The organism is Metabacillus sp. Hm71, from assembly GCF_051842955.2.
GTDB lineage: Bacteria > Bacillota > Bacilli > Bacillales > Bacillaceae > Metabacillus.
Genome location: NZ_CM200278.1, coordinates 3514263 through 4437008, shown reverse-complemented (window position 1 = coordinate 4437008; position 922746 = coordinate 3514263). Strand labels below are relative to the sequence as shown.

Below are 922746 nucleotides of genomic sequence, written 5' to 3'. Positions count from 1 at the left end.
CTTTTATCGCTTACTTTTTTCAACAATCCTTATTGCACCGCTATTTTTTTGGAAATGCATAAATGAGGTAAAAGGCATGGCTAAGAAGGATTGGGTATATTCGACGATAGCAGGCGTATTATTAGCATTCCATTTTATCTTATGGTTTGAATCCTTGAACTTTACTTCTGTTGCGAGTTCTGTTGTGCTTGTAACGCTACAGCCGTTATTTTCGTTTATTGGGACCTATTTGTTTTTTAAAGAAAAAGTTTCGGGAATTGCAGCAGTTAGCGGTATCATTGCCATTGCTGGGAGCGTTGTCATTAGCTGGGGTGACTTTCAAATCAGTGGTCTTGCATTGTTTGGTGATGTCTTAGCTCTTGCCGCATGTGCATTGATCACGGCGTATTTGCTATTTGGTCAAGGAATTAGAAAGCGCCATTCTTTAACCTTATATACCTTTATTGTTTATGGAATCAGCTCGCTAACATTGCTTATATATTGCTTGCTATTCCAATATCCATTAGCACCTTATCCGGTGACTGATTGGTATTATTTTTTAGTGCTTGCAATTGTCCCAACGCTATTAGGACATTCTCTTTTTAATTGGTCAATAAAATGGGTGAGTACAAATTTGGTTTCAGTCATGATCTTATTTGAGCCTGTTGGGGCTATTATCCTAGCCTATTATGTCCTTGGCGAAAATGTGATTCTATCACAAGTATTTGGCGGATCTATAATTATGGTCGGAATTACATTATTTTTGCTAGAAAATCGGCTTTCTAAAAAAGAATTAAAGCCTGTTAGCTAATTAGCTGCAGGCTCTTTAAAATTAGTCGATTGCTTTGCTTCTTCTAAATAATTCGTTTGTAAATCATCAATAGTGATCCCGGTTGCTCGAGTAAATCCCTTATGAAAATCGTTCGCCTCAGCTGTTTCAACAATAATCTTCTTAATCATTGCTTCTCCATATGTATTTGTTAAAAATTTTATTGCATAATAGCTTTGCAGGTAGACATCGTAATCTTTTAACCGGTATTTTTCCCACTCATCATGTGTTTCAAGCTTTTCAAAGGACGTTTCTTGAAATGGATAATAACGGTGTGTAACGTCATACATAGCAATGTATTCGGCAACACCTTCGTGAAACCATAATGGAATTCTATTAACAAAAAGGCCTTGCTCTTTTATAAATGCTTGTAAGTGGTAATGTGTGTACTCATGCATGATGGTACTCTGGAAGTAAAACGAGCCTGGCATACGATTAGCTAAAATCTCGTCTAAATCAGAAATGGCCACTCCGACAGTATTATTCGGATCATCAAAATAACCCATTGTCTCAATAAGAGAGGTTTTCTTATAAAGATCTTCTGAAGATGAGTGAAGGATTAGGTCAATCTTATTATCCTTAATACGACCAAATAAACTTGTCGTTATCGAATCGGCTTTTTCAAGAATACCTTCAATGATAGGCAAAAGCTCCCTTTCATGTGGTTGATAATAGATATTCACATTTCGATATGTTTTTATTAATTTATTTTCCTTCATTGCTAGATAATCGATTGGCGGGGTTTCGTTTTCTTGAAACGGCAGCATATAAAGTCCGACTTTTTCATCTATCGTAAGGTTTTTGCCAAGCTCTGTAGAAATCATGAAGTTGATGGAAAAGAAGAATACGCTCATTAACGTAAATACGATGGATAAGCAACAAAGGGAAATGAGCCCGCTAATTCCCTTTAGGAAAAGAAGATGAAAATCCTTTTTTATGCTGATAAATGCATATAGGCAATAACAAAAAAGCGTAAATGAAAGAAGTACTAAGATTATGCTAAAAATAAGGTTTATGTTTATGTTCATAAATAAAAATAAGCCTATTAAACTAACAAAAATCACGATAAATGAAATAATGGAGTAAACCAGGTTTTTTATAAAAGTGATAAATATCTTCAATTTGACCTCCTAAATACGATGTATCTTTACTCATATTTATGAGGCAACGTTGGAAAAAATCATGAAATTTGCTATTAAATTTTTGAAAGAAAAAAGACGTTATGCGTGATGCACAACGCCTTAAACTAGTAGGTATTAAACTTGCTGATAAAAAATCGATGATAAATAAGCAAAAGTAAAGCCGAGAGGCATGCAGACAATCACAGCCAATCCTTGAACAGGCCCCTCTTCATTACTAATCCGAATCGCTTCTTTATAACCGTAAGAGAAATGGAATAATGATAAGAAAAATGTTAGTAACATGAGTGCAAATGAAATATTCATCATCAAGTCCTCCGCTTTTTCGTTCTATTCTTTCTATTAATACATGCTAGAACATCGGAAAATATGATAACTTTATTAGGTTTTTTCCTAGAAAGGGTAAACTCTATTAATCGTAAATATGATTAGAGAGAAGGGGAAGGTAGAGAAGAAGGAAGGCAACCTGCTGCTACTATAATAAGGATGGGAGATGCCCTTTTAAGGCAGCTCCCCTTTCGATTTGTAATGTTGCTATGTCTTTTTTATAACAGCGATTCTGCTCCATCAATAAAAATTTCAGTTCCGGTAATGTGACTCGATTCGTCAGAGGCGAGGAAGGAAACGAGTTTGGCAACTTGCTCTGGTTTTCCTGGACCATGTTCCAATGGCTGGCTTCCCTTAGGGTATTCTACAGGTATTTCAATCTTATTAACCTCAGGTGTTTTCTTGGTATTTTTTCCAATATTCGTTTCGATTGCTCCAGGACAAATAACATTTACTCTAATTTTATATTGGGCCAACTCCAATGCTGCCATTTTTGCAAAAGCGATTTGTCCTGCTTTAGATGTACTATAGGCTGACATTCCGGAGGTTGAAAATACGCGGCTTCCGTTAATAGAGCTGGTAATAATAATGCTCCCGCCTTTTTCTTTCATTTTCGGAATAGCATATTTAACCGTTAGAAAAGTACCTTTTAAATTTGTGTGAATCGTTTTATCCCAGTCTTCTGGGTTTAAATCTTCAATTGGAGCAAGAACTCCATTTATTCCTGCGTTTGCAAACACTATATCTAATCCTCCCCAATTTTCTATCGCTTCTTCAATTCCCGCCTTTACCCGTTTTTGGTCGGATAGATCGACATCAGCAATGATTGCCTCTCCCTGAAATTCTTCGATTTCCTTCTTGACCTTTTCTGCATTCTCTTCTTTTATATCCATAAGACAAATCTTTGCTCCTTGTTTTGCCAAATGGATGGCAGCTGCTCGGCCTATTCCTGAGCTGCCGCCAGTTACTACTGCTACCTTATTCGCAAACTTTTTATGCTCAAAAGTAATCATATGGACCTCCAAAAAAATTATTTGTATACTAGTATCTCTAGAAAATTAACTTTTACTTAATAGAAAATTTGTAATTTAAAAACGCAAAAAAAGGCCTGTCACATAAGAGAGACAGACCCATTTGCATTATTGTCTTTTTGTAATTAAACGAGGTGCAGTTAATAATAAAAAACTAATAACGATGGCAGAAACGATAATGGTTGGAATCATATAGGATGCATTATACGCAATCGAATAAAGCAATACGGGCATTCCTTCTGGAGTAAGGGAAGCAAAAAAGAAAACTCCTGCTATGACATGAACAATAAGTCGGAGTACTCCTCCGAGAAAAGTGCCAAGAATTATGAACAATATTACCGATTTACGTTTTTTATTTAGTAAAGCTTGACGAACCTGCTTTAAGAAAATTCCGCCAAAACCAACAACTGTAAAAGCTAAATAGTAATCAAGAAACCCTTGGACTGGATGAATAATATATGGGTTTCCTAGGACAGCTTGCAGAAATCCTAATAAAAGCCCTGTTAATAGCCCTCCCTTTATTCCCCAGCGATAAGCCATAATAAAAACAGGAATCATACCTAAAGAAATCGAACCACCTTGTGGGAGTTTTCCGATTATCCCTGATAATAAATCCAAAAGGAAGGCCAATGCAGATAACATTGCTACCTCAATTAAAAATAATAATCGTTGATTCACTTGCAAACTAAAAACCTCTCTCCTTGCATAAAACCAATAGGCTGCCAAAGCTGTTACTAATATTAATAGAAGAAAAAATGACTACTTTTCGAATGGAAATACAAAAAAGCAATGATTGGAATTGGATTGATGGTACCATTCATTGCTTCTAATTTATAACCATCCACATCCCTACACTAGTGCTAACTAACAGGTTCAAAGGGTCAGAACAATTCCAAATTGTTCAATCTCAGCCACTGGCTCCCCTTGTGGTATATATGCATTTATTTTATTTTGATTTTTACTATACCTTAAACTATTTCGATTAAGCAAGCTTGAATTAATATTACTAAAAGTATGACTGAGAATCTAAAATACAAAGAAAATAATGAAAACAAAAAAGTACTTGATATATATTTTTTGCTGTGTTATATTAAAAAACGCCGCTGCTGAAGTGCGAATAAACAACATTACAATTTTTCATTTATAAAAAAAAGTTGACAAGCATTCAGTAAGATGATATATTGAGAAGGTCGCTTCTGGCGAGAAGATATAACAAATGATCTTTGAAAACTAAACAAAACCAAGCGTGCCAACGTTAATTTCGATTAACAAACAACGTACTAAAATAGTACATTATTATGAGCTATATCAACTCTTTATTGGAGAGTTTGATCCTGGCTCAGGACGAACGCTGGCGGCGTGCCTAATACATGCAAGTCGAGCGAATCTGAGGGAGCTTGCTCCCGATGATTAGCGGCGGACGGGTGAGTAACACGTGGGTAACCTGCCTGTAAGATTGGGATAACTCCGGGAAACCGGAGCTAATACCGGATAACATTTCGAACCGCATGGTTCGAAGTTGAAAGGTGGCTTTTGCTACCACTTACAGATGGACCCGCGGCGCATTAGCTAGTTGGTGAGGTAACGGCTCACCAAGGCAACGATGCGTAGCCGACCTGAGAGGGTGATCGGCCACACTGGGACTGAGACACGGCCCAGACTCCTACGGGAGGCAGCAGTAGGGAATCTTCCGCAATGGACGAAAGTCTGACGGAGCAACGCCGCGTGAGCGAAGAAGGCCTTCGGGTCGTAAAGCTCTGTTGTTAGGGAAGAACAAGTACCGTTCAAATAGGGCGGTACCTTGACGGTACCTAACCAGAAAGCCACGGCTAACTACGTGCCAGCAGCCGCGGTAATACGTAGGTGGCAAGCGTTGTCCGGAATTATTGGGCGTAAAGCGCGCGCAGGCGGTTTCTTAAGTCTGATGTGAAAGCCCACGGCTCAACCGTGGAGGGTCATTGGAAACTGGGGAACTTGAGTGCAGAAGAGGAGAGTGGAATTCCACGTGTAGCGGTGAAATGCGTAGAGATGTGGAGGAACACCAGTGGCGAAGGCGACTCTCTGGTCTGTAACTGACGCTGAGGCGCGAAAGCGTGGGGAGCGAACAGGATTAGATACCCTGGTAGTCCACGCCGTAAACGATGAGTGCTAAGTGTTAGAGGGTTTCCGCCCTTTAGTGCTGCAGCAAACGCATTAAGCACTCCGCCTGGGGAGTACGGTCGCAAGACTGAAACTCAAAGGAATTGACGGGGGCCCGCACAAGCGGTGGAGCATGTGGTTTAATTCGAAGCAACGCGAAGAACCTTACCAGGTCTTGACATCCTTCGCTACTTCTAGAGATAGAAGGTTCCCCTTCGGGGGACGAAGTGACAGGTGGTGCATGGTTGTCGTCAGCTCGTGTCGTGAGATGTTGGGTTAAGTCCCGCAACGAGCGCAACCCTTGATCTTAGTTGCCAGCATTCAGTTGGGCACTCTAAGGTGACTGCCGGTGACAAACCGGAGGAAGGTGGGGATGACGTCAAATCATCATGCCCCTTATGACCTGGGCTACACACGTGCTACAATGGATGGTACAAAGGGCTGCAAGACCGCGAGGTCAAGCCAATCCCATAAAACCATTCTCAGTTCGGATTGCAGGCTGCAACTCGCCTGCATGAAGCCGGAATCGCTAGTAATCGCGGATCAGCATGCCGCGGTGAATACGTTCCCGGGCCTTGTACACACCGCCCGTCACACCACGAGAGTTTGTAACACCCGAAGTCGGTGGGGTAACCGCAAGGAGCCAGCCGCCTAAGGTGGGACAGATGATTGGGGTGAAGTCGTAACAAGGTAGCCGTATCGGAAGGTGCGGCTGGATCACCTCCTTTCTAAGGAAAATGAGGCTCGCTTGGTTTTTGTTTAGTTTTGAGAGATCATCAAGATCTTTCATTATATGTAAAAAAGACATAGGAGTTTAAATGCTTATAGCATTTGTGCATCCTGTGCTTTATGTTCCTTGAAAACTAGATAACGATAATAACAATTCAAGTAATTCACTGAGTTTAAACGCTTAGTTTAGTGATTCTCTTAATTATGTTTAATCAGGACATTAAGTAAGCACTTATGTCTTGAGACAAAGGAGAAGCGAGAAGTTCGAGGCGACGAGTGGTCGAGGAGCGGAGTGTACGGTTTTGGTACATGAGCACCGCAGAACTCGAAGTCAACGAAGAAATTCGACGCTTATCGTTTGTCGAAGGTTAAGTTGTTAAGGGCGCACGGTGGATGCCTTGGCACTAGGAGCCGATGAAGGACGGTACTAACACCGATATGCTTCGGGGAGCTGTAAGTAAGCTTTGATCCGGAGATTTCCGAATGGGGAAACCCACTGTTCGTAATGGAACAGTATCTTTACCTGAATCCATAGGGTAATGAAGGCAGACCCGGGGAACTGAAACATCTAAGTACCCGGAGGAAGAGAAAGCAAACGCGATTTCCTGAGTAGCGGCGAGCGAAACGGAAGAAGCCCAAACCAAGAGGCTTGCCTCTTGGGGTTGTAGGACACTCTATTAGGAGTTACAAAGGAACGGGGTAAATGAAGCGGTCTGGAAAGGCCCGTCATAGAAGGTAACAACCCTGTAGTTGAAACTTCGTTCCCTCCAGAGTGGATCCTGAGTACGGCGGGACACGTGAAATCCCGTCGGAAGCAGGGAGGACCATCTCCCAAGGCTAAATACTCCCTAGTGACCGATAGTGAACCAGTACCGTGAGGGAAAGGTGAAAAGCACCCCGGAAGGGGAGTGAAAGAGATCCTGAAACCGTGTGCCTACAAGTAGTCAAAGCCCGTTAATGGGTAATGGCGTGCCTTTTGTAGAATGAACCGGCGAGTTACGATCCCGTGCAAGGTTAAGTTGAAGAGACGGAGCCGCAGCGAAAGCGAGTCTTAAATAGGGCGAATGAGTACGTGGTCGTAGACCCGAAACCAGGTGATCTACCCATGTCCAGGGTGAAGTTCAGGTAACACTGAATGGAGGCCCGAACCCACGCACGTTGAAAAGTGCGGGGATGAGGTGTGGGTAGCGGAGAAATTCCAATCGAACTTGGAGATAGCTGGTTCTCTCCGAAATAGCTTTAGGGCTAGCCTTGAATTAAGAGTCTTGGAGGTAGAGCACTGATTGGACTAGGGGCCCCCATCGGGTTACCGAATTCAGTCAAACTCCGAATGCCAAAGACTTATGTTCAGGAGTCAGACTGCGAGTGATAAGATCCGTAGTCAAGAGGGAAACAGCCCAGACCACCAGCTAAGGTCCCAAAGTATACGTTAAGTGGAAAAGGATGTGGAGTTGCTTAGACAACCAGGATGTTGGCTTAGAAGCAGCCACCATTTAAAGAGTGCGTAATAGCTCACTGGTCGAGTGACTCTGCGCCGAAAATGTACCGGGGCTAAACGTATCACCGAAGCTGTGGACTGTTCTTTTAGAACAGTGGTAGGAGAGCGTTCTAAGGGCTGTGAAGCTAGACCGTAAGGACTAGTGGAGCGCTTAGAAGTGAGAATGCCGGTATGAGTAGCGAAAGAGGGGTGAGAATCCCCTCCACCGAATGCCTAAGGTTTCCTGAGGAAGGCTCGTCCGCTCAGGGTTAGTCGGGACCTAAGCCGAGGCCGAAAGGCGTAGGCGATGGCCAACAGGTTGAAATTCCTGTACCACCTCCTCACCGTTTGAGCAATGGGGGGACGCAGAAGGATAGGGTAAGCGCGCTGTTGGATTAGCGCGTCCAAGCAGTTAGGCTGACAACGAGGCAAATCCCGTTGTCACATAAGCTGAGCTGTGATGGCGAGGGAACTATAGTACCGAAGTTCCTGATTCCACACTGCCAAGAAAAGCCTCTAGCGAGGTGTGAGGTGCCCGTACCGCAAACCGACACAGGTAGGCGAGGAGAGAATCCTAAGGTGAGCGAGAGAACTCTCGTTAAGGAACTCGGCAAAATGACCCCGTAACTTCGGGAGAAGGGGTGCTTTTTAGGGTGAATAGCCCGGAAAAGCCGCAGTGAATAGGCCCAGGCGACTGTTTAGCAAAAACACAGGTCTCTGCGAAGCCGCAAGGCGAAGTATAGGGGCTGACGCCTGCCCGGTGCTGGAAGGTTAAGGGGAGAGGTTAGCGCAAGCGAAGCTTTGAACTGAAGCCCCAGTAAACGGCGGCCGTAACTATAACGGTCCTAAGGTAGCGAAATTCCTTGTCGGGTAAGTTCCGACCCGCACGAAAGGCGTAACGATCTGGGCACTGTCTCAACGAGAGACTCGGTGAAATTATAGTACCTGTGAAGATGCAGGTTACCCGCGACAGGACGGAAAGACCCCGTGGAGCTTTACTGTAGCCTGATATTGAATTTTGGTACAGCTTGTACAGGATAGGTAGGAGCCTGAGAAGCCGGAGCGCCAGCTTCGGTGGAGGCGTCGGTGGGATACTACCCTGGCTGTATTGAAATTCTAACCCGCGGCCCTTATCGGGCCGGGAGACAGTGTCAGGTGGGCAGTTTGACTGGGGCGGTCGCCTCCTAAAATGTAACGGAGGCGCCCAAAGGTTCCCTCAGAATGGTTGGAAATCATTCGCAGAGTGTAAAGGCACAAGGGAGCTTGACTGCGAGACCTACAAGTCGAGCAGGGACGAAAGTCGGGCTTAGTGATCCGGTGGTTCCGCATGGAAGGGCCATCGCTCAACGGATAAAAGCTACCCCGGGGATAACAGGCTTATCTCCCCCAAGAGTCCACATCGACGGGGAGGTTTGGCACCTCGATGTCGGCTCATCGCATCCTGGGGCTGTAGTCGGTCCCAAGGGTTGGGCTGTTCGCCCATTAAAGCGGTACGCGAGCTGGGTTCAGAACGTCGTGAGACAGTTCGGTCCCTATCCGTCGTGGGCGCAGGAAATTTGAGAGGAGCTGTCCTTAGTACGAGAGGACCGGGATGGACGCACCGCTGGTGTACCAGTTGTCTTGCCAAAGGCATAGCTGGGTAGCTATGTGCGGAAGGGATAAGTGCTGAAAGCATCTAAGCATGAAGCCCCCCTCAAGATGAGATTTCCCTGTTACTTTGTAACGTAAGATCCCTGAAAGATGATCAGGTTGATAGGTCAGAGGTGGAAGCGCGGTGACGTGTGGAGCTGACTGATACTAATCGATCGAGGACTTAACCTATTAGAAAAGCTGAAGAAGTCCGCTAAAATCCATTGGGAACCCGCGCGACCCTCGCAGAAGTCGTACTTTGACTTCGCCCGAGAGAGTAAAATTACCGTAGGATTTGGCTTCTGTAGCTGGACAACGTAGAAAAGCGTAAGCTCAGTAATTGAATTGTAAAATCGTTATCTAGTTTTGAAGGAATATAAAGTTTTTATAAAAAACACTTGAAATATTCTTCTGAAATAGTATAATAATTCTTGTCGCTAATGTCTGGTGATGATGGCGAAGAGGTCACACCCGTTCCCATGCCGAACACGGAAGTTAAGCTCTTCAGCGCCGATGGTAGTTGGGGGTTTCCCCCTGTGAGAGTAGGACATTGCCAGGCAGTAACAAGATATTAAAACGCATACACTTTTGTATGTTTGATTTGGAGGATTAGCTCAGCTGGGAGAGCACCTGCCTTACAAGCAGGGGGTCGGCGGTTCGATCCCGTCATCCTCCACCATTTTGCCGGTGTAGCTCAATTGGTAGAGCACGATCGAACAAGCTTCGAAGCTGTGCTTCAGCACACAAATCGAGCTGCTTCTTGATTAATCTTCCTGAGATTTGGGTGACTGTTAGGTAAGAATGACTATATATTACACAATACTAAATACGCCGGTGTAGCTCAATTGGTAGAGCAACTGACTTGTAATCAGTAGGTTGGGGGTTCAAGTCCTCTCGCCGGCACCACTTATTGTTTCAAAAAAATAAGAGCCATTAGCTCAGTTGGTAGAGCACGAATGAATAAGCTGCGAAGCATTAACTTCAGCGCACAAATTGAGCCGCTTCTTGAATAAGCTTTCTGAAATTTGGGCGTCAAACCTATGAGTGTTTTGAAACAAGAGCCATTAGCTCAGTTGGTAGAGCATCTGACTTTTAATCAGAGGGTCGAAGGTTCGAGTCCTTCATGGCTCACCATTTTACACACCGTGCGGGTGTGGCGGAATTGGCAGACGCGCTAGACTTAGGATCTAGTGTCCTTGTGACGTGGGGGTTCAAGTCCCTTCACCCGCACCATCTAAATCATGCGGAAGTAGTTCAGTGGTAGAACACCACCTTGCCAAGGTGGGGGTCGCGGGTTCGAATCCCGTCTTCCGCTCTTTATAAGTGCCGGGGTGGCGGAACTGGCAGACGCACAGGACTTAAAATCCTGCGGTAGGTGACTACCGTACCGGTTCGATTCCGGTCCTCGGCACCAGTTAGACTTGCGCCCGTAGCTCAATTGGATAGAGCGTTTGACTACGGATCAAAAGGTTAGGGGTTCGACTCCTCTCGGGCGCGCCATTTCTAGAAGTGAGAAATCGGAAGTCAGAAGTTAGATTAAAGGCTTTGCTTCGAAGCAGTACTTAAAGATCTCTGACCTCTCACATCATACCTCTGATATCTAGTACGGGAAGTAGCTCAGCTTGGTAGAGCACTTGGTTTGGGACCAAGGGGTCGCAGGTTCGAATCCTGTCTTCCCGACCATCTCTTATAATTGTTTTTGGGGCCTTAGCTCAGCTGGGAGAGCGCCTGCTTTGCACGCAGGAGGTCAGCGGTTCGATCCCGCTAGGCTCCACCATAAATTCAACTTAAACTTCTATTTTGGCGGTGTAGCTCAGCTGGCTAGAGCGTACGGTTCATACCCGTGAGGTCGTGGGTTCGATTCCCTCCGCCGCTACCATTTTGGACCTTTAGCTCAGTTGGTTAGAGCAGACGGCTCATAACCGTCCGGTCGTAGGTTCGAGTCCTACAAGGTCCACCATTTTAAAAAAAGTATTACGGAGGAATACCCAAGTCCGGCTGAAGGGATCGGTCTTGAAAACCGACAGGGGTGTCAAAGCCCGCGGGGGTTCGAATCCCCCTTCCTCCTCCATATTATATTTAATATTATCGTCGCGGGGTGGAGCACGAACGAATATGCTTCACTGAATAATCATCAGCGTACCGATTGAGCTGCTTCTTGAATCAGCATCCTGAAATCGGGACGGTCTCTATTAGGCAATATCTAAGAGCATAGATAAACTTTAATTTATATTATCGTCGCGGGGTGGAGCAGTCTGGTAGCTCGTCGGGCTCATAACCCGAAGGTCGCAGGTTCAAATCCTGCCTCCGCAACCAAAATGGTCCGGTAGTTCAGTTGGTTAGAATGCCTGCCTGTCACGCAGGAGGTCGCGGGTTCGAGTCCCGTCCGGACCGCCATTTTAAAATTCCTAATCTAGAGTAAAAGGGTTTCAATAAGCGAGAAGGTCGAGGAAGCGACTGAGGGAGCACCGGAGCGTATGTTAATACGTGAGGATGTGAGCGATGGAGCTGACGAAGAGATTCGAAGCTTAGTGGAAGCCGTAAACTAAATGGCTCGGTAGCTCAGTCGGTAGAGCAATGGACTGAAAATCCATGTGTCGGCGGTTCGATTCCGTCCCGAGCCACCTTTTAAAAAGTTGATATATTTTATGTGGCGGCTGTGGCGAAGTGGTTAACGCATCGGATTGTGGTTCCGACATTCGTGGGTTCGATTCCCATCAGCCGCCCCATTTTACTTGCGGGTGTAGTTTAGTGGTAAAACCTCAGCCTTCCAAGCTGATGATGAGGGTTCGATTCCCTTCACCCGCTCCAGAAAGTGGGCCTATAGCTCAGCTGGTTAGAGCGCACGCCTGATAAGCGTGAGGTCGATGGTTCAAGTCCATTTAGGCCCACCATACATTTTATTCCGCAGTAGCTCAGTGGTAGAGCTATCGGCTGTTAACCGATCGGTCGCAGGTTCGAATCCTGCCTGCGGAGCCATATGGGGAAGTACTCAAGTGGCTGAAGAGGCGCCCCTGCTAAGGGTGTAGGTCGCGTAAGCGGCGCGAGGGTTCAAATCCCTCCTTCTCCGCCATATAACAAACATAATGGCCCGTTGGTCAAGCGGTTAAGACACCGCCCTTTCACGGCGGTAACACGGGTTCGAATCCCGTACGGGTCATCAAAAAAACACTGCATTCCTGCAGTGTTTTTTTCTATACATATTGATTTTGATCTTAACAAGTGGTAAAGCCACCATTAATGGAACCCTCACATTATTTAGGCAATGCTTATTTGTTGACGTTTGTCCTTAAAAAGGCTTATAGTTATTTTAATAAAAATAAATGAATTCCTTTTACTATGTTTTTGACATTTTCAATTCAGCTTTGTTTATTTATTCAACCAGCAAAGATCATCCTTCAATAGGATATTCATGAATCAATTTCCTTCTTTTTTTCTTCAAAAGAACTTTCAACAAATTCCTACAAAAAGTCGAATTTAATGTTTTATTACTATAATAAATAGTGGTTTGACTTGTCCATAATCCTAGTTATTTAAACGCTTTCATTAAATCAAATTATATTATTTCAATTTCAAAAACATCTTTTTAATTCTTAAGTATTTCTACGGTTTTAGGGCAGTTCCTTTCCTTTTTTCTTTCTTTTTCTTATATTTTAAAAGTATAACATTCACCCTCAACTTCAAAGGTTTTGTTGGATTATGTCGTAAAAAAGTAGCGGTTACATTGCAGGTATCTACTAGTAAGTCTTGAATGTTTAGCATAGAGATATTAAGAGAAAGGGTGACATATGTGACTCTCACTTGTCCAACAGACTATGATATTCATTTATTTCATGAGGGACAGTCATTTGAAAGCTATGGTTTTTTAGGTGCACATACACAAGAACTGAATGGGGTTATAGGTACAAATTTCTGTGTTTGGGCACCACATGCAAGACAGGTAAATGTTGTTGGTGATTTTAACGAGTGGAATGGTCAAAATCATCAAATGGAAAGGATTAATGAGGAGGGGATATGGGGCTTATTTATTCCGCAATTAGAAGCAGGGGAAATATATAAGTATGAAATTGTGACAGCTAATGGAGAGACTTTGTTAAAAGCAGATCCATACGCTTTTTTTTCAGAAGTAAGACCAAATACGGCATCTGTTGTTTATGATTTATCTGGCTATGTTTGGAAGGATCAAAAATGGAAGAAAAAGAAGCGACTTAAGCAGCCATATGATCGACCAATGGCGATTTACGAAGTTCATTTAGGTACATGGAAAGTAAAAGAAGATGGAGAGTTGTACAGCTACAAAGAATTAATAGAGGAACTAATACCATATGTAATAGATCATGGGTTTACTCATATTGAGTTGCTGCCAGTTATCGAACATCCATATGATCGTTCTTGGGGCTATCAGGGAACGGGCTATTTCTCTGCAACAAGTAGATTTGGGACACCTCACGAGCTAATGGAATTTATTGATGCATGCCATCAAGAAAATATCGGTGTCATTATTGATTGGGTGCCGGGACATTTTTGTAAGGACTCCCATGGACTTTATATGTTTGATGGTGAGCCTACATATGAATACAAAACTGAAAAAGATCGAGAAAATTGGGATTGGGGAACAGCAAACTTTGATCTTGGCAAACCAGAGGTTCAAAGCTTTTTGATTTCAAATGCGATATTTTGGATGGAACATTTTCACGTAGATGGATTCAGAGTTGATGCAGTTGCAAATATGCTTTACTGGCCAAATTCACATGAATTAGTGGAGAATCCTTACGCAGTTAGCTTTTTAAGAAAATTAAATGAAGCTGTTTTTGCAAAAGATCCTGATATTTTAATGATTGCTGAAGATTCAACTGATTGGCCGATGGTAACCGCTCCTACCTCGTCAGGTGGTCTAGGCTTTAACTACAAATGGAATATGGGCTGGATGAATGACATTCTTACCTATATGGAGACTTCTCCAGAACATAGGAATGAACTCCACCATAAAGTAACATTCTCCCTTTTATATGCTTTTTCGGAAAATTTCATTTTACCATTCTCTCATGATGAAGTTGTTCATGGGAAGAAATCCTTACTAAATAAAATGCCAGGTGACTACTGGCAAAAGTTTGCCCAATTAAGGCTGCTTTTTGGATATATGATGGCACACCCTGGAAAGAAGCTGCTTTTCATGGGTGGAGAATTTGGTCAATTTGATGAATGGAAGGACTTGGAACAGCTCGATTGGATGCTTGAAGATTATGAAATGCATAACAAAATGCGCGTATATTTTAAATATTTGATGAACATTTATCAAAAACAAAAGCCATTATATGAATTAGATCATTCAGAAGAGGGCTTTGAGTGGATTGATGTTGATAATAAAGATCAAAGCATTTTTTCGTTTATTCGTAAGAGTCAAAAAGAAAATGACTTCCTTGTTATTATTTGTAATTTTAAGCCTGACGTTTACCATGAATATAAGGTTGGAGTACCGGTTGATACGGAATATGTTGAAATTTTAAATAGTGATGCAGCTGAATTTGGCGGTTCAGATCAAATAAATCGAAAGAATCTCAAGGCAATTGAAGGCGAATACCATGGAAGACCATACCATGTTTCGATGACGATTCCACCATATGGTGCAGTTATTTTACGAGCAGTAAAAAAAAGAGGGGAGAATAAAAATGGGAAGAAAAAAGTGCGTCGCAATGTTATTAGCAGGAGGTAAAGGAAGTAGATTAAGCTCCCTTACAAAAAATTTAGCGAAACCAGCAGTACCATTTGGGGGGAAATACCGAATAATAGATTTCACCTTAAGCAATTGTACAAATTCTAGCATTGACACCGTAGGAGTTCTTACACAATATCAGCCGCTTGTGTTAAATTCATATATCGGCATAGGCAGTGTTTGGGATTTGGATCGTAAAAATGGGGGGGTAACTGTTCTGCCTCCTTATACAGAATCCTCTGAGATGAAATGGTATAAAGGAACAGCAAGTGCCATCTATCAAAATATTAATTATATAAAGCAATATGATCCAGAATATGTCCTTATCTTATCAGGAGATCATATTTACAAAATGGATTATTCAGAAATGCTAGACTACCATATTAAAAAGAATGCAGATGCTTCTATATCTGTTATTGAAGTACCGTGGGATGAAGCAAGTCGTTTTGGCATCATGAATACCAATGAAAAAATGCAGGTTGTTGAATTTGAAGAAAAACCTGCTAAGCCGAAAAATAACCTGGCCTCAATGGGCATCTACATCTTTAAATGGTCTGTTTTAAAGGAATATCTAGAAATGGATGAACGGAACGAACATTCAAGTCATGATTTCGGAAAAGATATTATTCCTTTATTACTAGATGAGAATTTAAATGTTGTTGCTTATCCATTTAAAGGTTATTGGAAAGATGTAGGTACAGTAAAAAGCCTTTGGGAAGCGAATATGGATCTCTTAAATGAAGACTCCAAATTAAATTTATTTGATCGAGATTGGAAAATTTACACGGTTAATTCAAACCATCCACCTCAATTTATTGCAGATAATGCGGTTGTAAAGGATTCCTTTGTCAATGATGGCTGTGTGATTATGGGCAATGTGGACCATTCCGTTTTATTTCAGGGTGTATCAGTAGGTAAGAATAGTGAAATCAAAAATTCCGTGTTAATGCCAGATGCAATAATTGGTGAAAATGTTTATATCGAAAATGCGATCGTCCCTAGTGGAATCGAAATTCCTAATGGTACAATTATTTGCCCTGATTCTGGAGAAATTCTACTTGTTACGGAAGAAATTATTACAGAACTTTCCACAATTGTTGATAGCAAAATAATCTAATAGAAAAAAATAAGAGAAAACACTTCAAGAATGGAAATATTACTATCACAGTTTGGAACTGGGACGGTGGAGACGCACTTGTTGTCTACCCTTATAGGTACTTAAATGATTTACAATCTAAATCGTTAGACATCATCGTTATCCATCAGTCCTTGTTCACAAAAGGGGAGATTGGAAATGAATCAAAAGATGCTAGGTATTATTGATGCGACAACTTATAAACCGGAAATTGAAGATTTAACATTACATCGTTCATTGGCTGCGGTCCCATTCGCTAGTCGTTATCGCTTAATCGATTTTGTCCTATCAAATATGGTGAATTCTGAGATTGAAAGTGTAGCGATTTTTCCAAAGTATCAATATCGGTCATTAATGGATCATCTTGGTTCGGGGAAACAATGGGACTTAAACCGTAAAAAAGATGGTTTATTCTTTTTCCCGTCTCCTCATTTACATAATGAGTATGATGAGTTTGGATCATTTCGTCAGTTTTCCGATCATATTGATTTCTTTTTAAGAAGCACACAGGAATATGCCGTTATTACGAATAGTTATACGGTGTGCAATATTGATTTTAAAAAGGTATTAGCCTACCATCTGGACAATGGCTGTGATATTACAGAAGTAAGAAAAGACGGCAATTCATTACAAATGTTTATCATGTCTACGAAGCTCCTTTTAGATCTTATTCATAATAAAGAACAAACTGGATTTAAGACGCTTGCTGATGTTATTAATAAAAACGAGAATCAGTTGACCATTTGTCATTATGAATTTTATGGTTATGCAGCTGTGATTGATTCGATCAGCAGTTATTATAAACATAGCATGGATATGCTTAAGCCAGAAGTTTGGAATGAAATATTCCTTAAAAACCGTCCAATATTAACAAAGGCAAAAGATGAGCCGCCTACGAAATATGGAAAAGATGCAGTTGTAAAGAATTCATTAATCGCAAATGGCTGTAAAATTGAGGGCTATGTTGAAAATAGTATTATTTTTAGAGCGGTTCATATTGGTAAAGATACAGTAGTTAAAAATAGTGTGATTATGCAAAAATCACAAATTGGTGAAGCGTGTTTATTAGACCATGTCATTGCAGATAAAGATGTAAAAGTAGAATCAGAGACAACAATAAAAGGTTCCGTCCTACTACCGTATATACTAAGAAAAAAAACAATTCAAGGAGCGCTGATGAACTCGTGAACGTATTATTTGCTGTTTCAGAATGTGTACCATTTGTTAAATCCGGCGGTTTGGCGGATGTAGCAGGGGCCTTGCCAAAAGAATTAAAAAAACTGGGAAATGATGTTCGTGTCATTCTTCCGAAATACAGTTTAATACCTGAAAGATTTAGAGATAAGATGGAAAAAATGAAAGAAATCACAGTGCCTGTTGGTTGGAGAAAGCAATATTGCGGCATTGAAATGCTTGAATATGAAGGAATCACGTATTACTTTCTTGACAATGAATATTATTTTTATCGTGACTCTTTATACGGTCACTACGATGATGGAGAACGATTCTCCTTCTTTTGCAGAGGCGTATTAGATGCTTTAAAAGCAATTGACTTTCAGCCTGATGTTATTCATTCACATGATTGGCATACGGGGATGATAAGTTTCTTACTGAAAGAGGAATATCAGCAACAATCTTTTTATAAACATATCAAGACTGTATTTACCATTCATAATCTGCAATTCCAAGGGATCTTCCCATTTGGTATTTTAAAGGATCTTCTTAATACGGAGGAAGAAAAGTGCGCCATGGTGGAATTCTACGGCCATGTGAACTTTATGAAAGGGGCAATTGTTGCTTCTGACATCATTACAACCGTTAGTCCAACATACATGGAAGAGATTCAAACCGCCTATTATGGAGAAAGATTAGATGGATTATTACGCTCAAAGGCTTCCTCACTGGTAGGGATCCTAAATGGAATAGATGATGAAGTCTATAATCCTGAAACAGATCCTGTCATTGATGAACAATACACAGTTGAATCGTTGGGCTTGAAAGGAAAAAATAAAGCTGCATTGCAAGCTTCCTTTGGGCTTCCAGTTGATGAAGATATTCCTTTGATTTCAATGGTGACAAGATTGACAAAGCAAAAAGGATTTGACTTAGTAAAGCGTGTACTCCATGAACTATTAGATCATGATATCCAAATGATCGTACTTGGAACAGGAGATACAGAGTTTGAAGATTTCTTTCGACATATGGAGTGGGCTCATCCGAATAAATTCAAAGCATACATAGGATTTGATGAAAAATTGGCACATCGCATCTATGCAGGCTCTGATCTTTTTCTTATGCCTTCTAAGTTTGAACCATGTGGATTAGGGCAGCTCATCGCATTACGATATGGGACACTCCCAATTGTTAGAGAAACAGGCGGCCTCAATGATACAGTAACCTCTTTCCGTGAGGATACAGAGGAGGGGAACGGGTTTTCATTCAGAAATTTCAATGCTCATGACATGCTGCATACCATTTATCGCGCTCTTGATTTTTATCATCAGAAGGATGTATGGCAGGTGATTGTTAAGAATGCGATGAAACAGGATTATAGTTGGACGCAATCTGCATTGAAATATAACCAGCTGTACGCTGATTTGATTATTAGGAGTGAAGAGCATGTTCTCCAACAAGGATCAGTTTAAGGAATGTTTTCTAATGAAATTAGAAAGTATGTGCGGCAAAGGCTTTGAAGAATCCACAAAGCGTGATCAATACCATACCCTTGGGAATATGGTTAGAGAATATATTAGTTCCAAATGGATTGAAACAAATGAGCTATACAGGTTTGAAAATAAAAAACAAGTGTATTATTTATCAATTGAATTTTTATTAGGACGTCTGCTTGGTCAAAATCTGTTGAATCTTGGAATAAAAGAAATTGTTGAGGAAGGATTGCGTGAGCTTAATATTCATTTAAGTGAAATTGAAGAATGTGAGCCAGATCCTGCATTAGGGAATGGCGGGCTTGGACGTCTTGCAGCATGCTTTTTAGATTCCTTGGCAACCTTAAATCTTCCTGGACATGGTTATGGAATTCGCTATAAGCACGGGTTGTTCGACCAAAAAATCGTTGATGGATATCAGGTTGAGCTTCCTGAGCAATGGTTGAGACATGGAAATGTTTGGGAGGTTCGGAAACCGGATGAAGCAGTAGAAATTTCCTTTTGGGGAAGAGTCGAAACAAGCTGTGAAAATAATGTTCTCGCCTTTCATCATGTGGGGGCTCAGAAGGTGCTTGCGGTTCCATATGATATGCCTGTCGTCGGGTATCATGTTGATACCGTGAACACGCTAAGGCTTTGGAATGCTGAACCAGCATCCTATGGACCGAATCAGGATATCTTGTCTTATAAGCGGGAAACAGAGGCGATTACGGACTTTTTATACCCGGATGATACCCATGATGAGGGGAAAATTTTACGACTAAAGCAGCAGTATTTTTTAGTATCTTCGAGCATTCAAAGCATCATTGCTTCATATAAAAAGGAAAATCAAGATATTAGAAAGATGCATCAATCGGTTGCAATCCATATTAATGACACACACCCTGCATTAGCTGTACCTGAATTAATGAGGATCCTAGTCGATGTGGAAGGATGTACATGGGAGGAGGCCTGGGAAGTTACGTGCAATACAGTCTCATACACGAACCATACGATCCTTTCTGAAGCGATGGAAAAATGGCCGATTCATTTATTTAAACCACTATTACCGAGAATATATATGATTATCGAGGAAATCAATGAGCGATTCTGTGCAGAGCTCTGGGATCGTTATCCTGGTGATTGGCAGCGAATTGAGCACATGGCGATTATTGCTCACGGTTTAGTTAAAATGGCACATCTAGCAATTGTAGGAAGCTCCAGTATAAATGGGGTGGCAAAAATCCACTCTGATATCTTAAAAAATCGTGAAATGAAATCATTTTATGAGCTCTACCCTTGGAAGTTTAATAACAAAACAAATGGTATCACACACCGGCGCTGGTTATTAAAAGCAAATCCAGAGCTTACCTCATTAATTAAAGATGTCATAGGTGATGAATGGGTAAAGCACCCCGAAAAATTATTAGATTTAAAGAGACATATTTATCATCCTGAACTAAAAGAGCGTTTTGCGGCTGTTAAACGGAAAAGAAAAGAAATTCTTGCTAAAAAAATCGCGGAGAAAAATGGCATCATTGTTGATATTGACTCTATTTTTGATGTACAGGTTAAGAGATTGCATGCTTATAAACGGCAATTATTAAATGTTTTACACATTCTGTATTTATATAATCGTATAAAAGAGGATGCCAATTACATTATTCAGCCTCGGACATTTATCTTTGGCGCCAAAGCATCACCAACATATTATTATGCAAAAAAAATCATTAAATTGATTCACTCTTTAGCAGATAAGGTGAATAATGACCCGCAAGTATCAAAGGTTATAAAAGTTGTTTTTATGGAAAATTACCGTGTTTCACTTGCCGAGGATATTTTCCCTGCGGCAGATGTTAGTGAACAAATTTCGACTGCAAGTAAAGAAGCGTCAGGTACAGGAAATATGAAGTTTATGATGAATGGAGCATTGACGGTTGGAACGTTAGATGGAGCAAATATTGAGATGATGGAGGAGATTGGCAGCGATAATATCTTTACTTTTGGATTAACAGCCCAAGAGGTTCTAAAATATGAAGAAAATGGCCGCTATCGCTCAATGGAATACTATCACCATGATTTAAGAGTCCGTCAAGTCGTCGATCAATTAACAAATGGCTTCTTTGCCGAAGATGAAGGAGAATTTGAATCAATTGCTGATTCTCTTCTTGTGCAAAATGATCAATACTTTGTACTGCGTGATTTTGCTTCTTATATTGATATTCAAGAAAAAGTTGGTGTTGCATATCAAAACACCGATAAATGGCTAGAGAAAGCATTAATAAATGTATCACATTCAGGTTTCTTTTCAAGTGATCGGACCATTATGCAATATGCGGACGACATTTGGAAAATTGGCCCTGTTGCTTTAAAAATGTAAAAAATGGTGCTGACCCAATTGGGTTAGCACCATTTTTTTATAAAAGAAACTTATTTTTCCTAATGGATCAATCTCCATCCAGTAATCTCCCTAATCCGCCAAGTAAGCTGCCCTCGCCGCGAGCTTCTCCGCCAGCAGCAGGCGCATTCGCCATCACTCGATCGGCCAATCGGCTAAACGGCAGTGTTTGAATCCAAACGGTTCCAGGTCCTTGCACTGTAGCAAAAAATAAGCCTTCGCCACCAAAGAATGCTGTCTTTACTTTTCCGACAAATTCAATATTGTAATCAACATTTTTTGTTAAGGCAACAAGACACCCTGTATCAATACGAAGCTTTTCTCCTGGCTGTAGATCTCTTCTTATAATCGTTCCACCTGCATGTAAAAATGCTAAGCCATCGCCTTCAAGCTTTTGCATGATAAAGCCTTCACCGCCAAAAAATCCTGTTCCAAGCTTGCGTTGGAAATCAATGCCCACTGAAACACCTTTTGCTGCACAAAGGAATGAATCTTTTTGACAGATTACTTTATTGCCAAGCTCACTTAAATCGACAGGAATGATTTTACCCGGATATGGAGCCGCAAAAGAAACTTTTTTCTTACCCGATCCTTTGTTAGTGAAAACGGTCATGAATAAACTTTCACCTGTCAGCACACGTTTCCCGGCACCAACAAGCTTGCCTAGAAAGCCCTTCTGGTTACTATCGCCATCACCAAAGATGGTTTCCATATCAATTCCATCTTCCATCATCATCATGCCGCCGGCTTCGGCAACAACACTTTCATTTGGATCTAATTCGATTTCTACACACTGCATATCATCTCCATGCAGTTCAAAATCAATTTCATGTGCGTTCAACACAATCCCCCCAATTATGTAGATAACAGTCTTTCTATCGATAACTGCATCAGTATATATTTTACAGGTTTTTAGGAGGTAATAGAAGCATGATTCGTTTGCTTTAGCGAATGTTTTTTGTACTTGAGCGAACAGTGTAATTACAGGGCTCTTTTCAAAAAAATAGGTTGGATTCAAACAAAATAAAAAACTCCCAGCAAGGGAGTTGGATTATCTTTCATCCTCTGTATAAGGATCTTTTTCATAACCTGGCAAATCACCAAACGCTGTCATAATGCCTTCTTCATCAAGCTCATCTTCATAACGTTGATGCTGGCTGGATGGATAAACTGTAATTTCTTTGCCTTCAATATCTGTGCCAATGAAATTTTCAAAATCTTCTACATAGCCATCAGGATCATTTGATTCCATTCTAACATCATTATAGTGATCCTGAGGATCAGCAAAATCAGAAGGTGTTTCAGAGGATCCATAGCTGTTGACAATTTGATAGGCATCCTCGGCATCAAAGGCGACATTTTCATCTTTTTCATCATAATCAAATTTTCCGAATGGAGGCATTAGAACGCCTTCTTCTATAGGCCGATTATGTGACACAACTTGTTCTGGCGCATGTTCTACACAGGTTGTAGCAGTAGGCATTGCATCAAGTCGTTCGAGGGGAATTTCTGCTCCGCAAACTTCACATTTCCCGTAGGTTCCGTTTTCAACTGCTTTTAGGGCACGGTCAATATCCAGTAGTTCTTCTTCTGTATGTTCATTTAGCGCGATGTCTTTTTCCCGCTCATATAATTCTGTTGCATCATCAGCAGGATGATTATCATAGCTAGAGAGCTCACCCATAGATTCATGGGAGTGCCCTTCCTCTAAACCAAAATGACCATTCATCTTAAAGCGCTGTTCAATTTCATTTTTCATCTGCAAAAGCTGTGAACGGAAGGTCTCTACTTGTTGTGAACTTAGCATGCCATTCACGCTCCTTCCTTAAATAGATTTCTACTATCTATTATGAGCAGTTCTTAGTAAATTCATGATTGTAAAAAATGGACATAAAAGGCGGGGGAAAATGTTCAGACTCAACAGGTTAATGCGTTGTGTCAATCATTTGCACCAATTTAGCTTATTATTACCATATATGCCTAAAAAATGATGATGGTTTTAGGTACCTTTTCATTTTAATCCTGAACAACAAGATATATAATAAGGATATAATACGTTGTTAAATACAGTCATCAGTTTCAATCTATTGACACACCTTTTTTTCAGGTGTATCTTTATATAAGCGATTTTTCGGTTTCGGGGGGATAAGTTTGATAACAACTTTGGATCATACAATTAAAGAATCGATACAACATGCATTGGAAGAGGCAAAGCAAACGAATCAATCGGTGATCGTTAGCCGAGTACAAGAAGTGGATGCAATTGACCCCCTCCATTTCTTTGCTTCCGGAGAAAATTTATATTTAGGAGAACGTTTCTTTTGGTCGACGCCAACTGCAGATATGACGATGGTTGGACTAGGAAATGAACTCGTGATTGATAACGAAAATCAAACATTTGAACGGTTTCAGAAAATTGAAAAAGAATGGAAACGCTTTAATAAACGGGTCGTTACTGAGAGTCAAAAACAAATTGGGACAGGCCCTTTACTTTTTGGCGGTTTTTCTTTTGATCCGAAAAAGGAAAAAGGTCTGCTTTGGGAAGAATTTTCTGAAGCGAAATTTGTGCTGCCAACCATTATGCTAACGAAATTTCAAAACAAAGCCTATTTGACAATAAATAAAGTGATCACTCCTTTAGATCAATTAGATACATGTATCAGGCATTTCGAACAGTCTTTAGAAAATGAACCACCTTTTATTTATCAAAAAGATTGTGAAAAAGGTAACGAATTCGCTTCGATTGAATTAAAAACAGCTGAGTGGGTAGAAGCGATTGAAAAGGCAACAGCTGATATTCGGGCAAATGAACTTGATAAGGTGGTGCTGGCGAGAGAAGTTCACCTTGAATTTATGAATAAGATTAATCCTTATCAAGTAATTGGAAATCTTCAAAAAGAACAGCCAACGAGTTTTATTTTTGGGTTTGAAAATGGGCTGCATCATTTTATTGGGGCAACTCCGGAAAGATTGGTTAAAAAGCATGAAAACGAAGTTCTTTCAACATGTCTTGCCGGTTCGATAAAAAGGGGAAAAACAAGTGATGATGATGAAATGCTTGGCCGCCAATTACTGCAAGATGAAAAGAACTTAGTTGAGCATGCTATTGTTGTTAAAATGATTAAAGATGCATTTGAAGAGTATTGCTATGAGGTAAAGGCACCTAACGAGCCAGCATTATTGAAAACAAAAAATATTCAACATCTATATACTCCGGTAAAGGGGTTAGCTAAGCAAGGTCATTCTTTGATCTCAATGGTTGAAAAATTACATCCGACTCCAGCATTAGGCGGTTACCCTAAAGAAAAAGCGATCGAAAAAATAAGAGAGCTTGAACCAATGCATAGAGGATGGTATGCCGCACCGATTGGCTGGTTTGATCATGAGGATAATGGTGAATTTGTGGTTGCGATTCGTTCCGGGTTAATTAAAGGGAATCGTGCCGCATTATTTGCTGGTTGTGGAATTGTTGAGGAGTCAAAACCAGAGTCCGAGTACTATGAAACAAAGATTAAATTAAAGCCGATGCTGTCAGCGTTAGGGGGCGCAGATCATGAATGCAATTGACACATTTACACGTTATGTTGCAAGTTTTGTTGATGAAATGGTCAGTTCTGGAGTTGAAATAGCTGTTATCAGCCCAGGATCCCGCTCAACTCCATTAGCGATTTTAATGGCAGAGCATCCGAAGCTCACCTGTTATATAAATATCGACGAAAGATCAGCAGGCTTTTTTGCACTTGGGATTGCCAAGTCTCAAAAAAAGCCTGTTGCCTTGTTATGTACATCAGGAACAGCTGCAGCCAATTACTACCCTGCGATCGTGGAGGCTCATTATGCGAGAGTCCCGCTTCTTGTATTAACGGCAGACAGGCCCCATGAATTAAGAGATGTAGGGGCTCCGCAGGCTATTGATCAGCTGCATATGTATGGCAATTATCCAAAGTGGTTTGTTGATCTTGCCTTACCAGAAGAAAAGCCTGGCATGTTTCGGTATGCTCGAACAGTTGCAGCAAGGGCTGTGGGCATAGCGGTAACAAGTCCTGCTGGAGTGGTCCATTTAAATTTTCCTTTTAGAGAGCCCCTGGTACCTAATATCAGCCTGCCCGACCTATGGAGTCAGCTGGATAATCGAGAAACATATTTACATATCCCTCACACAAGCTCTTATTTAGGTGAAAAAGAGATCGGCACCATTGCTTCAATTATCCAAGGTTCAACAGATGGATTAATTATTTGTGGTGAACATCATGATGACGCAATCATTAAGGAAATTGAAAGGCTGTCCGATCATTTGAAATTTCCTGTTTTGGCAGATCCGCTGTCGCATTTACGTGGTCGGTGCAAGAAGGCTCAGGGGATCATTAGCAGTTATGACTCTCTTTTAAAAGATCCAGTATTGGGAGGGAAGCTTAAACCAAAGGTTGTCATTCGCTTTGGAGCAATGCCTGTTTCTAAACCGCTAATGTTAATGCTTAAAAACAATCCGGAGATTATACAAATTGTAGTTGATCAAGCAGGAATATACAGGGATCCTACTTTAAATGCTTCCTATTTAGCAGCCTGTAATGAAACATTCTTTTGTGAAACCATTTTGAACATGGTTAACGAAAAGCCGGAATCCAGATTCTATCAGGCATGGATCAAAAGTGATAAAGTTTATTGGGACATGATAGACCATTCCATGGAGCAAACTCAAGAGATATTTGAAGGGAAAATTGTATGGGAGCTTCAAAAGCTTTTATCAGAGGGAAGTACACTATTTGTTGGGAATAGCATGCCAATTCGAGATGTCGATACCTTTTTTAAACAGGATCAAAAGGATATTACAATCCTAGCAAACCGCGGAGCAAGTGGAATTGATGGAATTGTGTCAACTGCACTTGGGGTAAGTGCAGGCATAAATCGGCAAACCTATTTACTAATCGGTGATTTATCGTTTTATCATGATTTAAATGGATTACTTGCCGCAACACGTAATCAGCTCGATTTAACGATTTTTCTGATTAATAATGATGGCGGCGGGATTTTTTCATTTTTACCGCAATCAAATGAGGAAAAGCATTTTGAAACGCTGTATGGAACAGCTACTGGTTTAGATTTCTCACATGCAGTAAAGATGTATAATGGAATATATCAAAAGATTGAAAACTGGGATGAATTGCATACGGCTTTTCATGCTATTCAAAAAAATAATGGTCTGAAGGTCATTGAAATTCCGACTGATCGTAAAACCCGTGTCAAATTTCACCGGGATTTGTTAGATCATGTTTCCCAGGAAATAAGAAAAGTGTTGATCCAATGAAAATTAGAGGGATCGAGTACAACGTCGAGGTAAAATCTAAAGGGCAACCGCTTGTGCTGCTGCATGGGTTTACAGGCTCTTCTAGTAATTGGACTTCCATTTTAAATAAAATAAGTGATACAAAATTTATTCTCATTGACATAATTGGTCACGGTCGAACCGAAAGCCCTGAAGATCCAGCAAGGTACAGGACTGAGGAAGCTGTTGAGGATCTCATATCAATTTTAAACAAATTAAATATTGAAAAGGCAAATTTTCTGGGATATTCAATGGGTGGAAGGTTGGCATTATCATTTACGGCAACCTATCCTAATCGTGTAAACAAATTGATTTTAGAGAGCAGTTCACCAGGAATAAAGGATATGAATGAACGAATAAAACGAAAAATATCGGATGAAAAGCTTGCTAGGAGTATAATCAAAAATGGCATGGTTTCCTTTGTCGATTATTGGGAGGACATTCCTCTCTTTTCAACGCAAAAGCGATTGCCTAAAGAGCAAAGAAAGCAAATCCGAGAAAAAAGACTGGAAAATTCCTCTCTCGGGCTGGCCAATAGCTTGATCGGGATGGGGACTGGTGTACAGCCTTCATGGTGGAAAATGCTGCCCTCAATAAAAAATCCAATTCTCCTTGTATGTGGTGAATTAGATCAAAAGTTTTGTGAAATAGCTAATAAGATGAATCAGATGTTCCCCAATTCGACCTTAAACGAAATAAAAGACGCTGGTCATGCAATTCATGTGGAACAACCGCGAATTTTTGGTAAAATAGTAAATGAGTTTTTACTTTCAGCTCGATAAAGATAACAGGAGGTTTACAATATGGCAATTGAATGGATTACAGAACGCCAGTATGATGAGATTATTTATCAAACATATAATGGTATTGCAAAGATCTCAATTAATCGTCCGCATGTACATAATGCATTTACACCTAAAACAGTCATGGAATTAATTGATGCTTTCGCCTATGCACGTGATGATGAAAACATTGGGGTTATTATCCTAACTGGAGAAGGCGGAAAAGCCTTTTGCTCAGGCGGAGACCAAAAGGTTAGAGGACATGGCGGTTATGTTGGAGAAGACCAGATTCCGCGTTTAAATGTTCTTGATTTGCAACGTTTAATCCGTGTTATTCCTAAGCCGGTTATTGCAATGGTTGCGGGATATGCGATTGGCGGCGGTCATGTTTTACATGTTGTATGTGATTTAACAATTGCTGCTGATAATGCAGTATTTGGACAAACCGGCCCTAAAGTCGGAAGCTTTGATGCAGGTTATGGCTCAGGTTATCTGGCAAGAATAGTCGGTCATAAAAAAGCGCGTGAAATTTGGTATCTATGCCGTCAATACAATGCACAAGAAGCATTGGATATGGGGTTAGTTAATACGGTTGTACCTCTTGACCAGTTAGAAGCAGAGACTGTGAAATGGTGTGAGGAAATCCTTGAGAAGAGCCCTACAGCGATTCGTTTCCTAAAAGCAGCCTTTAATGCGGATACGGATGGACTTGCAGGAATTCAACAATTTGCTGGAGATGCAACCTTGCTTTATTATACAACTGATGAAGCTAAAGAAGGCCGTGATGCATTTAAAGAGAAACGTTCTCCAGACTTTAAGCAATTCCCACGTTTCCCTTAATAACAATATGGTTAACAGCTTGATGATCCCCTTTCATCAGGCTGTTTTTATTAAATAGAGGTGAAAAAATGGAACAATACATGCCGAATTGGTTAAAACAGCGTGCTGAATTAACACCGGATCGACTAGCTATAAAAACAGGGAAAGAAGTACTTACATTTAAACAAATACATGAAAGAGTTACCCTTCGCGCACGGCAATTGTCATACATCGGTATGAAAAAGAATCAACATATCGGGATTTTAATGAAGAACAGTATAGATATGGTAGAAACAATCTATGCCGTTATGTCCATTGGTGCGGTTGCTGTTATGTTAAATACGCGACTTACGGAACAAGAATTAGCCTGGCAGGTGGATGATGTAGAGGCATCTTACCTAATTTGCGATCGTAATTTATATGACAAAGTTACCGCAATCCATCATATGAAAATCCTCATTAATGAAGAGCTTAAACAAGTAAATCCACAGGGACAAACTTTTGTTTCTTTTGATGAAGACTTTGCAACAAATCAAGTTGCCACCATTATGTATACCTCTGGGACAACCGGGAATCCAAAGGGAGTCATGCAAACGTATGGTAATCACTGGTCTAGTGCGATTGGCTCTGCATTAAATTTAGGATTGCATGCTGAAGATCGCTGGCTGTTAGCAGTCCCGCTTTTTCACATAAGCGGCTTATCGATTTTAATGCGCAGTGTGATATATGGAATGGGGATAGTGTTACTGGAGCGTTTTGATGCCAAAAATATGAATGATGCTATTATGCATGAGCATGTAACAATCGTTTCGGTTGTTACAACGATGCTTCAACAGATGCTGGAAAAACTGGACAAGCAGCAATATCCGCCATCATTTAGGTGTATGCTCGCCGGAGGTGGTCCGGTACCGAAAAGCATTCTTGAGGAATGTCAAACCCGCAGAATTCCTGTTTATCAAACATATGGAATGACTGAGACAGCTTCACAGATTGTTACATTATCACCAGAGTACAGTATGAAAAAACTTGGCTCAGCCGGAAAACCATTGTTTTCTTGCCAAATTAAAATCGTCAAGGACGGTAAAGAATGTGAAGCACATGAAGAAGGAGAAATCGTTGTAAAAGGCCCCAATATTACAAGAGGCTATTGGAAAAGAAAGGATGCAACGATAAAAGCGATTAAGGATGGCTGGCTGCATACAGGTGATCAAGGGTATATGGATGATGAGGGCTTTTTGTATGTACTAGATCGACGATCAGACCTTATCATTTCAGGTGGTGAAAATATCTATCCCGCTGAGATTGAAGCGATTCTGCTGTCACATCCAAAGGTAAAGGATGCAGGGGTTATTGGTGTTGAAAATCAAAAATGGGGGCAAACTCCATATGGCTTTGTTGCTTCATATGATGAAGCGCTCTCGATACAAGAGCTGCTTGATTACTGTAAAAGCCGCTTAGCACCATATAAAGTACCAACAGGTATCACCATTTTAAAAGAGCTTCCAAGAAATGCTTCAAATAAGCTGCTCCGTCGTAAATTAAAAGAACAAATAAACCAACAAGGAATAAAGCAATGATAATCATACAAACGGTGAAGCTGCACCATATTACGCAAAAGTTAAAATCCCCCTTTACCTCAAGCATTGGCTATGTAAGCGATCGGGAAAGCATTCTAGTGGAAGTAATAGATTCAGACGGAATAAGCGGATGGGGAGAGGTCGTAGCCTTTTCAACGCCTTGGTATACGGAAGAAACAATTAACACCGCTTTTCATTTATTAAAAGATATTTTAATTCCCTTAATCCTAAAACAACCACTCACACATCCTGAACAGCTTCAAGCTGTCTTTAACAAGGTGAAAAGAAACTATATGGCAAAGGCTTCACTTGAAGGAGCAATATGGGATTTATTTGCAAAAAAACAAGGGATTTCTTTAGCAACTGCATTGGGCGGTGAACGGAAAGAAATTGAATGCGGCGTTGTAATCGGCATATCCTCCATCTCTGCAATGACGGAGCAGATTAGTCAATATGTTGAAGAAGGCTATAAGCGATTTAAAGTAAAAATTTCTCCTAAACAGGATATAAAGCTGATTGAAGACATTCGCAAGCAATTTCCAGAATTACCATTAATGGCAGATGCAAATTCTGCTTATTCACTAGCGGATATTGATCGACTGAAAGAGCTGGACCAATTTGGCTTAATGATGATTGAACAACCGCTGGCAGCAGATGATATTATCGATCATGCCAAGCTCCAACAGAAGCTAGCTACGCCAATATGTTTAGACGAAAGCATTGTCACTAGCGAAGATGCGAGAAAAGCAATTGAACTTGGCAGCTGCAGGGTGATCAATATAAAACCAGGTCGAGTCGGCGGTTTGACGGAATCGAAAAAAATACATGATCTTTGTCAATCACACAAAATTCCGGTATGGTGTGGCGGTATGCTTGAAACAAGTATTTCACGAGCCCATAATATCGCACTTGCCTCTCTTGCTAATTTTTCAATTCCAGGTGATATCTCATCCTCTTCAAGGTATTGGGAAGAAGACATGGTGAACCCGGAAATTAAGGCTGTTCATGGCAAGATTGCAGTGCCTAAGGGGAACGGTATTGGTTTTCAGGTAAACAAGGAAATCATAAAAAAATACCGACATTCAAAAACGGTAATAAATAGCTCTTTTTGAGATCAAAAAATATAATTCTCAATTAGTAAAAGTTAAAGTATTTCGTATATGTAAGTATAGAAATTCATTTTTTTTTGTTGGAGTATTTTTTATCTGATCAGTATAATTTTGTTGAAAGAAGTCTTTTAAATAATGAATGAAAAGGTTTCCTTTCTGCTCACTCTTCAAATCCAGTCGTTTGGCTGGATTTTTTTGTTGATAAAAGATGATTGACAATTATGGATATGTACATTATTTTTGTATTAAGGAAACTTTTTTAACCCGATAAATAAAAAGTGCAATAATCTAAAAGAGTGTCATATACTAAAATATTATTAGCGTTAAAAAATTTTTATTTGAAAGTTGCCCTAAGGAAACATTTTTAAGGTTAATTGGAGGAGATAAAGATGAAAAAGTGGTTGGTAAGTATAGCAGCAATAACAGTTATGTGTTTTCTCACAGCTTGCGGAAATGATCAGGTTAATGGTGATGGAAAGGAGAAAATCCAGGTAACAACAACGACAGGTCAAGTTGCTGATGTTGTCAAAAACATTGGTAAAGACAAAGTAGAGGTTGTTTCGTTAATGGGACCTGGAGTTGATCCGCATCTTTATCAAGCTTCACAGGGAGACATCCAAAAATTAAATCAAGCCGATCTTATTTTTTATAATGGCCTTCATTTGGAAGGAAAAATGAATGAAATCTTTGAAAAAATGTCTAATGATAAACAAACGGTTGCAGTAGCTGATTCAATTCCTGAAACGATGTTATTGCGTACAAAAGATTCAAACGCACATGATCCCCATGTTTGGTTTGATATTCAAGCATGGATTCATACGATCGATTCTGTTGAAAAAGAGCTGACGAAGATATCACCAGAGAATGAGTCATTTTTTCAAGAAAATGCACTTGCCTATGAAAAAGAGCTCCAAGAATTGGATCAATATGCGAAAGAACAAATTGCAACCATTCCTGAAGAAAGCAGGGTTCTAGTAACAGCACATGATGCATTTGGCTATTTTGGCCATGCATATGGACTTGAGGTAATGGGCTTACAAGGATTAAGCACAGATTCTGAATATGGTCTAAAGGATGTTCAAGGTTTAGTAGATATATTGGTTGAAAGAAACATAAAAGCGGTCTTTATCGAAAGCAGTATCTCAGAAAAGTCAATTCAAGCCGTTGTCGAGGGAGCTAAAAAGCAAAAGCATGAAGTGGTGATAGGCGGTGAACTCTTCTCTGATGCAATGGGTGAGGAAGGAACCGAAGAAGGAACATATGCAGGCATGTTTAAGCACAATGTTGATACAATCGTTTCAGCGTTAAAATAAGGCTTTGTCTAAGTTTAAGAAAGCATTACTTTATGTACTTAGTTTTGGTGTCTAGCTCCAGCGCCTAGCCCCTCTAGGGTCTAGTCACTCATGAATTGAAGGCAAAGAACGCCTTCTATTCATGAGCGTCTTATTTGCCCAAGGCTGAACAAGGCGATTACGCTTTTCTTATAATAACTACTTAGTATGAACAAACTGCCAAAATAAAACAAGGTTGGTGTTAAAGAATGATTCCTGTTCAAGTTGAAAATTTAACCATTGCTTACCATCATAAGCCGGTGCTTCAAGAAGTAAGCTTTGAAGTGCCTGAAGGAAAACTAATTGGCATTATTGGTCCGAACGGTGCGGGAAAATCAACTCTAATTAAAGGAATTTTAGGGTTAATTACAACTGCATCAGGTGAAGTCCAAATTTTTGGTGAGCCATATAAAAAGCAGCGCAAGCGTGTTGGTTATGTTCCTCAACGCGGCTCTGTTGATTGGGATTTTCCAACAAATGCATTGGATGTTGTGTTAATGGGCAGATACGGCCATATTGGCTGGTTTAGGCGGCCACGTAAAAAGGATGTAGAGATGGCAAAGGAATGTCTCGATAAAGTGGGGATGCTTGAGTATGCAAACCGGCAAATCAGTGAGCTTTCTGGAGGGCAGCAGCAACGTGTTTTCCTGGCAAGAGCCCTTGCACAAGAAGCAGATGTCTATTTTATGGATGAACCCTTTGTTGGTGTTGATGCTGCAACAGAAAAAGCGATTATCGCCTTGCTTACTGAACTTAAAGCAAATGGTAAAACCGTGCTGGTTGTTCATCATGACTTACAAACGGTTGAGGAGTATTTTGATTGGGTGCTTCTATTAAACATGCGAAAAATCGCATATGGACCTACAAAGGAAACCTTTACGATTGAAAACTTACAAAAAACATATGGTGGAAAGCTAACTTTTTTGCAAGACCGATCTATGTTGGTTGTGGGGAAGGGAAAGGGGTGAAATGATATGCTTGAAGCGATACTTAACCAGCTTCAAAACCCTAATACACAATGGGTATTAATTGGCACAATGTTGCTTGGGATAGCAAGCGGTGTTGTCGGAAGCTTTACTTTGCTTAAAAAACAAAGCTTAATAGGGGATGCGATGGCCCATTCAGCATTACCAGGTGTTTGTATAGCGTTTCTTTTGTATGGGTCTAAGTCGTTAATTTGGTTTTTAGTAGGTGCTGCCATTGCCGGTTTAATTTCAGCCTTTTTTATTCAAGGAATTATTCAGCACTCACGTATCAAGGAAGACTCGGCTTTAGGAATTATTATTTCTGTCTTTTTTGGATTTGGAATTGTTCTTTTAACCTATATACAGCATAATGGCGCGGGAAACCAAAGCGGATTGGATGATTTCATTTTCGGCCAGGCAGCATCAATGGTTTCTTCAGATGTTCAGCTAATCGCAGTTATTGCACTGATTCTGCTTTTCATAACAGTGCTATTTTATAAGGAATTTAAAATATTGACCTTTGATCCCCAGTTTGCAAAAGGACTTGGGCTGCCTGTTCCATTTATTAATGGCTTGCTGCTTTTGCTTATTGTTTGCTCTGTCGTAATTGGCCTTCAGACAGTCGGGGTAGTTTTAATGGCAGCCATGCTTATCACTCCAGCTATAAGTGCAAGGTATTGGACCGATAAATTAAGCCATATGATGATCATTTCCGGAATTATTGGCGGTTTTTCGGGTGTGACTGGTACTATGTTAAGCACAATCACTGAAGGGATGGCAACTGGTCCGCTTATTATTATTGCAGCAACAGTATTGTTTCTCGTCTCACTCATCTTCGCACCGAAACGAGGGTTACTTTCAAAGGTGTTAAAACGAATCACTTTGCGGAAAAGAACAGCGATTGAACATTTGTTATTAAGTTTTTATGAAATTGCCGAAGAGGGAAATCTTGAAAGGATTACAGAAGGTGAGCTTCTAAAAAGAAGAAGAATATCAAAGCGGCTATTTCATTATGCAATACAGGTATTGAAAAGAAATGAACAGATTGCGCAAACAGGTGAACAATCATGGAAGCTAACTGATAAAGGAATTGAGAAGGGCTATGAGCTTGTCCTAAAACAAAGATTATATGACATGTATCTAATGCATGAGATGGAATTTGCATATTTAGAGCTCGAATCAAAGGATGATCTAAATCTTGCCAGAATTTCTTCAGAAGCAAGGACTCAGCTCTTGTCCTTATTACAAGTACATCAGCGTGTACCATTGCTGCTTCCGAAATCTGCAGCTTACAGTGACAAGGGGATGATAATGAGTGACATATGATATGTGGATTATCGTTACAGGTTCATTAGTTGGGATAACATGTGCAATGGTCGGCTGCTTTTTGGTTTTACGCAAGATGGCAATGTTGGCTGATGCGATTTCACATACTGTATTATTAGGAATTGTAGGAGGTTTTTTAGTAAGTCAGAGCTTGGATGGCCCCTCGTTACTGATTGGAGCTGTTGTTGTTGGTCTGTTAACGGCCCTGCTTGTGCAAGTGTTAAGCGGAAAGGGCGTACAGGCAGATGCTGCCATTGGGGTTGTTTTTACATCGCTTTTTGCCATTGGTGTCATTCTCTTATCGGTCTTTGCGGGAAATATCCACTTAGATGTAGATCATGCGTTAATGGGAGAAATCACCTTTATTCCTTGGGATACGGTTGTATGGAACGGAATGGAATTAGGTCCGAAGGCTGTCTGGCTTTTATCCTTTGTATTTCTGGTCAATCTGCTCATTATTTTCTTATTATATAAGGAGTTCAAAATTAGCACATTCGACCCTGCCTTAGCTGCAGCGATTGGAATTCCTGTTTTGTTTATCCATTATTTGCAAATGGGCATGCTTTCCATTACCACAGTAGCTTCTTTTGACAGTGTTGGTGCGATTTTAGTCGTTGCGATGCTGATTGTGCCGGCTTCGGCAGCTTATCTGTTAACAGATAAGCTGTTAGCAATGCTAATTATCAGTGCAGGCATTGGTGTATTCTCAGCGATTAGCGGTTATTACATGGCAACCTTGTTAAATGTCTCCATTTCAGGTGCAATGGCAACTTCAACAGGGATCGTGTTTGGGCTTGCATTTTTCTTTTCACCAAAGCATGGGCTGCTTGCAAAAAAACGAGCACAGCAAAAGCTTTCAATGAATGGAAGAGGCTGATCAAAAATCAGCCTCAATGGTTTTTTGTTTTGCTATTCCATTAACCCATACTCGATTGCGCGATCAGCTACAAGCTCATCCACATCATGTGGAAGGTTATCCAATGATCCAAACTCATAATCCCATAGGTTGGTAAAGGAATCAACGAACATTGGAAATGATTCAGCACTTGAGTTTTTCACCTCATTACGAAATGAATTAAGTAAGCTTTCCTTCAACATGATTACCCCCTTAGGATTTTCTCCTAGTAGTTTGTGAAAAATGAGAAAAAATATGTAACTTCATGAATAAAAATGAAAATCATTATCAATAATACAATTGAAAGGAACAAGCAGTTGCAGCTGCTTGTCCCGTTCTTGATCATCAATCTTAAAGGTCAGATGGTTTAAATGTTTTGCAATCTGTTTCTTCACTGTTGTCAGCTTTTTTACCAGCATGACTGACTACATAGATTGCATCAGCACTGCATTTATTTCCCTTTGCCCAGTATTGACAGTTGTTTACTTCACAAAGTACGTCTTGTGCCATTGTTATTGACCTCCTTCGTAATAATGAAACACATAAATAGTCTTCCATTTCTGACGTGTTTCATACCTGCTTCATCAATAAAAAGCCCAATGTTTGCGTTTTTAACATTAGTTTTGCCTTAAATATCGCTTGTCCTTCATAAACAGCTTCCAAAAGTAAATAAATCCCGGAAATAGAATGAGGAAACCAACAATATATGTGGCGAATAATGCCCGAAAAGCAGTTGGATGAGTGAAGCCGGATTCAATTGTGACATCAGGGTAAATCATATAGGGCAAATGTGCACGGCCATATGCATAGCTTGCTACTAAATATTGAATGGTTACAGCAATGACAGCCAACCTTGGACGGCCAACCCGCTGCTTGTGCTTTGCAGATGGTATAAATAAGGCTGAACCAGCAAGAAGAAATAACACAACAGAGCCGATAAGAAAGGGCAGATAGTCCAACATTCTTGTGTAAAGCCAATTTGCTTCAATTCTTAATGTTAACATGATGAAAAAAGCCATAAGCAGTGAAATCGGTCCTAAAATAAGGGCATCACGCCGGTAAATCCGATATGCATCTAATTCATCAGCAACATTTGAATAATCTGCAAGCAATAAGGATGATAAAAACAGTGTGCTGCTAATAGCGAATCCCATAAATGCATATATATTCGGGCTTGTAAAAAGAGCTGCAAAGTTGAGCTGATGCACACCATTAACAACTTCAATATAGCCGCCGTGTGTAATTGGGAGAACGAGCATTAATAACGCAGGAATAATAAAGCCGGAAATTCCAGACACATATGTGAGTGCCTTTTCATAATCCTTTGCGACATGTGAGAAAACTAAAAATCCGCTCCTTAAAGCAAGCAAAATTAAAATAAAACTTCCCGGCAATAGCAGCACAGTGCCGAGAATATATGTCGCTCCAGGGAAAAAGCTTACAAGGGCAATGACGATTGCAACGATAAACACATTTGTTACCTCCCATGTTGGTGAGAGATAGCGATTTGCGATATTGGTTGCATTAGTTTTTTCTTTCTTAATATAAATCATTGACCAAAAGCCTGCGCCAAAATCCATTGTCGCCATTACGGCATAGATAAACACAAATCCCCATAAAACAGTGATCGCAAGCAGTGAATCTGCTGTCATATTCGATCATCCTTTCTAAGCTTTAGTAGATGCTGATACTCCCTCCAGATGCTTCGGTCTCAAGCTCATTCTCAACGGGATGTCTTTTAAAGTAATATTTTAAAACGAGCAAGACAGCTACCGCCAAGATCACATAAATGAGTGTAAACAATATAAATAGAAGACCAATCTGAGATGATCCTGTTACAACCTCGGCAGTGGTCAATACGCGGTAAATCACCCAAGGCTGTCTTCCGGTACAAGCAAAGATCCAGCCAAATTCGATTGAAAGCAATGCTAATGGTCCGGCAATTACAAAGGCGTACATAAAAGGCTTAGGGAAATTCGGTTTTTTCAACAGCCTATTCCATACAAAGCCAGCCATGGATAAAAAAATCAGAAAGCTGCCGATTAAAACCATTCCATTAAAGAGGGTATGAACAAATAATGGCGGCCAATATTCTTCTGGAAAATCATTTAATCCGACAACAACGGTTTCAAAGCTATTTCCAGCTAGAAAGCTAAGGGCCCACGGAATTTCAATGGCGTATTTAATTTCCTGTGTTTCCTTATCTGTAAAACCGCCAATTGCAAGCGGTGCGTAATCCTGTGTTTCGAATAATCCTTCTGCGGCTGCAAGCTTTTCAGGTTGATATTCATGAAGCATTTGTGCGGATTCATGGCCATTTAATGCCGTTAGTAATGAGAAAATGCCTCCGATTGCGAGGCTTAACATAAGGGCCTTGCGGTGGAACCGAAGAACACGTTGATTTTTGCGGTGCTTAAGCATGTTAAAGGCGGATATGCTGCAGATCATAAAGGCTCCGGTCATATAGGCTGATACAGCAACATGTGCTGCCGAAATAAAGAAACTTGGATTAAAGAATGCGGCCCAAGGGTCAACATCTGCGATTTCACCATTTTCAATTCTAAACCCTGCTGGTGTTCCTTCAAAAGCATGAACATTCGTAATTAATACTGCTGAGGCACTTGCACCTAATAACACAAGGGATACACTTAAAATCCTCATTTTTGGAGAAATGCGATCTGCAGCATATACATAGATTGACATAAACAGAGCCTCGATAAAAAAAGCATAAATTTCAATTTGGAAGGGGAGGGCCATTACTTTTCCGATCACTTCCATAAACCCTGGCCATAAAAGTGCAAGCTGCACTCCGGCAATTGTTCCTGTAGGGATCGCTACTCCCAGTAGAACAGCTTGTCCCTTTGTCCAGCGCTTTGCCATAATGGCATAATCATGATCCTTTGTTTTTTGAAAAAGAAGTTCTGCACACAAGATCATTAATGGCAAGCCGACTCCCAATGTTGCAAAAATGATGTGAAAGCCCATTGTAGTCCCAAAAAGGGATCGAGCCAAAAGTAGATCATTCATCAACTTTCCGCCTTTCTTTTCCATACCTTTTTAATTCTTCCATAGTGTCCACAAATTTCTAGATAATATTCTAAGTTGGAGGATCGATCTAAAAATAAGAAAAGCGCAAAGCCTTGATCAGCCTTGGGCAAATAAGACGATTTAGAATAGAAGGCATTCTTTGCCTTCTATTCTAAATTTGCTAGACCCTAGAGGGGCTAGGCGCTGGAGCTAGACACAAAAACTAAGTACAAAAAGTTATACTTTCTTAAAATTTAAAGAAAACTCGCCGATTGGCGATCCTGTAAATGCGAAGCGTGATGCGTAGTTGCCCTGATACTTTATACTTAAAATTGATCACTACATCGAATAGTCTTTCACTCTGCCAATTTATATTTTTGTAACGCACAAAAAAAGTGAGAGAAAATTCCGCCCACTTTTTTACAGATCATTTAGCTGATAATGCTTTTTTTAATGTTTCTAGATTTTTGTTCATGATACTAAAATAATCTTCATTATTATTGATATCTTTTTCTGTAATTGTTTCCAGATTGCTCAAATATAAGGCTTCAGCTCCAATTTCTGATTGAACAATATCCGTGACATTGCTGCTTACATTCGCCTCAAAGATAATGTGGTGTATATCATGCTCTGTTGCAACGTCTATGATGTCTTTTAATTCTTTTTGTGAAGGCTCTTCAGTAGGAGAAAGGCCTAGGACACTGATTTGCTCAATACCGTATCGTTGTTGCCAATACCCATAGGCAGCATGTGAGACAAGTATTTCTTTTTTATCGGCTGCCTTAACTAAATCTTTAAATGATTGATCCAAGTCTTCTAATTGCGATTTTAATTTCTGAAAATTTTCTTCAAAAGTTTCTTTTCCTTCTGGATGTATGTCAATGAGGGATTGTTTAATATTTTCAGCTAATGTAATAGAAAGAACGGGATCAAGCCATACATGGGGATCTGTATCTCCATGATCATGCTCGTCATGAGCTGCTTCCTCTACATGAGTCTCGTCTTCGTGTTCATGGGCAGCTTCTTCACCGGTTTCCTCTGTTTCGTGGTCATGAGATTCCAATTCAATACCTTTTCCGGCATTAATAAATGCTACATCCTCTTTAGCTAAAGCCTCTTCGATTTGAGAAGCATAGCTTTCAATCCCTACTCCTGAGTAAATAAATCCATCAGATTCAGCAATATCCACCATAAGTTTTGAAGTAGGCTCATAAGTATGTGCATCACCTCCAGGAGGTAAAATGCTTTCTACATCTACTAAATCTCCGCCAATTTTTTTTGTGAAATCCTCTAAAGGAAAAATTGTAGTATAAATTTTTATCTTGTTAGATGCTGCAGAATCATTTGCTGTTGATTTGGAATTTTCCTCACTGCAAGCAACTAAAAAGGCAGCGACTAATAAAAGAAAACTTATTAGTAATGATCGTTTTTTCATGTTCTTGCTCCTTTCTAACGTACAAAACTTGAAATCATTTGGGTTCCTGCCCCTAACTAGAAATAAATCAGTATCATTACGATTAAGCCCTACTTATTATATCTTAATCATTTCGATTTGAGAACTTTTTTTCATAATGATTTTATTTTGAAATCACAGAAAAATAAGTGCAGCTTCTTGCAAAAGAGATAAATAGTAACAATTACGATTTATATATTATTACAGTAATAGAGAAAAAACAAGAAATATGTTATATTTAAATTAATTATTTTTTTGGTGGAGGTTATGGAAATGAGAATTATTGATGAAATATTATTACATAATGAGAAGTTTGTAGCGGAAAAAGAGTATGAAAAGTTTGAAACAACTAAATTTCCTGATAAGAAACTTGTTATCTTATCCTGTATGGACACAAGACTAGTAGAATTATTGCCAAAGGCCATGAATATTCAAAATGGTGATGTGAAAATCGTAAAAAGTGCTGGCGCTATTGTGGCTCATCCGTTTGGAAGTATTATGAGAAGTATTTTAGTTGCAGTATATGAACTAAAGGCAGATGAAATTTGTGTCATCGGCCATCATGATTGTGGAATGAGCAAACTAAAAGCAGATTCTTTCTTGGAAAAGGCAGTTGAGAGAGGAATCACAGAGGAAAAAATTGATACGTTAAGATACTCTGGAGTTGATTTAAACCAATGGCTCCAAGGCTTTGACAGTGTAGAGGATAGTGTGCGTGATAGTGTAGATAAAATTAAAAACCATCCGTTACTAGTAAAAGGCATCCCAGTGCATGGATTAGTCATTGACCCTGCAACAGGGAAATTAGATATCGTAGTAAATGGGTATGAAGAATAAACGATAATAAAACATGGAAAGCAGTGGGTTTGCAGGAAATCCACTGCTTTTGTTGCGCTATGCGATCATTTTTCATCATACACTTCAAATAAATAGTGATAGAAATCTTTCGTCCTGTTTGTAAAACGCTTTGGTCTATTCTTTTTATTGTATAAATCAATTGAGAATGATGCAAAAATGAGGATTATACTGCACATAAAGAATAGGCATAATAAACCGATTATGATTGACATTGATCATTCCTCCTTCTATTTTATAAACTTAGCTTAAAGTATGGAACGCGTTTCAGAGCAAGGAAAAGTTGTTAGTGAAAAGGTGAGTTAATGACAAATATTAAAGATATTGCTAAGATGGCCGGTGTATCCGTTACAACCGTTTCCCGGGTATTAAATGAACATCCATATGTAAGTGCCGACAAAAGGGAGGCGGTTCTGCGGGCAATTGAAAGGTGCAATTATCAACGTAATATTAATGCTGTACATTTAAGTAAGGGAAAAACCTTTTTAATTGGTGTTGTTGTGCCGTTTTCAAACCATCCCTATTTCGGATTGCTGCTTGAAGGGATTGCGAATGAAGCGTTAAAAAATAACTATAAATTAGTTTTGATTCAAACGAATTATGAAGAAATGCGAGAAATAGAAGCTCTCACGATGTTAAAGCATAAGCAAATTGATGCGTTGATTATTTGTTCAAGGATCTGTACATGGGAACTTATTGAGGAATATCGATCGTACGGACCAATTATTTTTTGTGAGGATACAAGGGGAAAGAAGATCTCCTCAACCTATGTTGATCATTATAAAAGCTTTTTAAAGGCTTTAGAGTATTTATACAGGAAAGGCCATAAAAAAATCGGTTATTGCATTGGGAGAAAATCAGGTGCCAATAGCAAACAGCGGGCAGCAGCTTATAAAGACTTCCTAAAAAAGGTTAACTTACCTTTTCATCAGGACTATATTTTTCATGAATGCTTTAATTTTGAAGATGGGGAAGGGGTTGTCCGGCGATTAAGGAAGATGAGAAGCCAGCCTTCAGCCCTATTGGTTACGAGCGATCAGGTCGCTGCAGGGATTTTAACCTGCTGCCATTCAGAAAATATAGCCGTACCAGATGAGCTTGCTATTATGGGATTTGATAACCAGCCCATTGCAAAATTGATGAAGATTACGACGTTGGAAATTCCGCTCATTGAGGTAGGAAGGAAGCTTTTTCATCAGGCAATTAACGATACAAACATTACGCATGAAGAAATCGTGGTTACATTAATTGAACGCCAAACTGTTTAATAGTTGTGTTCTTTTTTTTCTGGAACAGGGTCGAAACCGCCAGGATGATATGGATGGCATTTTAAAATCCGTTTTATTGTTAAATAGCTACCTTTAATAACTCCGAAACGTTTATAAGCTTCAAGCCCATAATGAGAGCAAGTAGGATAAAATCTGCAAGTTGGCGGGGTCAATGGCGATATGAATTTTTGATAAAATTTAATAAGTGTAATAAATATCGTTTTCATGCTTTCGTACCAAATCTCCTTATCTGTTTTCTTTTAGTATACGATGTTTTTAGGAAATTCCAAGTCTTAGAACTTGAGATAGAATTAAATCGGTGTTAGCTTAAGGCAGATGCTTCGAAATTAAAATTCTCCGTCATTTGCGTTATTATGGTACAATGAGAAAAGAAATTTTACTTTTGGGAGTGAAGAAAATGCCTTCAGTTGAAAGCTTTGAATTAGATCATACCGCTGTAAAAGCACCATATGTCCGTCATTGCGGGGTGCATAAAGTTGGCACCGATGGTGAAGTAAATAAATTTGATATTCGTTTTTGCCAGCCAAATAAGCAAGCAATGAAGCCAGATACTATTCATACACTTGAGCATTTATTGGCGTTCAATATCCGTGAGCATGCTGAAAAATACGATCACTTTGATATTATTGATATTTCCCCAATGGGATGTCAAACAGGCTATTACCTAGTTGTAAGCGGAAAGCCTTCAGTCACTGAGATTATCGATTTATTAGAGGATACATTGAAATCAGCAGTTGAGGTTACTGAAATTCCAGCAGCTAATGAAACACAATGCGGCCAAGCAAAGCTTCATGATCTAGAAGGAGCAAAACGCTTAATGCGTTATTGGCTTGAGCAGGATAAAGAAGAATTAGCAAAAGTATTTGGATAATAAGAAAAGCGCCTTGCGCTTTTCTTAATCCTTGCGATAACTCAAACGAGCGATGGCATCATGCAAATGAATAGACTCTTCGTTACGGCATTCAACCGTAAATGCTTGTACAAAATCCATTTCATATAAGTCAGCAGCAACAAGCCTTACCATATCCTCAACAAACCGCGGGTTTTCATATGCTGTTTCTGTTACCATCTTTTCGTCAGGACGTTTCAGAACAGGATGAATTCTTGCACTCGCATTTGACTCTGCTGCTTCAAGTAAAGCTGCCTTCCAATCCTTTTCCTCATGATAATCTTTTGTAAACTCAACATTCATTGTGACATACCCACGCTGATTATGGGCACTATATTCGCTAATTTCCTTTGAGCAAGGACAAAGCGTTGTCACTGCACACCCTAAAGAAGCTGAACTTGTAAATCCAGCACCTTCCGCATAAGAAACAGCTATCGTTGCTTCAGCATGATTTAGACCGATTAATTCAGAGCTTGGACCTTTACGTTCGTAAAACCATGGGAAGGTTACTTCAATACTGGCATCCTTTTGTTTCAGTCTCTCAGCAAGCTCTTTTGTAAAGTCATAAAGGTTTTTGATGGATAGAGTGAACCCTCCATTTTGCCGATATGTTTCAAGTTGTTCAGTAAACCTGCTCATGTTTGTTCCTTTAGCATCATGTGAGATCTTACTTGTCATTTTAAAACTAGCAATGGTTGTTTGCTGTTTAGGATTAAGTTCTGATTCTAGCAAAATTGGATGCTTCACATTGCTTATTCCAACTGCGTCTATTGTAAAAAGGAAGTCTTTTTTTGTATTTTGCAAATCTGGCATTTGTTCTTTCTCAGTAGGTTTTACCTTTAATCCTGGTTCAATTGAGCCAAATAGCTTATGACGTTCCTTTTTTGGCGGCAGGTTTATCTTTCTAGTCATCTTGATCCCCTCTCACTTACTAAGATATTGAGAGTATACTGTAAGTTGATAGAAAACATCAACGTTTATATCTAAAATTGTCGAAGGAAGCAGAAAAAATCATTTTGAATCATGATCTTTTGAAATAAGCTGTCATAATCTTTTCATAAAACTAGTATCCTATAACATACTAAATTAATAGGATAGGAGTTTAGAACATGAGTAAACCCATCTTCCCTTTGATAAGAGAGCTGTTTGCTCTAGGATTAATTGGATTATTTTTCTACTTATTTTTGTTTGTGGATTTTCAAAACATCTCTTTCAATATACCATCTGAGCTCGTAACAGTTAATACAATGTTTTTAAGTATTTTGCTAGAAGCGATTCCGTTTATATTATTGGGCGTTTTTGTATCAGCCTTGATTCAAACGTTTGTATCAGAGGAATTTATAAAGCGTGTGCTGCCAAGGAATGCGATTATTGCCCTTTTACCTGCCGCTTTATTAGGAGCTATTTTTCCGATCTGCGAATGTGCAATTGTTCCAATCGTAAGGCGATTATTGAAAAAAGGAATGCCCCTGCATCTTGGTGTAGTCTTCTTAGTCGGTGCTCCGATCTTAAATCCAGTCGTGTTTGCCTCCACTTTTTATGCCTTTGGATCACATCTTCAAATTGCTTATGCAAGAATGGGGCTAGCCTTTATTCTTTCTATTGTAATTGGTTTTTTGATCTATCTTCTCTTTAAAAATAAAGACCAATTGAAAATGACCCAGGAGCTGATTACCGGACATTCACATGGAAATCAACCTGTTGGGAAATTAAAAGCAACATTATTTCATGCCAGTGATGAGTTTTTTGAGATGGGGAAATTTTTAATTTTGGGAGCCTTCATTGCCAGCCTTTTCCAAACTTTTTTAGATCGTACTATCTTAACAGAGATTGGCACAAGCACGGTCATAGCACCTGCTGTCATGATGGCATTTGGCTATATCCTTTCCTTATGCTCTGAGGCGGATGCATTTGTGGCTGCTTCATTTGGAGACTCATTTACAACAGGATCTCTATTAGCATTTTTAGTATACGGACCAATGCTTGATTTAAAAAATACCATCATGCTGTTCGCATTTTTTAAGGCAAGATTTGTCGCTGTATTTATCGCTGTTGTCACAATAACTGTCTATCTTTCCATTCTGGTTTATCAGCTGATATTCCTGTAGAAGGAGGTTTTGATATGCATAACCATAACGAACATTCTCGTTTTCATATCTACTTAAGAGGCATCATTTTAATTGGTTTTACCTTGCTTATGATAAAGTTGGAGTTAACAGGGAATATAACTAATTTTATTGCACCGAAAATGATGCCTTTCGTTTACTTTGCCATGGTTGTTTTTTTATTGCTTGGTGTGATGCAAATTTGGCGGAGCGGGTCAAAGAAGGAAGCAGGGATTGATTGTGCTTGTGGAATGGAGCATTCCAGGTCTCTTACATCTTTCCGGTCTTTCTTTGTTTATCTTCTTTTTATTATTCCAATCATAACGGGATTTTTATTTCCGGAAGCTGTATTGGATAGTTCGGTTGCAGCAAAACGCGGGTTTAAATCGATGGCAGAAACCAAAGCTCAAGCAGATGGAACTGCTGAGCAAGAAGCCTATCTTGATCAATTGGACGAGGGTATTGGTGATAAGGTTGCACAATCGTCAAACATTCCAGATGTTCCACTTGAACACCCGGAAGGATTTGAACTGCAAGCACCTCCTGAAGATTATTATGCACAATTAGAAAAAGAAATGCTCGATATGGATATGATTTCACTCACTGAAAAAGATTATATTGCCATGACCTCGATACTCGATCAAAACCCAAAGAAATTTGTCGGGAAAAAGGTAGAGATGATGGGCTTTGTGTACCGGGAGGATGATTTTAAGGAAGATCAATTCGTCCTTGCTAGATTTGGTCTTTCCTGCTGTGTAGCGGATGCATCTGTGTATGGAACACTCGTGACAATACCTGATGCTAAACAATTTGGTGATGATCAGTGGCTAAAAATAGAGGGGACAGTAACGACGATCAACTATCACGATTTAACCCTTCCATATATTAAGGTGACGGCTGTTGAAGAAATAGAACAGCCTGATGAGCCATATGTGTATGAAAACTATAACTAAAATGATCAATAGAAAAAGCACGTTTACTCTCGCGATGTGCCTTTTCTATTTTATTCATTAAAGGCCTATTTTTCTTTTTCGCTCTCTGTTTCATTTCCCGGCAGATCATCAAGCTTTTTAACAGGATCAACTGTGTGTTTATATTGATACGCTTTGCTTGTCGTTAAAACACTTAATAACAGAACAATAATGACGATGACAACACAGATAATTAAGATGGTTTTCATTATGACTCCTTTCGCACTAAATAGAGGGTAAAAATAGATAAATTCAACAACTATCATTTTAACATGAAGAATCTTTTCGGTTAAATATGGATAATTAGATAAAATAAAATGTTTTGGAGAAAACTATTTAGGGTAAATAACTACTAGAATGAAAAGGAGGATTTTTTATGTCAGAAAAATTAATTAAAACCGTCAATAAACAAGTAGCAAACTGGACAGTGCTTTATGTCAAACTACATAATTACCATTGGTTTGTTAAAGGAGAAAATTTCTTCACACTTCACGAAAAGTTCGAGGAGTTTTACAATGAAGCAGCCGTTCATATTGATGAATTGGCAGAACGTCTTTTAGCGTTGGAGGGAGCTCCTGTTGCAACGATGAAGGAATGTTTAGAACTTTCATCAGTTAAAGAAGCTGAAGGAAAAGAAACAGCACAACAAATGGTTCAATCTATTTATGAAGATTTTTCTCAACTTGCAGAAGAATTAAAAGAAGGTATGGATCTTGCAGCAGAGGTCGGAGATGAAACAACCGGAGATATGCTATTAGCGATCCACCAAAGCTTGGAGAAACATAATTGGATGCTTAAATCGTTCTTAGGCAAATAAGAATAATAAGAAAGGGTTAGTCCACTAAAAAACGGGGACTGACCCTTTTCTTGTGATTAATACTCTTTCTCAGCCAATTCCTCTGTCAGCTTCTCAGTTAAATAAGGAGTGATTAAGGATTGTAAATCATGATCAGATAAATGGTGAATCCATGAAAGAATCTCTGGTTTATTTGTTTTGCTAATGATTGATTGTACATACGCTTTGACATCTTCTTCATCTGCCCGAAATTTTTCTATTTCAAGATGTTTAATCAAAACATGATCCATAGGGTTAATCCAACCTCCATCATAAACTCCATTTTAAGTTACTTTTAATTTCTCTCATCGTTAATAAACTATGCATAAACAGAAAGAATTGAATAAATTATCCATTGGGTACAAAAAATAATCTAAGGAAAAAGTGAAGGAGCTGTCATCGATGGAAAATTCGAAAAAAACGTATTATATTACCGTTGCCCAAGGCGAGATTTCTCAACTTAGCACTGCTTCTCCTTGGGACTTTAAGATTGAAGCAACAGATGATGAAATTATTAAACTGCGACAATATTTTGATGAAGTGTATTCAGCAGATATAAAAGGTTTTTATCGTGCTCATACTCCATATGTCCAGTATCATTATGATCGTGAAAACGATGAAATTGATGATACAAATCAAAAAATCTATCGCATGATCTATGAGCTTGGAGATGAGGAAGCGAAGGAGCATATACGCACACAAGGACTTATGTCGAGAATCGAAGAACAAGAATAAACCTTATACATGGATTATACATTGTGATAAGATTTAAAAAGGTATTGTTCACTGCAGATTGGTGGTCAATGTACGTGTTTGGTATATAAGGAGAAAATTGAGGGATTAACTATGTATCGGTTTTTTGATTATTATCACAATGAAGTTCATTTATCATTTGAGGATCACCCATTTTCAACAAACCCGAAGCATGTTTGGGTTATATGTCGATACGAAAATAAATGGCTGTTAACAAAACACTCAGATCGCGGCTATGAGTTTCCAGGCGGGAAGGTAGAAGCAAATGAAACAGCAGTAGCAGCAGCAATTCGAGAGGTTAAAGAAGAGACGGGCGGTATCGTTGAGACAATCAATTATATCGGTCAGTACAAAGTGGCTGGTAAAGAGCGAACGATCGTAAAAAATATTTATTACGCGATCATTAGTGAGTTAATTAAGCAGGAAGGTTATTTTGAGACATATGGTCCTATCTTATTGGATGAGATACCAGAAGGAGTTCAGAAGGACAGAAGGTATAGCTTCATTATGAAGGATGAAGTGCTGCAAAGAAGTCTGATGGAAATTAAGAAAAGGTTTTTATGAAAAAATAAGAGGTGACAACAACTTTCCCCTCAGGAGAAGTGTGAGGGACTATTGTATGTCAGCCTCTTTTTTCGTTTTTAATAAATTGCTTTTCTAAAAGATCAACACCTTGGTACATGATAGTGGCAAATACCGCAATGATAAGCAGACTTAAAAGCACTAACGTAAAATTGAAAACCTGAAAGCCATAAATAATCATATACCCAAGTCCTTTAGCTGAAACGAGAAATTCTCCGACAATAACGCCAACCCATGATAATCCAACATTCACTTTTAAAGTGGAAACGATGGTTGGAAAGGATGCTGGTAGAATAGCCTCTCTAAACAATTGAATTTTTGAAGCATCGAATGTTTTAAGAACTTTTAAGTAATTTGCATCGACCTCTTTAAATGAGGTATAGATGACAATGGTTGTGATAATGACGGAGATAATCGTTCCCATCGCAATAATGGAAACAAATCCGGGGCCTAATGCCACAATCAAAATCGGCCCGAGGGCTACCTTTGGCATGGCGTTTAGTATGACGAGATAAGGATCTAAAATCTTTGAGAGGCGATTAGACCACCATAAAATGGCAGCAAGTAAAGCGCCAAGGAATGTTCCCAAAATGAACCCGAAAACTGTTTCAAATAAAGTGACTCCGATATGAGGCAAAAGGGTTCCGTCATTTAACTTTGTTATAAATAATGCCCATATTTTTGAGGGATAGCTAAATAACAGCGGGTCAACCCATTCTCTTCTCCCTGCAATTTCCCATAATCCAAAGAAACAGATAAAAATGAGAATTTGATAAAATTGCACCCACTTTTTTTCCTTTTCAAGGCCGCGTTTGTAGCTTTTGTGAAGGTGTTCAATTGTTTCATTTGATTTCAAGCTGGTCCAACTCCTTCCATATTTGCTGAAATAGTGTTGAAAATGAAGGGTGTTGTCTAGCATCAAACGGCGTTAATTTTCTTAGTTCCTTTGGTACTAAATAGGTTCTGTTAATTCTTCCCGGCTTAGCTGAAAAAACGAAGATACGGTCACTCATCGCGATTGCTTCACCAATGTCATGAGTAACAAGCAGTGCTGTTTTCTGATAATCCTTTAACGTTTGCCAAACGAGATCCTCTAACCGTAACTTTGTTTGGTAATCCAATGCTGAAAAAGGCTCATCAAGCAAAAGAATTCTTGGGTTTGTCGCCAATGTTCTTACAAGAGCAGCTCTTTGCCTCATCCCTCCGGATAATTGACTTGGATACTGGTGCTCTACATTTTCTAGGCCCATTTCCTTTAAAAGGGATAAGGTGTTTTTTTTCGTTTCTTCTGTTTTTTGTCCGATAATTTTTAAACCTAATGTGACGTTTTCCTCAATGGTTTTCCAAGGAAAGAGATAATCCTGCTGCAGCATATAACCAATAATGGTCTCAGGCTTTGTAATGATTTTATTAGCAATTTTTACAGTACCCTCAACAGGTTTGATTAACCCAGCAATAATTGATAAAAGCGTGGTTTTTCCACAGCCGCTTGGGCCCAGGAAGGAGACAAACTCTCCTTCCTCAACGCTGAGCCTTATATCCTCAAGGGCAACAGTAGCTGATTCCTTTGTAAAATACACATGATGTACATGTTCTACTGTTAAAAATGACATGATCAACCCTCCTTGCTATTCGACTACTTCCTCAGCATATGTGTTGTTTACTAGTGGATCATGACTAATGCGGGCTGGAAGCTCTCCTGCTTCTTCCATAATATTTTGAAGATTTTCCCACTCTTCTTCATCTAGGATTGGATCTGTAGCGAAGGAGCCTTGTGTTTTATAGCGATCTACCACAGTTTCGATGAGCTCGAGTTCCGTATCTTCAAATTGCGGAGCGATTGATTTTGCAATTTCAGCAGCACTTTTTTCTTGAACCCATTGCTGTGCTTTATAGATCGCTGCAGTAAATTTTCTAGCAGCACTTTCATTTTCTTTAAGAAAGCTTTCTTTACTCATAAACGTTGTGTAAGGGACCTTTCCCGACTCAGTACCAAAGGAGGCAACGATGTGACCAGTTCCTTCTTTCTCAAAGATGCTTGCCGTCGGTTCAAATAATTGAACAAAATCGCCTGTACCTGAAGCAAAGGCGCTTGGAATATTGGCAAAGTCAATGTTTTGAATTAAGTTGAGATCTGTTTTTGGATCTATTTGATGCTGTTTTAACACATATTCACCGACCATTTGCGGCATGCCGCCTTTACGCTGCCCTAAAAACGAACTGCCCTTTAATTGATCCCAATCAAAATTGTCGATTTTTTCACGGCTTACAAGGAAGGTGCCATCAGTCTGTGTGAGCTGAGCAAAGTTTATAACAGAGTCATTTGAGCCTTGTGCATGAACATATATCGATGTTTCAGAGCCAACAAGAGCGATATCGGCACCATCTGAAAGCAACGTAGTCATCGTTTTATCTCCACCCCAGGTAGTCGTCAATTCGACATCAAGACCTTCCTCTTCAAAAAAGCCTTCTGCAATTGCGACATATAAAGGGGCATAAAAAATCGAATGTGTTACTTCAGCAAGCTTAATTTTCTCCGGGCTGTTTTGATTACATGCTGAAAGTGGTAAAACCAGGATAAGAGAAAGACATACCAACAGCAGCCATTTTTTCATGTTGCTAACCTCCTAGATGCAATGCATCAATAATTTTTAATAAAATAGAAACGGTGATGGGTGAAATAAGCAGAATATGAACTACTGATAATTTATGAAAGTTGAAAAAATGTGTGAATGCCTATTATTTATTTAGTAACGCTGCTGTTTTGGGTATGTTAGTAAAATAAGATTGATTTTAAAGATGGAAAGAGTGAAGAATTAGATGAACGGTGAAATCATTAGTAAAGTGAAATATCCCTCTCCAAATCCAGCTATTCAGCTTTGGTTGGTTACATATGTGTCCGATCATTTAAAAGTAAAGGGACTATTGGCAGAACCAATTGCATCAGGCTGCTATGATGGACTTCTCTATTTGCGAGGCGGTATTAAAAATGTAGGGATGGTTAGGATTGGACGAATTATTCAGTTCGCCTCAGAAGGCTTTGTTGTTATGGCACCATTTTATCGCGGCAATCAAGGCGGTGAAGGAAATGAAGATTTTGCTGGTGATGATCGGTATGATGCCATCTCTGCGATCGACCTTTTAAAAAGACATCCTAAGGTGAATCAAGACCGTATCCATTTATTTGGATTTTCAAGAGGTGGTGTGATGGCGTTATTAGCTGGAATACTAGCCGAAAACATCCGCTCAGTTGTCACATGGGGCGGTGTTTCCGATATGTTTTTAACTTATTCTGAGCGAGTGGATTTACGTAGAATGATGAAAAGAGTTATTGGCGGCACACCTGCAAAAGTTCCGGATCGATATATGTGGAGAACACCTTTGTATGAATTAGAAAAAATGACTGCACCTGTATTAATTATACACGGGGTGAAGGATAAAAATGTCTCTGTTGAGCATTCATACAGACTTGAAAAGCGATTAAAGGAATTAAATAAAAAAGTTGAAAGCTGGTACTTCAAGGAATTTACTCATTATTTTCCACCGAAAATTAATCGTGAGACATTACATAGGCTTTGCACATGGATGAAAAAACAATAATGTTTTTCAAGGCCTAGACAAGATGGTATGATAAGTATAAAAGGATTTGTGATAAAGAGGAGGTTTTCTCATGGGAATGCCTGTTGAATTTAATACAATGATTGTGACAAAAGGAAAAGAGCAACGTATAGAAGAAAATGTGTTTCAATTAACAAAAGAGGGATATCGAATTTATCCAATTGATATTCCTGTAGAAGTAAGAAAAACGAAGGATGGAGAAACGACTGGGGAAGCTATTGTAGAAAAGCTTCAGCTTCATGAAAAGAAAACAGTTGTGACGTATCGTTTAGTTGCGCTTAATTCAACAAATTAAAAGTAATACATCCAAAAACCCAGATAGACCTCTGGGTTTTTGGTTTGATTCTTCTTCAGGTTGGATGCATTCATATAAGGAGTACTATTTATTTCTTCTTTTGGTAAGACGAACTGAATTCTTCAATTATTTGATCGCCTCCTTGTTCTTTCCATTCTTCTACAGCAGCTTGGAATCCTTTTTTATCTATATCTCCTATAATATATTTGTATGTGGCATCATCAATGATTTTTTGCAGAGAAACGCTTTTTTCAATAAATGTAGGGGAGTCAAGTCCGATAGTCGGATCTTCAATTAGATACTGTTCATTGTCGGTAAATAATTCTTCAGCCTTTGCTTGTGGTTCATATGTGAAATAGCCTTTCAATCTTCCGTTCGTTTCTTCCTCGGCAATCTCTAATGTTTGTATTGGTAATACTTCCCGATCAAATAATTGTTGATCTTTAATTTGGGCCATCCCATCTTTAATTGTGTAATGTTCACCTTCAATCCCCCAATAAATTAAATTAGCCCCTTCAGGAGTCATGAGATAATCATAGAAAGCAAGGATCTTTTTTAACTCTTCCTCTGATTTAACAGATGATTTAGGGAATAAGATGGCATTTCCATATCCAGGTAATGACCATACTGTAAATTGACCATCTGGGCCTGCAACTTGGTTGTGTACATCTAACTCAACATTAGGGTTAATATTTGCTGCATCTGTGTAAAGAGATTGTACATCTCCCATAGAACCAACATATACGCCTGCCGTTCCATTTTTAAGCATCGCTTGCTGATCGGTTTTACTTGTTATTGGGAAATCTTTATTTATGTAGCCTTTTTTATGCAGGTCTCTAAAAAAGTCTAAGGTTTTCATATATTCCGGGAACATAAATTCCGGTTCTATTTTTCCATCTTTTACGCCAAAATTGTTGGGAGTATGAAACCAAGAGGCAACTGTTTTAAATGCTCCAAAAATTAATTCATTCCGGTCCGTTAATCCAATTGTATCGTCTTTTCCATTTCCGTCAGGGTCGTCTTCAGTAAATGCTCTTAACATTTCATAAAACTCATCTATATTGGTTGGAGCTGAAAGTCCAAGTTTATCCGCCCAATCTTTTCGATAAATCATACCTTGGCGGGATAAAGGTTTCCCTTCATAGATCATATAAATCTTGCCATCAACCTTTGTGTTTTCCAACACATCTTTCTTCATTTTGCTTAAATTTTCAAATTCATCTAAATAAGGTCCGATCTCCCAAAATTGACCATCTCGAATTGCTTCTTTGTATTGTATTAACATTTCTAAATCTAATACAACGGAGTCAGGAAATGATCCTGTGGCAAATAAGGTATTCACTTTTTCCGGATAGGTTGTTGCTGGCACGAATTGAATATCTAATTCCATGTTGGTTTCTTTCGCCAGGATGTCTAAAACCTTTTTATCAGGAACTTCTGGAGTGTGAAGTTTAACCATAGCTGAAAATTCAGTTGGTTCATTTGAACTTTTGTTTGAAGCGCTTTCATTGCTGCACGCTGTAAGAGAAGCAATACCTAAAGAAAGTGCACAAATGAAAGAAAAAGCCTTTCCTGATCTTATCATTTTTTCAACCCCCATAGCATGTGATATTTGATATTTGATATATCAGCAATTTCATTTTAAACGAAGGTTAATGATAAGTAAATGTCTTTTTAGAATTTTTATACTATTCAATTTATTTCACCTGACTTTCTTCGCCCAGAAATCTATTAATGGACTGAAAAATAGGATTAGACAAACAACTGAAATTTAATTTAGTTAATATATTTCTTATTGACATCGCTTTCAACATCGATTTAAATATAAAGAAATATAGGTTGTATTTTTCATATTTTGTAAAAAATGTTTTTTTTACACTTTTAATAAAGCTTGGAGGGGATGAAAGTTGGTTTATGAATTAGTGGGAAAGTTGAAAAAGCAATATATGAATGGCTGTGGTAAATGGTATTCACTAAGATGGCATTATATAGAAGGGTGTATTCTTAAAGCCTATTTAGATAGCTATCAATACTCAGATAATGAGGATGAGTATCTTTTTGTAAAGAATTTTATTGACAATCTTTTGAATGAGGATGGAGATGTTGATGAAATTAATATCAAGTATTACAATATTGACCAAATTCGAATGACAGCTATCTTATTTACACTTTTCAAGAAGGAAGGCAATACAAAATATAAAAGAATATTAGATTTAATTTATAATCAATTAAATACCTATCCAAGAACAAAATCGGGGAATTTCTGGCATAAAACAAATTATGAAAATCAAGTTTGGTTAGATGGTCTTTATATGGGGCAGCCATTCTATGTTCAATATATTAAAGAGTTTGTTGAGGATAAGGATTACACAGATATGCTTCAGCAATTTAGAAATGTGCGCAAGTTTCTATTTGATGAGCAAACTCAACTATATGTCCATGCATATGATGAAAGCCGCGACATGTTTTGGTGTGATAAGAAAACTGGCCGTTCACCACATGTTTGGGGGCGTGCTGTTGGTTGGTATGTGATGGCATTAGTTGACATACTAGAAATTTTAGAGGGTGAAAGAACTGAAAAAGAAGAATTAAAACTTCTTTTAAAAGAAACAGTAGAAGGGATGCTCAAATATCAGCAAGACAATGGTATGTGGTATCAGGTTGTCGATTACATTGGTAAAGAAGGAAATTACTTAGAAACAAGCGGAACATCAATGATGTCTTATGCAATCTTAAAAGGTGTTCGTCTTGGATACTTACCAGAAAGATATAAAAAAAACGGAATTACCGCTTTTGAAGGAACTGTAAAAAAGTATCTTCGTGAGGAAAATGGGGAAATCTTGCTGGGAGGAATATGCAAAAGTGCAGGTTTAGGGAAACATCCTGATACAGGGGTAGTTCGTGATGGCACTTATGAGTATTATGTATATGGTGAAAAAGTTGTAGAAAACAACGGACACGGTGTAGCCCCTTTGTTAATGGCTTATAATGAAATGTTACTGCTTCAATAGGTTTTGATAGGAAAAGAATATCCATTGAAACTTCGTTTCGTTTTAACAGAAAATTTGCTATTTACAGAAAAAAGAGACGTATGCTATGATGTGATATATCAGATATCAGAACAAAAATAAATATAAAACAGGTGAGTACAATGCGTGAACAATCGATAAACAGCGACTTATTTTCGTTGAAAACTGAACAAGTAAAATCACTAAGAGATATCGTCGTTGAATCCCTTCGAGAAGCAATAGTGACTGGGAGATTTCAGCCTGGTGAACATTTAAAAGAACGGGAGCTCTCAGAAATAATGGGAGTAAGTACCACTCCTATTAAAGAAGCCTTTCGTATGCTTGGTTATGAAGGGTTAGTCGAAACAGTCCCAAGAAAAGGTACATATGTTTCAGATTTAGCGGAGACGAGTATTCAAGAGGTGCAAATGCTAAGATCTGCGGTTGAAGGGGTGTGTGCAAAACTTGCTGCAATGAAATTAACTGAAAAAGACGAAATGGCATTGAAGCAGCAGATCGAAAAAATGGAACGTTTATTAAAGGAAAATAAAGTTGATCAATTGGTAGAGGAAAACACAAAGTTTCATCGTTTGATAAAAGAGGCAGCTAAAAGTCCTATGGTTTCACAAGTTTCAGATAATATATCGAGTTTTGACAAAGCCTTTCGGAAAAGAGCATTGATGGAACAAAGCGAATTACAATCAGGCTTTTCTGAACATAAAAAAATAGTTGAAGCAATTTTATCAAGAGATCCTGAGCTTGCTGAAAAAGTGATGAAACAGCATATTTTAAGAACAGCCCAGGATGTTTTAAATGGACCAAAAGAAAAGTAGATCATCTTTAAAGTACTTGTTCTTAAATAGGAAACTATTGTGGCTCATTTAGAGAATGAGAGGTTCTAGAACAAGTACTTTATTTTACAGCTGTTCATATGGTCATTTTTGAAAGCGTTAACTAAAATGTATTTCTTAACTAAATGATTGAGTATAAGCTGCGAAAGGTTTTAATCTTTCGATACTTTTTAGCTTATCATGAAGGAGGAAATGATGTATTACGCTGAATTTAGTAAAAAATTTGAAACGATATCCGGAATTACCATTACTCCATTTAAAAAGAATTCGAAAGAAATAGATTGGAGTGGAGTACAAGAGAATGTAGAATTTCTCATAAATAAAGGTGTAAAAGTCATTGTACCATGTGGGAACACAAGTGAATTCTATTCATTGACCATTGAAGAAGCAAAAGAAGAGATTAAAAGAGTTGTAGAATATGTTAATGGGCGGGCAACCGTTTTAGCAGGGATCGGCTACTCAGTTGATACAGCCATTGAAATGGGAAATTACGCTAAAGAAGTTGGCGCTGATAGTATCATGATTCATATGCCTATTCATCCTTATATTACGAATGAAGGTGCTTTCGATTACTTTCAGACGATTATTGAAGCAATCGATTTACCTTCTGTCATTTATTTTAAAGATCATCATTTAAGTGATGATATTCTTTTCAAATTAGCCCCCTTAGAAAAGCTTGTCGCAGTTAAATATGCTGTTAATGACCTCCCTAGATTTGCAAGCATCGTCCAATCAGTTTCTAACGAATATCATATTGCCTGGATATGCGGGACGGCTGAGAAATGGGCCCCATTTTTCCATCATGCAGGAGCAGTAGGTTTTACTTCAGGACTCGTCAATTTATATCCAGAAAAATCATTTCAAATGCTGAAAGCTCTTCAGTCAAATAATCAAGAAGAAACATGGAAAGTGTGGAGAGAAGTTGTCCCTTTCGAAAATTTGCGAGCTAAATATAATAATGGAAATAATGTCGTTGTTATAAAGGAAGCGATGGAGCAAATTGGATTAAACGCTGGTATTACTAGACAACCTGTTTCAAAGCTTAAGGAAAATGATCGAGAAGAATTACGAAGTATTTTGAATTCTTGGGGACTTACACAACTATCAGTCAAGTAAAGAAGTGTGATACAAATGACACATTATCGTCTAATATGAGACCTAGCTTCTTAAGCACAACTACCTATCAAACATGTATGAGAAAATATTAAATTGTTAGGATGATGAAAATGAAGATCACTGATATTAAATTAACAGTAGTTGGAGTTCCACGTCAAACTGGTTTTGTAAATAAACATATTATCGTTAAAATTTATTCGGATGAAGGGGTAATAGGGATCGGAGAAATGTCAGACTTTTCTCATCTGCCCCGTTATGCACCAGATGTTGAAGACTTAACAAATGTAATAAAGTCAGTCCTCGTTGGTGAAACTCCATTTGATATTATGAAACTAAACAAAGAACTCACGGGAAATTTCCCAGAGGCAATGTACTACTACGAAAAAGGAAGTTTTATCCGTAATGGAATCGATGCTGCCCTTTATGACCTTTGTGCAAAATATTTGGGAATTTCTGTTGCGGAACTGTTGGGTGGCAGAGTTAGAGAAAAAATAAAGGTATGTTATCCAATTTTTAGAATGAGGTTTATGGATGAAGTAGCAGCGAATATTGAAGTTGTTCGCGAGCGTTTAAATCAGGGATTTGATGTGTTTAGATTATATGTTGGAAAAAACATAGAGGCAGATGAAGCATTTTTAGACACTATACAACGTGAATTTGGTCAAAAAGTAAAAATAAAATCACTTGATTTTAGTCACTTACTTGATTGGAAAACAGCGCTACAAGCAGTTAAAAGATTAACGAAGTATGATTTGGGATTGGAAATGATTGAAAGTCCTGCACTTGCAAATGATCATGAAGGTTTTCACCACATAAGAATGAGAACAGATTATCCGATTAGTGAACATGTTTGGAGTACTAGACAGCAATATGAAATGATAAAGCATGATTCGGTTGATATCTTCAATATCTCGCCTGTCTTTATTGGCGGCTTAACCGCAGCGAAAAGAGCAGCAGCAGTCGCAGAAGTAGCTGGAAAAAGTGTCATACTAGGAACGACACAGGAATTATCAATTGGAACAGCAGCAATGGCGCATTTAGGGGCATCTATCACGAATTTAAATTATACTTCTGATCCAACTGGTCCAGAGTTATATATCGGTGACGTAGTAAAAAATAGAGTTCAATATAAAGATGGTTATCTCCACTTGCCGGATCGAAGTTTAACGGGTTTAGGTATTGAACTTGATGAAGAAATGATTGAAACTTATCAAGTAAAAGATTTGAGCTGGGGGGAGGTTTCTGTCCATCAGCTGCAAGACCGTACAGCACAAGTGAAGAATTAAGACTTAGACGGGGCTATTAATGAAAACGCTTTAATGAAAATAAAGGATTGAAAATAGCGATTGAACGTAAAAGGAATTAATTGTCTGTGCTTTGATGTTATGTAATAGGTTCTAAAAAGTATACTTCTTACGAAATGCTTCTGTGCATAATAGATGATTGACTGGAGATGAAAAGGCAGACCTTCCAGTATCCGATGTATTGCTGATCATCTGTTTTTTTCCAATAAGTCTTACTCTCCAGTCTACTCTAGGAAGGATGATAGAAATGAATAGTGAGGTAGTTATAAATAAAGAACCAATTGTTTTGAAAGATACACGACGGAAAGAACTTATTAGAAGGATTAAGAAAAATAAATGGATCTATTTCATGCTTTTACCAGGGATTTTGTATTTCATTATTTATAAATATGTCCCTATGTATGGGCTAATTATTGCGTTTCAAGATTATAAACCATACTTAGGAATTTCTGGAAGTGAATGGGTAGGATTTGAACATTTTGAAAGATTATTTTCAGAGCCTGATTTTTGGATGATCTTTGGAAACACACTTATTTTATTTGCGTTAAATTTAATTCTTTTCTTTCCGATACCGATTATTTTAGCCTTAATGCTTAATGAAGTAAGGTTTATGGCATTTAAGCGCACGGTTCAAACATTAATTTATATTCCACATTTTATGTCCTGGGTTATCATTGTTTCAATTGGATACGTCATGCTGACACTTGATGGTGGAATCGTTAATGGATTGTTGACTGCTGTTGGTTTCGAAAAAATAAATTTCCTTCTGAATCCTGATTGGTTCAGGCCGATGTATATAACCCAGGTAATTTGGCGTGAAGCAGGTTGGGGTACGATCATCTATCTTGCTGCAATTGCTGCGATTGATCCTCAATTATATGAAGCAGCGAGAATGGATGGAGCGAATCGACTCCAGCAAATGTGGCATATTACGTTGCCTGCCATAAAAGGAGTTATTATCATTTTGCTCATTTTAAAAATTGGGGATGTTCTTGAACTTGGATTTGAACATGTCTTCTTGTTATTAAATGCTGCAAATCGAGAGGTAGCTGAAATTTTTGATACGTATGTATATACGGCTGGATTAAAGCAAGGTCAATTTAGTTACAGTACAGCTGTTGGTTTCTTTAAAGGGATTGTTGGACTTATTCTTGTTATCTTTGCTAACTGGATAGCAAGAAAAAATGGAGAAGAAGGAATTTATTAAATTGTTGGGAGGAGATAAAATTGGTTGAAGACAAGTCTCTAGGAAGCCGAATATTTTCAATCATAAATATCTTTTTACTATCCATTATTGCATTGGTAACTGTACTTCCGTTTATCCACGTTATAGCGAGTTCTTTTACGACAAGCGCTGAATTAGCAGAAAAACAATTTGTTCTTTTCCCAACAGAATGGAGTTTAGCAGCCTATAAATACATTTTTTCTACGGATACAATATTTCGATCTCTATTAGTATCAATTGTTGTTACAGCAGGAGGGACATTGTGGAGCATGTTTCTTTCTGTCTTAACAGCATATGGACTTTCGAGAAAAGATTTAGTTGGGCGAAGATTTATTATGTTTTTTTTCGTATTCACCATGCTGTTTAATGGCGGGATGATCCCAACATTTTTAGCAGTAAAATATACAGGGTTGCTTGATTCTTTACTAGCCTTAGTCATCCCCGTTTCAATTAATGTATTTAATATGATTATCTTAAAAAGCTTTTTTCAGGGGTTACCTGACTCATTGGAAGATGCCGCAAAGATTGATGGATGCAATGACTTTGGAATACTATTTAGGATTATTATTCCTTGTTCAATGCCGGCCATTGCGACCATTTCCTTGTTTTATGCAGTAACATATTGGAACACCTATATGCATGCGATTTTGTATATTAATAATTCCGATTTATGGCCTATTCAGGTGTTATTGCGTCAAATTGTAGTTCTGGCAAGTGGGCTAAGCTATGATGGAGCAGAGTTTACAGATGTACCTCCACCAGAATTAACAGTTAAAATGGCTGTCATAGTAGTTGCAACAATACCGGTGTTATTGGTTTATCCTTTCCTGCAAAAGCATTTTACGAAAGGGGCTCTCTTAGGATCGATAAAAGAATAGTGTGTGAAAGAATCTTTTTGAGAAAAAAAGAAGATATTCGGATATCCACAAAACAAAAAGAACCGGGCAATTTGTCCGGTTTTTCTTACGTGATAGGAAAGTATAAAATTCTGTACTAAGTTGTACTAAGTTTCGGTGTCTAGCTCCAGCGCCTATCGCCTATCAAACTTCAGATCATCTCCCTACGATAAGTCAACATCGGCTCGCTTCGCTCACCGTGTTTCCTTTATCTCAGTCGATGCTCCTCCAGTTTGTACGGCGATGACCAAGGCGCTTGCGCATTTCTTATCCCACAGGTCCGCCCAATTCTTCAATTTCAGGTGAGACATGGGCAAATTTCTCAAAGTTTTTCTTAAACTTAGCGGCTAATTCCTTTGCTTTCGTGTAATAAGCCTCCTTGGAGCCCCAAGTAAGATGAGGCTGCAATTTATCATCTGGTACACCAGGAACGTGAATTGGAATATTTAATCCGAATACTTCATCCTTAATTGTTTCAATATGGTCAAGGTCTCCTTCAATTGCAGCCTGAACCATTGCTCTTGTATATTGAAGCTTGATTCTGCTTCCTACCCCGTACTCTCCACCGGTCCAGCCTGTATTCACTAAAAATACTTGAACTTCGTGTTCATCGATTTTTTGACCGAGCATGTTTGCATAACGTGTTGCTTGCAAAGGTAAGAAAGGTGAACCAAAGCATGTGGAGAACGTTGCTTCTGGAGCCGTTATCCCGCGCTCTGTACCTGCAAGCTTGCTCGTATAGCCACTTAAAAAATGGTACATTGCTTGTTCTCTAGTTAATTTGCTAATTGGAGGCAATACGCCAAATGCATCTGCCGTTAAAAATACAATCGTTTGTGGATGTCCTGCAATGCTTGGCATAATGACTTTATCGATCGCTTCTAACGAATAAGCTGCACGGGTGTTTTCAGTGAAAAAGGCATTATCATAATCAGCTTCACGGGTTTCACTATCGACAACAACATTTTCTAACACAGCACCATAACGAATCGCATTAAAAATTTGCGGCTCTTTTTCTTTAGACAAATTAATGCATTTTGCATAGCATCCGCCTTCAATATTAAAAACACCTGAGGTAGACCAGCCATGCTCATCATCGCCGATTAAGCGTCTGTTCGGATCTGCAGATAATGTTGTTTTTCCTGTTCCTGATAATCCGAAAAACAGCGCAACATCTCCTTCAAAGCCAACATTTGCCGAACAATGCATGGAAAGAATATTATTTTCCGGTAATAAGAAGTTCATAACGGAAAAGACAGACTTTTTCATTTCACCAGCATATTCCGTCCCGCCAATCAAAATGGTTCGTTTCTCAAAGGATACAATAATAAATGTTTCAGAATTGGTGCCATCGATATTTGGATCGGCTTTAAAATGTGGGGCATAAAGGATTGTAAACGGCTTTTCTTTTGTTTCAGATTCCTTGCTGCCTTTAATAAAAAGCTGTCTGGCAAATAAATTATGCCATGCATACTCAGTTATAACCTGAAGCGGCAATTGAAAGCGCGGGTCGGCACCAGCATACCCATCGAAAATGAACAACTCATCTCGTTCTTTTAAGTAAGTAATGACTTTGCTATATAGTTTATCAAAGGCTTCCTCTGAAATTGGCTGGTTAATCGTACCCCAATCAATTTTATGTTCGATTGAACGTTCCTTAACAATAAATTTATCTTTAGGAGATCGGCCAGTATAGGCCCCAGTAGTTGCTCGGATGGCACCTGTTGAAGTTAATATTCCTTCCTTGCGTTCAAGTACCTTTTCAACGAGTTGAGCAACTGATAAATTATGTCTGGCATTTTCCCCTTCTACAAGTAATGCTAACTCATTTGTTATATCCACACTATTCATCCCCATTACCATCCTTTTCACAAAAAATTTACCTGATAGTGATATAATACAGCATTCTGGCTTCGTTTTAAATAGTATAACACATTAATTTTATTAAAACATACTAATTATCAAAAATAAACGATTTTTAAAGCCCATTTTTATTTTTTTATAAAATAGAACTTTCCCTTCTATCTTGATTGAAGTAATCCCAAGCCTTAGGTAACATTAATAGATGATTTTATATTGGGTAAGACTAAAGATTAGAAGAAGATCAATTTCTTATTTTCATGCTTATTACCTTATGCTTAGGTAGAAAAAAAGAATTATGCAGGTAACTTGTTGATTTTGGTTGACAGTAGTAAATCAGTACGCTATGATATTTCCTTGAACGGATTCTCTTATCCCGAGCTGGTGGAGGGACAGGCCCTATGAAACCCAGCAACCTGCTATAAAAGGAAAATGGCGAACTGTGCGCCTATTTATAGAGATGCTATTTTTAGCAGTTTTTTTGCCTGATCTAAGAAAAACACGGCATGATGCAAAATACATTTTATTTTGCATTATATAGTGCTTTTCTTAGATCGAGAATGATGCAAAGCATCATTCAAGCAAGCGTAAGCTTGCTAAGGCAAAAACTCCTATCTAATACCTCTATTTACAATGCGCATACTAAAAACGGCATTTTTCGACGCAAAGGTGCTAACCTGATGCAAGGCGAAGACCTTGATCGATAAGAGCGAAAGGCTATGAACGATTACAAACCTTTCCTCATGAGGAAAGGTTTTTTTGATAACAGAAAAAAAGAGTATCTTCTTCATTAAAGTTTTTACTTGGAATGCATGTGGTAAAGGTACATACTACTTCTGTTCACAAAACATGCCAACGTGATTCTTTTTACTAGAAAACTAATGGCTGCTCCATATTAGGCGAGGCCAAGTTTTTCTAATTGTAATCAGACTTAGGGAAGAGTTCCGGATCAAATAGAATGTAAACGAATATGAGGAGGCAGCTTTAAATTATGACTAAAAAACGTCTTTTTACTTCTGAGTCTGTAACAGAAGGCCATCCAGATAAGATTTGTGACCAAATTTCAGATTCAATCCTTGATGCTATTATTGAAAAAGATCCAAATGCACGTGTAGCGTGTGAAACATCTGTTACAACAGGATTAGTACTAGTTGCTGGAGAAATTACAACAAGCACTTACGTAGATATTCCAAAAATTGTTCGTGAAACAATTAAAGGGATCGGCTATACTCGTGCTAAGTATGGATTTGATGCCGAAACATGTGCAGTTTTAACGTCAATCGATGAGCAATCCCCTGATATTGCAATGGGTGTGGACCAAGCTCTTGAGGCTCGTGAAGGGCAAATGACGGATGAAGAAATTGAAGCAATTGGAGCTGGAGACCAAGGATTAATGTTTGGTTTTGCTTGTAATGAAACGAAGGAGTTAATGCCCCTTCCAATTTCATTGGCACATAAATTATCTCGTCGTTTAACAGAGGTACGTAAGGAAGATATACTTCCATACTTACGTCCTGACGGTAAAACACAGGTAACTGTTGAATATGATGAAAATGATAAACCCGTTCGCATTGATACAATTGTTATCTCGACACAGCATCATCCGGAAATTTCTTTAGAGCAAATTCAACGAAACATTAAAGAGCATGTAATTAAGCCAGTTGTTCCTGCAGAATTAATTGATGAAAACACGAAATATTTCATTAATCCAACTGGACGTTTCGTTATTGGCGGACCTCAAGGTGATGCCGGTCTAACTGGGCGTAAAATCATCGTTGACACATACGGCGGTTACGCACGTCATGGTGGCGGTGCATTCTCTGGTAAGGACGCAACAAAGGTTGACCGTTCTGCTGCATATGCTGCACGCTATGTAGCGAAAAACATTGTTGCTTCTGGTTTAGCTGATAAATGTGAAGTTCAATTAGCTTACGCAATCGGTGTAGCACAGCCTGTTTCTATTTCAATTGATACATTTGGTACGGGCAAAGTATCAGAAGACGTATTAGTAGATGTTGTTCGCAACAACTTTGACCTACGTCCAGCAGGTATTATTAAAATGCTTGATCTTCGTCGTCCAATATACAAGCAGACTGCAGCATATGGACATTTTGGCCGTCATGATTTGGATCTTCCATGGGAAAGAACAGACAAAGCTGAAGTATTAAGCAAAGAAGCATTAAATAAATAATAACAGCATAATGCTGTCTGAAGTAGGGTCTGATAACTCAACAACAGGAATTATAGAGCTTTAATAATAGTTCTGTATTTCTGTGTTGTGGATCAGACCCTTTTGTTTTCAAATATATCTTCTTATCAAGAATTATAAATTTAGTGGGATACTTTGTCTTCGAAATGTGAATAAATGATGAAGTAGTAGACGTATCATCATCTTGAGGTTACATTTATGGTATATCTTAATAAAGAATACTTTGGAGGTCTATAAATTGAAAAATATCATTTTCGTTTTTGTCTGTCTGATCTTTAGTCTGATTATAAGCGGTTGCCAGGAGACAGAGACACATGGAGCCCACCAGCAAACAGCAGATGAGGAAGTGAAAGCGCCAAGAGTGGAAATTCAGGCAAAAGAGCATGTTAATAAAAATGAAACCGTACCGATTACAGCGAATGTTTATTATGGTGAAGATTTAGTTGATGATGCAAAGGTGACCTTTGAGATAAAACATGGAGATGCATCAGAAAAAGTTGAAGCAAAGCTGATTGATGCAGGTACATATAAAATCGATTATTTATTTAAAGAGGATGGAACCTATCAAGTGATTGCTCATACTGATGTAAAAGACTATCACACGATGCCTGTAAAAGAAATTCAGGTAGGGGAAGGTACTACAATAAAATCAACTGAGACTGAACATCAACAACATCAGGAAACAGAAAACGAGCATTATCATGATGATAAATAATGGATAGAGCTTAGCTAATATTATAATGGCTAAGCTCTTTTTCAAAAGTAATCAAGTATAAAAATTTCACATAGTTTTGTGCCTAGTTCCAACGCCTAGCCCCCCAGGTATTGAAGGCACAGAACGTCCTTCTATTCCTGAGCGTTTAATGCTAGTCGGATCTGATTTTAAAAAAATGTTGGTTGTTACCCTTAACATTTTCGTCGTTGAATCCGATGTAATACATATATATTTAATTGTGGGGGTTTCACAATGGAAAAAGAAATGAAGCTTTATAAAGCGATCTTGCTGAAAATACAAACAAGTCTTGTTATTGTAGCAGCTGTGATGATTGGTTTAATTGGATTGTTTATGTTTTATTTTGTTAGTAATGGACAAGCTCAGAATCAGGAATGGCAGTATGTTGCTTTGATGACTATCATTGTGACAGCAGCAATCATTATTAGTGGCCTTTCTATTTTTTATTTCATCATTCAAAGAAAACTAATAAGATTTAAAGAGATTCTCTCAGTTTTATTTGAACTTACTAGTAGACTGAAAGATAAACCGTTGGATAAAGAGCATGATGAATTTGACTCTTTAGAACAATCAATGAAGCAATTAAAGGAACATCTAAAAGCGATGCTAAACGACCTTGAAAATAAAAGCAAATCAATTTCCAGTTCTGCACATGAACTTTCAGCTCTGACAGAACAAACATTCACTACATGTGAGGAGATTGGGAATGCTTTAAGTGAAATATCAAAAGGTTCAGTTTTACAGGCAACAGATATTGAATCAACCAGCCATAAAGCAAATGATTTACAGGTCAACATTACAAACATGACCGAAGAAAGCAATGTCATGATCCAATTGACAGAGGAATGCGCTAAAGCAGTTCGTTCTGGTAAAGAAAGTGTGAATGGATTACAAGCTGCGAACAAAGAGAATGCAAACATGTTAGATCAAATTAGTCTTGGGATAACAACGCTTTATCAAAGTGTACATGAAATATCCGGAATCGTGACGACAATTGATAATATTTCTAAACAGACAAATCTTTTGGCACTAAATGCAAGCATTGAAGCAGCAAGAGCCGGGGAGCATGGAAAAGGGTTTGCAGTCGTGGCAGATGAGGTAAGAAAACTTGCAGAAGAAACGAATCAGGCAACCTCGCAAATTCAAAAGATGATTCAAAATATCGAAAAAGAAACGGAATCAACCGTTCTTGTCATGGCACAAACGACAGAAATTTCAAATGGATTAAATCAAAGTGTCTTGGCAACGGAGAATGAATTTAATCAAATTTCAGCGTCCATTTCCAACATAATTGCTGGTATATCCAAATTAAATACAGAGATTGAAATTGTTTCAGAACATAGTTACATTATTTTAGACTCAATTCAAAATATCTCGGCTGTTGCAGAAGAAACGACAGCATCTACTGAAGAGATTTCTGCATCTATTGATGAGCAGCTCCATGCGTTAGGAACAATAAATCAATCATCACAAAAACTAATTACATTAGGTGATGCTTTGCGTCAGTCAGTAAGAAAAATAAGTGATTAATGTCAAAAAAAGCGGCTTCTAAAGCGAGCCGCTTTTAAATTAAATAATGATTTCTCTCTAATTATAACCTCGTTCTCCATATGGCTGAAGACGCTCAATCCAATTTTGCTGAAGGTTCCCAAGCTCTTCCTTTTCGTTAAAATATTTTTGATCTTTCTTTTTAAGAATTTCTAATATATCAAAGGTAAAAAATTCATTCCCATAATGAGTCCAATCACTTTGTAATTCTTTGTTCATATGACCGCCGTTCTCAAGCGTGAATCTGATTCCGTTTAATGTTTTTAGATTTCTTGTACTGCCGATAAAAACTTTTTGATTTTTGTTGTTTTTAATTTGGTAAACTCCTGCTTCAATTGGCATTTCTTTATAAGATTGTTTCAGCTCTTTTTTCCGTTCCAATGTTTTTCCCTTCCTTCTACTCCTTATTTTCTTAACCAATATTGGCTTCCATCAGGTTTTCGTGTTAAAAATCCGTACTCGATTAAATATCTTCTAATCAGCACATAATCATCGTAAACAGCACTTAATACTTGGTTCAATTCCTTTTCATCATACGTTTTTTCGCCTTTTATACGTTTTGCAATTTCCCTTAGAATAATTAATCTTTGCTTTTCCTTAGGCGGAAATGCTTTTAAGCGTCCGCTTGAGCCTTCAGGGAAGTATTTCTTTACAATTTCCTGTTGTTCCTCCAAGGTAATATTGTAGCGATCATCAATCATTTTGGCGGTTCTATGCATAGGTAAGAAAGCAGGTGCATGTTTATCCTGTTCTTTCAGCAATTCCATTAATACCAAAAATGTTTTTGCTTGACGTTCCTTTTCCTTTAAAAGAAATCGATGGTTACGAATGGTAGAGGCACTTCCAATTTCCAGTTCCTTTTGAACCTCCTTATCGCTTTTCCCTTGGAAAAAGAGGCGAAGAAGCTGATTTTGATGATCGGTTAGGCCGGTAAGCTTCTTATCTAGTGCGATTAAATAATCAAATACAGATCGATGAGTGCTTTCGATATGTATCTGCATATATTTTTCTGCTTCATAAAGGGTACCTTCATAGGGATAAATAATTCCTTTTTGTATGTTCTCACCACAAAGGAGGCAAATATAGGAATCAGGATCTTCTACATATCCTCTTTTTAGTTCAGCGATCGATGCGTTCCAAAACACTTCCGAAATTTCCAAAATGAAAACCTTCTTTCCGAAAATAAACATTTTATTATTTTGTTTGTGTATTTATAGATATATTATAAAAATATCTATATACTGTCAATGTATTTAGAAAAGAAAAAGGTTTAGTCCCTTGATAGGAAGCTAAACCTTATAAAAACTATGCATAACGAATTTGGCTCTTTTCAATAAGTACATCTTCGTATTCTTTTAAGAGGCCCTCGAAGATTTGCTCCCATGTTTGTGACAATGCATAGGTACGTGCGGCGTCACCCATTTTTACGCGCAGAGCATGATGATTTAATAAATGAATAATAGCATGAATAAATTGATCTGCATCTTTGGGTTCACATAGATAGCCAGTTGCCTCATGGCGAATAATATTTTTTACTCCGCCTGAATTGGCTGCAATAACAGGTGTCCCCGCTGCTAAAGCCTCAAGAACCACATTTCCAAAAGTTTCTGTAGGGGAAGGAAAGATAAAAAGATCTGAGCTCGCATAAATTTTTGCAAGTCTTTCACCACTTAAGTACCCAGCAAAAGTCATATTTTTAGGTGCATTTTTTTCCATTTCTTCTTTAGAAGGACCATCTCCGACGATTAGCCAATGAACCTGATTTTTTACATGATCAGGAAGATGCTTAGAAATTGTCATCAAGGTTTCAATATCCTTTTCAGGAGCAAGGCGGCCAACGTATGATAAAATGAACTTTTCATTAATGCCATATTCATCAATGATTTGTTGTTTTGAATATCTTGGATGGAAAAGGCTGCAATCAACACCCCTCCCCCAAATGCGGATATTTGCAAATCCCTTTCGCTTCAATTGCTCCATCGTTTCTTTTGATGGAACAAATATTTTTCGAAGAGGTTTATGAAACCAATGCATATACTTCCATAAAAATTTAGAAAGAAATTGAAGGTCGTAGTATTCCAAATATTGATCAAAATCTGTATGATAAGAACCCACGATTGGTATGTTTAATTTTTTTGCATAGCGTAAGCCGCAAAGACCTATATTAAAAGGTGTTGCAACATGAATTAGGTCTGGCTTAAAACGTTGCAGCTCGGCCTTTACATGCAGCATATTTGGCAATGCCAATCGGCATTCGGGATATAAAAAGAATGGCAGACTTGTGAAACGATGAATATGACTGGAAAATAAGCTTTCATTTGTACTCTCAGGTGCAAACACTCTAAACTCAATTCCATTTTTCTCAAGGTAATCTGTGAATCGTTTTAATGTTCTTGCCACTCCATTAACATCAGGTGCATATGTGTCAGTGAAAATAGCTATTCTCATCAAATCCCCCCAATTACCAAAAAGTGAAAGGTGTCTACTTAACAATATGAAGACGACCGGATGATTAACCGTCTAAATATGTCGTTCAAAAAGGCTGAAAAAACTAGCCTATTTTGGCTAAAATCGCTTCACTTGCAAAAAAATAGCTTATAAATCCAGAAGAGCTTCCAAGTAAGCAGCCGGCTAATACATCAGACGGATAATGTAATCCTAAATACATTCTTGAAAGGCCGACGCTGATCGCAAGTGGAATTAAGACGATTGCAAGCTGCGGCGTAAATAAAATAAATGGGATAATGACAGAAAAAATAGCTGTTGTATGTCCTGATGGGAATGAATGATCCTTTAATGGATTATCAGCTACTTTTGTTTCTATAAGTGCTAGGTACGGCCGTTTACGAGGATATAGTTTTTTTACAATCGCAACGGGAAGGTGGCTGATGAGCAGTGAAACTGCACTTGCTATACTTGTTGCTTGAAACTGACCTCTCGTAAAAAAGATAAGAAATAGGCTTACAGCGATTGTCGCAACCGCACCTCCAAGATGGGTAATCGTGCGGAAATAAAAATTGAGGAATTTTTGATCGAAATGACGATTCACACTTCGAAAAAGCCTGCATTCAAAATCATACATGTTTGTCAAAAGCTTTGTTTTCATCTGTTAGAACGCTCCTTTATTTGCTCCTTTTCTATATTTTAAGTGAGAAATATTTAGTTAATAATAAGAAATTGTAAAAAATTCCTTCACGGAATTTTCAAATATTTAACGATTTCGATACAATTGACTATTGGCTGAGTGTTGTTTGCATATAATATGAATAATTGAAAAGATAATAATTGGATTTTTAGGTTATAAATCAGAAGTTTGCGGCATGTTTTATAGGTATTAAAGAGGAAGAGTTTGTGAGTAATTAGGAATCGACCTTTCGCCGATTCCAGCCTTTTAATATATATGCAAAAAAATGTGATGGAATTATCTCGAAGATGGATGTTGGATCGATTTATAATACTGCCCCTTCTCAACATATTCACGCCGGATTCTCTCCATGTCTTTTATATCTTCAGAAGTTAGTGTTCTTACGACTTTCGCAGGTCTGCCAAGAGCAAGAGAGTTAGGAGGGATTTTTTTTCCGGGAGGAACCAGACTTCCTGCACCAATAAATGCTCCTTCACCAATTTCTGCTCCATCTAAAATTATGGATCCCATCCCGATCAGCGCTTTTTTGCGAATAATTGAACTATGTAGGACCACACTATGTCCAACAGTAACTTCATCCTCTATGATCAGAGGGTTATTTGGACTTTGATGAAGACAGCAAAGGTCTTGAATATTGACCTTATTTCCAATGATCGTAGGCGCTACATCACCGCGAATAACTGTTTGGAACCATATACTTGATTCATCACCAATCACTACATCCCCGGTAATTGTCACATAATCGGCAATGAAAGCCGAATCTGCGATGTTTGGTGTTTTATCTTTGTATGGATAAATCATTTTTTTCAACCCTTTCTTATGGAAAGAATATGTATTTTCGTACTAATATTATAACAGAGATTTCTTTAATTGATGGAAAGGAGAGGCAGCAATCATGTGGAAATGGGAATCTGAGGTTGAACAACCTAAAGGCGTAATTGTAATTGTTCATGGAGCTGCTGAACATCATGGCCGTTATAAGTGGCTTGTAGAAATGTGGAAATTGGCCGGATATCATGTTGTGATGGGGGATTTGCCCGGGCAAGGAACAACGACAAGAAGAAGAGGACATATTGAATCATTTGATGAATATATAATTGAGGTGAACGCCTGGTTAAAAGAAGCGAAAAAATTTGGTTTGCCTTTATTTTTACTTGGGCATAGCATGGGAGGCCTTATTGTGATTCGGGCTCTTCAGGAGAAACATCATGAAGTGAAAGCTGTTATCCTTTCGTCACCTTGTTTAGGCATTTTATACAAACCGAACAAAGCGTTAGAGCTTGCTTCAAGAGGTCTTAATATAATTGCTCCGACTTTTAAGGTAGAATCTAAATTAAGCGTCTCAATTGCAACCCGAAACAAAGCTGTACAGGATACGGATGAAAATGATTCATTATATGTGACAAAGGTTTCGGTTAGATGGTATCGTGAATTAATAAAGGCAATGGAAGAAGCGCAAAACCAGGTGAAAAAATTTCAGGACATTCCTTTGCTCCTTATGCAAGGCGGAGAAGATAAAATCGTAGACAAATCATTGGTAAAGGAATGGTTTAATAAGGTTGACCTTATGGAAAAATCTTATAAGGAATGGAAAGGTTTTTATCATGAAATTTTTAGCGAGCCTGAGCGTGACGAAGTATTTGAAGCAGCAAAACGTTTTTTTGACGCACATTGTCCTAAAACAGTAGAAATCAGCTGAGATTGTTATTTACGCAGGATAAGGGAAAGATCTCTTATTTATGACCATCTTACTTTTAAAATAATTAGCAAGAGGTGACACCCCTTTGACAGTACCACAGCACCCAATTAGACTCATGGCAAAAGTATATCGAGAAGTTTTTCCAATTGTTCATTTTTATATTAAGTATTGGAGAGAGCAAGCGGAAAAAATCCCAAATAAGGAGCTAAGAAATCAAGCGATCGCAAGCATTGATAAAAAGGGGTTTCACTGTGAAGGCGGCGGGATTTTGTCAATGATATCCGGATCACATCAGCAACAATGCATTGAATTCATTGTGGCTTATCAAACGATAAGTGATTATTTGGATAATTTGTGTGACCGCAGTACATCATTAGACCCGGTTGATTTTAGAATGCTGCATCAATCGATGCTTGATGCCCTTACTTGTGGAGCTCGATGCAAGAATTATTATCAATTTCGTGAGGACCAAGATGATGGCGGCTACTTACATAAGCTTGTCCAAACTTGTCAAAATGTTCTTTCTGATTTAGAGCATTACCCGGTCATCTCAAAATACTTACTGGAATTATCAAGCTATTATTGTGACTTACAAGTACATAAGCATGTGAAAAAAGAAGAAAGAGTTCCAAGGCTTGAAGATTGGTTTGAACGTCATAAAGAAAATTTACCGGAAATGGAATGGTTTGAGTTTTCCGCATGCACAGGGTCAACTCTTGGGATTTTTTGTTTAGTAGCCTATGCCTTTCAAGAAGACTTTGAAGAAAAACAGGCCGTTCAAATAAGGGAAAGTTATTTCCCTTATGTACAAGGGTTGCATATTTTGCTTGATTATTTAATAGACCAGGAAGAAGACGAAATTGGAGGGGATTTAAATTTTTGCAGCTATTATGATTCAGAGTCGATGATGATGAATAGACTGGAGCATTTTGTCGAGAAGGCTGACCACCACTTATCAGGAATTCCTCATGAAAATTTTCACAAACTAATAAACCGCGGCTTATTAGGTGTATATTTATCTGATGATAAGGTCGCTTCACATAAAGAACTACATAAATTAGCAAAAAGGCTCATAAAATTAGGCGGAATGACCTCTTACTTTTTTTATGTGAATGGAAGAGCTTATCGTGCTTTTCAAAAGCTTCCTTGGAAGAAAAGTTCTTAAAGGCTCCTGTCCAAATGCTAAAATTTTTTTAAAAAGGCATCAATGTTTCCTCACATAGATGCCTTTTCCTATACACTAATAGTTAATGGTCATGAAAAAAGCACCTTCCCATATAAGAAGCTGCTCATTTCTGTCCGTCAATTTAGCATTTTTCAATAGCAATGATATATGGAGGATTGTTCTGTTTATTAATAAATTGATATTGTAACACATGGGCATCTGCAGGATTAATTGTTTTGACGAAATCCATCAAGGCATCTCGTTCAACTTTTCCCTCATCGTGGCCGTGATAAATCACGATGACAATCATCCCTTCTGGCTTTAACATATCCAAAAGCTGATCAATTGCTGAAATTGTTGTTTCTGGTACGGTGACAATCGAATGGTCACCGCCGGGAAGATAACCAAGATTAAAAATCGCACCTGCTATTTGTCCATGTAGTTCAGCGGGGAGCGTTGCTTTTAGATGCTGATGTCCATGATGAAAGAGGGTTACGTGCTTGTCTAATTGTTCTGCCTTAAGGCGATCGATTGTATTATTTATTGCTTCTGCTTGAATATCAAACCCATAGACATGTCCATTTTCTCCAACCAGCTTTGCTAAAAAAACGGTATCATGACCATTGCCGATTGTTGCATCAATGACCGTATCACCCTGCTTGACAGCAGTTTGCAAAAGCTGTTTTGCAAAGGGCAAAATTCGTTGTAGCTTCATAACGTATTGATCCCTTCTTTTGTATAAAATTTCCCTTGGTAACTATTTCTCACTTTTAATTCAGCATCAATGGAATTTAATACATTCCACTTATCAACACTCCACATTGGACCAATCATTAAATCAATAGGTCCATCACCTGTAATCCGATGAACAATCATCTCAGGTGGAAGAATTTCTAATTGGTCGCAAACTAGGTTGACATATTCCTCCTGTGAAAGGAATTCTAGCTTCCCTTTTTCATATTGTTTAACCATCGGGGTTCCTTTTAACAAATGCAAAAGATGGATTTTTATTCCTTGAACATCAAGGTTCGCAACTGTTTTAGCTGTTTCCATCATCATTTCGTTATTTTCTAAAGGCAGGCCGTTAATAATATGAGAACAAACTCGAATACCATGCTTGCGTAATTTGTTCACACCTTCAACATAACACTCAAAATTATGGGCGCGGTTAATCAGCAGAGCTGTTCGTTCATGAATGGTTTGCAAACCCATTTCAACCCATAAATAGGTTCGCTCATTAAGCTCGGCTAAATATTCAACAACATCGTCAGGTAGGCAATCAGGCCGTGTGGCGATGGATAATCCGATAACTCCATCCAATCCAAGTACAGCCTCATATTTTTCTTTTAACACCTCAACAGGTGCATGAGTATTTGTGTAAGCCTGGAAGTAGGCAAGATATTTTCCATCCTTCCATTTTTTATGCATCTTTGCTTTAATCTCATTGAATTGTGTAACGAGATCATCAGCTCGGTTACCGGCAAAATCACCAGAACCCGCTGCACTACAAAATGTGCATCCGCCATATGCAACAGTGCCATCACGGTTTGGACAATCAAAACCGCCATCTAATGCTACTTTAAAAACCTTATGACCAAAAGTTTGGCGTAAATGGTAATTCCACGTATGATAACGTTTATCGTCAGAGGCATACATAAATGGATTTAATTTGTTCAAAATGAAAATACCTCCTTATTTTGCTGATTTATCAATCTTCATCAGAAAAGTTTATCATGATCACTGGCTGAATAACAGTTTTCTTTCCTACTTACCAATTATTATTAGTTAAGTTTTTAGTTCAGCCTGCAAACAATAAAATTGATGAAGCTTCAATTGACTTCATATCGTTTGGAGGAGAGATACAGATGGCAACAAGACAATCCGTTAACGAATATTTGCAACGCTGCAACGAAGCAATGAAATATGCACGTGAACAATGTAAAACAGGTGCCCAGCAAGAGCATTATAATGAAACCGAATATACAAAAGCACTTCAAGGACTTGAAAACGCAGTAAATGATATTAATCATTTGTCCCTTAGTGCGAATGATCAGCAGCAGGATCAGCTTTACCGTATGCGTCTTCAGCTCCAAGCATTACAAAATGAAATGATTTTATTAAGACACTAGGGGGATCCATATGAAAAAGCGTTCAAAACAAAATAATCCCGAGCAAAAAACAAAAAATGGTGTAAACAATAATGATCTTGAGCTTGGCCAAGATCTAGATCCTGTCATTCAAACGAAAGCAAAGAATGCGAAAAAAGGGCAGCCGATAAAATCTAAGCAAAGAGTTGAAAGTAATTAAAATATAATAAGGACCGTTTTGGTCCTTTTTGAAAATTTAAGAATGCATACAAAGTAACAAATAATAAATTTCATTCAGCACTAAAAAAGAGACTATAGCTTAAAAAAATTGGCTGCAACCATTGCAGTCAATTTTTGTGTTATATGAGAAAATAATTTTTAGGAGGGATTACATAATGAAAATCGAAATTCGCTTATCAAAGAAAAGTGATTTTGAAAGGTTAATTGAAATTGATCGTCGCGTATGGAATTCAAAGACTACTCCTTCGACCATTACGTGGAAATCAGTTGATGAATATGAAAATCGAAATCCAGAAGGAAATCAGCTCATCGCACTTGTTAATGGCCAGGTAGTTGGATATTTAGGTTTTCATCCACCAACTCCGCTCAAAACCAACCAGCATGTAATGGAAATCGATCTGGCAGTTGATCCAGAGTATCAAGGAACAGGAATTGGTAGAAAACTTTTAGAAAACTATAAGCAGCGAGCTCGTAAAAAGGGCATAAGTAAATTATCCCTGCGGGTATTAGCAACAAATGAAGGGGCGATCCAATTCTATAAAAAATGCGGATTTATTGAACAAGGAAGGCTAATTAATGAATTTTTTCTAGATGGCAAATTTGTTGATGATCTCCTCATGTATATCCAATTAAATTAACAGATTTCCAATGATCGAAAAGTCGGTAAATTCTCATTATTAGAACTTTGCAGGATGTGGTTGATTTCTATTGCAAACCACATGATAATACGGTTAAAATTTCAGAGGAACAATCAATGAAATCTTCGCGGAAAGCGGATGTTTTTGCATCTTTGCTCTCCGTGATTTTTTTTAGAATGTTGAAATTAAAACAAGCATCTACGTTATTGCTGCTTGAAAATAATAATCTAGTTCATTTAAGGGGGGATTATGATGCCGCGTGCTTTATGGCTGCTTGTTATTGGTATGATGGCCAATGTGATGGGGTCATCCTTTTTATGGCCGCTGAATACAATTTATATTCATGAGCATTTAGGAAAATCATTAACCGTTGCTGGAGTTGTTCTCATGCTGAATTCAGCAGCTAGTGTCATTGGCAACCTTGTCGGCGGTGTATTATTTGATAGAATCGGCGGTTATAAATCCATCATGACAGGAATTATTATTACCTTAGTCGCTGTTGTGACCCTCATGTTTTTCCATGGTTGGCCGATCTATATTTATTTACTTATTTTAATTGGTTTCGGGTCTGGAATCGTTTTTCCTGCTACATATGCGCTCGCTGGAACGGTTTGGCCGGAAGGCGGAAGAAAGGCGTTTAATGCCATCTATGTAGCGCAAAATATTGGTGTTGCTGCTGGTGCATCGCTTGGCGGAATCGTCGCTTCCATCTCGTTTCAGTATATTTTTCTAGCCAATGCAGCCTTATATGCTGTTTTTTTCTTGATCGCATTCTTCGGATTCCGAAATATTAATGGGGTTCATGTAAACTCTATGTTTGATCAAACGGCTGCTGCGAAACATCCGCAAAAATTCACGGCACTTGTTACTTTATGTATTGGTTATTTATTGTGTTGGGTTGGATATGTACAATGGTCAACAACGATTTCTTCACACACACAAACACTGAATATACCGTTAAACCAATATAGTTTGTTATGGACGGTCAATGGGGTTCTGATTGTTTGTGCCCAGCCAGTTCTTTCGCAGTTCGTGAAACATGTTGCCAAAACAATAAAACAGCAAATGTTGATTGGATATATGATTTTTATTGTTTCATTCCTTGTTGCCGCAAACGCAGAACACTTTAAAGGCTTTTTAATCGCAATGATCATTTTAACGATTGGAGAAATGCTCGTCTGGCCTGCAGTGCCGACAATTGCAGATAGCCTGGCTCCTAAGGGAAGACAAGGCTTTTATCAAGGTTTTGTGAACAGTACTGCAACAGGTGGAAAAATGATCGGACCGCTTCTTGGCGGATTCATTGCAGACTACTATAATATCAATTTCCTATTCATGGTCATTATCAGTCTGTTAATTATTGGAATCTTTACTACTATTCTTTACGATAAAAAACTGAAACCAACAGTGGAAAATGCTGCAGCGAGAACATAATGGGATTAGATGGGGACGGTTCTTCACAAGGTTGTGGGGACTGTCCCCTATTTAAGTCCAATTCAATATGTTACGATGAAAATAAAAATATTTGCTAGGGGAAGGTAAAATGTTAAATCAACGTTTTCCGTATGCCAAGGAGATTATTGAGACGGTTATTGAGAACGCTTACGTTTGGATCGTTATTGTTGATGCCAATGGGGACATTATTTATATGAATGACAATTATTGCCGTTTTTGCCAGGTTACAAAAGAAGAGGTTATTGGGCGGCATGTAACAGAGGTTATTGAAAATACAAGAATGCATATTGTTGTCCAGACAGGGGTAGAGGAAATCGCAGATCTTCAATATATTCGAGGGAACTATATGATTGCAAACCGCATTCCCATTTTTGCTGATAAAAAAATAGTAGGTGCGTTTGGAACGGTTATGTTTCGAGATACAAAGGAATGGCATGAGATGAATTCCCATGTACGCCATCACTTATCGTCCATTCAATCGTTTATTGAGCAGCAAGAGCTAACAGGTGCTAAATATACATTAAATGATATTCAATCAAACTCCCGCGTCATGGCTGAATTAAAGGAAAAAGTAAAATCAATAGCTGCAACTGACAGCTCTGTTCTCATTAGGGGAGAAAGCGGTACAGGTAAAGAATTATTTGCCCACAGCATTCATTTGCTTAGCAACCGGAGTGAAAAACCATTTATAAAAGTGAATTGCGGGGCTATTCCTGAGCAGCTTTTGGAGTCTGAATTATTTGGTTATGAAGATGGTGCATTTACAGGGGCAAAAAAGGGAGGAAAGAAAGGGAAATTTCAGCAAGCGAATGGAGGAACTATTTTTCTCGATGAAATTGGCGATATGAGTTTACATATGCAAGTAAAGCTGCTTAGGGTCCTTCAAGAAAAAGAAGTGGAGCCAATAGGGTCAACAAAATCAATACCATTGGATGTCCGTGTCATTACGGCTACAAATCGTCCGCTTGAGCTGCTCATGCAAAATCATACCTTCCGCAGTGACCTTTATTATCGGATCAGTGTGATTCCTTTGTTTATTCCTCCCCTGCGTGAGCGAATGGAGGATTTAGAAATATTAGTCAGCTATTTTATAAAAAAGGTTTCATTACGTACGGGAAAGCGGATTTCCATGATCCACGAAGAGGTGATGAATACATTTCAGCACTATCACTGGCAAGGGAATATTCGTGAATTAGAAAATGTCATAGAAGCGGCAATCCATCTTGCAAAAACAGATGTCATAACGTTGGAAGCAATACCTGACTACATAAAAAAGCCAGCGGTCATTCATTCAAAAACGACTTCACTTAAGGAAATGCTAAATGAAACGGAAAAAAATATTCTCCTCTCAACCATTAAAAAATATGACGGAGATAAAAGAAAAGCAGCTAAAGCATTAGGTATAAGTAAATCAAGTATGTATGAAAAAGTTCAAAAATATGGGCTTGAATAACGGAGTCCAGAAAATCGGAAAGCAGTCCAGAAAGTTGGACTGTTCTTTTTTTGTTGGTGCTGCAATACTCATATGTATGGACAAGTTCTAACACAATAATAAATTTCCGTAAATTCGGAATGGCAGGTATGAACATATAAATCTATTCTCCGTTTTTTAGATCTCTTTTATGTTGGCATAGAACTTGCAAAATATAACAGTGAAAAAGAGAGGGGGAATTCGATTATAAATTTCAACAATATCTTAAACGTATTTTTTTGAAAGCGATTACTTATAAACGAATTTACTGTAGCACCCTGCTGTATTGACCTAACAAAAAAAGTGAGTCTTACAATCTGCAAAAAGCCAGCTTAATGGTTTTAAAGAATGTGAAACTTCTACCTGTACCATAAAGTTGGAACAAAGGGGGAAAAACATATGTTAAGTATGATCGGGTTAATTGGAGGTTTAGCACTTTTAATCTATTTAACGATGAAAGGCATGAATTTATTAGTAGCTGGCCCGCTATGTGCTCTATTTGTTGCTGTGTTCAGCGGTTTGCCGCTTTTCCCGCAGTTGGTTGGTGAAGGGGAAGCGAATTTAGTCGGTAATTATATGACTGGCTTTTCCGGTTTTATTGCATCATGGTACTTAATGTTTTTACTCGGCGCGATTTTTGGGAAGGTGATGGAGGATAGCGGTTCAGCAGATAGTGTTTCAAAATGGATTGTTGAAAAAATCGGGATGAAACGGGCTGTGTTGGCGATTGTCATTGCATGTGCGGTACTAACATACGGTGGAGTTAGCTTGTTTGTTGTCGCTTTCTCAGTTTATCCTATGGCGGTTAGCTTATTTAGACAGGCCGATTTGCCGCGGCGTTTTATTCCTGCAGCCCTAGCATTTGGATCTGTTACTTTTACAATGACATCTGCCGGCTCTCCGGAAATTCAAAACTGGATTCCGATTGAATATTTAGAAACATCTCCTTATGCAGGCTGGGAAGTTAGTTTAATTGTTGCGGTATTTATGATGATTTTCGGCTATTGGTGGCTTAGAAGAATGATTAGGAAGGCCGTAGCAAATGGAGAAAAATTTATTGCTCGTGCCAATGATCCTGTTAATGAAGATAAGGCACTTCCTCATCCAGTAACAGGGATGATTCCGCTTCTTGTTGTTCTAATTATTTCCTTTGTCTTCCACGATTCTTTACAGCAATCTGCCTTAATTATTGCCTTATTAGGTGGAGTTATTGCGGCGTATTTATTAAATCGAAAATATTTCACATCATTTTGGAATGCTGTTTCAGAAGGAACACTTGGTGCATTGATTGCACTTGGAAATACTGCGGCAGTAGTTGGATTTGGCGGAGTGGCTAAAGCTGTACCGGCATTCGAAGTTGCCGTTAATGCGATGACAAGTATTCCAGGCAGCCCACTTATTGGTGGAGCAATTGCAGTTAGTGTTATTGCAGGTATGACAGGTTCGGCGTCAGGAGGCCAGGCGATTGCACTGCCGCTGCTTGCTCCGCATTATATGGATATGGGAGTAAATCCTGAGGCCTTGCATCGCGTTGTCGCCATTTCTTCAGGTGCGCTGGATTCATTGCCACATAATGGGTATGTTGTGACAACCATTCGCGGTATTTGTGGAGAATCTCATCAGGATGCCTATTATCCAGTTGGGGCATTAACAGTCATTGTTCCAGCCTTAGGAGTGGTATTGGCAATTATTCTTTTCTCATTCGGACTAGGGATTTAAGAACGGAGGTTGATCGTTGTGGTTCAAGGACAGGTTGTACTACTAACTGGTGCTGCTCAAGGAATTGGCTTTGAGCTTGCGAAGGCTTTTGCCGTGGAAGGGGCAAAGGTAGTGTTAACAGACTTACATGAAAATCAAGTAGCTGAAAGTGCTCAAATCCTGAAAGAGTTGGGGATGGAAGCAATCGGATTGAAATGTGATGTTACGAAAGAACAAGAGATCATTGAGGTTGTGAAACAAACTGAGGCGGCTTTTGGACGAATCGATACATTAGTTAATAATGCAGGGCTGCAGCATGTTGCACATATAGAAGAGTTTCCAACTGAAAAGTTTGAATTGCTTATAAAAGTCATGCTCATTGCCCCATTTATCGCAACAAAGCATGTCTTTCCCATTATGAAAAAGCAGCAATTTGGAAGGATCCTTAATATCGCTTCCATCAATGGATTAATTGGCTTTGCCGGAAAAGCCGCTTACAATAGTGCAAAGCATGGGGTGATTGGCTTAACAAAGGTTGCGGCATTAGAAGGAGCAAAACACGGTATCACAGTAAATGCTTTATGTCCCGGTTATGTTGACACACCTCTTGTTCGAAACCAACTAGAGGACTTAGCAAAAACAAGGAAGGTGCCGCTCGAACATGTATTAGAAGAAGTTCTCTATCCCCTCATTCCGCAAAAACGCTTATTAACTGTAAAAGAAATCGCAGACTATGCCATCTTTCTGGCAAGTGAAAATGCCAAAGGCGTAACAGGCCAGGCAGTTGTCATTGATGGAGGATATACCGTTCAATAGGGAGTAAGGAAAGGTATCGGGCCAGTCCCAAAATTAAAATAAAGTGTTTGCTTGCATCTCGAGTCAAATTTATATAAAATAATCTTAAATCTATATACAACATGAACGGAGATAAGGAGTAGTAGTCTGCATGAATGAGTCCAGAGAGTTGACGGCTGGTGTGAGTCAATCGATTTTTGCTGATGAACTCGCCTTTGAGTACAAATGTGAACGCCTCGTTTGGTAAAGTAATGTTTGTCGTTTATCCACGTTACGGATGTCAAAGTGGGCATGTCGCTATGCCAAAGTTGGGTGGTACCGCGGGAATTAAAACCTCTCGTCCCTGTTTGGGATGGGGGGTTTTTTCGTTATTTTATTTTTTATATCCCCATTTTCAAATGGCATACATGCAAAGTGAACTTACTTTGATCCGTTCAAGCGGTTAACAATATATATCTTAGATCTAGCTTTTAAGGAGGAAAACAAATGAGCTTCAATCATCAAGAGATTGAAAAGAAATGGCAAGACTACTGGTTACAAAATAAAACATTCAAAACGACAGAGGATGCAGAGAAACCTAAGTTCTATGCGCTTGACATGTTCCCATATCCATCAGGAGCCGGTCTCCATGTAGGGCATCCAGAAGGATATACAGCAACAGATATTCTATCCCGAATGAAACGCATGCAGGGCTATAATGTACTGCACCCGATGGGATGGGATGCATTTGGGCTGCCAGCTGAACAATATGCACTTGATACCGGAAATGATCCTGCGGAATTTACTAAGCAAAACATTGATAACTTCCGAAGACAAATCCAAGCATTAGGCTTCTCCTATGATTGGGATCGCGAAGTAAACACAACTGATCCAGAGTACTACAAATGGACTCAATGGATCTTTTTACAGCTTTATAAAAAAGGTTTAGCTTATGTAGATGAAGTACCAGTTAACTGGTGTCCTGCATTAGGAACGGTTTTAGCAAATGAAGAGGTTATTGATGGAAAAAGTGAGCGTGGCGGACATCCTGTAGAACGCCGTCCAATGAAACAATGGATGTTAAAAATTACAGCATATGCTGATCGCTTGCTTGAAGACCTTGAAGAAGTGGATTGGCCGGAAAGCATTAAAGACATGCAGCGTAACTGGATCGGACGCTCTGAAGGTGCACATGTTATCTTTACTATCGATGGTTTTGATGAAACCTTCACAGTATTTACAACACGCCCTGATACATTATTTGGTGCAACCTATGCCGTTTTAGCACCAGAGCATTCATTAGTAGAAAAAATCACCACTGTTGAGCAAAAGGCTGAGGTTGAAGCTTATATTAATGAAATAAAACATAAAAGTGATTTAGAACGAACAGAACTTTCAAAAGAAAAAACAGGTGTATTTACAGGGGCATTTGCTATTAACCCGGTAAATGGCGAAAAAATGCCAATATGGATAGCAGACTATGTGCTTGCAACATATGGAACTGGTGCAATCATGGCTGTTCCTGCTCATGATGAGCGTGACTATGAATTTGCTCAAAAGTTCGACTTGCCCATAAAAGAAGTTGTTAGTGGCGGAGATATAACAAAAGAAGCGTATACCGGCGACGGTGAGCATGTTAACTCAGATTTCTTAAATGGTCTTGGTAAGCAAGAAGCAATTGAAAATATGATTGCTTGGCTTGAAACGAATAAAAAAGGAGAAAAGAAGGTTACTTATCGTCTGCGTGACTGGTTATTCAGCCGGCAACGCTACTGGGGTGAGCCGATTCCGATCATCCATTGGGAAGATGGAACAATGTCTGCAGTTCCTGAAGAAGAGCTTCCGCTTGTACTGCCAAAAACGACTGAAATTAAGCCATCTGGTACAGGAGAATCACCGCTCGCTAACATTGAAGATTTCGTCAATGTTGTCGATCCAGAAACAGGTAAGAGAGGCCGTCGTGAAACAAACACTATGCCGCAATGGGCGGGAAGCTGCTGGTATTATCTGCGCTATATCGATCCAAACAACAGTGAAGCACTTGCAGCTGATGAAAAATTAAAGCAATGGCTTCCAGTTGACATCTATATTGGCGGAGCAGAGCACGCAGTTCTTCACTTGCTTTATGCTCGTTTCTGGCATAAGTTTTTATATGATATCGGGGTTGTTCCAACAAAGGAGCCATTCCAAAAGCTATTTAACCAAGGGATGATTCTTGGGGAAAATAACGAAAAAATGAGTAAATCGAAAGGAAATGTTGTAAACCCTGATGAAATTGTGGAAACACATGGTGCTGATACACTTCGTTTATATGAAATGTTCATGGGACCTTTAGAAGCATCTATTGCATGGTCTACAACCGGTCTTGATGGAGCAAGACGTTTCCTGGATCGAATCTGGCGTTTATTTATAGAAGACAACGGTGAATTAAGTCCAAAGGTTGTGGATGAATCAAGTGAATCACTTGAGCGTATATACCATCAAACAGTGAAAAAGGTAACGGAAGACTTTGAAGGATTACGCTTTAACACAGCAATTTCCCAATTAATGGTTTTCATTAATGAAGCATATAAAGCAACCGTCCTCCCAAAAGAGTATGTAGAGGGCTTTGTAAAATTACTTTCTCCAATCGCACCTCATTTAGCTGAAGAGCTTTGGAACAAGCTTGGGCATGATACAACTATTTCGTATGAAGCATGGCCTGTCTTCGATGAAGCAAAGCTTGTTGAAAATGAAATTGAAATTGTCGTTCAAGTGAATGGAAAGGTTCGTGCTAAGCTGCTTGTTGCAAAAGATGTAACAAAGGATCAACTTGAGCAAATTGCCCTTGCCGATGATCGTGTGAATGAGCAAGTGAATGGAAAAACAATTCGCAAGGTAATTGCTGTTCCAGGTAAACTGGTTAATATTGTTGCCAATTAATTTTTAGACCGACTTAGCAAGTATCTTTTTACTTGCGGGTCGGTTTTTTTGGGGATATCTTGGAGGTGCCACCCAAGAACTATACTCAGACACGATATGCTCCCGAAACTGGAACCTGATATCTATAATTGATATAATGCAGGTATTAAAACTGAAAGGATGTTCGACATGTACGAAATTAAGGAAATTTCTCCTGAAGAAATACAGCATAAACTTGAAAAAGGTGAAAAACTTGAATTGATTGATGTGCGTGAGGATGAAGAGGTTGAACAAGGAATGATCCCTCAAGCACGTCACATTCGCATGAATGATATCCCAGAGCAACTTGATGCCATTGATAAAGAAAAGGAAACAATCTTTATTTGCCGCTCTGGTGCGCGCAGCGGAAATGTTTGTGCCTATTTACAAGAGAAGGGCTATAATGTAGTAAATATGGCTGGCGGCATGCTTGATTATAAAGGAGAAACAAAGCCGAAAAGCTCGCTCTAATCTTATCTATCATACATATAAGGGTCGGATTCACCCGAGGAACTCAATATATAGAACTTCTATGTATTGTGTAAGAGCGGGCTAACCCTTCTTTAATTTTATAACTTCATCCTTTTATTTTCTTCCCTCTTTTTTATAGCTTGTCATAATCCACTTCATCACTAAATAAAGTGAAAGTAAAAAGGATGTGTGAGAATGCTAAAGGTTGCAGTATTTGATGAAGAGCATGAAAAAGATTTAGAGGAAGAAATCAATCATTTTTTAGCAGAGCTGGATGATAATCAGGTAAAGGATATTAAATATAGTGTTACGTTAACGATTGATGATGACGGAGAACAGCTTTATTGTTATTCAGCATTAATTTTATATCGTATTTAGGTAATAAAAGATAAAATGCATCTTAAATAATGAATCGAAGGAAGGGGGACGATTGCTCCCTTCTTTTTGTGCTTCTAAAAGATTTTCAAAGAAAAATAGTGAGAATGATCGAACGTTTCCTATCTGAAAATTCTTTCTCATTACTACTTCTCTTTTTCATAAAATCCAAAAAAAAGACAGGAAATCTATAGAATTGTGAATTCTCATCATTAACAAATATATTCATAATATAGATAGATGTTAACCTGTTAGATATTCTTAAAAGTCTAGAACATCCTAAATTAATAGAAATAGTTTTTTATGCTACTTCATAATGTAAGGGTTTGCATGAAGGCTGTTTCCATATAAAAACAAACAAAGGGGAAGGTAGCATGAGGAAGGTTTCAACAATACTAATAGTGCTTTGCTTAAGTGTATCGGCTGTTTTAGTAGGGTGCAGCAACAAGGAAACCGTTCAAAAGACAGAAGACGGTAAAGTTGTCTTAACGGCGCTTATTACTAAACATCCATTAACACAAGAACTTAAAAAAATGGAATGGCTGCAAGAAGCTGAAGAACGTGCAGGTGTTGAAATTAAGTGGGAAGAGGTAACAGCAGATTGGCCGCAGAAAAAAGGAGCAATGCTTGCTGCAGGTGATATCCCAGATTTAATTGTTGGGCCAAATGCAATTACAGACGCAGAATTTGCAAAGTTCAATGGCTTGTTTCAAGATTTAACCGAATTGATTGAGCAGCATGGTCCTAATGTACAAAAAATGTTTGAAGAGAAGCCTGAATTAAAAGCGCTATCAACGCAAAAAGATGGGGAGATTTTCGGCTTGCCAAAATATCAGAGATTTTGGCCGGAAACAGCGACAAGGCAATTTATCAACCAAACATGGTTAGACAACTTAGGCTTGGAAATGCCTACTACGTGGGATGAATTGTTTGTCGTGTTAAAAGCATTTAAAGATGAGGATGCAAATGGAAATGGTGATCCTAATGATGAAATTCCAATGGATTTTGCCCCAACGGGTACAACAGGATTTGGTTATTTCCAGCCAACCGTTTTAATGGGGAGCTTGGGAATTACATTAACAGATGGCAGTGGAAACGGAGTTTTTGTTGAAGATGGTAAAGTAAAGAACTTTTTAATAGATGAACGTTATAAAGAAGTGGTTACATTCTTAAATAAATGCTGGGAAGCTGGACTAATTAATTCTGAAGTTTTTACTCAAGACTACACAAAATACCAATCAGTTGCCCGCGGTCAGGGTGAATATGCAAAAGTCGGTTATACCTTTGGATGGGAACTAACGGATAGATTCGGGAACACAGTTGCTCCGCAATATCAATCCATGGCTCCATTAAAGGCATCAGCTAACTCAACGGAACAGGTTTCCTGGAGCTATGACAATAACACATTAAACTATGGGGTTAACTTTATCCAAATGTCTGCACAAAGTGAAAATAAAGAAGCTGCGATGAAATTCATCAATGAATTGTATGATCCTGAAGTGAGTATGCAGGTTTTATTTGGTTCATTAGGTACTAATATTAAGGATAATGGCGATGGTTCCTATAGTGTGTTACCTCCAGAAGACAAAGAAATGGATCCTGGCACATGGAAATGGACTACAACCTGGGCAGATAACGGACCGATGTATATCCCAGATTCTTTAAAACTCACACTTGGTACAGATATGCAATCGGTTGGAGCACAAACAGAGCCGTTGAAGAAAGCCTTTGATTCGATTGATAAGGAAAAAGACGTATATCCTGGCATGTTTATTAAATATAGTGATGAGGACAACAACACGTTGAGTTTAATTAACACAGAAATGATGAATTTGGCAATGGCAAAATATTCTGAGTGGATCACTGAAGGCGGAATTGATTCCGAATGGGATGCTTATGTTGTAGAATTAGAGAAGATAGGTATAAACAAAACCCTTGAAATTAGACAAAAATACTACGATGAATATATGAGCAAGCAGCAATAAAAATGACCTACGGAGGTGCAAATTGTAAGCATTAAGCTTCTGCATCTCCTATAAATAAAGGAGAATGTTTTTATGGCCTTTATAAGCTCTCAAACAAACAAAGCAAATCGTGTTGCAAAAATAAATGTGGAAAAAAAGCCGACTGTCTTAAATACCTTTAAACGTGATTTTCAGCTTTGGCTGATGATCCTTCCGGCGATTATCATTATCTTTGTTTTCAACTATATTCCCATGTACGGAATTCAATTGGCATTTCGTGAGTTCGATTTCACAAAAGGGCTAACAGGTGGTGAATGGGTAGGATTAAAATACTTTCAACAATTCATAGAGAGTCATATGTTTACAGATTTATTGAAAAATACGATCTCAATTAGTTTAGCTACTATTATCGTAGGTTTCCCTGCACCAATTATTTTGGCCTTGTTAATCAATCAAATTAAGTGGAAAAGGGGAAAAAAGATCCTTCAAACAACCGTCTATTTGCCGCACTTTATATCGATCGTTGTATTGGTAGGATTACTAAATGTTTTATTATCACCTAACACAGGTATTGTTGGCCATTTAATGAGTGCTTTAGGGTTAGGAGATGTCAACCTGTTAGCCTCTACAAATACATTTATCCCTGTATATGTCCTATCTGATATTTGGCAGCATGTTGGCTGGAACAGCATTATTTATTTAGCTGCGCTTGCAAGCGTTGATCCGCAATTATATGACTCTGCAAAAATCGATGGGGCAAATAGGTGGCAAATCATTCGCAATGTTGAAATACCAGCGATCATTCCTACCATTATCATTCTGCTAATTCTTAATATGGGGTCGATCATTAGTACCGGCTTTGAGAAGATATTTTTAATGCAAAACCCATTAAATTTACCTGTTTCTGAGGTTATTGAAACCTATGTATACAAGATCGGGATTATTTCTAGTCAATTTAGTTATGCAGCAGCCATCGGGTTGTTTAATACCCTCATTAACTTCGCTCTGCTAGTCATGGTGAACTACATTGCTAAGAGATTATCTAATATTAGTTTATGGTAAAAGGAGGGGATGGCATGGCACTTCTAACGAAAAAGGGTAGAAATGTTTACGATCTGATATTTGATATATGTGTTTATATTATCTGTGCGTTGGTTTTTCTAATCATCGCCTACCCATTGTATTTTGTCATTATCGCATCAGTCAGCGACTCCACCTTAGTTTCAACTGGAAAAGTGCTGTTATTTCCAAAAGGATTCAGTTTATTTGGCTACCAGGAAATTTTCCAGGATTCAAGAATCTGGGTGGGCTATAAAAATACGATGATCTATTCATTGCTTGGAACATTGGTTAATTTATTGCTAACAATACCGGCAGCCTATGTTTTGTCAAGACAAGAGTTTCGCGCACGACGTTTTTTAATGTTTTTCTTCGTATTTACTATGTTTTTTAACGGGGGATTAATTCCTACTTATCTACTGATGAAAGATTTGCAATTAATTGATACGATGTGGGTATTTATTATTCCATTCTCAGTAAATGTGTTTAATTTAATTATTACACGGACATTTTTTGAAAGTAATATACCAAAGGAACTGTATGAGGCAGCACAAATCGATGGCTGCTCGCATTTCACATTCTTTATTAAAATTGTTCTTCCGCTTTCAAAGGCTGTCATTTCGGTCATCGGGCTATATTATTTAGTATGGCACTGGAATGATTTCTTCACTGGGCTAATTTATGTAAGAGATTATAGCTTGCAGCCGCTGCAAATTGTTTTAAGAGATATTCTGATCTCAAACCAAGTATTTGCAGAGGGCGCTGGAAGCGGGGGAGCGGCAGGAGGTTATGCTCAAAAATATGCGGACCAAATAAAATACGGTGTGATCATTGTCTCCACTTTACCGATTTTAATCGTCTATCCATTTATTCAAAAATACTTTGAAAAAGGTGTTATGATTGGTTCGGTGAAAGGTTAAAAGGAATATTAGAGAAAAGAGGCTGTCCCCTGTGAAGACAGTCCTCTTTCATGTCTTAATCGAAGACATTATTTTGCATAGAGCGCTGCATTTTTTCCCGCAAGCCTTCCGGTAACTAAGGCAGAAGTGATATTATATCCGCCTGTATAACCATGGATATCAAGAATTTCTCCGCAAAAGTATAGTCCTTCTTTACATTTAGGGGACATTTCCCGAGGATGAATTTCCTTTACAGAAACGCCTCCGCCGGTTACAAATGCCTTCTCAATGGAAAGTGTTCCATGAACTTCAAATTGGAATTGCTTACAATCTTTGACAAATGAACGAAGTTTCTCATTTGATAGATGGTCATAGGTCATTTGCGGATCAATTTCATTTTTCTCTAATAAATACAATAAATAACGTTCAGGTAATAGTCCTTTTAACACGTTTTTTACAGCTTTTTTTGCATCTTGTTTTAAGTCCTTTACGATCGAATGAAAAAGCTGCTCTTCATTTGTATCAGGAATAGCGTCAATACTCACGGTAATCGAATTTGTTTTAAATTTTTTCATTGCTTTTACAACATATTGGCTGCAGCGTAAGACAGCTGGTCCGGAAATGCCAAAATGGGTAAAGATCATGTCCATTTTGTGCGTGATAATCGGTTTTCCTTTTGGATTCAAGACACTTAACGCAACTTCCCGTAAGGAAAGGCCTTGTAATTTTTTTTCGCGAATAAATGCTTCATTTGAAGTGATAGGCACCTCTGTTGGGAACAATTCTGTTATCGTATGTCCCGCTTTTTCAGCCCAAGCGTAGCCATCTCCAGTACTGCCTGTATGTGGAACGCTTTTGCCGCCTACAGCGAGAACGATCGCTTTTGAAAAGATTCTTTCCCCGCTAACAAGCTCCACGCCCTGTACTTTTTCTTCATCATATAGCACATCTTTTACCGGCTCATTCGTCCGGATTTCTACCCTTATACGTTTCAATTCATTAATCAAGGCATCAACAACAGATTGTGCTTTATCGGTAACCGGGAACATACGGCCGTGATCCTCTTCTTTTAATTTGATTCCCAGATTCTCAAAAAACGAAATAATATCTTCGTTATTAAATTCGGAAAAGGCACTATATAAAAACCGTCCATTTCCTGGGATATGCTTTATTATTTCATCAATTGGCAAGCGGTTTGTCACATTGCAGCGGCCGCCTCCAGAAATCGCAAGCTTTCTGCCCAGTTTGTTGCCTTTATCAATTAATAGCACGCGGGCACCTTGCTCACCTGCTGCTATAGCTGCCATTAAGCCGGATGGACCACCGCCAATAACTAACACATCGTAGTTCATTTAATCTTTTCACAACCTTCACACCATATCATTGTCTACTCCTCCTATTATAGCTAAAGATGATAAAAAGCCAAAAAATGATGGATGTTCGACAAATATTCATTTTTGAAGTGGCATTACCTTGTCACAAACTGTGGTATAAGCACAGGATTGTGGTAAAATAGAAAAGTTGAATCTTCATAGAGAAGAATGGTGAATCAAAAATATGTCGAATAAATTAATAAGAGGCACGTTTGTTTTAACATTAGGTACATATCTTTCCCGAATCCTGGGGATGATTTATTTAATTCCATTTGCAGCAATGGTTCCTGAAGAAGGTGCTGCTTTATATCAAACCGGATATGCGCAATATACGATATTCTTAAGCATTGCCACTGCCGGGTTTCCTGCAGCCGTTTCTAAATTTGTTTCGAAATACAATGCTATCGGCGATTATCAAACGAGCAGGCGGATGTTTAAAGCTGGGATAATGGTTATGCTTTTAACAGGATTTCTTGCTTTCGCAATTCTATATATGTGTGCACCATTTTTTGCAAAAGGAGCACTTGCAGATAATGAAATCAGCAATATAACTGTCGATGATGCGATCCTGGTTATTAGAATGGTCAGCTTAGCACTAATCGTTGTCCCGTTAATGAGTTTAATTCGCGGGTTTTTCCAAGGACATCAATCGATGGGGCCAACTGCCGTATCTCAAGTTATTGAACAGATCGTCAGAATTGTTTTTTTACTTGCAGCAACGTTTCTAATTATAAACGTATTAAAAGGAAGCTTTGTTTTGGCTGTTGGTTACGCAACTTTTGCAGCTTTTGTTGGGGCAATTGGCGGATTGCTTGTGTTATTTTTTTATTGGATTCGCAGGAAGCATACGCTTTTAGCGATGAAGGCAAATAAAGTAGAAACGAAGGCATTGCCGCTTGGGGCAATGTTTAAAGAAGTGTTTCGATATGCAGGACCGTTTGTTTTTGTTGGCTTAGCGATTCCTATTTATAACTATATTGATACAAGCTCTTTTAATCGTGCGATGTTTGCAGCAGGAAAAGATGAGACGTATACGATTAATATGTTTGCCGTCTTGCTTTTGTATGTTCCAAAGCTTGTCATGATCCCTGTGTCATTGGCAACAGCTTTCGGTTTAACACTCATTCCTTCGATTACGGAATCTTTTACACAGAATAATCGGAGTTTGCTGCATAGGCAAATTGATCAAACTTTACAAATGATCATGCTTCTTGTTATCCCTGCAGTAGTGGGACTCTCTGTTTTAGCAGGACCTGCTTACAATGTGTTTTATGCAGGAAGTTCTGAAGAGATTGGAAAAACCATTTTAATGTGGTATGCTCCTGTGGCATTGCTCTTTTCACTTTTCACAGTTAACGCCGCTATTCTGCAGGGCTTGAACAAGCAAAAACTAGCAGTTATTAGCTTGGTTATCGGGATTATTGTAAAGCTTGCCCTTAATACAACACTCATCCAAATGTTTGAGGGAATCGGCTCAATTCTTGCAACGGCAGCGGGTTATATTGTTTCGTTAATTTACGGATTTGCCATGATTAAACGTCATTCCGGCATTTCATTTAGACTATTAGTAAAAAGAACGATCCTTATTTTGATTTTAAGTACGTTTATGGGGCTTGTCTTATCCGTCCTGCAATCATTGCTAGGTGTTATGATAAACTATCAGGATGGAAGGATGCAATCTGTCATTGTAGCTGTCATTGCAGTTGCAATCGGGGGATTTGTTTACCTATACTTAGCTTATCGCTCCCACTTGCTGGAGAAGATACTAGGAAACAGGCTGAACAGATTTTTTCGAAAACGCCGTGCAAATGGCTAAGTTTTGGTTTTATAAAGAAAACTCGCCGACTGGCGAGCCTGAAAGGGCGAAGACAGAGGCGTAGTTGCGCTTATACTTTACACTTAAAATTGGCCACTACGTCGAATTCCCTTCTTCGCTGCCAATTTATACTTTCTTAAAGTGTAAAAAACTCGGTACAATACCGGGTTTTTTTCATCAATAATTATATGATCGTGTGGTGCAAATAAATGAGAATAGACAAACTTTTAGCAAATGTCGGCTTTGGCAGCCGAAAAGATGTGAAAAAGTTATTAAAAACCGGTGTCGTAAAGGCTGATGGTGAAGTAATTAAAGATCCGAAAATACATGTTAATCCCGATGAACAGCATGTCACTGTTAATGGCGAAACCATTGACTATAAGGAATTTATTTATTTACTAATGAATAAGCCTGCAGGCTATATATCAGCAACGGAAGATGAAGTTCAAAAAACAGTCATTGACTTGCTTGAAATGGAGGATGCGGTTTATCAGCCGTTTCCTGTTGGAAGACTTGACAAGGATACTGAGGGATTATTGTTATTGACGAATGATGGTCAGCTTTCACATCAATTGCTGTCACCGAAAAAACATGTACCCAAGACCTATTTTGCTACGATTTTAGGAGAAGTCACAGAAGAAGATATAACAGCCTTTAAAAAGGGTGTTACATTGGATGACGGCTATGTTACAAAGCCTGCAAAGCTAGAGATTCTTACTTCTGGTAGCCAATCAACAATTCATATAACCATTACAGAAGGAAAATATCATCAAGTAAAGCGCATGTTCGAGGCGGTTGGAAAAAAGGTTACATACTTAAAAAGAATAGCGATGGGACCAATTATATTGGATGAAGAGGAATTAAAAGTTGGCGAATACCGTGAGTTAACTGAGGATGAGGTTGAAGAGTTAAGACAAGCACAGCCCATCAATTTGTAGAACCACATTAGCTGCAAAAAAGAGGAACCTTGTATAACAAGGTTCCTTCTATGTATATACATGATTATTTTTTAATTTCTTACGATGACATCTTAACTTTTTTCTTTGTAGTCGCCCATTTCCCTCTTGTTGGGCTGTGTACCAAATCGTTATATGCTAACACGTTTAAATCCCGTTGGATCGTTCTTGGTGTAATACCAAATTCGTCAACAAGTTGCTGTGTGGTCACAGTTCCCCGCTCATTAATAAACATGTAGACAGATTTGATTCTGGTTAGCATACGGTTTGTTGAAGGTTTCAAAAAACCACTCCTTATCGTTTGATCGCACTGGCAATGCCTACTACAACCTTTCGATGACTGCAACTTCAGATGTCACTTCATACATATTTAATTAAGTGGTAAAACGTTACAACAATATTTTACACGATTTCGACACCAATAATCCAGAAAAAAGATTAATTTTACATAATATTAACATATTTGTCATTCATAAGTTACAAGGCGCGCGCCATTAACAATAAAACTATATGACACTTATTCTGAATAGTATGACAATAAAATAGATCTTTTTCAACTAAAATGAATCTTTTTCCTGTATTTACCGTATGTAAGGAAATTAGTTTGTTAAATTTTATGAAAAAGTCTATCTTGTCCAAAGGTAAACACAAGTGTATCATTATTAATATATTTATTAACAATGGAGGATCATTTATGGAACTAGATATTTCAAAGCATTCCTTGCCTGTTTTTGAAGCGCTTGCAAGCAATGTGAGGCTTAATATCATTCAATTATTGGCTGAACAGCCAAGAAATATGAAAGAATTGGCGGAAGCATTAGGGTTAAGTAGTGCCATAATGAGCATGCATATTAAAAAGCTTGAAAAAGCAGGAATCATCCGTACGGATCGGGTACCGGGCAAAGGTGGAATCCAGAAGCTATGCGTCCTTTACGTTGAAAAAATGGAAATTACTTTTCCGAGAAAAGAGGAAAAGCAAAAGGTATTCCATCAAACAGAGGTTTCTGTTGGTCACTATACTGATTTACAGGTGGAACCAACCTGCGGGTTAGCAACAGCAGAAAAAATAATTGGTGAGTTCGATGATCCGCGATATTTCTTTGATGCTGATCGTGTGAATGCAAAAATATTATGGTTTTACAAAGGCTATATAGAGTATAAGATTCCGAATTACTTGCTTGCTAGCCAGCATCCAACTGAACTCGAGATCTCCCTCGAGCTTTCATCAGAAGCCCCTTTTACAAATAGCAATTGGCCATCTGATATTGATTTTTACTTTAATGATGTCCATTTAGGGACGTGGACAAGCCCGGGAGATTATGGTGATAGCCGCGGCAAATATACACCTTCCTGGTGGCCGAGTGTTGTCAATCAATATGGTCTTTTAAAAAAGCTAAGAATAGCAGATGACGGTACATATATGGATGGAAATAAACTATCTGATCTTACCATAAATGAAGTAAATATTAGGGAGAAGCAATGGACATTTCGAATTGCTGTTCATGAAGAAAGTGATAATGTAGGCGGAGTTACTCTATTTGGCAGCGGGTTTGGGAATTATAATCAGGATATCATCTTTCAGCTATATTATGAAAAAGAGAGTCTAGAAAAACTGGGAAAATAAAAAAAGGGTCAGATGACTACCTTTACTACATAAGTAGTATGGTTATTTGCACTTATATTTTTGTGTCTAGCTCCAGCGCCTAGCGACTAATGAACTTCACACTCCTCGCATGCGTAAGTCAACATCGAATCGCTATCGCTCTTCGTGTTTCCTTTATCTCATACGGAGTGCTCCAGTTCATACGTCGCTGGTCAAGGCGCTTCCACTTTTCTAATTAATGGTCCCCAATAAATGCCAACTGGATGAAAAATAATACCGCAAAAATATACACAAATAGATGTACCTCTTTCCATTTACCTTTGGCGATTTTCATCAATGGGTAAGAAATAAATCCCAATGCTATGCCAGTAGCAATACTTGAAGTTAATGGCATACTGAGAATAACTAGAAATGCAGGAAAGGCTTCATCAAGATCCTTCCAGTTTATTTCAGCCACAGCTCCCATCATTAAGCTTCCGACAATAATAAGAGCAGGTGCTGTAATAGCTGAGATACCCGAAACAGCACCAATTAATGGACTGAAGAGAAGCGTAAGTCCAAATAAAATCGAGACTGTTAAAGTCGTTAAACCCGTTCTGCCTCCTGCTGCGACACCTGCAGAGGACTCAATATAGGCACTGGTAGGACTTGTTCCAAACATAGCACCAACTGTAGTTGCTGCTGAATCTGCTATCAAAGCAGTACGCGCCTTTGGCAGTTCATTTCCTCTCATTAAACCGGCTTGTTGCGCAACACCAATCATTGTTCCAGTTGTATCGAAAATTGTTACCAATAAAAATGAAAAGACTACTGTATATAATCCGTGTGTGATGACATCACCAATAGCTGCGAACGGATTTGTGATCAGCAGCCCTTCTGGAAGACTCGGATAAGAAATAATCCCGTCCTTAAACTCAAGCTGTCCTGTAAAAAAGGCGATGACAGCTGTAATGACCATGCCAATGAATAAGGCGCCATGCACGTTCATGCTCATTAAAATTAATGTCACAGCAAGACCAATTAAAGCAAGTATGACAGATGGAGAATGTAAATCACCTAAGGCTACGAGATTATTTGGATCCGATGTAATAATGCCTGTTAATCGCAGACCGATAAAAGCAATGAAAAGTCCAATTCCGGCTGTAATTCCATTTTTTAAGTTGCTAGGAATTGCTTCAATTAGCTTTTTTCGAAATGGAGTTAATGATAAAAGGATAAAAATAATCCCTGCTACAAATACAGCTGAAAAGGCAGTCATATAAGAAATATTATCATTTGCTCCAACAACAGAATAAGCAAAATACGCATTTAATCCCATACCAGGAGCAATAGCGATAGGGTAGTTAGCAGATAAGGCCATCCATAATGTACCGATGATTGTTGCAATGATGGTAGCAGTAAATACTTGATCAAATGGTACGCCTGCGTCTGCTAATATAATTGGATTTACGACAACTATATAAACCATTGTTAAAAACGTTGTAAGTCCGGCAATGATTTCAGTTCTTACATTTGTCTTGTTTTCTGCTAATTTAAACATAGGAACCCCCGTTTTTTACGAACATTATTCAAAACCTTTATAATAATATTCGTTATTTATTTATTTTGCAATAGTTTTCTGCAATCTTTTTTTGGCTATACTCTTTCTAGTGGAATTTATAGAAGGCTAAATATTTTAGATGTGTGGCTTAATAAACAAAGAAAGAAGCATGTTTCTTATTTCTTTTCTCTTTTATCCTGCAATAGTGTTTGGTATGTTATGTAGAGAAGGTAATTAAAGGAGGCCTGGGAATGAATTGGAAAGAAGAAGTTGAAAAGAGAAAAGAAGAGATTGTCGAACAAACACAAGCATTTCTGAAAATAAAAAGTGTATTAGATGAAGCTTCTAGCAGTGAGGTAGCTCCATTTGGAGAAGGCATTCATGAAGCCTTGTTGCATTTGCTCCAGCTGGGAGAGGACGCTGGCTTTACAGTAAAAAATCTTGATGGCTATGCAGGGCATATTGAATTAAAAGGCAGCAGCGAAGATATTATCGGTATCCTCTGCCATATTGATGTTGTACCTGAAGGTGATGGCTGGACGAGTGATCCTTTTGGGGCGGAAATTCGAGATGGAAAAATATTTGCACGTGGTGCTCTCGATGATAAAGGGCCGACTATTGCTGCATTTTATGCAATGAAGATTATTAAAGACCTCAATCTGCCATTATCAAAACCTATTCGTATGATTATCGGGACAGATGAAGAAAGTGACTGGAGATGTGTGGAGCATTATTTTAAGCATGAGAAGATGCCAACAATGGGTTTTGCACCTGATGCAGATTTCCCGATTATTTTTGCTGAAAAGGGAATTATTGATGCTACACTTATACAAATAACCAACTCTGAAACAAAATCGAGCGATATAGTTCTTCAAGCCTTCCATTCCGGGAGAAGGTTTAATATGGTGCCGGATTTTGCAGAAGCAACATTAAGAATTAATCATGGTGACGTAGAATCTGTTATTGTTCCATTTAACAATTACATAGCTGAGCTGAACGTAAAAGGGACTAGTAAGGTTCAGGACAAAACGATTACAATTTCAATTGAAGGAATATCAGCACATGCGATGGAGCCGAATAATGGTGTAAATGCTGGACTTCTATTAGCTGTATTTTTAACAAAGCTTACTTTAGATTTAAAGGGCAGTTGCTTTATCGAGACAATTACGACTTTGTTTGAAGGTGATACGCGAGGAATTCATCTTCATATTGCTTATTCTGACGAGATCAGTGGTGATTTGACAGTCAATCTTGGGGTTATGTCTTATACAAATGAGTCTGGAGGACAGCTTGGGATCAATATCCGTTATCCTGTTACAGGAGATTCAGACCAAATTCGAAAAGCATTGTCAGAAGTAGCGGGTTTTGAACTGAAACGATTTAATGATTCTAAACCGCATCATGTTGATGAAAAGCATCCTTTGATCCAAACATTGCAGCATGTTTATGAAGAGCAAACCAGTGAGAAAGCAGAGTTAATTGCAATCGGTGGAGGAACTTATGCGAGATCATTAGCTGCAGGAGTCGCATTCGGACCGCTGTTTCCAGGAAGACCTGATGTAGCCCATCAAAAGGATGAGTATATATTAATAGAGGACCTTTTGAAAGCAACAGCGATATATGCCCAAGCTATTTATGAGCTGGCAAAATAACGATTATTTAATAGAATTCATGGGTTCAGTTTTTCTTATACTATCATCCATAAAATTTTTATACGCTTATAGTATAAAGAAGGAGAGGGTCAAAAGGCCCTTTCCTTTAATTAAAAATGAAACACATCACTTGACAAGTAACGCTCACCTGTATCTGCGATCATACAAAGAACAACATCATCAGATGTTAATCTTTTTGCGACTTCAATTGCACCATAGCATGCAGCACCAGAAGATGGACCAACTAAGATTCCTTCCTCGCTTGCAAGCCTTCTTGTCATATCATAGGCTTGGTCATCCTCGATTTTAAGAATTTCATCATATATCTTTTGATTTAATATTGAAGGAATAAAGCCAGGGCTTGTCCCAACTAATTTATGCATTCCCGGTTTACCGCCTGAAAGAACAGGAGAACCCGCTGGCTCAACAACATGTACTTTTAACTGCTTATAATGCTGCTTTAATGCTTCGCCTGTTCCGGTTATCGTTCCACCTGTACCTGCAGTGGCAATAAATGCTGATAACGGCTTACCAAGCTCAGCCATCGCCTCAATAATCTCCTTTGCCGTCGTCTTGCGATGTGCATCTGGATTTGCTTTATTATCAAACTGCATAGGCATAAAAGCATTTGGGATTTCTTTTGTTAGCTGCTCAGCTTTCCTGATTGAACCTGGCATCTTTTCGTCACCAGGTGTCAAGACAACCTCTGCACCATATGCTTTTAATAAGTTTATTCGTTCTTGAGTCATCGTATCAGGCATAACAAGAATCGCTCTATAACCGCGAGCTGCTGCATTCATGGCAATCCCAATTCCCGTGTTTCCACTTGTCGGTTCAATAATCGTTGAATTTGGCTTTAAGTACCCTAGCTTTTCTGCTTCAACAATCATATTATAGGCTGCACGGTCTTTTACACTGCCGCTAGGATTAAAATATTCAAGTTTTAAGTAAACGGCTGCACCATCTTTTGGTTGCAGACGATTTAATTTAACCAATGGAGTATTTCCAATAAGATCGGCTATATTGTTTACAACTTTCAATTCTGCTCACTTCCTTTTTAGCCTGGGAAAGGTGCTTTCTTCTTTGTACACCCTCTATTAGAATCATAGCATATCAAGATTGAAAATCCTATCTTATAAGTAGGATTTCGTCCTATCAAGAAATCAAACCATGGCAACCTCAGCACTATCTTATTTGATCTGTACAATAAAGAAAGGGTTTTACTGCAAGTTAATGTGGGATAGAATAATTAATAAAGCTTAACAGCTGCTGCATTCTGATTATTAGGGGGGATCTTATTGAACGCTCAAACACATTTCTTTATAGCTGTACCTATTGATAAAGAGCAAAAAAAACTGATTCACAATTGGGTAACCGAGAATAAGGACAATTTACCATTTAAATCATGGGTTCATCAAGAAGATTATCATATTACTTTAGCATTTTTAGGTCATGTTGATTCAAAAGATCAACTCATGCAGTTATTAGAACGTGTGAGAGAAAAAACGGCAGATATTCCGCCATTTACTCTTTCTTTGAAAGGGCTAAATACGTTTGGAAAAAAAGATTCTCCAAGAATTTTTTGGGCTGGAATTGAAGAATCTTCATCTCTTCATTATTTGCAAAAACAAGTATTTCAAGCTTGTAAGGATACTGGATTTAAGCTTGATTTAAAACCATTCCGTCCACACATCACACTTGCTAGACGTTGGAACTCTGAGACCCCATTTATAAAGCCTGAGGCTTTCGAATATACATTCCAGGATGACAATAATCCATTTATGGTGCAAATGATCCATTTATATCAGACACATCTCGATCGAGTTCCAAAGTATGAAACGATTGAACGATTTGCTCTTCAAGGTGAGCTGTGATGGAATTTGTAAAAATAGTATTTCAGATTTTAGGTTTATATACGATATATTTAATAGGGGTCTTTATAACAAAAGTTTTTGATTTGTTTGTTCCAGGGAGTATTATTGGGATGATTTTATTATTTGGAGCACTGCATTTTCGGTTAATTAAGAAAGAATGGTTTTCACTTGGAGGTTCGCTCCTATTAAACCATCTTCCTCTATTATTTATCCCGGCAACAGTTGGGATAATAGACTACCTCGATTTATTCAAGGGAAGCGGGTTTATCACGATTGGGATTGTGATTATCAGTACATTTATCGTAATGGCCACATCCTCGTTTATAAGTGATGGATTAGTGAAAAGGAGTCAGGTAGTTAATAAAGATAAGGGGTTACACCTATGAAGTTATTTTTGCCGATCTTATTTATTTTTATAACGTTATTAATCTATTTTGTTATGAAGCGTCTTTATCTTAGGATCAACCATCCATTACTTGTTCCAATTTTTACTTCAAGTCTCCTTGTTGCATGCTTTTTACTTTTGGCAAAAATACCATATGGCACATATATGGACGGTGCCAAATGGATCGATGAACTGCTTGGTCCTGCAGTTGTTGCACTAGCCATTCCACTATATGAACATCGGGAAACGATTAAGAGAAACATCCTTACCATTATATTAAGTGTTTTCAGCGGTTCTATTGTTGGAATGATCAGCGGTATTGCTTTAAGCATGATTACACATGTCAAGGACGAGCTGATTTATTCATTGGCTCCAAAATCTGTTACAACACCGATTGCAATGGAGATAAGTGAAATTGTGGGTGGAACACCTGCTCTTGCAGCTGTTTATGTCATGATTGCCGGTATTTCCGGTGCTATGTTCGGTCCCTTTTTAATGAAGGTATGCCGCATAAAGCACCCAATTTCAAGAGGTATAGGCTTTGGTACAGCATCACACGGAATTGGTACCGCGAGAGCGTTGGAAATAGGACATGCCGAGGGTGCCTTTAGTTCAATTGCTATGACATTAAGTGCTGTGGTCACTAGTTTTCTTTGTCCTGTTATTTTATCGATATTTTTATAATGAGAGTAAGCAAAAAGGAGCTGATAAATGGTTGGCACAATTAATTAAACTATACGATTATGTTTCACGCTATGAACTTGATGTTTACCGATATCCAAGTCAATTTATCCGATTAAAAAAACAACAATGGGATAATGTTTCATTAGCTTGGGAAAATAATTCTTTCCATTCGGTTATGAAAGTAAGTCAAGCCTCTGACTTTAAGGTCGAGGATGGGAATGAAAAAAGGTCCTTCTTAACGAGATTTAAAACTAAACGATTAAAAGTTGCAGAAGAAACAACCGATCAAAATCCGCTTGTGTATGAGGCTGCCATTGAAGACAAAGAATTGCAATTTCCCTTCACTACGATTCCAAAAACGATAGATGATCTCAAACATCTGTTTCTTGATTATATTTTTCGTTTTCAAATTCGTTGGGCAAGTTCAACACTAAGGGAGAAATCATCTGTTGATCCATCCGTTTTCCGGGACAGACTGCTGCGGTACTTCGTACAGCGTCTTCCTGATCATTATCTTTTGCTGTATCGGCCAGTATTTAAGCTGAAAAATGCTCCAGTTGAATTGGATATCATTCTTATCGGAACGACAGAAGTTTACTGTATGACATTTATTGAGGAACTGGATGAAACAGTATTTACAGGTTCAAAGGAAAAGTTTTGGGTTGCCCGAAGAGGGGATCATGAGAAAAAACTGCTTAATCCTGTTTTAAGCTTAAATCGCACCGGGACAGTTGTACAAAAGCTAATTTCAGCTGGTCAAATGGAGATTCCTGTTAGGAAGTTCATTATTAGCCGGAATGGTTATATTGATTATCCGTTTGCTCCTTACGATATAACCATACTTGATAAACGAACATTTGACGACTGGTTTCAGAGATTAAGAAATGCTTCTGCTCCCCTAAAGCATATTCAATTAAAAGCAGCTCAGGTTCTGCTTTCACATGGCTTAACTACTTCATATTCCCGTTCAGAATGGGAATCGGATGAGTAAGGACGAGACCTTGAGTCAGTCCTTTTTATTATTGCTGTTCATCTTCTTGAACACAATAGACACACGTACATAAACTAGTAGTGATAACGGAGCCTTAAGTATGAATTGTGAACGGTTTGAGTTCTTTTCAAAAAATTCAAATAGGTTTTATAAATACTGGAACTGGGAATTACTTTGCTAAGGGAAATCAACTCCCTTTTCAGTTGGTTAAGACAAACAGTTGCAGAATATCAACCAACCTCATTAAAAGTAAGCGTGAATGAAGAGTTTGCAACGTATAATAATGTATGGTTTATAACGATAACCCATGCATCTAAAATAGGGATTTGTAAAAGATGAGCCTGAATTGTACTGGAAATGAAGGATGTCTTGAGGTGACAATTGTTCATTCAATTAGTCGTTTTGAACTTGTTATGTATGCGCTGGCAGGAAGAAAAAAATTGATTCATACCTTTTCCTGTGAATTACTCAATATTGCTTCAAGCGACCCGATATCGATCCATGATGGAGAAATGGCGGGTGAACTACCAGTTACAGTTAAAAGTAGAAAATCTCCTGTTGCCCTTATAACAAAATATTATTTCTAAATAAAAGAAAAAGACATCCATATGGGGGTGGCTAGATTGCTTAAAATAAATAGGCAATTTGAAGCGTTTTTAGACCAAATTGATGAAATTGCTATTCTTTTTCCTAAATATTTGGATAAAGAGGATAAAGCGTTTTATATAGAAAGTGACAATGGTACTAAACAACTTAAAATAAAGCAAAAATTAAATATTGGCAGTCATATGAAATATGTTTGTCAGCTTACGAATGATATCGAGTTTGGTAAAACCTATACCATTTTAGATGAATCTGATACAAAAACAGATTTGCAAATTGGCTCAGTTATTCGTTCTAACTATTTTGATAAACAATTTGCTTATGATGGTTATGATCTCGGTGCCGCTTATTTTAAAGATCATACAGCTTTTAAAGTATGGGCGCCTACGGCAACGAGCGTCAAACTTAGATTATATCATCAAGATAAAACTGAATTTCAAACATTTACCATGTTAAGAGGAGATAGAGGAGTCTGGTCTATCTCAATAGAAGGTGATTTTGAAGGCTTATTTTATACCTATCTTGCATGTGTAAATTTAGTATGGCGTGAAGCTGTGGATCCTTATGCAACTGCGGTCTCTATAAATGGTGAGTATGGTGTCATTATTGATAAACAAAAAATAGCGGTTCCTCCAGTAAAGCTTCAGCCTTTTGAAAATAAAACAGATGCAGTCATATATGAAGCACATATCCGCGATTTTTCTATTCACGAAGATAGCGGCATGATTAATAAAGGGAAGTATGAAGCCTGGTTAGAAACAAATACGACCAATAAGCAGGGTGATTCAACCGGAATTACCTATCTAACGGAGCTTGGTGTAACACATATAGAGCTATTGCCTGTAAATGATTATGAAGAAGTGGATGAACGGAATCCATTTGGAGCCTACAATTGGGGCTATAATCCATTACACTTTTTTGCTCCTGAAGGAAGCTACTCTAAGCAGCCAACAGATCCTTATAAACGGATAATTGAATTAAAATCTGTAGTCCAATCCCTTCACAAACATGAATTAAGAGTGATTTTAGATGTTGTTTTTAATCATGTCTACTCAAAAGAGGATTCTTCCTTTGAAAAGCTTGTGCCAGGATATTATTTTAGATATGATGCAAATGGACTTCCATCGAATGGCACAGGAGTCGGGAACGATCTTGCCTCAGAGAGGTATATGGTAAGAAAATTTATTATCGATTGTGCAGCCTACTGGATAAATGAATTTGATGTGGATGGCTTCCGTTTTGACCTGATGGGAATACTTGATACCGATACAATGCAGCAAGTACAAGAAAGAATCCATTCTATTAAACCGGACGCGATTTTGTTAGGAGAGGGATGGAATTTAAATACTCCTTTACCATTTGAGAAGAAAGCGATTATTCAAAATGCACACAAGGTTTCTTCCATCGGATTTTTTAATGATCAATTTCGCGATATTATAAAAGGAAGTACGTTTAGTGTTCATGATTGCGGATTTGTTTACACGAATTTAGAAAAAAATGAACGTATGAAGCTGTTAATTAGCGGTTCACCACATATGTTTTCTGAGCCGCACCAATCGATTAACTATGTGGAATCACATGATAATCATACGATGTGGGATCGATTTTATTCTTTTTCTCCATATGAAGAGAATGAGATAAGAATGGCACGACACCGATTAGCGACTAGTATTGTCATTCTTTCACAAGGAATTCCGTTTCTCCATGCTGGGCAAGAGTTCTTTCGAACAAAAAATAATGTGGAAAACAGTTATAACTCTCCTGATGAAATAAACTGGATCGATTGGAGCAGGCGTTCAAGCTTCAAGGAAAATGTTGAATATGTAAAAGGATTAATTCATTTGAGAAAGCTGCATGCAGCCTTCCGCTTACCTACAGCTCAATTGATCCAAAAGCATGTCGTATTCAATGCGGATCATCCTCAATTGCTTACCTACAGATTAGAGGAGGTTGGTCATCTAGGTCCTTGGAGCACGATTTATGTTGTTCATAATAATCACTTCCATCAATGTTTTACACTTTTCTTACCTAAAGGAGAATGGAAGATGGTAGCGAACCCTGCAAAAATTATCGTGGAAGATCCAATATTTGTAAATGGTAATGTTGAAATTTCAAAAATAGGAACGTATGTTTTTGTGAGAAACTAGGTTTTTAGTTTTTCTTGACTAGTGTTATCATATGGGGATAAAATTTAGTAGGATGGCTATTGTGCAAGCTTCTATCATCACGAATAGCTATCCTTTTTATTTCAAAATAAAAATATTGATCATGAGACATCTAAATTTGGTCTATAGTCATTGCGTACTTTCCGCTATATTAGCGGGTTTAAAAAGCGTGACTTTTCTAAATACTTTTATGAAATGTTGGGTTGAAATTGAATGGGAACTGGTTGGAACAAGTATTAGGTAGTGAGTGGAAAATTACACCGGCTGGTGGAGCAACAGGTGATGCTTATTTCGCAGAGCGTGATGGACAGGAGCTTTTTCTAAAGCGAAACAGTTCACCGTTTTTAGCTGTGCTTTCGGCAGAAGGAATCGTTCCAAAGCTGGTTTGGACAAAGCGGATGGAAAATGGTGATGTGATTATTGCACAACACCGTTTAAACGGCAGGAAGTTAAAACCGATGGATATGAACGGTTCAAATGTGGCTCAGCTGTTGCAAAAAATTCATCGCTCTAAAGATCTATTGGATATGTTAAAAAGATTAGGAAAGCAACCGCTCACTCCTAACTCCATAATCGAAGATATTGAGCAAGTAGTTGCTTTAGAAAGAATTGAGCAGCCGGAAATAAATCAGGCAATTGCTGTATTGCTTAACCAGCTTCCAGATGTTCAATGTGATGAATTTGTTGTTTGTCATTGTGATGTTAACCATAATAATTGGCTTTTATCAGAAACTAATCAATTATATTTAATTGATTGGGACGGTGCGATGATTGCTGATCCAGCAATTGATATCGGAATTCTTTTATATTGGTATATAAATGAAACTGACTGGGAAGACTGGCTTGCATCATATGGCCTTAAGCTAGACGAGCATTTACTGACAAGAATTTACTGGTATGTGCTATTGCAGGCATTAACTTCATTTTTATGGTACCATGCAAAACAAAATGAAGAAGAAAAGCAGAACTGGCTTGAGCACATAAGAATGATGTTAGTTAGAATGAATGGTAATTAAGAAAAAGAATCAATATCCTGAATCCATTGTGACAATTGGTTCTGATGTGACTCGATATGCTGATCAAGCGATGCGGAGTTTATTCCAGCTTGACTATAGGAATAAATATTTTCAAGAATGCCCTTTACGTTTTGATCAATGTTTGTATTCACCATTAGCGATTTTATTAATCGTTCAAGCTGTTCACATTCTGCAACTGTTCCACAGCACTCACTTTGATGTTCAGATAAAATATCTTTTAATAAATTGACTTGATCATGGTATTGAATAGGCAAACTATGCACTTCCTTTCGTAAAGTAAAACGTATCCACGTTCTACAATGATAACAAGATTGGTGTAAACCATTTAACATTAACTTGTCTTTTATAAAGATGAATTATTCTAAGGCTGACATAAAAGGTAAAAATCCTTCTTGTCAGCCTTTTGTTTTCAATTTTCGGCTGTTTTTTCCATTTGATCTTCTGCATCATTTAAAGTCTTGCATGCTTGCTTATTTCATGATATCGTTTAGTTCGATATTAAATCGATAGAGGTGTCTTCATGCGTTTACGTCATAAACCTTGGGCAAAGGATTTTATTGCCGAGCATTCACAATATGTCATTGCTAACCCTGAGCAATATAAAGGAAAGTGGCATGAGGTATTTGGTAATGATCATCCCATTCATATAGAAGTTGGTACAGGGAAGGGACAATTTTTAGCAGGAATGTCCGTACAAAACCCTGGAATAAATTATATAGGAATTGAGCTTTTTGATAGCGTCATTGTCGCTGCATTACAAAAAATTGTCGACCAAAAGCTTCCAAATATGAAGCTTCTAAATGTAAATGCACAAAATTTAACCGATTATTTTGATGACAATGAAATTGAACGTGTATACTTAAACTTTTCAGATCCATGGCCAAAATCGCGTCATAGTAAAAGACGCCTTACCTACAAAAGCTTTTTAGAAATTTATGAAAAGATTTTAGTGAAAGGCGGAGAAGTCCATTTTAAAACAGATAACCAAGGGTTATTTGAATTTTCACTCATCAGCTTTTCTGAATATGGAATGCAGTTGAAATTCGTAAGTCTTGACCTTCATAATAGTGATTTCGAAGGAAATATCATGACAGAATATGAAGAGAAATTCTCTGAAAAGGGTCAAAGAATTTACCGGGTTGAAGCAAAGTTTATGAACGAAGAATAAACAATATAAATGATTGTTGTAAGAACGAATGAAAAAGGGAAAATGACGGTACAATGTCATTTTCTTTTTTTTTGAAAGATAAGTATAAATTTGTACTATGTTTTGGTGTCTAGCTCCAGCGCCTAGTCCCTCTAGGATCTAGCCAATTTAGAATTGAAGGTAAAGAACGCCTTCTATTCTAAATCGTCTTAATTGCCCTAGGCTGAACAAGGCGCTTGCGCTTTTCTAAAAGTTTAAGAAAATTTTGTACTTAGTTTTAGTGTCTAGCTCCAGGCGCCATCGGCTCTAGGGTCTAGTCAAATAGGAATTGAAGGTAAAGAACACCTTCTATTCATATTCGCCTTATGCTTGTCGCCGAATGCTAAGCGCCTTGCGCATTTCTTATTCTCCTTTGTCATTTGAGTTTATTCTTATGTTAAGATAATAGTAATGTGGGAGGGATGAGATTGGAAACACTTCAAATTGGTGGAACAAAAATTACTTGGTTAAATGGCGGGGTAACCCATTTAGATGGTGGAGCAATGTTTGGGGTTGTTCCAAAGCCGCTTTGGTCCAAAAAATATCCTGTTAACGAACAAAATCAAATTAAATTAAGGACAGATCCTATGCTTATTCAAAAAGACGGTTTTAATATTCTTGTTGAATCTGGTATAGGTTCTGGGAAATTAAATGAAAAACAGCTAAGAAATTTTGGAGTGACAGAAGAATCTGCTGTTGAACAATCATTGCAAGCGCTTGGACTATCAACAGAGGACATACATATTATCTTGATGACACATATGCATTTTGATCATGCATGCGGATTAACAAAATGGGAGGGGAATAAACTAATCTCTGTATTCCAAAACGCAAAAATTATTACCTCTTCTATTGAATGGGAAGAAATGAAGAACCCTAATATTCGCTCACGCAATACATATTGGAAAGACAATTGGGAAGCCATTGAGGAGCAAGTGTCAACATTTGAAAAATCACTGGAGGTTATCAATGGTCTTGAAATGCACCATACAGGCGGACATAGTAATGGCCACAGTATTGTCATCTTGCAAGATGGTGGAGAAATGGCTGTACATATGGCTGATTTAATGCCTACACATGCGCACAGAAATCCATTATGGGTGTTAGCTTATGATGATTATCCGGTGACATCTATTGAAAATAAGCTAAATTGGCTAAAAATTGGAGAAGCACATCATGCCTGGTTTATCTTTTATCATGATGCCTTTTATCGGGGAATAAAATGGAATGATCAAGGTGATATTGTAGAAAAGGTCGTACGGAAAAAGCGGGATGCTCGGTAAAAACAGCAAGACTTCAAACAGTAGGGGAAGAGGAAAACCCCTACTGATGGAAGTCTCGCTTTATGCAATTTTTTCAACATGGACAATGGCACCTGTCTTTGTGTCAATAAAGGCTTCATATTGTTCAAGCTGATCATTTACTGTACGAGAGATGCCAGTTTTAAAAACCTGATATGACAAATGCTCATTTGAAAAGGTTTCAGGTATCGTATAAATCCAGGAACCATCAATTGGGCCCTTCTCCTTAAATGCTTTCTTAACAAGTTCCAAAGCTTTATCAGAAGAGATTGACATCGGCTTTAATTGATTGCTTAGAAGGTAAGTTGAAGCAATACCTAGCCCTAAGCCGAGCAAGAAATATTTACCCTTCACATTGTCACCCCTTAGTCGAATAAGTCAAAATAAAGTTGATTTTCAGGTACATATTTTGTATCCAAAAACCATTATAGCATATTAAGCAGCCATACTTTTAGATGCTTCAATTTAATCATATTAATAAGTCAATAGAAAAAGACGCAGAGTGCGTGGAAATGAGGGAATGAGATGAACAACGAAACCTTAGAGTTATTTAAAACATTAACAGAACTACCTGGTGCCTCTGGAAATGAACATCAAGTAAGGGTGTTTATGAAAAGCCAGCTTGAACTATATTCCGATGAGTTGGTTCAGGATAAGCTGGGAAGTATTTTTGGAGTTCGTCGCGGAAAAGCTGAGGATCCAACAATTATGGTAGCTGGTCATATGGATGAAGTAGGTTTTATGGTTACCGCGATAACAGATAATGGGATGCTTCGTTTTCAACCACTAGGAGGCTGGTGGAGTCAAGTATTACTTGCACAAAGGGTTCAAATTATAACTGAGAAAGGCCCTATTATTGGTGTAATTGGCTCGATTCCTCCTCATTTATTAAGTGAGGCTCAACGTTCAAAACCAATGGACATAAAAAATATGTTAATTGATATTGGAGCAGATCATAAGGATGATGCAAAACAGCTAGGCATTAAACCAGGTCAGCAAATTGTACCGGTTTGTCCTTTTACACCTTTAGCAAATCCGAAGAAAATTCTTGCAAAGGCATGGGATAACCGTTATGGCTGCGGGCTTGCAATTGAACTGCTTAAGGAATTAAAAGATGAAGCGCTGCCAAATACGCTCTTTTCAGGTGCAACGGTTCAAGAGGAGGTTGGCTTACGTGGGGCACAAACAGCGGCTACCATGATTAATCCTGATCTTTTCTTTGCCTTAGATGCCGGCCCTGCCAATGATATGAGCGGTGATAAAAAAGAGTTCGGACAGCTTGGAAAAGGTGCAGTACTGCGAATTTATGACCGTTCAATGGTAACACACCGCGGCATGAGGGAATTTATTCTTGATATGGCTGAAACACATGATATCCCATACCAATATTTTGTTTCACAAGGCGGTACTGACGCAGGACGTGTTCATGTGTCAAACCAAGGGGTACCATCGGCTGTTATAGGGGTATGCTCACGTTATATCCACACATCTGGATCGATTATGCATGTTGATGATTATGCTGCGGCAAAAGAACTTTTAGTTCGTCTCGTGAAGGCGTGTGATGTCTCAACTGTTGAATCAATCAAAAGCAATTCGTAAAGGTTAGAGGAGAGTAGAAATGAAGATTGCTATTGGAACAAAAAATCCAACAAAGGTGAATGCAGTACAAGCAGCTTTTGCTTCCTACCTGCCAGGAGAATTTAGATCTATAGACGTCCCATCTCAAGTTTCTGCACAGCCTTTGACTGACGATGAAACCATGACAGGTGCAATAAATCGTGCAAAAAATGCCCTTGATGCAGTCGAGGCTGATATTGGGGTCGGCTTAGAAGGCGGATTAATCAAAACAAAGCATGGCTATTTTTTATGTAATTGGGGTGCACTAATTTGTAAGGAGCTTCAGCCGATTGTAGCTGGCGGTGCGAGAATCATTGTGCCTGAAGAAATAGGAAAAGAGGTTTTCAATGGAACCGAGCTAGGTGATGTGATGGATCAATATGTGAAAATACATAATGTCCGTCATCACCAAGGAGCAATTGGAATCTTTACAAATGGCATTGTTGATAGAACGGAAATGTTCACACAGCTTTCACAGCTCTTAGTTGGTCAATATCTTTATCAGAAGAATAAATAAAAAGCGGCGGAAACGCCGCTTTTTTCTTTATTCATATTTATAAAATTCCTCGTATTAACGATCATATCCCTCTATTTACCATTATTAACAATGATACCCTTTGATCTGATTTTTCTTGTCAACCAAAAAACAATAAGGTTATTATAAATTGAGTCTTCTATATCTAGTAAAAAATGAGGAGGATTGATATGAAGCAAGTTTCTTTCGTTCTAATTGTTTTGGTAACGCTTTTTTTAGCGGGCTGTACAATTTCAGATGAAGAATTAACGAAAACGACTATAGATGCAACAAAGCAGTCATTTGAAGGAAAATCGATAAATGCTAATGAAAAAACTGCGTTATTTTCATATTATCTGCCTGAAGGATTTTCAGTAAAGGAAACAAAAAAATATAATGTATTGCTTGAAAAAGGGAATCAAAGCTATATTTTATTTGTTAATCAAAATGAAGAAGCAACTAGCAATGTTTCATATGAGACTTTAACAAAACAATACAAAAATCCATTCATCTCTGAAACCTTTAAAGATTCTAAACGTTTCGGTTACCTATATGTTAATAAGCTTGAAAAAGGTATGTATGAGGTTACAGTTGGGATCGGTGGGACAAAATTAACAACTGAAGCAAAAGCAAATAATGTTGCTGAGGATGCAAAACATATGATGGACATTGTTGCTTCAGTTCAATAAAATCAGTATAAAGGTTGAAATCAAAGGGGAAGTGAATGGCTTTGATTTCAGCTTTTATTTGTTTTTTGGAAAGGATTTTAGCTGATATAGACTGGCAAAGTGGAAACCTGATACGGAATCATATAAACTAAATGTGGAAAACAGTAGAGACAAAGATGGAGGTATGATTTATGAAAAAGCTCAATTCTATTGATGAATATAAACAAATCATTCAAGAGGAAAATGTGATCCTCATGTTTTCAGCTGATTGGTGTCCGGATTGCCGTGTCATTGAGCCGGTTCTACCTGAGATCGAAAAAGAAAATAGCAAGTACACATTTTATTATGTAGATCGCGACGAATTTATTGATTTATGTGGTGAATTAAATGTGTTTGGAATCCCAAGCTTTGTTGCTTTTAACAAAGGGGAGGAAACTGGTCGATTCGTGAGCAAGGATCGGAAAACGCAGGAAGAAATACAAGACTTTATCAATCGTATTAAAAACTAATTAAGCTTTATTTTCACCCAGAAGGGAGGGGTATGATTATGAAAATGACTTCAAGAAAAATGGCAGAGCTATTAAAAGGAAAATTAACAGAGCCTGAGTGGCGCTTTGATTTTGATCGGGAAAAGGATTCACTTCGAATTGAGGATTCCGCTACTAAAAAAGGTGTAACACTGTCACTTCCAGGCATTATTGCAAAATGGGAGACCTCAAAGGAAAAGGCAGTTGATGAAGTAGTCTATTATGTAAAAGAAGCGCTAACTGTTATGAACAAAAAACAGGAGTTAACAGGGAAAGAGAAATTTATTTTTCCTGTTATCCGCTCTACTTCATTCCCTACTGAGAGCAAAGAAGGGATCACACTATGCTTTAGTGAGCACACTGCTGAAACAAGGATCTATTATGCACTAGATTTAGGCAAGACATATCGTCTTATTGATGAGAAAATGATGAAAAAAGAGGGATGGACTAGAGAGCAGTTAAAAGAAGTTTCATCTTTTAATATAAGATCATTAAAGACAAAAGTAAAAGAAGACAAGGTTGCGGGAAACCTTTTTTATTTCTTTAATGCAAATGACGGCTATGATGCAAGCAGAATATTGGATGAAAGTTTATTACATTCCTTTTCAGCAAAGATCGAAGGTAAAATGGCGATTGCTGTTCCACATCAGGATGTACTCATTATTGCCGATATTCGCAATAATACGGGCTATGATATTCTTGCGCAATTAACAATGAGTTTCTTCGCGAGCGGTACTGTACCAATTACCGCATTATCATTTTTATATGAAGATCATAAGCTTGAACCAATCTTTATATTGGGGAAAAATAAACCGGTAAAGTAATCTAGTAGTACTCTCTACTACCACATATCCCCATAAATCGATAAAAGGAACCGTACAGTTTAAGTGAAAATGAAAGAGGATGCTGATTTAATTTCCAATGAATCGGTTACCCTCTTTTTTATTTTTCAAGCATGATTAGCAATAGGGGCTCTTTCGAAGAAAATCTAGAAGAAATGCAGAAGATGGATGTTAAGATGTAAAACCTTTTACCTACTAGGTGGTATGTCATAATAAGGATTTGTATATGAGTCACATTGAAATTATCTACAAATCTAGACATTTATTGATACAATGGTGTAGTAAGAAATCTTTGAAATTTGAAAGAGTGATGAAAGATGAATTGGTTAACAAAATTAGTGTCCTTCCTTACAGGAGAAGAAGATAAGGAATATGAAAACAGCCAAAATCAACCGCAAGACGATCATATAGCCCGAAACGTTATGAGCACACCTTCAAGTCCTGAAGGACAAACCTATCGTAAACATATAGCAGAAGCAAGAGTTGCTTATCAGTATCCAAAAGGCAACTTCAGGTTTCCGATTATTCCTGATGAGAAACGAGCAAGCATTGATGATCGTCCTAGAAGCATAACACGTACAACACGTACATATGAACAAAAGAATCATAAGAATCATAAGAAAGAGTCAGTGAACACTCAAAAACAAAAACAACAAACCTATAAGCCAAGAGTAAAATCTCAGCAAACGGAAGAAGAAAAACCAAAACGTCCTTTCAGTCCGTCTGCTATCCCGTCACCTGTTTTTGGCTTTCAACCAAGGGAAGAAAGCATGCTGTATCATCGCAGATTAGAAAAAATCCAAACAGAAGAGATGGCAAATTCAAATACTAGCGAGATGAATTTATCCGATACAGCAGCAGAATTAACTCAAAAAGTTCAAAGGGTATCAGTTATTAGAAATAATCAGATTGAGATAGAGAAACAAGAACAACAACAAGCTAGTCTTTTAACGAATGACCATGTAGCAGGATCTCATTCTACTCAAATTCCGAAAATGAAGGTTGCGACAAATGAAAGACAACTTGATAAAGAAGTTAATCATTTGACCAGTATGCTTGAGGACGACAGGCCAATCGAGATGGCTAAAAATATAGCAGAAACGAAATGGACAATTGAGAAGCAAAACACGCTTGAGTTCTCTCGAAACGATCTATACGCTGAAAGCATAGAGGATGCTGAAGTGGTCTATAGCAGCCCCTCAAACGTTTGGCAGCAACCCTTAGCCTATGATCTCGATGAGATTCAACAACCTGTGACACATCATCAAGAAGAACAATCTATAATGGCAGAAAAACAATTTGAAGTTATAGGTCAAGTTGAACAAGTAAACGAAATGGAACAGGGATTAGATTTTCTTGAACAAGAGGAAGAAGGAGAAGAAGTAGAACATGAACTAGATTATCATAGTCAGGAAGAACAACATAAAGTAATAGACCAAGAACCAGATCGTTTTCCTCAAGAAGTCCAATTGAAAGAACCTGAACTAGAATCATCTCACATTGGTCATGAAGAGGAACAAATAGAAGTAGATCATGAACTAAGGCAGTTTAGTCAAGTAGAGCGAAACGAAATAGAACAAGAACCAGCTCTTCCAGGTCAAGATGACCAGGAAGAAAAACAAGAACAAGAGCTGCCTTACCTAGTTCAAGAGGAAGAACAGAAAGAAGTAGATCAAGAACTAAGTCATGTTAGTCAAGAGGAAGTACAAAATGAAATAAATCAAGAAACAATTGCTTTCGGTTATGAGGAACAGCGAATCGAACCAGAACAAAAACTAGGTCAAGAAGAACGAAAAGTAATAAAGCAAGAATTAGATGTTCAGAGTCAAGAGGAACTGCAAAAAGAGCAAGAACAAGAATCTGTTCATCTTGGTCAAGAGGAACAACGAAAAGAATCTGATCTTCCACAGCAAGAAAAACGTCCAACGGAAGTGAAACAACAAGTAAATAAAAAAGCAAATTCAGGCAACAAAACCCTGCCTTTCAATGTGATGATGCTTGGGCGTGATAAGCAGCGGATGAGAGCCAGAGAGACTAGCTATCAATTCCCATCACTTGCTTATTTGAATATACCAGAGAAGGAAGTTTCAGAGGATCATTCATGGTTAAATGATCAAAGAGAGCTCTTAGATGTAACGTTTAAAAACTTTAATGTTCGCGCTAGTGTCGTAAATGTAACACAAGGCCCTGCCGTTACAAGGTTTGAGGTTCATCCTGAGCCGGGTGTAAAAGTCAACAAGATTACAAATCTTAGCGATGATATTAAATTAAGCTTAGCAGCAAAGGATATTAGAATTGAAGCACCTATACCAGGCAAAAATACAATCGGAATAGAAGTGCCGAATAAGGTAAGTAAGATGGTTTATTTACGGGAAATTTTACGAAGTTCGGAATTCATAACAAATCGATCCCCTATGACGGCAGTTTTAGGGTTAGACATCTCTGGTCAGCCTGTTGTCACAGATCTAAAGAAAATGCCGCATGGACTTATTGCGGGTGCTACAGGTTCAGGGAAAAGTGTTTGCATTAACACGATTCTTGTAAGCTTGCTTTATAAAGCAGCGCCACAGGAAGTCAAGCTGATGCTAATTGACCCGAAAATGGTTGAGCTAGCTCCTTATAATAATATTCCGCATCTAGTAAGCCCTGTTATTACCGATGTAAAAGCGGCTACCGCGGCATTAAAATGGGCTGTAGAAGAAATGGAACGACGCTATGAATTATTTGCCCGTTCAGGAACAAGAGAAATTACGAGATATAATCAGCTTGTCAAAGAATATAAACAAGGTGAACATTTGCCATATTTAGTGATCGTAATCGATGAGTTAGCTGACTTAATGATGGTTGCACCGAATGATGTGGAAGAAGCAATCTGCCGTATTGCGCAAAAAGCGCGGGCATGCGGCATTCATTTAATTGTAGCAACACAGCGTCCATCTGTTGATGTTATTACAGGATTAATTAAAGCGAATATCCCGACAAGAATCGCCTTTTCGGTATCATCCCAAGTGGACTCAAGAACGATTATTGATGTAAGCGGGGCCGAGAAGCTGCTTGGTAAAGGGGATATGTTATTTTTAGAAAATGGTTCTTCGAAAGCTGTAAGGCTGCAAGGGACATTTGTTTCAGATGAAGAAATCGAACGAGTTGTCAAACATGTGAAGCTTCAAGCTAAGCCAAATTATTTATTCCATCAGGATGAATTGATGAAAAAAGCAACGATTCAAACCGAGGAAGATGAACTTTTTCTAGAAGCTTGTGAATTTGTGGTCAATCAAGGTGGAGCATCAACCTCCCTTCTTCAAAGACGTTTTCGAATCGGATATAACCGGGCAGCCAGATTGATTGATATGATGGAAGAGCAAGGGATTATATCTGAAAATCGTGGCAGTAAGCCAAGGGACATTTTAATATCTGAAGAAGAATTAGAAACGATTCATGGAGAATAGACAGAGAAAGTAGTATGATAGGATAAAAAAGAGGTAAATTTGGCAACCATGAATAATATTATTCATTTTCAAGAGCTGCGAAAGGAAAAAGAACATCAGCTTTCAAGCTTTATTTGTCAACATGCTGCTTCTCTCCATAACTATGTTGCCCGTGATGTCAACATTCGTGAGAAAGTAAAGGCTAAGCATATTTTTAGTGAAAAAGTCGGATGTATACCCACTGCCATTTTCTCTAAAATGGAAGAGCAGCTTTTTCTTGATTGGTTTGCTTATGACTATGTAACCATTCGAGGAACAACAATATATCAAACATTTGTAGAGCAATTAAGTAAGAAGGGACATCCTTTAGACAGGATCGTCCATGCGCTTTTTATGGCAAGTGCACTTGAACCATTTAAAGTAATAAAAAGTGATGAACATCATATACATGCAAAGAAATTACTTACTGGTGAAACATGCACAATAAAGAGTGAGGCCAATAAATATGCTGCACAAGAAGATATTATTTTTTTACGATCTATCCCAGTATTTGACCAGCTTTTATGTATAAGTGAACTGTATGTTCAGCGGAATACAAAATCAATTGCCAGTATGCTTCAGCATCTTGAAAAAAGTTCGGATAGCTGGCGTACATTTTTGAAGAAATTTGCCATAAACTATAGTTGGACTAGTGAACTGCTAAGCGGAAAATAAATATCTATTTACCGAAGGTTCCACTATTTTCATGGTCAATCTAAATGGCAAATGATATAATATACAACCGTAAGCTTATTACATATGTTTATGAAAAATAAGGAAGTATAAGTGTAAAACGAATATTTGCGTTCCCATAATGCAGGTGCACACATCGCAAAAACCTGATTCAATGCGGTTATTGGAGTCTCTCTCCAAAGCGAATCTTGATGCTTAGCACCGGGTAGGCAATTGTGCTTTTCTTATTCGATTCATATAGATGGGTTGCAAATCTAGATGAGCGTCATATACTGTCAATCAGATAGACGTTTGTTGGAGGTTCTAATTATGACTGTTTATCATTTTGTTGGAATTAAAGGGACTGGAATGAGTGCCCTTGCACAGATTTTACATGATATGAATTACGTCGTTCAGGGCTCGGATATTGAAAAGAAGGTTTTTACGCAAAAAGCTCTGGAAGCTCGTAATATAAAAATATTACCCTTTGCGAAGGAGAATATTAGAGAAGGTTTAACTGTTATTGCAGGTAACGCTTTTCCTGATACACATCCGGAAATTGAAGAAGCTCATAGCCTTGGACTGCCTGTCATCCGTTATCACCGTTTCTTAGGTGAATTTATGCAAATGTATACAAGCGTTGCGATAACTGGTGTTCATGGAAAAACATCTACAACCGGATTATTATCACATGTTATCCAAGGTGCTGAGCCAACTTCTTATTTAATTGGTGACGGAACGGGAAATGGGATTCCTAATAGTAAATATTTTGTTTTTGAGGCTTGTGAATATCGCAGACATTTCTTATCCTACAAACCAGATTATGCGATCATGACAAACATTGATTTTGATCATCCTGATTATTTTACCAATATTGAAGATGTGTTTAGCGCATTTCAGGAAATGGCCCTTCAAGTAAAGAAAGGGATTATTGCTTGTGGTGATGATGAGCAGCTTCAGCAAATACAAGCTAAGGTTCCTGTTGTTTATTATGGCTTTGGAGATGACAATGACTTTCAAGCAAGAAATGTTGTGAAATCAACGGATGGGACTTCATTTGATGTGTTTGTACGAAACACCTTCTATGCCTCTTTCAAAATTACGACATATGGCGATCACAGTGTATTAAATGCTCTATCTGTTATCGCACTTTGTCACTATGAAGGAATTGATGTTGAGATCATTCAACAAAGGCTGCAAACTTTTGAAGGTGTGAAACGACGCTTTAATGAAAAAAGAGTCGGAGATCAAATCATTATTGATGATTATGCCCACCATCCAACCGAGATTAGAGCAACAATTGATGCAGCAAGACAAAAGTTTCCTGACAGAGACATTGTCGCTGTGTTCCAACCGCATACCTTTACAAGAACTCAATCATTTCTAGATGAGTTTGCTGAAAGTTTGCAAAAAGCAGATTATATTTATTTATGTGATATTTTTGGCTCTGCCAGAGAGAATGTCGGAAAATTGACAATTAATAATCTGATTGAGAAAATTGACAATTCCCATCTCATTAATGAAGATGATACCTCTGTCCTAAAAGCACATGAACGTGCTGTTTTAGTCTTTATGGGAGCAGGGGATATTCAAAAATACCAGGAAGCATATGAAAAAGTTTTAGCGTAACAGTAAATAGCTGATTATTAAATAAGAACATATTAGTAGAGAATGTTTCTTATTTAAGTCAGCTTTTTATTATGTCTTTAAACAGTAGTCTTTTCCCCTACCGTTTCAAAAGCAGAGATTCTGTCAGTTTCTTTAGTAACCGATAGAAAAGGTTATCAAAAATAAATAATAGAGTCAGGTGAAAAGTATTTGTATGATAAACAATGAAATTGTATTAAAAGTAAATAATTTAAGTAAAAAGATAGGCAAAATACCCATTATCAATGATGTTAGCTTTGATCTAAAAAGGGGAGAAATACTTGGTTTACTTGGGCCAAATGGTTCAGGGAAAACAACGATTTTAAAAATGCTAGTCGGTCTCATTAAACCGACTCATGGGACGATTTACATCGAAAATATGAATTTGAATAAAGAGTTTGAAAAAGCGATTACCCATGTTGGAGCCATCATTGAAAATCCTGTCATGTATGATTATTTATCAGGGTATGATAATCTGCTACATTTTTTCAGAATGACAGATCACTTTTCATATGAACGTATGGATGAGGTCATTGAGCTTCTCAAGATGGAAGAATATATTTCTGATAAAGTGTTTACCTATTCATTAGGGATGAGGCAAAGACTGGGATTGGGTCAGGCCATACTTCATCAGCCGTCCATTCTATTTTTAGATGAACCGACAAATGGATTAGATCCTGAAGGAATCATCAGCTTAAGGGAAATATTAAAAAAGCTTTCAGCAGAAAGAGACGTTTCCATTATTATCTCAAGTCATTTATTAGCAGAAATAGAATTAATTTGTGATAGCGTACTGGTGATAAATGATGGAACATGTATCGAACGAGGATCATTACGTGATTTACAAAATGGGTCAACTAAAAAACAGACCTATTCTTTTAGAATATTAAATATCGGAAAAGCAAAATCCTTTTTAAAAGACCGTTCTGATTTAGACATCACGGAATTTCATTCCAGCGGTTTCTCCATCGCATTGGAGACACAGCATGTTGCGGAGTTAAATAGAATGCTTGTTGAAGCGGGTATCGATATCGTTGGAATCGAACGTCAAGGTAGTCCGCTTGAAGAGATGTTTCTACATAGATTGCGAGGTGAAGAATAATGGCGCCATTTCTTCACTTAATTAAAAATGAGCACATGAAGCTGTTCAAGCGCCCAAGAATCTGGATAATGATCGGCATAATGGGGATTATGAATCTCATTGTCAGCATCTTTTTTATGTTTTTATTTAAAGGAATTGAATTTTCATTTTGGGATTATATCCAAGTCAGCTCCTACTTATTGCTCGTGATTCAATTGATGTGTATCATTATTGCCGGTGATATGGTTTCAAGTGAATTTGAAAAGGGGACAATTAAGTTTTTGTTTACCCGGCCAGTCAAAAGGGTTAAAATCTTACTTTCAAAATATATAGTGGTGATCTACACGATTATATTACTTGTGTTATTACAACTATTCATGTCTATGCTTCTTGGGTTTGTTTTTTATATGGATACGGCTATTACTCTTGATCAAAGAGTTTTAGTTGGTTTAGGAGGATATCTTTTTCAATTAATAGAGATCATCGTGATGGGGACTTTAGCTTTTTGCTTTTCAGCTTTAACAAGAAGCAGTGTTTTTTCCATATCCGTTCCAATCTTTCTTGTCTTTACATCAGATGTAGTGATCACTCTATTAGAACATTATCAATATGAAGCAGGAAGGTATTTGTTATTTGCAAATACAAATCTCATGCCTTATTTCTTCGGAGAACCATTATTCGAGGAGATGACACTACCATATTCTATTATTAATGTTTTGGTCCATATGGTGTTCTTCCTTTTTTTATCTGCTTTATCATTCACGAAAAGAGATGTACACGTTTAATTAACCATACTAAAATGACGCTTGAAATCGAATGATCAAGCGTCATTTCTTTTATAAGCTTCGCTTTACTTTAAGTTTTCCGGATTCAACCCTTCCAGTTCAGGAATGACAAAACGGCCATCTTTTCGGATTAGCACATCATCAAAATAAATCTCTCCGCCGCCATATTCAGGACGCTGAATCATGACCATATCCCAATGGATGTTGGAGTTGTTTCCATTGTATGCATCGTCATAGGCCTGTCCTGGTGTAAAATGGAAGCTCCCATCAATTTTTTCGTCAAAAAGGATGTCTTGCATAGGATGGAGAATAAATGGATTGACGCCAATTGCGAATTCTCCAATATATCTTGCACCTTCATCGGTATCAAATATTTTGTTGATTCGTTCACTGTCATTTGCTGTTGCCTCAACAATTTTTCCATCTTTAAAGGTTAATTGGACATTTTCAAAGGTAAACCCATTATAAGGTGATGAAGTATTATAAGTAATTTGCCCATTAACTGAATCGCGAACAGGTGCCGTGTAAACTTCACCATCCGGAATATTCATTTGTCCGGAGCATTTAATTGCAGGGATGTTTTTTATGGAGAAGGTTAAATCTGTTCCCTTGCCAGTTAACCGAACTTTATCTGTACGATTCATTAATTCCACTAATGGATCCATTGCCTTGTCCATTTTGCTGTAATCCAAATTACATACATCGAAATAAAAGTCTTCAAATTGCTCTGTACTCATTTTTGCAAGCTGTGCCATTGATGTGGTTGGATAACGTAACACAACCCATTTTGTTTTTGGAACGCGTATTTCCCGATGGACCTTTTGACCGACTGTTTGTCCATGCAGCTTCATTTTGTCATCAGGTATGTCAGCAAATTCATTTATGTTATGACCAGATCTTAAGCCTATGTAAGCATCCATTTTCTTCATTACTTCTGCTTCAAAATCAGCGATCATATGATATTGTTCTTCTTGTCCACCCATCATTAAAGCACGATCAACCTGATGATCTTTTAACGAAACAAATGGGTAACCGCCTGCTGCATAGGCTTCCTTTACAAGTGCAATAACCAGCTCTCTTTGTAAGCCGAAATTTTCAATTAAAACCTTTTCTCCTTTTTGCAACCTGATTGAGTAGTTGATTAAATTCTTTGCCAGTGTTTCAATACGTGGATCCTTCAATCGAAATCCTCCTGTTCTAATTGTATTATTAATAATTCTATTGTACCCGAAGCCTATGAAGAAACGACATATTTTAACTGCATCAAATCGAAACTTTCTATTTTTTGCAAAAAATGACAAAGGGAATGTCAAATCGAATGGAGAATTTAGCTATAATGTAAATTTTATGTTTATAATAGAATATGATGGGTAAATGTACAGTATTGAAATAGGAGGTGTAAGACATGATTATTATTTTATACTTAAGTATTGCATTAATCGCAATCGCATTTACGATTTTAGTCGTATATGTGTCAAAAACATTAAAGGCTTTACAGGAAACATTAACCAACGTAGCAAGTACTTTATCAGGGCTTGAGAAGCAAATGACCGGAATTACATCGGAAACAACATTATTACTACATAAAACGAATGCACTTGCAGAAGATATTCAACATAAGTCAGAAAAATTAAATACGGTTGTCGAATCGGTAAAGGATGTAGGAACAACGATTCAACAGCTGAATCAATCTGTTAAAAAAGTGACAACTTCTGTTTCAACAAATTTGGAACAGAATCAAGATAAAGTAAATCAAGTTGTTCAATGGAGTAATGCCGCAATGGAAATCTGGGCAAAATGGAAGCAAAAGAATGAAAAAAAGACATCCATTTAAGCAAACGTCTATATTTACAGGAGGTAGATCAAAATGGCAAAAAATAATAAGGATTTTCTAATGGGTTCACTTATTGGAGGACTAGTAGGTGCAGCTGCAGCATTATTTTTAGCACCTAAATCAGGGAAGGAAATTCGCGAAAATCTTGGTCAACAAGCAAATGTGATGCGTGACCGTACAGGCAAATTTACCAGCCAAACGTTAGAAAAAGGCACAGGGCTGGCGAATGTTGCAAAAGAAAAAACAGCCTCTTTATCACAGGTGGTTACAGAACAGTCTTCACAAATCATGAATAAGGTTCGCGATATTACCAGCGCCTCAAAGGGGCAATCAGATGTCGTTCAAAAAGAAGTAGCAGAGGCTTTAGAGCAAGTTTCTGATGGAGCATCAACTCCTCAAGAGGATAGAAAAAAGAATGATGAAGGTATTTCAGCTGCAATTGCGGAAGCAGTTGATGCAATTGAACAAGATGAAAACAAAGACCAGTCCGAAGAAGAAGTGAAAACAACAATAAGAGACGAAGTAAAAACAAACTTATAACTTGTGCATTGAAGAGCAGGCAGTATTCTGGATGAAAAGGTGAAAAATTGTGAGCAAACAAACAATTGAAACAATTGAACAATTTGAGGAATTATTTAATAAGCACGAACAATTTCTTTTTGTGAAAAACAGCTTAACATGTCCGATCAGTCAGGCTGCATTTGAGGAATATCAGGAATTTGCAGAAACTCATCAGGACTTTCCGAGCTATCACTTGCATGTTCAGGATTCCAGACCGCTATCTAATTATATTGCAGAAACGTTTGGAATTAAACACGAATCTCCACAAGCGCTTTTGTTTAAGGGGCGTAATGTAGTATGGAATGCCTCACATTGGAAGATCACAAGCGAGGAGTTGGAAAAAGAGATCACACAGTAAATCAGGAGGTGTTTGAGCTTCACTTCACGAGGCCAAACACCTTTTCCTTTAAAATACATATTAAATAAAGGAGCTTTGTTTTTTTGTGTTTAAGGAGTATAATCACTTTAACACTTAAAAGCTTAAAAGCGTTTAAATGTTAAAGTTTTTGGTGACAAGAGCGATTTTATCGTTTATAATTACAACTAATTAAAGAAACTGCACCACACTTTCTTTGAATGATAAAGAATCTTCGTCTATTACAACAATAGAATTCTAACTTCTAAAGTTAGTAAACTGTCGTTATATACGATTTTAACTTTTTAGTTTATTCAATGTAATGTGGGTTAGTGATTTTCGATATTTTACTTCGGAAGGGATGAGAGAGATGAGTCATGCAGAATTGGAAGCATTGAGACAGAGAGCAGATGAGATTAATTTACAGATTTTAAAGCTGATTAATGAGCGTGGAAGACTAGTACAAGAAATTGGAAAAGCAAAGGAAGCACAAGGTGTTAATCGCTATGATCCTGTTCGCGAACGCAAAATGTTAAACAGCATTAAAGAATATAATGATGGTCCATTTTTAGATTCAACCTTGCAGCATATTTTTAAGGAAATTTTTAAAGCAGGCTTAGAATTGCAAGAAGATGACCACAGTAAGGCATTGCTTGTTTCCCGTAAGAAAAAGCCTGAGGATACAATTGTTGAAGTGAATGGTGTGAAAATTGGTGATGGCAGCCAATCATTTATTATTGGTCCTTGTGCGGTTGAAAGCTATGAGCAGGTTGCTGCTGTTGCTGAACAAGCGGTAAAACAAGGAATTAAAATTTTACGTGGCGGAGCCTTCAAACCACGTACAAGTCCATACGACTTCCAAGGCCTTGGTATTGAAGGTCTGAAAATTTTAAGAAAAGTTGGAGATGAGTACGGTTTAGCAATCATAAGTGAAATCGTAAATCCAGCTGATATCGAAGTTGCGTTAGATTATGTTGACATCATTCAAATTGGTGCCCGAAATATGCAGAACTTTGAACTATTAAAAGCTGCTGGAGCTGTTAGAAAGCCGGTTCTTCTAAAGCGCGGATTAGCGGCAACAATCGATGAGTTCGTAAATGCAGCTGAATACATTATCTCACAAGGAAATGACCAAATTATCCTTTGTGAGCGCGGTATTCGTACGTATGAGCGTGCAACTAGAAATACATTAGATATTTCTGCTGTACCTATTTTAAAACAAGAAACACACTTACCGGTATTTGTCGATGTTACACATTCAACAGGTAGAAGAGACTTATTAGTTCCAACAGCTAAGGCTGCTTTAGCTATTGGTGCAGATGGTGTAATGGCTGAAGTTCATCCTGATCCTGCTGTTGCCTTATCTGATTCAGCACAGCAAATGGACTTTGATCAATTTGACCAGTTTATAACCGAATTAAAACCTTTAGTGAAAGTAAACGTATAATTTATTTGATATCTACTTAAGGTTGGCTCACTGGATTTTCCTAAAAACTCATCTAAATGATGGAGGAGAATCTGGAAAATGGGTCAATCTTTTTATTTGTTTCTTTTTTTATAAATAAATGTTATATTTTATGGTAAAAATATTTCTATAACCTTTTTAAAGATTGGATTTATTCATTGAACTTTAAAAAGCGCTTGTGAAAAAATGAACAAAATGTGACAACAAAGCAAAAATCGAATGAAATTGATTGCAGACATTTTCAGAGTATCGTATGATAAGTTTACATAGTACGCGCTTAAATCTGGCTATTTGACAAGAGAAACAAATTTTCTACATATGATATAGCGAAATTTAAAGTGAAAATTTAAAATATACGTCTTGAAGTATTTGAAGGAGTGTTCATAATGACAAGTGTAACAATATATGATGTTGCCCGTGAGGCAAATGTATCGATGGCAACTGTTTCTCGAGTAGTAAACGGGAACCCAAATGTAAAGCCAACGACAAGAAAGAAAGTATTGGATGCCATTGAAAGATTAGGGTATCGTCCTAACGCAGTTGCAAGAGGATTAGCAAGTAAGAAAACAACAACTGTTGGGGTTATCATTCCCGATATTTCAAGTATCTTTTATTCAGAGCTTGCTCGAGGAATTGAAGATATTGCGACAATGTATAAATACAACATCATCCTAAGCAACTCAGATCAAAATAAAGACAAAGAGCTTCATTTGTTAAACACAATGCTCGGAAAACAGGTTGATGGTATTGTTTTCATGAGTGGAAATGTAACTGAAGAGCTTGTTGACCAATTTAAGCGTTCACCAGTTCCAATCGTGTTAGCTGCATCTGTTGATTTAACAGATACAACACCTTCTGTAAATATTAATTATGAACAAGCTGCATACGATGTGACATCAATGCTGATTGAAAAAGGCCATAAGAAGATCGCATATGTTGAAGGACCTGCTGAAGAGCCGGTAAATCGTTTGAAAAAGTCTGTAGGATATAGACGTGCGCTGGAAGATGCTGGTATTTCTTTTGATGAGGCATTGGTAGTTGAAGGTGATTATACGTATGATTCAGGAATTGAAGCATTTGAAAAAATTGATGAGCTGAATGAAAAACCAACAGCCATTTTCGTAGGAACAGATGAAATGGCATTAGGTGTCATCCACGCGGCGCAAGACAGAAATTACTCAATCCCATCTGATTTTGAAATTGTTGGCTTTGATAATACTCGACTTGCGACTATGGTGCGTCCAACCCTTACAACAGTTGTTCAGCCAACATATGATATTGGGGCTGTTGCGATGAGATTACTTACAAAATACATGAACAAAGAAGAAGTCGATAATCATATCGTTGAGCTTCCACATCGAATTGAGTATAGACAATCAACGAAATAATCGAAGTGAAAAATGAGCGAACATTAGTCTGAACCATTATGTCATTCAGACTAAATGTTCAGCTCGTTTTTTATTTATTTTTCTCTTGGTTTTGCCGAAGCGAATATAGTGCTTTTGAAACCGTTAATGCATTTTTTTCTTCTATTTCCGGCTTGCGGGGAATTGGTTTATATAAGTCAACTGGGTCATACCATTCTTCAGGAAGCTGAACTGGTGCTTTTGCTTGCCATTTATCAATCCAGGACTTCGGCAGTTTTTTTGTTGCTTTCATGTTGATCATTTCCAGCCAAATCAAGCTCCATGCTCTAGGAACCACCCGCCAAATGTCATAGCCTCCGCCGCCAACTGCAATCCATCGTCCATTACAATATTTGTGAGCGATTTCATGTATCAGCCGCGGGATTTCATGGTAAATCGCCATTGATGCTGATAAATGTGTTAATGGGTCATAATAATGGGCATCTGTCCCATGTTGCGTGAGAATGACATCAGGCTTGAAAAATGCAGCAACCTCTGTGACAGATGTACGGTACGCATGAAGCCATGATTCATCCTCTGTAAAAGCGTCCAATGGAATATTAAATGAATAGCCATATCCTCTCCCGGAGCCTCGTTCTGTAATATTCCCGGTCCCTGGAAATAAATATCGTCCTGTTTCATGAATGGAGAGTGTGCAGACAGTTGGATCATCATAAAATGTCCATTGAACCCCATCACCGTGATGGGCATCAGTATCAATATATAACACTCTTGCCCCATATTTTTTTTGTAAAAACTTAATGGCTACAGAGCAATCATTATAAATGCAAAATCCTGATGCTTTTCCGCGAAAACCGTGATGCAGGCCGCCACCGAAGTTGGCAGCATGCTTTGCTTTCCCTTCCATTACATAATCGACTGCCGTTAAGGTTCCGCCGACCAAAAGGGAGCTTGCCTCATGCATATTGGGAAAAATGGGTGTATCCTCTGTTCCAATTCCATAATTAAGTGCTTCTTCTTCATCTAATTGTCCTTGTCCAGCTCGTTTAATTGATTGAATATATCTTTTATCATGAACAAGTGCTAATTCATCCTCTGAAGCGGTCCTGGGTGTTATGATATCTTTATCCTGTATAGCATTCATTTGTTTTAATAAGTCAAAGGTAAGTTCAACTCGTAACTGATTAAATGGATGATTTTGATGAAACTTATAAGCTTGATATTGAGGAGAATAGATAAAAACAGTATCATTTACTGACATTTGCTGTTCCCCGCAATTTTTTGCCATATAGCTTTAACTCCTTTAGCTTGTAAGTTAGTCATCATCATCGAAACGGTTGTTGACTTCATGTTAGTACGCCTCCTCAACATTAGCGAATGTCTCTTATTGCGATAGGTAATAGTTGATAGATATTAGTACATAAATCGGTTTTGAAAGCGTAGACGATCGAATTGTTGAATAGATTTCGGTTTGACTCTTTTTCCGATTCTCGCCATTAAGCAATTGGCTGGATGTGAGCTGATTTCAGGATCATCAGTGGCATACCATTCCAAGCCGCCGGCATTCATCATTTTTTCCATTATTTTTCTGTATTCCCATACATTTAAGCCAGAACCCTTTAAATCCCAATGCCAATAATATTCAGTCGTAATGATGATGTAGTCTTCCATGGCATCATCCATCATGGAAACCTTTAGCAGATTTTTTCCTATCGAATAACCGCGGTATTTAGGTGCCACCTCTATGGCTCCTAATTCTATTAGCTCTTCCATATTTCCTTCAGACCATCGCTCTAATGGGTCTGGATACAGATAGGTAACATAGCCAACAATCACATCATGAACTCTTGCAATAATGATTCTACCCTCAGGCAGCCCCGCTATTTCAACTAATGCTTTATGTTGCTGTTTAGGCTGTCTAAATGCAACTAAGCCTTCATGAAAATCATAGCTAGCTAGTTTTTCTTGAGAGATCGGCCCCTCAATGAAAATACTTCCATTCTGTGTTTTGATTTCTTTAGCATTATATGTCTTAAGGTGTATCATTAGGTCACCGCCTTTATAAAGTAAGAAATATGTAGTAAATTTATCCCGATCTTCTCCATATCTGTTTAATATAATAATAGATCCATTGGAAGATAAACAACAGTAGGAAGGCCTATACCTTTATTATACTAGATTATTTACAAAATGAAGCGTTTACAATATGATTAAATTATATAAATTTCAAAAATTGAGAAAAATGAAGTATTGTAATATAATAGTGTTGTTAAGGACTTACATAAGGGGGAGTATATGATGAAATTGGAAGCGTTGCCATCTGTTAAGGGGAATTTTAATTTGCAAGATTATGATTCTGTCTATCATTCATTTGATTGGTCAGAGGTAGAAAAGAACTTTACTTGGTCTGAAACTGGCCGTGTGAACGCAGCCTATGAAGCTATTGATAAGCATGCAGAAACATTTCGGAAAAATAAAATCGCCCTCTATTATCGCGACCCAGAACGTGAAGAAAAATTTACGTTTAAAGAAATGAAGGAACTTTCAAATAAAGCGGCAAACGTGCTTAAAACAACTGCTGATGTTGAAAAGGGAGACCGCTTATTTGTTTTTATGCCGAGAACGCCTGAGTTGTATTTTGTCATTTTAGGTGCTGTCAAACTTGGGGCAATTGTTGGTCCTTTATTTGAAGCGTTTATGGAAGGTGCGGTAAAAGATCGTCTCTTAGACAGTGATGCAAAAGTTATTGTTACAACTCCTGAATTACTTGAAAGAATCCCTGTAAATGAATTACCTTCATTAAAGCATGTGGTTGTCGTCGGTGACTCTGTTGATACCTCACAGCATATTGACTTTTTCGCTGAAATGAAAACAGCAAGCAAGGAGCTTGAGATTGAATGGGTTGAGAAGACAGATGGATTGCTGTTGCACTATACATCTGGTTCAACTGGGAAACCAAAGGGAGTCTTGCATGTTCATCAGGCAATGGTTCAGCATTATCAAACTGCTCAATGGGTATTGGATTTACAGGAGGATGATGTATACTGGTGTACGGCTGACCCGGGCTGGGTAACCGGAACGGTCTATGGTATTTTCGGACCTTGGTTATCAGGTGCATCCAATGTGATCGTTGGCGGCCGCTTCAGTCCAGATCATTGGTATCAAACAATTGAGGATTTTGGTGTAACGGTATGGTATAGTGCACCAACAGCATTTAGAATGCTGATGGGTGCAGGGGATGAGCTTGTAAAACAATACGATACCAGCACCCTAAGACATGTTCTAAGTGTTGGCGAACCATTAAACCCTGAGGTTGTACGCTGGGGTGTAAAAGTATTTAATAAACGCATCCACGATACATGGTGGATGACTGAGACTGGTGCACAGCTTATTTGTAATTATCCATGTATGGAAATTAAACCAGGATCAATGGGAAAACCAATTCCTGGGGTGGAAGCAGCGATCGTTGATGATCAAGGTAATGAGCTGCCACCGTATCGAATGGGGAATTTAGCAATTAAAAAAGGCTGGCCATCAATGATGTACACTATTTGGAATAATCCAGAAAAATATGAATCGTATTTTATGCCGGGGGATTGGTATGTATCAGGTGATTCAGCATATATGGATGAAGATGGGTACTTCTGGTTCCAAGGCAGAATTGATGATGTCATTATGACATCTGGTGAGCGTGTCGGTCCATTTGAAGTTGAGAGCAAGCTTATCGAACATCCTGCAATCGCAGAAGCCGGGGTTATTGGTAAGCCAGATCCGGTAAGGGGAGAAATCATCAAAGCCTTTGTTGCTCTTCGTGAAGGATATGAGGCAACTGATGAGTTAAAAGAGGAAATTCGAACATTTGTGAAAAAAGGGTTAGCAGCTCATGCTGCACCACGTGAAATTGAGTTCCGTGATAAGCTTCCTAAAACAAGAAGCGGAAAAATTATGCGCCGTGTCTTAAAGGCATGGGAGCTTGACTTGCCGACAGGTGACCTTTCAACAATGGAAGATTGATATAATAGTAGTATAAATCAAAGGCCAAAGATGATTCACACCGTGAAAATCTTTGGCCTTTGATTATTTGGGGGGCAATTATAGATTGACTCAGTGGTTTGAAGGGCTGGTAAAGATCGTTTTATCTATACAATGGGGCTGTCCGATAAGTAACTTCAACCCAATCTTGAAAAAAAGAAAACCCAAGAATGCTGTCATATATCAACATTCTTGGGTTTTGAATTTTGAGTTATATTACGCTAAAATGGACTTTTTAGACAGCCACATTGTGTATTACTAAGTCGCACTTGGCGGCTTATTATCAGTAGAAGCAGGTTTTGTAACAGGCGTTTCTTTTTTTGGTGGTGGTGCAGGTGGTTTGTTTTCTTTTGTTTCTTTATTAGCAGCACCTGTTGTTGCTGGTGGTACAGAAACAGGTTTTTTCTCTGCATATGCCCCAATTTTGATAATGTTTGATGGTGCTGATTCGCGGCCTGCTACATCGACTGCTACAACATAATAAGCTGCTGGTGATTGACCGACTGAGACAGCCAAGGAACTAGAGCCTGGAACACTAGCGATTTTTTTATAACTTGTAGAGTAATTTGCTGCTGCATATACACGATAGCCAATAACATCATTATCAGGGTTAGCCTTCCAGCTTAGTTTCGTACCGCTGGCAGAAATCCCGCTTACCTTTGTTGGAGATGATCCATTATCAGCAATTTCATTTCCTTCGGTTATCACAAGGTTTCCTAATTTCGATGAATTCGGTAATAATCGTTGTAAGTCACTGACACTTGATATACCATGCTTCTTAAGAATTTCTTTCTTCAGCATAACACCTTGCTGAACAAATTCTGCCGGTGCTGATGAAGGGACCTTATATGCTCGATCTTTTACAACGACATATTTCCCGCTTGTTAAGCTATCATCAACTGTTCTCGGTACGTATTTAGCATTAAAGAGGTCTGTCGCAACTAATCCAGCTTTTTGGCAAAGATCTGACGGCAGTTCACCTGTTAATGTACAATATGATCTTGAAACTATTCCATCCGGTCTTTGGAAACGAGTTTTTGGTGCAATCAGTTCTGGGTTCGCTTCATAAGCAGCATTCATTAATTTAGCCCATAATAAGATGTTCCGCTTACTGTACGACATCCCCTTATAATTTTGCTCCAGCGGCTTTGGTGTATCATACCCAATCCATGTTCCAAATGTTACATTCGGATTTGTGGCAACGAACCATGCGTCTTGATAATCTTGACCAGTACCGGTTTTTCCTGCCCAGTCTGCACTGAATGATAGATAGCCATTTAAGGAAGCGGCTGTTCCGCTGCTAATGACATCACGCATCATATCGAGCGTTAAATAAGCTGTTTGCGCGGAAAATACATCTGCTTCTGTTTTCTCGTGCTGATAGATAACGTTTCCGTCACTTGTTTCGATCTTTTCAATCATATAAGCATCAATAAACTTACCTTTATTGGCGAAGGTTGTGTAAGCATTAACGTTTTCTTCAACCGTCACACCGATTGTCATTCCACCAAGACTTAAGGATGCGGCGCTATAATCTTTTTCGTGAAGAGTTGTAAAACCCATTTTTTCTAAATATGATAGCGGCTTTTGATCCATAATTGATAAGTATGTTTTAACAGCTGGAATGTTATAGGAATGCTTTAAGGCTGTCCTAGCACTTGTTAATCCATGGTAGCCGCCGCCGTAGTTTTGCGGTCTCCATGATCCTAATGAAAATGGAACATCTGCAATTACTGATCCGGGTTGTGATTTTCCTAATTCCATTGCAGGTGCATAGACAAGAAGTGGTTTCATTGTAGAACCATTAGGTCGTTCAGCACGTGTGGCATGATTTAGGTTTTCCCGGTTAAAATCACGTCCTCCTACGAAGCTGATGATCTTTCCGGTGCTATTTTCAATCAAAACTCCACCAGTTTCGACTGGTTCCTGGACCACTTTCGTTTCTCCTGTATCAGGATCTTTAATCGTTTCAGGCTTGGCACTGCCATAATATTTATAATTTGCCACAACTTTTTGCATCTTGTCGTATATGTTTTTATTGATTGTTGTGTGAATTCGGTATCCTTTATGTCGAATCCCTTGATCTGCTAATGCATAATATTGTTTTCTTAACCCTTCATCCTTACTCAGGTCATCCTCTGTATACCCATCCTTCTTCGCAAGCTGTACCATGATAATTTCCTTTGCACGAGCTTCAACTTCATATGTTAAAAAAGGATATTGATCAATTGCAGAAGGTTTTTTAGGTGTTAGATTGGCCCGTATGTCATATGTCAAAGCATCCTCATATTCAGCCTTTGTAATATACCCACCGGCATACATCCGCTTTAAAACAGTTTTCATTCGGTTAATACCTGGATCAAGGTTATCCTTCACAGTACCGCCATCATTTGAGAATGGCGTATAGCCGAACGGACTTTGCGGCAAGCCAGCAATAAATGCTGATTGAGGAATATTTAAATCCTTCGCATCAACACCAAAAATACCTTTTGCTGCTGCTTGGACTCCCGCAATATTTCGTCCGTTTGAATTACGTCCAAAATCTGTTACATTTAAATAAGCTTCAATAATTTCCTCTTTTTCAAAGAATTTTTCTAGACGTAATGCAAGGAGAATTTCTTTTGCTTTTCTGTCAAAAGATACTTCATTTGTTAAAATTTGATTTTTGATTAACTGCTGTGTAAGGGTGCTGCCGCCTGTTTGAACTTGTGCATTTGTAAACTCCTGAAACAGAGCTCGCATGATTGCTTTTGGTACAACACCATCATGCTCATAAAAAAGTTCGTCCTCTGTGGCAATGACAGCATCAACCAAATGTTGTGATACATCTTCTAATTTTACTTCTTCACGATCAATGTCTGCTCTTAATTTCCCAAGATAGACATTGTTTGCAAAATAAATCTGTGATGTTTCTTCATAATTGTATATATCGTTTTTCAATGCTTCATACGAACGAATCGGTTCATCCTTTACTAATGAAGCAAAATATCCAGCACCAACACCCCCGGCAAAGCAAACACCAATGAGCCCAATCACAAGGAATAATAAGAAAAGATTTCCGATAACGTTATAAGATATCCGAAAGTTTCTTGCTAAATCTTTGTTCGTGAAAGGTGAGAAGCGCCTAAGTATTTCATCCTTTTTTTTCATTATGCAATCCCCCCAAATCTTAAATATTATACCATAAGAAAACGCAAATTTTGTATGGTTTTGTCAAAAGGGATGGTCAAGGGCTCTGCTATGCCAAGAAGATATGGATTTTTTTGTCGATGATTTATTCCCGGTATTGACTTTCGGCCTAGATTATGGGTAAAATGCATGTAGTTAATTCAATATAAGAAATGGCTAAGATTGGTTTTAGTAGTGGAGATCTCCCTGTTATAGAGAGCTGATGGTTGGTGGAAATCAGCATATAGATTGTCCATGAATTACGTCCATGAGCTTCTTTTTTGAAAGGGAATCCCGAGTAGAAAAAGACGGTTTAACCGTTAAATGACCGAGTGAGGATCTAGTAATGACACAATCCTAAGTAGGGTGGTACCGCGAAACTTTCGCCCCTTCATTAATGAAGGGGCTTTTTGGCGTCCGTTCTAACAATAAAGGGTTGTAGACAAGAATATAATAAGTAAAGGAGAACCAAATAATGAGTGAATTATTAAATGATTTACAATTTAGAGGCTTGATCAACCAGGTAACAGATGAAGAGGGTCTTGCCAAATCATTAGAAGAAGGGAAACTAAAGCTTTACTCCGGCTTTGACCCAACCGCAGATAGCCTTCATATTGGACATTTACTTCCTGTTTTAACGCTAAGACGATTTCAACAGCATGGTCATCATCCAATCGCACTTGTCGGCGGTGCTACGGGATTGATTGGCGATCCAAGTGGAAAGAAAGCTGAGCGTACATTGAATACCGCTGATATTGTAAAGGAATGGTCAGATCGAATTAAAGGACAATTATCAAGATTCCTTGATTTCGAGGCAGAGTTAAATCCAGCTATTATTGTAAATAACTATGATTGGATTGGCAGTCTTGATGTTATTTCATTCTTACGAGATGTCGGGAAAAACTTTGGCATTAATTACATGCTTGCAAAAGATTCTGTTCAGACACGAATTGAATCAGGTATTTCCTATACAGAATTTAGCTACATGATTTTACAATCGTTTGATTTCTTAAAGCTATACCAAAACAATGACTGTAAGCTGCAAATTGGCGGAAGTGACCAGTGGGGAAATATTACTGCTGGATTGGAGCTAATCCGTAAATCAGAGGAAAATGCGAAGGCATTTGGATTAACAATCCCTTTAGTAACAAAGGCTGATGGTACAAAATTTGGTAAAACAGAAGGCGGAGCGATTTGGTTGGATCGTGAAAAAACATCGCCATATGAGTTTTACCAATTTTGGATTAATACAGATGACCGTGATGTGGTAAAATACTTAAAATACTTCACATTCCTTTCAAAACAAGAAATTGAGGAATTTGAACAAGAAGTAAAAAATGCACCAGAAAAACGCCTTGCGCAAAAAGCGCTAGCTGAAGAAGTAACCAAACTTGTCCATGGCGAAGAGGCATTAGAACAAGCCATTAAGATTTCTGCCGCATTATTCAGCGGGGATATTAAACAATTAACAGGCAATGAAATTTTAGAAGGATTTAAGGATGTACCATCTACAAACATTGAAGAAAAAGAAATTGGTTTGGTTGACCTACTGATCAAAGCGAAAATTTCACCTTCAAAGCGTCAAGCGCGAGAAGATATTACAAATGGTGCTATCTATATTAATGGTGAGCGAATTCAAGATCTGGCAAAGATTCTTTCAGAGGAAGATAAAATTGATGGACAGTTTACTGTCATCCGCAGAGGGAAGAAAAAGTATTTTCTCATTCGATATGTATAATGATCGTATTAAATAAAATGGAGGCTGTCTCAGGTAGGGACAGCTCTTTTTTCGAAAGGTAAAATTTTAACCTAGTTTTTGTGTCTAGCTCCTGCATCTCGCCCCTCTAGGGTCTAACCACTCAGAACGCCTTCTAATTATGAGCGTCTTATTTGCCTAAGCTGAGCAAGGCGCTTGTTCTTTTCTTAATAAAAAAATCCTGACCAAATGGCCAGGTTTTTTTTTTAACGAGAGTAGAACTCAACGATAAGAGCTTCGTTAATTTCAGCAGGTAATTCAGAACGTTCAGGTAAACGAGTGAATGTACCTTCTAATTTGTCTGCGTCGAATGTTAGGTAATCAGGTACGAAGTTGTTTACTTCGATTGCTTCCTTAACGATGTCAAGGTTGCGGGATTTTTCACGTAAAGTGATTGTTTGACCAGGTTTTACTTGGTAAGATGGGATATCTACACGTCCGCCATCTACAAGAATATGACCATGGTTAACGATTTGGCGTGCTTGACGGCGAGTACGAGCTAAACCTAAACGGTAAACAACGTTGTCAAGGCGTGATTCAAGAAGAATCATGAAGTTTTCACCATGTTTACCAGCTAATTTGCCAGCTTTATCGAATAGGTTACGGAATTGGCGCTCATTTACACCATACATATGACGAAGCTTTTGCTTCTCTTGTAATTGTAAACCATATTCAGAGATTTTTTTGCGTTGTCCTGGACCGTGTTGTCCTGGAGCATATGGACGCTTTTCTAATTCCTTACCTGTACCGCTTAAAGAAATACCTAAACGACGAGAGAGTTTCCAGCTTGAGCCTGTATAACGAGCCATGCTAACTCCTCCTTTATGTTTTTATTTTGCATAAAATAAAAACCAGACTGACTGCACAATTTTGCACATTTTGTTTTCATGTATCCTCGCTCCAGCAGCATAGAGTTACTCGATACACCTCCTTGATGAAAAGGGGAACAAAATGAAATCAAGATTGCTTCATCAATAGGCTGCATATTTTATACACAACGAACATTATATGATCTTCCAGGTATAAAGTCAAGAGCCTTTACATAAAGGGATAAAAGTATTAAATATTTATGGCTTTTTACAAACTAATTTTTGGAAAATGGGAAGTATGGAGGATGAAAAACTTTCCAACTTTATACAAATATATGAGCGGATTTTATGATATAATGAAATGGAAATTCTTTTATTTATAGTAAATAAGTCACGTTTTTGTGGCTTGATAGTGTGGGTGAGATATATGGGTGATTATGATCAAATTGTTGTAATGTCAATAAAAAGTGCATTTTTTGAATATGTAAGTAACAATCACCAACAGTATTCAGTAAATGAAATAATCGAAAAGTTAACATTTGTTATGAAAAAGGAACTATCTGTAGGACAAGCTGTATTCCTTCCGATACATGATATGTTAACTTACGTATCACCATATATGAAATCAAACTATGGTCCGATTCACTTTTTACCACACGATTTTATTGAGGGCGAATGTTATGTTAATGGAGAGCAAGTTTTCATTCCAGTATTTCATGATAATGTGCTGCATGGTTTAATAGAGTTGAATGAATTAGAAGCTAATCATTATTCTGACAAGGTATTGGACGAAATAGCAAAAGCCTGTTCATCCTTCTATAGCCATTGTTTTAATTCGGTTCAAAGGACACGAAATGAACATAAATTTGAGCAGTTGTATCATTTAATTGATAAATTGCACTCTATTATGAATAAAGATGATGTCCTTACGGAATTGATGACGATTTTACAAAAAAAGTTTTATGGATATCATTTCCATTTATTTTTATCACAGGATCATGAGAACCTTCGAAATATACCGATCAAAAACTTGGATTTTGACCATAAAACAGGTAATGAGCTGGCGATGGAGGCTTATGTCACAGGGAATGCACAGCTGATAAAGAAGAAAAAAAAGAATCAAACAAAGCTCTATACCCCATTAATTGGGAAACAAGGCGTATATGGTGTATTGCAAGTTATTGCAAATGAGAACCTGGAGCTTGGGGATCATAATGAAAGTTTTATCGCAATGCTAGCCAATGCAGCTGGTAAAGCGTTGGAAAATGCTCAATTGTATGAGCAATCCAAACGATTAATAAAAGACTTACAGCTGATTAATGAAACAACTCATCGTTTAAATAAGAATTTAAGGTTAGCAGATACAATGAATTATATGGTACAAAGTATTATGAATTCATTTGATGCCGATGAAGTTGGTTTTTTCTATCTTGCTCCCAATCATTCGGTCCACATTTTTCCCGGAAGTACGAGCTTTTTTCATAAAGACGAGGCTAAGGTTTATATTGAGTATGTTCAAGGAAAAATCGAAAAGGATTTGGAAGGATTATTCATCGGTGATATTACAAACTTCTTAAAAAATGCTTCATTTTCTTCGGTTATGGCTGTACCGATGGTTCAGAGCGAGAATTTTAAAGGATGTGCTCTAGTTCTTCATAAAACGCCTTATCATTTTTCGTTTGATATGTTTAAATTGCTGCAATCACTTATTCATCATTCAACTCTTGCACTGACAAATTCCTTGTTAAGAGAAGAATTGGAAACATTAGTTAAAACAGATCATTTGACCCAACTGTATTCACGTAAGTACTTTACTAGTTTTATTGAGAATTCTATGAAAATGGATCGTCAAGGAACGTTTGTTTTAATTGATATTGATAATTTTAAAATGATTAATGATACGTTTGGTCACCAAATTGGTGACGATATCCTTGTCCAAGTTGCCAATATCATAAAAAGTAATATACGCGAGAACGATATTGGCGCAAGATGGGGTGGTGAAGAACTTGCAATCTATCTTCCGCAAGTAGATTTGCATGTAGGAATAACGGTTGCGGACAGAATAGTGAAACGGGTAAAAGAGAATACAAATCCGACAATCACCATATCCTGCGGGGTATCTTATTGGAATACTGTGATGAAGGAAAGCTTTAAACAGCTTTTTAGCCGAGCAGATAAGGCATTGTACATGGCAAAAAATGAAGGGAAAAATCAAGTTATGGTACAGGTATGAAAAAAAAGTGAGCGGGCTGCTCACTTTTTTTGTTTCTAAATATAGTTAACTAAAGTCCTAACAAATTCCTCTAACGAAGCTTCGTCAACTTCATCAAATCGATTTTTGTTTGGACTATCAATGTCTAAAACGCCGATTAGTTCATTATTCTTTATAAGTGGAACAACAATTTCTGAATTGGAAGCAGCATCACAGGCGATATGGCCAGGAAATTGGTGAACATCGGCAACGCGTTCTGTTTTCTTGTTTACTGCTGCTGTACCGCATACACCTTTTCCTAATGGAATGCGCACACAAGCTGGCAATCCCTGAAAAGGTCCTAGTACAAGCTGATCTTCTTTTAAAAGATAAAAGCCTACCCAGTTTATATCATCTAAAAATTGATTTAATAATGCTGATGCATTCGATAAGTTTGCGATCAGGTCATCTTCACCGTCTAAAAGAGCTTTCAGCTGTTTAATCATTAATTGATATTGTTTTTCTTTACTGCCTGTATATTTTTCGACATGAAACATCGTCATTACCTACCTTTAGCTAAGAATTAACAAAGTCATCAGAACTTTGTCGAGCGAATGATAAAGGAATCTAGCGCTATTAATGGAATGTATAGTTATATGAGAACGGAGGTGATCCTAATGACAAAACAACCATCACGTGATACGAAGCAAAAGATTCTTAATGCAGCGATTTATTTATTTAATTCAAAAGGCTTTACAGGTACGTCTGTGAGGGAAATTGCCAATCGCGCAAATGTCAATGTTGCTCATATTTCCTATTATTTTAAAGGGAAGGGCGGTTTACTCGAATACCTTGTCTCTCAATATTATGAGGAGTATATTCGAGTAATTGAAGATAATTATGCCCAATTAAAATACGGAAATGCCCACATCGTCTTAAGTAAAACTATTTTAGATATATTAAATTATCAACACGAGAACCGTCAACTTTCAAGACTTGTATACCGTGAAGTGACAGTGGATTCTGTCCTTATTCGTGAAGTAATGACGACCTATTTAACGAAGGAAAAATATTACATCAAGGCTGTCATTGAACAAGGGATAGAGGAAGGATCTATTCGAAAAGGTTTTGTACCACATATGATTATCCAATTACGAAGCCTTTTGCATATGCCATATTTGCAGCCGCAATATATGAGTGAGGTTCTTCATATCCAACCGCACGAAGCCTATTTTGTTCATCAATATTATAAAGAATTAAAAATTTGGCTTAACTCATTGCTGGCAGAGAATCTAACTCTGGAAGGAAATTTAGCTGCCGTTCGTTAATTGATCATAATGCGAGTAATTCTTCCCAACATCCCTTGCACTGTGGGCATCTGAGCCATAGATAAGAGGGATTTTTTGTTTTTGTGCGAATTTAGCAATTGCTTCTCCTGGATACGTTTCCCCGCAAAATTCTTTTCTTAATCCAGCAACATTAAAATCAATCTCTAATCCATGATCCTTTATCGCTTTAAGCACCTTTGAAATAATAGATTCAGTCGGGAATGTAATCGGATAAAGCTTTTGGAACTTATGCACCAATGTTAGATGCCCAATGCGCTTAGGTTTATAGGGACCAAGATCACTTTTTATCGAATGTAATACCTCCTGATAATAGGCATAATGAAGATCTTGTAAGGAACCGGCAAATTCAACCATTTTACCAAATATCTTCTCGTCAAAATCCATACAGAAATATGTATCATTCAGCTTTAAGAAATGAACAGAAAGAATGCTATCATCGAGAAATTTACCGTATTGATTTAGAAACCGTTTTGTTTCGTGTTCATATTCCTTGATATAATCTACTTCTAACCCGATGTTGATCTTGATATGGTTTCGATACTTTTCTTTTAAAATTTTTAGATCTGAAAGATAAGAATCGATATCTTCTAATTTCATGGCACTGTCTTCATCAGGCGTAGGGTCTTTAAATTTGATTGGAAGTGGCGCATGCTCTGTGAAGGTTAAACAATCAAACCCTTCTTTTATTGCCTGCTCGATATATTCTTCTAGTCGATCAGCTGTCCCATGCGGACAATAGGGAGAATGAACATGTCCATCTTTTTTCATCTTCGTCATCATCCTTTCATAACAAATGGTTTAAAAATGAATATTGAAACCGTTTATTGCTTGATTATTAGTTAAATCCTTGCTTACGTGGCTAACTTGACAATCGAGTACAAATAATGTAAAAAAATTAAAATTTCTGGTCAAAAAATGTCGTTTACATGGTATCATAAATACATTGAAATAACATTAAAAATGTGATGCTTAAATGATAGGGACCTTTTTCAGTAGAAAAAGATGTTGAAGGTATCTTCTTTTTTTATTTGAAATTCAAACGTTATGAAATATGAATGTTTCATTTATACATAGATTTACGAAAAACGCTTATCAGCATGATGTTGTAAAACTTTCATCAGTGGGGAGTTTTTTTCCTGTCATGAGGATTTTGTGTAACAACGAGGGGGCTCATTATGGAAGTTATTATTGGATTAATTCTTTTAGTATGTATTCTCTTTGGGACAGGATACATGTTTAGAAGAAAAATTTATAAAGATGTTGATCGCTTAGAAGCATGGAAAATTGAAATCATGAATCGGTCTATAGTAGATGAATTATCTAAGGTGAAGGAATTAAAAATGGTCGGGCAGGCAGAAAAGCTGTTTGAGCAATGGAGAAGTGAATGGGATGAAATCGTTACTACGCAGCTTCCAGAAGTAGAGGAACTTCTTTTTGATGCTGAGGATTTATCTGATAAATATCGTTTTACGAAAGCTAAAAATGTTCTTCAGCATATTGAAACGGTACTAAAAACAATTGATGAAAATATCGATAAAATCATTGAAGAAATAAATGAGTTAGTCTTCAGTGAGGAAAAAAACAAGATTGAAAGTGAAGAAATCAAACAGCAATATAAAAAAATAAAAAAGACATTAATTGCTCACAGCCACCAATTTGGCAAGGCACATGTTAAATTAGAGGAGAAATTAACAGAAATCTCCGAGGAGTTAAAGAAGTTTGATTCGGAAACGAATGAAGGAAATTATTTATCTGCCAGGGATATTTTAGTGAAGCTAAAGCAAGAGCTTGACCTTCTCCAAGAAAAAATAAATGAAATCCCTAAGCTTTTAACCGAATGTAATATAACATTGCCTAATCTGTTAAGCGAATTAGCAGAAGGCTATAAGGAAATGAAAGCCAATGGCTATTATCTTGAACATATTCAGGTAGAAGCAGAGCTTGAAAAATTTAATAAACAATTGGAGTTATACCGGAAACAAATAGAAGATACAGACATTGAGGATATTGGAGAAAGTCTTCAAGCAACACAAGAATCAATCGATACCATTTATGATCTATTAGAAAATGAAGTAGAAGCCCATCATTTTGTAAAACAAACTAAAGATTCAATAAACCGTAAATTAATTGATTTTGCGAAACAAAAAGCAGCAACGATAGAAGAGACTGACCTTGTTAAGCAAAGCTATCAATTGTCTGAAACAGAGCTTGATAAGCAAAAGCTAATTGAAAAACAGCTTTCGCAAATTGAAAAGAAATTTACACATATTGAGCAAAATTTACAAACTGACCATGTTGCTCATTCAATTATCAAGGAAGAGTTGCAAGAAATAGAAACACAAATTAATAAGCTGTTTGAAGATCATAATGAATATAGGGAAATGCTTCAAATGTTAAGAAAGGATGAGCTTCAAGCACGTGAAAAATTGAATCATCTGAAAAAAGTGTTGCTTGAATCTAGCAGGGCAGTTCACCATAGCAACATACCTGGATTACCTGCTGATTTTGTTGAATTAATTGAAAAAGCTAAAAAAGAGGTTTCTAAGGTAACTTTAAAATTGGATGAACTTCCGTTAAATATGCTTGTTGTAAATCAATTGTTGGAAGAAGCGGTCCAATCCGTCGAAACGTTAAAGCATGTTGCGAATGAATTGATTGAACAGGTTTATCTGGTTGAACAAGTGATTCAATATGGCAATCGATATCGTAATCAAAATCCTGAGGTTGCAGCAAAATTTTTAGAGGCAGAAAAGCTCTTTAGAAAATATGAATACAACCAATCATTAGAAACGGCAGCCGCAGCTCTTGAGCAAGTTGAACCTGGCTCTTTACAAAAAATACAAAAATTGATTGATGAGGAAAAACTCAGTTAAGTTTTAAAAGACAGGGATGACTAATTGAAATGTACTATGATGAAGGCAATTAGGACTGCTTACATAGTCATTTCATTCGGCATTCCTGTTTTTTGTTTAGAGATAAAGCATAACTTAGCACTTAGTCTTTGTGTCTAGCTCTTGGCCTAGCTCTATATTTTTATTTCTGTTTTTGATATGGTATTATTACAACCTAAATATTAAAGATAACAAACTGTATAAAGTGAACTTATACTAGGAATTAATCAAATTCTAACTTACATATGGAGAGAGGAAACAAGATGTTGTATTTAGACAACAGTGCGACAACGATGCCTTATCAAGAGGTTATATCAGCATATTCAAAAGTAACAGAAGCTTATTTTGCCAATCCTTCTTCTTTACATAAGCTGGGTAGTGAGGCAGAGTCGCTGCTTATTCAGTCAAGAAAACAAGTCGCTCTACTATTAGGAGTGGAACAGCAAGAGGTTATTTTTACTTCTGGAGGTACTGAGGGAAATAATCTTGCAATAAAAGGAGCTGCACTAGCGAATCAACATAAAGGAAAACATTTAATCACATCAATGGTGGAGCATCCATCTGTTTTAGAAACGTTTCGGCAGCTTGAACAAGCCTTTGGTTTTAAGGTTACTTATCTCCCTGTTGATGGGGACGGTTTCGTCTCAATTGAACACATGAAAAAAGCATTACGTGACGATACTATTCTTGTTTCAATTATGCATGTAAATAATGAAGTAGGATCGATCCAGCCGATAATGGAGATTGGCCAAATGTTAAAACCTAATTCTAACGTCTTATTTCATGTTGACAATGTGCAAGGAATAACAAAGGTACCTTTAGATATAAAAAAAGCAAATATTGATTTGTGTACGATTTCAGGTCATAAATTTCATGGATTAAATGGAACGGGTGCTTTGTATGTAAGGGAGGGAGTTCAACTTCTTCCTCTTTTTTCGGGTGGTTCTCAAGAACGGCAGTTAAGGTCAGGAACGGAAAGTCTTGCAGGAATCGTTTCCTTAGCGAAAGCACTTAGAATGGCAACTGAAAATGCCGCACACCAGTATTTAACACTGAAACAAACTCGCGATAAACTTCTAACAGAATTATTGAATATAGATGGAGTCGTTGTCAATACACCACAAAAGAATGCCGCGCCACATATCATAAATTTTTCAGTGCCAGCAGTGAAGGCAGAGGTACTAATCCATTTTCTTGGGGAGCATAACATCTTTGTCTCAACAACATCTGCTTGTTCATCAAGAAGAAAAGCCATAAGTAATACCCTGCTAGCAATGAATAAGCAACAGGAGATTGCAAAAAGCGCAATACGGGTAAGTTTATCCCTTGAACAAAATGAAGAAATCATCCCTCCTTTTATTACGACATTATCAAAGGGGATCGAAAAATTAGCAAAGGTTATGAGGTAATAAAATGAAATTTGATCACATATTAATTCGATTTGGGGAAATATCTACTAAAGGACGTAATCGAAAAAAATTTGTTGACCGATTAAAACGAAATATTAGAGAGGTACTAGCAGATTATCCTAACTTAGGATATGAAAGTACACGCGATAGACTTTATCTTCATTTACATGACGAGGATCATGAAGTGATCGTTAAAAAGCTGAAATCCATTTTTGGTATCCAATCATTCAGTTTAGCGATTAAATGTGAAAGTGAGATAACGAAAATTAAAGAATCTGCATTAGAAGCAATCAAAAGTCTTTATCAGCCGAATGATACATTTAAAGTAACCGCTAAACGGGCAAACAAACAATTTCCGCTTGATACAAACGAATTAAATTACCAAATTGGAAGTCATATACTTAAAAATACAGACGATTTAACAGTTGATGTAAAAACCCCGACCATTAACCTTCGAGTTGAGGTCCGAAGTGAGGCTACATATTTAACCTGTTATGATTATAAAGGAGCAGGTGGTTTACCAGTAGGTTCCAGCGGCAAAGCCATGCTTTTATTATCAGGTGGAATCGATAGCCCTGTTGCTGGTTACTTATCATTAAAACGGGGAGTAGAATTAGAAGTTATCCACTTCTTTAGCCCACCTTATACTAGTGAACGTGCAAAGCAAAAGGTTATTGATTTAACACAGGAGTTGACCGCCTTCGGTGGAAGCATAAAACTGCATATTGTTCCATTTACAATAATACAAGAAAAAATTCAAGCGCAAGTCCCTGAAAATTATACGATGACCTCTACGCGCAGAATGATGCTGAAAATTGCGGATAAATTGCGGGAAAGCAGGCAGGCACTTGCATTAATAACAGGTGAAAGCCTTGGACAAGTGGCAAGTCAAACATTAGAAAGCATGGTTGCAATAAACGATGTGACCAGCACTCCTATTTTAAGACCGTTAATTACGATGGATAAAACAGAGATCATTGAAATTGCTAAAAAAATAGGTACTCATGATATATCAATTCGCCCTTTTGAAGATTGCTGTACAATTTTTACACCTGCAAACCCAAAAACGAAACCAAAGCTTCAGAAAGTTTCACGTTTTGAAAGTTTCGTTGATTTTGATGAACTCGTTGATGAAGCAATAAACAATGTTGAAACCATCACTGTCACGAAGGAACAAAAGGACGAATTCAGCAATCTTTTTTAAAAACAAGAGTTGCTAACAATTACCAAAAATAATGATGAATGAAGCCATGTGTATTTACACAATCTATACTCACAAGGAGGTGATACACATGGCACAAAACAGATCAAGCAACTCTAACCAATTACTAGTAGCTGGTGCACAACAAGCTATCGATCAAATGAAGTATGAAATCGCTACTGAGTTCGGTGTTAACTTAGGTGCTGAAACTACTTCACGCGCTAACGGTTCTGTTGGTGGTGAAATCACTAAACGTTTAGTATCTTTTGCTCAACAACAAATGAGCGGTTCTGTTCAACGTTAATAAATGAATAAATAATGGCTACTAAGGGCGGGGAGATCCCCGCTCTTTTCATTGTATCGTTGCAAAAGTTCACATTCTGTGGGTTTTGGTTGTAATACCAGAATTTATATATTTTCTTAACATAGCTTGCGTTTTTTGAATCTAGCTCCAGGCGCCATCGGCGAAGCACAGGACGTGCAAGTGCAGTTAAGAGATAAGGCCGCCCTAGTTTTTAACTGCCTCTAGGGTCTAGTCAAACAGGAATTGAAGGTAAAGAACACCTTCTATTCCTGTTCGCCTTATGCTTGTCGCCGAATGCATAGCGCCTTGCGCTTTTTTTATTATCGTGGAAAGAAAAGCTTTTTTACATAGTCTTGATTTCTAGCTCCAGCGCCTAGCCCCGCAAGTCTAGCAAATTTAGAATTGAAGGCAAAGAACGCCTTCTATTTATGAGCGTCTTATGCTTGTCGGGGCTGTTCGAGGCGCTTCCGCTTTTCTTAGTTAATATTTAAAATATTGACACTATTAGGTATAATATTATTGTACAAACATGAAGGAGGGGGAACAATGGTAAGGGAAGAACTACTTGCACCATTAAGCTATAACCTTGTAGAAGAATTTGAAAAGTATGCAGCAGATTCAACAAAAGTTGCATTGTTATGGGAAAGTGAACAAGGTGAAAAAAAGGAGATTACCTACCGGCAATTATTACATAAGGTAAATCAAATTGGAAACGCTTTAATTAATGTGGGATTAACATTAGGCGATAAAGTTCTTGTTGTCATTCCCAGGGTTATAGAAGCATATGCTGTTTATCTAGGTGCTTTAAAAGCAGGCTTAGTCGTAATTCCTAGCTCTGAAATGTTGCGAACAAAGGATTTACAATATCGAGTGTCCCATGGAGATGTTAAAGCTGTCATCAGCTACGGTTTATATACAAATGAGTTTAAGCAGATTAAAGAATATGATCAACTCATAAAGATAGTAGTGAATGGAAATGAGAAGGATTGGCTCTCTTTAGACGATCTTATGGCAAATCAAAGTACATCAATGGACATAACAAAGACAAAATCAGATAGTATGGCATTTTTATCCTACACATCTGGCACAACCGGGAATCCGAAAGGTGTCGTACATACACATGGGTGGGCATTTGCCCATTTACGAACAGCAGCAAAAAATTGGCTTAGTATAAATGAACAGGATACTGTCTGGGCAACGGCTGGACCGGGATGGCAAAAATGGATTTGGAGTCCGTTCTTATCTGTGTTGGGATCAGGTGCAACTGGCCTTGTTTATCATGGGAAATTTGAACCCGAGAAATATTTAAAGCTGTTAGATGAGTACAAAGTAAATGTATTATGCTGCACGCCGACCGAATATCGATTAATGGCAAAGGTTGAGAAACTGGAAAACTATTCTCTTGCAAATCTTCATAGTGCTGTATCTGCCGGTGAGCCTTTAAATCGTGAAGTAATTGATACGTTTCAGCGCTATTTTAATGTAAAGGTACGTGATGGCTATGGCCAAACAGAGAATACTCTTCTAGTTGGTGTTATGAAGGAAATGGAAATTAAGTCTGGATCAATGGGGAAACCAACACCAGGTAATGATGTCATCATTATTAATGATGATGGTCTGCCTTGTGGAATAAATGAAGTTGGAGATATTGCCGTCCATAAGGATACACCAGCTTTATTTAAAGAATATTACAAGGATTTTGAACGTACGGCGATGCAGTATCGAGGAGATTATTATATTACAGGAGACAGGGCAAAAATGGATGAAGACGGCTATTTTTGGTTTGAAGGCAGAAGTGACGATATTATCATTAGCTCCGGCTATACAATCGGTCCATTTGAGGTTGAGGATGCACTTGTCAAACATCCGTTAGTAAAAGAATGTGCGGTAGTAGCAAGCCCCGATGAAATAAGGGGAAATATTGTAAAAGCGTATATAGTGTTACGCGATCCTTCTCATAAAACCAATGCTGATCTTATTCAAACTTTACAGGAACATGTGAAAGAGTTGACCGCACCATATAAATATCCGCGGGAAATTGAATTTATTAATGAATTACCGAAAACAACCTCAGGCAAAATTCGCAGGATTGAGTTAAGGCAGCGTGAGCTTGAATTGAAACAAGCGTAACTCACACTTATGTATATATTTTTAACAAGATCAAAAAAACCAGGATATTGCCTGGTTTTTTTGATCTGTTATGCATTATGGTACCATGCTGATAGAAATAAATTTTTGGAGGAATGGTATTGGGTACATTATGGTTCGGTGGAAACATCTATACGTTAGAAAATGAAGGAGAAAAAGTTGAAGCAGTATATGTTCAAAATGGCTGTATTATTGAAACAGGAAGGTATCAAAAATTAGTAGAAAAATACAAAGAGGACCTTGAGGAGAAGTATGATTTAAATGGAAGGACGATGATCCCGGGCCTTGTCGATAGTCATCTTCATTTAATTGGACATGGTGAAAAGCTATTACGACTGGATCTTTCTAAAGTTACACACTCAAAGGAAATAATACACAGGATTAAACAGAGAGTCAAGGACTTGAAAAAAGGTATGTGGGTAATTGGAGAAGGCTGGAATGAAAATCAATTAGCTGACCAAAAAATTATTCATAAAACGGAATTGGATGAAGTTGCCCCGGATCATCCGGTAGTCCTGAAAAGAATTTGCCGACATGCGGTTATCGCTAATTCACAGGCTTTAAAGCTTGCTGGAATTACTGCTGATACGGCTAACCCGCAAGGAGGCGTTATTGTTAGAGATGAGAATAATGAACCGACTGGTTATTTACTGGATCAGGCTCAGGAGCTTATTTATCAAGTAACACCTTTTCCGACCCAGGAAGACTTGGAACTAACCCTTGAAATATCAATCCAAGATTGCCTGAAAAAGGGGCTTGTTGGTGCTCATTCTGAGGATTTATCTTATTATGGCAGTTTAGATAATACGTTAGGTGCTTTCGAGAATGTTTTAAGCAAAGGGATAAAATTTCGCACCCATCTTCTTGTCCATCATCAGGTTGTTGATGAATTCAAGGAAAAAGAAAGAACAATTGGACAGTATGGCGAATTTGGTGCTATGAAAATTTTTGCTGATGGGGCTTTAGGAGGAAGAACTGCGCTGTTAAGTTTTCCATATAAAGATGATCCCAGCACATCAGGAGTGGCAATTCATTCAAAGGCTGAATTAGCTAAACTCGTCAAAAAAGCAAGGTCTTACAAAATGGAAGTAGCGGTTCATGTCATCGGCGATTTAGCGTTTGATTGGATACTGGATGTTATTGAAGAGCATCCGCCGCTTAAGGGACAGCATGACCGTTTAATACATGCCCAAATTTTAAGAAAAGAGTTAATTGAAAAAGCAAAACAGCTTCCAATCATTTTAGATATTCAACCGCGATTTGTCGCAAGTGATTTTCCTTGGGTGATTGAGCGAATTGGACAAGAACATATGGATACATGCTATGCATGGAAAACCCTCCTCAAAGAAGGAATCCATTGTGCTGGCGGGTCTGATGCGCCGATAGAGCCGGTTGATCCTCTATTAGGTATTTATGCTGCAGTGACAAGAACGAGTCTGTATGAACAATCAGGGAAAAGTTATAATCCTGAACAAAAGCTTTCAGTTTACGAGGCGGTTGAACTTTTTACTAAAGGAAGTGCGTACGCTATTCATCATTCACATGATTTTGGAATGATCAAGCAAGGCTTTAAAGCAGATTTTACCGTATTAGATCAGGATATTTTTGAGGTGGCAGACAAGGATTTATTAACAACAAATGTCGTGATGACTGTGGTAGATAATGAAATTATGTATCAAACTGAAAGCAAAGAATAAGTAACAAGTAAAAAGGAAGCAGATCGCTGCTTCCTCTTGTTTTTTGCGGGATGAAGAGGTTTATAAGAACGTTCTTTTTACCTTTTCCCAATATGAATTATCTTTCAGCTTTACCGTTTTAATCGGGAACTCGCTTAACCCGAATTCCAGCTGCTTCACATTTTGGATGCTTAATGCTTCATTATCCATTCCAATGACCGGGTAGTCATTGCCATCCTGTACAATTTTTAATATTAATTTTCTTTTGTCACTTAAAATAAATGATGAGCCGAGTGTACGATATAGATTGTTATTTAAGGATGCCAGCTCACTCACCTGTAAACATGGCAGCATCGGATCGACAACTGCTCCATTTACAGATTTGTTATATGCTGTACTGCCTGTAGGAGTCGCAATCAGCATGCCGTCTCCTCTAAATGTTTCAAAATGAAGATCATCTATGTATACATCCATAACAAACGTTTTAATAATACTTGATTTAACGGAACATTCATTCAGGCATTTAAACATGGTCGTTTCATCTATCTTTACTTCTAAGACAGGATAGCGTCTTACCTCAATTGTTGATTCAGTCATTGCCTGAATCATTTTTTGTCTGTCATCAAGGTGGAAATCACAATACAAGCTCAATGTATCATCAATTCCAATTCCAACATACAAACAGTCTGATCGAAAGTTTGTTTTTCGAACAGCTTGTAAAAAGGCGCCGTCTCCGCCAATGCTTACAATAATATTAGCTTGTGCATGATCTTCAACTACGCGAAATTCATGTTCCCTTGCAAAATCAATTAGAGAATGAATTTTCTCTATTAGCTTATCCTCTTTTTTGTAGAAAAAATAAACATTACGACGATCTGACACAATGATTCCTCCTCAATATAGGTAAAATCTCCACTTTTTTCCTTGAAAGTGTTACAATACTCTATGTTATTTAGTTTACCACTTTTACATAATTAAATGTTAAAAGCTATGTAAATCATATCATATCAGTTCATGTATAAGGAGGAGACAAACTTAATGAATGGTAAACGCTGGGGAGCATTAGCAATAGCTGGTGTATTATTCGTCTTTTCGATTATTATCAGCTCAACTATGATGTTTTTTAACCAAAGTGAAATGTTTAAAGAAGCATTTGCAACAACCTCTGGCTTTTCAGAGGAAATTATTGATGAAGGATCTTCCTTTGATAAAATTCTCGTATTAGATGTAAGTGGTGTTATCCAAGATACGGGGGAAGATGTTACCTCTTTTTTTAGTACAGCAGGCTATCATCACCAAACCTTTTTAGATATGGTGGAGGCAGCTGGTGAGGATGAAAGTGTAAAAGGTGTCATTCTTAGAGTTAATTCACCAGGCGGCGGTGTAGTGGAAAGTGCGGAAATTCATAAAAAGCTTATGGAGCTAAAGGAAGAAAGTAAAAAACCGTTGTACGTATCTATGGGGACTCAGGCAGCATCAGGTGGTTATTACATATCTACTGCAGCAGATAAAATCTTCGCTGCTCCAGATACCCTTACAGGTTCACTAGGGGTCATCATGCAGTCGATTAATTATGGGGAATTAGCTGAAAAGTATGGGGTTAAATTTGAAACGATAAAGAGTGGTCCTTATAAGGATATTTTCTCACCAACACGCGAAATGACAGATGAGGAAAGACAAATTCTTCAAACAATGGTTGACAATGCCTATAATGGCTTTGTTCAAGTGATTAAAGAGGGAAGGCCGTTATCAGAGGAGGAAGTCCGTAAAGTGGCGGACGGACGTATCTATGATGGAAGACAAGCAAAGGAAAAGAAGCTAATTGATGAGCTTGGTTATTTTGATGATGTTGTAGCCGCAATGAAAAAGGACCTTGATTTAGAGGATCCACAAGTCGTTGAATATGGAACAGCACTAGGTCTTGAATCATTCCTATCAATGAGTGTTAGCAAGGTCTTTAAAGAAGATGCAGAACTATCAAGCTTATATCAGCTGCTGTCAAACTCAAACTCTCCAAGATTAATGTACCTATATTCTGAATAGGGAGGGATGAAAAAGTGGACGCTACTTATGAAGGAGCAAAGAATACAGAGTTGCCATATGAATCTGTTCATATAAAAAAGGTAAGTGATTACAATTATTTACAAGCGGGGTTTTGGATCCGTTTTTGGGCATATATAATCGACCTGCTTGTTATTGGAAGCGTAAATCGTATTATTATTTACCCGGTATTTCAGTTACTTGGTCTAGATACCAATACTTCATTTATGTTTTCTCCCGTTTCAATTGCAACAGCGGTGATTTTTTTCGCCTATTTTGTATTAATGACAAAAAATCTTAATCAAACATTAGGAAAAATGGTTTTTGGAATTAAAGTTATTTCTGCTAAAGATGAAACGTTAAATTGGGGGACAATTTTATTTCGGGAATTAATTGGCCGTTATATATCGAAAACGATATGGATCGGTTATCTCATTGTTGCGTTTACCCCAAAGAAACAAGGACTTCACGATATATTTGCAGATACACAAGTAATCCATGAGAAGTTATTTATAAAAAAGAGTGAAGATAAGCCTGCTGAATAATCAGCTGGCTTTTTTGATGTTTTTTAAATTTAATATTGAATACAACAGGTTTAATTTCGTTTTAGAGAGGTGATAATGGTAGATTGAAAGGGTGTGAAAACCGTGTTTTGGATCATGATCATTATACTTTTTGTCCTTTTGCTCTTTTTTCTTCTTATTTTTACAAAACTTACGATAACCTTAGACTTTAACCATACTGGAGATAATGATCAGTTTAAAATAAAAATTCGCGCATGGTTTGGATTAATACGCTATACCATTGATATACCGTTAGTGAAGATCGACGATGATGGACCAAATTTGGTTATTAAGCAAGATCAAAAAGCAGGAAGTGAAAATAAAGATAAAAAGGTGATGGAAAAAGAAGATAAAATATCTCCTGATGATATACTAACCAGCATGAGTGATATAAAGGAGATTGCTCAGCATATTATCGGAATGAATAGAATCATTCGAAGGTTTTTACGGAAAATTAAAATAAAAAAATTAGAATGGCATTCTCAATTCGGAATCGGAGATGCAGCACATACTGGTATATTAACAGGAGCAGCATGGACGATTAAAGGCGGTGTTATTGGATTAATCGGCCAATATATGAAGTTTAAAACAACTCCTATCGTTACAATTACTCCAGATTTTAACCGATTCTGTTCAAGAACGAAATTCCAATGTATTTTTCAGTTTCAAATCGGGCAAGCTATGTTCGCAGGTATTCAATTCATTAAATATTGGAAAGGCGGCCTTCCGAAGTTAAAATCAAAGCCATTTTCATTTTTTACAAACTAAACAAGCGGCTTGCCTTTTAAGTATGGAATGAGTACGACCGGTTAAATATTGTTATTAAGACAAGGAGGCTACATAACATGAGTGATCATCCTATTCAAGGACTTATGAAAACTGCAATGGAAAACCTAAAAGAAATGATTGATGTGAATACCATCATAGGTGATCCAGTAGAAACCCCAGACGGAAGTGTCATCTTAACAGTATCAAAAGTAGGATTTGGATTTGCGGCTGGCGGTAGTGAGTTCAATGGAAATGCCGGCGAAAACGGCGGTGACCAGAAAGCTTCGAAGCTTCCTTTTGGCGGAGGAAGCGGTGGCGGAGTATCGATAACTCCAATAGCATTTTTAATTGTTTCATCAACAGGTGTTAAAATGCTTCATTTAGACGAAAGCACACATTTATATGAAAAAATATTAGAAGCAGCACCGCAAACAGTTGAAAAAATACAGGGTATGTTCAAGAAAAATAAAGATAAAAGCAATAATGAAAATTCACAAGAACAACACCAGCAAAAACAAGATTTAGACTTTTAACTGCCACTGAGGCAGTTATTTTTTTGCATGATGTTAGGAAAGAAGTTCATAATTAATTGGTCAAAACATTTGATAAATCTTAAAAGCTAGGCTATATTTACACTGTACATAATTAAAAGGAGGAATTTGGTATGGCTTCAATTACGTTTAAGAATAATCCTGTTACGTTATTAGGGAATGAAGTAAAAGTTGGTGATACAGCACCTGATTTTACAGTATTAGCAAACGATTTATCTGAAGTTACCCTTTCAAATTCAAAAGGGAAGGTTCGTTTAATTTCTGTTGTCCCTTCAATTGATACTGGAGTTTGTGATGCACAAACACGTCGCTTTAATGAAGATGCGTCAAAGTTGGACAATGTTGAGGTTTTAACCATTAGTGTGGACTTACCATTTGCCCAAAAAAGATGGTGTGCTTCAAATGGCTTAGAAAATGTTCAAACACTTTCTGACCATCGTGATCTTTCTTTTGCTGAAGCATATGGCGTTCATATTAAAGAATTGCGTTTATTAGCTCGTGCTGTATTTGTTGTTGATGCAAATGACAAGGTAACATATGTAGAATATGTCAGTGAAGCAACAAACCATCCGAATTATGAAGCGGCAATTGAAGCTGCCAAAGCTGCCCAATAAAAAAGAAACAAGTTGTGTGTAAGACTGCCATTTCGGCAGTCTTATTTTTGTTTAGCGTAAATTATAAAATTTCGTGAACTGTGGATAAGCTCTCACGTATCAGCTCCAGCGCCTAGCCCCTCTAGGGTCTAGCCCCTCATGAATTGAAGGCAAAGAACGCCTTCTATTCATGAGCGTCTTATTTGCCCTAGGCTGTTCAAGGCGCTTGCGCTTTTCTTATACAATGTCTAAAATGGATAGAGTATTACGGCGAGGAGGATGAGGATGAAAACAGTTTCAAAAATAGAAAATTTGTTTGCAGTTATAAATGAAACAGCGGAGCTTATCGCAAAAGAATGTCAAATGACTTACATAGAGGCAGTTTCTGAAACGGGAGATAATCTGTTTCAAGGATCTATTTTGCAGGAAGGTCTTAGTGAGATCACACAAAAAAGCTTGAAACGGAAATATGAAGCAATTCAAATCAGTGCATTAAATAAAGAAGAAATTCGCAAGGCGTACCAGTTGGCGATCTTAAAAGGGTTAAAAGAAGCGGCACATCCTAACCATCAAATGACACCAGATACGATTGGGATCTTCCTCGGCTATTTGGTCAGCAAATTTGTAAGTAATCAAAAGAACATTTCCATTTTAGATCCTGCTGTTGGGACGGGTAATTTGCTTACAACGATCATAAATTATCTCTCAAATAAACAGGTTGATAGTTATGGAGTAGAAGTAGATGATTTGCTTATTAAATTAGCGTATATTAGTGCAAATCTTCAGGAACATCCCGTACAATTTTTTAATCAAGATAGCTTGGAACGGTTGTTGATTGACCCGGTTGATATCGTTGTATGCGACCTGCCTGTAGGGTATTATCCTAATGACGTGGAGGCTTTAAGGTATGAACTCAGGGCAGATGAAGGCCATTCCTATTCTCACCATTTATTCATTGAACAGAGCATAAACCATGTGAAAGAAGATGGCTACTTATTTTTTATTGTTCCTAATTCTCTATTTGATACAAAAGAAGCACCTAAGCTTAATCAATATTTAAGAAAGACTGCCATCATCCAAGGATTTATTCAGTTGCCTTTATCCTTATTTAAAGATGAAAAGCATGGAAAAAGCATCTTAATCGTCCAAAAGAAGGGTGAAACAAGTAAACCGCCCAAGCAGGCAATGTTAGTTGAATTACCTAAATTCTCTAATAAAGAAGCAATGAATTCGATTATGAAGCAAATTGACCAGTGGTTTAAGGAAAATAAATAGGAAGGAAATGAACGGATGGATAAGAGGCTATATAGGCCTCTTTTTTTTATGGGGATTTTTAGCTTTATTCGAAAGGGAAGCACGAAGAATTTGTTGTCTTCCAGATGGCAAAATTTTTAGAATAATAAGACTTTTGACTGTAAACGATAACAATTAAATCAAGTTCTTGAAATGTTGAAATGGCAGTGTTTAAATGGAAAAGGCAGATAATAATCGAAAGCTTTTTGCAAAGAATAATAGGTAATAAAAAAGCTAAATGTCTAGCTGTTAAATAATAAATATTGTATGACAATAACAATAAATAAAGGAAGAATCGCGTCTTACTGTTTTTATAAGCGACATTATGTATTTACAGTTGGAACGGACAAAAAGGAGAGTAACAGAATGGCAAAAATTATTGCAATTAATGCTGGTAGTTCATCATTGAAATTTCAACTTTTTGATATGCCTAGCGAAACAGTATTAACGAAAGGATTAGTAGAAAGAATCGGTCTAAAAGATTCGATATTTTCGATTTCAGTAAATGGGGAAAATCGAAAAGAAATTTCAGATATTCCTGATCACGCCGTGGCAGTAAAAATTCTTTTATCTAAATTAACCGATTTAGGTATTATTAAGTCTTTAGATGAGATTGAAGGAATTGGCCACAGGGTTGTACATGGTGGGGAAGTATTTAATGATTCAGCACTAATTACAGATGAAACCCTAAAACAGATTGAAGATCTATCTGAATTAGCGCCGCTTCATAATCCAGCTAACGTTGTTGGGATTAAAGCTTTTAAAGAGGTATTGCCAAATGTTGAAGCTGTTGCAGTATTTGATACAGCTTTCCACCAAACAATGCCAGAGCAATCATTCTTATATAGTCTTCCATATGAATACTATGAAAACTTTGGGATTCGTAAATATGGATTCCACGGAACTTCACATAAATATGTTTCAGAGCGGGCAGCAGAAATTTTGGGCAGACCAATTGAACATCTTCGTTTGATTTCTTGTCATTTAGGTAACGGTGCGAGTATCGCAGCAATCGAGGGCGGAAAATCAATTGACACTTCTATGGGCTTTACGCCGCTTGCAGGAGTTGCGATGGGGACCCGATCAGGAAACATTGACCCAGCACTCATTCCGTTTATCATGGAGAAAACAGGAAAGTCAGCAGATGAAGTACTTGATATCTTAAATAAAAAGAGTGGGATTTTAGGTGTATCAGGACTTTCAAGTGACCTTCGTGATATTACGCAAGCTGCAAATGAAGGTAATGAAAGAGCTAAAATTGCTCTTGAAGTATTTGCGAGCCGTATTCACAAATATATTGGTTCTTATGCAGCAAGAATGTCAGGTGTAGACGCGATTATCTTCACTGCAGGTATCGGTGAAAATAGTATAGAAATCCGTGAACGTGTATTAAAAGGCCTAGAGTTTATGGGGATTTATTGGGATCCAGCCCTTAATAAAGTACGTGGTGAGGAAGCCTATATCAGCTATCCGCATTCACCAGTAAAGGTATTAGTGATCCCTACAAATGAAGAGGTTATGATTGCGCGTGATGTTTTACGCATAGCAAAGTAATGCAGTGATTGGATTAAAAGACAGCCGGGAAGAAATCGGCTGTCTTTTTGTGTTATGATAAAGAGAGACTTTATTCAGAGGCATTATTATCCGTTAAGCTGGATCAACTTATCATAGAATAAAGGAGACGTTAGGATGATCGACTCAATACGAGAGAGAGCAATTTTAGATGAGATCATGTTGTGGGAAAGTGAGTTGCAGAATGATCTTCGAACGGATTTTCAACGCACATTTGATAGATGGATGAATTATAAACTTAATGAAATACCTGATTCGATGAAACGGTTATTTTTTAAGAAGTTGGATGCAAGTTTATTTCATCTCCACTCTTTTATTCAAAGCTCCTTTGTTCAACAGGATGCAAAAAAACAAATCCTGTTATCAGCAAAAGCATTGAATGAAGACATTATAGATTTTAGTGATTTACATAAGCTGCCAATTGATCAGCTTCATTATTTAGCTGACCTTCAAACATCAAAACACCGCCTTTATTCTTTATTGCAAGGTGGGATAACCGGTACCGGCGGTCTTCTTTTGACGGGTATTGATATACCGGTTCAAACAATTCTTAATTTACGATCGATTCAAATGGTGTCAATGTGTTACGGATATGAAATATCGAATCCTTATGAAATGATGACCTCCTTAAAGGTTTATCATGCATCATTAATGCCGAAGCATCTGCAATATAAAGCATGGCTTGATTTGAAGAAGGAGCTGACGTCAGATAATATGATGTCCTATTTTTATGAAGGGAATGATGACCTGGTTAACTCACAAAGCTTAGAATTTCTCTTAAAGCAAATTGCAAAGCTTTCCGTGATCTCTCTTTTTAAAAGAAGACTTGTCGCCGGACTTCCTCTCATTAGCATTATGATTGGTGCAGGTGCAAATTATCAGCTGACTCGTCAAGTAACGGATTTTGCTAATAAATTTTATCAGTACCGATTAATAAGCGAGAAAAATATTGCAGGAGGTCTTTATGATGAGTAGTATTGAACATAAGCTTGAAGCTCCTCATTCAGTGAAGTGTAAAGTCATCACGATCAGTGACACTCGAACGGAAGAAACAGATAAAAGCGGGAAGCTGATAATTAAATTGTTGGAGGAGCATGGACATCATGTGGCTGGTTATGAAATTGTAAAAGATGAAAAAATTTTGATTCGAAGCTCCGTCTTAAAAGGCTGTGAAGCCCGAGGCATCGATGTGGTACTTACAAATGGAGGAACAGGGATTGCCAAAAGAGATGTCACCATCGAAGCAGTTCAATCAATTATTGAAAAAGAAATACCGGGCTTCGGTGAAATTTTCCGTATACTGAGCTATACAGAGGATATTGGCTCTGCAGCCATTTTAAGTAGAGCGATCGCAGGTGTTTCAATGAATACAGCTGTTTTTGCTATGCCGGGTTCTTCAGGAGCTGTAAAACTAGCAATGGAAAAACTGATTATCCCTGAATTAGGACATGTCATAAGAGAAATAAGAAAAGACTTATAGATTTTATCAATAAAAAAATTGGTTATTTGCCGATTGCTTCCACTCTTCCTCTATTATATAACAAGTAAAACAGAAGGTCTGTGCCAAACATAATATTTTTAATTAGTTTTTGTGTCTAGCGCAAGCCCCCAGCCTTTCTAGGGTCCAAGCCGCTCATGAATAGTCAATTCATGAGCGGCTTATTTACTCTAGACAGGCGCTTGCACTTTTCTTAATTGTGAACTTTTTCAATTGATATATACTGTGTTGTCCTAAACCATATCCAAAGGTCGTTAATGATGGAGGCAAGTTCAGAGATTTCTTCATTTAATTTACAAGAATGAGGAAAATCCTCCTCAAGATTAAGTTCATTTTGTTTCCTATTAATTTCATGCTCTAGCTCAGCTATACGATCAGGTATTCCGCCGCGAATTTTTTCCCATTCGGTTAAAATGCTGTTTTGAATATATCCACTATACAATTCCCATGGCTTTGTTAATTTGGGAATCTTTATTTTTAGTCTAGAGTCATAGATAAAGTAATCGTTCATTTCATTTCCTCCCGAAACATGTTTTATTAGATTTTACAACATTCCATAGGTAAGAACTACCGCACTTTATAGCTTTTATGTGTTTGAATATTCACACAATATAACTGAATTTGGCTATTCATTCATATGCGTTAATTTTTATACAAAGATTCTGTGAAAATATGCATTTTTCTATTGACGAAATAGGGCGCAGTTGGTAAAGTGTTACCTATAAAGAAAATGTATTTTTATTAACATATATTCATGTTTATACAACCGAGGAGGAACAAATAGATGAAGAAAGTTGTGTTAGCTTATTCTGGAGGATTAGATACCTCTGTTGCAATTAAATGGTTACAAGAGAAAGGGTATGATGTTGTAGCAGCGTGCCTTGATGTAGGTGAAGGGAAAGATACAGCATTTGTTCAGCAAAAAGCTCTTCAAGTTGGAGCGATTGAATCATATATGATTGATGCGAAAGAAGAGTTTGCTAATGACTTTGCGTTAGTTGCTTTACAAGCTCATACATTATATGAAGGAAAATATCCGCTAGTTTCTGCATTATCTCGTCCGTTAATTGCAAAGAAACTTGTTGAGATTGCTGAAAAAGAAAATGCAGTAGCGATTGCGCACGGCTGTACTGGAAAAGGAAATGACCAAGTTCGTTTTGAAGTTTCAATTAAAGCATTAAATCCAGATCTTGAAGTGCTTGCTCCAGTAAGAGAATGGGGTTGGTCACGTGAAGAAGAAATCGAATATGCGGCAAAGCATGGTATTCCAATTCCAATCAACTTAGATAGCCCTTATTCAATTGATCAAAACCTATGGGGAAGAAGCAATGAGTGCGGTGTCCTTGAAGATCCATGGGCAGCTCCTCCAGAAGGTGCATATGATTTAACAGCACCATTGGAAAAAACGCCTGATCAAGCTGATATTATTGAAATTCATTTCGAAAAAGGTGTTCCTGTAAAAATCAATGATCAAGCATATCCGCTTCATGAATTGATCTTGAAGCTAAATGAAATCGCAGGAAAGCACGGTGTGGGACGTATTGATCATGTTGAAAATAGACTTGTGGGTATCAAATCTCGTGAAGTATATGAGTGCCCGGGTGCAATGACACTTATTAAAGCACATAAAGAGCTAGAAGACTTAACATTAGTAAAAGAAGTAGCTCATTTCAAACCGGTAATCGAGCAAAAACTTGCAGAGCTTATTTATAACGGACTTTGGTTCTCTCCTCTAAAGACTGCTTTACATGCTTTCTTAAAGGAAACTCAAACATATGTAACAGGAACAGTGCGTGTAAAACTATTTAAAGGGCATGCTATTGTAGAAGGAAGAAAATCTGAGTATTCTTTATATGATGAAAAACTTGCGACATATACTAAAGACGATGCATTTGATCACAATGCAGCAATCGGATTTATTGAATTATTTGGACTGCCAACAAAAGTAAACAGCATGGTAAAAAACAAGAAGGTGGAAGTATGAAAAAACTTTGGGGTGGACGCTTCCAAAAAACCCCTGAACAATGGGTGGATGAGTTCGGAGCATCCATCCATTTTGATCAGGAATTAGTTGAGGAAGACATCACAGGAAGTCTTGCACATGTCGATATGCTTGGCAAGTGCGGCATCATCAGCAAAGATGAAGCAGAACAAATTACAAAAGGCTTAACATCTCTTTTAGAAAAGGCCAAAAAGAATGAACTTACCTTTTCTGTTAACTATGAAGATATTCACCTAAATATCGAAAAAATGTTAATTGATGAAATTGGACCTGTTGGTGGAAAGCTACATACTGGAAGAAGTCGTAACGATCAGGTTGCTACTGATATGCATTTATATTTACGTAAACATGTAGCAATGGTAATTGAATTGATTGAAGGGCTCCAAAATGCTCTTATAGAACAGGCTGACAAGCATGTAGAAACGATTTTACCAGGTTATACCCATCTTCAACGGGCACAACCGATTTCATTTGCCCATCATTTAATGGCGTATTTCTGGATGCTGGATCGTGATAAACAGCGATTTCAGGAATCACTAAAGCGTATTAATCTTTCTCCCTTAGGCAGTGCTGCACTTGCGGGTACTACCTTTCCGATTGACCGTGAGTATACAGCTGAAAAGCTTGAGTTTGATGGAATTTACGAAAATAGCTTAGACGGTGTTAGTGATCGTGATTTTATCATTGAATTCCTTAGCAATAGTTCATTATTAATGATGCATTTATCACGTTTCTGTGAAGAGATTATTTTATGGTGCTCTCAAGAGTTTCAATTTATTGAGCTCGATGACACATATGCAACAGGAAGCAGCATCATGCCACAGAAAAAAAATCCCGATATGGCAGAGTTAATTAGAGGGAAAACAGGGAGAGTCTATGGGAATTTAATGTCTTTATTGACGATTCTAAAGGGACTTCCTTTGGCATATAATAAAGACCTTCAAGAAGATAAAGAGGGTATGTTTGATACGGTAAAAACGATTGAAGGAAGCCTCCAGATCTTTATCGGTATGATCAATACATTAAAAGTAAATAAGGATAAGATGGAAAAGGCAACCAAAGAAGATTTCTCAAATGCAACAGAATTAGCAGATTATCTTTCTACAAAAGGAATGCCATTCAGAGAAGCGCATGAGGTTGTTGGCACACTTGTCTACAAATGTATTCAATCAGGTATTTATTTAAAGGATTTACCTTTTGAACAGTATAAACAAGCTTCTGAGCTGTTTGAAGAAGATTTATATGAAGTCATCAATCCTTTTGAAGCAGTGAGAAAACGTATGAGCGCCGGCGGTACCGGATTTGATGTGGTTCGAAAAGCAATTGATAAGGCAAAAGCAACGTTTAAATAAACGTTCAAAATGGAATAAGCTTCTTAATTTCAGAAACACTAAACGCGAGCAAAAAAGAGATTAAGGAGCTGAACGTGTTGAATAAAAAAAGAGTAACAAGGCAGACTTACTACTACGATCATTTAGGCGAAGAGGAAACGATGAAGCAAATAACGGATGCCTATTCCAGCGGGGTAGTTGAACAGCAATATGAACAAAATTTCCTCCAAGAGCACTTCGAAATAAGGAATGGCTAACCGATTAGACCTCCAAACACCAATAATGTGTTTGGAGGTTTTTTGTTTTAAATATAGAAGAAATATGAAGGTTTCAAACAGATTATTGTAAAATGGATATGTTATTATCACAATAGAGACAAAAAATTGTTATTATCAGAATGTTAAAGATGAAAGGGATAGCTCTATACATAAGGACAAGTTATATGAGGAGGAAATGATCGTGCGACATGCCCTTATTACGGCAGGCTCAAAAGGCTTAGGTAAGAAGGTAACAGAGGAATTTTTGAAAAATGGTTTTTCTGTTACGGTGAGTTATCGAAAAGATACAAGTGCCGTCAAGGAATTTCAGGCTAAGTTCTCACATTATCAAAATCGTCTTCACTTTGTTCAAGCGGATGTAACAAAAAAAGAAGATCTTTCGAAGATGATTGATCAATCACTTGAACAATTCGGAAGAATAGATTGCTTAATTAATAATGCTGGCCCTTACATATTCGAAAGAAAAAAGTTGGCTGATTATACAGATGAAGAATGGTATCAAATGATCGAAGGAAATTTAAGCTCTGTTTTTCATTTGTTTAAAAAAGTTGTTCCGATTATGCGTAAGCAAAATTACGGAAGGATTATTACATACGGTTTTCAAGGAGCTGCAACATCACCTGGCTGGCTTCATCGATCCGCCTTTAGTGCCGCAAAGGTTGGATTAGTATCCTTAACAAAATCAATAAGCATAGAAGAAGCTGAACATGGGATCACCGCCAATATGATTTGTCCAGGAAATATTGTGGGAGAGATGAAGGAAGCAACTATTGAAGATTCCAGGGAAATGACCGATCCAAACACACCAATTGGACGTTCGGGAACAGGAGAAGATATTGCAAGAACCATTGCTTTTTTGTGCGAAGAAAATTCAGACATGATCACTGGTTCTATTATTGAAGTAACAGGCGGAGCAAATGTTATCCATCGTTTTCATGTTTGAGGATCTCATCTATGTCCACTCAATCTGAATTATTTTTTTAAACTCCCAGGACCTGTCTGTTTTCGTAATCATATGATAAATTACGGTAATACTGATAAGGACACAAGTTTGAAAAGATGATGAGTAAGGAGGACTTACTATGAAAATTGGTATTCCTGCAGAGATAAAAAATAATGAAAACCGTGTAGCGATGACCCCTGCAGGTGCTTTTCATCTCGTTAGTTCAGGACATGAGGTTTATATCGAAAAAAATGCAGGACTTGGTTCGGGGTTTACAGATGAAGAGTATATTGAGGCTGGTGCAAAAATCGTAGAAACAGCTCAGCAAGCGTGGGCGATGGATATGGTTATGAAGGTAAAAGAACCATTAAAAGAAGAATATGGCTATTTTCGGGAAGGACTTATTTTATTTACGTATTTACATTTAGCCCCAGAGCCTGAATTGACTGTAGCATTAATTGATCATAAAGTGATTGCCATTGCCTATGAAACCGTTCAGCTTGCAAATGGTTCCCTTCCGCTACTTACACCAATGAGTGAAGTTGCTGGCAGAATGGCCTCCCAAATAGGTGCGCAATTTTTAGAGAAGCCAAAAGGAGGCAAGGGAATTTTATTAGCTGGAGTACCAGGTACGAGAAGAGGCAAAGTTACTATTATCGGCGGGGGAGTTGCTGGAACAAATGCAGCAAAAATAGCGGTAGGATTAGGCGCAGAGGTAACAATTCTGGACGTCAATCCAGAGCGGTTAAGACAACTGGATGATATTTTTGGAAAAGACATTTCAACACTTATGTCAAATCCTCTCAACATTGCTGAATCTGTATCAGAATCTGATTTAGTGATTGGGGCAGTGTTAATTCCTGGGGCTAAAGCACCAAAGCTTGTATCTGAAGAGGTCGTCCGTTCAATGACCAACGGATCTGTCATCGTTGATATCGCGATTGACCAAGGCGGTATATTTGAAACAACGGATAAAATAACGACTCATGATAATCCGACATATGAAAAGCATGGAGTTTTACATTATGCAGTTGCGAATATGCCTGGTGCGGTTCCGCGAACTTCTACGTTTGCTTTAACAAATGTAACAGTTCCATATGCCGTTCAGATCGCCACGAAGGGTTATAAAAAAGCGTGCTTGGAAAATGAGGCATTATTAAAAGGAATTAACACATTGAATGGATACGTAACCTATGAAGCGGTAGCAGAGGCTCATGGCTTATCCTTTTCAGATGCACGAACTTTACTTCTTGGGGTATAGGCATAAGATTATTCAAAAGAATCTATAAAGGTCTGTCAATAATTCACCAGTCAGGCCTTTTTTGTTTTAAATAAATAAAAATTACGGTAAAATTTTCTATGAAAGGTTAAAAATTTAGGAGAGCAGGTGTAAATTTCAATGCAAGTTTCTTATCATGGTCATTCTGTTGTGAAAATTGTAACCGAAAATAAAAAGATTATCATTGACCCGTTTATTAATGGAAATGAACTAACTGATTTGAATGTTGGTGACCTTGAAGTTGATGTGATAATCTTAACACATGGTCATAATGATCATGTCGGGGACACGGTTGAGATTGCGAAGAAAAATAACGCATTAGTCATTGCTCCATACGAGTTAGCTGTATACATAGGGAAAAATGATATTAATATTCACCCAATGAATTTAGGCGGGGCTTACCAATTTGACTTTGGTAAAGTAAAGCTGACACAAGCGTTTCATGGGTCAAGCTATCAGGAACAAGATGGCACAGTGATCTATACCGGGATGCCTTCAGGAGTACTATTTACAGCAGAGGGAAAAACAATTTATCATGCTGGTGATACGGCGCTGTTTTCAGATATGAAGATGATTGGTGAGCGAAATGAAATTGATGTAGCCTTTTTACCGATTGGGGATAATCTAACAATGGGGCCGGAGGATGCAGTAGATGCTGCCTTATGGCTCAAAGCAAAAAAGGTTGTGCCGATCCATTACGATACATTTCCTGCAATAAAACAAGATCCTAAAGCGTTTGCAAATATGCTTCCAGAAGGTGTAGGTATTCCTTTAAAGGTAGGAGAAATACTGGAGCTAAAATAAGTCATAGATAGAAGTGGATGATTGTGGTCATTCGCTTCTTTTTTTTCTCGTACATGCATATGATATGGTAATAAATGAATTGAAAGGATGATTTCAGGTTGAAAAACTTACTGTATGCATTAATAGCCTTAGTAATGCTTTTTTGGGGATTACAGCAAATCACAATGTCAGGCGATCAAATGCAAACCGTGTTTTTAATGAGTTGGTTATGTTTAGCGATTTTTGTGATTGGAGGAAATTTCGCACATTACTTATATCAACCTAAAAAAGCAGTGGGTAAACAGCAACCGGTTTTTGATCGAAATCGTCAACGAAAAAGAGTACGCCAAACAGCGCGTTGATAAAAAAAAGCGCCACCCTTATAATTAAAAGTGGAAGAATAGGCAATTTATCATACTAAATACAGGCAGAAATTACGCCTGTAAAGGTTCGATAAATAAAGGCAACTAGCTTTGGAGAGCAGAATGCCTCTTAAGCTGGTAGTTTCATTTTATAAAAAGGGTGATGCGGCTTGGCTACAAAGCACGAGCAAATTTTACAATATATTAACTCACTTCCAGTTGGTGAAAAAATTTCCGTACGGCAAATTGCTAAGGAAATCAACGTGAGTGAAGGGACAGCGTATCGGGCGATTAAAGAAGCTGAAAGTAAAGGCTATGTTAGTACAATTGAGCGTGTAGGAACAATAAGAATTGAAACGAAGAAAAAGGAAAACTTTGAGAAATTAACATATGCTGAGGTTGTTAATATTGTTGATGGACAAGTATTAGGTGGACGAGCTGGCTTGCATAAGACGTTAAATAAATTTGTAATCGGTGCGATGAAGCTTGAGGCAATGATGCGATATACAGGAGCAGGCAACTTATTAATTGTCGGAAATCGGACAAACGCACATAAATATGCGTTAGAGGCTGGTGCAGCCGTTTTAATAACAGGAGGATTTGATACAGAAGATAATGTCAAGAAGCTTGCCGATGATCTAGAATTGCCAATTATCTCAACAAGCTATGACACGTTTACTGTAGGTACGATGATTAATCGCGCCATCTATGATCAATTGATAAAAAAGGAAATTGTCCAAGTTGAAGATATTTTAACACCGTTAGAAAAAACGATTACACTAAAGACAACAGATACGGTATCAACCTGGTATCAATATAATTATGAAACAGGTCATGGGCGATTTCCAGTTATCGATCAAAACATGAAAGTACAAGGAATTGTCACATCAAAGGATATTATGGGGCATGACCATTCAACATTGATCGAAAAAGTGATGACGAAAAGCCCTGTTACTGTGACCGGAAAAACATCTGTCGCCTCTTCTGCACAAATGATGGTTTGGGAAGGGATTGAGGTGCTTCCAGTCGTTGATCAACATAATCGTTTGCAAGGGATGATCAGCCGGCAAGATGTATTAAAGGCTTTGCAAATGATCCAGCGACAGCCGCAAATAGGTGAAAAGCTTGATGATATTATTACCAATCAGTTTATCACCATTGATGATGAACTAAAACGAGGAAGTGTTTTTCGCTGTGAAGTAAGCCCGCAAATGACAAACCATCTTGGGACAATTTCTTACGGTGTTTTTACAACACTTGTAACAGAAGCGGTAAATCGCTACTTAAGAGCGCAAAAAAAAGGGGATATTGTCGTAGAAAATATTACAATATACTTCATCAAGCCTGTACAAATGGAAAGTGTACTTGAACTGCATCCGAAAATACTAGAGGTAGGAAGAAAGTTTGGAAAAATTGATATTGAAGCATTTAGTGAAGGAGCAGTAGTAGGGAAAGCAATGATGATGGTTCAATTAATTGAAAGGTAAGAGAATAGAAGAGGCTATGCCTCTTCTTATTTTTGCGTCCCGGATTCGTTTATCACTTGTGGCAAATAATGCTTGTATGCACGGAACCCTGCCCAGCTGCTTCCAAGTCCAATTAGCAAAAAGATAATCCCCACGATTAACGAAATGCTTGATCGATATAAAAATAGCTGATTAAGACCAAAGGATGCAACAAAAATTCCTAAGGCAATACTGGACTTTGCAGAAATCCATTGTTTCTCAATCGGCTTTTGGGATCTATAAGCTTTTACTTTATAGTAAACGTAAAAAGCAAGGGAAATGATAATCATTACAACTAACACTGGCATATATCGAAACCTCCGCATTAAAATCAATAACGTTCGTTGTTTACCATGTCTTATTTTAACATGACCTAAACAAAATGTATTCATTTTCTGTTTGCTGATTATTCTTTCTTTTTAAATAGGATGTTTTATGATTTAATAACTTATATCGATGATTAAAGGAGATAGAAATGAAACAACAAATTTTAAAAGAAATACGTCAAAATGAAACGATTATTATCCACCGTCATGTTCGCCCAGATCCAGATGCATATGGTTCCCAATGTGGATTAGCTGAACTATTAAAAGCTTCCTATCCGGATAAAAAAATTCTCGTTGTAGGGGAAAGTGATCCATCCTTGGAGTTCCTATATAAAATGGATCTTGTTGAGGATGAAGTTTATCATGAAGCATTGGTTATTGTTTGTGATACTGCCAATCAAGCTCGGGTAAGTGACCAACGCTATAAAAATGGGAAAAAGCTCATTAAAATTGATCACCATCCAAATGAAGACAAATATGGTGACCTGCTTTGGGTTGATACAAGTGCGGCTGCAACAAGTGAAATGATTTATGAACTATATTTGGAAGGCAGGGAGCAAGGCCTTGTTCTTTCAAAAAAAGCGGCACAATTATTATATGCAGGTATTGTTGGCGATACTGGCCGTTTCCTTTTTCCAAGCACTACGGAAAAGACCTTCCGTTATGCAAGTGCATTAATTTCTGAAGGAATTGAGTTTGCACCTTTATATGACGAACTGTATAAAACAAAACGGAATGTTGCAAAGCTTAGCGGATATGTACTGCAAAACTTCAATTTAACATCTTCAGGAGCAGCTTCAATGAACATTTCGCAGGCAATTTTAGATGAATATGAGGTTTCACCTTCTGAAGCTTCCCAGCTGGTAGGCATTCTTGGGAATATTGAGGGTGTTACAGCATGGGTGTTTTTCGTTGAAGAAAAAGATCAAATAAGGGTTAGATTAAGATCTAAAGGGCCTGTAATTAACGGGCTAGCGAGAAAATACGATGGCGGAGGACATCCTTTAGCATCTGGTGCATCGATTTACAGCTGGGATGAGGCTGAAAACCTTTTTAAAGATTTAGTAGAGCTATGCCAAGAAGTTAACGGATAAAGGGGTATGTAAGTGGTTCGGAATTCGTCATAACGGTTCCGAACCTTTTTTCGATATTGGGGTAAAAATGTTAGCTATAAGCTTATATAGATATGTTGAGAAAAGCAAATAAGGAGATGGTAGTTTGAGAGGTTTTGGCAACGCTTACTAATCTTTGTTTGGGATAAACCAAAATCCAATGTCGGTAGCATCTTCGTAAACATCAAGTTTCAATAGTTGGATTTCCTTTTTTATTAAATGTGCAATCTCAGGTGATTCAACATATGCTGAAAAACCCTTTTTAATATGCTCAAGCTTTTCCTGTACAAATTTTTTTGAATTAATAATATACATTTAAATCTCCTCCAATTTGTTTTTTTTAGAATGTCACCCTTTCTGAATGTGACGAGTCTGACCTTTTCTGTATAGAATAGCCGGCTCAGTCAAACCATGATTAGTTTGGTGGTAATTCATAAGTGGATTTAGCAAGTTAAACAAAGATTCCATTTTTCATTAAAATAAATTTACGGTATACATGGCTTTAGGCAGTGAATACTGACGAGGTTATGTTTTATATTTATGAAGTTGGAAGGAAAAAGCTTACTATTCATGAGGCGAGGATGATGAGGCGGCTGCTGCAGTATTGTTCTTAAAGATGAAAAAGCTTTTCACTTGTTTGTTTTCCCTATTTTTATTTTATCGAAGATCACCTGAAAATGCGATTAATTTTTATCTACAAGTTTTTCTTTTAATGTGTACGCACGATTAAGCATCCGAACCGGGAGTCTTCTCTCTATGATGTATCAGTAGGAGGCTCCCAGTTGACTCGCTTTTCTAAACAGATGTCCCACTTATCGGTTGCATTCAACATACTGCTAATACGATGATACAAAACTTTATTTCAAAAATGATATTTCTACCTCAATATATATCGTTGTGGATAGAAAAAAATGGGTAATTTTAAGCTTATAATCCTTATCGTCTATTGGCAATGTTCTGTTCTCGATCGTTCGTTTTATTAACTTATGGTTGGAGATAACGCCCTCAAGCTCCTTTGCAATTAAATCTGATAAATCATCCTCAATCATTCGCTCAATATTTTTTATTCTAAAATCTTGAAAATGATATTTTTCACCATTTGTTAAATTGATTTCTATATCCTGTACTGTAAGTCTTTTTTGAGCTTCTTTATTTAATTTTGTGTATTCTTCCTGGTAAATCTCTTTACTCTTTTTTAGTTCGTCAATTACTACTTGTTGTTCAGCGATCTTGATGCTATGCTTTTCTTGAATCACACCAAATATAAATAAAAAAACACACCAGCTAATAACGGCTCCGATTGCTGCTCCTGCAAAAAAACGCTGCCATGTTGGTTGTTGGTAATGTGGTGGAATTCTCATGATATGTGCTCCTGTGTTAACCAAGTAATAATCAGCAATCCGGTTTGAGCACCGCCCATACCTGAGACAATGAGTAAGACTTGTTTGATGATATCTCTCGTTTCACCTTCGAAAATCCCTCGTTCAAAGCTGTAAAACGCATCAAATGTTCCGCCAATTGCGGCAACAAGCGCCCAAATCTTTAAACGATTTGCAAAGATAAACATTTTCGTTAAAGGTGGTTCACCAGCTAAAAAGGCTCCTATAGCACCTATGAGTGTTCCACCCAAAATAACACCAAGCGCAATAAAATAGCTGTGGATAAAAGCCGGAACAAAGGCTTCGTTTTCCATTACATCATCCTCCTATATTTATCCAAGCTTAACGGGTTGTTACCCCTGCTGATGGAAGTCTCACTTTATCCCATCTTAAGGGGCAGTAAAATCCCTTTTTAAAATTATGAAAAGCAATCAGCATTGGTGGGGATTACTGCCCCTAAAGATCCGATAAGTCTCGCTAACCATCAGTAAGGATAAAGTACATCCTTACTGATGGAAGTCTCACTTTATCCCATCTTAACTGGCAGTAAAATTTCTAATAACTGCCCTTAAAGATCCGATAAGTCTCGCTAACCACCAGTAAGGATAAAGTACATCCTTACTGATGGAAGTCTCACTTTATCCCATCTTAAGGGGCAGTAAAATCCCTTTTATAATTAAGAAAAGCAATCAGCATTGGTGGGGATTACTGCCCCTAAAGATCCGATAAGTTTCGCTAACCACCAGTAAGGATAAAGTACATCCTTACTGATGGAAGTCTCACTTTATCCCATCTTAAGGGGCAGTAAAATCCCTTTTATAATTAAGAAAAGCAATCAGCATTGGTGGGGATTACTGCCCCTAAAGATCCGATAAGTTTCGCTAACCACCAGTAAGGATAAAGTACATCCTTACTGATGGAAGTCTCACTTTATCCCATCTTAAGGGGCAGTAAAATCCCTTTTATAATTAAGAAAAGCAATCAGCATTGGTGGGGATTACTGCCCTAAAGATCCGATAAGTTTCACTAACCACCAGTAAGGATAAAGTACATCCTTACTGATGGAAGTCTCACTTTATGTATATGGACGACCTTTAGGAAGTATGTTCTATTTAGATGTAGATTATAGTTTTGTAGACAACCAAACTCTTGTACTTACTATTTGTCTCAATAAAAATCTAAGAATATAATGGATGATATAGTTAAGAAAGCACTATACAGATCAATAGCATTAAGAAAGGAGGGATTATTTTGCCTTTCGTTCACCTTCAAGTAAAAAGTGCTTACAGTCTCTTAACAAGTGCAGCAAAGCTGGACAGGCTGGTAAGTAAAGCAAAATCGCTTCATTTTCAAGCCCTTGCTTTAACAGATGACCATGTTATGTACGGAGCGATTGCATTTTATAAATTATGCAAGCAACATGATATTAAGCCAATTATTGGATTAACGATAAAAGTGATCGATGATCAAGAGGAAAGAGAAGCTGCTCCGCTTGTATTACTTGCTGAAAATAATAGCGGGTATCAAAATTTAATCAAGATCAGCAGTGCGTTGCAAACGAAAACTCCAGATGGGCTGCCTGTAAGATGGTTAAAGAGTTATAGCCATGGTTTAATTGCAATTACCCCCGGTTCGGATGGGGAAATTGAACAAATGCTTATGGAAGGTAATCGTGTGAAAGCAAAAGAGCTTTCAATGAAATATCAAGCGATTTTTGGACGGGAATCCTTTTATTTTGGCATTCAAAATCACTTCTTACATCAAGATAAACAGCTTATGGAAGAAATCATCTTATTAAGTGAAAAAACACAAATACCGATTGTTGCAACAAACAATGTTTCTTATATAGAGAAAGAAGATTTTTTTGCTCAAAAATGTTTAGTCGCAATTAAAAATGGTGAGAAGCTTTCAGATGAACATGTGGATCTGGAAACACCAAATGAATATTATTTAAAATCGCCGCAGGAGATGATTACATTATTTGATGATCATCCAGAAGCGTTGGAAAATTCATTAATAATAGCGAATCGTTGTAATGTGAATCTTGAACTGGGGGTTACTCACCTGCCCAAATTCCCAACACCCAATCAGGAAAGTGCGGATGATTATCTCGAAATGCTCTGCCGAAAAGCATTGCCTGTACGGATTAAGAAAATAGATAAGGTTTATCAAGATCGGCTAGCGTACGAATTAAGTGTCATCAAAAGAATGAATTTTAGTGATTATTTTCTCATTGTATGGGACTTTATGAAATATGCTCATGAAAATGGTATTCTTACTGGTCCCGGCCGGGGTTCTGCGGCAGGCTCGCTTGTATCCTATGTCTTAAAAATAACGGATGTTGATCCAATAAAGCATCGTCTATTGTTTGAACGGTTTTTAAATCCTGAGCGAATATCGATGCCTGATATCGATATTGACTTTCCAGATACAAGACGTGACGAGGTTATTGAATATGTTGCGAAGAAATATGGAAAAATCCATGTCGCACAAATTATTACATTCGGCACATTGGCAGCAAAGGCTGCAATCCGTGACGTCGGGAGAGTCATGGGAGCCTCGACAAAAGAAATGGATTACCTATCCAGACAAATTTCATCCCGACCTGGTGTCAGCCTTTCAAAAGCCATATCAGAATCTAAAAATTTACAAAAAGCGATACAAGAAAACAATTTATATAAAAGAATAATAGATACAGCGTTAAAAATTGAAGGACTTCCAAGGCACGCATCTACACATGCTGCAGGTGTTGTGCTAAGCGACCAGCCTCTTACAAACATTGTCCCCATACAAAATGGGGCACAGGATGTTTATTTAACTCAGTTTACAATGGATTATTTAGAGGATTTAGGCTTATTAAAAATGGATTTTTTAGGTCTAAGAAATTTATCCTTGATAGAAAATATAACAAAATTAATTCGGCGTGAAGAAGGAGTTTCAGTTAACTTAACGAACATTTCTTATCAAGATAAAAAAACATTTGCTCTTCTTTCAAGCGGAGATACAACTGGGATTTTTCAACTGGAATCGGAAGGAATGAGAAATGTATTAAAGCGTTTAAAGCCAACAAGTCTAGAAGATATTGTCGCGGTAAATGCCTTATATCGTCCGGGGCCAATGGAAAATATCCCTCTGTACATTGAAAGAAAGCATAACAAAAAACCAGTGCATTATTTGCATCCTGCTCTTGAACCCATTTTGCATTCAACTTATGGAGTTATTGTCTATCAAGAACAAATTATCGAAATTGCCTCAACGATTGCCGGCTTTACTTTAGGTGAAGCTGATTTATTAAGACGTGCAGTTGGTAAGAAAAAGAAGGAAGTCCTTGATGAGGAAAGAGAGCATTTCGTAAAAGGCTGTTTGGCAAATGGTTATGACCGAGAAGTAGCGATGAAAACTTATGATTTGATCGTCAAATTCGCTAATTACGGCTTCAATCGAAGCCATGCAGTTGCTTACAGTATGATTGCTTATCAGCTTGCTTTTCTGAAAGCAAATTATCCACTGTATTTTACAACAGCTTTATTAACAAGTGTCATTGGAAATGATGAGAAGGTCTCACAGTATATTCGTGAAGCCCAGCAAAAAGGAGTGACGATCTTACCTCCTTCAGTAAATAATAGCGCATATCCTTTTTTAGTTGAAAATGGTATGGTGCGCTTTAGTTTAATGGCGATAAAAAATGTTGGTATTACAGCGATAAAGGAAATTTTTCATGCTAGGCAAAAGAAACCATTCATCGACTTATTTGATTTTTGCATCCGGGTATCAATGAAAATTGTAAATCGGCGGACAATCGAACAATTAATCTTTTCAGGGGCAATGGATGATTTTGGGGTAGACCGTGCAACCTTGCTTGCCAGTTTAGATGTTGCCATTGAGCATGCGGAGCTGTTAAAACCGGCAGATGATCAGCAATTTGACTTATTTAATGAAGAGGAATTTACTCTAAAGCCTAAATACATCGAAGTTGAACCATTTAAAATAGAAGAAAAATTAAAGTTTGAAAAAGAGTCGCTCGGCTTTTATTTTTCAAGTCATCCTGCAGAATTGCATCGAAAGAAATTTGAGCTGGCCGGTGCAGACCTGATAGATGAAGTACAGGTCAAACTAAATAAACGAGCTTCAATTGGGATCATGGTTTCAAGTATCCGAACCATTCGCACCAAAAAAGGCGAGGTAATGGCATTTTTAAAAGTTGGCGATGAGACTGGTGAGATGGATGCGGTCATGTTCCCGCAATTCTATACAAAATTTAGCGAAAAAATGTCTTCTGGGAACATTTTTCTTTTAGAGGGGAAAGTAGAAAGACGTCAAGAAAAAGTTCAGTTTATCATCCAACAGGTCATATTACCAGAGGAGCTGCCTAGCCAAGACGGGTTTGGCAAGCTTTTTATAAAAATTAATCGGCAAATGGAATCAGAAAGACTCTTAAGTGTAAAAAAACTTCTTAAAGCTTTTCATGGCGATACACCGGTTTTTCTTTATTATGAAACGGATAAACGTACGGTACAGCTGGGTAAAGAGTATTTTATTTCGCCAACAGAAGAATGCTTGATTGAATTGATAAAATTATTGGGGAAAAGTAATGTGGTGTTAAAGAAATAATCATCTAATTAGTCAATAATAATCATTTCTTCTAAACCTATGTTAAAGGAAATAGAAGGACAGCTTTCCTAGATCATATGGGGCTTTTCTAAACGATTGGATATAAAACCTTCTTTACAAACAAATGAATTATGTTATCATTTAATAGGATTATAGGTGGTCAGACCACTTATGAGATAGGATAAAATTACGAGAAGTTCTTGAACAATAGTCTGTTCTTGCAACTTTACAAGGTACAAAGGGGATGTTCATGATGTCATTGAGAGAAGAAGCATTACATATTCACCGTGTAAACAAAGGAAAGCTTGAATCGAAGTCTAAAATACCTGTTAGAAATGCACATGACTTAAGTCTTGCTTATTCACCAGGAGTCGCGGAGCCTTGTAAAGATATTTATGATGATCAAAATAAAGTATATGACTATACCATGAAGGGGAATATGGTTGCTGTTGTATCAGATGGAACAGCAGTGCTGGGACTAGGGAATATTGGACCGGAGGCTGCTTTGCCTGTCATGGAGGGAAAAGCCGTATTATTTAAAAGCTTTGCGGGGGTAGATGCTTTTCCAATATGTCTAAATACTACAGATGTTGATGAAATCGTTAATACGGTTAAACTTCTTGAGCCAACCTTTGGCGGGGTCAATCTTGAAGATATCGCTGCACCAAACTGCTTTGTGATTGAAGAGCGTTTAAAAAAGGAAACGAATATTCCGATATTCCATGATGATCAGCACGGAACAGCAATCGTAACGGTTGCAGGTCTTGTAAATGCTTTGAAATTAGTTGATAAAAGCATGTCGAATATACGAGTAGTTGCAAATGGCGCCGGGGCAGCAGGGATTGCAATCATTAAACTTCTATATACTTATGGAGTTAGAGATATTATTATGTGTGATTCAAAAGGTGCTATTTATGAGAATCGTCCGACTGGGATGAATGAAGTAAAAGCGCAGGTGGCAAAATTTACGAACCGAGATCAAATTGCCGGATCCCTTGCTGATGTAATAAAAGATGCCGATGTCTTTATTGGTGTATCTGTTGAGGGTGCGTTAACAAAAGAAATGGTTCAATCAATGAGCGATCAGCCAATCATTTTTGCAATGGCAAACCCAGTTCCGGAAATTATGCCGGAGGATGCAAAAGCAGCTGGAGCTATGGTTATTGGTACGGGACGCTCTGATTTTCCAAACCAAGTCAACAATGTGCTGGCATTCCCGGGAATTTTTAGAGGTGCATTAGATGTTCGCGCTACCCATATTAATGAGAAAATGAAAATAGCAGCAGTTGAAGCTATTGCCTCACTTGTTACTGAAAATGAATTAAGGCCAGATTATGTTATTCCTGCTCCTTTTGATCCTCGCGTTGCTCCAGCAGTAGCTTCTGCCGTGGCAAAAACCGCGATGGAGACAGGGGTAGCGAGAATAAAAGTAGATCCAGAGGAAGTTGCTGAAAAAACAAGAAGGCTTGCGATTATTGAGTAGAAGTGAGTGATTTGTCTTTGACGACTGAACAATCAAAAGTTTATATAGGAATTCTTCGTCATATTAGAGCTTATATCGCTGAAAATCAGCTTTCTTATGGTGATAAGATCCCTTCTGAACGAGAATTTGCTGACAAGCTTAAGGTAGGTAGATCCTCTGTAAGGGAGGCATTACGTGCACTTGAGCTATTAGGGATGATTGAAACAAGAAGGGGAGAAGGAACATTTCTTAAAGACTTCAGGGAACATCATCTTATCGAATTGCTGGGAACATTCATTTTAGAAGATTCAAAAGTGGTTGATGATATTATAGAAATGAATGTTCTTCTGGAAAACAATGCACTTAATTTACTATTACAAAATAATTGTGAAAAAGAACTTATTCTTTTAATAGAAAAGCTTACAAACCATACAATGACAAGATATGAAGTAATGAAAGAACTTATGCAATTATCTAATAACCATCTCCTTTTTCGAATATGGTCTGTATTAAATGAGTATGTTACGTATGTCTGCAAACGGGATGTGGGGATGGTTTATCCGGATGAAAAATTAGAAATGCTTATAAAAGGCTTATTAAATAAAGAACGAGAAAAAGTTTTTGAAGCATATGAGGCCATATCACTTGAGGAAAATGTCGAATAGTTACTGACATACTTCAACAACATGCTTGTTCAACTTTCGTTAAAGTAATAACGAGGGTCATGTACTATTGCTTTCCTAACACAGCTATGATACCTATAGTAAACATTATGAGGTGCCACGTTAGTGAAAAAGATTTGTAGAGAAACGATGAAACAGCTTTAGAAAAGGGGAGGTACCGTTTTGTTAAAAGATTTATTTACGAAACCGAAACCGAAGAAAAAAAAATATGCGCAGGTTCCATCCGAGCAAACAAAACAAGATGTTCCAGAAGGAATAGTTAGCAAGTGTCCAAGCTGCAAAAAAATATTCTATTCAAAAGAACTAGTAAAAAACCATAAGATTTGTTTAAATTGCGGCTATCACTATCAAATGAATGCAAGAGAACGAATTCAGAGTTTATTTGATGAGAATAGCTTTGTTGAATATGATAAAGACATGATTTCAGAAAATCCATTGCAATTTCCAGGTTATGAGGAAAAGCTTGAAAAGGACCGTCAAAAAACGAAGCAAAATGAGGCGGTTGTTACAGGAGAAGGCACGATAAACGGTTATAAAACGACTGTTGCCATTATGGATGCCAGCTTCAGAATGGGAAGCATGGGTTCAGTGGTTGGAGAAAAGATTACTCGTGCAATTGAAAAAGCAAATGAAAAAGGCCTGCCTTTTATTATTTTAACTGCTTCTGGTGGTGCCAGAATGCAGGAAGGTGTCCTAAGCTTAATGCAAATGGCAAAAACGAGCTCTGCATTAAAGCTTTATAGCGATAATGGCGGTTTAATTATTTCTGTTATGACACATCCGACAACAGGCGGTGTATCTGCAAGCTTTGCTTCTCTTGGTGATTATAATTTTGCAGAGCCTGGCGCATTAATCGGATTTGCAGGAAGAAGAATTATTGAGCAAACGATAAGGGAAGAGCTTCCTGAAGATTTCCAAACTGCTGAATTTTTATTAAAGCATGGACAGCTTGACGCCGTTATTGATCGTCGAGAGTTAAAGGATACGCTTGAGAATATTCTAGATATCCATCAAGCAGGAGGTGAAATAACATGGTAGGCGAATTGGAATTTGAAAAGCCCGTTGTCGAGCTTAGGAAAAAAATCAGTGAACTGAAAGAATTTACTAGCCAATCAGATGTTGATTTAACCTCTGAAATTGAGAAGCTTGAAGCTAGATTGGAAAAACTCGAAAATGAGATTTATACGAATATTAAGCCTTGGGACAGAGTCCAAATTGCAAGGCATCCAAATAGACCGACAACATTAGATTATATCGAACATATTTTTACTAATTTCTTTGAATGTCATGGTGACCGCTATTTTGGCGACGATGAAGCCATTGTAAGCGGGATTGCTAAGTTTAAGGGGCTTCCTGTTACCGTTATTGGTCATCAACGTGGGAAGGATACGAAGGAAAATATCAGAAGGAATTTTGGTATGCCCCATCCTGAAGGGTATCGTAAAGCATTAAGATTAATGAAGCAAGCTGATAAATTTAACCGTCCTATTATTTGCTTTATTGATACAAAAGGTGCTTATCCAGGAAAAGCAGCGGAAGAGCGCGGTCAAAGCGAAGCAATTGCTAAAAACTTGTTTGAAATGGCTGGATTGTCTGTACCAGTTATTTGCGTTGTTATTGGTGAAGGCGGTAGTGGAGGTGCTTTAGCATTGGGTGTTGGCAACCACATTCATATGTTAGAAAACTCTACTTATTCTGTTATATCACCAGAAGGTGCTGCAGCTTTGCTATGGAAGGATTCCGGATTAGCTAAAAAGGCAGCAGAAACAATGAAGATAACAGCACCAGACCTAAAGGAACTGGGCGTTGTTGATGAAATTATCCCTGAAGTTAAAGGTGGAGCACATAAAGATATCACAAAACAAGCAGGGTATATAGAAGAAGTATTAGCAAGCTCTTTAAAGGCTCTTTCAGCAATGAATGGCGAAGAGTTGATTCAGCATCGATACGAAAAGTATAAAAGAATAGGGCAAGTATCATTTACAAATGAGTTACTTGGGGTAAAATAAAGAACGTGTGGCCATTGGTCCACGTTTCTTTTGAGTAATAGATATATTCATGGACGTTGGTGCAATCAACCAAGCATGCAAGCAAGGACAATAATTTAGCAAAATTACATAATTCATTAAACACAGAGATGAATTTATTGTATAATGAGATAGGCTCTTAAAAAGGTTATTCGACAAAAGCTGCATACAGCTTATGTTGTTTTTGACTTTCATTGCAAGTTAGTTTTTAATTAAATGAATAATGCTATATTATATAGTGGGGTGAAGAGTTTGAAGAAAATAGGTGTTTTAACGAGTGGAGGAGATTCTCCAGGTATGAATGCTGCTGTAAGGGCAGTTGTTCGTAAGGCAATTTATCATAATATTGAAGTATACGGTATTTATCACGGATATACCGGATTAATTGAAGGTCGTATTGAAAAATTAGAATTAGGTTCTGTTGGAGATATTATTCACCGCGGCGGTACAAAATTGTATTCTGCTAGATGTCCTGAATTTAAGACAATTGAAGGACAAAAAAAGGGTATTGAGCAGCTGAAAAAGCATGGTATTGAAGGATTAGTCGTTATAGGCGGAGATGGCTCATATATGGGAGCTAAAAAGCTTACTGAGCATGGATTCCCATGTGTTGGAGTACCTGGCACTATCGACAACGATATCCCTGGAACTGACTATACAATTGGTTTTGATACTGCACTAAATACGGTAATCGATGCAATTGATAAAATTCGTGATACAGCTACATCACATGAACGTACATATGTTATTGAAGTTATGGGAAGACATGCTGGGGATATTGCATTATGGTCTGGTTTAGCAGGAGGAGCCGAAACGATTTTGATTCCAGAAGCTGACTATGATATGGAAGATATTATAACTCGTTTAAAGCGCGGCCATGATCGTGGTAAAAAGCATAGTATTATCGTTGTAGCAGAAGGTGTTGGAAGCGGAGTGGAATTTGCAAAACAAATTGAAGCAGCTACTTCTTATGAAACACGCGTCTCTGTTTTAGGACATGTTCAACGCGGAGGATCACCAACTGCTTTTGACCGTGTATTAGCTAGCAGATTAGGAGCTTACGCTGTTGAATTACTACTTGAAGGTAAGGGCGGACGTTGTGTAGGTATCCAGAAGAATGAATTGGTCCATCATGATATTTTAGAAATACTGGATCAACCTCATACAATTGACAATGATATGTACCGTTTATCTAAAGAACTATCTATATAATAGATAAAGGGTGGGATCGTTTTCATAAAGATCCCGATTTAAAGAGCTTAAGTTAATTGCGGGGAAATCGAACAAATATATAAAACCATATTATAAGTGGAATTAGAGGTAATCTCTTCTTACATAGAGCTGCCTCCTTTCCACACAATTGGTAGGAGGAACATAAATGCGAAAAACTAAGATTGTATGTACAATCGGACCAGCTAGTGAATCGATTGAAAAATTAACAGAGTTAATGGAAGCAGGAATGAATGTTGCACGCTTAAACTTTTCTCATGGTGATTTTGAAGAACATGGAGCAAGAATTAAAAACATTAGAGAGGCTTCTGCAAAGCTAAATAAAACGGTTGCGATCTTATTGGATACAAAAGGTCCAGAAATTCGAACTCATACAATGGAAAATGGTGCAATTGAGCTTGAGGCTGGGAAAGAAATTATCATCTCTATGAATGAGGTTATCGGAACCACAGAAAAATTCTCTGTTACATATGAAGGTTTAATTGACGATGTACATATCGGCTCGACAATCCTTTTAGATGATGGTCTTATTGAACTTGAAGTTATTAGCTTAGATCAAGCTAACAATGAAATAAAAACACTTATTAAAAACAGCGGAACATTAAAAAACAAAAAAGGTGTAAATGTACCAGGTGTGAGTGTTAAGCTTCCAGGTATTACGGAAAAGGATGCAAAAGATATCGTATTTGGAATCGAGCAGGACGTTGACTTTATTGCAGCTTCATTTGTTCGTCGTGCTTCAGATGTACTTGAAATTAGAGAATTACTTGAAGAGCATAATGCAAGTCATATTCAAATCATTCCTAAAATAGAGAATCAAGAGGGCGTAGACAATATCGATGAAATCCTTGAAGTGTCTGATGGTCTTATGGTTGCCCGTGGCGACTTAGGTGTGGAAATACCTGCTGAAGAAGTACCATTGGTCCAAAAGGATTTAATTAGAAAGTGTAATGCATTAGGAAAACCTGTTATCACAGCAACACAAATGCTTGATAGCATGCAGCGTAATCCTAGACCTACTCGTGCAGAAGCAAGTGACGTAGCAAATGCTATTTTTGATGGTACAGATGCGATTATGCTTTCAGGTGAAACGGCAGCGGGATCATATCCAGTAGAAGCGGTTAAAACGATGCATAACATTGCTTCAAGAGCTGAACAAGCTTTAGACTATAAAGCCATTTTAACGAAACGCAGTGCTCAAGTTGGCACAACAATTACGGATGCAATTGGGCAATCAACTGCATATACAGCATTAAATCTTGGAGTGTCAGCAATTGTTACGCCAACAGAAAGCGGTCATACGGCTAGAATGATCTCAAAATATCGTCCTAAAGCACCAATTATCGCGGTAACGGTTTCTGACTCAATTTCTCGTAAGCTTGCGCTTGTATGGGGAGTATATCCAAGAAGCGGAAACCATTCAACAACTACAGATGAAATGCTTGATAACTCAGTTATTGAAGCAATAAACAGTGGTTTTGTTTCCCATGGTGACTTAATTGTGATTACTGCTGGTGTTCCAGTTGGAGAAGCCGGAACAACAAACTTAATGAAAGTACATGTAATCGGAGACGTTCTTGCAAAAGGTCAAGGGATTGGACGAAAATCAGCCTTCGGTAAGGTTGTTGTTGCAAGCACAGCAAAAGATGCTAAAGAAAAGATGACAAAAGGATCTATCCTTGTTGCCCAAAGTACAGATCGTGATATGATGGAGGCGCTTGAGAAAGCTTCTGCATTAATTACAGAAGAAGGCGGGTTAACAAGCCATGCTGCTGTTGTAGGGTTAAGCCTTGGAATTCCTGTCATTGTAGGAGTCGAAGATGCTACAACCTTACTAAAGGACGGACAGGATATAACAGTTGACGCTGTACGTGGCGTAATCTACCAAGGACATGCAAGTGTACTTTAAGAAATAGTTTTTGGTTAAAAGTAGGGGAATCGGTTTTTACCGGTTCCTTTTTCAATTGGACAGATCACTTCTCTTTTATTAAGAAAACGAATAGAATAGGAATATAAAAACGAATAAAAAGAGCTTGTCCTTAACCATGTCTCTTATTTAAGAGGTGAGAAGATGAGATTATTAATGCTATTCATCATTGTCATACCTGCTTTAGAAATAGGTTTTCTCCTTTTATCTGGTAAAACCATTGGGGTCATGCCAACAGTCCTCTTGATTATCCTCACGGGTGTCATAGGGGCTTGGCTTGCTAAAAAACAAGGAATCGAAGCGATAAGAAAAGTACAGCATCAAATGCAATATGGACAAATACCTAGTGATGCGATCATTGATGGATTATGTATATTAGTTGGAGGATTATTGCTTCTTACCCCTGGATTTATTACAGATATAGTAGGTTTTTTATTGTTATTTCCTTTAAGCAGGAAAAAAATAAAACCCTTCCTCATCACACTTATTCGTAAGTGGGTTGATCGAAATCGAATAACGATCATTCGTTAATAGAGAAAGGATGACAAAAAGTCATCCTTTTCATTATTTTCCTCTTCCTACAACAAATGCCCATAAATCCTCGTATATTCCGGCACTATGCAATGTCTTTAAAATGACTAAAGTAACCGGACCTGCTATAAGACCTAAAAACCCAATTAATTTATACCCAATGAAAAGAGAAACAAGTGTAGCAAGTGGATCTAATCCTATACTTGAGGAAAGAACTTTTGGTTCCATCACCTGACGTTGGATTAATACAATTAGATAAAGGATCCCGATTCCGATCGCAAGTGGGAGACTTCCACTAAAAGCCAGATAAATAATCCAAGGAACGAATACCAGCCCTGTACCTAAATATGGAAGGATATCAACTAACCCTATCAGCAAAGCGATCGTTATTGCATAATCAATCCGAAGGATAAGCAGTCCGATTAGTACGATTGTTGTTGTAATCGAGATAAGGGTTGCTTGGGCACGAATAAAACCGATCAATGCCTTTTTTAATTCTTCAAAAATAGTTCTGCCGCTTTTTCTGGCTTTAACCGGCAAGATCGTACTTAAGGTATGTTTAAACTTATACCAGTCCTTGCTGATGAAAAAAGTAGCCAGCAAAGAAAAAATGATGACAGTTGCTGCATTGGGAAGCCAGCTAATCATGGCAGGTATATTTTCTAAAAAGCTTTTGATGAAATTTCCAACGCTTGAGGACACCTGCTCACCTATGTTTTGGATATTTGCGATGATGGATTGCTGTTGATTGGACTCTAAATTATTAAAAAGGTAGGTTAACTGGTTGTATATTGGCATTAGCTTTTCAACAAAAAAGGTTTCAAGGTAAACGGTAAGCAGTTTTAAATGCCCGGGGATCACCTTTGCCAAATATGTAGTACCAGACACGATTTCAGCAACTAATAGGATAAGGATTCCCGCAATAATACAAATTAAAAGTAAGATTGCTGTAATAACCGCTATGCCTCTTGGGAATTTTCCCTTTTGCTCCAATAAATTTACGAGCGGATTTATAAGAAAAGCGATAAAAATAGCGATGATAAAAGGATAGGTTAAAGTTGATAAATAATAAAAAAAGGAAAGACCGATAACCAATATTCCAACAATTAATAAAAGTCTTAACGTGCTATATAGATAGTCCAAACTCAAGTTTGTTTCCTCCCGAATTTTCGCGTCTTATAGCATATTTATTACAAGGTGGACACGTTTATGTAAACAAAAGGAGATAATTAAAGGGAATATATGAAAAAGTGAGACTTTTATCAGATGGGTTTACTGTCTGTTAAGATTGGGATAAAGTTTAAAGTTGTTAGTAAAGTTTCTGTATGGAGGGTCCATCATGTTTAGTCAACCGATGTTATTTTTACTTATTTTGTTAGGGATCGGACTGCTGGCAAAAAATCAGTCATTAATTATTGCAGTATCTTTTTTAATGATTATAAAACTGTTTGGTTTAGACTCAAAAATACTCCCTGCCATCGGCTCAAAAGGAATCAATTGGGGAGTAACGGTGATTACAATTGCTGTCCTTGTGCCTATTGCAACAGGGGATATTGGTTTTAAACAACTTCTAGATGCAGTGAAATCTGCCTATGCATGGATAGCATTAGGAGCAGGTATTGCAGTAGCCTTAATTGCCAAAAATGGCTTAACACTTTTGGCTGAAGATCCGCATATAACGACAGCCTTGGTTTTTGGGACAATTTTAGCGGTTTCGCTATTTAATGGAGTGGCTGTAGGTCCATTAATTGGAGCTGGTATTGCCTACCTCGCCATGCAAATCGTAAAGCTTTTCAGCTCATAAAGTTCGGGTTGCTCCAATCGTTAATAAAGCAGGAAATTATTTAAGGCAAAATGTACACTAATATAACAAAATTATGGTATGGTTATATATGTGTAGTCGAATGAAGTGGCAAAATCCCTAAAATAAAATTTTTCTAACAAATTTTTTGACCTTATTGAATTGTTTTCATTCACAAAAGTCTGATAATTGTTTATAATAGGGTTAGGTTCATTTAAATGCCTACATAATAGAAAATCTTGCTTTTCCCGACTCTACTGGGTAAATGATTAAGTTTTCTAAATACTATCACCATTTGAATGAAATATAGATAGTATATAATGAGTCAAGAATGATCGTTTTGACTCTTTTATCACAAAAAATGTAAGCATTTTCTTTTTTGGGCTTGCATTTGAGCAAGCGCTCAATCGTCAAAAAGTTTAAAAGAAAGAGCATTTCGTATTTAATTGGTATAAAAGCATAAAATAAATTTGCTTATACTATAAAAAATATCTCTTACCACAGATATTTTTCTTACATATTCATTGATAGGAAAAATGAGATGGAAAACGGATTTTTGTGGGTAAAACTTTTAAACTTTAAAGATGAATCAAATGGGGAATAAAAGGTAAAGGAGAGGTTTAATATGACAGCAACACGCGGTCTTGAAGGAATCGTAGCGACTACTTCATCTGTTAGCTCGATCATTGATGACACACTAACATATGCGGGCTATAACATTGATGATTTAGCAGAAAACGCAAGCTTTGAAGAAGTGGTATATCTACTTTGGCACAGAAAGCTGCCAAATGCTGAGCAGCTGAATGAAATCAAAAAACAACTTGCGGAAAATGCAAAAATTCCACAGCAAGTCATCGAACACTTCAGAACATATCCTATCAATAGTGTGCACCCAATGGCAGCTCTTCGTACAGCTGTATCATTACTAGGCTTATTTGACGAGGAAGCTGATGTGATGGATACAGAAGCTAACTATAGAAAAGCAATCCGTTTACAAGCACAGCTTCCAATCGTTGTCACATCTTTTGCTCGCATCCGTAAAGGCTTAGAGCCAGTTGAGCCTAGAACAGACTTATCAATGGCTGCAAACTTCCTATATACACTAACCGGTGAGGAACCTAATGAAGTAGCAGTTGAGGCGTTTAATAAAGCACTTGTTTTACATGCCGACCATGAATTAAATGCGTCAACTTTTACTGCTCGCGTTTGTGTTGCAACATTATCAGACGTATATTCAGGTGTTACCTCAGCTATTGGAGCATTAAAAGGCCCATTACACGGTGGAGCAAATGAAGCAGTAATGAAGATGCTTACTGAAATTGGTGAAGTGGAAAATGTAGAAAGCTATATCAATGAAAAGCTGGATAATAAAGAAAAAATTATGGGCTTTGGTCATCGTGTATATCGTCAAGGAGACCCAAGAGCTAAACATTTAAAGAAAATGTCTGAGAAACTGACGAAATTAACTGGTGAACCGAAATGGTATGATATTTCAACAAAAGTTGAAGAAATTGTTAGATCCCGTAAACCATTGCCGCCAAACGTTGATTTCTATTCAGCATCTATGTACCACAGCTTAGGTATTGATCATGACTTGTTTACGCCAATTTTTGCGGTTAGCCGTGTTTCTGGCTGGTTAGCTCATATTTTAGAGCAATATGAAAACAATCGCTTAATTCGCCCGCGCGCTGAATATGTTGGTCCTGACAAGCAAGCTTATATACCATTAGAGCAGCGTGGTTAATAACCTGCTATTTAAATGGTAAGAATAGATTATGATTTCAAACACATCATCCTCCCTGTTTGATTGGGAGGATTGCTGTGTGAAATCATTATCTTCATAAAAATCAAAAAAATTATTTTAAATTCTCTGCAAAATTCTTTAAAAACTACTATACTAAAAAGTGTGCAAGCTATCCTTTGGATAATAGCTAAGATATAATACATAATCTGGGAGGTTATTTCTTTGACACAAGGTGAAAAAATTACAGTAACGAATGGCGTATTAAACGTACCAAACAATCCTATTATCCCATTTATTGAAGGTGACGGAATCGGTCCTGATATCTGGGCAGCTGCTTCACGTGTATTAGAAGCAGCGGTTGAAAAAGCGTACAATGGTGAAAAAGAAATCGTTTGGAAAGAAGTTCTTGCTGGTGAAAAGGCATTTAATCAAACTGGCGAATGGTTACCAAATGAAACACTTGAAGTTATTCGTGAGTACTTAATTGCGATTAAAGGACCTTTAACAACACCAATTGGTGGAGGAATCCGTTCTCTGAATGTAGCACTTCGTCAAGAATTAGATTTATTTGTTTGCTTGCGTCCTGTACGTTATTTCCAAGGTGTACCTTCACCAGTTAAGCGTCCAGAAGATACAGATATGGTTATTTTCCGTGAAAACACTGAAGATATCTATGCTGGTATTGAGTATGCAAAAGGTAGTGAAGAAGTTCAAAAGCTAATCGATTTCTTAAAAAATGAAATGGGCGTAAATAAAATCCGTTTCCCAGAAACTTCTGGTATCGGTATTAAACCTGTCTCCGAAGAAGGTACAAGCCGTCTGGTAAGAGCTGCAATCAATTATGCGATTGAGCATGGACGTAAATCTGTGACACTTGTTCATAAAGGAAACATTATGAAATTTACTGAAGGTGCCTTCAAAAACTGGGGATATGAGCTTGCTGAAAAAGAGTTCGGTGATAAAGTGTTTACTTGGGCAGAATATGACCGCATTGTTGAAAAAGAAGGGAAAGAAGCTGCAAATAAAGCACAAGCTGATGCTGAAGCTGCTGGAAAAATTATTGTAAAAGATGCAATTGCAGATATCTTCTTACAACAAATTTTAACTCGTCCTCGTGAGTTTGATGTTGTGGCAACAATGAACTTAAATGGTGATTACATTTCTGATGCATTAGCAGCACAAGTTGGTGGTATCGGTATTGCTCCAGGTGCAAACATCAACTATGAAACAGGACATGCGATCTTTGAAGCAACTCACGGAACAGCACCAAAATATGCTGGACTTGATAAAGTAAACCCATCTTCTGTTCTTCTTTCAGGTGTTTTAATGCTTGAACATTTAGGCTGGACAGAAGCAGCTGAATTAGTTATTAATTCAGTTGAAAAAACAATTGCTTCAAAAGTTGTAACATATGACTTTGCTCGTTTAATGGATGGAGCTACTGAAGTAAAATGCTCTGAATTTGCTGATGAGTTAATTAAAAACTTTGCTTAATAAATTGAGTATTATTTTATAAGGTAACTATACGGGCCAGCCTTTACAATAAGGTCGGCCCTGAATTACCTAACTTACATAATTAAAGGGGATGTTCAAATGGCAATCAAGCGTAAAAAGGTTTCTGTTATTGGCAGTGGTTTTACTGGTGCTACAACGGCATTTTTATTAGGCCAAAAAGAACTTGCAGATGTTGTATTAGTTGATATCCCACAAATGGAAAATCCGACAAAAGGAAAAGCTTTAGATATGCTGGAAGCAAGTCCTGTACAAGGATTTGACGCAAATATTATTGGTACATCAAATTACGAAGATACAGCTGACTCAGACATCGTTGTGATTACGGCTGGTATTGCGAGAAAACCTGGTATGAGCCGTGATGATCTTGTTTCGACAAATGCTGGCATTATGAAAAGTGTAACGAAGGAAGTTGTGAAATATTCACCAGAATGTACAATTATCGTTTTAACGAATCCTGTAGATGCCATGACATATACAGTATTTAAAGAATCAGGATTCCCGAAACACCGTGTCATTGGTCAATCAGGTGTATTGGATACGGCTCGTTTCCGTACATTTGTTGCACAAGAACTTAATCTTTCTGTCAAGGATGTAACAGGTTTTGTATTAGGCGGACATGGTGATGATATGGTACCTCTTGTACGTTATTCATATGCTGGAGGAATTCCATTGCAAACATTACTTCCAAAAGATCGTTTAGATGCGATCGTGGAAAGAACGCGTAAGGGTGGCGGAGAGATCGTTAATCTGCTTGGAAATGGAAGTGCTTACTATGCACCAGCTGCATCTTTAGTAGAAATGGTTGAAGCGATTTTAAAGGACCAACGTCGTATCCTTCCAACGATTGCTTATTTGGAAGGCGAATATGGGTTTGATGGTATTTATTTAGGTGTTCCAACTGTTCTCGGCGGAAATGGATTGGAAAAAATCATCGAACTTGAATTAACAGAAGAAGAAAAATCTGCATTAGAAAAATCCGCAGAATCTGTTAAAAATGTTATGAAAGTTTTATCTTAAGCTATTTTATTCTTTATCAAAAAAGAAAGTTGGGGTCATCCTCAATTTTCTTTTTTATCATAAGAATTTCATTTTAATCTCGTTAAATTGATGCGTTTTTTCTAATATAGTAAGGTGGTGCAAAGATGCTCCTTGGTAAAAAGCGAAAACTCGGAAGACATATTGAAGAGATAACAGTTGGAGAAAAATTATCATTAACAGAAAAAATTGAAGATAAAGATTTATTGCTTTATTTAGGCTTAACAAATGACGCCAATCCGCTCTATATACAGCATGATTATGCCTCGCAAACTCCATATGAAAAACCGCTCGTTCCAAGTTTAATGCTAACTGGAATTATTACTTCTGCCGTATCAAAATATTTACCTGGACCAGGTAGCCATATTGTTAAACAAGAATTAAACTTCCTTAAACCACTTTATCATTATAGTATTGTTCAATTCCTTTTTGAAGTCAGTGAAATCCATGCAGCAGAAAATCAAATAGTCGTTGAAGTTCAAGCTGTTAATGGCGATGAGGAGGTTATATTAGCAGGAAGCATTACCGTTTGTCCGCCTTGTAAAATAACACCTATTGAGGGAAAAGCTTTAGACAATTTCTAATTAAAAAAAACTGATCTAATAGGTCAGTTTTTTTATTACTATAATTCTTACCACTCCTTATTGATTAAGTGGGCAGCAAATCTGAGAGTAAGCATAAGTAAGAAAATAGATATAAATGTATGCAGCCAAGTCCAGGTTAAGTATTCAATTAAATCTGTATATTTTTCAAGCATAATTTCCGTCAGTGTTAAGGCGGCGGTATAGAGAAAGGCCTGCCTAATAATGCCCAAAAACTTGGAATGAAAGGTGGTTTGGTAAAAGTATATACAAACAACTGGAAAAAGGAGATATTCATAAAGAATGCTTGAAGAAAAATATTTATCAAAAAATTGCACCGGATATTTAAGCATTTTTTCTTCAACAACTAGAACACCAAGAAAAATGGAAAAATAAGAGGCCAATAAGTAAATAAGAATCCAATGCTTGATCGGGGGTTTTCTTAGACTATTAAGAAATAGGACAATCCCAATGATAAGGAGTATCCATAGTATAATCTTTTCCATAGTATAATCCTCCTGTTCAAGTTGGTAACATATTTCTATAGGTAGTCAAAAACAGATAAATAAAATACGGCAAAAAAGACAGAAAGTATTAATGCCAAAGGTTTATTAACGTGATGAAGTCTGACCATCGGGAACATGGTGATCACAAAAATAGCTGACCAGCCGAACGACCATCCATTGTCATAAAATAATAACCCGTATTTTTCTGCAATCCACTCAAATACTAAGAAGGAAACAACCCATTTTAGAAAATAGATAATTTGTTTTTTTGGTTTATTAGGATAAAGTGATAAAAAAACAAATGCTATTAAAGGATTTATAATCAGATTATGAACAAAATGAACATTCATTGGATTCAGTATGTGCATTTCTTTTAGTTCCCATAAATGAAAATTTGAATGTGAAATATACTCGTAAAGAAAAGAGGCCAAAGATATATATAGCATGGTTGGATAGTAGGTCTCCCAATTTTTCCAATCACCCTTTTTAAATGAAAGGTAAAGAACGAGGATGACAAATAGTAAGTGCATAATTCTTCTCCTAATCACATTATGTTTCCTATTATTACCATTAATGGTAAATAAATACCGAAATCATATGTGGTGATTTAGCCTTGTTCTTTTTACCAAGAATTCGCCAGGATAATTAAAAAACAAATAATGGAGCATGGTCCTCCTTAATTTTCTGTGATCATAATTGAAAAAATCCCCCCGCATATTGAAGTTTCCTATATAATAAAGGTAAAAAGAACTTGGCTATGATGGAGGGAAATACAATCCTTGGAGGCAGTTATGAGTAAGAAGATTCTTGTAGTAGATGATGAACAATCAATTTCAACTTTGTTAAAGTACAATTTAGAACAAGCTGGTTATAGTGTAACTACAGCGATGGATGGGGAAGAAGGGTTATATAGCTGTATAAATGAAGAACCAGATTTACTTGTTTTAGATTTAATGTTACCAAAAATGGACGGTATCGAAGTATGTAAGCAGCTTCGACAAAGAAAGATCATGGTACCGATTTTAATGTTAACAGCAAAAGATGATGAATTTGACAAAGTGTTAGGACTTGAACTTGGGGCTGACGATTATATGACAAAGCCATTCAGTCCAAGAGAGGTCGTTGCAAGAATAAAGGCTATTTTAAGACGAACACAATCACATCAAATTGAAACGGATTATAAAGAGACAGTCGATTCAGAACAGGTCATGATCGGTGATTTGAAGGTTCTTCCTGAACACTATGAGGCGTATTACGGCAAAGAACGGTTAGATTTAACTCCTAAAGAGTTTGAATTACTTGTGTATTTGGCTAAACATAAAGGCCGTGTCCTTACACGTGACCAACTGTTAAGTGCTGTTTGGAATTATGATTTTGCTGGTGATACGAGAATTGTCGATGTCCATATTAGTCATTTACGTGAAAAGATAGAAAGAAATACGAAAAAGCCTCTCTATATTAAAACTATCCGAGGACTTGGCTATAAGCTTGAGGAGCCCAAAATGAATGAATAAGTTTCGTTCACGGCTGTTATTTGCCTTAATTATTTTAGTTATTACGGTTTTAATTGGATTAGGGCTCTTGCTTGGACAAATTTTTAATAGCTATTATATGAATTCTTTTAAAGAAAGCTTGGAAAGAGAAGCAAAAATAACAAAAAAGCTTGTTTTTGAAAAAGGCTTAACCAATGAGGAGGCATATGATCTTGTTTATGAAATGGGCAGATCGTTTACTTCCCATTTTACGGTATTAAATGAAAAAGATCAGGTTCTTTATGAAGCGGGAGAATTAGCAAACGAGCATAATCATCAGCGCATGATTACTGATATTCTACCCTTAATGAAAAATAAACAAGATGGCTATTTTTTTATGGATCAAAAAGAAAAACAGGCTTATTATGGGATTCCGGTTATGGGAAAAGAGTCCTATAAAGGAATTGTTTTAGTAACGTCTTCGATAAATGAATTAGATAAAGCTAATAAACAAATGTGGGCCATTTTATTGATAAGTTTAGGATCAGCCTTTTTTATCATTTTATTTCTAGGATTTAAAATAACCTCCCGATATACTAAACCGATTGAATCTGCTACAACGGTAGCAATGGAGCTTGCAAAAGGAAATTATAAGGCTAGGACATATGAGGATCATCTAGATGAGACAGGGATGCTAAGTCAGTCTATTAATATTCTTGCTAGAAATCTCCAGGATATGACCCGGGCTCAGGAAATGCAGCAGGATCGTCTCCAAACCTTGATTGAAAACATGGGAAGCGGGCTCATCTTAATCGATGGACGCGGTTATATTAATTTAGTAAACCGTGCCTATAAAGAGCTATTTGAGGTAGATTCTGCTGAATTTCTCTATCAATTATATTATGATGCCTTTAATCATAAAGAAATCATTGAACTTGTTGAAGAAATCTTTATGACTGAGGTAAAGGTTAGAAAGCAGCTGCATATCCCGCTGAAAATAGAACGTAAGCATTTTGAGGTATATGGTGCACCAATAATCGGAACGAATGATGAATGGAAAGGGATTGTGCTGGTTTTTCATGATATTACAGAGCTTAAGAAATTGGAGCAAATGAGGAAAGACTTTGTCGCTAATGTTTCACATGAGTTAAAAACACCAATAACATCAATAAAAGGTTTTAGTGAAACTTTATTAGATGGTGCGCTTAATGATAAACAAACAGCTGAATATTTTTTATCGATTATTCTCAAGGAAAGTGACCGCTTGCAGTCGCTTATACAAGATCTCCTTGATTTATCAAAAATAGAACAGCAAGGCTTTCAATTATCGATACAGCCTTGTGATATAAGAGAGCTATTAGAAGATATTTATATCATTTTACAAGGGAAATCGCAGGAGAAAGAAGTAGATTTATCTCTTTCAATACCGGACGGCCTCCTTTATATAGAAGGGGATTTATATCGTTTAAAGCAAATCTTTATTAACTTAATGAACAATGCGTTAACCTATACACCAAAAGGCGGCTCTGTCCAGGTTAAGGTAGAAAAATACAATCACTATATCCTTATTAAAGTGAGCGATACAGGTATAGGGATAAAGGCGGAAGAGATTCCGAGGATTTTTGAACGTTTTTATCGAGTTGATCGGGCAAGAAGCCGTAATTCAGGTGGAACAGGGTTAGGATTGGCAATTGTTAAGCATTTAGTTGAAGCGCATAAGGGACAATTAAGTGTGACAAGCAAAATGGGAGAAGGGACAACGTTTACGGTGAAATTGTTTAAAAAGTATCAGGATGGCCAAAATTTATAAAAAATTTGCTGAAAAGATGATAATATTTACTATCCTTTACAATTAATTTACATCCAATTTATTCTATCTTAATATAAAGTTGGTAATATACTAAGTGAAAACCCCTTCATCCAAGGAGCCAATCTTTTGGACGAGAGCATTATGCTCCCGTCCCTTTTTTGTCTTTGAAGCTCTCAATAGAGGCTGATGATAAAACAAAAGAACCACAGTTTTCCTTTCTATTTGCAGTCATGATAGAATAGAAGGTGGAAAACCGTGGTTTTTTTCTGATTTACCCCAATCTGAACGGCTGGAGAATCCAGGTATTACAGGAGGTACGAAAAAGTGACAAAAAAGCTTGTCTTAATTGATGGAAATAGTATTGCTTATCGGGCGTTTTTTGCGCTTCCTTTATTGAATAACGATAAAGGGATCCATACAAATGCCATCTATGGCTTTACAATGATCTTAATGAAAATTTTAGAAGATGAGAAACCTTCACATATGCTTGTGGCCTTTGATGCAGGAAAAACAACATTTAGACATGAAACATTTCAAGAGTATAAAGGGGGACGTCAAAAAACTCCTCCAGAATTATCCGAACAGTTTCCGTTTATTCGAGAGCTTCTTGATGCTTATCAGGTACCTCGTTATGAGCTTGAGAATTACGAAGCTGATGATATCATTGGAACATTATCACGCCAAGCTGAAAAGGAAGGATATGAGGTAAAGGTAATTTCAGGGGACAAAGATTTAACACAGCTTGTAACAGACGGGATAACTGTTGATATCACTCGTAAAGGAATAACAGATGTCGATTCCTATACTCCAAGCTTCATACATGAAAAATACGGCTTAATACCAGAGCAAATCATTGATATGAAGGGCTTAATGGGTGATACATCAGATAATATACCCGGTGTGCCTGGAATTGGAGAAAAAACAGCGATTAAGCTTTTAAAAGAGTTTCAAACACTTGAAAATGTATTATCATCCATTGATAAAGTCAGCGGCAAAAAGCTGAAAGAAAAGCTTGAAGAAAACCGTGAGCAAGCACTAATGAGTAAAGAGCTTGCCACTATAAATTGTGAGGCTCCAATAGCGATAACGGTTGAAGATGTACAATATGAAGGCTTTGATGTTAAAAAGGTGACCGATATCTTCAAAGAGCTTGGCTTTAATTCCTTACTCGATAAGCTTGGAGAAGAGATTGAGCTTGAGGAAGAGACTGTAGAGGAAATCAAATTTGAAAAAGTAACAGATTTTTCAAATGAATTATTAGCTGATGAAGCTGCATTATATGCAGAAGTGCTTGATGAAAGTTATCATAACGCTGATATTATCGGATTCTCTCTTATAAACGAGAACGGGAACTACTACATACCAGCTGAAGCGGCGTTATCGTCAGAGGCTTTTAAAAAGTGGGCGGAAGATGAGACAAAGCGTAAAATTGTTTATGATGGGAAGAAAACAAGTGTTGCCCTTAACTGGAAAGGTGTTTCATTAAGAGGAATCGATTTTGATGTCTTGATTGCAGCCTATTTATTAAATCCTTCTGAAAATTTCGATGATGTTGCGGCTGTTGCCAAAACAAATGGACTGACGATTGTACAATCTGATGAACTCGTTTATGGAAAAGGAGCAAAGCGGGCAATTCCAGATGAAGAAAAGCTTAGTGAGCATCTTGTTCGTAAAGGACAAGCGATTTTTGCTTTAAAGGATAAGCTGGCAGATCAGCTTGAAAAAAATGATCAATCTTCCTTGTTTTATGATTTAGAGCTTCCTCTTTCCGTTATTCTTGCAGAAATGGAAGCAACAGGTGTGAAGGTGGATGTGGATCGGTTAAAGGATATGGGAACCAATTTAGCGGAGCAATTAACAGCGATAGAAGAAAGAATATATGAACTTGCCGGTGAAGCTTTTAATATTAATTCTCCCAAACAATTAGGTGTTATTTTATTTGAAAGGCTTGGCTTGCCGGTGATTAAAAAGACAAAGACTGGTTACTCAACTTCAGCAGACGTGTTAGAGAAGCTTGAAGAAAAACATGAAATTGTCAGAGAAATTCTCCATTATCGCCAGCTTGGAAAATTGCAATCAACTTATATTGAAGGTTTATTAAAGGTTGTTCACAAAGACACTTGTAAGATTCATACCAGGTTTAACCAAGTGTTAACAACAACAGGCCGCCTTAGCTCTATCGATCCCAACCTGCAAAATATCCCAATCAGACTTGAAGAAGGCCGGAAAATTCGCCAAGCCTTTGTTCCTTCGAAAAAGGATTGGGTCATTTTTGCAGCAGATTACTCGCAAATTGAATTAAGGGTATTGGCACATATTGCAAATGATAAAAATTTAGTTGAAGCATTCCGGAATGATTTAGATATTCATACTAAAACAGCAATGGATGTTTTTCATGTTGCCAAAGAGGATGTAACCTCAAATATGAGAAGACAAGCTAAAGCTGTAAATTTCGGTATTGTCTATGGTATTAGTGATTATGGTCTCTCACAAAGCCTTGGAATCACCCGTAAGGAAGCAGGAGAGTTTATTAAACGCTATTTGGAAACCTTTGTAGGTGTCCAGGAGTATATGGACGACATTGTCGCGGATGCTAGAGAAAAAGGCTATGTGAAAACACTGCTTCACAGAAGAAGATATATCCCTGAAATCACAAGCAGAAATTTTAATCTTCGGAGCTTTGCCGAAAGGACAGCGATGAATACTCCAATCCAAGGAAGTGCCGCAGATATTATAAAAAAGGCTATGATTGATATGGCGGCACGTTTGAAGCAGGAAAAGGTACAAGCAAAATTATTATTACAGGTACATGATGAATTAATCTTTGAATGCCCAAGAGAAGAAATTTCTATTCTTGAAAAAATTGTCCCTGATGTAATGGAAAATGCAGTTGAGTTAGCTGTTCCGTTAAAGGTGGATTATTCCTATGGCGACTCATGGTATGACGCAAAATGATGAGTAAACTTTAAAATGGCAAGGAAGTGATAGGATGCCAGAACTGCCTGAGGTCGAAACGGTTCGTCGAACATTGCTTCAGCTTGTAAAAGGGAAAACAATTAAACAGATTACTATTTATTGGCCAAAAATCATTAAAAAGCCAGATGACATCGACCAGTTTAGGGATGCATTGGTTGGACAAACCATTCATGATGTGAAGCGGAGAGGGAAGTTTTTAAAATTTATCCTCGATGACTATGTCTTAGTCTCTCATTTACGAATGGAGGGGCGTTACGGTTTATACAAACCTGATGAAGAGTATGATCATCATACACATGTATTTTTTTCTTTTGAGGATGGAACTCAGCTGCGCTATCGAGATGTCCGGAAATTTGGAACCATGCATTTATTTAAAATAGGGGAGGAAGAAAATGAACCTCCTCTTTCCCTACTTGGACCAGAACCTTTTTCTAAGGAATTTACTGAAGCATATCTTCAAGACCGTTTGAAGAAAACAACAAGAAAAATTAAAGCAGCATTATTGGATCAAACCGTTGTTGTCGGACTTGGCAACATCTATGTGGATGAAGCACTTTTCCGGGCGGGGATCCGCCCTGAACGGATTGCGAATCAGCTTACATCTGCAGAGTATAAACTCTTACATCGAGAAATCATCGCAACACTTGAAGAAGCAGTCGCCAAAGGAGGAAGTACGGTTCGCTCTTATGTTAATACACAAGGTGAAATCGGCATGTTCCAACTGCAATTATTTGTTTATGGGAGAACAAATGAGCCTTGTAAGCAATGCGGGACCATTTTAACAAAAACAGTTGTTGGCGGAAGAGGAACACATTATTGTGAAAACTGCCAAAAATAAAGAAAAAATTTGGATGTCTCAAAAGGCTCCCTTTTAATAAGCAAATGTGTTTTAGGGGAGGTGGCTCTTTTGCTTTAAGACATCCTTTTTTTTATCCCTTCTTTTAACACTATCTAGGCGATTATCATACACTATGTTAGCAATCAGAAGGAAGGGGCTAGGCTTATATGGTTCAGTTTGCATCACTTTTATTATTAGCATTCGCAGTAAGCTTAGATAGCTTTTCAGTGGGCTTTACTTATGGCATGCGCAAGATGAGAATTCCTTTTAAATCCATTTTAATCATTGCATGCTGTTCTGCAGGCACACTGCTACTTGCTATGATGGTAGGCGATCTTATGACAAGGATTTTTCCCGTTTATGTTACAGAAAAGCTTGGTGGATTTATTCTGCTTCTAATTGGTGCATGGGTATTGTACCAATTTTTTAGACCGGCAAAAGAAGGGCAGGAGAATGAATCAGAAACGGAAAAAACACTCATTAATTTTGAAATCAAAACCCTGGGAATTGTGATCAATATACTTAGAAAACCGATGTCTGCTGATATTGATAAGTCGGGTACAATAACAGGTGTGGAAGCTTTTCTGCTCGGTGCGGCATTATCACTTGATGCCTTTGGGGCTGGGATTGGTGCGGCTTTATTAGGCTATTCTCCTGCGATTATGAGTATTTTAGTAGCATGTATGAGTTCATTGTTTGTATCAATTGGAATAAAATCAGGCCATATTTTTTCGAAGTTCACTTGGATGGATAAATTTTCTTGCCTGCCGGGGATCATTCTAATTATGATAGGAATATGGAAATTATAAAGATGATGGGGGCAAGTCAATGTGACAATAGTAATTGGATTAACCGGTGGTATTGCAAGCGGGAAAAGCACAGTATCAAATATTTTTAAAAAAGCAGGAATTCGAGTAATAGATGCTGATAAAATTTCCAGAGAGGTAGTTGAAGTTGGCCAGCCCGCTTATAAACAAATCATTGAAACATTTGGCGAAGAAATTTTGCATGAAGACTTAACACTTCATCGTGAAAAGCTTGGCGCGCTGATTTTTTCAGATGAAACGAAACGCAAGCAATTAAATGAAATTGTTCATCCTGCTGTTCGTCAAGAAATGCTAAAGCAGACCCAGGAAGAAAAAGAACGTCAGGCAAAAGCGGTAATATTGGATATCCCGTTATTGTTTGAAAGCAGTTTGACCTATATGGTGGATAAAACAGTCTTAGTTTATGTCAATGAGGATACACAATTAAAACGGCTAATGGAGAGAAATGGTTTTAGCGAAGAAGAGGCGATGATGCGAATAAATTCCCAAATGCCTCTGAAGGATAAGGTTAAATTATCTGATGAAATAATTGATAATAATGGTTCGATCGAAGAAACCACCATACAAATAAATAAATTATTGATGAAATGGGGAATATGCGAAGACTAGGTCAAGTCTTCTTTTTTTTTTGAATAAAAATAGCCTAATTTTAAAAAAGACAATAATAAATATCGCTTTTTCTTTTATATGTGTTATACTATATTTATAAAAATGATAATTAGTATGACATATATGAGAGGGGAAATATGATGAGAGCCACAATTGCAATAAATGGTTTTGGTCGTATAGGAAGAATGGTATTCCGTAAAGCGATGAAAGAAAAAATGAATATTATAGCAATAAATGCAAGTTACCCAGCTGATACATTGGCACATTTAATTAAGTATGATACAAACCACGGTAGATTTGATGGCGATGTCATCGCAATGGATGACTACTTGCTTGTAAACGGTAACAAAATTCTGCTTATAAACGAGCGCGATCCGAAACATTTACCATGGAAAGCTTTAGGAATCGATATTGTAATCGAAGCAACAGGAAAATTTAATGCGAGAGAAAAAGCAATGCTGCATATTGAAGCCGGAGCGAAAAAGGTCATCTTAACTGCACCAGGAAAAAATGAAGATGTCACAATTGTGATGGGAGTAAATGAGCATCAATACGATCCAGAACATCACATGATTATTTCAAATGCCTCCTGTACAACCAATTGCCTTGCACCTGTCATAAAGGTGCTGGATGATTCATTTCAGATTGAAAATGGCTTAATGACAACTGTTCATGCCTATACAAATGACCAAAAGAACATTGATAATCCGCATAAGGATTTACGTAGAGCAAGAGCTTGCGCACAATCGATTATTCCGACAACGACTGGTGCAGCAAAGGCTCTTTCTCTGGTGCTTCCGCATCTAAAAGGTAAACTCCACGGAATGGCATTACGAGTTCCTACACCAAATGTCTCTTTAGTGGATTTAGTTGTTGATGTAAAAGGAAAGGTTACTGCTGAAGAAATAAATTCCGCATTTAAAGAAGCTGCGAGGGGACCGTTAAAAGGAATTCTTGATTATACCATTGAACCACTAGTCTCGATTGATTTTAATACAAATCCACATTCAGCCATTATTGATGGCTTATCGACGATGGTGATTGATTCCCATAAAATTAAGGTGTTAGCATGGTATGACAATGAATGGGGTTATTCATGCAGAGTGATTGATCTAGTGAAATTTGTTTCTGCGAAAATGGCAAATTTATTGGAGGTTTAATCTTTTTCATTTGAGCGCATAATCCTGACAGCATAAGGTATGATAACAAATGTGTCACCACCGTCATTCTTCACCCTTTAACTATTAACAAAGTTTTTTGTAAAAGTGTGTTGCAAAACATAACTAAACAAAGTATACTATTTTTCGTGAACTTCTTATAAAAGCCAAGGTATTAGGGCTACTTAAAGGGTTAGGACCTCTTTGGACTAACTTTCCCCCGTGGTAGTTTAACATATGCCATTATGCGAAGAATTCATGTGAAAAAATAGTTAGAGGGGGATCCATGAATATGGAAACAATGGGTAGACACGTAATCCAGGAATTATGGGGTTGCGATTTTGATAAGCTGAATGATATGGATTACATTGAAAAAACATTTGTAAATGCTGCGTTAAAATCTGGTGCAGAAATAAGAGAGGTTGCTTTTCACAAGTTTGCTCCGCAGGGAGTAAGCGGTGTTGTCATCATCTCTGAATCACATTTAACAATCCACAGTTTTCCTGAGCATGGATATGCGAGCATTGATGTATACACTTGCGGTGATTTAGACCCAAACATTGCTGCAGATTATATTGCAGAATCTCTAGGTGCTCAGACTCGAGAAAATATTGAAATTCCTAGAGGTATGGGACCTGTGCAAGTAAAACAAACTCAAGCAAAAGCTCTTTAATTTTAAAAGAAAATTCCCGAGGTGCTGATTATTTAATCTGCACCTCTTTTTATTCTCGAAAAATTTCAGTATGATAGAGTAAGAATAACTTTTGTACATTCCGAAAAAATATACAATAAAGGGGAAAAGAGCATGAGTTTTATGAATAAGCTAAAAGATTTCTTTAGCACACACCAAGAAACACGTGAAAATCATTATAATCCAGAATTAAAAAGCCATTATTATAAAACTACATATAAAAATGCGATGCAATCAGTAAAATCAATAATTGAGCAAACACCTGGGATGACGGTCACCTCGGTGTCAGAGGACCGTGGTGAAATGAGTGTTACGATTGACAGTCCCAGAAAAGCTTTTTTAATTGTAACGGTCGTTTCAGTCCGCCCGTTTGAAACAGCTGTTGATTTTACGGCAACAACGAATACATTTTTACCAACAGACTTTGGCTATAGCAAAAAGATTATTCTTCAGCTTTATAAAAAGCTTGATGCAAAAGAAAATTTTGTTGGAACAGGAAAAAGTAGCTAATTCATTAATTTTAGATGTTTGATTGGAGCTGGTTAAATGAAATGTCCTTCGTGTCAGCATAATGGTACAAGGGTTTTAGACTCAAGACCTGTAGATGAAGGCAGATCAATTAGACGCCGCCGAGAATGTGAAGAATGTCAATATCGTTTTACGACGTTTGAAAAGGTAGAGGAATTTCCTTTAATTGTTGTCAAAAAAGAAGGAACAAGGGAAGAATTTAGCCGAGATAAAATTTTGAGAGGGTTAATTAAGGCTTGTGAAAAAAGACCTGTACCTTTACAGCAGTTAGAGGATATTGTCCACGATATTGAAAAAGAGCTTAGAAACCAAGGTGTGTCGGAAGTAAACAGCGAGCTTGTCGGAGAAATGGTCATGGACAGGCTGGCAAGAATTGATGAGGTGGCCTATGTCCGTTTTGCTTCCGTTTACCGACAATTTAAAGATATTAATGTGTTTATTGAGGAATTGACAGATTTAATAAAAAAAGTAAGATAGAAGAGCTACTGAAGAATTTTTCTTCAAGCTCTTTTTTCAGTGTAGGAAAATAATTAGTCATGGAAGGTTGAAAAAGATGGATCAGCATTGGAAGGAATTGCTTGCAATTGATCGATATACGGTGAAAAGCAGCTCAGTCCTTCAGGACTTAGATAGAAAGATTTTAACTTTATTATATCAACCATTACTTGGTTCTAAGTGCTTTAGCCTTTATATGACATTGTGGGGTGAGCTGGAACAAAATCGATTATGGGGTGAAGAAATGACACACCATAGTCTAATGATGATCATGCAATCTAACTTGCGTGAGATTTACCGAGAACGTTTAAAGCTAGAAGGGCTTGGCTTATTGAAAACCTATGTGAGTGAAACATCTGAATTTAAACGCTATGTTTATGAGCTTCAGGCACCATTGCGACCAAATGATTTTTTTCAAGATGGCGTATTAAATATATATCTTTACAATCGGGTCGGGAAAAATAAATTTTCACAACTTAAACGCTTTTTTTCCGATCAGCAAATAGATCAAGGGATGAAGGATATTACCAGATCCTTTAATGAAATTTTTGATTCCAGTCAATCCGTTGATATGATTGCCCGAGTGAATGAGGAAACGCTGGCAGACCTGTCATTAGCCGAGAACCGGGAGTATATGCAAACAGCGAAGCATGCTGAAATGGATATATCTGATGATGTGTTTGATTTCGAATTGTTTTTCTCAGGACTTTCAGAGGCAATTATTCCCAAGAAGGCAATTACACCGGCTGTAAAGGATGTTATTAAAAAGCTCTCTTATTTGTATGGGATTAATGCAATTGATATGAAAAATGTGGTGATGAATAGCATTGATCAAGATGACATCATAGATATCGAACTGCTTAGAAAATCTGCCAGGGATTGGTATCAATTCCAATATGGTGATACTTTGCCAGGGCTGCTTGATAAAACACAGCCGCCTCATTTGCGAACAACGATTGAAAAGAAGCCTCGGACACAAGAAGAGGAAATGATTTATCAATTAGAAACGATCTCCCCACGACAGTTTTTAACCGATGTCTCTGGTGGTAGGCCGCCAGCTGTTGGAGATATGCAAATCATTGAAGAAGTTATGCTTCAACAAAGGCTTGAGCCAGGAGTTGTGAATGTTCTTATTTATTATGTTATGTTAAAAACAGATATGAAGCTTACAAAGGCGTATGTTCAGAAAATTGCAAGCCATTGGACGAGGAAACAAATTTCAACAGTCAGAGCTGCAATGGACCTTGCTAAACATGAACACAGACAGTATCAGCAGTGGGCAGAAGAAAAAGCGACAAAGAAATCAACATCTTCTAAAAAGGCTCCGATTCGTAAAGAGATGCTCCCTTCATGGTTAAAGGAAGATGACAACGCTGAGCAAGTAAACGATGAAGCCAAGGAGAAAAAAGAGCAATCACAGATTGACCGCGAACAATTTGAATTGGAAAAACGGAAATTATTTGATCGGATAAAAAAATATAAGGATAATAATAACAATGCGTAGTTAAGTTAACATGAAAGCGAGGTGGATAAAATGGATCATTTAAGCAAATCCATTAGAAATCTTACAAACAGACCGGATTTTAAAGATCGCTATAATAATATTAAAAAACAGGTATTAAATAACGCAGAGGTACAAGCCTTTCTATCCAAGCATTCATCTGAAATTGAGGAGGGGATGATTGACAGAAGTCTTGTTAAGCTGCTGGAATTTATAAATCAAAGCAAAAATTGCCAAGACTGTCCATCTTTATCAGAATGTAAAAATATATTAGAAGGCTATCATCCGCGATTGGTCATTCAAGGGAAAATCATTGATCTGCAATATGATAAGTGTCCAACGAAAGAAACATATGATGAACGAAAAAAACATGAATCCTTAATTAAAAGCATGTATATTCCTAGGGATATTTTAGGGGCTTCCTTTGAGCAAATCGAAGTAGAAATTGACGAGCCGAGCCGCTTTAAGGCGATTAGTCTTGCACAGGATTTTGTTGAACAATATAATAGCGGGATGAGCCCAAAGGGATTGTATTTATATGGTTCCTTCGGTGTTGGAAAAACCTATATTTTAGGGGCGCTTGCAAATGAGTTAGCTTCACATAAAGTCTCGTCCATGCTTGTCTATGTACCGGAATTTATGCGAGAACTAAAAGGATCCTTTCAGAATTCAACATCATTAGATGAAAAGTTAGATGCTGTAAAAAAGATCCCGGTTCTTATGCTTGATGACATTGGTGCAGAGTCAATGTCAAGCTGGGTGAGAGATGACATTCTTGGGACAATTCTACAATACAGGATGCTTGAAAATTTACCTACCTTCTTTTCGTCTAATTTTAATTTAAAACAGCTTCAGCACCACCTCGCTGTTTCTCAACGTGGTGAAGAAGAACCTGTTAAAGCAGCAAGGATTATGGAACGCATTAAGCATATGGCCATACCAATTGAATTATCAGGAAGGAATCGAAGGGATTAAAAAGCATTTGCCTTTGCATAGGCAAGTGCTTTTTTAATCTCTATTTTGAAGGGTTATTTTTATGCATCTTCAAATTCCTTGGTTTCTTTACTTCTAATTATTCCTATTCCCCCATATACATAGAATCAGGTGTTGGCAAATAGGGGGGACAAACATGCTTGAGATTTTATTTGGGTCTCCGAAAGAGGCGAATATTATATTTTCAATTTTTCGTACTTTATGCAAAGATTTTGAAACTGATCTGCAAATGATCAATCAACAATGCATAAAAATCACCCCAAAAACGTGGGAAAATTCACTTGAGAATCTAGTTATACCTGGACTAGTTCAATTCATTATTGACCATAAAGAACATCAAATGATGTTAACGATTCTAAAGGAACATTATTTTTTTCTCGAAGAAGAGGAGCAGCAGCAAATTATACATATTGCTCAGTCGATTATAGAAGGGGAACGTAAGGATATTCCAGGAGTTCAGTCTTTTTTTTCTCGTGATGTCATTTTGCGAGATTCCCTTCAAGAATTTTTGCGTCCTGATTTATATTTCTCCTTTTCCTCATTTCAAAAATTCCGCTTGCATGAATATACAGCTAGATTACGTGAATATGTTGAGGCAGCCATTGAGGAATATAAGCTTGAACAGGAGTACCAAAACTTTATCCAAAGCTTACGTGATTTTCTTGTTCATTGTGATAGCAAGCTGGAGTTTCTTTCAATTGTTCAAGATAAAGAATTTTTAGTTTATAATGCTGAAAATCTAAAGGTGACAGAAGATGAATTGCAAGCTTATATTGATCAAGCCTTTGTCTCTCAACATCCGATGTATATTGATTCAAAACTATTAGCTCCTATCGTTTCCATCGCACCAAAATGGATCTACTTATATACAAATGATCCTTTTGATGGAATGGTACAAACGATTCAAAATGTATTTCAAGAGAGAGTTACCATACATAGTTTAAGTGACTTTAAGCAGAAGTCTACAAATGAGAAAAATGTGTAAAACCTAACTTGATTTTAAGATAAAAACACATTATAATACGAGATAATTGCAATATGTAACAGTAATGATAAGGACATGAGTTTGTTTTTACGGTTCCCAGAGAGGGAAGGATATGCTGAAACCTTCCTAACACGAAGAACAAATTTACCACCTTTAAACTTCAGTTGTGAACGGAAAAACCTAGTAATGACTGACGGTCTTCCCGTTATCGATGTTTAAGCCATACACATATACACGCGTGATTCTATCTTTTGCGTGGATAGATGATGACTCATCGTCATAAAGGTATGGGAACAAGGGTGGAACCACGATCCATTGACAATGTTTTTTAACTCGTCCCTTTTTTGGGGGCGAGTTTTATTTTTTTGGAGCAACCAAAAATTATTGGCTGCGAACTTAGTGTTCGTGTCCAGCTGCAGTGCCTAGCCCCGAAGCACAGGACGTGCAAGGGCAGTCAATGCGGCAGGACGCCGCGTTTTGACTGCCTCGAGGTCATAAGCCACTATTGAATTGAAGATAAAGAACACCTTCTATTCAATAGTGTCTTATTTGCCCGAGGCTGTTCAAGGCACTTCCGCATTTCAAATAATAAGGAGTGAACAAGGATGTCAGACGTTATAAAAATTGCGTTTCCAGACGGAGCTGTGAAGGAGTTTGCAAAAGGTACGACAACTGAAGATATTGCGGCATCCATTAGCCCTGGATTAAAGAAGAAATCTCTTGCAGGAAAGCTTGATGGACAGTTGATTGATTTGCGTACACCAATCTTAGAGGATGGCGCGATTGAAATTGTAACCCAGGATAGTGGTGAAGCGCTAGAAATTATGCGTCATTCAACAGCGCATTTAATGGCACAAGCGATTAAGCGCCTATATAAAGATCAATCAGTTAAGCTTGGAATTGGTCCAGTTATTGAAAATGGGTTTTATTATGATATCGATATGGAGCAGGCGATTACACCGGAAGATTTACCACTGATTGAAAAAGAAATGAAGAAAATTGTTAATGAAAACCTTGAGATTATTCGTAAGGAAGTAAGCCGTGAAGAAGCGAAGAGAATCTATGAGGAAGTCCAAGATCCTTTAAAGCTTGAGCTTCTTGATGCTATTCCAGAAGGTGAAGCAGTATCCATTTATGAACAAGGTGAATTTTTTGATTTATGCCGAGGTGTTCATGTTCCATCAACAGGGAAAATCAAGGAATTTAAGCTGCTCAGTGTAGCAGGTGCATACTGGCGTGGAGACAGAAAAAATAAAATGCTGCAACGTATCTATGGAACGGCCTTCTTTAAGAAAAGTGATTTAGATGAGCATCTTCGTATACTTGAAGAAGCGAAGGAGCGTGACCACCGCAAGCTTGGGAAGGAACTAGGTTTATTTACTACTTCTCAAAAGGTTGGTCAAGGGCTTCCGCTATGGCTGCCAAAAGGTGCAACAATTAGACGTATTGTTGAGCGTTATATTGTTGATAAAGAAGAGCGTTTAGGCTATCAACACGTATATACTCCGGTTTTGGGAAGTGTTGAGCTCTATAAAACCTCTGGTCACTGGGAGCACTATCAAGAGGATATGTTCCCTAAAATGGAAATGGACAATGAAGATTTAGTGCTTCGTCCAATGAATTGTCCACACCATATGATGGTTTATAAAAACGATATTCACAGTTATCGTGAATTGCCTATTCGTATTGCAGAGCTTGGAACGATGCACCGTTATGAAATGTCAGGTGCTTTAACTGGACTGCAGCGTGTTCGTGGAATGACATTAAATGATGCCCATATTTTTGTTCGACCTGATCAAATTAAAGAAGAATTTATCCGCGTTGTCAGATTAATTGAAGCTGTATATAAAGACTTTGGCATTGATAAGTATTCGTTTAGATTGTCTTATCGTGACCCTGAAGATAAAGAAAAATACTTTGATGATGACAACATGTGGGAGAAGGCACAAAGCATGTTAAAGGATGCTATGGATGAATTAGGCCATGATTACTATGAAGCAGAAGGAGAAGCGGCGTTTTACGGTCCGAAGCTTGATGTACAAGTTAGAACAGCTCTTGGTAAGGATGAAACACTTTCAACTGTTCAGCTGGATTTCTTATTACCGGAACGTTTCGACTTAACATATGTTGGTGAAGACGGAAAGCAGCATCGCCCAGTTGTTATCCATCGCGGTGTTGTATCAACTATGGAACGTTTTGTAGCCTTCTTAATCGAAGAATATAAAGGAGCATTCCCAACTTGGCTTGCGCCGGTTCAAGTACAAGTCATTCCTGTATCCCCTGCTATTCATCTTGACTATGCAAAACAAGTACAAGAACAATTGCAAGAGACAGGATTACGTGTTGAATTAGATGCACGTGATGAAAAAATCGGATATAAAATTCGTGAGGCACAAATACAAAAAATTCCTTACATGCTTGTTGTAGGGGATAATGAGATTGCAGAAAAAGCAGTAAATGTCCGTAAATATGGTGAACAAAAATCAGAAACGGTTGCATTTGAACAATTTATAGAAGGTATTAAGATTGAAGTGAAAAGATAAGTTTATTTAGTTGGTAATGTAGTTTAGTGGAAGCGCCTTGTTCATAGCAGATCAAGGCGCATTCCGCTTTTCTTACTCGTTAGCCAGAAAGTATAACTTTTTGTACTTAGTTTTGGTGTCTAGCTCCAGCGCCTTAGCCCCTCTAGGGTCTAGCCAATTTGGAATTGAAGGCAAAGAACGCCTTCTATTCCAAATCGTCTTATGCTTGTCGGGGCTGTTCGAGGCGCTTCCTCTTTTCTTAATAAAAAACTATTGCAACATGTTAATCCATTTGGTAAAATAAAAAACGTTGTTAAAACATATAGTACTTACTTGCAAGATCTTTGTTATGGTGTTATAATGTTCAAGGTAATTGAATAGTCTTTCATATAACAAGTAGAAGCACCCGCTTCTCACCTGATTGACACATCTGTATGTAGTTGACAGGTTACGATGAACTTTTTATGTATACAATCGTAGTGTGGGTGTTTCATGCATCCACACTTTTTTATTTATTAAAATAAAAAAGTGCGGAGCTAAAAATTCGGATTTGAAAAACTACTATTCAGTTTGAGAAAACCTTGGAGGTGGCTAATTATTAGCAAAGATATGATGGTAAATGACGGAATTCGCGCACGTGAGGTTCGTCTGATCGGTGCCAATGGAGATCAGCTTGGAATTAAATCTCGTCAAGAGGCTTTAGAAATTGCTGCAAGAGCTAATCTTGATTTAGTTTTAGTAGCACCAAATGCAAAGCCTCCTGTATGCCGCATCATGGATTACGGAAAATTCCGTTTTGAACAGCAAAAGAAAGAAAAAGAGGCGCGTAAAAATCAAAAGATCATCAATTTAAAAGAGGTTCGTTTAAGCCCGACAATTGATGAGCATGACTTTAATACAAAGCTTCGAAATGCACGCAAGTTCTTAGAAAAAGGCGATAAAGTAAAAGCTTCTATCCGTTTCAAAGGACGTGCAATAACTCATAAAGGAATTGGTCAGAAGGTGCTTGATCGATTCTCTGCTGAATGTGCGGACTTAAGTACGATTGAATCACATCCTAAAATGGATGGACGTAGCATGTTCCTAGTTTTAGCACCGAAAAATGAAAAGCAATAATACTTAAGGAGGAATCCCTTATGCCAAAAATGAAAACTCACCGTGGAGCAGCAAAGCGTTTCAAAAAGACCGGTTCTGGTAAACTTAAACGTTCACATGCTTACACTAGCCACTTATTCGCTAACAAATCTACAAAAGCTAAACGTAAATTACGTAAATCAACTGTAGTAAGCAAAGGCGATTTCAAACGTATTCGTCATTTATTAGACAACATTAAATAATCGGAAACATCGTAATATAGGAGGGAATTTACATGCCAAGAGTAAAAGGCGGTATCGTTTCACGTAAACGTCGTAAAAAAGTATTAAAATTAGCTAAAGGTTATTTCGGTTCTAAACATAGATTATACAAAGTTGCAAACCAACAAGTAATGAAATCATTAATGTATGCTTACCGTGACCGTCGTCAGAAAAAACGCGACTTCCGTAAGCTTTGGATTACTCGTATCAATGCAGCTGCACGTGTAAATGGTCTTTCTTACAGCCGTTTAATGCATGGTTTAAAGCTTGCTGGTATCGAAGTTAACCGTAAAATGCTTGCTGATTTAGCTGTAGCAGATGAAAAAGCATTTGCTCAATTAGCAGACGCAGCTAAAGCGAAACTTAACCAATAATTGATTGAATGTTAAAGAGCTGACTCCGTAATGGTGCAGCTCTTTTTTCGTTTCCATATGGTATAGTAGGTAAAAAGAATGGAAGGGAAGATCGTACATAATGATTTACATCATTAGCTATTATTTGCTAATCAATCTTATAAATTATTTCTTAATGGGTGCAGATAAAAATAAGGCAAAGCGTGGGGAATGGAGAATAAAAGAATCAACATTATGGTGGATAGCCTTAGTTGGCGGTGCCTTAGGAGGACTTATCGGAATGAATAGATTCCGTCATAAAACAAAACATACCTCGTTTGTGATCGGGTTTCCGCTCATTACTATTTTACATGTGTTTCTTTTTATCTATTTAATCATTAAGTTAGCATAAAGATCATTTTGTTTCGTAAAATGGTATCGACACACTGCTGCATCAGGAATGACAACAAAGAAAGTGGTGATGACGATTGAACTAGCTGCATCGTCAATGTTAACGGCAATTGAAACGACTGGATTTTTTGCACCGTTAGTATTTATATTGTTGCATCTCATTAGGCAATTTCTGTTGATCCCTGTAGTTGTCGTCTGCATAGGCGGAGGGATCATATTTGGGGCTGAATTAGGTGCGATGTACTCGGTGATCGGCCTTACAGGTTCAAGTATTACTTTTTATATGATGGCCAAATTATTTCCAGCTCTAATGAGTCGTTTTATTAAAATGAAACAAAAATGGTTTGGAGAATATACTAAGCTATCGATTGGGCAAATTATGATTTTGCGGATGATTCCCTTTGTTAATTTTTCACTTATTTCGTTATGCATTATCGAAAGGGCAAAAACCTTTCAAAGTTACACAAAGCTTTCGTTAGTAACCCATATTCCATCTGTGCTTTGTTTTACATTTTTAGGTGCTTCGCTTCAAGCACTATCCCCAATCATGTTACTCGTTATTTTCGTCGTATTGGCTTTTCTTGTTTACTTTTTTAGAGAAAAACAGGTATTGATTAAATGGAGCGATTTCTTTGTAAAACAGAAAGCATAAGGGAAACATGAAGGGAACTTTTGAAAGGGTCTATCTCATAAGCTTTTTGGTTTTGAGATAGACCCTTCGTTTTCCGCTATAGATCCCGTTTCTTAATCAATTCTTCCTTAATCGGACTCTTCCATTCAATTTTAGCAACCGGATACTTTTCTTTTACTTGTTGTTCAATATAAGAAAGATCTTCCCGGGTTAATTCATGCAGCTTGTGGATAGAGTTCGTCCAAATCAAAATAGAAATGACCTCAAATGTATTTGGAGCTGTACCAACATATTTTTCCCCTTCAAAATATACTCCCTTATAGGTAATCAAAAAGTTTTTTCGAACATCTTTCTCATCTAACAAGAAAAATTGTTTTTGTTCATGTGCCAGTTTAAGCTTTCTCTTCGGATTAAAATAATATTTAAGCCCCGAATAAATAAGGAAACAAATGAAAGCTAGCAGCAATAATCGTAAGACAAGCACAATCATGTAAACCCCTCCTGAGGGCAATTTTCCCATATATACGTCTTAGTATAGAAAAAGGTTTCAAGTTTTTTTCAATTTGATATAATTTTTTTAGTACATAAGTAAAGGACGGAGGCATTAAACAATGAATTTTTTATCGCTATTCGACATGCAGCAAAAACTGGATACAAAAATTGAAACACAGCACAAGTTGGAAAATGAGTCACTGATTGAACGAAAAATACTGGCATTACTAGTAGAGGTAGGGGAACTTGCAAATGAGACGAGATGTTTTAAATTTTGGAGCTTAAAGGCGCCGGCACCGATTGATGTGATTTTGGAGGAATATGTTGATGGAATTCATTTTATTTTATCATTAGGATTAGAAATAAATGTCGACCCTTCACTCAAGCTTGAAGAAATCCATGCAGAGCGCAGTGTTACTGAACAATTTTTAAGCGTGTATCAAACAATTACGGTTTTTAAAGAACAGCAAACATTGCAGGTGTATAAAAAAATGTTTGAAGAATATTTGTGTTTGGGTCATCTTCTAGGCTTTACAAAGGAACAAATTGAACATGCCTATGTTTCTAAAAACGAGGTTAATCATGAAAGACAAAAACAAGGCTATTAATCATTTTTGATGTAGATTATTCGTTTAAAATAGCCAGTTTATTATATAATAGTAAAGATATGGTTAATTTAAGGAGGCTGCATAATGACAAAGCTTGATGAAACCTTAACGATGTTAAAGGACTTAACAGATGCTAAGGGCATACCTGGTAATGAACGAGAAGTTCGTGACGTCATGAAAAAATACATAACAAATTACGCTGATGAAGTGTTTACTGACAATCTAGGCAGCTTAGTCGCTAAAAAGGTTGGGAAGCATAACGGGCCAAAAATAATGGTTGCGGGACATTTAGATGAAGTCGGGTTTATGGTTACCCAAATTGATGACAAAGGTTTCCTGCGCTTTCAAACAGTTGGAGGCTGGTGGTCGCAGGTAATGCTTGCGCAACGTGTGACGATAGTAACAAAAAAAGGTGATGTAACAGGTATTATTGGCTCTAAACCGCCTCATATTCTTCCTCCAGAAGCGCGTAAAAAACCGGTAGAGATTAAGGATATGTTTATTGATATCGGGGCATCCAGTCGTGAAGAAGCAATGGAATTTGGGGTGATGCCAGGAGATCAAGTCGTTCCATATTTTGAATTCACTGTCATGCCAAATGAAAAAATGCTCCTTGCAAAAGCATGGGATAACAGAATTGGTTGTGCAATTGCGATTGATGTTCTCAAACATTTAAAAGATACAGATCATCCAAATGTCGTTTATGGAGTAGGTACTGTTCAAGAGGAAGTTGGATTACGCGGAGCTCGTACATCTGCTAACCTTATTGAGCCTGATATTGCTTTTGGTGTTGATGTAGGGATTGCCGGAGATACACCAGGTATTTCGGAGAAAGAGGCAGCGAGCAAAATGGGAGAAGGGCCGCAAATTGTCTTATATGATGCCTCAATGGTTTCTCATAAAGGCTTGCGCGACTTAGTAACCGATACGGCAGATGAATTAAATATTCCGTATCAATTCGAGTCATTACCAGGCGGCGGAACTGATTCTGGTGCGATTCACATTTCGGCAAATGGAGTGCCTGCGCTATCCATCACGATCGCAACACGCTATATTCACTCACATGCTGCAATGCTTCACCGTGACGATTATGAAAATGCAGTAAAATTAATAACAGAAGTTATCAAGCGATTGGACCGTGAAATGGTTGATAAAATTATGTATGAATAAAAAGAAATGCGCAAGGCGCTTAGCATTCGGCGACAAGCTAAGGCGAATAGGAATAGAAGGTGTTCTTTACCTTCAATTCCTATTTGACTAGACCCTAGAGCCGATGGCGCCTGGAGCTAGACACTAAAACTAAGTACAAAATTTTATACTTAAAACTTTAAAAAAGGGTCTGACTCCAATCAAACACACATATCCGGAACTTCCCGCTATGAAAGGTTCCATAAAAGTGTTTGGGGGTCTGACCCTCTTGTTTTTAAACAGCCCTCTTTATTGCTTTTTTAAGCCCTGTTCTAGGGTTGCCAGCATTTCGTCTTTATCTTGCTCGGTAGCATTTTGCCAGATGACCTCAAATAACACACCGAGGCCTGGCAGCATTTTTTCTTCCCCGCTTTGAATGGCGTCAACAATTGTATCTTCTAATTGATCCTGCGTATTTCCAGTTACATTTGCAATAACTGCATGGCGTAAATTTAAATTCATGTTGATTCACTCCTCATTTTATTCTTAATGCTAGGATTAGCGTTTGTTAAATGCATGAAAATTATGTATGATTGGAAAGGAGAAAATGGAATGTAAGTAAAAGGAGAAATACAGTGAACCGCATCGAGTCAGTTAAAAACCCAAAAGTAAAGCAATGGAAAAAACTTCATACAAAGAAGGAACGGGAAATGACAGGCACGTTTATCATTGAGGGCCAGCATTTGGTGGAAGAAGCATTAAAAAAGAAGGAAATCATCATAGATCTTATTGTTTCCGAGGAGACAAGACTTCCTTCTCATTGGAATGTCGATCAATTGAATATAACGATTGTTACAAAGGAAATAATGAAAGCTATTAGTGATACAGAAACCCCACAAGGAGTAGCAGCTATTTGTGAAGTTCATTCGCACAATACAGTCCATGAGTGGAAAAAGGTTCTCCTCGTTGACCGTGTACAAGACCCGGGGAATTTAGGAACAATTATTCGTACAGCAGATGCAGCAGGGATTGACGGAATCATATTAGCTGAAGGAACGGTCGACCATTACAATTCAAAAGTCATTCGCTCAAGTCAAGGTTCAATCTTTCATGTGCCGATTGTTAAGGGAAGTTTACTTGAATGGCTTGAAGTTTATCGTGAAAAGCAGATTCCAACATACGGCACCTCTTTACAAAATGGAGTAGGCTATCGTGAAGCATCGCCGTCTGAATCGTTTTGTCTTGTGATTGGCAATGAAGGCAGCGGTGTGGACAGTGAATTGCTGACTAAAACCGACAAAAACTTGTACATTCCTATCTATGGTGGAGCAGAATCATTAAATGTTGCCATTGCAGCAGGAATTCTTCTTTATCATTTACGGGCGTAGGTTGCAGGAACAATTTGTTTTGATTATAATAAGATAGAAATTACATATGAAAGAAACGATGACAGAGACTAGTAATTTACAATTTATCCAATCAGGGAAAAAGTGCCGTAGACTGAAAGCACTTTTTTGGACTAAAGTAAATGAATTCACCTCTCGAGTTGATACTTGGACCGTATTAGAGCTTTTTAGTGGGAAAGTTTTTTCAAACCTTTAACCTCTCACATCAAATCTCTAAAACGTAAAGGTATTCCGGTTTTTACCGTTATTTAAATGAAGTGAGCAGTGCGAAGAATAAGTTTGTGCACGGCTAACAAGGGTGGTAACGCGAATTCAACTCGTCCCTTTTTAGGGGCGGGTTTTTTATTTGCTAAAAAAAGCCAACCCTTTTGACTTTGTATTTAAGTTTAGCTGCAGCGCATAGAGCCTCAAGGTTATAAGCCACTAATGAGGGAGAAATACCTTTACTTCATGGCTGTCTTATTTTCCTTATAATGGTCAAGGCGCTTTTGCTTTTCAAATAAAGGAGGAAGAAACATGCAGGAGCAATTAAAACAGCTTCAACAAGAAGCGCTTGAAAAGGTTGAACAAGCGCAGGATTTAAAAGCATTGAATGACATACGAGTTGCTTATTTAGGCAAGAAAGGCCCAATCACAGAGGTTTTACGCGGCATGGGAAAACTTTCAGCTGAGGAACGTCCAGTAATGGGTGCCCTTGCTAATGAAGTGCGAGAAGCAATTGCGACATCGATTTCAAGCAAACAGGAGCATTTAGAACAATTAGCTGTAGAACAAAAGCTGGCACAGGAAACAATCGATGTGACGTTGCCAGGAAGACCTGTTAAAGTTGGAAATCACCATCCGTTAACAGCGGTACTTGAAGAAATTGAAGATTTATTCCTTGGAATGGGATACCAAATTGCTGAAGGCCCAGAAGTGGAAACAGATTACTTTAATTTTGAAGCGTTAAATCTTCCTAAAGGACATCCGGCACGTGACATGCAGGATTCATTCTATATTACTGAAGAGCTGCTATTACGGACACATACATCACCGGTACAGGCAAGAACAATGCAAAAGCATAAAGGTCAAGGTCCAGTGAAAATCATCTGCCCTGGAAAGGTGTACCGTCGAGATAACGATGATGCTACACATTCCCATCAATTTACACAAGTAGAAGGGCTAGTTGTTGATGAAAACATTAGCATGAGTGATTTAAAAGGAACTCTTGAAATATTTGCAAAGAAAATGTTCGGAGAAGAACGCGAAATTCGTTTACGTCCAAGCTTCTTCCCATTCACCGAGCCTTCTGTGGAGGTAGATGTATCTTGCTTCTCTTGTGGAGGAAAAGGCTGTAATATCTGTAAGAAAACAGGATGGATTGAAATGCTTGGAGCAGGAATGGTCCATCCGAACGTTCTTGAAATGGCTGGCTTTGACTCAAAGAAATACAGCGGATTTGCTTTTGGAATCGGTGGAGAACGTATCGCCATGTTAAAGTACGGAGTCGATGACATCCGTCATTTCTATACAGATGATGTCCGTTTCTTAAAACAATTTAAACGAGTTTAATTAGGAGGTTATGAACGTGTTTGTTTCATATAAATGGTTAGCCGAGTATGTCGATTTATCAGGGATTACACCTGATGAATTAGCTGAAAAAATTACCCGCAGCGGAATTGAAGTAGAAGGTGTTGACGTATTAAACGAAGGCATAAAGGGTGTCGTTATAGGTCATGTTCTCGAGAAGGAACAACATCCTAATGCTGATAAGCTGAATAAATGTCAAGTTGATCTAGGAAATGGGGAAGTTGTTCAGATTATTTGCGGTGCAAAGAATGTGGATAAAGGCCAAAAGGTTGCAGTTGCAACTGTTGGGGCTGTTCTACCAGGGAATTTTAAAATTAAAAAAGCAAAACTTCGCGGGGAAGCTTCAAACGGGATGATTTGTTCATTACAGGAGCTTGGAATTGAATCTAAGCTTGTAGCAAAGGAATATTCAGAAGGCATCTTTGTATTTCCTAGCGATGTTGTAGTAGGGGCTAATGCACTTGAGCAATTAAATCTTGATGATGCTGTTCTTGAGCTAGGCTTAACACCGAATCGTGCTGATGCACTAAGTATGCTAGGAGTTGCCCATGAAGTGGCAGCTATTTTAGATCGCAATGTGAAGTATCCTGAAATTTCATATGAGAGCATTGGTGAAAAAGCCTCGGATGCTGTGACAGTAAAAGTTGATGCAGCTGAAGATAATCCAATTTACACAGCAAAGGTGATTAAAAATGTAACCATTGCCCCATCTCCGTTATGGATGCAAACTCGCTTGATGGCAGCAGGGATTCGTCCGCATAATAATGTCGTTGATATTACCAACTTTGTTCTTTTAGAATATGGTCAGCCATTACATGCTTTTGATTATGATCGCTTCGGCTCAAAGGAAGTTGTTGTTCGCAGAGCAAAAGCTGGAGAAAAAATTGTAACGCTCGATGATCAAGAGCGTACGTTAACGACAGACCATTTAGTGATAACAAATGGTACAGAACCGGTTGCCTTAGCTGGTGTAATGGGTGGTGCAAATTCGGAAGTTCAATCAGACACGAAAACCATTCTCTTGGAATCCGCCTTCTTTAATGGACAAAGAATTCGTATTGCTTCAAAGGATCACGGGTTAAGAAGTGAAGCAAGTGCCCGTTATGAAAAAGGGGTTGATCCAAATCGTGTCAAAGCCGCAGCTGAGCGTGCAGCACAGTTAATCTCCTTATATGCAGGTGGAGAGGTGCTTGAAGGTACGGTAGAAGTTCAATCAGTCTCTTTTAAGCCAGTAGTCGTTCAAACAACGGTTGAAAAGATAAACCGTGTTCTTGGAATGAATATTTCAGCTGAAGAAATAAAGTCAATTTTTGACCGTCTCCAATTTGGAGTAGAGGTTGACAACTCAACAATTACTGTCACAGTTCCAACTCGGCGAGGTGATATTTCGATCGAAGAGGATTTGGTAGAAGAGGTTGCAAGGCTTTATGGTTATGACAATATTCCAACAACATTACCGGTTGGGCAGGCATTCCCAGGAAAGCTGACGGATTATCAACATAAACGCCGTAAAGTACGTCGCTACTTAGAAGGTACTGGTTTATATCAAGCAATCACGTATTCATTAACGAGCGAAGAGAAAGCGGCAAAATATGCTCTTGAACTCTCAGAATTAACGAAACTTGCGTTGCCGATGAGTGAAGAACGAAGTGTACTAAGATTGAGTCTGCTTCCAAATTTATTAGAAGCGCTAAAATACAATGTAGCAAGACAAATTGATCAAGTTGCTTTATATGAAATTGGCTCAGTCTTCCTTTCGCAAGGCAAGGATTTGCAGCCGCTTGAGAAAGAACGATTATCAGCAGCAGTAACGGGCTTATGGCATACACATTCTTGGCAAGGTGAGAAAAAGCCAGTTGATTTCTATGTTGTAAAAGGAATTATTGATGGATTAGCAGATCTTCTAGGTCTGACAAATCACATTCTATATAAGCAAGCAAAACGTGATGGCATGCACCCGGGGCGTACAGCGGAAATCTTCCTTGGTGATAAATTGGTTGGCTTCATCGGTCAAGTTCATCCATCTGTACAAAAACAGTTAGACCTATCAGAAACTTATGTATTCGAGCTTTCATTAGTTGATCTGTTAACAGTAGAGGTTGAGGAAACACGTTTTGAAGTGATTCCGCGTTATCCATCCATTACTAGAGACATTGCACTTGTTGTAGAACAGGATGTTGTAGCGGGAGATATTAAACAGATTATTACCCAAGCAGGTGGTAACATGCTAAAAGAAGTGGCTGTTTTCGATCTTTATGAGGGTGATCGTCTTGAAGAAGGAAAGAAATCAGTTGCTTTCTCACTTCGTTATTTTGACCCTGAGCGCACGTTAACAGATGAAGAAGTAACAAAAGCACATGAAAACGTGTTAAGGACAGTAGAAGAAAAAATTGGAGCTACCTTGCGTGGATAAACAATTAGGGCTGTTTTAAAACAGCCCTTTTCCTTATTTTTTCGCTAATCTCAACGCTTTGTCCGTGTTAGCGAAATGCTTTTTACTAATCGAGGCCAAAAATTGACTGCCTCTTTTTTGAATGATTTTTGCTGCAGCAATATCCACTTGTGCCCCAGCACCTTTTGGAAGTGTTACACCTGCTATCTCGGATAAACGTTCAAACTCTTTTACAAATGAGTATCTGGCAATAATCGAAGCAGCGGCAACTGCCAAATGAATTCCTTCAGCTTTTGTTGAAAAGTAAATGTTTTCTCTAACGACATTTTTTCCTTGCAAATGCTTAAAGTAAATAGCTGGATCAACAAATTGATCAATTAATAACCCGTCAGGCTTTTCTGGAGTTATTTTGCTAAGAAGATGGTTGATGGCTTGATTATGTAATAATGCCTTCATTTTCCCTTGGGACATTCCCTTATGCTGAAGTTCATTGTATTTCTCATTATGAAGCACAAGTAAGCTGTATGGTATGGTCTGAATTAAATCTTTAGCAATTTCGATAATTTGCGGATCTTTTAGATTTTTTGAGTCCCTTACCCCAAGCTCTTGCAGCAAAGGAATCTGCTCATTTTTTACATATGCTGCAACCACTGTCATTGGCCCAAAGAAATCGCCTGTGCCAACCTCATCAGACCCAATAATGGATAAGCTTGAAATATTTGCTGGCGGCTGGAAACCGATTGATGCTTTTTTCGTTGAGGCTATTACATGTTTTTTAGCTGGTTCACTGTGAGTTTCCCATTTTAACGCCTCCTCCTCTCCCCGGGTTCCTTGAAACAATACCTTTCCTGATTTGTAAGCTGTAATGGTACAACCATTCACTTTTGCTGAAAAAACAGCACCTTGAGGGGTTTTCGCTGTTTTAACAGAAGCATAGTGCGCTTCCATTTTTTCGATTGTATCAGTCGTTACCTTAATCACTGTGTTTGCCATCCTGACATCCTTTCATCTTCTAAAATAGTCGTGGAATCGTGCGAAATGAATCGAAATATCGATCTTCTTCCCATTTCCTAAAGCTTCATGTTATGATAAGGTGTAGGATTTGCAGGAAATGGAGGATTTATCGTTGTCAAATCGCCCTAAATCGAAAACGATAGTAGATATATATGGTCAACGATTCTCAATTGTAGGGGCAGAAAGCACCAGTCATATTCGTGCAGTTGCTTCAATTGTTGATGATAAAATGCGAGAGATTAATAGTAAAAACCCTTCTCTTGATATAAATAAGCTTGCTGTTTTAACAGCAGTAAATGTAGTTCACGAATATTTAAAGCTAAAAGAAGAGTATGAAAAACTAGAGAAGCAAATAATAGAAAAGGATTGAAGCTAAGAAATGCTAGATTTAGTACTATTTATTATTCTATTATTCGGAATCCTAGTCGGCTTAAAACGCGGTTTTATTCTCCAATTTGTGCATTTGACCGGGTTTATCGTTGCATATATTGTAGCATATCAGTATTTTGATGATCTTGCACCGAAATTAAAGCTGTGGGTTCCGTATCCTGTATCAAGTGATGGTCCGGCCGTTTTAACCTTACTAAATGGTGAAAATTTAGAAGGAGCTTATTACCGTGCTGTTGCTTTTGTTATATTATTTATAGGAACAAAGATTGTTATGCAAATCATTGGCACCATGCTGGATTTTGTTGCATTGCTGCCAATTTTAAAGCAGTTAAATAGATGGGCGGGCTCCATTTTAGGATTTTTAGAATCCTATCTCGTGCTATTTATTTTACTATTTATTGGTGCGCTCATTCCAATTGAACAGCTTCAACAAGCACTAGATCAATCATTGCTATCGAATTTGATCGTCAATCATACACCGTATTTTTCAGATAAGGTAAATGAACTCTGGATTCAGTACATGTCATAACTTCTCTTCACGCATAGAGAAGTTTTTTCTATTCGGTAAATGATGTTTGTAAAAATTGTACTTTTTCTAAAAATATTTGTATCATTTTGATTAATGAGGTAGAGGTGAAACCATGACTATTCATAAAAAGGATGTTATTCGTTTATTAGAAAAAATTGCGGTATTAATGGAGTTAAAGGGTGAAAACCCGTTTAAAATAGCAGCGTTTCGAAAAGCGGCAAATGCACTTGAAACAGATGATAGAAGCCTTGCTTTAATCGATGATTTTACTAAAATCCCGGGAATTGGCAAGGGAACCTCAGCCGTTATTAAAGAATATATAGAAACAGAGAAATCAGAAGTTCTGGAGCAATTGCAGGAAGAGGTTCCAGCGGGATTGCTGCCATTATTAAAGCTGCCAGGTTTAGGCGGCAAAAAAATTGCCAAGCTTTATAAAGAATTACAAATAGATAGTGTTGAAGCCTTAAAGCAGGCATGCGAGGAGAATAAAATTCAAGTGCTGGCAGGCTTCGGGGAAAAAACAGAAGAAAAAATATTAGCGGCGATCGAGGAAATGGGAAATCGTCCTGAACGTCTTCCGTTAGCATTTATGCTGCCCATTGCAGAGAAAATTGAAGCATATCTCAGGCAATGTGAAAGTATTAAAGGATTTTCAAAAGCAGGCTCTTTAAGACGTATGAGGGAAACGATCAAGGATTTAGATTTCATCATTTCAACAACTGAACCGGGGAAGGTTCGTGAACAGCTGTTAGCTATTCCTGCTTTATCTGCAATTATCGCTAATGGTGATACAAAGGTTTCTGTTCAATTAAGCTATGATTATGAAGTAAACGTAGATTTCCGCATCGTTAAGCCTGAGAAATTTGCCACTACTCTTCATCATTTTACAGGTTCAAAAGATCATAATGTGAGGATGAGGCAGCTTGCAAAAGAGCGTGGAGAAAAAATAAGTGAATATGGAGTAGAAAACATTGAAACAAATGAAATAAAAACCTTTGCTACAGAAAGTGAATTTTATGAATATTTTAATCTTCCGCATTTTTCACCGGAAATACGCGAGGATGGTACAGAGGTAGATTTTTTCACAAAAGAAATGAGGCTTATTCAATTAGAGGATATAAAAGGTGACCTGCATATGCACTCTACTTGGAGCGATGGTGCGTTTACGATAAGGGAAATGGTGGAGGCCTGCCGTAAAAAGGGCTACAGCTATATTGCCATTACTGATCACTCTCACTATTTAAAGGTTGCAAACGGGTTAACACCAGAACGTCTGCGAGCGCAACGAGAGGAAATTAAGGCCTTAAATGAGGAGTATGATGATATGACCATTCTTGCAGGTGTCGAAATGGACATTTTGCCTGATGGTACATTAGATTATGATGATGAACTATTAAGTGAGATGGATCTTGTGATTGCTTCCATTCATTCTAGTTTTTCACAGCCTCGTGAAATTATTATGAGCCGCTTAAAAAAAGCATTGGAGAACAAACATGTTGACATTATTGCTCATCCAACTGGCCGCCTTATCGGGAAACGAAACGGGTATGATGTGGATATTGATATGCTGATTCAACTAGCAAAGGAAACGGATACTGCGTTAGAATTAAATGCAAATCCTCATCGTCTTGATTTAAGTGCTGAACATGTAAGAAAGGCACAAGAAGCAGGGGTAAAACTTGTTATCAATACAGATGCACATAATACCGATATGCTCGAAGATATGAGAGTGGGAGTAGCGACTGCTAAAAAAGGCTGGATCATGAGTGATAATGTTATAAATACATGGGAGATCAATAAGCTGCGGACGTTTTTAAATAGACATCATAATAAATCTGGAAATAAGATTTTAAGTTAAAGACAATATCATAGAAAATTTCTTTTAAAGAGAAACGATCATGCAATTACTAGGAGGTTTACGGTTTTGCAGGAAAAAGTATTACATGTTTTAGAATTTGAAAAAGTAAAAGACCAGCTTGTTAACCATGCTTCATCCTCGTTAGGGAAAGAAAAAGCAAAAGCGTTAACTCCTTCAAGCCATTTTGAAGAAGTCCTAATTGCCCAGGAGCAAACGGATGAGGCTTCCAAAGTATTACGGTTAAAAGGGAATGTCCCCCTTGGCGGCTTAGTTGATGTCAGAGCCGCTGTTAAGCGCGCAAAAATTGGCGGAATGCTAAGTGCTTCTGAATTAATTGAAGTAGCCGGAACACTTTATGCAGGACGTAATATGAAGCGGTTTATAGATAAAATGGTTGAAGAGGAAATTGAATTGCATCACCTCCCAGTGCTTGCAGAGAAAATTATTCTCATGCAAGACCTTGAGAAAAACATTTCACAATGCATTGATGATAATGGCTATGTGCTTGACAGTGCGAGTGATACATTAAAAGGGATTCGTCAGCAGCTTCGGACAACAGAAGCAAGGGTAAGGGAAAAATTAGAATCGATGATTCGCTCGTCTTCTGCAACAAAAATGCTTTCCGATGCAATTATTACGATTAGAAATGATCGTTATGTCATCCCGGTTAAACAGGAATACCGGTCATCATATGGCGGAATCGTTCATGATCAATCAAGCTCAGGAGCAACTCTTTTTATTGAACCTCAAGTAGTTGTAGATTTAAATAATACCCTTCAACAAGCTAAGGTGAAGGAAAAAGTGGAAATCGAACGGATTTTAAGACTGCTTTCTGAGAAGGTTGCCGAAAATAGTCAGGACATTTTACAAAATGTTTATTGCTTAGCTGAAATGGATTTTATGTTTACAAAAGCGAGGTTTGCCAAGCAAATTAAAGGAACAAAGCCAAACGTCAATAATAAAGGTGTGATAAGGCTGTTTCAGGCGCGTCATCCACTTTTGCCTATAGATGAAGTGGTTCCAAATGATATCGAACTCGGAACAGACTTTACCACAATTGTGATAACGGGTCCAAATACAGGTGGTAAGACAGTAGCGTTAAAAACATTGGGCTTATGTACATTAATGGCACAGGCAGGATTGCAAATACCGGCCCTTGATGGCTCTGAAGTTGCTGTATTTGCCCATGTATTTGCTGATATTGGTGATGAACAATCGATTGAGCAAAGCTTGAGTACATTTTCTTCGCACATGGTTAATATTGTTGATATTCTTGAACAGGTTGATGAAAATAGTTTAGTGCTATTTGATGAGCTTGGAGCCGGTACAGATCCGCAGGAGGGTGCAGCACTGGCCATTTCTATTCTCGACGAAGTGTATAACAGAGGCGCACGAGTTGTAGCCACTACCCATTACCCTGAATTAAAGGCTTATGGTTACAATCGAAGCGGGGTTATAAATGCAAGTGTTGAATTTGATATTACAACATTAAGCCCAACATATAAGTTATTAATTGGTGTACCTGGTCGAAGTAATGCATTTGAAATTTCTAAGAGATTAGGTTTACAAGAACATGTGATAAACATGGCTAGAGCACAGATGAGCGATGAACGTACAGAAGTGGATACAATGATCGCTTCATTAGAAACAAGCAAAAAGACAGCTGAGCAAGAATGGAAGGAAGCAGAAAATATCCGCAAGGAAGCTGAAAAGCTTCATATAGAGTTGCAGCAGCAAATCATTGAATTTAATGAAAAGCGTGATGCTTTATATGAAAAAGCTGAACGAAAAGCAGAGGAAAAGATTGAAGAAGCAAGAAAAGAAGCGGAAAAAATTATTCACGATTTAAGACGAATGAGAAAGGAACAGCATGCACAAGTAAAAGAGCATGAGCTTATTGATGCAAGAAAACGTTTAGAAGATGCGGTTCCGGTCTTTAAGAAAAGTAAAAAAGTTGAAAAAAAGGATCCAGTCAAGCAAACGTTTACTCCCGGTGATGAAGTAAAGGTGATAAGCTTCGATCAAAAAGGTCACTTAATTGAAAGAGTGAATGATGATGAATGGCAGGTCCAAATGGGAATTTTAAAGATGAAGGTAAAGGAAAAGGACCTTCAATATATAAAAAGTCCAAAACAGGAAGTACAGGAGCGGCCGCTCGCAACAGTTAAAGGAAAGGATTATCATGTATCCGTTGAACTGGATCTACGTGGTGAACGCTACGAAAACGCTCTTCTTAAGGTCGAAAAATACTTAGATGATGCAGTTTTAGCAGGTTACCCAAGAGTTTCGATCATTCATGGGAAAGGTACTGGTGCCCTTCGTACAGGTGTAAAGGAATTGCTTAAAAACCATCGAAGTGTGAAGAACACCCGTTTTGGTGAAGCAGGTGAAGGTGGAACCGGGGTTACCATTGTTGAACTCAAATAGCGGGGAGAGGTATGATGAAAGGATTTTGGGAAAATGAATTAGTTCAAATTGCTGCCTACTACAGCGTTGTGGTTCTATGTATCATTGTGTTTTTAACAATCTTTGAGCTTGTGACGAAGTATAAAAATTGGGAAGAAATTCAAAAGGGGAATATGGCTGTTGCCATGGCAACAGGTGGTAAAATCTTTGGTATTGCCAATATTTTCAGATTTTCAATCAATCAGCATGAAAGCTTATTAGAAATGATGGGGTCCGGACTTTTCGGTTTTATCCTGCTGCTTTTAGGCTATTTCATTTATGAATTTATGACCCCAAAATTTAAAATTGATGAGGAAATCCAAAAGGATAACCGTGCTGTTGGCTTTATTTCACTCGTGATATCTGTCGGATTATCATTTGTTATTGGAGCTGGGATTTAAGGGAGAGTGGCAAATTGGAGACTTTGGCTAAAGTAATGTTTGGGCTGTGCGGCTTATTTATCCTAATAGGGATTATTTATTTAGTGTTTTTTTAGAATATCAATTGGTAGCAAACAATGTCGAATATTAGTCATTTTGCTCTACTTTCAGCCTGGCATTTAAAAGATGTCAGGCTTTATTAATTCTAAATATAGCAGCTTGGGGGACACCCTACCCTTGAAAAATCTTCTTTTATAGAATAGGAGCTTGTGTTAATACTATTTGAAAATATTTATATTTCTGAATATGAAAAAATCTGCTATACTTTTTTATAAGAAGGGAAGGGGAAGAGCGACGTCTGTTTACGACTATTAGTGTAGTTTTCATCTTACTAAACCAATACCAGCCTCCTCTCCGCAAAAAAACATAAAGATTGAATGGTAAAGTTTATCCATATAGCTTGTACTGTTAAAGAATAGCATTTGAGGAGGAGTAAAAGATGGAATGTCCGAAACCTTGGATACGTCATTATCCAAAAGAAATCCCTCACGAAATTCATTTTGAAGACACATCATTATATGAATATTTACTTCAAGCCGCAGCTGAATTCCCAACAAAAAAAGCTATTCATTTCCTAGGAAAAGAACTGACTTATGCAGAGCTTAGCAATCAGTCGTTAAAGCTGGCCAATTATTTACAATCACTTGGTTTACAAAAGGGTGACAGAGTTTCGATCATGCTGCCTAATTGTCCGCAAGCAGTTATTGCTTATTACGGAGTATTATTAGCAGGCGGTATTGTTGTCCAAACAAATCCGCTTTACATGGAAAGAGAGCTCGAATACCAGCTAAAAGATAGTGAGTCTATATACATTGTTACACTTGATTTATTATATCCAAGAGTATCAAAAATGAAAGCGTTAACAAATTTAAAGCATATTATTGTTACAGGAATAAAAGACTATTTGCCGTTCCCTAAGAATCTTCTATATCCGTTTGTTCAAAAAAAACAGAATCAACTCGTTGTAAATATTGAACACAAGGGTGATACACATTTATTTAAGAAGATCCTGTCCATAGCTGAGCCAAAAGCAGATTTGCCTGATATAAGGCCTTCAGAAGACATTGCGATTTTACAATATACTGGTGGGACAACAGGTTTTCCAAAGGGTGTAATGCTGACCCATACAAATATTGCGGCAAATACGCAAATGTGTGCTCACTGGATGTATAAATGTAAGCGAGGAGAAGAATCTGTCCTGGGTATTATCCCATTTTTCCATGTATATGGGATGACAACAGTGATGAATCTGTCTGTTATGCAGGCATTTAAAATGATTCTCCTTCCGAAATTTGATGCAACAGACACGTTAAAAACAATTGAAAAGCTAAAACCGACACTTTTTCCAGGTGCACCAACCATTTATATTGCTTTGCTGAACCATCCTAACATCCAAAACTACGATCTCTCTTCGATTAATTGCTGTATAAGCGGCTCAGCACCACTTCCTGTTGAGGTTCAAGAAAAGTTTGAGAAGATAACAGGAGGGCGTCTTGTTGAAGGGTATGGTTTATCAGAGGCTTCACCAGTCACACATGCAAACTTTTTTTGGGAGAAACGAAAAACAGGAAGCATCGGGGTTCCGTGGCCAAATACAGATTCAGCCATTCTGTCCTATGAAAAAGGTGGCTTTGCTGAACCAAATGAGCTTGGTGAAATCGTCATTCGTGGTCCTCAAGTAATGAAAGGATATTGGAATAAGCGTGAGGAAACAGAAGCTGTTCTCAAAGATGGCTGGCTGTTTACAGGAGATATCGGTTTTATGGATGAAGAAGGATATTTCTACATTGTTGACCGGAAAAAGGATATGATTATAGCTGGTGGATATAATATCTATCCACGTGAGATAGAAGAAGTTCTTTATGAGCATGAGAAGGTTCAGGAAGTGGTTGTTGCTGGGATACCAGATCCGTATCGAGGTGAGACGGTTAAGGCATATATCGTATTAAAGGATAATCAGACAGCGTCACCAGAGGAATTTAATGAATATGCCAGACAGCATTTAGCGGCATATAAAGTTCCACACATATATGAGTTTCGTAAAGAGTTGCCAAAAACTGCCGTCGGTAAAATATTAAGGCGTGTCCTAATAGATGAGGAAAAAGAAAAATTCAAAAACGCAAATTAAGGGTTTTAATACATGATTAAGTAAGGCTATATAGAGTGGACCCTTATTGGGTCCATTCTTGTGAATGGATTATATAAAAACGAATTGAGGCTTGACATTATGGGTAGGAAAATTTATCATGAAACATGAATGATGATTCATTCATTTCCAGAAGGAGAGTCGACCATTGAAACAGAAAAAACCGAAATATAAACAAATAATAGATGCTGCTGTAATCGTAATCGCTGAAAATGGGTATCACCAAGCACAAGTATCAAAGATTGCCAAACAAGCAGGTGTTGCTGATGGAACCATTTATTTGTATTTCAAGAACAAAGAAGACATCCTTGTGTCACTATTTCAAGAGAAAATGGGCATCTTTATCGAAAAAATCGAAGGTGAAATAAAGTCATCTGAAACAGCGGCAGAAAAGCTATTTACTCTTATTAAAACACATTTCTCATTGCTCGCTGATGATCATCATTTAGCGATCGTGACACAGCTTGAGCTTAGACAATCAAATAAAGAGCTGCGCTTAAGGATAAATGAGGTATTAAAGGGTTACTTCAATGTAGTGGATAAAATTATTACAGCCGGGAAGGAAACGGGAGAATTTAGAGAGGATCTGGATCTTCGATTAACAAGACAAATGATCTTTGGAACGATTGATGAAACTGTTACAACCTGGGTTATGAACGAGCAAAAATATGATTTACCAAAACAAGCAAAAAAGGTTCATGACTTAATTGTATATGGCTTTACGAAAAGATAGAGATAAACCGTATTTCAAATATGTATAGGAAAAACCTTAATCTAAATCGAAAGTACTTAATAAGTCAGAAACAAACATACATTAGAGTAAAAGCTGATAGGCGAGGGGGAAATGACATGGAATTTTTAAAGCTTGTAAAAGAAGATAAGGTTGCTGTTGTGACAATTGACCATTCACCAGCAAACGCACTATCCTCAAATGTATTGAGAGAACTTTCAATTTTGCTTGATGAAATGGAAACAGATGAGGAAGTACGGGCGATTGTCTTACATGGTGAAGGGAGATTTTTTTCGGCAGGAGCAGATATTAAAGAATTCCTTCAAGTGCCATCAGGTGAAGAATTTTCTAAAATGGCTGCGGCTGGGCAGGAATTATTTGAAAGAATTGAAACCTTTAAAAAACCGATTATTGCTGCGATACATGGCGCTGCCTTAGGCGGGGGGCTGGAACTAGCCATGTCATGTCATATTCGCCTAGTTACAGAAAATGCCAAGCTTGGCCTGCCGGAACTCCAGCTTGGCATTATTCCAGGCTTTGGCGGTACGCAAAGACTCCCAAAATATATTGGAACAGGCCGTGCATTAGAAATGATGCTAACAAGTGAACCGATTACAGGAGCCGAAGCTGTAAAGCTGGGACTTGCTAACCACTCCTTTCCAGAGGAAAGCCTTCTTGAAGAAGCGAAAAAGCTTGCAGCAAAATTCGCACAAAAAAGTCCTCTTTCTGTCAAGGCGGTGATTGAACTGCTTCATACCAGTAAAACATCAGTATACGAAGCAGGGATGAAACAAGAGGCTGAAAGCTTTGGTGAGATTTTTGAAAGTGCTGATGCGAAAGAGGGGATTTCAGCATTTATTGAAAAACGCAAACCAACTTTCAAGGGGAACTAGCATATAAGGAATTGCTTCAAAAATACTTAATGACACATGGGGGAATGGGAAATGAATATTTTTGTTTTGATGAAAAGAACATTTGACACTGAAGAGAAAATCGTCGTTTCTAATGGCCAAATTCAAGAGGATGGCGCCGAATTTATTATAAACCCGTATGATGAATATGCAATTGAAGAGGCAATACAGCTGCGAGATGCAAATGGCGGGGAAGTTACAGTTGTCACAATCGGCGGGGAAGAGTCTGAAAAACAACTGCGTACGGCTTTAGCGATGGGCTGTGATAAAGCGGTTTTAATTAATATAGAAGATGATGTAGAAGCCGGTGATCAATTTACAACTTCAAAAATTTTAGCAGAGTATCTTAAAGAGCAAGATTTTGATCTTATTCTCGGAGGGAATGTAGCTATTGATGGCGGATCGGGACAGGTTGGTCCACGATTAGCCGAATTATTAAACATCCCATATGTAACAACAATTACAAAGCTTGATATTGATGGGGAAGACGTGACGATTGTTCGTGATGTTGAAGGGGATTCTGAAGTTATCGAAACAACTTTGCCATTATTAGTAACAGCACAACAGGGACTAAATGAGCCGCGATACCCATCGTTGCCTGGTATTATGAAGGCAAAGAAAAAACCGCTTGATGAGCTTGAATTAGATGATCTTGATCTGGATGAAGATGATATTGAAGCAAAAACAAAAACAATTGAAATTTTCTTACCTCCAAAAAAAGAAGCAGGGAAGGTTTTACAAGGAGAGTTAGAAGATCAAGTAAAAGAACTGGTATCACTTCTTCGCAACGAAGCAAAGGTAATTTAACAGGGAGAATGAATCGGATCAAATGATCAGAACAGGGGGAAAAATAAATGGGTAGAAAAGTTCTTGTATTAAGTGAAGTTCGCGATCAAGCATTGCGTAATGTATCTTTTGAGGCGATTGCAGCAGGGAAAACCATTTCTGAAGGGGGAGAAGTGGTTGCCGTATTAATGGGGGAAAATGTTGCATCTTTATCAACAGAACTCATTCAATATGGTGCAGACCGGGTAGTAACGGTTGAAAATGATAAACTTCGAACGTATACACCTGATGGATATGCCCAAGCTCTTTTAGCTGTCATTCAAAATGAACATCCAGAAGGCATTGTATTCGGCCATACTGCGTTAGGGAAGGATTTATCACCAAAAATTGCAGCAAAATTAAACACAGGTTTGGTTTCTGATGCAACAGCTATCGAAGTGGCAGGAGGAAATGTCGTATTTACACGACCTATTTATTCAGGAAAAGCATTTGAAAAGAAAATTGTCACAGATGGCATCATATTTGCTACAATTCGTCCAAATAATATTGCTCCACTTCCAAAAGATGAAACGAGAAACGGAACATCCAGCTCCCTATCAGTAGATATTAAAGATTTACGAACCATTGTAAAAGAGGTTGTACGAAAAGCTTCTGAAGGGGTCGATTTATCAGAAGCAAAGGTAGTAATTGCTGGCGGACGCGGGGTCAAAAGTGAGGATGGCTTTAAGCCATTAAAGGAATTGGCCGAGGTGTTAGGTGGTGCTGTCGGAGCTTCGCGCGGAGCATGTGATGCTGATTACTGTGATTATTCATTGCAAATCGGGCAAACAGGTAAGGTCGTAACACCAGACTTATATATTGCTTGCGGTATCTCAGGAGCGATTCAGCATTTAGCTGGTATGTCAAATTCCAAAGTCATTGTAGCGATTAACAAGGATCCGGAAGCAAATATTTTTAAAGTTGCAGATTATGGAATCGTCGGTGATTTATTTGAAGTCGTTCCGCTCTTAACAGAGGAGTTTAAAAAACTTAAAATTCATACTTAATATGGGAGGCACGCAAATGCGTGCTTTTCGTATGATAAAAACAATGTTTCGATAGCGAAACATTGGGAAAAGTAATAGAGAAGCAAATTGTTAGCTTACTTCGATTGTGAGTGCTATACTTTAAACATATTTTACCCTACAAATTAGGAGGAATTACAATGGCAATAACAAATGTAACAGATCAAACATTTTCAAGTGAAACAAACGAAGGGGTCGTATTAGTAGACTTCTGGGCACCATGGTGCGGACCTTGTAAGATGATTGCTCCGGTTCTTGAAGAACTTGATTCAGATATGGGAGATAAAGTGAAAATCGTAAAAGTTGATGTCGACGAAAACCAAGAAACTGCAGGTAAATTCGGCGTAATGAGCATCCCGACTTTACTTGTCTTAAAAAACGGAGAAGTAGTTGACAAAGCCGTTGGCTACCAACCAAAAGAAGCATTAGCTGAAGTTTTAAACAAGCATGTATAAAAATGAGGATTGACTTTTGTCAGTCCTTTTTTTTATTCCTTAGGAAATCATTACTCGTAATTCGACTATTTAACATAGGACGAATGAGAGGAGACATGATAAAATAGTTGTAACAACAAATAGGCAGTAATCCGCCATGGTAAATTATCATTATACTGGGGGATTACTGCCTATTTAAGAGAAGTAAAAGTCTTAAACAAAATAGTTAGGAGAGTGTTTGCTAGTGAAGGAACAAATAAAGGAAAAGCTTGCACTTCTTCCTGATCAGCCAGGCTGCTATATCATGAAGGATCGCCAAGGAACCGTTATTTATGTCGGTAAGGCAAAAGTGCTTAAGAACCGGGTTCGTTCTTATTTTACAGGTTCCCATGATGGAAAAACACTGCGTTTAGTCAATGAAATTGTTGATTTTGAATATATTGTCACTTCCTCTAACTTAGAAGCCCTGATACTGGAGTTAAATCTCATTAAAAAATATGATCCAAAATATAATGTAATGTTGAAGGATGATAAAACATATCCGTTTATTCAAATTACAAATGAACGTCATCCGCGTTTACTTGTCACTAGAAAAGTAAAAAGAAATAAAGGGAAGTATTTCGGACCATATCCCAATGTACAATCTGCCCGTGAGACGATAAAATTGCTGGATCGACTGTACCCGTTAAGAAAATGCTCAACACTGCCTGATCGTGTTTGCCTTTATTATCATATGGGACAATGTCTTGCACCCTGTGTAAATGATGTATCAGAAGAAACAAACCGGCAAATGGTTGAGGAAATTACTAAGTTTTTAAATGGCGGATATAAAAAAATAAAAGAAGATTTAACTGAAAAAATGGTGAAGGCTTCTGAGGAATTAGAATTTGAGCGAGCAAAAGAATATCGGGACCAAATCCTGCATATAGAAGCAACAATGGAAAAGCAAAAAATGACGTTAAATGACCATGTGGACCGCGATGTATTCGGCTATGCTTATGATAAAGGCTGGATGTGTGTGCAAGTCTTTTTTATTCGTCAAGGTAAACTAATTGAACGTGATGTTTCCATGTTTCCGATTTATGACAGCCCAGAACAGGAGTTTTTAACCTTTTTAGGACAATTTTATTCAAAGGCCAATCATTTTGTGCCAAAGGAAATTTTACTGCCAGATAGTATTGAAGTGGATGTTGTTGAACAGCTATTGGATGTAAAAACACTCCAACCGAAGCGCGGCCAAAAGAAAGATTTAATTTTATTGGCACATAAGAATGCAAAAATAGCATTAAAAGAAAAGTTTCAGCTAATCGAAAGAGATGAGGAGAGAACGATTAAAGCTGTCGAAAATCTTGGGGATAAGCTGGGTATTCATACCCCCCACCGTATAGAAGCCTTTGATAACTCAAATATACAAGGAGCAGACCCTGTTTCAGCAATGGTTGTATTTGAAGATGGTAAGCCATCCAAAAAGCATTATCGTAAATATAAAATTAAAGGTGTTAAAGGCCCTGATGACTATGAATCGATGAGAGAGGTTGTAAGACGGCGTTATAGCCGTGTTCTAAAAGAAGAGCTTCCTTTACCAGATTTAGTGATTATTGATGGGGGGAAAGGACACTTAGCTGCGGCTCAAGATGTATTAGAAAACGAGCTGGGGATTGATATTCCCATTGCAGGTTTAGTGAAAGATGATAAGCATCGCACATCAGAGCTGATCATCGGCTCCCCGCCTGAAATGATTCAACTTGAAAGAAATAGTCAGGAATTTTATCTACTGCAAAGAATTCAAGATGAAGTCCATCGCTTTGCGATCACCTTTCATCGTCAGATACGTGGGAAAAATGCCTTCCATTCCGTTTTAGATGATATACCTGGTGTAGGGGAAAAAAGAAAGAAAGCACTGCTAAAGCATTTTGGTTCCTTAAAAAAAATGAAGGAAGCTGGCGTTGAAGAGTTTAGGGAAGCCGGTATGCCTGAAAGCATTGCTATGCAAATCATTGAAGCCTTAAAAGAGTAGGGAATGAATGATGCTTGCGTTTTTAAAAAAAGTTTGGTAATGTAATAAGTAATTTCATACTATGATCGTTAGTTTGTTAAATGATGGTAGAGGTGCGAACTTCAAGAGTAACCAGGTTGAGGAGGAATGGTCTCCAATGACAGCTGGTAAAAGGGGATGTTCGCCGAAGTGAGTAAGGCACCATTTGCTTTACTTGCTGGTTTTACATTTAATAGATGTAAAATTGTCAAGAAAGGGATTTCTTGGAGAGCTATCTCATTGTATAAAGACGAATTTTTTTCGTTTAGTTAGCAATGGGATGTTTTTGTCTCATTGCTTTTTTGTTTGTAAAAAATCATTTTATGGCTCTAACCTTCTAGCAGACATAATCCGATCATTGAAAAAAAACAGAAGGGTGAGGTAATTTTGGGTATTATTGTTCAAAAATTTGGTGGTACTTCTGTTGGCTCTGTTGAAAGAATTCTCAATGTAGCTAACCGTGTCATTCAAGAAAAAGAAAAAGGAAACGATGTAGTGGTTGTCGTCTCAGCGATGGGGAAATCTACAGATCAGCTTGTCGATCTGGCAAACCAAATTTCGGCAAAACCTAGTAAGCGGGAAATGGATATGCTACTCACTACAGGTGAACAAGTGACCATTTCTTTATTAGCAATGGCATTATTGGAAGAAGGATATGAGGCGATTTCTTTTACAGGATGGCAGGCAGGAATTGAAACAGAAGAACGCCATGGAAATGCAAGAATAACCAATATCAATCCAGATGTCATAAAAAAGGAATTGACTGCAGGGAAAATTGTAGTAGTGGCCGGCTTCCAAGGCGCATCAAATACTTTGCAAATTACCACTTTAGGCAGAGGCGGTTCTGATACAACAGCAGTAGCACTAGCAGCTGCTTTAAAAGCGGATCAATGCGATATATACACGGATGTAACAGGTGTATATACAACAGATCCACGATATGTAAAAGGTGCCAGAAAGCTTGACGCAATCTCATATGATGAAATGCTAGAGTTGGCAAATTTAGGTGCGGGAGTTTTACATCCGCGTGCGGTTGAGTTTGCGAAAAATTACAATATTCCATTAGAGGTTCGTTCAAGCATGGAAAATGAACGAGGAACGATCATAGAGGAGGAAGCAAAAATGGAGGAAAACCTAATTGTAAGAGGGATTGCGTTTGAGGATCAAGTAACAAGAGTGTCAGTTTTAGGACTGCCAAATGAATTAACAACACTATCTACGATTTTTTCAACATTAGCGAAGCATGGTTTGAATGTAGATATTATCATTCAGAATACGACAAGTGACAATAAAACAACGATTTCATTTTCGATTAAAACAGGCGATCTTGAGGATACGATTTCTATTCTTGAGCAACATAAGTCTGAGTTAAAATATGAACGAATTGAATCTGAATCAGGTCTTGCTAAAGTATCCATTGTCGGTTCAGGAATGGTTTCAAATCCTGGAGTTGCTGCTGAAATGTTCGCTGTCCTAGCTGAACAAGAAATTGAAGTGAAAATGGTTAGCACATCTGAGATTAAAGTATCTACAGTCATTTCCGGTGAGCATATGGTAACAGCGGTAGATATTCTTCACAGCGCCTTTGACCTTTCAAAAGTAACAGCAAGGGTATAACCAAATTAGGGCTGTCTCAAAATGGCATGACTCATTTTGAGACAGCATCATACTGCATTTAAAGTTTACGTTTGCTGCGTTTTCCGATGGTGACCTCATCAAGCAAATCTTTTTGGTCCCATTGTGCGATAAACATAACTTTGCCCGCACGTTTTTTGATTTGTTCATAGGTCTCAGTGATGTATTTGTTCATCAATTGCAACTGTTCGGCTATAAAACCAGCTTCCAGCTGAAACGTACAATCATCTGTTTTATTTAGTCTAATTGAAACGAGCTCTCCACTTAACTCAAATTCAACTTCATTTTTTTTATTATGTAGTAAAGTGAGATTTCCCCAACCTGCCGCTTCAAAAAAGTCTGCGAGCTCTTCGATTGATTGTACGGGATATTTACGAGCAATTCCTTTTCCAGCCCAATAGAGCATTTGCTGATGATCTTGTCCAAGAATATCTGGAAGCAGCACGTCTCTTAACAATTCCAAACTAAATGCTGGTACCTGAATTTCTTTTAATTCTTCCATTTTTACGAGTTCTAATTGTTTATTCACGGTATTCCCCTCTTTCTAAGCTTATTATATAACAAGTTCTGTACTGAAAAACATGTAATATTAAGTAAAATAGGTTTGTTTCAAATAAAAAAGCGGCAAAATCTATTTTTGATAGATTAAGTTTAGAAGGGGAGGGATAAATCAATTTTCGTTATCTCCTTACCGGGAGCCCAAACTTTATAATTTCTTGTATTTACATAGAGAATGTTGTTGGAGGACCACTATATTGATAAAATAAAATTAAATACGATAAGATTTGTCGAAAAATTAGAATTTATGAACACGTTTTCTTGACGCTCTTACTTTATGGGAGTAAAATGTATTTGTCACATTTAATCTGAATAGCTGGCAGAGGGTACATATATTGTCTGCCTGTTTACGCTCATTATTTTTTTCATATGGTCATTCGTATTTAAATTGATTAAAGTTTAACTTTATCAGGAAAAGATTAATGGGTGAACTTGAAGGCGTAGGTTTAAAAATTTGTAGGAGCATTATTGAAACTAGGGGGTAAGTTTAATGGCTGGAAACAGAGAGTTTGTGAATCGCAGACTGCACTCATTGCTAGGAGTAATTCCTGTAGGCCTCTTTTTAGTTCAGCACCTTGTTGTCAATCACTTTGCAACAAGAGGTGCAGAGGCATTTAACGAGGCAGCTCATTTTATGGAGATGCTTCCTTTTAGGTATCTGTTGGAAATTTTTGTTATTTTCCTTCCGCTTTTATACCATGCAATTTACGGAGTTTACATCGCTTTTACAGCTAAAAACAATGTAAGCAATTATGGTTTTCTGCGCAACTGGCTATTCATGCTTCAGCGTGTAACAGGTATTATTACCTTTATTTTTGTTGCATGGCATGTTTGGGAAACAAGAATAGCTGCTGCTTTTGGAGCGGAAGTAAACTATGATATGATGGCTTCCATTTTAAGCAGTCCTTTTATGCTAGCATTCTACTTAATTGGAGTTATTTCAACCATATTCCACTTTGCTAACGGATTATGGTCATTTGCTGTTAGCTGGGGAATTACTGTTACTCCTCGCTCACAAGTTATTTCCACTTATGTTACGCTGGCGATCTTTTTAGCGCTATCAATCGTGGGAGTTCGAGCAATATTTGCATTCGTGTAATTTTTAGCAATAGCTATTAAAAGGAGTGGGCTTAATGAGCAAAAGTAAAATAATCGTTGTCGGAGGCGGATTAGCCGGTTTAATGGCTACTATTAAGGCCGCTGAAGCCGGAGTTCAAGTAGATTTATTTTCATTAGTACCAGTTAAACGTTCTCACTCTGTGTGTGCACAGGGGGGAATAAACGGTGCAGTTAATACGAAGGGTGAAGGAGATTCACCTTGGGAGCATTTTGATGACACTGTATACGGTGGAGACTTTTTGGCGAACCAGCCGCCAGTTAAAGCGATGACCGAAGCTGCTCCTGCTATTATTCACCTATTAGACCGAATGGGTGTTATGTTTAATCGTACTCCTGAGGGATTACTAGATTTTAGACGTTTTGGCGGAACACAGCACCATCGTACAGCATTTGCTGGTGCAACAACTGGTCAACAGCTGCTTTATGCATTGGATGAACAGGTTAGACGTTATGAGGTTGCCGGTCTTGTAACCAAGTATGAAGGCTGGGAGTTTTTAGGTGCCGTCATTGATGATGAAGGCGTGTGCCGTGGAATTACCGCGCAAAATCTTACTTCAATGAAAATTGAATCATTCCGTTCAGATGCCGTTATTATGGCAACAGGTGGCCCTGGAATTATCTTTGGTAAATCAACAAACTCAGTCATTAATACAGGATCTGCTGCATCGATTGTATATCAGCAAGGTGTTTACTATGCGAATGGTGAGTTTATTCAAATCCATCCAACTGCTATCCCGGGAGATGATAAGCTTCGTCTAATGAGTGAGTCAGCACGTGGTGAAGGTGGACGAGTCTGGACGTATAAAGATGGTAAACCATGGTATTTCCTTGAAGAAAAATATCCTGCATATGGAAACCTTGTTCCTCGTGATATCGCTACACGTGAAATCTTTGATGTTTGTGTAGAACAGAAGCTTGGAATCAACGGCGAAAATATGGTGTACTTAGATTTATCGCATAAAGATCCTAAAGAACTTGATATTAAATTGGGCGGAATTATTGAAATCTATGAGAAATTCATGGGTGACGATCCACGTAAAGTACCAATGAAGATTTTCCCTGCGGTCCATTATTCAATGGGTGGATTATGGGTGGACTATGACCAAATGACAAATATTCCTGGTTTATTCGCTGCTGGTGAATGTGATTACTCTATGCATGGAGCGAATCGTTTAGGAGCGAACTCTTTATTATCTGCCATTTATGGCGGTATGGTTGCAGGTCCTAATGCTGTTAAGTATATTAATGGCATTGAAAAGAGTGCTGAGGATCTTTCGTCTACAGTGTTTGATGGTTATGTGAAACAGGAAGAGGAAAAATGGAATAGTATCATGAGCTTAGATGGCAGTGAAAATGCATACGTTCTTCATAAGGAATTAGGAGAATGGATGACAGATAACGTAACCGTTGTAAGACATAATGATAAACTTCTTAAAACAGATGAGAAAATTCAAGAACTTATTGAACGTTTTGATAACATCAATATTAACGATACGGCAAAATGGAGCAACCAAGGGGCAACATTTACCCGTCAATTGAAAAACATGCTTCAATTATCACGTGTCGTAACACTTGGTGCTTACAATCGTAATGAAAGTCGCGGAGCACATTACAAACCTGAATTCCCGGATCGCAATGATGAAGAATGGTTAAAAACAACAATGGCTAGCTACACAGGAGACCGTACAGCACCTGAGTTTAAATACGAAGATGTAGATGTATCACTCATCAAGCCACGTAAACGTGATTATTCTAAAAGTAAAAAGGGGGATAAATAATGAGTGAGAATAAGGTCGTTCAATTTATTATTACTCGTCAAGAATCACCTGATGCTGCCCCTTATCAAGAAAAATTTGAAATACCATATCGTCCGAATATGAACGTAATTTCAGCTTTAATGGAAATTCGCCGAAATCCCGTTAATGCGGAAGGGAAGAAAACAACACCTATTAACTGGGATATGAACTGCCTAGAAGAGGTATGTGGTGCTTGTTCAATGGTCATCAATGGGAAGCCGCGACAATCATGTACGGCTCTTGTTGATCAGCTTGAACAGCCGATCCGTCTTGAGCCAATGCGTACATTCCCTGTTGTACGTGATCTGCAAGTGGATCGTAAGCGTATGTTTGATTCACTTAAGAAGGTTAAAGCATGGATACCAATTGATGGTACGTATGATTTAGGTCCAGGACCACGAATGCCTGAGAAAAAACGTCAATGGGCTTATGAACTTTCAAAATGTATGACTTGTGGTGTGTGTTTAGAGGCATGTCCTAACGTAAATAGCAAATCTAATTTCATTGGACCTGCTCCATTATCACAAGTACGTTTGTTTAATGCCCATCCAACAGGTGAAATGAATAAATCAGAGCGTCTTGAAACCATTATGGGTGATGGCGGTTTAGCAAACTGCGGTAACTCACAAAACTGTGTTCAGTCATGTCCAAAAGGTATTCCTTTAACTACATCAATCGCAGCATTAAACCGTGATACAACTATTCAATCATTCCGTAATTTCTTTGGCAGTGACCAAGGTTAACAGTTTTAGGAAAGGGCTGACTTTTTTAAGTCAGTCTTTTTCTTTGTTGAAGTTTAAGAAAGTATAAAATTTTGTACTTAGTTTTAGTGTCTAGCTCCAGGCGCCATCGGCGAAGCACAGGATGTGCAAGTGCAGTCAAGAGATAAGGCCGCCCTAGTTTTTGACTGCCTCTAAGGTCTAGTCAAATAGGAATTGAAGATAAAGAACACCTTCTATTCCTATTCACCTTATGCTTGTTGCCGAATGCTAAGCACCTTGCGCTTTTCTTACTCGTTAAGAAAGAAACTTTTTGTACTTAGTTTTTGTGTCTAACTCCAGCGCCTAGCCCCTCTAGGGTCTAGCCGATTTGGAATTGAAGGCAAAGAACGCCTTCTATTCCAAATCATCTTATTTGCCCTAGGCTGAGCAAGGCGCTTGCGCTTTTCTTATTAATAAGTGGAAAGGACTGAACGTTTTGAAAAATATTTCATATATTGATCGGTTTGATGAATCTTATTTAACCAGCTTTTCCTTTTATCATAAGATAAAAATTAGATTTTCCGAAACAGATATGTTTGGACATATGAACAATACGGCTCCTTTTACATATTTTGAATTAGGTAGGATTGAATTCTTTAAAAAAATAGGCTTAATGCAGCAATGGTTGGATCCAAATGGAGGAAAGATACCGGTTGTGGCAGACTTGCAATGTGATTTCTTAAATCAAGCCTTTTTTGATGATGAAATCAAATTATACGTAAAAATAAACAAAATTGGTACATCATCAATTGACTTGCATTATTTAGGAATCAATCAAAATGGTGAGAGTCTTTTTGTCGGCCGAGGAACGATTGTCCAGATCTCGAAGCAGACAGGAAAAGCTATTCCATGGACTAAAGAGGATAAAAAACGAATGCAACAGGTGAAATTGGCAAATTTGTAAAAAATAGACGGTTTTTACCACCTTTTCCTTCATATTTCTGTCACAGTGACCTGAAGAAACACATAATATATGTTGACTAAATATATACCCATCCGTTTGATCAGCTCTCACCTTAGCAAGGAGGGTTACAATACTTGAAAGAGAAAGAGTTTCAATCAAAGCCATTACTCACGAAAAGAGAGAGAGAAGTATTCGAATTGTTAGTCCAAGATAAGACAACAAAGGAGATTGCTAGCGAGCTCTTCATAAGCGAAAAAACGGTTCGAAACCACATCTCGAATGCAATGCAAAAGCTTGGTGTTAAGGGACGTTCTCAAGCGGTTGTCGAGCTCCTTCGAATGGGTGAACTAGAGCTCTAACCAATACCGGCTAACCTTTTCAGTAAGGAAGCCGGTTATTATTTATATAATGATCGTTTTTTTATTATTGGGTTGATCTGATCGTCCTCATGCAGCTTGCATTTTTTGTGGAAAACATGGAAAATATGAAATGAGGATGACTTAGATTGCTATAAAATCTTGTGTAAGAGTCATCCTCACTATTTCATTAGTGAGGGTTTTGAATGTAATGACAAATCATGCAAGTGTGAATGAACAAACCGTAGCCGATTTAGAAAAAGCGCTGCGTCATATATCAGCTATTATTAAGCAAAAAGGCAGGGAAATATTAAGTGATTATGCTATTACACCCCCGCAATTTATTGCTTTACAATGGCTTTGGGAAAATGGGGACTTAACAATTGGCGAGCTATCTAATAAAATGTATTTGGCGTGTAGTACAACGACAGATTTAGTTGATCGTATGGAAAAAAATCAATTGGTTATTAGAGTGAAAGACCCAAAAGATCGTAGAGTTGTACGAATTCATCTATTAGAAGAAGGTGAACGAATTATCGAAGAAGTGATTCATAAACGTCAAAATTACTTAAAAGATATACTTGTTCATTTCAAGGAAGATGAAGTGATCTTACTAGAAAAATCGTTAATTAAATTGCAACAAGAAATGAGAGAAGAATGAGGCGATTGTTTGAAAAGTCCTATTGGTGTTATTGATTCGGGAGTCGGCGGATTAACAGTAGCAAAAGAAATTATGAGACAATTACCAAAAGAAGAAATCATTTACTTAGGTGATACAGCGCGTTGTCCATATGGCCCGAGACCAGCTGAAGAGGTACGTCGTTTTACATGGGAAATGACAAATTACTTATTAGAGAATCATCATATAAAAATGCTAGTCATTGCATGCAACACAGCAACAGCGATTGCCTTGCAGGAAATTCAGGAAAATGTTGATATACCTGTTATTGGCGTTATATTTCCCGGAGCTAGAACAGCTGTTAAAGTAACAAAAAATCATCATATCGGTGTTATTGGTACGGTGAATACCATTAAAAGTGCTGCCTATGAAACAGCGCTTAAAACATTAAATAGTAGATTAACAGTTGAAAGTTTAGCGTGTCCTAAATTTGTCCCACTTGTTGAGAGTGGTGAGTATGAAGGTGAAGAAGCGGATTTAATCGTTGAAGAAACTCTTGCACCACTTAAAGGTTCTCCTATAGATACGTTAATTCTCGGTTGTACACATTATCCAATTCTTCAGCCGCAAATTGAAAGATTCATGGGACAAGCAGTAAAAATCATTTGCTCTGGGGATGAAACTGCTAGAGAAGTTAGTACAATTCTGTCGTTTAAAAAGGCATTAAACCAATCCTCAGGTAAAAAACAGCATTTATTTTTAACAACTGGTCCAAGAGAATTGTTTGAAAAAATTGCAACAAAATGGTTTGAACATGAAATAGAGTGTGTCAAATCAATCAAATTGGATGTGCAACTGAAATCTTAATAGATACGAAGAGAGAGGCTGTCTCAATTGAGCAGCCTCTTTCCTTGTGTGCCCATACGGTACCCTCCAAGAATGCGAGTAGCTATTCATGAAAGTTTGTACAAAAAATCGGTCTAAAACAAATAATAGCTCGTATACATAGTAGTACAAACTGCCTTTGGAGGGATGAGAATGTCTAAATATAACAAACAGATAGCAATAACGGTTATTGCATCATCTATGTTACTTTCTGGTTGTGGTTTATTTAATGCTGAACAAGCTGCAAAAGAAATTGATCCACCACAAGATGTGACCCTTACAGATGACGCTGAACAGTTAAATTCAGAGGGAAATGTAGAGGGTGTATCAGATGAAGCATCAGAGGAAAGTGTGACAAGTCAATTATATTTAATCGATAAAAACGGATTGGTTGTCCCTTATTCAATGAACCTACCAAAAACGAAAAGTGTCGCAAAACAAGCATTAGAATACTTAGTAGAAGGCGGACCAATATCAAATATTCTTCCAAATGGTTTTCGAGCTGTACTACCGCAAGATACTCAAGTATTAGGGGTTGATATTAAAGACGGTGTAGCCATTGCAGATTTTTCTAAGGAATTCAATGATTATAAAAAAGAAGATGAAGCAAAAATTTTACAAGCAATTACATGGACATTAACACAGTTTGATAATGTGGAAAAGGTAAAGATTTGGGTGAATGGCCATGAGCAGAAGGAAATGCCTGTAAATGGAACACCAATTCAGGATGGTGTGAGTAGAGAAAGCGGTATTAATCATGATTCTACAGATGTTGTTGATATTACAAATACCCATCCGTTAACCGTTTATTACACGGCTGAAGCTGATGGGCAACAGTACTATGTTCCTGTTACAAAGCGGGTGAGTAATACGGAAACAGATCCAATCGCTGCTGCAGTAAAAGAGCTTATTGAGGGACCTTCACCTTCAACAGGTTTAATTAGCGGCTTCCAAAATGATGTTGAATTATTAAGCGCGCCTAAATATGAAGATGGAAAGGTAACCTTAGATTTTAATGAATCAATTTATGGAAGTTTTGATGAAGAACAAAAAATCATTTCATCAGAGGTTCTCCAATCACTGGTATTAACGTTAACTGAGCAAGAAGGGGTCGAAAGTGTTGCTGTAACAGTAAATGGAAAAGCAGAATTAGTGAGAGAGAATGGTGAAAAGTTGACCGAGCCTGTTACAAGACCTGCTAAAGTGAACACAGGTAGTTTTTAATAGCACGTTTTTGATATACTATAAAAAGGGTAAAAAGAGGTATGCTTATAACAAAGCTACCTCTTCTTTCTTGTACATAATTTTACAGAATTTAATGGACTTTCATTGGAGGGAATTAAAGAATGAGACATGATGGCCGTGCTAAGGATCAGTTGAGGAAAGTAGATATAGTAAAAGATTTTGTTATTCATCCAGAGGGCTCCGTCTTAATCTCCTTCGGTAATACAAAGGTAATTTGTAATGCCAGTATTGAGGATAGAGTGCCGCCGTTTATGCGAGGTGAAGGAAAAGGATGGATTACAGCTGAGTATTCCATGCTTCCAAGGGCAACAGAGCAGCGTACAATTCGAGAGTCCTCAAAAGGGAAAATCAGTGGTCGGACAATGGAGATTCAGCGCTTAATAGGTAGAGCATTACGAGCAGTTGTTGATCTAAAGGAATTAGGTGAACGCACTATTTGGATTGACTGTGATGTTATTCAAGCTGATGGTGGAACAAGGACAGCTTCAATCACAGGTGCATTTGTTGCTATGACGATTGCGCTTGGGAAATTGGTTGCTGATAGGAAAATAAAGGCGCTGCCAATTACAGATTACCTTGCTGCTGTATCAGTAGGGGTTGACAATGAGCATGGAGAAATCTTAGATTTAGATTATGTTGAAGATTCACGTGCAGAAGTCGATATGAATGTCATTATGACATCGCAAGGTCAATTTGTTGAATTGCAAGGTACTGGAGAAGAAGCAACATTTTCAAGACAGCAATTAAATTGTCTGCTTGATCTGGCTGAAGAAGGAATATTAGCTCTTATCGAACATCAAAAAGCGGCGCTTGGCGATCTTTCACTCATCGTGACAGAAAATATCAAAAAGCAGGTTGGTGCAAAGTGAAGGAAATCATTATTGCAACAAAAAATCCAGGGAAAGTAAAAGAATTTGAAGCATTATTATCTCCAATAGGCTTCCATGTTCAATCTCTATTAGATTACCCTGATTCAATTGATGTTGAAGAGACAGGGGTTACTTTTGAGGAAAATGCCATATTGAAAGCAGAAGCTATTTCGGAAGCCTATCAGCGCATGACAATTGCCGATGATTCTGGTTTAGCCATTGATTATTTAGGCGGCAGGCCGGGGATTTTTTCTGCTCGATATGCTGGACCTGCAAAAGATGATCAAGCGAATATCAGCCAAGTATTAGAAGAATTAACTGGTGTTAAAAGCATGGAGGACCGTTCTGCAAGATTTATTTGTGCGCTGGCCTTATCAATACCTGGACAGCAAACAAAAACGGTGGTGGGAACTTGTGAAGGGTATATCGCAATGAAGCAGCAAGGAGAAAATGGTTTTGGATATGACCCAATCTTTATTGTGAAAGGGTTAAATCAGACAATGGCAAGTATACCGAAAGAGGAAAAAAACCGGATAAGTCACCGGGCAGAGGCTATAAAAAAGATCTTGGAAGTTATTAAACAAATATAAAATGGGGCGCGTATTTATGAATGTTTTAATAATGAGTGATAGCCATGGCTTAACAGCAGAAATCGAGGACATAAAAAACCGCCATAAAACAGAAGTGGACTTTATGCTGCATTGTGGAGATTCTGAGCTCCCGGCAGACAGTAAAGAATTAAGTTCTTTTAAAGGTGTTAAAGGGAATTGTGATTTTGGCTCTGAATTGCCGAATGAGATCATAGTAGATGTAAATGGTTTCACCTTGTATATGACACATGGCCACCTATATAATGTAAAAGCTACATTAATGAATTTAAAATACCGTGCATTAGAGAAAAAGGCGAATATTGCATGTTTTGGACATTCACATATCGCCGGTGCTGAGATGATCGATGGCATATTATTTATAAATCCCGGAAGCATCAGACTTCCTGCGATGCGAAGACAAAAGACATATGCTATACTTACTATTGAAAAAAACACCGCAAAAGTTACGTTTTATGAAGTGAATGGACAGAAAGTTGAGGAACTTTCTCAGCAAGTAACCCTAAATTAAATATTTGAGAGGGAGAGATCTCCCTCTCCTTTAAAAAATTTAATAATAATATTGACTTTTAAATTAAATATCAATATAATGAAAAATGTCGCTAGTGATATTTGAAATTGAAATCTGTATCCTTAAAATAAGTCCCAGTAGCTCAGCTGGATAGAGCACGAACGAATATGCTGCCTTGAAATGGCATCAGCGTACCGATTGAGCTGCATCTTGAATCATCTTTTTGAAATCGGGACGACGACAAATTTAGTATTTAAAACCTTATATTTTTTATAAATTAAGTCCCAGTAGCTCAGCTGGATAGAGCAACGGCCTTCTAAGCCGTCGGTCGGGAGTTCGAATCTCTCCTGGGACGCCATCAAACAATACATATCAAACCCTTTCATCATATTATGAAGGGTTTTTTTATTTGAAAAGCTAACGTCTTATCTAAAAAATAGTGGGATATAACCTTACAAACTTGTGTATTTTCTTTCGAATTTCATGTAACATCATTTTTATCAAAGATCACTTTTTTACTTGTCAAGCTCTCCTGCTTAACATTCTTCTTCTATCCTACGATTTCCGCAGTTGCGGATTTTAAAAATTCTTCAAAATTTTTTTAAAAAAGTCATTCCAAGCATATCAACAATGAAAGCGGATACAACTAATCCGATAAATCTAAATTATCAAATAATTCATAAAACACTGTTGACACTTGCTTTTCTAGAGCGTAATATAAGTTCAAATAAAGTTACACGAACATTTAAAAAAGTGTAGAAAATTCTTAAATAAAATGAGAATTTCTCCTTTCATTCAGATGTTCTGATGCTAACTTTTTGAGATTTCTCTTTTAGTGGATTTTCACTCGCTAGAAGGGATATATTAAAAAATAAAACAAATTATGAGAACTGGGTGATCTTTCACCCTTGGATATTATAAGCACTTGAAGGATTATCGCCTTCAAACTGGCTAATAAACTGCATATAGGAAAACGGTGAAGAGGATAAGTAGTCTTTGGTAAAGAATCTACAGAGAACCGGGGTAGCTGGAAGCCGGTGATACTCCCAAATGATGAACTCGCCTCTGAGTGTTAATCTGAAACAACAGTAAGATTAACCGAGTCCCATTCTTCGGTACTCGTTATCAAAGTGAACAGTGGATCTGTTCGTAAGGTGGTCATTTTTGGCCATGAAGAAGGGTGGTACCGCGAAAAGTTTATTAACCTTTTTGCCCCTTTGGCACACAAATTGTTGTGGAGTCTTATGAGGGGTGGGAAGGTTTTTTATATGCTGTTTTTAGTCAAGCAAGAACAGAAAAACTAAAACAAAGGGCTAAAAGTAGCCTGCTAAGGGAGGAAAGAAAATGAGTACAAATGTACAGTTGAACAGCTCAACTGCCAAATGTACAAATACAATGTCGGGGTCTTTAATGCTAATTGAAGCACTTAAGCAGGAAAAAGTAGAAGTAATTTTCGGATATCCTGGCGGAGCAGTCTTACCAATTTATGATAGTCTATATAATTCTGGTATGTTCCATGTATTAACTCGACATGAACAAGGCGGTATACATGCAGCGGAAGGTTACGCTCGTGTCTCTGGAAAACCAGGTGTTGTCATTGCAACATCAGGCCCAGGTGCAACGAACTTAGTTACAGGTTTGACAGATGCGATGATTGACTCATTACCATTAGTAGTCTTTACAGGGCAGGTTGCTTCTAGTGTTATCGGATCAGATGCTTTCCAGGAAGCTGATATATTAGGAATTACAACTCCTATTACAAAGCATAATTATCAAGTTCGTGAAGTAAGCGAGCTTCCAAGAATTATTAAAGAAGCATTTCATATTGCAACAACTGGCAGACCAGGTCCTGTTTTAATTGACATTCCTAAAGACATTGCAACTGTTGAAGGGGATTTCAGCTATGATATGCCTGTCAACTTGCCAGGTTATCAACCAACTTGTGAACCGAATTATTTGCAGATTCGAAAATTAGTTGAAGCAGTAAGCCGCGCTAAAAAACCAGTGATTCTTGCAGGCGCAGGTGTTTTACATGCAAATGCTTCAAAAGAATTGACAGAATATGCTGAACAACAACAAATACCTGTTGCGAACACGCTGCTAGGCTTAGGCGGTTTTCCGGCTGATCATCCTCTATTCCTAGGAATGGCTGGAATGCATGGCACATATACCGCAAACATGGCACTTTATGACTGTGATTTATTAATCAGCGTTGGGGCAAGATTTGACGACCGGGTTACAGGCAACTTAGAGCATTTCGCTAAAAAAGCTACAGTAGCACATATTGATATTGATCCAGCTGAGATTGGAAAAAATGTTCCAACACAAATTCCGATCGTTGGTGATGCAAAGCTAGTATTAGAACAGCTAATTAAACAAGAAGGCAAACAAGGTGATCAAAAGGAATGGAATGACCAGCTTGCTAAAAATAAGCAAGAATATCCTCTTGTTTATAATGAGGAAGACACTGAGTTAAAACCACAAAAGGTTCTAGAGCTAATCCATGAATGGACGAATGGAGAAGCGATCGTAACAACCGATGTAGGTCAGCATCAAATGTGGGCGGCACAATATTATAATTTTAAAAATCCAAATAAATGGGTAACATCTGGCGGACTTGGTACAATGGGCTTCGGCTTGCCAGCTGCAATCGGCGCGCAATTAGCTGATAGAGATTCTACAGTTATTGCTGTTTTAGGTGATGGCGGCTTCCAAATGACGCTTCAAGAATTATCAGTTATCCATGAATTGAACTTACCAATTAAAGTTGTCATTTTAAACAATGTTGCTTTAGGAATGGTAAGACAATGGCAGCAATTATTCTATGAAGAACGCTATTCAGAATCAAAATTTGTTTCACAACCTGATTTTGTTAAATTATCAGAAGCTTATGGCATTAAAGGCGTTCGCATTGAAAGAACTGAAGGCTGGGAAGAGAAATTAAAGGAAGCCATTACTTCTGACGGTCCGGTCTTATTAGATATACGAGTAAGCAAAGATGAAAACGTCTATCCAATGGTAGCTTCAGGAAAAGGGTTGCATGAAATGGTAGGTGTAAAGCTTTGAAAAGGATAATTTCATTAACAGTACTAAATCAAACAGGTGTTTTAAATCGAATTACAGGATTATTTTCGAAAAGACATTTTAATATTGAAAGCATAACAGTAGGTCATGCGGAAACTGAAGGTGTTTCACGAATGACGCTTGTTGTAAATGTTCAAGAAGAAAAAGAAGTTGAGCAAATCACAAAGCAATTAAATAAACAAATTGATGTGATTAAGGTGGTTGATATTACCTCACAATCAATTGTAGCAAGAGAGCTTGCGTTAATAAAGGTGATGTCAACACCTGCTACAAGAATGGAGATTCAAGGACTCATTCAGCCATTCCGGGCAACGGTGATTGATGTCAGCCGTGAAAGTGTTGTCGTACAAGTAACGGGCGAGCCATCAAAAATCGAAGTATTAATTGATTTATTAAAGCCATATGGCATTAAAGAAATTGCCAGAACAGGAACAACTGCATTTACTCGCGGCACACAAAGAGCTGCCAAGGAAGTTCCTATTTCAATCGTTTAACAAAGGTAAAAATCTTGCCTGAAGCACAGGTTTTAAGATTTATATAAAAGCAAAAGATCTACTAATAAACTTACATTTTTTGAAGGAGAGATTATACATGACAAAAGTATATTATAACGGAGACGTAAACGAAGCAGCATTACAAGGTAAAAAGGTAGCAATCATTGGATATGGTTCTCAAGGTCATGCACATGCTCTTAACTTAAAAGAAAGCGGCGTTGACGTAGTAGTAGGTGTTCGCCAAGGCGGTTCTTTTAACAAAGCTGTTGAAGATGGTCACCATGTTGTATCAGTAGCTGAAGCTGCACAACTTGGAGATATCGTAATGGTACTACTTCCAGATGAGCAACAAGCAAAAGTATATGAAGAAGAAATCAAACCAGGTTTAGAAGCAGGTAATTCTTTAGTATTTGCACATGGCTTTAACGTACATTTCAGCCAAATCGTTCCTCCTGCAGATGTTGATGTATTCCTAGTTGCACCAAAAGGTCCTGGACACTTAGTAAGAAGAACATATGAAGAAGGTGCTGGTGTACCTGCATTATTCGCGATCTACCAAGATGTAACTGGTACAGCAAAAGAAAAAGCTTTAGCATATGCAAAAGGTGTTGGATCAGCTCGCGCTGGCGTATTAGAAACGACATTTAAAGAAGAAACTGAAACAGATTTATTCGGAGAACAAGCAGTGCTTTGCGGTGGTTTAACTTCATTAGTAAAAGCTGGTTTCGAAACATTAGTAGAAGCTGGATATCAGCCTGAAGTTGCTTACTTCGAATGTTTACATGAATTAAAATTAATCGTTGACTTAATGTATGAAGATGGTATGGCTGGAATGAGATATTCCATCTCTGATACTGCACAATGGGGTGACTTCGTTTCAGGACCACGTGTTGTAGATGGCCGTTCTAAAGAAGCAATGAAAGAAGTATTAAAAGATATTCAAACAGGTAAATTTGCGAAAGAGTGGATTTTAGAAAACCAAGCAAACCGCCCTCAATTCAACGCGATCAATAACAACGAAAATGAACATCAAATCGAAGTTGTAGGTAAGAAGCTTCGTGCAATGATGCCGTTCGTAAAATCTAAACAAAACAAGAAAGAAGCGGTGAGTGTGAGTGCGAAAAATTAACCTATTTGATACAACGCTCCGTGATGGCGAGCAATCTCCAGGCGTCAATCTTAATGTAAAAGAAAAGCTGGAGATTGCAAAACAGCTAGAAAGACTCGGAATGGACGTTATTGAAGCAGGATTTCCTGCTACATCAAAAGGTGATTTATTAGCAGTTCAAGAGATTGCGAAAACAATTAAAACTAGCTCTGTTACCGGACTTGCACGTTCTGTAAAAAACGATATCGATGCAGCGTGGGAAGCATTAAAATTTGCCGAAGAGCCAAGATTGCATGTATTCTTGGCAACTTCCCCGATTCATCGGGAGTATAAGCTGAAAAAGTCGAAAGAACAAGTGATTGCAACGGCTGTAGATGCTGTGAAATATGCTACTAAGTATTTCCCGATCATTCAATGGTCTGCAGAGGATGCCTGCCGTACAGAGCTTCCATATTTAGCTGAAATCGTTGAAAAAGTGATTGAAGCAGGCGCAAATGTTATCAACATTCCAGATACAGTCGGGTATATTACGCCGAAAGAGTATGGAGAAATTTTTACGTATCTACGTGAGAACGTAAAAGGTATTGATAAGATTATCCTATCCGCACACTGCCATGATGATTTAGGCATGGCAGTGGCGAACTCTCTATCAGCAATTGAACATGGTGCCGGCCAAATTGAAGGGACCATAAATGGAATTGGTGAAAGAGCAGGTAATGCTGCGCTAGAGGAAGTGGCAGTTGCCCTCCATATCCGCAGCGATTATTACAAAGCAAAAACAGGCTTGACTTTAAATGAAATTAAGCGATCTAGTGAGCTTATCAGCAATCTTACAGGAATGGTTGTTCCAGGAAATAAAGCTGTCGTTGGCCGAAATGCATTTGCCCATGAATCAGGCATTCATCAAGACGGCGTATTGAAGGAAAAAACAACGTATGAAATCATTTCACCTGAGCTTGTAGGTGTCTCAACAAATTCAATGGTGCTTGGTAAGCATTCAGGCCGACATGCATTTAAAAATAGATTACATGAATTAGGGTATGACATTTCAGATGAAGAGGTTAATAAATTATTCATGGCATTTAAAGAACTGACAGAGAAGAAAAAGGAAATCTCTGATGAGGATTTAAAAGCCCTTCTTATAGAAGAAAAGGTTGCGAGCAAAGAAGCTGCTTATGAGTTAAGTGCATTGCAGGTTCAATATGGGACATCTCAAGTTCCAACTGCGACAATAACGTTAATTAATCCCGAAAATGAGATCATTCAGGAAGCTGCAACAGGAGCAGGAAGTGTTGAAGCCATCTACAATACTTTAGAACGCTGTATTGGTACTTCGATTAATCTAATTGACTATCGCATTCAGTCTAATAGCGGCGGTCGAGATGCACTTGCCCAAGTGTATGTCAAAATTAAAATTGGCGAAACAGAAGCAAGCGGCAGAGGTATGGCACAGGATGTATTAGAGGCATCAGCTAAAGCTTATATCAATGCAGTTAACCGGATGACATTACTTTCTGAACTACCTAAACAAACTCTAGAAGCAAGTCTGCTAATTTAAAATCACTCGAAGGGGGAAGGGAATATGAAAAAAACAATTGCATTATTACCGGGTGATGGAATAGGTAAAGAAGTAGTTGATGTCACAGTTGATATCTTAAAAGCTATTGCAGAACATTTTCATCATCAATTTCAATTTAATTATGGACTTATTGGCGGAGACGCAATTGATCAAAAAGGCAATCCGCTGCCTGAGGAAACAATTCGTATTTGTAAGGAATCTGACGCTATCATTTTAGGTGCTGTCGGCGGTCCAAAATGGGATCAAAATCCTGTTGAATTAAGACCTGAGCGCGGACTATTAGCTTTACGTAAAGAACTGGACTTATATGCAAATCTGCGTCCGATTAAAACATTTGAAAGCTTGCTAGACTCTTCCCCTTTAAAGAAAGAGTATGTAAATGGAGTAGATTTTGTTATCGTTCGAGAGCTAACAGGCGGATTATATTTCGGGAAACCAAGTGAGCGGATTGTTCATGAAGGTGAGGATGCGGTTGTCGATACATTGCTTTATAAACGCTATGAAATCGAACGAATCCTAGTTTCAGCATTTGAAATAGCATCGAAACGCCGCAAGCACGTCACTTCAGTTGATAAAGCAAATGTTTTAGAATCAAGCCGTGTTTGGAGAGAAGTGGCAGAAGAGGTAGCAGCTAGATATCCAGACGTCACACTTGAACATATGCTGGTTGATAATGCAGCAATGCAAATCATCCGTTCACCTAGACAATTTGATGTGATTGTTACGGAAAATATGTTTGGTGACATTTTAAGTGATGAAGCATCCATGATCACTGGTTCACTTGGAATGCTATCCTCAGCAAGTTTATCTTCAGGAGGCTTGCATTTATATGAGCCTGTCCACGGTTCAGCACCAGATATTGCTGGGAAAAATATTGCAAATCCAGTAGCGACAATTCTTTCAGCTGCGATGATGCTTCGTCAATCTTTCGGTTTAGAAGAAGAAGCAAAAGCAATAGAAAAAGCTGTTGATAATGTATTAAATGCCGGGAACCGCACAGCTGATCTGGCTGAGGGCGGTAAGTTTCTAACTACTAAGGAAATTGGCGAAGAAATTAAGAATGCCCTTGCAGATGACCACGCTATTTTAAACATTATGGAAGCTTATTCTTAATCCGTAAAAAGGGAACTGACCAGTTTGGGGACAGTCGAATTTAATAAGACCAATATGTAATGACAAAGTTTTTTAGGACTTATTATTTATATTGAGTTTGAGGGGTCTGACATTCGCTTTCGTCAGCCCCTCATTTTTCCATCTATAAAGGAGGTTATGACTATGAAGCCAAGAACGATAATTGAAAAGATATATGATGAGCATATAGTCCAACAAGAGCAGGGGAAACCGGACTTATTATATATCGATTTACATTTAATCCATGAAGTTACATCACCGCAGGCTTTTGAAGGCTTACGCGAAAAAAACCGTAAAGTAAGAAGACCGGACAGAACGTTTGCGACGATGGATCATAACGTTCCAACGGTAAATCGATTTGTCATTAACGATGAGGTAGCAAAAAATCAGATTAGTGCTCTAGAACGAAACTGTAAGGAATTTGGCATTCGTTTAGCTGACCTTGAGAGTGAGGATCAAGGTATTGTCCATGTTATTGGTCCTGAATTAGGGTTGACCTTACCAGGAAAAACAATCGTTTGTGGAGATAGCCATACATCAACACATGGAGCATTCGGAGCAATTGCCTTTGGAATTGGGACAAGTGAGGTAGAGCACGTTCTCGCAACACAAACGATTTGGAGACAACGTCCTAAAACGTTAAATATCCATATTCCAGGTAAGCTTCAAAAAGGAGTAACAGCAAAGGATGTTATTTTAGCTGTCATTGGAAAGTATGGCGTTCGTTTTGGTACTGGTTATATTATTGAATATACAGGTGAAGTTATTGAAAGCTTATCAATGGATGAGCGTATGACCATCTGTAATATGTCAATTGAAGCTGGAGCAAGAGCAGGGCTTATTGCACCTGATGAAACAACATTCTCTTATATTAAAGGTAGAAAATATGCACCTAAAGGTGAAGAGTTCGAAAAAGCTGTTGAATATTGGAAAACGTTAAAAACTGACGAAGGTGCTGAGTATGACAAAGTCATCACATTACAAGGTGAGGACATTGCACCAATGGTAACATGGGGAACAAATCCAGGTATGGCTGTAGGTGTAGATGAAAAAACACCTGATTTAAATAGCTTCAATCATGAGGAAGAAATCGATGAAGCAAAGCGTGCATTTGACTATATGGGCTTACAGCCAAATATGAAAATTGAAGATATTACAATTGACCATGTCTTTATCGGATCATGTACGAATTCACGTTTAACAGACTTGAGACAGGCTGCAGAAGTTATTAAAAGTTTACAAGGACAAAAGGTTGCTCCTACTGTACGAGCAATTGTTGTACCGGGATCTCAAACTGTTAAAAAAGTTGCTGAAGAAGAAGGCTTGGATGAGATTTTTAAAGAAGCAGGCTTTGAATGGAGAGAATCTGGCTGCAGCATGTGCTTAAGCATGAACAACGACGTCGTTCCTGAAGGTGAACGCTGTGCTTCAACCTCTAATCGTAACTTTGAAGGAAGACAAGGAAAAGGAGCAAGAACACATTTAGTTAGCCCGGCCATGGCAGCGGCAGCAGCGATTCATGGCAGATTTGTAGATATACGCCATATTCAGGAGAAAATTCACGCTTAATAGGAGGGGCAAAATGAAACCTTTTACAACACATGAAGGAAAAGTAGCTGTTTTAAATAGAGCCAATGTTGATACAGACCAAATTATTCCAAAACAATTCCTTAAAAGAATCGAAAAAACAGGCTACGGCCGCTTCGCCTTTTTCGATTGGAGATATCTTCCTGATGGTTCTGAAAACCCTGAATTTGAATTAAATCAAGAGAAAAGCAAGGGAGCTACCATTTTATTGGCAGGTGAGAACTTTGGTTGCGGTTCTTCTCGCGAGCATGCTCCATGGGCGCTTTCCGATTATGGATTTAAAGTCATTTTAGCACCATCATACGCAGATATTTTTCATCAAAACTGTTTGAAAAATGGTTTACTGCCAATCACTTTAGATCAAGCTGTTTTAGATGTAATACGCCAAAAAGCAAATGCTGAAGGATATGAGCTGAAAGTCAATCTAGAAGAACAAAAGCTTACTGACAATGAAAATTTATCGGAGACATTTGCCGTAGACCCTTATTGGAAGGATATGCTTCTGCATGGGAAAGACGAAATAGACTTAACCTTAAATTATGATGAGAAAATCCAGAAATTTGAAGTAGAAAGAAGAGCTACATTTTTATAATGCAGCTCTTTTTTTCTACTTAGAAAGGAACTGCTTGTTTTCCAAGAGTTGGATTGATAAACTTGAAAACAAAGAAAGGTTGCTGGAGTTGACCAACATAATGGAAAAGAAAAAGCGCTCAAAAGTTATTCCCTTTCCTAATTTAAAGGACCGTTATATTGAAAAGGGAATGGATTTATTAAAAGAGAAAAAATATCATGAAGCTCTAAATATGTTTTCTGAAGCAAAAAAATTAAAAGAAGATAAGGCTGAGCTTCACTTAGGGATGGCCATATGTTTTATGGAACTGGGTGAGCTTGCAGAGGCAAAGGAAATATGCAAAAAAATGCTTCTGGAAGATATCGGCCACTACTTTACAGTTTTGCAAATTTATTTAACGATTTTGATTCAGCTTCGGGAATACAGAGAGGTTCAAACGACAATTGAAGCGGTGTTAGAGGAGAATCAACTTCCTGCAGAAAGTGCTGAGCATTTTTATAAATTGTTAGAATTTAGCCGGAAGATGACACAAAATGATGAGGATATTATGGAATCGGATGATGAGGAGCAGCCATTATATATTGAAGACATCTTAGAAAATACAAATAAGCAAATGGCTTATATCCAATCATTACGAGATCGGAATTTAAGCAAGCATTTTTCTTCGCTTAAGTTGCTATTAGAAAATCCGAATAGTCATCCTATGATTAAATCAATGATCCTGCACTTGATGATTGAAAATGAAGTTGAAAAGGAAGTAACGGTTTATAAATTCGGGGAAACAGTAACCGTTATACCTGCACAGCTTGATGATCTATCTGATTTGCCGTTTACAAAAAAAGTGCTAACGATTTTAGATGATACACTTGGTAATGAAAATCCAACCCTTTTTGAGGCGGTAAAGGAGCTTTGGATTCGTCATTTATATGTTCTTTTTCCTTTGCTTCCTAAGCCGACAGATGCTAATTTATGGGCAGCAGCATTGCATATGGTCGGGTATGAAATGCATGGAATCACACTGGATCCTGAAGAGATAAAGGACTTATATAACCTTTCAATGCCCTCATTACATGAAGCATGTAAAAAAATTTATCAAATAGAAGAAATTTCTTATATGCAAATATGAGGCTATATGTTGAAAGGAATCTTTTCTATGTTATAATAAAATGGTTGCAAAATAGTGATGATCGTAGTAAGGTCATTTTATTGTTGGCAAAATGAGCCTTCTTTTTTATCCCGTTCTAACCTGTCTAGCGAGTTAATGACAGTATGAACTGAGGTAAGTGAAACTAACAATGCCTGGGATGAGGAGATTCTCACGAGTGGAAGTTTCAATAATGCGAAATCCTTTAGCAAGGTTAGCAATCGGTTATTACTACCGTACATAAACAGGTATATCGATGTGGATGATTGTTAAAACTGGACAAGCAGCCACATCGATAAACTTATCACTTATTCGCACATCATTATAGATTTTTGGAGGGAACAACATATGTCAGTAAAATGGGAAAAATTAGAGGGGAACGATGGCGTTCTAACGGTTGAAGTTCCAGCTGAGGAATTCACTAAAGCACTTGATGAAGCATTTAAAAAGGTGGTTAAACAGGTTTCTATTCCTGGTTTCCGTAAAGGGAAGGTTCCACGCGGAATGTTCGAGCAGCGCTTTGGTGTTGAATCTCTATATCAAGATGCATTAGATATCATTCTTCCTACAGCATATCCAAATGCAGTTGACGAAGCTGGAATTGAGCCAGTTGATCGTCCTGAAATTGATGTTGAACAAATTGAAAAAGGTAAGAGTTTAATCTTCACTGCAAAAGTTACTGTTAAGCCTGAAGTAAAATTAGGTGAATATAAAGGTCTAGAAGTTGAAAAATTAGACGATACTGTTACAGATGAAGATGTTGAAAACGAACTAAAACAACTTCAAGAACGCCATGCTGAGCTTGTTGTAAAAGAAGAAGGTGCTATTGAAAACGGCGATACTGCTGTTATCGACTTCGATGGCTATGTTGATGGAGAAGCTTTTGAAGGCGGAGCTGCTGAAAACTATTCATTAGAAATTGGTTCAGGTTCTTTCATCCCAGGCTTTGAAGATCAGCTTATCGGTTTAGAAGCAGGAGCTGAAAAGGATGTTGAAGTGACATTCCCAGAAGAGTATCACGCAGAAAACCTTGCCGGTAAACCAGCTGTTTTCAAAGTGAAAGTTCATGAAATCAAATCTAAACAGCTTCCAGCTTTAGATGATGAATTTGCTAAAGATGTTAACGATGAAGTTGAAACACTTGAAGAGCTAAAAGCTCAAACAAGAACTCGTCTTGAAGAAGCAAAAAAGACTGAATCAGAAAATAAATTACGTGACACATTAGTTGAGAAAGCAGCAGAAGGTGTGGAAGTTGACATTCCTAATGCTTTAATTGAAAATGAAATTTCCCGCATGATGCAGGAATTTGAGCAACGTCTTCAAATGCAAGGTATGAATCTTGATCTTTACTTCCAATTCTCAGGTCAAGATGAAGAAGCATTAAAAGCTCAAATGAGTGAAGATGCAGAGAAGCGCGTAAAATACAACTTAACACTTGAAGCAATTGCTAAAGCTGAAAATATTCAAGTTTCTGATGAAGATGTTGAAGCAGAACTAACAAAAATGGCTGAAATGTACAACATGCCTGTTGAAAGCATTAAACAAGCATTAGGCGGATCAGCTGAAGGTCTAAAAGAAGACTTAAAAGTTCGTAAAGCGATCGATTTTCTTGTGGAAAATAGCAAAGTTGTTGCATAATAATAATTAAAGAACAAGGCGCGATTGGATCGTGCCTTGTTTTATACAATCATGTTTTATTTATATTCCTTTGGGAATGATATAAGAAAGCCAATACATACATACACATGAAGTAATAAAATGTTTTCAAAGCTATATGAAGGGTTAATTAGTTGGGGAATAGTTAGAATATATTCCATTAAATTTTATAACCTTTTTTAAAGTTGAAGTAGTATCATTACCTGTTAACCTATAACTTATGGTAAAATGCAATACATACACCTGTTTTTACAATTAATTTCTTTACATATGTGTAAGGAAGAACAACCTACCTGCAATGACCTGATTATACTTGAAATAGAAAGCTTTTTATTGGGGTGGGGCAGAATCATTAGAGTGAGATAAAGATACAAGGGGTGAAACAATGTTTAAATTTAACGACGAAAAAGGACAGTTAAAATGTTCATTTTGCGGTAAAACTCAAGATCAGGTTCGCAAGCTGGTTGCTGGACCTGGAGTTTATATATGTGATGAGTGTATTGAGCTTTGCACTGAGATTGTTGAGGAAGAACTTGGAACTGAAGAAGAAGTTGAATTTAAAGATGTTCCAAAACCAAGAGAAATTAATGAAATATTAGATGAGTATGTAATCGGTCAAGACCAGGCTAAGAAATCCTTAGCTGTTGCTGTATATAACCACTACAAGCGAATTAATTCAAACAGTAAGATTGATGATGTTGAGCTTTCTAAAAGTAATATTGCGATGATTGGTCCTACTGGAAGTGGTAAAACACTGCTTGCACAAACTTTGGCACGCATTTTAAATGTACCTTTTGCGATTGCTGATGCAACTTCATTAACAGAGGCTGGATATGTTGGGGAAGATGTTGAAAACATTTTATTAAAGCTTATTCAAGCTGCAGACTATGATGTTGAAAAAGCAGAAAAAGGAATTATCTATATTGATGAAATCGATAAGGTAGCTCGCAAATCTGAGAACCCATCCATTACACGTGATGTTTCAGGTGAAGGTGTTCAGCAAGCATTGCTAAAAATTCTTGAGGGTACGGTAGCAAGTGTTCCTCCACAGGGTGGAAGAAAGCATCCACATCAGGAATTTATCCAAATTGATACAACCAATATTCTTTTTATTTGCGGTGGTGCGTTTGACGGAATTGAACAAATTATCAAGCGCCGTCTTGGTAAAAAAGTGATTGGCTTTGGCTCAGAAAATAAAAATGCTGATCTCGATAAAAAAGCGTTGCTTTCACAGGTACTGCCCGAAGATTTATTGAAATTTGGTTTAATCCCAGAGTTTATTGGCCGTTTACCGGTTATTGCAAGCCTAGAACCACTTGATGAGGACGCCTTAGTTGAAATTTTAACAAAACCGAAAAACGCTCTGGTTAAACAATATCAAAAGATGTTAGATCTTGATGGCGTTGAACTTGAGTTTGAAGAAGGAGCCCTCATTGAAATTGCGAAAAAAGCAATTGAACGAAAAACTGGTGCTCGTGGCCTGCGTTCTATTATTGAAGGAATTATGCTCGATATGATGTTTGATCTTCCATCACGTGAAGATATTGTGAAAACAATCATTACTGCTGAAACAGTTACCGGCAATACCCCGCCAAAACTTATCTTAAATGATGGAACAGTTATTCAAGAAGATAAAAAAACATCTGCATAAAAAGTGTATCACACCAAAAAGGAAGCTGAGCTCAAATCAGCTTCCTTTTTATAAAGGTAAAGTATAAAATTTTATCTTAGTTGTCCAGCGCCTAGCCCCTCATGAATTGAAGGCAAAGAACGTTCTATTCATGAGTGTTTTATTTGCCCTAGGCTAAGGAAAGCACCTTGTGCTTTTCTTAATTTTAACATGTTTATTCCTGCTAAACCTCGGAGATACTAGCTATAAATAAACCGCTCCATACTATAAAGATCAATCGAATATTTTTGCCTGGATATTGGCAAGCAGAGGCTTGCCTTTTGTCAGCTTTAAGTGAGTAGAACCCGGTTAATTACATAACAATTTTGTTCATCTTTGAAAAACTCACTTACAAATGGACGAAAAAGGACGAGATAAGTATGACCGAAAAGTTTCTTGATTTAGAAATTCGGTTATTTTTGCACAACAAGTAGCGGTAATCAAGACACCTTAGCAGGAGGGACTACAATGAGTTGGACAAGTATCGCTTTGTTTATTCAGCTGTTTTTTGGAATTATCATCGGGATGTACTTTTGGAATTTGTTAAAAAGTCAAAGAACGCAAAAAATCTCAATAGATCGTGAATCAAAAAAAGAAATGGAACAATTAAGAAAAATGAGGGCGATTCGTTTAACAGAACCGTTAGCTGAAAAAGTAAGACCAAAGAGTTTCCAGGATATTGTGGGACAAGAAGATGGAATTCGCTCTTTGCGGGCAGCGCTTTGTGGTTCAAATCCTCAGCATGTCATTATTTATGGACCGCCTGGTGTCGGAAAAACAGCTGCTGCAAGACTTGTATTAGAGGAAGCAAAACGGAATGTGAGATCACCATTTAAGGATAATGCTGTTTTTGTTGAATTGGATGCAACAACGGCTAGGTTTGATGAAAGAGGAATTGCTGATCCTCTTATCGGCTCTGTACATGACCCCATTTATCAGGGAGCAGGGGCTATGGGGCAAGCAGGAATCCCTCAGCCGAAGCAAGGAGCGGTTTCCCATGCACATGGGGGAGTTCTGTTTATAGATGAAATTGGTGAACTTCATCCTATTCAAATGAATAAGCTATTAAAAGTGTTAGAGGATCGTAAAGTATTTTTGGAAAGCGCTTATTATAATGAAGAAAATACACAAATACCAAACCATATTCACGATATCTTTAAAAATGGTTTGCCGGCTGATTTTCGCTTAATTGGTGCAACAACGAGAACACCTAACGAGATTCCGCCAGCTATTCGCTCGAGATGTTTAGAAGTTTTCTTCAGGGAGCTTGAACAGGATGAACTTGCCATAGTTGCGAGAAAAGCAGCGGATAAGGTAAATATGATTGTAAATGATGAAGGAATAGATATGCTAACCTCATATGTCCGCAATGGCCGTGAGGTAGTCAATTTAATGCAAATCGCTACAGGGATGGCGATGTCAGAGGATCGAAATGAAATAACTGTTGAAGACATTGAATGGGTAATCCATTCAAGCCAATTAACACCAAGACATGAGAAAAAGATTAATAACAAGGCTATGGTAGGTTTAGTGAATGGATTAGCTGTATATGGCCCAAATACAGGAGCTCTATTAGAAATAGAAGTAACCGTTATTCCAGCAGAGAAAGATAAGGGTTCCATCAATATTACCGGAATTGTTGAAGAAGAAAGCATCGGGGATCGTTCAAAATCAATTAGAAGGAAAAGTATGGCAAAAGGTTCAATTGAAAATGTCATAACTGTTCTTAGGTCTATGGGAATTCATGCAGGTGATTATGATATCCATGTAAATTTCCCAGGCGGCACGCCAATTGATGGACCATCGGCAGGAATAGCGATGGCAACAGGAATCTTTTCTGCGATTCATAAAATCTCAATTGATCATACGGTTGCCATGACAGGAGAAATTAGTATCCACGGGTATGTCAAACCAATTGGAGGGGTCATTCCGAAAATCAAAGCGGCAAAAAAAGCTGGAGCAAAGACAGTGATCATTCCAAAAGAAAACATGCAATCAATTTTAAAAGATATTAATGACATAAACATTGTACCCGTAACACACTTACAAGAAGTCTTTGACATAGCTCTTGTCAATCCACCAACAGAAAGAACCAGCCCTTTGCTGCAAAAAAACACACAAGCATTTCCACATCAGGAATCGGTATGAAGCTTTAATACCGGGGTCAGTCCTCTAGAGAGTTTATTACTAAGTAATTAGTATAAAACTTTTTAGGGGACTGACCCCTTCTTTACGAAATAGGGGACAGATCTCGAATAATTTGCTCCTATTTCGACCAACTCTCACTTTTTATCTGTTAGTGAATGGGGTATACTACCTAAATGAGTGTAGTGGTTTCAAATAGACACTTAAAAGAGAATAGGATAGAATTGTACAAGAACTTATTATTATGTCATGGAGGTATAAGCGCATGGCGAAAGCAAATACTCAAATCGTCCCCCTCCTACCGCTGCGAGGCTTGTTAGTATATCCAACAATGGTACTACACCTTGATGTAGGGAGAGATAAATCTGTTCAGGCGTTAGAAAAAGCCATGATGGATGATCATATCATTTTTTTAACGACACAAAAAGAAGTTGCCATAGATGAGCCGCAAAAAGAAGATATTTATGAAATTGGTACATTAACTAAAATCAAGCAAATGTTAAAGTTACCGAATGGTACCATCCGGGTACTTGTAGAAGGAATCGAGCGTGGAGAAATTCAACGCTTTCTTGAAGAAGATGATTATTATTCTGTAGAAGTTGCTGTCTATAAGGATCCTGAGGAAAAAAGTGTTGAAGAAGAAGCGTTAATGAGAACGATGCTAGAATATTTTGAGCAATACATAAAGCTTGCAAAGAAAATTTCAGCTGAAACATATGCTACGGTAACAGATATTAATGAGCCTGGAAGAATGGCGGATATTATCGCTTCTCACTTGCCTTTAAAGCTCAAAGAAAAGCAAGAGGTACTTGAAACACTTGATGTAAAAGAAAGACTAAATAAAGTCATCTCGATTCTCCATAACGAGAAAGAAGTCCTGCAGCTTGAGAAAAAAATCGGACAACGTGTAAAGCGTTCGATGGAAAGAACTCAAAAGGAATATTATCTTCGTGAGCAAATGAAGGCTATTCAAAAAGAGCTTGGTGAAAAGGAAGGCAAGGGTGGGGAGGTATCTTCCATCTCTGAACGGATTGAAAAAGCAGGTATGCCTGAGAATATTAAAGTCGTTGCCTTAAAAGAATTGGACCGGTATGAAAAGGTTCCTTCAAGCTCAGCAGAAAGTGCTGTAATACGTAATTATATTGAATGGCTACTTTCATTACCATGGACAACAGCAACGGAAGACCGTTTAGATATTAACATAGCTGAAGAAATTCTTAATGAGGATCATTATGGTCTTGAGAAGGTAAAAGAGCGTGTTTTAGAGTACCTTGCAGTGCAACAACTAACCAACTCGTTAAAAGGACCGATCTTATGTTTAGCAGGCCCTCCAGGAGTGGGGAAAACATCACTGGCACGATCTGTAGCAAAATCATTAAACCGTCATTTCGTCCGCATCTCACTTGGCGGTGTTAGAGACGAATCTGAAATTCGCGGTCACCGCCGAACATATGTCGGAGCAATGCCTGGACGAATTATTCAAGGAATGAAAAAAGCTGGCACGATTAATCCAGTCTTTTTATTAGATGAAATTGATAAAATGTCCAGCGACTTTAGAGGCGACCCTTCAGCGGCATTGCTTGAAGTATTAGATCCCGAGCAAAACCATAGCTTCAGTGATCACTATATTGAAGAGACATATGATTTATCAAAGGTTATGTTTATTGCAACGGCAAACAATCTGGCTACCATTCCAGGCCCGCTGCGTGATCGTATGGAAATTATTAATATCGCCGGTTATACAGAACTGGAAAAGGTGCATATTGCAAAAGACCATTTATTGCCAAAGCAATTAAAAGAACATGGTCTTAAAAAATCACATTTACAAATACGTGACGACGGAATTCAAAGCATTATCCGTTATTATACGAGAGAAGCAGGTGTGCGTGGGCTAGAGCGTCAATTGGCTACTGTTTGTCGAAAAGCTGCAAAGCTTATTGTGAAAGAAGAGCGTAAAAAAATTATCATCACAGATAAAAATCTTGAAGATTATCTTGGTAAACATCGCTTTAGATATGGTCAAGCTGAATTTGAGGATCAAATCGGTGTTGCAACAGGATTAGCTTATACTACTGTTGGCGGAGATACGTTATCAATTGAGGTATCGGTTGCACCAGGAAAAGGAAAGCTGATTTTGACAGGAAAGCTTGGGGACGTGATGAAGGAATCTGCACAGGCAGCCTTTTCGTATATTCGCTCTAGGGCACAAGAGCTTCAGATTGATCAAGACTTTCATGAGAAGAATGATATTCATATTCACGTACCAGAAGGTGCTGTTCCAAAAGACGGTCCGTCAGCTGGAATTACAATGGCTACTGCATTAATCTCAGCATTAACTGGGAGACCAGTACGTAAAGAGGTTGGTATGACAGGTGAAATTACATTAAGGGGAAGAGTTTTGCCAATTGGCGGCTTAAAAGAAAAATCACTTAGTGCCCATCGTGCAGGCTTAACGAAAGTCATTGTACCTAAGGAAAATGAAAAGGACTTAGATGATATTCCTGAAAGTGTCCGTAAGGAGCTTAACTTTGTGCTTGTGTCACATCTTGATGAAGTTTTAAAACATGCATTAGCAGGGGAGAAGCAATGAAAGTAACTAGTTCTGAAATCGTTATAAGTGCAGTAAAGCCGGATCAATATCCCGAAGGAGATCTCCCAGAGATTGCTCTTGCAGGTCGATCAAATGTAGGAAAATCATCGTTTATCAATAAGATGCTTGCAAGAAAGAACCTTGCACGCACATCTTCAAAGCCTGGGAAGACACAAACTTTAAACTTTTATCTCATTAATGAGATTCTGCATTTTGTTGATGTACCAGGTTATGGATATGCAAAGGTTAGCAAAAAAGAACGTGAGGCTTGGGGAAGAATGATTGAGACGTATATCACCACCCGCAAGCAGCTTAGGGCAGTTGTATTGTTAATCGATGTGCGTCATCCTCCTACAAACGATGATGTGTTAATGTACGAATTTCTAAAGCACTATGAAATTCCGACCATGATTGTCGCTACAAAAGCGGACAAAATTCCTAAAAGCAAATGGCAGAAGCATGTAAAGGTTATTAAGGATACCTTAAATATGGAAAAATCAGATTCATTTGTATTATTTTCATCTGAAACCGGCCAAGGGAAAGAGGAAGCTTGGAAATTGATTGGAGATTATATCGCATAAAAGGGTCCCCAACAAACACGATTTTGTGTTTGTTAGGGACCCTTTTGCTTTAGAGAATTATTTTCTCCTTTTAACAAACAATAAGAGACTACCTATTAAAATCATTAAAAATGGCCAATAGCTCTCGATAAGCTCTGCCCCATTTTCAACAATAGAAAATGATTGGATAATGGTTTGAAAGAAGTGTAGAAATAATCCGATTGCTAGCAGCAGCATCCCGGTTGCATAGCCTGATTTTGTTCGCGCTGCTGTAAGCAGCATTCCAATCGATAAAATAAATAAAAATGCAGCTGGATGATCTGGCCATGTCGGCAGCTTTGGCTGATAAATAAAGTGAATTCCAAGACCAAATAAGAGGATGCCTGGAAGAATGGCCGTATTGTCCTTTTCGAAATGTCCGCTTATTAAGAATGCTGCACCTAAAAGAATGAGCAATCCTTGCCAACTTTGTTGATTTTCGAATAATTGAATATTTAATTTTTGGAGAGAATAAAAAATGCCTATCCCTAGTAAGATTATTCCAGGTAATAAAGATAGTTTTTTCAAAGGAACACCTCATAACATAATAATATCTTGTTAAATGCTTTAATGAAAAGAAAGTAAAGGGTTCTTTCAAACCGATAACTTGATTAGCAGCTTAATATTTGTTATTGTACAGAGTGGAGAGTATGTGAATCTTGTCAAATCGTGTAAAATCTATGTCAGATTTTATGACTGATAAATTTACAAGTCAACTGAAAAATTGTACAATTTATAAATCTTATTTATCATACCATAGAGTTTCAAAACTGTTCACATTTTATGAAACGAGATTGAAATTAGGGATGGTATACTATACTTAAAGGGAACTTTGCATGTGGGGGTGTAAAGGAAAAAATGCATATACTAGTTGTCGGCTTAAACTATAAAACAGCCCCTGTTGAAATTCGCGAAAAGCTTTCATTCCAACCGAACGAGCTTGAAGATGCGATGAAACAGTTAAAAGACCAAAAAAGCATACTGGAAAATGTCATTGTGTCTACATGTAATCGTACAGAGATCTATGCGGTAGTCGACCAGCTTCACACTGGACGCTATTATATTAAGGCGTTTCTTGCAGAATGGTTCGGCTTAGATAAAGAAGAGATTTCACCGTATTTAATGATCTATGAACATGATGGTGCATTAGAGCATTTATATAGAGTTGCGTGCGGATTAGATTCAATGATTCTAGGGGAAACGCAAATCTTAGGGCAGGTACGAACAAGCTTTTTGCTAGCTCAAGAACAGCAAACTATAGGCACAATCTTTAATCAGTTATTTAAACAGGTAATAACACTGGCAAAACGGTCCCACTCAGAAACAGATATCGGGGCTAATGCAGTATCAGTTAGTTATGCGGCTGTTGAATTAGCGAAGAAAATATTTGGCGACTTAAAACATAAGCATGTGCTTATTTTAGGGGCCGGGAAAATGGGCGAACTTGCCGTGCAAAATCTTCATGGAAGCGGTGTAGGGGAAGTCACGGTCATGAATAGAACGCTTAAAAAAGCACAAGAGCTCGCCAGTCGCTTTAATGGAAAAGCGAAAGCGATCAATGAATTGCAATGTGGCTTAGTTGAAGCGGATATTCTTATCAGTTCGACTGGTGCTAAGGATTTTGTGATTACAAAAGATATGATGGCTAATGTTGAAAGATTAAGAAAAGGCCGTCCATTATTCATGGTGGATATTGCAGTGCCTCGTGACTTGGATCCAAAGCTTGAAGAATTAGACGGTGTTTTCCTATATGATATTGATGATTTACAGGGAATTGTTGAGGCAAATCTGCAGGAACGAAAAATCGCTGCTGAGAAAATTGAACTAATGATTGAAGGGGAAATTGTTCAATTTAAACAATGGATTAATACCTTAGGAGTTGTTCCGGTTATTTCAGCTCTTCGTCAAAAAGCATTATCCATTCAAGCAGAAACGATGCAAAGCATTGAGCGGAAAATGCCTAATTTAACAGAGCGGGAAAGAAAGCTGCTTAGCAAGCATACGAAAAGCATCATCAATCAATTGTTAAGAGATCCTATTGTAAAAGTGAAAGAGCTTTCAGCTGAACCGAATGCTGAAGAATCGTTAGATCTATTTATGAAAATCTTTAACATTGAAGATGCTGTTGAAGATTTAGTGCAAAAAGAGAGAGCGGAAAAACGATCATTGCTTTCAAATGAGCAGCTTTCAGAATATCGTGCTTCACTTCAATCGTAAGTGAGAGGACCTTTATATATGGAGATGAGTTTAACTAGACTTAACGAAATAACGATTATCCTTTATGCATTTTGCGTGCTTTTATATTTTATAGATTTTCTTAACCATAACCGGAAGGCGAACCAAGTTGCCTTCTGGTTACTTTCTATTGTTTGGCTTTTACAAACAATTTTTTTATTTTCCCGGATGATTGAAACTGGAAGATTCCCGGTACTGAATGTATTTGAAGGCCTGTATTTTTACACATGGGTGTTGGTTACTCTCTCAGTAGTAATTAACAAATTTTTACGAGCAGAGTTTATCATTTTTTTTACAAATGTAATCGGCTTTATCATGATGGCTTTACATACTTTCGCACCGGCGCAATACGAGTCGGCAGCGGTTTCAAGTAAGCTTGTTTCTGAATTGTTATTGATTCATATCACAATGGCAATACTTTCTTATGGGGCTTTTTCCCTTTCCTTTGTTTTTTCAATTCTTTATTTGATTCAATATAATCTACTGAAAAAGAAAAAATGGGGAAGACGTCTTTTGCGATTAGAGGATTTAACTAAGCTTGATCATATGTCGTATGTACTAAATGTTATTGGTGTACCAATCTTGTTATTGAGCTTGATTTTAGGCATCATTTGGGCCTATATAAAAATTGAAAAATTTCATTGGTATGATGCGAAGGTGCTCGGCTCTTTCATGGTTTTATTGACGTATAGCATTTATTTATATAATCGCATTGTCAAAGAATTGCAAGGAAAGTCGGTCGCACTATTAAATGTTGCTTCATTCCTCGTATTATTAATTAATTTTTTTCTATTCGGCAGCTTATCAAGATTTCATTTTTGGGACTCTTAATGACACCATTAGATTGTACTAGGAGGATTATATGCGAAAAATTATTGTTGGTTCAAGGCGAAGCAAACTTGCATTAACCCAAACCAATTGGGTGATTAATCAGTTAAAATCATTTGGACTTCCCTTTGAGTTTGAGGTTAAAGAAATTGTGACAAAGGGAGATAAGATACTAGATGTTACCTTATCGAAAGTTGGCGGAAAGGGCTTGTTCGTCAAAGAAATTGAGCAGGCAATGCTCTCTGGCGAAATCGATATGGCGGTACATAGTATGAAAGATATGCCAGGTGTTCTGCCGGAGGGACTAACAGTCGGCTGTGTCCCAAAACGGGAGGACCATCGGGATGTGTTAATTTCAAAAGACCATAAAAAGTTGGCAGATCTGCCAAAGGGTTCGATCATTGGAACAAGCAGCTTAAGAAGAAGTGCACAATTGTTAATTGAACGTCCAGACTTAGAAATAAAATGGATAAGAGGAAATATTGATACACGCCTTGAAAAGCTTAAAACAGAAGAATATGATGCCATTATTCTAGCAGCAGCAGGGTTAGCAAGAATGGGCTGGAGCAAGGAAGTGGTTACAGAATTTTTAGAGCCGGATATTTGTTTGCCTGCAGTTGGACAAGGTGCTTTAGCTATTGAGTGCCGTGAAGATGATGATGAAATACTTGACCTGCTTGCAAACTTAACGGATAAAGCCACACGATTAGCTGTTACTGCAGAAAGAACATTTCTTGCGAAAATGGAGGGCGGCTGTCAGGTTCCAATCGCTGGTTTTGCATCAGTAAGTGAAGACGATGAAATTACGTTTACTGGTTTAATAGCTTCTCCGGATGGAAAGGAAATTTATAAACAGCAGGCAACTGGAGATGATCCTGTAAAAGTCGGCGAGAATGTTTCAGCTGCTTTAACAAAGCAGGGTGCAAAAGCGTTAATCGACAGGGTAAAAGAGGAGCTCGATCAGTAATGGCCGATCGCCTTCCATTGCAGGGGAAACGTGTACTAATTACACGTGCAAAAGCTCAAGTCCAAGAATTTATTGACAAAATTGAAGCGGCAGGCGGGATCGCAATACCTGCCCCGCTGCTGGAGATTAGAGCAAATGATAAGCAGGAGCAAATGATCAAAACGACCATTTTACATTTGAAAAACTACGATTGTATTGTGTTCACAAGTGCGAATGGCGTTTCTTTTTTTAAAAGCTATTTAGATAAATTCAATGTTTCATATTCGAACCTAAGTCATTTAATTGCCGCTTCAGTTGGCAGTAAAACGAGTAAACAAATGGAAAAACTAGGTTTGCGAGTTTCCATAATACCAGAAGAATTTGTTGCAGAAAAATTAGCGGAAAGTTTATCGGAAAACTTGCCGGAACATTCAAGAATTTTGGCAATCCGCGGGAATCTTGCCCGTCCAACACTTGTGACGGAATTAAAGCAAAAGGGTTTTTCTGTGACAGATCTCGTTGTTTATGAAACGATACATAAGATGGATGAAGCAGAAAAACTGATAAAATACCTTCAACAAGATGAACTAGATTTTATAACCTTTACCAGCTCCTCCACCGTTGACAGCTTTATGAAGGTTTTAAATCAAAAAGAACTGCAAGATAATTTAAGGAAAGTTGTATTTGTTTGTATAGGTCCAATTACAAATGATAAGTTAAATGATTATGGCTACAATGGGATTATGCCTCATTCTTATACAATTGATGCAATGGTAAAGCTCATGATTGAGCATGAAATGAGTAAGGAGGGTTTATAAATGAACATTCAATTTGCAAGACATCGCCGCCTGCGCTCAAGTGCAAATATGCGGGCGATGTTACGAGAAAACCATGTAAGAGTAGAGGATTTTATTTATCCGATTTTTGTGGTGGAAGGAGAAAATATAAAAAATGAAGTCCCTTCGATGCCAGGTGTTTTTCATTTATCATTAGATTTATTAAATCAAGAAATAGAAGAGGTTGTTTCGTTGGGCATTAAGTCGGTCATCTTATTTGGAGTACCTGAACAAGAACAGAAGGATGAGACAGGTACCCAGGCATATCATGACCACGGTATTGTTCAACGAGCAACAAGACAGGTGAAGGAAGCTTTCCCAGAGCTGCTTGTTGTTGCAGATACTTGTCTTTGTGAATATACCGACCATGGACACTGTGGAATTGTTGAAAATGGACAGATTCTGAATGATCCAACACTTGATTTATTGGCACGCACTGCTGTAAGTCAAGCTAAGGCTGGAGCAGATATCATAGCACCTTCAAATATGATGGACGGTTTTGTTGCCGCCATTCGTCATGGCTTGGATGAGGCTGGTTTTGAGCATATTCCGATTATGTCGTATGCAGTAAAATATGCCAGCGCATTTTATGGACCATTTCGTGATGCCGCACAAAGTACACCGCAATTCGGTGACCGTAAAACCTATCAAATGGACCCGGCAAATCGAGAGGAAGCCTTTAGAGAAGCCCAGTCAGATCTAGAAGAAGGGGCAGACTTTTTAATTGTAAAGCCTGCGCTTGCTTATTTAGACATTATCCGTGATATGAAAGATCATTTTAATGTACCTCTTGTTGCTTATAACGTTAGCGGTGAGTACTCAATGATTAAGGCAGCAGCACAAAACGGCTGGGTCGATGAAAAAGCAATTGTCATGGAAATGCTAGTTGGCATGAAGCGTGCGGGTGTGGATCTAGTGATTACTTACTTTGCAAAAGATGTTGCTCGCTGGTTAAAGGAAGATCAATAATATAAATACTGATTACTTCAATCGTCAGTGAGAAAGGGGAATAAAAATGAAAAGCTATGCAAAGAGCGAAAAGGCATTCGAAGAGGCATTAACATTAATGCCGGGAGGAGTTAACAGCCCTGTTCGTGCTTTTAAATCTGTAGGGATGAATCCGATTTTCATGGAACGCGGGAAAGGCTCGAAAATTTTCGATATTGATGGAAATGAATATATTGATTATGTCTTATCATGGGGACCTCTCATTCATGGTCATTCACATGACACAGTGGTCGAAGCCATTAAAAAGGTCGTTGAATCTGGGACAAGTTTTGGGGCGCCGACATTAATCGAAAATGAATTAGCCAAGCTTGTTATTGAACGAGTCCCTTCAATTGAAATTGTGAGAATGGTAAGCTCTGGCACTGAGGCAACGATGAGTGCCTTACGCTTAGCTCGCGGGTATACCGGCCGTAATAAAATTCTAAAATTTGAAGGCTGTTACCACGGCCATGGCGATTCTTTATTAATAAAAGCTGGGTCTGGAGTGGCAACATTAGGATTACCGGACAGTCCTGGTGTTCCCGAAGGCGTTGCGAAAAATACGATTACGGTTCCTTATAATGACCTTGATAGCGTTCGGTATGCATTCAAACAATTTGGAGAAGATATTGCTGGTGTGATCGTTGAGCCTGTTGCCGGAAACATGGGAGTTGTTCCGCCTCAGCCAGGATTTTTAGAGGGCTTGCGTGAAGTGACAGAGCAAGCAGGTGCTCTGCTTATTTTTGATGAAGTCATGACAGGCTTCCGTGTTGATTATGGCTGTGCACAGGACTATTTTGGTGTTACACCTGATTTAACATGTTTAGGAAAAGTAATAGGTGGAGGATTGCCAGTAGGAGCATACGGAGGTAAAGCCGAAATCATGCAGCAAATTGCACCGAGCGGTCCAATTTATCAAGCTGGTACCTTGTCAGGAAATCCTTTGGCTATGACGGCTGGATATGAAACATTAAAGCAGTTAACAAGAGATTCCTACAAAGAATTTAAACGAAAAGCAGACCGCCTTGAATCGGGATTATCCGAGGCTGCCAAAGAATATGAAATTCCTCATACGATCAATCGCGCCGGATCCATGATTGGTTTCTTCTTTACAAACGAACCTGTTACAAACTATGAAAAAGCAAAAACATCTAATCTTGAGCATTTTGCCAGCTATTATCGAAGCATGGCAAATGAGGGAGTATTCCTCCCGCCTTCACAGTTTGAAGGCTTATTCTTATCAACCGCACATAGTTATGAGGACATTGATTATACAATCGAGGCAGCTAAAAAAGCATTTGCTGCATTAAAATAAGATGAAAGAGGGTCTAGCACATTGTGTTAGGCCTTTTAATATAGAATTTAAAATAGAAGCTTAGGGAATGGCGAATGCTTGATCCTTTGGATAAGTCTGCAAAGAAACTTATCATATTTTCCTTCCTTTCCACATACATCTGTAATGTCATAGTAATTTGTTAGGCTATTTGAAAGGAGGAAATATCTTTGCCACAGGATCAAGAACAATTACGTTTTTCTGTAGAAGAATCAGTCTGGTTTCAAAAAGGACAGGAAGTATTTGAACTTTTAACAATTTCATTAGAGCCTGATATCACAATTCATGAGCATGATCAGTATATTTCCATTAGAGGTGCACTTCAACTTTCGGGTGAATACAAAATAGATAATGAAGCAAAGGTGGAAGACCAAAAAGACCAATATGAATATGCTAATGTACGTTATGTAAATGAAGTTTCTACACGTGAAGATGGTATAAGCATATTAAATCACCGTTTTCCGGTAGATATCACGATTCCAAGCAACAGAATTGAAAATTTAGATGAAGTATATGTGGCCATTGATTCATTTGATTATGAGCTTCCAGAGTTAAAATGTTTAAAATTAGTTGCTGACTTATCGATTGGCGGCATTACAAATGAGCAGTCCCAACAACAGGTTGCCGATGAAGTGGAAAGCAGGGAAGAAGAGGAATTAGAACCGCTTTACAGAGGGGAACAACAAGAAGAAACCTTTGAATATGACAGCCAACCTTCACCGCTGCCATTTGAGCAAAGACCTTCAAATCCTTTTTCATCATTATATCAGGAACATGAATCTGTTGAGAAAGACGTGGACAAATTGTCTTTGGATCAAGTAGAGCCGATAGGTCAATTGGAAACAGAGGATAAAGAGGAAGAAAAAGAAAGTATTGCCGCTTCCATTCCGAGACAAGAAGAGAGCGAAGAATTGTATAGCAGCCAGGCAGAAGATATTCAGGAAGAAGACATTTATAACCCATTCATTGTAGAGGTAAGGAAACAAGAAGAGATAGAAGAGGTAACAGAGGGACCGCCTGAGATTCAATATTCCTTGTTCTCTAAAACAGAAAATGTTGAAAACGAAGAAATTCAAGAGGAAGCTGAAGAAAAAAGAGAAGAAGAAAGCAATCCAAAGGATGCACATTATTTAACAAGTCTTTTTGCCCGCGAAGATGATGAGGATTTCTCACGAGTGAAAATGTGTATTGTTCAGCAGGGAGATACAATAGATCTGATCTGTGAACGATATGATATTACTGTTCAACAGCTTATGAGAGTTAATGATTTTCATGCGGATCAAGATGTTTATGAAGGACAAATTCTTTACATCCCTGCCTATTCAACAAGTAAATAATCGTAAGTGATTTAGATCTATTCCTTGTATTGATCCCTAATTGAATTGCAACTAAAGTTAGGAATTAAGGGATCCTGTAAAATACTTGAAGAAACAGCATGGGGCTACATTTACCTCAGCTGTTTTTTTCAATTTCTCATTAGAGGATTTGAGGTGTCAATCATTGGCTATACAAGTTCAAGAACTAAGGCCGCTTTTAATGAATTATGATATTCGTGCTGAATATATAGAAGATATAAGCCGTAAAACAATAAAGGTATATACAGATACAGGGACATATGTTTTGAAAAAGCTTCCAAAACAATTCAATCCTGCTTTTGTTGATTCTTTTAAAATCTTAAGCCAACAAGGTTATAAAAGTTATGTTCCAATTGTAAAGAATAGACAACAGCAGTTCATTACTCAAAATAACAAGGAATATTATTATATGATGCCTTGGTTGGCTAATGAACCAGAGGATGAGCTGGATGCACGACATCAATACTTATTTAAAGAAATCGCTAAAATGCATAGCCATACTGAAAGGGAAGTGCAACTAAATGGTCAAGAAGCAGCTAAACATTATGATGCATTATCGCAGCGCTGGGAAAGGATGAAACTTCTGTACGAAAAATATGTTGACCAATGTGAGCGAAGATTATATCTATCACCTTTTGAACTACAAGCTGTCACCTATTTTATTGAGGTAAGCCGTGCGATCGATTTCTCTAAAAAGAAGCTGCAAGAATGGTCGGAAGCGATGGAGGGAAAGGAAAAAGGAAGAATTGTATTAGTTCATGGGAAAATATCCTCTCACCATTTTTTATATGATGATCAAGGAACCGGCTATCTAACAAACTTTGAAAAGGCTAAATATGCTGCACCAATTGATGACTTCCTCTTATTCATGAATCGAACAGCCTCATCATATCCGACCCAATGTAATGATTGTGTAAACTGGTTTTATACGTATCAAAAAATTTACCCGTATAAAGAAGAGGAAATGCTATTATTTTTAAGTTATCTTGCCTTTCCCGATCGGATATGCCGTATCATTGAAAGCTTTGTCAATAGAGACAAAACCGAATCTGAGCTGGAAAAGAACAGACAATTAGTTAAAGCATATTGGCATTTTAAAAATATAGAATACATCGTCATGAACATATCAGAAGTAGAAGAGAAGAAGAAAATGCAAGCAGAGGCATCTGAGTAAAAAACGAATGAGGCGACAAAGTGTCAGCCTCATTTTTATTGTGGAAAAGTAGGAGCGTTTAGCATATTGTGTTATTCAAGGATATCATATCCAATCATAACGAAAAGCAATAGCTAAAAAGATTAAAAGAGCTAGTAATAATACATCAAAGGATGTTGGAAAGAATACAGTACGAATACCTTGGAAAATTGTTAATGGAATAATAATTTGGATGCCGACATCTCGTATTTGTCTTACCCATGGCGGAAGGGTGTAAGGGTTATACCTCCGCTTCATATCACAACTCCTCCTCCATTATCTGCCATAAAATAAACTATTCTTAAGCTGTGATCCTTCTCAACACATAAACAATGAGAAAGTATTTAGCTTCTGCTTGCAGGAATATTGACGTATTAACATCTTATGCAAAACACTAGTGATAGGTGCCCGTATATAAATACGGAAAATTGGCGAAGATATTGACGGAAAAAAGAATTTTTTAGTAATATAGAATAGATCAATTTCATAACAGGTGAAACGTTGATTGGGAAGAGTACAATTGCGATCTCTTTACAGAGAGAGAAATCATTTGCTGAAAGATTTCTTATGTAGATGCATTGGAAGGTCGCCCAGGAGTTGCTTCTTTGAATGGAGTAGGAGAAGCCGGTGCAGACCGTTATCATTTTTAAGTGCATAGACTAATGCTTTAGTTTGTGAAAAAAGGTGGTACCGCGAAATTATTCTCCTTTCGTCCTTTTAGTGGATGGAAGGAGTTTTTATTTTGTACATAAGTTTTTATATTGCTTATGAAATTTAGCAGGTAGATAAAGGAGGAAACTATTAAGATGGGAAAGATTGAACAACAGCGTGAATTACCAACAAAGTATGATCCAAATACAATTGAAAAAAACCGTTATTCCTTTTGGGTAGAAGGAAAATATTTCGAAGCAACAGGTGATGAATCAAAACAGCCTTATACGATTGTTATTCCGCCGCCAAACGTTACAGGTAAACTTCATTTAGGTCATGCGTGGGATACGACGCTGCAAGATATTCTTACGCGGATGAAAAGAATGCAGGGTTATGACGTACTATGGTTGCCTGGAATGGACCATGCCGGAATTGCAACCCAAGCGAAGGTTGAAGCAAAGCTTCGAGAAGAAGGCAAATCCCGTTATGATTTAGGTCGTGAAAAATTTGTTGAAGAAACATGGAAATGGAAAGAAGAGTATGCAGGTCATATTCGTGAGCAATGGGCTAAGATAGGCCTGGGATTAGATTATACACGCGAACGCTTTACACTTGATGAAGGTTTATCAAAAGCGGTAAGAGAGGTATTTGTTTCTCTTTATAATAAAGGCCTAATATACCGCGGTGAATATATTATTAACTGGGACCCGCAAACAAAAACAGCTTTATCTGATATAGAGGTTATTTATAAGGATGTTCAAGGTGCTTTCTACCATATGCGTTATCCATTAGCAGATGGCAGCGGATCAATTGAGGTGGCTACAACACGTCCTGAAACCATGCTGGGAGATACTGCTGTAGCTGTGCATCCTGAAGATGAGCGCTATAAGCATTTAATTGGGAAAAAAGTTGTCTTGCCAATTGTTGGCCGAGAAATTCCAATTGTCGGTGATGATTATGTGGATATGGAATTTGGTTCTGGAGCAGTGAAGATTACACCGGCACATGATCCTAATGACTTTGAACTTGGTAATCGTCATAACCTGGAACGTATTCTTGTTATGAATGAAGACGGTACAATGAATAAAAATGCTGGGAGCTACAATGGGCTAGATCGTTTTGAATGCAGAAAGCAAATCGTAAAAGATCTACAAGAACAAGGTGTGCTGTTTAAAATTGAAGAGCATTTGCATTCTGTTGGACATAGTGAAAGAAGCGGTGCAGTTGTAGAACCTTATTTATCCACACAATGGTTTGTTAAAATGCAGCCTTTAGCAGATGAAGCCGTTAAGCTTCAGGATAAGGCTGAAGAAAAAGTGAATTTTGTTCCTGATCGTTTTGAAAAAACTTACTTACGCTGGATGGAAAATATCCGTGATTGGTGCATTTCACGTCAGCTATGGTGGGGACATCGGATTCCAGCTTGGTACCATAAAGAAACCGGAGAAGTATATGTAAATCATGAACCGCCGGCCGATAGTGAAAATTGGGAGCAGGATAAGGATGTTCTAGATACATGGTTCAGTTCAGCGCTTTGGCCGTTTTCAACAATGGGATGGCCTGATACGGATTCAGCTGATTTTAAGCGCTACTATCCTACAGGTGCTCTTGTTACAGGTTATGATATTATTTTCTTCTGGGTTTCAAGAATGATTTTCCAAGGCCTGGAATTCACTGGTAAGCGTCCATTTAAAGATGTATTAATCCATGGACTTGTACGTGATGAGCAAGGACGTAAAATGAGTAAATCACTTGGCAATGGCGTTGATCCGATGGAAGTCATTGATCAATATGGTGCTGATTCACTGCGTTTCTTCTTATCAACAGGAAGCTCACCAGGACAGGATTTACGTTTCAGCTATGAAAAAGTTGAATCCACATGGAATTTTGCAAATAAAATCTGGAACGCTTCTCGTTTTGCTTTAATGAATATGGATGGTTTAACATATGAGGAAATTGATATAACTGGTGAAAAATCTGTAGCGGATAAATGGATTTTAACAAGATTAAATGAAACCATCGAAAATGTTACAAAGCTTGCTGATAAGTATGAGTTCGGAGAGGTTGGACGATTGCTTTACAATTTCATTTGGGATGATTTCTGTGATTGGTATATAGAAATGGCTAAGCTCCCATTATATGGAGAAGATGAAGCAGCGAAAAAGACTACACGTTCTATTCTTGGTTATGTCCTTGATAACACAATGAGATTATTACATCCGTTTATGCCATTTATTACAGAGGAAATTTGGCAATCACTTCCGCATGAAGGAGAGTCCATTACTGTAGCGGCTTGGCCAACTGTAAACAGCGAGCTGACCGATACAGCTGCATCAAATGAAATGAAGCTTTTAGTCGAAGTGATTCGAGCTGTCCGAAATATTCGCTCTGAAGTAAATACGCCAATGAGCAAGCAAATTCAGATGCAAATTAAAGCGAAAGATGAAGAGGTAATGACTCAGCTCGAAAACAATCGGGCATACATTGAACGCTTCTGCAACACAAGCTCATTAACAATCGCGACAGATTTTACCTCTTCTGAAAAATCAATGACAGCTGTAGTCACTGGTGCAGAAATAATTTTACCTCTTGAAGGATTAATTAATATTGAAGAGGAAATTAAACGGTTAGAAAAAGAGCGTGAAAAGCTTGATAAAGAAGTAGAACGCGTTCAGAAAAAATTAGGAAATGAAGGATTTTTAAAGAAAGCTCCAGAAAAAGTCATTGAGGAAGAGAAAGCGAAGGAAAAAGATTATCTTGAAAAACGTGAGATTGTAATAGCAAGAATTAATGAATTAAAAGGATAAGAAAAGGGGGAACTCGGGTGGCGCGGTTAGCTCACCCGAGTTTTTCAGATCATTTTCTAAAAGGAGGTTTGTTTTATGTTTACGCAATATTCCGATGTCCTTAACTGGATTCATGGACGCTTAAAATTTGGCATAAAGCCGGGTTTAAAAAGAATGGAATGGCTTTTAGCGGAACTAGGTCATCCAGAAAAGAATATTCCGACTATACATGTTGCAGGTACAAATGGCAAGGGATCGACTATTTCATATATGCTGCACATGCTTGTAGAAGGTAAATATAAGGTTGGGAGCTTTACATCGCCATACATCGAAACGTTTAATGAACGGATTAGTGTAAATGGCCAGCCGATATCTGATCAAGAAATGATTGAGCTTGCCAATGAAGTAAAGCCTTATGTTGAAAAAATTGAAAAAACAGAGTTAGGCGGTCCAACAGAATTTGAAATTATCACGACAATGATGTTTCTTTACTTTGGAAAATACAACAAGCCGGACTTTTTATTATTGGAAACTGGTCTAGGCGGCAGACTAGATTCCACAAACATCATTGAGCCGATTTTATCCGTTATTACAACGATCGGATATGACCATATGAATATATTAGGTGAAACGATCGCCGAAATTGCGGCAGAGAAAGCAGGAATTATTAAGCCTCGTGTTCCGGTTATGACGGCTGTCGAGAACGAGGAAGCAAAAACGGTAATTAGCGAAGTAGCCAAAACTATGCAGTCTGAGATTTATTTTTTAGGGAAAGAGCTAAACATTATTCCAAAACAGCTCTATCAGCTAGGAGAAATGTTTACGCTTCAGACATCGTATTCAACCTATAAAAATCTCGTCATCTCAATGAGGGGAGAGCATCAAATCAAAAATGCAGCTTTAGCTGTTTCAGTCATTGATTATATGATAAAGATGGACAAGTTGAAATTAAGTGAAGATCAGCTTCGCAAAGGGCTTAAAGGAGCCACTTGGAAAGGAAGATTTGAGCTAGTAAATAACAATCCAGAAGTCATTATTGATGGTGCCCATAATAAAGAAGGAATTGAGAGTTTGCTTGAAACATTAACACGACATTATCCTGATCGCAGCATTCACATTTTGTTTAGTGCATTGAAGGACAAAGATTATGCACAAATGATTGAGCGACTATCAACCATTGCCGCTTCCATGCATTTTACTACCTTTGATTTTCCAAGGGCTGCAACGGCATTTGAGCTTTATTCAGCTTGTCAGCTTAAAGAAAAATCCTACTCTGAATCATGGCAGCAAATGATGGACCAGCTAATAACTGAATATCGGGATCAAAAAGAAGATTTAGTCGTCATAACAGGTTCATTATATTTTATTTCACACATACGTGAATATTGTCGAAAAAGAAACGAGGAGAATGAGGAAAAAGTAAGAGAATAAAATGACAAAAATTTGAATATTTGCTAAAATAAGTCCTATCAACGACTATATGATGAGGGGGCTCTGCTTTGGGCAGGAAGATGCAAGCAGCATTATGGATCTGTTGGATTGTTTCAACACCCTTATTTTTCATGATTGCCTATCATACTTCACCGCCAATATATCAAGGGTTTCAGTGGGATATTACTGCGTTTCTTTTATTAATGTGTCTTGTTTCTGTTTGGCCGATCATCATAAATGATACACCTATTTTTTATGTACAGGGTGTTTCACTTGTTGTTTTTTTATTGTTTGGATTATTTATAGAACTTCTTTTAACCCAAATTGCAGTTATTGTTCTCTTATTAAAAGTTCGTGTTGGTTCAAAAGACCTTTATAGATATCCGTTGAATGCGCTATTGTTTTATTTTATCTCGATAGGGAGTGCTGCGATTTATTACCTAGCGGGAGGTACACATGGCCGTTTAACGATAAATGAAGATCTTTTAGCAATTTTTTTGTATGGACTCTCCATTTTTGTTATTAATCAATTCTTATTAAGCATCATCCAGGTTGTTATTTATAAAATGAGGTTTGCTTTTTTTACACGAAGCTTCCTCTGGGAATGCTTTACCTCATTGCTTGTTTTTCCGATGGGGATAGGCCTTTACTTTCTGTATCTTCAGGTAGGGATGAAAGCCATTTTCTTTGTAGGAACACCTTTTCTAGGATTATCTATTTTTCTGTCACTCTACTATAAAAGCCAAAGAATTAATCGTTATTTGCAGAAGGCAAGCGAAATTGGGCATCAGTTAACGGAGAAATTACATAAAAATGATGTCCTGGATATCTTCATGGAGAAGATCGTTGATATGATTCCAGTAGAAACGGCGTATTTAATCGATGTATTTGAAAAGGACAAGCTGAGAATCGTAAGAAGATATGAAAATGGGATCATTCATGCAAGCGGTGAAGAAGCAAAGTCTCCTGATCGCGGAATATCAGGCCATGTATATATTATGAGGGAGAGTTTTTTATTCCACAAAAGAAAGCAATGGAAGCATATTCAGCAATCCCAGCTGCCAAAAACAGTGGAAAGCCTTATCGCTGTGCCGGTTATGAGAAACCAAGTCTTAATCGGAATCGTTATTCTTGCTTCTAATAAAAAACACGCTTTTGATCGTGCACAGCTAATGATTATCGATTTATTGTCAGTCTACTTAGGGGTAGCAATAGAAAATGCTAAAAACTATGAAGAGACAAGAAGGCAAAGTGAACATTGTTCACTGACAGGCTTATATAATTATCGTTATTTTGAGCAAAAGCTAGAGCGTGATTTCCAACGGCTGCATCAACATGAACTAGCTGCCTTAACGCTGATACTATTAGATATCGACCATTTTAAAAACATAAATGATACATATGGGCATTACTCTGGTAATGAAGTCCTTATTCAACTATCACATCGTCTGCTGAATTATGTTAAAAAACAAGGAATTGGCACGGTTGCAAGATATGGAGGTGAAGAGTTTGTCATCCTCCTGCCGAATATGGATAAACAAAGCAGTATTGCATATGCTGAAGAAATTCGTCAATTAATTGCCAATCATCCTTTCGAGATTGATCACTCGTTACAGAATAGCCTAAGCAGATCGATTGCGGTCTTTTTAACAGCAAGTATCGGAGTCGCAACAGCACCATTGGATGCAGAGGATACTTTTTCTCTCATCCGGCATGCTGACCGCGCGATGTATATTGGAGCGAAAAAGGCTGGAAGGAATAAGGTCGCAGTTTATGTAAGTTAGTGAACATTTTTTTAACCTAGGCGAATAGATATTATTTCCCATGGAATAAAAAAGAGCTAGTTCACCATCGCATCAGGGCATTGATTAGCCCTGATGCTTCATTAGATTCCTAGTTTTCATTATCAAAACTCCAAACATCTTTTTCCTGCGTTTTTTCCCTCAGATTCTTTAGGGAGTGAAAAATTCTCCCTCTTCATGAACGTATCAATTTTTATAAAGGAGCCTTTCTATGATTGTTAGCACCGTTATTTTTATTTATATCTTTCTGCTGGGAGCAATACTTGGTTCGTTCTACAATGTAGTAGGTCTTCGTATACCAAAAAAGGAATCCATTTTATTACCAAGGTCCGCTTGCCCTGTTTGTCATAAAAAACTGAAAGCAGTCGAGATGATCCCGCTTCTATCATATATTTTGCAAAAAGGGAAATGTAAAACATGTAGAAATGCTATTTCACCTCTGTACCCTTTCATTGAATTTTTTACGGCGCTTCTCTTTGTGATTTCTCCTTTGCTGATGGGTTGGTCCAATGAAGTGATGATCTCGTGGTCACTTATTTCATTTATTATGATTGTTGTCGTTTCAGACATAAAGTATATGATAATACCTGATGCTGTTAATCTATTTTTTCTGCTGCTTTTTGCGATAGAAAGGATTTTGATCCCCCTTAATCCATGGTGGGACCCTATTGCAGGCTTAGTGGTAGGTGGTCTTGTGCCCCTAATCATCATTTTAATAAGCAAGGGAGGACTTGGCGGAGGAGATATGAAGTTTCTTGCAGTATTAGGTTTAATTCTAGGCTGGAAGCTTGTCTTACTCTGTTTTTTTCTTGCAACTCTTATTGGAACAGTTGCAGGCCTAATTGGCCTGTCTACCGGTCATATAAAGAAAAGTCGACCATTTCCGTTTGGCCCTTTTTTAGGTATTGGCGCATTAATTGCCTATTTTTTTGGGAAGGATTTAATCGATTTATATATTCACTTTCTTTTTTTGAATGGTCCTTTTCTATAAAGATATAAAAAGGCAATCGGTTATTTGCAGATTGTTTCAAATCTTACCTGTATAGTTAGTTTTAAAGACCTAACTTTGTCCAAATTGCAAACTAAGCTTATAAAAGAAATTTTTGAATAGGTCTATACACCTATTTTTTGTATAAATTGTTAATGTCTTTTCACATGTCAAATGAAAAATTTGACGAAAACTTTCAATGTTAAGACGACAAATGTCTTGTTATTTTTTTGATGCTTTCTGATAGCATGGTAAGCAAAATGACCGCACGTGTTTTGTAAAGAAGGGTGGTAGGCATATGGACAAGCACACATCAGACATGATCAAAATAAAAATTAATGGTAAGGAACGCCAGCTCTCACAAGAAGATACCGCCGAAGAACTTGCTGTTTCGAGTTGGGATGAAAAGCTGAAGGCAGAAAAAGAGGTTGCTTCAGCAAAGCAGCCAATAGAAGAGGAAGATGATTTTCCTTGGCTTCTACCTGAAGAGGATGATTCAATTTTTAAAGATGACCCGAAGGTTGTTACACCTTTAAAGAAAAAGATACGATTTTCAAATCAAACGGTCACACCTTATCAATATTCCAATAATAAAATTCGTAAAAAAATCAATGGGACATTTCCATTTAAAAAAATGATGACAATTATCGTTTTAGCGATTGTTTTAGGGTTTATGTTTGGCTTGATTGGTCTAAACTTTTTATCGAATGAAGACATGCCGACAATGGGATCTTCAGTTAATTTAACAAGCGAAGACAGTACAGCAACTGGGGAGTCGCCAAATCAGGAGAACAATAATGATGATAAAGATACAGCAGGAAATGAATCGGCAGCTTCGACAGCCACTCTAAATTTATATGCTGTTCAAGGTGGAATTTTTTCTGCAAAAACAGGAGCAGAAACGGTTGCCTCAAAGATTAAGGAGAAGGGATTTGCTGCAACTGTTATCGAAACAAATGGTTCCTATACAGTCTTTGCAGGCTTTGGAAAAGAGAGGACGGAAACCGGCTCACTTAGTGAAATGTATCAAAAGCAAAACTTTGCAGATATTGAATTTTGGGGTGGAAAAGAGCTGTCACTTACTATTTCAACTGTGAGTGCAGCACAGCAATGGGCTACTGCGATTCAGGAATTATCTTCATTAGCTGCCGCTGCAGCAAACGGAAACACTCCAAGTCAAGAAGCTGTTACAGAAATTGAAACGACCATTAAAAGCATCAAAGCAAATGGTGAGGAAGAAAAGACATTAATCGAAAATCTTTTAAAAGCAGCTGAAAGTATAAAAAATAATAGTGGTTGGGATGCACAGCAGTATGTGTTAGATGTAACTAGTAAAATAACGACAAATTAAAAGAATGGCAATAGGCTTACTGTGAAAAGAGTAAGTCTATTACTATTTTTTGTATGAGGCAAAAAATAGCTCTTTATTTTGTCATGATGTTATGCTTCTTAGAAAAATGATGTCCACTTTTGCTCTATAAAAATTTGTTTTTCAAAAATTGTTGTTTTTACCTCATTTTGGTACGATGGTCGTGTATCTTCTGATCTGAAACGTAGAAAGGATGTATGACATGGCGTCAAGTCTTATATTAGCATCAGCATCTCCTCGAAGAAAAGAGCTACTTGAGCTTCTTCAAATTCCATTTAAGATTATTGTAAGTGAAGTGGACGAAATATTAGACGAAAGTCTTCACCCAGCAGAAATGGTCCAGTCATTAGCTATGCAAAAGGCAGCAAGTGTTGCTAAACATAATAAGCATTCTTATGTAATCGGATCTGATACGCTTGTCGTATATGGAGAGCGGATGTTGGGAAAGCCATCTAGTAAAAGGGAAGCAATTGAGTTGCTTCAAATGCTTTCAGGGAAAACACATGAGGTTTATACAGGAGTCGCCATAATGTACGGTGAACAAATTCAATCTTTTTATGAAAAAGCAAGTGTCACCTTTTTTCCGCTTACTCAAAAAGAAATTAAGGAATATGTTTCAACAGGTGAGCCGATGGATAAAGCTGGAGCCTATGGAATTCAAGGCTATGGTGCATTACTAGTCGAAAAAATTCATGGAGATTATTATGCTATTGTCGGCTTGCCAATAGCTCGAACAAACCGCGAGTTGTTAAAAATGGGATTTAAGCGCTAAATGAAACTTATCAAACATTGCATAGGGGCAGGCTTTTTTTAGAAATAGATGTGTTCTTCGAATAAAACTGTAACATAGGTCCATGATAGAGAGAGAAATTTCTTAGTGAGCAGAAAGGGGAATGAAGGAGGCAATATGGAACGTTCAATACTTAAAATCCGTGATTTCCCTGAAGATGAAAGGCCTAGAGAACGCTTGTTAAATGAAGGCCCTGATAAGTTGTCAAATCAAGAATTATTCGCGATCCTGCTTAGGACCGGAACAAAAAAGGAATCTGTCCTTGAACTCTCGCAAAAGCTGCTTCATCATTTTGAAGGACTGAGAATGTTAAAGGATGCAACAGTAGAAGAAATCACAACAATATCTGGTATAGGAAAGGCAAAGGCAGTTCAAATATTGGCTGCTCTGGAACTTGGAAGAAGAATCAATCGTCTTACGTACGATGATCGTTTTGTCATTCGCTCACCACAAGATGGGGCCAACTATGTAATGGAAGAAATGCGTTTCTTAAGTCAGGAGCATTTTGTCTGCCTCTATTTAAACACAAAAAATCAAGTTTTGCATAAACAAACGGTGTTTATCGGCAGTCTGAATGCATCAATTGTCCACCCTCGTGAGGTGTTTAAAGAAGCGTTCAAACGCTCTGCCGCTTCAATCATTTGTATTCATAATCATCCTTCAGGCGACCCATCTCCGAGCAAGGAGGACATTGAAGTGACTAAGCGACTATCTGAATGTGGAAAGGTATTAGGAATAGAACTTTTGGACCATCTTATTATAGGAGAACAAAAATATGTCAGTTTAAAAGAAAAAGGCTATGTGTAATACTTTTTTTTTTGCGTAATTACGATATAATAAGGTTTATGAGTTTTTTTCTATTTTAGGAAAAAACTCATTTCGATGCAGGAAAGATGAAGAAGCAGTTTCGAAAATATAACCTCATTTGATGTAAAACATGCCTGAAGGTAGAAAAGCCTCAAAATGAAGAAAGTTGTTTTCGTCAATTTTCCTATTAATAAAAAGTAAATATTTCGTTTCAGAAAGGAAGATACACCCTATGTTTGGAATTGGTACAAGAGACCTTGGTATAGATTTAGGGACTGCAAACACACTTGTATTTGTGAAAGGGAAAGGGGTTGTCGTGAGAGAACCGTCTGTTGTCGCCTTACAAACAGATACAAAGCAAATTGTTGCAGTTGGTAATGATGCTAAAAATATGATTGGTCGTACACCGGGAAATGTTGTTGCCTTGCGCCCGATGAAAGATGGAGTTATAGCTGATTATGAAACAACAGCAACGATGATGAAATACTACATTAAGCAAGCAACAAAAACGAAAGGTGTTTTTGCAAGAAAGCCTTATGTTATGGTTTGTGTTCCATCAGGTATAACGGCAGTAGAAGAACGGGCTGTTATTGATGCAACCAGACAGGCAGGAGCAAGAGATGCTTATACCATTGAGGAGCCATTTGCTGCAGCAATTGGAGCGAATTTACCAGTTTGGGAACCGACTGGAAGTATGGTAGTTGATATTGGCGGCGGGACAACAGAGGTTGCGATTATCTCTCTCGGAGGTATTGTAACAAGCCAATCAATTCGTGTTGCTGGCGACGAAATGGACGAGGCGATTATTACATATATACGTAAAACGTATAACTTAATGATTGGTGACCGTACAGCTGAAGCCATTAAAATGGAGATTGGTTCAGCTGGCTCTCCTGACGGTGTTGAGAATATGGATATAAGAGGGAGAGACCTTCTAACAGGTTTGCCAAAAACAATTGAAATTACCGCAGCTGAAATTGCTGACGCTCTTAAAGATACTGTTTATACAATTGTTGATACAGTAAAAAACACTTTGGAAAAAACACCGCCGGAGCTTGCAGCAGATATTATGGATCGCGGCATTGTTTTAACAGGCGGCGGTGCATTACTTCGGAATTTAGATAAAGTCATTGGTGAAGAAACGAATATGCCGGTGTTAATTGCAGAAGATCCATTAGATTGTGTTGCGATTGGAACAGGTAAAGCTTTAGAGCATATCCATTTATTTAAAAATAAAGCTAGAGACAGCCGATAATACAAATAATTGAAAAGCCTTTGCTTATTGACATCATTTATTTGTCACATATAAGCAGAGGCTATGTTTTGAAACGGAAATTCGAGTTAAGAGGGTGTTCATCATGCCACAGTTTTTCCTGAATAAACGCCTTATCTTGTTGCTAGTTAGTATTATTGTTTTAGTGGCATTGATTGGTTTTTCTTTAAAGGAAGATCGAAAGTTAACTTGGCCTGAGCAATTTTTACAGGATACAGTAGGTGTTTTTCAGTCAATATTTCATAAACCTGCAATATATGTTTCTGATTTCTTTGAAAATGTGACGGATTTAAAAAATACCTATGAAGAAAATGAGCTGTTAAAGAGCAGACTTGATGAATATATGCAGCTTGAGGCGGATCTTCAAGAGTATAAAGAAGAAAATGAAAGATTGTTAGCTGAGCTAGGTAAGGTTGCTAACTTAAGAAAGTATAATCCGATTTTTGCCACTGTCATTGGGCGAAATCCTGACAGATGGTATGATTATGTTTCAATTGACAAAGGCGCACAAGATGGGATTCAGCCTGATATGGCCGTTGTAACGGCTGAAGGTTTGGTTGGAAAAGTGAAAACAATTTCACAATTTACTTCAACTGTGCAGCTATTAAGTGCAACAGATCTAAAAAACAAAATTTCAGCTGAAGTACAAGCATTACCGGAAAATGAAGCTGACAAAAACAATGCAAACAATACCCAAAAAGTAATGGGTTTAATAGAAGGCTATGACGAGGAAAAAGGTGCGCTTTTACTAAAACGCATAGAATCAGATGTTAAGCTGGTAGAGGGACAGAAAGTAATCACCTCAGGAAAAGGTGAAGTATTCCCTGAAGGCATCTTAATTGGTGAAATAATTGGAGTTGAACCGGATACATATGGATTAGAACAAATGGCCTATGTGAAACCGTCAGCAAATTTCTATGATATTGACCGGGTTTGGGTAGCAGAGCGTGTTGCACAATCAGAAGATCCAGTTGAAGCGGTAACTGAGGAGGAGGAGGAATCTTGAGGCGTTTCATTCTTCCTTTTCTGGTTCTGTTTATTTTTATAAGTGAGAGTATTTTCTCTCACCTGGTTCATTTACCATTTGCACTGGAAGATCAGCTTTATATCCCTCGATTTGTATTAATTACATGTCTATTTCTCACCGTATACTTGAATCGAACACATGGAATGATTTTCGGGTTAGTGTTCGGCTTGCTGTATGACATTGTATATATCGAGATAATAGGAATCTACCTATTTGCATATGCCATTTTGGCTTATCTAGTTTCAAAAGCGATGAAGATTTTACATGGAAATGCATTAATTGTATTATTCCTGACTATTTTATCAATCGCCATCCTTGAATTTTATGTGTATGGAATTAATTATTTAATTGGGTCGACGAAAATGACATTGTACCATTTTACAACATTACGATTATTGCCTACTCTTGCATTAAACTCTATCGTTGCCATTCTGTTAATCTACCCTATGAAAAAATTCCTTGCTAAAATAAAATTAGAAGAATCAGATGATTAGAAAAAGGATTTAATGCATTTCTGTCGAATAGATAAATCGTTGAGGTGAACGTGATGAAGGTCCAAAAACAACAATATGTTACCATTAAAGGCACAAAAGATGGCTTAACGTTACATCTCGATGATTCATGCTCTTTTGACCAATTGCTCCATGAACTCGAGGAAATGCTATCTTTAAAACAATATATTCACGGGTCTGGTCCAGTTATTGGTGTAAATGTCAAGGTCGGTAATCGGTTCGTTAATAAGCAGCAACATGAAAAGCTGGAATCATTGATTCAGCAAAAACGCAATTTAAAGGTTGAAGCAATTGAAAGCAATGTTATAACAAAGGATGAGGCGATTAGGCTAAAAAGAGAAACAGAAGTTGTCTCTGTTGCAAAAATTGTTCGCTCTGGTCAGGTTTTAAAGGTTGAAGGGGATCTCCTGCTTATTGGTGATGTCAATCCAGGCGGAACGGTGATTGCTGCCGGAAATATCTTTGTACTAGGGGCGTTAAGAGGAATTGCACATGCGGGAGCGGATGGTAACGGGCAGGCTGTTATTGCTGCCTCATTAATGAAACCGGCTCAGCTTCGAATTAGTGACATCATTAATCGTGCACCCGATCATATACCTAATGATGGAAATGAAATGGAATGTGCTTATATAAATGAAGATAACGAAATGATTATAGAGCGACTGCAGCTACTTACTCATTTACGACCTAATTTGACAAGGTTTGAAGGGGGAATCTAACATTGGGTGAAGCAATTGTCATTACCTCAGGTAAAGGTGGTGTTGGTAAAACAACAACATCAGCAAATTTAGGGACAGCTTTAGCTATATTAGGCAAACGTGTTTGTCTAGTAGATACAGACATCGGTCTTCGAAACCTGGATGTTGTAATGGGATTAGAAAATCGGATTATTTATGATCTAGTGGACGTTGTTGAAGGTCGCTGTAAAATGCATCAGGCGCTTGTTAAAGATAAACGGTTTGAAGATCTATTATATTTATTGCCAGCAGCGCAAACGAGTGATAAAACAGCCGTAAAACCAGAGCAAATGAAAAAGCTTGTAGATGAATTAAAACAAGATTATGATTATATTGTCATTGATTGCCCGGCTGGTATTGAACAAGGCTACAAAAATGCAGTTGCTGGTGCGGACAAAGCGATTGTTGTCACAACACCTGAGATATCCGCTGTTCGTGATGCAGACCGAATTATCGGCCTTCTAGAAAAGGAAGATATTGAACCACCGAAATTAATCATTAACCGCATTCGTAATCACCTTGTAAAAAATGGGGATATGCTGGACGTAGATGAAATTGTGACACATCTTTCCATTGATCTCATTGGTATTGTTGCTGATGATGATAATGTCATAAAAGCATCCAATAATGGAGAGCCAATTGCCATGGATCCGAATAATCGTGCAGCAATTGCTTATCGTAATATAGCACGGAGAATTCTTGGTGAATCGGTTCCTTTACAATCTTTAGAGGAGCAACATAAAGGCGTACTAACCAGATTGAAGAAATTCTTTGGTGTACGAGTTTAATCATCTTACATAGTGACTAGTGGGCAAAACCAACTTTTATTAAGAGTTGATTTAAACCACTAGTTTTTTTGTTTTTTTAAGCGATAAAATTTAATCATATCCTTTCAGGACAAGGCATAAACTTGTACAAACTGACTAAAAGGATTGATGGGGATGAGTCATCGAGCGGATGAAGTGAAAAAAAGAATTGCGAAAAGAAAACGTGAAAGAGGATTAGGAAATGATCCTGAAACAACAAAGCGAACTTCCTTGTTTTTAAGTGACGAGGAGAGATATGGCGTATATTCGCCGCCGACGTATGAAGGTGGGCCTGGCAATGGGAATGGCGGTCATCCGCTTTTCCGTGCAGAAGTATTCATGTTTAAAGTATTATTTTCAGCCGTGATCGTATTAGTGGCTGCAATCGCTTTTAAAAATGGAGCACCTCTTTTCCAAAAAGTACAATCAGCGGTCAGTTATTCACTTGAAGAAGAGTTTCAATTTGCTGCTGTATCTTCATGGTATAAGGAACAATTTGGCGAACCATTAGCCCTTTTTAATCCAACATCAGGTGATAATGAAAAGGAAAATCAAACTGAAACCGCTGATTTATCTGTACCAGCAACTGGGAAAGTCCTTGAAACCTTTGAAGACAACGGACAGGGGATTATGGTAGAGACAAATCGCCCTGCTGTAGAGGCAATTAATGAAGGAATTGTTGTTGAAGCGGGTGAAAAATCGGATAATGGTCTTACAATCGTCATCCAGCATGCTGATGGGACAGAATCATGGTATGGAAATTTAGAAAAAATTGATGTAGCTCTTTATGATTTTGTCGAAAAAGGAAAAGAGCTAGGAAAAACAAAATTAAATGAAAATCAAAAAGGCACCTATTATTTTGCTATAAAAAAGGGTGATGATTTTATTGACCCGAACAAGGTGATCCCATTTGAATAACTATTTAACTCTCTTATTAAAAATCCATATTCATCCATTGTTATGGGTCATGATTGGAATAAGTGTCATTACAGCAAACTTTAAAACGGTATTCGTTTTAATGCTGATTGTGTTTGTACATGAAATGGGCCATGCAATAAGTGCTCATTTTTTTTCTTGGCGTATTAAATCAATCATGCTCCTCCCGTTTGGAGGGGTTGCTGTGGTTGATGAGCATGGAAATCGTTCATTGAAACAAGAGTTAATTGTTGTATTATCAGGTCCGATTCAGCATATTTGGCTTCAGGGGGCAGCCTATCTGCTTTTGACAGCGAATATAATTAGTGCAGATGATTATCAATTGTTTACGTTTTATAATCTATCGATCTTATTCTTTAATTTGCTGCCTGTATGGCCTTTAGACGGCGGCAAGCTATTATTTATTCTTTTCTCAAATTATTGGCCATATAAAAGAGCACATTTATATATGATCGGAGTGTCACTCTTTTTCTTGTTCAATTACGTAGCAGTTGTTTTAGTATATTCACCGAATCATTTGAATGCATGGATTATTACCTCCTTCCTCATTTACAGTTTATATCAAGAGTATAAGAATCGAATGTATGGCTGTTTACGCTTTTTAATGGAACGCTACTATGGCAAACAAGAGACCATTTACCGTTTAAAGCCGATTGTTGTAGATGAGTCAGAGTTAATTTTCCATGTGTTGCTTCAATTTCAACGGGGATGCAAACACTTAATCATTGTGGAACGAGATGGTTCAAAAGTATCGGAAATGGATGAAAATGAATTGCTCCATGCCTATTTTGCAAATAAGCTTACCGATTCAAAGGTAGGAGATTTAGTCTACGCTTATTGATATTAGCCTGTACCTTCATTCGTAAACAGCTTCTATGATATAGTAATAGAGGTATCTATCTGGGAAGTGAAAGCTTAGCAAAAGCTTTTGTCCCTTTTCTTATAGAAAGAGGGTATAAGCAGTGCGGAAATTGTTTATTAATGAAAAAACAAACGAATTTCGTTGTGCTGTTGTTGAGGAGAATCAATTAACAGAAATTCATCAAACGAATTCTTATCAAGACGAGGTTGTTGGCAATATTTTTGTTGGAAGAGTGACAAAGGTTCTTCCCGGTATGCAGGCTGCTTTCGTTGATATCGGCTTAAAACAAAACGGATACTTACATCGCAATGATTTAATCTCGTTTCAGCATGAAGTGAACCATGGTTCTAAAACTTCAATCTCCCATTATGTAAGAGAGGGTGATCAGCTGCTCGTCCAGGTTGTCAAAGAGGGGACAGATCAAAAAGGACCGAAGCTAACAACAAATCTTGAATTTGGCGGTAAGTTTTTAGTATACATGCCATTTGGTGATTATCTTGCTGTTTCAAAAAAACTTACAGATGAGGCAGAAAGAAATAGATTATTAACAATTGCTGATGAGCTCCGCAAGGGAAAAGAGGGGCTTCTTTTTCGTACAGCGAGTTTACATAAAACAAAGGAGGAGCTTACTGAAGAATATATAAAGCTCAAAAAGCAGTTCACCTCTTTGTCTAGAAAAAATGCTAAAGTACCTGAATGTATATTTGAGGCAAGAAGCTTTGTTGACCGCATTGTAAATGAACTAGCACTTCATCCTAAAGACATGATAATTTGCGATCAAATTGAGACAGTACAGCATTTAAAACAGCAATATCCAAATGTCACGGTTATGTATCATGATCAAAAAGAAGGGATTTTCTCTACACATAAGATTGAACAAGAGATTGACAAACTCTTAAAACAAACTGTTTGGCTAAAGAACGGGGCATTTATTGTGATTGAACAAACGGAAGCAATGACAATTATTGACGTAAATACAGGGAAATTCTCTGGCAAATCTTCGATGAGGGACACGGTACTAAAAACAAATCAAGCAGCTGCAATTGAAATTGCCAAACAAATAAGATTGCGAAATCTTAGCGGAATTATCTTAATCGATTTCATCGATATGAGATATAAAGAAGACCAAGAAGTAATCGTCGATACGGTCACTCGCGAGATGAAGAGGGATCGTGTCCAGCATAAAATAATTGGCTTTACCGAACTGAATATTTTGCAAATAACAAGAAAAAAAGTACGGGGATCTATTCAGGAAAGTCTTACAAACCGATGTGAAGCCTGTCATGGAACAGGGCGAATTCCATCTGCCGAGAGTGTTACCTATAAGCTTGAGCGAGAACTGTGGGAGTATCAATTCATGGACGAGGAAGCGATCTGGGTTGAAGCGACTGATGATGTAATCCAACTGCTACAAGGTGAAAACAAGAACCATAAAAAGCAGCTTGAAGAAGCGTTACACTTTAAAATACTGTGTTCAACTTTAACAAGTCCCATACCTAATTATCGAATAAAACATATTGGCAGCTTGAGCTCAATCACAGAAAGGCTTAAACCTTGAAATAATGGTTGCATATTTCAAAGGTATTTGATATTATGGTTAATGTTATGACTTGTAGCGCACCCGTGCTACAACCGCTCAGAATAAGGTTTAAGCAATGTTTAGACATTCACCTGATTTTGGCGAGTCTGAGTTTATAGGAGGTGCAGAGAATGTACGCAATTATTGAAACTGGCGGAAAGCAACTAAAAGTTGAAGAAGGCCAAGTAATTTATGTTGAAAAGCTTGGTACTGAGCAAGGTGAAACTGTTACGTTTGACAAAGTTTTATTCGTAGGTGGAGACAATGTGAAGGTTGGCAGCCCAACTGTTGACGGAGCAACTGTTACAGGTAAAGTTGAAAAACACGGTCGTCAAAAGAAAATCACTGTCTTCAAATATAAAGCTAAGAAAAATCAACGTAAAAAGCAAGGTCACCGTCAGCCATACACAAAAGTTGTTATCGAAAAAATCAACGCGTAAGGCTGTTTGAATATGATAAATGCAAAAATTTATCGTTCAAATGAGGGACTTATCACATCGTTCATATTATCTGGACATGCTGAATTTGATGAGCATGGTAAAGATTTAGTTTGCGCTGGAGCTTCAGCTGTTACCTTTGGTGCTGTCAATGCAGTACTGTCATTAACAAATATTGAACCACAAATTGAGCAAGGCGAGGATGGCGGCTATTTACACGTGAAATTGCCTGCTGACCTTGACAAAGCAACAAATGATAAAGTTCAACTTTTGTTGGAAGGTATGCTGATTTCACTTCAAACGATTGAAAGAGAGTATGGACAATATATTTCTGTATCGAATATCAACTAAATAGGAGGTGAACTTCATGTTAAGATTAGATCTTCAATTCTTCGCATCTAAGAAAGGGGTAGGTTCGACTAAAAACGGTCGTGACTCTATCGCGAAACGTCTTGGTGCAAAGCGTGCTGATGGGCAATTCGTAACTGGTGGTTCAATTCTTTACCGTCAACGCGGTACAAAAATTTACCCAGGTGAAAATGTTGGCCGCGGCGGTGATGATACGCTATTTGCAAAAGTTGATGGTGTCGTTAAATTCGAACGTTTCGGACGCGATCGCAAAAAAGTTAGCGTATACCCTGTAGCACAAGAAGCATAAGTTTGTAATAAAGACTCTAACCTGAAAATTTGGGTTAGGGTTTTTTTGTTGTAATAAATGACGATTGTTACAATTTCCCTTATGTTCCAAATCAATGTTTGTTATAATTCATAGTACAGCCTAATCAAGACATGCCAAGTTTTCTAATAAGAACTAGGAGAATAAAATGAGTATGAAAAATAATTTAAACGAATGGAACATTGTCGATCTTTTAAGTCATTCTCGTCATGATTGGATGAATAAACTACAATTAATTAAAGGTAATCTATCCCTGCAAAAATATGAACGTGTCAACGATATAATAGAAGAAGTCATTATGGAAGCCCAACATGAATCAAAACTCTGTAATTTGAAAATGCCCGAATTTGCAAGTTATCTCCTCACATATAATTGGAACAAACATCATTTATTGCTTGAATATGAAATTTTAGGGGATGTACGGTCTTTGGAACCATTCGATGAGTCAGTGACCCAATGGAGCAGGAGTTTTTTGGATATACTAGAAAGTACGGTCGATAGATGCAGTGAAAACCATGTGAGCATTACGATCGATTTAGATTCTGATAAAGCTGGGGTTCGTTTCTTTTTTGATTTTAATGGCATAATAAATAAGACAGATCAAATCGAAAATTGGTTAAAAGCAGTTGATCATTCACGATTGGTTGTGAATGAATATCACGTTGATACATATGAGCTAACTACAGTTATTTCATTTGGGATTTAGAACGGAGGAAGACAAATGTTTGTCGATCAAGTCAAAATATATGTAAAAGGCGGCGATGGCGGAAACGGAATGGTAGCGTTCCGTCGTGAGAAATATGTGCCAAAAGGCGGCCCGGCTGGCGGTGATGGCGGAAACGGTGCTGACGTCGTTTTCGAAGTAGATGAGGGTTTAAGAACCTTAATGGATTTTCGATACAAACGTCACTTTAAAGCTCCTCGCGGTGAGCATGGTATGTCAAAAAACCAGCATGGCAAAAATGCACAGCCAATGATCGTAAAGGTTCCTCCTGGAACGGTTGTTACGGATGAAGAAACAGGACAAATTATTGCAGATTTAACTGAGCATGGACAACGTTCAGTCATTGCCAAAGGCGGCAGAGGGGGCCGTGGGAATACAAGATTTGCAACACCTGCAAATCCTGCCCCGGAGCTGTCGGAAAATGGTGAACCAGGTATCGAGCGAAATGTTATTTTGGAATTAAAGGTGTTGGCAGATGTAGGGTTAGTAGGCTTCCCGAGTGTAGGAAAGTCAACCTTATTATCAGTCGTTTCTTCTGCAAAGCCGAAAATTGCAGATTACCACTTTACAACCCTTGTTCCTAATTTAGGAATGGTTGAAACAGAAGACGGTAGAAGTTTTGTCATGGCAGATCTGCCTGGTTTAATTGAAGGTGCTCACCAAGGTGTCGGATTAGGTCACCAATTCTTAAGACATATCGAAAGAACACGTGTTATCGTTCATGTTATCGATATGTCTGGGTTAGAAGGCAGAGATCCTTATGACGATTATGTAACCATTAATGCAGAGTTAAAAGAATACAATCTTCGGTTAACAGAGCGTCCGCAAATTATTGTTGCCAATAAAATGGACATGCCAGATTCTGAAGATAATTTAATGGAGTTCAAGAAAAAGCTTGAGGATGATGTGAAAATCTTCCCGATCTCAGCGATTACTCGCGAGGGTGTTCGTGAACTGTTATTTGAAATAGCTGATACATTGGAGAGCACACCTGAATTTCCGTTATTTGAGGAAGAACCTGCCGAGCACCGGGTAGTATATGAATTTAAAAAGGAAGAGCCGAACTTTGCGATTACTCGCGACAGTGATGGATCATATGTCCTTTCTGGTGAAAAGATTGAGAAACTGTTTAAAATGACAGACTTTTCTCGAGAAGAATCAGTTCGCCGCTTTGCTAGACAGCTTCGTGGTTTAGGTGTTGATGAAGCTTTACGTGAACGAGGAGCACAAGACGGTGATATTGTAAAACTGCTTGATTACGAATTTGAGTTTGTTGAATAATGATTTAATATTGTGCCTGAGAGCTGATCATTTGGCTCTCTTTTTTGTACGAAGGTGAAAACTTTATGTCCTTCTCATCGTTTTAAAAAATAAATTAAGAAAAAAGAAGAAATTTAGCTAATATTGTGATAAATTATCTACATTAAGAAAAATGTTGGGAGGGAGAAAATGAAGGACGCTACGTTTTTTTTAGTTCGTGAAGATATTTTGCCGGAAGCGATGAAAAAAACTCTTGAAGTAAAGAAGTTAATAGAAAGAGGAAAAGTAGATTCTGTAGCCGAAGCTGTTCAGCGTGTGGATATGAGCCGCAGTGCTTTTTATAAATATCGTGATGCTGTATTCCCGTTCCATACAATGGTAAAAGAAAAGCTTATCACACTTTTTTTTCATCTTGAGGACCGCAGTGGTACATTATCCCAATTGTTATCGGTTGTTGCCACTGCTGGATGTAATGTGTTAACCATTCACCAAACCATTCCCATTCAAGGACGTGCAAATGTTACACTCTCTCTTAATACGAATGGAATGACAGAAGATATCAATCGCTTGATGGCTAAGCTCAGAAGATTGGAATTTGTTGAGAAAGTAGAGATACTTGGCCAGGGAGCATAAGGAGTTGAAGATAGTTGGCATTAAAAATAGGCTTTTTAGGGCCAAGAGCAACATTTACCCATTTAGCTGTGCAAGCATTTTTTGGAGAAGAGGTTGAGCAGGTAGGGTTTACCACGATTCCTCAGTGTATTGATGCTGTTGCGGATGGTGAAATTGATTTTGCTGTTGTTCCTACTGAGAATGCATTAGAAGGCTCTGTTAATTTAACATTTGACTATTTGATACATGAACGACCATTATACATAGTCGGAGAAATTGTTGCACCAATTGAACAGCATTTGATGGTTCATCCAGCAAGAGTAAAGGATTGGGAGAACGTAACTCGAGTTTATTCTCACTCACATGCGATTGCCCAGTGTCATAAGTTTTTGCACAATACCTTCAAAGGGATAATCTATGATTATGCAACATCAACAGGAGCGGCAGCAAGCTATGTTAGCCAGCATCCAGAAGAGCCTGTAGCGGCGATAGCAAATAGACTTGCAGCAAAAGAATATGGGTTAGAAATTGTAAAGGCGAATATCCATGATTATCACTATAACCATACGAGATTTGCCATTTTAAATCCTTTAAAAAATAAGGAATATTGTAGTCCGTATTTAAAGCCTGATAAAGAAAAAACGACACTGATGGTGACATTGCCTTCAGATCAGCCAGGGGCATTACATCAAGTGTTATCAGCATTTACATGGCGGAAGCTAAATTTATCAAAAATTGAATCAAGACCGATGAAAACAGGGTTAGGCAACTATTTTTTCATTATTGATCTTGATATGCTTGTCGACGAAATCCTTATACCAGGTGCAATTGCTGAGCTTGAAGCTTTAGGCTGCAGTGTAAAGCTGCTTGGGTCTTATGAAGGATACTCGATTAAACAAAATATCGAAAAAGAGGTTTAGTACCTTTTTTCAAGAAACCAGGTGAATCAAAAGTCACCTGGATCTTGAAATGTTGATCCTGCTGTTCTTTAGTCCTTAACTATAAATCCCTCTTTATCAAGTTCTTCACATGCACGATCTAGTTTTTCCAGTGAATCAGCTTGCAAGGTATGCAAATGAAGCCCTTCTGTTAATTGTGATAAATAAACAGAATTAGAGTGGTCTATTTTTTTGATGAATTCATTTACATCATTTCGATTACCTACCATAACAGAGGCTGTTAATTCGCCATATACTTGATGCTCAACAATGACATCCTTTACAAACACACCATGATCAACAAGGATGGTTAATTCTTCTCTTGTCCGTTCAGGGGCATGCTTACAGGCAATGATCCGTTCAAAAAGGTTAGAGTGGTCATTTTGCTTTGATAAAAACACATATCCCTGGCTTGTCGCCATAATGGGGTAATTTTTAGCTTTTAAAAGGGAAATATCCTGCACAATAACTTGTCTGCTGACATTTGCTTTTTTGGCTAATTCTCCGCCAGTAATCGGCTTGTCTGTATTAGAAAGCAATTCCAATAACATGGCTCGTCGCTCATCTCCTAAAATTTTTTCCGTCTTCACAAAGATCATCCTTTCAACAATTCGATTAATATATTAACTAATGACCGCTTTTTTCCCGATTAAAAGAAGCTGCCAGTCTCTTAAAAATGTTCGATGATGTTAATAAGAGTTCGTGTAAATGATTCCAGCTCTTTAGCCTTTGTTTGCTCCCCTAATGATATTCTAATATATTGCTTTGCTTTTTGCTCGTCAATTCCCAAGGCAAGAAGTGAGCGGGGAGGTGCTTGCATGCCGACTTGACAGGCACTTCCAGTTGAAATGGCAAAACCATATCGGTTGCATTCAAGCATCAAATATTGTCCTTCAATTCCATTGACAATCACAGGTAAAATATTCGGAAGGATATGCTCACTGTTTTCATTTAAAAGGATTAGTTTGTCTTTATATGGCTTGATTGCGTGTATGAATTGGCTTCTCAGCTCTAGATAATGTTTTGTATGTTCATTCATTTTATCTGAGATATCTTTTGCTGCAGCAGCGAACGCGGCAGCTGCGGGAACATCTACTGTCCCAGGACGGAAGCCTGACTCATGGGTCGTTCCGGGAATTACTGGCCTCCAGTATGCGGAAGAATCGATATAGGCAGCACCGATTCCCTTCGGTCCATAAATTTTATGGCTGGAGATAGAAATGGCATCAACATATCCCTTTTCCACATGGATTGGCAGTTTGCCAAAGGTTTGAACACAATCACTATGAAATAAAATTCCTTGCTTTTTTAAACATAGACCGATTTCTTCAATCTGCTGAATAACACCAAGTTCAGAGTTGCCATGCTGAATGGAAACCAATCCCGTATGATCTTTAATCTTGTTTATCACATCTTCAATTGAGATTTGTCCATGTTTATTTGGCTTCAAGAAGCTAACTTCGAAGCCCTCTGTTTGCAGTCTTTTAAAAAAAGTATAAAGTGATGAGTGTTCAATTTGGGTCGTAATAATATGATTTTTAGATGGATGAATTCCATTTAATAGTGATTGTATGGCCAAAATATTCGCTTCACTCCCGCTGCCTGTAAAGTAAAGCCGTTTTTCGTTCCCGCCAATCATATTTGCAATAAGCTTTTTCGAAGCCTGTAAAGTCCTTGCGGCTATATCGCCAATATCATGTAAACTGCTTGAGTTACCAAATGCATTTTTTGCTGCCTTCATATATATGTTTAACGAATGATCACTCATAGGAGTCGTCGCTGCGTAATCAAGATAGATCAATGGTTTCACCTCATGTTTTTCATAATCTATGAAATCTTATAATTAAAAAAATGGATTATTGTCATGTTCTGATGGGAAAGTCATCGTTTTTTTATACGTATCCTTAAGGAGTAAATTCTAATCTTATAAAAAAACTCTTGTCATTATTTTAAATATATGTAAATATAGGTGTCAAGACAGGTGTAAATTTACTGGGGGTGCCATGTATGCCTCAATCAGATGTCATTATCATTGGGAGTGGAATCGCAGCCCTTTCTGCTGCATACCACTTACGACATAAACAAGTAACACTTATTACGAAATCATCTTGGAAAAAGAGCAACTCAATGCTTGCCCAAGGTGGAATAGCCGCTGTGATTCATAAAAATGATTCCTGGAAAAATCATTTTGAAGATACGTTAGTGGCAGGGTGTTATCATAATAATCCAACAAATGTTGAGTATCTTGTCCAAGAAGGCCCGAATGAAATTTTGGAATGGTGCCAACGAGGCATGAGATTTGACTGTGATCAAAATGGTCAATTTCTTCTAGGGAAGGAAGGGGCACATAGCCATCATAGAATAATCCATGCCGGAGGAGATGCAACAGGAAGAGCCATTACCGAGTTTTTATATCAAGCAACAAAATCCTCGGTAAGAATCATAGAAAATGAAATGGCAACAGAATTAATTGTTGAGCAAGGTGTATGTTGCGGTGTTTTTACTAAGAGAATAGATGGAACGATTAAACGGTACTTGGCAAGTAACACGATTATAGCAAGCGGTGGATGTGGGGCTGTCTATGGCCATACATCAAACGCCGATGTGATCACAGGTGACGGGATTGCTATGGCGTATCGGGCAGGAGCGGAAATTGCTGATATGGAATTTATCCAATTCCATCCGACGATGCTTCAAATTAATGGGCAATGTGTTGGACTCATTTCAGAAGCTGTTCGCGGTGAAGGAGCTGTCTTGATTAATCAGCATGGAGAAGCGTTTATGGATAAGCTCCATCCACAAGCAGATTTAGCGCCTAGAGATGTCGTTTCAAGAGCGATTTTTTTCGAGATGAAAAAGGGGAATGAAGTATTCCTTGATATATCCATGCTTTCAAATTTTGCAACGAGATTCCCAACGATTTCACGGATGTGTAAACAACATGGTATTGATTTAAAACATGGGAGAATACCCGTAGCACCAGGTATGCATTTTCTAATGGGAGGAATTCGCACGGATGAGAATGGCGAAACAAATATTAGGAAATTATTTGCAATAGGTGAAGCTGCTTGTACGGGAGTTCATGGTGCAAATCGTTTAGCTAGCAACTCTTTATTAGAAGGACTTGTTTTCGGAAAAAGAGTCGCCGGCCATATATTATCCTTACCCTTTGATCAACCTGTAATGGCCGTTGATGATAGCATGGAATTTGCAAGTACAGATAGCTGTGAATTACCGACAAAGAAACAAATTCAAGGCATTATGACCCGATATGTTGGAATTCAGCGAACGGAAGCAGAGCTAACATATGCGGTAAATTGGTTTGAGAGTTATCAGAAGCAATGCTCTTTTTGGGAATTTAATGTGAAGGATTTCACAACTCAGCAAATTGAAATCATCAATATGATAACAATCGGCTGGCTAATTTCCACCTCGGCATTAAACAGAACGGAGAGCAGAGGCGGACATTTCAGAATTGATTTTCCTGACATGAATGATAAAGAATGGCAAAAAAAGCAGCTGATCCGAACAAAAAATGAAATGTACGTAGGGGTGTAGCGGATGAACGTGATTAAATTAAAAAAGAAACTTGAGGAATTTTTTCTAGAGGACTTAGGTGAATTGGATGTTTCAAGTCAAACGATATTTGGTCCTGAAGCAAGGGGAGAGGCTGTCATAATTGCTAAGGAAAATGGAATTTTAGCTGGAATTGATGTGATTCAAACAGGTTATTCCTTATTTCAGCAAAAGGTGGATGTAACCTTAAAAAAACGTGACGGCGACAAACTTACCAAGGGTGATATTATCGCGGAAATCGAGGGACCGGTCGGCACGATTTTGAGCGGGGAACGAGTGATATTAAATTTATTGCAGCGGATGAGCGGGGTTGCAACCTTAACAAATAAGGCAGTAAATCTCCTTCAATCAGATCATACAAGAATTTGCGATACAAGAAAAACATCTCCCGGTTTGCGAATGTTTGAAAAATATGCTGTCCGTTGCGGCGGTGGTTTTAATCATCGCTTTGGCCTTTATGATGGGGTCATGATTAAGGACAATCATATCGCCTTTGCAGGTTCGATTATAAATGCTGTAAAAGAGGTAAGGGAAAAAACAGGTCATATGGTGAAAATTGAAGTGGAAATTGAAACCGAAAAGCAGCTGCTAGAAGCAATTGAGGCTGAAGCAGATGTTATCATGTTTGACAACCGCTCACCAGAAGAGGTAGCAAAATTTGTTGAACTAACGCCAAAACATATTGTGACAGAAGCTTCTGGGGGAATTGGACTAAATAATTTAGCTGATTTCCGTCATACAAATGTCGATTATATATCCTTAGGTATATTAACACACTCATATAAATCGTTAGATATAAGCTTGAATGTTAAATAGGAGGTCAGAAAATGGAATTATTAGATATTCTTGAACATGAGAAAAGAGAAATGATGCCAGAATCCTATAAAACACGTACAACGGAGGAAATGGAACGTCGCGTACGCGAAATTAAAGAAAAATTCGGCACAAGGCTTTATATTCCGGGGCATCATTATCAAAAAGATGAGGTTGTGCAGTTTTCTGATGTAACAGGTGACTCCCTGCAGCTAGCACAAGCCGCTGCAGCCAATAAAGAAGCTGAATTTATTGTGTTTTGCGGTGTTCATTTCATGGCTGAAACGGCTGATATGTTAACTACTGAGAACCAAAAGGTGATTTTACCAGATATGAGAGCTGGCTGCTCAATGGCTGATATGGCTGATATTGAACAAACCGACCGGGCATGGGAGGAGCTCCAGCAATTGTTTGGTGATACGATTCTTCCTTTAACCTATGTAAACTCTACAGCTGCCATTAAGGCTTTTGTTGGAAAAAACGGCGGTGCAACAGTCACCTCTTCAAATGCCAAGAAAATGTTAGAGTGGGCATTTACTAAGAAGGAAAGAATTTTATTTTTACCAGATCAGCACTTAGGAAGAAATACAGCGTATGATTTAGGGATTTCGTTAGAAAAAATGGCGATCTGGAACCCAATTCATAACAAATTAGAATATGATGGGAATATTGAAGAGGTCGTTGTTATTCTTTGGAAAGGCCATTGCTCAGTCCATGAAAACTTCACAGTGAAAAATATTGAACATATTCGCAAAACAGAACCGGATATGAACATTATTGTCCACCCGGAATGCAGTCGTGAGGTTGTTGGCTTATCTGATTATGCAGGCTCAACAAAGTATATTATTGATATGATTGAAGCAGCAGAATCAGGTACAAAATGGGCGATCGGAACAGAAATGAACCTTGTAAACCGTTTAATTCAGCAAAACAAGGACAAGAAAATCGTATCATTAAATCCTTATATGTGCCCGTGTTTAACAATGAACCGGATTGATCTCCCACATCTCCTTTGGGCGCTTGAAGGCTTAGAAAAAGGAGAAATCACGAATCAAATTGTAGTGCCTGAGCAAATAACAAAGGATGCCGTTTTAGCACTTGACCGCATGCTTGCAAATGTTTAAATACAAAATTGGGTCAGTCCCTCTATACTGGAGAACTGACCCTTATGCTTTCAAAAACTCCTTATTTTACCTCAACAGGATTTGAATTTTTAGGGATTACAGCTTTAACTAAATGCCTGTCGGCAATCACCTTCCAATTGTTATCTGCCTTATAAACAACGTATTTTATCATGTTTACTTGTTTGCCATTTATGACGGAAATGTCAACAATCGATGCTGTATTTGTTAGAGTGGTTACATTATGTATGTTATATTCAAGCGCCGATATTCTATCACGATTATCTATTTGCTCATGATCTTTATTAAACTTTCTAGCATACTTCCTTAATGCAGCTTCATTCCCTGAATGAATGCTGCTAAAATAACCTTTAATTCCGTTAAGCATACCAATATTCATCGTTTTTTCCGCTGCTTGCTTTCGATATACACCTTTTACAATTCTCCATTTTCCTTCTTTTTTAATAACTGGGAATGTCTGAACAATGACTTGGTCTTCAAAATCTAAATGTACCGATGCTAAAGCAAGGTCACTAGAAACAACAGTAAGGTCCGTTATTTCTGCCTTTTGTAAAGGATTTTTCTTGCAAAATGTTTGATCTTAACTACTACGATCGACATTCTGAATGTCGATTGAATACTTCGACATTTTGTCCGTCTTGCAGTTTTTTTGAGCATTAAAAAATTGAATGGTTGCATTTAAAGCATTGTTACGCATTGCAATTGTAACTGATTCCTTTTCCGCTGCTTCTACATGAATTTCATTATTAGGTACAATCAAATTTATTAAAACAAATGTCATCACTATTTTAAGCATTTAACCAATCCTTTAAGTATGATTGTAGTATTTTTCCTCCTTCATTTTTATTTATGTATATAAATCATGAAAGTTTTGCGGTTAATAAAATGTCCTCATTAAGCATAAAAATGATAAAAGTGGATAGGTTTATCCAATTTTTAATACGAGTTTAATCATATTTTCTGTTTTTTCTTCATAAATTGTGATGAAGATTAATGACATCATGCTTATTGTTTATGAGGTGGAAAAACATCATCGATTTTATCATTAGTTCGATGAGTCAGAAGCCCATCAGTATAGAAAAAAGCTTTCTGATGGTTATTTATTTTTATGTTTAGGAGGGAAAGCGTTGAAAATTCATATTGTTCAAAAGGGCGATACTCTTTGGAAAATTGCAAAAAAATATGGGGTTGATTTCGAAGAGTTAAAAAGTATGAACACCCAATTAAGCAATCCTGATTTAATCATGCCTGGAATGAAAATTAAAGTACCTTCTGGTAATGTAGCATTAAAAAAGGAAGCACCAGTGAAAAAAGAAATGCCGATTAAAAAAGAAATGCCGATAAAAAAAGAAATGCCGATAAAAAAAGAAATGCCTAAGGTTGAACATCCTTTTGCAAAAGAAAAACCTAAAGAGGCAGTAGATGTAGAAGATACAGCACCAAAAGATGTAAAAACGGAAAAACCATCAAAACCTTATATACCGCCTGTACCTAATATTCAGCATCCGGTATATACTGGAATCGATATGAATAATTATTATACGGTGAATATGGCTATGATGCCGCAAATGCCAAATCCGCAATTGCCGCCAAAACCGGATAATGTATTACCAGATATAATGAAGGATGATGAAGACATCTATAAAGTCCCAGCTAAAGAGCTACCAAAAGATTTACCTAAAGAACAGCCTAAGGAGCAATTTAAGGAGCAGCCATATTACACATCACCATTACAACAAGAGGAGGATTCAAAAGATATGGCAAATATGCCGAATCTACCGAATATGCCTTACATGCCAATGCCAACAAATGTTGCACCAGCCATGTATCAGCCACATTGTGTAGCACCACAATATATGGTACCTGTTTCACCAGTATTATCTGGCAGTGGATTATGTCCACCAGGACCATATTTTCCAATGCCATATGGTTTCGGTCCGGCAATGCCGCAACAGCCATACCCAACCGCAGTTAGTCCTGCGGAATATGAAGACGATGTTGATGAACAAGGTCCTTATGCACCAAATATGCCATATCCGCAAGCTGTTGCGCCTGCTGCACATTACGGTCATGGGTTCCCAGTAAATCCATATGCAGGTGTACCGGTGTCTCCAGTATTACCAGGTCCGGGATTTCATCATCCTAGCCAAGTTTTAGGAGCATACGATGATCCGTATGATGACGATGATTATGAAAATGAAGCCCTTTCTCCAGCATATGACCAGAAGGATTGCGGGTGCGGCGGACCTGCTCCGCAGATGAGTCCATATCAACAAATGCCACAGTATGGCTATCCAATGCAGCAGCCATACGGAGGCTATCCAATGCAGCAGCCGTACGGAGGCTTTCCAATGATGCAGCCAGTTGGCTATCCAATGCAGCAACCATTTGGTGGTTTTCAAGGACAACAATTCATGGGTCCACAAGGGCAACAATTTATGGGTGACCAAGGACAGCAGTTTATGGGTGCTCAAGGGCAACAATTCATGAGTCCACAGGGGTTTTCCCCAGAGCAAATGGCACAGGGCGGGCAAATGTTTGAAATGCCTGATTATGACAGCAGGGAAGATAACGACGAAGATTAAACCGATTAAATTTGCAGAGGTAATGGAGATACCTCTGCTTTTTCCTGTCTCCAATATTACCGTTAACTAACAGATTGATTTCCCTGTAAAAGGTACAAGCTAGTTAATGAGCGCGATATTGTGCTCTTTGAAAGTACCTACAGGGGGGGAATCGTATTGATAAACAAGAAAAAAGCTTCAGCATTTACAGCTATCGCACTTCTTACATCGGGTTTAACAGCCTGTAATAATAATGAGGGTGCATTAGATACAAGGTATAATGATAACACTCAACCCATGGGTTACTATTCAAATGAAGATACCAATGTGGATAATGAAGGTCCAGTAACGGAAATGATGGATGGTATGAATAATGAAAACAATTATTTCCGTAGGGTTAATAATCGTAATAACAACCAAAATATGGACAATCCAACAGTTCCTTTAGGTGACCGGGATGATGGACTTGTTCGAGATAATCGATTTAGACGTACCGATACAAATTACCATGGCCATTTAAATCAACAAGGAAATAATGATCGTGAAGATAATGAAATCTCACGAAAAATAGGCGCTTCTGTTGAGAAAATGAACAATGTTGATGATGCACGTGTCTTGGTTACTGAAAATAGCATTTTAGTTGCAGTTAAAACAGATGCTGCTAATGAAAACAATTTAAAGAATAAAATCAAAAATAATGTTCGTAAAATGGCCGATGGTCGGGATGTTCAGGTTGTGACAGATCAAGGAACCTTTACCCGTGTTCGTAACATAGATAATAATATTCAAAATGGTGTTGACCGCACAAGAATTGATGATGATATAAACAATCTTATGAATGATCTTGGAAATGCAATGCAACGCCCATTCAATGGAGATAGAAACGAATAAAGGCAGCCTCAAAAGGGTCTGACTTCCTAAAAACCGATATGGAACTAAGTTCTTATATTGTGTTTGGGGTCGACCCTTTTTATTATGATAAAACGAACCATAAAATATGGTATGATATATGAAGTTTTTTTAAAATTTTATGTAGCAGGTGATCGAATGGAAGACAAAGAAATAAAACAAGAAACAAAAGGAATTGATACATCGATTGTATATGATTTTAAACAATACCCTGACGAGATCAGCGGCCGCTGTGATAATTGCGGGAATACTTTATTTAAAAGTTCTGTTAAGGATTTCATTTTTCTAAGGGAATGCAGGGCATGTGGGATGAAAAAGAGCATTTAACCTGAGTGTAAAGATTATGGAATTCCCAATAAAAAAGTCACTCAGTAAAGGGGAATTGGCTGTACCTGAGTGACTTTTAATTTTCTATATAAAACTAATTATTTGAAAATAAATATCTTATGCCTTTATAAATAAGAACCGCTGAGAAAACCAAAACCGTTAATACTCCAACAACTGTAGTAAATGGTGCAATACTAGCTAAAAATGTTCCTGCTAATGGCACCTTAATTAAAGCAAAGCCTGATAAAATTGCGGCTAAATATAAGAATATCCAACTATTCATTATAACCCCTCCTTTATTAACAATATATGAGCTTAAGTAAAGGAAGCGTAATGAAATAGCCTATGGAAGAAATGAATATTTAAAAGTGTTATTCTCTATTATTTCTAGAGTTTAAAGCTTATCAGATGTTGTGGAAGGTTTTGGATTGCGTAATTTAGATGATAAGTTGGTTAAAACTTCTATTATTGGTCACAATATAATTGAACAGAACCAGATTAGATTCAAATGATAGTAGGCTTTTGAAGAATTTAATGATCGAGGTGAGATTGATGAGAACGTTTCATCTAAGTCGCATCCTTACCGTTTGCAGTTTGATTTTTATGTTCGGATTGTATCCAAACGGTAACCAAGTAATAGCTTTCGAAAAAATAGGTGATGAGCCGTTAACGGTAAAAGTGGTTTTGCAACGGGTTTACTTAGATGGAGAATTAAGTGAAGAAGTAACAAATGAAACCATTCTCTCGATGGAAGATTTTTGGGCTGCATATGATAGCTGGCAGTTAATTGATCAAAGTAAAGAAAGGATTGTTCTTCAACGAAAGGTTGATGATATTTCGCCATTGTTAAAAACGAATGGATACTTTGGAATTGATGGGGATGGGGTATTATCAATATTTAATGGAAAGCCTGAAACAAAGGAAGTTATTCAATCTTTCTTTCAAATAGATGTTAAAAAGCTCGAAAGCCGCAAGCACGACGAATTAATCCAAGGTATTCGAATTCATTCTAAAGATCAATTTTTAGAAGTGTTAAAAACATATGAAGCCTATTCAAAAACGGAAAAGAAATAAGGAAAGCTAGCTTAAAGATGAATATCTTTTAAGTTAGCTTTTTTCAGTTATCTGAAAATTACCATCTAGAGGCTATTAGTGGTAAGATAGATATAGAACAATTGTACGGAATCTGTTTCAGTGTCATCAAAAATTCTTCTGATTAGCGGATTTTTTTGATACAATGGGGTACAGTCGCAGAAGAGGTGAATATGTTGATTGAATTTATTAAAGGGTATGTTGATCATATAACCCCTGAGTATATTGTCATTGATCATCATGGTTTAGGATATCAAATCCATACTCCAAATCCGTTTAGTTATCGAAAAAGCAGACAAGAAGAAATAATTATTTATACATATCAGCATGTACGTGAAGATGTATTGGCTTTATATGGTTTTCAAACAAGAGAAGAAAAAGCTCTGTTTATGAAGCTGCTTAATGTAACAGGAATAGGTCCAAAGGGTGCATTGGCAATCCTTGCCTCTGGTAATCCTTCCCAGGTTATTGAAGCAATAGAAAATGAAAATGATACATTTTTAGTAAAGTTCCCTGGTGTAGGGAAGAAAACTGCTCGGCAAATTATTTTAGATTTAAAAGGAAAGCTGGGAGATGTTGCTGCACTATATGCACCAGATTTATTTACACATGAAGTAATGGAAGTAAAACATGCAGCCAACCATGCAATAAATGAAGCGATTGAAGCATTAAAGGTTTTAGGCTATGCTGAACGTGAAATTAAAAAAGTTGTTCCGTCCTTACAGGAAGAGAATTTGACAACAGATCAATATGTAAAAAAAGCATTGCAAAAGCTATTGAAGTAAGGTGATAAACATGGAAGAACGCCTAGTTTCCAGTGAAGCAGATTCTGGAGAAACTTTTATAGAACAAAGCTTAAGGCCGCAGAATTTAGCGCAATACATTGGACAAGACAAGGTAAAAGAAAACTTAAAGGTGTTCATTGAAGCAGCTAAAATGCGCGGTGAAACATTGGATCATGTTCTTTTATATGGTCCCCCTGGATTGGGAAAAACCACATTAGCAACGATAATTGCCAATGAAATGGGAGTTAATATTCGAACAACATCAGGGCCGGCAATTGAAAGACCTGGTGATTTAGCCGCAGTTCTAACAGCGCTAGAGCCAGGAGATGTATTGTTTATTGATGAAATTCATCGTTTACATCGTTCGATCGAAGAAGTGCTGTATCCAGCAATGGAGGATTTTTGTCTTGATATTGTCATTGGGAAAGGTTCATCAGCTAGGTCTGTTCGTTTAGATCTTCCGCCTTTCACACTTATCGGGGCAACGACAAGGGTGGGTTTATTAACCGCTCCGCTTAGAGACCGCTTTGGCGTATTAAGCAGATTGGAATATTATAATGAAAAACAACTTGCACATATTATTGAACGGACAGCAGATATCTTAGGAATTGGTATTGAATATGATGGTGCGATAGAAATGGCAAGAAGATCTCGGGGCACCCCGCGGATCGCGAATCGTTTGTTAAGGAGAGTAAGGGATTTTGCTCAAGTAATAGGTAACGAGACGATCACAAACGAATTAGCAGTAGGGGCTTTGGAAAAGCTTCAAGTAGATAAATTGGGATTGGATCATATCGATCATAAGCTGCTTTTAGGGATCATTGAAAAATTCAGAGGCGGTCCGGTTGGAATTGATACAATTTCGGCAACAATAGGAGAAGAGTCACATACAATTGAAGATGTTTATGAGCCATATTTGCTGCAAATCGGATTTCTCCAACGAACTCCGCGAGGAAGAATTGTAACAGATCTGGTCTACCGTCATTTTCAAATGGAGGTTCCGAAAAATGACTGATTTTCCTAAATTAATGATGATAATTGGTGGTATTCTATTAGTTGTAGGTTTTTTTATGCAATTTATTGGAAAGCTTCCAGGAGATATCGTGTTTAAGAAGGGGAATACAACCTTCTTTTTCCCGATTGTTACATGTATTGTCATTAGTATTGTTTTATCATTGATATTTTCGTTTTTAGGTCGATTCAAATAATGTAAGTGATTATAGAAATTAGGTGAATGTGTTGAAAGTAGATTTATTTGATTTTTATCTGCCAGAAGATTTGATTGCACAAGTTCCTTTAAAGGAAAGGGATGCATCAAGGTTAATGGTTCTGCAAAAGGAAACAGGTGAAATTGAGCATCAAACGTTTAAGTCCATCATTGATTATTTTCATCCTGGTGATTGCTTAGTATTGAATAATACAAGAGTCATGCCGGCAAGACTTTTTGGTGTCAAAGAGGATACGGGCGCAAGCATTGAAATCTTATTGTTAAAGCAGCAAGAGGACGATGTTTGGGAAACGCTGGTTAAGCCGGCGAAAAGGGTAAAGGAAGGCACGGTGATCACATTTGGTTCAGGTAACTTAAAAGCTACTTGTGTGGGAACAAGTGACCATGGCGGCCGCTTGCTGCAATTCGACTATGAGGGGATCTTTTATGAGATTCTTGATTCTTTAGGGGAGATGCCGCTGCCTCCATACATAAAAGAACAATTAGATGATCGTGAAAGATACCAAACGGTGTTTTCTCGTGAAATTGGATCTGCTGCAGCCCCAACTGCAGGTCTGCACTTTACGGAAGAAATTCTTGAGCAGCTTAAGGATAAAGGCGTTCATATTGCATTTATTACACTTCATGTCGGCTTAGGTACGTTCCGTCCGGTAAGTGCGGACTCAGTTGAAGAGCATGAAATGCATGCCGAGTTCTATCAAGTAACAGACGGCACTGCAACTCTGTTAAATGAGGTCCGATCTAATGGCGGCAGAATCATTTCTGTTGGGACAACATCGACAAGAACACTTGAGACAATTGCGTCCAAGCATGATGGAAAGTTTGCTCCAGAAAGTGGCTGGACAAATATTTTTATTTATCCAGGCTATGAATTTAAAGGTATTGATGGAATGATCACAAATTTCCACCTTCCTAAATCTTCTTTAATTATGCTTGTCAGTGCTTTAGCATCAAGAGAATATGTCATGAATGCTTATGAAACAGCAGTAAAAGAAAAATATCGCTTCTTTAGCTTTGGCGATGCAATGCTTATTATTTAACGTTGGCTGAAATTTAGCTTTAGTATCGTTACTAGGAAGATTTCATAAGAAAAGAGTGTATATTGCATAATTGTACTTAGTTTTAGTGTTAGCTCCAGCGTCTAGCCACTCTTGAATTGAAGGCAAAGAACTCATTCAATTCATGACCGTATTATGCTTTTTAAGGGCTAATTAAGGCGCTAGTGCTTTTCGAATAAGGAGGAAATGTGGTGTCAAATTCACCGATTCGTTACGAATTAATTAAAACATGTAAACAGACAGGAGCAAGGCTTGGGATGGTGCATACACCACATGGAAGCTTTGAAACACCTGTGTTTATGCCAGTCGGCACACTAGCAACTGTAAAAACAATGTCTCCTGAAGAGTTAAAGCAAATGGGGGCGGGAATTATTTTAAGCAACACCTATCATTTATGGCTGCGTCCCGGTAATGAGATTGTAAAGGAAGCCGGGGGGCTGCATAAGTTTATGAACTGGGATCGGGCTATTTTAACTGACTCAGGCGGATTCCAAGTTTTTAGTTTAAGTGACTTTCGTAGAATAGAAGAAGAGGGAGTCCATTTCCGCAATCATTTAAATGGGGATAAGTTGTTTCTTTCTCCAGAAAAAGCCATGCAGATACAGAATGATCTAGGCTCTGACATTATGATGGCTTTTGATGAATGTCCGCCATATCCTGCTGAATATGACTATATGAAAAAGTCTGTGGAAAGAACAAGCCGATGGGCTGAACGTTGTTTAAAAGCTCATAGTAGGCCAGAAGAACAAGGATTATTTGGTATTATCCAAGGTGGAGAATATGAGGAATTACGCAAGCAAAGTGCTAATGATTTGGTTTCACTGGATTTTCCAGGATATGCTGTTGGCGGTTTATCTGTTGGAGAACCGAAGGATGTCATGAACCGTGTGCTTGAGTTTACCACACCGCTTATGCCGGCAAACAAGCCGCGTTATTTAATGGGAGTAGGTTCACCAGACTCGCTCATTGATGGAGCAATTCGAGGCATTGATATGTTTGACTGTGTGCTCCCGACCCGAATTGCCCGTAATGGAACATTAATGACGAGCGAAGGGCGATTGGTAGTGAAAAATGCCAAATTTGCTAGAGATTTCAGACCACTTGATGAACATTGTGATTGTTATACATGTCAAAATTATTCACGTGCCTACATACGTCATTTAATCAAGAGTGAAGAAACGCTAGGATTAAGATTAACATCTTATCATAATCTGTATTTTCTGGTAAACTTAATGGAGAAAGTAAGGCAAGCAATCCGTGAAGATCGTTTAGGCGATTTCCGCGATGAATTTTTTGAACAATACGGTTTTAATAAACCGAATGCGAAAAACTTTTAAGCTCACTTGAAAGGGGTGATATATAATGGAAATGCTAGGAACGATTTTACCATTGGTTCTAATGTTTGCGATTTTTTATTTCTTGCTTATCCGACCGCAGCAAAAACAGCAAAAAGCGGTTCGTGAAATGCAAAGCAGTCTGCAAAAAGGTGATAAAATCATTACAATTGGCGGACTTCACGGGATCTTAGATTCAATTGACGAAGATAAGATTGTTTTAAAAGTTGGTGATGGGACTCGTATGACCTTCGATCGTCGCTCAGTACGTGAAGTTGTAAAAGGTTAATAGGTACATAATCAAAAAAGGCTGTTCAAAAAGGGTATTTACCCTGGTTTTAGGACAGCCTTTTTCATTTCTAATAATAAAAAAGGGTGTTCAAATAAGAAACACTAAAAGCTTATTATTTCGCTCTCGAGGAAGTCATATTAACGCCAAACACCCCACCGATCATTGCAGCTAGTAAGAAACCGCCATGGTACATGAAGTCTTCCATATTGAAAATTAGGCCGTATCCCAAAAATTTAAAAAGAAAAATAATAAGGGAGTATAATAGGGCTGTTATGCCGCCAACCAGCCAGCCTTTCTCCTTTCCATTTCCCCCAGCTACAAAGCCGCCAATAAACAATGCTAAAACGGAAAGACCTACTAGCAGCCAGGTGATAGAAGATTCCTTAAGGCTTGTAAATTTTAATAACAAAGAAAAAACTAAGCTCGTTGCTAATGCGATGATAAAAATGGTGACAAGGCCATAAAGGACTGCTTTTCCCCATTTTTTTGTTTCCAATATAAATTCCCCCTTTCCTCCTATAAACAAGTTCAAGCTTGTTTCTGCTCGTCTTATTACAGAATATTCACTAGAGAAAAAAATAGAATATAAATATTTTATTGGATTTTTATCATATATGAAATTTGTTTATTTTTTTCAAAATAACTGTTTTTTCCTACATAAATCTAATGCTGACGTCCAAACTAGTAGAAAGCAATGCAGGTAAAAGGAGGCCATCAAATGGAAGTATATGTAACCATTGTGGCACGAACCATTCTTCTTTACTTTTTGATGGTGTTCATTTTTCGTGTAATGGGTAAGCGAGAAATTGGAGAATTAAGCATCTTTGATTTAGTTGTCTTCCTTATGATAGCGGAAATGGCAGTGACAGCGATTGAAAATCATCAAGATTCATTAATACATACAATTATGCCTATGCTACTTTTAATGATAATTCAAATTTTCTTGGCCTTTCTTTCACTAAAAAGCAGGAAAATTCGCCATCTTCTGGATGGAAAACCGACTATAATCATTGATCGCGGCAAGGTCGATGAACAAGCAATGAGATCTCAACGGTATAACTTTGATGATTTAATGACACATCTTCGTCAAAAAGACATTAATAATTTGGCAGATGTGGAATTTGCCATTTTAGAATCCTCTGGAAAACTGTCAGTGATAGAAAAAGAAAGCAATAAAAAAGAACAACCAGGGCTGCAGGTCCCCCTTATCATTGATGGCCGAATTCAAGAAGAGAATTTAGCAGCCATTAACAAAAATAATTTATGGCTTAGACAACAGCTTCGTCAATTAGGATATGATGACATAAAGAAAATTTCTTTTTGCTCTTTTGGAAAAGGAATCTTTTTTATTGATTTGAAGGATGAACAAAGATAAATATGTTGGAAGAAGGAAGAGATGTGGCGCTATGAACTGAATCTCCTCTTTTTTCTTTCACTGAGGAAGATAATTGGAGGTAGTGGCCAACTTTAAATGTAAAGTGAGGGTAGGCCTTTGTCTTCACCTTTTTAGGCTCGCTAGTCAGCTAGTTGCTTTATCAACTAAAAAAGGACTGCACTTTGATACAGTCCCTTCACACTTAATAAGTCGCATATGTTATTTCATTGGAATGGTAAGTAAAATCCCATTGATAGATGTCTCACTTTATTGGAATAATGTTCGACAAATACCCTCCGATATAAGGGATTCGATTCAGTTCCTCTTTTTTAACGAGATTAAACATCAAGAGTAAGAAACAGTAAATCATGCTGGTTACACCTATTGCAGTAATTAAGCGTATGACCATAGCGCTGTCTGCGACTAGATTTTCATAGAAGAAATAACCGACAATTCCCGAAATGACCATCGTTAACCCACTCTTTACATAATCTCTAATATAAATTGTAAATGGGACGACCTTTAATACTGTAGCAAAATGTAATAAAGTGACGAGCACCATCCCAATTACAATCGCCAAAGCAACTCCCATAATTCCAAGGGATGGTCTAGTTGCTAATAGAAAAATTAATGCTGTTTTAATTGCAGCACCTATTAAACTATTTATCATAGCGGCTTTGGCTAAATCCAATGCTTGCAACACAGCCTGCAGCGGACCTTGGAAATATTGGAAAATGAAAAACGGTGCCATCACTTGTACAAAGATGGCCGATCGACTATTGCCGTACATGACAACCATTAATGGTTCAGCAAAAACATATAAAACCACACTAGCCAATCCACCGCTTACAATTGATAAACGGATTGCCTGCTGAAGCCGGTGTTCAACAAGCTTTGGTTTATTTTGTGCCATTGCTTCGCTTATAGCAGGAACTAATGAGGTGGACAGGGAATATGTGATAAAAGAAGGCAGTGTCAACAATGGGAGGGCATACCCTGTCAGACCCCCATATTGTTTTGTTGCGACTACTGTAGCAACACCTGCAATGGCTAAGCTATTTGCAACAACAATTGGTTCAAAAAACCATGAAACATTACCAATTAATCTGCTTCCTGTAGTAGGTAAAGCAATTCCCATTAATTGTTGGAAGGTTTCCTTCCCATTTTGAACAGATTTGAAAAAATTTCGGCGTATTTTCATTTTCTTTTTTACCTTGAACATTGCTGCTAAATAGATTAAAGAAACAAGTTCTCCAATTACAGCGGAGATCATGGCTCCAGCAGCTGCATATTCAATCCCATATGGTAAAAATGCACTTGTGAACAGAGCGACTAAGGAGATTCTTACAACTTGCTCTAATACTTGAGAGGCTGCAGCTGGACGCATGTTTTGTTTGCCTTGAAAATAGCCCCGAATTACCGATGAGATTGCCACAATCGGTACAACAGGAGCAATGGCAAAAAGCGGCCATTTTGTGCGGTCATCGGTTAGTAATTCTTCAGCTAAAAAGGGCGCAAGGAAAACCATTGCCGGGGTAAAGAGAATACTTAACGTCCCTGTAATTGCCAAGGACACAACGAGAATTTTCTTAATTCTTTTTTGATCGCCCTGGGCCTCAGCTTCAGCAACAAGCTTTGAAATGGCAACAGGTAGGCCAAGTTGTGTAATTGTAATGACTAGAACAAGTGTCGGAACAGCCATCATATACAAGCCGACTCCTTCTTCACCGATAAAACGTGCTACGACAATTCGATTAATAAATCCTAGAACTCGTGTAATGAACCCTGCTAAAATTAAAATTAGCGTTCCGCGAAGAAACGTTTGCTTTGACATGTCTCTCCCTGCCTTCTCAAATAACGTGATATCATATACAATTACTATATGCTCAGCATTGGGCCAAGCATGACAAGTTCTCGTTAGATTGTTCCTAATTATGATGATTTACAATTTTTAACAAATTATAAATAAGGAAAACTTTTAAAAGATAAGGGAGAGGATTAAATGGACAAGCAGCCTATCGATCAGTTAAGAGACCATGTTAAACCTGCGATTGTAAGCAAGCTCGAAGAATTTACTCTACTAGGCTATGAAGATGTTTCAGAAGAAAAGCTTTGGGCATTCTTAAAAAATAAAAAATGGAAAAAATCCCCTGAGCTTTCAGTGCACGAGATTGTCAGAGATGTATTAGCATTAAAAATTGGAGATTTCATGAATTATGCAACAATAGAATCGTATAAATCAGGGAGCTGGTTTGAAAGTGAAGAAGGCAAAGATCTATTAAAAAATCTTATTTAGTATAATTTCTATACATAATTTTTATTAGATCTTAAGGAGGATACTTAATGGCCAAGCGCGGGCGCATAATTGCTTTTTTTCTACTTGTCCTTGTTGTGGGAAGTTTAATTGGTCTAAATACAAACAGGGTTACAAACAATATGATTTTAGGTTTGGATTTACAAGGCGGCTTCGAAGTATTATATGAGGTGAAGCCGGCAAATGAAGGGGATAAAATCACAAGAGATGTCCTTGTCAGTACGGTGAATGCACTTCAAAAACGTGCGAATGTTTTGGGAGTTAGTGAACCGAATATCCAAATTGAGGGCAATGACCGGATTCGTGTGCAGCTTGCCGGTGTAAATGACCAGAATAAAGCACGAGAAATTCTCTCTACTCAAGCGGAATTAACCTTTCGTGATTACCAAGACAAGGAAATGTTAAATGGTTCAGATCTAGTAGAGGGCGGGGCAAGTCAGTCCTTCGATGAAAATGGTAAGCCTAACGTTGCAATTAAGCTAAAGGACGCTTCAAAATTTAAAGAGGTAACAGAAGAAATCGTTCAAAATAAACCATATAATCAATTAGTCATATGGCTTGATTATGAAGAAGGCAATTCTTTTCAGGAGGAAGTGACAAAGGCTGATCCTAAATTTATCTCTGCGCCGAATGTCGAGCAAGTATTCAACCAAACTGACGTAACGATTACCGGAGATTTTACGATACAAGAAGCGAAGGATCTGGCTAATTTATTAAATGCCGGGTCGCTTCCAGTAAAATTAGATGAGCTTTATTCCACATCAGTTGGTGCCCAATTTGGTGAACAGGCGTTAGATCAAACAGTGCTTGCGGGAATAGTTGGAATATCCGTCATCTTCTTATTTATGCTAGTTTTTTATCGTTTGCCTGGACTCATTGCCGTTATAACCTTATCAGCTTATATATATCTCATTCTTCAGGTGTATGACTGGATGAATGGGGTGTTAACACTGCCTGGAATTGCAGCTCTTATTTTAGGAGTAGGTATGGCTGTAGATGCCAATATCATTACTTATGAACGAATTAAAGAAGAACTGAAGCTTGGACGAACAGTTCGCTCAGCGTTTAAAGCAGGCTCAAGACGGTCATTTGCCACCATTTTTGATGCGAATATTACAACCATTCTTGCAGGTGGAGTTCTATTTTTCTTCGGCACTAGTTCTGTAAAAGGATTTGCCACAATGTTAATTCTTAGTATTGTGGTAAGTTTTATAACAGCTGTTTTTTTATCAAGAATACTGCTTGGTCTCCTAGTGGAAAGCCGATGGCTTGATAAGAAAAAAAGCTATTTTGGCGTTAAGAAAGCGGATATCCTAAGTATCGAGAAAACGGATGATCATCCAACTGCTCCGACTAATTTCGATAACGTCAATTTCTTAAAACATCGTAAATTATTTTTCGTGTTTTCAACCCTTGCAGTCATAGTAGGAATCTTCTTTATATTAATATTTAGACTTAACCTAGGGATTGATTTTGCGAGTGGAACACGGATTGAAGTGCTTGCTGGTAAAACCTTAACATCAGAAGAAATGACAACTGAACTGGAAAAGCTTGATCTTGAATTCAATGATGTCGTACTATCAGGTGTGGAAAATGAGATTGGTGTTGCCCGATTAATTGGGGTTTTAGATGCAGAGCAGATCGCTGAGGTTAAAGGCCACTTTAAAGAAAAGTATGGTTCAGAACCGAATGTGAGTACTGTCTCTCCGACAGTCGGGAAAGAGCTTGCACAAAATGCCTTGCTCGGTGTTCTAATCTCATCATTAGGGATTATCGTTTATGTTGCTTTCCGATTCGAGTTTTATATGGGTCTTGCTTCGATTGTAGCCTTGCTCCATGATGCTTTCTTTATCATTGCATTCTTTAGCATTACTCGTTTAGAAGTTGATATCACATTTATTGCTGCGGTATTAACCATCGTCGGTTATTCAATAAACGATACAATTGTAACGTTTGACCGTATACGTGAACTGCAGAAAAAAGTAAAGGTAAAAACGATTAAGGACTTGGAGTTTATAGTAAATCGAAGTCTTCAACAAACCTTTACCCGATCGATTAATACAGTGCTGACCGTTGTAATTGCCGTAGTCGTCCTGTTGATTTATGGAAGCTCCTCCATTACAAACTTCTCGATTGCGCTTTTAGTCGGACTTATTTGTGGAACGTATTCATCCCTATTCATTGCTGCACAGCTCTGGCTGATATGGAAAGGCAAGCAGCTTAATAAGAAAAAAGAAGTTGCAGCAAATGTAAGTGAAGAACTGCAACTATAAAATAGAAACATAATAAGGGTCAGTCCCTCTTTGTAATTGCTTTATTCGTTACAGAGAGAGGGGCTGACCCTTATTTATTGTGAATAGTTGGATACACTAAGTTTATCTGAAAACGAGGTGAAAACATGACGGAAAAAGATCGCTTTAAGCAAGCGGAATTTGCTGCAATGGTAGGGATGGCTGGGAATATTATATTAGCCATCATAAAAGGAGTGATTGGTATCCTATCGGATAGTCGTGCTTTAATTGCAGATGCTGTTCACTCAGCTTCAGATGTTGCAGGGTCTTTAGCTGTGTTTGTCGGTGTTCGGGCAGCTAAACAGCCTCCTGATGAAGACCATCCTTATGGGCACGGGAAAGCGGAATCAATTGCGGCAATCATCGTCGCTGTTCTATTATTTTTAGTTGGATTTGAAATTGGGAAATCCTCTTTTGAGGCATTTTTTGCAGAGATTGTACCACCAAAGCTTTTTGCTATTTTTGCAATGTTAATAGCGATCATTGTAAAAGAATGGATGTTTCGCTATACCTTTAAGCTGGGTAAAAGAATAAAAAGTGATGCGATTATTGCAAATGCGCATGACCATCGATCAGATGTTTATTCTTCTATAGCTGCATTGGCAGGTATCGGTGCTGCGATTTTCGGACCTAGATTTGGACTTGATTGGCTGGTATATGCAGATCCTGTTGCCGGGTTATTTGTCTCGATTCTTGTTTTAAAACTGGCTTGGAAGCTCGGTGCAGAGTCAATTCATACAACGCTTGACCATGTATTGCATGAAGAAGATATAGTGGGGTTAAAAGAAACAGTCACCAACATCACCCAAATTAAAAAAATTGATCAACTCCATGCGAGGGAGCATGGTCACTATGTCATTGTTGACATAAAAATTTCAGTTGATCCCCACATCACGGTCGAAGAGGGACATAAGATCGGTAAATTAGTGAAACAAACATTAATGCGTGAGCATGACAATGTTCAAAATGTGTTCGTTCATGTAAACCCATATTCGCCATAAATGAAGGGGGTGAGTTGATGAAGCGTCAATGGAGCATCTTATTGGCTATTATTTTTGCGTTAATTGTTGCGCTTTTTGCTGTCATAAACGTTGACCCAGTTAAAGTTGATTATTTGTTTGGAACGGCTGAATGGCCGCTTGTTCTGATCATTCTTGGTTCTGTATTAATGGGAGGATTTATCATTGCCTCTACCGGCATAATTCGTATCTTAACACTTCAGCGGAAATTAAAGCTAGCTGAAAAAGAAAAGACCATATTAATGAATGAGCTTGAGGCATTAAAAGAAAAGGTGCAAGGTTTACCTGGAATCGAAGATGAGGAAGGGCGGCATGAAAAAGGACTGGCAGAACAATAATATATAGTTCATTAATAAGAATGAACTGCAATACGGGATAATCCATAAATTGAAACCCCTTGACCACTCTAGTATAATGGGATGGTTGAGGGGTGAAACTATGTTAAAGGCAAAAACGAGATGGGTTGTACAGCCATCTGATGAATCCTTGATCAAATTATTAACAGAAAGCTTATCAATCACACCACTTGTTGCATCACTTCTTGTTAACCGCGGGATCACTTCAATTGAACAAGCACGTGAATTTCTAAAAATAGAGCAACAGGCTTTTCATGATCCTTTTTTATTAAAAGATATGGAAAAAGCTGTTATTCGAATCAAGACAGCAATTGAAAACAATGAACACATATTAATCTATGGTGATTATGACGCGGATGGTGTTAGCAGCACGACAGTCTTATTAACTACTTTACGAAAATTAGGTGCACAAGTCGAATTTTATATTCCTAATCGCTTTACTGAAGGATACGGACCGAATGAAGCCGCTTTCAGACAAGCCCATATCAATGGCTTTTCACTTATTATTACAGTAGATACCGGGATAGCTGCTGTCCATGAAGCAGAGGTTGCCAAAGAGCTTGGGGTGGATCTGATTATTACAGATCATCATGAACCAGGTCCTGTTTTGCCGGATGCACTGGCTATCATCCATCCTAAACAGCCAGAATGCCCTTACCCATTTAAGGAATTGGCAGGTGTTGGAGTGGCGTTTAAACTGAGTCATGCCCTCCTAGGTGAAGTCCCTTCTGATTTATTAGAGATTGCAGCAATTGGTACAATTGCTGACTTAGTAACACTTCATGGTGAAAATCGATTAATATCCAAAACAGGTATTAAGCAACTGAAAACAACGAGTCGTACAGGATTAAAAGCTTTGTTAAAAGTTGCAAATGTGAATTGCGCTGAGATTAATGAAGAGACGATAGGTTTTGCCTTAGCGCCTAGAATTAATGCAGTAGGCCGTTTACAGGATGCCGACCCAGCCGTTCACTTATTAATGACAGAAGATGCTGAAGAAGCATTTGAAATTGCTAAAGAAATTGATTTATTAAATAAAGAACGGCAAAAGCTTGTAAATTTAATGACTGAAGAGGCAATTGATGAAGTTGAAACAAGGTTCCCAATTGCGGAAAACCCTGTTCTTGTCATTGCAAAGGAAGGCTGGAATCCGGGTGTTGTAGGAATTGTAGCATCAAGGCTTGTTGAGCACTATTATCGTCCGACAATTGTCTTGAGTGTTGATCAAGAAAAAGGAATAGCAAAAGGCTCGGCAAGAAGCATTGTTGGGTTTGATTTATTTGAAAGTCTCTCAACATGCCGAGATATTTTGCCCCATTTCGGAGGACATCCGATGGCTGCGGGGATGACGCTTGAGCTTGAAAATGTCGATGTGTTAAGAACAAGACTAATAAATATCGCTAAAACTCAATTAACCGAAGAGGATTTCACACCAATTAAAAAAGTAGATGTGTGTTGCAAATTAGAAGATATTTCAGTTAAGTCTATCGAAGAAATGCAGCTTCTTGCTCCATTTGGTATGGATAATCCTAAGCCGGTAATTCAAGTAGAAAATGTCATATTAGCAAATAGTCGAAAAATTGGGGCAGAGCAAAACCATTTGAAGCTTGTTTTTGAGCAAGAGGAACATCAACTTGCTAGTGTTGGCTTTGGACTCGGATATATTTATGATGAACTATCTCCAACTGTAACATTATCAGCAATTGGTGAACTTTCGATAAATGAGTGGAACAATATAAGAAAGCCTCAATTAATGCTCCACGATGTAAAAGTAAATTGTTGGCAGCTTTTTGATTTTCGAGGAACTCGTAATGTTGATAAACTATTAAAGACAGTATGTACAGTAGAAAACACCATAATTATAACCTATCAAGCATCACAATATGAGAAATTAAAGCAAAAAGGTTATGAAAAGAATATAGCCTATGTGGAATCGGCAGCACATGCACAGGAACTAAATGTTAATAATAAGCATCTTGTAATATTGGATATACCGTCGTCATTAGATCATCTTGATTTCCTCTTTACACAAGGAAAACCAGACCGTATCTATACTGTATTCCAACAGGAAGCAGACCACTTCTTTGCCACCATACCAACTAGAGAGCATTTTAAATGGTACTATGCCTTTTTAATGAAAAGAGGTACATTTAATGTTAAGGAATTGGGTGAAAAGCTTGCTCAGCATAAAGGCTGGTCAAAAGAAACAATTGAGTTTATGTCACAGGTGTTTTTTGAGCTAGAATTTGTTACAATAGAAAATGGTGTTATTTCGACAAATCCTGCATCTCAAAAAAGAGATTTAGCTGAGTCGGAAACATATGCAAAAAAACAAAGGCAAATTGAATTAGAAAAAACGTTATTATATACATCTTACAGTCAACTGAAACAATGGTTTGAAGATCGATTTCAATCATCAGAAGTTCTTGTAAATGTATAAGGAGGACAAAGAAAAAATGGATTTAAAGCAATTCGTAACAGTCGTACCTGATTATCCAAAACCAGGTATCCAATTTAAGGATATTACAACACTAATGGATAACGGTGAGGCGTATAAATATGCGACAGACCAAATCGTTCAATATGCTCGTGAAAAACAAATTGATATTGTAGTAGGCCCTGAAGCGCGCGGTTTCATTATTGGCTGTCCTGTTGCCTACTCATTAGGCTGCGGGTTTGCTCCGGTTCGTAAGGAAGGGAAATTACCACGAGAGGTTGTTCGCGTAGAATATGGCCTTGAATATGGGAAAGATGTATTAACGATCCATAAGGATGCAATTAAACCAGGCCAACGTGTATTAATAACAGATGACCTGCTTGCAACTGGAGGTACAATCGAAGCTACAATCAAGCTTGTTGAAGAGCTTGGCGGTGTTGTCGCAGGGATTGCTTTCTTAATTGAATTAACTTACTTAGATGGTCGTAAATTGCTTGATGGCTATGATGTGTTAACATTAATGCAATTTTAAAAAAGAAGCACTCGATTGGGTGCTTTTTTTACAAAATTTTTTTATCGTGTACAGATGAATGTCTTTATTCCACTTATAAATTCAATTACTCAACATGATACTTTCGCTTCTAGAATTTCCAAACACAGGATATGATGATCTTAATTTAAAACAAACCAGTAATTGACAGCTTAAAAAGAGTGAATCTTCTTTACATCTTTTCGTTTTTTATTGATAATAGTTACAATATAGTAAAACTTCTAATGATGGAAAGAATGATTGTTTATATAGATCGTAGTATTTTGATCCAATGCAAAAGACGAATAGTATTCGTTTTTTCTGGGTCCTATCAAAGTTTTCATTATAAAAAGGTGATTCCATGGCAAATGAACAAGTACTATCTTCAGAGCAAGTAATTGAAAAGGCACGGCGATATTTGTCAGCAGACGATACCGCTTTTATCCAACGTGCCTATAACTTTGCGGAAGAAGCCCATCGAGAACAATTTAGAAAATCAGGTGAACCCTATATTATCCACCCAATTCAAGTAGCGGGAATCTTGGTAGATTTGGAGATGGACCCATCTACCATTGCGGGTGGCTTCTTACATGATGTTGTGGAGGATACCGATGTAACCCTTGATGACCTTCGTGAAGCATTTAATGATGAAGTAGCCATGCTTGTTGATGGCGTAACAAAGCTCGGAAAAATTAAATATAAATCCAAGGAAGAGCAGCAGGCTGAAAACCATCGAAAAATGTTTGTTGCAATGGCTCAAGATATCCGGGTAATTTTAATTAAGCTCGCAGACCGTCTTCATAATATGAGAACCTTAAAGCACTTACCACAAGAGAAGCAAAGACGTATTTCCAATGAAACATTAGAAATTTTTGCACCGCTCGCACATCGGTTGGGGATCTCGAAAATCAAGTGGGAGTTAGAGGATACGTCATTACGCTATTTAAATCCGCAACAATATTATCGAATCGTAAATTTGATGAAAAAGAAGCGCCAGGAACGTCTGGAATACTTAGATCAAGTAATTGACGAGGTTCGCCATCGTGTCGATGAGGTTAATATTGAGGCGGAATTTTCCGGCAGACCGAAGCACATCTACAGTATTTACCGGAAAATGGTACTCCAAAATAAACAGTTTAATGAAATTTACGACCTGTTAGCGGTACGGATTGTCGTTAATAGTATTAAAGATTGCTATGCTGTATTAGGGATTATCCATACATGCTGGAAGCCGATGCCGGGCCGTTTTAAAGATTATATTGCAATGCCTAAGCCTAATATGTATCAATCGCTTCATACAACGGTTATTGGCCCAAAAGGTGATCCGTTAGAGGTACAAATTCGTACATTTGAAATGCATCAAATTGCAGAATACGGGATTGCCGCACACTGGGCATATAAGGAAGGCAAAGAGGTTGATGAAAAAACAACATTAGATAAAAAGCTTTCCTGGTTTAGAGAGATTTTAGAATTCCAAAATGAAGTAACAAATGCTGAGGAGTTTATGGAATCTCTAAAAATCGATCTCTTTTCAGATATGGTTTTTGTTTTCACACCTAAAGGAGATGTGATTGAATTACCTTCAGGCTCTGTTCCAATTGACTTTGCATATCGTATTCATTCCGAAATAGGAAATAAAACGATCGGTGCAAAAATTAATGGAAAAATGGTGACATTGGATTATAAGCTAAAAACAGGGGACATTATTGAGATTTTAACCTCAAAGCATTCCTATGGTCCAAGTCAGGATTGGTTGAAGCTGGCTCAAACTTCTCAAGCGAAAAATAAAATCCGCCAGTTTTTCAAGAAGCAGCGTCGTGAAGAAAATGTTGAAAAAGGCCGGGAAATGGTTGAGAAGGAAATTAAAAATCTTGATTTCGATGTGAAAGAAGTCATGACTGATGATAATTTACAAAGAGTGGCTGAAAAATTCAATTTTGCAAATGAAGAGGATATGTATGCAGCTGTTGGATATAATGGGGTTACAGCTTTACAGGTCGCAAATCGCTTAACAGAAAAATGGCGAAAAAAACGCGATCAGGAGGAACAGGAAAAAAATATTCAAGAGGTTATAAATGAAGCAAAACAAGTAAGATCATCAGCCTCAAGGAAAAAACGAGATGCTGGTGTGCAAGTTAAAGGAATTGATAATTTGCTCATCAGGTTATCAAAATGCTGTAATCCAGTACCTGGTGATGACATTGTCGGCTTTATTACAAAAGGTCGAGGAGTTTCTGTTCACCGCGCTGATTGTACAAATGTTCATACTGAGGATGCGAAAGAGCGCCTCATTGATGTTGAATGGGAAAACCAACCATCCTCAAGCAGAAAAGAATATAATGTTGAAATTGAAATATTAGGCTATGACCGTCGTGGTCTCCTTAATGAAGTACTACAGGCAGTGAATGAGACGAAAACAGATATCTCATCAGTGTCTGGAAAATCTGACCGAAACAAGGTTGCAACCATTAATATGGCAATTTCGATTTCAAACATTAATCATTTACAAAAAGTGGTCGAACGTATTAAGCAAATTTCTGATATTTATTCAGTACGAAGAATGATGAATTAAGGCAGGTTTAATTGTGAAAGTAGTTATTCAACGAGCAAAAGATGCAAAAGTAACAGTGGAAGATAACGTAGTTGGCCAAATTGATGAAGGTGTAATGGTGTTAGTTGGTATTACACATGATGATACCGAAAAAGATGCTGAGTACCTTGCAGAGAAAGTCGCGAATTTAAGAATTTTTGAAGATGCAGATGGGAAGATGAATCATTCTTTATTGGATCTAAATGGACAGGTCTTATCTGTATCTCAATTTACCTTGTATGGTGATTGCCGAAAGGGAAGACGTCCAAATTATATGAATGCGGCAAAACCAGATTTTGCAAATTACTTGTATGAAATGTTCAATTCTAAATTAAGAGAAAAAGGGCTGCAAGTGGAGACAGGAACATTCGGTGCCATGATGGATGTTCAATTTACCAATGTTGGACCTGTGACTTTGATCTTGGAGAGTAAATAAAAAAGGGCTGTCTTAAAGGGACTGCCCTCCAATAAACAATACGGAATTTTCTTGTTATAAGAATCCGGTTAAAGTGTTGAAGAGGGCTGATTCTTTTGTTTTAAGACAGGCCTTTTTTTGTTGAATTATTTGAAGTACAAAGCGAGACCATTAAAAATCCCCTGTGATATGCGTTCCTGATAATTTGATGTATTGATCGTTAATTCCTCAGTACGGTTACTTAAGAAGCCAAGCTCTACTAATGCTGCTGCGGCTTTATTTTCTCTTAGGACATGAAAATTTCCGAATTTAAGTCCGCGATCCCTTAAATTTGATTGTTGTGCGATACTACTATTCAAACGGGCTGCAAGTGGAGAATCTTTTAATGAATTGTAATAATAGGTTGTGGTTCCACTTGCACTCCTGTCAGAGGTGCTATCATAATGAAGACTTATAAATGCATCGGCATTGCGATAATGAGAAGTGCTGACTCGTGATTGTAAACTAATATATGTATCATTCGTACGAGTTAAAAATACATTTGCCCCGGCGGATCTTAGCTTGTTATAAACTAATTTAGCTGTTACTAATGTTATGTTTTTTTCTAAGGTGCCCCTTGTTCCAACTGCTCCGCTGTCTTGCCCGCCGTGTCCAGGGTCGATTACAATTGTTTTATTTTTTACATACAGTCCTGAGCCAGGTTTTGTAACAGGGGAGTTAATCCCGCTTGTTTCAACTACCCAGCCAGCAATATAGCCGATTTTATCATTTTCAAGGTTGATTTTATACCAGTTGCCAACGGTATCCAAAAGGGTATAAGTTTCCCCAGCATTTGCTCTCTTTACAATGGAATGGCCAGTGGATGCGCCAGAACGTATATTAGTGCCGTTATAGATAATTTTAACATGCTTACTATTAGTAGATGGATTAACTGTTGCGGCCGATGTATTTGTTGTTTTTGAGATATGCCATCCAGCAACCCATCCTGACTTGCCAGAGTAGGAAATTTTTATCCAACGACCACTTTTCTCAAGGTATTGAGCTGTTTTTCCCTTATCAAACACCCCAATCACGCTAAACGAAGTACCGGGGCCAGATCGGATTCGTAAGCTTGTTGCGTTTGATATAACATTTCCATTTGAAACCGACGAATTTGAAGACGTGCTGCTGCTTTTCTCCTTCACCAGCCATGAAGCAACCCAGCCTGTTTCATTCCTTGATAATTCGATTTTTATCCAATCATTCTTTTTTTCCACGACATCAAATGTTTGTCCTTTTTTCACCTTAGCAATAATGGATGATGTTAGCCCTGCTCCGCTCCGAACATTTACGTGATCGACATTTATGGTGACTTGTTCATTGGCAGCAGTTAATGTAACGGTCTTTGCAAATGAGGCAATAAATAGAAGTGTAAAACAGATGTACATGGTGCAGTATTTGCGAAACAAAAATGAAACCTCCTTTTTCTAGCTGCTATTAATCACTTCTCTACTAATATCGGCAATCCTTTTTAAAGTTGAAATAAATTCTGCAAAAAAGGAAAAGATAATAATACGTTCTAAGGGTAAAATCCCTTATCGGAGATTTTTTTAGAAAGGATGTAGAATGGTGAGAAATAGTGAAAAAGGAAATGTATGCCATGCACAGCGTGATGTTTTTGGTGTTGATTTTCATGATTTTATGGTAAAGGAACAAAACAATTCCTCAATTGAGTTAGCCTCAGAATTCGGAATTTCCTTACAAGAAGTTAGAAATCTAAAAAAACATTTAAATCGATCTTGACATTGAGTATTAAACATTCGTAGAATAAGATATAATTTGAAATCATACATAGTCCTTGAACCAGTGAGGGAGAACAGTAAATAAGATTACACATGAAAAGAGAGGAAATGCCCTAGGCTGAAAGCATTTCTACATGATGCCTTATTGAAAAACACTCCTTAGGTTTCTCTCTGAAAAACAGCTTGTCTAGTAGGGGAAGAACGTTGCAGGCGTTAACTGATTGAGTGGGAATAGTCTTCGCTATTTCAACTAGGGTGGAACCACGGGTATAACTCTCGTCCCTACATTTGTAGGGATGGGAGTTTTTTGTTTTGGTTTAAGAACGATTGAAGCTAAAGCGTCTTATTTGTCTGGAGCTGAACAAGGCGCTTCCGCTTTTAGAAGGAGGAGAACAATGTCATTTCAGATACCTAGAGGTACTCAGGATATATTACCTGGAGAAGTAGAAAAGTGGCAGTTTATTGAAAATACTGCGCGTGAACTATGCAGCAGATATCAGTACAAGGAAATCCGCACGCCCATTTTTGAGCATACAGAATTGTTTGCACGCGGCGTTGGCGAGAGTACGGATATTGTTCAAAAGGAAATGTATACCTTTGAAGATCGGAAAGGAAGGAGCATAACATTAAGACCTGAAGGCACAGCATCGACCGTACGTGCATTCGTGGAAAAAAAGCTTTATGCGAACCCATCTCAACCAACAAAGCTATATTATATTGGGCCAATGTTCCGATATGAGCGTCCGCAAACAGGCCGTTTTCGTCAATTTGTCCAATTTGGCATAGAGGCATTAGGGAGCCATGATCCAGCCATTGATGCTGAAGTGATCTCACTTGCCATGTCATTGTATCAATCACTTGGCTTAAAAAGCATCAAGCTTGTTATAAATAGCTTAGGTGATGGTGAGAGCCGTAAAGCTCATCGCGAAGCATTAATTGCACATTTTCAGCCAAGAATCGGAGAATTTTGTTCAGATTGTCAAAAGCGTTTAGAACAAAATCCGTTACGGATTTTAGATTGCAAGAAGGATCGTGACCATGAATTAATGGAGACTGCTCCATCTATTCTTGAGTTTTTAAACGAAGAGTCTAAACAATATTTTAATAAGGTGCAACAATACTTGACGTCAAATGGAATTCCTTTTGAAGTGGATCCGCGTCTTGTAAGAGGTTTAGACTATTATAACCATACTGCCTTTGAAATTATGAGCAATGCGGAAGGTTTTGGAGCCATTACAACTCTTTGCGGGGGAGGCCGCTATAATGGCCTGACACAGGAAATTGGCGGACCTGAAACACCTGGAATTGGGTTTGCCCTAAGTATTGAGCGACTATTAGCTGCGCTTGATGCAGAAGATGTTGCATTGCCGATTTCAAGTAATATTGATTGTTATATGGTAACGATGGGGGATCAAGCAAAGGACCGTGCAGTTTCATTGCTTTTTGACATGAGAAAAGCCGGTTTAAAAGCTGAAAAAGACTATGAAGATAAAAAAATAAAAGCTCAATTAAAGGCTGCAGATCGTCATAAAGCTAAATTTGTTGCCATTTTAGGTGATGACGAGCTTGAGCGAAATGTTGTAGCTGTTAAAAATATGGAAACAGGTGCACAGGAAGAGATTGCAATTGATGAGCTTATCACATATTTAAAACAATTTTGATTGAAATGAAAGGAGAGGATTCCATGTTTGGACGTACATATTATTGTGGTGAAGTACCGGAGTCTGCTATTGGAGAAAAAGTCGTATTAAAGGGTTGGGTTGCAAAAAGACGTGATTTAGGGGGCGTCATCTTTATCGATTTGCGCGATCGCACAGGTGTTGTTCAGATTGTGTTTAATCCTGAAATATCTGCTGAATCATTAGAGATCGCTGAGAAAGTGCGAAGTGAATATGTGCTGGATATTACCGGAACAATTGTTGAGCGTGATGAAGAGACAATCAATCCGAATATTCCTACAGGAAAAATTGAAGTGATTGTTGAGAAGGTTACAATTTTAAATAAAGCAAAAAACCCTCCATTTTTAATTGAAGATAAATCAGATGAGGTTTCAGAAGATGTTCGTTTAAAATATCGTTATTTGGATTTAAGAAGACCTGGATTATTAAATACGATTCAGATGCGTCATAATGTTACAAAATCAATGCGCAATTTCTTAGATGAAAATGGCTTCTTGGATATTGAAACACCAATTTTAACAAAGAGTACTCCAGAAGGAGCACGTGATTATTTAGTACCGAGCCGTGTTCACCCAGGTGAATTTTATGCATTGCCGCAATCACCGCAAATTTTCAAACAGTTATTGATGGTGTCAGGCTTTGATAAATACTACCAAATTGCACGCTGCTTCCGTGATGAAGATTTACGGGCAGATCGTCAGCCTGAATTTACGCAAATTGATATTGAAGCTTCATTTATGAGCCAAGATGATATTATGTCAATGACAGAGCAAATGCTCGCTAGAATAATGAAAGAAACAAAAGGAATTGATATTGACCTGCCAATTAAAAGAATGACGTATGATGAAGCAATGAGCCGTTTTGGATCTGATAAGCCGGATACACGCTTTGGGTTAGAGCTAGTTGATGTAGGAGAAATCGTAAAAGACTGCGGCTTAAAAGTATTTAGCAGTGTAATCGCAAATGGCGGACAAGTTAAATCAATCAACATCAAAGGTGCTGCCGATAAATACTCAAGAAAAGATATGGATGCTTTAGCCGAATTCGTTGCGCCATATGGAGCAAAAGGATTGGCTTGGCTGAAAATTGAAGCAGATGGCCTTAAAGGACCGATTATTAAATTTTTTACGGAGGAAGAACAAAAAGCATTAGTCGCAACCATGGAAGCCTCTGTCGGTGATATTCTTGTATTTGTTGCTGATAAAAAATCTGTTGTAGCAGATTCTTTAGGTGCCCTTCGTCTGAAACTTGGTAAGGATTTGCAATTAATTGATGAAAGCAAATTCAATTTCCTCTGGGTAGTTGATTGGCCATTGCTTGAATATGATGAGGCAACTAAACGTTATTATGCGGCACATCATCCATTCACAATGCCGGCCAGGGAAGACCTTCCTTTATTTGAAACAGACCCGGGAAGTATGAAAGCACAAGCTTATGACATCGTTCTTAATGGTTATGAACTTGGCGGAGGATCAATTCGTATCTTTGAAAAAGACATTCAGGAAAAAATGTTTAAGCTGTTAGGCTTCTCAGAAGAAGAGGCAAAAGAGCAGTTTGGTTTCTTATTAGATGCATTTGAATACGGTACACCTCCACATGGCGGCATTGCACTAGGGTTGGATCGACTTGTGATGCTATTAGCTGGTCGTTCAAACTTAAGGGATACAATTGCATTCCCTAAAACGGCAAGTGCAAGTGATTTATTAACAAATGCACCTGGTGCTGTAAGTGAAGCACAACTTGAAGAATTAAACCTGGAAGTGCTTGACTAAAAACATGAAATGCCTTTGTCAAGCACTTGAAAAGGCATTCTCAATATGATATTATTTTTAAAAATAACAGTTAAAAGTCCTGATGTGTACGTTGTACACCTAGTTTTGACCTAACATTTTTTCTACGGGAGCTTGTGTTTCTGGACAGCGTAAACGCCTCTAACTCGGATCCTTGAGGACTTACAAACCTCTGGAATAAAGCACCCACCTGCTAAGGGCGGGATCAAAACAAGGGAAACGGCAACGGCACGATTGGGACTGCTACATAAAAAACGTAAGGGTCTGACCCCTCAGTGAAAACTAATATATAGTGCGGATTGTACTGTCTATTAAGTTTGGGGGGTCCGGCCCTCTTTATTTGATAATATTCTCTTGCATTTCCAACAATGTATGGTATATTCTTTTTCAGGTAAAAATACTGTCATTATGATGGACAAGATAATTGGATTGTAAATGGAGTGAGTTAGTTGCTACATCAATTTTCACGTAATGAATTAGCGATAGGAAAAGAAGGACTCGATATATTAAAGAATAGTACGGTTGCTGTTTTAGGAATTGGCGGCGTTGGTTCATTTTCAGCAGAGGCTCTCGCAAGATCCGGAGTAGGGAAATTAATCCTTGTGGATAAGGATGACGTTGATATTACGAATGTAAACAGGCAACTTCATGCGCTTCTTTCGACAGTCGGCCAGCCGAAGGTCGATTTAATGGAGGCAAGAATAAAAGATATTAACCCTGATTGTGAAGTGATTTCTCTTAAGATGTTTTATACAGAAGAAACGTATGAGCAGTTTTTTGAGCATAAGATTGATTATGTTATTGATGCTTCGGATACGATTTCGTATAAAATTCATTTGATGAAGGAATGTTTAAAACGTAAAATTCCGATAATCTCAAGTATGGGTGCCGCAAATAAAATGGATCCAACAAGATTTCAAGTTGCAGACATTTCAAAAACACATACAGATCCAATTGCAAAGGTAATCCGGACGCGGCTACGAAAGGAAGGAATCTATAAGGGGATAAAGGTTGTTTTCTCTGATGAAAGTCCAATCGTTATTCGGGAGGAAGTGCGCAAAGAGGTAGGGAATGATGCTGCACCAATCCGCAAAGCTAAAATGCCTCCGTCATCAAATGCTTTTGTGCCATCTGTTGCCGGTTTAATCATGGGCGGACATGTAGTAACTGAATTATTAAAAGATATAAAAATCGTTCGGGTAAAAGACGAAAATAAATGAGAAAACTGAAAAAAGAGGCAATTCTGCCTCTTTTTTCAACGTTTAAGCAAGTATTACTTTTTGTACTTAGTTCATACCTAGAGCATGATATTATGCAACTTAGTTATTTTAATCAATAATAGCCCATTACTTCCTTTGTTGATTTAAGAGCTTTTCGTAAATTTGGCTTAATGCTAATTCAAATTTTCCTGTTTTTTTCGGATGATAATAAACGTTGTTTTTTAGCTTGTCTGGCAGGTATTGCTGTTTTACCCAGCCGTTTTCATAATCGTGAGGGTATAAATAGTCAACACCTCTTCCTAATGCCTTTGCACCTTTATAGTGTGCATCCTTTAAGTGAAGAGGAACATCACCGGTTTTCCCTGCTCTAATATCGGCAATAGCGCTGTCCAATGCTTGATAAGCACTATTTGATTTTGGGGATAAGCATAATTCAATGACAGCATTTGCAAGAGGAATCCTTGCTTCAGGAAATCCTAAACGCTCAGAAGCCTCAATGGCTGACAAGGTTCGACTTCCTGCCTGTGGATTAGCAAGTCCAATATCTTCATAGGCGATCACAAGCAGTCTCCTATTAATACTAACAAGATCACCTGCTTCAATGAGTCTCCCTAAATAATGTAAGGCTGCATTTACATCAGAGCCTCTAATGGATTTCTGAAAGGCTGAGAGAACGTCATAATGAGCATCCCCATCCTTATCATGGACAAAGCTTTTCTTTTGCAGGCATTCTTCAGCGATCTTAACAGTGATTTCAATGATTCCCTCTGAATTTGGTTCGGTAGATAGTACGGCTAATTCAAGTGCGTTTAGTGCAGAGCGAACATCTCCTCCACAGCTTCCGGCTAAATGGTGTAAGGCGTTTTCCTTTACGTCAATTTTTTGCTTGCCTAATCCGTTTTCTTTATCGTGAATTGCGCGAATAAGAGCTTTTTTAATCTCTTTTTCATCAAGAGAGTGCAGTTCAAAAATCTGACAACGGCTGCGAATTGCTGGATTAATTGCATGGTATGGATTACTTGTTGTCGCTCCAATCAAAATAATCTTCCCATTTTCAAGGTATGGCAGCAAAAAATCTTGCTTTGCTTTATCTAAACGATGGACTTCATCTAAAATTAAAATTACTTTTCCTGACATTTTTGCTTCTTCAGCGACAATCTCCATATCCTTTTTATTATTAACAACAGCGTTAAGTTTACGAAAGGCTGTCCCTGTACTGCCTGCAATTGCCGTAGCAATCGAGGTTTTTCCAATTCCAGGAGGACCATAAAGGATCATTGAGGACAAATGCTTCGCTTTTACCATGCGATGAATAATTTTTCCTTCAGCGACTAAATGTGATTGTCCAATAATGTCCTCTAATCTTTTTGGGCGCATTCTATATGCAAGTGGCTCCTTCAAATTAAACACTCCAAACGTATCAGTTAAATGTTAGGTTATCTTTATTTGAAATACATTTTATTTGAATAGCATAATGTCCAACCTGTATAGTTGGAGATAGTGCCTAATAAGATTATAATATGCTATAATGGCTAATGTTCAAAGTAAGAAGCTAATTATGAAACTAGTTCTTGCCGAACTTGAAATTTTATTTTTTAACATTTGTTGATGCTTGTGATAAAAAATATTATTTTAAGCAATTGAATAAATGATAATTAGTAGGATGACTCCACATTCACAAACAAATTTTTTGTCAAGGGATTGGCTTAAATAAATTTTAATATATAGGGGTGGTAGGATGAAAATATCAACAAAAGGCCGTTATGGTTTAACAATTATGATTGAATTAGCACGAAAGCATGGGGAAGGACCTACTTCTTTAAAAAGCATAGCACAAACTCATGATTTATCAGAGCATTATTTAGAGCAGCTGATAGCCCCGCTTAGAAATGCCCGACTTGTAAAAAGTATCCGCGGAGCTTACGGTGGATATATTTTAGGAGATGAACCGTCAAACATTACTTCAGGTGATATTATTCGCGTTCTTGAAGGTCCCATCAGTCCTGTCGAAGTTCTAGAGGATGAGGAGCCAGCTAAGAGACAGCTATGGATAAAAATCCGAGATGCTGTAGCAGACGTGCTTGATAATACAACATTGGAAGATCTGGCAAGCTATACAGACGGTAATCAAGAGCCGTATATGTTCTATATTTAAAAGCGGAAGCGCCTTGCCCGGAGACGTTTGGATATCAAGGCGCTTAACTTTATAACATCTATATTATGAAATAGAGGAAAGGGAGGGTTGCCATTTGAAACGTATCTACTTAGATCATGCCGCTACATCTCCATTGCACCCGGATGTCGCTGAAAAAATGTTGCCGATAATGACAGAAAACTTCGGTAACCCTTCAAGCATTCATTCATTTGGGAGAGATGCGCGGCGTATACTTGACGAATCAAGAAGAAATTTAGCTAATCATATAGGGGCAGCACCATCGGAAATTATCTTTACAAGCGGCGGTACTGAGGCTGATAATCTTGCTATTATAGGTGGAGCATTAGCCAATGCACATGCTGGAAAACATATCATTACAACGCAAATAGAGCATCATGCTGTACTTCATGCATGTAAACATCTTGAACGGGCAGGGTTTAACATTACCTATTTGCCTGTTAATCAACAAGGTGTCATTTCATTGGAAGATTTAAAGAAACATCTGACAGATGAAACAATTCTTGTATCGATCATGTTTGGGAATAATGAGGTTGGATCTATACAGCCCATCTCAGAAATTTCACAGCTACTAAAAGAGCATAAAGCCTTATTTCATACAGATGCTGTACAAGCTTTTGGGGTTGAAGAAATAAATGTGAAAAATTTAGGTGTTGACCTATTAACGGTTTCAGCCCATAAAATAAATGGTCCTAAAGGCGTGGGATTTCTTTATGCAAAATCAGGTGTCAAGCTACAGCCTTCCTTATATGGAGGAGAACAGGAACTAAAGCGCAGAGCGGGCACAGAAAATGTCCCAGGTATATTTGGCTTTAGCTGTGCAGCTGATCTTGCTTTAACTGCACAGCATCAAAAAAGAGAAAAATATAAGTCGTTTAAACAAGAAATGATGGCGATCTTTAGAGATCATCAGCTTCAGTTTGATATTAACGGTTCGTTAGATGGATTGCCTCATGTTTTAAATGTATATTTTCCTAAAACGCAAATTGAATCACTATTAGTTAATTTAGATTTAGCAGGAATTGCTGCTTCAAGCGGATCAGCATGTACGGCAGGCTCTGTTGATCCATCCCATGTATTAGTTGCCATGTTTGGAGAGGATTCAGACCGGATCGTATCATCGATTAGATTTAGCTTCGGTTATGGGACAAGTATAGAAGATATTCAACTTGCTGCAGAGAAAATCGCAAATATCGTTAAAAGAGTAACAGCATAGAGCTTATGGAGGTGAAAAGGATGAAAAAAGATCCAAAAGATACAAGAGTAGTCGTTGGGATGTCGGGCGGGGTGGATTCATCTGTTGCAGCGCTACGACTAAAAGAACAAGGCTACGATGTTATCGGTATTTTTATGAAAAACTGGGATGACACGGATGAAAATGGTGTGTGTACAGCCACAGAGGATTATAACGATGTCATAGAGGTATGTAATCAAATTGGCATCCCCTATTATGCAGTCAATTTTGAGAAACAATACTGGGACAAGGTATTTACGTATTTCCTAGATGAATACAAGGCGGGAAGAACGCCTAATCCTGATGTTATGTGTAATAAAGAAATTAAATTTAAAGCATTTTTAGACCATGCAATGTCACTTGGAGCTGACTATTTAGCTACAGGACATTATGCCCGTGTTGAATACCGTGATGGTGAATATAAAATGCTGCGTGGAATCGACGAAAACAAGGATCAAACCTATTTCCTCAACCAACTGGGTCAAGAGCAGCTTTCAAAGGTCCTATTTCCACTTGGAGATTTGGAGAAACCAATGGTTCGTGAAATGGCAAAAAAAGCAAACCTTGCTACAGCAACAAAAAAGGATAGTACAGGTATTTGCTTTATCGGGGAACGGAACTTTAAAGAATTTTTGAGCGGCTATTTACCAGCACAACCTGGTATTATGCAAACGTTAGATGGTGAAGTAAAAGGTAAACACGATGGATTGATGTATTATACAATCGGCCAACGGCATGGCCTGGGAATCGGGGGCAGCGGTGAACCGTGGTTTGCAATTGGCAAGGATTTAGAAAAAAATGTTTTATACGTTGATCAAGGTTTCCATAATGAGCTTTTATATTCCGATTCCATTATCGCAACAAATGTAAATTGGATGTCGGACAAACCTGTTAATGAATTGAGCTGTACCGCAAAATTCCGTTATCGTCAAGCAGACAATGAAGTGACAGTTAAAATGCTGGATGAAACGACTGCAAAGGTAACGTTTAAACAACCAATACGTGCAGTTACCCCTGGTCAAGCTGTCGTTTTTTATGATGGTGAAGTATGTCTTGGCGGCGGAACAATCGACGATGTGTTTAAAAATGGTGAAAAGCTATGGTACCTTGGATAAGGATACGCTAATATTGAAAATGGGGGTTGACTATATTTCTCTAAGTCATCCCCTTTTCATTGTAAAATATTTTAGGCTTTTGCAGAAAGAAGGAATGACAATGGATGCAAACCAACGGGGAATCGAAGCCATGCAGCAGGGGAAATTTGAGGAAGCTGCAACAAGTTTTTCTGAAGCAATTGAAGCGAACCCAAATGATCCAATAAACTATATTAATTTTGGAAATTTGCTTTCAGCTGTAAACGAACTTGAGAAAGCTTTGAAATTTTATGAAAAGGCAATTGAAATAGATCAAGAGGCTGCAACAGCTTATTATGGAGCAGGAAATGTTTATTTTAATCAAGAAAATTTTCATGAAGCCAAAAAAATGTATGAAAAGGCATTGAAAAATGGATTGGATGAAGCTGATGTCCATTTCATGCTTGGAATGTGCTTGCTTAATATTGGTCAAAACCGCCTTGCGCTTCCTTATTTTCAACGTGCTGTTGAATTAAATGAACATGATTGTGATGCAAGATTCCAATATGGTTTATGCTTGGCACAGCTTGACTTGGTGGAAGAAGCAATGGAGCAATTCAAGCAAGTTGTTGCACTTGATAAAGAACATGCGGACGCATTTTACAATCTAGGCGTCGCATATGCTTTTAAAGAGAATACGGAAAAAGCAATTGACATGCTGGAAAAAGCTTTAAATCTCCAGCCTGATCACTTACTAGCTGGACATGCACTAAAAATTATGATTGAAAATAAAGAATAAAGCTGCATTTTAGGTAGAAGGGAGAACAAATTCATGCAGGAAAGTGCTGATTTATTCGGTGAAAAAGAACGTTATGTAAAAGGGCTTGTGAAGGTTGTTATTTTTCACAATGAGCAAAACTTATATTCTGTGTTAAAGGTTAGAGTTCATGAAACAAGTGAAAAGATCGAAGATAAAGAGATAACCGTAACAGGTTACTTTCCTCTCCTGCATGAAGATGATACATATACTTTTTTTGGTTCTTTTACAAATCACCCAAAGTTCGGCCTGCAATTTCAGACAGAGCACTTCCGAAAGGAGATTCCGCAAACAAAGGAAGGAATCATTCAATATTTATCAAGTGATCTCTTTAAAGGGATCGGCAAAAAGACAGCCGAAGCGATTGTTGAAAAATTAGGAGAGTCAGCGATCTCTAAAATCCTGCAAAACCCTTCGATTTTAGATGATATTCCTAAAATTAATAAAGAAAAAGCGAAGCAGCTTGTTGAAGCATTAGTTTCACATCAAGGCCTTGAGCAAATTATGATTGCCCTGAATCAATTTGGTTTTGGCCCGCAGCTAGCGATGAAAATTTATCAAGCCTATCAAGATGAAACATTGTCCATCATTCAGGAAAATCCATATCAGTTGGTTCATGATGTGGAAGGAATCGGTTTTATACGAGCAGATGAACTTGGAAAACAGTTGGGTATATCAGGAAAAAACCCTGAACGAATCAAAGCGGCATGCCTGTATCTGGTCGAATACTTATCCCTTCAGGACGGGCATGTTTATCTAACAGTAGAGCAGCTCATGGAAAAAACAATGGAGCTCCTAAATCATTCAAAGCAAGAAACGATTTTAGAATTAGATATTGTCTCTGAGATTGAGGCACTAGCTGGGAAGAAAAAACTGATTGTAGAAGATGGAAGAGTATACTTGCCAAGTCTTTATTTTGCGGAACAAGGGTTGGTCAAAAATATTAAAGAAGTGCTGGGACAAACTGAATATGATGAGCTTTTTCCTGAGTCTGAATTTTTGCTCTCACTAGGAAAGCTTGAGGAAAGAATGAATGTTCAATACGCCCCGACGCAAAAGGATGCGATACAAAAGGCATTAATGTCGCCAATGCTGCTATTAACAGGAGGCCCAGGAACCGGGAAAACGACTGTTATTAAAGGGATTGTCGAGTTATATGCGGATTTGCATGGCTGCTCACTTGATCCAGCCGATTACAAAAAAGATGAACCATTTCCAATCTTGCTCGTAGCTCCGACTGGACGTGCTGCCAAGCGGATGAGTGAAGCGACTGGCATGCCCGCTGTAACGATTCACCGCTTATTAAAGTGGAATGGCGCTGATGGCTTTGAACATGATGAAGAAAATCCGGTCGCCGGGAAGCTGCTCATTGTCGACGAGGTGTCAATGGTTGATATCTGGATTGCCAATCAATTATTTAAAGCACTTCCGAAACAGATCCAGGTGATCATGGTAGGGGATGAAGATCAGCTTCCATCTGTTGGTCCCGGGCAAGTGCTTCGGGATTTGTTAGCATCCCAGCAAATTCCGACTGTACGACTAACTGATATTTACCGGCAAGCAGAAGGTTCCTCCATCATTGAGCTTGCACACGATATCAAACAGGGGAGATTGCCGCAAAATATTACAGCTCCAACTTCAGACCGTTCTTTTATCCAATGTTCTCAGTCACAAATGAAGGAGGTTGTTGAAAAGGTTATTAAAAGTGCAATTAAAAAAGGATATACATCAAAGGATATTCAAATATTAGCACCTATGTATAAAGGACCAGCTGGGATTGATCAATTAAACAAATTGCTTCAGGAGCTTTTTAACCCTAAAACACCTGGAAAAAGAGAAATGAAATTTGGTGATATTGTTTATCGGACGGGCGATAAAGTTCTTCAGCTTGTCAACCAACCGGAAAGCAATGTTTTCAACGGAGATATCGGTGAAATCGTAGCAATTTTTTACGCAAAGGAAAATACCGAAAAAGAAGACATGGTGGTCATATCCTTCGATGGCAATGAGGTAACGTATACAAAACAAGACTTTAACCAGTTTACCCACGCATTTTGCTGCTCAATCCATAAATCTCAGGGAAGTGAATTTCCGATTGTTGTGTTGCCGATTGTAAAGGGCTATTATCGTATGCTTAGACGTAACTTAATTTATACAGCGATAACAAGAAGCAAACGCTCGTTAGTGTTATGCGGGGAGAGAGAAGCGTTACAGTGGAGTGTTTCTAATAATGACAGCTCAGAAAGACAAACAACGCTCAAGCTTAAGTTAAATGGTTCTAATGAACTAGATGAATTACAAAAAGAGCTTCCATTTCCAATTGAAGATGCAAATATCGGAATGGAAAACGTTACACCGTATGACTTTATGGAATAGGGCACAATCTAAAAATGTTCGGAAAGGTGGAGATTTCTTTGCGGACATTTTCAAAGCTAAAAGGGCTTCCAGTTTATAGTAATAGTAGCGCAAACCTATTAGGTCATGTGACAGATTTATGCTTGTCAGCCAAAGGCTTTATTATCGGACTAATAATGGAAGGAAAAGGGTTGTTCAATCGTGACCGCTTTGTTCCAATTCAGTCAATCGATGCGCTTGGAGAAAATGGCGTAATGGTTGAGAGTGAAAACAAGCTGCTTTCGATTCAAGATATGAAAACGAATTACACATACAATACCTATGACGATCTTCGCTATAAATCAGTGCTGACAAAAGAAGGGGAGCGACTTGGTTTATTAGAGGACGTATATTTTTCCGAAAAAATGGGCACAATTGAGGCATACGAATTGACGGATGGATTTTTTGCTGACATTACTGAGGGAAAAAAAGTGATCAAGGCTTCAAGTGAACCACTTACGATCAGTAAAGATGCTATCGTCATCGATTTTTTAATGTAAGAAGAGGTGTGCCCATTTGTTTTCATGTCCGAATTGTAAAAGTAAAGACCTTGGGAAGATCGGCGTAAATCAATATTATTGCTGGAACTGCTTTATTGAACTTTCTGTTTCAAAGGGAAAAATATTAACTCATCAAGTTGAAGAGGATGGAACGTTAAGCTCACTTGATGATTTATTTTCTGAGGATGAACGATCAATAAGCATGTAAAGGGGAGATAGGTCTTGAATCGTACCGTAACCTCACTAGTTTCATTAGGACTTGGTGCTGCAGCATATTATGTTGCACGAAATACTAATATGACATCTAATCGTACGATGAGAAAAATGCGTAAGCGTGTTATGAAAATGTTTTAAGGATAGGAGCTGCTTGCCAGCTCCTTTATTATTTTGGACAGAGAATCCCTTCTCATGAATAATTTTCTAACATCCTTCCACAATATGAAAGAGAGGGAAGGTGAAGGAATGAGAGACCGTCAAATAAAATGGTTAGTGCGTATTACTATTTTATTGTTGGGGCTCCTTACAATTTATGTGTTTTTTCAGCTTCATAACCTGTGGGATCCCTTTTTTCTCATGTTTAAAGCAATCTTTATCCCGTTTTTAATAAGCGGCTTTATTACATATTTGCTTCATCCCGTCATTGAGAAACTTCACAAGACAGGTGTTCCTAGATCCATTTCCATTCTTGTCATTTATTTTTTATTTTTTGGAATAATCGGATATGGTTTCTATCGGGGAATTCCAGTTTTAGTTACTCAGCTTAGGGACCTTTCAGAAAATTTCCCGCAGTTTTCAACAACCTATAAAAATTGGATTGATTCCATTCATGTGCAAACAAATAGCTGGCCCGATGGAATTCACGATCGTATCGATTTAATGTTTCAGGAAACAGAAGAATGGCTGGCATCTATGATTGAAAACATTATAAATAGTCTAAAAGGTATTTTTGACTATCTCCTTTTACTTGCGATTATTCCATTTCTCGTATTTTATATGCTAAAAGACTATGAGCAGGTTAAAAAAGCGGCATGGTATTTAACGCCGCGAAAATGGAGAAAGGAAGCAATCCAATTTCTAAAAGAAATAGACCATTCATTAGGAAGTTATATTAGAGGCCAATTATTTGTCTGCTTTATTATTGGCAGCTTAGCTTTTTTGCTATTATGGTTTTTTAAGGTAAGATACCCGCTAATCTTAGGACTTTTAATTGGAATAACAAATATTATCCCATATTTCGGACCAGTCATTGGCGCGGTTCCAGCCTTAATTATTGCTGCGACCATGTCAACGGAAACGGTGTTATTTGTTATTGCCATTATTCTTTCACTTCAGTTTTTGGAAGGAAATATTCTAGGGCCATTTATTGTGGGGAAAACTCTTCATATGCACCCGATTATTATTATGCTTGCATTACTAGCGGGAGGAGAAATTGCAGGAGTTATTGGCTTAATGCTAGCCGTACCAATTGTTGTTATTTTACGCGTCATCCTTGTTCATATTGTACAACTTAGAAGGCAGCATTGACATTTACAAGCACCTTGTCTATAATTCACGATAGAATATTGCTAAAACATTGATGGAACGAAGTATGTTGGAACCGCTTTTTAGAGAGGAATTTCCTTGGCTGTAAGAAATTCTAAAGTAAGGACAACAGAAGCTAATCCTAAGTGCAGAAAAACCTGCCGTTAAAACCACGTTACGGTTCAATGAAGAGATGGACTATTGCTTATGATACGAGGATAAGTTTTTTGTAGTTAGCTTCGTGTCCAGCTTCAGGCGCCATCGGCTCGAGGTCATAAGCCAATCCGTCCAGAAGGTTAATAAACAACCTTCCAGACGGGTTGACTTATGCTTGTCGCCGAAAGATTAGCGCCTTACGCATTTCAATGTCCATAATCAGGGTGGTACCGCGAGTTAACTCTCGTCCCTGTGGAAAGAGTGATTCTTTACACAGAGGCTGAGGGTTTTTTGATTTTTACTAATATATCTGCCTTATTTCATGGCAGTAAAGCATTATTCAAAAGCCAAAAACTAGTTATTTTAAGGAGGATTCCAATGAAAAACCTGAAATCATCTGAAGTGCGTCAAATGTTTTTAGATTTTTTCAAAGAGAAAGGACATGCTGTTGAACCTAGTGCATCATTAGTTCCACATGAGGATCCAACTCTTTTATGGATCAATAGTGGTGTTGCAACATTAAAAAAATATTTTGATGGACGTGTGATACCTGCAAATCCAAGAATTTGTAATGCACAAAAATCGATTCGTACCAATGATATTGAAAATGTTGGGAAAACCGCTAGACATCATACGTTCTTTGAAATGCTTGGTAATTTTTCCATTGGCGATTATTTTAAGGTTGAAGCAATTGAATGGGCATGGGAATTTTTAACAAGCGCAAAATGGATTGGTTTTGATCCAGAAAGATTGTCTGTTACGATTCATCCTGAGGATCAAGAAGCATTTGAAATTTGGACAAATAAAATTGGTATTCCTGAGGAGCGTATTATCCGCTTGGAAGGAAACTTTTGGGATATAGGGGAAGGGCCAAGCGGACCTAATACAGAAATTTTTTATGATCGTGGTGAGGAATATGGCAACGATCCTAAAGACCCAGAACTTTATCCAGGCGGTGAAAACGAGCGTTATTTAGAGGTTTGGAATCTAGTGTTTTCACAATTCAATCATAATCCTGATGGTACATATACACCGCTTCCTAAGAAAAACATTGATACAGGCATGGGGCTTGAACGAATGGTTTCAGTCATTCAAAATGTTGAAACGAATTTTGATACCGATTTATTCTTACCAATAATCCGGGCAACGGAAGAAATTTCAAATGAAGCTTATCATGAAAATAAAGAAAAAGATGTTGCCTTTAAGGTGATCGCTGATCATGTTAGGACGGTAAGCTTCGCTATTAGTGACGGAGCACTTCCTTCAAATGAAGGAAGAGGCTATGTGCTGCGCCGCCTTTTAAGAAGAGCGGTTCGCTATGCGAAGCAAATTAACATACACCGCCCGTTCATGTATGAGCTTGTTCCTGTTGTAGCGGAAATCATGGTTGATTTTTATCCGGAAGTGAAAGCAAAAACAGAATTTATTCAAAAAGTCATTAAAAATGAAGAAGAGCGCTTCCACGAAACATTGAATGAGGGCTTAGCGATCCTTAGTGAGGTTATCAAAGCTCAAAAAACGAATGGCAGCGACATTATACCAGGCGAGGATGTCTTCCGTTTATATGATACATATGGCTTCCCGGTTGAATTAACGGAGGAATATGCAGAAGAGGAAGGCATGAAGGTCGATCATAATGGGTTTGAACAAGAAATGGAAAGACAGCGTGATCGTGCACGTTCTGCTATGCAAAAGGTAGACTCCATGCAAGTTCAGGGCGGTGTGCTAGGAGATATTAAGGCTGAAAGTGAGTTTGTTGGTTATAACCAATTAACAGTAGAAGCAGCTTCTGTCATCGTGATGGTGAAAGATGGAGAATTGATTAAAGAAGCTCATGAAGGTGACGAGGTCCAGCTTATTCTGGATAAAACTCCATTCTATGCAGAGAGCGGCGGACAAATTGCCGATGAAGGCTTTCTGACAAGTGAAAAAGTCCGCGTAAAAATAAAGGACGTTCAAAAGGCACCTAATGGACAAAATCTTCATCATGTTGTCATCGAAAGCGGCAGCCTGCAGCCAGGGGATGCTGTGACAGCTACAGTTTCTGAAAACAATCGCAGTGCCGTTGTGAAAAATCATACGGCTACACATTTATTACATCAAGCATTAAAAGATGTATTAGGATCCCATGTAAATCAAGCTGGATCTTTAGTAACAGCAGATCGTCTTCGCTTTGACTTCTCCCACTTCGGACAGGTAAGCGGGGATGAATTATCGCACATTGAACAAGCGGTAAATGAACAAATTTGGAAAAGTATTGATGTAACTATCGATTATAAATCCCTAAATGAAGCCAAGGAAATGGGAGCTATGGCACTTTTCGGTGAAAAATACGGAGAAATTGTCCGTGTCGTACAAGTAGGAGATTACAGCCTGGAGCTTTGTGGTGGCTGTCATGTCGACAATACCGCATCAATTGGCCTATTTAAAATTGTAACTGAAACAGGTATTGGTGCTGGAACAAGACGTATAGAAGCTGTTACAGGACAAGCAGCCTACCAATTAATTAATGAACAGCTGGAAAAGCTTCAAGAAGCTGCAGCGATTTTAAAAGCAAATCCTAAGGATTTAGTGACAAGAATAGATAGCTTATTACATGATTATCGTACACTTCAACGTGAAAACGAATCTTTAACAGCTAAGCTCGGCAATCTTGAAGCAAGCAGTATTGTGGATCAGACAATCAATGTAAATGGTGTGAAGGTGCTTGCGGCACAAGTTAATGCGAAAGATATGAATAGTCTTCGAGGCATGATGGATGACTTGAAAAGTAAACTCGGATCAGCTATTGTTGTTCTCGGAGCTGCAGAAGCAGGAAAAGTAAACCTTGTAGCAGGGGTAACAAAGGATTTAGTCGAAAAAGGCTATCATGCTGGGAAATTAATTAAGGAAGTTGCAGAACGCTGCGGAGGAAAAGGCGGCGGTCGTCCAGATATGGCACAAGCTGGTGCTAAAAGTCCTGAAAACTTGACATCGGCACTAAAATATGTCGAGGAATGGGTTGAATCCGTTTTATAATTAAGAAAAGTAGTGTAAAATGTAGGTAAGATTGGACAAACAGATTTTGTCAAGGATCTGAGAAAGAGGTGCGAATCGTGAGTTCATTTGATAAAACAATGAAATTTAATTTCTCTGATGAATCGGTTGAAACAAATGTGAATGAAGTTCTTTACACCGTTTACGATGCATTGCAAGAAAAAGGCTACAACCCAATTAATCAAATCGTTGGTTATTTACTTTCGGGTGACCCTGCCTATATTCCACGTCATCGTGACGCAAGAAACTTAATTCGCAAGCTTGAACGTGATGAATTGATTGAGGAGTTAGTAAAATCTTACTTACAAAAACGAGCATGATATCGCATTAGCAATGTAAGAAATGATTGGGATGGAATCGGCAGCCGAACAATTATGCTTGCCCCATCCCTTTTCCTTCAAAAAAAATTGAGAGGGACTATATGAAAATATTGGGATTGGACTTAGGCTCTAAAACCCTTGGGGTAGCTGTCAGTGATGAGCTGGGCTGGACGGCCCAAGGAATTGAAACGATTAAAATAAATGAAGAAAGCCGAGACTATAACATGAGCAGGCTTTCTGAAATTATGGAAGAGCATCGTGTCGAGAAAATAGTTCTCGGCATGCCGAAAAACATGAATGGAACCATTGGACCAAGAGCAGAAGCAAGCCAGAGATTTGCAGAGATCTTAAAAAAGAAGTTTAATGTTCCTGTCATTCTCTGGGATGAACGTTTAACAACGATGGCTGCAGAACGAATGCTGATTTCAGCTGATGTCAGCCGGAAAAAACGGAAACAAGTGATTGATAAGATGGCTGCCGTCATGATTTTGCAAGGGTATTTAGATAGTTTAAATTAAGGTTTAAATAAAATAATGAGGTGAATCACATGGAACATGGCGAAAAACAAATTACCGTTATAGATGAAGATGGAAACGAACAACTTTGTGAAGTACTATTTACTTTTGAATCAGAAGAATTTAATAAATCATATGTACTCTATTACCCAGTAGGTGCTGATGAAGACGACAGTGAAGAAATCGAAATTCATGCATCAAGCTTTAACCCCCACTCTAATGGGGAAGACGGAGAACTTGAGCCAATTGAAACAGATGAAGAATGGGATTTAATCGAAGAAATGTTAAACACATTCCTTGATGAAGAAGAACAAGCATAAGCTTTATGATTTAAAAAAATGATTTAGCAAAAGGGTCAGACCCCTTCAATAAACATAAATATATTGAATTTTATTTCAGTATATTACGTTTGAGGGGCTGACCCTTAGTTTTTTATATCTATGGTATTTCCCCTCCTCTTAAAGAGAATAATAAACCTTCAAATGATTCCATTAATATTCCCGCGATTTTCATGCTCATTCCATACTTTTCTGAAAAAATTGCCGAAACAAATAGAACATTGTAGTATAATATTGGGATGAGAGGAGGATATGAATGTCAGAAGGAGATTCGAAAAAGGATTTATTCCGAAAAAAGCTTCTAGAAAAACAAAATGAAGCAAAAGTTGTTAGAAAAGTTGTTCTAACAGTTTTTATCATTTTAATTATTGCGTTCTCAGGTATTATCGGAGGCGGATATCTATATATTAAATCTTCTTTACAACCTGTTGATCCAAGTGATCAAAGCAAAATTAATGTCACTGTACCAATTGGCTCATCAGTATCGACCATTTCGAACATTTTAGAAGAAAAAGAGATTATTAAAGATGCCCGTGTTTTTAAATATTATATTAAATTTAAGAACGAATCAGGCTTCCAAGCTGGTAATTATAAATTTACAAAGGCCATGACATTTGAAGAAATCATCGAAAGCTTAAAGCAAGGGAAGCTAATGAATGAAGTTGCCTTTAAAATTACCATACCTGAAGGAAGACAATTAACAGAGATTGCTTCCATTATTGCCAATAATACAGCATTTTCAGAACAAGAAGTACTAGAAAAACTAACAGATAAAACATTTATTGAGTCAATGAGAGCAAAATATCCAGACTTACTTACTGATGATATTTTTGGAAAAAACGTTAAATACGCCCTTGAAGGCTATTTGTATCCGGCAACCTATCCTTATTATAAAAAGGAACCGACAATTGAAGAAATAGTGGAGCCGATGATTAAGAAAATGAGTCAAGTTGTCGCTAAATACATTCCACAGCTGCAAGAGAAAAAGATGAGTGTTCATCGTTTTGTCACCATGGCATCGTTAATTGAGGAAGAAGCAACGGAAAAGGCGGATCGTGAAAAGATATCAAGTGTCTTTTATAATCGAATTGAACAGAATATGCCTCTTCAAACAGATCCAACTGTATTATATGCCTTAGGCGAACACAAGGATCGCGTATTATATAAGGATCTTGAAGTGGAATCTCCTTATAATACGTATCGAAACAAAGGTTTACCTCCAGGCCCAATTGCCAATGCGGGTGAGGTATCGTTTACAGCTGCTTTATCTCCTGAAGAGACTGATTTCCTCTATTTCTTAGCTACAAAAGAAGGGGACGTCATTTTTACGAAAACACTTGAAGAACATAATAAAGAAAAAAATAAACATATTACCAATGCGAACAACTAGAGTGGAAATCAACAGGCAAATTTAACTGTGCCTATTAAAAAAGGGAACGTGAATAATTATTCGCATTCCCTTTCTTATTGTGGTAAAATATATCGAGTTGTTATGAGATTTGTTACTTTTATTATTTAGTTACTAAGAGTTCCTTTTGGGGCTCTTATTTTTAGGTATATATGTAGTTTTATTATAGTATTCAAAATGCAGGAGGACAATGATGGTAAACGAGGAAGTGCTCGCATATCTTGAAAATTTGATACCTGATCGGCCTCAATATGTTGAGCAAATGGAGAATTTCGCTAAACAAAATGGTGTACCGATCATGGAGAAAACAGGTATTGAAGTATTACTGCTCCTTCTCTCTATGCAGCAGCCAAAAAAAATTTTAGAGATTGGTACAGCAATTGGTTATTCCGCAATTCGAATGGCACTTAAATTGCCAAATACCGAAATTATCACAATAGAGCTTGATGAAGAGCGTTTTCACCAAGCAAATCAACATATTAAAAAGATGGGCTTAGATAAGCGAATTCACACCGTATATGGTGATGCTCTGAATGCATCAGAGAACATAAAGAAGTTTGCACCATTTGATGCCCTTTTTATTGATGCAACAAAAGCAAAGTATGCAAAATTCTTTCAAATCTATGAACCGATGCTTTCTGAAAATGGGGTTATTTATACAGACAATGTCCTGTTTAAAGGTACAGTTGCTCGCGATCGGTCAGAGTTAACGACAAGAAGACAAAGAACCCTTGTAAGAAAGCTTGATGAGTTTAATCAATGGCTGTATACATTAGATTCTTATGAAACGACAATTATTCCTGTTGGCGACGGGATTGCAGTAACAAAACGAAAATGAGGTGTTGAAGATGCAAAAACCTGAATTATTAGTTACACCAAAAAAAATAGAGGACATAGTGCCTCTCATTGAAGCAGGTGCTGATGCTTTTATAATTGGTGAGCAAAAATTCGGTCTCCGTCTTGCCGGAGAATTTTCCAGGGACCAAGTAAGGGAGATAATTGCCATTGCGCATCAGCATCAAAAGAAAGTGTATGTGGCAATGAATGCAATCTTTCATAATGAAATGGTTGATGAATTAGGGGACTATCTGACGTTTCTTAAAGAGGCAAAGGCAGATGCAGTGGTGTTTGGGGATCCTGCTGTACTGATGTCAGCTAGAGAAATTGCTCCTGACCTTAAGCTCCATTGGAATACAGAAACAACGGCTACAAACTGGTATACGTGCAATTACTGGGGACGAAAAGGTGCAAAGCGTGCTGTACTTGCTCGTGAGTTAAGCATGGAGGCTATTGTTGAAATAAAGGAACATGCTGAAGTAGAAATTGAAGTTCAGGTCCATGGTATGACATGCATGTTCCAATCCAAACGGAAATTACTTGGAAACTATTTTGAATACCAAGGGAAAGCATTAAAAGTAGAAAATCGCAATGAAAATGACATGATGTTTTTATATGAACCTGAAAGGGATAATAAGTACCCAATATTTGAAGATGTAAATGGAACACATATTATGAGTCCAAATGATATGTGCATTATTGATGAACTTGGAGAAATGATTGATGCTGGAATCGACTCCTTTAAAATTGATGGGGTCCTTCAAACTTCAGAATATATCCTTGAGGTTACAAAAAGATACCGTAAAGCAATCGATCTTTACACTTCTAACAGTGAAGAATATGAAAAAATCAAAGATAATTTATTAGAAGAAATTGAAGGACTACAAGCGAAAAACCGTCCATTAGATACAGGCTTTTTCTTTAAAGAAACTGTTTATTAAAGAAAAAAGATTAACATAAGTCTTGAAAGAAGGAGTGAAAATCATGACTGCAGTAATTGATAAAATCTCACAGCTTATTGACGGAAAGCGTGTTATTACGAAAAAACCTGAGTTGTTAGCTCCGGCTGGGAATTTGGAAAAGTTAAAAATAGCCGTTCATTATGGAGCAGATGCTGTTTTTATTGGTGGACAAGAATATGGCCTCCGTTCCAATGCCGACAACTTTTCACTAGAAGAAATGGCAGAAGGGGTGAAATTTGCCAATCAATACGGAGCGAAAATTTATGTGACAACGAATATTTTCGCACATAATGAAAATATGGACGGACTTGAGGAGTATTTAATGGGAATCCAGGATGCTGGAGTAACAGGTATCATTGTGGCAGACCCTTTAATCATTGAAACATGCAGACGTGTTGCTCCAAAGCTTGAGGTGCATTTAAGTACACAGCAATCACTTTCAAACTGGAAAGCAGTGCAATTTTGGAAGGAAGAGGGCCTCGAACGCGTCGTTTTAGCACGTGAAACAAGTGCTGAAGAGATAAAGGAAATGAAGGAAAAAGTCGATATCGAAATTGAAGCCTTTATTCATGGTGCGATGTGTATTGCTTATTCGGGACGGTGTACATTAAGTAACCATATGACAGCACGAGATTCAAATCGTGGCGGCTGCTGTCAATCATGCCGCTGGGACTATGATTTATTTAAGCTTGAGAATAACGAAGAGGTTGCCCTTTTTGACGAAAAAAATGCGCCATTTGCTATGAGTCCAAAGGATTTGAATTTAATTGAATCCATCCCAAAAATGATTGAGCTTGGGATCGATAGCTTGAAGATCGAAGGCAGAATGAAATCCATTCATTATATCGCGACAGTTGTAAGTGTGTATCGTAAAGTGATTGATGCTTATTGTGCTGATCCTGACAATTTTAAGATTGACCCTGAATGGTTAAAGGAATTGGACAAGTGTGCGAACCGTGAAACAGCTTCTGCGTTTTTTGAAGGTGTTCCAGGGTATAAGCAGCAAATGTTCGGCAGCCATTCTAAAAAAACTCCTTATGATTTTGCAGGCCTTGTATTAGACTATAACGAGAAAACACAAATCGTAACCTTGCAGCAACGAAACTATTTTCAGCCTGGTGATACAGTTGAATTCTTTGGTCCTGAAATTGATAACTTCACTCAAACAATTGAAAAGATATGGGATGAAAAAGGAAATGAGCTCGATGCAGCCCGCCACCCGCTCCAAATCGTAAAATTTAAAGTGGGAAAACCAGTTTTTAGTAACAACATGATGCGAAAGGGGTTCTAAGTAAATGGGGAAGAGACCCGTTGTAATCGGAGTGGCCGGAGGCTCTGGTTCAGGTAAGACAAGTGTAACAAAATCAATTTACGAACACTTTAAAGGGCATTCAATCTTAATGCTTGAGCAAGATTTTTATTATAAAGATCAAAGTCATTTACCCTTTGAGCAAAGACTAAATACAAATTATGATCATCCTTTGGCATTTGATAATGATTTGTTGATCGACCATTTAAAAGCATTGCTCAATCACCAATCAATCGAAAAACCGGTATATGATTACAAATTGCATACAAGATCTGAAGATGTTATTGTTGTTGAGCCGAAAGATGTTATAATTTTAGAAGGTATTTTAATTTTAGAAGATGAGCGTCTACGTGATCTAATGGATATTAAACTATTTGTTGATACTGATGCAGATATCAGGATCATCAGGCGTATCCAAAGGGACATTAAAGAACGCGGCCGTTCCATTGATTCTGTTATTGATCAATACATTTCTGTTGTTAGACCAATGCATAATCAATTTATTGAACCGACAAAACGTTATGCAGATATCATTATACCCGAAGGCGGCCAAAATCACGTTGCCATTGATTTAATGGTGACAAAAATTCAAACAATTCTTGAACTAAATGCGATTTTGTAATAACATAGCATAGATAAAGAGTACTGTGATCATATTATGTATAAGATTAAATTTCTTAGGGCATGTCTAAAGTCAAAGCTAAGGGCAAACTATTGCCCTTGCTTTTTTCATACAATCTGCTTGAACCTTAAGCAAATCAACGCATTTCTTATCAATGGTCACAAATGAGAATAAGAGTATGTTTTATTATGCATACATTTTTCGATATGAGGCAATAAGCTTCATGTATACATACTTATAAAGTAATCTCTTATCAAGAAAAAGTACAACGCGACAAAATTGAAAAAAACGACGGGGAACAGTCTACTAGAAGGAGTGGAACAAACATGGCACAAGAAAAAGTTTTTCCTATGACAAAGGAAGGAAAAGAAAAGCTCGAGCAGGAGCTTGAATATTTGAAAACGGTTAAACGTAAAGAAGTGGTTGAAAGAATAAAAATTGCCCGCAGCTTCGGCGATCTCTCAGAGAACTCTGAGTACGATTCAGCTAAAGAAGAGCAAGCATTTGTTGAAGGTCGTATTACGACAATTGAAAATATGATTCGCAATGCAAAAATTATTGAAGGTGAAGCAGATACAAGCTCAGTATCATTAGGAAGAACGGTTACATTTACAGAACTTCCAGATGGTGATGAAGAAACCTATACAATTGTAGGAAGTGCTGAAGCAGATCCATTTGAAGGGAAGATTTCAAACGACTCTCCAATTGCCAAAAGCTTGCTTGGCCGTAAAGTAGGGGAAGAAGTTACCGTGCAAACTCCTGGTGGAGAAATGCTAGTGAAAATTGTGAAAATTAGCTAAAAACAGGTTTATATAGGAAACACCTCGTCGAAACTGATGACGAGGTGTTTTTTTTACTGCTTAGGAAATTTTAAAATTCTTGAACTGTGGATAAGCGCTTTGACAGCCAGCTCCGAAGCGCAGAATGTGCAAGTGCAGTCAGTGCAGCAGGATGCTGCGTTTTTGACTGCCAGCGCCTAGCCCCTCTAGGGTCTAGCCAATTTAGAATTGAAGGCAAAGAACGTCTTCTATTCCAAATCGTCTTATTTGCCCTAGGCTGAGCAAGGCGCTTGTGCTTTTGTTCTTTATCCCATTTTTAACGGTAGGAGGTTTCCATGAACTTAAAAAAAAGATTTCTTTTAGTTGGAACTTTTTCCCTCTTTTCCCTCTTTCTCATTCTTTTTCGATTAGCTGATCTTCAATTAATTCATACAGAATCATTTTCTAAAAAAGGGGTAAATCTGATCCAAGAAAGTGTGAATCAACGGACTCAAGAGGTTGTTATTGATGATGGACGAGGTCGCTTCGTAGATCGTAATGGGGATTCATTACGTAATCACGCTGAACCTTCCCTTGTTTTGTTTCCTTTTTTAAACGATATTACATGGCCTGCAGATAAGCTTGCAGAGGTCGTGAATATGTCAAGCAATGAGCTGGAAAAACGTTTACGCGATGCAAAAGAACCGCTTGTTCTTTCAAGTAAGGATGGATTATCCTTATCAAGCGCAGAGCTAGATAAAATAAACGATTTAAAGATTCCAGGCGTTTTTGGAATTTACAAGCAATCACCAATGGAAGAAACGATTGGAAAACATATTTTAGGAATTACAGGTGAAAATGCAGAGGCTTTGAGAAAAAAATATCCTGATCGCAAGGATTTATCTTATAAAACCAAAATTGGGCTAACAGGTCTCGAAGAGGCATATGATGAATTTCTTTTGCCTGATGAAGCAACAAAGCTCTTATATCATGTTGACGGAGATGGACATCCACTCTTTGGAATCAATGTAAAATACATTGCAGACTCGAATCCTTTTTATCCTGTTACGGTAAAGACGACATTAGATAAGAATATACAGGCAATGGCTGAAGATGTATTAACCAAACAAAAGATTGAAAACGGTGGACTTGTTTTACTTGATGTGAAGTCAAATGAAGTATTAGCAATGGTGAGCAAGCCTGATCTTAACCGCTCAAAGAGCAATACCCTGATCAATCATATGCTTCAGCCGATTTTTCCTGGTTCAGTATTCAAAACTGTCATTTCTGCCGCAACAATTGAATATGGTTTAGATGATGCCACAAGAGAGTTTAATTGCAACCTAAATTTATATGGGGAGCTTGATGGTGAACAGGATGATGGAATGCTGACCTTTGCAAGGAGCTTTGCCAAAAGCTGCAATTACACGTTTACGACTCTAGCGGAGGAGCTAATGGAAAAAGATCCTATGGTTATTGAGAATATGGCTGAGAAACTAGGATTGCTTGGACCCGTTGGTTGGAGTGGTACCGTGTTTCATTATCAAAATTTCAAACAGTTCCCTGATGAAAAGGCAGGACATGTTTGGGGCGATGAAAAGGATAAAAAAGTTGAGCGAGCGATCGCTCAAACCGCGATAGGTCAGAAGGATGTAAAAGTTACACCGCTGGGGGTTGCTAATATGATGGCGACAATAGCACGAGGCGGTCAAAAAGATCAGGTGAAAATCGTAGAAAATATATTATATAAAAATGGAACCAATATGTATTCTTTTACGTCTAATTCTTTAGAAGGGGAAAAGATATCACCATTAACAGCTTCTAAGCTGCAAGAGTTGCTCCGTTTAGTCGTAACTGACCCGGAAGGAACAGGAAGAAGGTTTCAAACTTCGCCATTTGAGGTATCAGGTAAATCAGGAACGGCTCAGACAGGTAAGAAGAATGAAAAGGGTGAAACACTTTATAACAAATGGTTTGCAGGCTATTTTCCATCAAGTAATCCAAAGTATGCTCTCGTTGTTGTAGAGATGGACACGACCAGTTCTAAAGCCGGAACAAATGCTGCATTTTACGATATAGTAAATGAATTAGCAAAGATGGACTAAATGGCAGGTGATCTTAGGAGAACATAAATGGGTAGGAATAAGACGATAGTCAAGTAAAGTTTGGGATATTTTTTTATTATTAACAAACTGTTATAAAAGATTAACAAATCGATAAAACAACTAGATAGAATGGCATTCTAGTGCTAGAATAAGACAGAAGGTATGAGGGACAAAGGAGTGTAGGACATTGAGTTATAATCATGTAAACTCTCGTTATGAAAAAAGAGATAAGCGTAGAAAAACGAACATCGTCTTGAATACATTAATAGGAATCGTTGCAGTTCTTATTCTTGTAATTGGATCTCAGCTCATCTTTGGCGGAAGTGGTGCTGAAAAAACTGCAAAATATAACGAACCGCCTGACATTAAATTAGCAAACCAAGAAAACAGTAACGAAGAAGCAACTGCAGATAAAGAGAAAGAACAGGAAAAAAGCGAACAATCAGCTGATGAAAAAGATAAAAAAACCGAAGATGAGGAAAATGCAGAAGAATCATCAGATCCTGCTGCTGAAAAAACTACACCAGAGGATCCATTTGAACAGGCAACTATTACACAAGGAGAGCCTGGCTCAGGTGTAGTGGAAACAATTGAAAACCCGGGATGGGAGCCGGTAGGAACGTCTCAATCTGGGCCGCATTCTGCTAATTATGATAAGGATTCACAAGATTGGGCTGAAATGACAAAGGCACTTAGCTATGCAACAGGGATTCCCGAATCAGAGATGATTATTTGGTTCCTTGGAAACAATGGGGGACCAAATGACGCTGTCGGTACGATCTCACCAAAGGATAAGTCTGCGAAATATAAAGTGTATATCACATTTGTTGAAAACAAAGGATGGAAGCCAACGAAAATTGAAAAGTTGAACTAAAAGCAGCGGCATTGTGGTCTGCACCCCAAAAGTTAGAGTGAAATCTAATTATTGGGGTGTTTTTTAGTGGCTAAATATAGTGAAGAATTTAAGTTAAAGCTTGTAAAAGATTATTTAGAAGGTAAATTGGGATATAGATTATTAGCACAAAAGTATAATATGAAAGACTCTACACGTATTTTGAGATGGGTAAAAGCTTACGAAAAATTTTGGGGAGAAAGGGTTAATGAGAAAGAAGAACAAGGAAACTTATTCTGTTCAATTTAAGCTAGATGTATTAAGCTTTATGAAAAGAACAGGTTCTTCAGAGACTGATACAGCCCTTCAATTTGGACTAACCAACCCTTCTATGATAGCTTCTTGGAAGAAAGCTTTTTTGGAGGGTGGTCCTGAGGCCCTGGATAGACCGAAAGGACGGCCATCCATGTCTGATTTTAATAAGAACAAAAGAAATAAAAAAGTTGCAGAAGAAAAGGAAATGACGTACGAACAAAAATTGGAGAGAGAAAACGAACTTCTGCGCTTAGAGGTAGAATACCTAAAAAAGTTGCGAGCTTTTCAGATGGATCCGGAAGGCTATCTCGAAAAGCACAAGCAGCGTTATCATTCGAACTCAAAGAAATCTTCAAATTAAAGGATGTTTTACGAATAGTCGGTATTCTGGAGTCTTCCTATCATTATCATATAAAAGTATTGAAGAAAAAAATCCAGATCACGTACTTGAGGAAACTGTTCAATCTATTTTTGATGAAAATAATGGCAATTATGGTTATCGTCGTATCAAGCTAGAATTGAAAAATCGCGGTTCAAAAGTGAATCATAAAAAGGTGCAACGCATCATGAATAAACTCGGACTCAAAGGAGATAAGTTCAAAAGAAAATCACGGAAGTACAGTTCTTACAGAGGGACTATTGGAACTGTTGCCAAGAACCGTATTAATCGCCGTTTCCACACAAATAGGTGTCATCAAAAATTAGCAACAGATATCACAGAATTTAAGTGTTCTGACGGTGTAAAACTGTATTTCATTCCCATTATGGATATGTTCAACGGTGAAATTCTTTCGTATGGGATAGGTATGCGTCCAACCTTAGAATTAGCCCTTAAACCTCTAGAGGAAGCCCTTGAAATAGTAAAAGTTTCAAAGTACAGGACTACTGTACATTCTGATCAAGGATGGCAATATCAACATAATAAATGGGTAAAAACACTTAAGGAATATAGGGTATACCAGAGTATGTCGCGAAAAGGAAACTGTTTAGATAACTCCCCGATGGAGAATTTTTTCGCGTTAGTCAAACAAGAAATGTATTATGGAGAAGCACTGTGCTCATTTGAGGTATTAAAAAAGAGAATTGAAGAATATATCGATTATTATAATAACAAGCGTATAAAGCAAAAATTGGCAGGTATGAGTCCGGTTCAATACCGCATCCATACCAGCCAATCAGCAGCTTAATACAAAACTCTAACTTTTGGGGGTCACATCATTGCCGCTGCTTTTTCGATATAGATGTTCCCGCGCTATTTGTTCTCACGTTTGCGCTTTAAAATGTACAACAGCACTATAAAATCTATTTCCTTCTTCTGTAACATGCATTTGATGGGAAACAGAATGAACAGTTAATAAGATGGCATTGTTATGGGTGATTTGCTCGTTTATTTTTTTCTCAAGCTCTTTAATGGATGGTGCTTCGAAAAATTCAATTTTGTCTTTAATAAGATCAAGTTGGAAACTCATTATTTACACCTCTTCATTACTTAATCATCATGATAAAATAGTAACAAAATATGATCGTGAAGAACAATCTAAAAAACGAAATAAAAATAGTGGTCTTGCGAATAATCGGTGAAATAGGTAAACTTCTAATGAGGATGACGATGCAGGGAAAAATTTGAAAGATACGATTTAAAAGGAAACCCTAAGTTGTCGAAAAGCTGAACCATAATGGAAAGGGAATGAAACAATGAAAATTGCAATAATTGGTGCAATGGAAGAGGAAGTAACAATCCTAAGAGAGAAACTGGAAAATCGTGAGCAAGCAGATATTGCGGGAAGCGAATTTACAAAAGGAACCTATAAAGGGATTGAGGTTGTATTATTAAAATCAGGTATTGGAAAAGTGAATGCTGCCATGAGTACAACGTTGCTTTTAGATCGCTATAAGCCTGATTATGTTATCAACACAGGATCTGCCGGTGGATTTCACCCGTCTCTAAATGTAGGTGATATTGTCATTTCTACAGAAGTTCGTCATAATGATGTGGATGTTACAGCATTCGGTTATGAATATGGACAAGTTCCAGGTTTGCCTGCAGCTTACATACCAGATGAAAAGCTTGTTGAAGTGGCTGTCAAAAAAGCCGAAGAGATCTCAAACATCCAAGTGGCAAAAGGATTAATTGTTACAGGAGATTCGTTCTTAAATGATCCTGTAAAAGTAGAATTTATCCGAAGCAAGTTTAACGACCTACATGCAGGGGAAATGGAAGCAGCTGCTATTGCTCAGGTTTGTCACCAATTTAATGTTCCATTTGTTGTGATAAGAGCTTTATCTGATATTGCTGGAAAAGAATCCAATATTTCCTTTGAGCAATTTTTAGAACAAGCTGCAAAACATTCAGCAGATTTAGTATTAAAAATCGTTGAAGCAGTATAAGCTTATCAAATCGAAGGGGTCGGTTATGAATCGATTCCTTTTTTGTTTCGCCTATTTGGAGAAATTTACTTGGTTAATAGTTTGTTAGACTATGTTATCGTGGTTACTATAACACTTCAAATAGGTGGGAGATAATATGAATAAAAAAGAAATTCAGTCGCTAATGGTTGATTTTAAGCAGTATGCGTTTATTCTGTTAGCTGTGAGTGTCTTTCTTTATATCGGCGTTGTCTTGCCCGATCAAGGCAAACCAGAAATATATGATATTGTGCTAATGATTACAACGGTTTTATTTATACTAGGAGCCTTTGTTTGCTTCAAAGCTTCCTTAAAATATAAAAAACAATTGGATAAGCTAGAAGAGTAACATAAGAATCAATGATAAACGCCTACTAAAGGGCGTTTTTTTTTGTCCTTATACTTTTAGTAGCAGACTGAGAAAGCGCGTTCAATTATCTGAAAATAAAAACAATACAAGAATGAGGAGAAAAACTATTTACAGAATTGGAAATCATGGATATAATTACCAAGGAATAGCAAATTAAAATTAAGGAGGTCGAAGAAGATGATGAAATGTTCACCATTAAAAACTGCAAAGCAAGACTTAAAATTAAACCATCTATTCGACCATATTGGTGTATCCTCCTTTTCGTTATGCGGAAATGAAGACTGATTAATAAAATTGCGCCATGGGTCAATTAGAACTGCATGTGGCGTTCTATATGTATAACGTTAACGTCACAGGCTGCCCTGTGGCGTTTTTTTATGCAAAGCACCTCTTAGTACGTATAATGAACAACTATCCTTTATTAAAAAGGGGAGTTAAACCTTTTAAGCTTGGCAGCCTAAATAAACATCAATGAGGTGCGAATTGCTTTAAAGGAGGTGATACACATGACAATCAATCTATTTTTTATTACCCTAACTTTTTCAGTGTCAAAAAGAAAACGTTCAAAAGAAGAAATGGAAACAAATCAAGAAGTGAAACAAAGAATGGAACATTCAAGAGTAAAAGTGTTCGACGAGTTTCACATGTAAATTAAAGGAACAATAATAATTGGAGGCGATAACTATGTTGAAAATCAAATTGCTTGTACATTTAACTGTAGAGAAGGATTCCACCTAGCTTAGAGCAAGCTAGAAATCATTCAAAGGCCGTTTTTAACGCACATTGGTAAATAAAAAAGAGAAGAGGTAAATTTTGCTCTTCTCTTTTGTCATTATTCTTTTTTGCGGTTTCTTTTTTCTTTTTCTGCTCGATAGAACTCATGGAACATTTTCATTAGAGCACGTTTTTCAATTCTGGAAACATAGCTCCTTGATATACCTAATTCCTTTGCGATTTCACGCTGTGTCTTTTCTTTTTTTAAATCCAAGCCAAACCTTCCAATAATAACTTCTTTTTCTCTTCCATCTAATATATCAATATATTCCTTAACTTTTTCAAGTTCCATATTCAGTTGGATTGTGTCGATGACATCTTCGTTTTCAGATTTTAATACGTCTATCAAGCTAATTTCATTTCCCTCTTTATCTTGACCAATTGGATCGTGTAAGGAAACATCTTTCTTTGTCTTTTTTAAAGCGCGTAAATGCATGAGTATTTCATTTTCAATACAACGAGCCGCATAAGTGGCTAATTTTGTCCCTTTCCCTTGTGAATAGCTTTCAATCGCTTTAATTAATCCGATTGTTCCAATTGAGATGAGATCTTCCGAGTCTTCCCCAGTGTTTTCAAATTTTTTTACGATATGAGCAACAAGCCGTAAGTTGTGTTCGATTAGAAGATTTCTTGCATACTCATCACCCTCTGCCATGAGTCGCAAATATTTCTTCTCGTCTGTTGCAGACAAAGGCTGTGGGAAGGCATTATTTTTTACATAAGATACTAAGAACACTAATTCTTTTACGAAAAAACCTAGTGCTGTTATGAGCCCTGTCATACCTCCACCTCCACTAATACGTTATGTAGGCAAATGCCTATAAGTCATGTTTATGTTCGTGGCAGGTAGTTCGTGCATGTACATTGAAAGAAGATATAAAAGGATTTAATATTTGCGGTTGAAAAAATGGACATCGTTAGGAAAATAGCCTAAACCTGGATGGGGGAATGTACATAGTTATATAGTAGTCAGGTTGAAAAGGAAGGTGGGGAGAAATTAATGTATTGTTATGATCGTTATGGTCCCGGGCCGTATCCATATTGTCCGACATTTACAGGTATCGGTTATGGCTACTGGTATGCGTTTATCGTTGTCTTGTTAATATTATTGCTGGTTATTGGCGGAGGCTACTATTATTATAATCATTTTTGTTAGAACAAAGTGAATGGTCTAAGCAAACATGAATAGACCATTCACTTCTTATTAGACCACTACATATTTTATAATAGTTGTAAATGCAAACAAATGTTATAATTACTTCACTAATTACATGATACATAAGGACATTTACGGAAATACTAAATCTGTCTATAGAGTTTTAAGGATAAAAAAAAGAGCCGTTAAACGGCGTGAAATGTTTATGAAGAAGCTTTTAAAACATGTCCTAAGGAACGGCGTTTTATTTCATTTGCAATTAGTTCGATAAAATCATCATGTAGTTTCATTTCAGTTGCTTTAAAATAGGATTCAATTAACAATTCGTCAGAAAGTTTACGCATGCATGATGGCCAATTGATTGGCACTACACCTCCTAACCTTGCTTATTTCTAATAGGGAATTACATAATCTGTTATATTTTGTTATTGATTTAAATCTAACATGAATAAAAAAATAGAACAACCGTTCTCTTATCCACAGATGTTAGTGGATAAACTGTGGGTATGTTGTTTATAAAAGGTGAAAAGTAAGGTATCACAGAGGGTATATTGTGTATAATATTATCCACAAGTGTTGTAGAAGATCGGAATTTGTCGAAAAGTTTTTATGATATTAGTAAGCTTTTTCTCATAAACTATAAGTTTCTTTTGAAAGTATGCGCTAAATTGGTTATGATGTAAGTTGGCAAAAAAATGAATAATGAGGTGTTTAAACTCATGCTACGATTATTCTTACCAGGTGACTATGTGAAAAGCGTATTTCATATTTCACCGCAAAAATTAAAAGAAAGTGGAATTAAAGGGATCATTACTGATTTAGATAATACTCTTGTCGAATGGGATCGACCTAATGCAACTCCCCAATTGCAAGAGTGGTTTAAAGAAGTAAAAGAGCATGGAATTGATATTACAATTGTTTCCAATAATAATGAAAAACGGGTAAAGGCATTTTCAGAGCCTCTTAATATTAAATTTATTCATAAGGCAAGAAAGCCGATGGGGAAAGCTTTTTTAAAAGCAGTGAAAATAATGAATTTGAAAAAAGAAGAAGTAGTTGTAATAGGTGATCAGTTATTAACAGATGTTCTTGGTGGCAATCGCAACGGATTTCAGACGATATTAGTCGTTCCGGTAGCATCAACAGATGGTTTCTTTACAAGGTTCAATCGTAAAATTGAGCGGAAAATTATGGCTAACTTAAAGCGAAAAGGGATGATTCAATGGGAGGAATAGAAACGTGTCAGAACAGCAATTTTCATGTATAGGGTGCGGAGTAATCATACAAACAGAGGATCCTAACAAACTGGGCTATGCACCGGAAAGTGCTCTTGCTAAGGACGATATCATTTGCCAACGCTGCTTTCGCTTAAAAAATTATAATGAAATACAGGATGTTTCATTAACAGATGATGATTTTCTAAAAATCCTCCATGGTATAGGAGAATCTAAGGGATTAATTGTTAAAATCGTAGATATTTTTGATTTTAATGGAAGCTGGCTGCAGGGCATTCAACGATTTGTCGGAGGCAACCCAATCTTGCTTATAGGAAATAAAAGCGATATTCTGCCGAAATCAGTTAAGCATCAAAAGCTGATCAATTGGATGAAACGAGAAGCGAAGGAATTAGGCTTGAAACCAATAGATGTTTGCTTAGTTAGCTCTGCGAGAGGTCATGGTATTAGAGAAGCTGCCGAGTTAATTGATTTATATCGTAATGGACAAGATGTGTATGTCGTTGGTGTAACAAATGTTGGGAAATCAACATTTATTAATCGCCTAATAAAAGAGGTTGCAGGTGTCAACGATGTGATCACAACATCACATTATCCAGGAACAACCTTGGATCTAATTGAAATCCCGCTTGAAAATGGGGCTGCACTTTATGATACTCCTGGAATTATAAATCATCATCAAATGGCTCATTTTGTCGATAAGCAGGATTTGAAGCTGTTAAGTCCTAAGAAAGAAATAAAGCCCAAGGTATTTCAATTAAATGAGGGGCAAACATTATACTTTGGCGGACTTGCACGAATGGATTATGTTTCAGGCGGAAGAGAATCTTTCGTTTGCTATATCCCAAATGAATTAAAGATCCACCGGACAAAAAGAGAAAACGCTGATGCTTTATATGAAAAGCATGTCGGGGAGCTTTTAACACCGCCAAGAAAGGAAGAGGTTGAATCATTTCCTAAGCTTGTGCCACATGAATTTATGATAAAAGAAGGCAAAACAGATGTTGTTTTTTCAGGCTTAGGCTGGGTAACGATCAATAATCCAGGGAAAAAGGTTATTGCTTATGCTCCTCAAGGTGTGAATGTATCACTAAGAAAATCGTTAATTTAATCAAGGAGAGGAAAAAATATGGGGAACTTATATGGCGTAATTGGATGTCCAATTAAACATTCGATGTCACCTGACATCCATAATGATGCCTTTAAGGAAAAACATCTCAATGGCTATTATCATGCCTTTCATGTAGAGCCAGAGAGGCTCAAGGAATCCGTTCAAGCTCTTAAGATATTGGGGGTAAAAGGGTTTAATGTAACAATCCCGCATAAAATTTCGATCATTCCGTATTTAGATGAGCTTGATGAAACCGCAAAGATTGCAGGTGCCGTTAACACGGTAATCAATGTAGAGGGACGGCTAATCGGTCACAATACAGATGGAAATGGGTATGTACGATCTCTAACAAAGATTTTACAAAAACCAATTCAGGAGCAAAAAATCTTAATTATTGGTGCAGGCGGTGCAGCAAGAGGCATTTATTTTACTTTAGCACATCAAGGATGCAGTGAGATTGATCTTTGCAACCGAACTGTATCAAAGGCAGAAAAATTAATTAACGAATGCCCTTTTGGACATACGAGTAAAGCATTATCCTTGGAACAAGCAGAACAACAATTAGAAAACTATGATGTAATTATTCATACAACTGCTGTTGGAATGCATCCAAACGTTGAACAAAAACCGCTATCTGTCAAACATGCCAAAAGGACAGCCGTTGTCAGTGATATCGTGTATAATCCAATCAAAACATCTTTGCTTCAAGAAGCGGAAGAACAAGGTTTAACAATACATAATGGTGTCGGTATGTTTGTTCATCAGGCAGCACTTGCCTTCACACTATGGACAGGTATAGAACCATCAATTGAAAGAATGACTGCAATTGTATATGACAAGCTGGGAGGAACATCATGTTAACAGGCAAACAAAAACGTTTTTTACGAAGTGAAGCACATCATTTGAATCCCATTTTTCAAGTTGGAAAAGGCGGGGTAAACGAGAATATGATTAAGCAAATTTCAGATGCATTAGAAGCTCGTGAACTTTTGAAGGTATCTGTATTGCAAAATTGTGAAGAGGATAAAGATTCTGTTGCCAATTCATTAGTAAAAGGAACAGGTGCAGAGCTTGTTCAAGTTATTGGCAATACCATTGTCTTATACAAAGAATCTAAGGAAAATAAGCAGCTTCGTTTACCTAATTAATAGGTTGGGAGGGGGATGAAATGTCAAAAAAAATCGGGCTATTAGGAGGTACATTTGATCCGCCTCATTTTGGCCATTTATTAATTGCGAGTGAGGTATTACATGCATTGCAATTAGCTGAAATATGGTTTATACCTAATCAAATACCTCCCCATAAGCAAACAGAGCAATTTACAAATAGCAAGCACAGAGTCAATATGCTGAAATTGGCGCTAACATCAAATGATCAATTTAAGATTGATACGATTGAATTAGAGCGAGAAGGACCTTCTTATACATATGATACGCTTTGTCTTTTATCTGAACAATACCCTGCCTATTCCTTTTATTTTATAATCGGTGCAGATATGATCGAGTATTTACCACACTGGTATAAGATTGAAGAGGTTGTTAAGCTTGTGACGTTTGTTGGGGTCAAACGCCCGGGCTATACAACGAGTACGGATTATCCGGTGAAAGAGGTTGAAATTCCGCAATTTGATGTGTCCTCAACAATGTTGCGTGAACGGATAAAAACTGGAGAAAATACCGCTTATCTTTTACCTGATGATGTGAAAAGATATATAGAGGAGAATCGTTTATATGGAACGTGAAGCTGCATTAAAGATTGTTGCAGAACAAATTACAGAACATCGCTACAATCATACATTAGGAGTTATGGAAACCGCTATTCAATTGTCACATCAATATGGTGCAGATGTTAAAAAAGCAGAAATAGCAGCGATTTTTCATGATTATGCTAAATTTCGTCCGAAAGATGAATTGAAGCAAATCATCATTGAACAGAGGATGCCACAGCAATTATTAGTACATAATAGTGAGCTCTGGCATGCACCTGTTGGAGCATTTCTGGTAGAGAAAGAAGTAGGGATAACTGACCAAGAAGTGTTGAGTGCAATAAAATATCATACATCGGGCCGCCCGGATATGACGTTATTGGAAAAAATCATTTATGTGGCAGATTATATTGAACCTGGAAGGCATTTTCCAGGAGTTGACGAAGTAAGAGCTCTGGCAAAATCAAATCTTGATCAAGCTTTACTACAATCACTACAAAATACAATCATGTTTTTATTAAAGAAAAATCAAGCGATTTATCCTGATACAATTCAAACCTATAATTCATTAGTGCTTAAAGGAGGAAGATCTAATTAATGAACGGAAGAGACATTTTAACAATAGTGGCAAAAGCTGCAGATAGCAAACGAGCTGAGGATATTATTGCACTTAATATGAAAGGCATTTCCTTAATCTCAGACTTTTTTCTTATTTGTCATGGTAATTCTGACAAGCAAGTTCAAGCGATTGCAAGGGAAATAAAAGAAAAAGCGTTAGAAATGGATATTCAAGTAAGACGTCTTGAAGGTTTTGAGGAAGCGCGTTGGATATTGATTGACCTTGGTGATGTTGTTGTACACGTTTTCCATAAAGATGAAAGAAGTTATTATAATCTTGAACGTTTATGGGGAGACGCGCCTGCAGAAGATTTAACAAGCGAGTTAAATCAATGATCTATCAAGGCTTTGCTTATATATATGATCAGCTAATGAAGGACGCTCCTTACGATGAGTGGGCAGCTTTTATTAACAAGGCCATTTCGGTATACAATTCTGATGCTAAAAGGTTGATCGATGTAGGTTGCGGCACGGGTGAAATTGCCATTCGCTTGGCGAAACAACAGCTTAACGTAACAGGTGTTGATCTAAGCGAGGATATGCTTTCAGTAGCTCAGGCAAAACTTGCTCAAAATAATGTAAATGTTTTTTTTCTACAACAAGATATGAGAGAGCTTGCAGGGTTCGAGGAAAAATTTGATGTCGTTACTATTTGTTGTGATTCGCTTAATTACTTAGAAACTGAGGATGATATCAAGGCAACATTTCGAGCTGTTTTTCAGTTGCTTGGAAGCAGAGGTTTACTTTTATTTGATGTTCATTCTCTATATAAAATTCATCATATTTTTGCTGGTGCAACATTTGCAGATCAAGACGAGGACATTAGCTTTATTTGGAGTTCATATGCTTCAGAAGAACCAAACAGTGTGGAACATGATATGACTTTTTTTGTAAAGCGCAATGAATGGTACGAGCGCTTTGATGAGTTACATTATCAACGCACCTATCCAATTGAAACTTATATTTCTTGGCTCGAGAATGCCTCTTTTGAAGTCGTAAAGGTTTGCGGCGATTTTGATTTTGAAAACCCGCCAACCTCAACAAGTGAACGGATCTTTTTTATTGCAAGAAAAAAGAATGAAGGTGAACTTTTATAGATCACCTTCTTTAAATTAAATATAAAAAACAGACGAGAAACCGTCTGTTAAAAAGTAAAAGATGTAAAAAGTGGAGGGATACATTCAAAAAAATGTTTATGTTTGCAGGATGATCATACACTGCTATCGAATTATTTATGCGGGATTTTATTAAATTGAACAGATACTTCTTCGATATCTTCGTAATACTTCTCATGTGTAACATGGTAGACCTTTTCAAACATATCGCCTATTTCTTCTTCAAGTACCTTGATCCCTAGTCCTGTCACTCCTCCCTTCACACAAACCTTTTCTTGTAATGTCGGTAATGTATATAGCTTTGTCTCAAGTAATTTCCCCATGCCAATGATCATTTCACTTGCCAGTTGTACAGCTTGCTCCTTTGTAATGGCTGTTTCAGCAACCGCTCCATCCACAAATTTTTGCAGTAAATAGCTGAAAAATGCTGGCCCACAGCTGACAATATCTGATGAAACTCTTGTTATATCATCCTCAATTTGTATAGGAGTAGAGATACGTTTAAACAGTTTTTCGATTTTTTTCCTCATGACTTTATGGCACGAGTTTCCATAGGTAAGCAGCGATACTCCGGCAAAAGCACGATTGGTAATGCTTGGTATTGCCCTAACAACTTGGCACTGTACAAGTGACTCCAGCTGTTCAACACTTATTGGGCTTGTAATAGAAACGATACATTGATTAGGCGATAAAACATGATTAAGGCTTTTTAAAAGGGGGTGAATATCTAATGGCTTAACACAAATAAAAAGGATTTCCGAGCATTTTGCCACCTCTTCTGCCGAATCCATTACAGTTGTTTCAGGATAATCATTTTTTATGTCTTCAGCCTTAGCTTTCGTTCGATTAGTCATATAAATGAATGAGGGTCTGGTTGCACCTGACTCAATAAAAGATTCTATTAAAATTCTACCCATATTTCCTGTTCCAATAAAACCTACATTCAAAGTATATCCCCTCCTTAGAATGCATATCTCTCATACACAATATGTTATTAACCAGGTAATTATGAATAGTAAAAAGGAGTGAAGATTATGCGATATCTTCAGAAATATAAAAATTGGATAATTGTGGTTTCCATTATATTCGGGATGACTGTTTTTTATTATCTGTTTATACAAGATTCATCTTCAGTCATAGAAACGAATAATCAAGGTGAGATAGACCCTCTTACAATAGCGGAGGAAGAGACAACAAAATCAGATCCAACCGAAAAGATAAAAGAGCCAACTGTTGTTGTAGTGGATGTAAAAGGAGCGATAAAGCATCCAGGAGTTTATGAATTACCGACTGGTACGAGAGTCCATCATCTAATCGATAAAGCTGGGGGAATGATTAAGGAAGCTGATGAGCTAGCGGTAAATCTTGCCGCACCTTTGGAGGATGGAATGGTACTATATGTCCCTAAAAAAGGAGAAGTGAAGGAAAATCAATTAACAGCCCCAATCAATTCGAGCGATATCAATGATAAGGTCAATATTAATTTGGCAACAAGTGAAGAGCTCCAAACACTGACAGGCATTGGACCGGCAAAGGCAGAAGCAATTATCACTTATCGTGAAGAAAATGGCCTATTTACGGCGCCTGAGGATCTCCTTAATGTTTCGGGCATCGGCGAGAAGTCTTTTGAAAAGCTAAAGGAGGAGATTACAGTCAAGTAGTGGATAATTCAGAAAATCCAAAAATAATAAATTGACGACCATTCAGTGTTCTAGATACACTTAAGGGAGAAAAATGTCGAGTGGAGGAGTTTTTGGTGAGTCGTATTTCGTGGGATCAATATTTTATGTCACAAAGCCATCTGTTGGCTTTAAGGAGTACTTGTACAAGATTAGCAGTTGGGGCAACAATTGTTCGTGATAAGCGAATTATTGCCGGGGGATATAATGGTTCAATTGCAGGTGGTGTTCATTGTTCTGACGAAGGGTGCTACGTGATCGATAATCATTGTGTAAGAACGATTCATGCAGAAATGAATGCCTTGCTTCAATGTGCAAAATTTGGCGTGCCGACTGATGGAGCAGAAATTTATGTGACACACTTTCCATGTCTGCAATGCTGTAAGGCACTTATTCAAGCCGGGATCAAGACGGTGTATTATGCTGTCGACTATAAAAATCATCCATATGCAATTGACCTTTTTAAGCAAGCGAATGTTAAGGTTGAGCAAGTCGTACTTGAAAAGTCATTATTGAATGAAAAAGATGATGAAAAACGTGAATTTATTACAAGCTTATTAGACAAGCTTGCAAAATCGGAAATAGACGAAAGTGAGTTGCTAGCTCTCTACAAGAAAGCCGATTTTCTATTTTCTTAATAATATCAGAATTTATATATTTTCTTAACATAGCTTGCGTTTCTGAATCTAGCTCCAGGCGCCATCGGCTCGAGATCATAAGTCAAACAGGAATTGAAGGTAAAGTACACCTTCTATTCCTGTTCGCCTTATGCTTGTCGCCGATAGGCAGGCGCCTTGCGCTTTTTTTAATATTTAAGGAGGCTGACTTACAGTCTCCTGTAAACTACCCAAGGCAGGTGTTTAATTTTTGCAAGGCAGGCTGTATTTTTTAGCTGTATCAGCAAGTTTGTCTCTAATAATTTGCCGTTTTCAATTTCATCCTGCAGCTATCGCTGCTACCATTTTTTTTCTCTTTTATCTCTATTACAGAAGACAGCATTTCCTCTTTTTCCTTTCTCTATTAACAGTCCTCTGCTTCATTATTGTTTTTTATTTCACAGAACATCATAATAAAACCGGATTAACAGAAGGTCGATATTCGGGAGAAGGGATTATTTCTTCCATTCCATACAGTGATGGAAATCAGTATAGAGGCTATGTTAAAACAAGACATGGCGAAAAACTTGTTTTTACCTATACGATTCAATCTTTTAAGGAAAAACAAGCTCTTAATCAGATAAATCCAGGAATGATATGCTCCTTTTCTGGGGAATTGAAAAGGCCAAAATTGCCAACGATGCCAAATGCTTTTAACTACCATCAATATCTGCATGATCATCATATTCACTGGCAATACCAGGTGGAGGAAATAGGTAAGTGTAAAGCAGAAAAATCAAATTGGTACTACACTTTGTTAAACCTAAGGAAAGATGGTTTGGCTTTTATTGAAGCGCATTTTCCATCTGAGTCTGTCGGAATAGTTCAAGCCTTGATATTTGGTGATCGACGGTTAATTGATTCAGATTTGGACAAAGCTTACCAAGAGCTTGGAATTGTCCATTTACTTGCCATTTCAGGGTCACATATTGCGTTATTGGCAGGTGCCATTTATTACTTCTTACTTTATTGTGGAATGACACATGAAAAGGCGAAAGCGGTGCTAATTGTCCTGCTGCCAGTTTATATGATTCTTACTGGTGCATCGCCCTCTGTTGTAAGAGCATCGTTTATGGTAGTACTTTACCTGCTAATTAAGCTATGTAAAAAACAAATTTCCTCATTAGATGTAATAAGCTTCACATATTTGGTTCTCCTTATCATCAATCCATATTATTTGTTTCAGGCAGGATTTCAGTTATCATATGCTGTAAGCTTCGGATTACTTCTTTCTTTAGGAATTGTTGAACATTTTAATAATGTTCTCGCAAAATTAACAGTTGTTTCTGCTATTGCCCAGCTATGTTCGATGCCAATTTTACTACATCATTTTTATGAAATTTCGCTCATTAGCTTGCCGATGAATATGTTGTTTGTTCCGCTTTATTCGTTCATTATTTTACCTCTCTCGATCCTGGCAACATCCATGGCCGCTATCTTTCCTCTAATTGGTGTACATATTATCCAGATTTTTAGTGAAATGCTTCTTGTTACTCATAAAATTGTTTTATTTGCATCCTCCCTATCAATCTCAACCTTTGTAACAGGGAGGCCGGCCCTTCCGATTACCTGTGCACTTGTTGTTGCGACTTTCTATCTCGTTTATCAGTTTGAAATATACAAACGTATAAAGCTGTTACTTAGACCGGCATTATTTTTAGCGCTTGTCCTCTTGATACAAGTTGGCCTGCCCTATCTTAATCCATATGGAAAGGTCATCATGATTGATGTCGGACAGGGGGATTCGATTTTTATTCAGCTCCCTTTTAAGAAAGGAACCTTTTTAATCGACACTGGTGGAAGAATAACATTTCCTAAAGAAAAATGGGAAGAAACAAGTGATCCATTTACAATTGCCGAGGATGTAACAATCCCGTATTTAAAATCAATCGGAATAACAAAGGTTGATGCCTTGTTTTTAACACACGGTGATACTGATCATATCGGTGAAGCAATACCTATAATGGAGGGAATAAAGGTAGAAGAACTAATTATACCTAAAGGCTTCGTAAGAGAAGAATTAGAGCAAAAGGTAATTGAGACAGCGGAAAACAAAAGGACGGAAATAAAAGCTGTGAAGGCGGGGGATACGATATCGTTTCATGATTTTTCTTTTTATGTTGTTGCACCGATTACTCTAACTGCTAGTAAAAATGATGATTCATTAGTGTTATGGACAGAGTTGGGAGGATTAAGCTGGCTTTTCACAGGTGATGCAGAAATGGGAAGTGAAGAGAAAATGATCAGTAAGTACCCGGGATTACGGGCAGATGTCTTAAAAGTAGGTCATCATGGTAGTAAAGGTTCAACATCAGATTCTTTTCTGGATTCAATTTTGCCTTCGATTGCTCTAGTCTCAGCAGGATATAATAACAGGTACCAGCACCCCCATTCAGAAGTAGTCGATAAACTATCCAGTCGCGGAATTCCTTTATTGCGAACAGACTTGGATGGAGCCATTTTATATAATTTTAAAGGAAAGACTGGAACCTTTTCCATACATCCTCCATACGATAAAGTAAAAGAATAAAACGAAAAAGAGACTGCTTTTAGCAGCAGTCTCTATGTAAGTATTTACCGGTTAATTATGCGCTTACTAATTTAATAACAGTTGCAATAATGAAAATTACCGCGAAAAACCCAAATGAAGCAACGAATCCAACTCCTGAATCTACTGCATCATTACGCTTGCTTTGTACACTCTTTTCAAATTCGTTCACTGTTACCCCTCCTATATCATACTTAGTATAAGCGATTACCATAAAAAAATCTACATCATCATACTATTGTTTTTTACATTCAAGGCTGTTATTCCCAGCTTTACTAGAAATGACAGCAAATATTCAACCTGCCATTGGCTAAACTAAAAATCAAATCGCTGTATCGTTTCGAATCAGGTTCCTAGGTCCTGAAACGGAACGTTCATATAGATGCTGGGAGCTGAATGGGTTATACCGTTTAGTTCCCTTTTCCCATTTAAAAGGCCCCTGCATTATTTAAGTATTCTCACTTGCCAAACCGCTGTTTTCATTTTACGATTAAATGAAGTGAAATGAACGAATGGAGAACAATTAACATGATTTTTGATGTGTGGAATGATATTAAAAAAGGAAAATTACAACCGATTTACTTACTAATAGGAAAAGAAGCATTCCTTATGCAAGAAACTGTACAGTTAATCGTCAATGCTGCATTATTGGAAGAGGAAAAAGACTTTAATTTCTCTGTTTATGATTTGGAGGAAACGGCAATCGATTTGGCGATTGAAGATGCTGAAACACTTCCGTTTATGGGGGAAAAGCGGGTAGTCATCATGAAGAATCCAGGCTTTTTAACAAGTGAAAAGAAAAAGGAAAAAATAGAACAGCAAATTGATCACCTTGAAAAATATTTACAATCACCAGCACCATATACCATCCTCATTATTCAAGCACCTTATGAAAAACTTGATGAACGTAAAAAAATAACGAAGCAGTTGAAAAAACAATCTCTTCTCATTGAAATGAAGCCTTTATCAGAGCAAGAATCAATAAAATGGACCTTAGGGATAGCTGAAAAAGAAGGTGTTGATCTATCGCAAGAAGCATTAAATGAGCTTATGATATTAACGGCTGGAGATTTAATGATCATGCATCAAGAATTAATTAAGCTCAGTACATATGTTGGGGAAGCCGGTTCAATCACACCTGAAATCGTTAAGCGTCTCGTCTCTAGGTCTTTGGAACAAAATATATTTGATTTAATCGATCATGTCATCCATCGAAGAAGTAAAGAGGCTTTACAGATTTTTTATGATTTGTTGAAAAATAATGAGGAACCGCTTAAAATACTATCCTTGCTAGTAAATCAATTTAGGCTGATTTTACAAGTGAAGGAGCTGGCAAATGCTGGTTACGGACAGCAGCAAATATCTACAATTGTTAAAGTCCATCCATTTCGTGTGAAATTAGCTCAGCAGCAAGCACGATTATTTAAGGCAGAGGAATTAGCTCATATTTTAATGGAACTGGCTGAGGCAGATTTTGAAATGAAAACAGGGAGAAAGGATAAACAGCTAGTATTAGAGCTGTTTTTACTAAAATTATTTAAGATAAAATAAAAAACGATCCGAATAGGGATCGTTTTTTCATTACGCAGATAATCCGTTAACACTTTTCGCTAAACGAGATTTATAACGTGCAGCAGCGTTCTTGTGAACTAAACCGCTTTGTGCAGCTTTATCAATTCGTTTGTTAGCTTCAGTAAGTGCAGCTTTTGCATTTTCAACATCATTGTTTAAAACGAAAGCATCTACTTTTTTAATAGCAGTACGCATTGCAGACTTAATCGTTGCGTTGTGTGCGTTACGCTCATTGCTTGTTTTTACGCGTTTAATTGCAGATTTAATATTTGGCATATCTTTCACCTCCTAAGAAGTAAATCGAGATCTATTTAACTCGATATATCCTTTACATGAACAAAAGATATTCTATCAAACGGCTGAGATTATTGCAATACTAATGTAAAGGAAAATACATTGAAACCTGCAAAATCCTATAATTATTTTTTAGTCTGGACTAATTCTTGCTTAAAAAGCATCTCCCTTCTTTTTATAAATCTTAAAGAATGTTTCCATCTATAAATGGCAAACATAGAGGATAGGAACGATTTGGGAGGTATTTTAATGGAAAAGCCATTAGACTTAAGTCAATATTCCGTACGTACAGATTTAGCAGTTGAAGCAAGAGCGATGGCGCTCGAACAAACAGGAAGACAAACAGCTGTTGATTCTAGCAATATTGCAGGCGTCATTATTAAGGAATGGGAAGAAGACGGGATTAATCTCTCATTTTTAGAAATTAAAGAAGAAGGGTCGAAAGCAGTTGGCAAAAAGCCTGGAAAGTATTTAACCATGCAAATGGAAGGTATTCGTCAAAAAGATTCAGAGCTGCAAGAAAAGGTTGTCGAAGCTTTCGCAAAGCATTTTAGCCAATTTTTGTCTGACTTGAACATTCCTAAGGATGCAAGCTGTTTAGTTGTAGGATTGGGCAATTGGAATGTAACACCAGATGCATTAGGCCCGCTAACAGTTGAAAATCTATTAATTACGAGACATCTATTTAAACTTCAACCAGAAAATGTAGAAGAGGGATTCCGCCCGGTTAGTGCAATTGCACCTGGTGTCATGGGGCTGACAGGTATTGAAACGAGTGACATTATTTCGGGAGTGATCGAACAATCAAAGCCAGACTTTGTTATTGCAATTGATGCATTAGCTGCCAGATCGATTGAACGAGTAAATACAACCATTCAAATTTCTGATACAGGAATTCATCCAGGCTCTGGTGTTGGGAATAAAAGAAAGGCTCTGAGCCAAGAAACGTTCGGTATTCCTGTTATCGCGATAGGCATTCCAACAGTCGTTGATGCTGTTTCGATTACGAGCGATACAATTGATTTTATTTTAAAGCATTTTGGCAGGGAATTAAAAGAAGGGGACAAACCTTCAAGGTCTTTAATTCCAGCTGGAATGAATTTTGGCGAGAAACGGGTTTTGACTGATGAAGACATGCCTGAAGAAGAACACCGGAAACAATTTTTAGGGATTGTCGGCGGACTAGAGGATGAAGAAAAACGCAAGCTTATTCACGAGGTTTTAGCACCGCTTGGCCATAACCTAATGGTTACCCCAAAAGAAGTGGATATGTTTATAGATGATATGGCAAATGTGATTGCGAGCGGTTTAAACACTGCTCTGCATCAACAGGTGGATCAAGGAAATTCTGGTGCTTATACACACTAGTAAATAATCATGTTTATCTCTTAACCTTCTTGCAAAAGTTCTACTTCCTTATACTTGCTCATACAAATTAATAGACAAGTATAAGGAGGATTCATATAAATGAAGCGAAATCGAACTAGTCGTAATATGATCGTTACGTTTGATGGGACAAGCATAAAAAAAGGAATCGTCATAAGCTTCATTATTCTACTGATGACATTTTTACTTTCAGGTGTGTTAACGTCACTTAAACCGGAATATCGGTTGACTTCGTCCTCAATCAATGATTTGACAAAAAATATTGATAGTGAGGCGTTTTTGCAATTATTAGGAGCGGAGAATCGATTTTTTATTTCTGCCTTACCTCAGGAAGCGGAACCTATAAAGCTGTCTTCAATTATGTTTAAAGTATTGACAAGCATTAACCCGGATGATCCGAGAAGTCTGCTAGGGCGGGAATTACCTGGTTTTTCACTTTATGATAGTGAAATTGTTGTTGCAGGTGATGGGACAAACTATACGAATATGCCTTACGAATCACCGCCGCCAACAGAGGTATTAGAGCAGGAGCGGGAAGCATCTATTAACAAAAATGATGTGGTGAATAACGATGAAAATGATGATTCAAAAGCTCCGCCAACTTTAACAACAGGTGATAAAAAAGTAGTTTATATTTATAACACCCATAATACCGAATCATATTTACCACTATTAGATGGGGAAACAGATATGAATCGGGCATTTCATTCGAAAGCCAATATAACCATTGTCAGCGAATTGCTTGGAAAAGCACTACAGGATAATGGTATTGGCAGCCAAATAGAACAGGCAAGTGTCCAAGAAAATCTTAAGCAAAAAGGCTGGAATTATTCGAAATCCTATTCTGCTTCACGTCCGCTTGTGGAGAGTGCGATGGCAAACAATCGAAATCTGGATTACATTATCGATATACATCGTGATACACAAAGAAAAGAAGTCACCACAATTAATATTAATAATAAATCATATGCAAAAGTTGCTTTTATCATTGGTGGGGAAAACCCTACCGCTGAAAAAAATGAAAAGCTTGCAACAGATCTTCATGCGTTATTACAAAAGAAATATCCTGGCTTAAGTCGCGGGATTTTTGAACAAGGCGGAAAAGGCTACAACGGCGTATATAATCAAGACTTATCAAATAACGCGATGTTAATTGAATTTGGCGGTGTCGATAATAATTTAACAGAACTAAAAAATACGGCTAACGCAATAGCTGACGTATTCAGCGAATATTATTGGCAAGCTGAAAAAGTAGATGGAACGACAGAAGCACAAGAAAAGTAATCTAATTGTGAGGGAAGCAAGATGGTAAAATTCATGTTTAAATGTTTTGTTCTATGCTCAGTCCTTTTATTCGGAGTTCTAATCGGAATGCAGCAAGCAAACCAAGGAATGATAAAAATGAGAGGTTATGATGATCCTGAGCTCCAGAGTGCCTTTCAAATCAATAATGAACAAAAAGGCGATATTGAAGCATCGATTCTTGGAAATAAGGTAACCGGTCAGGACCTGCAGGAAAAACAGGAACAGCTGGAAAAAATTGAAGCATTCAACTTCTTCTCTCAAATCGGAAAACAATTTGCAGCAGTCGTAAGTAACGGGGTATCTGCTCTTGTCGATAGCTTTGCTGAATGGATGAACAATCTTTTAAAATGATCATATGCTGACAGATTCATTATCTTACTCTTTTGTAGAGTTGATAAAATGATTCTGTCAGTATTTTTTTATCCGCTTTTCTATTATTGAATGTTAAATTATCAATTGATATAATGAAGAATAGTGTACTTGTAAGCTATGTAGGAGTGAAAACATATTATGAATAGAGAAGAAAAGTTAAAAAGACAATCGAGAATTAGGAACTTCTCGATTATTGCACATATTGACCACGGTAAATCAACGTTAGCAGACCGGATTTTAGAAAAAACGTCTGCCCTAACACAGCGAGAAATGAAAGATCAATTATTAGATTCAATGGATTTAGAAAGGGAACGCGGAATTACCATTAAGCTTAATGCAGTTCAATTAAAATACAAAGCAAAAGACGGAGAGGAATACACGTTTCATTTAATCGATACTCCAGGACATGTTGACTTTACCTATGAAGTTTCCCGAAGCCTTGCAGCTTGTGAGGGGGCGGTTTTAGTTGTTGATGCCGCCCAAGGAATTGAAGCACAAACACTAGCAAATGTTTATTTGGCACTTGATAATGATTTAGAAATCTTACCTGTTATCAATAAAATTGATCTGCCAAGTGCTGATCCAGAGCGGGTTCGTAATGAAATCGAAGAAGTAATCGGCCTTGATGCTTCTGAAGCCGTTTTAGCCTCAGCTAAAGCCGGGATCGGGATTGAAGAGATTCTTGAGCAAGTAGTAGAAAAAGTCCCTGCTCCTGAAGGTGATCCAGAAGGACCATTAAAAGCCCTAATATTTGACTCCTTATATGATGCTTACCGCGGTGTTGTTGCATACATCCGTGTTGTGGAAGGAACGGTTAAGGTTGGTCAAAAGATTAAAATGATGGCGACAGGTAAAGAATTTGAAGTAACAGAGGTAGGGGTATTCAATCCGAAGCCTGTTCAACTCAAGGAATTAAATGTGGGGGATGTTGGTTTCCTAACAGCTTCTATCAAAAACGTAGGGGACACTCGTGTTGGTGATACGATTACTGATGCGAAAAATGGTGCAACAGAACCTCTTCCTGGTTACAGAAAATTGAACCCAATGGTCTTCTGCGGTCTTTATCCGATCGATACGGCGAAATATAATGATTTACGAGAAGCATTAGAGAAGCTTGAGTTAAATGATTCATCCTTGCAATTTGAGCCTGAAACCTCACAAGCTCTTGGTTTTGGTTTTCGTTGCGGGTTTTTAGGATTATTGCATATGGAAATCATTCAAGAACGGATTGAGCGTGAATTTAAAATTGATCTCATTACAACCGCGCCTAGTGTAATTTATGAAGTGTATTTAACAGATGGGGAGTCACTAAAAGTTGATAATCCTTCAAATATGCCTGATCCACAAAAGATTGATCATATTGAAGAGCCTTATGTAAAAGCAGCAATTATGGTCCCGAATGACTATGTAGGTGCTGTCATGGAGCTTTGTCAGAAAAAACGCGGTATTTTCATTGATATGCAATATTTGGACGAAACTCGGGTAAGCATTAATTATGAAATCCCATTATCCGAAATTGTTTATGATTTCTTTGATCAGCTTAAGTCGAATACAAAAGGCTATGCCTCCTTTGATTATGAATTAATTGGGTATAAAACATCGACATTAGTGAAAATGGATATCCTTTTAAATGGGGAGAAAATCGATGCTCTTTCCTTTATTGTACATCGCGATTCTGCCTATGACCGTGGTAAGGTAATTGTTGAAAAATTAAAAGAACTGATCCCTCGTCAACAGTTCGAAGTGCCGATTCAAGCGGCAATTGGTCAAAAAATCGTTGCAAGATCAACCATTAAAGCCATGCGTAAAAATGTACTCGCGAAATGTTATGGCGGAGATATTTCCCGTAAACGTAAGCTGTTAGAAAAACAAAAAGAAGGAAAGAAACGAATGAAGCAGGTTGGCTCTGTAGAGGTGCCGCAGGAAGCATTCATGGCTGTATTACGAATGGATGAAAGCTAATATTTTTTTCCTTTCCATATAGAATGATATACTGAACTTACCATTCATTAAACAATTATTAAACATTGCCGCAGCTATGCTGCGGCTTCTTAATTAGAGGGTGAACTCATGATTCAATCAGCATATATTCATATCCCGTTTTGCCATCATATTTGTCATTACTGTGATTTTAATAAAGTGTTTTTTAAGCAGCAGCCTGTTGACGAATACATTGAAATGCTTATAAAAGAAATACATCATGCTGCACAAAAAAACGAACACCAATTAAAAACGATCTTTATTGGCGGAGGGACACCAACTGCCTTATCAGCTAGTCAGCTTAATCGGTTAATGGAGGGAATCAGATGCAATCTAATCTCTGTAAATGAACCTGTAGAATTTGCAGTTGAAGCAAATCCAGGGGAGCTGACATCAGAAAAGCTAGAGGTATTAAAAAACGCTGGTGTGAATCGATTAAGTATCGGTGTGCAAAGCTTCAATGATAAGCTTTTGCATCGGATTGGCCGGGTCCACCGCAAAGAAGATGTATTTCGAACAATCGAGCTGGCCGAGCAAATCGGTTTTGATAATATGAGTATTGACCTTATGTACGGATTGCCAGGCCAAACAATAGATGATTTTAAAGAATCATTAGAAACAGCTTTTTCATTAAATGTAAAACATTTTTCAGCATATTCATTAATTGTTGAACCAAAAACAGTGTTTTATAATTTAATGCAGAAAGGCAAATTAACCTTGCCGCAACAAGATGAAGAAGCGCAAATGTATGAGCTGGCAATGGAGCAAATGGAAAAACACGGATTCAATCAATATGAGATAAGTAACTATGCGAAAGCAGGCTATGAGAGCCAACATAATCTCACTTATTGGAATAACGATTATTATTTTGGCTTTGGAGCAGGAGCCCATGGGTATATGAATGGTGTACGGACCTCAAATATTGGTCCGATCAAAAAATATATCGAGCGAATCAAGCAAAAGGGCGAAGCATTCCATAGTCAAATCACTATAAGCAAAGAAGAAGCAATGGAGGAAGAAATGTTCCTCGGTCTCCGCAAAACAACTGGGATAAGCAAGGAGAAGTTTTATAAAAAGTTTGGTGTTCAAGTTGATCACATATTTTCCAGTCCAATTGACAAACTTGTAGATCTAGATTTAATCATAAATGATGAAAATGGGATAAGACTAACTCATAAAGGGAAACTTCTTGGCAATGAGGTGTTTCAGGAATTTATCGGCCTTTCTTAAATTTTCATCAGTAAGGAAGCGTAGATTCCTAAATTTTAGTATGATTTATTAATTGACAATTTATTTTGGTTTTGATACCTTTTTATATATATTTAGCACTCGCATTCCTAGAGTGCTAACAGAGGTGATAATAGTTGCTTACAGATCGCCAATTGTTGATTCTACAAGTAATTATTGATGATTTTATTCATTCTGCTCAGCCAGTTGGTTCGAGATCATTAGCGAAAAAAAGTGAAATTACGTTTAGCTCAGCTACGATTAGGAATGATATGGCTGACTTAGAGGACCTTGGATTTATTGAAAAAACACACAGTTCATCAGGGCGTGTTCCATCTGAAAAGGGATATCGTTATTATGTAGACCATCTTCTGTCACCACAGCGTTTGACAAAGACAGAAGTTGGCCAAATAAAATCAATATACGCTGAAAAGATCTTTGAACTAGAAAAGGTTGTTCAAAAATCTGCACAAATTTTATCTGAATTAACAAATTACACTTCAATTGTTCTTGGTCCGAAAGTGACTGAAAATCGCTTGAAGAGAATTCAAATTGTACCGATAAATGATGAAGCAGCTGTTGCGATTATCGTGACAAACACAGGTCATGTAGAAAATCGAACCATCACGTTCCCAGAGTCTATTGACCCGAGCGATATTGAAAAAATGGTGAATATCCTTAATGAGAGGCTAGCAGGTGTTCCGCTGGTAGATCTGCAGGATAAAATATTCAAGGAAGTTGCGACCGTTCTTAAGAAACATATTCAAAATTATGATATGCTGTTGAAGGTAATGGCAGGAACGTTGAAGCTAAATGAAAATGAAAAGATTTACTTCGGCGGGAAAACAAATATGCTAAGCCAACCAGAATTTGCTGATGTCGGAAGAATTAAATCATTACTAACAATGATTGAGCAAGAAAAAGAATTATATGGGTTATTACAAACAAATCATTCAGGAATTACTATTAAAATTGGTAAAGAAAATGATAATATAGCAATGGAGAATTGCAGTTTGATTACGGCTACCTATTCATTTGGTGAAAAACAGCTAGGAACAATTGCTGTTTTAGGACCGACAAGAATGGAATATTCACGTGTTGTTAGTTTAGTGAACAGAATGACCCGTGATTTGTCCAAAACACTGACTAATTTGTATTATGGTTCTTAAGCTTGGTTATATTGAAAATGGGATGGAATTAGATTAATTCCATCCGATTCCCATGTTTATAAAATACTGACATCTATCATTCTTTAATCTTTACAACATTCCTATTAAGGAGGTGAAACAGTGTGTCAAACGAAAAAAACGTTGCAGAACAAGAGGAAACAGTAGATACTGTACAAAATGAAAATGCTGACGCAGATGTTGAGGTTGTTGAAGCTGACGATGTCATCGTTGAAGATCGTACTGAAGCAAGTGATGAATATGAGCAAAAAATCGCCGAACTTCAAGCAAAGCTTGATGAAGCTGAAAACAAATTGCTTCGCTCTCAAGCAGACTTTGAAAACTACAAAAGACGAAGCCGCTTAGATTTGGAGGCAGCCCAAAAATATCGTGCACAAAGCTTAGTATCTGAAATTATACCTGCTCTTGATAATTTTGAAAGAGCGTTACAAATAGAAGCAGATAATGATCAAACAAAATCATTGCTACAAGGTATGAACATGGTCTATAACCAATTAGTTCAAGCGTTAAAAAATGAAGGCGTTGAAGCGATCAATGCTGTTGGTGAACAATTTGATCCTCATATTCACCAGGCTGTTATGCAGGTGGAGGATGAAAAGTATGAATCCAATACGGTTGTTGAAGAGCTACAAAAGGGCTATAAATTGAAGGATCGAGTTATTCGCCCTGCAATGGTAAAAGTAAATCAATAACTTTCAATTCTTACATAATTAACAGGAGGTTATAGTTAATGAGTAAAATTATCGGTATCGACTTAGGTACAACAAACTCATGTGTAGCAGTTTTAGAAGGCGGAGAACCGAAAGTGATCCCAAATCCAGAAGGAAACCGTACGACTCCTTCTGTAGTAGCCTTCAAAAACGGTGAACGACAAGTTGGTGAGGTTGCAAAGCGTCAAGCGATCACAAACCCAAATACAATCATTTCTATTAAACGTCATATGGGTACTGACTATAAGGTTGAAATTGAAGGTAAAAGCTATACTCCACAGGAGATTTCTGCGATTATCCTTCAACACTTAAAATCTTATGCAGAAGAATATTTAGGCGAGCCTGTTACAAAAGCAGTTATTACTGTGCCAGCTTATTTTAATGATGCTGAGCGTCAAGCAACAAAAGATGCTGGTAAGATTGCAGGTCTTGAAGTAGAGCGTATCATCAATGAACCAACTGCTGCTGCATTAGCATATGGTTTAGACAAAACGGATGAAGATCAAACGATCCTAGTTTATGACCTCGGCGGCGGTACATTTGATGTATCTGTTCTTGAGCTTGGAGACGGTGTATTTGAAGTTCGCTCAACTGCTGGTGACAACCGTTTGGGTGGAGACGACTTCGACCAAGTCATCATTGATTATTTAGTTGCTGAATTCAAAAAAGATAACGGCATTGATCTGTCTAAAGATAAAATGGCATTACAACGCTTAAAAGATGCAGCTGAAAAAGCGAAAAAAGATCTTTCAGGTGTAACATCAACACAAATTTCACTTCCATTTATCACAGCTGGAGAAGCGGGGCCGCTTCACTTAGAAGTAAGCTTAACACGTGCTAAATTTGATGAGCTATCAGCTGATTTAGTAGAAAGAACAATGGGACCTGTTCGCCAAGCATTAAGCGATGCTGGCCTTTCTGCAAGTGAGATTGACAAAGTGATTCTTGTTGGTGGTTCAACTCGTATTCCTGCTGTGCAAGAAGCGATTAAAAAAGCTCTAGGCAAAGAACCGCATAAAGGAGTTAATCCTGATGAGGTTGTTGCTCTAGGTGCGTCCATTCAAGGCGGCGTTATCACTGGCGATGTTAAAGATGTTGTACTACTTGACGTAACTCCGCTTTCATTAGGTATCGAAACAATGGGCGGTGTATTCACAAAGCTAATTGATCGTAATACAACGATTCCAACAAGTAAGTCACAAGTGTTCTCAACTGCAGCTGATAATCAAACAGCAGTAGATATTCACGTGCTGCAAGGTGAACGTCCAATGGCGGCTGATAATAAAACATTAGGTCGTTTCCAATTAACAGACATTCCGCCAGCACCACGAGGTGTACCTCAAATTGAAGTATCTTTTGATATCGACAAAAACGGTATCGTAAATGTTCGTGCAAAAGATCTTGGTACAAATAAAGAGCAAGCTATTACGATTAAATCTTCTACAGGCTTATCAGATGAAGAAATTGAACGTATGGTAAGAGAAGCAGAAGAAAATGCGGATGCTGATAAAAAACGTAAAGAAGAAGTTGAGCTTCGCAATGAAGCAGATCAATTAGTGTTCACAACTGAAAAAACATTAAAAGATCTTGAAGGTAAAGTTGATGAGGCAGAGGTAACGAAAGCAAACGAAGCAAAAGACGCTTTAAAGGCTGCGATTGAGAAAAACGATTTAGAAGAAATCAAAGCGAAAAAAGACGCACTTCAAAACATCGTTCAAGAGCTTTCTGTCAAACTTTACGAAGAGGCTGCAAAGCAAGCTCAGGCTCAGCAAGGCGGAGAAGCTGCTAGTGGCAAAGCTGCAGATGACGTTGTAGATGCTGAATTTGAAGAAGTAAAAGACGACGATAAATAATCCCCCTTTGGTGAAAAGTCAAAGTCAGGCTTGTCTTGACTTTGACTTTTTTTGGGGTAAAAGGCTAAAGTTCAACCATCTACTTTAATCACATAATCATTCATCATGATAGTAAAAAGCATATGATACAGCAACAAACTGGAGAACTATTTGTTGCTTTTCCTCTCTTTTGAGTGATACAATTTACTTTATGTGAGAAAATCGGGAGTGAGAAATTATGAGCAAGCGTGATTACTATGAAGTCCTTGGGTTAAGTAAGAACGCGACCAAAGATGAGATAAAAAAAGCTTATCGTAAGCTTTCGAAGCAATACCATCCTGATATTAATAAAGAAGCAGACGCAGCAGATAAATTTAAAGAAATCAAAGAAGCCTATGAAACCTTAAGTGATGATCAAAAGAAAGCACACTATGATCAGTTTGGTCATACAGATCCAAATCAAGGCTTTGGCGGTGGTGCTGGCTTCGGCGGGGATGGCTTTGGCTTTGAGGATATTTTTAGTTCAATCTTTGGCGGAGGAACAAGAAGACGTGATCCGAATGCACCAAGACAAGGTGCTGACCTGCAGTACACAATGACATTAGACTTTGAAGAAGCTGTTTTCGGGAAAGAAACAACGATTGAGATCCCAAGAGATGAAACATGTGAAACATGTAATGGTTCTGGTGCACAAAAAGGGACAAAGCCTGAAACTTGTACACATTGTGGCGGCAGCGGCCAATTAAACGTGGAGCAAAATACTCCATTTGGCAGAATCGTTAACCGTCGTGTATGCCATCATTGTGAAGGAACAGGTAAAATGATTAAGCATAAATGTGGAACATGCCGCGGAACTGGTAAGGTAAAGAAACGCAAAAAGATTCAAGTGAAAATTCCTGCAGGTGTTGACGATGGTCAGCAATTGCGTGTTTCAGGACAGGGTGAACCAGGAGTTAATGGAGGACCTCCTGGTGATTTATATGTCGTTTTCCATGTAAGAGAACATGAGTTTTTTGAAAGAGATGGCGATGACATCTATTGTGAAATGCCGTTAACATTTGCTCAGGCAGCGCTTGGAGACGAGATCGAGGTTCCAACACTTCATGGCAAAATAAAGCTAAAGGTTCCAGCAGGAACACAAACAGGTAAAAAATTCCGCTTGACTGGAAAAGGGGTTCCAAATGTTAGAGGTTATGGCCAAGGTGACCAATACGTCATCTTACGCGTATTAACCCCAATAAACTTAACTGAAAAACAAAAGGAATTATTACGCGAATTCGCGGAAATTAGCGGGGCAAAGCCCGATGAACATGAAGAAAGCTTTTTTGATAAGGTAAAGCGAGCGTTCAAAGGGGATTAAATAAAAAATTCATTAAGTAAAGATATTGTTAGAAGGATTGGAGTTGGTAGATATGAAGTGGTCAGAATTTAGTATTCATACAACACAAGAAGCGGTTGAACCCATTTCAAATATCCTGCATGAGGCTGGAGCAAGCGGAGTAGTTATTGAGGATATTGCTGATTTTGTTAAGGAAAGAAGTACAGCTTTAGGAGAAATCTACCAACTAGATCCGACAGATTACCCTGAAGAAGGGGTTGTTGTAAAAGCGTATTTACCAATCAATAGTTTTCTTGGTGAAACAGTTGACGGGATAAAAGCAGCTATCAACAATTTGCTTGTATATGATATTGATCTCGGGAAAAACCAGATCACGATTAGTGAAGTAAATGAAGAAGAATGGGCAACAGCTTGGAAAAAATATTATCATCCTGTGAAAATCTCTGACAAGTTTACGATTGTTCCAACATGGGAGATTTATGAGCCTGTCAGTTCAGATGAATTAATTATTGAGCTTGATCCAGGGATGGCATTTGGGACTGGTACACATCCAACAACTGTCCTTTGTATCCAGGCGTTAGAACGGACGGTTCAAGAAGGTGATCGCGTGGTCGATGTTGGTACAGGATCAGGGGTATTATCAATTGCAGCTGCTTTGCTTGGAGCTAAAGAAATTCATGCCCTTGATTTAGATCAAGTGGCAGTAGAAAGTGCACGAATCAATTGTAAGCTAAACAAAGTGCAAAATGTTGTTTCTGTTTCGCAAAACAATCTATTGGATGGAATTGAAGGTCCAACAGACCTCATTGTATCAAATATATTGGCGGAAATTATTGTTCGATTTATTGATAAGGCCTATGATGTCTTGAAACAAGGCGGAACATTCATTACATCAGGTATCATTCAAAATAAAAAGCAAGAAGTGAAGGATGCACTTCAAAAAGCTGGTTTTATAATAGAAGAAACAATGGTTATGGAAGATTGGGTTGCGTTTATTGCAAGGAAGCATTGAAGTGATTAGGGGCAGCAGACCCCTGTTTTTACAAAGTGTCAAACAATAATAGGGGTGGCTGCTATGCAACGGTATTTTATCGAAGAAGTAAAAGCTAATCTTGAATCAACTATCAACATTACCGGTGATGATGTCCATCATATTTCCCGTGTATTGCGCATGCAAGAAGGTAGTCGGCTTTTTTGCTGTACAAAGGATGGGTTTGAAGCGCTTTGTGAAATTGCTGAAATTACCAATGACCAAGTAAACTGTTTTATAATAAAATGGATGACGGTAAACCATGAGCTTCCGATAGAGGTCGTCATAGCGAGCGGGCTGCCTAAAGGGGATAAACTCGAATGGATTATTCAAAAGGGAACCGAATTAGGTGCTGCTTCCTTTATCCCTTTTAATGCTGCTCGTTCAATCGTTAAACTCGAACCTAAGAAGTTCGGAAAAAAACTTGATCGTTGGAGAAAAATTGCAAAAGAAGCAGCTGAGCAATCATATCGCAATAAAGTTCCATCTGTATTTGAACCTTGTCAGTTCGCAGATTTATTAAAGCATGCTGCAGATTACGATGTTAAGATTGTTGCCTATGAGGAATCGGCTAAGCAAGGTGAGAAAAAAAACCTCGCTAAGGCTTTCGCAAAATTAACAGAGGGCGGGTCATTATTTGTCGTTTTTGGCCCTGAAGGTGGATTAACAGAGCAAGAGGTGGCAAAGCTCGAAGGAGAAGGTTTTCTTACTTGCAGCTTTGGTCCAAGAATTTTAAGAACAGAAACAGCACCTTTATATGTATTATCAGCTGTTTCGTATTATTTCGAATTATCGAGGTGATGAATGATGGCTACAGTTGCCTTTCATACATTAGGTTGTAAAGTAAATCATTATGAAACAGAAGCCATTTGGCAATTATTTAAAGAGGCTGGCTATGAACGTACAGAGTACGAACAAATCGCAGATGTTTATGTTATCAATACATGTACAGTAACGAATACAGGGGATAAAAAAAGCCGTCAGGTTATTCGCCGTGCAATTCGTAAAAACCCTGATGCTGTTATTTGTGTGACAGGCTGCTATGCTCAAACCTCTCCGGCAGAAATTATGGCGATACCTGGTGTAGATATTGTTGTTGGAACACAAGATCGTGTGAAGATGCTGGACTATATTGAGCTATTTAAAAAAGAAAGACAACCAATTAATGGTGTGCGAAATATTATGAAAACCCGCGTATATGAAGAGCTTGATGTACCTTCATTTACCGATCGCACACGAGCTTCATTAAAAATTCAAGAAGGCTGTAATAATTTCTGTACGTTTTGTATTATCCCATGGGCGCGAGGCTTAATGCGATCACGTGATCCAAAAGAGGTTGTTGCCCAAGCACAGCAGCTTGTAAATGCTGGCTATAAGGAAATTGTTTTAACAGGTATTCATACAGGCGGATATGGTGAGGATTTAAAGGATTATAACCTTGCGATGCTTTTAAGCGACTTGGAAGAACAAGTAGAAGGCTTAAAACGCATTCGTATCTCATCGATTGAAGCAAGCCAAATTTCTGATGAAGTTATTGAGGTTTTGAAAAAATCAAAGAAGGTTGTTCGCCATCTGCACATTCCGATCCAATCCGGTTCAGATACAGTATTAAAACGTATGCGTCGAAAATATACGATGGAATTCTTTGCTGAAAGACTAGATCGTTTAAAAGAAGCTTTACCTGGTTTAGCGATTACGTCAGATGTTATTGTTGGATTCCCGGGAGAAACTGAAGAAGAATTTATGGAAACTTTTAACTTTATTAAAAAGTATTCGTTTTCAGAGCTGCACGTTTTCCCGTATTCGAAACGGACTGGCACACCTGCTGCTCGAATGGATAACCAAGTTGATGAGGACATTAAAAATGAACGTGTCCATCGCCTCATTGAATTATCTGACCAATTAGCAAAAGAATATGCCTCACAGTTTGAAAATGAGGTATTGGAAGTCATTCCAGAGGAACCATTTAAAGAAACGGATAACGAAGGCTTATATGTAGGCTATACTGATAATTACTTAAAGGTCGTTTTCCCTGCTTCGGAAGAAATGGTCGGTAAGATTGTAAAAGTAAAAATAATAAAGGCCGGCTATCCTTACAACGAAGGACAATTTGTAAGGGTAATTGACGAGCCAATCCAAACAGAAGAAAAGATTCGTCTTTCTTCTTAATACACTTCGAAAGGGTTGACATTTGTCAATCCTTTTTTTGATCGTTAGGAAAGTATAACTTTTTTGTACTTAGTTTTGGTGTTTAGCTCCAGGAGCCATCGGCGAAGCACAGGACGTGCAAGTGCAGTTAATGCGACAGGACGTCGCGTTTTTAACTGTCTCTAGGGTCTAGTCAAATCGAAATTGAAGGTAAAGAACTCCTTCTATTCCGATTCGCCTTATGCTTGTCGTCGAATGCTTAGCGCCATGCGCTTTTCTTACATCTTTGTAGTGTAAATTGTCTTAATTCGTACAAATTAAATTTGTACTCGTTTTTATTTCTCAATAATGATAAGATGTAAGAGGTCAGACAACTATATACATAAAGGAGCGATGGATCTTGTCGAATATAGCAAAAATGATCGATCACACAGCTTTAAAAGCGGATACTACAAAGGAAATAATTGAAAAGCTTTGTCATGAGGCCAAAGAATATAAATTTGCATCTGTATGTGTAAATCCAACCTGGATAGAAACCGCTGCACAGCTATTAGCAGGATCAGATGTAAAAGTATGTACGGTAATTGGTTTTCCTTTAGGTGCTAACACACCTGAAACAAAAGCGTTCGAAACAAGGGATGCGATTGAAAAGGGAGCAACTGAGGTTGATATGGTAATTAATATTGGTGCCCTTAAAGATAATAATGATGTACTTGTTGAACGAGATATAAAAGCAGTGGTTGAAGCTGCAAAAGGGAAAGCATTGACAAAGGTAATTATCGAAACCAGTCTTCTAACAGAAGAAGAAAAGGTAAGAGCATGTGAGCTTTCTGTAAAAGCTGGAGCAGACTTTGTAAAAACCTCAACTGGGTTTTCAACAGGCGGAGCAACTGTAGAAGATATTGAATTGATGAGAAAGACAGTTGGTCCTAATATTGGTGTTAAAGCATCTGGCGGAGTCCGTGATACTAAAGGTGCAGAAGCATTAATAAATGCCGGTGCAACTCGTATTGGAGCAAGCTCAGGAGTAGCAATTGTAAAAGGTGAAACATCGAATTCTGATTATTAATTTTTGTGAGCGCATTTTTTTCTATAATAGAACGAATATACAATCAGTCATTTAAAGCTAGCATAAAATAATCAAATCATTCAAAGAATATTTTATAAACGGACTTTTTATGATATGAGTTGACCTGCATTATTCGTTATATTATAATTGCAAAGTACATGTTTAGTCATACTATAGACATGTTTTATTTAAAGATGTCGATTGGTTGTATTCGGAGGGAGGGAAAGAGAATGTCAAAAACGGTCGTTCGTAAAAACGAGTCGCTTGAAGATGCTCTTCGTCGTTTCAAACGTACTGTATCAAAAAGTGGTACAATACAAGAAGCTAGAAAGCGCGAATTCTATGAAAAACCTAGCGTAAAGCGTAAGAAAAAGTCTGAAGCAGCTAGAAAGCGCAAATACTAAAAGAGGGTGTACTGATGAGTCTTCTTGAGCAATTTAATCAAGATATGAAACAAGCGATGAAAAACAAAGAAAAAGACAAATTAGCTGTCATTCGAATGGTGAAGGCTGCTTTGCAAAATGAAGCCATTAAGCTTGGCAATAGCGAATTGTCTGAAGAAGAAGAATTGACGGTTCTTTCTCGCGAATTAAAGCAACGTAAAGACTCCCTCCAGGAATTTAAAAATGCTAATCGTTTGGATTTAGTAGAAAAAACACAAGCTGAAATTGACGTTTTGGTCAATTATATGCCTGAACAGCTTTCTGAAGAAGAGGTCCTTGAAATTGTGAAACAAACCATTTCAGAGGTCAATGCTTCATCTAAAGCAGATATGGGGAAAGTAATGGGAGCACTCATGCCCAAGGTTAAAGGAAAAGCAGACGGCAGTCTTGTAAACAAGCTTGTTCAACAACAACTATCATAAATGATATTAAGACACCTTGCTATGCAAGGTGTCTTTTAATATTTGGATGTTTTCGCAAACCAGTTGTTCTTTAAGCTTAAAGTAAATTTGTATTACTCAGCTCACCTATATTAGAAAAAAGCTTTTAAAAAATAGTCTTTATTTTAATGAAAACTTAAAACGTACATAAAATTTATTGAGAAACAATGAAACTAATTGAAAGCGAAATCGTATTAAAAGTAGGGCTCACTTGAGAGGAGGGTTTAGACGATGAAAATGCGCTTTTTTCAGCTTATGATCGCTTTTGCTTTTATTTTATCCTTATTGACAGGTTTTAGTCAGGAGCTTCGAGCTGATTCACATCAAAAGGTATATGTTATTCCTCTTGAAGAAACAGTTGAGAAGGGTCTCGCTCAATATATTAAGCGAACGATCTCAGAAGCTAATGCTCAAGAAGTCGATCATATCATCTTAGAAATTAATACATTAGGCGGAGCTGTTGACGGTGCAATGGAAATTGCGGATACACTGCGGTCAAGTGAAATTCCAATTACAGCATACATTAACAGAAGAGCCATTTCTGCTGGGGCATATATAGCGTTGAATGCTGACAAAATCTATATGGCTCCAGGAAGTCAGATGGGATCTGCCGCTATTATAACCGGCGATGGGAATGCGGCAGACGATAAGGCACAATCACTTTGGCTGTCAGAATTAAAGGAAGCAGCAGAACGAAACGGACGTGATCCGAAATATGCGTTAGCTATGGCAGATAAGGAAGTTGATATCCCTGAATATGGTGCTGGAAAAGGGGATTTGCTGACTCTTGAGTCAAAGAGTGCCTTGGAGGTTGGCTATTCAGAAGGGACTGCAAAAGACCGCCAAGACTTATTAAACCAACTAAATCTTTCAAATGCTGAGATCATTAAAGCAAAAGAGAGCTTTGCTGAAAAAGTTGCACGATTTATTACACATCCGGTTGTTGTCCCTATTCTGTTATCAATTGGAAGCTTAGGATTAGTTGTTGAACTTTATTCACCAGGCTTCGGTCTTGCTGGGTTTGCAGGACTAACATCATTATTTCTATTTTTCTATGGTCACTTAGTGGCGGGATTAGCAGGAATGGAATCCGTTATTTTGTTTTTATTAGGTATTATATTTCTCATCGCAGAACTGTTTGTACCGGGTGCCATACTTGGTGTCTTGGGTATTGGCAGCATCATCGCAAGCTTATATATTGCTTCAGGTAATGTTGTCAATATGACGATTTCATTAGGAATTGCTCTTGCTGTTTCCATTACAGCATCCATTTTATTAGTAAAGGTGTTTGGAAAACGTATGAATCTATTTAAAAAATTAATCTTGCGTGACTCAACAAATACCGAAAGCGGTTATGTATCAAATAAATCGCGGACTGACTTATTAGGATTAGAAGGAGTTGCTATGACAACGTTAAGACCTTCAGGAACAGCTGTGATTGCCGAAGAACGTATAGATGTTGTAACAGAGGGTAGTTATATAGCAAAAGGACAGCGTGTAAAAGTTGTCAAAGTGGAAGGGGCAAGAATTGTTGTAAGAGAACTGAACTGAGAATATTGTTAATCTTAGCATGTAATATGACGATACTTATTACATTAATATGAAATATGAGGAGGAAAAACAATGGAAGCATCAGCGATACTGATCATTGGACTTGTCATTTTAGGTTTAATCTTTTTAGGCATTTTTTTTACATTTGTACCAATAGCTTTATGGATTTCTGCACTAGCAGCGGGTGTAAGAATAAGCATTTTTACTTTGATTGGAATGAGATTACGACGCGTTATTCCAAGCAGGGTTGTAAACCCGTTAATTAAAGCTCACAAAGCAGGACTAAGTGTCACGACAAATCAGCTAGAAAGCCATTATTTAGCTGGAGGAAATGTAGACCGTGTTGTTAATGCTTTAATTGCAGCAGAAAGAGCGAATATTGAATTAACCTTTGAACGATGTGCGGCAATTGACCTCGCAGGTCGTGACGTGTTAGAAGCCGTTCAAATGAGCGTTAACCCTAAAGTAATTGAAACGCCGTTTATCGCCGGTGTTGCGATGGATGGGATTGAAGTGAAGGCAAAAGCAAGAATTACTGTGCGGGCAAATATTGAACGCTTAGTCGGGGGTGCCGGTGAAGATACGATTATTGCTCGTGTTGGGGAAGGGATTGTAAGTACGATCGGTTCATCTGATAACCATAAAAAAGTGCTGGAAAATCCGGATCTAATCTCACAAACCGTTTTAGGGAAAGGACTGGATTCAGGTACGGCCTTTGAAATCCTTTCGATTGATATTGCAGATGTAGATATCGGTAAAAACATTGGTGCCGAATTACAAACAGAACAAGCAGAAGCAGACAAGAAAATTGCACAGGCTAAAGCGGAAGAAAGAAGAGCGATGGCTGTTGCTCAAGAACAAGAAATGCTTGCTCGCGTCCAGGAGATGAAGGCTAAGGTTGTGGAAGCAGAGGCAAAGGTACCTCTTGCTATGGCTGAAGCACTGCGCTCTGGCAACATCGGTGTAATGGATTATATGAATATTAAAAACATCTCCGCAGACACAGATATGAGAGATTCAATCGGAAAAATTAATCAAGACAATAGTGATAATGACCAATACTAATTAAGTTAAACCTATTTAATTCTTAAACTTGACACATATCCCATTCCTCATGTAAAGGAGGGAGCAACTTATGGAGCTGCTTACAGAAATCATTACAAATCCAATCGTTTGGGGGATCCTTGCTTGGGTGTTCACAAAAATTTTCACATCCAAGAAAGACGAAGCACCTAATGAACAACCTAAAAAGCAGGTGAATCAACCAAACGAAAGAAAAAACTCAAGACCATATCCTAAGCCCGTAAAAACGACGATTGAGCAAAAGCACCGGAAAGAGGCTACTCAGGTTGTCGAAACCGTACAGCAGGCATATGAAAAAATGAAAAATCTGCAACCTGCACACGCTTTAAATGATAACCAAGTAAGAAAACAACATAAGAAGGTTAATCGTCAGGTACCGCTTCCGAAAGGAAAAAGAACAATTAACCAAAACCGCCTTAGTATTAATAAACAAAAGGCGGTTCAAGGGATTATTTGGAGCGAAATTTTAGGTCCGCCAAGATCTCAAAACCCACATTACACTCGAAATAGAAGACATTCATAACTTCTAGCAATAATCGTGTTATAAGAACCCGCTTTCTCTCATACATATGAGATGAAAGGGGGTCTTTTTTTATGGCAAAAAAGTGGCGTCAGCAGCTAACAAAATGGATTACAAATACAATTGAACTACCGCCGGATGTCATGATGGATCTTCCTAGAATTACGATGGTTGGACAGCTTCATATTTACATAGAAAATCATCGAGGTCTCCTTACATTCACTGATACGGAGCTTCGTCTTCTATTAAAGCAAGGACAACTTTTAATTAAAGGAGAAGCCTTTGTCATAAAGACGATCTTACCAGAAGAAATCCTTCTTGAAGGGAAAATAAGTCAGGTTCTCTATCTTGATGGAACGTGACGAATAACTTTAATTCAATCATGATGGTAAGTCTGCTGTGTAGGGAAACTAAATTTTTACACAGCAGGCAAACAATGGACTAGTATAAGCTATATCTATGCTGTTTATATAGGGGGATGAGCATGAAAAATCAATGGACAAGTTTTTTGTTTGGGATTGTAAAAGTAAGTATTCAGGGAAGGGGAACCGAACGTTTTTTAAATGACTGCATTCGTGAAAAGATCGTTGTTTGGAATGTTAGCAGAAATCACAAGGAAGGAATGAATTTTTTCATTCGCCTTCAAGATGTACATGCCTTAAGGAGAGTCGTGAGGAAAAATGAATGCAAATGCCATTTTGAAAAAAGATTGGGTTTCCCATTTTTCCTAAGAAGATCTTGGCGAAACAGCGGTTTTGTATTAGGTCTGTTTGCATTTTTGCTTGTTATTTTCGCTTTATCAAATATGATTTGGGGTATAAAAGTTGAAGGTGCCTCTCCTGAAACAGAGCATTTAATTAAAAAAGAACTATCACGTATCGGGGTTAAAACAGGCAAATTTCAATTTTTTGTAGAAAATCCAGATGAAATTCAAAAAAGCTTAACAGATAATATTGAACAAATCACATGGGTGGGTGTAGAGCTAACGGGTACAACCTATCATTTAAAGGTAGTGGAAAAAAATCAACCTGAAGAAGAAAAGCTTGTAAGCCCAAGGCATATTGTCGCAAAGAAAAAAGCAACCATTACGAAAATGTTTGTTGAGCAAGGGCAGCCACTGACAACCTTACATGAAAATGTGCAAAAAGGGCAAATATTAGTCTCTGGTTTAATTGGAAAAGAGGATGAACAGAAAAAAGTGGCTGCGAAAGCAGAAATTTTCGGTGAGACATGGCATTTATCGACGATTACTCTTCCATTAAAGACGACTTTTCATGTATTAACTGGGGAAGATAAACATAAGCATTATCTTCAATTTGGTTCCTTTAAGCTTCCGATTTGGGGATTTAAAGATCCTGAATTTTCCTCTTATATTGTTGAAGATGATGTCAGGTATGTAAAATTTTTAAATTTTACCTTGCCGATCGCATATATAAAAGAAACGTATCGTGAGAATGAAAAAGTCACCAGAGAATATACGGAATTACAGGCAAAGGAAGCCGCATTAGATCGAGGCCGTAAAAATATTGAGGATAAACTGGGCGAAGGTGAAAAAGTAATTGGAGAAAAAGTTTTGCACGAGTCGATTGAGAATGGTAAAGTAAAATTAACCGTTCATTACCAAGTCATAGAAAATATCGTAAAAACTACACCAATTGTTCAGGGAGATTAAAGAATGCCAGAAGAATTAGTGACATTGAGTCAAGAATTAGAAAATCCAAATGAAGCCATCGCTTTATTTGGAAATCATGACGTTCATCTTAAACGAATCGAAGAAGAATTAAATGTATCGATTGTAACGAGAGGCGGAGCCGTTTTTGTTTCAGGTGACTCCGAACACGTTAAGCTGGTGGATGAACTGTTAAAATCACTGCTCGTTATTATCCGCAAAGGGATAAATATTAGCGAACGTGATGTGATCTATGGGATTACCATGGCTAAAGAACAACGATTAGATCAATTTGAACATCTGTATGTACAAGAAATCGCAAAAACTGCCAAAGGAAAATCCATCAGGGTTAAAACTTTGGGTCAGCGTCATTATATTGCTGCTATACAAAACAAGGATTTAGTTTTTGGGATAGGGCCAGCTGGAACGGGTAAAACATATTTAGCTGTTGTGATGGCTGTTAATGCTTTAAAAAACGGAAGTGTTAAACGAATTATTTTAACAAGACCAGCTGTTGAGGCCGGTGAAAGCTTAGGCTTTTTACCTGGAGATTTAAAAGAAAAGGTAGATCCTTACCTAAGACCTTTATATGATGGACTTCATGATGTTTTAGGAATGGAGCATACCGGAAGGCTTATTGAGAGAGGTACTATCGAAATCGCTCCTCTTGCCTATATGAGAGGCAGGACGTTAGATGATGCATTCGTTATTTTAGACGAAGCACAAAACACAACACCAGCACAAATGAAGATGTTTCTGACACGGCTGGGCTTCGGCTCTAAAATGGTTATCACAGGTGACCGTACACAGGTTGATTTGCCAAAGGGTGTTAAATCAGGTTTAACGGTTGCAAGAGATATCCTTGCAGAGGTTTCCGGCATTTCATTTGTAGAGCTGGAACAATCAGATGTAGTAAGACATCCGCTTGTTGCAAAAATTATTTCAGCATATGAAAGTGCCAATGAAGGTTAAGTGACCCGAGCCTGAATTCGGGTCACTTCTTTTTTAGGGGTGTTGAAAACAAAAGATTATTGTAAAATATAATCGGAAAAACCCTTGGAAAGGTGCTTTTTTTGTTATATTTTGTCTTAAAGGTTGAACATTTTTCGATAAAAAGAAATAATGAAAGAAGTGAACAGAAAAGTATTAAAAATTTTTGATTTATGTGCAGTAAAAGGTGGTGCCTTTTGTGAAGAAGAAAAAGACTGAGAAACAAAAACCAAATCAATTCATCGAAAAACTAAATAATTATAAGTTCCTCCATGTTTTTTTATATGCCATTTTAGCTGTTATTTTATTTGTATCACTTTATAGTAATGTGAAGCCAGAAACATTAGACATTGAGCTTTTTACTGTTTCCGATCAAACGATTTACTCGCCAACTACAGTTGAGGATAAAGTTGAAACGGATCGAAAAAAACAAGAGGCATATGATTCGGTTGAAGATCAATATGTGTTAAAGAAGGAAATTTCCGAAAAACAAGTTGATCTTATTTCGTCAATTTTCGATGCGATTATTGAAGTTCATCAGGAGGAAGAAGCAAATAAAAATGAGGAAAACACCTCAACAGCTATATTAACTCCTGAAGAAAAGGTAAAACGTTTACAAGATAAATTAACACCATCAATAAACAACAAAATTTCAAAGGAAACCTTTATTCCTTTGCTTACTACCACCAAAGATGAGCTAATCCTTGCTAAGGATGCAGTTGTAACAGCGGTCAATAATATTATGAGCAAGGAAATTCCAATTATTCAATTGACAGAAGCGAAAAAACAGGTTGTTGAGGAACTGCAATATACATCGCTGAAACCAGAAGTACTTCAAGCGGCTACAGAACTAGCTCGTTTTGCGATTACTCCAAATGTTGTTTTTGATCTGGATGCTACAGAGGAAAAAAGACAGCAAGCTGTTGATGCGGTGAAGGAATCTCAAATTAAACAAGGACAAATCCTTGTTGAAGAGAATGAACTGATCAACAGGGAAGTTTATCGCAAGCTAGGATTAGTAGGACTGCTGGACAATCAGCAATCATATAAACCGTTTTTAGGATTAGGACTATTAATTCTTTTAATTCTTATTGGGGTTATCTACTATTTCGAAAAGAAGGATGACCCTATTGCTAAGAAAAACAACTCTTTACTTTTGTATTGCTTAATTTTTGCCATTACCATTCTTTTGATGAAAATCGTTAGTCTGTTTCAAAAGATTGATTATACCCATATCGGTTATCTTGTTCCTGTAGCAATGGGTGCTATGCTTGTTAAACTGTTACTTAATGAACGGTTAGCGATTTTGACATGTATGATATTTGCAATTTGCGGAAGTGTTATATTTAATGAAGGTATAACAGGCAGTTTTAACTTTTCTGTAGGAATCTATTATTTATTTGGATGTCTTGCAGCGGTATTATTTTTTGGGGAGCATAATCTTAGATCGAAAATTTTACAAGCGGGATTATTTGTTGCCGGGATGAACGTACTCGTCATAACCGCAATTATGCTCATTCGAAACAGCAGCTATTCAAATGTTGAAATTGGCTCATATTTTATAATGGCCTGTGTATCAGGATTAGTTTCTTCCGTTTTAACTATTGGTTTTATGCCATTTTTTGAAACCGGATTTGGAATCCTATCAACGATGAAGCTAATTGAGCTCTCAAATCCAAATCATCCATTGCTTCGAAAGATTTTGACTGAAACTCCAGGGACTTATCATCACAGTGTAATGGTTGCGAATTTGTCGGAGTCTGCATGTGAAGCAATAGGGGCAAATGGGCTTTTGGCACGAGTAGGTGCCTATTATCATGATATTGGCAAAACGAAGCGTCCACAGTATTTTATTGAAAATCAAATGAATATTGAAAACCCACATAATAAACTATCTCCACAGCTAAGTAAAAATGTTATTATTTCACATGTAACAGATGGTGTGGAGATGTTAAAAAAGAATAAAATGCCAAAGGAATTTATAGATATTGCAGAACAGCACCATGGTACATCTTTATTAAAGTATTTTTATCATCAAGCAAAGGAAACAAATCCGTCCATTTATGAAGAGGAGTTCCGTTACCCTGGTCCAAAACCGCAAACAAAGGAAATTGCGATTATTTCAATCGCTGATAGTGTGGAAGCAGCTGTTCGTTCAATGGCAAACCCTACACCTGAAAAAATAGAAAAGCTTGTTCGGTCGATTATTTCGGATCGGCTGCAGGATCATCAATTAGATGAATGTGATTTGACCTTAAGAGAACTTGATATTATTGCAAAGTCTTTTTGTGAATCGCTAAAAGGGATTTTCCATTCTAGAATTGAGTACCCAGAATTAACTAAAAAACAGAAGGTGAAGCAAGCATGAGATTAATCATCGATTGTATTGACGAAACAAATGAATTAACAGAAGAAGAACAAACAAAAGTAGTGGATTTGCTGCAATTTGCAGCAGATGTCGAAAATGTAAAGCAAGATGCTGAGTTATCTGTTACGTTTGTAACAAACGAGCGTATCCAAGAGATAAATCGGGATTACCGTGATAAGAATCAACCTACAGATGTCATTTCTTTTGCTTTAGAAGAAATGGGGGAGGGGGAAATCGAAATTGTCGGATTGGAACAACCCCCTATGTTAGGTGATATTATCATTTCCATTCCTCGCGCAAGGGAACAGGCAATTGAATATGGCCATTCATTTATGAGAGAACTGGGATTTCTTGCTGTCCATGGTTTTCTGCATTTACTTGGGTATGACCATATGAATGATGAAGATGAAAAAAGAATGTTTACTAAGCAAAAGGAAATTTTAGATAGCTATGGGCTTAAAAGATCAGCCGATCTCTGAGTGGAGAAGGTTTTCTAAAAGCTTTATATTTGCGTGGAGTGGAATTATCCAAACGTTGAAAACAGAACGGAATTTTCAAATTCATGTGATAATTTCGATCTTGGTGTTTATCGTTGGTTTTTTCTTTGAATTCACATTAATGGAGTGGGTGATCATCCTGTTCTTAATCGGTGGAATGCTGGCTTTGGAATTAATGAATACGGCGATCGAGCATGTCGTTGATTTAGTTACTGATGAATTTAAGCCGTTGGCAAAGGCGGGAAAAGATGCTGCTGCGGGTGCCGTTTTGGTTTATGCAATTCTTTCGGTTATAATAGGAATTATCATTATGTTCAATCATATTTGATTTTTAATCGAAACTTGAACGTTTTAAATTTTTAAGGTTATATTTACATATTTTAAGTTTATTGCGAATGTATTCCGAAAATTCTTACATTTAAATTACAAAATCGTTGAAAACGTGAATTCACTGTGAAAATTAGGTAAAATAAAGGTAGGCAATGGAAATTGCCTTTAGGGAAGGAAGAAAGTTAGTGAACATTGAACAACTCATCAAAGAAGCTAAAGCAGCACGTGATATGGCCTATACTCCCTACTCAAAATTTAATGTAGGCGCCGCTTTGTTAACAAAAGATGGTAAAATATATAGAGGCTGTAATATTGAAAATGCTGCCTACAGCATGACCAATTGTGCTGAACGTACAGCCCTTTTTAAAGCTTTTTCTGAAGGTGACAAAGAGTATGCTGCAATAGCAGTTGTTGCTGATACGAAAAGACCAGTTCCGCCATGTGGAGCATGCCGTCAAGTCATTTCAGAACTTTGTCCAAAGGATATGAAAGTCATTTTAACAAACCTTCATGGTGATATTGAAGAATTAACCGTACAAGATTTACTACCAGGAGCATTTTCAGCGGAGGATTTACATGAGTAATAGTCAAGGATATAAATCAGGATTTGTTTCAATTATTGGAAGGCCAAATGTCGGAAAGTCAACGTTTATTAATCGGGTAATCGGTCAAAAAATTGCGATTATGAGTGATAAACCGCAAACAACTAGAAACAAAATCCAAGGTGTTTATACAACAAACAGTTCACAAACGATTTTTATCGATACACCGGGTATTCACAAGCCAAAGCATAAGCTCGGAGATTTTATGATGAAGGTAGCTCATAACACCTTAAAAGAAGTGGATCTCATTCTTTTTATGATTAACGCCGAAGAAGGCTATGGTCGAGGGGATGAGTTTATCATTGAACGATTAAAACAGACTAATACACCTGTTTTTTTGATCATTAACAAGATTGATCAAATTCATCCAGATGAGATTTTACCTTTAATCGAGCAATATAAAAATCTATATCCTTTTAGAGAAATTGTCCCGATCTCTGCTTTGCAAGGGAATAATGTAGAAAGGCTCTTGAAGCAAATTGAGGAAATCTTACCGGAAGGTCCTCAATACTATCCTGAGGATCAAGTAACAGATCATCCCGAGCGCTTTATCATTACGGAGTTGGTTCGTGAAAAAGTTCTTCACTTAACGAGGGAGGAAATCCCACACTCAGTTGCAGTTGTCATGGACACACTTGAAAGACGCGAAAATAATCAAGCTATTTTTGTAGGAGCTACAATCATTGTAGAGCGTGACTCTCAAAAAGGGATTATTATAGGAAAAAAAGGAAGCATGCTCAAAGAGATTGGTAAAAGGGCTCGTGCTGATATTGAGGCATTGCTAGGGTCTAAGGTCTTTTTAGAGTTATGGGTGAAGGTTCAGAAGGATTGGCGAAATAAAGCTTCACAGTTAAGAGATTATGGATTTAGGGAAGATGAATATTAATCCATTTCCTTTGCTCTGATCAGCCAATTAAATGTGCTTCATAACGATCTACTAAACAAATACTTTTCCTATTCATAAAATGTATTAGCAAAAATTGTTTAACATGAATCGGACTAAAGAAGGTCAAGATAACTATAAAGAAATTGGATATAAATTGCTTGCTAGTGTTAACAACTGAAAGGTGGGGTTTTTATGTTGGATTTTACCTGGAAGGTCTTTTCGCAAACAGGTAGCATTGATACGTATCTTCTTTTTAAAGAATTAGAAAAGGAGAATGATGACGGACCCGATTCTCAAGATGATGAACTAGCTGAAATGGATTTTCCAATTTCCTAAATCTTGCCTAAACCTTTGGAAGGTGAGGGAAATTTGCTTCAAAAATGTGAAGGAATTGTAATTCGAACAACGGATTACGGTGAAACAAACAAAATCATTACCATATATACCCGTGAAGCTGGAAAAGTTGGGGTAATGGCAAGGGGCGCGAAAAAAACAAATAGTCGCCTTACGTCCATTACCCAACTTTTTACGTATGGAACATTTTTATTTCAAAAAACAAGTGGTTTAGGCAGTCTTCAGCAAGGGGAGACGATTCGTTCTTTAAGGGGAATTCGCGAGGATATTTTCCTAACCGCATATGCTTCTTACATAGCTGAATTACTGGATAAAAGCACAGAAAATCATGAGCGTAATCCCTACTTATTTGAACTGTTAAAACAGACTTTTGAATATTTAGATGACGGAGTCGACCCGGATATCTTGGTTAATATTTTTGAAATGAAAATGTTGACCGTTTTAGGTCTTCACCCCCTGCTTGACGGTTGTGTTTTATGTGAAAGTAAGGATGGCACTTTTCATTTTTCAATCCGAGAAGGCGGATTTATCTGCCATAGATGCTTTGAGCATGATCCTTACAGGTTACAAATATCTCGAATAACGGTAAAATTATTACGGCTGTTTTATTATTTTGATTTAAGTCGACTAGGGAATATTTCAGTAAAGCCTGAAACGAAAAGTGAATTAAAATCGGTGATCCAAGCCTATTATCAAGAATATTCAGGTCTGATACTGAAGTCTAAACGATTTTTAGATCAAGTAGATTCCTTAAAAGGAAAACTATAGTATGTGCGCTGTTGACATCCGATCATTTTTCGATTAATATGCAAGTATAATTTAACATTTTGCGTTGAAGGAAAAGAGTACTTACGAATAACCCAATGAAAGCGACCTTAGGACGGTGAAAGCTAAGGATTGGTTCGTAACGAAAGGCATTCCGGAGCAGTATTTTTAAGTGGCTTATTATCTTTTTTAAAATGATAAGCAATTAGGGTGGAACCGCGGGTATGCTCTCGTCCCTATGTCATGAATGGTGGCATAAGGATGAGGGCTTTTTGTTTTTTTGTCATCATAAAAGAATGACAAAAGCATTATGCTTTTATTTATTATGGAGGTGTAAGGAATCAATGAATATTCAAGACATGATTTTAACGCTGCAAAAGCATTGGTCTGATCAAGGCTGTGTGCTGATGCAAGCCTATGATACTGAAAAAGGTGCGGGAACAATGAGTCCATATACATTTTTAAGAAGTATTGGACCAGAGCCATGGAAGGTCGCATATGTGGAACCATCAAGAAGACCTGCTGATGGAAGATATGGGGAAAATCCGAACAGACTTTATCAGCATCATCAGTTCCAAGTGATCATGAAGCCATCCCCGGATAATATTCAGGAATTATATTTGGATTCATTACGTGCTCTTGGAATTGACCCGTTAGAGCATGATATTCGCTTTGTTGAGGATAACTGGGAAAATCCTTCACTAGGCTGTGCCGGTTTGGGCTGGGAAGTGTGGCTTGATGGAATGGAAATCACACAATTTACATATTTTCAACAAGTCGGCGGTTTAGAATGTAAACCAGTATCTGCTGAAATTACGTATGGAATTGAGAGATTGGCATCATATATCCAAGATAAAGAAAATGTTTTTGATTTAGAGTGGACAGACGGCTTTACGATTCGGGATATTTTCTTAATGCCTGAATATGAGCATTCAAAATATACATTTGAAACATCTGACACTGACATGTTATTTCAATTGTTCTCAACCTATGAAAAAGAAGCAAATCGTCAAATGGACGAAGGGCTTGTCCACCCAGCATATGATTATGTTTTAAAATGCTCCCATACGTTTAACCTGCTTGATGCAAAAGGGGCTATTTCTGTCACAGAACGAACAGGTTATATCGGCCGGGTCCGTAATTTAGCACGTAAAGTAGCAAAAACCTTTTATGAAGAAAGGGAAAAACTTGGTTTCCCAATGTTAAATAAGGAAGGAGGAGCAAAGGATGAGTAAGCAGGATCTATTAATTGAAATTGGCTTAGAGGAAGTTCCGGCACATTATGTAACAGATGCAATGAATCAGTTCAGTGAAAAGGTAACAAATTGGTTAAAGGATCAGAAGCTTTCTTTTGGAACGGTAAAAGCCTATTCAACTCCTAGAAGATTAGCCGTATTAGTTAAGGATGTTGCAGATAAACAGCCAGATATTGAAGAGGAAGCAAAAGGTCCGGCGAAAAAAATCGCGCTTGATGAAAACGGCAATTGGTCCAAAGCGGCAATCGGCTTTACAAAAGGTCAAGGTGCTTCTGTAGACGATATTTATTTTAAAGAGATTAAAGGTGTCGAGTACGCCCATGTGCAGAAATTTATCGCGGGAAAAGAGACGAAAGAGCTATTGACGGAAATGCGTCAAATCATCACAGGCTTAACATTTCCTAAAAATATGCGCTGGGGAAGTCAGGAAATGCGGTATATTAGGCCGATCAAATGGCTTGTGGCTTTATTTGGCAAGGATGTCATCCCATTTGAAATCGCAGGTGTACACACAAATTCCTTTAGCTATGGACACCGTTTTTTAGGTGCTAAGGTTGAAATTGCTGCACCGTCATTATATGAAGCGGCTTTATTAGAGCAATTTGTCATCGCTGATCCTGTAAAAAGGAAAGAAGCGATTGTCAATCAATTAACTGATCTTGAGAAAGCACAGGATTGGGTCATTCCTGTAGATGAAGACTTGCTTGAAGAGGTCAATAATTTAGTTGAATACCCAACTGTATTATTCGGAAATTTTGAAAAGGAATATTTGGCTTTGCCTGATGAAGTTTTAGTTACAACGATGAAGGAGCATCAACGCTACTTCCCAGTAAGAAATCAAAGCGGCCAACTTCAACCGTTTTTTGTTACAGTTCGTAATGGTGATCATCATCACCTTGAAAATGTGGCGAGGGGAAATGAAAAAGTACTCCGGGCAAGACTTTCTGATGCAAACTTCTTCTATAAAGAAGACCAAAAGCTGAAAATTGAAGATGCGGTTCAGAAACTAAATAAAATTGTTTTTCATGAAGAGTTGGGAACGTTAGGAGAAAAGGTTAACCGTATTGTGATGCTTTCAGGCTTACTAGCAGAAAAACTAGGAGTCGGCAGTGAAGAAAAACAGGATATAAAACGCGCTGCATCTATTTGTAAGTTTGACCTAGTGACAAATATGGTTTATGAATTTCCTGAGCTTCAAGGGAAAATTGGTGAAAAATATGCTCGGATAAGTGGTGAAAAAGAAGCTGTTTCTATTGCTATTAATGAACATTACATGCCGCGTCATGCAGAGGATGAAGCACCTGCTTCAACAGTCGGAGCAGTTGTTGCTTTAGCAGATAAGCTTGATACCATCTCGGGATTCTTTGCAATCGGCAAAATTCCAACAGGTTCTCAAGACCCATATGCATTAAGAAGACAAGCGAGCGGAATCGTGCAAATCCTTCTTCATAAGAAATGGAAGCTTGAATTACCTGAATTGATTCAAATGGCCCTTACATTATTTGGGGATAAAGAAACAGTTGAAGCAAGCAAAGAGCTCCAAGCATTCTTTAAACTTCGCATAAAATATTTATTAGCAGAAGAAGAAATTCGTTATGACTTAGTTGAAGCTGTTTTAGACTCTTCTACATTTGAAGTGACGTCAATGGTAGAAAGGGCAAAGGTTCTTGAAGCAGCCTCAAGCGAAGAAGATTTTAAAGAAACAGTAGAGGCACTTGCACGCGTAATGAACATCGCGAAAAAAGGCGCTGATCAAGAAATAAATGTACAATTGTTCGATAGCGAATATGAGAGATCACTTTATGAGGCATATGTAGATGCAGCAGAAAGGATAAACACACAAAAAACTGCCGGTAATGAGCGAGAAGTTTATCATATTTTAGCAAGCTTAAAAAGTGTCATAAATGATTACTTTGAACATACGATGGTCATGTCAGAGGATGAAAACATCAAAGCAAACCGCTTAGCTCAAATGGTAAAGCTTTCAACGCTTATCGAATCGTTTGCAAAAATGAGTGTAATCCTTGTAAAATAATAAAGCTCTTGAAAATCAAATGGGGTTTGGCAGATATGTCAGACCTCTTTCTTTTATTCATAAACGGTTTAAAGAAAGATAAAACAAACTACTTTTCAAAATAATATTAAAGTATATAATAATTTTATATAGTATAACCTATTTGCTTATAAAGCAGTACGTATTCTTTTTATAATTGGTGACTTAAAAGGCGATGAAATAGATGAGGCAAGGGTGGTGAGTAAAATCGAACTTAATAAACGGCAAGAGCAAATTTTGGAAATTGTTAAGGAAAACGGCCCAATTACTGGGGAGCAAATTGCTGACCAGCTTCATCTAACAAGAGCAACCCTACGACCAGACTTAGCGATTTTAACTATGGCTGGATATTTGGAAGCAAGACCTCGAGTTGGTTATTATTATACAGGCAAAACAGATACACAACGTTTAACAGATGAGTTAAAAAAGCTTCGGGTAAAGGATTTTCAATCCATCCCTATTGTTGTAAGTGTGAAAATTTCCGTTTACGATGCGATCTGCACCATGTTTTTAGAGGATGTTGGAACATTATTTGTTGTTGATGATCAATCTCATTTGGTTGGAGTCCTTTCACGAAAAGATTTATTACGTACAAGTATAGGGAAACAGGAGCTCACATCGATACCGGTAAATATTATTATGACTAGAATGCCGAATATAACAGTTTGCAGGCCAGATGATCTTATCTTAGATGTGGCCAAGGCGCTAATTGAAAAACAAATAGATGCTTTACCTGTTGTAAAAGACACTGATGAAGGTCTCGAAGTAATAGGGAGAATAACGAAGACAAATATGACAAAAATCCTGGTTGGTTTTGCGCAGGAATTTTAGCTAAGAAAAAGGAAATGGGGAAAAACGATGAGCTACCGTATGATTTATGTTGTATCAGATTCAGTTGGTGAAACTGCTGAGCTTGTTGTAAAAGCAGCTGCAAGTCAATTTAATGGTGTATCTGCAAACACAAAAATTAAACGTATTCCATATGTGGAGGATAAAGGTACCATAACTGAGGTTATTGCGTTAGCAAAAAAAGACAAAGCGATTGTTTGTTTTACTCTCGTTATTCCTGAATTAAGGGAGTTTTTAATCCAAGAGGCTATAAAACAAGGGGTTATCTATTATGATATTATCGGCCCGTTAATTGATAAAATGGAAGCATCTTATGGTACTGCTGCTAAATATGAGCCTGGTCGAGTACGTAAACTTGATGATGATTACTTTAAAAAGGTTGAAGCAATAGAGTTTGCAGTTAAATATGATGATGGTCGTGACCCAAGAGGTATTTTAAAGGCTGATATTGTATTGATTGGCGTATCCAGAACATCCAAAACTCCTTTATCTCAATATCTTGCCCATAAACGCTTTAAAGTGGCCAATGTTCCAATTGTACCTGAGGTCGAACCTCCAGAGGAATTGTACAAAGTGTCGGCACAAAAATGCATCGGTTTGCGAATTAGTCCGGATAAGCTAAACAATATTCGCAGAGAACGTTTAAAATCATTAGGACTTAATGATGAAGCATTCTATGCCAATATTAACCGCATTAAAGAGGAATTAGAATACTTTGACAGTATTGTTGATAAGATTGGCTGCCAAGTAATTGATGTTTCAAATAAAGCAGTGGAGGAAACAGCTAATATTATCGCGAATTTTATGAACAAACAAAATGGATAACAGGTTATAAGCGATGAGGGTGGCTCCCAGAGATAGTATGAACATCGATAACTAGAGCCAAACCTCTTCGTTTTTAAATGAAGAATACTTATACATTTGTCTGCGCTTTGACATCCAGCTACGAGCACAGGACGTGCTAGTGCAGTCAGTGCGATTAACGTCGCGCTTTTGACTGCCAGCGCCTAGCCACTCTCTAGGGTCTAGCCAATTTAGAATTGAAGGCAAAGAACGCCTTCAATTCATGAGCGTCTTATTTGCCCTAGGCTGAGCAAGGCGCTTGCGCTTTTCTTAATGTTTAAGAAAGAAAATTTTGTATTTAGTTTTAGTGTCTAGCTCCAGGCCCCATCGGCGGAGCACAGGACGTGCAAGTGCAGTTAATGCGACAGGACGTCGCGTTTTTAACTGCCACTAAGGTCTAGTCAAATAGGAATTGAAGGTAAAGAACACCTTCTATTCCTATTCGCCTTATGCTAAACGCCTTGCGCTTTTCTTATAAAAAACAATAGATATTTAACTTTTTTTATATTATAATAAAAAATTGTGATAAAATATTTTTTTTAGGTTTAGAACTTGACATGTAGGAATAAACTATAAATTGTAAACTGTCAAGATTAAATGGTAAATATTTTTCGACAAAAGCTGTATTTGTGTTTGTCACAAATTTTTAGTTTTTAGCGAGTATTAAGAAGGATTCTGTCGGAGTGATGTAGAATAGAAATTTATGACGAAAAAACAATGAAAATTTACGTTGATGCCGATGCTTGCCCTGTAAAGCAGCAAATAATGGAGGTGGCTAATAAATACAATATAGAAGTCATTTTTGTTGCCTCCTACAATCATAACTCAGACAAAACATATGGCGGAAGCTGGGTCTTTGTTGATACAGGAAAGGAAGAGGCAGACTTATACATAGTCAACCATGTGCAAAAAAATGATCTTGTGATCACACAGGATATTGGATTGGCTGGTCTTTTACTTAGAAAGGACGTTCTTGTTGTTACTCCGAGAGGTAAGCAGTATACCGAAGAAAATATCGACACCGCTCTGCAGTTTCGTTATTTATCAGCAAAGGACAGACGCAGCGGTAAGTATACAAAAGGTCCCAAAAAATTCACAGACGAAGACATCTTAAATTTTATCACAGCATTAGAAAAAAATTTGTCGAAAGATGCAGGAGATTTTATTTGAATCTCGAATAACATTAACACGGAGTTGTTACCATGGGAAATCGAATTCCCGAAGAATTAATCGAAAAAATACAACGAACTTCTGACATTGTTGATGTGATAAGTGAATATGTTCAATTGAAGAAACAAGGTCGTAACTATTTTGGGTTATGTCCATTCCATGGAGAAAAGTCTCCATCATTCTCTGTCTCCGCCGATAAGCAAATTTTTCATTGTTTTGGTTGTGGTGCGGGAGGAAATGTTTTTTCTTTTCTCATGCAGCATGAGGGGTATTCCTTTATAGAAGCAGCACAACATCTTGCAGATAAAGCGAATATTGAATTACCGGCAATTGCTCCAGAACAAGGAAGAACTGTTTCAAAAGATGCTGAAAAAATGATTGAAGCACATGAGCTGCTAAAGAAATTTTACCACCATTTATTAGTTAATACAAAAGAGGGTCAGCCTGCTTTAGATTACTTATTAAATCGTGGATTCACAAAAGAAATTATTGATTCGTTTGAGATCGGCTATGCACTTGATTCATGGGATTTCATATCAAAGTTTTTAGTGAAGCGGGGCTTTAATCCTTCCTTGATGGAGGAAGCGGGGCTATTAATAAAGAAAAACAATGCTGATGAATATTTTGATCGGTTTCGCAATCGAATCATGTTCCCAATAACAGATCATCACGGTATGACAATTGCCTTTTCCGGCAGAGTTCTCGGCGACGAGAAACCAAAATATTTGAACAGCCCTGAAACGAAAGTCTTTAACAAAAGTAAATTGCTTTATAATTTTCACCGTGCAAGAGTACATATTCGTAAAAATCAACAAGTCGTTCTTTTTGAAGGCTTTGCAGATGTTATTTCATCGACCCGGGCTGGCGTCGAACATGCCATAGCTACGATGGGAACCTCCCTTACTGAGGATCAAGCAAAAATAATCCGTCGAAATGTATCAGAGGTTATCCTATGTTATGACTCAGATTCTGCCGGGATTGAAGCAACAATGAGGGCTTCAAAATTACTGAAGGAGTTTGGTTGTCAAATAAAAGTAGCCATGATTCCGGATGGATTAGACCCTGATGACTACATCAAAAAGCAAGGACCAGAAAAATTCAAAAACGATGTAATAGGGGCAAGCGTACCGTTAATGACATTTAAGATGAATTATTACCGCAGAGGGAAAAATCTTCATAATGAAGGTGAGAGGCTGCAGTATATCGATCATGTCATTTTAGAACTTAGCAAGCTTGAAAGTGCAGTTGAAAAAGAAATTTATCTAAAACAACTCTCGAAAGAGTTTGATCTTTCGATGGAGGTTCTAAAAGACCAGCTCCATCAAAAGGAACAGCAAACAAAACCACAGCAGGCACCGCAGCAAAAGCGGACTGAACAGCAGTTTAAAAGAGCTCCTATTCAATCAAAAAGGCTGTTGCCCGCGTTTCACACTGCTGAGCGAATGTTAATCGGCCATATGCTAAGGAGCAAGGACATTGCAGAAAAGGTGCTCGAACGACTTGGTCTTCAATTTAATATTGAAGAACATAAAGCAATCGTTACTTATTTATATGGATATTATGAAGAGGGAAATGAAGAAAATGTAAGTGCCTTTCTTTCAAGGCTGCCAAGTCCAGAGCTCCAACATATTGTTTCCAACATTGCGATGATCTCATTAAACACTGATGTAAGTGAACAAGAACTATCAGATTATATAAAACAGGTGTTGAATCATCAAAAAATGTTAATGATAAAAGAAAAAGAAGCTGAAAAAAATGAAGCTGAAAGAAATAAGCAGTTTAAAGAAGCAGCTCAAATTGCAATGGAAATCATTCAATTAAAACAAGCGCTCAAGACATAGTTAATAAGCTAAAGATTAACGTTTATAGTGGATTGTGTATAGTGTATCTACATAAACACATTCTTAATTTAAATAGGATTTTGCCGGTAAACAGTAATCCGATAGCTTATCTTAACATGTGATAAGTTTTGGAAGGAGGGGATCCAATGGCTGATAAACAAACCCATGAAACAGAAGTAACCTTTGAACAGGTGAAAGAACAATTAACTGAAATTGGGAAAAAACGTGGAGTTTTGACATATGAAGAAATAGCAGAACGCATGTCAAACTTTGAAATTGAATCAGACCAAATGGATGAGTATTATGAATTTCTTGGTGAACAAGGTGTTGAATTAATAGGAGAAGCTGGTGAAGGTGATGATGATCCGAATATTCAAGATCTTGCCAAAGAAGAAGAATTCGATCTAAATGATTTAAGTGTCCCGCCTGGAGTTAAAATAAACGATCCGGTAAGAATGTACTTAAAAGAAATCGGTCGTGTCGATCTCCTATCTGCAAATGAAGAGATTGATCTTGCTAAACGTATTGAAGAGGGCGACGAAGAAGCAAAAAGAAGGCTTGCCGAAGCTAACTTGCGTTTAGTTGTCAGTATTGCCAAACGATATGTCGGTCGAGGGATGTTATTTCTTGATCTTATACAAGAAGGTAATATGGGCTTAATGAAGGCCGTCGAAAAGTTTGACTATCAAAAAGGGTACAAATTTAGTACGTATGCAACTTGGTGGATCCGCCAAGCAATTACTCGTGCCATTGCCGATCAAGCACGTACGATCCGGATTCCTGTTCATATGGTTGAAACAATAAACAAGCTGATCAGGGTTCAACGTCAATTACTTCAAGACTTAGGTAGAGAACCGACTCCAGAAGAAATTGGGGAAGATATGGAATTAACCCCTGATAAAGTAAGAGAAATCTTAAAAATTGCACAAGAGCCTGTTTCGCTGGAAACACCAATTGGTGAAGAAGATGATTCACATTTAGGTGATTTTATTGAAGATCAGGACGCAACTTCACCATCTGAGCATGCAGCATATGAGCTTTTAAAAGAACAGCTGGAAGATGTGTTGGATACATTAACAGACCGTGAAGAAAATGTTTTGCGTCTCCGCTTCGGACTTGACGATGGCAGAACAAGAACGCTGGAAGAAGTTGGGAAAGTTTTCGGCGTTACGCGTGAACGTATTCGTCAAATTGAAGCGAAGGCACTTCGGAAATTGCGTCATCCTAGTCGCAGTAAACGTCTTAAAGACTTTCTTGAATAAAATGAGGCGGACATCACTTTGTCCGTCTTTTTATACTATCTTTTGTGCTCCAGGCGCCATCGGCGAAGCACAGGACGTTCAAGTGCAGTTAATGCGACAGGACGTCGCGTTTTTAACTGCCTCTAGGGTCTAGTCAAATAGAAATTGAAGGTAAAGAACACCTTCTATACCTATTCGCCTTATGCTTGTCGCCGAATGCTAAGCGCCTTGCGCTTTTCTAATGTATCGAACAATCGACTATGAAGGATAACCTATATGAATACAGAAAAAAGAGCGATTATCATTAATGAAATTTATCAATGGTAAAACAATAAATTGCTTCCCGAAACATATTGCGATTTTTTGTTAGCGCTTTATACAGAAGGAAACCAAAAAGACAAAGAAAGTCAATCACATAAAAAGCGTAATCTGCCTATTTCTATTTATTAGGTTTTATATGGCTTATTGTTTTCTTTCTTTAGCTTAATGCTTCTTATTGTTTATTTTACTGAATTGCCTTTCGTTTTGCAAATGACCATAGTAGGTTTTTCTCTATTATTTTCAATTGCTGTTACCCCTTACTTTAAAAGAGCATTTTTTCAAGTGCCATTGACCGTCTTGCTGATCCAATTATTAATCCTCTCACTTAATTTAACAGAGTTCTATACCTATGGAGATACTCGTTGGATTGGTGGAATGATTGTGGCAAATTGCTTGTTGTGGATTTTTATTGGGGCTGTGTATCGTTTGCTATGTCTATTTATTAGCGGCATCAGTGGATTCTTAATCTTTATGGCGAGTATTATATTTTGATAATATTAATAAGGCGAAATGTCAATGGATTTATGAAAAGAAATAAATCTCTTTTCGCAATTTTGTCTAAACTGTGAAAAACATGGGGATGTTAGAAGATAGGTCTTTTACTTATTGTAAAATTACAGTAAAATAGAGGTTGTTTACAAAAACAAGTACTTATAAAATTTATCCCGCAGTAACGGGCAGCAATCATTGAAAGCGTTAAATTAAAATTCTTATGTATGAACTGCCTGTAAAAGCTAGATAATTTAAACGACATTAGGTGGCAAAGCATGCCGGACTAATGAAGATTCACTTATTTACATAAGGGAGGTTACATGATGAATCGCAATCCACTTATACCATTTTTATTAATCGCCGTTTTAGGTATCGGCCTTATGTTCCTTTTATCATTTAAAGGTATTGGCGATCATGAAGAATTAGCAAAAGGTGATGAAGAGCCAAAAACAGATGATCTTGCAAACGCTAAACCTGAGGATATCTACCAACAAAGCTGTGTTTCCTGCCACGGTCAAAATTATGAAGGCGGAGCAGGTCCCGCGCTTACAGGTGTAGGGGAAAAGCTTAGTGCAGATGAAATTAAAGAAACCATTAAAAATGGTAGAGGAATCATGCCTGCTGGTCTAGTGCCTGATGAAAAGCTAGATGAAATGGCGGAATGGGTTTCTCAAATTAAATAACGGAACATTTGTTCTTGAATAGCTTTTTAAAATCTTGTGTATAAAAAAGTCCTTTGCATTTGTGAAGGACTTTTTTTATACTTAGTAGTGCTTATTAGAACGCAAAATACAAAAAAGTGGTGACAAAATGAATGAATTGAAGTTATCAAAAAGGCTTGAGACAGTTGCTGGCTACATTCCTAAAGGGGCCGTTTTTGCCGACATTGGCTCAGATCATGCCTATCTACCTTGTTACTCAATCTTAAAAGGCATTGCAAAAGGAGCAATTGCCGGAGAAATTACGGACGGACCTTTTTTATCTGCCAAAAGCCAAGTGCAGAAATGTGAATTAACAGATAAAATTTCTGTACGTCAAGGTGATGGTTTATCCGTTATTAATGAAGGAGATACCGTCGACTGCATTACGATTGCAGGGATGGGGGGAAGCCTAATAAAAAAAATATTAGAAGATGGCAGCTCGAAGTTAAATCAAGTGAAACGGCTTGTTTTACAACCGAATATCCATGCTATTTCCATTAGAAAATGGTTACTTGATAATGGTTGGGTGCTTATTAACGAAGAAATTATTGAAGAAGATCAAAAAATCTATGAAATACTAGTGGCCGAAATAGGTGACCCACTGCTTCCGTATCAAGCCTATTCACTAGAAGCGAACCTGCTGCTAGGTCCAATTTTAGCTAGAAAAAAATCTCCTGTGTTTGTGAAAAAATGGTCTCAAGAATACAACCATTGGAAAACAATCGTTCAAAAGCTTGAACAGGCAGGACATACATATGAAAATAACGAAAAGTATAGAGAATTAACGAATAAAATGAAGCTTGTTGAGGAGGTATTGCTATTATGAGCAAAATTCCAAATGGTTATGAAGTGATTCAGCTGTTTGAACAGTTCTCACCAAAATCATATGCAGTTGAAGGCGATAAAATTGGTCTTCAAATCGGCAATCTTAATAAGCAGGTCAACCAAGTAATGATTACATTGGATGTGATGGAATCAGTTATTGATGAGGCCGTCGAAAAGAAAGTTGATCTAATTATAGCCCATCATCCGCCAATTTTTCGTCCGATAAAGAAACTCACAACAGATAACACATATGGTCGAATGCTGGAAAAGTGTATTAAGCATGATATCGCTGTTTATGCTGCACATACAAACCTGGATGTTGCATATGGCGGTGTAAATGATATGCTAGCTGAAGCGCTAGCGTTATCAGATTTAGAGGTTCTTGTTCCTACATATGAAGATAAGTTAAAAAAACTAGTTGTGTTCGTACCAGAAGCTCATGAAAAGGAAATGAGAGATGCATTGGGAAATGCAGGTGCAGGTCATATTGGCAACTACAGTCATTGTTTCTTTTCGACGAGTGGGGAAGGCAGCTTTCTTCCGCTAAATGGGGCAGAACCATTTATAGGAGAAAAAGGACAACTCGAATTTGTAAAAGAAGCGAGAATCGAAACAATTTTCCCTGAGTCAATCCAAAAAAAGGTCGTCCAAACAATGCTTAAAACCCATCCATATGAAGAGGTTGCCTATGATATTTACCCATTAGAACAACCTGGTACCACGTTAGGTCTGGGAAGAATTGGAAAGTTGAATGCGGAGTTGAGCCTTCAAGATTTTGCCGAGCATGTTAAAACATCGCTTCAAGTTGAACATGTTAGAATGGTAGGAAACCCAAGCTCAAGAGTAAAAAAGGTTGCGGTTTTAGGTGGTGACGGGAATAAATATATTCAGCAAGCAAAATTTAAAGGTGCTGATGTCTATGTTACTGGCGATTTATATTTCCATGTTGCTCAGGACGCCTTAATGATGAATTTAAATGTGATCGACCCTGGTCATCATGTTGAGAAGGTAATGATCAAAGGAGTCTCTGCAAAATTAGGAGATATGTGTAAAGAAAAAAAATATGAGGTACAAGTATTTGGATCAAAGGTTAATACAGATCCATTTACATTTGTTTAAAAAATGGGCTGTCACTCAGCCCATTTTTTAATCGATAAGAAGTATAACTTTTTGTATAAACTTTTTGTATCTAGCTCAAGCGCCTAGCCCCTAGGCTAAGCAAGGCGCTTGCGCTTTTCTTTTATTTAACTTTAACTTTAGGAAGTATTTTCGCTAATGGAACTTGGTGATCCAAATTCCAGGTAGACTTGTCCTCAGGGTTGTATTGTTCAAGAAATTGTATGACTTTTTTTGTAATTGGCGTTGGTGTTGATGCACCTGCTGTAACCGCAACTTTTTTCACATCAATTAACCATTCAAGTTTTAGCTCACTTAAATCTGAAATACGGTATGCTTTTGTTCCTGCAATCTGTTCTGATACCTGAGCGAGACGATTTGAGTTATTGCTTTTCGGATCTCCTACTACAATGGTTAAATCTGCATCTTTTGCTTGCTCGGCAACAGCTTCTTGGCGTACTTGAGTGGCTAAGCAAATTTCGCGGTGAATTTCAACATGCGGGAATTTATCTTTAACCTTCTCCATAATATCAGCAACATCCCATTGACTCATTGTCGTTTGGTTTGTCACGATAATTTTCTCATTGTCAATTTCTAATTGCTCAACATCCTGAGTGGTCTCAACTAAATGAACAGCATGTGGTGCAACACCAACTGCACCCTCAGGCTCAGGATGTCCTTTCTTTCCAATATAGATGACATGATAGCCTTGTGCCTCTTTTTCACGAATAAGCTCATGTGTTTTTGTCACATCTGGGCAGGTTGCATCAATTGTCACAAGCCCTTTTTCTTTTGCAATCTTTCTTACTTCAGGTGAAACTCCATGTGCGGTAAATACAATGGTTCCTTGATCAACCTTCTCCAGGATTTCTAAGCGATTTTTACCATCAAGCGTGATAATTCCTTCTTCTTCAAAGGCATCTGTCACATGTTTATTATGAACAATCATACCTAAAATGTAGATTGGTCTTGGTAAGGATTTATCTAATGCAGCATTTTTGGCAATCACCATTGCGTCTACTACGCCGTAGCAATAACCACGTGGAGCGATTTTAATTACGTCCATTATTTTGCCTCCTTAAGAGATCAAAAAAGGTTAAACGGAGTATTAGTCCGTGGGCTTCGTCCCTTTTTCCTACTTAAAAAAGCCGAAAATCCGGCTTTTATACTCTTATAATCTCTTAATATTATAACGAACATTTGATAAGATTACAAAGAAGAAAATTAGATATACATTTTCGGCTTGGAACGTTTTGAAGCAGATGGAAGGCTCTTAGCTTCATTAGCAGGCTTTTCTTCTGCTGTGTCAGTCTCTGTATTTTGTGAGGTTGTGCGTTTTTTCTTCTGTCTTTGTTTTTCCTTTTCTGAATTTGACGATGGAGTTTCTATAGAGTCAGATTCTGTCTTTTCCAAAGTATTATCGTCTTCATTTTGAACATCATCGGTGGCGTCACTATTTTTTAATTCACGATATATTTTGATCATTGCCGGTAAATTTTTTACTAATGGACCGTATTGCTGAACCATTGGAGTAACCTGTTGGGCCACGCCTAAAGCCTTTTGGACATTGCCAAGCATTTTTGAGATATTAGCAGGGTTTGCTAACCCTTGAATAGCACCTGTAGCCCTTGTAGCCCCTGACGCACCTTGAATAAAACTTTGAGGGTTTGCAACACGAGCTGCCCCTTGACTTCCTGGCATGATACGGGAAAGTAAACCTTTTAATCCTCCGCCTCTAGCCTGCATTTGAGGAGTAAATGGTCTATTGCCCATGACAGGTCCTTGAAAAGGGTGGCGTCCTATCGGCATCCGGCCTTGCTGTGGAAAAAAACCTCTTGAATTCATTGGAGGCATTGGTCTTTGTGGAAACATATAAAATCCTCCTTCCGTAGTTGGTTTCCCTATCAATAGACTATGCATTAAGGAAGAGAATGGTTTATGAACATTTACCTTTGCACAATCCAATTTAAAAGCTTTTAGCTTACAAAATTTGAGTTTTCCCTTTCATTTGATATAATCTAATGATGGACTGATAAAAGAGCGCATATATAAAGCTTTTTCAAAAAGGAGATGATATGTATGGAACAAACAAAATTTGAGCGATTTTTGTTTAAACCATTTATAATAGAAGCAATAACAAAGGAATTAAAATTTTTTGAACCAACGGAAATTCAAGAAAGATTAATTCCATCGATCTTAAAAGGTGAAAGTGCAATTGGACAATCACAAACTGGAACGGGTAAGACACATGCTTACTTATTACCTTTATTAAACATGATAGAACCTGAACGTAAAGAGGTTCAAGTTGTCATAACAGCACCGACAAGAGAGTTAGCGACACAAATCTATAATGAGGCTGTCAATGTAATCTCATTTTCAAAAGAAGCAATTTCTGCTAAATGTTTTATCGGTGGAACTGATAAGCAACGCGCAATCGAAAAGCTTAAAACACAACCGCATATTGTTGTAGGAACCCCTGGTAGAATTAACGACTTAGTGAGAGAGCATGCATTAAACGTCGGAAAAGTACAAACGTTGGTTGTCGATGAAGCGGATCTCATGCTTGATATGGGCTTCATTAAAGAAGTTGATATGATAGCAGGTCAAATGCCTGAAGATTTGCAAATTCTTGTCTTTTCCGCAACGATTCCAGAAAAGCTAAAACCATTTCTAAAAAAATATTTAGAAAATCCGAAATTTACACATGTTGCACCAAAACAGGCAACCGCAGCAAAAATTGATCATGTTTTAGTACCAGTTAGGCACCGGGATCGAATAAAACTGGTACATGATATACTGGTTAATTTCAATCCCTTTTTAGCGATCGTCTTTACAAATACAAAAAAGGCTGCAGACGAAGTAGCTGATGCCTTGATTGAAAAAGGCTTAAAGATTGGCCGAATACACGGAGACTTGACTCCTCGTGATCGTAAAAAAATGATGAAGCAAATAAATGATCTCGAATTTCAATATGTCGTTGCCACAGATTTAGCGGCTCGAGGAATTGATATTAAAGGTGTTAGTCATGTTATTAACTATGAGCTTCCTACAACTGACTTGGATTTTTATATTCATCGTGTAGGTAGAACAGCGCGTGCCGGCAGTTCAGGTATTGCTGTTACGCTTTTTGAAGCTGCTGATGAAGATGCATTAAATAAATTGGAGAAGCTGGGTATTGAATTTATTAATCGTGACTTTGTTGGTGGAGAATGGAAGGATATTGATGACCGTAAACGACGACAAAAACGGAAAAAAACGGTTGATGAGGTTGATGCTCTGGCGAAAAGCATTGTCCAAAAGCCGAAAAAGGTTAAGCCTGGCTATAAAAAGAAAATGAGCCGTGAGATGGAACAAATTAAAAAGAGAAAAAGAAGATTATCAAGAAAAAGTAAATAGGGGGAAGAAAGATGCTAAAAATAGGTTCACATGTATCGATGAGCGGTAAAAAAATGCTCTTAGCAGCGAGTGAGGAGGCTGTTTCATACGGAGCATCAACATTTATGATCTATACCGGTGCACCGCAAAACACTAGACGAAAGAAAATCGAGGATTTAAATATTGAAGCAGGCAATGCTCATATGAAGGAACATGGTATTGATGAAATCGTTGTTCATGCACCGTATATTATTAATATTGGAAATTCAACAAATCCCGCTACGTTTGAGCTTGGTGTAAACTTCCTTCGTTCAGAAATCGAGAGAACGCAGGCGATCGGTGCAAAACAGATTGTTCTTCACCCTGGTGCACATGTGGGAGCGGGTGCAGAGGCAGGCATTAAGAAAATTATTGAAGGCTTAAATGAAGTGCTTGAGCAAAATCAAGAAGTACAAATTGCATTAGAGACAATGGCTGGTAAAGGTTCTGAATGCGGCCGCTCCTTTGATGAGTTAGCTAAAATCATTGATGGAGTTACGCATAACCAGCATCTATCCATCTGCTTTGACACATGCCATACACATGATGCAGGGTATGATATTGTAGGTAACTTCGATGGAGTTTTGAATGAGTTTGACTCAATCATAGGATTAGATCGTTTAAAGGTTTTGCATATAAATGATAGTAAAAATCCAGCAGGTGCCGCAAAAGACCGCCACGAGAATATCGGCTTAGGTCATATCGGTTTTCAAGCATTGAATAATATAGTGCATCATCCGTCACTAACAGAGATCCCCAAAATCCTTGAAACACCGTTTGTAGGGGAAGATAAAAAATATAAAAAGCCTCCGTATAAATTCGAGATTAATATGTTCAAGGAACAGACCTTTGATGAAGGATTATTAGAAAAGATTATAAATCAGTAATCTGTAGAGTTTGAAGAAATAAAAGGCTGTCTCATTCAGTTCAGTCCCCTTTTAAGAAAAGATAAAAATATGATTCCATCTGGTTGGGTCCTATTTTGAGTTTAGGGGTCTTACATGGGACAGCCTTCTTACATTAAGTACTGTTAGTTCGTAAACTTTTGAAAAATTTGATTAACCTGTTGAGCGGTTTCTAGAGATGTTATCTTGGCGATTTTCGCCAGTAGTTTCTTTCTTTCATTCTGATTAAAAATATTAATATTTTGGCCATTCATGGCTTTTACAACCTCAGCGGCTTGGGCCCGACCAATGGAAATATTAAATTGTTTCGCATACTGCATAAGCTCCTCGACGGATATATTGTTAAGTTTTTGATTGATAATTTTTTGAAATAAGATCATTTTCAAACCTCCTCTAACACAATGTATGGAGGTATTGATAAAATGTGCGATTTTTATCCCTTAATCCCTTTAATTTTAAACTTTACACGAAAGATATTATTCTGTATAATTTTTATGTTATAGATATATCGTTGTTTTACTTTTTGTAAATCGTAACGATTCTTAAATTTAGAAGGGTGAAGAAGATTAATGAACCAGCCTATAATCGAAATAAACGATTTAAACTTCACATATGAGAAGCAAAGAGTGTTAGAGAACATTAATATGACAGTTGAACAAGGAAGCTTTGTTGGACTTGTTGGTCCAAATGGTTCTGGGAAAACAACATTATTAAAATGCTTGCTAGGCTTATTAAAACCTCAGCAAGGTGAAATAAAGTTATTCGGACAACCGATACAAAAATTCAAAAACTGGCATGAAATTGGCTTTGTCTCACAGAAAGCAAATAGCTTTAATACAGGGTTTCCTGCATCGGTTTTTGAAGTGGTTTCGAGTGGCTTAACATCAAAGTTAGGTTTATTTAAATTTATGGGTCCTAATGACAGAAAAAATGTGACAGATGCCATTGAAGCGGTAGGATTAGCAAAATTTGCAAAGCGAAACATTGGTGAGCTTTCAGGGGGGCAGCAGCAGCGTGCATTTATTGCTCGAGCGATTGTATCAAACCCTAAACTATTAATTTTGGATGAACCGACAGTAGGGGTCGATGCGAAAACCGTTCAAAATTTTTATGAAATGCTGACACATTTAAACAAGGATTTAGGAATTACCTTAATTTTAGTTACTCATGATATCGGTACAATCACAGATAAAGTGTCGCACGTGGCATGCATTAATAAACATCTGCATTTTCATGGTAACTCTAAAGAATTTGAATTATTAAAGGATGATGAGATGTCCGAGTTCTATGGACATTCATTACATGTGTTAACACATGATCACTCCCATTAATGGAGGATGTAAACAATGTTAAGCAGTCTTTTTGCGTATGAGTTTTTACAAAATGCATTTTTATCTGGAATGCTAATCGGAATCATTGCGCCGCTTCTAGGGGTATTCGTCGTTGTAAGAAGGATGTCTCTTATTGCTGATGCCTTAAGTCATGTTACATTGGCTGGAATTGCTGCAAGCTTATTACTTGAAAAAAAAGTTGCTGCATTTGCAGGCCTTAACCCGATTTATTTAGGAATGGCTTTTTCGGTAACAGGCTCGCTTTTTATTGAGAAGCTGCGCACTGTTTATAAGCATTATCAGGAGCTTGCGATTCCTATTATTTTATCCAGCGGAGTAGGAATCAGTGTTATCTTTATCTCGTTAGCGGATGGATTTAATACAGACTTATTAAGCTATTTATTTGGTAGTATAAGTGCTGTTAGCAGGACAGACCTATATGTTATTATTGCGATTACAATCATCGTGATAGCAATCGTTTTTATCTTATACAAAGAATTATTCTTGCTTTCATTTGATGAAGAACATGCAACGGCATCAGGTATTCATGCAAAGTGGATTCATTTTATGTTTATTCTGATTGTCGCTTTAGTGATAGCCGGGTCCATAAGGATTGTCGGAATATTGCTTGTTTCATCCTTAATGACATTGCCTGTTGCTGCAAGCATTCGGATAGCAAAGGGCTTTAAGCAAACCATTTTCTTTTCTGTACTATTTGGTGAACTTTCTGTTATTATTGGATTATTCATAGCTTATTATTTGGATTTAGCGCCAGGTGGAACCATTGTAATATTATCAGTACTCATTCTTATTTTTACTATTTTATGGACAAAATTTACAAAGGGGAAAGTTTCATGAATGTTCAAGAAGCTCTCGACTTATTAAAAGAAAAAGGCTATAAATATACGAGTAAAAGAGAGGAAATGCTGCAATTATTTGCTGATCACGACAAATACCTGACGGCAAAAGATGTCTTAGAATCCCTAAAGGACGATTATCCTGGACTTAGTTTTGATACCATTTATCGAAATTTATCATTGTTTGCTGAATTAGGCATTTTTGAAATGACTGAATTGTCAGGGGAGAAGCATTTCCGATTCACCTGCAATGCAAATCATCACCATCATCATTTTATTTGTTTACAATGCGGAAAAACAAAGGAAATCCCTGGGTGTCCTATGGGAAATCTAGAAGAAAATTTAGCCGGTTATGATATAAGCGGTCATAAGTTTGAAGTTTATGGAACATGTCCGCAATGCCACTAAACAAAAGGCTGTCTCAACCAAAGCATTTATGAGACAGCCTTTACTGCTATTTAGATTACTTTTACTTCATACCATTGATTTACCCAGTCTCTCGCCTCAAGCCAATGATTTACCCGAACAACACCTTTAGGTACAGGGTCTTGATTATAAGGAGTGTTAAACAAAATAACGGGGATTTGGTGCTCCTCACTTATCATACAAGCATTATCATGCTTGTCCTCAAAAAAGATCGAAATTTCATTTCGTTTCACCGCTTCAAGCTTATCATGACTTCCAATTAATTCAATATGATGATAAAATACGTCCATTTCTTTAAACCAATTGTACGTTACATCAAGCAAATGTTTTCTTCTGGCGCTAATGAATAAGAGCTGATGGCGATCCTTCCAATCGTCTAGTACATGTTTAGCATGTAAGGAAAGTGGAGCTTCTTTATATATAATAGGTTCAAATTCATCCATCCAATTCCAAAAATCTTCCTCAGTAATGTTTAAGACCTTTGTTAAATCATATTCCTTTAAATCATTGTATGTCAATTGTGTCTGAAATGATTTGTTTAAATATGGAATGAATGTTTTAGGGTCTGTAATGGTACCATCTATATCAATTCCAAGACGCAACATTTTCTGCCAACTCCTTCGCTGATTGCCTAATAGTAGTGTACCATAATGAAATTTTAACGGACAGAAAAGTTTTACAGTAATAGTTCAACCTTCAATGTCTATACTATAAATGCTCCTTTATTTTAGAAAGGAAGGGATCTGAATGGCAGACGAAAATAAGTTCGATCAACAAGAACGAGATCGTTTAGACAACCCTAATTACAAGGGATTTACGCCACTAGATCAAGAAATTGACGATGACTATCAAACAGAAGCTGCGGCTGAAATAGCGGCGCCAGTAAATGTGGACAGAGACTATGCTGCAGATGAAAGAGTCGATGACCGCAATGAAGTAGTAGGCGAAGGCAGAGGAATGGGATATTTAGCTTTAGCACTTTCCATTATCTCGCTTTTTATCTTACCTGTTATTTTAGGAGCAGCAGGTATCATTGTTGGATTCATTGCCCGTAGAAGAGGAGCAAATGCATTAGGAGCATGGGCAATTGGTATTGGTGCTGTTTCCCTCGTTTTAGGAATATTTATTACACCATTTTTCTAAAACGACTAAAATATTGAGGTTGACTTAAAGGCAATGACCCCTCAATAAACACAATTTTGTGTTTGAGGGGTCTGTCTCTTTATTTTTAGAATGGTTCTTATTTGTAAGGGAGGAAAAGAATATGAATGAAAAGAATGCAAATATAAAGATTCAAAAATTATTAGGGGATAATGGCCCTGATCCTGAGAGACAGGCTAATGAGGCTGATTCAGCTAATTTTGCTATCAATAATCGTTTTTATGAAGAAAAAGAAGTGAAAGATGATATTGAAACCACTATATCTACGAGCAATAATATCGGTGCTGTTTTGCTACCAGTGAATAATGATCGTCGTTAGTAAGGACTTTTTAGAGGAAATAAGAAAGGGTCAGTCCCTGAAACGCAGTAAGCAGGTCAGACCCTTTTTTATAAAGGTTAAGCTTTTAATTTTTCAGCTTCTTGCTTGGCAAAGTATTCTTCGGCAATTTTATCAATTTCTTTTTTTAGTTCCTCAACCATTGTTTCTTCAGGAACTTTACGCACTATTTCTCCTTTGCGGAAAAGAAGTCCCTCCCCACGGGCACCTGCAATCCCAATGTCAGCTTCACGGGCTTCACCAGGTCCGTTAACAGCACAACCTAATACAGCTACTTTAATTGGTGCTTTAATTTTTGAAATATATTCTTCCACTTCATTTGCAATACTGATTAAATCAATCTCAATACGGCCGCATGTTGGGCATGAAATTAAAGTTGCCGCATTTGCCGCTAAACCAAATGATTTTAATAGCTCACGGGCCACTTTAACCTCTTCAACAGGATCTGCACTTAATGAGACACGGAGTGTATTTCCGATCCCTTTGTTTAAAATAACACCTAATCCTGCTGCACTTTTTACTGTGCCGGCAAAAAGGGTGCCTGACTCGGTAATCCCTAAATGAAGCGGGTAATCAAATGCCATTGCCGCTTTTTCATATGCTTCGATTGCCAGGTTAATATCGGAAGCCTTCATGGAAACGATAATATCGTGAAAATCCAAATCCTCTAAAATTTTAATGTGATGTAAGGCACTTTCCACCATGCCATCTGCTGTTGGATATCCGTATTTTTCAAGAATTCTCTTTTCAAGGGAACCGGCATTTACACCAATTCGAATTGGAATCTTTCGTTCTTTTGCCGCTTTTACAACAGCTTCAACCTTTTCTCTTCTCCCAATATTCCCCGGATTAATTCTGATTTTATCTGCTCCGCCTTCAATCGCTTTTAACGCTAGCTTATAATCAAAATGAATATCCACAACAAGTGGGATATTGATTCTTTTTTTTATTTCAGCAATTGCATTTGCCGCACGTTCATCAGGACAGGCAACACGTACGATCTGACAGCCTGCTTCCTCTAAACGTTTGATTTCGGCAACTGTTGCTTCTACATCATGTGTTTTTGTTGTAGTCATACTTTGAATAACAACTTCATTATTTCCGCCAATTGTTAAATTCCCAACTTTAACTGGTCGGGTTTTAGTACGATGTATGATTTCACTCACGTGTAAATCGCTCCTTAAGTTAAGTTTAATGCAAAAATTTTATCATTATAATGATACTTGACTTTGGCTATTTATTCTACTAATTGACCTTCCATCCCTCATTTTACAGGGAGGGCATATAAATGACAAGGACCATCTACTGTTCATAATTTGGAAAACGGTACGTTTCACCTAGTAAAATCTCTTCTGCTTTTACATCTGAATTTAATACTTCAAAATCTTTGATGATCTTCTCAATTGAGGCAGGAAGTCCGTTATGATGTCTTTCAATAATAGTTAATACAGTGTCGCCTTGTTTTATTTCAACTTCAAAATAGGGAATAGAAGCTGACTCTTCTTTTATTTTTAACGCTTTTTCTGATTCTGGAGGATTTTTACTTATACTAAGAGCTGGTAAAGTACCAATTTGAAAATCGTAATACACGATATAACAAAGAAAAATAACTAATAAGAAGAGAAAAAGTCGCTTCATTTTTTGTCCTCCATACCTAGTTTAATATTAGAATAAAAATAATTACTCCATTTACTCTTATACATATGGCTTGTCCAAGTGAAATATTCCAGTAGTAGGAAATAAAAAGAAAAAAGATTGGTACTGAAAATGAATCAGGACTTTTCGACTAAAAAATAATAAAAGTTTACATGTAATTTACACTTTCTTAATATTTCCCTGTCATAATTTTAGAGGAATTGGAAATAGGGGTGCTAACATGCAAAAAGGTAAAAAGGTAAAAAGGTAATGAAACTAAAACAAATCCCACAGCTAAAACTTTTTATTGTAAAGCTAAAAGCAAAATGGAAAACGGCAGAACAAGCAATTTTTTCAAAAATAACCCTGCAAACGAGATTAATGATTTTGGTTCTATCGTTATTATTAACATCAATTAGCATTGTTGGTTTTACCTCTTATAGTAAGTCTAAAGACACAACAATGGAGATTATCGAAGAAAGACTAAATAGAGAAGTAAATACCACCTCAGACATTGTTGAGAATCTTGCCTTTGCTTATATCGGTGATCAAGAGAAATTTTTGGAAAGAGTGAATGAGGTGGTTGTACCAGGACAAGCTTCGGCATTAATTCAGGATGGATTGCCTGCGCAATTTTTTCTAGTTACTGAGCAGCTTACAGAACCAATGCAAATCAATAAAAATGCAAATATTTCTCTATCAAATCAGCTCGTTAGCGAAATCCGTGAAAAAGATCATGGTGTTTTATATAAAAAGATAGCTGGAATTGACTACACGATGGCATTTAAAGAAATTCAAGAATTAAAAGGTTTTTATCTTATTGTTGTTCCAACTGATAAATATATGGAGCCAGTTAATGATCTTGCAGCATTTATTGGAATCATCGTAATAATAAGTGTGATTCTTACAACCATTATGCTTTTCCTGCTTGTAAGAAGCTTAACAAAGCCTTTAACTATATTACGAAACACAATGATTGAAATGAGAAATGGAGATTTATCAAATACGATAAAGCTAACAACAAACATTCCTGAAATACATTCCTTACATAATAGTTTTAACCAAATGGTGGATCAAATGAGAGAAATGATCTCACAAATTAATGGAACAACGACAGAGCTTTTTACAACAGGCAGCAATTTGAAAAAGGCATCAGAGGATGTCATGCAGCAAAACAGCCAATTAGTTGAGGCAATTAAGATTGTGAAACAAGGTGCAGCTCAAACAGCTGCAAGTTCTGACGAAAATGTTGTGACGTTTAAAGAAATGAAAAGAGAGATTAATCTAATATTACAAAATATGGAGTATGTTTTTAAAAGCGCAATCGAAATGAATCAATCAGCTGTCATAGGGGAAAGAAGCATCTCAGAAATGATACAGTCCATGTATGATGTGGCAGAAGATTTTTCAAATATGTCTGTTACAATCAAAGGGGTAAAGGACAATTCAGTCGTTATTACACATGTAGTAAGAATCATCCAATCAATAGCAGAACAAACAAAGCTGCTTGCACTTAATGCAACGATTGAAGCTGCACGGGCCGGAGAAGCAGGCAAAGGCTTTGCTGTAGTTGCAAATGAGGTTCGCAAACTTGCAAATCAATCCTCAAAAGCAACAGAGGAGATAACTCAATCCATCAAAATGATGGAAGATATTTCAGATAAAGCGAATAATGAATTTGAAACAATAGTAAGTAAAATCCACTCACATTTACATGTTGCTGGCCAATCAAAAAAAGCTTTTGATCTGTTAATGACTGAAATTTCAAACGTTAACCAAAAATTATCAGGAATGAAGGATCATTTGCATGAGCTTAATTTTACACTTCCAAAAATGGAAAAATCCTCAGAGAGTTTTGTATCGATTTCGCAAGAGACCTTAGCAAGTGCAGAGCAAATCCTTACCTCATCAGAAGCGCAAATTACACAAATTAAACGTACACATGAAATGGGCCTAATCCTTACTAACTTATCAAAAACATTATCTGATTATACAAAGCAGTATGTTATTAAATAAAAAACGCGGATCTACCGCGTTTTTTAAGCTGTTTTTAACGGTTTTTTAGTTGCCGGAACCTCTTTTATTACTAAGTATAGAACAATTAGATGTACAAACCAATTTAATAAAAATCCGCTTGGGACAACTACCTGTAAACTATCCATAATGAAGAAAAAGACAGTTGCGAGTGTTGTGGCGTATGCTGACAAGACCCAAACCTGTTTGAAATTCAATCTTCTTTGAAGGCTGTTTTTGAAGGCTAATCCAAAAAGCGCTAAAATCGTTACTTCAATAAATTTAATGAATGAACTAAATAAGTAGATGCCAGCAATTAAAATTGAGATAAAGATGGGGAGTAGCTGGTTAAATTGCTTTGAAATTTCGATTAGGTCTTGTTTAGATAAAGACATATTCAATAGGCTGTATTCATATGATTGGGCCTGTCCATTTGCTGCAAAAACAAATCGATCGTGCAAAATACCGATTGCATTTTCCTTTGTTTTAATTTCTTCTTCTCCATATGTAGCAGTATCATCCAAAATAATAATAAAATCTTCTTTTTTAATTTCAACTGGTTTGTCTGCTTCAGCTGAAAGCTTGCCGTCCTCAATTGAAAAGGAAGGTAATTCATCTTTCAGCGTTTGATCAAACCCTTTTAACCCTTCTGTTAGTCCACTAGATAAATAATAGGCAGCAGGAATTGTACTTAGTATTGATAAAATAAATACATAAAGTATTGTTTTACCGATCCCTTGAAATCGAAAAGTGGAAATGATCTTTGGGGAGTATAGACTACTAAGCAGCTGTTTTAATACATTCATTAGAAATGACACATCCTTCTTCATTTTACGACTATATTTTATATTTCCATAGAAAAGAATACAAGAAAGAATGTTAGGAATGAAATGAAACGATTTATGTAAACGATTTCTATTTCAGCTATAAATATTTTGTAAAGAATTGAAGGAAATACCTTTACAAAAAAACAATAAATCGTTAATAATTGTAAGGGTTGTAGATATTTGTCGACATGAGACGAACATAAATGAGGGGTTGAAAACGGTGGAACTCGATATCCAAAAGATGATATTTGAATTTTTGGGTGGCCTTGGGATCTTTTTATTTGGAATAAAATACATGGGTGACGGTCTTCAAAGGTCTGCTGGAGACAAATTAAGAGATATATTAGATAAGTTTACAACAAACCCATTTATGGGAGTATTAGCAGGTATCATTGTAACAGTGTTAATTCAATCAAGCAGCGGGACCACGGTTATTACTGTCGGGCTTGTTAGTGCAGGGTTTATGACATTAAGACAAGCCATCGGAGTTATTATGGGAGCTAATATCGGAACAACCGTTACCGCTTTTATAATTGGCATCGATGTTGCAGAGTATGCTTTACCAGTTATTTTTATTGGCGCAGTCATGTTATTCTTTTTTAAAAATAAGCAAGTACACAGTATCGGCCAAATTATTTTAGGTTTAGGTGCGTTATTCTATGGATTAGAGCTAATGGGCTCAGGAATGAAGCCATTAAGATCTTTACAGGAATTTCACGATTTAACCGTTAGTATGAGTGATAATCCTTTATTAGGAGTCGTTATTGGAACAGTTTTTACAGTAATCGTGCAAAGCTCAAGTGCAACAATTGGAATTCTTCAAGAATTATTTGGGCAAGGGCTTATTGATTTACAAGCAGCTTTGCCAGTCTTGTTTGGTGATAATATTGGTACAACAATTACCGCTGTTTTAGCATCAATTGGGGCAACGGTTGCAGCCAGAAGAGCTGCGCTGACACATGTTCTGTTTAATTTAGTTGGTACAACGATCTTTATGATTTTTCTTCCATTGTATTTTAATTATATCCAATATTTACAATTAGTAATGGGGTTAAATCCAGAAATGACGATTGCTTTTGCTCACGGGTCGTTTAATGTTATTAATACAATTATCCAATTTCCATTTATAGGAGCATTAGCTTGGATCGTTACAAAGATTATTCCAGGGGAAGATATGTTTATTGATTATAAACCTAAGCATTTAGATCCAATTTTTATTGAGCAATCGTCTTCTATTGCGTTAGGGCAAGCTAAAGAAGAGGTACTGCGAATGGGTAATTTTGCTGCACTCGGATTGGAAGAGGCGAATTCATATCAAAAAACCTATTCCCAAAAGCATGCTGATACTGCTTTACAATTGGAAGAGGCAATTAATAACTTAGATCGTAAAATTACTGATTATTTAATTTTAATTTCAAGAAGTCAAATGTCTAATACTGAATCTGAAGAACATAGCATGCTCCTTGATACAGTTCGTGATATTGAGCGGATCGGCGATCACTGTGAAAATGTTATTGAATTAGTTGGCCACCAGCTGACAAATAAAGTGAAATTAACGGAATCAGCAAAACAAGATTTAGAGGATATGTTCCAACTAACCATCCAAACATTTAAGGATGCAATCACATCTCTAGACGATAAAGACACTTCTTTAGCTGCAAAGGTGTTAAAATCTGAAGAACAAATCGATAAAATGGAGCGTACTCTTCGTAAAAAGCATATTATGAGGATTAATGAAGGTGAATGCTCCGGTTCAGCAGGAGTCGTATTTGTTGATATTATTAGTAATTTAGAACGAATCGGCGATCATTCTGTAAATATTGCTGAGGCAGTTTTAGGTTATAGAAACTAAAGCTTATGAAATGAAAACTATATTAGGTATAATAGATAGCAAGGGGACTCCCTTGCTTCTTTTTTATAGGAGGTTTTAAAATGGAATATTTATATTGGTCACTGATCGTATTAATGTTCATAATTGCATTTGTTGGTTTGGTATATCCTATAATTCCAAGTGTCGTTTTTATTGTTGCCGGATTTGTTTTATATGGGTTTTTATTTGATTTTTCAAAGCTTACGATTACCTTTTGGATCATTGAAGGGATGTTTGTGGCCATTTTGTTTGCAGCAGATTATCTGACAAATTTAGTTGGCGTAAAGAAATTTGGCGGGAGTAAAGCTGCAATTTGGGGAAGCACAATTGGCTTAATCATTGGCCCGTTCGTTATTCCAATTCTGGGAATTATCCTTGGACCGTTTATCGGTGCGGTCATTGCAGAATTGATTGTTCATAAGAAGGATTTCTCATCATCAATGAAAAGTGGTGTCGGTTCCCTTATTGGATTTATTTCTGGTGTTGTAGCAAAAGGTGTTTTGCAGCTTATCATGATTGGTTATTTTTTAATCGTCATTTTATAAGGACATTGCTGAAAAATATAGTACATAATTTTCAGATAAAAGCAAAAAATGATAGATGTCTTGCATGCTTTTCAATTGAAAGTAACGGCCAAATTTGGTAACCTTAGGTTGGAAAGCAAATCCAATGCTTTAGATTGTACATATTAAAGGAGGAAATAAAAAATGGCTTATGAATTACCTCAATTACCTTATGCATATGATGCACTAGAACCACATATTGACAAAGAAACGATGAATATTCATCACACAAAACATCACAACACTTATATCACTAACGTGAACGCAGCTTTAGAAGGTCACGCTGATCTTGCAAGCAAAAGTGTTGAAGAATTAGTATCTAATTTAGATGCTGTTCCTGAAGCAATTCGTACAGCTGTACGCAATAACGGTGGTGGACATGCTAACCATAGCTTATTCTGGACAATTCTTTCACCAAATGGCGGTGGAGCACCATCTGGAGAACTAGCTGATGCGATTAATGCCAAATTTGGCAGCTACGACAGTTTTAAAGAAGAGTTTGCAAAAGCTGCAACTACTCGCTTCGGTTCTGGCTGGGCTTGGTTAGTTGTTAATAATGGAGAATTAGAAGTAACAAGCACGCCAAACCAAGATTCTCCATTAATGGAAGGTAAAACACCTATTCTAGGATTGGATGTATGGGAGCATGCATACTACTTAAATTATCAAAATCGTCGCCCAGATTACATTGCATCATTCTGGAATGTCGTTAATTGGGATGAAGTAGCAAACCGTTATAACGCAGCAAAATAATTGTTGTTGATAGAAGAGCTGACCACTGTTGGCTCTTCTTTTTATTTTTTCAAAAGTTTGGGCAAACTCCGTCATGTATGACAACATACCTCTGGATTTGACTTCAATATAAGAACATTCCCTAAAACACATCAATTTTAATAAAAATACATATCTCCAAAGTGATAAGACAGACTATGTAGTAGAAGTTGAAGGGGAGTAGTTCTTATGTCAAAACTGCAAAAGATTATTGGTAATGTGCATGTCAGTAAAGATTTAGTTTTATTATTAGTTATTGGCGGTTTATATTCTTTAAGCATTGCTTTGTCCAATACATTCGTAAATGTGTATTTATGGAAGCAATCAGGTGAATTTGTTGATTTAGGCATTTACAACTTATCAATCGTTGTTATGCAGCCGCTGACGTTTATATTTGCTGGGAGGCTTGCTAAAAAGGTTGACCGTGTCGTTGTATTACGATTAGGCGTAATTTTTTTGGCGATTTTTTTCCTCACCGTGCTAATAATAGGTGGTTCAGCGGCAAAATATCTTATTTTATTAGGTGGAACTCTCGGTGTCGGCTACGGCTTTTATTGGTTAGCCTTTAATGTACTAACCTTTGAAATAACAGAACCTGATACAAGGGATTTTTTTAATGGCTTCATGGGGATTTTGAATTCAACTGCTGGAATGGTCGGGCCAATAGTAGCAGGCTATGTGATCTCAAGGTTAGAAAAATTTTCAGGATATACAATTATATTTTCCATATCACTATTGTTATTTTCAGGTGCGGTTGTACTTAGCTTTTTTTTAAAAAGAAGACCTGCAGAAGGGGAGTATATATTTAAACGCATCTTAGCGGAAAGAAAAAAGGATAAAAATTGGAGACTCATTCTTCATGCTCATTTTTTTCAGGGACTGCGTGAAGGGACATTTGCGTTTGTGATTGGCGTCTTTGTTTTTATTACGACCGGGAGTGAATTAGCGCTTGGTAAATTTGGTCTGGTAAACTCAAGTGCAGCGTTTCTGGCTTATTATTTAGCAACTAGAATTATTAAAAAATCAAAAAGAAAGATGTTCATATTAATGGGAGGGATTTTTCTTTATTTGTCCATCTTCGTTCTTCTTTTCGATTTAACCTACACCAAGTTGCTAATATATGCGGTATTAATTGCATTTGGATACCCGATGCTTTTAGTTCCCTACTCATCAATAACATATGATGTTATCGGCCGTGCATGGAATGCAGCGAAAGCAAGAATTGAATATATAGTTGTAAAAGAGATTTTTTTAAACTCAGGCCGTATTTTATCAATCCTTTGCTTCTTATTTGCTGTAATCTTTTTCAATGAAAAACAAAGCATCCCCATTTTATTGGCGATCATCGGAGCTGGTCATTTCATTATTTACTTTTTCGTCAGGAATGTAAAAGTTGAGGATAGTCCTGCACCTATTGAAGAAACAGACCAAAAGCCTATTCGTAAACCGCATCTTGCAGATGGAGATAGCGGTGGGTAATTTGTATTAAAAGTAATTATGAATAAAAAGTAGGAAGGAATAGGATGAAAGTTATTACTACTCCCTATTCTTTTTTACATTTATTAATGCATAAGAGGATTGTAAACGTAAAAGACTAATGAAAATGCTTCTAGAAATAACTGTTTTAACGCCTTATATCCCCAATTTTATACAAAATATGACAAACTGCATCACGAATTTACAAAACCTTTACATTCAGTTAAAACGTTATTAATACTCAAGCGTTATTCTAATAAACGTAGGACAAAACAACCAATATTCTAGGGGGAATTAAAGAATGAAAAGCTTTAAATTTCTAGCATTATCAATCATCCTTTCTTCACTTGTAGCATTTGCTGCAGCTTGTGGAAACGGTGATGATGCGGCTTCAGGTGAAACTGAAACTAATGAAACTGCAGGTGAAGATTCAGCTGCTCAATTAGAAGGTGAAATTGGTATTGATGGATCATCAACTGTTGCTCCAATCGGTGAAGCAATTTCTGAAGAATTTTCAATTGATAACCCAAATGTACAAGCTCCAATCGGTGTATCTGGAACTGGTGGCGGCTTTGAAAAGTTCACAGTAGGTGAAACAGATATTTCTCAAGCATCTCGTCCAATTAAAGAAGAAGAAAAACAAGCAGCTGCTGATAATGGAATTGAATTCACAGAATTTAAAGTTGCTTTCGATGGTCTTTCAATTGTTGTAAACAAAGAAAATGATTTTGTTGATCAATTAACAGTTGAAGACTTAAAGAAACTTTGGGTTGAAGATGGAAAAACAAAAAAATGGTCTGATATTAACCCTGAATGGCCAGCTGAAGAAGTGAAATTCTTCTCTCCTGGAGCTGACTCTGGTACTTACGATTATTTCAATGAAGTTATTCTAGAAGACGCACCGATTGTAAAAGCTGCAACATTATCAGAGGATGATAACACATTAGTTAAAGGTGTAACTGGTGATACAAATGCAATTGGATACTTTGGATATGCGTATTACTTAGAAAACAAAGATAACTTAAAGGTAGTTCCAATAGTAAATGAAGCTGGGGAAGCTGTTGAGCCGACAAATGAATCAGTTGAATCTGGTGAGTACAACCCACTTTCACGTCCATTATACATTTATGTGAACAATGCTTCTATTAAAGAAGATGGTCCTGTGTATGAATATGTGAAATTCTATCTTGAGAATGCTGGAGCATTAGCAGAAGAAGTTGGTTATGTTTCTCTTCCAGAAGAAGAATATACAAAACAACTTGAAACTCTAGAAGGTTTAAAATAATTACTAAATAATGTGGATGAGGAGCATTGCTTCTCATCTTTCTTCCTATGCTTGGAAAGGGGTATTTCAAATGGCTTTAACAAATCAGCAAAATATTAGTGTGCGAGAGTTAATCAGAGAGAAAAAATCAAAAAAAAGCACTAATCAAATCGTAGAGAAAATGGTTCCTGGAATTTTGTTTATCTTAGCACTAATATCTATTTTAACTACAATAGGTATAGTTTTAACATTAATATTTGAAACAGTTACCTTCTTCAGTAGAGTATCAGTTGTTGAATTCCTTACTGCAAAGGAATGGTATCCTTTCTTTGAAGAGAGTGCAACATATGGAATTGGTGCATTGGTATCAGGTACACTATTAATTACAGTAATCGCCATCATTGTAGCTGTTCCAATTGGATTAGCAGCTGCTATATTCTTGAGTGAATATGCATCAGATCGTACAAGACGAATCATTAAACCGATATTAGAAGTTTTAGCTGGTATACCAACAATTGTTTATGGATTTTTCGCTTTAACCTTCGTCACACCATTATTGCAAAAAATGGTTCCTGACTTGGGTTTATTCAATGCATTAAGTCCTGGAATTGTGGTTGGAATCATGATTATCCCAATGATTGCATCTCTTTCAGAAGATGCAATGAGCTCAGTTCCGAATTCCATGAGGGAAGGAGCTTTAGCTTTAGGATCTACTAAGTTCGAAGTAACGATGAAGGTAATTGTTCCAGCTGCAATGTCAGGTATTGTCGCATCATTCGTATTAGGTATTTCTCGTGCTATTGGTGAAACAATGATTGTTTCTTTAGCTGGCGGAGCTACTCCTAAACTAACTTTTGACCCGACTGAATCAATTCAGACAATGACGGCGTATATTGTTCAGGTTAGCGGAGGGGATGCTGGTTTTGGAACAACGGTTTATTACAGCATCTATGCTGTAGGGATGACATTATTCTTGTTTACACTCATTCTTAACCTTTTAGCACAATATATTTCTCGACGCTTTAGGGAGGAATACTAATATGAAATTAATAGATCAAAATATTGTAAAAAACAAAATGGGTGGACGCTTAGCGTTAAATCAGACGTTTAGATGGATTTTCTTTGCGGCTACTTTTATAGCATTAGTGGTTTTAGCGGTACTCTTATATCGGATATTCACTCAAGGATCTAGCTATTTTACACTTGAATTTTTCCAAAATTATGCATCAAGAAGACCAGAACGTTCCGGAATTAAAGCTGCTATTGTTGGCTCATTATGGGTAATGGCAGTTACCATTCCAATTGCATTGGTATTATCTGTTGGAACCGCCATTTATTTGGAAGAATATGCGAAGAAAAGTAAAATCAATACATTTATTCAAACAAATATTTCAAACCTTGCTGGTGTACCTTCTATTGTTTTTGGACTATTAGGTTTAACTGTGTTTGTTCGTTTCTTTGACTTTGGCCGAAGCATTTTAGCAGGTGGATTGACAATGGCCCTACTTGTACTTCCAGTAATTGTTGTAGCTTCACAGGAAGCTATTCGCTCGGTTCCAAAGGAACTTCGTGAAGCTTCCTACGGAATGGGTGCAACAAAATGGCAAACGATTATGAGGGTTGTGTTACCGGCAGCAATTCCTGGTATCATTACTGGAAGCATCTTAGCGTTCTCACGTGCAATAGGGGAGACAGCTCCATTATTAGTAGTTGGTGCATTTGCTTTCGTAAACTACCTGCCTGAAAACGTAATGAGCACATTTACAGTCATGCCGATTCAAATTTATAACTGGGCGGCGAGACCGCAGCCTGAATTCCAGGATGTTGCAGCTGCTGGTATTATTGTGCTATTCATTTTCTTAATTGTAATGAATTCTGTTGCCGTGTTAATTCGGAATAAGTTCCAAAAACGTTATTAAAAAGCTTTATCTGGAGGGGTTTTCATATGGAAAGTGTAAAAATTAAAAGAGAAACTACACAAAATGAACAAGTAAACCAAAATAAAAATGTTGTATATAAAACTGATAATTTAAATTTGTGGTATGGAAAAGATCAAGCCCTAAAAAATATTGACTTAGATATTTATGAAAATGATGTAACAGCTATTATTGGACCTTCAGGATGCGGAAAATCTACGTATATCAAAACACTTAACCGTATGGTTGAATTGATTCCAATTGTTCGTACATCTGGACAAATTCTTTATCGAGGGAAGAATATTTTTGATAAGTCTTATGGTGTAGAAGAGCTTAGAACACAGGTAGGTATGGTCTTTCAAAAACCAAATCCTTTTCCTAAATCAATTTATGACAATATCGCATACGGTCCTAGAATCCATGGAATTAAAGATAAAAAAATTATCGATGAAATTGTTGAGAGAAGTTTACGAGGTGCGGCGATTTGGGATGAAGTGAAAGACCGCTTAAAAGAAAATGCCTATGGTCTATCAGGTGGTCAACAGCAGCGTTTATGTATTGCACGTTGTCTTGCGATTGAACCTGACGTTATCCTAATGGACGAACCGACCTCTGCACTTGATCCAATCTCTACATTGAAAATAGAAGAATTGATTCAAGAATTAAAACAAAATTATAGTATTATTATCGTAACTCACAACATGCAACAAGCAGCTCGTATTTCAGATCGTACAGCATTCTTTTTGAATGGTGAGGTTGTTGAATATACGGATACAGATCGATTATTTTCAAATCCTTCTGATAAAAGAACGGAGGATTACATTACCGGTCGATTTGGTTAATGAAAAATTAAGTCGTGCTAATCCCAACTGGCACGGCTTTTTTACTAGCTTTCTATGTTATGAAATCTCATTTTTAGGGAATAAGATAATATAAGGAGGTATGAGAATGTCTGTAAGAGAAAGATTTGAATTTGATTTGAAAAACTTAAGAGATAAATTAATTGAAATTGGAAGTTTAACAGAGATCGCACTTAGCAAAGCAATAGATGCTCTGGAAAATCAACATATTGAACAAGCATTAGAAATTATTGATGATGACAATAGGGTGGACGAGCTAGATGAGGAGATTAATGATATTGCCATCCTGTTAATTGCTAAGCAACAGCCGGTAGCTGTTGATCTTCGGAGGATAATTGTTGCCATCAAAATATCAAGTGACATTGAAAGAATGGCAGATTTTGCGGTGAACATTGCAAAGTCAACAATTAGAATTGGTGATGAACCTTTGGTAAAGCCGATTCATAGTATAAAAAAGATGCATAAGATTGCATCTGAGATGCTTTCTCTCTCCATTAAAGCCTTTAATGAAGAGGATATTGTCCTAGCTAAAAAAGTAGCTGATATGGATGATCAAGTTGATGAGCTATATGGGGAAACAATCCGGGATATCTTAGATCTTATGGAAACAAAAAAAGAAAATTCACAACAACTTACCCAGCTATTGTTTATTTGCCGTTATATTGAACGAACAGCAGATCATGCAACAAACATATCAGAAAATATCATGTACTTAGTAAAAGGTCAACGATATGATTTAAATAGTTAAAAAAGTTAGTTTTTATATGTTGATTACAAATTAATAAAAAATATTAAAAACAGCCATTGAATTAAATGGCTGTTTTTAATATGCTCTATTGTTTACCTTGTTAAAACATCTGCTAACTGTTGGAAAGTCATCCCTTTTTGCACAGCGAAGGTTCCAAGCTGAATTCTTTGATGATATTTCCCTTTAATTAAAAACTGATCAAAATTAAAGGAATTCTCGATGATCCCATTTTGCTCTAATAAATCAGATATCTCACTAGTTGTCATACCTGATTTAACAACTAGATTATATTTTATAACCTCTCCTTTTGATTGTTCAGTCGTATTCTCTGTAGAAGTACTTTCTTTTTGTTGTGAATTATTATTTGCAGCAGGTTGTTGTACAGCTTTATCCTTTGCAGCTAATAATTCTTCATATTCTCCAGTTGTTATGGCGATTTTCCCATTACTTGTTAGGTATGATTCAACATCACTTTGGGACATTTCATTTTTCTCATCATCTGCTGATGCAGATTGGTTATCAGATAATAAATATGTTCCACCAAGGACAGATGTAGCTACAATCATGCCAGCTGCAAATGCTCGAAATCCTGTTTTACTCATGTTAAAACCCTCTCATTCTTTTCAACAATTGTACGGATTTCCTTAACGGAAGTACCTTCTGATAATGCAATTGCTTCAATAGACATACCTTGGCGATATTTAGCTAAAATACGTGATGTGTTAAGTTGATTGTCCTCTGAAGCTGATTTAGGATCTTCCTTAAGCGGCGTATCATTTTGTAAGAGCTCTTCTTCCAGGACTCTCATTTTCTTTTTAAGTTTGTAGATTTCCTGCATCGATGACATTTGTAAATGATCTAGCTCTTGTTCAAGTTCTTTTACATTGTCACGCTGGAAAAATGATATGCCGATAAGCGCAATGCTTATGATAAACAAGATAATAATCATGACTGTCATTTTATTCACCTTCTAATTGATTATTTCCCTTTACCTTTATATCATAAATTGCCAAATTAAAGAAGGGATTTTTCTAAAAATGTAGATTTTTGACGATTTTTCTTTGAAATGTGTTCACAATTTAAACCTAGCCTACATGATAAGATAAAGTGAGACTTCCATTGAATCTTAGAATATAATTATACTTCCTGTTAAGATGGGAAAAAGTTAAAGATAAGCATGTGAACAGAAGGAAGAGGGCTGCTATGAAAAGAAATGAAAACAGTCAGACCAATATTTATAATATTCGAGCACAGTCGACTATTTGTGAGGACCTCGTAAAAATTATTGCTTATCCTTTTTTTCTGCTTATTACTTGGAATATTGGAGATACAACGAAAATTTTACTAGAGAATATGTTAGGGGAAAAGTTTGATGATTTATATATAAGAATCATTCTTTATAAAAACTGTGAACAGAAGTATACAACAGATTTTCCAATTAGTGAGTCGAGCGGGGTTTTACGTTTGGAGCATCTTTCAACAGGTGTGTATGATAGTGAAGTGGTTGTTTCCAATTCACATAATGAAATGATTACTGTAAAACGATCTAATTTATTGCACTATATCCAATCTAAAGAAAACGGCCATCATCATTATCGATGGAAGCAAGTCATTCATGAAGATCCTGTTTGGCTAAAGGGCTATGCTGGATATACACTTTATGAATAAAGAAGGTGTCATCATGGGAGAAGAGTCTAATCCTACCGTGTTAATTCTTACAAGCGAGTATCGAGATAACATCATTGGCGGACTTGGCCGGCATGTGACTGATTTAACTTCAGTAGGCTCTAAGCAAGGAATGAACTTTATTGTTGTTACATCATCGAACACACATGAGGAATCCTATATGATTGAAAATGGAATTCATGTTTTCCGTCTGCTATCATGGCAAAGAAGACCGCATGACTTCGTTGATCACATTCGAAATATGAATTTCCGTTTTGTTCAATTTGTTATACAGGAATTGCCGTTATCCTTTGATCTTATCCATGTACATGATTGGTTAACAGGGCTCGCAGGAGAGCAAATAAAACAAATCCTTCATAAACCACTCATTGCAACAATTCATGCTACTGAAAGGGGAAGAAAGCAAGGGGTGGACAATTTTTTAACTAAACAAATCACTGATTATGAATCTAAGCTAATTCAGGTTTCTGATCGAGTTATCGTATGCAGCCAGTTTATGAGAACTGTCTTGCAAAAAGAATTTGCCTGTCCGATACACAAACTTGAAATCATTCCAAATGGGATCATCCCCGTAAACTATCTGGACATAATTAATAGAAAGGATGTATTTCCGTTTAAGCGATCTAAGTATTTTCTTGGCATGGGAAGACTTGTAAAAGAAAAAGGCTTTCAGCTTTTGATTCAGGCATTTGCTGATATTCATAAGGATTACCCAGAAATTAAACTTGTTATTGCAGGAGAGGGACCTTATGAAGATGAACTAAAGGAATTAACAAAAAACCTTCATATAGAAGAGAATGTTTATTTTACAGGTTTTGTTCAGGAGTTAGCACGTAATACATTAATAAAGAATTGTGAACTAGTAGTGGTTCCAAGTATTTATGAACCATTTGGCATTATCGCACTAGAAGGAATGATTGCTTCTAAGCCTGTTGTTGCATTTCAAATAGGGGGGTTAACTGAAATCCTTAAAGATGGCAGAGGCATATTAGTCCAAGAAACAACCTCTGTCAGCCTTATGGAGTGTCTTCGTGATTATTTGACAAATCCTAAACGATTTCAAATGATCGCACATAAAGGGTATATGGCAGCAAATACAACCTATAACTGGTCAAATTTGATCCATAGGGTTTTTGAATTTTATACAAAAACTGTGAAAATTGAAGGTTTTTCGAGTGAAAATAAAATATAATGAAAATGATGTGGAATTTGTTTTGTAAAAATGCTATTATATTAAAGTCTGATTTGTTTTATTTAGTTTTTTAAGTTTGGAGGGAAAGAAACATGCGTGTGAATATTACTTTAGCTTGCACTGATTGTGGCGAACGTAACTATATTTCTAAAAAGAATAAACGTAATAACCCAGATCGTCTTGAGCTTAAAAAATATTGCTCAAGAGAGAAAAAAATGACTTTACACCGTGAAACAAAGTAACAGTAGGAATGTTTATTCCTACTGTTTTTCTTTTATAATATCAGAATTTATATATTTTCTTAACATAGCTTGCGTTTCTGAATCTAGCTCCAGGCGCCATCGGCTCTAGGGTCTAGTCAAACAGAAATTGAAGGCAAAGAACGCCTTCTATTCATGAGCGTCTTATTTGCCCTAGGCTGATCAAGGCGCTTGCACTTTTCTTATGGTTAAACTTTACGTTGTACATATTGTGTAAAATCGGTGATATGCATTCACATTACCAGCTATAATGAAGGAGAGGAGGAAAATAAATGGAGAAGAAAGATCTGCGAAAGCTCATTAAAAATAAATTAGCTGAAATGACGGAAGATGAGTATTGGAATTTTTCAAAAGACATCCAGCAAAGATTATTTTGTTTGCCTGCTTGGAATAATGCACATACCATAGCAGTGACTATATCAACTGGGCAAGAGGTTGATACAAAAGGGATCATTGAAAAGGCGTGGGAAGAAAAGAAGCGTGTAGTTGTTCCCAAATGTGATCCTGCTGGAAAAACAATGGCTTTTCGACAAATTACCTCCTTTGACCAGCTTGAACCTGCCTTCTTTGGATTATTAGAGCCAAAAATAGAAGAGACGGTTGAAATGGGCCCAAGGCAAATAGATTTGATAATTGTACCGGGGATCTGCTTTGATCGTAAAAGATACCGAATTGGGTATGGTGGCGGGTATTATGACCGCTATTTAACAAAATATACGAATGATACATTATCACTGGCATTTTCTATGCAAATGGTTGAGAAGGTTCCAAGAGAGAAACATGATATCCCTGTATCAAAAATACTAACAGAATGTGAGGAAATAAGCTAAAATGCTCGATGCTCGTCACATACTGGCTGTACTATTTATCCTGGTGATCGCCTATGGCGGTTTGAAAGTGAAATCATTAACTGTCAGCGGTGCAGTTGGTGCTTCTATTGTTGGTTTTCTAGTTTATCTCGGTTTTTCCTTTCAGGGACTACTATTATTAGGGAGTTTCTTTGCAAGCTCAAGTTTGCTTAGTAAGTTTCAGCGTTCGAAAAAGTCATCCCTCGAAGACATGCTAGTAAAAGGGGATCGTAGAGATATCATTCAGGTTCTGGCAAATGGCGGTGTTCCAGCACTACTTGGCCTAATGCAATTTTCTGAACAATTTTCCTCAGAGCAAACGATATTATTAGGCTTTTGCAGCTCCATTGCTGCAGCAAATGCAGATACATGGGCTTCAGAAATTGGCACGCTAAGCAAACAAGAGCCAAGATTGCTGTTAACTTTGAAAAAGGTTGAAAGAGGTACATCAGGTGCCGTTTCATTACTTGGTACTAGTGCTGCTGTTGGGGGAGCTGCTTTTATCAGTGTTGCTGCTTGGATTATGTTTTCCCTGCCAATCTATTTTATCCTGCTGATCATCGTCTTTGGCTTTCTTGGGAATCTTTTGGATACACTTCTTGGGCAAACATTTCAACTTAAATATAAATGTATAGTGTGTGAAAAAGTAACTGAAAAGCAATATCACTGTGAAACACTTGGAATAAAACAGACGAAATTCAGTTTCCTAAATAATGATGCGGTTAACTTCTTATCTATAATATTGTCAACTTTAATGGCATTCATTTTTTTCTAAGCTTCAATAATGAACATACATAATAATAAGATCTAATGTTAATAACAATATTACGATTAAAAAAGGATAAAAATGCTCTTTCCTACTCATGATATGAATAGGAGGGATGTAAATGAGACGACTTATTATGCTAGCGGTAGGATCATTTGCTATATATCGGTATCGATATCGAATTGTAAATTTTGTATTAGGTCAACCGGAACTCCGCCGATTTTTTATTCAATTATCACTGCGAGTTCCATTTTTGAGAGATCGTTTTGTCAATCGCGCTTTCCATTAATTAAAAGTCTGAATAGAGGCTGCCTCATAGGTAAAGGTTCAAAAGCCCTTAGAGTATATAGGATCTAAAAAAACTGTAGTCCTATATAATCGTAGTTGATGGGGGCAGACCTTTTTGAGGCAGTCTCTTTTCTTTGAAATAGACTTAAGCAGGATTCTTCCTTTTCGTTTTAATCTCTTGATATAATGGAGAAAACAGATGGTCGGAGCGGATAATATGGTGTTAGAACAGGATTATTTATATTGGAGATTAATCGAACAGCTGGTTATTGAACAAAAGTATACCATTTTGGCTTTATCTCAGGATGGTCATGAGGTATTGCTTGAACCGTTTCGGCAAAAGCAATTTACACTTGTTCGGTTGAGAAGAATGGACATTGATTGGGGAAATACAATTGCACAAGATATTCAACAAGCAGGGGAAAAGTTTGAGCATCTGTTAAGAAACGGTGTTAGAGGCCCGATTCAGGTAATGAATATTTATGTAACGTCCTTGCCTCCTGTAGATGACTTACCAGAGATATTTGTAAAGGGATATAGCAGATCAAAAGGAAAGATAGACATTACCTCCTTTTTGCTGGTAAAGGATGAAGTGGAGGAAGGACTGACAGATTTATCAGAAGCTTTACATGTACCGATTAGAGTTGACTTTGAGAGGTTGCAAGAAACGATTGAAATGGAAGATATTCAGCAAATAAGGAATCACGTCATTTCTTATCATAATCAACAAATAGAAGAGGAACGAAAAGTTTTCCAATATGGTAAACCGTTTTGGACATATGTATTTCTTGGCTTGCAAATTATCATGTTTCTTGTTCTTGAACTATTTGGCGGAAGCACCAATACAGAATCATTAATTCGATTTGGAGCAAAATTTAATCCGCTTATTTATGAAGGTGAGTGGTGGCGGTTAGTGACGCCTATTGTTCTGCATATTGGGTTTCTTCATTTATTAATGAATAGTTTTGCGCTTTATTATATTGGTCCTGCAGTGGAACGGGCATATGGTTCATTAAGGTTTTTGTTTATTTATTTAGTTGCCGGCATTTCCGGTTCAGTTGTCAGCTTTGCGTTTAGTCCATTCCTTTCTGCAGGAGCTTCAGGAGCGATTTTTGGCTGCTTTGGTGCACTATTATACATCGGGGTGCAAAATCCTAAAGTATTTTTTAGAACGATGGGATCAAACCTTTTAGTGATCATTGCCATTAATATTGCAATCGGGTTTGCGATTCCAAATATTGATAATGCCGGACATATTGGCGGTTTAATCGGCGGATTTTTAGCGGCCCTTATTGTACAACTGCCTAAGACTAAAAAGATTTCCCTGCGACTTTTAGGAGCAATGGCAACTATTGCATTATTGGGAGGCATGATTCAATACGGTCTCAAAGATGCCAAAGACCAGCATTCGCAGTATATGGCTCTTCAGGGACAAGAGCTTATACAGGATGAAAAATATGATGAAGCTTATAGCTATTTAAGTGAGGCGGTCAAAACGAATAATGACTCAAATGATATCTTATTTCTGTTATCAGTTGCCGAAATTGAATTAAAAAAATATGATCAGGCGAAGGACCATTTAAAACAAATTGTTGCTAATGATGATACATACCACCAAGCACATTATAATCTAAGTGTGCTATATGCAAACGAAGGGAATATATCTTTAGCCTTGGAACAAGTAAACAAAGCATTGGAACTTGATCCATCAAATGAAAATTACCAGGCTTTTAAAGAAAAAATTAATCATTAAGCTGAATATTTTGCAACAGTTTAAAAGGCTGGCTATTTTCAGCTTGGATAAGAATGACAATATGTGAATAATCTTTAGCAAATAAGAGGAGAGGCATTGTGCTGCCAATTGGGGAGATCACCTTGCCTTCTTTTGTTTTCAGTCCAAGAAAATAATGCTTGTATAATCCCTCCCAAAGACTGCCAATCACTTCCTGTGTTTTAGCCATAGTTAGACCTAATATAGGCTTTGTATTGTATTTGGCAAGCTCGATTAACGGTACCGCTTCATAATCAGCTTGATTAATATCATAAAATTTAATTAATTGCTTCCAACTTACTTCAAGATGCTGTTCTGATACTTTATCAAGAATATCTTTCCACTCTTGTTCTTCTTCTGTATGCGGTTTTTTAAATGAAAACAGTTCTGTAAATTCAGAATCAATAACATATAAATGATCATATGTCATGTAATGTGTACTGCGAATAAGGTTATTTTCTAAATGGATCTCTCCATAATGCAAGCTGATGGCCTGATAATGGCTGCTGTCTTTTCCAGATACCTTTTTGAACTGTGAAAGCTTTTGGCTTTGATCCTCCCACTCAGAAAGAGTATCCAGCAATTTACCATCTGCAAATAACAATGAAATATCTTGTCTTAAAAAGATTTTTTTATTTGTAATTGAGGTAACTTCCCATTCAATGGTATATTCGTCAGCATCTTTTTTTCCAACAAATTGAAGTGAAGTAGAAGCTTTTTCGAAGTTTACTGAGTCATCGATTGGGAAAAAAATAATGCTCTCACGAACCGATTTCCCATGATAATAAGCATAAAGAAAACCTGAGGTTATAAAGGCTAATAAAAGAAGAAAGATCCATTTTAGCTGCATTTGCATCAACTCCAACGTAGGACAGGTTGATAAAATGTATGAGAAATCCATATAAAATATGATTAAACATTAATTTTTATCTTAACAAAAAGAACAAAACAAAATCGTTATTCAAGGTATGTTTTTCCATTTATTCGTCTAGGATGAGTAACAAATTGTGTTACGAAATGGAGAAATCTTATGACATATGAGGGAGAAAAGAAATACGTTTCAAAAGACTTTCAGGAAAATATCGATTATTTGTCTGAACGTTTAGGTGTTAAAAAAAGCTTTGATGTAATTCGCCTCGATCTTGAATATGCTGGACGAAAAATGGCATTATTCATGGTTGATGGCTTTGTGAAGGATGATATTCTACATTATTTAATGAAATATTTATCACGACTTGAGCCAGAGCAGCTTGAGGAAAACACACTTGATAAGCTTTTAAAAACATATATTCCATATGTTGAAATAGATAAAACAAATGATTTAAATTCAATTGTTCATACAGTCTTAGCAGGCCCAACCGCACTAGTTGTTGATGGGATTGACGAAGTCATCTTAATTGATGCCAGAACATATCCAGTCAGAGGTCCGGAAGAGCCTGATATGGAGCGGGTAGTACGCGGCTCCAGAGATGGTTATGTGGAAACAATCGTTTTTAACACTGCCTTAACAAGAAGAAGAATAAGAGACCGTTCCTTGCGAATGGAATACATGCAGGTTGGCAGACGTTCTAAGACTGATGTGGTTATTTGTTATTTAGAAGATATTGCTGATTTAGATCATGTCGAGGATCTAAAAAAATCGCTCAAAGCAATCGATACTGACGGCTTGCCAATGGGAGAGAAAACGATAGAAGAATTTATTGCTGGCAGGCATTTAAACCCTTATCCAATGGTTCGGTACACGGAAAGGCCTGATACCGCTGCAGCCCATTTGTACGAAGGGCATGTGATTATTTTTGTCGATGGTTCACCAAGCGCCATCATTACACCAACAACCTTTTGGCATCATCTTCAGCATGTTGAAGAATATCGAAATAAGCCAGTAGTTGGAGCTTACTTACGGATTGTACGTTTTATAGGCGTCTGGGCCTCGCTTTTTCTTTTGCCCCTATGGTATTTATTTGCGATAAATCCAGAGTTGTTACCACCAGGAACAGATTTTATCGGGGTTAATGATAAGAGACAAATTCCCCTTCTAATCCAATTTTTGCTCGTGGAGATTGGGATTGATGTGCTAAGGATGGCAGCAATCCATACACCGTCGTCATTAGCTACTGCTTTAGGATTAGTCGCCGCTTTAATGATTGGTCAGGTAGCAGTTGAGGTTGGTCTTTTAACATACGAGGTTGTCCTTTATTTATCGATCGCCGCAATTGGTACGTTTGCAACACCAAGCTATGAGCTTGGGCTCGCAAATCGGATGTTTCGAATCATTCTTTTGCTCTTTACAGCATGGCTAGGGGTTATTGGCTTTGTTGCTGGAATCACCTGCTGGCTGATTATGCTTGCACGGATGAAATCATTTAACGTACCATATCTTTATCCATTAATCCCATTTAATTATCGAGGAATGAGAGATGTTTTATTAAGAGCTCCAATGCCCTTAAAAAACAGACGTCCCCCATTTTTACATCCTAAGGATCCAGATAGATAAAAATAAAGTTAAAGCTGTTTCAAAAGGCTCTGACCTTTTTGAAACAGCTTTATTTGTTTTGTTTTAATTATCTTATTAGTGATGGGGAATTATCTCAATTGTGAAGTAATACATATAAACCTTGAATTAAAAAGTTTTAAAATAAAAAACGTTTTCTTGACGCAGGGTGCAATTCCTTTATACTTTAAAGAAGGAGCTACATTCTTTAGCGGAATGAAACGATTCCAAATTAATGCGAAATAGGAAAGACAAATGGAAGCAGGTGATTAGATGAAAACAGTTTACGATGTACAACAGCTTCTAAAAAAATTTGGAACGATCATTTATATTGGGGATCGAATCGCTGATTTAGAATTAATGGAAGAGGAATTACGGCAGCTATACCAATCAAATCTGATTGATCCAAAGGACTTTCAAATGGCCATTCTTTTGTTAAGACAGGAAGTTCAAAGACTAAAAGGTTAATTTAGTAAAAACGTAATCCGTTCGTCATTTGACATGACTAGGTACCTATCCTCATGATAAGGAATCCTACATTTTATATTAAAAAGATAGGTAAAAATAGCTCAAATGAAAACGGTTACGAAAAGCATATATAATAGTAGAAAAAGGTGATTTTGTTGAATGAAAAATGGTTAGTTGGTATTGATTTAGGTGGAACGACAATTAAAATGGCATTTATTAATTATTATGGAGAAATTGTAGAAAAGTGGGAGATTCCTACAGACAAAACTGGTAAAGAAATTACGACAGATATTGCAAAAGCAATTGATGCGAAGTTGGAAGAACTCGGGTACCCGAAATCAAAGCTTTCAGGCATTGGAATGGGTGCTCCTGGACCGGTTAACCTAGAAAGCGGACTTATTTATGAAACTGTAAACTTAGGTTGGAAAGATTATCCTTTAAGAGATCATCTCGAAATGGAAACAGGACTTCCTGCTGTTATTGATAATGATGCAAATATAGCAGCAATTGGTGAAATGTGGAAGGGTGCTGGAGATGGTGCAAAAGACTTAATCTGTGTCACACTTGGAACAGGTGTAGGTGGAGGTCTTATCGCAAATGGTGAGGTCATTCATGGTGTAAACGGCGCTGGTGGTGAAATTGGCCATATCACAGTTGTGCCAGAAGGAGGCGCACCATGCAATTGCGGAAAGAACGGTTGTATTGAGACGATTGCTTCGGCAACTGGAATTGTGAGAGTGGCTAAGGAAAAGTTAGCTTCAACTGACAAAGAAAGTGTTTTACATAAACTAAACCAATCTGAATTAACTTCAAAGGATGTTTTTGATGCACTTGGACAGGGTGATGAGGTAGCAGAGGAAATTATTGATTATGTTACATATCATCTAGGTTTAATGCTAGCGAATATATCGAATGGCTTAAATCCTGAAAAAATCGTTATTGGCGGTGGAGTATCGAAGGCAGGAGATCAATTAATAAACAAAGTGGAGCATTATTTTAAACGCTTTGCATTCCCAAGAGTAGGCGATGCTGCCACAATCGCAATTGCAACATTAGGGAATGATGCCGGGGTAATTGGTGGTGCATGGTTAGCAAAAACTAAGCTAACTGATAAATAAACAATGACTAATTCGGGATAATAAAAAGGAGCCTCTAACGAAAGGGTGCTCCTTTTGTTCATTGAAATATGAAATTCCCAAGTTCCAAAGGATGTTGTAGATGCACATAAATATCTCAATATGTCGATAATAGTTTTCTGAATTTTTTAACTTTAACACCAACGAAACTTTTTAAGGTTTCATACGTCTAATAGTAGGGTAAAAAGAATAAGCTAAACATTATAATTCTATCATGCTATTGTTGGGGTAATGTTAAAAATGATTGATTTTTTGTAAAAGAAGTATTAAGATATGATTTAGTTATTTGGTGCTGACTAATATATGGAAAAAATTACATTAGAGATATTAGAGAGTGTAAGTGCGATTGTTCCAAGGGATGAGGAGGTATTTGGATGCGTAAGAAATCTTTTTCGAAAATTTCATACTTGCTATTAGCAACGTTATTCATGTGGATCAAAACATATATTGTCTATAAAACTAGCTTCGATATTAAAATTGAAAACTTTACCCAAGAATTTATCTTATTCATTAACCCTATCAGCTTTCTGTTGTTAATTTTTGGGGTTGGGTTATTCATGAAAGAAAAGAACCGAAACAGGTATATATTCGGTGCCAGTATTTTTGTAACAGGTTTATTATTAGCAAACATGGTTTTCTATCGCTTCTTCAATGACTTCTTAACCATTCCTGTTTTATTTCAGACAAGCAATATGGGAGATTTAGGGAGCAGTATAAGCGGTTTATTTTTGCCGACAGACCTCCTAATGTTTGTTGACATTGCCGTATTATTCTGGTTATTAAAAAAGCCAACTTTTAAATCTTCATCACAACTAACAAGAAAAGAAAGATCGGCATACTTCTTATTAGTTGCAGCTGTCTTCTTCTTTAATCTTGGATTAGCCGAAACAGAGCGTCCACAATTGTTAACTCGTTCCTTTGACCGTGAAATGCTTGTAAAAAATATTAGTGTGTTCAACTTTCATATTTACGATGTCATTTTACAATCGAAAACTTCGGCTCAACGTGCTTTAGCCGATAGCAATAGCCTTACTGAGATTGAGAACTATGTCAATGCAAACCGTAAAGAACCTTCACAGGATTTGAACGGTATTGCTGAAGGAAGAAACGTTATTTTACTTTCATTAGAATCACTGCAAAACTTTGTGATCAATGAAAAATTAAATGGTCAAGAAATTACGCCGTTTTTAAATGATCTAATTAAAGAAAGTTATTATTTTGAAAATTTTTATCATCAAACCGGTCAAGGTAAAACGTCAGATTCCGAATTTATTGTTGATAACTCTCTTTATCCATTAGGTCGCGGTGCAGTTTATTTTACCAATAGCAGCAATGAGTACACAGCTAGCCCAGAGATTTTAAAGGATTATGGATATTACTCATCGATTTTCCATGCGAACAATAAAAGCTTCTGGAATCGCGACATTATGTATGAGACTTTAGGCTATGACCGTTTCTATGATGTGAATGATTATGAGGTTACTGAAGAAAATTCAGTCGGTTGGGGATTAAAAGATATTGATTTTATGGAGCAAACCGTTCAACATATCGATGAGCTTCCACAGCCATTTTATACAAGACTGATTACCTTAACAAACCACTTCCCATTTGAATTAGGTGAAGAGGATAAAATGATTGAAGAATTTGACTCGAATAGTAAAACATTAAATCAGTACATCCCAACAGTACGATATATGGATGAAGCTGTTAAACATTTCTTCGATAAATTAAAGCAAACAGATGTATATGAAAACTCAATAATCATTTTATATGGTGACCATTACGGAATCTCTGAGAACCATAATGTTGCAATGGAAAAATTCCTGGGGAAAGAAATTACGCCATTTGAAACCATTCAATTACAAAGGGTGCCATTTATTGTGCATATCCCTGGCGTGACAGATAAAAACCCGCAAACCTTCTCAAAGGTTGCTGGTCAAATCGATATTAGACCAACGATCATGAGCTTGCTTGGAATTGATACTAGTGAACAAATTCAATTCGGTACCGATGTATTCTCAGATGATAAACTTTCATTTACGGTACTAAGAGACGGAAGCTTTATTACAGAAAACAATGTCTATACTCGCGGAGTATGCTATGATAAGGCAACTGGTGAAGAAACAGATTTAGCTGTTTGCGATCCGTATATGGAGAAAGCAAAGCAAGAGCTTAATTATTCTGATGAAATCATTTATGGCGATCTGCTACGTTTCTATGGTAAAGAAGCCGAAGCTGAAGATGCTGAGCAAAAAACATCAACAACAGAATCAAATTAACCTTTAAAGTTGACTTGAAAGCAAGATGTTCTTCAAGTCAGCTTTTTTGTTGTTTATAAGGAGTTTATGAATGGCTCTAATCTGAGGATAAGCGCTTCGGCATCCACCTACAGCGTCTAACTCCTCGAGGTCGGGGCTGTTCAAGGTGTTAAGCTTTTGTTTTAACTTTTCATGATATCAACATTCCATCTCTTTCTACATAAACTAATCATAAATGGGCTATTAGGAGGGAGAAGTTATAATGATCATATGTACGAGGAAAGAACTCTCGCTTGAACGGCTTGCTAATCACTTAGGTATTGCTAAAGAACTAATTATAGATAGTAATGGAACAATAGAGCTTGAAACAGGTATAATTGAAGCAAATACACATATCAAGATCCCTTATCAATCTGGTTTGAAGCTTGAAAGAAGTGAATTTGTAGATCTTATGAACAAACCAGCGACAATGGTGCAGGATGACAGCGGGCATGATACAATTCTTAATACAAAGAAGCCTTATGATTCTAAAGGGCTATTCAAAGAGATTGACCGGCTTTTATTAATGTATCCATTTATGAAAAAGGAGATTATAGGGTATAGTGTATTAGGCAGCCCAATTATTGAGCTAACAATAGGCAGAGGGATAAAAAAAGTGCATATGAATGGTTCATTTCATGCGAATGAATGGATTACAACGAGTATTATGATGCACTGGCTGGGTGATTATTTACAAGCACTAGTCAGAGGGGAGAAATTTGAAGATCTTAATTGTTTATCCCTGTATCATGCTACAACCATTTCTTTTGTACCAATGGTAAATCCTGATGGTGTTGATTTAGTGCTGAATGGATTACCTGATCAATCGTCATTCCAAGCCTCTGTTCTTGAGATCAATAACAACAGCCGAGATTTCTCACAATGGAAAGCGAATATAAGGGGAATTGATTTAAATAATCAATATCCTGTTAATTGGGAAATTGAAAAAGAGCGAAAAATACCTAAATCACCAGCACCTCGTGATTACCCTGGAGATGCTCCTTTAACAGAGCCTGAAGCGATTGCCTTGGCAAACCTTGTTAGGAAGCGCCAGTTCGATCGTGTGCTTGCTTTTCATACCCAAGGTGAGGAAATTTATTGGGGCTATTTAAGAAGAGAACCTGAAGAGGCAGAGAACATTGTCAATGAATTTGAAAGGCTAAGCGGCTATAAGGCTGTTAGGGATATTGACAGTCATGCCGGTTTCAGGGATTGGTATGTAAATGACTGGAGAAAGCCAGGATATACAGTAGAATTGGGGTTTGGTGTTAATCCATTGCCGTTTTCCCAATTTGATGACATTTATCGTAAAAGCAAAGGGATCTTTTTAGCTGCTTTATATATGTAGACCATAAAAGGTGTTGGAATCACCCAATACCTTTTTGACTTGCTTTTTCCTAAAATATGAAACAAAACATTTTTTTTAACGTAAATATAGTAAAACGTATTTTTTCTATGAGATGAATAACTTTTAAATATAAAGAGAAACGGGGTGAAAGAGGAGTTGATGAGAGCAAGTAAAATTCTTTTCCTACTTATGTTCATTCTACTTCTTGGTGCAGGCTGTAATCCATCTCATCAACCAGAACAAAACAATGAGCTTTCACCTGAAAGGGAGCTTCCACAAACGTCAAAAAACCAATCCATAGAAAAAGAAGCCAAACTACCTATAGAATTAGATGAAAGCTTTTTTCATTCAGTTGCTGACTGGAAAGATGATGAAACGATTCTTTATATTACCAATCATTCTGGCGGTTCCACTGTACATACATATAATCTAATTACTGGTAAATCCTCCATTTTTTTTGAAACTGAGGCACCAATTGTCCAGCTTCAAGCAAACTCTGATCAAAGCCTGTTTCTTGTTCATACAAGTCCTACAAGCTATGAAGCTGAATTAATTGTGTTGGATTCACAGGCAAAGGTTAAATTTCAAACGAAAATAGAATCGTACGAATTGCAATATACGTGGAACCAAATGAATCACCAGGAGCTTTTTGTCTCAAGTTTTAATGAGGATTGGACATTTCAAACATATATCATGGATGTAAAGGAACAAAGCATCACAGCAAATCCAATTCAAATTCCATTTATACAATGGCTGAATAATCAAGAGATAACTTATCTCAAATGGGATCAGGAATCTCCGGCACTTACTGCCCCACTTTATGCATATAATTTCGAAACTGAAGAGAAGGCTCTTCTTTCAGAAAATGTAGTGGCAAATACGAATTTCGAAAATGAAATTTCGACCATTGAATTAGTTGATGACCAAGGTACGGCTGTTGTCCGGTTTTATGATATGGAGAATAAAAAGCAAGTAGCCGAAATGTCAACACGTTTGGTTGGGTTATACTCAGAATGGGCGATTCCCTATTACGACATGAATGCGAAAGAAGATATGTTTTATATGATTGAAGCTGATGAAACATTGACCTCATTTTCATTAGTAGCATTTGACCTGCAAACAGAGAAAAAGGAAACACTGATAGATAACTTGGAAAATTTTCCACTTATACTGTCTCCAAATGGTAAATACGCACTCTTTGGAGCAAGGTATGAACATATAATCGATATAAAGAACAAAGCAGTAAAAGAACTTATTAAACTGAAATAGGAAGGAAGATATGATGGCAATTGTAGATGTAACCGTGATTCCATTAGGAACAAATGATCCAAGCGTAAGTAAATATGTAGCAGATATTCAACATATTTTAAAGAAATACGAAAATGAGGGGAGAATTCAGTATCAATTAACCCCAATGAACACGATCATTGAAGGCGAGCTTTCTACATTATTTGAAGTCATTACAGCCATTCATGAAGCACCATTTGCTAAAGGGATTCAAAGAGTCGCTACAAATATCCGGATTGATGACCGCCGAGACAAAAAAACGACGATGGAAAGCAAACTTGAGAGTGTCCAAAGACATCTTAATGAGAAATAATGAAAAAAGGTTAAATGTAAAACCCCTTAGCATTTTTTCTAAGGGGTTTTTATCCTTCGTTTTTTTACGTTTGCACTAGAGCGCTTCAGTTTTTTTCGAATTAGTGTGCTGTTGGGAATCCATGATGAAGTACAGTCATAACTGAAAACCATCCGAATACAGCTAATGTTCCAAATGCAAAGAAAGCACCAAGAAGATTTTTGTCTCTTAGCGAACGAATAAATCCGAAAATGGCAAGAATGGTAACAAGTCCAAAAATAATAATTAAGCCCATTAAAAAAGCCTCCTTACGTATGTAGATCGTTTTCATTGTATCGCTTATGATATCAAGATACAAACAAGTCCTTCTAATATTTTAATCGGTTTCATGACGTTTGTCGAGTTTATTTTCCAATTAGATGGACACTGATCAACATCATTTGTGTATAGCATGACCATTTATAATAAAATTCAGTCATGTATGGAGATATCGTATAATAGAAGAATAGTGTAAAATAAAAGAGGATTGAATAAGTTGGAGGTAATAAAATGAAATGGAGACAACTGCCATTAGGCCCGCTGCAAACAAATTGTTATCTTTTCTCAAACGATAAGAATGAGTGCCTAGTGATCGACCCTGGCGGAGACGCACATAAGTTAACAAATATTTTACAGCAGCAACATTTAAAACCATTAGCAATCTTACTGACACATGCCCATTTTGATCATATTGGTGCTGTAGATGAGATTCGCAACGAATGGAAGGTCCCTGTTTATGTACATAAAAATGAGAAAGAGTGGCTGACAGCCCCTTCTTTAAATGGCTCGCAATATTTTATGGCAGGGGAAATAAGTGCTTCACCTGCTGATGAACTTATTAAAGGGGAAGGAACATTAAACATCGGCAGCTTTTCTTTAGAGGTTTTTGAAACACCCGGACATTCACCTGGAAGTGTATCCTATTATTCCTCTGAAGCAGGCTTGGTCTTTTCTGGCGACGCACTGTTTGCCGGCAGTATTGGCAGAACAGACCTACCAGGCGGAAATCATCAGCAATTAATCAAAAGCATTCATGATAAACTTCTCACGCTTCCAGAGGAAACTCTTGTGCTTTCTGGGCATGGTCCTGAAACAAGCATTGAACTAGAGATGGAAAGAAATCCGTTTTTAAATGGATTCTAAAAAAACAGGCAGCCTAGGCTGCCTGTTTTTTTGAATTAATGACCCGCAGTTTGTCCAGGAATCATCATGAATGTTGTCCAATACGTAAATCCGACAAAGAAAATTGTTAAATAAGCACCGAAAATATAAATGTACATGCGCTCTGATAATTTTAAGTAAGATAAAAAGACGAAAAACCCGGTTTGTCCGAAAAATAGTAAGGACGTGGTCTTCATGTCACCAAGATAAAACATAACAGCGAAGATTCCTGTCCAAAACCCTAATACTCGGAACATACGATCCATATGTATCCCTCCTTTGTTGGCTTTGCCCTAAGCTGTATTGTTGCCCTGTTGGATAACAGGTTCAAAACGTAATGATGGTTGATTGATACAACTTCATAATCATAGCTTTTGACAAATCATACTCTAACATACAAGTCCATTACTTTAATTATTATAATGTAACGCTAACATACTTGTAAATAGCGTTTACAGGATCGCAAAAAGAAAACAATTCAAAGGAGCCATTGATTAAAAATTAGATACGAAAAGAGGCAGAACAGCAATAAAAAAGTCGTCTGCCATGTATACAGACGACTTTAATTCGGAAATTTTAAAGTTCTTATAATATGAATAAGCGCACGGTAAAATTTTTACATAGTTTTTGTGTCTAGCTCCAGAGCCTAGCCCCTCTAGGGTCTAGCCAAATTGGAATTGAAGGCAAAAAGCACCTTCTATTTCAATTCGTCTTATTTGCTCAAAGCTGTTCAAGGCCCTTGCGCTTTTCTTATAACTGGGCTAGCTGGATTCGAACCAACGCATGACGGAGTCAAAGTCCGTTGCCTTACCGCTTGGCTATAGCCCATCGATGTAACTGCTCAAATATCCTTCCTGCTCCTTAATAACATTTAGTATTATATACTAATTTTTAGTTTTTATAACATATTTTTAATGATTATCTATCTTTTTTTGATTTTTTATTGTTAGAAAACATATTTTCCATCCTTTAAAATTCTCTTTCCTCAATGTGATATTCCGTTAGATATCTTGTAAAATGACCTTGTAGCAAGCAACAGAAAGGAGATGAGACCATGCAATCCATTGAACAACTTAGTGAACGGCTGATTGAAGAAGCATGTGCCCTACGAGCTTCAGATATTCACATCGTTCCTAAAGAAAAAGAAACACTTATTCATTTCCGGATTGATGACGATCTGATTGAAAAGCACAGCATGAAAAAAGAAATATGTGAGCGGATTATTTCGCATTTTAAATTTCTTGCCTCAATGGATATTGGAGAGAGGAGACGGCCGCAAAATGGCGCACTTTCCATCACAACAACAAATGTTAATGTTCATCTTCGTTTATCAACATTGCCAACCATCCATGAAGAAAGCCTTGTTATCCGGCTTTTGCCTCAAGAAAAAATTCCGCCAATTACACAGCTATCATTATTTCCTGCTACAACAAACAAGCTGCTCTCCATATTAAACCATTCTCACGGACTGATGATTTTTACTGGTCCGACTGGCTCAGGCAAAACAACAACTCTCTATTCGCTTATTCATTATGCTAAGCGTCATTTTAATCGAAATATTATTACCCTTGAGGACCCTGTAGAAACAAAAAGTGCAGAGGTGATGCAGGTTCAGGTAAATGAGAAAGCAGGTATTACTTATGCAGCTGGTTTAAAGGCGATCTTAAGACATGATCCTGATATCATAATGGTAGGTGAGATTCGTGACCGGGAGACGGCTCAAATCGCCATACGAGCAAGCCTAACAGGGCATTTGGTTTTATCTACCATGCATACAAGAGATGCAAAAGGAGCGATTTATAGGCTGTTGGAGTTTGATGTCAGTTTATCAGAGATTGAACAAACCTTAATTGCAGTTTCTGCTCAACGGCTTGTTCAGTTAAAATGCCCTTTTTGCGAAGGAGAATGTCCTCCTTACTGTAAAAAGCTCAGAAAAAAAAGACGCTTAAGTGTCTATGAATTACTTTTTGGTAAGAACCTGGCTGCTGTTGTAAAGGAAGCAAAGGGAGAAGTGGCAGCCTATTCCTATCCGATGCTGAAAGATGTCATTAAAAAGGGGATTGCTTTAGGTTATTTATACCCAAATTCATATGACCGTTGGGTGTTTCGATATGAAGATTAAAGATAAATGGAGCTTGGAGGAGCAAGCAGAAATTTTAAAAAGGTTAAGCAGTATGCTTGAAAAGGGCTATACCTTGAACGAAGCGTTAAGTTTTCTTTATGTCAATGAACAAGGCAGTAAAAAGAGGGACTTATTAATTTGTATAAACCAGCTTTCGTCAGGGCATTCATTTCGATCAGTTCTTTCCAAATTGCATTTTCACCGCGATGTATTGAGCTACCTTTATTTTGCAGAGCAGCATGGTGATTTGGAATTTGCATTAAAAGAAAGCAGCGAAATTCTTCACAAAAAAATGACTCATTTAGATAAACTTGCAAAAATCCTTCGCTATCCAATCTTTTTAATTATAACCGTCAGTATCATCCTTTCCATTGTACAATCGGTTATAAGTCCGCAATTTCAGCAGCTTTACAATTCAATGAATTTGGAACAATCTTTTTTCTCTATATTTCTATTAGTTCTTTTTGCATTGTTGAAGTGGTGTGGTATAGGTGGATTCATCATCACAATAATGATCATCCTCTATTATTTTTTTATTTTTAAGAAAAAGCCGATCAATGAACAAATGGAGATTATGATTAAAATCCCAACCGTTAAAAGAATTTTCTGTATGCTGCATAGCTATTTTTTTGCTCTTCAGCTTAGTAATTTATTAAGGGGAGGACTCTCTACGTTTGAAAGCCTAAAAATCTTTGAAAAGCAAAATATATTGCCATTTTATCGAACAGAAGCCAGCCGTTTTATTGAAAAATTAAAAGCAGGAGTACAGCTTCATCAAATAATTGAAGATAGCCATTTTTATGAAAAGGAGCTTGCACTTGTCATTTTACATGGACAAGCGAATGGACAGCTTGCCAGGGAGTTATTTATGTATAGTCAATTTGTGATCGAAAAGCTGGAGAATAAAATTATTAAGACGATGGCCATTATCCAACCAACCATTTACGCCTTTGTCGGAGTAGTTGTTCTGTTTGTCTATTTATCTATGCTATTGCCAATGTATAATATGATGGAAAATTTGTAGGAGGGAAAAATGAACAATCAAAAGGGTTTTACACTAATTGAAATGCTTATCGTCCTATTAGTGATCTCGGTTTTATTACTAATCACAATACCGAATGTAACGAAGCATAATTCTAGTATTCAAGAGAAAGGCTGCGAAGGTTTAATTAATATGGTGCAAGCACAAGTAACCGCATATGAAATTGAAAACAATGCCACGCCTACTGTGGATCAATTAGTGGATGCAGGTTACTTGAGAGAATCGCCGAAATGTCCAAATGGAAGCAGTGTGACGATATCTGCTAATGGTGAGGTAACTGAAGGTGCAGCAGCAACACAATAAAAATGGTTTTACTCTTATCGAATCACTGCTTGTTCTATCAATTGCAAGCATTATGAGTTTAACTGTAATAATGAACATTGTACCTATGTATCATAAAAAAATCATAGATACGTTTTTAGATCAATTTGAAAAGGATGTATTGCTTACCCAACAATTTGCATTAGTGAATGAATCAACCGTATATATTTTATTTCTAGTAGATCAGCATCAATACAAAGTGGTATCAGTTGATACGAATAAAACTTTACTTACAAGGAAATACCATGCTGATATAAAAATCGAAGGAGTTACACTTAAAAATCGGGTGACGTATAACGGCAATGGATCTATTCAAAAAAGTGGAACGTTACACATCACTTATCATGAAACAACCTATAAAGCTGTTTTTTATCTTGGAAAGGGGAGGATGAATATTGAAAAATTGTAAGGGATTTTCCTTTGCAGAAACAATCGCAGCATTCAGTATGTGGAGCTTGATTGTCACAATTCTCATTCCTCAGCTTGTTCTCTTAACGCAAGAAAGACTTAACGCCCAACAGTCATTACAAGCCTATAAGATACTGCACGAAAAAACACAACAGGTGTTTTATGATCAAGCTCCAAAGTTAAATGAACAGTTTGTAAAGGATAATGTACACTATACCTTAACATGGGAGGAGGAAAGAAATTATTCAAAGGCATGCTTATCTTGGAAAAATTCATTCGAAAAAACAAAATCAGTATGTTATCTGGTTACATAATGAAAAAGGATATACGTTTTTAAATTTAATTTTATCCTTCTTTATCTATTCGATTATTATCACATCGCTTTCCGTTATCCTCCATTTTTTACTTACACACTCTCAACATTCAGATGATTTAAAACCTTTTGAATGGGAACTCTTTGTTATTCAATTACAAAAAGAATTAAATGAGGCAAAGAATCTTTCTGTAAAAACAACGGAAATAACCTTTACAAATAATGAAGGGAAACTGGTTAGTGTTCATTACTATCCTAATATGATTCGCAGACAGGTGTATGGAACAGGACATGAACTGTTTTTACTAAAAGTAAAAACACTTGAATTTAAACAGGTGCCTTCTGGGATCCAGTTATCTTTGGTAAGTAAAGCTGGAAATGAATTTCAATATACCTTTCGATTTATGAGGGATAGGGCATGAGATATGAGGAATGAAAAAGGATTTATTTTTCCAACCACACTCGGTGTTATCCTCTTTTGTTTGTTTATCGTTGCTTATATTTCAAGTGTCCTGATTAGTGAAAAACAGTTTTATTCGGAAACAAAGCAATATTATATACTGGAAAATTTAATGCAACTCGCGGTAGATCAGTCACTTTTGGAAATCAAAAGCCAATCAGCCACACCTATCATGTCTTATCAATCAAATACAATAAATGGGAGCCTTTCTTATGAAATCAAGAAATTATCTCCAAGCATTTATGAAGTACACTTAACATGTAAAACAATAAGAAATAAAGTGAATAAAGCAAGATATCAATTTGATCTATCAAAAAATGAAATGATCTTATGGTCTGAATATTAGCTCTTGTGTTATTGTAGAAAGAAAACCGTGGAGGATTTATGCGTTGAAGGCAATTTATTTGACTGGGTTTATGGGCGCAGGAAAAACAACAATCGGAGAATATTTGGCTAGAGAGCTTGCTTTGCCAGTACTTGATACAGATCAACAAATTGAGAAAAAGCTGAATATGACGATAAAAGAGATATTTACGAACTATGGAGAGGAATTCTTTCGAAATGAGGAAACGACTATTCTTAAAGAGCTTCCTACGGATGATGTTATTATTACCACCGGCGGAGGAATCGTCATAAAAAAAGAAAACCGCCAATGGATGAAAAAGCATGGATATGTGATCTCATTGCATGCCGACTTAGACATTATTTACGATCGCATTCATACTGATACAAATCGACCGCTTGCCAGTAAGAAAACAAAAGCGCAACTTGCTGAATTATATCTTTCGCGTGAAGAGCACTATCAAGATTGCACGTTTCTGATCGAAACATCAAATAAAAGCATTGAAGAAATCGTAAATGAAATCGAAACACGACTAAAATAAATGGCTTTTGGCAATAAATAGAGGTGATAACAAAAGATTAGAGGTGTTTTTGCCTTGTCTGCTAATGACTATGTTAAATATGTAACACAACAAATCGTCAAATATATGGATACTCCTAAAGAAGCTAGAAAGCAGCTTCGTGAAGAACGAAAAAATGTTGAAACATCATCAACATTTTACAGCAATTGGTGGTTTGGCGTCCTTCCCTTTTCTCTAAAGCTGATGTTGAATAAACGAAAAAAATGAGGTTGAAAACGGTACAATTTATAGTGGAATTGTATCGTTTTTTATTAGCTTTTAAAAATTGTTTTCATTTTTTGAAAAACCTCCACACTGGATTTATGTTATCATGAAAGAAATCAAAAAGCTGACTCCTTTATTAAATAGAGCCAGCACTTATCGTTTTCTTATGCTTCAGGAATAACCTGAATCTTTTTGATTTCGCCAGTGGAAGAATCATAGGTAATGGTTGTATAGACCGCAAAGTCCTCCATACCTTCTCGTAATGTTAACCGATATTGCTTTACTGTGATATCCTTTTTTGAATTGTCCCAAATTTTCTGTGAAAACAGTACTTGTGATAACGGATATCGTTTTTTTGTTTCATTGACAGCAACTTCTTCCCAGGTTTTTTGGGAAACAGCCTGAGCGTCCGATAAAAATGAAACCGGAGAAAAAGTTAAACCGTATAGTAAAGTAAGAAAAAATATCCATTTTTTCATGTTGACACCACCCTTACTATGTATTTATTTCCAATTACATGAAAGCTATACATTTTCATAGATGGTAAGGGTTTGACAATTGAATACATGAAAGTAAAACGAAAAAGGAGAGGATAAAAGATGGAAGCCATTATTTCTACTCTTTTTTTCATTACATTGTTTTTTATGATCATAGCTGTAATCGTTAGTACGAAGAGCAAGAAAAACAAAAAATCGAGAAAACATAACTCAACCTTTATTCCACCAAATTTGATAGGTGATTCCGATCCTAAACATGAACAAGGACATAGTGATTCTTCTAATGATTCATTTAGCAGCTTTGGCGGTGATTCAGGAGGAGATGGCGGCGGTGGAGGCGGGGGAGATTAATATTTCTCTCCCTTAGTGATTAGCAATAATCGTGATGAAGAGAAAAGAAAACGAACAAGAAGGTCGTCAGATGACGGCCTTTTTGTTACATTTAAACCTTCCCATGCTGAAGAAACTGTTGAATTTCATCAAAGGACAATCCAAGCTTCTTTGCTTCTTTCATAAGTTCGATCCATTCTTTATCTAACTGCTCGGCATGAAGCTTTGTCTTTCCTTCATTCATTTGGCTTGTCCTCCTGGATAAGATTGGAATCTTGTTTTTTTCTTTCCTTCCATTTTTGAAACCTTAAATAATCTCTAAATTCTTTAAAATCCTTTTTACTCATACCTTCTTCAATTGCCTTATTTAACAATCGGCTCCATTCTTCATCAAACACAAAATTCTTTGATTGGTTTTCAGAAGCTGAGGGACCTAACAACACTTCAACATCTATGTCCAATGTTGACGCAATCTTTTTTAAAAATTGCAGCGAAGGATTTTTTTGTACATCGCGTTCAATATAGCTTAAGTAAGATTTTGAAACTCCGGCTAACTCAGCTAATTCACTTATTGAATATCCTTTCTCCAGCCTCAGCTCCCTTAAACGTTCTCCCACCATTTAGACGTTCTCCTTATCTTCATCACCTATTATAGTCTTTCATCATTCATTATATGAAACAATTTGTTCTTAATAAAATAACAAATAAATATGAAAATCAAAGAAAAATAGAGAAAAACTGGGATTTATGTTCTTTTTAACGAAAATTAGACGAAATTTGAAACTTTTATAAAATAGGTGAAATGGCATATATTGATCTTAGACAATATTGGTTATGATCATGAAGGAATCTTTTAAATGAACGGGAGATTAGATCATTTTGTCATAAATAGGATGCAAACAAAATATGATAGAGGAACAGTAAAGATAAAATTTAAATAAGACTATTTATTTACTTTTTGTAAAACTTTAAAAAATTAACGAAATAATGTTGACTTGTTCTTTATAGTGAACTATTCTAGTTTTATAGAAGAGGAAACATCTAAAACAGTAAAAAAATTTTTTGTTCTTTATTAAGAATGAAATCTTAATTAAGAAGGTGAAGAAGTAACATGTCCAGCTTTCCTGAGTTTGATGACAGACAACATGAATATAAACAAGCGAAAGAAATAAATTTAAAAGAGGTTCTTCAAGTATTAAAACGATATGTGTGGATTATTATTTTCCTAACAATTTTTACAACCTCTGCGGGTGCCTATTATTCATTTACAACCTATACCCCTATGTATCAGGCAACCTCACGCATCATCATTGGCGCTGATGCAAGTTTAATCACGACGTTAAAGGTTATTATTCAAGATACAACCGTCTTAGAAAAGGTAGTGAACAAGTTAGAATTATCTTACCCACCAGAAGTTTTAAGCAATAAGATAACGGTTGGCAGCATAGAAAATTCCCAGGTTGTTACCATTACCGTTCTTGATTCCAACCCTGAACAGGCAGCTACCCTTGCGAATGCAGTGGCTGAAACATATAAAGAAGAAATCCCTAAGATCATGGATTTTAAAGATGTGAAGCGGCTCTCTGATGCAAAGGTTAACCCTATACCAATTAATCAAGATCGAAACAAAACGGTCATAATTGGTTTTATCGGTGGGATTGTTATTGGTATAGGAATAGCCTTTCTATTAGATTCGTTAAATAACAGTGTAAGGAAGGAATATGAAGTTGAGGAGCTGCTTGGTATCCCAGTTTTAGGATCTGTATCGAAAATGAAAAAGAAAAATATGCAAAAAAAGAAAAAAAAGCAGGCGAGATTTGAGTATAGGAGTGAGACACTTGGTTCTTAATTTAAATAGAAAAAAATCGTTAAAAGAAATGACAAAGCGCCATTTTGTTTCACATACGAACCCTAACTCAAAAATTGCTGAACAATTTCGGACCATTAGGACAAATATTCAGTTTTCATCGATTGATCGCAAGCATAAAACGCTAATGATCACCTCGCCTTCAACAGGTGAGGGAAAAACAACATCTGCCATTAACTTAGCGATTTCTATGTCACAGCAAGGTGATAGAGTTTTGCTTGTTGATGCAAACCTTCGTAAACCGATCTTACATACATCCTTTAATTTAAAGGATTCCTATGGGTTAACAGATGTATTAATGGGGCGTACTTCATTAGAAGATGCCATCTTTCAAACGCAGATTGGCAGACTGGAGGTCTTAACAAGCGGGTTAATTCCTCCAAATCCTACGGAATTAATTGGCTCAAAGGCGATGAGTTACTTTATAAAAGATAGCAAAGAAGAATATGATGTGATTCTATTTGATAGTCCGCCAGTGCTTGAAACGACTGATACAAAGCTTCTAGCAGGACAGTGTGATGGTGTCGTTTTGGTTCTAAACAGCGGCAAATCAGATCGGGAAAAAGCCGCTGAGGCAAATCGGTTGTTAAATCTCGTTAGGGCAAAAGTGCTCGGTGTGATTTTGAACGAAAGGGAATAATTTTTTTGTTTATATGTTCTTTATTAAGAATAATATGTGCTTTATAAGGTGATATCTCCTCTCCTTTATCAATGGAGGTACTCGGCCATGCTGTGGGTTGAAAAAACCTTAGACGCAAGTCGTCAAGAGTGTGGTGTGAGGGCGGGTTAAATGCCCAACTTATTAAAATGGTTACGTATATGTCTCGGCTATGAGATATATAGGTAAGGATTTTAATAAAAGGAGCTGAAACCATGAAGGAGTTTGATCAATTTCCTAAGGTCATGAAAAAGCTCGTGCGCTACATAAAACAGGATGCATCACTTGACCAGCTTGAGCAATTTAAAAAAGTTCTCGATTATGCGATTGAAAAACGAATTATCATTCTTAAGAAAATGTCACAAGATTAAGCGGAAGGGAGTGAGAAAGCAATGTCTTATCATAGTCGCATATGGTTATTGATTCTTTTAGATTCATGTATTGTATTATCAACGATTTATTTTAGCCAATTGTTAATTAATCCATCTCTTCAAGCCTTAACAATCCAATTGTTTATCAGTTCCATCTCGTTATTGTTTGGTCATCATTTATTTTCATTTTTATATAAGCTTTATAAAAAAGCATGGGAATATGCTAGCATTGGGGAATTAATCAGCATTTTTAAGGTCATCACTTATACAATTATAGTGACAGGCATCGTTCAACAACTTGTCCAAAAACAGGTTGATTACCGGATCTTAACCATCACATGGATGATTCATTTGCTGTTGATCGGGGGTTCGCGCTTCTTTTGGAGAGTTTATCGAGATACGTACTTAAAACACCCTTTAAATAAAAAGAGAACACTGATTGTAGGAGCGGGTGCAGCCGGAACAATGGTCGCAAGACAGCTATTACACAACCATGATGCTGAGCTGCTTCCCGTTGCCTTTATTGATGATAATGTAAATAAGCAAAAGCTAGATATTTTAGGGATTCCTGTTATCGGCGGTGTCAAGCAAATTGAGCAGCTGGCAAACTCGTTACACATTTCAAATATTGTCATTGCGATTCCATCCTTAAATAAAAAACAGCTTAATGAAATATTTAAGGAGTGTGCGAAAACATCAGCAAAAACACAAATGATTCCTATGCTTGAAGATCTGATGACTGGGAAGGTCTCTGTTAACCAATTCCGTGATGTCCAGGTGGAAGATCTTCTCGGACGAGAAGCAGTCGAGCTTGACATGACAAGCATCTGTGATTATGTAACAGAAAAAGTGGTGCTTGTAACAGGTGCTGGCGGTTCCATTGGATCTGAGATCTGCAGGCAAATTTCAAAATTTAATCCGAGAGCACTAGTTTTACTTGGGCATGGAGAGAACAGTATTTATACGATAGAAATGGAGTTAAAGGAAGCTTTCAAAGACACTGGTATCGAATTCATTACCGAAATTGCGGATCTTCAGGATTACGATAAGCTTATGAACGTCATGACCATTTATCAACCTGATGTTGTCTACCATGCAGCGGCACATAAGCATGTTCCGTTAATGGAGCGAAGCCCTGAGGAAGCGGTTAAAAATAATATCATCGGGACAAAGAATATTGCCGAAGCCTCAAATTTACATGGTGTAGAAACATTTGTCATGATTTCAACGGATAAGGCTGTAAATCCGACAAGTGTGATGGGCTCCACTAAGCGTTTAGCTGAGATGATTATACAGCATTTTGACCAAATAAGCTCAACAAGATTTGTCGCAGTTCGCTTCGGGAATGTATTAGGAAGCAGAGGCAGTGTGATCCCGTTATTTAAAAAGCAAATTCAAAATGGCGGCCCCGTAACCGTGACACATCCTGATATGGTTCGTTACTTTATGACCATACCAGAAGCATCGCGATTAGTCATTCAAGCTGGTGCCTTAGCAAAGGGCGGAGAAATTTTTGTCCTTGATATGGGAGAACCAGTTAAAATCGTCGATCTTGCGAAAAATTTGATAAAGCTCTCAGGAAATAATATTGACGACATCGGCATTGAATTTACCGGGATGAGGCCAGGTGAAAAGCTTTTCGAAGAGCTGCTAAAGAAAGAGGAAGTTCACGAGGAGCAAATTTATCCGAAGATCTACATTGGAAAAACCTCTGAGTTATATATAGAAGAAATTGAGTATATTATCAATAACTTTAGATTACTAGAACGAAATCATTTAAGAAAAGTATTGGTCGATCTAGCAAATGAACGAATTGCCTATCAGAAGAAATTAGTGTCAGTATAATAGAGGAGAGTGTCGTCGGTGAAGGTAAGAAAAGCAATTATTCCAGCAGCAGGCTTAGGAACAAGATTTTTGCCTGCAACAAAAGCAATGCCGAAGGAAATGCTGCCAATCGTTGATAAACCTACGATTCAATACATTATTGAAGAGGCGGTTGAATCAGGCATAGAAGATATTATTATCGTGACCGGGAAAGGGAAACGTGCGATTGAAGATCACTTTGATCATTCCTTTGAACTTGAACACACGTTAATGGAAAAAGGAAAGCTGGAATTGCTGAGCGAAGTACAGAAAGCATCGAAATTAGTCGATATTCATTATATTCGCCAAAAGGAACCACGCGGTTTAGGCCATGCGATTTGGTGTGCCCGAAAGTTTATCGGCAATGAACCTTTTGCTGTTTTACTTGGAGATGATATCGTAAGAGCAGAAAAGCCTTGCCTCCAGCAAATGATTGAACAATACGAGCGCTACAACGCATCAATTATTGGTGTACAGCATGTAAAAGAAGAAGAAGTTTCGCGATACGGAATTGTTGATGCAGTAGAAATTGGCGAGCGTTTCTATAATGTTAGCAATCTAGTTGAAAAACCAAAGCAAGAGGAGTCACCCTCTACGCTGGCGATCATGGGTCGCTATATTTTAAATCCTAAAATATTTGACATGCTGGAGGAGCAAAGTCCAGGTGCTGGTGGTGAAATTCAACTGACAGATGCTATCGCATCACTTAACCGCTTTGAAGCCATTTATGCCTATAACTTTGAGGGCAAACGCTATGATGTTGGTGAGAAAATGGGCTTTATTCAAACAACCATTGAGCTCGCATTACAGCGAGAAGAACTAAAGTACGAACTATTGCAGTTTTTAAATACGGTAATCGAAAAAGAAATGACTGAAATATAACACCCATATGATATCAGGGTGTTTTTTTCATGCTCTTAAAAAGGGTGAAAAAACCATGCTAAATAAAGTGTTATTCTGTGCAACCGTTGACTATCATTTCAAAGCCTTTCATCTGCCAATCCTGAAATGGTTTAAAGAAAAAGGCTGGGAGGTTCATATTGCTGCAAACGGAGAAATCGAGCTTCCATATGTTGATCGGAAATATAATATTCCGATTCAACGCTCACCTTTTCACAAAATGAACATTGCAGCCTTTCAGCAACTAAAATCAATCATTCATGAAAATGACTTTAAGATCATCCATTGCCACACACCGATGGGAGGCGTTCTATCACGCTTGGCAGCAAAGCATGCCAGAAAAAGTGGAACAAAGGTTCTTTATACAGCACATGGTTTTCATTTTTGCAAAGGAGCTCCCATGATAAATTGGCTTCTTTATTATCCGATTGAGAAAGCATTAGCAAAATATACAGACTGTTTGATCACGATAAATGAGGAAGATTACAAACTGGCGATTTCCCACCGATTTAAGTCAGGTGAGGTGGAACATGTTCATGGGGTCGGGGTGGATACGGAACGATTCAAACCGATCAGCCATACAGAAAAAAACGAGCAAAGAAAGAAACTAGGTTACAAACGAGAAGATTTCCTGCTCTTCTACGCAGCCGAATTTAACAAAAATAAGAATCAGCAGCTTCTTATTAAAGCAATGTCTGAATTGAAGGAAACCTTACCGAAAGCAAAGCTTCTGTTAGCAGGGGAAGGTGTATTTCAGGATTCTTGCAGAAAATTAGCTTCTGAGCTTGGTGTTGATCATATGGTAGAGTTTTTAGGCTATCGCAACGACATTGTCAATCTCCTTCCAATCTGTGATGTGGCAGTCGCCTCCAGTTTGCGGGAAGGGTTGCCAGTTAATATTATGGAGGCGATGGCATGCGGATTGCCGGTGGTGGCGACGGAGAATCGGGGGCATTGTCAGTTAGTAAAGGATCAAGAAAATGGGTTTATTATTAAACATGGAGAATGCAAAATATTTTCTAATAGATTGCAAGATTTAGGGATTAATAAAGAGTTATATGAAGTTCTAGGAAAAAATAGTTTAAGAATGGTAAACAAATTTTCCTTAGGAACTGTAAAAAAAGAATTAGATCATATATATTCTCGGTATATGTTGAGGGAGACAGATGAAACCAAAAATAAGTATAATCGTGCCTATATATAATGTAGAAAAATATTTAGGCAGATGCTTAGATAGCTTATTAAAACAAGAGTTAAAGGGTTTTGAAATTATAGGCATTAATGATGGATCGACAGATTCTAGCTTAACTATTCTCAAGGAATACGCGGATAAAGATGATCGAATTGTTGTTATAGATAAGGAAAATGAAGGTGTTTCAGCTGCGAGAAATGATGGAGTAAAGAAAGCAAATGGAGAATATATCGGCTTTGTTGATCCAGATGACTGGATTAATCCTTTTATGTATAAACATATGTTGGAGATCGCTGAAAAGGATCAAATAGATATCGTCATGTGTAGTTATATTCGTGAATTCGGTACACATGCAAAAGAAAAAATATTTGATTTACCTAATTTAAGTTCCTTTCACAATGGAGATGTTCAAAAAAACTTCATGCGTCGTTTAGTTGGTCCATTAAATGAAGAGGTTGCAAATCCTGAGCTCCTTGATGCTTGGGGAACGGTTTGGTCAAAGCTATATCGAGCAGAATTAATAAAAAACAATAATATACATTTTGTAGAATTAAAGGAAATAGGCAGCAATGAAGACACACTTTTTAATATTTATGCTAGTTATTATGCGAAAAGCTTCGTATTTCTTAACAAACCTTATTATCATTATTGGCGTGCAAACAACACATCGATTACATCAAAACACAATCCAAATTTAGTCAGTCAGTTTGGTAAGCTTTATAATAGTATAGAAAACTTTTTGTATGAAAAAAATATGAGTGAGGAATTTCAAATAGCTCTTAGTAATCGCATTAGCTTAAGTACGTTAGGATTAGGGTTGAATACAATTAGTAAAGGGAATAGATACTCAATTCTTAAACAAGTGAGTGACTTGAAAAATGTTTTAAATAATTCTCGTATCAAACGTTCTCTCGATCAATTTGAATTGAAGCATTGTTCAATAATCTGGAAAACGTTTTTTTACTTTGCCAAAAAAAGATTAGCCTTCGGATTATACATCATGTTAATGTCAATCGAAGTTCTAAGGAAAACAATTAGATAGGGGGGATAAAATTGCAACCTATAAGGGTTTTACAAGTAGTAACGATCATGAATCGCGGCGGTCTTGAAACAATGTTAATGAATTATTACCGGCAAATTGACCGAATGAAAATTCAATTTGATTTTATGGTGCATCGTGAAGAAAGAGGTCATTATGATGATGAAATTGAGCGTTTAGGCGGTAAAATTTTTCGAATGCCACAGATTCGTCCTGGTAATTATCGAAAATATTTTAATCTGTTAAATGACTTTTTTGCTAAGCATAAAGAATTTAATGTTGTTCATGCACATAATAACGAAAATAGTAGTTTCGTCTTACGGGCAGCAAAGCGATTCGGGGTTCCATGCAGAATAACACACAGCCACTTAAGTGATTTAGGATTTGATATAAAACTTCCTTTTCGATTATATGCAAGAAATGTCATGAAGGATAATCCTACCGATTATTTTGCTTGCTCAAAGAACGCTGGAAAATGGTTATTTGGAGAACAGAAAGAGGTTACAGTACTTAATAATGCTGTAAACGTAGATGATTTTAAGTACAATGAACAACTACGAAGAGAAATAAGAAAGGAACTAAATATTAACGATCAATTAGTAATCGGCCATATTGGTAGATTTAATAAACAGAAAAATCATGAATTCCTTCTTGATATTTTTAAAGCTGTAGCAGATAAAAAAAAGGATGCACTGCTTCTATTAATAGGTGGTGGGCACCTTCGGACAGAAATGGAAAGTAAAGTGGAAAGGCTTGGGCTATCTTCTCAAGTTAAGTTTTTAGGTGTTAGAGAGGATATACCACAACTTATGCAAGTAATGGATCTTTTTCTATTTCCATCTTTATTTGAAGGATTACCTGTCGTATTGGTTGAAGCCCAAGCAGCTGGTTTAAATTGTATTGTTTCTGATTCTATCACGACAGAAGCGAATATTACTGGTAGAATACAATATTTAAGTTTAAAAGACACAGCAGACAAATGGGCTGAAAAGATAATAAACACGACAATTGAACATGCAGATACATCAAAAATACTACAAAGTAATGGATATGATACAAAGACGATGGCAAACTGGTTAACAGAATTTTACTTTGAAAATTCTTTAGAAAAGGTGGAGGTGTAAGAAATGCATCCAACATTAACGGTGTTTACGCCTACATTTAATCGTGCTTATACACTACACCTTTGTTACGAAAGTCTAAAAAGGCAAACAAGTAAGGATTTTGTCTGGCTAATTATCGATGACGGCTCAACTGATAATACAAAAGAACTTATTCAAATGTGGATCAATGAAAAGAAAGTACCGATTCGTTATCATTATCAGAAAAACCAAGGAATGCATGGAGCACATAATGCAGCTTATGAGTTAATTGAAACAGAACTAAATGTCTGCATCGATTCTGACGACTATATGGCAGACGACGCAGTAGAAAAAATTGTTGAATTTTGGCAGAGCCATGGCAGTGACCAATATGCAGGTATTGTCGGTCTTGATGCAACACAAGATGGAAAGGTAATAGGAACAAAAATGCCTGACCATCTAAAAGAATCTACTCTTTCACATCTTTATGGAAAGCATAAAGTAAAAGGGGATAAAAAGTTAGTTTATAGAACAGAACTTACGAAAAAAACGCCGCCTTATCCAGTCTTCCCAGGCGAAAAATACTGTCCATTAAGCTATAAATATATACTAATTGATCAAGAGTTTCCATTACTGGTAATGAACGAGATTCTTTGTTATGTCGAGTATTTACCGGATGGTTCAAGTATGAATATTATTAATCAATATAAGAAAAATCCTAATGGATTTGCTTTTTTTAGACAGGTAGCGATTCAATATGCACCAACATTTAAAGAAAGTCTTAGAGAGTCGATGCATTATGTGTCTAGTAGTTTGATGATAGGGAATAAGAAGTTTTTATTAGAATCACCTAAATTTTTTACAACTTTATTAGCGACACCATTTGGGGTATTACTTTATTTTTATATAACGAGAACAAGTAAAGCAACTGTGCTAAAAAGTGGTTAATAATTTAGATTGAAAGGATAGAAAAATGACAGTACTTTGGGCATTGCTCTTTACCGTGTTTATAATAGCTTTTTTATCTAGGTATGTACCAGCAAATAGTGCTTCACTTTCTCAAGTAAGTATAAGACCTAATAAATTTTTGATTATTTTAGCACTGGTTTGCATAGTACTTGTGTCTGGTTTAAGAAATAATATTGGTGATACTTATTTATACATGCACTCATATGAAATTCAAGATTTCACCTGGGAATATATAATAATGAATAAGGACCCAGGCTTTGGTGTCTTACAAATGATTTTAAAAAACATATCTAGCGATCCACAGCTTCTTATTTTCATAACAGCATTAATAACAAATGTTTTAATCGTTTTTACTTTATACCATTATACAAAAATGATTGAATTAAGTATGTATGTTTATATCACATCAGGTATTTTTACAGTATCAATGAATGGTATACGTCAATTTTTAGCTGCTTCCATTATATTTTGGGCAACTAAATATTTGATTGATGGGAATTTTAAACGCTATTTTTTTATTATCCTTTTGGCATCCACATTTCATGAAAGTGCACTAATATTAATTCCAATTTATTTTATTGTTAGAAGAAAGGCTTGGACTAAGGTTACATATTTATTATTAGGATTAGCGATCTTAATTGTTTTTGGTTTTAATGTATTTTCACAATTTTTATTTTCTGCAATTGAAGATACACAATATGGTCATTACAGTAATTTTGACGCTGGTGGAGCGAACATTATTAGGGTATTTGTCGATTTGGTACCTATAATAATTGCATATCTTGGAAGAGATAAATTAAGAAAACTATGGCCAAAAAGTGACATTATTGTAAATATGTCTGTAATAGGATTATTATTTATGATCATTGCAACTCAGAATTGGATTTTTGCGAGATTTAATATTTATTTTAGCTTATATAACTTAATCTTAATTTCTTGGATTATTTATTTATTTAAAAAGAGCAATAAGAAATTTGTGTATTATTGCTTATTAATATGTTATTTGATGTATTTTTATTATGAGCAAGTAATTTCATTAAATTTATATTATACTAGCGATTATATAAATTTATAAGAGGGAGCTATATGGAATTATCTGAACTAAGTTTTAAAGAAATTTTAGAAAATGTATATAAAATCAGCCAAGAAACAGAAAACATTAGTGTAATAGAACTAATTGAAGAAATTAAAAAAGAAATTCTGTTGTACACACTAAAATGAAAGAAGGGGGAAAATGAAACGTCCATTTGATTTAGTAGTTTCAGTCATTTTATTTATTCTGCTTTCCCCACTGATGATTTCCATTGCATTACTCGTAAAAATAAATTTAGGCTCACCAATCTTTTTCAGACAACAACGACCAGGCTTACACAGTAAGCCTTTTTATTTTTATAAATTTCGAACAATGACTAATGAAAAAGATGATAATGGTGAATGGTTATCTGATCATATGAGATTAACTTCTTTTGGTAAGTTCTTAAGGAAATCTAGTTTAGATGAGTTTCCGCAACTAATTAATGTGATAAAAGGTGATATCAGTTTAGTCGGTCCAAGACCATTATTAATGGAATATTTACCACTTTATACAGAAGAGCAGGCAAAACGACATCTTGTAAAACCTGGTATTACAGGTTGGGCTCAAATAAATGGTCGTAATAGTATTTCTTGGGAAGAAAAGTTTAAATTAGATGTTTGGTATGTTGAAAATCAAACTTTTTTTCTTGATTTAAAAATCTTATTTTTAACTGTAAATAAGGTAATAAAATCACAAGGAATTAATCAACCAGGTAACGCCACAATTGAAAAATTCAAAGGTAGCAGAGTAAAAGAGGGAAATGGATGAATATTGTTATAATCGGTCATGGTGGTCATAGTAAAATAATTATTGATATGCTTAATTTTAATAATTGTCATAAAATAATAGCATTCCTGGATTATAAGTATAAAGATATTGTGAGCAATGATGACATTTTTTATGGTCCAATCTCAGCTTACCAATTTCTTATAAGCCAATATGAAGATATTAAATTTATAGTGGCAATTGGAAATAATCAAATAAGAAAACATATTGTTGAGTCACTTAACCTGAAAGCTTTCGATTATATAACGATTATTCATCCCTCGGCTATAGTAAGCCCAAGTGTAAAGATAGGAAAAGGGACTGTGATAATGGCAAATGCTGTTGTTAATGCTGATTCAGAAATTGGAAATCACGTTATTATTAATACAGGGTCGATCATAGAACATGACAATAAGGTATATGATTTTTCTCATGTGTCACCAAATGCAACTTTAACGGGAAATGTAAATATAGGTAAAGGAGTACATATAGGTGCAGGAGCAACTCTTATCCCTAACGTTCATGTAGGTTCCTGGTCAGTGATTGGTGCTGGGGCAGTAGTAATAAATGAGATTCCCGAAAATAGCACGGCCGTAGGAGTTCCGGCTAAATTAATAAAAACTGTGGAAGGTGTTTAATGTGCAACCGAAAAGAATTTATCTTTCTTCCCCGCATATGAGCGGAAATGAATTGAAATATATAAAAGATGCATTTGATTCAAACTGGATTGCACCATTAGGACCAAATGTTGATGAGTTTGAAAAAGAAATAGCAAATTATGTAGGAGTCAGTGAAGCTGTTGCCGTAAGTTCAGGTACTGCAGCCATTCATCTGGCTCTTTCTTTATTAGAGGTAAAAAGAGGAGATAAAGTATTTTGTTCTACTTTGACGTTTGTAGCAAGTGCTAATCCAATCCTTTATCAGGGAGCGGAACCTGTTTTTATTGATTCAGAACCTGAGACATGGAATATGTCCCCTCAAGCTCTTAAACGTGCTTTAGATGAAGCATCAAATGACGGAAATCTACCCAAAGCGGTAATTGTAGTAAATCTATACGGTCAGAGTGCAAAAATGGATGAAATTGTTGCATTGTGTAATCAATATAATATTCCAATTATTGAAGATGCAGCCGAATCGCTTGGTTCCACATATAAAGGAAAAGCAAGTGGGACTTTTGGAAAGTTTGGAGTATTTTCATTCAATGGAAATAAAATTATAACGACATCAAGCGGCGGAATGCTAGTATCGGATGATAAGGAATTATTAGAGAAAGCAAGGTATTTAGCGACACAAGCAAAGGATCCTGCTCCTCATTATCAACATAGTACAGTGGGGTTTAATTATCGAATGAGTAATGTACTTGCTGGAATTGGCAGGGCCCAATTGGAAGTGTTAGAAGAGAGAGTAAAAGCAAGAAGGCTAATTTTTGAGCGTTATACCAAAGAGTTAGAATCTATTCCAGGTATAAAATTCATGCCCGAATTAAACAATTCACAATCTAATCGCTGGCTTACAGCTATTACTATTAATAAAGAAATCGTTGGATTTTCAAACCATTATTTATTAAATAGTTTGGCTGATGAAAATATAGAAGCACGTCCAGTTTGGAAACCACTTCACTTGCAACCCCTATTTAACGGAGCAAAATTTTATGTTCACAGGGAAGATTTGAGTGTCTCGGAACATTTATTTACCGCAGGATTATGTCTTCCTTCAGGATCGAACATAACTGAGGTTGAACAAAAAAGAATAATAAAGTGTGTAAAAGATTGTTTAAAAATTAGAGTTTAGTACATAAATCTATTGTTTTGAAGGGAGGTTGCAAAATGAACTCTATTACGATTCCTAAAATCATTCATTACTGCTGGTTCGGTGATAAAGAAAAACCTGAAATCGTTCAAAAATGTATTAAAAGTTGGAGACAGAATCTTTCTGATTATGAAATGATCGAATGGAATGAAAAAAACTTTGATTTTAAAAGTAATAAATATGTTAATGAGGCTTATCAATCAGGGAAATTTGCTTTCGTTAGTGATTATGTAAGAGTGTATGCTTTATATCATTTTGGTGGGATTTATTTAGACACGGATGTAGAAGTGTTTAAATCATTTGATGATTTATTAGGTCATGAATCTTTCTGGGGATTTGAACAAGAAAACTATATCGCTACAAGTACGATTGGTGCCAAAAAGGGGAATTTATTAATTAAATTATTTTTAGATTCATATCACGGAAAAAGGTTCATAAAAGAAGACGGTACGTTCGATGATTTAACTAATGTAGCGATTGTTACAAATATCTTAAAAAATAATGGATTAAAAACAAATGGGGAATATCAAAAGTTAGTTGGGAAGGGAGCTTTTTTTCCTCAAACCTATTTTTCTCCATACGATTATATAAACTGTAGAAAATTTATAACAGAAAATACTTATGCAATACATCATTTTTATAAGAGCTGGTTACCTCCTAAAGCTAGATTAAAAAGTAAAATCAAAACAATAGCAGCTAAGGTAATCGGTGGTGAAAATATTGCTAGATTAAGGAAATCTTTTAGATGAAAATATTCCTTAAGGAGAATTGTCGTGGCTTATACATTAACAAAAATTGTAAGAACTCTTGTTTCTGAAATTCGAGCTAGAGGAATTTACTATTCTTTTTTGATGAATTTATCACATTTAAATGGGATTATACGAGGAATGTTTTATAAATTACTCTATTTTAAAAACATTAAGTCTTCTATTTATTCTCTACAAACAAAAAGTAAAATAGAGATTTTTAACAAAAATTCAAAATTGAATATTGGGAAATTTGTATTTATCAGGAAAAATGCAAGTATTAGAATTGATTTTAATGGAGAATTATTTATAGATGATCATGTCTTTATAAATGATAATTGCAATATAAATTGTGTGAATAAGATTGTAATTGGAAAAAATTCAAAAATAGCTCCAAATGTTTGTATAAATGATCATGATCACAATTATAAAAGTACAGCAGGTGACCATCTTATTAGAGGTCAAGTAATAATTGGAGAAAATGTTTGGATAGGTTCAAATGTTGTAATTCTAAGAGATACGTTTATCGGAGATAACGTAGTAATAGCAGCAGGAAGTGTTGTAAAAGGTGAAGTACCTTCAAATAGTTTATTTATTAATAAAAGGGATAATATGATAAAAAATATCATAAAGAAAGACAATTACGTACCTAAAGCAAACTAAAAAATACTTTCTTTTTAGAGGGGAATATATGAAAAAGAATATTTTGATTTCAGTTTTTGATATGGAGATTGGCGGTATTGAACGAAGTTTAATCAATATGCTTGAAAGTTTTGATTATCATAATTTCAATGTAGATTTATTTATATGTGAACATAAAGGAGATTTATTGAGTCAAATACCCAATAAGGTAAATATTCTTCCTCAAATAAATAAGTATTCAGTTTTTAGAAAACCAGTGAAACAATGTTTAAAAGAAGGACAATATACAACATCTATCATAAGGATAGGCAGTAAATTTATTGCTGAAGCAAAAGCTAGATCAAGAGACTTAAAAGAAGGTTCAGGATATATTCAAATGCAGCTAGTCCAAAAATACTCTTCTTTCTTTTTGCCTCGATTTAAAAATAGATATGATGTTGCAATTAGCTATGCATGGCCACATGATATTGTCGCAAAAAACGTAAATGCTGATAAGAAAATTGCCTGGATTCATACGGATTATAGTAAGTTAGAAATAGATAATAGATTAGATTTAAATGTATGGATGCAATTCAATTATATAATATCTATTTCTAATGAATGTACCAATTCATTTTTAATGAAATACCCAAAACTTAAAGAAAAAGTATTAACAATGGAAAATATCACTTCACCGAGCTTTATCAATAATTTGGCACAAGATCATATACCTTTTACAGAGAATAATGGTGAAGGGAATTTTACCATTTTATCTGTCGGAAGATTATCCTATGTAAAGGGTTTTGATATGGCTGTGAAAGCTTTAAGATTGCTACACGATAAAGGTTTAACAAAAATTAAATGGTATGTTATTGGTTATGGTGGCTATGAAAAGGAATTAACTGAGTTGATATCTAGTCATAATCTTGAAGATAGTTTTATATTACTCGGAAAAAAGACAAATCCATATCCATACATGAAAGCTTGTGACCTATATGTCCAACCTTCAAGGTACGAAGGAAAAGCAGTCACGGTTACTGAAGCAAAAATATTAAAAAAACCTATCATTATTACGGATTATCCAACTGCTAAAAGTCAATTAATTGACGGAGTTGAAGGCATTATATGTGATTTAAGTGTTGAGGGGATATCTAAAGAAATTAAGAAATTGGTAGAAAATAAGTCACAACGCGATAGACTGATAGAAAATTTATATAAATTTGATTATAGCAATACTGAAGAATTAAGTAAATTATATCAATTGATTGGTTGATATAAATTTATTTATAAAAAGGAGTAAACTATGAGCGTTAATGTGAGTGTAATTATCCCTGTTTATAACGCAGAAAAATATGTTGCTCATTGTATTGAATCACTTTTAGCCCAAACATTAAAAGAGTGTGAATTTATTTTTATTAATGATGGTTCAAAGGATGAGAGTCTAAAAATAATTGAGCGTTATCGAAAATTAGATCATAGAATTAAAATAATTAATCAAAAAAATCAAGGTGTTAGTATTGCTAGAAATCGAGGATTGGAAATAGCAGCTGGGGAATATATTGGCTTTGTTGATTCAGATGATTATATTAAAAATAATATGTATGAAGTTCTTTATACTAGTGTAAAACAAGATGATTGTGATGCAATTATTTCTAATTTAGAATATGAAATGAATGGTAATAAGTTCGTTACAACCTACCCATTTTCAAATGATACAAAACTAGATAAAACGTATATAGAACAGCAACTATTACCATATTTTTTAAAAAACGATAATTTGAATACTGCAGTTAATAAACTTTATCGAAGGGAAATAATAAATAAAAACAAAATAATGTTCCCCGAAAAAGTAGCACTAGGAGAAGACGGATTGTTTAACATCCGTTTTTTTTGTTATGCAAACTCTTTTAAATATATTAATTATTCTGGTTATCACTATAGAGAAGTGATAGGCAGTGCAACGAGGAATATATCAAAAAAAGATTATTTTAATCGAGCTATAGAAGTATATAATTTAGAAATTCCTGAAATACAAGGGAAAATTGATGAAATGAAAATACAACAATTGAAATCGATAAAATTAATAAAAAATGTAATGTCTTACATACATGTTTATTTTACACCAACTAAAGAAATTAACTTTACTAATAGATATAAATACATATGTAATATGATTAATAACAAAGATGTAAGAAAGGCATTAAAAACATTTTATATTTCCAATTATAAAAGTTTAGGGAGATATGAGAGAGTTGTTATTAATTTAGTTAAATATAAATTTACCTTTGGTTTATATCTTACAGTGGGATACAGCAGATTTAGAAATAATTAAGGAAGGATGTTATTAATGAACATTTTAATGTTTGCCCACGGCGGTAGTCTTAATAAGGGCTGTGAAGCTATTGTTCGTTCTTCTACGAATATTATAAAAGAAAAAATAAATGGAGCAAAGGTTTATTTGGCATCAGGTAAACCAGAGACTGATCAAATCATAACAAAGCTTGATGGGATCTATGATAGTTCTGGTTATCAAATTAAAAAATTTTCTTACGATTGGTTTTTATCATCAATAAAATTAAAGTTATTTAATGATGAATCATATGGAATAAGGGTTACAGAAAATAATACGATAAAACATATAAAAAATTCTGATATCTGCCTGTCAATCGGTGGAGATAATTATTGTTATGGTGAACAACCTGGACTGTATGAGATTGATAAGGCGATTAAAAAGCAAGGGAAAAAGTTAGTTTTATGGGGATGTTCAATTGGGAAAGAAGACATGACTGATAGAACATTAAATGATTTAAAGCTATTTGATTTGATTTTAGCTCGTGAAACGTTGACATATAACATGTTGTTAGAAAAGGGATTAACAAATGTGAAACTCTGTGCAGATCCTGCATTTACAATGGAAAAAGAAGAACTTCCATTACCAAATGGATGGAAAGAAAACGGGACAGTTGGATTAAACTTTAGTCCCCTTGTGTGGAAAAGAAATAAGGATTCACAGTTCGCTGTAAAAGAATTAATTAATCATATTTTAAATACAACTGACTACACAATCGCACTTACACCACATGTGTTTTCAGAAGGGAACAATGATTATGAGGTTCTATATAAATATTTTCTGGAGTTCAAAGATACAAAAAGAGTCATCATTTTGCCAGATAATTTAAACGCCATACAGTACAAAGGGTATATAGCTAGGATGAGATTCTTTATTGGTGCAAGAACTCATGCAACTATTGCAGCCTATTCTAGTCATGTTCCTACCATGGTATTAGGATACAGTGTAAAGTCTAAAGGAATATCAAAAGATTTATTTGGAGAAGAAAGATTTGTCTTAAACTTAGTAGAATTATCTGATAGTGAAAAATTAAAAGCTACATTTGACCAGCTGTTAGACGAAGAAAGCGTAATTATTAATAAGTTAAAACAATCAATTCCTCATATTAAGAGAAAATCGTATAAAGCTGTAGAATATTTATACGAAATTGCGGAAGAAGGCTGAGGGATACATGAAAAAAAACTTATTATTTGTTATTCCGAGTTTAGCTGCTGGAGGCGGTGAAAAAAGCTTAGTTAACCTATTGTCTCAAATTGACTATGATCGATATAATGTAGATTTATTTTTATTTAATCATGAAGGATTATTCATGGAGTTTTTGCCTAACCAGGTACATGTATTACCTTTACCAAAAACATATCGTATTTTTACTCAACCATTGTTACATGCAATTATGAAACTATTAATAAAAGGAAAACCCATAATTGCTTTTAACAGAATAATGTTTTCCTATATTAATAAAAAAATAAAAGATACATCAATAAAAGAACAATACAGTTGGAGATATTTATCTAAATCTCTCAGTTGTTTAGAGAAAAAATATGATGTTACGATAGGCTTTTTAGAAAAATCGTCTACTTATTATAGTGTTGATAAAGTAAGTTCGTCAAAAAAAATTGGCTGGATTCATATTGATTACGATAAGCTTGGGATGGATCCTAATTTTGATGCTAATTATTTTAATAAATTAGATCACATAGTAACAGTATCAAAGGAATGTGCCACGGTTTTAAAACAAAGATTTCCCGCAGAAAAGGAAAAAGTAAAAGTAATCTATAACATCGTCTCACCTTCAATGATAAAATCAATGGCAAATCATAAAGAATATAATCTAGCTTCTAAGAAAAATGATGAAATTTTCATTCTAACAATTGGAAGATTACATTATCAAAAAGGATACGAGTTAGCAATTGAGGCTTGTAAAATTCTAGTTGAAAAAGGTTTGAATATAAGATGGAATGTAATAGGTGAGGGGGATGAGAGGGAGAAACTATCGAAATTAATTAAAAAATATAATATGGCTCAACATTTTAAGTTATTAGGACTTAAATCAAACCCTTATCCATATATACAACATGCAGATATTTATGCTCAAACATCTAGATTTGAGGGGAAATCTATAGCAATAGATGAGGCAAAGATATTATGTAAGCCAATTATTGTAACAAATTATAGTACAGCTAAAGATCAGATAACTAATTATGTAGATGGATTAATTGTGGAAATGGATCCAGTAAGCATTGCAGAAGGTATTGAAAAAATGATCATAAATCCTGATCTAAGGGAAAGGATAACTAATAATTTATCTAAACTAAACTTAAGTACGGAAGATGAGATAAGTAAGCTTTATAAGCTATTAGGTTGATAACAATTGATAATGGGAGGAATATATCAAGGATTATTGTATGAAACAATGCCAAGAATTGGGTTATGAGTTTGGGAAGTAAAATACCTAGGTTTTGTTTATAAAATGAAAGGATTTTTTAAAATGATATATGAAATTTTAAGTATTTTCCTTTTTTTTATTATTTTTATTGTTATTATGATCGATTTAAATCCACAAATTAAAAACTGGATTTTTAGAATTCACATTGGAAGGTATGAAGATAAAAATATATGGAATAATGCAATTACAAAAAAAGGTACTGATTGGCTATTACATACACCCAAAATAAAGGTTACTGATAACACAAGATTAGTAGTGATTGATATGTTAAAAGGTAATTATTCCAATAATACAATTCAACATTGGCAGGAAGCATCACTGCTCCTTGGTTTATCTGAGTATTTGAAAGAAAATACCGATAAAGAAATAGAAAATGCAATATTAAATTATTTAAATAAAAAATTTCATAAGAACGGAAAGTGGAGGGTTATCCCGAAATATATAGATGGTGCTATACTTGCTTACGCGATTATGAAATTAGACTTTATTAATAATGACGAGTACAAAGCAGCATTCGATGAAATATGGAATTTAATAAGTGACCATATTGGTGAAGATGGTACCGTTGAGTATCGAAAATTTATGAAAAGTTACCGATATGTTGATACAATAGGGTTCATTTGTCCTTTCTTAGTTAGTTATGGATTAAAATATAAAAAAGAAGAATGTATTCAATTAGCAATTAAACAAATAAGAGAATTTGAAACGTATGGAATGTTAAATAAGTATTTTATTCCTTGTCATGTTTATAAAATTGAAAATAAAATTCCACTTGGTTTATTTGGGTGGGGTAGAGGCCTTGGATGGTATGCTATAGGTCTTATAGATTCATGGAATCAATTAACGGAAGATTGCGAATATAAAAAAGAGCTGGAGAAAAGTGTTAAGAGGTTTGCTAGCGCTGCAATGAACTTTCAACAAGAGAATGGTAGTTGGAATTGGAGTGTTACTCGGAATGAAAGTAGATCAGATTCTTCAACAACAGCCACATTAGGATGGTTTATGTTAAATGCAGCAAAAATTCAAGATATTTCAGAATCTTGTTTGTCTAGTTCTAAATCTGCTATAAATTACCTAATGATGGTAACGAGAAGAAATGGAGCTGTTGATTTCTCTCAAGGAGATACAAAGGATATAGGTGTATATTCTACATTGTTCGATATTTTGCCTTTTACTCAAGGATTTTCTATTAGATGTATAAATTATTATTTAAGCAATTTTAAGCTTTCCAGTATTACTAAATATGAATTTGATGAAGATAAAGAAATATTTAAGAAATAAGTATAAGAAATTACCTGATATGAAAAGGAGTATAAAATGAAAATCACAGTGTTTACTCCAACCTATAATCGAGGATATACCATTGAAAAATTATATAGATCCTTACAGCAGCAGACTTTTACAGATTTTGAATGGTTAGTCATTGATGATGGATCTACAGATACAACGGAAGAATTGTTTGAAAAATGGTTTGAAGAGAAAAATTTATTTGTAATTAGATATTACAAGGTTGAAAACGGTGGTAAACATCGAGCCATAAACAAAGCAACTGATTTAGCTAAAGGTGAATTATTTTTTATTGTAGATTCTGATGATTATCTAGTTAATGATGCCTTACAGTCCATAATAACCTGGGAGCAAACCTTGGAAAATAACGAATCTTTCTGTGGTATTTCAGGAAATAGGGGGAAAAATAGTTCAGATTATATAGGAACCACTTTTGATGGAGATTACGTCGATGCTACTTCACTTGAACGAACCAAATTTAACATTACAGGTGATAAAGCAGAAGTCTTTTATACGAATATCCTAAAAAAATATAAATTTGATGAGATAGCGGGAGAAAAATTTATTACAGAAGCAACAGTATGGGATAGAATGGCTTATGATGGCTACAAAATCAGATGGTTTAATAAAACAATTTATATATGCGATTACTTAGAAGATGGGTTAACAAAAAATATGAGAGAAGTATTTTCTAAAAATCCTAAAGGAACAGCTGTTTATATTAAACAACAAATTAAGTACTATAAATGTAATTTAAAAGCTAGGTTTTCCTATTATCACTTATACTATGAATTTGTAAAGGGAAAATTAGGTTTAAATCAAGTGGCAAAAAATTTAGAGATTAATACATTAACACTTTTAACAGCTATATCTTTAGTTAAGTCTAAAAATCTTTTGTTGAAAAAAACTAATTTATAAAAAGCTCATAATCATAAATATGGTTATGGGTTTTTTGTATTGTATATGGAGAAAACGATGAGAGTTAAAAATTCTTTAATAAATGTTGGTGCTGGTTTAGCGAACCAAATGATAATTACCATATTAAGCTTTGTGTCAAGAACTGTATTTATTAATACATTAGGTATAGAATATCTAGGTGTCAATGGGTTATTTACCAATATATTGGCTATGCTTACAATTGCTGAAGCAGGATTAGGTACAAGTATTATATATAGTTTATATAAACCAGTGGCCGAAAAGGATTACCATAAAATCAGTGTATTAATGAAGTTTTACAGAAACACATATATGGTTATTGCATTAATTATTTTAGTCCTGGGACTTTCATTTATGCCATTCCTTGACTTCTTTATTAGAGATACAAATGTTGAAGACCTCCATTTAATTTATCTTATATTTTTGTTAAACACAGTAGCACCCTATTTATATGTGCATAAAAACTCATTTTTAAATATTTGTCAAAAAGGATATATAGTAACGGGTATTTACTCGGTTTCATCAATATTATCAGTTTTAATTAAAATAGGAGTTCTTCATTATACAAAAGATTATATTCTGTATTTAATTATTGATAGTGCTATTACCATTACTAACTCGATCATTTTGGCCATTATTGTTAATAAAATGTACCCATATTTAAAGAAAAAAGTGAAAGGCAAATTAGACAATGAAACAAGAAAAGGCATCACTAAAAATGTTAGAGCTATTGTTATTCAAAATATTGGGAATTACTTTATATTTGGAACAGATAATATTATCATTTCTTCATTTGTAAGTGTAGCGGCGGTCGGTCTTTATTCAAATTATAATATGTTAATTGAAATTTGTAGAACTTTTATCAATCAGATATTTAATAATATTTATCATAGTGTAGGAAATTTAGTAGCTAAAGAGTCTGCCGAAAAAGTATACAGTGTATATAAAACATATAGACTTGTGAATTTCTGGTTGTATTCATTTTTCACCATTTTCTTAACGATTATGTTAGAAGATTTTATTACTCTGTGGATTGGTTCCGAATTTCTCCTTGAGGAAGGCTTGCTATTAGTATTAATGATAATTTTTTATGAGAGAGGTATGAGGAATTCTATTTCTACAGTAAAAACTACTTCAGGTATTTTCCATGAAGATCGATTTGCACCTCTTTGTCAGGCAGCCATTAATTTAATTGTTTCAATTCTTTTAGTACAGGTAATGGGAATTACAGGTGTATTTATAGGTACTCTGGTAAGTTCGCTAGCTATTCCGTTTTGGACCACTCCTTATTTAGTATATAAAAAAGTTTTTTATCAACCTGTGAGTCAATATTTTCTAAAGTATACTTTTTTTACTACTATAGGGATTGGAACTTATATTTTAACTTATTTAGTTTGCAGTTTTATACAACCTGGAGATCTTTTTAGTCTAATAATAAGAGCTTTTGTTTGTTTAATAGTACCAAATTTTGTTTATATATGTATTTTTTATAAATTAGAAGAATTTAATTACTTGTTTAGTATTGTTAAGACAATTATGGATACATTCTACAGTAGTATAAAATTAAAGAAAAAAATTAGAAATGCCAGTTAATTAAGATGATAAAAACATAAACATTATTATAAATTATTGCCGTAATGCGGTCCTGAAAGTTTATAATTAGTAGGAAAGTTTTTGTTACCATATTAATTTCAAGATCGACAAGAACTTATTAAGTACTTCTTGTATAAAGTTACCTTAGTATTAGGAGGAAAATGAGGAAAGATGTGATGATATGAAAAAGAAAATTGCTTTTTATATCGAGTCAATGGTGGTTGGAGGAGCGGAGAAGGTATTAATAGACCTTGTAAATAACTTAAATCCTGATAAATATGAAGTTACAGTAATTACACTGTTTAAAAAAAGTGTATATTCTAATTATTATTTTCAATTTGAAGAGGAATTTAAATGTCATGTACAATATAAGTACTTAATTGATAATACCAATATGTTAGTATATCGACTTTTTAATTATTTATATGCACATATTCCAAAGAGTAAAATGTACCGTTATTTAATAAAAGATGAATACGATATAGAAATAGCCTTTTATGAAGGTTGGCCGACGGAATTTGTAAGCTTCTCACCCCAAAGTAGTTATAAAATAGCATGGTTACATACAAATCAGCAGCGGTTATACGAGAATTTAACTACAAACCAAATTGAAGAAAAGAAAAGAATTTATAAATCCTTTAATCAGATAGTCGGGGTTTCAAAGGCAGTATGCCAATCGTTTAATGTTATTTTTCCCAAAATTGAACCACATTGCGTATATAATCCGATTCAAAATGAATTGATTTATAATAAGGCCCAAAAAGAAGAAATTAAGCGGCAAAATGTAATTCAATTTGTAACAGTGGGACGCTTAATAGCTGTAAAGGGATACGAAAGATTGATTTCTGCTTTAGCAAAATGTAAAAGGGAGGGCTATTCGTTTAGTTTATGGATGATTGGAGATGGTGAAAACCGAGATCATCTAAAAGTATTGGTAGAAAGATATCATATGGAACAAGAAATTCAATTTTTAGGACAAAAAGCTAATCCATATCCGTATGTTAAAGCTGCTGATTATATGATTTGTTCTTCTTATGAGGAAGGTTTAAGCACAGTTGTAATTGAGGCAATAATACTGGGTAAACCTGTAATTACTACAGATTGTTCGGGCATGCAAGAAATATTTGGAACACTTGAATGTGGATTCATATGTGAAAATAGTGAAGATGGCTTGCGACAAGCTATAAAAAAAGTATTGGAAAAACCTCATGATTTGGAGTATTACCATAAACAGGCACAGCAACGTAAAGAATTCTTTTCTTTAATAAATAGAATGGCAGATGTAGAGACGTTATTAGACGGACCAACATTTAAACCTCGTTTTAATTAAAGTTACACTTAGTTAGACATAATTAATAAAGGTGGAGTAGTATGCAATAATACAGTTAGAAGTACTTAAGTGTTTTTGTTGATCTCTTAAATCTAGAATTTGTCGGTGATAGCACTGATACAAAAAAGATTTATTATTAATTTAATGATTCCATGACATAATAATTATATGAAGGAGACCTTGTAGTATCAATAGCAAGTGTCATAGTAATTATTGAAGGCCTTATTATTTTGCCTAAAACCTCTTATGGTTAAAACATGCATTATAGAGTTAATTAATAAAAACATAATAATAATATAATATAAAGGAGAGAAATCAAATTCCTCCTTTATATTCAACTAAAGGTTAAAGTAAAACAAATAAAATATTTTTTCTAAAAGCCATTTATGCACATATATGTGATAGTGGAACAAAAATTGTTATTAAACAACATTATTAAAAATTTCATGGACTTTATAGGAAGCCCCGGAATGATGAATACCTGTAGAGTAAGTCGCATTATTAGTGAAGATATTTCTAGCCAAAACAGAATCACCTTGCGTTTTAAAGTCATTTGTCAAGGAACCTTTTCCATTAAATACATTATTGAATATTCTGAAGTTCTGCGTTCTGCTCCATACCGTCATTGTCGATTGATTAAAAGTATTATTGAAAGCAGCTAAACTGCTGCCAGCGCTAAAAAGAACACCTATTCTTGAGTTAAAGGTATTTGTTTTTAAGACATCCCCAACCATATGCTCCCATCCATCTTCCCAGTCAATATCACAACCAGGCATTCTACCGCCATTATTAGAAAACGTATTCCCTTCTATAATCCAATTTTGCCCACCGCACATAGCAAGACCTGTACTAAAGTTGTCTTTAAACGTACAGTTTTTGATGTAACAGTTTCTTGGCATGCCAATTGTTCTCAGAAAAGCGACAGCACCATTAAAGTCACTGTCCCCTGATGAAGGAGGAGCTTCTTGGTAAATGACAATTTTAGCGTATTTAGCATTGGGAGGTTTTGGGTAATTATAGTATTGCAAATTGTACATTTGTGATTCTATATGAGTAAAGTTTTCGTTATAAAAATGAATAGAATATAATCTTGATCTTAAATGAGGATAACCATGGTATCCCTGAGTATATCCTAGCAAATAGTATTCGCCTAAACCAGATACATCCATGTACTGATTGTATCTATAATAATTTGTTGTCTTACTATTATCGATATTTCCGTTTTCATCTAGATTTCCTGCTTCAAAATTAAATCTGCTGACAGAAATACTTTGAGTGATTTTTCCCATATTTCTATTTGGGAGGGTTCCGGTAATTACATTAAATCCAGGTGACTTACTAAAAGTGCAGGATTCTAAGCCTGTGTTCATACAATCATCAATTAGAACACTTAAACAACCTTCCACGGAATTCTGAATCGTTGTAGAATCCCGTTCTCCATATACATTTGCTCTTATTAATTTAGTGTTTTTAACATTAGTAAAATAAAACATTTTGTAACCTGTAGCAGTTAATACACTAGGTTCAATATTAAGGATGGAATCACTAAAATCAATAATCATATCTGATGGTGGATAAATGGTCCTTACTGCGGGACTAATTAAATATGTTCCTTTTGGAAAAACAATTTTCTTATATCCATTAGCAGCGGCGTGATCTAAAGCATTTTGAATACCATTAGTTGTATTAGTAGAATCTGTGTTATCTAATTTTATCGAAAAATTATTAACATCAACATAATAGATTTCTGACTCCGTCAAAGGAGCTTCAATCTTATTAACAACGGTAATATCGAAGCTCTCAGAATAAGTTTTTGTTGCATCATAAGCAGTAAGTGTCGCAGTTCCTGGGGAAACACCTTCTACTACTCCATATTGGACTTTAGCTACACTTGGATCAGAGCTTTCCCAAATGACAATATTATCATGAAAAATATCATATAGAAGCCCACTGGACAAAGCAGTAGCCATGACAACGAAATTTTCTCCTACCTGAAGAGTATGAGTTTTTCGATTAATAGACATCCCAACTATGGTTCTATTAGATGAAGGAGGAGAGACAATCTGTCCACCTACCTTTACTTGTACAAATTCTGTAAAGGTTTGGTCTTTATAAGTAGCAGTAACTGATACATTTGTTTCCCCATCAGAAACCCCAGTTAGTAATCCATTTTGATCGACAATTACATATCCTTCATTGCCACTTTGAAATGTGATGCTTAATAGTTCTGTATACCGATTAGGTAACCCTTGTACGACAAGCCGTTGACTTTCCCCGGGGTTTAATTGCACATTAGCAGGATTCACTGATATACCTTCTAGCGGCTCCTCATTTCGAAAAAAAAGATAATTGTTTCTTACCTCATTATCTGTAAGCTCTCGATTATAAATGACAAAAGCAACCAATGTTTCAGGAGCTGTGTTATGTCCTACATAATTTCGTCTTAATTGAAGTGGTGATAAAGCCATAGAATTAATATAGGATACAAAGTCTTGTGGAACAGGTCTTCGTCCATTTGCATTAATAGCATCATTAATAAAAATGCTTGCTGTGTTATCTTCATTTATTCTTAATGTGAATACATTTACAGCATTGGACCCGATTGGATTTACCCACTCTTGGTAACTTTGCCTGTAGCCAGTGCTGTCATCAAACCAAAAGGAATCTATACTTCTAGATCCTTCACTACCATCTGTTTTTTTGTATTTTGTAAACGAACCAGACTTAGCGGAGTTAAACTTTAAATCCTCTGTTCTCCAGTGTGAACCATTCGTATCATAACTAATCATTTGTATTGTTAAACCGTCATTTAAATCGATTAATTGATTTAATGGACTTGTATTCGTAGGAATCTGTACATAATCCTGAACTTGCAATAATAATCCTTTATTATCTACGTATCCATCAGTTACACCATCGTGCGTAACCCCAACCAAAGTAGCCTGAACATTATTTACATTATCGGTAATCGTATTCGAGGTCGTTCCAGCTTTATTGGTAAAGTCATAGTGTAAGATAAGCCCTTCAGTAATGAGCCCGATTTTCGTATAGGTTACTGTTTGAATAGTACTTTCATTGCCTGCTGTATCTTTTGCGAAAGCCTTTATAGTGGATGTTTCTGATAAGGTTAATGGGGCCGAATAGACAAGACTTGAAGAAGTGGGTTCAGTTCCATCAGTTGTATAATAGATCGTTGCCGTTTCATCTGTTGTCATGGTGACGGTTTGGGTATCAGTAAAAGTTCCTCCGGACGTGATTGTAAGTACAGGAGGGGTAGTATCTTCAGCTGCTGTAGTAACAATAACTTCGGTCCCGCTTGACTCATTCCCAGAACTGTCTCTAGATACAACTCGAAATGTATACTGTGTTAATGGACTTAAGCCTGTCACTTCAATATTTGTATTTGTTACTGATGCTAGAAACGCTCCATCTTGATAAATATGATACTCTGTAACGTCACTTGATTTCGAGGGCGTCCAAGATAAAGTTAAGGAGGTAGCTGTTGCATTGGTTGCGGATAAATTTGTAACGTCTTCTGGAGGAGTGTTGTCGGGTTCTGTCCCATTGAGGGATGTTAATACGGTGGCACGATAAGGGACAGTTGTGTTAATAGCCACGCTTCTAAATGGAGCGAATTTCCCCTTGAACGTTTCTTTTGGTTTAACTGAAATGGTAATGCCATGGATTGTAAAAGTAAGGTCGGTAGAATTATGATCATTTGTAATTCTAAAACCCATCATATCCTCTTGATACGACTTTTTAATAGTAGAGTTACCTTCAAAATAATCCTTTATTACTAAAAACATTTTTCATCATCCTCGTTGAATCACATTTTAAGACTATCTTTGGAACCACCGTGTATAACACTTTCTTACTTAAGTTTTAAATCATTAATGTATATACTTGTCCGTTAGTGAAAAATGAATAATTCTCTATTACTAATACATCATATGTTTGAAACAGGAAGAACGGTTGGACACTTTTAATATATGAAAAAAATGCCCTGCATAATGATAGAGGTTAGTTTCCAATTAATAAAATCAATTAGATACATAGGTAGGCTACATTTATAAACTAGATTTTTTTAACAAGAGTGTTTCTCTTAATATGAATGTTTTAAGTAGCTTAGTGAAAGGTGAAAAATAAGGAGTGAGTTCTTTCCGAAGTAAAATGGAATTGGAGTTGTTTAGAAATTTCTTAAGCAATTATAGAGTGATTTATAGATTCAGGAGTAATGGTTATTGGAAAAGGAAATCTGTTTAATAGATTCAACATTTTTTATGAGGTGTCTAATTGACACCTCATAATATGGTTCTATATTTCTCTTTTAATTCTGAAATAATATTTAATAAAACTATCCCATTCACTCCAACAACTTCTTCAACAACTGCGTCCGATTACTAGCATTAAGCTTATCAAACATAGATTTAATATGTTTCTTCACCGTCACTTCACTCAAGAATAGTGTAGACGCAATTTCCGCATTCGTATATCCCTGCTCAATTAGCTTTGCCACTTCCTTTTCCCGAGGCGTAATGTCATTCCTGGCTAGGATCCGATCAGATGGAACCTGTTGTACTTGTGATGGTGATGCTTCTTGTAATTGTACAATGTATTCCTGACCTGTCATTTTGAGCATTCGATTGATATAGGTCACAACGTTTTCGCTCTGAAGATCAATCACAAAAGTCGGAGTTTTCGTTTTACCGTCATAATTGTAGTGCCAACCGTTAGGAACGATTTCATACCCCAAACTTAAATGTGATTCGATAAAATATGGAATCGGAGCAGGAGACTCAACAATTAATTCACCTGTAATAATCAAGGAGTAAAGTAAATGACCAATTGCTGCCTGTTGAGAAGAGTCTCCATAATCGAGCGTATCAACGGTTTCGATGAACCAGCCTGCACGGGTATTTGCCGGAACGGATAAACGTTTTTCCATGTTTGGTGATAAATGATTAAAATAAGTTGATGAACGAGGGGCCTTTTTTAGATAAGGTAAAGTTCTGCTATTGATTGGAATGATCACAGCAAACCCAATAATCTCACCAGCATTGTCCCTCATAATACGTACGACATCATATCCCAAAGAAAAAAGTGTATGGAAGTCAACTTGCTTTACTGTAAAACATGTTTCTTCAGCGGAAAGGAAAAAATCAAACCGCTTGTTCGAATAGGGATCGAACAGTTCAATTCTTGTGTCCTTGGCATGATTCAATCGCTTTTGGACATAGGCCTCTAATTCAGGTGAAGATTTGCTATCTACTGCTTCAAAATTCTTAGGGGCCAGGTCAATCCAGTTCATTAATGCCCGAATCAATGAATCACCAGTGTAATACATCACTTCAACAGCGTCACGTGTATTCGGTAATTGTTTGTTGTTTTTTGTAAGTAATTTGTAATAATACTGCAAGGCTCGATTTCTGATTTTTTCATACAGCTGGGGAGTTCTCGCCAATAGCTCCCGATTGACAGCATCCCTCATCAAATTATGTACGGTCCATCCACGATCCACTTTTCTTATAAACGAAAAGCGTATCAACTGATAAAACTCCGAGGCTGATATGTCTTGATCCATGACAAATGACAACATTTCCTGATTAAAGTGCCGAAGAATGCAAGAGGCCTCAATAAATGGACGCATATGTTCATCAGGAACTTCACGAATCCATTCATTCACCAAGAAAGGAAGGGATAGGTCATCTTCAATGGAGGAAGCCAATTCTTGAAAACCATCTTGCCCGTGGAGGAAAACGGTTAAAGATAGTGTTAAAGGATGACCATTTGAATAACGCCACAGTCTCTGAATGGTTTCTTCATCCATTACATCATTGTTTTTCGCATATTGAGCCACGGATTGATAATCCAGCTCAGATAATGGCATGCGAACAATGGATGATCTCCAGCTGGGCGAAACAAACCAAGCTTGTGATAAAGGATAACGGCCAGCGATGACTATGAGAACATTTTTGCTAAGATGCTTTAAAAAATAGTCTCGAAGCCATTGATCCAAACTTTCCATATACTCGTATGCATCAATAATTAATACGACTCGTTGAAGTGCAGCAACTTTGTTTAGTATGTGAACACATGTAAGAGGCATCTGTGATGGCTCTAACGAAGACTCTTCATTCTGAAGTTTGTCGAGAATATGTTCACAGAAAGCATGAGGCGTCTTCACAAAACCTTCGCTATCTATTGTAATGGTTACTGCGGAATATTCGCGTGACAGTCTTTCAAATTTGTCTAAAAGGAAGCTTTTACCGATTCCTGCAGTGCCATAGACACTAATGATGTTTTTGGATAGGATCGTCTCCTCCAATAGTTGAATGAACGTTTGAATCTCTTGTTTACGTCCAACTAATAAATTGTGATGGACTTCATCCAATTTTTCTTCTTTTAGCATTTTATCACCCGCTTGTTCCAATTTAGGGGAATTAAACCTTTATTTTCTATTTTACATATTTTCTGAAAATTGACTATATTTGTTTGTCGACAAGGTATCCTTTTGGATACCTATTTTATATCCGAAAGGATCATTATGTAAAAAATGCGATCGTGCTATTCTTAAAACAGAAAGCAGGAGGGCTGGTAATAAAGAACATCTGCTTTGAGTGTCTAAGCAATTTATCAAAATTTTCTTTTTCGCTTATTTAGAATGAAGACAATAAATGGGGGTACTAATGATGAACGGTAATGGGGAGCCAATAACAATAGATCCTGAATGGGAAGAGCTGATTTTATCTGCATTAAATGAAGGGATTAGTCTTGAAGAAATTCGAAGGTTTTTAGGAAACTATCACAATGTTGGTCTAAAAATAAAAAGTTGATTGTTCCAACTAAATGTTAGAAATGGTTGAAGCCTTTGAAAGGAGGTGAACAATAATGAAAATTAAAGCGAAAAAAGTAGAGAAAATTAAGCCGACGGCCGCTGCGGGGTGCTGCTGCTGCTGTGGTTGCTGCTAATTAGGCTAAAGCCAATATTCCTTTCGGTCAGAATGGAATATTGGCTTTAAAAATGAAAAATGAAGAGGAGGAACAGAGTTGCCACAAAAACCAATGATGAAACCCATTCATCTTTATTATAAGAAAAAGGAAGCTACGGTTAGGCTAGGAATGATGGAGGATGCGATCGATCTTGAGGATCCTAATGGAGCCATCTATCGATTAATGACCTTAATGGATGGTTCACGGACCTTCAATCAACTTTATCAAGAGTTAATTGTTGATTATCCTGAAATTCATTTTTTTGAAATGGTTGAAGCCATTGAAGAATTAAACAGCATGGGCTACCTTATCGATGCATCATATAAGGATAAAACATCGCTTACAGCGGTAGAACAAGAGCGATTCAAAGGAAATCTCAATTACTATTCCTACTATGCAAATCTTTCAAAAAGCCCATATGACATTCAGGAACAAGTAAAAAATGCAAAGGTGACGATTATTGGCATGGGCGCTTTTGGATGCAGTCTTTTGTTCAATTTAGCGGGACTTGGTGTCAAAAAGGTTAAGCTCATTGATTATGACACAGTGGAATTAAGTAATTTAAACCGTCAAATGCTGTTTAACGAGAAAAGTATCGGTCAGTCTAAAATTGAGGAAGCAAAGAACTTTATGTCTTCATTTTATTCTGCAATGGAAATTGAAACAGTTTCTACGATGATTAGTCATTCCAAAATGGTTGAAGATCTTATCCAAGGAAGTGATTTGGTTTTGCTTGCTGCCGACCAGCCGCCTTTTTTATTGCCGCACTGGGTAAATAAAGCCTGTGTGAAGTTAAACATTCCATTTATTGCAGGAAGGCTGAACATTTCTTCAGCAGATATTTATACAATTCTTCCTGGTAAAACAGGGTGTGTTGACTGTAATTTTATTCATCTCCATCGAGAAGACAATGAAGAAGATCATGAAGAATTCAAGATTATCGCTAATTTTGTACCGCCAAACTGGGCCACTGCACCAAATTTAATGATGATAACCGGCATGATTAGTCATGAAGCAAAAGTTTTGCTTGCTGGGTTAGGAGAACCGAGTTCTTCAGGGAAAATCCTCCATCTTGATTTCCGGACCTTTAAAAGTGAAGTTCGCTTTGAATGGCAACGTTTATCCGATGAGTGTCCTACTTGTGGCCATGGCCATTCTGACATGTTTAAGATTTTGGAAGATGTTAAGTTTCAAAACTGGTCTATGGTTAAAAGATAGGAGAGTGTTTTTGTGAAATTAACCAAAGACAGTGTTGTTCAGATGCATCATTTACAACAAAGACCTGAAAATGAAGAAGAAGTATTAATTGGAAGGCCAGATATTGGTCAATACATTATCCTGCCTTTGATTGCAATCGACATTATTGCGCTTCTAAATGAAGGAAGAACCATTGGTGAAGTGGAAAAAATTGCTTCCGACCGGATGGGTGAATTTGTTGATGTGTTGGATTTTACAAAAGACTTAGTTTCTGAATATCAATTAGTACACCAGATAGACGGGAAGGTAGTAAACGAAAAGTTGGAATTAAAGGGCCATTTTTCTTGGATTAGTCAAAGGACCAGCCAATTCTTTTTAAACCCATTAACCTTTGCTTTCTTGACCGCAGCTTTTGTTTTCGGACTCCTCGTTTGTATATGGAATTCCAAGTATATACCTGTTTACTCTGATTTTTTCCTCTCATCATCTTTAGTTTCATCGTTAGCTGCAGGAATGATTCTAAGCTGGGTCCTTTTATTCCTTCATGAATTAGCTCACTTGATGGCCAGCCGTTCAGTAGGTGTTCCGAGTCGAATCGGGATTAGCCACAGGCTCGTGTTTCTTGTGGCAGAAACAGATATGTCAAATATTATTCTTTTACCAGCCAAAAAGAGATATAAGCCGATTTTTGCAGGAATGGCAGTAGATGGCGGAATGTTTGGGATTGGGGTTTTGCTTTTATTGCTGCATGATGTTGGTTTTCTTGCATTACCATCTGCAGTGATTATGCTTATTAAATTTTGTAACTTAAACGCATTATTTTCACTGGCTTTCCAGCTAATGTTTTTTATGGAAACAGATGTTTATTACGCATTTACTACAAAGTTTAAGTGTAAGAATTTACTCCATAACAGCCGTTTATATATAAGAAAATGCCTTAATTTAATGAAGGAACATCAGCTGGAAGAATGGGAATATATTGATAAGGATGAAAAGAAAATAGTTAAAGGGTATTCATGGTTTTATCTAATCGGCGTTTGTTGGGCAATTGCTTTTTTTCTTTTTTATGTACTTCCTCTTACATTTACCTTTGTTTCTGATGCGATTGTTCAAACGTTCAATAGTGAAATGATCTCATGGAACTTTTTTGATGGCATCATTATTCTTCTTCTTTCTCTAATCGAATTCGCCTTATTGATCTGGTCCTGGATAAAAAAATATCAAAATAGTCGCTTCGAAAAGGGAAAATATGCGAAAAACACAGAAGTAGATGGATAGTTGAATCGTTTTTTATTTTGAATAGAAGGGTTTGATCGATATAAAACAGGGTTTGAGATTACTCATCATCATGCTTATTGGTTCTTTATTAACAATGTCTGGATTAAAACCTGCCTATGCTGAAAATAGTTCAAATGAAAAAATCTCTCTTACCGATGTGGCGTTTGAAACATGTGAGGAATCGGTCGCTTTTGAGGGAAATGTTCATTATATTCAAAATGTAACGGTTGACCAAGAAGGCGGTCACCATATCAAAATTCAATGGAACTATGCAAATGCCAAAGGAATTGGAATGGAGAGCGGTGTGAGGTATGTACTTACAGCAATGGATAACCTTGTCCTTAATGTGAAAACTGGTCAAACCCAGTCAGGGGTATTTCATTCGCATGTCATAGCACTTGGACAAATGGGCTCTGATTTTATGATACATGGCACGTTCCATGTTACGGTTGATGCTGATGGAAATGTGATTTCAGAAGTTACCAATCTTAATGCTAGTTGTTATGAGAATTGACTTCTTAAATAAAGTATTTCTGCACATATTATGCATTTTACCATTTAGATCATTTATGAAACGTTCCCACGAACAATGGCCATACTCCAAAAGGACATATCCACGTATAGATATGTCCTTTCCTCGTTCCATTAAAAAAGTTAAGCTTCTAAAACCTTTGTCATTTCACCTTTAAAATTTGAAAGAAATGTTTGATTAAAACAATGGAAGAGTGTAAAATGTAATTGTATTCTTTATAAAGAACATGATGGGCGTTTTTTATCACGGAAGCTCTAAGTTTAATGTTTTTTTGTATGTGAAATAGGAATTATATACTATTCATAGGCTAGTTCTATGAGTGTTTGTTCTTTATTGAGAAAATATTGATGATCATAATATTTTTTGGGGAGGTAATAGTCTATGGCAATCCTCATCACAGGCGGAGCGGGATACATCGGATCCCACACATGCGTAGAACTATTAAATGCAGGTTATGAAATTATTGTTCTCGATAATTTAGTAAACAGTAAGATACATACCCTTGATCGTATAAAAGAAATTACTGGAAGGAATTTTAGATTCTATAAAACTGACTTGTTGAATAAAGCTGAAATACAATCCATTTTCTTAGAAAATGATATTGAAGCAGTCATCCATTTCGCTGGGCTAAAGGCGGTTGGAGAATCAGTTGAGATACCGTTACGCTATTATCATAACAATATCACGGGTACATTAAACTTATGTGAAGTAATGAATGAATTCGATGTACATAACATGGTATTTAGTTCATCAGCAACTGTATATGGTTTGCAAGAGCAGGTTCCGCTTTTTGAAGAGCTGCCGCTTCAAGCGACTAATCCTTATGGAAGAACAAAACTAATGATAGAAGAAATATTAAGAGATGTATATGTATCAAATAAAAATTGGAGCATCGCGTTGTTACGCTATTTTAACCCGGTTGGCGCTCATCCAAGCGGACGTATCGGTGAAGATCCTAATGGGATACCGAACAATCTTGTACCATATATTACTCAAGTTGCTGTAGGGAAATTACCTGAACTTAAGGTGTTTGGTAATGATTATAATACACATGATGGAACGGGAATTCGTGATTATATTCATGTTGTAGATCTTGCAGCTGGTCATGTCAAGGCCCTTGAAAAAGTCATGTCATCTTCAGGAGTAATTGCTTATAATCTTGGAACAGGTACAGGATATAGTGTTTTGGAAATGATTGAGGCATTTAAAGAGGTGACAGGCCAGGCGATCCCTTATCAAATTATTGAACGAAGACCGGGAGATATCGGTATTAGCTATGCAGATCCTTCAAAGGCAAAAAAAGAATTAAACTGGGAAGCTCAAAAGGGGCTATATGAAATGTGCTCAGATTCATGGCGCTGGCAAATGAACAATCCAAGTGGATATGATGTAGAAGTAAAAGAGCAGGAAAATCTAAGTGTCACACCATTATAGTAATCGTTTATATATCGTATTTGTAGAAAAATTTTTATCGAGAACGTTAAAAAACAGTTGTGTTCGTTAAAAATATATAGTATCGTTCTTTATATAGAATGATTTTGGTTGAAATATATAAGATATCAATGAACCATTATTAAAAATGGAATTAGAAACGTGGTAATCTACATATATATTCTTTATTAAGAACATTAAGGTTAAACAATTATGGATGGATAATAAAGTACGAAGCTTTGTGCTGCCAGCAAAGGAGGGGAATCATTGTTTACCAAGCAATGTTCACGGTGCAAAAGTTCCTCATTCAGTAGTCATAACACATTTCAGTGGATATGCCCCTACTGTAAAAATGACCTTACAGAAACAAAGGCAAGGAGAGTAAATCATTCATTAAATGTAAAACGAATACAGCAAATCATAAATCATCAAAAAGGATTATCAACATATAGCCATATGCAGCGTTCTCTAAAGCATAATCTGTTAGAAAAATAAGGGACTTCATAACAATTTAAAATAATAGCTTTAGATTATCATTTAGTTCTTTAAAAAGAACAAAAAGATTTTTGTCAGCAGATTTCGGTTTTGAAATAGGAGTGGGAAAATGAGTGCAATCGCTGGAATTTATCATTTTAATAACGAACCAATAAATATCGAACAAGGCGAAGAGATCATGAAAGCTTTGCAAAAATTTCCCGCTGACGATGTTCAAATATGGCATAATGAGCGTATTTTCTTTGGCTGTCATTCTCAATGGATTACCCCTGAATCAGTTGGCGAGCAATTGCCTTATTACGATTATGAAAAACAATTGCTAATCACGGCAGACGCGATCATTGATAACCGGGATGAGCTTTTTGAGAGGTTACAAGTTACTCATTATAAAAGAAAAACCATTTCTGATAGTGAATTGATTTTACTTTCATATGAAAAATGGGGAGAAGATGCTCCAAAATTTTTAATCGGAGATTTCGCATTTATGATTTGGGACGAGAGAAAACAGAAGCTATTTGGAGCAAGAGATTTTTCAGGTAGCCGTACTCTTTATTATTACCTGGATCGACAGCGCTTAGCCTTTTGTACAATTATAGAGCCGTTGTTTACATTGCCCTATGTACTAAAGGAACTAAATGAACAATGGCTTGCTGAGTTTTTGGCTATTTCCAGTGTGATTGATACTGTAGATACCTCAATAACTGTTTATAAATCTATTGAACAATTGCCTCCTTCCCATAGTATTTCAGTGTCGGACGGTAAAGTAAAACTTTCGCGATACTGTGATTTATCTGCAGGAAAGCAATTAAAACTAACATCAAATGAAGAATATGTAGAGGCATTTTGTGATGTGTTTCAAACCGCAGTTACATCACGTTTGCGTACTCACCTTAATGTAGGATCTCATTTGAGCGGTGGCTTAGATTCAGGTACAGTCGTTAGCTTCGCTGCGAGAGCTTTAAGGTCTGAAAGAAAGAGATTACATACATTCAGCTATGTTCCGCCAAGTGATTTTATTGATTTTACACCTAAATATAGGCTCGCAGATGAGAGGGAGTTTATAGAATCGACAGTAAAGCATGTTGAGGGAATTACTGAACATTATTTAGATTTTTATGGGGAAAATCCACTTAATGAAGTAAATGACTTTCTTAATATTATGGAGATGCCGTATAAATTTTTTGAAAATTCCATTTGGTTAAAGGGAATCTATAAAAAGGCACATGAAGAAGGAATTGGTATCCTTTTAAATGGTGGAAGAGGTAATATGACGATTTCTTGGGGACCAGCATTGGAATATTACGCTATGTTATTAAAAAGGCTAAAGTGGATTCGACTTTCCAGAGAATTAAATCATTATAGTGAAAATATTGGAGTGAAAAAATCTCGTACTCTTACATATGTGGGAAAAATAGCATTTCCGTTAATAAACAGATTATCCCCATCAATCGTGCCTTATCAGTCTCGTGTGTTAATTAACCTAGAATTTGCTAATCAAACTGGAGTTTTCAATAAGCTCAAACATCATGGTATCAAGGAACAAGGACACTCTTTTCCAGATTTATATAAAGAAAAGGATAGACATTTTGAAGAACTATTTCATTGGAATGCAACGAATACTCTCGGAACTAAGTTGTCTTTACGTTATTCGCTGTGGAAACGTGATCCAACTAATGATTTGAGAGTCATCCGGTTTTGTTTGTCAGTTCCTGAAGAACAGTATGTCCAAAATGGATTAGATCGGGCACTAATCAGAAGATCAACTGAAGGCTTTCTCCCTGATAAAGTTCGATTAAACCAGCGATTCAGGGGAGTTCAAGGAGTAGATTGGGTTCATCGTATGTCTCCTTCATGGAATCTGTTTATTGAGGAGCTTGAACATCTCGAATTGGATTCAAGAATTTTTGAATATTTAAATCCAACTGTAGTTAAGTCAGCAATTTCGAAGATTAAGGAAGGACCTCGGCCTGAATTGGCTACTAATGCAGATTATAGAATCGCTATCCGAAGTTTAATTGTTTATCGATTCTTGAAAAACAACCTAAGTTGAAAGGAGGTGATATTATCATGAATCAAGAAAAAAAAGCGTGGAAACAACCATCCTTAGAAGTACTTGATACTAACATGACAATGGCAGCAGGCTATGAAGGTTATCATGACGAGGCTTATAATGGAGAACCTGTATATGGCCCACATCATGAGTCCTAATATATTTTAACTTGAATTATTTATTCTTGCCCTTGTACTAAAAAGGTATGAGGGCTTTCCATTAAGTTCTTTATAATTGTTCTTTTGGAGTGAAAAGGATGTTACATACTTCGAATAAAGTTTTATATAAAGCCTTCGGATTAACGATCATAAGCGAAATTCCTTTACCCGAATTACCTGTATTAAATGAACATGAAGTTACAATCGATCTTTACATTATGATTGGCGGTTTATCTAAAATGTGGAATGAATTAGCAAGTCATCCATACCAAGTGGTAGTTAAAGAAAATCTAGTTTTGTTTCAAATTCCTAATCTTGCTATCTTTTCCATAGAAGATGGAAACAAAATAATAGTTTCTCCCATTAATGGAGCGAATGAAGACCAGATACGTTTATATATTCTTGGTTCATGCATGGGGGCACTATTAATGCAACGAAAAATATTTCCTTTGCATGGCAGTGCAGTAGCAATTGGTGGAAAAGCATATGCTATTATTGGTGATTCAGGTGCTGGAAAATCAACTTTAGCGGCAACATTTTTAAAACACGGTTATAACCTTTTAAGTGATGATGTAATCGCAATCTCTTTAACAAAAGAAAATATTCCATTTGTTACCCCTGCTTATCCCCAGCAGAAGCTGTGGCAGGAGAGTCTAGCAGAGTTTGGGATAGAGTCGAATCTATACCGTTCGATAAAAGGAAGAGAAACGAAATTCTGCGTCCCTGTCCAAACGCAATATTTAACTGAACCGTTGCCTCTTGAAGGGATATTTGAACTGTCAAAATTCAAGTTTGAAAAAGTCGAGATGAATTCTATCCAAGGATTAGAAAGATTAAAGACTATTTTTAATCATACTTATCGAAATACATTTATTTCCGGCCTAGGGATAATGAACTGGCATTTTAGTACTTCAGCGAGTATCGTCAATCAAACGAAGATGTTTCAATTAAAACGACCAGAATCTGGCTTTACGGTTCACGAATTAATGTCTTTAATATTATCTGAAACATAAGGGGGATTAATAAATGATGATTAAACAAAAAGTTTCACTAAACCATATTGTCGTACAAGTAGAAGGAAATATTGTAAGTGACATGGATGGGGAGAAGGTGATGTTGAGTGTACAAAACGGAAAATATTACAATCTTGGTGAAGTTGGTGGCATCATATGGGACCATATGAAAGAACCGATAACTGTTTGTCAGCTTATAGCTATTTTAACCTCTGAATATGTAGTAGATCAATCACAATGTGAGGATCAGGTTTTATCTTTTTTGGATCACTTATTGAAGGAAAAATTAATTAGCGTCAATGAAAAATCTAAATCACTAGTAAAGTAATAATATTTTATTTAAGAGTAGGGAAATGATCATGGATATTTTCAGAAAGCTAAGAACATTATTTTCATTAGATTGGAAAACAATCCTTTTATTTTACGAGGCGATCGTTTTTTTAGGATGGGCTCGTATTCTTAAATTAATGCCATTTCCTAAGGTTGCTCCAAAATTAGGTGTTCATATGGAAGAAACATCCTTAGATGGAACCAAAATCAATAAAATAATAGTTAGAGATATTTCAGAAGCTATTCAAATCATGAGCCGTTATACACTTTGGGAAAGTCAATGTCTTGTTAAAGCGATAGCTGCAATGAAAATGTTAGAAAAACGGCAAATTGAAAGCACTCTTTATTTAGGCACAGCACGTGATCAGAATGGCGAACTTATTGCACATGCCTGGTTGCGCAGTGGTCCTTATTACATAACTGGCTTTGAAGAAATGCACAAGTTTACGGTTGTAGGGAAATTTGCTAAAAAACTTGGAGGAAACAGCGATGATTAAACAATCTGATCTTAATCTAGCAAATGTACCCAAGGAATTAAAGGTTATTCTTGAACTGCTAAAGAATAACAACCGTGAATGTATGACAAAAAATTTTTCAGAGCTATTTGCTGAAGTGAATTGGAATCTGTTTCTAAAGTTGGCACAACATCACCGGTTGTTTCCAGTTCTGTATTCAAAGTTAAAAGGAATAGGGGAAGGCCTTATCCCTCCATTTGTTATGCAAAAACTTGCCAACGATTATAAAAGAAATACAATTACGATGCTGCAATTAAGTGCAGAGATGGAGCAAGTGAGTAAGGTTTTTGCTGAGGATAAAATACGTGTTCTTTTCTTAAAGGGGCCTGTGATCGCTCATGACTTATATGGAGATATTTCTTTACGGACATCTAGTGATTTAGATTTTCTTATTCCAATAAAAGACCTTTCTAAAGCAGAGGAGATTTTGCGAAAACTTGGCTATGAAAAGGACGATTATATTAAATCTGTTTTGAACGACTGGAAATGGAGACATCATCATGTTGCATATTTCCATCCTGAAAAAAGAATAAAGCTTGAAATTCATTGGCGATTAAATCCTGGCCCAAGCTTTGAACCTAGGTTCGAAGCATTGTGGAAACGAAAAAGGAAGAGTCATCTTCTTACACATAGTTCGGTTTATTTGTTAGGAAAAGAAGACTTATTTTTATTCCTCGCTACACATGGTGCAAGGCACGGCTGGTCAAGGCTTCGTTGGTTGTTAGATGTACAAAAGATGATTGAAAAAGACATGGATTGGAAGAAGGCATACAACTTATTAAGAAAATACCATTTCCAACATATTGGGGCACAGGCTTTGCATTTAGCTGCCAAACTTTTAAATTCAAAGATTGCGGAAGAGATGAAGCCTATATTAGATAGTAAACATTCTTTTCAGCTGGCACAAGAAGCCATTTTTTATCTTGAACATATGGTTAATTTGCATACAAAACCTATTCCTGAAGAAGTATTTCAGTATCATATACGTCATTTAGTATCATTAATGTCAGTTAAACAAAAAGTTTTGTTTTATTTAAGTATGCTGCATCCATATTCCGAGGATGCCGAAACTTTGCCATTGCCTAAACAATTGCATTTCTTATATTTCCCTTTACGTCCTTTCTTATGGGTCTGGAGGCGAACGAGGAAGCATGCACTATCGTAAGGGAGGGGAGCTCTTGTCACATGTATTGTATTTTTTAAAGCAAATTCATTCTTATGCAGGGAACATACTATACCTTAATTTAATGGCAATGGTGTTGATTAGTCTATTAGATGGAGTAGGAATCTTACTATTAATTCCGATGATTAGTATGAGCGGAATCGTCAATATAGATGAAGGTAACTCACTCCCTTTTGACTTCTCTGGTTTTCTGCAAGATATCCCAAATACAATAGGTTTATCTATCATCCTAGCAATCTATGTCATAATCGTAATTGGCCAAAATCTGATCCAGCGTAATATTACGATTCGAAATACAAACATTCAACATGGCTTTTTTCGTTATTTACGTATCGAAACATATGAAGCTTTGCTGCATGCAAAATGGGATTTTTTTATCAAACACCGAAAATCAGATCTTATTAATTTATTAACGGTCGAAATTGCTCGTTCGAGCGCGGGAACTCATTCTTTTTTACAATTTATGTCCTCTCTTATTTTTACCTTTATACAAGTTGGATTAGCCTTTTTACTTTCGCCATATATCACGGTATTTGTATTGCTGTGTGGGTTAGTCCTTATTTTTTTCAATCGTAAGTTTCTAAAAAAATCCTTCGCATTAGGAAACAAAAATTATACGTTAGGTAAGGAATATCTAGCGGGAGTAACAGATCAAATAAATGGAATAAAAGATATAAAAAGTAACGCCTTAGAAGATTCAAGAATGGACTGGTTTCGTAAGGTAACCAAAGGGATGTTAGATGAACAAATCGAATATTCAAAGATGAAAACGACTTCTCAAATGTTCTATAAAATTGCTTCGGCTGTCTTAATAGCTGTGTTTATTTATCTTGCGGTAAATATCTTCCATGCTCAGGGCGGTCAGTTAATGCTTATCATCATTATCTTTTCAAGACTATGGCCGAGAGTTATTGGTATTCAAGGTTCATTGGAACAAATTGCTACAACTCTTCCTTCGTTTAAAGCGGTTAAGGCATTACAGGACGAATGCAAAGAGGCGCGAGAGTTTACTTTGAGTGATGACCTGGAATCACAGCCAGTTCAAGTTTTGCAGGAAATTGAGTGCCGTAATGTATGTTTCCGTTATCAGCAAAATGATTCATACGCTCTAGCGAATATAAATATAGTGATTCCCGCTAATAAAATGACAGCTTTTGTCGGAAGGTCCGGGGCTGGAAAAAGTACGCTAATTGACCTGTTGATGGGGTTAAATAAACCGCAAAAAGGGGAGTTATTAATAGATGGTACTCCTCTAACCAATGAAAAACTGATAGCCTTACGAAAGGCCATTAGTTATGTTCCGCAAGATCCTTTTCTCTTTAATACAACCATTAAAGAGAATTTGAAAATAGTTGCACCAGAAGCATCAGAAGAACAAATTTGGGAGGCATTGGATTTTTCTTCAGCTGCAGAATTTGTTAGGAAGCTTCCAAATGGTCTAGATACACTTATAGGTGATAGAGGTATCCGCCTTTCTGGAGGCGAACGTCAGCGGATCGTTCTTGCGCGGGCTATTTTGCGTAATCCTTCAATCCTTGTATTAGATGAGGCGACAAGTGCACTTGATACGGAAAATGAAGCAAAAATTCAACAAGCCATTGATCGATTAAAAGGAAGGATGACCATTGTTGTTATTGCTCACCGTTTATCTACGATACGTAACGCAGATCAAGTTGTGGTATTGGATAACGGCTCAATTATTCAAAAAGGGGAATTTGGTCAGCTTGCAGATGATAAACGAAGTATGTTCCGGGAACTGCTAAATCACCAAATAAAAGTCACTTTGTAGCACTCACTTAAATGGTGGGTGTTTTCGCCTTTAATTTTATGATGTAAATATAGAAATTGGAGAGATGTAAATGGGGAAAGCAGTTGGTAGAGTGATTATATGTCTGCTGCTAATGTTAATTATTTTAGTTAGTTATACGGTTTGGGATAATAATCGTATAATAGTAGTGAAACAAGATATAGAAATTGAAAATTTACCAACAGAATTTGAAAACTATAAAATACTCCAGATAACAGATCTCCATGAAAAAGAATTTGGTGATAATCAGTTAAAATTGATAGAGAAAATAAATGCGATTGATTATGATGCAATCCTCTTAACTGGTGATTTGTTATCTGACAAAATCAGTACAAATTATAAGCCAATATTTGAATTACTGGATGGAATCAACAACAAAAAGAACGCCCTTTTTGTCCCAGGTAATTCAGACCCTTGGACGTATGTGTATGATTTGGATCATAATATGATAAAACATGAGTTTATTGAAGGGGTAGAAAAGAGAGGAGTGAAGCTTCTCGAATCATTCCATTCAGTAAAAAAGGGACATTCTTATCTACACTTTGTTGACTTTGAGCTATCAACGCTTGATACAGGAAAGAGAGCAGCCATTCCAAAGGGAGAAAGATTAGCAAATCATGTCCGTCATCAAAATCAATTATTAGGTGAAATGTTAAAGTTTGATTCAGCTAATTCCTCTGATACACTTATCGCTTTAACTCATTATCCTGTTGTAGACGCCAAAATCGACCAACTGATCAACGATCCAACCCGTAAATTCAGAAACTACGACCTCATCATCGCAGGCCACTACCACGGTGGCCAAATCAGACTACCATTCATAGGCGCTTTATTTGTACCGGAACCATACTATGAAAATGGTGGACTATTTCCACCACAAGACAGGGTAAAGGGGCTTTGGGAGTACAGAGGAATAAAACAATATGTCAGTGCGGGGTTAGGGAGCAGCCAAACGATTTCTTTTTTGAAATTTCGTTTGTTTAATACGCCTGAAATAAATGTACTTACATTGAAGAAAAAAGACTAGTTTTTTATCAAGTAAAAAAGGTCATATGCTTATGACCTTTTTTAGTGTCTATGGAACTTTATCTATGTAATAAAAGCGATTTAATAAATCCGGAGCATCTTTTATGATATAACTTCAAATAATCAACAACATGAATCCTTTCATTTGTCTTTTGTTCAAAAGCAAGTTCAAAGGCAGATGGAAAAATCCATTCTCCTACTGCATGTAACTGATGTTTTAGCGTATCAAAACTGAAAAATAAATAATCAAAATAATCTAGATATACCTTTGTATTTCGAAAGCTTGTGTTTCGAATTGCCTCGTATTGCCACCATATACCTTTGTTAGTTTGAAAGGGAAAGGGGCATATTGTTTGAAATAAAGGGAAGGTTCTATAGACAATGGCTAATGTTCGTACCATCCTTTTTAATGTCTTATGCCTAACTGCATCTTTCATTAATTTGTCATAGTCTATCTGATCACCCAAAAACGATATACACTGGAGGATATCTAGGAAATGCTTCATTGAATCTAAATTATGTCTCCATGCATGAAGACAGATCATATAAAACGTGTGATGCTCAGATAGCTGCTTAATAAAAGTATATTGTTTTAACGGTACAGCTTCAGCCCAAAATTCTGTAATGTCAAATCGACTTGTCTTTTGCTTCAATATATCCCAATGAATTTCTACAGAAAGGGGAATGGGTGAGCCCGGAATCTCCTTGCTTAGACTGCAATGAAAGTGGACAGGAGCGCATTCCTCCTCCATTGTGAACCCCAGCTTTTTTACACAATCAATAACAATATTAAGATGGTCTGGAATTATCAATAGATCAATATCAGAAGTTGATCTCGCAGCAAAATGACCAAAAGCCTTTTCCGCAAACAAAATCCCCTTAAGAGGGATCGTTGGAATGGCTAATTCATCTAAAGACGTTAGAATCTTTTCCATTTGATTTTTTATAAATAAATTTTGGATAAGTCCTTGATTGTACATATTCTTTAAACGATTTTGGAAGAATGGAGGAGTCAGGTCTAGTCTATTTTGTTGTTTAAGATAAAAATAAACTTGAGGAGCAATAGAAAAGTATTCAATGTCCTCAATTAATTGGCGATAAACTTCAGATTCATTTGGCAATTCCGAGTTGCGATCATAGAGTGATTGTAGAAAGTTTATTAACATCATTTCTTCCCCTTTTAGCTAGATATGACAGACAGCTGACTATCATGATTGTTATCTATTAAAAACTGAGTTTTCGTTAGTTGACGATAAAGACCTTCTTGCCCCATAAGCTCATGATGGGTGCCTTGTTGAACGATTGCCCCTTGATCCATCACGACGATTAAATCCGCATGCTGGATCGTTGATAACCGATGGGCGATAACTAAGGTTGTTTTATTTTTCATTAATCGATCCAAAGCTTCTTTCACCTGATATTCTGATTCACTATCCAAAGCAGAAGTAGCTTCGTCAAGCAGCAAGATTGGTGCATCCTTTAATATTGCCCTGGCAATAGCCAGCCGTTGTTTCTGCCCTCCAGAAAGTCTTACCCCGCGTTCACCGATTTCTGTTTCATATTGATTGGGAAGAGACATGATGAAATCATGGATGTTAGCATGAATAGCCGCGTTGATCATTTCGTATTCGGTTATATTAGGCCGTGCTAGTAATAGATTGTCTTTTATCGTCCCGCCAAACAGAAAGGTTTCTTGTGCAACATAGGCAAAGGTACTCCTTAAAACTGATGGGGAGAGTTCATGAATCGATACATCATCCATAACAATTAGACCTGACTGTGGCTTATAAAAGCCCTGCAGTAGGTTAAATAAAGTCGTTTTTCCAGCGCCGCTAGGTCCGACAAATGCGACTACTTTACCCGTAGGAACCTCTAAATTTAAATTGTGAAAAAGGTTTGTTTCTGGCTCATAGGTAAAATGAACATCTTGGAATATCAACGTGTTGGGAAGATTGAGGATCTGTTTATAAGATGGTAGCTCCAAAGAATCTAGTTTTTTATCTAAAACATAAAAAATTCTTTCAACCGCTGAAGCGGAGCTTTGAAAGCTTCCCCATAAGCCGGCGATTCCTGTTAAAGGATTAATCAGACTTTGCATAAGGGTGACAAAGGTTAGCAAAGAGCCAACAGAGATTGTTCCTTTTGAAACAAAAAATGCCCCAAGACAGAGACTAACAATATAGGAAATGGATGATACGAAGCCTCCTGCTACATAAAAAGCGCCACGAAGCTTGGCATTTTTTATCTCTAATTTGAAGAAATCTTCGTTCTTTTGTTTAAAGCGATTAACAAATAATTTTTCAAGCAGAAAAGAACGGATAACAGAAATTCCTTGGAACATTTCCGTTAAATGGCTATTGATATTACCAGTCTGGTTATAAATCGTTCTGCTATTGTTCCGGATTAAAATGCCAAAAATCCCGCCAATAACAATGGCGATCGGTATAATGAATAGACTGAAAACAGATAATTGCCAATGAATTTGCAGCATATAGAAAAAAACAGCCATTGATACTAATGGCAGCTGGATAAGATAAATTAAATTGCTTCCGATCACACCATGAATACAATTAATATCATTTGTAAAATGTGTTAATAGCTCTCCTGAACGGATTTTAGCAAGTTGATGGGATGGTAACAGCATGATCTGTTTTAATACATCCTCTTTTAAGTCTTTCTTTATTTTGCTTGTGACATAGGATTCTAAGTAAATATTTAAGTAACTAACAAAGAGACTTATAAAAATTAAGATGATTGCAATAGGGATTAGTGATTGTAACATTTTAAATTGACTTTGGACAGCGGCGTCTGTGATCGTACCATAAAACCAAGCAAATCCTAACGTAAGGAAAACTTCAATTAGTAATATAAGAAGAAGGCCTAAATAAGACTTCCAGCTTTTTAATAGATAGGGTCCCAGTAATTTAAACGTCTTATGTATACCTGAAAAGTTAAATTCTTTCATCAGTAGTATTAGTTTATTTTTAATCATAATGGAACACCTGATCGTGTGCGATTTGGAGCCTTAAAAGAAAGATAGGCACTTAATACTTTAGACATTAAAGGAAAAGAAAGGATCAAGTTACTCCATAAAATCGCTGTATAGTCATCGTTGTAAATTTTCTTATTTAATCGATTGATGGTTACTAGTTTTCCAATGATTTGCTCCTGTCTCACTGGTTCATCTGAGCAAAGGTTTGTATCTCCTTTAAGAACATAATACGGTTGATTATTTATTTGTTTTTTTCTTAAAAAGCGATGGGCAATGAGTTGACCTGATTCAGAATGATAAAGCAGGACATCGCCTTTTTTTACGGTTTTTTCATTAAATTCTACAAAGCGGCATATGTTTCCCTTTTGAATAAATGGATACATACTCGTTCCGTAGGATGGGAGATCCATCCAACCATATTTTTGCATCGTTTTAATAAGTAGATCGACAGTGTCTTTGTTAAACTGCATGCTGCACCAATCCATATTTAATAAGTTCTGATAAAAAAGCTTCTATATCTTGATGTAATGATTCATTCTTGATATTATAGACATTTTTCAGAGATTGACTTAGAGATTGAAGCGTTTGTGGCTGGTCTAGCAAAGTCCAACATAAACCGCCAAGATCGTTTAGCTTTGTTACCGTAAAATTGTCAGTGTTCATTATGATCCATTCGTCATCAAGCTGAATTGTTTCATAATCACTTATTTTTATATACTGTTTCATTAAGAGATCATCTCCCAAAAGGTGTTGTTTTTTTGAAAGTGGAGGTCATAGACTGGAACCTGATTCACTAACAATTTAAGTAAATTAAATATTCTTCTAGTATCTTGTGGATCATCGGTCCAATAGAAAACTTTATCCATTATGGTTATAAGTCCGGATGATTTTGATAATTTTATCCGTTTATTATTTAATGACTGATGAAGCAGCTGTATGCTTTCTAAAATATGGGGCTGTGAATGACAACTTCCTTCAAGCTCACTTCTAAATGGAGAGTCATAGACCATTATTTTATTAGATGTAATTTTTATGATTGTTGCTTCATCAGATAAAAGTTCTCTAGGAAAAGACAATTTTGCAGCTGTTGATTTTCCTGCTCCTGATTGCCCTGAAAAAATATGCGCCGAACCCTTATCAAGTACACAAGAAGAATGTAGTAGAATTCCCCAATTAAGATGAACAATAAATGAACTGTAAAGGTTCATTAATGCGTGTTTTAATGCGAGTTCGCTATGTATATAAATAGTAGCTGATTTGTAATTTAGATCTACTTTTATATAGTAATCATCCCTTTTAAAGGAAATGTGATTTTCGGTATTTATTATAGATACATGATAATTAACGAATGGAACTCCGTACCCATCTTCAATATGTAGGAATAGATCTGGAATTAGATTATTATCTTCTGCTATATAAAAATTGCGATCAAACATGGATATGACGGTAATAGAATCACTTGTAACTAGAATAAGGTGTTCCCCAATCCTAATCTTTTTTTTATGCATTCCTAGGCTCCTTATTTATTTTTTAAAGAGGCCAAAACTAATGACCTCTAGACGTTGAATATTTTATTTATTTTTGCCGTTTCCCTTACCAGGAGCTCCTGCACCACCAGGGGTAGGATTGGGATTATTTGTCGGCCAATTGATCCCATCATTTCCTGTACCAGGATGATTTAAGTTACCTTTCCCTGGATTCCAGCTCTGAGCAGTCTCAAACCGAATCGCCTGATGCTCCAATACCAATGGCCGATTCTCATTATTTTTCCCTGTCATTTTATCACCTCCTCCGTTATTTTCTTTATAAAGAACAAACGGAGTGAAAAAATCTTGGAAACTTCTTTTTACTATTGATCATTGTTCTCTATAATATTATAAAGTGTAATAAAACGAATGAAAAGGGGAATATTTCGACATAACGAACAAAAAAACAACAAAATTCTCTAGGTAAGATGGTATGCTTGAGAGAAGTGTATTCAATAAAACGAACAACTCAAAACAAAAAGAGCACATCGGCGATCATCATCACCAACCGTGCTCATCCTCATTTATCATTATCATTCTGTAGCTTCCATTTGGTAAATTCCAAAAACTCGCGAAATTGTTCCTTGGAGACACCAGACTGCATGGCGTCTTGGACGAGCTTTTTCCATTCGTAGTCAAGTTCCTTTGGGTCTGTTTCACTTTGTTCATCGAGGAGGGTGTTAACGGACACGCCTAATACGGATGAAACTTTTTCTAAAAACTGAACTGAAGGATTTGACTGGAGATTGCGTTCGATCGAACTTAAATAGGATTTTGCAACTCCTGCTCTTTCAGCTAGCTCAGATAAAGATAAATTTTTTTGAGTTCGGTATTTTTTAATTCGTGGACCAATCACGTCAAAGATCACCTTCCTTGTTAGCACTAGTATAACATATAAAGAAGGCATTTGTTTTATATGAAGAACATCTTAGCAAAAAATTTACATGGTCTTACCTAACTTGACTTAGGGCAGGATTTCCTTTCTTAGCTAAAAACGCTTTAATTTCTTCTACGCTAATGCCGACTTCAAGTGCTTCTAAAATGAGCTCCACCCATTCCCGGTCAAGATGGCCATCCTTAGTTATTTGATCAATAATTTCAATATTCAACTTTTTACCCTCCTAAAATACTAGCCTGTATTTCAGGCAGCCCAGCCATCATAGTAGAACGTTAGATCTGTGACTTTGCGTCCCTATTTTTCAACAGGTTTGCCCTTTTACTGATATTGTATATTTATTCATTCAAAAGTCCTTTTTCTATATCTGACTTTCTAACTATTCTTATTATAAAAAGGTATTTTAAGGAAGTGTGCAGAACGGTGTCGATTGGGAAAAATTATTTTGATTGGGGTGAATTTAATATGTTTGTAACATGAGAAGGGCAAAAATACCTATTTTGAATAGTTTTTTGTAAATTATTTAAACTTTTCTTTAAGTTAATTTTAAGGAATCTTAAATTTATTATTAAATGACCGATGGGAAATTTGTCGAAAAGAGCTGCTAATAAAATAAAACGGCTGTCTCAACAGTTCTAAATATTGGTTTGAAACAGCCTCACAAGAGAATATTTACTAAAAAATAGCTTGTTGGGTTAAATAAAAAATCCCGCCATTCTGAATAGAGATATTGATTCTCGGTTCATAAAGTTCACGTAAAGCATCCTTTTCTAAATGATAACTTTCCGGTTTTTCGTCTAACTCTTCGTAAAAGTGGTCTAATAGTTTGAGATCCTCGTTCCATCTCTTTCTGGCAGAATCTGCCCAAGTGTGGTCTTGTTCGCTAATGCTTTGTTCAATAAATTGCCTGATTCTTCTTATTCCGCTCTGTGGTCTTATTAATGGTGTTAAATTAAAGCAGAGGTCCGGAATTTTTGGTGTTAGCTCAAGAGTTTCAAGTTTATCTTGAAAGTTTTCTATTAATGTACCGCTTATGAGATGTAAACCAATGGAATAAAGTTTGTCCTTTTTCATGTCGCATTGGTAGGAAACCATGATATTCATCCCAAGCCATGGGTGTAAGGGGGTGTTTCCATAAGTCGCATTGACTTTTTCAAATAAGCGGATATAGCTTCCCAATTTTGTGGTGGTTTGAAAAATTTGATGAAGGCGAGGTGCACCAAAATGCATGACCTCGCCCTTTAAATCTGCCGGTGCTTTTTGTTGGTCTGTGATCAATGTTAGCTTCATTGGGTTTGGAACTCCATTTGTTTTTTCGAGGTAATGCCAATAGAAGGGCCGATTCATTAATTCCTTGTCCATCTCGATTGTTAATTGGACGGTTAAATGACCTGGCTCGTTTTCGATAATTTCACAAGAATTGGCTGTGAAAAAGCTTTCCAAATAGCTGTGAATTTTTTCCTGCTGCATGACAATTCCACCTTTCCGCCATTGCGTTTATTGAACTCCTCCAGCTGCCTTTCTCTGCTCCTGAGAGGCACTGGCATAATCAAGAATTGACGTTAAGTTTTCCATTTTAATCTTCATCTCGCCATCACTTTTCGAATGGATCATAATGTCTTGGATATGCTCTTCGAAATTTTTAATTTCTAATTTTGTTAAAATTTCATCAAGATCACCAATGACTTTTTCAAATAAATTTATTTTTTCATAGAGCAGCTTTAAAATATGCTCTTCTACTGTGTTTTTTGTGGCCATATTGTAAATATGCACATCATGTTCTTGTCCTAAGCGGTGAATCCGGCCGATTCGTTGTTCAAGCCTCATCGGATTCCATGGCAGGTCATAGTTAATGATATGGTGACAGAATTGCAGATTGATCCCTTCGCCGCCTGCTTCTGTCGCGATGAGCACTTGTACTCGATTTTTAAAGAGCTCTTTCATCCAATCTTTTTTTCCACGTTTGAAGCCCCCGCGGAAGGGAACAGAGGTAATGCCATGTTGCTGTAAGAACCATTGCAGATAAAATTGTGTTGCCCGATATTCTGTAAAGATGATAACTTTGTCATCAATCTCTTTGATCAGTTCAACGACCTTTAGTGCCTTTGTATTTTGCGTGACGCCGTCTATAGCAATCATAATGTCCTTAATAACCTCATTAGGTAAGGCGGCTTCTTCCTCTTCAGGACGATCGAGCATTTTCTTTAATGTCATATATACGGCTTCACGGCTGCTGCATGCTTCACGTTGCAGAGTCATAATCGAAAATGCATTGGCAGCATATTTTGAAGAAGCCTTTAATGACGTGATCGTGTCATAAAGATTTTGTTCTGTTTCTGAAAACTCAATTGGTACGGTTTCTACATGACGTTTTGGCCAATCAATGCCAGTATCGCCGCGGCGATTCCGGATCATGACCTTATTAATCAGCTCACGCAGGTGTTCATGGTCCTCTAATGACCGTTCCTTTGCAGAAAATGCTTCTGAAAAATAGGATTCATTTCCTAAGTGGCCTGGCTTTAATAAAGAAACTAGGTTAAAAATTTCTTCCACTCTATTTTGTACAGGTGTTGCTGTTAACAAGAGGCAATATTTTTTCTTAAGGTTTTGGACAAATTCATAGTTTTTGGTTTTATTATTTTTTAGCTTATGAGCTTCATCAATAATGACTAAATCATAGTTTTGTTCATAAACGATTTCCCGATGCGGGCTTCGCTTCGCAGTATCGATGGAGGATACAACAACATCATAAGCTTCCCAAACATAGCTTTTCTTTTGTTCGACCGCAGGGATGTAAAATTTTTCATTTAACTCGCGGGCCCATTGGGAGACGAGAGAGGCGGGAACCAAAATCAACACCTTTTTTACTAAGCCGCGAATCATATATTCTTTTAGAATAAGCCCTGCTTCGATTGTCTTTCCTAACCCAACCTCATCAGCTAAAATAGCTTTTCCATTCATTTGTTCTACAACTCTTTGGGCTACCTCTAACTGATGGGGAAGCGGCGTAAAATGCGGAAGGTGCTTAGGCGCCTGTAAGCCTTCAAATGATGGAACGGCTGTGTGCTGTTGCACTTCATAGCAAAGCTTATAGAGTTCCCAGTTTGACCAAACCCCATCATTTTCTAGTCTTTCAAAAAAACCTTCCTCCCAAGAGGAATCAAAGTATGTCTTTACATTCATAAGAATGACAGTCCTTTCTTAATCAAAGCTGCAAGGGAATGTTCACGATTTCGTTAGAAAAAATGGCTTTAAAGCTAATAATATAAATGAATCATTAAAAACACGAACATTCTTATATAAAAAAACTTTAATGTTAAGGAAAAAATAGATTGCCGAAACCCTGCCCTCATGGTAGGATGTAAGTGAAGAAAGAAAGTTCTTAATTGTTACATTCTTCTTTACTAGAAATGTTTGAATGTCATCGTCATTTATTAAAGTAGTATAACCACTTTGAAAATGAAATATGTGCGGATGAGAATAAGGGGAGAGACTATAGCTAAGGTATATAGCGCCGAAGGAGCAAACAACTGTGAATCTCTCAGGCAAAAAGACTCTTATTTGACGCGGCTCTGGAGAGTGTTTGCAAAAGTCAGCAAACTACCAAAGGGGAAAGCCTTATGTGGCAAGTGTAAGCAGTTCTTTGCCGCTTATACATAAGGTAAACTTTCAGGTAAAAGGACAGAGACTTCTACTATAAGATAGTGGGAGTTCTATGTCCTTTTTTTGTTGTTTTCAATTAAATCTCACTTTATAAGTTTACCAAAAATTGAAGGGAGTCTACCCAATATGACAGAGTTAAAACGAACACCATTATATAACGTGTATAAAAGCTACGGTGCAAAAACAATTGATTTTGGCGGCTGGGATTTGCCGGTTCAATTTTCTTCTATTAAAGAAGAGCATGAAGCCGTTCGGACAAAAGCAGGTCTTTTTGATGTATCACATATGGGAGAAGTCGAGATCCGCGGGAAAGACAGCCTAGCTTTTTTACAAAAGATCGTGACCAACGATGTCGCTTTATTAAAGGATGGCGGCGCACAATATACAGCTATGTGTTATGAAAATGGTGGTACTGTTGACGATTTGCTTATTTATCGAAAAGCAGAGGATGACTTCCTGCTCGTGATTAATGCGTCAAATATTGAAAAGGATGTTGAATGGCTAACATCTCATTTATTTGGCGACGTAACGATTAAAAACATATCAGATGAGGTGGCTCTCTTAGCACTTCAGGGTCCAGTTGCGGAAAACGTGCTGCAATCACTTACCGATACGGATTTATCAGAAATAAAATTCTTTAAATTTAAAGATGGTGTTAACATCGCCGGGTCCAAGGTACTTGTTTCAAGAACAGGTTACACAGGTGAAGACGGCTTTGAAATTTATTGTGCTTCAGACGATGCTGTCGGTCTTTGGCAACGTATTTTAGAAGCGGGGAAGGAAGACGGTGTGATCCCTTGTGGATTAGGTGCTCGTGACACCCTTCGTTTTGAAGCAAATCTGCCGCTTTATGGACAGGAGCTATCAAAGGATATTACCCCAATCGAGGCAGGAATCGGGTTTGCGGTAAAACCGAATAAAGAAGTTGATTTTATAGGGAAAGCTGTATTAAAGGAACAAAAAGAAAACGGCCCGGCACGAAAATTGGTCGGTATTGAAGTGATTGACAAAGGCATTCCACGCCATGGGTATGAAGTATTTGCTGGTGATGAAGAAATTGGAATTGTTACGACTGGTACTCAATCTCCAACCTTAAAGAAAAACATTGGTTTGGCTTTATTAAAAGCCGAATTTACAAAGCTAGGAACAGAGGTAGAAGTTCAAATTCGTAAAAAGAGATTAAAAGCTGTTGTCGTAACGACACCTTTTTACAAACGCCCAAAGAAATAATAGTAAGAAAAAAACATCCAACTATGAGAGGGGTTCATAAGCAATGAATCATCGCTATTTACCAATGACCGAGCAGGATAAGCAGGAAATGCTACAAGCCATCGGTGTACAATCTGTTGATGAGCTGTTTCAAGATATACCAGAAAGTGTTCGTTTTAAAGGAGAATACAATATTAAAAAAGCGAAATCGGAAACAGAGCTTTTAAAAGAGCTTTCCCAATTAGCGGCTAAAAACAAAGATTTACGAAGCCATGCTTCATTTTTAGGTGCAGGGGTATATGATCATTACATGCCGGTCATCGTTGATCATGTGATTTCTCGTTCAGAATTTTATACTGCTTACACACCATATCAGCCAGAGATTTCTCAAGGTGAGCTGCAAGCCATTTTTGAATTTCAAACAATGATTTGTGAGTTAACCGGGATGGATGTTGCAAATTCTTCAATGTATGATGGCGGGACAGCATTAGCTGAAGCGGCAATGCTTGCTGCCGGTCAAACGAAAAAGAAAAAGGTCCTCGTGTCAAAAGCGGTACATCCTGAATCTCTTGATGTTATTAAAACTTATGCAAAGGGCCAATATATTGAGGTTGTTGAAGTGCCGATAAAAGATGGTGTAACTGATCTAGAGGCACTAAGACACGAAATGTCTGATGATGTTGCAGCAGTATTGGTTCAATATCCGAACTTCTTTGGCCATATTGAGCCTTTAAAAGAAATTGAACCGATCGCACATACTGGGAAAAGCATGTTTATCGTTTCAGCTAATCCACTAGCATTAGGAGCATTAACCCCTCCTGGCGCATTCGGTGCAGATATTGTTGCAGGTGATGCACAGCCATTCGGGATTCCAACAGCATTTGGCGGCCCGCACTGCGGATATTTTGCCGTTACGAATAAGCTGGTCAGAAAGGTTCCAGGACGTCTTGTTGGTCAAACAACTGATGAAAATGGAAAACGCGGCTTTGTTTTAACGCTCCAAGCACGTGAACAGCATATTCGCCGTGATAAAGCGACCTCCAATATTTGTTCAAACCAGGCATTAAATGCCCTTGCTGCTTCGGTTGCAATGACGGCACTTGGCAAGCAAGGGGTAAAAGAGATGGCGATTCAAAATATTCAAAAGGCCAATTATGCGAAAAATGCATGTTTAAGAGCAGGATTGGAAGTACCTTTCACACAGCCTATTTTTAATGAATTTGTTGTAAAGCTAACAAAACCAGTTCGTGAAGTAAATAAACAGCTATTAGAAAAAGGGATCATCGGCGGCTTTGATCTTGGAACAGTTTACCCTGAGCTTGAAAACCATATGCTTATCGCTGTAACAGAGCTGCGCACAAAAGAAGAAATTGACACACTTGTGAAGGAATTGGGGGATGGCAATGAATAATCAAGATCAAGCATTAATTTTTGAACTGAGCAAAAAAGGACGAGTAGGGTATAGTCTGCCTGAGCTTGAGGTTGAAGAATTGTCATTAGAAGAACTCATTCCTGCTGATTATCTTCGCAGTGAAGAGGCAGAGCTGCCTGAAGTATCTGAGCTCGATATTATGAGACATTATACGGCACTATCTAAACGCAATCATGGTGTTGATTCCGGTTTTTATCCATTAGGATCCTGTACGATGAAATACAATCCGAAAATCAATGAAAATGTAGCGCGGATGGCTGGTCTGGCGCATATTCACCCATTACAAGATGAATCTACAGTTCAAGGAGCAATGGAGCTTTTATTTGATCTTCAAGAGCACTTAAAGGAAATCACTGGCATGGATGAAGTGACGCTGCAACCAGCGGCAGGGGCTCATGGTGAATGGACTGGACTTATGATGATTCGTGCCTATCATGAAGCCAATAATGATTTGAAACGTACAAAAGTGATTGTTCCAGACTCGGCACACGGAACGAATCCAGCATCAGCAACTGTTGCAGGCTTTGAAACTGTGACGGTTAAATCAGATGAAAATGGATTGGTGGATTTAGAGGATTTAAGACGTGTTGTTGACGAGCAAACAGCTGCATTGATGCTAACTAACCCTAACACGCTCGGATTATTTGAAGCGCATATTTTAGAAATGGCGAAAATTGTCCATGATGCTGGCGGCAAGCTTTATTATGATGGAGCTAATTTAAATGCAGTATTGAGCAAAGCGCGTCCGGGAGATATGGGGTTTGATGTCGTTCATCTTAACCTTCATAAAACATTTACAGGACCGCATGGGGGCGGCGGCCCAGGCTCAGGTCCGGTTGGCGTAAAAGCAGATCTTATTCCGTTTTTACCAAAGCCTGTCTTAGTTAAGACGGAAGAAGGCTATCATTTTGATTATGATCGTCCGCAATCGATTGGCCGTGTAAAGCCATTCTATGGAAACTTCGGTATCAATGTTCGTGCTTATACGTATATTCGTACAATGGGGCCAGATGGATTAAAGGCTGTAACAGAATTTGCTGTCTTAAATGCAAATTATATGATGCGCCGTCTAGCGCCATATTATGATCTGCCATTTGATCAGCATTGCAAGCATGAATTTGTGTTATCCGGAAAGCGTCAAAAGAAGCTTGGCGTACGTACGCTTGACATTGCAAAACGTTTGCTTGACTTTGGCTATCATCCGCCAACGATCTATTTCCCTTTAAATGTTGAAGAGTGTATTATGATTGAGCCGACTGAAACGGAATCAAAAGAAACTCTCGATTCCTTTATTGATGCAATGATTCAGATCGCCAAGGAAGCGGAAGAGACACCTGAAATTGTTCAAGAAGCACCGCACACGACAGTTGTGAAACGACTAGATGAAACAACAGCTGCTCGTAAGCCAATTTTAAAATACCAACGTTAAGTCGAAAAAACTGATTTGCTGTAGGGATCCTCTTACTAGCAAGTCAGTTTTTTTGTGCTTCCTTGCCGAAAAGCAGGAGATTCACAAAGGTTATGACTAGTTTTTAGAACCTTTGTCGACATGAAGGAAAACGCTGCAGCCCTTGAAGAATAAATAGGTTAGCAAAAAATAAAAAGAGGGTTGGTGGATAGATTGGCAACAAAATATGTAACGATTTCAAAGGCGGCTTCATTAGTCGGAGAAAAGGCTTACTTATTGAAAAACTGGGAGGAAGAATTTCCAGAGTTTTTATCATTTAAACGAGATGACAAAAACACAAGGCTTCTTACGGTTGAGAACATTGAAATGCTTAGGAAAATCAAATCGTTTAAGGAAAGCAATTTAGATACACAAACGATTAAGCAATTATTGCAAAATCAAAATGGTTCATCATTGCAACAAGAAGCTCAATTTGATGAGCAGGATGTTTCGGAGCTAAAGCAGTCGCTTGCAAAACTTACTGCTTTTATCGAATCGAATGAAGTGCAGGGAATTCTAAAGCTAGATGAACGCTTAAAGCAGCTGGAGCAAAATGTTGTGCAGTCGGTAAACAACCAGATAGCAAGAACAGCTAAGCTGCAAACTGAGGTTGCCCGTATTGAGTTTTCCGATGTTCAGGAAATGATCAGCTCATTGTCCGAGGTGTCTGAATCCGAGCGTGAGCTTTATAAGGAAGAAATTCGCCGTGAACGGGAACTTGTTCAAAAGCAAACGGATGAACGTGAGGAGCGTTTCTTAGCATTTCTAAAGCAGCATCAGGACAGGCAAGAAAGAATTAAACATGAGCAAAGATCTGGCTTGGCCGTTATTAAACAAATAATGGGCTTTGCAAAATAATGAAAAAAAGCAGACGCAGTCACAGTCTTATCGTAATTGATAAAGAGCTATGTACTGAGTCTGCTTTATTTTATCCATTTTTTTTCTTTATTTTCCCTGTCCAGCCTTTAAATCCGCCTTTTAAACAATTTAAATCACTATATCCTTTGCGTTTCAGCATTTGTGCTGCACGGCCGCTGCGTACAGTGTTTTGGCAGTAAAGATAAACTGGCTGGTCCTGACGAATTTCTTTATAGCGTTGACGCAATTGAGATAACGGGATATTTCTAGCACCTAAAATATGACCGCCTTCGAATTCGTTTGGTTCACGAACATCAATTAATTGTGCTTTACGATAGCCCGTACGGAATTCTTCTTCTGTTAGGTGTTTCATGATTTTGCGTTGATAGAAAAAAGTAAAAGCAGAGTAACCGATTAGTGCTGCTGCTAAAATAATGAGTAACCATGTTGTTGTCAAAATGCTCGACCCCTTTTATGTATGTTTTTCTAATTGTAAGCTCTTAAGAACTCTAAAGTAAACCTCTCTTATTATATAAAAGCTCGTCTTAATTGTCATTAGCTAACATGCAATATTATTTCCTTCTTTCGAAAGTTTTGCTAGACTTAAATAGTAAAATTTTTAAAAAAGAAGGGTTACGTTATGACGAAGGAAGTTTGGCGATATATTGATTCGGGCAATTGTTCACCAGCGTTTAATATGGCTTTAGATGAAGCTTTATTAGATTGGCATAGTACAGGGAAAATACCGCCTACCATTCGATTTTATGGCTGGAATCCAGCTACTCTTTCGATCGGTTATTTTCAAAAGGTAGAAAAAGAGATAAATTTAGAGGCTGTTAAAAAATACGGATTAGGATTTGTTAGAAGGCCGACAGGCGGGCGCGGAGTTCTGCATGATAAGGAACTTACCTATAGCGTCATTGTTTCCGAGGGGCATCCAGATATGCCTAAAACGGTAACAGAAGCGTATCGCGTAATTTCAGAAGGGATTTTAGAAGGATTTAAAAACCTGGGCCTTGATGCGTATTTTGCGATTCCGCGTACGGAAGAGGAAAGGCAAGGGCTGAAGTCACCTCGTTCTGCTGTGTGCTTTGATGCCCCTTCGTGGTATGAGCTTGTGGTTGAAGGGCGGAAAGTCGCTGGGAGCGCGCAAACACGGCAAAAGGGTGTTATTCTTCAGCATGGCTCGATCCTGCTTGATTTAGATGAGGATCTGTTATTTGACCTATTTAAATATCCGAATGATCGAGTTAGAGAACGGATGCAACGTGCCTTTAAAAACAAAGCTGTTGCTACAAATACTCTTCGCGATAAGCCAGTAATAATAGAGGAAGCGAAGAAAGCTTTTAAAGAAGGCTTTGAAAAAGGCTTGAATATTGAATTAGAGCCATATACTCTTTCACATGAAGAGCTTGAAATTGTCGAAACTTTAGCAAAAAAGAAATATGAGAGCGATGAGTGGAATTTTAAAAGGTAAACGAGAAAATAAGTGCAGACGTGATCGCTTAGGTTGCGTCTTTTTTCTTTGAAAAAATAGCTAGTAAAACAAATGCAATTTATATAAAAATCTATTATAATAAAAGCTTGTTGTCAATTTGATAAAGGTGTACTCGGTTGAATACAAAAAGTAATTTTTTCGACACAAATTATGATAAATCCTTATAAATCAATCTTTTTTGACAACTTTCATCTTGCAAGTGACAAAATTCTTCAAAATCCATCCTTTTTAGAACAATATCTTATTCAATCGTACTTTTTCTTTGCTTTTTAATAAGTTTTTGATTTGACAAATTGGATGGATGTTGACCAAAAAACTATATATAGTATTGTTTGCAAAATTATAGACACTATATATTGAATAATGTGGTCGGATATGGTAAGTTTAATCAGAACATTAATAGAGAGATAGATAGAGGAGTTGTTACAATGACTGTTGGTACTGAGCAAATGATGGCCATTAATGTGGAGAAGCTTAACAAAGATATCGCAGCATTTCCGCAGGTTCATCCAATTACTGAGGATATGAAGTTAACTCATAAGGGTGTATCAAGACTCGTTATGCTTGACCGTTATACGTTTAAGGATACGGAGAAAATCACCCTTTCTGAAGGAGACTTTGTCGTTCTCACGATTAAAGAGGATCCTAAATTCCCGGCAAGAGGACTTGGATTCATTAAAGAAATTGATTGGCAAGCAAAAACGGCAAGCGTACTTGTTGAAGAGGAGTATCGTCATTCTTTAGACAAACCTGAGGAAGTGGAAACAGGTATCGTAAAACGCTCGTTAGACGTCATTGAGAAACCGCTTGAAATCTTTTACGAACAAATTGCAAAACGAAATGCAACGGGATTAGCATCGGTGGAAGCAACGGAAGAAAAACGTAAAGAATGGTTCGAAAAGTTTTATCAAGAGCTTGTTAATTTAAATTTTATTCCTGCAGGTCGTGTTCTTTATGGAGCAGGCGCAGGAACGGACGTAACATACTTTAACTGCTATGTCATGCCATTTGTTAAAGACTCACGTGAAGGCATTTCCGAGCATCGCAAGCAGGTAATGGAAATCATGAGCCGCGGCGGCGGTGTTGGAACAAACGGTTCAACCTTACGTCCGCGCAATACACTTGCACGCGGAGTAAATGGTAAATCATCTGGTTCTGTATCATGGTTAGATGATATTGCGAAGTTGACGCATCTTGTTGAGCAGGGCGGATCTCGCAGAGGAGCTCAAATGATTATGCTGGCAGATTGGCATCCTGATATCATTGAATTCATCATCTCAAAAATGCAGAATCCACGTATACTAAGATACTTAATCGAAAATACAAATGATGAAGCGATCAAAAAATACGCTCAAGATAAATTAAAATTCACGCCGCTAACACAACAGGAAATCGACATGTACCAAGGGATCGTTAACTACAAAAATATCCCTGGAACAGGCGGTTTCAGTGAAAAAATCATCAAAGATGCAGAGATAAAACTTCGCACTGGCGGTAATTACAGTGTTCATAATTCTGAATTCCTAACAGGTGCAAATATTTCTGTAACGTTAACAAAAGACTTTATGGATGCAGTTGAAAAGGACGCTGATTATGAACTGCGTTTCCCGGATGTAGAAAGCTACAATGAAGAAAACATGAAGGCGTACAATGAAAACTGGCATAAAGTCGGTGATGTACGCGAATGGGAAAAGCTCGGCTACAAGGTTCGCACATATCGTAAAATCAAAGCAAAAGAGCTTTGGAACCTAATTAATATTTGTGCAACCTATTCAGCAGAGCCAGGCATTTTCTTCATCGATAACGCAAACGACATGACAAATGCAAAAGCATATGGTCAACAAGTTGTTGCGACAAATCCATGTGGAGAGCAACCCCTTGCACCTTACAGTGTGTGTAATTTAGCTGCTGTCAATTTAGCAGAAATGGCCAATAAAGAAACAAAAACAGTCGACTTTGATAAATTAAGAAAAACCGTTGAAGTCGGTGTGAGAATGCAGGATAACGTCATCGATGCAACTCCATACTTCTTGCCGGAAAACAAACATCAAGCACTTGGTGAACGACGTGTTGGTCTTGGTGTAATGGGCTTGCACGACCTGCTTATTTATTGTGAGACAGAATATGGTTCAGAAGAAGGCAATGTCTTAATAGACAAGGTATTTGAAACGATTGCAACAACAGCATATCGTGCGTCCATCGAATTAGCGAAAGAAAAAGGCAGCTTTCCTTTCTTGGTTGGCGAAAATGAAGCAGAAACCAATCGTCTTCGGGAAGCATTTACGCAAACAGGCTTCATGAGTAAAATGCCTGCTGATATATTAGAAGGTGTGAAAGAGTTCGGTATTCGTAACTCACATCTATTAACTGTCGCACCTACGGGATCAACAGGGACAATGGTTGGTGTATCAACTGGACTTGAGCCTTACTTCTCATTCTCTTATTTCCGCAGCGGAAGATTAGGGAAATTCATTGAAGTAAAAGCTGATATTGTTCAAGAGTATTTAGATAGCCATCCGGAAGCAGATCCTAATAATCTGCCAGCATGGTTTGTTTCCGCAATGGAATTGGCTCCTGAGGCTCATGCAGATGTGCAATGTGTCATCCAGCGCTGGATTGATAGTTCAATCAGTAAAACGGTAAATGCTCCTAAAGGCTATACTGTGGAACAGGTAGAGAAAGTTTACGAGCGTTTATATAAAGGCGGTGCCAAAGGTGGTACAGTTTATGTAGACGGAAGCCGTGACACACAAGTATTAACATTAAAAGCAGAAGAAAACACGTTTGATGATACAGAGGACGTAGCAACAAAAGAAAAAGGAAAAGTCGTTCTTGTTGATACTATTAATGATCTGCGCTCAACAGATGTTACAATAGGAAATGAAGTCGGAAATACATGTCCTGTATGTCGTGAAGGTACAGTAGAAGATCTTGGCGGCTGTAATACATGTACGAGTTGCGGTGCGCAGCTTAAATGCGGATTGTAAAAAAGCATAACTGAAGTAGGGTCTGGCAAATGTCAGATCCTTTTTCGTGGTTAGGACCCAAATGGAAAAAATAGTGATAATAGCCCGAAGATTCCATATTTCTTGTAAAGAGGATTATTCTCATGTAAAATTGATATGATTTCGTTTAAAAAAGATCGGCAATTTGGAGGGAAACGCATGCCAACACCTAGCATGGAAGATTATATTGAGCAAATATATATACTGATAGAAGATAAAGGATATGCCCGTGTTTCTGACATAGCAGAAGCATTAGCTGTACATCCCTCCTCAGTCACAAAGATGGTTCAAAAGCTTGATAAAGATGAATACTTAATATATGAAAAATACCGTGGACTTGTCTTAACAAATAAAGGGAAAAAAATTGGCAAACGACTTGTATATCGCCATGAGCTGTTAGAACAGTTTCTAAAAATAATTGGTGTTGATGATGATAAGATTTACAATGATGTAGAAGGAATTGAACATCATTTAAGCTGGAATGCCATCGATCGCATCGGTGATCTTGTTCAATACTTCGAAGAAAATGAACAACGGATTGATACGTTAAGAAGTATTCAAAAAAATAATGAAGAACAATAGTTCAAAAAAAGCCCTATGAAGCAGGATTGAAACTCCTGCTTCATAGGGCTTTTTATTGCAAGTCGGAGTGTCCAAAATCTAATTGTCCATCATAAGTAGCTGAAAAGTCATCAAATGAAATATTGAACATCTATTTCAGGTGAAAATGACTGCATCTAACTAAAATTTTGTTACTATATTCTAAATTATTTCAATAAAATTTTATGAATAAGAACTCTAATTTTGACTCCTGCTTGAAAAAAGCAATAGTTTTTAGTTGTGTTAAGATGCAACGCTTTAAAAATAAGGTGCTTTAAAGGGATAAAAGAAAATAAAAACTGTCGAAAAGTTCTTGGACGTTTCCGACAAATTTTAGCAAGAGGCAAATAGGTTTTGTGTCATAATTGTCCATACTTGCATTTGTTATATTTTAATAGTTTTAAATTTTATAAAAATAAAGATGGCAGGTGATGATATGACTGAAAGACCGATTCTGCAAATTAAGGATTTAAAGGTATCTTTTCATACAGGCCAAAGTGCCATTACGGCAGTCGACGGAATTAGCTTTGAGTTATTGGAAGGAGAGATTTTGGGAATCGTTGGAGAATCAGGAAGCGGCAAGAGTGTAACATCTTTAGCAACAATGGGATTGATTCCAAGGCCTCCCGGAAAGATTGACCATGGTTCTATTGAGTTTGAAAACAGAGATCTAACAAAGCTAAAAGAACAAGAGTTGCGGAAAATCAGAGGGAATCAAATTGCGATGATTTTTCAGGAGCCAATGACATCTTTAAACCCGTTATTTACGATTGGTAACCAGATAAGTGAAGCACTTCGAATACATACAAGGCTTACAAAAAAAGAACGAAAAGCAAAAACGATAGAATTGCTGCATCTAGTCGGGATACCAAGGGCTAGTGAGGTAATAACCGAATATCCCCATCAGCTCTCAGGCGGCATGAGACAACGGGTTATGATTGCGATGGCAATGGCGTGCAACCCGCGTGTACTGATTGCGGACGAGCCGACTACAGCGCTTGATGTCACCATACAAGCTCAAATCCTCTCGCTTATGAAGAATTTAAATAGAAACATCAATACATCAATTATTCTTATTACACATGATTTAGGAGTCGTAGCTGAGATTTGTGATCGAGTGGTTGTGATGTACGCTGGAGAGATCGTTGAACAAGGGGATGTTAGGACGATTTTAAAAGCACCGCAGCATCCTTATACAATCGGTCTATTAAAGTCAGTTCCAGACCTGCGAGGGAACAGAGGCCGTTTATATAGTATACCTGGAACGATCCTTCGACCTGGTAGTACGCAGAAAGGATGTAAGTTTGCTGAAAGATGTGAAACGTCAAAGAGGCTTTGCTTTGAAGAGGCTCCGCCATTATATCAGCAGAATCTTCCTAACCATAAGGTTCGCTGCTTCTTGCATAAAGGGAAACAGGAGGCTGATAAAGATGTCAGAGTTACTTCTTAAAGTTGAAGGCCTGAAAAAGTACTATCCGATAACTGGCGGACCTTTTGGAAAGAAAAAAGGGGAAGTAAGAGCGGTGGATGACATCTCTTTCTCCTTGAAAAAGGGTGAGACATTAGGGATTGTTGGAGAAAGCGGCTGCGGAAAGTCCACCACAGCCCGATTGGTCATGAGATTAGTAGAGGCTAGTGATGGACAGATCCTCTTTGAAGATAAAGAGATAACCAAACTATCAAAAGCAGAATTACGCAAAACCCGTCGGAATATCCAAATGGTTTTCCAAGATCCATATGCTTCATTAAATCCAAGGCACTCGATTGAAAAAATCCTGGAGGAGCCCCTTATTGTTCACGGGATTGGTTCGAAAGCCGAAAGGAAAAAGCGAGTACAAGAAATGCTTGAAATCGTTGGATTAAGCAGTTATCACGCAAAAAGGTATCCGCATCAATTTAGCGGTGGTCAACGTCAACGAATTGGGATTGCGAGAGCCTTAATGACAAAGCCTAAATTAATTATTGCTGATGAACCAGTATCTGCTCTAGATGTCTCCATTCAAGCACAAATTCTTAATCTGCTTCAGGATATTCAGAAACAATTTCAGCTGACCTATCTATTTATTGCCCATGACCTTGGAGTTGTCAGACATATAAGTGACCGGGTTGGGGTGATGTATTTAGGAAGATTAATAGAATTAGCGAAAAGTGATGAGCTTTATGAACATCCGATGCATCCCTATACAAAAACACTTCTATCTGCTGTTCCTATACCCGATCCTGATTATAAAAGAGAAACAATCACCATTTCCGGAGAGTTTCCCAGTCCTTCAAACCCGCCGTCCGGCTGTGCGTTTCATACTAGATGTCCAGCTTGTATAGATCGTTGTAAAACGGTTAGACCTGAATATCGAAGCATTGATGGTCATTATGTTGCATGTCATTTAGTTAATTAATGGCTTACAGCTTGATGATAAAAAATAAAAACGGGGGTATGTAAGCAAATGAGTAGAAAAAAGGTAAAGTTGTTTTTAAGTTTGGTTTTGGCACTATGTTTAATTGCAGCAGGATGCAATAGCTCAAATCAAGAGGCTGGTACTGAAGGAAAACCATCAGATGATGCGAAAAAGAAGGACGCGCTTGTATTTGGCCGTGGCGGGGATTCGACCTCTTTGGATCCAATCACTACTACTGAAGGAGAGACGTTTAAGGTTACGGAAAATATTTTTGAAACATTGGTTTCGTACGGGGAGCAGGATACAACCTTGCATCCGGGTCTTGCAGAATCATGGACTGTATCAGAAGATGCTCTTACCTACACATTCAAGCTTCGCCAAGGTGTTACATTTCATGATGAGACAGATTTTAATGCAGAGGCAGTTGTCTTTAATTTTAATCGCTGGATGAATGGGAATGAGGACCAGTTTCCATATTACAGCATGTTTGGCGGCTATAAAGGGGATGAGAGTCATGTGATTAAAGAAGTGAAAGCAATTGATGAACATACTGTTCAATTTGTGCTAAATCGACCACAAGCGCCTTTCTTAAAAAATTTAGCGATGTCTCCATTTGGCATTGCGAGCCCGGCAGCTGTTGAAAAATATGGAGAAGATTTTAGAAAAAATCCAGTTGGTACAGGTCCGTTTAAGTTTGTAGAGTGGAAGCAAAATGATCGAATCGTGCTTGAAAAGAATGAAAACTATTGGTTAAAAGGCTATCCAAAATTAAATCAAGTTATCTTCCGTGTGATTCCAGAAAATACGGCGCGGTTAAACGCGTTGGTCAATGGCGAAATCGATTTAATGGACGGTGTGAATAATTCTGATGAAGAAACCATAACAGGAAATGATCAGCTTCAGTTAATCGAAAGACCTTCAATGAATGTTGGTTATATAGGTTTTACGACAAACCGTCCGCCATTTGATAACAAGCTTGTCCGTCAAGCCTTAAGCCATGCGATTGATAAACAAGCGATCATTGATGCGTTTTATGGCGGTAAGGCAGAACCGGCCAAAAATCCAATGCCGCCTTCAATAGAAGGCTATAATGATGAGATTAAAGATTATGAATATGACCAGGAAAAGGCGAAGCAATTGTTAGCTGAAGCCGGATACCCTGATGGATTTGAGATGGATTTATGGGCGATGCCTGTTGCACGTCCATATATGCCGGAGGGAATGAAGGTTGCAGAAGTCATTCAGGCATCTTTCGCTGAAATTGGCGTAAAAGCAAACATCCAGTCCGTCGATTGGGCGACTTATTTAGATAAAGCGGTTAAGGGTGAGTTCGATGCATACATGCTTGGCTGGACTGGTGATAATGGAGATCCAGATAACTTCTTATATACACTATTAGATAAGGATAGTATTGGAAGCAACAACTATTCTTACTACAGCAATGATAAGCTCCATGAAGTGTTGATTAAGGCACAGACGGAAACTAATCAAGAAACACGTAATGAGTTATACAAACAGGCACAAGAAATTATCCATGAGGATGCACCATGGGTTCCTTTAGTTCATTCAACACCTTTATTAGCAGGATCTAGTGATCTTGCAAACTATTTGCCGCATCCGACAGGATCAGAACCTTTAACAAAGGTAGATTTTAAATAAGGATAGGAGGGGGAGAGGACCTCCCCTTTTTACAAAGCCTAAATTATAGAGGTGAATCGATATGGTTGTTTATACTTTTCGGCGTGTATTTTCGTTAATTCCTGTTTTATTTGGAATGACCCTCATTGTTTTTGCCATTATTCATGCGATACCAGGTGACCCGGCACAGGTGATTCTTGGACAAAAGGCAACAAAGGAGGCCATTGCTACCTTAACAAGGGAATTAGGTCTTGATCGGCCATGGTATATCCAATATGTTGATTATCTAAAAGGTCTCCTCACCGGTGATTTAGGAATCTCTTTACGAACGAGAGGACCTATAAATGAAGAAATTTGGCCATATTTGGCTGCAACAATTGAATTAACCGTGGTTGCGATGGTCATCGCTGTTTTTGTTGGAGTGAATGCTGGAATCATTAGTGCCTGGTTTTCTCATTCATGGTTTGATTACCTTGCCATGATTTTTGCTTTAATCGGGGTCTCAATGCCGATATTTTGGCTTGGTCTGATGGAGCAATGGGCGTTTTCGATTGAATTGGGCTGGCTGCCTTCAACAGGAAGAGAAGATGTTAGGAACCCGGTAACGGCGATAACGAATCTTTTTTTACTAGATACCTTGATTCAAGGCAGTATGGATCAATTTGGACAAGTGATTCAGCATCTTATCCTGCCGAGCCTTGCGTTAGCAACGATTCCAATGGCCATTATTGCTAGAATGACACGTTCGACAATGCTTGAGGTGATTAAATCCGATTATATTCGTACGGCTAGAGCGAAAGGTGTAAGCATGTTTTGGGTCGTTTATAAGCACTCTTTGAAAAATGCCATCATTCCTGTCTTAACAGTTATCGGTCTACAAACAGGTCTATTGTTAGGAGGGGCGATTTTAACCGAGACGATTTTTGGGTGGCCGGGAATCGGCAGGTATCTTTATGATGCAATTGGTTATCGAGATTACCCTGTGATTCAATCAGGTATTTTATTGATTGCTGTTATCTTTGTCGTCATTAACCTAATCATCGATTTGTTATATGGATTAATTGATCCGCGAATTAACTACCATTCATAACCAAATAAAGGGGGGGAAATAAGTGGCAGAGCTTGCAAAACAACCATCCATTACAACCTCCGAGGTTAAGTTGGAGGGATTATCTCCATGGAAAGAAGCGGGGAAAGCTTTTTGCCGAAATAAATTAGCGTTAATTGGATTAGGGATAGTTCTCTTCTTTATTATTCTGGCCTTGCTTGCACCGGTTATTGCACCGTATGCCTTCAAAGATCAAGAATTATCCAAAAGGCTGCTAGCTCCTTCTAGTGAGCATTGGTTTGGAACAGATGACTTCGGCAGAGATATTTTTTCCCGAATTGTTTATGGAGCGAGAATCTCTTTATGGGTCGGTTTTTTCTCAGTGTTGGGGTCAGCAATTGTTGGGACAATCTTAGGGATTGTTGCCGGTTACTATGGTAAATGGGCAGACACGATCATTTCACGATGTTTTGATATCATGCTTGCTTTTCCGAGTATTTTGTTAGCGATTGCTGTTGTTGCTATTCTTGGACCATCATTGCAAAATGCGTTAATCGCGATTGCCATTATCAATATTCCCAACTTTGGGCGGCTTGTCAGGTCAAAGGTTTTAAGTGTCAAACAAGAAGAGTATATAATGGCTGCCAAAGCAATCGGGATGAAGGATAGGCGCATTTTATATATGCACATCCTTCCCAATTGTTTGACACCGATAATTGTTCAAGCAACACTTTCGATTGCTACAGCGATTATTGAAGCTGCTGCACTTGGATTTCTCGGTTTAGGGGCTCAAGCACCAGCACCTGAATGGGGAAAAATGCTCGCTGATTCAAAACAGTATTTAGTTCAGGCGCCATGGACACTATTTTTTCCTGGAGTTGCCATCATGTTAACTGTATTGGGATTTAATTTGATGGGTGACGGCTTACGCGATGTATTAGATCCTAAAATGAAGCAATGAAATTATGATACAAGCCCATAAAGGCGATAAGTCTTTAGGGCTTGTTGTAGTTTTGGTCATAAAGCAGTTATTCACTCAATTGGTCTATTTTCACTTTTAGCTTCTTACACTATAAAGTAGAGGCTAAAGGGAGGGAAGGACATGTATATTGATGGTGTTTTATCAGGCGGAGGGATTAAAGGCTTTGCCCTGATTGGTGCATATCAAGCGCTTGAGGAAAATGGCTATAAATTTAAGCGCTTAGCAGGGACGAGTGCTGGCTCTATTATCGCTGCCTTTATTATTGCCGGATATACTGCTGAGGAAATAGCAGAGATGATGGAAGAAGTTGACCTAACAATGTTTCTTGATGAACGAAAATCCTTTTTGCCGTTTGCTTTCATGAAATGGATATCTTTGTATTGGAATCTTGGACTATATAAAGGAGCTAAACTAGAAGAATGGATTATATCAAAGTTGAAAAAGAAAGGAATTACTACATTTGCCGATATTCCAAGCGGTTCACTTCGAATTGTTGCCTCTGATTTAACAAATGGCAGACTAATCGTGCTGCCTGATGATCTTCATAAATATGGAATAAATCCTGAATCGTTTTCTGTAGGAAGGGCAGTAAGAATGAGTTGCAGCTTACCTTATTTTTTTGAACCTGTAAGGCTTGCGAGCTCGACAGGAAGTAATATCATTGTTGATGGGGGAGTGTTAAGTAATTTTCCAATTTGGCTGTTTTATCAATCGAAAAAGTCGATTAAATCGAGGCCGGTCCTGGGGATCAAATTAAGTTCAAATGAAAAGGAGCGGCCTAAAAAAAAGATTCGTAATGCATTTGACATGTTTGGTGCATTATTTGAAACGATGAAAGATGCACACGACAGTCGGCACATTTCAAGCAAACATGAGAAAAATATTATTTTTTTACCTGTCGATCATCTTGTTTCAACGGAATGGAACTTAAATGAAGAAAAAAAACTAGCTCTCATTGAGCTAGGTAGAAGTCGAACAATCGAATTTCTTAAAAGTTGGACCTATTAGAAAAATGCACGGTTTTTCTTTTTGCCTTTTTTCCCTTCAATCACCGTTAAATGTGATGGTTGTCTTTTCTTTTTAATGGCAGAGGTTTTTGTTGATTTTTTAGCATGGGCTATGTTTCTGACATTTGAACCACGGCTGCTGCGGTCGTCGAAACGTCTTTTTGAACGCTTTGCTGCTCTGGCATAGGAGGAATACTCCTTACCTAATTTCCGTTTCATCACCATTCGATAGACGAGATAAATAATTCCAGCAATAGCAGCATAGATCGCAATTTGTTTTAATAGCCACAACGGATCAGATAGTAAAGTTGATATTAATCCAACTGCACCTAATAAAATAATTGCCAAAACGATTCCATTCACCACACGACGATTCATATAACCACCTCCGATAAAAGATACCAATCAATATGAATAAAACCAATTTTATGCTATACCTCACAGGGTAAATGAAGGAAACTGCTTTATATTTATAGAAGTGCTAACGGAACAACAAAAAACGAAATGTCTATATTTCTATTTATTCATTTTAAATTCGTGTCGTTCCGTCTTTTTTCCTTCAAAAAAGATGAGATTAAACGATTTGTTCTGATAATGCTGTTTCTGTTTCCTTTTCTTTACGCATAAGCTCATTAAAGCTTGCAATCGCGACTTCAACCTGGTCATCTGTTGGCTCTTTCGTAGTTAACAGCTGGAGCCAAAGTCCTGGATATCCTAAATATCGTAAGACAGGTACATCACGAAGCTTATTTGTAAGCTGTAATACTTCAAACGAAATCCCTAGAACGACTGGAATAAGTGCTAAACGGTTAACGATTCGCAGCCACAATGGATCCAAAGGTACAAGAGTATAAACGAAAATACCGACGATCACAGTAAACAAGATGAAACTGCTGCCGCATCGGTAATGCAGCCTTGACTGACTTTGTACATTTTCCACTGTAAGCGGCAAGTTGTTTTCATACGTATTGATGACTTTATGTTCAGCCCCGTGATACTGGAATACGCGTTTAATCAATGGTGTGAAGGATATAGCATATATATATGCTAAAAGCAGCACGAGTTTGAAAGCACCTTCTACTAGAATTTGCCCGAAATCTGATGGCACTAGCGGGCGCATAAAATGTGCAAGGAACACAGGAAGAAGGGTAAAAATTACTTTTCCGAAGAAAAATGAGATAACCCCTACAGCGGCAATCCCAAGCCACATCGCCATCTTTGATTCGTTTTGCTTCTTTTCTTCTGCCATTTTTTCATCATCTTTAGGGTCAACTTCAAAACGCTCTGTTGAAAAATTTAAATGCTTAGAGCCGTTGGCACTAGCCTCAATAATCGCTACAATCCCCCGTAAAAAAGGAATCTTTTTAAGCTTTGATAATACGGGTTGATTTTTTCTTTTTAAATGAAAGAAATCAATGGATTGATCCGTTCTGCGGATTGCCGTTACATAATGATGCTTGCCACCGAACATAACACCCTCAATTACAGCTTGCCCGCCATATGCAGGCTTTTTTTGATTTGACATGAGACACCAACCTATCTATTCTGTTTATCCATAATCTGTCTCAAAGGATCTAACACCTTTGGTTATAAGACAAACTTTGTTTAGTTATTATCTATATAATACAGAATTTAGAAGGAAACCTCTAGCGTGATATTTGCAGGTAAGCTCATTATGTCTTCGTTTGTGCTCTTTTTTTAAAAATAATCGTCCAAGGGAATTTTCTGCTGGAAATAATTCCTTTATTTACATTATACCCATGCTTCTATTTACTAGACATGTAATTTTCATTTAAGTAAAAAATAGGGAAAAAACATGACTTTTATAAAAATGGACATAGTAGTAAATGGAGGTGCAGTGAAATGGCAGATGATAAAAAGAAGACAGATGATGTAAAGGAAGAAGACAATCCTCGCTTTGAGCAAAACAAAAGGGAAAAGCCTGTATCACAAATAGGGAAGGTGATTTCAACAGGTTTTATAGGCGGTGTATTTTGGAGTTTACTGGCATACTTAGCTTCTATTTTGAACTATACCGAAATTAAACCGAGTCTTATCCTCCAGCCAATTGCTTTAGGTGATTGGAAAAATGGAACACTTGGCGAATTTATTAGCATAGTATTAATCGGAGTTATCTCTATTGGAGTTGCATTGGTTTATTACGCCGTATTAAAGCGGTTTACCTCAATGTGGATTGGAATCGCATATGGAGCAGCCTTATGGGGACTTGTTTTTTTTATTCTCAACCCGATGTTCCCGGACCTTAAGCGAATTTTTGAATTGCCAAGAGGGACAATTGTGACAACAGTCTGCCTTTATATTTTATATGGTCTTTTTGTCGGCTACTCGATTTCATTCGATTATAATGAGTTAAATACAAATAATGAGAATTAGATCATAGTGTGAAAGAGATGAGTTGTGATAGAATGTTCATTAGCTGAACATTCTTTTTTTTCGTAAAAAAGAAATTAATGATGAAAGATAATTTTCTTATGAAAAGGGGTGCAAGAATTGTCATGAAGATTTTAATTATAAATGGTCCAAATCTCAATAGACTTGGATTGCGTGAGCCTGCCATTTATGGTTCAGAAACGTTAACAGATTTAGAAAAGAAATTATTGTCGTTTGGTGAAAAAGAACAGATAGAAGTAACTTGTTTTCAATCAAATCATGAAGGAGATATCATCGATGCCATTCATGAAGCAGAAGGTCAGTTTGATGGGATTATTTTGAACCCAGGAGCATTTACACATTATAGTTATGCGATCCGTGATGCAATTGCAGGAGTAACACTCCCGGTTATTGAAGTACATATATCAAATGTTCACGCTAGAGAGGAATTTCGTCACACATCTGTAACAGCTCCAGTCACAATCGGACAAATCATCGGTCTGGGATTTAAAGGGTATGAACTGGGAATGCTGGCATTAAAGGAGAGAGCAGGAGGAGGTAACTAATGATTAAATTAGAAAAAATCCGCAATCGATTCAAAGATTTATCAATTGATGGACTATTAATTACAAGTAAATTTAATCGCAGATATATGACAGGGTTTACAGGTACTTCTGGTGTTGCCGTCATTTCTTTAGATAAAGCTGTATTTATAACTGATTTCCGTTATACAGAGCAAGCCGCAAAGGAAGTAGAAGGCTATGAGATTGTCAAGCATACCGGACCTATCATAGAAGAGGTTACAGCCGTTGTTAAACAATTAGGGATTAAAAGGCTTGGTTTTGAGCAGGATCATTTAACCTATCAAGCTTATGCATCCTATAAAAATGCATTAACAGATACAGAATTTTTACCAGTGTCAGGTGCGGTTGAAAAGTTACGCTTGATTAAGTCATCGGCAGAGATTAAGATATTAAAGGAAGCAGCTGAGATTGCTGACGCTGCATATAAGCATATTTTAACGTTTGTAAAACCTGGTTTAAAAGAAATTGAAGTTGCAAATGAACTTGAATTTTTTATGAGAAAAAATGGTGCTGAATCCTCATCCTTTGATATGATTGTTGCTTCAGGCTATCGTTCTGCTTTGCCGCATGGTGTAGCAAGTAACAAAGAAATTGAAAAAGGTGATTTTGTTACACTTGATTTTGGTGCATACTACAAAGGATACTGTTCAGATATCACGAGAACGTTTGCCGTAGGCCAGCCAAGTGATGAGCTGAAGAATATCTATGCGATTGTTCTTGAAGCACAAATGCGCGGCATGAATGGAATAAATCCAGGTATGTCAGGGAAAGAGGCAGATGCTCTTACCAGGGACTATATTACTGAACAAGGCTATGGTGAGTATTTCGGACATTCAACTGGCCACGGTTTAGGAATGGAAGTCCATGAAGGACCTGCTTTATCCTTTAGATCTGATACAATTCTTGAACCAGGCATGGTGGTAACTGTTGAACCTGGGATTTATATAGCTGGTCTAGGCGGCGTCAGAATTGAAGATGATACAGTAATTACAGAAAGCGGAAATGAGTCGCTTACTCATTCACCAAAAGATCTTATTATTTTGTAATAGGGAATACTTTTACATATAAAAATAGAGACTAACTTAACAAGTTTAAGGTAGAATCTTTACATCCCTTATTTAAGCTATTAGGAGGACTTTTTTCATGATTTCAGTTAACGATTTTCGTACAGGATTAACGATTGAGGTGGATAACGGCATTTGGCGCGTCATGGATTTCCAGCATGTTAAGCCAGGTAAAGGTGCTGCATTTGTTCGTTCAAAACTACGTAATTTACGCACAGGAGCTGTTCAAGAGAAAACGTTCCGTGCCGGTGAAAAAGTAGCAAGAGCTCAAATTGAAACACGCAGAATGCAATATCTTTATGCAAATGGCGATCAACATGCATTCATGGATACAGAAACATATGACCAAATTGAATTATCTTCAGCTCAAATTGAATATGAATTAAAATTCTTAAAAGAAAACATGGAAGTACAAATCATGATGTTTGGTACAGAGACATTAGGTGTTGAATTGCCAAACACAGTCGAGCTGGAGGTTGTAGAAACTGAGCCTGGCATTAAAGGTGATACTGCATCAGGCGGCTCTAAGCCAGCTAAGTTAGAAACTGGTTTATCTGTTCAAGTTCCATTCTTTATTAATGAAGGGGATCGTTTAATTATTAATACGGCTGAAGCTTCTTACGTTTCACGTGCATAGACAATAAAATTAAAGAAGAGGTGTCCATTTAGGGCGCCTCTTTTTTATATGTAACAAATAATTACACTCCCTGTATAATTCCTTTTTTATTTAAATATCAACCTTCTTTGTCTAAATCTCCGCCCTCTCGCATATGGTGTACAAACTATATTTTAGGAGGACCACATGAAACGATTTTTCTCTCATTTTGATTCAACGGTTTTAACGATGGCTGGTTTACGCTTTATGTCCGCTTCAATTGAATTAACCGCAGCTATCTTAATGTTAGTGTTCAATGATGTAAAAAAAGCGGTTACAATTAATTCGCTACTTGCCATTGTGGGTCCGGTTATTTTTATTGTCACAATGACAATTGGGATCTTTCATATTGCCGACCAATTGTCATATGCAAAATTGATTTTTATCGGCTTGGGTGTATTTTTTATTTTATTCGGCATTTATAAGTAGCGGTAAAAATCATCAGGACAATTAAGTCATGAATGTGGTCAAGCATGCATACATTGAAAGTAACGAATAGCCTTATAGGAGGAAGCTGTGTGAAAGAAATTATTGAGATGCTTCCGGATTCAATTAGTCATCAGATTAAGAAACTACATCCTGCTAGTATTGCTCGAATTGAAGAGATACGTATCCGTGTGATGAAAAGGGTGGAGGTTGTTATCATGGGTAAACCTGTTTTCCTATCGTCTATTACAACGTATGAAGATTCGATCAATCTTTTAAACGAGCTAAGCCAATATTCAATTTATACACTGGAAGAAGAGTTGAAAAAGGGATATATAACGGTTTGCGGAGGACATCGTGTCGGCCTTTCTGGACGAGTGATTACAGAAGGTGGACGAGTTAAAGCGATTCGGGATGTCACATCCTTTAATATCCGGATTGCAAAGGAAAAGCTTGGAGTTGCTGAAAGGTACATTCCTTATTTATATGATGGGAAATGGTTGAATACGCTCATCATTGGACCGCCGCAAGCAGGGAAAACGACTTTGCTCAGGGATCTTGCAAGAATTATAAGCAGTGGTTTTCATCAGATCGAATCAAACAAGGTAGGCATTGTTGATGAACGATCGGAAATTGCAGGATGTGTAAAGGGAGTTCCGCAGCATCAGCTTGGTGAACGGGTTGATGTGCTGGACGCGTGTCCAAAAGCTGAAGGCATGATGATGATGATTCGTTCCATGAGTCCTGATGTATTGATTGTAGATGAGATAGGAACGAAGGAAGATGCAGAGGCTGTTATGGAAGCCGTACATGCAGGTGTTCAGTTATTTGTAACTGTACATGGATACCATGCCGGTGACTTAATGAATCGCCCAACACTAAGGACGTTATTTGAAGCGAAAGTGTTTGATCGATACTTGGAGTTGTCTAGAAAAAACGGCCCTGGAACCGTTCAGCAAATTCTTAATCAGCATGGAGAACAGTTAAATTTAGAAAGAAGTGTGACCAAATGATTAAGTGGATGGGTGCAATCCTCATTATTCTTGCAACAACATGGGCAGGCTTCGAAATGGCAAAGCATTTTAGTGAAAGAACGAGGCAGCTCAGACAATTAAAGGTAGCCCTTCAATCATTAGAAGCAGAGATTATGTATGGGCATACGTCATTAATCGTTGCGGCTCAAAATATCTCAAAGCAATTACCTAAACCATTATCATTGTTTTTTGAACAATTCGCCAACAAGCTTGTCAAAGGCCATACGAGTGTAAAAGGGGCCTGGGAGGAAAGTCTTCAAAGCATTTGGAACATGACCGCATTAAAACAGGGTGAATATGAAGTATTGAAACAGTTTGGCGAAACACTTGGTCAGCATGATCGAATCTCACAGCAAAAACATATCAAGCTAGCGCTTTCACACTTACAGAGAGAAGAAGCTGATGCCATTGATCGGCAAAATCGCTATGAACGTATGATGAAAAGCTTAGGTGTTTTAGCAGGATTGCTCGTTGTAATATTACTGATGTAGAAGTGGAAGGGAGTCGTCGAAGGTGGGCGTAGATATTAATACGATCTTTCAAATTGCCGGGATAGGAATCGTCGTTGCATTCCTTCACACCATATTAGATCAAATGGGGAAAAAAGAATATGCACAATGGGTGACACTCATAGGCTTTATTTATATCTTGTTCATGGTTGCATCAATTGTAGATGATTTATTTAAAAAAATAAAATCGGTCTTTCTTTTCCAAGGGTAAGGAGGGGACAGTTATCGAAATCATTCAAATCGTCGGACTGGGCTTAATCGCCACCTTTTTAGCCCTAATCGTAAAAGAGCAAAAGCCTTCCTTCGCCTTTATGCTTGTTGTATTTGTTGGCTGTGTGATTTTTTTATTTTTAATTGATCAAGTGTATGAAATTATACGAATGGTTGAACGAATTGCGATAAATGCGAATGTCAATCTTATTTATGTTGAAACCATCTTAAAAATTATCGGGATTGCCTATATTGCTGAATTTGGGGCGCAAATCACAAAAGATGCGGGACAAGGTGCGATTGCTTCAAAGATTGAGCTTGGAGGAAAGATCCTGATCCTGACAATGGCAATTCCGATTTTAACCGTCATAATTGAAACTGTTCTTGGAATGATTCCAGGTTCATCTTAATGGTTTAGGATTAGTTGGAGGTGGATTCATGAAAACGGCGCTTTCCCTTATTTTTATTACTTTTTTTCTAATCATCCCAATAAATGTACAAGCCTCTGAGACACCCCAACAAACAGAACAGACGGAACAAGCTGAACTGCCTAATGCCAGCGTGCTGGTTGAGGAGCAGATAGAAAAGCTCGATGTGGAGGATATAAGAACCTATTGGGATAAAGTGATGACAGAATATGGCGGCTTTTTACCTGAAAGCCAAAAAGGAAGTTTGCTGCAATTTTTAAGCGGGGAAAAGGAACTATCCTTTCAGGAATGGATGAAAGCCTTTTTGCAATTTTTATTTCACGAGCTAATTGCCAATGGAAAATTATTAGGTACTTTAATTCTTTTAACGGTTTTCAGCATGCTTTTGCAGTTATTGCAAAATGCATTCAATCAAAGCACGGTAAGCAAGGTTGCCTACGCGCTAGTCTATATGGTTCTGATCATTATTGCGCTGAATAGCTTTCATGTTGCGATTCAATATACAAACGATGCCATTCACTCTATGACAAATTTTATTCTTGCGTTGATTCCGCTGTTATTAGCTTTAATGGCTTCTTCAGGTGGACTAGCCTCTGCTGCTTTTTTTCATCCGGTTATTATCTTTTTAATGAATACGAGCGGGTTGTTGATTAAGAATATTGTGCTGCCGCTGCTATTTCTTTCCGCCTTATTAAATATTGTTAGTACCTTAACAGATCAATACAAGGTTACACAGCTTGCAGGACTTCTTAGAAATATCAGCATTGGTCTGCTTGCATCGTTTTTAACCATTTTTCTCGGTGTTATTTCGGTCCAAGGGGCCTCTGCAGCGGTTACGGACGGCATAACGATTCGAACGGCAAAATTCATTACCGGAAATTTCATTCCTGTGCTCGGCAGGATGTTTACCGATGCAACGGATACGGTTATAAGTGCATCCATCTTGTTAAAGAATACGGTCGGGGTGATAGGGGTTGCGATCCTGTTATTTATTGCGGCATTTCCGGCGATTAAAGTGTTATCACTTGCGTTTATCTATAAACTAGCAGCCTCGATTCTCCAGCCACTTGGCGGTGGTCCTGTTATCACTTGCCTTGACATCATTAGTAAAAGTGTTATCTATATCTTTGCAGCTTTGGCTATTGTTTCACTCATGTTTTTTTTAAGCTTAACCGTCATCATCGCTGCAGGAAATTTAACGATTATGATGAGGTGAGGAGGAATCCGCTTTGGAGTTTTTAACAGATTGGATTACCAATATCATTGTCTTTATTTTACTAGCCGTAGTCATTGATTTACTTTTGCCAAATTCTTCTATGCAGAAATATGCAAAAATGGTGATCAGCTTATTATTGATTATCGTCATCATCAATCCAATCTTCACCTTATTTTCTGCTGATATGACAGAAATCCTCTCAGAATTTCAATCTGCTGGTCCATCGCAAGAAAATGAAGTAAAAAATTCAATAGAATTTCAGAAAAAAGAAATACAAGCCTCACAACGTGCATATATTTTAGAACAAATGGCTGTCCAAATGAAAACGATGGTAAAAGAGGAGCTGGTGAAAAACTATGATGTAACGATTGATAAAATCCTTCTTTCCGAATCCGCACAAGCAGATATCATAGATTCGCATAAGGATCTGCAGCATATTAAGGTCATCTTGGAACCGAATGTAGCAACGGAGGAAGCTAACAAAGATGGAGTAGAGGCGGTAGAAGAAGTTGAACCTGTTTCAATTAACCTATCAAAGGATGTTGAAACTGCTACAGAAACAAAGCTCAATTCCGATGACATTACAGCATTTCTAGCAAAAATATGGGAAGTACAAGAAGAAAAAATCTCACTCGAATTGGAAGGGGGGGAGGAGTCATTAAATGAGCAGTAAAGATAGCTTCATCCAAAAGCTAAAGTCGTTACTTGGCCAGTCAGATTCTAAGAAACCATCAAAATATCAATATTTTGTCCTTGTTTTTGTATTAGGGATTGCGTTTATGCTTATTAGCAATCTATTTACTGGTAATGACCAGGAAAATAATGCACTTCCAGTTTCTTCTACCTCGACTGAAGAAAGTACAGAAGTGTTTAAGCAAACAAAGGGAGAAAATACTCGCACTATATCTGATTATGAAGCAGAATATGAAAATCAATTAAAAGAGGTATTAGAAACGATTTCTGGTGTAGGGAATGTATCTGTAGTCGTAAATGTTGACTCGACAGGACGAAAGGTGGTTGAAAAAGACAGTGTCAATCAATCACAAGTCACTGAAGAAACCGATCCAGAAGGCGGTAAAAGAGTCGTAGAAGATAGTTCATCAGATAATAAGGTTGTCATTATTCAAGAGGGTGAAAAAGAGACTCCGATCATCGTAGAAACAAAAAAGCCTGAGATTCGCGGTGTTTTAATTGTCGCCCAGGGTGCTGACAACATTCATATAAAGCAAACCATAGTTGAGTCGGTTACGCGTGTTTTAGATGTACCTAGCCATCGTGTAGCCGTTGCTTCGAAAAAAATAAAGGAGGATGAATAGATGATGTTGAAAAAACAAACGGTGTGGTTGCTGACAATGTTAAGTTTAGTGGTGGTGCTATCTGTTTATTACGTGACATCTCCTGAAGGGGATCCTAGCAATGTCGTCATGACTGAAAACGAAAAAGAGGTTACTGAAGATACAACAGCGGAAGAAGAAGTAGCCGAAGAACAGCCTGCTGCAGAGGAAAAACAACCGGCAGAAGAAAAACAGCCAGCTGAAGAAAAACAACCGGCAGAGGAAAAGCAGCCAGCTGAGGAAAAACAACCGGCAGATGAAGGTAAAGATGGTGAAAAAGGCACATCTGAAGGGGAAGCAGAAGAAGAATCTACAGAAGGTGAAGTTCAAACAGAAGAACTTGAAGATGGTACAGTTATTTCCCAAGTGTCTAGTGATGAATTATTCGCAGAATTACGACTGGAGCTAGATGCCAATCGCAGCAAATTAGTCGAGGATTTAGAAGCAACTGTTGCAAGCAATGAAGCAACTCCTGAAGAAAAAAGCAAAGCAAAAGATGAAATGGAAGCATTAGCGGAAGCAGCCAAAAAAGAAGCAACACTTGAAACACTTATTAAATCACAAGGCTATGATGATGCTTTAGTACGTGCAGAAGGCGACGAAGTCAAAATTACTGTTAAAGCAAAAGATCATGACGCGTCCGCAGCTAACAAGATTTTAAAGCTTGTTAGAGATGAAATGGACAATACAGATGAAGTGATTGTAACATTTGAACAATAAATAAAAAGAACATAGTGATTAAAAAGGTCCTATAGAGTAGACACTTTAAATGTCTGCCCTATAGGTTTTTTGTTGTATTAGAATTTAAATCTTAAGAATGTTAGTATAAGAAAACGAAGTCTTTACTTTTATGACTTGGGGATTAGGAAGAAAATATAACTTTTTGTACTTAGTTTTTGTGTCTAGCTCCGAAGCACAGGACGTGCAGTGCAGGCAGTGCGACAGGACGTCGCGTATTTGACTGCCAGCACCTAACCCCTCTTGGGTCTAGCTATTCAGGAATAGAAGGTAAAAGAATACCTTCTATTCTTGAGAGTCTTATGATTGTCGCAGAATGCTCAGAGCCTTGCGTTTTCATATATATCATCACTAGAAACCTGAGGAAATGGGTACAATTATTGTTGAATTTCTCCCGTAATGTATCGTAAGATGTTAGTATGGGACTTAGTTTTAGTACTAGCCTATAAATTAGGAGATCATGTTTTTTGTACATGATTATAGAATTAAAGGGGTGCCTAAGCATGCTAAAAATACAAGAAATTAGAGAAATCATTAAATTAATCGATTGTTCCTCAATTAATGAATTTTCATTCGAACATGAAGGTTCAAAAATAAAAATGAAAAAGCAATCACAAGAGGTAGAAACAGTCGTACGTAATATTGCCACTTCACCTGCTGTTGAAACTGTACAAGCTCCACCAGTACAACCACAAGCAGCTGCAGTAGAGGCTCCAAAACAACAACAAGTAGAAGAGCCAAAAGCAGATACAGCAAATTTACATAAGATTACCTCCCCGATGGTAGGAACGTTTTATGCTGCTTCTTCACCTGAAGCCGGCAATTATGTTGAAGTAGGTTCTAAAGTAAATAAAGATACTGTTGTATGTATCGTAGAGGCAATGAAGCTCTTCAATGAAATTGAAGCAGAAGTGAAGGGTGAGATCGTCGAAATACTCGTTCAAAATGGACAGCTTGTCGAGTATGGTCAGCCTTTATTCCTTGTAAAGCCTGAGTAAGGAGTTTTGATGATGATAAAGAAGGTACTTATTGCGAATAGAGGAGAAATTGCTGTCCGAATTATTCGGGCATGTAAAGAATTGGAAATCGAAACAGTTGCTGTTTTTTCAGAAGCTGATCGTGATGCATTGCATGTACAGCTTGCTGATGAAGCATACTGTATTGGTCCAACTGCTTCGAAAGATAGCTACTTAAATTTTACAAATATCATTAGTGTTGCAAAATTGACAGGCAGTGATGCCATTCATCCAGGATACGGCTTTCTAGCAGAAAATGCTGATTTCGCAGAGCTGTGCAAAGAATGCAATATTATTTTTATCGGTCCTAGTGCAGAAGCCATTTCTAAAATGGGAACGAAAGATGTGGCAAGAGAAACAATGCGTGAGGCAGGTGTACCAATTGTCCCAGGCTCAAGAGGAATTATTGAGAATATCGATGAAGCAAAAATGCTGGCAAATGATATGGGATATCCTGTTATAATAAAAGCAACGGCAGGCGGAGGCGGAAAAGGTATTCGCGTTGCCCAAGATGAGCCGGCTCTTGTGAAAGGGATCGAAATTACCCAGCAGGAAGCGGCTACTGCATTTGGTAATCCTGGTGTTTATATTGAGAAATACATCGAGGATTTCCGTCATGTAGAAATTCAAGTATTGGCTGATTCACATGGTAATGTTATTCATCTTGGTGAACGTGACTGCTCAATTCAGCGCAGACTCCAAAAACTGCTAGAAGAAACGCCATCACCAGCCCTTGATGAAACCATTCGTGCACAAATGGGAGAGGCTGCTGTTAAGGCTGCTGCTGCTGTTGACTATACTGGCGCAGGAACAGTTGAGTTTATTTTTGATCACATTAACAAGAAGTTTTACTTTATGGAAATGAACACTCGTATTCAAGTCGAACATCCTGTAACGGAAATGGTAACAGGTATTGACTTAATTAAAGAACAAATTAAAGTTGCTTCGGGTGAAAAACTATCTGTCGCGCAAGAGGATGTTACTTTTAATGGTTGGGCGATTGAATGTCGTATCAATGCCGAAAATCCGGAAAAGAACTTTATGCCTTCTCCAGGGAAAATTGAGATGTACTTGCCCCCTGGTGGTCTAGGTGTTAGAGTAGATTCAGCGGTCTATCCGGGATACTCCATTCCACCGTTTTATGATTCAATGATCGCAAAGCTAATTACATATGGCGCGACAAGAGAAGAGGCTATTGCCCGAATGAAGCGTGCTTTAAGTGAGTTCGTTATCGAAGGGATTTCAACAACCATTCCATTCCATTTACGGCTTCTTGAACATGAAAAATTTGTTTCAGGTGATTTTAACACCAAGTTTTTAGAATTGTATAAGGTCATGGATTCGTAAAATCATTTGGAGGTGCTGAGGCTTGAAAGAAACTAATAACGTTTTAGAAATGAATCAAGAGTACAACGGCTTAGGCAAGGTAGAGATTGCTCCAGAGGTGATTGAAGTAATCGCCGGTATCGCAGCATCTGAAATTGAAGGTGTAGCCTCAATGAGAGGAAACTTTGCTGCAGGCGTCGTAGAGCGTTTAGGAAAGAAAAACCACGGCAAGGGTGTAAAGGTTGAGCTTGCTGAAGAAGGTATCATTATCGATGTATACTGTGTGATGATTTTCGGTGTATCTATTCCAACCGTTGCTCAGAAAATTCAAGACAACATCCGCCAAGCTTTACTTAACATGACTGCATTAGAGGTTAATGAAGTAAACATCCATGTTGTTGGCGTTCAATTTGAAGCAAAAACACAGGAAATAGAGGTAGATCAAGAGATGTAAAAAGTAAAACCAGAGGGAATTCCCCTTTGGTTTTCTTTTGTTTTTTAGAATGACACTTTCATTAGTTGATAGTAAAAATATTGCACGATTAATAGAATGTTTATAGCATGGTTATATTGTAAGTAGAAGAAAAAATAAATAACGAATATTTTTTTGAGGTTAAACCCTTTTCATTCGGAAATTACATAAAAACCTTCATTTTCGGCATGAATCTGATTGTTAGATGTGGTATGATCACATTATGACATTCGACATTTCTAATTAATTAAAGGAGCAAGAAGAATGAAACGAAGAACAGCAAGAGAAAAGGCACTACAGGCGCTATTTCAAGTGAATGTAAGCAAGATAGATCCAAACGAAGCCATTGAGCATGTACTAGACGACGCAGATCCGGATCAATTTATGAATAAGCTGGTTTTCGGAACAATTGAGCATCAAAAGGAACTCGATGAGCTAATTGCTCCACACCTTGTGAACTGGACAATTGATCGCTTAGCAAATATTGATAAAACCATTCTTCGTATGGCTGCTTATGAGCTGAAGTATGAGGAGGATATCCCGGCTAATGTAACCTTAGATGAAGCTGTGGAATTAGCTAAAGCGTTTGGTGATGATCATTCAAGTAAATTCGTCAACGGTGTTCTCTCTAAAATTAAACAAAATCTTTAAAGGTTTAAGGCAGAATGAGGAGGAAATAGAAATGGCAGCAACAATTATTGATGGAAAACAATTATCGCAAACAAAAAGAAGTGAGCTTGCTAAAGAGGTAGAGCAAATTAAAGCACAAGGATTATTACCAAAGCTTGTGGTTATTTTAGTAGGTGACAATCCTGCATCACTCTCCTATATTAGAGGAAAACAAAAGGCTGCTGAAGAAATCGGTGTAGGTTTTAAATTAGAGCACTTCCCTGAATCATTAACAGAAAAAGAATTACTTGATGTTATTGACCATTATAATAACAATAACGAATATCATGGGATCTTAGTCCAATTGCCGCTTCCTTCACATATTAATGAAACAGCGGTTGTTGAAAAAATTTCGCCTGAAAAGGATGTAGATGGTTTTCATCCGATCAATATTGGCCGTATGATGACGGGTCAAGATACATTTTTACCTTGTACACCAGCGGGAATTGTTGAAATGATTAAATCAGTTGGAGTTGAAATTACAGGCAAGAATGTTGTTGTAGTTGGAAGAAGTAATATTGTTGGGAAACCTGTTGGACAGCTCCTGCTAAATGAACATGCAACGGTTACTTACTGCCATTCAAAAACGAAAGATTTATCTTCGTATACAAAAGAGGCAGATATTTTAGTAGCTGCTGTTGGCCGAGCTAATTTCATTAAAGGTGCAGACATTAAATCAGGTGCGGTTGTTATTGATGTAGGTGTAAACAGGCTCGAAACCGGCAAATTATGCGGTGATGTTGTTTTTGACGAAGCAAAAGAGGTGGCAAGCTACCTGACACCAGTTCCAGGCGGAGTTGGGCCAATGACGATTACAATGCTGGCACATAATACAGTCCAATCTGCAAAACAGTTTCTTGAAAAAAAATAAGTATTTATAGAGGACGGAGATTCATATTTTTGCTCCGTCCTTATCCCTGCACGAAACGTTACTGTGCAGGTTAAGGGGAGTGTCCTATGAGTGAAATAAAATATGTAACCGTTACAGCCTTGACAAAGTATATTAAACGAAAATTTGATGTGGATCCTCATTTAGCAGACATTTGGATAAAGGGGGAGATTTCCAACTTTAATTTGCATAGCCGGGGACATATGTATTTTACCCTAAAAGATGAAAAGGCGAGAATTCAAGCTGTCATGTTTGCCGGTTCAAATAAAACGCTTAAATTCAAACCTGAGAACGGAATGAAGGTGCTGCTTCGCGGTGAAATTTCGGTTTATGAGCAAAGCGGAGGTTACCAGGTTTATGTCAAAGAAATGCAGCCGGATGGCATTGGCAGCCTTTATTTAGCCTATGAGGAATTAAAAAGGACATTACAGAAAGAAGGACTTTTTGATCAAGTTCATAAGAAGCCGATTCCAAAATATCCAAACCAGATTGGCGTTATTACCTCACCTACAGGTGCTGCAATCCGTGATATTTTAACGACGATCAATCGCCGTTATCCTCTAGCTAAGGTCATCCTTATCCCAGCTCTTGTGCAAGGGGTTCAAGCAGGTGCCTCTGTAGCAAAAGCAATCAAAATAGCCAACCAGTTGGGAACACTTGATGTATTAATCGTTGGACGTGGTGGAGGATCGATTGAAGAGCTATGGGCGTTTAATGAAGAAATTGTAGCTCGGGAAATTTTTGCTTCACAGATACCAATTATCTCTGCAGTCGGTCATGAAACAGACTACACGATTGCCGATTTTGTAGCAGATTTGCGTGCCCCTACGCCGACGGGTGCTGCCGAACTAGCTGTACCTCATTTTTCCGAGTTAATGGATCGGATAACAGATCGTCAAAATCGATTGAAGAGATCCATACGGGAAAAAATAACCTCAAAAAAAGACCGGTTAAACCATTTACAAACTTCTTATGCCTTCAGGTATCCAAAACAGCTTTATTTACAAAAGGAGCAGCAGCTGGATATGCTGGTAGAACATCTTCAAAAGGAAGGAAAAAGGGCTGTCAATCATAAGTTAGATGCATTCACCTATTTGAAAAACAGGCTTGCAAATGTACATCCCAAAGAGCAGATTAATCGCTCAAAAGACGCATATGAATCTTACATTAAAAAGCTTAAGCGTGAAATGAATTCACTATTAACCGTAAAACATTCGCAATTTAATGAAGCAATTGCTAAACTAAATGCACTGAGCCCATTAAAGGTAATGGACAGGGGCTACAGCCTTGTATATCATGAAAATAAGCTGATCAAAAGCATTGAGCATATTGAACAAGGTCAGACAATAAAAGTACAGTTAAAAGATGGACAATTGGATTGTCAAGTACAGGGAATAGAGGAGCGATCCATAAATGAGTAAAGAACAACCCAAAAAAGATGAAGTGTCTTTTGAAGCTGCCATGCAAAAATTAGAAGAAATTGTTGGCAAGCTTGAGGAGGGGGATGTCCCTCTGGAAATAGCAATTGATTATTTTCAAAAAGGAATGGAACTTTCCAAGCTTTGCCATGATAAACTTCAGCAAGTTGAAAAGCAAATGGACTATATTTTACGTGAAGATGGGCAATTAAAGCCATTTGAGCTGCAGGAGGAAGAAAAAGCGTGACCATACAGCTTAATCAATTTTTACATTCACGTAAACAGATAATTGAAAATGCCCTGCCGTCATATATTGAAAAGCTTCAAGCACCTCATTCATTAAAGGCAGCCATGAGATATTCATTAGAAGCAGGGGGGAAACGGCTTCGTCCAATTCTTGTGTTAGCCCTGCTTCATACATACAAACAATCAGAAGATTTAGGGATTGCTACAGCTTGTGCTGTTGAAATGATTCACACGTATTCACTTATTCATGATGATCTTCCTTGTATGGATGATGATGATTTAAGACGTGGAAAGCCAACGAACCATAAGGTTTTTGGGGAAGCATTGGCAGTTTTGGCAGGAGACGGATTATTAACTCAAAGCTTTTCATTAATTGTCAATGACCAACTACTGCCAGCTGACAAGAAGCTTAGAATTGTCTCAGAGCTTGTAAATGCAGCTGGTGCAGAGGGAATGGTTGGCGGACAAGTATCAGATATGGAAGGGGAAGTCAAAAAGCTAACACTTTCTGAGCTTCAATCCATTCATGAAAATAAGACCGCCAAGCTTTTAGGCTTTAGCATTATTTCTGGTGCCATTTTAGCAGGGGCTCCTGAAGAGGATATCGATAACTTGCGAAAGTTTGCTTACCACCTTGGTATTGCCTTCCAAATTCGCGATGATATTTTAGATATTGAAGGAAACCAAATGATTTTAGGAAAACCAGTTGGTTCTGATACAATAAATGAAAAGACAACTTATCCTTCTATTTTAACAATGCAAGGAGCAAAGGAAAAACTTAATGATCATATCGACTTTGCAAAAGAGATTCTCAACAATTTATCAGTTCGGTCTGAATTGCTTTATCAAATGTGTGACTTAATGGCAAATAGGGACCATTAATCAAGTATAGATTTTAAAACCGTTCCCGATTGGTAGCGGTTTTTATACTATTTTCATTCTGAAAGCAAGGTGCCCCTCACTTTAATCATTGTAATTACCGTTATTTTATGGTAAGTTTTTGCTTGCGCATAGTTATTCGATGTATAAATCTTATTTCATCCATTTTTAAATATAAGAAGTTTAAGTTAAAATATAAAGAAGAGAATATAATGTAAAAAAGTAAACAGTCATATAGAATCAAACTGAATCCGAAAGTGAGTGATCCATTTGGATCTTCTATCCATTAAAGACCCGCGCTTTTTAAAAAAGCTTTCCATTAATGAACTTGAAAAGCTAAGTGCGGAAATCAGGCAATTTTTAATTGAAAAGCTATCAGAAACAGGAGGGCATATTGGGCCGAATTTAGGTGTGGTTGAACTAACCATCGCCCTTCACAAAGTTTTTGAAAGTCCAAAGGATAAATTTATTTGGGATGTTGGCCATCAATCCTATGTTCATAAAATTTTGACAGGAAGAGCGAATGAATTTGATACGCTTCGTCAATACAAAGGCTTATGCGGCTTTCCGAAACGAAATGAGAGTGAGCATGATGTATGGGAAACCGGTCATAGTTCAACATCATTATCGGCTGCAATGGGAATGGTTATAGCTAGAGATTTAAAGAAAACAAAAGAGCATATCATTCCTATTATAGGTGATGGAGCTCTTACCGGCGGGATGGCTCTTGAAGCTCTTAATCATATTGGTCATGAGAAAAAAGATATTATCGTTGTTCTTAACGATAATGAAATGTCGATTGCTCCAAACGTTGGTGCACTTCATAATGTGCTTGGGCGCCTTAGAACAGCAGGCAAGTATCATTGGGTAAAAGATGAACTTGAATATTTATTAAAGAAAATACCTGCTGTAGGCGGAAAGCTTGCTTCAACTGCTGAAAGAGTGAAGGACAGCCTAAAATACATGCTTGTATCAGGAGTATTTTTTGAAGAATTAGGATTTACTTATTTAGGTCCGATCGATGGCCATAATTACGAAGATTTATTTGAAAATCTTCAATACGCTAAAAAGACATCAGGCCCCGTTCTTTTTCACGTGATTACGAAGAAAGGAAAAGGGTATCAACCAGCTGAAACAGATACCATCGGTACTTGGCATGGAACAGGACCCTATAAAATTGAAACGGGTGATTTCGTAAAGCCAAAAGTTGTCGGTCCTGCGTGGAGCAAGCTTGTTAGTGAAACCGTACGTAAACTCGCTCGAGAAGATGAGCGGATTGTCGCAATTACTCCAGCTATGCCGGTTGGTTCAAAGCTTGAAGCATTCGCAGAGGAGTTTCCGGATCGGATGTTCGATGTAGGAATTGCCGAGCAGCATGCTGCAACGATGGCAGCAGGGCTTGCCACGCAAAATATGAAACCATTTCTGGCCATCTATTCAACCTTCTTACAACGTGCATATGACCAGGTTGTTCATGATATTTGCCGCCAAAAATTAAATGTCTTCATCGGTATTGATCGTGCAGGACTAGTCGGTGCAGATGGGGAAACACATCAAGGTGTGTTTGATATTGCCTTTTTAAGACATTTGCCAAATATGGTCATTATGATGGCAAAGGATGAAAATGAAGGACAGCACTTAGTTAATACAGCTTTAAAATATAATGATGGCCCAATTGCTCTTCGCTATCCGCGCGGTAACGGTATCGGAGTGAAAATGGATGAAGAGCTAAAAGAAATCCCAATTGGTACTTGGGAAGTTCTTAGAGAAGGCAGCGATGCGGTGATACTTACCTTTGGTACGACGATTGAAATGGCAATGGATGCCGCAGAGATTATGGCTAAACAAGGTAAAGCGATAGGTGTTGTCAATGCACGATTTATTAAACCTTTAGATGACCAAATGCTTCATGAAATCTTTACAGAGCAAATACCAGTACTGACGATTGAGGAAGCTGTTTTGCAAGGAGGTTTTGGCAGTTCTATTTTAGAGTTTGCTCAAGAACATAATTATCATCAATCACTGATTTCAAGAATGGGTATTCCTGATCGTTTTATTGAGCATGGCAGTGTGTCGAAACTTCTTGAAGAAATCGGGATGACGAAAGAAGATGTTGTGGCACAATTAAGAGCGATGATGCCTGAAAAAGAGAAAAGGGTATTAAGATCATGAGTACGAAAAAAGAACGAGTAGATATTCTTCTTGTTGAAAACGGCTTGTTTGAAACAAGAGAAAAAGCGAAGCGTGCGATCATGGCAGGCCTCGTATATGGTAATGAAGAACGCTTAGACAAGCCAGGTGAAAAAGTTTCCCGTGATATCGTCTTAACAATAAAAGGGAACACACTTCCCTATGTTAGCCGCGGGGGACTAAAGCTTGAGAAAGCACTTAAAGAGTTTGACATTGATGTTAAGGATAAAATCATGATCGATATTGGCTCCTCAACCGGCGGCTTTACGGATTGTGCTCTGCAAAATGGTGCTAAGCTTTCATATGCGTTAGATGTTGGCTACAATCAATTAGCATGGAAGCTTAGGCAGGATGAGCGAGTTGTTGTCATGGAAAGAACCAATTTCCGGTATGCAACACCTGCTGATTTTCAGGAAGGGTTGCCGGAATTCGCTTCGATAGATGTTTCTTTTATTTCACTAAAGCTGATATTGCCTGTGCTAAAAACGATTTTAGTGGCTCATAGTGATATTGTCGCCTTAGTTAAACCGCAATTTGAAGCCGGAAGAGAGTTAGTAGGCAAAAAAGGGATCGTACGTGATCCAAAAGTTCATGAGCTTGTATTAGAGGAAATGATTGAGTTTTCGTTAAAAGAGGGGTTTGATGTCTATAACCTATCTTATTCACCGATAACAGGAGGAGATGGAAATATTGAATTTTTATTACATCTTCGTTATGAAGGTGTAAAAGAACAAGGAAAGAGCCACTTGGAGAAATCAGCCCCTGTCATTGTCGAGGCAGCTCATTCCACTTTAAAAGAAAATAAACAAAAAGCTAAGCAGGAAGAATAGCATATGCTATGATCCTGTTTTTTCAAGTTTTAAGGAAGTATAAATTGCCAGCGAAGAAGGGAATTCGACGTAGTGGCCAATTTTAAATATAAAGTATAAGCGCACTTACGCCTCTGTCTTCGCCTTTCAGGCTCGCTAGTCGACGAGTTTTCTTTATGGATTGTCATGAATTTCTATAGAATCGGAATGTTCTGGATATTCATGCAAAAAGTGAATGTGTGATTTTATTCTAAAATTATAATAATTCCCCCTTTACTCAGCTTTTTATGCAGTATTTCTAGACTTAATCTTTTTAAAACCTGTACATTTTAAGGTTTTTAATATAAGATGAAAAGTATAAACATGCAAAATTAAAAAGATATGCATCATTGCAAAAGGGGTGCTTTTATGAATAAAGGGCAAAGACATATTAAAATTCGAGAAATCATTTCAAATAATGATATTGAAACACAAGATGAATTAGTTGATTTATTAAAAGGAATGGGCTTTAATGTTACACAGGCAACGGTTTCTCGTGATATTAAAGAATTACATTTAGTAAAAGTGCCGATGCTTGATGGGCGTTATAAATACAGCCTGCCAGCAGATCAGCGCTTTAACCCATTACAAAAGCTAAAGCGTGCACTTATGGATGCCTTTGTTAAAATCGATTCTGCCGGACATATGCTTGTTATGAAGACTCTTCCTGGAAATGCCAATGCTATTGGTGCCTTAATTGATAATCTTGATTGGGATGAGGTACTAGGAACCATTTGCGGTGATGATACAATCTTAATCATCTGCAGAACTGCAAAGGATACTGAAACGATTTCTGAACGTTTCTTAGATATGCTGTAAATTTAAGGATTTTCATCCATTCAAAGGTTTCAGTTAAAGGCAGCTGATAAATCAAGTATGATAAAGAAATATGAATACATTTATCCAAAAGAGGTGTGATTCTGTTTGCTAGCGGAATTATCAATAAAAAACTTTGCCATAATTGAATCATTAACGATTTCCTTTGAAAAAGGATTAACAGTGTTAACAGGTGAAACTGGAGCGGGAAAATCGATTATAATTGATGCAATCCATTTACTTGCGGGGGCTAGAGGGTCCTCGGAATTTGTCCGATTTGGAGAAAAACGAGCTGAGCTTGAAGGGTTATTTCTCATCGATGATGAACAACATCCAGTTTATACAAAATGTGAAAACTTCGGAATCGATATTAGTGATGGAATGATTGTTTTACGCAGAGATGTAGCTTCCTCAGGTAAAAGTATTTGCCGAATAAATGGAAAGCTGGTTACAATTGCCATTCTAAGAGAAATCGGCCAGTATTTAGTTGATATTCATGGACAGCATGATAACCAGGAGCTTATGAATGAGGAAAATCATTTAACATTGCTTGATCAATATGGCGGAAAAAAAGTGAGACAAGCGATGGATGCTTATTTTCAAATATTTAAAAGCTTTGATAATTTACAGAAAAAAATCAAACAACTTTCCGAAAATGAACAGGAAATGGCTCACCGTCTTGATCTCCTTCAGTTTCAATTAGATGAAATTGAAAAAGCAGAATTACAGCCTAATGAAGATGAACTACTTCAGAAGGAAAAAAATCAAATTTCCAATTTTGAAAAAATCTATGAAGCCTTAAAAAACAGCTACAATTCCCTTCATGGTGAGCAAAAGGGATTAGACTGGGTCGGACATGCAATGAGCAATTTAGAAGATGTCTCCTCAATCAATGCAACATTAAAGGAATTATCGGAAACCATTTCAAATGCGTATTATTTACTTGAGGATCTTTCCTATCAAGTTCGAAATGAATTGGATTCATTGGAATTTGATCCGGAGCGTTTAAATTTTGTTGAGGGTCGATTAAATGAAATTACTCATTTAAAACGTAAATATGGGCAAACAGTAGAAGAGATTTTAACGTACTCGGCACGTATTGAAGAGGAAATCGATCAAATTCAAAATCGTGACAGTCACCTGCATAAATTAAAAAAAGAGCTTGATTCGATTCTTAAGGATTTGGCAATTGAAGCAAAAAACCTAACAAGTATTCGAAGAAGCTTCGCTGATATATTAACAGATGAAATTCATCGCGAGTTAAAAGAGCTATATATGGAAAAAACAACCTTTAACGTACATTTTGCAGAAAAAATGACCACATTTAACGAAGTGAAATTTACTCCAACCGGTGTGGATGATGTAGAGTTCTATTTATCGACTAATCCTGGTGAACCTTTAAAGCCATTAAGTAAAACAGCATCTGGAGGAGAGCTGTCACGAATTATGTTAGCAATGAAAAGCATTTTTTCCCAACACCAGGGGATTACATCGATCATATTTGATGAAGTGGATACAGGTGTAAGCGGACGTGTCGCACAAGCGATTGCAGAAAAAATTTATCGCGTTTCAAATGGCTCACAGGTCTTATGCATTACCCACCTTCCTCAAGTTGCTGCAATGGCAGATACCCATCTATATATTGCGAAAGAAACCAAATCAGGTCGAACAAAAACGAGTGTAAAGCCACTTAATGAAGAAGAAAAAATTAAAGAGATTGGTCGTATGATTGCTGGAGTAGAAGTGACCGAGCTTTCAAAGGAGCATGCGAAAGAGCTGCTTGCTTTAGCCCATACGTCTAAGAAATAACAATAAAAAGCAGCCTTTAGGCGGCTTTTTATTTGCTTAAGGATAAAAAAATTTCATTATGCTTAAAACTTACAACAAAACCTTCTTTTTTCTAATGATTGAAGTTATAAATAAGCGTTGAGAAGGCTAAATTAAAACTGTAGCCATATATAGTTGTGGTGTGGGTTAGGAGCGAGGAGAGTGAAAGTTATTGCAAATAGATAAAATGAGAAAAATAGTTGGTGTAATTCTCCTTGTTTCATTCATGTGTTTAGGATTTGTAAAAGAAGTAAAGGAATACGTTAAAATACCAACAAGTTTGTCGGTGTTTGAGTCACAGCAAGTGAGCGTGGAAAGTTCAATTCCTGTAACGGCTTCGCAACTAGATGTACAAGAGGCATTTACAGTTCAAAAGAATAGTGATGGTAAAACACTTGATGTTCATGGTAAAAAAGCGGGAGAAGGTGCAGTTGTATTTGATCTTGCAGGCTTTCCTGTTAAAAAGGTTGGCGTAAATGTTCTTCCAGATTTTAAAGTGATTCCAGGCGGACAATCAATTGGTGTAAAATTAAATACCCTTGGCGTTTTGGTGGTTGGACATCACCAAATCAATACAACTGAAGGAAAGAAATCTCCGGGTGAATTAGCTGGTGTTCAGGTCGGAGACATCATTACAAGCATCAATGGCACAAAAATTGAACAAATGAGTGATGTAACCCCGTTTATTCAAGAAGCTGGGAAAACAGGAAAACCTCTTGATTTAATTCTATCCAGAGAAGAAAAAGAAGTGAAAACAAAGCTTTATCCACTTAAAGATGAAAATGATCAATCTTATCGAATTGGTTTGTACATTCGTGATTCTGCGGCAGGAATCGGGACGATGACTTTTTATGATCCTAAGTCAAAAAAGTACGGTGCATTAGGACATGTTATCTCTGATATGGATACGAAAAAACCAATTGTTGTTGAGGATGGACAAATCGTGCGATCGACCGTAACATCGATTGAAAAAGGCAGCAACGGTAATCCTGGAGAAAAGCTTGCTCGCTTTTCTGGAGATCGTGAAGTCATTGGCAGCATTACACGTAACAGTCCATTTGGAATTTTTGGGGAGCTTAATCAAGATATTCGCAATGGGATAATGGATAAAGCCATACCGATCGCGCTTTCGAATGAAGTAAAAGAAGGTCCTGCAAAAATTTTAACAGTTGTTGAGGATGACAAAGTTGAACAGTTTGATGTAGAAGTAGTCAGCTCTGTTCCGCAAAAATTTCCTGCAACAAAAGGAATGGTCATAAAAATCACCGATGAAAAATTATTAGATAAAACAGGCGGGATCGTTCAAGGGATGAGCGGCAGCCCAATTATCCAAAATGGAAAGGTGATCGGTGCGGTCACACATGTTTTCGTAAATGATCCAACAAGCGGGTACGGTGTTCACATTGAATGGATGCTAAATGAAGCAGGAATTGATATTTATTCAAAACAAAAACAAAAGGTAAGTTAAGAAAAAAGTGGTAATACGCCAGGAAATTTCAATTTCTTGGCGTATTTTTCATTTTCTGCTTTTATTTTAATTGGGATTTATGTAAAATAAAGTTGAAAAGATTTTTCGACAAAACAACCTTAGTCTCAAAAAGTCAAATGGCGTTTTTAGTCGAAAAAAGGAGCAAATTGAAGGTAAATAATGATAAACTCTGCTTTTTAAAGTTTTTTTATAAAAATAAAGGAATTTTACTCACATTGTCGAATTTGTTTAGGTATAATCATGTATAGATATAAGACATAATGGCAAAACGAGACTGAGGAGGAAGATTTGTGAAAAAAATTAAGGTTTGTATTGTTGATGATAACCGTGAACTTGTTGGTTTATTAGAGGAATATCTCTCAAGTCAAGATGATATTGAAGTTCTAGGCGTTGCGTATAATGGCCAAGAATGTTTAAATATGTTAAAAGAAAAAGATCCTGATGTATTGGTATTAGATATTATTATGCCGCATTTAGATGGCCTAGGTGTGTTAGAAAGATTAAGACAAATGGACCGTCCGCAGCCTAATGTCATTATGCTTACAGCATTTGGACAAGAGGATGTTACGAAAAAAGCGGTAGACCTTGGAGCAGCATACTTTATTTTAAAACCTTTTGATATGGAAGGCTTAGCGAGTCATATCCGCCAAGTAAGCGGAAATGCGGCACCGCTAATAAAACGTGCCAGCTCCTCTGTTAGATCATCGAATGAATCCTCTCATGGCAAAGGAAAAAACCTTGATGCCAGCATCACGAGCATTATCCATGAAATCGGTGTGCCAGCACATATTAAAGGATATTTATATTTACGTGAAGCCATCTCTATGGTCTATAACGATATTGAATTACTTGGATCCATTACAAAGGTGTTATACCCGGACATCGCCAAAAAATACAACACAACTGCTTCCCGCGTTGAAAGGGCTATTCGGCATGCAATTGAAGTTGCATGGAGCAGAGGGAATATTGAATCAATCTCCTCTCTGTTCGGATATACAGTTAGTATGACGAAAGCAAAGCCGACAAATTCAGAATTCATCGCGATGGTTGCGGATAAGCTTCGTTTGGAGCATAAGGCAAGCTAATGGCGGTGAAAGCCAAGCTTATCAAGGGTTTATAGTTAAATTGTAATTATTGGAACACTGACATAAGTAACCAACTAATTTTTAATTAAATACCGGTTAATTTTAAACCTTCCTATTTATTGGGTCATACCAAGATTTAGGGAGGTTTTTTGTTTTGTCTGGGATTGAAGATCACTTAGATAATTTTATGCTTTACTGTGATTCAAAAAATTTATCTAGAAAAACATTAGCAAGTTATGAACAAACACTGAAACTATTCATTTTGTACTTAGAAAAAGAAATGAAAATTATTGACATCGACAAGGTGAAATCAGGCCACATTAGACAGTATATTTAGTACTTACGTGAAAGAGGTAAGTATACTATCGTTTCAAGTGAGAAGTCTAAGCAAATAAATCATCCTGATCATAGACATGACTTTAATAAACCAATCAGTGATACTACTGTTGCGAAATACTTAAGAAACATTAAAGTATTCTTCAATTTTTTAGAGTCTGAACGAGAAATTAAGATTAATCCAGTTGCCAATATTGAAAACATTAAGCAAAAAAAAACAAAAAGCATTACTTTCAGTCGATGAATTAAAGAAAGTTTTAAACACATTTGACTTAACAGTTTTTCATTCCTGCAGGTCATGGGTACAAACAAGGCTTATTCTTGATACGGGAATTCGTCCGGTGAAAGTTGTGATTTATGTCCTGAGAATATTGATTTCAAAAATAAATCTATCTTAATTGAAAACCCTAAGAATAATCAACAAAGGTACGTTTATTTCGGATATAAGATGTCTAATGAGTTGAAACGGTGGCTTCAATATAGGAATAGGTATTCAGATAGTTAGTGTTTATTTCCCACTATTTGAGGTACCAGGTTGGATGTTAGGAATTATGAAAGGATTTACGTGAGGCAGGTAAGAAAGTGGGAGTTAGTATTCATCCCCATCAGTTAAGGAATAACTTCGTTAATTATTACTTACTTGAAGGAAATGGAGACTTTGCAACTTTAAGTAGAATATTAGGTCACAGCTCTGTTGATGTAACCATGAAAGCATATTTGGATTTTACTGGTCAAGAAATAGGGCGTAAATATCAAAAGCATTCACCATTAAATAACCTAGGCATTTAAATGGAGGTATATATGACTAATCTAGATCCGGAATGGGTGGAATTAATTCAAGAGGCAATCCAACAAGGTCCAGACATCGAAGAAATAAAGTCATTTTTAGAAACTTATTCAACTACAAACAACTCAAACTGAGGAGGCTTTAACATGCAGGTTAAGATTGGAAGTGATAATGAACAACTTCAAAAAGAATTTATGAAATTACAATTGCAAAGTATTCAATTACAACTTTAACACACAAGTTGGTGAGAAGATTTGTTTCCATTATTGAAAAGGGTGTGAAAATTATTATATAGGGTGCAAGTAGTTTGCTAGTTGTAGGACAGTAAACTATTTCGGGGAAATAAGAAATATTCTTGCACCCCAAGTTATAATTATACTTAATTGTAAAATTTTATACAGTTACTAAGTTACTATTAATATTTTACTCCTTTAAATTTAATGAGTTTTGTTTGAGTCTTATCATCAGATTTCACTCTTCGTGTTACTTGTTTAAAAGCATCTGTCATTCCTTTGGCGTTAATAATAAGATCACGTTCCACGTTGTTGGTGTTGATAATAAAAACGTATTGTTTCAAATAATACACCCCTTCTGTATTTTTTAACTATATAATTTAGGTTTAAAAAATGCATTTTATTCCACATGGCTGATCTATTTAAAAATTAAATAATAATACCCAACACGATGGTCAGGTATTTATGATTATTGTTTAGCACAAGTCCAAGTTATTCATAAGAGGGCTTTATACACGCTTAAATTTCAAGGAGAGTTACTTGAGCCGCAGTTGATCTTATGGGGACAAAAAATAAAGAGTGAAATTAATCACTCTCAAGAAACTTTCCAATTATACAAGTCCTCTATAGTACAATTTAATTCTTTAGAAATAGTCATAGCGTTGTTAAGGCTCATAACTTTCTTATCTAAATAATCTTGAAGTAGTTCTTTTGGAATATTTGTGTTAGCAGCAAGAATGTCTAGATTAGTGTTGTTTTTTGCTAAAAGTGCATTTAAATTGCTTTTCTTAGCTTTATATGCGGTCAAATCGACACCTCTCTTCTGTCCTTAAGCATAACACATTATATGATAAAATTGGAAATTATTCATTAAAATAATGGTTTTATTTAAATTTTATAGTTGAAAATCGAAGCATACGGAAGAATGAGTGTGAAAATAAAAGTTCTGACAATTTGATAATTAGCAAAAAATAAATCTAAAAAATGCTCAATATGATGAGAATCTTCCGAATGGAAACGCCTAAACCATTGGGATCGTAAACGTGAAGGCACTTTTTAGATGCAATTAGTATATTTTTAGTGATGTCTTTGAGACAACAATGTACCAATCTAAAAACTATATTACTAGACGACCCAATTCAGAGTATGGATGATTTGAATATTTTCTCATTTATTGACATTTTAAGAGGATTGGCGAGTGAGGGAGTATTCGAGGATTTAAAGAAACAATTTATTTTATCAACTCATGATGAAAAAATTTATAGACTTATGAAAAGAAATTTAGGTTTATAAACAACAAGTCTATTTCATTTAATGAATATAATCAGTTCGGACCAAATTATATTATTAAATAAATTAAAAAATAGACAATTTTTTTTATTTCATAATCTATAGAGTATACATTGGACATAGTTTTCATGGTTGCTATAAGGTGTGGTTATTAAAAATAGTCGGTTTTATGGCAGAAATAAATTGGATATAAATAAAAGCAATTCAACTATTCATATTTAGAAATAAGGCAAGCTAAAAAGTTTTTAAAAACATAAAAAATGGAGGCTTTTTTACCGAAAATAAACATGTAATGACTTAAACATATTAAGAAGCCCAACGCAAAGCCCAACACAGGAAATGGTAATAAAAGAATAGATTAACTTTAAATCTCTTAATACAAAAATACCAGCAAGAATGATGAGCGAATCAATGATAAAGATTACGACTCCTGGGTTAATGCCTCTGGATTTAGAAATTAACAATGCCAATAAATCTACACCACCTGGACTGATGTGAAAGCGAAGCATAGTGCCGACACCAATTCCAATAATAACTCCACCTATAATCGCACTGGTTAAGATCGGCAAATGCACTAACCCGTTTAGTGGAATAAGCAAATCAATGATGGTTGAAGTAAATGCCAGACCTAATAGTGCGTTGATGAAATAAGTCTTATCATATTTCAGTGAAAGAAGATAGATTGGGGTATTAATCATGATCATGACATGTCCTATTTTAATTCCCCAAATATATTTGATGAGAAGACTAATGCCGAAAATCCTTCCATTTATAAGATGAATCGGGATAATGAACATATTTACACCGATCCCGATACAAACACTTGAAAAAAGCAAAACAGCAAACTTTTTCATAAAAAGCATTCCCCTTGTCCACTTCATTACCTTAAATATATGTGGTGTAGAAAGGTTTATTACGGTTTACCTAAGCGATTACCGCTCATTCTCATTTGTTTGCTGTGCAATTCTTAATATTTCTAAATCCAGTTGTGATGTTTTTTAATCCAGTTAAATATGGACTATATTTCCTCGGGAAATTCATCAATTGCTGCTAGTTTCCCATACACGTTAACTTAATCGCATTTTTTCGGCAGTTTGCTCTATTTGAAAAGCATGATTAACTAAGTATTTGTTCAAAACTCAAAATGGATTGAGGGATAAGGACATAAAGTACTATCCCCATTTGATAAGCTGGCCTGAACGGCTGAGCCCGCCCCCAAATCCGTAAAGTAAAAGATAATCTCCTTCCTTTATTTTTCCTTCTTTGATTCCTAAATCGACTGCTAACGGTATGGAAGCAGCAGAGGTATTCCCGTGATATTCTAAGCTTGTTAGCGTTTTTTCAATAGGATAACTGCTTTTTTCGCAAATGGATTCAATCATCCGCAAGTTTGCGCTATGAGGGATAAACCAATCAACATCTTGTAAAGAAAACTCAGCTTTGTCAACAACAGCTTTCATTCCTGATGGAACGGAAGTAACGGCCCATTTATATACTTCACGCCCATTTTGGACAAGCTGCCTCTTATGCTCCAGCTCATGGCCAAACATTTTGTCAGATAAATAAGTTCCGTATAAATTATGTGCCTTTTCACCTTCTGAAACAACATGTGAGGATAGAAAGCTTCCGTTCTGGTCGTATTCGACAAGCATAGCGCCGGCACCGTCGCCAAATAAAATGCATGTTGTACGATCGGTAAAATCCGTTATCTTGGATAATGTTTCAGCACCGATCACAAGGATTTTTTTATGAAGACCAGCAGTAATTAACCCATTTGCAAGATGCAGGCCATAGGTAAATCCTGCACAGGCTGCATTAATATCAATCGCTCCCGCTTGTTTTAGTCCTAACCTTCCTTGAATATAAGAGGCTGTACTAGGGGTTTGATATTCAGGTGATAGTGTGCACACAACAATCATATCAACATCATGAATACCCTTATCATAACGTTCCATTAGATTTTCAATCGCTTTAATACTTAGGTCGCTAGTGAATTCATTCTCTGATGCAAATCTTCGCTCTTTAATGCCTGTACGCCTGATAATCCATTCATCGTTTGTATCAACCATTTTTTCAAGATCGAAATTTGTTACAACGTTATCTGGAACATAAGAACCGATAGCGGTTATACGTGCTTTTGACATCATGTTAGATCACCTCATTTTTTATAAGTTAATCATAACACTAATTTCTAGTACCTGGTACTAAAAGTTTGTTTTTGTCAATTTTTATTTATACAAAGGATAAATCCGCATCATTATTGAATATAAAAATGACAACAAAAAAGAAAGACTTGTAATCGAGTCTTTCTTTGGACTTTGTGTATGTAGGTAACGTACGCCTTGTCAATTAATGATCTTTTTTTGAATCTTCTTTGCTGTTTAATTCTGCAAGTTTTGCTAATAGGATATGCTGTGGCATATGCATAATTTGTTCAAGCGGAACATTAAGTGACTTTGCGAGTTTTTGTGCTGTTTCAGCTGATATCTGTAATGGTTTCATAATTGGTTTCCCTCCTCCCATATATTTTACACGAAATGAAGGTGATAACAAGATGACATTAATCTTTGGCCATAGAGGTTCGGCAGGAAACTATCCTGAAAATACTATGTGTTCGTTCATTGCAGCAAGTACAGCTGGTGCTGATGGGATTGAATTGGATGTTCAAATGACAAAGGATGGGGAGCTAGTAGTCATCCATGACGAAACGGTTGATCGAACAACGAATGGCACAGGCTATGTAAAGGATTTAACTTATGAAGAGATTTCTCAGTTAGATGCAAGCTTCAAATTTACTCAATTTAAAGACTCCGCATCTGTTCCGATGCTGAATGAGGTGCTTGAATGGGCAAAACAACAAGACCAATTGCTAATAAATATTGAATTGAAAAATGGAATTATTGACTATCCGGGAATAGAAGAAAAAACGATTGAGCTTGTTCGTAATAATCACTTGGTAAAACAAGTGATTATTTCATCGTTTAATCATTATAGTTTGGTTAAATGTAAAGAAATCTCACCGGAAATTGAAACAGCCGTCCTGTATATGGAAGGATTATTTAAACCATGGGCCTATGCAGCAAATATAGGGGCAAAAGGCTTACATCCGTATTACCACGCCGTGAAAAAAGAAATTATTTTACAATCACAAAATTATGGTGTTGCTGTCAGACCTTTTACTGTTAACGAACCAGCACTTATGGAAAAACTAATCAAAGAAAATTGCACGGCATTTTTTACCGATTTTCCGGAACTGGCAGTAAAAGTGAAAACTGAAAACACTCCTTTGTAAAAAGAGGGGTCTGACTAAAACGAAAAGGTCAGGCTCCTTAAAACAATTTAGAATCCGGTAAAGATTTCATGTTTTTTAGGGTACTGACCTTTTTTAATAATAGAAAAGGCCGCACTTCTATTTTACACGTTAAGAAAGCATAAATTTGCAGCGCAGATGAGAATTCGACGTAGTGGCAAATTTTAAGAATTAAGTATAAGGCAGTCGCACTGCGCCTAAGGCTTGGCGCCAGCCAAGTTTTCTTTATCTTTTAGAAAATCGTTTCTGCACCTTATTCCGTTTTCGATCACGGTAAAAGATAAACCCCGCAACAAAGCTAAGGCCACCAAGGAATAAGATAAGACCTAATATAAACTGCAAAAATAAATTTGGGATAGGCGGCTGTAAAATGCCAAACGTCATATCACGCATAAGCTTAATGCCATATGCTGCTAGTGCTCCGGGAATAATCATAATAATAAGTGCAATTATTCTAGACATAAAGATTTAAGTCCTTTCTTGTTCTGATTTCATTTTCATTCTCACATGAATGTTTGTCAAGTCCCAATCTTTAGGCTATGATATAAGTGTGCAATTTTTTGCATGCGATATTTTTTAGAAACAAAGTTTACTTACCATAAATAGGTGCTTCAATCGTGACAAAAAGGGGATAGGTTTATGCAACGTGTAATGATCGTCGGAGCTGGTAAAGGTGGAACAGCTTTGTTAAAGAGAATAGTCGAAACAAATTTAATGGAAGTAGCGGCCATTGTTGATAAAAATGTACAGGCACCAGGAATAAAGTTAGCTAAAAAACTTGGCATTGAAACAACGACACACTGGTTGCCAGTGATAAAGAAGAACATAAACATTATCATTGAGGCAACCGGAAATAACGAGGTTATGAAGAGTCTCCAAAAGGACAAGGAACCCGGCATGGTGATAATTCCTGGAGCTGTAGCCCATCTTATTTCTGAATTAGTAGAAGAAAAAGAAGTATTAATTGCAAAACTAAAAGAGGAAACGTATAAGCAGCAAACAATCTTTAATTCTACAAATGATGGCATGATTGTTATTGATATAAATGAAAAAATCATCTTGTTTAATAAAACAGCTGAGAAAATTACCGGATTCCCGCGTACAAAAGCAATTGGACGGAATATCATAGATGTCATTCCCTCAAGTAAATTGCCTAGAACGCTTACGACGCGTGAGGTCGAAACAAATCAAGAACAAGTCCTAGAAAATGGCTTGAAAATTATTACGACGCGTATTCCTATGATTGATGAATCAGGTAATCTTTTAGGAGCTTTAGCTCTTTTTAAAGATATTACCGAGGTTGTAAATTTAGCAGAGGAAGTGACGAATTTAAAGGAAATTCAGGTGCTTCTGGAATCAATTATCCAATCTTCTGAGGAGGCCATTTCTGTCGTTGATGAAGAAGGTCGCGGGATTTTGATCAATCGCGCCTATACAAAATTGACGGGTTTGTCAGAAGAACAGGTATTAGGAAAGCCGGCAACCGCTGATATATCTGAGGGTGAAAGTATGCATATGAAGGTGCTGCAAACAAGACGTGCGGTGCGTGGCGTAAGGATGAAAGTTGGGCCTGCCAAACGCGATGTTATTGTTAATGTTGCACCGGTAATTGTAGACGGAAAGCTAAAGGGAAGTGTCGGGGTTATTCAGGATGTCTCTGAAATTCAAAAGCTTACAACAGAATTAAATCGTGCAAGACAAATTATTCGCACATTGGAGGCTAAGTATACTTTTGAGGATATTATCGGGGTAAGCGAGGAAATGAAAATGGCGATTGAGCAGGCAAAGTTAGGCGCGAAAACACCTGCAACTGTGCTTCTTAGAGGTGAATCAGGTACAGGGAAGGAGCTTTTTGCCCACGCGATACATAATGCAAGTGACAGAAAGTATAACAAATTTATTCGTGTGAATTGTGCAGCTATATCTGAAAGCCTATTGGAAAGTGAACTTTTTGGTTATGAAGAGGGAGCTTTTTCAGGAGCGAAACGTGGCGGGAAGAGAGGTTTTTTTGAAGAAGCTAATAATGGAAGCATTTTCTTGGATGAAATAGGTGAATTATCAGCCAATATGCAAGCAAAGCTTCTCAGAGTGCTTCAGGAAAATGAAATTGTAAAGGTTGGCGGAACAAAGCCATTGCCGGTAAATGTGCGTGTGATTGCTGCAACAAATGTAAATATTGAAAAGGCTATGGCAGAAGGATGCTTTCGTGAGGATCTTTATTATCGTTTAAATCGTTATCCAATCTCCATACCGCCATTAAGAGACCGAAAAGAAGATATTCCTGCATTATGTGTCCGTTTAATTAGCAAGTTGAATCAGGATTATGGACGGAATATTGATACAATTACACAACATGCTCTGGAGCTTCTTCATCAATATAATTGGCCGGGTAATGTCAGAGAATTAGAAAATGTGCTAGGCAGAGCTATCATTTTTATGGATCATCATGAAACAATGATTGAAGCAACGCATATTCCTCAGCTTCAAGTACCGCTAATAGATAGAAAAGTACAAGAAAATGGACCATTTGTCCATAATAATGATGAAACGCTGGCAGATGCTGTTGAGCGGGTTGAAGCCGAAGTAATCAAGCAATCATTAGAAAAGCATGAGTACAACCGAACCCAAACGGCAAAGGCTCTAGGAATTTCATTAAGAAGCCTGTACTATAAAATGGAAAAGTATAACCTTGCAAATAATAGCATGCAATAATGTACATAGTTTGCAAAATAGTGCATGTTCGTTATATGATAAAAGGGTATGATGTGTCATTCATTTTATTGTGAGTGAAATAATACATACCCGATAAAAGAAATACCGTGGATTTACGTACAGGTACATAGGGATTTATACATATACATGCATTTTTTTACACGAATTAAGGCTGTTGGCACACTTCTTGCTGGATAGTTGGTAATAGCAGATGAATACATCTTGGAAGGAAATGGGTATAAATGAAGTTAGAAAATCTGCTGAATAAAGCAGCTGAAATAAGAGGGAAGGTCGTAGCGGTTGCTTCTGCAGAGGATGAAGAGGTTATAGAAGCTGTATCTGAAGCGATTAAACGTAATCTCGCTCGATTTATGCTCTTTGGTAAAAAAGAAGCAATTGTGGATCTCCTCATTTCAAAAGGCATTGGTAAAGATTCTATTGAAATCATTCAAGCAAGAAACAAGGAGCAAGCAGCTGAACTGGCTGTAAGGGCCGTTCATCACAATGAGGCATCTGTGCTAATGAAGGGTAATCTTCCAACAGCAACCTTGCTAAAAGCTGTATTAAATAAGGAATATGGTCTTCGCACGGGCAGAATATTGTCTCATGTGGCCATTTTCGAAGTTCCGGAATTTACAAAATTTGTCTTTATAACTGATGCTGCAATGAATATTGCTCCTGATTTAAAGCAAAAGGAGCAGATTGTTGTTAATGCTGTTGAGATTGCCAAAGCAATTGACATTGAAATCCCAAAGGTTGCTGCCCTTGCCGCAGTGGAGGTTGTAAACCCTGCGATGCAGGCATCAATCGACGCTGCTTCCTTAACATTGATGAATATGAGAGGACAAATAAAGGATTGTGTAATTGACGGACCTTTAGCGCTTGATAATGCGATTTCACTTGACGCTGCGAGGCATAAAGGGATTAAAAGTGAGGTAGCAGGACAAGCTGATATACTGCTCGTGCCTACGATTGAGGTAGGAAATGCCTTGTATAAATCGTTGGTTTATTTTGCAAAAGCCAGAGTTGGAGCGGTCATTGCTGGAGCGAAAGCACCAATTGTGTTAACAAGTCGCACGGACTCATCCGAAAGTAAGCTCTATTCCTTAGCATTAGCGATTTGTTCATCTGAAAAGTAAACCATTAGGAGGAAAACAACATCATGGAAATATTCCAATATATGGAGAATTACGATTATGAGCAATTGGTATTTTGTCAGGATAAACAGTCAGGACTGAAAGCAATCATCGCGATCCATGATACTACGTTAGGGCCAGCCTTAGGTGGCACACGTATGTGGACATATGATACAGAAGAAGAAGCAATCGAAGATGCTTTGCGTTTGGCTCGCGGCATGACTTATAAAAATGCAGCAGCAGGTTTAAATCTTGGAGGTGGAAAAACGGTTATTATTGGTGATCCCCGAAAAGATAAAAATGAAGAAATGTTCCGGGCGTTTGGCCGCTATATTCAAGGGTTAAATGGTCGCTATATTACCGCAGAAGATGTCGGAACAACGGTTGCGGACATGGATTTAATTCATGAAGAGACCGACTATGTAACAGGTATTTCCCCTGCTTTTGGATCGTCTGGAAATCCTTCACCTGTTACGGCATTTGGCGTTTATCGAGGAATGAAGGCTGCAGCAAAAGAGGCGTTCGGAACAGATTCGCTTGAGGGAAAGGTTGTTGCAGTACAAGGTGTTGGCAATGTAGCATACAATTTGTGTAAACATTTGCATGAAGAGGGCGCACAGCTAATTGTAACTGACATCAATAAAGAAGCAGTGAGACGTGCTGTAGAGGATTTTGGCGCAAAAGCGGTTGAACCAAATGATATTTATAGTGTTGAGTGTGATATTTATGCTCCATGTGCGCTTGGTGCGACGATCAATGATGTGACTATCCCGCAATTAAAAGCAAGGGTTATTGCTGGTGCAGCGAATAACCAATTAAAAGATGCTAAACATGGTGATATCATTCATGAAATGGGTATTGTTTATGCTCCAGATTATGTCATTAATGCAGGCGGTGTCATTAATGTCGCTGATGAACTTTATGGATATAACAGTGAACGTGCACTGAAAAAGGTTGAAGGCATTTATAATAACATATCTCGAGTTATTGACATTGCGAAGCGTGATGATATTCCGACTTATAAAGCAGCTGACCGTCTTGCAGAAGAACGAATTGCACGAATGAGAAATTCTCGCAGTCAATTTTTACAAAATGGACATCATATTTTGAGTCGTCGCTAATAATTGATTGACCGTTGGGGTTAGGAGTCATGCTTTCTCTTAACTCCAATTTTCACTTTATATACATCAAGATCAACTTCCCTTTCACATCCAAAAGAACGAACTGTGAATAATTTTTTAGATGACGGAGGTTTAAACGTTGCAAGTGAATGAATATCGAATTCTAGTTCTTAACCCTGGGTCAACATCGACGAAAATAGGTGTTTTTGATAACGAGCGTTCTATTTTTGAAAAAACACTGCGGCATGATGTTCAAAAGCTTCAAACATATCCAACGATTATTGATCAATATGACTTCCGTAAACAGGCCATTTTGGAAACTCTTCATGAAGAAGGAATCAATATTTCAAAAATCAATGCTGTTTGTGGACGTGGAGGTCTGCTTCGTCCAATTGAGGGGGGAACGTATACAGTTAATGAGCAAATGCTCGAAGATTTAAGGATCGGTTATGCTGGTCAGCATGCATCAAACCTTGGTGGGATAATTGCTTATGAAATTGCGAGCGGGCTTAATATACCTGCATTTATTGTTGATCCGGTTGTAGTGGATGAAATGGATGAAATTGCAAAAATCTCAGGAATGCCTGCTATTGAGAGAAGAAGCATTTTTCATGCATTAAACCAAAAAGCAGTTGCCCGGCGCGTTTCTTCTGATTTCAATAAGAAATATGAAGACATGAACCTGATCATTACACATATGGGCGGCGGGATTACTGTTGGCGTTCATAAGAGAGGCAGAGTTGTAGATGTAAATAATGGCTTGCATGGTGACGGGCCATTTAGTCCTGAACGTGCTGGAACAGTTCCGGCAGGAGACCTTATTTCTTTGTGTTACTCTGGAGAATATTATCGCGAGGAAATGATGAAGAAAATTGTCGGGCAAGGCGGTCTTGTCGGCTATTTAGGAACAAATGATGCTGTCAAGGTGGAAAAAATGGTTGAAGCTGGTGATCAAAAGGCTTCCCTTATATATTCAGCAATGGCATATCAAATTGCAAAAGAAATCGGCTCTGCTAGTGCGGTATTAAAAGGTAAAGTCGATGCCATCGTGTTAACAGGAGGATTAGCCTATGGAAAAAAATTCGTAAAAGAAATTTCCTCCTATATAGATTGGATTGCAGACGTTCTAGTATTTCCAGGTGAAAATGAGCTGCAGGCACTCGCTGAAGGAGCATTACGTGTGTTAACAAATGAAGAAAAAGCGAAGCAATATCCGAATTCAAAACAATTAATTGCAACAAAAACAAACAATTAACTTGCCACCAAGAGGATTTGTTTTAAAGGAGGGATATGATGGCAACCGAATATGATTTAGTTATCCTTGGAGGAGGAACAGGCGGATATGTTGCAGCAATCCGTGCCTCCCAGCTTGGTCTTAAAACAGCAGTAGTGGAAAAAGGGAAGCTTGGCGGAACATGTTTACATAAAGGCTGTATTCCGAGTAAAGCACTTCTTAGAAGTGCTGAAGTGTTTGCAACAGCGAAGAAAAGCTCAGAGTTCGGTGTAGAAATCTCGGAAGTTACAGTGAATTTTTTAAAAGTTCAAGAAAGAAAAGCGCGAATTGTCGAGCAGCTTCACAATGGAGTACAACAGCTCATGAAAAAGGGGAAAATCGATGTGTACGAAGGAACAGGACGCATTTTAGGACCATCGATTTTTTCACCAATGCCCGGAACGATTTCGGTGGAGATGAACAATGGGGAAGAAAATGAAATGCTTATTCCTAAAAATGTCATTATTGCTACAGGTTCAAGGCCGCGAAGTCTGCCAGGGCTAGAAATTGATGGAGAGGTTGTACTTACCTCTGATGAAGCATTGGAATTAACGAGTCTGCCAAAATCTATGATAATTGTTGGCGGTGGTGTTATTGGCATTGAATGGGCTTCAATGCTTTCAGATTTTGGTGTGGAGATCACCGTTTTAGAATACTCAGAGAGAATCTTGCCTACAGAGGACATAGAGATTTCTAAAGAGATGGAACGGTTAATGAAGAAAAAAGGCATTACCATTGTAACTGACTGTAAAGTGTTGCCTAAAACGCTTGAAAAAGGAAATCAAGCTTCGATAAGAGCGGAGCATAAAGGAGAAGAAAAATCATTTATAGCCGATAAAATCCTTCTTTCGGTTGGAAGGAAAGCCAATGTTGAAGGGATCGGGCTGGAAAATACTGATATAAAAACAGAGAATGGCTTTATTGCGACAAATCAATTTTATCAAACGAAAGAATCACATATATACGCAATTGGCGATGTTATTGGCGGCTTGCAATTAGCACATGTGGCTTCACATGAAGGCATAATAGCAGTTGAGCATATTGCAAATGAAAAGCCGATTCTATTAGAAGAAACATTTGTACCAAAATGTATTTACAGTTCCCCGGAGATTGCGAGTGTCGGATTAACTGAAGACGAAGCAAAGACTAACGGATATAAAACGAAAATAGGCAAATTTCCATTTAAAGCGATTGGAAAGGCTCTGATCTTTGGTGAAGCAGATGGATTCGTCAAACTTGTAGTGGATGAAGAAACAGATGACCTCTTAGGTGTTCATATGATAGGCCCCCATGTCACCGACATGATTTCAGAAGCAGGGCTAGCAAGGGTATTGGATGCCACGCCATGGGAAGTATCACATACCATCCATCCTCATCCGACATTATCTGAAGCAATTGGTGAAGCGGCACTTGCTGTTTATGGAAAGGCGATTCATTTTTAATGGGAGGTAATATAATGACAGAAAACCGACATCATGTTTTAGGTCTTACTGATCAAGACGTGTTAAAGATGTATGAAACAATGGCTATGGCAAGAAAAATTGATGAACGCATGTGGTTATTGAACCGTGCTGGTAAAATACCATTTGTTATTTCATGTCAAGGTCAAGAGGCGGCACAAGTTGGGGCAGCTTTTGCTTTAGATCGCAATGAGGATTATGTCCTTCCCTATTACCGGGATATGGGAGTTGTTTTAACGTTTGGTATGACAGCTAAGGAATTAATGCTATCTGGTTTTGCAAAAGCTGAGGATCCCAACTCAGGCGGAAGACAGATGCCAGGTCACTTCGGTCAAAAGAAAAACCGGATCGTAACTGGTTCTTCTCCAGTTACAACACAAGTCCCTCACGCAGTAGGAATTGCTTTGGCTGGAAAAATGCAAAAGAAGAATTTAGTTACGTTTGTAACGTTCGGTGAAGGTTCATCCAATCAAGGCGATTTTCATGAGGGAGCAAATTTCGCTGCTGTTCATAAGCTTCCCGTTATATTAATGTGTGAAAATAATAAATATGCAATCTCTGTCCCTTATAACAAACAGGTTGCCTGTGAAAAAATTTCGGATAGAGCAATTGGCTATGGTATGCCTGGAGTAACGGTAGATGGCAATTGCCCACTTGAGGTTTATGCTGCAGTCAAACAGGCTGCTGACCGCGGGCGCCGCGGTGAAGGTCCAACTCTAATTGAAACAATATCATACCGCTTAACACCGCACTCAAGTGATGATGACGATCGCAGTTACCGGGAACAGGATGAAGTAGCTGAAGCGAAGAAAAATGATCCGATTAAGACATTTGCCAACTATCTAAAAGAGGTTGGTGTGTTAACAGATGATATAGAAAATGAAATGTTCGCTAACATTATGAAAGTAGTAGATGAAGCAACAGAGTATGCTGAAGCTGCTCCATATGCGGTTCCAGAACATGCGTTAAAGCATGTATATGCAGAGTAAGGGGGAAAAAACATGGCCGTTATTTCATATATAGATGCCATTACAATGGCGATGCGGGAAGAGATGGAGCGTGACGAAAAGGTTTTTGTGCTCGGAGAGGATGTTGGAAAAAAAGGCGGAGTCTTTAAAGCGACAGCAGGTTTGTATGATAAGTTTGGCGAGGAACGGGTAATGGATACACCGCTGGCTGAATCTGCTATTGCAGGAGTTGGAATTGGTGCTGCCATGTATGGAATGAGGCCGATAGCTGAAATGCAATTTGCTGATTTTATTATGCCGGCAGTGAACCAAATTATTTCAGAGGCTGCAAGAATTCGCTATCGCTCGAATAACGATTGGCATTGTCCTATAACGATCCGCGCCCCATTTGGAGGCGGGGTTCATGGTGCTCTTTATCACTCGCAATCGGTAGAAGCGGTTTTTGCCAATCAACCGGGCTTAAAAATTGTTATTCCTTCGACACCTTATGATGCAAAAGGGCTGTTAAAAGCGGCGATACGTGATGATGATCCTGTTTTATTTTTTGAACATAAACGGGCCTATCGTTTAATAAAAGGAGAAGTTCCTGAGGAAGAGTATGTTCTTCCGATTGGAAAAGCTGATGTAAAACGTGAGGGGGAGGATTTGACTGTCATCACTTACGGATTGTGCGTGCATTTCGCCCTGCAAGCAGCTGAACGACTAGCTGCTGACGGAATCTCTGCCCATGTATTAGATTTACGAACAGTTTACCCTTTAGATAAAGAGGCAATCATTGAGGCTGCCTCCAAAACTGGCAAAGTATTGCTCATTACTGAGGACAACAAAGAAGGCAGTATTATTAGTGAAGTATCAGCGATAATTGCAGAGAATTGTTTGTTTGATTTAGATGCGCCAATTATGCGGTTAGCAGGGCCAGATGTACCAGCTATGCCATACGCGCCAACGATGGAAAAATACTTTATGATTAATCCGGATAAAGTGGAAGAAGCAATGCGCAAGCTTGCAGAATTCTAATTGATTAACATTCTTATAGAGAATCATGAATGATTAGATTAGCCTTACCCAAGGAGGTTTCAGTAGTGGCAATAGAACAAATAAAAATGCCTCAGTTAGGTGAAAGTGTAACAGAAGGTACGATTAGTAGTTGGCTTGTTTCTCCAGGGGATAAAGTAAATAAATATGACCCGCTTGCAGAAGTTATGACAGATAAAGTGAATGCAGAAGTTCCCTCCTCCTATAGCGGTGTTATCAAAGAAATTATTGCTGAGGAAGGGGCAACATTGGCAGTAGGCGAAGTCATTTGTACTATTGAAGTAGAAGGAACTGAAGCAGATATAGACGCGAAAGATGCAGCGAAAAGCGATTTAAAGGCAATAGCTGAAACGCAAGTAGAAATACAGGTGGAGCAAGCAAACAAAAAGCGCTATTCCCCAGCCGTGCTCCGACTTGCACAGGAGCATGAGATCGATTTAGAGCAAGTAAACGGTACAGGTGCTGGCGGACGAATTACAAGAAAAGATTTAATAAAGCTTATCGAAAGCGAGATGATTCCAAAAGCAAGCGATGTTAAACAGGAGGAGATTTCAAGAAAGCAATCTGATGAATCAGCACAGTCAACTCAAGAACAAGTGCAAAGATCTATTCCTGCTGCACCAGGTGACATTGAAATCCCGATTTCTGGAGTTCGTAAAGCAATTGCTGCAAATATGGTTCGCTCAAAACATGAGGTGCCACATGCCTGGATGATGATCGAGGTAGATGTAACAAATCTTGTTGGATACCGCAACGCCATAAAAGATGAATTTAAACAAAAAGAGGGCTTTAACTTAACCTTTTTTGCCTTTTTTGTTAAGGCTGCAGCACAAGCGTTGAAAGAATTTCCGCAACTAAATTCAACATGGGCTGGAGATAAAATCATTCAAAAGAAAGAAATCAATATTTCGATTGCGGTAGCAAAAGAGGATTCCTTATTTGTTCCAGTGATAAAGGCAGCTGATGAAAAATCAATTAAAGGAATCGCCAGAGAAATCACGGATTTAGCTGTAAAAGCTCGCAATGGTAAGCTCACATCTAATGATATGCAGGGCGGAACATTTACTGTAAACAATACAGGTTCGTTTGGATCAGTTCAATCGATGGGAATCATTAATTACCCACAAGCGGCCATCTTGCAAGTAGAATCGATTGTTAAACGTCCAGTAATAATCGATGGAATGATAGCTGTACGAGATATGATGAATTTGTGCCTGTCACTTGACCACAGAGTGTTAGACGGGTTAATTTGCGGCCGCTTTTTAGCACGTTTAAAAGAAATTTTAGAAAATACTTCAAAGGAAACAACATCAATTTTTTAAATAAAGAAGGGCTGTCTAAATTCGGTGACAGTCCCCCGTTGTGTATGGGGGCGGTCCTTGTAGACAGCCCTTTTCGTTTTATGCTATCAGAAAGTATAAAAATTTAATGGATGATAGTATAAGAAAAACTAAGGCTTTCGCCATTAGGACTTGGCGACAAGCCAAGTTTTTCTAATCATCTGGTGCCATGGCTTTATATACCGGCTGCTGATTGATGATAGGGAAAAATTATAATAAAATAAAATTATAGAATTATGTTGTAATCCTGTTTACATCCTATGTTCGAAAGTTAATTTAAAAAATGTAAACGTATTCTTATGAATGAACATGAAAGATACGATAGTAGAAGTTAGGATCATGACAATCGACAAGGGGGTGAGCTTCCGAGAAGGAAGCAACTCATGGGAGATGGGCAAGGTACGGCACAGACAAAGGGAAAATGGAATGCTTGGAAAGCCGAGGCAGAAAAAGCATTAAAAGGTAAGGGGATTGAAAGTCTTTATTCACCTACATATGAAGGGATTACATTAAAGCCTTTATATGTAAAAGAAGATATCAAAATAGATACACAAACATCTATCAGAGGGTACCGCAAACATAACGAATGGAGAGTTAGTCAGGTCCTTCTTGGGAATGATCATCAGACATTATCTGAGAGGATAAAATATGCAAAGGTAAGGGGACAGGATTCATTTTATCTGAAAAATTTTAGTTTTTTAGACAATAAGCAGGATATTGCCGCTGCTTTTCAACATCTTGACTGGGAGCAGGATTCAATCTTTTTTGATGTAGGTGAAAAGCTTGAGTTTATCCCAAGCTTTCTTCACTACCTTAAAGAGTCTCAGAACGTTAAAGTTGTCAAAGGTTTACTAGGTTTTGATCCATACGAAAGCATACTGTTAAAAGGGAAAAATTCCATCGCTTTAAGCACACAATATGATTTTCTGGCAGATTGTATAAAGTGGTGCCAGAAAAATCAATCCAGTATTCGTACGATCCTAATCAAGGGAAATCTGTACCATGAAGCAGGAGGCCATTCAATTCAAGAGTTGGTATACACCTTCTCACACGCATTAGATGTAATCAATGAGCTGCTCAATCGAGGGTTATCTATTACTACGATTGCAAAAAGTATAACTTTCACCTTTGCGGTAGGCTCGCATTTTTTTATGGAGATTGCTAAACTGCGTGCAGCAAAGCAAATATGGGCATCACTGCTTCACGCATTAGGTGGAGATGAAGCCTCACCGAGCATGTATCTCCATGCGGTCACCTCTTTATTCAATAAAGCTGCCTATGATGTACATGTTAATCTTCTAAGAACAACAACTGAAGGTTTTGCAGCGGCTGCTGCTGGAGTAGACGAGTTAACAATTCTTCCATTTGATTCGGTTTTTGTTGAGGCAGGAGGTTTGGCAGAAAGAATCGCCAGAAATACACAATTTATCTTAAAGGAAGAAAGCTTGATTTCTAGAGTGGTAGATCCTGCAGCAGGGGCTTACTATGTTGAGGCGTTAACAAGTGAGCTTGCCGAAAAGGCTTGGAAGGAAATCGTTGATATAGATGAAAACGGAGGCTTTCTTAGCTTATTAACAAAAGGAACCCCGCAAAAAGAATTGAAGAAGATAGCTGAAACGAGGATACTGGATGTTAATAAGCAAAAAACAAAGATCATTGGAATCAATGCTTTCGCAAACCTTGAAGATAAAGCTCTAGATAAACGGCAAGTAAAGAATGATAGCTTAAAAAATCAATCAGTCATAGATTTTCCTTCTTTTGTCGAAGCATGGAAAACGTTAAATGATTCAATAACGTCTCAGGCGAAAGATGAACAAGAATTGCATCACATTCAACCGCTAACCATCTTACGCCTTGCTGAGCATTATGAGCAGCTTAGGTTTCATTCAGAAGCTTTTGAGCAGCTACACGGGTTTAAACCTACTGTGACGGTTATGGTATTTGGAAGATTAAAAGATTATAAGCCGCGACTTGATTTTCTTACCGGTCTCCTTGCCTCTGGCGGTTTGCAAATAGATGTCGTTTCAAGTGAAAGTGATTTAGCCACTATTAAGGGAAATATCATGATTTTTTGTGGGAAAGATGAGGATTATGAATGTATTGATCCCCTCTTCATTAACAAGTTAAAAGCAGCTAACGATCAAGTATGGTTATTTATCGTCGGAAAAGGTCATGAAACTTTAATCAAACAATATGAGATTTCTGATTCGATCACAGCGAATATGAATGCATATGAGTTTTTAGTAACATTGCATCAATTAATAGGGGTGAGTGAGAGATGAAACGCCGAACGATTTCAGGTGCACCGCTGCTAAAAAAAATGAATGTAGAGGCAGCTTCCCCATCATTTTTTACGACATATGAGCAAATAAAGGTTAAAAATGTTTATTGCGAACAAGATATTGAAAAAATTGAACATCTTGATTCTTTTCCAGGTATTCAGCCTTATTTGCGCGGCCCATATGCCACTATGTATGTGAACCGACCATGGACAATTAGACAGTATGCGGGATTTTCAACTGCTGAAGAGAGCAATGCTTTTTATCGCCGGAATTTAGAAATGGGACAAAAGGGATTATCTGTTGCGTTTGATTTGGCAACTCATCGCGGCTATGATTCAGACCATCCCAGGGTAGTTGGCGATGTAGGCAAAGCAGGAGTCGCGATTGATTCCGTTTTAGATATGAAGCGGTTATTCGAGGGGATTCCATTAGATGAGATGTCCGTATCGATGACAATGAACGGTGCTGTCTTGCCAATTATGGCCTTTTATATTGTTACAGCCGAGGAGCAGGGAGTATCGAAGGAAAAGCTGGCAGGTACTATTCAAAATGATATTTTAAAGGAATATATCGTTCGTAATACGTATATTTATCCACCTGAGACATCTATGAGAATTATTGGCGATATTTTCGAATACACAGCAAGGAATATGCCGAAATTTAACAGCATCAGTATTTCCGGCTATCATCTGCAGGAGGCTGGAGCACCTGCAGATCTTGAATTGGCCTATACATTGGCAGATGGCCTTGAATATATTCGTACAGGATTGAAGGCAGGTCTGGATATTGATCAATTTGCCCCTCGTTTATCGTTTTTTTGGGCAGTTGGCATGAATTATTTTATGGAAGTTGCCAAAATGAGGGCAGCCAGATTTTTATGGTCAACTATTGTAAAACAATTTGAACCTAAAAACCCAAAATCACTTGCATTGCGAACCCACTCGCAAACATCAGGCTGGAGTCTAACGGAACAGGATCCTTATAACAATGTCGTTCGTACTTGTATTGAGGCGCATGCAGCAGCAATGGGTCATACCCAGTCACTTCATACGAATGCATTGGATGAAGCAATTGCATTACCAACGGACTTTTCAGCAAGAATCGCCCGAAATACTCAACTTTATTTACAGCATGAGACAGGGATTTGTCAGGTGATTGATCCGTGGGGCGGATCCTATTATGTAGAATCGCTAACGAATTCTTTAATAGAACGAGCCAAAGAACACCTTAAGGAGATTGAGGAACTAGGCGGAATGACAAAGGCAATTGAAACAGGACTTCCGAAAATGAAAATTGAAGAAGCGGCAGCGAGAAGACAAGCAAAGATTGATTCAGGAAAAGAACCGATTATTGGGGTAAATACATTCAAGCTTGATGAAGAGGATTCCCTCGATATTTTGACGATCGACAATACTGAGGTAAGAAAAAAACAAATCGAAAGACTTAAAGAAGTAAAAGCGAATCGGAATGAAGACCTTGTGAATAAAGCGTTGCAAGCCATTACAAAGGCAGCGGCAAATGGGGAAGGAAATTTATTGGCATTAGCAGTGGAGGCAGCTCGGGTACGTGCGACATTAGGAGAAATTTCTTTCGCGATTGAAAAGGTTAGCAAGCGTCATCAAGCAATGATTCGATCGATTAGCGGTGTCTATAGCTCTGAGTTCTCAAATGAAGAACAAATAAATGAAGTTAGAACAAAGACGGATCAGTTTTATGAGCTCGAAGGCAGACGTCCAAGAATTTTAATTGCCAAAATGGGGCAGGATGGACATGATCGCGGCGCTAAGGTGATTGCATCTGCATTTGCTGATTTGGGATTTGATGTTGACATTGGTCCACTTTTTCAAACACCTGCAGAAACGGCGGCACAAGCTGTTGAGAATGATGTCCATGTAGTCGGTATGAGCTCATTAGCTGCAGGACATAAAACATTGCTCCCCGAGCTCATAAGTGAATTAAAATTGCTGGGAAGAGAAGACATTCTAGTGATTGTCGGCGGTGTCATCCCATTTCAGGATTATGAAGAGCTTAAAGCAAGTGGTGCTGCGGAAATATTCGGTCCCGGTACGGTCATTCCAGTTGCAGCCATGAAGGTTTTAGATAGGATCCTTGAACAATTAGGTTATGAGGAAAGCGCGGAATGACAAAATACAATCGGAAAAAAGAAGAAAGAGATGTTTCCTATTATATTGAAGGGATCTTAAAGGGTAACCGTGTCGTTCTGGCACAAGCCATTACAATGGTTGAGAGTAATGCGAAACGTCATTTTGATAAAGCCCAGCAAATTATCGAGGCGCTCCTACAAACGCAAAGTTCTTCGATTAGAATTGGAATAACAGGGGTTCCGGGAGCAGGAAAAAGCACATTTATCGACTCGATTGGAACTTACTTATGCAATCAGGGCTATCGTGTCGCTGTGCTTGCGGTTGATCCAAGCAGCAAGGTATCAAGAGGGAGCATTATGGGAGATAAAACAAGGATGGAGCGCTTGGCAAGAAATCCCCGGGCATTTATTAGACCGTCACCTTCTGGAGGAAACCTTGGCGGGGTAAATCGTAAGACACGAGAAACAATTACTTTATGTGAAGCAGCTGGCTATGATGTAATCATAGTAGAGACAATGGGAGTTGGCCAAGGGGAATTTGTTGTTCGCGATATGGTGGATTTTTTTATGCTGCTTGTATTAACAGGTGCCGGTGATGAGCTGCAAACGATGAAAAAGGGAATAATGGAATTGCCTGACTTAGTTGTTGTTAATAAAGCTGATGGTGACAATTTGAGAAAAGCAAAGAAAGCGAAGCAGGAATATAACACGATTCTTCATTTTTTAAAGCCGTTTACTGCCGGCTGGTCAACAAGAGCTGTTACAGCCTCTGCACTACAGGAAATAGGGATTGAGGAAATTGTCCAGATTATTCATGATTTTATGGAATACACAAAAGATAGTGAATTGTTCTATAAAAGAAGAAGGGAGCAACAACGAAATTGGCTGCATGAGCTTGTAAAGCATGATCTTTATCAGCAGTTTTATCATCATGCAAAAGTCAGCCAGCAGCTTACTTATTTTGAAAAAGCTGTCATGAATGGAGAAAAAAGTGTTACGGCAAGTGCTTTGGAATTATTGGCGTTGTTTATTAAAGAATAAGACCGAGCGATCCATTTGCCCATTTCGTAGCTAACTTGGTAAAATAGCAGTATTGATCGATAAAGGAGAGGTTTTCATTGAGTATGGATTTTAATTTGTTTATGAATGATATCGTACAACAGGCTCGCAAGGAAATTGTTGCTGCTGGGTATACCGAGCTTAAGACGCCTGAAGAGGTTGATGAAGTTCTTGATCGTAAAGGGACAACACTTGTTATGGTAAACAGTGTTTGCGGATGTGCAGGCGGAATTGCCAGACCAGCTGCAGCCCATGCCATTCATTATGATAAACGTCCAGACAATCTTGTAACGGTTTTCGCCGGGCAGGATAAGGATGCAACTGCACGGGCAAGAGAAAAGTTTACCGGATACCCGCCATCATCTCCATCTTTTGCTTTGCTAAAAGATGGTAAGCTCATGACAATGGTTGAACGTCATGAAATTGAAGGCCATGATCCAATGTCAGTCGTTGCAAAGCTCCAAGCAGCGTTTGATGAATATTGTGAAGAAGTTTAAGAACAAAAAATGAGGCAGGCTCGTCAATGAGCTTGTCTTTTTTTATCTATTAATAAAAATATTCTGAAAAAATGAATTGACTTAATATTTTTATAATTACATCTTTATGAATAATGATTGCATATTTATAAACCTATGTTAAAATACAGAGTATTGATTAAATATTAATGAGTGAACACTAAAAGCAGATATAAATATTATGAAGATATTATAGGAGGAAATTATTATGAAAAAATTATCATTGCTCATGATAAGTTTATTCATCATTGGTTTATTAGCAGCATGCGGTACAAACGCAAATGAAGCTGAGAACTCAACTTCAGGTGCTGGCAATGCTGACAAAAAAGTATTAAAAATGGCTACATCAGCTGATTATCCGCCATTTGAATATATTGATACGGCACAAGGCAGCGACATTATTGGTTTTGATATCGATCTTGCGAAGGCGTTAGCAGAAAAAACAGGGTATGAGCTTGAAATTCAGGATATGGATTTTAATAGTTTAATCCCTGCCCTTCAGGCAAAACAAATTGATTTAGTATTATCAGGGATGACTCCAACACCTGAACGTGCGGAGAATGTTGATTTTTCAGATGTTTATTATACAGCTAATCACATGATTGTTTCGTTAAAAGATAACGAAATAAAATCAATCGAAGAGCTTGATGGAAAAACAATTGGTGTTCAATTAGGCTCTATTCAGGAAGATAAAGCAAAGGAAATTTCAGAAAAAGTAAATGTAAAAATTGAGAACCGTAATAAAATCTCTGATTTAATTCAGGAATTAAAATCAGGTCGTATCGATGCAGCGATCATCGAGGATTTAGTTGCCAATGGATATACTGAAAAAGATAAAGACCTAACTGGCTTTACCATGGAATCAGAGGAAGAGGCAGGATCTGCGATTGCTTTTCAAAAAAATAGTGCATATACAAAAGAATTTAATGATGCTCTAAATGAAATGAAAGAAAATGGCGAGCTTGATCAATTAGTTGCAAAATGGTTTGGCGGCGAAGAATAAGAAAGCTACTTTTAAAAATTATATGGGTCTGACAGCTACTTATAGTGTCGGCCCTTTTTTATGAATATAGGTTAAGATCAGATTGAAAGGAATTAGAAAACATGGATATAAACTTTTCCTCGATCGTCCCATCCTTGCCATTTATTTTGGAAGGAATTTGGGTCACGTTACAAATTGTGTTACTTTCCTTGTTACTTGGTTTTGTATGGGGAATTATTTTGGCACTATTCAAAATCAGTAGAATCAAACCATTAATGTGGTTTGCAGATGCTTATACGTCTATTTTTAGAGGAACACCATTGGTGCTGCAATTGCTTATCATTTATTTTGGGTTACCACAAATTTTAGGTTTCCCGATCGATCCATACCCTGCAGCTGTTGCTGCGTTTACATTGAATTCCGGAGCATATATTTCTGAAATTATTCGCGCTGGTATTAATGCAATTGATAAAGGACAGCAAGAGGCTTCAATGGCATTAGGAATTCCTTATTCAAAGATGATGAAGGATATTATTCTGCCTCAGGCTTTTAAAAATATTTTGCCAGCATTAATGAATGAATTCATTACGTTAACAAAAGAATCAGCGATTGTAACCGTGATTGGTGTACAAGACATTATGAGACGTGCCTATCAAGTTGGGGCAGATTCATATAATTATTTTGCCCCTTTATTATTTGCCGGTCTTATTTACTATCTATTAGTGATGGTATTGACACTCCTTGGTAAAGGCATTGAAGGGAGAATGAGACGCAGTGATTAAGGTTGAGAATTTGCATAAATCTTACGGAAAACTTGAAGTATTAAAAGGAATTTCTACAACGATTGCTTCTGGTGAGGTAATTGCGATTATCGGACCTTCGGGATCGGGTAAGTCCACTTTTTTACGATGCTTGAATTTACTTGAAACGCCTACAAAGGGGAAAGTGTGGATTAAAGAGCAGGAAGTTACGAATCCCAAGGTTGATATCGCTAAGGTGCGTCAAAATGTCGGAATGGTTTTCCAGCACTTTCATTTATTTCCTCATAAAACGGTTCTTGATAACTTAACATATGCGCCAATGACTGTCAGAGGGCAGTCCAAGCAAGAAGCAGAGGAAAACGGAAAAAACCTATTAAAAAAGGTAGGTCTACTTGAAAAGGCATCGGAATACCCAAATCGTTTATCAGGCGGACAAAAACAACGGGTGGCGATCGCACGTGCACTTGCCATGAACCCGGAAGCCATCTTGTTTGATGAGCCTACTTCAGCACTTGATCCTGAAATGGTAAAAGAGGTGCTTGAGGTCATGAAGGACTTAGCACAAACGGGAATGACGATGGCCATTGTAACACATGAAATGGGCTTTGCAAAAGAGGTAGCAGATCGCGTGCTTTTCCTTGATGGAGGTAAGCTTGTTGAGGATGCTGCACCAGCTGAATTTTTTACAAATCCGAAAACGGAACGTGCAAAAGTATTCTTAGAAAAAATGTTATAAGGACAAAGAAAAGGTGGTCAAATCGATCATCTTTTTTCGTTTTTACTATCTTTTAGTGTTAAACTATTTTTATTATAAAGCTTAGATATTACTGCGGTTATGTTAAATTAAGTAGTAATTGGTAGAAATTTTAAAGGTTAATGGGGAGAAACATATGTTTAAAATAGGGTACCGGACAGCAAAAACAGCACTTGGTACGACCATTGCTGTTATGCTTGCACAATTTATGGAGCTTGAAAATTATATTTCCGCAGGTATCATTACCATTCTCTGCATACAGGTTACAAAGAAAAAATCACTAAAAAGCTCTTGGGCGAGACTTCTAGCTTGCACGATTGCAATGATCTATTCCTTTCTTTTTTTTGAAGGGCTCATGTATCACCCTATCATTATTGGCCTGATGCTATTGGTGTTTATACCGACAACAGTATTTGTGAAGGTAACAGAGGGGATCGTGACAAGTACAGTCATTATTTTTCATTTATATAATGCAGGCAGGATTACATGGTCATTAATATGGAATGAATTTTTATTAATTATCATCGGAATTGGTGTAGCATTAATAATGAACATTTATATGCCAAGTATGGAAGTAAAACTGAAAAATTATCAAAAGCAAATTGAAGAAAATCTCTCGATTATTTTTCGCGAAATTGAATTGTATTTGATTGAAAGTGACCGAAAATGGGATGGAAGTGAAATCATCAAAACAGCGGAATTAATTAATCAAGCAAAGACAATGGCATTTCGTGAGGTTGAAAATCATTTCTTACGACATCAAAATACCTATTATCACTATTTTAAAATGAGAGAAAAACAATTTGAAATTATCGAACGAATTATTCCATTGATTACCTCGATACATACATCTGTAGAACAAAGCAAAATGATTGCAGATTTTATTCATGATTTGCGTATACATATCCATCCTGGAAATACGGCACATAGATTTTTAGTACAATTAATTGAAATGAAACAGTCATTTGAAAATATGGAATTGCCGCAAACGAGGGAAGAGTTCGAAGTTAGGGCAGCACTGCTTCATTTTATAAGGGAAATGGAAAGTTATTTAATTATAAAAAGTCAATTTAAAGGAATGGATCGATAAAGAAGTTAAGCAAAAAGAGTCAGTTCAATTTACGTCCAGCTCTAAATACCAAGACTTACAGTGTTAGAGCTAGGTAGGATCAGACAATGTGCTTTGAACTGCCTCTTTTTATTTTTTCTGTAAAACTTGCCTGTTGATTTCAGTCCCAGGCATAAATCATTACAAAAAATATTTAAAACCAAGCTGCCACGCCAGTAAGAATGGTTGTAACAAGCATAATCCCTATCATTAAATAAACGACGAATTTTTGTGTTTTACGAGACATTTATTCTCACTCCTTGTCCTATTATTTTAACGTGAATGGACAAATTGGACAACACCTTCAGAAAAGAATAAATTCCAAAAGAAATTTGATAAACTTGCAGGAGTTTCATGTAAAAAGAGAGAAAGTTTATTATATTGTGATAACGTTTACAAGAAGGCGGGGGAATTCGGCAAATGGTGAATAAAGTTGATCATATCGGTATAGCAGTTCAATCAATAGAAAATGTTTTGCCTTTTTATAAGGATGTTTTACAGCTGCAATTGCTTGGTTATGAAGAAGTGCCATCACAGCAGGTTAGGGTTGCTTTCTTAACGGCCGGTGATACTAAAATCGAACTATTAGAACCAATGTCCGAAGAAAGCGCGATTGCTAGGTTTCTTTCTAAAAAGGGTGAAGGGATCCATCATATTGCCTTTGGTGTTTCTGACTTAGAAGCACGTCTAAAGGATTTAAAGGAGAAAGGGATCCAGCTAATTGATGAAAAGCCACGAATTGGTGCGGCACAAGCAATGATTGCCTTTTTACATCCTAAAGAAGCAAATAATGTGTTAGTCGAGCTATGTGAAAAACAACGGGGTGAAGATGATGAGCAATGATATTTACGAAAAAATAAATGAATTATATGAAAAAAGGCGTGAAGTTGAGCTGGGCGGCGGTGATGATAAAATTAACAAGCAGCATGAAAAAGGAAAGCTGACGGCCAGGGAACGGATAAACTTACTTGTTGATGAGGGGACATTTGTTGAATTAAACCCATTTATTCAGCATCGTTGCAGTGATTTTGGCTTACATGATAAAAAAGGACCTGGTGATGGTGTGGTTACAGGTTATGGAAAAGTGAACGGGAGGCCGATTTATTTATTTTCCCAGGATTTTACTGTATTTGGCGGTGCTCTAGGTGAAATGCATGCGAAAAAAATCGCAGCGGTTATGGATCTGGCTGCAAAAAATGGTACGCCATTTATTGGCTTGAATGACTCGGGCGGTGCGAGAATTCAAGAAGGTGTGGTATCATTAGATGGGTACGGGCAAATTTTTTACCGTAATACGATTTATTCTGGTGTCATTCCACAGTTGTCAGTCATTCTTGGGCCATGTGCAGGAGGGGCGGTGTATTCACCAGCTATCACTGATTTTGTGTTTATGGTCGAACAAACAAGTCAAATGTTTATTACTGGGCCAAAGGTAATTGAAACCGTAACAGGTGAAAAAATAAGTTCTGAGGATTTAGGAGGAGCTTATGTACATAATACGATTAGCGGCAACGCGCATTTCTCAGGTTCATCAGAAGAAGAGGTTCTACTTCAAGTTCGAATGCTGTTAAGCTATTTGCCGCAAAATAATCAGGAAAAACCTCCAATCTTGCCGTATACCGAAAAGGATGAATATCGTCCGGACTTAACTGATTTAATTCCCTTCGATGCCATACGACCTTATGATGTTCGCATCGTCATTCATCAGGTTGTTGATGACGGTTCATTTTTAGAAATTCAAAAGGATTTTGCAAAAAACATTGTCATCGGTTTAGCAAGAATAAAAGGCGAGGTCGTTGGTCTTGTTTGTAATCAACCGAAATATATGGCTGGCGGTTTGGATATTGATTCATCAGATAAAGCCGCTAGATTTATCCGTTTTTGTGATTCTTTTCAAATTCCGCTGATTACATTTGAGGATGTAACAGGCTTCTTTCCTGGTGTTAAACAAGAGCACGGAGGGATTATTCGCCACGGTGCTAAAATTTTATATGCCTACTCTGAGGCAACAGTTCCGAAGTTGACCATCATCTTAAGAAAAGCATATGGAGGAGCTTATGTAGCCTTGAACAGTAAATCAATTGGCGCAGATTTAGTCTATGCATGGCCAAATGCTGAAATTGCTGTTATGGGTCCTCAAGGGGCTGCATCCATTATTTTTTCAAAGGAAATAGAGAATAGTGACACCCCTGAACAAACAAGAACAGAAAAAATTAAAGAATATCGTGAAAAGTTTGCAAATCCCTATGTTGCAGCAAGTCAGGGAATGGTTGACGATGTTATTGACCCAAGGGATACAAGAATTAAGCTGATCCAAGCTCTGGACATGCTTAGAACAAAACAGGAGTTAAGACCAAATAAAAAACACGGGAACATTCCCCTTTAGGAGGTAAAGTTGAAATGATTAATAAACAACGCTTGCTTGATGAGTTTTTAGAGCTTGTGCAAATTGATTCAGAAACAAAGTTTGAAGGGGAGATTGCAAAAGTATTGAAGGAAAAGTTTACTGCCCTAGGCTTAGATGTAGTTGAGGATGACACAACTGGAGTTACAGGTCATGGAGCTGGTAATTTAGTATGTACATTGGCAGCAACAAAAGATAATGTTGATACCATCTATTTTACATCACATATGGACACGGTTGTACCAGGTAAAGGTATCAAGCCTAGCATTAAGGACGGCTATGTGGTAACAGATGGGACAACCATTCTCGGTGCCGATGATAAAGCAGGGTTAGCGGCAATGCTGGAAGCGATAAAAACGTTAAAAGAACAAAACATTCCTCACGGTAAGATTGAGTTTGTCATAACGGCTGGTGAAGAATCAGGCTTAGTTGGAGCAAAGGCTCTTGATCCAGCGTTAATGACAGCAAAATATGGTTATGCCCTAGACAGTGATGGTAAAGTCGGAACCATTATTGTTGCCGCACCTACTCAGGCAAAGGTGAAAGCAACGATTTATGGTAAAACGGCACATGCAGGGGTTGCACCGGAAAAAGGGGTATCCGCCATTACTATTGCTGCAAAAGCAATTGCCAAAATGCCATTAGGCAGAATTGACCATGAAACGACAGCTAATATTGGCCGATTTGAAGGTGGAACACAAACAAATATCGTGTGTGATCTGGTACATATTCTTGCAGAAGCCCGTTCATTGGTTCCTGAAAAAATGGAAGCACAAGTGAAAATCATGAAGGATTCCTTTGAGGAGGTTGCCAATGAAATGGGCGGACGTGCAGAGGTTGATATTGAAGTCATGTATCCTGGTTTTAAATTTGGAGATGGGGATCATGTCGTTGAGGTAGCTAAACGCGCAGCGGCTCGGATTGGACGTGAAAGCGAGCTTCAAACAAGCGGCGGCGGAAGTGATGCCAATGTTATTGCAGGAAATGGAATTCCAACTGTAAACCTTGCGGTGGGTTATGAAGAAATCCATACGACAAATGAAAAAATGCCGATTGAAGAGCTGGAAAAAACAGCTGAACTCGTTGTAGCCATCATTCAAGAGGTAGCAGAATAAATTAAAAAAGAGCGCTTTTTGCGTTCTTTTTATTTCCCCTTAAAAAACTTACAAGATTAACTAAATAAGAATTGATCCTCCATTTTTCATGATTATTACCATCAATATTTTTTTCATTACTTAAGAAAATAAAAAGGTACCTAATCTAGATCAAGGAGGGGTTTCAATTGATAAAAAAGAAAATAAGCTTGCTTGTTACAGGTGCGCTTGTTGCCGGGCTTGTAGCATGTAATAATAACGAGGCAATGGATCGAAATGATGAAAATGATCAAATAGATGTTGCTGAGAACGTCAATTATAACGGGAGAGATAATGTCCCTTTCGTAAGAGATGTTAATGACGAAAATGAGTTTAGGGGCATGTGGGATCGCGATAACAGGAATCAAGAGATAAACCGCAATAATGAGCAAAATGGTTTGGAGATTTCCAGTACCAAAACTGATATCGATAGTAACAAATACCCGCATACAAAAGCAATAACGGTACAAGATGCTAAATTTAAGTTTGTCCAAGCAGATAATCAAGAAGAGGCACAGCGACAGGCTGAAAAATATATCCAACAGTTTAGACAGCAAGCTGAGCAAAGGGCACGTCAATTTGCCCAACAAGGACAGCTACAGCGTCCACAACAACAGAACCAAGCACAAGTACCTCAGCAACAGCCGGAACAAAGAGAACAACAGCAGGCACCAGCACAACAGCAACAGCCAGAACAAAGAGAACAACAGCAGGCACCGGCACAACAGCAACAGCCAGAACAAAGAGAACAACAGCAGGCGCCGGCACCACAGCAACAACCAGAACAAAGAGAACAACAACAAGCGAATCAAGCACAAAAGCCTGAAGCACAAAAGCCTGCTCAAGGGATAAGCCAAGCGGCCCAACAAGTTATTGAGCTTACAAATGCAGAAAGACAAAAAAATGGCTTACCTCCGCTGAAAGGAGATACTCAGTTAAGTGGCGTAGCTCAAAAGAAATCAGAGGATATGCGCCAAAACAATTATTTCTCACATACTAGCCCAACATATGGTTCACCATTCGATATGATGAGGGATTTTGGGGTAACGTATAGAACAGCTGGAGAAAATATTGCTCAAGGTCAGCAAACACCTCAACAAGTTGTCCAAGCATGGATGAATAGTGAAGGTCACCGCAAAAATATTTTAAGCCGAGATTTTACTCATATTGGCGTTGGCTATGATGCCAATGGACATCACTGGACACAAATGTTTATAGGTAAATAAAGAGCAGGTATAAAAGGGACAGTCCTATAGTTTGGGACTGTCCCCATTTGTTTTCAGTGAAACAATAATGCGGATTAAATCGTCAAATAAATAGAGAGTTAATTCTTAGGAGAAATATGTTATGATTTGTATATTTTTTCTAGTCAAAATGTTATTCTTATATAGATACATAGTCTGATAGCTCTCGATAAAATTTACGATTATGGTGATTAATTTGTCCACACAAAAATATAGGTATTTTGATGCTTCATTAGTTTTTTTCTTATTTTTATTAATGATATCTAGCTGTGTCAGCATTTTTAGTGCTCAAAAGTATGCGCAATATGATGAAAACTTTATGGTAAAGCAAATCATCTGGTTTATCCTAGGTATACTTGTGGCTTCGGTGATTTTTTTATTTGATTTTGAACAAATTAGTAAAATAACACCCTTTTTTTACGGATTAGGAATTGCGTTATTAATCGGAATTTTGGTAGCACCTGAATCAATTGCTCCGTATCGGAATGGAGCAAAATCATGGTTTATAGTCCCAGGATTGGGGTCGATTCAGCCCTCTGAATATATGAAAATCTTTTTAATTATGATGTTGGCAAATATAACAAAAAACCATTATGAAAAAACACCGATGCATTCGATTAAACAAGATTTATTGTTGCTGGCTAAAATCGCCGCTGTTTCATTAACACCCATCATATTAGTTCTGCTGCAAAATGATTTTGGATCGTCATTAGTTATGTTGGTCATTTCGATCGCTATTACTTTTTTGTCAGGAGTTAATTGGCGGATTATGGCCATATTAATTGTACTGATGCTTACAGCAGTAGGTACTCTTATATTCATTTTTATTTATAATTCGGATCTTTTATTAACGATATTTGGTACGTATCAATTAAACAGGATTTATTCATGGTTGGATCCTTTCCAACATGCAGAGGGGATCGGATATCAGCTTAAACAGTCCCTTTTAGCGATTGGATCAGGTATGGTTGACGGAAAAGGATTTCATAACAGCGATGTATATACACCTGAAGCACATTCCGATTTTATTTTTACCATTGTTGCAGAGGAATTCGGATTTATCGGAGCCTCATTTGTCGTAATCTTATATTTTTTAATGATTTATCGCATGCTGGGGGTTGGCATGTATGTAAGGAATAATTTATTTGAATTTTATATTTGCATTGGGATGGTTGCTCTCTTTACATTTCATTCTGTTCAAAATATCGGAATGGTATCTGGTTTACTGCCGATAACAGGAATCCCTCTGCTGTTAATGAGTTACGGAGGAAGCTCTGTTTTGGCTAGTATGATCGGAATAGGCCTGGTTTTAAATATTTCTTTAAAGAAAAGAGATTATCTGTTCTCAAAAGATGATTAAACAGCATAAAAACACTAAGAGCACTCGCTGAGTACCTATGTGTTTTTTCTTTACAGTGAGCTTTCTTAATTACCTCCTTAAACATGTAATAAAATGTACCTGTAATTTTATCTAAAAAGTGTCAAGAGAAAAATGCAGCTATACGGTTATGGCAACTCAAAGATATTTTCTTCCCATCTCTTTTTGAACATAGTATGATAGTCATAGGAAACATGGTTTATGGAACAAGTGGAGGGAGCTTCGAATGGATATGTTAAAAGCAGTTGTTTTTCGTGCTGGCTATGAAGAATATGCGTTGCCGATCGGACATGTGATGTCAATTGAAAAGCCAGAACATATCAATTTTATTCCTAATATGCCATCTTATATGAAAGGAGTCGTAAACGTTAGAGGAGAATTTATTCCTGTTTTGGATATCAAGCAAATTTTTTATCACGAAGATACGGCTATAGATGAGCAAGTTAAGCTTATTGTTGTACAGGCTGAAGAGATGTCTGCAGCAATCATCGTTAAGGAAGCAAGGGAAATAATAAATATCCAAGAAAATGCCTTAAAACAATTCACGATTGGAGCGTTTCAGGCAACAAAATATTTTACGAATGTTGCTAGTCTTGATGATCGTTTGATCTTAATGATTGACCCGGATCTATTTCTTTCTAGTCTTGAAGGAATTGCCCTTGTTAAAGAAGGAATGAGAAAGGAGCTGTCTCATAAGGGTCTGAATCCATAACAGACAGGATAAATTGCCTAGAATTACATTTACTTAACGTGAAAAAGTTATTGTAGAAACATTTTTTCTCTAATCATGGTAAAATCATGCTAACATTCTTACTGAAGTGGTGAAGGAAGATGGAGCGTTCTGGAAGCGGACGAATTATTCTCCATGTAGATATGAATAGCTTTTATGCATCGGTTGAAATCTCATATGATCCAACCCTTAAAGGGAAGCCGCTTGCGATTGCCGGCAATGTTGAGGAGAGAAAGGGGATCATCGTTACATGCAGCTATGAAGCTCGGGCAAAAGGGATTAAAACAACGATGCCGCTATGGCAAGCCCGCAAATTATGTCCGGAATTAATTGTGAAAAAGCCAAACTTTGAGCGTTATCGCAGGGCTTCACGTGCCATGTTCGATGTGCTTCGTGAATATACAGACCTTGTCGAACCGGTATCCATTGATGAAGGGTATATGGATATAACACACTATATGAATGATAATCCGTTAGAAATACCGAAAATAATTCAGGAGCGTTTAATGGACGAACTATTGCTTCCATGCAGTATAGGGGTGGCTCCAAATAAATTTTTAGCAAAGATGGCTTCGAATATGAAAAAACCGCTGGGGATTACTATTTTGCGTAAACGTGAGCTTTCAGAAAAGCTTTGGCCACTGCCAGTTGCCCAGATCCATGGTGTGGGAGAGAAGACCGCTGAAAAGCTGAATACGATCGGCATTGAAACGATACATGATTTAGCAAATGGGGATACCGTACAGTTAAAAACATTACTCGGAATAAATGGCGAACGATTAAAACTACGTGCGAAGGGAATTGATAATCGTGCCGTTGATCCTGAATCCATTTATGAATTTAAAAGTATTGGCAATTCAACCACACTTGCGAAGGATACGACAAATGAAAACGAAATAAGTGATGTTTTAAAAAAACTTGCTCATTCTGTCATGGTAAGAATGAAGCGGAAGGAAGTACTAGCAACTAAAATTTTTATCACAATCCGCTACGGAAATTTAAAAACAATTACTAGAAGTAAAAAATTAGCGAATCCTATAGGTGATGAAGAAGAGATCTACGAGTTAGCGAAACAGCTTTTCTTTGCTCACTGGAATGAGGACCCAATTCGGCTTTTAGGGATCACGGGGCAAGATTTAGTTGAAAAAGATGATGCTGTTAAACAATTAGATTTATTCTCATTTGAAAATGATGCAAAGGAGGAGCCATTGCTTTCTGTAATTGACCAAATAAATCAAAAATATGGAAATCAACTTATTAAAAGGGGGGTAAAAGGGAAGCAAGAAGAGGATTTATCATCTGGTACAAGCTTTAATAAAGATTTTTTGAGAGATTAAGCGATTACATGAATGTTGTTACTTGAAATATAGTTAATACTTATGGTATTTTCAATTGTAGTCATAATAAATAATTCGAATTGTGTGTCAATTTCAAAAAGGAACAGGCATATTTTGTCAGTACCTTTACATACTCTAAGGACTAGAAGGGACGTAAGCAAATGTCGAAACAACAAATTGGTGTCATTGGTTTAGCTGTAATGGGAAAAAACTTAGCGTTAAATATTGAGAGCCGCGGTTTTTCAGTAGCAGTTTTCAACCGTTCTGCAGCTAAAACAGAAGAATTTCTAACTGAAGCAAAAGGGAAAAATGTTGTTGGTACATACAGCATTGAAGAATTTGTTCAATCATTAGAAACTCCTCGTAAAATCCTATTAATGGTTAAAGCTGGAACTGCAACAGATGCAACTATTGAACAGCTTTTACCGCATCTTGATAAAGGTGACATTTTAATTGACGGTGGTAACACGTTATATACAGATACTCAACGTCGAAATAAAGATCTTGCAGAGAGTGGAATCCATTTCATAGGAACTGGGGTTTCAGGCGGTGAAGAAGGAGCATTAAAAGGACCTTCAATTATGCCTGGCGGACAAAAAGAAGCATTTGATCTTGTCAAACCTATTTTAGAAGCTATTTCTGCAAAAGTTGATGGCGATCCATGCTGTACTTACATTGGTCCAGATGGAGCCGGCCACTATGTAAAAATGGTTCATAACGGAATTGAATACGGCGACATGCAATTAATCTCAGAAGCTTACTTCTTATTGAAAAATGTATTAGGATTAACTGCTGATGAATTGCATGAAGTATTTGCTGAATGGAATAAAGGTGAGTTAGACAGCTATCTCATTGAAATAACAGCTGATATTTTCACGAAGAAAGACGATGAAACAGGTAAACCGCTTGTTGATGTTATTTTGGATACAGCAGGCCAAAAAGGAACTGGTAAATGGACAAGTAAGAGTGCGCTTGATTTAGGTGTGCCGCTTCCAATCATTACAGAATCTGTATTCGCACGCTTTATTTCTGCAATGAAGGATGAGCGTCAAAAAGCGAGTAAAATTCTTTCAGGACCTTCTGCAACACAATATGAAGGAAACAAAGAAGAGCTTATTGAAGCGGTTCGCAAGGCATTATACATGAGCAAAATCTGCTCTTATGCACAAGGTTTTGCACAAATGAGAGCAGCTTCTGAAGAATACAACTGGGATTTAAAATATGGTGATATCGCAATGATCTTCCGCGGTGGTTGTATTATTCGCGCGGCATTCTTGCAAAAAATTAAGGATGCATATGACCGTGAGCCAGCGTTAGCGAACCTGTTATTAGATCCATATTTCAAAGAAATTGTTGAAGGCTACCAAGGTGCATTAAGACAAATTCTTGCTGTTGCAATCGAAAACGGTGTTCCAGTACCATGCTTCTCTTCAGCACTTGCTTATTATGACAGCTATCGTTCAGAAACATTACCGGCTAACTTGCTTCAAGCACAACGTGATTACTTTGGAGCTCACACATATCAACGTGTTGATAAAGAAGGTATTTTCCATACAGAATGGATTGAAAAATAAGATCGTATTCTTATTAAAGGACAAGCCCCTACAAATTGGAGCTTGTCCTTTTTGTTTATTCCTTTCTACTAGCGGTAACAAAATATTATTAATTAGAATTTCCCTTTTTAAAAGGTTTCGGTACAAAAATAATAAAGAGCCTTCACAAAGTAGCAGCTCAAACCAATTTAAGGAGTTATACAAGGGCGCGTTTTTTATATGATACATTTTTATACCTCTGCAGCTTATATACCGTTTGTATGAGGCAAATAGACGAGCCAATTCGCACATTTTTAAGAGACAGCAGGAGGAATCTAAATTAATTTTAATGGATGGGATCACTTCTAAGAAAGTATTAAATGACATGGCTTTCGATTTATTCAATAAGAAAGCCGGTTGAGGCTCTATAGTAGGGCTCAACCGGCTTTTGCTCAGATCGTAGAAGGTATTACTTGTAATAATATGACGTGCTATAATTTCAAGATACTTTTAATAAAAAGGCAGGTTTAGCTGACCGGCCACCATTGGTTTCCGTCTGCTTCAAGCATGTCGTCTGCTTCTTTTGGTCCCATGGAACCAGAAGGATAAGTAGTAAGCGGTGCTTTCCCTTTTTTCCATGCTTCTGAAATTGGATCAACGAATGACCAAGATAAGGCAACTTCATCCCAATGAGTGAAATTCGTTGCGTCTCCACGCATGCAATCGTAAAGCAGCTTCTCATAAGCCTCCGGTGTGTTAATGCCGTCTAGGAAATTGTTTGATAAATCCAATTTAACCGGCTTAGAATCACCAGCATCCCCATCTTTTTTCACATTTAGTTGAAGAGTAATTCCTTCATCAGGTTGTATGTTTATGACTAGTAAGTTAGGTGGAACAGTTTCTCCCTTTTTATAATAAAGATTCATTGGAATATCTTTAAATTGAACAACAATTTTTGTTGATTTGGCTGCCATGCGTTTTCCTGTTCGGATGTAGAACGGAACCCCAGCCCATCTGAAGTTATCAATTAATAGCTTGCCGGCAACATAGGTTTCAGTTTGAGATTCATCATCTACATTATTTTCCTCGCGATAGCCAATTAATTGCTTATCATTTAATTGGCCGGCTGCATATTGACCGCGAACAAAGTAATTAGCTACCTCATCTTCACTAACAGGGCGGAGTGCACGTAAAACCTTTACCTTTTCACTTCTGATTTCATCTGTCGTTAGTTTAATTGGCGGTTCCATTGCTAGTAAAGCCACCATTTGCAGCATATGGTTTTGAAGCATATCTCGCAACGCACCAGAGTTTTCATAATAACGTCCGCGATCTTCAACGCCTAACACTTCGCTTGATGTCACTTGGATATTCGATATGTATCGATTGTTCCATAATGGTTCAAATAGAGCGTTAGCGAAACGGATTACTTCAATGTTTTGTACCATTTCTTTTCCTAAGTAATGGTCAATACGATAAATTTGATCCTCATTAAAGGCTTCACGGATTTCCTGGTTCAGTTTTTGAGCTGATGGCAGGTCATGACCAAATGGTTTTTCGATGACTAATCGACTCCAGCCTTTTGTTGCAGTTAACCCTTCTTTTTTCAGGTTTTGAGCGATTGTGCCAAAGAATTCTGGGGCCATAGCTAAATAAAAGATCCGATTCCCTTCTGTTTGGTAGGAATCATCCAGCTTATTTAACAAATTATTCAGTTCCAAATAGGAAGATGGATTCGTTACATCGAATGGATGATAATAAAAATGTGATGTGAAATCATCTAATTGTACGGATTCCTTCATTGCTGTCTGGATCGAGTCTGAAACATTGCTGCGGAACTCATCATTTGTCCAAGGTCTTCTTCCTACACCCACAACAGCAAATTCTTCACCGATTTTGTTGTTTTGTACCAGGTGGTAGATAGAGGGAAACAACTTTCGTTTTGCTAAATCACCAGTTGCTCCAAAAATAACGATAACAGATTTAGGTTGTTCTTGTGTAATCACGTTCGTACCTCACTTTGTCAAATGCATTTATTTCTTCATCAGTGAAAAATTCGTATATGAAAACGATACCTTAACCGACAAGATGTCTTTTTTTAAGGATGGCTCGAATTTTAGAGCACTGATTGTAAAATACCCTCTACAAATACTTAATAATAAAGGTAAATGTAGGGTAAATCAAACATAATTGTCTTTTCAAGTACTAGTATAAACGATTAAAAGAAAAATATCGTGTTAAAAGCACTTGATTTTATTAAAATCTTTTTATTATTCAGTCTATTTTATTCAATCAACCTATAAAAGGTCAAGTCTTATCGACTTATTTTTTTCTTTTTCCGACAAATACTGCAAGATGTTGATAGTTTAACTTTACTGTTAAATCATGTATTCTAAAGGAAAGAGATCATAGGAGGAAGTTGTTTTGAATGTCATGTTTCTTGGGACTGGGGCAGGGATACCAGCAAAGGCTCGAAATGTTACGAGCATCGCCCTGCAGCTGCTTGAGGAAAGAAAAGCGATATGGCTTTTTGATTGCGGTGAGGCAACACAACACCAAATTTTACATACATCGATTAAGCCAAGAAAAATTGAAAAGATATTTATTACCCATCTGCACGGTGATCATATTTATGGACTGCCTGGATTAATTAGCAGTCGTTCATTTCAAGGAGGAGAGGACCTGTTAACAATTTACGGACCAGAAGGCCTTGAAGAATTTATTCGTACCTCTCTTTCCATTAGTCAATCGCGTCTTACCTATCCAATCGAATTTGTGGTAGTAGAAGAGGGGACCGTATTTGAAGATGATCAGTTTCAGGTTATTGCGAAAAAACTGGAACATGGGATTGATTCTTACGGATATCGAGTTATTGAAAAGGATTTACCAGGAGCATTGCTTGTCAATAAATTAAAAGCATTATCGATAAAGCCTGGGCCGATCTATCAAAGATTAAAAGCAGGGGAGAAGGTTAAACTTGAGGATGGAACAATTCTTGATGGCAATGACTTTTTAGGACCGAAGCAAAAAGGGAGAGTTGTAGCGGTTTTAGGAGATACCCGATACACAGATAATAGTATTGAGCTTTGTAAGGAAGCTGACCTGCTTATACACGAAGCAACACTTTCAGAAGCAGATGAACAGCTTGCCTACGATTATTTTCATTCTACAACCAAACAAGCTGCCTTGATTGCGAAACGGTCAAATGCAAAGCAGCTTATCTTAACACATATAAGCTCTCGTTACCAAACGGAAGAGGATGTTGCAACGCTAAAAGAAGAAGCACAGGCCATTTTTCCTCATTCATCTATCGCATCAGATTTCATGCAAATTGAAATCCCAAAGCATCGGGATTGAATGCGAAAACCACTAAAAAGATAAGCAAATGAATGCTTGTTCCTATCTTTTTTATTTCGTTATTATCAGCTACGTTCGTATTGTTTTGGTGAGGGGGATTTTTTCACTTAGTTGATTGGCTGCAGTTCTTGGCCTAAATGGATCAAATAACAGCCCTCTCTTGTGATGAAAAAAAGTAGAAAAACGATCTTTAACAAAAGCCATATTTTTAATAAAATGAGAAAAAAATAGTTGGCAGGTGGTTCACTTTGCAAGGGAGATGGCAAACAAAAGAGCAATTGGTTAACCTATTAATTCAGTTGGTTGAGCACGCTAGTATAACAGGATCGCAAGGTGAGATTGCTTTAGGGAAATATCTCTATTATTTGTTAAAAGAACGAGAATATTTTAAAGAACATCCTGATTTCCTACAGCTTCACCCTGTTCACGATGGGAGATCTTTTGTAACCGCATTGGTAAATCAAGGGGTTACAAACGAAACGGTTGTTTTAATAAATCACTTTGATGTCGTGGATGTGACGGATTATGGAGATTTATCCTCTTTATCCTGTCAACCTGTTAAGTTAACAAATGAACTAAAGGCGAGAAGCTCCCAATTATCTGAGCAAGTAAGGGAGGATCTTGAAAGTGGTGAGTGGTTATTTGGCAGAGGTACCATGGATATGAAAGCAGGTCTTGCTGTCCAATTAGCCATGTTAGAAAGGGCGATGCATGGAGATTTTAAGGGGAATCTATTACTCGTTTCAGTTCCGGATGAAGAAGTTAATTCAGCAGGCATGATAAGTGCTGTCCCTATTTTAGATGAACTAAAGCAGCGCTTTGGTTTAACTTATAAAGCATGTATTAATTCTGAACCGATGTTTGCAAAATTCCCTAATGATCAAAACCATTATATTTACACAGGCTCTCTCGGAAAGGTGCTAGCCAGCTTTTACTGCAGCGGTATTGAAACACATGCTGGGGAACCATTTTCAGGACTTAATGCAAATCTGTTGCTTTCTGAGCTAAACCGTCTAATGGAATTGAATCCTGCGTTTTGTGAGCAGGAAGGAGAAGAAATCTCACCTCCGCCTACTAGTTTAATGATGAGGGATTTAAAAGAGGAGTATTCTGTTCAAATTCCTCATGCATCCGTTTCAATGTATAATTTGTTCATCATGAATGGCTCGGTTAGCGAACTTCATCATAAACTTTTGCAAGTAGTAAAAGAGACTGCTTTAAACGTTGAGGAGTTTTATAAGAAGCGAAGTCAACAGTACCATAAACTTATTTCTTTATCTCCATTAGACCTGGAGGTAACAATTTTGACCTTTAAAGAGCTTTTACATATTGCAAAGAAAAAATATGGTACAAAAGAAATTGATCGAAGAATAAATGAAATATTGGTAAAGTATGGAGATGAAGATGAACGAGGCCTTTCCACAAGAGTTGTTGCAGAATTAGTTGGCTTATGTAAGGAATATGGAGCGATGATTGTGATCTTTTATAGTCCGCCTTATTATCCTTCAGTATCCTCTAAAGGCAACCCGTTCATTCAAAAAACAGTTGAACATGTGATTGCCTATGCAAAGGAGAACTATCAGACTGAGCTTAAGCAGCAAAATTACTTTCCGGGATTATGTGATTTAAGCTTTGTCCAGCTGAACGACAATGGAGAAGCTCTGTCCCAATTAACAGCCAATATGCCTCTTTACGGAAACGGATACTCTTTGCCGTTAAGCGAGATGCAACGGTTGAATATCCCTGTATTAAATATTGGACCGGTTGGAAGAGATCCTCATAAATGGACGGAAAGATTACATATTCCTTATGCATTTGAAATTTTGCCAGAGCTTTTATCTTTTTCAATTAAAACGATTTTTGAAGGGTGAAACAGGTATGTGAGGTTGCCTCAGGATTTAGGATTTATCAGATCCTTAGGCATCTCACATGCCTAGCGTTTTTTTAGTTGCCTAAGAAGATAAGGGGCTTTTTGTAAAATGAAAAAACTAAAGCCCTCACCTTGGTAGATTTCATTAATTGCGATGAATTTCTGCTTTATCAAGGGGATCATTTCCTTTTCAATCTTAGGGTAAAGAGCAATTCCTCCAATATTTGTCTTTTTTATAAGGTGCCAGAGCATTTGTTTTTCAGGTTTTTTTAACTTAGTTATTTGTTGATAAATTCTTTTTTCATGATCTGGAAGCTCTAAAAGGTTCACTTTCATGAATTAATCACCATCTAGTAGCAATAAATTTTATTTATTCGAAGAGCTAGTCTGGTAAATGACAATCTCATCGACCTTTACAATTGCCTTACCATTTACTTCAGCATAGCCTTTGCCAAGAACAAAGCCTTTTTTCATTCGTATCACCTCGTAAAATAGATGGACTTGATCTCCTACTGACGCTTCACGAATGAATTCTACTCCTTTAATGGATGTTAAAAATCCTAAATGGTTATCATCTTCCAGAGAGACAAAGGCGCCAAGCTGGGCAAGAGCTTCAATGACGAGAATATTAGGCATAAAGGTATGATCATTGGATATGTACCATTCATTTTCAGTAATCATCTTTAATCCCTTTACTTTTTTACCTTCAACAATCTCGATCACTTTGTCAACCATTAAGAATGGGTACCGATGTGGAAGAGCTGTTTGTATAATGGAATCATTTGAATTCATGCATTATTCCCCTTCTTTCATTTTCTACCATTATATACCAAAGGGTATAAAAGAAGCTATTTATCCCTTCTTAACAGGCAGTTGTATATCCTGTTCTTCGGAAACCAATTGATGGAAGTCTCCCTTTATTTAAATACCGAAATTAGGCTTAGGTGTGGTATCATATTGCATAGAAAATCGCTGTGAGGATTGATGAAATGTATATTCAACAGATAAATCCGTATGAGATATTAGATCGAATTACAGATGCTTTTTTTGCTTTAGATAGAGAGTGGAAATTTACTTATGTTAATAAAGAGGCAACTAGACTACTGCGTCGTAATATGCAGCAATTATTAGGAAAATGCATATGGGAAGTATTTCCTGAGGCTGTTGATCTACAAACTTATCAACATTACCATATGGCCGTGCGAGAACAAGTATCTATTGTTTTCGAAGAATACTCTCCTCCTTTAAAAATGTGGTTTGAAGTAAGGATTTATCCCTCTCCAAATGGCCTTTCTGTTTATTTTCAAGACATAACTGAAAATAAACGATCTTCCTCAAAAAGGGAGCAGCATTATAAGTCTCTTTTTGAAAATAATCCGGCTGCGGTATATTCCTTTGATTTAGAAGGGAATTTTCTAAGTGTTAATCACGCAATGGAAGAATTACTTGGTTTTAAAGAAGAAGAGCTTTTACAAATGTCTTATATGCCATTAATCACTCCTGATGAAATTGAAAGGACAAAGACTTATTATTCTCATGCTGTTAAGGGAGCCATTCAGCATTATGAAACAAAAGCAGTTCATCAAAACGGGCACATCATTGAATTGAAGGTTACCAATATTCCAATTATTGTTAATGGGGAAATTGTCGGAGTTTACGGAATCGCTCGGGACATCTCTAGGGAAAAAAGAACCGAAAAAATGTTGCTTGAATCTGAAAAGCTTACAGCTGTTGGCCAACTTGCTGCATCGATTGCACACGAAATAAGAAATCCTCTTACATCAATAAAAGGTTTTTTACAACTCTATAAAAATAAAATGAAGGAAATCAATAGTGAGTATTTAGATATCATGTCTGATGAAATTTCAAGAATCGAAATGATAACAAGTGAGCTGCTTATTTTAGCAAAGCCGCAAGCACATTATTTTCGTTATGAACGTGTGGAAAAAATGATTGAGGATGTTGTCACATTATTGGGTTCGCAAGCTTTAATGAACAAGGTGAATGTTAACGTTCAACTTGACGACTTGCCTATGATTCATTGTATTGCAAGCCAGTTAAAACAAGTCTTTATTAATTTAATTAAAAACGCAATAGAAGCGATGCCTAATGGTGGTGAAATAACGATAAGCGGCAAGAAACATGGTTCCGCCGGGATTTTTATTCAAATTGCTGATCAAGGAGTAGGGATCTCAGAGGAACTTCTAGCTAAAATCGGCACACCATTTTATACAACAAAAGAAAAAGGAACAGGTCTCGGGATGATGACGACTTTTAAAATCATTCATTCCCACGGGGGAACAGTGAACATCTCCAGTACTGTTGGCAAAGGAACAATTATTGATCTGTACCTTCCGATTAGTGAAGATAAGAACTAGGAAAAAGAAGGAGTGCAAGCTTTTATTAAAACGGCACTCCTTCTCTATTTTAATTTTTTATCAGTGCTTCGGAAAACATTGTCTTTAATTCATTTGATCTCTCTGTTGCGCGTTTTATACATGAGATAAGAGCTTCTTCAAAACCTCTTTCTTGCAAGATCGTAATTCCGGCTTCGGTTGTACCGTTAGGGCTTGTGACTTCTTTTCGTAATTGTGATGGGTGTTTATCAGAGCTCGCGATCATTTCTGAAGCACCAAGCAATGTTTGGACAATCAGTTCTCTGGCTACATTCGGTTCTAAGCCTACCTCGATAGCGGCTTTCTCCATGGCTTCTACAAGGAAGTAAACATATGCAGGTCCGCTGCCTGATAATCCTGTAACAGCATCTAGTTGATTTTCATCGACAAGCTTGCAGATGCCAATTGCTTCGAATAATGATTGGCATTTTTTGATTTGTGTCATCGTGACATCTTCACTTGCAGCGATGGCAGTTGCTGATTTGGCAATCGCTGCTGATGTATTTGGCATTGCACGAATAATGGCTGTTTTTTTGCCAAGGATGGATGTGATCGTTTCAATGGAAATCCCTGCTAATACAGAAACGATCAGCTGGTTATGAATATACTTTTGAATGCCATCTATGCCTGCCTTGACATCCTTTGGCTTCATCGCTAATACGATAATGTTTGCCTCTTGAGCCAATTTTACTTTATTATGTGTGGTTTCGATACCATACCTATTTGTTAATTCCTTCAGACGGTCAGCGCTGGAACGGTTTGCGACGATCACCTGCTCCGGCTGAAACACTCCACCTTTTATTAAACCAGCGATCATGGCTTCTGCCATTGAACCGGCGCCGATAAATCCAATCTTCTCCATAAAAATCCTCCTTTAAAAGCACAATATAAAAAGCCACTCAATCCTTGAAAAGGACGGAATGGCTCCGCGGTACCACCTTAGTTGGAATGTATCATTCCCAGCTTCACTTCTTTATCGCAGAAATACGGTTAGGTTTTCCTAACAGCTCATAGGTAGGTTCAAAAGGAAACGGGTGCAATGGAGCTTCCCAGCCACGAGCTCCACTCTCTTTTGCAGCTTCCGATTTACTAGTCCTAAGTCAATGCTTTTACTTATTAAAATAAATTTTTTTAAGTTTTTTCTCTTGAATTTTTATTCATTATGCATTTGTGGACAGGTAATTGTCAAGCATTTTCAAAAAGAATGTTAGTTGAATTATTTGAATATAATGACAAATGCGTGGTTGGAAGATAAAATAATAGTAAGTATCTGTAATGAACAATAATAAGTTTTATTTGAAAATAATAATTGGGGCTGAGTGAATGAAACCATTTCAACGGGGAAACCAAATCTTTAAGCTGGAACTTCCAACACCTTTTCCAGTAGGAGATGTGAATGTGTACTTAATTAAGGGGGAGCATTTAACACTTGTGGATACTGGTCCGAAGACAGTTGAGGCTTGGCAGGTGTTCCAATCCCAACTAAAAGAACTTGGGTACAGCCCCCAGGACATTGATCAAGTAGTAATCACCCATCATCATCCTGATCATGTCGGCATGTTGGACTTTTTAAGCGAGGACATTCCAATATGGGGTCATCCTTTTAATACACCATGGTTGAAAAAAGACCCGCAATTTATGGCAGCACAAACAGTTTTCTTTGAGAAACTATTTATTGAATTTGGAGTCGATAAAAAATTTTTCCCTTATTTAAATAGACTGAATCATACACTTGAATTCTCCTGCAATAGGAATTTACATCATTTTATAGGAGAAGGGGAGGAAATTAGCGGTTTATTCGGATGGAGAATCTTTGAAACACCTGGGCATGCTCAAAGTCATATCGTTTTATATGAAGAAAGGTCAGGGGTTGTAATAGGGGGAGACTTATTGTTAAAACATATTTCTCCAAACCCATTATTAGAGCCGCCGATGGCAAATTCAATAGAACGCCCGCGGCCGCAGCTCCAGTTAAATGAGTCAATTTCAAGATTATTAGAGATTCCGGTTTCGTTAGTTTATACTGGTCATGGAGAACCGATTGAAGAGGCGCATGAGCTTATTTCCCTTCGCTTAAAAAAGCAAGCTGAACGAGCAGACCTCGTTTACAGTTTTCTTGAGGAAAAGCCCTTGACTGCTTTTCAAGTATGTCAGGCACTGTTTCCAACGATTTATTATAAACAGCCGTTATTAACAATGTCAGAAACAATCGGTCAGCTTGACTATTTGGAATATATCGGTCAAATTAAAGTAGATGCTTCAAGGGAGACAACCCTTTATATTGCTAAGGAACGGTAGAGGTGAAATAGTTGAATAGACGAATACAAGGTTGCCATGTTGCCATTACTGGGGCCTCAAGCGGCATCGGTGAAAAAATTGCCATTGAATGTGCCAATAATGGAGCAAACCTTATTTTATTAGCCAGAAGAGAAGAACGGTTAGTTCGGCTTGCAGAACAAATTAAACATGATTATGGGATCTCTTGCTCTTATTACATACTTGATGTTCAGGATCTTGATTCCGTTCAGCGCGTTTTTTCGAACATTGCCCAAGAAGTCGGACCTATTGATGTTCTCGTCAATAATGCTGGATTTGGAATCTTTAATGATGTGCTCGAAGCTTCCCTTGATGAAATGAAAAGCATGTTTGAGGTAAACGTATATGGTTTAGTTGCCTGTACAAAAATGGTGTTGCCTGCCATGATGGAAAGGAAAAAGGGTCATATTATCAATATTGGCTCACAGGCCGGCAAAATCGCAACTCCCAAATCTAGTCTTTATTCTGCAACGAAACACGCTGTATTAGGCTTTACAAACAGTTTGCGGATGGAGGTTAAATCAAACAATATTTACGTCACATCGGTAAACCCCGGCCCAATCAAAACAGATTTTTTCACGATCGCCGACAAGCAGGGGGATTACGTGAAAAATGTGGAACGCTGGATGCTTGACCCAAATAAGGTAGCACGGATTATCGTAGAAGCTATGCTCACTCCAAAGCGCGAAATCAATCTACCTGGCTGGATGAATACAGGAAGTACGCTTTACCAGGTCATGCCGAGGCTGTTTGAACGAATTGCGGGGAATGCGTTTTTTAAGAAATGAATGTTTCATCTAAATGGTATAATTTAACAAAAAGGATTGTGTATCTTGGTGATTGGGTGTTATCAAAAAATGAAAATTTCACTCGAATTATCTGAAGGTTTATCCATATTTAAGAATAATGCGGTGTAAAGAAAATCGGTATCTTTGGATCATTAGAGATCAACAAAAGGATACAAGTGTTATTGATGTTCTTGCGGATTTTTATGAAAACTCAATTAAATTCGATAACTATATGGAACTTAAATTTTTCTTAGAAGACTTTTTGCATTAGATGAAGTAGGTTATTTTCTGGAATTGGCGGAAGATGACAACGATTTAAAGTTATTAAAAGAGGCAGGGTATTTCCCCTGTTGTAGAATAAGGACAAGGGGCAGCCTCTTTTTATTTAATCCTGATTCGTTACATATCCATAGACAATATCTTCAATCACTTCGTACCATTCTGTGTCTTGATCCTTTTCGTTTACCGCCTTTTCAAGCAGCTGTATGTAGTCATCTTTCGAAAGCGGATCTTTATCAAGATCCCGGCCATATTGTAGAAAGCTGTTTCTAAGCATTTTCAATAAGAATTTCTCCTCCATGTCACACCTCGCTACCTGCTAGTATACAGTCTTCCTCCTTTTTTAGAAACCATTAAAAAATATCTGCGAGTTTTGTTTTTTACGTAGTTAGTATCCAGTTCATACGTTGCTACCGCTTTTCTATTGTGGTTGAAACTTCCATTGAAATCGAACGTATATTCGCTTAAGATGAAGAATATAATAAATGCGAACATACATTCTTGTTGGAGGAAGCGGCTATGATTGAAAACTATGATCAATTTCCAAAGCGAAAAATTCTTTGTATTGATATGAAAAGCTTTTATGCTAGCTGTGCCGCGGTTTTACTGGGGATGGATCCATTGACATGCTATTTAGTTGTTGTTGGTGATACTGAGCGGCAGGGAAGCATCGTACTGGCAGCTTCTCCGCAAATGAAAAAGGAATTTGGCATTAAAACGGGTGCAAGGCGTTTTGAAGTTCCGAACGATCCGCGGATTAAGATTGTTAACCCGAAGATGGGAACGTATATCCGAATGTCAACAGAAATAACAAAACTGTTTCATCGCTATGTACCAAAAGAGGCGATCCATACTTACAGTGTGGATGAAAGTTTTATCGAAGTCGATGGTGTTGAGCATATTTGGGGAGATGCCCGAACAATTGCCGATAAAATTCGTGATGAGTTGAAGCGTAAGTTCGGTCTTCTTGCTGCAATTGGCATTGGGCCTAATATGCTGCTTGCAAAAATATGCTTGGATATTGATGCAAAAAAGACAGGGATAGCAGAGTGGACATATGACGATGTAAAAGAAAAGCTGTGGAAGCTTGAGCCGTTAAATAAAATGTGGGGCATTGGGTCGAGAGTGCAAAAGACGTTGAACCGAATGGGGATTTTTAATGTTGGACAGCTGGCTCATTATCCGCTCGAGCTTTTGGAAAAAAAATTTGGCATCATGGGCAATCAGCTTTACTATCACGCATGGGGAGTAGACTTGTCGGAAGTTGGTGCACCGATTATGCAAGGACAAATCAGCTTCGGCAAAAGCCAAATTTTACTTCGTGACTATCCCGATCCAGAGGAAGTAAAGCATGTGATTTTGGAAATCAGTGAGGAGGTTGCCCGCAGAGCGCGTCAGCATAAAAAGGTAGGACGAACGATCAGCCTTGGGATTGGCTATAGCCGCGATGAATTTGGCGGTGGTTTTTATCGTTCCAAAACAATTGATCAGCCAACAAATATTACGATGGATATTTATGAAACATGTTTGCAGTTATTTGAGACATTTTATGCCAATAAAACAGTTCGGCAAATATCGATTACACTGTCAAATATTGAGGACGATTGTGAGATGCAGCTCGATTTGTTTCGGCCAAACCGCATAAAGCAGCGAACACTTGGTTATGTAATGGATTCCATTCGTCAAAAGTATGGTTCAGATGCGATTTTACGTGCTGTGTCGTACACTCCGGCTGGGACTGCGAAGCATCGTGCCAAGCTTGTCGGCGGCCATAAAGCATAATAAGCCTATTTCAAAGTGGAATTTAGAGCTTAACAGCTTTGGCAATGGCTCAATCATTCGTGTTGCGAATCCTTACTCTGTTTTGAAGGCAAGCTGAGCGGTTGTCTAAAAGAAATCATATTCGCTTAGGCTGCCTAAAGAGAATGTTAACCGAGTGTTAGGGTGGTGATGAAGTCATGATACGGGACAGAGGAAATATTAAATGGACATCAATGATGCTGCCTGAACATGTAAAGCTATTAAGAGATTGGTCAGAAGCTGATACCTATCAAGAAAAGCCTGAGCTTGATGAGCAGCAGCTCGAACAGTTTAATGAAATCATTTGCTTAGCAATGGAAGAGCATATGGAGCTCATTTTTACGTACTATCAAGACCGTTTTCATCAAAAATGCTCTGGGTATGTCCACTATATAGACCCGATTGCTCATACGCTTCAAATTGTTGATGAACAAAGCGGCCAGCGCTTTAAGCTGCCATTTGCAGCAATTGTTGATGTGAAGCAAAAATAGACGGGAGATTTACCTTCTTTATCTAGCTCCATGATAAAGAATATCCCGTAGAAGGATTAAATCTACGGGATATGTAACAAAAAATAGTTAACTCTGATTAAACTAACCTTAGCTCACGTTTTCGATTTTGTTTGATCGATTTTGGATAACCCATACTCCGGCCTTACTCCTAAAGGCAATAGCAAAAGCCATCGCCAGTGGAATAGCTACAATGCCAACGACCAACCTGCAACAAGATCTTTTTGAAAATGTGTAAACGTGTAATTTGCAAACCTGCTAGAACTAAACATCCATAACATCCTCCCTCTATATTTCTTTTTTCAAACACAAGTTTTTGCACGGTAATTATTAATGTAATCTGCAAATTTGGAGAAATTATGGAGTTTTTCAATTTTGTTCCATATGTCCTATTTTTTCAAATAAAAGTATATCGATAGTTTCAATTTTGAGATATTGTCTACAAATTCTTTTATGTTATAGGTAAAGTTTAAAGAGATAAAATGTGAACCGACAGCTTGGAAAATCCGAAGATCGCAATGCTTATAAAGACATTTAAAGCCGGAGGAGATCAATGAAGAAGAGAATATTGCTGGTTGATGATGAATGGAATATGAGAAACTTATTAAAAATTTACCTGGAAAAAGAATATGAGGTAATAGAGGCAGAGGACGGAAAGCAGGCATTAGCTATCCTCACATCTGCAGAATTCCATATAATCATATTAGACATCATGCTCCCAAAGATTAATGGGTGGCAGATTTGCAAAGAGATTAGAAAAGAAAAGGAAACACCTATCCTTATGCTAACAGCGAGAAACGAGTTAAAAGATAAAATTTACGGATTAGATATCGGGGCAGATGATTATTTAGGGAAACCTTTTGAGCCTGAGGAGCTGATTGCTCGAATCAAGGCTTTGTTAAGGCGTTCTGATATGAATGGTGATCCTCATAAGCAAAAGGTGGTCATGATCGGAAATCAACTAATGAAGATAGAAACAGAGAGCAGAACGATCCTAGTTAAAGGTGAGAAGTTAAATTTAACCCCTAAGGAATATGATTTGCTTCATCTATTGGCGAATCAGCCTCAACGGGTTTTTACTAGAGATTTATTGCTCGATGTTATCTGGGGGATGAAGGATACAAGAGATCATCGGGCCGTTGATTCTCATATTAAGAATATCCGAATTAAGGTGAAGGAAAAAGTACCTGCATATAATCCCATTGAAACTATTTGGGGCGTGGGCTATAAGTTGAATCAGTCGGATGGAAACGTATGAAATGGAACAGCATTGTTTTTAAGCTCGGAGGCACCATATTTATTATCCTAATGTGTGTCATTTTACCATTGACATATACGATCGATCAGCTTTTTGCTAGATTCTATTTTAGTGAAGCACGCCACCAAATCGATCAATTAGCCTACCAATATTCCCACACCTTAACAGACTTAAAAGATATTGATTCATTGAAAACCGTAGCACGATTAACCAAAACAGAAATTTGCATTATTGACCGGGATGGCAAGGTTTTATACACGTCCAACGATACCATTTTGCCTAAAAGAACTCAAATTTCCGGAGACTTGCCCGTATCAGTTTATTCAGGGAAGGCAGTAAAACTAGATTATTTTAACCCCTATAATCAAAAGAACTATCTCGCTACCGGGAAGCCGTTGCAAATAGATGACAAGGTAAACGGGGCAATATTGGTCTTTTCTAAGGCGGAACAAATTAAAAAGACGATCCATCATATTGAGCTTTTGCTGTTGGCCACATTGCTGGGTGCCCTTTGTATGGCATTGGCCTTTACCTATATTGCCTCGAAAAAGCTTGCTTCACCTTTATTGCAAATGGAAAAAGTAACTCGGGATGTAGCGAAAGGTAAGTTTTATAGAAAAGTATCCATTACGTCAAATGATGAGGTAGGTTCATTGGCAGCAGCGATCAATGATCTAGGTCACGAGCTAGAAGGATATCGAAATAGGCAAACAGAATTTTTCGCTAATATCTCCCATGATTTGCGAACACCTATTTCTTATATAAAAGGTTATACACAGGTGATTCATGATAAATTGTATAAAAATGAAAAAGAGAAGGAGCTTTATTTATCCATTATTTTGGATGAAGTGAATCAATTAAATGCTTTGGTCGCTGATTTGTTTGAGCTATCCAAAATCGAAGGAGGACAATTAGACCTTCACTTTACTTGGGTTAATCTTTATGATTTGATTGGAAATTGTTTGACAAAAGTTGCATTAAAAGCTAAAAAGAAGAAATTGCGCCTCCTGAAAGAACTAGATGCCAACATCCCTTTTATTTATACAGATGCAGTCCGTCTAGAACAAATTTTGATGAATTTAGTAGAAAATGCTATTCGTTATAACAGGGTTAATGGCGAAGTGAAAATCGCTGGCAATGCAGGTAAAAAGAAAGTGAATCTCGTAATAGAAGATACAGGAATAGGTATATCAGAACATGATCTCCCGTATATTTTTGAGAGATTTTATAAGGCAGATAAATCCCGTTCGGACAGGCTCGGCAGTACAGGTTTAGGCTTATCTATAGTCAAGCAGCTTGTTGTCGTATTAGAGGGAGACATAAAGGTAAAAAGTACGCTAAATAAGGGAACGTCATTCTCGATCACTCTTCCATTTAACATAAGAGAAGGAATGGGAGAAAGCAATTCAAGCTCCTTCCAAAAAAGGTGAGAAGCGCAACTAGCTATGGTAAAATGGGATTAAAGCAGAGAGAAGGAGTACAATCATGAAGTTAACATTTACAAAGGAAGCACTTGAGCAATTATCACCTAAACTAAAAGAAAATAAAGATAAGGTGTTAAAAGTAAAATATGATACAGAAGGCTGCGGATGTGTAATGAGCGGTGTGACATCCTTATGGCTTGTGGATGAGCTTGATGATGATGATGTTGAGCTTGCAACAAATGATGTACCATTATATGTTGAGAAAACAAAAATGGTCTTTTTAGATGAAGAGCTCACCATTACCTTTAACAAAACAGCCAATTGTTATATGTTAAAAAGCCCTTCCCAAATATTAAATCCGCGTATGAGTTTACTAGTAAAGTGAGGGGAGATTTAGGTGAAGGATCGGTTAAAATCGATAAAAAATGTTGCCTTAAATAAGACATGGGTATCTTTTTTAAATGATAATCATCCATACAGTCTTCTTCATTGGTCAATCGGCGGATTTCATGATGAAACAAAGGATGTATGGCTGCTTCAAGATGAGATGACGTTTGAAGCACAGGAATTCCCAACCATTGATGAAGCGATTCAGTGGATGGAGAATAATATGGAGAATATTTCAGATGTGCTGGGATAAAATGTAAGGCTGCACCTACTAACAGGGCAGCCTTTTTACTATTTATAACCCAATTTCATCGAAAAAATCATCAATGACGTTGGAATATTCCTCGCGATTCTCAGCATAGGACATCGCATGTGACCCCTTTTCAGCTAAATAAAGCTTTTTTGCCCCCTTCTTTTTCTCATAAAGCTGGTGAGTCATTTCAGAAGGGATATAATCGTCATCCTTACTATGGATAAAGAGTACAGGACTCTTAATATTTGCTACCGAATTGATTGGCGACACATCTTTAAGCGAATAGCGGTCACGGAGCTGAACAAAAGGCTTTGCGATTGGCATCACTAGAAAGCTGGGAACTTTAAATTCAGCTTTTAGCCGGTAAAGCAGCTGTGCTTCAAGCTCTGAAAAAGGACAATCAGCAATATAAAAATCTGCGCCATCTTCCACCATACCAGCATAAAGTAATGTTGTTACAGCGCCCATTGATTCACCGTGAATACCTAAAACAATGGAGTCGCAGGCCTCTTGCTTTAACCAGTGGACAACCGATTGAAGATCAAATTTTTCATAATGGCCATAGCTTGTAGTTTTCCCGCCGCTTTCGCCATGCCTGCGATGGTCGTAGATCAATACATTCCAGCCTTTTTGTAAAAATAAATTCATGTATTTCACTGAATTAAGGCGATTGACAGTAACTCCGTGGCATAAAATGATATAACGATTCGTTTCATGAAGTTCAATAAGCGAACCTTTAATTGTATACCCAAACCGGGATGGAATGGAGAAATCTTTTTTTTCTAACGCATCAAACTCTTCTTGATTAAAAAGCTCAAGCATCGTTTCTCGATCAATGATTTCTTTATCTGTCTTCTTTTTTATGTACATCATTTTATTCGTAAAGAAAAAGCCGACAATAAAAATATATGAGAGGATGATGAACAGTCCAATAACTACTTTTTTCATAGGCAACTCCTTTATTTTAAAGTAATACCTTTTTAGATCTATCTGATCTCACTTCATTATAACAAAGGGAGTGTTAAGACTAGAACTGATATTAAAAAGTTAAAAAAGCAGTGATTCAAGAATCGACTGCTTTTAGTAAGAGAAAAGGCTGGTTTTAAATACTTATGATTATTGCGGTGAATTTTGTCTTTTAGTTGGGTGTATGGCTTTATCTACTTCTTCAGCAGCCATCATCTTTTTTGATGTATCTGCATTAGGTTTGCCTTTTTGTCCACGTTGGTTTGCCATTTAAATCGCTCCTTTCTATCTTTTAAAATGTCTGTAGAAGGGAAAAAATATGCAGGTGGAGATTTAATTAATTTTTAAGTGTAAATCCTTTAAAATGGTAGAAAACTTTCTTATACTTTGTATGAGAGAGGGAAGAGGAGGCACTTGGATGAAAAAGTCTAATAAGAAAAAGGATGATCAAACCGTTTTTGTATCTGATCATTTAAACCGCGACTTAGTCGAGCAATTAAAGGCTGTAAAAAAAGGCTTAACAAAAGAGCAAGAGGAAAGGGAAGCAGCTCTCGAACGTAAAAAAATAGAAGAACGAAAACAAAGAGAGAAAAATAAAAGCTTTGAGGAGCTTTTAAATGACAGTTCTTTATCGTGGAAGGACTTTAAATAAAACCGGGACCAAGCATGTCCCGGTTTTAAGATTTTAGAGCGTTTATTCTTAACGATGCTGTTCATATTGACCCGGCTTTGCTATCTGTTGCAACTTATCATACATTTGAGCAGATAGTCGTTCTGAACTCCCTGCTTCTACATTTTCAATTAACTGCTGGATTTTACTTGCACCAGGGATAACCGCGCCAATGACGTCTTGGTAAAGACAATACTGTAAGGCAAGCTCGGTCATACTATGTGAAGGATCAATGTTTTCTAGCTTTATTAAAAAAGCCTTTAGTTCTTCATTTGTATATGAAAGATATCCCTTACCTTTTAGTTTTTGGTTAAGGGGTTTGTCAGTTAACAGCCCTTTTGCGAGCGGCCCGCGGGCAATGACGCTGACACCTTTATCTTTAATGATGGAAAACCATTCCTCTGGGCGGCGATCTAACAGGCTATATTGCATCATAATTGAAACGATGCTGGATTTATCTAAGTATTCTTTTATCACATTGGGTCGAATCGAGGAGATCCCATAATAACGAATGATACCTTCTTGTTTTAATTCCTCAAAAGCCTCTATCGTTTCATCAATATTGTCTTCAATCGTTCCGCCGTGCAGCTGATATAGATCGATAAAATCAGTTTGCAGACGCTGCAGGCTCTTTTTAACGGCTTCTTTTATGTATGCTTTTGAAGGATCCCAATCCCACCCTGATTGATCTTCCCTCCAGCGATTACCGACTTTTGTTGCTAGGATGATATCATTTCGGCGATGCTTAATCGCTTTACCAACAAGCTCTTCATTTTTGCCAACATCATATAAATCAGCTGTATCAAAATAATTAATATCCAGATCGATTGCTTTATCGATAAGTGAGAGCGCATGCTTTTCTTCCGTCCCAAGCGACATACAGCCAAGTCCTATTTCACTTACATACAAATCAGATTGACCAAGTTGTCTTTTTCGCATCAAATCACTCCTTATACACATCTTCTTTTCGAGGGTAGTATAAAGAATGTGAAAAAGCAACTTATAACACTTATCGTCGTTTCGATTCAGTAAACAGCTTTTCATCCTTCATCCATTCAACAACCGTTGTATACGACTCACGATATTCCTTTAGTTTTGTTCGAATCTCCCACGCCTTGCCAACGAGGACAATTCTGTTATCTAACCGATAGATTTTCACGCTTAAAAAATCATTCCTTTCAGGTAAGATATGATAGAATGTATGAAGGTAGGAAGGCTTATAGAACAGGAGCTGATATAATGGATCATTTAAAAGAAACGACTCTTTCCTCAAAGGAAATTTTTAAGGGAAGAGTGATTGATGTATATTTAGAAGAGGTTGAATTGCCTAATGGAAAAACAAGCACCCGTGAAATTGTTAAACATCCTGGAGCAGTAGCGGTTATCGCAATAACGCCTGAAAATAAAATTTTAATGGTTGAACAATTTCGTAAACCGCTCGGACGAACACTTGTTGAGATCCCGGCAGGTAAGCTTGAAAAAGGTGAACAGCCACTAGCGACGGCAAAAAGAGAGCTTGAGGAAGAAACAGGCTATACATGCAGTAATCTGAAGCCGCTCATTTCGTTTTATGTATCACCGGGCTTTGCAGATGAGCTTGTCCATTTATTTATTGCAGAGAATTTGGAAAAGCTAACAAATGCTGCAGAATTAGATGAAGATGAATTTTTAGATGTATTGGAGGTGACGTTAGAGGAAGCGCAAGAAATGATCGAAAGCAAACGCATTTATGATGCAAAAACAGCCTATGCTGTTCAATATTTGCAGCTTAAGCAGGCGCTCCGCTAAAAAACAATGAACAGTTATTTTGCTGATTTACATATTCATATTGGTCAAACGACTTCAGGAAAGCCAGTAAAAATAACGGCATCTCGCTCCCTTACATTGGAAAATATATTGGTAGAAGCAAGCGAGCATAAAGGCATTGATATCGTTGGTATTATTGATTGTCATGTCCCAGAGGTATTGCTTACATTAAAAAAGCTTGTCGAAACCGAAGAATGTATGGAATTAGAAACCGGTGGCATACGCTTTTTGGATACTACTTTAATTCTCGGGACTGAACTTGAAATCTATGATGAAGCCTGCAAAGGGCCGATTCATGTTTTGGCATTTATGCCGTCACTTGAAAAAATGGAGGAGTTTTCTGCTTGGCTCTCCAAAAGGTTGACAAATATTAACCTTAGTTCACAAAGGATCTATGAAAAAGGAATAACATTACAAAAGGTTGTAAAAAGCCTTGGGGGTTTATTTATCCCTGCTCATATTTTTACACCGCATAAAAGCTTGTATGGAAGTGGTGTAGTAAAGTCGTTAGAGGAAGTTTTTGATGGCAGCTTAATTGATGCGGTTGAATTAGGTTTAAGCTCAGATACGATGATGGCAGACCAAATTGCTGAGCTTCAGCACTATACTTTTTTAACAAATTCAGACGCCCATTCCTTACCGAAAATAGGAAGAGAATATCAAAAGCTCCTATTAGAGGAGCCAAGCTTTTTAGAGCTGAAAAAGGCGATGGCTGAAGAAGGTGGCAGGAGAATCCAAGCGAATTACGGCTTAAATCCTTATTTAGGGAAATATTATGAAACAACCTGTGAAAAATGCGGCTTAAAGCCGAATGGCCAACAGGAATGCGAAAACTGCGGCAGTACACGGTTTGTAAAAGGTGTTTCAAAACGGCTTAAAGAATTATCGAATGGAATCAAAGGTAGCAGAGTACGTCCTCCCTATATTCATCAAGTACCGCTTCAATTTATTCCAGGCATTGGTCCAAGAACATTGGATAAGTTAAAGGATATGTTTGGAACAGAGATGAATATTTTACACGAAGTACCTAAACATGAACTTCAAAAGGTCGTAACGGAGAAAATTGCTGATTATATCGCAGCTGCAAGAGAAGGCCGACTTCAAGTGAACTCAGGCGGCGGAGGAACGTATGGAAAAGTGACTGGCATTTAAAAGAAGAAGCTGTCTCAAAAAGGTATGCCCCCATCTGAGACAGCTTCTTTTCGTTTTTACAAAAGCTACGATAAAACTTATGATTGAATAAACAAATAAGTTTGTATGGAAGTATGCTAAGGCTGCTTCTTTGAACAACGGGACAGGGGAGACAGGAACCTAAGCAGACGCATAGCGCTGAGCTTTAGTTGAGCGCCTCTAACGAAAAACAACAGACTGGTACATAAGGACTTTTATAAAAAGGGAAATCTAGTAACAATTCTAACTCCTCTTTAAGTTTTTTAAGTCATAGATTAGCAATCCTCTCATATACTCTAGTAAGTGAATGACGGGAGGAAATAATTATGCGTAAACAACCGCCAGTTAGTGAAATGATGAAACAGCATCTTAAGGAACATTCATCCATTTATCTGTTTGTTTTTGTCCTATTTTTGATGGGGGTTATATTTGGCGCGATCATTGTTAATAGTATGAACTTAAGTCAAAAGGAAGATTTATATTACTATTTAAATCGTTTTTTTGGACAAGTTGCTGAAGGAAAAGTTGCAAGCTCAGCGGATATGTTTCATCAGAGCTTTTTTCATAACTTGAAATACTTAGGACTAATGTGGATTTTAGGTATATCCATCATCGGTCTGCCAGTGATCTTAGTTATGTTGTTTATTAAAGGCATAGTGGTAGGCTTTACAGTCGGCTTTTTAGTTAACCAGTTAGGATTAAAGGGCTTTTTATTATCATTTGTCACAGTGCTGCCTCAAAATGTCTTACTCATTCCAGCGTTTATCATTATGTGCTCTGTTGCCATTGCATTTTCATTAAAGATCATAAAACAGCTATTTGTAAAAAAATCAAACAGCTTAGAGGCGCCGTTCACCTTATTTATGAGATACGTAATTGTCTTTTTGTTTATCGGAGTGATGGCTATTGCAGCTTCAGGCTTTGAAGCATATGCATCACCATTTTTAATGAAGAATATTGTGGAGTTTGTAAGTAAATAATAATGATTATTAGATGATATTAGTTCTTTTTGTTAGATTATAATCATTTTAGTTGGACACTTTCCTTCCTGATGATATATAATAGGTTTTGGGAACGCGGCGAGGGAGGAAGAGTACTTATGGAAAACCGCATTGATCGGATCAAGAAGCAGCTGCATTCTGCTAGTTATAAGCTGACACCGCAGCGTGAAGCAACTGTTCGGGTACTGCTAGAAAATGAAGAAGATCATTTAAGTGCTGAAGATGTATACCTTCTTGTTAAAGAAAAAGCACCCGAAATTGGCTTAGCAACTGTGTATCGAACATTGGAATTGTTAACCGAATTAAAAGTTGTCGATAAAATAAACTTTGGTGATGGCGTTTCAAGATACGACCTTCGTAAAGAAGGGGCAGCACATTTTCATCACCATTTAGTATGCATTGAATGTGGTTCTGTCGCTGAAATTGAAGAAGACTTACTTGAAGACGTAGAAGAAATAGTTGAAAGTAAATGGAAATTTAAAATAAAAGATCACCGCTTAACATTTCACGGAATATGTGTGAAATGTCAAGAAAAAGTGGATAATGAACAAGAAGATAATAGTGAGTTGAACAAAGTCTAACAGATATCGTTAGGCTTTTTTTATTCGTTTGAAAAATCCATGTATAAAGTTTGTCCTTTTTGGCATATCTTCTAATAATCGCAGTAAATTCTCCTTTAAAGATATGATCCTTCAAAAGGCTTGCTAAACACCGGAAAACCGGATAAATCATTCATAACATGGAGGTTCTTTATGATTCGTTGGCTAAAAACAATTAGAGATATGGTAAAAGTGTTTATTTTATTTACTGGATTTACGATTTTATTCTATTATGCTATCATGTGGGTGAACTTAGAATACCAGGAACTGCATCGATATGATCAACCAGAAGGTGCAGCATTAAAGGTTACGAAAATGGTAAACAATGAAGAAGAAAGCTGGTATAACAGATTACTTTTCTTTATAGACAATGGGGAGTAGACGATTTTGAAGGATCAAATAAAAGATTTCATCCATTATTTAATAGTAGAACGAGGTTTATCAAATAATACAATCATGTCCTATGAACGAGATTTGAAAAGCTACCAAAAGCATTTAGTGGAAAAGCAGCAGGTTGAAACGTTTAATGATGTAACCCGTCTTCATATTATTCAATTTTTAAAAGCATTAAAAGAAGCAGGAAAATCTAGTAAAACAATTGCTAGACATACCGCTTCGATCCGTTCATTCCATCAATTTTTACTTAGAGAAAAACAAGCTGACCAAGATCCATCTGTTTTAATCGAGTCACCTCAATTAGAAAGAAGCTTACCTAAAATTCTTTCACTGCAAGAAGTTGAAAAGCTTCTTGATACCCCTAAGCTTACAACACCATTTGGCTACCGAGATAAAGCAATGCTTGAGCTTTTATATGCAACAGGAATCCGTGTTAGTGAAATGATCAATTTGAATTTAACAGATATTCATTTAACTATGGGGTTCATTCGCTGCTTCGGAAAAGGGAATAAAGAACGGATTGTACCAATTGGCCAAACGGCTACAGAGGTTATCACAAATTATATTGAAAAGGGAAGACCAAAGCTATTAAACGCAAAGCAGCCGACAGAGGCCCTTTTCGTCAACCACCATGGGAAACGAATTACCCGGCAAGGCTTTTGGAAGAACTTAAAGAAAATTGCTCTGGAAGCAAGAATTGAAAAAGAACTTACCCCGCATACACTAAGGCATTCCTTTGCCACACATTTACTCGAAAATGGAGCAGATTTAAGAGCCGTGCAGGAAATGCTTGGTCATGCAGATATTTCAACGACACAAATCTATACACATGTTTCAAAAGCTCGATTAAAGGATGTCTACAATCAATTCCATCCAAGGGCATAACAGGCATCTCCAAGTACGGGATGCTTTTTATTGTTAGGAAATTTTAAAATTCTTGGACTGTGGATAGAGCTTTGACATCCAGCTCCAGCGCCTAGCCCCTCTAGGGGTCTAGCCAATTTAGAATAGAAGGCAAAGAACGCCTTCTATTCATGAGCTTCTTATTTGCCTTAGGCTGATCAAGGCGCTTGCGCTTTTCTTAGTTGATTTAAAAGTTGTCATTTATCATGAAAGGGGTTTATAATGAAAATAACGAAAGGTTGTCAGACTTCTGACAAGTTGGCGTTATCGAATGGAATAAGCTGATATAAGGAACAGTAAAATGAGATAGTAAAGGAGGATTTGGATGTCAAATTATACATATAAACGAATTTTTTTAATTGTAATGGATTCAGTTGGCATTGGAGAGGCCCCTGATGCAGATAAATTTAATGATCTTGGATCTGATACACTTGGTCATATAGCAGAGCATATGGGTGGATTGCATATGCCGAATATGGCAAAGCTCGGACTCAGCAATATACGAGAAATAAAAGGGGTACAAAAACAAGATCAGCCATTAGCTTTTTATACTAAAATGCAGGAAGCTTCTACGGGCAAAGATACAATGACAGGACATTGGGAGATTATGGGTCTAAATATTAAAAAACCATTTAAAGTATTTCCAGATGGGTTTCCAGCCGAGCTCATTCATGATTTAGAAGCCAAAACAGGACGAAAAATCATTGGAAATAAACCTGCATCAGGCACAGAAATACTAGATGAATTAGGCGAAGAGCATATGAAAACAGGAGCTTTAATCGTCTATACTTCTGCGGATTCCGTATTGCAAATCGCTGCACATGAAGACATTGTACCTTTAGAAGAATTATATAAAATTTGTGAAATTGCTCGTGAAATGACATTAGATGAAAAATATATGGTTGGACGGATCATTGCTCGTCCATTTATAGGGGAGCCTGGAAATTTCACAAGAACAGCGAATCGTCACGATTATGCATTAAAACCATTTGATCGTACGGTCATGAATGAACTTAAAGATAGCGGCTATGATGTTTTGGCAATTGGAAAGATTTCTGATATTTATGATGGAGAAGGAATTACAAAGTCTATAAGAACAAAATCTAATATGGATGGAATGGATAAATTAATTGATACGTTAGGGATGAACTTTACCGGTATCAGCTTTGTTAACCTAGTAGATTTTGATGCATTATTTGGTCATCGCCGTGATCCCGCTGGTTATGGAAAAGCGCTTGAGGAATTTGATAACAGACTGACTGAAGTCCTTGAGAAATTAACTAAGGAAGATCTGCTTATCATCACGGCTGACCATGGAAATGATCCAATACACCACGGAACAGATCATACAAGAGAATATGTACCATTACTCGTTTATAGTCCGAGATATAAAGCCGGCAAAGAGCTGCCGTTAAGAAATACATTTGCCGATGTTGGCGCAACGATTGCTGATAACTTCAACGTAAAGCTGCCTGAATATGGAAAAAGTTTCTTGGCGGAGTTGAAGGAGGATGGATCTAAATGAATTATGAAAATATTAAAGAAGCTGCAGACTATTTAAAGGGAAAATATAAAGATACACCAAAGATCGGCCTAATTTTAGGCTCCGGCCTGGGAGTTTTAGCCGATGAAATCGAAAAGCCTGTAAAAATTCCTTATCATGAGATTCCGAACTTCCCTGTTTCCACAGTTGAAGGGCATGCAGGGCAGCTCGTTTTTGGACGGTTAAAGGATGAGAATGTCATTGTGATGCAAGGTCGTTTTCATTTTTATGAAGGATATAGCTTAGATAAAGTCACTGCACCAGTTCGCGTCATGAAGGAATTAGGAGTCGAAACGTTGATCGTTACAAATGCTGCAGGCGGGATTAATGAAGCTTTCGAAGCGGGAGATTTGATGCTAATTACCGATCATATCAATAATATGGGGACAAACCCGTTAATCGGGCCGAATGATGCTAATATAGGTGTCCGTTTTCCGGATATGTCAGAAAGCTACAGTAAAAAACTAAGAGAATTGGCAAAACGTACTGCGAAGGAGTTAAATATTAAGCTTCAAGAAGGCGTTTATGTAGCGAATACCGGCCCATCGTATGAAACTCCGGCAGAAGTCCGTGCTCTCCGAATAATTGGAGGAGACGCGGTAGGGATGTCAACAGTACCGGAAGTTATTATAGCAAGACATGCCGGATTAAATGTGTTAGGAATCTCCTGTATTTCAAATATGGCAGCAGGTATTTTGGATCAGCCATTATCACATGATGAAGTAATGGAAACAACCGAAAAAGTACGTGCTAATTTCTTAAAGCTCGTAAAAAGCATTATAGAGAAGATCGACTAATACGTATATAAGGGTGAGATTAAGCATGAGAATGGTAGACTTAATTGAAAAAAAAAGAGATGGTCAGGAATTAACAAAAGAAGAAATCAACTATATTATTAAAGGATATACAGCTGGTGATATTCCGGATTACCAAATGAGTGCATTAACAATGGCGATTTTCTTCCAAGGAATGACCGATAATGAACGTGCAGAGCTTACAATAGCAATGGTCGAATCTGGTGATAAAATCGACTTAAGCGAAATCGAAGGTATAAAAGTAGATAAGCACAGCACAGGTGGAGTCGGCGACACAACTACATTAGTATTAGGACCATTAGTGGCAGCAGTTGGTGTACCAGTAGCAAAAATGTCAGGACGCGGATTAGGTCACACAGGCGGAACTATTGATAAGCTTGAGTCAGTACCAGGTTTTCATGTAGAGATTGAAAACAAGAAATTTATCGAGCTAGTCAACAAAAACAAGCTTGCCGTCATCGGACAAAGCGGAAATTTAACTCCAGCTGATAAAAAACTATATGCACTCAGAGATGTAACAGCTACCGTAAACAGCATACCACTTATTTCCAGCTCAATCATGAGTAAAAAAATTGCAGCAGGTGCTGATGCAATTGTATTGGATGTTAAAACAGGTGCTGGAGCATTCATGAAAGATTTAGAAGGTTCAAAAGAACTAGCAAAAGCGATGGTAGACATTGGAAATTTAGTTGGCCGCAGAACAATGGCGATTATTTCTGACATGAGCCAGCCATTGGGCTTTGCAATCGGCAATGCCCTTGAAGTAAAGGAAGCCATCGATACGTTAAGCGGAAAAGGACCAAAGGATTTAGAAGAATTATGCTTAACATTAGGCAGTTATATGGTTCTTTTAGCAGAAAAGGCAGACTCGCTTGACGAGGCACGTGCAAAGCTCGTTGAAGCAATAGAAAACGGCAAGGCATTAAATACATTAAAGAGATTCCTGGAAGCACAAGGTGGTGACGGATCAGTCGTCGAAGACCCAGATAAATTACCGAAAGCCGAATTTATTACGGAATTAGAGGCAAAAGAAGACGGCTATGTTTCGGAAATCATCGCAGATTCAGTCGGAACAGCTGCCATGCTGCTTGGTGCAGGCCGTGCTACTAAGGAATCGGAAATTGACTTAGCTGTCGGCTTAGTTTTAAATAAAAAAATCGGTGATACCGTTAAAAAAGGCGAGTCACTTGTGACGATCCATAGTAATCGTAAAGATGTAGAAGATGTGAAGAAAAAACTTTACGGAAGTATCACGGTTACGGAAAATTCAGTTAACGAACCGAAATTAATTTATGCAACGGTTGAATAGGGTTTATAAGAACCACAGCCTTAGAGCTGTGGTTTTTTGTGAGAAATAAACAATTTAGATGTCTTAACACCTCTTTCATCTAACACTTCTTTTACAAGATTCTCTCTTCTTTAAACTTCAACATAACAGGCAGCCTTGTGAAAGGCGCTATCATCTTTCATTCGTGTAAACTAATATAAAAAAAGTCTTCCATTTCAAGTATAATTTCCCTTCCATTGGAAAAAATGGAATGTATAAAGAATGGAGGGCTTATGAAATGAAACGGATATTTTCATGTTTAACGCTTATAGCGATGCTTCTTTCTGTTACACCAGCGGCATTTGCTGCTAAAGAATCTACTACTGTTGAACTTGCAGATAAAGCGAAGTCAGCTGTTTTAATCGAACGAGATACAGGAACGATTTTGTACGATAAAAATAGTAATGAAAAGCTTCCTCCAGCAAGTATGACAAAAATAATGACAATGCTTTTAATTATGGAAGCGCTTGAAAAAAATCAAATAAAATGGGATGAAAAAGTACGCACAAGCGAATATGCTGCATCAATGGGAGGTTCGCAAATTTTTTTAGAGCCCGGTGAAGAAATGACTGTTGAGCAAATGCTAAAAGGAATTGCGATCGGGTCTGGAAATGATGCTTCCGTTGCCATGGCTGAAAAAATTGCAGGATCAGCCGAAGAGTTTGTCAATATGATGAATGAAAAAGCAGCTGAGTTAGGCTTGAAAAATACGCATTTTAAAAACCCGACAGGCTTGCCTGAGAATGGCCATTATAGCTCCGCATATGACATGTCGATTATGGCAAAAGAGTTATTAAAATATGAGGAAATTACAAAGTTTACTGGTAAATATGAGGACTACTTACGTGAGGGAACCGAGAAAAAATTCTGGCTCGTCAATACGAATCGCCTTGTAAAATTTTATCCAGGTGTAGATGGAGTAAAAACCGGCTTTACGAATGAAGCAAAGTATTGTTTAACAGCAACTGCAAAAAAAGATAATATGCGTGTGATTGCGGTTGTATTCGGAGCAGATACTCCTAAAGATCGGAATGCACAGGTTACAAAAATGCTCGATTATGCATTTAGTCAATATCAGACACATCCTCTTTTTGAAAAAGATCATGTGTTGACAAGGGTAAAGGTAAGCAAAGGCAGTGATAAAGAAGCGAATTTAATGACATCTGAACCGATTTCTGTCCTTACCAAAAAGGGAGAAACCGTTGATGATGTAACCCAGGAAATTGTCTTGGAAAAGAATGTTCAGGCTCCTATTAAAAAAGGGGATGAACTAGGATCTCTCGTGTTGAAAAAAGAGGGAAAAGTAATTGCTGAAAGCAAATTAGTTGCCGAAAAAGATGTCACATCGGCAAATTGGTGGAAGTTATTCAAACGTGTGATGGGTGATTTTACAAAGACTAGCTAATGTTGCCGAATAACCACTAGTTTTGTCACCATGCAGGAAAATAAAGCTTCAATCAAGAATGACTCTTTATCCAGAATTTAAGGAGGGGTAAAACCTTGAGTCTAGCAATTGAACTTGATGTGAAGGAAGCTGTTTTATGCATTCGACTTTCAGGTGAGCTTGATCATCATGCAGCTGAAGAATTGCGTTCAAAAGTAACGGAAACGTTAGCCGCAAATCCTATCAAGCATATTGTGTTAAATCTAGAAAAATTGACGTTTATGGATAGCTCTGGTTTGGGCGTAATACTCGGAAGATACAAACAAATTAAAGCTACAGGCGGAGAGATGGTTGTATGTGCGATTTCTCCTGCTGTTAAACGATTATTTGATATGTCAGGGTTATTTAAAATTATCCGCTTGGAAGATAATGAGCCTAAAGCGTTGCAAACATTGGGGGTGGCGTCATGAAAAATGAAATGAACCTCCAATTTTCGGCACTTAGTCAAAATGAATCGTTTGCAAGGGTAACGGTTGCAGCATTCATTGCCCAACTAGATCCAACGATGGATGAATTAACGGAAATTAAAACAGTGGTTTCTGAGGCTGTAACCAATGCCATCATTCATGGATATGAAAATGATCCGAATGGAATTGTTTATATTTCAGTAACGTTAGAGGATGGAGTCATCCATATGACGATTCGTGATGAAGGGATCGGAATTCCTAACGTTGATGAAGCAAGGCAGCCTTTATATACAACAAAGCCAGAACTTGAACGATCAGGCATGGGCTTTACCATCATGGAGAACTTTATGGATGAAATTTCTGTAGAGTCGTTAGAAACAAAAGGGACAACAGTCAGGCTGACAAAACATTTATCGAAAAGTAAAGCTTTATGCAATTAAAGGGAGACTTGCTATGGATGTGGAGGTCAAGAACAATCAATCAAAAACACAGTTAAAGGACCATGAAGTCAAGGATTTAATTCGCCGTAGTCAAGAAGGTGACCAAGAGGCTCGTGATCTAATCATTCAAAAAAATATGCGCCTTGTTTGGTCGGTTGTTCAGCGCTTTTTAAACCGCGGCTATGAACCTGATGATTTGTTTCAAATAGGAAGCATTGGTTTACTAAAATCTGTTGATAAATTTGATTTATCCTATGATGTGCGATTTTCAACCTATGCTGTACCAATGATTATCGGTGAAATCCAACGTTTTATTAGAGATGATGGGACAGTTAAGGTTAGTCGATCACTAAAGGAGCTAGGGAATAAAATCCGGCGTGCTAGAGATGAGCTCTCGAAAACAATGGGGAAGGTACCCACTGTAGCAGAAATCGCAAACTACTTAGATATTTCTCCCGAAGATGTGGTTCTCGCACAAGAAGCTGTAAGAGCACCTTCATCCATCCATGAGACCGTTTATGAAAATGATGGAGATCCGATTACCTTACTCGATCAAATTGCAGACCATACCGAAACGAAATGGTTTGACAAAATTGTGTTAAAGGATGCCATTCGTGATCTCGATGAACGAGAAAGACTTATCGTATACTTGAGGTATTATAAAGACCAAACACAATCTGAGGTTGCAGATCGGTTAGGAATTTCCCAGGTTCAAGTTTCGCGACTTGAAAAAAAGATCTTGCAGCAAATGAAAGATAAAATGAATCAATAAACATGAAAAAAGCTGACTCAAGCATCGGGTCAGCTTTTTTTGTGTTTGAAAAAATAAACGATTCTTCCATGGTAATTATTGGACTTCAGCTTAAGATTGCATGATTAAAATTGTCCGTAAGCATACTACATATACGGGATAAAGAATGGAGCTGTAAAATCTCAGCATTTCCTTTATATCAAATCAAATCATTAGGAAGTGAATCTTGATGGAAAAGACGGTATATATAAGACTTCGTCATCGCATTCAAGTCCACCCTAACGATGTAATTACGATTGATAAAGTCGCACTCGTCGTCGGTGATAAGGAGTTGACGCAAAAGCTAAGAGAACTTTTCATTCATAAAATAAAACCAAGTGATAAAAATATGGTGGTCATTGATGTCATGCACGTAATAAAAGAAGTACATAAATTTGATCCCCATATTGATGTCCAAGCAATTGGTGCATCTCAAACAATTGTTGAAATTGTATTTGAAAAGAAAAAGCTTTCTCCGTTATTATTTTGCGCTGTTTGGTTACTGCTCTTTATTGGAGCAGGGCTTGCAATCATGAATTTTCATGAGGATGTGAGCATGCAGCAGGTTCACCAGCGAATTCATAAACTCGTAACTGGTAAGGCAAATGCCCAACCGCTCCTGCTGCAAATTCCATATTCACTTGGCTTAGGGTTGGGAATGGTGTTGTTTTTTAATCATTTATTTAAGAAAAGAATTAACGAGGAACCAAGTCCCTTAGAGGTTGAAATTTTTAATTATCAGTTGGATTTAGATAAGTATGTTGCAATGAATGAAAATAAGGAGAACTTAAACGAAACAAATGAAGATCGTTGAAAGTTTATTCTTAATTATCATTGGCTTATCAGGGGGATTAGTAGTTGGTTCCGGATTTGTAGCGTTTTTAGCGGTACTTGGAATTATTCCTAGACTGACTCAGCTAACAAAAACGTATCAATTTATCCATGTATATGAATGGGCGATTATTCTCGGGGCGGTTTTGACAGGCTGGATAAGTTTAAGAGATACGATCCTATTTCAGTCAGCATTTTGGCTGATCCCCATCGGTCTCTTTAGCGGGATGTTTGTTGGCATGCTGGCAGCCGCCTTAACAGAAGTCTTAAATGTTTTTCCGATTTTAGCAAAGCGGATCGGTTTAGGAGATAAAGTTATTATTTTATTAATGGCCATTGTGTTAGGAAAAATTTTTGGTTCGCTTTTCCACTGGGTCTATTTTGTTAATCATTAAAGGGAGGTATCAGTATGGCAAAACCTAAAATGAAGGAAGATTATAAAAACCAGATTAAGAATTACCAGCCAAAACCGCCATATTTCCTTAATTGTCTTAAGGCATTTATTATCGGCGGACTTATTTGTTTGTTAGGTCAATGTGTACAAAATTTTTATATGAATGTGATGAATTTTTCAGAGAAAGATGCCGGTAATCCGACAGTTGCCACATTAATTCTTATTTCAGCCCTTTTAACTGGATTTGGGATTTATGATAAGTTAGGGCAGTTTGCAGGTGCTGGCTCAGCGGTTCCAGTTACTGGTTTTGCCAATTCCATGGCAAGCGCTGCAATCGAGCATCGAAGTGAAGGAATTGTATTAGGAGTTGCAACAAATATGTTTAAGTTGGCTGGAAGCGTCATTGTTTTTGGTGTAGTTGCTGCCTATATTGTTGGGATGATTCGTTATTTTTACGGAATTGTATTTTAGGGTGAGGTGACGCTGATGAAGTTAACAGGTAAACAAACATGGCAATTTGAAAATCCATTATTCGTTCAATCTAGCGGTACAGCGGTGGGACCGAAGGAAGCTGATGGACCATTAGGACAGCATTTTGATATAAAACATAAAGAGCTCCATTGTGGCGAGGATAATTGGGAGCTTGCTGAAAGAAGATTAATGGAGCAAGCAATTGAGCAATGTCTCACAAAAGGAAATAAAACAATCGGTGATATTGATCTTTTGTTAGCTGGAGATTTGTTGAATCAAAATGTTACAGCGAATTATGTTGCCAGACATGTAAATATTCCTTTTTTATGTATGTTTGGGGCATGTTCAACCTCAATGGAAACGGTAGCTGTAGGATCTGCATTAGTAGATGGAGGGTTTGCTGACCGTGTTATCGCCGCGACTAGCAGCCATAATGCAACAGCAGAAAGACAGTTCCGTTATCCGACAGAATATGGCGGGCAAAAGCCAGATACAGCAACATTTACCGTCACAGGATCAGGGGCGGTGTTAATCAGTAAAGAGGTAAGCAATATCCGAATAACATCAGCAACAATCGGAAAGGTTGCTGACCTAGGAATTAAGAATCCTTTCGACATGGGTTCAGCAATGGCACCTGCTGCTGCAGATACGATTGCCCAGCATTTGAAGGATTTAAACAGAACACCTGATGATTATGATTTGTTCTTAACAGGTGATTTGTCTGGCGTAGGGAGTCCAATTGTAAAAGAAATGCTTAAGGAAGAAGGCTTTGATGTTCATGATAAACATAATGATTGCGGATTAATGGTGTATCGACCAGATCAAAAAGTATTTGCTGGTGGCAGCGGCTGTGCTTGCTCGGCAGTCGTGACATATAGCCATATCTTTAATGAATTAGAGCAAGGAAACTTGTCCCGTGTTTTCGTCGTAGCAACTGGAGCATTATTAAGCCCGACAATGATTCAACAAAAAGAATCGATTCCTACCATTGCACACGGAGTTGTATTTGAAAGAACGGATAGGAGTGTGAATAGCTAATGGAATACGTGATAGCATTCCTTGTCGGCGGAGCGATTTGTGTCATTGGACAACTGCTTTTAGATGTTTTCGGATTAACTCCGGCACATGTCATGAGTACTTTTGTTGTATCAGGAGCGATCTTAGATGGCTTTGGCATATATGATAAATTAATTGATTTTGCTGGTGCAGGAGCAACCGTACCGATCACGAGCTTTGGTCATTCTCTGCTCCATGGTGCAATGGAAAAAGCTAATGAACATGGATTTATTGGAATAGGAATGGGGATCTTTGAATTAACCTCAGCCGGTATTTCTGCTGCGATCTTGTTTGCTTTCATTATGGCACTTATTTTCAAACCGAAAGGATAGGATGAAACATTGACAAAAAAACGAAAGGTCATCTTAGTAACAGATGGGGATGAGTATGCTGCACGAACAGTTGAATATGTAGCAGCTAAAATAGGTGGCAGAGCCATTTCCAGGTCTCAGGGAAATCCAACTACATTAACTGGACCGGAAATTGTTCAGCTCATCCTCGAGGCTAAAAATGACCCGGTTTTTGTCATGTTTGATGATTGCGGCCTCTTAGGTGAAGGTGCAGGTGAAACAGCCTTAAAATATGTAGCAGAGCATCAGCGAATTGAGGTGCTAGGTGTAATCGCTGTTGCATCTAAAACACATCAGACCGAATGGGCAAGAGTGGATGTTAGTATTGACCGATTTGGTGAGTTAACAGAATATGGAGTAGATAAAAGCGGGTTAAAGGATCTTGAGGTTGGCAGAATAAGTGGTGATACCGTTTATTGTCTAGATTTACTAGATGTTCCGATAATAGTCGGGATAGGGGACATTGGCAAAATGGCTCGAAAGGACAGCGTGAATAATGGATGTCCCGTCACGATGAAGGCAGTAGAACTTATTTTAGAAAGGAGCGGTTATCATGACAACAAAGACTGATAAAAAGCCAATCTCAGCGAATCTTGCAGAAAATGAACAGTTCTTTAAAAGCCATGTAGGATTGAATACAAGCTTTGATTTAGGAATTCGAAAGCTTACGATAACAGATTATCGAGTGAATTTATATTATGTGAACGGTTTATGTGATACAGCTTATATTACACAATTATTAAGACAGCTCTTAATGATTAAAGATGATCAGGTTGAAAATTTAAAGTTTAAAGAGTTACTTGAAAATCAGCTTGTTAATCAATCGGTTGAAAAAATTTATTCATTGGATGATGTAGTTGATCAAGTTTTATCTGGATTAGTTGTCTTTTTAATAGAAGACACAACTTACGGTTTAGTTGTTGATGTGCGCAGCTACCCAGGCAGACAACCGCAAGAGCCTGATACTGAAAAAATTGTTCGTGGCGCAAGAGATGGGTTTGTTGAAAATATCATCGTCAATACTGGACTCATCAGACGAAGAATTAGAGATGAAAGATTAAGATATGAAATGATGAGAATAGGGGAACGTTCAAAAACAGACGTATGTATTGCGTATGTTGAAGATGTAGCCGATCCTGGCCTTGTCAAAACAATAAAGAAAGAATTAGAAACCATTAAAATTGATGGTATAACAATGGCCGATAAATCTGTAGAAGAATTTTTAGTAAGACAGGGGTATAATCCATATCCATTAGTTCGTTATACGGAGAGGCCCGATGTAGCGGCAAACCATTTGCTAGAAGGGCATGTTATTATCATTGTCGATACCTCTCCAAGTGTTATTATCACACCTACAACGATCTTTCATCATGTCCAGCATGCTGAAGAGTACCGTCAAGCACCTGCAGTAGGTACTTTCCTTAGATGGGTTCGTTTTTTAGGGATTCTCGCTTCCGTTTTTTTATTGCCAATCTGGTTTTTATATTCGATTGAACCTACTTTATTACCTGAAAAGATAGATTATATTGGTCCAAATGAGAAAAAAAATATCCCGATCGTGGTACAAATTTTTCTCGCAGATTTTGGGTTGGAATTTTTAAGGATGGCGGCTATTCACACACCGACAGCCCTGTCAACAGCAATGGGGTTAATTGCTGCAGCTTTAATTGGTGAAATCGCGATCAATGTCGGTTTATTTGTACCTGAAGTAATCCTTTATGTAGCAATTGCAGGGATTGGAACATTTGCAACTCCAAGTTATGAGCTTAGCGTTGCCAATAAGATGGTTCGTTTAGTCTTGCTAACTGCTGTTGCTTTATTCCATTTGGAAGGATTAATCATTGGTTGTACAGTGATTTTAATTTTCCTTGTTAGTATAAAGTCTTTAAATACCCCTTATCTATGGCCTTTCTTGCCATTTAATGCAAAGGCCTTATGGCAAATTATTGTGCGGACGACTGTTCCAGGTGCAAAGCTTAGACCAAGTATCGTCCATCCGCAGAATGTAAAAAAACAGCCAGATTAGGTAAAGCGACATTGAAAGTGCCCCTTATTTATGATATTGTATGTTTAATTTATAAAGGATTTTTCGTAACAGACAGTTACTTGCCTGCTGGGTGTTAACTGTCTTTTTTTCCTTTTTAGTTAAAATGAATGGCTTCTTATCAATTGATGTTTTTTACACAATGAGCGATAGGTTACAATCGTTCATAAGTAAAAGGAACATTTTATAACTAGCCTATATATAGAAAGAGGGGATACAAGGTGTTCTTACATGGTACAAGTAAGAAAAATGATGCAGGACATTTAGAAATAGGCGGAGTTGATACGGTTACATTAGCTAAAGAGTTTGGTACACCTCTTTATATTTATGATGTAGCTTTAATTAGAGAGCGTGCAAGAAGCTTTAAGCAGGCATTTGAAAATATGGGTGTAAAAGCGCAAGTTGCGTATGCGAGTAAAGCCTTTTCTTCGATTGCGATGTTCCAATTAATTAATGAAGAAGGCTTGTCTTTGGACGTTGTGTCTGGTGGAGAGCTTTTTACAGCCATTACTTCAGGTTTTCCGGCCTCAAGAATTCATTTGCATGGCAATAATAAAAGTCGTGCAGAGTTAAAAATGGCGTTAGACCATGAAGTTGGTTGTATTGTGGTTGATAATTTTTACGAAATTGAGCTTATCGATGAACTTTCAAAGGAATACAGCAGAAAAGTACCGATTCTTTTACGTGTAACACCTGGTGTTGAAGCACATACACATGATTATATTACAACGGGCCAGGAAGATTCTAAGTTTGGCTTTGGCTTGCTAAATGGTCAAATTGAACAAGCTATGAAAACTGTACTTGATTCTGAAGGTATTCATTTATTAGGTATTCACTGTCATATCGGATCGCAAATTTTTGATACAGCTGGATTTGTTTTAGCTGCAGAAAGAGTTTTTGAAAAAATAAACGCTTGGAAGGAAGAATTTTCGTATATCCCAGAGGTTGTTAACTTAGGTGGTGGCTTTGGTATCCGATATACAAAAGAGGATGAACCGCTGCCAGCAACTTATTATGTTGAACAAATTGTAGAAGCGGTAAAAAAACAGGTCGATGACATGGGAATCACGATGCCTGAAATTTGGATTGAACCAGGCCGCTCCCTTGTAGGTGATGCTGGTACAACGCTTTATACAGTTGGATCGAAAAAAACAGTACCAAACATTAGGGAGTATGTAGCGATCGATGGCGGTATGAGCGATAACATTCGTCCTGCACTTTATCAAGCAAAATATGAAGCTGTGTTAGCGAACAGAGTAACTGAAAATCATGACAAGACGGTTTCAATTGCCGGGAAATGCTGTGAAAGCGGGGATATGTTAATTTGGGATTTACCATTGCCAGAGGTTCAAGCAAAAGATCTATTAGCTGTTTTCTGTACAGGAGCTTATGGTTATTCCATGGCCAATAATTACAACAGAATCCCTCGTCCTGCAGTGGTATTTGTAGAAAATGGAGAAGCACAGCTAGTGATAAAACGAGAAAGCTATGAAGATCTGATTATGAATGACCTGCCTTTAAAATCAAAAGTATCACAAGGCTGAAGTTTGTTAAGATATAAATAAAAAGTTTGGCAATTATCTAATTTTATAAAAACAAAAGAAGTGAAATTCTCAAGAATTTCACTTCTTTTGTTTTTGTTTATCTTTGTTAATCGAAATTTAAATTTTTATACTGTGGATAAGCACACAGTATCAAACTACTGTGCCTAGCTCCTCTAGGGTCTAACACTTAAGCTGATTGTTCATTATTTGTAAAGATTGAAATGATCGCATTCCATAAAGCGATAAAAAAATCTTCAACTTGTTGTAAAAAGGTTTGACCTTCCTCAGAGTTCAGGAATTTTGATATTTTATCTCTTGCTTGCTCAAGCTGCTGACCAACCTGATTCCAGTCAATATTAATGTCTTTCATTTTATTAAATAGGTCGATCAAGCTGTTAATATCTTCTTCTGATAACGTAATCCCTAGTTCTTTTGCTGAGTCTTCAATTAAAGCCCGAAGATCGGCATCAGTTTCTGGAACACCATTTTTCGCGATTTCATCTTTTATTTTCGCCATAAGAGCAGAGGCGTTTTCTGCACCAACCTCATCACCAAGCTTTGCTGTAGTGACTAGTTCCTCATTTGCAACCTGTTTTACATCCTCAGGAATCGCTTCATCTGCGGAAACCTCATAGGCTTTGATTAATCCTGTCAACGCCGCAGTACCTGAAACCTCAAATGGCGCTGTCACATAAATTGTTGCATCTTTCACCCCAGCAGTCATTAGAGCATTTAAATACATCTCATCTGTTACCCAATTAATATTTTTAGTAGATACTTCAAGTCCTGATCCTTCCTGTTCAATTGTAATACTAGAAGAAGAAATCGCTTTTGTACCAATTGTGGCTTTAGGAATATAATTTCCTAAATATTTATGCTCTTCCTCATTTGAAACAGTAATAATTTGATTTTCTTCAGTCGCATTCATTTCTGTTAATAGTTGTTGTCTTTGCTGTGGTGTTAAATCCTCTCCAAGTGTAATAATGAGATCACCAACCACTGCATCAGCGTGGCTAAGTGATGGGAATGCAAACAAAATTATCGTAATTAAGCTTAATATAACCTTTTTCAAAGGGATAACCTCCTTGAGCTGTAAAGCAATTTCAACAGGCTCTATCTATATATAGTGATTTTTATCAGTATTATATAGCCTGTTCTAAGTTTCAATAACTTAAACGTAAGGGTATCATGTTTCTAATCGTATGACAATATCGGGCTTTTTAAAAGTTTAAGTATAACTTTCTGTACTTAGTTTTTGTGTCTAGCTCCAGCTCCTAGCCCCTCTAGGGTCTAGCCACTCATGAATTGAAGGCAAAGAACGCCTTCTATTCATAAGCGTCTTATTTGCCCTAGGCTGATCAAGGCGCTTGCGCTTTTCTTATCGTTTAGGAAATTGTAAAATTCTTGAATTGTGAATAAGCGCTTCGACATCCAGCTCCAGCGCCTATCGCCTATCAAACTTCAGATCATCTCCCTACGATAAGTCAACATCGGTTCGCTTCGCTTACCGTGTTTCCTTTATCTCAGTCGATGCTCCTCCAGTTTGTACGGCGATGACCAAGGCGCTTGCGCTTTTCTTATGATTGATCTTATTTGCTGTTCACTCCTTGAATATAGTAGAATAGAATGGTGTTCATGTCTATTAGACGTATTATATTTATTGGAGGTTTCATACATATGAAAAAAGCACAAATTACAATGGAAAATGGAGATACAATCGTTTTTGAATTATTTGAAAATGAAGCACCTGGTACTGTAGCAAACTTTGAAAAATTAGCAAATGAAGGATTTTACAACGGTTTAACGTTCCACCGTGTCATTCCTGGATTTGTTGCACAAGGCGGTTGCCCACACGGAACAGGTACAGGCGGTCCTGGTTACACAATTAAATGTGAAACAGAAGGCAACCCGCATAAGCATGAAGCGGGTTCACTATCAATGGCGCATGCTGGAAAAGATACAGGCGGCAGCCAATTTTTCATCGTACATGAACCACAACCGCATTTAAATGGTGTCCATACTGTGTTTGGCAAGGTCATTGAAAACCTAGAGGCTGTTTATAAAATTAAGCCGAATGATGTGATGAAGGAAGTAAAAGTATTCGAAGAGTAAGGTTGAAAAGGATGACGATAATGGACATGCCATTTGCGTCATCCTTCTTTTATTTTTGTATACTTCTTGCTTCTGAAGAATAATTTATTATAATTAACGAGCTTTATGATTGCGTTTCTCACATTATACGGATAAAATAAATTTATAACTTCATATTTCGTTTTACATTCTTCGGGGCAGGGTGGAATTCCCTACCGGCGGTGATGAAGCTTTAAATAGCTTCTTAGTCCGTGACCCGTTAACAAATGTTAACGGTGGATCTAGTGAAACTCTAGAGCCGACAGTTAAAGTCTGGATGGGAGAAGAATTGCGCGAATTTTTTGCGGTGTATTAAAATCTGTTAAAAAATTTTGATTTTAATACTCTTATTTGACGTACTCAAATATCAATTTCTCAACTTACAAGCCCTTAGTCTGCCGACTTAGGGCTTTTATTATTATGTAAACGTAAATATGGTCATTATATTAAAGGGAGGTTGAATGCCAGTTTCGTTTCACGTTAGAAGAACAAAAGGTTTTCTAGAAGCTGTAACAAAGAGAGGGAAGGCTGATGTTTACAGGAATTATCGAAGAAATTGGAACAATTAAAAGTGTTCAAGGTTCGAAAGACGCTATTGTTTTTACGATCGGTGCAAAAAAGATCATGAATGATATTTCCTTAGGAGATAGTATTGCAGTTAACGGTGTATGTTTAACGGTAACAGAGTATAATTCTGCTACTTTTTCTGTAGATGTCATGCCAGAGACTGTGAAAAGTACGTCTCTAAACCAATTAAAACAAGGATCAATGGTTAATTTGGAAAGGGCTATGGCTGCAAATGGCCGATTTGGCGGCCATTTTGTTTCAGGACATGTGGATGGAATTGCAAAAATTATTAAAAAACAGCGTGTTTCAAATGCTGTCTATTATGAATTGCAGCTTTCTGAAGAGTTAACAGAAACATTAATTCATAAGGGTTCGATTACAATTGATGGCATTAGCTTGACGATTTTTGGCTTAGAAAAAGACAAAGTAATGATTTCAATTATTCCACATACTTTGACAGAAACGATTCTAGGTACTAAGGATGTTGGAGACATTGTGAATATTGAATGCGATATGATAGGAAAATATATAAAGAAATTTTTAAATCAACAGGTAAATCCTAAAAGCTCTTCATTAAGTAAATCATTTTTAGAAGAAAATGGCTTTTATTAATGATAGGAAAACGAAATTAAATGAAGGGGGCTTGACAATGTTTAATAAAATTGAAGATGCGATTGCTGATTTAAAAGAAGGAAAGGTTATTATCGTAGTAGATGACGAGGATCGCGAAAACGAAGGGGATTTTGTCTCCTTAGCTGATATGGTGACACCTGAAACGATTAACTTTATGATAAAGCATGGTAGAGGGCTGGTTTGTGTACCGATTACTGAAAATCAAGCGAAAAGATTAGATCTTTCTCCAATGGTAAATCAAAATACTGACCCGCATGGAACGGCCTTTACAGTTAGTGTTGATTATAAAACAAATTCTACTGGAATCAGCGCCTTTGAACGTGCAGACACCGTACGAGCCCTATTATCAGATGACACAAAGCCGGCAGATTTCAAACGTCCTGGCCACACATTTCCATTAGTGGCAAAAGAGGGTGGGGTGCTTCGGAGAGCCGGGCATACTGAAGCAGCTATAGACCTTTCTATTTTATGTGGTGCAAAACCAGGCGGTGTTATCTGTGAAATCATTAAAGAAGACGGAACAATGGCAAGGGTGCCTGATTTACTAATATTAGCTAAGCAGTTGGATTTAAAAATGATTACAATCAAGGATTTAATTCAATACCGCAATCGCAGTGAAAAACTGGTAAAAAGGGAAATTGAAATTGAATTGCCAACAGAATTTGGTTCTTTTAAAGCGATCGGGTATTCAAATTTATTAGATAATAAAGAACATATTGCGCTTGTAAAAGGTGAAATCTCAGCTGATGAACCTACATTAGTACGGGTGCATTCCGAATGCTTAACTGGCGATGTTTTTGGATCTTATAGATGTGATTGTGGCCCACAATTGCATGCAGCGCTTGCCCAAATCGAAAAAGCTGGCAAAGGTGTGCTGTTATATATGCGCCAAGAAGGCAGAGGCATTGGTCTGCTGAACAAAATGAGAGCATATAAGCTTCAAGAAGAGGGCTATGATACAGTTGCTGCAAATGAGAAGCTGGGCTTCGCACCTGATTTAAGAGACTATGGAATCGGTGCGCAAATTTTGAAAGATTTAGGGATTGAAAAAATGAAGTTATTAACAAATAACCCAAGAAAAATTGCCGGTCTTGAAGGATATGGTTTAACGGTTTTAGATCGAGTCCCTATCGAGATGCCTGCAAGAGAAGAAAATGAACATTACTTAAGAACTAAGTATGAAAAATTGGGTCATTTTTTACATTTTTAATACAAACATAATTTGGAGGAATGAAAAATGAAAACATTTGAGGGTCATTTAATAGGTAGCGGATTAAAGGTTGCGATTGTTGTCGCTCGTTTTAATGAATTCATCACATCAAAACTTTTAGGTGGAGCCGAGGACGGCTTAAGAAGACATGGTGTTGAAGAAGAGAATATTACAGTGGCTTGGGTGCCTGGTGCCTTTGAATTACCGTTAGTTGCTAAAAAGCTAGCTGAATCAGGCAATTATGATACTGTTATTACTTTAGGTACAGTTATTCGAGGTTCAACAACACATTATGATTACGTATGTAATGAAGCTGCTAAAGGAATTTCTAAAGCATCAATGGATACAGGAGTTCCTGTAGTATTTGGAGTCTTAACGACCGAAACAATTGAGCAAGCGGTAGAAAGAGCTGGAACAAAAGCGGGCAATAAAGGCTATGAGGCTGCTGTTACAGCGATCGAAATGTCAAATTTACTTAAAGCCCTACATTAATTTTCCTAAAAGTGTTTAAAATCGATAAAAAACTGTTTATAATGTTGTGAGAAGTGGTTTTTCTAAAAAGAGCTATTGTTCTTGAATTCGGATATCACACTCTCGTACTTATCTTACTATTTTATCGGTGTAAAATATTGCTTTCGCTTTTTAGGGAGCTATTTCGTTAATGAGGGGTATATATGTTAATACGTTATAAGAAGAGTTTTGAAAAAATTGCAATGGGCCTCCTGTCATTTATGCCGGCGGAAAAGGATCTGAAGCAATTGCAACAAACAGTTAAACAGTATGAAACCGCAGGTGATTGGCAGTTGTTTCTATGGAAGCAAGAAGAGGATATTATCGGTGCAATTGGAGTTGTTCTTAAAGGTGATGAGCTTGTAGAAGTTCAGCATATCTCAGTGAACCCATCCCATCGCCAGCAGGGTATTGGTAAACGTATGGTAAATGCAGTGAAAGACCTCTACAAAAACAAATCTGTTGTTCCTAATGACGAAACAGAAGCATTTTTTAAAAAGTGTAATAGTGATGATGACAAGGATTGTTAGAAAAAGAAAAAGGCTGTCTCAGAGGGGGTTTCCCTTTTTGAGACAGCCTTTATTTTTAAAAAGTAAATGATGATTATGTTGCTGCAAACGTCTCTGTTCAAGGAGTTTCCGCTTTTTTAGATTTTCTGAGCTCAAGCTGGTTTTTTCGTTCAGCTATGATATTCGTCCGATCTCGTTTTGTATGTTTATGGATTAAATATTCATTTGTTAAGTCACTTTCTTTTCCCCATTTTTTTTGATCATGACATTGTGTTTTACAAATCGTTACTAAGTCCTGATCGATGATGGGAAAGTTGAAACTATAATAGCTATTGCCGTTTAGAATTTCATTCTTTCTTTTTAGTAATTGGTTTATTAACTCTTCTTTATGTAATCCGAGATTTTCCAGGGCCTGACTCTCACTCTTTAGCAGCTTAATTGCGTTTGAAATCATTTTCAAGGCACCGGCGAAATTCCCTCTTCTTTGATGATATAAGCCAACCGCGATTTGAATAAGTCCAACCCAGTAGTCTTTTCGTTCATTGGGAGGATCATTTTTCCAATGCTCTTCAAGTATTTCGTGACACTCAAAATAATCACGGTCACAATGAAAATATATGAGAAAGTCTATATATGCTTGGTCATACATACCGAATACATCCTTCCGTTCCAATAAATATCATTGTAGCATATTCAAGTCAAGGCTGCTGAATGAACAGCAGCCCCATCCATTATTAATATAACCAAGCAGCACCAACAATGATTAATAAAATAAACAATACAACGATTAACGCAAATCCACCGCCATAGTTAAAACCTTGTTCACCCATTTAATATTCCTCCTTAATGTTGAGCTATTACATTTGTAATATATGAGACCGTAACAGAAATGTATGGGCTAACGTCTATTTTTTGGGTATTTTAATAAGAAACAAGATAGGATCTCTTTTGTTTATGTTGTGTAGTCGATCAATCAGCGGAAAAAGTTGCGTTTTTGTAAAATAGGGTTAAATATTTCTTGGACATGCTGTAAATTTACTCTATACTATATGGTGGCTAGTTGTAAGAATGGTGGGATATAAAATTGCAGTATCATGTGAAAATCGATGCTTTTGAAGGTCCATTAGATCTTTTGCTTCATTTAATTAATCGCTTGGAAATTGATATATATGATATTCCTGTCTCGGAAATTACAGAGCAATACATGCTTTATATACACACAATGCAAGAATTGGAGCTTGATATTGCTTCTGAATATTTAGTGATGGCAGCAACTTTACTCTCTATTAAAAGCAGAATGCTGTTACCAAAACAAGAGGAAGATCTGTTTGATGATGAGTTCGAGGGAGAGCAGGAAGAGGATCCTCGTGAAGAATTAATGAGAAGATTAATTGAATACCGAAGATATAAAGAAGCAGCACAGGATTTGCGTTCACTTGAAGAAGGCCGCTCACAGGTCTATACGAAGCCTCCGAGTGATTTAAGCGAGTACGGCTCACAGTCTACCAATCAGATGGATTCCTTGAACGTTTCGCTTTATGACATGCTCGGTGCTTTTCAAAAAATGTTAAGGAGAAAGAAAATCCAAAAACCGCTTCAAACCAAAATTACCCGGCAAGAAATACCGATTGAAAAAAGAATGGAAGAAATCTTAGAGGATTTACGAATAAATCCCGGAAGACGTAGGTTTGTTGATTTATTTCCATCTAATAGCAAAGACCATTTAGTTGTTACTTTTTTAGCGATATTGGAATTAATGAAATCACATTTAGTTTTAATTGAACAAGAGAATAATTTTTCAGATATTTATGTAATGGGGAGTGAGTAGCTCATGTCCTTGGGTGTAATTGAGTGGAAATCGATTGTTGAAGCTCTTTTATTTGCAGCAGGTGACGAGGGCCTTTCTTTAAAGCAGCTTGCGGTTGTATTAGAGATCGAAGAACAGGAAGTCACAGGTATTTTAGAAGAGCTTTCACAGAGCTATAAAGATAAGGAGCGCGGCATTGAATTAGTTGAAGTTGCCGGACACTACCAGCTTACAACTAAAAAAGAACATGCTATCTATTTAAAAAGGTTAGTTGAGGCTCCGGTAAATTCCTCCCTTTCACAAGCGGCACTTGAAACATTAGCGATTATAGCTTACCGCCAACCAATAACAAGGTCGGAGATTGAAGAAATTCGCGGAGTGAAAACGGAACGACCAATTCAAACACTCCTTTCAAAAATTTTGATAAAAGAGGTTGGCAGAGCAGAAGGAACGGGACGGGCCATTCTTTATGGAACAACAAAGGAATTTCTTGAATATTTTGGTTTAAAATCTATTAAAGAACTGCCGCCGCTTCCTGCCAAAGCTGAAGAAGCGTACGAGCAGGAAGAAGCAGACTTATTTTTTGAAAAGTTTAATGAAACATTAGAAGATTTAAAATAGCAAAATGGAGAAGGTTGACTAGAAGGAGTGTTACCATTGTGCATTATGAGATGGTTAACATAAACTTTCAAAGTCAGCCTTTTTGAACGATAGCTTCAGTTTGGCTTGAAGATAAAGATGCACATACTCCAATACAAATGTTATTATTTTTAGAAAAACTTCACCGCCTTCCTTGGCAAGCAATGTAGTGAGTGGCATTCTAGCCATACCTGAAGAATTAGACGTTGGAGTTCATGGGTAATTTTCAAAATTCATTCATAAGCTTTGTCCACCTGCATAAACTTGTACAAAACAAGTAAGGGGACGTGGACCGATATGCTGTACATAAAGAAAATTACAACCAGTATGATCATCATTTTTCTGCTAATAACATTATTTCCCCATCCCTCATCAGCTGTTGGTGTTAGTGCACAGGCTGCGATCTTAATCGACCAAGAATCAGGCCGTATTCTTTATGAAAAAGAAGCCAACACAAAAATGAGAATTGCTAGCATCACTAAGATCATGACGGCTATTCTCGCCATTGAGTCCGGCAAGTTGAATGAGATGGTAAAGGTTAGTGAAAGAGCATTGCAAGCTGAAGGCTCCTCGATTTATTTACAAAAGGGAGAAAAAATAAAATTAGAGGATCTTGTATACGGTTTAATGCTACGTTCGGGAAATGATGCGGCTGTTGCCATTGCAGAGCATGTTGGCGGAAGCTTAGAAGGCTTTGTTGTCATGATGAATCAGAAAGCTGAGGAAATTGGGATGACAAACACTGAATTTGCCAATCCACATGGACTTGACGACCATGAAAATCATTATTCCACAGCTTATGATATGGCGATCTTAACCAAATACGCTATGGAGAATGAAACTTATCGAAAAATTTCAGGAACGGAAACACATAGAGCACCGAATCCTAATGAAAAATGGGACAGAGTTTGGCATAACAAGAATAAATTAGTAACAGGTCTTTATAAATATAGCACTGGAGGAAAAACAGGTTATACTGTTAGAGCAAAGCGAACGCTCGTCTCAACTGCTTCAAAAAACGGACTTAATACGATTGTTGTGACATTGAATGATCCTAATGACTGGGATGATCATATCAATCTGCACGATTTTGCCTTCAACAACTATGAGTTGGTAAAAATTAAGCAGGAAGGTACGCTAAGTAATATTGATAATGACTTTTATCAAGATAAGGTGTTTATTAAACGAGATATTTTGTATCCATTAACAGCTGAGGAGCAGGAAAAGATTAAAATTAATCTATCCTTGCTAACGCCAAAAAAGAAGTGGAAGGAACCTAAAGATGTTCCAAATGTCGTAGGGAAAATGTCTGTGAAGCTTGATGAAAGGGAAATCGAAAAGTTGCCAATTTATTTTGACAATGGAAAAGTTGAAAAACCGAAGAACTCTTTTTGGGAGTTGTTCAAAAATCTATTTTTCGCAGCTACCGGGGTAAATAAATATGGTTAATCTCATTTGGGTTTTTTTAACGGTTATCGGCATTGTCTTTGCGATGTTTAATGGAACGATGGATCAAGTAAATGAAGCGATTTTTAAAGGTGGAAAGGAAGCTGTAACAATATCGTTCGGGTTAATTAGTGTGCTTGTCTTTTGGCTTGGTTTAATGAAAATTGCTGAAAAAGCAGGCTTATTAGAGAAGTTGGGCAATTTGTTTAAACCAATTGTGTCAAGGTTATTTCCAGAGGTTCCTCATGATCATCCAGCAATGGGGTATATGTTATCAAATATGATGGCCAATATGTTTGGTTTAGGAAATGCGGCTACTCCTTTAGGAATAAAAGCAATGGAACAATTAAAGGTTTTAAATGGAAACTCAGATACTGCAAGCAGATCGATGATAACATTTTTGGCGATTAACACCTCAAGCATAACCTTAATTCCGACAACTGTGATTGCGATCATGATGACCTATGGTTCTTCTTCACCGACAAGCATCGTTGGACCTACCCTAATTACTACAATTATTTCAGCAATCGGTGGAATTTTGATTGATCGGTTCTTTTATTATCGGAGAAAGAGAAAAGGGTGATCAGGCATGGGAATCATAGGTGCGATATCTTTATGGTTAATTCCAGTGATTATTGGTTTTATATTAATATATGGGACATTCAAAAAAGTTCCTACTTATGAAACCTTTGTTGAAGGTGGAAAAGAAGGGTTAACAATCTCCTTTTCAATCATTCCATATTTAGTAGGGATGCTTGTAGCGATTTCAATCTTCCGTGCTTCAGGTGCGTTAGAATTTTTGATGAATTTCATAAAGCCTATGTTGGACTTACTAAATATTCCTGCCGAAATAGTGCCTCTCGCATTTATCCGTCCGATCTCTGGGACAGCAGCATTAGGTTTAACTTCGGATATCATCGCGACCTATGGGCCGGATTCATTTGTTGGAATGCTAGCAGCAACAATGCAAGGCAGTACTGATACAACCTTGTACATTCTGACTGTCTATTTTGGTGCAGTCGGTATTAGAAAAATGGGTGATGCCCTAAAGGTCGGCCTTTTGGCAGATGTTGTCGGAATTGTCACCGCAATAGTGATTGTCACATTGTTATTTGCATAAATGAATTACAGTGAACCAAAGGACTGCTCAATATTTTTGAGTGGTCTTTTTGTATTTGCCATGCTCCTTCTCAGGAATTAAAACTTATACTCAAAAATGTGGTATGATGATTAGGCAGATTTTGACGCAGATTAATCAATGAGCGACATGAGTTTTAACGATGGGGTCATATTTTCACGGCCGATTGTTGAAACTTGTTAAAAAAAGATGAAAGCAGTAAGATGTTAACGAGGTGAACTAGATGGAACGTTTACAAAAAGTAATTGCTCATGCAGGCATTGCATCGAGAAGAAGAGCAGAGCAGTTAATTTTAGAAGGTAAGGTAAAGGTGAACGGTAAAATTGTAAAAGAGCTTGGTACAAAGGTGGGCGACCATGATCAAGTTGAGGTCGAGGGTATACCATTAGAGCGAGAAGAACCGGTTTATTTACTCTTATACAAACCTACCGGTGTTATTTCAGCTGTTAAGGATGACAAAGGCAGAAAGGTAGTAACAGATTTTTTTCCGTATATTAAGCAAAGAATTTATCCAGTAGGAAGGCTTGATTATGATACATCAGGGTTGCTGCTATTAACGAACGATGGTGAGTTCGCCAACAGTCTCATGCATCCGCGTTACGAAATTGAAAAAACGTACGTGGCAAAAGTAAAGGGTATTCCACTACGTGAAAAGGTAAAGCAGTTAGAAAGAGGGATCCATCTTGAAGATGGAAAGACAGCACCTGCAGCAGTTAAAGTATTATCAATTGATAAGAAAAAACAGACAAGCATTGTTGAAATGAAAATTCGCGAAGGGAGAAATCGCCAGGTTCGCAGAATGCTTGAAGCAATCGGCCACCCCGTTCTAAAGCTGAAAAGAGAAAGATATGCATTTCTCGATTTAAAAGGGCTTTCCACTGGTGATTCAAGGGAGCTCTCACCACACGAAGTAAAACAGCTTCGAGCTCTTGCACAGCATGGAAGTCATGTGAAATAATTTTTCACATAAACTTCAAAAACTGCGAAAGATCATGCATTTTAATAGTGTTATAATGGCTTTGAATGTTTAAATTGTAGGGGAGTTTGTCCATGAAGAAAAAACGCTTACTTATGCGCTCTATTATTTTAATTGCTTTAATTGGTGCCTTAGGGTATACATTATATACAAATTTCTTTGTCAGTAAAGAAAAGGTAAAAGTAGGGAGTGCAGCGCCTGATTTTCAATTAGTGGATTTAGAAGGGAATCAGCATCAGCTTTCCGATTATAAGGGAAAGGGTGTATTCTTAAACTTCTGGGGAACATGGTGCGAGCCATGTGAACGTGAAATGCCATACATGGAAAATCAGTATGAATATTATAAAAACCAGGGTGTAGAAGTATTAGCTGTTAATATTGCAGAATCGAATGTTGCTGTTCAAAGCTTTGTAAATAGACATGACTTATCGTTTCCTATTCTTCTTGATAAAGATCGTCAAGTATTAAATGCGTATGGGGTAGGACCTTTGCCTACTACATTTCTCATCAATCCTGAAGGAGAAGTTGTACATATTACATCAGGTTCATTAACAGAGAGAATGGTAAGAGACTTCATGGAACAGATCAAACCTTAAATGGGGAGTTTTTGGCATGGATAAGGTACAATGTGAGTGCGGACATGCAAATCCAAAAGGCACACATTTATGTGAAGCCTGTGGAAATCCAATAAGTGATAAAGAGACAAAAGAAGCAAAAAAACTATTGGATATGAAGTATGAAGGGACTGCAAGACGCTCTCAAACGTATAAAAAATCGATTATCGATAAAATATGGAATTTCTTTTCATCTGTCAAAGTGGGAATCTGGATCATTGTATTGCTCTTAATTGCTTCAGCACTTGGTACCGTGTTTCCGCAGGAGATGTACATACCGCCAACTGTAACAGCAAGCGAGTTTTACAGAGATGAATATGGAATTTTGGGACAATTATATTATGATTTAGGGTTTCATAATTTGTATGGTTCATGGTGGTACATGATTTTAGTGGCATCATTAGGGATCTCTCTTGTGATTGCAAGCTTAGACCGTTTTGTTCCGCTTTACCGTGCATTGAAAAAGCAAGGTGTTACTCGACATGACACATTTATGAAACGTCAGCGGCTGTTTAGTTCTACGAAAACCAATGATGTTCATTTAGACGAATTAAAAAAACGACTTATGTCCCGCCGCTATAATGTCAGAGAAGAAAATGGCAGCTTATTGGCTGAAAAAGGACGTTTTTCTAGATGGGGCCCTTATGTTAATCATTGCGGGCTTATCATCTTCCTTATAGGTGCCATGCTTCGTTCTGTTCCCGGTATGTATGTTGATGAAGTGCTATGGGTACGCGAAGGCGAAACTGAAGTAATTCCAGGGACAAGCGGAAAATACTATTTAGAAAATAAAAAATTCATTATGGAAGTTTACGAAAAAGAAAATGAAAAAGAAGTATTTGAAGATGCCATTACTCGAGCAGGTGATGGCTCTGTTGTTAAAAACTTCCAATCAAATGTCGTTTTATATGAACGAAAAGGTGAAATTGTCCACGGTGCAAAGCCTGAACTTCAAGAAGTAAAAGAAGCAGAAATCCGTGTAAATGAACCACTTAAATTTGAATCATTTGCTCTTTATCAAGTAGATTATAAATTAAATGAATTAAATAAAATGACATTTAGTTTAATAGACAAGGAAACAGAAGAAAGCTTTGGTCAAATAACAGTGGACCTGCTTAATCCAAAAACGAATTATGATTTAGGAAATGGCTACAAAGTTGAGGTTACAACCTATTTACCGGATTTTTATTTTAATGACGAAGGTGTTCCAGCAACAAAAACAAGTATTCCGAATAATCCAGCCTTCGTTTTTAAAATGACCACCCCTGAAACACCTAAAGGTGAGACAAGCTTTGTTGCGATCCAACAGACGATCGAGCCTTCTGGAGATAATAAGTATAAGATGAAATTTGAAGGTGTTGAGACAAAAAATTTAACAGCCTTAACGGTTAGAAAAGATTTGACCCTTTGGATCTTAGGAGTCGGTGGAGCGATCTTTATGATTGGTGTAATTCAAGGAATGTATTGGAACCACCGTCGCATTTGGATAAAACAGAGCGGTGATGAGGTATTAATCGCTGGTCATACAAATAAAAACTATTATGCATTGCAAAATGAATTAAAAGTATTATTAGACGGAACGTCATTAACAATACCAAAAGACCAAAAGGAAAAAGAATAACCCGTAAAAAGGAGGGAAACATGTGGCAGCAATTAGCAGTACTTTACTAGAAATTGCGTTTATCTTGTATTTGGTTGCGGTCTTCCTGTTTGGCGGATCAATACGGGATAAACGAAGCAAAACGGATAAAATGAGTAAATGGACAGTTCTGGCCGTTGCGACTACAATTATCGGTTTTGTTGTACAACTTGGCTATTTTATCACGAGATGGATTGCATCAGGTCATGCACCTGTTAGTAATCTATTTGAGTTTACAACTGCATTTGGCATGATGCTGGTGCTAGCTTTTATTATTCTTTTCTTTATCTATAGAGTTGCTGTTTTAGGTCTATTTACCTTACCTATTGTTATAATAATAATAGCTTATGGAAGTATGTTTCCATCAGATATCAGCCCGCTGATCCCATCATTGCAAAGTCACTGGCTTTATATTCACGTAACAACTGCTGCGCTAGGACAAGCGATTTTAGCAATTAGTGCAGTAGCGGGAATCATACATCTTGTGACAGTAGTAGACCAAACGAAATCAACGAAAAAAACATTCTGGTTAGAAGCTGTAATGTATGTTTTAGTTGTAACAATCGGGTTTATCATTATAACAACTACTTTTAGAGCGATGGACTATCAAGCAGAATTTAACTGGGTGGATAAAGAAGGCCAAGAGGTTGTCATGGAATTTAATCTTCCTGCATTAGTAGGGCCGCATGAAGGAGAATTAATTACTGAGGGAAAATTTGAACCGTTTGTCGAGCTTCCTGCGATCATTTCTGCGCGAAAACTAAATACTGTGATTTGGTCGGTGATTATTGGTTCGATTTTATACGGGGCAATGAGGCTTATTTTCCGCAAACGTATTTCACAGCTTATTAAGCCTTTCACAAAAAACGTCAATTTAGATCTTGTTGACGAGATTGGATACCGTTCTGTTGCGATTGGCTTTCCTGTCTTCTCTCTTGGAGCATTAATCTTTGCGATGATTTGGGCGCAAATTGCTTGGACTCGTTTTTGGGGATGGGATCCTAAAGAAGTATGGGCTTTGATAACATGGTTATTTTATGCTGCATATTTGCATCTGCGTCTTTCAAAAGGCTGGCATGGTGAAAAATCAGCATGGCTTGCCGTAGTAGGCTTTGCGATTATTATGTTTAATTTAATTTTTGTAAACTTAGTAATTGCCGGCTTGCATTCTTATGCATAAATAATAGTTGATTTAAAATACTAGGTGGATAGACAACAAAAACATGTATTTAGTAGCATGAACATCATTTAACGCTGCTGTCAAAGCCTTCACTCCTGTGCAGTGAAGGCTTTTCTTAAAAGGCAAGAGTTTGAATAGGTGCTTACGTAATTCTAATTAGGGAGGGCTTACTAATGGAAGAGAACCAAAATGGAAGAATTTTAGTTGTAGATGATGAGGACCGCATTCGCAGACTTTTACGGATGTATTTAGAAAGAGAAAATTATGTAATAGATGAAGCGGAAAATGGCGATGAGGCATTGGAGCTTGGATTAAATAATGAATATGATTTGATTATGCTTGATATTATGATGCCTGGTATAGACGGGATAGAGGTGTGTAAACAGCTTCGGGAAAAGAAAGCAACACCTATTATCATGCTCACAGCAAAAGGAGAAGAAGCAAACAGGGTACAAGGCTTTGAGGTTGGAACAGATGATTATATTGTAAAGCCATTCAGTCCAAGAGAAGTCGTTTTACGTGTAAAGGCGCTTCTGAGAAGATCGTCACAAACTTCTTATTTAAAAACAGATACAAAAGCAAAAAATGTTATTGTTTTTCCTCATTTATCGATCGATCATGATGCACATCGAGTGACCGCTGATGGCACAGAGGTAAGCTTAACTCCAAAAGAATATGAGCTTTTGTATTTTCTTGCTAAAACACCTGATAAAGTATATGACCGGGAGAAGCTTTTAAAAGAGGTATGGCAATATGAATTTTTCGGTGATTTACGTACTGTGGATACACATGTTAAGCGACTTCGCGAAAAATTAAGCAAAGTTTCTCCGGAAGCTGCAAAAATGATTGTAACAGTTTGGGGAGTAGGCTACAAATTTGAGGTTAATAATGCATGATACTTTGGAAAAGTGTAGTTGGTAAACTTTGGGGAACGATTATCTTACTCGTTTCCTTTGTCTTATTTGTTTTAACGATTCTCATGCTAGAATTTATCGAAAACTACCATGTTGAAGAAGCTGAAAAGGAGCTAGATCAGCTCGCGAACAAAGTATCTGCGATTATGGAGAGTCATCAGGATCAATCTCTTGCAAGGTCGATAACTTGGGAATTAACGGATGAGTTAACTCATATTCTTATCGTTAAGGATGATAATACTTATTGGAATTCACCTATTGAAGAAGAGCAAATTCCTCATTTGGAATTTGAGGATATTTATCAAGATGAAGATCTTGCGGTTGTGTTAACGAAAGATCGTGAAGTTAGAAAACGTACAAATTTGGAGCAGCCGAATAATGGTGAGGAAGAAGTTTTAGTCGTTGGGGTCCCGTATAAGATTTCCGAATCGGAAACAGGGGCCATCTTTATCTCACAATCTTTATTAGCTGTTCATGATACAACAAAGGAAACGACAAAGTATATTATTTTAGCAGCGGGGATTGCGATCATACTAACAACGATATTTGCTTTCTTCTTATCTACAAGGATCACCTATCCGTTAAGAAAAATGCGTGAGGTAGCCCAGGAGCTTGCAAAAGGAAAATTCGAAACAAAGGTTCCGATTATGTCCCAGGACGAAATTGGCGAGCTAGGAATAGCCTTTAATCAAATGGGGAGACAGTTAAAATTTCATATTAATGCCCTTAGTCAGGAAAAAGAGCATTTATCAAATATATTAAGCAGTATGGCAGATGGTGTTATTACATTGAATATTGATGGATCAATATTGGTGACAAATCCTCCAGCCGAGCGCTTTTTGCAAGCATGGTATTATGAACAAGGAATGAAAATTAAATCTGGTGAGGAACTCCCACCTGAAGCAAAAGAGCTGTTTCATAGAGCCGTTCATTCAGAAAAGGAGCAGGTGCATGAAATAACGATTCAAGGAAGAAGCTGGGTAATTTTAATGAGTCCGCTCTATAATCACTCACATGTCCGGGGTGCAGTAGCAGTCCTTAGAGATATGACAGATGAGCGTCGTTTAGATAAACTTCGAAAGGACTTTATTGCCAATGTTAGTCATGAACTCCGTACACCAATTTCCATGCTCCAAGGCTATAGTGAGGCGATTATTGATGATATTGCAAGCACTGATGAAGAAAAGCGTGAAATAGCCCAAGTTATTTACGATGAATCATTGCGTATGGGCAGATTAGTCAATGAATTATTAGACTTAGCAAGAATGGAAGCTGGTCATATTTCTTTAAATATAGAAGAGGTTTCAGTTCCTACATTTATTGATAAAATTAATCGAAAGTTTCAAGGGCTTGCAAAGGAAAAAATGATTACACTATATGCTAATATTGAGCTAAAAGAGCCTTACTTTATATTTGACCCTGATCGTATTGAGCAGGTGCTAACAAATTTAATTGATAATGCCATTCGTCATACTTCAGAAAATGGTACAGTTGCAATTAATGTGACAGATCATGATGAAGGCATCATGATTAAAGTCAAAGATTCAGGAAGCGGAATCCCAGAAGAAGATTTACCTTTTGTCTTTGAACGTTTTTATAAGGCTGATAAGGCAAGAACAAGGGGAAGAACCGGAACTGGACTAGGCTTGGCGATTGCAAAAAATATCATAGAAGCACATAAGGGAAAAATTCAAGTTCATAGTAAAATTGGAGAAGGTACGACATTTAGCATCCTTTTACCGCGAAATAACCATGATTCTGAATAAGTTTGACGAACAATCTTGTTTCATAAGGAACAATTTTCTTACTTTTATCATGTAGCCTATTCGAAAGAGTGGGCTTTTTCCACATTTTAAATTGGTGAATTATTACATATTGAATGAACTATTTAAAGGAGATTAAAGAAATAGCTCGAAAAGTATAAATAACGATAGGCCGATACACTGGTAAAAAATGCATATTGGAGAGTGGGAAAAAAATGAACTTATATACCAGAACAGGTGACAGTGGCAAAACTAGTATTATTGGTGGAAGAGTGGATAAAGACCATCTGCGTGTTGAAGCATATGGAACAATTGACGAGGCTAATTCCTTTGTAGGTCAGGCAATGACGTTGCTTAAAGAACCTATGTTCAGTGATATTTATCATGAATTAGAAAAAATCCAACATGAGTTATTTGACTGTGGAGGTGATTTAGCAGTTGTTAAGGAAAAATACCCATATAAAACAACAGCTGAGATGGTTACCTTTCTGGAGGAGAGAATTGATCACTATGTAAAGGAAGCACCCGAATTAGAAAGGTTCATCTTACCTGGAGGCAGTCCGGCTGCCGCTGTCATTCATCTTGCAAGAACAGTGACACGCAGGGCGGAAAGACGTACAGTGTCTTTACAAAAGGAAATGGAGATAAATCCATTTGTTTTGCAATACTTAAACCGTTTATCAGATTATTTTTTTGCTCTAGCAAGGGTTATTAATTTTCGCTTAGGTGTAAAGGACGTTGAATACGAGAGAAGTGCACTTGTGTTTAAAAGCAAACCTTTGAAAAAAGATCGTGAGTAAAAGTTAGGCTTTATTTTGATGTAATTACTGGCAATCGTTTGATCGTTTTGCAATGAACATTGTAAAAAGGATCAAACGATATTTTTTTGTGAAATTTTTATGAGAGACTTCGAGAATGATAGTAAGTATGCTAAAGTTAACATAGTTGAAGTCAAATATTACATAAATATTTCAAAATTATTTCCTTTTCAAACATATGCGCAACTTTTCCAAGTTGTTATCGACTAAATAAACGAATGGAGGGGCATTCATGGAGGATACCTTTCAGAGATTATATGAAAAATATCATCATGATTTATTTCAATTCCTATTCTATATGGTGAAAAATCGTGAGCAAGCTGAAGATTTGGTGCAGGAGGTATATATTCGTGTTTTAAAGGCCTATGATAATTTCGAAGGTCGAAGCACGGAAAAGACATGGTTGTTTTCCATTGCAAGACATGTGGCCATTGATTGGTTCCGCAAACAAAAAACGATTCGCAGGCGGATTTTAGAAAAGTTTGATTGGCAAAAACATCAGATAGAAGATCTTAAACCATTACCAGATGAGATTGCCTTAAAAAACGAAAAAATTCAGTGGATGTACCGCTCACTTGATTCCTGCTCTTTTGACCAGCGCGCTGTACTGATTTTACGATACCTTCAGGAACTATCCATTACAGAAACAGCGGAAGCACTGGGGTGGACGTCTAGTAAGGTAAAGACAACTCAGCATCGTGCGTTAAAGCAGCTGCAAAAACAAATGATGATGATTTCAAAGGAGGGGCTTTCGATTGAAAAGACAGGAGTGGAATGAAGAACAGCTCGAGAAGCTTTTGAAGCAGCTACCCTCTGTTAAGGATAAACAAACATCGGAAGATATCTATCAAACTATTCTTTCTAAACAGCATCAGGGGAAAACAAATAGAACTTGGGCCGCACCGGCAATTGCTGTTATAGCGGCATTGTTTATATTCGCTTTGATCTCTCCACTATTCTTTCAGAGCTTACAGTTAAATGAAGAAAGTGCGATGGATATGTCTTCTAAATCTACAACAGAGAGTTCAGAAAAAACACAGCGTTCTTCCGAGAACAATAAGGAAATGGCAGAACCACAACAAGAACTAGAGAATAAGGAGCTTGCTAAAGCTTCATTACTAAATGATAAACAACAAACTTTTGTAACGGCAGCAAGTGAGGCAGAAGACGTTATTACAGTTGGTTTTACTGATTCTGAAGCTAAAAACATTCTTCCTGTAAGTCTTGAAGCAAATAAAAAGCAAGAAAAGCTTGAACAAATTGAGAAGGTAAATCCAGATGTATATAAGGAGGAGATTGGACCGATTACTTATGAATTAAGTGAAACTGAATTTTCTGAGTCAGAAAAATCTGAGGAAATTACCATCGATTATAAGGGTGTACCGAATTTGTCTTCTTCTACAAATGATGTATTATATCAAAATGCAATTATTGAAACTTTTAAATGGCTTAATTATAAAAAAGCCAATCTTTATACAAATCAAAAAGAAGGCATTGAATTCGGCCAATCAGGCCCTAAAAATGATTTAGATGTGAGCAAAGAAACGAAAAAAGCCTATTTTCTCTATCAATTTGATGAAAATACATTAAAGCTCCTCGTGCCATCACCTATTTCATATGATTCAATTGATGGAGCTCTAAAAGCGATGAAGCAAGGGATCGAGGAGAATGACTTAAAACCAACAATATTAAATACAGTTACCAACATTACTACAACACCAAAAGGTGACCAGATTGAAATTGAAATTAATCAAGATGCAGGTGTAGAGAATAGTGAAGCGTCCATAATTATGTTAGAAGCTATGTTAATGACTGCAAAGGAATTTGGATATGATACTGTTCAATTTAAAGGAATCACAACCGATAGGATTGGTGAAATGGATGTGACAAAACCGATTGAAGTACCTTTTTCGCCGAACCCGGTTAAAGCGAATTAGAGAGGCTCTATTTTAGAGTCTCTTTTTTTGATGTCTAGCTCTGAAGCACAGGACGCCGCAATATAGATTGCCAGCGCCTGCCACTGAAAGTCAAGCTATTTCTGAATTAAAGGTAAAGAACACCTTTTATTATTCTGGAACGACTTTTCCCCGAGGGATGGAAATCGCTTCCCTATTTTTCATGTATAGAAAGGAAAAAAATGTTATATACTAACTGTTGTTCTTTTCCAAGACAAGCTTACATGTAATATCCCTGTAGCTTTACACGAATTCGGAGTTCATTTAGGAGTAAAATTTGTAGATGTATGGAAATTGCTTTAAAAAATGTAGGGGGAGAAAAATGCTAGTAAATGTAAAAAAAGTAAGGTTGATCAACATGTTTGGACTATTTATTGGAATTACCTTATGTATACATAATCAGGTGGAGGCACAATCTTACATAGATGAATTAGAAGAAAACTGGGTTCAGCCAGTTGACGGCGTTATTACAGATACATTTGGAACAAGGAATGGAAACCATAAAGGAATCGACATTGCCGCACCTGAAGGAGAAAAAATCGTCTCCGTATCTGCTGGAAACGTAACGAAATCGTATCATTCCGATACATATGGACATGTTGTTTTTGTTGAACATCCAGAAGGCTATGAAACGGTATATGCTCATTTAAGTAAAAGACTGGTTAGCGAAGGAGACATACTTCAAAAAGGACAAACACTTGGCATTATTGGGAATACAGGGGTTTCAACAGGAACACATTTACATTTCGAATTGCATAAAGGCGAATGGACATATGAAAAAGAACATGCATTAGACCCAATCTTTGTTTTTGACTTGCCAAATGAAACGGTTCATTCAGAAGATAAACAAAGTTCTAAGACTTCTAAGCAAAATACTGAATCAAATGTGTTTAAAGAAAAATCTGCTGAAACAGAGCTGCAGTCAACTACAATTGTAAAGCCACAAGGAAAACATGGAAAAGAGCAGGAACTGCCTAAAAAGGTGATCACAATCATGAAGGGAGACACTTTATGGAAAGTGTCTCAAATCTATAAGGTCACGATTCCTTCACTCCAGAAATGGAATAAGCTTGAAACTGATCTCATCTACCCGGGGCAAAAGCTAATAGTATATGTGAATAACGAAACCAATTATGCAACTCAATCGGGTAACGCATCGGGTCAACGCTAAATTAGTTTAGTGTTTAAGCATTTTTAGAAGGGGAAAAAAGTAAAGTGGATAACTAAAAGTAAAAATAAAAAACCCTCTGCAATATATGAACTGCACCCCAATTGTTAGACACCATCTAACAGTTGGAGGTGCAGTTTTTTATGGCTAAATTTTCTGCAGAAGATAAATTACAAGCAGTTCAACGTTATTTAAATGGAAATGAGAGTTCATATGAATTAGCTAAATCTTTGGGAACTGATAATAAAGCAATTCTTAAATGGGTCAAACAATATGAATACAATGGTGTAGAAGCATTCGTAAAATTATATACAAATTACACCCAACAGTTTAAACTAGACGTACTAAATTATATGATTGAACACGGTACGTCCATAATGGAAACAGCGGCTATCTTTAATATAGCTGCTCCATCCACAATACTTGTTTGGAAAAAGCAATTTGAAACACAAGGATTAGATGCCCTTCAATCAAAGATAAAGGGGCGTCCATCCATGAAAAAAGATACGAAAAAACAAACTAAATCCACACCACTTGAAGGGTCTGTCGAGGCACTGGAATCACGTATTAAACAACTTGAAATGGAAAACGAGTATTTAAAAAAGTTGAATGCCTTAGTTCAAAACAAGAAAAAATCACCAAACAAGACAAAGCGCAAGTAGTCTATGAATTAAGGCATAAATATCCGGTGAAAGCACTCGTAAAACTCGCTGGCATTCCACGTAGCACTTACTATGATTTAGTGGAACGTATGAATCGTCTAGATCCAGATGCTGATCTAAAAGTGGAAATAAAGGCAATTTATGAAGAACATGAAGGGCGTTATGGCTATCGCCGTATTCGTGATGAACTTGCGAATCGTGGGCAAAAAGTGAATCACAAGAAGGTTCAACGGATTATGAAAGAACTAGGGTTAAAGTGTATCGTACGAATGAAAAAATACAAATCTTATAAAGGTTCGGTCGGTAAAATAGCGCCAAATATTTTAGACCGCCATTTTACGGCAAATACCCCAAATGAAAAGTGGGTAACAGACATTACAGAATTTAAGATATTCGGTGAGAAACTTTATTTTTCGCCTGTCTTAGATTTATTTAATGGGGAGATAATCACGTACACAATTGGTTCTAGACCAACCTATTCTCTTGTTTCAAATATGTTGGAGAAGGCTTTCGAACGTTTACCTGATATCCACCAGCTACTTCTGCATTCCGATCAAGGCTGGCATTATCAAATGAAGAAATATCGTCACGCACTTGAATCCAGAGGGATAGTCCAAAGTATGTCTCGTAAAGGAAACTGTTACGACAACTCTGTTATGGAGAACTTCTTTGGAATTATGAAATCTGAGTTCCTCTACATAAGAGAATTTGAGAGTGTAGAGCATTTTAAAATAGAATTAGAAAAATACATCGATTACTACAATACAAAGCGAATAAAGGCAAAATTAAAAATGAGTCCAGTGCAATACCGAACTCATTTTACCCAAGTTGCCTAATGAAATAACCGTGTCTAACTTTTAGGGGTCACTTCAATATGCGGAGGGTTTTTTAAACTATTCAAATTTTAACGCATCACCGTCAAATTTTTCATCTGCAATTTTAATTGAATCTGTTGGGCATCCTTCAAAAGCATCCATCATATCTTCTTCTAGCTCTTCTGGAACTTCGACAATGCCTTGGTTATCATCTAAGGTAACGTATGCGATACCTTCATCATCATAATCATAAATGTCTGGTGCTGCAGCGCCACATGCTCCGCAAGCGATACATGTGTCTTTGTCAACGATCGTATATTTTGCCATTAAAACGAAACCTCCTGAAAAAATTAATACCATATTATCACTATATGGTAGAACTTAAATGCTTGAGTCAATTCTTTATAAATATCAACTTCTTGCTGTTCCTATTTAGTATTGTAAATCTGTTTTTTAGACATTTCAATAAAAAACTCTGCTGATAATACTTATCACAGCGAAAACATTGGGTAAAATAAACCTATTTTGTGAACGAAGGACAAAAAATTTGTTAAAATAAAGAAGATGATCGAATATTGTCAAACGATGTTAGGTGATAAAATGAAACATGGATATTTCCATCTTGTCTTACTTTATTGTATTAAGCAATTTAATGGAGAAAGATCTCTCTCCGCTATTTATCATTTGCTTAATGGGAAAAAATCTTCACAAACAATTCAAGATGGCAAACTTTTTAATTTATCTCATATGTTTAGTCTTTTCCCAAGGCTGTCACGACAATACTTAAATGAAGCATGTGAAGAATTGCTACAGGAAGATTTGCTGGAATTATTACCTAATCAACATTATTTTGTAACAGATAAAGGTAAATTCATGTTAAATGAAAGACTTGCCAAAAGACCGTTACCTGCTAACTTAAATGGATGGGAATATGGTGATCTTGGAAGAATTTTTTGGAGAAGGCTGTCGCTTCTAGTTCAGGTTTTATCCAATTTTGTTTATGAGAGAAAGCAGTACCTCCCTTTAACTAAAAATCAAGAGGACTTACTTTGGGTAAAATCATTTTTAAATCAGATTCCTATTTCAAAATCGGATCTCGCTGAAGAACTTTATAAAGAAATTAAAGATTTTTTATTACTCCAAACAACGAACAGAGCAGCTATTTTCACCCAGAGACTGACATCAAGTCAAACAATTGGACTAACGTTTGAACAAATTGCCAGAAAACATAACGAGGATCCGACTTTTGTTTATTTATTATTTTGGGATGTTATTCATTCAATGGTAGATTTTCAGAAAACAGAAAAGCAAGACAGCATCTTTTATGCAATCATTAAAGATAAGCGGCAAAATAATTCCCTTACATCTTCATCTGCAAAAACACGCGCCTATTTATTGCAAGGAATTACATTGCAAGATATCGCTGCGATTCGAAAGTTAAAAATAAGTACAATTGAGGACCATATAGTCGAAATCACGTTACATGATCAGTCTTTTATTCCTTCTGCTTTTTTATCAACAGAAGATTTTGAAGAGATTAGCGAGGCGATAAAATCTCTTCATACACACCAATTAAAAAAAATAAAGGAGTACTTAAATCATAAGTACAGCTACTTTCAAATTAGACTTGCTTTTGCGATCAATGGGAGGAACGGATGAACAAACAATTGAAAAACATTTTAAAAACCTACTTCCAGCTTGATCACTTTCGAACAGGGCAAATAGAGATTATTGAAGCAGTTTTACAAAAACATGATGTGTTGGCAATGCTTCCGACTGGTGGGGGAAAGTCGCTTTGTTATCAGCTTCCTGCCTACATACTGAAAGCCCCTATCTTAATTATTTCCCCATTATTATCACTAATGGAGGATCAGGTGGAACAAATCAAACTCAGAGGAGAAAAAAGGGTTATTGCGTTAAACAGTACCATCTCAATAAACGAAAGAAAAAGATATTTAACATCACTAAAACATTATCGATATATTTATGCATCTCCAGAAATCCTGCAATCAGATTATGTGCTTCGAGCTTTAAAAGATGCAAAGATATCATTGTTTGTTGTGGATGAGGCACATTGTATTTCACAATGGGGTCATGATTTCAGACCGGACTATTCCAAACTAGGGTCAATTATTAAAGAATTAGACCACCCTCCGTGTTTAGCATTAACTGCCACTGCAACAAAGGAAGTGGTAGAAGATATTAAAAATACACTGCAATTCCGTTCACACAGCAAAACGTTTATTTATTCTATCAATAGACCTAATATTGCATTAGCTGTAGAAAAACATGCTTCAATTGACGAAAAAATTGGTCGGATTCTTTCTTTAGTTCGGTCATTAAAGGGGCCTGGTGTCATATATTGTTCCAGTAGGTTATGGGCTGAACGTCTCGCACAAATTCTTATTGATACTGGTTTCAATGAAGTTGGCTATTATCATGGAGGAATGGATCAGGAGCAGCGAATTTTAATTCAACAACAGTTTTTATATAATCAGCTTCAGGTTGTTTGTTGTACGAACGCATTTGGAATGGGTATTAATAAACAAAATATCCGTTTTGTCATTCATTTTCATTTCCCCTCCCAGCTAGAATCTTACATGCAGGAAATTGGCAGGGCAGGTCGTGATGGACTTCCTAGTTTAGCGATAACACTGTTAACGGAAAGTGATTATGAAGTGCCAAAGGTATTAGTTGAATCAGAATTTCCTTCATATGAAAAGCTCTACCGTACGATCTATTATATACATGGAAAACAACAATCGGTTTCTTTTAATGAGATCCAAGAGCAAAGCGGCTTAACAGACATTCAATGGCGATATCTTGAATATCATTTAAGCGCATTACGAGGCCGTTATCTAGATCCGGATACTCTAATCACCCGCATATGGACTGAGATTGAAAAAAGGATAATGGTTAAACATAAAAAATTACTTAAAATGACAGATTGGCTTAACACAGACGGATGTAAACGACAAAAGCTCCTAGCTTATTTTAATGAACAACCTCCTGTTCACACAATTGAAAATTGTTGTGATTTCTGTGGAATGGCCTATAAGGACTTTGAAGGGGAAAGTCACTACCAAACACAAACTGCAGATATAGAATGGGAGAGGGAATTATATGCAATATTTCATAAGGCGAGTGATTAGTGTTTGTTTAAAAAGCAAAATGATTTAATTAAACAACTAACAGATAAACAAATTATTCAAAATTTATATTTTACACAATTTTTACTATTGGTGATCTCAGGAATTTTAGGCTGTTTTTTATTCGATTCAGTTGAAGACTTTCTAGCTCTTTGGATGGTTACAAATCATTCATATCTCTTATATGGAATTGGAGCGGCAATGATCGTTATTTTGATTGATTTTATCATCATGAAGCTAGTTCCGAAACATTTCATTGATGATGGAGGAATTAATGAAAAGCTCTTTGCTAAAAGGAGTTTCCCACACATTGTTATTTTAACATTGATAATTGCCATTTCAGAAGAAATGTTGTTCCGCGGTGTGCTGCAAACACATTTTGGTATATGGGTTGCAAGTTTAATTTTTGCCGTTTTACATTTTCGCTATTTATCTAAATCGGTATTATTTACAATGGTCGTGGCAATCAGTTTCTTGTTAGGTATCGTATACGACTGGACAGAAACTTTATATACAACTATTATTGCTCATTTTTTAATTGATTTAGTGTTTGCAATTCAAATTAGGTTGCACTATTTAAAAGAGGTGAAAAAAGGAAATGAGTGAATTTGAAAAACGCTCTGACCAAGCGGGAAACTTACGATCTCGGATGATTGATGACTATAAAGAACGGCATGGTGATTTTCCGCCACGCTCTGAAGTCCATAAGGATAAAGAGAAAAAGAAAAAGCCAAAAATGAAATATCCGATCATTAGCATATTAGCCATATTTTTTGTCATGCTCCCGATCCTATTTTTATCCATCACCACTTATTACAGCAGCCGTCATCACCAGTCTGCCGATGGAGAAAGTCTTTCTGGGAATGAAACTGTTTTTGTGTCAACAGGAGCCCCCGAAGATGAAGAACAAGATACAGCCTCATTGGAAGCAACCGAATCTATTGAAGAAACAGAAGAAGTGGAGCCTGTTCAAACCGATGAAACGAGCAATGCTAATAAAGAGGAAACAATAATAGATGATGGGAACGAACAAAAAACGGAAGATACTGTCGAAGTAGATGCAGAAGCAAAGGAAAGTGCGGAAACGGATAGTACTAATTATCGAGAGGTGATAACCCATAAAGTAGCTGCAAATGAAACGCTCTTTAAAATTGCGATTAAGTATTATAACAGTCGCTCAGGCGAAGACATTATTCGTGAATATAACAAGTTACAGGGTGATACGGTTTATGAGGGTCAAATCTTAAAAATCCCTCTAAAATAGCTTGTTTCATACATCTTAAGGCGAATATTCATATCTATGTGGACGACTTCATACAATGTAGTAACAGTAGAAGTAGAATCGTTGTACGAGGGGAAGTGGCCATTATAGAAACTCGAATTCAACTGCTTAAAGATCATACTGACGAACCAACCAAAAAAATGCTACATCATTTAGTTGAGCGGAAAAGAAAATTGGAGAAGTATAAAAACAAATGCTTTCATGCACAGTTTTTCACCTTTGTGCTGGTAATGGGTTTTATTGTTTACCTATATGCTTTTATTATTAAACCTGCTGGTAACCAGGTAGGGGTTATTTTTCATAAGCTGTTTGATGGAACGTATCATATTCTAGTTGTATTACTAATTGTTGCAGGCTATGCAACTGCACAATTTTATAAAAAGAAAGAAGAAAAAGCTGAATCTGAATATCATAATTTAAGATGTGAAGTAATCAGAAAAAGTGCAGATTTATGGCCGCAGCCAACACAATGGAAAAATCGTCATGAAGTGTTTACAATGATGAAGAATGAATATGACATTAATTTGTTCCATGAAAGTAAATAAATGATAAAATTTCTACATTTCCCCTTCTTTTCAAATCTTTGATTAAGAAGGGATCTTTATTATGAAGTATGGTATAATTCCTTTTTACCAATAATAAACATTTCATATACTGGCTAAGTGTATTTAATTTCCAGAGGTGTTTTCCTTGCTTATCATAACTATTTTTTGTGTACTGTTTTTAATGTTAATTTTGATGATTGTCATGCTTATAAAAGCAAAGGAAAATCATTTAACAAAACATATATTACACTTTAATGAATTTCCAAAAAGCTTTGGCGTATTTACGATCTTTTTCATTTCAGATATTCATAGAAGAAAGATTTCTATTAAATTATTAGAGCAGCTCCCATCCTCAATTGATTTAGTTATTATTGGAGGAGATTTAACGGAAAAAGGTGTTCCTTTTCAAAGAGTTGAGCAAAATTTAAATATTTTAAAAAAGATTGCGCCCATTTATTTTGTTTTTGGCAATAATGACTATGAAGTCGGCAAGGATAGACTTGAACAGCTGCTTATTAAGCATGGCGTGACGATTCTTAATAATTCAACTTCAACGATATCTGCAAAGAACGGCGAAAAAATGGTTTTGCTAGGAGTAGAGGATATGAGTATGGAGAGAGATCGATTGGATTTAGCGTTAAAACACTCTCCTAAAGGCGATTTTCGCTTGTTAATAAGTCATAACCCGGAGATCTATGAACAGGTAAAAAAATCAGACAGAATATCTTTAATCATAAGCGGTCATACCCATGGCGGCCAAATACGCTTGTTTGGTTTAGGTTTGTACAAAAAGGGAAAACTTCATAAACTAACGAATGCAACAATACTAATAAGTAATGGATATGGTACATCTGGTGTACCGCTGAGGCTGGGAGCCCCTGCAGAGGCACATATTCTCCAGCTTAAGCATCCTAGTTGAAAATCATAAATATTAAGTAAAAAGGATGATAAACAGCATCATCCTTTTTTCGGGTGACTTACGGGGGATCGAAATGGCTAATCATGAAGGCAAATATAATATTAAAGCTGCTTCCAAGCTTCTAGGAATTCAGCCGGGAACTTTAAGAGCATGGGAACGAAGGTATAAAGTCATTGCGCCTAAAAGGAATGAATCCGGTCACCGACTTTATACGGAAGAACATATCCAAACATTAAAATGGTTAATTAATAAGGTAGATAACGGGTTTACAATCAGCCAAGCAATTAATCTTTTGGACAGTAACCAATCACCAGTTAACAATAATAAGGATATCGATGACACAGGTAAACCTGACCTGTCTTTTGAGTTAATGGACAAGCTACTTAATGCCCTCCGTCATTTTGATGAAAGTCTTGCAAATGATTGTTTAAATAAAGCGTTTAGTCTTTATACTGTTGATAAAGTTGTTTTTGAGCTGCTTCCTCATTTACTCTTAAAATTACAGGAGGAGGTAAAAGCGGGAAGTGTGACAGCTGCAGAGAAACAATTTATTTTTTCTTATTTTCGATCGCGAATCGGAATGATTTTGCATAGCTTACCAGTAGCTGGAATTCTTCCGAAGGCAGTGACTGTTTGTGGTCCAGAAGAATCCAATGAGCTTGGATTGCTAATCTTTTCGGTATTTTTACGAAGAAAAGGCTTTGAGGTGATTTACATAGGCGGAAGTATAGATGCTGGTGAAATAGATAGCGTTTTGGAAAAAATAAAGCCACAATTTCTTTTTTTTTCATGTGATCTAGATCCTCATAATAAGAAAACATTAGCTATGTTGGATGAACTGTCATCTAAAACAAAAGAAATTCAAATTTGTGTGATTGAAAGTGCAAAAAGTAAGGTGAAATATTCGCATTTAAATTATGAAATACTTGAATTTCAATTACAAAAATGGGAAAAATGGCTAAAGGAAAATCTGCCACAAAAAAAACAAGAGTAAGTACTTGTCTAAAATGTGCACAGAGTGTAAACTGTAAAAAATATTAGAACCATCTTATATAAAAATCATACTATGATGATATATAGAGCGTTCTGACGGCAGGAGGGTATGGGATGCGGCTAGAGCGACTGAACTATGATAAAATAAAAATTTTCTTAACAACAGATGATTTGCGAGATCGAGGCCTTACCAAGGAAGATCTCTGGAAAGATTCATTAAAAGTTCACCAATTATTTAGAGATATGATGAATGAAGCAAGTGTAGAATTGGGCTTTGAGGCGCATGGTCCGATCGCTGTCGAAGTGTATTCACTTCATGCTCAAGGGATGGTTGTCATTGTCACTAATAGTCCGGAAACAGATGAGGTTGATGACGATTTTACTGATGATTATATAGAGATGCAAGTGAAACTGGATGAGAGTTTTGACGTTATTTATGAATATGATTCTTTTGAAGATATTATTCAACTCTCAAATTGTCTCTATCAATTAAATGTTACTGAAGGTATGGTCATTTTCTTTCAACAACGATATTACATGCTTTTAAGTGACGATCAACAAATGGAAGTTGACGATTTAGTGGCGATATTGGCTGAATATGGGAATCCATCAACATTAACTGTCCATAGATTAAAAGAATATGGTAAAACCATATTAGAAGAAAATGCGATCGAAGAAATTTATCAACATTTCTGTAAGAACAAAGATGAATCGTTTTAATTGCTAAAAAGAAGATGACTCAGAAAGGTAGATGCCATAAAATGGCTGAACCAAGAGACAGCTGAGTGATCTTCTTTTTTCATTTTTCTTTTAAGTGATAACTTGAAAAAAGTAGGACAAAATACAGCTAATGAGAGGTTAGTTTTCATTCCATGTAAGGGAAAGTTCTGAATTTGAAATCGTTTACGGTAGAAAAATGAAATTATAATAAATATGTTTTTTCTTCTTTGCATAAGCATTTTTAAAGTGTATACTATGTCATGAAAGGTGGACATTCTTTCATTTACTGATAAGATTTAGGAGGTTAGCTTAAATGGTAGCCGAGAAAAGCACCGGTGATAAAAATGATAAACTTGATGTGTTGAAATCTACACAAACGGTGATACATAATGCGCTAGAAAAACTTGGATATCCCGAAGAAGTATATGAACTATTGAAGGAACCGCTCAGATTAATGACAGTTAAAATTCCTGTTCGTATGGATGATGGGTCAGTAAAGGTATTTACTGGATATCGTGCCCAACATAATGATGCAGTTGGTCCAACAAAAGGTGGAATTAGATTTCACCCAAATGTTACCGAAAAAGAAGTAAAGGCTCTTTCAATTTGGATGAGCTTGAAGTGCGGTATTGTTGACCTTCCATATGGCGGCGGTAAGGGCGGCATTGTCTGTGACCCAAGGGATATGTCTTTTAGAGAGCTAGAGCGACTAAGTAGAGGCTATGTCCGTGCAATAAGTCAAATTGTAGGGCCTACAAAGGATATACCAGCACCCGATGTTTTTACAAATTCACAAATTATGGCATGGATGATGGATGAGTACAGTCGAATTGATGAATTTAACTCCCCTGGTTTTATTACAGGAAAACCATTGGTTTTAGGCGGTTCTCATGGACGTGAATCTGCTACTGCTAAGGGAGTTACAATTTGTATTCGTGAAGCTGCTAAGAAAAAGGGCATAAAGCTTGAAGGAGCCAGAGTTGTTGTACAAGGCTTCGGAAATGCGGGTAGTTATCTGTCAAAATTCATGCATGATGCTGGTGCGAAAATTGTTGGTATTTCCGACGCATATGGCGGGCTCCATGATCCTAATGGTTTAGATATTGATTATTTACTTGATCGACGTGATAGTTTCGGTACAGTTACGAAACTGTTTAATGATACAATAACAAATAAAGAATTACTTGAGCTTGATTGTGATATTCTTGTACCGGCAGCCATTGAAAATCAAATTACTGAAGAAAATGCCGCAAATATAAGAGCCAGCATTGTTGTTGAGGCAGCAAACGGACCAACTACTCTTGAAGGTACAAGGATTCTTTCTGAGCGAGGTATTTTATTAGTTCCAGACGTATTAGCAAGTGCAGGCGGTGTGACGGTTTCATATTTTGAATGGGTTCAAAATAACCAAGGTTACTATTGGACAGAAGAAGAAGTGGAAGAGAAACTTGAGAAGGTAATGGTAAAATCATTTAATAATATCTATGAAACAAGCCAAAACCGACGAGTTGACATGCGTTTAGCTGCCTACATGGTAGGGGTCCGTAAAATGGCGGAAGCTTCAAGGTTTAGAGGCTGGATTTAAGCATTTCTATTTGCAACAAATGATAAAATCTCCTATCATGATGGATAGGAGATTTTTTGTTGACGTAAAATGAACAACAGGAGTGGAGATTTCGTGATTAGGGAAGAAACAATCATTGTTGGCGGTGGACCTTGTGGTCTATCAGCTGCAATCGCAATCGAGAAAATTGGGATTAAACCTTTAGTCATTGAAAAAGGGAATATTGTCAATGCGATCTATCATTATCCAACACATCAAACATTTTTTAGTTCAAGTGAGAAACTAGAAATCGGAGAGGTCCCCTTTATAACGGAAAATCGCAAGCCATATCGCAACCAGGCTTTAGCCTATTATCGCGAAGTCGTACGAAGAAAAGACATCCGCATTCATTCATTTGAGAAAGTTGAAAAAGTCGAAAAGCAAGGCAAAATGTTTTATGTTTTTACGGATAAAGAGATATATGAAGCAAAACAAGTTGTTATTGCTACAGGATACTATGATCATCCTAATTATATGGATATACCTGGAGAGGATTTACCAAAGGTTTTTCATTATTTCAAGGAAGGACATCCTTACTTTAATAAAGATGTCGTTGTGATTGGCGGGAAAAATTCGAGTGTGGATGCAGCGTTAGAGCTAGTAAAAGCAGGTGCAAGGGTAACGGTGCTTTATCGGGGGAAAGATTATTCTCCTAGTATTAAACCATGGATCTTGCCAGAGTTCGAAGCTCTTGTTCGTAATGGGCTGATTACCATGGAATTTCAAGCAAACGTTCTTAAAATTAGTGAAGAAACTGTTATCTATGAAGTAAATGGACAATCAAAAGAAATAAAAAATGATTTTGTTTTTGCCATGACAGGCTATCACCCTGATCATCAGTTCTTAACGAAAATGGGTGTAACAATTGATCCCGAAACGGGCAGGCCAACCTTTAACCCTGAAACAATGGAAACAAATGTTGAAGGAATATTTATTGCAGGGGTTATCGCAGCAGGGAATAATGCAAATGAAATATTTATTGAAAATGGACGTTTCCATGGTCAGCTTATTTATGAGGCAATTAAAGAGAGAAATACAAAGGAGAAGTGAGAGGTGGATGTATACCTCTCACTATTATCATGATCTGCTTAGGTTGAGAATATCACTTCAAGTTTTTTTCGATCGGTTGTTGTTTCAAGGGCGATCATCAGTTTAAGTCTTGCTTTTTGGCCATTTAATCCATTACTAAAGATCATGCCTAGTTCTTTTAGCTGCCTTCCACCACCTTCATAGCCATAAACATCTTGAACAATTCCATTAAAGCAGCGTGATACTAGAACGATAGGAACTCCTTTATTTAATAATTTTTTCAAACTTGGCAGCATCATTGGCGGTAAATTGCCTTGTCCTAATGCTTCAATGACTAAACCGTCAAGTTGGTGGTTGCCAATCGTTTGTAAAAGCGTATCGTCCATTCCTGCAAAGGCTTTAAGCAAGAGAACATTTTTATTAAGTGCAGCAACATGTAAAGGCTGGTTTATTACTGGCTTATGATGGAAAAAGGCACCACCTCTATTGACGATGCCGATAGGTCCATATTGTGGACTTTGAAATGTAGCAATATTGCTTGTATGGGTTTTCGTTACGTTTTTTGCAGTATGAATTTCATCATTCATTACAACAAGTACACCCATATCCTTTGCATTCGTAGAAGTGGCAACTTTAAGAGCTGATAATAAATTATACAAACCATCAGCACCAAGTTCATTGCTTGATCTCATCGCCCCTGTTATCACAATAGGGATTGGCAAGGATAAGGTTACGTCAAGAAAGAATGCCGTTTCCTCCAATGTATCTGTACCGTGTGTAATAACAATTCCATCAAGAGTTTGTTTCTCCATCATTTCCTCAATATAAGTTTTGATTTGCAGCATTTCTTTAGGAGTAATATGTGGAGATGGTAAGTAAAATAATTCTGTTGAAATAATATTGATATCAGGAACATCTTTTATAAGATCAACAATAGGGTTTTTTTCTCCAGGCTTTACTTCACCGGTTGTTTCATCTTCCTTCATTGAAATTGTTCCGCCTGTATGAATTAATAGGATATTTTTCATTATGAGAACCTCCATGTTTGCAAGAATAATTATACGTTTATCTATGTTAAGTCATTTTCAATTTATCGATAACATGATACGATTAAAAAGGTAATACGTCTAGTGGTTATGATTATTTCTCCCTATAAATTCATTAAAGTTTAGTAAAAATAATCATTTTTACTCAGTATGTTATGGTGGTATAAAAATACTAGAAAGATTTAACGAGAATACAAGGAAAAGAGGCCTGTGAATGATTTCGATTATTTCTGCGGGCATTGCCCCAGGTCTTGCTTTATTATGTTATTTTTATTTAAAAGATCAGTATGAAACAGAGCCGATTTATATGGTCCTGCGTTCGTTTATTTTCGGGGCATTGCTTGTTTTTCCTATAATGTTTATCCAATATGTGCTGGATGTTGAGATGGTTTTCCATTCTAAAGTGCTTTATACATTTGTTGCAGTAGGATTTCTTGAAGAATTTTTTAAATGGTTTATTTTATTTTTTACTATCTATCAACATGTGCATTTTAATGAGCATTATGATGGAATTGTCTATGGTGTGTCTGTTTCGTTAGGATTTGCTACTTTAGAAAATATAGTTTATTTGTTTGCAAATGGTGTTGAATATGCTTTAGGTAGGGCGATTTTACCAGTTTCCAGCCATGCTCTATTTGGAGTCATTATGGGATATTATTTAGGAAAAGGAAAATTCTCAAGCGGTGAAAATCGGATAAAGTGGATCCTGCTTTCCTGTATCCTGCCGATAATGCTCCATTCAATTTATGACTCCATTTTATTAAGTTATTTAAATTGGCGGTACATCATGCTCCCATTTATGTTATTTCTCTGGTGGTTCGCCCTTCATAAAGCAAAAAAAGCAAGAGTGAAAATGATTGACTCAAAGCTGCCTTAGTGCAGCTTTTTTTCGTCTATTTCCTCATGGAACCGACACAATCACAAGTAGGGTTTATAATGGGATGAATTGTTTGAAATGGCTGCTTTGTCATTTAGGATGAATAAAATGCCAAAGACTACAAAAAATACGTTTAAGCATTTACATCTACATGAGGAGGCAGCAACATGAGTAATATGCGCATAATGTTGATGGTTGCAGTAGTGACTTTTACATCCGTCACATGTCAATTTTTTTCAATAAATATCTCTACAACACATGCTTTTTCAGAGCAGACCATTCAAAGAGGTGCAACGGGTAGAGATGTGATTGAATTACAGGCAAGATTACAATATAACGGCTATTATCATGGAACAATTGATGGTGTATACGGTTGGAGCACGTATTGGGCGGTAAGAAACTTTCAACATATGTTTGGATTAGACGAAGTAGATGGACTGGTGGGACCTAAAACAAAACAAATGTTACGGGATTCTACAAAATTCTATAAGGATTTTGTTTATCGTCAAATTCATAGCGGGAAACGTTTTACCCATTATGGAGGAATTCCATTAGCGCTGCAGTCAGCACCTAGTGAGCAGCAAATTCAAAAAGCAAGGCAGATAGCTGAGCAAAGAAGACAGCAGCAAGAGCAAAGTTATAAGGCAAAAATCGCTCAACAGCAACAACAGCAACAGCAACAGCAGCAACAACAGCAACAGCAGCGACAACAGCAACAGCAACAACAGCAACAGCAACAGCAGCAACAGCAGCAACAGCAACAGCAACAGCAGCAACAACAACAGCAACAGCAGCAACAACAGCAACAACAACAGCAACAACAACAGCAGCGACAACAGCAGCAACAGCAACAACAGCAGCAACAACAGCAACAACAACAGCAGCGACAACAGCAGCAACAGCAACAACAGCAGCAACAACAGCAGCAGCGACAACACCAACAGCAACAACAGCAAGAAAATGAATCAACAGCAGTTAATTTGCCTGGCGGCTATTCACAAAACGATATTCAATTAATGGCCAATGCAGTTTACGGGGAAGCAAGAGGTGAGCCTTATATTGGTCAAGTAGCGGTCGCAGCGGTCATTTTGAACCGTGTCAATAGTCCGACATTCCCAAATACGGTAGCAGGTGTTATCTTTGAACCTCGTGCATTTACAGCAGTGGCAGATGGCCAAATTTGGCTCACACCTAATGAACAAGCTAAAAAAGCTGTGATAGATGCAATTAATGGTTGGGATCCAACGGAAGGGGCCATTTATTATTTCAATCCAAATACCGCGACAAGTTCATGGATCTGGGGAAGACCACAAATAAAACGTATCGGAAAGCATATTTTCTGTGAATAGAAAGGGTGAAAAGGCATGATACGTGGAATCCTGATTGGTATTTTAACAGTTGCAGTTATTGGAACAAGTTATTGGGGGTACAAAGAACACCAGGAAAAGAATGCTGTGTTAATTCAAGCTGAAAATAACTACCAGCGAGCTTTTCATGATTTAACATATCGAATCGATCAACTACATGATCAAATAGGCGGAACATTAGCAATGAATTCCAAACAATCATTGTCTCCTGCACTTGCAGATGTATGGAGAATTACATCTGAAGCACAATCGGATGTTGGACAATTACCTTTAACATTGCTCCCTTTTAATAAAACGGAAGAATTCTTAGCAGGAATTAGTGATTTTAGTTATCGAACTGCTATAAGAGATTTAGAAAAAGAACCTCTTTCAGATGAGGAGTATAATAAGCTGAAATCATTGTATACAAAGTCAGCTGATATCCAAAATGAACTCCGTAATGTACAGCATTTAGTTATCGAGAATAACTTAAGATGGATGGATGTTGAATTAGCCCTTGCTTCTGGACAAAAGCAAATGGATAACACGATCATTGATGGCTTTAAAACAGTTGAAGAGAATGTAGAAGCATATTCTGAATCTGATTTCGGAGCAAGCTTCACTGCAATGAAGAAAAGCAAGGAGAAAGGCTTTAATCAACTTGAGGGGAAAGAAATAAATGAGGAAGAAGCGAAAAAGATTGCCAAGACATTTGTTGAAAAAAGTGTAACAGATATTAAGGTAACAGAAAATGGTGAAGGTTCGTCTTTTGGTTTTTATAGTGTTTCTATGAATGATAAAAAGAATAAGACTGAAATTAATATGGATATTACCAAAAAAGGCGGTCATCCGATTTTCCTTGTTCAAAATCGGGAAATAAAGAAGCAGGCAATCAGCTTAAACGAAGCATCCAATAATGCTCGAGACTTTTTAAAAGAGCATGGTTTTAAAGATTTAGATCTTTTTGAAAGTGCACAATATGATAATACCGGGGTCTTTTCATTCGTTTCAATATTAGATGGTGTGAGAGTTTACCCGGATACAGTCCGAATAAAAGTTGCTTTAGATGACGGTAAAGTCATAGGCTTCTCTGCTAGGGATTATTTGGCAGCACATAAGCAAAGGGAAATACCAAAGCCTAAAATTACAAAACAAGAGGCAGTAAAAAGATTAAACCCAAGTTTAGAAGTACAAGAGGACAGATTAGCCATTATCACGAATGAGCTTGGGGAAGAAATCCTTTGCTTTGAGTTTTTAGGTACAATCGATCAAGACACTTTCAGAATTTATATTAATGCAGAAACAGGAATGGAAGAGAAGATTGAAAAGTTAAAGAATCCTGAACCGATTTTTCAAGAGATTTAAAAAATATTAACAAACTTATTCTGTATTGTTTGAAGGATATCCCTGTTAATTTTCTTCATGGGATATCCTTTTTCATTGTTAAAAATTTTGTCCTCTTGCACAACCGAATGGACCATGATTTAATAAGAAGGAGAGTATTAAGAAAGAGTGATTTTGTGCTGAAAATTGGGGATGTCATACTATTAGAAACAAAAGATAAAAATGGTGAACGACTAAAATGTAAGCTGATGGAAAAAAAAGAAAATCAACTTTATATTGATTATCCCATTAATACGGATACAGGACGTTTAGCCTATTTAATGATTGGCACAGAGCTTACTGCTTCTTTTATTAATAAAGAACAGCATGCATACAGTTTTCAGACAGTGGTTACAGTGCGTGTGAAAGAAAAGATTCCATTGCTTTCTATAACATATCCTGGTGACCATAAGTTAAATCGTATTCAAAGAAGAGAATATGTACGAGTTGAAACTACATTAGATGTTGCTGTCCACCCGTTAGAGAATGAATTTCTACCTTTTACAGCCGTCACAACAGATATTAGTGCAGGGGGTGCAGCGCTTCTTATTCCGAAATCAACTATATTAAATCAGGGTCAAGAAGTTGTTGTATGGTTTTCACTGCCTTTTCATGATGAAGAGATTGATTACATAAAGGTAAGAGGAAAAATACTCCGTTTTATTCAAGTAGAAAATGAAAGATTTTATAAAGTTCCCTTACAGTTTTTTAATATTGATGAACTTACTCGACAAAAATTAATCCGTTTTTGTTTCCAACAGCAAATAATAATGCGGAGAAAAGAACTTATGGCAGAATAAATTTTGGTATTTTTATGCATACTAGGAACAATGTGAAACAAAAAGTACCGGAGTTGAATGAAATGAAACGGCTTGAACGTATTTTAATCAAATTAATTATCATTCAGTTTATTGTCTTACTCTGTGCGCAGCTGTTAATTCAACAATCTACTATTCAACCATACCTTTCCCGAGTTGTTCAATATGAGGGAGTTAATAAAATTACGATTTCGGAATGGCTTGAAACGTTTAGTCAAGAGAAATGAGGCAGGTGAAACAGAAAACCTGCTTCATTTGTTTGGCATGAAATCACAAAAAATTTTAGCCATCACCCAAATATGTTCTCGCTCGATTAAACTACTAGACTAAAAACCTATTTGGAGGAATTATGAAACAAAAACTTTCAATAGCAATTGATGGCCCAGCTGCTGCTGGTAAAAGCACGGTTGCAAAAATAATTGCAGAGCATTATTCATATATTTATATCGATACTGGTGCAATGTATCGCGCATTAACTTACAAAGCGCTAAAAGAAAACATTGATCTAAACGATGAAGAAATGGTTGCAGATATTTTGGCATCGATTAGTATCGAACTTCAACCGTCAGAAAATGGACAAATCGTCCTTGTAAATCAAGAAGATGTAACAGATATTATTCGCACGAATGAAGTAACAAACAATGTTTCAATTGTTGCAATGCATCCAAAAGTTAGAGAAGAAATGTTAAAACGTCAAAGGAATTTGGCTAATTCAGGTGGTGTTGTCATGGATGGACGTGACATCGGTACACATGTTTTGCCAAATGCTGAATTGAAATTCTTTTTAAAAGCTTCTGTTGAAGAAAGAGCAAAAAGGCGTCATGAGGAAAATGAAAAAAAGGGTTATGCATCAGATCTAGAGCAGCTTAAACATGAGATTGCCTATCGGGATAAGCTTGACTCTGAAAGATCGGTTGCGCCGTTAAGAAAAGCAAAGGATGCAATTGAAATTGACACTACATCTTTGTCTATACATGATGTCGTAAAAAAAATAGAAGACTATATAGAAGAAAGGCTTTGATAGATGTGTCATTATATCCATTTGCAAGATCAGTTGTAGCTGGCATTTTAAAGCCAACTTATCGAATAAAAGTTGAAGGCTTGGAAAATTTCCCGAAAGAAGGCGGTGTCCTACTATGTACGAATCATATTAGCAATTTTGACCCGCCTGTTGTCGGTATTACTGCACCAAGAAAAGTATTTTTTATGGCTAAAGCTGAACTTTTCAAAGTGCCAGTATTAAAAGATTTGTTAAAAAACTTCGGAACATTTCCGGTTAATCGGGGTGGGAGTGACCGCGAGGCATTAAGGACAGGTTTAAAGATTTTAAAAGAAGGAAATGTACTGGGTTTCTTCCCGGAAGGAACACGAAGTAAAACCGGTGAATTAGGTAAAGGGCTTCCTGGTGCAGGATTCTTTGCACTCAGGTCAACTGCGGCAGTTGTACCATGTGCGATAATAGGACCATATAAACCTTTTAGTACACTAAGGGTTGTTTATGGTAAACCGATTAACATGGATGAATACCGCTCAAAAAAAGTTTCTACAGATGAAATGACAGAAATCATTATGAAGGAAATTGCAAAACTCCTTAAAAAATAAAGCTAAGATGAAGACTTACTACTTGACAAAAAGTAGCATTTATTAGAAGTTTAATAAAAGAGGAATTTTTCATTTTATTTTAAAAGAATAAAAATTGTTCTTTTATAAAATGAAATCTTACATATATTTAATCAAAAGTCGCGCTGGTTTTGACCAAGGAGGGTAATTGAGATGGCAGAAGAATTAAATAGTGTACATGTTGAGACACCAGAGGTAGGCGATATTGTGAAAGGTATCGTGACAAAGGTAGAGGAAAAACAGGTTATTGTCGAAATAGAAAACTGCAAGCATATTGGAATTATTCCAATCAGCGAGCTTTCAAGTCTTCATATCGAAAAGGCATCTGATGTAGCGAATGAACAAGATGAATTAGAACTTAAAGTTATAAAAGTGGAGGATGAAGCATTAGTTCTTTCAAAAAGAGCTGTTGATGCTGAAAAAGCATGGGATTCCTTACAACAAAAATTCGAATCAAAAGAAGTTTTTGAAGCTGAAGTAAAGGATGTTGTAAAAGGCGGGCTTGTCGTAGATTTAGGAGTTCGCGGCTTTATTCCAGCATCATTAGTGGAAGCCCACTTCGTAGAGGATTTTTCTGAATATATGGGAAAAACTTTATCATTAATCGTGGTTGAGCTGGACCGAGAGAAAAACAGAGTCATTTTATCTCACAGAGCTGTTATTGAAAAAGAACAAAATGAAAAGAAATCTGAACTATTGGATTCAATCAAAGTTGGAGCAACAATTGAAGGAACAGTTCAGCGCTTAACAGATTTCGGTGCTTTTGTTGATATTGGTGGAATTGATGGGCTTGTACATATCTCCCAGCTTTCACATTCACATATTGACAAACCATCAGATGTTGTTGAAGAGGGACAAAAAGTAACAGTTAAAGTTTTAGGAGTAGACCGTGATAACGAAAGAATTTCTTTATCAATAAAAGAAACACTTCCAGGTCCTTGGGCAAATATTTCTGAAAAAGTAAAAGTAGGCGATGTGGTTGAAGGTGTCGTAAAACGGCTTGTATCGTTCGGTGCATTCGTTGAAATTTTACCTGGTGTTGAAGGATTAGTACACATTTCACAAATCTCAAATAAACATATTGGAACACCTCATGAAGTATTAGAAGAAAATCAAACGGTTAAAGTTAAGGTTTTAGATGTGAACGAATCAGAACAACGTATTTCCTTAAGTATTCGTGAACTAGAAGAGACTTCAAAGCCTGCAGATGAGGACTTCCGTCATTATCAGGCACAGGAAGATTCATCCTCTGGTTTCCAATTAGGAGAAATGATTGGAGAACAACTAAAAAAATTAAAATAATGGTGATATAGGTGAGCAAAAGAGCACAACGAAAAATTGAACATATCCAACATGCACTTACAACAGGTCAACAACGTACAAATGGATTTAACGATATTACCTTTGTTCACCAAAGCTTACCAAACCTGTCTGTTCAAAAAATAGATTTATCAACAAAAGTTGGCGAACTTACTTTAAGTTCGCCTCTTTTTATAAATGCTATGACCGGTGGCGGCGGCGAAGAAACAGCAGTAATTAATGAAGCATTATCGAGAGCTGCAAGTGAAACAAATATTGCTGTCGCTACTGGTTCGCAAATGTCAGCTATTAAAGATGAGAGTGAGCGGCATTCATATGAAATTATGCGCAAGGTTAATAAAACAGGACTTATCTTTGGAAATTTGGGCAGCGAAGCAACCGTTGAACAAGCAAAAATAGCCGTTGATATGATTGAAGCAAATGCTCTGCAAATTCATTTAAACGTTATCCAAGAGCTTGTCATGCCTGAAGGGGATCGTGATTTTTGCGGTGCATTGAAAAGAATTGAGCAAATTGTAAAGGAAATTGAAGTTCCAGTCATTGTAAAGGAAGTAGGATTCGGAATGAATCGTGAAGCTGCGGCAAAATTAAGAGATGTAGGGGTAACGATTGTGGATGTTGGCGGCTATGGCGGAACGAATTTTTCAAAGATCGAAAATATGAGACGGCAGCAAATGCTGCAATTCTTTAATGAATGGGGAATCTCTACCACAGCTTCAATAGCTGAGGCAGCAAGTGTCGATCATATTTCTGTAATCGGCACTGGAGGAATTCAACATGCACTTGATATAGCGAAATCCATTGCATTAGGAGCGTCTGCCGCAGGAACAGCTGGATATTTACTAAAAGTGTTTGTTGAAAAAGGATATGACTCATTAGTACAGGAAATTCATCAAATGTTAGAAGAGTTAACATTTATTATGACAGCACTTGGTACAAGCAGTATTAGGGAGCTTCAGAATGCACCAATCGTGATTAGCGGAAATACGCATCATTGGTTGACTGAACGGTGCATTGATACGAGGCGCTTTAGCATGAGAAATGGAAAATAGGGCTAATTGGTTAAACCAATTAGCCCTATTTTTGTGTGATAACAAAGTGATTGTACCACACGTTATTTATTTCGTTTTCTTGCAGAATCAGGTCCCTCTAAAGTAGTAGCACCAGGGTAATTAAGTGACTGGTCACGATCAGATTCAACTCTTCCGCTCTTTCTTAATTTTTTTTCTTGACGATCTTTACCCATTTTTCACTCCTCCTATCTTTGTATTATCATTTTTTACTACGTTTCTTTTATTCATTAGTGTTATTTTTTGTTAAATTTTTAGATTAAAGCTAAGAGGAAACAGACATAATGAATAAAGTAGGGAGGGGTAGATAGTGGAAGGAATCTTTTTTTACTGGTTTATGTGGCTTGCTTGGATTATTACAACCTTTTTAATGAAAAAAGGAAAGATACGATTAAAGTTAACAATTTTTATTTTAATTACCATCATTCTTAGCGAGCTGTATATTATTGTAGGGGATTTTAATGTAAGAGTCTCCCTTATATTATTTATGATTCTTGGCTATTATCTTGCTGCCAAGCAGAAGAAAAGAAAACCAGTTCTTTTTTATATGATAACATTTACATTGATGTTTGCTTATGCTGGAATTATGCTTTTTAGAATTTATGATCCTGTTTGGTTTCTTTTTGATTATCGTATCATTGTCAGTGTAGCGATCAGTGTGCTAGCGATCTATTTGGGGAAACATTCTGTTCAAATATATGCACTTTTTATCATTTCGGTATGCCAAGGTGAATGTTTATATTGGTTTATTTTAGGGGAATTTCATGATGGTTTAACAATCGGTACTCCTGCCTTTTTAGATATGTTGGTCATCGGTTGTTCAATTATTTATTTGTGGAATATGTCTCAAACTGTTATTTTAGCCATCGAACAAATGCTTCAAAAACCGGCAAAGGAGAAACAAGGCTAATATGAATGAATACACAATGCCAGTCCTTTTTGGCGTAATAGTAGGAGTCGTTACAAGGCTTCATATGCTCAGAACAGACTATAGACAATACCCTACATATCTTCATGGAAAAGTCATCCATATTGCGCTTGGATTTATTGCCGCGGGGTTAGGAACAGTTGCTGTTCCATCTTTAATGGAGGAGGATTTCACAGCAATCACCTTTCTTACATTAGCGGCCTCTCAATTCCGTGATGTTCGGAATATGGAGAGGAATACACTTACGGAATTAGATGGTTATGAACTTGTTCCGCGTGGAAAGACCTATATTGAAGGAATAGCGATTGCTTTTGAAAGCAGAAATTATCTTGTGATTTTTACCTCTTTATTAACAACCTTAGCTTATTTGGTTATAAATTTCTATGCTGCTATTGTTGTTGCTATTCTCTGTTTTATCATTTGTAAAAAATTGATGACAGGGAGTCGAATGAAGGATTTAGTTGATATCCAATATGTTGAACCACATTTTGAAGGGGCAGGTTTATATGTAGATAATATCTATATTATGAACATTGGGATACCTGATAAGCAGGAGGCGATTTTAAAATATGGAATGGGTTTTGTTCTAACACCTAAAAATTTCAATTCAATCACAACAATTGCAAATTTAGGTCAAAGACAAGCCATTCTGCATGACGTCTCTACAGCACTTGGAGTTGTTCGTGATTCAGGGGAACCTTCATTAGTGCCATTAGCCAAAAGAGACCTTAATGATGGAAGGTTAGGTGTATTTGTTCTTCCGCAAAATCGTGACATAGATAAAGCGATTCATATAATTGGTGAGGTACCTACGCTTGAAAATGCGATAAGAATGCCATCTGAAGCGAGGGCAAACCAACGAGGAGGAATAAAATGAGTAACTCCATAGAAAAATATATATTGGCTATTATTACAACAGATGAAACGAAGGCAGCAGGTGGAACAGCCATATTTATCTGTAAAACTCAAGAAGAAATGCATTTTTTTGCTAAAAACCTTGAGGCGATATTAGATGGAATCGCTCACGGAATTGGTGATGATTTATATATCGTCGTGAAACACTAAGTTGAGTATTTATGAATTGTTTGCTACTATATAAAAGTCAAGCCCTTCTTAATTAAATAGAAGGGTTTCTTTTGTAGAGGGATTAAAGATTGTACCGATAATACATTTTCAGCTTGATCTATTACATACTAAATAAAAGAATACGACGTGCTTTTAATATAAGATGTACAACCACTCACCACCTTGTTTTTTAACGAGTAGTGACTGCTTCTCTCTGATAATTAAGTTGTTTAGGATAAATAGGAAGGGTGTAAGGAAATGTCAAAACCAATTATTGCCATTGTAGGACGGCCAAATGTAGGGAAATCTACTATATTTAATCGAATTGTAGGGGAACGGGTATCCATCGTTGAAGATATTCCAGGTGTGACGAGAGACCGTATATATAGTTCTGGAGAATGGTTGAACTATCAATTCAACATTATTGATACAGGTGGTATCGATATCGGTGATGAACCATTTATTGAACAGATTCGCCAACAAGCTGAAATCGCTATTGACGAGGCAGATGTTATAATTTTTTTAACAAATGTCCGTGAAGGTGTAACCGCAGCAGATGAAGAGGTAGCAAAAATCCTCTATCGTTCAAATAAACCTGTAGTGCTTGCGGTAAATAAAGTAGATAATCCTGAAATGCGAGCAAACATCTACGACTTCTATTCTCTAGGCTTCGGCGATCCTTTCCCAATATCAGGCTCTCATGGTCTGGGGCTTGGTGATTTGTTGGATGAAGTGGCAAAACACTTTAAAAATACAGGGATAGAAGACTATGATGATACAACGATTAAATTTTCATTAATTGGCCGGCCTAATGTAGGGAAATCATCTTTAGTTAATGCCATTTTAGGAGAAGAACGTGTTATAGTAAGCGATATTGCGGGTACAACACGTGATGCAATCGATACTGTTTACAAATATGAAGGTCAGGAGTTTGTTATCATTGATACAGCAGGGATGCGAAAAAAAGGGAAGGTTTATGAAACGACTGAAAAATACAGTGTACTTCGTGCACTAAAAGCAATCGAGAGATCTGATGTTATTTTAGTCGTTTTAAATGGGGAAGAAGGAATCATCGAACAAGACAAGCATATTGCCGGGTATGCACATGAAGCTGGAAAGTCAGTAGTGATCGTTGTCAATAAATGGGATGCAGTTGATAAGGATGAACGAACAATGAAGGAGTTCGAAGAAAACATCCGTGATCATTTTAAGTTTCTAGATTATGCCCCAATTGTTTTTTTATCAGCAAAAACCACAAAACGTATTCACACGCTAATGCCTAAAATCATCCTTGCGAGTGAAAATCATGCACGAAGAGTTGAAACAAATGTCTTAAATGATGTTGTGATGGATGCTGTGGCAATGAATCCAACACCGACTCATAAAGGTAAACGATTAAAAATATTCTATACAACCCAGGTTGCTGTTAAGCCGCCTACCTTTGTCGTTTTTGTAAATGACCCTGAGCTAATGCATTTTTCTTATGAACGATTTTTAGAAAATCGAATCAGATCAGCTTTTGAATTTGAAGGAACACCGATTAAAATATTTTCCAGAGAAAGAAAATAATCGCCCAACAACTGTTAAAGCATTGTAACTCATTTTCGAAGAAAAGAGCGTGATCATATGGAGAAGATTACTGTTTTAGGAGCAGGTAGCTGGGGAACGGCTTTAGCTATTGTACTCGCTGATAATGGACATCAAGTTAAACTTTGGGGACACCGTCCCGAATTAATAAATGAAATTAATGAAAAAAGAAAAAATGAAAAATATCTCCCAGGAGTTGAATTGCCAGAAAACATCAAAGGGGTTTCAAATTTGAAACAAAGCCTTGAAGGGGCGCGTACTGTAGTTCTGGCTGTTCCAACGAAAGCTATTCGTGGTGTGTTAAACGACATTTCTAAGGTACTTAATGACAAAATAACCATTGTTCACGTAAGTAAAGGGATTGAGCCTGATACACTAATGCGCATTTCAGAAATTATCGAAGCTGAAATGCCCAGTCATTTATTAAAAGATGTTGTTGTTTTATCAGGGCCAAGTCATGCTGAAGAGGTTAGCCAAAGACATATTACTACTGTTACATCCTCTTCTAAAAATATGGAAGCAGCAGAATACATACAAGATTTGTTCATTAATTCAAATTTTCGAGTTTATACCAACCCCGATGTTATTGGTGTTGAAATTGGTGGTGCCTTAAAAAACATTATTGCTTTGGCTGCAGGTATATCTGATGGCCTAGGTTATGGAGATAATGCTAAGGCTGCTCTTATTACACGCGGATTGGCTGAAATTGCTCGTTTAGGAAGTATGATGGGAGGCAATCCATTAACATTCTCGGGATTGACTGGAATTGGTGATCTAATTGTTACATGTACAAGTGTTCATTCACGAAATTGGAGAGCCGGAAACTTGCTTGGTAAAGGTCAAAAGCTAGAAGAAGTTTTAGAAAATATGGGAATGGTCGTAGAAGGTGTACGTACAACAAAAGCAGCCTATCAGCTTGCTCAAAAATATGAAGTTAAAATGCCGATAACGGAGGCGCTATATAATGTCTTATTTAATGGTCAAGAGCCTAAACTTGCGGTTGATTCCTTAATGACACGAGTAAAAACGCACGAAATGGAAGACCTTGTTAACATTATGGAAAATCGCTAATATACTATGAACCATATCGATTGCCATTTAAAGAGACTGTTGGAAGAAAAAAGGGGAATGACAAAAAAAAATTAGTCTGTTATGTGAACCCAACGGTGACAATCAAAATTTTCCAGCATATAATACCAAGAATTATGAAAAGGGAACAATATCCTATAAGGTATAAAAGCTGCGAGCAAATCCCGCGGATGACTAGCTAAATGATCCCTTCCTTGGTTGCCTGAACATTAATTAAACCTAACTTGTAAAGTTTACACGGCATATCTAGGCATTAGAGGATACAAAACCATTTATATCCGCATAAAATGCAACGTAGTCAAATAAGAGTTGTTCTTATTGTTGGGTACTATTTAGTCGTTCACCTTGCTGCTGAAGTAAAGATCGTCCCCTCTTTACTTCAGTTTTTTTACTTTTTTAGATCATTACGCTTTCACATAACAGGGACTGGCAAGCCTGGGGCAGCACCTCCTTGGTTTGGACAAGCTAATCATTGTGTATTATAATCGACCGTGGATTGAATTAATAATTAAAAAGAACAACGCGCTTCCCCTTTTCTTATTGCTTAGCGTAAATTATAAAATTTTTGAACTGTGGAAAGCGCTTTGACATCCAGCTCCAGCGCCTAGCCCCTCTAGGGTCTAGCCAATTTAGAATTAAAGGCAAAGAACGGCTTCTATTCTAAATCGTCTTATTTGCCCAAGGCTGTGCATGGCGCTTGCGCTTTTGTTCTAAGGAGGAATCAGTAAAAATGAGTGCAGCCCTTATGAAAATGTGGATTTCTTTTGCATCTATGGGGTTTATGTTTATTTCTATTTTGTTAATTTATTTAAGTCGCTTTAAATTAAAGGGTTTTCTAAAGATTATCATTACAATTTTAGCCTATTTGTTTATGATTCTAGCAGGAATTATCATTTTATTTGTTGTATTAAGCGGACCTGTTAATGAATAAGGAAAATAAAAGGAAGTTATGCAGATGAATTTTTTGAAAATAATGATAGGGATTTTATGTTGTATTCTTTTAGCTGGCTGTTTATATCCAGATGAAAAATTAGAAAAAAATACGATTCCTTATGAAGACCAAATTGCTGCGGTTCAAAATGCAGTCGATCGTTTTCGAGAGGAGTCCGGCGGCTTGCTTCCGATCAAGACAAGGGATATGTCAACACCAATCTATCAAAAGTATCCGATTGATTTTACCACACTTTCACCAAAATATATGGCAGAACCACCTGGTACAGCCTATGAAAATGGTGGTGTTTATTCATATGTACTTGTAGATGTGGAAGAAAATCCAACCGTCAAATTAATTGATTTGCGTATTTCTGAAGCCATACATGAGCTGGCAATCAGAATAGATGTTTATCGACAATCTAATGGCTATCCTCCGATGAAAGAGCTTATTACGAAGGATATTTATACATTAGACTATAAAAAGCTAGGTTATGATAAAGCGCCAACAATTGAAAGTCCATATTCGGGTGAACATTTACCATTAGTAATTAATAATCAAGCAGAAATATATGTAGATTATCGAATTGACTTATTTAAGGCACTTCAAGAAAAAGATCATTCATATAAACCAGGCGATGACATCCGTGACTTGTTAGTAAAGGATACATACTTCGTTCCTGCATATTCGTTGCCATATACGATTGATGATCAAGGAGAACCGGTTTTTAAAGAGAATGAGTAGCAGGTTTGGTTGTTATAGTTGAATCTCCTTCGCATGGATGTAAAAAAATCTTATAAAAAAGTCATGAACCCTTCTTCAAGAGAATACTCTCTAAAAGAAGGGTTTTCTTTTTTCACTTTTACGGATAGATGAAAAATCGATATTGGAAAAAAATTTGCTGGCGAAGTCATAAATAAATAGGACAACGTCATACATATATAGTGTCCTATTAGAAGACGGATAAGCTTTATCCCAATAATGTATGATCGGGAGGGGATCACTTGGAAAAAGTAGATATTTTCAAGGATATCGCTGAACGAACTGGTGGCGATATATATTTAGGAGTAGTTGGGGCAGTTAGAACAGGTAAATCTACTTTTATTAAGAAATTTATGGAGTTAGTTGTACTGCCTAATATTGAAAATGAATCTGATAAAGCTAGAGCTCAAGATGAATTGCCTCAAAGTGCAGCTGGTAAAACAATCATGACAACTGAACCGAAATTTGTTCCAAATCAAGCAGTGTGCATCCATGTTGATGAGGGACTTGATGTTAATATTAGATTAGTAGATTGTGTAGGTTATACTGTTCCAGGGGCAAAAGGCTATGAGGATGAAAATGGTCCTCGTATGATTAATACTCCGTGGTATGAAGAACCGATACCTTTTCATGAGGCAGCAGAAATTGGTACACGTAAGGTAATTCAAGAGCATTCTACATTAGGTTGTGTGATAACAACTGATGGTTCAATTGGTGATATTCCGCGTCAGGATTATTTAGAAGCGGAAGAAAGAGTCATTGAAGAATTAAAAGAAGTGGGTAAACCGTTTATTATGATTATTAATACGGTTCGTCCTCATCATCCTGAAACAGAAGCCCTTCGTCAACAGCTTTATGAGAAATATGATATTCCAGTGCTGGCAATGAGTGTAGAGAGCATGAGGGAGTCAGACGTTATCAATGTGTTAAGAGAGTCATTATATGAATTCCCTGTGTTAGAAGTAAATGTTAACCTGCCAAGCTGGGTAATGGTATTAAGAGAGAATCATTGGCTCCGTGAGAGCTATCAGGAAGCAGTAAAAGACACAGTGAAGGATATTAAGCGGCTTCGTGATGTTGACCGCGTGGTTGGGCAGTTTAGTGAATATGATTTTATTAACAAAGCAAGCTTAGCGGGAATTGAAATGGGGCAAGGGATTGCCGAGATTGATTTATATGCTCCTGATGATTTATACGATCAGATCTTAAAAGAAGTTGTCGGAGTAGAAATTCGCGGAAAGGATCATTTGCTCCAATTAATGCAAGACTTTGCTTATGCTAAAGCGGAGTATGATCAAGTGGCAGATGCCCTGAAAATGGTCAAACAGACCGGATATGGAATCGCAGCACCAGCATTGTCTGATATGAGTCTTGATGAGCCTGAGATTATTCGCCAAGGTTCTAGGTTTGGAGTACGTTTAAAAGCTGTAGCACCTTCGATCCATATGATAAAAGTTGATGTTGAGTCCGAATTCGCACCAATTATTGGAACTGAAAAGCAATCAGAAGAATTAGTTCGTTACTTAATGCAGGATTTTGAAGATAACCCTTTATCCATTTGGAATTCTGATATTTTTGGACGCAGCCTAAGCTCAATCGTACGTGAAGGAATTCAAGCTAAGCTTTCTTTAATGCCAGAAAATGCACGATATAAGCTAAAAGAAACATTAGAGAGAATTATAAACGAAGGCTCAGGTGGATTAATTGCCATCATCCTATAACATGTTGACCTCTGTTTGAGGTCTTTTTTTATGTGTTAATTTAAGGAAATATTTAAAGTTATTATTTTAAAAAAATAATTTTTAAAATTTGAAATAAAGTTGAAAAAAGTACAGCGGTAAATGTCATATATTGAGATAGCATTTACATAAATGTAACATAATTTGATGATTTCAACACAAAAAGAGAATGTATGTTCCTAATCTGACAAAGAAACGTTGATATAATTGGATTTTTATTAGGATAAAACTTGATTCGCCAGTTTGATTGTGTTAATCTTTTTACAGAAATTATTTTCTCTTTTGGTCGATTCTTCCTAAAACACCAATATTCATGATGAAAATCATTGAATTATGTAAAAAAATCGTATAAGATAAGCGTGTTGATAGTAATTTCACGCTCTATCATGTATAGAAATGAACAAAACTGTGAAGAAATGAGACTAAAGAATTCCATCCCTTTGGGAGGAGGTGAAAGGCATGAATAAAACAGAACTTATCAACGCAGTAGCAGAAGCTAGTGAATTATCTAAAAAAGACGCAACTAAAGCAGTTGATGCTGTTTTCGATACAATTTTAGATGCACTAAAAGATGGTGATAAAGTACAACTTATCGGTTTCGGTAACTTCGAAGTTCGTGAGCGCGCGGCTCGTAAAGGTCGTAATCCACAAACTGGCGAGGAAATTGAAATTGCTGCAAGCAAGGTGCCTGCTTTCAAACCAGGTAAAGCACTTAAAGATGCTGTAGCAGGAAAATAAGTTATTACTTGTCATGTAATACACATTACATACAACCATTCTTCACAGAAGCCCCTTTTAAAGGGGCTTTTCATTTGCTTTTTGTATCATAAAGATTGTTCAACTTTTTAAAATAAAATCTTGGTGCATTCAGTTTTTCTATATATCAGGTGGTAAAGACGAAAAACATAGATAATTACTTTCTATATTTTGCTTTTATCTCCATATTTATGCTAGAATCTGAATCAAATCCAATTGATTAGGAGGATTGAAATGGGACAAGTGGACTTTGAAAAAATAGAACTGGCTGTAAAAATGATTCTTGAAGCGATAGGAGAGAATCCTGAACGTGAGGGTTTACTAGATACTCCAAAACGAGTGGCAAAAATGTACGCTGAAGTCTTTAGCGGGTTGAATGAGGATCCTGCTGAACAATTTAAAACCATTTTCGGTGAGGATCATGAGGAACTTGTTTTAGTAAAAGACATCCCCTTTTATTCAATGTGTGAACATCATTTAGTGCCGTTTTATGGAAAGGCACATGTAGCATATATTCCTAAAGGCGGCAAGGTGACTGGTTTAAGTAAGCTTGCCCGAGCAGTAGAGGCAGTTGCAAAGAGACCCCAATTACAAGAAAGAATTACATCTACCATTGCTGATAGCATAAATAAATCTCTTGATCCACATGGAGTGATGGTTGTGGTTGAGGCAGAGCATATGTGTATGACGATGAGAGGCGTAAAAAAGCCAGGCTCCCAAACAGTAACATCCGCCGTAAGAGGAATCTTCAGAAAAGATGAAGCTGCCAGAGCAGAAGTATTATCCCTAATAAAAGGATAAATAATGAAGAATACCAAGCCCGCTATGCTATCAAAAATAGGAATAGTATAACGTTTATAAAACATTTACATACATATTTTTAATGAATTAACGGGTTTAAAAACATTAGGATAGTCTTTCTTAATTATTAAATGGTATGATAGGATATAGAATTTTTTCTATTAGCAGCAGCGTGTAAGTATTTTACTTGTTAAAAGATAAACTGTAACGGGCAGGTGTTAGCATGAATCAAAAAAATGACTTTGTTGTGATAAAAGCTATTGAAGATGGCGTAAATGTAATTGGTCTTACGAGAGGTTCGGATACACGATTTCATCACTCTGAAAAACTGGATAAAGGGGAAGTAATGATCGCTCAGTTTACGGAACATACCTCTGCCATTAAAATAAGAGGTAAAGCACTAATTCAAACAAGTATTGGGGAATTAGAAAGTGAGTCTAGAAAATAAGCAGGGTATCCTGCTTTTATTTGCGTTTATTAATAGTGTAAATGCTGAATGAAGATTATATAAGAACAAATCTAAAAGAGTGTGTTATAATTGATTGTGCTTTTATCTTTTTATGGATCGAAATTTCATTTACATACACAATTAACTAACGAATTTTATAAATGACCAGATTATTACATAAATTAATGTGGAATATAGGTTTTGTGAACAAATGGTAGAGGAGCAGCTCCCTTTTCCACGTTAACTGCTAGGTTACAGGAACTTTGATCAATGTCTCTTTTACTTGAAATGAAGCAGTATAATAATCAATAGAGAGAATGTTAAATTGGGGACAAGGGTGATATATTTGCAGGACATCTATGTAAAATTAGCGGAAATGAAAATAGCGTTAAGGGAGAAACTCGCACATCCTTATTTGGAAAAGTACGTATCTTTACCAAAACTAGATGAGGATAAACTGTTGCTATTTTATGCAATTTTTGATGAGATAGACCTTTCAGATGATATAAAAGAAAGTTATATTATAACGGTAATGCTTGTGCAAATTGCTCTTGATACTCATGACAATGTTACCGTAGAACACGATATTGATACTGCAGAATTTGTTCAAAGGCAATTAACGGTATTAGCTGGAGATTATTATAGTGGTCTATATTATTTTATGCTTTCGGAAGTGAAAGATTTTAAAATGGTTCGTGCTTTAGCAATGGCCATTAGGGAAATCAATGAACATAAAATAAGTCTTTATCACGATAACCATGCAAATATGCAATCTATTTTAGATAGTCTCTTGATCGTTGAAACAACTTTATTCAATAGGGTTGCTGATCTTTTGAAACTAAATCACTGGAAATTGCTATCAACTAATTTTTTAACCTATAAAAGACTATCTCATGAAAAATTTCATTTAGAGAATGAAGGAAAGCTACCAGAAAACCAATTTTATAAAAGTCCATTTTCCCTCACGTTTTTGAATAATGCTTGCAAAAACTATTTTGAGGAGACAATTTCTCTTTTAGAGTCAGGTTTTTTTACTCCGGAAATGAAAGATCTACTGTTTAAACGATTGCAATCCATTCATTTTCATGAAACATTACATTTAAAAAAGACTGTGGAAGAAGGGTTGTAAAAATGGATCAATCAAAAGAAGAAAGAGTCCATGGAGTATTTGAAAAAATTTATAAAAACTATGACCAAATGAATTCAGTAATCAGCTTTCAACGTCATAAAGCGTGGAGAAAAGAAACAATGAGACGGATGCAAGTTAAGCCGGGACAAAAAGCGCTTGATGTATGTTGTGGAACTGCTGATTGGAGCATTGCTCTGGCTGATGAGGTTGGTCCTAATGGACATGTTATCGGGGTTGATTTTAGTAAAAATATGCTTAAAGTCGGCAAGCAAAAAGTAGATGAGCTTGGGTTATCAAACGTTGAATTAGTACATGGAAATGCAATGAACCTTCCATTTGAGGATCAAACTTTTGATTTTGTGACCATTGGCTTTGGCTTGAGAAATGTCCCTGATTATATGCAGGTATTAAAAGAAATGAACCGTGTATTGAAACCAGGCGGCAAGGCGGTATGTTTAGAAACCTCGCAACCTACAGCACCGCTGTTTAAGCAAGGTTACTTTTTTTATTTCCGTTACATAATGCCTTTATTTGGAAAGATCTTTGCAAAGAGTTATAAGGAGTATTCATGGTTACAGGAATCTGCTCGTGAGTTTCCAGGGATGGAAGAGCTTGCTCAAATGTTTAAGGAAGCAGGCTTTGACCAAATCCAAATTAAGCCATTTACAGGTGGCGTTGCAGCTATGCATTTAGGGGTTAAGCCGAATAAATTATAGTCAGTCGCCGAATGATTAGCGTCTTGCGCTTTTGTTCCTTCAATAAATCTGGCCTGATCTTCCTGCCGATTTTTCAAAAAAATGGTTAACATGTTAACAATAAGATGTATTTAGGTGAAGAGTATGAAATTTAAAGCATTGTATTCGTTTTTGAATACAGACCTTACAATAATTGAACAAGAGCTTGAAAAAACAGCTATTTCCCAGCATCCTTTACTTAGAGAAGCGAATTTAGAGCTTCTTCAGGCAGGAGGTAAGCGAATTAGGCCAGTTTTTGTCCTTCTTTCTTCTATGTTTGGAAACTATGATATTCAGCGGGTTAAATATGTTGCAGTTGCTCTGGAAACGATTCACATGGCATCACTTGTTCATGATGATGTTATTGATGATGCAGAGCTTCGCAGAGGTAAGCCGACTGTTAAATCGAAATGGGATAATCGTATTGCAATGTATACTGGAGATTACTTGTTAGCCAGGTCCTTAGAGGTCATCACAAATATTGATGATCCTTTAGCCCATCAAATTTTATCCCGAACCATTGTAGAAGTTTGCTTAGGCGAGATAGAACAAATTAAAGATAAATACCGATATGATCAATCATTGCGAACATACTTAAAACGAATAAAAAGAAAGACAGCTTTATTAATTGCAGTGAGCTGTCAATTAGGTGCCATTTCAACAGGCGCCTCTGAAGAAATACATAAAAAACTCTATTGGTTTGGTTATTATGTTGGGATGTCCTTTCAGATAACAGATGATATTCTTGATTTCACTTCAACTGAAAAAGAATTAGGAAAGCCGGTTGGCAGTGATCTTCTCCAAGGAAATATTACTCTCCCTGTTTTATTTGGATTGCAGGATCCATCTATGAAAGCAGAAATTGAAAAGATAACAAATGAAACCAGACCTGATGAAATACAATCGTTAATAAAAAGAATTTTAGAATCGGATGTTATAAAAAGATCTGCAAGTGTAAGTGATAAATATCTTCAAAAAGCGTTTGCGATTCTTGAGACCTTACCAAAAAATCGTGCTAGATCAACACTTTATAGCATTGCAAAGTATATTGGAAAAAGAAAATTTTAATTGTCTCAGCATTTTTCTCCATCCTTTTATTGATAATCCCTTTTATACATGTTATCATTTTCTTGGGCTTGTGAAAGCCTATACATAAAAATCAAAGGGATGGAGAATATAATATGGAAAAAACATTTTTAATGGTGAAACCTGATGGTGTTCAACGTCAGCTCATCGGTGAAATTGTTAGTAGATTTGAAAGAAAGGGTTTGCAGCTGGTTGGTGCAAAATTGATGATAATTCCAGTTGAACTAGCCGAGAAGCACTATGGAGAGCATAAGGGAAAACCTTTCTATGAAGATCTAGTAAGCTTTATTACCTCTGGACCTGTTTTTGCTATGGTTTGGCAGGGTGAGAATGCAGTTGAATTAACTCGTAAAATGATGGGTAAAACAAATCCTAAAGATGCTGAACCAGGAACAATCCGCGGTGATTACAGTATGTTTGTGAGCAAGAATATTATTCATGGGTCTGACTCTATTGAAAGCGCAGCCCGAGAAATAGCGCTGTTTTTTAATGAAAATGAGCTTGTTGAATATGACAAATTAATAAATGGTTGGATATACTAAGAGCTGGCATTTGCTAGCTTTTTTTATTGCTTAGCGAAATTAAAAAATTCTTGGACTGTGGATAGCGCTTTGACATCCATCTCCAGCTAGCGCCTAGCCCCTCCAGGGTGTCTAGCCAATTTAGAATTGAAGGCAAAGAACGCCTTCTATGAGGGTCTTATTTGCCCTAGGCTGATCAAGGCGCTTGCGCTTTTCTTATTTGAAAAATCAAGAATTTAATTTCTTTTTAAAAATTGCGCAAATTCTTGCAAAATTAAGATATACTATAAATTATTCTAGAGTGATTATCGGATTGTCATATGGTAGGAGAGTTATCAATGGTTGATCATGATTATGAACAGTTTATAGGCAAAATAAAACAAAAATCTGGAATCGATTTATCCCTCTACAAGGAAGCTCAAATGAAGAGACGGTTAGTATCTTTGTATGAGAAAAAGGGCTTTACATCTTTTCGAGATTTTTATAACGGAATAAGTAAGGAGAATGAATTATATTATGAATTTTTGGACCGGATGACAATTAATGTCTCTGAGTTTTATCGGAATTTTAAACGTTGGCAAGTGCTCGAAGAAAAAATACTTCCTCGCCTGTTAGAAAAAAATAGCCGCTTAAAAATATGGAGTGCTGCTTGTTCTACAGGTGAAGAGCCTTATACCATTGCGATGATTTTGTCGAAAATCGTACCACTTTCAAGTGTGAAAATAGTAGCAACAGATATTGATAAAAATGTCCTTGCAAGAGCCAAAATTGGAATTTACCCTGAACGGTCGCTAAATGAAGTTCCTAACGAAATGAAAAGAAAATTTTTTAAACAAGAAGGGACAAAATATAAAATTAGTGATCAAATCATAAATTCTGTCCAATTTAAACGGCAAAATCTTTTAGCCGATTCATTTGACAAACAATTTGATTTAATTGTGTGCCGCAATGTATTAATTTATTTTACGGAAGAAGCAAAAGAAATTCTATTTAGAAAATTTAGCAATGCTTTAAAGCGTGGAGGAATTTTTTTTGTTGGCAGTACCGAACAAATTTTTCACGCAGAGCGTTATCAACTTTCGTCTGTGGATACGTTTTTTTATCAAAAGTGTTAAAAATCTGCTATTTTTTTCATGATAGGTATGATATATTTGTACTTAAAAGCGTTAGTGCGTTGAAGGGAGAGAGAACGATATGAGGTATTTAACAGCTGGAGAATCTCACGGACCTCAATTAACGGCAATTGTTGAAGGTGTTCCGTCTGGATTAAATTTAACGGCAGAAGATATAAATAAGGATTTGGCAAGAAGACAAAAAGGATATGGCCGTGGTCGAAGAATGCAGATTGAAAAGGATCAAGTTCAACTATTAGGCGGAGTAAGACATGGTAAAGCATTAGGTTCGCCAATTGCCATGGTAGTGGAAAACAGGGATTGGAAGCATTGGACAAAAATAATGGGGGCAGAGCCGATTACTTCTGAAGAAGAGCAAGAGGTTAAGCGTCAAATTACCCGCCCTCGACCTGGACATGCTGACTTAGTAGGTGCGATGAAATATGGCCATCGTGATATGAGAAACGTACTTGAACGTTCGTCAGCACGTGAAACAACTGTTCGAGTTGCTGTTGGCTCTTTAGCAAAACAACTTTTATCTGAATTAGATATAAAAGTTGTTGGACATGTCCTGGAAATTGGCGGTGTAAGAGCAGAAAATACGGAATATCGTGATATTGACGATCTATTAGCTGTTACAGAAAAATCTCCGGTAAGATGCTATGATCGTCAAGCTGAAACAAAAATGATGGAAGCTATTGATCAGGCAAAAGCAAATGGCGACTCAATCGGAGGGATCGTTGAGGTTGTTGTCGAAGGTCTGCCTGCAGGTATAGGCAGCTATGTACATTATGACCGTAAGCTTGATAGTAAGATTGCTGGTGCAATTGTCAGTATTAATGCCTTCAAGGGGGTAGAATTTGGCATCGGTTTTGAAGCTGCCCGCAAATTTGGCAGCCAAGTGCATGATGAGATTATATGGTCAGAAGAATCAGGCTACACACGTAAAACAAATCGTTTAGGCGGCTTTGAGGGTGGTATGACAACAGGTATGCCAGTTGTTGTAAGAGGTGTAATGAAACCAATCCCAACATTGTATAAGCCATTGCAAAGTGTAGATATTGATACAAAGGAACCATTCACAGCAAGTATTGAACGTTCTGATAGTTGTGCAGTTCCTGCGGCAAGTGTTGTGGCAGAAGCCGTTGTAGCATGGGAAATTGCCAATGCTATTGTCGAGCAGTTTGGTGTTGATCGAATGGATCTAATTAAAGAAAATATCAAAAAAATGCGTGAACATACGAGGGAATTCTAATGGAATCTATTTTGATCAACACGACTGATGAAACATATCCGGTTATTGTTGGCAATGGCGCAATCAAGGAACTGCCCAATCTTTTAAGAAACCTTAATCCGTCTAAAGTTTTGATTATAACCGACACAAATGTCGATGCACTTTACGAAAATGTGCTCGAAGACCATATTGGCCGTGAATGGGCGACTTACAAGTATGTGATCAAAAGCGGTGAAGCAGCAAAATCATTTGAGATGTTTTATGAGCTTCATTCCTATGCTTTAAAACAGGAACTCGATCGAAAATCTGTGATCATCGCTTTTGGCGGAGGAGTGGTTGGCGACTTAACTGGATTTGTTGCTGCCACTTATATGAGGGGTGTCCCTTTTATACAAGTACCAACTACACTTTTAGCTCATGATAGTGCTGTAGGTGGTAAAGTGGCGATCAATCATCCTGAAGGGAAAAATATGATCGGAGCTTTTTATCAGCCAAAAGCAGTTGTTTACGACAGCAGCTTTTTACAAAGCCTTCCAGAAAGCGAAATGAGATCTGGATTTGCTGAGGTGATCAAGCATTCCCTCATTCGAAGTGAACCGCTCTTTCATTTTTTGTTTGCTGAAGTAAGGCGTTTAGATGACATTACAACCGAAAAGCTGCAAAAAATGATTCTTGAAGGCATTCAAATAAAAGCAGATGTTGTATCTAAAGATGAAAAGGAATTAGGACTTCGTGCGATTTTAAACTTTGGACACACACTTGGTCATGCTATAGAAGCTGAGGCAGGCTATGGTAAGCTTTCACATGGAGATTGTGTGGCAATCGGAATGCTGTTTGCTACGTGGTTAAGCAATAAAACCCTTGGTGCATCTCTTCCGTATGAAGAATTATCTTCATGGTTTAAAGAAATTGGTTTTCCAATAGAAGTTCCTGAATCGCAAACTACTGAGCAATTGATAAACAAAATGAAAAAAGATAAAAAGACAAAATCTAATCAATTGACAATGATCTTACTAAAGGAAATCGGTGTAACAACTTCTGAGATATTTTCTGAAGGTGAGCTGTATTCTCTGCTTAATGAGTGGAGAGAGGAAAAACGAGGTGACAAGGGTTGATTAGGGGAATTCGCGGAGCAACAACTGTAAACGAAAACGAAGAAACCGTTATGTTAAAAGCTACTGAAGAGTTAATTCACGAAATGATTCAAAAAAATAAAATCGAGCCAGAAAATGTTGCACAGGTTATTATGACGGTAACAGAGGATCTTACAGCAACATTTCCTGCAAAAGCGCTTAGATCACTTGAAGGGTGGAAATACGTACCAGTCATGTGTATGCAGGAAATTCCTGTTCCTAATAGCTTACCAAAGTGTATCAGGATTATGATGACAGTTGAAACAAGTGAAAAACAAGAGAATATAAATCATGTATATTTGGAAGAAGCTGTAAAGCTTAGACCTGATCTATCAATTACTAAATAAAAAACTTCTCTGTAAGTAAAGTAAAAATAACAGGCAATGAATAAGTGGGAAGATTCTGAACAATCTCACATTGAACTTGACATTTATTAGTGTACTATAATAACATAATAAGGAAGATTGTTAGTAGAAGAGTTGAGTAGTTTAGTATAGGGTAGCAGAGAATGAGTTAGTTTAGCTGAGGTTTTATTTTTTACGGCACAAGTCTACCCAAAAATCGAGCTGGTTTTTGGGTTTTTCTTTCTTCAAATCGTTTTGTCATATTTTTTATTATGAATGACAACAAAAAACGTTGATTTGATGTATAGATGGAAAGAATTGACATAGTGCTGAACATCTTCAATTTTATAACCTCCTAAATGCTCATTCTCCATATTGATTGGAGGAGTGAGTAACCTTGAAAATTTCTTCTTATTCTGCTTTCTGTGAAGATAGCAAACATTATCGAACAATCCCCATTGTAAAGCAATTTATCGTTGATACATTTACACCCATCCAATTGTTTCAGCTTTTTAAGGATGAGGCTGTTTACTTGTTAGAGAGCAAGGATGCTGAATCAAGCTGGTCACGCTATTCATTTATTGGGTTAAACCCGTTTTTATTTGTTGAAGAAAACCATGGAGAATTTTCAATTTTAAATGAACAGAGAAAAACGTTATCGAAATCAACATCTCTAACAAAAACATTTGAACATCTTCAAAACCATTTGGCTATTAAATTACCGGAATTAGATATTCCATTTGTCGGTGGTGCTGTAGGCTATATCGGCTATGATACGGTATCAATTTTGGAAAAGGTTGAAAAGCATGAAACTGATGACCTAAAACAGCAAAATTGTATGTTTTTTGTATGTGAAACCGTGATCGCATTTGATCATCATGAGAAGAAGCTCTATTTCATCCATTATGAGCGGGTAAATGGTGATGAAGATGAAGTACATCTCCAGGCAGCTTTTCAGCTCGCTGAAGCAAAAATGAATAAGTATATTAGCAAGCTAAAGCAGAAGGAACAGCCTGAGCATTTGCCATTACCTGTTTCAGATCAATTTGATGTAAATTTTGATGAAATCAAATCAAATTATGAGAAGAGCAAGTTTTTAGAAGATGTCGAAAAGGTGAAGGAATACATCCGTGCTGGTGACATTTTTCAAGGCGTTTTATCACAACGGTTTGAGATTCCTATTTCAACAGACGGCTTTTCTCTTTATCGGATCTTACGAATTGTGAATCCATCTCCTTATTTATTTTATATTCGCTTTAACGATACAGAGCTAGTCGGCAGCTCGCCTGAAAGGTTAATTTATATTCAAAATAAACATCTTGAAATTCATCCAATAGCAGGGACACGAAGACGCGGCAAAACATTTGAAGAAGATCAATATTTTGAAGAGGAATTAAAAAATGATGAAAAAGAAAAAGCGGAACATTATATGCTGGTTGACCTTGCTCGTAATGACCTTGGAAGAGTCGCAGAATACGGTTCGGTAACGACACCAACATTAATGGAAGTTGGACGCTTTTCCCATGTCATGCACCTAATATCAAAAGTAACAGCAACATTAAGAGATGATGTTCACCCAATAGATGCATTGCTTTCTTCTTTCCCGGCAGGTACTGTTTCAGGTGCTCCAAAAATTCGGGCAATGCAAATTATTCAGGAATTGGAACCTACTGCAAGAGGAAGCTATGCAGGCTGTGTTGCCTACGTTGGTTTTGATGGGAATATTGATTCCTGTATAACAATACGAACGATAACTGTAAAAAATAATACTGCTTATGTACAAGCTGGAGCAGGAATAGTTGTTGACAGTGTTCCTGAGCTTGAATGGAAGGAAACTTGTAATAAAGCAAGTGCTATGTTAAAAGCAATCCAATTAGCTGAAAAGGTGTTTAATGAGGAGGTCATGCATGATGAGAGAGCTGCTAGCAAAATGTATTGAAGGAAAAACATTGTCGGAAACACAGGCTGAAGAAGTAATGAATTCAATCATGGCAGGTGATGCTACACCAAGTCAAATTGCCAGCCTCGTTTCCATTTTGAGACTTAGAGGTGAGACTGTTGATGAAATCGTCGGGTTTACAAAATCGATGAAAAACCATATGACATCGATCTACTATGACAATGATGTGATAGATACATGTGGTACTGGTGGAGACGGCGCCTCAACATTTAATATTTCAACAGCTGCAGCAATCGTTGTCTCAGCTTTAAAAGTAAAAGTTGCGAAACATGGAAACCGCGCATTTTCGTCTAAGAGCGGTAGTGCGGATGTTCTTGAAACATTGGGAATTAATATCCAAACATCTCATGAAGAAGCCATTAAAAGCCTAAATGATCAAAACATGAGCTTCTTATTTGCACCAGTGTTCCACTCTTCGATGAAACATGCTGTGAATCCAAGAAAAGAAATCGGATTTAGAACAGTCTTTAACTTGCTAGGACCGTTAGCTAATCCTGCTAATGCTAAAAGGCAGGTAATTGGTGTATTTTCTACGGAATATGCTGAGAAAATGGCTGAAGCATTAAAGCGTCTAGGTTCTGAGCATGTCTTACTTGTGACTGGACGTGATGGACTTGACGAAATCTCTATTTCAGCTGAAACAGATGTTGTAGAACTTAAGAACGGTGAAATCACTAGATATGTTTTACACCCAAATGATGTTGGGTTATTTATTGGAGATATAGAAGAATTAAAGGTGAATAATGCTAAGGAAAGTGCGGAGCTGATCGAAGCGATTTTTAGGGGCACCGGACCAAAAAGTGCCGAGAATATTGTGGCGGTCAATGCAGCTGCTGCTTTATATGTAGCAAACTATGTACCATCAATAGCCGATGGGGTCATTTTTGCAAAGGAAGCGATTCGTGGCGGTCTTGCACTTCAGCAATTAAAAACATTGCGCCATCAAAGGGAGGAACATTATGCTTGATAAAATCATTGAAACCAAAAAGGAAGAAATCAAAAATCTTATCTTACCAGATGATGAGAAGCTGCCTCATCGTTCATTTTATCAAGCTTTAAAGAACCCTAAACGGGAACTAGCTCTTATAGCTGAAGTAAAGAAGGCATCACCTTCAAAAGGATTAATAAAGGAGAATTTTCACCCGGTTGAGATTGCTTTGGCTTATGAAAAAGGTGGGGCAGACTGTTTATCCGTTTTAACAGATGCTCCCTACTTTCAAGGAGCACGAGAATATTTAACAGCGGTAAAAAAAGCTGTAAACCTGCCAATATTAAGAAAAGACTTTATCATTGATTCTATTCAGGTGGATGAAGCAAAACGGATTGGTGCTGATGCAGTTTTATTGATTGGTGAAGCACTTGAACCGTCATTATTAAAAGAGCTTTATCAATATGCGTCAGAACTACAATTAGATATACTTGTAGAGGTTCACGACAGTCAAACGCTTGAGCAAGTATTAAGTGTTATCACTCCGAAAATCTTAGGCGTCAATAATCGTAATTTAAAAACGTTTGAAACGAATATTGACCAGTTGGAACATATGGTGTCAATCATTCCTAAAGATACATTGCTTGTTAGTGAGAGCGGCATTTATACTAAAGATGATATTGATCTTGTTAAGCAATTTGGGGCAAAGGCATTGTTAGTTGGAGAATCGCTTATGAGAAAAGATGATCAGACATTAGCGATTAAAGAATTATTTGGAGAAGAAATCAATGTCTAAACCGTTATTGAAATTTTGCGGAGTGCGTTCTTTAAAGGATTTAAAACTTGTTTCCCAATCACAAGCTGATTATATTGGATTTATTTTTGCTGAGAGCAAACGAAAAGTAGATCCTAAAGCAGTAAAGGCCTGGATTAGTGAAATGAATCTTTCAGGGAAAAAACTAGTTGCGGTATTTGTAAATCCATCTGAAGCAGAAATCAATCAAGTACTCACAGAAGTTCCGATTGATGTTATTCAATTTCATGGTAATGAGTCAGTTGAAGAGATTAAGAAAGTAAGAGATACATTTAAAGGTACAGTGTGGAAGGCGCTTCATCATCATCCAAATACCTTGGAGGAGATGAAAGAATATCAAGACATTGTTGATGGATTTATTATTGATTCCAGGTTGAAAGGTCAGTGGGGTGGTACTGGTGTAAGCTTTGACTGGTCAGCAGTTCCACACTATATAACGTTCACTAAGACTAATAACAAGCTTTGTTTTATTGCCGGCGGAGTAAATGAGAATAATATAGAAAAGCTATTAACCTATAACCCACAAGGGATAGATCTATCTAGCGGTATTGAAGTTGATGAACAAAAAAGCAAGGATAAGATCAAGCAAGTTGAAGAAAGGGTGTTAAAGTATGTCAATTTATCCAGATAAAAATGGAAGATACGGTGATTTTGGCGGGCGATTCGTACCTGAAACATTAATGAGCCCATTAGCTGAAATAGAGCAAGCCCATATTGAAGCAATGAGAGATCCGGCATTTTTAGAGGAGTATCATTATTTATTAAAGGAATACTCTGGCAGACCGACAACCGTTACGTATGCAAGGAATGTGACAGAAAAACTTGGCGGTGCAAAAATCTATCTTAAAAGAGAAGATTTAAATCATACAGGTGCACATAAAATTAATAACGCAATTGGTCAAGCACTGCTTGCAAAAAGAATGGGCAAAACAAAGGTTATTGCTGAAACAGGTGCAGGACAGCATGGAGTTGCAACGGCAACGGTGGCAGCAAAGTTCGGGATGGAATGTAAAGTGTTTATGGGTGAAGAAGATGTGAAACGTCAACAATTAAATGTTTTCCGCATGCAGCTGCTCGGAGCAGAAGTTATTCCTGTTACTAGTGGTAATAAGACATTAAAGGATGCGACAAATGAGGCAATGCGGTATTGGGTTCAACATTGTGAAGACCATTTTTATATTATTGGCTCTGTCGTTGGTCCGCATCCATACCCTTACATTGTACGAGAGTTTCAGCGTGTTATCGGTGACGAAGCGAAACAGCAATTTCTCGATTTAGAAGGTGAGCATCCATCAAAAGTAGTGGCATGTGTTGGCGGTGGAAGTAATGCAATCGGGATGTTTGCTGCTTTCTTAGATGAAAAGGTTGAACTTGTCGCAGCAGAAGCAGCCGGCATGGGAGTTGAAACTGATATGCATGCTGCAACCATTACGAAAGGTACGAAGGGTGTTCTACACGGATCGTTAACTTATTTATTACAAGACGAATATGGACAAGTTATCGAACCTTATTCAATTTCAGCAGGTTTAGATTATCCTGGTATCGGACCTGAGCATGCTCATCTTGCAAGCACGGGTAGAGTGAAATATGAAAGTATAACAGACAAAGAGGCATTACAAGCTCTTGAATTACTGGCAAAAGAAGAAGGCATCCTTGCAGCGATTGAATCGGCACACGCCCTATCATCTGCTTTTAAACATGCAAAACAAATGGCACCTCATGAAAGCATTCTTATTTGTCTATCAGGCAGAGGAGATAAAGATGTCCACACCTTAATGAATCATTATAAGGAGGAGAAAAAGCATGAAAACACTCTTCAAGCAGCCACTGCAAAATAAACTATTTATTCCGTTTATTACTGCTGGTGACCCTCATAGTGAAGCGACAATTGATTTAGCCGTTGCACTGCAAGAAGCAGGAGCGGCAGCAATTGAGTTGGGAATCCCTTATTCGGATCCGGTTGCTGATGGTCCAGTTATTCAGAAGGCTTCTACAAGAGCATTAAAGAACGGGATGAATATCGTAAAAGCAATCAAGCTTGTTCCTGAAATGAGAAAAAAGGGAGTAAATATTCCGATTATTCTATTTACGTATTACAATCCTGTGTTACAATTAGAACAGGAATCCTTTTTCGCTTTACTGCGAGAAAATACCATTGATGGTTTACTCGTACCTGATATACCTTTTGAAGAAAGTGAAGAACTTCGCCAAAAATGTAAAGAGCATTCTATTTCATTTATTCAACTTGTTGCTCCAACCTCATCAAGCAGAATAAAAATGATAACGGAAAATGCAGAAGGCTTTATTTATTGCGTATCTTCTTTAGGTGTTACAGGGGTCAGAAACAACTTTGATCGTGCGATAACGTCATTCTTAGAAGAAGTAAAACAATACAGCCATGTGCCTGTTGTTGTAGGTTTCGGAGTTTCCACAAGAGAACAGGTAAAGGAACTGGCAACTATTTGTGATGGTGTTGTCGTAGGAAGTGCATTAGTGAGAGAGATCGAACGATTGCAGCAGGAATTAACAGACGACACAACTCGAAGTAAGGCAATTGATGAATTCAGAGAATACGCTAAAATATTCGCATCATAAAACGAAAGAAATGAAAATTCAAAAAGTCTATTTTTATGATTTTATTGCATTATCCAAAGTTTCTCATTAAGATAAGAATCAGCATGGTCAGAGGGAGTTAACCCCTCAGATCTCAAGTTTCATGTAAAGTAGGAGAGGTGTTAGGCATTGCAAGTAAAAAAGCAGTTACTAAGTTTAAAACCATATCAACCAGGAAAACCGATTGAGGAAGTGAAAAAGGAGTTCAATTTAACAAAGGTAGTAAAACTAGCATCTAATGAAAATCCGTACGGATGCTCACAGAAGGCAAAACAAGCGATACTCGATGAACTTGATCAGTTAGCGATTTATCCTGACGGATACAGTGCCCTTCTACGTACAAAGGTAGCTAATCATTTAGGCGTTAATGAGGATGAATTAATTTTTGGGAATGGGTCAGATGAAGTTGTGCAAATTATTTGTCGAGCTTTATTAAGCTCAGAAACGAATACGGTTATGGCAACACCGACATTTCCTCAATATAAGCATAATGCCATAATCGAGGGAACAGAAATTCGTGAAGTTCCACTGGTAGATGGAGATCATGACCTTGATGCAATGCTTAATCAAATTGACGAAAACACCACAGTGATATGGGTATGTACGCCAAATAACCCGACTGGTACATATGTAAAAAAACAAGCTCTGCTTGAATTTTTAGATAAGGTACCTAAACATGTGCTGGTTGTCGTTGATGAGGCTTACTATGAATATGTAGCTGCTGAAGATTATCCGGAAACTGTGCCATTGTTAAAGGATTATTCAAATGTAATGATTTTGCGCACATTTTCAAAAGCATATGGATTAGCTGCATTACGTATCGGTTATGGAATTGGCAATGCTGACTTGATTCGAAAAATAGAACCGGCAAGAGAACCATTTAATACAAGCCGTGTTGCACAAGCTGCTGCAATTGCCGCACTAGATGATCTTGATTTTATTTCTAACTGTAAGGAAAAAAACAAAAAAGGGCTGCAACAGTTCTACAAATTTTGTGAAGAACAGGGACTTGATTATTATCCATCGGAAGGGAATTTTATCCTGATTGACTTTAAACGTGATTCGGATGAAGTGTTTGGCGCACTGCTTAAAAAAGGATATATAGTTCGGTCCGGTAATGCATTAGGATTTCCAACCCATTTACGCATAACTGTGGGATCTGAAGAGCAAAATGCAGAAATCATTGAGATTTTAAAGGAATTTGTTCTTAATTAATTTTCTATTGTTCATTTTAAGGGGCTGTCTCAATCCAGGGTCAGACCCCAAAACTTTTTAACCCGTACTTATTCGATGAATAGCCTCTTAGATTGATAGGCAAAAAAGGTGATTTTGATGGTGAAAAAAATTTATTTAATAGGACTTGGTTTAATAGGAGGGTCTATTGCATTAGCTATTAAACGAAAAAACCCTGCTATTCATATCATTGGGTTTGATATAAATGAAGACCAAGCTTCACTTGCCAAAAAAATTGGAGCAATTGACGAAATTTCAGCTGCGCTTATTCCGGATTTAACGGATGTTGATATCATTTTTATTTCTACACCGGTTGAGCAAACGATCAAAATCATTGAGCAGCTGCATTCCGCTGAATTGAAGCAAGGCGTAATTATTACCGATGTTGGCAGTACAAAAGCTCAGATCGTAGAATGTGCAAACAAGTATCTAAATGGTAGAATTAAATTCATCGGCGGCCATCCAATGGCTGGTTCACATAAGTCGGGAATTTTAGCCGCAAAACCCCATTTGTTTGAAAATGCTTTTTACATATTAACCCCGTCTGAATATGTAACTCCGCAAGACCTCGCTCGTTTAACCGATGTTCTTGAGGGGACAAAAGCAAATTTCATAGAAATGACTCCTGAAGAACATGATAAGGTAACAGGGATAATCAGCCATTTTCCGCATATTGTTGCCGCAAGCTTGGTGTGCCAAGCAGAATACCATGAAGAAGAATTTCCACTAGTAAAAAGACTAGCAGCTGGCGGATTCCGTGATATAACGAGAATAGCTTCTAGTAACCCAGCAATGTGGCGAGACATCTTATTACAAAACAAAAGGCCATTGTTAGAACTTTTTGATGAGTGGATTGCCGAGATGAACCGTGTAAAAAGTCTTGTAGCAAATGAAGAAGCGGATCAACTGTATTCATATTTTGAACATGCAAAGCAATATCGTGACGGTTTGCCGGAAAAACAAAAAGGTGCTATCCCGTCGTTTTATGATTTATTTGTTGATGTACCTGACTATCCGGGTATTATTTCTGAAATTACTGGATATTTAGCGAAGGAAGAGATTAGTTTAACCAATATACGTATCATTGAAACGCGAGAAGAGATATATGGTGTATTAAGGCTCAGCTTCCAAACAGAACGTGATCGAGAACGGGCAATAGACTGCATTAGTAAATATTCAAATTATGATACTTTTATCATTTAAATTTGCGGTCTTAGTTGATATGTAATAAATAGAGGTGGAGTAAATGACAGATGTATTAAAGTTATCCAAGGTTACTAGCTTAGCAGGTACGATTGAAGTACCAGGAGATAAATCAATCTCACACCGAGCTGTCATGTTTGGTGCTATGGCAAATGGAAAAACCGAAATTAAAAATTTCTTAATGGGCGCTGATTGTCTCAGCACTGTCTCATGTTTCCGTAAAATGGGTGTATCAATCGACATTCAGGAAGGACTTGTAACAGTAGAAGGGAAAGGCTTGGAAGGATTAAAAGAACCTTCTGAGATTTTAGACGTAGGAAACTCAGGTACCACTACCCGATTAATGATGGGGATTTTGGCAGGGGCAAATTTCCATTCATGCATTATTGGGGATGAGTCTATAGCGAGAAGACCTATGTCACGTGTAACAAAACCATTAAGAATGATGGGTGCAAAAATTGATGGGAGAGAAGATGGCCAATATACGCCATTAGCAATCCGCGGTACGAGTTTAAAGGGTATTCATTATGAATCACCTGTTGCAAGTGCACAGGTTAAGTCAGCAGTCCTTTTGGCAGGCTTACAGACAAACCTAGAAGAAACAACGGTAACAGAGCCACACAAATCACGAGACCATACAGAGCGTATGCTTAGAGCGTTTGGTGTAGAAGTTAATGAAGATGAAAGATCAGCAACAGTAAAAGGAGGACAAAGATTAAAAGCGACTAATATCTTTGTCCCTGGTGATATTTCATCTGCTGCTTTTTTCCTTGTGGCAGGGGCAATCGTACCAAATAGTGAAATTCTCCTAAAAAATGTTGGAATTAATCCTACAAGAACAGGAATACTTGATGTATTAAAAATGATGGGTGCAACCATTGAAATTATTCCGCAACAAGATCAGACGTTTGAACCAATTGCAGATATTTTGATAAAAACGTCCACTTTAAAGGGAACAACGATCAGCGGTGATTTAATTCCTAAATTAATTGATGAAATCCCGGTCATTGCCTTACTAGCTACACAAGCAGAAGGTGAGACGATCATTAAGGACGCAAGTGAGTTAAAAGTGAAGGAAACGAATCGAATCGATACTGTAGTCGGTGAATTATCAAAAATAGGAGCAACGATTAAAGCAACGGATGATGGTATGGTGATAACCGGTAAAACCAAATTAACAGGTAATGCAGCTGTTTCTAGTCATGGTGACCATCGAATAGGTATGATGCTTGCGATTGCTTCATGTATTACTGATGAACCAATTGAATTACATGATTCTAATGCGATTGGTGTATCATATCCATCGTTTTTTGAGCATCTATCCTTGTTAACAAAATAATCGTACATTCATTTTTACTTACAAAGAAAGAGAATAGCTTTATTTATTTTATGAATCGTTATGATTTTCAAATAGATAAGCTGTCTCTTTCTTTATAACACTTCCCTTACCTCTTATAAAAAAATCTCCAATGATTGTAATAAATATGCCCCTTTTTTCATAGCTTGTCTTAAGAGGATGGAAGGTGGGGTGTCTGATGAGGTATATTATAGACAACGCAACAATTGTAAAGGCAAATGGATTGGAAAAAACCTCTATATTAATTAATAAAAACAAAATTGAGTTTATGCGGCAGTCAATGGATAATATTCGATTTATGCGAATGGATATGAGTTCATATTTATTAACCCCAGGATATGTCATGCTTGATTTTTCTCTTCACTCATTACTTCATTTTCAACAATTCAAACAGAATTTGATTCATCACTACATGAAAAAAGGTTGTACATCACTTTTAACAGTTGTAGATATTCATTTTGAGCACGAATTAGGTGCAACATTAAAACAAAAGAGACATCAAATGATTAATTCTCCAATTGATTATTATATCGGTATTAAAATTCCATTAAAATTACTTTCTCCTTCAATGATTAGAAAATGCAAGCAACAACAAATAGCAGTGGTTTTTGTTGAAATTGATGAGACTGACAAACTATCCTCAAAATCATGGGGATGGATTAGAGATGCAATGTTTTCAAACCCGATTACACTTATTCCTTTTCTTAAGGAAAAGAATGAATTCGTTAATAAAAAGCCAAAACAACTTCTTCATTGGGAACGAATCATGAAAGAGCATCGCCTTTCTTCAATTGTATCTCCTTTAGAAGAAGGAGTACCATTGTCAAAAGATGTGTTGATGAGGTTAGGCATTTATCCTGAAAAAGGTGATATTCGCGTTGGCGGCCAAGTAAACTATAATTTGTACAAACTAGGTGAAATAAGGTATCATACCGATGGTAAACCAGTTATTCATGCTATAGAACAACATCCTACGATAACTGTACATCAAGGAAGAATAATGAATGTAGATGGAGAAACTTCTTTTATTCCTGGAATAGGGGTAGAATGTTTTATTCCGATTTCAGGTCGTTTCATACCACAATCAGTATCCTTTTGATGTATGATAAAGATATACACTATACAATATAGATTTTAAAGATAACAACCATGTATTTACCATTGTTCAGAAGAAAGGAAGAACTATGTTTAATCAAGTACTAAACGAAGCAATTAATCTTGTAAATAAAGGTGAAACTGAAGAAGGATTAAATTTATTGGCAAATATTTTGCCGACATTGCATGACGAAGAAAAACTCCAACTTGCTGATCAGTATTTTCAATGGGGAATCATTGATAAAGCACATGACATTATCGAAGAACTTCATTTTCTTTATCCTGAGGAAACCCAAATTACATTGTTTTTAGCAGAGCTATATTTAGATCTAGAAAAGGAAGAGCAAGCGATTGAATTATTAAATCAAATTCCAACAGAAGATGAGGCATATCCTCAAGCACTGTTATTATTGGCTGATTTATACCAAATGCAAGGTCTGGCAGAAGTAAGTGAGCAAAAATTGCAGGAGGTAAAATTGTTATTACCTGATGAGCCAGTCATTGATTTTGCATTAGGAGAGTTTTACTTTCACCAGGGACAATATAAACACGCAATTCCTTATTATGAAACGATCATTAAGGAGAGTGATTCCTTTTCAGGCGTTTTTATTGATCAACGGTTAGCGGAGTGTTTGAGTTCAATTGGGGAATTTGAAGAGGCATTAGATTATTACAAACAAGCAGCAGACAAACATGAGGATCTTACTACATTATTTGGATATGCATTTACGGCTTACCAAGGGGGATTTTCAAAAACAGCGATTCAACAATTTCTTAAGCTAAAAGAAGCAGATCCCCACTATTCATCACTATATTTATATTTAGCAAAGGCTTATGAACAGGAAGGCCTATTACAAGAGAGTATTAAAACCGTTCAAGAGGGTATTAAGTTTGATGAATACAACAAGGAATTATACCTGTATGGCGCGAAGGTGGCGATTAAATCGGGGTATATGAATGATGCTAAACAATTGTTAAGGGAATCACTTGCGATAGATCCTGGTCATATAGAGGCTGCAATTACATTAACTAATATCTTTCTTCAGGAAGAGGAATTTGATGATGTGATTGATGTCATAAGTGAATGTAAAAAATATGGAGAAGAAGATCCTCAATTTGAATGGAATTTAGCCCGAGCATATCACCAAAAAGAAGAGTATACACAGGCATTAAACCATTATCAACTAGCATATAATTCTTTCAAGGATCAACGAGATTTTCTATATGAATATGGGTACTTTTTAATGGAGGAAAGTCGCAGAAAGGAAGCAAAGGAAGTTTTTGGACGAATTTTAAGGCAGGATCCTTCTAATGTCGAAATTGGTGAGATATTGCTACAATTAGAAGATGAGTTTTAAGTGAGAAAAGAAGGATTTTATTTTTATTTTGTGGAATTATCAAAGTAAGAATAAACTGTACTGCAGAGGAGGGAATTCTATGGTGGCCCCTGTATCTGTCCACGAAAAGAAAGATTTTATCAGGTGGTTTTTAAACCATTATCAACTGAAAAGAAGAGAATGTGTCTGGATTTTAAATTATTTAATGAGTCATGATACCCTAATGGAAAAAGTTCACTTTGTGGAACAAGCACAATACTGCCCGCGGGGAATAATCATGTCAACGCATTGTGTTGAAGAAGTTCCTTTTCGCTTTTATAAAGAAAATGTGATGACAACAGATGCGGAAAAATCTTTCCATGATATACGTTTAAATAAAGACGAAGAGCTTTTTATTCAACTTAATTTTAGATCTGCTTATCAATCACCGCACTACGCAGCTGTTTTAGAATCAAATCCGTTTATGCCGGAACACCTCCATGGAAATGAGAAGGATCGGGAAGTTGCTGAACAGGTGCTTGAACACTCCTTGCAAACATTCCAAAAAGAAAAGCTTTTGCAATTAATTGATGAAGCACTTGACCGTCAGGACAAAGACGAATTCCAAAGATTAACCCAGCGATTATTAGAACTAAAAAAATAATACTGTTTCGTGAAAGGGGCTGATGAAGATTATCAGCTCCTTTCATTTTTAAGTTTAACAATTTGTAGAACAAGCATTATAATAGATCTATTGTTAATTAAAGATAGGGAGTGGAAAACATGAAGTGGGTTTTAAGTGATGTTGATGTGTACAATCAATCAAAAGAGTATGTAGATACGGCAATCATTCCTTTAATTCCTGTCGCCTTAGAATCTGAATTTAAAGGAACTGTTTCAAAAGGTGAGTTTATCACGTATGTTTGCAATGAACTTGAGAGACAATTAAAAGGAAGAGTTTTCTTGTTTCCTTCATTTTCTTATTTGAAAAATTCAACAAATGTGATTGAAAATGTACTAGAATGGAAAACTGAAATAAAGCAGGAATTTAAACATGTTTTTTTCTTGACTAGTGATGAAGTGTTAAAAAACGCAAGCAGTGAACCGCTAAAGGAAAATCTTATTTGGTTGCCGGCAGTCCCGTTTGAACATATGGATGAAAAACTGATGAGAAAGCTTTTACAAGATCAAATCGAACAAATTTTGAACATTTTATTACAATCTTGGAATAATTGATAAAAACCTTTTCATTTCCAAGATTACAACTCAGGATTTTATTGACCTCATGGAAAGATTGATATATCATGAGTATGTCCTAGTTTTATATGTCATTTCCGTATGTCCTAAACGGACTTTAGCTTAAGATAGAGGGGGGAAAATGATGAGCGAGAAAAAACATCGAGTTTCTAGACGTCAATTCTTAAACTATACGCTTACTGGTGTAGGCGGTTTCATGGCTGCAGGTATGCTTATGCCAATGGTTCGCTTCGCACTTGACCCTGTGCTCCGACCAGCAGAAGAGACAGATTTAGTACAAGTTGTAAAAGTTGACGAAATAACGGAAGAACCTCAACGCTTTGACTTTAAAATCAAGCAAAAAGATGCTTGGTATGAATCTGAAGAAACGAGATCAGCTTGGGTTTTTAAAGAGGGTGAAAAAATTACTGCTTTATCACCTATCTGTAAACATTTAGGCTGTACAGTTGGTTGGAATAACGATCCGGCTAACCCGAACCAATTTTTCTGTCCATGTCATTATGGCCGATATGAAAAAGATGGTACAAATGTTCCGGGAACACCGCCAATTGCTCCGCTTGATGTTTATGAAAGCGCAGTTAAGGACGGCTATTTATTCTTAGGTAAAGCAAAACCACGAGGGGAGGCGTAATGATTGCTTAACAAAATTTATGATTGGGTTGACGAACGTCTAGATATTACGCCGATGTGGCGCGATATTGCTGACCATGAAGTTCCTGAACACGTAAACCCAGCACACCATTTTTCTGCCTTTGTATATTGCTTTGGCGGATTGACATTCTTTGTAACCGTTATTCAAGTTCTTTCTGGTATGTTCTTAACAATGTATTATGTACCAGATATTAAGAATGCTTGGGAATCAGTTTTTTATTTACAAAATGAAGTTGCTTTTGGTCAAATTGTACGTGGTATGCACCACTGGGGAGCTAGCCTCGTTATTGTTATGATGTTCCTACATACATTGCGCGTATTTTTCCAAGGTGCTTATAAAAAACCGAGAGAGTTAAACTGGATCGTAGGCGTACTTATTTTCTTTGTAATGCTTGGTCTTGGTTTAACAGGTTATTTATTGCCATGGGATATGAAAGCGTTGTTTGCAACAAAGGTTACTTTGCAAATTGCTGAATCCGTGCCTTTAATTGGACCAACTGTTAAAACATTATTATCTGGCCATCCAGAAATCGTAGGTGCTCAAACACTAACACGTTTCTTTGCAATCCATGTATTCTTTTTACCTGCTGCACTTTTCGGATTAATGGCCGCTCACTTTATAATGATTCGTAAACAAGGTATTTCTGGTCCACTATAAGAACTAGTTTCATAAAGAAATTTACTAACGATACAAACATTTGATATCGGATACCACCTTAGTAAGGAGGGGAAATCATGCATCGCGGAAAAGGTATGAAATTTGTAGGTGATTCTCGTATTCCTGCAGAGAAGAAGCCTAATATTCCGAAGGACTACTCGGAATATCCAGGGAAAACAGAAGCATTCTGGCCAAACTTTCTATTAAAGGAATGGCTTGTAGGTGCTGTTTTCTTAATTGGATTTTTATGTTTAACAGTAGCTCATCCATCGCCGCTTGAGCGTGTGGCTGACCCTACTGATGCTGGTTATATTCCACTGCCAGACTGGTACTTCTTATTCTTATACCAATTGTTAAAATATTCTTATGCATCTGGTCCATATACGGTTATCGGAGCAATTGTTATTCCTGGTCTAGCTTTTGGTGCTTTAATGCTTGCCCCATTCCTAGATCGCGGACCGCACCGACGTCCTGCTAAACGCCCAATTGCTGTCGGTATGATGCTTCTAGGAATTGCTGCTACATTTTACTTAACTTGGGAATCTGTTGCTACCCATGACTGGGAAGCTGCTGCTGAACAAGGTAAGATTAAAGCTGAAGCAGATATCGATAAAGAATCAGAAGGTTATAAACTTTATCAGGAGCAAGGCTGTATATCATGTCATGGTGACAATTTAGAAGGCGGAGCTGCTGGTAAAGCACTTGTTGATAATGGATTAGAACCTGATAAAATTGCAGATATCGCTAAAAATGGTCAAGGTGCCATGCCAGCTGGTGTCTTTAAAGGGACAGATGAAGAGTTAAAAGTATTATCAGAGTTTATCTCTAGTGTTAAGTCAAAATAAAAAGCTGACATTTGTCAGCTTTTTTTATACGTAAAGAGCTGCAATATAAATAGGATAAGGAGGATGTTTTCTTTATCCTGAGTCTCTTATTGCAGGAACCCCTTATTAGTAAGTTATAAAAATCTTTAGGACTGGTATATAAAAAATGAAAATGATACAGCATATATTAGGGCAAAAATCTATTCTTTCTATCATGTTTTTAATTAACTTTTTAGGAACAGTATATGGGTATTATTGGTATAGGTTTCAATTAGCTGATACCCCTGCACAATTTTATATTTTTGTTCCAGATAGCCCGACAGCAAGCCTTTTCTTTGTTATTGTTTTACTAGGATTCTTACTGAGAACTAATTTTCCCCTTATTGAGGCACTGGCCATTGTCACTCTTTTTAAATATGGCATATGGGCGGTTATAATGAACATTCTCGTTTTGATAAGTAATGGGAGTTTACCTTGGGAAGGTTACATGCTCATAGCATCACATTTTGGAATGGCTGTGCAAGGGTTGCTATATTCACCGTATTATCGCTTTAAAACTTGGCATATAATTGTTGTGGCTGTTTGGACATTACATAATGATGTGATAGATTATGTTTTTGGAATGATGCCTAGGTACAGTGACTTAATGGATTATATGACTCAAATTGGTTACTTTACATTTTGGTTGAGTATTTTTTCATTATTTATTGCTTATTTTTTAGTAATAAAAAAAGATTCTTATAAATTATCGTTGCCACAGTCTAGCTCTTAATTGCTAGGCTTTTTTGGATTTGAAAAAACCTTCACTCGCATTCATTATTTTGGTCTATCCTTGTCCATTTCGACATAGGTTTTTTAGTAGAAGTTCTAGGGGGGACAAGGATGAAGAAATGGATAGTTGCACTCATTATTGGAATGTTGCTGTTTCACATAAAACCAGCATTTTCTGAAGAACAATATGATTGGGAAGCACTAAATAAAATTTCTGACACAGCATTACAGTTAGCTAAGCAAGAAAGATTTAGCGAATCTGCCCAATTACTTGAATATTTTGCTGTAAAATTTGATGAAATACAGATTGATCGAAAGTATATATCTCTTGAACATCTACGAACGATAACGAGTACGCATAAAAACGCGCTAAACATTGTTGAGGATGAAAAAGTAAGCACTGAAGAAAAGGTTCGTTCTTTAACTAAGTTTCGTCTTGTCGTGGATGCAATGGTGTCTGAGCATCAGCCATTATGGGGGTCAATGGAGTCCTCTATAATGGAGACTTTTTCGCAAATGAAAACGGATGTGGAGGTAGGAGATACCCAGTCCTTTCAACATGATTGGAATGAATTTTTAGCTTTATATGAAGTAATCTACCCTAGTATTCAGGTTGATTTCGATAGCCAGCGGGTAAAAGAAATGGATGCCCATATTTCAGTTGTTGAGGATCGCCTCTTTCAAGAAATCCCTGAATCGAGCCGTGTTAAGCAATTGACTGTTATGGAAGAAGAATTAAAATCTCTGTTTGAGAGAGTAAAAGAGGATGAAGCAGATCCCTCTTTATTATGGGTAATGATTTCAACAGGAAGTGTCATTTTATTATCATTATCATATGCAGGCTGGAGAAAATACCGCGGAGAAAGGGAAAAAGCGGCAAGAAGGGAGAAAAATAATCAGCAATAAAAATAGCACCTGTAGGGCTGATCTGCAAGTAGCCACTTAAGAATGAACCTCTGTTATCATCTTTAATTCCTAAGTGGCTAAGGATTTGGTCAAATACAAAAAGTAATCCTTAAATTATGTATTAACACAGACTAAAATTAACGCTGCAACGGTTTTTTATTTTCATCTAATGTGAAGCCTTCACCTAAAACATCATGGACATCACTTACAGCAACAAACGCGTGAGGGTCGACTGCTGTAATCACAGATTTTAACCTTACAATTTCATTTTTTCCAACAACACAATACAAAACATCGCGATCTTGTTTTGAAAACGAGCCCTGTCCTTTTAAAATGGTAACTCCCCGTTCCATCTCTTCCATAATTCTTTTTGAAATTTCTTCAGAGTGGCTGGAGATAATTGTCGCACCCTTTGCAGCATAGGCTCCTTCCTGCATAAAATCAATAACGCGTGCTCCGACAAATACAGCAACAAGCGTATACATTGCTTCTTTATAGGATAAATAAGTAATTAAAGATAACGTAATAACACATAAGTCAAATAAAAACATTGTTTTTCCCATGCTCCAACCGAAGGAACGATGGGCCAGCCTTGCAATAATATCTACTCCACCAGTTGTTCCACCGTAACGGAAAATCGTCCCCAAGCCAATTCCAAGGAATACCCCCGCAAACAGAGCTGCAAGAGTCAAATCATCATTAAGCGGCATATCAATTTGATAACGTTGAAAAATCCATAAAAAGAATGACAAACCAATGGTTCCGATCATTGTGTAGAAAAAAGAAGTTCTTCCTAAAACGCGCCATCCGATGAAAAACAATGGTATATTTAATAGTAAGTTTGATATGGATGGATCGAAGTTAAAGAGAAAAAAAAGCATAAGGGTTATGCCGGTGAAGCCTCCCTCGGCTAAATTATTTTGCATATTAAAATGCACAAGACCGAATGCAAAAATTGCGGATCCAATTAATATAAATAAGATGTTTTTTAAGCGTATTTCTCCTAGCATAAGATACCTCCCCAAATTACGATCATGGCAAAGCTATTATAGTTGATCGTGAGTCAAGGTGCAAATTTTGAAAAAATGATGACGAAATAATTGTAAATCTTACAAGTATTAGCTAACATTGAAGAGAAAAGCAGATGAGGTGATATAGTTGGAGCAAAAGACAGTGAAAGACCTACAAAATGAGGTTGACCAATACATAAGTGGTTTCAAGGAAGGTTATTTCTCACCATTAGCTATGATGGCTCGAATTACCGAAGAAGTCGGAGAATTAGCAAGAGAAATTAATCATTACTATGGTGAGAAACCGAAAAAAGCAACTGAAAAAGAAAAGGAAATTGAAGAAGAGCTTGGAGATGTATTATTTGTTCTCATATGTCTTGCGAACTCTTTAAATATAAACTTAGAAAAAGCACATGACCTTGTCATGAATAAATTTAAAACAAGAGACAAGGACCGCTGGACGAAAAAAGATTAAACAATGTAAGAAAAAAAGCTTATTTCTAATAATAAAAGGAGTTTTGATTGATGGAAAACATTAAAATTGTTATTGCAGGTGCCCGCGGAAGGATGGGAAGTGAAGCTGTTAAGCTTGTTGAAGAAACAAGTCACTTTGAATTAGTAGCAGTAGTTGATCATAAGCATGATGGAAAAAGCTTGAAAGATATTGATGGGTTTGACGTTGATGTACCGATCTATACAGATATCGATAAATGCTTTTTCGAAACGTCCCCAGATGTGCTTATCGATTTAACGACACCTGAAATTGGTAAAATCCATACGAAAAAAGCACTTTTGAATGGTGTAAGACCTGTAGTCGGAACAACCGGTTTTTCTGATGAGGATTTAAAGGAACTTCAGGAATTAACAGTTGAGAAAGGAATCGGTGCAATTATTGCCCCCAATTTTGCAATTGGTGCAATATTAATGATGAAATTTTCTCAAATGGCTGCTAAGTATTTTCAGGATGTGGAAATCATTGAACAACATCATGACCAAAAGCTTGATGCTCCTTCTGGTACAGGTTTAAAAACAGCTGAAATGATTTCAGCCGTTCGCGAAGAAAAGCAACAAGGGCATCCAAATGAAAAAGAAATTCTTTCAGGTGCACGCGGTGCAAATTATCAAGGTATTCGTCTACATAGTGTTCGTCTTCCAGGACTAATTGCACACCAAGAAGTCCTGTTTGGAGGAGATGGACAAACATTAAAGATTCGTCACGACTCTTATAATCGCGCTTCATTTATGTCAGGAGTAAAAGTAGCGGTTGAAAATGTGATGAAAGTAGATTTACTCGTATATGGGTTGGAAAACATTATCGAATAAAGGGGAAAATTAAAATGAAGATTGCATTGATTGCTCATGATAAGAAAAAAACAGATCTTGTTCAGTTTGTAATGGCATATAAACCTATTTTTAAAGATCATCAATTATTTGCTACTGGTACAACAGGTTTACGTATTCAGGAAGCAAGCGGTTTATCTATTCACCGTTTTCAATCTGGTCCGCTTGGGGGAGACCAAGAAATTGGTGCACTGATTGCTAAAAACGATATGGATATGGTTATTTTCTTTAGAGATCCATTAACCGCACAGCCGCATGAGCCTGATATTTCAGCACTAATTCGTCTTTGTGACGTTTATTCCATTCCGCTTGCGACAAATATGGGAACAGCAGAGATTTTAATTCGCGGTCTTGAACGCGGTGATCTACAGTGGAGAGATGTCATTCATTCCAAAGAAAATAAATAAGTTGTTTGTTTTGATAAACTGTATGATTGCTTTCATGCTATTATCTGCTACAGGGAGTGGAAAACTTCTCTAAATGATGAAATCACTCCCTTAACCTTTATATAAACGAAGGAGAAGCACATGAGTCAGAAATTAGATATTCTTGCAATTGGAGCACATCCTGATGATGTAGAAATAGGGATGGGCGGAACGATTGCAAAATATACAAATAAAGGCTATAAAATTGGTATATGTGATTTAACAAAAGCAGAGCTTTCCTCAAATGGGACGATTACAATCCGTCAAGAAGAAGCAAAAAATGCAGGTGAAATTTTAGGTATTACTAAAAGAATCCAACTATCATTACCAGATCGTGGTCTATACATAACAGAAGCTGCTATTCACTCAATTGTTACGGTGATAAGAGAATGTCAGCCTACTATTGTTTTTGCACCATATTTTGAAGATCGTCATCCGGATCATGGTCACTGTGCAAAACTAGTTGAGGAAGCAGTTTTCTCTGCAGGTATACGCAACTATAAGGATGCTCTTGGCTATCCTTCACATCGTGTTCAAGTCCTTCATTTTTATATGATTAACGGATTTCACAGGCCGGATTTCGTGATTGATATAACCGATTCAATCGACAAAAAGATGGCAAGCCTGAGAGCATATAAGAGCCAATTTGAAAAGGTTGAAGGCTCAGCTGATACTCCATTAACAAACGGTTATATTGAAACGGTTGAGAGCCGGGAAAGATTATTTGGTAAAGAGGCTGGGGTGTTGTATGCAGAAGGATTTAAAACGAAAAAACCAATCTTGCTTTCAGCAGATTTGATAGGTGAAGGAAAATGAAAAAAAAATTAAAAATCGGCATTACCTGTTACCCTTCTGTTGGCGGGTCAGGAGTTGTCGCAACAGAACTGGGAAAGCTTCTTGCTGAACGCGGACATGAAATCCATTTTATCACCTCAAGCTTGCCGTTTCGTTTGAATAAGGTTTATTGCAATATTACCTTTCATGAAGTAGAAGTGAATCAATATTCAGTATTTAAATATCCGCCATATGATTTAGCATTGGCAAGTAAAATGGCTGAAGTAGCAAAAAGAGAGAAATTGGATTTATTGCATGTTCATTATGCGATCCCTCATGCCATCTGCGCTTACTTAGCGAAACAAATGGTTGCTGATAACCTGAAAATTGTGACAACACTGCATGGAACAGATATTACAGTTTTAGGCTATGATCAATCCCTTTCCGATTTAATCCGCTTTGGGATTGAAGCATCAGATAAGGTTACCGCTGTTTCTAATGCATTAGTAAATCAGACATATGACTTAATACAGCCGAATAAAGAGATTGAAACCGTCTATAATTTCATCGATGACCGTGTTTACCATAAAAAAGATGCAGCACATCTTAAGAGAGAATACGGAATTGGTGATGATGAAAAGGTTATTATTCATGTTTCTAATTTTAGAAAAGTTAAACGGGTTCAGGATGTTATTTATTCCTTTCAATTAATACAACGAAAGATAAAGGCAAAGCTATTATTAGTAGGCGATGGCCCTGAGATGACGTACGTAAGCAGACTTGTTCGGGAATTAGGTCTTATTGATAATGTTCTTTTTTTAGGGAAGAAGGATAACTTAGAGGAATTATATTCATTGAGTGATCTCATGTTGCTGCTTTCTGAGAAAGAGAGCTTTGGCTTAGTGTTATTAGAAGCAATGGCCTGTGGTGTTCCATGTATCGGTGCAAATACGGGAGGTATACCTGAGGTTATTAATGAAGGTGAAACGGGCTACATATGTGAGGTTGGCGATATTGAAACAGTCTCACACAGAGCAATACAGCTTTTAACAGATGAAAAGTTATACCAGAAGATATCAGACCATGCGATCGTAACAGCAAGAAGTCTTTTTAACTCAGATAAAATTGTTTCCCAATATGAATCAATTTATTATGACCTGCTGGGACATTAAATATGAAATTTAGACATTCTATTTTCCCTTATCAATAAGGAGTTAAAAAAATGAACAGCCCTTTTGTTGAAGCAAGAACAATTTTGGATACATTACATCAAGCGGGGTATGAGGCTTATTATGTCGGTGGAGCAGTGCGCGACTTCCTCTTAAATCGTCAAATTGGTGATATTGATATTGCAACATCTGCAAAACCGGTGGATGTGCAACACCTATTTAAGCATACAATTGATGTCGGGGCGGAACATGGCACGATCATCGTGCTGCATAACGGCTCCCCATATGAAGTGACCACCTTTCGTGCAGAAGGTGAATATGTAGATAACCGCCGCCCTAGTCATGTAGTATATATTTCTTCGTTAATTGAGGATTTAAGAAGAAGAGACTTTACCATTAATGCGATGGCAATGGATATAAACGGCAAGATCGTCGATTATTTTAATGGCAAAGCCCACCTATCAGAGAAGCTTATTCAAACTGTTGGCTCTCCTGAAGAAAGATTTAATGAGGATGCGTTGCGAATGCTTCGAGCAGTTCGCTTTGTTAGTCAATTGCAATTTACACTCTGTCCAAAAACGAAAAAGGCTATAAGTGATCATGCTCATCTTTTAAAGGAGATTTCCGTTGAGAGGAAAACAGTTGAAATTGAAAAACTGTTAATGGGAGTCAATCAAAAACAGGCATTGGCGATGATTGTAGACACAAACATGCATTCTTATTTGCCTGGTTTAGAAAGGAAAAAGGACGAATTAATTCGGCTTTCTACTTATGACATGAGGGTTTTGAAAACGAACATAGAGCACTGGTCATTATTTACCAATTGTATTCAGCCAAGATCGGTTGAAGAGTTTTTAAGAAAGTGGAAACTGCCTAATAAATTAATAAAGGCAGTTAAGAAAAATATAGATTATTTAACTATCGTAAAAGAAAAGCAATGGTCAGACTTTTTATTATATGAAGCAGGGGTTGAAACAGCTGTTAGTGTAGAAAGGCTTTGTACGTTAATGATAGACCCTAAGCAGGTAGAGGGTAATGTAAAAAGAATTATTGATAGATTTCAACAATTGCCAATTCAAAGCAAAAGTCAGCTTAATGTAACTGGACATGATATTATCGATTTTCTTAAAAAAAAACCAGGCCCATGGGTTTCAAAAGTGATTTTTGAAATTGAAAAAGCAATCGTAGCCAAGAAACTAGAAAATAATAAGTCTGCAATAAAGGAGTGGCTAATGACATGCAATCTGGACTTCGATCAAAACTATTAGAAGCCTTCTCAAAAGCAGATGGAGAATTTTTATCAGGTCAAAAAATAAGTGAAGTTATCGGCTGCTCAAGAACTGCGGTTTGGAAGCATATCGAGGAGCTTAGAAAAGAAGGATATGAACTTGAAGCGGTGCGAAGATTAGGGTACCGGATAACAAAAAAGCCCGATAAAATAAGTAGTAATGAAATTCAACTAGGACTGAAAACCGAGCTAATGGGGCGTAATATTCATTTTGAGGAAACAGTTACCTCCACACAAAAAATCGCGCAAAGCCTAGCAAATGAAGGAGCACCGGAGGGGACAATTGTCGTTGCTGATCAACAAACAAGCGGAAGAGGAAGAATGTCCAGAGTTTGGTATTCCCCAAGTGGTACAGGAATTTGGATGAGTATGATAATTCGTCCGAAAATACCGATTAACCGAACCCCGCAGCTCACCCTTTTAACCGCTGTTGCGATTGTCCAAGCCATTGAAGAGCTTACCCCGCTCAAGCCGGATATTAAATGGCCAAATGATATATTGCTGAACGGAAAAAAAATCGTCGGAATTTTGACAGAGCTCCAAGCTGAAGCAGATCAAGTTCATTCAGTTATCATTGGAACAGGAATAAATGTTAACCAAACAAAAGAAGACTTTCCAGAAGAATTACAAAATGTGGCGACCTCGATCAAGGTCGAAACAGGTTCTGATTGGGAAAGAGCGCAATTTATTCAAACCATCTTATTGAAATTTGAAGGGCTTTATTCTTTATTTTTATCTCAAGGATTTAAGCCGATTAAGCTTCTATGGGAGAGCTATGCAATTAGTCTACAAAAAACCATCATTGCAAGAACCCTCAAGGGGACGATTGAGGGAAAAGCAATTGGTATTGATGATGATGGTGTTCTGATAATTGAAAAGAATGATCAATCGATAGAGCGAATTTATTCTGCAGATATCGAAATGAAGTAATTTGTTTTACATGATAGCAATGAAGTGAATTTTCTGCTATACTTTCAAATGGGTAGTATCTTTTCGAACTACACCTTAGCAGTGAACATTGATTCATGAACCATTCTGTTTTGTAAATAGTAAAAGCAGAATCAATTAATACGTATGTTGACTTTATATTCTGCCTTGATCCAAAAAGGACTAGGACAGAGGGATGAAAACCGATTTATTTAGTATGCTCTCAAATCCTTCTTTCTTTGTCGAAAGAAGGATTTTTTACTTTAATGGAAAATGAATTCGGTGATTTCCTCCCCTTTCCTAACACAATTTTTTCTGCAAACTAGTAGGATGTAGCTTATGATACTATCCGTTTAAAAGTGGCAGTTACATCTTATAGCACTTTTTAGGAGGGGAAATATGAAAACGAGATTAGATTTTATGAAAATGAAGCAAAATGAGGAACCAATTACGATGCTGACAGCCTATGACTATCCTAGTGCACAGGATGCTGAGAAAGCCGGCGTAGATATGATTCTTGTCGGTGATTCTTTAGGAATGGTTGTTCTTGGATATGATTCAACCATTTCTGTTACGGTTGATGATATGGTACATCATACAAAAGCTGTCAAGCGTGGTGCTAAGGATACCTTTATCGTAACAGATATGCCTTTTATGTCTTATCATCTTTCAAAGGATGAATCGATGAAAAATGCTGCGCGCCTAATGCAGGAGGGTGGGGCAAATGCTGTTAAACTTGAAGGAGCAGACGGTGTTACTGAAATTATTTCAGCACTAACTTTTAGCGGCATTCCTGTTGTTTCTCATCTCGGCTTAACTCCACAAACTGTAAATGTTTTAGGTGGTTATAAGGTTCAAGGAAAGAGTGCGGAGGCTGCAAAAAAGCTAATTGAAGATGCGAAGAAGTGTGAAGATGCAGGTGCAATTGCTCTTGTATTAGAATGTGTTCCTCAACAATTAGCAAAGGAAATTACAATGCAACTAACGATTCCAACGATTGGGATCGGTGCCGGCAATCAAACAGATGGCCAAGTATTGGTCTATCATGATTTAATTGGCTACGGCTCAAGCCGTGCACCAAAGTTTGTTAAGCAATATGTAAATATAGCTGAACCGATTGAAACAGCTATTAGCAACTATATTACAGAAGTAAAAAACAGAACGTTCCCTGAAGCAAAACATTCATTTAAAATGAAGGAAGAAGAGCTATTAAGCTTATACGGAGGAGTAATAAAATGAATGTTGTCACAACAAAGAAGGAATTAATCAAGCATATACATGAATATAAGACAAAGCAGAAATCAATCGGATTTGTACCAACAATGGGTTATTTGCATGAAGGACATATCAAGCTATTAGAAGAAGCAAGAAAAGTAAATGATATTGTTGTTCTAAGCATTTTTGTAAACCCGCTGCAATTTGGACCTAATGAGGATTTTGATTCATATCCAAGAAACCCTAAAAGGGATGAGGAGCTTGCCAGACAGGCAGGAGCAGATCTTCTATTTTTGCCAAGTGTAACGGAAATGTATCCTGAAAAACCTTCATATACAGTTACAGTACTGTCAAGGGTGAATGTATTATGCGGCAAGTCAAGAGAAGGTCATTTTGATGGGGTGGCAACAGTCCTTACAAAGCTTTTTAACCTTATCAAACCTGATCGGGCTTATTTTGGTATGAAGGATGCGCAACAAGTTGCCGTTGTGGATGGATTAATTCAAGAATTTCATTTTCCGATTGAATTAGTGCCAGTAGCAACAGTTAGAGAAGAGGACGGGCTGGCAAAAAGTTCGCGAAATGTGTATTTGTCAGAATTGGAACGGAAGCAAGCGCCAGCGATTTATAGAAGTTTATTGGCAGCGAAGGAAAAAATAGCTCATGGGGAACGGGATAAAGAAAAAATAAAAACAACGATTTCATTAACGATCTCCAAAGAAACAGATGGAATGATCGATTATGTAGAAATATTGTCCTACCCTGGCTTGGAGGAAATAAACAGCATTTGCGGTAAGATCATCATTGCTGTTGCTGTCAAGTTTACAAAAGCAAGGCTAATTGATAATATAACGATTGAAGTTTAGAGAGTTGAAATCATAGACAGTATTATTTGTTTGGAGGAGAGAAAATGTATCGTACAATGTTAAACGGCAAAATTCATCGTGCTCGTGTAACAGAAGCAAATCTTAATTATGTCGGGAGCATTACAATCGATGAAGATATAATCGATGCGGTAGGAATGGTTCCAAACGAAAAGGTTCAAATTGTCAATAATAATAATGGGGCAAGATTTGAGACATATATTATTCCAGGTGAAAGAGGAAGCGGTGTTGTTTGTTTAAATGGTGCAGCTGCACGATTGGTCCAAGAAGGAGATATCGTCATTATTTTAACTTATACGCTAATCCCTGAAGATAAGGTTCAATCGCACAAGCCTAAGATTGCCATCATGGATGAAAATAATAAAATCGTGGAGATATTAGGTCAGGAACCAGCCGCAACAATATTATAAGGATGCATTTATAAATACAGCATTTATTAATGATGATCATAAGGTCTGACTCTTAACTAATTGAATTCATCTTATAGGGGTGAATTCAGTCTTTTGTCATGAGTCAGTCCTTTTTTTATGTTGAATTATGGTATAGTAAAGGTATCGTTTAAAAAAATAATACAATAGTATACATCTAAAAAGAAGCTGAATTTAAGTCTAGCTTTTCGAATTTTTTCAAACACTAACAGAAACAAGCTTGCGTTTTTTATAGTAGAGGTGTAACAGATGAAAGAGCAACGATATGTTGTAATTGACCTAGAAACAACGGGAAATGCTCCTAAAAAAGGAGATAAGATCATTCAAATTGCCGCTGTTGTCATAGAGAACGGGCAAATTGTTGATAGATATATGAGCTTTGTAAATCCATTACAAGAAATTCCGTTATTCATTGAGCAATTAACAGGAATTACAAACGAAATGGTACAGGATGCACCTTCTTTTGAGGACATTGCTGAAGAGTTAATATCGTTGCTAAATGATGCTTATTTTGTTGCACATAATGTTTACTTCGATTTATCTTTCTTACAAGAAGAGCTCAAAAGCTGCGGATTCCAGTTTACTGGCCCTATTCTTGATACGGTTGAATTGGCAAGAGTCACATTTCCAACAGAAAAAAGCTATAAGTTAACAGATTTAAGTGAAGAATTTAATATGCTTCACGAATCTCCGCATCGAGCTGACAGTGATGCAGAGGTTACGGCTTTACTTTTATTGCAAATCCTTGAAAAATTCGAGGCTTTGCCTGTCATAACGCTGCAGCAGCTTTCAAAACTTTCGAGATCCTTTATTAGTGATATTGAGGATATCCTAGAGGAGATTATCGCAAATAAATTAGTAAATTTAAAGCAGCAAACAAAGAATGACCTACAGTTCATTCGAACATTAGCTATAAAGAAGCTGCAATTAAATGATGATAAGCAAACAGATGGATCCATAGAAAAGAACGTGAAAGAAGAAGAGATACTTGAACTTTTTGAAGATAAAAATGGTAGGGTAAAGAGTATTTTTCCAACCTATCAGAACCGTAAAGAACAATTAACCATGATGAAGGAAATAGGTAAAGCATTACAAACTCATCAACATGGATTATTTGAAGCAGCGACCGGAAGCGGAAAAACCATTGCATACCTTGTACCAGCAATCATTTATTCAAAAAATGAGCAAAGACCAATAATTATTAGTACATATACAACAACTCTGCAAACACAAATAATCGAGCGTACGATTCCTTTTCTTGAAAGGATCTTACCTTTCAACTTTGAAACAGCTATTTTAAAAGGACAGCGTCATTATTTATGCTTGCAAAAATTTGAACAATCTTTAAAAGATCAAGAAGATAACTATGATTTTGTGTTAACAAAAGCACAGCTTCTTCTCTGGTTGACGGAAACAGATACCGGGGATGTCGATGAGCTTAATATTCCTTCTGGTGGGAAGGTTTTATGGAAGCAGCTTCAAGTTGATGCCTCGTCTTTTAAAAGCAACCCATTCTTTTCATATTGCTATTATCAGCGGGCAAAGCAGAAGGCTTTAAATGCAAATCTTATTATTACAAATCACGCTTTACTATTATCAGATTTAAAACGTGAAGCAAAGATCTTGCCAAAATATCATGAGGTGATTATTGATGAAGCACATCATTTTCAAAGGGTTGCTACAGAACAGCTAGGAATTAGATTGTCGTATTTGGATGTCCACAGTGTCATCTCCCGCTTAGGTTTATTTCCAACAAAAGGGCTTATTAGGAGCTTTACGGATGTATTAAAAGATGCTGGTATTCAAACACATCAAGAAATACAGGAAATGGATCCATGTCTTTTACATTTACAAGAGGAATGCCACCAGTTTTTTTCTGCGATACATTCCTATGTGTTAACACGCAAAAAAGATTCTCAATTAAATCGAGCCTCATACAAATATGATGTGGGAAAAGAAAATAATCGAAAATGGGCTTCCATTGTAGAGCTTGCAAACCGAGTGAAGTTTTTGATGAATGATTTAATTAACTTGATGGAAAAATCCTTAAAGGTTTTGGATAAAGTAAACGAAGATAAGCTTTCAATAAAAAATAAAATCGTTATTGAAGAGTTTAAACAAGTGATATCATTATTTAAAGAATATAAGGAATATCTTGGTTTATTGTTTTTTTCCAAAAATGAAGCATTTGTTACTTGGTTTGAAATTGATTCAAAAGGTGCAAAAAATGCTGTTTCCATATATGCACAGCCGCTTGATGTATCAGAGTTTTTGGCAGATGAATTTTTTGCCAATAAGCAAAGTGCTATTTTAACTTCTGCAACCTTATCAGTAAACAAATCCTTTTCTTACGTGATGGAAGCTGTCGGATTAACAGATTTTTATCCGAAACAATTGCAGCTAAATGCACCTTTCCGTTACAAGGATCAGGTAAAGCTGTTTGTTCCGAGTGATATGCCATTTGTAAATGATGTTTCTGTTGAGGAGTATGCAGAGGCGTTAGCAGCGAACATAGGCAGTGTTGCTCAAATAACTGACGGAAAAATTCTTGTCTTATTCACCTCATATGAAATGTTGAAAAAAACGTATCAATTGTTAAAAGAAGATGAAACACTAGATGATTTTATCATTTTAGGGCAGGGGACGGGAAGCGGTAGTCGTTTAAGGTTAACAAAGAACTTCCGGCAATTTGAAAAAGCGATTTTGTTGGGGACAAACAGTTTTTGGGAAGGTGTTGATTTTCCTGGTGAAGAACTAACAGCCCTTATGATTGTTCGTCTACCATTTGCATCTCCTGACGAACCAATTGTTGCAGCTAAATGTCTGAAATATGAGGGAGAAGGCAAAAATGCCTTTTATCATTATTCTCTTCCAGAGGCGATTTTACGATTTAAACAAGGCTTTGGCCGTCTTATTCGAAATGAAGGAGACCGCGGGATATTGTTTGTCTTAGATAACAGGATCGTCTCAACTAATTATGGCAAAGATTTTCTTAAATCATTACCAGAGCTGGAAGTAGAAGTAAAACCAATGCATTTACTAACACATTCAATTGAAAAATGGATAAAGTGAGACTACCTACAGTGTGGATGTATTTTATCCGCACTGTAGGTTAGCGAAACTTATCGGATCTTTACAGACAGTTAACTCCCCTACATTTTTTAGTTAAAACATAAGAAAGTGGTTTTTACTGGCCTGTTAAGATGGGATAAAGTGAAAAATAGACTGATTTCATGCTTTTTTAGCATAAAATCAGTCCAAATTGGTGTGAGTTAGGAGAAAATTTATTATCAGCTAATTGGTATACATTGTTATAACGAATCGGTACAACAAGTTAAAGGTTGTTGTAAGCTTATTTTGTCCAGAGGAATGGGACATATAAGTTACAATATTTGTTTTACTAAGGAGGAAAATGACATGGAAAGTAAAATAGAAATTTTATCTACTGTGACAGTAAATCATTCGGATGACTTGTATAAAATAGTCGACTTGTTAAATCGGACGCTAAAACGAGAAGATTTAATGTTCGGTTTAGCACTTGAGCAGGAAGATAAAAATAAGTGTGTTTTTACAATTTATCGTACATAAGGAAGATGCAATAGATGAAGAAAAAAACAATCACGACGTTAATCATAACAGTCAGTATCTTGTTTATTATAGGGATTTTGGTTTTTTCAACAACATATAATACGGCAAGGGAACAATATGCCAGCGGTCATGAACAATCAAAAGCACTTGCATTAGAGAAAGGAAAGCTGTCTTCAGTCGGAACAATCGAAACCTATTATGGACAGCAAAAATTCCATGTTATGACAGGGGAAAATAGCAACGGTGATAAAGTTTATGCTTGGGTTATGCAATCTGAAAAAGATCAGCAGGTTATTGTTAAAAAGCAATCAAGTGGAATCACGAAAAAACAAGCAATTACAACCGTGCAAAAAGAGTATAACCCCGTTAAAATTATTGATGTAAAATTAGGTATGGATGAAGGCATACCGATATGGGAAGTTAAATACGTAGATGAGTCAAATCGATATACTTTTGATTTGGTAAACTTTTATGATGGTGAGATTGTAAAGCATATGGCAATTAAGAATACCGCCCAATCGTAATGTTCGAACCGTTGCTACTCCAAATAAAAATAAGTATAATAAGTGTTGTTAATACATAAAGTGAGATTTCTGGGTTTTTACCCTGAAGATTGGAATAAATGATAAGTCATCGGAGCTTTTTTGGAGGGAATTTTCGTGAAAACAACAATAGCTGAAGTAGGAAAATATGTTGGAAAAGAAGTGATAATTGGCGCTTGGCTTGCAAATAAACGCTCAAGTGGAAAAATTGCATTTTTACAATTACGTGATGGTACGGGATTTATTCAAGGTGTTGTTGTCAAAGCAGAGGTAGCTGAAGACATGTTCAAGCTGGCTAAATCCATTACACAAGAAACATCAATTTATGTGACAGGTATTGTCAGAGAGGATGAACGTTCACCTTTTGGCTATGAACTTGGTGTAACAAACATTCAGGTAATTGCTGAATCTGTTGATTATCCAATCACTCCGAAAGAGCATGGAACCGAATTTTTAATGGATCATCGTCATTTATGGCTACGTTCCAAACGTCAGCATGCCGTAATGAAGATAAGAAATGAAATCATCAGGGCAACCTATGAGTTCTTTAATAAAGAGGGCTTTGTAAAAGTTGATCCGCCTATCTTAACCGGAAGTGCTCCTGAAGGGACATCAGAGCTATTTCATACGAAATATTTTGATGAAGATGCCTATTTATCACAAAGCGGACAGCTTTATATGGAAGCAGCAGCAATGGCGTTAGGAAAGGTTTTTTCGTTTGGACCTACCTTTAGAGCAGAAAAATCAAAAACACGACGTCATTTAATTGAATTCTGGATGATTGAGCCTGAAATGGCTTTTTATGAGTTTGAGGATAATTTAAAGGTTCAAGAAGATTATGTATCCTATATTGTCCAAAACGTCCTAAAAAACTGTTCCCTGGAACTTAATACACTAGGAAGAGATACCTCTAAACTAGAAAAAATTACGGCTCCTTATCCGAGAATTACTTATGATGAAGCGCTTGAATTTCTTCATAAAAAAGGATTTTCAGACATTACATGGGGCGATGATTTTGGTGCACCGCATGAAACGGCGATTGCAGAGGCTTATGAAAAGCCGGTATTTATTACCCATTATCCAACAAGCTTAAAACCGTTTTATATGCAGCCGGATCCAAATCGTGAAGATGTTGTATTATGTGCTGATTTAATTGCACCTGAAGGTTATGGGGAAATCATAGGTGGCTCAGAACGTATTCATGATACCGCATTGTTAAAGCAACGTTTAGATGAGCATAAATTGGATCCTGAAGCCTATAAATGGTATGTTGAACTGCGTCAGTATGGATCTGTTCCACACTCTGGCTTTGGACTAGGCCTTGAACGAACGGTAGCATGGATCAGCGGAGTCGAACATGTTAGGGAGACAATTCCATTCCCACGTTTATTAAACCGACTTTATCCGTAAAGATAGACAAATATGCAGACAGTAAAAAACAGACTCTTAATCGCTTTTAAAAGCTTTTCAAGAGTCGTTTTTTATTATTTATCCATCATTTAATGATTGGCAAAAACAACCGAGTATGAATGTATACAATGTTTGTAACGGGCATGTTATACTTGAGATGAGGTGTGTTTGATGAACAAGGAGCAGTTTATATCTCTACAAGAAACGGGGAGTGTATCAATACCCGTTATTTTATTTGATTATTATGCAAAATTAGGATTAAATGAAGAAGAGTTAATGATGATCTTACAGGTAAAGAAATTTAAACAAAATGGCAATCATTTTCCAACCCCGACAGAGCTTTCCAGTCATATGTCAATCCCTACTTCAGCTTGTACTTCCATATTAAGAAGCTTAATTCAGAGAGGTTTTTTAACGATAGAGGAATGTGAAGAGAATACAATCCTCTTTGAGAATTACTCCTTAAAACCGCTATGGGATAAATTGTATACGTATATGGAACAGGAAAAAAGTAAACAGGAGCAGGAACTTACCCAGCAAGAGGATCAAAGTCTTTATACCATTTTTGAGAATGAGTTTGGACGACCATTATCACCATTTGAATGTGAAACATTAGCGATCTGGATTGATCAAGATGATTACGATCCGGTGATTATAAAAGCAGCTTTGCGCGAAGCTGTTATGTCCGGTAAATTGAATTTTCGGTATATTGATCGGATCTTATTTGAATGGAAAAAGAATGGAATACGGACGATTGATCAAGCGCGGAACCATGCGAAAAAATTCCGTCAACATCAAGGAAATAGTGCAAATAAACAAATAAGCAATGAAGATTACCAACGAAAAGTTCCATTTTATAATTGGTTAGAGAGCTAGCCATTCGCTATAGAAATCGGAAATTAACAGACAAATATAAAATTATAGTCGTAATTGATGTAAAAGAAGGTGTAAGAAATGTTAACAAAAGCCCAAATTCGCGAATGCTTAAATACATTTCAAGCAATGTTCCCGGATGCACATTGTGAACTGGTACATGAAAACCCTTTTGAGCTTGTAATTGCGGTTGCGCTATCAGCACAGTGTACAGATGCATTAGTGAATAAAGTAACGAAAAATCTTTTTGAAAAATATAAAAAGCCAGAGGATTATTTAGCTGTTTCCTTAGAGGAATTACAAGAGGACATTAAATCGATTGGATTGTACCGAAATAAGGCAAAAAATATTCGAAGACTTTGTGAAACACTACTTGAAAAATACAATGGGGAAGTTCCTCGTGAACATGAGGAATTAACAAAGCTTGCTGGTGTTGGCCGAAAAACAGCTAATGTAGTTGTATCAGTTGCCTTCGGTGTCCCAGCGATAGCAGTAGATACCCATGTGGAAAGAGTAAGCAAGCGTCTAGGTATTTGCCGGTGGAAGGATTCTGTTCTTGAGGTAGAAAAAACCTTAATGCGAAAGATCCCTCAGGAAGAGTGGTCAGATACGCATCATCGCATGATTTTTTTTGGTCGCTACCATTGCAAGGCACAATCGCCTAAATGTGAAGTCTGTCCGCTTTTACATCTATGCCGTGAAGGACAAAAACGGATGAAAAAAGGAAAGGCTTTACATGCAAAAGAACAATAGAAATGAATATTTGGTTCCGAAATCTTTTCTTTGCTCACCATTTTTTAAAGAGGACGGTCTGTTTTCTAACTATAATGGGATAGATTTTGAGGAGATCTTGAAAAAAGAACCCTTCTATTTTGATATGCTGCATGTATTAGGGGAAGAATTAAATGAAACGCCATGGATGAATCCTGAACGCACAATTCCAACTGTAATGAAGCAATGGACGAAAATAATGACCTCTCTTCATAAAGCATTTACTAACCGAGAGAAAGGGTTACAGAAAGAGGAAAATATGATTCACTCCATTTCATTATTTGTCATTAGTCTATATTGGGCAAATCACAAGCCTGTGTCTAGTTTATTGCCTGCTGAGATGATGATCTCACAGCTGCCGTTAAAACCTGCAAATTGTGAGGAGCGTTTATCCTTTATTATCAATAAACCTTTTGGGTATCATTCGTTTATCCAGCTTCAGCAATTATTTAGTGAATTTGAAAAAATGTTCTCTAAATCATTAGCCATAAAACGTTTTAATCATTCAAAAAGGATCACTCCAATAGAGTGATCCTTTTTGTGTTTATTATTTAATTTTCTTGTTCTTCTTCCTCGTTTGTTCCGTTAATGTCCAAGGGAATCTCTACATCTACAGGCGGTTGTGTTTCAGTACCATCATTATTTTGGCCATCCTCAGTTTGAGTGCCGTCATTATTTTCGGTATTTCCGTTGTCATTACCATTCCCGTTGCCATTCCCGTTGCCATTTCCGTTGTTATTACCATTCTCTTCGTTATTCCCGTTGCTAGAACCGTTTTCGTTTTCATTGCTGTTCCCGTTGCCATTCTCGTTCTCATTTTCGCTGCCCTCATCAGATTGATTTTCTTCTTCATCAGGAAGCACTGGAACGTCATTTTCAGCTTTAGGGACTTGAATTTTCGTTGAAGCCGTGCCACTGCGATTACTATTGTCTTCATCACTTACTGCTACAACCCTAAAGGAATAAGTAGCTCCAGGTGTGACATCAGCTATTGCATAACCCATATTTTTCGAAGTACTAACAACTTGGTATTGCCCGCCATCCACGGATTGGCTGACCTCAAAAGAAACATTCTCTAATGCACCTTCATCATAGCCCCAGTTTAGGCTGATCGAATTTGTGACTTGATCATAGTTGACTGATAAGCTTGATGGTTTATCAGGTTTTACTTTTACATATTTCTTAGATTCCTTTGTAGGTTCAGTACCTTTTACAAAGTACTCTTCTGTAACCATATTAGATGGTGTATATTCACTAGCTAAAACGGGTTCCTTCGAGCCTTTTTCAATGTATTTTTTCACGACACTGTCTGGCTGTTTAAAGTCTGATGTGTCATCGCCAGCGATTTCAGAAAATACTTCTTTAAACATTGCTCTTGCAAGTCTTTGATCTTCTGATGTTAAATAAACCTTTTCACTGTCCTTTGAAATATTATATCCAGTCCAAACAGCTGCCGTATAATTCGGATTGTAGCCGACAAACCAGGCATCCTTTGACGCACCAGAAGGGACATCATATTTTTCTTTATCTTCTGTAGAAAAGTTCGTTGTGCCAGTTTTTCCAGCGATATTAACACCCGGTATCTGAACGGATTTACCAGTACCATACTCAACGACTGATTTCATCATATCCGTAACCATGAAAGCTGTATAATCGCTCATAGCTTCTTTAGGCTCTGGGGCAAGGTCAATTTCAGTACCATCACTTAAGACAATTTTCTTAACCGCATGTGGTTCAATAAAAATCCCATTATTTCCAAAGGCGCTAAATGCTCCAGCCATTTGAAGCGGAGAGACCCCATGTGAAAATCCGCCAATAGCATAAGGTTCGTAAATTTCGGGAAGCGGAATGCCTAATCCTTGCGCAAACTCTTGAGCTTTTTCTAATCCAACAGCTTGTAATGCTTTTAATGCAGGGATGTTTCTTGAATCAGCTAATGCATCACGGATAGACATTTGTCCTTTATACTTTCTATCCCAGTTATTTATAGTTGTTCCATCACTATACGTATATGGTTCGTCAACAATTGGTTCAGACGTTGACCATTGTAAATGTTCAATTGCCGGACCGTAATCTAAGACCGGTTTAATGGTTGAACCTGGCTGGCGTCTAGTATCTGTTGCATAATTGTATCCGCCAACCGGCTGATTGCGACCGCCGCCAATCGCACGGATTTCACCTGTTTTTGTATCAAGTAAGGTAATGCCGGCCTGCATCTTATCGTCCGGAAAATCGATGCTGTCGCCGTTTAAGACATCTTCGACAGTTTCTTGTGCTTTAGGATCTAAGGTTGTATAAATTTTTAACCCCGCTGACCCGGCATCAATGTCTGTTTTTTCTTTAACTTCTTCAATGACTTCTTCAACAAATGCATGGTATGAGTTTGCTTTTTCAGTTGGTTCAATAACCGTTGATTGAACCGGGATTTTTTTTGCTTCATCAGCTTCCGCCTCTGTTATAAATCCATGCTGTGCCATTAAACTTAAAACGATATTGCGTCTTTTTTCAGCATTTTCCGGATTTGTTCTTGGGTTATAATTATTCGGGCTTTGAGGCATTCCTGCAATCATCGCAGCCTCATGAAGCTCGAGCTCACTTAGCTCTTTTCCATAGAAGGATTCTGCAGCTTGTGCCACTCCATATATGTTTCCAGGAAAATAGATTTTGTTTAAGTACATTTCTAAAATTTCTTGTTTAGAGTATTTTTGCTCTAATTGAAAGGCTAACCAGATTTCCTGGACCTTTCGTGAAATGGTTTTATCTGTTGTTAATAGTGAATTTTTAATAACCTGCTGAGTAATCGTACTAGCACCCTCAGCACCAAAACCTTCTTGAACATTAGCGACAAGAGCACCACCTAAACGAATGATATCGATTCCGTTATGCTCATAAAAACGGGCATCCTCTGTTGCAAGTACTGCCTCTTCAAGGACTTTCGGTATATCATCATACGGAACGTACGTCCGTTTCACCTGACCGAATTCTGTTATTTCATTTCCATTCATATCGTATATTATGGATGAGAATGAATCCTTCAGCTTTTTGTCATCTAATTTAGGTGCACCAGCAACGATTGCTGCAAATGTTATCCCGCCAGCTACCATTCCGACAATACCAATGGCAAGCAAGCTTAATAAGATTTTTTTCCAAAGCGGTGCAGATTTATGAATTTTATTCTTTTTTTTCTTTTCCGTTTTTTGAGTCTGAAGTTTTCTACGTTCTTCACGACTCTTATATTGTTCTGACATTTTACTACCAACCTTTCATAATAGGCTTTCATGAAAAAGCGTTATTATAAGTTTGCATTTATGAGCTAGGTTAATTATTGCCTAGCTATGGGCACAAGCTTGCAACGATACAGTCAGATGCGATGTATCTTGACTGCAAGCGCCAAGCACCATAAGGGTTAAGGCGCTCATGGATAAAAAGTATCTATACTTTTTATTCATGAACGTCTTATCTCTTTGGGTGCTTGCATTTTTGATACTACCTTAAAAGTATAGTTTATCGATAATCTTAAGATAGTCAATCCTAGGTTGGTATCCTAATGCGATTTTATGGCCATATTCATTAAGTTCATTTAAGGAAATAGACTTCCTGCCACCAGATTCCTGGCGATTCCAAAAGGTAAAAAGATGTCGTGCCTCAAGATAATAACATGTATCGAATGCTGATAAAATTACAAAGCTTATTCCACCTTGATCCACAACATTTTTCATATGATCAATTTGATGGGCATGAAAATTTTGCAAAGGAAAAGAAGTTTTGTTTTTTGTTTCCTTTGCTTCAAAATCAATATATTTTCCCCGGTAAACTCCATTGTAATCAGTTGTGGAACTTTGTTTAAAATAAGCCTCTTTAATGACGGCTGCACTTCTTCTTGGATAATCTACATGAACAATCTGAACCGGTGTCGGCTTTTTATGTATGACTGCTAATTTATTTTCAAGATAATAAGTATTTGTCTCATTTAAATCCTCTTCAAGCGTCATTCCTCGATTGCTATAGGTGATGTCTTGCTGCTTTTTCGGTTTAATTTGTTCCTTTGGTTCATAAGGCTTTCCGTTTGGATAACGAAAAATCATAGTTAACCTCCTAAAATAAACTACTACTTATCATACCAAAAATCTCAAGAAAGGAATGATAAAAAAGTTTCAATTTTGTTAAGTGTACATACCAATTATTTAGGAGACGATAATTGGTATGGGGTGGATACAATGATTAAAAACAAAGCGAATGAACAAAAGCTTTTATGTAAACAAGAAATCATTACATCTATAGATCATACGACAAGAATCAAAAATTACGACAATATCTCCCGAACAAAAGCATATGAAGATTTTTATCGGCATCATCCTGAAATTAAATGGGCATTTCTCGCAAGTTTGGTTTCAAGAAATGCTGGCTGGAGTATGACAGATCTACAAGGGAAATGGTTCAGAAAAGCTTTAAGCATGGAAGAGAGATCCTTACTTTTTATGACATATGAATGTGCTAATTGGACTATTTTTCAAGATGCATTTCCACAGCTTCTTTTATATCAATGGTCGAAAAGGGTAAAAGAGCCATTATTTGATTTACTTGAGCATTTCGATGTGTCGCAATTTATGGTTCATGAATGGAAAGAGTTTTGGTTGAACCGCAATACCGAGCGATTAATGGTTGCTCTTATTATTAATGAGCAGAATGTCATCCAGTCTCCAGTGATAAACAATGCTCTATATAAGCGTCTAGTGTTTAAAACTATTCCTTATCGGATCCAAAATTTTCTGCATTTTAGTACAGTTGTTTTTCCGACCTTGAATGGCAAGCTGTTTGGTTTTTCTGTTACAAATTTTGACCAATTAACAAATCGGATTGAGCTTGGGAAGCGTTTGGCATGGCTTCTTTTCGATGCTGGTTTGTATCATTCCTTTTTAGCTTTTTCAAAATCGGTTCCACATACAGGCTCAAGGTTTGATTATGAACAATTCTTTCCCGAAAAAAGGAAAAGAGAAACTCCCTTATTACGAACAGCTTATCCAGAGGTTTCACATACTATAGACGTTTCAAAGCAGGATTGGTTTCATGGACAATCAACAAAAAAGTGGTTTAAAGTGAGAAAGATACCAAAAAACTATGAATTAACGGAGTGGTTTAAACATAAACAAGGTCAACTGCATTTATTATCCTTGTTACAAGAATATTGGAGAAATGGATAAGGAGGCTGTTGTTTTGAAGGGAACTGTCCTCAAATTATAGTGGACAGCCCCTTTTTTTAGAGCCCCTTATTTTTTTGTGTAACTATTGAATTTCAAATATTATTTAAGTTGAAGGACGATTAGGTCCATCGAGTTTTTTATCGCCAGTACTGCTTGTTTTTTCTTCAGCAGCTTGTTGTTTACCTTTTGGTTTTTTAGCCATCGTTTACGCACCTCCTGTTAAGTAGTCTTTACTAATGTAATTGTTTCCATTCAAGTCGAACATGGATGTCGAAGAATGCCTTTTTCTACTTTCTTTGACGAATAAAAACTAGTTTTGTCAAGCAAGAAGGTGGTTGTTTTTTTACAGCGAATTAGTAGCGTAAGAGGAGGGAGAACGATGAAAAATATCATTGAAAAGAGTGTTATTGAAGGGAAGTTAGCTGAATTAGAACATGAGCTTTTTGTACTTGAGGAAGCAATGAAGGAGAAGGTATCAACCGAAAAAATGGAACGAAAATTAATGGAGGATGCTTCCCAGATTGATCAGCATTTAACTGAAATCATTTCCTGTTTAGACATACAGCAGGAAACAAAACAAAAGAATGATACGTATCGTGCTCATGCTTCCTGCTTTTCTATTGCCGCCCCCAATATATAATGTTTTCGTATATGTCGTCAGATTTGATATGATAAATGCAGAGGTGAAGTTGTGTTGAATTTATTAATGCTTTCAAATGAGCTTCTGCAGCTTATAAATGACTGTAAACAAAGGTTTGAAGGCTTTGAGAAAAAGCCTGAAAAAACCGAAGAGTATTTTTTTAGGAAGGTAAAGCCTGCATTTGAGCTAGGAATGGACAAGGCGAAACAATGGCAGTCTTTTGCTGAAGCTTGGGTAAAGGAAAAAAAACCAAAATATATTCATCTTACACAGATTGAATCAACTATTGAACATATCGAACAAATTATTTTACAGTCGTATTATAAGGATATAAATAATCAGAGATTTCATAATTTGTATAACTCAGTAGAGTATATTCTAAGGAGCATCCAGACTGAGGAACAAACTAATTGTTGAAAACTAGAGGGGCTGTGGGTCAAACACCCCAAAACACTAGTATATAGTAACATAGCCACCATAACATCTATATATTGGTGTTTTTCTGAGGCTTCAAACCATTTAAAAACAGCCCCTAATCATATTATTTTTCAGCTTTTAAACTAATCGGACCGGTTTCTTCACTCGCAACTGGTTCAATTTCATATGCCATATGTTCTGTATTTTTGGCAGCAATCTCGCCGCCATGTTTTGGAATGGTTGGCTCGTGTCCTCTTTCTTTATGGTTAAAATGTTTGCCTCTTGCCATATTAAAACCCCCTTATTGTGTTTCCCTTCTAATATGAGCAAATATCCCAATAATCATGTATGTATTTTTTGCTTCACCTTCTGGGCATTTTCTTCATATAGTAATAACAGCTATGAGTCGATATGCGGAGGAGGAAGTTACATGTATCAGTATTATCCTTATCAAGGAAGAAGATTTCAAAAAAGACAATCGGGTTATTTTCAACCATTTCCGGCTTTTTTTGAGCAACAGGCAGCTGATTTTCAAAGTAATCAACATATGAACACAGCCATGCTTCAACAACAATTTCATGATCCGTATCAACAACATTATTTTCAACAATACTCGCAATCATATCAAAATCCTTTTCCACCAATGTATGGGGGGAATCATACAAATACAATAAATGGACAGTTTATGAATTCGCCATATCCAACTCCATATCCTAAGCCAGTACCTTATATAAAGCAGCCTTCAGGATTTCAAACCGTCATATCTCAATTTAAAAAATCTGATGGTCAATTAGATATTAATAAGATGATGGATACTGCAGGGCAAATGATGAGTGCCGTAAATCAGGTTGGCGGACTTTTCAAAGGTGTTACTTCAATGTTTAAATCATAAAGTTGATTACAAAGAAAAGAGCAAAATGAGAAGGACTCACTTCCGCTCTTTTCTATATTTTTCTGCTAATAGTTGTTTGACTTCATTGTAGGATAACCCTGATTGAGCATTTAAACGTTTGACTTCTTCAACATCTGTATTTGAATATTTTTTCGTACTAAAAGGTTTCTTGATGTTCATGGCGATTATGATCTTCCTCCAAACGTTCCTTACGTACTCGAAGAGCATAGTTTGCAGATTGTAAATTTGAAATAGCTATTGAATTCTCAGGACAAGCAAATTCGCCGTTTTGATGCGATTTTAGTTTTTCAATTAATACACTTATAACATCTTCAACTTGACAGCCATTAACCCCTTCTCTGTCAATGGCGCCTGTCTGGAACTTAATATTGATATAGTGATTACTGTTTCGATTCATGATCTCCAACTCCTAGATAGTCTTTAAAGTAATAACTCATAAACCTCATTTAATTGATTGCCTCTAATAAAGTCTTGCTCGTTAAACGCATATTTAATTTCATTTGGTAACACATCATTTAAAAATTGGATTTCATCTTCATTAAGTGTCAAGACAAAATCTCTCTCTGTTTTGAAATTTCCCTTTTCTAACTTTTCGCTAATTCTCTTGGCTACAGAGTTTTCGTCATAATTTGATATCGATTCTCTGAGATAACCTAAAGTATAATCCATAGAAATCATTCCTTAAAAAAGTTTTTAAATTCAGATGAAGAACGGCTGTCTGTTGAATAAGGGTTTTCTTTTGTAATATCATCACTGTCAAGATTTGTTTTAATAGCAAGAGATGGGGAAGGCGACGGTTCAGCAATTATTCGGTCATTTAATTCTTTAAAATCAGGTAAGTTAGTTTTTGGATAGTCCATAAAATTTCACCTCCATGTTTATTGTTTGATGCATGAATTATTTTTCTCGCGACAAAATTTGGATTTTTTTTCGGTAATAGATTTCTTTAGCGGAGAAATGATAAAGAAGAGGTGATAATATGGGCAAGATGGAACGACGGAAAAATCGAAACAACAAAGCAACATTATCAGCAAAGGATTTAGCCAAAGATCCGACACCAGAAGAAAACCCAAAGTATGGAAGCAAATCCCATAAAAATAGTTAAGTGGCTGTCTCAAACAAAAGGTCAGACTCCTCGAACAAAATATATAGGATCAATAATCATATATATTTGTGTTTGTTATAGGAGCCAAATCCTTTTGAGACAGCCACTTTTCATATATCAATTGTTATGATATATTATTTTTTTAGAATTCATCATCAATTAAAATCTTTTTGGACTTCTTTGGAATGGAAACTTTTAAGGAACCCTCTTTAAAGGATGTTTTAATTTCATTTTCTTTAACTGGGTATGGCAGCAGGATTGTCCTTGATATGCTTCCTTGAGAAGTATAAGATCTAAATGTAGATGAATATTCGTTAAATTCGTTGATTTCTTCACGGTTTGTGATCGTTATTGTTAAATATTGATCAAAAAGTTCAAGATTTACCTGTTCTTTTTTTACAGGCGGTATTTGTAAATCAACTACATAGGCTTCGTCTGTTTCATAGGTGTTTATATTGATATGGTGAAAGGGAAATGAATCAGTTAATAATGTATCGAATTCATTCATAAATTGCTTAATTGGTTCAGATCGAAAAAATTGCTCGACAATTTGGAAGAAATCAAGCTGATTGTTTGGTTGCTCATTGTTTTTAGGAACCAAATCATCTTTTTTGCTCATTGTGCCCCTCCTTACACGGTTTTTCAGAATATTATATGAAGAACCTGAAAAAATGGTTTATGTAAATAAGAGGTACATGCTGTTAAAGAATTTATTAAAGAAAAGGAGCATGATTATGTTAAAATCATTATTTGGGAAAAAAGAAAAACAAACAAAAGAAACGATATTTGCACCATTAACCGGAAAATTAATCAATATTGAAGAGGTACCAGATCCTGTATTTTCTCAGAAGTTAATGGGTGAAGGAATGGCGATTGAACCAACGGAAGGTATTGTTGTTGCACCGATTGAAGGACAAGTTATCCAAGTTTTCCACACAAAGCATGCAATCGGTCTTCGTTCACAAACAGGGATGGAGCTGCTTATACATATCGGACTTGAAACAGTTAGTATGAATGGAGAAGGCTTTGAAGTTCATGTAAAAGAAGGCCAGAAAGTAAAGGTGGGAGATCCGTTAATTACCGCTGATTTAGAATTAATCAGAGAAAAGGCAGCAAGTACGATCACCCCAATCATAATTACAAATTCTGATATTATCGAAAATTTAACCAAAGCTTCAACTGGTAATGTTACAAAAGGTACATCAAATATCCTTGATGTTAAAGTTAAATAAATTCTCGTTTCTTTAAAAAAGCAGAAAATTTTTCTGCTTTTTATTTATTTACGAACGTTTATTCGATAAAATAAATGTATTAGACCACAGTTGTGGAAAGTGTTTTGAGGTGAAAACATGGATTTTCGGAAATCATTATCAGCTCTCCTGCAAAATTTAAAGAATGAGAAAGAATTCAGTGAACAAATTGTTCATTGGCATACAATTCCTCCTAAGGCGGCAGAAACCGTGCACTTGCCTGAGGGTTTAGATATTCGGCTGAAAAATGCTTTAGAGAAAAGAGGCATTTTAGAATTATACACACATCAACAAGAGGCCTATCAATATACCTTAAACGGCTTAAATGTTGTTGCAGTTACGCCGACAGCATCGGGTAAAACGTTATGTTATAATTTGCCTGTTTTACAGGAAATTTTAAAGGATGAAACAAGTCGGGCATTATATCTGTTTCCGACAAAAGCGCTGGCACAGGATCAAAAATCAGAACTGAATGAAATCATTCAAGAAATGGGCGTTGAGGTAAATTCTTATACATATGATGGAGATACTTCGCCTGCCATTCGTCAAAAGGTGCGAAAAGCAGGACATATTGTAATTACAAATCCCGATATGCTGCATTCTGCTATTTTACCCCATCACACAAAATGGGTATCGCTTTTTGAAAATATTAAATATATCGTAATTGATGAACTTCATACATATCGGGGAATATTTGGCAGTCATGTTGCGAATGTCATAAGAAGGCTAAAACGAATTTGCCGATTTTATGGAAGTAATCCGCAATTCATTTGTACATCAGCCACGATTGCGAACCCTAAAGAATTGGCAGAGACATTAACTGGTGCTTCAATGAAGTTAATTTCAAAAAGCGGAGCACCATCAAGTAAAAAGCATTTTATTTTTTATAATCCCCCAATTGTCAATAAGCCATTAAATATTAGGAAAAGTGCTACCTTAGAGGTTAGAAAACTGGCCGGACATTTTCTAAAAAATAAGATCCAGACGATTGTGTTTGCACGGAGTCGTGTACGGGTTGAAATTATTTTAACTTACCTACAAGAGCTAATTAAAAATGAAATTAAGCAAAAAACGATTCGCGGTTATCGTGGAGGATATTTACCAAAACAAAGAAGAGAGATTGAAAAGGGGCTTAGAAATGGGGAAGTGCTAGGTGTCGTGAGCACAAATGCACTTGAGCTTGGCGTTGATATCGGACAATTGCAGGTATGTATTATGACCGGTTATCCTGGAACTATTGCTAGTGCATGGCAGCAGGCGGGAAGGGCTGGAAGAAGGCAAGGCGAGGCTGTCATCATTATGGTGGCAAGCTCAAGTCCGCTGGATCAATATATTATTCAAAATCCAAGCTATTTCTTTAAGCAAAACCCTGAAACAGCCATTATTAATCCAGATAATCTCGTTGTTCTAGTTGATCACTTGAAATGTGCAGCCTTTGAGCTTCCTTTTAAAGATGGCGATACCTTTGACGGACTAGAATTGGATGATATTTTACAATTTTTAGCAGAGGAACGGGTGTTATACTATAATGAAAACACCTATCACTGGATGAATGATTCCTTTCCTGCACATAACATCAGCCTGCGATCTGCCTCCCAGGAAAATGTTATTATTATTGATCAATCTGATATCGCAAATGTCAAGGTGATCGGTGAAATGGACCGTTTTAGTGCGATGACATTGTTACATGATGAAGCAATCTATTTACATCAGGGTGTTCAATTTCAGGTTGAAAAGCTTGATTGGGAAGAGAAAAAAGCCTTTGTAAGGGAAGTAGATGTGGATTATTTTACAGATGCAAACTTAGCTGTTCAGCTTAAAGTCCTGGAAGAAGATTTACTTCAGTCAAAAGAAAAAGTAGAGCTTGGGTTTGGAGATGTTACTGTACAGGCGATGGCAACAATTTTTAAGAAGATCAAGTTTGATACACATGAAAATATTGGTTCAGGTCCGATTCACCTTCCTGAGGAAGAGCTTCATACAAATGCTGCATGGATAAGCTTACATTCAGAAGTGAAAGAAGGTATATCTGAGAAGCGACTAGAAGAATCATTAATAGCTGCAGCACATGTTCTTCAGCATGTTGCCCCATTAAAGGTGATGTGCGATCCGTCTGATCTTCACGTAGTAGCACAAATAAAAGCCATTCACAATGATAAACCAACTATTTTTTTGTATGACCGCTATCCAGGCGGGGTCGGTTTGGCTAAGAAGCTTTATGAAACAATGAATGCAGTTCTTTCAGAAGCGATCCACCTACTTGAAACATGTCCATGTCATGATGGCTGTCCTTCATGTATTGGAACTGATAGCATTTCACATTCAATCAAACAAGATACATACAAGCTTCTTACGATATTAAAGGATGAGGAAAATGTCGTTAAAAAATAAATTGAATCGCATGAAAAAACATGTTATTAGAAACGAAGATTCCCCCGATACAAAACAGGAAGAAGCTAATCCTGTTGCTGAAGGATGGAAAGAGCACCAAACTGAGATATTTACCTATGATGGCCAATCTTGTTTAATAAGGGAAGTGACCTATCCTTTAGATTATCGGCATGGACTTTATCAGCTTGGAGAGTTTCACAACATCGTATCCATGTGGAATGAAAGTGAATCTGCACATCCGTTGTCATGCAAAGGCCACCAGGCGAGTGATTTGTTTTTCTTTGATACAGAAACAACAGGACTCGGCGGGGGAGCAGGAAACACGATCTTTCTGTTAGGTCAGGCACAGGTTATGGCTGATCGTGTTGTAATTAAGCAGCATTTATTACCTAAACCGGGTAATGAAGTTGCTTTATACCAAAGCTTTCTTACAGGTATCAATAGCAAGACACTTGTCACTTACAATGGTAAGGCGTTTGATTGGCCACAGGTGAAAACAAGACATACGTTAATACGTGAGTCTGTTCCGAGTCTGCCTGCTTTTGGTCATTTTGACCTGTTTCATGCAGCAAGAAGGCTTTGGAAAAATGAACTTGATTCAGTAAGACTAGCTAATGTAGAAGAAAAGATTCTACAAATCATTAGGGAAAATGATATACCAGGCTTTCTAGCTCCCATGCTGTATTTCCAATTTGTAAAAGAGCAGCACCCAGACATCATAATGGGGGTACTTAAGCATAATGAGATAGATGTTTTATCCCTCATAACATTATATACCCATTTATCTATTAAGCTTCTAAACACAGAGCAAGCAGCTAGTTCAGTAGAACACTATGAAATTGCAAAGTGGTTAGATTATGTTGGTGATAAAACCTCTGCGTTTTCTGCTTTTCAATCACTGGCTTACAAAGGGGAAGATCATAGGGATGAAGCGACCTTTAACCTAGCCTTACATTATAAAAGACAACAAGATTGGGAGAAGGCAAAGGAAAAGTGGTTAGATATTGTTTCAACATCAATTAATCAGGGAATTGTAAAAAAAGCATCTATAGAGTTGGCTAAATATTATGAGCACAAAGTAAAAAATATCGAGAAAGCTCTCTACTATAGTGAGCATGCTGAAAAGACAATAAAAAAACTTATTCAAGAGCAATCATCACTTACTTCAGAATTGGATGAACTTCAAAAGAGAAAGATGAGATTGATGAGGAAATATTCCGAAAATATTGCCCGGGGAAGCGCAAAAAGTGAGTGATTTCGTCAAAAAAATGACGAATTGATGAATTTATTTCTAATCGAAAATAAACGATTGTAGATTTCTGTTGAACGATGTAAAATAAGGGACTGTACAGACTACTAAAGGGAGAAGATTACATGTACAAAAGCATTTTATACTTGTTTTTCATTGTTGTCGTTTTAACGATTTTTATTTTTACAAACTTTAAAGATAGCTTCTATGCGTTTCTATAAAATAGGTACTTGCATTAGTACATGTATACTCCTTTCATCATAGGCTAGAAGTGTAAGACAAATGAGTGAAAGGAGAATGGAAAATGCATTGCAGACCTAAAGTATTAGCACCAATTGTACACCCAACTAAATGCTGTGTGCAAAACAATTTTTCTGAAACAATCGTACCACATATCCACCCACAACATACAACTATTGTAAACCATGATTTTTATAAGCATCAACATTATTTCCCGCAAACTCAATCTGTTGAGAACGTAGCAACACACCAACACTTTAATGTATATGGTCCGACTCCAGGTTTTGGCTTCGGGGGTCCTCGTCCACGCCCAGGTTTTGGTCCTGGCTTCGGTCCTGGTCCGTTTGGTCGATAAAAGGCAGATTGTTAGGAGCTGATGATACAGCTCCTTCAATCTTTTATATAAGCATAATAGATGAAGGTCTAAGTCTTAATAAGGTGATAATTTGTGAAAGTATTAACAATTTCTGGATATAAATCGTTTGAATTAGGAATCTTTAAAAATGATGATCAAGCTGTTCAATATATAAAAAAAGCGATTGAAAAATCGTTAATTGGACTTTTTGAAGAAGGGCTTGAATGGGTGATTATTAGTGGACAACTAGGTGTTGAGTTATGGGCTGCAGAAGTGGTATTAGATTTACAGTTAGAATACCCTGACGTAAAACTTGCGGTTCTTACTCCTTTTCTCAATCAAGAAAGCGGCTGGAGTGAAGCAAATCGAGAATACTATGAATTTATTTTGTCACAGGCTGATCTAGTAGATAGCATTACAAAAAGAGAGTATGACAGTCCGACACAGCTAAAACTAAAAAATGAGTTTCTTATTAAGAAAAGTGAAGGGCTATTACTCGTTTATGATGAAGAAAAGCAAGGTTCACCCAAATATTTATTGGAGACAGCAAGAAAAAAAGAAGAGTCGACTAAATTTTTTATTGGACTGATCACATTTTATGACTTGCAAATGATTGTAGAAGAAGAAATGATGAAAAATGTTGATAATTGGTAATTGGTGTAAAATGATTAAGAAATATGCATATTAATTGAAATTGACAATTACCAAGTTTTCTGAAAAAATATAGGTTGATGACTTCGCTATAAGAGGTGAAAGATATGCTTTCAGATAAAATAAAATTAACGGCTAAAGAAATTCTAGAAAGAGAATTTAAAACGGGTGTTAGAGGCTATAAACAAGAGGAAGTTGATAAGTTTCTAGATCTAATCATTAAAGACTATGAAACCTTCCATCAGGAAATTGAGGACCTTCAACAGGAAAATCTTCGATTAAAAAAACAATTAGATGATACATATAAAAAACAGCCTCCTGTGCAATCAAACACAACAAATTTTGATATTTTGAAGCGGTTATCGAACTTAGAAAAGCATGTTTTTGGCAGCAAGCTTTATGATTGATTCCATTTAACAGGCGGGAATACGAAAACCTTCTGTGATGTGATTCGCTTTAACATCGTGAATTTTGCACTTGTTTTATACAGAAAAATTATGTATAATAATTGTTGCTGTTTCATTAATAACGTTCAGGTAATCGCTGCAGTCTTTAGGATTGTAGAGGAAAGTCCATGCTCGCACGGTGCTGAGATGCCCGTAGTGATCGTGCCTAGCGAATTCATAAGCTAGGGCAGCTTGGAACTTCTCTGAGCTGACGGCAGGGAAAAAGCCTAAGTCCTATGGATATGGCTTGACTACCTTGAAAGTGCCACAGTGACGAAGTCTTACAAGAAATTGTAAGAGTGGAACGGGGTAAACCCCACGAGCGAGAAACCCAAATAATGGTAGGGGCACCTTCTTGAAGGAAATGAACGAAGAGAAGGACAGGAGCATCATGCTTTTGTAGATAGATGATTACCACCTGAGTACGAGGCAATGCCGTTTGTAGTACGATGGAACAAAACATGGCTTATCGAACGTTATTAATCAGTATGAAAACAAAAGCTATTAGGGGGCTGATTTATTCAGCCCCTTTTCGTTTACATAAGATTATGTTTTTTTATGGTAAATTAGACAATGATAATGTTAGAAATGATTGTTGTTGAAATAGAAGCCAAGGTAGGGTGGAAAAATGAAGAAATTATCACTGATTGCAACTTCTGCAATGGGGCTGGAGGCAATTGTCGGGAAAGAAGTAAAGGATTTAGGTTATGAATGTAAAGTTGAAAATGGAAAGATAACCTTTGAAGCAGATGAATTAGCTATTTGCCGGGCGAATCTTTGGCTACGAACAGCAGACCGGATCAAGATTAAGGTAGGAGAATTTAAGGCGAAAACATTTGATGAGCTTTTTGAGGGGACAAAGGCTTTGAATTGGGGAGAATTTTTACCAGTGAATGCTCAATTCCCTGTGATAGGAAAATCAGTAAAATCCACCTTAGCAAGTGTTCCGGATTGCCAGGCGATTGTTAAAAAAGCTGTAGTAGAAAAACTAAAATCTCATTATAAAACTACAGGTTGGCTGACGGATGATGGCCCGCTTTACCGTATTGAAATTGCACTTTTAAAAGACGTAGCAACTATAACAATTGATGCAAGCGGAGCGGGCCTTCATAAGCGTGGTTTCCGTGTAGACCAGGGTGGAGCACCTATAAAAGAAACACTTGCTGCTGCATTAGTGTTACTAACAAATTGGACACCTGACAGACCATTCGTTGATCCGTTTTGCGGTTCTGGTACGATTCCAATTGAGGCGGCACTTATCGGACAAAATATCGCACCTGGCTTTAATCGCGAATTTGTTTCAGAGGATTGGCATTGGATCGGGGAGGATAAGTGGAATCTTGCCCGTCAGGAGGTTGAAGAAAAGGCGAATTATGATCAACCCCTTGATATTCAAGCATCTGATATTGATCATCGAATGGTTCGAATTGCTGAAGCAAATGCTGATGAAGCAGGTCTTCGTGAGCTAATTACCTTTAAACAAATGCAAGTAAAGGATTTTACAACTACAAAGGAATTTGGTGTTATTGTTGGGAACCCGCCATATGGTGAGCGTCTTGGCGAGAAAAAAGCTGTTGAGCAAATGTATCGGGAAATGGGACATGCGTTTGCACCTTTAGACACTTGGAGCATTTATATGCTTACATCACATGAAGGCTTTGAAGATTTTTACGGAAAACCAGCAACGAAAAAGCGAAAGTTATTTAATGGTTTTATTAAAACAGATTTTTATCAATATTGGTCCACTGTTCGTCCGCTTAGAAAAAAGACAGATTCAGAATAAATAGAATCGAATCGTCCGCCTGTTTTTTTAATGGGTATGTACACCAAGCTAAACCTGTTATAATGAACGGTAAAGGAGGTGGATCGTATGTCTTCAATACTTGACCAGCTTGGCCCAAAGTATTTTTCTTTAGATGCAGCTCGTGTCGATGCAAGCCCAACTGAGGTCATTATTACAAATGACGAGGGAAATACATACTATATTGTTACACCTGATGTAGTAACAGAAGAACTTTTTCAACTAGGATATAAAAAGGTGGAAGGCGAAGAGTAAATATCTCTTCGTTTTTCTTTTTTTAAAAGGTAAGAAAGATAAAATTTTAACCTAGTTTTTGTGTCTAGCTCCAGCGCCTAGCCCCTCTAGGGTCTAGCCACTTATGAATTGAAGGCAAAGAACGCCCTCTATTCACGAGCGTCTTATTTGCCCTAGGCTGATCAAGGCGCTTGCGCTTTTTTTATGATTTATAGCTAAAGTCTGGATTGGAAATCAGTAGACAAGTTTAAAAAGCATTCATTAGAAATGAATGCACTTAGAATAAAATTACCGTTTTCTGTTCATTATAAAACCAGTCTGATTATCTTAAAAATCAACGATATAGAAGGAATAAATTGTAAGCATCAGAACATATGATGAATTATTAGATGTATTTATTATCTGTTTCCTTTTTCGGGTGATTTTTTTAAGAAAAGAAGGGTGGTTAAAAGGTATGTATGAAGATCAGCAATTCCAGCTAATTTCAAAGGCGCTTTATTCGACTAAAAAATCATTAGAGGAACAAACTGGTTTAAATTCTCCTGCTGTTCTTCAGCTCGGCACTGCGAGAGAAGAAATGATGAAAGCCTTGGCACACGCGACATCTATTGATCATCAGTTAATTATCGAAACGTTATTCGATAATTAATTCTGGAAAAAAGGAGTAGCATTCCCCGCTGGCTCCTTTAAATCATTTTCAACTCCTCTTTCTTTAATGAACCGTTTCTGCATAAAAGTTGACAACTCCATTTTGAAATAAGATAATAATGTTTTGTGAATAAATAGGATTTCAAGTATATTGGAGGAGCGTACATGGTAACGTCGCGTTTGCCTTTTTCCATTTCAAAGGATGAGAGTTTTTATCAAGCCTTAAATAATTGGATCGGAGATGTTTTTTACGATCTCCTTCCTGAAAAGGGCTTTGAGTTAAGAGATGAACAAATTTTCATGGCCTTTCAACTTGAAAGAGCCTTTCAAGAAAAAAAGGTTATCTTTGCTGAAGCAGGGGTAGGCACAGGAAAAACAATTGTTTATTTGCTATATGCATTAGCCTATGCGAGATATACTGGAAAACCAGCAATCATCGCATGTGCGGATGAAACTTTAATTGAACAGCTAGTAAAGCAAGAGGGCGACATTGCCAAGCTATCCGCATCATTACATTTACAAATGGATGTACGGCTAAGTAAAACCCACAGCCAATATCTATGTCTAAACAAGCTGGATGATGTGATTCAAAAAACCGGAAGTGAGAAATATCTAGATGTTTATCAATCTCTCCCGGATTTTGTCCATGAAAAGGCTGGAATGCAACAATTTTCTCCTTATGGTGACCGGAAGGAATTCAGCCATCTATCTGATGAAGAATGGGACAAGATTGGATGGGACTCGTTTCAGGATTGCTTTACTTGTGAACAACGCCATCGCTGCGGTTTAACGCTGTCACGTGATCATTATCGAAGAGCATCTGATCTTATTGTTTGTTCACATGATTATTTTATGGAACATGTATGGACCTATGAATCGAGAAAGCGTGAAGGACAAATGCCGCTTCTTCCCGAATATAGCAGTGTTGTATTTGATGAAGGTCATTTATTAGAGTATGCAGCACAAAAGGCGTTAACATATCGTGTGAAACAAAGTTCATTGCAGATCTTTTTAGAAAGGCTGCTGCAAAATGAGATTCGCGAAGAGCTTGCCTTTTTGGTTGAGGACGGACTGGCGATCAATGATGCATTTTTTGATGATTTACAAGCATGTACAACGGTTATTGAAGGATCCAATCGCTTGAAAATTAATCAAAAAGGTCACCTTCAATCAACAGCTAAAAAATTACAACAAAAGTTAGCTGAAATTAGTGAAGCGCTTGTTTTTGAGGGGGAGCTCTTTACAATAGATGAGTATGAATTAAAAATTGTTGAAGAGTATATTGACCAAATGGAATATTCTTTGTCACTATTTAATCAAAAAAATAATGCTGTCAGCTGGGTAGAAGAAAAGGATAATGATTATAGCCTTGTTATAATGCCGCGAAAAGTAGAAGAAGTTTTACGCGAAAAAGTTTTCTCTAAAAAAATACCATTTATTTTCTCCTCTGCAACACTTTCAGATCATAAGTCTTTTGATTTTATTGCAAATAGCTTAGGAATCAGTGATTATCTATCACTCTCAGTAGAATCTCCTTTTGACTATGAGGAGCAAATGGAAGTAAAACTTATGGTGGAAGATCATCAACAAAGAAAATTCCAAACTACACTTAAAGAATTAGAACGATCCGGCGGAAGAGGTCTTGTTTTATTTTCTTCCCAGCAAGATCTAAAGTTTTTTAAAGAAATGATTACAACTGAGAGCATGGAGTTTCCAATTTTATTTGAAGGTGATCAAGAAATTAGTTCAATTGTAAAGGAGTTTCAGCAAAAGGAGGAATCGGTGCTTTGTGCTGTTCACTTATGGGAAGGGCTCGATATTCCAGGTCCATCATTATCAAATGTTATTATGTGGTCGCTCCCATATCCGCCAGATGATCCGGTATTTGAAGCGAAAAAGTCAGACAAGCAAGATCCGTTTAATGAAGTAGAGCTCCCATATATGCTATTGAGATTAAGACAAGGGATAGGAAGATTAATCAGGACTAATGAAGATAAAGGATCGATCACCATTTTCCTTCATGAAAATGATCGTTCCATTGCGGATAATATAACAGCGGTCTTACCTGTAGAACCAATTATGCAATAAGCTGACATATGCTTTAAGGTTGTCAATTAATGATAATAACTAGATATCATTGATTGACAATTTATCTTCTGCTATTTACGCTTTAATAGAAAACCAGCTATGTCGTGCTTTAAGTTGGATGAAGTGAATAGGGGAGTGTGGAGAATGAGTAAAATTGAACAGGATTTCGTTGAGTATCTAAAGAAGATGCAAGCTTATGAAGAGGCAATTAATGTGATGTATTGGGATATGCGCACTGGCGCACCTAAAAAAGGAATTGAACAGCGTTCAGAGGTTATCGGCATGCTCTCTACAGAAGCATTTCAAATGCTTGTATCAGAGCAAATGAATGATTACTTAACAGCATTATCAAAGCATGACGTTTTTGCAACGCTGAATCCAATTACGCAAAAGGCTGTTGAGCTGATGAAAAAGGAATATAAGAAAAATAAGGTGATTCCTCCAAAAGAATACCAAGAATATGTGATTCTTTGCTCTAAAGCGGAAGCGGTCTGGGAGGATGCCAAGGCAAAATCGGATTATAGCCTATTTGCCCCTTATTTACAAAAGCTTGTTGATTATAATAAAAAACTGATTACATATTGGGGTTATAAAGGTAATAAATACAATACATTATTGAATGAATATGAGCCAGGGGTAACTGTCGATCTATTAGATAAAGTTTTTGCACAAGTACGTGAAAAAATTGTCCCACTTGTTAAAGAAATTTCACAATCAAGCTTTAAGCCAAATACTGATTTTTTATATAAGCATTTTCCAAAAGGTAACCAAAAAGAGTTGAGTGAATTTCTATTGAAAGAAATAGGCTATGATTTTGAGGCTGGACGTCTTGATGAAACTGTTCATCCATTTGAAATTACTCTCAACCGAAATGATGTCAGGGTCACAACGAAGTATGATGAAGGTGATTTTAGAACAGCTATTTTCGGAACCATTCATGAATGCGGGCATGCCATTTATGAACAAAACATATCAGAAAAGCTGGAAGGAACGTTTTTATGTAGTGGTACTTCAATGGGGATCCACGAGTCCCAATCTTTGTTTTATGAAAATTTTATTGGCAGAAATAAAGGCTTTTGGCAGCGATATTATCAGCGATTGAAGGAATATTCTTCAGGACAATTTGAAGGTGTCAGCCTTGAAGAATTTTATGAGGCGATTAATGAGTCAAAGCCTTCTCTTATTAGAATTGAGGCAGATGAATTAACATATTCGCTGCATGTCATGATTCGTTATGAAATAGAAAAAGCGCTCTTTAATGATGAAATTACGGTAGAGCAGCTTCCAACGATTTGGAATGAAAAGTATCAAGAGTATTTAGGAATTACCCCTCCGAATGATGGTGTAGGTGTACTTCAGGATGTACATTGGGCTGGAGGAAGCTTTGGCTATTTTCCATCTTATGCATTAGGATATATGTATTCTGCACAAATTAAACATGCCATGCTTGAAGATATACCGGATTTTGATCAACTAGTAGAAACAGGCCAATTTATAAAAATTAAAACATGGTTAACAGAGAAGATTCACCAATATGGAAAAACAAAACAACCTTTAGAAATCATTAAGGATGTAACCGGTGAAGGCCTGAATGCCCAATATTTGGTTGATTATCTTGAAGAAAAGTATCGAGCCATTTATCGTCTCTAAAGATAGATATATACAAAAAAAGAAGCGGTGAAAATTGCTTCTTTTTAAATTTTACGAATATTCTTAATGTGTTCCATAGATAAAGTTCGTGTTTTTTATAAAAAACATTTGCAAAAAACCCATTTACTGATATAATTTTTCTTAATTGGATAAGCACTCATATAATCGTGGGAATATGGCCCACAAGTTTCTACCGAGTAACCGTAAATTACTCGACTATGGGTGGAGTTTATATGTAGCAAATGAAAAAATGTTTTTTCCATTTTGATGTTTATTGCGGCATTGCTTCACTTATATAGGAAGCAATGCCGCTTTTTTATAATATCAGAATTTATATAATTTCTTAACATAGCTTGCGTTTCTGAATCTAGCTCCAGGCGCCATCGGCTCGAGGTCATAAGTCAAACAGGAATTGAAGGTAAAGAACACCTTCTATTCCTGTTCGCCTTATGCTTGTCGCCGATAGGCAGGCGCCTTGCGCTTTTTTATTTGCTACAATATGTTCATTCATGAGGGGGAAGATAAATGAAGCTGCTTAGAAAAAAAATAGAGGATGAAGGCATCGTTCTTTCTGATGGTGTGCTGAAGGTTGACTCATTCTTAAATCATCAAATTGATCCAGCACTTATGAAAGAAATAGGCTTAGAATTTGCCAATCGTTTTAAAGATGCAGGGATTACAAAAATTGTGACCATTGAATCATCTGGTATTGCTCCAGCGGTAATGACCGGTCTTGAGCTTGGTGTGAAGGTGATTTTTGCAAGGAAAAGAAAATCGTTAACCCTAACAGATCAATTGCTCGTATCATCTGTTTATTCATTCACTAAACAAGAAGAAAATACGATTGCTGTATCCTCGCAATTTCTAAATGAAACAGACAGGGTTTTAATTATAGATGACTTTTTAGCTAATGGTGAGGCTGCAAAAGGACTAATCGAGATTGTTGAAAAATCTGGTGCCTATGTAGCTGGGATTGGGATCGTGATTGAAAAATCGTTCCAAAAGGGTGCAGAGTATTTAAAGGAATCAGGCTACAAGTTAGAATCCTTAGCGAGAATTCATTCGTTAAAAGAAGGCAAGGTAACCTTTGTCGAAGAGCTTGAGGTGGTTAAAGCGTGAAGGGATCATTAAAGAATTTATCATTAGGAATACAGCATGTATTAGCTATGTATGCAGGGGCTGTTGTTGTTCCTTTGATTGTTGGCAGTGGAATTGGTTTAACTGGTGCACAATTAACTTATTTAGTTGCGATTGATATTTTTATGTGTGGAGTTGCAACGTTTTTACAAGTATGGAAAAATCGCTTTTTTGGAATCGGGTTACCAATCGTGTTAGGATGTACGTTCACCGCAGTTGGACCAATGATTGCAATCGGCAATGAATATGGTGTGTCTTCGATTTATGGCGCTGTGCTTGTATCAGGATTGATCGTCATTCTTATTTCTTCTATCTTTGGAAAATTAGTAAAATTCTTTCCTCCTGTTGTCACAGGATCTGTTGTCACAATTATCGGGATCACCTTGATTCCTGTTGCGATGAATAATATGGCAGGCGGTGAAGGCAGTCCTGATTTTGGATCAAAAGAAAATCTCATATTAGCATTTAGTGTCCTTTTTTTAATTATAATAATTAATCGATTTTTTACCGGGTTTGTCCGAGCTATTTCAATATTGATTGGGATTATCGCAGGGACCGTTATCGCGGGTTTCATGGGGAAGGTAAATCTCCAGCCTGTATATGAAGCATCTTGGTTTAATATCGGCAAGCCTTTCTATTTTGGTACACCAAGCTTTGAACTAGCACCAATCTTAACGATGACGATCGTGGCGATTGTAAGTATGGTAGAATCAACAGGAGTCTATTTTGCTTTAGCAGATATTTGTAACAAAAAATTAAATGACAAGGATTTAGCAAGAGGATATCGTGCCGAAGGTTTAGCATATATGCTTGGCGCAATATTTAACGCTTTTCCTTATACAACATTTTCGCAAAATGTTGGTCTTATTCAAATGTCAGGTATTAAAACAAACCGAGTCATTTATACAGCTGCCCTTATGCTGATGGGTCTAGGCTTGGTACCAAAAATTGCGGCACTTGCAACAGTGATTCCATCATCCGTATTAGGCGGAGCGATGATTGCTATGTTTGGTATGGTTGTTGCTTACGGTGTGAAAATGCTTAGTCAAGTAGACTTTTCTTCACAGGAAAATCTATTAATTGTTGCATGCTCTGTCGGCCTCGGACTTGGAGTGACAGTTGTACCTGATATATTTGCAGGTTTACCTGAATCAGTAAAAATATTAACAAATAGCGGAATTGTTGCAGGGAGTGTAACGGCAATTTTATTAAATATTATCTTCAATGTTATTCCAAATGCAAAAAGGAAAGGGAACAACAATCGCTCTATTGTTCAAAAGCAAGCATCTTAAATAGTATGGTTAAAAATAGTAAAAACGTTGCCTACTTTCTTGGTTTTAAGGCAGCGTTTTTATCAATTTCTTAAAAGACGTTATTTTTTCCTTGTATTTCTTCATTTTTTCGTATAACTTTTTTCTATATACATCCATATTTGTTCATTAAAAAGTTGTAGTTGGACCACTCATCTTCTTATGAGTTCTTTAAGAAGAAACAAAATGTTTGTCATAGCATATGTATATAATAAGATAGAATTTATTATTCTTACTATAGGAGAAAACAAAAATGAGAGTCAAGGATATGAAAATTACACAATTTTTAACTGTCGAAAAATTGATTAAAATAGCTGAAACGGCAAATAAATTTGAATCTGATATTCATATTGTCGGAAAAAATTTTAAAGTAGATGCAAAAAGCTTAATGGGGCTTTTGGCGACACTGAGACATGAAACAGATGTTACAATCATGACAAAGGGAGAAGATGAAGAAGAAGCGATCAAAGAATTTAGTAAGTTGTTGCTGTAATGTCTACAGATCATCGCATTTTATATAGTAAGAAAGACAAAGGGTCAGCTCCAAAAACATTTTGTTTTGGGAAGTTGACCCTTTTCTTATGTTTAGCTTTCTAAAATTCTTTCCTTTTGTTCTTGATATTCTTCCTCAGATAAAATGTCAAGATCTGCAAGCTCTTTTAATTTTTTCAGCTTATCAAAATTGTCAATTGCTGAATCCGCTCGTTGTCCTTTAATTTCTTCAATTTTCGTTTCAATCATTTCCTTTAACTCAATTGCAAGCTCTTTTTCAACTTTTGCAAATTCAATTGTATTTTCATGTTTTTCATTTTTATTTTTATTATTTCCGCAATCTAATAAAATGCTTCCATTTGATGCAAAGCCAGGATTCTTTAACGTCACCTCAGTGATATTTTTATATTGAATGAGCTTGACTTTATTAAATTTTCCTAAAAATCCATGATGAATGATTTCAATGCTGCTTTGATATAAATATACGGTCGTTTTACTGCCTTTTTTGAAACTATATTCTTTAAATGCTAACTCAGCCATTAATAAGCTCCTTTTCTTATATTCCGAGTATATGAAACTATTATTATTTTACATAAAAATAATGAAAAAGTTAAGGTCAAGAAATGAAAAAACATGGATAAATCAAATTTTCAATTAAAAATATTATAAATTTTAATAGCAAAAATGTTCATTAATTTGCTATTACCATTCTTTAGGATTAATTGTTTAAAATTTCCTCACTTGATACATATTAAAAAAAGAGGTGATGTTTTTGAATCTTATTAGATCATTTTCGCAATGGAATGAAAAAAGGAACCAACGAATATATGCTGATATGAAAGCTTTAGGTAAGTGTCCTGATTGTATGGGGAAAGGCTTTATCATGACCTTAACTAGTATACACACACCAACATATGACAGTATTTTTGATTGTCCGGGATGTAATGGCACAGGTCAATTTTCTGATTGGAACTCCTCTGAGGAACAACTTCACTAATGTCCTCATAAATGATTGAATGATTATGTTTAATATTTGCTTCAAAATGGTTTAGCACAGAAGCTATATGAAAGATATGGTTTTATTGAAGAAGGTATTCAAAAGGAGCAAATAAAATTAAATGGGAAGTTCCATGATGAAATCTATATGGCTTATTTTTACACGGAATCATCGATTACCAAAAATTATTAATGATGAAAAGGAATAATTGCGTTATAATGAAGGTGCACAACAACAACTCCTTTAAAACGTCTAGCTTTTCCCCATATGGGAAAGGCTTTTTTTATTGCTTAGAAGCACATTCATGGATAAATTTATAGCCAATTGGAAATAGTATCCTTAATAAAGTTGAGGTGAATGGTAAATTGGCTTATCTATTATCAGTCGGCAAAGCAATTCCGGAAAATGAATTAAGTCAAGATACAACAATCGAATTTGCAAAGGAAATGTTTCAAGATTCCTTTAAAGATATTGAACGATTATTAACTGTATTTAAAAATGGAGAGATCCAATCCAGGCAGTTTGCAGAGAAGCTTGATTGGTATAAAGAGACCCATACATTTGAAGAAAAAAACGATACATATATAGAGAAGGCTGTTCAGCTAAGTGTCACTGCAATCAACAATTGTTTACATAACGAACGGCTATTATGTCAATCAATTAATTATGAGGAAATTGATGCGATTATTTTTATTAGTAGTACGGGTATATCTACACCAAGTATTGATGCAAAAATTATGAATCAATTGTCTTTTAAAGAAACAACAAAGCGCATTCCAATTTGGGGATTAGGCTGTGCAGGCGGTGCTGCCGGCCTTTCACGTGCTTTTGAATACTGTCTAGCTTTTCCTGAATCACTTGTATTAGTTGTTTCAGTTGAGCTATGCAGTTTAACGTTTCAGCATGATGACCTAACAAAAAGTAATTTAATTGGAACATCCTTATTTGCAGATGGAGTTGCCTGTGTTTGTGTTGCTGGTGCCTCATTTAACTGGAAGTCTACTTCTAAATTAAAGGCACTTCCACATATCCAAGGTACAAGATCCACCTTTATGAAAGATTCAGAAGATGTAATGGGATGGGAGATTAAAAATAATGGTTTTTATGTTGTATTTTCCCGGGATATCCCAACGATTATTCGTAAATGGCTGCGGCCTCAAGTCATCACATTTTTACAAGAACATGACTTAACTTTGGATGGGATTAGTCATTTTGCAGCACACCCAGGCGGGAAAAAGGTTCTTGAAGCGTATCAAGAAGGGCTTGGAATGTCGGACCAGCACTTGCATATATCCAAAGATATCCTTATTCACCATGGTAATATGTCATCTGTAACGGTTATGTATGTTATCCAGGACTATTTAGAGAAGGAGCTCGGACGAGAAGGTGAATATGGGTTAATAGGAGCACTGGGGCCAGGCTTTAGCTCTGAATTGCTGCTAGTCCAGTGGGAGAGTGTATAACATGATGTTTATCATTTTATTTTCACTACTACTATTACAAAGAGTTGTCGAAATGGTTATTGCAAAACGAAATGAAAAATGGATGTTAAAGCAGGGAGGCATCGAACATGGAAGCGAACATTATCCATATATTATTGCTCTCCATATCCTATTCTTCATTTCGTTATTTCTTGAAGTAACCATTTTTGAAAAGGAAGTAACAAGTATATGGTATATCCTTGTTCCAATTATCGCTTTCACACAAATTATTCGCTATTGGGCGATCTATTCTTTAGGAAGCTTTTGGAATACGAAAATTATTATACTCCCAAATGTGCATGTTGTTTTAAAAGGACCTTATAAGTATTTGAAGCATCCGAATTATGTTGTGGTAGCAGTCGAAATTCTTTTTATCCCTTTGCTTTTTCAAGCATATATGACCGCAATCTTATTTAGTTTATTAAATCTGGCTATAATGTCCGTGCGCATCCCGACAGAGGAAAAAGCATTAGAGAAGAACACAAATTATGAAAAAGCCTTCCAATTAAAAACAAGATTTATTCCAAAAAAATAATGAGCTCATTAATAGAAAAATGAAAAACTGTGTTGAAAATGATTATCATTAGTGATACAATAATTTTAGGATGAAAAGGATTCTCATTTTCAAACATGGAGGTCTGCGGAGAATATGACAATGTTATTTGTCGGTTGTACCGTTGTTGCATATAGTTTATTGGTTGGTTACATATTAAAGAATATTGATGCTGGAAAGGCATAGTTTCGTTTAGCTCACGTAAAGTGGGCTTTTTATTTTGGTTTAGTAAAAGGTATGAAGTGCAAACTCAGCAAGTGCACCGAGCCGACCGAGGATTTACGAACCGAGAGATTAAAGTGAAACATGAAGAGAAATCAGCCACTCTGCATTACTTGCTATATAGCAAAAAAAGTTTGTGTTCTGTCTTTAATAAAAAAATTACAGAAGTTATCAATTCCAATTTTCATATCTTTAGATAGCAAAAATCAAAAAGATTCTGTAAAATGATACTAAATAAAATGTTAAAGAATTAAAGGGGATTACAATGACAGCTGCTGTTAAAACAGATCATTTGTTGCAAAAGTTAATAAAACTTCATCAAACGATAAAGACGTATGATGAAGAAAATGCGAATAAGCTTGTTGAATTGGTAAATAAACTGTCGAATGACAAGCTTTATGTTGCTTTTGCCGGACACTTTTCTGCTGGTAAATCATCGATGATCAATAAATTATTAAATGAACAAATTCTGCCTACAAGTCCAATTCCGACTAGTGCAAATTTGGTATTATTAGAAAAGGGTGATCACCAGGTAACCTTATATTCGAAGGCAAAAGAAAGTATCGAACTAGATGGCGATTATTCAATAGAACAAATTAAGGAATATTGCAAACAAGGTGATGAAATCGAACGAGTATCGATTAAAAAGCCATATCAAAATCTTCATGAAAATGTCGTGATTATGGATACTCCAGGAATTGATTCTACCGATGCCGCCCATAAGCTATCAACTGAATCAATGCTTCATATTGCCGATGTCATTTTTTATGTTACCGACTATAATCATGTTCAATCTGAAGAAAACCTTTCTTTTGTCAAAGAAATGAAAGAGAAAGAAAAAATGATCTTTCTCATTGTCAACCAAATTGACAAACATGTGGAAAAAGAAGTCTCATTTTCTGTGTTTAAACATCAAATTGAAACATCATTCTCTGATATTGGACTCCATCATCAAGACATATTTTTTACTACGCTAATGAATGATGATCATCAGCATAATCAATTACATGAAATAAAAGAAATTATTCGTGCGATTGTCGATCAAAAAGAAGAATACATGGAAAAGAATGTGGAAGCTGCTGTAGCTTGCTTACTAAAAGAACATTTGGAAAAATATAAAGATCTTTTAGAATTGACAGATGTTGATCAATCACAAGTTATGGCTGAATTAGCGGAGTGTCAAGCAAAGAAAGCGCAAATCAATCAAAACCTTGAAAACGAAGAAAATAAGATCAAGGAGCTTACAGCCGAAATAAATGACAGAGTCTCCACATTATTAAAGAGTGCAAATATCATTCCTTATGAAACAAGAGAAAAGGCAGCTTCATATATTGAAGCGGCAGATCCGGCATTTAAAGTGGGGTTCCTCTTCTCAAAGGCTAAGACCGAACAAGAAAGAGACAAAAGAAAAAAAGAATTAGTTGACGAGCTGAGGAAAAATGTTGAAACACAAATCACCTGGCATTTCACACCAATATTTAAAGAGTATCTGAAAAAAATTGATATCCATGATGAGTCATTGTTACAAGAGGTTCAGTCATTTTCAATCGAAGTCACGGAACAGAATTTAACTGATGCCTTAAAACCTGGAGCATCCTTGAATAATCAATATATTTTAACTTATTCTTCAGATGTAAGTGAATTAATAAAAAAACATAGTAAGCATAAAGCAATGAAGATCATGGATAAAATGATCGATCATTTAAAAATTGACCACCATGAAGAATGTGAAAAACTATCTCAGGAAATCAATAAATTAATGCAGGAAATCGTCAAACATGAGGCCATCATATTAAAATGTGATCAATTAAACAGCTATGATGAGTCATTAAAGGCAATACTTGCTGACCAAGTGAAGGTGTACGTAGATAGTAAGCAGTGGCTTTTGGAAAACCTATTATATCGTCATCGTGTTCTGAAATCACTGAACATAAAAGAAACAGCTCAAATACGTATTGCTGATGAAGAAACAATGTTAGATGTAAAAGATCCAATCGCTAAATTATCGAATAAAGAACAATTTATAAAAGAAACAGAAGAGATGATAAAGCGCTTGAAGAAAATTCGCGGTTTTAAGCAGTTTACCGATTCACTTGAAAGCAAGGCAAACAGCTACAATAACCGCTCATTTACTGTTGCATTGTTTGGGGCTTTTAGTGCAGGAAAATCTTCTTTTGCCAACGCTTTAATTGGTGATAGACTACTGCCATCATCACCAACACCTACAACTGCAACGATTAATAAAATTGCTCCAACTTCTGCAGAAAAACAACATGGATTAGTTGAAGTGAAATTAAAATCAGAAGAAATGATTATAAATGAAGTAAAAGAAAGTATTCCTACATTAAATAATAAGCATACCAGTATAGATGAGCTAATAAATCAACTTCACGAGCTTGAAGGGAAAGAACAGTCCGAAATAGATGCAATAAAAAAATATAGAATAGCATTAAGCGATTATCAAAGCTTAACAAATAACGGTTTGCTGATCACCTCCACAAAGGAAACCTTTAAGGATTTTGTTGCGAAAGAAGAAAAAGCTTGTTTGGTTGAGGAAGTCATTATTTATTACGATTGTCCAATTACAAGAGCTGGGATCACCTTAGTTGATACACCTGGTGCAGATTCTCTTCATAAAAGACATACAGCAGTGGCCTTTCAATATATTAAAAAAGCAGATGCTATTCTTTATGTAACGTATTATAATCATCCTTTTTCTAAGGGGGATAGAGAATTCCTTCGTCAATTAGGACGTGTAAAGGATTCGTTTACATTAGATAAGATGTTTTTCCTAATCAATGCGATTGATTTAGCAAAGGATGAGCAGGAAGTAGAGCTTGTTAAACAGTATATAAAAGAACAACTGCTCCAGCAAGAAATAAGGAATGTTCGATTATTTGGCGTTTCAAGTTTAAATATTCTCTCAAATAACTTGGAACATGAACAGGATTATCTTACATTTAAAGAGCAATTTGAGTATTTTATCAAACAGGAGCTAACAAATACCACGATTGTTTCTATTAAAGAGGATTTAAAGCGTTCGGATGAACGTATGACAGCCCTTATTGTTGCTGCCGAAAACGATGCAGTAGAGAAAGAGAAAATCAAGCAAAAACTTTTAGATGAAAAACTAAATGTTGAACAGGAACTCTCAAAACTGACAAATACTCATTTAACAACACATACTAATCAAGAAATTGAAGAGTTAATCTTTTATGTGAAACAAAGATTGCTATTCCGTTTCAATGATTTCTTTAAAGAAGCATTTCATCCTGGAGTATTTACGCAATCCAATATTCAGCAAGCGTTACTATCTTGTTTAAACGAGCTAATTAGAACAATTGAATTTGAATTAGTTCAAGAGCTGCAAGCAACTACTTTGAGAGTGGAAAAATTTATTCAAAAGGGCTATGATGATGAATTCAGCAGGATTTCTCAGCTAATTAAGAAAAAGTCCCAATCAATAACGTTGACAAAGCCAGAAATGCATGAAATTTCAACACCTGACATTGGGATTGAATTTTCTAGTGAAATGGTTGAAAAGTTGAAACCTTCTCTGAAGCTATTTAAAAATGCAAAATCCTTCTTTGAAAAAAATGAAAAAAAAGCAATGAGTGAGGATTTAGCGAAAAGATTTGATGATCCTATTTCCATTACATTAGAAAAATATCTAGAAGAATTTTTCCGTTATTATAACGAGGTAATAGATAGGACGCATTCAAGTCTTGTTCAAGAAATATCAGTACAGACTGCAGAAGGTTTTGATGCTCTATTGGATTTAGAAGCTGTCAATTCTGATCAGCTAAAACAGGAGCAGTCTAAGCTTCAAGCAACGATAAATTTGTTAAAAATATGATGGAACATACGATCATATGGTAAAATCAAATGAAATAAGAAGTAGCATGGTCAAAGGAGAGGACGTGCATGGATTCAAAAACGTATCAGGTATGTGCTACCTGCATTCATTTTGAAGCGTTAAAAATCGACGGAAAAATGAAGTATCTATGCAGACGCCTAAAATATGAAACGAAACCGAATTATTCGTTTCAATGCTGGGACCCGAAGGATCATGTTATAAGGTTAATGAAGAAAAGAGGAAACAAAAATGAGTAATGTACATGAAGCAATTTCGCAGCATAGTAAAAAGCAGCATAATCACATTCAATCATTTTTAAAGCTCGAGGCTAAGCGTGAAGCATTTATTGAAGAAGCGATCCAATTATGTGTCAACTCTCTTCCGTTTGATATTGATAAAATTAATCAAGTAACAAAAGAAATGAATCGCCTAGCATCTGAAGGAATTGTACCTACTCGTAGATTAGTGACGAAGGATATGGTACAGGAATTTGTAAATAGAAAATATCGCAAATAAGAGTTTGATGTTTTTTCCATTTTCTTTTATCCTTGAAATGATTTAATTTAAGTCGCTTCGTGGAAAGCTAAACTTGAATTATATTTTGAAAGGTGTGATTGAAATGGGGCGTACAAAGCTTGGAAACGCAAATGCACAGCGAAACAATAACAAAAAGAAAAAGAATGATTTTAACAATGAATTTGCTTCATACGCACAACATGAAGCATTGAAATTAAGCGATAAAAAGAAAGATTAATCTTTTTGGCTGACTTAAAAGGGGCTAATCCTTTGAGTCAGCCTATTTTTTTGTTATTGTATGTTTAAAGTAATGGTTCGAAGTTCCAAACAATATGTAGCCATTATATGGTATGATACTAATAGTATTTTTTAAAGAGGAGAATGAGATGAAAAAGGATAATCATTTATTAATTGTAGATGGTATGGCACTGTTATTTCGGGCTTTTTATGCTACATCAGTATATGGACAATTTATGATCAATAGTAAAGGGATTCCTACTAATGCAGTAACAGGACTATTAAAACATTTAATATCTGCTATTGACTATGTGAAGCCTTCCCATGTTATATGTTGTTGGGATATGGGGGCAAAAACATATCGAAATGAGTTATTTACTGATTATAAGGCAAATCGGCCTGAAGCACCGGTTGAGTTAATGCCTCAATTCGACTTAGCCAAAGAGGTCGTGGCCGCGTTAGATATCCCCAACCTGGGTATTGAAGGGTTTGAAGCGGATGATTGTATTGGAACCATTGCAAAAACATTTGAACATGAAATGGACATTACAATATTAACAGGTGATAGGGATATCCTTCAATTACTCAATGATCATGTTAATGTCTTGATTTTTCAAAAGGGAATTGGCAATTACAAACACTATACAAAGGAATTATTCATCGAAGAATTTGCAATTGAACCACAAATGCTTATTGATGTAAAAGCATTAATGGGGGATTCAAGTGATAATTATCCGGGAGTAAAGGGGATTGGAGAAAAAACGGCTTATAAGCTTATCGTTCAATATAAGTCGATCGATGTGCTCTTAGAAAATTTAAACGAATTAACAAAAGGGCAAAAAACAAAAATCGAAAATGATTTAGAAATGCTTCATTTGTCTAGGCAGCTGGCTGCGATTAACTGCCAAGCACCGTTGGAGTGCATCATAGAAGATGCGATTTTTAGAGTAAATGAAGAACGAGCATTTGCCATGATAAAGGAATTGGAATTAAGAGGTGTTCATACCTTGCTTAAAAATATCACCATTGTAAGAGAGGCCATTTAAGATGGTAAGATGGGGGATAACGAATCCCCCGCAGATTTGAATACATATTTAAAAATGAGCGGGCTAATTAATTAGATCTTATATCAGCAGCGTTAATCCAATTGACAGTTTTAATGATTGGATCCATAATCCAGTCATAAGGCACGTCCTGATCCGTTATAAGATAATTAATTTCTGCAAATGATCCAATTTGAAAAAGAGCACGTTGATTTATTTTCGAAGAATCTGCCACAATATAATTTTGCTTCGATCTCCTTATCATAATGGAAGATGCCGTGGCTTCATCTATATTGAAATCAAAAATTCCATCTTTGTTCATTCCTCCACAAGAAATAAAAGCTTTATCAAAATAAAAATGTTCTAATAATTGATTAGTAATTGTGCCGCTTATTGAACGCTGCAGCGGATTTGACGTTCCGCCAAGCACGATCACTCTACCATCGAACAAATGGTTTTCTAACCGATTATTTAAAACTTCTGCTGCCGCTAAAGAATTCGTCACAATCGTTATATTTTCCACGTTCTTTATCGAACTCGCAATATGCAAGGTTGTTGACCCTACATCAAGAGCAATTGTCTCTCCATCCATTATGTATCTTGCCGCAGCTTCTCCAATTAATTTTTTTTGATAATGAAAGATGCCGATTTTTTTGTTAAAATGATGTTCCTTTATTAATCCAATATATTGAACAGCACCGCCATGAATGCGGCGTAATTTCTTTTTTTCCTCAAGTGCACTTAAATCTTTTCGTATTGTTTCCGGTGTTACGTTTAATTTTTCTGCAAGGTCAACGACTCGTATCTTATTTTTAAGCTCAAGCTCTCTCATGATCGCTCTATATCTTTCTGAATGTAAAGACATATTCATATCGTCCCTCCATTGATATCATGTATCCAGAGTTGTTTTGTAATTACTTATTATAAGAAACGAATATAAAAAATCGGCAACGAATATATTAAGTTTTGTAAATTTAACAAAAATAGATAGACAAAACAAAAGTAAAAAGCAACCTTTTTATCTATCTTTAGACCTGTAATAAGGCGGGTATATTCTCTTATCTTTTACGATTATAAGACTTGCTAATTTATTTTGCATTTTGATTTTCCTTTGTTTTTTTAACGAATATTTCTCCCATCATTAATAATCTATCAATAATATTATTCTAAAATGTAAAAGTAGATAAGGGGACATAGGAAGTTATAATCATTTTTAAATTCATTTGCAGTTTTCCCCTATTAATTGAAAATGGAGGTCGCAGTGATGAGTACCAAGGATCAAAACAAAGGATTAGACAGAAGGAGCTTTATCAAAATAGGAGGAATAAGCACGCTTGTATTAACACTGGCGTCAACTGGGCTCCCAGGAGATTTGTTTACAAACAAAGTACATGCTGAGAAACGTGAAGAAGCCAAGCTTCAATTTAACAAAAATGGAAAATTTAAAATTGTTCAATTTAATGACACACAAGATGATGAACGAATTGATCGCAGAACACTCGAACTGATGGAGAAGGTACTTGACTCTGAGAAACCTGATTTTGTTGTTCTTAATGGTGACAATATTACAGGAGGCTGTGATACAGAACTTGAAATGAAACAAGCGTTGAACAATGTCGTCCAGCCAATGGAAAAGAGAAGAATTAAATGGGCGGTTACCTTCGGAAATCATGATGAGGATTCAACCCCAAAAAGCGGGATGGATGAGGATGACATGCTAAACTTCTATATGAAGTATAAACATAATATGAATGAGCCTGGTGAAAAGGGCCTTACTGGTACAGGGAATATGAACCTTTTAATCAAGAAATCAAACGGGAATCAAGCCGCATTTAACCTTTGGCTGCTTGATAGTGGGAGATATGCACCTGAACAAATCGCTGGACAAGACTTTAAAGGATATCCGACATGGGATTGGCTCCGTTTTAACCAAGTAAATTGGTATTATGAAAAGTCCAAAAAAATTGAGAGGCAATATGGGTATAAAGTGCCTTCACTCGTATTCATTCATATCCCTCTATGGGAACACCGTTTTATGTGGTTTGGCAGCGTAGATAGCAGAACGCAGGAAAATCATGAACTCGCTGTGGTAAAACATAATATTGTAGGTGAAAGAAATGAAGATGAATGTCCTGGACCGGTAAACGGAGGATTGTTTTCTGCCATGTTAGATCGTGGTGACGTTAAAGGTGTATTCTGTGGACACGATCATATAAACACTTATTGCGGAAATTATTATGGAATTTTGCTTGGATATGCAGGAAACACAGGCTTCGGAACATACGGCCTTCCAGGTGCTGAACGCAATAGGCTGCGTGGGGCAAGAGTATTTAACCTAGATGAAAACAAGGAAGGGGTATTAGTTGAAACCCATATGGTTTTTGCGAAGGATTATGGAATTGATTTAACAGCGAATGATCAAAGCATTGATCCGTTGCCAATACATCATTAAAACTGAAAGAGGGTCTGAAACCACGAATCAATACTAATATATGGGTTTACAAGCTAATTCAGAAGTCCTATATATTGAGTTTGTGTGGTCTGACCCTCGGATTTTATTTTGTATTTTTCTTTTTCGCTGCATTTTCCAGCTTGCTTTTAGGTTCAGTTGAAAATTCTACATCTTCTCCATGTCCTTGAGGATTTACGCTTGGAGCGATTTGACCGCGATTATTCCCTCTTTTTTTACTGCTCATAATTAAGTTCACCTCCATTTGTATTATTGCCATTTCTGTTTGATACTTATGTATCAAGCAGAAATTTGAATCTTTCAAAAAAACAATGGAATTTATCGACAATTTTCGCTATCATAATCTATATATTGAAAAAGTAAGGATGGGTATCAACTTGACAAAAACGGTGAAAACAGTCACAGATTATCTTGAGTACCTAACACACAAAGGATTTATATTAGGAGAGGATGCAACCGGTTTTATTCAATTTGGCCAGCATTATACAGAAACAACCGATGAAATTGCAATTATTGCAATTGAGCTTACCTTAAAAATTCAAAAGGAGTTTGATGGCGCTTTTTACATTTCCTTATTAGAAAGCTTTAAAAAAGAAGCCATTCAGAATAGGAAACAAGCATTCAATTTTGTAGAAAATTTAAACTTAATCTAAAAAAGCTCGGAATAACCGAGCATTACATTTCATGCTTTTGCTCTGTGTTTGCCCTTTTGATTTTCTGAACACTTGGCATTTCAGTTAAAATCATTGCAATAAAGATAAGCAAACATCCAATTAAGGCAGCTCCATTTAGCCGCTCATTGAGAACTATAAATGCGGTCAGTGCAGCGAATACAGGCTCCATTGCAAAAATAAGAGCAACCCTTGCAGCAGTTGTAAACTGTTGAAATTTCGTCTGGATCAAAAAGGCAAGGGCCGTTGCAAATATGGAGGTAATCAGTAAGGCACTAATAACCTCTTTATTGAAAAAATCATAAAACGATAGAGATGCTTTTTCAAAAAGTAATGAACTGACAAAGCTTAATAGAGAAACAGTTATTAACTGGACAATTGTTAATTGCAATGGCTCATATTTGTTCGAAAATTTACCTGTAAATACAATATGAAGGGCAAAAGCAATCGCACAAAACAAAACAAGGAGATCACCAATATTGATCCCTGCCAAATCTCCCAAGGTCAACAGGAAAAGTCCAATTATTCCAATCAAAGCACTAAAAAAAACAATTCTTCTTGGCTTTTCTTTTAAAATCCATATGGATAAAAATGGTACAATCATTACGCTCAACCCTGTAATAAAACCGGTCTTTGAAGATGTGGTATACAATAATCCGATTGTTTGAAATGCATACCCTAAAAATAAAAAGATTCCTAAAAACATACCTGCTTTTATTAATTCTTTCGACCATGCTTTTGTAAAAGTCTTTTTAATAAAAAGAGTTAAAACGCATGCCGCTAGTAAAAAGCGAATACCATTAAATAAATGGGGGGGAAGGAATTGAATCGCATTCTGGACAATAACAAAAGTTGAACCCCAAATAAATGCTACAAATAATAAACTTAAATCCGCTAAAGTGCTTTTCTGCATATTTTTTCTTCTCTTTCTATAATCATTTTACTGTTTTAAAATTGCGTTTTTTGCCAGCTGATCGGCAACTTTATTCTCTTTGCTTGGAATCCATTTAATGAAGAATAGATCAAATTGTTCCATTAATTCCATAACACGCTCCAAAAGCGGAACGTATGAGGCGTTTTTAACAAATTGTTTTTCAATAGCGCGGTCAACAAGCTGTGAATCTGTACGAAAGGATACCACCTGATACCCCTTCTCAATGCAAATTTCCAATCCTTTAATTAGGGCGTGATATTCGGCTTCATGATTTGTCATCCTTCCTAGAGGAATGGAATATTGCTCTGCTTTCCCGTGTCCTTTAATAAAGATTCCGGCGCCTGATAAGCCAGGATCGCCTGCACTTGCGCCATCTACATATACCTCAATCATAAAATCAAAACCTCCAAACTTATTCATTATGGTTTTATATGGGTTCTGAAAATTTTGCCTATCTTTACCGCAGCAGTATGAGCTTTAATAAAAAGATAAACGATGATAAAATAGGATACATTGGCTTACATTATAATACGATGAATAAAAGACTTTGATTATACAGAGGTAAACGAAAATAACGAGAAATCGAATACGATTATAGCACATTGATAACATTATTAAATAGAAAGTAATTTTAATCAACAGGTTTATAGGAAAAATTTGCTTTTAGAAGAAGCTTTGATAAAAAAGATTGGAAACGGACTTACCAATATTCAGGAGTGAAGCCTTTGAAGTATAAAATTGATTGGACCTACCAAACGAAAAGAAAACTGCAGGCGATTCTTTCGACAGATTATTTACCCTTAGACGAAACGATCGTTTTCGCAGAAGATTTTTTACAAACTGGACGAGTAAAACAGCTTACTTTTATATCTGAAGACGGGCAAACATGGACATTAAAGGAATTAAAGCGTTTAAAAGATATAGTTAAGGACGAACCCCATGATATTGTCGCTTATTTTGATGGCGGTTATCATAAACAGTCAAAATTGGCTGGGTTTGGTGCTGTCATTTATTATACGCAAAACGGCAGCCGTTACCGTATCCGCTTGAATGAAAGGGCAGAGGAGTTAACCTCTAATAATGAAGCAGAGTATGCAGCCTTTTACTATTTAGTAAATGCTCTTGAAGAGAATGGTATGATCAGACAGAAAATCGTTTTTAAAGGTGACTCACAGGTTGTCTTGAAACAACTAGCTGGAGAATGGCCGTGCTATGAGGAAGAGTTCACCATTTGGCTTGATCGTATTGAAGATAAACTTAAAAAGCTTCATATCATGCCTGAGTATGAAGCAGTTTCGAGGAAAGAGAACAATGAAGCAGATCGTCTTGCAACCCAAGCAATGAGCGGTACCCAAATAAACAGTAAAATGATTATAAATGAGGAAGTTGGCGAAAATGAATAAAAAACAAACATTGCAAGAATTAAGCGAAATATTAGATACTTATTGTGTTAATTGTTTATTAAAGAAGCATTTCCGCGAAGAATATGGGAAGCGATTTGCCCATTCCTTTTGCATTAATCAATGCACAGTAGGCCAGAAGATAAAAGAGGTTGGAGAAAAATTATCTTAAAATGTCTTTATAATAAATTGGATAACCAATAAAAAATCCGCATAAGCGGATTTTTTTAATGCTTTGCCTCTGATAATTGATGTTCACATTGTTTTAAAAGCTCTTGCTGTTTAGCTAAAAACTCTTGATCAACACCTGTTTTACTTGAACGATTCATTAGATCTTTTGCATCACGAATTGCATTTTCTGCATGTTGAATGGCTTCCTGATCTAATTGCATTGTAGCTGAACCTACCATTTTTTGTGCTGCTTTTACAGACATTTCAATCTGACTTAATTCATTCATTCCACTAATTAATCCAGTATGATTAATTTGATCCAATAGAAACACCTCCATTTTATAGGTTTTGGAATTCAAGAAAAAATATTCGTTAAAAAAAACAATCATGTATATATATCTAAAACTGAGATGTCATGTTAAAATAAATGTGAAGAAAACTATGTAAAAATATAACACAAATATGTAACCTTTTAACTAGAAATTCGGTTAAAGACAGACCTTGGGAGTGAAAAATGACATGGGAAATGAGCCGTTAGATTCAACGATCAAAGAAGCATTCTCTGAAATTTATAGAGATCTAGATAAATTAGTCTTTATAGCGAACAACGCAAATATTTTTAACCAGATGGAGGTAAGTAGAATAGAGAAAAGTATTAAGCAAAATATTAAGGCGATTGAATACTTAATTGTCAGTCAAAAACCGAACTCCTCCCGTTAGAACTGTAAAATTAGAAAGAAGGAAGTAAGAAGAAAAAAGACATATAAAAAAGAGGCGGAGTAAACTCAGCCTCTGTTCATTTAAATTGTTTATGGTTAAGTCACAAGTAGATAGTTGGCTTGTGATTATAACTTTGTAACGTTAGCAGCTTGTGGTCCGCGGTTACCTTCTACGATTTCGAAAGATACCTCTTGACCTTCTTCTAATGATTTGTAGCCTTCGCCTTGAATAGCAGTGAAGTGTACGAATACATCGTCTCCGCCTTCAACTTCGATAAAACCGAATCCTTTTTCGTTGTTAAACCATTTTACTTTACCGTTTTGCATAGTACTTAATCCTCCTAATACTGTAGCACAGGTGGTGCTAAAACAAATTTTATCATTAACGAATATAATATGTAAAAAGATGTTATTAAAACGTTATCATATATACTCAGCTTAATGATGTTTTTAATATACAACAATTTTATGAACTTCGTCAAGGTTAAGAAGAATATTTTAACAAAACTTTCAGAAACTTTCTAATTAGATATAGCCACAAATGACCAAGCATATAATGGTGAAAAAAACATTGGAGAGGATCAGTATGCACAAGTTGAACATACGTGGAGAGGAAATTTTGCTAACGAGTAGTCGGAATATTGATGAAGAAGGATTTACTAGAGCTTATCAATTCATTAGAAAATGTGACAGAGACATATTAAAGTTAAAGAAGTCTGAAATTGCTCTTTTGCAAGATCATGAACGAAACTCCATTGTCATTGAAAGGATGAATACAGATACTTTTACTTTACATATTCAATATGAAATAAAATGTGAAAATGTCTATCAAATTGACGAATAAACTAGTTCCCTTTTTTTAAAAAAAGTTTATAATAATGGTAATAACTAACGTAGCTTATCCTAATAGCTTCTTGAGACGAAAGAAATCATACATATTCATCATTCAAAAATAGATAAAGCTACTTTGGATAAAATATTGGCGATAATGGAAGGAGAATGGAAAATGGTAGAACAAACCTTTACAATCACGAGCGAGGCAGGGTTGCATGCTAGACCTGCAACTGCATTAGTGAACGCTGTAAATTCTTTCACAGCTGATGTAAATCTTGAAGCAAATGGCAGAACAGTGAATTTAAAATCAATTATGGGTGTCATGTCTTTAGGTATTGCAAAAGGAGCAACAGTTAAAATTACAGCAAACGGTAGTGATGAAGAAGCGGCTCTAGAAGCTGTTAAACGAGCTATGGCTACAGAAGGCCTTGGCGAATAAATAATTGCATTAACCAAACGTGAGAGCATTTAGTAAAAGCATAGAGGCTGACTTCTATCATAGAAAGGGTCAGCCTCTATTTTATTGATGATTAATTAGATTTATCCATTTGATCCTTATTCCGCTTTTTTCCTTTGCTATTGTCACCAGGTATGTGATCTTGTGCAAGCTCCATTTGATATTTTCCATTTTCAGGTGAATTTTGATTTTTACTTCCCTTGTTAAATTTCTTCGTCATAGTGACCTCCTATTGCTTTGTTACAGCTTAGATATTCATACCCTTTACAAGGTAGTTATCCATTAATATTCCCATGTTGAGTGGCTCTTCATGCATTTTAAAGAGGAGATATCGTTAAGGCAAGCAAGATTATGACAAACAAAATTCTTTAAACAAAAAAAGGTCTGATATTGCCAAAAGGCAGTGTCAGACATCTTTGTTTATTATAGGGGCATTACTTTTTTTGTTTCAGTTATAAGTTTTTCATTTAGCTTTCTTGAATGATGTACCCAGCCAGTATATGATGCTAAAATGTTTAAAGCTGGGTCTAGTTTGACAATTGCCATATAGGGATAATGCTCTTTATGACGGAAGCGTAAATCAATCCAACGAACCTCCACACTTGAAGATGTTGTAAAGTACATCGTATGAACGTGTTTTGAATTAGCTAAAAAATGCTGTACATTTTTATCAGCTATTGATGCTTTAATAATCTTACCTTCTTGACCATGTTTTTCAAAGTGATGAATCCAATGGATGTCCTTTCCGGTTATGGAACCTACATCATAAGCTGATTCAGTTTCATAAACAAAATCCCATTTGTGCAATGATATGGTTGGAATGATAGTGAAGCTTCCAGTTTTTTGTACGGCATGTAATAAATTTCGCTTATTAACTGAAATGATATACCGAATAATGATATAGCTAATTAGTACGATGTATACGTATAAAAAGGTAATGCCAGGTGAAAGACCTGCTAACCAGAAGGTAAAACCAATCAAATGACCAAGCATTATAATCGGATCAAATAACGGAATGAAATTTAATGAGAGCCATTTTTTTGTAAATGGCCTCCCAGCCTGTGTTCCGTAAACATTTAGAATGTCTAATCCAACATGTAAACATACTGCCAGAAAGGTCCAAAACAAAAGGGATATATAGGATATTTGGTTATAAAAGATAAAAATAAGAGCTGAAATAGCAAATGTCCATATAATGGTAGCAGGGAGTGAATGCGATGCCCCGCGATGGTGTTCCGTATACATTCCATTGCCTTTAACAAGCTTAATGGCATAATCAAAATCAGGAGCATTGGATCCTATAACAGTTCCTAACAGGATGGCTTGAGCTAACATTGGATCAGAGGCAATGGCTGGGTCTAAATATGCAAGTCCTGCCAACCCGAATCCAATCGTAATATGTGTACTTGTGTCCATTCTGAACCTCCAAGGTAAAATTACCCCAACTCATCCTTTTAAATAGCTTTAATAATTTACGGAGCCAGCCATGAGCTGTTTATTTCTAATAAAAGCAGCTTCTTTTAACATATCTTCAATTATTAAGTCAGCTGATTTTGGAACATGCAGCTTTTTTATATTCTCTCTCATTGATGTTAATTTCTTTTCATCGCTAAGCAGTTTATGCACTTCCTCAGCAATATCCTCAATTTGGTTAACAATAATAGCTGCTTGATTGTCCTCAAAAAAATGAGCATTTTCTTTTTCCTGACCAGGAACAGGCTTAAAGAGAACAACTGGTACACCTAAAGCAGTCGCTTCTGTTAAGGTGATTCCGCCTGGCTTTGTAATCATACATGATGTAATCCGATAAAGCTCATCCACTCTTTCAACATAGCTCAATACTTTAAATTGATTTGGATAACTTCTTGCAAGAGGTTCAAGATTTTCCTTTAAAGGGGTATTATTTCCGCACACAACAACCGTTTGAATGTCTTCGCTTTTGGAAATAAATGAATGGCACAATTCTTTCACATTTTTTAAGACACCGTGGGCACCAGCCATGATTAATAGTATTTTTTTATTTGGATCCAAATCATATTTTTTAAAAATATCTTGTTTATCCAGATCCTCCTCGAATTGTGAACGTATAGGGATTCCAGTTACCTTTACTCTGCCTGGATGAATTCCTAACTGAATCAGCTTTTCCTTCACATTGTTTGTTGCTACATAATATTTATCGATATTTTCATGAATCCAGATTCTGTGTAAGCAAAAATCAGTTAAGACATTAAAGGTGGGAATCATTGTACCAGTTTTTCTGCGATATTCGGGTACAACAATCATAGGGAAAGTATTAATGATCATATCTGGTTGTTCAGCCTTTACAATTTCATGTAAACGTTTATGTCCCATTTTAAAATAGAGATTCATCATCCTTTTGTTATAAATTTTATCAACACCATAGTAAAACAATCGGTAAAATTGCTTTCCAATCGAGAAGCTTTTTAAATATAAATATTGTGTAATCTCTGAAAATACGGGAAATGATTCAGAATAAAGATTACAGACAATGACTTTTTCAAAGCCGAGCTCTTTACACTTGTTTTCTAACGTTTTTGCCACTTGCACATGACCATTACCATATTTCGCTGTTAATATTAACACCTTTGAATTTCTTTTCAACATTTTCACCTCAATCTAATCGGAAACGGATCAAATTATCAAATCCAGTCCTCACTATAAATATATATGACAGATTGAACCGAATTTGTCTTAAAGATTACCATATAATTGTTACTTTTTTATAAAGCAATTATTAAGTATTTCTTAAGATGTAAAATGTCGTAAAAAGTTGGAATGGCAAAACATCATTATCTCTTTTTGCAGATAGTAATGCATGATTGAATAAGGCAGAAATGCTCTACCTTATTCTTATTCATTTCAAAGCAATTGGTATTTTATTCTTACCCTTTCAATTCCAAATATAAGGTGTCTCCTGGTAAACATAATAGTTTAGCCAATTAACAAATAAAAGATTTCCATGTGATCTCCAACACTGAATTGGCTCATTACTTGGATCATTGTTTTCAAAATAATTAACCGGTATATCAATTGGTAAACCTTTTGCAAGATCTCTTTCATACTCATCTCTTAAAGAGGTCCGTTCATATTCAGGATGACCTGTTAAAAAGATTTGTTTGCCATCCGTTGACATCACTAGGCAAACACCAGCATCTTTTGAATAAGAAAGAATCTGAAGCTCTGGAATGGCATCAATTTCTTCTTTTAGAACATCAGTATGTCTTGAATGTGGTACATAATATTGATCATCAAAGCCTCTTAATAATTTTACAGTTGGATTGATAATTTCATGCTTAAAAATACCAAAGCATTTCTTTTCCAACTTATATTTATTTACGCCATAGTGATGGAAAAGTCCTGCTTGTGCACCCCAACAAATATGTAAAGTTGAGGTTACATTTGTTTTAGTCCAATCCATAATTGTTTTTAATTCAGACCAATAAGAAACTTCTTCAAATTCTAAGTGTTCAATTGGTGCCCCTGTTATAATCATGCCATCAAATTTTCGATGCTTAATATGTTTAAAGGTTGTGTAGAATTCCTTCAAATGCTCCATTGCCGTCGTTTTTGACGTGTGGGTTTCAGGCCTTAAAAATGTTATGTTTAATTGAAGAGGAGAATTCCCCAATAATCGTAATAACTGAGTTTCAGTTTTTTCCTTTTCTGGCATAATATTTAAGATAAGGATATTTAAAGGGCGAATATCTTGAGAATACGCTCTCTTTTCGTCCATAATAAATATATTCTCTTGTTCTAAGATTTCTTTAGCCGGTAAATGACTAGGTATGTTAATCGGCAAAAAAAGCACCTCCGTTAAAATTCATCATTCATTGATTCTTTATTATAGAAAGTTTAGAAAAATAATTCAATTCGAATTTTATGTTTATTCATCAATTTCATTCGTGAAATTCTAATAGTGGTCATGAAAAAGCATACAACTGAATTCATTATACATGGTAAAGTATTATAAAGGATTAATCTAGCAAAGTGAGATGGCAATGCCCGGATTACCGAAGAGACAGCAGCACTAGCCATGAATGGAATAATGAAGAACTTGCAACTGGATTGTTTTAAGGAGGATGTCATGTTTGACCCAACTGTTTTTGATAATTTAAAGGTTATCGTTGAAGGCTATATATATGATTTAGATATTGAAAATGTGATCAAAGTTTTGAATAGGAGTGATTTTGTAGATCTAGCGACAATGTCTAGAACCTTTAGGATTACATTTGGAAATGAAAAGAAAAAAAGTCCCCATGCTATGCTGGAGATTAACATGAACCATGAGCAAATTTCTGGAGAATTACGTCAAACTATTAAAAAACCGGGATGCTTTATAAAAGTTATTCTTCAGGAAGAGAAGGAGAGTAAGACTTATGACGAACTTCTGTTAAGAAAGTTAAAGAAATTGTGGGAGGAGCATTCGATTCAGTTATTTGTGACAGAAGAGGTAACCGCAAACACAGAATTTTATTACCATCGCTATGAGGTGAATTTTAAGAGAGCATACGGTGAAGATGATATTGAGGATTTGCTGTATATCATCGATCATTTACGTTCATTGTTGCAGTGCTGCAAGTAATGACTTCTTAATTAGTTGTTAATAGTTGAATATCTCATGTGTTATATGTAAAGATGGTGTCAGGAGGGGTGACAATGAGTATTTACGATTTTGAAGTGGAAACAATAAAAGGGGAAAAAACAACGTTAAGTGATTACAAAAATCAAGTGGTATTAATTGTGAATACTGCAAGTAAATGTGGGTTTACTCTACAGTACAAAGAATTACAAGAGCTTTATGATCAGTATGGAGATCAAGGATTTACTGTTTTAGGATTTCCCTGCAACCAGTTTATGGGACAGGAACCAGGTGACAATAAAGAAATAGAAAGCTTTTGCGAAATGAATTACGGAGTAAGATTCCCAATGTTTTCCAAGATTGATGTAAAGGGAGAAAACGCACATCCGCTATTTGTATTTTTAACTAATAATGCTCCAGGGATTTTAGGAAGCAAGGCAATAAAATGGAATTTCACAAAGTTTTTGATTCATATAAATGGGGAAGTTGTAAAGCGTTACTCACCGAATACGAACCCAATTGAAATAAAACCAGATATTGAAAACCTTTTAAAAGAAGTCGTAAAATAAGGCTTCTTCTTTTTAATTTTAAAGAAAGCATAACTTTTTGTACTTAGTTTTTGTATTAAAATAATACTAATACATACTGTATTCGATGGTTAGGTAAGGAAGACATTGCATGAATCCGGTAACCAATACTAATGAGCTGCGAAAGTGTTTCCGCACAATTTAAACGAGGCGGTTCGATTGGAGCATGTATGCTTTTGTATACCTCAATCAGTTTATTTGTTTCACTGCACTGAAGGATGATAACATGTCTTCCTGTCCAAGCTTGACCGATGATTGGCTGGGGTTCTCTCATCTAAACACACCTTTATAAAAAATTGTTTAGGATACTATATGATCAATTGTTTGTTATTGTTAACGTCATAATCGTTCGTTTATTACATACATAGGAGTTGCCATATGAATAACAAATTTTTAATTCAACGGGTAGAAGATTTTGTTTATAAAAGGCTCTACAATGAGGGAAGCGGTCATGACTGGTGGCATATTGACCGTGTACGTCGGAATGCTATGTATATAGGAACAAAAGAAAATGCAAATCTATTCATTATTGAAATAGCAGCATTACTTCATGACTTAATTGATGATAAACTCTCCGAGAACATTAAGCTTAATGTCAGCCAAGTTGAACAGTTATTACTGAATTTAGGTATTGATCAAGAGATAATACAAGCTATTATCAGGATTATTCAAGTCATCAGCTTTCGAAAGAAAGAACCTAAAAATCAGTTATCCCTCGAAGCTAAGGTTATTCAAGATGCTGATCGGCTTGATGCAATTGGAGCCATTGGAATTGCTCGGACATTCGTCTATGCTGGTTCTAAAGGAAACATTATCTATCATCCGGATGTGGAGGAAAAAACTGATGCAATAAGCCATTTTTATGAGAAATTACTTAAGCTAAAAGATTTAATGAACACAAATGCAGGTAGATCTCTTGCTGAAGAGAGACATCAATTTCTCGAACTCTATTTAAATCAATTTTATGATGAGTGGAATGGGCGAAAATAGTTAAAATTATTCATATAAACAATCGAAACATGAAAATAGCACGATCAAATCTGCTATGTTACACTGTCATTACGATTTAAAAGAAGGAGTGCTCATAAATGAAGATAAAATCAATTGAACCTACTCCAAGTCCAAATACAATGAAGGTGCTTTTGACAGAAGAGCTTCCCGCTGGAAAAAGTAATAATTATAAAAAGGACCAAGCAGTAGAAACGCCGGGTATTATTGGAGATATCCTTAAAATTGAAGGAGTAAAAGGTGTATACCATGTAGCGGATTTTCTCGCTGTTGAAAGAAATGCTAAATATGACTGGAAGGAAATATTAGCCCAGGTTCGCCAAGCTTTTGGAGAGGCTGTAAACGACGAAAGTCGAGACAGCAAACCACTAGATGAAGCGTTTGGTGAAGTGAAGGTTTTCATCCAGATGTTTCATAATATTCCAATGCAGGTTAAATTAACTGATGGAATGTCAGAAGAACGCTTTGGTTTGCCTGTTCGCTTTAAAACAGCTGTTTTAGCAGCACAACAAGCGAACGAAAACATTGTGCTGGATCGTCAATGGAAGGAACATGGAGTAAGATATGGCGAACTTGCAGAGATAGGTAAGGAAGTGGTAGATGAGATAAGTGCTGCGTACTCTGATGAACGATTACAAAGGCTTGTGAAAGCTGCTTCTGATATAGGCAAACAGAAAAATCCTCCGAAGAGAAAATCATATAAAGTGACACTTGAAATGCTGGATGATGAAGATTGGTCTGTAAGATTTGCTCATTTAGAGCAAATGGATCCATCAGAAGATGATCTCCCTGTTTTAGAAAAGGCTTTAAAGGATGAAAAACCGTCAATTAGAAGGCTAGCTACTGTATATTTAGGAATGATTGAAAATCCTTCTGTTTTACCGTTATTATATAAAGCATTAAAGGATAAGTCTGTTACTGTTAGAAGAACAGCAGGAGATTGCTTATCTGATATTGGTGATCCCCAAGCAATGGTTCCAATGATGGAAGCCTTAAAAGATAAAAACAAACTGGTAAGATGGCGAGCGGCCATGTTTTTATTTGAAGTTGGAGATAAATCTGCATTACCTGCTTTAAAACAGGCAGAGGATGACCCTGAATTCGAGGTTAGCATGCAGGTGAAAATGGCGATTGAACGAATTGAAGGCGGCGAAAAGGCAAAAGGATCTGTTTGGAAACAAATGACTGAAAGCAGAAAAGGATAAAATCTTTTTGAAATGCTGAAGAGTAATTGCATAGGGAAACTCTCTATAGTATTCTTTAATTACTTGAAGAAAGATTCGGAGGAGATTTTTTATGTCAATGGCATATGAAGAGTATATGAGACAAATTGTGATGCCCATGAGAGCAGAATTAACAAATGCAGGATTTCAAGAGCTGACAACTGAGGAGGAAGTAGAAGCATTTATGAGTACTGCAAAAGGTACAACTCTGGTTGTTGTTAATTCAGTATGTGGATGTGCAGCAGGTCTCGCACGTCCTGCAGCTACTCAGTCTGCATTAAATGCTGAGAAAAAACCAGATCATCTTATTACCGTATTTGCAGGACAGGATAAAGAAGCAACAAGCAAGATGCGAGAATACTTTAAAGGTTATGAACCTTCATCACCATCTATGGCGCTATTGAAGGATGGCGAGGTGGTTCACTTTATCCCGCGTCATGATATTGAAGGAAATTCAATAGAGGCTATCATGCAAAATCTTGAAAATGCCTTTGATAAATATTGCTAAAAGAGGCTGTCTCTTAAGGGTCTGACCCCCTCCAACAAAACCCGGTATATAGAATTCTTGTTCACTTAAGATCCTATATATTGAGTTCGTAGGGGCAGACCCTTTGGATTTGAGGCAGTCTCTTTATATGTAAAGAAAGTAGAGATAAAAATGATTGTTACAACTTCAGGAAGGCCAGATATTCATTTGATCCAAACAGCTATGGAGATTGCAACTGAATTGAATGGCCATTTTTTAAAGCGAAATAAACAAGCGGTTGCGGATATTAAAAAATCTTATCGAGAAGATGTCCTTGTTGTAGGAAAAAACCGATTAGAGCTTCATGTTTTATGTCAAAACAGTCCTTTGTTTTTTCATCCAAATTCGGCAATGTTTCGGATAAAAAGGCTTATAAAAGGTGAAACAGATCCTTTTTGTGAGGCGTGCAGCCTTCAAGAAGGAGATTTCGTTTTAGATTGCACACTTGGCTTGGCGTCAGATAGCATTATTGCAAGCTACGTAGTTGGTGAAAAAGGCTTTGTAAAAGGTATTGAAGAAAGCAAAAGCTTAGCGTATATCGTAAAAAACGGGTTGCAACAATGGGAAACAGGCTTAGATGTTTTAGATCAAGCGATGAAACGGATTCATGTTACGATTAGCGACCATTTATCATATTTACGCGAATGTCCCGAGCATTCATTTGATGTTATTTATTTTGATCCAATGTTTGAAGAAACGATTGAAGGATCGATTGGGCTCCTACCTTTAAAAAGTGTCGCTAATTTTTCAGCGCTCCGAAAAGAAGCAATTATGGAAGCGAAACGAGTTGCGAGACGGAGAATTGTATTAAAAGACCATTGGAAAAGCAGTCGATTTCAAGAATTAGGCTTTACTGTCCAAGTACGAAAATCAGCAAAATTTCATTATGGCGTTATAGAAATTTAGCGATAGCAAATGATAAAAGGGTGGAGGTGTTGAAGATGCCAAAAAGAAGAAAAGATCCTTCAAGAACAGGCTTAAGTTCTCCTAACGTTGAGGGGCAGGGAACTACTATGAATGAAACAAAGGGCAAACAGCTGGATTCAGCTAGAAAGAAAACAAAAAGAACATAACAGCGTAAAAACGGGTGCTCTCAATGTGCTGGCACCCGTTTTTACGCTGTTATGTAATTTAGTCTGTAATTTCTACATAAATAAAATAGGCAAGTGTTATAAAGCAGCCAATAAAGAAAATTGTGTCATAGCTCATCAATTAGCCCTCCTATTGTAATATCCTTAATATGCGTGCGTACAACTTATTTTAAACGTTTTTTCCATTTATTAAAAGGGCAATCGTTTACAATATTATAGGTTTGTTCAAAATTGTAATGAATTTGATATATTCATCCTAGTAGGTATATGTTAAGATTGTTAGTATACTAGAATCCTTGGAAGGAAGAACGGGTATGAATAAATGGTTAAGAAAATCACTCGTCATTTTATTTTCGATCGCAACCTTTGGACTTGTAACACCTCCTGCCTCTTTAGCCGTACAGGAAAAGCCTGCAGAGGATACTGTTTCAAAATCTCCGCTTAAAGATGAAAGCGTAGAGCAATCTGCCGCTACTGTCGTTGAAGTAGACCAGCTTCCACCTTCAAAGGAACAAGTTATTTCGACCATTCTGTTAGAAGCAGAAGAAAAATCCTTTAGTAAATTTGGAGATAAAATTAGCGGTGTGATTGAAGATGAATTTAAAGAAGTGATTTTTCCAAAAATGGAAGAAATTATTACATATTATTTAAATGTAGAAGATGACGAATTATTCCAACAGCTCGCTGTTTCAAAACCATCTGGCGGAACGAGTGAAAAAATCTTCCATATTTATAATACGGAGACTGGTGAGGATGTCCTTCGTTTTCATGTTCGAAGAGAAAACCGTCCTTTAGAAGGCTATTGGTTTAATTTCCATTATCATACGTACCATGATTCTTTCCAATCCCATAAAGATTTAGGAAGTATCTATTGGGATAAAAATACCCCGCCAAATTGGATGAGCTATGTTAATTAAGTAAAAATGATAAATAAGCGATACGAAAAGCACGTTGTATTATAGCGTGCTTTTTTATATGCCGTCAGGTAAAATGTGAAAGATAGTTTAATAGACCTATATATGGTATGATAGAGTAAAAGAATTGTAGAGGTATAGTTTAAAGCTTCCAGCCATTTTTGTGTGGCTTAAACGCCTCAATTTAATAAATCTACCAGTCATATTATTTATTTCACCTGAGAGGATGTACATCATGAAAAAGGGTATGATTTTCCTTCTGGTATCGCTTATCTGGGCCCCTTTTTATCATTTAGTTCTTGCATCTCCCGAGGGGATACCGCTTTCCTCCTATTCCTTTGCTTCAGCTGAAAATGTGTTAACCAAACCGATATTGGGGGAAATGGTATTCCTCCCAGAAACATCTTTTTCTGAAGAAGATGCACTTATTATGATTCATAATTTACAAAAAATAGATGAAAATATCTTGACCCTTGCAGCAAATGAAAATATTCAAATAAAATTGTTTAATGGATCGTTAACAAACCAAAATGGATTAAGCAGTCTGAAAGATACAAAACCAAGGGGCTATTCTGACTCTGATCCGAGCTGGAATCAAGTTCCTGGGATGAGTATAGATAGAGTTGTATATGCCAAGATTGGCCATAGTGAATATGGAAAGGGACATGGATCGGTTTCCCTTGAACTTCATGAAATGGCACATGCTATTGATCGTTACGTCTTTCATTATATCCGTAAAGATCCTAAATTTCTTTCCATTTGGAAGCAGGAGGTTGGCCAGTTATTCCCACTCCAATCTTATTTTCGAAATTTTCCTGAAGAGTATTTTGCAGAAACATTTGCTATGTACTATTTCAGTGAAGATACAAGATCCATCCTTAATAAAAAGGCGCCGATGACTTCATGGTTTATCCAAACATTAGAAAATCAAGCAGAAAAACGTCTCAGGTAACACTATGATATTCTCAATAAATAATGGTAAAATACATGAAGTAGTTTATGTAAGGGAAGTGGCAAAATGAAGCAATATTTAGATTTATGCAAGCATGTACTTGAGAACGGGGTAAAAAAAGAGGACCGTACTGGTACAGGTACGATTAGTACGTTTGGCTATCAAATGAGATTTAATCTTCAAGAAGGATTTCCGTTAATGACAACCAAGAAACTTCACACGAAATCCATAATCCATGAATTGCTTTGGTTTTTAAAAGGGGATACGAATGTCAAATATCTTCAAGAAAATGGTGTGCGAATTTGGAATGAATGGGCAGACGAAAATGGTGAGCTAGGCCCTGTTTATGGCCACCAATGGCGATCATGGCCGGCAAAAGACGGTTCTACGATTGACCAGATTACCAATGTTGTTAATCAAATAAAAAACAATCCAGATTCAAGGAGATTAATTGTGTCTGCCTGGAATGTAGCTGATGTTGAACAAATGGCATTACCGCCATGTCATTGCTTCTTTCAATTCTATGTAGCAGAAGGCAAGTTATCTTGCCAGCTTTATCAGCGTTCCGCAGATGTCTTTTTAGGTGTACCATTTAACATCGCTTCATACGCACTGTTGGTCCATATGATGGCGCAGGCAACAAATTTAAAGGTAGGAGAATTTATTCATACCTTTGGCGATGTCCATATTTACTTAAACCATTTAAATCAAGTAAAAGAGCAATTGCAAAGAGAGCCAAGACCTTTGCCAACTTTAAAAATCAACAAAGAAGTTACATCGATTTTTGACTTCAAATTTGAAGATTTTTCAATTGAAGACTATGATCCACATCCACATATTAAAGGAGCTGTAAGCGTGTGATTTCTTTATTATATGCAATGGATAAGAACCGATTAATCGGAAGGAATAACCAGCTCCCATGGCATTTGCCTCAAGATTTGGCCTATTTCAAGCGAGTGACAATGAATCATAAAATTGTCATGGGTCGAAAAACGTTTGAATCGATTGGTAAACCATTACCTGGCAGGGAAAATATTATTATTACTAGAGACAAAAATTTTTCATGTGATGGTTGCAAGATTCTTCACTCCATTGAAGAATTCCTCGAACTTGCTAAAAATTGTGAGGAAGAAATCTTTGTAATCGGAGGATCTGAAATTTTTAAAGAAACCCTGCCTTATTCAGATCGTTTATACATCACACATATCTATCATGAGTTTGAAGGTGATACATACTTTCCAGAAACAGATGATGAGGAATGGAAAGTGTTCTCTAAGGAACCAGGTATAAAAGATGAAAAAAATCCTTACGATTTTGATTTTGTCGTTTATGAGAAAATAAAAAAATAAGTTTAAAAAGCAGACTCTATAAAACATGCTCGCTTATATCCTTGGTAGGGTCAAGAGCGAGCATGCATGGTATTGAATGAGTCTGCTTTTTGTTTATGGTAATAGATAGAAAAGAATTGAAAAAAAGTGAAAGACTGAACCTGCTAATACAAACAGATGCCAAACAGCGTGATGATATTTAAATCCTCTCCATACGTAGAAGACGGCACCGATTGTATAAAGGACTCCTCCAATAATTAACAAGATAACCCCATTAGCAGCAATATTTGCTGTAATATCATTCCAAGCAAATACAATTAACCATCCCATAATGACATACATAACGGTGGAAAGGAATACAAATTTTTTAACAAAAAACGCTTTAAAGATTGTCCCGGCAATGGCAAGTCCCCATACAATTCCGAACAATGTCCAGCCAATCCAGCCCTTAACAGCAATAAATAAAAAGGGTGTATAGGTTCCAGCGATAAAAAAGTATATGGCGGAGTGATCAAGTACTTCAAAAAAATCTTTTGCCTTTCCTGCTGGAAAGCTATGAACAAGGGTAGATGCAGTATATAAAAGCAGCATAGTTATCCCAAAAATAGTAAAGCTTACAATATGCCAAGCAGTTCCATATATTGAAGAAAAGACAATCAAGACTACAAGAGCTGCCATGCTTAATATTCCGCCAATTCCGTGCGTAATAGAATTGGCAATTTCTTCCCCTTTTGAAAATGTATGTGTATTTGCCATATGAGTCCCCTTTCATTAAAGGGTCTTTTAAAATTTTAAACCTTTTTAAAAAGACCATTTATTACTTAGTTTATAGAATATTGTTTAATCAATCAAGCTTCCAAATTCTATGATTTATGAAAGCTGTTACATTTTGAATTTTAATAAAACTTTTCAATAATTCCTTTATATTTTGAATATTCATGATATAATTTCTTATTAACAAGCAGTTGAAAGGGTCGTGAACATGAAGCAAACTATCAATGAATTACAGAAGGTATATGTTGAGGATATTTTAAAAGCGCATCATTTGTTAAAGGATGTTGTTACCCATACACCCTTGCAAAAGAATGAACAGCTTTCAGATAAATACCAATGTAATGTTTATTTAAAGCGTGAGGATTTGCAGGTTGTACGCTCGTTTAAAATTCGCGGAGCATTTAACAAGATTAAACAGCTTGATGAAGGACAAACTGTTAATGGCATTGTTTGTGCAAGTGCAGGGAATCATGCACAAGGTGTCGCATATTCCTGCCGCCAATTAAAAATTCACGGTAAAATTTTTATGCCTTCTACAACTCCGCGCCAGAAGGTTTCTCAAGTTGAATTATTTGGTAAAGAATATGTTGATATTATCTTAACAGGAGATACATTTGATGATGCCTATCAAAAAGCTGTAGAGTGCTGTGAGCAAGAAAATCGGACATTTATTCATCCATTTGATGATGTGGATGTCATCGCAGGGCAAGGTACCGTTGCGGTTGAAATTTTAAATGATATTGATGTGGAAATTGATTTCGTCGTAGCTAGTGTCGGAGGCGGAGGTTTAATTTCTGGATTAGGTACTTATTTTAGAAGCATTTCTCCTTCAACAAAAATGATTGGGGTCGAGCCGGAGGGTGCTCCATCATTATTTAAATCAAAAATCGAGGATCAAGTTGTCTCCCTTGATGAAATTGATAAATTTGTTGACGGAGCGGCTGTTAAAAGAATCGGCGATAAGACCTTTGAAATTTGTAAGGAGGTTGTCGATGAGGTATTGCTTGTGCCTGAAGGGAAGATTTGTACAACAATTCTTGAGTTATATAATGAAAATGCAGTTGTTGCAGAGCCAGCAGGTGCGATGTCCATTGCTGGGCTTGATTTATTAGGTGAACAAATTAAAGGGAAAAACGTTGTATGTGTTGTTAGCGGTGGTAATAATGATATTGGCAGAATGCAGGAAATTAAAGAGCGCTCGATGATTTATGAAGGCTTACAGCATTACTTTATTGTAAACTTTCCTCAGCGTGCCGGTGCACTTAGAGAATTTTTAGATGAAGTTCTTGGACCAAATGATGATATCAGTCGTTTTGAATATACAAAAAAGAACAACAAAGATAATGGTCCTGCCTTAGTCGGAATTGAATTAAAACAGCGGGAAGATTATGGTCCATTAGTTCAAAGAATGAAGAAAAAAGGCTTCTATTTTACAGAGGTAAATAAAGACAGCAATTTATTTCATTTACTGATTTAAACGACTTGTTAAAATTCTTGCTGAATTCTAGGGAGACTCTTTAGCACTCTGAACATGCGGAGTCTCTCTTTTCAATTTGATGCATCAGAAGTCTCACGAACTTCCTAAATATCATCGCAAAATAAAACGATAAGCTTACCATTACCGGTAAAAAAATCTTTAAACACGACATATTTAGACAGACTTCATTAATAACTTGGGGTATAATATAGGAAACGGGTAAAAAAGAGGATTGATAACTTGTTATTAAAAAGCCTAGAGTTCAAGCTGATGAATGGACAGAAGGTAAAAATTACTGATATCCCAGTATTGGAGGAAGATAACAAATACCGTTTCATGCTTCAAATCCGTTTACAAACGTTTTTAACGAGCATTTATGCTCAAAAACACCCTAAAAGTATTTACTCATTTAAAGACTACTTAAAAAAGGTGATTAAATGGCCTGATTATGAGGCGATCTTTGGATCCTATATTTTGAAAAACAATGCGTAGTACAAGAAACAATGGGGCTGTCTCAAAAGGGTAACCCTCCACTGGAACACCGTTTGCATTAAAGGACTTCCTGCTAGGTTAGTCTATGGTGTCATTTGGAGGGAAGATCTCTTTGAGACAGCCCCTTTTTTCGAATATTGTATAACCCCCTTTAATTTCAAACATATACTGGCCCTGATACGATTGGATTTATTTATTATGCAAAGAAAAAGAATTCACGCCGCCTCAAAAGAAGCTGCCCTTTTTGAGGCGGCTTCTTCATTTTTTGTTTGCCTTCCTAAAAGTCTTTCAAGATTTGTTCTACATAAAACCAGCCAAGTTTTGAAATAACTGGATATTCATAACATATAATTTAACATCACAAATTTATAACAAGGTGGTGAGGGGTAATCGCAGTTATGACATAAAATCTTCACATGCTTCACCTTTTATTAAGGAAGTTAATTTGGTACACTTTTACAAGGTAATGAAAAGTGAAGGGTGAAGATCAGTTGAAGAAAATAAAACAATGTCTTGTATTTGCCATTTCAGCTATTGTCATGGTGATGATCTCAGCATGTGTAAATGAGTCTCCAATAAAAGATCCTTTAAATTATGAGGTGCAGCCATTTTCATACAAAAATCAGGATGGACAAAAAGTTTCATTAGAGAGTTTAAAAGGGGAAGTTTGGATCGCCAACTTTATTTTTACCAGTTGTGAAACGGTTTGTCCGCCAATGACTGCACATATGAAAGAAATTCAAAATCGAATGAAAGCAGAAGATTTAAATGCAAAGATTATCTCTTTCAGTGTGGACCCAGAAACGGATACACCTAATAAATTGAAAGAGTTTGCATCACCTTATTCCATCACATTTGATAATTGGAGCTTTTTAACTGGTTACTCACAAAAGGAAATTGAGGATTTCGCCATGGAAAGCTTTAAAACCATTGTTCAAAAACCGTCGAATTCCGATCAAGTTCTCCACGGAACAAGCTTTTATTTAATTGATCAAAATGGAATCGTTATGAAGGATTATAGTGGAGTTGAAAATCCTCCATATGATCACATCATAGAGGATATGAAAGCATTACTTACAGAATAAAAATCAATTGAGGCTATCACATAACCAATGGATTAGATCCTTTTAACACAATATATAGAAATCTAAATGGTTGGAATTCCATATATTTGTGTTTGCTGGAGTGTCAGACCCATTTGAGACAGCCTTAAAACTTCATATAATGATATAATTGGTCCCTAGACTAAAAACCAAGGTGATCGTATGATTCGAAAACTTATTACACTATGTTTGATCTGTTTGTTTTTAACAAGTTGTGTGTCTGAACAAAGCGCGAAGCTGGAATCGAAACCATCTTCCCTAAAAACGAAAGCGCAACCTGCTGAAGAGTTCATTCCTAAGACGATAAAAGTAGTTGGGATTGGGGATTCGTTAACGAAAGGAGTAGGGGATGAATCAAATAGCGGCGGCTATGTTGGGATGGTAACGAAAAAATTAGAACAACAGGATGATATTAAAGAGGTATCAATAGAAAATTATGGTGTAAGAGGGCATAAAACAAGCGATCTTCGCCGCAAGCTGAAGGACGAAAAAGTGATTGCAAGTATAAAAGATGCAAATATAATCCTAATGACAATTGGTGGAAATGATATAATGAAAGTTGTTCGAAATAATATTTTTTCTCTTGATTTTGAACCTTTTCGAAAAGAACAAAAAAACTATGAAAGTAGATTTAAGGATATTTACAATACTTTACGCGAACTAAATCCTTCAGCATTGATAATTTATGTAGGCCTATATAATCCTTTTAAATATATGCTGCCACAGTTACCGGAAATCGATAAAATTATAAAAGAATGGAATACAGCCACAAAGGAAATCATGAAAAATGATGATAGGGCTGTCTTTGTTTCTGTTGAACAAATATTTTCAACAGAATCGGATGAAAGGCTGCTTTATAAAGACGAGTTTCATCCAAACGAAATCGGGTATTCCTTAATAGCAGATAGAGTGCATAATACATTAAAGATTGAGGGTCTTGACCAAGATTTAATTGGCGGAAAAGAGTGAGTATCTTATGAATAAATGGAAATTATCGTTTTTTATCTTACTTGTTATAAATTTATTGTTTGTTCTTTTGATCGCGTCTTTATTATTTATACCTAGTCAAAAGCCATCTGAAAAAGTAAATCATGCTGATAAAGAAGAGATAGCGGTGCCTTTTTTAATAAGTACTGACAAAAAATCGTTAACAGATTTAATTAATCATTACTTAGAAGAAGAGACAGATCAAGAGAACTTACAATATCGCGTAGAACTAAAAGAAAATGTCAATGTGTATGGAGTAATAAATGCATTTAATAAAGATATAAATATGGCATTAATTCTCGAACCGATCGTTAAACCTGACGGGAATATGCAGTTGTTTGTCAAAGAACTTTCAATTGGCAGGTTAAAATTGCCCGTTTCATATGTATTAAAATATATGAACACAAATTATGACCTCCCTGACTATGTGGTGATTGACTCAGGGAAAAAAATAATAGATATTAATCTAGATCAGTTAACGTTAAAAAATGGCCTGAGCGCCCGTGCAGAAAGCTTTAATTTAAAAGAGGACGATATTACCTTTCAACTGTTAGTGCCATTGCCTTAAAGGGCTAACATAATTGATGTTGGCCCTAGCGGTAGTTGAAACTAGTTACAAATACACATGATGAAAAATGATTCGAAATACCCTCTATGTTCAGCCTAGAATGACACTGGTAAAACATGTATACTTAAAAATAAGCCAATGCATGGTGGTTATTCTTTTGAATAGGCGGGTAAACAGAAGTTGTCACTCTAAAAGTATGATCATTTTCATACCTTGTCTATATGATTTTACTAGATAAGGTGCTCCATCCCTTTTACCACAGAAAAGAGGAGGGTTTTTATGTTTTGTACAAACTGTGGGGCCAATCGTATCGAAGCCAATGCTAATTACTGTTATCATTGTGGGAAACCGCTCAGCAAACCGGATGATCCAAAAGCGAAAAAATTAAAAAGACTACAATATCTCCTACCATTACTAAGTTTTATTCTTGTCATTATGATTCTTTATACTACGAAACTATATGAAATGAAAGTAAATGCGAAGGTTATCGCCTTTCAAGAAAAAGGAGAGGAAGCAGCTTTAGCAGGAGAGTTCGATAAAGCGTTACGCTATATCGAAAACGGCCTCTCATATCGTAATGATTACGAAATATTAATACAGGATAAAGAAATGATTCTTGTAATAAAAGAGCTAAAAGAAGAACTAGATGCAGTAGAAAAGAAAATAATGAATGAACAATTTGCTGCTGCTAAAAGCGAAATTAATGTATTAAAGAACCAGGTTGATCAAAGTAATCAATCACCGTTATTTATTAGTCTTTCACAAGATATTCAACAAGTTGAAACAAGTGTTACGGTAGGCGAAATAAAAGAGGAAATAAATAAACTTACGACAATTGATGAACTTGCTGGTAAATTGTCAACCTTATATACATTAGAGCTTTCTGAAGCATCTGAGTTAAAACAGCAAATTTATACGAAGATGGTGACGATTAGTGCTACAGAGGCTGAGAAACGTCTAGAGGACAAGCATTTTAATCAAGCTGTAAGAGTAATTGACGAAGCACTTGAATATGTGGTGAACAATGAAAAGCTATTATCGTTAAAAGAGAGAGTCATTGCTGAAAAAACATCTTTTGAAAAAGCGGAGCAGGAGCGAATCGAAAAAGCAATGCTTGCTGCTAAAAAGGAAGAAGAACGAAATCTGACGAAAGCAGTTCAATTAACAACAAGTAAAGTAAATGTTGATAAATACGGTGATGCGTATATAAATGGAAAGGTGAAAAATAGTGGAACCGAGACCGTTCATTCGATCGTGATTGAATTTAACGTTTTGGACGAAAATGGGAAAAAGCTGGAGTCTGGTAAAACAAATGTCTTTCCGAATAAACTAGAACCTGGTCAATCAGGTGATTTTGAGCATGTCACATATTCTGTAAAAGAAAATGCGAAAGTAGAAATAACGAACATATCCTGGCTGCTAGAAGAGAAGAAAGGATAATTTATGAATAAAAAGCTTTTAGTAATTAGTATTTGTCTGTCGGTTTTTATATGGATATGTGGCGGTATCGGTGTTTTATATATAAAAGATAAAATGGCTAAACAGGTATTCAGCGAATCCTTGCTTCTAAAGAATGATGATTTTTTGGAAAATGAACAAGCAATTCCTGATTTGAAGGAAATTATTCGTGAGGCTCAGAAAAAGGTTGTCATGGTGGAATTAGATGACGGATCTGTAGGGTCAGGTTTTTTATATAATAACAAAGGCGATATCATTACAAATGCTCATGTCATTAATGGTGCAAAGACTGTAAAAATTAGAACGACAGATGCAAAAGGGTTTGTAGGAAAAGTAATTGGGATGAGCACAGAAACAGATGTTGCGCTTGTACGTGTAGATGGTTTAAAAGAAACGGATCCTCTGCTATTATCACCGGGTTTAAAGCTTGAAATTGGTGATGAAATATTGGCTTTAGGCAGTCCCCTTGGTTTCCAAAATACAGTGACTACCGGAATTATCAGCGGGACTGACAGAGAATTACATGTAGAACCATATGTATATGAAAATGTCTATCAAATTTCAGCCCCGATCGCTCCAGGCAATAGCGGCGGTCCATTAATAGACCGTAAAACGGGGATGGTGGTTGGAATAAATTCCGCTCGTATTGAGCAAGGAAGTATTGGGTTTAGCATTCCAATAAGTTCGGTCTTACCGCTCGTTAATAGCTGGTCTGAAACCCCGATGAAAAATCTTCCAGCTTCATCAACGGTTGACGTTTCAACTGAAATAGATGAAAATGAAATGCAAGATACAGCCGATTACTTAGTAACCTATTTTATTGAAAGTATCCATTATCGTGATTTTGTTACAGCATACTCGTTGTTAGGGAGCAAATGGCAAACAAATATGGATTATGATACATTTCGCAGACGATATTTGAATACTATTTCAATAAGTATTATGGATCTTAAGACAGAGATGAAGGAAAATCACATTATTGTTAAAACAACCTTAACGGCAAAAGAGCAAAATGGCAAAGAACAAGTGACGAAAACCTATAAGATGAACTATGAAGTAGCTTATGAAAATGATCAAGCTAAAATAATAGCAGAGAAAAAATAGATTGATTATTTGTTTCATTTTCATTTTATGTGAATAGTGATTGTTTTTTGCAGTTCATACTAATCAAATAAAGACACTTTTGGCATATAAATAATGATAGGGGGATTCTTAATGAAAAATAAGTTTGTATTATTCGGGATGGTAGCGATCTTAATTTCAATCATTTTTGGCGGATTTGCTTATCAGCAATTTGTAGCAGAAAATATGGATGAAGTATATTTGAATATTGGATATAGTACACTATTTTTAAGTATTGCTATCTATTTATGGCATATGAAGGATGAGAAACAAAAAAACAATGGTTGAAAAACGGGCTGTCTCAAAGAAGGTATGACCTTTATGTTGAGATAGCCCATTTTTGATTTTAAGTATAATTATTATTGAGCTTCTTCTTCTGTTGTCTCAGTTTCAGCGCCTTCTTCAGTTTCTGTTCCTTCCTCAGTTTCAGCGCCTTCTTCAGTTTCTTCTGTGTTTGTGTTTTCAGTATCAGTTTCCTCTGTGTTGTTACATGCAGCCATTAAAAATACAGCAAGTAATGATGCTCCGACTTTTAATAATAAGCTTTTTTTCATTGTTTTTTCCTCCCATGTAACGAATGAGTAATCTTTTTTGAACCAGCTGGCTCAATCTAATAATAATTGAAACTTTCAGGAAGTATACGGTTTTTACAAAATCTGTACATACTCTTTAAAAACTTTAAATAAAGTTAAAATTTGTTAATACTATTTACAGTAAATTATTGTAAAAGTAGGTAAAATGGTTGTTACTATCGCTTATAATCAGTCAGTAGTCATAGGTAGCAAAATAAAAAATTTCGAAACATATTTTTCTATGAGCTGGAAAAAATGAAGGTAACACTTTTCTAGGAGGGGTTGTTTTGACTAAAAAGATCGCTAACTTCAGTTACGAGTCTGATGGAAAGATGGGAAAAGAGAAAAAGCCGATAATGAAACAAAATGAAAAAAGTGATAAACAATTGTTTTTTAATTCAACGCAAAATAGTGAATAAACAAAAAAGAGAGTGGCTTCTCTAATGAGAAAAGAGCTGCCACTTTCTCTTGTCCTTATTGATTAAGTTGAGCTCTTTTTATAAATGAAAGCTCATCCTCAATAAGACCGCATACACCGCATTGAATTCTGTATTCAGGCCCTTTATAAGTTACATGAAAGGGGTCCAGTGTTCCTTGCTCCAATTCCTCCACAATGTCTCCTGTTTGCGGATTTAATTTTACTGATTTAACATGTTGTTCAATTATATTGAATCGTGAACGATTTGTTTTGCAGTTTGGGCATAAGTATGGAGCCGGCATATTTATTACACCTCCTAGTATTTTACAAACTAGCATGTGTAAAATCGCGGAAAATATGTATAAAAACGATAGCGACTGTCAAAACCCCTAATATGGCAGCAGCTATCGTTATTAGATTTTGTATACCTATTACGCCTTCAATAATTTATTAAATAAGGTAATAAAGTTCTCGATGTCTTGGTCATTAAAGTCATTAAATTTTTCTAATAAAAAGTCCGTTTTCTTTTTTTCAAATAATTCCAAAGTATTTTTTCCTTCATCAGTTAAGTGAAGATCGACAATTCTTCTATCTTGAACAGAGCGGACGCGCTGAATCCAGTTTTTTTCAATTAAAGAATCAGTTACTGCTGTAATGTGGGAAGCAGAAACATTTAACATTTTTGATAAATCAGATGATTTTTTGGACCCTTGTTCGTAAAGGGTTTTTAATATAAAAAATTCATTTCTTGACATTTCGTTTTCATAAACAAGATTCATATCCTGACGTAATTTTCTGTATACAAGGCGCATAAGTGCTTCCATTTCATACATTTTATCTTGACGACTTTTCAAGCTTATTTCCTCCGAACCTACAAAATATTCTTTTTTTTAGACTAAGGAATGATTTTAGATGTGTCAAGTTGTATTTACGTTTTACGAAGTTGATTTCCTTCATTTATACGGGTAGTTTTACGAACTCACCGTGAACATTTGATAAGTCGCGCTATTATCTAATCAAACAGTTTACTTCCATCCGTTTTACATCTTGCTATATAATAAGGACAATGAGTAAAAGAAGGGGGCATTTCACAATGATGAATAGTGATAAGCTTGAACTTGCAACATTTGCAGGGGGATGCTTTTGGTGTATGGTGCAGCCCTTTGATGAGCTGCCAGGGATTGTAAGTGTGATATCCGGTTATACAGGCGGTGATAAAGAAAATCCTACTTATGAGGAAGTTTGCTCCAATACAACTGGTCATCTTGAGGCTGTCCAAATTACCTTTCAGCCTGATCTCTTCCCATACGAAAAACTATTACAATTATTCTGGCAGCAAATTGACCCTACAGATGCGGGCGGTCAATTTTTTGATCGCGGAGAATCGTACAAAACAGCGATTTTTTATCATTCTCCAGAACAGAAAAAGTTGGCTGAGGAATCAAAACAGGAATTAGAAGCAAGCGGGCGTTTTTCAAAGCCGGTTGTAACGAAAATACTTAAAGCAAAGCCGTTTTATCCGGCAGAAGATTATCATCAAGATTTTTATAAAAAAAATACAATAAGGTATAAGCAATACCGAACAGGCTCTGGAAGAGACAAATTCATTGAGCAGCATTGGAAAGGCAAAGATCAGAAGAAATTAAGAGAATCTTTAACACCAATGCAATATGAGGTAACTCAAAACAATGGTACTGAGCCCCCTTTCCATAATGAGTTTTGGAATCATAAAGGGGAAGGGATCTATGTTGACATTGTCTCAGGAAAGCCGTTATTCAGCTCAAAGGATAAATATGACTCAGGCTGTGGGTGGCCAAGCTTTACAAAACCAATTCAAGAATTCGAAGTAGTTGAAAAACTTGATACCTCACATGGGATGGTTCGAACAGAAGTTAGAAGTAAAACAGCAGATTCTCATTTAGGACATGTGTTTAATGATGGACCAGGACCTAATGGGCTCCGTTACTGCATTAATTCAGCAGCATTAAAGTTTATACCGAAGGAAGATCTAGAAAAAGAGGGATATGGAAAATACGTTTCTTTATTTCAGGTAGAGAGGTAGGAATGACTCTTTATTGATAGATAAAAAAAGAGCTTAAAATGATGGGAGATGATAAGATGGCGGTTTTGGGATTTGAGCATGTCGGTATTCAAGTTGCTAATATAGAAAAATCAATTCAATTTTATCAGGAAGTCGTTGGGCTGGAGTTAATCGATCGATTTATGCATACTGATGGCGATAAGGATCTTGCATTTTTAGGAGTAAATGGAGAAATTATTGTTGAATTTATTGAAGGGTATAATCCTGATCTTCCGGACGAAGGTAAGGTTCATCATGTCGCATTTAGAGTTGATCATATTGAGGATGAACAAAAAAGACTTGATAGTGCAGGGGTTGAATGGATTAATAAAGAAATTACCACTCTTCCAAACGGCGCAAAATACATCTTTTTTAGAGGACCTGATCAAGAATGGATCGAGTTTTTTGAGAAGTAAAAACGAAAAAGTTGTCTTAATAGGGTTGTTTCTATACTTACAGAAGCAGCCCTTTTTAATTCACTTAAAATGGGCGAATGCACATACCATACAACCCACCCATGACATAAAGTAATGTGAATTCTAAATTAGGTATATGAGGAGTGAAAGAATGCATTGCTACTATGATCATGGATATCCTTACGGACAATATGGGTATGGAAATAGCTTTGTTTTAATCGTAGTTCTTTTCATCTTATTAATTATCGTTGGTGCGGCATACGTATAAAAAGTCAAAAGTTGAAGAGCTCCAAATGTGAGCTCTTTACTTGTCATAAATGTTAACCAAAATAATAAATAAGTTGACAAATGATCTTTTCTTCCATTACCATAATTTTAATACAATAATGGGGGAATGTAGATGAATTGGCAAAAATTAGCTGAAGAAGTCATAGAAGGAAAAAGAATAAATGAAATGGAGGCAATGGCAATCCTGCAATGTTCTGACGATGATTTATTACTGCTGTTAAACGGAGCCTTTAAAATTAGAAAATACTTTTATGGAAAAAAAGTTAAGCTAAACATGATCATGAATACAAAATCAGGGTTATGTCCAGAAAATTGCGGATATTGCTCACAATCTGTTGTGTCAACAGCGCCAATTGAAAAATATAGAATGCTAGATAAAGAGACAATATTAAAAGGTGCCCAACAGGCCCACCACCTAAATGTGGGAACATATTGTATTGTTGCAAGCGGAAGAGGTCCGTCAAATAAGGAAGTGGATCATGTGGCAGATGCAGTAAAGGAAATTAAAGCAAAATATGGGCTAAAAGTATGTGCTTGCTTAGGAATCTTACAACCCGACCAAGCAAACAGGCTAAAGGAGGCAGGGGTTGACAGATATAATCATAATATAAACACCTCACGAAGCCATCATTCTGCAATTACAACAAGCCATACATATGATGATCGAATAAATACGATTGAAACAGTCAAAATGAGCGGGATATCCCCATGTTCTGGTGTTATTATCGGAATGCGTGAATCTCTAAATGATGTCGTGAATATGGCATATCTTTTAAGAGAATTAGATGCAGACTCTATACCAGTAAACTTTTTGCATGCTATTGATGGGACCCCTTTAGAGGGTACAAATGAATTAAACCCAAGATATTGTTTAAAAGTTTTGGCCTTATTCCGCTATGTCAATCCAACAAAAGAAATTAGAATTTCAGGCGGTCGAGAGGTGAATCTAAGGTCATTACAGCCCCTCGGATTATATGCGGCTAATTCAATATTTGTAGGTGATTACTTAACAACAAAAGGACAGGAAAGTACCGATGACCATAAAATGCTTGAAGATTTAGGGTTTGAAATAGATTTTCTCGTACATAGTAAGTAAAATGACAGGCTTTAAGGTTTCATTCCATTCCTTAACAAGCTATAATAGAAAAATCTTATTGCTGGGGGAATGAGTAATGAAATCTTTTTATCATTATTTAATGAAATATCGACATCCTAAGCCAAAGGACGAGCTTTCAAAATTTGCGAATGAAGCATATCAAGACCACAGTTTTCCAAAAAATTCTGAAAGCTATGATGAGGTAAGTTCATACTTAGAAATGAATGGACACTATCTAACAAGTATGTCGATATTTGATGAAGCGTGGGAGCGTTATCAAAATGAGATTCTAAAACAACTTTAGTACATAAAATAATTTGGTCTATAAGCAATTATATAGCCCTTTGTATACTCAAAGCTGGTTCATCTAGTCAATAATGACATCTAGATAAACCAGCGTTTTTTAGGGGAATAAATGACACTCCCTTACTGAGTGGAAGCTGTTTCATTCTAAATGCAGCCCATGACGAAATATGAAAAACAGCATATACTATCATATCTTTCATAATCACGACAAAGGAGAGATGGATAGTGAAAAATACAAACAGGCCAAAATTTAATATTGGGGATATTGTCGTGATTATTATGTATGGAACGGTTGGGACAATTACAAAGCTTCATAAGGTTGACCAGCATTTTGTTTATGAAGTAAATCACAGTGACATTTTATTCTTTGAAAATGCTCTGCAATTATTTTCGGACTATGATGGGACAGTGATTGAAACGGAGCAGATTAGAATAGAAATTCTCTATCAAATCGGGGATATTGTCATTGTAAAAGGTTATGGAAGTACATTATTCCGAATCGTTGGCATTCGAACAGAGGTATGGAGATATGCCGACGATGGATGGGAAGAATTAACATATGAATTAACTAGAATCTCAGATGGTGCATGGCTGGAAGCAACAGAAGATGAGATGAGCTTAATGGTAGGTAACCAAGAAGCAGAATCATTCATTCAGCAACTTCATCTTAATAATACAATTGGAGAGAAAGGCCCTTTTTCCGTTATGATGATAAATCAACATAAAAAAGGTGAAAAGGAATCTTCAAAAGAGCTGCAGAAACGAAACAAACTGATTGATGAATTATTGGATATTTACAATGATTATAAGGCTTTATATGAACTGTTCAATGATCCAGAATATAAAGAAATGATGGATTATATCTTGAAAAGGCTACGTAACTATTGAAAAAAGGAGATGGAGTTTAAAACAAAGATATTAATAAAAGATAAAAAAAGTAAGGTATACAGAAAAATAGAATCCCTGAAAATAATCCTTTAATCATTAATTGCAATAGCTTTTCATATCCCGGTCCATCTATAAATTGAAGGATTTTATTAGCAGATGTTTCTTCTTTCTTGATTATTTCTTTTTGATTCATTGCGTTTAACATTTCGTCACCCCACGTAAAATAATGTAAGAGCTTGTCCATCTAAAACTATTTATATGTTCAAGTTATTTCTTTATTCCTCTATTTAACACTTGAAGTTCTCATTTTTGTTCAGGTAATGTAAAACTTTCCTATTGATTCAGTCGCAGGCATTTGTTTAGTAAACAGTTAGATTGAAAACGACTTTAACCCTTAAGGATGACTGGTCTAACATGACCCTTTAGGTGAAAATTTTTATTTTAAAGACATATGTCCTTTTCAGTGGACATAAACAATAAGAGGGGGGCGATATTGTGAAGGAAATTGAAGTGGTAATTGATACAGAGGAGATTGCTGAGTTCTTTTACAATGAGCTCACAAAAAGAGGGTATGTTCCAGGAGAAGATGAACTGGAAGAATTAGCAGATATTACATTCGATTACCTTCTAAAAAAATGCATTATTGATGAGGATTTAGATTTTGAGATGGAAGATTAATAATTGCTGACATTTGGGGCTGAACATTAAAAAAAGAATGCAACCGTCAGCCACAACCAGAAGTAATTTTTACTATTTACTTGAGATACTAGTTATCTCTTTTTTTTTTCGGGGAATTGAATGGGTGTCAGTTTTCCTAATGTTGCTAACATGTGAAGATCATGTTTTACTTCTTTTGTAAGATCTCCATTCTCAACAATCATGCCTCTTTCAAAACCTTTAATCAGAGTGATGTCAGTAAACCAATCAAGATGATGAGAAAAATGATGTGAGACATTATCCCATGCGTCAAGTAGTGAGGGACTATAAATTATCCGATTGCCCTTGAGTTGTTTCGAAAAAAAATGCGGCCAATAGTCGCTTCTAGAAGCAGTATGGCTAACATGGTTCGCAAAATGCACGATGGAATCAAAACAAAGTTTTGAGAACAAAATGGAATAGAGTTGTTTCCCAATCTTAATTCGTTCTTGTACTGAAGAAAAATCACGGACCTCAATGCCGGCTAATGAATAATTTCTTAAAAAGGGATAACGTTTATATGGAAAAATAACATGGGTTAATCCCAGTTTTTCTTGCATAACATATGTGAATGTCTTAAAAATTTTTTTTGTTATTGTAAAATTGATCAAATGTTTTTCTACATATTGCTGTTCATTTGTGATTAACGCTAAAGTTAATAATTGTGAATTAGATGATAAAAGGAAATGTTCCCATACTGGAATCATAAATTTTGTTATTCGTAACGCTGGCAGCAAGTGAAAGAGAGAGGTGTTCTCCCTTTTACTTATTTCATAAAGTAGCAGCTGAGGATAAGCATCTTGAAAAATTAAGGCATTTGCCCGTTCTAAAAAATGGAATAATTTTTCCTTTTCTTTATCAGCTAAAAAGCGACCAATTAATGAGCTCTTTAAGTCAGTCATATTATATCCTCCATTACGGGAAACCATATGTGCAAGCAAGGCCCAATGAATTTCTTTATGTCTGTTAAAGAATTGGAGATATGCTTTTGTACGAGTTATATTATTAACATTATGTTTCTCCGTCTCTCTTTGAATGTACCGTATTAATTTCCGCTCGTTTTGGTTTGTTATGATTGGTGAAGGATGTGTTAAAGTTTCATACAGATCATTGTAAAGCTTATGACGTACATCCTCTGAAATAGAGGAGGCTTCATTTGTTTTTTTTTGTTGCAAGTTAAATAGTTTTGCCATTCCATACATATGATTCATCCTTTTGTAAAGAGGAATTAACAATTTTATCATCACTTTAGGTTATAATGGATGTATTATTGTATGAAAAAGTGAAACCTTTGTTCTTTTATGTCGTATATATTTTTATAAAATATGAAAAGAGGGATTATGTATGTTAAAAAAAATCATTAAATCAATTGTCTCCTCCAATAAGCATTCTCATCACCGCCATTATAGTTCAAGCGATTTTAAACGTCGTAAGAGCGGTTACCATCCATCAAAATATGGTCATCAGTATTATAAGAAAAAGCATAAATCAAGTGGTTTCTTTAGCTCATATAGCAGTTAATGAAGAAAATTTATTCAAAATTAATTGAATTATGTGAAACTCCTTTTAAGGCAGCTGACAGGATTGGCGGTAAATACACAATTATCGAAATGTTAGGGAAAGGCAGTTATGGGTTTACGTATCTAGTTAAAGATGATCTTGGTTCAACCTATGTCTTAAAACAATTACGTAGATATAAAACGCTCGAGGCAGCAGGCCGTGAAGCATTTAGACGTGAGGCACATATATTAATGAACCTAAACCATTCTGCTTTTCCGGCCTTTTCCGAACAATTTGAGGAAAATCAAAAACTATTTATCGTGATGGAATATAAAAAAGGAAAAACGTTCGAGGAACTTATTTTTCAAGAAAATCGATTTTATTCAGAATCAGCAGCTTTAAAAGAGCTGTACGAAATATTAAAATTAGTTAAATATATCCATGAGAACGGCTATGTTCATCGGGATTTAAGAATCCCAAACATATTAAAAAATGAAGAAGAGTACTATATCATCGATTTTGGTCTTGCCAGAAAAATTGATGAGAAAACTAATGACAATAAAGAAAATTTAAACCATCTAGAAAAGCGATTATTTCGAGAAGTTGCCTTTAAAAGTGACTTCTATGCTTTAGGACATTTTTTATTGTTTTTGCTTTACTCCTCTTATGTACCAACATCTAAGAAACAGCAAAGCTGGGAAGAAGAATTGCAAATTTCATATTCAACAAAAAAAATATTGCGGAAAATGCTGCAATTGGATGAACCATATCAAGATATTTCATCGCTTTTAAAAGATGTTACACCATGTATTTAATGGGAGGAAAAGAGATATGTCACTTTTTAACAAAATTTTAGCCAGTGTAGGTATAGGGTCGGCAAAAGTCGATACTAAACTTGCTCAATCATCTATTAAAGCTGGTGAAGAGGTTGATGGCATTGTTGAAATTAAAGGAGGAAACATTGAGCAAAAGGTTGATGAAGTCTATTTAACAATAAATACGACTTATGAAAAAGAAGATGATGACAAAGTTGTTCATAAACAGGCTGTCATCTCAACTATTAAGCTTAACGAGCCTTTTGTCATCATGCCTGGTGAAACCAAAACGATTCCGTTTAAATTAGAAGTTCCGCTTGATACTCCGATTAGTGCCGGTGCTTCAAAAGTATGGGTGCAAACCGGGGTGGATATAAAAGGTTCAGTCGATCCAAGTGACCGTGATATGTTAGAAATTTTGCCCCATGACATGATGGATGAAGCATTAAAGGTGTTTTCAGAGCTTGGATTTACATTAAGGAAAGTAAAAAATGAGGAAGCTTCTTATAAAATTCGTAAAAGGCTGCCCTTTATCCAAGAATTTGAGTTCATTCCTAACTCAGGTCAATATTATGGGAAATTTGATGAAGTTGAGTTGATCTTCTTTCCACTTAACGAAGAAAAACTTGAAATTATTATCGAGGTTGATCGCCGTTCAAAAGGTTTGGCAGGTTTATTCTCAGAAGCATTAGACATGGATGAATCGATCATTCGTTTTTCACTAAATAAACATGAAATGCCGACACTAAAAGCTACATTTATAGATATTTTAAAGAAGCATGGTTAATAGTAAAAGAGAAAATACAATTTATTTTAAAGGGAGCGGGATGAAAGATGTTTAAAAAAATTGCTGCTGATGCATTAGGATTATCAGATATAGGTACGATCATACACCCATCTGATTATGATAAAACAGATGCTGATGATTATGTGATGCACGAAGATAATGAAAAGATTTATTTTTTAATCAAAACGAAATCTGATGAATATTGTTTTACAAACCTTGCCATCATTCACGTAGATGGAACCAGTGCAGCTTCATCAAAAAGAACACTTAAGCGTTATCCTTATTCTCAACACAAGATTTCTGGAGTCCTCCTTGAAACAGCTGGAAAAATTGACATGGATGTAGAAATAAAATTCTTAATAGGCAACGAAAGAATGGACATTGATGTGCGTAAAGATCAAATTGAGCAATTGAAGGATCTTTACAAAGCATTACTGCGTATTTCAGAAATCTCCTATGAAAATGAGATTATGCTGACAATGGCATCACAAAGCTTAGACAAAGCAGTAGCTGTTCTGCAAAACTCAAGAACGGACGATAACAGTCTTGCTGATACATATAAGGGATTAACAGAATTTGGCTTTAATTGGCTTTCGACAGCCCGCGAACAATACCATGAGAAGGATTTTGGGGAAGTATTTGAAAAATATATTAATAACTAAAATTGAATAATAATAGTAAGAACTGAAGGGGTATGATCCTTCAGTTTTTTTGTGTAAAAATAATTTAAAAATACCTATTTACCTTGACGTTACGTAAAGGTGTATAGTGAAGTTGTCAGGAGGTGAAAGGATGGAATATACAGTGCAAAAACTAGCAAGATTAGCAGGCTGCAGTACAAGGACACTCCGTTATTATGATGAAATTGGGATTCTTAAGCCGGCAAGAATCAACTCATCAGGGTATCGCTTGTACGGAAGATCAGAGGTTGATCAATTGCAGCAGATTCTTTTTTATCGAGAATTAGGGGTAAGCTTAGACACAATTAAACAAATAGTATCTTCTCCTTCCTTTGATCGGACAAAAGCACTAAAAGAACATCGCCAACAGCTTCTGGCAAAACAGGAACAAATCAAAAGGCTGATTGCTAATGTTGATAAAACATTAGCTGAAGCAGAAGGGAGAATTATGATGTCTGATAATGAAAAATTTGAGGGATTTAAACAAAAACTGATAGAAGAAAATGAAGAAAAATACGGAGAAGAAATTCGTGCCAAATATGGGGATGAACAGGTTGATAAAAGTAACCAGAAATTTAAAAACATGACAAAAGAGCAGTATGCCGAGGCTGAGCAGCTTGGTGAAGAGGTGCTTAAAATCCTAAACGAAGCTTTCCGCACAGGTGATCCTGCAGGCGAGCTTGCGCAAAAGGCGGCAGACCTCCATCGAAAATGGTTAACTTTCTATTGGGGGGAGTACTCAAAAGAAGCTCATGCAGGTCTTGCACAAATGTATGTAGATGATGAGAGATTTACCGCATACTATGATAAAAAACAACCTGGCTCAGCTGAATTCTTAAGAGATGCTATCTTGATCTACACAGGGATGAAAAACTAAATTTACTCGAGCAAAAAACGATTGGTTTTTATAAAGCCAGTCGTTTTTTAAAATTTTTAGAAAGATGACTGACAACTATAAATGATATACAATGATGTGTAAGTGCTAGTCCTAACTTGGACACGTCAGTTCTTGCTACTTTTATAATGAAGGGGGGACGAACATGAGAAAATGGTTCCTTTTAACACTTCTGTTGTTTATAGCGTGTGCTGCTGCTTATCCCCTTAAAATGATAACGGGTTTAGATGAAAATGTAACACTGATCTTTGAAAAAATACGGCTTCCCTTTATGACCGATTTCTTTTTAATTATTTCAGAAATTGGCTCGATAAAATTTTATTTGCCCATATCTGCAGCTTTAGCGGCTTTTTTTATTCTGAAGCGAAAGGTATTAGATGCCCTTTTTCTATTAGCTTTGTTGTTTAGTGTTAGATTTTTAAATTATCATTTAAAGGAAATTTTCAGCAGGGAGCGACCAAACTTCAATGCTGTTTATGAAGCATCACATTTTAGCTTTCCGAGCGGACATTCTATGAATTCTGCGGCTATATACAGCTTTATTTGTTATTTACTGATCACACGTTTCATTCACAAAAAAAATCAAAAGCAAGCGATAATAATCTCCACCATGCTCTTAATTGCTTTAATCGGTATTAGCAGAATTTACTTAGGTGTTCATTTTCTGACAGATGTTATTGCAGGATTTAGTGCTGGAATTGCTTGGTTTATTTTCGTTACAACAGTATTTGATAAAATAAGTAAGAAGTTCGAAAATAATAGAAGCATTTAGTAGGGCAGTATTATTAGCTTTATCCAAAAGGTTGAAAACAACTAAATAGAATCCAATGAGTATAAGCAGCCGTTTTAAAAAAAAGGGTCTAACACTACCTTTGTAGGGGTCAGACCCTTTTGAGACATTGGTCTTGTTTGTTTATAAATGATGACCAGGTCCATTTTTTCTCTTTGCAGAGGTATGCTCCTTTGCGTGTGCATTCTCTTCTGCTGCTGTAACTTCAGGAGGGATATGATTATTCTTTTTAGGCGTATTTCGATTCCGATGTTTTTTTCCCATCACTGTTACCTCATTTCATTTGTTTTATTTGTATTGTGAGTTCTTTGTTTTTGTCCTTTTTTTGATTCATGAGGGTGACCCCCATTACGTGACCCAGGGTTTGTTTCATTTGCATATTCAACAGCTTGTGCTAATTTCTTTTTCAAAATGATCCCTCCAAAAAATGATTTGCATTTTTATGTTAACCGTTTATTTTTCTTATAAAGCTGACAAATAATGCTTAGAATAATAAATAGTTAATAAGTTGAATGAGAAAAAATGTTATTCGTTTATAACTTATGGTATAGTAAGGTGACTTTTACTGTTACCTTAATAGGAGGGAATCTATAGTGAGTGTTCATATTGGTGCAAAAGAAAATGAAATTGCTGAAAAAGTTTTGCTCCCTGGAGATCCACTACGTGCTAAATATATCGCAGAAACATTTTTAGAGAATGTGACTTGTTATAATGAAGTAAGGGGAATGCTGGGTTTTACTGGCACATATAAAGGGGAGCGTATTTCTGTCCAAGGAACAGGTATGGGCGTGCCATCAATTTCAATTTACATAAATGAATTAATGAACAGTTACGGCGTCCAAGAGCTGATCCGTGTAGGAACATGTGGTGCAATTCAAAAAGACGTAAAGGTTCGGGATGTCATCTTGGCGATGAGTGCTTCAACAGACTCACAAATGAATCGATTAACTTTTGGCGGGGTTGATTATGCACCAACGGCTAATTTTCAGCTTCTTATGAAGGCATATGAAATTGGGATTGAGAAAGGTCTAAACTTAAAGGTTGGAAATGTGTTTACTGCAGATATGTTTTATAATGATAACGCAGAATTAGAAAAATGGGCTCGATATGGGATCTTAGCCATTGAAATGGAAACAGCAGCTTTATACACATTAGCAGCAAAATTTAATCGAAAAGCACTTTCTGTTTTAACAGTTAGTGATCATATTTTAACTGGCGAGGAAACAACTTCAGAAGAACGGCAAACAACCTTTAATGACATGATTTTAGTTGCTCTCGATGCTACTATAAAATAAAGTATTTTAAAAAATGTTTGATTAAAAAACGTGTGCGCTAAGCACTCGTTTTTTTGTACTATCGAAAAGTATAAGATTTTATAGATGACTAAGGCTTTCGCCATTAGGACTTTGCGATAAGCAAAGTTTTTCAAATATGCCAGGTACGCACATATTTAAGCCTTGCATAAATGCGAAATTTGTCGATATAATTTTACTAACTGGAGCAAAAAGTGCGTTTGTATCTCTGGGTATAAAGGGAAGGATGAGAGTAGGAGCTTATAATCATTTATTTCGGGTGACAATTAATGATAAAATATGAATGTTATTGATCGTAGATAGGGTGATAAAATGTATGTTTATGTAAAAATAGCCATTATTTTGCTGCTTAGTGTAACATTAACCGCGTGTATGAGTTTTTCATTACCTAAAGGAATTTCTTTTAGCGGAGAACATGAGGGGCAGGATATTAAACAATCTGGACAAAAAAACAATATTGAGCAAAATATTGAACAAATTGAAGAGCAAATAAATGAAGATTTCTTATTAGAGTCACAATATTTTAATGTTGTAAAACAAGCAAATGGGAATAAAATTATTGAAAATCCAACAAACATACTCGTTATGGTAAATAAAGAGTTCAGTTTACCTGAATCATATGAGCCAGCTGACCTAGTTGTTCCTAATGTAGAATTTTCCTTTGGTGACGCAGATGTACCTCAGCGTTATTTGAGAGAAGAAGCGGCAAAGGCATTAGAAGAATTATTCGTTCTTGCTGAACAAGATGGAATTGAATTGCTTGCTGTATCAGGATTTAGATCTTATTCAAGACAGCAGGGGATCTTTAATGTTGAAAAAGAAAATAAAGGTGAAGAAAAGGCGTTGCAGGCTGTGGCTTTACCCGGGCAGAGTGAGCATCAAACCGGGTTGGCAATGGATGTATCAAGCAGAAGTGTTAACTTCGAAATAACAGAAGAATTTGGTGAAACTAAAGAGGGAAAATGGGTGAAAGAAAATGCTCACAAAGCAGGCTTTATTATCCGTTATCCTAAAGGGAAAGAGTCAATTACCGGTTATCAATATGAACCATGGCATATACGTTATGTTGGAAAGGAAAAGGCGTCAGTCATCTATGAGAATGATCTTACGTTAGAAGAATATTTCGAAAAGGTGAAAAAGATTTGATCTGGTGATGATTATGGACAACAAAATGGATATCATTAAAAAGGATTTAGATATTCTTTTCATCGGCTTTAATCCGAGTCTTGTTTCTGGTGAAACAGGTCATCATTACGCTAATAAGAACAATCGTTTTTGGAAAATCCTTTTTATGGCAGGGATCACAGACCGTCAGTTTAAACCAGAAGAAGATGCCTCGTTAATAAAACAAGGAATTGGGTTTACGAATATTGTAGCGCGGCCAACGAAAGCAGCAGATGAAATTACACGTGAAGAGTATCAAATAGGGAGAGATATTTTAAGAAGAAAAATCTCTAAATATCGCCCTAAAGTTGCCTTTTTTGTAGGAAAAGGTGTCTATCTACAATACAGTCAACAAAAAAAGGCTGAATGGGGAAAACAAGAACAAAGTGTGATAGATGGTGTGATTGATTTTGTCGCACCATCGTCAAGCGGCTTAGTTAGAATGGATCTAGAAACGATTATTTCAATCTATCGTCAAGTTCATAAAATTTTCCATCATCAATGGTAAAATGGGCTTTAGTCATCAAACAAACGGTTTTCTATCATTTGTTTGGGGGCTAGCCCTTTTGTTTTGAGCCAGCCCCAATGGTCATAAAATAAGTGATTATTACCAAAAAAATAAGCCTGCTAAAGCAATACCAGTTATAAAACCTAAGCCAATTCCATATGGGTAACCATAGCCATACCCTCCGTAAAAACCGAGTCCATATCCGCCTCTTTGTCTAATCGGCTCGATAAAAACTTTATTCTGAGTAACACGACAAATTCTTCCAACATGAACACGACCATTTCTTTCATGAATACGAACAACTTTTCCATTATATCGACAGCATAAATGATAATAATGTTGTGACATGACTTTTCCCTCCTTCCGTTCATTTATCACATACTATGAGAAATGACGGGGAAGGACTGTACGGAAATACTAGCTCCATTCATTTTATTTTAGCTAAGATGTCATTTTAGGATTGTCTTGCGGGCAAAGAAAACAGAAAAGGTTAGTTTATTTCCATACTTATTTGAAATTTTTTCATGTTCAGAAAGAAGCGTAAAGGCATCGTCTGGTAATGTCTCAACAGGAGAAAATTCTGTTGAGGGTTCACCCATATCTTGAAGGATTAAATCTTCCTCATGTAACACTTTATAAATAGTAAATCCATTTTGGGTGAATTGTTTTTCCCATTCACTAACAGAAAAGATTCCGTTACAACCATAGAATGCTTTCAGTTCGTCTTCTTCATCTGATGATAGCGGTGCCTTGCGGATCATTTCAATGGCAATAACTAGACCATTTTGCTTCAAAATCCTTGAAATTTCAGACAAAGTGTCAGGAAGTGATGTGAAATTTAAGACGGATTCAGATAAAATAAGATCAAACGTATTAGCAGGCAGAGATGTATGTGAAAGGTCTTCATTTAAGTAAGGAATCTCAATGTTTAATTGTTGATTTCTCTTTTTTGCATGTTGAATCATTTGGGGATCAAAGTCTAATCCTGTAATAGGGTAACCTAATTGATAAAGGTAGCTTGCGGTTTGTCCTGTACCGCAGCCGGCATCAAGAATAATTCTATTTAAAGGGATTTGTTCACTTTCAAAGATTTTTTTAGTTAATGAAAGACCGCCAGGATGTGCACCGCCAATGCCTAACAAAGACAGCATTTTTAAATAATTCACCTATTCTTCCTCCAATCAGTTCTCTAAGCTAAGCTATGCGAGAACTGATTGCCAGGTGTTAGACACAGCTTAAAAGGGGATATCTTTCAAAAATGTTCTTTAGTTTAGGCGTTATCATTTGCTGAATCTCAGCCCTGTAAATTCTTTGTAATGAACATCTGACATGTAATCGGCTAATAAAATGATCGACATGCTCATTTATATAATGAATCACCTGATTTTTATAAAAAAATGTTTTGTTCTTAATTTTATAATCAATGTCTTTAATTAATGAAAAGACAAAATGAATGATTTCTAAATCAGATTTTCCAATGTAATCAGCAAGTTGCATCCTATCTACCTCCTAAATTTACATTCGTGTAATAAACTTTACAATTAACTAATAAAAAAGTATCGTACAATTTGTCGAATATAAAAAACAATATTATTACTATTCAATAGAATTCAAAATGTTCTAGTTAAAAAGTAGGGAATCTCCATTTTTGTAAATTAGAATTCACTAACTTAAAAAAAACTGTGTTAAAGCCTTTCTAAAATTCGTAACAATTAATCTTTTCCATATTAGTTGACGTATGAAATTTGCTTAGACATAATAGGTACATACATAAAGGTGGTGTGAGTGGTACGTGAAAAAAAGCAGATTTATTATTTGGATAATCGTTACAGCCATCTTTGCATCAGCAATTACATACAGTGCTGTACAGCTAAGAGTAATTGCAGGTGGCGATAATGGTGATCCTTTCCAAAAATTACGAGCAACATATGACATTTTACAAGAAGGTTATTACAAGGACGTCGATACTGATAAGCTTGTAGAAGGAGCTATCAAGGGGATGGTTGAATCCCTTGAAGACCCATATACTGTTTATATGGATGTTGAAGAAGCAAAAAGCTTTAACGAAAATATATCCTCTTCTTTTGAAGGAATCGGTGCCGAAGTGCAAGAAAGTAATGGAAGCATCATGATTGTTTCACCAATTAAAGGATCCCCAGCTGAAAAAGCTGGAATTAAGCCCAAAGACATTATCTTAAAAGTGAATGATGAATCAATGGAAGGTCTTTCAGTTAATGAAGCAGTCATGAAAATCAGAGGTAAAAAGGGAACAAAGGTTAACCTGGTTGTGCAACGAGCTGGCGTTGGTGAACTTAACTTTACAATAACCCGTGATACGATTCCGTTAGAAACAGTTTACTCCGAGGTCATAGAAGGAAATATCGGTAAAATTCAAATTACGAAATTCTCTGAGTCAACAGGGGAAGAATTAGCCAATGCTCTATCAGACCTTCAGAATAAAAATGTTGAAGGACTAATCATTGACTTACGGCAAAATCCTGGTGGATTAATGGATCAAGCATTAGCAATGTCAGATCTCTTCCTGCCAAAAGGCAAAAATATATTACAAGTAGAAAATAGTGATGGATCAAGAGAAGTATATAAAGCGGAAGACGATACCTTTATAGATCTTCCTACAACTGTCATAATAGACGGGGGAACGGCTAGTGCAGGAGAAATCATGGCAGCGGCCTTGCATCAATCAGCAGGTATTCCTTTAGTTGGAGAAAAGACGTTTGGAAAAGGTACAATCCAAACAGCACAGTCATTTAAGGATTCATCTTCTGTGAAATTTACAACAGCAAAATGGCTGACACCTAATGGGACATGGATACATGAAAAAGGAATCGAACCACAGGTAAAAGCAGAGCTGCCGGCATATGCAAATCTTCCGTATATAAATCCCGAAACTGTCCTGAAAAAGGGAGATTCCAAAGCAGAAGTAAAGGCAGCACAACAAATGCTACAAGCTTTAGGATTTAGCAACAGTGTGGAAGGTTATTTTGATGAAACTACTGTGCAGGCTGTTAAAGAATTCCAGACACAAAATAAATTAAAGGTTGATGGAAACATAACCGGTGAAACTACCATAAAAATAATGGAACAAATTCAAAATAAATTAAAAGAAAATGATACACAGTTAGAAAAAGCTATATCTGTGTTAAAAGAAGAATTGAAATAATGAATGAATTAGAGAGGGTGTCTCAAAGTGTGGTCATACACTTTAAGACACCCTCTTTTTGTTTTATAACCATGTTGAAACGCTATCTAAGTCTAATCTGCTACTTTGATGAGCTGGTTTTACAGCTTTTCCAATTGAAATCAGCATGATTGGGACATACCTATCTGTAATATTGAATTCCTTCATGAATAAATCTTTATTAAAGCCGCCTATAGCACAAGAGTCAAACCCTTTCGTTTTTGCAACAAGCATTAACTGCATTGCAGCTAAAGAAGCATTTGATAAAGCTGCATCTCTTGCAAAGCCTTTATCTTTATAAGCACGGTCAATTTGCCCTGCTAGTGTTTCTTTTATTTCTGAAGTCATATAGCCTGCTTTTACTAATGGATCATATACTTGATCAGTATTTTTGTTTGCTTCAAGGTCACCTAAAATCGCAATAACTGCTGATGATTCAACAATTTGACTTTGATTATAAGCAATAGGAAATAATCTTTCCTTTGACTCCTTACTCTTAAATACAGTAAAATGCCAATGCTGGAGATTCCAAGCCGAAGGTGCTTTTGTTGTATAAGTTAAAATCTCAGTTAATTCTTCTTTAGAAATTTCAGCACTTGAATCATAGTTGCGTACAGATGCACGTTCTTTAAATACAGATAATAAATCAGCTTTATATGTTGTATTCATTGTATTTTCCTCCTTAGTTGAATTTATGGTAGCTTTCTTTTATACTAAAAGTAATAAACTTACTTTTCGTAAGTGTTTAGTATCTCTCATATCATAATGGATGTGATAAAATGAGTCAAGAAATTAAAACAAGGAGCGATAAAAATGTCAATCAATCTTTGTCCAAAGATGGAATCAGCTTTTCGTCTTTTAGGTAAACGCTGGATTGGAATTATCATTCATGTTTTATTAGATGGACCTAAAAGATTTAAGGATTTGACAGACATTATCCCTAGTATTAGTCAAAAGATGTTATCTGAACGTCTAAAGGAATTGGAAAATGAAGGGCTTTTAGAAAGAATTGTTATCGATGAAACCCCAATAAAAGTAATTTACCAATTAACTGAAAAGGGAAAAAGCCTGGAAGGTGTTGTGCGAGAAGTTGGTATCTGGGCTAACAGATATTGTGTTCCTGAGGAGGATTAAATAAATGACAGAAACCGTAATCGTTACAGGAGGGTCAAAAGGGATAGGCAAAGAGATTGTGTTACAATATGCAATAAAGGGATACAACGTTGTTATTGCAGATGTTGATAAAGAGGCTGGTAGAAAGCTTGAAGACGAATGTTATGCCCAAAATTTGCAAGTTTACTTTATAAAAACCGATGTTTCTAAACTCACAGAAATCGAATTCCTCATGAAGGAAACAAAAAAACGATACCATTCAATTGATATTTTAATTAATAATGCAGGGATTTCAAAATGGGTATCTCCATATAAAATAACTGTTGAAGAGTGGGACAAAGTCATCGCAACGAATTTAACAAGTGTCATGTTTGCATCTCGGGAAGCGGCAAAAGAAATGAAACGTAATCCTAAGGGTGGAAAAATTATTAATATTGCCTCGACAAGGGCAATCATGTCGGAAAAAAACTCTGAGGCATATGCGGCAGCAAAGGGTGGTATCGTGGCTTTAACCCACGCCCTAGCAGCCTCTTTAGGAGAAGATCACATCCAAGTGAATGTAATTTCACCTGGTTGGATTGAAACGGGTGATTATGAATCTTTGCGTGATATTGATCATTTGCAGCATTTTTCTAAACGAGTCGGAAAACCGTCAGATATTGCAAGAGCCTGCTTATATTTAACAATGGAGGACAATGATTTTATAACAGGTACTAATCTTGTCATAGACGGCGGAATGACTAAAAAGATGATTTATGAAGAGTAAGCTGCAAGTCTATTTGAGAAAATTAAGCAAATTACCTAAAAGGTAGTTATTAGCCCACTCCAATGTTTACTTCTTTGAATACTTTTTAGTGTAGGTAAATATTCGAGGAGGTAAATAATGTCACCTTATATGATGCGCAATAGACCTTACCCAGACGGTCGTTTCTTTTTTGGAGGACCGTTTATAGGCGGATTTCTTGGTGGATTAGTTGGAAGCGCCATTTTTAGACCAAGACCACCATTTTACCCATATTTTCCATATGGAGGCTCACCATATGGAAAATATGGATATGGATATGGCTACCCTCCTTATGGCGGGGGTTTTCCATATTAAAAAAAAGAGGGTCTGTCCTCTCAGACAAACACGTCGAGAAATTGTGTTTAACTGGGGTCAGACCCTGTTTTTTATACGACACCCTCTTTACCTCATTCATACGAAATGGCAACCTCAGAGATACTTTCTTCCTGAAGTTTAATAAATTGGATTTCAAGAAAGCCATCGGTATACCTTGCTTTTGTCCCTTTCCGTTTAACAGGAGCAGGCAGCATATGCTTCGTTTCTACAGATTGGTGTTGGACAATAAACTGGTGGCGGGTGTGCTGTAGTTTTAATTTCCCAATTTCCTCTTCTGAGACGGGGAGTTTAACATAAATATAATCATTCGTTTCAAATATTTCGGGAGAATCTTGCTTTGATGACCTTTCATTCTTATTTTTTTGCAAAAGTTCTCCTTGAAAAGGAAATTGTTGTGAGAAATCTCCCCCAAATACGTTTTTCATAACTGACTGTATATAATTTTCAACTTCCTTTGGATTCATTTTATTAAAATGCTGGGTAAAACCTGTTTGGTCAAATGGAAATTGTTTATTCCAAGGAAACATCCTTCCACATCCTTACCTAGAAAATAGTCAGTATCATGATATGCATTAGTTTATAAATAGGTTAGTAAGGCGTATATGTTGTAGGACATGAAGCTTAATGTTTATAATGGTCATTAGGTGAATAAGGAGTGAGGTTTTAAGATGGATACATCAGCAGTGAATACATACAAATTAGGTCTTATTTATACCGCAGGCTCTTATTTTCTTTGGGGTATTTTGCCTTTATATTGGAAAATGATCGAACATGTTTCAGCAGAAGAAATTTTAGCACATCGAATTTTCTGGTCGTTTATGTTTATGGTCGTAGTGCTTTCCTTTAATAAAGAGTGGAAAAATGTAATGGATGCAAGCAAAAGAATTATAAAACAGCCACTGTTATTTATTTCCTTATTATTGTCATCATTGCTAATAAGCATTAATTGGTTTGTTTATATATGGTCTGTTAATCATGACAATATGATCGAGGCAAGCTTAGGATACTACATAAATCCTTTAATCAGTGTGCTATTAGGAATGATCTTTTTTAAGGAAAGGCTAAATCTTTTACAAAAGGTCTCTTTTCTTATTGCCGCCATCGGTGTCATGATCATGACTCTCCATTATGGTCAGGTTCCCTGGATTGCAATTACGTTAGCATTAAGCTTTGGTTTGTATGGATTGACAAAAAAGATGACAAAGCTTTGTCCTTCCATCGGGTTAACCTTCGAAACATTGGTTGTTACTCCGATTGCAGCCTATTATTTATGGTTGATCTTTAGTAGCGGGAAATCAGAGTTTTTTGCATTTGATATAACGACAAATGTGTTATTGGTTGGAGCTGGGATTGCAACAGCACTTCCTTTATTGCTATTTGCGAGTGGGGCGCAGCGCATTCCATTGTTCATGATCGGAGTTTTACAGTATATTTCACCAACGATAACCTTGATCATTGGGATCGTATTATACAAGGAACCATTTTCTACAATTGAAATCATTACCTTTTCGTTTATTTGGAGTGCATTAATTTTATTTACTTTATCTAACTCAAAATATTTAAGTAAAGTCGAAATAAAACGAACGAGAAAAAATTCAATCGGTTTATAAAGGGAGAACAAAGGAATGGATGCTAAGGAATTATTAGATGCCTATCGACAATTATGGGTAAATCGTTCTATGTATGTAAAAAAGGATGATTTTGAAACACTATGGTCTTCCATTGTAATCGAGCTGAAGGATGAAATGACCCACCCGCGGTTAAGAAAAACTCCAGAAGAAAAATTTCATTCAGCTATTAAAAGAATTATTTCATCTTCATTACCTGATACTTATAAAGTTAAATTAATTGAATTACATAGCAAGGTATTTGAAGAAGTTAAGAAATGACAGCCGGAAAATTTAGGATCAATAGTTATAGGGAGGATTTTATGATGTTGCCAATCAATAAGAAGCATGTACAAGCATATCTTGATCAATTTTTAAATAAACAAGTATATATTCATTTAGAAACAACAACAGGTGCATATTCAGCCCATAAAAATGAATCAAACATGACTGTGGTTGCGTTCATTCGCAATACAAAGGTAGCTTATAACCAAGCAAAAATTACAGGGAATGGTCCTTACCGTGTTGGGTTAAAGATGGATGAGGGCTGGGTCTATGCTGAAGGGCTGACAGATTTTCTTTACAATGATGAAAATCAGCTTTTAATGGCTGGACACAACTCGGAAGGACAATTAGCAATTGCATTGCAAATAAGTGAAAATCCTTTTCGATATTAAATTAATACATCGTTTAATAAATTCTTTTTTTAAAAAAGGAGATTGAAGAATGAGAGAACATGTTCTAGTAATCCTACCACATCCTGATGACGAATCGTTCGGCGTTGCAGGACTAATTGCACAAAAAAGAAAGGCAGGAATTCCTGTAACCTATGCTTGTGGTACATTAGGCGAGATGGGAAGAAATATGGGGAATCCTTTATTTGCGAATCGTGAATCTCTGCCGCTAATCCGTAAGAAAGAGTTAGAAGCTGCTTGTGAAGCTATGGATATTCAGGATTTAAGGATGCTTGGTTTACGTGATAAAACCCTTGAGTTTGAAGATGATGAACAATTGGCAGATATGATGGAAAAGATTATTGATGAAATTGAGCCATCACTTGTTGTGACCTTTTATCCAGGTTTTGCCGTACATCCGGATCATGATGCTTGTGGGGCAGCTGTAATCCGTGCGTTGAAACGACGACCTGTTCAAAAGCGACCATTAACGTATTGTTTAGCCTTTTCTAATGATCGATTCGAGAAAATCGGGGAGCCTGATGTTACAATCAATATAACTGATGTAGCAGATATCAAATTGAAAGCTCTTAAAGCACATCGTTCACAAACAGAAGGAATGCTTAAGCAGATGGAGGAAAAGCTGTTGAATAAAGATCCTGAAGCTACGCATTGGTTTGAAACAGAAGTGTACTATACCTATAAGTGGGATGATTGTTAACCCTCATTTAATATAGAAGAAAAAAGCTAATTCTAAATAAAATGTACCCTATAGATTAGACACGTAGAAAAAGTCTACCTATAGGGTACTTTTTTGTATAATTAAAATACAACTAAAGAGAAGCAATAGGGGACTGGAGAAAATAATGAGTAAAAAGACTTTTACAGATAAAGAGATCATACAATTGTCCGCTAATAAATACGTTAAATCTGTTAGTTCTAAAGGAATTACTTATACTGATGAATTTAAACGTATTTTCATTGATGAAAATGAAAAGGGAAAGTTACCTAGGGATATATTTGAGGAATGTGGATTTGACATAGATATTATTGGGATGAAACGTGTTCAATCATCGGGCAAAAGGTGGAGGGCTGCCTATCGAGAAAGTGGAGTTTCCGTGTTACGTGATACTAGAAGTGAAAACTTAGGTAGACCTAGAGAAAAAGAACTTACATTAGAAGAGAAGAATGCTCGATTAGAAGCACAAATCAATTTACTAAAGGCTGAAAATGAACTATTAAAAAAGATTCGTTTTGCAGAAAGGGGGATGAAGAAGTAGTACTTCCCCCTTGCCAAAAGTACATTCTTATTCGTTCAGTGATTAAAAAATATCAACTAAAAAATATGGTTAGCTACCTGTGTGAACTGGCTGGTATTTCACGAAGTGGTTATTATAATTACTTCTCAGAGAAGTCTCAAGAACAAAGAAGGCAAAGAGATAAAAAGGAAGAAGAAGTGAAGGAGATAATCTTAAAAGCATTCAAATATAAGAATCGTAAGAAAGGGGCACGCCAAATTAAAATGACCTTGGCGGGTCAATTTAATGTTGTCCACAATTTAAAGCGTATCCGACGAATCATGAAGAAGTACGGTATTATTTGCCCTATTAGAAAGGCAAACCCTTATAGACGAATGATGAAAGCAACACACGAACACCGTGTTTTTCCTAACTTATTAAATCGACAATTTAAGCAGAATGTACCTGGAAAAGTCCTTCTTACAGATATTACTTATTTATTTTATGGAAAAGGTCAAAAGGCTTATTTATCAACGATTAAGGATGCTTCTACCAATGAAATCATAGCTTATAATGTTTCAGATCGATTGACGATTGCCTTGGCTACAGACACCCTTTTAAAGTTAATGAAAAATAGAAACTTTAAGAAAGCTAAAGATGCCTTAATACACTCGGATCAAGGGGTTCACTATACTCACCCTGACTTCCAAAGGTTAGTTGAAAAATTAGGATTACGCCAATCCATGTCAAGAAGAGGAAACTGTTGGGATAATGCCCCTCAAGAATCATTTTTTGGTCATTTTAAGGATGAGGCATACATAAAACCTTGTACAACCTTGGATGAATTAAAACTCGAAATTAAACAATACATGACATACTACAATCACTATAGATACCAATGGAATTTAAATAATATGACCCCTGTTCAATACAGAGATCATCTTCTTAAAACTGCCTAGGCTTTTTTAAAAATGTCCTTTACAAAGGGTACACTTTAAAACGGAATTAGCTTTTTTGTATAACAAAAATTCATTTCGCTTTTTAATGATTCGAAGCCGTATTGAAAGTCTGATTGCCCCTGCTGCAAGTCCTGTAATTAACCCTATCCAGAGCCAGAAAGCATCTAGTTAATTATCTTCTTTACGTGATTCACCTTTAAACATTTGATAATAAAAATAACCTAATGAAAGTACTCCAAGGATACTAAAAGTATATTGAAAAATTTTCTGTGTAATCATTGGCAAAACCCTCCATTTTTAGTATGGGATAAAAAAGAAAAATGATACATGAGAAAAAGTGAATGATGAGAAAAAATTAATTCATATTATTTTTAAAAATAATAAAACTAATACAAAGGAGGGTGGATCAGTTGGAAAAGAGCAATCCATTTACGGATATTAAAAATCACATTTCATTTCACCTGGAACAAATTATTGAAGAAGCAGAAATGATGAGGTCTTCAATTGGCGAAAAGGATTATTGCTTACTATGTGAGCTTGCTCATATTCGAGACCGGTTTAATGAAATCCAGTCCTCAGCATCTTTTTTTTACTTAAAGGCATATATCTCAGACTTCACAACAAATTACATAGAGATTGCAAAAGCGATCCAAAATTTGTCGGATCGTCGACATGGTGCATTACTTATTATTGAGCGTAATCAAGCAGTAGGCAGGTTCCTGCAGGGAGGAATCCAGCTAAATGCAAATTTATCGAGCAGATTGGTTGAAAGTATCTTTTTTCCCGGAAACCCGCTTCATGATGGAGCAGTACTTATAAAGGGGGATTATATCATTTCTGCTGCAAATGTTTTGCCTTTAACTGAGCAAAATTTTGGAAATAAAAAAGTGGGTACAAGACACCGTGCAGCAATCGGCCTTTCTGAAATATCAGATGCCCTTGTATTAGTTGTTTCTGAAGAAACAGGTAAAATGTCTTTTGCATTGGATGGTACTTTATATCCAATAAGTTCATCGGAAGCAGGATTTCAAAATGGTGATAAACTAAAAGATCATTAAGATAACATATAGGTGTTAGAGGAGAAAAATGGTTGGAATGAAGCGGGATAACAAAATTTGTATTTCTTAACAACGATTCGATATATTAACAGATAAAGAGGTTGGCTTTGAGAAAATTTGCAGCCTTGTAAAAAGAAATGATTGTCTATAACTGTAAGTTTATGTATGATAATATTGAGAAATTTTTATCAGTTTATTACATATTTTATGTCATTATGTAGTTTTTCGTCTATTTATCTATTAAACTATTATTGTATACATACCTAGGAGGTTACTAGTAGAAATGAAGCAAAAACTGATTGGATTAACAGCAACTGCTGTAGTAAGTTCAACGTTATTTACATCAATGGCAGCTGCCGAGAGTATTAAAGTGAAAAGCGGGGATACACTCTGGGAGCTTTCCCGAGATTATAACACATCTGTTAAAACTCTTATGGATTTGAATGGTTTAAACTCAAGTTTTTTGAGAGTCGGTCAAGTTCTTGAAGTTCCAGGGCCAAAGAAAACTTCATCTGCAAGCTCTAGCTCAACGTCTGGAACAACACAAAAAAAACCAATAACATCCACATCAACCTATAAGGTGAAGGCAGGGGATTCGTTGTGGGTTATTTCAAGAAGGTATAATACATCTGTAAGTGAATTAAAAAGGCTTAATGGCTTAAAAGGTGATCTGATTTATGTAGGTCAAACTCTAGTCGTGAAAAAAACAGCTGGTCAAACAGCAGGAAATAGTCAATCTAGTAATCAAGCAGAGAAACCAACAAACTCCGGTTCATCTTCTTCTACATATACGGTAAAAGCTGGTGATTCATTATGGAAGATTGCCAATAAGTTTAATATAACAATTGCAGAGCTAAAGGTTACAAACAATTTAAAATCAGATTTTCTTATGATTGGACAAGTCTTAAAAGTAAATGGGGAAGTTAGTAAACCTTCCACAAACAAATCAGGTTCTCAAGGTTCTCAGCAAAGCTCATCTGTTAGCAAAGTTGATAAGATGATAAGTGAAGCAAAAGCATTAATGGGAACACCATATCGTTGGGGCGGAAATACGCCATCAGGATTTGACTGCAGTGGATTCATTTATTATGTGCTAAATAAAGTTACATCTGTTTCCCGTTTAAGCACTGCGGGCTATTGGGATATGATGAAGTCGGTAAGTACGCCTTCTGTAGGTGATTTTGTTTATTTTACAACCTATAAAGCAGGTCCCTCACATATGGGAATTTATTTAGGAAATAATGAATTTATTCACGCAAGCAGTTCAGGAGTTACAATCTCTAATTTAAATAATACATATTGGAAGCAGCGCTATTTAGGTGCAAAGCGTTTCTAAGTCAAAAATAAAAAAGAGCCTACTTTTTGAACTGCACCCCAATTGTTAGACATAACTAACAATTGGAGGTGCAGTTTTTTTATGTCGAAATATTCTTTAGAAACTAAAATAGAAGCTGTAAAGGCGTACATTGATAGTGTCGATTCCTTTAAAGTCATTGCTCAAAAGTATAATGTAAATATCTCTATGTTAAAAAGATGGGTAGCCAAGTTTCGTGAACATGGATTGGAGGCTTTTCAAGAAAACTATACAAATTATCCAGTTGAGTTTAAAATGGACGTAATTAATTATATGAACGAAACAGGAGCGTCCACAGAAGAAACATCTGCTGTATACAACATTCCTTCCTCTAGCACAGTTTGGAAATGGAAGAATTTATTTGAAACGCAAGGGATTGGCGCTCTACAACCAAAAACAAAGGGGCGTCCATCCATGAAAAAAGGATCAAAAGAAAATCAACCATTACAAGGATCTGAGGAAGCGTTACGAGCTGAAAATGAGCAACTACGGATGGAGAATGCGTATTTAAAAAAGTTACATGCCTTAATTCAAGAAAAGGAAAAGTCACAGAAAAGGACAAAGCGCAAATAATCTATGAATTAAGGCATGATTTTAAAGTAATTGATTTAGTGAAAGTAGCTGGCATACCATGTAGTACGTATTATTACTGCGTAAAACAAATGAATCGACCAGATAAATATAGTGATGTAAAAGGAGTCATCCAACAGATTTTTGATGAACACCGAGGAAGATATGGTTATCGCCGAATCACGATAGAATTACGAAATCGTGGCTATTTATTTAATCACAAAACGGTTCTCCGTTTAATGAATGAATTAGGTTTAAAATGCCTTGTCCGTATAACTAAATATCTCTCGTATCGTGGTAAAGTTGGAAAAATTGCACCAAATATCCTACAACGTAATTTTAAGGCATCTAAGCCTAATGAGAAGTGGGTAACTGATATAACAGAGTTTCATTTATTTGGAGAAAAACTCTACTTTTCTCCTATCCTAGATTTATTTAACAGTGAAGTCGTTGCGTATCAAATTGAAAGACGGCCGGTGCTCCCTCTTGTTACAAAGATGTTAGATAAGGCCTTTACACGTTTAAATGAAGGTGATACACCAATTCTTCACTCTGATCAAGGATGGCATTATCAAATGAAACAATACAGACAAGCCTTAAAAGAACATCAAATTACACAGAGTATGTCTCGTAAGGGAAATTGTTTAGATAACGCAGTCATAGAAAACTTCTTTGGCTTATTAAAATCTGAATTACTTTATTTACAAGAGTTTGAAAGCATGGAACATTTTATACTAGAATTAGAAAACTATATTGAGTATTACAATCACAAACGAATTAAGGAAAAACTAAAAGGATTGAGCCCTGTAGAATACAGGATCCAATCCTTGATAGCTGCTTAAAATATTTGTCTAACTTTTTGGGTTCAGTTCACTTTTTAGGTTCTTTTTTTGCGTCTTCTAAAAGGTTTGACGTCATTTATTTACTTAGAAAAAATCCTTCCCTTTGTATACCACGTAAGTTTCTAGTATACTCTTTTTTGGACTAAGTTTTTTAAAAACGTAATAGATAAGCTAGAAAGAAGGATTATAGATGGATCAACTACTTACACTTCAGTTACCTCAAGAAATAAAAACAGTGATACAGAATCGTTCATCACTTTCTTATAATGATGAAGAGACATTATTAATAGGAAAAGGAGGCTTTACACCAGCAGATGAATCGATTTTACATGATGCGATGATTGCTCTGGCATTGGGGAAAAATGTACTGTTAAAAGGGCCAACAGGATCTGGTAAGACAAAGCTGGCAGAAACACTTTCTTTTCTTTTTCAACAACCAATGCACAGTATTAATTGCTCTATAGATTTGGATGCAGAAGCGCTTTTAGGCTTTAAAACAATTGAAAATCATAATGGTTCTACCTCCATTGAATTTGTTTCAGGCCCTGTAGTAAAGGCAATGAAAAACGGACATTTATTATATATTGATGAAATAAATATGGCAAAACCTGAAACCCTGCCAATCTTAAATGGAGTCCTTGATTATCGAAGAATGATGACAAACCCATTTACAGGTGAGGTAATCAAGGCAAAAGAAAACTTTGGTGTAATTGCTGCAATCAATGAAGGTTATGTAGGGACAGTCCCGCTAAATGAAGCATTAAAAAACCGTTTTGTTGTAATCGATGTACCATATATTCAAGGAAATGATTTAAAAAATGTTTTGCAGAGTCAGTCAGCGCTTGCTGATGCCGCATTATTAACGACTTTCACTCGATTATCTGCAGATCTTCTTACTCTTGTACAAAACGGACAAGTATCAGAAGAAGCAGCTTCTATTCGTGCGTTAATTGATACCTGTGATTTAGCAAGATTTTTACCCCCGCTTCGCGCCATTGAAAGAGGGATTATTGATAAGCTGGAGGACGAAAGGGAAAAGGCTGCAATTCGCAATTTAGCGGAGACATTATTCGAGTAGTGAGGTTTTTACATTGAGATTTATTAAGTTCAACGATCAACAAGTCGATTCCTTTTTATTTATGGAATTATCTGACCTCGCCAAAGCGCTTACGAAAGAAAATAAATTTGAGGTTGACTATAGTGTCCAATCCTATATAGATCCTTTTGAGGAAAAAATCTATGTTAGCCACTTTTGGGATCATCGTGAAAAAAACGAAATGATTCTTGCAATGAAAAGTGACATTTATCTTAGATGCATCGGAAACTTTTACAACACAAATTATCGTGAACTTGGATTGTTTATTGGACAGGCGAAAACATTCAAGCTAGAAAGTTTTGCAAAGCAATTATGCATGCTTATAGAAGATGTACGTCTAGAGGAAATAAGTAAAAGAGAACGACCAGGAACAAAAAGGGCCTTTGAGATGAGAAGGAAGTTGTATCGCAAGCATTTTAGAAGTCAGCTTACCATTCATCAAGAACGAGGCATTTTAACGGATGCTTTATTTAATTTATTATACCTAAAACTAACAGCTCATTCACCTTTAGGAGTGCTTCCAAGTTTATCGGAGGACTTGGATCGTGCTTTTCCTTTTATAGAATCTAAACTCTATCAAGCCTACGACGTGAAATCAACGAAAGAAGTCATTCGAATTGTTCTTGACCTGATGGAGGTATTGGAAGAAATACTTGAAAGTGATATGTTAAATACCTACTTCTATTTAGCTGATTTGCCATATGAATCGTTTAAAGCAGCAAGTCTTTTTGATGAGCTAAAACGAAAATCAAAGTTAAAAAATAAGGACAAGATAGCGGACGCCAAAAAAGGTGATGAAGACGTTCATGGTGATAAATTACCAACCTGGCATAGTGAGACGAGCAAGCCGACAAAGAGCTTTTTGCAATTCGATTTAGAGCAAGGAACAAACACAACCATCAGCGGAGACGGCATAGTCAGAGAAGGAGATGACGGTGATCAGGCGCTTGCGATGGTGCAAGGTACTTCCAAACAGGCAAAAAAGAACGATTATTCAAAGCTTGAAGCGTTGGAAAATACAGTTGAAGAACGTGCAATGACAGCTGATAATTCATATGGAAAAGAAAACAAATATGCGATACCAGTATTTATTGGAGCAAAACCACCACTTCCTAATGAAATTGAACAATATAAAACAGATCGTTCAAATATTCAATTGTTTCAAAAAAAGCTTAAGCTAATGATCCAGAAAACATTGGAACATAAACGAACCTTGCCTAGAACGGATCTCCATATCGGAAGATTAAATAAAAAGCTTTTGCGAATTATAACAGATGATAACCCAAAGCTATTTTATAAAAAACAAGAAAAATCACCGCAAATCGATGCTGTTTTTACCCTATTAGTAGATTGTTCAGCATCAATGTTTGATAAAATGGAACAAACAAAACTAGGAATCACATTATTTCATGAAACGTTAAAGTCAGTTAGAGTACCGCATCAAATTGTCGGTTTTTGGGAAGATACAAATGACGCATCTAAAACAAGACAGCCTAATCATTTTAATACCGTTATTTCTTTTAAGGATTCTCTGGAACCTCAGGCTGGACCTGAGATAATGCAGCTTTCTCCAGAGGAGGATAATCGTGATGGCTATGCAATTAGACATATGACAAAACAATTAATGAAGAGAAACGAAAAACAAAAATTTCTCCTTGTTTTTTCCGATGGAGAACCCGCGGCAATGGGATATGAGAGAAATGGTGTCATCGATACTCATGAAGCTGTTTTAGAAGCAAGAAAAATGGGAATAGAAGTAATGAACGTATTTTTATCACGTGGTGAAATTAACGAAGCCACCAAAAAAACAATTCAGAACATCTATGGAAAGTATAGTATTTTTGTAGATAAATTAGATGAGCTCCCAGAGCAGCTATTCCCATTATTAAAAAGACTACTATTAAAAACAATTTAATGTTAGGCCTCTAGTTCTTACCCGAGATACTAGGGGCTATTTTTATGAAACAGCCTTTCTCTTCTCAGCTAGCAAAATAACATGCTATGTTAAAGAATATTGTTGATTTTAACAGAGTCCTTAGACTGAAGTGTATCGGGTTAAAGGATAATCTGCAGGCGTATAGCGCGTGAGTATAACGAAATACATCATACAAGCTAAACAAAACAAAAAAATACTCTAAAAAAATAAAAATTGATCTTTTTTCCAATTAATTTGGTGTATGATAGAAGTAAGCAAATACAAGTGATTAGTATGATTATTCAAACAATTCAAACAAATCATCGATCTTATGAAAAAAGCGGGAAAAGATTGAATTTTTTTTAAAATTTTTACTGAACTATGCTTGGAATGTGAGGATAGCAATGGTAAAATAGTGTTTGGAAGCGTTTAAATATCATACTACTATACTAACAGCATTGGTTAATATTGTAGGATAATAATTTCTTTCCTACGTATCAGAAAAGTTTTTCTGAACACTTATGAATAGTTGGGGGTAATGTTAGATGTCAGAAGAAGGTTCACTGAAGAGAAAATTCCCTTGGGAAGATTTCCATGGTCCAAACCTCGGCTATGTCATGGAGCAATACGATCAATATAAAATTGATCCAAACTCTGTTGATATAGAATTAAAGGAAATTTTTGATACTTGGGGCTCTCCTTCTATAGAGACTAATCAAATGACAGTATCAGCCGATCATGACTATATTAGTGCTGATAAAATGACGAAAATCGCAGAAGCAGTCAATCTCGTGACAAATATTCGCAGACATGGACACTTAAATGCGTCTATTTATCCATTCGAGGATTGCAGTGAAAAGAATGAATTTCTTCAACTTGAAGAATATAATTTGACTGAAGAGGACTTAAAAGACATTCCTGCTCATCTTTTATGTAAGGATGCCCCAGAGCATGTAACAAACGGGCTCGAAGCGTATCAATATTTAAAAGATGTTTATAAAAGAACAATTGCTTTTGAATTTAGCCATGTCCACAATTATGAAGAAAAAACATGGCTTGTGAAAATGGTAGAGTCCGGTGCTATATTTAAGGACCTAACAGATGAAAAACGCAAATCGATTTTAAAAAGACTAACAGAAGTTGAGGGCTTTGAGCAATTCCTTCACCGTACGTTTGTAGGACAAAAGCGTTTTTCTATTGAAGGCTTGGACATGCTTGTACCTATTCTTGATGAATTAATCTCTAGTGCTGTTCAGTCCGGTACAGATACCATCAATATCGGGATGGCACATCGCGGCCGCTTGAACGTCTTGGCACATGTACTTGGAAAGCCATATGAAATTATTTTTTCCGAATTCCAGCATGCTCCAAATAAAGATTTAGTACCGTCTGAAGGCTCCATCGGTATTAACTACGGCTGGAGCGGTGATGTTAAATACCATTTAGGTGCAAATAAACAGATCAAAGATGAAAATACTGTTCGTGCAAAGGTTACATTAGCAAACAACCCTAGCCACTTGGAATTCATTGATCCAATCGTAGAGGGCTATACACGTGCTGCTCAAGAAAAACGTACTGAAAAGGGCTATCCGAAGCAAGATGAAAGCGCAGCTATGGCTATCTTAATTCATGGTGACGCTGCATTCCCTGGAGAAGGTATCGTTGCTGAAACCCTTAATTTAAATAAATTAACAGGTTATCAAACAGGTGGAACGATCCATATTATTGCCAATAATATGATTGGTTTTACAACAGAAAGCCGAGATTCGCGTTCAACAAAATATGCAAGTGATATAGCTAAAGGCTATGAAATTCCGATTGTTCACGTAAATGCAGATGACCCTGAAGCTTGTTTAGCTGCAGTGTATATCGCAATGGAATACCGAAATAAGTTCAAGAGTGATTTCTTAATTGATCTAATCGGCTATCGACGATTTGGACATAACGAGATGGACGAACCTTCCATGACCCAGCCAAAGCTGTATGAAAAAGTTCGTAAGCATCCAACAGTCCGTGCATTATACGGCAATAAGCTAGTTAATGAAGGGATTATAAAGTTAGAAGAGCTTGATAAAATAAATCAGGAAGTCCAATCAACACTTGAAAAAGCTCATCAAAAAGTACCTGATAATAGAGTTGCACAAGTACATGAAATCAAACTTCCTGAATTTGTTAACAACGGACTTCCTAAACTGAAAACCTCCGTTGATAAAGAGCAATTGCTTCAATTAAATGAAGAGCTAGTTAACTGGCCGGAAAATTTTAAAGTTTTTCCTAAGCTGAAAAAGATATTAGAAAAAAGAGGGAAAGCATTATCTGAACATGGTAAGGTAGATTGGTCTTTAGGTGAAGCGTTAGCATTTGCATCGATTTTAGAAGATGGTACTCCAATCAGGCTAACTGGACAGGATTCACAGCGCGGTACTTTTGCTCATAGACATATTGTTCTTCATGATATTGAAAGCGGTGAAAATTACTCGCCTCTTCACAGATTATCAAATGCAAAAGCATCATTTGCTGTTCACAATAGCCCATTATCTGAAGGATCTGTCCTTGGTTTTGAATATGGATATAATGTGTTCGCTCCTGAAACATTGGTTTTATGGGAAGCACAATTTGGTGATTTTGCAAATGCTGCTCAAGTATTTTTTGATCAGTTCATTGCTGCAGGACGTGCGAAGTGGGGACAAAAATCTGGGTTAGTCATGCTTTTACCACATGGATTTGAGGGACAAGGACCTGAGCATTCAAGTGCCCGTTTAGAGCGTTATCTGCAGCTCTCAGCAGAGGATAGCTGGCAAGTTGCCAATTTAACAACAGCAGCTCAATATTTCCATATATTACGCCGTCAAGCAGACTTGTTGAAACGTGAGGAAGTTCGTCCGTTAGTCATTATGACGCCAAAAAGCTTATTGCGTAATCTACATTCTGTTTCAGATATTACAGAGTTAACTGAGGGAGAATTCAAGCCTGTTATTGAACAGCCTGGATTAGGAAAAGCTCCTGAAAAAGTGAAACGACTCGTATTATGCAGTGGTAAAGTTTCAATTGATTTAGTCGATAAATTAAATACTCTTGAAGGTGATACAGATTGGGTGCACATCTTACGAGTAGAAGAGCTTTATCCGTTCCCTAAGCAAATTATTTCTTCTATTATTGAACGATTGACATCACTTGAGGAAATTGTTTGGGTACAAGAAGAACCGCAAAATATGGGAGCTTGGTTATTCATGGATCCTAGATTGCGTGAAATTGCACCTGAAGGCGTACCGGTACGATATATCGGAAGAAGAAGAAGACAAAGTCCTGCTGAAGGAGATCCTAATATTCATAAAAAGGATCAAGAACGAATTGTAACAGAAGCATTAACTCAAACTGTACGAGATAAATCATTTGTGAATTCTAAATAATATAGCATCACTTGCCTAATATACTAAAGATGGGGCTGACACAAAAATCAAGAGATCATATCCTTTTAAAGACAGCCTCATCTCTTAATTAAAACTCGCAGCAAGTGCTCAAGGGGGAACCGACATGGCTGAGATTAAAGTACCAGAATTAGCAGAATCTATTACTGAAGGAACAATTGCACAATGGCTGAAGCAACCTGGTGATTTAGTTGAAAAAGGTGAATATCTATTAGAGGTAGAAACTGATAAAGTAAATGTTGAACTTACAGCTGAATTTTCTGGAGTTTTAAAGGAAACTCACAAAGAGTCCGGAGATACTGTACAGGTTGGAGAAACGATTGGCATTATTGATGAGGGTGGAAATGCCTCAACTGCTGCACCAGAGCAACCAAAGACTGAAACTGAAGAGCCCGCTGCTCAACAAAATACAGCTGTTGAAAAAGCAGAGGATAAGAAGCACTTCACAATCGCTTCACCTGCTGCAAGAAAGCTTGCACGTGAACGGGGTATTGATCTGCAGCAGGTTCAAGCAGCTGATCCACTAGGACGTGTTCGTAAGCAAGACGTGGCGGCACATTCAAATCAAGGCACTGTAACACAAGCTGAACCAGTGAAGCAAGCTCCTAAAACTTCAGCTGTTGTCCAACAAGACCAACCAGGCAAGCCAGTTGAACGTGTAAAAATGTCAAGACGAAGACAAACAATTGCAAATCGTTTAGTTGAGGTTCAACAAACAGCTGCAATGTTAACAACTTTTAATGAGGTTGATATGACAGCTGTTATGGAGGTTCGTAAACGCCGTAAAGATAAGTTCTTTGAACAGCATGATGTTCGTTTAGGATTTATGTCATTCTTTACAAAAGCAGTTGTTGCTGCGTTGAAGCAATTCCCGCTATTAAATGCAGAGATTCAGGGCAATGAACTGTTAATTAAAAAATACTATGATATCGGTATTGCCGTTTCAGCTCCAGAAGGTTTAGTAGTACCAGTCGTTCGTGATGCTGATCGTTTGAACTTTGCTGGTATCGAAGGCGAGATTTTAAACCTAGCTAAAAAAGCTCGTGATAATAAATTGAGTTTAGGAGATTTACAAGGCGGAACATTTACAATCACAAATGGCGGTGTTTTCGGTTCATTGTTATCAACACCAATTTTGAATGGTCCACAAGTTGGTATTCTCGGAATGCACAAAATTCAACTTCGTCCAGTTGCTATTGATGAAGAAAGAATGGAAAACCGTCCGATGATGTACATTGCTTTATCCTATGACCACCGCATTGTTGATGGAAAAGAAGCAGTAAGCTTCCTGGCAACAGTGAAAGAGCTTCTAGAAGATCCGGAATCTCTATTATTAGAAGGATAATAAAATCATGAAGAGGCTGTCTTAAGGGGCAGCCTCTTTGTCTATATAATAAGTTATGCTAAAAGATCGTTATGGATTAATTACTATGTTGATTGGGACAAATACGTCTAGGATTCCTAGGAAGAAGGAGTCAGGAGAAAAACATTTGAACAACTGTTTTAAAAACGAGAGTATGTAGCAGAGAAAACAAAATTCATCCTAAAAACTCAAAGCAGATAACATAATACTATTTTAAAATTTGCAATTTAAATTATATCAGTAAAATGTTAAAATAATACCTAAATAATGTTTGGGTAGGATTGGTTATCTTTGATTATTCAAAATCATTTCTAAACAAACGAAAGAACAACATGAAAATTTAGAGGTGATTTTGTGGGAAACAATGTGGAGCAATGGTCTTCGAAATTGGCATTTATCCTTGCTGCAGCAGGGTCGGCGATAGGCTTGGGTGCTATTTGGAAGTTTCCATATGTTGCAGGCACGAGTGGTGGAGGAGTATTTTTCCTTATTTTTATTATATTTACTTTATTAATTGGCTTACCGCTATTATTAGGTGAATTTATTATCGGGCGAAGCACGCAAAAGGATGCTATTCAGTCCTATAAGCAAATTGCACCCCATTCATCATGGCATGTAATCGGTCGTTTAGGAATTGTGACATGCTTTATTTTGCTGTCTTTTTACAGCGTTGTCGGCGGTTGGATCTTAATTTATCTTTTTAAGGGACTAACAGGCGAATTAAACGGACTTACTGAACAAGAGTATAGCGATCTATTCGGTCATAGTATTTCTGATCCCGCTATTACTGTTTTTGCTCAATTTTTATTTATGCTAATTACCATTTTTGTCGTATCTAAAGGTGTTTCGAATGGAATTGAAAAAGCAAGCAAATTTATGATGCCAGCACTTTTTATTATTTTCATGATCTTAATTATTCGATCACTAACATTAGATGGGGCGATGGAAGGCATTATCTTCTTCCTGAAGCCGGATTTTGCCAATGTAACATCTGAGACAATTTTATATGCTTTGGGACAATCATTTTTTGCGTTAAGTGTCGGCGTTTCTGTTATGGTGACATACAGCTCATATTTATCCAAAAGTGAGAACCTTCCGCAATCGGCTGTATCGATTGTTGTCCTCAATTTATTGGTTGCCCTTTTAGCTGGTTTAGCGATCTTTCCGGCTGTATTCTCATTCGGAATCGAGCCAGATGCAGGTCCTGTATTATTATTTAATGTTTTACCTACTGTCTTTAATCAAATGCCTTATGGAGTTCTCTTTTTAATTGCATTTTTACTTTTATTCTTATTCGCTACATTAACCTCAGCATTCTCAATGCTTGAGATTATTGTTGCTCCGCTTGCAAAAGGTAATGAATTGAAACGTAGAAGATTTTCTTGGATCTTTGGCCTTTGCATATTCATCGTCGGCGTGCCTTCAGCGCTTTCTTATGGCGTGCTAAGTAATGTGACAATATTTGATAAATCGATCTTTGATGCAGCAGACTTTTTAGTAAGTAATATTTTAATGCCATTAGGGGCATTGTTAATTGCCATTTTTGTTCCTTTTAAACTTTCTAAAAAAACTCTTTTTAACGAGCTTTCTCAAGGTTCATCAATAAGTAAAAAGGTATTTGTCATTTGGTTTTTTCTGATAAAATATGTTTCTCCAATTATGATCGTTTTAGTGTTTTTGGATGCTTTAGGCATCATTTAACCAATAAGGCGGATGACTGCTTTGTTCAGTTATCCACCTTTTTAGTATTAATAGGGTTTCCATTTTAATTGCTGTGCCTCATGAAAACGTCTTTCTACTTCCCGCCAATTGACAATATTCCACCAATTTTCGATATATTTCTTTCGATTGTTTTTATATTGGAGATAGTAGGCATGCTCCCATACATCAAGAACTAGGATTGGGACAACATCCCATTGGCTTAAATTTTGATGTTTTTCAGCTTGGAGAATTTCTAAGCGTCTTGAACGTGGTGACCAAACTAAAATTGCCCAACCAACACCTTCAACTTGATTAGCTGCTTCTGAGAAGTGGGATTTGAAGTTTTGGAAATTTCCAAAGCTTTGATTAATTTCTCTGATTAACATACCTGAAGGCTGGCCACCGCCATTCGGGCTCATGATACTCCAGAAAATCGTGTGAAGATAATGTCCAGCCCCATGAAAAGCAGCTTCTCTTTCCCAATGCTTTATCAGTTCGAAATTATTAGTCATCCTTGCTTTTTGCATTTCCTTTTCTGCTTTATTCAATCCATCAACGTAACTTTTATGGTGCTTGTCATGATGTAATTTCATGATCTCCTGGTTGATATAAGGTTCTAAAGCATCATACGAATATGGTAACGGAGGAAGAGTATGCATACCGATTGGTACTGTTCCCGAACTCATTTGAATTCGCGATCCTTCTTCTTCGTCACGATTTTTGCTTCGTTCAAAGTATTGTTGCAGCTCTGAGTATAGTTCATTTGCCCGTTCAAAAAGATCTATCGGAACCATATTTTCTTTGTTTGTAAGCTCGTCTTGAAAGTGGATAACTTTCCGTTTCCATTCAACTAATGTATTTGACTCAATATGCTCTCTTAGCTCATCAAGCGAGCCATTGTAGCTTTCTAAAATGTCTTCACACCACTGTTTCATTAAAGCAATATATTCTTTAGACAATAAAAACCCTCCCTGCAATCATTCGTAGTCAATATATGCACGCTGGGGAAAGATTGACTCTTTTTTAACAACAACCTTTTATGTTTTCTTTGCATAATGTGCAAGGGCTAATAACGGGAAAATATAGTTATAACTATGATAGTTAATATAAAATTGTTCGGGTAGACCAATCCCGGTTGGATAAGTTAGCGACTCTTTACTATTTGTTTCTTGTACTAAGTACTGGAGCCCTTTTTTAACGGACTGGCGTTTTCGGCAGCCTGCTTGAATAAGTGTATCCAATGCCCATGAAGCTTGTGAAGGTGTACTTATATGAAGTGGAACATATTGCTTTCGTACACTGCTTAAACATGACTCACCCCATCCGCCATCTTGATGCTGAATCGATTCCAACCAAGTTATGGCTTTTTTTATTGCAGGATGATCAGGGGAAACGCCAACAGCTGCGAGTCCAGTCACTGCTGCCCATGTACCGTAAATATAGCAAACTCCCCAACGGCCATACCATGAGCCATTTGGTTCTTGATTATTTAATAACCAACTAACCCCTGCATTTACACTGGGGTGATGATGGGTTAATCCAGCAAAATGACCGAGAAACTCTAATATCCTGCCGGTTAAATCAGCAGTGGATGAATCAATGGCTGCATCTTGTGCATGATCGAGCGGTAGGTAAGCTAGTAATTCAAAATTGGCATTTTTCTCGAAAGCTCCCCAGCCACCATCTGCATTTTGCATGGACAACAAATAGGTAACACCTTTATACCATGCTTCTTGATAATCTTTTGATGCAAGGGCTCGACGGGAGATCGCTCTTAATGCTGCTGAAGTATCATCATTATCCGGATTGATTGTATTATTATGGGAGAAACCCCATCCTCCTGGATCAATAAAGCGATTATGAAGCATCCAATCGCCTTTTTTGACATGTTGTTTGGAGAGAAGAAAATTCGTTGAGTTTTTTATAACTTGTGAGTCAATCCCTACATTCGCTTCTTGTAAAGCATAGCAAATTAATGCCGTATCCCATATAGTAGAGGTTGAATTTTCTAAATGGGTTCCATGACATGTGTCACTGACAAGTCCTTTTAGACCGTCTATCGCTTTTTGAATATGCAGGGAATTCTTTTTATAACCTAGTGCAAGCAGACTATAGACCATAAAGAATGTTGCACTTGCGTAGCTTAGCAAGGTTCCGTCATCTTCAATTCTTTTAAGCATATACCTTTCTGCCTTCTCGTATCCTAATCGATGAAGATAGCTAGGAACATTTAATAGCTTCTTCATTTCAAGTGAAAGGTAATCTATTGATCGGCCAGTAGAGGTTAAATCCCATTCACCCAATTTAGTAGAAGAAGTACGAACTATAAGGTGATCAACATTTGGTGTGTATGCCGATTGAATCGAAAATTTTTTATTTGCAGCTACCATCATTGGAATGAAATGGATACGCGCATAGGTACTTAATTGAAAAAAATTTAATGGAAATGTTGGGGGAATGAGAAGAAAGGTCATCGGTATATAAAAAAGCTTAGGCCAGCGATATAAACCATTAACGGCCAGCATCCATTTTGTCATAAAATGAGTGTTTGATAATCCTCCTTTTTTCCGAATAAACAACTCTGCTTTCTTCAAGATGGGGTGTTCGCGTCTGTAGTGTCCAGAATATAGGAGAGCGATATAAGCTTGAACGGTTGTTGAGAGGTTACCATCGCGTTCATCAGGATATGCTTTCCATATTCCGTTACGAGATTGCTGATCAACAATTCGCCTTGTTAACTTTTCAATTAAATTTTCTTCATCCCCCATATTTAAAGAACGCAGCAGGATGATCATAAAGGCATCTGTCATGAGTCCCCCTTCAAAACAAAAGGACCAAGAGCCATCCTTTTGCTGAAGTTTGGTTAATTCTTCAATTCTTGTCTTTATCTCATTCTTTATCATCCCATCTGTGATCATTTCTATATCACCTCACCTATATGAATATTCAGATAGGAAAAATGTTATGTTTGTACTTATTATCTATCTTTAATCTTTATGTAAATTTCCATATAAAAATAAGCTTGATGTTGAAAGGACAATTGGCATTTTGCTTCAAATAATAGTAAAATATGAAGAAAGAAGAAAGGATTGAAAACAACATGATACATAAAACATGGCAAAAAACTGCGCCTCTTAAAAAGGTTACTTGTGTACATACAAATGCCGCAAAGTATATGGTGGATCGTGCTTTAACGGCAGGTAAGCAGTATGATGTTCAAAATGAAACAGAAGAATTTTACTTTGTCATTGATAATACTGGTAAAGTTGGTGGTTATTATAAAGATTATTTTGAAGAATAATCTTATGATAGGTTGAAAAAAAGGATGAATGAAGAATCATCCTTTTTTTATATAAAATAAAAGAATACACTTGTTTTTTATGATATTATTATCAAATGTGAAAATAATATCATTATGAAATTTATAAAAAGGAGACAGAACATGTATTCAAAAGCGAAGTTAATTCTTCATCCAGTAAGAATGAAAATTGTTCAAACCTTAATAGGCAGCAGAGAATTAAACGTACAACAAATTGCACAAAAATTAACAGATGTCCCACAGGCGACTCTTTATCGTCATTTAAATAAATTAGTAGAGGCTGAAGTGATTCGTGTTGTTAAAGAAAATCAAATTCGCGGGACCATTGAAAAAATCTACTCGTTAGCTGAAGAAGAGATTAGCGGCAAAGAGGAGTTGGAAAATGTAACTCGTGAAGAGCATTTAACCCTGTTTCTTACTTTTATGACACATTTACTTGGTAAATACGAGAGCTATCTAAACCAAGAACAAATTGATTTATATAAGGATGGCGTTGGATTTCGAGAAGCACTTGTTTATTTATCTGATGAAGAGTTTCAAGAATTTGCACAGGAGTTATCAACATTAATGAAAAAAGTCATTGAGAAGGAACCAACTAAAAATAGAAAAGCGAGACATATTGTCAGTATATTCATTCCTGAGCCGAGAAAGTAGGCTCTTAAGTGATCGTTAACATTGTCATGAGGCATTATCGTAAAATTTTTTTTATAAAGTAAATGAAGTTCAACTTGTATTTCCCTATGTTTTTTAGTATAACCAATACATAATCATTTAAAATTTTTGTAGAAAACTATTGAAAACTAGATATTACACGCATTCAAATCTATGATTTAGTAAGTTTTCATCTAGAAAGGGAAGACGTATATGAGTGAGACTAATGTACAAATAAGGGATGCACAGCTTGAAGATCTTTCGAAAATTGTTGAAATATACAACTCATCGATACCAGGACAACTTGCCACAGCTGATCTGGAAGAAGTTACTGTTGAAAGTAGATTAACTTGGTTCTATGACCATAACTCCCATCATCGTCCCTTATGGGTTTTAGAAGAAGACGGGAATATAGTCGGCTGGTTAAGCTTTCAATCTTTTTACGGAAGACCTGCTTACAATGCAACAGCAGAGGTTAGCATTTATTTAGACCCAACCGTACATGGAAAAGGTTATGCGCGTGTATTAATGGAAAAGGCAATCTCTGCATGTCCTAAATTAGAAATTAAGACTTTGCTTGCCTTTGTTTTTGGTCATAATGATCCGAGCATTCGACTATTTCAAAAATACAATTTTGAAAAATGGGCCCACTTGCCAAGAATAGCTGACATGGCAGGGGTGGAAAGAGATTTATTAATCCTTGGAAAACGAATAATTCAATAAGAACATAAGGGGATACAGGCTTTTTGCTTTTGTATCTTTTTTATTGTTTGCCAGGAAATTATATAATGCTTGAACTGTAGATAAGCGCTTTGACATCCAGGCGCTTGCGCTTTTGTTCTTTTAATCGTTACCGGTACTAAAAATCAACTCATGTCATTTTAATGAATAGTTTCCTTTGCTTAAAACAAATAATTAATAAAGACTTTATCGAAAGACAATCATAAAAAGTTACTTTAGAAGGTGAGATTATGCAAAATTTATTGTTTACTCATAATGATTTAGATGGAGTAAGCTGCGGAATCCTGGCAAGGTATGCATTCCCTGATAATATAGAGGTACATTATCATTCGGTAAACAGTTTAAATTTTCATGTAGAGAAGTTTCTCAATGAAGCGGAAGAAAAGAAGACTGCCTCACAACTTTACATAACAGACCTTTCAGTAAATAACGAAAATGAAAAGAGATTAAATGAATTTGCATTAAGTGGAGGAAAAATTCAATTAATTGACCATCATAAATCTGCTCTTCATTTAAATAAATATGATTGGTCAAATGTCCAAGTAGAAGAAACGAATGGAAAATTAGCTTCTGCCACAACATTATTTTATCAATTTTTAATAAAAGAAAAGATTATCAGTCCAAAACCTTCATTAGATGAATACGTTGAATTAGTCCGCCAATATGATACATGGGAATGGGAGAAACATGAAAATATCAATGCAAAAAGATTAAATGATCTTTTATATATGCAATCCATTGAAGAATTTGAAGGAAAAATGCTTGAAAGATTAACGCAAAATGAACATTTTTCATTTAATGTGTTTGAAGATAAAGTGTTAGATATCGAAGAGAATAAAACAGAACGCTATATTCATCGTAAAACAAAAGAATTGGTTCAAGCAACTATAGGAAAGCTTTGCATTGGAATTGTCCATGCAGAGTCCTATCATTCAGAACTAGGAAATGCTTTAGGAAAGGAATATCCACATCTGGATTGTATTGCCATTTTGAACATGGGGAGTAAGAAAATCGGGTTTCGTACGATTCATGACCATGTTGATGTATCAAAGCTTGCCACATCTTATGGTGGAGGAGGTCATGCAAAAGCAGCTGGATGCTCGATGACAAAAGAAGCTTTTAAAGATTTTGTTGAAAGAACATTCATTCTTAAACCTTTAATAATGGATGCACGTTATAATAAATATAATATAAAGGATCGCTCTGCACATTATGAAAATAGAGAAGAAGAACAATTTCTAATTTATCAAAATGTAAATGGTAAATGGGTGATTGAAAAAAATCATGCTTTACTTTCAGAAGAGTACCAAACCTTTGAAATGGCAGAACGATTTTTAAAACGGTCCTATTCAGCAGGACTTACGAAGGATGAAAAACTTATAAGTTACTTAATCGAATCGTATAACCGAAAAAAATAATGGAACAGAGGTTGTCTCAGAAAGGGTCATGTTCCGCCAATAAATAACAATGACAAACCTTCCAACGATGATCGGTCTTATATCTAGTGTTTTGGAGCAGACCCTTTCATTTTATAATCAATGCTAATCAACAACAATCGTAGCAATCATAGGGACTCCATGCCCAGCATGGCTATGTGTGTCACAAACTAGTCTGTAAGTGCCCTCTTTTTTAAAATGCAAAGGAACAATTGTTTCTTCTCCTTTTTTAACAGTTCCTTTTATATCTGTTCCTTCAATGTAAAACGGGTGTTCTTCACCATTTACACCAAAAATACTTAGTGTAACATCTTTATCTTTTGGGATGACAATGGTTCCAGGGTCAAAGCGGTAGGCTTCAATTTTTTTGCCATCAGCTGTTGTTGAGGTAAATTCGCCGGTTACCATGTTTATGACAAGTTCACTGCCTTGTTCCTGACTATCATTAAATGTAGGAATAGCGTCATTTGTATAATAATACAATCCACCAACTACAATTGCTGCAACAACTAGCAACAACCATTTTCTTTTAATGATGACAAACTTCATAACGTTCCCTCCTCATAATACATTTCTCCTTATCTATATGACATTTAGGAGGAGAACTTGTCTAAAAGTTTGTCAAAGGGATTCTTTATTTAAATTTCATATAAAAAAGTCTGACTCAAAACGAAAGGGTCAGACCCTTAAACACTAAATATAGGAGAAAATAGTTAGAAATCCTATATGAGTGTTACATGAAAGGTCTGACCCTTTATAAAAAATTCGTTGTAAATCTATTTTATTCCTTTTTTGCTTTTACTGCTGAGAAATTTTCTACCACTGGTAAAGTACGTTCGTCTTCAACCATAGCATGTCCACAAAGCGGACAATCCGGGTTCTCATTGGATTTGAAATTATCTCTCATCCAACCATTGCATTCAGCTGATCCACAAGTCCATATCTTAAGGTTTACCTCTGGTGGCTTTTCGACTTGCTGTTGAAATCTCATTTAAACACATCCTTTGGTAAGGAGATTAACTACTACATACATTATACACATTTTTCCTTACAATATGTATAATACTTACTAATATCCTTCAGGTATTGTATCAACCCAAAAAAGGAATAAACATGTAAAATTATACTTCTTTTAATTCCGCAACAGGAACTTGGGTCCGTTCCTCAAGAGGTCCTCTTAAATGACAAGTAACCATTTCTTGATCTTCATGTAATTCATCAATCCAGACAGAGACACCATTGTATATGACTTTAATATCGGCTGATGAAGAAAGGATTTGTTTTACTCGATTTATATCCAATTTTATTCCTCCTCATGTCATTTTCACTTGTAAAAATCTTCATTTTATTTTTTGCAAAATAAAGGATCTTTATCCACATATTATTTATTTGAAATATACTTGTTTGCAGGCCATCTTTTAAATGGTACAAGCTTTCCATAAGTGAAGCAGCGCCATATCCATTCAAATGGTCCATGATGAAAATAAATAAGCCAAAAATAGCTAAATAATAATTGAGAAGAGAATAAGATCATGCTAAAAAGGGTACCTTCTAGTAATCCAATCTGTCCATATAAATGAAAAAAACGATAAAAACCAATACATATAATCGATTGTAAGAGATAGTTGGTTAATGCCATCTTTCCAATAAAATGAAACGGAAATAAAGCATTTGACTTTTTTGTAAGAAAATAAAACGAGCTCATATAAAAAATGCTCATGATAATCCCACTAATGCTTGTTAGAAAATGGCTCAGCCTATTCACAGAAATACCAAAGGAATGGGTAGAGGTTAAGATTAGTATGTTTACAGCAAGGAAAGGCAAGCTTAACAAGAAACTCCATTTACATATATTTTTTATATGTAAATCATTATCTTCGTTATGTAAATATAATTGCTTCTTACCGGTATATAGACCAAGTAAAAACATCCCTAAAACAGGGATCATTGCAAAAGGAATTTGCAAAAGAATTGGGAGGATCTCAATCTTCAATCGGTATAAAAGCCATTCAGGATAAGAGGCTTCTGCATAGACGGATGTATATTCTGAAACAATGTTATTATATAAAGGTTCATTTAACTGTGTCCCAGCAGGAATATAAAAAACGGTTGCACTTAGCACAATATGATAAAGAGAAATGAAAAAAAATGCCCAATACAAAATATAACGGTTTGATAGCTTACGAAAAAATATCAGCAAAAGCCCTGCTAATGCATATAGATGTAAGATATCTCCGTACCAAATAAAAACTAAATGAAAAAGACCGAACATTAGAAGAACTAGTAATCTCTTAATAAAAAGGTTCATTCCATTGGTCTTTTTGAGAAAAAAATAAAAGCCAAGTCCAAATAAAAATGAAAAAATAGGATAAAATTTCATATGGATAAAAAGCTGAAAAAATAGTGAGAAAAAATATTCTAAACCTTGGTAGGTGACAGGTTTTCCATAATACATCTCAATAAATTCCGGTGAATAAAAGCTTCGCATGTTTACTAACAAAATACCTAACAAGGAGAACCCGCGAATAATATCGATTAATATGATCCTGTTTTGCTGATCTTTCATTTTATTTCCCTCTTTTACCGTTGTATCAATTCTTGTTCATTTTATCACAATAAATGAAAGGGGAATCACCATTTACTGCATATGCCTTTAGGAAAAAATAAAAAGAAGAAAGGAGCAAATCAAAGGGACAGGTTAGTCCTTTTGAGAAACCCCCGTCATTTATTATTTCAATGTGTTATTTTCTTCAAATACATCTCTGCCTGCCCCAACAGACATATCTGTATTAGACCTAGTATTCACACTACTTGTAAACGTATTTTTTTTATGTGCATTTTTTTGATTTGAACCAAGATATTCAGATTTATGCTTAGCTTCTGTTTTAATAAATTTGTTAAAGTTTTCATTTACCATAAAAGATCATCTCCTAAGGATATAGTTATTCCCGACTATCATAACCATTTTTCTATTGATTCATTAAACGTCTTTCGAAATATGAAAAAGGTACCAATGAGGTACCTTATAGCCACTAATATAAGGATTGATTATCGCACTCCACCGCTCATTTGTTGTTGAGCAAAAGATACCAAACGTTTTGTGATTTCTCCACCAACAGATCCATTTGCACGAGATGTTGTTTCTGCACTAAGGTTTACCCCAAATTCAGAAGCAATTTCAAATTTCATTTGGTCGATCGCTTGAGCAGCACCAGGTACTAAAAGTTGGTTTGAGCTATTACTGGTGCTTGCCATATTGATCCATCTCCTTTATGAATGATTAATTGGTGGGTTAAGTTGGATTTGCACCAAGCTTTTAACCTACTAGGCTAACCCATTATAAAATCTAGTGATGATTCCTTTAATAATTTGTTGATAATAATTTTTCACAATACATTCGCAATATTCTTTTTACCGTTTGGTAAGTATTTCTATTAACAGCAAAAGAACTAACTTGATGGATTTGTGGAATAATACTAGCAATAATCGATTAGGGGTTGATCTTATGCCAACGGTAATAATAGAGGATAATAAAAAAATAACATATGATGACCTTGGAGATGGGATACCGATACTCTTTATTCATCCACCTGGAATGGGAAGGCATGTCTTCTATTATCAACGAAAGTTAAGTGATAAGATGAGGGTGATCATTCCGGATTTAACAGGTCATGGAGATAGTTCAGAGGCAAATGTAAACGATCTTTCTATCATGTATTATAGTAAAGAAATCTTAGCTTTACTTGATGCATTAAAGATTAAGTCCGCTGTACTTTGCGGCTATTCCGCTGGGGGCGGAATTGCGCAAATAATTAGCTCCCATTATCAGGAACGTGTTTCTGGCCTAATTTTAATTGGAGGATATCCAGCAGTTCTAAATGCTTCACTTAAAGTGGAACATAAACTAGGAATGTATATGGTGAAACATCATAGAAACTTGCTAACGAACATTTTAGCTAACAGTCATACGAAAAATAAAGATTTAAAAGAACTCTTGATATCCCATATGAACAAAGCTCAACTAGGTGCATGGTATAAATTTTATCAAGAGGTTCTCGATATGAATGTAACAAACGATTTTAAAGAGATTCGTGTTCCTTTACTTTGGATGGATGGAACGAGGTCTGATGCAATAAATCTATACCAAAATTTTTATAGGAAACACTCAGCAAATTATCGCATTGTCCTGTTTAAACATGTAAACCATCAAATACCTACCAAGAAATGGAAGTCGGTGAATGAAGAAATCGTTCAATATATTTGTAAATTAGAAAAAAATTTAAACTGATAGCAGGAAATACAGGATAAATAGCTAATATTTTATAGATTAATGTTTTATATTTAGAAGATAAAAAATTCTGACATACTAAGGAATCGAGCAGAAGGAGAGAGAAGCATGAAGGTTGTTAAAGAGCAATTTGGTGAATACAATGGTGAAGCAGTTTATTCCTATTCACTTCAAAATAAACATGGAATGAAGGTAACCTGTATCAATCTTGGCTGTATTATTACCGAAATCCTTACCCACAATAAAGAGGGACAATTAGAGAATGTGGTTCTTGGATTTGATGATGTTGAGAATTACCTTGAAAATTCTCCTTATTTCGGTGCGGTAGTGGGGCGTGTTGCTGGAAGAATTAAAAACGGCAGCTTTGATTTAGACGGAGAAACTTATGAATTACCACAAAATGAAAACGCTAATCATTTGCATGGCGGTCTGGAAGGCTTCGACCGAAAACTTTGGGATGCCAAACCAATTGTGACAAACAATGAGACTGGCGTAGAGTTTAGCTATGTTAGTAAAGATGGAGAAGAGGGATACCCAGGTACGTTAACTGTAAAAGTAACGTATTTATTAACAGATCAAAATGAATTGATCATGACGTACGATGCGACAACAGATAAGAAAACATTAGTGAATTTAACGAACCATACATACTTTAATTTAAGTGGAAATATAAAAAATGATATTTTATCACATAAATTAAAGATAAATAGCAAAAAATTTCTTGAACTAAATGATCAATTAATACCAACTGGAAATTTCCTTGATGTTGAAAATACTCCATTTGATTTTCAAAAAGAAAAAGAACTGCGTGAAGCGATCTTAGCTGATCACAAGCAGGTTCAATTAGTTGGACAAGGAATTGACCATCCATTCTTATTAGATGAAGATCAAAAGAAAGAAATCGTCTTACTTGATGAAGAAAGCGGAAGAAAGCTACTTGTTGAAACAGAAGAACAAAGCGTTGTTGTCTACACATCAAATATGCTTGGTGACTTTAGAATAAGAGATGTGCAAGCTAGAAAGTATTTAGGAATTTGTCTAGAAACACAAGGGCTTCCAGACTCTATCCATCATCCACAGTTTTCTCCTTGTATTCTTGATGTTGGTGATGAATACAAAACAACGACAAAATTTACCTTTACGATCAATCAATAACTTACTAGAGGATGTCTCATTCGATAAATGATCTGAGCATCCTCTAAATTTTTTTGACTATTCTTTATAAGGATATGACACATGAATACTGTCTACCGTACCTGGTTCATCCTGAATATTACAAAGCGAATCGAGATAATGTTTAAACTCGCGCTTTAACTCCTCAGGAGCACCTGGTTTTAAATGCCAATTTCCTGGTTCATCAACAAAATATACACTCTTTACGAATTCAGGCAGTTTTTCTGGCATCTTCTCTCCTCCTATCCTTTTTCTTGCTATTTTAGTTTTTACCTAAAAGTCGTTGTAAAAACATGTTTGCTTTATTATAAGGATGTTTTTACGACGAATAATAGAATGCCTGCAGCGGAAAGAGCGGTAGTTTAAATCCAACAGTAAAATAAAAGAGCTGATCTAATAAAGGCAATAGATTGCCGATTAGGTCAGCTTTATGAAGGAAGACTCAATTTATTTTTGTTAATTCTTTTTCCTTCTTTTCCTTATTAACCGTTATTCGATGAAAAATTCCATATTTGCTTAATAATTGTGTGACAAATCCTGTAATTTGCTGATAATTTTCTTCAATCTTTTCAACTACATAGCTAATCCTTTCAAACAGAGTTGCTTTTAGGCTATCTAAGTCTCTTGACACCTTCTGATTTATGGCTTCTTGATGATCTAATCGTTCTAAAATCGTTATATGAAAAGATTCTTGTAGTTGAAGTGTTTTTAAGATATCTTCGTTTATGATTTTTTGTTCTGTTAGCTGATCACTGAAATGATCGTGAAGTCCGCCAAAAAGTTCAATCTTTTTCGCCAACTGCTTAATGGCGGTATCCTGTATGGTAAGCTGATCAACGATTGCTTGGTTGACGACCCCTTCATTATCTTGTCTTTTCATAAGTTCTTGATTAAATTCGTCAATGGCTTCAAATCGTTTAATCAATGCTTTATATGCTTCATCCTGTTTCAGGATATTTTCAACTAATGGTGCTGTATGTTGTTCCTGATGTTCGAGTTTTGTCAAGACATGATGAAATTGCTGCTGCTGCTCATTCTTTGCTTCATTTACTAAGCAATTAATGTTATCTGAGGCTTGTTTTAATGAAGAATTGATTTGATTCTGCTGGATGATAAATTCCTGCAAATAATTTTTACGAAACGTAGCTTGGTTTGATGAAATATTGATTTTTGCAGGGTTTTTATAAATAAAAGGTTCTGCTTCCTTTTTTATATAAACCACATTTTCTCCTCCTCTCTTGACTGTCGGAAGTGATGTTAATATCATATGTGCTTACCAAAAGAATTGATAACCGTTTTTCTTAGTCAAAAATTTTGCACGTTTTCTTAATGGCTAGGACATACTAGGGAGGATGAAAAAGGAAAGGTGGATGAAGGATGAGTATAGAATGGTTTGACCGTGTATGTGGTGAATTGCAGGATCAGCTTGAATCGATTTGTGAAAAATATGATCAAATTGGTCATATGTCAATTGACCGTGGTGCAAAGCATCCGAGAATTGAATTTTATGTAGAAGCAGAAGATGATGAACGCGATTATTTTTGTACATTGTTTTTCGATCCTCATAATGAAGATTTCTATATTGAAACGTTTGATTTTGAATACGAGCAAACCACTAGAACAATTCTTTCCGATATTGAAGACATTGTTGATACTATACATGATAGCTTTCATTATTATCTTAATGATGACATTGAGGATGATGTCGAAAATGATTATGAGTATGTAGAGGAAGAAAATACTGAGTTTCTTGAAGAAATTGATGTCGAATGGGAGACTCCAGAAGTAACAGCGTTTATTTATAAAGATGAAGTTGAAGTTACTTATCAGTTTGGTGTAGTACAGGAGACAGGAGATGGCGTACTTCGTCGAATAAACCGGATTCGAACTGATGAAGATGACATAATTAAAGATGAGACAAATTTCATTTTTAGTAAAGAAGAGGCTAGTACTATTATTGCTATGATTGCAAGTCATATGGATTCTTTATCTGAATTTGATTTACAATAGATCGTATAATGTTTTTCAAATAAAAATTGAAAATACAAAGGGTCTGACCACAGCGACAAGGGTCTGACCCTATTTTTATTCCTTTCAAACAATGGAAAACTAAAAAATATTATTGGCATTAATTTGTTTTTTTATATAGTTAATGTTGAATGTAGGAAAATTCGTTTATGATCGCGAAGATAAAAGAATGACAAGTTTTATCAGACTTTTATGATAGAAAAACAAAAAAGGCTGGATTAATGAACACTTCGAGAAAGAACGAAATGCTGAACAACAAGAATAAATCGGGTTGTAAGGAAAATAAAAGTGGATGATATTGATAAAATGACAACATTTACTAACAAGTAATCTTTAAAATGAAGAAACGCAACTTGCATGAGGAGGAACAAAGTGACAATATTAGCAAATCTGCCATACAGCAAAGTAACGAGATGGATTGAAGAAAATCGTCAATTTCATAAGGAATTAGAGTATGAAATAGTCCTCACAACTGAAAGATTATGCACATCCTTTGATACATTTTTATTAAAGGAAGTATTAGATATTTCATACCGATTTTTTTCAGAGAATACTGGCTTTCTTTACTTGCATACAACAAAAGGAATGTACTCTTATACTGTGAAAACCAATCCGGAACATTTTATTAACCAATTTAAACAGATTAAACATTCCCAGAAACAAACGAAATAAAAAGGGGCTTTCTCAAAAAAAGTTTTTTCTTTTGAGTCAGCCACCTATGTTGTTTAGAGTTTTTTCTTTTTCAGTTTTTTTGCTGCAATAAATTTTTTGAAATCTTCTTTGTTTATCCCCGATTTCATTGCTTCTTTTACTAATGCCACGATCTCTTTATTATTTGCTTCTTCTAACCCATTATCATGTATGTAGCCATTGTTCAAGTTATCCCCCTCCATTTCTTCAATATTCGTGTATTAATTTTGAATGAACAAGCAGAGTAATACCCTTTTTCATACCCTTTTAAACCTAAACTTAGAAAATTAATGGTAAAATAAATGAAGAAATGTTATCCGTTTTATCATAATGAGAGTAAAACAAGTAGGCGGGAGAGAAAAATGATGAACTCCTTGTTAAGAAAAATTCTGCAACTAAATTCTTATAGTGCAACCAATCGTAAGTTACAAGTTATTGCTCATCGGGGGGCATCTGGTTATGCACCTGAGAATACGATGATTTCGTTTAGAAAAGCGCTGGATTTAAAAGCTGATTATATTGAATTAGATATCCAAATGACAAAAGATGGTGAGATTGTCGTTATTCATGATGCAACTGTTGACAGAACTACTAATGGTACGGGTAATGTAAGAGATTTTACATATGAAGAGCTAAGAAAGCTGGATGCAGGGCAATGGTTTCATAAAAAATTTTCAGGTCAGCAGATTCCTACTTTTCAAGAGGTAATAACTGAATTTCATGGAAAAGTTGGGTTTTTAATTGAAATTAAAAACGCTAATTTATATCCTTCCATTTCAGAAAGGCTTGCAGCTGAACTAAAAAAGAATTCTCTTGATCACCCTAATCATAACGAAATTATCGTACAGTCGTTCGATTTTGAGTTTTTAGAGGAATTTAATAAATTAGCACCAACTATTCCATTAGGACTACTGGTGAAATATCGTGTCCAAGGTATATCAAATGTACAATTAAAAGAATGGTCAAAACTTGTTCAATACATTAATCCGAATAAAGCGCTTGTCACAAGGAGGCTTGTTAAAAAAATCCACGACTATCATATGCAGGTTATGCCATATACAGCTAGAGACATGAAGGCAGTAAAAGCCTTAAAGCATGCAAAGGTAGATGGGATTATTACAGATTTTCCGGATTATATATAGTAAAAAACAATTTATTAATAAGGGTGTCCCTTCTTGGCAAATACCAAAGTAGGATCACCCTTCATTTGTGCTCCTTAATTGTTTTCCTGCTGCTGACCGAATTCTTTTTCAGCTATTAAAGAATTGGCTACTTCTTGATGTTTATGTTCGTTTACAGAATCTCCATCAATATTTTTTAAATTTGGATAGCTTCCGTCTGTTTGTAATGTTATTTGTTCTTTTTTAGGAGCGTTTGTAAGATAGTTTTCTTTTTTCACAGGTTTCAAGCCTCCAAGAAAATAATCAGTGATAAACCACTTTTTCAGAAAACTTAATGGACAGATATTCTCCCTTGATGGAATTCCTATTATCCATCAGTAAGAAAACGACCATAGAAGGATGTCTCACTCGATTGTAGTTTGAGCAAATGTAAGGATTTTCATTCCCATTTTTGTTAATAATAAAAATGTATATATAATAGTAGAAACTAGGCTTGCTTTACCATTTATTACTTACATAAGGAATTAAAAAAATTTGTTATGATGGTAACACGGGCGGACAAAATGAAAATGCCGCCCCTATTGAGGCAGCCCGTAGTTGATATTATTGATATTGCTCTAGCATTGAAAAGAACTCTTTAACGAATTTAAAAAAGACTTTTTCAGAAGGGGCGAGGTCTCTTTTTTTAGAAATAATGATTCCGACTGTTCTTCTGACAATAGGAAGCTCAATTGGGATTTTCACCGTGAATCTTGGGATTGTTTCATAAAAGGTGCTATCGGGTAATAAGGTAACACCCATCCCTGCAGACACTAGCCCTTTGATCGCATCTAAATCTTCACCTTCTGAAGAGATGCTTGGGACAAAACCAGCCTGTTTGCATGCTTCAATAACAATTTCCTGAAGAATATAGCCTCTAGGAAATAAGACAAATTGGTCATTCCTAAGTTCATTTAGGAGAATGCTTTTTTTAGACGCCAGTGGGTGTGTAGATGGCAGCAGAGCAGAAATATTTTCAGAAAATAAAATGGTGCCTTCGATTTCTGGAATGTTTTGCGGAACAGGTCCTAAAAAAGCTAAGTCTATTTCGCGGTTGATGACGGAATCAATTAAAAACTTATATGAGCCTTGCCTTAAATGGAAACCAACATTCGGGTATTTTTCTTTAAATGCTGAAATGACAGTTGGTAATAAATGACTTGCAAGGCTTGTCGGAAATCCGATCTTTATTGAACCTCTTTCAGGATCAAGATACTCATCGATTTGTTTTTTGGCATGATCGATCGCTTTGATTGCGGTTTTAGTATGTTCAAGAAATACCTTTCCAATTGGAGTTAGCTTTACATTTCGACCTTCTCTTTCAAACAAAGTCACACCTAACTCCGCTTCTAAATTAGCAATTTGTCTGCTGATAGCAGATTGGGCAACATGTAAATATTGTGCAGCTTCAGAAACATGTTCCCGTTCAGCAACTTCCATAAAATAGTGTAATTGGCGTAATTCCATCGCGGCCTCCTATCGATTTATATCAATATTAGATAGATCTTATCTAAATTATATATTGTTAATATCAATTTGCAAAGATATAATGTAATTATCTGAAAATTATCGGGTGTAAGATTATCTAACGGGGGGAGATATACATGACTTACAATCAAATTCCTAAAGCACAAGGTCTCTACCGTCCTGAGTTTGAACATGACGCATGCGGTATCGGTTTATACGCTCATATTAAAGGCCACGCTACACATGATATTGTAAAAAAAGGACTGAACATGCTTTGTCAATTAGACCACAGGGGTGGACAAGGCAGTGACCCGCTTACAGGTGATGGCGCTGGTTTAATGGTGCAAATCCCTGATGCATTCTTCAAAAAAACTTGTCAGGAAATGACTCTTCCTGAAAGTGGTCGTTACGGTGTTGGAATGATGTTCTTTTCAACAGACGACAATGAGAGAAAACAAATTGAGGAACAACTTAACAACTTTATTGAAGCAGAAGGTCAAATATTATTAGGCTGGAGAACTGTACCAGTAAACGTAGAAGCCATTGGACCTGTTGCTAAATTAAGCTGCCCTGTCGTTCGTCAAGTATTCATTGGTGCAAATGAGAACATTACTGATAATATTACGTTTGAACGTAAATTATATGTGATCCGTAAACAAGCAGAGAAATGGGCTGCAGAACGTGAATTGCGCTTTTATTTTACTAGTCTTTCAAGCAGCACCATTGTTTATAAAGGTCTTCTTACTCCAGAACAGGTGGATGCTTTTTATTTAGATTTACAAGATGAAGACTTTGTTTCTGCTTTTTCTTTAGTTCATTCACGCTTTAGTACAAATACTTTCCCTAGCTGGGAGAGAGCACATCCTAACCGCTATTTAATTCACAATGGTGAAATAAATACACTTCGTGGAAACATGAACTGGATGAAAGCGAGAGAACAGCAATTCGTATCTGAAGCATTTGGTGAAGATCTTGAAAAGGTTCTGCCAATATTAGATGCAGAAGGTAGTGACTCATCTATTTTAGATAATGCCTTTGAATTCTTTGTTTTAGCAGGTCGCAAGCCAGCACATGCAGCCATGATGATGATTCCGGAACCTTGGACAGAGAACCCTCATATGAGCCCTGAGAAAAGAGCTTTTTATGAATATCACAGCTGCTTAATGGAGCCTTGGGACGGACCGACTGCGATTTCCTTTACAAACGGTAAACAAATCGGAGCGATTTTAGATCGTAACGGCTTACGTCCAGCACGTTACTATGTAACCAAGGACGATTACATTATCTTCTCTTCTGAAGTAGGGGTTATCGAGGTTGAAGAGGAGAACGTTCTTTACAAGGATCGATTAAGTCCTGGGAAAATGCTTCTTATTGACTTAGAAGAAGGACGCATTATTTCGGACGAAGAAATTAAAGAAGAAATGTCGAAAGAAGAGCCATATCAAGAATGGTTAAATGAGCAGCTTATTAAGCTAAATGATACAGAAATGCTAGTAGAGGAAGTTGTAGCAGATCTTTCCGACCGTCAACGTGCATTTGGTTACACGTATGAAGATATCAAAAAGTACTTGCTTCCTATTATTACAGAAGGTAAAGATCCGCTTGGGTCAATGGGGAATGACACACCTTTAGCGGTTCTGTCAGATCGCCCGCAATCACTTTTCAATTACTTTAAACAACTTTTTGCGCAAGTTACAAATCCGCCAATTGATGCGATTAGAGAGCAAATTGTAACATCAACGATGACGTTGCTTGGGACTGAAGGAAACATTCTTCATCCAACTAAAGAAAATGCTCGCAGAATTCAGCTTGACACACCAGTGCTTTCTAATGATCAGTTATCACAATTACGCCTAAATCTATATGACGGATTTAAAAGCAAAACAATTGACACATTATTTACAGAAGATTTAGAAAATTCTTTACAAGAACTATTTACAAAAGCTGAAAAAGCTATTGCTGAAGATGTTAATATCATTATCTTATCTGATCGTGAAATGAATGCAGAAAAAGCAGCGATCCCTGTATTGTTAGCAGTTAGTGCATTGCACCAACACTTGGTTCGTCAAGGTACTCGTACAAAAGCAAGCATCATTGTTGAATCAGGAGAGGTAAGAGAAGTACACCATTTTGCAGCTTTAATTGGCTATGGCGCTGATGCGATTAATCCTTATCTAACTTATGCCACTTATAAGGAAGCAGTATTAGATGGAAGCTTGGCAGTTAGCTATGAAGAAGCTGTTGCGAAATACATTAAAGGCATTACAGAAGGTGTTGTAAAAGTAATGTCTAAAATGGGGATTTCCACTGTACAAAGTTATCGCGGCGCTCAAATTTTTGAAGCTGTCGGTATTGGTGCAGATGTTATTGACCGCTTCTTTACTGGAACTGCGTCACAACTTGGCGGAATCGGCTTAGACACCATTGCGAAGGAAGCTCTTTTACGCCATAAAGATGCATTTGCTGATAAAGTGGATAAAACATTGGATTCTGGTAGTGATTTTCAATGGAGAAAGAATGGAGAGCATCATGCTTTTAACCCGACAACCATCCACACATTACAATGGGCTTGTCGCAAAAATGATTATGAACTCTTCAAGAAATTTTCACATGCTGCAAATGAGGAAAGACTTGGCTTCTTACGTAATTTGTTTGCATTTAACAGCAACAGAACTGCGATTTCAATCGATGAGGTAGAATCGGTTGAATCGATTGTGAAACGATTTAAAACAGGTGCGATGTCTTTTGGGTCATTAAGTAAAGAAGCTCACGAAACATTGGCAATTGCGATGAACCGTTTAGGCGGTAAAAGCAATAGCGGTGAGGGTGGAGAAGATTCAAATCGTTATACACCTGATGAAAATGGTGACTTCCGCCGCAGTGCGATTAAACAAATTGCCTCAGGTCGTTTCGGTGTAAAAAGCCATTATTTAGTAAACGCGGATGAGCTGCAAATTAAAATGGCTCAAGGTGCTAAGCCTGGTGAAGGTGGTCAATTACCAGGAAATAAGGTATACCCATGGGTAGCAGATGTGCGTGGTTCAACACCAGGTGTTGGTTTAATTTCACCTCCACCACATCATGATATTTACTCAATTGAAGATTTAGCACAGCTGATTCATGATTTGAAAAATTCAAATCGCGATGCGCGTATTAGTGTTAAATTAGTTGCTAAAGCTGGAGTTGGTACAATTGCTGCTGGTGTTGCTAAGGGAGCAGCAGATGTTATTGTTATCAGTGGTTATGATGGCGGTACTGGAGCATCTCCAAAAACAAGTATTAAGCATACTGGTCTTCCTTGGGAGCTTGGTTTAGCGGAAGCACATCAAACATTGATGCTTAATGGCCTGCGTGACCGTGTTGTACTAGAAACAGATGGTAAATTAATGACAGGTCGTGACGTTGTCATGGCAGCGATCTTAGGTGCAGAAGAATATGGATTTGCAACTGCTCCGCTTGTTGTTATGGGGTGTATCATGATGCGTGTGTGTCATTTAGATACTTGTCCTGTCGGTGTTGCAACGCAAAATCCAGAACTTCGCGATAAATTTACTGGTGACCCAGATCACATTGTTAACTATATGCGTTTTGTTGCTCAAGAAGTTCGTGAAATCATGGCTGAGCTTGGCTTCAAGAACATGGACGAAATGATTGGTAGTACGGATGTATTGCAAGTAAGCGAGCGTGCAAAAGCACATTGGAAAGCAAAAGATTTAGATTTAACTACTCTTTTATTCCAACCTGAAGGAGCTCGTACTGCAAAGTTCAAGCAAAATCATAAAATTGATCAATCACTTGATATGGTAGAAATTTTACCTGCAGTTGCGAAGGCAATTGAAACAGGTACACCGATTGATGCCTCATTCTCGATAAAAAATATTAATCGTGTTGCTGGTACAATCGTTGGTAGTGAAATTTCTAAACGCTATGGCGAGGAAGGCCTGCCTGAAGATACAATTACACTGCGTTTCTCCGGTTCTGCAGGACAAAGCTTTGGTGCTTTCGTACCGCGTGGTGTAACGATGCACTTAACTGGTGATGCAAATGACTATTTAGGTAAGGGACTTTCAGGTGGAAAAATTATTGTTGCTCCACCAGCTGAATCAAGTATTGTTGCATCTGATAATGTCATTATTGGTAACGTACCATTCTATGGTGCGACAAGTGGTGAAGCCTATATTAATGGACGTGCGGGTGAGCGCTTTGGCGTACGAAACTCTGGTGTTAATGTAGTTGTAGAAGGTGTAGGAGATCATGGCTGTGAATATATGACTGGCGGCCGCGTTGTAATCCTAGGTGAAGTTGGTAAAAACTTTGGTGCAGGTATGTCAGGTGGTATTGCCTATGTACTTGCTGATAATAAAGAAGAATTTAAAAATCTTTGTAATACTGAGATGATTGAATTTGAAAGATTAACTGACGATAAGGAAATCAGAGATCTTGAAGATATGATCCAAGCTCATTTCCGCTATACAAACAGTTCAAAGGCTGAGTTTGTATTAGAGCATTGGAATGAAGTTTTACCGAAGTTTGTTAAGGTTATTCCTAAAGATTACAAACGAATGATGGAAAAAATTGCAGAACAAATGCAAGCTGGTTTAACGAATGAAGAAGCGATCATGAGTGCGTTTGAAGCAAATGCAAAATCTGAAAAAAAGGGAACGGCAATTTCATCACGTTCCAAAGCAGTAGTACAGTAGAAAGGGGAGAGGAAGATGGGGAAAGCAACAGGATTTTTAGAATTTAAGCGTGAAGAGGCGGCAGAACGTGAGCCGCTTGCACGTTTAAATGACTGGAAAGAGTATTCAGCTCCTTTCTCTGAGGAAAAGTTAAGCAGACAAGGAGCGCGCTGTATGGATTGCGCTACTCCTTTCTGTCATATTGGTACTGAAATCAATGGTTTCACTTCAGGATGCCCAATTCATAACTTAATTCCTGAGTGGAATGACCTAGTTTATCGTGGAAGATGGAAGGAAGCATTAGACCGTTTAGTAAAAACAAATAATTTCCCTGAATTTACAGGAAGAGTTTGTCCTGCTCCTTGTGAGGGCTCATGTAATGTCGCGATTTCTGATCCGGCTGTTACAATTAAAAACATTGAAAAAGCAATCATTGATAAAGGCTTTGAAAATGGTTGGATTACACCTCGTATTCCTGAAAAGCGCACAGGCAAAAAGATTGCTATTGTGGGATCAGGTCCAGCTGGTTTAGCAAGTGCTGACCAATTAAACCAAGCGGGACACTATGTAACAGTTTACGAGCGTGCAGACCGTCCGGGCGGATTGTTAACATACGGGATTCCAAACATGAAGCTTGATAAAGGAATTGTTGAACGCCGTATCAATTTATTAAGCCAGGAAGGAATTGCCTTTGTTACAAATACTGAGGTTGGTAAAGATATTACCGCTGAAGAACTTCGTGCGGAATATGATGCCGTAATCCTTTGTGTAGGTGCCCAAAAGCAGCGTGATCTAGTAATCGAAGGCCGTGAAGCAAACGGTGTTCACTTTGCAATGGATTATTTAACTACTTCAACAAAGAGCTATCTGGATTCAAACTTTGAAGACGGGCAGTTCATCAATGCAGAAGGTAAAGATGTAATTGTTATTGGCGGTGGAGATACAGGTGCTGACTGTGTCGCAACTGCTCTTCGTCAAAACTGTAAAAGTGTTGTTCAATTTGGTAAACACCCAAAATTACCAATGTCACGTACAAAAGAAAATATGTGGCCTGAAGCGCCGCATGTGTTTACGATGGAGTATGCTTATGAGGAAGCAGAAGCCAAATTCGGCAACGATCCTCGTGAATATTCTATCCAAACAAAGAAGCTTGTTGCTGATGAAAATGGGAACTTAAAAGAGCTTCATACTGTTCAAATGGAAAAGCTTAAAGATGAAAATGGTTTATACTACTTTAAGGAAATCCCTGGAACAGAAAAAGTATGGCCAGCTCAACTAGTATTCATTGCAATTGGTTTCGAGGGTGCGGAACAACCAGTATTAAAACAATTTAATGTAGAAACAACAGCTAGAAATGTTGTTGCTGCAAAATATGGCGATTTCAAAACAAACGTTGAAGGTGTGTTTGCAGCAGGTGATGCAAGACGCGGCCAAAGCTTAATCGTTTGGGCAATCAATGAAGGCCGTGAAGCAGCACGTGAAGTGGATCGTTATTTAATGGGCAGTACAGTTTTATCTTAATATAAGATTTTAATTGTTAAATGCACAAAGTGTTTTTTACTAAACACTTTGTGCATTTTTTATTTATCGCTTCATTGGCAACGAGCAATAAAATAGTAAACTCGCAAAAAAGTATAAATGAAGAAATCAGGCATGATCAAAATTGTACGATAGTCGTGCCAAGCTTTTTTTGCTTACTATATAAGAGAGTATAACAGTTTATCAAATGAAAGGAAGAAGGTTTATGCGTAAAAATAGAAGGAGAATTTTTCTTGCAGGAGATTCAACTGTCCAGGCTTATCAGAAAGACAGTAATCAAGGTGGATGGGGAGAATTTTTAACTCATTTTCTTCCAGAAGAAATTCAAGTGCTGAATCATGCGATAGGAGGAAGAAGCTCTAAAACCTTTGTAGAGGAAGGAAGGCTTCAAATGTTGCTTGAGGAAATGAATGAAAATGATTATTTATTAATCCAAATGGGCCACAATGATTCAACAAAATCCAAACCAGGGCGATACACTGAACCATATACAACATATAAGACATACTTAAGTAAGTATATCGAAGGTGCACAAGAGGTAAATGCCATACCAATTCTCATTACGCCTGTTGCAAGGCTTCATATAGAAAATGGGCAATTTATAAATGACTTTACCGATTATTGTCTGGCAATGAAACAACTCGCAGAGGAAAAAAAGGTAAAGTTAATCGATTTAATGGATAAAAGTTTGAGTTATTATCGATCAATAGGGTATGAACAATCCTTTCAACTATTTATGGCATCTATTAATGAGACTGATTATACTCATTTTACTAAAAAGGGTGCGAAAGAAATGGCTAAATTAGTAGCAGAAGCGTTAGAAGAGCTAGAATTAGAAGTTTTTGAAGTAATGAAGTAATAACTAAAAAAAGAAGATAGATACGTAAACAGTAAAAATAAAATCGCATTCAATGATAAATAGCGGGGTATATCTACTAAAACAGAAAAAAATTCACTTATTCGATATCATAATTTTAGGAGGAAACTCGATGACAAAGGGTAAAAAATGGCCATCCGAATTGAAAAGATTTCATGATCCGCTAACCGGTGCTGTAATCACACAACTAACGGATTATTTCGGACATAGTTACCATTTATATTTCACAAATAACGCATGGTATGACGGAAACACAAAATTATTAATTGGTTCTGACAGGGAAAACAGGACAAATTTATATAGCATTGACCTGCTAAGTGGAGAACTGACACAGCTTACAGATTTAAAACGAGATCAGAAAAAAGGAATTCAGGGTACATTTATTAACCCGCAAAAATTGGAAGCTTACTTTACATTGGATAAGAACATTATTGCCATCAATCTAGCATCCTATCAAGAGAAAACACTATTTGAACTTCCAGAAGGCTATCACTTTAGTAATTTAAGTTGTACTGCTGATGGGAAACATTTATGTTTTGGTCTTACTGAAGATTTATCATATTCGATTAAAAGCAACTTATCCGGCGGATATATTGGATTTGAGGAAACAGAAGCGGCAAGACCCCATTGCCAAATTTGTTTACTGAAAATAGAAACGGGAGATGTAAGGATTATTCATGAAGAACAGCGGTGGATTGGGCATATAAATGCATCTCCAACTCAACCAAATTTGATTACATTCTGTCATGAAGGACCATGGGAGAAAGTAGACCATCGAATTTGGGTGCTTGATATTGATACGGGTCAAAAATGGAAGGTTGCAGAGGGCGACCCTAATCAATATGCTGGACATGAATATTGGCATGCAGATGGTTTGAGGATTGGCTATCATGGCTTCACAGATTCATTGGATCGGAAAGATGGCAAATTTTTAGGCTCAATTAAATTTAATAATACAGAATGTGAACAATATCATTTTCCCTATCAAAATATGCATATTCATTCAAAAGATAGTGAATTAATTGTCGGTGATGGTCAGCAAACAACTGCTTATCACGGTTCATTCTATCAAGACTGTTTATTTTTGTGGAAAAAACATAATGATAAAATGGAGGGACCAAGAGTACTCTGCAAACATCGTGGTAGTTTTCATATTCAACAAGTTCATGTTCATCCATGTTTTAGTCCTGACGGAACGAAAATTCTTTTTACCAGTGATATGAGCGGATATGGTAACGTTTATTTAGTGGAGGTTCCAGCGTTTGATACTTTACCAGTCTTACAAAATCATAAGCTATGTAAAATAAATTAGCTTCTAGTTTAATTAACATTATGCACTAATATACAATCTGATAATAGTATTAAAGCATCCAATAATTAAGTATGGTATGTCCTATTTCACAAGAAGAACAGTGGTTAAATATACTATTCATTAACCATAAAAGCGTTTACAAAAAAGTATTATCTAGTCAAAAAAGTTGAAATTCACACTGCAAATTCAGTATTACCAATGGTTTTTTAGAAGGCAAAAAATGATAATTGTTAGAAAAATCGATTTGAATTATGGTAAAGACAGAGATCATCCCGCTCACAGCAGTGACGTTTGATTCCCAATAAAAATTTTAATACAGGGGGCTGAATTTTAAATGGGAAAAAGTAAAAAAGAAATAAGAAAGAGAATTGTCCTTCCATTACTTTCAACAATGTTGATTTCATCATCATTAGTTGCATGCAGCGATGCAGAAACATCTAGTAAAGAATCCGGAAAAAGCGAATCAGATAATACGATATCAATTATGACGACGGCTTATACACCAGAACCTCCTAGTGAAGATAGTCCAGTATTTAAAGAGCTTGAAAAATTTATGGAAACGGATATTAAAGTGAATTGGGTTCTTAATAGCTCGTATTCAGACAAATTAAATATTACACTAGCATCTGGTGATCTACCGGATATTATGATGATTCCTTCAAAATTACCTAGTTTCATAAGTGCGGTTAAAGACGATGCTTTTTGGGAGCTTGGACCTTACCTAAAGGATTATCCTAATCTAAGTCAAGCAAATGAAATTACGTTAAATAATAGCTCCATAGGCGGAAAGATTTATGGAATCTATCGCAGTCGTCCTTTGGGAAGAAACGGGATAACATTTAGAAAAGATTGGTTAGAAAATGTCGGGTTGCAAACACCGAAAACAATTGATGATTTTTACAACGTTTTGAAAGCGTTCACAGAAAAAGACCCAGATGGAAATGGAAAAGATGATACCTATGGAATGGTTGTTTCAAAATACACAGGTCCGTGGGACATTATGCAAACATGGTTTGGAGCTCCAAATAAGTGGGGCGAGGATGAAGAAGGAAACTTGCAGCCTGATTTTATGACAGAAGAATATTTTAATGCACTAAAATTCTTTAAAAAACTTTATGATGAGGGATTAATTAATGAAGATTTTGCGGTCATGGATCCGCAAAAATGGGGTGACCCGCTACTAAATGGACAAGCAGGTGTTATTGTCGATGTAGTCGACCGTGCTCATCGTGCTGAAGAAGACATGCTGGCTGCAAACCCTAATTTAAAAGAGCCAATCGATGTAATAGGTGCAGTGGAAGGGCCGACTGGTCTGCATAACCTGCCTACCTCTGGATATTCTGGTATGCTTGCCATTCCTAAATCCAGCGTAAAAACAGAAGAAGAGCTGAAAAAAGTTTTAGCGTTTATTGATAAGTTAAGTGAAGAGGAGGCTCAAACTTTAGCCTACAATGGCTTAGAAGGACGTCATTATGAAATGAAAGATGGCAATTTAGTCAACCTTACGAAAAATAATGAAGCTCTTATTAATGAGTTCACAGACCTTAACCAATTCCAGACTGGAATACCAGAGAACCGGTTTATTCAAGAAGAACAAACACCGTTATTATTAAAGGAAGAACAAGTTAAAAAAGAAAATGAAGAAATCGTTGTTCCAAACCCTGCTGAAGCCCTAGTTTCTGAGGTTTATGCTCAAAAAGGTCAGCAATTAGACAATATTATTAATGATGCACGAATTAAATTTATCGTCGGTCAGATTGATGAAGCAGGCTTTAAGGATGCTATCGAATTATGGCGCAGTACTGGTGGAGAAGATTATATTGAAGAAATCAATAAATTATACAAAGAGGCAAACAAATAATTTGAAAAGTCAGGAGGTGCATAGCTCACCTCCTAACTTTTAATCGTACATCATAGGAAGGAAGGGAGAGACAGTGGCATTTCTTAAAACACAAAATGTCAACCAAGAGTACAATCACTCAGCAAATATAGTCAGTGAGAAACAAACGACAACGATTACAAAGCTGCAGAGATTAAAGAGAGATCGATGGTTATATCTCTTATTAATTCCAGGAATTCTCTATTTTTTGATCTTTAAATATGTGCCAATGTGGGGAGTTGTCATTGCTTTCCAAGATTATTCGCCATTTAAAGGTGTGGTTGGCAGTGAATGGGTAGGTTTTGAAAATTTTAAAGACTTTTTCCAAAACCCCGATTTTTTTAGATTATTACGAAATACATTCATTTTAGCGGCATTAGACCTGGTCTTCTTTTTTCCAGCACCAATCATCCTTTCACTTCTTTTAAACGAATTACGGATTAATTCTTATAAAAGAACGATTCAAACCTTTATATACGTGCCCCATTTCATGTCATGGGTAATCGTTGCAAGTATTACGTATATTTTCTTTACAACAAGCGGTGGGGTGATGAATGAAATTGTTTCTTATTTTTATGGAAAGGAAATCAACTTTTTATCATCACCTGAGTGGTTTCGCCCGCTCATAATGGGACAAATTATTTGGAAAGAAACAGGCTGGGGCACGGTTATTTTCTTAGCCGCTCTAGCAACTGTTGATCAAGAACAGTATGAAGCAGCGATTGTAGACGGAGCAGGTCGTTTCCGAAGATTGTGGCATGTTACGCTGCCAGCTGTAAGAAGTACAATTATCGTTTTACTCATTTTGCGGCTTGGAAACTTCCTGGATACAGGCTTTCAACAAATTTTCTTAATGTCGAATTCATTAAACCGCAGTGTGGCAGATGTATTTGATACCTATGTCTACTTTGTAGGGATTACACAAGGTGCATATAGTTATAGTACAGCAGTGGGCTTGTTTAAATCAGTCGTCGGCATCATTCTTGTTTTAGGTGCGAACAAGCTGGCGAAGAAAATGGGACAAGACGGGATCTTTTAATTGGTTTTAATTTTAGAGGAGGTGTTTGCAAATGGCAATGCCAAAAATGCACAATACTCCAGCAGGTCGAGTATTTGATGTATTCAACTTTATTTTTTTAGGAATCATCGGATTGCTGATGGTTTGTCCATTCCTATATGTGATTGCTGGATCATTTGCTACTGAAGCAGAGTTAACGAGAAGAAGCTTTTTTATCATTCCAGAAACATTTTCACTGGAATCCTATAAATATATTTTTTCAACAGCTACATTTACCCGAAGCATATTAGTATCCATTGGTGTAACAGTTGTCGGAACGCTTGTATGTCTCTTTTTTACCTTTACGATGGCTTATCCGCTATCTAGAAAACATTTAATGGGACGCAGTACCATAATGAATCTCATTGTATTTTCAATGTTATTTAGCGGAGGAATGATTCCTACTTATCTAGTTGTGAAATCATTGGGATTATTGGATTCTTATTGGGCTTTGATTTTGCCTGCAGCGATTAATCCATTTAATTTAATTATTGTAAAAACGTTCTTTCAAAATATCCCTGCAGAATTAGAGGAGTCAGCTAAAATTGATGGCTGTACGGAGTTTGGGATCTTCTGGAGAATTATGCTCCCGCTGTCAAAACCTGTGCTTGCAACCTTTGCACTCTTTTATGCGGTCGCGATTTGGAATGATTTCTTTAGTGCATTATTATACATCAATGACAATACGAAATGGCCAGTTCAAGTATTGCTTCAGCAAATCATTCTCCTTTCCCAATCGATGTTGAGCGATCCAGCCTCAATGGGTGCAGAATATGTTGAACCACCAGAGCAATCATTGAAACTTGCCGTCGTTGTCGTAGCAACATTACCGATTTTAATCGTCTATCCTTTCCTCCAAAAGCATTTTGCCAAAGGCATGTTATTAGGTTCAGTAAAAGGTTAGTTTTATAGAAGGGCAATTTATTGAATAAAACAGTAAATTGTCCTTTTTACATGAAAAAGAATTTAGTTTTGCCGATTTTCATAAACCGCTTTCTTTTATTGTTTGAATTATGCAATAATAGAAGTGATAATTTTTGTTTTATGTTTGAATAGGGGGGATTTTATTGGGATAAAGAATAAAGGCATTATGCTAAAAAAAGTGAATTGGAACGGAAATCATTTTCGGAAAAATTTTATTCTCATTTTGCTTATAGCCAGTATTCCAGGGTTAATTACGGGGATTCTTATTTACTGGCTTGCTGTTGGCGCTGTTGAGGACGAACTCCGTAAACTTCATGAGGAGCAAATTGAGCAAAGGGCAAAAAATATTGATGAACAATTCAGGAATTTGGAATATTCCGCATCACGATGGGCGATTGAACCTCGCTTTGGTGAATCATTAAGAAGTATGGATTTTGTTGAACACTTTACAGAGTCATATGATCTTTCAAAAACACTTGTGCGTTTACAAGAAACACATCCTCTTATTAAAAATGTTGACCTTTATATAGAGGGAGATAAGAATGTCTTGTTTAATACGGAGTATCATTCTTTAAACAAACAGGAAGTCAGTCTTTTTCACAAAACATTAGAGGGGAAAAGTATTTACTGGGGCCCTTATCCTGGAAAAAGCCAAAATGGATCAAGTCTAGCTCTTATTCATACCATACCTGCAGGTAGTAAACATCCATTTGGCTCTATTATTATCTCTCTTAATCAAAATCATGCACTTGAAATTTTGAAAACGCTGACACCGTACGGAAAAGGCGCAACATTCATTTTGAATCATGATAATCAGGTGATATTGTCGACAAACAATACAAATGATGAATCTTTTGTAAACGCTTTAAAAAATAAGGTAGCTAAACTGGATGTGGGTAAGGAATCATTTCAATTTACCTTTGATCATCAAATCTATTCTGTTTCTGTCGGTCAATTATCAAGAGTTGATTCTAATTGGACATATGTATCAGCAGCACCAATGTCGTCCATTACAGCACCTCTTGTTATTGTTTCAAGAATCATATTAGTGATTAGCGCATCCGCTCTTATTCTAGCTATTATTATGTCATGGTTTGCATCCTATCGGATTTATTCACCAATTAGAAAGTTAATGGGTAAATTGATGAACGAATCCACTGAAAAATGGAAGCCGACTGGTACAGATGAATTCTTGCTGATTGAGCAACAATGGGAAGAATTATCACAAAGAAGCAATTTATTACAACACCGTCTTTCCGAACAAGTAACAGAAATTAAGAATAGTTTCGTGCTTCAGCTTGTACAAGGGTATTTTTTTCATTATAAAGAAGAAGATTTAGCAAAAAGGATGAAAGGATATGGTTGGATCATTGAAAACCATCATTATATTGCAATTGATGTGAACCTGACAGGTCTATTAGATTCAAAAGACCGTTTTTCAAATAATGATGAAAGTCTTGTAACCTTCTTAACCGCAAATATAATGGAGGAAATCGCCAATGAGATGTTTACACAATACAATGTGATGAAATTCTCAGATTTATCTGTTGGTGTTTTAATTCTGTATCCATCAGGCTCTTCAATAAGGGAGGATATTCTTCAATTTGCGAGTAAAGTAACGGATGCTGTTAATGACATTATCAACCTGCAGGTTCTTGTCACCATTAGCGAACCGACAAATAAAATCAAGGAAATCCATCATATTTTTGAAGAAATGGATAAGTGGAAACGTCTTCGAATCTTTGAAAATAAAAATCAAATCATTGATATCCAGGAGATTGGATCATTGAATGATATCAATAGTTTCCGTTATCCTTTTACGGTTGAAAAGGAAATTATTCAAGCAATCAGAATGGGGCAAATAGATGGAATTGAGATGTTAGTTCATCAGTTTTTAGAGGAAATAGCAGAAAAAAATGGGATGAATGAGGTGAATATTCAACAGGGTGTAAGGCAATTGTACAGCAGTATCCAGCATGAAATTTTGCATGCAGGTATCCATCCGCATGATTTGTTTAACGGCAAAGATATGTTTGAAGAGCTTTCCCAGATCCACACAATCGAAAGGTTTACAAAATGGTTTATTAACTCGATTATTCTGCCATTTAACCAAAGACTTGAAGGCAGGATGAATATGGAATTAAAGCGAATCGTTGAAAAAGTGGTTTGTATGATTCAGGAAAATTATATGAACGATATTTCGTTAGATAGCTGTGCAGAAGAAGCAGGAACGAACCCTTACTCGCTCAGCAAAGCATTTAAACAAATTGTAGGAATAAATTTCATTGATTATTTAACAGAATTACGAATCCAAAAAGCGAAGGAACTTCTTTTGCATTCAACGATGAAGATAAATGATATTGCTGAAAGCGTAGGATATCGCCACAGCTATTTTAATCGAATCTTTAAGAAACAAATGGGCATACCGCCAAGCCAATATCGGAAATTGCATCAAGATCGTGATTTAGTGGATATTGAAAAGGATGGATAATTTTAATTGTCATCGAGCTAATGGTTCCGATGAAGGCAGCTTATCATAAATTTTACGTACATGAAGCGATAAAAAAGGAGAGATTGATAGAATGCCAAAAGTAATGTTAGCGTTTCCTGAAGGTAAACATAAAGTTGTAACATTAAGCTATGATGATGGAAAAGCAGCTGATAGGAGATTAGTAGACATTTTCAATCAGTATGGAATAAAAGGAACATTCCATATTAATTCCGGGCTATTAGGTGTTGGAGATCGCATCTCACTCGAGGAAATAAAAGAGCTGTATGACGGACATGAAGTCTCTGCCCACACAGTCACACATCCAACCATTGCAAGGTCGCCAAAAGAACAGCTGGTTGAAGAAATAATCGAAGATCGTAAAGGGTTAGAAAGAATAGTAGGATATCCCGTTAGAGGAATGTCCTATCCAAATGGTTCATATAATCGTCAAATTAAAGAGATACTTCCATTTCTAGGAATAGAGTATGGAAGAACGGTTCATTCCACTGGCGATTTTTCAATCCCTGATGATTTTTATGAATGGAAGCCAACATGCCATCATAATAAAGATTTAATGAAGCTTACTGAAACCTTTATCAACCTTCATAAACAGCAATATCTATATATGTTGTATGTATGGGGACATAGTTATGAGTTTGATCTTGACCAAAATTGGGAGCTTATCGAACGTTTTTGCCAAGTGGTTGGTAATAGAGAGGATATATGGTATGCAACAAATATTGAAATTGTGGATTATCTGAAGGCATTTCAAAACCTGAAATTTTCTGCAGACAGCCACTTTGTTTATAATCCTCATGCATTACCTGTCTGGCTAAATGTTGATGATAACATTATTATGGTGCCTGGCGGGTGTCAAGTGTCATTAGTGATTGATAAGAAGTAATTGGAACGATAAAAGGTTAAGGAGGAGATAGGAATGCAAATGAATGGGCTAGCAGGAGGCTTTTATAAAATATCCGAATGGATTATGAAACTTGCATATGTAAATTTATTATGGCTGTTATTTTCACTTGTTGGGTTAATCGTATTTGGATTTTTCCCTGCATCCGCGGCTATGCTTGCAGTTATTCGAAAGCTGATTATAGGAGATACGGATATTCCTGTGTTTAAAACATTTTTTACCACATATAAGAAAGAATTTGTAAAAAGTAATATGATCGGGATCTTGATGTTTGTTGTTGGATATATTTTATATTTTGACCTTACGATTGTGAGGGAAGCATCAGGAGTGATTAGGCTGCTGTACTTTCCATTATTAATGATCTTTTTAGGGTATGTGTTAACCTCTTTTTATGTTTTTCCAGTTTTTGTTCATTATGAAACGAAGATATTTCATGTACTCAAAAATTCGTTTCTAATTATGATTTTACACCCCTTATCAACGATCATGATGGTGGTAGGAGCGATTGCCATTTATTTTTTAATGATCACTATACCAGGATTAATTCCAATCTTTTGCGGAAGCCTCTTCGCATTTGTAATCATGTGGTCTTCACTTCTTGCTTTTTCAAAAATTGAAAAAAAGCAAGAAGCGATCGCTCTCCAAAAGTAGTCATAAAGGCTGTCTCAAATCTAAAGAGACAGCCTTTTTCCCCTCAACAAAAGATTCTCGGTTTACAAAAAAGTGCAAATTGATAAGAAAACGGTTATGCAAAAAAGTGAGCTTGTTTGTAAGACAGCATTCAGTTAAGTTAAAAAGGAATCTTTCATTGATTAATCAAGCAAAAGAAAGGAGGTAAGGATCTTTTTATTAAACTTGCCCTTTAATGAAAGCGCTTCATAAATAACTAATCTGGAGGTTGTCTATGTTAATAAGAAGTGGATTAAAGAAAAGCAATAAATTTATGATTAGCGCTATCCTAACCGCTTCCCTGTTGGCACCCCATGTATCAATGGCTAGCGACTATTCAAGTCAGGAACAAACCAAACAATCTTATCAAATGGAATACTTAGATCGCGGTCTCGTAGCTGTAAAAGTAGATAACGGTGTATTTTTAAGCTGGAGATTGTTAGGAGATGAAGGGGAGGATATTGCTTTTAACTTATATCGTGATGGTGAAAAGATAAATTCCTCGCCAGTCAAAACAAGTACAAATTTTCTTGATAAGCAAGGTAAAGCAGATTCAACATACTCTGTGCATGCAGTTAAAGATGGTGAAGTACATTCCAAATCAAAAGTGGTTAGTGTTTGGGGAAAAAACTTTCTTTCAGTACCACTTGAAAAACCTGCTGATGGAATCAACCCAGATGGAACAACTTATACGTATCATGCAAATGACGCAAGTGTCGGTGACCTGGATGGAGATGGTCAATATGAGATTGTCCTGAAATGGGATCCATCAAATTCACAAGACAATTCAAGGAATGGTATAACTGGTGAAGTGTTTATCGATGCGTATAAAATGGATGGCAGTCACTTATGGAGGATTGGTCTTGGGAAAAATATAAGAGCTGGTGCCCACTATACGCAATTTATGGTTTATGACCTTGATGGAGATGGCAAATCAGAAGTTGCTTTAAAAACGGCTGATGGAACAACCGATGCTGCCGGAAAAGTAATCGGTGACCCGAATGCAGACTATAGAAATTCTGAAGGGAGAATATTGGAAGGTCCTGAGTTCTTAACAATTTTTGATGGAGAAACTGGTCAGGAACTTGTAACTACTGATTTTGAACCTTCAAGAGGAAACGTATCAGATTGGGGTGACGGCTACGGTAATCGTGTGGATCGCTTCTTAGCAGGAATTGCATACATAGATGGCAAACGGCCAAGTTTGATTATGGCTAGAGGATATTATGAAAAAACGATGATTGCAGCCTATAACTATCGTGATGGAAAATTAACGAAAGAATGGATGTTTGATAGTGATACACCAAATAATGAAGGCTATGCTGGTCAAGGGAACCATAATTTAAGCATTGCAGATGTGGATGAGGATGGAAAAGATGAAATCATTTATGGTGCAATGGCGATAGATGATGATGGCACCGGTTTATACACAACCGGTTTAGGTCATGGTGATGCGATGCATTTAGGTGATCTGGATCCAAATCATCCTGGCATGGAGGTCTTTCAAGTTCATGAAAGTAAAAATGCTGCATATGGGATGGAATATCGTGATGCTGACTCAGGTGAGGTACTATGGGGGATTTTTACTGGTCGAGATACTGGAAGAGGAATGGCAGCTGATATTGATCCGCGTTATGTAGGTGAAGAGGTATGGGCTAGAGGTGGAGTCTTTACAAGTACTGGTCATTTAATAACTGAATCGATGCCGTCATCGACGAACTTTGGAATTTGGTGGGATGGCGACTTATCAAGAGAGCTCCTAGACCATCATTGGGATGCAACGAAAGGCTATGGAACAGGAAAAATTGATAAATGGGATTATGAAACGAACACGACTATTAATCTATTAACAGCAGAAGACACAGCCTCTAATAACTCGACGAAAGGAAATCCAAGCTTGCAGGCAGATCTAGTTGGCGACTGGCGTGAAGAAGCAATCTGGAGATCAGCAGATAGCAGTGAGCTTCGTATTTTTACGACAACAGATGTAACGGATAAACGCATCTATACACTAATGCATGACCGGGTGTATCGATTAGGTGTTGCTTGGCAAAATGTCGCTTATAATCAACCGCCACATACAAGCTTCTATCTCGGTAATAACATGGCTAAACCAGTCTTTCCAGATATGTATGTCGTTGCAAACGCAAGTATTAAGATGTCACCACATGTTATTCATGTAAAAAATAATGGCGGTGAATACCGTGTAACAGGGAAAGTGACACTTCCTTTTAAACAAAGACTTTCAGAAGTACAAATGAAGGTTAATGGAAAGCAGATAGCGGGAGAGGTTCAAGGAAACATTGTGAAGTTTGAACAACAAGATATTTTAAACATACTTGATGGCGAATTGGGCGAAATTGAAGTAACTTTCTCAGGTACATTAGAAAATGGGTATTGCTTTTCAGGTCAAGATATAATGACATTCATAAAATAGGAGACTTTTGTGAAGGAGGACAAACCGTGAAAAAGGGACGAGGTTGGAAACTATTTTGTTCAGTTCTTTTGTTGGTTGTCTTTGCACTGAGTATTTCGGCACCTCCTCAAGTACAAGCATCACAAGCTGAACCAAAGAAATATCAATTTGACTTTGGTGATGGCCCTGTTGAAAAGGGATATACAGGAGTTAGCGCAACAGATCGTTATATTGAGAAACAGGGATATGGATTTAATACACCTGAAAACATGCAAAATGTTGACGCGAGTGGGACAGGAGTAGCTAGTGATGCAGTTGAATTTTTAACGTTTGGCACGAAAAGTACGAACACGTTTAATGTCGATCTGCCAAATGGGCTTTACGAGGTAACTGTAACTCTTGGAAATACTGCAAGAGCAAGTGTGGCGGCTGAAGGTGTCTTTCAAGTTATCAATATGACCGGAAACGGGGCAACAGATACATTCCAAATTCCTATTACCGATCATCAATTAAACCTGCTTGTGACGGAAGGGAAAGTTGGAACAAATTTTACTCTCAGTGCCCTGAAAATCAAAAAACTATCAAAACATCCTATTCCAAATCCTACAATTTATATAGGGGGAGATTCAACTGTTTGCAACTACTACCCTTTAGTAAACAGTGTTCAAGCTGGATGGGGTCAGCTATTGCCTGAATTTGTTGATACTCAAAACTACCAGGTTAGGAATATGGCATCAGGTGGTCAAATTGCAAGAGGCTTTCGAGATGATGGTCAACTAGAAGCCATTTTGAAGTATATTAAACCAGGTGATTATTTTCTTTTGCAATTGGGAATTAATGACACAAATCCAAAGAACAATACAACCGAAGCAGAGTTTAAAGAGATTATGCGGGACATGGTTAGACAGGTTAAGGAAACAGGAGCAACGGTTGTTTTATCAACACCACAGGGAAGAGCGACTGATTTTAACGTAGAAAATATTCACAACTCAGAAAATAGATGGTATAGACATTCCATTCTTGCATTAGCTAAGGAGGAAGGTGTTCCATTGGTCGATCTAAACGTTCTAAGTTCCCAATACTTTACATCAATTGGGCCTGAAGCGACAAAAAGTCTTTATATGACGGGTGACAGCTTACACCCTAACCGTGAAGGAGCAAGACAGCTTGCTCGAATTGTCGCCGAAGACTTAAAAAGACAAGGTTATAACGCTTTTATCGCTGATTAAGGATAATTAGAAAATAAATAAAAGAAGAGGCTTTCTCTAAAGGGTCCGTTTTCTCCAACATATATCTAAATATTTGTTAGAGGGGACTGACCCTTTTATTGTTAGTCGCCTTTTTTTTCTTGTAATTTCTTCGGAAAAAATTTCTGTTTAAATAGTAATGTAATCCGAGAATAACTATAGTAAAATAGTCATTAATCGTCAATATTCAAGGAGAGTATTATGGCTAATAAAATAAAATGGCTATTGGTATATATCGTATTCAGCTTTATATGGATTATTGTGACGGATAATTTAATTGTTTTTATTAATATTCCTACTGACATTCATTTAATTTTTCAAAATATGAAAGGAATCCTATTTGTCATCTTTACAAGTATCTTTATCTATTATTTAATCCTGAAAAAAGAGGCCTATGAAAAAGAAAAGGAAGAAAAGAATAAGTTACACATCTTAATCAATTGCATGGTTGATTTTGTTAATTTTAAAGATGGTGAAGGAAGATGGACAAAGGCAAATGAGTTTGCGTTAAAGCTGTTTAATATTGAACATGTTGATTATAAGGGAAAAAAAGATTCAGATCTAGCTAAATATAGCGAATTTTTTCGTGATGCGTTAAGATATTGTGAAATATCTGATGAAGAAGCTTGGTTAAAAGGTGAGGTTAGCCGTTGTATCGAAGAAATCAAGATGCCTGATGGAACAATGAAAACGTTTGATACAATCAAGATTCCAATATTTGATGATGAAACCGGATCTAGAAAAGAGCTTGTCGTTATGGGACGAGATGTAACAGATAGAATTGCGGCTGAAAGAAAGCTTGCTGAGAGTGAACAAAGATATAAGTCATTATTTGAATTTAACCCAGCATTAGTGTATATGATTGACTTAAAAGGTAGGCTAACAAATGTCAATGATCATTTTTTTAAATACACAGGATATGAAAAGGATGCTTATTTACAAAAATCAATCATATCCCTAATCGCTGAACATGACCGTTCACGGGTTCATGAAGCTTATTTAAATGTGATAAGGGAAAATAAACCTTGGATCAATGAAGAAATAGAAATGGTCTCCAAAGACAAATTAAAGAAAATGTTGCGTTGTACGGCTGTTCCAATGATCATTAATGATGAGACAGTTGGAGTAATTGGCTATGCGGTCGATATTACGAAAGAAAAAGAAACAGAGGAGCTTCTTCTAAAAACAGAAAAACTATCAGTAATAGGTGAATTGGCTGCCAGTGTTGCCCATGAAATTAGAAATCCATTAACATCATTAAAAGGATTTGTACAAATTCTGCAAACCTCCAGCAAAGAGAATCAGATGTATTATAACATTATGCTTGATGAACTAGAGAGAATTAATATTATAGCAAGTGAGCTCTTGGTTTTAGCCAAGCCCCAACAAATACAATTTCAGAAGCGTAATATTAATGAACTATTAACGAATGTCAAGTCATTATTAGAATCTGAGGCAAATTTATACGGTGCTGAGCTAGAAGTCATAACCAACGAACAGCTGCCGCTTATTGATTGTGAACCAAATCAACTAAAACAACTATTTATCAATATTATTAAAAATTCAATTGAAGCCTCTTCAAATAAAATTATGGTGAATGTTGAAAGATTTGATAAAGAACATATTTGCATTCAGTTTACAGATAATGGGTGTGGGATAGATCAAGAAAGATTAAAACATCTTGGTGAGCCTTTTTATTCGATGAAAGAAAAAGGTACAGGCTTAGGATTAACGGTTAGTTATCGAATTGTTGAATTTCATAAAGGAAAGATTGATTTTAAAAGTAAAGTGAATGAAGGAACAACCGTTAGTCTTTTCCTGCCTATAAAAAAATAAAAAAGCTGTCTCAAATAAAGGGCTCCAACTCCCTGTTATGAGACAGTTTTTATTTTTAGGATAATCCTAGGAGTAAAAAGACAAACACCATTAGACGCATCAGTCGTATAGTATAAGTGGTAACTTACGTAAAGGAGCTGCTTAAACGTGTATCCATATCATTGTCAACCTATGTATCACCCTGTATATCATGTATATGGTTATCCTGTTAGCCAATTCAATATGTCTTCGTTAATTAACAATTATCAATATGTAAGTAGACAATATCCTGATGTTGATCCTACATTATTTGAACAATCAGCGAAATCAATGCAAAAATTAATAAGAGAAGCAAGTTTGGTTTTAGATAAATTTGCCCAGTCAAAGCCATTTGCTCAAAAGATTATGTATGCAGCTCAGCAATCAAATAAAAAGGAAGTTGAACGATTGATTAAGTCAACAGGGATAAAATCCAAGGTGGAGACCTCATTTAACCCAGATGGCATTAATCTTAAACTTTCTTCACAGGTTGGGGGCGCAGATTGCTGTCATCTGACAATTGCTCTTAGATGGATGTAAGAAAAAACGCTACTAAATTGATTACGGAGCTAGTAATATCTCATATTTTTTAATAGTACCTTGCCCATGTTTGTAAACTTCTTTACTACCAGGAATCTCTAAATAGCTCCTTAGATCTTGAATTAAAGAAAGGCACACAAGAGCTATTTCCGATCCTTGAAATTGATTTAGATCGTTTCGGACAAGTATTTCAAAATTTACTATCAAATGCGATAAAACATACGAGCACTGGTGGTATCAAATTGCAATTAGAAGTAAAGAAAAAGTCGGTGCTAATTTCTTGTAAGGATACTGGAGGTGGGATCGCAAAGGAAGACCTTCCGTTCATTTTTGAACGACACTTTACCAAATCCCATCATCCTTCCGTAAGAGGTCATGGATTAAGCCAATCAATATGCCGGGAATTTATTAATAGGCACAATGGTGAAATCTGGGCAGAAAGTGAAGTAGGAAAAGGGACCATTATTTTTATTCAGCTTCCCATTCTACCGATAGAGGAAGAATTATTACTTAATTAACCGTAAGAACATGAAGTTGCCTTCTTGGAGAATGATCCTTGAAGGCTTTTTAATGAAAAGATTTTCAGTTTCCGGCTATCAAATTTATAGTCAAGTAGGAAGTCCCATCAACAATACAAACTGATAGCCATTATTGATAAGAAGACGTCAATTTTGTTTTGTTCTTTATCTAAGAAGGAATAATAAGGAATCGAAGCGAAGTTGTGAAGAGAACTTTACTCTATGCAATAGTTTTAAAAAAACAGAACATGCTTTCGTCACACTTCAAGGGTAAATCGTTTTATTGTCATAAGTAAGTTGAAAAAAAGTAAATTTATATAAAAAGTAAGCTAATTTGTTTATAAATTTGTATTCGAGCGGGGGGCGGAGAAGTGATAAAAAGGAAAAAATTTTATTGGAAGTTGTTTGTATGTATGATGGCGGTTATCTTTGTTTATACAGCTGCATTGTCGTTTGTTTATTATATAAAAAACCGGGAGTTTACGAATTATGAGTTGGAGCAGAGTCAGAAAGAGCTATTAAAACAGGTGAAGGAAAAAGTCGATCATCGTTTACTGGTGGCATTGAGTGGGATTAACCAGCTAAAATCTTCAAAAGCGTTTGAGAATTTCAGTCAAAACACGAATGAAAAACTGGAACATTATTATGTTAATGAATTGTATAAAGAACTGCAGAAAAATTCAAATGCTTTTAGTCAGTTTGAGTATAAGCTAGGTGTGATGAAAACAGATAAAGATATGATTGTGACACCTGACATGACAATTAACCAAGAACGGTACTTTCAACAGCTCGGACTTAATAAAGAAGAAAATGAACAGGTAGCTAGCTACTTAAAGGGAAAAAACAATAGCTTTGGACAGTATAAATTATTTTCACTTATGAATCCACAGAAAGATAATCTATATATTACCCTTTTGAAAAAAGAGTGGATCGCTGAAGGCAAAAATGTAGTCTTTTTTCTTTCTTTCTATACGAAAAACCTGTACCCTGCTTTACATTCAGTTGATCAAGGAGGATTTGCTCTAATAGAAGGGAAACGTATTTTAAGTCATCGAACTACTTTTCATGATCTTTCGATTACTGATGTCTTGAATCAGGATAAATTAAAACAGCTGCAATCTTCTCAGGAAAAGCTTGTCCCATATCAAAAAATAACAGCTTCGGATTATCAGATCAAATCCTTAACCTCAGAAGTGTTAAAAGATTGGCAGTATCTTTATATTACCCCTAAACATGTGACTGAAACATCTTTTGCCGGCCATCTTATCGATTCTCTGCCTGTTTATTTACTTTTTTTATTAGCAGGGCTAGTACTTCAAGTTGTGTTCGTGAATTATACGTATCAGCCTGTAAAAAAAGTACTTCAAGTATTAAAAGATGGAGAAGATAGCATCGAAGGAGATGAGTTTGCCTTTATTCAGAAAATAACGACGAATATGAAAAAAATGAACGAAAGGCTGCTTTCAACGATTGATCAGCACCAGATGCCATTGAAACAAAAATTTATGAAAGACTTGCTTCTTGGATTAGTCGAGAAAGAGGAAGTGAAGGAAAAATTAGAATTTTTCGGTCTTACTAAGCTTAAACAAGGAAGGGTAATCCTTTTTGAATTCTCCCACTATAAGGATTGGGAAGAATCGGTTACACGTGAAGGGATTCTCACAATCAAGCTTCAGCTACTAACCTATTTAAAAGAACATATCGAAAAGAACATCTCTTATGAAATGATCGAAATGGAAGCCGAGAAACTCGCAATCTTAACAAGTGAAACAAATTTGCAGAACATACGGAATTGGATAAATTCATTTAATAAGGGATTAGATGAACGCTTACTCTCTACAATGTTTATTGCAATCAGCGAACCATTAGCATCACTTTATCATTTCGAAAAAGGATATAAGCAGGCAAGAAATTTGCTTGAATACAGGTATGCAATTGAACGAAAAAACATTGTGACAACTGAAGATATCGAATGTTTTGAGCAAAAGAGCTACTATTACCCCCTTGAGATGGAGAAAGAATTGATTAATTTTAGTTGCAGAGGCCAGAAGGAGAAGGCCATGTCCATTTTAAAAACCGTCTTAAACGATAATCTATATGTTAGACAGCTTGATGAATATGCACTCCGAAGCCTTGTATTTGAATTGCTTGCCACGTTTCATCGAATTTTATCGCAGACGAATCAGGCAGAAAAGACAATCTTTGGCGAAGATGAAACCTTTTATCAAAGACTTCAACATATTCGTGGTAAAGAAAAGGTTGAGCAAACGATCACAAGTTTATTCGATGAGCTACTTGAAAACATCCAAGTACAAACAAATAAGACAGATTTATCAGTTGCTGATCAATTGATGAGCTTTATCCATGAAAATTTTCAAAGGGATCTTTCTCTTTCTGATTTAGCTGAGCATTTTAATTTAACATCGAGTTATGTGAGCAGAGTTTTTAAGGAGCAAACCGGAGAAAATTTTAAAGAATATTTAAATATGTACAGAGTGGAAAAAGCAAAAGAGATTTTGTCAGCGCAAGATGTGAAAATTAATCAAGTGGCGAGCATGGTCGGGTTTAACAATGTCAATACGTTTATCCGAACCTTTAAAAAATATGTTGGACTTTCTCCAGGTCAATATGAGAAATCATCTTAATGTATCGATACTTTTTGTGATCCATCTACATTTCTTATGATTAAGTAAAAAAAGGAGATATATACAAAAAACTGGTGATAGTAAACTGGGCTATGAGCGAGTAAAGTGGGGGTAACCGAACGAATCAGTCAGCATGATGATAAAAAAGAAAAGGAGGAAAGGCATGAATGGACAAATTCAATCTGAAGAGAAAAAACAAATCCCCCAAATTACACAAAAGATAGGTGTTTCACACCTGCAGAGAATTAAAAAAACAATCAGCCGAGATAAATATTTGTACTTACTGCTGATTCCGTTTATTGCATGGTACATTCTTTTCTTATACCGTCCAATGTATGGACTTCAGATTGCGTTTAAAGATTATAGTATTTTTCAAGGAATTGAAGCTAGTCCATGGGTTGGCTTTCAAAATTTTGTGCAATTCTTTGAAAGCGATTACTTTTTTAGAACGTTAAAAAACACCGTCCTCATTAGTTTATACACCTTGGTATTTGCCTTTCCGGCACCGATTATTTTGGCGCTTCTGTTTAATGAAATTAAGTCGGCAACCTACAGAAAGTTTACTCAGACAGCAACATATCTTCCTTATTTCATTTCAATCGTTGTTGTAGCAGGGATTGTTACCAATTTTCTCTCACCAACAAACGGACTTGTTAATATCATCATTGAAAAATTAGGAGGAGAAAAGATTTATTTTTTAACCAATCCAGAATATTTCCGATCGATCTTTATCGGGATGAACATTTGGAAGGATGTCGGGTTCAATGCAATTATTTATATCGCGGCAATCAGCGGAATCAATCCTCAGTTGTATGAAGCAGCTAAAATGGATGGGGCAAATCGCTGGAAACAAATGTGGCATGTCACTTTGCCAGGAATTATCCCGACGATTTTGATCTTATTCATCTTGAACATCGGAAGCTTCCTGGAGGTTGGGTACGAAGCCATTATTCTGCTCTATCAACCGGCAACATATGAGACAGCGGATGTTATAAATACTTATGTATACCGGGCGGGCTTGCAAGGAGCAAACTATGAGCTCGGGGCAGCAGCAGGCTTGTTCAACGCTATTGTTGGATTAGTGCTTGTCGTCACAGTGAACAAAATTACGAAAAAATTCAGTGAGAGCGGAGGTTTGTGGTAAATGAAGAGTTTTGGAAGTAAAATAGCCGATTTCATGATCTATGCTGTTGTCGGATTGATTGCCATTATCTGCATTTACCCATTCATTTATGTGCTCTCAGCTTCAATCAGCTCATCTGATGCTGTTCTTAGGGGAGATGTTCTCTTATTACCAAAAGATATTACATTTGAAGCATACAAGCGGGTCCTAGAAGAACCCGGTATTTGGGTAGCATACGGAAATACAATCTTTTACACAGTAGTTGGAACATTGTTTAGCATGTTTGTTACGATTTGCGGAGCCTATCCGCTTTCGAGAAAACGGTTAAAAGGTCGTAGCTTTTTCGCCTTTTTTATCGCGTTCACGATGTGGTTTAATGCAGGTATCATCCCGACCTACCTGAATTTAAAAGAACTCGGACTGCTTGATACTCGAACGGCAATCATTGTAGGCTTTGCTATTTCCACGTTTTTGGTCTTTATCATGAGAAGCTTTTTTCAATCTGTTCCTGATTCTTTAGAAGAGTCAGCAAAAGTGGATGGAGCAAACGATCTTCAAATATTATGGAAAATCTTTTTACCTTTATCAAAACCAGCGCTTATAACAGTCGGACTCTTTTATGCGGTTAGCAGGTGGAACAGTTATTTTTGGTCAATGATTGTGTTAAATGATGAAAGCAAAATTCCGCTTCAGGTGCTATTGAAAAAATTGGTTGTAGATATGAGTGTAAAGGAACAAATGGCCAATTCACTTGATACAACCTCCCAATACTCAGCAGAAACCGTTATTTATGCAACGATCATTGTGTCAATCATTCCGATTGTCTTGGTCTATCCATATTTGCAAAAATATTTTGTAAAAGGAACGATGATCGGCGGGATTAAGGAGTAAGTTATTAAACAACGTTTTGACGCTTATGTATTAGTTGTTATGTAAAAAATAAAAATGAAATGAAAGTCTAAGGGGGAGTTTTCTTGAAAAAAGCAGCTTTGATCCTATTTTCCGTTTTTCTGCTAATTGTGGGAGGGTGTTCCAATAATACGTCAAGTGAAGTTGATTCAAATAATAACTCAGAAAGTGAAAAGGGCCTTACAGGATTTCAGGTATCCAAGGAACCCGTTGATATGAAGATACACCTTCATCATTTTGATGGCCAAGTCATTTTTAATGATGATTGGCCGACGTTTAAGAAGGCGGCTGAGTTAACAAATGTCAGCTTGCAAGGGGTGGCTCCAAAGACATCAACGGACAGTCAGGAAGCTTTTAACTTGATGATTGCTTCAGGTGAAATACCTGATCTTGTCCAAGGTACAAAGGCTGATTTAATGAAGTATGGGAAAGAAGGAGCGTTCCTACCGCTGAATGACTTAATTGAAGAACATGCTCCAAACATTAAGAAATATCTTAATGAGATGGAAGGCTTAGAAGAATTTGCTACAGCCTCAGATGGAAAACTATATTTTGTTCCCTTTATAGCAGATGGAGAGGCACAAAAAGGCTGGTTTGTCAGACAAGATTGGCTGGATAAGCTTGGGCTTAAAGCACCGCAAACAACTGAAGAGCTATATGAAGTGTTAAAAGCGTTTAAAGAAAAGGATCCAAATGGAAACGGCAAACAAGATGAAATTCCATATTTTTCAAGGATATCGGAAAGTTTAGGTGAACTCACAATATTATGGGGGGCTCGCAATGATCTCTATTTAGATGGAGATAAAATTAAATACGGACCATATGAAGAAAAATATGGCACTGCTCTCTCAGAATTAGCTAAATGGTATGAAGAAAAGTTAATAGATCCAGAGATTTTTACAAGAGGTGCAAAAGCAAGAGATATATTGTTAGGTAACAACCAAGGCGGAATAACGCATGATTGGTTTGGAAGTACAGCAGGATACAATAATTTATTAAAAGATCAAGTTGCTGGTTTTAAGTTTGAAACATTTGCTCCTCCTGAAAATTCCGATGGGGAAAAAATCGAACCTACTGTCCGTGATCCATATGGAGACAAAGCAGGAATAGCGATTGGCTACTCAACAAAGGATCCGGTAAAAGCAATCAAATATCTCGATTTCTTTTATTCTGAAGAAGGACGCCGATTGATGAACTATGGAGTAGAAGGAGAAACTTACGATTTAGTTGATGGAAAACCTGTATTTAAGGAAGAGATTTTGAGTTCGCCAGATGTTCCGACAAAACTGCATGAGTATGGAGTCCAAACACTATTTTCTTATCATCAGGATTTTGAGTATGAGAAACAATGGTTAAATCCAATTGCCTTAAAAGGGATAGAAGAATACTCTGCCAATAACTATTTTGCTAAACCGCTGCCTCCTTTCTCTTTCACTGAAGAAGAAGAAAAGAAGATTACGGAAATTGCCGCCGATTTAAAAACGTACCGGGATGAAATGATGCAAAAATGGGTCTTAGGTGCAGAAAAGATAGATTATGAGAAATTTAAGAATCAACTTAAAAGCCTTGGTGTAGAGGAATATATTGACCTCCATCAAAAAGCGTATGATCGATCAATGAAGAAATGATGGGAAATATATAGGAGGTAATATTCGATGCAGAGTACCGATCAAGTTGTAGAAGAACGCCTTTTAAAAAAAGAAAGATTTTCAACTAGACCGCCTGTAAACCGTGCTTATTTTGAAAAGGCTCTTGAATATGTGCTTGTTAAAATCGACCAGAACCTAGAGATTTTTACAGGTAAATTTCCTAGTTCCAGCAGCCATAATTTCGTTTATCGAGCGATAGACAATGTAGAATGGACGACAGGTTTCTGGACAGGGATGCTTTGGCTTGGTTACGAATATACCGGAGAAGAAAAATACAGGCAAGTAGCTGAAAAGCATGTCAAGAGTTTTAAGGATAGAGTCAAAAACAAAATTGCAGTCAACCATCATGACATGGGGTTTTTGTATAGCCTCTCATCTGTTAGCGCATATAAATTAACAGGAGAAAATCAAGGAAAGGAAGCAGCACTTGAAGCTGCTGAACTGCTTCTTAGCCGCTACTTTGAAAAAGCAGAAATCATTCAAGCATGGGGGGATTTAGCAGATCCTGAACAAAGAGGAAGGATGATTATTGATTGTTTGATGAATCTGCCCCTGCTTTATTGGGCAAGTGAAGTAACAGGTGATCAAACGTATCAACAAATAGCTTATAAGCATGCAAAACAGTCTGCTAAATATATTGTTCGTTCAGATTCTTCAACATATCATACATTTTATATGGATCCAGAGACGGGAAAACCTTTATACGGCAACACTCATCAAGGATTTTCAGATGATTCCTGCTGGGCAAGAGGTCAGGCGTGGGGAATATACGGTTTTCCTTTAAGCTATCACTATACAGGTGATGAAAAATTTATCAATCTAAGTAAAAAACTTGCAAACTATTTTCTTAATCGTCTCCCAAGCGATCACGTCTGTTATTGGGATTTAATTTTTACACATGGTGAAGAAGAAAGAGATAGTTCTGCTGCTGCTATTGCTGCCTGCGGGCTGCTTGAAATGAGTAAAAGATTGCCCCTTACTGATGACATGAAAGGGTATTATGAAAATAGTGCGCTCCACATTGTCTACTCGCTGGCTGAACACTATACGACAAAAGATGTGCCCCATGCTAATGGAGTTTTAAAACACGCAGTCTACCATAAACCTAGAAATACAGGTGTTGATGAATGCTGTATTTGGGGCGATTACTACTACATGGAAGCGCTTGTTCGATTACTGAAGGATTGGAAAATGTACTGGTAATAACATATTGGCTGTCTCACACAAACTTTGAATCAATTAGAGACAGCCATTTTTAAAGAGAATAAAAGGTTTAAACATGTTTGAGATTGGAATTTTATCTAAAGGTTGGTTGAATACATGAAAGCCAATAGTGTCAGTGACAATTTTATCATTTTAGGAGAGACGAATATGCAAGAAAAAAGCATGATCGGAGGCATTTACACAGTAATGGAGTGGATCTCACGTTTTGTGTATTTGCAATTTTTATGGGCAATGTTTACTGTCTTTGGCTTGATTGGTTTGGGTTTTTTTCCAGCGACATTTACGATGTTTGCCATAACAAGAAAGTGGATTCACGGACAAACTGACATTTCCCTATTTCCTGCTTTTAAGCAGCTTTATAAAAAAGATTTTCTAAAAGCAAATGCTATTGGGGGGATTGCAATTGCTTTTGGGTTTATTGCTTATTTTTACTTGCGATTTTTTCAAGTTCAGAGCGGGGCTGCTTCGGTGGTATTCTTTTTTCTCATGTTTGCCGTTTGCTTATTCTATTTGATGACTTTGCTTTTTATTGCACCAGTTTTTGTTCATTATCATCTAAAGGTCATGCAAATATTTAAGATTTCGTTTATGATGGCTATCTCATATCCCTTTCATGTTATTGCCATGTTCTTTATTTTATTTTGTTTTGGTTTACTCATGCAGGCTATTCCGGGTCTTCTCCCATTCTTCAGCTTCAGTTACCTTGCCTTTGCACTTATGTGGATTGCAAATTCAGCTATTGAAAACAAGGAAGGTCACATTTCAATAACAGTAAGGAACAATAAGACAGAGATATAAATAAAAGGATATGTTAAAGGTGTTTCTAGTATGGGTATTATGTAGCTAATATTTTTTGGAGGAGTGTTTTTTATGAGGGATTTTGATGTAATCATTTTAGGCGGTGGCATTTCAGGCGCGGTTGCAGGAATAGCGTCTTCAAGGTTAGGGGCCAAAACATTAATTATTGAATCCTATGGTTTTTTAGGTGGAATGCTGACAGCTGCAGGAGTAGGTCCTATGATGACTTTTCACGCTGGAAAAAAACAAGCTATTCAAGGAATAACAGAAGAAATTATTCAGCGCTTGAAAAAAATCGGCAAATCCGTTGGCCATATAAAGGATTTAACAAATTACACATACTCAGTTACTCCATTTGATTCTGAAGCAATGAAACATGAAATAGAAATGATGCTGGTTGAAAGTGGTGCAGAGATTTTATACCACACAGTATTAGCTGAAGTAATAAAAGAAGGAAATAAAATAACAAAGATAAAAGTCTGCAATAAAGCTGGTCTTTCTGAAATTAGCGGAAAGATCTTTATAGATGCTTCGGGTGACGGAGATTTAGCAGCATGGTCAGGAGTCAAGTTTACGAAAGGAAGAGAATCAGATGGTGCTGCCCAGCCTATGACATTAAAAATGAAAGTAAGAAACGTAGATATTAATCGGGTTAAACAATATATAAAAGAAAATCCGGATAATTTTACTAGAGTACCAGAAAATCTTGAAGATTTTAATAATGTTGAACGATTATCAGTTGTTGGTTATTTAAAAGAGTTTAAAGAAGCTAAAGAAAAAGGAGACATTACGATAAAAAGAGAAGATGTCTTGTTTTTTGAAACCAATAACCCTGGAGAAGTTATTTTTAACACGACTAGATTATTAGGATTTGACAGTACAGACCCTTGGAGCTTAAGCAAAGCTGAAATTGAAGGCAGGAAACAATGTCGAGAACTTGAGAATTTTATGAAAAAGTATATGGTTGGCTTTGAAAATGCTGTTGTTGTCTCAACAGGCCCTTCCATTGGTGTACGTAGCTCGAGGCAAATTGTGGGATTATATACATTAACAGCAGAAGATTTATTGGAACAACGTAAATTTGATGATGTCATTGCCCACTCGGGTTATCCAATCGATATTCATAGTCCCGACGGAGAAGGCACCTCCCATAAGAAACTAGAATGGGGCGGGATTTACGGAATACCATTTAGATGTCTTGTTACCAAAGAGATCGATAATTTAATTGTTGTAGGAAGATGTCTCTCTGCAACTTTTGAAGCACAGGCGGGCGTAAGAACAACTCCAACTGCTGGGGCAATTGGCCATGCTGGAGGAGTTGCAGCTGCTATTGCAGCAAAAGAAAACATCAGGGTTCAAGAAATGAACATTAGAAAATTACAGTCCACCTTACTAGAACAGGGAGCTTATTTGGAGATATCCCCAACGGAAAAGATCACTCATTAGTTTTATATAGTAAAAAAGGAGAGAAAGAAAGCGAATTGAGAAAAGCAAAATTTGATGTTTAAACATATGCCTGGGAAGATCAAGTCGAGTGATTAAAGCGCTATCAAGGCAAAAAAGCGTTCTACGATCAAAAGGGGGTGATTAATTCAGTTTAATGATCATAGAAAGCAAATTACTTCCAAGACAGTTGAATGTAGGAATCTCTATTTAACGGACAATTTATAGTGAGAAGCTTATTTTCAACTAAACGGAGTAAATGTCTTGTTACGAAAGGAAAAACAGTAATCGAATTTATTAAAGCGCTTACAAAAACTTATGTAGCAATGTTAATTTAAACCAATAATACTATTTTTAAAATACAAAAAGTAAGCCAGGATTCTGCCTATTTCATTTTACCTTATATAGATTTTGGTGTTTGCTATATTTCATAAGGTAATAAAGTTAATGGTAGGAAATTTCCTTTCTTTTACACTTGCTAAAGACAATAAGTATTTGGCAGCATCAAAAGCGGATAAGAGTTTGTCTGCAAGCATCCTTAAAACACGAGGAAACGTTGTATTTTCCACTCTAAATAGTTGTTTAGACAAATGTTTGCATACACCTCCTTAAAAAGCGGTCCAATTATTTTCTAACAAAATTTTACAATCATTCAAGCTCGTTGCCTAAAGTCTTAATTTGTCTTGGCACTACCCGTTTGTCCTTTTCGGAGATAATTGGAAAATCTACAATAATTAAGTTTTAATTATTGGGGGAGTGACTACAGATAATGAGAAACCGAGCTGAAAGACCAAAACCCTTTATCTTAATCCTATGTATGCTAGTCACATGTTTCTTTAGTTTAAGTACAGGGCAGATTCAAGCTGCCGAAAGCAAGGCTTCTACTTCAAGCGGCGACTCAGCAACTCCGTTGTCTATCGTGGGATATCGTGCAAGTGGCAGTGATGCTAATATACCAGGGTATGCGATCGATGACGACATCAACTCTCGTTGGTCAGCTTATGGTGATGGACAGTGGATAGAATTGGACTTAGGTTCACAGAAGGAGATCTCCTATCTAGGTGTTGCCTTTTACAGGGGCGATAATCGCACGAAAACGATTGATATTGAGGTTTCCAACGATCAAACGACTTGGTCCAAGGTATACAGCGGTACTAGCAGCGGTACGACGATTCAATTAGAGGCATTCGGCTTCGAACCAGTAACAGCCCGTTATGTTCGTGTAGTAGGACGGGGTGAGAACCAATGGACCAGCATTACCGAAATTCATGTATATCCTCCACATCCAGATGGGTATGTATTAAACTATCTGGAAATACCGCCGACCGGACCGGACCCGGAAGCACCGACTCCAACCAAGCCAGGTCTCTACTATGCAGATGGGACGCCACATAATCCGCATAAGCCCCAAAAGGTAACAGGAAGAAAACTGAATGTCGTCGTGTTTGGAGCAAGTCCTTCCGATAACGGTGTAGATGATGCCCGAGCCATTCGTGCTGCTTTGGAAGAAGCACAGCCAGGTGATGAAGTCTATCTTCCTGATGGTCATTATCAATTATCTAGTACGTCTTACGATGGCGTTTCTCATTTAACGATAAAATCGGGCGTCCAGCTACGCGGAGAAAGTCAGGAGGGAGTTCTTCTTGTTTCAGATCATGCGAATGATTTCGGAGAACATGCAACAAATTATGGGATTATTATCCGGATTGCAGGGAAGAACAATATCAAAATAAGTAATATGACCCTTACCTCAAGCTGGAATCTGAATTATTCCACCAACACTCGCACCGCCAACCCTGACAGAGGCGGACCTAAACAAGCCATATACATTACATCGTTTCGCGGAAAAGCATCTTCTAATATTACTCTTTGCGGTCTAACCATTGAAAAATTCCAGCGTACCGGTATCATTATTTCAAATAGTCACGATGTGATCGTGGAAAAATCCTTATTCAGGAACGCGACGGATGTTGCAGATGGAGGAAGCGGTTATGGAGTTAGCATTGAAGGAAAGCCAAAAGAAAGCCGTCTGGGCAGAGAAGACGATTCCTATTTCAATGTTGTTCGCAATAATCGTTTTATCGGTCCTTATTTGCGTCATGGAACATTAATGCAATTCTACACCCATAATAATCTTATTGAAAACAACAAATATGAAAACATTTCATTAGATTCTATAGACTTTCACGGAGAAGACGAATATTTGAACGAGGTTCGTTTCAACCATATCGTTGGCGGTGGAGAAGCAGGCATTGGAGTAGGAAATCCCGGTGAAACTCATGATGCATCAGGCCCGGGAAACTATATTCATGATAACATGATTGAGAATGTGGATAAATACGGTATCCAAGTATATCTTGGCTCTCCTAAAACCATAATTGAAAACAATGTGCTTATTCGTTTTACTAAAGCCGGCAGTCAGGGAATTCGATTAAAGAATGCGCCTGAAACCATTGTAAGAAACAACAAAATATTTGACAATAAAGCCAATGAGTTTTGGGGTATCATTGCCATGAAAGATGATGGTGATCCAAGGAACGGTAATGGGGCAGGCATTCCCAAGAACATCGTCATTCAAAACAATCATGTAACGAATAACACAAATGGGATCGGTATTTTGCATGGAACCAATATTTTGTTGACAGGAAATGTGATAAGCGGAAATACGGGAACTGATTATATCAACAATGCTGTGATCCCTGCACAGCTGCCTTCTAGTGAAGCCGCAAGTGTACAAAAAAATGCATCATCACTTCTCGATCCATCAAAATTGTTTATTAAAGGCGGCGATGATGACAACACGATTCGAACGTATTTAAAATATGATTTAAGTCAACTGAACGGAGAGATTGCTACAGCGTGGCTTTATGTGCATGGAAGAGCTTTGGAAAGTAAAAGTACGGAATCAACAGTTGTTAATTCCTTGTACGGTGTCGAGGATGATACATGGAGTGTAAGCGAATTAATGTGGAATTCTAGTGGTGCCCCGCCTGTTCTTGGAGATCATCTCTCTACCATTCCTTTTAGAAATGACAGTGTTGATTCATGGTATGTCTTCGATGCTACCAAGTATGTGAAGGATCAATTGAAGGGCGATAAAACAGTTTCACTTGCTATTACCCAAGATCCTATGCAGACCGGATATCTTACTCAACTTTACAATGGCTCAGAAAGCGATAAGCGTCCTTATCTAAGAGTGGAAACTTATCCCCCGGTCGAATTGGCCAGTGTAACAGTTACTGCTGATAAAAATCAGCTTATATCTAATACTTCAACTTTATTACATGTAACAGGTAAAATGAATACCGGAGCTGATGCTTCTTTAGAGAATGCCAAAATTGTCTACGAAAGTCTTACACCAGAGCTTGCATCTGTTGACTCAAGCGGGAAGGTCGCAGCGCTAAAGGAAGGTAAGGCTGAAATTAAGGTAACAGTCACATTGGATGGTGTAACAAAGAGCAGTTCAATCACCTTAAGCGTGACAAATAACCTGGCGGTAATTGCTACTTTGTCTGTTGATTCAACGCTTGGCACTAACGTAAAGGAAGGAGTAGTAGATGGAAACTTATCTACACGATGGTTATCTGGAGGAACACAGACTCCTTCTTTTCTAAAGCTGGATTGGACATCCGCGCAAACGATTAATCAAGTGAAGCTTTGGAGTGGGCATGTACCTGTCACCGGCTCGGCCGGCTGGCAGGTCAAGGATTTTAATCTTGAATATTTAGATGGTTCGGAATGGAAGACTTTGGCGGAAGTAAGAAATAACGACAAAGATGCCTTTTTGGATCAATTCACACTGCTGAACTTTGATCCTATCATTACAACCTCCATAAGGTTCATCTTTATCAGTCCTTCATGGAAAGACTCGATTAGTCGTATTAATGAACTAGACGTCAGTCTTAGCGAACGAACAGCTCCCTCTGAAGTACAGATGTGAATGTAATAAAGCAAAATTAAGCAGATAATTATTTATAAACATGTTTTAGCTTTCAGGAGATTATTATTTCTTGAGGGCTTTTTTCATGTTTTAAGCTTTTATTACCTTTGACTATAGCTCAAATTAGTTAGATTTTTGTTCAAAAATAGGTGTTTTACCTAAGGAATCGAATAAGTTCTCTTCATAATGTGGAAATAAAGTAGTAAAAAAACCTAATTGGAGGTAAAATGCCTATGCAACATGATTTCCAGCTTTACAATGGAAACAATGAAAGAATCTTTGGGAGACCATTTGGAAGACCGTTCTTTTGGAGACCATATTTTGGAAGGCCGTTTTTTGGCGGTCCATTTATTGGAGGAGTCCTAGGTGGTTTATTAGGCAGCGCATTATTGTATCCTCCTTTCTATGGCTATCCATACCCTTATTATCCATATTGGTATTGGTATTAAAAAAATTCAACATGACAAAAGCTACAATGAACGCAGTGGGACGATATTTGCATGACTCCTAGATAGAGACTAAATCGTTTCACGCGTTTTTTTTTGGACTTTCTGTACGCACCAGTTCTTTACTTAATCGTTTAATAAGCAAATTTAATTGACATAATGAAGGAATTTTATGAATAGGTTCTTAAATGACGAATAGGCAGAGTTTCTGCAAAGATCCATTTTTGCAAAGTGAAGGTGAGGGATAACACATGCAAAGTGAATTATATAAAGTAAAGGCCAACTTACCCATTCATTCAATATGGAGATTCGTAAGTGTCATGGATAATTGGGCACCGCTTGTTCCTGGTTATATTGAACATGTAATAGTGAATGAAAGGGAGTCCATTTGGAAATTTAAAACAGATCTCGGAATGATAAAGAAAAAAATTGAGCTGAAAGTTGAGATTACAAATTGGATTGAGCCAACAAAAGTGACCTTTAATCTAACAGGTATAAATGAAAAAATGACAGGAAAAGGTTATTTTGAAGCAGATGAGATTACTGAAAGCAGCACATGTATGACTGGTTTTCTTGAAATCATACCAGAGGGCAAGATGGCGAAAATGATCAATAATAAACTAAAGAAAAACCTCTCAGACATGACGAAAGAATTAACGGAAGCGATCATTGAAAAAATTGGAGAAAAGATCATTTCGTAGTTATTTATCATGAAGGAGTGCTGACTTAAAAAGCAGAGTTTATTCCTTTCTAAGTCAGCTTTTTCATCGTTGTTTAGAAAAGTATTAAGTGTGACTTCCATCAGTGGAGGATTATTGCCCGTTAAGATTGGGTAAAATTCATTTACTGGATATAAGAGCTTCGCCACTCCAGCTCTGGTAGCACAGGACGTGCGCTTTTGTTTTTTTCGACATTTAGATTGTGTTGTAAAATAATGTTAACTTGATTTGATTTCGTTAGGCCACTTTTTGTTTAAAGCAGAGATAAAGGTTTTCACATTTTTTTTATCGGCCATAATGGGCGAATAAACATAGGAAAGTGTTCGTTTAAATGAATGATTTTTCATTTTTATAATAGACAAATTTTGATGCTGGACATCCCTTTCAATGACACTTCTCGATAAGAGAGACAACCCCATACCATTTATCAGTGTTTCTTTGATCCCTTGGTTGCTGCTTATTGTAAGAAGTGATTGAACCTTTAAGCCGTTTGTGCGAAAAACATGGTTAAGATATTCTCCTGTTCCTGAACCAACTTCTCTTGTAACCCAAGCTTGATTTTGCAAATCAGCAATTGTAACTTCCGTTTTCTGAGCCAGCTTATGATTGGTAGAAGAAACTATAAATAATTCATCCTCCATAAACGGATGAACTGAAAGCTCCTTTTCATTGGTCTGCCCCTCAATTAAACCAATATCAACTTCATACATCCTTACAGATTGGACAATTTCCTCAGTATTCCCGATGATAACTTGAAGCTCAAGCTCAGGGTAATCCTTTTGCAGATCGAGAAGTAATGTTGGCAAAATATATTCACCGATTGTAAAGCTTGCTCCTATTTTTAATTCTCCCTTTATTGAATTGTGATGCTCTAAAATATCCTGAATGGTTTGTTCATAAATCGTGATCATTTGCTTTGCACGATCATATAAAATTTCACCCGTTGGAGTGATTTTCAAAAATTTTGGAGACCGTATAAATAGCTTTGTTTGCAGCTCCTTTTCCAAATTTTTTATATGCAAGCTAACACTAGGTTGTGACATACGAAGGGTTTCGGCTGTTTTCGTAAAGTTTTTGACCTCTGCAAGAGTGACAAATGTCCGTAATGCGTCATAATACAAACAAATCCCTCCTAACTATTAGTAATCTTAATAACAATGATTATTTATATGTATTTTACTAATGTATGATCTTCTGGTAAAGTTTTATTAGAATATTTTTAATATGTATCAATGCTGGAAAAGGCAAGAAGACAATAGAAAAATAACGAAAATTGTTGAAACCAGTCATTGTACACAAATGACGTTAACGATATACTTATAACTTTTGTGAGGTGGAAAGTGTTGCAACTTCAGGTAATAAACAGTCCGTTTAACCAGGAGCAGGCAGAGCTCCTAAACCGTCTTCTGCCAACCTTAACAGAATCTCAAAAAGTTTGGCTAAGCGGTTATTTAGCAGCATCCCAAACTGCAACTGCAGCCGGCACTCCAAGTGTACCGACACAGGAAGCCCAGGTCGGAAGCACTGCACAGCCAATCTCAAAAGACGTAACGATTCTTTACGGCTCCCAGACTGGTAATGCACAGGGTCTTGCCGAAAAAGCAGGTAAGACACTTGAGGGGAATGGCTTTAACGTAACCGTTTCGTCTATGAGCGATTTTAAACCAAATAATTTGAAAAAGGTTGAAAACCTCCTAATCGTAGTTAGTACACATGGGGAAGGCGATCCACCGGATAATGCACTTTCATTCCATGAGTTTCTTCATGGACGACGTGCGCCAAAGCTTGATAACCTAAGGTATTCTGTATTAGCGCTTGGAGACAGCTCATATGAATTTTTCTGTAAAACTGGAAAAGATTTTGATCAGCGATTGGAAGAGCTCGGCGGTAAGAGACTATATGATCGTGTAGATTGTGATCTTGACTATGATGAGCCGGCAGCTGAATGGATCCAAGGCGTTCTTAGCGGATTAAGCGAAGCACAAGGCGGAGCTGCTGTATCTGTAGCTGCTGCTGCTCCTCAAGCAGGTGAATCTGCTTATTCACGAACAAATCCATTTAAAGCTGAAGTTCTCGAAAGTATTAACTTGAATGGTCGTGGTTCTAACAAAGAAACACGTCATCTTGAAATTTCACTTGAGGGATCAGGCTTAACTTATGAACCAGGTGATAGTCTTGGCGTTTACCCGCAAAACGATCCAGAGCTTGTTGATTTGCTTCTTGAAGAAATGAAATGGAATCCAGAAGAAAATGTAACGATTAATAAACAAGGTGAAAGTCTAGCACTTAGAGAAGCGCTTATTTCACATTTTGAAATTACTGTATTAACAAAACCTCTCGTTGAGCAGGCGGCGAAACTTTCTGAAAACCAAGAGCTACAGGAACTTGTATCTCCTGATAATGTGGAAAAACTAAAAGCTTATCTTGATGGCCGTGATTTCCTTGATTTGGTACGTGATTTTGCTCCATGGAAAGGAACAGCACAGGACTTTATTTCAATTTTACGAAAAATGCCTGCACGACTGTATTCTATTTCAAGCAGCTTAGCAGCGAATCCAGATGAGGTTCATTTAACAATCGGCGCTGTACGTTATGAAGCTCATGGCCGTGAACGAAAAGGTGTTTGCTCGATTTTATGTGCTGAGCGCCTTCAACCAGGTGACACGCTTCCGGTTTATGTTCAGCATAACCAAAACTTCAAGCTGCCGGCAAACCCTGATACGCCAATCATAATGGTAGGACCAGGTACCGGGATTGCCCCATTCCGCGCCTTTATGCAAGAGCGTGAGGAAATGGGTGCAGAAGGAAAATCATGGTTATTCTTTGGCGACCAGCACTTTGTTACAGATTTCCTTTATCAAACAGAATGGCAAAAGTGGCTTAAAGATGGAGTATTAACAAAAATGGATGTCGCGTTTTCACGTGACAGTGATGAAAAAGTATATGTACAGCACCGTATGCTCGAGCAAAGTAAAGAATTGTTCGAGTGGCTTCAAGAGGGAGCAGCTGTTTATATTTGCGGAGATGAAAAAAATATGGCACATGATGTTCATAACGTGCTTATTGATATTATCGAAAAAGAAGGCGGCATGAGCCGTGAACAAGCAGAAGTGTATCTTGCAGATATGCAGCAGCAAAAACGTTATCAACGAGATGTATACTGATTTTTACATGAAAGGAGTTTATCAACATGGTGAATAAAACGTTAAAAGCACCGGATGGCCCGCCAAGTGATGTTGAACGTATAAAAAGAGAAAGTGACTATTTGCGGGGCACGCTGAAAGAAGCGATGCTTGATCAGATTAGTGCTGGAATTAACGATGACGACAACCGATTAATGAAATTTCACGGAAGTTATTTGCAAGATGATAGAGATCTTCGGAATGAACGCCAAAAGCAAAAGCTTGAGCCAGCTTATCAATTTATGCTGCGGGTTCGCTTGCCTGGGGGTGTGGCAACACCTGAGCAATGGCTTGTCATGGATGACCTTGCAAATAAGTATGGGAATGGTACATTAAAACTTACAACACGTATGACATTTCAAATGCATGGTATCTTAAAGTGGAATATGAAGAAAACAATTCAGGGCATTCACGCTTCTCTTATGGACACAATTGCGGCATGTGGGGATGTAAATAGAAACGTAATGTGCAACCCGAACCCATATCAATCTGATATTCATTTAGAAGTCTACGAGTGGGCGAAAAAATTAAGTAATGACTTATTGCCGCGAACTAGAGCCTATCATGAAATTTGGTTGGACGAAGAAAAGGTTGCAAGTACACCTGATATCGATGAAGTTGAACCAATGTACGGTCCTCTTTACTTGCCGCGTAAGTTTAAAATAGGTATCGCTGTGCCTCCATCAAATGATATTGATGTCTATTCACAGGACCTTGGTCTTATCGCTATTATTGAGGATGATAAGCTTATTGGGTTTAATGTGGCAATCGGCGGCGGTATGGGTATGTCACATGGTGATAAGGAAACGTATCCACAACTTGCGAAAGTGATCGGCTTCTGTAAACCTGAGCAAATATATGATGTGGCAGAAAAAGTAATCACTATTCAGCGCGATTACGGAAACCGTTCAGCACGTAAAAATGCCCGCTTCAAGTATACAGTTGACCGTCTCGGACTTGAAACAGTTAAGGAAGAATTAGAAAATCGTCTTGGATGGAGTCTTGAAGAAGCAAAGCCTTATCACTTTGATCATAACGGTGATCGTTATGGCTGGGTAAAAGGTGTAAAAGGAAAATGGAATTTTACACTATTTGTTGAAGGCGGACGTGTAACAGATTTTGAGGATTATAAATTGATGACAGGCTTGCGCGAAATTGCGAAAATTCATACTGGTGATTTCCGATTGACAGCTAATCAAAACTTGATTATTGCTAATGTATCAAGTCAGAAAAAGAAACAAATCACTGAACTAATTGAGCAATATGGCTTAACCGACGGCAAGCAATATACAGCTCTCCGCCGCGGTTCGATGGCTTGTGTTGCCCTTCCTACTTGTGGATTGGCGATGGCAGAAGCTGAGCGTTATTTACCTACTTTAATTGATAAAATCGATGAAATTGTAAATGAAAATGGATTACGTGATGAAGAAATTACCATCCGTATGACAGGCTGTCCGAACGGTTGTGCACGCCATGCTCTTGGTGAAATTGGCTTTATCGGCAAGGCGCCTGGCAAATATAATATGTATCTTGGTGCAGCTTTTGATGGCAGCCGTCTAAGCAAAATGTACCGGGAAAACATTGGTGAAGAGGAAATCTTAAATGAATTGCGTGTTATTCTTCCTCGCTATGCAAAGGAACGTGAAGATGGCGAGCACTTCGGTGACTTTGTGATCCGTGCCGGAATCATTAAAGCAACGACAGATGGTACGAATTTTCATGAGTAATAAAGAATAAAATGGGACTGTCTCAATTGGGACAGTCTTTTCATATTTTAAGAATTCTTGGTATTGGCAAGCAGTGCTTGAGCTTTGTTATTGCTGAGCGTAATTTATAAAATTCTTGAACTGTGGATAGCGCTTTGACGCCCAGACCCGAAGCATAGGATGTGCAAGTGCAGTCAGTGCGACAGGACGTCGGACAGGACGCCGCGTTTTTGACTGCCAGCGCCTTAGCCCTCTAGAGGGTCCTAGCCAATTTAGAATTGAAGGCAAAGAACGCCTTCTATTCTGATCTGACCCCAAAAAGTTAGACAAATATTTTAAGAAGCTATCACGGATTGGATCCTGTAATCTACAGGACTCAATCCGTTTAGTTTTTCCTTAATTCGTTTGTGATTGTAATACTCAATATATTCTTCTAATTACAGCATAAAATGTTCCATACTTTCAAACTCTTGTAAATATAGTAATTCAGACTTTAATAAGCCAAAAAAATTCTCCATGACTGCATTATCTAAACAATTACCCTTACGAGACATACTCTGCGTAATTTTATGTTTCTTTAAAGCCTGCTGGTATTGTATCATTTGATATTGCCACCCTTGATCTGAATGGAGGACTGGTGAATCTCCTTCATTTAAACGTGTAAAAGCCTTATCTAACATCTTTGTAACGAGAGGGAATACAGGTCGTTTTTCTATTTGATAAGCGACGATTTCACCGTTAAATAAAGCAAGAGTAGGAGATAAATAACATTTTTCTCCGAATAGATGAAACTCTGTTACATCTGTAATCCATTTTTCGTTTGGCTTAGTTGCCTTGAAATCACGTTGAAGGATGTTTGGCGCAATACTTCCAACTTTCCCACGATACGAGCGATATTTCGTCATACGTACAGAGCTTTTTAAACCTAATTCATTCATTAAACGGCGTACTGTTTTGTGATTATATATATAACCTCGATTCCTTAACTCTAACGTAATTCGGCGATAGCCATATCTTCCTCGATGCTCATTAAAAATCTGTTTGATGACTTCTTTTATTTCACTATATTTATCCGGTCTATTCATTTGCTTTACCCAGTAATAATATGTACTACGTGGCATACCAGCTACTTTTACTAAGTTAATTACTTTAAATTCATGCCTTAATTCATAAATTATTTTCGCTTTGTCCTGTTCTGTGATTTTTCCTTTTCTTGAATTAAGGCTTGTAACTTTTTTAAATACGCATTCTCCATTCGTAATCGCTCATTTTCAGCTTCTAATGCTTCTTTAGATCCTTCAATTAATTGATTTTTCTTTGCCTTTTTCTTCACGGTTGAACGCCCCTTTTTCTTTGATTCGAGGGCGCCAATTCCATCAGATTCGAATTGAATTCTCCATTTTAGGATTAAGGCAGGAGAAGAGATGTTAAAAATCACAGCTGTTTCATTAGGAGACGTCCCATTATCACTCATATAATTAAGTACGTCTAGTTTAAACTGTGCAGAATGACTTATATAGGATTTTTATATATCACTTCTATACCATGTTGTTCGTATTGCTTCACCCAATTCCTTACAACACTGTCCGATGTACCAATTAACTTTGCAATCGTAAAATAACCTTCCTCACCTGTTAAATAACGTTGAACCGCTGCTAGCTTATCATCTCCAGTAAATTTAGCCATAAAAAATGCACCTCCAATTGTTAGGTTGTGTCCAACAATTGGGGTGCAGTTTATTCATGAGCGTCTTATTTGCCCCAGGCTGATCAAGGCGCTTGCGCTTTTCTTATTAAGCATTTAATAATTTGTAGTTGTTGCAAAATAGGTTTTTTAGCTAATAAGCAAAAGTGGGTGATCGGAAGGGTAATGGAAAAATTGCCTTATTGCAAGTGAGATACCCTTTGCGATATTCATTGCCATTTTATAAATGAGATGAAGGCTCGTATAAAATAAAGATGCTTCTAATCCAGAGTCATTTTCAAGGATAACTCCCATAATACTGCAGTTTCCGATAGAAGGCAGTTTGCGGCCAAGGCCCTTTCCCGGCTGCAGGGAACCACCTCGAACAACAATTGAATGTACTATACCTTCTGAACCTAGTACACTATCAATTGCAATGACAAAACTATTCTCACTAAAAGTAACTTGTGAAACTTTAGGGACAAGGGTTGTTGCATCTAAAGGAGATTGGAGATTTCCAATTATTGATAAGTGTTCTGGATATAAATCTTGGAGTAACGTTCCAACAAATGGACCAAGACTATCGCCATTTATTAAATTTGAACCAATTCCTACAACATAAATATGTTCGGTCCCTTCTGGAATAAGTGAGTACAGTGTATTTCTTATAAATAAAGGTGCCAGCTTATGATTATAAGGAATGATTCCTTCTAGCATCGCTCGTTTCCTGTTCATTTCATGATTGTTTAACATGTTGATTCTCCTCAAACTGGGTATTTGATCATCAGAATACTGCAGCGCTTTTGAAATATAGTAAGATAAAACTAGTTTATTTACTTTGAAAAATGGTGGGTAGAAAACCTATGTTTAACATCTTCCAACAAAACTATTTGCTTACACTATTCTTCGTTTAGACAATAAAATCCTTCTAAATTTTTTAACAGTAAAATATTGGTGAGAACTCTCTTGCTATAATCATTTTGCTTATTTTAATTGAATGATAGCACTTCTTCTGCATAGTGGAATGGTATAGTATAATTGAACAATATTTAAAAGCAGGAGGCAGATCAATCATGAAGATTGCATTTATTTCTGACATACATGGGAATGCTGTTGCACTTGAGGCAGTTATTGAAGATGTAAAACAGAAAAACATTGATAAGGTTTGTGTTCTCGGTGACATTTGTTTTCGCGGTCCGGAGCCAAAACGATCTCTTGATTTAATTCGCTCTTTACAGACAGACGTCATAAAAGGGAATGCTGACGAATGGGTAGTCAGAGGAGTTCAGAAGGGCGAAGTTCCTGACAAAGTGTTAAGCATGATGAATAAGGAACGAGATTGGACTGTTTCTCAACTTGAAAAAACTGATCTTGACTATTTAAAGGGATTGCCTAAGGAACTTCATTTTGAGATAGATGGAGTAGGGATACATGCTTTTCATGCAACACCAAATAATTTATTTGATGTTGTGCTTCCAAACACAGATGATTCAGGAATTATGGAAAGGCTTATGTCAAATGCAAATGCTCAAATTTATATTTATGCTCATATACATAAGCCTTATATACGTTTTATAAATGGTCAAGTTGTTATGAATATCGGCAGTGTCGGATTGCCTTTTGACGGACTGACAAAGTCATCTTATGGGCTTGTTCAAATTAATGATGGCGGTTTTAGTGTTTCGATTGAACGGGTCGATTTTACTATTCAAAAAGTCATTGATCAGTACCAGGAGGGAAATTATCCTAATGCAAACATGATGATTAATGTTGTAAAAGAGGCTCGTTTGTAGATCGAGTGCACTTTATAAAAAATTAGATGGAAAAGCGCAGGTGTTAATACCTGCGCTACTTTAAAGTGAGAAAGAGAAGCTCGAATTCAATTGGTCTTCTATGTGAATTTCTTAAGCATAGTAATCTCCTCTTCTTAAAAATACCAGTAACAGTCGGAGTTCCAAAACCAACGGTTAATATGCTAGACTCCTGATATTGAATGCCTATTTGGCAACTCCTAAACATCCTTCTCTAAAACTTATATGACAGTCAAATTTCATATGATTACCTTCGTTTTGTTTTTTCCTATCTTTTTTTCATTCCACTAAGTAAATAGATTAATTTTACCATAGTATTTAAATGTTTTTTGTAAAAAAAATATTAACTGCAGGTTAATTATGTAATTTTATCGTTAAGATTCTTGAAAATCTTACAATTTTAAATCGAAATTAAATATATTTAGCATTAGCAGCAAAAACCTTTGCTTTTTTCTAAAGTAAATACGACAGATAGGAAAAGGAAGATATATGATTAATTTACAGACAACATTTATCAAGGAATATTTGAAAAAGTATTCAGTAGAAATAGGGATCCTGCTATGTTTTATTCTTCCGCCAATAGGAATTTTGTGGCTAATGGTCATTGGTTGGAACCATTTGAACGAGGTTATTAATTATAAAGTCTCTTTTTCTATTAATACGACGAGTTTCTTTTTTATCTGTATGGCTCTGGCAACTACTGGTGCTGCTCTTGGGCATGGCAATGGAAGTTATCTGCTTGCATTCGCTATGATTTTAGGGTATTTGGGGCTGTATTCATTCATTAAAGATCGCGTTACGATTTCTCTTTTTAGTCGTTATAAACAATTAATCATCATAGGCGGAGTGTATTTAATTATCATTGGAAATATCGTCAATCAACTGAATGTCCCTGAACATGTCTTTGGTCTGCTTACAGGTACTACATTTATTGGTACTTCTGAAGATGCAAGCGGGAGATTATTTGGGAGTGCATATAACCCTAACTTTACAAGTTTTTTATTGTTGATTTCATTATCCTTCCTTCTGGCTGATCTTTTAAAACGACTGCAGGAGAGAAGGAGCTTAATCCCAACTCTCAGCCTTATCTTATTCTTCGGGGCAGGGATATTTCAAACAGAGTCAAGAACTGGAGTAGCCACAATGTTTATCATGATTATTCTATTTTTACTAAGGCTTGCTCCTAAGATTGGAATATACTGTTTATCATTTATGGTTTTGGTGAATATTCATATTCTTGCACTTATCCCGAGATCTGAACAGATTCGAAGCTCTAGCTTTGTGCGAAAAGAAATATGGGAAAATAGTTTTAAAATATGGAAGGAACATCCTTATTTTGGAACGACATCACTAGGCTTTTATGATGCATATGCTCATTTTGGTGAACCTGTCCCTCATGCACATAATATTTTATTAGGGTTTTTCTCTGAATATGGGTCAGTTGGAGGGCTTGGTTTTTTATTAGTATTTACTGCAATATCATTTAAATTCTGTTATCTCTTTCTTATTAAGTGGAAGAAAAAGAAAGTATTATTGGAATTCTTTCTCTTATCACTTCCAATTCTGCTACTAACAGGCATTTTTGATCATCCGCTTGTTTCCCCGCAGACAACAATATTGATAGTCATCTTGGTTGCCTGTTGGGACCGTTACACAGAGCGTTTACCATTTGTGAGGAAATCGATTTTCTCATTGAAAAGGCTTTATACAAAAGGAGTTTATTTGAAGCAAAAACCAATCTCACAGCAAATGACGAAAACGGAAAAAAATAAATCGGTTTAAAAGAGAGTTGCCTATTGTGAAATGATAACCTTAAAAACTATTCAAGAATTTGACATTGTGGAATAAAAGTTGGATGAAAATATTATGGTAATGGCCCTTGCCTTTGCTAAATATGATTAGGTAACCGTGATTTGGAGTGAAGCCATGGGAGTTGTAAAGGCTACACAATCAGATATAAACCTCTTAGCAAGATTACTAGAGCAGAAGCTGAAGGTGAGGGTACACTGGGAATGCTGCTTGTTGGGAATGTAGGTATTAACAGGATAAGAGCGAATTGCTAAGATTTTAAAGGTTATTTTTATCAACGTGCTAGAGAAATTGAAAAACAGTTAGCACGCCGTGTAGTGAATGGGGAAAGATTTTGGCCAGCAAAATACAGCTAATGGTATTTTAGACCGCCAGGAGATTGTCCGCCGCAATGGTATAATCAGCCGTACGTTGGCCGATACAAACTTCATTGTTTTTATGATCCGGCTGCTGAAGAATGTCAAAATGTATATAATACTTCTAAAACACTAAAGTTAAGTTGAATTTAAAACAATAAAATTATCTCTAGCCAATCAAAGCCTGACCAAAACGCTTTTAAGCTAAATTGGTCAGACTTTTTTATTTTCAGTTATGAAATAAAAAAGCTGATTATTTGATTAACTTATTTTGTCTAATTCCCAGAATAGGTAAGTGAAAAATATAAAGTAAAGAAAACTGATTAAATCGTTTATCTAAAATCATCTAGATAATGTCTAAATATGATACACTTATTTTCATAATAAATATAGAAATATGTTATCACGCAAATCGTTGTGACAGGAGGGCAGCATGAATATAACATTAGCGAACAGAATGAATTCATTTCAGCCATCTATCTTTAGTGAGTTGGCACTTTATAAAAAACAAAAGCTTGCTGAAGGTGTACCAATCATAGATTTGAGTATTGGGAGTCCAGATTTACCACCGCCTTCTTTTATTACCCAAACTTTATCACATGAAGTGCTAAAACAAGATCAATATGGATATACAATGACTGGGACAAAATCTTTTCACGATGCAGTATCTGCTTTTTATCAAAAGCAACACCAAGTGGAATTAAATGCAGATCAAGAGGTTACAATCGTTATGGGTTCGCAGGACGGGCTTGTACACTTTCCTATGGTGTTTGCAAATCCAGGGGATCTCATTTTAGTTCCGGATCCAGGATATACCGCCTACACTGCGGGAATTGCGATGGCAGGTGCGCAAGCTTATTTTATGCCCTTAAAAAAAGAAAATCGCTTTTTGCCAGATCTTTCAGCCATTCCTGAACAAATCGCCAAGCAAGCAAAGCTGATGATCTTGAATTTTCCAGGTAACCCTGTTCCTGCGTTGGCAAGCAGAGAGTATTTTGCAGAAGTTGTTGCATTTGCAAATAAGTACAATATTCTTGTACTCCATGACTTTGCTTATTCAGAGCTTTATTTTGAGGGGAATAAACCAGTCAGCTTCTTATCTGTTGCTGGTGCGAAAGATGTTGGTGTGGAAATATCCTCCTTTTCAAAAAATTATAATCTGGCAGGTAGTCGAATTGGATATGTTGCTGGACATAAAAAGATTATTCATGCCTTTAATCAATTAAAGAGTAATTTAGATTATGGGGTCTTCTTACCAATTCAAATGGCCGCCATTCAAGCCTTGGAAATGGGAGAAGAATTTTGTAAAAGCAACCGAAAAGTGTATGAGGAAAGACGTGATCTTCTCGTAAATGGTTTGAAAGATATCGGTTGGGAAGTGACAAAGCCAGATGCTGGGATGTTTTTATGGGCGGAAATACCTAAAGGCTGGACATCCCTTAATTTTACATATGCGTTGATTGACAAGGCCAATATTGTCGTAATACCAGGTCATGCATTTGGACCAAACGGTGAGGGTTATGTCCGTATTGCTTTAGTTCAAGATGTGGAAATTTTAAAAAAAGCAATTGCTTCTATTAAAGCGGCAAATATTTTATCTTGAAAGCAAAGGTGCTCAAATAAAGAAAATAAAAGAATAATGTCATATCGAGGCTATTTCAATAAGGAGATAGCCTCTTCGTTAATCAGTTATCTTGATGAGAGAGAATTTTCCTAGAATAAATCCATTTTCGTTTAACACTTATATAAATATAGTAATAAAATTTAATTGGAATAATATTTTTATAGATTATTTTGAATCTTTTGTCGAAAAACAGTTGTTAATTTGTTCATAAAAGTTATAAAATAGGTTAATAAAGTTAATTGAATTTTTTCGTAATTTATAAGCTTTAGAGTTATTATTCGCTACGACTACATTTATTATTTTATCTGAGCTGGGAGAGTTTAGGATGACAAATAAAATTAGCATTACACTTAGTACAACAAGAAAAGAAAAACCACAAGCTGATCAGTTGGAATTCGGAAGAGTCTTTACAGATCATATGTTTATAATGGATTACAGTGTTGAGAAAGGCTGGCACGATCCTCGGATTGTTCCATATCAACCAATTTCGCTAAGTCCTTCTACAATGGTGTTCCACTACGGTCAAACTGTTTTTGAAGGTTTAAAAGCTTATCGTACAAAGGAAAACAAAGTTCTTTTGTTTAGGCCTGATCAAAACATGCAAAGATTAAATTTATCAAATGACAGGCTGTGTATCCCTCGAATTGATGAAGAATTTGTGATTGACGCTTTAAAACAATTGGTTGACATTGATAAAGAGTGGATTCCTACTGCAGAAGGAACTTCACTTTATATTCGTCCATTTATTATTCCAACAGAATATTATCTGGGAGTTGCACCTTCTAAGTATTACCGTTTTATGATTATTCTTTCACCTGTTGGTTCTTACTACAAAGAAGGTATCCATCCTGTTAAGATTTTTGTTGAAAATAAATATGTACGTGCTGTAGATGGCGGAACAGGTAAAGCAAAAACTGGCGGTAACTATGCATCAAGCTTAAAAGCACAAGAAGAAGCAGAAAAAAGAGGTTATTCTCAAGTCCTCTGGTTAGATGGGGTTGAGAAAATGTATATTGAAGAAGTTGGAAGCATGAATATTTTCTTCAAGATTAATGGCGAAGTTATCACACCAGCATTAAATGGAAGTATTCTTGAAGGTGTGACGAGAAAGTCAATTATTCAACTATTAAAGCATTGGGGTGTTCCGGTTTCTGAACGGAGACTATCAATGGAAGAAGTATATCAAGCTTATAAAGAAGGTTTATTAGAAGAATCATTTGGTACAGGTACAGCTGCAGTTATTTCACCAATCGGAGAATTTTTCTACAACGATGAGAAATTAGTGATTAACAACGGAGAAACTGGTGAAATATCAAAAAAATTGTATGATACATTAACAGGTATTCAAACGGGAACCCATGATGACGTTTTTAACTGGGTTGTTGAAGTATAATAGTAAAGTGTAATGAAGACCACAAATTCGTGGTCTTTATTTTTTTTGAAAAAAACAAGTATTTTTGAAACATTTACCGAACCAATACCGTCATATAGATAAAGAAACAGGAAAAAATTTAATATTAAGGAATTTTTTTATTTAAAATTTGTAGTAAAATAGTTTTTATTAAAAAGGTTATTTTTTATCTAATTTAAGGTAATTTTTAACATTTTATAGGATATTTTTGATACAATAAGAATATATATGAAATGTTTGGAAAATAGCATATAAGGGGTGCTTACTAAAGAACGACAAAATGGGGAATCCATTATTTTAACAAAAGAGATTATTTTAGTTGGAAAAGTGGGAGAGAGAATGTATAAAAAATATGTTGCGTCAATCTTATTATTGATGTTGGTTACTGGTTGCAGTTCAAGCTTAGCAAACGGCAGTCAAAAAGAGGAACCATTACCAGTGGGGACTATGGTATCAAACTCTTCTCAATTAGTGGAAAAAACAGTGGATTTATCAGTTGATCTAATCCATCCGACAACTGAAAAAATTATTCATTCATTTAAACCAACATTAAATCCTGATCCTAAAAAATATGAACAAGTGCTAAAAGACCTTGCAGATGATTTAGCAAATCAATTAGATCAACCGATGGTGCCTGTAAAATTAAGCAACGGGCAGCTTATTAACGGGCAAAGCCGTGTTATTCTTGACGAGGAAAAGCTAGTAAACTCGTTAAAAAATATCCGTGCATTGGATAAATCGATTGCACTTCCAATTCAAGAAAATCCTCCAAATGTAACAAAAGAGACAATAAAAGGAATTGACGAGGTTGTCATTGGAAGCTATAAAACAACATTTGATCCAAGTGTTAAAGGTAGAAGCGAGAACATCGCTTTATCAGCAAACACGATTAACCAAATTATCTTAGGCCCTGGAGATCGTTTTTATTTTAATTTAGTTGTAGGAGAACGTACTCCGGAAAGAGGCTATCAAAAGGCAAAAGAAATTGTTAATAAACAATTTGTTGAAGGAATTGGCGGGGGAATTTGTCAAACATCCTCAACATTATATAATGCTGTTGACGAAGCAGGACTTGAGATTCTAGAATTGCATTCCCATTCATTATCAGTTGGTTATGTTCCTGCCGGAAGGGATGCGACGGTTTCCTGGGGAGGTCCGGATTTTAAATTTATGAATAATAAAGATTATCCAGTCATGATTAAAACGATTGTAGATAAAAACGCTGGGTCACTTGAAATTCAAGTTTTAGCATCTAAACAAGCAGCAAAAATATAGGCGAGGGCACAGCCCTTTGCCTCTTTTTGTCGTTGCTGAGGCGGCTCCATGACTTCTTTCCTAAGAGCGAAATCTCAAGGCAAGTTAATATAGAACCTACCTTTAAATAAAGCTAGTTTTTAATATAGCGAAAGAGTAAAATTTTTTTAAAAAATTGTCCCTTCTTTGTCGATTTGTAGTAGGATAATAGATAAAGCAAAAAGAGGAAGGGAATTGTGATAAATGTCTTATAAAATGATTGTTTTAGATTTAGACGATACACTGCTACGAGATGATCATTCAATCTCTGCTCGAACAAAACAATCCCTTATGGAAGCTCAGGAAATGGGTGTGAAGGTTGTTCTAGCATCAGGCAGACCTACATTTGGCATGAAACATATTGCAGAGGAGCTATCTTTAGCGGAATACGGTAGTTATATCCTTTCTTTCAATGGAGGAAAAATTATAAACTGTAGAAACTTGGAAGAAGTATTTAGCAGTACGTTAACTCCCGAAGCTGTTTGTGATCTTTATCATATTAGTCGCCGTGAAGATGTTTTTATTCATACCTATGTTGGAGATGAAATTGTAACGGAAACCGAAAATCCATATACAACGATCGAGTCGGACCTAACAGGTTTGCCGATTCGAGTTGTAGATTCTTTTACCAAAGCTGTTACAGAGCCGGTTGTTAAAGTATTGATGGTTGAAGCCCCTAAGAAATTAAAAGACCTTGAATCAAAGCTTCAGGCAGAGCTAGAGTCTGAATTTAGTGTGATGCGTTCTAAGCCGTACTTTTTAGAATTTACCGAAAAAGGTGTCACAAAAGGGACAAGCTTAAATCAATTAATTCAACTCCTTGGCATCAAACGCGAAGAAGTGATTGCCATTGGCGATAGCTACAATGATCTGGCAATGATTGAGTTTGCTGGTCTCGGGGTTGCGATGGGAAATGCTCCAGAAGAAATTAAAGAGATTGCTAATTTTGTAACTGATACGAATATGAATGATGGTGTGGCAAAAGTAGTTGAAGAATTCGTATTAAGTAAACCTGCGTTAGTGTAATAACTTTACCAATCGTTTCTTTATGATGGATTACGGAAATTCTATTTACTTCTTAAGCAAATCTATGTAATCTATTGTTTGAATAGTGTGAGTATTTGAATGCCAGTTTAGAGAAATTGGGGGAATAAAATTGATTAAAGCAATTTTCTTTGATTTAGATGATACATTATTATGGGATCAAAAAAGTGTAAAAGAGGCTTTTGTAGCGACCTGTAAGATCGCGCACGAAAAATATGGAATCGATCCGGAAAAATTAGAAAAGGAAGTACGAGATGCTGCAAGAGAGCTCTATTCTTCATATGAAACGTATGATTTTACTCAAATGATCGGGATCAATCCGTTCGAAGGACTATGGGGAAATTTTTTAGATGAAGAAGAGAATTTTAAAAAGATGGCTGAAATCGTTCCCGGTTATCGTAAGGATGCATGGACGAAAGGATTACAAGCTTGTGGAATTGATGATCCAGAGTATGGAGCATTGTTAGCTGAAGAATTTCCTGCACAAAGACGAAAAAATCCATTTGTTTATGAAGAAACTTTTAACGTATTAGATGAACTAAAGGGAAAATACCGTCTCCTTTTACTTACAAATGGTTCACCAGACCTGCAAAATACAAAATTAGAGATAACTCCCGAGCTTGTACCATATTTTGAACAAATTATTATTTCAGGGGCTTTTGGCAGAGGGAAGCCAGATGCATCTATTTTTAAACATGCTCTTGAAAAAATGAATTTAACAAAAGATGAAGCGATCATGGTAGGCGATAATTTAATGACAGATATCCTTGGTGCTTCAAGAGTCGGAATGAAATCTGTTTGGATTAACCGTCATAACAAAGAAAGAAATGAAGTCATTCCTGATTTTGAAATTACTCACTTAGAAGAGCTTTATACAATAATCGATAAACTTAACAACAAGCAAGTTATATGAATGAAATGAGGCTGTCTGCAAACTAAGGTAAGACCTTTAAAAGACAGCCTTGTTTCGAACATACAATATTCTGAATATTTTATAAAATCCATTTGAAATGAAGTCTAATTACTTGAATAAATAGCTTTTCCAACTATATAGTATAGATGGAATATTTCTCCTCACAAAACATTATGGAATTTTCAAAGGAGGGAATAATTATTTTCTATTTCATTATTGGACTTATTTTTATTTTATTTATTAGCCATTTCTTTTATCAACGGAATAGTGTCATTAAAAGAGTCCCTTGTGTGGATGTCAGGCAAGATCAATGGGATGAAAAACAGGTGATCGTTGATTTTAGGGATTATAATAATTTATCAGATAGCTTCGTTTTTCAGGATGCGATATTTATTCCTATCCCTTATTTAAAAAGATATTATCATGAAATACCAAGTAAATATGTCCATGTAATTGCCTCAAATAAACTTGAAATTAACATTGGTATTCGATTTTTACAAAAACATGGCTTTCATGTAACTGGTTATAGCTTAGCTGAATGTTCATGCCATAATAAAACGACAGAAATAACCATGTAATTGGGAAAACATAAAACAAGAAAAAGACGTGTGTATGTAGTATGTACATGTCTTTTTTTTGTATATGGTTTACCTGATTCTATTTATAGACTTTTCAACTATACAAGCTATTCATACTTTTCATATAGTATCAAATAATAGTTTTTAAATCATATAAAAAGGAATGTTCTTTATGCCATGTATTATAATAGGTCAAATAAAAATTGAAACCATAAGTGGAGGAGTCATAAATTTTGGTGACACTCATACAATTTCACTAAAAAATATAAGTAAATCCGTTTCTGGAAGCGGAGAAAACGGTGGAGTCAGCAGTCAAAGCGAATCGAACGAAATAAGTGGAATTGAAGGGAATGAAACACAAGAAACGAGGAATTCTGCGCAATAAAAATGAGTTGCCACTTGTGTGAGGGCACGTCGATTAGGCGCCAGGTCCAAGCTTTTCTCCCTGTTTCAGCATTCTCTTAACTTATCATGTTGTAAGTACCTTTATTAAAAAATAGATTTTCACTCCTATAGATGGTATAGTATGTTTCGGTAAAAAAGAAGCATAGATAGAGGAAGAATACAACATGAAATCAACAAACCGTTATATAAAACTATGGCAAAAAGCGCTAAAATCTGAAATCATGCATTTAAAGACATATGGAAGTACAAAATATTCTCTTACAAATGGTCAATTTATTGGAAATGACGGATCAGCGTTTACCTATTATTTTGAAACAGAAGAATATGTGCGGATTCCTGTAGGATCACTGGCAAGAATTGAGCCGGCTACTGTAACTGGTGTTATTTTATCATCTGAAGGGAAAAGCGTCATTATATCCCTAAATGAAAAGCTTGCTTCTACTATTACAGGACTTTTCTTGCTTCATGATCCTTGGGAGCTATTGGATGAGCTTCATGATCGATTTGATGAAATACGGTTAAGCAAACGAAAACGGGGGCGTATAAAAAGATTAATAAATCCTCCTAACGAAGCAATGCATCCGCTTCATAACATAAAGTCAAATGTACACGAGCTGGTACTGAGAAGCAAATATAATCCGGTGACCTTTGTCTGGGGTCCGCCCGGCACAGGGAAAACCTATACGCTTGCTAGGGTAGCTGGAAATAAATATGTTAAAGGTCAAAAAGTGCTGATTCTTGCCCAAAGCAATCAAGCAGTCGATGTGTTAATGACTGAAATCGTTCGGTTTGTCGGTAAAAAGGGGCAGTTTAATGAGGGCGAGATTGTGCGATATGGGACACATTCAACGATCATGTCAGGCTGGAACTTAACAACAGATGAGCTAATTCAAAAAAGGAATCCCGAAATAGCTGAAAAAAGAGTCAATTTGCAAGAAGAACGAAGATTAATCAAGCTTGATTTGGGACGATCTTTTAGTCAGAGAGACTCAGAGCGTTTATTAAACATTGAGGCAAGACTGGGGAAAGTCCTAGATAAATTTCGTAAACAAGAAATACAATTAGTAAAAGATGCTGTAATGATCGGGACAACATTATCAAAAGCAGCGACTGATCCAGCAATATATGAAAAAGACTACGATATTGTCATGATTGATGAGGCAAGTATGGCATATGTTCCACAGATTGCTTTTGCAGCTTCATTAGGAAAAAGAATCATCATCTGTGGGGATTTTAAACAGCTTCCGCCAATTGCCTCTGCAAGGCATTCTTTGGTAGATGAGTGGCTGAGACAGGATATTTTTCATAAGTCGGGAGTAGTGGACTCTCTTAATGAAAGGAAAACACTTCATCCTAATTTATTCCTATTAAGTAAACAGAGAAGGATGCATCCGGATATTTCCTCTTTTACAAACAAATATATGTATGAATCACTTGTTGGAGATCATCCAAGTGTCAAAACATCAAGAAATGCGATTGTCGAAAGGATGCCGTTTCCTAACCGTTCTTCTATTCTTGTTGATTCTAGTTTTACTGGACATCATTGTTTTCATGAAAAATCATCATATTCAAGGTTTAATTTGTGGCAATTGCTCTTGTCCTTTCAACTTATTCATGAATCCTACCTGGCGGGATCAAGATCGATAGGTTATGTGACACCATATCGAGCACAGGCTGCATTAATGGACATGCTGCTGACAGATGTTTATCCAAAAGAGTGTCAAGAAGCGGATATCATTGCTTCAACAGTTCATCGCCTTCAAGGAAGTGAGCGTGATGTCATCCTATTTGATTCAACCGATAGCTACCCGCAAGAACAACCGGGAATGCTAATCGTTGGCAAGGATAGCGATCGACTAATAAATGTTGCGATCACAAGAACGAAAGGAAAATTCATTCATATAGGTGATCAGCAATTTATCAAATCCAAAATCTATCGGAATAAAATGATTCGCAAGCTAGTAGATTATCAAATACAAATGAATCAAGAAGTGCATCCACATCAAATAGGCACATGGATTAAACATCAACATCCAAATTTAATGTGGATGCATGCTAAAAAGCTTGAACAACTGAAAATGGATATTCAATCGGCAAAAAATTCAATTTACATCGGATTGCCTTCGGGAAAAGAATTAAACCAAGAATGGCTGTCCATCATAAGAAACAGAAATCGGCAGGTCCAATTAATATTAATGACAAAGGCAGAGAATAGACACTCATTTGCCGATCAGGTTTATGATTTTTCAATCTCATTTCCATTTATCATTATTGATAACCAATATTTATGGCTTGGTCTTCCGATAGAAGCAGCAATAGGAGTTAAACCGCCATTTGTAGCGGCCCGTTTGTGTTCAACAGCAGTGATTGATTATTTTCTTAAACAATTAAACTAAAAAGAGATGTTAACGTAAATTGCCTGTTATCCTGCATAACTTGTACTAAAAGATTGATCGATATCATAAACCTAATATAGATAAGGGTTTACACAAGCTGATGGAGGGGGAAAAGGGTGATATTTTCGTTAAGTATAAATGTTTTTTTCTCTCTGTTAACAGGGGCCGCCATCTCCATTTTTATTTCAAAATGGTTTAAGGTGAAAATTGAATATATTTTGTCGATTTGTGCGGGAGTATTATGTGGTGTCTTATTCTTAGAATTGTTACCACATAGTTTATCTGATTTTGGGGTTATTCCTGTATTCCTTGGAATTTCAATTGGTTTGCCGCTTATGTATTTCATCGATAAGCTGGTTCATCCTCATTCCTTTACTCGGCCAATCGATAAAACAGCTTCATTTTATTATCTTATCATTGCGATAATCATACATAATCTCCCTTCTGGAATTGCATTAGGGGATCATGTTGATCATTCCAATCATCTATACCATTTAGTTGTGTATCACCATATTCCAGAAGGTATGACATTAATGATGATCTTTTTTGCCTCTTCAATAAAAATTCATCAATTACTTACTTGCTTTGCTGTTGTAGCCTTAAGCTTGGAAGGGTTTTCGGTGATCGGCAAGATGCTCCTGGTTAGTACTGACCCCATACTTGGAGTGTTTCTCGGTATCGCAATAAGTACAATCTGGTTTATCTCTATTTTTGAATTATTTTATCCTTCACTAAGAAAAAGTTATCGCTTTTATCACTTTCTTTGCTTATTAACTGGCATTGCTATAGCAGGACTCATTTTTATTTTTGGCTAAGATTGACAGTAGCCAAAATTTTTTTTAATATTTAATTACATAACATGTACATATACTCATATTTTGAAATAGATAATTTTTAAGAGGAGTTTTTATGATGGATGAACAAATCAAGAAAGGACAAACTGAACAGCTAGATGAAGAAACACTGTTTATCGTCTCGCAAACCTTTAAGGCATTAGGGGATCCAACCAGAATTAGAATCCTTCATTTACTATCACATCAAGAGTGTTCCGTGAATGAGATTGCAGAAAGGCTATCATTGTTGCAATCAACGGTTTCACATCAGCTTCGTTTTTTGAAAAACTTGCGTTTGGTAAAGTATAGGAGAGAAGGGACCACATTATATTATTCTCCTGATGATAGTCATGTAATGAATGTACTAGAACAAACGATCCATCATGCTCAGCATCATTAAGCTTTCATTTTCTGTTGAATAAAATGAATGTGTATAAGAAAAGCGCAAGGCGCTTAGCATTCGGCGACAAGCATAAGGCGAATAGGAATAGAAGGTGTTCTTTACCTTCAGTTCCTATTTGACTAGACCCTAGAGCAGGTGGAACCTGGAACTAGACACTAAAACTAAGTACAAAATTTTATCCTTTCTTAAACTTTTAAAGAAAAGGGATTAATATGTCGGTACTTGACGAAAAGAAGGAAAGCAAAGGGGGCTGACTCCTCCATTTTATGGGGAATGTACCCCTTTTTTGTTTTACAAAAATATCCTCGACAATCTTTTTTAAATAACTTTTCATTCTTAAAAGGGTTTAGCGTGTATGAAAAAGAAGTAACATATAAGATTATTTTTTATCGTACTTTGTAAAATTATGATATTTTTTTAAGAAGGAAGGTAAGTGGAAATGAGCAAGGATTTTTTTGCTAACTATAAAGAGTATATTATGATTCCGAAACAAGAAGAAACTGTAAAGCAAAAAAAATTTGATCCTGAAGACTATGCCTCACATTTTATCCTCACTCTATCACTTTATGACTCGCTTTTATCAAGCTGGAACGAAGCTGAGAAATATGAAGTTGATGTCAACAAAAGTATCGAAAAAGTATTGAAGCAAATGAATCAATCACATGAGGGGGTTTATCATTTCCAATTGCTTGAGCTTGAAACTGATAAGTCATATTTTGTTTTATCGTTATCATGTAAAGAAAAAATAGAGGAGAAGGAAGCTGAAGCATGCATTAGCTACATAATAGAAAAAATTATCTCAAACCCTTTTTATGTTCGCCACTCCTGGTTCCGGCTCATTGGGAATAAAGGAAGAGTTAAACGGAAGCTCTTTTGTTTTTCATTTAAAGAATACATCTATGAAAAAATGACATGAATCGAAATAATCATTAATAATAAATGGAAATGGCAATAATAAAAAATGAAATAAATGTCTTGATAATGAAAAATTTCTTTGGTACAATATTCTAAATATTTAAATACATTGAAGAGGACTAGTAGGATTTTTTAAGCGATCAGAGAGCTGTTGGTTGGTGCGAAACAGACGTGGATGAAATCCGAACTCACCTTGAAGTAGCTCGCTGAAATGAAGCAAGAGTAGGTGGAGACGGAGCCTAACCGTTACAGTAGGAGGATATAAGGTTTATAAAACCCGTATCTGCTTAAGTGCATATCGTTTTGGTATGAATTAGAGTGGTACCGCGTAAGATGTTAACAGTCTTTCGTCTCTATTATTAGAGATGAAAGGCTTTTTTGTGTTCTAACAGCACTTATTGATAATAAGTATGATATATGAAAGGGTGGAAAAGATGAAAAATATTAGCAAGTATACAAGAGGGTATTTTATGCCTCCAGTGGAGAGTATGAAATGGGCGCAAAAGGAGTATATAACAGAAGCTCCAACTTGGTGTAGTGTCGATCTTCGTGATGGAAACCAGGCGTTAGTTGTTCCAATGACGTTGGAAGAAAAACTTGAATATTTTCAATTACTTGTAAAAATTGGTTTTAAAGAGATCGAAGTGGGCTTCCCTGCTGCTTCAGAAACAGAATATACGTTTCTACGTACGTTAATTGAACAGGATTTGATTCCTGATGATGTGACAATTCAAGTATTAACACAGTCCAGGGATCATATTATCAAAAAAACATTTGAATCTCTTAAAGGTGCAAAGAATGCAGTCGTTCATCTTTACAATTCCACCTCAGTTGCTCAACGTGAACAGGTATTTAAAAAGTCAAAAGAAGAAATTATTGACATTGCTGTTTCTGGTGCAAAATTATTACAGAAATATGCAGCGGAAACGGAAGGGAGCTTCAAGTTTCAATATTCACCAGAAAGTTTTACTGGCACAGAAGTAGAATTTTCACTTGAGATCTGTAATCGCGTGCTTGATGTATGGCAGCCTACTCCTGAAAACAAAGTAATTATTAACTTGCCGGCAACTGTCTCTATGTCAATGCCACATGTATACGCAAGTCAAATTGAATACATGAGTGAGCATTTAAACTATCGAGAAAATGTCATTCTGTCACTTCATCCACATAATGACAGAGGTAGCGGAATAGCTGATGCGGAGCTTGGAATGCTTGCCGGAGGACAGAGGGTTGAAGGAACGCTGTTTGGAAATGGCGAAAGAACAGGTAATGTCGATATCGTTACACTTGCATTAAATATGTATTCACATGGGGTAGATCCAGAGCTTAATTTTGAAAACATCCCAGAAATCATTGAGGTATATGAACGTATGACCAAAATGAAAGTGTATGATCGCCAGCCATATGGCGGCAAGCTTGTATTCGCGGCATTTTCTGGTTCCCATCAAGATGCGATTGCGAAGGGAATGAAATGGCGCGAGGAAAATGAATGTGAGCATTGGACGGTTCCTTATTTGTTAATTGATCCTAAAGATATTGGCAGAGAGTATGAAGGTGATGTCATTCGGATTAACAGCCAATCCGGTAAAGGCGGTATCGGCTATGTGCTTGAACAACAATATGGCCTTGACCTGCCGCCAAAAATGCGGGAAAGCTTTGGTTATAGCGTAAAAGATGTTTCCGATCGTCAAAATAAAGAGCTTATGCCTGAAGAAATCTATGACATTTTCATCAAACAGTATGTAAATATTCAGTCACCTATTGAATTCAAGAATTACCGTTTTACTCATTATGATGATTACCAAACAATTGTAAACATCAACCTAAACGGCGAAATGCATGAAATTGAAGGTGAAGGTAACGGAAGACTAGATGCAATCAGTAATGCTTTGCAATCTAATTTAGGAATTGTTTACACAGATTTGGTTTATAAGGAACACGCTTTGGAAATCGGTTCAAAATCAAATGCTGTCTCATATGTTGGAATTACCGCTGAGGATGGAACTGTGTATTGGGGATGCGGAATAGATGTTGATATTATGACTTCTTCTGTAAAAGCATTATTTAGCGCGATTAACAACATGGTGAAAAATAAAAAACTTCAAATCGAAAAGGGCAGTTCAGTAACAATTTAATAAGGATAAAATAAAATTGGCGTTGTCAGATGACAACGCCTCTCATTTTATAAAACATTACATGTGTTTATCGCTAATCTTTGAAAGATCTAGTGTGATCTCCTCTGTTTCAAACCCAATAGAAGTTGACAAATCTACTACATCAATAGAAGCCGTCATGTAATCAGAAGCGGATAATACTTCTTGATCAATTCCATCTAAAGAAAAGTCTACAATATTTTTTGTTTCATCAGTAGTAATCTCATAAAGCTCCCACTCGTCACTTGCCTTGTCTCCTGATTGGTGGAACTCAAGATTTAACCGATAGGCGACATTTGGTTTATCGGAAATTTGAAATGATAGTGTTGAGTGATTCCAATCAGCTAATTTTGGCAGTTGAAGCAGCCTGCTTTCATCAATTTTTATGCCGCTTTCCTCCTCAAGATAGGAATGCAGTTTACTATTTTCCAGCACATTTGGAAGTTGGCTGTTTTCATGCTCTGTTCGTAAATAGAAGGCCTCGTTACTATATACATCGTCAACCTCCACCTTATGTGTCGCCCCGTATAATAAGACATAGTCATCAGCAATAATCTCCTGCGGGTAGTAAGCATGAAACTTTTCATTATAATTCCAAAAGGCATCCCACTGTAATGCAGGTGCTTCGATGCCTCTTACAGTCAGCCATTTAGAAAACGGGAGGTGGTGGGATGGAAAGTAGAAATAGGCAAAATGATGGCCATATTCATGTGACAGTGTCTCAGCATAGTCAGTCGGGTTGGTGTACGTATCACCTTGATACAATGTAATTGAACTAGTTAACGCATGATAGCTCCCTTTAGTAAATGAGGATGAATGAGTCCCCCCAATAATGGATACCTCTTGTAAAGAGTAAATTTCTTTCCCATGTTTATTTTTTACTAATTGTTGATATAAATCAATGAGTTTTGCTTGATCCCATTCTTCTGAATAGCTCAAAAACTGAATACCTTCAGGTGACTGATAAGAAGCAATTGCTTTCTTATTAATACCGGTAGAATCAAAGCTTATAAGAATGGGAAATGTTAATACTAATATAATAAAAAACTGTCGTAATTTTAGCATCCATGTCACATCCTTGGATTTATTTTATCATGAATGCCTGTAAAGGTAATTGGAAATTTGTTTATACGAATAGGTTAATCAACCAGTTTGTTAGAATATGAAGCTAGAAGAAATGAGGAAGATAATATGTAAAAATTTACAGCATAAAATTTTTAAAAAATAGTTTTCAAATATGAGGTAATTGTGTATGATATAAATAATCAGAAAATACAGAAAAGATAGAAAAAGAAATGTGAGGTGCTTTTAAATGAAATTTGTAAACATTCCTTCAGAACATCTTCTTGAAACCAATCCTTTTGTTCACTATTTACAGGAGGGAGACCTTCTTCACAGTTCAGAAAATGAACTCATTTTGAAGCATTTACACGAGCTTCCAGTTGACTTTATGGAAATGACATTATTTGATATAGATGGATATGGATGTGTCTATTCATTTTCACATATTACAGATCTTCAACTAGGAGAGATTGAAACAAAAGCGGCTGTTTTTAAAAAAATATAGCTTGAAAGGGGGCTGTTTCGAAACAGCCCCTTCTTCATGTTTGTTCCATTTTGATTAATTGTTCTACATTTGTCACAGCCGATTCCTGATTAGTTTTTAAGTGAGGATGAAGACTTCTTCCGTCATGTTAAGCACCACCTTTTATGATCATGTATACTTTTACAGTGACATAGAAGAGGGTTAAAGTTAAAGGAATAAAGTGATTGTAAAAAATGAAGGATTTCATCAATCCTTGTCGAAACAATGTATGAATGTTTACAACAAGAAGGGAGAAGGACATGATGGACCGTTTTCAGTTAGTTCGAATTTTACTAATTTGCGTTTTTACCTTACTAGCAGGAGGCTGTGGTGCATCAGGAGACGTGCAAACAGGTGATTCCGAAACTAATAAGTCTGAACAAAAGATAGAGAAAAACCCCGTTGCAACAATTACAATAGAAAGCAATCAGATCATTAAGGTTGAATTGTACCCGAATATTGCTCCAAACACAGTTAATAATTTTATTAGTCTGGCACAATCAGGGTTTTATGATGGGGTGATTTTTCATCGAGTGATTCCTGGTTTTATGATTCAAGGCGGTGACCCGGAAGGTACCGGTATAGGCGGTACAGATTACAGTATTAAAGGAGAATTTACTTCAAATGGCTTTGAAAACAATTTAAAGCATGAACGAGGCGTCATTTCAATGGCACGCACACAGGAACCTGATTCGGCAGGCTCGCAATTTTTCATTATGGTAGCGGATTCCAGCCATTTAGATGGGGAATATGCAGCTTTCGGGAAGGTAACAGAAGGTATGGATGTAGTTGATCAAATCGTCAATGTTGAAACAGATCAACAAGACAAGCCGTTAGAGGAGCAGAAAATCAAACATATAAAAGTTGATACCTTTGGTGAGGATTATCCAGAACCAGAAAAGGTAGAGTAGCTTTATTAATATGTAAATATATTTACGGCGAAAGGAATCATAAAACTAAGTCGTACTATTTATTATCAAAAAATAGAGAGGTTGTCTCAAAAGGGTTTGTGACCTTTGGCTGAGACAGCCTCTTTTTATTGAGAAAAAAGTCATTTTGACTTTTTTGTTCACTTAAAACCACCTCATCGCTGAAATTCTTTGCAATATAAATCAAATGAAACATAGTTTTAAAGGAATAATCCGTTCATAAATTGTTAATAATTTTGTTGAATGCAGTCAGGACATAGCTTCATAGACATTCTGTAAATTTATAAGATTGCAATCTAGCAAAAAATGAGTTAATATTTATTACTGTTAATTAAATGTAAATTTCAAATCAATTTTATGTAAATTTCAATTGGATAATTGTAAATTTTTTATTCAATTAAAGAGGTGTTTCAAATGAAAACAAAATTAACTTCGTTACTGAATAAACCGATTGCTTTTTTTACACTTGCTGTTGTACTTTTATGGATTAAAACCTATTCTGCTTATAGAGTAGAGTTTAGCTTAGGTATTGATAATAAGTTGCAGGAGTTGCTTTTATTTATTAACCCTGTAAGCTCGGCTATATTATTTTTAGGTCTTGCCTTATTTTTTAAAGGGAAAAAATCATATGTATGGATGATTATTATTGATTTACTTCTATCATTCTTGCTATACGCAAATATTGTGTATTACCGCTTTTTCTCTGATTTTATTACCTTACCAACATTGACACAAACAGGGAATGCCGGTGACTTGGGACAAAGTATTGAAGCGTTGCTAAAACCTTACGATGTTTTGTACTTCTTAGATACAATTATTTTAGTTGCATTAGTCTTGATGAAGGCCGTCAAACCTGCACCGATTAAAATGAAAAAGCGTACGTTAGTGATGGTTTTTTCTGCAGCAGTTGCATTTTTTGCTGTGAATTTAAGTCTAGCTGAAGCAGATCGACCTCAGTTGCTTACAAGAACATTTGATCGTAACTATATTGTGAAATATTTAGGTATGTATAATTTTACCATTTATGATGCCATTAAAAGTACAAATGCCTCTGCACAACGTGCGATGGCAGACTCTGATGACATTACTGAAGTGACGAACTATACAAATGCGATTTATGCTGAACCAAATCCTAAATACTTCGGTGTCGCAAAAGATCGAAATGTTATTTATATTCATTTAGAGTCTTTGCAGGAGTTTATCATTGATTACAAGTTAAATGGGGAAGAGGTTACACCCTTCCTTAACTCTATGACAAGAGATAAAAATACGTTTTATTTTGATAACTTTTTCCATCAAACGGGACAAGGTAAAACTGCGGATGCTGAATTTATGTTAGAAAACTCGTTATTTGGATTGCCGCAAGGATCAGCTTTTTCTACGAAAGGGCGTAACACGTATCAAGCAGCACCAGCTATTTTAGGACAAAACGGCTACACGTCTGCCGTGTTCCATGGAAATACAAAAACATTCTGGAACCGAAACGAGATCTATAAATCATTAGGCTTTGATAAGTTCTTTGATTTGAGTTATTATACGGCAAAAGAAGGAGATATTGTGAATTATGGTTTAATGGATAAGCCATTTTTCGAACAATCCATTCCGATGCTAAAATCATTAAAACAACCGTTCTATACAAAATTTATAACATTAACGAACCATTTTCCTTATCCAATTGATCAGGATTTAGCTACGATTGAGAAGCATACAACTGGAGACAAATCAGTAGATAACTATTTCCAGACTGCTAGATATTTAGACGAAGCTATTAAACAATTCTTCGCTGATCTTAAAGCATCAGGATTATATGAAAACTCAATCATTGTAATGTATGGAGATCATTATGGTATTTCAGATAATCATAATAAGGCGATGTCTACAGTGTTAGGTAAGGAAGTAGGAGATTTCGAAAATGCTCAGCTTCAGAGGGTACCACTATTTATTCACATTCCTGGAGTAGAAGGCGGTACAATGCATCAGTATGGCGGACAAATTGATTTAATGCCGACTCTCCTTCATTTACTAGGAATTGATACAAAAGGATATGTTCAATTGGGGACAGATCTATTATCAGAAGATCATCAAGAGGTTGTACCATTCCGTAACGGTGACTTTGTAACGGAAAATGTAACAGGAATAAATGGTAAATATTATGATACCCAAACGGGTGAACAGGTTGAAGTAAATGAAGAAATCAAAAAGTATGATCAAATCACCCAAATGAAGCTCAAGATATCAGACAAAATTGTCAACCAAGATTTATTGCGATTTTACACCCCTCAAGGGTTTGACCCAATTGACCCGTCTGATTATGATTATACGAATCGGATGACGGATGAAAATGCTGAAGTAACTAAAAAGTAAAAAATATGGCTGTTAAGGGATTTTCTCTTAACAGCTTTTTTGTTTTGAGAATATGTTAATTAATCATTGACATCTAAAATAAATGTCGCAATAAACTTAAGTTTCCGAATTATTCCCAGCTTATTGACCATTGTTACCCTATGCTATAAGTTAGTAGAGGACAACAATGATCGGGGGATCTATATGACTCTTATTAAAAGACTCTTATTTGTACTAGTTGGACTAGTTATTACATCATTCGGAATAAAACTTTTAGCAGATAATATGTTAACATTCGGAGGAACGGCAGGGATTGCGACGATTCTAGGTTACGCATCAGAGATTTCATGGGGAAGTTTATTTTTTATTGTAAACCTGCCGTTTTTTCTTATTTCTATACAGGAGCTTGGAAAATGGTTTACTATATCCAGCTTATTATCGATAACCGGGATCTCTTTACTGCGTGAGTGGTACGATCTCTTCATTCCTGCTTTTCAAATGAATCTTGTTCTTGCTGCAATTCTAGCGGGCTTGCTGATAGGAATTGGTGTCACGTTTGTTTTGAATAATGGTTCATCACTAGGCGGAATCCACATTTTAGGGCTTTATATTGATAAGAAATTCGGCATTAACAGAGGACTCGTTTTATTCATTTCCGATTCCTTTATAATTATTCTTGCGTTAACAATGGTGGGATGGTTTAAAGCCCTAGTTTCGATAATGTGTATTTTTATTGCCAGCTCCATTATTGGCCGATATAAAAAGTCACCGATAAAAGAAATGGAACGAGACCAGGAAGAAAAGCTAGCAGATCATCAGATACATTCTTAAGCTATAGTTAACACTACCCTTGATTGGAAACATTTTAGGGTAGTTTTTTTATCGAATCTCAACTAATGTAGTTATTAGAGGAGAGGAGATAAAGTGAATTATTTAACAGTAAACAAAATTATTGAAAATACAGAATCGATTCAGGCGAAAAAATACTTGATGGAATTATGGTATGCAATTGAAGAGGAAAGCTTCCCTTTATCACTCAAATATCATACCTTTAAGCATCAATTCATGCATTTAAAGGCAAGTGCTCCAAAGAATTGGAACTTAGATTGGGATGGAAGCCAATTTTCCTTATCCAGACAAATAAAACATCATTGCTACTTTTCCATTATTGTTCAGCCGAATGGAATGATCACATATAAATTTTCATCTTAAGGGTCTGTCTCTAGAAAAGGATCAGCCTCCTAACAACTACTAATATATGGACTAGATTAGTTTCCTGTATTGTGGTTTTTGGGGTCTGATCCTTTGGTTTGAGACAGCCCTTTTTTGTCGAAAAAATACGATTTAACAAGTTGAAGTTTCATATGTATAAAACATTTTGTTTCGTGGGATTTTAATTTTGGCTTTACAAAATTGTTTTAAGGAGGAATCGTGATGCAAAACCAAATGAACCAAATGAACCAAATCAACATTGGCGCACATGAAATGATGGAATGTCATGAGGTTCTTAGCAGCATGATAAATGGAATTAATCATTTCCAACTTTATCAGCAATATTGCCAGGACCAAGAATTAAAAAACATTCTAAATAATCAACTTTCATTTATGACAAATGAATACAATGCGTTTGTTAATGTGCTTCAACAAAAGTCCAATATCGGACAGTTACCAAGTGTGAAATCACAGGTCAATGTGTCACCAACCTACGGAGTAAGCAGCAATGCAGTTCCAGAAGGACCAAATGCTTCAATTAGCCAATTAAATGACCGCGATATCTCGTCAGCAATGCTTGGCTGTCATAAAGCTGGTGCGGTATTTAAAATGCACGCTTCTTTAGAATGTACAGATCCGCAAGTAAGGGAGATGATGATTCAAGGAGCAAAAAATTGCGCTGATCAAGCGTATGAAACATGGGGTTATATGAATAGTAAAGGCTATTACCAAGTAGCTACATTTGATCAAACAACTACACGTTCTTTAATGAACAGCTATCAACCAAGCGGTTTATACAGCAATCCGCCGCAACAACAATAATACTATTTGATGGAGGGACTAAATATGCATACACAACAACATGCTTTACAACAAATCAATGAATGTCGTCAAATTGTTCAACAATTAATCCAACAAACAGAACAAGGAAACCAATTGTACAAACAAATGCTCCAACAAGAGCAGCAAAATGCCCAAATGCTGCAACAGCTAATGCAACGCGAGCAGCAAGCTGTACAAAACATTCAACAAGCACTGCAAGGTCATCAACAAGCAATCCAAAAATGTCAGCAAATTTTAAACACTTGTAACCAAATGCAGCAGGAAATTACGCAAGGTGTAGCATACAATGTTGAGCCATCTTTCCAAAGATTTCAACATCAACCACAACAGGTTCCAGTTTATCAAAGCTTCCAGCAAAGCAGACAATTTATTCAACAATAATAGATTTAAGCTGTCTCAAGGGTCTGACCTTCCATTAAAACACAGATTAATGTGATGGGGTTAGACCCTTTCATTTTTATATAAAACCGTACAAGTTCTTATGTGTTGACATACATAAACTAATTCATTTATAATTTATCTTGAATTCGAGATTATTTCATTTGAGATAACGGTTATGAAGAAAGGAACTTTTTATGAATAGAAAACCACTAAAAGGTATTCACCATGTCTCAGCTCTTACAGCAAATGCGAAGGAAAACTATCATTTTTATACAAAGGTTTTAGGTATGAGATTAGTTAAAAAAACAGTTAATCAGGATGATACATCTGTTTACCATTTGTTTTATGCAGATGAACGTGGAAATCCAGGTACAGATTTAACATTCTTCGAAATTCCGCATGCGGGAAGAACATATCCTGGAACAAATAGTATAAGTGCAACGTCTTTACGTGTAAAGGATGATCATACACTAAAGTTTTGGCAGAATCGCTTTAAAGAATTACAAATTGAGCATGATGAAATTAGCTATGAAAGTGGTAGAGCAAGCCTTGCCTTCCGGGATCATGAAGGTCAACGCTTAATTCTTGTATCTGATCAGGAAAACGAAGGTGTCCCAAGCGGAATTCCATGGAATAAAAGCCCTGTTCCACAAGAAAAAGGGATTACTGGACTTGGTCCGGTACATTTAACAGTCACTAGACCGGAACGGACGATAAACGTTTTAACAAACTTGATGGGCTTCCGGGAAAAATCAGGTTATTTGAGAGAGTTCGACCAAAAGAAAGTGCGAGTTTTTGAAACTGGTGAAGGTGGTTCTGGTGCAGAAATCCACATCATTGAAGAGAAAGAATTGAGTCGTGAACGTCCTGGACGTGGAAGTGTTCACCATGTTGCCTTTCGAGTGGAGGATGTTGAGGAATTAAATAAATGGGTCGATATGTTAAATGAAAGTCATTTACCAAATTCAGGATTTGTTGAGCGTTATTATTTCCGTTCTTTATACTTTAGGGAGCCGAACGGTATTTTGTTTGAGCTTGCGACAGATGGACCTGGATTTGAAGGTGATGAGGACTTTGAGCATCTTGGTGAAAATCTGGCTCTTCCACCATATTTTGAAGGTAGACGGAAAGAAATTGAAGCAAAGTTAAAACCGTTAGATACAAAAGAATAAGAAAACAAAGGAGTAGACAGAATGAAACATATTTTTATAGAAGGAAAAAATAAAAACGCACCAACTCTTTTACTTCTACATGGAACAGGTGGAAATGAGCGGGATTTACTGCCTATTGCTGAAATGATTGACCATGATGCATCTGTGTTAGGTGTTAGAGGTAATGTATTAGAAAATGGCATGCCCCGGTTTTTTCGCCGACTAGCGGAAGGAGTGTTTGATAAAGAAGATTTGATTTTCCGCACGAAAGAATTAAACGAGTTTCTTTCAGAAATGGCGGAACAGTATCAGTTTAACCGTAACAATGTTGTTGCGATCGGTTATTCAAATGGCGCTAATATCGCTGCCAGTCTTATGTATCATTATAAAAATGCATTAAATGGGGCAATTTTATTACATGCAATGGTGCCAAGAAGAGGAATTGAAGTTCCGGATTTAGCAAACACGCCAGTTTTCATCGGTGCCGGAACAAATGATCCGCTAATTCCCCAAGCAGAAACGAAGGAGTTAGCCAATGTGTTGCGACAAGCGAACGCGGCAGTAACAGAGCATTGGGGTAATGCCGGACATCAGCTTACTAGAGAAGAGATTGAAAAAGCAAAAGAGTGGTATGATCAACATTTTGGGACAAATAAATAATCAGATAGAGAGGCTGTTTGGGCAGCCTCTTCCTATTTATGAAGACGATTAAAGGCTGTTTAACGGTTGTATACATTTTTCATTGTCATTACGCGGTGAATTGACAATGTTCGAAACCGGATAAGCATCCATAAGATTTGCTTCATATGGGCTAAGAAAGGAATGTAAAGTATCCATGTCCTGGAAGTCCTTATCAAGCCAGCGATCATATGTATCAGGAGGAAGAATAACAGGCATGCGATCATGAACATCTTTTGTAAGTTCATTTGCTGTCGTTGTAATAATTGTGCAGGTGTACAGCGGTTTTTCACCACCTATATCCGATTGTTCCCAAAGTCCTGCAAAGGCAAAAGGTCGACGATCCTTCATAATAAACCGATATGGTTGTTTTCTGTTATCCTGCTTTTTCCATTCAAAAAAGCCATCGCTTAAGATTAAACATCTTTTTTTCATAAACGCCTGCCTAAAGCTTGGTTTCTGGTCAATCGTTTCCGCTCTCGCATTTATCAGCTTATTCCCAATCTTTAAATCCATTGACCATGGAGGAACAAGCCCCCAACGCATCGAAACTCCTACTCTATTTCGTCCATTAGACCCAACGGCCAATATATCTTGGGAAGGTGCAATATTAAATCGATATTTTATTTCTTCATGTATGATAAATTCGAATTGCTCCTGCAAAATGACCTGATTGGTAGCTAACGAAAATCGACCGCACATTTACTAACACCACCATTCTTTATCTGATCTTTTTATAACCTAAATAATAAAGCAAATTTAATGAATTTCCAAATAGACCACTTTAGAAAAATTACTTCATATTTATATAACATAAAGTAAAAACTAAAGTATCTTTCATAAATTGGTTGTTATTACTAAAAAAGCAGCGAAGGAGAGTATTTGTGGATAATTTTATAGAAAATTTAGATTTAGCTTCCGTGGGTATTTGGTATCCATTGGCATTAGGTATGATTGGTTTACTTTATATTCTCTTTATGAAAAAACGTTTAAGTTGGGGAGAGATTTATTTTATCTTTGGTGCAACGGGATTTGTCTCCATTACAATAGATGTATTTCTCATGTTAAATTATCTAGATGTATTCGATTTAGGAAGTCATCCTGAGAAAGAAGGGATAGGTGATTATGTTTGCTATGCCATTATTCCTCCATGCTTTGCTGTTATCTTCTCAAACTATGTCAATTTACAAAAGAAGTGGCTTTATACAATAATTTTTATTTTTCTTTCTCTTTTGTCTGAATGGACGCTTGTTCAAGTCGGGTACATGCAATTAAAAGGTTGGTTTACATTATGGTCCACTCCAGTGTTTATTTTCGTATATGGCTTGTGGCTTCCTTGGCAATTAAAGCTATTAAGAAGCCTTCAAAAAAGCTAATGCTATTTATCAATTAAGCTGCCTTGGTTTTCTCTATTAAAAATCATTTGAAGATGTAAAAAATGATAAGTGTTTATTCGATAGGAAACATTCTAGGAGGCTTTATCCCATATGGTCAAATTAATAATCTGCCTACTTCTTTGTATAGGTTCCACGCTATTTTCAAGTAATATCATTCATATAAAGGCAAATAATCAGACACCTCAATTCAGCAACCAATTGAATAATCTGCTTAAGCATCATCCAACTTTACAAGGAGCACTTGCTGGCATAAGTATACGTTCATCGTCTACTGGTGAATTACTTTCTTCCTATAATGGTGACTTTCGATTAACCCCTGCCTCTAACAGGAAGCTGTTTACTGCTGCAGCAGCATTAGAAACATTAGGGAAGGATTACCGGTTTCATACTGAATTGCTAACAGATGGCTCCATCAATTGGAAGGTATTAATGGGAAATCTTTATGTGAGAGGAAAAGGAGACCCAACTCTGTTACCTGAAGACTTTGATCGGTATGCGAAAGAATTAAAAAAGAAAGGGGTTAAAATAATACATGGCGATTTGATTGGGGATGATTCCTGGTATGATGATGTTCGTTATTCGATTGATGTCTCTTGGAGTGATGAGACTTTTTATTATGGTGCGCAAATCTCTGCTTTAACAATTGCCCCTGATAAGGAGTATAACCCAGGGACTGTAAATATTGAGATTATCCCTCACAACAAAACAAACAATAAAGCTATGATCAATGTACATCCGCAAACAAGAATAGTCAAGATTATTAATAAAACAAATACAGTATCGGATAAAGGAGAAAACACCATTAGTATCTGTCGAGAACATGGTTCGAATATAATAACAGTTAAAGGAACAATACCAATTAATACGCCAATACAAAAAGAATCAATTGCTGTTTGGGAACCGACTTTGCATGCTGTTCAATGGTTGAAACATTCACTAAAAAAACAAGGAATAAGGTTGGTTGGCGATGCAAAAGTTGGAGTGACACCTGATAAAGCAAAACTAATCCTTTCTCACCGTTCAATGCCTTTATCAGAATTGCTAATACCGTTTATGAAATTAAGCAACAATAGCCATGGAGAGATCTTAATTAAAGAAATGGGGAAAGTATTTAAAAATAATGGCAGCTGGGAAGCTGGTCTGGAGGTTGAACGACTTGCCCTTGCTGAATTGGGTGTCAATACAAGGAACATAGAATTTAGGGATGGATCTGGGATCTCACACTTAAATTTGACCTCAGCAAATGAACTTTCGAATTTGCTTTATCAAGTGAAAAAACGGGAATGGTTTCAGATCTTTTTAAACTCTTTGCCTATTGCTGGAGCCAAGGAAAAAATGATCGGAGGAACATTACGTAAACGCATGACAAGTCCACCTTTAAATAAACATGTTATAGCAAAAACAGGCACCCTAACAAATGTGACGTCTCTTTGCGGCTATGTGCAAACGAAGAAAGGTGAAACGGTCATTTTCTCCATACTCATGAATCATCTACATAATGAAGCTGAAGGAAAACTTGTGGAAGAGGAAATTGTAAAGTTGATCGCTAATGGTGATTTTTAATTAAAAAAGCAGACTTTTTGAATCGTATCTTTTTCTTTGAAATAATAGAAATGACGTGCATTATATTACTAATGGGAGGAGCAAGGATTTTATGAAGGTATTTGTAGTTGGTGCTAATGGGCAAATAGGTAAACAGCTTGCTCAAATCTTAAAAGAAAGTGGAGAACACACTGTTCGGGCAATGGTACGAAAAGATGAACAAATGAGGATGTTTTCGGAAAATGGAATTGAGGCAGTAATAGCAGATTTAGAAGGCAGTGTAGATGAAATCGCAACAGCTGCCAGCGGCTGTGACGCCATTGTTTTCACTGCAGGTTCCGGCGGACATACTGGGGCAGATAAAACACTATTAATTGATCTTGATGGGGCGGTAAAAACAATTGAAGCAGCAGAAAAAGCTGGTATTAATCGGTTTATCATGGTGAGTGCTCTTCAAGCCCACAACAGAGAAAATCGGAATGCAAAAATAAAACCTTATTATGTTGCGAAACATTATGCTGATAAAATGCTCATGAAATCTGATTTAAATTATACAATTATCCGGCCTGGAGGATTACTAAATGAACCAGGTAAAGGTAAAATATCTGTTGGAGAAAATTTAATGAGAACGACAATTCCTCGTGAAGACGTAGCACGAACAATTATGGCCAGCTTAAATGAGGAGCATACTTATCATCGTTCATTTGACCTTGTTACTGAAGAAGAATCAATTTCAGATGCCTTGAAAAAGCTTTAAGTTAAAGAAGTATTTAAAACCCTTTTACAGAGAGTTCTTTCTGTAAAAGGGTTTTTTACGTTCTTTTAAACTTGCCGGTTAATTTAATCAGTATAAACTAGAGAGTTTTTAAAAGAAACACTGTTTTTTATAAATAGTAGACTGATTTTTTTATGTAAGTGTAAAATTTATTCCCCTATAATTAAAATTGAATTCTCAATTTTCTGCTTTTTAAAAATGTAAGTGCTTTCAATACCTGGTTTTATGTTTAATTACAGGAGGTGATTAATCAGTCCTAAAAAAGCAGATTTTTTTGAATTTAATGATGGATTTAACCGCTAGAACTTATTATAATTTGCGTCATTTACTTATTTAGTAAGCTTCAAATTTTAACGGAAAGGTGATGAACAAGAACGTGAAAAAACAATCACTAACCAAAAAGGTTTTAGCAGCATCTCTAGCAGTTCCTCTATTAATGTCAGGTTTTCAAAGCAATGCATCAGCTAAAACGGATAACTCAATTAAGGGAAATGGAATCCAATTAGAATATCTTGATAGGGGTCTCGTTGCAGCTTCTACATCTGAAGGGAATTTTTTAAGCTGGAGGCTGTTAGGCGATGAGGTTACCGGACAATCAGATACCGGTTTAACTGGGGTAAACTTTCATCTTTATCGTAACGGTGAAAAAATTGCCATGATAAAAGATAGTACAAACTATTTAGATGCAAATGGATCGCCAACGTCAACTTACTATGTAAAGGCAGTTAAAAATGGTAAAGAAATCGATCAAAGCAGTAAAACAACACCTTGGGAACATACATATTACGATTTAAAATTAAAAAAGCCGGCAGATGGTGTCACTCCAAGTGGTGAAGCATATTCTTATACGGCAAATGATATGAGTATAGGGGATGTTGACGGTGATGGTCAATATGAATTCTTTGTAAAGTGGGATCCTACAAACTCAAAGGATGTATCACAAAAAGGCTATACAGGAAAAACGTATATTGATTGTTACACATTCGATGGCACATTGTTATATCGAATAGATCTTGGGGTCAATATCCGCTCTGGAGCACATTATACGCAATTTTTAGTCTATGATTTCGATGGAGATGGTAAATCCGAATTAATGTTTAAAACAGCACCAGGAACAAAAGTAATTAGATATGATAAGCAAGGTAATATCAAATCCGAGGACTATATTACTATGCCAAAAGAGGATCGAAAAGCAGGCTACAGTCATCAAGATGATTACCGCATGAGCAGTAAAGATTATTATCAACATATAGTAGATATGTTTATGAGCTGGCATAACCATGAGGAAGTGATCAATGGAAATTGGCCGTCAACACTAGAAGAAAGCTTTGGTATTGAAAAGCAATACCAATATCCATTATCAAGAGAGGATGCTGAAAGCTTAGCCGATTATTTTATTGATGAATATGCACCAAGCAGAAGCTCGCGCAATGATCTAAGAAGTTTTGAAGGATTTATCCTTACTGGCCCTGAGTATTTATCAGTATTTGAAGGTGAAACAGGTAAAGAATTAGAAACAATTCATTATAAGTATGGTCGTCATGATGATGGATTAATGTGGGGAGACTACGCAATGTCAAGAATCGAGCCGGGCAATCGTGTTGATCGATTCCTTGCAGGTGTAGCCTATTTGGACGGGAAAAAGCCATACGCTGTTTTCTCACGAGGTTACTATACAAGAACAACAATGGTGACGTATAGCTGGGACGGGGAGCATCTCAAGGAAAACTGGTCAGTTGATAGTGGATGGACACTAATGAGCAATCCTTTCAATGATAGTCCTCATGGTAAATTTGGAACTAGTGAGGAATTTGGTTCTCTTACAACTCAAGGTGCGCATTCATTGAGTACAGCAGATGTTGACGGGGATGGAAAGCAAGAAATCATTTATGGGTCTGCTACAATTGATCATAATGGTGCATTGCTCTATAGTTCCACTGATGTCATGCCGCCGGAAAGTGCAACACCTGGTGTAACAGCTGGTTTAGGTCATGGAGATGCCTTGCATGTCACAGATATTGATCCGGAACGCGAGGGCTTAGAAATTTTTATGGTTCACGAAGGCGGAAGATATGCACCATACGGATATGCACTAAGGGATGCGAAAACCGGAGAGGTGATAAACGGCGGATACACTGGTAAGGATACAGGCCGAGGTATGATCGGTGATATTGAACCAGACACTAAAGGGTTGGAGACTTGGGCAGTTGGATTATGGTCAGCAAATGGTACTAAACTTAGCGACCAGGCACCAGGTACAAATATGAATATTAAGTGGTCTCCTGATATGACAACACAGATTGTCAGTGGATCAATCGATAGTACACCAACAATTAATGATTGGAAAAAAGGAACGGTTTTAACAGCAGAAAATACACGAACAAATAATCATACGAAAGGGAATCCTTCATTAGTAGCTGATGTTTTTGGTGATTGGCGTGAAGAGCTGCTTGTTCGTACTGCTGACAGTCAAGCAATCCGAATTTTCCTAAGCACAGAGGTAACAAATCGGAAATTATATACATTAATGCACGATCCACAATACAGAACCGGTATTGCATGGCAAAATGTTGGCTATAACCAACCAGCATACACAAGCTTTTATTTCGCATCAGATACAGATTGGGGAGAGGTTCCTGTACCTGACATAGAAATACCAAGTAAATTGAGTGTTTTAAAAAATATCCTTTCTACAAATATAGAAAATAAAGAAATCGAAGCACCGCTTTCTTCACAACTAGCCAATACTTTAAAACAAGCTCAACAACATGAAAGAAAAGGTAACAAAAAACAAATGATTTCAATTGTTGAAAAATTCATTGATCAGGTAAAGAACGCTTCTGTGAAAAATAATGTTTCAGAAGATGCAAGAGAACTTCTGGTAAACCAGTCAGAACATATAATGAACGATTTAAATAATGAATAATTTAAATTGTCGTCTCTCAATCTCAAGGGAGGCGATTTTCAGTTTAAATGGATTTCCTCTCATACTGATTTCTTTTCCCAGAAAAGGGTAAGATATATATGACTTGTAAAGATTCGGAAAATAGTACAGTTGAAAAAATCCATACAAGGGGGAAGAATCATGCTAACTCCAGAGCAGCGAATACAGTTACACGGATTTAATAACTTAACAAAATCACTAAGTTTTAATATGTACGATATTTGCTTTACAAAAACGAGGGAAGAAAGGGAGGCATATATTGAATATATTGATGAACAATATAATGCTGAACGATTAACAAATATCTTAAAAAATGTAACAGATATTATTGGTGCTCATGTACTTAATATCGCAAAACAAGATTATGTACCTCAAGGAGCAAGTGTGACGATCTTGGTATCAGAAGGACCGATCGTAGAGGTCCCAACAGAATCCTATGATGAATCACCGGGTCCGCTGCCAGAAGCAGTTGCTCTCAGTTTAGATAAAAGTCATATTACCGTTCATACCTATCCTGAATTCCATCCGAATGAAGGGATCAGTACCTTTCGGGCAGATATCGATGTTTCGACATGCGGAGAAATTTCCCCATTAAAAGCACTTAATTATTTAATTCATTCATTCGATACCGATATCATGACAATGGATTATCGTGTTCGTGGCTTTACAAGAGATATAAATGGAGATAAATTATTTATCGATCATGATATAAGCTCAATCCAAAATTACATCCCTGATGAAGTGAAGGAACAGTATGATATGATTGATGTAAATATTTATCAAGAGAATATCTTTCATACAAAATGTAAGCTGAAAAAATTTGATTTAAATAATTATCTGTTTGGTTATACAAAGGAAAAACTAAGCAGAAAGGAACAAGATGAAATAACGGATCGTTTAACAAGAGAGATGGATGAAATTTTTTATGGAAAAAATATTAATTAGGTTAATTTCAAAAAGGGAGAGATGTCAATCTCTTCCCCTTTTGAAATTTAAACTTCTTTTGTTTAAAGATGGTATGTTATTTCAAAATATTTTTTTCGAAAAGTGAAGTGATTTTTTTGTTGCGAACTTCTCTTTCCTCCTCTGAGGCCAAATCATACTTTTTTAAGTGATGGAACAGCTCATTTAGGTCATTTTGGCTTCGTGGGACGGTTAAAAAGTTAGCACATTTCTCCGCTAATTCCGATAAAAGAAAAGGGGACTGTTCCTCAAGCTTTTTCTTCACATCTTCTACTGAATGGTCAATGTTACAAGGGCTCACGTTTTGAATCCTCCTATCCTCCGATATGGGACATTTCAATTTTTTTTCGTTTTGTGGATGCTTCACTGCGCTCAAGTGAATATCGATCTTTTCTGCCATGCCAAATATTTTTAAGAAGCTCAGCCAGTTCTATATCAGATAGACCAGATCTTATCGGTTCACGTAAATCATGGCCCATGGAAGCAAATAGACAAGTATACAACATTCCGTTTGCAGAAAGACGGGCACGGTTACATGTTGAACAAAAAGCATCAGATACTGAGGAGATAACACCAATCTCATCATTGGATCCGATATAGCGATACCGTGTAGCTACTTCACCTGTGTAATTTGGTTCGATTGCTTCAAGCGGCATGACCTGATGGATATCTTCAATAATTTGCTTTTTAGGGTACACATCTTGAAGGTTCCATTGATTGGTATTGCCAACATCCATAAATTCAATAAAGCGTAGAATATGGCCTTTTTTGCGAAAAAATTTAGCCATAGGAATAATTTCATGCTCATTCAGTCCGCGTTTTACAACCATATTGATTTTTACTTTTAAACCGGCATCTGCCGCGGCATCTATTCCCTCAATAACTGTCTGAACAGGAATATTGCGTCCATTTATTTTACCGAACAATTCGTCATGTAAAGAATCAAGACTAATGGATACCCGTTTTAAGCCGGCTTCTTTTAACTTTTTGGCATATTTAGGAAGAAGGTAGCCGTTTGTCGTCATTGCAATATCTTCTACGCCATTAATGCAGCTTATGTTTTCAATGAGTATCGGCAAATCTTTTCTCATTAAAGGTTCGCCGCCGGTAATTCTTATCTTCTGCACTCCTAAGGATTGAACAAAAAGGTTCGTCAACCGTACAATTTCTTCATAAGATAGAAGTTCATCTCTTTTTAAAAACGGATAATCTGGTCCAAATATTTCTGCAGGCATACAATACGTACAGCGAAAATTACATTTATCGGTAACAGAAATTCTTAAATCACGAAGCGGGCGGTTAAGATGATCATAAACCGAGTTATTTGCTTTCAATATAGATTCCTCCCACTATAGTTTATCCATTTATAACCTTTCCACAAATAAGATTTTGCTTTATCCGTTGATGATTCTCTCAGGATGTGAATAAATATTGAATGATTGCCCGCGGATAAACCCAACTGTAGTTATATTTAAGTCATCTGCAAGATTTATGGCAAGATCAGTTGGTGCGGATTTAGAAAGGACAATACCAACTCCAATTTTTGCTGCTTTTACGAGCACTTCTGACGAGATTCTGCCACTAAAGACAATGATTTTATCACGAACAGAAAGTTGATTCATCATACTATATCCATATAATTTATCTAAAGCATTATGTCTGCCAATGTCTGTCCGAGTGACAACGATCTTTTCAGGGGTACACAATGCTGCATTATGAGCACCGCCGGTTTCCTGAAAAACAGTACTTCTTTTTTGCATATCATTCATTAGCTTTATACATTGGTCAGGATTAATAGATAGGTTAGTCGTTGCGGTTTTAGCTGTTCGGGCATCATTATGAAAATAAAACTGTCTGCTCTTACCACAGCAAGAACCAATAAATCGTTTTGAATAATATTGCTGGCTCGTTGTCACATCCGCATGCAATGTCACATGGGCATAACCGGCATGTTCGTCAATCGTAAAAGCTTTAATATCATCTAAAAAACGAATTACACCTTCTGATGCCAAAAAACCGATGACCATTTCTTCAAAATGGGCAGGAGTGCAGACCATAGTAGCAAATTCTTGATTATTAATAAAGATCGTTAATGGAAATTCTGTAACGATATCATCTACAGTATCAAATAATTGACCGTTTGTATATTTCCTTATTTTCTGTTCTACACTTATCTTTTTTATCATACGATTCACCTGATTTTTAAGATTAATAAAGTATAAACATATTCTAATTTATTTAACAAGTATAATATCTAGAGAGTTTTATACTTATTTAAAACATATTTAATGAGTTTAACATTTCCTAGGGTTTGGATGATATTTGCTATAAAGGACAAGGATTATGGAGGATTTTACAGAATTAATTAAGTGAAACAAATAATCATTCTGACTTTCTTTCTATAGATTAGGAGTGAACAAAATGGGAGAGACAAAGCATCAAGGACCTATAAAAGCGACGAAAATACCACAACCAAAACATTGGGTTAGTCCAATTCCCTTCGGCTTAGGAAAAGTAAAACCTCAGCATTTTCGCGATACAATGAAAATTGCCTGGGACAATCGTGATAACATAGGCTATGCGACACGGATTTTAACACAGGGGGTTTGTGATGGTTGTGCATTAGGGGTTTCAGGTCTGTATGACCAGACACTTAAAGGACCGCATGTTTGTACAACACGTCTTAATGTCCTTCGCTTAAATACAATGCCGGCAGTAAAAGAAGACATTCTTCATTCTGACATTGATAAATTGCGGAAATATAGTAGTACTGAATTACGAAAATTAGGCCGTATTCCATATCCGCTTATCCGCCGTAAGGGTGAAAAAAGATTTTCGAGGATTACCTGGGACGAGGCAATGGATCTCATTGCAAAAAAAATGAAGAAATTGGATCCGAAACAATATGCGTTTTATTTAACTGCAAGAGGAATTACCAATGAATCTTATTATGTTGCTGGAAAAGTAGCTCGGTTTTTAGGAACAAATAATATAGATAATGCTTCACGAATTTGTCACTCGCCAAGTAAAACGGCACTAAAGCGTTCAATCGGTGTAGGGGCATCGACTGCGAATTATCAGGATTGGTTCGGGACTGATGTTCTAATATTTTGGGGTAGTATTGCTTCCAATTCTTCACCTGTTTCAACAAAATATATGCTTGAAGCTAAAAAAAGAGGAACAAAGATTATTGTGATTAATCCATATAAAGAACCAGCAATGGAGCAATATTGGATTCCCTCAAATATGGAATCAGCATTATTTGGGACAAAAATAGCCGATGACTTCTACCAGGTGAATATCGGTGGTGATATTGCGTTCATGTACGGAATTATGAAGCATTGGTTCGAAATGGAAGAAGCGGAATATGGTTCGGCCATTAACCACCAATTTGTTCAGGAGCATGTAAATGGATACGAGGAACTTAAGGCAAAGGTTCAAGAACAGTCATGGGATGAAATTATAAAATCCTCAGGGGTTACAAAAGAAAGAATGATTGAATTATCCAAGCTGTTAGCCAGGAGTGAAAATGCTGTATTTGCTTGGGCATTAGGCTTAACGATGCACTCTTTTGCTACAGATAATATTTCACAAGTAGCGAATCTTGCTCTTTTACGAGGCTTCTTAGGAAGAAAGAATAATGGCTTAATGCCTTTTAGAGGCCACTCCTCTGTGCAAGGCTCAGGTGAAATGGGAGCAGATCCCTTTGTTTTGCCAGGAAGCGGATTCGATGCCGAGAATATTAAGCGGATGGAACAGATATGGGGATTTGAGATTCCGCAATGGCAAGGTGATATTGTCGGTGTAACCTTAGAAAACATTTTGCTTCCAGACACGCATGAGCGTAAGATAAAGCTCTATTATTTATCAGGAGGAAATTTTCTGGAAACAATGCCTGACCCTGATTTTGTAAAAAAAGCCATATCTGAACTCGATATTCGTGTACACCAAGATATTATTCTAAACTCTTCCACTTTAGTTGATGCAAAGGAAGCAGTTCTTGTTCTACCCGCAAAAACACGCTACGAACAAGAAGGGGGAGGAACATCCACTTCAACTGAACGAATGGTTTATTTTTCTCCAGAAATTAAAGGAAATAAAAATAAAATTTTGGAGGCTCGAGCAGAATGGAAGATCTATATTGACCTTGCCAAACGAGTAAAACCTGAGACAGCCCACTTAGTTGACTTTAAAACTGGTCAAGAAATTCGCAATGAAATTGCTATTGCGAATCGCGATTATGATGGAATACAACATCTTAAGAAACAAGGTGATGTATTCCAATGGGGTGGAGCATGGTTATGTGAAGGCGGAATTTGTCCGACACCTGATGGAAAAGCGACTTTAATCCAGGTTGAGATTCCTGACTTAGGGAAGAAGGAAGGGCAATTTATTGTAACTTCACGTCGTGGAAAACAATTTAATTCGATGGTTTATAAAGAAACGGATCCCTTTAATGGAGCAAGTCGTTTTGATGTTTTAATGAATAAGCAGGATGCGCTTGAGCTAAGTATTACAGAGGGTGAAGGAATTGTCGTATATAATGGATTTGGAGTTTTTCAAGGCAAAGCAATGTTTGTTGATATAGCAAGAGGAAACATAGAGGTACACTTTCCAGAAGGGAATTTCTTATTGCCAAGAGGCAGATATGAAAAATACGCCGGCATTCCAGATTACAATATTACCGCTAAAGTAGAAAAAGCAGATCGTTTTAATGCGAGGAAGGATGTGCAATATTTAGAGAAACGTGTTGAAGAGTTGGAAATTGATGCACCTGGTTAGGAATTAATTGGCCATATCAAAAGGCTGAGTATAAAAGCATTGATAGAATACGGGGCTGGTTGTTATAGAGTCAGCCCCCTGTTTATTTATCGCAATCTAAACGTCCAGTAACCTCAATAGAAGGAAGTCTTACTTATTCTTCATCATTGATTTCACCATCACCAATTTCATCTTCCCCTGGTGCATCATC

914 protein-coding genes, 23 tRNA genes, 3 rRNA genes, 2 other RNA genes, 6 pseudogenes, 6 riboswitches and 11 other annotated features (1 of these 965 cut by a window edge) are annotated in these 922746 nt (G+C 36.9%); of the genes and pseudogenes, 768 read left to right on the top strand and 180 right to left on the bottom strand.

Annotated features, from left to right (window positions below; genetic code table 11):
* Positions 1-790: the 3' portion of a DMT family transporter gene (locus ACSVDH_RS22020; protein ID WP_439251870.1), read on the top strand. It extends 110 nt beyond the left edge of the window; 790 of the gene's 900 nt are visible here — the last part of the coding sequence; the start codon falls outside the window, past its left edge; the stop codon is at positions 788-790.
* Here the strand turns inward: ACSVDH_RS22020 and ACSVDH_RS22015 are convergent.
* From ACSVDH_RS22015 to thiT, 4 genes are all read right to left on the bottom strand, one after another.
* Positions 787-1929: a gluzincin family metallopeptidase gene (locus tag ACSVDH_RS22015; RefSeq protein WP_439251871.1), complete on the bottom strand. Its 1143-nt coding sequence runs from the start codon at positions 1927-1929 to the stop codon at positions 787-789. The two genes, ACSVDH_RS22020 and ACSVDH_RS22015, sit on opposite strands and share 4 nt — an antisense overlap.
* A 135-nt stretch (positions 1930-2064) precedes the next feature.
* Entirely contained in the window at positions 2065-2253 is a 189-nt protein-coding gene (locus ACSVDH_RS22010; protein ID WP_299094900.1) for a hypothetical protein, read from the bottom strand.
* 239 nt (positions 2254-2492) lie between these two features.
* Positions 2493-3287 (bottom strand): SDR family oxidoreductase, encoded by a 795-nt coding sequence (locus tag ACSVDH_RS22005; RefSeq protein ID WP_439251872.1) that lies wholly within the window; start codon positions 3285-3287, stop codon positions 2493-2495.
* 126 nt (positions 3288-3413) lie between these two features.
* Positions 3414-3983: an energy-coupled thiamine transporter ThiT gene (gene thiT / locus ACSVDH_RS22000; protein ID WP_299094906.1), complete on the bottom strand. Its 570-nt coding sequence runs from the start codon at positions 3981-3983 to the stop codon at positions 3414-3416.
* A gap of 151 nt (positions 3984-4134) precedes the next feature.
* Positions 4135-4240, bottom strand: a riboswitch (TPP riboswitch).
* A gap of 381 nt (positions 4241-4621) precedes the next feature.
* Between thiT and ACSVDH_RS21995 the strand changes: the two genes are divergently transcribed.
* The 29 genes from ACSVDH_RS21995 to ACSVDH_RS21855 all read left to right on the top strand — a co-directional run bounded on the left by ACSVDH_RS21995 (position 4622) and on the right by ACSVDH_RS21855 (position 21152).
* A 16S ribosomal RNA gene (locus ACSVDH_RS21995) occupies positions 4622-6172 on the top strand.
* Between the two features lie 367 nt (positions 6173-6539).
* A 23S ribosomal RNA gene (locus tag ACSVDH_RS21990) occupies positions 6540-9471 on the top strand.
* 251 nt (positions 9472-9722) lie between these two features.
* Positions 9723-9838: ribosomal RNA gene (gene rrf, locus ACSVDH_RS21985) — 5S ribosomal RNA — on the top strand.
* Together the 16S, 23S and 5S rRNA genes with 21 tRNA genes alongside form the textbook arrangement of a ribosomal RNA operon.
* A 44-nt stretch (positions 9839-9882) precedes the next feature.
* Positions 9883-9958: transfer RNA gene (locus ACSVDH_RS21980), tRNA-Val, on the top strand.
* Between the two features lie 151 nt (positions 9959-10109).
* Positions 10110-10185: transfer RNA gene (locus ACSVDH_RS21975), tRNA-Thr, on the top strand.
* A gap of 152 nt (positions 10186-10337) precedes the next feature.
* Positions 10338-10413, top strand: a tRNA-Lys gene (locus ACSVDH_RS21970).
* A gap of 13 nt (positions 10414-10426) precedes the next feature.
* Positions 10427-10512, top strand: a tRNA-Leu gene (locus tag ACSVDH_RS21965).
* A 10-nt stretch (positions 10513-10522) separates the two neighbouring features.
* Positions 10523-10594: transfer RNA gene (locus ACSVDH_RS21960), tRNA-Gly, on the top strand.
* Positions 10595-10604: 10 nt separating this feature from the next.
* A tRNA-Leu gene (locus ACSVDH_RS21955) sits at positions 10605-10693 on the top strand.
* A 9-nt stretch (positions 10694-10702) separates the two neighbouring features.
* Positions 10703-10779, top strand: a tRNA-Arg gene (locus tag ACSVDH_RS21950).
* A gap of 106 nt (positions 10780-10885) precedes the next feature.
* Positions 10886-10962: transfer RNA gene (locus ACSVDH_RS21945), tRNA-Pro, on the top strand.
* A gap of 18 nt (positions 10963-10980) precedes the next feature.
* Positions 10981-11056 (top strand) — tRNA-Ala (locus ACSVDH_RS21940).
* 25 nt (positions 11057-11081) lie between these two features.
* Positions 11082-11158: transfer RNA gene (locus ACSVDH_RS21935), tRNA-Met, on the top strand.
* A 4-nt stretch (positions 11159-11162) separates the two neighbouring features.
* Positions 11163-11239 (top strand) — tRNA-Ile (locus tag ACSVDH_RS21930).
* A gap of 18 nt (positions 11240-11257) precedes the next feature.
* Positions 11258-11350: transfer RNA gene (locus tag ACSVDH_RS21925), tRNA-Ser, on the top strand.
* Between the two features lie 168 nt (positions 11351-11518).
* Positions 11519-11595, top strand: a tRNA-Met gene (locus ACSVDH_RS21920).
* Between the two features lie 4 nt (positions 11596-11599).
* Positions 11600-11676, top strand: a tRNA-Asp gene (locus tag ACSVDH_RS21915).
* Positions 11677-11830: 154 nt separating this feature from the next.
* Positions 11831-11903, top strand: a tRNA-Phe gene (locus tag ACSVDH_RS21910).
* Positions 11904-11932: 29 nt separating this feature from the next.
* Positions 11933-12008 (top strand) — tRNA-His (locus tag ACSVDH_RS21905).
* An 8-nt stretch (positions 12009-12016) separates the two neighbouring features.
* Positions 12017-12090 (top strand) — tRNA-Gly (locus ACSVDH_RS21900).
* Positions 12091-12096: 6 nt separating this feature from the next.
* Positions 12097-12173: transfer RNA gene (locus ACSVDH_RS21895), tRNA-Ile, on the top strand.
* A gap of 10 nt (positions 12174-12183) precedes the next feature.
* A tRNA-Asn gene (locus tag ACSVDH_RS21890) sits at positions 12184-12258 on the top strand.
* Positions 12259-12261: 3 nt separating this feature from the next.
* Positions 12262-12352, top strand: a tRNA-Ser gene (locus tag ACSVDH_RS21885).
* 15 nt (positions 12353-12367) lie between these two features.
* A tRNA-Glu gene (locus tag ACSVDH_RS21880) sits at positions 12368-12439 on the top strand.
* Between the two features lie 591 nt (positions 12440-13030).
* Positions 13031-14992, top strand: coding sequence for a 1,4-alpha-glucan branching enzyme (gene glgB / locus ACSVDH_RS21875; protein WP_439249804.1), 1962 nt, complete (start codon positions 13031-13033; stop codon positions 14990-14992).
* The gene (locus ACSVDH_RS21870) at positions 14949-16109 is read left to right on the top strand and encodes a glucose-1-phosphate adenylyltransferase (RefSeq protein ID WP_299094379.1); all 1161 of its coding nucleotides are present in this window, start codon (positions 14949-14951) and stop codon (positions 16107-16109) included. Before glgB ends, ACSVDH_RS21870 begins: the two co-directional genes overlap by 44 nt.
* Positions 16110-16286: 177 nt before the next feature.
* Positions 16287-17315, top strand: a complete 1029-nt coding sequence (locus ACSVDH_RS21865) for a GlgC family sugar phosphate nucleotidyltransferase (RefSeq protein WP_439249805.1) — start codon at positions 16287-16289, stop codon at positions 17313-17315.
* A complete protein-coding gene (gene glgA / locus ACSVDH_RS21860; protein WP_439249806.1) occupies positions 17312-18772 on the top strand; it encodes a glycogen synthase GlgA in 1461 nt (486 codons plus the stop codon). Before ACSVDH_RS21865 ends, glgA begins: the two co-directional genes overlap by 4 nt.
* Entirely contained in the window at positions 18747-21152 is a 2406-nt protein-coding gene (locus ACSVDH_RS21855; RefSeq protein WP_299094376.1) for a glycogen/starch/alpha-glucan phosphorylase, read from the top strand. Before glgA ends, ACSVDH_RS21855 begins: the two co-directional genes overlap by 26 nt.
* 67 nt (positions 21153-21219) lie before the next feature.
* On the opposite strand, the gene ACSVDH_RS21850 is transcribed toward ACSVDH_RS21855, so the two are convergent.
* The gene (locus ACSVDH_RS21850; RefSeq protein ID WP_439249807.1) at positions 21220-22011 is read right to left on the bottom strand and encodes a TIGR00266 family protein; all 792 of its coding nucleotides are present in this window, start codon (positions 22009-22011) and stop codon (positions 21220-21222) included.
* A gap of 210 nt (positions 22012-22221) precedes the next feature.
* Positions 22222-22977 (bottom strand): yteA family sporulation protein, encoded by a 756-nt coding sequence (locus ACSVDH_RS21845; protein ID WP_299094373.1) that lies wholly within the window; start codon positions 22975-22977, stop codon positions 22222-22224.
* A 344-nt stretch (positions 22978-23321) separates the two neighbouring features.
* On the opposite strand from ACSVDH_RS21845, the gene ACSVDH_RS21840 reads away from it, so the two are divergent.
* From ACSVDH_RS21840 to ACSVDH_RS21795, 10 genes are all read left to right on the top strand, one after another.
* Positions 23322-24737 (top strand): isochorismate synthase, encoded by a 1416-nt coding sequence (locus ACSVDH_RS21840; RefSeq protein ID WP_439249808.1) that lies wholly within the window; start codon positions 23322-23324, stop codon positions 24735-24737.
* A complete protein-coding gene (gene menD / locus ACSVDH_RS21835) occupies positions 24724-26475 on the top strand; it encodes a 2-succinyl-5-enolpyruvyl-6-hydroxy-3-cyclohexene-1-carboxylic-acid synthase (RefSeq protein ID WP_299094370.1) in 1752 nt (583 codons plus the stop codon). Before ACSVDH_RS21840 ends, menD begins: the two co-directional genes overlap by 14 nt.
* The gene (menH, locus tag ACSVDH_RS21830; RefSeq protein WP_439249809.1) at positions 26472-27275 is read left to right on the top strand and encodes a 2-succinyl-6-hydroxy-2,4-cyclohexadiene-1-carboxylate synthase; all 804 of its coding nucleotides are present in this window, start codon (positions 26472-26474) and stop codon (positions 27273-27275) included. Before menD ends, menH begins: the two co-directional genes overlap by 4 nt.
* Positions 27276-27296: 21 nt before the next feature.
* Positions 27297-28115 (top strand): 1,4-dihydroxy-2-naphthoyl-CoA synthase, encoded by an 819-nt coding sequence (gene menB / locus ACSVDH_RS21825; RefSeq protein ID WP_299094368.1) that lies wholly within the window; start codon positions 27297-27299, stop codon positions 28113-28115.
* A 68-nt stretch (positions 28116-28183) separates the two neighbouring features.
* Entirely contained in the window at positions 28184-29671 is a 1488-nt protein-coding gene (locus tag ACSVDH_RS21820; RefSeq protein WP_439249810.1) for an o-succinylbenzoate--CoA ligase, read from the top strand.
* Positions 29668-30783, top strand: a complete 1116-nt coding sequence (menC, locus tag ACSVDH_RS21815; protein ID WP_439249811.1) for an o-succinylbenzoate synthase — start codon at positions 29668-29670, stop codon at positions 30781-30783. Before ACSVDH_RS21820 ends, menC begins: the two co-directional genes overlap by 4 nt.
* 386 nt (positions 30784-31169) lie before the next feature.
* Complete coding sequence (locus ACSVDH_RS21810; protein WP_439249812.1) at positions 31170-32093, top strand: metal ABC transporter solute-binding protein, Zn/Mn family; 924 nt, start codon at positions 31170-31172, stop codon at positions 32091-32093.
* A 227-nt stretch (positions 32094-32320) separates the two neighbouring features.
* On the top strand, positions 32321-33079 hold the full coding sequence (locus tag ACSVDH_RS21805) for a metal ABC transporter ATP-binding protein (RefSeq protein WP_439249814.1): 759 nt from the start codon (positions 32321-32323) through the stop codon (positions 33077-33079).
* A gap of 6 nt (positions 33080-33085) precedes the next feature.
* Entirely contained in the window at positions 33086-34402 is a 1317-nt protein-coding gene (locus ACSVDH_RS21800) for a metal ABC transporter permease (RefSeq protein ID WP_439249815.1), read from the top strand.
* On the top strand, positions 34392-35279 hold the full coding sequence (locus ACSVDH_RS21795; RefSeq protein WP_439249816.1) for a metal ABC transporter permease: 888 nt from the start codon (positions 34392-34394) through the stop codon (positions 35277-35279). Before ACSVDH_RS21800 ends, ACSVDH_RS21795 begins: the two co-directional genes overlap by 11 nt.
* A 32-nt stretch (positions 35280-35311) precedes the next feature.
* Here the strand turns inward: ACSVDH_RS21795 and ACSVDH_RS21790 are convergent, their stop codons facing one another.
* From ACSVDH_RS21790 to ACSVDH_RS21770, 5 genes are all read right to left on the bottom strand, one after another.
* A complete protein-coding gene (locus ACSVDH_RS21790; RefSeq protein WP_299095482.1) occupies positions 35312-35500 on the bottom strand; it encodes a hypothetical protein in 189 nt (62 codons plus the stop codon).
* A 148-nt stretch (positions 35501-35648) separates the two neighbouring features.
* Entirely contained in the window at positions 35649-35807 is a 159-nt protein-coding gene (locus ACSVDH_RS21785) for a DUF1540 domain-containing protein (RefSeq protein ID WP_439249818.1), read from the bottom strand.
* 107 nt (positions 35808-35914) lie between these two features.
* Positions 35915-36949, bottom strand: a complete 1035-nt coding sequence (locus ACSVDH_RS21780; protein WP_439249819.1) for a cytochrome d ubiquinol oxidase subunit II — start codon at positions 36947-36949, stop codon at positions 35915-35917.
* Between the two features lie 22 nt (positions 36950-36971).
* Positions 36972-38324 carry a cytochrome ubiquinol oxidase subunit I gene (locus ACSVDH_RS21775; protein WP_439249820.1) on the bottom strand — a complete coding sequence of 451 codons (1353 nt, stop codon included), beginning with the start codon at positions 38322-38324 and terminating at the stop codon, positions 36972-36974.
* A gap of 427 nt (positions 38325-38751) precedes the next feature.
* Entirely contained in the window at positions 38752-39759 is a 1008-nt protein-coding gene (locus ACSVDH_RS21770; protein WP_439249821.1) for a metal ABC transporter solute-binding protein, Zn/Mn family, read from the bottom strand.
* Positions 39760-40050: 291 nt separating this feature from the next.
* Here ACSVDH_RS21770 and ACSVDH_RS21765 point away from each other — a divergent pair, with 291 nt between their 5' ends.
* The gene (locus ACSVDH_RS21765) at positions 40051-40614 is read left to right on the top strand and encodes a beta-class carbonic anhydrase (protein WP_299089315.1); all 564 of its coding nucleotides are present in this window, start codon (positions 40051-40053) and stop codon (positions 40612-40614) included.
* A 65-nt stretch (positions 40615-40679) separates the two neighbouring features.
* Here the strand turns inward: ACSVDH_RS21765 and ACSVDH_RS21760 are convergent, their stop codons facing one another.
* Entirely contained in the window at positions 40680-40847 is a 168-nt protein-coding gene (locus ACSVDH_RS21760) for a hypothetical protein (RefSeq protein WP_299089314.1), read from the bottom strand.
* Positions 40848-40937: 90 nt separating this feature from the next.
* Here ACSVDH_RS21760 and ACSVDH_RS21755 point away from each other — a divergent pair, with 90 nt between their 5' ends.
* On the top strand, positions 40938-41900 hold the full coding sequence (locus ACSVDH_RS21755; RefSeq protein ID WP_439249822.1) for a LacI family DNA-binding transcriptional regulator: 963 nt from the start codon (positions 40938-40940) through the stop codon (positions 41898-41900).
* Here the strand turns inward: ACSVDH_RS21755 and yidD are convergent.
* Entirely contained in the window at positions 41897-42127 is a 231-nt protein-coding gene (gene yidD / locus ACSVDH_RS21750) for a membrane protein insertion efficiency factor YidD (protein ID WP_299089312.1), read from the bottom strand. The genes ACSVDH_RS21755 and yidD overlap by 4 nt on opposite strands.
* A 191-nt stretch (positions 42128-42318) precedes the next feature.
* Between yidD and ACSVDH_RS21745 the strand changes: the two genes are divergently transcribed.
* Positions 42319-42792, top strand: coding sequence for an S-ribosylhomocysteine lyase (locus tag ACSVDH_RS21745; RefSeq protein WP_299089311.1), 474 nt, complete (start codon positions 42319-42321; stop codon positions 42790-42792).
* A 24-nt stretch (positions 42793-42816) separates the two neighbouring features.
* Here ACSVDH_RS21745 and folE2 read toward each other — a convergent pair whose 3' ends face one another.
* Positions 42817-43722, bottom strand: a complete 906-nt coding sequence (gene folE2, locus ACSVDH_RS21740; RefSeq protein ID WP_439249823.1) for a GTP cyclohydrolase FolE2 — start codon at positions 43720-43722, stop codon at positions 42817-42819.
* 197 nt (positions 43723-43919) lie between these two features.
* Here folE2 and ACSVDH_RS21735 point away from each other — a divergent pair, with 197 nt between their 5' ends.
* Both ACSVDH_RS21735 and ACSVDH_RS21730 read left to right on the top strand, forming a co-directional pair.
* On the top strand, positions 43920-44918 hold the full coding sequence (locus ACSVDH_RS21735; RefSeq protein ID WP_439249825.1) for a permease: 999 nt from the start codon (positions 43920-43922) through the stop codon (positions 44916-44918).
* 14 nt (positions 44919-44932) lie between these two features.
* Complete coding sequence (locus tag ACSVDH_RS21730) at positions 44933-45868, top strand: TIGR03943 family putative permease subunit (RefSeq protein WP_439249826.1); 936 nt, start codon at positions 44933-44935, stop codon at positions 45866-45868.
* A gap of 65 nt (positions 45869-45933) precedes the next feature.
* On the opposite strand, the gene ytzI is transcribed toward ACSVDH_RS21730, so the two are convergent.
* Positions 45934-46095, bottom strand: coding sequence for a YtzI protein (ytzI, locus tag ACSVDH_RS21725; RefSeq protein ID WP_299089307.1), 162 nt, complete (start codon positions 46093-46095; stop codon positions 45934-45936).
* Positions 46096-46262: 167 nt separating this feature from the next.
* Between ytzI and ACSVDH_RS21720 the strand changes: the two genes are divergently transcribed.
* Entirely contained in the window at positions 46263-46703 is a 441-nt protein-coding gene (locus tag ACSVDH_RS21720) for a Dps family protein (RefSeq protein ID WP_299089306.1), read from the top strand.
* 56 nt (positions 46704-46759) lie between these two features.
* Here the strand turns inward: ACSVDH_RS21720 and ACSVDH_RS21715 are convergent, their stop codons facing one another.
* Entirely contained in the window at positions 46760-46972 is a 213-nt protein-coding gene (locus ACSVDH_RS21715; RefSeq protein ID WP_439249827.1) for a hypothetical protein, read from the bottom strand.
* Positions 46973-47123: 151 nt separating this feature from the next.
* On the opposite strand from ACSVDH_RS21715, the gene ACSVDH_RS21710 reads away from it, so the two are divergent.
* Together ACSVDH_RS21710 and ytkD are read left to right on the top strand one after the other, a co-directional pair.
* Positions 47124-47456 carry a hydrolase gene (locus tag ACSVDH_RS21710; RefSeq protein WP_299089304.1) on the top strand — a complete coding sequence of 111 codons (333 nt, stop codon included), beginning with the start codon at positions 47124-47126 and terminating at the stop codon, positions 47454-47456.
* A 111-nt stretch (positions 47457-47567) separates the two neighbouring features.
* On the top strand, positions 47568-48038 hold the full coding sequence (gene ytkD, locus ACSVDH_RS21705; protein WP_439249828.1) for an RNA deprotection pyrophosphohydrolase: 471 nt from the start codon (positions 47568-47570) through the stop codon (positions 48036-48038).
* Between the two features lie 58 nt (positions 48039-48096).
* Here ytkD and ACSVDH_RS21700 read toward each other — a convergent pair whose 3' ends face one another.
* From ACSVDH_RS21700 to ACSVDH_RS21690, 3 genes are read right to left on the bottom strand one after another with little or no spacing between them, the layout of a single operon-like run.
* Positions 48097-48912 (bottom strand): ABC transporter permease, encoded by an 816-nt coding sequence (locus ACSVDH_RS21700; RefSeq protein WP_439249829.1) that lies wholly within the window; start codon positions 48910-48912, stop codon positions 48097-48099.
* Positions 48899-49669: an ABC transporter ATP-binding protein gene (locus ACSVDH_RS21695; RefSeq protein WP_299089301.1), complete on the bottom strand. Its 771-nt coding sequence runs from the start codon at positions 49667-49669 to the stop codon at positions 48899-48901. Before ACSVDH_RS21695 ends, ACSVDH_RS21700 begins: the two co-directional genes overlap by 14 nt.
* Before the next feature lie 15 nt (positions 49670-49684).
* Positions 49685-50671, bottom strand: coding sequence for an ABC transporter substrate-binding protein (locus ACSVDH_RS21690; RefSeq protein WP_439249830.1), 987 nt, complete (start codon positions 50669-50671; stop codon positions 49685-49687).
* A gap of 205 nt (positions 50672-50876) precedes the next feature.
* Between ACSVDH_RS21690 and ACSVDH_RS21685 the strand changes: the two genes are divergently transcribed.
* Together ACSVDH_RS21685 and ACSVDH_RS21680 are read left to right on the top strand one after the other, a co-directional pair.
* Positions 50877-51656, top strand: coding sequence for an alpha/beta hydrolase family protein (locus ACSVDH_RS21685; RefSeq protein ID WP_299089298.1), 780 nt, complete (start codon positions 50877-50879; stop codon positions 51654-51656).
* A gap of 70 nt (positions 51657-51726) precedes the next feature.
* On the top strand, positions 51727-51969 hold the full coding sequence (locus ACSVDH_RS21680; RefSeq protein WP_299089297.1) for a DUF2584 domain-containing protein: 243 nt from the start codon (positions 51727-51729) through the stop codon (positions 51967-51969).
* An 88-nt stretch (positions 51970-52057) separates the two neighbouring features.
* Here the strand turns inward: ACSVDH_RS21680 and ACSVDH_RS21675 are convergent, their stop codons facing one another.
* The gene (locus ACSVDH_RS21675; RefSeq protein WP_439249831.1) at positions 52058-53554 is read right to left on the bottom strand and encodes an extracellular solute-binding protein; all 1497 of its coding nucleotides are present in this window, start codon (positions 53552-53554) and stop codon (positions 52058-52060) included.
* A 322-nt stretch (positions 53555-53876) separates the two neighbouring features.
* On the opposite strand from ACSVDH_RS21675, the gene ACSVDH_RS21670 reads away from it, so the two are divergent.
* From ACSVDH_RS21670 to ACSVDH_RS21645, 6 genes are all read left to right on the top strand, one after another.
* On the top strand, positions 53877-54980 hold the full coding sequence (locus tag ACSVDH_RS21670; RefSeq protein ID WP_439249832.1) for a glycoside hydrolase family 88/105 protein: 1104 nt from the start codon (positions 53877-53879) through the stop codon (positions 54978-54980).
* A gap of 140 nt (positions 54981-55120) precedes the next feature.
* Positions 55121-55810 (top strand): GntR family transcriptional regulator, encoded by a 690-nt coding sequence (locus ACSVDH_RS21665; protein ID WP_439249833.1) that lies wholly within the window; start codon positions 55121-55123, stop codon positions 55808-55810.
* A gap of 213 nt (positions 55811-56023) precedes the next feature.
* Positions 56024-56944: a dihydrodipicolinate synthase family protein gene (locus ACSVDH_RS21660; RefSeq protein WP_439249834.1), complete on the top strand. Its 921-nt coding sequence runs from the start codon at positions 56024-56026 to the stop codon at positions 56942-56944.
* 110 nt (positions 56945-57054) lie between these two features.
* Entirely contained in the window at positions 57055-58230 is a 1176-nt protein-coding gene (locus ACSVDH_RS21655; RefSeq protein WP_439249835.1) for a mandelate racemase/muconate lactonizing enzyme family protein, read from the top strand.
* A gap of 265 nt (positions 58231-58495) precedes the next feature.
* On the top strand, positions 58496-59455 hold the full coding sequence (locus tag ACSVDH_RS21650; RefSeq protein WP_439249836.1) for an ABC transporter permease: 960 nt from the start codon (positions 58496-58498) through the stop codon (positions 59453-59455).
* 20 nt (positions 59456-59475) lie between these two features.
* On the top strand, positions 59476-60351 hold the full coding sequence (locus ACSVDH_RS21645; RefSeq protein ID WP_439249837.1) for a carbohydrate ABC transporter permease: 876 nt from the start codon (positions 59476-59478) through the stop codon (positions 60349-60351).
* A gap of 285 nt (positions 60352-60636) precedes the next feature.
* Here the strand turns inward: ACSVDH_RS21645 and pckA are convergent, their stop codons facing one another.
* Positions 60637-62220, bottom strand: coding sequence for a phosphoenolpyruvate carboxykinase (ATP) (gene pckA, locus ACSVDH_RS21640; RefSeq protein WP_439249838.1), 1584 nt, complete (start codon positions 62218-62220; stop codon positions 60637-60639).
* A gap of 997 nt (positions 62221-63217) precedes the next feature.
* Between pckA and metK the strand changes: the two genes are divergently transcribed.
* From metK to ACSVDH_RS21625, 3 genes are all read left to right on the top strand, one after another.
* Complete coding sequence (gene metK, locus ACSVDH_RS21635; protein WP_439249906.1) at positions 63218-64420, top strand: methionine adenosyltransferase; 1203 nt, start codon at positions 63218-63220, stop codon at positions 64418-64420.
* Between the two features lie 256 nt (positions 64421-64676).
* The gene (locus tag ACSVDH_RS21630) at positions 64677-65153 is read left to right on the top strand and encodes a FixH family protein (protein ID WP_439249839.1); all 477 of its coding nucleotides are present in this window, start codon (positions 64677-64679) and stop codon (positions 65151-65153) included.
* Positions 65154-65405: 252 nt separating this feature from the next.
* The gene (locus ACSVDH_RS21625; protein WP_439249840.1) at positions 65406-66701 is read left to right on the top strand and encodes a methyl-accepting chemotaxis protein; all 1296 of its coding nucleotides are present in this window, start codon (positions 65406-65408) and stop codon (positions 66699-66701) included.
* A gap of 57 nt (positions 66702-66758) precedes the next feature.
* Here the strand turns inward: ACSVDH_RS21625 and ACSVDH_RS21620 are convergent, their stop codons facing one another.
* The 5 genes from ACSVDH_RS21620 to ACSVDH_RS21600 form a co-directional block, all read right to left on the bottom strand.
* Positions 66759-67100 carry a GIY-YIG nuclease family protein gene (locus tag ACSVDH_RS21620; RefSeq protein ID WP_439249841.1) on the bottom strand — a complete coding sequence of 114 codons (342 nt, stop codon included), beginning with the start codon at positions 67098-67100 and terminating at the stop codon, positions 66759-66761.
* Between the two features lie 23 nt (positions 67101-67123).
* Positions 67124-67879 carry a DUF2087 domain-containing protein gene (locus ACSVDH_RS21615; RefSeq protein ID WP_439249842.1) on the bottom strand — a complete coding sequence of 252 codons (756 nt, stop codon included), beginning with the start codon at positions 67877-67879 and terminating at the stop codon, positions 67124-67126.
* Between the two features lie 145 nt (positions 67880-68024).
* Positions 68025-69167, bottom strand: a complete 1143-nt coding sequence (locus ACSVDH_RS21610; RefSeq protein WP_439249843.1) for a glycosyltransferase family 4 protein — start codon at positions 69165-69167, stop codon at positions 68025-68027.
* Positions 69168-69270: 103 nt separating this feature from the next.
* Positions 69271-69825 carry a phosphatase PAP2 family protein gene (locus tag ACSVDH_RS21605; protein WP_299089288.1) on the bottom strand — a complete coding sequence of 185 codons (555 nt, stop codon included), beginning with the start codon at positions 69823-69825 and terminating at the stop codon, positions 69271-69273.
* A gap of 315 nt (positions 69826-70140) precedes the next feature.
* Positions 70141-70665: a gamma carbonic anhydrase gene (locus ACSVDH_RS21600; RefSeq protein ID WP_299089287.1), complete on the bottom strand. Its 525-nt coding sequence runs from the start codon at positions 70663-70665 to the stop codon at positions 70141-70143.
* A gap of 94 nt (positions 70666-70759) precedes the next feature.
* On the opposite strand from ACSVDH_RS21600, the gene ACSVDH_RS21595 reads away from it, so the two are divergent.
* Together ACSVDH_RS21595 and tbcS are read left to right on the top strand one after the other, a co-directional pair.
* Complete coding sequence (locus ACSVDH_RS21595; RefSeq protein ID WP_439249844.1) at positions 70760-71563, top strand: alpha/beta hydrolase; 804 nt, start codon at positions 70760-70762, stop codon at positions 71561-71563.
* A gap of 85 nt (positions 71564-71648) precedes the next feature.
* Positions 71649-72728 carry a tetraprenyl-beta-curcumene synthase gene (gene tbcS / locus ACSVDH_RS21590; RefSeq protein ID WP_439249845.1) on the top strand — a complete coding sequence of 360 codons (1080 nt, stop codon included), beginning with the start codon at positions 71649-71651 and terminating at the stop codon, positions 72726-72728.
* Positions 72729-72870: 142 nt separating this feature from the next.
* On the opposite strand, the gene mnmM is transcribed toward tbcS, so the two are convergent.
* The gene (gene mnmM, locus ACSVDH_RS21585; RefSeq protein WP_439249846.1) at positions 72871-73443 is read right to left on the bottom strand and encodes a tRNA 5-(aminomethyl)-2-thiouridylate-methyltransferase MnmM; all 573 of its coding nucleotides are present in this window, start codon (positions 73441-73443) and stop codon (positions 72871-72873) included.
* A complete protein-coding gene (gene mnmL, locus ACSVDH_RS21580) occupies positions 73440-74405 on the bottom strand; it encodes a tRNA modification radical SAM protein MnmL/YtqA (RefSeq protein ID WP_299089281.1) in 966 nt (321 codons plus the stop codon). Before mnmL ends, mnmM begins: the two co-directional genes overlap by 4 nt.
* A 188-nt stretch (positions 74406-74593) precedes the next feature.
* Between mnmL and ACSVDH_RS21575 the strand changes: the two genes are divergently transcribed.
* From ACSVDH_RS21575 to ACSVDH_RS21515, 13 genes are all read left to right on the top strand, one after another.
* A complete protein-coding gene (locus tag ACSVDH_RS21575; protein ID WP_299089279.1) occupies positions 74594-74857 on the top strand; it encodes a YtzC family protein in 264 nt (87 codons plus the stop codon).
* A 10-nt stretch (positions 74858-74867) separates the two neighbouring features.
* Positions 74868-75035: a glycogen biosynthesis protein GlgD gene (locus ACSVDH_RS21570; RefSeq protein ID WP_439249847.1), complete on the top strand. Its 168-nt coding sequence runs from the start codon at positions 74868-74870 to the stop codon at positions 75033-75035.
* A 175-nt stretch (positions 75036-75210) separates the two neighbouring features.
* Positions 75211-75693 (top strand): GNAT family N-acetyltransferase, encoded by a 483-nt coding sequence (locus tag ACSVDH_RS21565; RefSeq protein ID WP_439249848.1) that lies wholly within the window; start codon positions 75211-75213, stop codon positions 75691-75693.
* A gap of 252 nt (positions 75694-75945) precedes the next feature.
* Positions 75946-77127 carry an MDR family MFS transporter gene (locus ACSVDH_RS21560; protein WP_439249849.1) on the top strand — a complete coding sequence of 394 codons (1182 nt, stop codon included), beginning with the start codon at positions 75946-75948 and terminating at the stop codon, positions 77125-77127.
* A 109-nt stretch (positions 77128-77236) separates the two neighbouring features.
* Positions 77237-78601, top strand: coding sequence for a sigma-54 interaction domain-containing protein (locus tag ACSVDH_RS21555; RefSeq protein ID WP_299089273.1), 1365 nt, complete (start codon positions 77237-77239; stop codon positions 78599-78601).
* A 417-nt stretch (positions 78602-79018) separates the two neighbouring features.
* A complete protein-coding gene (locus ACSVDH_RS21550; protein WP_299089272.1) occupies positions 79019-80338 on the top strand; it encodes a GntP family permease in 1320 nt (439 codons plus the stop codon).
* A gap of 18 nt (positions 80339-80356) precedes the next feature.
* Positions 80357-81133, top strand: a complete 777-nt coding sequence (locus tag ACSVDH_RS21545) for a 3-hydroxybutyrate dehydrogenase (protein WP_299089271.1) — start codon at positions 80357-80359, stop codon at positions 81131-81133.
* 99 nt (positions 81134-81232) lie between these two features.
* Positions 81233-81460 (top strand) — a binding site (T-box leader).
* A 138-nt stretch (positions 81461-81598) separates the two neighbouring features.
* On the top strand, positions 81599-84013 hold the full coding sequence (leuS, locus tag ACSVDH_RS21540) for a leucine--tRNA ligase (RefSeq protein WP_439249850.1): 2415 nt from the start codon (positions 81599-81601) through the stop codon (positions 84011-84013).
* 168 nt (positions 84014-84181) lie between these two features.
* Positions 84182-84502 (top strand): rhodanese-like domain-containing protein, encoded by a 321-nt coding sequence (locus ACSVDH_RS21535; protein ID WP_439249851.1) that lies wholly within the window; start codon positions 84182-84184, stop codon positions 84500-84502.
* A 195-nt stretch (positions 84503-84697) separates the two neighbouring features.
* Positions 84698-84880, top strand: coding sequence for a sporulation protein Cse60 (locus tag ACSVDH_RS21530; protein ID WP_439249852.1), 183 nt, complete (start codon positions 84698-84700; stop codon positions 84878-84880).
* 371 nt (positions 84881-85251) lie between these two features.
* A complete protein-coding gene (locus ACSVDH_RS21525; RefSeq protein ID WP_439249853.1) occupies positions 85252-86862 on the top strand; it encodes an extracellular solute-binding protein in 1611 nt (536 codons plus the stop codon).
* 183 nt (positions 86863-87045) lie between these two features.
* The gene (locus tag ACSVDH_RS21520; RefSeq protein ID WP_439249907.1) at positions 87046-87903 is read left to right on the top strand and encodes an ABC transporter permease; all 858 of its coding nucleotides are present in this window, start codon (positions 87046-87048) and stop codon (positions 87901-87903) included.
* Positions 87904-87917: 14 nt separating this feature from the next.
* Entirely contained in the window at positions 87918-88820 is a 903-nt protein-coding gene (locus tag ACSVDH_RS21515) for a carbohydrate ABC transporter permease (protein WP_299089262.1), read from the top strand.
* A 68-nt stretch (positions 88821-88888) separates the two neighbouring features.
* Here the strand turns inward: ACSVDH_RS21515 and ACSVDH_RS21510 are convergent, their stop codons facing one another.
* Positions 88889-90151: a BaiN/RdsA family NAD(P)/FAD-dependent oxidoreductase gene (locus ACSVDH_RS21510; protein WP_439249854.1), complete on the bottom strand. Its 1263-nt coding sequence runs from the start codon at positions 90149-90151 to the stop codon at positions 88889-88891.
* A 205-nt stretch (positions 90152-90356) separates the two neighbouring features.
* Between ACSVDH_RS21510 and ACSVDH_RS21505 the strand changes: the two genes are divergently transcribed.
* Both ACSVDH_RS21505 and ACSVDH_RS21500 read left to right on the top strand, forming a co-directional pair.
* A complete protein-coding gene (locus ACSVDH_RS21505) occupies positions 90357-91988 on the top strand; it encodes a putative polysaccharide biosynthesis protein (RefSeq protein ID WP_439249855.1) in 1632 nt (543 codons plus the stop codon).
* Positions 91989-92197: 209 nt separating this feature from the next.
* The gene (locus ACSVDH_RS21500) at positions 92198-92926 is read left to right on the top strand and encodes a pseudouridine synthase (protein WP_439249856.1); all 729 of its coding nucleotides are present in this window, start codon (positions 92198-92200) and stop codon (positions 92924-92926) included.
* A gap of 79 nt (positions 92927-93005) precedes the next feature.
* Here ACSVDH_RS21500 and ACSVDH_RS21495 read toward each other — a convergent pair whose 3' ends face one another.
* Positions 93006-93227, bottom strand: coding sequence for a DeoR family transcriptional regulator (locus ACSVDH_RS21495; protein ID WP_046590011.1), 222 nt, complete (start codon positions 93225-93227; stop codon positions 93006-93008).
* Between the two features lie 411 nt (positions 93228-93638).
* Here ACSVDH_RS21495 and ACSVDH_RS21490 point away from each other — a divergent pair, with 411 nt between their 5' ends.
* A complete protein-coding gene (locus ACSVDH_RS21490) occupies positions 93639-94568 on the top strand; it encodes an ArsR/SmtB family transcription factor (protein ID WP_439249857.1) in 930 nt (309 codons plus the stop codon).
* 214 nt (positions 94569-94782) lie between these two features.
* Here the strand turns inward: ACSVDH_RS21490 and ACSVDH_RS21485 are convergent, their stop codons facing one another.
* A complete protein-coding gene (locus ACSVDH_RS21485; RefSeq protein ID WP_439249859.1) occupies positions 94783-96087 on the bottom strand; it encodes an NCS2 family permease in 1305 nt (434 codons plus the stop codon).
* A gap of 251 nt (positions 96088-96338) precedes the next feature.
* Here ACSVDH_RS21485 and pepV point away from each other — a divergent pair, with 251 nt between their 5' ends.
* Complete coding sequence (pepV, locus tag ACSVDH_RS21480) at positions 96339-97739, top strand: dipeptidase PepV (RefSeq protein WP_439249860.1); 1401 nt, start codon at positions 96339-96341, stop codon at positions 97737-97739.
* Between the two features lie 110 nt (positions 97740-97849).
* Here pepV and cysK read toward each other — a convergent pair whose 3' ends face one another.
* Positions 97850-98779 carry a cysteine synthase A gene (gene cysK / locus ACSVDH_RS21475; protein WP_439249861.1) on the bottom strand — a complete coding sequence of 310 codons (930 nt, stop codon included), beginning with the start codon at positions 98777-98779 and terminating at the stop codon, positions 97850-97852.
* A gap of 258 nt (positions 98780-99037) precedes the next feature.
* Here cysK and thpR point away from each other — a divergent pair, with 258 nt between their 5' ends.
* The 7 genes from thpR (at position 99038) to ACSVDH_RS21440 (ending at position 105457) form a co-directional block, all read left to right on the top strand.
* A complete protein-coding gene (thpR, locus tag ACSVDH_RS21470) occupies positions 99038-99613 on the top strand; it encodes an RNA 2',3'-cyclic phosphodiesterase (RefSeq protein WP_439249862.1) in 576 nt (191 codons plus the stop codon).
* Positions 99613-99999: a CidA/LrgA family protein gene (locus ACSVDH_RS21465; protein ID WP_439249863.1), complete on the top strand. Its 387-nt coding sequence runs from the start codon at positions 99613-99615 to the stop codon at positions 99997-99999. Before thpR ends, ACSVDH_RS21465 begins: the two co-directional genes overlap by 1 nt.
* Positions 99996-100682, top strand: a complete 687-nt coding sequence (locus ACSVDH_RS21460) for an LrgB family protein (RefSeq protein WP_439249864.1) — start codon at positions 99996-99998, stop codon at positions 100680-100682. Before ACSVDH_RS21465 ends, ACSVDH_RS21460 begins: the two co-directional genes overlap by 4 nt.
* Positions 100683-100713: 31 nt before the next feature.
* The gene (locus ACSVDH_RS21455) at positions 100714-101673 is read left to right on the top strand and encodes a nuclease-related domain-containing protein (RefSeq protein ID WP_439249865.1); all 960 of its coding nucleotides are present in this window, start codon (positions 100714-100716) and stop codon (positions 101671-101673) included.
* Positions 101674-102008: 335 nt separating this feature from the next.
* On the top strand, positions 102009-102260 hold the full coding sequence (locus ACSVDH_RS21450) for a hypothetical protein (RefSeq protein ID WP_439249866.1): 252 nt from the start codon (positions 102009-102011) through the stop codon (positions 102258-102260).
* 36 nt (positions 102261-102296) lie between these two features.
* Positions 102297-104423, top strand: a complete 2127-nt coding sequence (gene pulA / locus ACSVDH_RS21445) for a type I pullulanase (RefSeq protein WP_518617140.1) — start codon at positions 102297-102299, stop codon at positions 104421-104423.
* Positions 104424-104644: 221 nt separating this feature from the next.
* Entirely contained in the window at positions 104645-105457 is an 813-nt protein-coding gene (locus tag ACSVDH_RS21440) for a phosphotransferase family protein (RefSeq protein ID WP_439249868.1), read from the top strand.
* On the opposite strand, the gene ACSVDH_RS21435 is transcribed toward ACSVDH_RS21440, so the two are convergent.
* Complete coding sequence (locus tag ACSVDH_RS21435; protein ID WP_046517397.1) at positions 105454-105732, bottom strand: YtzH-like family protein; 279 nt, start codon at positions 105730-105732, stop codon at positions 105454-105456. The genes ACSVDH_RS21440 and ACSVDH_RS21435 overlap by 4 nt on opposite strands.
* 266 nt (positions 105733-105998) lie before the next feature.
* On the opposite strand from ACSVDH_RS21435, the gene trmB reads away from it, so the two are divergent.
* Positions 105999-106646 carry a tRNA (guanosine(46)-N7)-methyltransferase TrmB gene (gene trmB, locus ACSVDH_RS21430; RefSeq protein ID WP_439249869.1) on the top strand — a complete coding sequence of 216 codons (648 nt, stop codon included), beginning with the start codon at positions 105999-106001 and terminating at the stop codon, positions 106644-106646.
* Between the two features lie 446 nt (positions 106647-107092).
* Complete coding sequence (locus ACSVDH_RS21425) at positions 107093-107947, top strand: YtnP family quorum-quenching lactonase (protein WP_439249870.1); 855 nt, start codon at positions 107093-107095, stop codon at positions 107945-107947.
* Positions 107948-108007: 60 nt separating this feature from the next.
* Here the strand turns inward: ACSVDH_RS21425 and ACSVDH_RS21420 are convergent, their stop codons facing one another.
* A complete protein-coding gene (locus ACSVDH_RS21420; protein WP_439249871.1) occupies positions 108008-108319 on the bottom strand; it encodes a PepSY domain-containing protein in 312 nt (103 codons plus the stop codon).
* A 171-nt stretch (positions 108320-108490) separates the two neighbouring features.
* On the opposite strand from ACSVDH_RS21420, the gene ACSVDH_RS21415 reads away from it, so the two are divergent.
* The 10 genes from ACSVDH_RS21415 (at position 108491) to ACSVDH_RS21370 (ending at position 119785) form a co-directional block, all read left to right on the top strand.
* Positions 108491-109564, top strand: a complete 1074-nt coding sequence (locus ACSVDH_RS21415; protein WP_439249872.1) for a M42 family metallopeptidase — start codon at positions 108491-108493, stop codon at positions 109562-109564.
* A gap of 19 nt (positions 109565-109583) precedes the next feature.
* Complete coding sequence (locus ACSVDH_RS21410) at positions 109584-110099, top strand: DUF84 family protein (RefSeq protein WP_439249873.1); 516 nt, start codon at positions 109584-109586, stop codon at positions 110097-110099.
* Positions 110100-110287: 188 nt separating this feature from the next.
* Positions 110288-110785 (top strand): hypothetical protein, encoded by a 498-nt coding sequence (locus ACSVDH_RS21405; RefSeq protein WP_439249874.1) that lies wholly within the window; start codon positions 110288-110290, stop codon positions 110783-110785.
* 170 nt (positions 110786-110955) lie between these two features.
* A complete protein-coding gene (locus tag ACSVDH_RS21400) occupies positions 110956-111273 on the top strand; it encodes a thioredoxin family protein (protein WP_439249875.1) in 318 nt (105 codons plus the stop codon).
* A 38-nt stretch (positions 111274-111311) separates the two neighbouring features.
* A complete protein-coding gene (locus ACSVDH_RS21395) occupies positions 111312-112115 on the top strand; it encodes a DUF1444 domain-containing protein (RefSeq protein WP_299089219.1) in 804 nt (267 codons plus the stop codon).
* A gap of 335 nt (positions 112116-112450) precedes the next feature.
* Positions 112451-115582, top strand: coding sequence for a DNA translocase FtsK (locus ACSVDH_RS21390; RefSeq protein WP_518617135.1), 3132 nt, complete (start codon positions 112451-112453; stop codon positions 115580-115582).
* 39 nt (positions 115583-115621) lie between these two features.
* The gene (locus ACSVDH_RS21385; protein WP_439249877.1) at positions 115622-116275 is read left to right on the top strand and encodes a hypothetical protein; all 654 of its coding nucleotides are present in this window, start codon (positions 115622-115624) and stop codon (positions 116273-116275) included.
* Between the two features lie 327 nt (positions 116276-116602).
* Positions 116603-117901, top strand: a complete 1299-nt coding sequence (gene murC / locus ACSVDH_RS21380) for a UDP-N-acetylmuramate--L-alanine ligase (protein ID WP_299089216.1) — start codon at positions 116603-116605, stop codon at positions 117899-117901.
* A 193-nt stretch (positions 117902-118094) separates the two neighbouring features.
* Complete coding sequence (locus ACSVDH_RS21375; RefSeq protein WP_439249878.1) at positions 118095-119021, top strand: ABC transporter ATP-binding protein; 927 nt, start codon at positions 118095-118097, stop codon at positions 119019-119021.
* Positions 119021-119785 carry an ABC transporter permease gene (locus ACSVDH_RS21370; protein WP_439249879.1) on the top strand — a complete coding sequence of 255 codons (765 nt, stop codon included), beginning with the start codon at positions 119021-119023 and terminating at the stop codon, positions 119783-119785. The genes ACSVDH_RS21375 and ACSVDH_RS21370 overlap by 1 nt, the downstream gene beginning before the upstream one ends.
* A 65-nt stretch (positions 119786-119850) precedes the next feature.
* On the opposite strand, the gene ACSVDH_RS21365 is transcribed toward ACSVDH_RS21370, so the two are convergent.
* Complete coding sequence (locus ACSVDH_RS21365) at positions 119851-120966, bottom strand: aminopeptidase (RefSeq protein WP_439249880.1); 1116 nt, start codon at positions 120964-120966, stop codon at positions 119851-119853.
* A gap of 224 nt (positions 120967-121190) precedes the next feature.
* Here ACSVDH_RS21365 and ACSVDH_RS21360 point away from each other — a divergent pair, with 224 nt between their 5' ends.
* The 5 genes from ACSVDH_RS21360 (at position 121191) to ccpA (ending at position 125388) form a co-directional block, all read left to right on the top strand.
* Complete coding sequence (locus tag ACSVDH_RS21360; protein ID WP_299089211.1) at positions 121191-121619, top strand: DUF948 domain-containing protein; 429 nt, start codon at positions 121191-121193, stop codon at positions 121617-121619.
* Positions 121620-121652: 33 nt separating this feature from the next.
* Positions 121653-122159, top strand: coding sequence for a YtxH domain-containing protein (locus tag ACSVDH_RS21355; RefSeq protein ID WP_299089210.1), 507 nt, complete (start codon positions 121653-121655; stop codon positions 122157-122159).
* 49 nt (positions 122160-122208) lie between these two features.
* Complete coding sequence (gene ytxJ / locus ACSVDH_RS21350) at positions 122209-122538, top strand: bacillithiol system redox-active protein YtxJ (protein WP_439249881.1); 330 nt, start codon at positions 122209-122211, stop codon at positions 122536-122538.
* Between the two features lie 367 nt (positions 122539-122905).
* On the top strand, positions 122906-123982 hold the full coding sequence (locus tag ACSVDH_RS21345; protein WP_299089208.1) for a bifunctional 3-deoxy-7-phosphoheptulonate synthase/chorismate mutase: 1077 nt from the start codon (positions 122906-122908) through the stop codon (positions 123980-123982).
* Between the two features lie 404 nt (positions 123983-124386).
* Positions 124387-125388, top strand: a complete 1002-nt coding sequence (ccpA, locus tag ACSVDH_RS21340) for a catabolite control protein A (protein ID WP_439249882.1) — start codon at positions 124387-124389, stop codon at positions 125386-125388.
* Positions 125389-125458: 70 nt separating this feature from the next.
* Here ccpA and ACSVDH_RS21335 read toward each other — a convergent pair whose 3' ends face one another.
* Positions 125459-126628, bottom strand: coding sequence for an acetoin utilization protein AcuC (locus ACSVDH_RS21335; protein WP_439249908.1), 1170 nt, complete (start codon positions 126626-126628; stop codon positions 125459-125461).
* A 152-nt stretch (positions 126629-126780) separates the two neighbouring features.
* Entirely contained in the window at positions 126781-127413 is a 633-nt protein-coding gene (locus ACSVDH_RS21330) for a GNAT family N-acetyltransferase (RefSeq protein WP_299089205.1), read from the bottom strand.
* 252 nt (positions 127414-127665) lie between these two features.
* Between ACSVDH_RS21330 and acsA the strand changes: the two genes are divergently transcribed.
* Complete coding sequence (gene acsA / locus ACSVDH_RS21325; protein WP_299089204.1) at positions 127666-129381, top strand: acetate--CoA ligase; 1716 nt, start codon at positions 127666-127668, stop codon at positions 129379-129381.
* Positions 129382-129657: 276 nt separating this feature from the next.
* Here acsA and ACSVDH_RS21320 read toward each other — a convergent pair whose 3' ends face one another.
* Positions 129658-132549, bottom strand: coding sequence for a transglycosylase domain-containing protein (locus tag ACSVDH_RS21320; protein WP_439249883.1), 2892 nt, complete (start codon positions 132547-132549; stop codon positions 129658-129660).
* Positions 132550-132737: 188 nt separating this feature from the next.
* Positions 132738-132961: a binding site (T-box leader), on the top strand.
* Between the two features lie 81 nt (positions 132962-133042).
* Between ACSVDH_RS21320 and tyrS the strand changes: the two genes are divergently transcribed.
* Entirely contained in the window at positions 133043-134305 is a 1263-nt protein-coding gene (gene tyrS / locus ACSVDH_RS21315; RefSeq protein ID WP_439249884.1) for a tyrosine--tRNA ligase, read from the top strand.
* A 224-nt stretch (positions 134306-134529) separates the two neighbouring features.
* On the opposite strand, the gene rpsD is transcribed toward tyrS, so the two are convergent.
* The gene (gene rpsD, locus ACSVDH_RS21310) at positions 134530-135132 is read right to left on the bottom strand and encodes a 30S ribosomal protein S4 (RefSeq protein ID WP_299089200.1); all 603 of its coding nucleotides are present in this window, start codon (positions 135130-135132) and stop codon (positions 134530-134532) included.
* A gap of 427 nt (positions 135133-135559) precedes the next feature.
* Between rpsD and ACSVDH_RS21305 the strand changes: the two genes are divergently transcribed.
* Positions 135560-137365 carry a sensor domain-containing diguanylate cyclase gene (locus ACSVDH_RS21305; RefSeq protein ID WP_439249885.1) on the top strand — a complete coding sequence of 602 codons (1806 nt, stop codon included), beginning with the start codon at positions 135560-135562 and terminating at the stop codon, positions 137363-137365.
* A 35-nt stretch (positions 137366-137400) separates the two neighbouring features.
* On the opposite strand, the gene msrC is transcribed toward ACSVDH_RS21305, so the two are convergent.
* Positions 137401-137880, bottom strand: a complete 480-nt coding sequence (msrC, locus tag ACSVDH_RS21300) for a free L-methionine (R)-S-oxide reductase MsrC (RefSeq protein ID WP_299089197.1) — start codon at positions 137878-137880, stop codon at positions 137401-137403.
* A gap of 120 nt (positions 137881-138000) precedes the next feature.
* Here msrC and refZ point away from each other — a divergent pair, with 120 nt between their 5' ends.
* A complete protein-coding gene (gene refZ, locus ACSVDH_RS21295) occupies positions 138001-138651 on the top strand; it encodes a forespore capture DNA-binding protein RefZ (protein ID WP_439249886.1) in 651 nt (216 codons plus the stop codon).
* Here the strand turns inward: refZ and hisJ are convergent.
* The gene (gene hisJ / locus ACSVDH_RS21290; protein ID WP_439249887.1) at positions 138634-139440 is read right to left on the bottom strand and encodes a histidinol-phosphatase HisJ; all 807 of its coding nucleotides are present in this window, start codon (positions 139438-139440) and stop codon (positions 138634-138636) included. The genes refZ and hisJ overlap by 18 nt on opposite strands.
* Positions 139441-139847: 407 nt before the next feature.
* On the opposite strand from hisJ, the gene ezrA reads away from it, so the two are divergent.
* The 6 genes from ezrA to ACSVDH_RS21260 all read left to right on the top strand — a co-directional run bounded on the left by ezrA (position 139848) and on the right by ACSVDH_RS21260 (position 148322).
* A complete protein-coding gene (gene ezrA / locus ACSVDH_RS21285) occupies positions 139848-141545 on the top strand; it encodes a septation ring formation regulator EzrA (protein WP_439249888.1) in 1698 nt (565 codons plus the stop codon).
* Positions 141546-141826: 281 nt separating this feature from the next.
* The gene (locus ACSVDH_RS21280; protein WP_439249889.1) at positions 141827-142972 is read left to right on the top strand and encodes a cysteine desulfurase family protein; all 1146 of its coding nucleotides are present in this window, start codon (positions 141827-141829) and stop codon (positions 142970-142972) included.
* 4 nt (positions 142973-142976) lie between these two features.
* Positions 142977-144176, top strand: coding sequence for a tRNA uracil 4-sulfurtransferase ThiI (gene thiI, locus ACSVDH_RS21275; RefSeq protein ID WP_439249890.1), 1200 nt, complete (start codon positions 142977-142979; stop codon positions 144174-144176).
* Positions 144177-144264: 88 nt separating this feature from the next.
* Positions 144265-144477, top strand: coding sequence for an alpha/beta-type small acid-soluble spore protein (locus tag ACSVDH_RS21270; protein ID WP_046517455.1), 213 nt, complete (start codon positions 144265-144267; stop codon positions 144475-144477).
* Positions 144478-145023: 546 nt separating this feature from the next.
* Positions 145024-146607, top strand: a complete 1584-nt coding sequence (gene mbcS / locus ACSVDH_RS21265) for an acyl-CoA synthetase MbcS (RefSeq protein WP_439249891.1) — start codon at positions 145024-145026, stop codon at positions 146605-146607.
* Positions 146608-146726: 119 nt separating this feature from the next.
* On the top strand, positions 146727-148322 hold the full coding sequence (locus tag ACSVDH_RS21260) for an amidohydrolase (protein WP_439249892.1): 1596 nt from the start codon (positions 146727-146729) through the stop codon (positions 148320-148322).
* A 60-nt stretch (positions 148323-148382) separates the two neighbouring features.
* On the opposite strand, the gene ACSVDH_RS21255 is transcribed toward ACSVDH_RS21260, so the two are convergent.
* Complete coding sequence (locus ACSVDH_RS21255) at positions 148383-149186, bottom strand: NAD kinase (protein ID WP_439249909.1); 804 nt, start codon at positions 149184-149186, stop codon at positions 148383-148385.
* A 153-nt stretch (positions 149187-149339) separates the two neighbouring features.
* On the opposite strand from ACSVDH_RS21255, the gene sppA reads away from it, so the two are divergent.
* From sppA to ACSVDH_RS21210, 9 genes are all read left to right on the top strand, one after another.
* Positions 149340-150344, top strand: a complete 1005-nt coding sequence (gene sppA / locus ACSVDH_RS21250; RefSeq protein WP_439249893.1) for a signal peptide peptidase SppA — start codon at positions 149340-149342, stop codon at positions 150342-150344.
* Positions 150345-150358: 14 nt separating this feature from the next.
* Positions 150359-150886 (top strand): RDD family protein, encoded by a 528-nt coding sequence (locus ACSVDH_RS21245; RefSeq protein ID WP_299089179.1) that lies wholly within the window; start codon positions 150359-150361, stop codon positions 150884-150886.
* Positions 150887-150988: 102 nt separating this feature from the next.
* A complete protein-coding gene (locus tag ACSVDH_RS21240; RefSeq protein ID WP_439249895.1) occupies positions 150989-151672 on the top strand; it encodes a DUF2953 domain-containing protein in 684 nt (227 codons plus the stop codon).
* Between the two features lie 77 nt (positions 151673-151749).
* Positions 151750-152205 (top strand): GerW family sporulation protein, encoded by a 456-nt coding sequence (ytfJ, locus tag ACSVDH_RS21235; protein ID WP_439249896.1) that lies wholly within the window; start codon positions 151750-151752, stop codon positions 152203-152205.
* Positions 152206-152336: 131 nt separating this feature from the next.
* Entirely contained in the window at positions 152337-152837 is a 501-nt protein-coding gene (gene tpx / locus ACSVDH_RS21230; protein ID WP_299089173.1) for a thiol peroxidase, read from the top strand.
* A 264-nt stretch (positions 152838-153101) separates the two neighbouring features.
* Positions 153102-154091 carry a class I SAM-dependent methyltransferase gene (locus ACSVDH_RS21225; RefSeq protein ID WP_299094491.1) on the top strand — a complete coding sequence of 330 codons (990 nt, stop codon included), beginning with the start codon at positions 153102-153104 and terminating at the stop codon, positions 154089-154091.
* Positions 154092-154475: 384 nt separating this feature from the next.
* Complete coding sequence (locus tag ACSVDH_RS21220; RefSeq protein ID WP_439249897.1) at positions 154476-155663, top strand: acetate kinase; 1188 nt, start codon at positions 154476-154478, stop codon at positions 155661-155663.
* Positions 155664-155798: 135 nt separating this feature from the next.
* Positions 155799-156656, top strand: a complete 858-nt coding sequence (locus ACSVDH_RS21215) for an EcsC family protein (protein ID WP_439249898.1) — start codon at positions 155799-155801, stop codon at positions 156654-156656.
* Positions 156649-157161 carry a MogA/MoaB family molybdenum cofactor biosynthesis protein gene (locus ACSVDH_RS21210; RefSeq protein WP_439249899.1) on the top strand — a complete coding sequence of 171 codons (513 nt, stop codon included), beginning with the start codon at positions 156649-156651 and terminating at the stop codon, positions 157159-157161. The genes ACSVDH_RS21215 and ACSVDH_RS21210 overlap by 8 nt, the downstream gene beginning before the upstream one ends.
* A gap of 211 nt (positions 157162-157372) precedes the next feature.
* On the opposite strand, the gene ACSVDH_RS21205 is transcribed toward ACSVDH_RS21210, so the two are convergent.
* Positions 157373-157690: a hypothetical protein gene (locus ACSVDH_RS21205; protein WP_299094486.1), complete on the bottom strand. Its 318-nt coding sequence runs from the start codon at positions 157688-157690 to the stop codon at positions 157373-157375.
* Positions 157691-157963: 273 nt separating this feature from the next.
* Here ACSVDH_RS21205 and ACSVDH_RS21200 point away from each other — a divergent pair, with 273 nt between their 5' ends.
* The 8 genes from ACSVDH_RS21200 (at position 157964) to ACSVDH_RS21165 (ending at position 165644) form a co-directional block, all read left to right on the top strand.
* On the top strand, positions 157964-159163 hold the full coding sequence (locus ACSVDH_RS21200; RefSeq protein WP_299094484.1) for an argininosuccinate synthase: 1200 nt from the start codon (positions 157964-157966) through the stop codon (positions 159161-159163).
* Positions 159160-160533: an argininosuccinate lyase gene (gene argH, locus ACSVDH_RS21195; RefSeq protein WP_439249900.1), complete on the top strand. Its 1374-nt coding sequence runs from the start codon at positions 159160-159162 to the stop codon at positions 160531-160533. The genes ACSVDH_RS21200 and argH overlap by 4 nt, the downstream gene beginning before the upstream one ends.
* A 77-nt stretch (positions 160534-160610) precedes the next feature.
* On the top strand, positions 160611-160769 hold the full coding sequence (locus tag ACSVDH_RS21190; RefSeq protein ID WP_439249901.1) for a hypothetical protein: 159 nt from the start codon (positions 160611-160613) through the stop codon (positions 160767-160769).
* 202 nt (positions 160770-160971) lie between these two features.
* Positions 160972-161733, top strand: coding sequence for an SDR family oxidoreductase (locus ACSVDH_RS21185; RefSeq protein ID WP_439249902.1), 762 nt, complete (start codon positions 160972-160974; stop codon positions 161731-161733).
* 139 nt (positions 161734-161872) lie between these two features.
* Positions 161873-162994, top strand: a complete 1122-nt coding sequence (gene ald / locus ACSVDH_RS21180) for an alanine dehydrogenase (protein ID WP_439249903.1) — start codon at positions 161873-161875, stop codon at positions 162992-162994.
* Between the two features lie 138 nt (positions 162995-163132).
* Positions 163133-163816: a metal-dependent hydrolase gene (locus ACSVDH_RS21175; protein ID WP_439249904.1), complete on the top strand. Its 684-nt coding sequence runs from the start codon at positions 163133-163135 to the stop codon at positions 163814-163816.
* Positions 163817-163914: 98 nt separating this feature from the next.
* Positions 163915-164157 (top strand): hypothetical protein, encoded by a 243-nt coding sequence (locus ACSVDH_RS21170; protein ID WP_439249905.1) that lies wholly within the window; start codon positions 163915-163917, stop codon positions 164155-164157.
* Between the two features lie 170 nt (positions 164158-164327).
* Complete coding sequence (locus tag ACSVDH_RS21165) at positions 164328-165644, top strand: CBS domain-containing protein (RefSeq protein WP_299094476.1); 1317 nt, start codon at positions 164328-164330, stop codon at positions 165642-165644.
* A 26-nt stretch (positions 165645-165670) separates the two neighbouring features.
* Here ACSVDH_RS21165 and ACSVDH_RS21160 read toward each other — a convergent pair whose 3' ends face one another.
* Complete coding sequence (locus tag ACSVDH_RS21160; RefSeq protein ID WP_299094475.1) at positions 165671-165970, bottom strand: YtpI family protein; 300 nt, start codon at positions 165968-165970, stop codon at positions 165671-165673.
* A 167-nt stretch (positions 165971-166137) separates the two neighbouring features.
* Here ACSVDH_RS21160 and ACSVDH_RS21155 point away from each other — a divergent pair, with 167 nt between their 5' ends.
* Positions 166138-167082 (top strand): DHH family phosphoesterase, encoded by a 945-nt coding sequence (locus ACSVDH_RS21155; RefSeq protein ID WP_299094474.1) that lies wholly within the window; start codon positions 166138-166140, stop codon positions 167080-167082.
* A 147-nt stretch (positions 167083-167229) separates the two neighbouring features.
* Here the strand turns inward: ACSVDH_RS21155 and ACSVDH_RS21150 are convergent, their stop codons facing one another.
* The 3 genes from ACSVDH_RS21150 to ytrH all read right to left on the bottom strand — a co-directional run bounded on the left by ACSVDH_RS21150 (position 167230) and on the right by ytrH (position 168793).
* Positions 167230-167415: a YtzJ family protein gene (locus ACSVDH_RS21150; RefSeq protein WP_299094473.1), complete on the bottom strand. Its 186-nt coding sequence runs from the start codon at positions 167413-167415 to the stop codon at positions 167230-167232.
* 542 nt (positions 167416-167957) lie between these two features.
* Positions 167958-168461 carry a sporulation membrane protein YtrI gene (gene ytrI / locus ACSVDH_RS21145; protein WP_299094472.1) on the bottom strand — a complete coding sequence of 168 codons (504 nt, stop codon included), beginning with the start codon at positions 168459-168461 and terminating at the stop codon, positions 167958-167960.
* Entirely contained in the window at positions 168458-168793 is a 336-nt protein-coding gene (ytrH, locus tag ACSVDH_RS21140; RefSeq protein ID WP_299094471.1) for a sporulation membrane protein YtrH, read from the bottom strand. The genes ytrI and ytrH overlap by 4 nt, the downstream gene beginning before the upstream one ends.
* Positions 168794-169730: 937 nt before the next feature.
* Between ytrH and dnaE the strand changes: the two genes are divergently transcribed.
* From dnaE to ACSVDH_RS21100, 8 genes are all read left to right on the top strand, one after another.
* Positions 169731-173090, top strand: a complete 3360-nt coding sequence (gene dnaE / locus ACSVDH_RS21135) for a DNA polymerase III subunit alpha (RefSeq protein ID WP_439249910.1) — start codon at positions 169731-169733, stop codon at positions 173088-173090.
* A gap of 253 nt (positions 173091-173343) precedes the next feature.
* Positions 173344-174573: an NADP-dependent malic enzyme gene (gene ystJ / locus ACSVDH_RS21130; RefSeq protein ID WP_299089577.1), complete on the top strand. Its 1230-nt coding sequence runs from the start codon at positions 173344-173346 to the stop codon at positions 174571-174573.
* Positions 174574-174590: 17 nt separating this feature from the next.
* Complete coding sequence (locus ACSVDH_RS21125) at positions 174591-175217, top strand: FadR/GntR family transcriptional regulator (RefSeq protein WP_299089576.1); 627 nt, start codon at positions 174591-174593, stop codon at positions 175215-175217.
* A gap of 180 nt (positions 175218-175397) precedes the next feature.
* Entirely contained in the window at positions 175398-176273 is an 876-nt protein-coding gene (gene accD / locus ACSVDH_RS21120) for an acetyl-CoA carboxylase, carboxyltransferase subunit beta (protein ID WP_439249911.1), read from the top strand.
* The gene (gene accA / locus ACSVDH_RS21115) at positions 176267-177244 is read left to right on the top strand and encodes an acetyl-CoA carboxylase carboxyl transferase subunit alpha (protein ID WP_299089572.1); all 978 of its coding nucleotides are present in this window, start codon (positions 176267-176269) and stop codon (positions 177242-177244) included. The genes accD and accA overlap by 7 nt, the downstream gene beginning before the upstream one ends.
* A gap of 270 nt (positions 177245-177514) precedes the next feature.
* Positions 177515-178474, top strand: coding sequence for a 6-phosphofructokinase (pfkA, locus tag ACSVDH_RS21110; protein WP_299089571.1), 960 nt, complete (start codon positions 177515-177517; stop codon positions 178472-178474).
* A gap of 166 nt (positions 178475-178640) precedes the next feature.
* A complete protein-coding gene (pyk, locus tag ACSVDH_RS21105; protein WP_439249912.1) occupies positions 178641-180401 on the top strand; it encodes a pyruvate kinase in 1761 nt (586 codons plus the stop codon).
* A gap of 162 nt (positions 180402-180563) precedes the next feature.
* Positions 180564-180950: an FxsA family protein gene (locus tag ACSVDH_RS21100; RefSeq protein WP_439249913.1), complete on the top strand. Its 387-nt coding sequence runs from the start codon at positions 180564-180566 to the stop codon at positions 180948-180950.
* Between the two features lie 33 nt (positions 180951-180983).
* On the opposite strand, the gene ytvI is transcribed toward ACSVDH_RS21100, so the two are convergent.
* Positions 180984-182099: a sporulation integral membrane protein YtvI gene (gene ytvI, locus ACSVDH_RS21095; RefSeq protein ID WP_439249914.1), complete on the bottom strand. Its 1116-nt coding sequence runs from the start codon at positions 182097-182099 to the stop codon at positions 180984-180986.
* 190 nt (positions 182100-182289) lie between these two features.
* Between ytvI and ACSVDH_RS21090 the strand changes: the two genes are divergently transcribed.
* From ACSVDH_RS21090 to ACSVDH_RS21070, 5 genes are all read left to right on the top strand, one after another.
* Complete coding sequence (locus tag ACSVDH_RS21090; protein WP_299089564.1) at positions 182290-182754, top strand: DUF441 domain-containing protein; 465 nt, start codon at positions 182290-182292, stop codon at positions 182752-182754.
* A gap of 622 nt (positions 182755-183376) precedes the next feature.
* On the top strand, positions 183377-184495 hold the full coding sequence (citZ, locus tag ACSVDH_RS21085; RefSeq protein ID WP_439249915.1) for a citrate synthase: 1119 nt from the start codon (positions 183377-183379) through the stop codon (positions 184493-184495).
* 222 nt (positions 184496-184717) lie between these two features.
* The gene (gene icd / locus ACSVDH_RS21080) at positions 184718-185989 is read left to right on the top strand and encodes an NADP-dependent isocitrate dehydrogenase (RefSeq protein ID WP_299089559.1); all 1272 of its coding nucleotides are present in this window, start codon (positions 184718-184720) and stop codon (positions 185987-185989) included.
* Between the two features lie 99 nt (positions 185990-186088).
* Positions 186089-187027 carry a malate dehydrogenase gene (gene mdh / locus ACSVDH_RS21075; RefSeq protein ID WP_439249916.1) on the top strand — a complete coding sequence of 313 codons (939 nt, stop codon included), beginning with the start codon at positions 186089-186091 and terminating at the stop codon, positions 187025-187027.
* A 125-nt stretch (positions 187028-187152) separates the two neighbouring features.
* A complete protein-coding gene (locus ACSVDH_RS21070; RefSeq protein ID WP_299089556.1) occupies positions 187153-187629 on the top strand; it encodes a MaoC/PaaZ C-terminal domain-containing protein in 477 nt (158 codons plus the stop codon).
* A gap of 47 nt (positions 187630-187676) precedes the next feature.
* Here the strand turns inward: ACSVDH_RS21070 and ACSVDH_RS21065 are convergent, their stop codons facing one another.
* Both ACSVDH_RS21065 and ACSVDH_RS21060 read right to left on the bottom strand, forming a co-directional pair.
* Entirely contained in the window at positions 187677-188132 is a 456-nt protein-coding gene (locus ACSVDH_RS21065) for a CBO0543 family protein (protein WP_439249917.1), read from the bottom strand.
* 35 nt (positions 188133-188167) lie between these two features.
* A complete protein-coding gene (locus ACSVDH_RS21060; RefSeq protein ID WP_439249918.1) occupies positions 188168-188662 on the bottom strand; it encodes a CBO0543 family protein in 495 nt (164 codons plus the stop codon).
* 261 nt (positions 188663-188923) lie between these two features.
* Between ACSVDH_RS21060 and ACSVDH_RS21055 the strand changes: the two genes are divergently transcribed.
* The 19 genes from ACSVDH_RS21055 to ACSVDH_RS20965 all read left to right on the top strand — a co-directional run bounded on the left by ACSVDH_RS21055 (position 188924) and on the right by ACSVDH_RS20965 (position 208286).
* A complete protein-coding gene (locus tag ACSVDH_RS21055) occupies positions 188924-189646 on the top strand; it encodes a response regulator transcription factor (protein ID WP_299089554.1) in 723 nt (240 codons plus the stop codon).
* Positions 189639-191414, top strand: a complete 1776-nt coding sequence (gene pnpS / locus ACSVDH_RS21050) for a two-component system histidine kinase PnpS (RefSeq protein WP_439249919.1) — start codon at positions 189639-189641, stop codon at positions 191412-191414. The genes ACSVDH_RS21055 and pnpS overlap by 8 nt, the downstream gene beginning before the upstream one ends.
* Before the next feature lie 324 nt (positions 191415-191738).
* Entirely contained in the window at positions 191739-194369 is a 2631-nt protein-coding gene (gene polA, locus ACSVDH_RS21045; RefSeq protein ID WP_439249920.1) for a DNA polymerase I, read from the top strand.
* A gap of 34 nt (positions 194370-194403) precedes the next feature.
* The gene (mutM, locus tag ACSVDH_RS21040; protein WP_299089548.1) at positions 194404-195228 is read left to right on the top strand and encodes a DNA-formamidopyrimidine glycosylase; all 825 of its coding nucleotides are present in this window, start codon (positions 194404-194406) and stop codon (positions 195226-195228) included.
* A 167-nt stretch (positions 195229-195395) separates the two neighbouring features.
* Positions 195396-196037 (top strand): sporulation membrane protein YtaF, encoded by a 642-nt coding sequence (ytaF, locus tag ACSVDH_RS21035; RefSeq protein WP_439249921.1) that lies wholly within the window; start codon positions 195396-195398, stop codon positions 196035-196037.
* 21 nt (positions 196038-196058) lie between these two features.
* A complete protein-coding gene (coaE, locus tag ACSVDH_RS21030; RefSeq protein ID WP_439249922.1) occupies positions 196059-196664 on the top strand; it encodes a dephospho-CoA kinase in 606 nt (201 codons plus the stop codon).
* A gap of 140 nt (positions 196665-196804) precedes the next feature.
* The gene (locus ACSVDH_RS21025) at positions 196805-197824 is read left to right on the top strand and encodes a glyceraldehyde-3-phosphate dehydrogenase (protein WP_439249923.1); all 1020 of its coding nucleotides are present in this window, start codon (positions 196805-196807) and stop codon (positions 197822-197824) included.
* A gap of 289 nt (positions 197825-198113) precedes the next feature.
* Positions 198114-198494, top strand: coding sequence for an adenosylmethionine decarboxylase (speD, locus tag ACSVDH_RS21020; protein WP_046517225.1), 381 nt, complete (start codon positions 198114-198116; stop codon positions 198492-198494).
* 132 nt (positions 198495-198626) lie between these two features.
* Positions 198627-199022: a cytosolic protein gene (locus tag ACSVDH_RS21015; protein WP_299089540.1), complete on the top strand. Its 396-nt coding sequence runs from the start codon at positions 198627-198629 to the stop codon at positions 199020-199022.
* 36 nt (positions 199023-199058) lie between these two features.
* Positions 199059-199517, top strand: a complete 459-nt coding sequence (gene nrdR, locus ACSVDH_RS21010; protein ID WP_046517230.1) for a transcriptional regulator NrdR — start codon at positions 199059-199061, stop codon at positions 199515-199517.
* A 76-nt stretch (positions 199518-199593) separates the two neighbouring features.
* Positions 199594-201039, top strand: a complete 1446-nt coding sequence (locus ACSVDH_RS21005) for a replication initiation and membrane attachment family protein (RefSeq protein WP_439249924.1) — start codon at positions 199594-199596, stop codon at positions 201037-201039.
* Positions 201040-201069: 30 nt separating this feature from the next.
* Entirely contained in the window at positions 201070-202011 is a 942-nt protein-coding gene (gene dnaI / locus ACSVDH_RS21000; RefSeq protein ID WP_299089536.1) for a primosomal protein DnaI, read from the top strand.
* A gap of 154 nt (positions 202012-202165) precedes the next feature.
* Positions 202166-203014 (top strand): putative sporulation protein YtxC, encoded by an 849-nt coding sequence (gene ytxC / locus ACSVDH_RS20995; RefSeq protein WP_439249925.1) that lies wholly within the window; start codon positions 202166-202168, stop codon positions 203012-203014.
* Between the two features lie 605 nt (positions 203015-203619).
* Entirely contained in the window at positions 203620-205557 is a 1938-nt protein-coding gene (thrS, locus tag ACSVDH_RS20990; RefSeq protein ID WP_439249926.1) for a threonine--tRNA ligase, read from the top strand.
* Positions 205558-205924: 367 nt separating this feature from the next.
* Positions 205925-206052 (top strand) — a sequence feature (ribosomal protein L20 leader region).
* A gap of 78 nt (positions 206053-206130) precedes the next feature.
* A complete protein-coding gene (infC, locus tag ACSVDH_RS20985) occupies positions 206131-206652 on the top strand; it encodes a translation initiation factor IF-3 (RefSeq protein ID WP_197089596.1) in 522 nt (173 codons plus the stop codon).
* Positions 206653-206672: 20 nt separating this feature from the next.
* Positions 206673-206873: a 50S ribosomal protein L35 gene (gene rpmI / locus ACSVDH_RS20980; RefSeq protein WP_066326889.1), complete on the top strand. Its 201-nt coding sequence runs from the start codon at positions 206673-206675 to the stop codon at positions 206871-206873.
* 32 nt (positions 206874-206905) lie between these two features.
* A complete protein-coding gene (gene rplT, locus ACSVDH_RS20975; protein WP_299089532.1) occupies positions 206906-207265 on the top strand; it encodes a 50S ribosomal protein L20 in 360 nt (119 codons plus the stop codon).
* A 100-nt stretch (positions 207266-207365) separates the two neighbouring features.
* Positions 207366-207635, top strand: coding sequence for a DUF1294 domain-containing protein (locus tag ACSVDH_RS20970; RefSeq protein WP_299089531.1), 270 nt, complete (start codon positions 207366-207368; stop codon positions 207633-207635).
* Between the two features lie 48 nt (positions 207636-207683).
* Positions 207684-208286, top strand: coding sequence for a TVP38/TMEM64 family protein (locus tag ACSVDH_RS20965; protein WP_439249927.1), 603 nt, complete (start codon positions 207684-207686; stop codon positions 208284-208286).
* A 76-nt stretch (positions 208287-208362) separates the two neighbouring features.
* Here the strand turns inward: ACSVDH_RS20965 and ACSVDH_RS20960 are convergent, their stop codons facing one another.
* Positions 208363-208755 carry a sigma-w pathway protein ysdB gene (locus tag ACSVDH_RS20960; RefSeq protein ID WP_366945160.1) on the bottom strand — a complete coding sequence of 131 codons (393 nt, stop codon included), beginning with the start codon at positions 208753-208755 and terminating at the stop codon, positions 208363-208365.
* 121 nt (positions 208756-208876) lie between these two features.
* On the opposite strand from ACSVDH_RS20960, the gene ACSVDH_RS20955 reads away from it, so the two are divergent.
* Both ACSVDH_RS20955 and ACSVDH_RS20950 read left to right on the top strand, forming a co-directional pair.
* A complete protein-coding gene (locus tag ACSVDH_RS20955; RefSeq protein WP_439249928.1) occupies positions 208877-209365 on the top strand; it encodes a dUTP diphosphatase in 489 nt (162 codons plus the stop codon).
* Between the two features lie 84 nt (positions 209366-209449).
* Entirely contained in the window at positions 209450-210535 is a 1086-nt protein-coding gene (locus ACSVDH_RS20950; RefSeq protein ID WP_439249929.1) for a M42 family metallopeptidase, read from the top strand.
* Between the two features lie 267 nt (positions 210536-210802).
* On the opposite strand, the gene sspI is transcribed toward ACSVDH_RS20950, so the two are convergent.
* Positions 210803-211015, bottom strand: coding sequence for a small acid-soluble spore protein SspI (gene sspI / locus ACSVDH_RS20945; protein ID WP_439249930.1), 213 nt, complete (start codon positions 211013-211015; stop codon positions 210803-210805).
* Between the two features lie 113 nt (positions 211016-211128).
* On the opposite strand from sspI, the gene ACSVDH_RS20940 reads away from it, so the two are divergent.
* The 3 genes from ACSVDH_RS20940 (at position 211129) to pheT (ending at position 215881) form a co-directional block, all read left to right on the top strand.
* A complete protein-coding gene (locus ACSVDH_RS20940) occupies positions 211129-211881 on the top strand; it encodes a TrmH family RNA methyltransferase (protein WP_439249931.1) in 753 nt (250 codons plus the stop codon).
* A 49-nt stretch (positions 211882-211930) separates the two neighbouring features.
* Positions 211931-212227, top strand: a binding site (T-box leader).
* A 188-nt stretch (positions 212228-212415) separates the two neighbouring features.
* A complete protein-coding gene (pheS, locus tag ACSVDH_RS20935) occupies positions 212416-213450 on the top strand; it encodes a phenylalanine--tRNA ligase subunit alpha (protein ID WP_299089524.1) in 1035 nt (344 codons plus the stop codon).
* A 16-nt stretch (positions 213451-213466) separates the two neighbouring features.
* Positions 213467-215881, top strand: coding sequence for a phenylalanine--tRNA ligase subunit beta (pheT, locus tag ACSVDH_RS20930; RefSeq protein WP_439249932.1), 2415 nt, complete (start codon positions 213467-213469; stop codon positions 215879-215881).
* Positions 215882-215914: 33 nt separating this feature from the next.
* On the opposite strand, the gene rnhC is transcribed toward pheT, so the two are convergent.
* Complete coding sequence (gene rnhC / locus ACSVDH_RS20925; RefSeq protein WP_439249933.1) at positions 215915-216853, bottom strand: ribonuclease HIII; 939 nt, start codon at positions 216851-216853, stop codon at positions 215915-215917.
* 118 nt (positions 216854-216971) lie between these two features.
* On the opposite strand from rnhC, the gene zapA reads away from it, so the two are divergent.
* The 13 genes from zapA to ACSVDH_RS20860 all read left to right on the top strand — a co-directional run bounded on the left by zapA (position 216972) and on the right by ACSVDH_RS20860 (position 232259).
* Positions 216972-217244 (top strand): cell division protein ZapA, encoded by a 273-nt coding sequence (zapA, locus tag ACSVDH_RS20920; protein ID WP_439249934.1) that lies wholly within the window; start codon positions 216972-216974, stop codon positions 217242-217244.
* A gap of 9 nt (positions 217245-217253) precedes the next feature.
* Positions 217254-217793 (top strand): CvpA family protein, encoded by a 540-nt coding sequence (locus ACSVDH_RS20915; protein ID WP_299089516.1) that lies wholly within the window; start codon positions 217254-217256, stop codon positions 217791-217793.
* Between the two features lie 112 nt (positions 217794-217905).
* The gene (polX, locus tag ACSVDH_RS20910) at positions 217906-219651 is read left to right on the top strand and encodes a DNA polymerase/3'-5' exonuclease PolX (protein WP_439249935.1); all 1746 of its coding nucleotides are present in this window, start codon (positions 217906-217908) and stop codon (positions 219649-219651) included.
* Between the two features lie 66 nt (positions 219652-219717).
* Positions 219718-222078 (top strand): endonuclease MutS2, encoded by a 2361-nt coding sequence (locus tag ACSVDH_RS20905; RefSeq protein ID WP_439249936.1) that lies wholly within the window; start codon positions 219718-219720, stop codon positions 222076-222078.
* Positions 222079-222092: 14 nt separating this feature from the next.
* Positions 222093-222497 carry a DUF350 domain-containing protein gene (locus ACSVDH_RS20900; protein WP_299089513.1) on the top strand — a complete coding sequence of 135 codons (405 nt, stop codon included), beginning with the start codon at positions 222093-222095 and terminating at the stop codon, positions 222495-222497.
* A gap of 478 nt (positions 222498-222975) precedes the next feature.
* Positions 222976-224664 carry an AMP-binding protein gene (locus tag ACSVDH_RS20895; RefSeq protein ID WP_299089512.1) on the top strand — a complete coding sequence of 563 codons (1689 nt, stop codon included), beginning with the start codon at positions 222976-222978 and terminating at the stop codon, positions 224662-224664.
* Positions 224665-224830: 166 nt separating this feature from the next.
* Positions 224831-225415 (top strand): fatty acid metabolism transcriptional regulator FadR, encoded by a 585-nt coding sequence (gene fadR / locus ACSVDH_RS20890; RefSeq protein ID WP_299089509.1) that lies wholly within the window; start codon positions 224831-224833, stop codon positions 225413-225415.
* A gap of 116 nt (positions 225416-225531) precedes the next feature.
* Positions 225532-226305: an enoyl-CoA hydratase gene (locus tag ACSVDH_RS20885; protein WP_299089507.1), complete on the top strand. Its 774-nt coding sequence runs from the start codon at positions 225532-225534 to the stop codon at positions 226303-226305.
* A 51-nt stretch (positions 226306-226356) separates the two neighbouring features.
* Entirely contained in the window at positions 226357-227130 is a 774-nt protein-coding gene (locus ACSVDH_RS20880) for an electron transfer flavoprotein subunit beta/FixA family protein (RefSeq protein ID WP_439249937.1), read from the top strand.
* A gap of 47 nt (positions 227131-227177) precedes the next feature.
* Entirely contained in the window at positions 227178-228155 is a 978-nt protein-coding gene (locus ACSVDH_RS20875; protein ID WP_439249938.1) for an electron transfer flavoprotein subunit alpha/FixB family protein, read from the top strand.
* 158 nt (positions 228156-228313) lie between these two features.
* On the top strand, positions 228314-228628 hold the full coding sequence (trxA, locus tag ACSVDH_RS20870) for a thioredoxin (RefSeq protein WP_299089501.1): 315 nt from the start codon (positions 228314-228316) through the stop codon (positions 228626-228628).
* A gap of 223 nt (positions 228629-228851) precedes the next feature.
* On the top strand, positions 228852-230624 hold the full coding sequence (gene uvrC, locus ACSVDH_RS20865) for an excinuclease ABC subunit UvrC (protein ID WP_299089500.1): 1773 nt from the start codon (positions 228852-228854) through the stop codon (positions 230622-230624).
* 79 nt (positions 230625-230703) lie between these two features.
* Positions 230704-230885: riboswitch (Lysine riboswitch) on the top strand.
* A 144-nt stretch (positions 230886-231029) separates the two neighbouring features.
* The gene (locus ACSVDH_RS20860; protein WP_439249939.1) at positions 231030-232259 is read left to right on the top strand and encodes an aspartate kinase; all 1230 of its coding nucleotides are present in this window, start codon (positions 231030-231032) and stop codon (positions 232257-232259) included.
* A 58-nt stretch (positions 232260-232317) separates the two neighbouring features.
* Here ACSVDH_RS20860 and ACSVDH_RS20855 read toward each other — a convergent pair whose 3' ends face one another.
* Positions 232318-232779 carry a YslB family protein gene (locus ACSVDH_RS20855; RefSeq protein ID WP_439250307.1) on the bottom strand — a complete coding sequence of 154 codons (462 nt, stop codon included), beginning with the start codon at positions 232777-232779 and terminating at the stop codon, positions 232318-232320.
* Positions 232780-233325: 546 nt separating this feature from the next.
* Between ACSVDH_RS20855 and ACSVDH_RS20850 the strand changes: the two genes are divergently transcribed.
* The 25 genes from ACSVDH_RS20850 (at position 233326) to yihA (ending at position 261847) form a co-directional block, all read left to right on the top strand.
* Positions 233326-233934, top strand: coding sequence for a succinate dehydrogenase cytochrome b558 subunit (locus ACSVDH_RS20850; protein WP_299089497.1), 609 nt, complete (start codon positions 233326-233328; stop codon positions 233932-233934).
* A 34-nt stretch (positions 233935-233968) separates the two neighbouring features.
* Positions 233969-235732, top strand: coding sequence for a succinate dehydrogenase flavoprotein subunit (gene sdhA / locus ACSVDH_RS20845; RefSeq protein WP_299089495.1), 1764 nt, complete (start codon positions 233969-233971; stop codon positions 235730-235732).
* Positions 235732-236493 (top strand): succinate dehydrogenase iron-sulfur subunit, encoded by a 762-nt coding sequence (gene sdhB, locus ACSVDH_RS20840; protein WP_299089493.1) that lies wholly within the window; start codon positions 235732-235734, stop codon positions 236491-236493. Before sdhA ends, sdhB begins: the two co-directional genes overlap by 1 nt.
* 454 nt (positions 236494-236947) lie before the next feature.
* Complete coding sequence (locus ACSVDH_RS20835) at positions 236948-237415, top strand: acyl-CoA thioesterase (RefSeq protein WP_439249940.1); 468 nt, start codon at positions 236948-236950, stop codon at positions 237413-237415.
* A 134-nt stretch (positions 237416-237549) separates the two neighbouring features.
* Entirely contained in the window at positions 237550-237774 is a 225-nt protein-coding gene (gene gerE / locus ACSVDH_RS20830; protein WP_003184172.1) for a spore germination transcription factor GerE, read from the top strand.
* A 208-nt stretch (positions 237775-237982) separates the two neighbouring features.
* Entirely contained in the window at positions 237983-238432 is a 450-nt protein-coding gene (locus tag ACSVDH_RS20825; RefSeq protein WP_299089449.1) for a MarR family winged helix-turn-helix transcriptional regulator, read from the top strand.
* A 9-nt stretch (positions 238433-238441) separates the two neighbouring features.
* Positions 238442-239257 carry a glutamate racemase gene (gene racE / locus ACSVDH_RS20820; protein WP_439249941.1) on the top strand — a complete coding sequence of 272 codons (816 nt, stop codon included), beginning with the start codon at positions 238442-238444 and terminating at the stop codon, positions 239255-239257.
* A 171-nt stretch (positions 239258-239428) separates the two neighbouring features.
* Entirely contained in the window at positions 239429-240499 is a 1071-nt protein-coding gene (locus ACSVDH_RS20815) for a GerMN domain-containing protein (RefSeq protein WP_439249942.1), read from the top strand.
* Between the two features lie 122 nt (positions 240500-240621).
* Entirely contained in the window at positions 240622-241389 is a 768-nt protein-coding gene (gene rph / locus ACSVDH_RS20810; RefSeq protein WP_299089446.1) for a ribonuclease PH, read from the top strand.
* Positions 241386-241979, top strand: a complete 594-nt coding sequence (locus ACSVDH_RS20805) for an XTP/dITP diphosphatase (protein ID WP_439249943.1) — start codon at positions 241386-241388, stop codon at positions 241977-241979. Before rph ends, ACSVDH_RS20805 begins: the two co-directional genes overlap by 4 nt.
* 16 nt (positions 241980-241995) lie before the next feature.
* Positions 241996-242508 (top strand): metallophosphoesterase, encoded by a 513-nt coding sequence (locus tag ACSVDH_RS20800; RefSeq protein ID WP_439249944.1) that lies wholly within the window; start codon positions 241996-241998, stop codon positions 242506-242508.
* Positions 242509-242789: 281 nt separating this feature from the next.
* Positions 242790-242866: transfer RNA gene (locus ACSVDH_RS20795), tRNA-Arg, on the top strand.
* Positions 242867-243475: 609 nt separating this feature from the next.
* Positions 243476-243728: a binding site (T-box leader), on the top strand.
* 124 nt (positions 243729-243852) lie between these two features.
* Entirely contained in the window at positions 243853-245574 is a 1722-nt protein-coding gene (gene ilvB, locus ACSVDH_RS20790; protein ID WP_299091795.1) for an acetolactate synthase large subunit, read from the top strand.
* Entirely contained in the window at positions 245571-246086 is a 516-nt protein-coding gene (ilvN, locus tag ACSVDH_RS20785) for an acetolactate synthase small subunit (RefSeq protein WP_299091793.1), read from the top strand. The genes ilvB and ilvN overlap by 4 nt, the downstream gene beginning before the upstream one ends.
* Positions 246087-246183: 97 nt before the next feature.
* Entirely contained in the window at positions 246184-247215 is a 1032-nt protein-coding gene (gene ilvC, locus ACSVDH_RS20780) for a ketol-acid reductoisomerase (RefSeq protein WP_299091790.1), read from the top strand.
* On the top strand, positions 247202-248752 hold the full coding sequence (locus ACSVDH_RS20775; RefSeq protein WP_439249945.1) for a 2-isopropylmalate synthase: 1551 nt from the start codon (positions 247202-247204) through the stop codon (positions 248750-248752). The genes ilvC and ACSVDH_RS20775 overlap by 14 nt, the downstream gene beginning before the upstream one ends.
* Positions 248753-248776: 24 nt before the next feature.
* Positions 248777-249886 carry a 3-isopropylmalate dehydrogenase gene (gene leuB / locus ACSVDH_RS20770; RefSeq protein WP_439249946.1) on the top strand — a complete coding sequence of 370 codons (1110 nt, stop codon included), beginning with the start codon at positions 248777-248779 and terminating at the stop codon, positions 249884-249886.
* 162 nt (positions 249887-250048) lie between these two features.
* Positions 250049-251473 carry a 3-isopropylmalate dehydratase large subunit gene (gene leuC / locus ACSVDH_RS20765; RefSeq protein ID WP_439249947.1) on the top strand — a complete coding sequence of 475 codons (1425 nt, stop codon included), beginning with the start codon at positions 250049-250051 and terminating at the stop codon, positions 251471-251473.
* Positions 251474-251486: 13 nt separating this feature from the next.
* The gene (leuD, locus tag ACSVDH_RS20760) at positions 251487-252083 is read left to right on the top strand and encodes a 3-isopropylmalate dehydratase small subunit (RefSeq protein ID WP_439249948.1); all 597 of its coding nucleotides are present in this window, start codon (positions 251487-251489) and stop codon (positions 252081-252083) included.
* Between the two features lie 97 nt (positions 252084-252180).
* Positions 252181-253188 carry a tetratricopeptide repeat protein gene (locus ACSVDH_RS20755; RefSeq protein ID WP_439250308.1) on the top strand — a complete coding sequence of 336 codons (1008 nt, stop codon included), beginning with the start codon at positions 252181-252183 and terminating at the stop codon, positions 253186-253188.
* Positions 253189-253554: 366 nt separating this feature from the next.
* Positions 253555-254844, top strand: coding sequence for a trigger factor (tig, locus tag ACSVDH_RS20750; RefSeq protein WP_439249949.1), 1290 nt, complete (start codon positions 253555-253557; stop codon positions 254842-254844).
* Positions 254845-255247: 403 nt separating this feature from the next.
* Positions 255248-256513, top strand: a complete 1266-nt coding sequence (gene clpX, locus ACSVDH_RS20745) for an ATP-dependent protease ATP-binding subunit ClpX (protein ID WP_299091778.1) — start codon at positions 255248-255250, stop codon at positions 256511-256513.
* Positions 256514-256999: 486 nt separating this feature from the next.
* Positions 257000-258679, top strand: a complete 1680-nt coding sequence (lonB, locus tag ACSVDH_RS20740; RefSeq protein WP_439249950.1) for an ATP-dependent protease LonB — start codon at positions 257000-257002, stop codon at positions 258677-258679.
* A gap of 262 nt (positions 258680-258941) precedes the next feature.
* Complete coding sequence (gene lon, locus ACSVDH_RS20735) at positions 258942-261266, top strand: endopeptidase La (protein WP_299091772.1); 2325 nt, start codon at positions 258942-258944, stop codon at positions 261264-261266.
* Positions 261263-261847, top strand: a complete 585-nt coding sequence (gene yihA / locus ACSVDH_RS20730; protein WP_299091769.1) for a ribosome biogenesis GTP-binding protein YihA/YsxC — start codon at positions 261263-261265, stop codon at positions 261845-261847. The genes lon and yihA overlap by 4 nt, the downstream gene beginning before the upstream one ends.
* A gap of 57 nt (positions 261848-261904) precedes the next feature.
* Here yihA and ACSVDH_RS20725 read toward each other — a convergent pair whose 3' ends face one another.
* On the bottom strand, positions 261905-262393 hold the full coding sequence (locus ACSVDH_RS20725) for a LiaI-LiaF-like domain-containing protein (RefSeq protein WP_439249951.1): 489 nt from the start codon (positions 262391-262393) through the stop codon (positions 261905-261907).
* A gap of 330 nt (positions 262394-262723) precedes the next feature.
* On the opposite strand from ACSVDH_RS20725, the gene hemA reads away from it, so the two are divergent.
* The 8 genes from hemA (at position 262724) to ysxE (ending at position 271559) form a co-directional block, all read left to right on the top strand.
* Positions 262724-264082 (top strand): glutamyl-tRNA reductase, encoded by a 1359-nt coding sequence (hemA, locus tag ACSVDH_RS20720; RefSeq protein WP_439249952.1) that lies wholly within the window; start codon positions 262724-262726, stop codon positions 264080-264082.
* An 18-nt stretch (positions 264083-264100) separates the two neighbouring features.
* Positions 264101-264931, top strand: a complete 831-nt coding sequence (locus tag ACSVDH_RS20715; protein WP_299091757.1) for a cytochrome C assembly family protein — start codon at positions 264101-264103, stop codon at positions 264929-264931.
* Between the two features lie 31 nt (positions 264932-264962).
* Positions 264963-265895 carry a hydroxymethylbilane synthase gene (hemC, locus tag ACSVDH_RS20710; RefSeq protein ID WP_439249953.1) on the top strand — a complete coding sequence of 311 codons (933 nt, stop codon included), beginning with the start codon at positions 264963-264965 and terminating at the stop codon, positions 265893-265895.
* Positions 265895-266692: a uroporphyrinogen-III synthase gene (locus ACSVDH_RS20705; RefSeq protein WP_439249954.1), complete on the top strand. Its 798-nt coding sequence runs from the start codon at positions 265895-265897 to the stop codon at positions 266690-266692. The genes hemC and ACSVDH_RS20705 overlap by 1 nt, the downstream gene beginning before the upstream one ends.
* A complete protein-coding gene (gene hemB / locus ACSVDH_RS20700; RefSeq protein WP_299091751.1) occupies positions 266693-267679 on the top strand; it encodes a porphobilinogen synthase in 987 nt (328 codons plus the stop codon).
* A 46-nt stretch (positions 267680-267725) separates the two neighbouring features.
* Positions 267726-269012, top strand: a complete 1287-nt coding sequence (hemL, locus tag ACSVDH_RS20695) for a glutamate-1-semialdehyde 2,1-aminomutase (protein WP_439249956.1) — start codon at positions 267726-267728, stop codon at positions 269010-269012.
* 188 nt (positions 269013-269200) lie between these two features.
* Positions 269201-270367 (top strand): stage VI sporulation protein D, encoded by a 1167-nt coding sequence (spoVID, locus tag ACSVDH_RS20690; protein WP_439249958.1) that lies wholly within the window; start codon positions 269201-269203, stop codon positions 270365-270367.
* Between the two features lie 163 nt (positions 270368-270530).
* Positions 270531-271559, top strand: coding sequence for a spore coat protein YsxE (gene ysxE, locus ACSVDH_RS20685; protein WP_439249960.1), 1029 nt, complete (start codon positions 270531-270533; stop codon positions 271557-271559).
* Positions 271560-271643: 84 nt separating this feature from the next.
* Here the strand turns inward: ysxE and ACSVDH_RS20680 are convergent, their stop codons facing one another.
* Complete coding sequence (locus ACSVDH_RS20680) at positions 271644-271835, bottom strand: YszA family small membrane protein (protein ID WP_046515736.1); 192 nt, start codon at positions 271833-271835, stop codon at positions 271644-271646.
* Between the two features lie 234 nt (positions 271836-272069).
* Positions 272070-272297: a binding site (T-box leader), on the top strand.
* 86 nt (positions 272298-272383) lie between these two features.
* On the opposite strand from ACSVDH_RS20680, the gene ACSVDH_RS20675 reads away from it, so the two are divergent.
* The 22 genes from ACSVDH_RS20675 (at position 272384) to pheA (ending at position 294562) form a co-directional block, all read left to right on the top strand.
* Entirely contained in the window at positions 272384-275035 is a 2652-nt protein-coding gene (locus ACSVDH_RS20675) for a valine--tRNA ligase (RefSeq protein ID WP_439249961.1), read from the top strand.
* Between the two features lie 75 nt (positions 275036-275110).
* On the top strand, positions 275111-276445 hold the full coding sequence (locus tag ACSVDH_RS20670; protein ID WP_439249963.1) for a bifunctional folylpolyglutamate synthase/dihydrofolate synthase: 1335 nt from the start codon (positions 275111-275113) through the stop codon (positions 276443-276445).
* A gap of 68 nt (positions 276446-276513) precedes the next feature.
* Positions 276514-278229, top strand: coding sequence for a sensor domain-containing diguanylate cyclase (locus tag ACSVDH_RS20665; protein WP_439249964.1), 1716 nt, complete (start codon positions 276514-276516; stop codon positions 278227-278229).
* Positions 278230-278458: 229 nt separating this feature from the next.
* Positions 278459-279238 (top strand): prepilin peptidase, encoded by a 780-nt coding sequence (locus tag ACSVDH_RS20660; RefSeq protein ID WP_299091740.1) that lies wholly within the window; start codon positions 278459-278461, stop codon positions 279236-279238.
* 295 nt (positions 279239-279533) lie between these two features.
* On the top strand, positions 279534-280586 hold the full coding sequence (locus ACSVDH_RS20655; RefSeq protein WP_439249965.1) for an SPOR domain-containing protein: 1053 nt from the start codon (positions 279534-279536) through the stop codon (positions 280584-280586).
* Between the two features lie 220 nt (positions 280587-280806).
* A complete protein-coding gene (locus ACSVDH_RS20650; protein WP_299091734.1) occupies positions 280807-281376 on the top strand; it encodes a Maf family protein in 570 nt (189 codons plus the stop codon).
* 135 nt (positions 281377-281511) lie between these two features.
* Positions 281512-282201, top strand: coding sequence for a RadC family protein (gene radC, locus ACSVDH_RS20645; protein ID WP_439249966.1), 690 nt, complete (start codon positions 281512-281514; stop codon positions 282199-282201).
* Between the two features lie 232 nt (positions 282202-282433).
* A complete protein-coding gene (locus ACSVDH_RS20640) occupies positions 282434-283456 on the top strand; it encodes a rod shape-determining protein (protein WP_046515747.1) in 1023 nt (340 codons plus the stop codon).
* Between the two features lie 103 nt (positions 283457-283559).
* The gene (gene mreC / locus ACSVDH_RS20635) at positions 283560-284480 is read left to right on the top strand and encodes a rod shape-determining protein MreC (RefSeq protein WP_299091727.1); all 921 of its coding nucleotides are present in this window, start codon (positions 283560-283562) and stop codon (positions 284478-284480) included.
* Positions 284477-284995 carry a rod shape-determining protein MreD gene (gene mreD, locus ACSVDH_RS20630; RefSeq protein WP_439249968.1) on the top strand — a complete coding sequence of 173 codons (519 nt, stop codon included), beginning with the start codon at positions 284477-284479 and terminating at the stop codon, positions 284993-284995. The genes mreC and mreD overlap by 4 nt, the downstream gene beginning before the upstream one ends.
* Positions 284996-285048: 53 nt before the next feature.
* On the top strand, positions 285049-285732 hold the full coding sequence (gene minC, locus ACSVDH_RS20625; RefSeq protein WP_439249969.1) for a septum site-determining protein MinC: 684 nt from the start codon (positions 285049-285051) through the stop codon (positions 285730-285732).
* Between the two features lie 2 nt (positions 285733-285734).
* Positions 285735-286538: a septum site-determining protein MinD gene (gene minD / locus ACSVDH_RS20620; RefSeq protein ID WP_299091720.1), complete on the top strand. Its 804-nt coding sequence runs from the start codon at positions 285735-285737 to the stop codon at positions 286536-286538.
* Positions 286539-286691: 153 nt separating this feature from the next.
* Positions 286692-287474, top strand: a complete 783-nt coding sequence (locus ACSVDH_RS20615) for a M23 family metallopeptidase (protein ID WP_299091717.1) — start codon at positions 286692-286694, stop codon at positions 287472-287474.
* Entirely contained in the window at positions 287467-288333 is an 867-nt protein-coding gene (locus tag ACSVDH_RS20610) for a M50 family metallopeptidase (protein WP_439249970.1), read from the top strand. Before ACSVDH_RS20615 ends, ACSVDH_RS20610 begins: the two co-directional genes overlap by 8 nt.
* 121 nt (positions 288334-288454) lie before the next feature.
* Positions 288455-289912, top strand: coding sequence for an Rne/Rng family ribonuclease (locus ACSVDH_RS20605; RefSeq protein WP_439249971.1), 1458 nt, complete (start codon positions 288455-288457; stop codon positions 289910-289912).
* Positions 289913-289974: 62 nt separating this feature from the next.
* Positions 289975-290052: a sequence feature (ribosomal protein L21 leader region), on the top strand.
* Between the two features lie 12 nt (positions 290053-290064).
* On the top strand, positions 290065-290373 hold the full coding sequence (rplU, locus tag ACSVDH_RS20600) for a 50S ribosomal protein L21 (protein WP_299091711.1): 309 nt from the start codon (positions 290065-290067) through the stop codon (positions 290371-290373).
* 12 nt (positions 290374-290385) lie between these two features.
* Positions 290386-290721: a ribosomal-processing cysteine protease Prp gene (locus ACSVDH_RS20595; RefSeq protein WP_439249973.1), complete on the top strand. Its 336-nt coding sequence runs from the start codon at positions 290386-290388 to the stop codon at positions 290719-290721.
* A gap of 16 nt (positions 290722-290737) precedes the next feature.
* Positions 290738-291028, top strand: a complete 291-nt coding sequence (gene rpmA, locus ACSVDH_RS20590; protein ID WP_046515783.1) for a 50S ribosomal protein L27 — start codon at positions 290738-290740, stop codon at positions 291026-291028.
* A gap of 166 nt (positions 291029-291194) precedes the next feature.
* Complete coding sequence (locus ACSVDH_RS20585) at positions 291195-291752, top strand: Spo0B C-terminal domain-containing protein (RefSeq protein ID WP_439249974.1); 558 nt, start codon at positions 291195-291197, stop codon at positions 291750-291752.
* Between the two features lie 15 nt (positions 291753-291767).
* A complete protein-coding gene (gene obgE / locus ACSVDH_RS20580) occupies positions 291768-293051 on the top strand; it encodes a GTPase ObgE (protein WP_299091698.1) in 1284 nt (427 codons plus the stop codon).
* Positions 293052-293219: 168 nt separating this feature from the next.
* Entirely contained in the window at positions 293220-293663 is a 444-nt protein-coding gene (gene thrR / locus ACSVDH_RS20575) for a transcriptional regulator ThrR (protein ID WP_299091696.1), read from the top strand.
* 14 nt (positions 293664-293677) lie between these two features.
* Entirely contained in the window at positions 293678-294562 is an 885-nt protein-coding gene (gene pheA / locus ACSVDH_RS20570) for a prephenate dehydratase (RefSeq protein WP_299091693.1), read from the top strand.
* Positions 294563-294630: 68 nt separating this feature from the next.
* On the opposite strand, the gene ACSVDH_RS20565 is transcribed toward pheA, so the two are convergent.
* Positions 294631-295179: a transcription repressor NadR gene (locus tag ACSVDH_RS20565; protein ID WP_439249975.1), complete on the bottom strand. Its 549-nt coding sequence runs from the start codon at positions 295177-295179 to the stop codon at positions 294631-294633.
* A gap of 71 nt (positions 295180-295250) precedes the next feature.
* Positions 295251-296381, bottom strand: coding sequence for an IscS subfamily cysteine desulfurase (locus tag ACSVDH_RS20560; protein WP_439249976.1), 1131 nt, complete (start codon positions 296379-296381; stop codon positions 295251-295253).
* Positions 296382-296587: 206 nt separating this feature from the next.
* Here ACSVDH_RS20560 and nadB point away from each other — a divergent pair, with 206 nt between their 5' ends.
* From nadB to nadA, 3 genes are read left to right on the top strand one after another with little or no spacing between them, the layout of a single operon-like run.
* On the top strand, positions 296588-298138 hold the full coding sequence (nadB, locus tag ACSVDH_RS20555) for an L-aspartate oxidase (protein ID WP_439249978.1): 1551 nt from the start codon (positions 296588-296590) through the stop codon (positions 298136-298138).
* 3 nt (positions 298139-298141) lie between these two features.
* Complete coding sequence (nadC, locus tag ACSVDH_RS20550) at positions 298142-298972, top strand: carboxylating nicotinate-nucleotide diphosphorylase (RefSeq protein WP_439249979.1); 831 nt, start codon at positions 298142-298144, stop codon at positions 298970-298972.
* Positions 298973-298983: 11 nt separating this feature from the next.
* The gene (nadA, locus tag ACSVDH_RS20545; protein WP_439249980.1) at positions 298984-300093 is read left to right on the top strand and encodes a quinolinate synthase NadA; all 1110 of its coding nucleotides are present in this window, start codon (positions 298984-298986) and stop codon (positions 300091-300093) included.
* Between the two features lie 61 nt (positions 300094-300154).
* Here nadA and ACSVDH_RS20540 read toward each other — a convergent pair whose 3' ends face one another.
* Positions 300155-300490 carry a hypothetical protein gene (locus ACSVDH_RS20540; RefSeq protein WP_439249981.1) on the bottom strand — a complete coding sequence of 112 codons (336 nt, stop codon included), beginning with the start codon at positions 300488-300490 and terminating at the stop codon, positions 300155-300157.
* 201 nt (positions 300491-300691) lie between these two features.
* The gene (locus tag ACSVDH_RS20535) at positions 300692-300907 is read right to left on the bottom strand and encodes a hypothetical protein (protein ID WP_439249982.1); all 216 of its coding nucleotides are present in this window, start codon (positions 300905-300907) and stop codon (positions 300692-300694) included.
* A gap of 331 nt (positions 300908-301238) precedes the next feature.
* Here ACSVDH_RS20535 and safA point away from each other — a divergent pair, with 331 nt between their 5' ends.
* From safA to ACSVDH_RS20520, 3 genes are all read left to right on the top strand, one after another.
* Complete coding sequence (safA, locus tag ACSVDH_RS20530; protein ID WP_439249983.1) at positions 301239-302696, top strand: SafA/ExsA family spore coat assembly protein; 1458 nt, start codon at positions 301239-301241, stop codon at positions 302694-302696.
* Between the two features lie 156 nt (positions 302697-302852).
* On the top strand, positions 302853-303566 hold the full coding sequence (locus ACSVDH_RS20525) for a YhcN/YlaJ family sporulation lipoprotein (protein ID WP_439249984.1): 714 nt from the start codon (positions 302853-302855) through the stop codon (positions 303564-303566).
* A gap of 156 nt (positions 303567-303722) precedes the next feature.
* Positions 303723-303911 (top strand): DUF8096 family protein, encoded by a 189-nt coding sequence (locus ACSVDH_RS20520; RefSeq protein ID WP_439249985.1) that lies wholly within the window; start codon positions 303723-303725, stop codon positions 303909-303911.
* Positions 303912-304005: 94 nt separating this feature from the next.
* Here ACSVDH_RS20520 and ACSVDH_RS20515 read toward each other — a convergent pair whose 3' ends face one another.
* Positions 304006-304194, bottom strand: coding sequence for a hypothetical protein (locus ACSVDH_RS20515; protein ID WP_299091666.1), 189 nt, complete (start codon positions 304192-304194; stop codon positions 304006-304008).
* A 269-nt stretch (positions 304195-304463) separates the two neighbouring features.
* Between ACSVDH_RS20515 and ACSVDH_RS20510 the strand changes: the two genes are divergently transcribed.
* The 7 genes from ACSVDH_RS20510 (at position 304464) to yajC (ending at position 309697) form a co-directional block, all read left to right on the top strand.
* Entirely contained in the window at positions 304464-304985 is a 522-nt protein-coding gene (locus ACSVDH_RS20510; RefSeq protein ID WP_299091663.1) for an intercompartmental signaling factor BofC, read from the top strand.
* 194 nt (positions 304986-305179) lie between these two features.
* Positions 305180-305788 carry a Holliday junction branch migration protein RuvA gene (gene ruvA / locus ACSVDH_RS20505; RefSeq protein WP_299087593.1) on the top strand — a complete coding sequence of 203 codons (609 nt, stop codon included), beginning with the start codon at positions 305180-305182 and terminating at the stop codon, positions 305786-305788.
* 10 nt (positions 305789-305798) lie between these two features.
* Positions 305799-306803: a Holliday junction branch migration DNA helicase RuvB gene (gene ruvB, locus ACSVDH_RS20500; protein WP_299087595.1), complete on the top strand. Its 1005-nt coding sequence runs from the start codon at positions 305799-305801 to the stop codon at positions 306801-306803.
* The gene (locus ACSVDH_RS20495; protein WP_299087597.1) at positions 306796-306996 is read left to right on the top strand and encodes a DUF2905 domain-containing protein; all 201 of its coding nucleotides are present in this window, start codon (positions 306796-306798) and stop codon (positions 306994-306996) included. Before ruvB ends, ACSVDH_RS20495 begins: the two co-directional genes overlap by 8 nt.
* Before the next feature lie 31 nt (positions 306997-307027).
* The gene (gene queA / locus ACSVDH_RS20490; RefSeq protein ID WP_439249987.1) at positions 307028-308056 is read left to right on the top strand and encodes a tRNA preQ1(34) S-adenosylmethionine ribosyltransferase-isomerase QueA; all 1029 of its coding nucleotides are present in this window, start codon (positions 307028-307030) and stop codon (positions 308054-308056) included.
* A gap of 209 nt (positions 308057-308265) precedes the next feature.
* Entirely contained in the window at positions 308266-309411 is a 1146-nt protein-coding gene (tgt, locus tag ACSVDH_RS20485; RefSeq protein ID WP_439249989.1) for a tRNA guanosine(34) transglycosylase Tgt, read from the top strand.
* Positions 309412-309436: 25 nt separating this feature from the next.
* Entirely contained in the window at positions 309437-309697 is a 261-nt protein-coding gene (yajC, locus tag ACSVDH_RS20480) for a preprotein translocase subunit YajC (protein WP_299087603.1), read from the top strand.
* A 115-nt stretch (positions 309698-309812) separates the two neighbouring features.
* On the opposite strand, the gene ACSVDH_RS20475 is transcribed toward yajC, so the two are convergent.
* Entirely contained in the window at positions 309813-310196 is a 384-nt protein-coding gene (locus ACSVDH_RS20475) for a TIGR04086 family membrane protein (protein WP_439249992.1), read from the bottom strand.
* Between the two features lie 222 nt (positions 310197-310418).
* On the opposite strand from ACSVDH_RS20475, the gene ACSVDH_RS20470 reads away from it, so the two are divergent.
* Positions 310419-311075, top strand: coding sequence for a DUF421 domain-containing protein (locus ACSVDH_RS20470; RefSeq protein ID WP_299087605.1), 657 nt, complete (start codon positions 310419-310421; stop codon positions 311073-311075).
* A gap of 262 nt (positions 311076-311337) precedes the next feature.
* Here the strand turns inward: ACSVDH_RS20470 and spoVB are convergent, their stop codons facing one another.
* On the bottom strand, positions 311338-312909 hold the full coding sequence (gene spoVB / locus ACSVDH_RS20465) for a stage V sporulation protein B (RefSeq protein ID WP_439249994.1): 1572 nt from the start codon (positions 312907-312909) through the stop codon (positions 311338-311340).
* A 168-nt stretch (positions 312910-313077) separates the two neighbouring features.
* Between spoVB and ACSVDH_RS20460 the strand changes: the two genes are divergently transcribed.
* The 8 genes from ACSVDH_RS20460 (at position 313078) to dtd (ending at position 323047) form a co-directional block, all read left to right on the top strand.
* Entirely contained in the window at positions 313078-313371 is a 294-nt protein-coding gene (locus ACSVDH_RS20460; RefSeq protein WP_299087609.1) for a post-transcriptional regulator, read from the top strand.
* A 47-nt stretch (positions 313372-313418) separates the two neighbouring features.
* On the top strand, positions 313419-315662 hold the full coding sequence (secDF, locus tag ACSVDH_RS20455) for a protein translocase subunit SecDF (protein WP_439249996.1): 2244 nt from the start codon (positions 313419-313421) through the stop codon (positions 315660-315662).
* Between the two features lie 125 nt (positions 315663-315787).
* Entirely contained in the window at positions 315788-316681 is an 894-nt protein-coding gene (locus tag ACSVDH_RS20450) for a cation diffusion facilitator family transporter (protein WP_299087613.1), read from the top strand.
* Between the two features lie 17 nt (positions 316682-316698).
* Positions 316699-317037 (top strand): LapA family protein, encoded by a 339-nt coding sequence (locus ACSVDH_RS20445; protein WP_299087615.1) that lies wholly within the window; start codon positions 316699-316701, stop codon positions 317035-317037.
* Positions 317038-317137: 100 nt separating this feature from the next.
* The gene (recJ, locus tag ACSVDH_RS20440) at positions 317138-319495 is read left to right on the top strand and encodes a single-stranded-DNA-specific exonuclease RecJ (RefSeq protein WP_439249999.1); all 2358 of its coding nucleotides are present in this window, start codon (positions 317138-317140) and stop codon (positions 319493-319495) included.
* A 16-nt stretch (positions 319496-319511) separates the two neighbouring features.
* The gene (locus tag ACSVDH_RS20435; protein ID WP_299087618.1) at positions 319512-320024 is read left to right on the top strand and encodes an adenine phosphoribosyltransferase; all 513 of its coding nucleotides are present in this window, start codon (positions 319512-319514) and stop codon (positions 320022-320024) included.
* A 358-nt stretch (positions 320025-320382) separates the two neighbouring features.
* The gene (locus tag ACSVDH_RS20430) at positions 320383-322593 is read left to right on the top strand and encodes a RelA/SpoT family protein (RefSeq protein ID WP_299087622.1); all 2211 of its coding nucleotides are present in this window, start codon (positions 320383-320385) and stop codon (positions 322591-322593) included.
* A gap of 13 nt (positions 322594-322606) precedes the next feature.
* The gene (dtd, locus tag ACSVDH_RS20425) at positions 322607-323047 is read left to right on the top strand and encodes a D-aminoacyl-tRNA deacylase (protein ID WP_439250001.1); all 441 of its coding nucleotides are present in this window, start codon (positions 322607-322609) and stop codon (positions 323045-323047) included.
* A gap of 125 nt (positions 323048-323172) precedes the next feature.
* On the opposite strand, the gene ACSVDH_RS20420 is transcribed toward dtd, so the two are convergent.
* Complete coding sequence (locus ACSVDH_RS20420; protein ID WP_439250002.1) at positions 323173-324474, bottom strand: N-acetylmuramoyl-L-alanine amidase family protein; 1302 nt, start codon at positions 324472-324474, stop codon at positions 323173-323175.
* Positions 324475-324634: 160 nt separating this feature from the next.
* Between ACSVDH_RS20420 and ACSVDH_RS20415 the strand changes: the two genes are divergently transcribed.
* From ACSVDH_RS20415 to ACSVDH_RS20395, 5 genes are all read left to right on the top strand, one after another.
* On the top strand, positions 324635-324808 hold the full coding sequence (locus ACSVDH_RS20415) for a hypothetical protein (RefSeq protein ID WP_439250003.1): 174 nt from the start codon (positions 324635-324637) through the stop codon (positions 324806-324808).
* A 54-nt stretch (positions 324809-324862) separates the two neighbouring features.
* Positions 324863-325094: a binding site (T-box leader), on the top strand.
* 108 nt (positions 325095-325202) lie between these two features.
* Positions 325203-326468: a histidine--tRNA ligase gene (gene hisS / locus ACSVDH_RS20410; protein WP_439250004.1), complete on the top strand. Its 1266-nt coding sequence runs from the start codon at positions 325203-325205 to the stop codon at positions 326466-326468.
* 23 nt (positions 326469-326491) lie between these two features.
* Positions 326492-328258 (top strand): aspartate--tRNA ligase, encoded by a 1767-nt coding sequence (gene aspS / locus ACSVDH_RS20405; RefSeq protein ID WP_439250005.1) that lies wholly within the window; start codon positions 326492-326494, stop codon positions 328256-328258.
* A gap of 73 nt (positions 328259-328331) precedes the next feature.
* Positions 328332-328521: non-coding RNA, 6S RNA (gene ssrS / locus ACSVDH_RS20400), on the top strand.
* A 204-nt stretch (positions 328522-328725) separates the two neighbouring features.
* Positions 328726-329496: a tRNA threonylcarbamoyladenosine dehydratase gene (locus ACSVDH_RS20395; RefSeq protein WP_299087634.1), complete on the top strand. Its 771-nt coding sequence runs from the start codon at positions 328726-328728 to the stop codon at positions 329494-329496.
* A 126-nt stretch (positions 329497-329622) separates the two neighbouring features.
* Here ACSVDH_RS20395 and ACSVDH_RS20390 read toward each other — a convergent pair whose 3' ends face one another.
* Complete coding sequence (locus ACSVDH_RS20390; RefSeq protein ID WP_439250309.1) at positions 329623-330873, bottom strand: replication-associated recombination protein A; 1251 nt, start codon at positions 330871-330873, stop codon at positions 329623-329625.
* A gap of 361 nt (positions 330874-331234) precedes the next feature.
* On the opposite strand from ACSVDH_RS20390, the gene cymR reads away from it, so the two are divergent.
* The 24 genes from cymR to ACSVDH_RS20270 all read left to right on the top strand — a co-directional run bounded on the left by cymR (position 331235) and on the right by ACSVDH_RS20270 (position 353908).
* Positions 331235-331651 (top strand): cysteine metabolism transcriptional regulator CymR, encoded by a 417-nt coding sequence (gene cymR / locus ACSVDH_RS20385; protein WP_439250007.1) that lies wholly within the window; start codon positions 331235-331237, stop codon positions 331649-331651.
* 94 nt (positions 331652-331745) lie between these two features.
* The gene (locus ACSVDH_RS20380; protein ID WP_439250008.1) at positions 331746-332885 is read left to right on the top strand and encodes a cysteine desulfurase family protein; all 1140 of its coding nucleotides are present in this window, start codon (positions 331746-331748) and stop codon (positions 332883-332885) included.
* Positions 332886-332905: 20 nt separating this feature from the next.
* Positions 332906-334018, top strand: a complete 1113-nt coding sequence (gene mnmA / locus ACSVDH_RS20375) for a tRNA 2-thiouridine(34) synthase MnmA (RefSeq protein ID WP_299087640.1) — start codon at positions 332906-332908, stop codon at positions 334016-334018.
* A 100-nt stretch (positions 334019-334118) separates the two neighbouring features.
* The gene (locus ACSVDH_RS20370; protein WP_439250009.1) at positions 334119-334775 is read left to right on the top strand and encodes a tetratricopeptide repeat protein; all 657 of its coding nucleotides are present in this window, start codon (positions 334119-334121) and stop codon (positions 334773-334775) included.
* A gap of 33 nt (positions 334776-334808) precedes the next feature.
* A complete protein-coding gene (recD2, locus tag ACSVDH_RS20365; protein ID WP_439250011.1) occupies positions 334809-337169 on the top strand; it encodes an SF1B family DNA helicase RecD2 in 2361 nt (786 codons plus the stop codon).
* Between the two features lie 38 nt (positions 337170-337207).
* Positions 337208-337687, top strand: a complete 480-nt coding sequence (locus ACSVDH_RS20360) for a PRC-barrel domain-containing protein (protein ID WP_439250012.1) — start codon at positions 337208-337210, stop codon at positions 337685-337687.
* A gap of 16 nt (positions 337688-337703) precedes the next feature.
* Positions 337704-337895 (top strand): YrzR-like zinc ribbon domain, encoded by a 192-nt coding sequence (locus tag ACSVDH_RS20355; protein ID WP_046590535.1) that lies wholly within the window; start codon positions 337704-337706, stop codon positions 337893-337895.
* A 14-nt stretch (positions 337896-337909) separates the two neighbouring features.
* Positions 337910-338041: a YrzQ family protein gene (locus tag ACSVDH_RS20350; protein ID WP_299087650.1), complete on the top strand. Its 132-nt coding sequence runs from the start codon at positions 337910-337912 to the stop codon at positions 338039-338041.
* 108 nt (positions 338042-338149) lie between these two features.
* Positions 338150-339211, top strand: coding sequence for an AI-2E family transporter (locus tag ACSVDH_RS20345; RefSeq protein ID WP_299087652.1), 1062 nt, complete (start codon positions 338150-338152; stop codon positions 339209-339211).
* Positions 339212-339742: 531 nt separating this feature from the next.
* The gene (gene alaS / locus ACSVDH_RS20340) at positions 339743-342382 is read left to right on the top strand and encodes an alanine--tRNA ligase (protein ID WP_439250013.1); all 2640 of its coding nucleotides are present in this window, start codon (positions 339743-339745) and stop codon (positions 342380-342382) included.
* A 77-nt stretch (positions 342383-342459) separates the two neighbouring features.
* Entirely contained in the window at positions 342460-342720 is a 261-nt protein-coding gene (locus ACSVDH_RS20335) for an IreB family regulatory phosphoprotein (RefSeq protein WP_299087658.1), read from the top strand.
* A gap of 101 nt (positions 342721-342821) precedes the next feature.
* Entirely contained in the window at positions 342822-343238 is a 417-nt protein-coding gene (gene ruvX / locus ACSVDH_RS20330) for a Holliday junction resolvase RuvX (protein ID WP_299087660.1), read from the top strand.
* 20 nt (positions 343239-343258) lie between these two features.
* A complete protein-coding gene (locus ACSVDH_RS20325; RefSeq protein ID WP_439250015.1) occupies positions 343259-343555 on the top strand; it encodes a DUF1292 domain-containing protein in 297 nt (98 codons plus the stop codon).
* A gap of 274 nt (positions 343556-343829) precedes the next feature.
* A complete protein-coding gene (gene mltG, locus ACSVDH_RS20320; protein ID WP_439250017.1) occupies positions 343830-344963 on the top strand; it encodes an endolytic transglycosylase MltG in 1134 nt (377 codons plus the stop codon).
* Between the two features lie 211 nt (positions 344964-345174).
* Positions 345175-345819, top strand: a complete 645-nt coding sequence (locus ACSVDH_RS20315; RefSeq protein ID WP_439250018.1) for an O-methyltransferase — start codon at positions 345175-345177, stop codon at positions 345817-345819.
* Between the two features lie 10 nt (positions 345820-345829).
* Positions 345830-346759, top strand: a complete 930-nt coding sequence (locus ACSVDH_RS20310; RefSeq protein WP_439250020.1) for a peptidase U32 family protein — start codon at positions 345830-345832, stop codon at positions 346757-346759.
* Between the two features lie 43 nt (positions 346760-346802).
* Positions 346803-348071: a peptidase U32 family protein gene (locus ACSVDH_RS20305; protein WP_439250021.1), complete on the top strand. Its 1269-nt coding sequence runs from the start codon at positions 346803-346805 to the stop codon at positions 348069-348071.
* A gap of 4 nt (positions 348072-348075) precedes the next feature.
* Positions 348076-348711: a uridine kinase gene (udk, locus tag ACSVDH_RS20300; protein ID WP_439250022.1), complete on the top strand. Its 636-nt coding sequence runs from the start codon at positions 348076-348078 to the stop codon at positions 348709-348711.
* 326 nt (positions 348712-349037) lie between these two features.
* Positions 349038-349511, top strand: coding sequence for a transcription elongation factor GreA (greA, locus tag ACSVDH_RS20295; RefSeq protein WP_046590556.1), 474 nt, complete (start codon positions 349038-349040; stop codon positions 349509-349511).
* Between the two features lie 314 nt (positions 349512-349825).
* The gene (locus tag ACSVDH_RS20290) at positions 349826-351574 is read left to right on the top strand and encodes a peptidoglycan D,D-transpeptidase FtsI family protein (protein WP_439250024.1); all 1749 of its coding nucleotides are present in this window, start codon (positions 349826-349828) and stop codon (positions 351572-351574) included.
* A 187-nt stretch (positions 351575-351761) separates the two neighbouring features.
* Positions 351762-352448 (top strand): YrrS family protein, encoded by a 687-nt coding sequence (locus ACSVDH_RS20285; protein ID WP_439250026.1) that lies wholly within the window; start codon positions 351762-351764, stop codon positions 352446-352448.
* A 66-nt stretch (positions 352449-352514) separates the two neighbouring features.
* Positions 352515-352715 (top strand): helix-turn-helix domain-containing protein, encoded by a 201-nt coding sequence (locus ACSVDH_RS20280; RefSeq protein ID WP_439250027.1) that lies wholly within the window; start codon positions 352515-352517, stop codon positions 352713-352715.
* A complete protein-coding gene (locus ACSVDH_RS20275) occupies positions 352675-353082 on the top strand; it encodes a helix-turn-helix domain-containing protein (protein ID WP_439250028.1) in 408 nt (135 codons plus the stop codon). The genes ACSVDH_RS20280 and ACSVDH_RS20275 overlap by 41 nt, the downstream gene beginning before the upstream one ends.
* Positions 353015-353908 carry an IS3 family transposase gene (locus ACSVDH_RS20270; RefSeq protein ID WP_518618343.1) on the top strand — a complete coding sequence of 298 codons (894 nt, stop codon included), beginning with the start codon at positions 353015-353017 and terminating at the stop codon, positions 353906-353908. The genes ACSVDH_RS20275 and ACSVDH_RS20270 overlap by 68 nt, the downstream gene beginning before the upstream one ends.
* Positions 353909-353983: 75 nt before the next feature.
* Here the strand turns inward: ACSVDH_RS20270 and ACSVDH_RS20265 are convergent, their stop codons facing one another.
* Positions 353984-354190 (bottom strand): YrzA family protein, encoded by a 207-nt coding sequence (locus ACSVDH_RS20265; protein ID WP_299087685.1) that lies wholly within the window; start codon positions 354188-354190, stop codon positions 353984-353986.
* Positions 354191-354416: 226 nt separating this feature from the next.
* On the opposite strand from ACSVDH_RS20265, the gene mtnN reads away from it, so the two are divergent.
* The 3 genes from mtnN (at position 354417) to ACSVDH_RS20250 (ending at position 356147) form a co-directional block, all read left to right on the top strand.
* Positions 354417-355109: a 5'-methylthioadenosine/S-adenosylhomocysteine nucleosidase gene (gene mtnN, locus ACSVDH_RS20260; RefSeq protein ID WP_439250029.1), complete on the top strand. Its 693-nt coding sequence runs from the start codon at positions 354417-354419 to the stop codon at positions 355107-355109.
* A 136-nt stretch (positions 355110-355245) separates the two neighbouring features.
* A complete protein-coding gene (locus tag ACSVDH_RS20255) occupies positions 355246-355476 on the top strand; it encodes a YrhC family protein (protein WP_299087691.1) in 231 nt (76 codons plus the stop codon).
* A gap of 527 nt (positions 355477-356003) precedes the next feature.
* Positions 356004-356147, top strand: a complete 144-nt coding sequence (locus ACSVDH_RS20250; RefSeq protein WP_299087693.1) for a YrzI family small protein — start codon at positions 356004-356006, stop codon at positions 356145-356147.
* Between the two features lie 182 nt (positions 356148-356329).
* On the opposite strand, the gene sigK is transcribed toward ACSVDH_RS20250, so the two are convergent.
* Positions 356330-357052: an RNA polymerase sporulation sigma factor SigK gene (sigK, locus tag ACSVDH_RS20245; protein ID WP_046590572.1), complete on the bottom strand. Its 723-nt coding sequence runs from the start codon at positions 357050-357052 to the stop codon at positions 356330-356332.
* Between the two features lie 219 nt (positions 357053-357271).
* On the opposite strand from sigK, the gene ACSVDH_RS20240 reads away from it, so the two are divergent.
* Positions 357272-357427 (top strand): hypothetical protein, encoded by a 156-nt coding sequence (locus tag ACSVDH_RS20240; protein ID WP_439250031.1) that lies wholly within the window; start codon positions 357272-357274, stop codon positions 357425-357427.
* A gap of 203 nt (positions 357428-357630) precedes the next feature.
* Here ACSVDH_RS20240 and ACSVDH_RS20235 read toward each other — a convergent pair whose 3' ends face one another.
* Positions 357631-357771, bottom strand: coding sequence for a sporulation histidine kinase inhibitor Sda (locus ACSVDH_RS20235; protein WP_046590574.1), 141 nt, complete (start codon positions 357769-357771; stop codon positions 357631-357633).
* 375 nt (positions 357772-358146) lie between these two features.
* Between ACSVDH_RS20235 and ACSVDH_RS20230 the strand changes: the two genes are divergently transcribed.
* From ACSVDH_RS20230 to ACSVDH_RS20195, 8 genes are read left to right on the top strand one after another with little or no spacing between them, the layout of a single operon-like run.
* Positions 358147-358662 (top strand): YqeG family HAD IIIA-type phosphatase, encoded by a 516-nt coding sequence (locus ACSVDH_RS20230; RefSeq protein WP_439250033.1) that lies wholly within the window; start codon positions 358147-358149, stop codon positions 358660-358662.
* Between the two features lie 4 nt (positions 358663-358666).
* A complete protein-coding gene (yqeH, locus tag ACSVDH_RS20225) occupies positions 358667-359773 on the top strand; it encodes a ribosome biogenesis GTPase YqeH (protein WP_299087701.1) in 1107 nt (368 codons plus the stop codon).
* 18 nt (positions 359774-359791) lie between these two features.
* Complete coding sequence (aroE, locus tag ACSVDH_RS20220; RefSeq protein ID WP_439250034.1) at positions 359792-360634, top strand: shikimate dehydrogenase; 843 nt, start codon at positions 359792-359794, stop codon at positions 360632-360634.
* The gene (yhbY, locus tag ACSVDH_RS20215; protein ID WP_299087706.1) at positions 360628-360921 is read left to right on the top strand and encodes a ribosome assembly RNA-binding protein YhbY; all 294 of its coding nucleotides are present in this window, start codon (positions 360628-360630) and stop codon (positions 360919-360921) included. The genes aroE and yhbY overlap by 7 nt, the downstream gene beginning before the upstream one ends.
* Positions 360922-360941: 20 nt before the next feature.
* Positions 360942-361514 carry a nicotinate-nucleotide adenylyltransferase gene (locus ACSVDH_RS20210; protein ID WP_299087708.1) on the top strand — a complete coding sequence of 191 codons (573 nt, stop codon included), beginning with the start codon at positions 360942-360944 and terminating at the stop codon, positions 361512-361514.
* On the top strand, positions 361504-362076 hold the full coding sequence (gene yqeK / locus ACSVDH_RS20205) for a bis(5'-nucleosyl)-tetraphosphatase (symmetrical) YqeK (protein WP_439250035.1): 573 nt from the start codon (positions 361504-361506) through the stop codon (positions 362074-362076). The genes ACSVDH_RS20210 and yqeK overlap by 11 nt, the downstream gene beginning before the upstream one ends.
* Complete coding sequence (gene rsfS / locus ACSVDH_RS20200) at positions 362076-362432, top strand: ribosome silencing factor (RefSeq protein WP_299087713.1); 357 nt, start codon at positions 362076-362078, stop codon at positions 362430-362432. Before yqeK ends, rsfS begins: the two co-directional genes overlap by 1 nt.
* Positions 362429-363193, top strand: a complete 765-nt coding sequence (locus ACSVDH_RS20195) for a class I SAM-dependent DNA methyltransferase (protein ID WP_439250038.1) — start codon at positions 362429-362431, stop codon at positions 363191-363193. Before rsfS ends, ACSVDH_RS20195 begins: the two co-directional genes overlap by 4 nt.
* A 131-nt stretch (positions 363194-363324) precedes the next feature.
* Here the strand turns inward: ACSVDH_RS20195 and comER are convergent, their stop codons facing one another.
* Complete coding sequence (comER, locus tag ACSVDH_RS20190; protein ID WP_439250039.1) at positions 363325-364158, bottom strand: late competence protein ComER; 834 nt, start codon at positions 364156-364158, stop codon at positions 363325-363327.
* Between the two features lie 87 nt (positions 364159-364245).
* Between comER and ACSVDH_RS20185 the strand changes: the two genes are divergently transcribed.
* The 3 genes from ACSVDH_RS20185 to ACSVDH_RS20175 all read left to right on the top strand — a co-directional run bounded on the left by ACSVDH_RS20185 (position 364246) and on the right by ACSVDH_RS20175 (position 368076).
* A complete protein-coding gene (locus tag ACSVDH_RS20185; RefSeq protein WP_299087722.1) occupies positions 364246-364872 on the top strand; it encodes a helix-hairpin-helix domain-containing protein in 627 nt (208 codons plus the stop codon).
* A 95-nt stretch (positions 364873-364967) separates the two neighbouring features.
* Positions 364968-365528: a ComE operon protein 2 gene (locus ACSVDH_RS20180; protein ID WP_439250041.1), complete on the top strand. Its 561-nt coding sequence runs from the start codon at positions 364968-364970 to the stop codon at positions 365526-365528.
* A 229-nt stretch (positions 365529-365757) separates the two neighbouring features.
* Complete coding sequence (locus ACSVDH_RS20175; RefSeq protein WP_439250042.1) at positions 365758-368076, top strand: DNA internalization-related competence protein ComEC/Rec2; 2319 nt, start codon at positions 365758-365760, stop codon at positions 368074-368076.
* A gap of 55 nt (positions 368077-368131) precedes the next feature.
* On the opposite strand, the gene ACSVDH_RS20170 is transcribed toward ACSVDH_RS20175, so the two are convergent.
* Positions 368132-368266, bottom strand: a complete 135-nt coding sequence (locus ACSVDH_RS20170; RefSeq protein WP_046590599.1) for a YqzM family protein — start codon at positions 368264-368266, stop codon at positions 368132-368134.
* A gap of 356 nt (positions 368267-368622) precedes the next feature.
* On the opposite strand from ACSVDH_RS20170, the gene holA reads away from it, so the two are divergent.
* Positions 368623-369645 carry a DNA polymerase III subunit delta gene (holA, locus tag ACSVDH_RS20165; RefSeq protein ID WP_439250045.1) on the top strand — a complete coding sequence of 341 codons (1023 nt, stop codon included), beginning with the start codon at positions 368623-368625 and terminating at the stop codon, positions 369643-369645.
* Between the two features lie 30 nt (positions 369646-369675).
* On the opposite strand, the gene rpsT is transcribed toward holA, so the two are convergent.
* The gene (gene rpsT, locus ACSVDH_RS20160) at positions 369676-369942 is read right to left on the bottom strand and encodes a 30S ribosomal protein S20 (RefSeq protein ID WP_299087740.1); all 267 of its coding nucleotides are present in this window, start codon (positions 369940-369942) and stop codon (positions 369676-369678) included.
* A 267-nt stretch (positions 369943-370209) separates the two neighbouring features.
* Here rpsT and gpr point away from each other — a divergent pair, with 267 nt between their 5' ends.
* The 38 genes from gpr to ACSVDH_RS19970 all read left to right on the top strand — a co-directional run bounded on the left by gpr (position 370210) and on the right by ACSVDH_RS19970 (position 410754).
* Positions 370210-371328, top strand: a complete 1119-nt coding sequence (gene gpr / locus ACSVDH_RS20155; RefSeq protein ID WP_299087742.1) for a GPR endopeptidase — start codon at positions 370210-370212, stop codon at positions 371326-371328.
* Between the two features lie 99 nt (positions 371329-371427).
* Positions 371428-372630 carry a stage II sporulation protein P gene (locus ACSVDH_RS20150; protein WP_439250046.1) on the top strand — a complete coding sequence of 401 codons (1203 nt, stop codon included), beginning with the start codon at positions 371428-371430 and terminating at the stop codon, positions 372628-372630.
* A 21-nt stretch (positions 372631-372651) separates the two neighbouring features.
* Positions 372652-373002, top strand: a complete 351-nt coding sequence (locus tag ACSVDH_RS20145; RefSeq protein ID WP_299087748.1) for a YqxA family protein — start codon at positions 372652-372654, stop codon at positions 373000-373002.
* A gap of 159 nt (positions 373003-373161) precedes the next feature.
* Positions 373162-374985, top strand: a complete 1824-nt coding sequence (gene lepA / locus ACSVDH_RS20140) for a translation elongation factor 4 (RefSeq protein ID WP_439250047.1) — start codon at positions 373162-373164, stop codon at positions 374983-374985.
* Between the two features lie 111 nt (positions 374986-375096).
* A complete protein-coding gene (gene hemW, locus ACSVDH_RS20135) occupies positions 375097-376233 on the top strand; it encodes a radical SAM family heme chaperone HemW (RefSeq protein ID WP_439250311.1) in 1137 nt (378 codons plus the stop codon).
* Between the two features lie 134 nt (positions 376234-376367).
* Positions 376368-377399 carry a heat-inducible transcriptional repressor HrcA gene (gene hrcA, locus ACSVDH_RS20130; RefSeq protein WP_439250048.1) on the top strand — a complete coding sequence of 344 codons (1032 nt, stop codon included), beginning with the start codon at positions 376368-376370 and terminating at the stop codon, positions 377397-377399.
* A gap of 122 nt (positions 377400-377521) precedes the next feature.
* On the top strand, positions 377522-378109 hold the full coding sequence (gene grpE, locus ACSVDH_RS20125; protein ID WP_439250049.1) for a nucleotide exchange factor GrpE: 588 nt from the start codon (positions 377522-377524) through the stop codon (positions 378107-378109).
* A gap of 38 nt (positions 378110-378147) precedes the next feature.
* Positions 378148-379980 (top strand): molecular chaperone DnaK, encoded by a 1833-nt coding sequence (dnaK, locus tag ACSVDH_RS20120; RefSeq protein WP_439250050.1) that lies wholly within the window; start codon positions 378148-378150, stop codon positions 379978-379980.
* Positions 379981-380197: 217 nt separating this feature from the next.
* A complete protein-coding gene (gene dnaJ / locus ACSVDH_RS20115) occupies positions 380198-381319 on the top strand; it encodes a molecular chaperone DnaJ (RefSeq protein WP_439250051.1) in 1122 nt (373 codons plus the stop codon).
* Positions 381320-381371: 52 nt separating this feature from the next.
* Positions 381372-382310 carry a 50S ribosomal protein L11 methyltransferase gene (gene prmA / locus ACSVDH_RS20110; protein ID WP_439250053.1) on the top strand — a complete coding sequence of 313 codons (939 nt, stop codon included), beginning with the start codon at positions 381372-381374 and terminating at the stop codon, positions 382308-382310.
* 63 nt (positions 382311-382373) lie between these two features.
* Positions 382374-383129 (top strand): 16S rRNA (uracil(1498)-N(3))-methyltransferase, encoded by a 756-nt coding sequence (locus ACSVDH_RS20105; protein ID WP_439250054.1) that lies wholly within the window; start codon positions 382374-382376, stop codon positions 383127-383129.
* 6 nt (positions 383130-383135) lie between these two features.
* Positions 383136-384497 carry a tRNA (N(6)-L-threonylcarbamoyladenosine(37)-C(2))-methylthiotransferase MtaB gene (gene mtaB, locus ACSVDH_RS20100; protein WP_439250056.1) on the top strand — a complete coding sequence of 454 codons (1362 nt, stop codon included), beginning with the start codon at positions 383136-383138 and terminating at the stop codon, positions 384495-384497.
* A gap of 397 nt (positions 384498-384894) precedes the next feature.
* Positions 384895-385545: a deoxyribose-phosphate aldolase gene (gene deoC, locus ACSVDH_RS20095; protein ID WP_439250312.1), complete on the top strand. Its 651-nt coding sequence runs from the start codon at positions 384895-384897 to the stop codon at positions 385543-385545.
* A 230-nt stretch (positions 385546-385775) separates the two neighbouring features.
* Positions 385776-385949, top strand: a complete 174-nt coding sequence (rpsU, locus tag ACSVDH_RS20090) for a 30S ribosomal protein S21 (protein WP_010678174.1) — start codon at positions 385776-385778, stop codon at positions 385947-385949.
* Positions 385950-385963: 14 nt separating this feature from the next.
* The gene (locus ACSVDH_RS20085) at positions 385964-386410 is read left to right on the top strand and encodes a GatB/YqeY domain-containing protein (RefSeq protein WP_439250057.1); all 447 of its coding nucleotides are present in this window, start codon (positions 385964-385966) and stop codon (positions 386408-386410) included.
* Positions 386411-386659: 249 nt separating this feature from the next.
* Complete coding sequence (locus tag ACSVDH_RS20080; RefSeq protein ID WP_439250058.1) at positions 386660-387979, top strand: NfeD family protein; 1320 nt, start codon at positions 386660-386662, stop codon at positions 387977-387979.
* 72 nt (positions 387980-388051) lie between these two features.
* Positions 388052-389044, top strand: coding sequence for a flotillin-like protein FloA (gene floA / locus ACSVDH_RS20075; RefSeq protein ID WP_299087787.1), 993 nt, complete (start codon positions 388052-388054; stop codon positions 389042-389044).
* A 70-nt stretch (positions 389045-389114) separates the two neighbouring features.
* A complete protein-coding gene (locus tag ACSVDH_RS20070; RefSeq protein ID WP_439250060.1) occupies positions 389115-389585 on the top strand; it encodes a YqfB family membrane protein in 471 nt (156 codons plus the stop codon).
* A gap of 71 nt (positions 389586-389656) precedes the next feature.
* Positions 389657-389944 carry a sporulation protein YqfC gene (gene yqfC / locus ACSVDH_RS20065; protein ID WP_439250061.1) on the top strand — a complete coding sequence of 96 codons (288 nt, stop codon included), beginning with the start codon at positions 389657-389659 and terminating at the stop codon, positions 389942-389944.
* A 122-nt stretch (positions 389945-390066) separates the two neighbouring features.
* Positions 390067-391254, top strand: a complete 1188-nt coding sequence (gene yqfD, locus ACSVDH_RS20060; RefSeq protein WP_439250062.1) for a sporulation protein YqfD — start codon at positions 390067-390069, stop codon at positions 391252-391254.
* 3 nt (positions 391255-391257) lie between these two features.
* Positions 391258-392223: a PhoH family protein gene (locus tag ACSVDH_RS20055; RefSeq protein WP_299087798.1), complete on the top strand. Its 966-nt coding sequence runs from the start codon at positions 391258-391260 to the stop codon at positions 392221-392223.
* 217 nt (positions 392224-392440) lie between these two features.
* Positions 392441-394609, top strand: a complete 2169-nt coding sequence (locus ACSVDH_RS20050; RefSeq protein WP_439250064.1) for an HD family phosphohydrolase — start codon at positions 392441-392443, stop codon at positions 394607-394609.
* Entirely contained in the window at positions 394606-395088 is a 483-nt protein-coding gene (gene ybeY, locus ACSVDH_RS20045; RefSeq protein ID WP_439250065.1) for an rRNA maturation RNase YbeY, read from the top strand. Before ACSVDH_RS20050 ends, ybeY begins: the two co-directional genes overlap by 4 nt.
* Entirely contained in the window at positions 395060-395434 is a 375-nt protein-coding gene (locus tag ACSVDH_RS20040; RefSeq protein ID WP_299087803.1) for a diacylglycerol kinase family protein, read from the top strand. The genes ybeY and ACSVDH_RS20040 overlap by 29 nt, the downstream gene beginning before the upstream one ends.
* A gap of 154 nt (positions 395435-395588) precedes the next feature.
* Positions 395589-396020, top strand: a complete 432-nt coding sequence (locus ACSVDH_RS20035) for a cytidine deaminase (protein ID WP_366945146.1) — start codon at positions 395589-395591, stop codon at positions 396018-396020.
* Complete coding sequence (era, locus tag ACSVDH_RS20030) at positions 396013-396924, top strand: GTPase Era (protein ID WP_439250066.1); 912 nt, start codon at positions 396013-396015, stop codon at positions 396922-396924. The genes ACSVDH_RS20035 and era overlap by 8 nt, the downstream gene beginning before the upstream one ends.
* A gap of 192 nt (positions 396925-397116) precedes the next feature.
* Positions 397117-397260: a YqzL family protein gene (locus ACSVDH_RS20025; protein ID WP_066334717.1), complete on the top strand. Its 144-nt coding sequence runs from the start codon at positions 397117-397119 to the stop codon at positions 397258-397260.
* Positions 397261-397293: 33 nt separating this feature from the next.
* Complete coding sequence (gene recO / locus ACSVDH_RS20020; protein WP_439250068.1) at positions 397294-398046, top strand: DNA repair protein RecO; 753 nt, start codon at positions 397294-397296, stop codon at positions 398044-398046.
* A gap of 55 nt (positions 398047-398101) precedes the next feature.
* Positions 398102-398284: a binding site (T-box leader), on the top strand.
* A gap of 103 nt (positions 398285-398387) precedes the next feature.
* Positions 398388-399278: a glycine--tRNA ligase subunit alpha gene (gene glyQ / locus ACSVDH_RS20015; RefSeq protein WP_439250069.1), complete on the top strand. Its 891-nt coding sequence runs from the start codon at positions 398388-398390 to the stop codon at positions 399276-399278.
* Positions 399271-401334, top strand: a complete 2064-nt coding sequence (gene glyS, locus ACSVDH_RS20010) for a glycine--tRNA ligase subunit beta (RefSeq protein ID WP_439250070.1) — start codon at positions 399271-399273, stop codon at positions 401332-401334. Before glyQ ends, glyS begins: the two co-directional genes overlap by 8 nt.
* A gap of 216 nt (positions 401335-401550) precedes the next feature.
* The gene (ccpN, locus tag ACSVDH_RS20005) at positions 401551-402183 is read left to right on the top strand and encodes a transcriptional regulator CcpN (RefSeq protein WP_046590651.1); all 633 of its coding nucleotides are present in this window, start codon (positions 401551-401553) and stop codon (positions 402181-402183) included.
* A gap of 27 nt (positions 402184-402210) precedes the next feature.
* Positions 402211-403026: a pyruvate, water dikinase regulatory protein gene (locus tag ACSVDH_RS20000; RefSeq protein WP_439250071.1), complete on the top strand. Its 816-nt coding sequence runs from the start codon at positions 402211-402213 to the stop codon at positions 403024-403026.
* 735 nt (positions 403027-403761) lie between these two features.
* Entirely contained in the window at positions 403762-404214 is a 453-nt protein-coding gene (locus ACSVDH_RS19995) for a YaiI/YqxD family protein (RefSeq protein WP_439250072.1), read from the top strand.
* A gap of 32 nt (positions 404215-404246) precedes the next feature.
* Complete coding sequence (dnaG, locus tag ACSVDH_RS19990; RefSeq protein WP_439250073.1) at positions 404247-406055, top strand: DNA primase; 1809 nt, start codon at positions 404247-404249, stop codon at positions 406053-406055.
* A 146-nt stretch (positions 406056-406201) separates the two neighbouring features.
* Positions 406202-407317: an RNA polymerase sigma factor RpoD gene (rpoD, locus tag ACSVDH_RS19985; RefSeq protein ID WP_299087833.1), complete on the top strand. Its 1116-nt coding sequence runs from the start codon at positions 406202-406204 to the stop codon at positions 407315-407317.
* A gap of 1115 nt (positions 407318-408432) precedes the next feature.
* Positions 408433-408792, top strand: coding sequence for a cytochrome c550 (cccA, locus tag ACSVDH_RS19980; protein ID WP_299087839.1), 360 nt, complete (start codon positions 408433-408435; stop codon positions 408790-408792).
* A 127-nt stretch (positions 408793-408919) separates the two neighbouring features.
* Complete coding sequence (locus ACSVDH_RS19975) at positions 408920-409636, top strand: tRNA (adenine(22)-N(1))-methyltransferase (RefSeq protein ID WP_439250075.1); 717 nt, start codon at positions 408920-408922, stop codon at positions 409634-409636.
* The gene (locus ACSVDH_RS19970; RefSeq protein ID WP_439250076.1) at positions 409633-410754 is read left to right on the top strand and encodes a Nif3-like dinuclear metal center hexameric protein; all 1122 of its coding nucleotides are present in this window, start codon (positions 409633-409635) and stop codon (positions 410752-410754) included. The genes ACSVDH_RS19975 and ACSVDH_RS19970 overlap by 4 nt, the downstream gene beginning before the upstream one ends.
* A 121-nt stretch (positions 410755-410875) precedes the next feature.
* Here ACSVDH_RS19970 and ACSVDH_RS19965 read toward each other — a convergent pair whose 3' ends face one another.
* Both ACSVDH_RS19965 and vrrA read right to left on the bottom strand, forming a co-directional pair.
* A complete protein-coding gene (locus ACSVDH_RS19965) occupies positions 410876-411817 on the bottom strand; it encodes a 4-hydroxy-3-methylbut-2-enyl diphosphate reductase (protein ID WP_299087849.1) in 942 nt (313 codons plus the stop codon).
* A 158-nt stretch (positions 411818-411975) separates the two neighbouring features.
* A complete protein-coding gene (gene vrrA / locus ACSVDH_RS19960; protein WP_439250078.1) occupies positions 411976-412623 on the bottom strand; it encodes a VrrA/YqfQ family protein in 648 nt (215 codons plus the stop codon).
* A gap of 207 nt (positions 412624-412830) precedes the next feature.
* On the opposite strand from vrrA, the gene ACSVDH_RS19955 reads away from it, so the two are divergent.
* Positions 412831-414147 (top strand): DEAD/DEAH box helicase, encoded by a 1317-nt coding sequence (locus tag ACSVDH_RS19955; protein WP_439250079.1) that lies wholly within the window; start codon positions 412831-412833, stop codon positions 414145-414147.
* An 11-nt stretch (positions 414148-414158) separates the two neighbouring features.
* A complete protein-coding gene (locus ACSVDH_RS19950; protein ID WP_439250081.1) occupies positions 414159-415052 on the top strand; it encodes a deoxyribonuclease IV in 894 nt (297 codons plus the stop codon).
* 143 nt (positions 415053-415195) lie between these two features.
* Here the strand turns inward: ACSVDH_RS19950 and ACSVDH_RS19945 are convergent, their stop codons facing one another.
* Positions 415196-415450: a DUF2624 domain-containing protein gene (locus tag ACSVDH_RS19945; protein ID WP_299087857.1), complete on the bottom strand. Its 255-nt coding sequence runs from the start codon at positions 415448-415450 to the stop codon at positions 415196-415198.
* A 189-nt stretch (positions 415451-415639) separates the two neighbouring features.
* Between ACSVDH_RS19945 and ACSVDH_RS19940 the strand changes: the two genes are divergently transcribed.
* From ACSVDH_RS19940 to zur, 3 genes are read left to right on the top strand one after another with little or no spacing between them, the layout of a single operon-like run.
* Positions 415640-416401: a metal ABC transporter ATP-binding protein gene (locus ACSVDH_RS19940; protein WP_439250082.1), complete on the top strand. Its 762-nt coding sequence runs from the start codon at positions 415640-415642 to the stop codon at positions 416399-416401.
* A gap of 15 nt (positions 416402-416416) precedes the next feature.
* Positions 416417-417259, top strand: coding sequence for a metal ABC transporter permease (locus tag ACSVDH_RS19935; RefSeq protein ID WP_439250083.1), 843 nt, complete (start codon positions 416417-416419; stop codon positions 417257-417259).
* Complete coding sequence (zur, locus tag ACSVDH_RS19930) at positions 417256-417666, top strand: zinc uptake transcriptional repressor Zur (RefSeq protein ID WP_299087863.1); 411 nt, start codon at positions 417256-417258, stop codon at positions 417664-417666. The genes ACSVDH_RS19935 and zur overlap by 4 nt, the downstream gene beginning before the upstream one ends.
* Before the next feature lie 50 nt (positions 417667-417716).
* Here the strand turns inward: zur and ACSVDH_RS19925 are convergent, their stop codons facing one another.
* Entirely contained in the window at positions 417717-418289 is a 573-nt protein-coding gene (locus ACSVDH_RS19925) for a hypothetical protein (protein WP_439250085.1), read from the bottom strand.
* Between the two features lie 142 nt (positions 418290-418431).
* On the opposite strand from ACSVDH_RS19925, the gene ACSVDH_RS19920 reads away from it, so the two are divergent.
* Both ACSVDH_RS19920 and ACSVDH_RS19915 read left to right on the top strand, forming a co-directional pair.
* Positions 418432-418827: a DUF308 domain-containing protein gene (locus ACSVDH_RS19920; RefSeq protein ID WP_439250086.1), complete on the top strand. Its 396-nt coding sequence runs from the start codon at positions 418432-418434 to the stop codon at positions 418825-418827.
* A gap of 121 nt (positions 418828-418948) precedes the next feature.
* A complete protein-coding gene (locus tag ACSVDH_RS19915; RefSeq protein ID WP_439250087.1) occupies positions 418949-419164 on the top strand; it encodes a hypothetical protein in 216 nt (71 codons plus the stop codon).
* A 77-nt stretch (positions 419165-419241) separates the two neighbouring features.
* Here ACSVDH_RS19915 and ispG read toward each other — a convergent pair whose 3' ends face one another.
* Both ispG and yqfZ read right to left on the bottom strand, forming a co-directional pair.
* Entirely contained in the window at positions 419242-420339 is a 1098-nt protein-coding gene (ispG, locus tag ACSVDH_RS19910; protein ID WP_299088079.1) for a flavodoxin-dependent (E)-4-hydroxy-3-methylbut-2-enyl-diphosphate synthase, read from the bottom strand.
* Positions 420340-420484: 145 nt separating this feature from the next.
* Positions 420485-420820 (bottom strand): protein YqfZ, encoded by a 336-nt coding sequence (yqfZ, locus tag ACSVDH_RS19905; RefSeq protein ID WP_299087871.1) that lies wholly within the window; start codon positions 420818-420820, stop codon positions 420485-420487.
* A 267-nt stretch (positions 420821-421087) separates the two neighbouring features.
* Between yqfZ and ACSVDH_RS19900 the strand changes: the two genes are divergently transcribed.
* Complete coding sequence (locus ACSVDH_RS19900) at positions 421088-422833, top strand: methyl-accepting chemotaxis protein (protein WP_439250088.1); 1746 nt, start codon at positions 421088-421090, stop codon at positions 422831-422833.
* Between the two features lie 23 nt (positions 422834-422856).
* On the opposite strand, the gene ACSVDH_RS19895 is transcribed toward ACSVDH_RS19900, so the two are convergent.
* A complete protein-coding gene (locus ACSVDH_RS19895; RefSeq protein ID WP_439250089.1) occupies positions 422857-423636 on the bottom strand; it encodes a DUF1189 domain-containing protein in 780 nt (259 codons plus the stop codon).
* Between the two features lie 241 nt (positions 423637-423877).
* Here ACSVDH_RS19895 and ACSVDH_RS19890 point away from each other — a divergent pair, with 241 nt between their 5' ends.
* The 9 genes from ACSVDH_RS19890 to phoU all read left to right on the top strand — a co-directional run bounded on the left by ACSVDH_RS19890 (position 423878) and on the right by phoU (position 433125).
* Entirely contained in the window at positions 423878-425509 is a 1632-nt protein-coding gene (locus ACSVDH_RS19890; RefSeq protein ID WP_439250091.1) for a Na/Pi cotransporter family protein, read from the top strand.
* 80 nt (positions 425510-425589) lie between these two features.
* Positions 425590-426072 carry a DUF456 domain-containing protein gene (locus tag ACSVDH_RS19885; protein WP_439250092.1) on the top strand — a complete coding sequence of 161 codons (483 nt, stop codon included), beginning with the start codon at positions 425590-425592 and terminating at the stop codon, positions 426070-426072.
* Between the two features lie 162 nt (positions 426073-426234).
* Positions 426235-426843 (top strand): superoxide dismutase SodA, encoded by a 609-nt coding sequence (gene sodA, locus ACSVDH_RS19880; RefSeq protein ID WP_299087880.1) that lies wholly within the window; start codon positions 426235-426237, stop codon positions 426841-426843.
* Positions 426844-427050: 207 nt separating this feature from the next.
* A complete protein-coding gene (locus ACSVDH_RS19875; protein WP_439250093.1) occupies positions 427051-428340 on the top strand; it encodes an MFS transporter in 1290 nt (429 codons plus the stop codon).
* Between the two features lie 298 nt (positions 428341-428638).
* Positions 428639-429622 (top strand): PstS family phosphate ABC transporter substrate-binding protein, encoded by a 984-nt coding sequence (locus ACSVDH_RS19870; protein ID WP_299087882.1) that lies wholly within the window; start codon positions 428639-428641, stop codon positions 429620-429622.
* A 70-nt stretch (positions 429623-429692) separates the two neighbouring features.
* Positions 429693-430640: a phosphate ABC transporter permease subunit PstC gene (pstC, locus tag ACSVDH_RS19865; protein WP_439250094.1), complete on the top strand. Its 948-nt coding sequence runs from the start codon at positions 429693-429695 to the stop codon at positions 430638-430640.
* A 1-nt stretch (position 430641) separates the two neighbouring features.
* Positions 430642-431520 carry a phosphate ABC transporter permease PstA gene (pstA, locus tag ACSVDH_RS19860; protein WP_439250095.1) on the top strand — a complete coding sequence of 293 codons (879 nt, stop codon included), beginning with the start codon at positions 430642-430644 and terminating at the stop codon, positions 431518-431520.
* 26 nt (positions 431521-431546) lie between these two features.
* Positions 431547-432359: a phosphate ABC transporter ATP-binding protein PstB gene (gene pstB / locus ACSVDH_RS19855; RefSeq protein WP_439250096.1), complete on the top strand. Its 813-nt coding sequence runs from the start codon at positions 431547-431549 to the stop codon at positions 432357-432359.
* 106 nt (positions 432360-432465) lie between these two features.
* Positions 432466-433125, top strand: coding sequence for a phosphate signaling complex protein PhoU (phoU, locus tag ACSVDH_RS19850; protein ID WP_299087890.1), 660 nt, complete (start codon positions 432466-432468; stop codon positions 433123-433125).
* A 92-nt stretch (positions 433126-433217) separates the two neighbouring features.
* On the opposite strand, the gene ACSVDH_RS19845 is transcribed toward phoU, so the two are convergent.
* Entirely contained in the window at positions 433218-433727 is a 510-nt protein-coding gene (locus ACSVDH_RS19845; RefSeq protein WP_439250097.1) for a hypothetical protein, read from the bottom strand.
* Positions 433724-434083, bottom strand: a complete 360-nt coding sequence (locus tag ACSVDH_RS19840) for a hypothetical protein (protein WP_299087895.1) — start codon at positions 434081-434083, stop codon at positions 433724-433726. The genes ACSVDH_RS19845 and ACSVDH_RS19840 overlap by 4 nt, the downstream gene beginning before the upstream one ends.
* Positions 434084-434328: 245 nt before the next feature.
* Here ACSVDH_RS19840 and ACSVDH_RS19835 point away from each other — a divergent pair, with 245 nt between their 5' ends.
* The 7 genes from ACSVDH_RS19835 to ACSVDH_RS19805 all read left to right on the top strand — a co-directional run bounded on the left by ACSVDH_RS19835 (position 434329) and on the right by ACSVDH_RS19805 (position 439918).
* Positions 434329-434793, top strand: coding sequence for a hypothetical protein (locus tag ACSVDH_RS19835; RefSeq protein WP_439250098.1), 465 nt, complete (start codon positions 434329-434331; stop codon positions 434791-434793).
* A complete protein-coding gene (locus ACSVDH_RS19830) occupies positions 434786-436003 on the top strand; it encodes a glycosyltransferase family 4 protein (protein WP_439250099.1) in 1218 nt (405 codons plus the stop codon). Before ACSVDH_RS19835 ends, ACSVDH_RS19830 begins: the two co-directional genes overlap by 8 nt.
* Positions 436004-436095: 92 nt before the next feature.
* On the top strand, positions 436096-436245 hold the full coding sequence (gene rpmG, locus ACSVDH_RS19825) for a 50S ribosomal protein L33 (protein WP_046590706.1): 150 nt from the start codon (positions 436096-436098) through the stop codon (positions 436243-436245).
* A 290-nt stretch (positions 436246-436535) separates the two neighbouring features.
* Positions 436536-437093, top strand: coding sequence for a 5-formyltetrahydrofolate cyclo-ligase (locus tag ACSVDH_RS19820; RefSeq protein ID WP_439250100.1), 558 nt, complete (start codon positions 436536-436538; stop codon positions 437091-437093).
* A 1-nt stretch (position 437094) separates the two neighbouring features.
* Entirely contained in the window at positions 437095-437886 is a 792-nt protein-coding gene (locus ACSVDH_RS19815) for a DUF92 domain-containing protein (RefSeq protein ID WP_439250102.1), read from the top strand.
* 112 nt (positions 437887-437998) lie between these two features.
* Positions 437999-438166, top strand: a complete 168-nt coding sequence (gene yqgO, locus ACSVDH_RS19810; RefSeq protein ID WP_299087919.1) for a protein YqgO — start codon at positions 437999-438001, stop codon at positions 438164-438166.
* A 198-nt stretch (positions 438167-438364) separates the two neighbouring features.
* Complete coding sequence (locus ACSVDH_RS19805; protein ID WP_439250103.1) at positions 438365-439918, top strand: rhomboid family intramembrane serine protease; 1554 nt, start codon at positions 438365-438367, stop codon at positions 439916-439918.
* On the opposite strand, the gene ACSVDH_RS19800 is transcribed toward ACSVDH_RS19805, so the two are convergent.
* On the bottom strand, positions 439908-440786 hold the full coding sequence (locus tag ACSVDH_RS19800; protein ID WP_439250104.1) for a hypothetical protein: 879 nt from the start codon (positions 440784-440786) through the stop codon (positions 439908-439910). The two genes, ACSVDH_RS19805 and ACSVDH_RS19800, sit on opposite strands and share 11 nt — an antisense overlap.
* 180 nt (positions 440787-440966) lie before the next feature.
* Between ACSVDH_RS19800 and ACSVDH_RS19795 the strand changes: the two genes are divergently transcribed.
* The 7 genes from ACSVDH_RS19795 to ACSVDH_RS19765 all read left to right on the top strand — a co-directional run bounded on the left by ACSVDH_RS19795 (position 440967) and on the right by ACSVDH_RS19765 (position 449276).
* Positions 440967-442430, top strand: coding sequence for a spore germination protein (locus ACSVDH_RS19795; RefSeq protein WP_439250105.1), 1464 nt, complete (start codon positions 440967-440969; stop codon positions 442428-442430).
* Positions 442431-442700: 270 nt separating this feature from the next.
* Complete coding sequence (locus ACSVDH_RS19790; RefSeq protein ID WP_439250106.1) at positions 442701-442895, top strand: YqgQ family protein; 195 nt, start codon at positions 442701-442703, stop codon at positions 442893-442895.
* A gap of 155 nt (positions 442896-443050) precedes the next feature.
* Positions 443051-444013: an ROK family glucokinase gene (locus tag ACSVDH_RS19785; protein ID WP_439250108.1), complete on the top strand. Its 963-nt coding sequence runs from the start codon at positions 443051-443053 to the stop codon at positions 444011-444013.
* Positions 444014-444405: 392 nt separating this feature from the next.
* On the top strand, positions 444406-446310 hold the full coding sequence (locus ACSVDH_RS19780; RefSeq protein ID WP_439250109.1) for an LTA synthase family protein: 1905 nt from the start codon (positions 444406-444408) through the stop codon (positions 446308-446310).
* Positions 446311-446551: 241 nt separating this feature from the next.
* Positions 446552-447676 (top strand): M14 family metallopeptidase, encoded by a 1125-nt coding sequence (locus tag ACSVDH_RS19775; protein WP_439250110.1) that lies wholly within the window; start codon positions 446552-446554, stop codon positions 447674-447676.
* Positions 447677-447835: 159 nt separating this feature from the next.
* Positions 447836-448945 carry a YqgU-like beta propeller domain-containing protein gene (locus ACSVDH_RS19770; RefSeq protein ID WP_439250112.1) on the top strand — a complete coding sequence of 370 codons (1110 nt, stop codon included), beginning with the start codon at positions 447836-447838 and terminating at the stop codon, positions 448943-448945.
* Positions 448946-448958: 13 nt separating this feature from the next.
* Positions 448959-449276: an MTH1187 family thiamine-binding protein gene (locus ACSVDH_RS19765; protein ID WP_439250114.1), complete on the top strand. Its 318-nt coding sequence runs from the start codon at positions 448959-448961 to the stop codon at positions 449274-449276.
* Positions 449277-449376: 100 nt separating this feature from the next.
* On the opposite strand, the gene ACSVDH_RS19760 is transcribed toward ACSVDH_RS19765, so the two are convergent.
* Entirely contained in the window at positions 449377-449550 is a 174-nt protein-coding gene (locus tag ACSVDH_RS19760) for a DUF2759 domain-containing protein (protein ID WP_299087945.1), read from the bottom strand.
* 254 nt (positions 449551-449804) lie between these two features.
* On the opposite strand from ACSVDH_RS19760, the gene ACSVDH_RS19755 reads away from it, so the two are divergent.
* A complete protein-coding gene (locus tag ACSVDH_RS19755; protein WP_439250115.1) occupies positions 449805-450437 on the top strand; it encodes an MBL fold metallo-hydrolase in 633 nt (210 codons plus the stop codon).
* A gap of 35 nt (positions 450438-450472) precedes the next feature.
* Here ACSVDH_RS19755 and ACSVDH_RS19750 read toward each other — a convergent pair whose 3' ends face one another.
* Both ACSVDH_RS19750 and ACSVDH_RS19745 read right to left on the bottom strand, forming a co-directional pair.
* Positions 450473-450721: a DUF2626 domain-containing protein gene (locus ACSVDH_RS19750; RefSeq protein ID WP_299087950.1), complete on the bottom strand. Its 249-nt coding sequence runs from the start codon at positions 450719-450721 to the stop codon at positions 450473-450475.
* A 490-nt stretch (positions 450722-451211) separates the two neighbouring features.
* Positions 451212-451283, bottom strand: a tRNA-Gln gene (locus tag ACSVDH_RS19745).
* Between the two features lie 226 nt (positions 451284-451509).
* On the opposite strand from ACSVDH_RS19745, the gene comGA reads away from it, so the two are divergent.
* Genes comGA through ACSVDH_RS19700 form a run of 9 tightly spaced genes read left to right on the top strand, consistent with a single transcriptional unit; the run spans position 451510 to position 456251 of the window.
* Complete coding sequence (gene comGA, locus ACSVDH_RS19740) at positions 451510-452577, top strand: competence type IV pilus ATPase ComGA (RefSeq protein WP_299087953.1); 1068 nt, start codon at positions 451510-451512, stop codon at positions 452575-452577.
* Complete coding sequence (gene comGB, locus ACSVDH_RS19735) at positions 452567-453601, top strand: competence type IV pilus assembly protein ComGB (RefSeq protein ID WP_439250117.1); 1035 nt, start codon at positions 452567-452569, stop codon at positions 453599-453601. Before comGA ends, comGB begins: the two co-directional genes overlap by 11 nt.
* 9 nt (positions 453602-453610) lie before the next feature.
* The gene (gene comGC / locus ACSVDH_RS19730) at positions 453611-453922 is read left to right on the top strand and encodes a competence type IV pilus major pilin ComGC (protein WP_439250119.1); all 312 of its coding nucleotides are present in this window, start codon (positions 453611-453613) and stop codon (positions 453920-453922) included.
* The gene (gene comGD, locus ACSVDH_RS19725) at positions 453903-454349 is read left to right on the top strand and encodes a competence type IV pilus minor pilin ComGD (protein WP_299087962.1); all 447 of its coding nucleotides are present in this window, start codon (positions 453903-453905) and stop codon (positions 454347-454349) included. The genes comGC and comGD overlap by 20 nt, the downstream gene beginning before the upstream one ends.
* Positions 454336-454662: a competence type IV pilus minor pilin ComGE gene (gene comGE / locus ACSVDH_RS19720; protein WP_439250121.1), complete on the top strand. Its 327-nt coding sequence runs from the start codon at positions 454336-454338 to the stop codon at positions 454660-454662. The genes comGD and comGE overlap by 14 nt, the downstream gene beginning before the upstream one ends.
* Positions 454589-455083 carry a competence type IV pilus minor pilin ComGF gene (gene comGF / locus ACSVDH_RS19715; RefSeq protein WP_518618340.1) on the top strand — a complete coding sequence of 165 codons (495 nt, stop codon included), beginning with the start codon at positions 454589-454591 and terminating at the stop codon, positions 455081-455083. The genes comGE and comGF overlap by 74 nt, the downstream gene beginning before the upstream one ends.
* A gap of 3 nt (positions 455084-455086) precedes the next feature.
* The gene (comGG, locus tag ACSVDH_RS19710; protein WP_439250122.1) at positions 455087-455467 is read left to right on the top strand and encodes a competence type IV pilus minor pilin ComGG; all 381 of its coding nucleotides are present in this window, start codon (positions 455087-455089) and stop codon (positions 455465-455467) included.
* A 43-nt stretch (positions 455468-455510) separates the two neighbouring features.
* Positions 455511-456005: a shikimate kinase gene (locus tag ACSVDH_RS19705; protein WP_439250123.1), complete on the top strand. Its 495-nt coding sequence runs from the start codon at positions 455511-455513 to the stop codon at positions 456003-456005.
* 54 nt (positions 456006-456059) lie between these two features.
* On the top strand, positions 456060-456251 hold the full coding sequence (locus ACSVDH_RS19700; RefSeq protein WP_439250125.1) for a YqzE family protein: 192 nt from the start codon (positions 456060-456062) through the stop codon (positions 456249-456251).
* A gap of 161 nt (positions 456252-456412) precedes the next feature.
* On the opposite strand, the gene ACSVDH_RS19695 is transcribed toward ACSVDH_RS19700, so the two are convergent.
* Positions 456413-456727 carry a DUF3889 domain-containing protein gene (locus ACSVDH_RS19695; protein ID WP_299087973.1) on the bottom strand — a complete coding sequence of 105 codons (315 nt, stop codon included), beginning with the start codon at positions 456725-456727 and terminating at the stop codon, positions 456413-456415.
* A 120-nt stretch (positions 456728-456847) separates the two neighbouring features.
* On the opposite strand from ACSVDH_RS19695, the gene ACSVDH_RS19690 reads away from it, so the two are divergent.
* The gene (locus ACSVDH_RS19690; RefSeq protein ID WP_439250127.1) at positions 456848-457096 is read left to right on the top strand and encodes a YxzE family protein; all 249 of its coding nucleotides are present in this window, start codon (positions 456848-456850) and stop codon (positions 457094-457096) included.
* Between the two features lie 91 nt (positions 457097-457187).
* On the opposite strand, the gene ACSVDH_RS19685 is transcribed toward ACSVDH_RS19690, so the two are convergent.
* Both ACSVDH_RS19685 and ACSVDH_RS19680 read right to left on the bottom strand, forming a co-directional pair.
* Entirely contained in the window at positions 457188-457319 is a 132-nt protein-coding gene (locus ACSVDH_RS19685) for an anti-repressor SinI family protein (RefSeq protein WP_439250128.1), read from the bottom strand.
* Complete coding sequence (locus tag ACSVDH_RS19680) at positions 457312-457695, bottom strand: helix-turn-helix domain-containing protein (protein WP_439250130.1); 384 nt, start codon at positions 457693-457695, stop codon at positions 457312-457314. Before ACSVDH_RS19680 ends, ACSVDH_RS19685 begins: the two co-directional genes overlap by 8 nt.
* A gap of 491 nt (positions 457696-458186) precedes the next feature.
* Here ACSVDH_RS19680 and ACSVDH_RS19675 point away from each other — a divergent pair, with 491 nt between their 5' ends.
* The 24 genes from ACSVDH_RS19675 (at position 458187) to ACSVDH_RS19560 (ending at position 481974) form a co-directional block, all read left to right on the top strand.
* Positions 458187-458924: a YveK family protein gene (locus tag ACSVDH_RS19675; protein ID WP_439250131.1), complete on the top strand. Its 738-nt coding sequence runs from the start codon at positions 458187-458189 to the stop codon at positions 458922-458924.
* A complete protein-coding gene (locus ACSVDH_RS19670) occupies positions 458905-459582 on the top strand; it encodes a polysaccharide biosynthesis tyrosine autokinase (RefSeq protein WP_518618338.1) in 678 nt (225 codons plus the stop codon). Before ACSVDH_RS19675 ends, ACSVDH_RS19670 begins: the two co-directional genes overlap by 20 nt.
* A 233-nt stretch (positions 459583-459815) precedes the next feature.
* Entirely contained in the window at positions 459816-459971 is a 156-nt protein-coding gene (locus ACSVDH_RS19665; protein ID WP_439250134.1) for a hypothetical protein, read from the top strand.
* Between the two features lie 21 nt (positions 459972-459992).
* Positions 459993-461816 carry a polysaccharide biosynthesis protein gene (locus ACSVDH_RS19660; protein WP_439250136.1) on the top strand — a complete coding sequence of 608 codons (1824 nt, stop codon included), beginning with the start codon at positions 459993-459995 and terminating at the stop codon, positions 461814-461816.
* Positions 461817-461834: 18 nt separating this feature from the next.
* Positions 461835-462716, top strand: coding sequence for a UTP--glucose-1-phosphate uridylyltransferase GalU (gene galU / locus ACSVDH_RS19655; protein ID WP_439250138.1), 882 nt, complete (start codon positions 461835-461837; stop codon positions 462714-462716).
* A gap of 55 nt (positions 462717-462771) precedes the next feature.
* Positions 462772-463938: a glycosyltransferase family 4 protein gene (locus tag ACSVDH_RS19650; protein WP_439250140.1), complete on the top strand. Its 1167-nt coding sequence runs from the start codon at positions 462772-462774 to the stop codon at positions 463936-463938.
* Positions 463901-464968 carry a glycosyltransferase gene (locus ACSVDH_RS19645; protein WP_439250142.1) on the top strand — a complete coding sequence of 356 codons (1068 nt, stop codon included), beginning with the start codon at positions 463901-463903 and terminating at the stop codon, positions 464966-464968. The genes ACSVDH_RS19650 and ACSVDH_RS19645 overlap by 38 nt, the downstream gene beginning before the upstream one ends.
* Before the next feature lie 11 nt (positions 464969-464979).
* Positions 464980-466089: a glycosyltransferase family 1 protein gene (locus tag ACSVDH_RS19640; RefSeq protein ID WP_439250144.1), complete on the top strand. Its 1110-nt coding sequence runs from the start codon at positions 464980-464982 to the stop codon at positions 466087-466089.
* A gap of 3 nt (positions 466090-466092) precedes the next feature.
* On the top strand, positions 466093-466995 hold the full coding sequence (locus ACSVDH_RS19635) for a glycosyltransferase family 2 protein (RefSeq protein ID WP_439250146.1): 903 nt from the start codon (positions 466093-466095) through the stop codon (positions 466993-466995).
* A 25-nt stretch (positions 466996-467020) separates the two neighbouring features.
* A complete protein-coding gene (locus tag ACSVDH_RS19630) occupies positions 467021-468091 on the top strand; it encodes an EpsG family protein (RefSeq protein ID WP_439250147.1) in 1071 nt (356 codons plus the stop codon).
* An 11-nt stretch (positions 468092-468102) separates the two neighbouring features.
* Positions 468103-468237, top strand: a complete 135-nt coding sequence (locus tag ACSVDH_RS19625; RefSeq protein ID WP_439250149.1) for a YwzD family small protein — start codon at positions 468103-468105, stop codon at positions 468235-468237.
* Between the two features lie 13 nt (positions 468238-468250).
* Positions 468251-468859 carry a sugar transferase gene (locus ACSVDH_RS19620; RefSeq protein ID WP_439250151.1) on the top strand — a complete coding sequence of 203 codons (609 nt, stop codon included), beginning with the start codon at positions 468251-468253 and terminating at the stop codon, positions 468857-468859.
* Positions 468856-469494 (top strand): acetyltransferase, encoded by a 639-nt coding sequence (locus tag ACSVDH_RS19615; protein WP_439250153.1) that lies wholly within the window; start codon positions 468856-468858, stop codon positions 469492-469494. The genes ACSVDH_RS19620 and ACSVDH_RS19615 overlap by 4 nt, the downstream gene beginning before the upstream one ends.
* A 37-nt stretch (positions 469495-469531) precedes the next feature.
* The gene (locus ACSVDH_RS19610) at positions 469532-470647 is read left to right on the top strand and encodes a DegT/DnrJ/EryC1/StrS family aminotransferase (protein ID WP_439250316.1); all 1116 of its coding nucleotides are present in this window, start codon (positions 469532-469534) and stop codon (positions 470645-470647) included.
* A gap of 35 nt (positions 470648-470682) precedes the next feature.
* Positions 470683-471414 carry a glycosyltransferase family 32 protein gene (locus tag ACSVDH_RS19605; protein ID WP_439250155.1) on the top strand — a complete coding sequence of 244 codons (732 nt, stop codon included), beginning with the start codon at positions 470683-470685 and terminating at the stop codon, positions 471412-471414.
* A gap of 24 nt (positions 471415-471438) precedes the next feature.
* On the top strand, positions 471439-472074 hold the full coding sequence (locus tag ACSVDH_RS19600) for an acyltransferase (RefSeq protein ID WP_439250156.1): 636 nt from the start codon (positions 471439-471441) through the stop codon (positions 472072-472074).
* Between the two features lie 28 nt (positions 472075-472102).
* The gene (locus tag ACSVDH_RS19595) at positions 472103-473305 is read left to right on the top strand and encodes a glycosyltransferase (protein WP_439250157.1); all 1203 of its coding nucleotides are present in this window, start codon (positions 472103-472105) and stop codon (positions 473303-473305) included.
* A 30-nt stretch (positions 473306-473335) separates the two neighbouring features.
* Positions 473336-474364, top strand: a complete 1029-nt coding sequence (locus tag ACSVDH_RS19590) for a glycosyltransferase (protein WP_439250158.1) — start codon at positions 473336-473338, stop codon at positions 474362-474364.
* Positions 474365-474379: 15 nt separating this feature from the next.
* Positions 474380-475546: a polysaccharide pyruvyl transferase family protein gene (locus ACSVDH_RS19585; protein ID WP_439250160.1), complete on the top strand. Its 1167-nt coding sequence runs from the start codon at positions 474380-474382 to the stop codon at positions 475544-475546.
* 7 nt (positions 475547-475553) lie between these two features.
* On the top strand, positions 475554-476747 hold the full coding sequence (locus ACSVDH_RS19580; RefSeq protein WP_439250162.1) for a glycosyltransferase: 1194 nt from the start codon (positions 475554-475556) through the stop codon (positions 476745-476747).
* Positions 476748-476870: 123 nt separating this feature from the next.
* A complete protein-coding gene (locus ACSVDH_RS19575) occupies positions 476871-478109 on the top strand; it encodes a glycoside hydrolase family 88 protein (protein ID WP_439250163.1) in 1239 nt (412 codons plus the stop codon).
* A gap of 36 nt (positions 478110-478145) precedes the next feature.
* Positions 478146-479033, top strand: a complete 888-nt coding sequence (locus ACSVDH_RS19570; protein WP_439250164.1) for a glycosyltransferase family 2 protein — start codon at positions 478146-478148, stop codon at positions 479031-479033.
* A 57-nt stretch (positions 479034-479090) separates the two neighbouring features.
* Complete coding sequence (locus ACSVDH_RS19565) at positions 479091-480644, top strand: lipopolysaccharide biosynthesis protein (RefSeq protein ID WP_439250165.1); 1554 nt, start codon at positions 479091-479093, stop codon at positions 480642-480644.
* A gap of 181 nt (positions 480645-480825) precedes the next feature.
* Positions 480826-481974 carry a glycosyltransferase gene (locus tag ACSVDH_RS19560; RefSeq protein ID WP_439250166.1) on the top strand — a complete coding sequence of 383 codons (1149 nt, stop codon included), beginning with the start codon at positions 480826-480828 and terminating at the stop codon, positions 481972-481974.
* A 422-nt stretch (positions 481975-482396) separates the two neighbouring features.
* Here ACSVDH_RS19560 and ACSVDH_RS19555 read toward each other — a convergent pair whose 3' ends face one another.
* Entirely contained in the window at positions 482397-485780 is a 3384-nt protein-coding gene (locus tag ACSVDH_RS19555; RefSeq protein ID WP_439250168.1) for a chitobiase/beta-hexosaminidase C-terminal domain-containing protein, read from the bottom strand.
* Between the two features lie 557 nt (positions 485781-486337).
* Positions 486338-488383, bottom strand: a complete 2046-nt coding sequence (locus ACSVDH_RS19550) for a response regulator transcription factor (RefSeq protein ID WP_439250169.1) — start codon at positions 488381-488383, stop codon at positions 486338-486340.
* 280 nt (positions 488384-488663) lie between these two features.
* Here ACSVDH_RS19550 and ACSVDH_RS19545 point away from each other — a divergent pair, with 280 nt between their 5' ends.
* The 14 genes from ACSVDH_RS19545 (at position 488664) to ACSVDH_RS19480 (ending at position 501980) form a co-directional block, all read left to right on the top strand.
* A complete protein-coding gene (locus tag ACSVDH_RS19545; RefSeq protein ID WP_439250170.1) occupies positions 488664-488807 on the top strand; it encodes an anti-repressor SinI family protein in 144 nt (47 codons plus the stop codon).
* A gap of 214 nt (positions 488808-489021) precedes the next feature.
* A complete protein-coding gene (locus tag ACSVDH_RS19540) occupies positions 489022-490182 on the top strand; it encodes a HesA/MoeB/ThiF family protein (RefSeq protein WP_439250171.1) in 1161 nt (386 codons plus the stop codon).
* 12 nt (positions 490183-490194) lie between these two features.
* Positions 490195-491439 carry a PqqD family protein gene (locus ACSVDH_RS19535; RefSeq protein ID WP_439250172.1) on the top strand — a complete coding sequence of 415 codons (1245 nt, stop codon included), beginning with the start codon at positions 490195-490197 and terminating at the stop codon, positions 491437-491439.
* A gap of 31 nt (positions 491440-491470) precedes the next feature.
* Positions 491471-491953, top strand: a complete 483-nt coding sequence (locus ACSVDH_RS19530) for a hypothetical protein (RefSeq protein WP_439250173.1) — start codon at positions 491471-491473, stop codon at positions 491951-491953.
* 399 nt (positions 491954-492352) lie between these two features.
* Positions 492353-493405, top strand: a complete 1053-nt coding sequence (galE, locus tag ACSVDH_RS19525; protein WP_439250174.1) for a UDP-glucose 4-epimerase GalE — start codon at positions 492353-492355, stop codon at positions 493403-493405.
* Between the two features lie 214 nt (positions 493406-493619).
* Entirely contained in the window at positions 493620-493787 is a 168-nt protein-coding gene (locus ACSVDH_RS19520; protein ID WP_439250175.1) for a hypothetical protein, read from the top strand.
* A 219-nt stretch (positions 493788-494006) separates the two neighbouring features.
* Complete coding sequence (locus ACSVDH_RS19515; RefSeq protein ID WP_439250176.1) at positions 494007-495947, top strand: lasso peptide isopeptide bond-forming cyclase; 1941 nt, start codon at positions 494007-494009, stop codon at positions 495945-495947.
* Between the two features lie 17 nt (positions 495948-495964).
* Complete coding sequence (locus ACSVDH_RS19510) at positions 495965-496105, top strand: paeninodin family lasso peptide (RefSeq protein WP_439250178.1); 141 nt, start codon at positions 495965-495967, stop codon at positions 496103-496105.
* Between the two features lie 98 nt (positions 496106-496203).
* Positions 496204-497118 carry an HPr kinase/phosphorylase gene (locus ACSVDH_RS19505; RefSeq protein ID WP_439250179.1) on the top strand — a complete coding sequence of 305 codons (915 nt, stop codon included), beginning with the start codon at positions 496204-496206 and terminating at the stop codon, positions 497116-497118.
* A gap of 13 nt (positions 497119-497131) precedes the next feature.
* Positions 497132-497446 (top strand): lasso peptide biosynthesis PqqD family chaperone, encoded by a 315-nt coding sequence (locus ACSVDH_RS19500; RefSeq protein WP_439250180.1) that lies wholly within the window; start codon positions 497132-497134, stop codon positions 497444-497446.
* A 31-nt stretch (positions 497447-497477) separates the two neighbouring features.
* Positions 497478-497945: a lasso peptide biosynthesis B2 protein gene (locus ACSVDH_RS19495; RefSeq protein WP_439250181.1), complete on the top strand. Its 468-nt coding sequence runs from the start codon at positions 497478-497480 to the stop codon at positions 497943-497945.
* Complete coding sequence (locus ACSVDH_RS19490) at positions 497938-499128, top strand: nucleotidyltransferase domain-containing protein (protein WP_439250183.1); 1191 nt, start codon at positions 497938-497940, stop codon at positions 499126-499128. The genes ACSVDH_RS19495 and ACSVDH_RS19490 overlap by 8 nt, the downstream gene beginning before the upstream one ends.
* A 13-nt stretch (positions 499129-499141) precedes the next feature.
* Positions 499142-500935, top strand: coding sequence for an ABC transporter ATP-binding protein (locus ACSVDH_RS19485; RefSeq protein WP_439250184.1), 1794 nt, complete (start codon positions 499142-499144; stop codon positions 500933-500935).
* Between the two features lie 70 nt (positions 500936-501005).
* Positions 501006-501980, top strand: coding sequence for a metallophosphoesterase (locus tag ACSVDH_RS19480; RefSeq protein ID WP_439250185.1), 975 nt, complete (start codon positions 501006-501008; stop codon positions 501978-501980).
* 58 nt (positions 501981-502038) lie between these two features.
* Here the strand turns inward: ACSVDH_RS19480 and ACSVDH_RS19475 are convergent, their stop codons facing one another.
* The 10 genes from ACSVDH_RS19475 to ACSVDH_RS19430 form a co-directional block, all read right to left on the bottom strand.
* A complete protein-coding gene (locus tag ACSVDH_RS19475; RefSeq protein ID WP_439250186.1) occupies positions 502039-503145 on the bottom strand; it encodes a nucleotidyltransferase family protein in 1107 nt (368 codons plus the stop codon).
* A 14-nt stretch (positions 503146-503159) separates the two neighbouring features.
* Positions 503160-504971 carry an ABC transporter ATP-binding protein gene (locus ACSVDH_RS19470; RefSeq protein ID WP_439250187.1) on the bottom strand — a complete coding sequence of 604 codons (1812 nt, stop codon included), beginning with the start codon at positions 504969-504971 and terminating at the stop codon, positions 503160-503162.
* Positions 504968-505441: a signal peptidase I gene (locus ACSVDH_RS19465; protein ID WP_439250189.1), complete on the bottom strand. Its 474-nt coding sequence runs from the start codon at positions 505439-505441 to the stop codon at positions 504968-504970. The genes ACSVDH_RS19470 and ACSVDH_RS19465 overlap by 4 nt, the downstream gene beginning before the upstream one ends.
* Positions 505431-505697, bottom strand: a complete 267-nt coding sequence (locus ACSVDH_RS19460; protein ID WP_439250190.1) for a PqqD family protein — start codon at positions 505695-505697, stop codon at positions 505431-505433. Before ACSVDH_RS19460 ends, ACSVDH_RS19465 begins: the two co-directional genes overlap by 11 nt.
* On the bottom strand, positions 505697-506479 hold the full coding sequence (locus tag ACSVDH_RS19455; RefSeq protein ID WP_439250191.1) for a hypothetical protein: 783 nt from the start codon (positions 506477-506479) through the stop codon (positions 505697-505699). The genes ACSVDH_RS19460 and ACSVDH_RS19455 overlap by 1 nt, the downstream gene beginning before the upstream one ends.
* A gap of 63 nt (positions 506480-506542) precedes the next feature.
* Positions 506543-506749 (bottom strand): hypothetical protein, encoded by a 207-nt coding sequence (locus tag ACSVDH_RS19450; protein WP_439250192.1) that lies wholly within the window; start codon positions 506747-506749, stop codon positions 506543-506545.
* Between the two features lie 268 nt (positions 506750-507017).
* The gene (locus tag ACSVDH_RS19445) at positions 507018-507404 is read right to left on the bottom strand and encodes a helix-turn-helix domain-containing protein (RefSeq protein ID WP_299087978.1); all 387 of its coding nucleotides are present in this window, start codon (positions 507402-507404) and stop codon (positions 507018-507020) included.
* Positions 507405-507447: 43 nt separating this feature from the next.
* The gene (locus ACSVDH_RS19440) at positions 507448-507606 is read right to left on the bottom strand and encodes an anti-repressor SinI family protein (protein ID WP_299087981.1); all 159 of its coding nucleotides are present in this window, start codon (positions 507604-507606) and stop codon (positions 507448-507450) included.
* A gap of 32 nt (positions 507607-507638) precedes the next feature.
* Positions 507639-507720: riboswitch (cyclic di-GMP riboswitch) on the bottom strand.
* 347 nt (positions 507721-508067) lie between these two features.
* The gene (locus ACSVDH_RS19435) at positions 508068-508862 is read right to left on the bottom strand and encodes a YqhG family protein (RefSeq protein ID WP_439250193.1); all 795 of its coding nucleotides are present in this window, start codon (positions 508860-508862) and stop codon (positions 508068-508070) included.
* A gap of 27 nt (positions 508863-508889) precedes the next feature.
* Positions 508890-510575 (bottom strand): DEAD/DEAH box helicase, encoded by a 1686-nt coding sequence (locus tag ACSVDH_RS19430; protein ID WP_439250195.1) that lies wholly within the window; start codon positions 510573-510575, stop codon positions 508890-508892.
* A 291-nt stretch (positions 510576-510866) separates the two neighbouring features.
* Positions 510867-510959, top strand: a riboswitch (glycine riboswitch).
* 222 nt (positions 510960-511181) lie between these two features.
* On the opposite strand from ACSVDH_RS19430, the gene gcvT reads away from it, so the two are divergent.
* From gcvT to ACSVDH_RS19410, 4 genes are all read left to right on the top strand, one after another.
* On the top strand, positions 511182-512285 hold the full coding sequence (gene gcvT, locus ACSVDH_RS19425) for a glycine cleavage system aminomethyltransferase GcvT (RefSeq protein WP_439250197.1): 1104 nt from the start codon (positions 511182-511184) through the stop codon (positions 512283-512285).
* 43 nt (positions 512286-512328) lie between these two features.
* Positions 512329-513675, top strand: coding sequence for an aminomethyl-transferring glycine dehydrogenase subunit GcvPA (gene gcvPA / locus ACSVDH_RS19420; protein WP_299087990.1), 1347 nt, complete (start codon positions 512329-512331; stop codon positions 513673-513675).
* Entirely contained in the window at positions 513668-515125 is a 1458-nt protein-coding gene (gene gcvPB / locus ACSVDH_RS19415) for an aminomethyl-transferring glycine dehydrogenase subunit GcvPB (RefSeq protein ID WP_439250199.1), read from the top strand. Before gcvPA ends, gcvPB begins: the two co-directional genes overlap by 8 nt.
* Positions 515126-515317: 192 nt before the next feature.
* A complete protein-coding gene (locus tag ACSVDH_RS19410; RefSeq protein WP_299087996.1) occupies positions 515318-516001 on the top strand; it encodes a helix-turn-helix domain-containing protein in 684 nt (227 codons plus the stop codon).
* A 70-nt stretch (positions 516002-516071) separates the two neighbouring features.
* Here ACSVDH_RS19410 and ACSVDH_RS19405 read toward each other — a convergent pair whose 3' ends face one another.
* Positions 516072-516458: a rhodanese-like domain-containing protein gene (locus ACSVDH_RS19405; RefSeq protein ID WP_299087999.1), complete on the bottom strand. Its 387-nt coding sequence runs from the start codon at positions 516456-516458 to the stop codon at positions 516072-516074.
* A gap of 183 nt (positions 516459-516641) precedes the next feature.
* On the opposite strand from ACSVDH_RS19405, the gene lipM reads away from it, so the two are divergent.
* From lipM to ACSVDH_RS19360, 9 genes are all read left to right on the top strand, one after another.
* On the top strand, positions 516642-517478 hold the full coding sequence (gene lipM, locus ACSVDH_RS19400; RefSeq protein ID WP_299088002.1) for an octanoyltransferase LipM: 837 nt from the start codon (positions 516642-516644) through the stop codon (positions 517476-517478).
* A gap of 449 nt (positions 517479-517927) precedes the next feature.
* Positions 517928-520486: a vitamin B12-dependent ribonucleotide reductase gene (locus ACSVDH_RS19395; protein WP_439250201.1), complete on the top strand. Its 2559-nt coding sequence runs from the start codon at positions 517928-517930 to the stop codon at positions 520484-520486.
* Positions 520487-520663: 177 nt separating this feature from the next.
* Complete coding sequence (gene mntR / locus ACSVDH_RS19390; protein ID WP_046513334.1) at positions 520664-521086, top strand: transcriptional regulator MntR; 423 nt, start codon at positions 520664-520666, stop codon at positions 521084-521086.
* Between the two features lie 454 nt (positions 521087-521540).
* On the top strand, positions 521541-522554 hold the full coding sequence (locus tag ACSVDH_RS19385; RefSeq protein WP_439250202.1) for an ABC transporter ATP-binding protein: 1014 nt from the start codon (positions 521541-521543) through the stop codon (positions 522552-522554).
* Positions 522535-523500, top strand: coding sequence for an ABC transporter ATP-binding protein (locus tag ACSVDH_RS19380; RefSeq protein ID WP_439250203.1), 966 nt, complete (start codon positions 522535-522537; stop codon positions 523498-523500). The genes ACSVDH_RS19385 and ACSVDH_RS19380 overlap by 20 nt, the downstream gene beginning before the upstream one ends.
* A 48-nt stretch (positions 523501-523548) precedes the next feature.
* Positions 523549-525159 (top strand): ABC transporter substrate-binding protein, encoded by a 1611-nt coding sequence (locus tag ACSVDH_RS19375; protein ID WP_439250204.1) that lies wholly within the window; start codon positions 523549-523551, stop codon positions 525157-525159.
* Between the two features lie 61 nt (positions 525160-525220).
* Positions 525221-526228, top strand: a complete 1008-nt coding sequence (locus ACSVDH_RS19370) for an ABC transporter permease (RefSeq protein WP_439250205.1) — start codon at positions 525221-525223, stop codon at positions 526226-526228.
* A gap of 22 nt (positions 526229-526250) precedes the next feature.
* A complete protein-coding gene (nikC, locus tag ACSVDH_RS19365) occupies positions 526251-527147 on the top strand; it encodes a nickel transporter permease (RefSeq protein WP_439250206.1) in 897 nt (298 codons plus the stop codon).
* A gap of 141 nt (positions 527148-527288) precedes the next feature.
* A complete protein-coding gene (locus ACSVDH_RS19360; protein WP_299088020.1) occupies positions 527289-528176 on the top strand; it encodes a patatin-like phospholipase family protein in 888 nt (295 codons plus the stop codon).
* Here the strand turns inward: ACSVDH_RS19360 and ACSVDH_RS19355 are convergent.
* Positions 528173-528553 (bottom strand): SA1362 family protein, encoded by a 381-nt coding sequence (locus ACSVDH_RS19355; protein ID WP_299088022.1) that lies wholly within the window; start codon positions 528551-528553, stop codon positions 528173-528175. The genes ACSVDH_RS19360 and ACSVDH_RS19355 overlap by 4 nt on opposite strands.
* Positions 528554-528749: 196 nt before the next feature.
* Positions 528750-529700 carry a DUF1385 domain-containing protein gene (locus tag ACSVDH_RS19350; protein WP_439250207.1) on the bottom strand — a complete coding sequence of 317 codons (951 nt, stop codon included), beginning with the start codon at positions 529698-529700 and terminating at the stop codon, positions 528750-528752.
* Positions 529701-530038: 338 nt separating this feature from the next.
* On the opposite strand from ACSVDH_RS19350, the gene ACSVDH_RS19345 reads away from it, so the two are divergent.
* From ACSVDH_RS19345 to ACSVDH_RS19205, 29 genes and pseudogenes are all read left to right on the top strand, one after another.
* Complete coding sequence (locus ACSVDH_RS19345) at positions 530039-530569, top strand: YqhR family membrane protein (RefSeq protein WP_439250208.1); 531 nt, start codon at positions 530039-530041, stop codon at positions 530567-530569.
* 122 nt (positions 530570-530691) lie between these two features.
* Positions 530692-531132 (top strand): type II 3-dehydroquinate dehydratase, encoded by a 441-nt coding sequence (gene aroQ, locus ACSVDH_RS19340; RefSeq protein ID WP_439250209.1) that lies wholly within the window; start codon positions 530692-530694, stop codon positions 531130-531132.
* Complete coding sequence (locus ACSVDH_RS19335; RefSeq protein WP_439250210.1) at positions 531132-532196, top strand: M24 family metallopeptidase; 1065 nt, start codon at positions 531132-531134, stop codon at positions 532194-532196. Before aroQ ends, ACSVDH_RS19335 begins: the two co-directional genes overlap by 1 nt.
* Positions 532197-532293: 97 nt before the next feature.
* Positions 532294-532851, top strand: a complete 558-nt coding sequence (gene efp, locus ACSVDH_RS19330) for an elongation factor P (RefSeq protein ID WP_299088032.1) — start codon at positions 532294-532296, stop codon at positions 532849-532851.
* Between the two features lie 165 nt (positions 532852-533016).
* Positions 533017-533298, top strand: a complete 282-nt coding sequence (locus tag ACSVDH_RS19325; protein ID WP_046513370.1) for a YqhV family protein — start codon at positions 533017-533019, stop codon at positions 533296-533298.
* Positions 533299-533387: 89 nt separating this feature from the next.
* Positions 533388-534308, top strand: a complete 921-nt coding sequence (gene spoIIIAA / locus ACSVDH_RS19320) for a stage III sporulation protein AA (protein WP_439250211.1) — start codon at positions 533388-533390, stop codon at positions 534306-534308.
* Positions 534305-534820, top strand: a complete 516-nt coding sequence (gene spoIIIAB / locus ACSVDH_RS19315) for a stage III sporulation protein SpoIIIAB (protein WP_439250212.1) — start codon at positions 534305-534307, stop codon at positions 534818-534820. The genes spoIIIAA and spoIIIAB overlap by 4 nt, the downstream gene beginning before the upstream one ends.
* 22 nt (positions 534821-534842) lie before the next feature.
* Positions 534843-535049: a stage III sporulation protein AC gene (gene spoIIIAC, locus ACSVDH_RS19310; RefSeq protein WP_026558844.1), complete on the top strand. Its 207-nt coding sequence runs from the start codon at positions 534843-534845 to the stop codon at positions 535047-535049.
* A gap of 13 nt (positions 535050-535062) precedes the next feature.
* Positions 535063-535458 carry a stage III sporulation protein AD gene (spoIIIAD, locus tag ACSVDH_RS19305; protein WP_197089554.1) on the top strand — a complete coding sequence of 132 codons (396 nt, stop codon included), beginning with the start codon at positions 535063-535065 and terminating at the stop codon, positions 535456-535458.
* Between the two features lie 28 nt (positions 535459-535486).
* Complete coding sequence (gene spoIIIAE, locus ACSVDH_RS19300; protein ID WP_439250213.1) at positions 535487-536692, top strand: stage III sporulation protein AE; 1206 nt, start codon at positions 535487-535489, stop codon at positions 536690-536692.
* A gap of 13 nt (positions 536693-536705) precedes the next feature.
* The gene (gene spoIIIAF, locus ACSVDH_RS19295; protein ID WP_439250214.1) at positions 536706-537365 is read left to right on the top strand and encodes a stage III sporulation protein AF; all 660 of its coding nucleotides are present in this window, start codon (positions 536706-536708) and stop codon (positions 537363-537365) included.
* Positions 537355-538008: a stage III sporulation protein AG gene (gene spoIIIAG, locus ACSVDH_RS19290; protein WP_439250215.1), complete on the top strand. Its 654-nt coding sequence runs from the start codon at positions 537355-537357 to the stop codon at positions 538006-538008. Before spoIIIAF ends, spoIIIAG begins: the two co-directional genes overlap by 11 nt.
* Complete coding sequence (locus ACSVDH_RS19285; protein WP_439250216.1) at positions 538009-538746, top strand: SpoIIIAH-like family protein; 738 nt, start codon at positions 538009-538011, stop codon at positions 538744-538746.
* Positions 538747-539267: 521 nt separating this feature from the next.
* On the top strand, positions 539268-539762 hold the full coding sequence (gene accB, locus ACSVDH_RS19280; RefSeq protein ID WP_439250217.1) for an acetyl-CoA carboxylase biotin carboxyl carrier protein: 495 nt from the start codon (positions 539268-539270) through the stop codon (positions 539760-539762).
* Positions 539763-539774: 12 nt separating this feature from the next.
* Complete coding sequence (gene accC / locus ACSVDH_RS19275; RefSeq protein WP_439250218.1) at positions 539775-541127, top strand: acetyl-CoA carboxylase biotin carboxylase subunit; 1353 nt, start codon at positions 539775-539777, stop codon at positions 541125-541127.
* Positions 541128-541149: 22 nt separating this feature from the next.
* Positions 541150-541560 (top strand): lipid-modulating alkaline shock protein YqhY, encoded by a 411-nt coding sequence (gene yqhY, locus ACSVDH_RS19270; protein WP_522731709.1) that lies wholly within the window; start codon positions 541150-541152, stop codon positions 541558-541560.
* A 282-nt stretch (positions 541561-541842) separates the two neighbouring features.
* On the top strand, positions 541843-542229 hold the full coding sequence (gene nusB / locus ACSVDH_RS19265) for a transcription antitermination factor NusB (RefSeq protein WP_299088060.1): 387 nt from the start codon (positions 541843-541845) through the stop codon (positions 542227-542229).
* A gap of 31 nt (positions 542230-542260) precedes the next feature.
* On the top strand, positions 542261-543118 hold the full coding sequence (gene folD, locus ACSVDH_RS19260) for a bifunctional methylenetetrahydrofolate dehydrogenase/methenyltetrahydrofolate cyclohydrolase FolD (protein ID WP_439250219.1): 858 nt from the start codon (positions 542261-542263) through the stop codon (positions 543116-543118).
* An 86-nt stretch (positions 543119-543204) separates the two neighbouring features.
* A complete protein-coding gene (xseA, locus tag ACSVDH_RS19255) occupies positions 543205-544557 on the top strand; it encodes an exodeoxyribonuclease VII large subunit (protein ID WP_439250220.1) in 1353 nt (450 codons plus the stop codon).
* Positions 544550-544801, top strand: a complete 252-nt coding sequence (locus tag ACSVDH_RS19250) for an exodeoxyribonuclease VII small subunit (RefSeq protein ID WP_439250222.1) — start codon at positions 544550-544552, stop codon at positions 544799-544801. The genes xseA and ACSVDH_RS19250 overlap by 8 nt, the downstream gene beginning before the upstream one ends.
* Positions 544798-545682, top strand: coding sequence for a polyprenyl synthetase family protein (locus tag ACSVDH_RS19245; RefSeq protein WP_439250223.1), 885 nt, complete (start codon positions 544798-544800; stop codon positions 545680-545682). The genes ACSVDH_RS19250 and ACSVDH_RS19245 overlap by 4 nt, the downstream gene beginning before the upstream one ends.
* A gap of 267 nt (positions 545683-545949) precedes the next feature.
* Positions 545950-547851, top strand: coding sequence for a 1-deoxy-D-xylulose-5-phosphate synthase (gene dxs / locus ACSVDH_RS19240; RefSeq protein ID WP_439250224.1), 1902 nt, complete (start codon positions 545950-545952; stop codon positions 547849-547851).
* The gene (locus ACSVDH_RS19235) at positions 547848-548699 is read left to right on the top strand and encodes a TlyA family RNA methyltransferase (protein WP_439250225.1); all 852 of its coding nucleotides are present in this window, start codon (positions 547848-547850) and stop codon (positions 548697-548699) included. The genes dxs and ACSVDH_RS19235 overlap by 4 nt, the downstream gene beginning before the upstream one ends.
* 387 nt (positions 548700-549086) lie before the next feature.
* The gene (gene ahrC / locus ACSVDH_RS19230) at positions 549087-549536 is read left to right on the top strand and encodes a transcriptional regulator AhrC/ArgR (protein ID WP_299088069.1); all 450 of its coding nucleotides are present in this window, start codon (positions 549087-549089) and stop codon (positions 549534-549536) included.
* Between the two features lie 105 nt (positions 549537-549641).
* A complete protein-coding gene (gene recN, locus ACSVDH_RS19225) occupies positions 549642-551342 on the top strand; it encodes a DNA repair protein RecN (RefSeq protein ID WP_439250226.1) in 1701 nt (566 codons plus the stop codon).
* A gap of 190 nt (positions 551343-551532) precedes the next feature.
* The gene (gene spoIVB, locus ACSVDH_RS19220) at positions 551533-552828 is read left to right on the top strand and encodes a SpoIVB peptidase (RefSeq protein WP_439250227.1); all 1296 of its coding nucleotides are present in this window, start codon (positions 551533-551535) and stop codon (positions 552826-552828) included.
* Between the two features lie 311 nt (positions 552829-553139).
* Complete coding sequence (spo0A, locus tag ACSVDH_RS19215; protein WP_518616926.1) at positions 553140-553934, top strand: sporulation transcription factor Spo0A; 795 nt, start codon at positions 553140-553142, stop codon at positions 553932-553934.
* Between the two features lie 154 nt (positions 553935-554088).
* Positions 554089-555059: pseudogene (locus ACSVDH_RS19210) on the top strand (tyrosine-type recombinase/integrase).
* Between the two features lie 12 nt (positions 555060-555071).
* Entirely contained in the window at positions 555072-555191 is a 120-nt protein-coding gene (locus ACSVDH_RS19205; RefSeq protein ID WP_439250228.1) for an anti-repressor SinI family protein, read from the top strand.
* Between the two features lie 281 nt (positions 555192-555472).
* Here the strand turns inward: ACSVDH_RS19205 and ACSVDH_RS19200 are convergent, their stop codons facing one another.
* The 5 genes from ACSVDH_RS19200 to ACSVDH_RS19180 form a co-directional block, all read right to left on the bottom strand.
* Positions 555473-555634 (bottom strand): hypothetical protein, encoded by a 162-nt coding sequence (locus ACSVDH_RS19200; protein WP_299088096.1) that lies wholly within the window; start codon positions 555632-555634, stop codon positions 555473-555475.
* 251 nt (positions 555635-555885) lie between these two features.
* On the bottom strand, positions 555886-556098 hold the full coding sequence (locus ACSVDH_RS19195; RefSeq protein WP_299088098.1) for a helix-turn-helix domain-containing protein: 213 nt from the start codon (positions 556096-556098) through the stop codon (positions 555886-555888).
* 754 nt (positions 556099-556852) lie between these two features.
* Positions 556853-557434, bottom strand: coding sequence for a YitT family protein (locus tag ACSVDH_RS19190; RefSeq protein ID WP_439250229.1), 582 nt, complete (start codon positions 557432-557434; stop codon positions 556853-556855).
* 318 nt (positions 557435-557752) lie between these two features.
* The gene (locus ACSVDH_RS19185) at positions 557753-558727 is read right to left on the bottom strand and encodes a ketoacyl-ACP synthase III (RefSeq protein WP_439250230.1); all 975 of its coding nucleotides are present in this window, start codon (positions 558725-558727) and stop codon (positions 557753-557755) included.
* Between the two features lie 202 nt (positions 558728-558929).
* Positions 558930-559082: a YycC family protein gene (locus ACSVDH_RS19180; RefSeq protein WP_299088101.1), complete on the bottom strand. Its 153-nt coding sequence runs from the start codon at positions 559080-559082 to the stop codon at positions 558930-558932.
* Between the two features lie 52 nt (positions 559083-559134).
* Here ACSVDH_RS19180 and ACSVDH_RS19175 point away from each other — a divergent pair, with 52 nt between their 5' ends.
* The gene (locus ACSVDH_RS19175; protein ID WP_439250231.1) at positions 559135-559872 is read left to right on the top strand and encodes a glycerophosphodiester phosphodiesterase; all 738 of its coding nucleotides are present in this window, start codon (positions 559135-559137) and stop codon (positions 559870-559872) included.
* 243 nt (positions 559873-560115) lie between these two features.
* Here ACSVDH_RS19175 and ACSVDH_RS19170 read toward each other — a convergent pair whose 3' ends face one another.
* On the bottom strand, positions 560116-560352 hold the full coding sequence (locus tag ACSVDH_RS19170) for a DUF2627 domain-containing protein (protein ID WP_439250232.1): 237 nt from the start codon (positions 560350-560352) through the stop codon (positions 560116-560118).
* A 177-nt stretch (positions 560353-560529) separates the two neighbouring features.
* On the opposite strand from ACSVDH_RS19170, the gene ACSVDH_RS19165 reads away from it, so the two are divergent.
* From ACSVDH_RS19165 to ACSVDH_RS19090, 16 genes are all read left to right on the top strand, one after another.
* Positions 560530-562602, top strand: coding sequence for a sigma-54 interaction domain-containing protein (locus ACSVDH_RS19165; RefSeq protein WP_439250233.1), 2073 nt, complete (start codon positions 560530-560532; stop codon positions 562600-562602).
* Positions 562603-562844: 242 nt separating this feature from the next.
* A complete protein-coding gene (gene yqiS / locus ACSVDH_RS19160) occupies positions 562845-563741 on the top strand; it encodes a phosphate butyryltransferase (protein ID WP_439250234.1) in 897 nt (298 codons plus the stop codon).
* Between the two features lie 23 nt (positions 563742-563764).
* Positions 563765-564859 carry a branched-chain amino acid dehydrogenase gene (gene bcd, locus ACSVDH_RS19155; RefSeq protein ID WP_439250235.1) on the top strand — a complete coding sequence of 365 codons (1095 nt, stop codon included), beginning with the start codon at positions 563765-563767 and terminating at the stop codon, positions 564857-564859.
* Between the two features lie 139 nt (positions 564860-564998).
* Complete coding sequence (gene buk, locus ACSVDH_RS19150; RefSeq protein ID WP_439250236.1) at positions 564999-566114, top strand: butyrate kinase; 1116 nt, start codon at positions 564999-565001, stop codon at positions 566112-566114.
* Positions 566115-566152: 38 nt separating this feature from the next.
* The gene (lpdA, locus tag ACSVDH_RS19145; RefSeq protein WP_439250237.1) at positions 566153-567574 is read left to right on the top strand and encodes a dihydrolipoyl dehydrogenase; all 1422 of its coding nucleotides are present in this window, start codon (positions 566153-566155) and stop codon (positions 567572-567574) included.
* 14 nt (positions 567575-567588) lie between these two features.
* Positions 567589-568581 (top strand): thiamine pyrophosphate-dependent dehydrogenase E1 component subunit alpha, encoded by a 993-nt coding sequence (locus ACSVDH_RS19140; protein WP_439250238.1) that lies wholly within the window; start codon positions 567589-567591, stop codon positions 568579-568581.
* A gap of 12 nt (positions 568582-568593) precedes the next feature.
* Entirely contained in the window at positions 568594-569577 is a 984-nt protein-coding gene (locus ACSVDH_RS19135; protein WP_439250239.1) for an alpha-ketoacid dehydrogenase subunit beta, read from the top strand.
* 65 nt (positions 569578-569642) lie between these two features.
* The gene (locus tag ACSVDH_RS19130) at positions 569643-570917 is read left to right on the top strand and encodes a dihydrolipoamide acetyltransferase family protein (RefSeq protein ID WP_439250240.1); all 1275 of its coding nucleotides are present in this window, start codon (positions 569643-569645) and stop codon (positions 570915-570917) included.
* Between the two features lie 401 nt (positions 570918-571318).
* Positions 571319-573217 (top strand): methylmalonyl-CoA mutase family protein, encoded by a 1899-nt coding sequence (locus ACSVDH_RS19125; RefSeq protein ID WP_439250242.1) that lies wholly within the window; start codon positions 571319-571321, stop codon positions 573215-573217.
* 38 nt (positions 573218-573255) lie between these two features.
* Entirely contained in the window at positions 573256-575361 is a 2106-nt protein-coding gene (scpA, locus tag ACSVDH_RS19120; RefSeq protein ID WP_299088367.1) for a methylmalonyl-CoA mutase, read from the top strand.
* On the top strand, positions 575358-576362 hold the full coding sequence (gene meaB / locus ACSVDH_RS19115) for a methylmalonyl Co-A mutase-associated GTPase MeaB (RefSeq protein ID WP_439250243.1): 1005 nt from the start codon (positions 575358-575360) through the stop codon (positions 576360-576362). The genes scpA and meaB overlap by 4 nt, the downstream gene beginning before the upstream one ends.
* Positions 576363-576439: 77 nt before the next feature.
* The gene (locus ACSVDH_RS19110) at positions 576440-576877 is read left to right on the top strand and encodes a BrxA/BrxB family bacilliredoxin (protein ID WP_299088123.1); all 438 of its coding nucleotides are present in this window, start codon (positions 576440-576442) and stop codon (positions 576875-576877) included.
* 226 nt (positions 576878-577103) lie between these two features.
* Positions 577104-577898 (top strand): transporter substrate-binding domain-containing protein, encoded by a 795-nt coding sequence (locus tag ACSVDH_RS19105; protein WP_439250244.1) that lies wholly within the window; start codon positions 577104-577106, stop codon positions 577896-577898.
* 101 nt (positions 577899-577999) lie between these two features.
* Positions 578000-578659, top strand: coding sequence for an amino acid ABC transporter permease (locus ACSVDH_RS19100; protein ID WP_299088125.1), 660 nt, complete (start codon positions 578000-578002; stop codon positions 578657-578659).
* Positions 578652-579374, top strand: a complete 723-nt coding sequence (locus tag ACSVDH_RS19095) for an amino acid ABC transporter ATP-binding protein (protein ID WP_299088126.1) — start codon at positions 578652-578654, stop codon at positions 579372-579374. Before ACSVDH_RS19100 ends, ACSVDH_RS19095 begins: the two co-directional genes overlap by 8 nt.
* Positions 579375-579528: 154 nt before the next feature.
* Entirely contained in the window at positions 579529-580482 is a 954-nt protein-coding gene (locus tag ACSVDH_RS19090) for an aromatic acid exporter family protein (protein ID WP_439250245.1), read from the top strand.
* Between the two features lie 172 nt (positions 580483-580654).
* Here ACSVDH_RS19090 and prli42 read toward each other — a convergent pair whose 3' ends face one another.
* Complete coding sequence (prli42, locus tag ACSVDH_RS19085) at positions 580655-580747, bottom strand: stressosome-associated protein Prli42 (RefSeq protein ID WP_299088131.1); 93 nt, start codon at positions 580745-580747, stop codon at positions 580655-580657.
* Positions 580748-580920: 173 nt separating this feature from the next.
* On the opposite strand from prli42, the gene mce reads away from it, so the two are divergent.
* From mce to gnd, 8 genes are all read left to right on the top strand, one after another.
* Positions 580921-581343, top strand: a complete 423-nt coding sequence (gene mce / locus ACSVDH_RS19080) for a methylmalonyl-CoA epimerase (protein ID WP_439250246.1) — start codon at positions 580921-580923, stop codon at positions 581341-581343.
* Complete coding sequence (locus ACSVDH_RS19075) at positions 581333-582886, top strand: acyl-CoA carboxylase subunit beta (RefSeq protein ID WP_439250247.1); 1554 nt, start codon at positions 581333-581335, stop codon at positions 582884-582886. Before mce ends, ACSVDH_RS19075 begins: the two co-directional genes overlap by 11 nt.
* A gap of 14 nt (positions 582887-582900) precedes the next feature.
* Positions 582901-584019: a M20/M25/M40 family metallo-hydrolase gene (locus tag ACSVDH_RS19070; protein WP_439250248.1), complete on the top strand. Its 1119-nt coding sequence runs from the start codon at positions 582901-582903 to the stop codon at positions 584017-584019.
* Between the two features lie 167 nt (positions 584020-584186).
* Complete coding sequence (locus tag ACSVDH_RS19065; protein WP_439250249.1) at positions 584187-585263, top strand: YkwD family sporulation-associated protein; 1077 nt, start codon at positions 584187-584189, stop codon at positions 585261-585263.
* A gap of 214 nt (positions 585264-585477) precedes the next feature.
* Positions 585478-586641 (top strand): FtsW/RodA/SpoVE family cell cycle protein, encoded by a 1164-nt coding sequence (locus ACSVDH_RS19060; protein WP_439250251.1) that lies wholly within the window; start codon positions 585478-585480, stop codon positions 586639-586641.
* A 244-nt stretch (positions 586642-586885) separates the two neighbouring features.
* Complete coding sequence (locus tag ACSVDH_RS19055; protein WP_439250253.1) at positions 586886-587371, top strand: chemotaxis protein CheW; 486 nt, start codon at positions 586886-586888, stop codon at positions 587369-587371.
* Between the two features lie 119 nt (positions 587372-587490).
* On the top strand, positions 587491-588726 hold the full coding sequence (locus tag ACSVDH_RS19050; RefSeq protein WP_439250254.1) for a DNA polymerase IV: 1236 nt from the start codon (positions 587491-587493) through the stop codon (positions 588724-588726).
* A 161-nt stretch (positions 588727-588887) separates the two neighbouring features.
* A complete protein-coding gene (gene gnd, locus ACSVDH_RS19045; protein ID WP_299088146.1) occupies positions 588888-590300 on the top strand; it encodes an NADP-dependent phosphogluconate dehydrogenase in 1413 nt (470 codons plus the stop codon).
* Positions 590301-590785: 485 nt separating this feature from the next.
* On the opposite strand, the gene zwf is transcribed toward gnd, so the two are convergent.
* Positions 590786-592264, bottom strand: a complete 1479-nt coding sequence (gene zwf / locus ACSVDH_RS19040) for a glucose-6-phosphate dehydrogenase (RefSeq protein ID WP_299088147.1) — start codon at positions 592262-592264, stop codon at positions 590786-590788.
* A 418-nt stretch (positions 592265-592682) separates the two neighbouring features.
* Between zwf and rnz the strand changes: the two genes are divergently transcribed.
* Both rnz and ACSVDH_RS19030 read left to right on the top strand, forming a co-directional pair.
* Positions 592683-593615: a ribonuclease Z gene (gene rnz, locus ACSVDH_RS19035; RefSeq protein ID WP_299088149.1), complete on the top strand. Its 933-nt coding sequence runs from the start codon at positions 592683-592685 to the stop codon at positions 593613-593615.
* A gap of 248 nt (positions 593616-593863) precedes the next feature.
* Positions 593864-595486 carry a M20/M25/M40 family metallo-hydrolase gene (locus ACSVDH_RS19030; protein ID WP_439250255.1) on the top strand — a complete coding sequence of 541 codons (1623 nt, stop codon included), beginning with the start codon at positions 593864-593866 and terminating at the stop codon, positions 595484-595486.
* 62 nt (positions 595487-595548) lie between these two features.
* On the opposite strand, the gene ACSVDH_RS19025 is transcribed toward ACSVDH_RS19030, so the two are convergent.
* Both ACSVDH_RS19025 and ACSVDH_RS19020 read right to left on the bottom strand, forming a co-directional pair.
* On the bottom strand, positions 595549-595815 hold the full coding sequence (locus tag ACSVDH_RS19025; protein WP_439250256.1) for a hypothetical protein: 267 nt from the start codon (positions 595813-595815) through the stop codon (positions 595549-595551).
* Between the two features lie 36 nt (positions 595816-595851).
* A complete protein-coding gene (locus ACSVDH_RS19020) occupies positions 595852-596277 on the bottom strand; it encodes a 3-hydroxyacyl-ACP dehydratase FabZ family protein (protein WP_439250257.1) in 426 nt (141 codons plus the stop codon).
* A 197-nt stretch (positions 596278-596474) separates the two neighbouring features.
* Between ACSVDH_RS19020 and ACSVDH_RS19015 the strand changes: the two genes are divergently transcribed.
* Entirely contained in the window at positions 596475-597863 is a 1389-nt protein-coding gene (locus ACSVDH_RS19015) for a PAS domain S-box protein (RefSeq protein WP_439250258.1), read from the top strand.
* Between the two features lie 49 nt (positions 597864-597912).
* Here the strand turns inward: ACSVDH_RS19015 and proC are convergent, their stop codons facing one another.
* Positions 597913-598749, bottom strand: coding sequence for a pyrroline-5-carboxylate reductase (gene proC / locus ACSVDH_RS19010; RefSeq protein ID WP_439250321.1), 837 nt, complete (start codon positions 598747-598749; stop codon positions 597913-597915).
* Between the two features lie 40 nt (positions 598750-598789).
* Positions 598790-598994, bottom strand: a binding site (T-box leader).
* A gap of 210 nt (positions 598995-599204) precedes the next feature.
* Here proC and ACSVDH_RS19005 point away from each other — a divergent pair.
* Together ACSVDH_RS19005 and ACSVDH_RS19000 are read left to right on the top strand one after the other, a co-directional pair.
* Entirely contained in the window at positions 599205-600179 is a 975-nt protein-coding gene (locus ACSVDH_RS19005) for an MBL fold metallo-hydrolase (RefSeq protein ID WP_439250259.1), read from the top strand.
* An 11-nt stretch (positions 600180-600190) separates the two neighbouring features.
* A complete protein-coding gene (locus ACSVDH_RS19000) occupies positions 600191-600985 on the top strand; it encodes an SDR family NAD(P)-dependent oxidoreductase (RefSeq protein WP_439250260.1) in 795 nt (264 codons plus the stop codon).
* Between the two features lie 385 nt (positions 600986-601370).
* On the opposite strand, the gene ACSVDH_RS18995 is transcribed toward ACSVDH_RS19000, so the two are convergent.
* The gene (locus ACSVDH_RS18995) at positions 601371-601565 is read right to left on the bottom strand and encodes a YqzH family protein (protein ID WP_439250261.1); all 195 of its coding nucleotides are present in this window, start codon (positions 601563-601565) and stop codon (positions 601371-601373) included.
* Positions 601566-601783: 218 nt separating this feature from the next.
* Here ACSVDH_RS18995 and ACSVDH_RS18990 point away from each other — a divergent pair, with 218 nt between their 5' ends.
* The 6 genes from ACSVDH_RS18990 to ACSVDH_RS18965 all read left to right on the top strand — a co-directional run bounded on the left by ACSVDH_RS18990 (position 601784) and on the right by ACSVDH_RS18965 (position 606895).
* Entirely contained in the window at positions 601784-603046 is a 1263-nt protein-coding gene (locus ACSVDH_RS18990) for a Y-family DNA polymerase (protein ID WP_439250262.1), read from the top strand.
* Between the two features lie 176 nt (positions 603047-603222).
* Positions 603223-603555 carry a YolD-like family protein gene (locus tag ACSVDH_RS18985; RefSeq protein WP_439250263.1) on the top strand — a complete coding sequence of 111 codons (333 nt, stop codon included), beginning with the start codon at positions 603223-603225 and terminating at the stop codon, positions 603553-603555.
* A gap of 571 nt (positions 603556-604126) precedes the next feature.
* Positions 604127-604831 (top strand): response regulator transcription factor, encoded by a 705-nt coding sequence (locus tag ACSVDH_RS18980; RefSeq protein WP_299088174.1) that lies wholly within the window; start codon positions 604127-604129, stop codon positions 604829-604831.
* Positions 604828-606261: a HAMP domain-containing sensor histidine kinase gene (locus ACSVDH_RS18975; RefSeq protein ID WP_439250265.1), complete on the top strand. Its 1434-nt coding sequence runs from the start codon at positions 604828-604830 to the stop codon at positions 606259-606261. Before ACSVDH_RS18980 ends, ACSVDH_RS18975 begins: the two co-directional genes overlap by 4 nt.
* Positions 606262-606316: 55 nt before the next feature.
* Positions 606317-606640, top strand: coding sequence for an iron-sulfur cluster biosynthesis family protein (locus tag ACSVDH_RS18970; protein ID WP_299088179.1), 324 nt, complete (start codon positions 606317-606319; stop codon positions 606638-606640).
* 12 nt (positions 606641-606652) lie between these two features.
* The gene (locus ACSVDH_RS18965; protein ID WP_046513553.1) at positions 606653-606895 is read left to right on the top strand and encodes a DUF2552 family protein; all 243 of its coding nucleotides are present in this window, start codon (positions 606653-606655) and stop codon (positions 606893-606895) included.
* Between the two features lie 42 nt (positions 606896-606937).
* Here the strand turns inward: ACSVDH_RS18965 and ACSVDH_RS18960 are convergent, their stop codons facing one another.
* On the bottom strand, positions 606938-607843 hold the full coding sequence (locus ACSVDH_RS18960; protein ID WP_439250270.1) for an alpha/beta hydrolase: 906 nt from the start codon (positions 607841-607843) through the stop codon (positions 606938-606940).
* A 436-nt stretch (positions 607844-608279) separates the two neighbouring features.
* Here ACSVDH_RS18960 and ACSVDH_RS18955 point away from each other — a divergent pair, with 436 nt between their 5' ends.
* The gene (locus tag ACSVDH_RS18955; protein ID WP_299088185.1) at positions 608280-608513 is read left to right on the top strand and encodes a YqkE family protein; all 234 of its coding nucleotides are present in this window, start codon (positions 608280-608282) and stop codon (positions 608511-608513) included.
* 48 nt (positions 608514-608561) lie between these two features.
* On the opposite strand, the gene ACSVDH_RS18950 is transcribed toward ACSVDH_RS18955, so the two are convergent.
* Together ACSVDH_RS18950 and mciZ are read right to left on the bottom strand one after the other, a co-directional pair.
* A complete protein-coding gene (locus ACSVDH_RS18950) occupies positions 608562-609470 on the bottom strand; it encodes an aldo/keto reductase (protein ID WP_439250273.1) in 909 nt (302 codons plus the stop codon).
* Between the two features lie 70 nt (positions 609471-609540).
* Positions 609541-609690, bottom strand: coding sequence for a Z-ring formation inhibitor MciZ (mciZ, locus tag ACSVDH_RS18945; protein ID WP_299088188.1), 150 nt, complete (start codon positions 609688-609690; stop codon positions 609541-609543).
* A gap of 80 nt (positions 609691-609770) precedes the next feature.
* Here mciZ and ACSVDH_RS18940 point away from each other — a divergent pair, with 80 nt between their 5' ends.
* The 21 genes from ACSVDH_RS18940 (at position 609771) to lysA (ending at position 627862) form a co-directional block, all read left to right on the top strand.
* Positions 609771-610319 carry an NUDIX hydrolase gene (locus ACSVDH_RS18940; protein WP_299088190.1) on the top strand — a complete coding sequence of 183 codons (549 nt, stop codon included), beginning with the start codon at positions 609771-609773 and terminating at the stop codon, positions 610317-610319.
* 6 nt (positions 610320-610325) lie between these two features.
* Entirely contained in the window at positions 610326-611489 is a 1164-nt protein-coding gene (locus ACSVDH_RS18935) for a TIGR00375 family protein (RefSeq protein ID WP_439250275.1), read from the top strand.
* 344 nt (positions 611490-611833) lie between these two features.
* The gene (spoIIM, locus tag ACSVDH_RS18930) at positions 611834-612487 is read left to right on the top strand and encodes a stage II sporulation protein M (RefSeq protein WP_299088193.1); all 654 of its coding nucleotides are present in this window, start codon (positions 611834-611836) and stop codon (positions 612485-612487) included.
* A 119-nt stretch (positions 612488-612606) separates the two neighbouring features.
* Positions 612607-613089: a ferric iron uptake transcriptional regulator gene (gene fur / locus ACSVDH_RS18925; RefSeq protein WP_299088195.1), complete on the top strand. Its 483-nt coding sequence runs from the start codon at positions 612607-612609 to the stop codon at positions 613087-613089.
* A 171-nt stretch (positions 613090-613260) separates the two neighbouring features.
* Positions 613261-613488: a YqzK family protein gene (locus ACSVDH_RS18920; protein WP_299088197.1), complete on the top strand. Its 228-nt coding sequence runs from the start codon at positions 613261-613263 to the stop codon at positions 613486-613488.
* A 6-nt stretch (positions 613489-613494) separates the two neighbouring features.
* On the top strand, positions 613495-614388 hold the full coding sequence (gene xerD / locus ACSVDH_RS18915; protein WP_299088199.1) for a site-specific tyrosine recombinase XerD: 894 nt from the start codon (positions 613495-613497) through the stop codon (positions 614386-614388).
* Positions 614389-614731: 343 nt separating this feature from the next.
* On the top strand, positions 614732-615931 hold the full coding sequence (deoB, locus tag ACSVDH_RS18910) for a phosphopentomutase (RefSeq protein ID WP_439250278.1): 1200 nt from the start codon (positions 614732-614734) through the stop codon (positions 615929-615931).
* A complete protein-coding gene (locus ACSVDH_RS18905) occupies positions 615928-616746 on the top strand; it encodes a purine-nucleoside phosphorylase (RefSeq protein WP_439250279.1) in 819 nt (272 codons plus the stop codon). Before deoB ends, ACSVDH_RS18905 begins: the two co-directional genes overlap by 4 nt.
* Before the next feature lie 25 nt (positions 616747-616771).
* Complete coding sequence (locus ACSVDH_RS18900) at positions 616772-618073, top strand: pyrimidine-nucleoside phosphorylase (protein ID WP_439250281.1); 1302 nt, start codon at positions 616772-616774, stop codon at positions 618071-618073.
* 256 nt (positions 618074-618329) lie between these two features.
* Positions 618330-619496, top strand: coding sequence for a D-alanyl-D-alanine carboxypeptidase family protein (locus tag ACSVDH_RS18895; RefSeq protein WP_439250282.1), 1167 nt, complete (start codon positions 618330-618332; stop codon positions 619494-619496).
* 95 nt (positions 619497-619591) lie between these two features.
* Entirely contained in the window at positions 619592-619945 is a 354-nt protein-coding gene (gene spoIIAA, locus ACSVDH_RS18890; protein ID WP_299088206.1) for an anti-sigma F factor antagonist, read from the top strand.
* Entirely contained in the window at positions 619942-620382 is a 441-nt protein-coding gene (spoIIAB, locus tag ACSVDH_RS18885) for an anti-sigma F factor (protein WP_439250283.1), read from the top strand. The genes spoIIAA and spoIIAB overlap by 4 nt, the downstream gene beginning before the upstream one ends.
* Positions 620383-620395: 13 nt before the next feature.
* The gene (sigF, locus tag ACSVDH_RS18880; RefSeq protein ID WP_439250284.1) at positions 620396-621154 is read left to right on the top strand and encodes an RNA polymerase sporulation sigma factor SigF; all 759 of its coding nucleotides are present in this window, start codon (positions 620396-620398) and stop codon (positions 621152-621154) included.
* Between the two features lie 208 nt (positions 621155-621362).
* On the top strand, positions 621363-621986 hold the full coding sequence (locus ACSVDH_RS18875) for a stage V sporulation protein AA (protein WP_439250285.1): 624 nt from the start codon (positions 621363-621365) through the stop codon (positions 621984-621986).
* Positions 621973-622398, top strand: coding sequence for a stage V sporulation protein AB (locus tag ACSVDH_RS18870; protein WP_299088213.1), 426 nt, complete (start codon positions 621973-621975; stop codon positions 622396-622398). Before ACSVDH_RS18875 ends, ACSVDH_RS18870 begins: the two co-directional genes overlap by 14 nt.
* 14 nt (positions 622399-622412) lie before the next feature.
* Positions 622413-622868, top strand: coding sequence for a stage V sporulation protein AC (gene spoVAC / locus ACSVDH_RS18865; protein WP_439250286.1), 456 nt, complete (start codon positions 622413-622415; stop codon positions 622866-622868).
* Between the two features lie 15 nt (positions 622869-622883).
* Positions 622884-623906, top strand: coding sequence for a stage V sporulation protein AD (gene spoVAD, locus ACSVDH_RS18860; protein WP_439250287.1), 1023 nt, complete (start codon positions 622884-622886; stop codon positions 623904-623906).
* On the top strand, positions 623906-624256 hold the full coding sequence (spoVAE, locus tag ACSVDH_RS18855; protein WP_299088218.1) for a stage V sporulation protein AE: 351 nt from the start codon (positions 623906-623908) through the stop codon (positions 624254-624256). The genes spoVAD and spoVAE overlap by 1 nt, the downstream gene beginning before the upstream one ends.
* A gap of 9 nt (positions 624257-624265) precedes the next feature.
* Positions 624266-624844, top strand: a complete 579-nt coding sequence (spoVAEA, locus tag ACSVDH_RS18850) for a stage V sporulation protein SpoVABEA (protein ID WP_299088221.1) — start codon at positions 624266-624268, stop codon at positions 624842-624844.
* Positions 624828-626300 carry a spore germination protein gene (locus tag ACSVDH_RS18845; protein WP_439250288.1) on the top strand — a complete coding sequence of 491 codons (1473 nt, stop codon included), beginning with the start codon at positions 624828-624830 and terminating at the stop codon, positions 626298-626300. The genes spoVAEA and ACSVDH_RS18845 overlap by 17 nt, the downstream gene beginning before the upstream one ends.
* Positions 626301-626539: 239 nt before the next feature.
* Positions 626540-627862: a diaminopimelate decarboxylase gene (gene lysA / locus ACSVDH_RS18840; RefSeq protein ID WP_439250290.1), complete on the top strand. Its 1323-nt coding sequence runs from the start codon at positions 626540-626542 to the stop codon at positions 627860-627862.
* Between the two features lie 187 nt (positions 627863-628049).
* Here lysA and ACSVDH_RS18835 read toward each other — a convergent pair whose 3' ends face one another.
* Positions 628050-628934, bottom strand: a complete 885-nt coding sequence (locus ACSVDH_RS18835) for a DUF1002 domain-containing protein (protein WP_439250291.1) — start codon at positions 628932-628934, stop codon at positions 628050-628052.
* 605 nt (positions 628935-629539) lie between these two features.
* Here ACSVDH_RS18835 and ACSVDH_RS18830 point away from each other — a divergent pair.
* The 5 genes from ACSVDH_RS18830 to ACSVDH_RS18810 all read left to right on the top strand — a co-directional run bounded on the left by ACSVDH_RS18830 (position 629540) and on the right by ACSVDH_RS18810 (position 633442).
* Positions 629540-629974, top strand: a complete 435-nt coding sequence (locus ACSVDH_RS18830; protein ID WP_299088232.1) for a peptidylprolyl isomerase — start codon at positions 629540-629542, stop codon at positions 629972-629974.
* Positions 629975-630137: 163 nt separating this feature from the next.
* Positions 630138-630285, top strand: a riboswitch (FMN riboswitch).
* Positions 630286-630523: 238 nt separating this feature from the next.
* Positions 630524-631171 (top strand): riboflavin synthase, encoded by a 648-nt coding sequence (gene ribE, locus ACSVDH_RS18825; RefSeq protein ID WP_439250292.1) that lies wholly within the window; start codon positions 630524-630526, stop codon positions 631169-631171.
* Between the two features lie 37 nt (positions 631172-631208).
* Positions 631209-632402, top strand: coding sequence for a bifunctional 3,4-dihydroxy-2-butanone-4-phosphate synthase/GTP cyclohydrolase II (locus ACSVDH_RS18820; protein ID WP_439250293.1), 1194 nt, complete (start codon positions 631209-631211; stop codon positions 632400-632402).
* Between the two features lie 27 nt (positions 632403-632429).
* Positions 632430-632894 (top strand): 6,7-dimethyl-8-ribityllumazine synthase, encoded by a 465-nt coding sequence (gene ribH / locus ACSVDH_RS18815; protein WP_299088239.1) that lies wholly within the window; start codon positions 632430-632432, stop codon positions 632892-632894.
* 182 nt (positions 632895-633076) lie between these two features.
* On the top strand, positions 633077-633442 hold the full coding sequence (locus ACSVDH_RS18810) for a GNAT family N-acetyltransferase (protein WP_299088241.1): 366 nt from the start codon (positions 633077-633079) through the stop codon (positions 633440-633442).
* A 97-nt stretch (positions 633443-633539) separates the two neighbouring features.
* Here the strand turns inward: ACSVDH_RS18810 and ACSVDH_RS18805 are convergent, their stop codons facing one another.
* Positions 633540-634070 (bottom strand): DUF309 domain-containing protein, encoded by a 531-nt coding sequence (locus ACSVDH_RS18805; protein ID WP_299088243.1) that lies wholly within the window; start codon positions 634068-634070, stop codon positions 633540-633542.
* 85 nt (positions 634071-634155) lie between these two features.
* The gene (locus tag ACSVDH_RS18800) at positions 634156-634251 is read right to left on the bottom strand and encodes a YjcZ family sporulation protein (protein WP_072579338.1); all 96 of its coding nucleotides are present in this window, start codon (positions 634249-634251) and stop codon (positions 634156-634158) included.
* 254 nt (positions 634252-634505) lie between these two features.
* Here ACSVDH_RS18800 and ACSVDH_RS18795 point away from each other — a divergent pair, with 254 nt between their 5' ends.
* From ACSVDH_RS18795 to ACSVDH_RS18720, 16 genes are all read left to right on the top strand, one after another.
* Positions 634506-635249 (top strand): segregation/condensation protein A, encoded by a 744-nt coding sequence (locus tag ACSVDH_RS18795; protein WP_299088248.1) that lies wholly within the window; start codon positions 634506-634508, stop codon positions 635247-635249.
* A gap of 9 nt (positions 635250-635258) precedes the next feature.
* The gene (gene scpB, locus ACSVDH_RS18790) at positions 635259-635849 is read left to right on the top strand and encodes an SMC-Scp complex subunit ScpB (protein ID WP_299088369.1); all 591 of its coding nucleotides are present in this window, start codon (positions 635259-635261) and stop codon (positions 635847-635849) included.
* A gap of 315 nt (positions 635850-636164) precedes the next feature.
* Positions 636165-637316, top strand: a complete 1152-nt coding sequence (locus ACSVDH_RS18785; protein ID WP_439250295.1) for a D-alanyl-D-alanine carboxypeptidase family protein — start codon at positions 636165-636167, stop codon at positions 637314-637316.
* Positions 637309-637896 carry a nucleoside recognition domain-containing protein gene (locus tag ACSVDH_RS18780; RefSeq protein ID WP_439250296.1) on the top strand — a complete coding sequence of 196 codons (588 nt, stop codon included), beginning with the start codon at positions 637309-637311 and terminating at the stop codon, positions 637894-637896. Before ACSVDH_RS18785 ends, ACSVDH_RS18780 begins: the two co-directional genes overlap by 8 nt.
* A 6-nt stretch (positions 637897-637902) precedes the next feature.
* A complete protein-coding gene (locus ACSVDH_RS18775) occupies positions 637903-638433 on the top strand; it encodes a spore maturation protein (RefSeq protein WP_299088255.1) in 531 nt (176 codons plus the stop codon).
* Positions 638434-638674: 241 nt separating this feature from the next.
* Entirely contained in the window at positions 638675-639409 is a 735-nt protein-coding gene (rluB, locus tag ACSVDH_RS18770) for a 23S rRNA pseudouridine(2605) synthase RluB (protein ID WP_439250297.1), read from the top strand.
* A gap of 92 nt (positions 639410-639501) precedes the next feature.
* Positions 639502-640023, top strand: coding sequence for a thiol-disulfide oxidoreductase ResA (gene resA, locus ACSVDH_RS18765; protein ID WP_439250299.1), 522 nt, complete (start codon positions 639502-639504; stop codon positions 640021-640023).
* A 16-nt stretch (positions 640024-640039) separates the two neighbouring features.
* A complete protein-coding gene (resB, locus tag ACSVDH_RS18760) occupies positions 640040-641662 on the top strand; it encodes a cytochrome c biogenesis protein ResB (RefSeq protein ID WP_439250300.1) in 1623 nt (540 codons plus the stop codon).
* Positions 641663-641684: 22 nt separating this feature from the next.
* A complete protein-coding gene (ccsB, locus tag ACSVDH_RS18755) occupies positions 641685-642860 on the top strand; it encodes a c-type cytochrome biogenesis protein CcsB (RefSeq protein ID WP_299088265.1) in 1176 nt (391 codons plus the stop codon).
* A gap of 173 nt (positions 642861-643033) precedes the next feature.
* A complete protein-coding gene (locus ACSVDH_RS18750; protein WP_439250301.1) occupies positions 643034-643756 on the top strand; it encodes a response regulator transcription factor in 723 nt (240 codons plus the stop codon).
* The gene (locus ACSVDH_RS18745) at positions 643753-645540 is read left to right on the top strand and encodes an ATP-binding protein (RefSeq protein ID WP_439250302.1); all 1788 of its coding nucleotides are present in this window, start codon (positions 643753-643755) and stop codon (positions 645538-645540) included. The genes ACSVDH_RS18750 and ACSVDH_RS18745 overlap by 4 nt, the downstream gene beginning before the upstream one ends.
* 212 nt (positions 645541-645752) lie before the next feature.
* A complete protein-coding gene (locus ACSVDH_RS18740; protein ID WP_299088272.1) occupies positions 645753-646337 on the top strand; it encodes a cob(I)yrinic acid a,c-diamide adenosyltransferase in 585 nt (194 codons plus the stop codon).
* Between the two features lie 250 nt (positions 646338-646587).
* Positions 646588-647133, top strand: coding sequence for an RNA polymerase sigma factor SigX (gene sigX / locus ACSVDH_RS18735; RefSeq protein ID WP_439250304.1), 546 nt, complete (start codon positions 646588-646590; stop codon positions 647131-647133).
* Positions 647111-648292 (top strand): RsiX family anti-sigma factor, encoded by a 1182-nt coding sequence (locus tag ACSVDH_RS18730; RefSeq protein ID WP_439250305.1) that lies wholly within the window; start codon positions 647111-647113, stop codon positions 648290-648292. The genes sigX and ACSVDH_RS18730 overlap by 23 nt, the downstream gene beginning before the upstream one ends.
* A gap of 340 nt (positions 648293-648632) precedes the next feature.
* Positions 648633-649481 (top strand): M23 family metallopeptidase, encoded by an 849-nt coding sequence (locus ACSVDH_RS18725; protein ID WP_299088278.1) that lies wholly within the window; start codon positions 648633-648635, stop codon positions 649479-649481.
* A gap of 140 nt (positions 649482-649621) precedes the next feature.
* A protein-coding gene (locus ACSVDH_RS18720) for an IS3 family transposase (protein ID WP_518616872.1) occupies positions 649622-650976 on the top strand; the annotation gives its coding sequence in 2 pieces (ribosomal slippage) (positions 649622-650075 and positions 650075-650976; 1356 coding nt in all).
* 57 nt (positions 650977-651033) lie between these two features.
* Here ACSVDH_RS18720 and ACSVDH_RS18715 read toward each other — a convergent pair.
* Entirely contained in the window at positions 651034-651282 is a 249-nt protein-coding gene (locus ACSVDH_RS18715) for a ferredoxin (protein ID WP_299088280.1), read from the bottom strand.
* Between the two features lie 273 nt (positions 651283-651555).
* On the opposite strand from ACSVDH_RS18715, the gene ACSVDH_RS18710 reads away from it, so the two are divergent.
* The 10 genes from ACSVDH_RS18710 (at position 651556) to ACSVDH_RS18665 (ending at position 661216) form a co-directional block, all read left to right on the top strand.
* Positions 651556-652614: a YpbB family protein gene (locus tag ACSVDH_RS18710; protein WP_439250936.1), complete on the top strand. Its 1059-nt coding sequence runs from the start codon at positions 651556-651558 to the stop codon at positions 652612-652614.
* Positions 652611-654107 (top strand): RecQ family ATP-dependent DNA helicase, encoded by a 1497-nt coding sequence (locus tag ACSVDH_RS18705; protein WP_439250937.1) that lies wholly within the window; start codon positions 652611-652613, stop codon positions 654105-654107. The genes ACSVDH_RS18710 and ACSVDH_RS18705 overlap by 4 nt, the downstream gene beginning before the upstream one ends.
* A 3-nt stretch (positions 654108-654110) precedes the next feature.
* Positions 654111-654710 (top strand): CPBP family intramembrane glutamic endopeptidase, encoded by a 600-nt coding sequence (locus tag ACSVDH_RS18700; protein ID WP_439250938.1) that lies wholly within the window; start codon positions 654111-654113, stop codon positions 654708-654710.
* The gene (locus tag ACSVDH_RS18695; RefSeq protein WP_299088287.1) at positions 654703-655368 is read left to right on the top strand and encodes a LysM peptidoglycan-binding domain-containing protein; all 666 of its coding nucleotides are present in this window, start codon (positions 654703-654705) and stop codon (positions 655366-655368) included. Before ACSVDH_RS18700 ends, ACSVDH_RS18695 begins: the two co-directional genes overlap by 8 nt.
* A 95-nt stretch (positions 655369-655463) precedes the next feature.
* On the top strand, positions 655464-655931 hold the full coding sequence (locus ACSVDH_RS18690) for a DUF2663 family protein (protein ID WP_299088288.1): 468 nt from the start codon (positions 655464-655466) through the stop codon (positions 655929-655931).
* A gap of 181 nt (positions 655932-656112) precedes the next feature.
* Positions 656113-656850, top strand: coding sequence for a metallophosphoesterase (locus ACSVDH_RS18685; protein ID WP_439251536.1), 738 nt, complete (start codon positions 656113-656115; stop codon positions 656848-656850).
* 73 nt (positions 656851-656923) lie between these two features.
* Positions 656924-657844 carry a MerR family transcriptional regulator gene (locus tag ACSVDH_RS18680; RefSeq protein ID WP_439250940.1) on the top strand — a complete coding sequence of 307 codons (921 nt, stop codon included), beginning with the start codon at positions 656924-656926 and terminating at the stop codon, positions 657842-657844.
* Positions 657845-657957: 113 nt separating this feature from the next.
* Positions 657958-658563, top strand: coding sequence for a genetic competence negative regulator (locus ACSVDH_RS18675; protein WP_439250942.1), 606 nt, complete (start codon positions 657958-657960; stop codon positions 658561-658563).
* Between the two features lie 313 nt (positions 658564-658876).
* Entirely contained in the window at positions 658877-660148 is a 1272-nt protein-coding gene (locus ACSVDH_RS18670; RefSeq protein ID WP_299088295.1) for a Glu/Leu/Phe/Val family dehydrogenase, read from the top strand.
* Between the two features lie 69 nt (positions 660149-660217).
* Positions 660218-661216 (top strand): YpdA family putative bacillithiol disulfide reductase, encoded by a 999-nt coding sequence (locus ACSVDH_RS18665; protein WP_439250944.1) that lies wholly within the window; start codon positions 660218-660220, stop codon positions 661214-661216.
* A 38-nt stretch (positions 661217-661254) separates the two neighbouring features.
* Here the strand turns inward: ACSVDH_RS18665 and ACSVDH_RS18660 are convergent, their stop codons facing one another.
* Positions 661255-662223, bottom strand: coding sequence for an asparaginase (locus ACSVDH_RS18660; RefSeq protein ID WP_439250946.1), 969 nt, complete (start codon positions 662221-662223; stop codon positions 661255-661257).
* A 232-nt stretch (positions 662224-662455) separates the two neighbouring features.
* Here ACSVDH_RS18660 and prsW point away from each other — a divergent pair, with 232 nt between their 5' ends.
* The 9 genes from prsW (at position 662456) to fni (ending at position 670657) form a co-directional block, all read left to right on the top strand.
* Positions 662456-663118 carry a glutamic-type intramembrane protease PrsW gene (prsW, locus tag ACSVDH_RS18655; protein ID WP_299088299.1) on the top strand — a complete coding sequence of 221 codons (663 nt, stop codon included), beginning with the start codon at positions 662456-662458 and terminating at the stop codon, positions 663116-663118.
* Positions 663119-663294: 176 nt separating this feature from the next.
* Positions 663295-664467, top strand: a complete 1173-nt coding sequence (gene sleB, locus ACSVDH_RS18650) for a spore cortex-lytic enzyme (RefSeq protein ID WP_518618333.1) — start codon at positions 663295-663297, stop codon at positions 664465-664467.
* Between the two features lie 15 nt (positions 664468-664482).
* Positions 664483-665829: a germination protein YpeB gene (gene ypeB / locus ACSVDH_RS18645; protein ID WP_299088301.1), complete on the top strand. Its 1347-nt coding sequence runs from the start codon at positions 664483-664485 to the stop codon at positions 665827-665829.
* 155 nt (positions 665830-665984) lie between these two features.
* Positions 665985-666647, top strand: coding sequence for a flagellar brake protein (locus tag ACSVDH_RS18640; protein ID WP_439250950.1), 663 nt, complete (start codon positions 665985-665987; stop codon positions 666645-666647).
* Positions 666648-666709: 62 nt separating this feature from the next.
* Complete coding sequence (locus ACSVDH_RS18635) at positions 666710-666892, top strand: YpfB family protein (RefSeq protein ID WP_439250952.1); 183 nt, start codon at positions 666710-666712, stop codon at positions 666890-666892.
* Positions 666893-667014: 122 nt separating this feature from the next.
* Positions 667015-667686: a (d)CMP kinase gene (cmk, locus tag ACSVDH_RS18630; protein ID WP_299088303.1), complete on the top strand. Its 672-nt coding sequence runs from the start codon at positions 667015-667017 to the stop codon at positions 667684-667686.
* Positions 667687-667691: 5 nt separating this feature from the next.
* Positions 667692-668267: a lysophospholipid acyltransferase family protein gene (locus tag ACSVDH_RS18625; protein ID WP_439251537.1), complete on the top strand. Its 576-nt coding sequence runs from the start codon at positions 667692-667694 to the stop codon at positions 668265-668267.
* A gap of 171 nt (positions 668268-668438) precedes the next feature.
* Positions 668439-669587 (top strand): 30S ribosomal protein S1, encoded by a 1149-nt coding sequence (gene rpsA, locus ACSVDH_RS18620; RefSeq protein WP_439250954.1) that lies wholly within the window; start codon positions 668439-668441, stop codon positions 669585-669587.
* 11 nt (positions 669588-669598) lie between these two features.
* Positions 669599-670657, top strand: a complete 1059-nt coding sequence (gene fni / locus ACSVDH_RS18615) for a type 2 isopentenyl-diphosphate Delta-isomerase (protein ID WP_299088307.1) — start codon at positions 669599-669601, stop codon at positions 670655-670657.
* A 62-nt stretch (positions 670658-670719) separates the two neighbouring features.
* Here fni and ACSVDH_RS18610 read toward each other — a convergent pair whose 3' ends face one another.
* Positions 670720-670851, bottom strand: a complete 132-nt coding sequence (locus tag ACSVDH_RS18610; protein ID WP_299088308.1) for a YpzI family protein — start codon at positions 670849-670851, stop codon at positions 670720-670722.
* Positions 670852-670985: 134 nt separating this feature from the next.
* Between ACSVDH_RS18610 and ACSVDH_RS18605 the strand changes: the two genes are divergently transcribed.
* The 37 genes from ACSVDH_RS18605 (at position 670986) to ypjB (ending at position 705660) form a co-directional block, all read left to right on the top strand.
* Positions 670986-671585 carry a YphA family membrane protein gene (locus tag ACSVDH_RS18605; RefSeq protein WP_439250957.1) on the top strand — a complete coding sequence of 200 codons (600 nt, stop codon included), beginning with the start codon at positions 670986-670988 and terminating at the stop codon, positions 671583-671585.
* Between the two features lies 1 nt (position 671586).
* On the top strand, positions 671587-672480 hold the full coding sequence (locus ACSVDH_RS18600; protein ID WP_299088310.1) for a YIEGIA family protein: 894 nt from the start codon (positions 671587-671589) through the stop codon (positions 672478-672480).
* Complete coding sequence (locus tag ACSVDH_RS18595; protein WP_299088312.1) at positions 672477-672668, top strand: capping complex subunit for YIEGIA; 192 nt, start codon at positions 672477-672479, stop codon at positions 672666-672668. Before ACSVDH_RS18600 ends, ACSVDH_RS18595 begins: the two co-directional genes overlap by 4 nt.
* Before the next feature lie 258 nt (positions 672669-672926).
* The gene (gene der, locus ACSVDH_RS18590) at positions 672927-674237 is read left to right on the top strand and encodes a ribosome biogenesis GTPase Der (RefSeq protein ID WP_439250959.1); all 1311 of its coding nucleotides are present in this window, start codon (positions 672927-672929) and stop codon (positions 674235-674237) included.
* A gap of 57 nt (positions 674238-674294) precedes the next feature.
* Positions 674295-675326 (top strand): NAD(P)H-dependent glycerol-3-phosphate dehydrogenase, encoded by a 1032-nt coding sequence (locus tag ACSVDH_RS18585; protein WP_439250961.1) that lies wholly within the window; start codon positions 674295-674297, stop codon positions 675324-675326.
* A gap of 748 nt (positions 675327-676074) precedes the next feature.
* The gene (locus tag ACSVDH_RS18580; protein WP_439250963.1) at positions 676075-676275 is read left to right on the top strand and encodes a DUF2768 domain-containing protein; all 201 of its coding nucleotides are present in this window, start codon (positions 676075-676077) and stop codon (positions 676273-676275) included.
* An 18-nt stretch (positions 676276-676293) separates the two neighbouring features.
* The gene (locus ACSVDH_RS18575; RefSeq protein ID WP_439250965.1) at positions 676294-677019 is read left to right on the top strand and encodes a YphF family lipoprotein; all 726 of its coding nucleotides are present in this window, start codon (positions 676294-676296) and stop codon (positions 677017-677019) included.
* A 260-nt stretch (positions 677020-677279) separates the two neighbouring features.
* Complete coding sequence (gene spoIVA / locus ACSVDH_RS18570) at positions 677280-678758, top strand: stage IV sporulation protein A (protein ID WP_299088320.1); 1479 nt, start codon at positions 677280-677282, stop codon at positions 678756-678758.
* A gap of 477 nt (positions 678759-679235) precedes the next feature.
* Positions 679236-679514, top strand: a complete 279-nt coding sequence (hbs, locus tag ACSVDH_RS18565) for a non-specific DNA-binding protein Hbs (RefSeq protein ID WP_034332307.1) — start codon at positions 679236-679238, stop codon at positions 679512-679514.
* A gap of 252 nt (positions 679515-679766) precedes the next feature.
* Positions 679767-680333, top strand: a complete 567-nt coding sequence (folE, locus tag ACSVDH_RS18560; protein ID WP_299088328.1) for a GTP cyclohydrolase I FolE — start codon at positions 679767-679769, stop codon at positions 680331-680333.
* Positions 680334-680556: 223 nt separating this feature from the next.
* Positions 680557-680781: a trp RNA-binding attenuation protein MtrB gene (gene mtrB / locus ACSVDH_RS18555; RefSeq protein ID WP_299088329.1), complete on the top strand. Its 225-nt coding sequence runs from the start codon at positions 680557-680559 to the stop codon at positions 680779-680781.
* Between the two features lie 346 nt (positions 680782-681127).
* The gene (locus ACSVDH_RS18550) at positions 681128-681910 is read left to right on the top strand and encodes a heptaprenyl diphosphate synthase component 1 (RefSeq protein ID WP_518616851.1); all 783 of its coding nucleotides are present in this window, start codon (positions 681128-681130) and stop codon (positions 681908-681910) included.
* Between the two features lie 2 nt (positions 681911-681912).
* On the top strand, positions 681913-682626 hold the full coding sequence (locus ACSVDH_RS18545) for a demethylmenaquinone methyltransferase (RefSeq protein WP_299088334.1): 714 nt from the start codon (positions 681913-681915) through the stop codon (positions 682624-682626).
* A gap of 123 nt (positions 682627-682749) precedes the next feature.
* Entirely contained in the window at positions 682750-683712 is a 963-nt protein-coding gene (gene hepT, locus ACSVDH_RS18540; protein ID WP_299088335.1) for a heptaprenyl diphosphate synthase component II, read from the top strand.
* A gap of 113 nt (positions 683713-683825) precedes the next feature.
* A complete protein-coding gene (gene ndk, locus ACSVDH_RS18535) occupies positions 683826-684272 on the top strand; it encodes a nucleoside-diphosphate kinase (RefSeq protein ID WP_299088336.1) in 447 nt (148 codons plus the stop codon).
* A 317-nt stretch (positions 684273-684589) separates the two neighbouring features.
* The gene (locus ACSVDH_RS18530) at positions 684590-685366 is read left to right on the top strand and encodes a CheR family methyltransferase (RefSeq protein ID WP_439250970.1); all 777 of its coding nucleotides are present in this window, start codon (positions 684590-684592) and stop codon (positions 685364-685366) included.
* A 79-nt stretch (positions 685367-685445) separates the two neighbouring features.
* Positions 685446-686618 carry a chorismate synthase gene (gene aroC / locus ACSVDH_RS18525; RefSeq protein ID WP_439250972.1) on the top strand — a complete coding sequence of 391 codons (1173 nt, stop codon included), beginning with the start codon at positions 685446-685448 and terminating at the stop codon, positions 686616-686618.
* Positions 686618-687712, top strand: a complete 1095-nt coding sequence (gene aroB, locus ACSVDH_RS18520) for a 3-dehydroquinate synthase (protein ID WP_439250974.1) — start codon at positions 686618-686620, stop codon at positions 687710-687712. The genes aroC and aroB overlap by 1 nt, the downstream gene beginning before the upstream one ends.
* A complete protein-coding gene (aroH, locus tag ACSVDH_RS18515) occupies positions 687709-688077 on the top strand; it encodes a chorismate mutase (protein WP_299088343.1) in 369 nt (122 codons plus the stop codon). Before aroB ends, aroH begins: the two co-directional genes overlap by 4 nt.
* 394 nt (positions 688078-688471) lie before the next feature.
* Complete coding sequence (gene trpE, locus ACSVDH_RS18510; RefSeq protein WP_439250977.1) at positions 688472-690013, top strand: anthranilate synthase component I; 1542 nt, start codon at positions 688472-688474, stop codon at positions 690011-690013.
* The gene (gene trpD / locus ACSVDH_RS18505; protein WP_439250979.1) at positions 689982-691001 is read left to right on the top strand and encodes an anthranilate phosphoribosyltransferase; all 1020 of its coding nucleotides are present in this window, start codon (positions 689982-689984) and stop codon (positions 690999-691001) included. The genes trpE and trpD overlap by 32 nt, the downstream gene beginning before the upstream one ends.
* Positions 690994-691758 carry an indole-3-glycerol phosphate synthase TrpC gene (trpC, locus tag ACSVDH_RS18500; protein ID WP_299088349.1) on the top strand — a complete coding sequence of 255 codons (765 nt, stop codon included), beginning with the start codon at positions 690994-690996 and terminating at the stop codon, positions 691756-691758. The genes trpD and trpC overlap by 8 nt, the downstream gene beginning before the upstream one ends.
* Positions 691751-692407 (top strand): phosphoribosylanthranilate isomerase, encoded by a 657-nt coding sequence (locus tag ACSVDH_RS18495; RefSeq protein ID WP_439250981.1) that lies wholly within the window; start codon positions 691751-691753, stop codon positions 692405-692407. The genes trpC and ACSVDH_RS18495 overlap by 8 nt, the downstream gene beginning before the upstream one ends.
* Positions 692388-693614: a tryptophan synthase subunit beta gene (gene trpB, locus ACSVDH_RS18490; RefSeq protein ID WP_299088354.1), complete on the top strand. Its 1227-nt coding sequence runs from the start codon at positions 692388-692390 to the stop codon at positions 693612-693614. Before ACSVDH_RS18495 ends, trpB begins: the two co-directional genes overlap by 20 nt.
* Entirely contained in the window at positions 693580-694371 is a 792-nt protein-coding gene (trpA, locus tag ACSVDH_RS18485) for a tryptophan synthase subunit alpha (RefSeq protein WP_299088356.1), read from the top strand. Before trpB ends, trpA begins: the two co-directional genes overlap by 35 nt.
* 147 nt (positions 694372-694518) lie before the next feature.
* Positions 694519-695604: a histidinol-phosphate transaminase gene (hisC, locus tag ACSVDH_RS18480; protein ID WP_439250984.1), complete on the top strand. Its 1086-nt coding sequence runs from the start codon at positions 694519-694521 to the stop codon at positions 695602-695604.
* A 117-nt stretch (positions 695605-695721) separates the two neighbouring features.
* Positions 695722-696825 (top strand): prephenate dehydrogenase, encoded by a 1104-nt coding sequence (locus ACSVDH_RS18475; protein WP_439250986.1) that lies wholly within the window; start codon positions 695722-695724, stop codon positions 696823-696825.
* 43 nt (positions 696826-696868) lie between these two features.
* A complete protein-coding gene (aroA, locus tag ACSVDH_RS18470; protein ID WP_439250988.1) occupies positions 696869-698164 on the top strand; it encodes a 3-phosphoshikimate 1-carboxyvinyltransferase in 1296 nt (431 codons plus the stop codon).
* Positions 698165-698360: 196 nt separating this feature from the next.
* Positions 698361-699281: a hypothetical protein gene (locus tag ACSVDH_RS18465; protein ID WP_439250990.1), complete on the top strand. Its 921-nt coding sequence runs from the start codon at positions 698361-698363 to the stop codon at positions 699279-699281.
* An 85-nt stretch (positions 699282-699366) separates the two neighbouring features.
* On the top strand, positions 699367-700635 hold the full coding sequence (locus ACSVDH_RS18460) for a tetratricopeptide repeat protein (protein ID WP_439250992.1): 1269 nt from the start codon (positions 699367-699369) through the stop codon (positions 700633-700635).
* A gap of 79 nt (positions 700636-700714) precedes the next feature.
* On the top strand, positions 700715-701257 hold the full coding sequence (locus ACSVDH_RS18455) for a ReoY family proteolytic degradation factor (protein WP_299088364.1): 543 nt from the start codon (positions 700715-700717) through the stop codon (positions 701255-701257).
* A 119-nt stretch (positions 701258-701376) separates the two neighbouring features.
* Positions 701377-701829, top strand: coding sequence for a YpiF family protein (locus tag ACSVDH_RS18450; RefSeq protein ID WP_439250995.1), 453 nt, complete (start codon positions 701377-701379; stop codon positions 701827-701829).
* 145 nt (positions 701830-701974) lie between these two features.
* On the top strand, positions 701975-702481 hold the full coding sequence (locus ACSVDH_RS18445; RefSeq protein WP_299095699.1) for a Rieske (2Fe-2S) protein: 507 nt from the start codon (positions 701975-701977) through the stop codon (positions 702479-702481).
* 3 nt (positions 702482-702484) lie between these two features.
* Complete coding sequence (gene qcrB, locus ACSVDH_RS18440) at positions 702485-703159, top strand: menaquinol-cytochrome c reductase cytochrome b subunit (protein WP_299095701.1); 675 nt, start codon at positions 702485-702487, stop codon at positions 703157-703159.
* A 77-nt stretch (positions 703160-703236) separates the two neighbouring features.
* The gene (locus ACSVDH_RS18435) at positions 703237-704004 is read left to right on the top strand and encodes a menaquinol-cytochrome c reductase cytochrome b/c subunit (RefSeq protein ID WP_299095704.1); all 768 of its coding nucleotides are present in this window, start codon (positions 703237-703239) and stop codon (positions 704002-704004) included.
* 145 nt (positions 704005-704149) lie between these two features.
* Positions 704150-704755, top strand: coding sequence for a lipoprotein heptaprenylglyceryl N-acetyltransferase LhaT (gene lhaT / locus ACSVDH_RS18430; protein ID WP_439250998.1), 606 nt, complete (start codon positions 704150-704152; stop codon positions 704753-704755).
* A 110-nt stretch (positions 704756-704865) separates the two neighbouring features.
* Positions 704866-705660, top strand: a complete 795-nt coding sequence (gene ypjB / locus ACSVDH_RS18425; RefSeq protein WP_439251000.1) for a sporulation protein YpjB — start codon at positions 704866-704868, stop codon at positions 705658-705660.
* A 137-nt stretch (positions 705661-705797) separates the two neighbouring features.
* Here ypjB and ACSVDH_RS18420 read toward each other — a convergent pair whose 3' ends face one another.
* Positions 705798-706670 (bottom strand): YitT family protein, encoded by an 873-nt coding sequence (locus ACSVDH_RS18420; RefSeq protein ID WP_439251002.1) that lies wholly within the window; start codon positions 706668-706670, stop codon positions 705798-705800.
* Positions 706671-706818: 148 nt separating this feature from the next.
* Between ACSVDH_RS18420 and ACSVDH_RS18415 the strand changes: the two genes are divergently transcribed.
* From ACSVDH_RS18415 to ACSVDH_RS18335, 17 genes are all read left to right on the top strand, one after another.
* Positions 706819-707145 (top strand): nucleotide pyrophosphohydrolase, encoded by a 327-nt coding sequence (locus ACSVDH_RS18415; RefSeq protein ID WP_299094155.1) that lies wholly within the window; start codon positions 706819-706821, stop codon positions 707143-707145.
* A 50-nt stretch (positions 707146-707195) separates the two neighbouring features.
* Positions 707196-707993: a 4-hydroxy-tetrahydrodipicolinate reductase gene (dapB, locus tag ACSVDH_RS18410; RefSeq protein WP_299094154.1), complete on the top strand. Its 798-nt coding sequence runs from the start codon at positions 707196-707198 to the stop codon at positions 707991-707993.
* A gap of 14 nt (positions 707994-708007) precedes the next feature.
* Positions 708008-708418 carry a methylglyoxal synthase gene (gene mgsA / locus ACSVDH_RS18405; protein ID WP_299094153.1) on the top strand — a complete coding sequence of 137 codons (411 nt, stop codon included), beginning with the start codon at positions 708008-708010 and terminating at the stop codon, positions 708416-708418.
* 120 nt (positions 708419-708538) lie between these two features.
* Positions 708539-709252 (top strand): bacillithiol biosynthesis deacetylase BshB1, encoded by a 714-nt coding sequence (bshB1, locus tag ACSVDH_RS18400; protein WP_439251005.1) that lies wholly within the window; start codon positions 708539-708541, stop codon positions 709250-709252.
* Entirely contained in the window at positions 709249-710382 is a 1134-nt protein-coding gene (bshA, locus tag ACSVDH_RS18395) for an N-acetyl-alpha-D-glucosaminyl L-malate synthase BshA (RefSeq protein WP_299094150.1), read from the top strand. The genes bshB1 and bshA overlap by 4 nt, the downstream gene beginning before the upstream one ends.
* A gap of 50 nt (positions 710383-710432) precedes the next feature.
* Positions 710433-711647: a CCA tRNA nucleotidyltransferase gene (locus tag ACSVDH_RS18390; protein ID WP_299094148.1), complete on the top strand. Its 1215-nt coding sequence runs from the start codon at positions 710433-710435 to the stop codon at positions 711645-711647.
* Complete coding sequence (locus ACSVDH_RS18385; protein WP_439251008.1) at positions 711617-712597, top strand: biotin--[acetyl-CoA-carboxylase] ligase; 981 nt, start codon at positions 711617-711619, stop codon at positions 712595-712597. Before ACSVDH_RS18390 ends, ACSVDH_RS18385 begins: the two co-directional genes overlap by 31 nt.
* A gap of 396 nt (positions 712598-712993) precedes the next feature.
* A complete protein-coding gene (gene panB, locus ACSVDH_RS18380) occupies positions 712994-713833 on the top strand; it encodes a 3-methyl-2-oxobutanoate hydroxymethyltransferase (RefSeq protein ID WP_439251010.1) in 840 nt (279 codons plus the stop codon).
* Positions 713830-714675, top strand: coding sequence for a pantoate--beta-alanine ligase (panC, locus tag ACSVDH_RS18375; protein ID WP_439251012.1), 846 nt, complete (start codon positions 713830-713832; stop codon positions 714673-714675). Before panB ends, panC begins: the two co-directional genes overlap by 4 nt.
* A 44-nt stretch (positions 714676-714719) precedes the next feature.
* Complete coding sequence (gene panD, locus ACSVDH_RS18370; protein ID WP_299094143.1) at positions 714720-715103, top strand: aspartate 1-decarboxylase; 384 nt, start codon at positions 714720-714722, stop codon at positions 715101-715103.
* Positions 715104-715370: 267 nt separating this feature from the next.
* Complete coding sequence (gene dinG, locus ACSVDH_RS18365; RefSeq protein ID WP_439251014.1) at positions 715371-718193, top strand: ATP-dependent DNA helicase DinG, 3'-5' exoribonuclease type; 2823 nt, start codon at positions 715371-715373, stop codon at positions 718191-718193.
* 345 nt (positions 718194-718538) lie between these two features.
* The gene (locus ACSVDH_RS18360) at positions 718539-718709 is read left to right on the top strand and encodes a YpmA family protein (RefSeq protein ID WP_299094139.1); all 171 of its coding nucleotides are present in this window, start codon (positions 718539-718541) and stop codon (positions 718707-718709) included.
* 14 nt (positions 718710-718723) lie between these two features.
* The gene (locus ACSVDH_RS18355) at positions 718724-719233 is read left to right on the top strand and encodes a cell wall elongation regulator TseB-like domain-containing protein (protein ID WP_299094138.1); all 510 of its coding nucleotides are present in this window, start codon (positions 718724-718726) and stop codon (positions 719231-719233) included.
* Positions 719234-719368: 135 nt separating this feature from the next.
* Positions 719369-720661, top strand: a complete 1293-nt coding sequence (gene asnS, locus ACSVDH_RS18350) for an asparagine--tRNA ligase (protein WP_439251017.1) — start codon at positions 719369-719371, stop codon at positions 720659-720661.
* 171 nt (positions 720662-720832) lie between these two features.
* Positions 720833-721537 (top strand): DnaD domain-containing protein, encoded by a 705-nt coding sequence (locus ACSVDH_RS18345; RefSeq protein WP_299094136.1) that lies wholly within the window; start codon positions 720833-720835, stop codon positions 721535-721537.
* A gap of 78 nt (positions 721538-721615) precedes the next feature.
* Positions 721616-722287: an endonuclease III gene (gene nth / locus ACSVDH_RS18340; RefSeq protein WP_439251019.1), complete on the top strand. Its 672-nt coding sequence runs from the start codon at positions 721616-721618 to the stop codon at positions 722285-722287.
* Positions 722271-722837 (top strand): YpoC family protein, encoded by a 567-nt coding sequence (locus ACSVDH_RS18335; protein WP_439251021.1) that lies wholly within the window; start codon positions 722271-722273, stop codon positions 722835-722837. Before nth ends, ACSVDH_RS18335 begins: the two co-directional genes overlap by 17 nt.
* Positions 722838-722856: 19 nt before the next feature.
* Here the strand turns inward: ACSVDH_RS18335 and ACSVDH_RS18330 are convergent, their stop codons facing one another.
* Together ACSVDH_RS18330 and recU are read right to left on the bottom strand one after the other, a co-directional pair.
* Positions 722857-725553 carry a PBP1A family penicillin-binding protein gene (locus ACSVDH_RS18330; RefSeq protein ID WP_439251023.1) on the bottom strand — a complete coding sequence of 899 codons (2697 nt, stop codon included), beginning with the start codon at positions 725551-725553 and terminating at the stop codon, positions 722857-722859.
* Between the two features lie 243 nt (positions 725554-725796).
* A complete protein-coding gene (recU, locus tag ACSVDH_RS18325; protein WP_439251538.1) occupies positions 725797-726387 on the bottom strand; it encodes a Holliday junction resolvase RecU in 591 nt (196 codons plus the stop codon).
* A gap of 135 nt (positions 726388-726522) precedes the next feature.
* Between recU and ACSVDH_RS18320 the strand changes: the two genes are divergently transcribed.
* Positions 726523-727506 (top strand): DUF2515 domain-containing protein, encoded by a 984-nt coding sequence (locus ACSVDH_RS18320; RefSeq protein WP_439251025.1) that lies wholly within the window; start codon positions 726523-726525, stop codon positions 727504-727506.
* A 103-nt stretch (positions 727507-727609) separates the two neighbouring features.
* Here ACSVDH_RS18320 and ACSVDH_RS18315 read toward each other — a convergent pair whose 3' ends face one another.
* Positions 727610-727708, bottom strand: coding sequence for an acid-soluble spore protein SspM (locus ACSVDH_RS18315; protein ID WP_439251027.1), 99 nt, complete (start codon positions 727706-727708; stop codon positions 727610-727612).
* A gap of 177 nt (positions 727709-727885) precedes the next feature.
* Between ACSVDH_RS18315 and ACSVDH_RS18310 the strand changes: the two genes are divergently transcribed.
* Both ACSVDH_RS18310 and ACSVDH_RS18305 read left to right on the top strand, forming a co-directional pair.
* A complete protein-coding gene (locus ACSVDH_RS18310; RefSeq protein WP_439251029.1) occupies positions 727886-728146 on the top strand; it encodes a hypothetical protein in 261 nt (86 codons plus the stop codon).
* 54 nt (positions 728147-728200) lie between these two features.
* Positions 728201-728563 (top strand): DUF1798 family protein, encoded by a 363-nt coding sequence (locus tag ACSVDH_RS18305; RefSeq protein ID WP_439251031.1) that lies wholly within the window; start codon positions 728201-728203, stop codon positions 728561-728563.
* A gap of 124 nt (positions 728564-728687) precedes the next feature.
* Here the strand turns inward: ACSVDH_RS18305 and ACSVDH_RS18300 are convergent, their stop codons facing one another.
* Positions 728688-728852, bottom strand: a complete 165-nt coding sequence (locus ACSVDH_RS18300) for a hypothetical protein (protein ID WP_299094127.1) — start codon at positions 728850-728852, stop codon at positions 728688-728690.
* Between the two features lie 141 nt (positions 728853-728993).
* On the opposite strand from ACSVDH_RS18300, the gene ACSVDH_RS18295 reads away from it, so the two are divergent.
* Positions 728994-729455 (top strand): YppG family protein, encoded by a 462-nt coding sequence (locus ACSVDH_RS18295; RefSeq protein ID WP_439251033.1) that lies wholly within the window; start codon positions 728994-728996, stop codon positions 729453-729455.
* A 36-nt stretch (positions 729456-729491) separates the two neighbouring features.
* Here the strand turns inward: ACSVDH_RS18295 and ACSVDH_RS18290 are convergent, their stop codons facing one another.
* Genes ACSVDH_RS18290 through ACSVDH_RS18275 form a run of 4 tightly spaced genes read right to left on the bottom strand, consistent with a single transcriptional unit; the run spans position 729492 to position 730336 of the window.
* Positions 729492-729635 carry a hypothetical protein gene (locus ACSVDH_RS18290; RefSeq protein ID WP_439251035.1) on the bottom strand — a complete coding sequence of 48 codons (144 nt, stop codon included), beginning with the start codon at positions 729633-729635 and terminating at the stop codon, positions 729492-729494.
* A complete protein-coding gene (locus ACSVDH_RS18285) occupies positions 729613-729873 on the bottom strand; it encodes an Acb2/Tad1 domain-containing protein (RefSeq protein ID WP_439251037.1) in 261 nt (86 codons plus the stop codon). The genes ACSVDH_RS18290 and ACSVDH_RS18285 overlap by 23 nt, the downstream gene beginning before the upstream one ends.
* 23 nt (positions 729874-729896) lie before the next feature.
* Positions 729897-730145: a sporulation protein gene (locus tag ACSVDH_RS18280; RefSeq protein ID WP_439251039.1), complete on the bottom strand. Its 249-nt coding sequence runs from the start codon at positions 730143-730145 to the stop codon at positions 729897-729899.
* A gap of 5 nt (positions 730146-730150) precedes the next feature.
* Positions 730151-730336: a hypothetical protein gene (locus ACSVDH_RS18275; RefSeq protein WP_299094333.1), complete on the bottom strand. Its 186-nt coding sequence runs from the start codon at positions 730334-730336 to the stop codon at positions 730151-730153.
* A gap of 119 nt (positions 730337-730455) precedes the next feature.
* Here ACSVDH_RS18275 and ACSVDH_RS18270 point away from each other — a divergent pair, with 119 nt between their 5' ends.
* The gene (locus ACSVDH_RS18270) at positions 730456-730581 is read left to right on the top strand and encodes a hypothetical protein (RefSeq protein WP_439251041.1); all 126 of its coding nucleotides are present in this window, start codon (positions 730456-730458) and stop codon (positions 730579-730581) included.
* A 142-nt stretch (positions 730582-730723) separates the two neighbouring features.
* On the opposite strand, the gene ACSVDH_RS18265 is transcribed toward ACSVDH_RS18270, so the two are convergent.
* Positions 730724-731200 (bottom strand): Hsp20/alpha crystallin family protein, encoded by a 477-nt coding sequence (locus ACSVDH_RS18265; RefSeq protein WP_439251043.1) that lies wholly within the window; start codon positions 731198-731200, stop codon positions 730724-730726.
* 115 nt (positions 731201-731315) lie between these two features.
* Here ACSVDH_RS18265 and ACSVDH_RS18260 point away from each other — a divergent pair, with 115 nt between their 5' ends.
* The 15 genes from ACSVDH_RS18260 to ACSVDH_RS18190 all read left to right on the top strand — a co-directional run bounded on the left by ACSVDH_RS18260 (position 731316) and on the right by ACSVDH_RS18190 (position 746524).
* The gene (locus tag ACSVDH_RS18260) at positions 731316-731813 is read left to right on the top strand and encodes a PTS sugar transporter subunit IIA (protein ID WP_439251045.1); all 498 of its coding nucleotides are present in this window, start codon (positions 731316-731318) and stop codon (positions 731811-731813) included.
* A 117-nt stretch (positions 731814-731930) separates the two neighbouring features.
* Complete coding sequence (locus ACSVDH_RS18255; RefSeq protein WP_439251047.1) at positions 731931-734222, top strand: DEAD/DEAH box helicase; 2292 nt, start codon at positions 731931-731933, stop codon at positions 734220-734222.
* Positions 734206-735477, top strand: a complete 1272-nt coding sequence (locus ACSVDH_RS18250; RefSeq protein WP_439251050.1) for a ribonuclease H-like domain-containing protein — start codon at positions 734206-734208, stop codon at positions 735475-735477. Before ACSVDH_RS18255 ends, ACSVDH_RS18250 begins: the two co-directional genes overlap by 17 nt.
* 298 nt (positions 735478-735775) lie before the next feature.
* A complete protein-coding gene (locus ACSVDH_RS18245; RefSeq protein WP_299094322.1) occupies positions 735776-736066 on the top strand; it encodes a CotD family spore coat protein in 291 nt (96 codons plus the stop codon).
* 93 nt (positions 736067-736159) lie between these two features.
* A complete protein-coding gene (locus tag ACSVDH_RS18240) occupies positions 736160-736720 on the top strand; it encodes an SLOG family protein (protein WP_439251053.1) in 561 nt (186 codons plus the stop codon).
* 104 nt (positions 736721-736824) lie between these two features.
* Positions 736825-737124 carry a cell division regulator GpsB gene (gene gpsB, locus ACSVDH_RS18235; protein ID WP_299094319.1) on the top strand — a complete coding sequence of 100 codons (300 nt, stop codon included), beginning with the start codon at positions 736825-736827 and terminating at the stop codon, positions 737122-737124.
* A 121-nt stretch (positions 737125-737245) separates the two neighbouring features.
* Positions 737246-737637, top strand: an RNA gene (gene rnpB, locus ACSVDH_RS18230) — RNase P RNA component class B.
* Positions 737638-737791: 154 nt separating this feature from the next.
* Positions 737792-738946 carry a THUMP domain-containing class I SAM-dependent RNA methyltransferase gene (locus ACSVDH_RS18225; protein WP_439251056.1) on the top strand — a complete coding sequence of 385 codons (1155 nt, stop codon included), beginning with the start codon at positions 737792-737794 and terminating at the stop codon, positions 738944-738946.
* A gap of 87 nt (positions 738947-739033) precedes the next feature.
* Positions 739034-739219: a hypothetical protein gene (locus ACSVDH_RS18220; protein WP_299094316.1), complete on the top strand. Its 186-nt coding sequence runs from the start codon at positions 739034-739036 to the stop codon at positions 739217-739219.
* 433 nt (positions 739220-739652) lie between these two features.
* Positions 739653-739847, top strand: coding sequence for a hypothetical protein (locus ACSVDH_RS18215; RefSeq protein ID WP_439251058.1), 195 nt, complete (start codon positions 739653-739655; stop codon positions 739845-739847).
* Positions 739848-740011: 164 nt separating this feature from the next.
* Positions 740012-741934 (top strand): ATP-dependent DNA helicase, encoded by a 1923-nt coding sequence (locus tag ACSVDH_RS18210; RefSeq protein WP_439251060.1) that lies wholly within the window; start codon positions 740012-740014, stop codon positions 741932-741934.
* Positions 741935-742078: 144 nt separating this feature from the next.
* Positions 742079-743584: a carboxypeptidase M32 gene (locus ACSVDH_RS18205; RefSeq protein WP_439251062.1), complete on the top strand. Its 1506-nt coding sequence runs from the start codon at positions 742079-742081 to the stop codon at positions 743582-743584.
* 137 nt (positions 743585-743721) lie between these two features.
* A riboswitch (purine riboswitch) is annotated at positions 743722-743823 on the top strand.
* 286 nt (positions 743824-744109) lie between these two features.
* Positions 744110-744703: a xanthine phosphoribosyltransferase gene (locus tag ACSVDH_RS18200; protein ID WP_439251064.1), complete on the top strand. Its 594-nt coding sequence runs from the start codon at positions 744110-744112 to the stop codon at positions 744701-744703.
* Positions 744700-746013 carry a nucleobase:cation symporter-2 family protein gene (locus ACSVDH_RS18195; RefSeq protein WP_439251066.1) on the top strand — a complete coding sequence of 438 codons (1314 nt, stop codon included), beginning with the start codon at positions 744700-744702 and terminating at the stop codon, positions 746011-746013. Before ACSVDH_RS18200 ends, ACSVDH_RS18195 begins: the two co-directional genes overlap by 4 nt.
* A 271-nt stretch (positions 746014-746284) precedes the next feature.
* The gene (locus ACSVDH_RS18190) at positions 746285-746524 is read left to right on the top strand and encodes an HPr family phosphocarrier protein (RefSeq protein WP_299094307.1); all 240 of its coding nucleotides are present in this window, start codon (positions 746285-746287) and stop codon (positions 746522-746524) included.
* 92 nt (positions 746525-746616) lie between these two features.
* On the opposite strand, the gene ACSVDH_RS18185 is transcribed toward ACSVDH_RS18190, so the two are convergent.
* Entirely contained in the window at positions 746617-747063 is a 447-nt protein-coding gene (locus ACSVDH_RS18185) for an SHOCT domain-containing protein (protein ID WP_299094306.1), read from the bottom strand.
* A 232-nt stretch (positions 747064-747295) separates the two neighbouring features.
* Here ACSVDH_RS18185 and ACSVDH_RS18180 point away from each other — a divergent pair, with 232 nt between their 5' ends.
* The 9 genes and pseudogenes from ACSVDH_RS18180 (at position 747296) to ACSVDH_RS18140 (ending at position 755431) form a co-directional block, all read left to right on the top strand.
* Positions 747296-747520 (top strand): methionine aminopeptidase, encoded by a 225-nt coding sequence (locus ACSVDH_RS18180; RefSeq protein WP_439251069.1) that lies wholly within the window; start codon positions 747296-747298, stop codon positions 747518-747520.
* 365 nt (positions 747521-747885) lie between these two features.
* Positions 747886-748983, top strand: a complete 1098-nt coding sequence (locus tag ACSVDH_RS18175) for a type III polyketide synthase (RefSeq protein WP_439251071.1) — start codon at positions 747886-747888, stop codon at positions 748981-748983.
* Between the two features lies 1 nt (position 748984).
* Positions 748985-749536 carry an isoprenylcysteine carboxyl methyltransferase family protein gene (locus tag ACSVDH_RS18170; RefSeq protein WP_299094300.1) on the top strand — a complete coding sequence of 184 codons (552 nt, stop codon included), beginning with the start codon at positions 748985-748987 and terminating at the stop codon, positions 749534-749536.
* 505 nt (positions 749537-750041) lie between these two features.
* Positions 750042-750629, top strand: a pseudogene (locus ACSVDH_RS18165) (dynamin family protein); the annotation flags it as partial.
* Between the two features lie 1272 nt (positions 750630-751901).
* Positions 751902-752675 (top strand): annotated as a pseudogene (locus ACSVDH_RS18160) (dynamin family protein); the annotation flags it as partial.
* A 1025-nt stretch (positions 752676-753700) separates the two neighbouring features.
* Positions 753701-753889: a hypothetical protein gene (locus tag ACSVDH_RS18155; protein WP_439251075.1), complete on the top strand. Its 189-nt coding sequence runs from the start codon at positions 753701-753703 to the stop codon at positions 753887-753889.
* Positions 753882-754148 (top strand): YpbS family protein, encoded by a 267-nt coding sequence (locus ACSVDH_RS18150; protein WP_299093201.1) that lies wholly within the window; start codon positions 753882-753884, stop codon positions 754146-754148. Before ACSVDH_RS18155 ends, ACSVDH_RS18150 begins: the two co-directional genes overlap by 8 nt.
* Positions 754149-754251: 103 nt before the next feature.
* Complete coding sequence (gene ypzF / locus ACSVDH_RS18145; RefSeq protein WP_269431602.1) at positions 754252-754386, top strand: protein YpzF; 135 nt, start codon at positions 754252-754254, stop codon at positions 754384-754386.
* 148 nt (positions 754387-754534) lie between these two features.
* Entirely contained in the window at positions 754535-755431 is an 897-nt protein-coding gene (locus ACSVDH_RS18140; protein ID WP_439251076.1) for a 5'-3' exonuclease, read from the top strand.
* Positions 755432-755498: 67 nt separating this feature from the next.
* Here the strand turns inward: ACSVDH_RS18140 and ACSVDH_RS18135 are convergent, their stop codons facing one another.
* Positions 755499-756299 carry a DeoR/GlpR family DNA-binding transcription regulator gene (locus tag ACSVDH_RS18135; protein ID WP_439251077.1) on the bottom strand — a complete coding sequence of 267 codons (801 nt, stop codon included), beginning with the start codon at positions 756297-756299 and terminating at the stop codon, positions 755499-755501.
* A gap of 393 nt (positions 756300-756692) precedes the next feature.
* Here ACSVDH_RS18135 and ACSVDH_RS18130 point away from each other — a divergent pair, with 393 nt between their 5' ends.
* Positions 756693-757880 carry a metallophosphoesterase family protein gene (locus ACSVDH_RS18130; RefSeq protein WP_439251078.1) on the top strand — a complete coding sequence of 396 codons (1188 nt, stop codon included), beginning with the start codon at positions 756693-756695 and terminating at the stop codon, positions 757878-757880.
* Between the two features lie 103 nt (positions 757881-757983).
* On the opposite strand, the gene sspL is transcribed toward ACSVDH_RS18130, so the two are convergent.
* A complete protein-coding gene (gene sspL, locus ACSVDH_RS18125; protein WP_046590505.1) occupies positions 757984-758124 on the bottom strand; it encodes a small, acid-soluble spore protein L in 141 nt (46 codons plus the stop codon).
* 151 nt (positions 758125-758275) lie between these two features.
* On the opposite strand from sspL, the gene ACSVDH_RS18120 reads away from it, so the two are divergent.
* Entirely contained in the window at positions 758276-758551 is a 276-nt protein-coding gene (locus ACSVDH_RS18120; protein WP_439251079.1) for a DUF6123 family protein, read from the top strand.
* A 22-nt stretch (positions 758552-758573) separates the two neighbouring features.
* On the opposite strand, the gene ACSVDH_RS18115 is transcribed toward ACSVDH_RS18120, so the two are convergent.
* Together ACSVDH_RS18115 and ACSVDH_RS18110 are read right to left on the bottom strand one after the other, a co-directional pair.
* Positions 758574-759482 (bottom strand): DMT family transporter, encoded by a 909-nt coding sequence (locus ACSVDH_RS18115; RefSeq protein WP_439251080.1) that lies wholly within the window; start codon positions 759480-759482, stop codon positions 758574-758576.
* A gap of 27 nt (positions 759483-759509) precedes the next feature.
* On the bottom strand, positions 759510-759896 hold the full coding sequence (locus tag ACSVDH_RS18110; RefSeq protein WP_439251081.1) for a reverse transcriptase-like protein: 387 nt from the start codon (positions 759894-759896) through the stop codon (positions 759510-759512).
* Positions 759897-760219: 323 nt separating this feature from the next.
* Between ACSVDH_RS18110 and ACSVDH_RS18105 the strand changes: the two genes are divergently transcribed.
* Together ACSVDH_RS18105 and ACSVDH_RS18100 are read left to right on the top strand one after the other, a co-directional pair.
* Positions 760220-760906, top strand: a complete 687-nt coding sequence (locus ACSVDH_RS18105; RefSeq protein ID WP_439251082.1) for a reverse transcriptase-like protein — start codon at positions 760220-760222, stop codon at positions 760904-760906.
* On the top strand, positions 760899-761075 hold the full coding sequence (locus ACSVDH_RS18100; protein ID WP_299093182.1) for a zinc-finger domain-containing protein: 177 nt from the start codon (positions 760899-760901) through the stop codon (positions 761073-761075). The genes ACSVDH_RS18105 and ACSVDH_RS18100 overlap by 8 nt, the downstream gene beginning before the upstream one ends.
* Positions 761076-761130: 55 nt before the next feature.
* Here the strand turns inward: ACSVDH_RS18100 and ACSVDH_RS18095 are convergent, their stop codons facing one another.
* Complete coding sequence (locus ACSVDH_RS18095; RefSeq protein ID WP_299093180.1) at positions 761131-761397, bottom strand: DUF2564 family protein; 267 nt, start codon at positions 761395-761397, stop codon at positions 761131-761133.
* Between the two features lie 196 nt (positions 761398-761593).
* On the opposite strand from ACSVDH_RS18095, the gene ACSVDH_RS18090 reads away from it, so the two are divergent.
* Positions 761594-761794 carry a hypothetical protein gene (locus ACSVDH_RS18090; RefSeq protein WP_046590249.1) on the top strand — a complete coding sequence of 67 codons (201 nt, stop codon included), beginning with the start codon at positions 761594-761596 and terminating at the stop codon, positions 761792-761794.
* A gap of 125 nt (positions 761795-761919) precedes the next feature.
* Here the strand turns inward: ACSVDH_RS18090 and cspD are convergent, their stop codons facing one another.
* Positions 761920-762120 (bottom strand): cold-shock protein CspD, encoded by a 201-nt coding sequence (gene cspD, locus ACSVDH_RS18085; protein WP_026562601.1) that lies wholly within the window; start codon positions 762118-762120, stop codon positions 761920-761922.
* 259 nt (positions 762121-762379) lie between these two features.
* Between cspD and ACSVDH_RS18080 the strand changes: the two genes are divergently transcribed.
* Positions 762380-762637 (top strand): hypothetical protein, encoded by a 258-nt coding sequence (locus tag ACSVDH_RS18080; protein ID WP_439251084.1) that lies wholly within the window; start codon positions 762380-762382, stop codon positions 762635-762637.
* A gap of 162 nt (positions 762638-762799) precedes the next feature.
* Complete coding sequence (locus tag ACSVDH_RS18075) at positions 762800-763066, top strand: phosphocarrier protein HPr (RefSeq protein WP_439251085.1); 267 nt, start codon at positions 762800-762802, stop codon at positions 763064-763066.
* 91 nt (positions 763067-763157) lie between these two features.
* Here the strand turns inward: ACSVDH_RS18075 and ACSVDH_RS18070 are convergent, their stop codons facing one another.
* The 4 genes from ACSVDH_RS18070 to metA form a co-directional block, all read right to left on the bottom strand.
* A complete protein-coding gene (locus ACSVDH_RS18070; RefSeq protein ID WP_299093171.1) occupies positions 763158-763304 on the bottom strand; it encodes a hypothetical protein in 147 nt (48 codons plus the stop codon).
* A 203-nt stretch (positions 763305-763507) separates the two neighbouring features.
* Positions 763508-764500 carry a metal-dependent hydrolase gene (locus ACSVDH_RS18065; protein WP_439251086.1) on the bottom strand — a complete coding sequence of 331 codons (993 nt, stop codon included), beginning with the start codon at positions 764498-764500 and terminating at the stop codon, positions 763508-763510.
* A 48-nt stretch (positions 764501-764548) separates the two neighbouring features.
* Complete coding sequence (locus tag ACSVDH_RS18060) at positions 764549-765706, bottom strand: diglucosyl diacylglycerol synthase (protein ID WP_439251087.1); 1158 nt, start codon at positions 765704-765706, stop codon at positions 764549-764551.
* Positions 765707-765995: 289 nt separating this feature from the next.
* Complete coding sequence (gene metA / locus ACSVDH_RS18055; protein ID WP_439251088.1) at positions 765996-766904, bottom strand: homoserine O-acetyltransferase MetA; 909 nt, start codon at positions 766902-766904, stop codon at positions 765996-765998.
* Between the two features lie 285 nt (positions 766905-767189).
* Between metA and ACSVDH_RS18050 the strand changes: the two genes are divergently transcribed.
* Together ACSVDH_RS18050 and ACSVDH_RS18045 are read left to right on the top strand one after the other, a co-directional pair.
* Positions 767190-767687, top strand: coding sequence for a hypothetical protein (locus tag ACSVDH_RS18050; protein WP_439251089.1), 498 nt, complete (start codon positions 767190-767192; stop codon positions 767685-767687).
* A gap of 74 nt (positions 767688-767761) precedes the next feature.
* A complete protein-coding gene (locus ACSVDH_RS18045; protein ID WP_439251091.1) occupies positions 767762-768253 on the top strand; it encodes a glutathione peroxidase in 492 nt (163 codons plus the stop codon).
* Between the two features lie 55 nt (positions 768254-768308).
* Here ACSVDH_RS18045 and ACSVDH_RS18040 read toward each other — a convergent pair whose 3' ends face one another.
* On the bottom strand, positions 768309-768545 hold the full coding sequence (locus ACSVDH_RS18040) for a hypothetical protein (protein WP_439251092.1): 237 nt from the start codon (positions 768543-768545) through the stop codon (positions 768309-768311).
* A gap of 104 nt (positions 768546-768649) precedes the next feature.
* On the opposite strand from ACSVDH_RS18040, the gene ACSVDH_RS18035 reads away from it, so the two are divergent.
* The 9 genes from ACSVDH_RS18035 to ACSVDH_RS17995 all read left to right on the top strand — a co-directional run bounded on the left by ACSVDH_RS18035 (position 768650) and on the right by ACSVDH_RS17995 (position 775334).
* On the top strand, positions 768650-769261 hold the full coding sequence (locus ACSVDH_RS18035; protein ID WP_439251093.1) for an HD domain-containing protein: 612 nt from the start codon (positions 768650-768652) through the stop codon (positions 769259-769261).
* Positions 769262-769359: 98 nt separating this feature from the next.
* The gene (locus ACSVDH_RS18030; RefSeq protein WP_299093164.1) at positions 769360-770484 is read left to right on the top strand and encodes a conserved virulence factor C family protein; all 1125 of its coding nucleotides are present in this window, start codon (positions 769360-769362) and stop codon (positions 770482-770484) included.
* A 91-nt stretch (positions 770485-770575) separates the two neighbouring features.
* Positions 770576-771010 (top strand): BrxA/BrxB family bacilliredoxin, encoded by a 435-nt coding sequence (locus ACSVDH_RS18025; RefSeq protein ID WP_299093163.1) that lies wholly within the window; start codon positions 770576-770578, stop codon positions 771008-771010.
* 150 nt (positions 771011-771160) lie between these two features.
* Positions 771161-771934 (top strand): class I SAM-dependent methyltransferase, encoded by a 774-nt coding sequence (locus ACSVDH_RS18020; protein WP_439251095.1) that lies wholly within the window; start codon positions 771161-771163, stop codon positions 771932-771934.
* Positions 771935-771969: 35 nt separating this feature from the next.
* Entirely contained in the window at positions 771970-772101 is a 132-nt protein-coding gene (locus ACSVDH_RS18015; RefSeq protein ID WP_299093160.1) for a YuzL family protein, read from the top strand.
* 332 nt (positions 772102-772433) lie between these two features.
* Positions 772434-773036 (top strand): YpjP family protein, encoded by a 603-nt coding sequence (locus ACSVDH_RS18010; protein WP_299093159.1) that lies wholly within the window; start codon positions 772434-772436, stop codon positions 773034-773036.
* A 232-nt stretch (positions 773037-773268) separates the two neighbouring features.
* Positions 773269-773985 carry an anthrax toxin lethal factor-related metalloendopeptidase gene (locus ACSVDH_RS18005; protein ID WP_439251097.1) on the top strand — a complete coding sequence of 239 codons (717 nt, stop codon included), beginning with the start codon at positions 773269-773271 and terminating at the stop codon, positions 773983-773985.
* A 66-nt stretch (positions 773986-774051) separates the two neighbouring features.
* Positions 774052-774846, top strand: a complete 795-nt coding sequence (locus tag ACSVDH_RS18000; RefSeq protein WP_439251099.1) for a thymidylate synthase — start codon at positions 774052-774054, stop codon at positions 774844-774846.
* Positions 774843-775334 carry a dihydrofolate reductase gene (locus tag ACSVDH_RS17995; RefSeq protein WP_439251101.1) on the top strand — a complete coding sequence of 164 codons (492 nt, stop codon included), beginning with the start codon at positions 774843-774845 and terminating at the stop codon, positions 775332-775334. Before ACSVDH_RS18000 ends, ACSVDH_RS17995 begins: the two co-directional genes overlap by 4 nt.
* A gap of 93 nt (positions 775335-775427) precedes the next feature.
* Here ACSVDH_RS17995 and trhA read toward each other — a convergent pair whose 3' ends face one another.
* Positions 775428-776069 carry a PAQR family membrane homeostasis protein TrhA gene (gene trhA, locus ACSVDH_RS17990; protein ID WP_439251102.1) on the bottom strand — a complete coding sequence of 214 codons (642 nt, stop codon included), beginning with the start codon at positions 776067-776069 and terminating at the stop codon, positions 775428-775430.
* Between the two features lie 226 nt (positions 776070-776295).
* Here trhA and ilvA point away from each other — a divergent pair, with 226 nt between their 5' ends.
* From ilvA to ypmT, 8 genes are all read left to right on the top strand, one after another.
* On the top strand, positions 776296-777564 hold the full coding sequence (ilvA, locus tag ACSVDH_RS17985; protein WP_299093150.1) for a threonine ammonia-lyase IlvA: 1269 nt from the start codon (positions 776296-776298) through the stop codon (positions 777562-777564).
* A 240-nt stretch (positions 777565-777804) separates the two neighbouring features.
* Positions 777805-778056, top strand: a complete 252-nt coding sequence (locus ACSVDH_RS17980) for a DUF2535 family protein (RefSeq protein WP_299093148.1) — start codon at positions 777805-777807, stop codon at positions 778054-778056.
* 539 nt (positions 778057-778595) lie between these two features.
* Positions 778596-779141 carry an SCO family protein gene (locus tag ACSVDH_RS17975; protein WP_439251539.1) on the top strand — a complete coding sequence of 182 codons (546 nt, stop codon included), beginning with the start codon at positions 778596-778598 and terminating at the stop codon, positions 779139-779141.
* A 180-nt stretch (positions 779142-779321) separates the two neighbouring features.
* Positions 779322-780128: an SGNH/GDSL hydrolase family protein gene (locus ACSVDH_RS17970; RefSeq protein WP_439251105.1), complete on the top strand. Its 807-nt coding sequence runs from the start codon at positions 779322-779324 to the stop codon at positions 780126-780128.
* Positions 780129-780135: 7 nt separating this feature from the next.
* Entirely contained in the window at positions 780136-780714 is a 579-nt protein-coding gene (locus ACSVDH_RS17965) for a YpmS family protein (RefSeq protein ID WP_439251106.1), read from the top strand.
* A gap of 279 nt (positions 780715-780993) precedes the next feature.
* Positions 780994-782154, top strand: a complete 1161-nt coding sequence (locus tag ACSVDH_RS17960) for an FxLYD domain-containing protein (protein WP_439251107.1) — start codon at positions 780994-780996, stop codon at positions 782152-782154.
* Between the two features lie 3 nt (positions 782155-782157).
* Positions 782158-783276: a S1C family serine protease gene (locus tag ACSVDH_RS17955; protein WP_439251108.1), complete on the top strand. Its 1119-nt coding sequence runs from the start codon at positions 782158-782160 to the stop codon at positions 783274-783276.
* 111 nt (positions 783277-783387) lie between these two features.
* Entirely contained in the window at positions 783388-783582 is a 195-nt protein-coding gene (ypmT, locus tag ACSVDH_RS17950) for a protein YpmT (RefSeq protein WP_299093139.1), read from the top strand.
* 71 nt (positions 783583-783653) lie between these two features.
* Here ypmT and ACSVDH_RS17945 read toward each other — a convergent pair whose 3' ends face one another.
* Positions 783654-783848, bottom strand: coding sequence for a hypothetical protein (locus tag ACSVDH_RS17945; protein ID WP_299093137.1), 195 nt, complete (start codon positions 783846-783848; stop codon positions 783654-783656).
* 305 nt (positions 783849-784153) lie between these two features.
* On the opposite strand from ACSVDH_RS17945, the gene ACSVDH_RS17940 reads away from it, so the two are divergent.
* The gene (locus tag ACSVDH_RS17940) at positions 784154-784285 is read left to right on the top strand and encodes a hypothetical protein (protein WP_299093136.1); all 132 of its coding nucleotides are present in this window, start codon (positions 784154-784156) and stop codon (positions 784283-784285) included.
* A gap of 55 nt (positions 784286-784340) precedes the next feature.
* Here the strand turns inward: ACSVDH_RS17940 and ACSVDH_RS17935 are convergent, their stop codons facing one another.
* Positions 784341-784586, bottom strand: a complete 246-nt coding sequence (locus ACSVDH_RS17935) for a DNA alkylation repair protein (RefSeq protein WP_299093135.1) — start codon at positions 784584-784586, stop codon at positions 784341-784343.
* A 129-nt stretch (positions 784587-784715) separates the two neighbouring features.
* Entirely contained in the window at positions 784716-785138 is a 423-nt protein-coding gene (locus tag ACSVDH_RS17930) for a MarR family winged helix-turn-helix transcriptional regulator (protein WP_439251110.1), read from the bottom strand.
* Positions 785139-785377: 239 nt separating this feature from the next.
* Here ACSVDH_RS17930 and msrB point away from each other — a divergent pair, with 239 nt between their 5' ends.
* From msrB to yodN, 6 genes are all read left to right on the top strand, one after another.
* On the top strand, positions 785378-786346 hold the full coding sequence (gene msrB, locus ACSVDH_RS17925) for a peptide-methionine (R)-S-oxide reductase MsrB (protein WP_299093133.1): 969 nt from the start codon (positions 785378-785380) through the stop codon (positions 786344-786346).
* A gap of 56 nt (positions 786347-786402) precedes the next feature.
* Entirely contained in the window at positions 786403-786780 is a 378-nt protein-coding gene (locus tag ACSVDH_RS17920) for a VOC family protein (RefSeq protein WP_299093132.1), read from the top strand.
* 151 nt (positions 786781-786931) lie between these two features.
* Positions 786932-787048, top strand: a complete 117-nt coding sequence (locus ACSVDH_RS17915) for a YjcZ family sporulation protein (RefSeq protein WP_299093131.1) — start codon at positions 786932-786934, stop codon at positions 787046-787048.
* A gap of 132 nt (positions 787049-787180) precedes the next feature.
* On the top strand, positions 787181-788164 hold the full coding sequence (gene bioB / locus ACSVDH_RS17910; protein WP_439251112.1) for a biotin synthase BioB: 984 nt from the start codon (positions 787181-787183) through the stop codon (positions 788162-788164).
* A 76-nt stretch (positions 788165-788240) separates the two neighbouring features.
* Positions 788241-788468, top strand: coding sequence for a YozE family protein (locus ACSVDH_RS17905; protein ID WP_299093129.1), 228 nt, complete (start codon positions 788241-788243; stop codon positions 788466-788468).
* A gap of 227 nt (positions 788469-788695) precedes the next feature.
* The gene (gene yodN / locus ACSVDH_RS17900) at positions 788696-789358 is read left to right on the top strand and encodes a germination protein YodN (RefSeq protein WP_439251113.1); all 663 of its coding nucleotides are present in this window, start codon (positions 788696-788698) and stop codon (positions 789356-789358) included.
* Positions 789359-789374: 16 nt separating this feature from the next.
* Here the strand turns inward: yodN and ACSVDH_RS17895 are convergent, their stop codons facing one another.
* Positions 789375-789563, bottom strand: coding sequence for a hypothetical protein (locus ACSVDH_RS17895; protein ID WP_439251114.1), 189 nt, complete (start codon positions 789561-789563; stop codon positions 789375-789377).
* A 290-nt stretch (positions 789564-789853) separates the two neighbouring features.
* Here ACSVDH_RS17895 and ACSVDH_RS17890 point away from each other — a divergent pair, with 290 nt between their 5' ends.
* Entirely contained in the window at positions 789854-790036 is a 183-nt protein-coding gene (locus ACSVDH_RS17890) for a YozD family protein (RefSeq protein WP_299093124.1), read from the top strand.
* A 92-nt stretch (positions 790037-790128) separates the two neighbouring features.
* On the opposite strand, the gene ACSVDH_RS17885 is transcribed toward ACSVDH_RS17890, so the two are convergent.
* On the bottom strand, positions 790129-791256 hold the full coding sequence (locus ACSVDH_RS17885) for a DUF2515 family protein (protein ID WP_439251115.1): 1128 nt from the start codon (positions 791254-791256) through the stop codon (positions 790129-790131).
* 318 nt (positions 791257-791574) lie between these two features.
* On the opposite strand from ACSVDH_RS17885, the gene ACSVDH_RS17880 reads away from it, so the two are divergent.
* The 5 genes from ACSVDH_RS17880 to ACSVDH_RS17860 all read left to right on the top strand — a co-directional run bounded on the left by ACSVDH_RS17880 (position 791575) and on the right by ACSVDH_RS17860 (position 795503).
* The gene (locus ACSVDH_RS17880; RefSeq protein WP_439251116.1) at positions 791575-792369 is read left to right on the top strand and encodes a serine/threonine protein kinase; all 795 of its coding nucleotides are present in this window, start codon (positions 791575-791577) and stop codon (positions 792367-792369) included.
* A 16-nt stretch (positions 792370-792385) separates the two neighbouring features.
* The gene (locus ACSVDH_RS17875; protein ID WP_439251117.1) at positions 792386-793156 is read left to right on the top strand and encodes a sporulation protein; all 771 of its coding nucleotides are present in this window, start codon (positions 792386-792388) and stop codon (positions 793154-793156) included.
* A 47-nt stretch (positions 793157-793203) separates the two neighbouring features.
* Positions 793204-793818, top strand: coding sequence for a PH domain-containing protein (locus ACSVDH_RS17870; protein WP_299093456.1), 615 nt, complete (start codon positions 793204-793206; stop codon positions 793816-793818).
* A 130-nt stretch (positions 793819-793948) separates the two neighbouring features.
* A complete protein-coding gene (locus ACSVDH_RS17865) occupies positions 793949-794713 on the top strand; it encodes a MerR family transcriptional regulator (protein ID WP_439251118.1) in 765 nt (254 codons plus the stop codon).
* A 163-nt stretch (positions 794714-794876) separates the two neighbouring features.
* Positions 794877-795503: a phosphatase PAP2 family protein gene (locus ACSVDH_RS17860; protein ID WP_439251119.1), complete on the top strand. Its 627-nt coding sequence runs from the start codon at positions 794877-794879 to the stop codon at positions 795501-795503.
* Positions 795504-795644: 141 nt separating this feature from the next.
* Here ACSVDH_RS17860 and yoyE read toward each other — a convergent pair whose 3' ends face one another.
* Both yoyE and ACSVDH_RS17850 read right to left on the bottom strand, forming a co-directional pair.
* Positions 795645-795785 (bottom strand): protein YoyE, encoded by a 141-nt coding sequence (gene yoyE / locus ACSVDH_RS17855; RefSeq protein ID WP_299093462.1) that lies wholly within the window; start codon positions 795783-795785, stop codon positions 795645-795647.
* A gap of 5 nt (positions 795786-795790) precedes the next feature.
* Entirely contained in the window at positions 795791-795931 is a 141-nt protein-coding gene (locus tag ACSVDH_RS17850) for a hypothetical protein (protein WP_299093464.1), read from the bottom strand.
* Positions 795932-796114: 183 nt separating this feature from the next.
* On the opposite strand from ACSVDH_RS17850, the gene deoD reads away from it, so the two are divergent.
* From deoD to mug, 3 genes are all read left to right on the top strand, one after another.
* On the top strand, positions 796115-796816 hold the full coding sequence (deoD, locus tag ACSVDH_RS17845; RefSeq protein WP_439251120.1) for a purine-nucleoside phosphorylase: 702 nt from the start codon (positions 796115-796117) through the stop codon (positions 796814-796816).
* 330 nt (positions 796817-797146) lie between these two features.
* Complete coding sequence (locus ACSVDH_RS17840) at positions 797147-797980, top strand: M15 family metallopeptidase (protein WP_439251121.1); 834 nt, start codon at positions 797147-797149, stop codon at positions 797978-797980.
* A 13-nt stretch (positions 797981-797993) separates the two neighbouring features.
* Positions 797994-798506, top strand: coding sequence for a G/U mismatch-specific DNA glycosylase (gene mug, locus ACSVDH_RS17835; RefSeq protein WP_439251122.1), 513 nt, complete (start codon positions 797994-797996; stop codon positions 798504-798506).
* A gap of 99 nt (positions 798507-798605) precedes the next feature.
* Here the strand turns inward: mug and ACSVDH_RS17830 are convergent, their stop codons facing one another.
* The 3 genes from ACSVDH_RS17830 to ACSVDH_RS17820 form a co-directional block, all read right to left on the bottom strand.
* Complete coding sequence (locus tag ACSVDH_RS17830) at positions 798606-798854, bottom strand: hypothetical protein (RefSeq protein ID WP_299093471.1); 249 nt, start codon at positions 798852-798854, stop codon at positions 798606-798608.
* Between the two features lie 101 nt (positions 798855-798955).
* The gene (locus ACSVDH_RS17825) at positions 798956-799672 is read right to left on the bottom strand and encodes a class I SAM-dependent methyltransferase (RefSeq protein ID WP_439251123.1); all 717 of its coding nucleotides are present in this window, start codon (positions 799670-799672) and stop codon (positions 798956-798958) included.
* Positions 799673-799730: 58 nt separating this feature from the next.
* The gene (locus ACSVDH_RS17820; RefSeq protein WP_439251124.1) at positions 799731-800003 is read right to left on the bottom strand and encodes a hypothetical protein; all 273 of its coding nucleotides are present in this window, start codon (positions 800001-800003) and stop codon (positions 799731-799733) included.
* Positions 800004-800298: 295 nt separating this feature from the next.
* On the opposite strand from ACSVDH_RS17820, the gene ACSVDH_RS17815 reads away from it, so the two are divergent.
* Positions 800299-801687: a S41 family peptidase gene (locus ACSVDH_RS17815; RefSeq protein WP_439251125.1), complete on the top strand. Its 1389-nt coding sequence runs from the start codon at positions 800299-800301 to the stop codon at positions 801685-801687.
* A gap of 63 nt (positions 801688-801750) precedes the next feature.
* Here ACSVDH_RS17815 and ACSVDH_RS17810 read toward each other — a convergent pair whose 3' ends face one another.
* Positions 801751-802374 (bottom strand): nitroreductase family protein, encoded by a 624-nt coding sequence (locus ACSVDH_RS17810; protein ID WP_439251127.1) that lies wholly within the window; start codon positions 802372-802374, stop codon positions 801751-801753.
* Between the two features lie 144 nt (positions 802375-802518).
* Here ACSVDH_RS17810 and ACSVDH_RS17805 point away from each other — a divergent pair, with 144 nt between their 5' ends.
* The 3 genes from ACSVDH_RS17805 (at position 802519) to ACSVDH_RS17795 (ending at position 803917) form a co-directional block, all read left to right on the top strand.
* Positions 802519-802839 (top strand): winged helix-turn-helix transcriptional regulator, encoded by a 321-nt coding sequence (locus tag ACSVDH_RS17805; protein ID WP_439251128.1) that lies wholly within the window; start codon positions 802519-802521, stop codon positions 802837-802839.
* A 4-nt stretch (positions 802840-802843) separates the two neighbouring features.
* On the top strand, positions 802844-803584 hold the full coding sequence (locus ACSVDH_RS17800; RefSeq protein WP_439251129.1) for an SDR family oxidoreductase: 741 nt from the start codon (positions 802844-802846) through the stop codon (positions 803582-803584).
* Positions 803585-803701: 117 nt separating this feature from the next.
* Positions 803702-803917, top strand: a complete 216-nt coding sequence (locus ACSVDH_RS17795; RefSeq protein WP_439251130.1) for a hypothetical protein — start codon at positions 803702-803704, stop codon at positions 803915-803917.
* Positions 803918-804009: 92 nt separating this feature from the next.
* Here ACSVDH_RS17795 and ACSVDH_RS17790 read toward each other — a convergent pair whose 3' ends face one another.
* Complete coding sequence (locus ACSVDH_RS17790; protein ID WP_439251131.1) at positions 804010-804465, bottom strand: spore gernimation protein GerT; 456 nt, start codon at positions 804463-804465, stop codon at positions 804010-804012.
* Positions 804466-804606: 141 nt separating this feature from the next.
* Between ACSVDH_RS17790 and rarD the strand changes: the two genes are divergently transcribed.
* The 13 genes from rarD to ACSVDH_RS17725 all read left to right on the top strand — a co-directional run bounded on the left by rarD (position 804607) and on the right by ACSVDH_RS17725 (position 821743).
* Positions 804607-805548 carry an EamA family transporter RarD gene (rarD, locus tag ACSVDH_RS17785; protein ID WP_439251132.1) on the top strand — a complete coding sequence of 314 codons (942 nt, stop codon included), beginning with the start codon at positions 804607-804609 and terminating at the stop codon, positions 805546-805548.
* 15 nt (positions 805549-805563) lie between these two features.
* On the top strand, positions 805564-805827 hold the full coding sequence (gene yoyC, locus ACSVDH_RS17780; RefSeq protein ID WP_299093486.1) for a protein YoyC: 264 nt from the start codon (positions 805564-805566) through the stop codon (positions 805825-805827).
* Positions 805828-805871: 44 nt separating this feature from the next.
* Positions 805872-806222: a YojF family protein gene (locus ACSVDH_RS17775; protein WP_439251134.1), complete on the top strand. Its 351-nt coding sequence runs from the start codon at positions 805872-805874 to the stop codon at positions 806220-806222.
* 49 nt (positions 806223-806271) lie between these two features.
* Complete coding sequence (gene bshB2, locus ACSVDH_RS17770) at positions 806272-806940, top strand: bacillithiol biosynthesis deacetylase BshB2 (protein WP_439251136.1); 669 nt, start codon at positions 806272-806274, stop codon at positions 806938-806940.
* A gap of 145 nt (positions 806941-807085) precedes the next feature.
* Positions 807086-808416 (top strand): IS3 family transposase gene (locus ACSVDH_RS17765; RefSeq protein ID WP_518616781.1). Its coding sequence is split into 2 segments (ribosomal slippage): positions 807086-807497 and positions 807497-808416, totalling 1332 coding nucleotides; the frame shifts between segments, so codons are not numbered across the junction.
* 410 nt (positions 808417-808826) lie between these two features.
* Positions 808827-809474 (top strand): sporulation-specific diadenylate cyclase CdaS, encoded by a 648-nt coding sequence (gene cdaS, locus ACSVDH_RS17760; protein WP_439253616.1) that lies wholly within the window; start codon positions 808827-808829, stop codon positions 809472-809474.
* A 283-nt stretch (positions 809475-809757) separates the two neighbouring features.
* Positions 809758-810810, top strand: a complete 1053-nt coding sequence (locus ACSVDH_RS17755; RefSeq protein WP_439253617.1) for a C40 family peptidase — start codon at positions 809758-809760, stop codon at positions 810808-810810.
* Between the two features lie 81 nt (positions 810811-810891).
* A protein-coding gene (locus ACSVDH_RS17750) for an IS3 family transposase (protein WP_439253618.1) occupies positions 810892-812240 on the top strand; the annotation gives its coding sequence in 2 pieces (ribosomal slippage) (positions 810892-811348 and positions 811348-812240; 1350 coding nt in all).
* Between the two features lie 190 nt (positions 812241-812430).
* Complete coding sequence (locus ACSVDH_RS17745) at positions 812431-813318, top strand: ATP-binding protein (RefSeq protein ID WP_439253619.1); 888 nt, start codon at positions 812431-812433, stop codon at positions 813316-813318.
* Positions 813319-813331: 13 nt separating this feature from the next.
* Positions 813332-815251 (top strand): vWA domain-containing protein, encoded by a 1920-nt coding sequence (locus tag ACSVDH_RS17740; RefSeq protein WP_439253620.1) that lies wholly within the window; start codon positions 813332-813334, stop codon positions 815249-815251.
* Between the two features lie 545 nt (positions 815252-815796).
* Positions 815797-818661: a 2-oxoglutarate dehydrogenase E1 component gene (gene sucA / locus ACSVDH_RS17735; RefSeq protein ID WP_439253621.1), complete on the top strand. Its 2865-nt coding sequence runs from the start codon at positions 815797-815799 to the stop codon at positions 818659-818661.
* Positions 818662-818785: 124 nt separating this feature from the next.
* Positions 818786-820024: a 2-oxoglutarate dehydrogenase complex dihydrolipoyllysine-residue succinyltransferase gene (gene odhB / locus ACSVDH_RS17730; protein WP_439253623.1), complete on the top strand. Its 1239-nt coding sequence runs from the start codon at positions 818786-818788 to the stop codon at positions 820022-820024.
* Positions 820025-820396: 372 nt separating this feature from the next.
* Positions 820397-821743 (top strand): sodium-dependent transporter, encoded by a 1347-nt coding sequence (locus tag ACSVDH_RS17725; protein WP_439253624.1) that lies wholly within the window; start codon positions 820397-820399, stop codon positions 821741-821743.
* A gap of 47 nt (positions 821744-821790) precedes the next feature.
* Here the strand turns inward: ACSVDH_RS17725 and ACSVDH_RS17720 are convergent, their stop codons facing one another.
* Both ACSVDH_RS17720 and shc read right to left on the bottom strand, forming a co-directional pair.
* The gene (locus ACSVDH_RS17720; RefSeq protein WP_439253625.1) at positions 821791-822702 is read right to left on the bottom strand and encodes a superoxide dismutase; all 912 of its coding nucleotides are present in this window, start codon (positions 822700-822702) and stop codon (positions 821791-821793) included.
* A gap of 78 nt (positions 822703-822780) precedes the next feature.
* Positions 822781-824661, bottom strand: coding sequence for a squalene--hopene cyclase (shc, locus tag ACSVDH_RS17715; protein ID WP_439253627.1), 1881 nt, complete (start codon positions 824659-824661; stop codon positions 822781-822783).
* A gap of 182 nt (positions 824662-824843) precedes the next feature.
* On the opposite strand from shc, the gene ACSVDH_RS17710 reads away from it, so the two are divergent.
* The 4 genes from ACSVDH_RS17710 to ACSVDH_RS17695 all read left to right on the top strand — a co-directional run bounded on the left by ACSVDH_RS17710 (position 824844) and on the right by ACSVDH_RS17695 (position 827872).
* Entirely contained in the window at positions 824844-825044 is a 201-nt protein-coding gene (locus tag ACSVDH_RS17710; RefSeq protein WP_299093507.1) for a DUF6501 family protein, read from the top strand.
* Between the two features lie 141 nt (positions 825045-825185).
* Complete coding sequence (locus tag ACSVDH_RS17705; RefSeq protein ID WP_439253629.1) at positions 825186-825716, top strand: helix-turn-helix domain-containing protein; 531 nt, start codon at positions 825186-825188, stop codon at positions 825714-825716.
* A gap of 210 nt (positions 825717-825926) precedes the next feature.
* Positions 825927-826436 carry a GNAT family N-acetyltransferase gene (locus ACSVDH_RS17700; protein ID WP_299093509.1) on the top strand — a complete coding sequence of 170 codons (510 nt, stop codon included), beginning with the start codon at positions 825927-825929 and terminating at the stop codon, positions 826434-826436.
* A gap of 248 nt (positions 826437-826684) precedes the next feature.
* On the top strand, positions 826685-827872 hold the full coding sequence (locus tag ACSVDH_RS17695) for a DHH family phosphoesterase (protein WP_439253630.1): 1188 nt from the start codon (positions 826685-826687) through the stop codon (positions 827870-827872).
* A gap of 123 nt (positions 827873-827995) precedes the next feature.
* On the opposite strand, the gene ACSVDH_RS17690 is transcribed toward ACSVDH_RS17695, so the two are convergent.
* The 6 genes from ACSVDH_RS17690 to ACSVDH_RS17665 all read right to left on the bottom strand — a co-directional run bounded on the left by ACSVDH_RS17690 (position 827996) and on the right by ACSVDH_RS17665 (position 831145).
* Positions 827996-828439, bottom strand: a complete 444-nt coding sequence (locus tag ACSVDH_RS17690) for a cupredoxin domain-containing protein (RefSeq protein ID WP_299093511.1) — start codon at positions 828437-828439, stop codon at positions 827996-827998.
* A gap of 232 nt (positions 828440-828671) precedes the next feature.
* Entirely contained in the window at positions 828672-828881 is a 210-nt protein-coding gene (locus tag ACSVDH_RS17685; RefSeq protein ID WP_299093513.1) for a cold-inducible protein YdjO-related protein, read from the bottom strand.
* A 130-nt stretch (positions 828882-829011) separates the two neighbouring features.
* Positions 829012-829191: an H-type small acid-soluble spore protein gene (locus ACSVDH_RS17680; protein ID WP_299093514.1), complete on the bottom strand. Its 180-nt coding sequence runs from the start codon at positions 829189-829191 to the stop codon at positions 829012-829014.
* Positions 829192-829271: 80 nt separating this feature from the next.
* Positions 829272-830456 carry a DUF418 domain-containing protein gene (locus ACSVDH_RS17675; RefSeq protein ID WP_439253632.1) on the bottom strand — a complete coding sequence of 395 codons (1185 nt, stop codon included), beginning with the start codon at positions 830454-830456 and terminating at the stop codon, positions 829272-829274.
* Positions 830457-830618: 162 nt separating this feature from the next.
* Positions 830619-830807 carry a hypothetical protein gene (locus tag ACSVDH_RS17670; RefSeq protein ID WP_439253634.1) on the bottom strand — a complete coding sequence of 63 codons (189 nt, stop codon included), beginning with the start codon at positions 830805-830807 and terminating at the stop codon, positions 830619-830621.
* Positions 830808-830938: 131 nt separating this feature from the next.
* Complete coding sequence (locus ACSVDH_RS17665) at positions 830939-831145, bottom strand: alpha/beta-type small acid-soluble spore protein (RefSeq protein WP_439253635.1); 207 nt, start codon at positions 831143-831145, stop codon at positions 830939-830941.
* Between the two features lie 250 nt (positions 831146-831395).
* Between ACSVDH_RS17665 and ACSVDH_RS17660 the strand changes: the two genes are divergently transcribed.
* On the top strand, positions 831396-832178 hold the full coding sequence (locus ACSVDH_RS17660; RefSeq protein ID WP_439253637.1) for an alpha/beta fold hydrolase: 783 nt from the start codon (positions 831396-831398) through the stop codon (positions 832176-832178).
* 108 nt (positions 832179-832286) lie between these two features.
* Complete coding sequence (locus ACSVDH_RS17655) at positions 832287-833333, top strand: aldose epimerase family protein (RefSeq protein WP_439253638.1); 1047 nt, start codon at positions 832287-832289, stop codon at positions 833331-833333.
* Positions 833334-833390: 57 nt separating this feature from the next.
* Here ACSVDH_RS17655 and ACSVDH_RS17650 read toward each other — a convergent pair whose 3' ends face one another.
* Together ACSVDH_RS17650 and ACSVDH_RS17645 are read right to left on the bottom strand one after the other, a co-directional pair.
* Positions 833391-833582: a hypothetical protein gene (locus ACSVDH_RS17650; RefSeq protein ID WP_439253639.1), complete on the bottom strand. Its 192-nt coding sequence runs from the start codon at positions 833580-833582 to the stop codon at positions 833391-833393.
* Positions 833583-833793: 211 nt separating this feature from the next.
* On the bottom strand, positions 833794-834573 hold the full coding sequence (locus ACSVDH_RS17645; RefSeq protein WP_439253640.1) for a hypothetical protein: 780 nt from the start codon (positions 834571-834573) through the stop codon (positions 833794-833796).
* A gap of 155 nt (positions 834574-834728) precedes the next feature.
* On the opposite strand from ACSVDH_RS17645, the gene ACSVDH_RS17640 reads away from it, so the two are divergent.
* Positions 834729-835361 carry a hypothetical protein gene (locus tag ACSVDH_RS17640; RefSeq protein WP_439253642.1) on the top strand — a complete coding sequence of 211 codons (633 nt, stop codon included), beginning with the start codon at positions 834729-834731 and terminating at the stop codon, positions 835359-835361.
* A 390-nt stretch (positions 835362-835751) separates the two neighbouring features.
* A complete protein-coding gene (locus ACSVDH_RS17635; RefSeq protein WP_439253643.1) occupies positions 835752-836051 on the top strand; it encodes a hypothetical protein in 300 nt (99 codons plus the stop codon).
* 53 nt (positions 836052-836104) lie between these two features.
* Here the strand turns inward: ACSVDH_RS17635 and sinI are convergent, their stop codons facing one another.
* Positions 836105-836257: a DNA-binding anti-repressor SinI gene (gene sinI, locus ACSVDH_RS17630; RefSeq protein WP_439253644.1), complete on the bottom strand. Its 153-nt coding sequence runs from the start codon at positions 836255-836257 to the stop codon at positions 836105-836107.
* 177 nt (positions 836258-836434) lie between these two features.
* Here sinI and ACSVDH_RS17625 point away from each other — a divergent pair, with 177 nt between their 5' ends.
* On the top strand, positions 836435-837211 hold the full coding sequence (locus ACSVDH_RS17625; protein WP_439253645.1) for a glycerophosphodiester phosphodiesterase: 777 nt from the start codon (positions 836435-836437) through the stop codon (positions 837209-837211).
* Positions 837212-837285: 74 nt separating this feature from the next.
* Here ACSVDH_RS17625 and ACSVDH_RS17620 read toward each other — a convergent pair whose 3' ends face one another.
* Together ACSVDH_RS17620 and gltC are read right to left on the bottom strand one after the other, a co-directional pair.
* Entirely contained in the window at positions 837286-837468 is a 183-nt protein-coding gene (locus ACSVDH_RS17620; protein WP_299088551.1) for a hypothetical protein, read from the bottom strand.
* A 325-nt stretch (positions 837469-837793) separates the two neighbouring features.
* Positions 837794-838696 carry a glutamate biosynthesis transcriptional regulator GltC gene (gltC, locus tag ACSVDH_RS17615; protein ID WP_299088550.1) on the bottom strand — a complete coding sequence of 301 codons (903 nt, stop codon included), beginning with the start codon at positions 838694-838696 and terminating at the stop codon, positions 837794-837796.
* Positions 838697-838833: 137 nt separating this feature from the next.
* Here gltC and gltB point away from each other — a divergent pair, with 137 nt between their 5' ends.
* From gltB to ACSVDH_RS17505, 22 genes and pseudogenes are all read left to right on the top strand, one after another.
* The gene (gene gltB / locus ACSVDH_RS17610; protein ID WP_439253646.1) at positions 838834-843396 is read left to right on the top strand and encodes a glutamate synthase large subunit; all 4563 of its coding nucleotides are present in this window, start codon (positions 838834-838836) and stop codon (positions 843394-843396) included.
* A gap of 15 nt (positions 843397-843411) precedes the next feature.
* On the top strand, positions 843412-844896 hold the full coding sequence (gene gltD, locus ACSVDH_RS17605) for a glutamate synthase small subunit (RefSeq protein WP_439253647.1): 1485 nt from the start codon (positions 843412-843414) through the stop codon (positions 844894-844896).
* Between the two features lie 223 nt (positions 844897-845119).
* Positions 845120-845773, top strand: a complete 654-nt coding sequence (locus ACSVDH_RS17600) for a rhamnogalacturonan acetylesterase (RefSeq protein WP_439253648.1) — start codon at positions 845120-845122, stop codon at positions 845771-845773.
* 130 nt (positions 845774-845903) lie between these two features.
* Positions 845904-847103: an oligogalacturonate lyase family protein gene (locus tag ACSVDH_RS17595; RefSeq protein ID WP_439253649.1), complete on the top strand. Its 1200-nt coding sequence runs from the start codon at positions 845904-845906 to the stop codon at positions 847101-847103.
* A gap of 334 nt (positions 847104-847437) precedes the next feature.
* Positions 847438-848964 carry an extracellular solute-binding protein gene (locus tag ACSVDH_RS17590; RefSeq protein WP_439253650.1) on the top strand — a complete coding sequence of 509 codons (1527 nt, stop codon included), beginning with the start codon at positions 847438-847440 and terminating at the stop codon, positions 848962-848964.
* 127 nt (positions 848965-849091) lie between these two features.
* Entirely contained in the window at positions 849092-850021 is a 930-nt protein-coding gene (locus tag ACSVDH_RS17585; protein WP_299088579.1) for an ABC transporter permease, read from the top strand.
* 37 nt (positions 850022-850058) lie between these two features.
* Entirely contained in the window at positions 850059-850943 is an 885-nt protein-coding gene (locus tag ACSVDH_RS17580) for an ABC transporter permease subunit (protein WP_518618326.1), read from the top strand.
* Between the two features lie 186 nt (positions 850944-851129).
* Positions 851130-853454 carry a helix-turn-helix domain-containing protein gene (locus tag ACSVDH_RS17575; RefSeq protein WP_439251535.1) on the top strand — a complete coding sequence of 775 codons (2325 nt, stop codon included), beginning with the start codon at positions 851130-851132 and terminating at the stop codon, positions 853452-853454.
* Positions 853455-853545: 91 nt separating this feature from the next.
* On the top strand, positions 853546-854358 hold the full coding sequence (locus ACSVDH_RS17570; protein ID WP_439251534.1) for a polysaccharide deacetylase family protein: 813 nt from the start codon (positions 853546-853548) through the stop codon (positions 854356-854358).
* Between the two features lie 33 nt (positions 854359-854391).
* Positions 854392-855027 (top strand): YesL family protein, encoded by a 636-nt coding sequence (locus tag ACSVDH_RS17565; protein ID WP_299088541.1) that lies wholly within the window; start codon positions 854392-854394, stop codon positions 855025-855027.
* A gap of 253 nt (positions 855028-855280) precedes the next feature.
* Positions 855281-857179: pseudogene (locus ACSVDH_RS17560) on the top strand (rhamnogalacturonan lyase); the annotation flags it as partial.
* A 371-nt stretch (positions 857180-857550) separates the two neighbouring features.
* Complete coding sequence (locus tag ACSVDH_RS17555) at positions 857551-858690, top strand: rhamnogalacturonan acetylesterase (RefSeq protein WP_439251563.1); 1140 nt, start codon at positions 857551-857553, stop codon at positions 858688-858690.
* Between the two features lie 219 nt (positions 858691-858909).
* Complete coding sequence (locus tag ACSVDH_RS17550) at positions 858910-860544, top strand: ATP-binding protein (RefSeq protein ID WP_439251532.1); 1635 nt, start codon at positions 858910-858912, stop codon at positions 860542-860544.
* A gap of 147 nt (positions 860545-860691) precedes the next feature.
* Positions 860692-861102 (top strand): YuzC family spore coat inner layer protein, encoded by a 411-nt coding sequence (locus ACSVDH_RS17545; RefSeq protein WP_439251531.1) that lies wholly within the window; start codon positions 860692-860694, stop codon positions 861100-861102.
* A gap of 152 nt (positions 861103-861254) precedes the next feature.
* Entirely contained in the window at positions 861255-861620 is a 366-nt protein-coding gene (locus ACSVDH_RS17540) for a sensor histidine kinase (protein ID WP_439251562.1), read from the top strand.
* 371 nt (positions 861621-861991) lie between these two features.
* Positions 861992-864265: a helix-turn-helix domain-containing protein gene (locus ACSVDH_RS17535; protein ID WP_439251530.1), complete on the top strand. Its 2274-nt coding sequence runs from the start codon at positions 861992-861994 to the stop codon at positions 864263-864265.
* A 163-nt stretch (positions 864266-864428) separates the two neighbouring features.
* Complete coding sequence (locus ACSVDH_RS17530) at positions 864429-865409, top strand: ABC transporter permease (protein WP_299088520.1); 981 nt, start codon at positions 864429-864431, stop codon at positions 865407-865409.
* A complete protein-coding gene (locus ACSVDH_RS17525; RefSeq protein WP_439251529.1) occupies positions 865410-866279 on the top strand; it encodes a carbohydrate ABC transporter permease in 870 nt (289 codons plus the stop codon).
* Between the two features lie 83 nt (positions 866280-866362).
* A complete protein-coding gene (locus ACSVDH_RS17520; protein WP_439251528.1) occupies positions 866363-867925 on the top strand; it encodes an extracellular solute-binding protein in 1563 nt (520 codons plus the stop codon).
* A gap of 27 nt (positions 867926-867952) precedes the next feature.
* The gene (locus ACSVDH_RS17515) at positions 867953-869149 is read left to right on the top strand and encodes a glycoside hydrolase family 88 protein (protein ID WP_439251527.1); all 1197 of its coding nucleotides are present in this window, start codon (positions 867953-867955) and stop codon (positions 869147-869149) included.
* A 168-nt stretch (positions 869150-869317) separates the two neighbouring features.
* The gene (locus ACSVDH_RS17510) at positions 869318-869968 is read left to right on the top strand and encodes a YesL family protein (RefSeq protein WP_439251526.1); all 651 of its coding nucleotides are present in this window, start codon (positions 869318-869320) and stop codon (positions 869966-869968) included.
* A gap of 72 nt (positions 869969-870040) precedes the next feature.
* On the top strand, positions 870041-871414 hold the full coding sequence (locus ACSVDH_RS17505; protein ID WP_439251525.1) for an FAD-dependent oxidoreductase: 1374 nt from the start codon (positions 870041-870043) through the stop codon (positions 871412-871414).
* A 425-nt stretch (positions 871415-871839) separates the two neighbouring features.
* Here ACSVDH_RS17505 and ACSVDH_RS17500 read toward each other — a convergent pair whose 3' ends face one another.
* Positions 871840-872001 (bottom strand): hypothetical protein, encoded by a 162-nt coding sequence (locus ACSVDH_RS17500; protein ID WP_299088509.1) that lies wholly within the window; start codon positions 871999-872001, stop codon positions 871840-871842.
* Positions 872002-872180: 179 nt separating this feature from the next.
* On the opposite strand from ACSVDH_RS17500, the gene ACSVDH_RS17495 reads away from it, so the two are divergent.
* The 3 genes from ACSVDH_RS17495 (at position 872181) to ACSVDH_RS17485 (ending at position 876498) form a co-directional block, all read left to right on the top strand.
* The gene (locus tag ACSVDH_RS17495; RefSeq protein WP_439251524.1) at positions 872181-875351 is read left to right on the top strand and encodes a galactose-binding domain-containing protein; all 3171 of its coding nucleotides are present in this window, start codon (positions 872181-872183) and stop codon (positions 875349-875351) included.
* Between the two features lie 227 nt (positions 875352-875578).
* Positions 875579-875800, top strand: coding sequence for an inner spore coat protein YmaG (gene ymaG, locus ACSVDH_RS17490; RefSeq protein WP_439251523.1), 222 nt, complete (start codon positions 875579-875581; stop codon positions 875798-875800).
* A 248-nt stretch (positions 875801-876048) separates the two neighbouring features.
* Entirely contained in the window at positions 876049-876498 is a 450-nt protein-coding gene (locus tag ACSVDH_RS17485) for an SRPBCC family protein (RefSeq protein WP_439251522.1), read from the top strand.
* Between the two features lie 236 nt (positions 876499-876734).
* On the opposite strand, the gene ACSVDH_RS17480 is transcribed toward ACSVDH_RS17485, so the two are convergent.
* Positions 876735-877637, bottom strand: coding sequence for a LysR family transcriptional regulator (locus ACSVDH_RS17480; protein ID WP_439251521.1), 903 nt, complete (start codon positions 877635-877637; stop codon positions 876735-876737).
* Between the two features lie 222 nt (positions 877638-877859).
* Between ACSVDH_RS17480 and ACSVDH_RS17475 the strand changes: the two genes are divergently transcribed.
* Positions 877860-879680: an assimilatory sulfite reductase (NADPH) flavoprotein subunit gene (locus ACSVDH_RS17475; protein ID WP_439251520.1), complete on the top strand. Its 1821-nt coding sequence runs from the start codon at positions 877860-877862 to the stop codon at positions 879678-879680.
* Positions 879681-879706: 26 nt separating this feature from the next.
* On the top strand, positions 879707-881425 hold the full coding sequence (cysI, locus tag ACSVDH_RS17470; protein ID WP_439251519.1) for an assimilatory sulfite reductase (NADPH) hemoprotein subunit: 1719 nt from the start codon (positions 879707-879709) through the stop codon (positions 881423-881425).
* A gap of 314 nt (positions 881426-881739) precedes the next feature.
* On the opposite strand, the pseudogene ACSVDH_RS17465 reads toward cysI, so the two are convergent.
* Positions 881740-883090, bottom strand: a pseudogene (locus ACSVDH_RS17465) (IS3 family transposase).
* Between the two features lie 147 nt (positions 883091-883237).
* A complete protein-coding gene (yyaC, locus tag ACSVDH_RS17460) occupies positions 883238-883840 on the bottom strand; it encodes a spore protease YyaC (protein ID WP_439251518.1) in 603 nt (200 codons plus the stop codon).
* 320 nt (positions 883841-884160) lie between these two features.
* Between yyaC and ACSVDH_RS17455 the strand changes: the two genes are divergently transcribed.
* From ACSVDH_RS17455 to ACSVDH_RS17385, 15 genes and pseudogenes are all read left to right on the top strand, one after another.
* The gene (locus ACSVDH_RS17455; RefSeq protein ID WP_439251517.1) at positions 884161-884880 is read left to right on the top strand and encodes a metallophosphoesterase family protein; all 720 of its coding nucleotides are present in this window, start codon (positions 884161-884163) and stop codon (positions 884878-884880) included.
* A 507-nt stretch (positions 884881-885387) separates the two neighbouring features.
* On the top strand, positions 885388-886680 hold the full coding sequence (locus tag ACSVDH_RS17450) for an O-antigen ligase family protein (protein WP_439251516.1): 1293 nt from the start codon (positions 885388-885390) through the stop codon (positions 886678-886680).
* 144 nt (positions 886681-886824) lie between these two features.
* Positions 886825-887210, top strand: a pseudogene (locus ACSVDH_RS17445) (cell wall hydrolase).
* 286 nt (positions 887211-887496) lie between these two features.
* Positions 887497-888666, top strand: a complete 1170-nt coding sequence (locus ACSVDH_RS17440) for an LL-diaminopimelate aminotransferase (protein WP_439251515.1) — start codon at positions 887497-887499, stop codon at positions 888664-888666.
* A gap of 346 nt (positions 888667-889012) precedes the next feature.
* Positions 889013-890080, top strand: coding sequence for a branched-chain amino acid aminotransferase (locus tag ACSVDH_RS17435; RefSeq protein WP_439251514.1), 1068 nt, complete (start codon positions 889013-889015; stop codon positions 890078-890080).
* A 357-nt stretch (positions 890081-890437) separates the two neighbouring features.
* Entirely contained in the window at positions 890438-891373 is a 936-nt protein-coding gene (locus ACSVDH_RS17430; RefSeq protein ID WP_439251513.1) for a VanW family protein, read from the top strand.
* A gap of 222 nt (positions 891374-891595) precedes the next feature.
* Positions 891596-892417: a Cof-type HAD-IIB family hydrolase gene (locus ACSVDH_RS17425; protein ID WP_439251512.1), complete on the top strand. Its 822-nt coding sequence runs from the start codon at positions 891596-891598 to the stop codon at positions 892415-892417.
* 130 nt (positions 892418-892547) lie between these two features.
* Positions 892548-893348 (top strand): HAD family hydrolase, encoded by an 801-nt coding sequence (locus ACSVDH_RS17420; protein WP_439251511.1) that lies wholly within the window; start codon positions 892548-892550, stop codon positions 893346-893348.
* 290 nt (positions 893349-893638) lie between these two features.
* Positions 893639-893926, top strand: a complete 288-nt coding sequence (locus ACSVDH_RS17415) for a sulfurtransferase (protein ID WP_299088488.1) — start codon at positions 893639-893641, stop codon at positions 893924-893926.
* Positions 893927-894098: 172 nt separating this feature from the next.
* Positions 894099-894311 carry a spore germination protein gene (locus ACSVDH_RS17410; RefSeq protein WP_439251510.1) on the top strand — a complete coding sequence of 71 codons (213 nt, stop codon included), beginning with the start codon at positions 894099-894101 and terminating at the stop codon, positions 894309-894311.
* A gap of 184 nt (positions 894312-894495) precedes the next feature.
* Positions 894496-896727 carry a DEAD/DEAH box helicase gene (locus ACSVDH_RS17405; RefSeq protein WP_439251509.1) on the top strand — a complete coding sequence of 744 codons (2232 nt, stop codon included), beginning with the start codon at positions 894496-894498 and terminating at the stop codon, positions 896725-896727.
* Between the two features lie 116 nt (positions 896728-896843).
* Positions 896844-897542 carry a ZIP family metal transporter gene (locus ACSVDH_RS17400; RefSeq protein WP_299088483.1) on the top strand — a complete coding sequence of 233 codons (699 nt, stop codon included), beginning with the start codon at positions 896844-896846 and terminating at the stop codon, positions 897540-897542.
* Positions 897543-897636: 94 nt separating this feature from the next.
* Entirely contained in the window at positions 897637-897960 is a 324-nt protein-coding gene (locus tag ACSVDH_RS17395; protein ID WP_439251508.1) for an ArsR/SmtB family transcription factor, read from the top strand.
* A 442-nt stretch (positions 897961-898402) separates the two neighbouring features.
* Positions 898403-898879, top strand: a complete 477-nt coding sequence (locus ACSVDH_RS17390) for a hypothetical protein (protein WP_439251507.1) — start codon at positions 898403-898405, stop codon at positions 898877-898879.
* A 99-nt stretch (positions 898880-898978) separates the two neighbouring features.
* Positions 898979-899236, top strand: a binding site (T-box leader).
* 76 nt (positions 899237-899312) lie between these two features.
* The gene (locus ACSVDH_RS17385) at positions 899313-901013 is read left to right on the top strand and encodes a 2-isopropylmalate synthase (protein ID WP_439251506.1); all 1701 of its coding nucleotides are present in this window, start codon (positions 899313-899315) and stop codon (positions 901011-901013) included.
* Between the two features lie 57 nt (positions 901014-901070).
* Here ACSVDH_RS17385 and ACSVDH_RS17380 read toward each other — a convergent pair whose 3' ends face one another.
* Positions 901071-902096, bottom strand: a complete 1026-nt coding sequence (locus ACSVDH_RS17380) for a hypothetical protein (protein WP_439251505.1) — start codon at positions 902094-902096, stop codon at positions 901071-901073.
* Positions 902097-902343: 247 nt separating this feature from the next.
* Between ACSVDH_RS17380 and ACSVDH_RS17375 the strand changes: the two genes are divergently transcribed.
* From ACSVDH_RS17375 to ACSVDH_RS17335, 9 genes are all read left to right on the top strand, one after another.
* Entirely contained in the window at positions 902344-902598 is a 255-nt protein-coding gene (locus ACSVDH_RS17375) for a hypothetical protein (protein ID WP_439251504.1), read from the top strand.
* A gap of 281 nt (positions 902599-902879) precedes the next feature.
* On the top strand, positions 902880-903527 hold the full coding sequence (locus tag ACSVDH_RS17370; RefSeq protein WP_439251503.1) for a peptidylprolyl isomerase: 648 nt from the start codon (positions 902880-902882) through the stop codon (positions 903525-903527).
* 432 nt (positions 903528-903959) lie between these two features.
* Entirely contained in the window at positions 903960-905909 is a 1950-nt protein-coding gene (ltaS, locus tag ACSVDH_RS17365) for a lipoteichoic acid synthase (RefSeq protein ID WP_439251502.1), read from the top strand.
* A gap of 183 nt (positions 905910-906092) precedes the next feature.
* On the top strand, positions 906093-906719 hold the full coding sequence (locus ACSVDH_RS17360; RefSeq protein ID WP_439251501.1) for a YitT family protein: 627 nt from the start codon (positions 906093-906095) through the stop codon (positions 906717-906719).
* Positions 906720-906812: 93 nt separating this feature from the next.
* Positions 906813-907100 carry a hypothetical protein gene (locus ACSVDH_RS17355; RefSeq protein ID WP_439251500.1) on the top strand — a complete coding sequence of 96 codons (288 nt, stop codon included), beginning with the start codon at positions 906813-906815 and terminating at the stop codon, positions 907098-907100.
* 222 nt (positions 907101-907322) lie between these two features.
* A complete protein-coding gene (locus ACSVDH_RS17350) occupies positions 907323-907922 on the top strand; it encodes a spore coat protein (protein ID WP_439251499.1) in 600 nt (199 codons plus the stop codon).
* A 24-nt stretch (positions 907923-907946) separates the two neighbouring features.
* Positions 907947-908324 carry a hypothetical protein gene (locus ACSVDH_RS17345; protein WP_439251498.1) on the top strand — a complete coding sequence of 126 codons (378 nt, stop codon included), beginning with the start codon at positions 907947-907949 and terminating at the stop codon, positions 908322-908324.
* Positions 908325-908518: 194 nt separating this feature from the next.
* On the top strand, positions 908519-909496 hold the full coding sequence (locus ACSVDH_RS17340; protein WP_439251497.1) for a ring-cleaving dioxygenase: 978 nt from the start codon (positions 908519-908521) through the stop codon (positions 909494-909496).
* Between the two features lie 21 nt (positions 909497-909517).
* Positions 909518-910135: an alpha/beta hydrolase gene (locus ACSVDH_RS17335; RefSeq protein ID WP_439251496.1), complete on the top strand. Its 618-nt coding sequence runs from the start codon at positions 909518-909520 to the stop codon at positions 910133-910135.
* A 48-nt stretch (positions 910136-910183) separates the two neighbouring features.
* On the opposite strand, the gene ACSVDH_RS17330 is transcribed toward ACSVDH_RS17335, so the two are convergent.
* The gene (locus ACSVDH_RS17330; protein ID WP_439251495.1) at positions 910184-910855 is read right to left on the bottom strand and encodes an SOS response-associated peptidase; all 672 of its coding nucleotides are present in this window, start codon (positions 910853-910855) and stop codon (positions 910184-910186) included.
* A gap of 182 nt (positions 910856-911037) precedes the next feature.
* Here ACSVDH_RS17330 and ACSVDH_RS17325 point away from each other — a divergent pair, with 182 nt between their 5' ends.
* From ACSVDH_RS17325 to speD (ACSVDH_RS17305), 5 genes are all read left to right on the top strand, one after another.
* Positions 911038-911529 (top strand): hypothetical protein, encoded by a 492-nt coding sequence (locus ACSVDH_RS17325; RefSeq protein WP_439251494.1) that lies wholly within the window; start codon positions 911038-911040, stop codon positions 911527-911529.
* Positions 911530-911640: 111 nt separating this feature from the next.
* Complete coding sequence (gene dacB, locus ACSVDH_RS17320; protein ID WP_439251493.1) at positions 911641-913113, top strand: D-alanyl-D-alanine carboxypeptidase/D-alanyl-D-alanine endopeptidase; 1473 nt, start codon at positions 911641-911643, stop codon at positions 913111-913113.
* 91 nt (positions 913114-913204) lie between these two features.
* Positions 913205-913849: an SDR family oxidoreductase gene (locus ACSVDH_RS17315; protein WP_439251492.1), complete on the top strand. Its 645-nt coding sequence runs from the start codon at positions 913205-913207 to the stop codon at positions 913847-913849.
* A gap of 454 nt (positions 913850-914303) precedes the next feature.
* Positions 914304-916793 (top strand): rhamnogalacturonan lyase family protein, encoded by a 2490-nt coding sequence (locus ACSVDH_RS17310; RefSeq protein WP_518618323.1) that lies wholly within the window; start codon positions 914304-914306, stop codon positions 916791-916793.
* 156 nt (positions 916794-916949) lie between these two features.
* Positions 916950-917756, top strand: a complete 807-nt coding sequence (gene speD / locus ACSVDH_RS17305; protein ID WP_439251561.1) for an adenosylmethionine decarboxylase — start codon at positions 916950-916952, stop codon at positions 917754-917756.
* A gap of 76 nt (positions 917757-917832) precedes the next feature.
* On the opposite strand, the gene ACSVDH_RS17300 is transcribed toward speD (ACSVDH_RS17305), so the two are convergent.
* From ACSVDH_RS17300 to fdhD, 3 genes are read right to left on the bottom strand one after another with little or no spacing between them, the layout of a single operon-like run.
* The gene (locus ACSVDH_RS17300; RefSeq protein WP_299088463.1) at positions 917833-918075 is read right to left on the bottom strand and encodes a hypothetical protein; all 243 of its coding nucleotides are present in this window, start codon (positions 918073-918075) and stop codon (positions 917833-917835) included.
* 13 nt (positions 918076-918088) lie between these two features.
* Positions 918089-919108: a GTP 3',8-cyclase MoaA gene (gene moaA / locus ACSVDH_RS17295; RefSeq protein ID WP_439251490.1), complete on the bottom strand. Its 1020-nt coding sequence runs from the start codon at positions 919106-919108 to the stop codon at positions 918089-918091.
* A gap of 60 nt (positions 919109-919168) precedes the next feature.
* Positions 919169-919960 (bottom strand): formate dehydrogenase accessory sulfurtransferase FdhD, encoded by a 792-nt coding sequence (gene fdhD, locus ACSVDH_RS17290; protein ID WP_439251489.1) that lies wholly within the window; start codon positions 919958-919960, stop codon positions 919169-919171.
* Between the two features lie 235 nt (positions 919961-920195).
* On the opposite strand from fdhD, the gene ACSVDH_RS17285 reads away from it, so the two are divergent.
* Positions 920196-922556: an FdhF/YdeP family oxidoreductase gene (locus tag ACSVDH_RS17285; protein ID WP_439251488.1), complete on the top strand. Its 2361-nt coding sequence runs from the start codon at positions 920196-920198 to the stop codon at positions 922554-922556.
* The last annotated feature ends 190 nt before the right edge of the window (positions 922557-922746 follow it).

What these genes read in the sequence shown, in the direction of transcription:
- ACSVDH_RS18025 (WP_299093163.1), top strand. Translation starts at nt 770,576, where the DNA reads ATGTCAATGGCATATGAAGAGTATATGAGACAAATTGTGATGCCCATG.
- era (WP_439250066.1), top strand. Translation starts at nt 396,013, where the DNA reads ATGAGTAATAGTCAAGGATATAAATCAGGATTTGTTTCAATTATTGGA.
- ACSVDH_RS18090 (WP_046590249.1), top strand. Translation starts at nt 761,594, where the DNA reads ATGGGAAATGAGCCGTTAGATTCAACGATCAAAGAAGCATTCTCTGAA.
- ACSVDH_RS20185 (WP_299087722.1), top strand. Translation starts at nt 364,246, where the DNA reads ATGCGATATCTTCAGAAATATAAAAATTGGATAATTGTGGTTTCCATT.
- ACSVDH_RS21210 (WP_439249899.1), top strand. Translation starts at nt 156,649, where the DNA reads ATGAGTAGTATTGAACATAAGCTTGAAGCTCCTCATTCAGTGAAGTGT.
- ACSVDH_RS22010 (WP_299094900.1), bottom strand. Translation starts at nt 2,253, where the DNA reads ATGAATATTTCATTTGCACTCATGTTACTAACATTTTTCTTATCATTA.
- ACSVDH_RS19180 (WP_299088101.1), bottom strand. Translation starts at nt 559,082, where the DNA reads ATGAAACCATTACAGATATCAGCTGAAACAGCACAAAAACTCGCAAAG.
- dinG (WP_439251014.1), top strand. Translation starts at nt 715,371, where the DNA reads ATGAAAGAGCAACGATATGTTGTAATTGACCTAGAAACAACGGGAAAT.
- ACSVDH_RS18030 (WP_299093164.1), top strand. Translation starts at nt 769,360, where the DNA reads ATGAAGATAAAATCAATTGAACCTACTCCAAGTCCAAATACAATGAAG.
- ACSVDH_RS19870 (WP_299087882.1), top strand. Translation starts at nt 428,639, where the DNA reads ATGAAAAGCTTTAAATTTCTAGCATTATCAATCATCCTTTCTTCACTT.
- ACSVDH_RS19505 (WP_439250179.1), top strand. Translation starts at nt 496,204, where the DNA reads ATGTTACATACTTCGAATAAAGTTTTATATAAAGCCTTCGGATTAACG.
- ACSVDH_RS20070 (WP_439250060.1), top strand. Translation starts at nt 389,115, where the DNA reads ATGGAGCTGCTTACAGAAATCATTACAAATCCAATCGTTTGGGGGATC.
- aroB (WP_439250974.1), top strand. Translation starts at nt 686,618, where the DNA reads ATGGAATCTATTTTGATCAACACGACTGATGAAACATATCCGGTTATT.
- ACSVDH_RS19165 (WP_439250233.1), top strand. Translation starts at nt 560,530, where the DNA reads ATGCAACGTGTAATGATCGTCGGAGCTGGTAAAGGTGGAACAGCTTTG.
- ACSVDH_RS18295 (WP_439251033.1), top strand. Translation starts at nt 728,994, where the DNA reads ATGTATCAGTATTATCCTTATCAAGGAAGAAGATTTCAAAAAAGACAA.
- ACSVDH_RS18530 (WP_439250970.1), top strand. Translation starts at nt 684,590, where the DNA reads ATGGTTGATCATGATTATGAACAGTTTATAGGCAAAATAAAACAAAAA.
- ACSVDH_RS18135 (WP_439251077.1), bottom strand. Translation starts at nt 756,299, where the DNA reads ATGAATATGTCTTTACATTCAGAAAGATATAGAGCGATCATGAGAGAG.
- menB (WP_299094368.1), top strand. Translation starts at nt 27,297, where the DNA reads ATGGCAATTGAATGGATTACAGAACGCCAGTATGATGAGATTATTTAT.
- ACSVDH_RS17700 (WP_299093509.1), top strand. Translation starts at nt 825,927, where the DNA reads ATGAGTGAGACTAATGTACAAATAAGGGATGCACAGCTTGAAGATCTT.
- yidD (WP_299089312.1), bottom strand. Translation starts at nt 42,127, where the DNA reads ATGAAAACGATATTTATTACACTTATTAAATTTTATCAAAAATTCATA.
- ACSVDH_RS21625 (WP_439249840.1), top strand. Translation starts at nt 65,406, where the DNA reads ATGGAAAAAGAAATGAAGCTTTATAAAGCGATCTTGCTGAAAATACAA.
- ACSVDH_RS19755 (WP_439250115.1), top strand. Translation starts at nt 449,805, where the DNA reads ATGAAATGGAGACAACTGCCATTAGGCCCGCTGCAAACAAATTGTTAT.
- ACSVDH_RS19075 (WP_439250247.1), top strand. Translation starts at nt 581,333, where the DNA reads ATGAGCAATGATATTTACGAAAAAATAAATGAATTATATGAAAAAAGG.
- ACSVDH_RS21415 (WP_439249872.1), top strand. Translation starts at nt 108,491, where the DNA reads ATGAACAACGAAACCTTAGAGTTATTTAAAACATTAACAGAACTACCT.
- ACSVDH_RS17830 (WP_299093471.1), bottom strand. Translation starts at nt 798,854, where the DNA reads ATGTCACAACATTATTATCATTTATGCTGTCGATATAATGGAAAAGTT.
- ACSVDH_RS20815 (WP_439249942.1), top strand. Translation starts at nt 239,429, where the DNA reads ATGTCTAAATATAACAAACAGATAGCAATAACGGTTATTGCATCATCT.
- ACSVDH_RS17600 (WP_439253648.1), top strand. Translation starts at nt 845,120, where the DNA reads ATGCGTAAAAATAGAAGGAGAATTTTTCTTGCAGGAGATTCAACTGTC.
- ACSVDH_RS21525 (WP_439249853.1), top strand. Translation starts at nt 85,252, where the DNA reads ATGAGGAAGGTTTCAACAATACTAATAGTGCTTTGCTTAAGTGTATCG.
- ACSVDH_RS18140 (WP_439251076.1), top strand. Translation starts at nt 754,535, where the DNA reads ATGAAAAAGGATAATCATTTATTAATTGTAGATGGTATGGCACTGTTA.
- yqgO (WP_299087919.1), top strand. Translation starts at nt 437,999, where the DNA reads ATGAGACGACTTATTATGCTAGCGGTAGGATCATTTGCTATATATCGG.
- ACSVDH_RS18250 (WP_439251050.1), top strand. Translation starts at nt 734,206, where the DNA reads ATGTCGTTAAAAAATAAATTGAATCGCATGAAAAAACATGTTATTAGA.
- ACSVDH_RS18575 (WP_439250965.1), top strand. Translation starts at nt 676,294, where the DNA reads ATGCAGATGAATTTTTTGAAAATAATGATAGGGATTTTATGTTGTATT.
- ACSVDH_RS18830 (WP_299088232.1), top strand. Translation starts at nt 629,540, where the DNA reads ATGAAAAAAGCACAAATTACAATGGAAAATGGAGATACAATCGTTTTT.
- ACSVDH_RS18455 (WP_299088364.1), top strand. Translation starts at nt 700,715, where the DNA reads ATGGTGGCCCCTGTATCTGTCCACGAAAAGAAAGATTTTATCAGGTGG.
- ACSVDH_RS20540 (WP_439249981.1), bottom strand. Translation starts at nt 300,490, where the DNA reads ATGAATATTGGTATGCTTAACGGAATTAAAGGTTATTTTAGCAGCATT.
- ACSVDH_RS21690 (WP_439249830.1), bottom strand. Translation starts at nt 50,671, where the DNA reads ATGAAAAAATGGCTGCTGTTGGTATGTCTTTCTCTTATCCTGGTTTTA.
- ACSVDH_RS18260 (WP_439251045.1), top strand. Translation starts at nt 731,316, where the DNA reads ATGTTAAAATCATTATTTGGGAAAAAAGAAAAACAAACAAAAGAAACG.
- ACSVDH_RS19610 (WP_439250316.1), top strand. Translation starts at nt 469,532, where the DNA reads ATGAGCGGAAATGAATTGAAATATATAAAAGATGCATTTGATTCAAAC.
- ACSVDH_RS18185 (WP_299094306.1), bottom strand. Translation starts at nt 747,063, where the DNA reads ATGGCTGAGTTAGCATTTAAAGAATATAGTTTCAAAAAAGGCAGTAAA.
- yqfZ (WP_299087871.1), bottom strand. Translation starts at nt 420,820, where the DNA reads ATGAAGCGACTTTTTCTCTTCTTATTAGTTATTTTTCTTTGTTATATC.
- ACSVDH_RS18875 (WP_439250285.1), top strand. Translation starts at nt 621,363, where the DNA reads ATGGAAAAGACGGTATATATAAGACTTCGTCATCGCATTCAAGTCCAC.
- ACSVDH_RS21005 (WP_439249924.1), top strand. Translation starts at nt 199,594, where the DNA reads ATGGATCAGCATTGGAAGGAATTGCTTGCAATTGATCGATATACGGTG.
- rpmG (WP_046590706.1), top strand. Translation starts at nt 436,096, where the DNA reads ATGCGTGTGAATATTACTTTAGCTTGCACTGATTGTGGCGAACGTAAC.
- nrdR (WP_046517230.1), top strand. Translation starts at nt 199,059, where the DNA reads ATGAAATGTCCTTCGTGTCAGCATAATGGTACAAGGGTTTTAGACTCA.
- ACSVDH_RS21065 (WP_439249917.1), bottom strand. Translation starts at nt 188,132, where the DNA reads ATGGAAAAGATTATACTATGGATACTCCTTATCATTGGGATTGTCCTA.
- ACSVDH_RS19470 (WP_439250187.1), bottom strand. Translation starts at nt 504,971, where the DNA reads ATGATTAAAAATAAACTAATACTACTGATGAAAGAATTTAACTTTTCA.
- ACSVDH_RS18300 (WP_299094127.1), bottom strand. Translation starts at nt 728,852, where the DNA reads ATGGCAAGAGGCAAACATTTTAACCATAAAGAAAGAGGACACGAGCCA.
- ACSVDH_RS17705 (WP_439253629.1), top strand. Translation starts at nt 825,186, where the DNA reads ATGTATTCAAAAGCGAAGTTAATTCTTCATCCAGTAAGAATGAAAATT.
- ACSVDH_RS17875 (WP_439251117.1), top strand. Translation starts at nt 792,386, where the DNA reads ATGTCACTTTTTAACAAAATTTTAGCCAGTGTAGGTATAGGGTCGGCA.
- ACSVDH_RS21810 (WP_439249812.1), top strand. Translation starts at nt 31,170, where the DNA reads ATGAAAAAGTGGTTGGTAAGTATAGCAGCAATAACAGTTATGTGTTTT.
- ACSVDH_RS18950 (WP_439250273.1), bottom strand. Translation starts at nt 609,470, where the DNA reads ATGCGAAAAAGACAACTTGGTCAATCTGATTTGTATGTAAGTGAAATA.
- yoyC (WP_299093486.1), top strand. Translation starts at nt 805,564, where the DNA reads ATGGATGCTAAGGAATTATTAGATGCCTATCGACAATTATGGGTAAAT.
- ACSVDH_RS18745 (WP_439250302.1), top strand. Translation starts at nt 643,753, where the DNA reads ATGATACTTTGGAAAAGTGTAGTTGGTAAACTTTGGGGAACGATTATC.
- mdh (WP_439249916.1), top strand. Translation starts at nt 186,089, where the DNA reads ATGGCAATCAAGCGTAAAAAGGTTTCTGTTATTGGCAGTGGTTTTACT.
- ACSVDH_RS17330 (WP_439251495.1), bottom strand. Translation starts at nt 910,855, where the DNA reads ATGTGCGGTCGATTTTCGTTAGCTACCAATCAGGTCATTTTGCAGGAG.
- rph (WP_299089446.1), top strand. Translation starts at nt 240,622, where the DNA reads ATGAGACATGATGGCCGTGCTAAGGATCAGTTGAGGAAAGTAGATATA.
- ACSVDH_RS19170 (WP_439250232.1), bottom strand. Translation starts at nt 560,352, where the DNA reads ATGTCTAGAATAATTGCACTTATTATTATGATTATTCCCGGAGCACTA.
- ACSVDH_RS18955 (WP_299088185.1), top strand. Translation starts at nt 608,280, where the DNA reads ATGAAAAAGTCTAATAAGAAAAAGGATGATCAAACCGTTTTTGTATCT.
- ACSVDH_RS21400 (WP_439249875.1), top strand. Translation starts at nt 110,956, where the DNA reads ATGAAAAAGCTCAATTCTATTGATGAATATAAACAAATCATTCAAGAG.
- ACSVDH_RS19875 (WP_439250093.1), top strand. Translation starts at nt 427,051, where the DNA reads ATGTCAAAACTGCAAAAGATTATTGGTAATGTGCATGTCAGTAAAGAT.
- odhB (WP_439253623.1), top strand. Translation starts at nt 818,786, where the DNA reads ATGGCTGAGATTAAAGTACCAGAATTAGCAGAATCTATTACTGAAGGA.
- ACSVDH_RS19480 (WP_439250185.1), top strand. Translation starts at nt 501,006, where the DNA reads ATGGGGAAAGCAGTTGGTAGAGTGATTATATGTCTGCTGCTAATGTTA.
- ACSVDH_RS17870 (WP_299093456.1), top strand. Translation starts at nt 793,204, where the DNA reads ATGTTTAAAAAAATTGCTGCTGATGCATTAGGATTATCAGATATAGGT.
- ACSVDH_RS18710 (WP_439250936.1), top strand. Translation starts at nt 651,556, where the DNA reads ATGAAACATGGATATTTCCATCTTGTCTTACTTTATTGTATTAAGCAA.
- ACSVDH_RS21390 (WP_518617135.1), top strand. Translation starts at nt 112,451, where the DNA reads ATGAATTGGTTAACAAAATTAGTGTCCTTCCTTACAGGAGAAGAAGAT.
- efp (WP_299088032.1), top strand. Translation starts at nt 532,294, where the DNA reads ATGATTTCAGTTAACGATTTTCGTACAGGATTAACGATTGAGGTGGAT.
- ACSVDH_RS21600 (WP_299089287.1), bottom strand. Translation starts at nt 70,665, where the DNA reads ATGATTTATCCATACAAAGATAAAACACCAAACATCGCAGATTCGGCT.
- ACSVDH_RS18935 (WP_439250275.1), top strand. Translation starts at nt 610,326, where the DNA reads ATGAACAGTTATTTTGCTGATTTACATATTCATATTGGTCAAACGACT.
- ACSVDH_RS18675 (WP_439250942.1), top strand. Translation starts at nt 657,958, where the DNA reads ATGCGGCTAGAGCGACTGAACTATGATAAAATAAAAATTTTCTTAACA.
- ACSVDH_RS20510 (WP_299091663.1), top strand. Translation starts at nt 304,464, where the DNA reads ATGAGAACGTTTCATCTAAGTCGCATCCTTACCGTTTGCAGTTTGATT.
- mreC (WP_299091727.1), top strand. Translation starts at nt 283,560, where the DNA reads ATGCCACAGTTTTTCCTGAATAAACGCCTTATCTTGTTGCTAGTTAGT.
- ACSVDH_RS21710 (WP_299089304.1), top strand. Translation starts at nt 47,124, where the DNA reads ATGGAAAATTCGAAAAAAACGTATTATATTACCGTTGCCCAAGGCGAG.
- ACSVDH_RS17795 (WP_439251130.1), top strand. Translation starts at nt 803,702, where the DNA reads ATGTCACCTTATATGATGCGCAATAGACCTTACCCAGACGGTCGTTTC.
- bshA (WP_299094150.1), top strand. Translation starts at nt 709,249, where the DNA reads ATGAAAAAAAAATTAAAAATCGGCATTACCTGTTACCCTTCTGTTGGC.
- clpX (WP_299091778.1), top strand. Translation starts at nt 255,248, where the DNA reads ATGTTTAAATTTAACGACGAAAAAGGACAGTTAAAATGTTCATTTTGC.
- ACSVDH_RS17410 (WP_439251510.1), top strand. Translation starts at nt 894,099, where the DNA reads ATGCCATGTATTATAATAGGTCAAATAAAAATTGAAACCATAAGTGGA.
- gpr (WP_299087742.1), top strand. Translation starts at nt 370,210, where the DNA reads ATGGAAAAGCCATTAGACTTAAGTCAATATTCCGTACGTACAGATTTA.
- ACSVDH_RS18360 (WP_299094139.1), top strand. Translation starts at nt 718,539, where the DNA reads ATGGAAAGTAAAATAGAAATTTTATCTACTGTGACAGTAAATCATTCG.
- ACSVDH_RS18585 (WP_439250961.1), top strand. Translation starts at nt 674,295, where the DNA reads ATGGAGAAGATTACTGTTTTAGGAGCAGGTAGCTGGGGAACGGCTTTA.
- ACSVDH_RS18435 (WP_299095704.1), top strand. Translation starts at nt 703,237, where the DNA reads ATGCATCGCGGAAAAGGTATGAAATTTGTAGGTGATTCTCGTATTCCT.
- ACSVDH_RS19950 (WP_439250081.1), top strand. Translation starts at nt 414,159, where the DNA reads ATGCTAAAAATAGGTTCACATGTATCGATGAGCGGTAAAAAAATGCTC.
- ACSVDH_RS18970 (WP_299088179.1), top strand. Translation starts at nt 606,317, where the DNA reads ATGAAGTTAACATTTACAAAGGAAGCACTTGAGCAATTATCACCTAAA.
- hepT (WP_299088335.1), top strand. Translation starts at nt 682,750, where the DNA reads ATGAAATTTAAAGCATTGTATTCGTTTTTGAATACAGACCTTACAATA.
- hemB (WP_299091751.1), top strand. Translation starts at nt 266,693, where the DNA reads ATGAACATTCAATTTGCAAGACATCGCCGCCTGCGCTCAAGTGCAAAT.
- ACSVDH_RS19630 (WP_439250147.1), top strand. Translation starts at nt 467,021, where the DNA reads ATGACAGTACTTTGGGCATTGCTCTTTACCGTGTTTATAATAGCTTTT.
- gltC (WP_299088550.1), bottom strand. Translation starts at nt 838,696, where the DNA reads ATGGAATTACGCCAATTACACTATTTTATGGAAGTTGCTGAACGGGAA.
- ACSVDH_RS20585 (WP_439249974.1), top strand. Translation starts at nt 291,195, where the DNA reads ATGAGTATGAAAAATAATTTAAACGAATGGAACATTGTCGATCTTTTA.
- ACSVDH_RS20390 (WP_439250309.1), bottom strand. Translation starts at nt 330,873, where the DNA reads ATGCGCCCAAAAAGATTAGAGGACATTATTGGACAATCACATTTAGTC.
- ACSVDH_RS21685 (WP_299089298.1), top strand. Translation starts at nt 50,877, where the DNA reads ATGAACGGTGAAATCATTAGTAAAGTGAAATATCCCTCTCCAAATCCA.
- ACSVDH_RS18035 (WP_439251093.1), top strand. Translation starts at nt 768,650, where the DNA reads ATGAATAACAAATTTTTAATTCAACGGGTAGAAGATTTTGTTTATAAA.
- ACSVDH_RS18070 (WP_299093171.1), bottom strand. Translation starts at nt 763,304, where the DNA reads ATGACGAAGAAATTTAACAAGGGAAGTAAAAATCAAAATTCACCTGAA.
- ACSVDH_RS18345 (WP_299094136.1), top strand. Translation starts at nt 720,833, where the DNA reads ATGAACAAGGAGCAGTTTATATCTCTACAAGAAACGGGGAGTGTATCA.
- ACSVDH_RS20290 (WP_439250024.1), top strand. Translation starts at nt 349,826, where the DNA reads ATGAACTTAAAAAAAAGATTTCTTTTAGTTGGAACTTTTTCCCTCTTT.
- shc (WP_439253627.1), bottom strand. Translation starts at nt 824,661, where the DNA reads ATGATCACAGATGGGATGATAAAGAATGAGATAAAGACAAGAATTGAA.
- tig (WP_439249949.1), top strand. Translation starts at nt 253,555, where the DNA reads ATGTCAGTAAAATGGGAAAAATTAGAGGGGAACGATGGCGTTCTAACG.
- ilvB (WP_299091795.1), top strand. Translation starts at nt 243,853, where the DNA reads ATGAGTACAAATGTACAGTTGAACAGCTCAACTGCCAAATGTACAAAT.
- der (WP_439250959.1), top strand. Translation starts at nt 672,927, where the DNA reads ATGTCAAAACCAATTATTGCCATTGTAGGACGGCCAAATGTAGGGAAA.
- ACSVDH_RS18050 (WP_439251089.1), top strand. Translation starts at nt 767,190, where the DNA reads ATGTTTGACCCAACTGTTTTTGATAATTTAAAGGTTATCGTTGAAGGC.
- bcd (WP_439250235.1), top strand. Translation starts at nt 563,765, where the DNA reads ATGGAAATATTCCAATATATGGAGAATTACGATTATGAGCAATTGGTA.
- ACSVDH_RS19345 (WP_439250208.1), top strand. Translation starts at nt 530,039, where the DNA reads ATGGCAGATGATAAAAAGAAGACAGATGATGTAAAGGAAGAAGACAAT.
- mtnN (WP_439250029.1), top strand. Translation starts at nt 354,417, where the DNA reads ATGAAAATTGCAATAATTGGTGCAATGGAAGAGGAAGTAACAATCCTA.
- yqfC (WP_439250061.1), top strand. Translation starts at nt 389,657, where the DNA reads ATGGCAAAAAAGTGGCGTCAGCAGCTAACAAAATGGATTACAAATACA.
- ACSVDH_RS19205 (WP_439250228.1), top strand. Translation starts at nt 555,072, where the DNA reads ATGACTAATCTAGATCCGGAATGGGTGGAATTAATTCAAGAGGCAATC.
- ACSVDH_RS20885 (WP_299089507.1), top strand. Translation starts at nt 225,532, where the DNA reads ATGGAATTTTTAAAGCTTGTAAAAGAAGATAAGGTTGCTGTTGTGACA.
- thiI (WP_439249890.1), top strand. Translation starts at nt 142,977, where the DNA reads ATGAAATTTGATCACATATTAATTCGATTTGGGGAAATATCTACTAAA.
- ypzF (WP_269431602.1), top strand. Translation starts at nt 754,252, where the DNA reads ATGGGGCGTACAAAGCTTGGAAACGCAAATGCACAGCGAAACAATAAC.
- ACSVDH_RS21490 (WP_439249857.1), top strand. Translation starts at nt 93,639, where the DNA reads ATGGAACTAGATATTTCAAAGCATTCCTTGCCTGTTTTTGAAGCGCTT.
- ytfJ (WP_439249896.1), top strand. Translation starts at nt 151,750, where the DNA reads ATGAGTGATCATCCTATTCAAGGACTTATGAAAACTGCAATGGAAAAC.
- ACSVDH_RS18315 (WP_439251027.1), bottom strand. Translation starts at nt 727,708, where the DNA reads ATGGCTAAAAAACCAAAAGGTAAACAACAAGCTGCTGAAGAAAAAACA.
- ACSVDH_RS21745 (WP_299089311.1), top strand. Translation starts at nt 42,319, where the DNA reads ATGCCTTCAGTTGAAAGCTTTGAATTAGATCATACCGCTGTAAAAGCA.
- ACSVDH_RS17575 (WP_439251535.1), top strand. Translation starts at nt 851,130, where the DNA reads ATGCTAAAAAAAGTGAATTGGAACGGAAATCATTTTCGGAAAAATTTT.
- ACSVDH_RS18420 (WP_439251002.1), bottom strand. Translation starts at nt 706,670, where the DNA reads ATGCTAGGAGAAATACGCTTAAAAAACATCTTATTTATATTAATTGGA.
- obgE (WP_299091698.1), top strand. Translation starts at nt 291,768, where the DNA reads ATGTTTGTCGATCAAGTCAAAATATATGTAAAAGGCGGCGATGGCGGA.
- ACSVDH_RS19940 (WP_439250082.1), top strand. Translation starts at nt 415,640, where the DNA reads ATGAACCAGCCTATAATCGAAATAAACGATTTAAACTTCACATATGAG.
- ACSVDH_RS20450 (WP_299087613.1), top strand. Translation starts at nt 315,788, where the DNA reads ATGACGGAAAAAGATCGCTTTAAGCAAGCGGAATTTGCTGCAATGGTA.
- lon (WP_299091772.1), top strand. Translation starts at nt 258,942, where the DNA reads ATGGCGAAAGCAAATACTCAAATCGTCCCCCTCCTACCGCTGCGAGGC.
- ACSVDH_RS19185 (WP_439250230.1), bottom strand. Translation starts at nt 558,727, where the DNA reads ATGATGTCAAAAGCACGTATAACCGCTATCGGTTCTTATGTTCCAGAT.
- ACSVDH_RS18200 (WP_439251064.1), top strand. Translation starts at nt 744,110, where the DNA reads ATGAAGCTGCTTAGAAAAAAAATAGAGGATGAAGGCATCGTTCTTTCT.
- ACSVDH_RS19475 (WP_439250186.1), bottom strand. Translation starts at nt 503,145, where the DNA reads ATGTTAATAAACTTTCTACAATCACTCTATGATCGCAACTCGGAATTG.
- accB (WP_439250217.1), top strand. Translation starts at nt 539,268, where the DNA reads ATGCTAAAAATACAAGAAATTAGAGAAATCATTAAATTAATCGATTGT.
- ACSVDH_RS20855 (WP_439250307.1), bottom strand. Translation starts at nt 232,779, where the DNA reads ATGGAAGAATTAAAAGAAATTCAGGTACCAGCATTTAGTTTGGAATTG.
- menD (WP_299094370.1), top strand. Translation starts at nt 24,724, where the DNA reads ATGAATGCAATTGACACATTTACACGTTATGTTGCAAGTTTTGTTGAT.
- ACSVDH_RS18895 (WP_439250282.1), top strand. Translation starts at nt 618,330, where the DNA reads ATGAAACGGATATTTTCATGTTTAACGCTTATAGCGATGCTTCTTTCT.
- bioB (WP_439251112.1), top strand. Translation starts at nt 787,181, where the DNA reads ATGAATTGGCAAAAATTAGCTGAAGAAGTCATAGAAGGAAAAAGAATA.
- ACSVDH_RS19595 (WP_439250157.1), top strand. Translation starts at nt 472,103, where the DNA reads ATGAAAAAGAATATTTTGATTTCAGTTTTTGATATGGAGATTGGCGGT.
- ACSVDH_RS21100 (WP_439249913.1), top strand. Translation starts at nt 180,564, where the DNA reads ATGAGATTATTAATGCTATTCATCATTGTCATACCTGCTTTAGAAATA.
- ACSVDH_RS21515 (WP_299089262.1), top strand. Translation starts at nt 87,918, where the DNA reads ATGGCACTTCTAACGAAAAAGGGTAGAAATGTTTACGATCTGATATTT.
- ACSVDH_RS19370 (WP_439250205.1), top strand. Translation starts at nt 525,221, where the DNA reads ATGGTTGTTTATACTTTTCGGCGTGTATTTTCGTTAATTCCTGTTTTA.
- ACSVDH_RS21150 (WP_299094473.1), bottom strand. Translation starts at nt 167,415, where the DNA reads ATGTATATTATTAATTCAAAAAAATTTGTACAGGAAAAGCTTGAGCAT.
- ACSVDH_RS17485 (WP_439251522.1), top strand. Translation starts at nt 876,049, where the DNA reads ATGCAAAGTGAATTATATAAAGTAAAGGCCAACTTACCCATTCATTCA.
- ACSVDH_RS19500 (WP_439250180.1), top strand. Translation starts at nt 497,132, where the DNA reads ATGATGATTAAACAAAAAGTTTCACTAAACCATATTGTCGTACAAGTA.
- ACSVDH_RS18725 (WP_299088278.1), top strand. Translation starts at nt 648,633, where the DNA reads ATGCTAGTAAATGTAAAAAAAGTAAGGTTGATCAACATGTTTGGACTA.
- ACSVDH_RS17625 (WP_439253645.1), top strand. Translation starts at nt 836,435, where the DNA reads ATGAACTCCTTGTTAAGAAAAATTCTGCAACTAAATTCTTATAGTGCA.
- ACSVDH_RS17360 (WP_439251501.1), top strand. Translation starts at nt 906,093, where the DNA reads ATGACTCTTATTAAAAGACTCTTATTTGTACTAGTTGGACTAGTTATT.
- sigK (WP_046590572.1), bottom strand. Translation starts at nt 357,052, where the DNA reads ATGACAGGGCTCATAACAGCACTAGGTTTTTTCGTAAAAGAATTAGTG.
- ACSVDH_RS19900 (WP_439250088.1), top strand. Translation starts at nt 421,088, where the DNA reads ATGAAACTAAAACAAATCCCACAGCTAAAACTTTTTATTGTAAAGCTA.
- ACSVDH_RS19375 (WP_439250204.1), top strand. Translation starts at nt 523,549, where the DNA reads ATGAGTAGAAAAAAGGTAAAGTTGTTTTTAAGTTTGGTTTTGGCACTA.
- holA (WP_439250045.1), top strand. Translation starts at nt 368,623, where the DNA reads ATGATTTTTGATGTGTGGAATGATATTAAAAAAGGAAAATTACAACCG.
- ACSVDH_RS17810 (WP_439251127.1), bottom strand. Translation starts at nt 802,374, where the DNA reads ATGAATACAACATATAAAGCTGATTTATTATCTGTATTTAAAGAACGT.
- ACSVDH_RS18065 (WP_439251086.1), bottom strand. Translation starts at nt 764,500, where the DNA reads ATGGACACAAGTACACATATTACGATTGGATTCGGGTTGGCAGGACTT.
- ezrA (WP_439249888.1), top strand. Translation starts at nt 139,848, where the DNA reads ATGGAAGTTATTATTGGATTAATTCTTTTAGTATGTATTCTCTTTGGG.
- ACSVDH_RS18600 (WP_299088310.1), top strand. Translation starts at nt 671,587, where the DNA reads ATGAATGAATACACAATGCCAGTCCTTTTTGGCGTAATAGTAGGAGTC.
- ACSVDH_RS17525 (WP_439251529.1), top strand. Translation starts at nt 865,410, where the DNA reads ATGAAGAGTTTTGGAAGTAAAATAGCCGATTTCATGATCTATGCTGTT.
- ybeY (WP_439250065.1), top strand. Translation starts at nt 394,606, where the DNA reads ATGAGATTAATCATCGATTGTATTGACGAAACAAATGAATTAACAGAA.
- lepA (WP_439250047.1), top strand. Translation starts at nt 373,162, where the DNA reads ATGAATAGAGAAGAAAAGTTAAAAAGACAATCGAGAATTAGGAACTTC.
- ACSVDH_RS21320 (WP_439249883.1), bottom strand. Translation starts at nt 132,549, where the DNA reads ATGAAAAAAAAGGATGAAATACTTAGGCGCTTCTCACCTTTCACGAAC.
- ACSVDH_RS21355 (WP_299089210.1), top strand. Translation starts at nt 121,653, where the DNA reads ATGGCAAAAAATAATAAGGATTTTCTAATGGGTTCACTTATTGGAGGA.
- pstA (WP_439250095.1), top strand. Translation starts at nt 430,642, where the DNA reads ATGAAATTAATAGATCAAAATATTGTAAAAAACAAAATGGGTGGACGC.
- ACSVDH_RS18215 (WP_439251058.1), top strand. Translation starts at nt 739,653, where the DNA reads ATGTATGAAGATCAGCAATTCCAGCTAATTTCAAAGGCGCTTTATTCG.
- sleB (WP_518618333.1), top strand. Translation starts at nt 663,295, where the DNA reads ATGCGCATAATGTTGATGGTTGCAGTAGTGACTTTTACATCCGTCACA.
- ACSVDH_RS20495 (WP_299087597.1), top strand. Translation starts at nt 306,796, where the DNA reads ATGACTGATTTTCCTAAATTAATGATGATAATTGGTGGTATTCTATTA.
- ACSVDH_RS19435 (WP_439250193.1), bottom strand. Translation starts at nt 508,862, where the DNA reads ATGCAGCAGGAAAAAATTCACAGCTATTTGGAAAGCTTTTTCACAGCC.
- sspI (WP_439249930.1), bottom strand. Translation starts at nt 211,015, where the DNA reads ATGAATTTAAATTTACGCCATGCAGTTATTGCAAATGTAACTGGAAAT.
- ACSVDH_RS19660 (WP_439250136.1), top strand. Translation starts at nt 459,993, where the DNA reads ATGTCTTATCATAGTCGCATATGGTTATTGATTCTTTTAGATTCATGT.
- aroQ (WP_439250209.1), top strand. Translation starts at nt 530,692, where the DNA reads ATGAAGATTTTAATTATAAATGGTCCAAATCTCAATAGACTTGGATTG.
- ACSVDH_RS21090 (WP_299089564.1), top strand. Translation starts at nt 182,290, where the DNA reads ATGTTTAGTCAACCGATGTTATTTTTACTTATTTTGTTAGGGATCGGA.
- ACSVDH_RS18255 (WP_439251047.1), top strand. Translation starts at nt 731,931, where the DNA reads ATGGATTTTCGGAAATCATTATCAGCTCTCCTGCAAAATTTAAAGAAT.
- ACSVDH_RS20255 (WP_299087691.1), top strand. Translation starts at nt 355,246, where the DNA reads ATGAATAAAAAAGAAATTCAGTCGCTAATGGTTGATTTTAAGCAGTAT.
- ACSVDH_RS20895 (WP_299089512.1), top strand. Translation starts at nt 222,976, where the DNA reads ATGGAATGTCCGAAACCTTGGATACGTCATTATCCAAAAGAAATCCCT.
- ACSVDH_RS21220 (WP_439249897.1), top strand. Translation starts at nt 154,476, where the DNA reads ATGGCAAAAATTATTGCAATTAATGCTGGTAGTTCATCATTGAAATTT.
- ACSVDH_RS19895 (WP_439250089.1), bottom strand. Translation starts at nt 423,636, where the DNA reads ATGAATGTATTAAAACAGCTGCTTAGTAGTCTATACTCCCCAAAGATC.
- ACSVDH_RS19550 (WP_439250169.1), bottom strand. Translation starts at nt 488,383, where the DNA reads ATGCTAAAAGAAGAAAAATTGGATGAAGTCCATCACAATTTATTAGTT.
- ACSVDH_RS17975 (WP_439251539.1), top strand. Translation starts at nt 778,596, where the DNA reads ATGGTGATGATCTCAGCATGTGTAAATGAGTCTCCAATAAAAGATCCT.
- prsW (WP_299088299.1), top strand. Translation starts at nt 662,456, where the DNA reads ATGATTTCGATTATTTCTGCGGGCATTGCCCCAGGTCTTGCTTTATTA.
- ACSVDH_RS20520 (WP_439249985.1), top strand. Translation starts at nt 303,723, where the DNA reads ATGGAAGACAAAGAAATAAAACAAGAAACAAAAGGAATTGATACATCG.
- ACSVDH_RS17670 (WP_439253634.1), bottom strand. Translation starts at nt 830,807, where the DNA reads ATGGTAAATGAAAACTTTAACAAATTTATTAAAACAGAAGCTAAGCAT.
- ACSVDH_RS18940 (WP_299088190.1), top strand. Translation starts at nt 609,771, where the DNA reads ATGGATCATTTAAAAGAAACGACTCTTTCCTCAAAGGAAATTTTTAAG.
- deoC (WP_439250312.1), top strand. Translation starts at nt 384,895, where the DNA reads ATGATCGATCACACAGCTTTAAAAGCGGATACTACAAAGGAAATAATT.
- polX (WP_439249935.1), top strand. Translation starts at nt 217,906, where the DNA reads ATGACTATTCATAAAAAGGATGTTATTCGTTTATTAGAAAAAATTGCG.
- panB (WP_439251010.1), top strand. Translation starts at nt 712,994, where the DNA reads ATGAAAACGAGATTAGATTTTATGAAAATGAAGCAAAATGAGGAACCA.
- ACSVDH_RS18715 (WP_299088280.1), bottom strand. Translation starts at nt 651,282, where the DNA reads ATGGCAAAATATACGATCGTTGACAAAGACACATGTATCGCTTGCGGA.
- trpD (WP_439250979.1), top strand. Translation starts at nt 689,982, where the DNA reads ATGATGAGAGAGCTGCTAGCAAAATGTATTGAAGGAAAAACATTGTCG.
- ACSVDH_RS17960 (WP_439251107.1), top strand. Translation starts at nt 780,994, where the DNA reads ATGTTTTGTACAAACTGTGGGGCCAATCGTATCGAAGCCAATGCTAAT.
- ACSVDH_RS18225 (WP_439251056.1), top strand. Translation starts at nt 737,792, where the DNA reads ATGAAGAAATTATCACTGATTGCAACTTCTGCAATGGGGCTGGAGGCA.
- ACSVDH_RS17510 (WP_439251526.1), top strand. Translation starts at nt 869,318, where the DNA reads ATGCAAGAAAAAAGCATGATCGGAGGCATTTACACAGTAATGGAGTGG.
- ACSVDH_RS18775 (WP_299088255.1), top strand. Translation starts at nt 637,903, where the DNA reads ATGGGAATCATAGGTGCGATATCTTTATGGTTAATTCCAGTGATTATT.
- ACSVDH_RS21560 (WP_439249849.1), top strand. Translation starts at nt 75,946, where the DNA reads ATGCCGCGTGCTTTATGGCTGCTTGTTATTGGTATGATGGCCAATGTG.
- ACSVDH_RS21405 (WP_439249874.1), top strand. Translation starts at nt 110,288, where the DNA reads ATGAAGCAAGTTTCTTTCGTTCTAATTGTTTTGGTAACGCTTTTTTTA.
- aroC (WP_439250972.1), top strand. Translation starts at nt 685,446, where the DNA reads ATGAGGTATTTAACAGCTGGAGAATCTCACGGACCTCAATTAACGGCA.
- ACSVDH_RS21675 (WP_439249831.1), bottom strand. Translation starts at nt 53,554, where the DNA reads ATGATAAGATCAGGAAAGGCTTTTTCTTTCATTTGTGCACTTTCTTTA.
- ACSVDH_RS19885 (WP_439250092.1), top strand. Translation starts at nt 425,590, where the DNA reads ATGGAATATTTATATTGGTCACTGATCGTATTAATGTTCATAATTGCA.
- ACSVDH_RS17745 (WP_439253619.1), top strand. Translation starts at nt 812,431, where the DNA reads ATGGATCAACTACTTACACTTCAGTTACCTCAAGAAATAAAAACAGTG.
- ACSVDH_RS18740 (WP_299088272.1), top strand. Translation starts at nt 645,753, where the DNA reads ATGAACTTATATACCAGAACAGGTGACAGTGGCAAAACTAGTATTATT.
- ACSVDH_RS19965 (WP_299087849.1), bottom strand. Translation starts at nt 411,817, where the DNA reads ATGGACGTAATTAAAATCGCTCCACGTGGTTATTGCTACGGCGTAGTA.
- ACSVDH_RS18000 (WP_439251099.1), top strand. Translation starts at nt 774,052, where the DNA reads ATGAAGCAATATTTAGATTTATGCAAGCATGTACTTGAGAACGGGGTA.
- ACSVDH_RS19800 (WP_439250104.1), bottom strand. Translation starts at nt 440,786, where the DNA reads ATGCAGCTAAAATGGATCTTTCTTCTTTTATTAGCCTTTATAACCTCA.
- cymR (WP_439250007.1), top strand. Translation starts at nt 331,235, where the DNA reads ATGAAAATATCAACAAAAGGCCGTTATGGTTTAACAATTATGATTGAA.
- ACSVDH_RS17285 (WP_439251488.1), top strand. Translation starts at nt 920,196, where the DNA reads ATGGGAGAGACAAAGCATCAAGGACCTATAAAAGCGACGAAAATACCA.
- resA (WP_439250299.1), top strand. Translation starts at nt 639,502, where the DNA reads ATGAAGAAAAAACGCTTACTTATGCGCTCTATTATTTTAATTGCTTTA.
- ACSVDH_RS17530 (WP_299088520.1), top strand. Translation starts at nt 864,429, where the DNA reads ATGAATGGACAAATTCAATCTGAAGAGAAAAAACAAATCCCCCAAATT.
- ilvC (WP_299091790.1), top strand. Translation starts at nt 246,184, where the DNA reads ATGACAAAAGTATATTATAACGGAGACGTAAACGAAGCAGCATTACAA.
- ACSVDH_RS19580 (WP_439250162.1), top strand. Translation starts at nt 475,554, where the DNA reads ATGAAAAAAAACTTATTATTTGTTATTCCGAGTTTAGCTGCTGGAGGC.
- ACSVDH_RS17880 (WP_439251116.1), top strand. Translation starts at nt 791,575, where the DNA reads ATGAAGAAAATTTATTCAAAATTAATTGAATTATGTGAAACTCCTTTT.
- ACSVDH_RS17965 (WP_439251106.1), top strand. Translation starts at nt 780,136, where the DNA reads ATGAATAAATGGAAATTATCGTTTTTTATCTTACTTGTTATAAATTTA.
- ACSVDH_RS17390 (WP_439251507.1), top strand. Translation starts at nt 898,403, where the DNA reads ATGAGCAAGGATTTTTTTGCTAACTATAAAGAGTATATTATGATTCCG.
- ACSVDH_RS18460 (WP_439250992.1), top strand. Translation starts at nt 699,367, where the DNA reads ATGTTTAATCAAGTACTAAACGAAGCAATTAATCTTGTAAATAAAGGT.
- trpA (WP_299088356.1), top strand. Translation starts at nt 693,580, where the DNA reads ATGAAAACACTCTTCAAGCAGCCACTGCAAAATAAACTATTTATTCCG.
- ACSVDH_RS18155 (WP_439251075.1), top strand. Translation starts at nt 753,701, where the DNA reads ATGGATTCAAAAACGTATCAGGTATGTGCTACCTGCATTCATTTTGAA.
- ACSVDH_RS21055 (WP_299089554.1), top strand. Translation starts at nt 188,924, where the DNA reads ATGAGTAAGAAGATTCTTGTAGTAGATGATGAACAATCAATTTCAACT.
- ACSVDH_RS20950 (WP_439249929.1), top strand. Translation starts at nt 209,450, where the DNA reads ATGACAAAGCTTGATGAAACCTTAACGATGTTAAAGGACTTAACAGAT.
- ACSVDH_RS19125 (WP_439250242.1), top strand. Translation starts at nt 571,319, where the DNA reads ATGGGAGATGGGCAAGGTACGGCACAGACAAAGGGAAAATGGAATGCT.
- ACSVDH_RS20875 (WP_439249938.1), top strand. Translation starts at nt 227,178, where the DNA reads ATGGGTAGAAAAGTTCTTGTATTAAGTGAAGTTCGCGATCAAGCATTG.
- ACSVDH_RS18290 (WP_439251035.1), bottom strand. Translation starts at nt 729,635, where the DNA reads ATGAACATCAAGAAACCTTTTAGTACGAAAAAATATTCAAATACAGAT.
- ACSVDH_RS18750 (WP_439250301.1), top strand. Translation starts at nt 643,034, where the DNA reads ATGGAAGAGAACCAAAATGGAAGAATTTTAGTTGTAGATGATGAGGAC.
- ACSVDH_RS18330 (WP_439251023.1), bottom strand. Translation starts at nt 725,553, where the DNA reads ATGTCAGAACAATATAAGAGTCGTGAAGAACGTAGAAAACTTCAGACT.
- ACSVDH_RS17405 (WP_439251509.1), top strand. Translation starts at nt 894,496, where the DNA reads ATGAAATCAACAAACCGTTATATAAAACTATGGCAAAAAGCGCTAAAA.
- ACSVDH_RS21555 (WP_299089273.1), top strand. Translation starts at nt 77,237, where the DNA reads ATGTTAAATCAACGTTTTCCGTATGCCAAGGAGATTATTGAGACGGTT.
- cccA (WP_299087839.1), top strand. Translation starts at nt 408,433, where the DNA reads ATGAATCGCAATCCACTTATACCATTTTTATTAATCGCCGTTTTAGGT.
- ACSVDH_RS20035 (WP_366945146.1), top strand. Translation starts at nt 395,589, where the DNA reads ATGGAAATTGCCTTTAGGGAAGGAAGAAAGTTAGTGAACATTGAACAA.
- ribE (WP_439250292.1), top strand. Translation starts at nt 630,524, where the DNA reads ATGTTTACAGGAATTATCGAAGAAATTGGAACAATTAAAAGTGTTCAA.
- ACSVDH_RS20535 (WP_439249982.1), bottom strand. Translation starts at nt 300,907, where the DNA reads ATGCTTAAAATAGTGATGACATTTGTTTTAATAAATTTGATTGTACCT.
- ACSVDH_RS18705 (WP_439250937.1), top strand. Translation starts at nt 652,611, where the DNA reads ATGAACAAACAATTGAAAAACATTTTAAAAACCTACTTCCAGCTTGAT.
- ACSVDH_RS18020 (WP_439251095.1), top strand. Translation starts at nt 771,161, where the DNA reads ATGATTGTTACAACTTCAGGAAGGCCAGATATTCATTTGATCCAAACA.
- lpdA (WP_439250237.1), top strand. Translation starts at nt 566,153, where the DNA reads ATGGCAACCGAATATGATTTAGTTATCCTTGGAGGAGGAACAGGCGGA.
- ACSVDH_RS17385 (WP_439251506.1), top strand. Translation starts at nt 899,313, where the DNA reads ATGAAAAATATTAGCAAGTATACAAGAGGGTATTTTATGCCTCCAGTG.
- rluB (WP_439250297.1), top strand. Translation starts at nt 638,675, where the DNA reads ATGGAACGTTTACAAAAAGTAATTGCTCATGCAGGCATTGCATCGAGA.
- rpmA (WP_046515783.1), top strand. Translation starts at nt 290,738, where the DNA reads ATGTTAAGATTAGATCTTCAATTCTTCGCATCTAAGAAAGGGGTAGGT.
- ACSVDH_RS21465 (WP_439249863.1), top strand. Translation starts at nt 99,613, where the DNA reads ATGGAATTTGTAAAAATAGTATTTCAGATTTTAGGTTTATATACGATA.
- mltG (WP_439250017.1), top strand. Translation starts at nt 343,830, where the DNA reads ATGTCAGAAGGAGATTCGAAAAAGGATTTATTCCGAAAAAAGCTTCTA.
- citZ (WP_439249915.1), top strand. Translation starts at nt 183,377, where the DNA reads ATGACAGCAACACGCGGTCTTGAAGGAATCGTAGCGACTACTTCATCT.
- ACSVDH_RS17690 (WP_299093511.1), bottom strand. Translation starts at nt 828,439, where the DNA reads ATGAAGTTTGTCATCATTAAAAGAAAATGGTTGTTGCTAGTTGTTGCA.
- ACSVDH_RS19675 (WP_439250131.1), top strand. Translation starts at nt 458,187, where the DNA reads ATGTCCAGCTTTCCTGAGTTTGATGACAGACAACATGAATATAAACAA.
- sodA (WP_299087880.1), top strand. Translation starts at nt 426,235, where the DNA reads ATGGCTTATGAATTACCTCAATTACCTTATGCATATGATGCACTAGAA.
- ypmT (WP_299093139.1), top strand. Translation starts at nt 783,388, where the DNA reads ATGAAAAATAAGTTTGTATTATTCGGGATGGTAGCGATCTTAATTTCA.
- ACSVDH_RS21760 (WP_299089314.1), bottom strand. Translation starts at nt 40,847, where the DNA reads ATGTCAATCATAATCGGTTTATTATGCCTATTCTTTATGTGCAGTATA.
- spoVAC (WP_439250286.1), top strand. Translation starts at nt 622,413, where the DNA reads ATGGCAAAACCTAAAATGAAGGAAGATTATAAAAACCAGATTAAGAAT.
- ACSVDH_RS18310 (WP_439251029.1), top strand. Translation starts at nt 727,886, where the DNA reads ATGAAAAATATCATTGAAAAGAGTGTTATTGAAGGGAAGTTAGCTGAA.
- phoU (WP_299087890.1), top strand. Translation starts at nt 432,466, where the DNA reads ATGTCTGTAAGAGAAAGATTTGAATTTGATTTGAAAAACTTAAGAGAT.
- ACSVDH_RS20595 (WP_439249973.1), top strand. Translation starts at nt 290,386, where the DNA reads ATGATAAATGCAAAAATTTATCGTTCAAATGAGGGACTTATCACATCG.
- ACSVDH_RS19695 (WP_299087973.1), bottom strand. Translation starts at nt 456,727, where the DNA reads ATGAAAAAATGGATATTTTTTCTTACTTTACTATACGGTTTAACTTTT.
- resB (WP_439250300.1), top strand. Translation starts at nt 640,040, where the DNA reads ATGGATAAGGTACAATGTGAGTGCGGACATGCAAATCCAAAAGGCACA.
- alaS (WP_439250013.1), top strand. Translation starts at nt 339,743, where the DNA reads ATGAAAAACCTGAAATCATCTGAAGTGCGTCAAATGTTTTTAGATTTT.
- ACSVDH_RS20150 (WP_439250046.1), top strand. Translation starts at nt 371,428, where the DNA reads ATGAAGCGAAATCGAACTAGTCGTAATATGATCGTTACGTTTGATGGG.
- bshB2 (WP_439251136.1), top strand. Translation starts at nt 806,272, where the DNA reads ATGAGAGAACATGTTCTAGTAATCCTACCACATCCTGATGACGAATCG.
- ACSVDH_RS18100 (WP_299093182.1), top strand. Translation starts at nt 760,899, where the DNA reads ATGAATAAAAAACAAACATTGCAAGAATTAAGCGAAATATTAGATACT.
- ACSVDH_RS21345 (WP_299089208.1), top strand. Translation starts at nt 122,906, where the DNA reads ATGAGTCATGCAGAATTGGAAGCATTGAGACAGAGAGCAGATGAGATT.
- bshB1 (WP_439251005.1), top strand. Translation starts at nt 708,539, where the DNA reads ATGAGTCAGAAATTAGATATTCTTGCAATTGGAGCACATCCTGATGAT.
- panC (WP_439251012.1), top strand. Translation starts at nt 713,830, where the DNA reads ATGAATGTTGTCACAACAAAGAAGGAATTAATCAAGCATATACATGAA.
- ACSVDH_RS18245 (WP_299094322.1), top strand. Translation starts at nt 735,776, where the DNA reads ATGCATTGCAGACCTAAAGTATTAGCACCAATTGTACACCCAACTAAA.
- yyaC (WP_439251518.1), bottom strand. Translation starts at nt 883,840, where the DNA reads ATGTTAAACAATCATGAAATGAACAGGAAACGAGCGATGCTAGAAGGA.
- ACSVDH_RS19650 (WP_439250140.1), top strand. Translation starts at nt 462,772, where the DNA reads ATGCTAAATAAAGTGTTATTCTGTGCAACCGTTGACTATCATTTCAAA.
- ACSVDH_RS18220 (WP_299094316.1), top strand. Translation starts at nt 739,034, where the DNA reads ATGTCTTCAATACTTGACCAGCTTGGCCCAAAGTATTTTTCTTTAGAT.
- ACSVDH_RS17790 (WP_439251131.1), bottom strand. Translation starts at nt 804,465, where the DNA reads ATGTTTCCTTGGAATAAACAATTTCCATTTGACCAAACAGGTTTTACC.
- comGA (WP_299087953.1), top strand. Translation starts at nt 451,510, where the DNA reads ATGCAATCCATTGAACAACTTAGTGAACGGCTGATTGAAGAAGCATGT.
- rpoD (WP_299087833.1), top strand. Translation starts at nt 406,202, where the DNA reads ATGGCTGATAAACAAACCCATGAAACAGAAGTAACCTTTGAACAGGTG.
- ACSVDH_RS21025 (WP_439249923.1), top strand. Translation starts at nt 196,805, where the DNA reads ATGAGAGCCACAATTGCAATAAATGGTTTTGGTCGTATAGGAAGAATG.
- ACSVDH_RS17685 (WP_299093513.1), bottom strand. Translation starts at nt 828,881, where the DNA reads ATGAGATTTCAACAGCAAGTCGAAAAGCCACCAGAGGTAAACCTTAAG.
- prmA (WP_439250053.1), top strand. Translation starts at nt 381,372, where the DNA reads ATGAAGTGGTCAGAATTTAGTATTCATACAACACAAGAAGCGGTTGAA.
- ACSVDH_RS18960 (WP_439250270.1), bottom strand. Translation starts at nt 607,843, where the DNA reads ATGAAAAAAGTAGTTATTGGACTGTTCATCATCCTCTCATATATTTTT.
- ACSVDH_RS19325 (WP_046513370.1), top strand. Translation starts at nt 533,017, where the DNA reads ATGAAACGATTTTTCTCTCATTTTGATTCAACGGTTTTAACGATGGCT.
- ACSVDH_RS19690 (WP_439250127.1), top strand. Translation starts at nt 456,848, where the DNA reads ATGGAAGCCATTATTTCTACTCTTTTTTTCATTACATTGTTTTTTATG.
- ACSVDH_RS17425 (WP_439251512.1), top strand. Translation starts at nt 891,596, where the DNA reads ATGTCTTATAAAATGATTGTTTTAGATTTAGACGATACACTGCTACGA.
- ACSVDH_RS19005 (WP_439250259.1), top strand. Translation starts at nt 599,205, where the DNA reads ATGAAACCATTTCAACGGGGAAACCAAATCTTTAAGCTGGAACTTCCA.
- ypeB (WP_299088301.1), top strand. Translation starts at nt 664,483, where the DNA reads ATGATACGTGGAATCCTGATTGGTATTTTAACAGTTGCAGTTATTGGA.
- ACSVDH_RS19430 (WP_439250195.1), bottom strand. Translation starts at nt 510,575, where the DNA reads ATGAATGTAAAGACATACTTTGATTCCTCTTGGGAGGAAGGTTTTTTT.
- ACSVDH_RS20105 (WP_439250054.1), top strand. Translation starts at nt 382,374, where the DNA reads ATGCAACGGTATTTTATCGAAGAAGTAAAAGCTAATCTTGAATCAACT.
- ACSVDH_RS19830 (WP_439250099.1), top strand. Translation starts at nt 434,786, where the DNA reads ATGAATAAAGAAGGTGTCATCATGGGAGAAGAGTCTAATCCTACCGTG.
- ACSVDH_RS18635 (WP_439250952.1), top strand. Translation starts at nt 666,710, where the DNA reads ATGAAACGGCTTGAACGTATTTTAATCAAATTAATTATCATTCAGTTT.
- ACSVDH_RS21520 (WP_439249907.1), top strand. Translation starts at nt 87,046, where the DNA reads ATGATCCTTCCGGCGATTATCATTATCTTTGTTTTCAACTATATTCCC.
- ACSVDH_RS21370 (WP_439249879.1), top strand. Translation starts at nt 119,021, where the DNA reads ATGGCGCCATTTCTTCACTTAATTAAAAATGAGCACATGAAGCTGTTC.
- sigF (WP_439250284.1), top strand. Translation starts at nt 620,396, where the DNA reads ATGGATGTGGAGGTCAAGAACAATCAATCAAAAACACAGTTAAAGGAC.
- ACSVDH_RS21865 (WP_439249805.1), top strand. Translation starts at nt 16,287, where the DNA reads ATGAATCAAAAGATGCTAGGTATTATTGATGCGACAACTTATAAACCG.
- ACSVDH_RS17650 (WP_439253639.1), bottom strand. Translation starts at nt 833,582, where the DNA reads ATGCCAGAAAAACTGCCTGAATTCGTAAAGAGTGTATATTTTGTTGAT.
- argH (WP_439249900.1), top strand. Translation starts at nt 159,160, where the DNA reads ATGAAAAAACTTTGGGGTGGACGCTTCCAAAAAACCCCTGAACAATGG.
- ACSVDH_RS17450 (WP_439251516.1), top strand. Translation starts at nt 885,388, where the DNA reads ATGATTAATTTACAGACAACATTTATCAAGGAATATTTGAAAAAGTAT.
- ACSVDH_RS19135 (WP_439250239.1), top strand. Translation starts at nt 568,594, where the DNA reads ATGGCCGTTATTTCATATATAGATGCCATTACAATGGCGATGCGGGAA.
- vrrA (WP_439250078.1), bottom strand. Translation starts at nt 412,623, where the DNA reads ATGTTTCCACAAAGACCAATGCCTCCAATGAATTCAAGAGGTTTTTTT.
- ACSVDH_RS18205 (WP_439251062.1), top strand. Translation starts at nt 742,079, where the DNA reads ATGAGTAAAATTGAACAGGATTTCGTTGAGTATCTAAAGAAGATGCAA.
- mgsA (WP_299094153.1), top strand. Translation starts at nt 708,008, where the DNA reads ATGAAGATTGCATTGATTGCTCATGATAAGAAAAAAACAGATCTTGTT.
- ACSVDH_RS20085 (WP_439250057.1), top strand. Translation starts at nt 385,964, where the DNA reads ATGAGTCTTCTTGAGCAATTTAATCAAGATATGAAACAAGCGATGAAA.
- ACSVDH_RS17640 (WP_439253642.1), top strand. Translation starts at nt 834,729, where the DNA reads ATGAGTATAGAATGGTTTGACCGTGTATGTGGTGAATTGCAGGATCAG.
- thrS (WP_439249926.1), top strand. Translation starts at nt 203,620, where the DNA reads ATGTCAGACGTTATAAAAATTGCGTTTCCAGACGGAGCTGTGAAGGAG.
- greA (WP_046590556.1), top strand. Translation starts at nt 349,038, where the DNA reads ATGGCACAAGAAAAAGTTTTTCCTATGACAAAGGAAGGAAAAGAAAAG.
- ACSVDH_RS21175 (WP_439249904.1), top strand. Translation starts at nt 163,133, where the DNA reads ATGCAAGTTTCTTATCATGGTCATTCTGTTGTGAAAATTGTAACCGAA.
- ACSVDH_RS17455 (WP_439251517.1), top strand. Translation starts at nt 884,161, where the DNA reads ATGAAGATTGCATTTATTTCTGACATACATGGGAATGCTGTTGCACTT.
- ypjB (WP_439251000.1), top strand. Translation starts at nt 704,866, where the DNA reads ATGAAGAAATGGATAGTTGCACTCATTATTGGAATGTTGCTGTTTCAC.
- ACSVDH_RS17515 (WP_439251527.1), top strand. Translation starts at nt 867,953, where the DNA reads ATGCAGAGTACCGATCAAGTTGTAGAAGAACGCCTTTTAAAAAAAGAA.
- ACSVDH_RS19815 (WP_439250102.1), top strand. Translation starts at nt 437,095, where the DNA reads ATGCTCGATGCTCGTCACATACTGGCTGTACTATTTATCCTGGTGATC.
- gcvPB (WP_439250199.1), top strand. Translation starts at nt 513,668, where the DNA reads ATGAATAATCAAGATCAAGCATTAATTTTTGAACTGAGCAAAAAAGGA.
- ACSVDH_RS18870 (WP_299088213.1), top strand. Translation starts at nt 621,973, where the DNA reads ATGAAGATCGTTGAAAGTTTATTCTTAATTATCATTGGCTTATCAGGG.
- ACSVDH_RS17595 (WP_439253649.1), top strand. Translation starts at nt 845,904, where the DNA reads ATGACAAAGGGTAAAAAATGGCCATCCGAATTGAAAAGATTTCATGAT.
- ACSVDH_RS19770 (WP_439250112.1), top strand. Translation starts at nt 447,836, where the DNA reads ATGAGAGCAAGTAAAATTCTTTTCCTACTTATGTTCATTCTACTTCTT.
- ilvA (WP_299093150.1), top strand. Translation starts at nt 776,296, where the DNA reads ATGAAGCAAACTATCAATGAATTACAGAAGGTATATGTTGAGGATATT.
- ACSVDH_RS18015 (WP_299093160.1), top strand. Translation starts at nt 771,970, where the DNA reads ATGCCAAAAAGAAGAAAAGATCCTTCAAGAACAGGCTTAAGTTCTCCT.
- ACSVDH_RS19765 (WP_439250114.1), top strand. Translation starts at nt 448,959, where the DNA reads ATGGCAATTGTAGATGTAACCGTGATTCCATTAGGAACAAATGATCCA.
- ACSVDH_RS21500 (WP_439249856.1), top strand. Translation starts at nt 92,198, where the DNA reads ATGAGAATAGACAAACTTTTAGCAAATGTCGGCTTTGGCAGCCGAAAA.
- ACSVDH_RS19790 (WP_439250106.1), top strand. Translation starts at nt 442,701, where the DNA reads ATGAAAACAGTTTACGATGTACAACAGCTTCTAAAAAAATTTGGAACG.
- ACSVDH_RS20210 (WP_299087708.1), top strand. Translation starts at nt 360,942, where the DNA reads ATGTCAAAAAAAATCGGGCTATTAGGAGGTACATTTGATCCGCCTCAT.
- gltB (WP_439253646.1), top strand. Translation starts at nt 838,834, where the DNA reads ATGACTTACAATCAAATTCCTAAAGCACAAGGTCTCTACCGTCCTGAG.
- ACSVDH_RS18800 (WP_072579338.1), bottom strand. Translation starts at nt 634,251, where the DNA reads ATGGGTGAACAAGGTTTTAACTATGGCGGTGGATTTGCGTTAATCGTT.
- ACSVDH_RS21550 (WP_299089272.1), top strand. Translation starts at nt 79,019, where the DNA reads ATGTTAAGTATGATCGGGTTAATTGGAGGTTTAGCACTTTTAATCTAT.
- ACSVDH_RS20305 (WP_439250021.1), top strand. Translation starts at nt 346,803, where the DNA reads ATGACTGCAGTAATTGATAAAATCTCACAGCTTATTGACGGAAAGCGT.
- ACSVDH_RS17380 (WP_439251505.1), bottom strand. Translation starts at nt 902,096, where the DNA reads ATGCTAAAATTACGACAGTTTTTTATTATATTAGTATTAACATTTCCC.
- ACSVDH_RS21015 (WP_299089540.1), top strand. Translation starts at nt 198,627, where the DNA reads ATGAGTTTTATGAATAAGCTAAAAGATTTCTTTAGCACACACCAAGAA.
- ACSVDH_RS19090 (WP_439250245.1), top strand. Translation starts at nt 579,529, where the DNA reads ATGTTTAAAATAGGGTACCGGACAGCAAAAACAGCACTTGGTACGACC.
- ACSVDH_RS17570 (WP_439251534.1), top strand. Translation starts at nt 853,546, where the DNA reads ATGCCAAAAGTAATGTTAGCGTTTCCTGAAGGTAAACATAAAGTTGTA.
- ACSVDH_RS18110 (WP_439251081.1), bottom strand. Translation starts at nt 759,896, where the DNA reads ATGATTGAGGTATATGTAGATGGCGCAAGTGCAGGCGATCCTGGCTTA.
- ald (WP_439249903.1), top strand. Translation starts at nt 161,873, where the DNA reads ATGAAAATTGGTATTCCTGCAGAGATAAAAAATAATGAAAACCGTGTA.
- aspS (WP_439250005.1), top strand. Translation starts at nt 326,492, where the DNA reads ATGTTTGGACGTACATATTATTGTGGTGAAGTACCGGAGTCTGCTATT.
- ACSVDH_RS17945 (WP_299093137.1), bottom strand. Translation starts at nt 783,848, where the DNA reads ATGAAAAAAAGCTTATTATTAAAAGTCGGAGCATCATTACTTGCTGTA.
- leuD (WP_439249948.1), top strand. Translation starts at nt 251,487, where the DNA reads ATGAAACCTTTTACAACACATGAAGGAAAAGTAGCTGTTTTAAATAGA.
- ACSVDH_RS22005 (WP_439251872.1), bottom strand. Translation starts at nt 3,287, where the DNA reads ATGATTACTTTTGAGCATAAAAAGTTTGCGAATAAGGTAGCAGTAGTA.
- ACSVDH_RS19935 (WP_439250083.1), top strand. Translation starts at nt 416,417, where the DNA reads ATGTTAAGCAGTCTTTTTGCGTATGAGTTTTTACAAAATGCATTTTTA.
- ACSVDH_RS19760 (WP_299087945.1), bottom strand. Translation starts at nt 449,550, where the DNA reads ATGGGCTTAATTATTATTTTTGGACTTGTTACCATTCTTGCCATTTTC.
- ACSVDH_RS21785 (WP_439249818.1), bottom strand. Translation starts at nt 35,807, where the DNA reads ATGGCACAAGACGTACTTTGTGAAGTAAACAACTGTCAATACTGGGCA.
- ACSVDH_RS18390 (WP_299094148.1), top strand. Translation starts at nt 710,433, where the DNA reads ATGAACAGCCCTTTTGTTGAAGCAAGAACAATTTTGGATACATTACAT.
- ACSVDH_RS19510 (WP_439250178.1), top strand. Translation starts at nt 495,965, where the DNA reads ATGAATCAAGAAAAAAAAGCGTGGAAACAACCATCCTTAGAAGTACTT.
- rpsD (WP_299089200.1), bottom strand. Translation starts at nt 135,132, where the DNA reads ATGGCTCGTTATACAGGCTCAAGCTGGAAACTCTCTCGTCGTTTAGGT.
- ACSVDH_RS20025 (WP_066334717.1), top strand. Translation starts at nt 397,117, where the DNA reads ATGTTGGATTTTACCTGGAAGGTCTTTTCGCAAACAGGTAGCATTGAT.
- ACSVDH_RS18450 (WP_439250995.1), top strand. Translation starts at nt 701,377, where the DNA reads ATGAAGTGGGTTTTAAGTGATGTTGATGTGTACAATCAATCAAAAGAG.
- ACSVDH_RS19625 (WP_439250149.1), top strand. Translation starts at nt 468,103, where the DNA reads ATGGAATTATCTGAACTAAGTTTTAAAGAAATTTTAGAAAATGTATAT.
- ACSVDH_RS20080 (WP_439250058.1), top strand. Translation starts at nt 386,660, where the DNA reads ATGAAAATGCGCTTTTTTCAGCTTATGATCGCTTTTGCTTTTATTTTA.
- ACSVDH_RS19565 (WP_439250165.1), top strand. Translation starts at nt 479,091, where the DNA reads ATGAGAGTTAAAAATTCTTTAATAAATGTTGGTGCTGGTTTAGCGAAC.
- ribH (WP_299088239.1), top strand. Translation starts at nt 632,430, where the DNA reads ATGAAAACATTTGAGGGTCATTTAATAGGTAGCGGATTAAAGGTTGCG.
- ACSVDH_RS21665 (WP_439249833.1), top strand. Translation starts at nt 55,121, where the DNA reads ATGCGTGAACAATCGATAAACAGCGACTTATTTTCGTTGAAAACTGAA.
- ACSVDH_RS19995 (WP_439250072.1), top strand. Translation starts at nt 403,762, where the DNA reads ATGAAAATTTACGTTGATGCCGATGCTTGCCCTGTAAAGCAGCAAATA.
- hbs (WP_034332307.1), top strand. Translation starts at nt 679,236, where the DNA reads ATGAATAAAACAGAACTTATCAACGCAGTAGCAGAAGCTAGTGAATTA.
- sppA (WP_439249893.1), top strand. Translation starts at nt 149,340, where the DNA reads ATGAATGGTAAACGCTGGGGAGCATTAGCAATAGCTGGTGTATTATTC.
- pheS (WP_299089524.1), top strand. Translation starts at nt 212,416, where the DNA reads ATGCAGGAGCAATTAAAACAGCTTCAACAAGAAGCGCTTGAAAAGGTT.
- rplU (WP_299091711.1), top strand. Translation starts at nt 290,065, where the DNA reads ATGTACGCAATTATTGAAACTGGCGGAAAGCAACTAAAAGTTGAAGAA.
- ACSVDH_RS20825 (WP_299089449.1), top strand. Translation starts at nt 237,983, where the DNA reads ATGACAAATCATGCAAGTGTGAATGAACAAACCGTAGCCGATTTAGAA.
- ACSVDH_RS20230 (WP_439250033.1), top strand. Translation starts at nt 358,147, where the DNA reads ATGCTACGATTATTCTTACCAGGTGACTATGTGAAAAGCGTATTTCAT.
- ACSVDH_RS21375 (WP_439249878.1), top strand. Translation starts at nt 118,095, where the DNA reads ATGATAAACAATGAAATTGTATTAAAAGTAAATAATTTAAGTAAAAAG.
- yqeK (WP_439250035.1), top strand. Translation starts at nt 361,504, where the DNA reads ATGGAACGTGAAGCTGCATTAAAGATTGTTGCAGAACAAATTACAGAA.
- rarD (WP_439251132.1), top strand. Translation starts at nt 804,607, where the DNA reads ATGGATACATCAGCAGTGAATACATACAAATTAGGTCTTATTTATACC.
- pstB (WP_439250096.1), top strand. Translation starts at nt 431,547, where the DNA reads ATGGAAAGTGTAAAAATTAAAAGAGAAACTACACAAAATGAACAAGTA.
- ACSVDH_RS17375 (WP_439251504.1), top strand. Translation starts at nt 902,344, where the DNA reads ATGAAATTTGTAAACATTCCTTCAGAACATCTTCTTGAAACCAATCCT.
- pckA (WP_439249838.1), bottom strand. Translation starts at nt 62,220, where the DNA reads ATGAATAGTGTGGATATAACAAATGAGTTAGCATTACTTGTAGAAGGG.
- ACSVDH_RS21770 (WP_439249821.1), bottom strand. Translation starts at nt 39,759, where the DNA reads ATGAAAAAACGATCATTACTAATAAGTTTTCTTTTATTAGTCGCTGCC.
- folD (WP_439250219.1), top strand. Translation starts at nt 542,261, where the DNA reads ATGGCAGCAACAATTATTGATGGAAAACAATTATCGCAAACAAAAAGA.
- ACSVDH_RS19360 (WP_299088020.1), top strand. Translation starts at nt 527,289, where the DNA reads ATGTATATTGATGGTGTTTTATCAGGCGGAGGGATTAAAGGCTTTGCC.
- ACSVDH_RS20055 (WP_299087798.1), top strand. Translation starts at nt 391,258, where the DNA reads ATGCCAGAAGAATTAGTGACATTGAGTCAAGAATTAGAAAATCCAAAT.
- ACSVDH_RS17920 (WP_299093132.1), top strand. Translation starts at nt 786,403, where the DNA reads ATGGCGGTTTTGGGATTTGAGCATGTCGGTATTCAAGTTGCTAATATA.
- ACSVDH_RS20850 (WP_299089497.1), top strand. Translation starts at nt 233,326, where the DNA reads ATGGCTGGAAACAGAGAGTTTGTGAATCGCAGACTGCACTCATTGCTA.
- ACSVDH_RS20445 (WP_299087615.1), top strand. Translation starts at nt 316,699, where the DNA reads ATGAAGCGTCAATGGAGCATCTTATTGGCTATTATTTTTGCGTTAATT.
- ACSVDH_RS21510 (WP_439249854.1), bottom strand. Translation starts at nt 90,151, where the DNA reads ATGAACTACGATGTGTTAGTTATTGGCGGTGGTCCATCCGGCTTAATG.
- dnaI (WP_299089536.1), top strand. Translation starts at nt 201,070, where the DNA reads ATGGATCATTTAAGCAAATCCATTAGAAATCTTACAAACAGACCGGAT.
- ACSVDH_RS19560 (WP_439250166.1), top strand. Translation starts at nt 480,826, where the DNA reads ATGAAAAAGAAAATTGCTTTTTATATCGAGTCAATGGTGGTTGGAGGA.
- ACSVDH_RS18010 (WP_299093159.1), top strand. Translation starts at nt 772,434, where the DNA reads ATGAATAAATGGTTAAGAAAATCACTCGTCATTTTATTTTCGATCGCA.
- gcvT (WP_439250197.1), top strand. Translation starts at nt 511,182, where the DNA reads ATGACAGAGTTAAAACGAACACCATTATATAACGTGTATAAAAGCTAC.
- ACSVDH_RS20145 (WP_299087748.1), top strand. Translation starts at nt 372,652, where the DNA reads ATGGTAAAATTCATGTTTAAATGTTTTGTTCTATGCTCAGTCCTTTTA.
- ACSVDH_RS20965 (WP_439249927.1), top strand. Translation starts at nt 207,684, where the DNA reads ATGACAACAAAGAAAGTGGTGATGACGATTGAACTAGCTGCATCGTCA.
- ACSVDH_RS18990 (WP_439250262.1), top strand. Translation starts at nt 601,784, where the DNA reads ATGATTGAAAACTATGATCAATTTCCAAAGCGAAAAATTCTTTGTATT.
- ACSVDH_RS18040 (WP_439251092.1), bottom strand. Translation starts at nt 768,545, where the DNA reads ATGAGAGAACCCCAGCCAATCATCGGTCAAGCTTGGACAGGAAGACAT.
- ACSVDH_RS21655 (WP_439249835.1), top strand. Translation starts at nt 57,055, where the DNA reads ATGAAGATCACTGATATTAAATTAACAGTAGTTGGAGTTCCACGTCAA.
- ACSVDH_RS18285 (WP_439251037.1), bottom strand. Translation starts at nt 729,873, where the DNA reads ATGAATCGAAACAGTAATCACTATATCAATATTAAGTTCCAGACAGGC.
- ACSVDH_RS20040 (WP_299087803.1), top strand. Translation starts at nt 395,060, where the DNA reads ATGGGCTTAAAAGATCAGCCGATCTCTGAGTGGAGAAGGTTTTCTAAA.
- ACSVDH_RS20515 (WP_299091666.1), bottom strand. Translation starts at nt 304,194, where the DNA reads ATGAATAGTTGGATATTCTTATATTTAGCCGCAATTTTATCAGGCTTT.
- menC (WP_439249811.1), top strand. Translation starts at nt 29,668, where the DNA reads ATGATAATCATACAAACGGTGAAGCTGCACCATATTACGCAAAAGTTA.
- ACSVDH_RS19955 (WP_439250079.1), top strand. Translation starts at nt 412,831, where the DNA reads ATGGAACAAACAAAATTTGAGCGATTTTTGTTTAAACCATTTATAATA.
- ACSVDH_RS19070 (WP_439250248.1), top strand. Translation starts at nt 582,901, where the DNA reads ATGATTAATAAACAACGCTTGCTTGATGAGTTTTTAGAGCTTGTGCAA.
- ACSVDH_RS20430 (WP_299087622.1), top strand. Translation starts at nt 320,383, where the DNA reads ATGGCAAATGAACAAGTACTATCTTCAGAGCAAGTAATTGAAAAGGCA.
- ACSVDH_RS18975 (WP_439250265.1), top strand. Translation starts at nt 604,828, where the DNA reads ATGAAATGGAACAGCATTGTTTTTAAGCTCGGAGGCACCATATTTATT.
- ACSVDH_RS19250 (WP_439250222.1), top strand. Translation starts at nt 544,550, where the DNA reads ATGAGTAAAGAACAACCCAAAAAAGATGAAGTGTCTTTTGAAGCTGCC.
- fdhD (WP_439251489.1), bottom strand. Translation starts at nt 919,960, where the DNA reads ATGATAAAAAAGATAAGTGTAGAACAGAAAATAAGGAAATATACAAAC.
- ACSVDH_RS17885 (WP_439251115.1), bottom strand. Translation starts at nt 791,256, where the DNA reads ATGTATGGAATGGCAAAACTATTTAACTTGCAACAAAAAAAAACAAAT.
- ACSVDH_RS20880 (WP_439249937.1), top strand. Translation starts at nt 226,357, where the DNA reads ATGAATATTTTTGTTTTGATGAAAAGAACATTTGACACTGAAGAGAAA.
- rpsA (WP_439250954.1), top strand. Translation starts at nt 668,439, where the DNA reads ATGGCAGAAGAATTAAATAGTGTACATGTTGAGACACCAGAGGTAGGC.
- ACSVDH_RS21735 (WP_439249825.1), top strand. Translation starts at nt 43,920, where the DNA reads ATGAGTAAACCCATCTTCCCTTTGATAAGAGAGCTGTTTGCTCTAGGA.
- speD (WP_046517225.1), top strand. Translation starts at nt 198,114, where the DNA reads ATGGAAACAATGGGTAGACACGTAATCCAGGAATTATGGGGTTGCGAT.
- dacB (WP_439251493.1), top strand. Translation starts at nt 911,641, where the DNA reads ATGGTCAAATTAATAATCTGCCTACTTCTTTGTATAGGTTCCACGCTA.
- ACSVDH_RS18080 (WP_439251084.1), top strand. Translation starts at nt 762,380, where the DNA reads ATGCACAAGTTGAACATACGTGGAGAGGAAATTTTGCTAACGAGTAGT.
- tpx (WP_299089173.1), top strand. Translation starts at nt 152,337, where the DNA reads ATGGCTTCAATTACGTTTAAGAATAATCCTGTTACGTTATTAGGGAAT.
- ACSVDH_RS21660 (WP_439249834.1), top strand. Translation starts at nt 56,024, where the DNA reads ATGTATTACGCTGAATTTAGTAAAAAATTTGAAACGATATCCGGAATT.
- trpB (WP_299088354.1), top strand. Translation starts at nt 692,388, where the DNA reads ATGTCAATTTATCCAGATAAAAATGGAAGATACGGTGATTTTGGCGGG.
- rpsT (WP_299087740.1), bottom strand. Translation starts at nt 369,942, where the DNA reads ATGCCAAATATTAAATCTGCAATTAAACGCGTAAAAACAAGCAATGAG.
- ACSVDH_RS18445 (WP_299095699.1), top strand. Translation starts at nt 701,975, where the DNA reads ATGAGCGAGAAAAAACATCGAGTTTCTAGACGTCAATTCTTAAACTAT.
- ACSVDH_RS21755 (WP_439249822.1), top strand. Translation starts at nt 40,938, where the DNA reads ATGACAAATATTAAAGATATTGCTAAGATGGCCGGTGTATCCGTTACA.
- ACSVDH_RS20650 (WP_299091734.1), top strand. Translation starts at nt 280,807, where the DNA reads ATGGCGTCAAGTCTTATATTAGCATCAGCATCTCCTCGAAGAAAAGAG.
- ACSVDH_RS18805 (WP_299088243.1), bottom strand. Translation starts at nt 634,070, where the DNA reads ATGTATGACCAAGCATATATAGACTTTCTCATATATTTTCATTGTGAC.
- leuC (WP_439249947.1), top strand. Translation starts at nt 250,049, where the DNA reads ATGAAGCCAAGAACGATAATTGAAAAGATATATGATGAGCATATAGTC.
- recD2 (WP_439250011.1), top strand. Translation starts at nt 334,809, where the DNA reads ATGCAGGAAAGTGCTGATTTATTCGGTGAAAAAGAACGTTATGTAAAA.
- ACSVDH_RS21450 (WP_439249866.1), top strand. Translation starts at nt 102,009, where the DNA reads ATGAGCCTGAATTGTACTGGAAATGAAGGATGTCTTGAGGTGACAATT.
- hisJ (WP_439249887.1), bottom strand. Translation starts at nt 139,440, where the DNA reads ATGAAAAAAGATGGACATGTTCATTCTCCCTATTGTCCGCATGGGACA.
- ACSVDH_RS18320 (WP_439251025.1), top strand. Translation starts at nt 726,523, where the DNA reads ATGATTAAAAACAAAGCGAATGAACAAAAGCTTTTATGTAAACAAGAA.
- leuS (WP_439249850.1), top strand. Translation starts at nt 81,599, where the DNA reads ATGAGCTTCAATCATCAAGAGATTGAAAAGAAATGGCAAGACTACTGG.
- dnaK (WP_439250050.1), top strand. Translation starts at nt 378,148, where the DNA reads ATGAGTAAAATTATCGGTATCGACTTAGGTACAACAAACTCATGTGTA.
- ACSVDH_RS21535 (WP_439249851.1), top strand. Translation starts at nt 84,182, where the DNA reads ATGTACGAAATTAAGGAAATTTCTCCTGAAGAAATACAGCATAAACTT.
- yajC (WP_299087603.1), top strand. Translation starts at nt 309,437, where the DNA reads ATGGAAATGCTAGGAACGATTTTACCATTGGTTCTAATGTTTGCGATT.
- refZ (WP_439249886.1), top strand. Translation starts at nt 138,001, where the DNA reads ATGACAAAACAACCATCACGTGATACGAAGCAAAAGATTCTTAATGCA.
- meaB (WP_439250243.1), top strand. Translation starts at nt 575,358, where the DNA reads ATGACAAAATACAATCGGAAAAAAGAAGAAAGAGATGTTTCCTATTAT.
- menH (WP_439249809.1), top strand. Translation starts at nt 26,472, where the DNA reads ATGAAAATTAGAGGGATCGAGTACAACGTCGAGGTAAAATCTAAAGGG.
- spoIIIAG (WP_439250215.1), top strand. Translation starts at nt 537,355, where the DNA reads ATGAGCAGTAAAGATAGCTTCATCCAAAAGCTAAAGTCGTTACTTGGC.
- lhaT (WP_439250998.1), top strand. Translation starts at nt 704,150, where the DNA reads ATGAAAATGATACAGCATATATTAGGGCAAAAATCTATTCTTTCTATC.
- nadC (WP_439249979.1), top strand. Translation starts at nt 298,142, where the DNA reads ATGAACGTGATTAAATTAAAAAAGAAACTTGAGGAATTTTTTCTAGAG.
- ACSVDH_RS19820 (WP_439250100.1), top strand. Translation starts at nt 436,536, where the DNA reads ATGGAGAAGAAAGATCTGCGAAAGCTCATTAAAAATAAATTAGCTGAA.
- tyrS (WP_439249884.1), top strand. Translation starts at nt 133,043, where the DNA reads ATGAGTGAATTATTAAATGATTTACAATTTAGAGGCTTGATCAACCAG.
- mutM (WP_299089548.1), top strand. Translation starts at nt 194,404, where the DNA reads ATGCCAGAACTGCCTGAGGTCGAAACGGTTCGTCGAACATTGCTTCAG.
- dnaG (WP_439250073.1), top strand. Translation starts at nt 404,247, where the DNA reads ATGGGAAATCGAATTCCCGAAGAATTAATCGAAAAAATACAACGAACT.
- ACSVDH_RS19775 (WP_439250110.1), top strand. Translation starts at nt 446,552, where the DNA reads ATGATCATATGTACGAGGAAAGAACTCTCGCTTGAACGGCTTGCTAAT.
- ACSVDH_RS19795 (WP_439250105.1), top strand. Translation starts at nt 440,967, where the DNA reads ATGACATATGAGGGAGAAAAGAAATACGTTTCAAAAGACTTTCAGGAA.
- spoIIIAE (WP_439250213.1), top strand. Translation starts at nt 535,487, where the DNA reads ATGAAAACGGCGCTTTCCCTTATTTTTATTACTTTTTTTCTAATCATC.
- ACSVDH_RS19490 (WP_439250183.1), top strand. Translation starts at nt 497,938, where the DNA reads ATGATTAAACAATCTGATCTTAATCTAGCAAATGTACCCAAGGAATTA.
- ACSVDH_RS20565 (WP_439249975.1), bottom strand. Translation starts at nt 295,179, where the DNA reads ATGATCTTTGTGAAGACGGAAAAAATTTTAGGAGATGAGCGACGAGCC.
- gpsB (WP_299094319.1), top strand. Translation starts at nt 736,825, where the DNA reads ATGCTTTCAGATAAAATAAAATTAACGGCTAAAGAAATTCTAGAAAGA.
- ACSVDH_RS18780 (WP_439250296.1), top strand. Translation starts at nt 637,309, where the DNA reads ATGGTTAATCTCATTTGGGTTTTTTTAACGGTTATCGGCATTGTCTTT.
- ACSVDH_RS21790 (WP_299095482.1), bottom strand. Translation starts at nt 35,500, where the DNA reads ATGTTGAAGGAAAGCTTACTTAATTCATTTCGTAATGAGGTGAAAAAC.
- ACSVDH_RS21800 (WP_439249815.1), top strand. Translation starts at nt 33,086, where the DNA reads ATGCTTGAAGCGATACTTAACCAGCTTCAAAACCCTAATACACAATGG.
- ACSVDH_RS21855 (WP_299094376.1), top strand. Translation starts at nt 18,747, where the DNA reads ATGTTCTCCAACAAGGATCAGTTTAAGGAATGTTTTCTAATGAAATTA.
- ACSVDH_RS17800 (WP_439251129.1), top strand. Translation starts at nt 802,844, where the DNA reads ATGACAGAAACCGTAATCGTTACAGGAGGGTCAAAAGGGATAGGCAAA.
- ACSVDH_RS19105 (WP_439250244.1), top strand. Translation starts at nt 577,104, where the DNA reads ATGAAAAAATTATCATTGCTCATGATAAGTTTATTCATCATTGGTTTA.
- ACSVDH_RS19915 (WP_439250087.1), top strand. Translation starts at nt 418,949, where the DNA reads ATGAATGAAAAGAATGCAAATATAAAGATTCAAAAATTATTAGGGGAT.
- accC (WP_439250218.1), top strand. Translation starts at nt 539,775, where the DNA reads ATGATAAAGAAGGTACTTATTGCGAATAGAGGAGAAATTGCTGTCCGA.
- ACSVDH_RS18810 (WP_299088241.1), top strand. Translation starts at nt 633,077, where the DNA reads ATGTTAATACGTTATAAGAAGAGTTTTGAAAAAATTGCAATGGGCCTC.
- ACSVDH_RS19645 (WP_439250142.1), top strand. Translation starts at nt 463,901, where the DNA reads ATGAAACCAAAAATAAGTATAATCGTGCCTATATATAATGTAGAAAAA.
- ACSVDH_RS18115 (WP_439251080.1), bottom strand. Translation starts at nt 759,482, where the DNA reads ATGCAGAAAAGCACTTTAGCGGATTTAAGTTTATTATTTGTAGCATTT.
- ACSVDH_RS18595 (WP_299088312.1), top strand. Translation starts at nt 672,477, where the DNA reads ATGAGTAACTCCATAGAAAAATATATATTGGCTATTATTACAACAGAT.
- ACSVDH_RS20000 (WP_439250071.1), top strand. Translation starts at nt 402,211, where the DNA reads ATGAGCTACCGTATGATTTATGTTGTATCAGATTCAGTTGGTGAAACT.
- ACSVDH_RS19620 (WP_439250151.1), top strand. Translation starts at nt 468,251, where the DNA reads ATGAAACGTCCATTTGATTTAGTAGTTTCAGTCATTTTATTTATTCTG.
- mce (WP_439250246.1), top strand. Translation starts at nt 580,921, where the DNA reads ATGGTGAATAAAGTTGATCATATCGGTATAGCAGTTCAATCAATAGAA.
- ACSVDH_RS21695 (WP_299089301.1), bottom strand. Translation starts at nt 49,669, where the DNA reads ATGTCATTTTTAACAGTAGAACATGTACATCATGTGTATTTTACAAAG.
- prli42 (WP_299088131.1), bottom strand. Translation starts at nt 580,747, where the DNA reads ATGTCTCGTAAAACACAAAAATTCGTCGTTTATTTAATGATAGGGATT.
- ACSVDH_RS21280 (WP_439249889.1), top strand. Translation starts at nt 141,827, where the DNA reads ATGTTGTATTTAGACAACAGTGCGACAACGATGCCTTATCAAGAGGTT.
- ACSVDH_RS17315 (WP_439251492.1), top strand. Translation starts at nt 913,205, where the DNA reads ATGAAGGTATTTGTAGTTGGTGCTAATGGGCAAATAGGTAAACAGCTT.
- ACSVDH_RS18680 (WP_439250940.1), top strand. Translation starts at nt 656,924, where the DNA reads ATGGCTAATCATGAAGGCAAATATAATATTAAAGCTGCTTCCAAGCTT.
- ACSVDH_RS21505 (WP_439249855.1), top strand. Translation starts at nt 90,357, where the DNA reads ATGTCGAATAAATTAATAAGAGGCACGTTTGTTTTAACATTAGGTACA.
- ACSVDH_RS19055 (WP_439250253.1), top strand. Translation starts at nt 586,886, where the DNA reads ATGGATATGTTAAAAGCAGTTGTTTTTCGTGCTGGCTATGAAGAATAT.
- ytxC (WP_439249925.1), top strand. Translation starts at nt 202,166, where the DNA reads ATGCTTGAGATTTTATTTGGGTCTCCGAAAGAGGCGAATATTATATTT.
- msrC (WP_299089197.1), bottom strand. Translation starts at nt 137,880, where the DNA reads ATGTTTCATGTCGAAAAATATACAGGCAGTAAAGAAAAACAATATCAA.
- ytkD (WP_439249828.1), top strand. Translation starts at nt 47,568, where the DNA reads ATGTATCGGTTTTTTGATTATTATCACAATGAAGTTCATTTATCATTT.
- ACSVDH_RS21805 (WP_439249814.1), top strand. Translation starts at nt 32,321, where the DNA reads ATGATTCCTGTTCAAGTTGAAAATTTAACCATTGCTTACCATCATAAG.
- rpsU (WP_010678174.1), top strand. Translation starts at nt 385,776, where the DNA reads ATGTCAAAAACGGTCGTTCGTAAAAACGAGTCGCTTGAAGATGCTCTT.
- glyS (WP_439250070.1), top strand. Translation starts at nt 399,271, where the DNA reads ATGAGTAAGCAGGATCTATTAATTGAAATTGGCTTAGAGGAAGTTCCG.
- ACSVDH_RS21330 (WP_299089205.1), bottom strand. Translation starts at nt 127,413, where the DNA reads ATGATACACCTTAAGACATATAATGCTAAAGAAATCAAAACACAGAAT.
- sigX (WP_439250304.1), top strand. Translation starts at nt 646,588, where the DNA reads ATGGAGGATACCTTTCAGAGATTATATGAAAAATATCATCATGATTTA.
- rnhC (WP_439249933.1), bottom strand. Translation starts at nt 216,853, where the DNA reads ATGGCAAACACAGTGATTAAGGTAACGACTGATACAATCGAAAAAATG.
- ACSVDH_RS21595 (WP_439249844.1), top strand. Translation starts at nt 70,760, where the DNA reads ATGTGGAAATGGGAATCTGAGGTTGAACAACCTAAAGGCGTAATTGTA.
- ACSVDH_RS18820 (WP_439250293.1), top strand. Translation starts at nt 631,209, where the DNA reads ATGTTTAATAAAATTGAAGATGCGATTGCTGATTTAAAAGAAGGAAAG.
- ACSVDH_RS19805 (WP_439250103.1), top strand. Translation starts at nt 438,365, where the DNA reads ATGGTCGGAGCGGATAATATGGTGTTAGAACAGGATTATTTATATTGG.
- ACSVDH_RS20265 (WP_299087685.1), bottom strand. Translation starts at nt 354,190, where the DNA reads ATGAGTTTCCAACTTGATCTTATTAAAGACAAAATTGAATTTTTCGAA.
- comGB (WP_439250117.1), top strand. Translation starts at nt 452,567, where the DNA reads ATGAAGATTAAAGATAAATGGAGCTTGGAGGAGCAAGCAGAAATTTTA.
- ACSVDH_RS17505 (WP_439251525.1), top strand. Translation starts at nt 870,041, where the DNA reads ATGAGGGATTTTGATGTAATCATTTTAGGCGGTGGCATTTCAGGCGCG.
- mtaB (WP_439250056.1), top strand. Translation starts at nt 383,136, where the DNA reads ATGGCTACAGTTGCCTTTCATACATTAGGTTGTAAAGTAAATCATTAT.
- ACSVDH_RS18170 (WP_299094300.1), top strand. Translation starts at nt 748,985, where the DNA reads ATGATGTTTATCATTTTATTTTCACTACTACTATTACAAAGAGTTGTC.
- fur (WP_299088195.1), top strand. Translation starts at nt 612,607, where the DNA reads ATGGAAAACCGCATTGATCGGATCAAGAAGCAGCTGCATTCTGCTAGT.
- rplT (WP_299089532.1), top strand. Translation starts at nt 206,906, where the DNA reads ATGCCAAGAGTAAAAGGCGGTATCGTTTCACGTAAACGTCGTAAAAAA.
- ACSVDH_RS17665 (WP_439253635.1), bottom strand. Translation starts at nt 831,145, where the DNA reads ATGGCAAGCACCAGTAATAGCTCAAACCAACTTTTAGTACCTGGTGCT.
- ACSVDH_RS19635 (WP_439250146.1), top strand. Translation starts at nt 466,093, where the DNA reads ATGCATCCAACATTAACGGTGTTTACGCCTACATTTAATCGTGCTTAT.
- deoB (WP_439250278.1), top strand. Translation starts at nt 614,732, where the DNA reads ATGTCAAATTATACATATAAACGAATTTTTTTAATTGTAATGGATTCA.
- ACSVDH_RS18210 (WP_439251060.1), top strand. Translation starts at nt 740,012, where the DNA reads ATGGTAACGTCGCGTTTGCCTTTTTCCATTTCAAAGGATGAGAGTTTT.
- spoIIM (WP_299088193.1), top strand. Translation starts at nt 611,834, where the DNA reads ATGCGTAAACAACCGCCAGTTAGTGAAATGATGAAACAGCATCTTAAG.
- spoVAE (WP_299088218.1), top strand. Translation starts at nt 623,906, where the DNA reads ATGGAATACGTGATAGCATTCCTTGTCGGCGGAGCGATTTGTGTCATT.
- ACSVDH_RS21460 (WP_439249864.1), top strand. Translation starts at nt 99,996, where the DNA reads ATGAAGTTATTTTTGCCGATCTTATTTATTTTTATAACGTTATTAATC.
- ACSVDH_RS18665 (WP_439250944.1), top strand. Translation starts at nt 660,218, where the DNA reads ATGAACAACAGGAGTGGAGATTTCGTGATTAGGGAAGAAACAATCATT.
- pnpS (WP_439249919.1), top strand. Translation starts at nt 189,639, where the DNA reads ATGAATAAGTTTCGTTCACGGCTGTTATTTGCCTTAATTATTTTAGTT.
- ACSVDH_RS19355 (WP_299088022.1), bottom strand. Translation starts at nt 528,553, where the DNA reads ATGAATCGTCGTGTGGTGAATGGAATCGTTTTGGCAATTATTTTATTA.
- ACSVDH_RS20460 (WP_299087609.1), top strand. Translation starts at nt 313,078, where the DNA reads ATGGACAAGCAGCCTATCGATCAGTTAAGAGACCATGTTAAACCTGCG.
- ACSVDH_RS18995 (WP_439250261.1), bottom strand. Translation starts at nt 601,565, where the DNA reads ATGGAGGAGAAATTCTTATTGAAAATGCTTAGAAACAGCTTTCTACAA.
- ACSVDH_RS18660 (WP_439250946.1), bottom strand. Translation starts at nt 662,223, where the DNA reads ATGAAAAATATCCTATTAATTCATACAGGCGGAACAATTTCAATGAAG.
- ACSVDH_RS17340 (WP_439251497.1), top strand. Translation starts at nt 908,519, where the DNA reads ATGAATAGAAAACCACTAAAAGGTATTCACCATGTCTCAGCTCTTACA.
- ACSVDH_RS21530 (WP_439249852.1), top strand. Translation starts at nt 84,698, where the DNA reads ATGCTAAAGGTTGCAGTATTTGATGAAGAGCATGAAAAAGATTTAGAG.
- ACSVDH_RS19840 (WP_299087895.1), bottom strand. Translation starts at nt 434,083, where the DNA reads ATGACAGTCATGATTATTATCTTGTTTATCATAAGCATTGCGCTTATC.
- ACSVDH_RS19575 (WP_439250163.1), top strand. Translation starts at nt 476,871, where the DNA reads ATGATATATGAAATTTTAAGTATTTTCCTTTTTTTTATTATTTTTATT.
- dnaJ (WP_439250051.1), top strand. Translation starts at nt 380,198, where the DNA reads ATGAGCAAGCGTGATTACTATGAAGTCCTTGGGTTAAGTAAGAACGCG.
- comGC (WP_439250119.1), top strand. Translation starts at nt 453,611, where the DNA reads ATGAACAATCAAAAGGGTTTTACACTAATTGAAATGCTTATCGTCCTA.
- ACSVDH_RS17775 (WP_439251134.1), top strand. Translation starts at nt 805,872, where the DNA reads ATGTTGCCAATCAATAAGAAGCATGTACAAGCATATCTTGATCAATTT.
- ACSVDH_RS17755 (WP_439253617.1), top strand. Translation starts at nt 809,758, where the DNA reads ATGAAGCAAAAACTGATTGGATTAACAGCAACTGCTGTAGTAAGTTCA.
- ACSVDH_RS21485 (WP_439249859.1), bottom strand. Translation starts at nt 96,087, where the DNA reads ATGTTTAAATTAGCAGAAAACAAGACAAATGTAAGAACTGAAATCATT.
- aroA (WP_439250988.1), top strand. Translation starts at nt 696,869, where the DNA reads ATGACAGATGTATTAAAGTTATCCAAGGTTACTAGCTTAGCAGGTACG.
- ltaS (WP_439251502.1), top strand. Translation starts at nt 903,960, where the DNA reads ATGAAAACAAAATTAACTTCGTTACTGAATAAACCGATTGCTTTTTTT.
- ACSVDH_RS20310 (WP_439250020.1), top strand. Translation starts at nt 345,830, where the DNA reads ATGCAAAAACCTGAATTATTAGTTACACCAAAAAAAATAGAGGACATA.
- ACSVDH_RS19395 (WP_439250201.1), top strand. Translation starts at nt 517,928, where the DNA reads ATGACTGTTGGTACTGAGCAAATGATGGCCATTAATGTGGAGAAGCTT.
- ytrH (WP_299094471.1), bottom strand. Translation starts at nt 168,793, where the DNA reads ATGGAAAACGAAGCCTTTGTTCCGGCTTTTATCCACAGCTATTTTATT.
- ACSVDH_RS19615 (WP_439250153.1), top strand. Translation starts at nt 468,856, where the DNA reads ATGAATATTGTTATAATCGGTCATGGTGGTCATAGTAAAATAATTATT.
- ACSVDH_RS17430 (WP_439251513.1), top strand. Translation starts at nt 890,438, where the DNA reads ATGTATAAAAAATATGTTGCGTCAATCTTATTATTGATGTTGGTTACT.
- ACSVDH_RS21200 (WP_299094484.1), top strand. Translation starts at nt 157,964, where the DNA reads ATGAAGAAAGTTGTGTTAGCTTATTCTGGAGGATTAGATACCTCTGTT.
- gcvPA (WP_299087990.1), top strand. Translation starts at nt 512,329, where the DNA reads ATGAATCATCGCTATTTACCAATGACCGAGCAGGATAAGCAGGAAATG.
- ACSVDH_RS20275 (WP_439250028.1), top strand. Translation starts at nt 352,675, where the DNA reads ATGAGAAAGAAGAACAAGGAAACTTATTCTGTTCAATTTAAGCTAGAT.
- ACSVDH_RS21335 (WP_439249908.1), bottom strand. Translation starts at nt 126,628, where the DNA reads ATGTCAGTAAATGATACTGTTTTTATCTATTCTCCTCAATATCAAGCT.
- ACSVDH_RS21730 (WP_439249826.1), top strand. Translation starts at nt 44,933, where the DNA reads ATGCATAACCATAACGAACATTCTCGTTTTCATATCTACTTAAGAGGC.
- ACSVDH_RS21270 (WP_046517455.1), top strand. Translation starts at nt 144,265, where the DNA reads ATGGCACAAAACAGATCAAGCAACTCTAACCAATTACTAGTAGCTGGT.
- nadA (WP_439249980.1), top strand. Translation starts at nt 298,984, where the DNA reads ATGGAATTATTAGATATTCTTGAACATGAGAAAAGAGAAATGATGCCA.
- ACSVDH_RS18190 (WP_299094307.1), top strand. Translation starts at nt 746,285, where the DNA reads ATGAGAGTCAAGGATATGAAAATTACACAATTTTTAACTGTCGAAAAA.
- ACSVDH_RS19015 (WP_439250258.1), top strand. Translation starts at nt 596,475, where the DNA reads ATGTATATTCAACAGATAAATCCGTATGAGATATTAGATCGAATTACA.
- ytzI (WP_299089307.1), bottom strand. Translation starts at nt 46,095, where the DNA reads ATGAAAACCATCTTAATTATCTGTGTTGTCATCGTCATTATTGTTCTG.
- ACSVDH_RS20955 (WP_439249928.1), top strand. Translation starts at nt 208,877, where the DNA reads ATGAATTTTTTATCGCTATTCGACATGCAGCAAAAACTGGATACAAAA.
- ACSVDH_RS21715 (WP_439249827.1), bottom strand. Translation starts at nt 46,972, where the DNA reads ATGGATCATGTTTTGATTAAACATCTTGAAATAGAAAAATTTCGGGCA.
- cmk (WP_299088303.1), top strand. Translation starts at nt 667,015, where the DNA reads ATGAAACAAAAACTTTCAATAGCAATTGATGGCCCAGCTGCTGCTGGT.
- ACSVDH_RS19835 (WP_439250098.1), top strand. Translation starts at nt 434,329, where the DNA reads ATGAAAAGAAATGAAAACAGTCAGACCAATATTTATAATATTCGAGCA.
- ACSVDH_RS21605 (WP_299089288.1), bottom strand. Translation starts at nt 69,825, where the DNA reads ATGAAAACAAAGCTTTTGACAAACATGTATGATTTTGAATGCAGGCTT.
- ACSVDH_RS21720 (WP_299089306.1), top strand. Translation starts at nt 46,263, where the DNA reads ATGTCAGAAAAATTAATTAAAACCGTCAATAAACAAGTAGCAAACTGG.
- ACSVDH_RS21565 (WP_439249848.1), top strand. Translation starts at nt 75,211, where the DNA reads ATGAAAATCGAAATTCGCTTATCAAAGAAAAGTGATTTTGAAAGGTTA.
- ACSVDH_RS19460 (WP_439250190.1), bottom strand. Translation starts at nt 505,697, where the DNA reads ATGAAACAGTATATAAAAATAAGTGATTATGAAACAATTCAGCTTGAT.
- ACSVDH_RS18045 (WP_439251091.1), top strand. Translation starts at nt 767,762, where the DNA reads ATGAGTATTTACGATTTTGAAGTGGAAACAATAAAAGGGGAAAAAACA.
- ACSVDH_RS18280 (WP_439251039.1), bottom strand. Translation starts at nt 730,145, where the DNA reads ATGGATTATACTTTAGGTTATCTCAGAGAATCGATATCAAATTATGAC.
- ACSVDH_RS21215 (WP_439249898.1), top strand. Translation starts at nt 155,799, where the DNA reads ATGATCGACTCAATACGAGAGAGAGCAATTTTAGATGAGATCATGTTG.
- yqfD (WP_439250062.1), top strand. Translation starts at nt 390,067, where the DNA reads ATGAAAAATCAATGGACAAGTTTTTTGTTTGGGATTGTAAAAGTAAGT.
- lipM (WP_299088002.1), top strand. Translation starts at nt 516,642, where the DNA reads ATGACGAAGGAAGTTTGGCGATATATTGATTCGGGCAATTGTTCACCA.
- hemA (WP_439249952.1), top strand. Translation starts at nt 262,724, where the DNA reads ATGCATATACTAGTTGTCGGCTTAAACTATAAAACAGCCCCTGTTGAA.
- ACSVDH_RS17495 (WP_439251524.1), top strand. Translation starts at nt 872,181, where the DNA reads ATGAGAAACCGAGCTGAAAGACCAAAACCCTTTATCTTAATCCTATGT.
- yihA (WP_299091769.1), top strand. Translation starts at nt 261,263, where the DNA reads ATGAAAGTAACTAGTTCTGAAATCGTTATAAGTGCAGTAAAGCCGGAT.
- nusB (WP_299088060.1), top strand. Translation starts at nt 541,843, where the DNA reads ATGAAACGAAGAACAGCAAGAGAAAAGGCACTACAGGCGCTATTTCAA.
- ACSVDH_RS17710 (WP_299093507.1), top strand. Translation starts at nt 824,844, where the DNA reads ATGATACATAAAACATGGCAAAAAACTGCGCCTCTTAAAAAGGTTACT.
- spoVAD (WP_439250287.1), top strand. Translation starts at nt 622,884, where the DNA reads ATGAAGTTAACAGGTAAACAAACATGGCAATTTGAAAATCCATTATTC.
- zur (WP_299087863.1), top strand. Translation starts at nt 417,256, where the DNA reads ATGAATGTTCAAGAAGCTCTCGACTTATTAAAAGAAAAAGGCTATAAA.
- ACSVDH_RS21575 (WP_299089279.1), top strand. Translation starts at nt 74,594, where the DNA reads ATGGCAACAAGACAATCCGTTAACGAATATTTGCAACGCTGCAACGAA.
- ACSVDH_RS19140 (WP_439250238.1), top strand. Translation starts at nt 567,589, where the DNA reads ATGACAGAAAACCGACATCATGTTTTAGGTCTTACTGATCAAGACGTG.
- ACSVDH_RS18475 (WP_439250986.1), top strand. Translation starts at nt 695,722, where the DNA reads ATGGTGAAAAAAATTTATTTAATAGGACTTGGTTTAATAGGAGGGTCT.
- glgB (WP_439249804.1), top strand. Translation starts at nt 13,031, where the DNA reads ATGTTTAGCATAGAGATATTAAGAGAAAGGGTGACATATGTGACTCTC.
- ACSVDH_RS19520 (WP_439250175.1), top strand. Translation starts at nt 493,620, where the DNA reads ATGGATAATAAAGTACGAAGCTTTGTGCTGCCAGCAAAGGAGGGGAAT.
- gnd (WP_299088146.1), top strand. Translation starts at nt 588,888, where the DNA reads ATGTCGAAACAACAAATTGGTGTCATTGGTTTAGCTGTAATGGGAAAA.
- ACSVDH_RS19570 (WP_439250164.1), top strand. Translation starts at nt 478,146, where the DNA reads ATGAAAATCACAGTGTTTACTCCAACCTATAATCGAGGATATACCATT.
- ACSVDH_RS19585 (WP_439250160.1), top strand. Translation starts at nt 474,380, where the DNA reads ATGAACATTTTAATGTTTGCCCACGGCGGTAGTCTTAATAAGGGCTGT.
- ACSVDH_RS18335 (WP_439251021.1), top strand. Translation starts at nt 722,271, where the DNA reads ATGCAAAAGAACAATAGAAATGAATATTTGGTTCCGAAATCTTTTCTT.
- trxA (WP_299089501.1), top strand. Translation starts at nt 228,314, where the DNA reads ATGGCAATAACAAATGTAACAGATCAAACATTTTCAAGTGAAACAAAC.
- pstC (WP_439250094.1), top strand. Translation starts at nt 429,693, where the DNA reads ATGGCTTTAACAAATCAGCAAAATATTAGTGTGCGAGAGTTAATCAGA.
- ACSVDH_RS19590 (WP_439250158.1), top strand. Translation starts at nt 473,336, where the DNA reads ATGAGCGTTAATGTGAGTGTAATTATCCCTGTTTATAACGCAGAAAAA.
- nadB (WP_439249978.1), top strand. Translation starts at nt 296,588, where the DNA reads ATGCCTCAATCAGATGTCATTATCATTGGGAGTGGAATCGCAGCCCTT.
- ACSVDH_RS17820 (WP_439251124.1), bottom strand. Translation starts at nt 800,003, where the DNA reads ATGCAACTTGCTGATTACATTGGAAAATCTGATTTAGAAATCATTCAT.
- ACSVDH_RS20615 (WP_299091717.1), top strand. Translation starts at nt 286,692, where the DNA reads ATGAGTCATCGAGCGGATGAAGTGAAAAAAAGAATTGCGAAAAGAAAA.
- spoIIAB (WP_439250283.1), top strand. Translation starts at nt 619,942, where the DNA reads ATGAAAAATGAAATGAACCTCCAATTTTCGGCACTTAGTCAAAATGAA.
- trhA (WP_439251102.1), bottom strand. Translation starts at nt 776,069, where the DNA reads ATGGCAAATACACATACATTTTCAAAAGGGGAAGAAATTGCCAATTCT.
- ACSVDH_RS20715 (WP_299091757.1), top strand. Translation starts at nt 264,101, where the DNA reads ATGGAGATGAGTTTAACTAGACTTAACGAAATAACGATTATCCTTTAT.
- trmB (WP_439249869.1), top strand. Translation starts at nt 105,999, where the DNA reads ATGCGTTTACGTCATAAACCTTGGGCAAAGGATTTTATTGCCGAGCAT.
- ACSVDH_RS17440 (WP_439251515.1), top strand. Translation starts at nt 887,497, where the DNA reads ATGAATATAACATTAGCGAACAGAATGAATTCATTTCAGCCATCTATC.
- ACSVDH_RS20675 (WP_439249961.1), top strand. Translation starts at nt 272,384, where the DNA reads ATGGGAAAGATTGAACAACAGCGTGAATTACCAACAAAGTATGATCCA.
- ACSVDH_RS20235 (WP_046590574.1), bottom strand. Translation starts at nt 357,771, where the DNA reads ATGCGTAAACTTTCTGACGAATTGTTAATTGAATCCTATTTTAAAGCA.
- ACSVDH_RS20960 (WP_366945160.1), bottom strand. Translation starts at nt 208,755, where the DNA reads ATGATTGTGCTTGTCTTACGATTATTGCTGCTAGCTTTCATTTGTTTC.
- ACSVDH_RS17580 (WP_518618326.1), top strand. Translation starts at nt 850,059, where the DNA reads ATGCCAAAAATGCACAATACTCCAGCAGGTCGAGTATTTGATGTATTC.
- ytaF (WP_439249921.1), top strand. Translation starts at nt 195,396, where the DNA reads ATGGTTCAGTTTGCATCACTTTTATTATTAGCATTCGCAGTAAGCTTA.
- ACSVDH_RS20370 (WP_439250009.1), top strand. Translation starts at nt 334,119, where the DNA reads ATGGATGCAAACCAACGGGGAATCGAAGCCATGCAGCAGGGGAAATTT.
- ACSVDH_RS21410 (WP_439249873.1), top strand. Translation starts at nt 109,584, where the DNA reads ATGAAGATTGCTATTGGAACAAAAAATCCAACAAAGGTGAATGCAGTA.
- ACSVDH_RS18355 (WP_299094138.1), top strand. Translation starts at nt 718,724, where the DNA reads ATGAAGAAAAAAACAATCACGACGTTAATCATAACAGTCAGTATCTTG.
- ACSVDH_RS19750 (WP_299087950.1), bottom strand. Translation starts at nt 450,721, where the DNA reads ATGGATCGTATGTTCCGAGTATTAGGGTTTTGGACAGGAATCTTCGCT.
- ACSVDH_RS19680 (WP_439250130.1), bottom strand. Translation starts at nt 457,695, where the DNA reads ATGGTGGGAGAACGTTTAAGGGAGCTGAGGCTGGAGAAAGGATATTCA.
- scpA (WP_299088367.1), top strand. Translation starts at nt 573,256, where the DNA reads ATGAATGTAGAGGCAGCTTCCCCATCATTTTTTACGACATATGAGCAA.
- mtrB (WP_299088329.1), top strand. Translation starts at nt 680,557, where the DNA reads ATGAATCAAAAAAATGACTTTGTTGTGATAAAAGCTATTGAAGATGGC.
- ACSVDH_RS19920 (WP_439250086.1), top strand. Translation starts at nt 418,432, where the DNA reads ATGGCAGACGAAAATAAGTTCGATCAACAAGAACGAGATCGTTTAGAC.
- ACSVDH_RS20470 (WP_299087605.1), top strand. Translation starts at nt 310,419, where the DNA reads ATGGAAGTATATGTAACCATTGTGGCACGAACCATTCTTCTTTACTTT.
- yhbY (WP_299087706.1), top strand. Translation starts at nt 360,628, where the DNA reads ATGTTAACAGGCAAACAAAAACGTTTTTTACGAAGTGAAGCACATCAT.
- ACSVDH_RS19780 (WP_439250109.1), top strand. Translation starts at nt 444,406, where the DNA reads ATGCGTAAGAAATCTTTTTCGAAAATTTCATACTTGCTATTAGCAACG.
- nth (WP_439251019.1), top strand. Translation starts at nt 721,616, where the DNA reads ATGTTAACAAAAGCCCAAATTCGCGAATGCTTAAATACATTTCAAGCA.
- ACSVDH_RS17675 (WP_439253632.1), bottom strand. Translation starts at nt 830,456, where the DNA reads ATGAAAGATCAGCAAAACAGGATCATATTAATCGATATTATTCGCGGG.
- ACSVDH_RS21060 (WP_439249918.1), bottom strand. Translation starts at nt 188,662, where the DNA reads ATGCACTTACTATTTGTCATCCTCGTTCTTTACCTTTCATTTAAAAAG.
- ACSVDH_RS18265 (WP_439251043.1), bottom strand. Translation starts at nt 731,200, where the DNA reads ATGAGCAAAAAAGATGATTTGGTTCCTAAAAACAATGAGCAACCAAAC.
- ACSVDH_RS21775 (WP_439249820.1), bottom strand. Translation starts at nt 38,324, where the DNA reads ATGAATGATCTACTTTTGGCTCGATCCCTTTTTGGGACTACAATGGGC.
- ACSVDH_RS21155 (WP_299094474.1), top strand. Translation starts at nt 166,138, where the DNA reads ATGAAACAACAAATTTTAAAAGAAATACGTCAAAATGAAACGATTATT.
- ACSVDH_RS19555 (WP_439250168.1), bottom strand. Translation starts at nt 485,780, where the DNA reads ATGTTTTTAGTAATAAAGGATTATTTTGAAGGTAACTCTACTATTAAA.
- ACSVDH_RS20670 (WP_439249963.1), top strand. Translation starts at nt 275,111, where the DNA reads ATGTTTACGCAATATTCCGATGTCCTTAACTGGATTCATGGACGCTTA.
- sdhA (WP_299089495.1), top strand. Translation starts at nt 233,969, where the DNA reads ATGAGCAAAAGTAAAATAATCGTTGTCGGAGGCGGATTAGCCGGTTTA.
- ACSVDH_RS21395 (WP_299089219.1), top strand. Translation starts at nt 111,312, where the DNA reads ATGAAAATGACTTCAAGAAAAATGGCAGAGCTATTAAAAGGAAAATTA.
- ACSVDH_RS17310 (WP_518618323.1), top strand. Translation starts at nt 914,304, where the DNA reads ATGTCAGGTTTTCAAAGCAATGCATCAGCTAAAACGGATAACTCAATT.
- ACSVDH_RS17695 (WP_439253630.1), top strand. Translation starts at nt 826,685, where the DNA reads ATGCAAAATTTATTGTTTACTCATAATGATTTAGATGGAGTAAGCTGC.
- ACSVDH_RS21780 (WP_439249819.1), bottom strand. Translation starts at nt 36,949, where the DNA reads ATGACAGCAGATTCACTGCTTGCGATCACTGTTTTATGGGGATTTGTG.
- ACSVDH_RS17660 (WP_439253637.1), top strand. Translation starts at nt 831,396, where the DNA reads ATGCCAACGGTAATAATAGAGGATAATAAAAAAATAACATATGATGAC.
- radC (WP_439249966.1), top strand. Translation starts at nt 281,512, where the DNA reads ATGGAACGTTCAATACTTAAAATCCGTGATTTCCCTGAAGATGAAAGG.
- murC (WP_299089216.1), top strand. Translation starts at nt 116,603, where the DNA reads ATGACTGTTTATCATTTTGTTGGAATTAAAGGGACTGGAATGAGTGCC.
- mntR (WP_046513334.1), top strand. Translation starts at nt 520,664, where the DNA reads ATGCCAACACCTAGCATGGAAGATTATATTGAGCAAATATATATACTG.
- mug (WP_439251122.1), top strand. Translation starts at nt 797,994, where the DNA reads ATGGACAACAAAATGGATATCATTAAAAAGGATTTAGATATTCTTTTC.
- ACSVDH_RS19235 (WP_439250225.1), top strand. Translation starts at nt 547,848, where the DNA reads ATGAGTACGAAAAAAGAACGAGTAGATATTCTTCTTGTTGAAAACGGC.
- minC (WP_439249969.1), top strand. Translation starts at nt 285,049, where the DNA reads ATGAAGGTCCAAAAACAACAATATGTTACCATTAAAGGCACAAAAGAT.
- ACSVDH_RS21225 (WP_299094491.1), top strand. Translation starts at nt 153,102, where the DNA reads ATGAAAACAGTTTCAAAAATAGAAAATTTGTTTGCAGTTATAAATGAA.
- gltD (WP_439253647.1), top strand. Translation starts at nt 843,412, where the DNA reads ATGGGGAAAGCAACAGGATTTTTAGAATTTAAGCGTGAAGAGGCGGCA.
- mbcS (WP_439249891.1), top strand. Translation starts at nt 145,024, where the DNA reads ATGGTAAGGGAAGAACTACTTGCACCATTAAGCTATAACCTTGTAGAA.
- ruvB (WP_299087595.1), top strand. Translation starts at nt 305,799, where the DNA reads ATGGAAGAACGCCTAGTTTCCAGTGAAGCAGATTCTGGAGAAACTTTT.
- ACSVDH_RS18075 (WP_439251085.1), top strand. Translation starts at nt 762,800, where the DNA reads ATGGTAGAACAAACCTTTACAATCACGAGCGAGGCAGGGTTGCATGCT.
- comGG (WP_439250122.1), top strand. Translation starts at nt 455,087, where the DNA reads ATGAGGAATGAAAAAGGATTTATTTTTCCAACCACACTCGGTGTTATC.
- msrB (WP_299093133.1), top strand. Translation starts at nt 785,378, where the DNA reads ATGATGAATAGTGATAAGCTTGAACTTGCAACATTTGCAGGGGGATGC.
- ACSVDH_RS20900 (WP_299089513.1), top strand. Translation starts at nt 222,093, where the DNA reads ATGAAAGGATTTTGGGAAAATGAATTAGTTCAAATTGCTGCCTACTAC.
- ndk (WP_299088336.1), top strand. Translation starts at nt 683,826, where the DNA reads ATGGAAAAAACATTTTTAATGGTGAAACCTGATGGTGTTCAACGTCAG.
- accA (WP_299089572.1), top strand. Translation starts at nt 176,267, where the DNA reads ATGGTAGGCGAATTGGAATTTGAAAAGCCCGTTGTCGAGCTTAGGAAA.
- folE2 (WP_439249823.1), bottom strand. Translation starts at nt 43,722, where the DNA reads ATGACTAGAAAGATAAACCTGCCGCCAAAAAAGGAACGTCATAAGCTA.
- ACSVDH_RS17395 (WP_439251508.1), top strand. Translation starts at nt 897,637, where the DNA reads ATGATGGATGAACAAATCAAGAAAGGACAAACTGAACAGCTAGATGAA.
- ACSVDH_RS19465 (WP_439250189.1), bottom strand. Translation starts at nt 505,441, where the DNA reads ATGCAGTTTAACAAAGACACTGTCGATCTACTTATTAAAACGATGCAA.
- dapB (WP_299094154.1), top strand. Translation starts at nt 707,196, where the DNA reads ATGGAAAACATTAAAATTGTTATTGCAGGTGCCCGCGGAAGGATGGGA.
- ACSVDH_RS20660 (WP_299091740.1), top strand. Translation starts at nt 278,459, where the DNA reads ATGATTGTTAGCACCGTTATTTTTATTTATATCTTTCTGCTGGGAGCA.
- ACSVDH_RS21160 (WP_299094475.1), bottom strand. Translation starts at nt 165,970, where the DNA reads ATGCCAGTGTTAGTTGTAATGATTATCATTTCCCTTGCTTTTTACGTT.
- ACSVDH_RS19455 (WP_439250191.1), bottom strand. Translation starts at nt 506,479, where the DNA reads ATGCATAAAAAAAAGATTAGGATTGGGGAACACCTTATTCTAGTTACA.
- ACSVDH_RS19495 (WP_439250181.1), top strand. Translation starts at nt 497,478, where the DNA reads ATGGATATTTTCAGAAAGCTAAGAACATTATTTTCATTAGATTGGAAA.
- panD (WP_299094143.1), top strand. Translation starts at nt 714,720, where the DNA reads ATGTATCGTACAATGTTAAACGGCAAAATTCATCGTGCTCGTGTAACA.
- ACSVDH_RS20680 (WP_046515736.1), bottom strand. Translation starts at nt 271,835, where the DNA reads ATGAAGCGGAGGTATAACCCTTACACCCTTCCGCCATGGGTAAGACAA.
- ACSVDH_RS19350 (WP_439250207.1), bottom strand. Translation starts at nt 529,700, where the DNA reads ATGTCAAATCAAAAAAAGCCTGCATATGGCGGGCAAGCTGTAATTGAG.
- ACSVDH_RS20655 (WP_439249965.1), top strand. Translation starts at nt 279,534, where the DNA reads ATGGACAAGCACACATCAGACATGATCAAAATAAAAATTAATGGTAAG.
- ACSVDH_RS18905 (WP_439250279.1), top strand. Translation starts at nt 615,928, where the DNA reads ATGAATTATGAAAATATTAAAGAAGCTGCAGACTATTTAAAGGGAAAA.
- ACSVDH_RS19970 (WP_439250076.1), top strand. Translation starts at nt 409,633, where the DNA reads ATGAGCAAAATTCCAAATGGTTATGAAGTGATTCAGCTGTTTGAACAG.
- ACSVDH_RS17805 (WP_439251128.1), top strand. Translation starts at nt 802,519, where the DNA reads ATGTCAATCAATCTTTGTCCAAAGATGGAATCAGCTTTTCGTCTTTTA.
- yqiS (WP_439250234.1), top strand. Translation starts at nt 562,845, where the DNA reads ATGAAGTTAGAAAATCTGCTGAATAAAGCAGCTGAAATAAGAGGGAAG.
- zapA (WP_439249934.1), top strand. Translation starts at nt 216,972, where the DNA reads ATGGAGGATTTATCGTTGTCAAATCGCCCTAAATCGAAAACGATAGTA.
- ACSVDH_RS17865 (WP_439251118.1), top strand. Translation starts at nt 793,949, where the DNA reads ATGGAATATACAGTGCAAAAACTAGCAAGATTAGCAGGCTGCAGTACA.
- ACSVDH_RS21570 (WP_439249847.1), top strand. Translation starts at nt 74,868, where the DNA reads ATGAAAAAGCGTTCAAAACAAAATAATCCCGAGCAAAAAACAAAAAAT.
- ACSVDH_RS17565 (WP_299088541.1), top strand. Translation starts at nt 854,392, where the DNA reads ATGCAAATGAATGGGCTAGCAGGAGGCTTTTATAAAATATCCGAATGG.
- ACSVDH_RS18610 (WP_299088308.1), bottom strand. Translation starts at nt 670,851, where the DNA reads ATGGGTAAAGATCGTCAAGAAAAAAAATTAAGAAAGAGCGGAAGAGTT.
- ACSVDH_RS21360 (WP_299089211.1), top strand. Translation starts at nt 121,191, where the DNA reads ATGATTATTATTTTATACTTAAGTATTGCATTAATCGCAATCGCATTT.
- ACSVDH_RS19450 (WP_439250192.1), bottom strand. Translation starts at nt 506,749, where the DNA reads ATGACAGGGAAAAATAATGAGAATCGGCCATTGGTATTGGAGCATCAG.
- ACSVDH_RS17955 (WP_439251108.1), top strand. Translation starts at nt 782,158, where the DNA reads ATGAATAAAAAGCTTTTAGTAATTAGTATTTGTCTGTCGGTTTTTATA.
- ccpA (WP_439249882.1), top strand. Translation starts at nt 124,387, where the DNA reads ATGACAAGTGTAACAATATATGATGTTGCCCGTGAGGCAAATGTATCG.
- sdhB (WP_299089493.1), top strand. Translation starts at nt 235,732, where the DNA reads ATGAGTGAGAATAAGGTCGTTCAATTTATTATTACTCGTCAAGAATCA.
- ACSVDH_RS18385 (WP_439251008.1), top strand. Translation starts at nt 711,617, where the DNA reads ATGCAATCTGGACTTCGATCAAAACTATTAGAAGCCTTCTCAAAAGCA.
- ymaG (WP_439251523.1), top strand. Translation starts at nt 875,579, where the DNA reads ATGCCTATGCAACATGATTTCCAGCTTTACAATGGAAACAATGAAAGA.
- ACSVDH_RS21650 (WP_439249836.1), top strand. Translation starts at nt 58,496, where the DNA reads ATGAATAGTGAGGTAGTTATAAATAAAGAACCAATTGTTTTGAAAGAT.
- pepV (WP_439249860.1), top strand. Translation starts at nt 96,339, where the DNA reads ATGAATTGGAAAGAAGAAGTTGAAAAGAGAAAAGAAGAGATTGTCGAA.
- ACSVDH_RS20640 (WP_046515747.1), top strand. Translation starts at nt 282,434, where the DNA reads ATGTTTGGAATTGGTACAAGAGACCTTGGTATAGATTTAGGGACTGCA.
- ACSVDH_RS19605 (WP_439250155.1), top strand. Translation starts at nt 470,683, where the DNA reads ATGAACTCTATTACGATTCCTAAAATCATTCATTACTGCTGGTTCGGT.
- ACSVDH_RS18985 (WP_439250263.1), top strand. Translation starts at nt 603,223, where the DNA reads ATGATACGGGACAGAGGAAATATTAAATGGACATCAATGATGCTGCCT.
- floA (WP_299087787.1), top strand. Translation starts at nt 388,052, where the DNA reads ATGGAAGCATCAGCGATACTGATCATTGGACTTGTCATTTTAGGTTTA.
- spoVB (WP_439249994.1), bottom strand. Translation starts at nt 312,909, where the DNA reads ATGTCAAAGCAAACGTTTCTTCGCGGAACGCTAATTTTAATTTTAGCA.
- galE (WP_439250174.1), top strand. Translation starts at nt 492,353, where the DNA reads ATGGCAATCCTCATCACAGGCGGAGCGGGATACATCGGATCCCACACA.
- mnmM (WP_439249846.1), bottom strand. Translation starts at nt 73,443, where the DNA reads ATGAAGCTACAACGAATTTTGCCCTTTGCAAAACAGCTTTTGCAAACT.
- rpmI (WP_066326889.1), top strand. Translation starts at nt 206,673, where the DNA reads ATGCCAAAAATGAAAACTCACCGTGGAGCAGCAAAGCGTTTCAAAAAG.
- yoyE (WP_299093462.1), bottom strand. Translation starts at nt 795,785, where the DNA reads ATGGGAAAAAAACATCGGAATCGAAATACGCCTAAAAAGAATAATCAT.
- glyQ (WP_439250069.1), top strand. Translation starts at nt 398,388, where the DNA reads ATGAATATTCAAGACATGATTTTAACGCTGCAAAAGCATTGGTCTGAT.
- ACSVDH_RS19285 (WP_439250216.1), top strand. Translation starts at nt 538,009, where the DNA reads ATGATGTTGAAAAAACAAACGGTGTGGTTGCTGACAATGTTAAGTTTA.
- ytrI (WP_299094472.1), bottom strand. Translation starts at nt 168,461, where the DNA reads ATGAGAATTCCACCACATTACCAACAACCAACATGGCAGCGTTTTTTT.
- ACSVDH_RS20195 (WP_439250038.1), top strand. Translation starts at nt 362,429, where the DNA reads ATGATCTATCAAGGCTTTGCTTATATATATGATCAGCTAATGAAGGAC.
- ACSVDH_RS17550 (WP_439251532.1), top strand. Translation starts at nt 858,910, where the DNA reads ATGGCTAATAAAATAAAATGGCTATTGGTATATATCGTATTCAGCTTT.
- ACSVDH_RS18980 (WP_299088174.1), top strand. Translation starts at nt 604,127, where the DNA reads ATGAAGAAGAGAATATTGCTGGTTGATGATGAATGGAATATGAGAAAC.
- ACSVDH_RS21765 (WP_299089315.1), top strand. Translation starts at nt 40,051, where the DNA reads ATGAGAATTATTGATGAAATATTATTACATAATGAGAAGTTTGTAGCG.
- ACSVDH_RS17895 (WP_439251114.1), bottom strand. Translation starts at nt 789,563, where the DNA reads ATGTTAAACGCAATGAATCAAAAAGAAATAATCAAGAAAGAAGAAACA.
- ACSVDH_RS17350 (WP_439251499.1), top strand. Translation starts at nt 907,323, where the DNA reads ATGCAAAACCAAATGAACCAAATGAACCAAATCAACATTGGCGCACAT.
- recJ (WP_439249999.1), top strand. Translation starts at nt 317,138, where the DNA reads ATGTTAAAGGCAAAAACGAGATGGGTTGTACAGCCATCTGATGAATCC.
- ACSVDH_RS17840 (WP_439251121.1), top strand. Translation starts at nt 797,147, where the DNA reads ATGTATGTTTATGTAAAAATAGCCATTATTTTGCTGCTTAGTGTAACA.
- ACSVDH_RS21820 (WP_439249810.1), top strand. Translation starts at nt 28,184, where the DNA reads ATGGAACAATACATGCCGAATTGGTTAAAACAGCGTGCTGAATTAACA.
- cspD (WP_026562601.1), bottom strand. Translation starts at nt 762,120, where the DNA reads ATGCAAAACGGTAAAGTAAAATGGTTTAACAACGAAAAAGGATTCGGT.
- sspL (WP_046590505.1), bottom strand. Translation starts at nt 758,124, where the DNA reads ATGAGCAGTAAAAAAAGAGGGAATAATCGCGGTCAAATCGCTCCAAGC.
- pyk (WP_439249912.1), top strand. Translation starts at nt 178,641, where the DNA reads ATGCGAAAAACTAAGATTGTATGTACAATCGGACCAGCTAGTGAATCG.
- ruvX (WP_299087660.1), top strand. Translation starts at nt 342,822, where the DNA reads ATGAAAATATTGGGATTGGACTTAGGCTCTAAAACCCTTGGGGTAGCT.
- ACSVDH_RS18465 (WP_439250990.1), top strand. Translation starts at nt 698,361, where the DNA reads ATGAGGTATATTATAGACAACGCAACAATTGTAAAGGCAAATGGATTG.
- ACSVDH_RS17860 (WP_439251119.1), top strand. Translation starts at nt 794,877, where the DNA reads ATGAGAAAATGGTTCCTTTTAACACTTCTGTTGTTTATAGCGTGTGCT.
- ACSVDH_RS19665 (WP_439250134.1), top strand. Translation starts at nt 459,816, where the DNA reads ATGAAGGAGTTTGATCAATTTCCTAAGGTCATGAAAAAGCTCGTGCGC.
- ACSVDH_RS17590 (WP_439253650.1), top strand. Translation starts at nt 847,438, where the DNA reads ATGGGAAAAAGTAAAAAAGAAATAAGAAAGAGAATTGTCCTTCCATTA.
- ACSVDH_RS21305 (WP_439249885.1), top strand. Translation starts at nt 135,560, where the DNA reads ATGGGTGATTATGATCAAATTGTTGTAATGTCAATAAAAAGTGCATTT.
- cysI (WP_439251519.1), top strand. Translation starts at nt 879,707, where the DNA reads ATGGTGAATAAAACGTTAAAAGCACCGGATGGCCCGCCAAGTGATGTT.
- ACSVDH_RS20315 (WP_439250018.1), top strand. Translation starts at nt 345,175, where the DNA reads ATGGTAAACGAGGAAGTGCTCGCATATCTTGAAAATTTGATACCTGAT.
- thrR (WP_299091696.1), top strand. Translation starts at nt 293,220, where the DNA reads ATGAAGGACGCTACGTTTTTTTTAGTTCGTGAAGATATTTTGCCGGAA.
- ACSVDH_RS19190 (WP_439250229.1), bottom strand. Translation starts at nt 557,434, where the DNA reads ATGAAAAAGTTTGCTGTTTTGCTTTTTTCAAGTGTTTGTATCGGGATC.
- ACSVDH_RS19845 (WP_439250097.1), bottom strand. Translation starts at nt 433,727, where the DNA reads ATGAGTAAAACAGGATTTCGAGCATTTGCAGCTGGCATGATTGTAGCT.
- ACSVDH_RS18150 (WP_299093201.1), top strand. Translation starts at nt 753,882, where the DNA reads ATGAGTAATGTACATGAAGCAATTTCGCAGCATAGTAAAAAGCAGCAT.
- aroE (WP_439250034.1), top strand. Translation starts at nt 359,792, where the DNA reads ATGGGGAACTTATATGGCGTAATTGGATGTCCAATTAAACATTCGATG.
- ACSVDH_RS20345 (WP_299087652.1), top strand. Translation starts at nt 338,150, where the DNA reads ATGAGAGACCGTCAAATAAAATGGTTAGTGCGTATTACTATTTTATTG.
- ACSVDH_RS19380 (WP_439250203.1), top strand. Translation starts at nt 522,535, where the DNA reads ATGTCAGAGTTACTTCTTAAAGTTGAAGGCCTGAAAAAGTACTATCCG.
- ACSVDH_RS20240 (WP_439250031.1), top strand. Translation starts at nt 357,272, where the DNA reads ATGTATTGTTATGATCGTTATGGTCCCGGGCCGTATCCATATTGTCCG.
- ACSVDH_RS17335 (WP_439251496.1), top strand. Translation starts at nt 909,518, where the DNA reads ATGAAACATATTTTTATAGAAGGAAAAAATAAAAACGCACCAACTCTT.
- ACSVDH_RS18695 (WP_299088287.1), top strand. Translation starts at nt 654,703, where the DNA reads ATGAGTGAATTTGAAAAACGCTCTGACCAAGCGGGAAACTTACGATCT.
- ACSVDH_RS19020 (WP_439250257.1), bottom strand. Translation starts at nt 596,277, where the DNA reads ATGAATTCAAATGATTCCATTATACAAACAGCTCTTCCACATCGGTAC.
- ACSVDH_RS18580 (WP_439250963.1), top strand. Translation starts at nt 676,075, where the DNA reads ATGAGTGCAGCCCTTATGAAAATGTGGATTTCTTTTGCATCTATGGGG.
- folE (WP_299088328.1), top strand. Translation starts at nt 679,767, where the DNA reads ATGGGACAAGTGGACTTTGAAAAAATAGAACTGGCTGTAAAAATGATT.
- ACSVDH_RS20250 (WP_299087693.1), top strand. Translation starts at nt 356,004, where the DNA reads ATGACAATCAATCTATTTTTTATTACCCTAACTTTTTCAGTGTCAAAA.
- ACSVDH_RS18785 (WP_439250295.1), top strand. Translation starts at nt 636,165, where the DNA reads ATGCTGTACATAAAGAAAATTACAACCAGTATGATCATCATTTTTCTG.
- ACSVDH_RS21070 (WP_299089556.1), top strand. Translation starts at nt 187,153, where the DNA reads ATGCTCCTTGGTAAAAAGCGAAAACTCGGAAGACATATTGAAGAGATA.
- ACSVDH_RS19685 (WP_439250128.1), bottom strand. Translation starts at nt 457,319, where the DNA reads ATGAATGAAGGAAAGACAAAGCTTCATGCCGAGCAGTTAGATAAAGAA.
- ACSVDH_RS20915 (WP_299089516.1), top strand. Translation starts at nt 217,254, where the DNA reads ATGCTAGATTTAGTACTATTTATTATTCTATTATTCGGAATCCTAGTC.
- hemL (WP_439249956.1), top strand. Translation starts at nt 267,726, where the DNA reads ATGAAAAGCTATGCAAAGAGCGAAAAGGCATTCGAAGAGGCATTAACA.
- ACSVDH_RS18900 (WP_439250281.1), top strand. Translation starts at nt 616,772, where the DNA reads ATGAGAATGGTAGACTTAATTGAAAAAAAAAGAGATGGTCAGGAATTA.
- ACSVDH_RS18920 (WP_299088197.1), top strand. Translation starts at nt 613,261, where the DNA reads ATGATTCGTTGGCTAAAAACAATTAGAGATATGGTAAAAGTGTTTATT.
- secDF (WP_439249996.1), top strand. Translation starts at nt 313,419, where the DNA reads ATGGCCAAGCGCGGGCGCATAATTGCTTTTTTTCTACTTGTCCTTGTT.
- ACSVDH_RS18685 (WP_439251536.1), top strand. Translation starts at nt 656,113, where the DNA reads ATGTTAATTTTGATGATTGTCATGCTTATAAAAGCAAAGGAAAATCAT.
- ACSVDH_RS17435 (WP_439251514.1), top strand. Translation starts at nt 889,013, where the DNA reads ATGACAAATAAAATTAGCATTACACTTAGTACAACAAGAAAAGAAAAA.
- ACSVDH_RS19515 (WP_439250176.1), top strand. Translation starts at nt 494,007, where the DNA reads ATGAGTGCAATCGCTGGAATTTATCATTTTAATAACGAACCAATAAAT.
- ACSVDH_RS19975 (WP_439250075.1), top strand. Translation starts at nt 408,920, where the DNA reads ATGAATGAATTGAAGTTATCAAAAAGGCTTGAGACAGTTGCTGGCTAC.
- ACSVDH_RS21205 (WP_299094486.1), bottom strand. Translation starts at nt 157,690, where the DNA reads ATGAACGATTACTTTATCTATGACTCTAGACTAAAAATAAAGATTCCC.
- ACSVDH_RS21845 (WP_299094373.1), bottom strand. Translation starts at nt 22,977, where the DNA reads ATGCTAAGTTCACAACAAGTAGAGACCTTCCGTTCACAGCTTTTGCAG.
- spoIIIAB (WP_439250212.1), top strand. Translation starts at nt 534,305, where the DNA reads ATGATTAAGTGGATGGGTGCAATCCTCATTATTCTTGCAACAACATGG.
- ACSVDH_RS17905 (WP_299093129.1), top strand. Translation starts at nt 788,241, where the DNA reads ATGAAATCTTTTTATCATTATTTAATGAAATATCGACATCCTAAGCCA.
- ACSVDH_RS19335 (WP_439250210.1), top strand. Translation starts at nt 531,132, where the DNA reads ATGATTAAATTAGAAAAAATCCGCAATCGATTCAAAGATTTATCAATT.
- ACSVDH_RS18005 (WP_439251097.1), top strand. Translation starts at nt 773,269, where the DNA reads ATGAAAAAGGGTATGATTTTCCTTCTGGTATCGCTTATCTGGGCCCCT.
- ahrC (WP_299088069.1), top strand. Translation starts at nt 549,087, where the DNA reads ATGAATAAAGGGCAAAGACATATTAAAATTCGAGAAATCATTTCAAAT.
- ACSVDH_RS19925 (WP_439250085.1), bottom strand. Translation starts at nt 418,289, where the DNA reads ATGTTGCGTCTTGGAATTGATATAGATGGTACCATTACAGACCCTAAA.
- ACSVDH_RS19050 (WP_439250254.1), top strand. Translation starts at nt 587,491, where the DNA reads ATGGAGCGTTCTGGAAGCGGACGAATTATTCTCCATGTAGATATGAAT.
- ACSVDH_RS18495 (WP_439250981.1), top strand. Translation starts at nt 691,751, where the DNA reads ATGTCTAAACCGTTATTGAAATTTTGCGGAGTGCGTTCTTTAAAGGAT.
- ACSVDH_RS19100 (WP_299088125.1), top strand. Translation starts at nt 578,000, where the DNA reads ATGGATATAAACTTTTCCTCGATCGTCCCATCCTTGCCATTTATTTTG.
- ACSVDH_RS17935 (WP_299093135.1), bottom strand. Translation starts at nt 784,586, where the DNA reads ATGCCGGCTCCATACTTATGCCCAAACTGCAAAACAAATCGTTCACGA.
- ACSVDH_RS20800 (WP_439249944.1), top strand. Translation starts at nt 241,996, where the DNA reads ATGAATGTTTTAATAATGAGTGATAGCCATGGCTTAACAGCAGAAATC.
- trpC (WP_299088349.1), top strand. Translation starts at nt 690,994, where the DNA reads ATGCTTGATAAAATCATTGAAACCAAAAAGGAAGAAATCAAAAATCTT.
- ACSVDH_RS21870 (WP_299094379.1), top strand. Translation starts at nt 14,949, where the DNA reads ATGGGAAGAAAAAAGTGCGTCGCAATGTTATTAGCAGGAGGTAAAGGA.
- ACSVDH_RS18270 (WP_439251041.1), top strand. Translation starts at nt 730,456, where the DNA reads ATGGGCAAGATGGAACGACGGAAAAATCGAAACAACAAAGCAACATTA.
- ACSVDH_RS17970 (WP_439251105.1), top strand. Translation starts at nt 779,322, where the DNA reads ATGATTCGAAAACTTATTACACTATGTTTGATCTGTTTGTTTTTAACA.
- ACSVDH_RS21680 (WP_299089297.1), top strand. Translation starts at nt 51,727, where the DNA reads ATGGGAATGCCTGTTGAATTTAATACAATGATTGTGACAAAAGGAAAA.
- ACSVDH_RS20970 (WP_299089531.1), top strand. Translation starts at nt 207,366, where the DNA reads ATGATTTACATCATTAGCTATTATTTGCTAATCAATCTTATAAATTAT.
- hemC (WP_439249953.1), top strand. Translation starts at nt 264,963, where the DNA reads ATGCGAAAAATTATTGTTGGTTCAAGGCGAAGCAAACTTGCATTAACC.
- ACSVDH_RS19445 (WP_299087978.1), bottom strand. Translation starts at nt 507,404, where the DNA reads ATGCCTTCTTTATATGTTATACTAGTGCTAACAAGGAAGGTGATCTTT.
- ACSVDH_RS18275 (WP_299094333.1), bottom strand. Translation starts at nt 730,336, where the DNA reads ATGGACTATCCAAAAACTAACTTACCTGATTTTAAAGAATTAAATGAC.
- xseA (WP_439250220.1), top strand. Translation starts at nt 543,205, where the DNA reads ATGAGTGAAATAAAATATGTAACCGTTACAGCCTTGACAAAGTATATT.
- ACSVDH_RS19545 (WP_439250170.1), top strand. Translation starts at nt 488,664, where the DNA reads ATGAACGGTAATGGGGAGCCAATAACAATAGATCCTGAATGGGAAGAG.
- ACSVDH_RS18130 (WP_439251078.1), top strand. Translation starts at nt 756,693, where the DNA reads ATGAGTACCAAGGATCAAAACAAAGGATTAGACAGAAGGAGCTTTATC.
- hisS (WP_439250004.1), top strand. Translation starts at nt 325,203, where the DNA reads ATGTCATTTCAGATACCTAGAGGTACTCAGGATATATTACCTGGAGAA.
- ystJ (WP_299089577.1), top strand. Translation starts at nt 173,344, where the DNA reads ATGTCATTGAGAGAAGAAGCATTACATATTCACCGTGTAAACAAAGGA.
- ACSVDH_RS21610 (WP_439249843.1), bottom strand. Translation starts at nt 69,167, where the DNA reads ATGAGAATAGCTATTTTCACTGACACATATGCACCTGATGTTAATGGA.
- ACSVDH_RS19385 (WP_439250202.1), top strand. Translation starts at nt 521,541, where the DNA reads ATGACTGAAAGACCGATTCTGCAAATTAAGGATTTAAAGGTATCTTTT.
- ACSVDH_RS19945 (WP_299087857.1), bottom strand. Translation starts at nt 415,450, where the DNA reads ATGATCTTATTTCAAAAAATTATCAATCAAAAACTTAACAATATATCC.
- ACSVDH_RS19175 (WP_439250231.1), top strand. Translation starts at nt 559,135, where the DNA reads ATGACATTAATCTTTGGCCATAGAGGTTCGGCAGGAAACTATCCTGAA.
- ACSVDH_RS17655 (WP_439253638.1), top strand. Translation starts at nt 832,287, where the DNA reads ATGAAGGTTGTTAAAGAGCAATTTGGTGAATACAATGGTGAAGCAGTT.
- lonB (WP_439249950.1), top strand. Translation starts at nt 257,000, where the DNA reads ATGAGTTGGACAAGTATCGCTTTGTTTATTCAGCTGTTTTTTGGAATT.
- ACSVDH_RS17345 (WP_439251498.1), top strand. Translation starts at nt 907,947, where the DNA reads ATGCATACACAACAACATGCTTTACAACAAATCAATGAATGTCGTCAA.
- ACSVDH_RS17370 (WP_439251503.1), top strand. Translation starts at nt 902,880, where the DNA reads ATGGACCGTTTTCAGTTAGTTCGAATTTTACTAATTTGCGTTTTTACC.
- ACSVDH_RS18545 (WP_299088334.1), top strand. Translation starts at nt 681,913, where the DNA reads ATGGATCAATCAAAAGAAGAAAGAGTCCATGGAGTATTTGAAAAAATT.
- acsA (WP_299089204.1), top strand. Translation starts at nt 127,666, where the DNA reads ATGAAATTGGAAGCGTTGCCATCTGTTAAGGGGAATTTTAATTTGCAA.
- mnmA (WP_299087640.1), top strand. Translation starts at nt 332,906, where the DNA reads ATGAAAAAAGATCCAAAAGATACAAGAGTAGTCGTTGGGATGTCGGGC.
- ACSVDH_RS18670 (WP_299088295.1), top strand. Translation starts at nt 658,877, where the DNA reads ATGGTAGCCGAGAAAAGCACCGGTGATAAAAATGATAAACTTGATGTG.
- udk (WP_439250022.1), top strand. Translation starts at nt 348,076, where the DNA reads ATGGGGAAGAGACCCGTTGTAATCGGAGTGGCCGGAGGCTCTGGTTCA.
- ACSVDH_RS20435 (WP_299087618.1), top strand. Translation starts at nt 319,512, where the DNA reads ATGGATTTAAAGCAATTCGTAACAGTCGTACCTGATTATCCAAAACCA.
- rsfS (WP_299087713.1), top strand. Translation starts at nt 362,076, where the DNA reads ATGAACGGAAGAGACATTTTAACAATAGTGGCAAAAGCTGCAGATAGC.
- sucA (WP_439253621.1), top strand. Translation starts at nt 815,797, where the DNA reads ATGTCAGAAGAAGGTTCACTGAAGAGAAAATTCCCTTGGGAAGATTTC.
- leuB (WP_439249946.1), top strand. Translation starts at nt 248,777, where the DNA reads ATGAAAAAAACAATTGCATTATTACCGGGTGATGGAATAGGTAAAGAA.
- ACSVDH_RS18845 (WP_439250288.1), top strand. Translation starts at nt 624,828, where the DNA reads ATGACAACAAAGACTGATAAAAAGCCAATCTCAGCGAATCTTGCAGAA.
- ACSVDH_RS20705 (WP_439249954.1), top strand. Translation starts at nt 265,895, where the DNA reads ATGGCCGATCGCCTTCCATTGCAGGGGAAACGTGTACTAATTACACGT.
- ACSVDH_RS17915 (WP_299093131.1), top strand. Translation starts at nt 786,932, where the DNA reads ATGCATTGCTACTATGATCATGGATATCCTTACGGACAATATGGGTAT.